The organism is Bacteroides sp. PHL 2737 (genome assembly GCF_004115325.2).
Lineage (GTDB): Bacteria > Bacteroidota > Bacteroidia > Bacteroidales > Bacteroidaceae > Bacteroides > Bacteroides hominis.
Genome location: NZ_CP040630.1, coordinates 3,748,643 through 4,671,388, shown reverse-complemented (window position 1 = coordinate 4,671,388; position 922,746 = coordinate 3,748,643). Strand labels below are relative to the sequence as shown.

The 922,746-nt window shown below is 44.0% G+C and carries 777 protein-coding genes, 17 tRNA genes, 3 rRNA genes, 1 other RNA gene, 18 pseudogenes, 1 CRISPR repeat array and 3 riboswitches (2 of these 820 only partly in view); of the genes and pseudogenes, 471 read left to right on the top strand and 345 right to left on the bottom strand.

Features of this window, described 5'->3' with window-relative positions:
- From ruvC to DBK98_RS19325, 11 genes are all read left to right on the top strand, one after another.
- A protein-coding gene (gene ruvC, locus DBK98_RS19375) for a crossover junction endodeoxyribonuclease RuvC (RefSeq protein ID WP_005780571.1) crosses the window boundary here: on the top strand, nt 1-489 show its 3' portion. The gene continues 78 nt to the left of window position 1, outside the view; the window shows 489 of its 567 coding nt (coding positions 79-567); the start codon falls outside the window, past its left edge; the stop codon is at nt 487-489.
- Between the two features lie 49 nt (nt 490-538).
- The gene (gene pulA, locus DBK98_RS19370; protein WP_032535731.1) at nt 539-2,539 is read left to right on the top strand and encodes a type I pullulanase; all 2,001 of its coding nucleotides are present in this window, start codon (nt 539-541) and stop codon (nt 2,537-2,539) included.
- A 179-nt stretch (nt 2,540-2,718) separates the two neighbouring features.
- Complete coding sequence (locus DBK98_RS19365) at nt 2,719-3,276, top strand: RNA polymerase sigma-70 factor (protein ID WP_005807607.1); 558 nt, start codon at nt 2,719-2,721, stop codon at nt 3,274-3,276.
- Between the two features lie 89 nt (nt 3,277-3,365).
- The gene (locus DBK98_RS19360; RefSeq protein WP_005807604.1) at nt 3,366-4,364 is read left to right on the top strand and encodes a FecR family protein; all 999 of its coding nucleotides are present in this window, start codon (nt 3,366-3,368) and stop codon (nt 4,362-4,364) included.
- Between the two features lie 137 nt (nt 4,365-4,501).
- Nucleotides 4,502-7,939, top strand: coding sequence for a TonB-dependent receptor (locus DBK98_RS19355; protein ID WP_005807602.1), 3,438 nt, complete (start codon nt 4,502-4,504; stop codon nt 7,937-7,939).
- Nucleotides 7,940-7,953: 14 nt separating this feature from the next.
- Nucleotides 7,954-9,819 (top strand): RagB/SusD family nutrient uptake outer membrane protein, encoded by a 1,866-nt coding sequence (locus tag DBK98_RS19350; RefSeq protein ID WP_005807600.1) that lies wholly within the window; start codon nt 7,954-7,956, stop codon nt 9,817-9,819.
- Nucleotides 9,820-9,923: 104 nt separating this feature from the next.
- The gene (locus DBK98_RS19345) at nt 9,924-11,480 is read left to right on the top strand and encodes a beta-N-acetylhexosaminidase (protein ID WP_005780558.1); all 1,557 of its coding nucleotides are present in this window, start codon (nt 9,924-9,926) and stop codon (nt 11,478-11,480) included.
- 15 nt (nt 11,481-11,495) lie between these two features.
- Nucleotides 11,496-13,010 (top strand): arylsulfatase, encoded by a 1,515-nt coding sequence (locus DBK98_RS19340; protein WP_032535732.1) that lies wholly within the window; start codon nt 11,496-11,498, stop codon nt 13,008-13,010.
- A gap of 101 nt (nt 13,011-13,111) precedes the next feature.
- Nucleotides 13,112-14,566, top strand: a complete 1,455-nt coding sequence (locus DBK98_RS19335; RefSeq protein WP_005807594.1) for an ATP-binding cassette domain-containing protein — start codon at nt 13,112-13,114, stop codon at nt 14,564-14,566.
- Nucleotides 14,567-14,756: 190 nt separating this feature from the next.
- Complete coding sequence (gpmA, locus tag DBK98_RS19330; RefSeq protein ID WP_005807593.1) at nt 14,757-15,503, top strand: 2,3-diphosphoglycerate-dependent phosphoglycerate mutase; 747 nt, start codon at nt 14,757-14,759, stop codon at nt 15,501-15,503.
- A 167-nt stretch (nt 15,504-15,670) separates the two neighbouring features.
- On the top strand, nt 15,671-16,723 hold the full coding sequence (locus DBK98_RS19325; RefSeq protein ID WP_005780549.1) for a class I fructose-bisphosphate aldolase: 1,053 nt from the start codon (nt 15,671-15,673) through the stop codon (nt 16,721-16,723).
- A 178-nt stretch (nt 16,724-16,901) separates the two neighbouring features.
- On the opposite strand, the gene DBK98_RS19320 is transcribed toward DBK98_RS19325, so the two are convergent.
- Nucleotides 16,902-19,820, bottom strand: coding sequence for a two-component regulator propeller domain-containing protein (locus tag DBK98_RS19320; RefSeq protein ID WP_005807591.1), 2,919 nt, complete (start codon nt 19,818-19,820; stop codon nt 16,902-16,904).
- 196 nt (nt 19,821-20,016) lie between these two features.
- On the opposite strand from DBK98_RS19320, the gene DBK98_RS19315 reads away from it, so the two are divergent.
- Nucleotides 20,017-21,666, top strand: coding sequence for a beta-N-acetylhexosaminidase (locus tag DBK98_RS19315; RefSeq protein ID WP_005780545.1), 1,650 nt, complete (start codon nt 20,017-20,019; stop codon nt 21,664-21,666).
- A 100-nt stretch (nt 21,667-21,766) separates the two neighbouring features.
- Here DBK98_RS19315 and DBK98_RS19310 read toward each other — a convergent pair whose 3' ends face one another.
- Nucleotides 21,767-23,233, bottom strand: a complete 1,467-nt coding sequence (locus tag DBK98_RS19310; protein ID WP_005807589.1) for an arylsulfatase — start codon at nt 23,231-23,233, stop codon at nt 21,767-21,769.
- A 405-nt stretch (nt 23,234-23,638) separates the two neighbouring features.
- Here DBK98_RS19310 and DBK98_RS19305 point away from each other — a divergent pair, with 405 nt between their 5' ends.
- The 6 genes from DBK98_RS19305 to DBK98_RS19280 all read left to right on the top strand — a co-directional run bounded on the left by DBK98_RS19305 (nt 23,639) and on the right by DBK98_RS19280 (nt 34,736).
- Complete coding sequence (locus DBK98_RS19305) at nt 23,639-25,225, top strand: sulfatase (protein ID WP_080594296.1); 1,587 nt, start codon at nt 23,639-23,641, stop codon at nt 25,223-25,225.
- 17 nt (nt 25,226-25,242) lie between these two features.
- Nucleotides 25,243-27,561 carry a glycoside hydrolase family 20 protein gene (locus tag DBK98_RS19300; RefSeq protein ID WP_005807585.1) on the top strand — a complete coding sequence of 773 codons (2,319 nt, stop codon included), beginning with the start codon at nt 25,243-25,245 and terminating at the stop codon, nt 27,559-27,561.
- Between the two features lie 110 nt (nt 27,562-27,671).
- Nucleotides 27,672-30,734, top strand: a complete 3,063-nt coding sequence (locus tag DBK98_RS19295; protein ID WP_005807583.1) for a glycoside hydrolase family 2 TIM barrel-domain containing protein — start codon at nt 27,672-27,674, stop codon at nt 30,732-30,734.
- A 155-nt stretch (nt 30,735-30,889) separates the two neighbouring features.
- Entirely contained in the window at nt 30,890-32,707 is a 1,818-nt protein-coding gene (locus DBK98_RS19290; protein ID WP_005807581.1) for an alpha-L-fucosidase, read from the top strand.
- Nucleotides 32,708-32,772: 65 nt separating this feature from the next.
- Nucleotides 32,773-33,429, top strand: coding sequence for a fructose-6-phosphate aldolase (fsa, locus tag DBK98_RS19285; protein WP_005780531.1), 657 nt, complete (start codon nt 32,773-32,775; stop codon nt 33,427-33,429).
- A gap of 137 nt (nt 33,430-33,566) precedes the next feature.
- Complete coding sequence (locus tag DBK98_RS19280) at nt 33,567-34,736, top strand: mechanosensitive ion channel family protein (protein WP_005780530.1); 1,170 nt, start codon at nt 33,567-33,569, stop codon at nt 34,734-34,736.
- Here DBK98_RS19280 and DBK98_RS19275 read toward each other — a convergent pair.
- Entirely contained in the window at nt 34,721-35,755 is a 1,035-nt protein-coding gene (locus tag DBK98_RS19275) for an endonuclease/exonuclease/phosphatase family protein (RefSeq protein ID WP_032531690.1), read from the bottom strand. The genes DBK98_RS19280 and DBK98_RS19275 overlap by 16 nt on opposite strands.
- Nucleotides 35,756-35,855: 100 nt before the next feature.
- Complete coding sequence (locus DBK98_RS19270; protein ID WP_005780526.1) at nt 35,856-37,322, bottom strand: aminoacyl-histidine dipeptidase; 1,467 nt, start codon at nt 37,320-37,322, stop codon at nt 35,856-35,858.
- Nucleotides 37,323-37,483: 161 nt separating this feature from the next.
- Here DBK98_RS19270 and DBK98_RS19265 point away from each other — a divergent pair, with 161 nt between their 5' ends.
- The 5 genes from DBK98_RS19265 to DBK98_RS19245 all read left to right on the top strand — a co-directional run bounded on the left by DBK98_RS19265 (nt 37,484) and on the right by DBK98_RS19245 (nt 41,859).
- A complete protein-coding gene (locus DBK98_RS19265) occupies nt 37,484-37,717 on the top strand; it encodes a hypothetical protein (protein ID WP_005807575.1) in 234 nt (77 codons plus the stop codon).
- A 27-nt stretch (nt 37,718-37,744) separates the two neighbouring features.
- A complete protein-coding gene (locus tag DBK98_RS19260) occupies nt 37,745-38,350 on the top strand; it encodes an OmpH family outer membrane protein (RefSeq protein WP_005780522.1) in 606 nt (201 codons plus the stop codon).
- Nucleotides 38,351-38,493: 143 nt separating this feature from the next.
- Complete coding sequence (locus tag DBK98_RS19255) at nt 38,494-39,393, top strand: LytTR family DNA-binding domain-containing protein (RefSeq protein ID WP_032535733.1); 900 nt, start codon at nt 38,494-38,496, stop codon at nt 39,391-39,393.
- 102 nt (nt 39,394-39,495) lie between these two features.
- Nucleotides 39,496-41,439 (top strand): TonB-dependent siderophore receptor, encoded by a 1,944-nt coding sequence (locus tag DBK98_RS19250; protein WP_032535734.1) that lies wholly within the window; start codon nt 39,496-39,498, stop codon nt 41,437-41,439.
- Nucleotides 41,440-41,451: 12 nt separating this feature from the next.
- Nucleotides 41,452-41,859, top strand: coding sequence for a DUF2141 domain-containing protein (locus tag DBK98_RS19245; protein WP_022011996.1), 408 nt, complete (start codon nt 41,452-41,454; stop codon nt 41,857-41,859).
- Nucleotides 41,860-41,931: 72 nt separating this feature from the next.
- On the opposite strand, the gene DBK98_RS19240 is transcribed toward DBK98_RS19245, so the two are convergent.
- The gene (locus DBK98_RS19240; protein ID WP_005807567.1) at nt 41,932-42,276 is read right to left on the bottom strand and encodes a hypothetical protein; all 345 of its coding nucleotides are present in this window, start codon (nt 42,274-42,276) and stop codon (nt 41,932-41,934) included.
- A complete protein-coding gene (locus DBK98_RS19235; RefSeq protein ID WP_032535735.1) occupies nt 42,273-42,575 on the bottom strand; it encodes a septum formation initiator family protein in 303 nt (100 codons plus the stop codon). Before DBK98_RS19235 ends, DBK98_RS19240 begins: the two co-directional genes overlap by 4 nt.
- Nucleotides 42,576-42,723: 148 nt before the next feature.
- On the opposite strand from DBK98_RS19235, the gene DBK98_RS19230 reads away from it, so the two are divergent.
- The 10 genes from DBK98_RS19230 to DBK98_RS19185 all read left to right on the top strand — a co-directional run bounded on the left by DBK98_RS19230 (nt 42,724) and on the right by DBK98_RS19185 (nt 55,476).
- Nucleotides 42,724-44,568: a DNA polymerase III subunit gamma/tau gene (locus DBK98_RS19230; protein ID WP_032531692.1), complete on the top strand. Its 1,845-nt coding sequence runs from the start codon at nt 42,724-42,726 to the stop codon at nt 44,566-44,568.
- Nucleotides 44,569-44,668: 100 nt separating this feature from the next.
- Nucleotides 44,669-45,649: a head GIN domain-containing protein gene (locus DBK98_RS19225; protein WP_032535751.1), complete on the top strand. Its 981-nt coding sequence runs from the start codon at nt 44,669-44,671 to the stop codon at nt 45,647-45,649.
- Nucleotides 45,650-46,073: 424 nt separating this feature from the next.
- Nucleotides 46,074-48,812 carry a carboxypeptidase-like regulatory domain-containing protein gene (locus DBK98_RS19220; protein WP_032535736.1) on the top strand — a complete coding sequence of 913 codons (2,739 nt, stop codon included), beginning with the start codon at nt 46,074-46,076 and terminating at the stop codon, nt 48,810-48,812.
- 26 nt (nt 48,813-48,838) lie between these two features.
- Complete coding sequence (locus DBK98_RS19215; RefSeq protein WP_005780509.1) at nt 48,839-50,053, top strand: DUF4876 domain-containing protein; 1,215 nt, start codon at nt 48,839-48,841, stop codon at nt 50,051-50,053.
- A gap of 38 nt (nt 50,054-50,091) precedes the next feature.
- Entirely contained in the window at nt 50,092-51,642 is a 1,551-nt protein-coding gene (locus DBK98_RS19210; RefSeq protein WP_032535737.1) for a DUF6850 family outer membrane beta-barrel protein, read from the top strand.
- A gap of 20 nt (nt 51,643-51,662) precedes the next feature.
- A complete protein-coding gene (locus tag DBK98_RS19205) occupies nt 51,663-52,247 on the top strand; it encodes a hypothetical protein (protein WP_005807551.1) in 585 nt (194 codons plus the stop codon).
- Nucleotides 52,231-52,806, top strand: a complete 576-nt coding sequence (locus DBK98_RS19200) for a PepSY-associated TM helix domain-containing protein (protein ID WP_032535738.1) — start codon at nt 52,231-52,233, stop codon at nt 52,804-52,806. Before DBK98_RS19205 ends, DBK98_RS19200 begins: the two co-directional genes overlap by 17 nt.
- A gap of 27 nt (nt 52,807-52,833) precedes the next feature.
- Complete coding sequence (locus DBK98_RS19195) at nt 52,834-53,721, top strand: ABC transporter ATP-binding protein (RefSeq protein ID WP_005807547.1); 888 nt, start codon at nt 52,834-52,836, stop codon at nt 53,719-53,721.
- Between the two features lie 22 nt (nt 53,722-53,743).
- Nucleotides 53,744-54,415 (top strand): hypothetical protein, encoded by a 672-nt coding sequence (locus DBK98_RS19190; RefSeq protein WP_005807545.1) that lies wholly within the window; start codon nt 53,744-53,746, stop codon nt 54,413-54,415.
- Between the two features lie 32 nt (nt 54,416-54,447).
- Nucleotides 54,448-55,476, top strand: a complete 1,029-nt coding sequence (locus DBK98_RS19185) for a DUF4857 domain-containing protein (protein ID WP_032535739.1) — start codon at nt 54,448-54,450, stop codon at nt 55,474-55,476.
- Nucleotides 55,477-55,628: 152 nt separating this feature from the next.
- Here the strand turns inward: DBK98_RS19185 and DBK98_RS19180 are convergent.
- The 10 genes from DBK98_RS19180 to rho form a co-directional block, all read right to left on the bottom strand.
- Nucleotides 55,629-55,704: transfer RNA gene (locus DBK98_RS19180), tRNA-His, on the bottom strand.
- 78 nt (nt 55,705-55,782) lie between these two features.
- Nucleotides 55,783-56,901 carry a CapA family protein gene (locus DBK98_RS19175; protein ID WP_032535741.1) on the bottom strand — a complete coding sequence of 373 codons (1,119 nt, stop codon included), beginning with the start codon at nt 56,899-56,901 and terminating at the stop codon, nt 55,783-55,785.
- Between the two features lie 12 nt (nt 56,902-56,913).
- Nucleotides 56,914-58,545 carry a TlpA disulfide reductase family protein gene (locus tag DBK98_RS19170; RefSeq protein ID WP_032535742.1) on the bottom strand — a complete coding sequence of 544 codons (1,632 nt, stop codon included), beginning with the start codon at nt 58,543-58,545 and terminating at the stop codon, nt 56,914-56,916.
- A gap of 63 nt (nt 58,546-58,608) precedes the next feature.
- The gene (gene folD / locus DBK98_RS19165; protein ID WP_032535743.1) at nt 58,609-59,490 is read right to left on the bottom strand and encodes a bifunctional methylenetetrahydrofolate dehydrogenase/methenyltetrahydrofolate cyclohydrolase FolD; all 882 of its coding nucleotides are present in this window, start codon (nt 59,488-59,490) and stop codon (nt 58,609-58,611) included.
- Between the two features lie 19 nt (nt 59,491-59,509).
- Nucleotides 59,510-60,595 (bottom strand): TlpA disulfide reductase family protein, encoded by a 1,086-nt coding sequence (locus DBK98_RS19160; RefSeq protein ID WP_032535744.1) that lies wholly within the window; start codon nt 60,593-60,595, stop codon nt 59,510-59,512.
- Nucleotides 60,596-60,999: 404 nt separating this feature from the next.
- Entirely contained in the window at nt 61,000-62,319 is a 1,320-nt protein-coding gene (gene ffh / locus DBK98_RS19155; RefSeq protein ID WP_005780411.1) for a signal recognition particle protein, read from the bottom strand.
- Nucleotides 62,320-62,480: 161 nt separating this feature from the next.
- Nucleotides 62,481-63,803: an MATE family efflux transporter gene (locus DBK98_RS19150; protein WP_005780409.1), complete on the bottom strand. Its 1,323-nt coding sequence runs from the start codon at nt 63,801-63,803 to the stop codon at nt 62,481-62,483.
- Between the two features lie 74 nt (nt 63,804-63,877).
- Nucleotides 63,878-65,830, bottom strand: coding sequence for a sensor histidine kinase KdpD (locus DBK98_RS19145; RefSeq protein ID WP_128900008.1), 1,953 nt, complete (start codon nt 65,828-65,830; stop codon nt 63,878-63,880).
- A complete protein-coding gene (locus DBK98_RS19140) occupies nt 65,827-67,590 on the bottom strand; it encodes an ATP-binding protein (protein ID WP_234072630.1) in 1,764 nt (587 codons plus the stop codon). Before DBK98_RS19140 ends, DBK98_RS19145 begins: the two co-directional genes overlap by 4 nt.
- A gap of 212 nt (nt 67,591-67,802) precedes the next feature.
- A complete protein-coding gene (gene rho / locus DBK98_RS19135; RefSeq protein WP_032531699.1) occupies nt 67,803-69,872 on the bottom strand; it encodes a transcription termination factor Rho in 2,070 nt (689 codons plus the stop codon).
- A gap of 276 nt (nt 69,873-70,148) precedes the next feature.
- Between rho and DBK98_RS19130 the strand changes: the two genes are divergently transcribed.
- Nucleotides 70,149-70,985: a 4Fe-4S binding protein gene (locus DBK98_RS19130; RefSeq protein ID WP_005807526.1), complete on the top strand. Its 837-nt coding sequence runs from the start codon at nt 70,149-70,151 to the stop codon at nt 70,983-70,985.
- Between the two features lie 343 nt (nt 70,986-71,328).
- On the opposite strand, the gene DBK98_RS19125 is transcribed toward DBK98_RS19130, so the two are convergent.
- The 3 genes from DBK98_RS19125 to DBK98_RS19115 all read right to left on the bottom strand — a co-directional run bounded on the left by DBK98_RS19125 (nt 71,329) and on the right by DBK98_RS19115 (nt 72,991).
- Nucleotides 71,329-72,201 carry a DUF4373 domain-containing protein gene (locus DBK98_RS19125; protein ID WP_032541719.1) on the bottom strand — a complete coding sequence of 291 codons (873 nt, stop codon included), beginning with the start codon at nt 72,199-72,201 and terminating at the stop codon, nt 71,329-71,331.
- A 141-nt stretch (nt 72,202-72,342) separates the two neighbouring features.
- Nucleotides 72,343-72,690, bottom strand: a complete 348-nt coding sequence (locus tag DBK98_RS19120; protein ID WP_005780395.1) for an SH3 beta-barrel fold-containing protein — start codon at nt 72,688-72,690, stop codon at nt 72,343-72,345.
- Between the two features lie 67 nt (nt 72,691-72,757).
- Entirely contained in the window at nt 72,758-72,991 is a 234-nt protein-coding gene (locus DBK98_RS19115) for a hypothetical protein (protein ID WP_005780393.1), read from the bottom strand.
- A gap of 779 nt (nt 72,992-73,770) precedes the next feature.
- Between DBK98_RS19115 and updY the strand changes: the two genes are divergently transcribed.
- The 22 genes from updY (at nt 73,771) to DBK98_RS19025 (ending at nt 92,046) form a co-directional block, all read left to right on the top strand.
- The gene (gene updY / locus DBK98_RS19110) at nt 73,771-74,310 is read left to right on the top strand and encodes a capsular polysaccharide transcription antiterminator UpdY (RefSeq protein WP_005808609.1); all 540 of its coding nucleotides are present in this window, start codon (nt 73,771-73,773) and stop codon (nt 74,308-74,310) included.
- 58 nt (nt 74,311-74,368) lie between these two features.
- Complete coding sequence (locus DBK98_RS19105) at nt 74,369-74,851, top strand: UpxZ family transcription anti-terminator antagonist (RefSeq protein ID WP_033572604.1); 483 nt, start codon at nt 74,369-74,371, stop codon at nt 74,849-74,851.
- A gap of 98 nt (nt 74,852-74,949) precedes the next feature.
- Nucleotides 74,950-76,116 carry a polysaccharide pyruvyl transferase family protein gene (locus tag DBK98_RS19100; protein ID WP_255504385.1) on the top strand — a complete coding sequence of 389 codons (1,167 nt, stop codon included), beginning with the start codon at nt 74,950-74,952 and terminating at the stop codon, nt 76,114-76,116.
- Nucleotides 76,088-76,726, top strand: coding sequence for a polysaccharide deacetylase family protein (locus DBK98_RS19095; protein WP_050503178.1), 639 nt, complete (start codon nt 76,088-76,090; stop codon nt 76,724-76,726). The genes DBK98_RS19100 and DBK98_RS19095 overlap by 29 nt, the downstream gene beginning before the upstream one ends.
- Nucleotides 76,723-77,655 (top strand): glycosyltransferase, encoded by a 933-nt coding sequence (locus DBK98_RS19090; protein ID WP_032535916.1) that lies wholly within the window; start codon nt 76,723-76,725, stop codon nt 77,653-77,655. Before DBK98_RS19095 ends, DBK98_RS19090 begins: the two co-directional genes overlap by 4 nt.
- Nucleotides 77,656-78,027 (top strand): CDP-glycerol glycerophosphotransferase family protein, encoded by a 372-nt coding sequence (locus tag DBK98_RS23410; protein ID WP_255504384.1) that lies wholly within the window; start codon nt 77,656-77,658, stop codon nt 78,025-78,027.
- A gap of 41 nt (nt 78,028-78,068) precedes the next feature.
- A complete protein-coding gene (locus DBK98_RS19085) occupies nt 78,069-78,848 on the top strand; it encodes a CDP-glycerol glycerophosphotransferase family protein (RefSeq protein WP_255504383.1) in 780 nt (259 codons plus the stop codon).
- A 4-nt stretch (nt 78,849-78,852) separates the two neighbouring features.
- Nucleotides 78,853-79,281, top strand: coding sequence for an adenylyltransferase/cytidyltransferase family protein (locus DBK98_RS19080; protein WP_005781557.1), 429 nt, complete (start codon nt 78,853-78,855; stop codon nt 79,279-79,281).
- Between the two features lie 105 nt (nt 79,282-79,386).
- Nucleotides 79,387-80,205 carry an iron-containing alcohol dehydrogenase gene (locus tag DBK98_RS19075; protein WP_255504382.1) on the top strand — a complete coding sequence of 273 codons (819 nt, stop codon included), beginning with the start codon at nt 79,387-79,389 and terminating at the stop codon, nt 80,203-80,205.
- 1,577 nt (nt 80,206-81,782) lie between these two features.
- Nucleotides 81,783-82,229 (top strand): hypothetical protein, encoded by a 447-nt coding sequence (locus DBK98_RS23405; protein ID WP_255504381.1) that lies wholly within the window; start codon nt 81,783-81,785, stop codon nt 82,227-82,229.
- A gap of 30 nt (nt 82,230-82,259) precedes the next feature.
- The gene (locus DBK98_RS23400; protein ID WP_255504380.1) at nt 82,260-82,727 is read left to right on the top strand and encodes a glycosyltransferase; all 468 of its coding nucleotides are present in this window, start codon (nt 82,260-82,262) and stop codon (nt 82,725-82,727) included.
- Between the two features lie 495 nt (nt 82,728-83,222).
- The gene (locus DBK98_RS23395) at nt 83,223-83,525 is read left to right on the top strand and encodes a glycosyltransferase (protein WP_370539144.1); all 303 of its coding nucleotides are present in this window, start codon (nt 83,223-83,225) and stop codon (nt 83,523-83,525) included.
- Complete coding sequence (locus DBK98_RS23390) at nt 83,522-83,647, top strand: hypothetical protein (protein ID WP_255504379.1); 126 nt, start codon at nt 83,522-83,524, stop codon at nt 83,645-83,647. The genes DBK98_RS23395 and DBK98_RS23390 overlap by 4 nt, the downstream gene beginning before the upstream one ends.
- A 432-nt stretch (nt 83,648-84,079) precedes the next feature.
- The gene (locus tag DBK98_RS19060) at nt 84,080-84,745 is read left to right on the top strand and encodes a hypothetical protein (RefSeq protein ID WP_255504378.1); all 666 of its coding nucleotides are present in this window, start codon (nt 84,080-84,082) and stop codon (nt 84,743-84,745) included.
- 12 nt (nt 84,746-84,757) lie between these two features.
- Nucleotides 84,758-84,985 carry a hypothetical protein gene (locus tag DBK98_RS23385; RefSeq protein WP_255504377.1) on the top strand — a complete coding sequence of 76 codons (228 nt, stop codon included), beginning with the start codon at nt 84,758-84,760 and terminating at the stop codon, nt 84,983-84,985.
- 1,421 nt (nt 84,986-86,406) lie between these two features.
- Entirely contained in the window at nt 86,407-86,634 is a 228-nt protein-coding gene (locus tag DBK98_RS23380) for a 4Fe-4S binding protein (protein WP_255504376.1), read from the top strand.
- 42 nt (nt 86,635-86,676) lie between these two features.
- Nucleotides 86,677-87,480, top strand: coding sequence for a Coenzyme F420 hydrogenase/dehydrogenase, beta subunit C-terminal domain (locus tag DBK98_RS19050; RefSeq protein WP_255504375.1), 804 nt, complete (start codon nt 86,677-86,679; stop codon nt 87,478-87,480).
- Nucleotides 87,481-87,668: 188 nt separating this feature from the next.
- Complete coding sequence (locus DBK98_RS19045) at nt 87,669-88,874, top strand: glycosyltransferase (RefSeq protein ID WP_032535924.1); 1,206 nt, start codon at nt 87,669-87,671, stop codon at nt 88,872-88,874.
- 3 nt (nt 88,875-88,877) lie between these two features.
- Complete coding sequence (locus tag DBK98_RS19040; protein WP_005781527.1) at nt 88,878-89,642, top strand: glycosyltransferase family 2 protein; 765 nt, start codon at nt 88,878-88,880, stop codon at nt 89,640-89,642.
- Nucleotides 89,639-90,601: an NAD-dependent epimerase/dehydratase family protein gene (locus DBK98_RS19035; protein ID WP_032535925.1), complete on the top strand. Its 963-nt coding sequence runs from the start codon at nt 89,639-89,641 to the stop codon at nt 90,599-90,601. Before DBK98_RS19040 ends, DBK98_RS19035 begins: the two co-directional genes overlap by 4 nt.
- 3 nt (nt 90,602-90,604) lie before the next feature.
- A complete protein-coding gene (locus DBK98_RS19030; RefSeq protein WP_137570177.1) occupies nt 90,605-91,555 on the top strand; it encodes a glycosyltransferase family 4 protein in 951 nt (316 codons plus the stop codon).
- Between the two features lie 170 nt (nt 91,556-91,725).
- On the top strand, nt 91,726-92,046 hold the full coding sequence (locus DBK98_RS19025; protein WP_032535754.1) for a DUF202 domain-containing protein: 321 nt from the start codon (nt 91,726-91,728) through the stop codon (nt 92,044-92,046).
- Between the two features lie 9 nt (nt 92,047-92,055).
- On the opposite strand, the gene DBK98_RS19020 is transcribed toward DBK98_RS19025, so the two are convergent.
- The 5 genes from DBK98_RS19020 to DBK98_RS19000 form a co-directional block, all read right to left on the bottom strand.
- Nucleotides 92,056-93,000: a YihY/virulence factor BrkB family protein gene (locus DBK98_RS19020; RefSeq protein ID WP_032531334.1), complete on the bottom strand. Its 945-nt coding sequence runs from the start codon at nt 92,998-93,000 to the stop codon at nt 92,056-92,058.
- Nucleotide 93,001: 1 nt separating this feature from the next.
- Complete coding sequence (locus tag DBK98_RS19015; protein WP_032535821.1) at nt 93,002-94,447, bottom strand: alpha-amylase; 1,446 nt, start codon at nt 94,445-94,447, stop codon at nt 93,002-93,004.
- A gap of 163 nt (nt 94,448-94,610) precedes the next feature.
- A complete protein-coding gene (locus tag DBK98_RS19010) occupies nt 94,611-95,612 on the bottom strand; it encodes a beta-ketoacyl-ACP synthase III (protein WP_005780365.1) in 1,002 nt (333 codons plus the stop codon).
- A gap of 326 nt (nt 95,613-95,938) precedes the next feature.
- Nucleotides 95,939-96,949: a GGGtGRT protein gene (locus tag DBK98_RS19005; protein WP_005780364.1), complete on the bottom strand. Its 1,011-nt coding sequence runs from the start codon at nt 96,947-96,949 to the stop codon at nt 95,939-95,941.
- Nucleotides 96,950-96,969: 20 nt separating this feature from the next.
- The gene (locus DBK98_RS19000) at nt 96,970-97,671 is read right to left on the bottom strand and encodes an iron-sulfur cluster assembly scaffold protein (RefSeq protein ID WP_005780363.1); all 702 of its coding nucleotides are present in this window, start codon (nt 97,669-97,671) and stop codon (nt 96,970-96,972) included.
- Nucleotides 97,672-97,911: 240 nt separating this feature from the next.
- Between DBK98_RS19000 and DBK98_RS18995 the strand changes: the two genes are divergently transcribed.
- The 9 genes from DBK98_RS18995 to DBK98_RS18960 all read left to right on the top strand — a co-directional run bounded on the left by DBK98_RS18995 (nt 97,912) and on the right by DBK98_RS18960 (nt 106,212).
- Nucleotides 97,912-98,316: an HsmA family protein gene (locus DBK98_RS18995; RefSeq protein WP_005780362.1), complete on the top strand. Its 405-nt coding sequence runs from the start codon at nt 97,912-97,914 to the stop codon at nt 98,314-98,316.
- 249 nt (nt 98,317-98,565) lie between these two features.
- Nucleotides 98,566-99,066: a DMP19 family protein gene (locus tag DBK98_RS18990; protein ID WP_005780361.1), complete on the top strand. Its 501-nt coding sequence runs from the start codon at nt 98,566-98,568 to the stop codon at nt 99,064-99,066.
- An 82-nt stretch (nt 99,067-99,148) separates the two neighbouring features.
- On the top strand, nt 99,149-99,952 hold the full coding sequence (locus tag DBK98_RS18985) for a hypothetical protein (protein WP_005807473.1): 804 nt from the start codon (nt 99,149-99,151) through the stop codon (nt 99,950-99,952).
- A gap of 31 nt (nt 99,953-99,983) precedes the next feature.
- Nucleotides 99,984-100,526: a Yip1 family protein gene (locus DBK98_RS18980; protein ID WP_005780359.1), complete on the top strand. Its 543-nt coding sequence runs from the start codon at nt 99,984-99,986 to the stop codon at nt 100,524-100,526.
- 14 nt (nt 100,527-100,540) lie between these two features.
- Entirely contained in the window at nt 100,541-100,993 is a 453-nt protein-coding gene (gene smpB / locus DBK98_RS18975; RefSeq protein ID WP_005780358.1) for an SsrA-binding protein, read from the top strand.
- Nucleotides 100,994-101,012: 19 nt separating this feature from the next.
- A complete protein-coding gene (gene metH, locus DBK98_RS18970; RefSeq protein ID WP_050503172.1) occupies nt 101,013-103,763 on the top strand; it encodes a methionine synthase in 2,751 nt (916 codons plus the stop codon).
- Nucleotides 103,764-103,776: 13 nt separating this feature from the next.
- Complete coding sequence (locus DBK98_RS18965; protein ID WP_032535755.1) at nt 103,777-104,382, top strand: nitroreductase family protein; 606 nt, start codon at nt 103,777-103,779, stop codon at nt 104,380-104,382.
- Nucleotides 104,383-104,536: 154 nt separating this feature from the next.
- The gene (locus tag DBK98_RS23675; RefSeq protein ID WP_005780350.1) at nt 104,537-104,662 is read left to right on the top strand and encodes a symporter small accessory protein; all 126 of its coding nucleotides are present in this window, start codon (nt 104,537-104,539) and stop codon (nt 104,660-104,662) included.
- Nucleotides 104,659-106,212 carry a sodium:solute symporter gene (locus DBK98_RS18960; protein ID WP_005807465.1) on the top strand — a complete coding sequence of 518 codons (1,554 nt, stop codon included), beginning with the start codon at nt 104,659-104,661 and terminating at the stop codon, nt 106,210-106,212. Before DBK98_RS23675 ends, DBK98_RS18960 begins: the two co-directional genes overlap by 4 nt.
- A 53-nt stretch (nt 106,213-106,265) precedes the next feature.
- Here DBK98_RS18960 and DBK98_RS18955 read toward each other — a convergent pair whose 3' ends face one another.
- Together DBK98_RS18955 and udk are read right to left on the bottom strand one after the other, a co-directional pair.
- A complete protein-coding gene (locus DBK98_RS18955; RefSeq protein ID WP_005807463.1) occupies nt 106,266-107,657 on the bottom strand; it encodes a transporter substrate-binding domain-containing protein in 1,392 nt (463 codons plus the stop codon).
- A gap of 2 nt (nt 107,658-107,659) precedes the next feature.
- Entirely contained in the window at nt 107,660-108,268 is a 609-nt protein-coding gene (gene udk / locus DBK98_RS18950) for a uridine kinase (RefSeq protein WP_005807461.1), read from the bottom strand.
- A 101-nt stretch (nt 108,269-108,369) separates the two neighbouring features.
- On the opposite strand from udk, the gene DBK98_RS18945 reads away from it, so the two are divergent.
- Entirely contained in the window at nt 108,370-108,669 is a 300-nt protein-coding gene (locus tag DBK98_RS18945) for a Dabb family protein (RefSeq protein WP_005780342.1), read from the top strand.
- 98 nt (nt 108,670-108,767) lie between these two features.
- The gene (locus DBK98_RS18940; RefSeq protein ID WP_005807459.1) at nt 108,768-110,777 is read left to right on the top strand and encodes a cytochrome c biogenesis protein CcdA; all 2,010 of its coding nucleotides are present in this window, start codon (nt 108,768-108,770) and stop codon (nt 110,775-110,777) included.
- A gap of 77 nt (nt 110,778-110,854) precedes the next feature.
- On the opposite strand, the gene DBK98_RS18935 is transcribed toward DBK98_RS18940, so the two are convergent.
- Entirely contained in the window at nt 110,855-111,562 is a 708-nt protein-coding gene (locus tag DBK98_RS18935) for a pirin family protein (protein WP_005780336.1), read from the bottom strand.
- A 121-nt stretch (nt 111,563-111,683) separates the two neighbouring features.
- Between DBK98_RS18935 and DBK98_RS18930 the strand changes: the two genes are divergently transcribed.
- The 5 genes from DBK98_RS18930 to hisB all read left to right on the top strand — a co-directional run bounded on the left by DBK98_RS18930 (nt 111,684) and on the right by hisB (nt 116,760).
- Nucleotides 111,684-112,175, top strand: a complete 492-nt coding sequence (locus DBK98_RS18930; RefSeq protein WP_005780335.1) for a PaaI family thioesterase — start codon at nt 111,684-111,686, stop codon at nt 112,173-112,175.
- A gap of 246 nt (nt 112,176-112,421) precedes the next feature.
- A complete protein-coding gene (gene hisG, locus DBK98_RS18925) occupies nt 112,422-113,273 on the top strand; it encodes an ATP phosphoribosyltransferase (RefSeq protein WP_005807457.1) in 852 nt (283 codons plus the stop codon).
- Between the two features lie 36 nt (nt 113,274-113,309).
- A complete protein-coding gene (gene hisD, locus DBK98_RS18920; protein ID WP_005780330.1) occupies nt 113,310-114,596 on the top strand; it encodes a histidinol dehydrogenase in 1,287 nt (428 codons plus the stop codon).
- The gene (hisC, locus tag DBK98_RS18915) at nt 114,593-115,630 is read left to right on the top strand and encodes a histidinol-phosphate transaminase (protein ID WP_005780328.1); all 1,038 of its coding nucleotides are present in this window, start codon (nt 114,593-114,595) and stop codon (nt 115,628-115,630) included. The genes hisD and hisC overlap by 4 nt, the downstream gene beginning before the upstream one ends.
- A 5-nt stretch (nt 115,631-115,635) precedes the next feature.
- Nucleotides 115,636-116,760 carry a bifunctional histidinol-phosphatase/imidazoleglycerol-phosphate dehydratase HisB gene (hisB, locus tag DBK98_RS18910; protein ID WP_005807455.1) on the top strand — a complete coding sequence of 375 codons (1,125 nt, stop codon included), beginning with the start codon at nt 115,636-115,638 and terminating at the stop codon, nt 116,758-116,760.
- 141 nt (nt 116,761-116,901) lie between these two features.
- Here the strand turns inward: hisB and DBK98_RS18905 are convergent, their stop codons facing one another.
- From DBK98_RS18905 to DBK98_RS18885, 5 genes are all read right to left on the bottom strand, one after another.
- Nucleotides 116,902-117,906, bottom strand: coding sequence for a metallophosphoesterase family protein (locus DBK98_RS18905; RefSeq protein ID WP_005780325.1), 1,005 nt, complete (start codon nt 117,904-117,906; stop codon nt 116,902-116,904).
- Nucleotides 117,907-117,930: 24 nt separating this feature from the next.
- Complete coding sequence (locus DBK98_RS18900; RefSeq protein ID WP_005807453.1) at nt 117,931-119,403, bottom strand: SusD/RagB family nutrient-binding outer membrane lipoprotein; 1,473 nt, start codon at nt 119,401-119,403, stop codon at nt 117,931-117,933.
- A 31-nt stretch (nt 119,404-119,434) separates the two neighbouring features.
- On the bottom strand, nt 119,435-122,593 hold the full coding sequence (locus DBK98_RS18895) for a SusC/RagA family TonB-linked outer membrane protein (protein ID WP_032535757.1): 3,159 nt from the start codon (nt 122,591-122,593) through the stop codon (nt 119,435-119,437).
- Nucleotides 122,594-122,696: 103 nt separating this feature from the next.
- The gene (locus tag DBK98_RS18890; RefSeq protein ID WP_005780318.1) at nt 122,697-123,233 is read right to left on the bottom strand and encodes a hypothetical protein; all 537 of its coding nucleotides are present in this window, start codon (nt 123,231-123,233) and stop codon (nt 122,697-122,699) included.
- A 69-nt stretch (nt 123,234-123,302) separates the two neighbouring features.
- On the bottom strand, nt 123,303-125,228 hold the full coding sequence (locus DBK98_RS18885; RefSeq protein ID WP_005780316.1) for an NAD(+) synthase: 1,926 nt from the start codon (nt 125,226-125,228) through the stop codon (nt 123,303-123,305).
- Between the two features lie 110 nt (nt 125,229-125,338).
- Here DBK98_RS18885 and DBK98_RS18880 point away from each other — a divergent pair, with 110 nt between their 5' ends.
- The 5 genes and pseudogenes from DBK98_RS18880 (at nt 125,339) to DBK98_RS18860 (ending at nt 129,918) form a co-directional block, all read left to right on the top strand.
- Nucleotides 125,339-127,450 (top strand): M3 family metallopeptidase, encoded by a 2,112-nt coding sequence (locus DBK98_RS18880; RefSeq protein ID WP_032535758.1) that lies wholly within the window; start codon nt 125,339-125,341, stop codon nt 127,448-127,450.
- 183 nt (nt 127,451-127,633) lie between these two features.
- On the top strand, nt 127,634-127,981 hold the full coding sequence (locus DBK98_RS18875; RefSeq protein WP_005780313.1) for a DUF805 domain-containing protein: 348 nt from the start codon (nt 127,634-127,636) through the stop codon (nt 127,979-127,981).
- A 169-nt stretch (nt 127,982-128,150) separates the two neighbouring features.
- A complete protein-coding gene (locus tag DBK98_RS18870; RefSeq protein ID WP_005807446.1) occupies nt 128,151-128,570 on the top strand; it encodes a Fur family transcriptional regulator in 420 nt (139 codons plus the stop codon).
- A 21-nt stretch (nt 128,571-128,591) separates the two neighbouring features.
- Nucleotides 128,592-129,149 carry an NADH peroxidase gene (locus DBK98_RS18865; RefSeq protein WP_005780311.1) on the top strand — a complete coding sequence of 186 codons (558 nt, stop codon included), beginning with the start codon at nt 128,592-128,594 and terminating at the stop codon, nt 129,147-129,149.
- 133 nt (nt 129,150-129,282) lie between these two features.
- A pseudogene (locus tag DBK98_RS18860) lies at nt 129,283-129,918 on the top strand (SagB/ThcOx family dehydrogenase).
- A 66-nt stretch (nt 129,919-129,984) separates the two neighbouring features.
- Here the strand turns inward: DBK98_RS18860 and DBK98_RS18855 are convergent.
- Nucleotides 129,985-130,452 (bottom strand): co-chaperone YbbN, encoded by a 468-nt coding sequence (locus DBK98_RS18855; protein WP_005780298.1) that lies wholly within the window; start codon nt 130,450-130,452, stop codon nt 129,985-129,987.
- Complete coding sequence (gene trxA / locus DBK98_RS18850) at nt 130,449-130,760, bottom strand: thioredoxin (protein WP_005807441.1); 312 nt, start codon at nt 130,758-130,760, stop codon at nt 130,449-130,451. The genes DBK98_RS18855 and trxA (DBK98_RS18850) overlap by 4 nt, the downstream gene beginning before the upstream one ends.
- A 174-nt stretch (nt 130,761-130,934) precedes the next feature.
- Between trxA (DBK98_RS18850) and DBK98_RS18845 the strand changes: the two genes are divergently transcribed.
- From DBK98_RS18845 to DBK98_RS18835, 3 genes are read left to right on the top strand one after another with little or no spacing between them, the layout of a single operon-like run.
- Nucleotides 130,935-131,741, top strand: coding sequence for a UDP-2,3-diacylglucosamine diphosphatase (locus DBK98_RS18845; protein ID WP_005780295.1), 807 nt, complete (start codon nt 130,935-130,937; stop codon nt 131,739-131,741).
- Nucleotides 131,738-132,862 (top strand): glycosyltransferase family protein, encoded by a 1,125-nt coding sequence (locus DBK98_RS18840; RefSeq protein ID WP_005780293.1) that lies wholly within the window; start codon nt 131,738-131,740, stop codon nt 132,860-132,862. Before DBK98_RS18845 ends, DBK98_RS18840 begins: the two co-directional genes overlap by 4 nt.
- Nucleotides 132,859-133,041 carry a type II toxin-antitoxin system HicB family antitoxin gene (locus tag DBK98_RS18835; protein WP_005780291.1) on the top strand — a complete coding sequence of 61 codons (183 nt, stop codon included), beginning with the start codon at nt 132,859-132,861 and terminating at the stop codon, nt 133,039-133,041. The genes DBK98_RS18840 and DBK98_RS18835 overlap by 4 nt, the downstream gene beginning before the upstream one ends.
- Nucleotides 133,042-133,147: 106 nt before the next feature.
- On the opposite strand, the gene DBK98_RS18830 is transcribed toward DBK98_RS18835, so the two are convergent.
- Genes DBK98_RS18830 through DBK98_RS18820 form a run of 3 tightly spaced genes read right to left on the bottom strand, consistent with a single transcriptional unit; the run spans nt 133,148 to nt 138,758 of the window.
- The gene (locus DBK98_RS18830) at nt 133,148-135,310 is read right to left on the bottom strand and encodes a S46 family peptidase (protein WP_032535759.1); all 2,163 of its coding nucleotides are present in this window, start codon (nt 135,308-135,310) and stop codon (nt 133,148-133,150) included.
- Between the two features lie 2 nt (nt 135,311-135,312).
- Complete coding sequence (locus DBK98_RS18825) at nt 135,313-137,478, bottom strand: S46 family peptidase (protein WP_022012469.1); 2,166 nt, start codon at nt 137,476-137,478, stop codon at nt 135,313-135,315.
- Nucleotides 137,479-137,519: 41 nt separating this feature from the next.
- Nucleotides 137,520-138,758, bottom strand: coding sequence for an anaerobic sulfatase-maturation protein (locus tag DBK98_RS18820; RefSeq protein ID WP_032530728.1), 1,239 nt, complete (start codon nt 138,756-138,758; stop codon nt 137,520-137,522).
- 239 nt (nt 138,759-138,997) lie between these two features.
- On the opposite strand from DBK98_RS18820, the gene DBK98_RS18815 reads away from it, so the two are divergent.
- From DBK98_RS18815 to DBK98_RS18800, 4 genes are all read left to right on the top strand, one after another.
- The gene (locus tag DBK98_RS18815) at nt 138,998-139,726 is read left to right on the top strand and encodes a DUF4369 domain-containing protein (RefSeq protein WP_005807430.1); all 729 of its coding nucleotides are present in this window, start codon (nt 138,998-139,000) and stop codon (nt 139,724-139,726) included.
- A gap of 42 nt (nt 139,727-139,768) precedes the next feature.
- Nucleotides 139,769-141,532: a tPR-repeat-containing protein gene (locus tag DBK98_RS18810; RefSeq protein ID WP_022012467.1), complete on the top strand. Its 1,764-nt coding sequence runs from the start codon at nt 139,769-139,771 to the stop codon at nt 141,530-141,532.
- 165 nt (nt 141,533-141,697) lie between these two features.
- The gene (locus DBK98_RS18805; protein WP_032535761.1) at nt 141,698-142,090 is read left to right on the top strand and encodes a DUF3244 domain-containing protein; all 393 of its coding nucleotides are present in this window, start codon (nt 141,698-141,700) and stop codon (nt 142,088-142,090) included.
- An 8-nt stretch (nt 142,091-142,098) separates the two neighbouring features.
- A complete protein-coding gene (locus DBK98_RS18800) occupies nt 142,099-142,893 on the top strand; it encodes a hypothetical protein (RefSeq protein ID WP_032535762.1) in 795 nt (264 codons plus the stop codon).
- 267 nt (nt 142,894-143,160) lie between these two features.
- On the opposite strand, the gene DBK98_RS18795 is transcribed toward DBK98_RS18800, so the two are convergent.
- Nucleotides 143,161-144,258 carry a helix-turn-helix domain-containing protein gene (locus DBK98_RS18795; protein WP_033572594.1) on the bottom strand — a complete coding sequence of 366 codons (1,098 nt, stop codon included), beginning with the start codon at nt 144,256-144,258 and terminating at the stop codon, nt 143,161-143,163.
- 229 nt (nt 144,259-144,487) lie between these two features.
- On the opposite strand from DBK98_RS18795, the gene DBK98_RS18790 reads away from it, so the two are divergent.
- From DBK98_RS18790 to DBK98_RS18710, 17 genes are all read left to right on the top strand, one after another.
- Nucleotides 144,488-144,697: an NVEALA domain-containing protein gene (locus tag DBK98_RS18790; RefSeq protein ID WP_005807419.1), complete on the top strand. Its 210-nt coding sequence runs from the start codon at nt 144,488-144,490 to the stop codon at nt 144,695-144,697.
- 9 nt (nt 144,698-144,706) lie between these two features.
- Nucleotides 144,707-145,768, top strand: coding sequence for a TolB-like 6-bladed beta-propeller domain-containing protein (locus DBK98_RS18785; protein ID WP_005807418.1), 1,062 nt, complete (start codon nt 144,707-144,709; stop codon nt 145,766-145,768).
- A gap of 231 nt (nt 145,769-145,999) precedes the next feature.
- Complete coding sequence (locus DBK98_RS18780) at nt 146,000-146,269, top strand: NVEALA domain-containing protein (protein ID WP_032529686.1); 270 nt, start codon at nt 146,000-146,002, stop codon at nt 146,267-146,269.
- Between the two features lie 89 nt (nt 146,270-146,358).
- Nucleotides 146,359-147,486 carry a hypothetical protein gene (locus DBK98_RS18775; protein WP_215907879.1) on the top strand — a complete coding sequence of 376 codons (1,128 nt, stop codon included), beginning with the start codon at nt 146,359-146,361 and terminating at the stop codon, nt 147,484-147,486.
- Nucleotides 147,483-147,863, top strand: a complete 381-nt coding sequence (locus tag DBK98_RS18770) for a DUF1573 domain-containing protein (RefSeq protein ID WP_080714500.1) — start codon at nt 147,483-147,485, stop codon at nt 147,861-147,863. The genes DBK98_RS18775 and DBK98_RS18770 overlap by 4 nt, the downstream gene beginning before the upstream one ends.
- Nucleotides 147,864-147,865: 2 nt before the next feature.
- Complete coding sequence (locus DBK98_RS18765; RefSeq protein WP_032535765.1) at nt 147,866-148,741, top strand: DUF1573 domain-containing protein; 876 nt, start codon at nt 147,866-147,868, stop codon at nt 148,739-148,741.
- 141 nt (nt 148,742-148,882) lie between these two features.
- On the top strand, nt 148,883-150,844 hold the full coding sequence (locus DBK98_RS18760; protein ID WP_032535767.1) for a hypothetical protein: 1,962 nt from the start codon (nt 148,883-148,885) through the stop codon (nt 150,842-150,844).
- Nucleotides 150,845-151,028: 184 nt separating this feature from the next.
- Entirely contained in the window at nt 151,029-152,039 is a 1,011-nt protein-coding gene (locus DBK98_RS18755; protein ID WP_032535823.1) for a BF3164 family lipoprotein, read from the top strand.
- The gene (locus DBK98_RS18750; RefSeq protein WP_032530590.1) at nt 152,036-152,590 is read left to right on the top strand and encodes a hypothetical protein; all 555 of its coding nucleotides are present in this window, start codon (nt 152,036-152,038) and stop codon (nt 152,588-152,590) included. The genes DBK98_RS18755 and DBK98_RS18750 overlap by 4 nt, the downstream gene beginning before the upstream one ends.
- A gap of 55 nt (nt 152,591-152,645) precedes the next feature.
- Complete coding sequence (locus DBK98_RS18745; protein ID WP_005807401.1) at nt 152,646-153,806, top strand: DUF4221 family protein; 1,161 nt, start codon at nt 152,646-152,648, stop codon at nt 153,804-153,806.
- A gap of 815 nt (nt 153,807-154,621) precedes the next feature.
- Nucleotides 154,622-155,650 carry a BF3164 family lipoprotein gene (locus DBK98_RS18740; RefSeq protein ID WP_032535769.1) on the top strand — a complete coding sequence of 343 codons (1,029 nt, stop codon included), beginning with the start codon at nt 154,622-154,624 and terminating at the stop codon, nt 155,648-155,650.
- A gap of 31 nt (nt 155,651-155,681) precedes the next feature.
- Entirely contained in the window at nt 155,682-156,572 is an 891-nt protein-coding gene (gene lepB / locus DBK98_RS18735) for a signal peptidase I (protein WP_032535770.1), read from the top strand.
- The gene (locus DBK98_RS18730; protein ID WP_032535771.1) at nt 156,569-158,260 is read left to right on the top strand and encodes an O-antigen ligase family protein; all 1,692 of its coding nucleotides are present in this window, start codon (nt 156,569-156,571) and stop codon (nt 158,258-158,260) included. The genes lepB and DBK98_RS18730 overlap by 4 nt, the downstream gene beginning before the upstream one ends.
- A 409-nt stretch (nt 158,261-158,669) precedes the next feature.
- Complete coding sequence (locus DBK98_RS18725) at nt 158,670-159,740, top strand: efflux RND transporter periplasmic adaptor subunit (RefSeq protein WP_005780239.1); 1,071 nt, start codon at nt 158,670-158,672, stop codon at nt 159,738-159,740.
- A gap of 26 nt (nt 159,741-159,766) precedes the next feature.
- Entirely contained in the window at nt 159,767-162,844 is a 3,078-nt protein-coding gene (locus DBK98_RS18720) for an efflux RND transporter permease subunit (RefSeq protein WP_005780238.1), read from the top strand.
- A gap of 2 nt (nt 162,845-162,846) precedes the next feature.
- Complete coding sequence (locus DBK98_RS18715) at nt 162,847-164,340, top strand: TolC family protein (protein ID WP_005780236.1); 1,494 nt, start codon at nt 162,847-162,849, stop codon at nt 164,338-164,340.
- A gap of 20 nt (nt 164,341-164,360) precedes the next feature.
- The gene (locus DBK98_RS18710) at nt 164,361-167,564 is read left to right on the top strand and encodes an efflux RND transporter permease subunit (protein ID WP_005807396.1); all 3,204 of its coding nucleotides are present in this window, start codon (nt 164,361-164,363) and stop codon (nt 167,562-167,564) included.
- A gap of 233 nt (nt 167,565-167,797) precedes the next feature.
- On the opposite strand, the gene DBK98_RS18705 is transcribed toward DBK98_RS18710, so the two are convergent.
- Nucleotides 167,798-168,556: a 1-acyl-sn-glycerol-3-phosphate acyltransferase gene (locus DBK98_RS18705; RefSeq protein WP_032535824.1), complete on the bottom strand. Its 759-nt coding sequence runs from the start codon at nt 168,554-168,556 to the stop codon at nt 167,798-167,800.
- A gap of 88 nt (nt 168,557-168,644) precedes the next feature.
- On the opposite strand from DBK98_RS18705, the gene DBK98_RS18700 reads away from it, so the two are divergent.
- Nucleotides 168,645-169,877: an exonuclease SbcCD subunit D C-terminal domain-containing protein gene (locus DBK98_RS18700; RefSeq protein WP_032530348.1), complete on the top strand. Its 1,233-nt coding sequence runs from the start codon at nt 168,645-168,647 to the stop codon at nt 169,875-169,877.
- A 164-nt stretch (nt 169,878-170,041) separates the two neighbouring features.
- Nucleotides 170,042-173,005: an AAA family ATPase gene (locus DBK98_RS18695; RefSeq protein ID WP_032535772.1), complete on the top strand. Its 2,964-nt coding sequence runs from the start codon at nt 170,042-170,044 to the stop codon at nt 173,003-173,005.
- 614 nt (nt 173,006-173,619) lie between these two features.
- Here the strand turns inward: DBK98_RS18695 and DBK98_RS18690 are convergent.
- From DBK98_RS18690 to DBK98_RS18670, 5 genes are all read right to left on the bottom strand, one after another.
- Nucleotides 173,620-175,386 carry an ABC transporter ATP-binding protein gene (locus DBK98_RS18690; protein WP_032535775.1) on the bottom strand — a complete coding sequence of 589 codons (1,767 nt, stop codon included), beginning with the start codon at nt 175,384-175,386 and terminating at the stop codon, nt 173,620-173,622.
- 2 nt (nt 175,387-175,388) lie between these two features.
- Complete coding sequence (locus tag DBK98_RS18685; RefSeq protein ID WP_032535776.1) at nt 175,389-177,113, bottom strand: ABC transporter ATP-binding protein; 1,725 nt, start codon at nt 177,111-177,113, stop codon at nt 175,389-175,391.
- Nucleotides 177,110-178,276: a metallophosphoesterase gene (locus tag DBK98_RS18680; protein ID WP_005823407.1), complete on the bottom strand. Its 1,167-nt coding sequence runs from the start codon at nt 178,274-178,276 to the stop codon at nt 177,110-177,112. Before DBK98_RS18680 ends, DBK98_RS18685 begins: the two co-directional genes overlap by 4 nt.
- 109 nt (nt 178,277-178,385) lie before the next feature.
- Nucleotides 178,386-178,970 carry a hypothetical protein gene (locus DBK98_RS18675; RefSeq protein WP_032535777.1) on the bottom strand — a complete coding sequence of 195 codons (585 nt, stop codon included), beginning with the start codon at nt 178,968-178,970 and terminating at the stop codon, nt 178,386-178,388.
- A 3-nt stretch (nt 178,971-178,973) separates the two neighbouring features.
- Nucleotides 178,974-179,489 (bottom strand): RNA polymerase sigma factor, encoded by a 516-nt coding sequence (locus tag DBK98_RS18670; RefSeq protein WP_005780219.1) that lies wholly within the window; start codon nt 179,487-179,489, stop codon nt 178,974-178,976.
- 185 nt (nt 179,490-179,674) lie between these two features.
- On the opposite strand from DBK98_RS18670, the gene DBK98_RS18665 reads away from it, so the two are divergent.
- From DBK98_RS18665 to DBK98_RS18650, 4 genes are all read left to right on the top strand, one after another.
- Complete coding sequence (locus DBK98_RS18665) at nt 179,675-180,082, top strand: DUF4440 domain-containing protein (RefSeq protein WP_005823405.1); 408 nt, start codon at nt 179,675-179,677, stop codon at nt 180,080-180,082.
- A gap of 291 nt (nt 180,083-180,373) precedes the next feature.
- Nucleotides 180,374-181,510, top strand: a complete 1,137-nt coding sequence (locus tag DBK98_RS18660) for a fibronectin type III domain-containing protein (RefSeq protein WP_032535780.1) — start codon at nt 180,374-180,376, stop codon at nt 181,508-181,510.
- 26 nt (nt 181,511-181,536) lie between these two features.
- Entirely contained in the window at nt 181,537-182,403 is an 867-nt protein-coding gene (locus tag DBK98_RS18655; RefSeq protein ID WP_005823404.1) for a porin family protein, read from the top strand.
- Nucleotides 182,404-182,451: 48 nt separating this feature from the next.
- On the top strand, nt 182,452-183,342 hold the full coding sequence (locus DBK98_RS18650; protein ID WP_022012443.1) for a porin family protein: 891 nt from the start codon (nt 182,452-182,454) through the stop codon (nt 183,340-183,342).
- A gap of 89 nt (nt 183,343-183,431) precedes the next feature.
- Here the strand turns inward: DBK98_RS18650 and DBK98_RS18645 are convergent, their stop codons facing one another.
- From DBK98_RS18645 to DBK98_RS18630, 4 genes are all read right to left on the bottom strand, one after another.
- On the bottom strand, nt 183,432-184,352 hold the full coding sequence (locus DBK98_RS18645) for a porin family protein (protein WP_005807371.1): 921 nt from the start codon (nt 184,350-184,352) through the stop codon (nt 183,432-183,434).
- 55 nt (nt 184,353-184,407) lie between these two features.
- Nucleotides 184,408-185,364, bottom strand: a complete 957-nt coding sequence (locus DBK98_RS18640; RefSeq protein ID WP_032535781.1) for a vitamin B12 dependent-methionine synthase activation domain-containing protein — start codon at nt 185,362-185,364, stop codon at nt 184,408-184,410.
- A 261-nt stretch (nt 185,365-185,625) separates the two neighbouring features.
- A complete protein-coding gene (locus tag DBK98_RS18635; protein WP_032535782.1) occupies nt 185,626-187,005 on the bottom strand; it encodes a dihydroorotase in 1,380 nt (459 codons plus the stop codon).
- Nucleotides 187,006-187,013: 8 nt separating this feature from the next.
- Entirely contained in the window at nt 187,014-187,760 is a 747-nt protein-coding gene (locus DBK98_RS18630) for a polyprenol monophosphomannose synthase (protein ID WP_005780203.1), read from the bottom strand.
- Between the two features lie 192 nt (nt 187,761-187,952).
- Here DBK98_RS18630 and mfd point away from each other — a divergent pair, with 192 nt between their 5' ends.
- The gene (gene mfd / locus DBK98_RS18625; RefSeq protein WP_032535783.1) at nt 187,953-191,330 is read left to right on the top strand and encodes a transcription-repair coupling factor; all 3,378 of its coding nucleotides are present in this window, start codon (nt 187,953-187,955) and stop codon (nt 191,328-191,330) included.
- A gap of 105 nt (nt 191,331-191,435) precedes the next feature.
- Here mfd and DBK98_RS18620 read toward each other — a convergent pair whose 3' ends face one another.
- The 14 genes from DBK98_RS18620 to DBK98_RS18555 all read right to left on the bottom strand — a co-directional run bounded on the left by DBK98_RS18620 (nt 191,436) and on the right by DBK98_RS18555 (nt 206,990).
- Nucleotides 191,436-193,289, bottom strand: a complete 1,854-nt coding sequence (locus DBK98_RS18620; protein WP_005807362.1) for a YgiQ family radical SAM protein — start codon at nt 193,287-193,289, stop codon at nt 191,436-191,438.
- Nucleotides 193,290-193,314: 25 nt separating this feature from the next.
- Nucleotides 193,315-193,791: a DUF456 domain-containing protein gene (locus tag DBK98_RS18615; RefSeq protein ID WP_032535784.1), complete on the bottom strand. Its 477-nt coding sequence runs from the start codon at nt 193,789-193,791 to the stop codon at nt 193,315-193,317.
- Between the two features lie 4 nt (nt 193,792-193,795).
- On the bottom strand, nt 193,796-194,140 hold the full coding sequence (locus tag DBK98_RS18610) for a hypothetical protein (RefSeq protein WP_032535786.1): 345 nt from the start codon (nt 194,138-194,140) through the stop codon (nt 193,796-193,798).
- On the bottom strand, nt 194,137-194,352 hold the full coding sequence (locus DBK98_RS18605) for a sulfurtransferase TusA family protein (RefSeq protein WP_005807358.1): 216 nt from the start codon (nt 194,350-194,352) through the stop codon (nt 194,137-194,139). Before DBK98_RS18605 ends, DBK98_RS18610 begins: the two co-directional genes overlap by 4 nt.
- Nucleotides 194,349-194,669 carry a hypothetical protein gene (locus DBK98_RS18600; protein ID WP_032535787.1) on the bottom strand — a complete coding sequence of 107 codons (321 nt, stop codon included), beginning with the start codon at nt 194,667-194,669 and terminating at the stop codon, nt 194,349-194,351. The genes DBK98_RS18605 and DBK98_RS18600 overlap by 4 nt, the downstream gene beginning before the upstream one ends.
- A gap of 166 nt (nt 194,670-194,835) precedes the next feature.
- On the bottom strand, nt 194,836-195,237 hold the full coding sequence (locus tag DBK98_RS18595; protein ID WP_032535789.1) for a hypothetical protein: 402 nt from the start codon (nt 195,235-195,237) through the stop codon (nt 194,836-194,838).
- 313 nt (nt 195,238-195,550) lie between these two features.
- Entirely contained in the window at nt 195,551-198,460 is a 2,910-nt protein-coding gene (locus DBK98_RS18590) for an N-acetylmuramoyl-L-alanine amidase (RefSeq protein ID WP_032535825.1), read from the bottom strand.
- A gap of 101 nt (nt 198,461-198,561) precedes the next feature.
- Complete coding sequence (locus DBK98_RS18585; RefSeq protein ID WP_005823386.1) at nt 198,562-199,284, bottom strand: tyrosine-protein phosphatase; 723 nt, start codon at nt 199,282-199,284, stop codon at nt 198,562-198,564.
- Nucleotides 199,285-199,374: 90 nt separating this feature from the next.
- Nucleotides 199,375-201,366: a glucosamine-6-phosphate deaminase gene (locus DBK98_RS18580; RefSeq protein ID WP_005780179.1), complete on the bottom strand. Its 1,992-nt coding sequence runs from the start codon at nt 201,364-201,366 to the stop codon at nt 199,375-199,377.
- A gap of 252 nt (nt 201,367-201,618) precedes the next feature.
- Nucleotides 201,619-202,785 (bottom strand): N-acetylglucosamine-6-phosphate deacetylase, encoded by a 1,167-nt coding sequence (gene nagA / locus DBK98_RS18575; RefSeq protein ID WP_005780176.1) that lies wholly within the window; start codon nt 202,783-202,785, stop codon nt 201,619-201,621.
- 137 nt (nt 202,786-202,922) lie between these two features.
- Nucleotides 202,923-203,693 (bottom strand): amidohydrolase, encoded by a 771-nt coding sequence (locus DBK98_RS18570; RefSeq protein WP_032535790.1) that lies wholly within the window; start codon nt 203,691-203,693, stop codon nt 202,923-202,925.
- A 3-nt stretch (nt 203,694-203,696) separates the two neighbouring features.
- Entirely contained in the window at nt 203,697-204,254 is a 558-nt protein-coding gene (locus DBK98_RS18565; RefSeq protein ID WP_032535791.1) for a 1-acyl-sn-glycerol-3-phosphate acyltransferase, read from the bottom strand.
- A 2-nt stretch (nt 204,255-204,256) separates the two neighbouring features.
- Nucleotides 204,257-204,526, bottom strand: coding sequence for a hypothetical protein (locus tag DBK98_RS18560; protein WP_005780168.1), 270 nt, complete (start codon nt 204,524-204,526; stop codon nt 204,257-204,259).
- Nucleotides 204,527-204,779: 253 nt separating this feature from the next.
- Nucleotides 204,780-206,990 (bottom strand): patatin-like phospholipase family protein, encoded by a 2,211-nt coding sequence (locus tag DBK98_RS18555; RefSeq protein WP_032535792.1) that lies wholly within the window; start codon nt 206,988-206,990, stop codon nt 204,780-204,782.
- 322 nt (nt 206,991-207,312) lie between these two features.
- Here DBK98_RS18555 and DBK98_RS18550 point away from each other — a divergent pair, with 322 nt between their 5' ends.
- From DBK98_RS18550 to DBK98_RS18540, 3 genes are all read left to right on the top strand, one after another.
- The gene (locus tag DBK98_RS18550; protein WP_005780164.1) at nt 207,313-208,503 is read left to right on the top strand and encodes an efflux RND transporter periplasmic adaptor subunit; all 1,191 of its coding nucleotides are present in this window, start codon (nt 207,313-207,315) and stop codon (nt 208,501-208,503) included.
- A gap of 91 nt (nt 208,504-208,594) precedes the next feature.
- Nucleotides 208,595-211,741, top strand: coding sequence for an efflux RND transporter permease subunit (locus DBK98_RS18545; RefSeq protein ID WP_005780162.1), 3,147 nt, complete (start codon nt 208,595-208,597; stop codon nt 211,739-211,741).
- 3 nt (nt 211,742-211,744) lie between these two features.
- Nucleotides 211,745-213,121 carry an efflux transporter outer membrane subunit gene (locus DBK98_RS18540; protein ID WP_005807343.1) on the top strand — a complete coding sequence of 459 codons (1,377 nt, stop codon included), beginning with the start codon at nt 211,745-211,747 and terminating at the stop codon, nt 213,119-213,121.
- A 17-nt stretch (nt 213,122-213,138) separates the two neighbouring features.
- Here DBK98_RS18540 and DBK98_RS18535 read toward each other — a convergent pair whose 3' ends face one another.
- On the bottom strand, nt 213,139-213,687 hold the full coding sequence (locus DBK98_RS18535) for an RNA polymerase sigma-70 factor (protein ID WP_005807341.1): 549 nt from the start codon (nt 213,685-213,687) through the stop codon (nt 213,139-213,141).
- A 160-nt stretch (nt 213,688-213,847) separates the two neighbouring features.
- Nucleotides 213,848-214,117, bottom strand: coding sequence for a hypothetical protein (locus tag DBK98_RS18530; protein WP_032535793.1), 270 nt, complete (start codon nt 214,115-214,117; stop codon nt 213,848-213,850).
- A gap of 349 nt (nt 214,118-214,466) precedes the next feature.
- Between DBK98_RS18530 and DBK98_RS18525 the strand changes: the two genes are divergently transcribed.
- The 10 genes from DBK98_RS18525 to DBK98_RS18480 all read left to right on the top strand — a co-directional run bounded on the left by DBK98_RS18525 (nt 214,467) and on the right by DBK98_RS18480 (nt 230,524).
- Nucleotides 214,467-215,057 (top strand): FecR family protein, encoded by a 591-nt coding sequence (locus DBK98_RS18525; RefSeq protein ID WP_005807339.1) that lies wholly within the window; start codon nt 214,467-214,469, stop codon nt 215,055-215,057.
- 37 nt (nt 215,058-215,094) lie between these two features.
- On the top strand, nt 215,095-218,472 hold the full coding sequence (locus DBK98_RS18520; protein WP_032535794.1) for a TonB-dependent receptor: 3,378 nt from the start codon (nt 215,095-215,097) through the stop codon (nt 218,470-218,472).
- Nucleotides 218,473-218,481: 9 nt separating this feature from the next.
- Complete coding sequence (locus DBK98_RS18515; protein WP_005780152.1) at nt 218,482-220,392, top strand: RagB/SusD family nutrient uptake outer membrane protein; 1,911 nt, start codon at nt 218,482-218,484, stop codon at nt 220,390-220,392.
- A 21-nt stretch (nt 220,393-220,413) separates the two neighbouring features.
- Nucleotides 220,414-221,310: a discoidin domain-containing protein gene (locus DBK98_RS18510; protein WP_005807335.1), complete on the top strand. Its 897-nt coding sequence runs from the start codon at nt 220,414-220,416 to the stop codon at nt 221,308-221,310.
- Between the two features lie 182 nt (nt 221,311-221,492).
- Nucleotides 221,493-224,312, top strand: a complete 2,820-nt coding sequence (locus DBK98_RS18505; RefSeq protein ID WP_032535795.1) for a M60 family metallopeptidase — start codon at nt 221,493-221,495, stop codon at nt 224,310-224,312.
- 203 nt (nt 224,313-224,515) lie between these two features.
- Complete coding sequence (locus DBK98_RS18500) at nt 224,516-226,159, top strand: diphosphate--fructose-6-phosphate 1-phosphotransferase (RefSeq protein WP_005780146.1); 1,644 nt, start codon at nt 224,516-224,518, stop codon at nt 226,157-226,159.
- Nucleotides 226,160-226,257: 98 nt separating this feature from the next.
- A complete protein-coding gene (locus DBK98_RS18495) occupies nt 226,258-227,961 on the top strand; it encodes a sialidase family protein (RefSeq protein ID WP_032535828.1) in 1,704 nt (567 codons plus the stop codon).
- Between the two features lie 33 nt (nt 227,962-227,994).
- Nucleotides 227,995-228,852 (top strand): glycoside hydrolase family 25 protein, encoded by an 858-nt coding sequence (locus DBK98_RS18490; RefSeq protein WP_005820923.1) that lies wholly within the window; start codon nt 227,995-227,997, stop codon nt 228,850-228,852.
- 48 nt (nt 228,853-228,900) lie between these two features.
- Nucleotides 228,901-230,226 (top strand): TIGR01777 family oxidoreductase, encoded by a 1,326-nt coding sequence (locus tag DBK98_RS18485; protein WP_032535796.1) that lies wholly within the window; start codon nt 228,901-228,903, stop codon nt 230,224-230,226.
- Between the two features lie 34 nt (nt 230,227-230,260).
- Nucleotides 230,261-230,524 (top strand): GNAT family N-acetyltransferase, encoded by a 264-nt coding sequence (locus DBK98_RS18480; protein ID WP_005780139.1) that lies wholly within the window; start codon nt 230,261-230,263, stop codon nt 230,522-230,524.
- Between the two features lie 192 nt (nt 230,525-230,716).
- Here the strand turns inward: DBK98_RS18480 and DBK98_RS18475 are convergent, their stop codons facing one another.
- Nucleotides 230,717-230,986: a zinc ribbon domain-containing protein gene (locus DBK98_RS18475; RefSeq protein ID WP_005780137.1), complete on the bottom strand. Its 270-nt coding sequence runs from the start codon at nt 230,984-230,986 to the stop codon at nt 230,717-230,719.
- A 102-nt stretch (nt 230,987-231,088) separates the two neighbouring features.
- Here DBK98_RS18475 and DBK98_RS18470 point away from each other — a divergent pair, with 102 nt between their 5' ends.
- Complete coding sequence (locus DBK98_RS18470) at nt 231,089-231,946, top strand: IS5-like element ISBf6 family transposase (RefSeq protein ID WP_032491447.1); 858 nt, start codon at nt 231,089-231,091, stop codon at nt 231,944-231,946.
- Between the two features lie 40 nt (nt 231,947-231,986).
- Here DBK98_RS18470 and DBK98_RS18465 read toward each other — a convergent pair whose 3' ends face one another.
- From DBK98_RS18465 to DBK98_RS18445, 5 genes are all read right to left on the bottom strand, one after another.
- Nucleotides 231,987-232,727, bottom strand: coding sequence for an SDR family oxidoreductase (locus tag DBK98_RS18465; protein WP_032535797.1), 741 nt, complete (start codon nt 232,725-232,727; stop codon nt 231,987-231,989).
- 14 nt (nt 232,728-232,741) lie between these two features.
- Nucleotides 232,742-233,233 carry an accessory gene regulator B family protein gene (locus DBK98_RS18460; RefSeq protein WP_005820917.1) on the bottom strand — a complete coding sequence of 164 codons (492 nt, stop codon included), beginning with the start codon at nt 233,231-233,233 and terminating at the stop codon, nt 232,742-232,744.
- Between the two features lie 391 nt (nt 233,234-233,624).
- On the bottom strand, nt 233,625-233,762 hold the full coding sequence (locus tag DBK98_RS18455; RefSeq protein ID WP_005807324.1) for a hypothetical protein: 138 nt from the start codon (nt 233,760-233,762) through the stop codon (nt 233,625-233,627).
- Between the two features lie 192 nt (nt 233,763-233,954).
- Entirely contained in the window at nt 233,955-235,085 is a 1,131-nt protein-coding gene (locus DBK98_RS18450; RefSeq protein ID WP_005820915.1) for an ATP-binding protein, read from the bottom strand.
- Between the two features lie 81 nt (nt 235,086-235,166).
- Entirely contained in the window at nt 235,167-235,463 is a 297-nt protein-coding gene (locus DBK98_RS18445; RefSeq protein WP_005807320.1) for a nitrous oxide-stimulated promoter family protein, read from the bottom strand.
- 84 nt (nt 235,464-235,547) lie between these two features.
- On the opposite strand from DBK98_RS18445, the gene DBK98_RS18440 reads away from it, so the two are divergent.
- From DBK98_RS18440 to DBK98_RS18425, 4 genes are all read left to right on the top strand, one after another.
- Nucleotides 235,548-236,480, top strand: coding sequence for a DMT family transporter (locus tag DBK98_RS18440; RefSeq protein ID WP_005807317.1), 933 nt, complete (start codon nt 235,548-235,550; stop codon nt 236,478-236,480).
- A gap of 30 nt (nt 236,481-236,510) precedes the next feature.
- The gene (locus DBK98_RS18435; protein ID WP_005780125.1) at nt 236,511-237,725 is read left to right on the top strand and encodes a hypothetical protein; all 1,215 of its coding nucleotides are present in this window, start codon (nt 236,511-236,513) and stop codon (nt 237,723-237,725) included.
- 138 nt (nt 237,726-237,863) lie between these two features.
- Nucleotides 237,864-238,424, top strand: coding sequence for a hypothetical protein (locus tag DBK98_RS18430; RefSeq protein ID WP_005780122.1), 561 nt, complete (start codon nt 237,864-237,866; stop codon nt 238,422-238,424).
- Entirely contained in the window at nt 238,408-242,073 is a 3,666-nt protein-coding gene (locus DBK98_RS18425) for an ATP-binding protein (protein ID WP_005807315.1), read from the top strand. The genes DBK98_RS18430 and DBK98_RS18425 overlap by 17 nt, the downstream gene beginning before the upstream one ends.
- Before the next feature lie 6 nt (nt 242,074-242,079).
- On the opposite strand, the gene DBK98_RS18420 is transcribed toward DBK98_RS18425, so the two are convergent.
- Together DBK98_RS18420 and rlmF are read right to left on the bottom strand one after the other, a co-directional pair.
- A complete protein-coding gene (locus tag DBK98_RS18420; protein WP_005807312.1) occupies nt 242,080-242,553 on the bottom strand; it encodes a hypothetical protein in 474 nt (157 codons plus the stop codon).
- Between the two features lie 279 nt (nt 242,554-242,832).
- The gene (gene rlmF, locus DBK98_RS18415) at nt 242,833-243,741 is read right to left on the bottom strand and encodes a 23S rRNA (adenine(1618)-N(6))-methyltransferase RlmF (RefSeq protein WP_032535798.1); all 909 of its coding nucleotides are present in this window, start codon (nt 243,739-243,741) and stop codon (nt 242,833-242,835) included.
- A gap of 91 nt (nt 243,742-243,832) precedes the next feature.
- Between rlmF and DBK98_RS18410 the strand changes: the two genes are divergently transcribed.
- The gene (locus tag DBK98_RS18410; RefSeq protein WP_032535829.1) at nt 243,833-244,105 is read left to right on the top strand and encodes a DUF1294 domain-containing protein; all 273 of its coding nucleotides are present in this window, start codon (nt 243,833-243,835) and stop codon (nt 244,103-244,105) included.
- A gap of 196 nt (nt 244,106-244,301) precedes the next feature.
- Here the strand turns inward: DBK98_RS18410 and DBK98_RS18405 are convergent, their stop codons facing one another.
- Nucleotides 244,302-245,189: a DUF3276 family protein gene (locus DBK98_RS18405; protein ID WP_232307366.1), complete on the bottom strand. Its 888-nt coding sequence runs from the start codon at nt 245,187-245,189 to the stop codon at nt 244,302-244,304.
- Nucleotides 245,190-245,427: 238 nt separating this feature from the next.
- Between DBK98_RS18405 and DBK98_RS18400 the strand changes: the two genes are divergently transcribed.
- Nucleotides 245,428-245,820: a (deoxy)nucleoside triphosphate pyrophosphohydrolase gene (locus DBK98_RS18400; RefSeq protein ID WP_005807306.1), complete on the top strand. Its 393-nt coding sequence runs from the start codon at nt 245,428-245,430 to the stop codon at nt 245,818-245,820.
- 24 nt (nt 245,821-245,844) lie between these two features.
- Here the strand turns inward: DBK98_RS18400 and DBK98_RS18395 are convergent, their stop codons facing one another.
- The 5 genes from DBK98_RS18395 to DBK98_RS18375 form a co-directional block, all read right to left on the bottom strand.
- Nucleotides 245,845-246,330, bottom strand: coding sequence for a DUF2867 domain-containing protein (locus DBK98_RS18395; protein ID WP_005807304.1), 486 nt, complete (start codon nt 246,328-246,330; stop codon nt 245,845-245,847).
- 78 nt (nt 246,331-246,408) lie between these two features.
- Nucleotides 246,409-247,140 (bottom strand): alpha/beta hydrolase, encoded by a 732-nt coding sequence (locus DBK98_RS18390; protein ID WP_005807303.1) that lies wholly within the window; start codon nt 247,138-247,140, stop codon nt 246,409-246,411.
- Nucleotides 247,141-247,169: 29 nt separating this feature from the next.
- Nucleotides 247,170-247,763, bottom strand: coding sequence for a type 1 glutamine amidotransferase family protein (locus DBK98_RS18385; RefSeq protein ID WP_005820903.1), 594 nt, complete (start codon nt 247,761-247,763; stop codon nt 247,170-247,172).
- Nucleotides 247,764-247,806: 43 nt separating this feature from the next.
- Complete coding sequence (locus DBK98_RS18380; RefSeq protein WP_005807300.1) at nt 247,807-248,646, bottom strand: formamidopyrimidine-DNA glycosylase; 840 nt, start codon at nt 248,644-248,646, stop codon at nt 247,807-247,809.
- 348 nt (nt 248,647-248,994) lie between these two features.
- Nucleotides 248,995-249,942: a GyrI-like domain-containing protein gene (locus DBK98_RS18375; protein WP_032535799.1), complete on the bottom strand. Its 948-nt coding sequence runs from the start codon at nt 249,940-249,942 to the stop codon at nt 248,995-248,997.
- 149 nt (nt 249,943-250,091) lie between these two features.
- Between DBK98_RS18375 and DBK98_RS18370 the strand changes: the two genes are divergently transcribed.
- The 5 genes from DBK98_RS18370 (at nt 250,092) to DBK98_RS18350 (ending at nt 255,880) form a co-directional block, all read left to right on the top strand.
- The gene (locus DBK98_RS18370) at nt 250,092-250,898 is read left to right on the top strand and encodes a helix-turn-helix domain-containing protein (RefSeq protein ID WP_032535800.1); all 807 of its coding nucleotides are present in this window, start codon (nt 250,092-250,094) and stop codon (nt 250,896-250,898) included.
- A gap of 105 nt (nt 250,899-251,003) precedes the next feature.
- On the top strand, nt 251,004-251,369 hold the full coding sequence (locus DBK98_RS18365) for a VOC family protein (RefSeq protein ID WP_005780096.1): 366 nt from the start codon (nt 251,004-251,006) through the stop codon (nt 251,367-251,369).
- 42 nt (nt 251,370-251,411) lie between these two features.
- Nucleotides 251,412-252,233: a helix-turn-helix domain-containing protein gene (locus DBK98_RS18360; RefSeq protein WP_022012416.1), complete on the top strand. Its 822-nt coding sequence runs from the start codon at nt 251,412-251,414 to the stop codon at nt 252,231-252,233.
- 209 nt (nt 252,234-252,442) lie between these two features.
- A complete protein-coding gene (locus tag DBK98_RS18355; RefSeq protein ID WP_005780089.1) occupies nt 252,443-252,850 on the top strand; it encodes a pyridoxamine 5'-phosphate oxidase family protein in 408 nt (135 codons plus the stop codon).
- A gap of 954 nt (nt 252,851-253,804) precedes the next feature.
- The gene (locus DBK98_RS18350; RefSeq protein ID WP_005807282.1) at nt 253,805-255,880 is read left to right on the top strand and encodes a DUF262 and DUF1524 domain-containing protein; all 2,076 of its coding nucleotides are present in this window, start codon (nt 253,805-253,807) and stop codon (nt 255,878-255,880) included.
- Between the two features lie 244 nt (nt 255,881-256,124).
- On the opposite strand, the gene DBK98_RS18345 is transcribed toward DBK98_RS18350, so the two are convergent.
- A tRNA-Asp gene (locus tag DBK98_RS18345) sits at nt 256,125-256,198 on the bottom strand.
- A 31-nt stretch (nt 256,199-256,229) separates the two neighbouring features.
- Nucleotides 256,230-256,303 (bottom strand) — tRNA-Asp (locus tag DBK98_RS18340).
- Between the two features lie 349 nt (nt 256,304-256,652).
- Here DBK98_RS18340 and hisH point away from each other — a divergent pair.
- From hisH to DBK98_RS18300, 8 genes are all read left to right on the top strand, one after another.
- Entirely contained in the window at nt 256,653-257,243 is a 591-nt protein-coding gene (hisH, locus tag DBK98_RS18335) for an imidazole glycerol phosphate synthase subunit HisH (protein WP_005780065.1), read from the top strand.
- Between the two features lie 39 nt (nt 257,244-257,282).
- Nucleotides 257,283-258,002, top strand: coding sequence for a 1-(5-phosphoribosyl)-5-[(5-phosphoribosylamino)methylideneamino]imidazole-4-carboxamide isomerase (gene hisA / locus DBK98_RS18330; RefSeq protein ID WP_022011221.1), 720 nt, complete (start codon nt 257,283-257,285; stop codon nt 258,000-258,002).
- A gap of 118 nt (nt 258,003-258,120) precedes the next feature.
- A complete protein-coding gene (gene hisF / locus DBK98_RS18325) occupies nt 258,121-258,873 on the top strand; it encodes an imidazole glycerol phosphate synthase subunit HisF (RefSeq protein WP_005807011.1) in 753 nt (250 codons plus the stop codon).
- A 184-nt stretch (nt 258,874-259,057) separates the two neighbouring features.
- Nucleotides 259,058-259,669 carry a bifunctional phosphoribosyl-AMP cyclohydrolase/phosphoribosyl-ATP diphosphatase HisIE gene (gene hisIE / locus DBK98_RS18320; RefSeq protein ID WP_005780060.1) on the top strand — a complete coding sequence of 204 codons (612 nt, stop codon included), beginning with the start codon at nt 259,058-259,060 and terminating at the stop codon, nt 259,667-259,669.
- On the top strand, nt 259,654-260,352 hold the full coding sequence (locus DBK98_RS18315; RefSeq protein WP_005780058.1) for a cell division ATP-binding protein FtsE: 699 nt from the start codon (nt 259,654-259,656) through the stop codon (nt 260,350-260,352). The genes hisIE and DBK98_RS18315 overlap by 16 nt, the downstream gene beginning before the upstream one ends.
- Before the next feature lie 31 nt (nt 260,353-260,383).
- Nucleotides 260,384-261,703, top strand: coding sequence for an aspartate kinase (locus DBK98_RS18310; RefSeq protein ID WP_005807007.1), 1,320 nt, complete (start codon nt 260,384-260,386; stop codon nt 261,701-261,703).
- A gap of 142 nt (nt 261,704-261,845) precedes the next feature.
- Nucleotides 261,846-263,009: a diaminopimelate decarboxylase gene (gene lysA, locus DBK98_RS18305; RefSeq protein WP_032535803.1), complete on the top strand. Its 1,164-nt coding sequence runs from the start codon at nt 261,846-261,848 to the stop codon at nt 263,007-263,009.
- Nucleotides 263,010-263,079: 70 nt separating this feature from the next.
- Entirely contained in the window at nt 263,080-263,559 is a 480-nt protein-coding gene (locus DBK98_RS18300; RefSeq protein WP_005807003.1) for a ferritin, read from the top strand.
- A 250-nt stretch (nt 263,560-263,809) separates the two neighbouring features.
- Here DBK98_RS18300 and DBK98_RS18295 read toward each other — a convergent pair whose 3' ends face one another.
- From DBK98_RS18295 to DBK98_RS18285, 3 genes are all read right to left on the bottom strand, one after another.
- Nucleotides 263,810-264,430 carry a hypothetical protein gene (locus DBK98_RS18295; RefSeq protein WP_005780050.1) on the bottom strand — a complete coding sequence of 207 codons (621 nt, stop codon included), beginning with the start codon at nt 264,428-264,430 and terminating at the stop codon, nt 263,810-263,812.
- Nucleotides 264,431-264,525: 95 nt separating this feature from the next.
- Entirely contained in the window at nt 264,526-264,852 is a 327-nt protein-coding gene (locus DBK98_RS18290; RefSeq protein ID WP_032535804.1) for a hypothetical protein, read from the bottom strand.
- Between the two features lie 86 nt (nt 264,853-264,938).
- Nucleotides 264,939-265,250, bottom strand: coding sequence for a DUF4248 domain-containing protein (locus DBK98_RS18285; RefSeq protein ID WP_005780047.1), 312 nt, complete (start codon nt 265,248-265,250; stop codon nt 264,939-264,941).
- Nucleotides 265,251-265,462: 212 nt separating this feature from the next.
- Here DBK98_RS18285 and DBK98_RS18280 point away from each other — a divergent pair, with 212 nt between their 5' ends.
- From DBK98_RS18280 to DBK98_RS18205, 17 genes are all read left to right on the top strand, one after another.
- Nucleotides 265,463-266,407, top strand: a complete 945-nt coding sequence (locus DBK98_RS18280) for a site-specific integrase (RefSeq protein ID WP_005807001.1) — start codon at nt 265,463-265,465, stop codon at nt 266,405-266,407.
- 360 nt (nt 266,408-266,767) lie between these two features.
- The gene (locus DBK98_RS18275; protein ID WP_005806999.1) at nt 266,768-267,160 is read left to right on the top strand and encodes a hypothetical protein; all 393 of its coding nucleotides are present in this window, start codon (nt 266,768-266,770) and stop codon (nt 267,158-267,160) included.
- A gap of 24 nt (nt 267,161-267,184) precedes the next feature.
- A complete protein-coding gene (locus DBK98_RS18270) occupies nt 267,185-268,330 on the top strand; it encodes a DUF3575 domain-containing protein (protein ID WP_032535806.1) in 1,146 nt (381 codons plus the stop codon).
- Nucleotides 268,331-268,365: 35 nt separating this feature from the next.
- Complete coding sequence (locus DBK98_RS18265) at nt 268,366-269,322, top strand: fimbrillin family protein (RefSeq protein ID WP_032535807.1); 957 nt, start codon at nt 268,366-268,368, stop codon at nt 269,320-269,322.
- A 33-nt stretch (nt 269,323-269,355) separates the two neighbouring features.
- Nucleotides 269,356-270,369, top strand: a complete 1,014-nt coding sequence (locus tag DBK98_RS18260; RefSeq protein WP_080714504.1) for a hypothetical protein — start codon at nt 269,356-269,358, stop codon at nt 270,367-270,369.
- A gap of 15 nt (nt 270,370-270,384) precedes the next feature.
- A complete protein-coding gene (locus DBK98_RS18255) occupies nt 270,385-271,353 on the top strand; it encodes a fimbrillin family protein (protein WP_032535809.1) in 969 nt (322 codons plus the stop codon).
- Between the two features lie 163 nt (nt 271,354-271,516).
- Nucleotides 271,517-272,662, top strand: a complete 1,146-nt coding sequence (locus DBK98_RS18250) for a fimbrillin family protein (RefSeq protein WP_032535810.1) — start codon at nt 271,517-271,519, stop codon at nt 272,660-272,662.
- 131 nt (nt 272,663-272,793) lie between these two features.
- Nucleotides 272,794-273,858, top strand: coding sequence for a fimbrillin family protein (locus DBK98_RS18245; RefSeq protein WP_032535811.1), 1,065 nt, complete (start codon nt 272,794-272,796; stop codon nt 273,856-273,858).
- Between the two features lie 11 nt (nt 273,859-273,869).
- The gene (locus tag DBK98_RS18240) at nt 273,870-274,775 is read left to right on the top strand and encodes a fimbrillin family protein (protein ID WP_050496832.1); all 906 of its coding nucleotides are present in this window, start codon (nt 273,870-273,872) and stop codon (nt 274,773-274,775) included.
- 68 nt (nt 274,776-274,843) lie between these two features.
- A complete protein-coding gene (locus DBK98_RS18235; RefSeq protein WP_032535812.1) occupies nt 274,844-275,659 on the top strand; it encodes a fimbrillin family protein in 816 nt (271 codons plus the stop codon).
- A gap of 13 nt (nt 275,660-275,672) precedes the next feature.
- Entirely contained in the window at nt 275,673-276,689 is a 1,017-nt protein-coding gene (locus DBK98_RS18230) for a fimbrillin family protein (RefSeq protein ID WP_234058462.1), read from the top strand.
- 116 nt (nt 276,690-276,805) lie between these two features.
- Nucleotides 276,806-277,828: a fimbrillin family protein gene (locus DBK98_RS18225; RefSeq protein ID WP_032535831.1), complete on the top strand. Its 1,023-nt coding sequence runs from the start codon at nt 276,806-276,808 to the stop codon at nt 277,826-277,828.
- Nucleotides 277,829-277,836: 8 nt separating this feature from the next.
- Nucleotides 277,837-278,940, top strand: coding sequence for a DUF4906 domain-containing protein (locus tag DBK98_RS18220; protein WP_080714506.1), 1,104 nt, complete (start codon nt 277,837-277,839; stop codon nt 278,938-278,940).
- A 33-nt stretch (nt 278,941-278,973) separates the two neighbouring features.
- Nucleotides 278,974-281,403, top strand: coding sequence for a DUF4906 domain-containing protein (locus DBK98_RS18215; protein ID WP_234072616.1), 2,430 nt, complete (start codon nt 278,974-278,976; stop codon nt 281,401-281,403).
- Between the two features lie 95 nt (nt 281,404-281,498).
- Nucleotides 281,499-283,070 carry an ATP-binding protein gene (locus DBK98_RS18210; RefSeq protein WP_032535814.1) on the top strand — a complete coding sequence of 524 codons (1,572 nt, stop codon included), beginning with the start codon at nt 281,499-281,501 and terminating at the stop codon, nt 283,068-283,070.
- Nucleotides 283,071-283,187: 117 nt separating this feature from the next.
- The gene (locus DBK98_RS23375) at nt 283,188-283,421 is read left to right on the top strand and encodes a hypothetical protein (RefSeq protein ID WP_164932436.1); all 234 of its coding nucleotides are present in this window, start codon (nt 283,188-283,190) and stop codon (nt 283,419-283,421) included.
- Complete coding sequence (locus tag DBK98_RS18205) at nt 283,418-285,616, top strand: DUF4906 domain-containing protein (protein ID WP_239650958.1); 2,199 nt, start codon at nt 283,418-283,420, stop codon at nt 285,614-285,616. Before DBK98_RS23375 ends, DBK98_RS18205 begins: the two co-directional genes overlap by 4 nt.
- A 127-nt stretch (nt 285,617-285,743) precedes the next feature.
- Here the strand turns inward: DBK98_RS18205 and DBK98_RS18200 are convergent, their stop codons facing one another.
- Both DBK98_RS18200 and kbl read right to left on the bottom strand, forming a co-directional pair.
- Nucleotides 285,744-286,148, bottom strand: coding sequence for a DUF2721 domain-containing protein (locus tag DBK98_RS18200; RefSeq protein WP_005806973.1), 405 nt, complete (start codon nt 286,146-286,148; stop codon nt 285,744-285,746).
- Between the two features lie 47 nt (nt 286,149-286,195).
- Nucleotides 286,196-287,383, bottom strand: a complete 1,188-nt coding sequence (gene kbl / locus DBK98_RS18195; protein ID WP_005806971.1) for a glycine C-acetyltransferase — start codon at nt 287,381-287,383, stop codon at nt 286,196-286,198.
- Nucleotides 287,384-287,519: 136 nt separating this feature from the next.
- On the opposite strand from kbl, the gene DBK98_RS18190 reads away from it, so the two are divergent.
- The 5 genes from DBK98_RS18190 to DBK98_RS18170 all read left to right on the top strand — a co-directional run bounded on the left by DBK98_RS18190 (nt 287,520) and on the right by DBK98_RS18170 (nt 292,930).
- Complete coding sequence (locus DBK98_RS18190) at nt 287,520-288,473, top strand: NAD-dependent epimerase/dehydratase family protein (RefSeq protein WP_005780013.1); 954 nt, start codon at nt 287,520-287,522, stop codon at nt 288,471-288,473.
- 95 nt (nt 288,474-288,568) lie between these two features.
- Entirely contained in the window at nt 288,569-289,423 is an 855-nt protein-coding gene (locus DBK98_RS18185; protein ID WP_005780011.1) for a DUF4348 domain-containing protein, read from the top strand.
- Between the two features lie 18 nt (nt 289,424-289,441).
- The gene (gene murB / locus DBK98_RS18180; RefSeq protein WP_032535833.1) at nt 289,442-290,440 is read left to right on the top strand and encodes a UDP-N-acetylmuramate dehydrogenase; all 999 of its coding nucleotides are present in this window, start codon (nt 289,442-289,444) and stop codon (nt 290,438-290,440) included.
- A gap of 1 nt (nt 290,441) precedes the next feature.
- Complete coding sequence (locus DBK98_RS18175; protein WP_005806965.1) at nt 290,442-291,200, top strand: MBL fold metallo-hydrolase; 759 nt, start codon at nt 290,442-290,444, stop codon at nt 291,198-291,200.
- A 92-nt stretch (nt 291,201-291,292) separates the two neighbouring features.
- The gene (locus DBK98_RS18170) at nt 291,293-292,930 is read left to right on the top strand and encodes a hypothetical protein (protein WP_005806963.1); all 1,638 of its coding nucleotides are present in this window, start codon (nt 291,293-291,295) and stop codon (nt 292,928-292,930) included.
- A 78-nt stretch (nt 292,931-293,008) separates the two neighbouring features.
- On the opposite strand, the gene DBK98_RS18165 is transcribed toward DBK98_RS18170, so the two are convergent.
- Nucleotides 293,009-293,383, bottom strand: coding sequence for a DUF3127 domain-containing protein (locus tag DBK98_RS18165; RefSeq protein WP_005780004.1), 375 nt, complete (start codon nt 293,381-293,383; stop codon nt 293,009-293,011).
- Between the two features lie 152 nt (nt 293,384-293,535).
- Here DBK98_RS18165 and dnaN point away from each other — a divergent pair, with 152 nt between their 5' ends.
- The 6 genes from dnaN (at nt 293,536) to DBK98_RS18135 (ending at nt 300,963) form a co-directional block, all read left to right on the top strand.
- On the top strand, nt 293,536-294,660 hold the full coding sequence (dnaN, locus tag DBK98_RS18160; RefSeq protein WP_005806961.1) for a DNA polymerase III subunit beta: 1,125 nt from the start codon (nt 293,536-293,538) through the stop codon (nt 294,658-294,660).
- A gap of 128 nt (nt 294,661-294,788) precedes the next feature.
- Nucleotides 294,789-295,562: a 3'-5' exonuclease gene (locus tag DBK98_RS18155; RefSeq protein WP_005806960.1), complete on the top strand. Its 774-nt coding sequence runs from the start codon at nt 294,789-294,791 to the stop codon at nt 295,560-295,562.
- Nucleotides 295,563-295,564: 2 nt separating this feature from the next.
- Nucleotides 295,565-296,758 (top strand): bifunctional phosphopantothenoylcysteine decarboxylase/phosphopantothenate--cysteine ligase CoaBC, encoded by a 1,194-nt coding sequence (gene coaBC / locus DBK98_RS18150; RefSeq protein WP_005806957.1) that lies wholly within the window; start codon nt 295,565-295,567, stop codon nt 296,756-296,758.
- 3 nt (nt 296,759-296,761) lie between these two features.
- Complete coding sequence (gene recN, locus DBK98_RS18145; protein ID WP_005806955.1) at nt 296,762-298,447, top strand: DNA repair protein RecN; 1,686 nt, start codon at nt 296,762-296,764, stop codon at nt 298,445-298,447.
- 61 nt (nt 298,448-298,508) lie between these two features.
- Nucleotides 298,509-299,249: a 23S rRNA (guanosine(2251)-2'-O)-methyltransferase RlmB gene (gene rlmB / locus DBK98_RS18140; RefSeq protein WP_005779999.1), complete on the top strand. Its 741-nt coding sequence runs from the start codon at nt 298,509-298,511 to the stop codon at nt 299,247-299,249.
- A gap of 16 nt (nt 299,250-299,265) precedes the next feature.
- Nucleotides 299,266-300,963, top strand: a complete 1,698-nt coding sequence (locus tag DBK98_RS18135; protein ID WP_032535820.1) for a serine protease — start codon at nt 299,266-299,268, stop codon at nt 300,961-300,963.
- On the opposite strand, the gene DBK98_RS18130 is transcribed toward DBK98_RS18135, so the two are convergent.
- A complete protein-coding gene (locus DBK98_RS18130; RefSeq protein WP_234230157.1) occupies nt 300,847-302,655 on the bottom strand; it encodes an IS1182 family transposase in 1,809 nt (602 codons plus the stop codon). The two genes, DBK98_RS18135 and DBK98_RS18130, sit on opposite strands and share 117 nt — an antisense overlap.
- Before the next feature lie 344 nt (nt 302,656-302,999).
- On the opposite strand from DBK98_RS18130, the gene DBK98_RS18125 reads away from it, so the two are divergent.
- Nucleotides 303,000-303,374 (top strand): RidA family protein, encoded by a 375-nt coding sequence (locus DBK98_RS18125; RefSeq protein ID WP_032535986.1) that lies wholly within the window; start codon nt 303,000-303,002, stop codon nt 303,372-303,374.
- On the opposite strand, the gene DBK98_RS18120 is transcribed toward DBK98_RS18125, so the two are convergent.
- A complete protein-coding gene (locus DBK98_RS18120) occupies nt 303,342-304,718 on the bottom strand; it encodes a folylpolyglutamate synthase/dihydrofolate synthase family protein (protein WP_032535987.1) in 1,377 nt (458 codons plus the stop codon). The two genes, DBK98_RS18125 and DBK98_RS18120, sit on opposite strands and share 33 nt — an antisense overlap.
- A gap of 128 nt (nt 304,719-304,846) precedes the next feature.
- On the opposite strand from DBK98_RS18120, the gene DBK98_RS18115 reads away from it, so the two are divergent.
- Both DBK98_RS18115 and DBK98_RS18110 read left to right on the top strand, forming a co-directional pair.
- Complete coding sequence (locus DBK98_RS18115; RefSeq protein WP_022011885.1) at nt 304,847-306,172, top strand: PhoH family protein; 1,326 nt, start codon at nt 304,847-304,849, stop codon at nt 306,170-306,172.
- 160 nt (nt 306,173-306,332) lie between these two features.
- Nucleotides 306,333-308,237, top strand: coding sequence for a nucleoside-diphosphate sugar epimerase/dehydratase (locus tag DBK98_RS18110; RefSeq protein WP_005806946.1), 1,905 nt, complete (start codon nt 306,333-306,335; stop codon nt 308,235-308,237).
- 98 nt (nt 308,238-308,335) lie between these two features.
- Here the strand turns inward: DBK98_RS18110 and DBK98_RS18105 are convergent, their stop codons facing one another.
- The gene (locus DBK98_RS18105; protein ID WP_005806944.1) at nt 308,336-308,863 is read right to left on the bottom strand and encodes a hypothetical protein; all 528 of its coding nucleotides are present in this window, start codon (nt 308,861-308,863) and stop codon (nt 308,336-308,338) included.
- 376 nt (nt 308,864-309,239) lie between these two features.
- Between DBK98_RS18105 and DBK98_RS18100 the strand changes: the two genes are divergently transcribed.
- From DBK98_RS18100 to DBK98_RS18015, 18 genes and pseudogenes are all read left to right on the top strand, one after another.
- Nucleotides 309,240-310,409 (top strand): PP2C family protein-serine/threonine phosphatase, encoded by a 1,170-nt coding sequence (locus DBK98_RS18100; protein WP_005806941.1) that lies wholly within the window; start codon nt 309,240-309,242, stop codon nt 310,407-310,409.
- A gap of 20 nt (nt 310,410-310,429) precedes the next feature.
- Nucleotides 310,430-310,735, top strand: coding sequence for an STAS domain-containing protein (locus DBK98_RS18095; RefSeq protein ID WP_005779990.1), 306 nt, complete (start codon nt 310,430-310,432; stop codon nt 310,733-310,735).
- Nucleotides 310,736-310,749: 14 nt separating this feature from the next.
- The gene (locus DBK98_RS18090; RefSeq protein WP_005779989.1) at nt 310,750-311,175 is read left to right on the top strand and encodes an ATP-binding protein; all 426 of its coding nucleotides are present in this window, start codon (nt 310,750-310,752) and stop codon (nt 311,173-311,175) included.
- Entirely contained in the window at nt 311,175-312,776 is a 1,602-nt protein-coding gene (locus tag DBK98_RS18085; protein WP_032535998.1) for a WD40 repeat domain-containing protein, read from the top strand. Before DBK98_RS18090 ends, DBK98_RS18085 begins: the two co-directional genes overlap by 1 nt.
- Nucleotides 312,773-315,562, top strand: coding sequence for an ATP-binding protein (locus tag DBK98_RS18080; RefSeq protein ID WP_032535989.1), 2,790 nt, complete (start codon nt 312,773-312,775; stop codon nt 315,560-315,562). The genes DBK98_RS18085 and DBK98_RS18080 overlap by 4 nt, the downstream gene beginning before the upstream one ends.
- Before the next feature lie 256 nt (nt 315,563-315,818).
- A complete protein-coding gene (locus DBK98_RS18075) occupies nt 315,819-316,655 on the top strand; it encodes a sensor histidine kinase (RefSeq protein WP_032535990.1) in 837 nt (278 codons plus the stop codon).
- Nucleotides 316,652-319,025, top strand: a pseudogene (locus DBK98_RS18070) (TonB-dependent receptor plug domain-containing protein). The gene DBK98_RS18075 and the pseudogene DBK98_RS18070 overlap by 4 nt, the downstream one beginning before the upstream one ends.
- Before the next feature lie 14 nt (nt 319,026-319,039).
- On the top strand, nt 319,040-321,469 hold the full coding sequence (locus DBK98_RS18065) for an amino acid adenylation domain-containing protein (protein WP_032535993.1): 2,430 nt from the start codon (nt 319,040-319,042) through the stop codon (nt 321,467-321,469).
- Between the two features lie 6 nt (nt 321,470-321,475).
- Entirely contained in the window at nt 321,476-322,369 is an 894-nt protein-coding gene (locus DBK98_RS18060) for a hypothetical protein (RefSeq protein ID WP_005806926.1), read from the top strand.
- A 230-nt stretch (nt 322,370-322,599) separates the two neighbouring features.
- Complete coding sequence (locus DBK98_RS18055) at nt 322,600-322,944, top strand: DUF3876 domain-containing protein (protein ID WP_005779973.1); 345 nt, start codon at nt 322,600-322,602, stop codon at nt 322,942-322,944.
- A 40-nt stretch (nt 322,945-322,984) separates the two neighbouring features.
- Nucleotides 322,985-323,386, top strand: coding sequence for a LytTR family DNA-binding domain-containing protein (locus DBK98_RS18050; protein WP_032535999.1), 402 nt, complete (start codon nt 322,985-322,987; stop codon nt 323,384-323,386).
- A 134-nt stretch (nt 323,387-323,520) separates the two neighbouring features.
- Nucleotides 323,521-324,393 (top strand): DUF2589 domain-containing protein, encoded by an 873-nt coding sequence (locus DBK98_RS18045; RefSeq protein ID WP_022011876.1) that lies wholly within the window; start codon nt 323,521-323,523, stop codon nt 324,391-324,393.
- 30 nt (nt 324,394-324,423) lie between these two features.
- Nucleotides 324,424-325,236: a hypothetical protein gene (locus DBK98_RS18040; RefSeq protein ID WP_005788697.1), complete on the top strand. Its 813-nt coding sequence runs from the start codon at nt 324,424-324,426 to the stop codon at nt 325,234-325,236.
- A gap of 24 nt (nt 325,237-325,260) precedes the next feature.
- The gene (locus tag DBK98_RS18035) at nt 325,261-325,875 is read left to right on the top strand and encodes a DUF2589 domain-containing protein (RefSeq protein ID WP_005779963.1); all 615 of its coding nucleotides are present in this window, start codon (nt 325,261-325,263) and stop codon (nt 325,873-325,875) included.
- Nucleotides 325,872-326,108, top strand: coding sequence for a hypothetical protein (locus DBK98_RS18030; RefSeq protein ID WP_005779961.1), 237 nt, complete (start codon nt 325,872-325,874; stop codon nt 326,106-326,108). Before DBK98_RS18035 ends, DBK98_RS18030 begins: the two co-directional genes overlap by 4 nt.
- Nucleotides 326,109-326,119: 11 nt before the next feature.
- Nucleotides 326,120-326,626 carry a hypothetical protein gene (locus tag DBK98_RS18025; protein WP_032535994.1) on the top strand — a complete coding sequence of 169 codons (507 nt, stop codon included), beginning with the start codon at nt 326,120-326,122 and terminating at the stop codon, nt 326,624-326,626.
- 6 nt (nt 326,627-326,632) lie between these two features.
- Nucleotides 326,633-326,971 (top strand): hypothetical protein, encoded by a 339-nt coding sequence (locus DBK98_RS18020; RefSeq protein ID WP_032535996.1) that lies wholly within the window; start codon nt 326,633-326,635, stop codon nt 326,969-326,971.
- Between the two features lie 21 nt (nt 326,972-326,992).
- Nucleotides 326,993-327,787, top strand: a complete 795-nt coding sequence (locus DBK98_RS18015) for an N-acetylmuramidase family protein (RefSeq protein WP_022011874.1) — start codon at nt 326,993-326,995, stop codon at nt 327,785-327,787.
- A 112-nt stretch (nt 327,788-327,899) separates the two neighbouring features.
- Here DBK98_RS18015 and DBK98_RS18010 read toward each other — a convergent pair whose 3' ends face one another.
- The 6 genes from DBK98_RS18010 to DBK98_RS17985 all read right to left on the bottom strand — a co-directional run bounded on the left by DBK98_RS18010 (nt 327,900) and on the right by DBK98_RS17985 (nt 332,802).
- Nucleotides 327,900-328,874 carry a dihydroorotate dehydrogenase-like protein gene (locus DBK98_RS18010; protein ID WP_005779954.1) on the bottom strand — a complete coding sequence of 325 codons (975 nt, stop codon included), beginning with the start codon at nt 328,872-328,874 and terminating at the stop codon, nt 327,900-327,902.
- 54 nt (nt 328,875-328,928) lie between these two features.
- The gene (locus DBK98_RS18005; RefSeq protein ID WP_005779953.1) at nt 328,929-329,597 is read right to left on the bottom strand and encodes a YggS family pyridoxal phosphate-dependent enzyme; all 669 of its coding nucleotides are present in this window, start codon (nt 329,595-329,597) and stop codon (nt 328,929-328,931) included.
- Between the two features lie 137 nt (nt 329,598-329,734).
- Nucleotides 329,735-330,199: a DUF4494 domain-containing protein gene (locus tag DBK98_RS18000; RefSeq protein ID WP_005788684.1), complete on the bottom strand. Its 465-nt coding sequence runs from the start codon at nt 330,197-330,199 to the stop codon at nt 329,735-329,737.
- Between the two features lie 937 nt (nt 330,200-331,136).
- Entirely contained in the window at nt 331,137-332,009 is an 873-nt protein-coding gene (locus DBK98_RS17995; RefSeq protein ID WP_128900043.1) for a DUF4373 domain-containing protein, read from the bottom strand.
- A gap of 141 nt (nt 332,010-332,150) precedes the next feature.
- Complete coding sequence (locus tag DBK98_RS17990; protein WP_005806907.1) at nt 332,151-332,498, bottom strand: SH3 beta-barrel fold-containing protein; 348 nt, start codon at nt 332,496-332,498, stop codon at nt 332,151-332,153.
- A 67-nt stretch (nt 332,499-332,565) separates the two neighbouring features.
- Nucleotides 332,566-332,802, bottom strand: a complete 237-nt coding sequence (locus DBK98_RS17985; protein ID WP_232307357.1) for a hypothetical protein — start codon at nt 332,800-332,802, stop codon at nt 332,566-332,568.
- 615 nt (nt 332,803-333,417) lie between these two features.
- On the opposite strand from DBK98_RS17985, the gene DBK98_RS17980 reads away from it, so the two are divergent.
- From DBK98_RS17980 to DBK98_RS17945, 8 genes and pseudogenes are all read left to right on the top strand, one after another.
- The gene (locus DBK98_RS17980) at nt 333,418-333,747 is read left to right on the top strand and encodes a hypothetical protein (protein WP_005806905.1); all 330 of its coding nucleotides are present in this window, start codon (nt 333,418-333,420) and stop codon (nt 333,745-333,747) included.
- Nucleotides 333,748-333,798: 51 nt separating this feature from the next.
- Entirely contained in the window at nt 333,799-334,926 is a 1,128-nt protein-coding gene (locus tag DBK98_RS17975) for a radical SAM/SPASM domain-containing protein (RefSeq protein ID WP_005806903.1), read from the top strand.
- A gap of 345 nt (nt 334,927-335,271) precedes the next feature.
- Nucleotides 335,272-337,077 carry a radical SAM protein gene (locus tag DBK98_RS17970; RefSeq protein WP_157173559.1) on the top strand — a complete coding sequence of 602 codons (1,806 nt, stop codon included), beginning with the start codon at nt 335,272-335,274 and terminating at the stop codon, nt 337,075-337,077.
- Between the two features lie 45 nt (nt 337,078-337,122).
- Complete coding sequence (locus DBK98_RS17965) at nt 337,123-338,184, top strand: M42 family metallopeptidase (RefSeq protein ID WP_005806896.1); 1,062 nt, start codon at nt 337,123-337,125, stop codon at nt 338,182-338,184.
- 173 nt (nt 338,185-338,357) lie between these two features.
- A pseudogene (locus DBK98_RS17960) lies at nt 338,358-339,157 on the top strand (5'-nucleotidase C-terminal domain-containing protein).
- Nucleotides 339,158-339,331: 174 nt separating this feature from the next.
- Entirely contained in the window at nt 339,332-339,589 is a 258-nt protein-coding gene (locus DBK98_RS17955) for an OadG family protein (RefSeq protein WP_005806892.1), read from the top strand.
- A 34-nt stretch (nt 339,590-339,623) separates the two neighbouring features.
- On the top strand, nt 339,624-341,456 hold the full coding sequence (locus DBK98_RS17950; RefSeq protein WP_005806891.1) for a biotin/lipoyl-containing protein: 1,833 nt from the start codon (nt 339,624-339,626) through the stop codon (nt 341,454-341,456).
- Nucleotides 341,456-342,691 (top strand): sodium ion-translocating decarboxylase subunit beta, encoded by a 1,236-nt coding sequence (locus DBK98_RS17945; protein ID WP_032536109.1) that lies wholly within the window; start codon nt 341,456-341,458, stop codon nt 342,689-342,691. Before DBK98_RS17950 ends, DBK98_RS17945 begins: the two co-directional genes overlap by 1 nt.
- 174 nt (nt 342,692-342,865) lie before the next feature.
- Here DBK98_RS17945 and DBK98_RS17940 read toward each other — a convergent pair whose 3' ends face one another.
- The 31 genes from DBK98_RS17940 to DBK98_RS17795 all read right to left on the bottom strand — a co-directional run bounded on the left by DBK98_RS17940 (nt 342,866) and on the right by DBK98_RS17795 (nt 372,139).
- The gene (locus tag DBK98_RS17940) at nt 342,866-343,915 is read right to left on the bottom strand and encodes a mannose-1-phosphate guanylyltransferase (RefSeq protein WP_032536101.1); all 1,050 of its coding nucleotides are present in this window, start codon (nt 343,913-343,915) and stop codon (nt 342,866-342,868) included.
- 16 nt (nt 343,916-343,931) lie between these two features.
- The gene (locus tag DBK98_RS17935; RefSeq protein WP_032530459.1) at nt 343,932-344,360 is read right to left on the bottom strand and encodes a BT0820 family HAD-type phosphatase; all 429 of its coding nucleotides are present in this window, start codon (nt 344,358-344,360) and stop codon (nt 343,932-343,934) included.
- A 27-nt stretch (nt 344,361-344,387) separates the two neighbouring features.
- On the bottom strand, nt 344,388-345,485 hold the full coding sequence (locus DBK98_RS17930) for an OmpA family protein (RefSeq protein ID WP_022012592.1): 1,098 nt from the start codon (nt 345,483-345,485) through the stop codon (nt 344,388-344,390).
- Nucleotides 345,486-345,492: 7 nt separating this feature from the next.
- Nucleotides 345,493-346,812, bottom strand: coding sequence for a GldM family protein (locus DBK98_RS17925; protein WP_032536100.1), 1,320 nt, complete (start codon nt 346,810-346,812; stop codon nt 345,493-345,495).
- A gap of 9 nt (nt 346,813-346,821) precedes the next feature.
- Nucleotides 346,822-347,334 carry a gliding motility protein GldL gene (gldL, locus tag DBK98_RS17920; protein ID WP_032530462.1) on the bottom strand — a complete coding sequence of 171 codons (513 nt, stop codon included), beginning with the start codon at nt 347,332-347,334 and terminating at the stop codon, nt 346,822-346,824.
- Nucleotides 347,335-347,457: 123 nt separating this feature from the next.
- Entirely contained in the window at nt 347,458-348,033 is a 576-nt protein-coding gene (locus DBK98_RS17915; RefSeq protein WP_032536099.1) for a histidine kinase, read from the bottom strand.
- A gap of 43 nt (nt 348,034-348,076) precedes the next feature.
- Nucleotides 348,077-349,360 carry a carboxypeptidase-like regulatory domain-containing protein gene (locus DBK98_RS17910; RefSeq protein WP_032536108.1) on the bottom strand — a complete coding sequence of 428 codons (1,284 nt, stop codon included), beginning with the start codon at nt 349,358-349,360 and terminating at the stop codon, nt 348,077-348,079.
- Between the two features lie 31 nt (nt 349,361-349,391).
- Nucleotides 349,392-350,627, bottom strand: a complete 1,236-nt coding sequence (locus DBK98_RS17905; RefSeq protein ID WP_032536107.1) for a hypothetical protein — start codon at nt 350,625-350,627, stop codon at nt 349,392-349,394.
- A gap of 5 nt (nt 350,628-350,632) precedes the next feature.
- Nucleotides 350,633-351,337, bottom strand: coding sequence for a YjbH domain-containing protein (locus tag DBK98_RS17900; RefSeq protein ID WP_032530464.1), 705 nt, complete (start codon nt 351,335-351,337; stop codon nt 350,633-350,635).
- 9 nt (nt 351,338-351,346) lie between these two features.
- Nucleotides 351,347-352,066, bottom strand: coding sequence for a WecB/TagA/CpsF family glycosyltransferase (locus DBK98_RS17895; RefSeq protein WP_022012588.1), 720 nt, complete (start codon nt 352,064-352,066; stop codon nt 351,347-351,349).
- Nucleotides 352,067-352,249: 183 nt separating this feature from the next.
- Entirely contained in the window at nt 352,250-353,467 is a 1,218-nt protein-coding gene (locus DBK98_RS17890; protein ID WP_005806865.1) for a glycosyltransferase family 4 protein, read from the bottom strand.
- Nucleotides 353,468-354,071: 604 nt separating this feature from the next.
- The gene (locus DBK98_RS23365) at nt 354,072-354,473 is read right to left on the bottom strand and encodes an acyltransferase family protein (RefSeq protein ID WP_255504373.1); all 402 of its coding nucleotides are present in this window, start codon (nt 354,471-354,473) and stop codon (nt 354,072-354,074) included.
- A gap of 64 nt (nt 354,474-354,537) precedes the next feature.
- Entirely contained in the window at nt 354,538-354,843 is a 306-nt protein-coding gene (locus DBK98_RS23670; protein WP_032536106.1) for an EamA family transporter, read from the bottom strand.
- 25 nt (nt 354,844-354,868) lie between these two features.
- Complete coding sequence (locus DBK98_RS17875; RefSeq protein WP_032536105.1) at nt 354,869-355,162, bottom strand: EamA family transporter; 294 nt, start codon at nt 355,160-355,162, stop codon at nt 354,869-354,871.
- A 41-nt stretch (nt 355,163-355,203) separates the two neighbouring features.
- Nucleotides 355,204-356,112, bottom strand: a complete 909-nt coding sequence (locus DBK98_RS17870; protein WP_005806855.1) for a glycosyltransferase family 2 protein — start codon at nt 356,110-356,112, stop codon at nt 355,204-355,206.
- A gap of 9 nt (nt 356,113-356,121) precedes the next feature.
- Nucleotides 356,122-357,384 (bottom strand): hypothetical protein, encoded by a 1,263-nt coding sequence (locus DBK98_RS17865; protein WP_005806854.1) that lies wholly within the window; start codon nt 357,382-357,384, stop codon nt 356,122-356,124.
- 2 nt (nt 357,385-357,386) lie between these two features.
- Nucleotides 357,387-358,499 (bottom strand): glycosyltransferase family 4 protein, encoded by a 1,113-nt coding sequence (locus DBK98_RS17860; RefSeq protein WP_032536097.1) that lies wholly within the window; start codon nt 358,497-358,499, stop codon nt 357,387-357,389.
- Between the two features lies 1 nt (nt 358,500).
- The gene (locus DBK98_RS17855; RefSeq protein WP_005806850.1) at nt 358,501-359,391 is read right to left on the bottom strand and encodes a glycosyltransferase; all 891 of its coding nucleotides are present in this window, start codon (nt 359,389-359,391) and stop codon (nt 358,501-358,503) included.
- 5 nt (nt 359,392-359,396) lie between these two features.
- On the bottom strand, nt 359,397-359,966 hold the full coding sequence (locus DBK98_RS17850) for a serine O-acetyltransferase (protein ID WP_222618886.1): 570 nt from the start codon (nt 359,964-359,966) through the stop codon (nt 359,397-359,399).
- Complete coding sequence (locus DBK98_RS17845) at nt 359,963-361,276, bottom strand: UDP-glucose/GDP-mannose dehydrogenase family protein (RefSeq protein WP_005806846.1); 1,314 nt, start codon at nt 361,274-361,276, stop codon at nt 359,963-359,965. Before DBK98_RS17845 ends, DBK98_RS17850 begins: the two co-directional genes overlap by 4 nt.
- 12 nt (nt 361,277-361,288) lie before the next feature.
- On the bottom strand, nt 361,289-362,149 hold the full coding sequence (locus DBK98_RS17840) for a hypothetical protein (protein WP_005806844.1): 861 nt from the start codon (nt 362,147-362,149) through the stop codon (nt 361,289-361,291).
- Nucleotides 362,140-362,961, bottom strand: coding sequence for a glycosyltransferase family 2 protein (locus DBK98_RS17835; protein WP_005806842.1), 822 nt, complete (start codon nt 362,959-362,961; stop codon nt 362,140-362,142). The genes DBK98_RS17840 and DBK98_RS17835 overlap by 10 nt, the downstream gene beginning before the upstream one ends.
- Nucleotides 362,958-364,067, bottom strand: a complete 1,110-nt coding sequence (locus DBK98_RS17830; protein WP_032536096.1) for a glycosyltransferase — start codon at nt 364,065-364,067, stop codon at nt 362,958-362,960. Before DBK98_RS17830 ends, DBK98_RS17835 begins: the two co-directional genes overlap by 4 nt.
- 9 nt (nt 364,068-364,076) lie before the next feature.
- Nucleotides 364,077-365,369: a hypothetical protein gene (locus DBK98_RS17825; protein WP_005806838.1), complete on the bottom strand. Its 1,293-nt coding sequence runs from the start codon at nt 365,367-365,369 to the stop codon at nt 364,077-364,079.
- 5 nt (nt 365,370-365,374) lie between these two features.
- Entirely contained in the window at nt 365,375-366,061 is a 687-nt protein-coding gene (locus DBK98_RS17820; protein ID WP_005806836.1) for an acyltransferase, read from the bottom strand.
- A 36-nt stretch (nt 366,062-366,097) separates the two neighbouring features.
- Nucleotides 366,098-367,087 carry a hypothetical protein gene (locus DBK98_RS17815; RefSeq protein ID WP_005806834.1) on the bottom strand — a complete coding sequence of 330 codons (990 nt, stop codon included), beginning with the start codon at nt 367,085-367,087 and terminating at the stop codon, nt 366,098-366,100.
- Complete coding sequence (locus tag DBK98_RS17810; RefSeq protein ID WP_005806832.1) at nt 367,084-368,082, bottom strand: hypothetical protein; 999 nt, start codon at nt 368,080-368,082, stop codon at nt 367,084-367,086. Before DBK98_RS17810 ends, DBK98_RS17815 begins: the two co-directional genes overlap by 4 nt.
- The gene (locus DBK98_RS17805; protein WP_005806830.1) at nt 368,079-368,912 is read right to left on the bottom strand and encodes a hypothetical protein; all 834 of its coding nucleotides are present in this window, start codon (nt 368,910-368,912) and stop codon (nt 368,079-368,081) included. The genes DBK98_RS17810 and DBK98_RS17805 overlap by 4 nt, the downstream gene beginning before the upstream one ends.
- Nucleotides 368,869-369,960 (bottom strand): acyltransferase family protein, encoded by a 1,092-nt coding sequence (locus tag DBK98_RS23665; protein WP_032536095.1) that lies wholly within the window; start codon nt 369,958-369,960, stop codon nt 368,869-368,871. Before DBK98_RS23665 ends, DBK98_RS17805 begins: the two co-directional genes overlap by 44 nt.
- A gap of 73 nt (nt 369,961-370,033) precedes the next feature.
- Nucleotides 370,034-371,563 carry an oligosaccharide flippase family protein gene (locus DBK98_RS17800; protein WP_032536094.1) on the bottom strand — a complete coding sequence of 510 codons (1,530 nt, stop codon included), beginning with the start codon at nt 371,561-371,563 and terminating at the stop codon, nt 370,034-370,036.
- Between the two features lie 57 nt (nt 371,564-371,620).
- Entirely contained in the window at nt 371,621-372,139 is a 519-nt protein-coding gene (locus tag DBK98_RS17795; RefSeq protein WP_005820710.1) for a UpxY family transcription antiterminator, read from the bottom strand.
- Between the two features lie 280 nt (nt 372,140-372,419).
- Here DBK98_RS17795 and DBK98_RS17790 point away from each other — a divergent pair, with 280 nt between their 5' ends.
- Nucleotides 372,420-372,572: a hypothetical protein gene (locus DBK98_RS17790; protein ID WP_164932435.1), complete on the top strand. Its 153-nt coding sequence runs from the start codon at nt 372,420-372,422 to the stop codon at nt 372,570-372,572.
- A gap of 224 nt (nt 372,573-372,796) precedes the next feature.
- A pseudogene (locus DBK98_RS17785) lies at nt 372,797-375,171 on the top strand (DUF3987 domain-containing protein).
- 252 nt (nt 375,172-375,423) lie between these two features.
- Here the strand turns inward: DBK98_RS17785 and DBK98_RS17780 are convergent.
- Nucleotides 375,424-375,672 (bottom strand): DUF4248 domain-containing protein, encoded by a 249-nt coding sequence (locus DBK98_RS17780; protein WP_005779872.1) that lies wholly within the window; start codon nt 375,670-375,672, stop codon nt 375,424-375,426.
- Between the two features lie 190 nt (nt 375,673-375,862).
- Here DBK98_RS17780 and DBK98_RS17775 point away from each other — a divergent pair, with 190 nt between their 5' ends.
- Nucleotides 375,863-376,309 (top strand): HU family DNA-binding protein, encoded by a 447-nt coding sequence (locus DBK98_RS17775; protein ID WP_005779870.1) that lies wholly within the window; start codon nt 375,863-375,865, stop codon nt 376,307-376,309.
- A gap of 278 nt (nt 376,310-376,587) precedes the next feature.
- Nucleotides 376,588-377,037: an N-acetylmuramoyl-L-alanine amidase gene (locus DBK98_RS17770; RefSeq protein ID WP_005806817.1), complete on the top strand. Its 450-nt coding sequence runs from the start codon at nt 376,588-376,590 to the stop codon at nt 377,035-377,037.
- 125 nt (nt 377,038-377,162) lie between these two features.
- On the opposite strand, the gene DBK98_RS17765 is transcribed toward DBK98_RS17770, so the two are convergent.
- The 4 genes from DBK98_RS17765 to DBK98_RS17750 all read right to left on the bottom strand — a co-directional run bounded on the left by DBK98_RS17765 (nt 377,163) and on the right by DBK98_RS17750 (nt 383,293).
- The gene (locus DBK98_RS17765; protein WP_032530476.1) at nt 377,163-379,568 is read right to left on the bottom strand and encodes a polysaccharide biosynthesis tyrosine autokinase; all 2,406 of its coding nucleotides are present in this window, start codon (nt 379,566-379,568) and stop codon (nt 377,163-377,165) included.
- A 13-nt stretch (nt 379,569-379,581) separates the two neighbouring features.
- Nucleotides 379,582-380,370 carry a polysaccharide biosynthesis/export family protein gene (locus tag DBK98_RS17760; protein ID WP_005779864.1) on the bottom strand — a complete coding sequence of 263 codons (789 nt, stop codon included), beginning with the start codon at nt 380,368-380,370 and terminating at the stop codon, nt 379,582-379,584.
- Between the two features lie 144 nt (nt 380,371-380,514).
- On the bottom strand, nt 380,515-381,918 hold the full coding sequence (locus DBK98_RS17755) for an undecaprenyl-phosphate glucose phosphotransferase (RefSeq protein ID WP_032536092.1): 1,404 nt from the start codon (nt 381,916-381,918) through the stop codon (nt 380,515-380,517).
- 454 nt (nt 381,919-382,372) lie between these two features.
- Entirely contained in the window at nt 382,373-383,293 is a 921-nt protein-coding gene (locus tag DBK98_RS17750) for a Tsr19 family tyrosine-type DNA invertase (RefSeq protein ID WP_032536091.1), read from the bottom strand.
- A gap of 235 nt (nt 383,294-383,528) precedes the next feature.
- Here DBK98_RS17750 and mpi point away from each other — a divergent pair, with 235 nt between their 5' ends.
- On the top strand, nt 383,529-384,122 hold the full coding sequence (mpi, locus tag DBK98_RS17745; RefSeq protein WP_005779856.1) for a serine-type multi-promoter DNA invertase Mpi: 594 nt from the start codon (nt 383,529-383,531) through the stop codon (nt 384,120-384,122).
- A 167-nt stretch (nt 384,123-384,289) separates the two neighbouring features.
- Here the strand turns inward: mpi and DBK98_RS17740 are convergent, their stop codons facing one another.
- Nucleotides 384,290-384,871 (bottom strand): HdeD family acid-resistance protein, encoded by a 582-nt coding sequence (locus tag DBK98_RS17740; protein ID WP_005820692.1) that lies wholly within the window; start codon nt 384,869-384,871, stop codon nt 384,290-384,292.
- A 92-nt stretch (nt 384,872-384,963) separates the two neighbouring features.
- Between DBK98_RS17740 and tpx the strand changes: the two genes are divergently transcribed.
- A complete protein-coding gene (gene tpx, locus DBK98_RS17735; RefSeq protein WP_005779853.1) occupies nt 384,964-385,464 on the top strand; it encodes a thiol peroxidase in 501 nt (166 codons plus the stop codon).
- An 84-nt stretch (nt 385,465-385,548) separates the two neighbouring features.
- Here tpx and DBK98_RS17730 read toward each other — a convergent pair whose 3' ends face one another.
- The 5 genes from DBK98_RS17730 to DBK98_RS17710 form a co-directional block, all read right to left on the bottom strand.
- Nucleotides 385,549-386,172 carry a DUF4840 domain-containing protein gene (locus tag DBK98_RS17730; protein ID WP_005806808.1) on the bottom strand — a complete coding sequence of 208 codons (624 nt, stop codon included), beginning with the start codon at nt 386,170-386,172 and terminating at the stop codon, nt 385,549-385,551.
- A 381-nt stretch (nt 386,173-386,553) separates the two neighbouring features.
- The gene (locus DBK98_RS17725) at nt 386,554-387,195 is read right to left on the bottom strand and encodes a DedA family protein (RefSeq protein ID WP_005806806.1); all 642 of its coding nucleotides are present in this window, start codon (nt 387,193-387,195) and stop codon (nt 386,554-386,556) included.
- Nucleotides 387,196-387,326: 131 nt separating this feature from the next.
- Nucleotides 387,327-388,763 (bottom strand): lipopolysaccharide assembly protein LapB, encoded by a 1,437-nt coding sequence (locus DBK98_RS17720; protein ID WP_032536089.1) that lies wholly within the window; start codon nt 388,761-388,763, stop codon nt 387,327-387,329.
- A gap of 179 nt (nt 388,764-388,942) precedes the next feature.
- Nucleotides 388,943-390,682: a glutamine--tRNA ligase/YqeY domain fusion protein gene (locus DBK98_RS17715; protein ID WP_032530480.1), complete on the bottom strand. Its 1,740-nt coding sequence runs from the start codon at nt 390,680-390,682 to the stop codon at nt 388,943-388,945.
- A gap of 70 nt (nt 390,683-390,752) precedes the next feature.
- Nucleotides 390,753-391,565: a PstS family phosphate ABC transporter substrate-binding protein gene (locus DBK98_RS17710; RefSeq protein ID WP_032536088.1), complete on the bottom strand. Its 813-nt coding sequence runs from the start codon at nt 391,563-391,565 to the stop codon at nt 390,753-390,755.
- Nucleotides 391,566-391,865: 300 nt separating this feature from the next.
- Between DBK98_RS17710 and pstC the strand changes: the two genes are divergently transcribed.
- The 6 genes from pstC to DBK98_RS17680 all read left to right on the top strand — a co-directional run bounded on the left by pstC (nt 391,866) and on the right by DBK98_RS17680 (nt 397,027).
- The gene (gene pstC / locus DBK98_RS17705) at nt 391,866-393,062 is read left to right on the top strand and encodes a phosphate ABC transporter permease subunit PstC (protein WP_005779841.1); all 1,197 of its coding nucleotides are present in this window, start codon (nt 391,866-391,868) and stop codon (nt 393,060-393,062) included.
- Between the two features lies 1 nt (nt 393,063).
- Complete coding sequence (gene pstA / locus DBK98_RS17700) at nt 393,064-393,939, top strand: phosphate ABC transporter permease PstA (protein WP_005779838.1); 876 nt, start codon at nt 393,064-393,066, stop codon at nt 393,937-393,939.
- Nucleotides 393,940-393,960: 21 nt separating this feature from the next.
- Nucleotides 393,961-394,722, top strand: coding sequence for a phosphate ABC transporter ATP-binding protein PstB (gene pstB, locus DBK98_RS17695; RefSeq protein ID WP_005779836.1), 762 nt, complete (start codon nt 393,961-393,963; stop codon nt 394,720-394,722).
- Nucleotides 394,723-394,802: 80 nt separating this feature from the next.
- Nucleotides 394,803-395,492, top strand: coding sequence for a phosphate signaling complex protein PhoU (phoU, locus tag DBK98_RS17690; RefSeq protein ID WP_005779833.1), 690 nt, complete (start codon nt 394,803-394,805; stop codon nt 395,490-395,492).
- A 381-nt stretch (nt 395,493-395,873) separates the two neighbouring features.
- Nucleotides 395,874-396,476, top strand: coding sequence for a riboflavin synthase (locus tag DBK98_RS17685; protein WP_005820684.1), 603 nt, complete (start codon nt 395,874-395,876; stop codon nt 396,474-396,476).
- Nucleotides 396,477-396,487: 11 nt separating this feature from the next.
- Nucleotides 396,488-397,027, top strand: coding sequence for a nitroreductase family protein (locus DBK98_RS17680; RefSeq protein ID WP_005779827.1), 540 nt, complete (start codon nt 396,488-396,490; stop codon nt 397,025-397,027).
- A 594-nt stretch (nt 397,028-397,621) separates the two neighbouring features.
- On the opposite strand, the gene DBK98_RS17675 is transcribed toward DBK98_RS17680, so the two are convergent.
- Together DBK98_RS17675 and rnpB are read right to left on the bottom strand one after the other, a co-directional pair.
- Entirely contained in the window at nt 397,622-398,941 is a 1,320-nt protein-coding gene (locus tag DBK98_RS17675; protein WP_005779824.1) for a YihY/virulence factor BrkB family protein, read from the bottom strand.
- 28 nt (nt 398,942-398,969) lie between these two features.
- An RNA gene (gene rnpB, locus DBK98_RS17670) (RNase P RNA component class A) lies at nt 398,970-399,332 on the bottom strand.
- Nucleotides 399,333-399,648: 316 nt separating this feature from the next.
- On the opposite strand from rnpB, the gene DBK98_RS17665 reads away from it, so the two are divergent.
- From DBK98_RS17665 to DBK98_RS17635, 7 genes are all read left to right on the top strand, one after another.
- Nucleotides 399,649-400,851, top strand: a complete 1,203-nt coding sequence (locus DBK98_RS17665; protein ID WP_032536087.1) for an NlpC/P60 family protein — start codon at nt 399,649-399,651, stop codon at nt 400,849-400,851.
- 13 nt (nt 400,852-400,864) lie between these two features.
- A complete protein-coding gene (locus DBK98_RS17660; RefSeq protein ID WP_005806783.1) occupies nt 400,865-402,016 on the top strand; it encodes a dipeptide epimerase in 1,152 nt (383 codons plus the stop codon).
- Nucleotides 402,017-402,047: 31 nt separating this feature from the next.
- Complete coding sequence (locus DBK98_RS17655; RefSeq protein ID WP_032536086.1) at nt 402,048-403,382, top strand: transglutaminase family protein; 1,335 nt, start codon at nt 402,048-402,050, stop codon at nt 403,380-403,382.
- A 305-nt stretch (nt 403,383-403,687) separates the two neighbouring features.
- Nucleotides 403,688-405,235 carry a trypsin-like peptidase domain-containing protein gene (locus DBK98_RS17650; RefSeq protein ID WP_032536085.1) on the top strand — a complete coding sequence of 516 codons (1,548 nt, stop codon included), beginning with the start codon at nt 403,688-403,690 and terminating at the stop codon, nt 405,233-405,235.
- Between the two features lie 234 nt (nt 405,236-405,469).
- Nucleotides 405,470-406,330: an RNA polymerase sigma factor RpoD/SigA gene (locus DBK98_RS17645; RefSeq protein WP_005779810.1), complete on the top strand. Its 861-nt coding sequence runs from the start codon at nt 405,470-405,472 to the stop codon at nt 406,328-406,330.
- Between the two features lie 100 nt (nt 406,331-406,430).
- A complete protein-coding gene (locus DBK98_RS17640; protein WP_005806773.1) occupies nt 406,431-406,832 on the top strand; it encodes a hypothetical protein in 402 nt (133 codons plus the stop codon).
- Nucleotides 406,833-406,924: 92 nt separating this feature from the next.
- On the top strand, nt 406,925-408,100 hold the full coding sequence (locus DBK98_RS17635) for a clostripain-related cysteine peptidase (protein WP_005806771.1): 1,176 nt from the start codon (nt 406,925-406,927) through the stop codon (nt 408,098-408,100).
- 184 nt (nt 408,101-408,284) lie between these two features.
- On the opposite strand, the gene DBK98_RS17630 is transcribed toward DBK98_RS17635, so the two are convergent.
- The 4 genes from DBK98_RS17630 to DBK98_RS17615 all read right to left on the bottom strand — a co-directional run bounded on the left by DBK98_RS17630 (nt 408,285) and on the right by DBK98_RS17615 (nt 411,960).
- Complete coding sequence (locus DBK98_RS17630) at nt 408,285-409,127, bottom strand: PepSY-like domain-containing protein (RefSeq protein WP_032536084.1); 843 nt, start codon at nt 409,125-409,127, stop codon at nt 408,285-408,287.
- 84 nt (nt 409,128-409,211) lie between these two features.
- Entirely contained in the window at nt 409,212-409,649 is a 438-nt protein-coding gene (locus tag DBK98_RS17625; RefSeq protein WP_005806767.1) for a PepSY-like domain-containing protein, read from the bottom strand.
- 317 nt (nt 409,650-409,966) lie between these two features.
- Complete coding sequence (locus DBK98_RS17620; protein ID WP_022012485.1) at nt 409,967-411,265, bottom strand: HAMP domain-containing sensor histidine kinase; 1,299 nt, start codon at nt 411,263-411,265, stop codon at nt 409,967-409,969.
- 17 nt (nt 411,266-411,282) lie between these two features.
- Nucleotides 411,283-411,960 carry a response regulator transcription factor gene (locus DBK98_RS17615; RefSeq protein ID WP_032536082.1) on the bottom strand — a complete coding sequence of 226 codons (678 nt, stop codon included), beginning with the start codon at nt 411,958-411,960 and terminating at the stop codon, nt 411,283-411,285.
- 156 nt (nt 411,961-412,116) lie between these two features.
- On the opposite strand from DBK98_RS17615, the gene nagA (DBK98_RS17610) reads away from it, so the two are divergent.
- On the top strand, nt 412,117-413,268 hold the full coding sequence (nagA, locus tag DBK98_RS17610; protein WP_005779792.1) for an N-acetylglucosamine-6-phosphate deacetylase: 1,152 nt from the start codon (nt 412,117-412,119) through the stop codon (nt 413,266-413,268).
- Nucleotides 413,269-414,240: 972 nt separating this feature from the next.
- Here the strand turns inward: nagA (DBK98_RS17610) and DBK98_RS17605 are convergent.
- Nucleotides 414,241-414,444 (bottom strand): hypothetical protein, encoded by a 204-nt coding sequence (locus DBK98_RS17605; protein WP_032536081.1) that lies wholly within the window; start codon nt 414,442-414,444, stop codon nt 414,241-414,243.
- Nucleotides 414,445-415,016: 572 nt separating this feature from the next.
- On the opposite strand from DBK98_RS17605, the gene DBK98_RS17600 reads away from it, so the two are divergent.
- The 15 genes from DBK98_RS17600 (at nt 415,017) to DBK98_RS17530 (ending at nt 433,354) form a co-directional block, all read left to right on the top strand.
- Nucleotides 415,017-416,545: ribosomal RNA gene (locus tag DBK98_RS17600) — 16S ribosomal RNA — on the top strand.
- 230 nt (nt 416,546-416,775) lie between these two features.
- A tRNA-Ile gene (locus DBK98_RS17595) sits at nt 416,776-416,852 on the top strand.
- A 26-nt stretch (nt 416,853-416,878) separates the two neighbouring features.
- Nucleotides 416,879-416,955 (top strand) — tRNA-Ala (locus DBK98_RS17590).
- A gap of 150 nt (nt 416,956-417,105) precedes the next feature.
- Nucleotides 417,106-419,993: ribosomal RNA gene (locus tag DBK98_RS17585) — 23S ribosomal RNA — on the top strand.
- Between the two features lie 89 nt (nt 419,994-420,082).
- Nucleotides 420,083-420,193 (top strand): 5S ribosomal RNA (rrf, locus tag DBK98_RS17580).
- Together the 16S, 23S and 5S rRNA genes with 2 tRNA genes alongside form the textbook arrangement of a ribosomal RNA operon.
- Before the next feature lie 382 nt (nt 420,194-420,575).
- The gene (locus tag DBK98_RS17575) at nt 420,576-421,166 is read left to right on the top strand and encodes a V-type ATP synthase subunit E family protein (protein ID WP_005778476.1); all 591 of its coding nucleotides are present in this window, start codon (nt 420,576-420,578) and stop codon (nt 421,164-421,166) included.
- Nucleotides 421,167-421,177: 11 nt separating this feature from the next.
- Nucleotides 421,178-422,017 (top strand): DUF2764 domain-containing protein, encoded by an 840-nt coding sequence (locus DBK98_RS17570; RefSeq protein WP_005778475.1) that lies wholly within the window; start codon nt 421,178-421,180, stop codon nt 422,015-422,017.
- Nucleotides 422,018-422,053: 36 nt separating this feature from the next.
- Nucleotides 422,054-423,811 (top strand): V-type ATP synthase subunit A, encoded by a 1,758-nt coding sequence (locus tag DBK98_RS17565; protein ID WP_032537017.1) that lies wholly within the window; start codon nt 422,054-422,056, stop codon nt 423,809-423,811.
- A gap of 29 nt (nt 423,812-423,840) precedes the next feature.
- Entirely contained in the window at nt 423,841-425,160 is a 1,320-nt protein-coding gene (locus DBK98_RS17560) for a V-type ATP synthase subunit B (protein WP_005778472.1), read from the top strand.
- A gap of 12 nt (nt 425,161-425,172) precedes the next feature.
- Nucleotides 425,173-425,778 carry a V-type ATP synthase subunit D gene (locus tag DBK98_RS17555; protein ID WP_005778470.1) on the top strand — a complete coding sequence of 202 codons (606 nt, stop codon included), beginning with the start codon at nt 425,173-425,175 and terminating at the stop codon, nt 425,776-425,778.
- On the top strand, nt 425,775-427,592 hold the full coding sequence (locus tag DBK98_RS17550) for a V-type ATP synthase subunit I (RefSeq protein ID WP_005806756.1): 1,818 nt from the start codon (nt 425,775-425,777) through the stop codon (nt 427,590-427,592). The genes DBK98_RS17555 and DBK98_RS17550 overlap by 4 nt, the downstream gene beginning before the upstream one ends.
- A gap of 53 nt (nt 427,593-427,645) precedes the next feature.
- On the top strand, nt 427,646-428,107 hold the full coding sequence (locus DBK98_RS17545) for a V-type ATP synthase subunit K (RefSeq protein ID WP_002562679.1): 462 nt from the start codon (nt 427,646-427,648) through the stop codon (nt 428,105-428,107).
- A gap of 235 nt (nt 428,108-428,342) precedes the next feature.
- On the top strand, nt 428,343-430,004 hold the full coding sequence (locus DBK98_RS17540) for a glycosyltransferase (RefSeq protein WP_005778464.1): 1,662 nt from the start codon (nt 428,343-428,345) through the stop codon (nt 430,002-430,004).
- Between the two features lie 33 nt (nt 430,005-430,037).
- The gene (locus DBK98_RS17535) at nt 430,038-432,602 is read left to right on the top strand and encodes a glycosyltransferase family 1 protein (RefSeq protein ID WP_005806753.1); all 2,565 of its coding nucleotides are present in this window, start codon (nt 430,038-430,040) and stop codon (nt 432,600-432,602) included.
- A 101-nt stretch (nt 432,603-432,703) separates the two neighbouring features.
- The gene (locus tag DBK98_RS17530) at nt 432,704-433,354 is read left to right on the top strand and encodes a hypothetical protein (protein ID WP_022011607.1); all 651 of its coding nucleotides are present in this window, start codon (nt 432,704-432,706) and stop codon (nt 433,352-433,354) included.
- A 171-nt stretch (nt 433,355-433,525) separates the two neighbouring features.
- Here DBK98_RS17530 and DBK98_RS17525 read toward each other — a convergent pair whose 3' ends face one another.
- Nucleotides 433,526-434,629, bottom strand: coding sequence for a TlpA disulfide reductase family protein (locus tag DBK98_RS17525; RefSeq protein WP_005778459.1), 1,104 nt, complete (start codon nt 434,627-434,629; stop codon nt 433,526-433,528).
- Nucleotides 434,630-434,766: 137 nt separating this feature from the next.
- Between DBK98_RS17525 and potA the strand changes: the two genes are divergently transcribed.
- The 7 genes from potA to DBK98_RS17490 all read left to right on the top strand — a co-directional run bounded on the left by potA (nt 434,767) and on the right by DBK98_RS17490 (nt 441,675).
- Entirely contained in the window at nt 434,767-436,152 is a 1,386-nt protein-coding gene (potA, locus tag DBK98_RS17520) for a polyamine ABC transporter ATP-binding protein (protein WP_175413988.1), read from the top strand.
- A 17-nt stretch (nt 436,153-436,169) separates the two neighbouring features.
- The gene (locus DBK98_RS17515; RefSeq protein WP_005778456.1) at nt 436,170-436,967 is read left to right on the top strand and encodes an ABC transporter permease; all 798 of its coding nucleotides are present in this window, start codon (nt 436,170-436,172) and stop codon (nt 436,965-436,967) included.
- Nucleotides 436,961-437,749 (top strand): ABC transporter permease, encoded by a 789-nt coding sequence (locus DBK98_RS17510; RefSeq protein ID WP_005778454.1) that lies wholly within the window; start codon nt 436,961-436,963, stop codon nt 437,747-437,749. Before DBK98_RS17515 ends, DBK98_RS17510 begins: the two co-directional genes overlap by 7 nt.
- Before the next feature lie 67 nt (nt 437,750-437,816).
- Nucleotides 437,817-439,151: an ABC transporter substrate-binding protein gene (locus DBK98_RS17505; protein WP_032537018.1), complete on the top strand. Its 1,335-nt coding sequence runs from the start codon at nt 437,817-437,819 to the stop codon at nt 439,149-439,151.
- A gap of 216 nt (nt 439,152-439,367) precedes the next feature.
- Entirely contained in the window at nt 439,368-439,736 is a 369-nt protein-coding gene (locus tag DBK98_RS17500; RefSeq protein ID WP_005778451.1) for an RNA-binding protein, read from the top strand.
- A gap of 308 nt (nt 439,737-440,044) precedes the next feature.
- Nucleotides 440,045-441,271, top strand: coding sequence for a 6-bladed beta-propeller (locus DBK98_RS17495; RefSeq protein WP_032537019.1), 1,227 nt, complete (start codon nt 440,045-440,047; stop codon nt 441,269-441,271).
- On the top strand, nt 441,271-441,675 hold the full coding sequence (locus tag DBK98_RS17490; protein ID WP_032530025.1) for a DUF4891 domain-containing protein: 405 nt from the start codon (nt 441,271-441,273) through the stop codon (nt 441,673-441,675). The genes DBK98_RS17495 and DBK98_RS17490 overlap by 1 nt, the downstream gene beginning before the upstream one ends.
- A 250-nt stretch (nt 441,676-441,925) precedes the next feature.
- Here DBK98_RS17490 and DBK98_RS17485 read toward each other — a convergent pair whose 3' ends face one another.
- Nucleotides 441,926-442,471 carry a 30S ribosomal protein S16 gene (locus DBK98_RS17485; RefSeq protein WP_005778447.1) on the bottom strand — a complete coding sequence of 182 codons (546 nt, stop codon included), beginning with the start codon at nt 442,469-442,471 and terminating at the stop codon, nt 441,926-441,928.
- Nucleotides 442,472-442,604: 133 nt separating this feature from the next.
- Here DBK98_RS17485 and DBK98_RS17480 point away from each other — a divergent pair.
- Nucleotides 442,605-442,847, top strand: a pseudogene (locus tag DBK98_RS17480) (helix-turn-helix transcriptional regulator); the annotation flags it as partial.
- 12 nt (nt 442,848-442,859) lie between these two features.
- On the opposite strand, the gene DBK98_RS17475 reads toward DBK98_RS17480, so the two are convergent.
- Entirely contained in the window at nt 442,860-444,161 is a 1,302-nt protein-coding gene (locus DBK98_RS17475; RefSeq protein ID WP_032537020.1) for a Na+/H+ antiporter NhaC family protein, read from the bottom strand.
- A 590-nt stretch (nt 444,162-444,751) separates the two neighbouring features.
- On the opposite strand from DBK98_RS17475, the gene DBK98_RS17470 reads away from it, so the two are divergent.
- The 7 genes from DBK98_RS17470 to mgtA all read left to right on the top strand — a co-directional run bounded on the left by DBK98_RS17470 (nt 444,752) and on the right by mgtA (nt 453,856).
- The gene (locus tag DBK98_RS17470) at nt 444,752-446,149 is read left to right on the top strand and encodes an RtcB family protein (RefSeq protein ID WP_032537021.1); all 1,398 of its coding nucleotides are present in this window, start codon (nt 444,752-444,754) and stop codon (nt 446,147-446,149) included.
- 4 nt (nt 446,150-446,153) lie between these two features.
- Nucleotides 446,154-446,774 (top strand): peptide chain release factor H, encoded by a 621-nt coding sequence (prfH, locus tag DBK98_RS17465; protein ID WP_005820657.1) that lies wholly within the window; start codon nt 446,154-446,156, stop codon nt 446,772-446,774.
- Nucleotides 446,775-446,799: 25 nt separating this feature from the next.
- A complete protein-coding gene (locus DBK98_RS17460; RefSeq protein WP_032537022.1) occupies nt 446,800-447,513 on the top strand; it encodes an RNA ligase family protein in 714 nt (237 codons plus the stop codon).
- Nucleotides 447,510-448,625, top strand: a complete 1,116-nt coding sequence (locus DBK98_RS17455) for an AAA family ATPase (protein WP_032537023.1) — start codon at nt 447,510-447,512, stop codon at nt 448,623-448,625. Before DBK98_RS17460 ends, DBK98_RS17455 begins: the two co-directional genes overlap by 4 nt.
- A gap of 371 nt (nt 448,626-448,996) precedes the next feature.
- Nucleotides 448,997-449,686, top strand: a complete 690-nt coding sequence (locus DBK98_RS17445) for a response regulator transcription factor (RefSeq protein WP_005806723.1) — start codon at nt 448,997-448,999, stop codon at nt 449,684-449,686.
- Entirely contained in the window at nt 449,683-451,050 is a 1,368-nt protein-coding gene (locus tag DBK98_RS17440) for a HAMP domain-containing sensor histidine kinase (protein ID WP_032537024.1), read from the top strand. The genes DBK98_RS17445 and DBK98_RS17440 overlap by 4 nt, the downstream gene beginning before the upstream one ends.
- 151 nt (nt 451,051-451,201) lie before the next feature.
- Nucleotides 451,202-453,856: a magnesium-translocating P-type ATPase gene (gene mgtA, locus DBK98_RS17435; protein ID WP_022011619.1), complete on the top strand. Its 2,655-nt coding sequence runs from the start codon at nt 451,202-451,204 to the stop codon at nt 453,854-453,856.
- 37 nt (nt 453,857-453,893) lie between these two features.
- On the opposite strand, the gene DBK98_RS17430 is transcribed toward mgtA, so the two are convergent.
- Complete coding sequence (locus tag DBK98_RS17430) at nt 453,894-456,938, bottom strand: ATP-binding protein (protein ID WP_239650942.1); 3,045 nt, start codon at nt 456,936-456,938, stop codon at nt 453,894-453,896.
- A 331-nt stretch (nt 456,939-457,269) separates the two neighbouring features.
- Nucleotides 457,270-457,800 (bottom strand): DJ-1/PfpI family protein, encoded by a 531-nt coding sequence (locus tag DBK98_RS17425; RefSeq protein WP_032537026.1) that lies wholly within the window; start codon nt 457,798-457,800, stop codon nt 457,270-457,272.
- 166 nt (nt 457,801-457,966) lie between these two features.
- Between DBK98_RS17425 and DBK98_RS17420 the strand changes: the two genes are divergently transcribed.
- Together DBK98_RS17420 and DBK98_RS17415 are read left to right on the top strand one after the other, a co-directional pair.
- Entirely contained in the window at nt 457,967-458,320 is a 354-nt protein-coding gene (locus tag DBK98_RS17420) for a helix-turn-helix domain-containing protein (protein WP_005778426.1), read from the top strand.
- Nucleotides 458,317-458,766 carry an N-acetyltransferase gene (locus DBK98_RS17415; protein WP_005806711.1) on the top strand — a complete coding sequence of 150 codons (450 nt, stop codon included), beginning with the start codon at nt 458,317-458,319 and terminating at the stop codon, nt 458,764-458,766. The genes DBK98_RS17420 and DBK98_RS17415 overlap by 4 nt, the downstream gene beginning before the upstream one ends.
- On the opposite strand, the gene DBK98_RS17410 is transcribed toward DBK98_RS17415, so the two are convergent.
- Nucleotides 458,742-459,815, bottom strand: coding sequence for a substrate-binding domain-containing protein (locus DBK98_RS17410; protein ID WP_032537027.1), 1,074 nt, complete (start codon nt 459,813-459,815; stop codon nt 458,742-458,744). The genes DBK98_RS17415 and DBK98_RS17410 overlap by 25 nt on opposite strands.
- 280 nt (nt 459,816-460,095) lie before the next feature.
- Here DBK98_RS17410 and DBK98_RS17405 point away from each other — a divergent pair, with 280 nt between their 5' ends.
- Nucleotides 460,096-461,121, top strand: coding sequence for a sugar kinase (locus tag DBK98_RS17405; protein WP_032537028.1), 1,026 nt, complete (start codon nt 460,096-460,098; stop codon nt 461,119-461,121).
- Nucleotides 461,122-461,143: 22 nt separating this feature from the next.
- On the top strand, nt 461,144-461,812 hold the full coding sequence (locus DBK98_RS17400; RefSeq protein WP_005778416.1) for a bifunctional 4-hydroxy-2-oxoglutarate aldolase/2-dehydro-3-deoxy-phosphogluconate aldolase: 669 nt from the start codon (nt 461,144-461,146) through the stop codon (nt 461,810-461,812).
- A 125-nt stretch (nt 461,813-461,937) separates the two neighbouring features.
- Here the strand turns inward: DBK98_RS17400 and DBK98_RS17395 are convergent, their stop codons facing one another.
- The 11 genes from DBK98_RS17395 to DBK98_RS17345 form a co-directional block, all read right to left on the bottom strand.
- Nucleotides 461,938-462,462, bottom strand: coding sequence for a threonine/serine exporter family protein (locus DBK98_RS17395; protein WP_080714601.1), 525 nt, complete (start codon nt 462,460-462,462; stop codon nt 461,938-461,940).
- A complete protein-coding gene (locus tag DBK98_RS17390) occupies nt 462,459-463,232 on the bottom strand; it encodes a threonine/serine exporter family protein (protein ID WP_005778412.1) in 774 nt (257 codons plus the stop codon). The genes DBK98_RS17395 and DBK98_RS17390 overlap by 4 nt, the downstream gene beginning before the upstream one ends.
- A 10-nt stretch (nt 463,233-463,242) precedes the next feature.
- Entirely contained in the window at nt 463,243-463,431 is a 189-nt protein-coding gene (locus DBK98_RS17385; protein WP_022011527.1) for a hypothetical protein, read from the bottom strand.
- Nucleotides 463,432-464,125: 694 nt separating this feature from the next.
- Nucleotides 464,126-464,452: a DUF2149 domain-containing protein gene (locus tag DBK98_RS17380; RefSeq protein WP_005778408.1), complete on the bottom strand. Its 327-nt coding sequence runs from the start codon at nt 464,450-464,452 to the stop codon at nt 464,126-464,128.
- Nucleotides 464,449-465,051 carry a MotA/TolQ/ExbB proton channel family protein gene (locus tag DBK98_RS17375; protein ID WP_005778404.1) on the bottom strand — a complete coding sequence of 201 codons (603 nt, stop codon included), beginning with the start codon at nt 465,049-465,051 and terminating at the stop codon, nt 464,449-464,451. Before DBK98_RS17375 ends, DBK98_RS17380 begins: the two co-directional genes overlap by 4 nt.
- Before the next feature lie 38 nt (nt 465,052-465,089).
- Nucleotides 465,090-465,779 carry a hypothetical protein gene (locus tag DBK98_RS17370; RefSeq protein WP_032537029.1) on the bottom strand — a complete coding sequence of 230 codons (690 nt, stop codon included), beginning with the start codon at nt 465,777-465,779 and terminating at the stop codon, nt 465,090-465,092.
- Between the two features lie 8 nt (nt 465,780-465,787).
- Complete coding sequence (locus DBK98_RS17365) at nt 465,788-470,053, bottom strand: cobaltochelatase subunit CobN (protein ID WP_032537030.1); 4,266 nt, start codon at nt 470,051-470,053, stop codon at nt 465,788-465,790.
- An 84-nt stretch (nt 470,054-470,137) separates the two neighbouring features.
- Nucleotides 470,138-472,282: a TonB-dependent receptor gene (locus DBK98_RS17360; RefSeq protein ID WP_032537031.1), complete on the bottom strand. Its 2,145-nt coding sequence runs from the start codon at nt 472,280-472,282 to the stop codon at nt 470,138-470,140.
- A gap of 29 nt (nt 472,283-472,311) precedes the next feature.
- Nucleotides 472,312-472,983 (bottom strand): HmuY family protein, encoded by a 672-nt coding sequence (locus tag DBK98_RS17355; protein WP_005806696.1) that lies wholly within the window; start codon nt 472,981-472,983, stop codon nt 472,312-472,314.
- 4 nt (nt 472,984-472,987) lie between these two features.
- A complete protein-coding gene (locus DBK98_RS17350) occupies nt 472,988-473,839 on the bottom strand; it encodes a calycin-like domain-containing protein (RefSeq protein WP_005806694.1) in 852 nt (283 codons plus the stop codon).
- Between the two features lie 40 nt (nt 473,840-473,879).
- A complete protein-coding gene (locus DBK98_RS17345; RefSeq protein ID WP_005806692.1) occupies nt 473,880-475,400 on the bottom strand; it encodes an MAC/perforin domain-containing protein in 1,521 nt (506 codons plus the stop codon).
- 576 nt (nt 475,401-475,976) lie between these two features.
- Between DBK98_RS17345 and DBK98_RS17340 the strand changes: the two genes are divergently transcribed.
- The 6 genes from DBK98_RS17340 to DBK98_RS17315 all read left to right on the top strand — a co-directional run bounded on the left by DBK98_RS17340 (nt 475,977) and on the right by DBK98_RS17315 (nt 483,336).
- Nucleotides 475,977-476,321, top strand: coding sequence for a DUF6686 family protein (locus DBK98_RS17340; RefSeq protein WP_005806689.1), 345 nt, complete (start codon nt 475,977-475,979; stop codon nt 476,319-476,321).
- A 46-nt stretch (nt 476,322-476,367) separates the two neighbouring features.
- Nucleotides 476,368-477,276: a cation diffusion facilitator family transporter gene (locus DBK98_RS17335; RefSeq protein ID WP_005778390.1), complete on the top strand. Its 909-nt coding sequence runs from the start codon at nt 476,368-476,370 to the stop codon at nt 477,274-477,276.
- Nucleotides 477,277-477,954: 678 nt separating this feature from the next.
- On the top strand, nt 477,955-479,553 hold the full coding sequence (locus DBK98_RS17330) for an aspartate:alanine exchanger family transporter (protein ID WP_005778385.1): 1,599 nt from the start codon (nt 477,955-477,957) through the stop codon (nt 479,551-479,553).
- 280 nt (nt 479,554-479,833) lie between these two features.
- Nucleotides 479,834-480,514, top strand: a complete 681-nt coding sequence (locus tag DBK98_RS17325) for an HlyD family secretion protein (RefSeq protein ID WP_032537032.1) — start codon at nt 479,834-479,836, stop codon at nt 480,512-480,514.
- Nucleotides 480,511-482,040: a DHA2 family efflux MFS transporter permease subunit gene (locus DBK98_RS17320; protein WP_005778382.1), complete on the top strand. Its 1,530-nt coding sequence runs from the start codon at nt 480,511-480,513 to the stop codon at nt 482,038-482,040. The genes DBK98_RS17325 and DBK98_RS17320 overlap by 4 nt, the downstream gene beginning before the upstream one ends.
- Before the next feature lie 108 nt (nt 482,041-482,148).
- Complete coding sequence (locus tag DBK98_RS17315) at nt 482,149-483,336, top strand: DUF418 domain-containing protein (RefSeq protein WP_022012601.1); 1,188 nt, start codon at nt 482,149-482,151, stop codon at nt 483,334-483,336.
- Between the two features lie 187 nt (nt 483,337-483,523).
- Here the strand turns inward: DBK98_RS17315 and DBK98_RS17310 are convergent, their stop codons facing one another.
- Nucleotides 483,524-485,254 (bottom strand): ABC transporter ATP-binding protein, encoded by a 1,731-nt coding sequence (locus tag DBK98_RS17310; RefSeq protein WP_005806679.1) that lies wholly within the window; start codon nt 485,252-485,254, stop codon nt 483,524-483,526.
- A 31-nt stretch (nt 485,255-485,285) separates the two neighbouring features.
- The gene (locus tag DBK98_RS17305; protein WP_005806677.1) at nt 485,286-487,088 is read right to left on the bottom strand and encodes an ABC transporter ATP-binding protein; all 1,803 of its coding nucleotides are present in this window, start codon (nt 487,086-487,088) and stop codon (nt 485,286-485,288) included.
- A 221-nt stretch (nt 487,089-487,309) separates the two neighbouring features.
- Here DBK98_RS17305 and DBK98_RS17300 point away from each other — a divergent pair, with 221 nt between their 5' ends.
- The 4 genes from DBK98_RS17300 (at nt 487,310) to DBK98_RS17285 (ending at nt 492,692) form a co-directional block, all read left to right on the top strand.
- Nucleotides 487,310-487,630, top strand: a complete 321-nt coding sequence (locus DBK98_RS17300; protein WP_164932428.1) for a hypothetical protein — start codon at nt 487,310-487,312, stop codon at nt 487,628-487,630.
- A 70-nt stretch (nt 487,631-487,700) separates the two neighbouring features.
- A complete protein-coding gene (locus DBK98_RS17295; protein ID WP_005778375.1) occupies nt 487,701-490,004 on the top strand; it encodes a TonB-dependent receptor in 2,304 nt (767 codons plus the stop codon).
- A gap of 169 nt (nt 490,005-490,173) precedes the next feature.
- Nucleotides 490,174-490,382: riboswitch (cobalamin riboswitch) on the top strand.
- A 63-nt stretch (nt 490,383-490,445) separates the two neighbouring features.
- Entirely contained in the window at nt 490,446-491,423 is a 978-nt protein-coding gene (locus tag DBK98_RS17290; RefSeq protein WP_005778371.1) for a methionine synthase, read from the top strand.
- A gap of 159 nt (nt 491,424-491,582) precedes the next feature.
- Entirely contained in the window at nt 491,583-492,692 is a 1,110-nt protein-coding gene (locus DBK98_RS17285) for a cytochrome-c peroxidase (protein ID WP_005820604.1), read from the top strand.
- Nucleotides 492,693-492,744: 52 nt separating this feature from the next.
- Here DBK98_RS17285 and trxA (DBK98_RS17280) read toward each other — a convergent pair whose 3' ends face one another.
- From trxA (DBK98_RS17280) to DBK98_RS17255, 6 genes are all read right to left on the bottom strand, one after another.
- Entirely contained in the window at nt 492,745-493,230 is a 486-nt protein-coding gene (trxA, locus tag DBK98_RS17280; protein ID WP_022012604.1) for a thioredoxin, read from the bottom strand.
- Between the two features lie 21 nt (nt 493,231-493,251).
- Entirely contained in the window at nt 493,252-494,286 is a 1,035-nt protein-coding gene (locus DBK98_RS17275) for a TQO small subunit DoxD (RefSeq protein WP_005806662.1), read from the bottom strand.
- 12 nt (nt 494,287-494,298) lie between these two features.
- Nucleotides 494,299-494,514 carry a DUF6132 family protein gene (locus tag DBK98_RS17270; protein ID WP_005778363.1) on the bottom strand — a complete coding sequence of 72 codons (216 nt, stop codon included), beginning with the start codon at nt 494,512-494,514 and terminating at the stop codon, nt 494,299-494,301.
- Between the two features lie 298 nt (nt 494,515-494,812).
- The gene (locus DBK98_RS17265; RefSeq protein WP_005778362.1) at nt 494,813-495,175 is read right to left on the bottom strand and encodes a DUF2023 family protein; all 363 of its coding nucleotides are present in this window, start codon (nt 495,173-495,175) and stop codon (nt 494,813-494,815) included.
- Between the two features lie 21 nt (nt 495,176-495,196).
- Nucleotides 495,197-495,706, bottom strand: coding sequence for a flavodoxin FldA (gene fldA, locus DBK98_RS17260; RefSeq protein WP_005820601.1), 510 nt, complete (start codon nt 495,704-495,706; stop codon nt 495,197-495,199).
- A 127-nt stretch (nt 495,707-495,833) separates the two neighbouring features.
- On the bottom strand, nt 495,834-497,009 hold the full coding sequence (locus tag DBK98_RS17255) for a phosphoribosylaminoimidazolecarboxamide formyltransferase (protein ID WP_032537055.1): 1,176 nt from the start codon (nt 497,007-497,009) through the stop codon (nt 495,834-495,836).
- A 207-nt stretch (nt 497,010-497,216) separates the two neighbouring features.
- Between DBK98_RS17255 and DBK98_RS17250 the strand changes: the two genes are divergently transcribed.
- The gene (locus DBK98_RS17250; RefSeq protein ID WP_005778355.1) at nt 497,217-497,921 is read left to right on the top strand and encodes a hemerythrin domain-containing protein; all 705 of its coding nucleotides are present in this window, start codon (nt 497,217-497,219) and stop codon (nt 497,919-497,921) included.
- Nucleotides 497,911-498,519, top strand: a complete 609-nt coding sequence (locus DBK98_RS17245; RefSeq protein ID WP_005806654.1) for a response regulator transcription factor — start codon at nt 497,911-497,913, stop codon at nt 498,517-498,519. Before DBK98_RS17250 ends, DBK98_RS17245 begins: the two co-directional genes overlap by 11 nt.
- 557 nt (nt 498,520-499,076) lie before the next feature.
- Here DBK98_RS17245 and DBK98_RS17240 read toward each other — a convergent pair.
- The 13 genes from DBK98_RS17240 to trpB all read right to left on the bottom strand — a co-directional run bounded on the left by DBK98_RS17240 (nt 499,077) and on the right by trpB (nt 513,212).
- Nucleotides 499,077-499,706, bottom strand: a complete 630-nt coding sequence (locus tag DBK98_RS17240) for a DapH/DapD/GlmU-related protein (RefSeq protein WP_005806651.1) — start codon at nt 499,704-499,706, stop codon at nt 499,077-499,079.
- 16 nt (nt 499,707-499,722) lie between these two features.
- Nucleotides 499,723-500,616: a hypothetical protein gene (locus tag DBK98_RS17235; protein ID WP_032537034.1), complete on the bottom strand. Its 894-nt coding sequence runs from the start codon at nt 500,614-500,616 to the stop codon at nt 499,723-499,725.
- Between the two features lie 16 nt (nt 500,617-500,632).
- Complete coding sequence (locus tag DBK98_RS17230; RefSeq protein WP_005778348.1) at nt 500,633-501,796, bottom strand: sugar transferase; 1,164 nt, start codon at nt 501,794-501,796, stop codon at nt 500,633-500,635.
- Complete coding sequence (locus tag DBK98_RS17225) at nt 501,797-502,162, bottom strand: PleD family two-component system response regulator (RefSeq protein ID WP_032530046.1); 366 nt, start codon at nt 502,160-502,162, stop codon at nt 501,797-501,799. It abuts the gene before it with no gap.
- A gap of 305 nt (nt 502,163-502,467) precedes the next feature.
- Nucleotides 502,468-504,894, bottom strand: coding sequence for an LruC domain-containing protein (locus tag DBK98_RS17220; protein ID WP_032537035.1), 2,427 nt, complete (start codon nt 504,892-504,894; stop codon nt 502,468-502,470).
- A gap of 166 nt (nt 504,895-505,060) precedes the next feature.
- Nucleotides 505,061-506,107 carry an asparaginase gene (locus DBK98_RS17215; RefSeq protein ID WP_005778344.1) on the bottom strand — a complete coding sequence of 349 codons (1,047 nt, stop codon included), beginning with the start codon at nt 506,105-506,107 and terminating at the stop codon, nt 505,061-505,063.
- Between the two features lie 198 nt (nt 506,108-506,305).
- A complete protein-coding gene (gene trpA, locus DBK98_RS17210) occupies nt 506,306-507,076 on the bottom strand; it encodes a tryptophan synthase subunit alpha (protein ID WP_032530048.1) in 771 nt (256 codons plus the stop codon).
- Nucleotides 507,077-507,127: 51 nt separating this feature from the next.
- Nucleotides 507,128-507,748: a phosphoribosylanthranilate isomerase gene (locus DBK98_RS17205; protein WP_005778341.1), complete on the bottom strand. Its 621-nt coding sequence runs from the start codon at nt 507,746-507,748 to the stop codon at nt 507,128-507,130.
- Nucleotides 507,749-507,865: 117 nt separating this feature from the next.
- Complete coding sequence (gene trpC, locus DBK98_RS17200) at nt 507,866-508,687, bottom strand: indole-3-glycerol phosphate synthase TrpC (RefSeq protein ID WP_005806632.1); 822 nt, start codon at nt 508,685-508,687, stop codon at nt 507,866-507,868.
- Nucleotides 508,688-508,711: 24 nt separating this feature from the next.
- Complete coding sequence (trpD, locus tag DBK98_RS17195) at nt 508,712-509,707, bottom strand: anthranilate phosphoribosyltransferase (RefSeq protein ID WP_005778337.1); 996 nt, start codon at nt 509,705-509,707, stop codon at nt 508,712-508,714.
- Nucleotides 509,708-509,712: 5 nt separating this feature from the next.
- Nucleotides 509,713-510,315, bottom strand: coding sequence for an aminodeoxychorismate/anthranilate synthase component II (locus DBK98_RS17190; RefSeq protein ID WP_005806627.1), 603 nt, complete (start codon nt 510,313-510,315; stop codon nt 509,713-509,715).
- Between the two features lie 187 nt (nt 510,316-510,502).
- Nucleotides 510,503-511,909 carry an anthranilate synthase component I family protein gene (locus DBK98_RS17185; protein ID WP_032537036.1) on the bottom strand — a complete coding sequence of 469 codons (1,407 nt, stop codon included), beginning with the start codon at nt 511,907-511,909 and terminating at the stop codon, nt 510,503-510,505.
- 130 nt (nt 511,910-512,039) lie between these two features.
- Entirely contained in the window at nt 512,040-513,212 is a 1,173-nt protein-coding gene (gene trpB / locus DBK98_RS17180) for a tryptophan synthase subunit beta (RefSeq protein ID WP_005778331.1), read from the bottom strand.
- A gap of 1,246 nt (nt 513,213-514,458) precedes the next feature.
- Here trpB and DBK98_RS17175 point away from each other — a divergent pair.
- Nucleotides 514,459-515,604 (top strand): iron-containing alcohol dehydrogenase, encoded by a 1,146-nt coding sequence (locus DBK98_RS17175; protein WP_005806615.1) that lies wholly within the window; start codon nt 514,459-514,461, stop codon nt 515,602-515,604.
- 154 nt (nt 515,605-515,758) lie between these two features.
- Here DBK98_RS17175 and DBK98_RS17170 read toward each other — a convergent pair whose 3' ends face one another.
- Both DBK98_RS17170 and DBK98_RS17165 read right to left on the bottom strand, forming a co-directional pair.
- Complete coding sequence (locus tag DBK98_RS17170) at nt 515,759-516,673, bottom strand: Ppx/GppA family phosphatase (RefSeq protein WP_005806613.1); 915 nt, start codon at nt 516,671-516,673, stop codon at nt 515,759-515,761.
- A pseudogene (locus DBK98_RS17165) lies at nt 516,670-518,735 on the bottom strand (RNA degradosome polyphosphate kinase). Before DBK98_RS17165 ends, DBK98_RS17170 begins: the two are co-directional and overlap by 4 nt.
- Before the next feature lie 170 nt (nt 518,736-518,905).
- Here DBK98_RS17165 and DBK98_RS17160 point away from each other — a divergent pair.
- The gene (locus DBK98_RS17160) at nt 518,906-519,472 is read left to right on the top strand and encodes an HdeD family acid-resistance protein (RefSeq protein ID WP_032537037.1); all 567 of its coding nucleotides are present in this window, start codon (nt 518,906-518,908) and stop codon (nt 519,470-519,472) included.
- 216 nt (nt 519,473-519,688) lie between these two features.
- Here DBK98_RS17160 and DBK98_RS17155 read toward each other — a convergent pair whose 3' ends face one another.
- The 7 genes from DBK98_RS17155 to gltB all read right to left on the bottom strand — a co-directional run bounded on the left by DBK98_RS17155 (nt 519,689) and on the right by gltB (nt 533,207).
- The gene (locus DBK98_RS17155; RefSeq protein WP_005778318.1) at nt 519,689-521,878 is read right to left on the bottom strand and encodes a glutamine synthetase III; all 2,190 of its coding nucleotides are present in this window, start codon (nt 521,876-521,878) and stop codon (nt 519,689-519,691) included.
- Between the two features lie 175 nt (nt 521,879-522,053).
- Entirely contained in the window at nt 522,054-523,286 is a 1,233-nt protein-coding gene (locus DBK98_RS17150; RefSeq protein WP_005778316.1) for an LL-diaminopimelate aminotransferase, read from the bottom strand.
- An 87-nt stretch (nt 523,287-523,373) separates the two neighbouring features.
- Entirely contained in the window at nt 523,374-524,183 is an 810-nt protein-coding gene (dapF, locus tag DBK98_RS17145) for a diaminopimelate epimerase (protein WP_032537038.1), read from the bottom strand.
- A gap of 387 nt (nt 524,184-524,570) precedes the next feature.
- Nucleotides 524,571-525,329, bottom strand: coding sequence for a glycerophosphodiester phosphodiesterase family protein (locus DBK98_RS17140; RefSeq protein ID WP_005806607.1), 759 nt, complete (start codon nt 525,327-525,329; stop codon nt 524,571-524,573).
- Nucleotides 525,330-525,510: 181 nt separating this feature from the next.
- Nucleotides 525,511-527,181, bottom strand: a complete 1,671-nt coding sequence (asnB, locus tag DBK98_RS17135; RefSeq protein WP_005806605.1) for an asparagine synthase B — start codon at nt 527,179-527,181, stop codon at nt 525,511-525,513.
- 54 nt (nt 527,182-527,235) lie between these two features.
- Nucleotides 527,236-528,597: a glutamate synthase subunit beta gene (locus DBK98_RS17130; protein ID WP_005806603.1), complete on the bottom strand. Its 1,362-nt coding sequence runs from the start codon at nt 528,595-528,597 to the stop codon at nt 527,236-527,238.
- Nucleotides 528,598-528,662: 65 nt separating this feature from the next.
- Nucleotides 528,663-533,207: a glutamate synthase large subunit gene (gltB, locus tag DBK98_RS17125; protein ID WP_032537039.1), complete on the bottom strand. Its 4,545-nt coding sequence runs from the start codon at nt 533,205-533,207 to the stop codon at nt 528,663-528,665.
- A gap of 753 nt (nt 533,208-533,960) precedes the next feature.
- On the opposite strand from gltB, the gene DBK98_RS17120 reads away from it, so the two are divergent.
- The 5 genes from DBK98_RS17120 to DBK98_RS17100 all read left to right on the top strand — a co-directional run bounded on the left by DBK98_RS17120 (nt 533,961) and on the right by DBK98_RS17100 (nt 543,159).
- The gene (locus tag DBK98_RS17120) at nt 533,961-535,844 is read left to right on the top strand and encodes an amidophosphoribosyltransferase (RefSeq protein WP_005778294.1); all 1,884 of its coding nucleotides are present in this window, start codon (nt 533,961-533,963) and stop codon (nt 535,842-535,844) included.
- A gap of 131 nt (nt 535,845-535,975) precedes the next feature.
- A complete protein-coding gene (gene carA, locus DBK98_RS17115; protein ID WP_032537041.1) occupies nt 535,976-537,052 on the top strand; it encodes a glutamine-hydrolyzing carbamoyl-phosphate synthase small subunit in 1,077 nt (358 codons plus the stop codon).
- A gap of 152 nt (nt 537,053-537,204) precedes the next feature.
- Nucleotides 537,205-540,435: a carbamoyl-phosphate synthase (glutamine-hydrolyzing) large subunit gene (gene carB / locus DBK98_RS17110; RefSeq protein ID WP_005778290.1), complete on the top strand. Its 3,231-nt coding sequence runs from the start codon at nt 537,205-537,207 to the stop codon at nt 540,433-540,435.
- Between the two features lie 104 nt (nt 540,436-540,539).
- A complete protein-coding gene (locus tag DBK98_RS17105; protein ID WP_005778289.1) occupies nt 540,540-540,836 on the top strand; it encodes a thioredoxin family protein in 297 nt (98 codons plus the stop codon).
- Between the two features lie 166 nt (nt 540,837-541,002).
- Entirely contained in the window at nt 541,003-543,159 is a 2,157-nt protein-coding gene (locus DBK98_RS17100) for a family 20 glycosylhydrolase (RefSeq protein WP_005806595.1), read from the top strand.
- Between the two features lie 91 nt (nt 543,160-543,250).
- On the opposite strand, the gene DBK98_RS17095 is transcribed toward DBK98_RS17100, so the two are convergent.
- The gene (locus tag DBK98_RS17095) at nt 543,251-544,138 is read right to left on the bottom strand and encodes an AraC family transcriptional regulator (RefSeq protein ID WP_005778285.1); all 888 of its coding nucleotides are present in this window, start codon (nt 544,136-544,138) and stop codon (nt 543,251-543,253) included.
- A gap of 308 nt (nt 544,139-544,446) precedes the next feature.
- On the opposite strand from DBK98_RS17095, the gene DBK98_RS17090 reads away from it, so the two are divergent.
- The 7 genes from DBK98_RS17090 (at nt 544,447) to DBK98_RS17060 (ending at nt 554,989) form a co-directional block, all read left to right on the top strand.
- Complete coding sequence (locus DBK98_RS17090; protein WP_032537042.1) at nt 544,447-545,607, top strand: 6-bladed beta-propeller; 1,161 nt, start codon at nt 544,447-544,449, stop codon at nt 545,605-545,607.
- Between the two features lie 317 nt (nt 545,608-545,924).
- Nucleotides 545,925-547,181 (top strand): TolC family protein, encoded by a 1,257-nt coding sequence (locus DBK98_RS17085; protein WP_032537043.1) that lies wholly within the window; start codon nt 545,925-545,927, stop codon nt 547,179-547,181.
- A 13-nt stretch (nt 547,182-547,194) separates the two neighbouring features.
- Complete coding sequence (locus tag DBK98_RS17080) at nt 547,195-548,091, top strand: HlyD family secretion protein (RefSeq protein ID WP_005778279.1); 897 nt, start codon at nt 547,195-547,197, stop codon at nt 548,089-548,091.
- Between the two features lie 13 nt (nt 548,092-548,104).
- The gene (locus DBK98_RS17075) at nt 548,105-549,565 is read left to right on the top strand and encodes an ATP-binding cassette domain-containing protein (RefSeq protein ID WP_032537044.1); all 1,461 of its coding nucleotides are present in this window, start codon (nt 548,105-548,107) and stop codon (nt 549,563-549,565) included.
- Nucleotides 549,566-549,568: 3 nt separating this feature from the next.
- On the top strand, nt 549,569-550,669 hold the full coding sequence (locus DBK98_RS17070; protein ID WP_005778275.1) for an ABC transporter permease: 1,101 nt from the start codon (nt 549,569-549,571) through the stop codon (nt 550,667-550,669).
- The gene (locus tag DBK98_RS17065) at nt 550,666-551,784 is read left to right on the top strand and encodes an ABC transporter permease (protein ID WP_032537045.1); all 1,119 of its coding nucleotides are present in this window, start codon (nt 550,666-550,668) and stop codon (nt 551,782-551,784) included. Before DBK98_RS17070 ends, DBK98_RS17065 begins: the two co-directional genes overlap by 4 nt.
- 133 nt (nt 551,785-551,917) lie before the next feature.
- Nucleotides 551,918-554,989, top strand: coding sequence for a response regulator (locus DBK98_RS17060; RefSeq protein WP_032537046.1), 3,072 nt, complete (start codon nt 551,918-551,920; stop codon nt 554,987-554,989).
- Between the two features lie 229 nt (nt 554,990-555,218).
- Here the strand turns inward: DBK98_RS17060 and DBK98_RS17055 are convergent, their stop codons facing one another.
- From DBK98_RS17055 to uvrB, 6 genes are all read right to left on the bottom strand, one after another.
- Complete coding sequence (locus tag DBK98_RS17055; protein ID WP_032537047.1) at nt 555,219-555,674, bottom strand: DUF6078 family protein; 456 nt, start codon at nt 555,672-555,674, stop codon at nt 555,219-555,221.
- Nucleotides 555,675-555,971: 297 nt separating this feature from the next.
- Nucleotides 555,972-556,400 (bottom strand): Hsp20/alpha crystallin family protein, encoded by a 429-nt coding sequence (locus tag DBK98_RS17050; RefSeq protein ID WP_005778266.1) that lies wholly within the window; start codon nt 556,398-556,400, stop codon nt 555,972-555,974.
- A 244-nt stretch (nt 556,401-556,644) separates the two neighbouring features.
- Entirely contained in the window at nt 556,645-557,109 is a 465-nt protein-coding gene (locus DBK98_RS17045) for a hypothetical protein (RefSeq protein ID WP_032537048.1), read from the bottom strand.
- Between the two features lie 44 nt (nt 557,110-557,153).
- Complete coding sequence (locus tag DBK98_RS17040) at nt 557,154-557,930, bottom strand: transglutaminase-like domain-containing protein (RefSeq protein WP_032537056.1); 777 nt, start codon at nt 557,928-557,930, stop codon at nt 557,154-557,156.
- A gap of 42 nt (nt 557,931-557,972) precedes the next feature.
- Nucleotides 557,973-558,611: a vancomycin high temperature exclusion protein gene (locus DBK98_RS17035; RefSeq protein ID WP_005778255.1), complete on the bottom strand. Its 639-nt coding sequence runs from the start codon at nt 558,609-558,611 to the stop codon at nt 557,973-557,975.
- Nucleotides 558,612-558,905: 294 nt separating this feature from the next.
- Complete coding sequence (uvrB, locus tag DBK98_RS17030; protein ID WP_005806570.1) at nt 558,906-560,939, bottom strand: excinuclease ABC subunit UvrB; 2,034 nt, start codon at nt 560,937-560,939, stop codon at nt 558,906-558,908.
- A 115-nt stretch (nt 560,940-561,054) separates the two neighbouring features.
- On the opposite strand from uvrB, the gene DBK98_RS17025 reads away from it, so the two are divergent.
- The 5 genes from DBK98_RS17025 (at nt 561,055) to DBK98_RS17005 (ending at nt 564,705) form a co-directional block, all read left to right on the top strand.
- Nucleotides 561,055-562,353 (top strand): phenylacetate--CoA ligase family protein, encoded by a 1,299-nt coding sequence (locus DBK98_RS17025; RefSeq protein WP_005778252.1) that lies wholly within the window; start codon nt 561,055-561,057, stop codon nt 562,351-562,353.
- 26 nt (nt 562,354-562,379) lie between these two features.
- Entirely contained in the window at nt 562,380-562,805 is a 426-nt protein-coding gene (locus DBK98_RS17020) for a hypothetical protein (protein WP_005778250.1), read from the top strand.
- Between the two features lie 186 nt (nt 562,806-562,991).
- On the top strand, nt 562,992-563,795 hold the full coding sequence (locus DBK98_RS17015) for an outer membrane protein assembly factor BamD (protein ID WP_005806568.1): 804 nt from the start codon (nt 562,992-562,994) through the stop codon (nt 563,793-563,795).
- A 15-nt stretch (nt 563,796-563,810) separates the two neighbouring features.
- On the top strand, nt 563,811-564,146 hold the full coding sequence (locus DBK98_RS17010) for a DNA-directed RNA polymerase subunit omega (RefSeq protein WP_005778246.1): 336 nt from the start codon (nt 563,811-563,813) through the stop codon (nt 564,144-564,146).
- A gap of 109 nt (nt 564,147-564,255) precedes the next feature.
- Entirely contained in the window at nt 564,256-564,705 is a 450-nt protein-coding gene (locus DBK98_RS17005) for a DUF4293 domain-containing protein (RefSeq protein ID WP_005778244.1), read from the top strand.
- Nucleotides 564,706-564,780: 75 nt separating this feature from the next.
- Here the strand turns inward: DBK98_RS17005 and DBK98_RS17000 are convergent, their stop codons facing one another.
- Nucleotides 564,781-565,488 (bottom strand): porin family protein, encoded by a 708-nt coding sequence (locus DBK98_RS17000; protein WP_032537049.1) that lies wholly within the window; start codon nt 565,486-565,488, stop codon nt 564,781-564,783.
- On the bottom strand, nt 565,485-567,254 hold the full coding sequence (locus DBK98_RS16995; RefSeq protein ID WP_032530071.1) for a LysM peptidoglycan-binding domain-containing protein: 1,770 nt from the start codon (nt 567,252-567,254) through the stop codon (nt 565,485-565,487). Before DBK98_RS16995 ends, DBK98_RS17000 begins: the two co-directional genes overlap by 4 nt.
- A 176-nt stretch (nt 567,255-567,430) precedes the next feature.
- On the opposite strand from DBK98_RS16995, the gene uvrA reads away from it, so the two are divergent.
- The 3 genes from uvrA to DBK98_RS16980 all read left to right on the top strand — a co-directional run bounded on the left by uvrA (nt 567,431) and on the right by DBK98_RS16980 (nt 572,619).
- Nucleotides 567,431-570,259 carry an excinuclease ABC subunit UvrA gene (gene uvrA, locus DBK98_RS16990; protein ID WP_032537050.1) on the top strand — a complete coding sequence of 943 codons (2,829 nt, stop codon included), beginning with the start codon at nt 567,431-567,433 and terminating at the stop codon, nt 570,257-570,259.
- Between the two features lie 160 nt (nt 570,260-570,419).
- Nucleotides 570,420-570,899, top strand: a complete 480-nt coding sequence (gene ybaK, locus DBK98_RS16985) for a Cys-tRNA(Pro) deacylase (protein ID WP_005778236.1) — start codon at nt 570,420-570,422, stop codon at nt 570,897-570,899.
- Between the two features lie 61 nt (nt 570,900-570,960).
- The gene (locus tag DBK98_RS16980; RefSeq protein ID WP_005778234.1) at nt 570,961-572,619 is read left to right on the top strand and encodes a peptide MFS transporter; all 1,659 of its coding nucleotides are present in this window, start codon (nt 570,961-570,963) and stop codon (nt 572,617-572,619) included.
- Nucleotides 572,620-572,727: 108 nt separating this feature from the next.
- Here DBK98_RS16980 and DBK98_RS16975 read toward each other — a convergent pair whose 3' ends face one another.
- Nucleotides 572,728-573,225, bottom strand: coding sequence for a GNAT family N-acetyltransferase (locus DBK98_RS16975; RefSeq protein WP_005806558.1), 498 nt, complete (start codon nt 573,223-573,225; stop codon nt 572,728-572,730).
- 160 nt (nt 573,226-573,385) lie between these two features.
- Here DBK98_RS16975 and DBK98_RS16970 point away from each other — a divergent pair, with 160 nt between their 5' ends.
- From DBK98_RS16970 to DBK98_RS16945, 6 genes and pseudogenes are all read left to right on the top strand, one after another.
- Nucleotides 573,386-573,721 (top strand): PadR family transcriptional regulator, encoded by a 336-nt coding sequence (locus DBK98_RS16970; protein ID WP_005820533.1) that lies wholly within the window; start codon nt 573,386-573,388, stop codon nt 573,719-573,721.
- Nucleotides 573,722-573,733: 12 nt separating this feature from the next.
- Nucleotides 573,734-574,813 carry a PspC domain-containing protein gene (locus tag DBK98_RS16965; RefSeq protein ID WP_005778228.1) on the top strand — a complete coding sequence of 360 codons (1,080 nt, stop codon included), beginning with the start codon at nt 573,734-573,736 and terminating at the stop codon, nt 574,811-574,813.
- 244 nt (nt 574,814-575,057) lie between these two features.
- Complete coding sequence (locus DBK98_RS16960; RefSeq protein ID WP_005806553.1) at nt 575,058-575,627, top strand: sugar O-acetyltransferase; 570 nt, start codon at nt 575,058-575,060, stop codon at nt 575,625-575,627.
- A gap of 176 nt (nt 575,628-575,803) precedes the next feature.
- Nucleotides 575,804-576,373 carry a flavodoxin gene (locus DBK98_RS16955; protein WP_005806551.1) on the top strand — a complete coding sequence of 190 codons (570 nt, stop codon included), beginning with the start codon at nt 575,804-575,806 and terminating at the stop codon, nt 576,371-576,373.
- 243 nt (nt 576,374-576,616) lie between these two features.
- Nucleotides 576,617-577,612, top strand: a complete 996-nt coding sequence (locus DBK98_RS16950) for an MBL fold metallo-hydrolase (protein ID WP_032537051.1) — start codon at nt 576,617-576,619, stop codon at nt 577,610-577,612.
- A gap of 142 nt (nt 577,613-577,754) precedes the next feature.
- Nucleotides 577,755-579,332, top strand: a pseudogene (locus tag DBK98_RS16945) (IS1182 family transposase); the annotation flags it as partial.
- A gap of 114 nt (nt 579,333-579,446) precedes the next feature.
- On the opposite strand, the gene DBK98_RS16940 reads toward DBK98_RS16945, so the two are convergent.
- The 4 genes from DBK98_RS16940 to DBK98_RS16925 form a co-directional block, all read right to left on the bottom strand.
- Nucleotides 579,447-581,555, bottom strand: coding sequence for a S9 family peptidase (locus tag DBK98_RS16940; RefSeq protein ID WP_032536702.1), 2,109 nt, complete (start codon nt 581,553-581,555; stop codon nt 579,447-579,449).
- A 50-nt stretch (nt 581,556-581,605) separates the two neighbouring features.
- Nucleotides 581,606-582,937, bottom strand: coding sequence for an MATE family efflux transporter (locus DBK98_RS16935; protein WP_032536700.1), 1,332 nt, complete (start codon nt 582,935-582,937; stop codon nt 581,606-581,608).
- An 89-nt stretch (nt 582,938-583,026) separates the two neighbouring features.
- A complete protein-coding gene (gene yidC, locus DBK98_RS16930) occupies nt 583,027-584,883 on the bottom strand; it encodes a membrane protein insertase YidC (protein WP_005778218.1) in 1,857 nt (618 codons plus the stop codon).
- 47 nt (nt 584,884-584,930) lie between these two features.
- The gene (locus tag DBK98_RS16925) at nt 584,931-586,532 is read right to left on the bottom strand and encodes a CTP synthase (protein ID WP_022012650.1); all 1,602 of its coding nucleotides are present in this window, start codon (nt 586,530-586,532) and stop codon (nt 584,931-584,933) included.
- 382 nt (nt 586,533-586,914) lie between these two features.
- Between DBK98_RS16925 and DBK98_RS16920 the strand changes: the two genes are divergently transcribed.
- The 10 genes from DBK98_RS16920 (at nt 586,915) to galE (ending at nt 595,890) form a co-directional block, all read left to right on the top strand.
- Entirely contained in the window at nt 586,915-588,345 is a 1,431-nt protein-coding gene (locus tag DBK98_RS16920; protein WP_005806537.1) for a DUF3078 domain-containing protein, read from the top strand.
- Between the two features lie 120 nt (nt 588,346-588,465).
- Nucleotides 588,466-588,870, top strand: a complete 405-nt coding sequence (locus tag DBK98_RS16915) for a hypothetical protein (RefSeq protein WP_032536699.1) — start codon at nt 588,466-588,468, stop codon at nt 588,868-588,870.
- A 252-nt stretch (nt 588,871-589,122) separates the two neighbouring features.
- Nucleotides 589,123-589,542 carry a SoxR reducing system RseC family protein gene (locus DBK98_RS16910; RefSeq protein WP_005778211.1) on the top strand — a complete coding sequence of 140 codons (420 nt, stop codon included), beginning with the start codon at nt 589,123-589,125 and terminating at the stop codon, nt 589,540-589,542.
- Between the two features lie 5 nt (nt 589,543-589,547).
- The gene (locus DBK98_RS16905) at nt 589,548-590,420 is read left to right on the top strand and encodes a Fe-S cluster domain-containing protein (protein WP_005778209.1); all 873 of its coding nucleotides are present in this window, start codon (nt 589,548-589,550) and stop codon (nt 590,418-590,420) included.
- A gap of 36 nt (nt 590,421-590,456) precedes the next feature.
- Complete coding sequence (gene rsxC, locus DBK98_RS16900) at nt 590,457-591,794, top strand: electron transport complex subunit RsxC (RefSeq protein WP_005806533.1); 1,338 nt, start codon at nt 590,457-590,459, stop codon at nt 591,792-591,794.
- 5 nt (nt 591,795-591,799) lie between these two features.
- Nucleotides 591,800-592,792, top strand: coding sequence for an RnfABCDGE type electron transport complex subunit D (locus tag DBK98_RS16895; RefSeq protein ID WP_005778205.1), 993 nt, complete (start codon nt 591,800-591,802; stop codon nt 592,790-592,792).
- Entirely contained in the window at nt 592,789-593,463 is a 675-nt protein-coding gene (locus DBK98_RS16890) for an RnfABCDGE type electron transport complex subunit G (RefSeq protein ID WP_005806529.1), read from the top strand. Before DBK98_RS16895 ends, DBK98_RS16890 begins: the two co-directional genes overlap by 4 nt.
- Before the next feature lie 17 nt (nt 593,464-593,480).
- Entirely contained in the window at nt 593,481-594,068 is a 588-nt protein-coding gene (gene rsxE / locus DBK98_RS16885; protein WP_005778200.1) for an RnfABCDGE type electron transport complex subunit E, read from the top strand.
- Between the two features lie 11 nt (nt 594,069-594,079).
- Nucleotides 594,080-594,652, top strand: coding sequence for an electron transport complex subunit RsxA (rsxA, locus tag DBK98_RS16880; protein WP_005778198.1), 573 nt, complete (start codon nt 594,080-594,082; stop codon nt 594,650-594,652).
- Between the two features lie 203 nt (nt 594,653-594,855).
- A complete protein-coding gene (galE, locus tag DBK98_RS16875; protein WP_005778195.1) occupies nt 594,856-595,890 on the top strand; it encodes a UDP-glucose 4-epimerase GalE in 1,035 nt (344 codons plus the stop codon).
- A gap of 306 nt (nt 595,891-596,196) precedes the next feature.
- Here galE and DBK98_RS16870 read toward each other — a convergent pair whose 3' ends face one another.
- From DBK98_RS16870 to ispE, 3 genes are all read right to left on the bottom strand, one after another.
- Complete coding sequence (locus tag DBK98_RS16870) at nt 596,197-597,456, bottom strand: DUF4934 domain-containing protein (RefSeq protein ID WP_005806527.1); 1,260 nt, start codon at nt 597,454-597,456, stop codon at nt 596,197-596,199.
- Nucleotides 597,457-597,591: 135 nt separating this feature from the next.
- On the bottom strand, nt 597,592-598,836 hold the full coding sequence (locus DBK98_RS16865; protein WP_032536698.1) for a DUF4934 domain-containing protein: 1,245 nt from the start codon (nt 598,834-598,836) through the stop codon (nt 597,592-597,594).
- A gap of 22 nt (nt 598,837-598,858) precedes the next feature.
- Complete coding sequence (ispE, locus tag DBK98_RS16860) at nt 598,859-599,683, bottom strand: 4-(cytidine 5'-diphospho)-2-C-methyl-D-erythritol kinase (RefSeq protein ID WP_022012653.1); 825 nt, start codon at nt 599,681-599,683, stop codon at nt 598,859-598,861.
- Between the two features lie 180 nt (nt 599,684-599,863).
- Here ispE and dnaB (DBK98_RS16855) point away from each other — a divergent pair, with 180 nt between their 5' ends.
- The 25 genes and pseudogenes from dnaB (DBK98_RS16855) to DBK98_RS16735 all read left to right on the top strand — a co-directional run bounded on the left by dnaB (DBK98_RS16855) (nt 599,864) and on the right by DBK98_RS16735 (nt 627,555).
- On the top strand, nt 599,864-601,411 hold the full coding sequence (dnaB, locus tag DBK98_RS16855) for a replicative DNA helicase (protein WP_032530667.1): 1,548 nt from the start codon (nt 599,864-599,866) through the stop codon (nt 601,409-601,411).
- 30 nt (nt 601,412-601,441) lie between these two features.
- Complete coding sequence (locus tag DBK98_RS16850; protein WP_005778184.1) at nt 601,442-601,771, top strand: L-rhamnose mutarotase; 330 nt, start codon at nt 601,442-601,444, stop codon at nt 601,769-601,771.
- Nucleotides 601,772-601,775: 4 nt separating this feature from the next.
- Nucleotides 601,776-604,625 (top strand): bifunctional fucokinase/fucose-1-phosphate guanylyltransferase, encoded by a 2,850-nt coding sequence (locus DBK98_RS16845; RefSeq protein WP_032536697.1) that lies wholly within the window; start codon nt 601,776-601,778, stop codon nt 604,623-604,625.
- 1,141 nt (nt 604,626-605,766) lie between these two features.
- Nucleotides 605,767-606,285, top strand: coding sequence for a capsular polysaccharide transcription antiterminator UpeY (gene upeY, locus DBK98_RS16840; protein WP_005778177.1), 519 nt, complete (start codon nt 605,767-605,769; stop codon nt 606,283-606,285).
- A 35-nt stretch (nt 606,286-606,320) separates the two neighbouring features.
- Nucleotides 606,321-606,791, top strand: coding sequence for a UpxZ family transcription anti-terminator antagonist (locus DBK98_RS16835; RefSeq protein WP_005793437.1), 471 nt, complete (start codon nt 606,321-606,323; stop codon nt 606,789-606,791).
- A gap of 23 nt (nt 606,792-606,814) precedes the next feature.
- Nucleotides 606,815-607,702, top strand: a complete 888-nt coding sequence (gene rfbA / locus DBK98_RS16830; RefSeq protein ID WP_005806519.1) for a glucose-1-phosphate thymidylyltransferase RfbA — start codon at nt 606,815-606,817, stop codon at nt 607,700-607,702.
- 13 nt (nt 607,703-607,715) lie between these two features.
- Nucleotides 607,716-608,288 carry a dTDP-4-dehydrorhamnose 3,5-epimerase gene (gene rfbC, locus DBK98_RS16825; protein WP_032536696.1) on the top strand — a complete coding sequence of 191 codons (573 nt, stop codon included), beginning with the start codon at nt 607,716-607,718 and terminating at the stop codon, nt 608,286-608,288.
- Complete coding sequence (gene rfbH / locus DBK98_RS16820; protein WP_137570176.1) at nt 608,281-609,624, top strand: lipopolysaccharide biosynthesis protein RfbH; 1,344 nt, start codon at nt 608,281-608,283, stop codon at nt 609,622-609,624. Before rfbC ends, rfbH begins: the two co-directional genes overlap by 8 nt.
- Before the next feature lie 37 nt (nt 609,625-609,661).
- Nucleotides 609,662-610,438 (top strand): glucose-1-phosphate cytidylyltransferase, encoded by a 777-nt coding sequence (gene rfbF, locus DBK98_RS16815; RefSeq protein WP_005781149.1) that lies wholly within the window; start codon nt 609,662-609,664, stop codon nt 610,436-610,438.
- 3 nt (nt 610,439-610,441) lie between these two features.
- A complete protein-coding gene (gene rfbG / locus DBK98_RS16810) occupies nt 610,442-611,521 on the top strand; it encodes a CDP-glucose 4,6-dehydratase (protein WP_128900045.1) in 1,080 nt (359 codons plus the stop codon).
- The gene (locus tag DBK98_RS16805) at nt 611,518-612,438 is read left to right on the top strand and encodes an NAD(P)-dependent oxidoreductase (RefSeq protein ID WP_032536609.1); all 921 of its coding nucleotides are present in this window, start codon (nt 611,518-611,520) and stop codon (nt 612,436-612,438) included. Before rfbG ends, DBK98_RS16805 begins: the two co-directional genes overlap by 4 nt.
- A gap of 60 nt (nt 612,439-612,498) precedes the next feature.
- Nucleotides 612,499-614,160 carry a thiamine pyrophosphate-binding protein gene (locus tag DBK98_RS16800; RefSeq protein WP_234072775.1) on the top strand — a complete coding sequence of 554 codons (1,662 nt, stop codon included), beginning with the start codon at nt 612,499-612,501 and terminating at the stop codon, nt 614,158-614,160.
- 105 nt (nt 614,161-614,265) lie between these two features.
- On the top strand, nt 614,266-615,609 hold the full coding sequence (locus DBK98_RS16795; RefSeq protein WP_005806507.1) for a lipopolysaccharide biosynthesis protein: 1,344 nt from the start codon (nt 614,266-614,268) through the stop codon (nt 615,607-615,609).
- Nucleotides 615,602-616,438 (top strand): glycosyltransferase, encoded by an 837-nt coding sequence (locus tag DBK98_RS16790; RefSeq protein WP_005806505.1) that lies wholly within the window; start codon nt 615,602-615,604, stop codon nt 616,436-616,438. Before DBK98_RS16795 ends, DBK98_RS16790 begins: the two co-directional genes overlap by 8 nt.
- A gap of 1 nt (nt 616,439) precedes the next feature.
- Nucleotides 616,440-617,423 (top strand): hypothetical protein, encoded by a 984-nt coding sequence (locus tag DBK98_RS16785; protein ID WP_032536608.1) that lies wholly within the window; start codon nt 616,440-616,442, stop codon nt 617,421-617,423.
- Between the two features lie 30 nt (nt 617,424-617,453).
- Complete coding sequence (locus DBK98_RS16780; protein ID WP_234072773.1) at nt 617,454-618,341, top strand: glycosyltransferase family 2 protein; 888 nt, start codon at nt 617,454-617,456, stop codon at nt 618,339-618,341.
- A gap of 3 nt (nt 618,342-618,344) precedes the next feature.
- Nucleotides 618,345-619,142, top strand: coding sequence for a glycosyltransferase family A protein (locus DBK98_RS16775; protein WP_005806501.1), 798 nt, complete (start codon nt 618,345-618,347; stop codon nt 619,140-619,142).
- Nucleotides 619,129-620,424: an O-antigen polymerase gene (locus DBK98_RS16770; protein WP_022010999.1), complete on the top strand. Its 1,296-nt coding sequence runs from the start codon at nt 619,129-619,131 to the stop codon at nt 620,422-620,424. The genes DBK98_RS16775 and DBK98_RS16770 overlap by 14 nt, the downstream gene beginning before the upstream one ends.
- Nucleotides 620,421-621,128, top strand: a complete 708-nt coding sequence (locus DBK98_RS16765; protein ID WP_005806496.1) for a glycosyltransferase family 2 protein — start codon at nt 620,421-620,423, stop codon at nt 621,126-621,128. Before DBK98_RS16770 ends, DBK98_RS16765 begins: the two co-directional genes overlap by 4 nt.
- Nucleotides 621,125-621,877: a glycosyltransferase family 2 protein gene (locus DBK98_RS16760; protein WP_005806493.1), complete on the top strand. Its 753-nt coding sequence runs from the start codon at nt 621,125-621,127 to the stop codon at nt 621,875-621,877. The genes DBK98_RS16765 and DBK98_RS16760 overlap by 4 nt, the downstream gene beginning before the upstream one ends.
- Before the next feature lie 8 nt (nt 621,878-621,885).
- Nucleotides 621,886-622,781, top strand: a pseudogene (locus DBK98_RS16755) (NAD-dependent epimerase/dehydratase family protein).
- Nucleotides 622,782-622,907: 126 nt separating this feature from the next.
- The gene (locus DBK98_RS16750; RefSeq protein WP_005806487.1) at nt 622,908-623,861 is read left to right on the top strand and encodes a glycosyltransferase family 4 protein; all 954 of its coding nucleotides are present in this window, start codon (nt 622,908-622,910) and stop codon (nt 623,859-623,861) included.
- 150 nt (nt 623,862-624,011) lie between these two features.
- On the top strand, nt 624,012-626,474 hold the full coding sequence (gene pheT / locus DBK98_RS16745; protein ID WP_032536618.1) for a phenylalanine--tRNA ligase subunit beta: 2,463 nt from the start codon (nt 624,012-624,014) through the stop codon (nt 626,472-626,474).
- A gap of 98 nt (nt 626,475-626,572) precedes the next feature.
- Nucleotides 626,573-627,310: a YebC/PmpR family DNA-binding transcriptional regulator gene (locus tag DBK98_RS16740; protein WP_005778114.1), complete on the top strand. Its 738-nt coding sequence runs from the start codon at nt 626,573-626,575 to the stop codon at nt 627,308-627,310.
- A complete protein-coding gene (locus DBK98_RS16735) occupies nt 627,310-627,555 on the top strand; it encodes a TIGR03905 family TSCPD domain-containing protein (protein ID WP_005778113.1) in 246 nt (81 codons plus the stop codon). Before DBK98_RS16740 ends, DBK98_RS16735 begins: the two co-directional genes overlap by 1 nt.
- 78 nt (nt 627,556-627,633) lie before the next feature.
- On the opposite strand, the gene DBK98_RS16730 is transcribed toward DBK98_RS16735, so the two are convergent.
- Together DBK98_RS16730 and DBK98_RS16725 are read right to left on the bottom strand one after the other, a co-directional pair.
- Complete coding sequence (locus DBK98_RS16730; protein WP_033572490.1) at nt 627,634-629,316, bottom strand: IS1182 family transposase; 1,683 nt, start codon at nt 629,314-629,316, stop codon at nt 627,634-627,636.
- Nucleotides 629,317-629,439: 123 nt separating this feature from the next.
- Nucleotides 629,440-629,832, bottom strand: coding sequence for a hypothetical protein (locus tag DBK98_RS16725; protein WP_005778111.1), 393 nt, complete (start codon nt 629,830-629,832; stop codon nt 629,440-629,442).
- A gap of 142 nt (nt 629,833-629,974) precedes the next feature.
- Between DBK98_RS16725 and DBK98_RS16720 the strand changes: the two genes are divergently transcribed.
- Together DBK98_RS16720 and DBK98_RS16715 are read left to right on the top strand one after the other, a co-directional pair.
- A complete protein-coding gene (locus tag DBK98_RS16720; RefSeq protein ID WP_005806476.1) occupies nt 629,975-631,228 on the top strand; it encodes an Nramp family divalent metal transporter in 1,254 nt (417 codons plus the stop codon).
- Nucleotides 631,229-631,238: 10 nt separating this feature from the next.
- Complete coding sequence (locus DBK98_RS16715; protein WP_005778108.1) at nt 631,239-632,000, top strand: exodeoxyribonuclease III; 762 nt, start codon at nt 631,239-631,241, stop codon at nt 631,998-632,000.
- A 1-nt stretch (nt 632,001) separates the two neighbouring features.
- Here DBK98_RS16715 and DBK98_RS16710 read toward each other — a convergent pair whose 3' ends face one another.
- The gene (locus tag DBK98_RS16710) at nt 632,002-632,412 is read right to left on the bottom strand and encodes a secondary thiamine-phosphate synthase enzyme YjbQ (RefSeq protein WP_032536724.1); all 411 of its coding nucleotides are present in this window, start codon (nt 632,410-632,412) and stop codon (nt 632,002-632,004) included.
- A 70-nt stretch (nt 632,413-632,482) separates the two neighbouring features.
- Here DBK98_RS16710 and DBK98_RS16705 point away from each other — a divergent pair, with 70 nt between their 5' ends.
- The 5 genes from DBK98_RS16705 to nhaA all read left to right on the top strand — a co-directional run bounded on the left by DBK98_RS16705 (nt 632,483) and on the right by nhaA (nt 637,882).
- On the top strand, nt 632,483-632,947 hold the full coding sequence (locus tag DBK98_RS16705; protein ID WP_005806471.1) for a C-GCAxxG-C-C family protein: 465 nt from the start codon (nt 632,483-632,485) through the stop codon (nt 632,945-632,947).
- A 146-nt stretch (nt 632,948-633,093) separates the two neighbouring features.
- Nucleotides 633,094-633,294, top strand: coding sequence for a winged helix-turn-helix domain-containing protein (locus tag DBK98_RS16700; protein WP_005778103.1), 201 nt, complete (start codon nt 633,094-633,096; stop codon nt 633,292-633,294).
- Between the two features lie 125 nt (nt 633,295-633,419).
- The gene (gene lepA / locus DBK98_RS16695) at nt 633,420-635,201 is read left to right on the top strand and encodes a translation elongation factor 4 (protein WP_005806468.1); all 1,782 of its coding nucleotides are present in this window, start codon (nt 633,420-633,422) and stop codon (nt 635,199-635,201) included.
- Between the two features lie 144 nt (nt 635,202-635,345).
- Nucleotides 635,346-636,524, top strand: a complete 1,179-nt coding sequence (locus tag DBK98_RS16690; RefSeq protein WP_005806466.1) for a sodium:proton antiporter — start codon at nt 635,346-635,348, stop codon at nt 636,522-636,524.
- A gap of 44 nt (nt 636,525-636,568) precedes the next feature.
- Nucleotides 636,569-637,882: a Na+/H+ antiporter NhaA gene (gene nhaA, locus DBK98_RS16685; protein WP_005820467.1), complete on the top strand. Its 1,314-nt coding sequence runs from the start codon at nt 636,569-636,571 to the stop codon at nt 637,880-637,882.
- 198 nt (nt 637,883-638,080) lie between these two features.
- Here nhaA and DBK98_RS16680 read toward each other — a convergent pair whose 3' ends face one another.
- The 3 genes from DBK98_RS16680 to map are packed head-to-tail and all read right to left on the bottom strand — an operon-like array spanning nt 638,081 to nt 640,935.
- A complete protein-coding gene (locus tag DBK98_RS16680; RefSeq protein WP_005806462.1) occupies nt 638,081-638,827 on the bottom strand; it encodes a DUF169 domain-containing protein in 747 nt (248 codons plus the stop codon).
- A gap of 26 nt (nt 638,828-638,853) precedes the next feature.
- Nucleotides 638,854-640,080: a DNA recombination protein RmuC gene (locus tag DBK98_RS16675; protein ID WP_033572484.1), complete on the bottom strand. Its 1,227-nt coding sequence runs from the start codon at nt 640,078-640,080 to the stop codon at nt 638,854-638,856.
- Nucleotides 640,081-640,935 carry a type I methionyl aminopeptidase gene (gene map, locus DBK98_RS16670; protein ID WP_005806458.1) on the bottom strand — a complete coding sequence of 285 codons (855 nt, stop codon included), beginning with the start codon at nt 640,933-640,935 and terminating at the stop codon, nt 640,081-640,083.
- A gap of 403 nt (nt 640,936-641,338) precedes the next feature.
- Here map and cas6 point away from each other — a divergent pair, with 403 nt between their 5' ends.
- From cas6 to DBK98_RS16620, 10 genes and pseudogenes are all read left to right on the top strand, one after another.
- Complete coding sequence (gene cas6, locus DBK98_RS16665; protein WP_005806456.1) at nt 641,339-642,010, top strand: CRISPR-associated endoribonuclease Cas6; 672 nt, start codon at nt 641,339-641,341, stop codon at nt 642,008-642,010.
- Nucleotides 642,011-642,021: 11 nt separating this feature from the next.
- Nucleotides 642,022-642,585: a hypothetical protein gene (locus DBK98_RS16660; RefSeq protein ID WP_005806454.1), complete on the top strand. Its 564-nt coding sequence runs from the start codon at nt 642,022-642,024 to the stop codon at nt 642,583-642,585.
- A complete protein-coding gene (locus tag DBK98_RS16655) occupies nt 642,575-644,734 on the top strand; it encodes a CRISPR-associated helicase/endonuclease Cas3 (protein ID WP_005806453.1) in 2,160 nt (719 codons plus the stop codon). Before DBK98_RS16660 ends, DBK98_RS16655 begins: the two co-directional genes overlap by 11 nt.
- Before the next feature lie 3 nt (nt 644,735-644,737).
- Complete coding sequence (locus DBK98_RS16650) at nt 644,738-646,063, top strand: hypothetical protein (protein WP_005806451.1); 1,326 nt, start codon at nt 644,738-644,740, stop codon at nt 646,061-646,063.
- 12 nt (nt 646,064-646,075) lie between these two features.
- Nucleotides 646,076-647,134: a hypothetical protein gene (locus DBK98_RS16645; RefSeq protein WP_005806450.1), complete on the top strand. Its 1,059-nt coding sequence runs from the start codon at nt 646,076-646,078 to the stop codon at nt 647,132-647,134.
- Between the two features lie 64 nt (nt 647,135-647,198).
- Nucleotides 647,199-647,711 carry a CRISPR-associated protein Cas4 gene (gene cas4, locus DBK98_RS16640; RefSeq protein WP_005806448.1) on the top strand — a complete coding sequence of 171 codons (513 nt, stop codon included), beginning with the start codon at nt 647,199-647,201 and terminating at the stop codon, nt 647,709-647,711.
- Nucleotides 647,708-648,786: pseudogene (cas1b, locus tag DBK98_RS16635) on the top strand (type I-B CRISPR-associated endonuclease Cas1b). The gene cas4 and the pseudogene cas1b overlap by 4 nt, the downstream one beginning before the upstream one ends.
- Nucleotides 648,787-648,788: 2 nt before the next feature.
- Nucleotides 648,789-649,052, top strand: coding sequence for a CRISPR-associated endonuclease Cas2 (gene cas2 / locus DBK98_RS16630; RefSeq protein ID WP_005806443.1), 264 nt, complete (start codon nt 648,789-648,791; stop codon nt 649,050-649,052).
- Nucleotides 649,053-649,265: 213 nt separating this feature from the next.
- A CRISPR array of direct repeats spans nt 649,266-650,896; the repeat unit is 29 nt; unit sequence GTGTTAATTGTACCTTATGGAATTGAAAC.
- A gap of 163 nt (nt 650,897-651,059) precedes the next feature.
- Nucleotides 651,060-651,503: a hypothetical protein gene (locus DBK98_RS16625; protein ID WP_005806437.1), complete on the top strand. Its 444-nt coding sequence runs from the start codon at nt 651,060-651,062 to the stop codon at nt 651,501-651,503.
- A 21-nt stretch (nt 651,504-651,524) separates the two neighbouring features.
- Nucleotides 651,525-651,929 carry a hypothetical protein gene (locus DBK98_RS16620; protein WP_005778083.1) on the top strand — a complete coding sequence of 135 codons (405 nt, stop codon included), beginning with the start codon at nt 651,525-651,527 and terminating at the stop codon, nt 651,927-651,929.
- Between the two features lie 68 nt (nt 651,930-651,997).
- On the opposite strand, the gene DBK98_RS16615 is transcribed toward DBK98_RS16620, so the two are convergent.
- Nucleotides 651,998-652,915 carry an RluA family pseudouridine synthase gene (locus DBK98_RS16615; RefSeq protein WP_005806435.1) on the bottom strand — a complete coding sequence of 306 codons (918 nt, stop codon included), beginning with the start codon at nt 652,913-652,915 and terminating at the stop codon, nt 651,998-652,000.
- 10 nt (nt 652,916-652,925) lie between these two features.
- Entirely contained in the window at nt 652,926-654,344 is a 1,419-nt protein-coding gene (gene rlmD, locus DBK98_RS16610; RefSeq protein ID WP_005806432.1) for a 23S rRNA (uracil(1939)-C(5))-methyltransferase RlmD, read from the bottom strand.
- A gap of 266 nt (nt 654,345-654,610) precedes the next feature.
- Between rlmD and ppdK the strand changes: the two genes are divergently transcribed.
- From ppdK to DBK98_RS16595, 3 genes are all read left to right on the top strand, one after another.
- Nucleotides 654,611-657,331: a pyruvate, phosphate dikinase gene (gene ppdK / locus DBK98_RS16605; RefSeq protein WP_005778073.1), complete on the top strand. Its 2,721-nt coding sequence runs from the start codon at nt 654,611-654,613 to the stop codon at nt 657,329-657,331.
- A gap of 200 nt (nt 657,332-657,531) precedes the next feature.
- A complete protein-coding gene (locus tag DBK98_RS16600) occupies nt 657,532-658,101 on the top strand; it encodes a porin family protein (RefSeq protein ID WP_005806429.1) in 570 nt (189 codons plus the stop codon).
- Nucleotides 658,102-658,300: 199 nt separating this feature from the next.
- Complete coding sequence (locus tag DBK98_RS16595) at nt 658,301-658,816, top strand: outer membrane beta-barrel protein (RefSeq protein WP_005778068.1); 516 nt, start codon at nt 658,301-658,303, stop codon at nt 658,814-658,816.
- An 80-nt stretch (nt 658,817-658,896) separates the two neighbouring features.
- On the opposite strand, the gene DBK98_RS16590 is transcribed toward DBK98_RS16595, so the two are convergent.
- From DBK98_RS16590 to DBK98_RS16550, 9 genes are all read right to left on the bottom strand, one after another.
- Nucleotides 658,897-659,505, bottom strand: a complete 609-nt coding sequence (locus DBK98_RS16590; protein ID WP_005778065.1) for a thiamine phosphate synthase — start codon at nt 659,503-659,505, stop codon at nt 658,897-658,899.
- 61 nt (nt 659,506-659,566) lie between these two features.
- The gene (locus DBK98_RS16585) at nt 659,567-660,268 is read right to left on the bottom strand and encodes a HesA/MoeB/ThiF family protein (RefSeq protein WP_005806426.1); all 702 of its coding nucleotides are present in this window, start codon (nt 660,266-660,268) and stop codon (nt 659,567-659,569) included.
- A 15-nt stretch (nt 660,269-660,283) separates the two neighbouring features.
- On the bottom strand, nt 660,284-661,408 hold the full coding sequence (thiH, locus tag DBK98_RS16580; RefSeq protein ID WP_005806424.1) for a 2-iminoacetate synthase ThiH: 1,125 nt from the start codon (nt 661,406-661,408) through the stop codon (nt 660,284-660,286).
- Nucleotide 661,409: 1 nt separating this feature from the next.
- Nucleotides 661,410-661,955, bottom strand: coding sequence for a hypothetical protein (locus tag DBK98_RS16575; RefSeq protein WP_005820455.1), 546 nt, complete (start codon nt 661,953-661,955; stop codon nt 661,410-661,412).
- Nucleotides 661,956-661,966: 11 nt separating this feature from the next.
- On the bottom strand, nt 661,967-663,661 hold the full coding sequence (thiC, locus tag DBK98_RS16570; RefSeq protein ID WP_005806421.1) for a phosphomethylpyrimidine synthase ThiC: 1,695 nt from the start codon (nt 663,659-663,661) through the stop codon (nt 661,967-661,969).
- A 30-nt stretch (nt 663,662-663,691) separates the two neighbouring features.
- On the bottom strand, nt 663,692-664,468 hold the full coding sequence (locus DBK98_RS16565) for a thiazole synthase (RefSeq protein WP_005806419.1): 777 nt from the start codon (nt 664,466-664,468) through the stop codon (nt 663,692-663,694).
- A 140-nt stretch (nt 664,469-664,608) separates the two neighbouring features.
- The gene (locus DBK98_RS16560) at nt 664,609-665,223 is read right to left on the bottom strand and encodes a thiamine phosphate synthase (RefSeq protein WP_022012389.1); all 615 of its coding nucleotides are present in this window, start codon (nt 665,221-665,223) and stop codon (nt 664,609-664,611) included.
- A 3-nt stretch (nt 665,224-665,226) separates the two neighbouring features.
- Nucleotides 665,227-665,424, bottom strand: a complete 198-nt coding sequence (thiS, locus tag DBK98_RS16555; RefSeq protein WP_032530986.1) for a sulfur carrier protein ThiS — start codon at nt 665,422-665,424, stop codon at nt 665,227-665,229.
- A 65-nt stretch (nt 665,425-665,489) separates the two neighbouring features.
- Nucleotides 665,490-665,582, bottom strand: a riboswitch (TPP riboswitch).
- A 182-nt stretch (nt 665,583-665,764) separates the two neighbouring features.
- Nucleotides 665,765-666,382 (bottom strand): superoxide dismutase, encoded by a 618-nt coding sequence (locus tag DBK98_RS16550; RefSeq protein WP_005778049.1) that lies wholly within the window; start codon nt 666,380-666,382, stop codon nt 665,765-665,767.
- 121 nt (nt 666,383-666,503) lie between these two features.
- On the opposite strand from DBK98_RS16550, the gene DBK98_RS16545 reads away from it, so the two are divergent.
- The 8 genes from DBK98_RS16545 (at nt 666,504) to DBK98_RS16510 (ending at nt 670,870) form a co-directional block, all read left to right on the top strand.
- Complete coding sequence (locus tag DBK98_RS16545) at nt 666,504-668,864, top strand: ATP-dependent helicase (protein ID WP_032536723.1); 2,361 nt, start codon at nt 666,504-666,506, stop codon at nt 668,862-668,864.
- A 117-nt stretch (nt 668,865-668,981) separates the two neighbouring features.
- Complete coding sequence (gene nspC / locus DBK98_RS16540) at nt 668,982-670,121, top strand: carboxynorspermidine decarboxylase (protein WP_032536722.1); 1,140 nt, start codon at nt 668,982-668,984, stop codon at nt 670,119-670,121.
- Nucleotides 670,122-670,251: 130 nt separating this feature from the next.
- A tRNA-Gly gene (locus DBK98_RS16535) sits at nt 670,252-670,324 on the top strand.
- 25 nt (nt 670,325-670,349) lie between these two features.
- Nucleotides 670,350-670,431 (top strand) — tRNA-Leu (locus DBK98_RS16530).
- 37 nt (nt 670,432-670,468) lie between these two features.
- Nucleotides 670,469-670,552: transfer RNA gene (locus DBK98_RS16525), tRNA-Leu, on the top strand.
- Nucleotides 670,553-670,574: 22 nt separating this feature from the next.
- Nucleotides 670,575-670,647, top strand: a tRNA-Gly gene (locus DBK98_RS16520).
- Between the two features lie 61 nt (nt 670,648-670,708).
- Nucleotides 670,709-670,790 (top strand) — tRNA-Leu (locus DBK98_RS16515).
- A gap of 7 nt (nt 670,791-670,797) precedes the next feature.
- Nucleotides 670,798-670,870: transfer RNA gene (locus tag DBK98_RS16510), tRNA-Gly, on the top strand.
- 111 nt (nt 670,871-670,981) lie between these two features.
- Here DBK98_RS16510 and DBK98_RS16505 read toward each other — a convergent pair.
- Together DBK98_RS16505 and DBK98_RS16500 are read right to left on the bottom strand one after the other, a co-directional pair.
- Entirely contained in the window at nt 670,982-671,935 is a 954-nt protein-coding gene (locus tag DBK98_RS16505) for a transposase (RefSeq protein ID WP_005811090.1), read from the bottom strand.
- Nucleotides 671,936-671,960: 25 nt separating this feature from the next.
- Entirely contained in the window at nt 671,961-672,302 is a 342-nt protein-coding gene (locus DBK98_RS16500; protein WP_005811092.1) for a transposase family protein, read from the bottom strand.
- A gap of 143 nt (nt 672,303-672,445) precedes the next feature.
- Here DBK98_RS16500 and DBK98_RS16495 point away from each other — a divergent pair, with 143 nt between their 5' ends.
- Together DBK98_RS16495 and DBK98_RS16490 are read left to right on the top strand one after the other, a co-directional pair.
- The gene (locus DBK98_RS16495; RefSeq protein WP_005820449.1) at nt 672,446-672,811 is read left to right on the top strand and encodes a type II toxin-antitoxin system RelE/ParE family toxin; all 366 of its coding nucleotides are present in this window, start codon (nt 672,446-672,448) and stop codon (nt 672,809-672,811) included.
- On the top strand, nt 672,808-673,119 hold the full coding sequence (locus tag DBK98_RS16490; RefSeq protein WP_005820447.1) for a helix-turn-helix domain-containing protein: 312 nt from the start codon (nt 672,808-672,810) through the stop codon (nt 673,117-673,119). The genes DBK98_RS16495 and DBK98_RS16490 overlap by 4 nt, the downstream gene beginning before the upstream one ends.
- A 210-nt stretch (nt 673,120-673,329) precedes the next feature.
- Here the strand turns inward: DBK98_RS16490 and DBK98_RS16485 are convergent, their stop codons facing one another.
- From DBK98_RS16485 to DBK98_RS16465, 5 genes are all read right to left on the bottom strand, one after another.
- A complete protein-coding gene (locus tag DBK98_RS16485; RefSeq protein ID WP_032537110.1) occupies nt 673,330-673,773 on the bottom strand; it encodes an N-acetylmuramoyl-L-alanine amidase in 444 nt (147 codons plus the stop codon).
- Between the two features lie 218 nt (nt 673,774-673,991).
- Nucleotides 673,992-674,471 carry an HU family DNA-binding protein gene (locus DBK98_RS16480; RefSeq protein ID WP_005806406.1) on the bottom strand — a complete coding sequence of 160 codons (480 nt, stop codon included), beginning with the start codon at nt 674,469-674,471 and terminating at the stop codon, nt 673,992-673,994.
- Between the two features lie 129 nt (nt 674,472-674,600).
- Nucleotides 674,601-675,965, bottom strand: coding sequence for a replicative DNA helicase (gene dnaB / locus DBK98_RS16475; protein ID WP_032537109.1), 1,365 nt, complete (start codon nt 675,963-675,965; stop codon nt 674,601-674,603).
- Nucleotides 675,966-676,103: 138 nt separating this feature from the next.
- The gene (locus tag DBK98_RS16470; RefSeq protein WP_005806401.1) at nt 676,104-676,724 is read right to left on the bottom strand and encodes a hypothetical protein; all 621 of its coding nucleotides are present in this window, start codon (nt 676,722-676,724) and stop codon (nt 676,104-676,106) included.
- A 350-nt stretch (nt 676,725-677,074) separates the two neighbouring features.
- Nucleotides 677,075-677,386: a DUF4248 domain-containing protein gene (locus tag DBK98_RS16465; protein ID WP_032537108.1), complete on the bottom strand. Its 312-nt coding sequence runs from the start codon at nt 677,384-677,386 to the stop codon at nt 677,075-677,077.
- A 335-nt stretch (nt 677,387-677,721) separates the two neighbouring features.
- Between DBK98_RS16465 and DBK98_RS16460 the strand changes: the two genes are divergently transcribed.
- From DBK98_RS16460 to DBK98_RS16450, 3 genes and pseudogenes are all read left to right on the top strand, one after another.
- Nucleotides 677,722-678,930, top strand: coding sequence for a hexokinase (locus DBK98_RS16460; protein WP_032537107.1), 1,209 nt, complete (start codon nt 677,722-677,724; stop codon nt 678,928-678,930).
- Nucleotides 678,931-679,137: 207 nt separating this feature from the next.
- Nucleotides 679,138-680,429: pseudogene (locus DBK98_RS16455) on the top strand (AAA family ATPase); the annotation flags it as partial.
- Between the two features lie 258 nt (nt 680,430-680,687).
- Nucleotides 680,688-682,265 (top strand): AAA family ATPase, encoded by a 1,578-nt coding sequence (locus tag DBK98_RS16450; protein WP_005806393.1) that lies wholly within the window; start codon nt 680,688-680,690, stop codon nt 682,263-682,265.
- 75 nt (nt 682,266-682,340) lie between these two features.
- Here the strand turns inward: DBK98_RS16450 and DBK98_RS16445 are convergent, their stop codons facing one another.
- A complete protein-coding gene (locus tag DBK98_RS16445; protein ID WP_005806391.1) occupies nt 682,341-682,715 on the bottom strand; it encodes a hypothetical protein in 375 nt (124 codons plus the stop codon).
- Nucleotides 682,716-682,921: 206 nt separating this feature from the next.
- On the opposite strand from DBK98_RS16445, the gene DBK98_RS16440 reads away from it, so the two are divergent.
- From DBK98_RS16440 to DBK98_RS16380, 13 genes are all read left to right on the top strand, one after another.
- Nucleotides 682,922-683,869 carry a Tsr25 family tyrosine-type DNA invertase gene (locus DBK98_RS16440; protein ID WP_080594274.1) on the top strand — a complete coding sequence of 316 codons (948 nt, stop codon included), beginning with the start codon at nt 682,922-682,924 and terminating at the stop codon, nt 683,867-683,869.
- Between the two features lie 390 nt (nt 683,870-684,259).
- Nucleotides 684,260-684,634 carry a hypothetical protein gene (locus DBK98_RS16435; protein WP_032537106.1) on the top strand — a complete coding sequence of 125 codons (375 nt, stop codon included), beginning with the start codon at nt 684,260-684,262 and terminating at the stop codon, nt 684,632-684,634.
- 35 nt (nt 684,635-684,669) lie between these two features.
- Nucleotides 684,670-685,227, top strand: coding sequence for a DUF3575 domain-containing protein (locus tag DBK98_RS16430; RefSeq protein ID WP_032537105.1), 558 nt, complete (start codon nt 684,670-684,672; stop codon nt 685,225-685,227).
- An 8-nt stretch (nt 685,228-685,235) separates the two neighbouring features.
- A complete protein-coding gene (locus DBK98_RS16425) occupies nt 685,236-686,636 on the top strand; it encodes a hypothetical protein (RefSeq protein WP_032537104.1) in 1,401 nt (466 codons plus the stop codon).
- Nucleotides 686,637-686,660: 24 nt separating this feature from the next.
- The gene (locus DBK98_RS16420) at nt 686,661-688,316 is read left to right on the top strand and encodes an Mfa1 family fimbria major subunit (protein WP_032537103.1); all 1,656 of its coding nucleotides are present in this window, start codon (nt 686,661-686,663) and stop codon (nt 688,314-688,316) included.
- Between the two features lie 157 nt (nt 688,317-688,473).
- Nucleotides 688,474-689,526, top strand: a complete 1,053-nt coding sequence (locus tag DBK98_RS16415; protein WP_032537102.1) for a FimB/Mfa2 family fimbrial subunit — start codon at nt 688,474-688,476, stop codon at nt 689,524-689,526.
- Entirely contained in the window at nt 689,513-691,066 is a 1,554-nt protein-coding gene (locus DBK98_RS16410) for an Mfa1 family fimbria major subunit (RefSeq protein WP_032537112.1), read from the top strand. Before DBK98_RS16415 ends, DBK98_RS16410 begins: the two co-directional genes overlap by 14 nt.
- Nucleotides 691,067-691,204: 138 nt before the next feature.
- Complete coding sequence (locus DBK98_RS16405) at nt 691,205-692,230, top strand: hypothetical protein (protein WP_005806376.1); 1,026 nt, start codon at nt 691,205-691,207, stop codon at nt 692,228-692,230.
- Nucleotides 692,231-692,355: 125 nt separating this feature from the next.
- On the top strand, nt 692,356-694,467 hold the full coding sequence (locus tag DBK98_RS16400) for a fimbrillin family protein (RefSeq protein WP_005806374.1): 2,112 nt from the start codon (nt 692,356-692,358) through the stop codon (nt 694,465-694,467).
- 10 nt (nt 694,468-694,477) lie between these two features.
- The gene (locus DBK98_RS16395) at nt 694,478-695,527 is read left to right on the top strand and encodes a BF2992 family fimbrillin-A clan protein (RefSeq protein ID WP_032531028.1); all 1,050 of its coding nucleotides are present in this window, start codon (nt 694,478-694,480) and stop codon (nt 695,525-695,527) included.
- A gap of 117 nt (nt 695,528-695,644) precedes the next feature.
- On the top strand, nt 695,645-696,547 hold the full coding sequence (locus DBK98_RS16390) for a DUF4906 domain-containing protein (protein WP_032537101.1): 903 nt from the start codon (nt 695,645-695,647) through the stop codon (nt 696,545-696,547).
- Nucleotides 696,548-696,835: 288 nt separating this feature from the next.
- Nucleotides 696,836-697,438: a hypothetical protein gene (locus DBK98_RS16385; protein WP_005777993.1), complete on the top strand. Its 603-nt coding sequence runs from the start codon at nt 696,836-696,838 to the stop codon at nt 697,436-697,438.
- A gap of 237 nt (nt 697,439-697,675) precedes the next feature.
- Nucleotides 697,676-698,350: a DUF421 domain-containing protein gene (locus DBK98_RS16380; RefSeq protein ID WP_005806367.1), complete on the top strand. Its 675-nt coding sequence runs from the start codon at nt 697,676-697,678 to the stop codon at nt 698,348-698,350.
- Nucleotides 698,351-698,356: 6 nt separating this feature from the next.
- On the opposite strand, the gene cbiD is transcribed toward DBK98_RS16380, so the two are convergent.
- The 8 genes from cbiD to DBK98_RS16340 form a co-directional block, all read right to left on the bottom strand.
- Complete coding sequence (gene cbiD, locus DBK98_RS16375) at nt 698,357-700,258, bottom strand: cobalt-precorrin-5B (C(1))-methyltransferase CbiD (RefSeq protein ID WP_032537099.1); 1,902 nt, start codon at nt 700,256-700,258, stop codon at nt 698,357-698,359.
- A 1-nt stretch (nt 700,259) separates the two neighbouring features.
- Nucleotides 700,260-702,059, bottom strand: coding sequence for a precorrin-4 C(11)-methyltransferase (gene cobM, locus DBK98_RS16370; protein WP_032537097.1), 1,800 nt, complete (start codon nt 702,057-702,059; stop codon nt 700,260-700,262).
- Nucleotides 702,056-703,294 (bottom strand): bifunctional cobalt-precorrin-7 (C(5))-methyltransferase/cobalt-precorrin-6B (C(15))-methyltransferase, encoded by a 1,239-nt coding sequence (locus tag DBK98_RS16365; RefSeq protein ID WP_032537096.1) that lies wholly within the window; start codon nt 703,292-703,294, stop codon nt 702,056-702,058. Before DBK98_RS16365 ends, cobM begins: the two co-directional genes overlap by 4 nt.
- Before the next feature lie 32 nt (nt 703,295-703,326).
- Entirely contained in the window at nt 703,327-704,736 is a 1,410-nt protein-coding gene (gene cobJ / locus DBK98_RS16360; protein ID WP_005806359.1) for a precorrin-3B C(17)-methyltransferase, read from the bottom strand.
- A 233-nt stretch (nt 704,737-704,969) separates the two neighbouring features.
- On the bottom strand, nt 704,970-706,442 hold the full coding sequence (locus DBK98_RS16355; RefSeq protein ID WP_032537093.1) for a PepSY-associated TM helix domain-containing protein: 1,473 nt from the start codon (nt 706,440-706,442) through the stop codon (nt 704,970-704,972).
- On the bottom strand, nt 706,442-708,796 hold the full coding sequence (locus DBK98_RS16350) for a TonB-dependent siderophore receptor (RefSeq protein WP_032537092.1): 2,355 nt from the start codon (nt 708,794-708,796) through the stop codon (nt 706,442-706,444). Before DBK98_RS16350 ends, DBK98_RS16355 begins: the two co-directional genes overlap by 1 nt.
- Nucleotides 708,793-709,710 carry a sirohydrochlorin cobaltochelatase gene (locus DBK98_RS16345; RefSeq protein ID WP_032537091.1) on the bottom strand — a complete coding sequence of 306 codons (918 nt, stop codon included), beginning with the start codon at nt 709,708-709,710 and terminating at the stop codon, nt 708,793-708,795. The genes DBK98_RS16350 and DBK98_RS16345 overlap by 4 nt, the downstream gene beginning before the upstream one ends.
- A gap of 3 nt (nt 709,711-709,713) precedes the next feature.
- Complete coding sequence (locus tag DBK98_RS16340; RefSeq protein ID WP_032537090.1) at nt 709,714-711,789, bottom strand: TonB-dependent siderophore receptor; 2,076 nt, start codon at nt 711,787-711,789, stop codon at nt 709,714-709,716.
- A gap of 54 nt (nt 711,790-711,843) precedes the next feature.
- Nucleotides 711,844-712,082, bottom strand: a riboswitch (cobalamin riboswitch).
- 810 nt (nt 712,083-712,892) lie between these two features.
- Here DBK98_RS16340 and DBK98_RS16335 point away from each other — a divergent pair.
- The 6 genes from DBK98_RS16335 to DBK98_RS16310 all read left to right on the top strand — a co-directional run bounded on the left by DBK98_RS16335 (nt 712,893) and on the right by DBK98_RS16310 (nt 718,829).
- Complete coding sequence (locus tag DBK98_RS16335; RefSeq protein WP_033572612.1) at nt 712,893-713,660, top strand: threonine/serine exporter ThrE family protein; 768 nt, start codon at nt 712,893-712,895, stop codon at nt 713,658-713,660.
- Nucleotides 713,657-714,142 (top strand): threonine/serine exporter family protein, encoded by a 486-nt coding sequence (locus DBK98_RS16330; RefSeq protein ID WP_005777972.1) that lies wholly within the window; start codon nt 713,657-713,659, stop codon nt 714,140-714,142. Before DBK98_RS16335 ends, DBK98_RS16330 begins: the two co-directional genes overlap by 4 nt.
- 33 nt (nt 714,143-714,175) lie before the next feature.
- Entirely contained in the window at nt 714,176-714,910 is a 735-nt protein-coding gene (locus tag DBK98_RS16325) for a DUF6064 family protein (RefSeq protein WP_005806344.1), read from the top strand.
- Between the two features lie 71 nt (nt 714,911-714,981).
- Nucleotides 714,982-716,316 (top strand): cobyrinate a,c-diamide synthase, encoded by a 1,335-nt coding sequence (locus DBK98_RS16320; RefSeq protein ID WP_032537089.1) that lies wholly within the window; start codon nt 714,982-714,984, stop codon nt 716,314-716,316.
- Nucleotides 716,316-716,888 carry a cob(I)yrinic acid a,c-diamide adenosyltransferase gene (locus DBK98_RS16315; RefSeq protein WP_032537088.1) on the top strand — a complete coding sequence of 191 codons (573 nt, stop codon included), beginning with the start codon at nt 716,316-716,318 and terminating at the stop codon, nt 716,886-716,888. The genes DBK98_RS16320 and DBK98_RS16315 overlap by 1 nt, the downstream gene beginning before the upstream one ends.
- A 36-nt stretch (nt 716,889-716,924) precedes the next feature.
- Complete coding sequence (locus DBK98_RS16310) at nt 716,925-718,829, top strand: ATP-binding protein (protein WP_080714610.1); 1,905 nt, start codon at nt 716,925-716,927, stop codon at nt 718,827-718,829.
- Here the strand turns inward: DBK98_RS16310 and DBK98_RS16305 are convergent.
- From DBK98_RS16305 to DBK98_RS23360, 8 genes are all read right to left on the bottom strand, one after another.
- Nucleotides 718,792-719,982, bottom strand: coding sequence for an ABC transporter permease (locus tag DBK98_RS16305; RefSeq protein ID WP_032537086.1), 1,191 nt, complete (start codon nt 719,980-719,982; stop codon nt 718,792-718,794). The two genes, DBK98_RS16310 and DBK98_RS16305, sit on opposite strands and share 38 nt — an antisense overlap.
- Entirely contained in the window at nt 719,966-721,138 is a 1,173-nt protein-coding gene (locus tag DBK98_RS16300; RefSeq protein ID WP_032537085.1) for an ABC transporter permease, read from the bottom strand. The genes DBK98_RS16305 and DBK98_RS16300 overlap by 17 nt, the downstream gene beginning before the upstream one ends.
- A gap of 145 nt (nt 721,139-721,283) precedes the next feature.
- The gene (locus DBK98_RS16295; protein WP_005806331.1) at nt 721,284-722,282 is read right to left on the bottom strand and encodes an HlyD family secretion protein; all 999 of its coding nucleotides are present in this window, start codon (nt 722,280-722,282) and stop codon (nt 721,284-721,286) included.
- Between the two features lie 15 nt (nt 722,283-722,297).
- Nucleotides 722,298-723,746, bottom strand: coding sequence for a TolC family protein (locus DBK98_RS16290; protein ID WP_005806329.1), 1,449 nt, complete (start codon nt 723,744-723,746; stop codon nt 722,298-722,300).
- Between the two features lie 83 nt (nt 723,747-723,829).
- Nucleotides 723,830-724,153: a type II toxin-antitoxin system RelE/ParE family toxin gene (locus tag DBK98_RS16285; RefSeq protein WP_032537084.1), complete on the bottom strand. Its 324-nt coding sequence runs from the start codon at nt 724,151-724,153 to the stop codon at nt 723,830-723,832.
- The gene (locus tag DBK98_RS16280; protein WP_005777955.1) at nt 724,150-724,497 is read right to left on the bottom strand and encodes a hypothetical protein; all 348 of its coding nucleotides are present in this window, start codon (nt 724,495-724,497) and stop codon (nt 724,150-724,152) included. The genes DBK98_RS16285 and DBK98_RS16280 overlap by 4 nt, the downstream gene beginning before the upstream one ends.
- Before the next feature lie 702 nt (nt 724,498-725,199).
- The gene (locus tag DBK98_RS16275; protein WP_239650961.1) at nt 725,200-725,772 is read right to left on the bottom strand and encodes a DNA-binding protein; all 573 of its coding nucleotides are present in this window, start codon (nt 725,770-725,772) and stop codon (nt 725,200-725,202) included.
- Complete coding sequence (locus DBK98_RS23360) at nt 725,747-725,992, bottom strand: hypothetical protein (RefSeq protein WP_239650962.1); 246 nt, start codon at nt 725,990-725,992, stop codon at nt 725,747-725,749. Before DBK98_RS23360 ends, DBK98_RS16275 begins: the two co-directional genes overlap by 26 nt.
- Nucleotides 725,993-727,125: 1,133 nt before the next feature.
- On the opposite strand from DBK98_RS23360, the gene DBK98_RS16270 reads away from it, so the two are divergent.
- Genes DBK98_RS16270 through cbiB form a run of 3 tightly spaced genes read left to right on the top strand, consistent with a single transcriptional unit; the run spans nt 727,126 to nt 730,610 of the window.
- Nucleotides 727,126-728,613: a cobyric acid synthase gene (locus DBK98_RS16270; RefSeq protein ID WP_022011384.1), complete on the top strand. Its 1,488-nt coding sequence runs from the start codon at nt 727,126-727,128 to the stop codon at nt 728,611-728,613.
- Entirely contained in the window at nt 728,606-729,619 is a 1,014-nt protein-coding gene (gene cobD, locus DBK98_RS16265) for a threonine-phosphate decarboxylase CobD (RefSeq protein WP_032537083.1), read from the top strand. Before DBK98_RS16270 ends, cobD begins: the two co-directional genes overlap by 8 nt.
- 34 nt (nt 729,620-729,653) lie before the next feature.
- Nucleotides 729,654-730,610: an adenosylcobinamide-phosphate synthase CbiB gene (gene cbiB, locus DBK98_RS16260; RefSeq protein WP_171810367.1), complete on the top strand. Its 957-nt coding sequence runs from the start codon at nt 729,654-729,656 to the stop codon at nt 730,608-730,610.
- Here cbiB and cobC read toward each other — a convergent pair.
- The 4 genes from cobC to cobU all read right to left on the bottom strand — a co-directional run bounded on the left by cobC (nt 730,543) and on the right by cobU (nt 733,687).
- Entirely contained in the window at nt 730,543-731,133 is a 591-nt protein-coding gene (gene cobC / locus DBK98_RS16255; RefSeq protein ID WP_005777935.1) for an alpha-ribazole phosphatase, read from the bottom strand. The two genes, cbiB and cobC, sit on opposite strands and share 68 nt — an antisense overlap.
- Before the next feature lie 138 nt (nt 731,134-731,271).
- A complete protein-coding gene (gene cobS, locus DBK98_RS16250; RefSeq protein ID WP_032537082.1) occupies nt 731,272-732,015 on the bottom strand; it encodes an adenosylcobinamide-GDP ribazoletransferase in 744 nt (247 codons plus the stop codon).
- An 11-nt stretch (nt 732,016-732,026) separates the two neighbouring features.
- Nucleotides 732,027-733,064, bottom strand: coding sequence for a nicotinate-nucleotide--dimethylbenzimidazole phosphoribosyltransferase (gene cobT / locus DBK98_RS16245; protein ID WP_032537081.1), 1,038 nt, complete (start codon nt 733,062-733,064; stop codon nt 732,027-732,029).
- Nucleotides 733,065-733,075: 11 nt separating this feature from the next.
- The gene (gene cobU, locus DBK98_RS16240; RefSeq protein WP_080546236.1) at nt 733,076-733,687 is read right to left on the bottom strand and encodes a bifunctional adenosylcobinamide kinase/adenosylcobinamide-phosphate guanylyltransferase; all 612 of its coding nucleotides are present in this window, start codon (nt 733,685-733,687) and stop codon (nt 733,076-733,078) included.
- A gap of 66 nt (nt 733,688-733,753) precedes the next feature.
- Here cobU and DBK98_RS16235 point away from each other — a divergent pair.
- The 6 genes from DBK98_RS16235 to DBK98_RS16210 all read left to right on the top strand — a co-directional run bounded on the left by DBK98_RS16235 (nt 733,754) and on the right by DBK98_RS16210 (nt 741,070).
- Nucleotides 733,754-733,826 (top strand) — tRNA-Gly (locus DBK98_RS16235).
- A 153-nt stretch (nt 733,827-733,979) separates the two neighbouring features.
- On the top strand, nt 733,980-737,213 hold the full coding sequence (locus DBK98_RS16230) for a S41 family peptidase (protein WP_032537080.1): 3,234 nt from the start codon (nt 733,980-733,982) through the stop codon (nt 737,211-737,213).
- A 131-nt stretch (nt 737,214-737,344) separates the two neighbouring features.
- Nucleotides 737,345-738,079, top strand: a complete 735-nt coding sequence (locus DBK98_RS16225; RefSeq protein WP_022011379.1) for a TIGR02757 family protein — start codon at nt 737,345-737,347, stop codon at nt 738,077-738,079.
- A gap of 84 nt (nt 738,080-738,163) precedes the next feature.
- Nucleotides 738,164-738,928: a CDGSH iron-sulfur domain-containing protein gene (locus DBK98_RS16220; protein WP_032537079.1), complete on the top strand. Its 765-nt coding sequence runs from the start codon at nt 738,164-738,166 to the stop codon at nt 738,926-738,928.
- A gap of 179 nt (nt 738,929-739,107) precedes the next feature.
- Nucleotides 739,108-740,601 carry a proline--tRNA ligase gene (gene proS / locus DBK98_RS16215; RefSeq protein WP_022011377.1) on the top strand — a complete coding sequence of 498 codons (1,494 nt, stop codon included), beginning with the start codon at nt 739,108-739,110 and terminating at the stop codon, nt 740,599-740,601.
- Nucleotides 740,602-740,689: 88 nt separating this feature from the next.
- Nucleotides 740,690-741,070 (top strand): YccF domain-containing protein, encoded by a 381-nt coding sequence (locus DBK98_RS16210; RefSeq protein ID WP_005806296.1) that lies wholly within the window; start codon nt 740,690-740,692, stop codon nt 741,068-741,070.
- 108 nt (nt 741,071-741,178) lie between these two features.
- Here DBK98_RS16210 and DBK98_RS16205 read toward each other — a convergent pair whose 3' ends face one another.
- Nucleotides 741,179-745,615 carry a translocation/assembly module TamB domain-containing protein gene (locus DBK98_RS16205; RefSeq protein ID WP_005806295.1) on the bottom strand — a complete coding sequence of 1,479 codons (4,437 nt, stop codon included), beginning with the start codon at nt 745,613-745,615 and terminating at the stop codon, nt 741,179-741,181.
- A 200-nt stretch (nt 745,616-745,815) separates the two neighbouring features.
- On the opposite strand from DBK98_RS16205, the gene tsaD reads away from it, so the two are divergent.
- The 19 genes from tsaD (at nt 745,816) to DBK98_RS16110 (ending at nt 763,528) form a co-directional block, all read left to right on the top strand.
- Nucleotides 745,816-746,835, top strand: a complete 1,020-nt coding sequence (tsaD, locus tag DBK98_RS16200; RefSeq protein WP_005806292.1) for a tRNA (adenosine(37)-N6)-threonylcarbamoyltransferase complex transferase subunit TsaD — start codon at nt 745,816-745,818, stop codon at nt 746,833-746,835.
- Between the two features lie 68 nt (nt 746,836-746,903).
- Nucleotides 746,904-748,136, top strand: a complete 1,233-nt coding sequence (locus DBK98_RS16195; RefSeq protein ID WP_005806291.1) for a CinA family nicotinamide mononucleotide deamidase-related protein — start codon at nt 746,904-746,906, stop codon at nt 748,134-748,136.
- A 121-nt stretch (nt 748,137-748,257) separates the two neighbouring features.
- Nucleotides 748,258-748,518, top strand: a complete 261-nt coding sequence (gene rpmB / locus DBK98_RS16190) for a 50S ribosomal protein L28 (protein WP_002560154.1) — start codon at nt 748,258-748,260, stop codon at nt 748,516-748,518.
- A gap of 22 nt (nt 748,519-748,540) precedes the next feature.
- Complete coding sequence (gene rpmG / locus DBK98_RS16185) at nt 748,541-748,729, top strand: 50S ribosomal protein L33 (protein ID WP_002560155.1); 189 nt, start codon at nt 748,541-748,543, stop codon at nt 748,727-748,729.
- Nucleotides 748,730-748,748: 19 nt separating this feature from the next.
- The gene (locus DBK98_RS16180) at nt 748,749-748,907 is read left to right on the top strand and encodes a DUF4295 domain-containing protein (protein WP_005777897.1); all 159 of its coding nucleotides are present in this window, start codon (nt 748,749-748,751) and stop codon (nt 748,905-748,907) included.
- Between the two features lie 150 nt (nt 748,908-749,057).
- The gene (gene ftsY, locus DBK98_RS16175) at nt 749,058-750,017 is read left to right on the top strand and encodes a signal recognition particle-docking protein FtsY (RefSeq protein ID WP_005806289.1); all 960 of its coding nucleotides are present in this window, start codon (nt 749,058-749,060) and stop codon (nt 750,015-750,017) included.
- A complete protein-coding gene (gene rimO, locus DBK98_RS16170; RefSeq protein WP_005806287.1) occupies nt 750,014-751,312 on the top strand; it encodes a 30S ribosomal protein S12 methylthiotransferase RimO in 1,299 nt (432 codons plus the stop codon). The genes ftsY and rimO overlap by 4 nt, the downstream gene beginning before the upstream one ends.
- 75 nt (nt 751,313-751,387) lie before the next feature.
- Nucleotides 751,388-751,678: an HU family DNA-binding protein gene (locus DBK98_RS16165; protein ID WP_005777892.1), complete on the top strand. Its 291-nt coding sequence runs from the start codon at nt 751,388-751,390 to the stop codon at nt 751,676-751,678.
- Nucleotides 751,671-753,074 carry an HU family DNA-binding protein gene (locus DBK98_RS16160; RefSeq protein ID WP_005806286.1) on the top strand — a complete coding sequence of 468 codons (1,404 nt, stop codon included), beginning with the start codon at nt 751,671-751,673 and terminating at the stop codon, nt 753,072-753,074. The genes DBK98_RS16165 and DBK98_RS16160 overlap by 8 nt, the downstream gene beginning before the upstream one ends.
- A 246-nt stretch (nt 753,075-753,320) precedes the next feature.
- Nucleotides 753,321-754,316 (top strand): MoxR family ATPase, encoded by a 996-nt coding sequence (locus DBK98_RS16155; RefSeq protein ID WP_005777888.1) that lies wholly within the window; start codon nt 753,321-753,323, stop codon nt 754,314-754,316.
- A 56-nt stretch (nt 754,317-754,372) separates the two neighbouring features.
- On the top strand, nt 754,373-755,242 hold the full coding sequence (locus tag DBK98_RS16150) for a DUF58 domain-containing protein (protein ID WP_005806284.1): 870 nt from the start codon (nt 754,373-754,375) through the stop codon (nt 755,240-755,242).
- 8 nt (nt 755,243-755,250) lie between these two features.
- Nucleotides 755,251-756,324 (top strand): hypothetical protein, encoded by a 1,074-nt coding sequence (locus DBK98_RS16145; RefSeq protein WP_005806282.1) that lies wholly within the window; start codon nt 755,251-755,253, stop codon nt 756,322-756,324.
- Nucleotides 756,325-756,375: 51 nt separating this feature from the next.
- Nucleotides 756,376-757,359, top strand: coding sequence for a VWA domain-containing protein (locus tag DBK98_RS16140; RefSeq protein ID WP_005777882.1), 984 nt, complete (start codon nt 756,376-756,378; stop codon nt 757,357-757,359).
- Between the two features lie 13 nt (nt 757,360-757,372).
- Nucleotides 757,373-758,398, top strand: a complete 1,026-nt coding sequence (locus tag DBK98_RS16135; RefSeq protein ID WP_005777880.1) for a VWA domain-containing protein — start codon at nt 757,373-757,375, stop codon at nt 758,396-758,398.
- Between the two features lie 8 nt (nt 758,399-758,406).
- Nucleotides 758,407-759,117, top strand: coding sequence for a tetratricopeptide repeat protein (locus DBK98_RS16130; RefSeq protein WP_005806280.1), 711 nt, complete (start codon nt 758,407-758,409; stop codon nt 759,115-759,117).
- Between the two features lie 35 nt (nt 759,118-759,152).
- The gene (locus tag DBK98_RS16125) at nt 759,153-760,976 is read left to right on the top strand and encodes a BatD family protein (protein ID WP_005806278.1); all 1,824 of its coding nucleotides are present in this window, start codon (nt 759,153-759,155) and stop codon (nt 760,974-760,976) included.
- 18 nt (nt 760,977-760,994) lie between these two features.
- The gene (locus DBK98_RS16120) at nt 760,995-761,831 is read left to right on the top strand and encodes a tetratricopeptide repeat protein (protein WP_005806276.1); all 837 of its coding nucleotides are present in this window, start codon (nt 760,995-760,997) and stop codon (nt 761,829-761,831) included.
- Nucleotides 761,832-762,041: 210 nt separating this feature from the next.
- Nucleotides 762,042-762,326, top strand: coding sequence for a hypothetical protein (locus tag DBK98_RS16115; RefSeq protein WP_005777873.1), 285 nt, complete (start codon nt 762,042-762,044; stop codon nt 762,324-762,326).
- Between the two features lie 80 nt (nt 762,327-762,406).
- Nucleotides 762,407-763,528, top strand: coding sequence for a universal stress protein (locus tag DBK98_RS16110; protein ID WP_005806274.1), 1,122 nt, complete (start codon nt 762,407-762,409; stop codon nt 763,526-763,528).
- A 199-nt stretch (nt 763,529-763,727) separates the two neighbouring features.
- Here DBK98_RS16110 and DBK98_RS16105 read toward each other — a convergent pair whose 3' ends face one another.
- Nucleotides 763,728-764,942 (bottom strand): tetratricopeptide repeat protein, encoded by a 1,215-nt coding sequence (locus tag DBK98_RS16105; RefSeq protein WP_005777869.1) that lies wholly within the window; start codon nt 764,940-764,942, stop codon nt 763,728-763,730.
- A 32-nt stretch (nt 764,943-764,974) separates the two neighbouring features.
- Complete coding sequence (gene gyrA / locus DBK98_RS16100; protein ID WP_033572613.1) at nt 764,975-767,512, bottom strand: DNA gyrase subunit A; 2,538 nt, start codon at nt 767,510-767,512, stop codon at nt 764,975-764,977.
- A gap of 345 nt (nt 767,513-767,857) precedes the next feature.
- Between gyrA and DBK98_RS16095 the strand changes: the two genes are divergently transcribed.
- The 6 genes from DBK98_RS16095 to DBK98_RS16070 all read left to right on the top strand — a co-directional run bounded on the left by DBK98_RS16095 (nt 767,858) and on the right by DBK98_RS16070 (nt 775,370).
- The gene (locus DBK98_RS16095; protein WP_032537077.1) at nt 767,858-770,392 is read left to right on the top strand and encodes an ATP-dependent Clp protease ATP-binding subunit; all 2,535 of its coding nucleotides are present in this window, start codon (nt 767,858-767,860) and stop codon (nt 770,390-770,392) included.
- A 124-nt stretch (nt 770,393-770,516) separates the two neighbouring features.
- The gene (gene htpG, locus DBK98_RS16090; protein WP_032537076.1) at nt 770,517-772,562 is read left to right on the top strand and encodes a molecular chaperone HtpG; all 2,046 of its coding nucleotides are present in this window, start codon (nt 770,517-770,519) and stop codon (nt 772,560-772,562) included.
- 219 nt (nt 772,563-772,781) lie between these two features.
- Complete coding sequence (locus DBK98_RS16085) at nt 772,782-775,034, top strand: patatin-like phospholipase family protein (RefSeq protein ID WP_229067051.1); 2,253 nt, start codon at nt 772,782-772,784, stop codon at nt 775,032-775,034.
- A 79-nt stretch (nt 775,035-775,113) separates the two neighbouring features.
- Nucleotides 775,114-775,187 (top strand) — tRNA-Arg (locus DBK98_RS16080).
- Nucleotides 775,188-775,205: 18 nt separating this feature from the next.
- Nucleotides 775,206-775,279: transfer RNA gene (locus DBK98_RS16075), tRNA-Arg, on the top strand.
- A 17-nt stretch (nt 775,280-775,296) separates the two neighbouring features.
- Nucleotides 775,297-775,370: transfer RNA gene (locus DBK98_RS16070), tRNA-Arg, on the top strand.
- Nucleotides 775,371-775,606: 236 nt separating this feature from the next.
- Here the strand turns inward: DBK98_RS16070 and dapA are convergent.
- A complete protein-coding gene (gene dapA, locus DBK98_RS16065; RefSeq protein WP_032537074.1) occupies nt 775,607-776,500 on the bottom strand; it encodes a 4-hydroxy-tetrahydrodipicolinate synthase in 894 nt (297 codons plus the stop codon).
- A gap of 103 nt (nt 776,501-776,603) precedes the next feature.
- Nucleotides 776,604-778,601, bottom strand: coding sequence for an NAD-dependent DNA ligase LigA (gene ligA, locus DBK98_RS16060; RefSeq protein ID WP_005777859.1), 1,998 nt, complete (start codon nt 778,599-778,601; stop codon nt 776,604-776,606).
- 76 nt (nt 778,602-778,677) lie between these two features.
- Here ligA and trmD point away from each other — a divergent pair, with 76 nt between their 5' ends.
- Nucleotides 778,678-779,355, top strand: a complete 678-nt coding sequence (gene trmD / locus DBK98_RS16055) for a tRNA (guanosine(37)-N1)-methyltransferase TrmD (RefSeq protein ID WP_005777857.1) — start codon at nt 778,678-778,680, stop codon at nt 779,353-779,355.
- Nucleotides 779,356-779,571: 216 nt separating this feature from the next.
- Here the strand turns inward: trmD and DBK98_RS16050 are convergent, their stop codons facing one another.
- The 5 genes from DBK98_RS16050 to DBK98_RS16030 form a co-directional block, all read right to left on the bottom strand.
- Nucleotides 779,572-780,483 (bottom strand): dihydroorotate dehydrogenase, encoded by a 912-nt coding sequence (locus DBK98_RS16050; RefSeq protein ID WP_005820340.1) that lies wholly within the window; start codon nt 780,481-780,483, stop codon nt 779,572-779,574.
- Nucleotides 780,471-781,247, bottom strand: a complete 777-nt coding sequence (locus DBK98_RS16045; RefSeq protein WP_005806253.1) for a dihydroorotate dehydrogenase electron transfer subunit — start codon at nt 781,245-781,247, stop codon at nt 780,471-780,473. The genes DBK98_RS16050 and DBK98_RS16045 overlap by 13 nt, the downstream gene beginning before the upstream one ends.
- A 68-nt stretch (nt 781,248-781,315) precedes the next feature.
- Nucleotides 781,316-781,771 carry a helix-turn-helix transcriptional regulator gene (locus DBK98_RS16040; RefSeq protein ID WP_032537073.1) on the bottom strand — a complete coding sequence of 152 codons (456 nt, stop codon included), beginning with the start codon at nt 781,769-781,771 and terminating at the stop codon, nt 781,316-781,318.
- A 1,212-nt stretch (nt 781,772-782,983) separates the two neighbouring features.
- Complete coding sequence (gene holA / locus DBK98_RS16035; RefSeq protein ID WP_005777846.1) at nt 782,984-784,003, bottom strand: DNA polymerase III subunit delta; 1,020 nt, start codon at nt 784,001-784,003, stop codon at nt 782,984-782,986.
- Nucleotides 784,004-784,021: 18 nt separating this feature from the next.
- Complete coding sequence (locus DBK98_RS16030) at nt 784,022-784,798, bottom strand: AMP nucleosidase (protein WP_005777845.1); 777 nt, start codon at nt 784,796-784,798, stop codon at nt 784,022-784,024.
- A gap of 64 nt (nt 784,799-784,862) precedes the next feature.
- On the opposite strand from DBK98_RS16030, the gene DBK98_RS16025 reads away from it, so the two are divergent.
- Nucleotides 784,863-785,312, top strand: coding sequence for a type I restriction enzyme HsdR N-terminal domain-containing protein (locus tag DBK98_RS16025; protein WP_005777844.1), 450 nt, complete (start codon nt 784,863-784,865; stop codon nt 785,310-785,312).
- Between the two features lie 345 nt (nt 785,313-785,657).
- On the opposite strand, the gene DBK98_RS16020 is transcribed toward DBK98_RS16025, so the two are convergent.
- The 5 genes from DBK98_RS16020 to DBK98_RS16000 form a co-directional block, all read right to left on the bottom strand.
- Nucleotides 785,658-788,780, bottom strand: a complete 3,123-nt coding sequence (locus DBK98_RS16020; protein WP_032529994.1) for an efflux RND transporter permease subunit — start codon at nt 788,778-788,780, stop codon at nt 785,658-785,660.
- A gap of 4 nt (nt 788,781-788,784) precedes the next feature.
- Nucleotides 788,785-789,924: an efflux RND transporter periplasmic adaptor subunit gene (locus DBK98_RS16015; protein WP_032537071.1), complete on the bottom strand. Its 1,140-nt coding sequence runs from the start codon at nt 789,922-789,924 to the stop codon at nt 788,785-788,787.
- A gap of 18 nt (nt 789,925-789,942) precedes the next feature.
- Entirely contained in the window at nt 789,943-791,349 is a 1,407-nt protein-coding gene (locus DBK98_RS16010) for an efflux transporter outer membrane subunit (protein ID WP_005777841.1), read from the bottom strand.
- A gap of 238 nt (nt 791,350-791,587) precedes the next feature.
- On the bottom strand, nt 791,588-792,412 hold the full coding sequence (locus DBK98_RS16005; RefSeq protein WP_005777840.1) for a zinc ribbon domain-containing protein: 825 nt from the start codon (nt 792,410-792,412) through the stop codon (nt 791,588-791,590).
- Nucleotides 792,413-792,417: 5 nt separating this feature from the next.
- On the bottom strand, nt 792,418-793,512 hold the full coding sequence (locus DBK98_RS16000) for a Nif3-like dinuclear metal center hexameric protein (RefSeq protein WP_032537070.1): 1,095 nt from the start codon (nt 793,510-793,512) through the stop codon (nt 792,418-792,420).
- Nucleotides 793,513-793,617: 105 nt separating this feature from the next.
- Between DBK98_RS16000 and DBK98_RS15995 the strand changes: the two genes are divergently transcribed.
- The gene (locus DBK98_RS15995) at nt 793,618-794,031 is read left to right on the top strand and encodes a DUF4891 domain-containing protein (RefSeq protein ID WP_005806231.1); all 414 of its coding nucleotides are present in this window, start codon (nt 793,618-793,620) and stop codon (nt 794,029-794,031) included.
- Here the strand turns inward: DBK98_RS15995 and DBK98_RS15990 are convergent.
- The 4 genes from DBK98_RS15990 to DBK98_RS15975 all read right to left on the bottom strand — a co-directional run bounded on the left by DBK98_RS15990 (nt 794,024) and on the right by DBK98_RS15975 (nt 796,189).
- Nucleotides 794,024-794,407, bottom strand: coding sequence for a VOC family protein (locus tag DBK98_RS15990; protein WP_032537069.1), 384 nt, complete (start codon nt 794,405-794,407; stop codon nt 794,024-794,026). The genes DBK98_RS15995 and DBK98_RS15990 overlap by 8 nt on opposite strands.
- Nucleotides 794,408-794,481: 74 nt before the next feature.
- Entirely contained in the window at nt 794,482-794,763 is a 282-nt protein-coding gene (locus DBK98_RS15985; RefSeq protein WP_005777836.1) for a hypothetical protein, read from the bottom strand.
- A 6-nt stretch (nt 794,764-794,769) separates the two neighbouring features.
- Nucleotides 794,770-795,564: an ABC transporter permease gene (locus DBK98_RS15980; protein WP_005777835.1), complete on the bottom strand. Its 795-nt coding sequence runs from the start codon at nt 795,562-795,564 to the stop codon at nt 794,770-794,772.
- A 4-nt stretch (nt 795,565-795,568) separates the two neighbouring features.
- Nucleotides 795,569-796,189: an ATP-binding cassette domain-containing protein gene (locus tag DBK98_RS15975; RefSeq protein WP_005777834.1), complete on the bottom strand. Its 621-nt coding sequence runs from the start codon at nt 796,187-796,189 to the stop codon at nt 795,569-795,571.
- Nucleotides 796,190-796,283: 94 nt separating this feature from the next.
- On the opposite strand from DBK98_RS15975, the gene DBK98_RS15970 reads away from it, so the two are divergent.
- From DBK98_RS15970 to DBK98_RS15960, 3 genes are all read left to right on the top strand, one after another.
- The gene (locus DBK98_RS15970) at nt 796,284-796,814 is read left to right on the top strand and encodes a ferredoxin domain-containing protein (RefSeq protein ID WP_022012401.1); all 531 of its coding nucleotides are present in this window, start codon (nt 796,284-796,286) and stop codon (nt 796,812-796,814) included.
- A 74-nt stretch (nt 796,815-796,888) separates the two neighbouring features.
- Entirely contained in the window at nt 796,889-798,004 is a 1,116-nt protein-coding gene (locus DBK98_RS15965; RefSeq protein ID WP_032537068.1) for an agmatine deiminase family protein, read from the top strand.
- 12 nt (nt 798,005-798,016) lie between these two features.
- Nucleotides 798,017-798,901, top strand: coding sequence for a carbon-nitrogen hydrolase (locus DBK98_RS15960; protein ID WP_032537067.1), 885 nt, complete (start codon nt 798,017-798,019; stop codon nt 798,899-798,901).
- Nucleotides 798,902-798,983: 82 nt separating this feature from the next.
- Here DBK98_RS15960 and DBK98_RS15955 read toward each other — a convergent pair whose 3' ends face one another.
- The 3 genes from DBK98_RS15955 to DBK98_RS15945 form a co-directional block, all read right to left on the bottom strand.
- Nucleotides 798,984-799,367: a GtrA family protein gene (locus tag DBK98_RS15955; protein WP_005777830.1), complete on the bottom strand. Its 384-nt coding sequence runs from the start codon at nt 799,365-799,367 to the stop codon at nt 798,984-798,986.
- Nucleotides 799,368-801,125: an aspartate--tRNA ligase gene (gene aspS / locus DBK98_RS15950; protein ID WP_005777829.1), complete on the bottom strand. Its 1,758-nt coding sequence runs from the start codon at nt 801,123-801,125 to the stop codon at nt 799,368-799,370.
- A gap of 83 nt (nt 801,126-801,208) precedes the next feature.
- Nucleotides 801,209-802,267, bottom strand: coding sequence for a diacylglycerol kinase family protein (locus DBK98_RS15945; protein ID WP_005806223.1), 1,059 nt, complete (start codon nt 802,265-802,267; stop codon nt 801,209-801,211).
- A gap of 219 nt (nt 802,268-802,486) precedes the next feature.
- On the opposite strand from DBK98_RS15945, the gene DBK98_RS15940 reads away from it, so the two are divergent.
- On the top strand, nt 802,487-803,671 hold the full coding sequence (locus DBK98_RS15940; RefSeq protein ID WP_005777827.1) for an aminotransferase class I/II-fold pyridoxal phosphate-dependent enzyme: 1,185 nt from the start codon (nt 802,487-802,489) through the stop codon (nt 803,669-803,671).
- Nucleotides 803,672-803,808: 137 nt separating this feature from the next.
- Here DBK98_RS15940 and DBK98_RS15935 read toward each other — a convergent pair whose 3' ends face one another.
- The 10 genes from DBK98_RS15935 to DBK98_RS15890 form a co-directional block, all read right to left on the bottom strand.
- Nucleotides 803,809-806,151: an ABC transporter permease gene (locus DBK98_RS15935; RefSeq protein WP_032537064.1), complete on the bottom strand. Its 2,343-nt coding sequence runs from the start codon at nt 806,149-806,151 to the stop codon at nt 803,809-803,811.
- An 11-nt stretch (nt 806,152-806,162) separates the two neighbouring features.
- Nucleotides 806,163-806,837 (bottom strand): ABC transporter ATP-binding protein, encoded by a 675-nt coding sequence (locus tag DBK98_RS15930; RefSeq protein ID WP_005777825.1) that lies wholly within the window; start codon nt 806,835-806,837, stop codon nt 806,163-806,165.
- Nucleotides 806,838-806,862: 25 nt separating this feature from the next.
- Nucleotides 806,863-809,196: an ABC transporter permease gene (locus DBK98_RS15925; protein WP_032537063.1), complete on the bottom strand. Its 2,334-nt coding sequence runs from the start codon at nt 809,194-809,196 to the stop codon at nt 806,863-806,865.
- Nucleotides 809,197-809,220: 24 nt separating this feature from the next.
- Nucleotides 809,221-811,449, bottom strand: a complete 2,229-nt coding sequence (locus DBK98_RS15920; RefSeq protein WP_005806217.1) for an ABC transporter permease — start codon at nt 811,447-811,449, stop codon at nt 809,221-809,223.
- Nucleotides 811,450-811,614: 165 nt separating this feature from the next.
- Nucleotides 811,615-814,005: an ABC transporter permease gene (locus DBK98_RS15915; protein WP_005806215.1), complete on the bottom strand. Its 2,391-nt coding sequence runs from the start codon at nt 814,003-814,005 to the stop codon at nt 811,615-811,617.
- Nucleotides 814,006-814,014: 9 nt separating this feature from the next.
- The gene (locus DBK98_RS15910; RefSeq protein WP_005806213.1) at nt 814,015-816,345 is read right to left on the bottom strand and encodes an ABC transporter permease; all 2,331 of its coding nucleotides are present in this window, start codon (nt 816,343-816,345) and stop codon (nt 814,015-814,017) included.
- Nucleotides 816,346-816,357: 12 nt separating this feature from the next.
- Nucleotides 816,358-818,706 (bottom strand): ABC transporter permease, encoded by a 2,349-nt coding sequence (locus DBK98_RS15905; RefSeq protein WP_005806211.1) that lies wholly within the window; start codon nt 818,704-818,706, stop codon nt 816,358-816,360.
- A gap of 148 nt (nt 818,707-818,854) precedes the next feature.
- A complete protein-coding gene (locus tag DBK98_RS15900; RefSeq protein WP_032537062.1) occupies nt 818,855-821,287 on the bottom strand; it encodes an ABC transporter permease in 2,433 nt (810 codons plus the stop codon).
- A 125-nt stretch (nt 821,288-821,412) separates the two neighbouring features.
- Nucleotides 821,413-822,663, bottom strand: coding sequence for an efflux RND transporter periplasmic adaptor subunit (locus tag DBK98_RS15895; protein WP_033572614.1), 1,251 nt, complete (start codon nt 822,661-822,663; stop codon nt 821,413-821,415).
- 41 nt (nt 822,664-822,704) lie between these two features.
- A complete protein-coding gene (locus tag DBK98_RS15890; RefSeq protein WP_005777816.1) occupies nt 822,705-824,177 on the bottom strand; it encodes a TolC family protein in 1,473 nt (490 codons plus the stop codon).
- 317 nt (nt 824,178-824,494) lie between these two features.
- On the opposite strand from DBK98_RS15890, the gene DBK98_RS15885 reads away from it, so the two are divergent.
- Nucleotides 824,495-825,859, top strand: a complete 1,365-nt coding sequence (locus DBK98_RS15885) for a sigma-54 dependent transcriptional regulator (RefSeq protein WP_005806205.1) — start codon at nt 824,495-824,497, stop codon at nt 825,857-825,859.
- Entirely contained in the window at nt 825,856-827,133 is a 1,278-nt protein-coding gene (locus DBK98_RS15880) for a PAS domain-containing sensor histidine kinase (protein ID WP_005806203.1), read from the top strand. The genes DBK98_RS15885 and DBK98_RS15880 overlap by 4 nt, the downstream gene beginning before the upstream one ends.
- 6 nt (nt 827,134-827,139) lie before the next feature.
- Here the strand turns inward: DBK98_RS15880 and DBK98_RS15875 are convergent, their stop codons facing one another.
- The 3 genes from DBK98_RS15875 to DBK98_RS15865 all read right to left on the bottom strand — a co-directional run bounded on the left by DBK98_RS15875 (nt 827,140) and on the right by DBK98_RS15865 (nt 828,682).
- Nucleotides 827,140-827,313, bottom strand: a complete 174-nt coding sequence (locus DBK98_RS15875) for a hypothetical protein (RefSeq protein ID WP_005777810.1) — start codon at nt 827,311-827,313, stop codon at nt 827,140-827,142.
- Nucleotides 827,314-827,381: 68 nt separating this feature from the next.
- Nucleotides 827,382-827,723, bottom strand: a complete 342-nt coding sequence (locus tag DBK98_RS15870; protein WP_005777808.1) for a DUF1622 domain-containing protein — start codon at nt 827,721-827,723, stop codon at nt 827,382-827,384.
- A gap of 8 nt (nt 827,724-827,731) precedes the next feature.
- Nucleotides 827,732-828,682 (bottom strand): fimbrillin family protein, encoded by a 951-nt coding sequence (locus DBK98_RS15865; RefSeq protein WP_032537061.1) that lies wholly within the window; start codon nt 828,680-828,682, stop codon nt 827,732-827,734.
- A 184-nt stretch (nt 828,683-828,866) separates the two neighbouring features.
- On the opposite strand from DBK98_RS15865, the gene DBK98_RS15860 reads away from it, so the two are divergent.
- The 4 genes from DBK98_RS15860 to DBK98_RS15845 all read left to right on the top strand — a co-directional run bounded on the left by DBK98_RS15860 (nt 828,867) and on the right by DBK98_RS15845 (nt 830,739).
- Nucleotides 828,867-829,085, top strand: a complete 219-nt coding sequence (locus DBK98_RS15860) for a hypothetical protein (protein ID WP_005777804.1) — start codon at nt 828,867-828,869, stop codon at nt 829,083-829,085.
- Between the two features lie 210 nt (nt 829,086-829,295).
- Nucleotides 829,296-829,370, top strand: a tRNA-Pro gene (locus DBK98_RS15855).
- A gap of 36 nt (nt 829,371-829,406) precedes the next feature.
- A tRNA-Pro gene (locus tag DBK98_RS15850) sits at nt 829,407-829,481 on the top strand.
- 163 nt (nt 829,482-829,644) lie between these two features.
- Nucleotides 829,645-830,739, top strand: coding sequence for a site-specific integrase (locus DBK98_RS15845; protein ID WP_239650963.1), 1,095 nt, complete (start codon nt 829,645-829,647; stop codon nt 830,737-830,739).
- A gap of 496 nt (nt 830,740-831,235) precedes the next feature.
- Here the strand turns inward: DBK98_RS15845 and DBK98_RS15840 are convergent, their stop codons facing one another.
- Nucleotides 831,236-831,409 carry a hypothetical protein gene (locus tag DBK98_RS15840; protein WP_005859435.1) on the bottom strand — a complete coding sequence of 58 codons (174 nt, stop codon included), beginning with the start codon at nt 831,407-831,409 and terminating at the stop codon, nt 831,236-831,238.
- Between DBK98_RS15840 and DBK98_RS23355 the strand changes: the two are divergent.
- Both DBK98_RS23355 and DBK98_RS15835 read left to right on the top strand, forming a co-directional pair.
- Nucleotides 831,407-831,598, top strand: a pseudogene (locus tag DBK98_RS23355) (site-specific integrase); the annotation flags it as partial. The gene DBK98_RS15840 and the pseudogene DBK98_RS23355 sit on opposite strands and share 3 nt — an antisense overlap.
- Nucleotides 831,599-831,679: 81 nt before the next feature.
- On the top strand, nt 831,680-832,297 hold the full coding sequence (locus DBK98_RS15835; protein WP_050503229.1) for an FAD:protein FMN transferase: 618 nt from the start codon (nt 831,680-831,682) through the stop codon (nt 832,295-832,297).
- Between the two features lie 98 nt (nt 832,298-832,395).
- On the opposite strand, the gene DBK98_RS23660 is transcribed toward DBK98_RS15835, so the two are convergent.
- The gene (locus DBK98_RS23660) at nt 832,396-832,491 is read right to left on the bottom strand and encodes a hypothetical protein (RefSeq protein WP_369799651.1); all 96 of its coding nucleotides are present in this window, start codon (nt 832,489-832,491) and stop codon (nt 832,396-832,398) included.
- Between the two features lie 454 nt (nt 832,492-832,945).
- On the opposite strand from DBK98_RS23660, the gene DBK98_RS15825 reads away from it, so the two are divergent.
- Nucleotides 832,946-833,251 carry a hypothetical protein gene (locus DBK98_RS15825; RefSeq protein ID WP_005859437.1) on the top strand — a complete coding sequence of 102 codons (306 nt, stop codon included), beginning with the start codon at nt 832,946-832,948 and terminating at the stop codon, nt 833,249-833,251.
- A gap of 190 nt (nt 833,252-833,441) precedes the next feature.
- A pseudogene (locus tag DBK98_RS15820) lies at nt 833,442-834,895 on the top strand (IS1182 family transposase).
- Between the two features lie 141 nt (nt 834,896-835,036).
- On the opposite strand, the gene DBK98_RS15815 reads toward DBK98_RS15820, so the two are convergent.
- A complete protein-coding gene (locus DBK98_RS15815; protein WP_151881457.1) occupies nt 835,037-835,312 on the bottom strand; it encodes a hypothetical protein in 276 nt (91 codons plus the stop codon).
- Between the two features lie 788 nt (nt 835,313-836,100).
- On the opposite strand from DBK98_RS15815, the gene DBK98_RS23655 reads away from it, so the two are divergent.
- From DBK98_RS23655 to DBK98_RS23650, 14 genes and pseudogenes are all read left to right on the top strand, one after another.
- Nucleotides 836,101-836,310, top strand: a complete 210-nt coding sequence (locus tag DBK98_RS23655) for a hypothetical protein (protein WP_005654431.1) — start codon at nt 836,101-836,103, stop codon at nt 836,308-836,310.
- Between the two features lie 160 nt (nt 836,311-836,470).
- Entirely contained in the window at nt 836,471-836,923 is a 453-nt protein-coding gene (locus tag DBK98_RS15810; protein ID WP_008777875.1) for a ferritin-like domain-containing protein, read from the top strand.
- Between the two features lie 102 nt (nt 836,924-837,025).
- Nucleotides 837,026-837,673 (top strand): MarC family protein, encoded by a 648-nt coding sequence (locus tag DBK98_RS15805; RefSeq protein ID WP_005851956.1) that lies wholly within the window; start codon nt 837,026-837,028, stop codon nt 837,671-837,673.
- Nucleotides 837,674-837,723: 50 nt separating this feature from the next.
- Nucleotides 837,724-838,206 carry a ferritin gene (locus tag DBK98_RS15800; protein ID WP_005859444.1) on the top strand — a complete coding sequence of 161 codons (483 nt, stop codon included), beginning with the start codon at nt 837,724-837,726 and terminating at the stop codon, nt 838,204-838,206.
- Between the two features lie 28 nt (nt 838,207-838,234).
- The gene (locus DBK98_RS15795; RefSeq protein WP_005825795.1) at nt 838,235-839,284 is read left to right on the top strand and encodes a class I fructose-bisphosphate aldolase; all 1,050 of its coding nucleotides are present in this window, start codon (nt 838,235-838,237) and stop codon (nt 839,282-839,284) included.
- A 13-nt stretch (nt 839,285-839,297) separates the two neighbouring features.
- Nucleotides 839,298-840,047: a 2,3-diphosphoglycerate-dependent phosphoglycerate mutase gene (gene gpmA / locus DBK98_RS15790; protein WP_005825796.1), complete on the top strand. Its 750-nt coding sequence runs from the start codon at nt 839,298-839,300 to the stop codon at nt 840,045-840,047.
- A gap of 75 nt (nt 840,048-840,122) precedes the next feature.
- Nucleotides 840,123-840,551 carry an Hsp20/alpha crystallin family protein gene (locus DBK98_RS15785; protein ID WP_005825798.1) on the top strand — a complete coding sequence of 143 codons (429 nt, stop codon included), beginning with the start codon at nt 840,123-840,125 and terminating at the stop codon, nt 840,549-840,551.
- 101 nt (nt 840,552-840,652) lie between these two features.
- Nucleotides 840,653-841,150 (top strand): RNA polymerase sigma factor, encoded by a 498-nt coding sequence (locus DBK98_RS15780; RefSeq protein ID WP_032537059.1) that lies wholly within the window; start codon nt 840,653-840,655, stop codon nt 841,148-841,150.
- A gap of 22 nt (nt 841,151-841,172) precedes the next feature.
- On the top strand, nt 841,173-842,159 hold the full coding sequence (gene pfkA, locus DBK98_RS15775) for a 6-phosphofructokinase (RefSeq protein WP_005825800.1): 987 nt from the start codon (nt 841,173-841,175) through the stop codon (nt 842,157-842,159).
- Nucleotides 842,160-842,172: 13 nt separating this feature from the next.
- Nucleotides 842,173-844,419 (top strand): cation:proton antiporter, encoded by a 2,247-nt coding sequence (locus tag DBK98_RS15770; protein WP_005825801.1) that lies wholly within the window; start codon nt 842,173-842,175, stop codon nt 844,417-844,419.
- A 27-nt stretch (nt 844,420-844,446) separates the two neighbouring features.
- Nucleotides 844,447-847,005: an alpha-glucan family phosphorylase gene (glgP, locus tag DBK98_RS15765; RefSeq protein WP_005654457.1), complete on the top strand. Its 2,559-nt coding sequence runs from the start codon at nt 844,447-844,449 to the stop codon at nt 847,003-847,005.
- Nucleotides 847,006-847,021: 16 nt separating this feature from the next.
- The gene (locus DBK98_RS15760) at nt 847,022-847,831 is read left to right on the top strand and encodes an arginase family protein (RefSeq protein WP_005825802.1); all 810 of its coding nucleotides are present in this window, start codon (nt 847,022-847,024) and stop codon (nt 847,829-847,831) included.
- A gap of 52 nt (nt 847,832-847,883) precedes the next feature.
- Nucleotides 847,884-848,420, top strand: a complete 537-nt coding sequence (locus DBK98_RS15755) for a methylglyoxal synthase (RefSeq protein WP_005654459.1) — start codon at nt 847,884-847,886, stop codon at nt 848,418-848,420.
- A 751-nt stretch (nt 848,421-849,171) separates the two neighbouring features.
- Nucleotides 849,172-849,465: pseudogene (locus DBK98_RS23650) on the top strand (tyrosine-type recombinase/integrase); the annotation flags it as partial.
- Between the two features lie 65 nt (nt 849,466-849,530).
- Here the strand turns inward: DBK98_RS23650 and DBK98_RS15745 are convergent.
- The 3 genes from DBK98_RS15745 to DBK98_RS15735 form a co-directional block, all read right to left on the bottom strand.
- Nucleotides 849,531-849,824, bottom strand: coding sequence for a helix-turn-helix domain-containing protein (locus DBK98_RS15745; protein WP_005681506.1), 294 nt, complete (start codon nt 849,822-849,824; stop codon nt 849,531-849,533).
- A 15-nt stretch (nt 849,825-849,839) separates the two neighbouring features.
- Nucleotides 849,840-850,037: a helix-turn-helix domain-containing protein gene (locus tag DBK98_RS15740; protein WP_005681504.1), complete on the bottom strand. Its 198-nt coding sequence runs from the start codon at nt 850,035-850,037 to the stop codon at nt 849,840-849,842.
- 268 nt (nt 850,038-850,305) lie between these two features.
- Nucleotides 850,306-850,716 carry a DUF3408 domain-containing protein gene (locus DBK98_RS15735; protein WP_005681501.1) on the bottom strand — a complete coding sequence of 137 codons (411 nt, stop codon included), beginning with the start codon at nt 850,714-850,716 and terminating at the stop codon, nt 850,306-850,308.
- A gap of 179 nt (nt 850,717-850,895) precedes the next feature.
- On the opposite strand from DBK98_RS15735, the gene DBK98_RS15730 reads away from it, so the two are divergent.
- Nucleotides 850,896-851,159: a hypothetical protein gene (locus DBK98_RS15730; RefSeq protein WP_005681500.1), complete on the top strand. Its 264-nt coding sequence runs from the start codon at nt 850,896-850,898 to the stop codon at nt 851,157-851,159.
- A gap of 38 nt (nt 851,160-851,197) precedes the next feature.
- On the opposite strand, the gene DBK98_RS23345 is transcribed toward DBK98_RS15730, so the two are convergent.
- Nucleotides 851,198-851,419 (bottom strand): hypothetical protein, encoded by a 222-nt coding sequence (locus tag DBK98_RS23345; protein WP_080714608.1) that lies wholly within the window; start codon nt 851,417-851,419, stop codon nt 851,198-851,200.
- A 6-nt stretch (nt 851,420-851,425) separates the two neighbouring features.
- Nucleotides 851,426-852,356, bottom strand: a pseudogene (locus DBK98_RS15720) (amidoligase family protein).
- 1,352 nt (nt 852,357-853,708) lie between these two features.
- On the opposite strand from DBK98_RS15720, the gene DBK98_RS15715 reads away from it, so the two are divergent.
- The 8 genes and pseudogenes from DBK98_RS15715 (at nt 853,709) to DBK98_RS15680 (ending at nt 868,047) form a co-directional block, all read left to right on the top strand.
- Nucleotides 853,709-854,278, top strand: a complete 570-nt coding sequence (locus tag DBK98_RS15715; RefSeq protein ID WP_005681497.1) for an RNA polymerase sigma-70 factor — start codon at nt 853,709-853,711, stop codon at nt 854,276-854,278.
- A 69-nt stretch (nt 854,279-854,347) separates the two neighbouring features.
- Nucleotides 854,348-855,316, top strand: a complete 969-nt coding sequence (locus DBK98_RS15710) for a FecR family protein (protein WP_005681496.1) — start codon at nt 854,348-854,350, stop codon at nt 855,314-855,316.
- Between the two features lie 160 nt (nt 855,317-855,476).
- Nucleotides 855,477-858,881 carry a TonB-dependent receptor gene (locus tag DBK98_RS15705; RefSeq protein ID WP_008765142.1) on the top strand — a complete coding sequence of 1,135 codons (3,405 nt, stop codon included), beginning with the start codon at nt 855,477-855,479 and terminating at the stop codon, nt 858,879-858,881.
- 11 nt (nt 858,882-858,892) lie between these two features.
- The gene (locus tag DBK98_RS15700; RefSeq protein WP_005681494.1) at nt 858,893-860,611 is read left to right on the top strand and encodes a RagB/SusD family nutrient uptake outer membrane protein; all 1,719 of its coding nucleotides are present in this window, start codon (nt 858,893-858,895) and stop codon (nt 860,609-860,611) included.
- A gap of 72 nt (nt 860,612-860,683) precedes the next feature.
- A complete protein-coding gene (locus tag DBK98_RS15695) occupies nt 860,684-862,651 on the top strand; it encodes a beta-N-acetylhexosaminidase (RefSeq protein WP_005681493.1) in 1,968 nt (655 codons plus the stop codon).
- 27 nt (nt 862,652-862,678) lie between these two features.
- Nucleotides 862,679-864,547, top strand: a complete 1,869-nt coding sequence (locus DBK98_RS15690; protein WP_005681492.1) for an FAD-dependent oxidoreductase — start codon at nt 862,679-862,681, stop codon at nt 864,545-864,547.
- A gap of 91 nt (nt 864,548-864,638) precedes the next feature.
- A complete protein-coding gene (locus DBK98_RS15685; RefSeq protein WP_080714606.1) occupies nt 864,639-865,808 on the top strand; it encodes a metallophosphoesterase in 1,170 nt (389 codons plus the stop codon).
- Nucleotides 865,809-866,692: 884 nt separating this feature from the next.
- Nucleotides 866,693-868,047 (top strand): annotated as a pseudogene (locus tag DBK98_RS15680) (reverse transcriptase domain-containing protein).
- A gap of 533 nt (nt 868,048-868,580) precedes the next feature.
- On the opposite strand, the gene DBK98_RS15675 reads toward DBK98_RS15680, so the two are convergent.
- From DBK98_RS15675 to DBK98_RS15665, 3 genes are read right to left on the bottom strand one after another with little or no spacing between them, the layout of a single operon-like run.
- Nucleotides 868,581-868,976 (bottom strand): hypothetical protein, encoded by a 396-nt coding sequence (locus tag DBK98_RS15675; RefSeq protein WP_007748783.1) that lies wholly within the window; start codon nt 868,974-868,976, stop codon nt 868,581-868,583.
- A 5-nt stretch (nt 868,977-868,981) separates the two neighbouring features.
- The gene (locus DBK98_RS15670; RefSeq protein ID WP_005681485.1) at nt 868,982-870,262 is read right to left on the bottom strand and encodes a C10 family peptidase; all 1,281 of its coding nucleotides are present in this window, start codon (nt 870,260-870,262) and stop codon (nt 868,982-868,984) included.
- A 32-nt stretch (nt 870,263-870,294) separates the two neighbouring features.
- Entirely contained in the window at nt 870,295-871,128 is an 834-nt protein-coding gene (locus DBK98_RS15665; RefSeq protein WP_032537057.1) for a hypothetical protein, read from the bottom strand.
- Nucleotides 871,129-872,603: 1,475 nt separating this feature from the next.
- Here DBK98_RS15665 and DBK98_RS15660 point away from each other — a divergent pair.
- Nucleotides 872,604-872,807 (top strand): helix-turn-helix domain-containing protein, encoded by a 204-nt coding sequence (locus DBK98_RS15660; RefSeq protein WP_032839158.1) that lies wholly within the window; start codon nt 872,604-872,606, stop codon nt 872,805-872,807.
- A gap of 11 nt (nt 872,808-872,818) precedes the next feature.
- Entirely contained in the window at nt 872,819-873,112 is a 294-nt protein-coding gene (locus DBK98_RS15655; RefSeq protein WP_005681481.1) for a helix-turn-helix domain-containing protein, read from the top strand.
- An 84-nt stretch (nt 873,113-873,196) separates the two neighbouring features.
- On the opposite strand, the gene DBK98_RS15650 is transcribed toward DBK98_RS15655, so the two are convergent.
- Together DBK98_RS15650 and DBK98_RS15645 are read right to left on the bottom strand one after the other, a co-directional pair.
- Entirely contained in the window at nt 873,197-874,408 is a 1,212-nt protein-coding gene (locus DBK98_RS15650) for a site-specific integrase (protein WP_005681480.1), read from the bottom strand.
- Between the two features lie 19 nt (nt 874,409-874,427).
- On the bottom strand, nt 874,428-875,657 hold the full coding sequence (locus DBK98_RS15645) for a site-specific integrase (RefSeq protein WP_005681479.1): 1,230 nt from the start codon (nt 875,655-875,657) through the stop codon (nt 874,428-874,430).
- A gap of 64 nt (nt 875,658-875,721) precedes the next feature.
- On the opposite strand from DBK98_RS15645, the gene DBK98_RS15640 reads away from it, so the two are divergent.
- Nucleotides 875,722-876,126: an integrase gene (locus DBK98_RS15640; protein ID WP_032537113.1), complete on the top strand. Its 405-nt coding sequence runs from the start codon at nt 875,722-875,724 to the stop codon at nt 876,124-876,126.
- 1,168 nt (nt 876,127-877,294) lie between these two features.
- On the opposite strand, the gene DBK98_RS15635 is transcribed toward DBK98_RS15640, so the two are convergent.
- Both DBK98_RS15635 and DBK98_RS15630 read right to left on the bottom strand, forming a co-directional pair.
- Complete coding sequence (locus DBK98_RS15635) at nt 877,295-877,633, bottom strand: hypothetical protein (RefSeq protein WP_005793807.1); 339 nt, start codon at nt 877,631-877,633, stop codon at nt 877,295-877,297.
- A 613-nt stretch (nt 877,634-878,246) separates the two neighbouring features.
- Nucleotides 878,247-878,681 (bottom strand): hypothetical protein, encoded by a 435-nt coding sequence (locus DBK98_RS15630; protein WP_005806195.1) that lies wholly within the window; start codon nt 878,679-878,681, stop codon nt 878,247-878,249.
- A gap of 158 nt (nt 878,682-878,839) precedes the next feature.
- On the opposite strand from DBK98_RS15630, the gene DBK98_RS15625 reads away from it, so the two are divergent.
- Complete coding sequence (locus DBK98_RS15625; protein WP_005806193.1) at nt 878,840-879,466, top strand: BACON domain-containing protein; 627 nt, start codon at nt 878,840-878,842, stop codon at nt 879,464-879,466.
- Nucleotides 879,467-879,521: 55 nt separating this feature from the next.
- Here DBK98_RS15625 and DBK98_RS15620 read toward each other — a convergent pair whose 3' ends face one another.
- The 31 genes and pseudogenes from DBK98_RS15620 to DBK98_RS15470 form a co-directional block, all read right to left on the bottom strand.
- Nucleotides 879,522-880,145, bottom strand: coding sequence for a BACON domain-containing protein (locus DBK98_RS15620; protein WP_005806191.1), 624 nt, complete (start codon nt 880,143-880,145; stop codon nt 879,522-879,524).
- A gap of 94 nt (nt 880,146-880,239) precedes the next feature.
- Entirely contained in the window at nt 880,240-881,433 is a 1,194-nt protein-coding gene (locus tag DBK98_RS15615) for a hypothetical protein (RefSeq protein WP_032537114.1), read from the bottom strand.
- Nucleotides 881,434-881,695: 262 nt separating this feature from the next.
- Nucleotides 881,696-883,798: a hypothetical protein gene (locus DBK98_RS15610; protein ID WP_005806187.1), complete on the bottom strand. Its 2,103-nt coding sequence runs from the start codon at nt 883,796-883,798 to the stop codon at nt 881,696-881,698.
- A 10-nt stretch (nt 883,799-883,808) separates the two neighbouring features.
- Nucleotides 883,809-887,867, bottom strand: coding sequence for a hypothetical protein (locus DBK98_RS15605; RefSeq protein WP_032537115.1), 4,059 nt, complete (start codon nt 887,865-887,867; stop codon nt 883,809-883,811).
- A gap of 61 nt (nt 887,868-887,928) precedes the next feature.
- Nucleotides 887,929-888,393, bottom strand: coding sequence for a hypothetical protein (locus DBK98_RS15600; protein ID WP_005806183.1), 465 nt, complete (start codon nt 888,391-888,393; stop codon nt 887,929-887,931).
- Nucleotides 888,390-888,833 carry a hypothetical protein gene (locus DBK98_RS15595; RefSeq protein ID WP_032537116.1) on the bottom strand — a complete coding sequence of 148 codons (444 nt, stop codon included), beginning with the start codon at nt 888,831-888,833 and terminating at the stop codon, nt 888,390-888,392. Before DBK98_RS15595 ends, DBK98_RS15600 begins: the two co-directional genes overlap by 4 nt.
- Nucleotides 888,834-888,845: 12 nt before the next feature.
- Nucleotides 888,846-889,241 carry a D-Ala-D-Ala carboxypeptidase family metallohydrolase gene (locus tag DBK98_RS15590; protein ID WP_005806179.1) on the bottom strand — a complete coding sequence of 132 codons (396 nt, stop codon included), beginning with the start codon at nt 889,239-889,241 and terminating at the stop codon, nt 888,846-888,848.
- Nucleotides 889,238-890,038 carry a hypothetical protein gene (locus DBK98_RS15585; RefSeq protein WP_005806178.1) on the bottom strand — a complete coding sequence of 267 codons (801 nt, stop codon included), beginning with the start codon at nt 890,036-890,038 and terminating at the stop codon, nt 889,238-889,240. The genes DBK98_RS15590 and DBK98_RS15585 overlap by 4 nt, the downstream gene beginning before the upstream one ends.
- A 2-nt stretch (nt 890,039-890,040) precedes the next feature.
- Nucleotides 890,041-890,982, bottom strand: a complete 942-nt coding sequence (locus DBK98_RS15580) for a DUF6712 family protein (RefSeq protein ID WP_005806176.1) — start codon at nt 890,980-890,982, stop codon at nt 890,041-890,043.
- Between the two features lie 481 nt (nt 890,983-891,463).
- Nucleotides 891,464-892,015, bottom strand: coding sequence for a hypothetical protein (locus DBK98_RS15575; RefSeq protein WP_032537117.1), 552 nt, complete (start codon nt 892,013-892,015; stop codon nt 891,464-891,466).
- Nucleotides 892,016-892,035: 20 nt separating this feature from the next.
- Nucleotides 892,036-893,388: a hypothetical protein gene (locus tag DBK98_RS15570; RefSeq protein ID WP_005793837.1), complete on the bottom strand. Its 1,353-nt coding sequence runs from the start codon at nt 893,386-893,388 to the stop codon at nt 892,036-892,038.
- 3 nt (nt 893,389-893,391) lie between these two features.
- The gene (locus DBK98_RS15565; RefSeq protein WP_005793839.1) at nt 893,392-893,682 is read right to left on the bottom strand and encodes a hypothetical protein; all 291 of its coding nucleotides are present in this window, start codon (nt 893,680-893,682) and stop codon (nt 893,392-893,394) included.
- The gene (locus DBK98_RS15560) at nt 893,658-894,200 is read right to left on the bottom strand and encodes a hypothetical protein (protein WP_032537118.1); all 543 of its coding nucleotides are present in this window, start codon (nt 894,198-894,200) and stop codon (nt 893,658-893,660) included. The genes DBK98_RS15565 and DBK98_RS15560 overlap by 25 nt, the downstream gene beginning before the upstream one ends.
- A gap of 1 nt (nt 894,201) precedes the next feature.
- The gene (locus DBK98_RS15555; RefSeq protein ID WP_005793843.1) at nt 894,202-894,672 is read right to left on the bottom strand and encodes a phage holin family protein; all 471 of its coding nucleotides are present in this window, start codon (nt 894,670-894,672) and stop codon (nt 894,202-894,204) included.
- A gap of 581 nt (nt 894,673-895,253) precedes the next feature.
- A complete protein-coding gene (locus DBK98_RS15550) occupies nt 895,254-896,960 on the bottom strand; it encodes a hypothetical protein (protein ID WP_009292354.1) in 1,707 nt (568 codons plus the stop codon).
- Nucleotides 896,926-897,603 carry a hypothetical protein gene (locus DBK98_RS15545; protein WP_009292353.1) on the bottom strand — a complete coding sequence of 226 codons (678 nt, stop codon included), beginning with the start codon at nt 897,601-897,603 and terminating at the stop codon, nt 896,926-896,928. Before DBK98_RS15545 ends, DBK98_RS15550 begins: the two co-directional genes overlap by 35 nt.
- Nucleotides 897,584-897,925, bottom strand: a complete 342-nt coding sequence (locus DBK98_RS15540; RefSeq protein WP_005793846.1) for a hypothetical protein — start codon at nt 897,923-897,925, stop codon at nt 897,584-897,586. The genes DBK98_RS15545 and DBK98_RS15540 overlap by 20 nt, the downstream gene beginning before the upstream one ends.
- 153 nt (nt 897,926-898,078) lie before the next feature.
- Nucleotides 898,079-899,014 carry a hypothetical protein gene (locus DBK98_RS15535; RefSeq protein WP_005793847.1) on the bottom strand — a complete coding sequence of 312 codons (936 nt, stop codon included), beginning with the start codon at nt 899,012-899,014 and terminating at the stop codon, nt 898,079-898,081.
- A 160-nt stretch (nt 899,015-899,174) separates the two neighbouring features.
- Nucleotides 899,175-899,993 (bottom strand): hypothetical protein, encoded by an 819-nt coding sequence (locus DBK98_RS15530; protein ID WP_005793848.1) that lies wholly within the window; start codon nt 899,991-899,993, stop codon nt 899,175-899,177.
- Between the two features lie 59 nt (nt 899,994-900,052).
- A complete protein-coding gene (locus DBK98_RS15525) occupies nt 900,053-902,269 on the bottom strand; it encodes a hypothetical protein (RefSeq protein ID WP_009292352.1) in 2,217 nt (738 codons plus the stop codon).
- 26 nt (nt 902,270-902,295) lie between these two features.
- Nucleotides 902,296-903,155: pseudogene (locus tag DBK98_RS23645) on the bottom strand (S49 family peptidase).
- 40 nt (nt 903,156-903,195) lie between these two features.
- Nucleotides 903,196-903,627, bottom strand: coding sequence for a hypothetical protein (locus DBK98_RS15515; protein WP_005793852.1), 432 nt, complete (start codon nt 903,625-903,627; stop codon nt 903,196-903,198).
- A gap of 130 nt (nt 903,628-903,757) precedes the next feature.
- Nucleotides 903,758-904,249 (bottom strand): hypothetical protein, encoded by a 492-nt coding sequence (locus DBK98_RS15510; RefSeq protein WP_005793854.1) that lies wholly within the window; start codon nt 904,247-904,249, stop codon nt 903,758-903,760.
- 15 nt (nt 904,250-904,264) lie between these two features.
- A complete protein-coding gene (locus DBK98_RS15505) occupies nt 904,265-904,450 on the bottom strand; it encodes a hypothetical protein (RefSeq protein WP_005806155.1) in 186 nt (61 codons plus the stop codon).
- A 3-nt stretch (nt 904,451-904,453) separates the two neighbouring features.
- A complete protein-coding gene (locus DBK98_RS15500; RefSeq protein WP_009292351.1) occupies nt 904,454-905,131 on the bottom strand; it encodes a hypothetical protein in 678 nt (225 codons plus the stop codon).
- A 28-nt stretch (nt 905,132-905,159) separates the two neighbouring features.
- The gene (locus DBK98_RS15495; protein ID WP_009292350.1) at nt 905,160-906,104 is read right to left on the bottom strand and encodes a DUF4373 domain-containing protein; all 945 of its coding nucleotides are present in this window, start codon (nt 906,102-906,104) and stop codon (nt 905,160-905,162) included.
- Nucleotides 906,105-906,152: 48 nt separating this feature from the next.
- Nucleotides 906,153-906,386 (bottom strand): SEC-C metal-binding domain-containing protein, encoded by a 234-nt coding sequence (locus DBK98_RS15490; protein ID WP_234059001.1) that lies wholly within the window; start codon nt 906,384-906,386, stop codon nt 906,153-906,155.
- 34 nt (nt 906,387-906,420) lie between these two features.
- Nucleotides 906,421-906,579: a hypothetical protein gene (locus tag DBK98_RS15485; RefSeq protein ID WP_156127631.1), complete on the bottom strand. Its 159-nt coding sequence runs from the start codon at nt 906,577-906,579 to the stop codon at nt 906,421-906,423.
- A gap of 53 nt (nt 906,580-906,632) precedes the next feature.
- Nucleotides 906,633-907,034, bottom strand: coding sequence for a hypothetical protein (locus DBK98_RS15480; RefSeq protein ID WP_005819053.1), 402 nt, complete (start codon nt 907,032-907,034; stop codon nt 906,633-906,635).
- Nucleotides 907,035-907,229: 195 nt separating this feature from the next.
- Nucleotides 907,230-907,442 carry a hypothetical protein gene (locus DBK98_RS15475; protein WP_005793868.1) on the bottom strand — a complete coding sequence of 71 codons (213 nt, stop codon included), beginning with the start codon at nt 907,440-907,442 and terminating at the stop codon, nt 907,230-907,232.
- A gap of 28 nt (nt 907,443-907,470) precedes the next feature.
- Nucleotides 907,471-907,689 carry a hypothetical protein gene (locus DBK98_RS15470; protein WP_005797370.1) on the bottom strand — a complete coding sequence of 73 codons (219 nt, stop codon included), beginning with the start codon at nt 907,687-907,689 and terminating at the stop codon, nt 907,471-907,473.
- Between the two features lie 363 nt (nt 907,690-908,052).
- Between DBK98_RS15470 and DBK98_RS15465 the strand changes: the two genes are divergently transcribed.
- Nucleotides 908,053-908,247, top strand: a complete 195-nt coding sequence (locus tag DBK98_RS15465; RefSeq protein ID WP_005806135.1) for a hypothetical protein — start codon at nt 908,053-908,055, stop codon at nt 908,245-908,247.
- Here DBK98_RS15465 and DBK98_RS15460 read toward each other — a convergent pair.
- The 3 genes from DBK98_RS15460 to DBK98_RS15450 are packed head-to-tail and all read right to left on the bottom strand — an operon-like array spanning nt 908,231 to nt 909,862.
- Nucleotides 908,231-908,380 carry a hypothetical protein gene (locus DBK98_RS15460; RefSeq protein ID WP_005793888.1) on the bottom strand — a complete coding sequence of 50 codons (150 nt, stop codon included), beginning with the start codon at nt 908,378-908,380 and terminating at the stop codon, nt 908,231-908,233. The genes DBK98_RS15465 and DBK98_RS15460 overlap by 17 nt on opposite strands.
- Nucleotides 908,381-908,406: 26 nt before the next feature.
- The gene (locus DBK98_RS15455) at nt 908,407-909,402 is read right to left on the bottom strand and encodes a phage integrase SAM-like domain-containing protein (RefSeq protein ID WP_005806133.1); all 996 of its coding nucleotides are present in this window, start codon (nt 909,400-909,402) and stop codon (nt 908,407-908,409) included.
- Nucleotides 909,403-909,415: 13 nt separating this feature from the next.
- Nucleotides 909,416-909,862 (bottom strand): DUF4494 domain-containing protein, encoded by a 447-nt coding sequence (locus DBK98_RS15450; RefSeq protein WP_032537119.1) that lies wholly within the window; start codon nt 909,860-909,862, stop codon nt 909,416-909,418.
- Between the two features lie 130 nt (nt 909,863-909,992).
- On the opposite strand from DBK98_RS15450, the gene DBK98_RS15445 reads away from it, so the two are divergent.
- On the top strand, nt 909,993-910,289 hold the full coding sequence (locus DBK98_RS15445) for a hypothetical protein (protein WP_011202819.1): 297 nt from the start codon (nt 909,993-909,995) through the stop codon (nt 910,287-910,289).
- A 49-nt stretch (nt 910,290-910,338) separates the two neighbouring features.
- Here DBK98_RS15445 and DBK98_RS15440 read toward each other — a convergent pair whose 3' ends face one another.
- The 7 genes from DBK98_RS15440 to DBK98_RS15410 are packed head-to-tail and all read right to left on the bottom strand — an operon-like array spanning nt 910,339 to nt 912,722.
- Nucleotides 910,339-910,548 carry a hypothetical protein gene (locus DBK98_RS15440; RefSeq protein ID WP_008768837.1) on the bottom strand — a complete coding sequence of 70 codons (210 nt, stop codon included), beginning with the start codon at nt 910,546-910,548 and terminating at the stop codon, nt 910,339-910,341.
- 22 nt (nt 910,549-910,570) lie between these two features.
- Entirely contained in the window at nt 910,571-910,936 is a 366-nt protein-coding gene (locus DBK98_RS15435; RefSeq protein ID WP_005806128.1) for a hypothetical protein, read from the bottom strand.
- Nucleotides 910,933-911,382, bottom strand: a complete 450-nt coding sequence (locus DBK98_RS15430; RefSeq protein ID WP_032537120.1) for a hypothetical protein — start codon at nt 911,380-911,382, stop codon at nt 910,933-910,935. The genes DBK98_RS15435 and DBK98_RS15430 overlap by 4 nt, the downstream gene beginning before the upstream one ends.
- Before the next feature lie 23 nt (nt 911,383-911,405).
- Nucleotides 911,406-911,639 (bottom strand): hypothetical protein, encoded by a 234-nt coding sequence (locus DBK98_RS15425; protein WP_005793902.1) that lies wholly within the window; start codon nt 911,637-911,639, stop codon nt 911,406-911,408.
- The gene (locus tag DBK98_RS15420; RefSeq protein WP_005793904.1) at nt 911,623-911,913 is read right to left on the bottom strand and encodes a hypothetical protein; all 291 of its coding nucleotides are present in this window, start codon (nt 911,911-911,913) and stop codon (nt 911,623-911,625) included. Before DBK98_RS15420 ends, DBK98_RS15425 begins: the two co-directional genes overlap by 17 nt.
- Nucleotides 911,910-912,110: a helix-turn-helix domain-containing protein gene (locus tag DBK98_RS15415; RefSeq protein WP_005793906.1), complete on the bottom strand. Its 201-nt coding sequence runs from the start codon at nt 912,108-912,110 to the stop codon at nt 911,910-911,912. The genes DBK98_RS15420 and DBK98_RS15415 overlap by 4 nt, the downstream gene beginning before the upstream one ends.
- A 3-nt stretch (nt 912,111-912,113) precedes the next feature.
- The gene (locus DBK98_RS15410; RefSeq protein WP_032537121.1) at nt 912,114-912,722 is read right to left on the bottom strand and encodes a hypothetical protein; all 609 of its coding nucleotides are present in this window, start codon (nt 912,720-912,722) and stop codon (nt 912,114-912,116) included.
- A 364-nt stretch (nt 912,723-913,086) separates the two neighbouring features.
- Between DBK98_RS15410 and DBK98_RS15405 the strand changes: the two genes are divergently transcribed.
- The 9 genes and pseudogenes from DBK98_RS15405 to DBK98_RS15375 form a co-directional block, all read left to right on the top strand.
- The gene (locus DBK98_RS15405) at nt 913,087-913,587 is read left to right on the top strand and encodes a hypothetical protein (RefSeq protein ID WP_005793911.1); all 501 of its coding nucleotides are present in this window, start codon (nt 913,087-913,089) and stop codon (nt 913,585-913,587) included.
- A 62-nt stretch (nt 913,588-913,649) separates the two neighbouring features.
- The gene (locus DBK98_RS15400; protein ID WP_005806119.1) at nt 913,650-914,216 is read left to right on the top strand and encodes an ORF6N domain-containing protein; all 567 of its coding nucleotides are present in this window, start codon (nt 913,650-913,652) and stop codon (nt 914,214-914,216) included.
- An 83-nt stretch (nt 914,217-914,299) separates the two neighbouring features.
- Nucleotides 914,300-914,734: a hypothetical protein gene (locus tag DBK98_RS15395; protein WP_005806117.1), complete on the top strand. Its 435-nt coding sequence runs from the start codon at nt 914,300-914,302 to the stop codon at nt 914,732-914,734.
- 6 nt (nt 914,735-914,740) lie between these two features.
- Nucleotides 914,741-915,127 carry a hypothetical protein gene (locus tag DBK98_RS15390; protein ID WP_005806115.1) on the top strand — a complete coding sequence of 129 codons (387 nt, stop codon included), beginning with the start codon at nt 914,741-914,743 and terminating at the stop codon, nt 915,125-915,127.
- Between the two features lie 64 nt (nt 915,128-915,191).
- Nucleotides 915,192-915,503 (top strand): annotated as a pseudogene (locus DBK98_RS23330) (ORF6N domain-containing protein); the annotation flags it as partial.
- 67 nt (nt 915,504-915,570) lie between these two features.
- A complete protein-coding gene (locus DBK98_RS15385; RefSeq protein ID WP_005806113.1) occupies nt 915,571-915,936 on the top strand; it encodes a hypothetical protein in 366 nt (121 codons plus the stop codon).
- 160 nt (nt 915,937-916,096) lie between these two features.
- On the top strand, nt 916,097-916,627 hold the full coding sequence (locus tag DBK98_RS15380; protein ID WP_032537122.1) for an HIRAN domain-containing protein: 531 nt from the start codon (nt 916,097-916,099) through the stop codon (nt 916,625-916,627).
- A 463-nt stretch (nt 916,628-917,090) separates the two neighbouring features.
- Nucleotides 917,091-917,321 (top strand): hypothetical protein, encoded by a 231-nt coding sequence (locus DBK98_RS23325; protein WP_032537146.1) that lies wholly within the window; start codon nt 917,091-917,093, stop codon nt 917,319-917,321.
- Between the two features lie 256 nt (nt 917,322-917,577).
- A pseudogene (locus DBK98_RS15375) lies at nt 917,578-917,847 on the top strand (DnaB-like helicase C-terminal domain-containing protein); the annotation flags it as partial.
- 99 nt (nt 917,848-917,946) lie between these two features.
- Here DBK98_RS15375 and DBK98_RS15370 read toward each other — a convergent pair.
- The gene (locus DBK98_RS15370) at nt 917,947-918,660 is read right to left on the bottom strand and encodes a tRNA1(Val) (adenine(37)-N6)-methyltransferase (RefSeq protein ID WP_005777798.1); all 714 of its coding nucleotides are present in this window, start codon (nt 918,658-918,660) and stop codon (nt 917,947-917,949) included.
- A gap of 184 nt (nt 918,661-918,844) precedes the next feature.
- On the opposite strand from DBK98_RS15370, the gene lon reads away from it, so the two are divergent.
- The 3 genes in view from lon to DBK98_RS15355 are tightly spaced (at most 4 nt apart) and all read left to right on the top strand, a layout consistent with a single transcriptional unit that may run on beyond the window.
- On the top strand, nt 918,845-921,313 hold the full coding sequence (gene lon / locus DBK98_RS15365; RefSeq protein ID WP_005806104.1) for an endopeptidase La: 2,469 nt from the start codon (nt 918,845-918,847) through the stop codon (nt 921,311-921,313).
- Nucleotides 921,310-922,440: a tRNA guanosine(34) transglycosylase Tgt gene (gene tgt, locus DBK98_RS15360; RefSeq protein ID WP_005806101.1), complete on the top strand. Its 1,131-nt coding sequence runs from the start codon at nt 921,310-921,312 to the stop codon at nt 922,438-922,440. Before lon ends, tgt begins: the two co-directional genes overlap by 4 nt.
- 4 nt (nt 922,441-922,444) lie before the next feature.
- On the top strand, nt 922,445-922,746 hold the 5' portion of the coding sequence (locus DBK98_RS15355) for an LptF/LptG family permease (protein ID WP_005777794.1). It continues 796 nt past the right edge of the window; only the first 302 of its 1,098 coding nucleotides appear in the window; the start codon lies at nt 922,445-922,447; its stop codon lies off the right edge, out of view.

Genomic DNA, 922,746 nt, shown 5'->3' with positions numbered 1-922,746 from the left:
GTCCGGGGGACTAAGCCGGAGATGATTGCTATGGGGATTATCGACCTGCGTAAATTCGGCGATCATTACCTTAAACTGCGCCATATACATGAACGGGTACTGAGCATCATTGAAAGCTACTTGCCGGATGAACTGGCGATTGAAGCCCCTTTCTTCGGGAAAAACGTGCAGTCTATGCTGAAACTCGGACGTGCACAAGGAGTGGCAATGGCTGCCGCACTGAGTCGAGATATTCCTATTACCGAATATGCTCCGCTTAAAATAAAAATGGCTATTACCGGTAACGGGCAGGCTTCAAAAGAGCAAGTGGCCGACATGCTGCAACGCATGCTGCATTTTGCCAAAGAAGACATGCCTGTCTTTATGGATGCTACCGACGGACTGGCAGCTGCCTATTGTCATTTCCTGCAGATGGGGCGTCCTGTGATGGAGAAAGGGTATAGCGGTTGGAAAGATTTTATAGCCAAAAACCCGGAAAGGGTGAAGTAGCCGCGGGCTACTCAATTAATCAGATAATAATTTAATAGAGAGAAAAACCATGAAAATGAACTATCTTGCCTTTATCGGAGTGACTGCGGCCACGGCTGTAGTCAGTTGTACTCCTGCCAAGAAAGAATATGCGTCTTACGAGCTGTATCCGGTGCGTTCGGGCAGTCTCACGGAGATGGAGTATTCACCGGAGGCTACTAAGTTTATCCTTTGGGCACCTACCGCCGATGAAGTTCGTCTGATGTTGTTTGATTCGGGTGAAGGAGGGCATGCTTACGAAACAATTCCTATGGAGCCGGGGGAAGAAGGCACTTGGACAGCAACGGTCAGTAAAGATCTGATGGGGAAATTCTATACATTCAATGTCAAGGTAAACGATAAATGGATGGGAGATACGCCGGGTATCAATGCCAAAGCGGTGGGGGTAAACGGAAAGCGTGCCGCCATTATCGACCTGAAATCCACCGATCCGCAGGGGTGGGAAAACGATCAGCGTCCGCCGTTGAAATCACCTGCGGATGCAGTCATCTACGAGATGCACCATCGTGATTTTTCTGTTGACTCCACGTCGGGCATTCGGAACAAAGGGAAGTTTCTGGCTCTGACCGAACATGGGACACTGAATCCTGCCAAGTTGCTTACCGGTATTGACCATCTGGTAGAACTGGGAGTCACCCATGTACATCTCCTGCCATCTTATGACTATGCCTCAGTGGATGAAACCAAACTGAATGAAAATAAATACAATTGGGGATATGATCCGCAAAATTACAATGTGCCCGATGGTTCGTATTCTACTGATCCTTATGATCCGGCTGTTCGCATCCGTGAATTCAAACAGATGGTGCAGGCGCTCCACAAAGCCGGTATTCGGGTAGTACTCGACGTGGTGTACAATCACACGTACAATACTGACGGAAGCAACTTTGAGCGTACGGTGCCGGGATATTTCTACCGTCAGAAACCCGATGGTTCGCTGGCAAATGGTTCGGCTTGCGGCAACGAAACGGCAAGCAACCGTCCCATGATGCGTAAGTATATGATCGAATCCGTGCTCCACTGGATTAAAGAATATCATATAGACGGTTTCCGCTTCGACCTGATGGGCATTCACGACATCGAGACAATGAATGAAATCCGCAAGGCAGTCAATGCCACTGATCCTTCTATCATTATTTATGGTGAAGGTTGGGCTGCGGAGGCACCACAGTATCCGGGGGATTCGCTGGCTATGAAGGCCAATACTTTCGAGATGCCCGGTATTGCCGCTTTCTCCGACGAACTGCGTGATGCGTTGCGTGGTCCTTTCAATGATAACCATAAAGGAGCTTTCCTCGCCGGAATTCCCGGTGGAGAAGAAAGCATTAAATTCGGAATTGTCGGAGCTATCCAGCATCCTCAAGTCAACAACGACTCTGTGAATTACAGCAAAGCTCCTTGGGCTGCCCAGCCGACTCAAATGATCAGTTACGTGTCCTGCCATGATGACATGTGCCTGGTGGACCGTCTGAAGTCAAGTATTCCCGATATTACTCCCGAACAGCTTGCACGGCTCGATAAACTGGCACAAACGGCGGTGTTTACCTCGCAAGGTATTCCGTTCATTTATGCCGGTGAAGAGGTGATGCGCGATAAGAAAGGGGTGCATAATAGTTTTGAAAGCCCCGATTCCATTAATGCCATCGATTGGAACCGCAAAACCCTCCATGAAGATGTGTTCACTTACTATAAACGTCTGATCAGTCTTCGTAAGGCACATCCCGCTTTCCGTATGGGCGATGCGGAGATGGTGCGTAAATATCTGGAATTTCTTCCGGTGGAGGGCACTAACCTGATAGCTTTTCGTTTGAAAGACCGTGCGAACGGAGACTCTTGGGACAATATAATCGTAGTGCTCAATGCTCGTTCCGTTCCTGCCAAACTGACAATACCTGAAGGCAAATACACCGTTGTCTGCAAAGATGGGGTAATTGATGAGCGAGGTTTGGGGCTGTTGTACGGTCCGGAGATAACGGTTCCGGCACAGTCGGCACTGATCATTCACCAGTAGTATCAGTGATATGGAGAAAGCCCGGAGATAATCCGGGCTTAACTTTGTAAATGCTGATAATAAAAAATTGTAAGGGCATAAAAAACAAATATAAAGTTAACCTAAGTGGATTATCTCTAAAAAAACTGTCCTGATTTGTGGGATATGTGTGCATAGAGCAATCTTAAAATATCTGTATGATGAAATTTATAAGGAAGTCTCCGGCCGATATGGATAATCTGGAAAGTCCTCAAAAGTTTGAGGCTTTTTTTCTGGATTATTACCCTCGAATAAAAGGGTTCATTAATGGCTTGTTGCAGAATGCTGAAGAGGCGGAAGATATCTCTCAGGATATTTTTGCATTATTGTGGCAGAATCGGGGAAACTTGAAATTGATAGACAATCTGGATGCATACCTGTTCCGTATTGCCCGGAATGCGGTTTTCCGGCATATCGAACGTTCCCTGCTATTTCAAAATTATCAATCCTGGCAAACATCGGATGATCATCCGGAACATTGTGAAACAGAGGCGGAACTTGATGCAAAAGAATTGGAACTGATCATAGCCATCGCTGTGGAGAGAATGCCTGCCCAAAGGAAAAAGATCTACCGGATGAGCCGCGAACAGGGACTGAGTAATGAGAAAATAGCCCGTGAATTAAACATTAGTAAGCGTACGGTTGAAAATCATCTGACCCAGGCTCTGGCCGATATACGCAAAATATTGCTCTTGGTTATTATGGCTACCATCGTATAAACTTAGTAGTTTATTCCAAAAAAATCTCTTTCGGACTGTGTGTGTTTGGCGGGTTACGTATCTTATATACATAACCCATAAAATATACTATGTCTGACGCATACAAAATTATACGCAACTTTATGGCTTTTACAGCCAGTCCGGATCTTAAAAGCAAAGTCTGGACATGGCTCCTTGATTCGTCCGGCAAGGAACGGAAAGAAAAAGCACTCCATCAGATATGGGATGATTATCATCCTGCGGCAGATGCCTGTACCCGACATTCTTTACGGAAGTTTCAAAAAAAAGCAGGCTTTCCTTTATGTAAGCCGTCAAACCTTTATCGGTGGGCACGTATAGCAGCTTTTCTACTTATTCCGTTGGTGTCCATTGCTACTGCCTATGTATATGTCAGGCTGCATACGCACGATGTCCGTTTTGTCGAATGTATTGTCCCCAAGGGTGAACAAAAAGAAGTCACACTTCCCGATGGTTCGGTCATCACCCTGAATTCCGGGTCTGTATTTTTATATCCCACACATTTTACAGGCGACACTCGTTCCGTATATCTTTCGGGCGAGGGGCATTTTAAGGTTGCACCAGACAAGAAACTTCCTTTTGTGGTAGAGACTAATCACCTGGATGTCTGTGTGCTGGGTACTCAATTTAATGTGCAGGCGTATCCTTTGGATAAGAGAACGATTACCACATTGGAGACCGGTTCTGTTGCCGTTAGGAAGAAGAATCAGACGGATTGTTTTGTTACTTTGGAACCCAACCAGCAACTGGAGTATGAAAACCGGGATGGAAAGTTTTATAAAAGGAATATAGACGCCTCCGTCTATTCGGGCTGGACTAAGGGTGAAATGAATTTTGTCTCTCAATCATTTAGGGAAATCCTGAAAACGCTGGAAAGAAGATATGCCGTATCCATCCGGTTATCATCCGATCTGACAGAATCGGACCGTATCAATTCGGATCTTTATACAATAAAGTTTAAGTATCGTGATAGTATCTCTCATGTTTTGGACATTGTGACAAAAACTGTAGGAGGTATCACCTATAAAGTGGAGAAGGACGAAACCATATCTATTTGTCCGCTAAAATAAAAGAAAGGAGAGCTGTCATATGAAAAAAAGGGAACCGGAAACAAATTACCACACCCATTTCCGATCCCCGAAATCAATCAAAAACTTTTTAACCTTTAGAGACTTTAAACAGTATTAATTGATTAACTCGCAAAATTATGAAATTAAAAATCAATTTAAGGAATATTCTATCCGTAAAAATTCATAAAATAGTCCTTTTACTTCTCGCTTTATGCATTTATAACACTGCTTACGGGCAGAATCAGCGAATAAGTGTATATGGTAACAATCAATCTTTGCAAAAAGTATTCGAACAGATAGAGCGGCAAACCAAGTTAAGTGTGACATACAATCAGACCAAGCTGGATGTAAACAAGAAAATTAAGGAAAACTTTATAGACAAAAAGCTTGCTTTTGTGATGGATGCTCTTTTGAAGAATACCGGGTTTACTTGTAGCTATGAACTTGAACATATAGTTATTACTCCTTCTGTGCAGCCAAAAGAGAAAGCTGCTGTCAAGCAAACTGTCCAGATGAAAAAAATAACGGGTAAGGTAACCGGCATTACCGGTGAGCCTCTCATAGGGGCCAATGTACTTGCCATAGGCAGTAAGCAGGCTACGATCACGAATCTCAACGGAGAGTTCACGTTAGAAGTTCCTGCGGACGGCAAACTGCAGGTTACGTATATCGGTTATCTGCCGCAAGAGGTCAGTACCAATGGGAAAAACCAGCTCGTCATTCAGTTGAAGGAGGATTCAAAGTTGATGGATGAAGTGGTGGTGGTCGGCTTTGGAACACAAAAGAAAGTCAATCTGACGGGAGCCGTTACCTCCGTCAATATACAGGAGACACTGGGTGACCGTCCGATAACGAATGTTACGGCAGCTCTGCAGGGAGTTGTTCCGGGATTAAAAATTGAAGGTACAACCGGTACACCCGGTGACAATTTGTCGTATAACATCCGTGGAACTACTTCTATCAATGGTGGCGGTCCTCTGGTATTGGTTAATAATGTTCCGATGGATATCAATATGATCGATCCGCAGGATATTGAATCGGTCTCTGTCTTGAAGGATGCAGCTTCTGCAGCCATTTACGGGGCGCGTGCAGCGTTTGGAGTGATTCTTATCACCACTAAGCAGGGAAAAAAGGACATGGCGCCTAAGTTTAATTATAATAACAATTTCTCGTTCTCCAAGGCATTGGAATTACCGCAAAAGGCGAACCCGCTGGAGTCCATATTGGCATATAAGGAAATGGGATGGCCTAATGATACGTATGTGGATGGTAAGAATATACCTCAGTGGGAAACGTATATACGTGATTATATGGATAATCCTTCCAAATATCCTCAAGGGTATGTTTTCGACGAAAACGGGAATCTGTTCCTGATGAGAGAAAACGACATGTTTGCGGATATGATGGACAATTATGGCTTTATGCAAAACCATAGTTTCTCGGTTTCGGGAGGAGGTTCCAGAACGAATTACCGCATCGGTTTGGGATATACCAACGAAGACGGAATTCTGATTACCGATAAGGACCGATATGAACGTGCCAATCTGTCGAGCTTCCTTAGTGTGGAGGTCAACAAATGGCTGACGACCCAATTGGATATACGGTATGCCAATTCTACCCAGAACAAAGTAGAGCAAGGCGGAAGGAACGGAATCTGGGGAAGTGCCATGCAACTCCCTTCTTATCAGAATATTTCGCCTTATGAAGTGGATGGGATTACTTATCCTGCTGAAACTTCCGCCACTTACATCCGTTATGGAGAACCGCGCATCGTTAAAAAAACTGACTTCAGAGCTTTGGGACGTATTATTATTTCACCTCTGAAGAACCTGAAGATAACAGGTGAATACACATATAACAGGGTGACGAATTACAACCGCATGTATGTGAACCAGTATAAATACATCGGAATGAATTTTACCGGTGTCCTGAATAATACGGAGAACACGCGGTATGCACTGACTCAGGGATTTAACAACTACAATGCGATCAACGTTTTTGCAAATTACGACTTTTCAATAGGTAATCATAATATAGGGGTGATGGGTGGATTCAACCAGGAAGAGAATCATGCTGAATCACAGTGGACGGAAAGAAAAGATGTGTTGTTGAGCAACCTGCCGTCCATATCGGGAGCTACCGGAACTACAACGGCTACAGACACATTCAATGAATATGCCCTTAGGGGACTCTTTTACCGCGTTAATTATTCGTACAAGGATCGGTACATGGTCGAAGCTAACGGACGTTATGACGGAACTTCACGTTTCCCTAAAAACAATCGTTTCGGTTTTTTCCCTTCTTTCTCGGGAGGGTGGCGCATTTCGGAAGAGCCTTTTATGGCAGGAACCCGGAGTGTTCTGTCTAATTTAAAGTTTCGTGCGTCCTGGGGATCGATAGGAAATCAGATCATTTTGCTGTCTGACGGTACACCGGACAATTATCCGTATATACCGGAAATGGCTCCGGGACTAACCAATTGGCTGGTAGACGGCAAAAGACCTACGACTCTGTCTACGCCGGCTATGGTCAGCAATGCGTTTACCTGGGAGAAAGTATATACGCTTGACTTCGGTGTCGACTTCGGATTTTTTGATAACAGGCTGAACGGAACTTTCGACTGGTACCGGCGTGATACGAAAGGTATGCTGGCACCGGGTATGGATTTGCCTTGGGTGGTGGGAGTAGCTGCCGCCAAGCAAAATGCCGCGGATCTGAAGACCTATGGCTGGGAGCTGGAACTCAACTGGAGAGACCGTATCAAAGATTTCAGTTACCGTATCGGATTTAATCTCTATGATTCACAGAGTGAGATTACTAAGTTTAACAATGAAACCAATTTGTTGGGTACTTATCGGAAAGGACAGAAGATTGGTGAGATCTGGGGATATGTAACCGACCGTTTTTATAGAGAAGACGATTTCAATGCCGACGGAACCCTTAAAGAAGGTATTCCTATCCCGAAGGGAGTTGGAAAAGTGTATCCGGGGGATGTGCTTTATAAGAATTTTGATGATGATGCCAGTACCATCTGGACTGGAAAAGGGACAGCAGACGATCCGGGTGACCAACGTATTATCGGTAATTCTACACCGCGTTTCCATTACGGAATCAATGCAGGTTTGAGCTGGAAGGGATTCGATCTTTCCATTTTTCTTCGTGGTGTGGGTAAGCGTGACTTTTGGCGTACTGATCAGATTGCATGGCCTACAGGTACATGGGGAAGTTTGTTTAAAGAAACCCTTAACTTCTGGACACCGGAGCATACAGATGCTTATTTTCCGAGAGTATATGCAAACAATGGTGTGAATACCGGTTCGAATCGCTGGAAGCAAACCAAGTATCTGGCCAATGCGGCTTATGTGAAACTGCAAAATATCACCTTGTCTTATACATTGCCTAAAGCGTGGTCTAAACAAGTTTACTTTGACGAAGTCAAGGTCTTCTTCAGTGGGGAAAACCTTCATACATGGGATCATTTACCGGAAGGTCTGGAGTCGGATATGCTTTCAAAAGGAGCATGGGAGTATCCGTTTATGAAGAAATTTTCACTTGGATTTAATGTCACATTCTAAATAACCGAAATAGTATGAAGAAATATACATTTGCCTTGTTTATACTCAGTGCGATCGCTTTTACCGGTTGCCTGAACAATGATTTTATGGAAAGGTATCCGTTGGGCAATCCGACGGAAGAGACGGCCTTTGTGACGTATGATAACTTTAAGGCATATGCCTGGGGATTGTATGAAACACTTCCGAAATTAGGGTACGGTGATACTTCAACAGACGATATCTCGTATAATCAGACGCGGGGAAGCAGCGAAAGCAACTGGATCAGGGGACTGGTCACTGTGCCTGATAAGAGGAATAATACGACTTGGGATTATTATGGTTTTATCCGTCGTGTCAATCTGATGTTGGGACGGATAGACGGTTCCCAGATGACTGAGACTGAGAAGGCGCATTGGAAAAGTGTCGGATACTTCTTTCGTTCATACCGCTATTTTTCATTACTATCTGCTTACGGCGGCGTACCTTGGATAGACCGAGTATTAAGTGATAATGATACAGAGTTGATCAACGGTCCCCGTGCTTCCAGAGACGAAATCGCGAAGCATATTCTTGAAGATTTGCAATATGCCGAGCAGCATATCAACGTCAATGGTGATGGCAGTAATACGATTAACAGAGCCGTCGTACAGGCATTTATGTCCCGTTTCTGTCTTTTTGAAGGAACATGGAGAAAATATCATGGATTGAATGATGCCGAAACTTTTCTGAAAGAATGTAAACGGGTGTCTGCCGAGGTTATGAGCAGCTATCCTGAAATTTGCAGTAACTACGATGATCTGTTTTGTTCACTCGACCTGAAAGATGTACCGGGAGTCATACTCTATCGGGAGTTCTCGAATGCGGAAAACGTAGTACATGATACCAGCATTCAGGGAACAACCGGATCGTCCTACTATAACCCGACTCGTGACTTGGTGGACAGCTATCTCTGTTCGGATGGGAAAACCCGCTGGAACAGTCCGTTGTTCCAGGGAGATAAGGATATGTACAGTGAGTTCAGTTGCCGGGATCATCGACTCTGGCTGCAAGTGACTCCTCCATACAGAATTGACCGATCGGCTTCTACCGATGCTTGGGGGAATAAGTGGGAATTTACCGATGTCGCTAAGGACAGGAGCTTTATCGATAGCCTGAATATCCGGTTGGGAATAGGGTATGGAAGCGGCAAAGAGAGACAGAAGACGTTACCTTTCCGCCAGGGGTATGACGGAGGTATTCTGGGAGCAGTTCCGCATTTCGATTTCTATTTGGAAAATCAGCCTTGGTACAAGTCGGCTTTCGGGTATAATAATTGGAAGTATTATTGTACTTATTTGTCGATGGGATCGCAGCGAAATGAAGAGACCGATATGCCCATCTTCCGGGTAGAAGAGGTGATGCTGAATTATGCTGAAGCAACGTGTGAGTTGGGTGAATTCGATCAGTCCGCGGCCGATCAGACAATTAATAAACTGCGTATCCGTGCTAACGTGGCACCTATGAAAGTGGCGGAAATCAACGCCGCTTTCGATCCTAAGCGCGATCTGGGCGATCCTGCTTATCCGGGTGACTATGCTGTCAATCCTTTGTTATGGGAGATTCGCCGCGAACGGCGTATCGAGCTATTCTCCGAAGGGTTCAGGTTCGACGATCTGCGGAGATGGAAGAAGTGCCATTACGCGTTAAAGAAGAAGTTGGGTATGTATGTCAAGACATCGGACTTTCCCGCTGGAACGAAGGTGACGATTGACGGAGGTGGCGCAGAGGGATATCTTGAATTCCATCCTGTACAAACCCATACTTGGCCCGAATATTATTACTTGAATCCTATTCCACGTAATGAAAGGGTGCTGAATCCTCAGCTTGCTCAAAATCCGGGTTGGGATGACGGAGTAGAGTAGCCCCTTCCTGATTGATAAATGGTTTTAACCGTGTGATAAGAAACTGTCCCGAGAAATTCTTATCTTTGGACAGTTTCTTGTCACACTATAAATACTATGTTTAGATGAAATACCTGATTTTAATACTGCTTTTCCTCGGTTCGCACGCCGTCCGTCTGTGCGGACAAACGATCTTACCTACACCTGATTACCTCGAAAAAGCCAATGGACAGTTGCAACTCCAAGGCAAGATACGGATGCATGCTCAAGATGCTTCCGCTTCTTTCCTGCATTTGTTTTATGAAAAACTGATACCGAAAAGTGCCGTGGAATGGTGTAGTGAAAAGGGGCACAGCCAAATCTCCTGGGAGAAAGATGCCACACTTCCCGCAGAGGGTTATCGCATTCTTGTTACTCCCGAGAAAATGACTGTTCGTGCGGCAGATAACGCCGGTTTTATTTATGCCGTTCAGAGCCTGAGACAATGGGGTACACGGGAAGGGGACAAACTTATATTTCCTTGTGCGGAAATCACTGACTTTCCGCGAGTGAAATGGCGTAGCTTTATGCTGGATTCGGGACGCCAGTACCAAAAGGTCTCTACCATCAAGAAATATATCGATATGGCTTCGATGCTGAAAATGAATTATTTTCATTGGCATCTGACCGAGGGTCTCGGTTGGCGTATCGAGATAAAACGCTATCCGCTTTTGACACGGATCGGAGCTTTCGTAGGACAGGGGCCGGAGCAACAGGGATTTTATTCCCAGGAAGAGGTAAAGGAGATTGTCAGCTATGCGGCAGACCTCGGTATCACGGTTGTTCCCGAGATCGACATGCCCGGACATGCGGAGGCCGCACTTAATTCGTATCCGCGGTTGGGATGTTTCAACATTCCGGTGAAAGTGCCCCAAAGCGGTTTTACACAGAATATTTTTTGCGCCGGCAAAGACAGTACACTCACCTTCCTGCAGAATGTACTGGACGAAGTGTGCCGGATGTTTCCATCCGCTTATATTCATCTCGGAGGCGATGAGGCTCCTAAGGGAAACTGGGATAAATGTACGGATTGTCAGGCACGGATTGCGAAAGAAAAACTGAAGGACAGCCATGACCTGCAATTATGGTTTTCGGCCCGAATGGCAAATTACCTGAAACAGAAAGGACGGAAGGCTATCTTTTGGGGCGATGTGATTTATAAGGACGGTTATCCGTTGCCGGATAATGTGGTTATACAGTGGTGGAACTGGAGAGGGCACAAGGATCTGGCTTTGAAGAACGCTGTCAGGCATAATTACCCGGTGATTTGCGGTACGAACTATTACACCTATCTGAACTTCCCGCTCACTCCTTGGAGGGGATATGCCAAAGACCGCACTTTCGATCTGGAAGATGTGTATCTGCATAATCCCTCTTACAGGCCACGGGAAGAAAACCCGCTTATCCTCGGAATGAGTTCTGCACTGTGGACAGACGATGGAGTAACCGAAGATAGGATCGACCGTCGTGTCTTTCCGCGTATTCTTGCGCTTGCCGAACAAATGTGGTATTCCGGCAAACCGTTGAGTTTCGATGAGTTTTACGGTAAAGTTCTTCTGAAGCAACCATGGTTCGAACAACAGGGGTATTCATTCGGCCCTGCCCTGAAAAAGGAGGTAGACGTAAATTATAAATGGGATTAAAAAAAGAAACTTAGCATGAAAAGAATAGAAATCTATATCGGACTATCCGTATTTGCTTTATCGGCAAAAAGTCAGGTTAAAGAATCTCAACCCAATATCATCTATATTATCATGGACGATTTAGGGTATGGGGATATTGGTTGTTATGGTTCCGGAAAAATAGAAACTCCGAACATAGACCGGCTGTGTAAAGACGGCATCAGTTTCACCCAGCACTATACCGGATCGCCTGTTTCGGCACCGGCACGCTGTGTGCTGATGACAGGTATGCATTCGGGACATGCACAGATACGGGCCAATGATGAAATGGCATACCGGGGAGCCATCATGAATTATGACTCCATGTATGTGCATCCGAATCTGGAGGGACAGTATCCTCTGAAGGCCAATACAATGACTATCGGAAGGATGATGCAGCAGGCGGGATATGCCACCGGATGTTATGGGAAATGGGGGTTGGGTGCTCCGGGATCGGAGGGTACTCCCAATAAACAGGGATTCGACAGTTTTTACGGATATAACTGCCAGCGGCAAGCGCACAGTTACTATCCGGCATTTCTGTATAAGGATGAAGACCGTGTATATCTGAACAATAAAGTGCTCGACCCTCACACTGCCCAGCTGGATCCCGGAACAGATCCCCGCGATGAAGCCAGTTATGCCAAATTTTCACAGAAGGAGTATGCTAATGATCTTATTTTTGATGAACTGATTTCGTTTGTCGGACAGAATAAGAAGAAGCCTTTCTTTTTGATGTGGACTACTCCGCTTCCGCACGTGTCATTACAGGCACCGGAGAAGTGGGTGAAACACTATGTCGAAAAGTTTGGAGACGAGGCGCCTTACACCGGGAAAGCCGGGTATATGCCTTGCCGGTATCCGCATGCGACTTATGCTGCCATGATCAGCTACTTCGACGAACAGATAGGTAGACTGATAGAGAAACTCAAGGCAGATCATTTGTATGATAATACCATTATCATGTTCACTTCCGATAACGGTCCAACCTTTAACGGCGGAAGCGATTCACCGTGGTTCGATAGCGGAGGCCCTTTCAAGTCGGAGTATGGCTGGGGAAAATGTTTTGTTCATGAAGGGGGAATACGGATACCTGCCATTGTTACCTGGCCCGGAAAGATCAAACCTTCCACTCAAAGCGATCACATTTGCGGATTTCAGGATGTAATGCCTACTTTGGCGGATATTGCGAAGGTTGATTGTCCGCCGACTGACGGAATCAGTTTCCTGCCCACTTTGCTCGGCAAGACCGGACAGCAGAAAGAACATGCATATCTGTATTGGGAATATCCCGATCCGGTGATCGGTCTGAAAGCCATTCGTATGGGTAAGTGGAAGGGAATTATCGACAATATCCGGAAGGGAAACTCTACAATGAAGTTATATGATCTGGAGAAGGATCTCAGGGAAGAGCACGATGTGGCAGGCGAATATCCGGAAATTGTCCGGAAACTGACGAAGTTGATGGAAGAGTCGCATACCGAACCGGAAAACCCTAAATTCAGGTTCTGACCGGCTACGATTGCCCAATACTACGATTTTTTTTACTCTTATTCTGTCTCTTTGTGCGGATTTTGATATACTTTTGCTCCGCCTAATAATGAAATAGGATAATGGAACAATACACATTCAGTATAGCGGGTGGCGTAGCACGCAACCCGCTTGTACGTTTGGCACAACCTGTCACAGCACAAATCGCTGCCGGCGAACACATTGCTATCGTAGGTCCCAACGGCGGAGGGAAGAGTTTGTTTGTAGATACGCTTCTGGGTAAATATCCCTTGCGTGAAGGTACGGTGAAATACGATTTTTCTCCTTCTTCTACTCAGACAGTATATGATAACGTGAAATACATTGCTTTTCGTGATACATACGGTGCAGCAGATGCTAACTATTATTATCAGCAACGCTGGAATGCCCACGATCAGGAAGATGCCCCCTCCGTGCGGGAGATGCTGGGGGAAATCAAAGATAAACGGCTGAAAGAGGAATTGTTTGAACTCTTCCGCATCGAGCCGTTGTTGGACAAGAAGATCATTCTCCTTTCCAGTGGGGAGTTGCGCAAATTTCAGCTGACTAAAACTTTGCTGACTGCCCCCCGGGTACTGATAATGGACAATCCTTTTATTGGTTTGGATGCACCGACCCGTGAACTGCTTTTCTCCCTGCTCGAACGCCTCACCCGGCTGTCGTCTGTGCAAATCATCCTTGTGCTTTCGATGCTCGATGATATTCCTTCGTTCATTACCCATGTGATTCCGGTAGAAGACTTGACTGTGCTTCCGAAAATGGAACGAGGGGCTTACCTGACTGCATTCCGTGTGACCGATGTACCCGTGACTCTGGACGCATTGCAACAACGTATAGCCGGATTGCCTTATGACGGAACCAACTATGATTCCGGGGAGGTGGTAAAATTAAATAAGGTCAGCATCCGTTATGATGACCGTACCATCCTGAAAGAACTCGACTGGACTGTCCGTCGGGGCGAGAAGTGGGCATTGAGCGGAGAAAACGGTGCCGGTAAATCTACGTTGCTTAGTTTGGTTTGTGCGGATAATCCTCAGTCGTATGCTTGTGACATCAGCCTTTTCGGACGCAAGCGGGGTACAGGTGAAAGCATTTGGGAGATAAAAAAGCATATCGGTTACGTCAGTCCCGAAATGCACCGTGCCTATCTTAAGAATCTGCCGGCCATTGAGATTGTAGCTTCCGGGTTGCATGACAGCATCGGCTTGTATAAGCGTCCACAGGAAAGCCAGATGGCCACCTGCGAGTGGTGGATGGATGTGTTTGGCATTGCCGCTCTGAAAGACAGACCTTTTCTTCAACTCTCGAGTGGTGAACAGCGCTTGGCATTGCTGGCCCGTGCTTTCGTGAAAGATCCGGAATTACTTATTCTGGACGAACCGCTGCACGGACTCGATACGTACAATCGCCGGCGGGTGAAAAAGATCATCGAGGCCTTCTGCTGCCGTGAAGATAAAACGATGATTATGGTAACCCATTATGAGTCGGAACTGCCCTCTGTCATTACCGATCGCCTTTTTCTAAAGAGAAATCGTTGATATTCAAACACAGAGCACACAGAGTTATCTCTTACTTCGAAAGAATGGTCTTTTGCATTCTCTGTGTACTCTGTGGCAAATTTACAACTCACTTTCATCATTTTTAGGTATTGACTGTTCCTTTTACTTTCGTGAACTTTGTACTCAATACAAATGTTCTATAATAAACACCTAAAGAAAGGAGAGTTGAATGAAAAAGATTGTGTTGCTCCGTCATGGAGAAAGTGCATGGAACAAGGAGAACCGTTTTACCGGCTGGACCGATGTCGATCTGACAGAAAAGGGAATTGCCGAAGCCTGCAAAGCGGGTGAACTACTGAAAGAAAATGGATTTAATTTCGATAAAGCTTATACTTCGTACCTTAAACGAGCGGTGAAAACGCTGAATTGTGTGCTCGACCGGATGGATCAGGACTGGATTCCGGTGGAGAAGAGTTGGCGTCTGAATGAGAAGCATTATGGCGATCTGCAAGGATTGAATAAAAGCGAGACGGCTGCCAAATACGGTGACGAACAGGTACTTATCTGGCGCAGGAGTTATGATATAGCTCCCAATGCCCTGTCGGAAGACGATCCGAGAAATCCACGTTTTGAGAACCGCTATCGGGAAGTGCCCGATGCAGAACTTCCCCGGACGGAATCTTTGAAAGATACCATCGACCGCATCATGCCTTATTGGAAATGTATCATTTTCCCGAATCTGAAAACCGCTGATGAAATTCTGGTGGTTGCCCACGGCAACAGTTTGCGGGGCATTATCAAGCACTTGAAGCACATCTCCGATGAAGAGATCGTGAAACTGAATCTGCCGACTGCTGTTCCTTACGTATTTGAATTCAGTGACGAACTGAATCTGGAAAAAGACTATTTCCTGGGTGACCCCGAAGAAATCCGGAAACTGATGGAAGCGGTTGCCAATCAGGGAAAGAAAAAATAAGATAAGAGGAAACCCCTCATTACGGAATAAAAATGAATATTATTCACCACAGAGTACACGGAGGACACAGAGTTTTAATCTCTTGTTTATTAAGATGTTTAAGAGAAAGATATTCTCTGTGTTCTCTGTGTACTCCGTGGTGAATAAAACTCAAAACCATTACAATTATGAATAAAATTATAGAACTATTGGGTAATCAGGCTGAATACTACCTGAACCACACTTGTAAAACCATTGATAAATCACTGATTCACGTGCCGTCACCGGATACGATCGATAAGATATGGATCGACTCGGACCGTAACATACAGACCTTACGCAGCTTGCAGACTTTGCTGGGACATGGTCGTCTGGCAAATACGGGATATGTGTCCATTCTTCCTGTCGACCAGGATATTGAGCATACAGCCGGAGCTTCGTTCGCTCCGAATCCCATCTATTTCGACCCGGAAAATATTGTAAAACTGGCCATTGAAGGCGGATGTAATGCCGTTGCTTCTACTTTCGGTATTTTGGGGGCTGTTGCCCGTAAGTATGCTCACAAAATTCCGTTTGTAGTGAAACTGAACCATAATGAACTGCTGTCTTATCCCAATTCGTATGATCAGGTGTTGTTTGGCACCGTCAAGGAGGCATGGGAGATGGGAGCGGTGGCTGTGGGAGCTACTATCTATTTCGGTTCCGAGCAAAGCCGTCGTCAGTTGGTAGAGATTGCCGAGGCTTTTGACTATGCGCATGAATTGGGCATGGCCACTATCTTGTGGTGTTATCTGCGCAACAATGATTTTAAGAAAGACGGGGTAGACTATCATGCTGCCGCTGACCTAACCGGGCAGGCAGACCGTCTTGGAGTTACCATTAAAGCGGATATTGTGAAGCAGAAGTTGCCTACTAATAACGGTGGCTTCAAAGCAATTCATTTTGGAAAGACAGACGAAAGAATGTATACCGAACTGACTACCGATCACCCGATTGATCTTTGCCGTTATCAGGTAGCCAACGGATATATGGGACGTGTCGGTTTGATTAATTCCGGTGGCGAATCACATGGAGCTTCCGACCTGAAAGACGCTGTTGTTACGGCGGTAGTGAATAAACGTGCCGGTGGTATGGGGTTGATTAGCGGACGTAAAGCTTTCCAGAAACCGATGAAAGAGGGAGTGGAATTGCTCAATGCCATCCAGGATGTATATCTGGATGCATCTGTCACCATTGCTTGATTGAGTTTGATTGTTAGAATGGAGAATGGGGTATGGCTGTGTCGTACTCCATTTTTTATTCAGTGAAGTTATATTCGGATAAGAAATATGCTGGGTCCGAAAGGGTGTAGCTATCCGAGGCATAGGGTGTAGCCATGTACTCCGGATGGTTATACCCTATGCATCGGATGGCTACACCCTATTGCTTTTTCCTTATTTTCTCTTTATACTGAGTCGGTGTCTCTCCTGTATATTGCTTGAATGAAGTACTGAAATAACGGGATGTTGTAAATCCTATTTTTTCCGCTATCTCTGTAAAGGTGAGATCGGTGGTTGAGATCAGTTGGATGGCCTTTTCCATGCGGAATTTATTGATGTAATCGTTGGCGCCCATGTTGGTCATGGCCTTTAACTTGTTGTAGAGTGAAGCACGGCTCAATCCCATTTCCGTACAGAGGAAGGTGACGTCCAGTTCGGGACTGTCCAAGTGGTCGGTGATTAGCCGGTTCAGTTTTCGTAGGAAAGTCTCGTCTGGTTGGCTGAGTTCGCTCTTTTCCTCTTTGGGTATATTTTTAATGTCGGTGTCCGTTTTACTTTTCTCTCCATTACGGAGCCGGTTTCGTATCAGCTCTACGATTTGCAGTTCTCTTTCACCCGTCTCGGTGAACGAGGGGAGGAGTTCGTTGCTGACATTGACCAGGAATCGGATTTTTTCTTCATATTCCTGTAACTCCCGCTCTTTTAGTTCCCATTTCAACCGGTTTTGCCTGCGGCGCAGAATGGTGAGAATGACGGCAGCAATGACACCCGATGCAATAAGCAATACACAGATGATGAACCATCCGCTCCGGTACCAGGGAGGTAGTATGGTGAGTGACAGGATAGGACGGAAGGGAGTCCAGTCGCCATTCTTGGTACTGCATGCGGCCAATATCCGATATTTGCCTGCCGGAAGTGAACGGATAATCAGTTCCGGATCGTACGATTCAATCGGTTCGTCGTTCAATCCTTCTATCTGATAACGGTATCTTTTTTTACGGAAAATATCTTGTTCGTGGGACATTATGCGTAAGGTTATGGTCCGGCTGTCCTGCGGGAGGGTCAGTTTCTCCGGCTGTCCTGTTATCTGCTTAATGGCCGGTTCGCCGTTTATGTATACGTCGGTCAGTTCCACTTCCGGAAAGTCGGATGGAGCTGTCGAAAAACGGTTGTCGATGCAGAGCAGTCCGTTTGCGCCTCCCATATAAACTTCTCCCTTGCCGGAGACAAGCCGGGGCTTTGCCAGATATTCATTCGGAATAACTCCGTCCGATTCGCCGAAAAGGATGAACTTCCGGGATTGCAGCATCCAGGCAAACAACATGTGGTCTGCCCCGATCCATACTTTTCCCCGATGATCGCAAATGACCGAACTCACTTCACCGAACAGGGAAGTTGGCAACGGATGATACCGGTTGGTCGACGGCGTATACTGTCCCAGTCCGGTGTTGCTGCCAATCCAGAAATCACCTTTCTCGTCCATCGAAACAGAATATAATAATGTATCGCCCGTACAGCTGAAAAGTCTTTTCAGACAGTTGTTTGTCCGGTCCAGTTCGTAGAGGGTACGGCTGTCGTTGAGGTAGGTGAAACGCTCGTTGTGGGCAATGGCATTCATGCTGCCGGCAATCTCCATACCTTCTTCTTCATTCACTACGCGTATTTTCTGCGAGCCGGTGTCGTATCGGTAAATATGTCCTGCCAGCAAGAGGACGCTGCCCGGTTCGTCCTGATAGACATTTACCGCCATTCCGCTGTAGTAGAGATATTGTTTGAGGCGGGGATGGTCGATGGTCAGTAACTGTTGCTCTCCATTCGCTTTGTTGTAAACAAACAATCCTTTTGAAAAGACAGAGAGTAAGAGCGTTTCCCGGGTGAAACCGGCGATAGAGACTACTTTGTCTCCCCAGGTAGACCGGTCGTGACGGAACTCTTCCGTGTCGGGGTCAAGACTGTTGATACCTCCGCCGTCTGTACCGATCCAGATCCGTCCGTCCGATTCGTCCTGATAAAGACTCAGTACGGCGGGATCACTCAGCCCTTTGCTACTTCCGGGAAAGACATCGGTATAGGTCTTCATGGATACTTCACGGATATTGATCAAACCCTTGCGAATGCTTCCGGCCCACATGTTGTTATAGGTATCGTTGTAGAGCGATAGGATAGAGTTGACGGGAAGTGAATAGTTATCTCCGGGAATATGTTCAAGAACGCTGATCTGATGGTTGTCCGGACGTATGATATTGATACCTCCTCCGTCTGTTCCTACCCAGATGTGCGAGTCCCGTTCGGCTATGCTAAGCACCACGTTGTTGCTGAGGCGGGAGTTTGCGGTAGTGTACGAGGCTAACAATCTGCCTTCGGGACTGAAGCAGCGCAAGCCTTCATTGTAGGGGGCCACCCAGATGCGGTTGTGCGAGTCGATCAGAAGTGCCATGATCTCTTTCCCACAGTCGAATGGAGGGAGACGGCGTTCTCCCGAACGGAGATTGATCAACCTGAGACCTTGCCATCGGCTGCAACATAGCAGCGTCTCTTCGTCCCATCGGCTGATGGCGGAGATGGCGAAGTAAGGGTCGGAACTGAAGTCCAGCAGAAGTTTTACGGAACGGTTTTCGTAATCGTAACGATAGATGCGGTTGCGGCCGCCGAAGATCACCCCCTGTTCCGTCAGGCAAGCGGAATAGGCGAGGATGGAATGTCCCTGTTCGTCTTGTGGAGTTGTAAAATCGTCGCTTTGCCTGCGATACTGCGCTATTCCGTCATCGGTCAGTACCCAGATGTTGTGTTGATTGTCTTCAATGATCTGATGGATGTAATTGTGTGGCAACGAGTGCGCATCTTCTTTCCGGTGGATATATTTCTTCAGCTTTTCTCCGTCGAACCTTCCCAATCCCGCATTGGTGCCTATCCATACGAAACCTTTGGGTTCGGTATAGACACATCGCACGGTAGAAGGGAGTCCCTCCTTCAGGGAAATCTGTTTATAGTAGTAATGGCCGGCTTTCAGCGGGAGGCAGCAGACTGCCAGAAGTATGGTCAACCAACAGAGAAGGCCGGTATATGGGTTGTTTTTCATGGATGCATATCTATCACGTTAACGGCAAAAGTAACAGTTTGCATAGACGTGACCAAAAAAATGGAAATAAAATCTTATCTTTGCCGAAATGAATAACATTAACCACAGAGTACACAGAGTCCCATAGAGCGTATCTTCTATGCTTCCTTCCTCTATGGAACTCGGTGTGACTCTGTGGTGAGCAAATCAAAACACTATGAACAAGAGATTATTATTCCGTTTAGCTCCCGGTTTGTTGGCCGTTGTGCTATTCTGTGCCTGTCGCCCCGCAGTTATCGAAAAGGGGAATCTGGACGTAATTCCTCAGCCGCAAGAGATTGTCCTTGCCCAAGACACTACACCTTTTGTTATCAACCACAGTACTACGATCATCTATCCGGCAGCTAATGAAAAAATGCATCGTACTGCCGATTTTCTGGCTACCTTTATAAAAGAGATGACCGGAACCGAAGTCCGTGTGTCCGATAAAGAGAAGGGCAGTAACGCCATTATCCTTGCTGTAGATACGACAATGACTCACCCGGAAGGTTATAAACTTGAGATCACCCCCGAGAAGGTTCTTCTCACCGGAGGCAGTGAGGCCGGAGTATTCTACGGTACCCAAACCATCCACAAAGCCCTTCCGATTCTGAAGGACGGAAAAGTGGCGGCAGCTCTTCCTGCCGGGACGGTTACCGACTTTCCCCGTTTCCGTTATCGTGGATTCATGATCGACGTAGGTCGCCATTTCTTCCCCGTCAGCTACCTCAAACAGATGATTGACCTGATGGCATTGCATAACATCAACTATTTCCATTGGCACCTGACCGAAGACCAGGGGTGGAGAATTGAAATCAAAAAGTATCCCAAACTAACGGAAATAGGTTCCAGACGAGATTCTACCATTATTGACTGGGAAACCAAGAAGTTCGATGGAAAGCCTCACAGTGGTTTCTATACACAGGATGAAGCCCGTGAGATTGTCCGTTATGCGGCCGATCGCTTCATTACGGTAGTTCCCGAAATAGACCTTCCGGGACATACTACAGCCGCCCTGGCTTCTTATCCGGAACTGGGTTGCACGGGTGGTCCCTATAAGGTGCTTTGTTCATTTGGTGTATTTTCCGATGTGCTTTGTGCCGGTAACGAACAGACACTTCAGTTTACTAAAGACGTGTTGGACGAGATTATGGATATTTTCCCTTCCGAATACATTCATATCGGTGGAGACGAGTGTCCGAAGAGCCGTTGGGAGAAATGCCCTAAATGTCAGGCTAAAATTAAGGAACTGGGTATCAAAGCGCTGCCTAAACATTCGAAAGAGAATCAGTTGCAGACCTATTTCATGTCTGAGTTGGAGAAAGAGATCAACGCCCACGGACGCCGTATGTTGGGATGGGACGAAGTATTGGAAGGCGGTCTGACCCCGAATTCTACCATCATGTCATGGAGGGGTATTCAAGGAGGCATCGAAGCTGCGCGCCAGCATCACGATGTCATCATGACTCCTATCCAACGGCTCTATTTCAGCAATCCGCGCATTAATAAGATGACCGGATTCGAATGGATGAATCGTGTATATAACTTCGAACCTGTTCCTGCCGAACTGACCGATGCCGAAAAGAAGTTTGTAATCGGTACTCAAGGTTGTATCTGGACGGAGTGGACTGCCGATTCAACCAAGATGGAGTGGCAGATTTTACCTCGAATGGCTGCTTTGTCCGAAATACAATGGACATTGCCGGAACATAAAAATTTTGACCGTTTCATGGAACGTCTGCCTGAGATGTTGAAGATTTATTCCGATCTGGGGTATGGCTACCGGAAAGATGTCTTTGCGGCAGATACGGTGGCAGTGAAGCAATAACTGCAAGTTATTAATAATATAGAGGGCACAGAGATAACTTCTTTCAATGGAAAATCTCTGTGCCCTCTGTGTATTCTGTAATGAAGTAAAATGTTTCTTCTTATTTTTCTCCCGGTAACAGTGGGAAATTAGGATTCGGCACATGTGCAGCCTGCATAATGCCTTTCAGTTCGGCCACTTTTTCCGGGAACTGGTTCAGTACATTGTGGCGTTCCGACGGATCGGAATTCAGGTTATAGAGTTCGAAATACGGATTTTTGCCGCGAACGTTCATGTGAACTAACTTCCACGGGCCTTTACGTACGGCTTGGCGTCCGTTCATCTCCTGGAACTCAAAATACAGATATTCGTGTTCTTTCTGTCCTTTGCGGTTTTCAAGTAGTGGTAACAGGCTCACACCGTCCATCTGTTGGTTCTTGGCTTTCGGGTTCAATATTTCACGGAAAGTGGGCATTACATCCCAGAACGAACACATGAAGTCGGTTTGGGTGCTGGGTTGTACACGTTCCGGCCAAGAGATGATCATCGGTACACGGATTCCTCCTTCGTAGAGGTCGCGTTTATATCCGCGCCAGATACCGTTGCTATTGAAGAAGTCCGGATCGGCTCCTCCTTCCATGTGCGGTCCGTTATCGCTGGCAAAGATGATGATGGTGTTGTCATAGATACCCATATCTTTCAGCTTCTGTACAATCTGGCCTACATATACGTCGAGGCGGTAAACCATGGCTGCAAACGTTGCGTGAGGGTAGAACTGAGAGCAGTATCCGCCTTTACGGAATGCCGGGTTACCCGGTTCGGTGCCATGGAAAGGTTTCTCGGGATACTTGCCGCGGAACTTTTTGATAATGCTGTCTTCGGGCACAATCAGTTCGGCATGAGGGATGATGGTAGGATACCACATGCAGAACGATTCTCCGCTTTTTCCCATCCGGTCAAGGAAGTCGAGTGCCTTTGAGTGGATCAGGTCTTGTGAGTAAGTACCTTTGCCATACTGCACATCCAGTGTGTTGTCTTTCAACTCTACTCGTTTGTCATTGTCCCACAAGTGATCGGGATAGTAGCTGTGTGCCAGCAATTGGCAGTTGTAACCGTAGAATTCGTCAATTCCCTGTTTTTTCGGATCGCCTGTAGAGCCGATGAATCCCAGTCCCCATTTACCGAAAGCGCCGGTTTTGTATCCTGCGTTCTGAAAATCGTGGAAGATGGTCTGTGCATCTGCCGGCAAAGGGAATTGTCCTTCCGGATCGAGTTCGACGTTACCACGGATAGCCGTATGTCCGCTATGAGTGCCTGTCAGCAGGCAAGAGCGTGAGGGGGCACTTACCGTTGTTCCCGAATAACATTGGGTGAAGCGCATTCCTTCCTGGGCCAGTTTGTCGATGTTGGGAGTTTCGAACTTCTCTTGTCCGTAGCAACTCAGGTCACCGAATCCGAGGTCATCGGCCAAAATGAAAACTACGTTCGGCTTTTTGGGGTCCTGAACTTTTTTCTTTTGTGCAAACGCTTGTTGTGTTCCGGCCATGCCGACAAGCAGCGCACTGCTGAGCAATAATTTTTGATTCATAAAAAGAGTTTGTTGATTAGGTTTGTATTTAGTTCATTCAGTATTTGTTTTTGAGTTTAATTCACCACGGAGGCCACAGAGAACACAGAGAATATCTTTCTCTCAAACATCTTAATCAACAAGAGATCAAAACTCTGTGTCCTCCGTGTACTCTGTGGTGAATCGTATTCATTTCTAAACAGTTTTGTCAGGCTTCTATGTCTGCAAATATACAAATTTCAGTTAAGACTCGTTCACGACAGGCTTCCGATTTTGTCTATCCGATGTTCAAAAACGTCTATAAATGCCCTTTTTATTCCATTATTAGACGTTTTCAGAAGAATCATAGTTGTTTTTGAACTCTATGGGGTGTTAAAACTCTTTATATTTGTACCACTAATTAATCCCTAATAGAAAAACTACTTTATGATGAACAACCTATCTTCCGGAATTCTCTGCTCGCTGACAGGTGCGGCGGCAGTAGCTTCTTTGGCTTCATGTGCCACAGGCAAACAGAAAGAAGAGCAAAAGCCCCTGAACATTGTTTATATTATGACGGACGACCATACGGCACAAATGATGAGCTGCTACGATACCCGTTATATGGAAACTCCGAACCTCGACCGTATTGCCCGTGACGGCGTGCGTTTTACAAATTCCTTCGTTGCAAACTCTCTGAGCGGTCCCAGCCGTGCTTGTATGATCACAGGCAAGCATAGTTGTGCCAACAAGTTTTATGACAATACTACCTGCGTGTTCGACAGTTCCCAGCAAACTTTCCCGAAACTGCTTCAGAAGGCCGGCTATCAAACTGCACTCGTAGGCAAGTGGCACCTTGAGAGTCTGCCCTCAGGATTCAATTATTGGGAGATCGTGCCCGGACAAGGTGACTATTATAACCCCGACTTTATCACTCAGGACAACGACACCGTTCACAGACATGGGTACATTACCAACTTGATTACTGATGACGCTATCGATTGGATGGAGAACAAACGTGACGAGAGCAAACCGTTCTGTCTGCTGATTCACCATAAGGCTATCCATCGCAACTGGATGGCGGATACCTGTAACCTGGCTTTGTACGAAGACAAAACCTTCCCGCTGCCCGACAATTTCTTTGACGATTACGAAGGCCGTCCGGCTGCCGCAGCGCAAGAGATGAGTATTGTGAAGGATATGGATATGATTTATGACCTGAAGATGCTTCGCCCCGATAAAGATTCACGTTTAAAATCGCTCTACCAGAGATTTCTGGGACGTATGGACGAAGGACAACGTGCGGCATGGGATAAATTCTACGGTCCGTTGATCGATGACTTCTACAAGCTGAATCTAAGTGGGAAGGAACTTGCCAACTGGAAGTTCCAGCGTTACATGCGTGACTATATGAAGACAGTGAAGTCGCTGGACGACAATGTGGGACGTGTGCTCGACTATCTTGAAAAGAAAGGATTACTGGATAACACCCTGGTAGTCTACACTTCTGACCAAGGCTTCTATATGGGCGAACACGGCTGGTTCGACAAACGCTTCATGTACGAAGAATCGATGCGCACACCGCTGATCATGCGTATGCCGAAGGGGTTTGACCGTCGTGGCGACATTACCGAAATGGTTCAGAACATCGACTATGCACCTACGTTCCTCGAATTGGCCGGTGCTCCCGTTCCTGCCGATATTCAGGGTGTATCTCTGTTACCGTTGCTGAAGGGTGAACAACCCAAAGACTGGCGGAAGGCACTGTACTATCATTTCTATGAGTATCCTGCCGAACATATGGTGAAACGCCACTACGGGGTACGTACCGAACGCTATAAACTGATTCATTTCTACAATGACATCAACTGGTGGGAACTTTATGATATGCAGGCTGATCCGACGGAGATGCATAATCTGTACGGGCAGAAAGAATACGAACCTGTAGTGAAAGAACTCAAAGAGCAGATGTTGCAACTTCAGGAACAGTATAATGATCCGGTACGTTTCTCGCCGGAGAGAGATAAAGAATAAGTGGAAATCCCGGATATATGAAACACATTATAATATGCATACTCCTGCTGACGCTCTGCCCCCTTGCGGCGTTGCAGGCCGATGACTTAACACAAACAGTTTCTATAGTCCCCTGCCCGGTACAAATGGTATCGGGCACCGGGCATTTCCGTTTTTCCGGAGGTACTACGCTGGCTGTGGAAAATGCCGAGCAGGCGAAAGTGGTACGGAATTTTATAAACCTCTTCACCAAAGCTGCCGGGTTTACTCCCGTACTGAAAACGGGAAAGATGAAAGGCGATGTACGTTTCGTCACCGACAAGTCATTGAAAAGCGAAGCCTATCGGTTGGATATCATTCCGGAACAGATTACGGTCAGAGCATCGGATGTGAAAGGGTTTTTCTATGCCTTGCAGACCATCCGCCAGTTGCTTCCTCCCGATATTGAAAATCATCATACAGTCAATGCACTGTGGACGGTTCCTTGTTTGAGCATTCAGGACGAGCCCCGTTTCGGTTACCGGGGGCTAATGCTTGATGTTTCCCGCTTTTTTCTTCCCAAAGAATATGTGTTGAGAATCATCGATTGCATGGCTATGCTGAAGGTGAATAAACTCCATTTCCATCTGGTGGACGATAATGGCTGGCGGCTTGAAATTAAGAAATATCCCCGGCTGACCGAGGTCGGTGCCTGGCGGGTGGATCATACCGATGTGCCATTCCATTCGCGCCGGAATCCGTTGCCCGGAGAACCGACTCCCATCGGTGGCTTTTATACCCAGGAGGATATGAGGGAGATGATAGCTTATGCTGCCGACCGTCAGGTAGAGATCATTCCCGAGATAGAGATGCCGGCACATACCAATTCGTCACTGGCTGCTTATCCGCATCTGGCTTGTCCCGTGGTAGACCGGTTTATCGGTGTATTGCCCGGTCTGGGTGGAGACCATGCAGGAATCATCTACTGTGCCGGAAACGATAGTGTATTCACTTTTCTGCAAGATGTCATTGATGAAGTGGCTGCGCTTTTTCCTTCACATTACATCCATCTGGGTGGCGACGAAGCGCAGAAGACTTATTGGAAAAAGTGTCCTCTTTGCCAGGATCGTATGAAGAAAGAACACATTGCCCATGAAGAGGACCTTCAAGGCTATTTCATGAAGCGGATAGGCGACTATGTGCGCAGTAAAGGTAAAGAGGTGATGGGATGGGACGAGTTGACAAACAGCTTCATCCCCGAGGGAGCCGTTGTCTTCGGTTGGCAAGGGATGGGCAACGCTGCCCTGAAAGCTGCTGCGCAGGGACATCGTTTTGTGATGACTCCGGCCCGTGTGATGTACCTGATCCGTTATCAAGGACCGCAATGGTTTGAACCACTCACTTATTTTGGTAACAATACGCTGAAAGACGTTTATCAATACGAACCTGTGCAGAAGAATTGGAAGCCCGAATATGCTTCGTTACTGATGGGCGTACAGGCATCGTTATGGACGGAGTTCTGTAACCGTCCCGAGGATGTGGACTATCTCGTCTTCCCCCGTCTGGCAGCACTTGCCGAAGTGGGATGGAGTCGCCCGGAGCAGAAAAACTGGGCTTCGTTTCTGAAAGCGCTGGATCGTTATAACGAACACCTTGCCGTCAAAGGGGTGGGATACGCCCGTTCTATGTACAACATACAACATACGTCTACTCCGGTTGATGGTACATTGCAAGTGAAACTGGAGTGCATGCGTCCCGATGTGGAAATCCGTTATACAACTGATGGCACTGAGCCGGGAGCAGCTTCTGCTCTCTATACTCAGTCGCTCACGTTCCGTACCGCACAGACCTTGAAGTGTGCCACTTTTGCCGATGGGCAGCAGATGGGAAAGACCCTCGTGTTGCCTTTGTCATACAATAAGGCTACTGCGAAACCGGTATTCACCCGGGGGGCTTCCGGTGTTCCGGTTTTAACCAACGGAGTGCGTGGCAGCTTGAAACAAACCGATTCCGAATGGTGCTCGTGGACAGACAATGATAGTATTTCTTTTACGATAGATTTGCAAAAAGAAGAAAATATCCATACTTTTACGCTGGGTTCTATTACAGTGTACGGAATGGCTGTGCACAAACCGGAGTCCGTTAGTGTTGCGTTGTCTTCGGATAACATTAATTTTACGGCAGTGGGAGAGAAGCGATTTACTCCCGAAGATATTTTCCGTGAAGGAACTTATGTGGATGATTTGAAATTCGATCTGGGAACGGTAAAGGCCAGATATGTGCGCGTTACAGTTCGTGGAGCCGGAAAATGTCCTCCTGATCATGTGCGTCCCGGACAGGAAGCGCGCGTCTTTTTTGACGAAGTTATGATCGAATAGGATCCGTATTTACCTTTAAAAATCAAAGGGAGATGTGTCAAAAGTCTTCTGTCGCGAGTTTTGACACATCCCCCGAGAAAGATAATTGAATATTAAATACCTGATAAACAATGAACAAACCTATCAAACTAACCTTTCTACTGCTACTGGCCTGTCTGGTTATGGTGCCCGCAAAGGCGCAGAAGACTCCCGAATGGCAGAGCCAATATGCGGTAGGCCTGAACAAGTTGGCCCCTCACACCTATGTGTGGCCTTACGCAGATGCTGCCGATGTGAAAAAAGGGGACTATGAACAGTCTCCCTATTATTTGAGCCTGAACGGCAAATGGAAGTTCCATTGGGTGAAGAATCCCGACCTCCGTCCGAAAGACTTTTATAAACCTTCGTTCTATACCGGAGGGTGGGCAGACATTAACGTACCCGGAAACTGGGAGCGTCAGGGATATGGAACTGCTATTTATGTGAACGAGACTTATGAATTCGATGATAAGATGTTCAACTTCAAGAAGAATCCTCCTCTCGTACCGTCTGAAGAAAACGAAGTTGGCTCTTACCGACGAACTTTCACTGTGCCTTCCGGATGGAAAGACCGTCGGGTGGTTCTCTGTTGTGAAGGTGTCACCTCTTTCTATTATGTATGGGTGAACGGCCATTTCCTCGGTTACAACCAAGGCTCAAAGACGGCAGCCGAGTGGGACATTACTGACAAGCTGGAAGAAGGCGAGAATACCGTCGCACTTGAAGTCTACCGCTGGAGTTCGGGCTCTTACCTGGAATGTCAGGATATGTGGCGTTTGAGTGGCATTGAACGTGATGTATATTTGTACAGTACTCCGAAGCAGTACATTGCCGACTATAAAGTAAATGCCACCCTCGAGAAGGAGCGTTACAAAGATGGTATCTTCGGACTCGATGTTACCGTTGAGGGACCTGCCAATGGAGCGGTATCTATAACTTATACCCTGAATGATGCAGCCGGACGTCCCGTACTTTCGGGCGAAATGCCTGTCAAATCACGTGGGTTGAGTAACTTCATCACTTTCGGTGAACAGCGCCTGAAAGACGTGAAGCCTTGGAGTGCCGAGCACCCCAATCTCTATACGCTCGTGTTGGAACTGAAAAATGCGGGAGGACGGGTGACGGAAGTTACTGGTTGCGAAGTGGGTTTCCGTACTTCGGAGATCAAGGACGGACGTTTCTGCATCAATGGTGTACCTGTGCTGGTGAAGGGAACCAACCGGCATGAACATTCGCAATTGGGACGTACTGTCAGCAAAGAGCTGATGGAGCAGGATATCCGATTGATGAAGCTGCACAATATCAATACCGTGCGTAATTCACATTATCCCACTCATCCGTACTGGTATCAGCTTTGCGATCGCTACGGACTTTATATGATCGACGAGGCCAACATCGAGTCGCACGGTATGGGCTACGGTCCTGCTTCGCTTGCCAAGGACAGCACTTGGCTGACAGCACACATGGATCGTACACACCGTATGTACGAGCGTTCGAAGAACCATCCTGCCATCGTCATTTGGTCGTTGGGTAACGAAGCCGGAAACGGAATTAACTTCGAACGTACCTATGACTGGTTGAAATCGGTAGAAAAGAATCGTCCCGTTCAATACGAACGTGCCGAGCAGAATTATAACACCGATATTTATTGCCGGATGTACCGCAGTGTCGATGAAATCAAAACCTATCTGGCACAGAAAGATATTTACCGTCCGTTCATTCTTTGCGAATACGTGCACGCCATGGGCAACAGCGTAGGTGGCCTGAAGGAGTATTGGGATGTGTTCGAAAATAATCCGATGGCACAAGGCGGTTGCGTGTGGGACTGGGTAGACCAGTCGTTCCGTGAGATAGACGCGAATGGGCGTTGGTATTGGTCGTATGGTGGGGACTACGGTCCCAAAGGAGTTCCGAGTTTCGGTAATTTCTGCTGCAACGGGTTGGTAAGCGCTGACCGTGTCCCGCATCCGCACTTGCTTGAAGTGAAAAAGATTTATCAGAACATCAAGTGTACCTTGCTCTATAAGAGTAATCTGACCATAAGAGTGAAAAACTGGTTCGACTTCTCCAATCTGAACGAATATATCCTGCATTGGCAGGTGGTGGGCGATAACGGACAAACGGTCACAGAAGGAACAAAAGAAGTGAATTGTGCGCCACATGCTACAGTTGATGTGACATTAGGAAAAGTTGTCTTGCCTGCCAATGTGCGTGAAGGATATCTCAACCTGAGCTGGACTCGTAAAGAAGCTTCACTGATGGTGGGTACTGATTGGGAGGTGGCTTACGACCAGTTTGTATTGCCCGGAACAAAGAACAGTACGGCTCATCTGCCTGCCAAGGCCGGACAGACTGCTTTTACGTTGGATAAGGCGACTGGTGCTTTGAACTCTTTTACACTGGACGGGCAGGAATTGCTGGCAACTCCTGTTACACTGAGTCTTTTCCGTCCCGCTACGGACAATGATAACCGCGATCGCAACGGTGCATATCTTTGGCGTAAATCCGGACTCGATCAGCTGAGCCAGAAAGTGGTGTCACTGAAGGAGAGCAAGAGTACCGCTACTGCACGAGTAGAAGTCCTGAATGCGAAGGGAACTAAAGTGGGGGATGCCGATTTCATTTACTCACTGAATGCTGCCGGGGCTTTGAAGGTGAAAGTGACTTTCCGTCCCGATACGGCTGTGGTGAAATCAATGGCACGCCTGGGGCTGGCCTTCGAGATGAACGATACGTTTGGCAATGTGGCTTATCTGGGACGCGGTGATAACGAGACTTACGCTGACCGTATGCAGTCGGGCAAGATAGGGCTGTATCGGACTACTGCCGAAAGGATGTTCCACTATTACGTGACTCCGCAGTCTACCGGAAATCGTACGGATGTCCGCTGGATGAAATTGGAGGATGAAGCTGGACAAGGAATCTTTGTCGATTCGAACCGTCCGTTCCAGTTCAGTGTCGTTCCGTTTACTGACGATGTGCTGGAGAAAGCCCGCCACATTAACGATCTGGAACGTAACGGCCGTATCACTGTTCATCTGGATGCCGAACAGGCAGGTGTAGGGACAGCAACCTGTGGTCCCGGTGTACAACCGCAATACCGTGTGCCGCTGACGGAGCAGAGTTTTGAGTTCACGCTGAGAGGAGTGAAATAGACAGAATATTTAACGTGGAATAGAAAAGGATACGGTTTACCACAGAGTTTCAGAGAGTTTTTAAGTTCTTGTTAATAGGATATTGAAGAGAGGAAAATTCTTTGTGAGAGACTCTGTGTTACTCTGTGGTAAATCAAACTTAAAACAATACATTTATGAAGAAACTTATTTTATCGACGGTTCTGCTTGCAGCTATCTGTACAGCCGGACAGGCCCAAAAAAAAGACGACTACTATGTGAAGCACGTGGAATTTCCGCAAGATGCTACCCTTGAGCAGAAAGTCGATATGGCAGCACGTCTTGTACCTACTCCGCAACAGCTGGCGTGGCAACAGATGGAACTGACTGCTTTCCTCCATTTTGGTATCAATACTTTTACCGGGCGTGAGTGGGGAGACGGAAAAGAGGATCCCGCACTCTTCAATCCCTCCGAACTTGATGCGGAACAATGGGTGCGTTCACTCAAAGAGGCGGGTTTCAAGATGGCTATCCTGACCGCCAAGCATCATGATGGATTTTGCCTGTGGCCTACCAGGACTACTAACCACTCCGTGGCCTCTTCTCCTTGGAAAGGCGGAAAGGGTGATGTGGTGCGTGAACTCCGTGATGCCTGTGATAAATACGGTATCAAGTTCGGTGTTTACCTCTCTCCCTGGGATCGGAATGCATCTTGTTATGGGGATTCTCCGAAATACAACGAATTCTTTATCGAACAGCTGACTGAACTGCTTACCAATTATGGTGAAGTACACGAAGTCTGGTTCGACGGAGCCAATGGTGAAGGTCCCAACGGAAAGAAACAGGAATATGATTGGACCGCCATCCTCTCTACCATCCGTCGTCTTCAACCCCATGCAGTGACTGCCATTATGGGTGACGATGTACGATGGGTAGGCAACGAACGCGGACTGGGGCGTGAAACGGAGTGGAGTGCCACCGTATTGACTCCGGGCACTTATGCCCGTTGTGAAGAGCAGAACAAAGCGTTAGGTGTAAAAGCGACTTCCAAAGATTTGGGCGGACGCGACATGTTGGTTAATGCCAGAGAACTCTTCTGGTATCCTTCCGAGGTGGATGTATCGATCCGTCCGGGATGGTTTTATCATCAGCAGGAGGACGGTAAGGTGAAGAGCCTCAAGCATCTGACCGATATTTATTTCAAATCTGTGGGTTACAACTCAGTGTTGCTGCTCAATATCCCTCCCGATCGGCGCGGACGCATCAGCGATGCCGACGTTAACCGTCTGAAAGAGTTTGCCGACTATCGCAAAGAAATTTTTGCCGATAATCGTGTGAAAGGCGGATTGAAACCATGGGCTGCCAAACCGGGTGATACCCATACCTATCAGCTGAAACCGAAATCGGAAATCAACGTGGTGATGCTACGTGAGGATATCTCGAAAGGACAGCGTACAGAAGCTTTTACTGTCGAGGCACTGACTGCCGGAGGATGGAAGGAGATAGCCAAAGGTACTACCGTGGGTTATAAACGTCTGATACGTATTCCGGCTATCGAGGCCACTCAACTGAGAGTGAAGATTGATGCTTGCCGTCTGACGGCTAATATCAGCGAAGTGGCTGCCTACTATGCCCGTCCGTTGGAAGAGGCGTCTGCGAAAGAAAATTGGAACGATCTGCCTCGTGCTGCATGGAAACAAGTGACTGCCTCTCCGTTGGTGATTGATCTTGGAAAAGCCGTAGAGATGGCAGGTTTCGTATATGCTCCTGCCAATGCGGAAGCGAAGCCGACAATGGCTTTCCGTTATAAATTCTATGTAAGTACCAATGGTGAAGACTGGAAAGAAGTGCCGACTACCGGGGAGTTCAGCAACATTATGCACAACCCTGTTCCGCAGACCGTTTCGTTCGGCAACAAGGTCAGTGCCCGCTACATCAAACTCGATGCCACTACACCGGACGCTACTCCGGCAAAGGTCGCTTTGAACGAAATCGGTATCCGTTTGCAGAAGTAAGTCGTTCCATTGAACAACTGCTCCGGGTTATCTGTTTGAATATAAGATATTAAACACTATTAGGTATGAAATTCTTTATTGATACGGCTAACCTGGAGCAAATCCGGGAAGCACACGATTTGGGAGTCTTGGACGGAGTAACGACTAATCCTTCTCTGATGGCTAAAGAGGGGATAAAAGGAGTCGGGAACCAACGGAAGCATTACGTGGAGATATGTAACATCGTGCAAGGTGATGTCAGTGCCGAAGTGATCGCTACTGATTACGAAGGAATGATTCGGGAAGGAAAAGAGTTGGCAGCCCTCAATCCCCACATTGTGGTGAAGGTGCCCTGCATTGCCGACGGCATCAAAGCCATCAAGCACTTTTCCGAACAGGGCATTCGCACCAACTGTACGTTGGTCTTTTCTGCCGGTCAGGCTTTGCTGGCTGCCAAAGCGGGAGCTACGTATGTTTCTCCTTTCGTAGGACGCCTGGATGACATTTGTGAAGATGGTGTCGGACTGGTTGCCGATATTGTGCGGATGTACCGTTTCTACAATTATCCTACTCAGGTGTTGGCGGCCTCCATCCGTAGCACCAAGCATATAATGGAATGTGTGGAAGCCGGTGCCGATGTGGCGACTTGCCCGTTGAGTGCCATTAAGGGGCTGCTGAATCATCCGCTGACAGATGCCGGGCTGAAGAAATTTCTGGAAGATTATAAAAAGGTAAATGGATAAGGATTTCTGGTAACAGATGAAGCTGGCTGTATTGAAAATACCGTTTTTCAATACAGCCTTTTTTATTTGGGCTAAACCTAAAGCCCATTCAGGTGTTATTTTGATAAAATGAACATGTTAAAATAAAGACGATAGTTATGATAGATTTAGGAAGTTGGATGAATAAAATCCTTATAGGTTGGGGAGTGGACCCGAAAATAGCGAATACCTTTGATGAAACGATTATTGCCATCCTGATGATTTTTATTGCGGTCGGACTGGATTATCTTTGCCAGGCCATTTTTGTGGGTGGAATAAAGCGTCTGGCACGGCGGACTCCTTATAAATGGGATACATTGATGGTCAAACATAAAGTGATTCACCACCTGATCCATATTCTACCAGGTATTCTGATGTATATGCTTTTGCCTATGGCATTTGTACACGGAAAGACTTTGTTGCTGGTTTCGCAGAAAATTTGTGTTATCTATATGATCTTTGCCTTGTTACTGGCTCTCAACAGCAGTCTGTTGATGTTGCTGGATATACTCAATGGAAAAGAAAAGTTGAAGAATCGTCCGATGAAAGGCTTTATTCAGGTTTTACAGGTTCTTGTCTTCTTTATTGGCGGCATTGTGATTGTCTCCATAATTGTCGATAAATCTCCTGCTACGCTGTTCGCCGGGTTGGGGGCTTCTGCCGCTATTCTGATGTTGGTCTTTAAAGATAGCATTCTGGGGTTTGTGGCAGGCATTCAGTTGTCTGCCAACGATATGATACGTCCCGGTGACTGGGTGACCATCCCTTCAACCAATGCAAACGGCATTGTGGAAGAGATTACATTGAATACCGTTAAGATTCAGAATTTCGATAATACTATTTCTACCGTTCCTCCCTATTCTTTGGTGAACGGCTCGTTCCAGAACTGGCGGGGAATGACGGAATCCGGAGGACGGCGGGTGATGAAGAGCATTTTTCTTGATCTGACAACTTTGAAGTTCTGCACCCCCGAAATGCTTGATACCTTTCGCAAAGAGATACCTCTGTTGGCAGATTATCAGCCGGAGGAAGGAGTGGTGCCTACAAATTCGCAAGTATTCAGGGTATACGTAGAACGTTATCTTTGCAGTTTGCCTGTGGTAAATCAGGATCTCGACCTGATTATCAGCCAGAAGGAAGCTACTGAATACGGGGTACCTATTCAGATTTATTTCTTTTCCCGTAACAAGGTTTGGAAAGAATATGAACGTATCCAATCCGATATTTTCGATCATTTTTTTGCTATGGTACCCAAGTTTGAACTGAAGGTATATCAATATTCGGATTGATTGGTTTCGAAATCGGTATATACAGGTAAGTGATCACTGTATCCTCCCTGGTATTTCATTCCGATGTAGGTGCGGAAAGGCTGCATGCCTCCGTATTTTTCATCTTTTATCAGAAGGAAAGGCAAGCGCAGTACGCTTGCCTTTTTTTCCTCGGTAAAAAGCGTACCGGAAGTATCAAGCAGTGTACCGGATACAATCAGGTGATCCAGCAATCCCCATTCACCCTGATATTTATAGGAACCGAAGTTACGGTTCTTGGCTTTTCGCGCCAGTAAGTGGTACAGTTGTTTATGGTCAGGATTCTCTTCGGGAGAAAGGGCTTTCAGGACTTGTTTTACAGATTTGTCAGTGGGATAATCATTAAAATCTCCCATAATAATCAATTTGGCAGAACGGCGGACACACATTAGGCTGTCTGCCGCATTTTTCAGTTTTTGTGCTGCAAAAAGGCGATAAGGTTCTGATTGACGTGCTCCGCCCGAGCGGGAGGGTAGATGTGCCACCAATACATCCAGTGTATCACCTGTCAGCAATAATCCGCTGACGTGCAGGATATCCCTTGTCGGACGATGATTCTCAAAATTGCCGACAGGGATGGAAGAACAGGTAAGGAGTTTGAATCGGTCGCGTTGGTAAAGCAGTGCTACGTCGATACCGCGCTGGTCAGGAGAGTGTGTCATCACATAACGATAATCTGCCTCCTTAAGCGGAGAATAAAGCGTGAGATCGCGCATAACCGTATCATTTTCCACTTCACACAATCCTATCAATACCGGAAAGTTCCATTCTCCGACTGCTGCAAGAGTGCGGGCCACATTATCTATCTTCTTTTTATATCGGCTATAGCCCCAATGCCGGAGTGAATGGGGCAGAAACTCCCTGTCATTTTTGAGTGAATCGTGCCGGGTATCGAAGAAGTTTTCGGTATTCCAAAAGACGACACGAAAAGGAGGCTGATTTTGTGCAGAAAGAAAAAGTGAAGTGGAGGAAATCAGCAATAAAAAGAAAAGACGGAGCATAGATTTTAGTTCTCGTTTTGATTCACCACAGAGCACACAGATTTTTAATTTTAGAATTATCAAGTGAATTCTTCTTTGTGTCCTCTGTGGTGAAATTGATTTAGTTCTTTGCCGGAATATGTGCCAATACATCCAACAGATGCTTCCAGAATTTATCTACTGAAGGAATATGCATCCGTTCGTCCGGAGAGTGGACTCCTGTCAATGTAGGACCGAAGGAAATCATGTCCAATGCAGGATATTTATCAAGGAATAAACCACATTCCAGTCCGGCGTGAATTGCTTTCACTTTGGCATCTACACCGAACAGACGTTTATATGACTCTTCAGCTACTTTCAGGATTTCCGAGTCCGGATTGGGTTTCCATCCGGGATATCCGTCACCCCAAGTCACTTGCGCGCCTGCCAAAGTAAATACTGCACGTACAGTGTTGGCTACATCGTCGCGTGAAGAAAGAATGGAACTGCGCTGGCTGGTTTCGATACGGATAGTATTTTCCGGTTTCATCTTGACAGATGCCAGATTGGTCGATGTTTCCACCAGACCCGGGATGTCATGGCTCATGGCATAAACTCCGTGCGGGCAGGCATACAACGAAGTGATCAGGCGATAGGCTGTACTTGGGTCGATAGCCCAGTCACGACGAGGTTCCGTTTCAAGAAGAATACTCAGATCCGGTTCTATCTTATGAAGTTCGTCTTCTATTTCTGCAATAAAGACATTCAAGGCTGTGCGCACATCGTGCTTATAATGTTCCGGTACGGAGAATACAGCTGAAGCTTCACGCGGAATGGCATTTCGCAGGTTACCTCCATTGAATTCGAAGAGGAAGAAGTCTTCCTGATAAGTATTCTGCATCAGGTACAGGAAGCGATTCAGAATCTTGTTGGCATTGCCACGTCCCAGATGGATATCTCCACCGGAATGCCCGCCTTTCAGACCTTTCACGGTGATATGGAAGCAAAGGTGGCTGATGGGTGTCATCACCGTTTCGTATTTGAATTGGGCAACCGAGTCGATACCACCTGCACAACCGATGAAAAGTTCACCTTCATCTTCCGAGTCGAGGTTTAATAGGATTTCCCCGTTCATGAACCCCTCTTTCAGGGCAAAAGCACCGGTCAGACCTGTCTCTTCATCTACAGTGAACAGACATTCGAGAGGACCGTGCTCAATGCTGTCGTCGGCCAGAATGGCCAACTCAGTAGCTACACCGATACCGTTGTCAGCCCCCAGAGTTGTTCCTTTTGCCTTCATCCATTCCCCGTCAATCTCCGTTTCGATAGGGTCGGTCAGGAAGTCATGCTCCGTATCGTTATTCTTTTCGCACACCATGTCTACGTGTGATTGCAAGATCACTGTCTTCAGGTTTTCTTTACCCGGAGTAGCCGGCTTCTTGATAAGTACATTACCGGCTTCGTCCACTTTTGTCTCTAAATTATATTTTTCTCCGAACGCTTTTAAATAAGCGATTATCTTTTCTTCCTTCTTTGAAGGACGGGGCACCTGGCAGATTTCGTTGAAGAAGTGAAATACGCCGGCCGGTTTCAGTTCTGATTTTTCCATTCTCTTTTCTTTTTATGGAATTAAAAATTCAATTTTAACCCCTTATTGCTAAATATGGTTAATTTGCTTGCGAATTTTGAACCCGTTTCTCTTTTTTTATGGTAAAAAAGGAGGCTTAGTCAGTACAAAAGTCTATATTTGCACCCACAAAATTAATAGAAATGCTCTATACAATACTGATAACTCTGTTAATAGTTGCTATTTGCCTTGGTTTATTAGGCATAAAAGTCTTCTTTACAAAAGGCGGAAAATTTCCCAACGGGCACGTCAGCGGCAATAAAGCGTTAAGGGAGAGAGGCATAAGTTGTGCACAGTCTCAAGATCGGGAAGCACAAAAGAAACGGCGCTTTTCTATTGATGAAATTGAGAAAACCTTAAACGATAGTATGAACTAATTAATTAAAAAACTATATTTTACAAGTATGAAGAGAATGAATTACCTCATTAACGGATTTGCTGCTCTTGCATTCCTCTTTCTTTTTTCACAATGCGCTGGTAAAGCCGACAATGCTGCTGCTCCTGCTGCTTCCGGAAATGCAAATGCCACTTCTGGTCTGAAAATCGCTTATGTAGAAGTAGATACATTGTTGTCTCAATATAATTTCTGCAAAGATCTGAATGCTGATATGATCAGTAAGGAAGAGAACAGCCGTATGGTATTAAATCAAAAAGCTAACGAACTGCGTAAATCACAGCAGGAATTCCAGAAGAAATATGAAAGCAATGCTTTTATTTCTCCGGAAAGAGCACAACAGGAATATGCACGCTTAGGTAAATTGGAGCAGGATTTGCAGGCATTGCAAAACAAACTGGCTACCGAAATGGCATCTGAAAATGCTAAAAACAGCCAGATTCTGCGTGACTCTATCAATGCTTTCCTGAAAGAATACAATAAGACTAAAGGTTATAACCTGATTATCAGCAATACCAGTTTTGATAATCTGTTGTATGCCGACAGCACACTGAACATCACAAAAGAAATTGTAGACGGACTTAACGCAAGATATGCTCCTGTGGGTAAGAAGTAAAATCCGGTTTATCATATTATGAAATAGGAGAGGCAATTCTGAAGAGGATTGCCTCTTTTTGTCTTTAAGATTATCTCTCGATTTATAGCTGTCCGTGCGATATTTTATATTACTTTGCAATAAGAGTGAAAAACAGAATACAAATGGGAAATCATTGGAGTGAAAAAATACGAAGATACCTGCAAAGTCCTTATCCGGTTGTGTATCAAAGATGGAAGGTGGTATTGATTTCTTCGTTGGTCGTATTCCTTATATTACTGGTTTTACAGCCTTTCGGAATATCGGGCATTGAGGGGCATAAGTTTTGGATACTTTTGGGCTTTATGGGTGTGACAGCAGTATTTCTGAGCATCCCCGTGTATCTTTTTGCCTGTCTGTTTCCGGAGTTTTACAAAGAAGAGGGGTGGACTGTATGGAAACAGATAGTCAATCTGTTGATGGTAATCTTATTTATTGCTGTCGGTAACTGGCTTTATTCAACATTTGTTTTTGGCTGGGGGCTGCGTTGGGATGTCTTTTGTGTTTTTGCATTGTTCACTTTGGTTATCGGACTTTTCCCTACAGTACTTTTCATTTTATTGAATCAAAACAGGTTGTTGGCTATCCATTTAGAGGAAGCGACGGAGATGAACCTCCATTTACAGCGGCCAGTATCTGCGACGGAATCTATAGAAACAACTGAAATAGTTTCTTTGCTTTCGTTCCAGGGCGGTACCAGGGAATCTTTGGAATTGGACTCTAAGGACTTGTTGTATATAGAGTCCGATGGAAACTATATCCGGGTGAACTATCAGAAAGGAGGCAGAACTATGCAGTGTCTGTTGCGGATGACCATGAAGCAGGCGGAGGAAGTAACCGGTGGGTCTCCGTTGGTGGTGAAGTGCCACCGTGCTTTTTTGGTCAATCTCCGTAAGGTGGTAAAGGTTAGTGGAAACTCACAGGGCTACCGTTTGCTTTTGGAAGGTTGTCCGGAAGAGATACCTGTATCACGGGCCTATTCCAAACAGGTTAAAGAGCTGATGGAAACTATAGTCGGCAAATAACCGTTGGTCACAAAAAGATGCAGTTCGTCACATAGGACGAGCTGCTTGTCACATATCCGGGCTGTCTGTCCCGGATATTTTTTTGCTTGGAACCGATCCTTTATGTTTGCCGGTGAAAATGTTAGCAAACAGACCACAATGAAAAGATTCTATGTAACAGTAATTGGAAGCTTGATGCTTCTCCCGGTTTCACTCGTAGCCCAAAACGTAACTACGGATACCATTTTTTTCACGACTTTAGGTGATAGTATATTGTTGGACGAGGTAGTCGTCAAAGCACATAAAACTCCCAGGGCTAACAGCCGCTGGAGCGATTTGCGACCGGTCGATCTGGTAACGGTAGGAGGAGCTAACGGAGATTTATATCGGGCTTTGCAAACCCTTCCGGGGGCTCAAATTCAGGGTGAAAGCGGTCGTCTGCTGGTGCGTGGCGGGAGCAGTAACGAAACACAGACCTATATAGACGGCATGCATGTGTTGAATCCTTATACTACAACCGGAGCGGATACTCCTGCACGAGGACGCTATTCCACTTTTATGTTCAGTGGTGTCAATCTGGCTTCCGGCGGACAGTCACAGGAGTATGGAGAGGCCTTGTCTGCTGTACTTCCTCTGGAAACCAAGGACCATAGTACGGTCAATAAACTGGGGATGAATGTTTCTACCGTCGGGTTGGGAGGAGGTGGTACGCGGGCTTTCGGGCACTCTTCACTTTCGCTGAATCTCGATTATCAGAATCTGTCACCTTATTATCGGGTTTATCCTTCCCGGACTGATTTCAAGCAGCCATACGGTATGTTTTCCGGTGCTGCCCAATATCGGTACACGCCGGATGAAAGGACTGTATTCAAATTATATGCAGGGTATGACCGTACTTCCTTTTCGAATTATGCAGATGCAGACCGTCATCTCTTCGGTTTGGGTGAAAACAATGTTTATCTGAACACTACCTTCCGCAAACGTGCCGCTTCCGGTTGGAATTGGTTTTTCGGGGCTGCGTATTCTTTTTATGACCGGCGAGTGGGAGGTGCAGTGACAGGCGGGGATGCATGGAGTGAGCGGCAGCAGGAACTTCATTTGAAAGTCAGGTCCTTCCGGCAATTTACTCCTTGGCTACGTCTGGATGCGGGAGTTGAAACTTTTATCCGGTCATATTGGGATTATTATCGGTTTGAGTTGCTCTATGATGAAAACCGTATGTACCCCACGATCTGTGCAGGATTTCTTTCGTCCATTTTTTATCTGTCGGAACACTTCAAAACAGAACTGTCTTTCCGTCCGGAGTATGTTTCATTGAACCGGCGGATGAACTGGTCTCCCAGAGCTGCTGTCAGTTATGCGTGGAATCGTTTGTCAATCTCGGTTGTGGCAGGACAATACACTCAATTACCGGAAAATAAATACCTGATAAAAAACACTGCTTTGCCCTCTAATATCTGTAGGCAGACTCTCTTCAGTCTCCAATACGAACAGAGCGGGCGATTTTACAAAGCGGAGTTTTATTACAAAAATTATAAAAGGCTGGAATTGTCTGTTCCCCAAGGTATGGTTCCTGATGGATACGGATATAGTAAAGGCATTGACCTATATTTTTGTGACAATGCCCTATGGAAGAATTTTGAATACCGTTTGTCCTATTCTTATAATCTTTCAAAACGGAAATACCGGGAATATACTGAACTGACCGTTCCGCAATACGCTACCCGTCATAATGTGTCATTGGTACTGAAATACAGTGTTCCCCGTCTGCGAACCATCTTCAGCGTGACCGACCGGTTGGCAAGTGGGCGTCCTTATCATAATCCGGAGCTGCCGGGGTTGATGAATGATGAAGTAAAACCCTGCCATTCTCTCGATTTGGGTATCACTGTGCTGGCGAGTAAGAAGGTTATCGTACATGCCTCTGCCACTAATCTGACGGGGCGTAAGAACGAATATGGACGGATTAACGGACAGGCCGTCCGTGCTTCCAGTGACCATTTCTTCTATCTGGGAGTTTATATCACTTTAGGTAAGAAAGTAGCTTATGATGTTTCTAATTTTTAAATATTTACCATTATGAAGACAATGATTATTTTGCTGTTTGCAGTATTAACGAGTGTGTCCGTAACGGGTCAGAATCTGACATTGATTGTCAAAGACGTGGAGCATGTGGACGGATCTGTTTACGTGGCTATCTATTCTTCCAAACAGACCTTTATGAAGAAGCCTGTTTTCGGTTTTCGAGTAGGAGTGAAGGACCGGACAATAGAGATACCCTGTAAGGGAATTCCTGCCGGTACTTATGCCATTTCCCTCTTTCAGGATGAAAATGAAAACGGGAAGTTGGATACCGGTGCATTCGGGCGTCCTTTGGAAAAGTTCGGGTTCAGCAATGATGCCGAAGGAGTCTTGGGAGCTCCTTCGTTTGAAAAATGCTGTTTTGAACTCGAACGGGACACTACGATGGTTATTCATTTAAAGTAGTGTATCATTCGGTTTCAATTGCTGATGCAAGTGGAAGGTAGAGAGGAAACTTTGAAAAAGGGGAGCTCTTTTTTATTTAGAGAGCTCTTTCTCCTCTTCCTGCGGAATGCGAAAAGCTGTATAAAGTTCCAATATAGCTGCTATGGTGAGGCAGGCAATCCATTCGTTGCCGCGTGTGGTGAACATGAATGCACCTGTCAGTATCAATGCCAGTGCACCGAATATCTGTTGAATGCGCAGTCGGCGGAGCGTTTTGCTTTTTGCCCGGAGCGGAGTGTTGACCTGGGCCAATGCCACAAAGCCTGCCCCGATGGTATATATATAAGGTGCATACACCCATCCGGTGATAAAGACGGCAGCTCCTACGAGAGCCATCACGGCGCCTACGGCGAAAAGTGCGGGTATCAGTTGTTTCATTCGTTCTCGTCAAATACGTAAATGTCTTCGTTGGGCTTTTTCATCAGATATTTTTCGCGCGCTATCTGTTCGATGGCTTCAGGATTGGTGCTCAACGAGTTGAGGCGCTCCGTGTTTTCTTCATACTCTGCGCGGTATTTATCAATCTCTCCCTGCAAGCGGCTGATTTCGCGTGCATAGCCGATGCGGCGGATCATACTGTTTTCGTCCAAAAAGCCGATGATGACTCCGAATGCCAGGACGGTGATCCAGTATTTATGTCTGCCTATAAACTCCCAGATTGTGATTAATTTGCCCATGATTTTCTCATTAATTCCAGATGCAAAGATAAAACTAATAACTTAAAACGTAGCATTTCCGCTCTAAAACTTATTCCGCTTCCTTTTTTCTCCTTGCACTTTTTTGCGTACATTTGCACAAACTCAAAAAACAGAGATCATCCGGAATATGGAAAACTATATCGTATCCGCCCGTAAGTATCGTCCTTCCACCTTTGAGTCGGTCGTGGGGCAACGGGCACTGACCACTACACTGAAAAATGCTATCGCCACCCAGAAACTGGCGCATGCTTATCTGTTCTGCGGACCGCGCGGAGTGGGTAAAACTACTTGTGCACGTATCTTTGCCAAGACCATCAACTGTATGAATCTTACGGCAGATGGCGAAGCCTGCAACGAATGTGAGTCGTGTGTCGCTTTCAACGAGCAACGCTCGTACAACATTCATGAACTGGATGCGGCGTCCAACAACTCGGTAGACGATATCCGCCAACTGGTGGAACAGGTGCGTATTCCGCCACAGATAGGTAAGTATAAAGTGTATATCATTGACGAGGTACACATGCTGTCGGCCTCGGCTTTCAACGCCTTCCTGAAGACATTGGAAGAACCTCCCCGCCATGCCATTTTCATTTTGGCTACAACGGAGAAGCATAAAATCCTTCCCACCATTTTGTCGCGTTGTCAGATTTACGATTTTAACCGTATCAGTGTGGATGATACCGTGAATCATCTGTCTTATGTGGCATCGAAAGAAGGAATCACGGCCGAACCTGAAGCCTTGAACGTGATTGCGCTCAAAGCCGATGGAGGTATGCGTGATGCACTTTCCATTTTCGACCAGGTAGTAAGTTTCACCGGAGGTAATATCACCTACAAGAGTGTGATTGAGAATCTTAATGTGCTGGATTATGAATACTATTTCCGCCTGACAGACTGCTTCCTTGAAAATAAGGTAAGTGATGCTTTACTATTGTTCAACGATGTACTGAACAAAGGATTCGACGGTAGCCATTTCATCACCGGACTTTCATCACACTTTCGTGATTTGTTGGTGAGCAAAGATGCTGCTACACTCCAGTTGCTTGAGGTAGGTGCCAGTATCCGCCAACGTTATCAGGAGCAGGCACAGAAGTGCACATTGCCGTTCCTGTACCGGGCCATGAAACTTTGCAATGATTGTGATATGAACTACCGCGCCAGCAAAAATAAACGTCTGTTGGTGGAACTGACCTTGATACAGGTTGCTCAGCTTACCGTTGAGGGGGATGACGGCAGTGGTGGGCGTGGCCCTAAACAAGCCATAAAACCCGTCTTCACGCAACCCGCCGCTGCACAGCAGCCTCAGGTAGCACCTGCCGCTTCGCAATCTCAGAGTACGAATGTCGCTGCACCTGCTGCTCCGCAGGTTGCACCCCAGCAAGCCACTGCCTCTCCGGCTGTCAACATACGTCCGGGCGGAGCGGTTTCTCCACCGGGAGCTATGCCCGATGCGGTACGGATGGCGCAGTTTAAAGAAGAAAAGAAGATTCCTGTGATGAAGAAATCCAGTCTCGGACTTTCCATCAAGCACCCTCAGAAGGAGGAAGAGCAGCAGGGATCGGGAGCGGTCCATACTGTCCAGGCGCAGACACAGCAGATTGAAGAAGATTTCATCTTCAATGAACGCGATTTGAATTATTATTGGCAGGAATACGCCGGACGTATGCCGATAGAACAGAAAGCGATTGCCATGCGTATGCAGAACATGCGTCTGTCATTGCTCAATGATACGACTTTTGAGGTGGTGGTAGACAATGAAATCATTGCGAAAGATTTCACGGCACTGATTCCCAACATACAAGCATATTTGCGTGGTTCATTAAAGAACCGCAAAGTGACAATGACCGTTCGTGTCAGCGAAGCGACGGAGAATGTACGTGCCGTCAGCCGTGTGGAAAAGTTCCAGATGATGGCACAAAAGAACAGCGCATTGTTGCAACTGAAGGAAGAGTTCGGTTTGGAACTGTATTAAGGAAAGCAACCATCCGTTTTTTTGCAAGAAATACAGGTTTCTGTGCAACGTTCCGGATACTTGTTACGTCTAATAGCTATAATCAAAAAATAGAATGAATATGAAAACAATTTGTAAGAGAGGGATCAGTGCATTTCTTTTTCTGTCTTTGTTGATGTCGGCAACGTTGGTAAGTGCCCAAGGAGCGATTGTGGCAAGTGGTAAATACATAACGAAGAACGTTAAAGTGTCGGGATTCGATCGGATTCAGCTGAAAGGAAGTCCGACCATTGAATACACACAGTCGTCGGGAGGAACCAAGGTTCAGGTTACAGGATCGGACAATCTGGTCGATTTGATAGAATGCCGGGTAGAAGGAAGTACGCTGATAGTGAATATGAAGCCACATACTAATATTTCTTATGGTAAAGCGGGACGGCTGAAAGTCCTGGTTTCCAGTCCGTCTTTAAGAAGTGCTTTCCTTCAGGGGTCGGGCGATATCTATTTAGGTAATCTGAAGGCAGAAGAACTTGAGGTATCATTGGCCGGTTCGGGAGACATCGTTGCGGGAGATGTAACATGCAATGGTGATTTTTCTGCTTTGTTGAAAGGTTCCGGAGATATTGATGTGAAAGGACAGATTCGTGCTAAAAGTGTGAGTCTGACTTTGCAGGGTTCGGGTGACTTGAATGTTGTCGGTGTTACCGGGAGCGAAATCAGTGCAATGCTTCAGGGATCAGGTGATCTGAAAGTAAGAAGTGCTTATACCACATCGACCGTAACGGCAAAATTGAGCGGATCGGGTGATATGGATGTATTGGGTATCCGTGCCAATAATGTGGCGGCACAATTGGCCGGTTCGGGTGATATGACTCTGTCCGGTTCTACCCGCGATGCCACATTGGTGCTGAGCAGGTCGGGAGAACTTAATGCGCGTAAGTTGGATGCAGAGAATGTAACAGCCCGTGTCAACGGTTCCGGAGATATTACCTGTGTAGCTACAAAGACACTTGTGACTAATATTCAAGGAAGCGGTGAAGTTTCATACAAAGGAAATCCGAGTGTGCGGTCGACAGGTAAGAATCACCTGAACAGACTTTAAACACTTTGTATCCTACCTGTCGGGTAGAATACACGAAACGCCCCTTAACAATATATGTTATTCCGATTACATATATTGTTAAGGGGCGTTTCATATATTGTTATTTCATAGGGGTATATATTGGATCAAGCTTCCTGTGATGTAAGCCGAAATAGGAACGTCCCGCATTTGATCGGATGTTATCTATATATAAACGTGCTTGGAGGAAGATAAGGACAGTAAATAAAAAAGAGTCATAGCTAATGTCAGAATGGTAATCCTATAATAGAAAGATTTCATCAAAGGTGATTTTACATTGATAAAGATTAGGTAAAACAACTAAATGTAGGTATTGTGTTTGCATATAGATACAATATTATACCTAAATTTTGGTATTGTCCCCGCTGTGGGTATATTGTACTTTTGCAAGCTAATAGAAAGTGAGATGATTCGTAAAATTGCATATATACTTTTTTTATTTATAATTTGCTGTAATGTGTCTCGTGCGTGGGGGCAGACGTTTGTATTCCGGGGTACTGTATTGGATGAACAAACTCATAAAGCATTGGATTATGCCACCATTCAGTTGTTTGTGGAGAAACAGTTTGCTTATGGCGGAATAACAGATGCAAACGGACATTTTGAACTTCTTCATATCAAGCCCGGGACCTATCGGATCGTCGTATCTTATTTAGGGTATGATTCTACCGAAAAAGAGATTAAAGTGCTTGGAAATACTTCAGAAATCTTTCATTTAAAGCCCTCAAACATGGCGTTGAACGAAGTGGTAGTGACTGCTTCCGAATCAAAGCGTGCTACCAGTGCTTCCATAGTCGACCGTACTGCCATGAAACATCTTCAACCCAGCAGTTTCAGTGATTTGATGGAACTGATACCCGGGGGAAAATCGGCTGATCCTCAGATGGGACAGGCCAATCTGATTCGTATACGTGAAACGGGTAAGACGGAAGATATCTCTTCATTGGGAGTTGGATTTTACATTGATGGTATTTTTCAGAATACGGATGCCAATCTGCAATATATGCCGAGTAGCACTTCTGCTGTAAATGCGACGAGTACGATGTCAAAGGGACTGGATATGCGTACCATTCCGACTGATAATATTGAAAAGGTGGAGATCATTCGTGGTATTCCCTCTGTAGCTTATGGTAACGTGGCAAACGGCGCTGTGATTATCCAGCGTAAAACCAGCGAAAGTCCGTTATCTGCACGCTTCAAGGCTGATAAGACCAGCAAACTGTTTTCAGTGGGCAAAGGATTCCAGTTGGACGGGAACGGACGTTATGTTTTGAATGCCGATTTGAGTTATCTGGATTCAAAAATAGATCCGCGCAACAGCGTGAAAAACTATACCCGTCTCACAGCCTCCACCCGTCTGGATGGAAAATGGTTATGGAATGAACGTAATATTCATTGGAATATCAGTACCGACTATACCGGATCGTTTGATGATGCGAAACGGGATAAAGATGCAACCGTAAAGGAGGACTCTTATAAATCAGACTTCAGTAGTTTGAAGATGGCAGGAAAATGGAACCTGAAATTCCCTAACCATTCGTGGATTCGTGAGATTAGCGCGGCAACTTCTGTCAGTTGGCAGTGGGAGAAGATGCGTGAAACGAAATCTGTGTCTCTGAATCGTCCGGCCGCTATTGCTACTCAGACAGAGACCGGAGAATCTGATGGCATCTATCTGCCTTATAATTATGTGGCGCAGATGGAAATTGACGGTAAACCTTTATATGTTACGGCTTCTGCCCGTACGCAATTGGCTTTTCCACTGGGGATGCTGCAAAATGCAATGAATATAGGGATGGAATGGAATTATCAGAAGAATTTGGGAGAAGGCCAGGTATTCGATGTGACACGGCCCATCAGTGAAAGTTTGAGTACACGTCCGCGCCGTTTTAAGGACATACCGGGGCTGCAACCTTTCGCCTTCTATGCCGAGGAGGTGTTGAATCTTCCTGTAAATAGACATAAATTGGCTTTTACGGCCGGTATCCGCTTGCAGTCCTTATTGGGGCTGGACACTAAATATAAGATGCAGGGTAAGATATATCCCGATCTCCGTCTGGACTTGCAATGGAGTTTGCCGGTATCAAACGGATGGAATGTTGCCTTTTCGGGAGGTTTGGGCTGGATCAGCCGTATGCCGACCACCGCACAGCTATATCCGGATTTTAAGTATGTAGACTTGATCCAGCTGAATTATTACCATACCAACCCGGATTATCGCCGTATCAATATGATGACGTATAAATGGGATAATACAAACTATCAGTTGGAACCGGCACGTAACATGAAATGGGAAGTGCGGGCCGACGTCAGCTATAAGGGAAACCGTCTGTCGATGACTTATTTCCGCGAACGGATGAACAATGCTTTTGATGATATCACTTATTATAAATCATTAGCGTATAAGCTATATGATCCTGCAAGTATCGACGGCTCAGCTTTGACGGCTCCTCCCCAACTTTCCCAGTTGACTTATGCAAATGAATATAATCTGGATGTGTATTCCACACAAGGCAATGTAATGAAGGTGCGTAAAGAAGGAGTGGAGTTTCAGTTCGCTTCCAAACGAATCGAATCGCTCAAGACCCGCGTCACTATGTATGGAGCCTGGATAAAGACAGTTTATAATTCGGACTCTCCCAAATATAAGGCCTCTTCTATATTGTTGGACAACAAACAGTTGAAATATGTGGGGTTGTATAATGGGGACAACGGAACAGAAAGCCAGGCATTCAATACGAACTTTATGTTTGATACCTATATACAGCGTTTGGGGCTTACTTTCTCCACGTCGGCACAATGCACTTGGTATACCAACAGACGGAACTTGTGGAATAACGGCGTGCCGGTAAGCTATATCGATCAATCCGGTGAAACGCATCCGTTTCGCGAAGAAGATAAAAACAATATTCAGTTACAGCATCTGGTGGAGAAATATTCAGCCACTTATTTTGAGCGTACTACTGTGCCTTTTTATATGGATATCAATCTGAAGGCGAGTAAACGGATCGGTAAGTATCTGAATCTGGCTTTTTATGTAAACCGGCTTTTGGGTATTTATCCTGATTATACGTTACGGGGCGTACTGCAACGGAGAACGTCCGAATCGCCTTATTTCGGTATGGAAATGAACTTGACTTTTTAGTAAATGAATAATAAAACAAAATAGAAATGAAGATGAAAAAGAATCAATTGACAATCGCAATCCTTTTTGCGACAATGCTGGGATTTACCGCATGTAGTGATGATGACAAAGTGAGCATATCCACTGTAGGTATTACCACTACTGTAGATACAACCATCGAGGGTCTGCAACTGACCGGTGGAACCTATACTTTTGAAAATGTAAATACATCTGTCAAGACAGACATTGCCTATCCGGCTCAAAGTATTGAATTGGCGGACGGGTTGTATAATGTAACTTTCATTGGTAAGGGAACTTACTCACAGAATGGAACTCCGGTGGAAGTCGATGTACAGGGAGTGCAACAGAATGTGGCCGTATCCGGAGGGTCATACAAGTTGGAACTGAAAGTTCATGTACTCAATACAGGTGACCCCGATTTTGTGATTGCCGAGATATTTATTCCCGGAACCTATAATGAAGCAGGCAAGCAATATAATGGCGACCAGTATGTACGTATCTATAATAACTCGGATAAAGTTTTGTATGCGGATGGATTGATATTTATGGAATCACAATTCCAAACTACCCAGAAATATCAGTCGGTAGATCCGGATATTATGAATGAAGCTATTGCGGTAGGCTCTGTTGTAGCGGTGCCGGGCAGCGGAACAGATTATCCGGTACAACCGGGAGAGTCCTTTATCCTTTGTGACAATGCGATCAATCATAAAGAGGCTAATCCGAATTCTATAGATTTAAGTAAAGCCAATTTTGAGTGGTATATTGAATCGAAGCAAGATGTGGATAATCCGGCTGTTCCCAATCTGGATGTTTATTATTGTTATTCCAAAACTATCTGGGTGTTGAATAAACAGGGAAATCGCGCCTATGCTATCGGCAGATTACCCAAAGGCATGACTAAAGAAAAGTATATTTCAGACTATGCATACAACTATACGTATATCATGCAAAATGGAACAGCCAGTAAACCGCAAAGCAAATATAAGTTCCCCAATGAATGGGTGATTGATGCTGTAAATGTAGGTGCTTCCAATGAATGGCAGTGGAATGTTACCTCTACCGGGTTGGATATGGGGCATACTTATATCGGTGTGAACAATACCGTTGCAGAAAACATCGGAAAGTGCGTAATGCGTAAAGCTGCCTATAAGGATGGTGATCGGGAAGTATTGCAGGATACAAATAACTCTACCGTTGATTTCACACCTGCGGCTACTCCGAGCCTGTTTAACAAATAATTGAATCCATCCTATTGATATATAAATCTTTATTATTCATGATGCGAATCCGAATTATCATTACGTTGCTGATTGCTTTATTTGTGGAGAGTCGGCAGGAAGCCTTCGGGCAGACTGCCGACACACTCTCCCTGTCCGATAAGGTAATCCGTACCGCTTCATTCGCGACCGGATTTCGTGGTGAGGTATGGCGGAATCCGGCACTTTATTATTACTATACTCCGTATACATGGACAAGGCTGGACGTAAATGGAGCTTATCATGATAAAGGAAAAGCATCTTTGAAACAGGAAGGTGATAAGGATACCCGTATCGGGGTAGATGTCAACTCTTTCGTCATTCTTTCGGAACGTGATCGTGTATTCGGTTCAGCAGGATACAGAAGTGAGAAGCAGGAGAATGTGTTATGGAATGAAAATATAGACTGGAAACTGATCGCTCCTTACGTGACCGGTGATTCCATTGGCGGTTTCCTGAAAGGAGAAACTTATTATTTCAATGGAGGTTACGCCAGTGAGTCGGGTTCCTGGACGTGGGGAATCACCGGTGGTTACAGGGCGTCTCATAATTATCGGGATAAAGATCCGCGTCCGCGTAATACAGCTTCCGATCTCTCTTTGGCTTTGGGAGCAGGATATCGTCTGGGGACATATCGTTTGGGAGTTTCCGCAGATTTCCGGCTTTATCAACAGAAAAGTGAGATTTCATTCCTTGCAGATAAAGGTTCCACTTCGGTATACCATATGTTGGGATTGGGCATGGATTATGTGCGTTTTGCCGGAAACCAGACCGGAACGAAGCATCAAGGCACCCGGTGGAGAGGAAGCATAGGCATTCTGCCGGCTGATACGGAGAAGGGGATATCGGCCACAGTCTCAATTGACCGTATGTCGATGGACAAGAAATTGAGCAATGCCAATAATCTCACTTTGCTGGAATTGAATACGACTGATTTGAAAGGGAACGTGACTTGGATGCGGGAACTTCAGCAGGCAGAACACCTTGCAGTGAAACTGGATGCAGGCTATACAGTCCGTAAAGGAACGGAGAATATTTACGGAGAGGCGGGCGGAAGCTCCTATGGAGCATTAATCAGCACATCTCCGGGAATGAAGGTCACGAATAGTAGGATTGCCGTAAGTGGTTTGTGGGAGAAGCTTTTGACCGATAAAGGTGTATGGGGAGGAGCAATTGTTCCAAACATAATCTACCATCGGTTGGAGACGGATTACAACGCCGTATCCCGGTTTGTTCACCTGTCTGCTCTGGAGGGTTCTTTGCGTGCCCGTTTGCAGTATCAGAAGAGGCAGCTGCGATTGACCGCAGAAGCAAACGGTGGATATTATGCCAATTTATCGGCTGAATATTCTTTACCGGGATTGGATGCCGCGAAGTCGTCCGCCCGGACTTTGTTGGCGAATATTGACTATTTATCTGATAGCTATAGTATGGTAGGGATTCGTCTGCAAGGGGATTATCCCATCATGAAACAGTATAACCTGTCTTTGTCTGTTCAATGGCAGACTGCATATTATAAAAAATGCGGAACGGCCCAGTATGCCGCTTGTTCACTGGGCATCTTTTTCTGAAAAATAAAAACAGTTAGCATATGAAAATTAAGTTTATGGTCGCTGCAACCTTAATGGCAGCTTTAGTAACTACTACTTCTTGTGGAAACAGTAACAAACAGAGTCAGTCCGAAAAAACGGAGCAGGCGGCTCCGGCGGCATTGAGCGTCGATAACCTGCTGGCGCATGCCGATTCACTGGCTAACCGGGAGGTGACTATAGAAGGAATCTGCACACATACCTGCAAGCACGGAGCTACAAAAATATTCCTGATGGGCAGTGATGATACCAAAACGATTCGTGTGGAAGCCGGACCTTTGGGTTCGTTTGACACCAAATGTATCAATGCCATTGTCACAGTGACCGGAACGTTAAAGGAACAGCGGGTAGATGAAGCTTACTTGCAAAACTGGGAGGCTAAACTGAAAGCCCAGACCGAAAAATCTCATGGAGAAACTGCTGCCGGATGTGATTCGGAAAAAAAAGCACGCGGTGAAACAGCCAACACTCCTGAAGCCCGTATTGCGGACTTTCGCGCAAAGATAGCAGAAAGAAAAGCTGCTACCGGAAAAGATTATCTGTCATTCTACTATATGGAAGCCAGTTCTTATGAGATCGCAGAATAAAGGTGCTGCATTCCGCAAATGGAGCCGGATTATCCACCGTGATCTGTCTTTCTTCTTTGCAGGAATGATTTTGATTTATGCTATTTCGGGTATCGTGATGAACCATAGGGATAGCATAAATCCCCATTATACAGTGACACGAACGGAATATAAAATAACAGAGGACCTGTCGGACAAGAATAAAGTCAATAAGAAGATGATTTTGGCTTTGTTGGAACCACTGGACGAAGCCGGAAATTTTACTAAATATTATTATCCGAAACCGGATCGGATTAAGGTTTTTCTGAAAGGAGGTTCAAGTCTGGTGATTAATACCCGGACAAAAGATGCTGTCTACGAGGGGGTGAAGCGCCGTCCGCTGATCTCTTCCATGGTACAACTCCATTTCAATCCGGGCAAGTGGTGGACTTGGTTTGCCGATGCCTTTGCTGTCTGTCTGATTATTATCACTGTCAGCGGTATGGTGATGATAAAAGGTCCTAAAGGATTGTGGGGTAGAGGGGGAGTCGAGTTGGTGGCCGGTATTCTGATTCCTATTCTTTTCCTGACGTGTTTCTAATAACAAACGAAAAATGATTTATAAAGCATGAGTGCAATTATAGAATGTAAGAACCTGACTCATTATTACGGTCAACGTAAAATTTATGAGAACTTGAGTTTTGAAGTACCTCAAGGGCGTATCTTGGGATTGTTGGGTAAAAATGGCACAGGGAAAACGACAACCATTAATATATTGAGCGGTTATCTTCAGCCACGTTCGGGCGAATGTCGCATCTTTGGTGAGAACATTCAGACCATGGACCCTGCTTTACGCAGGAATATCGGCTTATTGCTGGAAGGTCATGTTCAATATCAGTTTATGAATATCACACAGATAGAAAAGTTTTATGCTTCTTTTTATCCGGGACAATGGAAAAAGGAGGCTTATTATGACTTGATGAATAAACTGAAGGTAGCTCCGGGGCAACGTATCTCAAGAATGTCGAACGGACAGCGTTCGCAAGTGGCATTGGGACTGATCCTGGCACAAAATCCGGAGTTGTTGATTCTGGATGATTTCTCTTTAGGACTTGATCCGGGTTATCGCCGCCTTTTTGTGGATTATTTGCGTGACTATGCCCGTTCCGAGAACAAGACTGTTTTCCTGACTTCCCATATTATTCAGGATATGGAGCGGTTGATTGATGATTGTATTATTATGGATTATGGTTCTATCCTTATTCAACAACCTATTGAAACGTTGATGAAAGAACTGAGAAGATATACTTGTACTGTGCCCGAGGGTTATCAGCCTCAGTTGCCGGCAACTTGCTATCATCCGGCTGTCATCCGTCAGACCTTGGAGACGTATTCTTTTTTGCCTCCCATGGATGTGGAGAAACTATTGAAGGAAAGTCAAGTTCCCTTTACTGGTTTACAGCACGAAAATGTAAGTCTGGAAGATGCCTTTATCGGTCTTACCGGAAAGTATTAATATGTAAATAAATAGAAGAAATATGATACAAGCCATATTTTATAAAGAGTGGATAAAAACGCGTTGGTATTTGTTGCTGGCAACTCTTTTTATGATAGGAATCACAGGATATTCCATGCTTCGTATTGGCCGCACCATTGCCATACAGGGAATCGATCATTTATGGGTGGTAATGGTTCAGAAGGATGCTATATTTATTGATTTGTTGCAATTTGTCCCTTTACTTATCGGTATTTTGCTTGCTGCCGTACAGTTTTTTCCCGAGATGCAACGTAAGTGTTTGAAACTTACTTTGCATTTGCCTTATTCACAGAAGAAGATGGTCATGTCGATGTTAGCTTATGGTGTACTTGCACTGGTTACCTGTTTTGCTATGAGTTTTATTATTATGGGAGTTTATCTGCCACAACATTTTACAAGTGAGTTGGTGCAGCGTATCTTATTATCTGCAGCTCCATGGTTCCTTGCCGGATTTGCCGGTTATTTGCTTGTTTCATGGATTTGCCTGGAGCCCACATGGAAACGCAGGGTTTTGAATCTGATTATTGCGGCATTGATTTTCCGTGTCTACTTTCTGGCTCCGGGAGCGGAGGCTTATAACAGTTTCTTGCCCTGGCTGACACTTTATACGCTGCTTATCGCTTCTCTTTCGTGGATTTCTGTGGTACGGTTCAAGGCCGGTAAGCAAGACTAACTGAATGTTTATTACTAAAAAATCAAACAAACATGATTCGATTCAGCAAAATATTTTTTTATGTTACTGTGGCTGTCCTGCTTGTATGGCAGTTGCCTTGGTGCTATGCTTTTCTCACACTGAAGCCTGTCAAAGCTCCTTTTACTATGTATAGTTCCGTACTTGGTGATTTTGTTATTACACAACTGGATGAGAATAAGCAACTTCACCGCTATGATACAAAAGGCAATACATATACACAGCAGCAGGTGGACAGTTTATTGCCTTCTCTCTATGTACGCCAGCTTACGGCGGACGAACGTTTCCCTGATACCATTTGTGGCAAGGCGGTTAGTCCGAAAGATATTCAATTGACAAACTTTACTTTCAAGAGTGTGCCGTCAGCCATCAATGCTCCCCAGACAGGACTTTATTTCCTGATGGAGTCCATGTCCAAACGGGTGGATTTAAAAATGCCCGAAGATGCATTCCGTTTTACCGATAAAGGTATGGAATTTATTCGTATGGAGACGAATCGTATAGATGAGGCGAAGAGCAAATTGTTTACGGATGTGCTGGTTCAGAAAGGATTTGCTTTTCCCGCAAGCTATGCTTCGGGCAATCCGACTACCCGTAAAGACTATGATGAGGGATATCTGGTTTTAGATGCCAACCATAAACTGTTCCATCTGAAGTGCACCAAGGGACGTCCGTATGTGAAAGCTATTCAGTTGCCTGAAGGAGTCTTGCCGGAATATGTGTTTATTACTGAGTTCCGTAGTCGCCGGACTTTGGGGTATATGGTTGATAGCAAGCATCATTTTTATGTTATCAATAGTGATGGAAGTTTGGTGAAATCAGCTCTCCCCGGTTTCGATCCGGCAAAAGATGAGTTGACCATCTTTGGAAATATGTTTGATTGGACTGTAAAGTTATCGACAAATAAAGATGATTATTACTATGCCCTGGATGCTACAGATTATTCACTGATTAAAGAACATGCCTATAAAGATATGCGTCGTTCTGTTCCGGGATTGTCCTTTACATCTCCTGATGATAAGTTTGTCATGCCGCGTTTTTAAATGCGGCATGATAAAATATATTTCATTTTAATGACTATATATTACTTTAGAGGCAGGGTCAAAGCCCTGCCTCTAAAGTAATATAATTTTCTGGAAAGCCTGATATATAACGAAGAAGAGGAAATTCATTATTGAATTTCCTCTTCTTCGTTGGGTGGAAGACCGGACTCGAACCGGCGACATTCAGAACCACAATCTGACGCTCTAACCAACTGAACTACATCCACCATGTTAGCATCTCTCTCAAATGCGATGCAAAGGTAGCGATTCTTTTTAAATCTGCAAACATTTCGCGAACTTTTTTCTTCAAAAAATGTATTCATTAATTCCGCGGTTATGCTTGCGGAAGAGTTCACGCGTGTCATTAATAAAGATTTTCAGGCGGTTACGTTCTTCTGCCGATAAAGAGTCTGTCGGAATACTTGCGGGATATAAAACGTAATTTTTCTTTTTGGAGAGTATGGGGCGTGCCGTCCATACCAGACCATATCCGCAATTACTGACAGATATGCCCGTGCTGTCTTTCATTAATTCGAGTTTAAATAGCAGTCCGCCGTCTGTTTTACGGGCAGACATGTTCGAAATAAAATTGCCTAAAGAGTAGAGGACTACATTCTGCCGACCGGTGAGGGTATCGGTCCGCAGCTCCATGGGTTGCACTACATGGGGGTGGGAACCGATCACATGGGTAACTCCTTGACTAAGTAGCCAGTCGGCCAGGGAGGTCTGCTCCTTATTGGGCAGTGACTGATATTCGATCCCCCAGTGCATGCAGGCAATCAATACATCCGGATGCAGAGCCTTAGCAGCTTCAATGTCCTGTGTCATGACAGCCTTGTCGATGTAGTTGACTATGTTTGGGGGAGAAACTTTAATGCCGTTGGTGCCGTATGTATAGTTGAGCAGGGCAATCCGAAAGCCGTTCTGTTCCAACAATAGTGGATAGCGTGAAGCACGGGCCGTACTGTCAGTGTAAGTTCCGGCATAAGGAATTTGTAGCGAATCCAGCATCAGGATAGTTCGTTCCAGCCCTTTTTTGCCCCGGTCGAGACAATGATTATTGGCGGTTATCAATACATCGAAGCCGGCGTCTTTTATGGCGGACAGATATTCGTCGGGAGCACTGAAAGCGGGATAACCCCGGTAAGGTTTTCCTCCGAGAGTTACCTCCAGGTTGCCGATGGCAATGTCTGCTTTACTGATTTCTTCTTTTACCAGTTTAAAGTAGTCCGTGTAGTCGTATCCCTTGGTGGTCCGGGCTGCATCTATCTGTGCCTGATGCTGCATTAAGTCGCCTGCAAAGAGGAGTGTAATCTTCTGCGCAGATATCGTATCGGGCGCCGGGACAGGGACGGGCTGTTCTTGTGCATTGCTGCTGCAAGATACAGAGCAGAAAAACAGGGAAAGAAGAATCAGATGTTTCATAAGCAACAGGTATTAAAGTTCTTTCTGAAGAATGTGTTCCACCTCCTCGGCTGTAGGGTTCACGGCAAGAATGATTCCTTGGGCGTTCACCAGGAAAGTTCCTCCGGCAGCATTCGGTATCCGGTATTTTGACCAGATCTGTTGAACATCATTCAGTTCGATAAGGTTCAGCCAGGGGTAACCGTCTTTCCGTATGGCTTCTCTCATACGGATATCGCTGTTCTGCTCGCGCGCTACGCCGATGACGGTGAATCCACGGTCTTTGTATTTTTCGTAGATGGGAATCAATTGCTTGGAGGCCGTACGGCACGGACCACACCAGGAGGCCCATAGGTCGATCAGAGCCACTTTGCCCCGGATCTGTTCGGACAACTGAACCATGTTGCCGTTCAGGTCGGGAGCGGAGAAGTCGATGAAACGGTTTCCCGCTTTGGGCTGGTTATTGTCGACAAACATTTGCATTTCCCGGGTATAAGGATGTTCGGGATAGCGGGAGGCGTACACTTTTTGAAATGCTTCCAGATAGGGGGTGACGTCTTCGCCTTTCCGTGCGTTCTCCACCTTTATTTTCAAGATGAATAGTCCTAACAGCGAAGGGTGTTGCGAGGCTTGTTCCGTTTCCCAAAGAGTCTTTTTCCGGAAGAGTTGTTCCCTTTCCTTCATCAGTGCTTTTGCTTCTTCTGTGAATGCTTCGCCACTTTCTTCCAGGCGGTCCCTTTCTCTGAAGAACTTGTTCTTTTCTTCGGGATTGTCTTTCACCTGATCGAACTTTTTCCAGAGTGCTTGCATGGCTTCGCTTTCAAAACGTCCGTATTTCTCGAGCGTATCTCTTCGTGCGTTGAGTTCATCGAAACTGAACTTATCCTTCCCTTCCGCTTCAAATTGCCGGAGGGCCGTGGTCAGTGGGTTGAGGGTCTCTATGCGATAGGGTGGGTGTGCGTCTATGGGAGATATGGTGAAAGATACCGTTCCATTCTCTGCGAAGAAAGTGACCGGATACCAACAGCCGTTCAGCAGGTCGTCCCAGCAGATAAGTTCGTAAGCCTTTTCGTGGTCGGTATAGAAGTCGTACTCAAAGATGCCGTTGCGTACCGGTATCGAAATCCACGGGGTACCGTTCGTATTCTTGTTGCTTTCTATGAGTATCAGGCGGCTGGTTTGTGGGCGGTCTGCCATTTTTCCGGTCAGGTGGCAGTGTACTTTCTTTTGGGGGGCAGATGCGTCAAGGCAAATCCCCTCGATCCGGAAGTCCTCTTCATTGTTGCTTTCTGCAAAGTCTATCGTCCGGTCCTGCGGGTCGATAGGGGCAAATTGCAGGATAAACGTCACATTGCCCGAAGCCGGCATGTATACTTGCTTGTCCAGCTCGAAACCTTGCGATCGGACGACAGGGTAATTCTTTCCGCTTTGCACTCCGTGTAGAGAGAGCCCCGAAGCCAGCCGTATCCAATAGTTAGGGCGCGAGTAAGCATCCATATACAGAATGGTAGCTGTGTCATTACGGACGATCCGGCTGATTTCAAGTGCGTCGGTATTTCTTTTTTGATATGAAGGATAGTCGATAGAGAAATTTTGTGCGGTAGCCCATGGGGTACATGCGAAGAGAAGGACGCACAAGCTTGTAGTTTTAAATATCGTATTCATGATGCTAAGGTATTGAAAAAATTTCCGTTTCCCCCTCTATGAAGAGGGAAACGGAGGAATGGGTTATTGATAGATCGCCTTTTTACCTGCCAGCAGAGTATTCTTCATCAGAGAGACGATGGTCATCGGGCCTACACCTCCCGGAACAGGGGTGATGTAGGAGCATTTCGGAGCTACCTCATCGAACTTCACGTCACCTGTCAGTTTAAAGCCCGATTTCTTGCTGGCATCGGGCACACGGGTAGTACCTACGTCGATTACTACAGCACCCTCTTTCACCATTTCCGCTTTCACGAAGTTGGGTTGTCCCAGTGCGGCGATGATGATATCCGCTTCCCGGCACTCTTTCACCAGATCTTTCGAACGGCTGTGGCATACGGTTACCGTTGCGTCTCCCGGATAGGCCTTCTGCATCATCAGTGCTGCCATCGGCTTACCGACAATGTTACTGCGTCCCAGTACGACGCATTTCTTACCCGAGGTCTCTATCTGATAACGTTTCAGCAGTTCGAGGATACCGTTCGGGGTGGCCGATACATAGCAAGGCAGTCCGATAGACATACGTCCTACGTTGATCGGATGGAATCCGTCCACATCTTTGCGGTAATCGATGGTCTCAATCACCTTTTGTTCCGAGATATGTTTCGGTAACGGAAGTTGTACGATGAATCCGTCTATATCTTCGTCATCATTCAGTTCACGTACTTTGGCGAGCAGTTCGTCCTCTGTCACATCACTTTCGTAACGGATCAGTGACGACTTGAATCCGCACACTTCGCAGGCTTTCACTTTGGCAGCTACATATGTCTCGCTGCCTCCGTCGTGTCCTACGAGGATGGCTGCTAGGTGAGGGCGTTTGCCTCCATGAGCCACTATTTCTGCCACTTCGGCTGCAATCTCCTGTTTTACTTGTTCGGAGATGGCTTTTCCATCAATCAGTGTCATTTCTTATTCGTTTATTGAGTTATTTATTGTTTAGTACTTCGGCTACTTTATTTTTCATTCCTTCTTCTCTGAGGCCACGTGCGATGATGGTTCCGTCAGGTCCGAAGAGGAGGATGAAAGGGATACCTTTTACACCGTACAGATCCATGGGCGTCATACCGGTGTCGATAATTTGCGGCCAGTCGATATTGAGTTCCTTGATCGCTTTTTTGGTATTTTCCGGTTTGTCCCAGACTGCTACTCCCAGGACAGTCAGTCCTTTGTCTTTGTATGTGTTGTAGAGTTCGGCTATATGAGGCGATTCGGAACGGCAGGGGCCGCACCAGCTTGCCCAGAAATCTACCAAAGTGTATTGACCTTTGCCCACAAAATCGGATAAAGAGCTTGCGGTACCGTCTACGGTCTTACCGCTGAAGTCGATAAACTTTTGTCCTACTGCCGTCGCTTTCATGCCTTGAAACTGCTTTTCGATGCGGTGATATACGCTCAGTGACTTCAACCAGGGGCCGGAAGCCGCAAATATGGTGTCCATCTCTTCGGGCGAAGCGCACATGGCAAGCTCTCTGATGGCAAACTCTCCGAGTACATTGTCCGGGTTCTTCATAAACATGTCTTTGTATAGTCGGGTATAAGTCGGAAGCCAGTAAGTATCGGTGTATTCTTTTTTAAGCCGGAGTTGTTCCGATTTGTCTTCTGTTTGCTGTTCGATGGCCGCATGTCTTTTTCTCAACTCTGTGGTCAGCTCAGATGCCTTATCAGATATGTGGGTATACTCCTCATTCATTGGCGTTCCCTTCGGGTCATTGTGAGTCAGTACATTGACCTGGATGTTGCCCCCTTCGAGGATGAAGTTGGCATACTCTCTCCCTGCATCGATGCGGCAAAAACAGGGGATGTCCACTTTTCCGGTGAATTTAAATTGCCCGTTGGTCACTTGCGTGCTATCCACTTTCATTCCGTCGTCATAGCGGCTGATATAGAGTGTCTGTCCGTTCAGGGTAGAATCGTTTATCAAACCTTCTACCGTATAGGAGTGCCCATTGTGTTGTGCGTTGGCTATCCCGGCTATGGAAGCAAACGCCAGAGTGAAGAGAATGTGTTTCATTGATTCAATGTTTTTATGGTATCAGACAAAAGTAATATCATTTATCATCCCCTGTTTTTTGTCAAGAGTAGCTTTATGGATTATTAACAGGAGGAGGGGAGGGGGCGAAAGCAGGGAGGTGCTTTTCGGGATAGAGCCTCGGTCCGATACAAGTAGAGCCGGGGTTTTGCCGAAATGCAGTAAGCATTTGGAGGAAATGCAGCCGGCATTCGGGAGTATGGCAACCGTCTTCGGAGGCTTAAGCTGCGGGCTGTAGGTTCTCCTTTCGGTCAGGTGCATAAAAAAAGGAGGAACCACGGTTTCCTCCTTTTATTGCATTCTGATTGAATCTATTGAATGATTACATTGACAAAGATACATCATCTCAAAGCCAAAGTCAAGCTTTCGGGACGAAAAGTACAGTTTTATTTCATCTTCGGCATCATCTTGCCCATTTTGCTGCTGGTTACCATCTTCATCATTTTGCGGGTCTGGTCGAATTGCTTCAGCAAGCGGTTCACTTCCTGGATAGTCGTACCGCTACCTTTGGCGATACGTGTACGGCGCGAGCCATTCAGGATAGCCGGATTGCTGCGCTCTTCCGGAGTCATGGAGTAGATGATGGCTTCAATGCTCTTGAAAGCATTGTCGTCAATGTCGATGTCTTTGATAGCCTTGCCTACACCCGGAATCATCGATGCAAGCTCTTTCAGGTTACCCATCTTTTTGATCTGGCCAATCTGGCTGAGGAAGTCGTTGAAGTCGAACTGGTTCTTGGCAATCTTTTTCTGAAGGCGTTTGGCTTCTTCTTCATCATATTGTTCCTGCGCGCGTTCCACCAGCGAAACAATATCACCCATACCTAAGATGCGGTCGGCCATACGGGCGGGGTGGAATTGGTCGATGGCATCGAGTTTCTCGCCTGTACCTACAAATTTGATAGGCTTGTTCACAACCGAACGGATAGAGAGGGCGGCACCACCACGGGTGTCACCGTCGAGCTTCGTCAGCACTACGCCGTCGAAATCGAGACGCTCATTAAACTCCTTGGCGGTGTTTACGGCATCCTGACCGGTCATGGAGTCTACCACGAACAAAATTTCGTTCGGTTGGATGGCTTCCTTGATGGCTGCGATTTCATTCATCATCTGCTCGTCGACTGCCAGACGTCCGGCCGTATCGACAATTACCAGGTCGTAACCTTTGGCACGTGCCTCCTTGATGGCGTTTTGAGCTATGGCAACGGGATCTTTGCTGTCGATTTCCGAGTACATCGGTACATCGATTTGTTCGGCCAATACACGAAGCTGTTCGATGGCGGCAGGACGGTAAACGTCACAGGCAACGAGCAACGGGCGCTTGTTCTTCTTAGTTTTCAGCATACGTGCCAGCTTGCCTGAGAAAGTAGTCTTACCCGAACCTTGCAGACCGGACATCAGGATGACTGCCGGTTGGCCTTTGGTATCTATCTCGACAGTCTCTCCACCCATCAGTTGAGTCAGCTCGTCGTGAACGATCTTCACCATCAATTGGCTTGGTTTTACGGCTGTGAGCACGTTTTGTCCCAATGCTTTTTCCTTCACCGTATCCGTGAAGCCTTTGGCTACTTTATAGTTAACGTCGGCATCGAGCAGTGCCTTGCGCACGTCTTTCAGGGTTTCTGCTACGTTGATTTCGGTGATTTTGCCTTCACCTTTCAGAATCTTAAACGACCTTTCGAGTCTTTCGCTTAAATTGTCGAACATATCTTTGAATTATGAATTACTAATGATGCGTAAAATCCACCACGGATTACACGGATTAACACGGATTAACACGGATTTTGTATTTGAAATAGAGAGTATCTGTGCTAATCTGTGTAATCTGTGGTGAAATCAGCCGCAAATGTACAAAAATCTCTTGTACTTTATATCTTTTTGTTCTGCCATTTTGCTTTTTTGAAGTAAATATAGCTTGTGGCGAGCAACAGTGTATAGTACAGTATCTCAATTGTAAAGCACCATTCGATGGGAGCTTTTACCCACATTCCGATGAAAATGATATACGATCCGTAGATTGCGATGGTGATGGCTTCGAGCATCAGTGCCGCCTGAGTGTTGCCTGTGCCCGATATGCCGTTGAATACCACATTGGCTACCGAAGCAATCAGCATGGCCGCGCAGATAACGTATACCGATGGTACGGATTCACTGATCAGCGCTGCCTCGTTGGTGTATACCGAAAGCAATGCCTGTGGGAAAAGGGCGGTTACGATGACCAGTCCCAGCATGATCAGGAAAGAGAAACGCCCGATTTTGTTTATCAGGGGCATCACGTGTTCGATGCCTCCCGCGCCGATGGCGTTGCTCACCAGGCTGTTGGTGGTGGTTGCCAGTGCATTTACCGGAATCAACATGACGATGTAGATACTTCGTACGATGTTGGCAATGGCGAGTTCACGCTGTCCCAACCTTTCCACAGCCACGAAGAAAATGAACCAGGTGGCCATTGACAGAAAATACTGCAACATGGTGAAGCACGATATGCTGAGGATGCGCATCAGCAAAGCCGGGTCGAACGAGCGTAAACGGTTGAGACCGTATCTTTTCAGGTCGACGGTGATATACGTATAAATCAGGAAGAACAGCAGAGAAGCCGCTTCGGCTATTACCGAGGCGATGGCGGCTCCTTTGATGCCCATCTCCGGCAATCCGAAGTGTCCGAATATCAGGGCATAGTCCAGTACCACATTGGTCAGAGCCATTACTACCGCATTGATGGTAAGTACCTTGGTGCGGGTGATTCCGATATAGAGTGCCCGGAACATTACGTTGACAAACGAGAAGAAAAAGCCGAAAATGCGCCAGTCGAGAAATTCCATCGTGGCGTCATAAATGCTTTCGGAAGATACCAGCAGGCGCATGATGTTGCCACCGAATGCTTTGGTAAAGCCGAAAAGCAGAAGAGCCATGGCAAGCAGGAACAAGACTCCCTGGATCATGACAGGCCCCACGTCGGTATAACGCGCTTCACCGTTGCGGCGGGCAATGACGATCTGTGAACCGGTGCTGAATCCGAAGGCAATGGTGAAAATACAAATATAGAAAAGCCCGCCCATGGCAGAGGCACCAAGAGCTATCTCACTGACGCGTCCCAGAAAGGCGGTGTCGGTGACATTTATGACATTTTGCGCAAGCAAGCTCAGGAGAATCGGGTAACTGACACTCCAGATCTGTTTGTTGGTATACATAAATAAGGATTTTAGTTTGCAGGCCGCAAAGATACAACTTTCTGCAGAAGTTGACGAGTCACCGGGAAAAGAAGTCAATTTTTCCCCAACGGATAGGTGAAGAGGATGGTCGGTTTTTCACCTGCGTTTGCCTGTACTTTATAGCTTCCTCCGAAATACTCCAGCAACAACCGGTTAATTTCGTGGCGGATGTATACCTCCTGTGAGGTAAATCTTTCGTCGGCCAACGGGGAGTTAATGATGCGGAAACGGATCATGTTCTTTTCTGTGTCATGGGTCACTTTGAAGTCGATCTCCCGTTTTTCTTCACACTTCTGCGGATAAGTTAAAGTACTCAGCAGCGCTTGGCTGAAACGGGCCGTATCGATACGGATGTCCAGGTCGGGGGCTGTTTCGTTTCCGAGCCGGATACAGATGTTCTCTTCGTTGCGCATACGCGCCATGTAGAGAGCTTCGTTACAGAGTTCGGTTAGTCCGTATTCCTGAATATTGAACTTCATCATGCCTGCTTCAAGCCGCGATAAATCGAGTACATCATTGACCAGGCGCATCAACTCTTCCGAATTTTTCTGGATGATGGAGGAGTATTCTTTCCGGACTTCGTCGGTCATGTTGGATTCGGAAGCTATCAGTTGCGAGAAGCCCACTACGCCGTTCAGCGGGATACGGATGTGGTAACTCATGTTCGACAAAAAGCGGTTCTTCATCTCGTTGGCTTCTTCTGCCATGCGGGTTGCCTTCCGTGTCTCTTTTTCCGATAGCTCCAATGCTTTACGAACGTGCGAGATACGAAGCATGAAGACAATCAGGATTGCCAGGACAATGCCGACAATGACCAAAGCCGTCAGTTGGATATCGCTTTTCAACTGTTCTTCTTCCAAAGCTACTTTGTCGATATTGTATTTTGCCTTTATCTGCTGCATCTGTTTATCGAAAATAGTCGTTTCGATGGAGTCTTTCAGGTGGAGTGTCCCGATATACAACGGAAGAGCTTCCGCACTCCGCCCGGCTTCTACCAGAAGATCGGCTTTAGACAGCTGCTGGTGGATATAATTGCTGTTCCGGTCTTCCTGTAATAAAATGACGGTAGAGTCCATCTTCGTAAGTGCTTTGTCATACTCTTTTCGAGTTCGGTAATAGGCTGCATAGGCATCGTAATAGAGCACCCGGTACATGAAGAACGTATTGGGAGTAAGATATTTCCCGGCTTTTTCCAGGCTTTCGTGTGCCTGTTCCGATTGGCCGGTATTCAGATAATAATAGGTATAGTACACCTCACCGAACAGATAAACATCATAAAATGCCTCTTTGAGCATCGGGTTTGTGGCAGTGTGCTGTTGCAAAGTCTCTTTTAACTTTCCGAGGTATTCGGACAGCTGTTTGTTGTTCTGTTTATCCTTGGCTACCGCAATCAGTTGGCAAAGGATCGAGATCCGTACCACGGCATTGTCTGTTCGCGAAGATAGTTGATAGGCTTCTTCCAATGCTTTCATTCCCTCGTCCCATCGCTCCGTGCCGATATAGGCATTGCCCAGATATTGTTTGGCTCCGATCAGTCCGCGGACACAGTCCACTTTCTTTGCCCTTTCGAACATCTGGTTTGCCTCGTTGATGGCAAGTTCATACTGCTCTTCATAAGTGTAGAGGTCTGTCTGGAAGCGGAGAGCGTCGAAATACAGATCCCAGGTTTTCGACTTCCGGGCATAAGGCTCCATAATGTCCAGCCATTTCTTTACACTGTCCCGGTTGCTTTGGTTATAATAGTACACTGTGTGCAGATAGGCGGCTATGGTGTTGTATTTATCGTTATTCTGTAGAGTTGCTTCTTCTCTCAGCAGGTTTGAATATGTGATACATTTGGGTGTCAACTGTTCTATTTGTGCCAGTTTCTTGAGCATTTCCAGACGTGTGGAATCATGCGGAAGTGTCTGTGCCACCCGATACAGGCTGTCGGCTTCTGTTTGTCCGTCCGCGTACGCTCCTGAGGCCAGACAGCATGCTATAAGGATCAGTATGAATCGTTTCATCCTTCTGCCTCCTCTTCTTTTGTGGGTCCGATGGGGTGTGTAAACCGGAAGCGTGCACCTCCGGTGTACTCCGGGTCAATCCATATCTTTCCTCCGATTTGTTCGATGATAAGCTGGCAAATGGAGAGTCCCAGTCCTGTTCCCTGTGCCCCTTCATTCAGCTTTTCGAAACGGTTGAATATCTGATTCTGTTTTTCCGGGGGGATGCCGCATCCGGTATCCGTTACTGTGAACAGGGCCATGGTCTCTGACTCTTTCTCCAGTGTCAGGGTAATGTTGCCTTCGGTGGTGAATTTGGTGGCATTGATCAGCAGATTGATCAATACCTGTTGCAGACGTGATTCGTCGGTACGCAAAGTCAGTTTGTCCAGTGAAGTGATGAAACTGACTCCGGCCTGGGTTTGTTTCACCTTTTCTACAGTATCGATTACGTTGCGGCATATATTGACTGCGTCACATTCCTTAAAGTTGAAAGTCAACTTACCCGGGTCGAGACTCGACAGATCTATCACGTCATTGATCAGCTTTAACAGCAGCTCGGAATTCTGCTGGATGATGTCGTTGCATTGACGTCGTGTATCATTGTCGATAGACTCTTCGGTCAGGATGGACGAAAATCCGGAAAGGGCATTCAGCGGTGTCCGTATTTCGTGGCTCATATTGGATAGGAACAGGCTTTTGGTATGTATGGCGTTTTCGGCATACTTGCGTGCAATCTCCAACTCTTCTTTGGAATGGAGAAGGCGGTTGGCTTCCTGCCGGATGCGGACGATCAGCAACAAAATAAGCACTAATATGAAAATGGAAGCTATGATAACCCACAGGGTGATCTGGTTGCGTTGTATCTGGTTCCGGATTTCCATCTGGTCTATCTGGTACATGCCTCTCAGGTCATTGATTTGCCGGGCATAACTCAAAGCGTTCAGCGAGTCTTTTTGTTCGTTGGCCTTTTGGTAGATCAGGCAGGCTTCTTCTGTCCTTCCCATCTTAGTCAGTAGCTGCGCACACTCCAACTGCAATCCGATGTGTTTGTTGGGAGCGGGTGCTTTAGGGGTATTTATCAGGCGTTCATATTGTTGCAAGGCGAGTTCATACTCACCGATAGCCTGGTAGTATTGCCCCAATATGTAATTAAAGATACTGCGGAGATAGAGGAACCTCAGTTGGTCACTGATTTTCCTTGCTTCGTCCAAACTGGCTTTTCCTTTCTCCGGATTGCCTGCTTCAATGTCATAGTAAGCTTTACACGCACATAAAAAAAAGTGGAATGTAGGAGTTGGAGCGGCGGTATGCAGGTTCTCGAATCTTTTCAGATAGGTACGTGCTTCGTCCATGTGTGATGTCTGGATCAGGGTCAGAATGAATTTCGGAAGTATTTCCTGTTCGAGGATTTCGCTGCCCGGTATCTTATCCAGCAATTCCAGGGCTTCCTTATAGGATTCAATGGCAGGTTCCTGCATGTTGGCGTTGAGGTAAGCATCCCCGATGGCGCGGCTGGAAAGGGCAATGCCGATGGGGTAATTCAGTTCTTTGGCTTCCTTGTACATCTGGCGGGCATGGTCGATGGCCATGTTCATGTCTCCGCGTGTGGCATAGGCAGTCGCAATAAGCTGTTTCAACTGGAAGAGGGTTTTGTACTCTTTCTGTTTTTTCAGGATAGGAGCCAGTTCATGACCCCATTGGATGATACTGTCGTTGGGAGCTTCTTTACTATAATTGAGGCTGTTGTCAATCAGGTTTTGGAGTGCTGACACGTGCATTGTTGCTTTATTGGCAGCATGTGTAGTGACAGAGTATAGGGTTACTACTGCTATAAACGTTATATTAATAAACTTTCCCACAGTAATTGTTGTACTTCCGGTGTTTGTTTTATGCTTGTTTATGATGCATGTAGTGCAAAGCTAAATAAAAAGAGTGAGAATCAAACAGAATCTCACTCTTTTTTTTATGTTTTGTTCACAAAAGGACTTTTTTAACTGTTCATGCTCATCAGGAACTCGTCGTTGTCTTTGGTTTTTTCCAGTCGGTCTTTTACAAAGTCCATTGCTTCGATCGGGTTCATATCCGACAGGTACTTGCGCAGGATCCACATGCGGTCCAGTGTCTGTTTGTCGAGCAGCAGATCGTCGCGGCGTGTGCTCGATGCCACAATGTTGACAGCCGGGAAGATACGCTTGTTGCTCAGGTTGCGGTCGAGCTGCAACTCCATGTTACCTGTACCCTTGAACTCTTCGAAGATCACTTCGTCCATCTTAGAACCGGTGTCGATCAGGGCGGTAGCGATGATTGTGAGGGAACCTCCGTTTTCGATGTTACGGGCTGCTCCGAAGAAACGTTTCGGTTTGTGAAGTGCGTTTGCATCCACACCACCCGAAAGTACCTTACCCGATGCCGGAGATACAGTGTTGTATGCACGTGCCAGACGTGTAATCGAGTCGAGGAAGATAACTACGTCGTGTCCGCACTCTACCAGTCTTTTGGCTTTCTCAAGAACGATGCCGGCTATTTTTACGTGGCGTTCGGCGGGTTCGTCGAATGTAGAAGCAATCACTTCGGCATTGACGCTGCGGGCCATGTCGGTAACTTCTTCCGGGCGCTCGTCAATCAGCAGCATAATCATATATACTTCCGGATGATTGGCAGCAATGGCATTGGCAATTTCTTTCATCAGGATGGTCTTACCCGTCTTAGGCTGGGCTACGATCAGTGCACGCTGTCCTTTACCAATGGGCGAGAAGAGGTCTACCACACGTGCCGACATGGAGTCGGAATAGCCACCTTTGCAAAGCTTGAACTTTTCGTCCGGGAAAAGCGGAGTAAGGTGGTCGAACGGCACACGGTCACGCACGAAAGCAGCGTCACGTCCGTTGATTTTAGAAACCTTCACCAATGGGAAGTATTTCTCACCCTCTTTGGGCGGACGGATTACACCTTCTACTACATCACCGGTTTTCAGTCCGAATAGTTTGATTTGTGATTGAGATACATAGATATCGTCCGGTGAAGAGAGGTAGTTGTAATCTGATGAACGGAGGAATCCGTAGCCATCCTGCATGATTTCCAATACACCGGTTCCGGTGAGGATATCATCGAATTCGTATGGTTTTTCGCGTTCAATCACACGGCGTTCCTGAACAGGAGCGGGCTCAGTTGCATTTTGTTGCGGCATGGGACGTTGTTGTACAGGAGGACGCTGGTTGTTGTTGCGCTGATTGTTATTATTGTTGTTATTATTGTTATTGCTGTAATTGTTGTTGTCGCGTGGGCGAATGACACGGGGACGTTGAGGTTGTGCAGCCGGTTCGGGAGTGGTGGTTACCGGTTCTGTTTTTGTTGATTCGAATTTGCCGAATAATTCGGTAGGCAGTTCTACTTTTTCTGAAGGCAGATCTTCGATGGGGATAAAATCATCATCTGCATCCATATCCGAGAGGATTGAGCTTTCTTCGTCTACAACGGTTGGTTTCGGTTTGAGGATCGGTTTGCTGATAGGGCGTTTTTCCGTTTCCGGTTGAGCAGCCGGCTTTTCTTCCTGTACCGCTGGGGCTGTTACAGGTTTGTCTGCTGTAACCTCTGCAGGTTTGGTTTCTGCTTCCACTGCGTTTTTGCGGGGACGTCCCGGTTTCTTTTTCGGAGTGGCATAAGGGGTCACCTTTATCGATTCTGCCGGAGTGGCGCTCGTTTCAGTACTCATCTCTTTAGTTGCTTCCTTAGTCGGTTCTGTTGTCTTAGCTTGTGCTTTGGTTGCAGGTGCGTTGGCATCTGTCTTGGTCAGTTCGCCATTTTTGGTAGAAGAGAAAACCTTGTCGGCGTTTTCCTTCTTTACTGTCACTCGAGAGCGTTTTTTCTTGTCTTCTTTACGTTCCTCTTTAAGTTTGTCAGCTGCTACTTTTTTAGTAGCTCCGGCTATAGCTTGTTCATCAAGGATTTTGTAGACAAGTTCTTCTTTCTTAAGTGAGTCTGTTTTTTTGATACCCAGTTCCTGGGCAATAGTTTGTAGTTCCGACAAATTTTTGTCGTTCAATTGGATAATGTTATACATACAGTATATGTGAGTTATTTAATATTTTAATTTTATTTGTTGAAATACGTACGGCCGAAGCTACGACGCAATGGCCGGAAGCTTAACAAACGCAACAGTTTTTATATGATGAATTTGGGATGTTTTGTTGAATCGGAAATCCGAGTTTCGTCTCCCGTTGGAGGATTATCGGAATGTTTCAACGCCGCAAAGATAATAAATAAATTTGGTTTTTATGATCGTTTACTCTTTTTTTCTTCATAAAAGTGTACCTTTGTTGCACAAAACATAACTATTATGACAGCAAACGAAGTCCATCTGATTTATTTCTCGCCTACCCACACCTCAAAACAAGTTGGAGAGGCAATTGTTCGTGGAACTGGAATAACAAATGTGATAAACACGAATTTAACACAACAGGCAGCTCAGGATTTAGTAATTACCGAATCTGCGTTAGCCATTATTGTCGTACCTGTATATGGAGGGCGTGTGGCTCCTCTGGCCATGGATCGTCTGGCAAGTGTACGCGGGAATAATACTCCGGCAGTTATCGTGGTGGTATATGGTAATCGCGCTTATGAAAAATCGTTGATGGAACTTGATTATTGGGCTATTCAACAGGGATTTAAGGTGATTGCCGGTGCAACCTTCATCGGAGAACATTCATATAGTACAGAGAAATATCCCGTAGCTGCCGGACGTCCTGATGAACGTGATCTTACTTTGGCAGCTGATTTTGGAAAGCAGATCTCGGATAAAATAGCATCTGCTGCCGAGCCGGAGAAGCTGTATGCAGTGGATGTCCGTAAAATCCGGCGTCCGCGCCAGCCTTTCTTTCCGCTGTTCCGTTTTTTGCGAAAGGTGATTGCTTTGCGTAAGAGCGGTGTCCCACTTCCGCGTACTCCTTGGGTAGAAGACGAATCCTTGTGTACTCATTGTGGTGCATGTGCGAAGATGTGTCCCGTGAGTGCCATTATAAAAGGTGACGAGTTGAATACGGATGCCGAACGCTGCATTAAATGCTGTGCCTGTGTAAAGGGGTGTCCTCAGAAAGCAAGAGTATACGATACTCCGTTTGCCGTACTGCTGTCACAATGCTTTGTTAAGCAGAAAGATCCTTGTACATTGCTTTAAAAAGGTCGGAGCACTGACTTTTAATCTTAATTTCCTCATTTTCCGGTTGGGTGTATCAGTGCTCTTCATTAACATTGTTAACGCCCTCTTCCGGCCATTTTATTCTTAGATGCAAATAACAAGTCTTTTGCACGTAAAACACTTGTTATTTGCATCCAAAGAATAAACTTTAACTCTGTGTTAAAACAAAGCTTTTACCGACAGGAATCTTGTACATTAAAAGCGCTGTGTTTTAGTTTTTTAAGTACGCTCTTTGCTTCTTTGTTTCACTGAATCCCTTTCAGACCAAAAGTCTGGATACTTGCTTTTTTGTCAACTACAAATCGGAGACTAACACTTCCTGCTATCTTCTTTTCGCCTTGTTTAGCGCCGCTATCAGATACCTTCCTTTTGCCCCTATGTCACTCCAGCAAGTGTTGGCAATCAGCCGCCACACCGTCGTTCCCTTCCTTCCATAGTCCGACAGCCTGAGTATGGAGTTTACTTCCCCGGTGTCGGTAATGCTCAATCTCTTCAGCGTGTCCATCAGTCCCGGATAATTGTGTGTCATCGTATTGAAGGCGTATCCCGGTATCGGAAGAGAAGCGGAATCCTCCTTCCTTTCTTCCTCCTTCCCCTCGGGGGGAGCTGAGGGGGGTAATTCTTTATTTTCCTTTGCTTTACTTTCCTTTACTTTACTTTGTCCGGAATTGCATGCATTTTTTGCGTCAACGGCTACATGATGTACTACATTTTTCGGGTTAACAGGTGTTTTTTCCCCTTTGAACAGCTCCGGTTGCTGAATTTCCTGTGTTATAGAAGGAGTATCGGGTTTTCCGTTTTCCTTTTCCGTTTTTACTATCAGGTAGGGGAGTTCCGACAGTTCTCTCTTCCTTCGCTTCGTTGCCTCCAGCCATACCTTTTGTATGTTTTCTGAAGTTAGTATTCCGTTTTCCAGATAACTGTTTCTGTCCAGTATCCCTTTGATAAAGAGAATTTCGATAATTCCCTGCACCTCCTCGGCCTGCACTTCCCTTCCTGCCTTGTTGGCAAAGATCAGGCACTGCTCCTCATCCCACCGTATGAAGTATCCCTCCTTGTATATTTTGCAAAGGAGCTTCAGTACGATTGCGGGGCCTTTGATTCCGTATTTTGCCTCTATCACTTCCATTGCGTTCTCTTCCATGAAGTTTACGCCCATCGGGAAATAGTTGATCCCGTCGTATGCTATTGCCATTGTATTTTCAAATTAATCGTTTGTACTTTCAATAAAACATTCATCACAAATTACCCCGGATTCCCAAAGACGTTTTCACTTGATTCCTCAAAATAGAAATAATTCATCTGTGAAAATCCGTGTAATTCTGTGGTGCCCACCCTATGCCATCGGCCTCCATTCCATGAAGTTCTCCACCTGGAACGTTGTCCACCGCTGTTCGTCCACATTCCAGTAGACTACGGCGCCTTCTATTTTTGTGGGATCATACTTCTTGTGGAATTCCGCTTCGTAATAGATCAGTGTCGCCTTCACCAGCCTGAAGTCTCCGTTCTGCTTCTGATAAGCAATAACTGCGTGCCCGTATTGCAGGTGGTCTGTTAATGCTTCCAGACGCTCTGCCATCCATTCGGCACATTGTTCGGTATATCCTTTCTCAAAGACAATCCGTTTCTTCCATCTCAGTTTCATGGCTTCACTCTGTGATGCCGGTCTTTTTTTTCGTTTCATACGTATATTTTTTAAGTTGATAAAATGTTATCGCCACGAAGATAGGGGGCGTTTCATGTAAGACGGATTATGATAATTCATTGTGCGTATTTTTGCGGATGATGGCTTTGTGCGGTTTGTCTTTTTCCATTTCTTCCCAAATGCTGCTGATATAGACTAATATTGAACTGATGGATAATGGTTTAAATACTCCGTTTTTAATATTTCCGATTAGTCTTTTTTCATTGATGTAGCGTGCGAGTGAAGCCTGACATGTATTGATATTTTGTATATTCGCATCCTCTATGTAGGATTCTATCAACGCTTTGATAAGTTCTTCTTTATGCGAAATTATTCCACGTATCGGTATTCCTTTCTTTCTGCCTCTTGTTTCTTTAACTATTTCTGTAATAGTTGATTGCGTTTTGCTAATAGCGTTTTTTTACACTTTTGTCTACGGCTTGAAATACTACTTTTTGTTTCTTCATTGTGATTTTTATTTTATTAAAAACTAATTTGTGTTAATGTGTTGCAAAGGTAGAAAGGAATCTCTCAGCGGACAAGTAAATGTGAAATTAAAGAAAAAATGAACGTTCTTTCGTGGGCTAAATATTTGATATATAGTTTGATATGGGATGGAAATGTGAGTGTTTCAATAGACGTTCGTTTAATTGAACGCAAAGATAGAGGGTATTTTTAGAACTACAAAATGTTTAATAAAAAAAATAATATTCCTCTTTCACTTATTACATTAATGCACTAATATATAGTTGTTTATGAATTAATAAAAAACTATTTATTATCTGTCTGATTTTGTTTGTCTGATACTTTTGATTTATTTACAAAAAAGGTGTTTCAAAAGACGAACGTCTATTGAAACATTTCTGCTTCATAATACGCTTGTTTACAAAATCTAAGATCAAAAATTCCCTGCTTCTTTATGAAGATGGTCTTTTTTGCTCTGAATTCCTTTTCAAACCGTCTCTCCTGCGATAGGGGAGTACCTGATGAAATGATATACGCTGCAAGGCAAATAATAGAATTAGCAAACTTGACCGGAAGGTATTTCACTACCCCGGTGTCCCCCAATCATATCCTTTCGTGAACAACAGCATTGATAAATCCTGGTACGCCCTTCGTATCACCTATAGCCGTGAGCTTGCCTTTAAGGAATACCTGGACTCCCGTGGAGTGAAGAATTTTCTTCCCATGCGCTACGAATACGTATTCCGTGGTGAGCGTAAGATCCGCAAACTGGTTCCTGTTGTTCACAACCTGGTTTTTGTTTATGCCACCCGCAGTGAAGTTGACGAAATGAAATCCACTGTCGGCGCTTCTCTTCCTATTCGTTATATCATGGACCGTGAGACCCGTCAGCCCATTACCATTCCTGAAGTCCAGATGCGTAGTTTTATTGCTGTTGCCGGTAATTACGATGAACAGGTTGTTTATCTGGACCCTTCCGCCGTTTCCATGAAGAAGGGAGACCGTGTCCGTGTCACCGGTGGCATCTTTGAGGGTGTCGAGGGTGAGTTTGTCCGTATCAAAGGTGACCGCCGCGTGGTGGTTTCCATCCAGGGGGTTATGGCGGTTGCTACTGCTTTCATTCATCCTTCTTTAATCGAGCTAATAAAGAATTAAAAACTCAGTGAACTCTGTGCCCTCTGTGGTGCATATTCCAATACGTAAATAAATCACCATGTTGTCTTTGCAATCAGAAATCGATTCTTTGTGCGCTGTTTCGCACGAACTTCTCCATTTAGGTCTGGATGGCGAACCCATCTACTCCGACCGTTTCCGTCAGTTAAATACGGATGTGTATCATCGTTGTGAGCATCTTTTCGGTTCGCACGGACGTACTCTTGAAGAGGAAGCTTCTCTTTGTATCGCTTTGTTGACCGGCTATAATGCTACCATTTATAATCACGGTGATAAGGAAGATAAAATCCAGTCGGTTCTCAATCGTAGTTGGGATATCTTGGATACACTTCCCGTCTCGCTGTTGAAATGCCGTTTGTTGGTAGCCTGTTACGCCGAGGTCTTTGATGAAGAGTTGGCAGCGGAGGCACACGCAATAATAGACGGTTGGAAGGATCGGGAATTGACGAGGGAAGAGTTTGAGATGGTGGAGCATTTAAAGAGTTTGGAGGAAAATCCATATCCGAATACGGATATAGAATAATAATCTATTACTAAATTATATGTTTATATTTTAGGTGTAATAGTGCTATATATGATTTATTGGTTCGTTTTTAGTTACTTTTTGTAAATGTATAAATTTTGAAGAAAATAGGTATAATAACATTGCCACTAGATGCAAATTATGGTGGAATATTACAAGCATATGCATTAATGAGCTTTTTGAAAGAAAATGGGTATGATGTTACATTGTATAATAAGATTTATGTACGTGAAATTTCACCATTTGTTTGGCCATTAATTTATATGAAGAGATTCTTTATGAAATACATTTGGAGACAGAAGAATTTATCTGTCTTTGCGGAAAAAGATATTAAAAAGATAAATTCTCTTATTCAATCTCATACAAAATTATTTGTCGATAAATATATCTATCCTATTGTGAATATTGAGAATTTTAGATCAATAAAAAAGGAATCTGTGGATATATGGGTTGTAGGTAGTGATCAAATATGGCGTCCGGATTATTTTTTTCATGTGGAGGACGCATTTTTGGAGTTTGCTAAAGATTGGAATGTGAGAAGGATTGCGTATGCTGCTTCATTTGGTGTTGATAGGTGGATGTTTTCTAAAAAACAAACTCTTAATTGTCAACGTTTATTGAAGTTATTTTCGTTTGTTGGTGTTCGTGAAGATTCTGGGGTTATGTTATGCCGGAAATATTTTGATGTAAATTCTACCCATGTATTAGACCCGACGATGTTATTAGATGTTAATAAATATGTTGCATTAATGGGAGATATTGCAAAAAATGATCTATCTGAAAAGGGGTTGATGGTCTATATTTTGGATAAGACTATTGACAAACAAGATGCTGTGATAAAACTCCAAACAGTTCTTGGATATGATATATTTTATAATAATAATCCTAACACAAATGATATAAGTTTATCAGCGATAGAGCGAATAGCTTCTCCCGTTGAAGAGTGGTTGAAAGGTTTTTCTGATGCAAAATATGTAATTACAGATTCCTTTCACGCATGTGTCTTTTCTATTATGTTCAATAAGCCTTTTGTCGCTTATGCTAATAAAGGAAGAGGGCTTACTCGGTTTCATTCTTTATTGAGGATGTTCGATTTAGAAGATCGTTTAATTAGTTCGGTAACTGAATTAGATGAACAAAAAAAAATAAAAAAAAAATTAATTGGGAAAAAGTTAATCAGATTCTTGATGTTAATAGAAAAAAATCTAAGGGGGATTTGTTACAAAGCTTATCAAAATGATATCTTTTTTGTTGGAAAGAGTTAAATTTAGGATTAAGTCAATCATTCTTAAATTTTCGGTAATAGAAAAGGTAAAAACATCAGAGGCAGATATTTATTTAACTTTTGATGATGGACCTGATCCTCTAATCACGGAATTTATTTTGGATATACTGGATAAGTATGATGCAAAAGCTACATTTTTCTGTATTGGAGAAAAGGTGCATGAATATCCTTTGTTGTATAGGAAAATAAAGGAAAGAGGACATGCAATTGGTAATCATACTTATTCTCATTTAAAGGGTGTTGATGTCAGGAGTCAAGATTATGTGAAGGATGTGTCTAAGTGTAATGATATATTGCATGCGAAGTTGTTTAGGCCGCCTTTCGGATCTTTGAAAATTATGGAGCTGTTTCTCTTGAAAAAACATTATGATATAATAAAATGGTCTGTTGACATGCAAGATTATGTAAAGTTAGAGGATGTACAAACACATATTGATAAGATCACGAAACAGATAAGTGGTGGAGACATTGTGTTGTTTCATTTTTCTGAAGAACATAGTTTAAATACACTACAGCTATTACCATTGTTTTTATCACGACTTGAAAATAAAGGATTTAAATACAAGTCAATGAATGCTAGTGTTTTATGAATAAGGTTTCTGTAGTAGTTCCTGTTTATAATGTTGAAGAGTATCTAGAAGAGTGCATTGATAGTATATTGAATCAGACTTATCCTAATATAGAACTGATACTGGTTGATGATGGGAGTATTGATAAGTCTGGATATATATGTGATCAATATGCTTTGGCAGATGACAGGATACATGTTATCCATAAGAAGAATAGTGGTGTAAGTGAGTCCAGGAATACAGGGATCAGCGTAGCGAGCGGAGAATTTATTTGTTTTGTCGATTCGGATGATTGGATAGATAGCAATATGATTGAATGCTTCTTGAATTTATTATTATCTAATCAAGCTGATATTTGTATCTCTTCTCATTATTTTGAAGATGTTCAAAGACAGTTGAAGATAGATAAATATAGTAAGAAGCAAGCTATCGATTTACTTCTTGCATTTTCGTTTCCGGCTTCTATGTGTTTAGGATTATATAGGACATCTTTATTTATTGGAAAATGTTTTTCTAAAGAAGTACATCATTGGGAGGATTTTTTATTTCAATATCAAGTGGTCGCAGACTCTGAAGTAGTGCTGAGGACAAACCAATGTTTTTATCATTATAGGCAGAGGCAAGGAAGTGCTAATCACTCTGGAATTAGTCAGAAAGTTATGTCTTGTATGAAAATACCTTGGATTTTAAAGAATGCTTCTCCGTCTATTCAAGAAACAGATATAGCAAATGTTTATTCATTTATGATATTTCAATGCTTCATGGCTTATGTGAGAACTGATATTCCAGATAATACCTATAGACGCGAAATAATTTTCTATATTAAAAGTAGACTATCATATGTATTGTTTTCTACTTCTATATCCTTAAAATATAAATTATCTTTAGTTCTGTTTATTATTTATCCTTATGGTACTTATTCGCTCCTCCATAAAAAATACGGTATGTGAATGATTAATAATACTTTAATGAAATTGTCTTTTTCTTCTTTTATAGCTTCAACAGGAATTTTATTCTCTAGGATAATAAAGAGAGATTCTGTTATGTTGTTTTCTAGTTTTCCGGATTATACCGATAATGCTTATGCTCTATTTCAATATATTTCTGGATCAAAGCAATATGATCATTATTTGAAAGTATGGGTACTTTCTGATAAGACAGGTTATAAAGCATGTAAAAAGGATATTTTGTCGAAAAATTCGAATACAAAAGTTGTATTTAGATTTTCATTATTAGCTTTTTGGTATTTTTTTAGGGCTAAGTTTGTTTTTGTACTCATGGATTATATAGTTTCTGGGATATCAGTCAAAGAGATAAGTTGATAAATTTGTGGCATGGCATGCCATTAAAGCGGATAGGTTCAATGGATCCTGCCAAACATGGAGTTAATAAGACTAAAGCTCATTATTTAATTGCTACATCAGAAATTTTTAGGGAATTGATGTCTAAAAGTTTTAATAACCTGGATCTGAGTAGAGTGTTACTTGTTGGACAACCGCGCAATGATTTACTTTTTCAAAAGACAGACTTCTTTTCTAAAAGAAATATCCAAAGGACCGACTATTGTTCTGTTGGCATTTGGTTACCAACTTTCCGTACTTCGATTATTGGAGAAACAAGAACTGATGGTATTTCAACGAACGATACTATTTCTTTTTTGAATATAGCAGACTTGCAAGATCTGAATATTTTTTTATCGGAAATTAAAATTTTGTTGATTGTAAAGTTGCATCCAATGGATATATTGCAAACGGTTGATTTCCCATTGTTTACTAATATTATGATAGTGAAACAAAATGATTTTTCTTTTCAGCTTTATCCATTACTGGGGGCAACAGATTTCTTACTAACGGATTATTCTTCGGTTTGGATTGATTATGATATTTTAGATAGGCCAATGGGATTTGTAATGAATGACATAGATGAATATCAAAAGTCAAGAGGCTTGACTTTTGATAACATTAGTGAGGTGCTTCCTGGTCCTATTTTATCTGATTTAGAGTCCCTCAAGTCTTTTTTAAAAACTCCTGAAACTTATAAAAAGGAAACTCAAAACAAATTTAATTTATATAAAGATGATCAAGCTTGCTATCGGTTGATGCATGTAATAGATAAACTTAATAAAAACGATTTGATTTTTTAGATATATGATAACTGTATATGTAATAGGGGTATTTGACTTGTTTCATCGTGGACATGTTGAGCTCTTAAAAAAAGCGAAAGGTCTTGGAGATAGGCTGATTGTTGCTATTAATAGTGATGAAATGGTTGCTAATTATAAAAGAAAGCCTGTTATTAACGAGAATGATCGATTGGCAGTAGTTAAAGCTTGCTCCTATGTAGATGAAGCTTTTATTATTCCAGATTTGGATAATAAACTTTATGTAATTAAGTATAATGTAGATATTATAGTGCATGGTGATGATTGGACAGGTGAAGGGTACTTAAATCAGATATGTATGACTCCAGAGTTTTTGCAAAAGCATCAGATTGAATTAGTTTATCTTCCGTATACTAAAGGTATAAGTACATCTAAAATAATTAAATCTATTCAAGAGTTGAATAATGTTTTATAAGCATTTAGAAATACCTGTTTTTGTGGAGATTGATAATAGAGTACTTGGTAGAGTTGATAAAATGCTCACATCCAGTCATCTGTTTTTTTCTCTCATAAAACTTTAGTGACTTCTCCTGAATTATATACTCTTTACAGTCACTTTATAGATAGTAATAAATTTGATAGTTTAATTCTTGTCCAAGGAGGAAAGGTAGAAGAATACTCTTTATTGAAAAAACAATGTGATAATTTAGATACACTTTTTATTGCGTTTGGTGGAGGTAGTATTTTAGATATTGTCAAGTATGCGGCAACAGATATGAATATCCCTTACATAGCCATGCCATCAACACTTTCTAACGATGCTATTTATTCTCCAGTTGCACGCTTAACGTGTAATGGGAAGAAAAAAAGTTTTGGAGTTAAACCTCCTATCGGAATTGTAGTGGATTTATCGATTGTGAAGAAGTCTCCCAAGCAGTTGATTTTGGCAGGTGTAGGTGATCTTTTATCAAATTTGAGTGCTGTAAAGGACTGGGAGTTATCTAGACTTTCCACAGGAGAAAAGATTGATGAATTATCTTTTATGTTGGCAAAAGAAGCTGCTGTTTCTATTTTAAGATATTCTGAGAAAGATTTATATACAGATGTATTTTTAGCTGATCTTGCAAGGGGGTTAATAACTTCCGGATTATCCATGATACATTCTGGCAATACACGTGGGACGAGTGGTTCTGAGCATTTAATGAGTCACGCCATTGATGAATATTTTTCTGACAAGTCTACTATACATGGTATTCAAGTGGCGTGGGCGCATTTGTTGATAGAGAAACTGCTGAGAACTGAAAGTGAGTATAATATGATAAACAGTTATTTCTCTCGAATCGGTTTAAATAGCATGATAAAAAACAGTATATCCAATTTTCCGAGATTGATTTTATGAAAATGATACCTTTAGCTAAAATGATAAGAAATAGGTATACTGTTTTGAACTTAGTGGGAAGATAGGGGAAATTTAAATTGTTTTATGTATGCTAATAGCTGTGGATAAATGTTGATGAAATTTAATGCCTCTAAATACTCTAATTATATAACCTTATTTTATTGTATTTCTTTTTTTCTTAGTTATAAATGGTGGTTTATTTTCTTTTTGACTAAAGGTACTCCATTTACGATCTGGAGGCAAATTTTGACATTTATAGGTTTTTCCCTTTTGATGTGCTCTTTTTGGAAGGTATAAAAATCGTTCGTTGATAAAGATAGAAAAAGATTTATTGTTACTAACATTTTTATGTATACCGTATTGTATATACTTTTTTTTTTTTTCAAGGATATGGCTTAATTAGAGTTGGATTTGCTTTATGGATGTATACCGCAGGATTTCATGTGGTTTTGTTTTCATCGTATTTATTAAATTCTTCAAAATATAATCCACATTCTATATTTAAGTTTTTTTTTCGTTGCTTGGACTGTTTTTATCAATAGGGCTTATTATTGATAGCCAAACATTGCTTTTTAAATTTTTGGTATTAAGCGCTCATGAAGATATATCTTATTTGGCAGAGGAAGATTTAGCTATGAATCGTTGTAGCTTCTTAGCTGAGTCTGTTAGCACATTTGGGGTTTATTTCTCTTTCTGCGTACTCTCATCATTTTATTTACTATATCATTCCTCAAAAACGAAGAGCCAATTTTTTTATTTGTTATGTTCTTTTCTTCCTTTAATAGGATCTTGGTTTACGGATCCCGACAAATATTTGTGATTGTATTATTAATGTTTTTGCTGGTTTTGTCTATTATGTGATTTGTGCAAAAGGGAATCGGGTTATTTTATTGGTAATTTTTTCTATAATACTTATTGCATCAGGTTCAGTAATTACTTCATTATTATCTTCTAATGAATATCTTTTGGAAAGGTATCTTGGGGATGACAAATCTACTAGTAAAGTAAAGCTGATGATACTAGGATACGGCAATGGAAGAATGGCATTGATTACATGCAGGAAAATAAATTAGTCCTATTGATAGGTCATGGGGTTGGTAGTGTTCCTATAAAGGGGGTTAGAGAGGGCGAATTTATTGGGAGTAATTATGAAAATACCTTTCTAGCTAAAATGGTTGACGTAGGTTTATTTGGCATTGTGCTGGTGTTGTTTCCGGTTATAAAAATCTTCTCATTATTACGTAAGTATAAAAAGAAAAGCATTTTTGATTATTTGATATTAGTGCTGCTATTTAATTATCTTTTTTGTAGCATTTGTTTCTCCAAATGGTGCAACTCTATCAACACAATATATAATGTTTTTAGTTCTCAGTATTTATATTCATAGGGAAAAAATTTGAATTAGAAAATAAATATGCTTCTTGTTAATCGTTCATTATATTGCAATTATATACCACAAGAATTGGTCTCTTTATATGGCTCTCAATGTGTGACAAATTTTTGTAGTAATCTTATTGAAGGTAACTGTTTTAGTAAAGTGTATTCAGAAGTTCCTCTGAATGTGAGAAAAAAATATATTGGCGGAATTACCTTCAATTCAGAAAGTAAAATTTATTCAGGTTCGTGTATTTGGAAGTTTTCCAATACTAAGGCACTTAAATTATTTGGTGGAAAATTTGTTAATAGTCAGACTATTACGCAATGATAATTCTATTTGGTTTTATAATCTTGAAAGGCATAACTTACTTGCTTTTATGCTTTTGAAAGTAATCTATCGTAAGAAAATTTATGTTTTACTAGCAGACCATACTCCATCTAATAGGCTTTTTTCTATAACTAAAGTTGCGGAAATATGTTTGTCTAGATTTGTTGATGGAATTTTGGCTTTGTCGGAACGTTTAACAATACAAAACAAAAATATAGTTTATATGCCTGGAATTGTTCCAATGAATGCCATCAACTCTATAAAAGAAACTAATGGGGAAATTGTAAAAATGCATTTTTTTTTTTTTCTGGTGCATTAAAAAAGGTGACAGGTATAAAGATGGCATTAGATGTTTTTTTCCGAATTGCCAGAGTGTGAACTTTACGTATCTGGTAGAGGGGAGGATGAATCGTTGGTGATGAAATATGCTTCTAAATATGCGAATATACATTATTTGGGATATCTAAATTACACAGATTATCTTTCTTATTTGAAAAGATTTACAGTATGTCTAAGTTTTAGAGATCCTAATCTGGCTGAAAATAAAAATAATTTCCCATCAAAAATTATAGAATACTTGGCGTGTAATAAGCTAGTTGTTTCTACAATAAGCTATCCTGAGTTGAAAGATATTAATTATGTTTACTCTAATTTTGATAAGGAACAACTTAAAATGTGCATTCTTCAGTTATCTCAGATGAATGATGCTTGGTTTGAGAAATATTCAAACCATAGAGACGCTTTACTGCACTATTTTTCTCCGATGGCATGGAGTAATGCTTTTAATAGAGTTGAATCTATAAACAAAGGATTATGAAACAAATTGATGTTATATTTGTAACGCCATTGCCGGCCTTTTATAAAGTGAATCTCTTGAATAGACTGTGCGAAAAAAAAAGCGTGTTTTTGTGATTTTTCTTTATGAAATGAATAGTCGGAGAAATAAAGATTTTGTTTCTCAAGGGATTAAATTTGACTATGTTATTTTATCGAAGTTACAAGGCTCTCGTTTGATTTATCTATGGCGGTTGTTAAAGCGTGATTATTCATATCGCAGTTTAATTCTATCGGGGTGGGATTCTTTTTATCTCTGGTTTTTAGCTTTTCTCTCTCCAAAGAGTAAAAATGCAGTGGTGGTAGAATCAACTTATTATGAGTCGTCTATTAGAGGTTTGCGAGGACTGTTAAAAAGATTTTTTTTAAAACGAATATACTTGGCTTACGCTTCGGGAGAACCACATATTGAATTATTGAAACTTTTGTCTTTTCGGGAAAAATAATCAAAACAAAAGGAGTTGGAGTTTTTAATTATGTGAATCAACCTTCCTTTGTTTATAAGACACAAATTCGGAACTTTTTATATGTTGGTCGTTTGTCGGAAGAAAAAAATCTTAAACTTCTGATTGATGTGTTCAATTCTTTACCAGATTTAAAATTGAATATTATAGGTTTTGGTCCTCAAGAGGAGGTATTGAAAAAAATGGCGTCATTTAATATCTCTTTTTTAGGGGCTATCTCTAATGATAAGATATTTCATTATTACCAGAGTAATGATGTTTTTTTGTTTTGCCTTCTAAATCAGAGCCATGGGGATTGGTTATTGAGGAGGCTATGAATAATGGGTTACCAGTAATTGTAAGCAATAAAGTAGGGTGTTCTATGGACCTTGTGGCAGAAGATGTAAATGGGATTAGATTTGATTTGGATGATAGAAATTTTAAAAAAATGCCGTGCTGAAAATTTGCAATCCTATCTATTATAATGTATTAGCTAAAAATATTTCATGTTATAATTTTGAGGAAAGATCTCAAAAAAGTACGTCGCTTCATTTTTTATATGGAGTAAATATGGGGGCTCGTATTTCAAAACGGATAGAGTGGATTGATGTTGCAAAAGGTATTTGTATTGTTTTAATGGTAGTTGGGCATACTCGGTTACCATCGATTATTTCGAATTGGATTTGGTCATTCCATATGCCTTTCTTTTTCTTTTTATATCTGGAATGACTTTTAAAGTAGGAAACTATAAATCTTTTGAACTTTTTTTTTATATCGCAAGTTGCGTACTTTATTAATTCCTTTTTGTGTTTTCTATTCTAGTCATAGGAATATCTGAATCTTATGAAGTAAATACATTTAAGGATAGGTTTTTAGAAGTGCTTGTTCATGGATGGGGGGCATTGCGTTGTGGTTTGTACCTATATTATTTCTGGCTGAGCTTTTTATATTATATTTTTATCATTTACTGAGTCGTAATAAAAAGTTCTTTGTAGTGATTTTGATTGTATTTGCTTATCTTAGCTATTGGTTGTCAGAGGTGCACCTTTTATTGCCATGGGCTATTTCTTCAGTTTTCTTAGCCGTAAGTTTTCTGGGTTTAGGTAATAAATTGGCTGATTTTATTTTAAATGTATGGAGAGATAAGTCTGTCAAGAAGACTTTTAGTTTTTTACTTATATCATTTTGTATCGGTGGACTAATTGCTCAATTTTATCATTTAGATATGTGCTACAACATTATAACTTCTTTAATGCCAGTATATATAGGCGCAATATTAGGTATTTTGTTTATTATTCAATTATCAATGTTATTGACTAAATATATGGAATATACTGTATTAAAGCCTTGGTTTTATATCTTTTCATATTGGGGCAAGAATACATTTTTTGTGTTAGCATTTTCTCAATGCATACAACTATGCTTAATTCAAGGAATGAATTCTATGGATATTTCTCCGGTTCTGTCTTCGGTAATACGCCATGTTTCCATGTGGATAATATTATTTCTTATAACAGAGCTTTTTAATAGAAAATTATCTTGGATATTAGGAAGATAAAATGAAACCTTAATGCATACTTTGACAGATAATTCACAAAATAACAAGCGTATAGCTAAAAATACCTTATTGCTTTATGTACGTATGTTAGTTATGATGGCTGTTTCTTTATATACTAGCCGTATTGTTCTTGAAGTACTAGGAGTTTTGGACTATGGAGTATATAATGTCGTTGGAGGCGTTGTTGTTTTATTTACTTTTATTAATTCTGCGATGTCGGCTTCTACTAGACGTTTTTAACTTACAGTATAGGTGAAAGTAATCATTTTAAACTTCAAAAAAATATTTAGTACGAGCATAATTATTCATGTATTTATATCGTTAATAATAATATTATTATGTGAAACTATTGGACTTTGGATATTATATTATGAAATGATTATTCCCAAAGAACGAATAGAAGCAGCATTTTGGGTGTTTCAATTTTCTGTGGCGACAACTATTGTTCTAATCATGAGTGTACCTTATAATGCAGTTATAATTGCACACGAAAAGATGGGGGCTTTTGCATATATTTCAATTCTAGAAGTTGTTCTTAAATTACTTATTGTTTACTTCTTTAGTGATATCGTCTGTTGATAAATTGAAACTGTATGCTGTACTTATGTTTGGGGTACAAATCTTAAGTCGAATTATTTATGGAGTATATTGTCGCATACACTTTAAAGAAGCCGTTTTTCGTTTTCGTGGAATAAATCTTTGTTTGGGGAAATGATAAAATTTGCAGGTTGGAGTTTGTTTGGTAATTTGGCTGCTATTTCTTATACTCAAGGTTTGAACCTTCTTTTTGAATCTTTTCTTTAATCCGATTGTTAATGCTGCTCGAGCAGTTGCTTTTCAAGTTGAAAACGCTATTATGTCATTTGCAGGCAATTTTCAATTGGCATTTGCTCCTCAAATAGTTAAATACTATGCTTCTGAAAATTTGAATCTTATGTATACGCTGATTTATCGAAGCGCAAGGATTACTTTTATGTTAATGTTATTTTTGACTTTACCGATACTGATTGATACAGATTACATTCTAAATTTGTGGTTAAAGAATCCACCATCCTATTCAAGTGATTTTGTTCGTATGGTTTTGATTATTAGTGTTGTAAATTCAGTTTCGAATCCATTCGTTACGGCGGCTGAGGCTACAGGGCAGATTCGTGGATATCAAATTATTTGTGGAGGGACTTTGTTGCTTATTTTTCCAATATCTTATTACGTATTGTATTTAGGGGGGCTCCCGTTACTGTATTATATGTACAGTTCATTGTCTGTCTCGTCGTTTTTGTTGAAAGATTGTATTTATTGCGTAGTATGATTGGCCTTTCTTTAAGGTTGTATTTTAAGAATGTAATTGTTCGATGTTTACCTGTTGTGATATTTTCTCCTGCTGTACCTTTGCTTATGCTTTATATATTAGATACTTCGTTCTTGAGATTAGTAATTATTGTTTTGACATCTTGTATTTCTGTTATTGTTTTAAGTTTAAGATTTGGTTTGTTTCAGAGCGAGCGTGTTGTTATTTTAGATAAGGTAAAAGAAAAGATTGCAAAATTTAAATGGTAGCATTTGCTCAATGCTATTTGTACCGTTTATTTAATAATAATTTTCTGGTTTTATTTTATTGTAATTTGAGGAAGTAATAATCGTGATTTAGAGAGTAAGGTTTTATGATTGATATAATTCAAAAGCAGGATTGTTGTGGATGTGGAGCTTGTGTACAAATATGCCCTAAAGGTTGTATGTGTATGGTTGAAGATACTGAAGGCTTTTTGTATCCTCAAGTTGATAAAAGTGTTTGTGTGAATTGTGGGTTATGTGAAAAAGTATGCCCAGTCATTCATCAAAATAAGTCTCGTACTCCTTTGAAAGTATATGCAGCAAAAAAATATGGATGAAGAGGTTAGATTAAAAAGTTCATCAGGGGAATCTTTACATTATTGGCTGAAAGTGTAATAAAGCGTGGAGGAGTTGTTTTTGGAGCTAAGTTTGATGATGAATGGATGGTGGTACACGATTATACGGACAATATTGAAGGAGTGGCTGCATTTAGAGGATCTAAATATGTACAAAGTATTATTGGGAATGCATATAGAAAAGCCGAACAGTTTTTAAAGAGTGGAAGGATGGTATTATTCACTGGAACTCCTTGTCAAATAGCTGGTCTAAAAAAGTACTTGAGGAAAGAATATAAAAAATTATTAGCCGTTGATTTGGTATGCCATGGGGTACCCAGTCCTAAAGTATGGCAAATGTACTTGGAAGAAACGAACCGATTGAAAGTGATAGATAAAAAAAAGAGGGTGATTTCTTCAAATAAAGAAGATTCTATAACACATATATCTTTTAGAGATAAAACAAATGGGTGGAAAAGATTTAGTTTGGTGATTTTAAAGGAGTCCGTTTCACTACATGAAACTCTTGAAGAGAATATTTTTATTAAAGGGTTCTTGAAAAATTTATATTTAAGGCCAAGCTGTGCTCATTGCCCTAATAGGTCTTTAAAAAGTGATTCGGATATTACTATCGCAGATTTTTGGAATATTGAAAAAATAAATATGGAGTACGATGATGATAAAGGTGTTAGTCTGATTTTAGTAAATTCAGACTTTGGCAGATCTTATTTGGAAACATTATCTTTTAGTGCTATTGAGCAAACGTTTGATTTGGCTTTATTTAGTAATCCGTCAATTACAGATGATAGCAAATTTCCTGAAAATCGCGCATGCTTTTTTCTCAATTAAATACTACATCGTCTATTTCTCAATTAATTGCTAACCACATAAAACTTCCATTCTATAAAAGACTATCTAACTTGCCATTTCGAATATTTTTTTTTTATATGTAGAAAACTTCGGATGAAATTAAGCTTGTTTTGAGGATTCTAATATAAAATGGAAAAAGAAATAATTTTGAATATAGAGCTTTAATAATGCCGATTCTTTTTCAAATTAATGTTGTTGCTAATTCCGGTTCTACTGGACGTATTGCTGAAGGAATTGCGGAGATTGTTATAGACGATAAATGGACTTGCTATACAGCGTATGGGCGTTGGGGAAATCCAAGTAAAACATACTTGTATAAGATTGGAAATAGGTGTGCAATTTATTCTCATTATTTAATATCTAAGTTGTTTGATATGCATGGATTAGGATCTAAATGCGCAACTAAACGGTTGATATTAAAAATAAAGGAGATAAAGCCAGATTTGATACACTTGCATAATATTCATGGTTATTATTTAAATTATCCATTATTATTTGACTTTTTGTCAAGATCTGATATTCCGGTTGTTTGGACATTACACGACTGCTGGGCATATACTGGACATTGCGTACATTATGCAAACGTGCACTGTAACAAATGGAAACGAGGGTGTTATGCTTGCCCTAATCTTCAAGACTATCCCGCTTCATTATTTTATGACCACTCTAGAAAAAACTATCAGCTCAAAAAACAAAATTTTACTTCTCTCAAAAATTTAACTATTGTCACTGTTTCACGGTGGCTGGCAAATGAAGTAGAGCATTCTTTCCTTGCTAAATATCCTGTAAGAGTTATTTATAATGGAGTTGATACGGATGTATTTCGTCCTGTAGGTGTTGGAGCAAAATTAAAATATAATATAGAAAATAAATTCCTGATATTGGGAGTAGCAACAGTTTGGAATGCTCGTAAAGGTTTATCTGATTTTATTAAGCTTGCAAAATATCTTTCATCTGATGATAGAATAATACTGGTAGGCTTAGATCAGAAACAAATTTCTAAATTACCTTCTAATATAATCGGACTTAAGAAAACAGAAAATATAAGCGAGTTGGTAGAACTGTACTCATCTGCTGATTTATTTGTGAATTTTTCAATGGAAGAGACCTTTGGGTTGACTACGGCTGAAAGTATGGCTTGCGGAACACCTGCATTGGTTTATGATTCGACAGCCTGTCCTGAAATAGTAACAGAAAAAACGGGATTTGTAATTGCCCCTCATAATATTGATAGAGCTTTAAAAGCTATACAGCAGTTAAAATTGGTGGGAAAACAGTATTATGGAAATAATTGCCGTTCATATATCTTGGAAAATTTTAGAAAAGAAGATAAATATAAAGAATATGCTGCTCTTTATCAGGAGCTTTTGTAGTTAATGAAAATTTCTCTTATAACTGTTACTTTCAATAGTGACAGGACTCTTTGTGATACTATTCAATCTGTTATTTCACAGCATTTTACTAACATTGAGTATATAATAGTAGATGGTTCATCTCAGGATAATACTATTGAAATTATAAAAAAGTATGAGCCTCTATTTCAAGGTCGGCTAAAGTGGATCAGTGAAAAGGATAATGGACTTTATGATGCCATGAATAAAGGTATCCATATGGCTACCGGAGATATTGTCGGTATAATTAATTCAGATGATTTTTATCACAGGAATGATGTCATAACTAAAGTGGTAGAGGCTTTTGATAATACAGATACACAAGTCGTTTATGGGGATGTGCGTTTTGTGAACCCTAAAAATTTGGATAAAACAGTGCGTTATTATTCTTCTAAGAACTTTGCCCCACATTTGTTCCGGTATGGTTTTATGCCTGCGCATCCGACTTTCTTTACTTATCGAAAGTATTTTGAGGAGTTTGGCTATTATAAAACAGATTATAAGATAGCTGCTGATTATGAGCTCCTTATCCGCTTCTTGTATGTACGTCAATTGAAAAGTAAATATTTACCATTTGATTTTATGAAAATGCGTACGGGAGGCACCAGTACAGCATCTGTAAAAAGTAATATTTTACTGAATAAGGAGATTGTCAGGGCGTGTAGGGAGAATGGAATTTGGACTTGTTTGCCACTTTTATGTTTAAAATATGCTGTGAAGGTTTTTGAACTGTTATTGATAAAAGAATGAATATACTGATTACAGGAATCCATGGATTTATAGGTTCTAATTTTATCAGGGCCTTGAGAGATAAACATACATTATATGGACTTGATATTATCTTTCCTTGTAGAGATGGAGTGAGCCAAACATTTTCTTGGCGAGATATCGAACCCACATCTTTTCCTTTTCAAACTCTTCCCCAGTTTGATGCAATCATTCATCTTGCCGGAAAGGCTCATGATACGAAAAACCAATCAGCTGCTCAGTCTTATTTTGATATTAATACCGGCCTGACTCAAAAGATATTTGATTTCTTTTTGGAGTCTTCTGCGAAGAAATTCATATTTTTTAGTTCAGTAAAAGCTGCGGCTGATAGTGTAGTGGGAGATATGCTTACTGAGGATGTTATTCCGGTTCCTGTTGGGCCTTATGGAGAGAGTAAGATCAAGGCTGAAGAATATATAAAGGAGCATTTAGAATACTCAACAACAGAGAAACAGGTGTATATTCTTCGTCCTTGTATGATTCATGGTCCGGGGAATAAAGGAAATCTGAATCTATTGTATAATGTGGTGAAGAAAGGAATTCCCTGGCCATTGGGTGATTTCGAAAATCGTCGTTCATTTACTTCAATTGATAACCTATGCTGTGTGATTGAGGGATTATTGACAAAAGATGTACCTACGGGCATTTATCACATGGGGGATGATGAAGCTTTGTCAACAAATGAATTGATTGCCATCATGTGCGAGGCAATGGAAAAACAACCTCGTATCTGGAAGATGAATAAGCGTTTTATGGAAGCTTGTGCCGGATTGGGCACTTTACTCCACTTGCCTTTGAATACCGAAAGACTTCGTAAACTGACGGAGAATTATGTGGTAAGTAATGCTAAGATCAAAGCAGCTTTAGGCATCGATAAATTACCTGTCACTGCTAAAGAAGGATTAATGAAGACTATTCGTTCATTTGAAGAAACTAAATAACTTATGTATTATCTGCTAATCTTAGTTCTGCTATTTTTGGCAGAACTTTTTTATTTCCGTATTGCTGATAAATGTAATATTATTGACAGGCCAAACGAACGGAGTTCGCATACCCGTATTACTCTGAGAGGTGGAGGAATCATTTTCTATTTGGGTGCATTGACTTTTTTCCTGACGAATCAGTTTGAATACCCTTGGTTTATACTGGCTTTGACCTTGATCACTTTTATCAGTTTTGTAGATGATATCCGTTCTACTTCGCAGGGTTTGCGTTTAGTCTTCCATTTTACGGCAATGGCCCTGTTGTTCTATCAATGGGGATTGTTCAGCCTGCCTTGGTGGACGTTGCTTGTTGCTCTGATCGTCTGTACGGGGATTATCAATGCCTATAACTTTATGGATGGCATTAACGGCATTACCGGTGGATATTCATTGGTTATCCTGATTTCTTTGGCATATGTGAATGCAGAAGTGATCTCCTTCACAGAACAGAGTTTTATTTATACGATGATTTGTTCTGTGTTGGTGTTTGACTTCTTTAATTTCCGTAAGAGAGCGAAATGCTTCGCCGGTGATGTGGGTTCGGTCAGTATAGCTTTTGTAGTCTTGTTCCTGATCGGGAGTTTGATTTTTCAAACGAAAGATTTCAGCTGGCTTGTATTGCTTGTTGTGTACGGAGTGGATAGTGTGTTGACGATCGTACACCGCCTGTTACTACATGAAAATATTGGTTTGCCTCACCGGAAACATTTGTATCAGATTATGGCTAATGAATTGAAGATTTCTCATGTAACTGTATCATTGACTTATATGTTCGTGCAAGCCATGGTTGTGGTAGGATATCTGGTATTACGAGAGCATGGATATTATTATTTATTAGGGATTATCTTACTGTTGGGTATGTTATATCTTCTATTTATGAAGAGATTTTTCTATTTACATAAATCTAATTAATCAGTTATGAAAAATATAACAGAAAATGATTTTTAATATGCAGTAGATTGGTTGGAATTGGAGAGGCTATCAGTGGTGTTTTTGTTAATTGAGATTCTGTTTTGGGGAACTATTCTTTTCTATCTTTGTTTTTAAAGAAAAACGTATAGAACACAATTTCCTCAATATCTATGTTGACATTTACCGATAACTTTGAGAATGATAAAGAGTTGATACTCCGTGATCATTTGGCACTTGAAAGAACAAAGTTGGCCAATGAAAGAACTTTGTTTGCATATATCCGCATGGCACTTTATCTCTTGACTGTAGGAATAGGGATCTTTCAAGTTGAAAGTATCTCACGTCTGCATGGGCTGGCGTGGGTGTGTATTATGGCCGGGATCATTTTATTCTTTTTAGGCTTTATCCGCTTCGGACAGATGAGAAAGCATCTGAAACAGTATACGAAAACATGTCGTGAGGCTGAGAGTAAGTCATTGCAGGAGAAGTAATCCCTGTTCTCAATCATCCAATCCGATTGGCTTGTTTTCGTGTATTTCTATGGTTTTAGTGGCTACCGCATATTCATCGGGGAAAATCTTACCACCCATTTCGTTTGCCCATGCTTTGGTGAACTCTGCGCCTGTATATATGATGATGGAAGAATAATAAATCCACGTAACGAAAACGACCATGAATGCTGCTGCTCCGTAAACGGTTCCTACGTTTGCAATCCCTATATAAAATGAGATTCCCCATTGACCTACCAGTAGCAGTAATGTGGTCACAATCGCTCCAATAAAAACATCTCTGCTTTTTATTTTGGCATCGGGCAATATTTTGAAAATCAATGTGAAAATGATGGCCGTTACACCTATATTTATAATGATTCCTACTACCTGAACCAATGACCCGGCTATTTCGGGATAATTAACCATAAACTTTTTACTCAATTCTCCGATGATGCTGGTGATGGTAAATGTAATCAGAAGGATGAAAGCAAATACAAGTATTATGGAAAAAGAGAGTATTCTGTTTTTGATAAACTTGAGCCAGCTTTTTTTAGGAACAGCTTTTATTCCCCAAATTGTGTTCAATGAACTTTGTATCTCTGCAAAGATGGTGGTAGCACCGAAAATAGAAATGCCTAAGCTGACAATGGCAGCAGATCTGGAAGAATCTGTATTTTCTGCATTTTCTATAATGGAGCGAAGTGCTTCGGTGATTTCCGGTCCTACAATGGGTTGTAACTGGACATAAAGTTGGTTGGCCAAATCCATATGGAAAAAGACTCCGACAGTGACCAGGAGAGAAAGAAAAGGGATAATTGAAAACAATGTCGCATAAGCCAATGAAGCGCTCAGCCTCATAACGCTGTCGTCTATAAATCCCCAAACTGTATCTTTTATTATTTTGAACAGTAGGGGTAAACTAAGCTTTTTCTTTCTCTCCGAATGAATTTCCATTTTAACTTTTCTTTATCCAAACGGCAATATTACGGGCATTAACAGAGAATTTTCCGTTTCCTTTCTCATCTAAAGTGACCTCTTCGGGAATGCTTCCGGTGATTTCATGCCATACTTCACCTTTATGTTCCTCACCCGGATTCATCATTTTGCTACCGGCTTCATCATTTGACATTAAGAAGACCAGACCGGAGCCGGTGTGTTCTTTATCTCCCGTACGGATGAAACCAATGGTAGAAGGATGATCGAAATATTCGATCTGATCACCGTAGGCATATTTTCGCCTTGCATTCAGTAAAGTATCAATGATCGGGGCATGGGGAGACTTTTCGCCTTTTACACCATAATAGTCTCCATAGAACAGGCAGGGATAACCGTTTTTCATCAATAATATCAAACCATAGGCCAGTGGCTTGAACCAGTCCTCTATTTGTGATTCTAACGAACTGCCCAATTGTGAGTCGTGATTATCGACAAAGGTGACTGCTAAATCGCAATGATGTTCGACTAATGTGCCCTTCAAGATATTCTGCAAATCATAATTTTTGCCTTCTTGTGAAGCCTGAAACATATTGTAATGTAACGGAACATCAAATAAGTTGACTTTATGGCCCACAGATTCTATGTATGCATCGAGTGTTTTCAGATCTCCGTTCCAGTATTCACCTACAGCGTAAAAGTTGTTTCCTCTTTCACTCCTTACCGCATCCAGAAATTGTGCGATGAACTTATCCTTCATGTGCTTGATGGCATCCAAACGCATTCCGTCAAGGTTCAGTTCTTTGGAAACCCATTTTCCCCAGCGATTCAGTTCGGCAATTACTTCCGGATGATCCAGATCGATATCGTTACATAGCAGGAAATCATAGTTTCCATTTTCGCTATCTACACCCTCGCTCCATGCTTTGCCTTCTCCTTGTATCTGGAAGATGCCGCTCCGCTTTTTGGCATCGTCAAAGCCGGTTCCGGAGAAGTGATACCAATGCCATTTGAAATCAGAATATTTATCCTTGCGTCCATGGAAACTATATCCGGTCCAGCTTTGTATCTCGAACGGCTTTCCCAATCCTTGGGTTCTGTCATGGGGATCGACTTCCACAACCATAAATTTTTCAGTGAAATCACCTCCGGCTTTATGGTTGAGTACTACATCCAGATATACTGAAATGTGGTTTTTATGTAACTCGTCGATCGCTTCTTTCAATTCATCTTTTGTGCCATACTTCGTTCTTACGGTTCCTTTTTGTTCGAACTCGCCAAGATCATACAAGTCATAGGTTGCATAACCTTCATCTTGCTGCTCGTCGGCTTTATAAGCAGGCGGAATCCAAACTGCTGTCACACCGATTTTATGTAGATGTGATGCGTCTTCTTTTAATTGTTTCCACAACTTTCCATCGTTAGGCAGATTCCATTCAAAATACTGCATCATTACGCCATTTTCCATCATCTTAATGCATTTAATTATCAGCAAATAACAAAAAAAAGCGGCATAAGGTTCCTTTGTATTTGCCAAAAAGCACTTTTGGCTATTTTGCTTTAAAAAGCTATCTGATATTGACGGTGGCGTGATTATGACTTTCTGTGGCTAAGCTTGTGTGCTGGTGGCGTTATTTATTTCCGTCATATCCCCATTTCACGTAGACGGCTCCCCAGGCAAATCCGGCTCCGAAAGCGGTAAAGATCAAATTATCACCTTTTTTGAGCTTATCTTCGAAATCCCATATACATAATGGAAGTGTGCCGGCACTGGTGTTGCCATAGTGTTCGATATTGATCATGACTTTTTCTAATGGCATATCCAGGCGTTGGGCGACAGCATTGATAATGCGCTGATTGGCTTGGTGGGGAATAACCCAGTCGATTTGGTCTTTCGTTAGCTGATTTCTTTCGATAATCGATTCACAAGCATCTGACATATTGGCTACAGCATATTTGAATACTGTACGGCCTTCCTGATAGAGATAGTGCATGTGATTGTCTATCGTAAAATAAGAAGGAGAACATACGGAGCCGCCGGCTTTCATATGTAAAAAAGGGAGTCCTTTGCCGTCTGTTCTTAAAACAGAATCTATAATGCCTAAATGATCCGTAGTAGGTTCCAGTAAAAAAGCTGCTGCACCATCACCAAAAATAGGACAGGTGGCGCGATCGGTGTAATCTATCACCGATGACATCTTATCGGCACCAACTATGATGACCTTTTTGTATCTTCCCGAACGGATAAAGTTGGCTCCGGTCTCCAGAGCATATAAGAAACCACTGCATACTGCCTGCATATCAAAGGCGAATGCATTTTTTAATCCCACTCTTTCACACAGAATGGAAGCTGTTGAAGGAAGCCGATAATCGGGAGTGGTTGTAGCGACAATTACCAGATCGATGTCATCCGGATGGCTTTTTGTACGTTGCATCAATTGCTTCACAGCCTTACGTGCCATGTATGAAGTGCCAAGACCTTCTTCATTCAGAATACGTCTTTCCTTGATGCCAATACGCCCCATGATCCATTCATCGGTGGTATCTACAATTCTGGATATCTCATCATTAGTCAGGATGTAATCGGGTACATATCCTCCAACTCCTGTAATTACTGCATTGATTTGTTTCATTAACTTTGTCTAAATAAGTAAGTTCTTAAGTGGGGGAAGTATAAAATGACTCCGAAAACTTACGACTTTTCGGAATTGCATCTAAAATACCGGGCGCAAATATACAGAAAAGAAAGACTTATTCTATATTTTGTAATCTAAATGCATTGATTTTCGTAGTGAGATTAGGATAAGTTATAATACTGAAAATAGAATTAGGGAAATGATAGAGAAAAGGAGAGGTGGTTTTTGTTTAAAAAGGAAGAAATAATCTATTCTGATTTATACAATAAAAAACTCCTGCAATCATATGACTGCAGGAGTTTGTCAATATAGAATGGCTTAAATTACTTTGCCAAAGCCTGAGCTACGTCAACTGCACAAGCTACTGTACAACCTACCATCGGGTTGTTACCAATTCCTAAGAATCCCATCATTTCTACGTGAGCAGGAACTGAGGATGAACCGGCGAACTGAGCGTCTGAGTGCATACGACCCATTGTGTCTGTCATGCCGTATGAAGCAGGACCAGCAGCCATGTTGTCCGGATGAAGAGTACGACCTGTACCACCACCTGAAGCTACTGAGAAGTATGGCTTACCGGCCAATACACGTTCTTTCTTGTAAGTACCTGCAACCGGGTGCTGGAAACGGGTCGGGTTAGTAGAGTTACCTGTGATAGATACGTCCACGCCTTCTTTCCACATGATGGCTACACCTTCACGTACATCATCTGCACCATAGCATTTTACTTTTGCACGAGGACCGTCAGAGTAAGCAATTTCACGTACTACTTTCAGTTCGCCTGTGAAATAGTCAAACTGTGTCTGAACATAAGTAAAGCCGTTGATACGAGAGATGATCTGAGCAGCGTCTTTTCCAAGACCGTTCAAGATACAACGCAGAGGTTCTTTACGTACTTTGTCTGCTTTTGCAGCGATTTTGATAGCACCTTCGGCAGCAGCGAAAGATTCGTGACCTGCCAGGAAAGCGAAACATTTAGTTTCTTCACGCAACAACATAGCAGCCAGGTTACCATGACCGATACCAACCTTACGGTCGTCGGCTACAGAACCCGGGATACAGAATGCCTGCAGACCGATGCCGATAGCTTCGGCAGCGTCAGCTGCATTTTTGCAACCTTTCTTGATAGCGATAGCAGCACCTACTACGTAAGCCCACTTAGCATTTTCAAAACAGATCGGTTGAGTTTCTTCACACGTTTTATAAGGATCAACTCCAGCAGCTTCGCAGATAGCGTTAGCTTCTTCGATGTCTTTGATACCGTTAGCGTTCAAGGCTTCGATGATGCCTTTGATACGGCGGTCCTGACTTTCAAATTTTACTTCTCTAATCATAATTTCTTTTCCTCCTTATATTATTCGTGACGTGGATCAATGTGTTTAACAGCTCCCTGTTCTGCAGTGAAGCGTCCGTAAGTACCGGTAACTTTCTTCAATGCTTCATTCGCATCAGTACCCTTCTTGATTTCGTCCATGAATTTACCCATGTGGACGAATTCGTATCCGCAGATTTCATCGTTTTTGTCAAGAGCAATTGTCTTGATGTAACCTTCTGCCATTTCAAGGTAACGAGGACCTTTAGCCAAAGTACCGTACAATGTACCTACCTGGCTACGCAGACCTTTACCCAAGTCTTCCAGACCTGCACCGATGATCAGACCACCTTCTGAGAAAGCTGACTGAGTACGTCCGTAAACGATCTGCAGGAAGAGTTCGCGCATAGCAGTGTTGATGGCATCACAAACTAAGTCTGTGTTCAATGCTTCGAGGATAGTTTTTCCCGGGAGGATTTCAGCAGCCATAGCAGCTGAGTGAGTCATACCTGAACAGCCGATAGTTTCAACCAGAGCTTCCTGGATGATACCTTCTTTTACGTTCAGAGTCAGCTTACATGCACCCTGCTGAGGAGCACACCAACCCACACCGTGTGTCAGACCTGAAATATCAACAATTTCTTTTGATTTTACCCATTTTCCTTCTTCGGGTATGGGAGCCGGTCCATGGTTAGGACCCTTCTTTACAACACACATGTGTTCCACTTCGTGTGAATAAGTCATAATTAGCTCTTTTTTTAAGTGATATAATTAAAAATACGTAGTCACGATTCTCAAATCGCTCACAAAGGTAGTCGTTTTATTTGTTTTTGCAAATCGGGTTTTATTACTTTTTTATGAAAAGAGAAAAATAGAAATTTCAGTTTCGTTAGATTGTAATGTGGAGATGACATTTTAGATAATCTTTATTTTGTTGAACTATTACTCTGATTCTTTGTTTCTTTTGAGAAAAATTGATTGGTTATGAATTTGAATGAAGTAGATATACATTATTTAATAGCAGCCATTTGTGTGATAACTTCTGCATTGGTGTTTTACACAATAGGAGTGTGGGGAGAGCGGTTGCAGAAGAAACTGAAATTTTGGCATCTGGTCTTTTTCTTATTGGGGCTGTTGGCTGATTCTGTGGGAACAGCTTTAATGGAGAATATTGCGCGACTCACACACCTGCATGATGAAATACATACTGTGACCGGCATTATCGCTATCTTGTTGATGTTTGTTCACGCTATGTGGGCTATCTGGACGTATGTGAAGGGGAGTGAAAAGGCTAAAGAACATTTCAATCGTTTCAGTATTGTGGTGTGGTGCATTTGGTTGATACCCTACTGTATAGGCGTATATCTTGGTATGTCGTTGCATCATTGAAAATAACCTTATTAGAGAAAGTAATAAAGCTTCATCTCAGCCGCTAAGATGAAGAATTATCCCGTAAGAGAACCATTGAAGAGCTCAAGGGATATATCCCAAAGCGATTGGGGAATTTTTAATTATGGGCTTTAAAAATAGGACAGTTTCTAAAAAACTCTTCAAAAAGCCTTTCTGAACCATATATTTCCGTATTTTTGTTTCCTGATATTTATAAATGTAGAATTTACCTTATTATATATAGTGGAAATGATAGAAGTTACGGATGCCTCCTTGCAAAAAGCTGCGGGCGAGGGAATGGATGAATTTATCCAGGTGTTTACAGATAAGTATAAAGAAGTGATTGGCGGGGAGCTTACTGCCGAAACAATGCCACTATTGACAGGAGAGCAGCACTCTTTGTTGGCCTATCAGATTTTTCGGGATGAAGTCATGTTTGGTGGTTTTTGTCAATTGATTCAGAATGGGTATGGAGGTTATATCTTTGATAATCCTTTTGCAAAAGTGATGCGTTTGTGGGGAGCCGAGGATTTCTCGAAGTTGGTTTATAAAGCTAAGAAAATATACGATGCTCATCGCCAGGATCTGGAGAAAGAGCGTACGGAGGATGAATTTATGGCGATGTACGAGCAATATGAGGCCTTTGATGATCTTGAAGAAGAATATCTGGATATTGAGGAGGAGGTTACAGCACTGGTAGCAAGCTATGTAGACGATCATTTGGAGTTGTTTGCAAAAATAGTTAAGTGATGGATGCAGTATTTTTTAAGTCTCTGCATTTACTTATTGTGAATTAGAATTTATATCTTTGCAAACTCTAAAAAATAGATTTATGAAACAATTGAAATTAATGGTGTTGGCCTTAACCCTGTTGATGGGTACTATGTTTACTTCATGTATGGATTCCGGAGAAAACGGTCCTCAGCAGTGGGCTGGTGTGGTGAAAGTGAATGATAGAATGGGTTATGTTACGTTTACAGATGCCGCCGGTACGGAACTTATCCCCACTAACACAGTTCCTGTTACTTTGAGTGCAAGAATGGCCTATATTTATTGTCAGGTTGATGAAGGTCAGGACCTCTCGACAAATCCTAAACAGATTAAGGTTACGCTTTTAGCAGATGCGACTGGAATCGATGCTCCTGCAGTTACTACTACGGCTGTCGGTGGTTCGGGAGATGTGACTACTAATGCACCAATTGGTTCATTGAGTTTTGCATCAGGATATTCAACGGTAGCCCCATTCCAGTTTAGTGAAAATACAATTGTATTGCCGGTACTTTACCGTGTGAAAAATGTAACTACTCCGGAAGATGTTAAGAATGAACTCGCTAAACATTCTTTTACTCTGGTTTGCTATACAGATGATATTACTTCAGGTGCTACAGAACTGAAACTCCATTTGCGTTATGCTGTTAATGATGAAACTACTGCTATAGTAGAACGTGCGACACGTACTTCCAGCTTTAAAGCTTATGATATCACTGAATTTTTGAGAGAATATAAGCAGAAGAGTGGACAAGATAAACCAGCCAAAATTATTGTGGTGGCGCAGCAGAATGAATACAATAATAAAATAGAAGATTCTTCTACTACAGAGAAGGCGTATGAAATAGAATATAAAACCGCTAAATAATTTGAATTACAAAGCATTATTTCAAATAGCAATGTCATTGATTTCCTCTCCGGCCAAGGCCTGGGAGGAAATTCGTTTAGAGGATAGACGGGCAGTTCTTACTGTTTTTGTCTATCCTATGATTGGTTTATGCGGTTTATCCGTATTCATTGGTGCTTTGTGGACCAATGGATGGGGAGGACCGCAAAGTTTTCAATTGGCCATGACGCAGTGTTGTGCAGTGGCGGTAGCTTTGTTCGGAGGCTATTTCCTGGCAGCTTATGCCATCAATCAGATGGGGATAAAAATGTTTGGCATGTCCAATGATATCCCTTTGGCACAGCAGTTTGCAGGCTATGCATTAGTTGTCACCTTTTTGTTGCATATAGTGACCGGATTGCTTCCGGATTTCAGTATTATCGGTTGGTTGCTCCAGTTTTATATCGTTTATGTGGTATGGGAAGGAGCAAGAGTCGTGATGCTGGTGGAAGAAAAGAATCGGTTGCGTTACACCATTTTCTCGTCGATTTTGTTAATACTATGTCCGGCGGTAATACAAGTTGTGTTCAACAAGCTAACAGCTATATTAAATTAAGAAAATAAAATAAAATGAAACTGGCTCCTATAAATATAAAGAATAAACGTGCTACTTTCGACTATGAGTTGATCGATACTTATACAGCAGGTATTGTGCTGACAGGAACGGAGATTAAGTCCATCCGTTTGGGAAAAGCAAGTCTTGTAGATACGTTTTGTTATTTTGCGAAAGGTGAATTGTGGGTGAAGAACATGCACATTGCCGAATATTTTTATGGTTCGTATAATAACCATGCGGCCCGGCGTGACCGTAAATTGTTACTGAGCAAAAAGGAGCTGAATAAGTTGGAACGAGGGACGAAAGACGCCGGATTTACCATTGTCCCGGTTCGTTTGTTTATTAATGAAAGAGGTCTGGCCAAAGTAGTTGTGGCTTTGGCAAAAGGTAAAAAGCAATATGACAAGCGGGAGGCTTTGAAAGAAAAAGACGACCGCCGCGATATGGACAGAATGTTTAAACGATGATAGGTTTGTACCTTTAGCAATGAAAAGAACTATTCAACAGCTGGTACCCGAACGTATCCTTATATTGGATGGCGCTATGGGTACTATGATTCAGCAATATAATCTTAGAGAAGAGGATTTCCGCAGTGAGCGCTTTGCGCATATTCCCGATCAACTGAAAGGGAATAATGATTTACTTTGTCTCACGCGCCCTGACGTGGTTCAGGATATACACCGTAAATATCTGGAAGCCGGTGCCGATATCATTGAGACGAATACATTTAGTTCCACCACAATTTCTATGGCCGATTATCATGTACAGGAGTATGTGCGTGAAATCAATCAGACGGCCGTGAAGCTGGCACGAGAAGTAGCCGATGAATATACGGCACTCAATCCCGATAAACCTCGTTTTGTGGCCGGTTCGGTTGGTCCTACCAATAAAACATGTTCCATGTCTCCGGATGTGAATAATCCGGCCTATCGTGCTGTGACTTATGATGAAATGGCCGATGCTTATCAACAGCAAATGGAAGCGATGCTTGAAAGTGGGGTAGATGCTTTGTTGATAGAAACTATTTTTGATACGCTGAATGCAAAAGCTGCTATTCTGGCAGCGGAGCGTGCTATGCAGGCAACCGGGCTTAAAGTACCGGTTATGTTGTCGGTGACGGTTTCTGATACAGGGGGGCGTACTCTTTCCGGCCAGACACTGGAAGCTTTTCTGGCTTCGGTACAACATGCCGATATTTTTTCTGTCGGTCTGAACTGTTCATTTGGTGCAAAGCAATTGAAGCCGTTTTTGGAGCAACTGGCCGCACGTGCTCCTTACTATATCAGTGCATATCCGAATGCAGGTTTGCCTAACAGTCTGGGAAAATATGACCAGACCCCGGCGGATATGGCACATGAAGTAAAAGAATATATCCATGAAGGTTTGATTAATATTATCGGCGGATGCTGTGGTACTACCGATGCTTATATTGCCGAATATCCCGCGTTGATTGCCGGTGCCAAACCGCATGTTCCGGCTCGTAGGCCGGATTGTATGTGGCTTTCGGGATTGGAACTGCTGGAAGTAAAGCCTGAAATTAACTTTGTCAACGTTGGTGAACGTTGCAATGTAGCGGGTTCCCGTAAGTTCCTCCGTCTTATAAATGAAAAGAAATACGATGAAGCATTGTCTATAGCCCGGCAGCAGGTGGAAGACGGGGCGCTGATTATCGATGTCAATATGGATGACGGACTGTTGGATGCGAAAGAAGAGATGACAACTTTCCTGAATCTGGTGGCTTCGGAACCTGAAATAGCTCGTGTCCCTGTGATGATCGATTCTTCAAAATGGGAGGTTATCGAGGCCGGCTTGAAGTGTCTCCAGGGAAAATCAATTGTGAATTCCATTTCGTTGAAAGAAGGAGAGGAAAAATTCCTTGAACATGCTCAAACAGTTCGTCAGTATGGCGCGGCTGTAGTAGTGATGGCTTTTGACGAAAAAGGACAGGCTGATACGGCTGCCCGTAAAATAGAAGTTTGTGAACGTGCTTATCGTTTACTTGTAGATAAGATTGGGTTTAACCCGCACGATATCATTTTCGATCCGAACGTACTGGCTGTAGCAACAGGTATTGAGGAACATAATAATTATGCGGTAGACTTTATAGAAGCAACTGCCTGGATTAAAAAGAATCTTCCCGGAGCACATATCAGCGGAGGAGTAAGTAACTTATCGTTCTCATTCCGTGGAAATAATTATATTCGTGAAGCCATGCATGCCGTATTCCTTTATCATGCCATTCAGAAAGGTATGGATATGGGGATTGTAAACCCTGGCACTTCTGTGCTGTATACGGATATTCCGGCGGATGTGCTTGAGAGAATAGAGGATGTGGTATTGAACCGGCGTCCTGATGCTGCCGAACGATTGATTGAATTGGCTGATAATTTGAAGGAGGCTTCGGCAGGTAATGCTGCGGCAGGACAACCGGTGAAGCATGATGCCTGGCGGGACGGGACGGTAGAAGAACGGTTGCAATATGCTTTGGTAAAGGGGATCGGAGATTTTCTGGAAGAAGATCTTGCAGAAGCCTTGCCACAATACGATAAGGCGGTAGATGTGATTGAGGGACCGTTGATGGATGGAATGAATCATGTAGGCGAGTTGTTCGGTGAAGGTAAAATGTTCCTTCCGCAAGTGGTAAAAACAGCCCGTACGATGAAGAAAGCCGTTGCAATCTTACAACCGGTCATAGAGTCGGAAAAGGTGGAAGGGACCTCTTCTGCCGGAAAGGTTCTGTTGGCTACAGTGAAGGGAGATGTGCATGATATCGGTAAAAATATTGTTTCGGTTGTGATGGCTTGTAACGGCTATGATATCATTGACTTGGGAGTGATGGTGCCGGCTGAATCGATTGTCCAAAAAGCCATAGAGGAAAAGGTAGATATGATAGGCCTTAGTGGATTGATTACTCCTTCGTTGGAGGAGATGGTGCATGTGGCTATGGAGTTGGAGAAAGCCGGACTGGATATTCCATTATTAATAGGTGGAGCAACCACATCCAAACTACATACTGCACTGAAAATTGCTCCGGTATATCATGCACCGGTGGTTCATCTGAAAGATGCTTCACAGAATGCCGGTGTCGCTGCCCGGTTGATGAGTCCGAAATTGAAAGAAGAACTGGCGCAGGAGCTGTCTGGTGAATATCAGGTACTCCGTGATAAGAGTGGTCTGATGAAGCGGGAAACTGTTTCATTGAAAGAAGCTCAAGAAAAAAGGTTGAAACTATTTTGATAAAAAAGAATCTATGGGAACAAAGAAAGTGATTTATGCATGGGCGATTGGATTGCTTTGGATGATTTCATTCGCTGCTTGTTCATCTTCTTCCCCAAAAGAAGTCCCGTCAGCATCCAATGCTGCTTTGGATAATATTTTTGCGCGTAAGAGTGTACGTGCTTATCTGGATAAGGAAGTAGAGAAAGAGAAAATAGACTTGATGTTACGTGCCGGTATGGCTGCTCCGTCAGGAAAAGACCTTCGTCCCTGGGAGTTTGTGCTGGTCACTGATCGGGTTGCTCTCGATTCTATGGCTTCTGCATTGCCTTATGCAAAGATGTTGACTCAGGCTCGTTATGCCATTGTTGTATGTGGTGATGTAGCCCGTTCTTCTTATTGGTATCTGGATTGTTCGGCTGCTGCGCAGAATATTCTGTTAGCTGCTGAGGCTCAGGGATTGGGTGCAGTATGGACAGCTGCTTATCCTTATGAAGACCGCATCCGGGTTGTCCGCAAGTATACGGAGCTTCCGGGAAACATAGTGCCCTTATGTGTGATTCCTTTCGGGTATCCGGCTGCTCTGCAGGAACCTAAGCAGAAATACGATGAGAAGAAGGTTCATTACGAGAAATATTAAACCGTAAATTGATTTTTCTGAAAGCTGCCCTGATAAAAAGAGGCGGCTTTTTTTATTTTTGTTCCTTTTCTTTTTTATAAATTCTGCATTTTGTTTTTCCATTTCAATAAATTCCTTACATTTGCACCAATATTAATCGAAATCTAATACAAGAATGTTTGGAATAAGCGACTCTCTTATCATTTTGCCATATCTGCTTTCGGTAGTATGTGTGCTTTTTGCTGCCTGGTTTGGTCTTAAATATTGGAATAAAGACGATGAAAAAGATAAAACACGATGAATACATTTACACTTGGACTGATTGTGATAGCTTATCTGCTATCATTGGCTTATCTTGGTTTTTTAGGTTATAAAAAGACAACTTCCGCCAGTGATTATCTGGTAGGGGGACGACAGATGAATCCATTTGTCATGGCACTTTCTTATGGTGCTACTTTCATATCTGCTTCTGCCATTGTCGGTTTTGGTGGGGTGGCTGCTGCCTTCGGTATGGGTATTCAGTGGCTTTGTTTTCTGAATATGTTTATCGGGGTGGTGATTGCGTTTATCTTTTTCGGCCTCCGGACACGCAGGATGGGAGCCAGACTGAATGTCAGTACATTTCCACAATTGTTGGGCAGGCATTATCGTTCACGGGGGATACAGGTGTTTGTGGCCGCAGTTATTTTTCTTGGAATGCCTTTGTATGCGGCAGTGGTAATGAAGGGAGGAGCAGTTTTTATCGAACAGATTTTTCAGATTGATTTTAATGTCTCGCTTTTGATATTCACCCTGGTAATAGCGGCCTATGTGATAGCTGGAGGAATGAAGGGTGTGATGTATACGGATGCTTTGCAGGCGGTTATTATGTTTGGCTGTATGCTGTTCTTGCTTTTTTCATTGTATCGGGTACTGGATATGGGCTTTACGGAAGCTAATCAGGCGCTGACAGATATTGCTCCTTTGGTTCCGGAGAAATTCAAAGCGTTAGGACATCAGGGATGGACTGCCATGCCTGTTACCGGTTCACCTCAATGGTATACATTGGTCACTTCTTTGATTCTGGGAGTTGGGATCGGTTGTCTTGCTCAACCTCAACTGGTGGTTCGTTTTATGACTGTAGAGAGTAGTAAACAACTGAACCGGGGAGTCCTTATCGGATGTTTTTTCCTGATTATCACCGTAGGTGCTATTTATCATGCAGGGGCACTAAGTAATCTTTTCTTTCTTAAAACCGAAGGTGTAGTGGCTACAGAAGCAGTCAAAGATATGGATAAAATTATTCCATACTTTATAAATAAAGCAATGCCGGACTGGTTTGCCGCACTTTTCATGCTTTGCATTCTTTCTGCCAGTATGTCTACACTGAGTTCACAGTTCCATACGATGGGTGCCTCGGTCGGTTCTGATATTTATGGTACTTACAAGCCTCGTTCACGTGGCAAACTGACTAATGTAATTCGTCTGGGAGTGCTGTTCTCAATATTAGTGAGTTATATCATTTGTTATATGTTGCCCAATGATATTATTGCCCGTGGAACTTCTATTTTTATGGGTATCTGTGCAGCAGCTTTCCTTCCCGCATATTTTTGTGCCTTATATTGGAAACGCGCTACCCGGCAGGGAGTGATGGCAAGCCTTTGGATAGGAACTATAGGAAGCTTATTTGCTTTAGCCTTTCTTCATCAGAAAGAAGCGGCAGCTATGGGGGTATGCAGATGGCTTTTCGGTAAGGATGTGTTGATTGAAACCTATCCTTTTCCGATGATAGATCCTATATTGTTTGCATTACCATTGTCAGTGGTAGCTGTTATCATTATAAGTTTGCTGACAGGAAAAGGAAAAAAATAAAAATGCGTTGTCAAGAGTCTGCAATTTTTTTGATTGCAGACTTTAGAAGCATTTCAGCTTTTTATTTTTTTCTTGTACGATTCGTACCTCGAATTGATATCTCTCACAAAATTATATGTTTCTATTCCACGAAAATATCCGTTTTTACACACCGGATCGGTGAAGTACTCTTCATTGCTTTTCAGTAGGATGTAATTTTCTACATTATCGGTCCATACCGTTTTATTTTTGCCATATTTATCTGCCAGTGCAATAGCGTCAAAAATATGTCCCAATCCGGCATTATATGAAGCGAGGATAAATTTAATCCGCTCCTGTTTATCCGGAACTATACTCAGACTACGGTCTGTGGCTGCAATATATTTTACGGCAGCTTTGATACTTTCTTCCGGATTTTGTTCTTTTCCCGGTGGGACTCCCATTGCACGTGCAGTAGCAGGCATTAATTGCATCAATCCCTTTGCTCCCGCCCATGATACGGCAGTAGTATCGAAATTGGATTCTGTATAAGCTAAAGATGCCAGCAGGCGCCAGTCCCAGCCAATCTCTTTGGCGTATTTTTTGAATAAGTTATCGTAGTGAGAGATTTTGCCTTCTTTTAAGGACAAGATGGGAGAGTGGGGCACTGCTTTGCTGATTTCGAAATATCTTTTCATACTGGCTGTATACGCAGGTGAGGTCATATTTTCTTTATGCCATTTGTTTGCTGCTTCTGCCAGTTGCGGGCAATCTTTACGCACTGCCCATGCAGCCCGTTGGTCAAAACTGATAGAAAGGCCGGTATTCAGATTGGGATAATAAGTAGCATTCAGTTTGGCTACATCATTATCCGCAACTGTATAGGGGATTTTACCTTGTGCAATCTGAGTTATCAGATCTTCAGCGGTAATGCTGTCATTGGTTACTTTATGAATATGAATACCTCCGCCAAGCTCTTTATCCAGATTGACCAACCGCTCGTAATATTTGCCAGGTTTCACGTATATATCTTTGCCGATCAATTCGGTTACATCCTTCAGTGGTTTTGTTTTTCCGGTGTTTCGCTGAACAATCACCTGGTGGGTGATCACTTCTTCACCGCAATAAATCAGACTGTCTTTTAATTCTTTGGTAATTGGAATATTATATGCAATAAGATCTCCTTCACCATTCAGCAATTTCCGGATTAATTCCGGTACATCCTTGGCAACCTCTATGCGTAATTTTACGCCTAAATTTTTAGCGAATTGTTCACTGAGCTCATACTGGAAACCCATGTCTTGCCCACGGTAAATGAAATAAGATGTTGAACTGTAAAGAGTGAGAACGACGAGTTCGCCACTATCTTTGATTTGCTCCAGATCGTGTGCAGAAGTATCTTCTGTAATGATTACCTGCTTATTACGGCAGGACAGTATACAGAAGAGCAGGAAAAAGAGAGAGTAAACTACGAGGTGCCGTTTCATGACTAACCGATGTGTTTTTTGATGTACATGGTCAATATATCGATAGCTACTTGATTGCTTCCCCCTTCAGGGACAATCAGGTCGGCATAACGCTTACAAGGTTCGATGAACTGCAAATGCATGGGTTTCAGGACGCGTGTGTATCGCTCCATTACAGCTTCTGCCGTACGGCCCCGTTCCACTACATCACGTTGGATGACGCGTATCAGCCGTTCATCCGGATCGGCATCGACGAATATTTTCAGGTCCATCATATTACGCAGTTTTTTGTCGCATAGGGCCAGGATACCTTCGATAATGACAACTTCACGTGGCTTAATATGTATTGTTTCGGGCTGACGGGTACAGGTCAGATAGGAATAGGTGGGCTGCTCAATGCACTTGCCTTCTTTCAGCATGGAAACATGTTTAGACAAAAGGCTCCACTCAAAAGCGTCCGGATGATCAAAATTGATGTTCTGCCGTTCCTCCACCGGCACATGACTGCTGTCTTTATAGTATGAATCCTGTGGCAGTAATACTACTTCGCCAGCCGGCAGACTCTCAATGATTTTCCGTACGACGGTGGTCTTTCCTGAGCCTGTTCCGCCTGCTATTCCTATTATTAACATCCTTTTATAGTGTATATTTGAAACAAATAGAGTAATTTTGCAACTGTAAAAAACAACTTTGGCTGACAAATATAAAAACAAATAATTAAAATAACAACGTAATGGTAAAACACATTGTATTATTTAAGTTAAGAGACGATGTTTCTGTAGAAAAGAAACTCGTTGTGATGAATAGTTTTAAAGAGGCTATCGAAGCATTGCCTGCTAAAATCTCTGTGATCCGTAAGATTGAGGTCGGGCTGAATATGAACCCGGGGGAAACCTGGAATATTGCGTTGTATAGTGAATTTGATAATCTGGATGATGTAAAGTTCTACGCTACCCATCCCGAACATGTGGCTGCCGGTAAAATTCTGGCGGAAACGAAAGAGAGCCGGGCGTGTGTAGATTATGAATTTTAGTTATAAAAAATGATAGCTATTTAAGATTTGCCGAAAACTCAAACCCGGAAATTTGGATAGCTGTTATATTTTTAGAAACATCATAAACAATTTAAAGAATGAAGAAATTATCCTCTTTTCTGCTTTTACTGCTGGTTGTGTTTACGGCACAGGCGCAGATACAAGAGCCTGTAAAGTTTAAAACAGAGCTGAAAACCCTGTCGGGAGCTGAAGCGGAAATCGTTTTTACTGGTACGATTGATGCCGGTTGGCACGTATATTCTACCGATCTGGGTGATGGCGGCCCTATCTCTGCAACTTTTAATGTAGAGAAGATATCAGGTGCCGAAGTGGTTGGTAAATTGGCCCCGAGGGGAAAAGAAGTTTCGAGCTTTGACAAACTGTTCGAAATGAAAGTGCGTTATTTTGAAAAGACGGCCCAGTTCGTACAAAAGATAAAGTTTACCGGCAGTGATTATTCGATTGAAGGTTATCTGGAGTACGGAGCTTGTAACGATGAGAATTGCCTGCCTCCTACACAAGTCCCTTTCAAACTTTCGGGTAAGGCGGTTGCGACTTCTGCAGCTTCGGTAAAAGAGACTCCTGCAGCACCGGTTGAAGAGCCTGTCGCATCAGTTTCTGATAGTATTATAGAACCGGTAGCTACTGCTGTAACTTCTGCTGTAGGCAGCATTGATTTATGGAAGCCGGTTATTAATGATTTGAAGAAGTTCGGAGAAGCAAATTCTCAGGAAGATATGTCCTGGATCTATATCTTTATTACAGGATTCCTGGGAGGTTTGCTGGCCTTGTTTACTCCTTGTGTATGGCCTATTATACCGATGACGGTAAGCTTCTTTTTAAAAAGGAGCAAAGATAAAAAGAAAGGTATCCGTGATGCATGGACTTATGGGGCATCTATCGTTGTGATCTATGTGGCATTGGGACTTGCCATTACTTTGATATTCGGTGCCAGTGCGTTGAATGCTCTTTCTACCAATGCGGTCTTCAATATTCTGTTCTGTCTGATGTTGATCGTATTTGCCGCCTCTTTCTTTGGAGCTTTCGAACTGACACTTCCTGCAAAATGGAGTACGGCTGTAGATAGTAAAGCAGAAGCTACCAGCGGATTACTGAGTATTTTCTTGATGGCATTTACATTATCGCTTGTATCTTTCTCTTGTACAGGCCCTATTATCGGATTCCTGTTAGTACAGGTTTCTACTACCGGCAGCGTAGTTGCTCCTGCGATTGGTATGCTCGGTTTTGCCATTGCGCTGGCTCTGCCGTTCACTTTATTCGCCTTATTCCCGTCTTGGCTGAAATCAATGCCTAAGTCAGGAGGCTGGATGAATGTGATTAAAGTAACATTGGGCTTTTTGGAATTGGCTTTTGCTCTAAAATTCCTGTCTGTTGCCGATTTGGCATATGGATGGAGAATTCTGGATCGTGAAACTTTCCTTGCTTTGTGGATTGTGATTTTTGCTTTGCTTGGTTTTTATCTGTTAGGCAAGATCAAGTTTCCACACGATGACGATGATACGAAAGTGAGCGTTCCTCGTTTTTTCATGGCACTGATCTCTTTGGCTTTTGCCATTTATATGATTCCGGGCCTGTGGGGAGCACCTTTGAAGGCTGTCAGTGCGTTTGCACCACCTATGAAGACTCAGGACTTTAATCTTTATACCAATGAGGTACATGCTAAGTTCGACGATTATGACTTGGGTATGGAATATGCCCGCCAGCATAACAAACCGGTGATGCTCGATTTTACAGGATATGGTTGTGTGAACTGTCGTAAGATGGAGCTTGCCGTATGGACTGATCCGAAGGTAAGTAGCATTATCAATAATGATTATGTATTGATTACCCTTTATGTTGATAACAAGACTCCACTTACCGAACCGGTGAAGATTACAGAGAATGGAACAGAACGTACTCTGCGTACGGTAGGTGATAAATGGAGTTATCTGCAGCGTGTGAAATTTGGTGCCAATGCCCAGCCTTTTTATGTTCTGATTGATAATGAAGGTAAGCCGCTGAACAAGTCATATGCTTATGATGAAGATATATCCAAGTATATAGACTTCTTGCAGACCGGACTTGAGAACTACCGGAAAGAAAAATAAATAGTGTGTTCAATGAATGAAAAGAAAGGCTGCCTTCGCATAAAGCGGGGCAGCCTTTCTTATGTTTTATTATTGCTTTATCGCATTGGTACTTCCATTAACAATAAAGTTGCTTCCTGGATTACCTCCACTTTAAAGTTCTTCGTATCCCAGAGTCCGATACCGTCACGCTTTGATAACAGATTATCTGCAACCTTCACATCCCCTTCGATGATGAAGATATAAACTCCGTTACCTTCTTGGTGCAATTTGTATTCAAAGCTTTTTCCGGCATCAAATGTTCCCATGGAAAACCAGGCATCTTGTTTGATGGAAGCAGGTACCTTACCGTCAGGCGAGATAATCAAGACCGGTTCGTTTCTTTTCAGTAAGGGGCGGATATCGTAGTTGTTATATTCCGGTTCTGTATTCTCGATTCTCGGAAATATCCATATTTGTAGGAATTCTAACTGTTCTTTATCGCTGCCATTATATTCGCTGTGAAAGATACCTTTACCCGTACTCATTACTTGGATATCGCCGGGAGTGATGGTTTGGGTGTTTTTTACACTGTCACCATGTCTCAGATAACCTTTCAAGGGAATAGAAATCACTTCCATATTCTGGTGAGGATGTGTATCAAATCCCATTGATGGAGCTACACTGTCATCATTCAGCACCCTCAATGCGCCAAAATGCATTCTCGATGGGTTGTAATAGTTTGCAAAGCTAAATGTATGGTAGGTTTTAAGCCAGCCATGATTGAAATAACCTCTGGAGGAGGCTTTGTCTACTACTGTTTTCATATTTTTCCTTTCTTCAATAGAATATTCGTATAACAAATGAATGATAGATAAAGTTCTGGTAGCGAGAATTGTGCATTTTACAAAAAGATTTATATCTTTGAGCAATTTAAAATAGGAAAGTATGAAAAAGATTATTAATCCTTGGAAGGGAATGGAAGGATATAATTGCTTTGGTTGTGCTCCCAACAATGAAGCCGGTGTGAAAATGGAATTTTATGAAGAGGATGATGAAGTGATAAGTATCTGGCGTCCGCGTCCCGAATACCAAGGATGGATTGATACGTTGCATGGAGGCATTCAGGCGGTACTTCTCGATGAAATCTGTGCCTGGGTGGTTCTCCGGAAGTTACAGACGACAGGAGTGACATCGAAAATGGAAACTCGCTATCGTAAGTCGATCAATACTAATGATTCGCATGTAGTACTCAAGGCACATATTAAAGAGGTGAAACGCAATATTGTACTGATAGAGGCACGTCTTTATAACAAAAATGGAGAATTGTGTACGGAAGCGATCTGCACTTATTTCACTTTTCCGAAGGAAAAAGCTAAAGAAGAGATGCACTTTTTATCATGTGGAGTAGAAGATGAAGAGATACTCCCTTTGATTTGAAAGAAAAACGGAAGTTTTTCTGATAATTGTTTGGTGATTCGGAACTAATAGTTTATTTTTGTCGCATAAAGAATGAAGATATGAACATTACTATTACACATCGCCATCATCATTACTCGATCGAATAACTCGGTGGGCAGGATGATATTGTGTATATATATGATAGAATACGAGGCTTACCGATAAGGTGGGCCTTTTTTATTTTCCGGATATTGAATTTAAATTGTAAATTAAGATATTGTAATTATGTTAAGAATCGCAGTACAAGCCAAGGGGCGCCTTTTTGAAGAAACGATGGCCCTTCTTGAAGAATCAGACATCAAACTGAGCACAACTAAACGTACTTTACTCGTACAGTCGTCTAATTTTCCAATTGAGGTGCTTTTCCTCCGTGATGACGATATTCCACAATCTGTGGCTACGGGAGTTGCTGATCTTGGTATAGTGGGAGAAAATGAATTCGTAGAAAAACAAGAAGACGCAGAAATTATTAAGCGTCTTGGATTCAGCAAATGTCGTTTATCTCTGGCTATGCCCAAAGATATTGAATATCCCGGTCTAAGTTGGTTTAATGGAAAGAAAATTGCTACTTCATATCCGGGAATTCTGGATAATTTCATGAAAAGTAATGGAGTTAAAGCCGAGGTTCATGTCATTACCGGATCTGTAGAGGTTGCTCCAGGCATCGGACTGGCGGATGCCATTTTTGATATTGTCAGTTCCGGTTCTACGTTGGTCAGCAATCGTCTGAAAGAAGTGGAGGTCGTGATGAAGTCGGAAGCTCTGCTGATAGGCAATAAGAATATGAGTAAAGAGAAGAAGGAGGTATTGGACGAATTGCTTTTCCGTATGGATGCCGTGAAAACAGCCGAAGATAAAAAATATGTATTGATGAATGCACCTAAAGATAAGTTGGATGATATTATTGCCGTATTGCCGGGGATGAAGAGTCCTACCGTAATGCCATTGGCACAGGAAGGCTGGTGCTCTGTGCATACAGTACTTGATGAAAAACGATTTTGGGAGATTATAGGCAAACTGAAAGCACTGGGAGCGGAGGGAATTTTAGTATTGCCTATTGAAAAGATGATTATTTAAGCGAGTCTGTTTGTTGAACTTTTAATTAAAAAAATAATGAAACTGATTAAATACCCCGATAGATCGCAGTGGGATGAAATTCTGAAGCGGCCCGTACTCAACACAGAAAGCCTTTTTGATACTGTACGTGATATTATTAATCGTGTAAGAGTTGGTGGGGACCGGACGGTGATGGAGTATGAAGCTATGTTTGATAAAGCCGAACTCACTTCACTGGCCGTTACACTCGAAGAGATTGAAGAAGCTGAAAAAGAGGTTCCTATAGAATTGAAAGCTGCCATTTATCTGGCTAAACGCAATATTGAGGCTTTCCATGCTGCACAGCGTTTTGAGGGGAAAAAGGTAGATACTATGGAAGGGGTTACTTGTTGGCAGAAGGCAGTAGCCATTGAAAAGGTCGGCTTATATATCCCCGGAGGAACGGCCCCTTTATTCTCTACCGTGCTTATGCTTGCAATTCCTGCCAAGATTGCCGGCTGCAAAGAGATTGTACTTTGCACACCACCTGACAAAAATGGGAAAGTGCATCCGGCAATCCTTTTTGCTGCCCATCTGGCCGGAGTCAGCAAAATATTTAAGGTGGGTGGAGTACAGGCCATTGCTTCTATGGCATACGGAACAGAGAGTATTCCTAAGGTTTATAAGATATTTGGTCCGGGAAACCAGTATGTTACAGCAGCCAAACAACTTGTTAGCTTGAGGGATGTAGCCATTGATATGCCGGCCGGACCTTCAGAAGTAGAAGTGCTGGCTGACGAATCTGCTAATCCAGTGTTTGTTGCCGCTGATCTTCTGTCTCAGGCGGAACATGGAGTGGATAGTCAGGCTGTGTTGATTACGACGTCTGAAAAATTGCAAACGGAAGTCGTATATGAAGTTGAGCGACAGTTGGGCTATCTGAACCGCCGCGACATTGCCGAGAAATCTTTGGCCAACAGTAAGTTGATATTAGTGAAGGATATGGATGAGGCGCTGGAATTGACTAATGCTTATGCGCCAGAACATCTGATTATTGAGACTAAGAATTACATGGAAGTATCCGGACGGATCATTAATGCCGGTTCTGTATTCTTGGGAGCCTTCTCTCCCGAAAGTGCAGGTGATTATGCTTCGGGAACTAATCATACCCTGCCAACGAATGGTTATGCCAAAGCTTATAGTGGGGTAAGTCTCGACAGTTTCATCCGTAAAATTACCTTTCAGGAGATACTTCCTGATGGAATGGCTGCTATTGGTCCGGCTATCGAAGTAATGGCTGCAAATGAACATTTGGATGCACACAAAAATGCAGTAACCGTTAGATTAAAGGAGATAAGAAAATGAGAACATTGCAAGAATTAACCCGGTCGAATATCTGGAGGCTAAAACCTTATTCTTCGGCTCGTGACGAATATAACGGAGCGGCTGCATCCGTCTTTTTGGATGCTAACGAGAATCCCTATAACTTACCGCACAATCGTTATCCCGATCCGATGCAGCGGGATCTGAAATCGGAGTTATCCAAAATCAAAAAAGTACCTCCCGCCCATATATTTCTCGGGAATGGCAGTGATGAAGCTATCGACCTGGTATTCCGTGCTTTCTGTGAACCGGGTGAAGATAACGTAGTAGCCATTGATCCTACATACGGCATGTATCAGGTTTGTGCCGATGTCAATGATGTGGAATATCGCAAAGTGTTACTCCACGATGATTTCCAGTTTTCGGCTGAAGAGTTGTTGGCGGCGGCGGATGAACGGACAAAGATGATTTTTATTTGTTCTCCTAATAATCCCACGGGAAACGATCTGCTTCGTTCTGAGATAGTAAAGGTCATTGGCGGATTCGAAGGATTGGTTATTTTGGATGAAGCTTACAATGACTTCTCTGACCAACCGTCATTCTTATCCGAGTTGGATAAATATCCGAATCTGGTTGTTCTACAGACCTTTTCCAAGGCATTTGGGTGCGCAGCCATTCGTTTGGGAATGGCCTTTGCTTCCGAAGGGATTATCGCAATCCTGAACAAAATTAAATATCCGTATAATGTGAATCAGTTGACCCAGCAGCAAGCTATAGAGATGCTTCACAAATATTACGAGATAGAACGTTGGGTAAAAACGTTGAAAGAGGAGAGGGGATATCTGGAAGAAGCTTTTATTGAGCTGCCTTGCGTGTTACAGGTGTTTCCGTCGAATGCGAATTTTTTCCTGGCGCGTGTAACCGATGCGGTGAAGATTTATAACTACCTGGTGGGAGAGGGAATTATTGTACGTAACAGAAATTCCATTTCATTGTGTGGTAATTGTCTTCGTGTAACTGTAGGTACACGGGCTGAGAATGCCAGACTGATTGGAGCACTGAAAAAATATCAATAGGAAAAATGAAAAAAAAAGTACTGTTTATAGACCGTGATGGCACTCTTGTCATCGAACCTCCCATCGACTATCAACTCGATTCTTTGGAGAAGCTTGAGTTTTATCCTAAAGTCTTTCGTAATCTGGGATTTATCCATAGTAAACTCGACTTTGAATTTGTTATGGTGACCAACCAGGATGGACTGGGTACTTCTTCTTTTCCGGAGGAGACATTCTGGCCGGCCCACAATCTGATGCTGAAAACTTTAGAGGGAGAAGGTATTACGTTCGATGATATATTGATAGACCGTAGTATGCCGGCAGATCATGCACCTACGAGGAAGCCGCGTACCGGTATGCTGACTAAATACATTTCTAATCCGGAATATGATCTGGAAGGCAGTTTTGTCATAGGTGACCGTCCGACAGATGTCGAACTTGCCAAAAATTTAGGTTGCCGTGCTATCTATCTTCAGGAGAACACTGACTTATTGAAAGAAAAGGGATTAGAATCCTACTGTGTCCTTGCTACTACAGACTGGGACCGGATAACTGAATTTCTTTTTGCAGGAGAACGAAAAGCAGAAGTGCATCGTACGACAAAGGAAACGGATATTTGGGTAGCTCTCAACTTGGATGGTAATGGTGCCTGTGAAATTTCTACCGGATTGGGCTTTTTCGACCACATGCTTGAGCAGATCGGTAAGCACTCCGGCATGGATCTGAGCATTCGGGTGAAGGGTGATCTGGAGGTAGACGAGCATCATACCATAGAGGATACGGCCATAGCTTTGGGCGATTGTATTTATCAGGCGCTGGGCAGTAAACGTGGAATTGAACGTTATGGCTATGCTTTACCCATGGATGATTGCCTTTGCCAGGTATGCCTTGATTTCGGAGGTCGTCCTTGGTTAGTATGGGATGCCGAATTCAAACGTGAAAAAATAGGAGAGATGCCCACTGAGATGTTTCTACACTTTTTTAAGTCGTTGAGCGATGCTGCCAAGATGAATTTGAATGTCAAAGCCGAGGGACAGAATGAACATCATAAGATAGAAGGTATTTTCAAAGCTTTGGCCCGTGCACTGAAAATGGCATTGAAACGGGATATTTATCATTTTGAATTGCCATCCAGTAAAGGGGTACTGTAAAGAATTAAGGATTATCTTTGCTTTTTTAATTATAAATCCCCCTTTTGTAATAAATGCACGTTTATTATAAAAGGGGGATTTATGAATAACTCTGTAACTTTCCTTATAGAACGTTTTGTGTAAGCTGAAAAAGAAGGATCTCTATTTCTTTTTCACGAACGAGTCCGGATAGGTGCAGACATTTAGCTTTTCCGTATTTTCTTTCTCACGAAGCCAAGTGTCGAATTCCCGTTTACCTTCTTTAAGAACGATCATACGGCTGCCGGGTGTTTTGTCACCATAAGTGTTTTTACCGCCCGAAGCGCGTCCGTACCCCAAAGCGATATTGTAAAGTGTAGCGATGTAGTCGTTCACATGGTCATGACCGGCAAAAATTCCCATCACATCACCGCATTCCAGCATCTGGGTAAACATTCCGCTATTTATGTTTGGGCTGCATTCTTTCTCGTTGCGGTCGCCGTATCGTTTGGTATCAAATGACTCCCATGCTTGAGTATATTCCGGCAATGGAATATGGAGGAAAGCTAATGCGGGCAGAGGTTGTCCTCCGTTCTGCTCGGTATATTTTTGGCTTTCACGGGTATACCAGTTGATTTGTGATTGTCCGATCCAATCGTATCCTTTCACTGTTTTGAGTTTTGAGTAGGCATTCGTGTCCAGACAGTAGAGCAGTGCAGCTACTTTTTTGTTATCTGCCGAACCATAGATTGGGATAATGTGATTACCTTCTCCCTTAATACCTTCAGCGATGTTTTTTATCATACAATAAGGTTGTTGCTGGATGATACGTATAATCTCATCCCGTTTTACTGCATATTCATCATCGTGGTTACCCAAGACGGCAGTCCAGGGGAGCTGGCGAGTGGCGAGTTCGCCGGCTATGGCTTCCCATGCCTGGCTGACCTCGTCCATCGTGGTAATGTCTCCTGTGAAAACCACAAGATCCGGCTTTTCAGAGTCAAGTACTTCTTTTATCATGTCTGCTACAATCATGTTTTTTTCCTGGTCATGTCCCAGGTGCATATCGGTAAACTGTGCAATCTTGAATTCTCCGTTCTTATTGAAGTTTATTTTTTCTGGAGCCTGTTGTGCCTGTCCGCATAAGCTTGCCAGTAGCAGTGCACTGCTTAGAATTATTTTTTTCATCGTTATAACTTTTTTGAATTTGGGTTAGTCTTTTTTTTGCCACCAGGTGGTTTGATTGATTTTATCATTTCCTGTACCAAACTGCCGCATGATGGCCGCTTCTACGTTAGCTCCGTTGTTGTCGTACTCACCTTGCGGATACATCCAACGTTTAGGGATCTCTGTTCCGGCAGGCCGGCGGAAGTCCGGGTAACCGGTGCGCAATTGTTCGTAGAAAGAATCCCAGTTGCCTTGATAGAAGGTTACAAGGTACTTTTGCATAATGATGCGCTCTATCTGTTCGTCTACGTTGGCAGCTTTGCCGAAGGCGACCAAAGGTTCCTGTAAGTATCGGTTGACCGCATCGGCATTGAGATAAGAGGCGTAGGCTTTGGCATGTGTTTCATAAAAGGAGAAAGAGGCACGGATACCATTCTCATAATATGTTTGCGCATTGCCATTGATCCATCCTCGTACGACAGCTTCGGCGAGAATCTGTTGCAGTTCTGCATACCCCATTAACATGGTTGGTTCTACAATAGGGTCTGTGCGGAAACGGTCATTGATAGGTGATATGGTTCCTTCACTTACTTTAATGATAGCATCACTGTAAGGAGCTGCCGGGTCACCTCCTTCGTAAGAGCTGAAATCGTCGATGGCCTTTCCTTCAGTCTTTCCTTTATTGGTTTGTGCGCTGAAGATAAAAAGCCGTGGATCCCGACGTTCACGCATTCGTTGGATAAAAGTATCATCCATGTAATAGCCGGACCATTGTGCGTTAAACTGAGGGTATCGATTCCCTTGTTGATCCAGATAAACCAGCTGCCCGTTGTCGGTCAGGCTTTCCATTAGTGGGCTGCCTGTTGCAATGGCCTTGAATTCGGAGGCAATATTAAGATTCCCCACAGTCGTATGGTTCGAAAGAGTCATCAGTACTTTCAACCGGAAAGAGTTGATCAGCTTTCTCCATTGATTGCCATTACCATTGTAAATAATATCACCATCAATTACAGAGGCGTCATTTGCCAGTATTTCATCTGCCTCTTTCAGTTCTTGAAGGATGCCCGTGAAAACATCTTCCTGAGTATCGTATTCAGGAGTATAGATCTCTTCTTTTTCTCCTTTTAAGGCTTGGCGGTAAGGAATGTCCCCAAAGCGTAAGGTCAGTTCGTAGAAGTAATAGGCACGGAAGAATTTGGTAAGCGCCGTATATACCGGAGCGTTCACACGTTCGGCTTCTTCACCCATTTTTTGTACATTTCTCAGGTTATCGTAGTAGCCAAAGCTTCCCCGTGTCCATTTGTAGTATTGGTCGGCACTTTCTCCGTCAGTCTGAATCACTTTTTTAGTAGCATACATTCCGTCGGTTCCTCTTTTGAATGCATTCATACTGATTTGTGTCAGCAAAAGTTTGGGATGGGTTTGAGTGGCGTTGTCCGGATCTATATTCATCTTTTCCAAGTTTCCGCAGGATACGCACATCCATATGGATGCCATAAATAATAATATCTTTTTCATTTTATAAATTCTTATTGGTTTCATAACATGTTTAGAATTTTATGTTGACTCCCATACCGATATAGCGTGCAGTAGGATCGTTGGCCCCTCCGTCATTGCTGTCTCCCGTATAGTCAGGATCGACGAAAGGAACTTTCTTCCATACAGCAAGATTGTTGCCGAAGATTGTGGCAGTCAGTCCTTTCACGGGACTTTGTTTTGAAAGTAATTTAGTGAAGTTGTAGGTCAGGGCTACTCGGCGCAATTTAATGTAACTACGGTCGAATACATTGGCAAACTTCGCATTCTCTTTGGATGACACATAAGCCTGATAAGGGTAATTCTGACACCATTGCTGCCAATCGACGGCTGTTGTATTACGTCTGTATGTACGGGTATCCGAGATGACATTTCCGTCAATGTCACGTTTCAGTTCACCTCCGGTTACCACTACACCGTTGGGCACATATACCGGATGTCCGGCTGCGTATTGTGCATCTCTGTATTCAACAGACTCCGGATGTTTACCACCCCACCATAACTTTTCGCTCAGTACGGAATAGATGACTCCTTTGTACGCACCATCCAGATCGACAGACAGGGTGAAGTCTTTATAACGGAACGTATTCTGCATACCCATACGGAAGTTGGGGTCCAGATGTCCCAGATATTGTTTGTAGGCGTCTTTGGTCGGCATGCCATTTTCATCGAGAATCAGTTCTCCATCAGCACTTTTTTGCCATTGTGAACCGTAGAATGCGTCGGCACGGTCGCCTACTTTCAAGTCACCGAATTTTTTTTGTCCACCATATATTTCTGTCAGCTTCTTTATGCTTTTGCTCCAGTTCAGGGCAAATTCCCATTGGAAATCTCTATTTTGGATTGCCTGTACGTTTGCCATGATTTCCCATCCGTTAGTGGTATATTGATTACCGTTCACTTTACGGCTGGTGAAACCCGAAGCATTCGATATGTTCAGGTCGATGATCTGGTTCTCGTCAATCGTGTGATAATATGTCAGGTCGAAGGAGAGACGGTTCCGGAAAAAAGAAGTTGATAAACCTGCTTCCCAAGAGGTCGTTTTCTGGGGTTTGATGTAATAGTTCACCAGAGACGAGGGATAGGAGATAGACGGGTTTGAACCATAGTTGGTATCTTTAGTGTAGGTAGATATAATCTGGTATGGAGACAAGTCGGTAGAAACGACTGCCCATGAGCCATACATTTTAAGATAATCCATGAATGTAGGTAGTTTGACATATTCAGACACCATTGTACTGATTGCTACGGAAGGATAAAAGTAAGAATTGCTGCCTTTTGCGAGAGTGGATGACCAGTCATTACGTCCCGTCAGGGTCAGGTAAGCATATTTATAAAGGTCGAGGTTGACAGAGCCATAAATACTGCGGATGGATTTCTCGTTCCGGTTGGCATCGGTAATGGATGGTCCTTGGGTGTTTTTGATACTGTATACGAAAGGAACGATCAAACCGTCGGTAGACTGGTACTCTTGACGGTAATTTCGGTAAAATACAGAGCTACCCGCATTCAGTGTAAAAAGAATATCGGGAGTAAGGTCTTGTGTATAGGTAGCCAGTATATCAGCATCCACATTGGTCTGGTGGTCATTCCAGACTTTGTAGTCGCCTTCACGTGAGTCACCATAGTTCATGTAAGTTTTGGGAACTTTCATTTCCTGTAGAATTGTCTTCTGACGTAAGGCTGCGCGTCCCTGAATGTTCAGGTTGGGCAGGAGTTGATAATTGAGACGTAGTTGACCGTTCACTACATCACGGTTTTCCGACTGCTGAAGCTCTTCGGCGGCAAAATAAGGGTTGTTGTACCATGCGTAGTTATAGCTGGCCTGGCGATATCCCTCCTGTCCCGGAACATATTTATGTTTACGGAGTTCTTTACCGTTCACATCGTCTCCCATCCATACAACAATGGTGTACATATGGTTTTTAGGTCCGTATCCATAGCGTGGATAGCTTGGAGAAACCACCTTGTTATACGCCAGATTGGCGTCAAGTTGCAGGTTTTGAGCAAGATCGAAAGTGGAGTTGAAGTTGACCCCTCCGCTGTGCATTTGTGTAGAGGGTACCTGTCCTTTTTGATAAGCATACTGTCCGGTTACAAAGTAGCGTGCTTTCTCTCCTTTATAGGCGATAGAGATGTTGTTGTTGGTTACTAATCCTGTTTGCAGGAAGTCTTTCAGGTTATCATGAGATACCCAGTCGATAGGAACTCGTTCGTAGCGTGATTTGTCATCATATTGAGTCCCTTTCACATCTCCCCACCAAGAAATTTCTTTCCCGGTCACTTTGTCTCGGATGGGGCTATTCCATTGGGCTACTTTGGTCCCGACGTTTAGTTTGGGACCCCATGTCATATCACCATCTGAGATACCACCGTCGGCACCGTCCCAAAATTCGTATTTGCCGTTCGAACCACTACCATATTGATGCTGTGTTTCGGGTAATACGGCAAAACCGGCAGTAATCATATTGTTGGTGGAAAAGTTGATTTCCAACCCTTCTTTCTTGGCTGTTTTGCTGGTAATTAAGATAGCTCCGTTTTTTCCGCGTGAACCATATAACGCCGAAGCTGCTGTACCTTTCAACACGTTGACACTTTCGATGTTCTCACTCGATATATCGAAAAAGTCCGTTTCTACCGGAACACCGTCTAATACAATCAAAGGAGTATTACCGCGTAATTTGAAACTTGGTGCCTGAAAAATACCGGTCGGATTGGCTACCAATAAGCCGGCTACTTGCCCGGAAAGTGCAGAACCGACATTCAGGCTGGGAGTTGCATTCAACACGTCACTGTTGATTTGCTGGGTGGTGTAACCGATCTTTTTCTTTTGTTGTTTGATACCGATAGCAGTTACTACTACTTCATCTATAGCCTGTACATCGTCTGTCAGTTCAACGTTGATCATAGGATTATTGCTTTTCACTTCTTTTTCTACCGTATTGTATCCGACGAAAGAGAAAGTCAGGATATCACCTATGGAGGCCTCGAGACGGTAACGTCCGTCTATGTCGGTGACCGTACCGTTCGTTGAGTTTTTTACCATGATTGTGGCACCGATTACCGGTCCCATTTTGTCTGTTACTGTTCCTGTTACTTTGATTGTCTGTGCAAAAGCAAGTGATGTGCACAAAAACATACAACAAAGAAACAGATAAAATTTACTGTTCATAAGTTATGTACTAATTTAGTGTTTGGGCATAGCAGATGCCGGGACAAGAGATTTACCATTGTCCGAGGCTTGCTACAAGTATAAGTTTACCTATTGAAAAAGTTTAAATATCGGTTAGTTTTACGTTTTGGAAAACGGAAAGAAGGGCGGCTGCATTTTTGCGATTTTGTTGTAAAGCGTCTTCGAATGATTCGGTTTCAGAGTCGAAAGCAGAGATGGCTATTTTGAGTACATTTGTAAATTCGGCAGTTACTTGTTCCTGCCCCATTTTGTTACTTTTGAGTTCTCTGTTCAGTTGTTTTTCGATAGAACGTACGGCATTGTAGATAGTAGGTTTCCGAATGACGGTACGACGGGTAGGATCACCCGGAACTACTTCTTCCCTTACCACATAGATATTCATGAACTGGTTATAGAGATAACCGGCTTCTTGTCCGAATTTGTAATTAGTTACATTGGCCAGTGCTTCTGCCGATGGCTGTTTAATGGCAGAATAGAACTCCCATGTTGTTTTTACGACTGAGCTTACTTCCGCTTTATTCTTGTTGTCGGATTTGTCATCATCCGGCACTGAATTTGCAGCGTTCAGGGCAATACTGGATACAAATAGTACAAATGCTAAAATAAATTGTCTTTTCATAACTTTACCTCTTTTTAATATGACGTTGCAAAGGTCGCGACATCATATTAAAAAGAGGTATCGTCATTGTTACAATTCGGATACTTCTTTCAACCATGCAGCCGAACTGGCATCGCTTGGCATACGCCAGTCACCTCTCGGACTGATGGAGACACTTCCTACCTTTGGACCATCGGGCAGACACGAACGTTTGAATTGTTGATTGAAGAACCGGCGGAAAAAGGTTTGCAGCCATTTTTTTATGGTTTCAGCATCGTATATTCCGTTGAATACGGTTTGTGCCAGAAAGTATATTTTCGACGGGCGGAAGCCGAATCGCAGGAAATAGTACAGGAAAAAGTCGTGGAGTTCATAAGGACCTACCAGATCTTCCGTTTTTTGTTTGATTTCTCCATTCTCATCTGCCGGTATCAGTTCAGGACTGATAGGAGTGTCTACAATGTCCAGCAGGGTTATTTTAGATTCCCCGTCGACTTCATTTTCAGCTACCCATTGTACAAGATGTTGTACCAGTGTCTTGGGTATGCTTGCATTGACGCCATACATCGACATGTGGTCACCGTTGTATGTGGCCCATCCCAATGCAAGTTCAGAGAGATCACCCGTCCCGATTACTAATCCACAGATTTGGTTGGCTACATCCATCAGGATTTGCGTGCGTTCGCGCGCTTGTGAGTTTTCGTATGTTACATCATGTACGTTGAGGTCATGTCCGATGTCTTTGAAGTGCTGGATACATGCTTCCCTAATACTGATTTCGCGAATCGAAATCCCTAACGAGTTCATCAAAGCGATGGCGTTATGATAAGTGCGGTCGGTCGTTCCGAACCCCGGCATGGTTATACCTAAAATGTCTTTACGGGATAATCCCAGCTTGTCGAATGTTTTGACGCATACTAATAATGCCAGTGTAGAGTCGAGCCCTCCGGAAATTCCCACTACAGCTGTTTTGGCTCCTGTGTGTACTAAGCGTTGTGCCAGTCCGGCGACCTGTATGGAGAAGATTTCTTCGCAACGGTTGTTGAGTTCAGCTCCTTGTGGAACAAAAGGGTGTGGGTTGAATGTACGGGTAAGATTCAGATCTTTACTGTTGGTATATTCCGTAGAGACTCTGATTGCTTCTTTACCCGGGCAATTGGCTTTGTTGGCAGCAAAAGTTGTATTAATACGGCGTTCGGCACGGATACATTCTACATCTATTTCGCTGATAACTAATTGCTCTTCCAGGCAGAACCGTTCACTTCGTGCAAGCAGGCCACCGTTTTCGTATATGAGTCCGTTTCCTGCAAAAACCACATCCGTCGTTGATTCGCCGAAACCACTGGATGAAAAAACATAACCGGAGAGGCACCGTGCGGATTGCTGGCTGATCAGAGAACAAAGATAGCTATGCTTGCCGATCCCTTCATCGTCGGCAGAAAGATTAAAAATGATTTCAGCCCCTTGCAGCGCCAGTGAAGAACTTGGAGGAACCGTAGACCAAAGGTCTTCGCATATTTCTATTCCAAAAGTTGTTTCTGCTGTTTCAAACAACAGGTTGTTGCCCATCGGAACAATTTGTCCACACAAACGTACACTGGTTTCCGAGACCTGCAAAGCAGATGTAAACCAACGCTGTTCATAAAACTCTTTATAATTAGGTAGATAGGTTTTAGGTACTACTCCCAGTATTTTGCCTTTCTGGATAGCGACTGCGGCATTGATAATCGTGGAATTGACTACTACCGGCATACCCAATATAGAAATGATGTCCAACTGGCGGGTATTGTTCAGAATCTGCATTAACGCCATTTCTGCTTGTTCAAGCAGAAGTTGCTGGGCGAACAAATCTCCGCAGGTATATCCGGTAATACACATTTCGGGAAAAGTAAGGATCTGCACCCCTTTGCCTTCGGCAATGGCAATAAGACCCTCCAGTCTTTCTGAATTAAATTTGCAATCTGCAACCTTTACGCGGGGAACAGCCGCCGCAACTTTTACGAATCCGTAGTTCATTTTCTATCAGGGTTTATCATTTCTACCGGCAAAAGTAGGCATTTTAATCGAATCTTTGTATTTTTGTCAAATTTGAATTGATACATTATAATATTAAATCGCACAAAAACATGAAGAAGATGCTTATGGCTGCCGGAATGGCTGCCGTGATGACTGCTTGCGGCACAAGTGCACAGAAAGCAGCCACCGATGCCGGAAACCCTTTTCTGGCTGAGTATTCAACTCCTTTTAATGTTCCACCGTTCGACCGGATCAAAGTAGAGCATTACAAAGAGGCTTTCCTGAAAGGGATGGAAGAGCAGAAAAAAGAAATCGATGCTATTGTAAATCAACGTTCGGTTCCGGATTTTGATAATACTATTGCTGCATTCGATCAGAGTGGAGAGTTATTAAATAAGGTGAATACAGTATTTTATGGGTTGAACAGTTGCAATACGAACGATGAAATGCAGACCCTAAACAAAGAGCTTACCCCATTGCTTTCGGCACACCGTGATGATATTAGTCTGAACCCTGCTCTGTTTGCTCGTGTGAAAGAGGTTTATGAACGACGCGAGCAATTGGGTTTAGATAAAGAACAGAATAAATTACTGGAAGAGACTTACAAGAAATTTGTTCGTGGAGGTGCTAATCTCGATTCTGTTGACCAGGCAAAGTTGCGCCAGTTGAATAGCGAGATTTCAATGTTGCAGTTGACTTTTGGGCAGAATCTGCTGAAAGAAACCAATGCTTTCCGGTTGGTTATAGATAAGGAAGAGGACCTTGCCGGATTGCCGGAAAGTCTCGTGGCATCTGCAGCCGAAGCAGCTAAGTCAGAGGGGCTGGAAGGAGAGTGGCTTTTTACTTTACACAATCCGAGTGTGATGCCTTTTTTGCAATATGCAGATAATCGTGAGTTGCGTGAAAAGATATTTAAGGGATACATCAATCGTGGCAATAATGGTAACGAGACAGACAATAATGAAATTGTGAAGAAATTGGTTACTTTACGTCTGGAGAAAGCTAAACTGATGGGATATGCCGATTATGCTTCTTATGTTTTGGAAGACCGTATGGCGAAGAACGAGGAGAATGTGTATCGTTTACTGAATCAGATCTGGACTCCTGCAGTTGCGAAAGCTAAGGAAGAGTTAGTTGACATTCAGGCTGAAATTAAAAAAGAAGGAGCTAACTTCACCCCTGAAGGATGGGACTGGCGCTACTATTTTGAGAAAGCAAAGAAAGCAAAGTTCAGTCTGGACGAAAATGAAATACGTCCCTATCTTGAATTGAATAATGTTCGTGACGGCGCCTTCTATGTGGCTAATAAACTTTATGGTATCACTTTTTCCGAAATAAATGACATACCAAAACCGCATGAAGAAGCACAGGCTTTCGAGTGCAAAGATAAGGACGGTAGTCATCTGGGGGTGCTTTATATGGATTTCTTTCCCCGTTCAAGCAAGCGAGCAGGTGCATGGTGCGGGACTTACCGCTCTCAAACCTATCGTGACGGCAAACGTTTGGCACCGGTAGTAACAATTGTGTGCAACTTCACCAAACCCTCTTCGGGTCAGCCTGCTTTGCTCAGTGCAGATGAAGCCAGCACTTTATTCCACGAGTTTGGGCATGCATTGCACAATTTGTTTAAAGATGTACGTTTTTATGGAGTATCTGGAGTGCCGCGCGATTTTGTAGAGCTACCGTCCCAAGTTATGGAACATTGGGTATTTGAGCCGGAAGTACTGAAGGTATATGCAAAACATTATCAGACCGGTGAGGTGATTCCTTCTGCTTTGATTGAAAAACTTGATAAGAGTGACAAGTATGGACAAGGATTTGCTACGACCGAATATCTTGCTGCTTCTTTGCTTGATATGGATTATCATGTGCTCAAAGAAATTCCCGGAGATATGGATATCGTTAAATTTGAAACAACTGTACTTAAAGAACGAGGGTTGCCGAATCAGATACCTCCCCGTTATCGTACTACTTATTTTAACCATATTATGAATAGTGGATATACGGCTGGTTATTATAGCTATATTTGGGCTGAAGTGCTTGATAGTGATGCTTTTGAAGCCTATAGGGAGACTGGAGATCTTTTTAATCAGGAAGTAGCATCCAGATTCCGTCGCTATATTCTCACTCCGGGAGGAATTGACGATGCTATGAATATGTATAAGAACTTTCGCGGAAAGGAACCGGGTATAGAACCTTTGTTACGGAACAGAGGATTGTAGATTGGCTTATACAGGGCTTTTACATTGTACTATAGGGGAAGAAACAATCTTCCCCTTTTATTTTTTGCTAAAAATAAACGCAGAAAATATAAAAAATACAAATAATAGTTATTATATTTGCAGCGGTTTATTGAAATAAACACAAAATACCAACAATTATTAACTATTAAAAGAATTAGAAAAATGAAAGAGTACATTGATGTTTTGAAGAAGTGGAAAGACTTTGACGGAAGAGCCAGAAGACGTGAATACTGGATGTTTGTCTTGTTTATGGCTATTTTCGCTATTGTTGCAGGTATTATTGATGGCATTTTAGGTACAGTTTGTGTATTTGTAGGGCTTTATTATCTGGCTATGCTCCTGCCTATGATTGCTGTTAGCGTGCGTCGTATGCACGATATCGGTAAAAGTGGATGGTGGTTGTTTATCACTTTTGTGCCGGTAATCGGTAGCCTTTGGTATCTCTTCCTGACTATCCAGGATGGACAGCCGGGCAGCAACCAATATGGTGAAAATCCCAAAGGAGTTTAATACGTACATATTATTGTCATAAGAAACGGCATGCAAAAGTCATTTTGTATGCCGTTTTTCTATTTTATCAAAAAAATATCCGTATTTTGTTTGCGAAAATAAAAGAACTCTTTATCTTTGCATCAGATTTAAAATTGTAATGAATACAATTTTGTAAAAGAGGAAGAAGATGGAATCATACAACCGATTATTAGAGCATAACATCAAACCGTCCATGCAGCGTATTGCTATCATGAACTATTTGATGGAACATAGGACACATCCGTCGGCTGATGAAATATACACTGCATTATCTCCCTCTATGCCAACACTTTCGAAGACAACGGTTTATAATACTCTTAGACTGTTTTCGGAACAGGGAGCGGCACAAATGCTTACTATCGACGAACGGAATACCAATTTTGACGGAGATACTTCACAACACGCTCATTTTTTGTGTAAACGTTGTGGACGTATTTATGATTTGAAGTGCCAGGTTGAAATGAAACAAATAGAAGGACTTCAAATGAATGGACATGAAGTAAGTGAAATGCATTACTATTATAAAGGTATTTGTAAGAATTGTTTAAATGATATACGTATTGACTAATTAATTTAAAATTAAGACGAAATGAAAAAGTTTAGATGTACTGTCTGCGGTTATGTTTATGAAGGTGACGCAGCTCCTGAGAAATGTCCTTTGTGTAAAGCTCCTGCAAGCAAATTCGTAGAAGTTGTTGAAGAAGAAGGTGGTGCACTCACTTTTGTTGACGAGCACGTAATCGGTGTGGCTAAGGGTTGTGACGAAGAAATGATCAAAGACTTGAACAATCACTTCATGGGCGAATGTACTGAAGTTGGTATGTATCTGGCTATGAGCCGTCAGGCTGACCGTGAAGGCTATCCTGAAGTAGCTGAGGCTTTCAAACGTTACGCTTGGGAAGAAGCTGAGCATGCTTCTAAGTTTGCCGAACTGCTGGGAGATTGCGTATGGGATACTAAGACAAACCTTGAAAAGAGAATGAATGCTGAAGCCGGTGCTTGCGAAGATAAAAAGCGCATTGCTACACGTGCTAAAGCTTTGAATTTGGATGCTATCCATGATACAGTGCACGAAATGTGTAAAGACGAAGCTCGTCATGGTAAAGGTTTTGAAGGACTTTATAACCGTTATTTCGGTAAGAAATAAATCATATAGATGATTATAGAAAAAGGCTTGTATCTATACGGATACAGGCCTTTTTTGTTAAACTTTCTTTTGAAATGGGGCCGTTAACTGATGATTTTTTTATATTTGTATTTCACTTAAAAGAAAAAGGATTATGAAAAAACTACAGTCTTTAGTGTGTTTTCTTCTTTTGTCAATGACAATTTATGCTGCCGATCAGGTGATTCAGCTGCCCAAGCCCAACATAAATCGTAGCGGACAGTTAATGAAAGCGTTATCCGAACGCCATTCTGTCCGTGAATATGCTTCCCAAGCTCTGAGCAACACCGATTTATCCGACCTGTTGTGGGCCGCCAATGGAATTAGTCGTCCGGCAGAGGGTAAGCGCACTGCTCCGTCGGCCATGAATCGTCAAGATGTCGATATCTACGTAGTCCTTCCGCAAGGTACTTATTTGTATGATGCTAAAGGACATAAGCTTAACTTGATTTCTGAGGGCGATTATCGTTCGGCAGTTGCAGGGGGACAGGCTTTTGTCAATAGTGCTCCGCTATCATTGGTACTGGTCAGTGATTTATCAAAATTGGGAGATGTGAAAAATAATCGCACTCAAATGACAGGAGCTATGGATGTAGGGATTGTTTCTTAGAATATTTCATTATTTTGTTCCGCAGCGCGACTGGCTACGGTTCCACGCGCAACAATGGATACAACCCGGCTCAGAAGTGCCTTGAAATTGAAAGATGGTCAGATTCCGATGATGAATCATCCGGTTGGATACTTTAAGTAATTGATAAAAGGGTATGGTTTGCCAAAGACGGCACCATACCCTTTTATCATGTTTTTTATTAAAACTTTATTTCTGTTTCAGCAAAAATTCGTCTATTGCTTTTTTATAAGTGGCTTTATCTGCTGCTCCACGGAACAATTGAGGTTCGCCTTCCATGGGAATAAATACAAAAAGAGGAATGCTTGTTGCATTGAACAGGGCAGCCAATTCTTTTTCTTTATCTACATTCACTTTATATATCACGATCTTCCCGTCATACTCTTTAGCAAGCGATTTCATGATAGGGGCTGTCATGCGGCAAGGACCACACCAATCGGCATATAAGTCGATGATAGCAGGTTTATCACCTTTGTATTTCCACTCTTTTGAGTTTTGGTAATCAAACACATCGTTGATAAACATCTCTTTATTCATCACAATGACTTCACCGCTTTTTGCTTCCTTTTTGTTTTGATTTGTCTTGGCTCCATCGTTTACAGCAAACATAATGGTGCTGATCATGGCCAAAGCTACTAATGATAATACTTTCTTCATTCTTTGTCTTTTATTGTGTATTGTTCAATAACTCCTTTCAGTTCGCTACCTTGGATCATACCGGAATGTCTCCAGACTGCTTCTCCCGTTTTGAAAAGGATGAAAGTAGGCACTGCCTGGATTCTGTATTTTACCGCCAAGTCCTCATGGGTATCCACATCTATTTTTACAATGCGGGCTTTTTCTCCTATCTGTTGTTTCAAATCTTCAAGAATCGGTTTCATTGCTTTGCAAGGTCCACACCATTCTGCAAAAAAATCTACTAAAACGGGACTTTGTGACTGTATCAAATCTTCGAATTTTTCCATAATTTTTTCCTTTCTTTTGATAAATATAAGCCCTCGTTTAGACAGGGCAAATATAGCTATTTGTTTTATTATAATAACAGAGAAACCCCGATTTTGTTCATCATATAGTAACCTTGCATTCATCCTCCTGTAATCTGAAAACAGGATCTTTGCGTAACGAAAAAACAAAAAGTTATGCATTTACGCACGTATTATCCCACAGTAGTTCTTTCGGATATTCATCTGGGAACACAGCATTCCAAAACAGAAGAGGTTACTCACTTTTTGAAATCGATTAATTGTGACCGCCTGATCCTGAATGGTGATATCATCGATGGATGGCATTTACAGAAAAGCGGTTTGGGAAAATGGAAAGCTAAACATACGGACTTCTTTAAAGTGATTATGAAAATGATGGAGAATTTCGGAACACAGGTGATTTATGTTCGTGGCAATCATGATGACTTTCTGGATAATCTGGCACCTTTGAACTTTTATAATGTCCAAATTGTGAAAGACTGCATCTATGAGAGTCATGGCAAACGTTATTATGTGACCCATGGAGATATTTTCGATACAGTGACCACCCAAATGAAGTGGTTGGCGAAACTGGGAGACACTGGATATACTTTTCTGTTGTGGTTGAATAAAGTTTATAACGCCCGCAGAATGAAGCAGGGTAAGCCTTATTATTCTCTTTCTCAATCTATCAAGAATAAAGTGAAGACCGCTGTTTCTTATATTTCTGATTTTGAAAAAGAGCTTGTAGGACTGGCAAAAGTTAAAAGGTGTGATGGGGTGATATGCGGGCATATTCATCACCCTGCCAATACTTATTGTGATGGTATTCATTATCTTAATTCGGGTGACTGGGTAGAAACACTTTCGGCTTTGACAGAAGATGAAGAAGGAAACTGGACTATCCGTTATTTTGATAGTGAACTATTGAAAGAAAATAATAACAAAGAGAAAAAAACTACACCAATAACTAAAGCATCATGAAATTTTTGTTTATCGTTCAAGGAGAGGGGAGGGGACATTTTACCCAAGCCATTACTCTGGAAGATATGTTGTTGCGTAATGGACACGAAGTAGTGGAAGTACTTGTCGGGAAAAGTTCATCACGTACTTTGCCCGGTTTCTTTAACCGGAGTATTCAGGCACCCGTAAAGCGCTTCACCAGTCCGAATTTTTTGCCTACCACTGAAAATAAGCGGGCTAATCTGAAAAAGAGTTTTGTTTATAACCTGATACGTACACCGGAATACTTTCGCAGCATGTGTTATATCGATCAGCGTATTAAGGAAACAGGGGCGGAAGTCGTGATCAACTTCTACGAACTTCTGACTGGACTTACCTACGCACTCTTCCGTCCCTCTGTTCCTTATGTCTGCGTTGGGCATCAATATCTGTTCTTGCATAAAAACTTTGAGTTTCCACGGAAATCTATGATCCAACTTTCCATACTTCGCTTTTTTACACGTTTGACGAGTCTGCGTGCCAATAGGCGGTTAGCGCTTTCTTTCCATAAGATGAATCCGGACCGGGCAGAAGGTATAACCGTCGTTCCTCCTCTGCTTCGTAGGGAAGTGACTGCCATCCAACCGGAACAAGGCAATTATATTCACGGATATATGGTTAATTCCGGTTTTGCAGATAGTGTAGAAGCCTTTCATGTCTTACATCCTGAAGTACCTATGCATTTTTTCTGGGATAAACAGGATGTTGACGAGGTAATCAAGGTAGATGCTACCCTAAGTTTCCATCAGATTGATGATGTGAAATTCCTCAACCGAATGGCCGGTTGCAGAGCATATGCCAGTACGGCCGGTTTTGAATCTATTTGTGAGGCAATGTATTTGGGAAAACCTGTACTGATGGTACCTGCCCATATCGAACAGGATTGCAATGCCTATGATGCTTACCGGTCCGGTGCCGGAATTATTGGCGAATCTTTTGATTTGGAGTCGTTGCTACGTTTTGCCGGGACGTATGTTCCCAACAAAGAGTTTATTCGTTGGGCCCGTAGTAGTGAGCGGCAGATTATAGGAGAACTCGAACGACTTATCGACCAGCAGTCGGTCATTACTGTACCTACATTAACTAATTATTTTCCGATATGAAATTGAATAAAACTGATTATGTGCTTGAACGTACATCCGATGGAGGTTATTATGCCTGGCTTACTGTAAGTATGCAGTGTAATGCGTATGGTGATTCACCTGAAGAAGCGGTAATAAATCTGGAACAAACCATGGAAGATATGGTTGAAGAGATGTATTTGGTAGAAGATTTTGTCTGAAGCTATCAGGTAATCAGTGGGAGTGAAGAATTTTATTGAGAAATACTTCCATTGATATTTTAAAGAAAGAGAGTACACTTTAAGTGAAGTGCACTCTCTTTTTATATTATTCCACAATATCGAGTTCTTTGATGATATGTGAAGCGCCTGCATATTTATCAATAATAAATAGAGTATAGCGGATGTCAACCACTGCTGCACGTTGTGAAGAAGGACGGAAAGCAATATCTCCTGTCAAACCTTCATAATTACGGTCGAATCCGGTACCAATCAGTTGACCTTTTCCATTGAATACCGGACTTCCGGAGTTTCCTCCTGTGTTGTCTGTATTGACAATGAAACATACTGGCATTTCTCCGTTTTTCATAGCGTAGCGTCCGAAGTCTTTCGCCTGATATAGTTGTTTCAGTTTGGTGGGTACTACAAACTCCCAATTGCCAGGATCTTCTTTCTGCATCACACCTTTCAGAGTCGTATAGTAGTTGTATACTGTTCCGTCAGCAGGTTCGTACGGCAATATCTGACCATAAGTCAATCTGAGAGTCGAGTTTGCATCCGGATAGATAGGTGTGCCGGCGGCCTGGCGCATGTCCATCATGCCTTTCACCCATACTTTGTGGGCGGCATCATAGTTTTTATTGGCATCTTTCATTGCGAGAGCTGTTTGCAGCAATCCGTCTGTGATGGAGTATTTGAAGAGAACCATCCAGTCCTTATCGAGCTTGTTCAGGGTAGGACGAGCGATAAACTTGTCGAAGTTTTCTTTCGACCCGAAGATTGAATACTTGAAGCAAGCATCGATAAAGGCATTCTTATCTCCTTTGAAACGGCTGTTTATTACTTTGAAAATACCGATCTGTTGATCTTCCGGAATATATCCGGCATAGGTTTCGAGCATTTTTTTGCCTACGATTTGTTCTACTTCCGGGAAAGGGACAGATGCAAAATATTTATCTGCTGCAATTTTCAGTTTATCGGTTTCTTCTTTAATTTTTGAAGCATTTTTACTTTCAAGCGCTTTTTTCAATCCGTCGGTTGAAGGGATTTTCATAAAATCAAGTGCAGTTACCAATGCTTCGTTAATAGCCTGTTGATGATACATCGCATCATGGCGGTGAGCTACAATCGAACGTATTTCGTCGAAGGCCTTCTGGTAAGAATCATCTTTCTTCTCACGTCCCATTGCCAATAACTGTTCTTGTTGCTTTTCTTTGGTATCCAACACTTTCAGGCGAACAAGCCCTTCGTTCATGCCAATGGCATTTTTCCAGTAATTAGCTGAAGAGGCATATTTGCTTGCGTAATGTATGCGCACCGCAGGATCTTTCAGCATTTGTTCCATCAGTACAGCTTGTCTTGCTTCGCGTACATGATGGCGCATGAAGTTAGTGGTTTGCATCCGTTCTTTTACTTCGTCGGCAATCATGTAGCGCCAGTTACGTCCGGGAAATCCCATAACGAAGGTGAAGTCACCCTCTTTTACTCCTGCCAAACTAATTGTCAGGTGTTTTTTTACTTGTAGGGGCACGTTGTCTTTAGAATATTCTGCCGGCTGGCCACTTGGGTCTGCGTAAATGCGGAATAAAGAGAAGTCTCCTGTGTGACGCGGCCACATCCAGTTATCTGTGTCAGCTCCGAATTTGCCAATAGAGGAGGGAGGAGCACCTACCATGCGGATGTCACTGTAGACGGTCTTTACAAACAGATAGTACTTGTTACCGCCATAAAACGGTTTCAGTTCCAGGCGTGTTGCCGGTGTGATTTGGATTTTTTCCGCCTTTGCGAAACGGTCGGCAACCGTTGCCAGATATTTGGGAGACAAATAATTGACTCCGTTAGGATCATCATCTTTTTTGAGCTGTTCATTTACATAGTCCGTTACGTCGAGAATACGGTCGATAAAGGTTACTGTCAGTCCTTTGCATGGTAACTCTTCGTTTCGGCTCATTGCCCAGAATCCGTCTGTCAGATAGTCATGATCTACACTGCTGTGTTGCTGGATCGCCCCATATCCGCAATGGTGGTTGGTCAGTACCAATCCTTCCGCTGAGATAATTTCACCGGTACATCCGCCTCCAAAATGCACAACAGCATCTTTTAAAGCTATTCCGTCCGGATTGTAAACCTCTTCAATGGGGATTTGTAATCCAAGGTCCATCATGGCAGCTTCATTCTGCGCTTTCAGGTCAGTAAGCATCCACATTCCTTCGTCGGCACTGATGGTCAGTGCCATCAGTGCGAACGTAGTAGATAATAATTGCTTTTTCATCATTATTCAACAATCGTCATTTCGTTAATCAAATGTCCGCATCCTCCCAGTTTTTCAAGGATAAATAGTACATAGCGAATATCCAGATTGATACAGCGTTGCAGGTTGTTATCGAAATTGATGTCGCCACTCAGTGACTCCCAGTTACCATCAAACGCACAGCCAATCAGTTCTCCATTTTCATTCAATACCGGACTTCCGGAGTTACCACCGGTAATATCGTTAGTAGACAGGAAGCAAACAGGCATTTCACCATTCGGTAATGCGTAGCGTCCGAAGTCCTTTTTCTCAATCAGCTCTTTCAGTTTGGCCGGGACCACGAACTCACGGTCTTCCGGGTTCTCTTTTTCAAGGATTCCATCGGTTGTTGTGTAATATTTATAATATACACCATCTTTGGGGCTATATGGCTTCACATTTCCGTAAGTCAGTCGGATTGTGAAATTTGCATCGGGATAAGATGGTGTAGGCAATTTCATTTCACCCAATCCACGGATATATGTTTTATGTAATAAAGCCAGTTCTTCCGGCAGTTTGCCCATCTGTGCAGCCAGGTCGGTATATTTATCAAATTTAGCACGTGAGTATTGTGTGGCTATATCTTTTTCGATTGCCTTTACAGTTGGCTTTTTGATAAACTTATCAAAATTAGACTGATTTGCTAAAATTGAAGTATCATACATTGCATCCACGTATGCATTGTAGTCTCCTTTATATTCTTTTTCAATCACCTCGTAGATAGCCGGACGCTGTCCGGCAGGAACCATCTCTGCATAAAGTGGTAGCAAAGCTTTGGCTACTTTACGATCTACTTCGTGGTCGTAATCTTTATTATGGATGTTGTCAAACACCTCTTTTAATACCTTGATGTTAGCCTGAATATTAGAGTCGTTTTTCTGCTCTAACGCTTCTTTCAGTTTATCCATCACCAGATAAGGACTGCCAAATTCAATACCGCCGAAGAATGTTTCGGTCAGGCAGGTCTGCTGATATTTGATCGGAGAGGTTTTTGATACGGCTTCATTGATCTTAGATACAACCTGCATATAGTCAGTGTTATTTTTTTCTTTGGCGAATTGTGCAAATTTTGCTTCCTGGTCTGCTTTCGTGCCTAAAACATTATTATCGATAATGGCTTTGTTCATACCGATAGAATTTTTCCAATAATTGCTGGAACCTGCATATTTGTTGGCATATTGAATACGTACTTTGTCGCTGGCATTCATGGCTTCTTTCAGTACGTCCTGGCGGGTGCCGCGGATGCGGATACGGGGAGCATTGCTTGCTTCCATACGCTCTTTTACTTCCGATACAGTGAGGTAACGGCTGGTACTTCCCGGGAATCCCATAATCATTGCATAATCTCCCTCTTTCAGCCCTTTGATAGAAATGTTCAGGTGCTTTTTAGTTTTCAAGGGTACATTGGAAGCATTGTATTCTGTCGGTTCTCCGTTGGCATCGGCGTAGATTCTGAACATTGAGAAGTCACCGGTATGGCGTGGCCACATCCAGTTGTCGGTTTCTCCGCCGAACTTGCCGATTGATGAAGGCGGGGCGGCAACCATGCGTACATCCGGATATACTTTCTTATAAAACATGTAGAATTTGTTTCCGGCATAGAAAGGCAATGCTTGCGGAACGATTCCTTTTTTTCCTTTCAGGTCACTCTTTTCGAACAATTCCTTGGCCAGTTTATTGAGAAAAGCACTGCTGAATGATTCTGTCTCGGTGATTTCTTTTGCAGCGATTTTGGCATTTACGATATTAGTGATGTCTTCTATACGTTCGATAAATGTAAACTTTAACCCCGGTGTAGGCAGCTCTTTGTCTCTTGAGGTTGCCCAAAAGCCATCTGTCAGATAATCGTGTTCAACAGAACTATGTTGTTGGATAGAAGCGTATCCGCAGTGATGGTTAGTTAATATCAATCCTTCCGGTGAAATGATTTCTCCGGTACATCCCCCACCGAAGATACCTACAGCATCTTTCAGTGAAACTCCGTTCGGATTATACAGGTCTTGGGCTTCAAGTTTCAGTCCCTGTTTTTTCATCATATCGATAGAGTGTTGTTCCTGCATCAGTTGCAGTAACCACATACCCTCGTCCGCCTTTGCGGAACAAACGACCAACGCAGTCAGCGCCAGTAAGTAAAGTTTGAGTCTGTTCATTAGTTTATTAAAAAATTAGTATGATTTGTTGCTTTTCTATTTTAATCTATGATCAATTTGTTTCCTTTGATAGCGTCCATCACATTAGCGGGCGGACGTTGGTTTATTAGTTCATTTTTCATAAAGTCCATGTAAGGAGCCACATGTTTGAAGAACTGATGATATCCTTTGCACAGGTAGTTGAGCCCCGGTTCGCCGTTTGCTGTGCGGCTGAAGCGATTCTTAGGGCATTCGCCATTGCAGGCAAACAGAAATTCGCATTCCTTGCATTGGGTGGGCAGTGAATTCTGTTTCATTTGTCCGAAAGACGTCTGGCGTTCGCTGTACATCATTTCTACCAGAGTCTGATTGTAAATGTTTCCCAATTTGAATTCCGGAAACACAAAATGGTCACATGAATATACATCGCCATTGAACTCCATTACACCGGCATGTCCGCAAGTTTTTGCCATAGAACAGACACCCGGTTGTTCTCCTACCCAGTTGGCAAGCGTTGAGTCGAAAAGTTGGATATAATAGTTACCTACATCTTCTTTCACCCACTCGTCGAAAAGTGTACAGAGAAAGTTTCCCCATTGTTCAGGAGTAACGGAGAATTCAGCTATTTTTCCATCTTCCCGTTGTGTCAGGGATGCCAGATGGCGTCCGTCTTTATGGGGAAAAATTCGTTCCACTATTGGGGCAAACTGAATATAATGGCAATCTAACTCCTTGAAAAAATGATAAAAGTCGAGCGGATAGTCTGCATTAAAATCGTTCACTACCGCCATGGCATTCCATTCTACTCCATGCTTTTTTAAAAGATTGATACCATTCATGACTTTCACAAACGATGGCTTTCCAAGTTTGTTCTTTCGGTATTCGTCGTGAAATTCCTGAGGCCCATCTATCGAAACTCCTACCAACCAATTGTTCTCACGAAAAAAATCGCACCACTCGTCGGTTAGCATAGTACCGTTGGTCTGTATACAGTTGTCTATGCTTCTTCCGCGAGCATATTTCTTTTGCAGTTCCATCGCTTTCTTATAGAAAGAGAGTGGACGCATCAATGTCTCTCCTCCGTGCCAGGTGAAGAGTACCTGCGGCATAGTTTGCGAATTGATGTATTGTTCGATGAACTTTTCGAGTAATTCATCACTCATCACATGTTTGGGATTTTCTTGATAAAGTCTGGACTTTTCCAGATAATAACAATAATCACATGCAAGGTTGCATACAGCCCCTACGGGCTTGAGCATTACGTATAGCGGCTTGGCAAAGGGTGCGTAGGTAGTAGACATTTTCTATATTATACGATTACAATTTTACGGGTTAACGGGCTGACTAATTCAATAACTCATTGACTATTTGTCAACTCCGAAAGTGCAAATTTAGATAAAGTAAATGAAAAATCCGTCCTTATATAGATGTTTATAAGGATTATTAAAGAAAAGAGTCTTACAAGTTTTAAATATTGATAAAATGTTTCATTTGCTTACGAATCCGTTGTACCTTTGTCACCGAAAAAGTTGTGTATCCTATGAATAAAGTATTGCCTTTTTTACTTTTGCTTTTTGTTTTCACTTCTTGTAGCCGTAAGTATAAGATTGAAGGCGCCTCTTCTGTAACCAGCCTGGATGGTAAGATGCTTTTTATTAAAGTGCTTCAGAACGGTGAGTGGCTTAATATTGATTCTGCAGAAGTGATACATGGATTGTTTTCGATGAAAGGCAAAGTGGATTCGGTAGTGATGGCTACACTTTATATTGGCGACGAGAGTATCATGCCTTTGGTAATTGAAAAAGGTAATATTCAAGTTTCAATTACAAATACTGAATTGGTTGCGAAAGGCACCTCCTTGAACAATGCACTTTATGCTTTTATTGATAAAAAGAACTCATTAGATATCCAGATAGAAGAGTTGCAACGTAAAGAGGCACGCATGGTGATGGATGGTGCTGACTTGGCAGATATTCATGAACAACTGACTCACGAAGGTGATTCGTTGATGCAGGATATGAATGGTTTTATCAAAAAATTTATTTCCGATAATTACGAAACGGTTTTAGGTCCAAGTGTATTTATGATGCTTTGCAGTACTTTGCCTTATCCGGTTATGACTCCTCAAATTGAGGACATCATGAAAGATGCTCCTTATTCTTTTAAAAATAATAAATTAGTAAAAGATTTTATTACAAAAGCGAAATCAAACATGGAGCTGATTGAAGAGCATCAGCGCATGGAACAAAATGCAACTTTAAATCGTTAAACTTTAAGTTTTTTCCGTATTTTTGCGAAAAACTTAATGAAAATGAACACGCACTTACGATTTGGTTATCTTTTTGTTGTTTTATTTGGTCTTTTGGTTGTATCATGTCATTCGACACCGGATACAGTTGTATTATCATTGTCTCAAGCTGAGAGAATAATGGAATCTGATCCGGATAGTGCTATGACTATTTTAAAGCACATCCCAACTCCTGAAAGCCTTCATGGCAAAGCTCAAGCAGATTATAGCCTGCTAATGACTCAGGCTATGGACAAGAATTACATGAAATTTACTTCGGATTCCCTCATTAAATTTGCGGTTGGTTATTATGGATCTTATACTGAAGATATTGTATCCAAAGGAAAAGCTTTCTATTATTATGGAAGAGTGATGGAAAGTCTTGATAAAGTGGAAGACGCTATGAAATTTTATTTAAAGGCGAAAGATGTACTTCAAAATACTAAGCAGTTTAAGTTGCTGGGACTTGTGACTGAAAAGATTGGAGACTTAAATCGTAGGCAAAAATTGCTTGATACAGCTCTAAATGATTATAAAGAGTCCTTTGATTATTATGCTTCGATACCAGATTCTTTATATATGATTTATGCTTATAGGAATTTGGGCAGGGGATTTTTATATAAAAATCAAATTGATAGTGCTTACCATTATTATGATAAAGCATTGTATATATCAAATCTTAAGAAATCTTCCGTTGTGGGATCAATACTTTTAGAATTAGGAGTAATTCATCGTTCTGCGAAGGATTATGCCGGTGCAGAACAATATTTCTTATCTTTTATAGAAAAAGAAAAAGATCAGGGAAAATTATATTCAGGATATTTGGCTTTGGGAAATCTGTATTTATATATGAATAGATTGAAAGATGCAGAGAAATATCTAGTATTGTGTCTTAGAAGTTCTAATCTTATTATAAAAAGAGATGCATGTGAATGTTTATATGATTTGGAAAAAGAATTGAATAATTTTAAAGGAGCCATTGGTTATAAAGATATAGCTGATTCATTACAATTACTAACTCAAGATATAGATACTCGGAACACTATGGCTGATTTGCAAAGTAAATATGATAGTGAAAAATGGCAGAAAGAAAGTTTACAAGCCAGTATTGAGAAAAAGAACATTCTCTTAATCGGTTCGTTTATAGGCTTTATTGCTATATTGGTTATTGTATATATTTATTATAAATATCGAACTAATCAGAAGTTAATCAGAGATATTAGCCAAAGGATTCGTCAGAATGCTACCGAGATAGAAATGTATCAAGAGCAAATACATAGTTATAGAAACTTACAAAAAGAAACATTACGAGATTATAGAAATCAGATAGGAGAATTACAAGGAAAAGTGTCTGTTCTTGAAGATCAGAATAGAACATTATCTGTTCATTTAGTTGAGAAGAAGGGGAATATACCAGATAGTGATGATGGTGATCTTTATGCTATCTACATGCAAGGACTTCGTATACTACTAATGTTGAGAGAGAAAGAGGACATGGAAAATGCCTCTGATAAAAAACAACTTTTGGATGGTGATTGGGATAAGTTATTTCATCTATCCAATGCTTTACACAATGATTTCATTATACGTATTAAAAAGGAATTTCCTAATTTGACTAAGCATGATATCGAAATTTGTTGCTTGTTGAAATTTGGCATTACACATGAAGTTTTGGGACTCGCTTTTCTAACGACTTCTGAGTCGGTGACAAAGGCTAAAGGACGTTTGAAAAAACGATTAAATTTATCAGTATCCGATGATTTGGATAATTTCTTGCAGAAATATTAGTTCAATTTTATGCTGGTTGTCCGGGTATATGCCTCTGCTTGTTTGTGTAAATTGCTTATATATAGTGATTTATGTGATATTAACCCTTGTTGTATTTGTCCGGGTGATTTGTTTTGCTATCTTAGCCAAATGCGCTATATTTGACGAAACCAAAACAAATAAAATATGAAATTGCGTGTTATTTTATCATTGATTGTGGCATTGTTCATTGGACAATCCATGTATGCTATGTCAAATGAAGTTCTTCGTAGACCTATTATCTTGGATGGAGAAATTATTGAGGAAGGAAATCGTTCTATCAATCCACTTATTCCTATTTCTGCGGATATCGATGGTTCTACCTTATTTATTAAGTTCTCAAAGGCTATAGGTAATGTAGATATTGCAGTGAAAGAAATTACTGATGCTAAAAAAGAAGTTTATTCGTCTTCTATGGATGTAACAGCTGCCGGTCAGGTTACTTCGTTCTCTATTGCTGATTTAACTCCGGGAACTTATGTGCTTGAATTTACCAATGCAGCTGGTGGGTATGTATATGGACAGTTTATTGTAGAATAGTTGTTATAATGAAGAGAATTTTATTATCAACATGCGACAGAACGTATACGCAATTAGGTAATCAGGAAGCCTTGGTTTCCTTATTGAAAGGTGCGGGGTATGACGTGAACTATACATCGGAAGTAAGTGAACAAGAGTGGGTAAATTATCCTTTGATTATCACTTTTAAAGATGAAGAGTATGTTCGTGTTAAAGAAATGAATTTGCAAAACAATTTGTTGTCAGTCAATGAATTAATGGGTGATACTTGTTTGTTGCCCTCTCGTGACAGATGGACGAATAATGTGAATGATAATGAAAAGAAATCTATTTTGATTTGGGTTAATGAGTTTCATTCTATATTGAGGGTCTTAGCTCTGCTGAAAGGATATTCCACGTGGAGTACTACGTCTGTAGTCGATTTGAAATTACGTGATTTCACTCGGGTTGTACAAACTTTCCAAGCGCAGCTATGCCAGACCTCCGAAGTGATGGAGCATGCTTCGAAGGCTGATTTAATCATAAGTGATGGACTTTTCGCTGCTCAAGCTGTTTTAAATCATAAGCCTGTGATTATTGTTGATTCTTATGGTTGGAATGGTTTAGTTACTGATGCTACGTTTATGAGTCAATATGTTGCCGGTTTTACTGCAAAACCTGTTCAGAGTGATAGAGGGTATTTTCCATTATATGATTTATCTATTGCGATAAATAAGGCATTTGAAATGGAGCAGTCTGAGTTGAAAAGTTGCTCTAATAAACTCCTACAGGAGAATGAGTATATGTGTGAGAAGATTCTAAGAGTAGTTTCATCTCGGTGTTAACATTGATGTAACACTGGATTGGGACTTGTTTTTTTATATAGTACTATCATATGTTTTTAGTTTAATTGTTTAATACTTAAATGGTTGCTGTGTGCGGGGTGCGTGATGTATCTCGCACATTTTTTATTCTGTGTGCTTTTAGGGTTCTTATGGAGAGGAAGAAATTAATAAGATAGTCTACAAGAAGTTAACATCGTAATTTTACGAAGTTAACTTCTTGCAATTACGATGTTAACTTCGTAAAGTTACAATGTTAACTTCCTGTTTTTATGTGGTTTTGTCATCTACCAATATATAACATTCTTCGTTTTTTTTGTCTGTTATGATCGTATATTTGCTGCCTATTTCTTCCAAAATTCTTTTTAATTTGTTGATGGCACTTGTCATATTATTGGTTGGATCAGCATTTTGGGGCCAGAATTCTTTCTTTAAATCACTTTTATTTATTCTGTAATTTGGACTGTTTAAGAAAAAAGTTAATATTTTTTGTTGCTGATTAGGCATTTTGATCGGATGGTTTTTGAATAAGACAAAATCTTTTTCAAAAACAAATTGATCCTTTAATGATAACTCTTCTTTTATGGTAGAATTAGTTTGCTTTTCTGTTTCTACACTACTGCCGACTGGTATGGTTTCGATGATATGAGGTGCAGGCGCTGCTGTATCGGCTGCTGGTACTGATGTATTTTTTCGATACTTCCTATGATATCGTATAAACAGAATGATGATGTAGATGAGAATCAGTTCCACTATTAAATTGATGTAGATATTGGTTTTAGGCATTCGCTTCCACAAAGTTGAGAAATTATAGTCGATATACATGATGTAATCTACATTGACAATTTCATTTTCTAAACGATAGATAATCATTTCTGCATTGTGGGGGATACTACTTGGGGGCTGACTCCATATTTCTCTCTGTAAATGTTTGGAAACAATAATACCGGCATTGATATATCCTTTTATCCCATTTTTGTCTAAATTTTCAACTATTAAGTTCTGTATGTCAGTACTCTGTAAACTGTCCATCATAAGTAAGCCTAATTGGCGTGCGAAGAATATTTCAGTATCCATGTCCTGTATTTTATGTTGATAGGTAAACAGGGTATCTTTTGAGCAGAAAGTACGAGTTTCGTACATGCCTATCTTGTTGGGTGAGTTATTAAAACCGTTTAAAGGTAAATATTTGCTCTTCTGAATTGTATTGTTAATAACTGCTTCTTTCAGAACATTTTCGACTTGTGGCCTGAAAGTTTCTTTTTCTTTCTGAATAAGAGAGTGGATGATTGTATAGGTTGAAACACCTATAGCAATCATAATAAAAAGTATGATGACCCCGATTACTAAAAATATTCTTTTATTCATATTGTCAGATCTTGTGTTGGTGCTGCAAAGTTACTTTAAAAGTTTTAATTTACCACCTTGTTTGTCGTATTAATGATAAAATCAATTGCTATTTTATTGGAACTTAATATATTGATATTTAGACGTCATTAAATAAAATGACGTTATCAATAAAAGTGTTGACGTAGAATATTTGTGCGCTTCTATTTGCTCGCTTATCTTTGCTGATATTTATTAAATTATTGGCGAAATGAAAATAAAGATTTTAGCAGTATTAGTCGTTATTACAGTAGTTGTAGTCTCTATATTTATAAGAGAAAAGAGAGAAGATCCTTCATCATTAGTAATGATGAACATAGAGGCATTGGCGACAGGAGAAGGTACTTCCCCCGCTATGTGTGTCGGATATGGTTCAGTGGTTTGTCCCAATGACGGATCCAAAGTACTATATTATTATTAATTAAGACCTATGAGATACTATCTGACATTTCTCGTTTTTCTGTTGACGTTTACTGCATGTACTTCAGATTCTCCAAAAGATAGGATGTTATATGCTTCTTTTCCAAAAGAAGAGACACTACACTCCAAGGTGATTCAGCTTGATTCAGTTTATATGCGTTATCCGTTTCGGATTCATGTGTCCGGTGATCAGGCGGTCGTCTTGGATTTACATGGTAGTGATGTGTATTGTCATCTTTTTCATTACCCTGATTTCCACTATCTGTCTTCGTTTGGCAGGCGGGGAGATTCACCGGAAGAGATGCTTTCAGTAGAAACAGTGAAATGTATAGATGGTTCGTATTGGACTTTAGATGCCAACAAAGGCGAGTTAACTAGGTTTGAGTTTGTTTCGGATAGAGATTCGCTTCTGCGTGCAGAAGCGATCTCTTTCGATAAAGACAGCATTCTGCGTGCTCTCGATTTTGTTGCATTCAATGATACTACTTTTCTAATTCCCGACTATTCGGGAGATAGTCGTTTTTGCTGGGTGAACCGGCAGGGAAAGTTCTTGAAGAAAAGTGGAACAATTCCTTCTTCCAATGAAGAAGCCTTGAAGGAAGCTCGTCCGGCTTTGGCACAAGCTTGGCGTAGTTTTATCGACTACAATCCTCACAATGGTGTGTTGATTGCCGCTACTCAATTAGGAGAGATTCTTGAAATTTATAATCTTCAAAATGGTTCTCATAAAGTCTGTCAAGGTCCAAAAGGAGAGCCGGAATTTAAGTTGGCAGGTGGCTATGCAATTCCTGACGGGATCATGGGATTCTCGGATGTACAGGTTACAGATGATGCTATTTACGCTATTTTTCATGGACGCACATTTAAAGAGATCATGGCGCAACACCAGAAGGAAGGAAGAGCTACAGATGGTGGACAGTATATTTATGTATTTAATCTTGAGGGTGAACCTTTGTGTAAATACACCTTAGATCGTTATATCACAGGTTTCCATGTAGATGAAAAAAATAAGACTATTACAGCGACAGATGTTAATAATGACCAGCCCATTGTGGAGTTCCGCTTTAGTTAAGGTCAAGTGTAACAGGTTCGAAAAGGAGCGGGTAAAGCCGACTTGTCGATAGGGAAGCTATTTCTCCGCTCCTGACAACCTTTAGAAAAGGAGGTTTAACAGGCACAAATATAATAAAAAACTGATGGAAAACATAAATGAAGCATTTAGATTTTCTGCTGGAGGGAGCTGGCTCTTCCAAGAAAGGAGACAGAAATATACAAAACTACGTTAGTAAAAATGAATATATATATGAAAAAGAGAGTTTATGTGGCATTGAGTATTGCTATTGTTATTATGTCTGCTGGTTATAACATTTATCAGAACCAAAAAGCTGAAACAACCTTGTCTGATTTGACTTTAGCTAATGTAGAGGCTTTGGCCGATACAGGTGAAGGAGGTGGTGAAACCGTTAAATGTTATTGTAGGGCTTCAGATGGCAGATATGTTTGCTCCGCTCTTGGGAACCTGGCTTATTGTGGAGCTGATCCTTGTTCTAATCATGATGGAAATTGTCGTTAAACAAGTAGGTTAATAATGAACTAAGATTCATATGTGATAGTAAAAACATATGAATCTTAGTCTTTGAAATAAAGTTATTGGTTTATATTATGAAAAAAATAGCATTCTTGTTGCTTATTTGTTTTTTGTTTGCATGTAGTCGTCAAGCAAAGAATATTCCTCATTCTGGAGAGAGCCTGTTAAATAAGAAAATATATTTGGATTCGGTAATTGTTGATGCCAGTTATACCAGTGGTTGGGGAAATTTTTATTTAGTTGACTCTATTATTACGTTTGCTGATACATATTATTCTAAATTTTATGATTATAAGGCTAATTCTGGTGATTTTGTTGCTGAACATTTTAGAAAAGGCAATGGCCCTGGAGAATTAAATGAATTTATGTTTGCTTATCCTATTCGAAATAAAAAGGATCAGTGTTTAATTGTTGATAATTCAATAATGCTTCATTCCTTTAAACAACAGGATTATGAATTATTTCATCATGGACGAATTAATTTCGGTTGGAATGGAGTATGTAAAGATTATGACTCTCCGAGAGCTTATAATATGATGTATTTAACTGACTATGGAGTTGATTTCTACTATCTAAATGACTCTATTATAATTTTTCCTGTAAACTTAATAGATCGTTTCGTTTCGGAGAAAGAGATAGAATCAGATCGTTATGATAAATTGCACATTTTTGGGGAATTGAACGTAAATACTATGATGGTTGAACGTGTCACGGGAAAAATGCCGGAAATTTATCACGAAAAACCTATTCCGAATTTTGAATCTTTTCGTTTTGCAATGAGAGGAGATACTGTATATGTAAATCATTATGTGGATTCGTTGATTTATGTTTATTTGTATCCGGATGAACTTATTTATACTATGGGGTTTGAAGGTAGAGATGTTGATCGTAATTATACGCAAACAACAGAACTTGACGAGGGGAAGACATTTATGAAAGATTATAAGACTGTTGGTTCAAGTGCTGGATTAGATTATGTACCTGAAACTAATATGTTGATTCGAACTTATGTGAAAGAGAGAATTATAAGAAAAACAGGAGTGCAGTTGTATCAAAACTCAAATATGTTGGCTGATATAGATGTACCCAATTACTTTATGTTTCTTGGATACAATAACGGCTGGTACTATGGAGTACGTAAATTACCTTTAGAAACAGAGAATGATATACGTTTTGTTTTTTATAAATTCCGAATAGAATGAAAACTTTTTCATGTTTTATCACTTTTTTATTTGTGAATATCTGTATATGTTTTGGTCAGAAAAGTAAAGATGAGGTTATTTTTAATAAAAGAAGAGTTGACGTTGGCACTATTATGAATGACACATTACTGAAATGTTCTTTCAAATTTACCAATGTTAGTTCTCATGATATAAAAGTAAATAAAATCTATCGGTCTTGTAATTGCACTAAAGTTTTTGTTACAGATTCTTTACTGAGAACAGGAGAGTCATCTTATATATATATGATTGTAGATACATCTAGTAAAAATGGATATTTTGAGGTTGCTTCTGTGGTTCAGTTGAATACTTTACAAGAAAATTATGCATTAAAGGTGGTAGGGAATAAAAAAGATTAGAAATGAAATATTATAACATATTGTTGTTGATTTCGCTTGTATTAGGGGTATGTTCATGTAAAAATCAAAATGTAGAAAGAAATCTTTTTATAGTTAAGGATTTGGTGGGCCAAAATCTTATACTTCCCGATAGTTTAGTGTTTTTTAATATGGATGGTCAAAATATAGATGTTACAATTCCAAAAACTAAATATAGGATTGTAATGTATGTGGATTCTATTGGTTGTATTAGCTGTAAATTAAAGTTAGCTAAATGGAAACAATTTATTGTCGATGTTGATAGCCTGTCCGAAAAAAACACTTCTTTTCTTTTTATTTTTTATCCTAAAATGAAGAAAGATATTTTTTATGCACTTAAAAATGATAATTTTACTTATCCAATCTGTTTGGATTTGGAAAATACATTTTATGATACCAATAAAATTCCTGGTGATATGATGCTTCAGACATTTCTACTTGATGAAGATAATAAAATTGTAGCAATAGGTAACCCCATTCATAATTCTAAAATTAAAGATTTATTTTTGAATATAATTTCCGGCGGCCAATTTCATCCAGATGAAAAATGTCCTCAAACAGAGGTGAAGATAGATGCTTTGTCTATGGATTTGGGTATGTTTGATTGGAAGAAAGAACAAAAATGTATTTTTACTATACAGAATACCGGTAAGAATCTATTAGTGATTGATGATATCAACACTTCGTGCGGATGTACTACCGTAGAGTATTCAAAAGAACCGGTTCAATCAGGAAAATCGATAGATATAGCGGTAACTTATAAAGCTGAGCATCCGGAGCATTTTAACAAAACAATCACGGTTTATTGCAATTCGGAATCTTCGCCTTTGCAACTGAAGATAAAAGGAGACGCTAAATAAAGGTAAAAATATTGCCGGCTGACGATCGGGTTGTGGTGGACAAATAACCAAGGGGGGCGATTTTGTTCAATGGTTTATTTCTAGGAGTAGTTGGTAAACTTGCTGCAATTCATTGTAAGCCGGCTTTTTATGAAACATAGTATGATTGGGGTATCAGGAAAGAAGAAAATTATGATGAAGACCTATTTGCTTTGCGGATTATTGGGTGCTGTTGTCTGCTGTTCTTGTACGGAGAACAAGCGGCTGAAGTATGCTTTGGAGTTTGCCGGAGAGAATAGGGGAGAACTTGAGAAAGTTTTGGAACACTATAAGGATAGCGGGCTGAAACAGGATGCCGCACGATTTCTGATTGAAAATATGCCTCGTTATTTTAGTTATGAGGGGTGGCAGTTGGATACTTTAAAAGCAATTCATGCGGCTACAGTACATACGGATGGTTGGGTAAATAAGGAAGCTCGTAAAAAGTGGGAGCATTTCTCTTATCGGACTTTAAAAAGGGTATATGATGCTAAGGTAATTAGAGCTGAGTTCCTGATTCATCACATTGATCAAGCATTTGAGGTTTGGGAAAAACGACCTTGGAATAAATATTTGCCGTTTGATGATTTTTGCGAGTTGATTTTACCGTATCGGGTCGGGGATGAACCTTTAGAGGAGTGGCGTAGTTGGTATAAAGAGCGTTATGAATCTATATTGGATTCGCTCTACCAAGGGACAGATGTTGTGGAAGCTACTGATTGTTTGGGAACCTATTTGCGTCAGGAAAAAGATTTCAGGTATAGTGTCGAGCTGGAACTACCGCATCTGGGTGCAGGATTTTTGCTGGCCAATAGGGTTGGAAGTTGTGAGGCTTCTTGTGATTTTACGGTTTATGTCTTACGTGCTCTGGGTATTCCCGCCGCTACAGACATTTATCATTATGGTCCCGGGAAAGGGGCCGGACATGTCTGGAATGTATTGAGGGATACAACAGGGGGATATGTACCTTTCTGGTTTATTCAGACTAAAGTGGAACGGGGAGGAAATGATAAACGTGAAAAAGGGAAGGTGTACAGGCAATGCTTTGGAGCGCAGCAGGAAAAGATATCGGGTATCCGGCGTGATCAGTCGGTTCCGTTCCCACTGAAAGATCCGTATCTGAAAGATGTGACTGATGATTATTTTCCGGCAAACCAGGTTGAAATCGAAATTGATTCTCAGGTTAACAAGAAATACATTTGTTTAGGCGTGTTTACGTTGGAAGGGTGTATGCCAATAGATATTACATTGCAGAAAGGAAACAAAGCTACATTTACAAATGTGGAACCGGGCATTTTGTTTCAACCACTTTATTTTAATGGCCTTAAGTGGGTAGCGGCCGGATACCCTTTTCTTGTGGATGAAAAGGGAGAGGTGAAGTATCATAAGCCTGATTTTTCCAAAAAAGAAAGTATGGATCTGAATCGTAAATTCTTGTTACGGCAATATCTGAAAGATTATCTCAGTGCTGTGGTGGGAAGTAAGATAGAAGGGGCTAATCATTTGGACTTCTCGGATGCTTGCCTGCTGTATCAGATAGTAGATACTCCTAAGGTAAGCTATCAGGCAGCTTATCCGCCATCGGAAAAGAAGTATCGGTATATTCGTTACACATCACCTCCCGATAAGCCACTTCAACTGGCTGAACTACAGTTGTTCCGAAATTCAGATGATCAAGAGAAGCTTTGTGCGAAAGTTGTTGGTGGCAGTAATACTTTTATTGCGGATGACCGGTTCGATAGTTTAAAAGTGAATGATGGCGATGGGCTAACTTTTTTTCTCACCAAAGAAAAAGGAGCTTTTGTGACACTTGATTTAGGGAAAGCGGCAAAGATCGGAAAGATTGTCTATATGCCTCGTAACGATGATAACTTTATTCGGTTAGGAGATCAGTATGAGTTGTATTATCAGGATGGATTTAATGGTTGGATCTCGTTGGGTAAGCAAGTGGCTACAGAATTAACATTGCATTATGATAATATTCCCCAAAATGCAGTGCTTTGGCTCCGAAATTTATCAAGAGGAAAAGAGGAAACTGTATTTCGGAACGAGGCAGGTCGGCAGGTTTTCTTTGTGAAGTGGTAGAAAGATGAAAATATCAGACCATAAAAAGAAAACTATGTTGATTTTCTTTGTCGGGTATGATACAAATGCTCAAATGACCTGAATTTACTGCTTTTTGACCTGTAATTGTCCCTTAAAGCCCTTTTTTTTCTCAAACTTTGTGGCGTAAAGCTGACATAAAAGTTTGATTATCATGAAAAAAAGATTGAGAGTTCGTGGAATTTTATGGGGGATTTTATTGATAACTGTATCAAGTTGTATAGAATCTGATAGGATTATGCATTATGCTCAATTTGAGCATACCATAAATTTGAAATCCGATAGAATACAGGTTCCTTCGGTGTTATTGTATCCACGGAGTTTAGTTTTATGTGATAGTAATCTGATAGTATTCAATGAAAAAATGGATACTATGTTTCAATGCTTCCATTTGCCGGATTTGACTTTTCAATATAGTTTTGGAACACAGGGGCAGGGACCGAATGATTTCGTTCTCCCTTCTATTACCCCTGTGAAATATCAAAAGAATGGATTTGTCATGTTAGACGGAATTAACCTGAAACATATTAGTGTTGAGAAAGATAAAGCTACCGTACAGACTTCGACTTTAAATTATGGATTTAATTGTTTTAATGACTTGATAAGTATTTCCGATAGCAGCTACTGTTGTAATGGCGGCTTTGAGAATGAAAAAGAATTTAGGTTTCTTTATCCTGACGGAAATCATGAATCATGGGGAGAATATCCCGAAACAGAGGAACGTTTCGGATCTGTTTTGGGCAGGAATCAAGCGTATATAAAGATGACCGTCGCCAAGCCTGATAAGAGTTGTTTCGTTTCGTTCTACCAACATATACGCCGTTTCAGAATTTATGGCCAGGATGGAAAACTAAAAAGAGATGTAATTTTAGATCTTTTCCCGGGACAGGAATGTCCGGAGGTAGATGATAATATGAGGCTTATACATCCTATATGTGTGTACACGACGGATAATTACATTTATACGCTAAATCTGGATATGACAACAGAAGATGTAGAGGATAGGAAAACAACCCCTAATATTCAAGTCTTTGATTGGGAAGGGAAACCACTCATACAATATAAACTCGACTGTTTTATTAACACTTTTGCTGTTGATGAAGTTGCACATAAGATTTATGGCGTTTTTGTGGAGGACGAAGATCATATTTATGTATTCAATTTACCCCAGTTATGAAATTGACAGCTTTGCTTCTTTTAAGTTTTTTATTTTGTGCTCAGGTTGTTGCGCAAGTTTCTCAACCCCACGGAGATCTTTTGCGTGGTGAGACGTATGTGATTGAAGTGCCTAAAGGATGGAATCGCCCTTCTGCTGTGCGTTCCTGTGATGAACCTTTGAGGCGTACAAGAGAAGGGTATGAAACGACAAAGTTTATGAGGGTATATTCTAAGCGTAAAGATCGTTGTGGTTCTGTTTTGACTATTATAGAAGTACAAAACTGTAAATGTTATCAGGAAATATTTGAGAGGGACAGTGTTTCGGCATTAGCAGATGCTACTCGGGTAAAGGTTATATATAGATCGATTAATGGTAGAAAAAAGATGATTGTCTCTTCTTATAAAGCCGATCGCCATCCGGAAACTAATGAATTATCAGCGCTACAGAAAGTCGAATGGTATTTGCAAGGGAATAAATGCGTGTATTATATTAGTTTCTCATCCTGTTCTATGTTTCTGGAGTTACTTCCACAGGTCAAAGGGATTGTAGCATCGTTAAAGGAAATCTGAGCGGAATTGATAATTTAGTATAGTATAAATATAGCATTTTATTGGTATTATGATAATGATTAGGAGTTTTGTATTTGTAGTTTTATTGGGGATAGTTGTAGGTTCTTGTCAGCAGGATAAGAAAACTGTAATTCATAGAACTGATGATTATACATTAGTAGCGAAGGAAGATAAATGTTTTCCGTTGGACAGTGAAACGGTTCAATTATCAGATTATTTACAATTGATCTATATGGATGGAAAACTGGTTTTTTCGTTTATAAATAACTATGATAACTCGATTGTACTGTATGATTACGGGACTGTGAAAAATATGGGTAAGATTAAGTTTGAGCAGGAGGGCTCGAATGGAGTTGGCAGTATTACTTCATACTTGTTTTTGAATAAAGATTCGATTTATTTGTATGATAGGATGACACGTTATCTGTACCTGACGAATGATAGTAGTCATGTGAAAGATAAGAAACGAATAGACATTGTCAGACGTTTGAAAGGAGATTCCATTTTTGCACCTTCTGAATTGTTTCCGCGTACAAATTCTCCTATTTTAAAAATAGGTGATGAATTGTTGTTGTCCGGAACTCTTTTTTATGAATTTGAGGGTGAGAATGATTCAAATCGTCCTGTGATGGCTTTCTATAATTTGCAGAAGAACACTATTAGATATTCTGATAGTTATCCATCTATGTACCATTCGGGAAATTGGGGGGGTAGTTTTACATATCGTTTCCCTTATTATACCTTGTCTCCTAATAATGAACTGGTTATTAGTTTTGCTGCCGATCATAATATAAGAGTACATCATGTAGACTCACTGCAATATCATGAGTTTTATGCCGGAACTAAAGAAGATATCGTTATTGAACCAGTTGAGAAAAGTCTTGATTTCGAACATTTTTCTCCAGAAGCCGATAGAGATCACTATGTCCATAGTTTGAATTATGGATGCATTCACTATGACTCATATAGAGAGGTTTACTATCGTTTGGCAGGACATCCAGACAGTAGTATTGATCCTAAAGAGGGGGTGCTGCGCAAACCAATGTCAGTGACTATTTTAGATAAGAACTTTCAAATTGTGGGAGAAACAATGTTACCCCAAGAACTTTATTTATTAAATCAATGTTTTGTCGGTCCGGATGGATTTCACATTCAAGTGGAGTCAGAGGATGATGATATAATGCGTTTTAAAACATTTGAACTATTAAAATTATGAGGAAACTGGATATAGTATGGAAATATTGTGATTATATCTAATGTGGGCTGTGGTGGATGTATTTCGGAGTCAGAGGCTTTTTTGAAAAGGAATATAAATGATAGTATTGCAGGTTAGCAATCCTAAAAAAGTAGAGTGGGATTTTGGGGAGCCAGGGAACAGTTTTGAACAAACTATCCATATCCACAACAAAGATTATTCTAAAATGATATCGAAAATGTTACTTTGTTAACGCGCTTATAATAAGGATGTTACGTCTTTATTCTGCACCGTTATCTGAGTCTGTGTACCCGGGCTTGTGGGCCTGTGTACCCGGGCTTATGGGCCTGCATACCTGGGCTCATGGGCACAGGTATGCGGGACGGGATAAAGAAAAGACCATTTTCACTAAAGATAGCAAGAAAAACAAAATACAATAATAGACATAAATAGATAAAAAACCAACTATATGTATGTGCATATCAGATATTTATAGCTTATTTATCCCTTAAAAACGGAGGTGGAAGATGGAAGATGGAGGTGGAAGATAAATGGCTTAAAAACACGATCTTTCACCATGCTATTGTATTGATTATTAATAAATTAAACTTAAAAAGGTGGAAGATGGAAGATCGAAATGCGTTTTTTGTAGGAAAGTGTCTTTTCACCCAGGATTGCACAATACGGAAACCTTCTTAATCTTTTGTTTCAATCATTTTTAAACAGGATCTAAAACATTTGGTAATGTTTTTACGAATAAGATGTGTTTATAATTTAAAATGTATTATTTTTGCGAGTATAGAAAAAATATCATAATATGTAGCCTTGACTAATATATGTGGAAGAAGTTGTTATTGTGTGTTTGTTTAATAACTATTTTGTGTTCTTGTCAGAAACAACATAGTGCTTATGCACCTCCTACGTTTCCGGAAGTAAAGAACATACATGCTCATCGTTTGTCGGACGAACTGCTGATCAGCTATCCTTTGGATATGGCTGTTAGTGAGGACTATATCTTTATATTGGCTTTGGTTGATAATACATGGTTGCAAGTATATGATAAGAGCACAGGCCAATTGCTTGGAAGTTTTGTAAGAAGGGGACAGGGACCGGGTGAAGTGACTACTGCAAACATGTGCTATTATGATGCACGTGAAAAGAAAATTTCGGTGTATGATGAATCTTCTATGAAGTTATTGACTTATCAGTTTGATAAAGAGGATGATAATTGGGGAACATTGATAGAAGAACAGCCTTTTTATAATTTAGGAGCTACAGTACGCCGGGTGTGGGGACTTCGGGATGATAAATTTCTGGTGGATGGTCAGTTGGGAACAAAGTCGGATCAGCAAAAACGTTTTCGGATATTGGCCGATACTGAAGTGTCGGCTGATTATAACGATTTTCCTATAGATACTCCGGAAGAACGTTCCGTTTGGTTATCACCTGCAATTGCGGTATCTCCGGATTGTAAAAAAATGGTTGTGGGAACTTTATATGGAGGAGTCCTTGAATTATTTGATTTATCAAAAAGCATAGAATTAAAAGCTATCCGAAAATTTTATCCTCCGGTTGTGCAATATTTATCCGGAACTATCCAAAGCACAGGGGAGACTGTTTGGGGCTTCTCTGCGTTATGTGCCACGGATGAAAAGGTTTATAGTGTATTTATAGGTGACAAGAATCCCAATTTATTCAATAACTTATCTGTTTTTGATTGGGACGGCCGGGAATTAATCAAATATAATACTGATTGCCTCATTCTGAGAATTTGTGCTTCGATCCGGGAACCTAATAAACTTTATGGGATTGCTTTTTCTAAAACCCGGGAATTTTATTTGGTCTCTTTTACTTTCGATTCTTGACGGGAGATCGTATTAAAATATATATGTAGATATGAAGAAAGAAGTTTGGGTGAAACTGGTGAAACGAATCGGAAACTGGATTGTGAATATCTGTTTCTATTCTTGTGTGGCTTTTGTAGCCTGGATGGTATTACAGGTATTTTGCTTGACTTCTTTCAAGATCCCTTCAAACTCGATGGAACCGGCCTTACTTTCGGGAGATAAGATATTAGTGGATAAATGGACCGGAGGGGCACGACTGTTCAATATCTTTGCATCGTTACGGGGTGAGGACGTTCCTATCTATCGTCTGCCGGGCTTTGGCTCGTTTAAAAGGAACGATGTGCTTGTATTTAATTTCCCTTATCAGGATGGGAGTGATAGTATCGGATTCGATATAATGAAGTATTATGTGAAGCGGTGCATTGCTCTTCCGGGAGATACGTTGGAAATACGCAGGGGATATTATCATATCAAGGGGATAAAAGACAGTTTGGGGAATGTGAAGGCACAACATCGGATTTCCCGGGTCAGAAGAGAGGATTCGCGAGGGATTGTGATAGATGCTTTTCCGTGGGACGGACGTTTGGGATGGACCATTCAGGAGTTCGGTCCTCTTCCGGTGCCGGCAAAGGGGCAGGTAGTGAAGATTGATACGTTGTCCCGTTTACTTTATGGAAGATTGATTCATTGGGAACAGAAAAAGAGATTGCAACAAAAGGGGAATTCAGTTTGTCTGGGCGATAGTGTGATAAGAGAATATAAGTTTATGGAGAATTATTATTTCGTATCGGGGGATAATATGGAAAACTCAAAAGATTCCCGCTACTGGGGCATGCTGCCCGAATCATATATTGTGGGAAGAGCATTTACGATATGGCGTTCGGATGATCCTTTGCGTGAAAAAATTCGTTGGGATAGGGTATTTAAAAAAATAAAATGACGGAGATGAAGGTAGATTATATACATATTATACTCCGTGGGGGACTTTTGGCGATAGTGTGCACATTGCTGTCTGTGGTATGGGTAAATGATCCGATGCTTCCGGCAGGTGAACTGTCCGGACAATGGGCTTATCTGGCAAAGGCCGCTATGGGGGCTGCTACAGGACTTTTATTGTTGGCTTTTGTCTATTATAAAAAGAGGTATGATATGGGGAGGGATTTTTATCAGGTAGTTGTCTGGAGTCTTATAGCGTTGGCTGCTTCCGAGGCTGTTTATGGATTAAGACAACTTTATGGTTTTACTTCTTCCCATCATTCTCTATACTCCCTGACCGGGTCTTTTTTTAATCCGGGGCCTTATTCCGGTTATCTGGCCATGGTCTTTCCGCTTTGTCTGGATCAATGGCTAAAATTGCGAAAAAGGATAAATAAAAACTGGATCGAGTGGACCGGATATTATGGGGCATTGGCAGTATTGTTTCTTATACTTTGTGTGCTTCCGGCAGGTATGAGCCGTTCGGCATGGTTGGCTGCCATTGTTTCCGGTATTTGGGTATATGGTGTACATAAGTCCTGGCCGATACATCTGAAGAGGATATGGATGCGTAAAAGAGCAAAGATGGTGGCAATTGCTTCAGTTTTGTGTATAGTTGTACTGGTTGGAGGAGTTTGTCTGTTTTATCTGAAAAAAGATTCAGCCAGTGGACGATTGTTCATGTGGAAAATCAGTACGCAGGCTGTTATGGAAAAACCATTTACAGGCTATGGTCAAGGGAGTTTTGCACTTGCATACGGGACAGCTCAGGAAACTTACTTTGCAAAAGGAGATTATTCTCTACGTGAAGAACTGGTGGCAGGAAGTCCGGAGTATGCTTTTAATGAATATTTGCAGATTGCAGTCGAACGGGGAATTCCGGTTTTGTTCTGTTTCTTGGCTTTTGTTGGTTTTTGCCTGTGGCGAGGTGTCGGCTCGAAGCGTTTAGGCGTATGTGGTGGAATAATCTCGTTGCTGGTATTTGCTTTTTCTTCTTATCCGATGCAGTTGCCCGCCTTTGTTATCTCTTTACTGGTTTTATTGATGGCTTGTGTCGCAGATCGTTTTCTTGCCTGGCAACTGGTCTTTGCCTGTGTATTGGGGATTTCCGGATACTATTGGCAGCAGGCGGACGTATATAAAGAGTGTAAAGACTGGGCTAATTGTCGCATGTTATATCAGGCAGGAGCTTATCAAAGTGCCAAAGAAGGCTATGAGCGTTTATATCCGAAGTTGAAGAAAAGAGGGGCCTTTTTATTTGAGTACGGGCATTGTTTGCATAAATTAAAGGAGGCGGATGCTTCAATCTTATTATTAAAAGAGGCTTCTACCCGAAGTTGCGATCCGATGATACTAAATATTATTGGTAAGAATTTTCAGGAAAAGGGAGAATATGCTGAAGCCGAAAAATGGTTATTACGTTCCACTCATTTATTGCCGGGCCGGATTTATCCATATTACTTGCTGGCAAAACTGTATGCTGTTCCTGAGTATTTACAACGGGATAAATTACAGAAAATGGCGGAATTGGTCTTGACTAAAGAACCTAAAGTGCAGTCGACTGCCGTAAGAGAGATGAGAGAAGAAATTAGGAAGCTACTTGTAAATGTAAGTAACGAAAAAATCGTAAAAAGCAGAAAAGTAAATGATTAATATGTTTTAAATGCAAAAAAAAGTCTGCTTTTTCTTTTGGCATTTTAAATATTAGCAATTATATTTAGGGTCTCGATTGAGGTCATTCCGGCTTTGGTTTCAATGCCGGCTATATTTGTTCTCCGGAAATAGGATATCAGATAAGCAGGTTTCTACCGTGAAGAGGAATGAGTATAATAGTGAGAATAGAGGATGAAATGCGATAGGATTATCTGATTTTTTACGGATTAACCGGGGTGAAATGTTTTTTGTCCACCTCTGTTAGTAACGTAAAAATCGTAAATAGCAAATTATCAGTGTTTTAATGACGGTGCGCCAGTAGGATTTAGTCCGCCATTTATTTTGTGTGTTAGAAAATAACCAACTATATTTGCAACCATAAATTAATAGAGAAAAGTTTAATAACATTATGAAAAACCAATATCCCTTCTATACGCTTTGCCTGGCATTGGCAATGCTGACAGCTTGTTCCGGTGAGAAGAAAGAAAGTGCTTCTGAAAAAGGAGTGGAAACTGTGTTGCCCGACACGAAAAATGAAGTGTCCGTTATGACCTTGAAGAAGCAGGTATTCAACCATGAACTGGTGAGTAATGGAAAAGTATCTGCCAAGGGAATGGCTGATCTGAGATTTGAAAGTGGTGAGGTGATAGCTCATATTTGGGTGAAGAACGGAGACCGGGTGCAGAAGGGACAAAAGTTGGCAGAGTTGGATAAGTTCAAACTTGACAATCTGTTGTCACAGGCAGAAGATGCTTTGAAAAAATCCGAGCTCGAGTTGCGTGATGTGCTTATCAGTCAAGGTTATCCGGCAGATGATATCAGTCAGGTACCCGAAGAAACCATGAAATTGGCGAAGGTGAAGAGTGGTTATGACCAAAGTAAATCGCAATATGAAATGGCAAAATACAATGCAGAGCATGCTACATTGATAGCACCTTTTGCCGGGGTAGTTGCTAACTTGTTTTCGAAGCCTTATAATCTGGCGAATACTTCGGAAATATTCTGCACGGTGATCGATATGCAGGGAATGGAAGTAGACTTTACCGTGCTGGAAAGTGAGTTGCCTTTAATAAAGAATGGAGATAAGGTGGTGATTAAACCTTATTCTGATGCGGCGACAGTACATGAAGGAAATATATCGGAAATCAATCCATTGGTGGACGATAAAGGAATGGTGAAGGTGAAAGCCCGGGTGAACGGGGCAGGCAGACTGTTTAGCGGAATGAATGTGCGTGTCAGTGTGCACCGTTCGTTGGGAGAGCAGTTGGTGATTCCTAAAAGTGCAGTGGTGCTTCGGTCGGGCAAACAGGTTGTGTTTACTTTGAAAGATGGAAAGATGGCTCAGTGGAACTATATTCATACCGCTCTGGAAAATGCTGACAGCTATAGTGTTGCCGATGGACTGACAGAAGGAGATACTGTAATTGTAACCGGAAACATCAATCTGGCACACGAAGCTCCGGTCACTATCATTGAATAAGGATGAATCACTAACACAAAACAATTATGATTAAATTCCTGATACAACGTCCCATTGCCGTATTGATGGCTTTTACGGCTTGCTTCATAGTGGGGTTGGTGACGTATTTCACGTTGCCGGTATCGTTGCTGCCGGATATCTCTATCCCAGAGATTACCGTACAGGTAGCAGCGAAGAATACTTCGGCACGTGAATTGGAAAACACAGTAGTGAAGCCTATCCGCCAGCAATTGATTCAAGTGGCTGCTTTGAAAGACATGTCCAGCGAAACACGTGATGGTGCAGGTATTATCCGGCTTAATTTTGATTTTGGTACCAATACGGATTTGGCGTTCATAGAGGTCAATGAAAAAATTGATGCGGCTATGAATTATCTGCCAAAAGATACGGACCGTCCGAAGGTGATTAAGGCAAGTGCAACCGATATTCCGGTGTTCTATCTGAACCTGACCCTAAAGACGGACAGTGCTTATGAAGAGACAGATCAAAGGGCATTTCTGAATTTATGTGAGTTTTCCGAATCGGTCATCAAGCGCCGTATCGAACAATTGCCCGAAGTGGCAATGGTAGACGTTACCGGATTGTTGGAAAGACAGTTGCAGATTGTGCCTGATATGGACAAACTGGCTATGCTCGAATTGTCTATTGAAGATATTGAAACGGCTTTGGCACAAAACAATGTGGAGCCGGGGAGTATGACTGTGCGGGATGGATACTATGAATACAACATTAAATTTTCTACTTTACTTCGTACCTCGGAAGATGTGGAGAACATTTATATCCGGAAGGGAGACCGTATCATACAGTTGAAAGAATTCTGTCGCATAGCGGTGGTGCCGGTTAAAGAAAAAGGAGTATCCGTTTCGAACGGAAAGAGAGCGGTGACTCTTGCCATCATTAAGCAAGCTGACGAAAACATGGATAAAATGAAGGAGGCACTGTCGGAAACGATGGACTATTTCAAAAAGATCTATCCGGATATCGAGTTTAGTGTGAGTCGAAATCAAACTGAACTGCTGGATTATACGATATCCAATCTCCAGCAGAATCTTTCACTTGGTTTCTTCTTTATTTGTATTGTTGCCGTACTGTTCCTGGGCGATATCAAATCTCCTTTTATTATTGGACTGAGTATGGTGGTATCCATTGTCATCAGTTTCTTGTTTTTCTACTTGTGTAAGATGTCTCTCAACATCATCTCCCTGTCCGGATTGATCCTTGCATTGGGTATGATGATCGACAGTTCGATTATTGTAACTGAAAATATATCACAATACCGGGAAAAGGGCTATTCGTTGAGGAGAGCCTGTGTGGCAGGAACAAGCGAGGTGGTAACTCCTATGCTTAGTTCTTCTTTTACGACAATTGCCGTATTTGTGCCTTTGGTATTTATGAGCGGTATCGCAGGTGCTATTTTTTACGATCAGGCCTTTGCCGTAACGGTAGGACTGATGGTTTCATATTTTACAGGTATCATGTTGCTTCCTGTTTTGTATATGTTGGTCTATCGTACCGGAATAAAAGGAGGGCCGAAGTGGCTGAGGCTGAAGATTAACAATCCGTTGAAAGAACATACCTTGGATCGTTTCTATGATAAAGGAGTCGATTGGGTATTTAGCCATAAAACGCTGAGTGTACTGTTCTGCGTTATTTCTTTCCCGCTATGTATTTTCTTTTTCTTCTTTATTGATAAGGAGAGAATGCCGGACATCGATGAAAATGAATTGATCACCCGTATCGAATGGAACGAGAACATCCATGTGGACGAAAATCAGCGTCGTGTAGACGAGTTGTTCCGTGAGTTGCAGGGGCAATCTGTAGAGCAGACGGCCTCCATCGGACTGCAGGATTACATCTTGAATCGTGAGCAGGAGTTGTCGTCATCAGAGGCAGAACTGTATTTTAAGACAGAAACTTCGAAGGAGATTGCTCCGTTGCAGTCAGAGATTTATAAAAGGCTGAAAGAGCGCTATCCCTTGGCGGTAATTTCGTTTTCTCCACCGGAGACTGTTTTTGAAAAACTGTTTGTGACAGGGGAGGCTGATATTGTGGCCGAGTTGTATGCCCGTAATAAAGACAAGGCACCCGAACCTGGTACCTTACGCGGACTGGAACAGACGTTCAGGCAAAAAACGGGAATACCTCCGACGGGTATTGCTTTCGAAAATCAGTTGAACCTTAGCATTAACCAGGAAAAGTTATTGTTGTATCAAATCTCTTATAATGAACTGTACCGGGTGCTGAGAACTGCTTTCAAAGAGAACAGTGTAGCTATGTTGCATTCTTATCAACAATATCTGCCTATCAGCATTGCAGGAGACGAAAAAACGGTCAATCAGGTTTTGCAGGAAACATTGATTCAGACCCAGCCGGATAGTAAGACGGGAGAGGTGAACTTCATCCCCTTGCGTGAGTTGATAAAGGTAACTCCCGCCGAAGATTTAAAGAGCATCACGGCCGGAAGAAACGGAGAGTATATTCCTTATAAATTCTATGGAGTGGAGGATGCCGAACAACTAATGACTGAGGTGAAAGAAGTGACTAATGAAACAGGAGATTGGGACATCGGCTTTTCCGGTAGTTTCTTTTCCAATCAGAAGATGCTGGACGAGTTGGTCGTGATTCTGTTCATTTCATTGTTGCTGATGTATTTTATTTTGGCAGCCCAGTTCGAGAGCTTTATGCAACCCTTGCTGGTATTGATGGAAATACCGATTGACGTGGCGTTTGCATTGGTACTGCTCTGGATATGCGGACATACATTGAATCTGATGTCGGCCATCGGGTTGATTGTGACTTGCGGTATCGTGATCAATGACTCTATCCTGAAGTTGGATGCTATTAATGAATTGCGTAAAGAAGGGGTACCTTTGCTGGAAGCCATTCACGAAGCCGGGCGCAGAAGGTTACGTCCGATCATTATGACATCATTGACCACCATCTTCGCAATGGTCCCGTTGCTGTTCTCGTACGACCTTGGATCCGAGCTTCAGAAGCCGCTTTCCATTGCCATGATTGGCACCATGACGATCGGTACACTGGTGAGTTTGTTTATCATCCCTTTACTGTACTGGTTTATTTATAGAAATAAAGTAAAACGATAGATATGAAGAAAAGATATTATATAGTAATGGCAACCTTGCTGCTTGGAGTTTCTGTAGCGAAGTCTCAGGATCATATAAAACTTGATTTGCAGAAAACGATACAATTGGCCAATGATAGTTCACTGGAAGCATTCCGCACACAGAATATGTATCTTTCCGGTTACTGGGAGTACCGGACTTACAAGGCCAACCGTCTGCCGAGCCTTACTTTGAATATGACTCCCGCCGAATATAACCGGGATATTACCAAGCGATACGATTCGGAAAATGACTTGGATGTTTATCGTAGTCAACAGTCGTTTTATGCTTCCGGTAATCTGGCTATCCAGCAGAATTTCGACTTGACGGGTGGTACTTTCTATCTGCAATCTCAATTGGGATATATGCGCAGTTTTGGCGGAAGTAAGTCGACACAGTTTACCAGTGTGCCCATCCGACTGGGATATTCACAAAGTCTGGTAGGATATAATTCGTTCAAGTGGGAAAGAAAAATAGAACCCCTTAAATACGAGAAAGTAAAGAAGGAGTTTGTATATAATGTGGAGGCTGTATCCGTGCAGGCTACTACCTATTTCTTTAACCTGGCAATGGCGCAGGCTGAATATAATCTGGCCAAAGAGAATATGGTGTCGTCGGATACGTTATACAGCATTGGAGTACAGCGTCAGAAGATAGCAGCCATTTCGAAGGCGGACCTGTTGACATTGAAACTGGACGTGGTAAATGCACGCAATACATTGCAAAATAAAGCGAGTGCCCTGAAACGTGCTATGTTTTCTTTGGTTTCTTTCCTGAATTTGGATAAGAATACGGTTATTGATATCGATTTGCCCGTACGTCCGCAGGAATTGGTGATACCTGTGGATAAGGCTTTGCAGATGGCACATGAAAACAATCCTCAGTTACTGGGATTGAAGCAGAATGTACTTGAAGCCGAACGCAATGTGGATAAAACCAAAAAAGAATCACGTTTTAATGCGAGTGTGAACGCCAGTATCGGTTTCAACCAGGTAGCTGATAACTTTGGGGATGTGTATCATAAACCCATGCAGCAGGATTTGGTGTCGGTCAGTGTCAGCATTCCATTGGTGGACTGGGGGGTAAGAAAGGGTAAGTATAACATGGCCCGCAATAACCTGAATGTGGTGAAGACTTCTGCCCGTCAGGATGAAATCAGTCTGGATGAAGAAGTGATTATGACTGTAAACGATTTCAATATCCAGCAAAACCTGATAACCAGTGCCGAAGAAGCACTTGATCTTTCCATTCTGGCTTATAACGAAACCCGCCAGCGGTTTATCATCGGGAAAGCGGACATCAACAGTCTGACTCTGTCCCTGAACCGTCAGCAGGAAGCACAGCAGAACTATATTTCCGCTTTGCAGAACTATTGGCTGAACTATTATAAGATACGTAAACTGACGTTGCATGACTTTGCTACCGGAATCCCGCTGACTGAAAAGTTTGACTATGCGGGGGGACAACTGGTGAGATAGTGCTACCTAACATTGAAACGATGGATAATCCTTCTAAAATAAAAGCGCAGACGAAAGCCTCTTCTTTCACGCTGATTGTCGCCTTTATATGCGTGGCGTTGATTGGTTTGGCCTTGATTCCCCTGCTCCCCGTAAAACTGAATCCTTCAAGAACTTTACCGGGTTTTACGGTACAGTTTGGTATGCCCGGCACTTCGTCGAGGGTAGTGGAGATAGAGGCAACCAGTAAACTGGAGGCCATGTTGGCACGTATTAAAGGTATAAAGAACATCTATTCTACCTCCGATAACGGTTCGGGGAGCATCACCATTGAATTGGACAAGTATGCGGATATAGATGCGGTACGTTTTGAGGCATCAACCATTATCCGGCAGACCTGGCCTCAGCTTCCCGACGGAGTGAGCTATCCCTATATCAGGATGAAGCGTCCGGACGATAATGCCTCACGTCCTTTCATGTCGTTTACACTTAATGCTCCTTCTACTCCCATCTTGATTCAGCAATATGCCGATGAACATATCAAGACGAGGCTGGCACAGATTCAGGGTATCTATAAGATAGACTTGAGCGGAGCCACACCCATGGAGTGGGTGTTGGAGTATGATAGCGAACAACTGAGACGATTGGGTATTTCTTTGAGCGATATCCAGCAGGCTGTTGCCCGCTATTATCAAAAAGAGTTTCTGGGTACTTATAATATCGAGTCGGCTTCAGGTGGTAAAGAGTGGATCCGGCTGGCCCTGATGCCCGAGTATAAAGAGGAAGGATTCGATGCTTCCCGTATCCGGGTGAAAAGTACAGAAGGAAAATTGATCAGTCTGAACGAGCTTGTAACGGTGAGCCACATGGAGGAAGCTCCTCAGAGCTATTATCGTATCAACGGACTTAACTCCATTTATTTGTCGATTACAGCCGAGGAAACTGCCAACCAGTTGCAACTGAGTACACAGGTTAAAGAAGAGATGGAGGCGATACAGAAAGTGTTGCCAGCCGGATATGAGATCCACACAAGCTACGATGCTACGGAATTTATTCACGAAGAGCTGAATAAGATTTATTTGCGTACCGGGCTTACGGTCCTGATTCTGCTGTTTTTTGTGCTGCTTATCACGTTGAATCCACGCTATTTGTTTTTGATCGTGGTCAGTCTGAGTATCAATATAGCCGTAGCAGTGATTTTCTATTACCTTTTCGGACTGGAAATGCAACTCTACTCGCTCGCCGGTATTACGGTTTCGCTCAATCTGGTGATAGACAATACGATTGTGATGACCGACCATATCCTGCACCGGCGTAACCTGAAAGCCTTTATGTCCATTCTGGCTGCGACCCTGACTACAATGGGAGCTTTGGTCATCATTTTCTTCCTTGACGAGAAGATACGGTTGAATCTGCAAGATTTTGCAGCCGTAGTGATTATCAATCTGGCTGTATCTCTGTTCGTAGCTCTTTTCTTCGTACCGGCTCTGATCGAAAAGATCGGGTTAAGAAAGAGAAAGCGCCGTCAGACCAAATCCCGTTTCTTCCTTCTTCGTGCTTCTCTTCCGCGGAGAATAACAGTTTACTTTACCCGTTTCTATGGCTGGATGATACGTAAATTATGCCGTTGGCGTGTGGTTGTCTGCATCTTGTTGGTACTGTTGTTCGGACTTCCGGTATTTATGCTGCCGGAAAAGATGGAAGGTGAAGGGCGTGCCGTGGAGTGGTATAACAAGACCTTAGGATCATCTACTTACAAAGAAAAAGTGAAACCGGTTGTGGACAAAGCACTGGGAGGCAGTTTGCGCCTGTTTATCCAGAAGGTATACGAAGGCAGTTATTTCACCCGGAACGAAGAAGTGGTATTGTATGTTCATGCCAATCTTCCGAACGGCAGTACGTTGGAGCAGATGAATGAACTGATCAAAAAGATGGAGATTTATCTGAGTCAGTTTAAGGAAATCAAACAGTTCCAGACTTCGGTGTACAGTGCCCGTCGTGGTAATATTAATGTCTATTTTACCAAAGAGCATCAGAATAGCGGTTTCCCCTATACACTGAAAGCAAATATTATCAGCAAAGCCTTGCAATTGGGTGGAGGCAGCTGGGGGGTATACGGTTTGCAGGATCAGGGGTTCAGTAATGATGTGCGTGAGGGAGCCGGTTCTTTCCAGGTGAAGATGTATGGATACAATTACGATGAATTGTATGAATGGGCTGAGAAGTTGAAAGCCAAATTGCTGACTCACCGACGGATCAAGGAAGTTATAATAAACTCTTATTTCTCTTATTGGAAAGACGATTATCAAGAGTTCTACTTTGACCTCAACCGGGAACGTATGGCACAGGAGAACATCAATGCCAATATTCTGTTCTCTACGATCCGGCCTATTTATGGTAAGAATATGGAGATCGGATCGGTAGTGGCGGATAATGGTTCGGAAAAAATAAAGCTTTCCTCCAAACAGTCTCAGGAGTATGACATTTGGGCCATGCAATATTTTCCGTACGGAACGGATGACAAACAGTATAAACTGTCTGAACTGGCTACTATGGAAAAGGGACAAATGCCGCAACAGGTTGCCAAAGAGAATCAGCAATACAGGTTGTGCCTGCAATACGAATATATCGGTTCGGGGGAACAAGGAAATAAAATTCTGAAACGTGACCTGGAGGAGTTTAACAAAGAACTCCCGATGGGGTATACGGCTCAATCGGAGCGGGATAGCTGGGGATGGGGAAAGAAAGATAATAAGCAATATCTGCTTTTGCTGGTAGTGATTGCCATTATCTTTTTCACGACAAGTATCTTGTTTAATTCATTGAAACAGCCTTTGGCTATCATATTTATTATTCCGGTGTCATATATCGGTGTATTCCTGACGTTCTATTGGTTTAAGCTGAACTTTGACCAGGGAGGTTTTGCTTCGTTTGTTTTATTGTGTGGTATTACGGTGAACGCCAGTATCTATATTCTTAACGAGTATAACGCCATTCGTAGACGTTCTCCCCGAATGTCGGCCTTGAGGGCCTATACCAAGGCTTGGAATGCGAAGATCATTCCTATCTTCCTGACAGTTGTCTCTACGATCCTTGGCTTTATTCCTTTCATGGTAGGTACAGATAAGGAAGCGTTCTGGTTTCCATTGGCCGCAGGAACCATCGGTGGGTTAGTCATGTCAATCATCGGAATCTTCTTCTTCCTTCCGGTATTTGTGCTGAAGAAGAGAGTGGGGAAACGATGAACAAATACTCTTTCCACCACAGAGGGCACAGAGTAACACAGAGAAGAAATGAAGTTATTGATTGGGGATATTCCTAAAATAAGAAAATTAAAGGCAACTGATTCATTGCGGGTTAGTTGCCTTTTTTGTATCTTTAAGCAGGGACATTTACTGAATATCCCTGCTTATCAATAAAAAAACTTTGTGTTACTCTGTGCTCTCTGTGGTGAATCCTGTTCATCGTTCAAAACCGTTTATAAGTCTTGATCTTCATTCTTCACCATCCCTTTGAATTTATCGGGGAGTGCACTTTCTACAGCAGTATAGGCTTCTGCCATGGTAGCTTTAATGTTATCCGCTCCCTGACCTTTGGGGGGGATAGGGTCATGTATGGTCAGAATCATGCGGTGGCGGTGAATCCATTTGCCGGTTCGTGGCAGGATTTCAAAAGATCCGTCTATGGTTACAGGAACTACGGCAAGTTGGAGGTCGTCCGCCAGTTGAAAAGCTCCTTTCTTAAAATACCCCATATGGCCGGTGAAAGATCGTGCCCCTTCCGGGAAGACCACTAATGATATACCATCTTTCAAAGAGTCTTTGGCCTGGCGAATGGTTTCAAGTACCTTCTTCGGACCCGAGCGGTCTACGAAAATATGTCCGGCACTTTCGCATGCTTTTCCTACAAAAGGTATTTTACGGAGACTTTTCTTCATCATCCATTTAAAGTTACGTCCTAAAAATCCGTAAATGAGGAAGATGTCGAACGAGCCTTGATGATTGGGTACGAAGATGTAAGAGGTTCTTCCATGTAGCTTTTCGCGTCCACGCACTTTTACCGGAATCAACAGGAAAAGGCAGATCAACTGTGACCAGATTTTCCCCGGATAATATCCCCAGATGTGGGCACCTCCCAATAATGAACCAATGATGGTGACAATCGCCGTGAGGATAGTCAATACTAACAAAATGGGCAATGCAATGCAGATTTGATAAATATAGTATAGTATCTTCATAATGATTTTGGTTTTAGCTTGTGCAAAAATAAACAAAATAATATTGCTGTCCTGAATAATTGCTAACTTTGTTTCAAATTTCAATAGCATGATACGTATACTACATACAGCCGATTGGCATTTGGGACAAACCTTTTTCGGATATGACCGGACACAGGAACATGAACACTTTCTGGACTGGCTGGCCGGTGTCCTGACTAAGAACAAAATTGATGTACTGATTGTTGCCGGAGACGTTTTCGATGTTTCCAATCCGTCTGCCGCCTCGCAGCGAATGTTCTATCGTTTCATTCACCGGGTGACAACCGAGAACCCGGGATTGCAGTTGGTCATTGTAGCCGGAAACCATGATTCGGCTGCCCGGTTGGAGTCACCTCTGCCGTTGTTGCAGGAGATGAGGACAGAGATTAAGGGGATTGTCCGTAAGCAGGACGGAGAGATAGATTACAGTCATTTACTGGTAGAACTGAAGAATGAATCGGGGAGGGTAGAAGCTCTTTGCCTGGCAGTACCTTTCTTGCGGCAGGGAGATTATCCGGTGGTGGAGACTGAAGGCAATCCGTATGCGGAAGGAGTAAAGGAACTGTATGCCCGTTTGGTGGAATATGCTTTGAAGAAGCGGACGGACGGGCAGGCATTGGTGGCTGTCGGACACCTGCTGGCAACCGGTTCGGAGATTGCCGAAAAAGATCATAGTGAGCGCATCATCATCGGTGGTTTGGAGAGTGTATCGCCCGAGTCTTTTTCCGAACAAATTGTTTATACGGCTTTAGGGCATATCCATAAGGCTCAGCGCGTATCGGGAAGGGAGAATATCCGTTATGCCGGCAGTCCCTTACCTATGTCGTTTGCCGAGAAGCATTATCACCACGGAGTAGTAAAAGTGATTCTGGATGAAGGTTGGGCAGTCGAAATAGAGAAACTTGAATATACACCTTTGGTACGTTTGCTGAGTATACCCGCCAAAGAGCCAGCGGCTCCGGACGAGGTACTGGATGAGTTGTGCAGACTGGAACTTCCGGAGAATGGACCGAAGCCCTATCTGGAAGTCAAGGTGAAACTAAGTGAACCGGAGCCGATGTTGCGGCAGCAAATAGAAGAAATACTGGAAGGCAAGCCAGTCCGGCTGGCCCGTATTGTTTCTTCTTACAGACAGGCGGCAGAGGGGAGCGTGGAAGAAGAAGTACTGGCTGCCGGATTGCAGGAGATGAATCCCTTACAGATTGTGAAAGCAACCTTTGAGAACAGTTACCAGACGGAGATGCCGGAAGAACTGGTAAAACTGTTTCAGGAGGCTTGCCGGACAATCAATTTAGAATGAATCAAATAAGAACTCGAGGCTGTGTCGAAACTCTTTTCACTACAGAGTAGCACAGAGTATCACAGAGTTTTTTACTAATAATCAGTAACTTAAAAACACCTCTGTGTTACTCTGTGTCCTCTGTGGTGAGTTATGATACACCCTCTAAAGCAAACCGAATAACCATGAAGATACTAACCATACGATTAAAGAACCTGGCTTCCATAGAAGGAACCTTTGAAATTGATTTCCAAGCCGAGCCTTTACGTTCTGCCGGGATTTTTGCGATATCCGGTCCTACGGGAGCCGGAAAATCGACAATACTGGATGCACTCTGTCTGGCACTGTATGATAAGACACCTCGCTTTTCCGCTTCGGTCGAGAGTCTTTATATGTCAGATATCGGTGAAAGTCGGGTGAATCAGGCCGATGTGAAGAATATCCTTCGGAGAGGGACGGGAGAGGGATTTGCCGAGGTTGATTTTTTAGGAGCGTCCGGACACTGTTATCGTTCTCGTTGGTCGGTACGCCGGACAGGAAGCCGGGCTAACGGTTCTTTGCGGTCGCAGACGATACAAGTGACCGATCTGACTGCCAATCAGGAACTACAGGGAACAAGGAAAGAGTTGTTGGCACAATTGGTGACTTTGGTCGGTTTGACTTACGAACAGTTTACCCGTACGGTGCTGCTTGCCCAGAATGACTTCGCTACTTTCTTGAAATCCCGTGAGTCTGCCAAAGCCGAGTTGCTCGAGAAGCTGACCGGAACGGAGGTATACTCCCGTATTTCCAGTGAAATCTATCTGCGTAGCAAAACAGCCGATGCAGAACTGAATCAGCTGAAAAGCAATGCCGCCCTGATCGAACTGCTTTCCGAAGAGGAAATCACTCTTCTACGGACCGAAAAAGAGAGTCTGACCAACCTTCGTGAACAGGGAAGTAAAACCTTGGTAGAATTGAATGCGCAACTATCGGTGCTGCATACTTTGAAGTTGCAACAGGAGCAGCGTGATAAGAAAGTGCAGGACATGCGGCTGGATGAAGAAAAAAGTAAGAAGCTCCGGGAAGAACACACACGCCAATCCGACTATCTTATTCACTTCAGGGAACAGTGCGAAGCCGTGCAACCCGATCTTAGCCGGGCACGTGAACTGGATGTTCAGATCCAATCACTGGTCAGCCAATCTAAGCAGGCGGAGGAGATACTGCAAGGTGCTGAAAAGGTAGCGACTGCACAAGCCAATAAATTGCAATCTGTGCAGGGAACTCTGCATACTTCCTGCCATGCGTTGAAGAACCTGACGGGAGAGATCGATCTACCGGTTACGGAAGAGACGGGGCTGTTTCTTGAATCTGTTCGGAATAGGCTGAAAGAGCAGGAAGACCACCTTGCCATTCTTCAGAAAGAGAACGAAGAGCGTGTGAACCGTCTGAACGCTTTTGGGGTTGAAGCGGTGACTGACGAGCAAGCCCGATGGATGCAGGAACAAACCCGTTTGCAGAATGCCCGCCAGCAAATGTTGGAATGGGGAAAGGCGAGGACAGAAGCCGAACGTCTGAAAGTACAGCAGGAAGAGGTGGTGTACAAACAAGAACAGATGCGGAAAGAAATGGCCGCTCTGACCACCCGGTTGGCGGAGAAGGAGACTGAACTGAAAGTGCTGCAACGCCTTTTTGAGAATGCCCGTATCGCGATGGGAAAGGACGTTCGGACATTGCGGCAGAATTTGCGTGAGAATGAACCGTGTCCGGTATGTGGGAGCACTGATCATCCTTATAGAGACGAGGAGCAGGTAGTCCATACCCTGTATCACAACATCGAATTGGAGTATCAAACCGCATCTGGTGAGTATCAGCAACTAAATAACCGGAATATCGCCTTGAAACAGGATTTGCTCCATCAGACGGAACTGTCCGGACAGATAACCGTACAGTTGCAGGCGTTGCTCCAGGAGGTTGAGCAGAAACGTCCTTCATCGGAAGAGGAGCAAAATCCAGACTATTTTGAGAAACAACTGCATACCGTACACGGGAAGCTAAATCTGCTCGCAGAGAAAATGCGCCAATACCAGCAACTCCATAAGGAATGGCAACAGCACGAGGAGCGGATCAGGACACTTCGCTCGGCTTGTGAGGCTTTGCGTGAAGGTGTAGCCCGCTGCCATCTGTTGATGCAGCAAGTTCTGGCTGCTAAAGAGCAATTTACGTTACTGAAAACGGCGGAGATGACTGCTCGGGAACAGTTCCGGGTGGTCAGTGAGCGGTTGATAACTCTCCGTCAGGAACGGGCTCCTCTGTTGAAAGGCAAATCTGTCGAGGATGCGGAAGCCGCCATTCGGAAAAAAGAGAAACAATTAAACGACTCCCTGGAACAGGTGCGCAAGGAGGGAGAAGAAGTCCAGTCGCGTATTTCCGGCATACAGGGAGAGATCAGGCAACTGAACAGTTCCATCGACGAACTGATACTTCGGAAAGAACAGATAGCCGATCCGGAACATCTGCCGGAGACGATCGCCCGCCAGCAAGCAACCAATCAGGAGACGGAACGTCGTCTGTCCACCGTAGAAGCACGTCTTTTGCAACAGGAGCAAAACCAGAAGAAGCTGAAGCAACTGGAACAGGAACTGACCGAAAAACAGGAGACGGCCAACCGATGGGGAAAACTCAATAAACTGATTGGCAGTGCGGACGGGACAAAATTTAAGGTGATTGCGCAAAGCTATACGTTGAATCTGTTACTGATGCATGCCAACAAACATCTGTCTTATCTTTCGAAACGTTACCGTTTGCAGCAGGTGCCGGGAACACTCGCCCTGCAAGTGATCGACTGCGATATGTGTGACGAGGTGCGTACCGTCTACTCTCTTTCCGGCGGAGAATCTTTTCTTATCTCCCTGGCGCTGGCCCTCGGGCTGTCGTCTCTTTCGAGCAATAACCTGAGAGTGGAGTCACTTTTCATCGACGAAGGATTCGGTTCGCTCGATGCCGATAGTTTACGCACTGTGATGGAAGCTCTCGAGCAGTTGCAGATGCAAGGACGGAAGATCGGAGTTATCTCGCATGTGCAGGAGATGAGTGAGCGCATTGCCGTACAGGTACAACTCCATCGTGCGGCGAATGGGAAGAGTGCTATCACCTTGACAAATTGATAATCGGAAATCGTTTGGCTACGTTTTTTCAGGGCGGACGGCGGGCTGAACGGAAAAAACGCCTTATTTTAGCTTCTCTGATTACCGGATGGAAAGAAAATTTTCGTGTTTGCCGGTAGAATGTAAGTGAGGCTCCGCAATCTCTTCCGTAACGTACGTAAGAAAGGAAGAAACGTGTCTTTTTATTGTTCGGGTAAACTCTTGTAAGGACTCACAACTGGAGAAAAAACAGGTCCGATAAGCTAAAAAAACGCTAACAACAGATGTAATGAACAAAAACAATAGGAGATATTTGAAAAAGAAGTAAGCATATTCCGAAAATGCTTACTTCTTTCGGACCGAATGCTTACTTCTTTTCCGGGAAATGCTTACTGCTTTTGCCGAAAATCCCGGCTCTTCACCTCTTCAATCCCGGCTCTTCACCTCCGTAAGACCGGCTTTCCGGCTTTTCTTCCTCTGGTTTGCCGTTCTTTTAAAGAGAGTCTGTTTGTAAAACAGCTTATTTCCTTTCTTAATGTATTCCTATCTGTCGTGATTCCTTTCTTTATGATATTTCCCCTGTTCCCGGATATCGAACCCGGTTCTCCTCCATATCCTCCTTTGTGGCGGATACTTTACTTGAACTGCTCTTCGTTCAGCGAGTAGTATTTTCCTTTCAGTGCGAGTAACTCCTGATGGCTGCCTTGCTCGATAATCTCCCCGTGTTCCAGTACCAGAATCGTATCAGCATTGCGGATGGTAGACAGGCGGTGAGCAATAATCAGGCTGGTGCGTCCTTGCATCAATTGGTCCAGTCCTTTTTGAATCAGTATTTCACTGCGTGTATCGATGTTGCTTGTCGCCTCGTCCAGCAGCAGGATAGCCGGATCGGCCACTGCCGCGCGGGCGATGTTCAGTAGCTGCCGTTGTCCCTGACTCAGGTTTGCCCCGTCATTTTCGAGTAGCGTGTCGTAGCCCTGTGGCAAACGTTTGATGAATGAATGGGCCGCTGTCAGCCGTGCAGCCGCCACTACCTCTTCATCGGTCACGTTGAGGCGGCCGAAACGGATGTTCTCCCGTACCGTACCCGTGAAAAGATGTGTATCCTGCAGTACGATGGCCATCGATCGGCGAAGGCTGTCACGCCTGATACGGTCGATGGGATGATTGTCGATGGTGATCTCTCCGGACTGAATGTCAAAGAAGCGCGGCAGCAGGTTCAGTATGGTTGTCTTTCCTGCTCCGGTAGCGCCCACCAAAGCTATCTTCTTTCCGGCAGCCGCATGCAGGGATACTCCTTTCAGGATGGTTTTTTCCGGACGGTAGCCGAAATATACATTCTTCAAGGCTACATCTCCTTTTGTTTTTTCGAGTGTGATGGCATCCGGCGCATCCTTCTGCTCCGGTGCTTCGTCTATGATCTCGAAGATGCGTTCGGCTCCGGCAATGGCTGCCTGTATGCTGTTGTAGAGGCTCGCCAGTTCATTGATGGGGCGTCCGAATTGCCGGGAATATTGCAGGAAAGCTGCCAGTCCGCCCACGTCGAACCCGCGGAAGATGGCCAGTAAGGCTCCCACGATGGTGATGATCACATAGTTCAGCGTATTCAGGTTTTGCATGACCGGCATCATCAGACCCGAGTAGAATTGTGCCTTCAGCGATTTCTCCTTCAGGCTTTGGTTCAGTATCCCGAAGTCCGTTTCCACTTTTTGTTCGTGTCCGAAGACCTTCACCACTTTCTGTCCGCTGATCATTTCTTCCACATAGCCGTTCATCATCCCCAATGACTCCTGTTGTGCTTTGAAGTATTTCCGGCTTCGTTTTACGATTCCTTTGGCGCTGAGGAACATCAGGGGGACGGTAATCAGTGTTACCGCTGTCAGTATCGGACTGATGAAGAGCATCAGACAGAAAATGCCCGCAACTGTCAGTGCGCTCGACAACATGTCGGACAGGCTGTCGGTCAGTGCGTCGCTGATACGGTCTATATCATTGGTGTACCGGCTCATGACATCTCCGTGCTGATGGGTATCGAAGTATTTGACAGGCAAGCGTTCCATCTTTCCGAACAGTTCTTCGCGCATCCGGGTTACGGTGCGTTGCCCGATCTTATTCAGCAGAATATATTCGATGTAAGTAGCCGCTACCCCTGTCAGGTAAATGCCTGCCAGTATCAGCAGGATGCGTACCAATCCGTGGAAGTCTCCCGGCAGGATGTAGTTATTGATAATCGGTCGGAGCATGTACGATCCGGTGAGATTGGCTGCGATGCTCACAACGATCAGTACACCGATTACGATCAGCAACCGTCGGTCGCAGGCCACGTACGATACCAGGCGGAGGAAAGTTTTCTTTCCCGCCTTAGGCTTTCCGCTGTATTTCAGATGATCTCCGTGTGCCATGGTCAGATAACGATTTGTTGTGAGTGATAGATTTCCCGGTACATCTCCGAGCGTTCCAGCAATTCTTCCGGTGTTCCGATGGATTCTACCTCTCCGTCGTCCAGCAGAATGACCCGGTTGGCCGATTGCATGGTATATATGCGTTGCGTGATGATAAGCACCGTGGTATCGTGCAGCCATGCATTCAGGTTGTTCCGGATGCGGAGTTCTGTTTCAGAGTCTACGGCACTGGTGCTGTCATCCAGTATCAATATCTTGGGTTTACGCAGCAAAGCCCTGGCGATGCAGATGCGTTGCTTCTGTCCGCCGGAAAGGTTTACTCCGCCCCGTCCTAACTGGGTGTCATATCCGGCAGGCAGCGAGCAGATAAACTCATGGGCTTCGGCGGCACGTGCGGCCTCTTCAAGTTCTTCCTGTGTGGCATCAGGTTTTCCCCACCGCAGGTTTTCCGCAATGGTTCCCGTAAAGAGCTCGTTTTTCTGCAACACCATGCCGATGCGGGCATGAAGTTCGTGCAGGTTGTAGTCTTGTACGGGGATGCCGTCAATCCGTATTTCACCGGAACTGACATCATACAGGCGGGGGATCAGTTGTACGAGCGAACTTTTAGCCGATCCGGTAGCACCTGCCACGGCCACTGTCTCGCCCGGACGAACGTGGAAACTTATGTTCCGCAGCACATCCGTCTCGCCTCCGCCATAACGGAAGCTGACCTTCTCAAAGCGAATCTCTCCCTTTTCGATCTGCTGGGTGCTCCGCATTCCTTCGGGCGTATCGGTCAGCGAAGGCTGTGTATCCAATACCTCCAGGATACGTTTCGATGAGGCTGAGGCACGGGCATAAGTCATGATAATCATGGACAGCATCATCAACGACATCAGCACTTGTGCCAGATAGTTGACAAATGATATCAGTTCGCCCACTTTCAACTCTCCTGCCATCACCTTCTGCCCACCCATCCAAAGGATAGCGATGATCGACAGGTTCATCACCAGTTGCATCACCGGAAAGATGGCGACAATGATGTTGGAAGCGTGAATCACCGTGTCGCGCAGGCTTTCGCTCTTGTCCTTGAACTTGCGTGCTTCGAAGTCCTCCCGCACAAATGATTTCACCACCCGGATGTTGATCAGGTTTTCGCGTACCACCTCGTTCAGTTGGTCTACTTTCTGTTGCACTTTCAAGAAGAAGGGGAACCCTTTCCGCAGGATGAAGAATACACTGAAACCCAACACCGGGATGGCAGCCAGCAGGACGCCTGCCAGTTCCAGGTTGATACGTACCACGAAGAACACTGCCATGACGAGCATCAGCGGAGAGCGCAGCATCAGACGCATCGATACCTGGATAACTTGCTGAATGCGGCTGATGTCACTTGTCAGCCGGGTGATCAGTGAAGCCGTACTGAACCGGTCTATATCGAAAAAAGAGAGTTGTTGTATCTTGCCGAACAGCTTGGTGCGCAGATCGGTTCCGAAACCGATGGAGGCTTGCGAAGAGACATATACATTGGCAATACTGAATATCAGTCCGACAATGGAGATAAGTACCATCTTTCCGCCTACGGCAGTAATGACGGAGAGATCCCGCTGCATCACTCCGTTGTCTATAATATCCGCCATGTACATCGGCTGAATGGTTTCGCACATTACAGACACGAGTACCAGTAGCGGACATGCCAGCAGACTTGCTTTGTAGCCTTTCAGTATTTGCCAGTATTTTTTCATTTATCCAGTGTAATCACGGTAATCTCCGGCCATGCCCCGAAACGGAAAGGCAGTCCGACGAATCCCATCCCTACGTTTACGTATAGTCCCCGGTTGCCTTCTTTGTACATGCCTCCCCATTCCGGATAGATCCAGGAAGCAGGTGAATGATGTCCGATGGCCAGCTGCATGGCATGCGTGTGTCCCGCCAGCATCAGGTCGATGTCCGATTCGGGCAACACTTCACGTCTCCAGTGTGTAGGATTATGACTTAATAACAGCTTGAACAGGCCGTTTGTTCCTGCCTGTGCCTTGGGCAAGTCACCGTGCTGTGAGAAAGGAGGTTCTCCTTCGTTTTCTACCCCGATCAGGGCGATGCTGTCGTTTCCGCGGTGCAGTAGAGTGTGCTCGTTGTTCAGTAATACCCAGCCCATGTCGGCTTGCCGTTTCTTCAGGTCGTTCAGGTTGTTTACCTGGTCGCGTTTACTTTTCCATCGATAGTAGGGGCCGTAGTCATGGTTTCCCAGGATGGAGTATACGCCGTCCCGGGCATGTAGTTGCGAGAGTATCTCTTCAAATCCGTCCAATTCTATGGCCCGGTTGTTTATCAGGTCACCGGTGAATACGATCAAGTCCGGCTTTTGCGCGTTAACCAGGTCCACCATCTGTTGCAGGCTCTTGGCATTTCCTTGCCAGCTCCCGATGTGTATGTCCGACAACTGGACAATGCGGTATCCGTTGAAAGCTTCGGGCAGGCGGGAAGAACGGAAGGTGACCTCCTTTACTTCAAAACGGTCTTTGCCCACCATCGAACCATAAAGTATCAGGACTGCGTTGAGCACGGCCAGTACCAGTCCGGTTGCTATAAAAGGAGTCCGGGGCCAGTGCAGCCATCGGTTGAACGGGCGTCCGATGATGGAACAGATCGTAAAGAGCAGTTTCGGAGAGGCAAACAAGAAGAAGACAACGGCGAAGCGTCCTATCCATAATGTATGTTGTTCGGCGTATTCATAGTTGGCAAAGAAAGCTAACGATACTACTCCCGCCATCAGGAAAAGAGTGGGGAAGAAGTAAAGGATTCGCCAAAAAAGACTTAGAGTCATTTGTTTGATAAATGTCCGGTAAATGTAAATGTCCGGCAATACAAGGATTACGATCAGAAAGCCTAAAACTCGTTGCAGCATATTTTCTTAGCTATGGGTTGAATAAATAAAAAGAGGCGTAGGGTATGTCTCGGGGGGACTTGCGAACGCCTCTTCAAAGTTAGAGAGAATTTGTAAAGTACGGTTTAAGTTAAGCTGTATGATTTAATTCTTTTAACTCGTTTAGGTTCTTCTTTATTTCTTTTATATGTCTGAGGTTCCGGCGATACACCGACAGGCAGATTCCAAGTCCGACGGCCCACACGATCAGACTGCTGATGATTCCTGCAGCACCGTATTGCCAGACCTGTTTGTAGAAAGAGAAAAAGGTAGCCATCACAAGCAGGTAGAGTATGCCTATGATCCATTCGCGAACCATCCATCTGTGATATCGGTTGATGCGGGAGATGACTGTGACCAGAGGCATCTCATCGATCCGGGTCCGGCTCAGGTAATGGGCGGAATACAAATCCCAGCAAAGGGCCGGGATGCACAGGAAGAGGGCGATCCAATAATAAAAGTCCGTAAGTGCATCATCACATATCCAGAAGATCACTGCCAATGCCAGTATGCCGATTGCGGCAAAACGCAGCTTTCTGTTGAACCGTTCTATGCTGTTAATGTTGTTCCGGGTGCGTCCCAACAATTGTTTCATTTCTTCTTCCTTGATGAACTCCTTGCCTTTGAGGTGTTCATCCAGTGCGTTCCACGATTTCTTCAGATCATCCAGTTCCATATCTTATTCCTCCTTTTTCATCTTTTTTAGTTTGTCTTTAATCCGGCTCAGCTTGGTGGCTACATTGGTCACTGTCAGTCCGGTAATTTCCGAGATTTCCTCGTAACTTTTCTCTTCCAGATAAAGCAATATGATCGACTTATCCAGTTGTCCCAGTTGATTGATCATCCGGTACAGTTGCCGGAGCATTTCCGTCAGTTCGTCTTTTTCTTCCGTCAGCCAGTCGGCTTCGCGGGTGAGTGCCACGATTTCCGGAATGTTTTTCTCTTTGCGGATAAAGCTGATGCAAGTGTTCAGTGCGATCCGGTAAATCCAGGTCGAGACTTTGCACTCTTTCCGGAATCTGGGGTAAGCCTTCCACAGATTGAGAATCACTTCCTGATAAAGATCGCCGAGCGTGGCGTGCTGGGTGGTATAAAGATAGCACACCTTGTAAATCACCCGCTCGTACTCCCTGACTACGGAGAGGAACTCTTGTTCTACGGGTTCGTTGGCTTGCGGCGGACTGGTGGGGTTCATTGTCTTCTTTTCGGGATTACTTTTGTATGGTTAGTCGCAAAGGAAAGGAAATAATCACAAAATAAAAGCGGAAATTAGTGGGAATTTGGACTATTTCCGGATATTTATTATATTTGGAAACGATAAGAATCTGTGGGTGACGGAGTTTGTCAAGTATGAAACGTTTTAAATAAATCTGTATTTTTATGACTGGATGTACAAGTATGGCTTCAAATAGCGAGGACCTGAAGGCCTTTATTTTATCTTTGGAAGAACAAGCTCTGAAGTTATGGAATCGTGGAAACCCGGATGGGTTTATAGAACTGTCATCTGATGATGTTGTCTATATCGACCCCGCTTTCAAGAACAAACTGGAAGGTAAAAAGGCTCTGGAAGAGTATTATAACAGCATTCGGGGAAAAGTCGAGATTGACAGGTATAAAATGATAGAACCCACTGTATTGCTGTCATCCGATGTCGCTGTTCTGGCATATGATTATGAAGCTTATAGAGATGACCGGACATTCAGGATGCATTGTACGGAAGTATTTAAACTGGATTCGTCTGAACAGTGGAAAATCATACATACCCATTGGTCTTTTTGTCCTGTCTGATAATGGCGGACAGAATGGGAATGGCCGAATCTTTTCCCTACAGGAGGATGCCGGGATATTGAGTCCCATAATATCCCATCCATACCTGAATCATGCTTTCTTCACAACAGTTTGTCTCTGTATCTTTGTAATACTTCTTTTGGATATGTAGTTTTGTCACGTCTTCTTGTATGTCACTGGAAGAGAGGATAGAGGTACTTCGGATTTGTTTGGAATCAAACTGTTTTCTTTTGTTATATTTATAATAAATATTGTAACTTTGCCGGCAATTAACACTATAAATAGACAAAGATGAACAAGAGAAGATTACTGGGCTTGCTCTGCCTGATGGCATTGCTGGTCACCTCCTGTGACAATAAGGGGGATTATTGGGGAGCCATGGAAACTTCCAAGACAACATTGACGCTGGAGCGCATTTGTGATATGGCTATGCTTTCACAAGATTCCGTAAATCTGCTATCTGATATTATGGGAGTGAATACAGAAGAACTGTATCGGGCAGACGCTGTCATGATAGGAAAAGTGACAGGTGGGGAAGCAGGTCATTATTACTATCCCAGGTTTCTGATTGCTAAAGATAAAGAAATGAAGGAAGTGATTATGGAAGCCTATATCCGTCATAATACAGGAAATACCTTTTATGCTTTTCTGGATCCGGATATGCTGACTTTGGGCGAAACTTATTATTGTGCAATGAACGATTATCAGTATGGCTATAGCGGACGCCCGGGGTTGCTGGATCATGTATTGGGCGAAAATTCAAACAAAGAACGTTTTAGTGAAGTAAAAGCATTCCGCCTTTCTGGTCTGCCAAAACTGATTGTACACGATACCCAGTTCACAGGATACAGTTATTATTTATCTACGGAAGTACGTTTTAAAACCGATGCCGGAATTATAGAGCAAGGTGCTTGTTATAGTTCAGTCAAAGAATTGCCGGAAATTACCGATCAGAAGGCATTGGCACGGGGAACCCGGATGTATAATTACTCGAATTTTGAGGTGGAGGTGATGGACCTGCTACCTGCTACCCACTATTATATACGCCCCTATGTGACTACTGAGGAGGGGACAGGCTATGGGCCGGTGGCTGAGTTCACGACCGAACGGGGTACAGAACCGGTTATCAATAATTTTTCGTTGTATCAATATAATGGTACGGCGGTAGAGTTGTATGCTTCTTTCTATACAAATGATTTCCTTATTACAAATTATGGTTATAGTTATGGCGTTTATTCACAGGAAACGGGAGTGGTGACGAATGAACAGATGATAGAAGTACCTTTTACTGATGATTATAGACAGACGTTTGATGAAATCGTTACCGGATTGCGTCCCGGGACGCTTTATGCTTTCCGTGTTTATGCGAAAAATGGAGTAGGGATTAGTTACAGTAATTACCGGACCATTGAGATCCCTGCAGAATAAAATATAGATTTAAAGAACGAAAACAAATGAAAAGAATAATAATAGGAGTGATTGCCTGTATTTGTGCAATCACCGTGATGGCCCAGGTACAGACACACGATGTAAAAGGAGTAGTATTTGACAGAAAGCAGCAACCCATTGTGGGGGCATTAGTCACAGCCAAAGGGACCAATATCAGCACAATAACCGATGTCGACGGTAAGTTCTTCTTGCAGGAAGTTCCTCTTTCGGTCAAAAAGGTGATTGTTACTTCCATCGGTATGGAGACCCGGGAAGTGGACCTGAATGTACCGGTACAGCTCACCGGAAAGCGTAAGAAGCTTTCGTTTGTGGCACATGCCGGGATCAGCATGAGTAAGTACACTACATATGGTTCCGATTTTAAGGTGGGATATGAGTTTGGTTTGGGTATCGAAGTACGCATGTCAAAACGATGGGCTTTCCAGCCTACTCTGCAAATTTGTAACCGTGGAGCAGAGTTCAATGCCGAAAGAAACGGTGTGAAATATCAGGAAACTTGGAATCCGGTTTCATTGGATTTGCCGATGTTGTTCATTCTTCGTTATCCGGTAGCCCGTAAAATGAATCTGACCTTTTCTGTGGGACCTGTGTTTTCGTATGGCTTTGCAGGAAAAGTAAAAGCTACGGAAACAGGTAAACCCGATGAAGAGTATGACATTTATAGCAAAGAGTATGAATATGATTATTATGGCGGGAAACATTCTTTGTTACATCCTTTCAGCTTTGGTGTTGCCTATGGCATAGGTGTGGAATACAAGAAGTGGTTGGTAGGTGTTTCTGGAAAGAGTATGTGTTTGGGACAGGATGATGAAGGTTTTGAAGCGAAAGAACATAACCTGGCACTTACTTTGGGACTTACTTACCGTTTCTGATCAAGCGGATATGAATAATCGGATGTTGAATGTAAAAAATAAAAAGATATGAAAAGATATATAGCATTGGCATTGGTCTGCCTGGCACTGACAGACGTTATGGCCCAAAAACAAAAAGTGGTAGAGAAGATCGTGGATGAAGATTACTATCCGGTAGACGGGGCGGTAGTTACCTTGAAACGTACGAACCAACAGGCTGTCACCGATAAAAATGGAGTTTTTGTACTGGAAGAAGTACCTGTCTATTTCGACTCACTACAGGTGACAAAAGGTAAACGCAGCGGATATGTAGATCTCCCGATGCGTATACAAATGCGTACACAAGTGATGCAACGCTTCTCGTTGATCGTGAAGGCTGGAATTGGAGCAGGTAAGTTTATGCAAGGACCCGAATCGAAACTGAAAGACGGTCTTAGTATCTATGGAGGGGTAGGGGCCGATATCCGGATGTCGAAACACTGGGCTTTCCAACCCTCGCTTTTGTTGGTTTCCCGTAAAATGAAAGGGCATGATTTCTATGATTATTATACGGAAAATAACGGTGATGGCTCTTCATCCGTTTCTTATGATCAGGTGAGTGGTACTTACAATCCATTCTATCTGGAGATTCCTTTACTGTTTGCACTGAAGTATAGAATAGGAAATGATCTGAATCTGGTATTCAGTTTCGGTCCTTATATTGACTTGGGGATCAGTGGAGACGTTAAGAAAGAATTTCGCAAGCGTTCTTATGATAGTAGTGGAAATTATAATAGAGTGGAATATGTTACTGAAAGCCAGTCATTGTTCGGCAAACGGTTTACCGGAGGATTTGCCTATGGAATCGGAGTGGAATACGGGCACTTCCTGATAGGAGGAACCGGAAGAGTGGGGTGTACTTCATGGAATCACTCGGAAGGTTTTCTGGATGTCGCTTTTGAAATAGGATATCGTTTCTAAGTTCACCACAGATTACACGGATTTTCACAGATTATTGGCAATTATGATCTGTGATAATCTGTGAAATCTGTGGTGATAACGTATTGTATTTAAAATCTGTATCCTACTGTCAGAATCCCTCCGATCGGGTAATGTTTCTCGGTATCGCCTGCGTACAGTGTTCCTCCTTTAACCGGCTCCATGAATCCGTGCTGGAAAGAGGCATTGACCAGGTAATGTTTCCATATTTCAAAACCGATGCCTCCCTGAACCCCGATGTCGAAACGTTTCAACAAGGCATCTTTATTTTTCGCTTCAGCTAAGGAAGAGTAGGATTTGAAAGGGTTATGCGACTCACCTTTATGGCCGCCTTTGTTTGTCAGTTCATACTTTCCACCCATGCCTACGGCTAAATAAGGTCCGATATTGATTACAAACTTAACATGGTTTGACACATCCATCTTAAAAGCTGCCAGAATAGGGATGTCCAGATAAATAGGAGCTATTTTGGCTTTATAAGAGATAGGTTCGGTAGACGAGGACAGCGGAGAATACCCGTCGTACTCGGCAGTTGCTCCTTTGCTGGTGACCATCAGTCCCGATTGGATAGCCCAATGCCTGCTGAAATTATATTCCGCACCGACACCGGCACTGAATCCGGTGCGTTCGTCCAAGCCGTCCGGGCGGCGGAAACTGAACAGGCTGACTCCGGCTTTCACATTCCATGAAAAACCTTTCTCTACGGGCTGGAGCTGAATATAGACGTTGGGAGCTACGGCTACCTCTTTGCGTTCCATGCCTACGTGATAGACAACAAGCTGCTGTGCTGAAGCAGGTGCTTCTGCTATTATAAACTTGCCATCCACGTTGGTTACGGCACCAATATTAGTGCCTTTGACAACAATGGCGGCACCGACGGCGGGTTGGCCGTCACCAACTACAACAGTACCCGCTATCCGCTGAGTCTGTGCAAGGATCACTACGCTACAGGAGGGAAGTAACCATAATAACAGAATAAGAACCTTTTTCATAACTTTTTCTATTTTAAAGTATAGGATCAGTTACAAATATATCGAAAGAAAAGATTTACTGCAAGTTTGCTGCCAGAAATTTACGCATCTCTCCAACGCTTTTTCCTCTTCGCGCGGCATAATCCGCCAATTGGTCTTCACCGATCTTCCCCACCGAGAAATAGTGAGAAGCCGGATGTGCAAACATTAATCCGCATACTGAAGCGTGAGGATACATAGCTCCGTTCTCTGTCAGGCGGATACCGATCTGTTTCATATCAAGAATTTCGTCGAGAATAAAGTTTACAGACTGATCGGGTAAAGATGGGTAGCCTACAGCAGGGCGGATACCCTGGTATTTTTCGACAAGAAGATCGGGAATAGAGAGATTTTCGTCTTTTGCATACCCCCATACTTCTTTGCGGACATATTCGTGCATCTTTTCGGTGGCAGCTTCGGCCAGACGGTCGGAGAGTGTTTGTACCAGAAGATGTTTATAAGGGTCTTGTTCGTAAAGTCCCTCCATATCCGCATCAATGGAAGAGGCAAAAACTCCTACTGTATCAGTGATTCCCGAAGACAGAGGGCGTACAAAGTCGCTGAGGCATAAGAAAGGTTCGTTCTCTTTTTTCTTGACTTGCTGCCGGAGCAGCGGGAAAGTGATACCGTCGATAATCAGGTTGTCTCCGTCGGCATTGGCCGGGCAAAGTTTAAAAACGCTTTTCACTTCAAAGTCCCTGTCCAATTCGTCCAGCATCCGGTTGGCTTCTTTATAGAGTTGCATGGCTTCGGAAGCTTTGCCCCGTTCTTCTTCCGGAAAGGTTGTCAGCCAGGAAGCACGACAGGAGTCACATCCGTGGATATTGGCTATGGCGGCATAACGCGGCTGAAACCCCCAGGCGTGAAAAAAATAAATCCAGTTGATGTAGGGGGATAAATCATGAACACTGAACGATAGACGGTTTTCAAACGCTGAGCGATCAACGGTTTCTGAACGATGGACGGGGGATGATGACGGGTTATGCTTTTCCATATTTGACTGTTTTAATGCTGGTGATAATAAGTTTCATTGATCCGTTTGCGTTGGCAAACATGCTTGAATATTTAGTTTCAGATAAATATTCGGTTTTAAATAACAATTCTTTCATTCAGAGACTTATGTAGGTTTACCATTCGTATCGCGAAGGTCCTGCTTTTATCTTTCAATATATTTCCCATTCTTCTGCATTTATCGTTCCCGGTTTACCCCCTTCTCCTTGTTTATCATTTAGATGGTTGATCGTTCAGAAATTGTTCATCGTTTAAAATAGATTTCTTGTCCGCGATAAGCTTCATCTACCTGTCCGTCAGTATACAATAGGTGTCCGTTGGCAAATGTCTTTTCTACTTTCCAGTCAAAGGTACGTCCTTCGAGCGGACTCCATCCACATTTGCTTAAGATTTGTTCTGCACTTACCGTCCATAATGCGTCCGGCCGAACCAGTACCAGGTCTGCCTGATAACCGGGACGAATGAAACCGCGGTTATGGATATTATATATCTGGGCGGGTGCATGGCACATTTTCTCAACGACTTTTTCAATCGTGAAGATACCTTCGTTCACCAGTTCAAGCATACTGATCAGAGAGAACTGGATCATAGGCATGCCTGACATTGCCTTTAACGGGCCTCCTTCTTTTTCACTGAGCAGGTGTGGTGCATGATCGGTGGCAATCACGTCTATCAGGTTGGAGTTGACAGCCTGACGAAGTGCATCCCGGTTGGTTTTAGCTTTGATGGAAGGGTTACATTTGATACGTGTACCTAATTCCGCATAATCTGAAGAGTCGAATAACAGGTGCGAAACACAAGCTTCTGCCGTAATCCTTTTTTCTTCCAATGGAATATCATTATCAAAAAGAGAAAGCTCTTTGGCTGTGGAGATATGCAGGATATGCAGACGAGCGTCTGCAATGCGTGCCAGGCGTACAGCCAGTTCGGACGACTCGTAGCAGGCTGCTATCGAACGTATCTTTGCATGGTAACCCATCGGAAGGGTTTCGTGGTGAACATGGTAGTACTGATAAGGATATTTTTCAATATATTCTCTTACGTATTTTTCCGTATTCTTTTTAATTGTTTCATGATTCTCACAGTGGGCGGCAATCAGCAGATCGGTTCCATTGAAGATGTTCAGCAAGCTGTTCATCTTGTCTACCAGCATATTGCCTGTACTCGATCCCATAAAGAGCTTGATTCCGCATACACGGCTTTTATCCAGTTTGTCAAACTCGGTATAGTTATTGTTTGTTGCTCCGAAATAGCATGAATAGTTGACACTGCATTTCTCGGCAAGCAAATCGAACTTGGCATTGAGTGCGTCCAGTGTGGTGGTTTGCGGATTGGTATTGGGCATGTCCATAATAGAGGTTACCCCTCCTGCTGCTGCAGCCCGGCTTTCGGTAGATATGTCGGCCTTATGGGTTAGGCCCGGATCGCGAAAATGCACATGATCGTCGATGACACCCGGAAGCAGATAGCATCCGTTGGCATGGATTGTCTCTTCACAGGGAGTGGCCGGTTTCTGTCCTTTCTCCAGTATCTCGGCTATTTTTTCACCTTCGATGACTACCGAACCGCGTGTGGAGCGTCCTTCGTTTACTATGATGGCGTTTTGTATTAATGTTCTTTTCATATCTTAATTCATTTTGTTTTCTGCGGAAATTTGTGGAACCAGCTGTTCACTTTCAGTTTGATAACTCCAAATACCGCTTCTCCGAAAATACTGCTATTCATTTTTGATGTGCCCAGTTCACGGTTAATGAAGATCACCGGTACTTCGATAATCTTGAACCCGCATTTGTAAGCGGTGAATTTCATTTCTATCTGAAAAGCGTAACCCTTGAAACGGATGTGGTCAAGATCGATGGTTTCGAGTACCTGACGACGATAACACTTAAAACCGGCAGTAGTGTCGTGTATCGGTAGTCCGGTAACGATGCGAACATATTTAGATGCAAAATAAGACATGAGGACGCGTCCCATCGGCCAATTCACTACGTTCACTCCGCTTACGTAGCGGGAACCGATGGCTACATCTCCTCCTTGGTTGGCACAAGCATCGTAGAGCCGTGGCAAGTCATTGGGGTTGTGGCTGAAATCGGCGTCCATCTCAAAAATGTATTCGTATGAATGTTCCAGTGCCCACTTGAACCCGGTGATATATGCTGTTCCCAATCCCAGTTTTCCTTTGCGTTCTATCATAAAGAGACGGTCGGGGAACTCTTGCTGCAAGGTTTTTACGATGGTGGCGGTTCCATCCGGAGAGCCATCTTCTATGATAAGAATATGAAAAATCTTTTCCAGTCCGAAAACGGCACGGATAATGTTCTCTATGTTTTCCCGTTCGTTGTAGGTAGGGATGATTACGATGCTGTCCGATGTCTGCATATTGTGTCTAAATTTGAAGACAAATGTAACGCTTTTCCGCTACTAACCAAAGATAGCGCATTAAAACTAAGGATAATTTAGTACTTTTGCGGTGAATTTGCATCACGGGTTACATGGATTCACACAGATTGGAAATTGATTTTGAGCGATCTGTGTGAGTTGGTGCGTTTGTGATGGACTAAAATGCTATTTATGACGATTACTGAACTGCAACATCAATATGCCGGGCACCCGAATGTGGAAGCCTTGAACAAACTGTTGGGGGAGCCCGCAGTCAGACATATCTATTGCGGTGGCCTGTATGCTTCCGCTGCTTCCTTATTCGCTTCGGCACTGGTAGAGAAGAGTCCTTGCCCGTTTGTTTTCATATTGGGTGATCTGGAAGAAGCCGGTTATTTTTATCATGATCTTACTCAGGTATTGGGTACGGAGCAGATTTTGTTTTTTCCTTCTTCGTTTCGCCGTTCGGTGAAGTATGGACAAAAAGATGCGGCCAACGAGATATTGCGTACCGAGGTACTCAGCCGGCTTCAGAAAGGTGAGCAAGGGTTGTGCATCGTCACTTATCCGGATGCGTTGGCCGAAAAGGTAGTCTCGCGCCAGGAATTGAGTGAAAACACATTGAAGTTACATGTGGGCGAGAAGGTGGACACCGGTTTTATCACGGATGTATTACATAGTTACGGGTTTGAGTATGTCGACTATGTGTATGAACCGGGACAGTATGCTGTTCGCGGCAGTATTATTGACGTATTTTCTTTTTCGTCCGAGTATCCCTATCGTATCGATTTTTTTGGTGATGATGTGGAGAGTATCCGTACTTTTGAGGTAGAGTCACAGCTATCGAAAGAGAAAAAGGAAAGCATTGTCATTGTACCCGACCTTGCCGTAACCGGAAAAGTTACTACTTCTTTCCTTGACTTTATTCCGAAAGACACGACTCTGGCAATGCGTGATTTTCTCTGGTTGCGGGAACGCATTCAGGCTGTTCACGATGAATCGCTTACACCACAGGCTCTTGCTGCACAAGAGGCGGAAGAGAACGGAGGCATCACTCTGGAAGGCAAACTGATTGATGGTAGTGAATTTACTGTCCGTGCCTTAGATTTCCGGCGGATGGAGTTTGGCAACAAGCCAACCGGTACACCGGATGCCACGTTGACTTTCCATACTACGGCACAGCCCATCTTCCATAAGAATTTCGATTTGGTGGCAGAGTCTTTCAAAGATTATCTGAGCCGGGGATACACACTTTATATCTGTAGTGACAGTACGAAACAGACAGACCGTATCAGGGCTATTTTTGAGGACCGTGGAGACCGGATTCAGTTTACAGCTGTGGAACGGACACTGCATGAGGGGTTTGCGGATGACACTCTGAAACTTTGCCTGTTTACGGATCATCAATTATTCGACCGTTTCCATAAATATAACTTGAAGAGTGATAAAGCCCGTTCGGGAAAAGTTGCTCTTTCACTGAAAGAACTGAATCAGTTTACTCCCGGCGATTATGTGGTGCATACCGATCATGGAGTAGGACGTTTTTCCGGTCTGGTGCGTATTCCTAACGGAGATACGACGCAGGAAGTGATGAAACTGGTTTACCAGAATGAAGATGTGGTATTTGTCTCCATCCACTCGTTGCATAAAGTCTCAAAATATAAAGGGAAAGAAGGAGAAGCTCCCCGGTTGAACAAGTTGGGCACCGGTGCCTGGGAGAAGTTGAAGGAGCGTACCAAGACAAAGATTAAAGATATAGCCCGTGATCTGATTAAACTTTACTCACAACGTCGTGAGGAGAAGGGGTTTGCATACAGTCCCGACAGCTTTTTGCAACGGGAGCTGGAAGCTTCGTTCATTTATGAAGATACCCCCGATCAGAGTAAAGCTACGGCAGATGTGAAACAGGACATGGAACGGGATATGCCGATGGACCGGTTGGTGTGCGGAGATGTGGGGTTCGGCAAGACGGAAGTGGCCATACGTGCCGCGTTTAAAGCTGTAGCGGACAATAAGCAGGTAGCCGTCCTGGTGCCTACTACGGTATTGGCATACCAACACTTCCAGACTTTCCGTGACCGTCTGAAAGGGCTTCCCTGTCGGGTAGAATATCTCAGTCGTGCCCGTACGGCAGCACAGGCAAAGGCAGTTATCAAAGGATTGGAAACCGGAGATGTAAATATTCTGATCGGTACTCACCGTATTCTGGGTAAAGATGTCAAGTTCAAGGACCTTGGCCTGTTGATCATTGATGAAGAGCAGAAATTCGGTGTGTCGGTCAAGGAGAAACTGCGCCAGATGAAAGTGAATGTGGATACATTGACGATGACGGCAACTCCGATTCCGCGTACGTTGCAGTTTTCATTGATGGGAGCACGTGATTTAAGTGTGATTTCTACTCCGCCTCCCAACCGCTATCCGATACAGACGGAAGTGCATACGTTCAGTGAAGAGGTGATTGCCGATGCCATTAATTTTGAAATGAGCCGCAATGGGCAGGTTTTTCTGGTCAATAATCGTATAGCCAATCTCCCGGAACTCAAAGCGATGATTCTCCGTCGTATTCCGGATTGCCGGATTGCTATCGGGCATGGGCAGATGGAGCCGGTGGAATTGGAGCAGATTATCTTCGGTTTTGTCAATTATGATTATGATGTGTTGATTGCCACCACCATTATTGAGAGTGGAATCGACATACCGAATGCCAATACTATTATTATCAATCAGGCTCAGAACTTTGGTCTGAGTGACTTGCATCAGATGCGCGGACGTGTAGGACGTAGCAATAAAAAAGCTTTTTGTTATTTACTGGCTCCCCCGTTATCGTCGTTGACGCCTGAAGCTAAACGTCGTCTGCAAGCTATTGAGAATTTCAGTGATTTGGGGAGTGGCATTCATATTGCCATGCAGGATCTGGATATTCGTGGTGCAGGAAATATGTTGGGAGCCGAACAAAGTGGTTTTATTGCTGATCTGGGCTATGAAACTTACCAGAAAATATTATCCGAGGCTGTACATGAACTGAAAACAGATGAATTTGCAGAGCTCTATGCCGACGAATTAAAGGGGGAAGGCATCATAAGTGGTGAAGAGTTTGTAGAAGAGTGTCAGGTGGAAAGCGATCTGGAATTGTTGTTACCGGCCAATTATGTGACAGGCAGCAGCGAACGTATGTTACTGTATCGTGAATTGGACGGATTGACTCTTGATAAAGATGTAAATGCTTTCCGTTTACGGTTGGAGGATCGTTTTGGCCCTGTTCCTCCCGAAACGGAGGAATTGTTACGTATTGTACCGCTAAGGCGTCTGGCTGCACGTTTGGGAGTGGAAAAAGTATTCCTGAAAGGGGGGCGTATGACTCTGTTCTTTGTCAGCAATCCGGATAGCCCGTATTATCAGAGTGCCGCTTTTGGCAAGATGATCGATTATATGATGAAATATACCCGCCGATGCGATTTGAGGGAGCAGAACGGACGTCGGTCTATGTTGGTGAAAGACATTCCGAATGTGGAAACCGCCGTCAGTGTGCTTCAGGAGATAGTGGCATTGCCGGTGAGAGAAAAAGAATAGACAGTTCACCTCGGAGGACACAGAGTATATACAGAGGATAAATTTTATCTTCAAACAACAAAACTTCTGTGTCTCCTATGTTCTCCGGAGTGAATAAAGCATGAATTATCTTTTTCCGTACAACTTGTCTATCAGGTCTGCCCGTCCGATGCGGCGCAGTTCATTGATGATGTTCCGTCGTTCTTCCGGTTTATACCAAAAAAAGAATTGTCTTTGGGCCAATTTTTCCCGTTGGGTTTTGGCACTGAATACCGGTTCGAGTGTGTATGGGTGGAAGCCGGTGTACCAGGCTTCGGTAGCTACGGTCATAGGGGTGGGAGTGAAGTCCTGCACCTGTTCCAAATGAAAATCCTGCCGCTTGGTAATTACTGCCAGCTCTGCCATATCCTCTTCTCTACATCCGGGATGGCTGGAGATGAAATAGGGGATTAATTGTTGGCGTAAGCCAAGTTCCCGGTTGATTCTGTCAAATATCTTTTTAAACTCCCCGAATTGGCTGAAGGCAGGTTTACGCATGATACTCAGTACCCGGTCACTGGTGTGTTCCGGTGCTACTTTCAGGCGGCCACTGACGTGGCGTGCTATTAGTTCGCGGGTGTATTCCGCCGTACTTTTATTGACGGAAGGGTCTTTGCTTTGATGAAGCAGTAAATCATAGCGTACTCCACTGCCGATAAAGCTCCGTTTGATTTCCGGTAAAGAATCTACTGCATGGTAGATATCCAGCAATGGCCGATGATCTGTATTGAGGTTCGGGCATACTTTGGGATGGATACACGAAGGACGTTTGCAACGTTTGCAAAGTGCCAGGTCTTTTCCACCCATTTTATACATGTTGGCAGAAGGTCCTCCTAAATCGCTAAGATTTCCTTTGAAGTCGGGTAGTTGTACCACCTCTTTTACCTCTTTCAGAATGCTCTCTTTGCTTCGGCTCACAATAAATTTTCCCTGGTGGGCGGAGATCGTACAAAAGGCACATCCTCCAAAACATCCCCGATGGATATTGATGGAGAATTTAATCATGTCGTAAGCCGGAATACGTTTTCCCTTGTATTTGGGATGGGGTAAGCGTGTATAAGGAAGATCGAATGAATGGTCCAATTCTTCCTGTGTCATCGGTGGATAGGGTGGGTTTACCACTACTACTTTGTTGTCTACAGCTTGAACAATCCGGGCTGCTGCATATTTATTGCTTTCTTCTTCAATGTGCCTGAAATTGGCGGACTGCTTCTTTTTGTCAGCGAGGCATTCTTCGTGGGAATGGAGGGCAATATCTTGCTCATCAGGCTCATATTCATCGGTCAGATAAGCAATTTGCGGAATAGTAGTCAGTGAAGAACGACAGATGTTAAACGGTGAAGTCGTACTGTCCCGGTATTCATTGTGTGTTGTTAATCTGCGGACCAGTTCGCAAATGGGCTTTTCACCCATACCATAAATTAGCATGTCGGCACCGCTTTCACAAAGGATGCTTTTTTTAAGCTGATCTTGCCAATAGTCATAATGGCTGAGGCGGCGCATACTTGCTTCAATACCTCCTAAAATGACCGGTACATCGGGATAGAGTTTTTTCAGGATCTGACTGTACACGATTGAGGGGTATTCCGGTCGCATATCCGGACGTCCGTCCGGTGTGTAGGCGTCATCGCTGCGCAAACGTTTATTAGCTGTATATTTGTTCACCATGGAGTCCATGCAACCTGCACTGATGCCGAAAAAAAGGCGGGGACGTCCCAGTTTGCGGAAGTCGCGCAAGTCGTCACGCCAATTGGGCTGAGGTACGATGGCCACCCGTAAACCTTCGGCTTCAAGGATACGACCAATGACGGCCGCTCCGAAGGAAGGATGGTCTACATAAGCATCACCGCTAAAAAGGATGACATCCAGTTCGTCCCAGCCGCGAAGCTCTACTTCTTTCTTAGTGGTGGGTAACCAATCAGTAAGTCGATATTCTTTCATGGGAGCAAAGATACGGATAATTTTGCTATACGAGGGCACGGATAAAGCAGAAGATGAACCAACCACATACGGCTACCTTCAGCACGGTACCCAACAGGAAACCTGCAAATGCTCCGAATCCGGCTTTCAGGGCGTATTTGGTCTCTTTACCGCCCAGCAATTCGCCTGCTACTGCGCCTGCAAACGGACCGATGAATACCCCCCAGGGAGGAAACAGGAAAATACCGGCAAAGGTACCGATGATACATCCCCATTTGCCCCATGAAGTACCTCCGAGCCTTTTCACTCCAAACATTGGAATGAAATAGTCGAGTATTTGTATCAGTACCACAATGAACAGCCAAAGGAACAGTTGCGGAATAGTGAAGGAAACTTTATCGGTGAAGTGTAGAAATACCAATGCCAGATAGGCAACAGGAGGTCCCGGCAACATGGGGACAATACATCCGGCCAATCCGACAAGCAGGCAGATGCTGCCCAAAATGATTAGGAATATATCCATGCGCTCAGCCGATTCTTTTAATAATAGCAATGAATTCCTCGTTGGTCATTCCGAAGTCTTGCTCACGATAGTTCACGAAATCCTCCAGATAGTCGCTGGCTATGGCTTCAAGAACTTCCTTACCGTTAAGTCCTTCTTCATCAATCATAAAACGGATCATACCCTGATAGGCATGAATCGTTTTTAAGCGCTGTTCGGCTCCGGCTACTCCCATCATTTGACAATGATGCTCGTTGCGGGCAATAAGATAAACGGTAGCATAGAATTTTTCTGCGCTACCGAATGTATTTTTTATTTTTTTGATTGCCGTTACCGGCCATTTCTTTATTTGATTTTGTACTTCGCTCATAAGATAGTAAACTGTAAAGTCATCCGCTCTCCATCATATATTTCGCGGAATCCGATACCTTGTTCTGATAAATATTCCTTAAGATCCTGAAATGCGGCTACCTGATCCGTTACAATCTCCATTTTGTCACCGGAACTGGCATTACACATCGCTTTTATGGCCGGAATCAACGGGCTATAGTTTGTCATTCCGCAGGTATCAATGGTAATCATACTTTCTCCTCTTCTTCTGCTTCCTGCTTCGATAGCCAGGTGAGATAAAGTTTGATGAGTTGCTGCAACCCGAATGCTTTCATATTATTGTGATAAATCACGTCTATGCAGAGGTCGAGCAGGTCCTTACTGTCTTCTTCCTGACTTGCTATCAGCGAACGTATATTCAGTTTCAACTTCTCCAGAACGGCTTCATCTACAATGCCATTGCTGTCTATCAGATGCTGGAATAAAGAGTGTTTTTCGATGGTTACCAAATTCTCTTCAGATATTTCCATGCTGCGTGTACCGCTCGGATTTGCTTGTATTGTGTACATAGTGCTTTTATTTTAATAGTTATTATTAGGAGCAAAGATAGAATTTAAAATGAAGAATGGAGTATGCAGCAGGGATTTTTTTTGATGAATTCATATTTTCATAGAATTCCCTCCGTGAGCAGACATGCTCACGGAGGGAACCTTATGACTGTTTATCTGTCAATTGTCAAGGCCATGGCTGAACAATAATCTGAATGGTTTGCCGTCCTAATGGGGGCTGCCCCGGATTGAGCGGATTATACCATTTCATATTAACATGATATCTTCCTGCCAAAATTCCTCTTATGCGCAGAATAATCATAGTGCCAAGTACGTATGACTCTTCTTGTTCTATGCCTTCCGGCGGGTTATCGCATTCCCATATCATTGCTCCAAACATGGGATATGGAATTTCTGCTATTTCGCCCACATGAAGAAAGACCTGACTCGGCAGTGGGGGAGGTGTAACATGAGGAGGTGGAATATCTTGTTCGATTCCTTCCACCTTTGAAATCGGAACGTTCACGGAAGGGCTGTATGCATAAGCTACGCCTCTACAAAGTAGCATGACTACTACTAAAAAAAACATTTTTGTTTTCATAATTATAAAAATTGGTTCATCTAAAATGCCACAAATGATTATCCAACCATAAATAATCAGATTAGAAGACTCTATTATGAAATTAGAAAAAGATAAGATGGCAAAAACAGTAATGGTAATGGGGCAACCGAATGATGGCAGGAACAAGAACGATAGCAGCCATTATGTCAGATGGCAGCAAACCTTAAAATAAATTCACGTAAATAACAGACATTATGACAGTTTTGTCTGCAAAGAACTTGTTCTTTGCAGACAAAAGACTAATACCAAATACCGGGACATAACAATGTTTATTGAAAGTTTATTTTTCTCCGAAGAATTTTAGTATTGCTGCCATTACTGTGGCACGGTCCGTTTCGCTTTCGATGCTTTCGAATGGGAATCCCATTGCGAATACCCGATAATCTCCTTTATAGGCAATTCCGGCACTGCGTTGCCCGGGTTGATATGCGAATACCGGGAAAGCAGAACCTACCGGCACAATGCAGTCGGGAGCAGTTACCGCATAAGACTTTTCGTTAGGCAAGCGGGGAATCTGTATGGTACGTCCCAGGCCCGAGATCTGTCCGGAACGGGTATCACTTAATGAACTCTGATAGCCGTATTTCAGTACAGTCTCTGTGAATTCGCGGTTACCTTGCGAATTACTCATGTCGCTGCCTATATAGGATCCGCTGACAAGCAGGTTTCCTCCTGACTGGCAATAAGCTGTCAGTAAGCGCTGCATAGGTGAAGAGAATGTTTTATAATACGTTTTGCGGGCCAGATCACTTTGGATATCATCTTTCTCCAGGCCCAGAATGAAATCTACGATCGGATAGTGCTCCAGTTGGACACGTCTGTTTTCAACGGCTTCGTCACTGCATGAAACGAAGCTGTAGTTTCCGGCAGCCTGAATCGCTTTGCCATGTATAAATGGATAGTCGAAGGTATTCCCGGAAATTTTCATTCCTTCCAGTTCGCCGCCGCTATAACCCAGGCTTCCTTTTCCTTCTTTTCCGGCTTGAAAGCGATCAAAGTCTGTTTGTGCTCCGCAAAACGAAATATTATATTGGTAGGCGACACCGGGATCTTGTTCCAGATCAAAGCCTGCTTCATCCGGTGTGTCAATAACTGCCGGTCCGCTTAACCGATTGAAACCGTTAATGATAAGCACTTTTCCGTGTTCTCGCTTGGCTTTGTAGGCCGCCAGAATTTCAGACGGGAAACTTTCTCCTCCCCGGTTGACAGCCGTAACCTTAAATGAATAAACCAGACCCGGTTCTATTTTTAGAGAGTACGAAGGCTTGTCCACACGTACCCCGTTGTCGAAACCACCATATCCGATGCGGGTGTATACTATATACTCACGAGGACGGGCAGTGGGTTCCGATGGATCGTTCTCTCCCTGCCATGAAAGTTCCAGAGTATTTTTCTTTTTACCGAATCCGATGGCAAAGTTGCTTACGGGAAGTGGTTGTACCACATACTCTTTGTTGTGCTGGCTGCTGACAAATTGCAGTACGGCTTTATAAATGGCGCGTCCTACGGTAAACTTGAAATTCGGATCGTGTCCGAGTTTCATGTCGGCAAAGTTCTGGTGCGACAGTAACTCGATGATGGTGGATGGGGTGGCAGGCAGGCGGGTCTCGCTGTAATTACGGTCCCACATGCTGCGTCGGGTCCATTGTATATTAAAGTTGGCACGAATATCCTTTTGTATTTGGGTAAGCATGAGGTCGGCCAGATCCCGCGAAGCATATCGGTTATTTCCCGAGTTGAGCAGTCCGTTATTGAAGTTGGTTGTATAGATGCCGAGTGACCCTACTATATCGTCCGTTTTACTGTACCCGGCATCACTGTGCAGTGCCACATTCATTTCTAACGGTACACCCAATCCTTTCTGTACGGGATTGAATACGGAGCCCCCCGACAAATAATTGATGGTGTTGGAGCGTGCATTGATGTCGTCTGCATAATCGTTTTCTCCCTGTTTTCCTCCGTAAACGTCATAAGGCATTCCTGCCCATTGGGCGGAATAACGCGCACCCTCCAGATAGCGGGGTAATCCGCTCACTGTAGTACCCCGGACAATGTTTCCCATTCCTCCGCCGAAACGTACGGCGTCGGCACAGACAACTCCGCTTTCATTGCTTTCATTGCTCAGTACCACCATGCCGTAATCATTGCTGCCTTTGTCAAACTCAAATGTACCAAGGTATACCCATGTGCCACTGCCTATCTTCTGGTTGACTTTGAATTCCGTTACACCACCTTTGTGAAATACCAGATACTTGGCGTCACTAACGCTATTGGGGAGTGTCTGGTAAGATACATATACCGCATAGTTTCCCGCTTCGGGAATGGTAGGGATCCATTCGGCGAATGCCTTATTCTTTTTCTTTTCTGTACGGGTGAAGCGTGCGGTACCTGTCAGGAAGGGATTTTCTCCATCTTTGTAGACAGATTTTCTTTGTGCGAATCCATAACCGTTTGTTTGATTCCAACGGGCCTTGCGGCTTTTCATTTCCAGATAGATGGAACCGTTTCGGGTGTCATTGTCTACAATCACTTCATTTTTCTGAGTATCCCGTTCACGCGGAGTATAAACATTAGCTCCGGCGTTTTCAAGCATGGGAATGACATAAGGCAGGATGAAAGATTGCGTGAATAAGTCTTCTGTGGTACAGAACAGTCGCGGACGTTGCCAACTCCATTCGCCTTTATCGTTTTTGAAATATTTGCCATGGCTTTGCCAGAGGGAGATGTGACAGTTTTGCAGTCCTTTGGTTACTTCATAGGGGCGGGAAACATTTTTTACCCAAGGTGCTCCTCTGTATTCCGCATTCGAGAGTCGCGACTTATCTTTCTTTTTTCCACGAAAGAAGTTGGGAACTAACTTTTCGATGGGCTGGTCGTTGACATAAACCGTGGTTCGGAAAAAGCGTACGGGGCCCGGAAGTAACTCTGCTATCTGATGGTAGATTTCATCTACTGTTTCCGATAGAAAGGGCTGATAAGCAAAACTTTCGGAAGCATAGATGGATAGTTTTTTACCTTCAAAGTCAATATCTACGCTTTTTAACTTACTACTTCCGGTATTGGCAGATGCCGGGATGTAAGTCTCAAAGTAATTGCTAAGCCGTTCTTTTACGCTCTTTTCAATTTCTTGCGCAAATAAGATACCTGTGCCCGTAAGGAGCAACAGGAGGAGTATACATAGTTTTTTCATATATTCGGTTGAGTAATAGTCCGGGTACAAAAATAGAAGAAATAAATGAAAAACCGGTGATTCCGATAAGTCATTAGCAATTCAGACTGGTAATGAACCGTTTATTCGGTATACAATGCCCTTAGTCTGTCGATATCTGCTCCTAATTGATTTCTCAGGAAGTTCTCCAGACCTTGGTAATCGGAATCAATAGTCTGGAAGGCTGCTTCCAGATATTCCTTACGCACGGTGGTAAGAGGTGCGAATTCGGGATGGGCCTGTACGATCGCATCGTATTTGCCTTTTAGGTATTCGGCAGACAGCATATAATCTTCCATAATCACTTTTCTGTCTACACCCAATGCTCCCAATAATAATGCGGCGGCAATACCGGTACGGTCTTTTCCGGCCGAACAGTGAAATAAAAGAGGAGTGTTCCGTTCTTCCGAAACAATCCGGAAAAACTCCCGGTAAGTATCCTGGGCATTTTGGATGATATAGACGTATGCCTGTTCAAGTATTTTCGGAATGTTGTTCAGGTTGAAGTGAGCCATGTCGGTCATGTCACCGGCTTCGATGGACAGAGGAATGTATTGCGTTACCGTTGCCGGTATTCTGTCTGCTGCCACTTTCTTTTCCTGTATACTTCTGAAGTCAATATCCGTACGGATGGATAAAGAGGCAAGATAGGCCAGGTCGGATTCTGTCAGTTTATTGAGATCGCCCGAACGGATAAATGTTTTCCACTTTACGTGTTTATGGCCTGCTGCGGGGTAACCTCCCAAGTCGCGCATATTATATGCTCCCTCGACAGGGAGAAGACGGAGATATTCTTCTTGTTTCATGTATGATTTGTCTTTTTATTAAAGAAAAGAAGAGTGAAGAGTCTCAAACTCCTCACTCTTCTTTATTTTTATTTCACTAATAAGCTCTGATTATAGTGGAATGTATTCCACAAATGCTTCCATTGCTTCGTAAGAGGCCAATCCCAAGCTGTCGTAAAGAGCTGCGGTACCCCGGTTGCGGTCTTCGCTACGTTGCCAGAACAGGCGTTCGTCATTACCCAGGAACGGAGCACTTTCCATCTGGGACTGGTGCTTCAGGATGGAGTTACGTTTTGCACGCAATTCTTCCGGACTGATAGGCACAGCCATTTCGATGTTTTCGATTTCCCATTCGGCCCATGCACCACGATACATCCAGATACGGCAATCTTTCAACCATTCGGCTCCTTCTTCTTTTTCAAGGTCTACAGCAGCAAATACGGCATCTGTACACACACGGTGTGTGCCGTGCGGGTCAGCGAGGTCACCGGCTACAAAAATCTGGTGAGGTTTCACTTCACGGAGCAGATTGCGGACGATTTCTACGTCAGCCTCGCTGATCGGATTTTTCTGGATTTTACCGGTTTCATAGAAAGGCAGATCCAGGAAGTGACAACGTTCCAGTGGGATATTATTATAGGTACAAGCTGTACGTGCTTCACCACGGCGAATCAAGCCTTTGATGGTCAGGATATCGCGTGTATCCATATCACCGTCTTTCTTATCCTTCAGGAATTTACGGATTTCGGCATATTTTTCACTGATCACCTGATCTTCACTGTTTATAAAGATTTGGTTGAATCCGTTGATGAAATGCATGAAACGAACTACTTCCTCATCACCTACGGCAATGTTTCCGGAAGTCTGATATGCTACATGGACTTCATGCTTCTGTTCTACCAGACGGCGAATCGTACCTCCCATGGAGATCACGTCATCATCGGGGTGTGGAGAAAATACGACAACCCGTTTCGGATACGGTTTGGCACGTTCGGGACGATAGGTGTCGTCTGCCTTCGGTTTGCCACCCGGCCATCCGGTGATGGTGTGCTGCAGATCGTTGAATATCTTGATATTTACGTTATAAGCAGATCCGAATAGGGCAAGCAGTTCGCTCAGTCCGTTTTCGTTATAGTCTTTGTTGGTCAGTTTCAGGATTGGTTTTCCGGTCAACTGGCACAACCATACAATAGCACTGCGGATCAGTTTATCGTTCCATTCGCAAGAGGTGACCAGCCATGGACGCTGAATACGTGTCAGGTTGGAAGCTGCCGACAAGTCGATGGCTACATGTGCATTGTTGTGAGTCTGTAAATAAGATGCCGGAATGGTATCTGTTACATTACCTTCCACACACTCTTTCACCATGTGCGCCTTTTCTTCACCCCATGCCAGCAGATAGATTTTCTTTGCTGCCAAAATAGTGGCCACACCCATTGTAATGGAACTGATTGGCGTATTATCAATGGTTCCGAATATTTTGGATGCTTCATTGCGTGAACCGCTGTCCAGCAAAATCAATCGGGTGGTAGAATTCAGGCGTGAACCTGGTTCGTTGAAAGCGATATTACCTACGCGGCCGATGCCCAGTAAGGCGATATCGATACCGCCGAAACTCTCGATGCGCTGTTCGTACAGGCGGCAGTATTCAAAGATGGTATCTTTAGCGATCGTACCATCCGGAGTGAAGATATTCTGCTTGTCAATATCAACGTGATCGAGGAACATCTCTTTCAATGCGTTGAAATTGCTGTTGATAGCGTCTTGGGACAATGGATAGTATTCGTACATATTGAATACGATTACATTACGGAAACTGAGTCCCTCTTCTTTGTGCATGCGAATCAATTCGGTGTATACGCTGCGTGGTGAATTTCCACCCGGCAATGCCAGTACGCAGAAACGTCCTGCTTTTTGTTTATCGCGAATGACCTGTGCTATTTCGCAAGCGATATGATTTGCACCTTCTTCCACAGACTCATAAATATCTGTAGGAATTTTCTCTAATCGGGTTAATACCGATCTCTCGAATGCATTCTCCGGTCTATAATACCTGGGGGAGACCCTGTTGAGTGTAATCTGAGAACTAAGATTTGTCTTCATAAGTTTGTTATTAATTAAGTTTGACTGAGTCTTTGTCGTTATCGGAAACTCTGAACAAATATATATAAAAACAATCAACTATGCGATAAGGTTGACAGGGAATTTAAATTAAAATCTTTTTTTACCTATAAATGGGGAGGAGGGGAGTGATAAAACGATGAAGGTTAAACGATAAACGGTGGACAATGAACAGGCTGCGTTATAATGGTCTGTTCATTGTTCACCGTTTATGTTCAAAAAACGTCTATTCGATTAAAACAGCGTATTGGTTTCAGGCACCAGCTTACCCATGGCCCATACGGCTCTTACGTTGAGGTCCTCATCGAGTACCAGGATATCGGCATCTTTGCCTTTTTGCAAGGAACCCTTACGGTCGTATACACCCATGATACGTGCCGGGGTTTCGGAAGCCATACGGACTGCGTCTTCCAATGGAATTTCTGCTTTCTGTACGACGGTACGAATCAGGCGGTCCATTGTGGCAATACTTCCTGCCAAAGCAGAATGGTCGGCCAACTTACATACTCCGTCTTCGATAATAACACGCGGGTCGAAAGCTTCTTTGCTGTCACTGTCGGCGCAAGCAAGGGCATCTGTAATCAGGCAGGTTCTTTCTACACCTTTTATTTTATATACAAGTCTCAGGATAGTAGGAGGTACATGGATTCCATCGGCTACTACTTCTACGGTCATATCATCCAACAGATAAATACTTTCGACTGTACCTTCATACTTGTATTCTCTGCGCTTGTGGAAACCGGGCATTGCATTGTAGAAGTGGGTGGCATGGGTATATCCGGCTTCATATGCCGTACGGATGTCTTCAAATTCGGCTTGTGTATGTGCCACGGAAGGGAGAATACCTTTGGCAGCAATATATTTTCCGAACTGCATAGCTCCCGGAAGTTCCGGAGCGGCGTCCCAGCGCTTGATGCAATGATACTGTTCTACGATCGGAATATATTCATTCGGATCAGGGTTCTTGATGTTCTCGGGAATTTGTCCTCCTGCCATTTTCATGTTCAGGTAATGACCTTCAAGGTGCAGTCCCAGAATAGGGCTGTTTTTCTCTTCCATCAGTTTGGTGCAGGTTTCAGCAGCTTGCTGGATCATGGGGACTGTAGATGATGAAAGTGTAGGAAAGATACTTGTAGTGCCATGTTTCATGTGAGTATGGACCGCTGCCCGGAAGGCATCTTCCGTACATTCCATAAAGTCGCGGCCTCCACCACCATGCACGTGGATTTCTACCCCACCGGGAACTACATACATACCTTTGACGTCAATAAGTTCAGCTCCGATAACGGCCAGATCGCAGTTTGTGACTTCTAAAATCTTATTGTCTCTGATAAGCACGGAACCGTCTTTCATCCATCCTTGGGGGGTGAGTATACGTGCGTTAATTAATTGGGTTAACATTCGTGTTATGAGTTAAATTAGGGTTTGTTTTTTGGTACAATAAATTGATTGTCTGGCAAAATTAGATACTTTTTTGCATTTATATACTATAATTCAAGAGATATTTTTATTAAATGCGGAAATTATGTCCTGTAGATTTAATAAAGGAGAAAAGAGTCTGCGTCTTTCCAGCTGGGGAATTTATGGCGAAAGGCAGTGAGAGTTTCTATATCAAGTTCGATGGTTTGTATCTTTTCTTCTGAGTCGGGAGTCCCTGTCAGGATCTCGCCTTTAGGACTATACAAGGCTGAATATCCCGGATAGTGAAGTCCGTTGCCGTCTCGTCCTGTACGGTTCACACCGCATACGTAACATTGGTTTTCGATAGCGCGTGCGCAAAGTAGTGTATTCCATGCATGGATGCGTGGAGTAGGCCAATTGGCTATGTAAATAAGAAGGTCGTATTCGTTGTTTATATTCCGGCTCCAGACAGGAAAGCGAAGATCATAACAGACCTGAAGGCAGATATTCCAGCCCCGATAGGGGACGATCACCCTCCGGTTGCCTGCCGAAAAGTGTTCAGTTTCGCATCCCATGCGGAAGAGATGGCGTTTGTCATAGTAAAAATCCTGACCGTCCGGAGTAATCAGAAAGGCCCGGTTATAATAAGCACCTGCTTCTTCGCAGATGAAACTTCCGACCAATGCGAACTGAAACTCTGCGACATACCCTTTGAGGGTCCGGATGGTGAAACCGGAAATCGGTTCGGCCAATGTTCGGCTGTTCATGCTGAATCCCGTTGTGAACATCTCCGGTAAAACAACAATCTCCGTTGTTCCGCGAAGAGGAAGTAGCTTTTCGCGGAGCAAACGGAGATTTTCCTGTTTATTTTCCCAGATAATATCTGTTTGTACAATCGAGATTTTCATAAATCATTCAACGTCTCCAATGGAGAAGTTTTCGGGGTGTTTCCCTTTGAAATTTTTGAAATAAAGTTTTATTTCACGCATGTCCTTGTCAATATCTCCACTTGGCATGACTGCTTTAGTCGACGTAATGGTCTTGGTTGTATAGTCGATGCCGACCAGGACAATGGGTACCTGTGCTTTGAGCGCAATGTAATAGAAACCTTTTTTCCAGTTGGGGTTGCGTTTACGCGTTCCTTCGGGAGTAATAGCGAGGTGAAACTTTTTGCTGGTATTGAAGTGATGAACCATTTGCTCTACCAATGAGGTCTTGCGACTACGATCTACAGGAATACCTCCTACAGCTCTGAAAAGCAGCCCTAAAGGAAAAAAGAACCATTCTTTTTTCATCATGAAACTGGTCTTTCCTCCCATGGCACCGTAAAATAGTTTACCAATAAACAAATCTAAATTAGTGGTATGGGGAGCTGCGCAAACTACACATTTATCATATTTGGGTACTGTCACGTTCATCTTCCATCCCAGCAGGCGATAGTAAATAAAGCTATATATTGCTTTTTTCATTCTTAGTTCAGTTTCGCGATGGCGTCAATGATTTCGTTTACTTTTGCATTGAAGTCTACACGGAATTTTTTGTAGAATCCTTTCACATTTCCCGGTTCGGTGTGGCTGATACGGCTGATAAATTCATCCTGCATTTTCAGGATTTCCGCCATCAGTTCGTCAGCTTTTGCTTTATCTGTACCCGGTACGAACATGCTGTTGATCAAACACTCTGAAAATAATTCACCTGCGATATAGTTTACGTTCTTTTTAAGTTCTCTTCTCTTTGCCATAATTCTAAATGTTTTATGTGAGTATATAGAAAATATTTTCGGTAAAGATAACGACTTTCTTCGGTTCTGAGTAATAAATTTGAAATAATTAAATAATTCCGTGCTATGTCTGTCTTGTTGTTTGGTGGTTACAGGCGCATTTTAGCAGAGGGTGTAGCCATCCGTATGCCGGGGCTACACCCTATTGGCGGGAGGGCTACACCCTTTACCTCGTGGGGCTACACCCCCTGCCGGAAGAAAGAGGTTGGTATTGTCAGAAAGAAAATCCCAGGTTTACGTAAAATCCTACGTCTTTGGATTGGTTGGAGTACCCCAATGATGCTTCTAATGGACCGAACATGCTGTCCAAGCCATATCCGATGCTACAACCGTAAATCCGGTTGCCCTTCAGGATCTTGAAAAAATTATCGTCACTCAAGGCAAAGTTTCCGGCTAACGTTATATAATGTTTGCTCCCCATGCGTTGGCGCAGCTTTAGAGAAGCCACGGCAACGGAATTGTGCGTTAATTCTATATTGTAAATTCCGGCGAACGGGAGTTGCTGGGGCAAATAACGTCCGAACACGTCACTTCCCAACGCATTCTCGTAGGCATAAGGAATTTCCTGCCCGATCAGTACTCTGCCGTAAATAGCCGGGATCAGGGCCAGACGGTTGCTGACAGAGAACACACTTTCCCAGGAGGCACTGAGTGCGGAGAAGGGGGCATGTCCGTTATATCGGGCGAAGTTGTCCGTATACAATGAATAAGCACCGGAGAAGTTGCTGCCTTTGGATGGGAAGTATCCTTTGTCGAAGGTGTTGTAACGTAACTGCGCAAAATAACTGATGAAGTATTCGGAGTTGACATCCATTGTAAATTCCGGTTTCTTGAAAAGGAAATCTTTGTATTTGAAATACTCGATTCGTGCGCCGAATCCAAACCGGAGATTTTTATACCACACATCCGAAAATCCGAATTCACCCAGATGATATTTATAAGTTGTGTTGTAGGCACGGTCGCCATGATCATAAATGTTGATGTCATTGTACTGGAACATGTACGAGAAATTGATGTTTCTTTGTTGCATGGGTTCCAGGGTATAATCTACCCGGGCCATGTATCGTTTGCCCAGTCGTCCGGTAACAGAAACTTTGGAAGGAATGTGGGTCTTTAATTGTGCTGTGGCATTTATCAATAGCGAAGCTATCTCTTCCGAGTCGAAGCGGAGACCTACATTGATAGTTTTCTCATACTTTTTCTCTAACAGGAAGGTTAAATTATAGCCTTCAGGGGTATTGGTTAACGTGTAACTGGCGTTTGAGTAAGATTGGTTCCCGCGCAGAATGAATAGTGCTTGTTCAATCTGTCGCATGCTGATTTCACTGTTTTCTTGCAGTTTGCATTTTTTCATTAACCACTTCTTGTCGTTTTCTTCTACATCAGAGAAAGTAATTTCCTTCACTGGCAAAGTCCGGGTGCTTGAAAATAAGGTATAAGGACCATGTGACTCGGGTTTGAAAGTGTCTGCAATACCGATTTTCTTTTTAAGAGCGAGCAGGGAGTTCCATTGCTTACGAGCTGCCTCTTCTCCTCGGTGCATCAGAGAATCAATGGCCGAAGGGGTAAAACTGGCCGAAGAATATCCCTCAACGTTCACCTTTATATAGGTATCGGTCAGGCTGATATTTTTTTGATGATTGTTTTTGGTCGTCAGGTCAATGATTTGGGAGAGTATGTCCGGAGCACTGTTAAGTTTGTCGATCCCTTTCAAGTTGTTTTGCACATCTACACCGATGATAACATCGGCGCCCATCGATTTGGCTACATCTACGGGATAATTGTTAATCATGCCGCCGTCAATCAGAATCATGCTATCCTTGCGCACAGGTGTGAACACTCCGGGAATCGCCATGCTGGCTCGCATTGCTGTGGCAAGCACTCCATTGTAGAATACAATCTGTTCGCCATTTACGATGTTTTGTGATACGCACGCAAAGGGGATAGGCAGTTTGTTGAAATCAACGGAATCATGATAGCCTACTGTCAGTTCCGTAAATAGGTTGGCCAGATTCTGTCCCTTTATGATTCCACCGGAAACGGCGTCTTTGGGGCTTTTGGTAAAGGGGAATGAAAAGACATATTTTTCTGATTTTTCGCGTTCGTTGAGTGACATGGCACTACGCTTTACACGATCACTGAGTAAAAACATCCAGTCTTGTTTGCGTACCATACTGTCCAGTTGATGCGGAGTATATCCGATGGAGTATAATCCACCGATTATGGATCCCATACTGGTGCCTACTATATAATCGATTGGGATGCCGGCTTCTTCAATGACTTTCAGAGCCTGGATATGTGCTACCCCTTTCGCACCTCCTCCGCTGAGTACCACTCCGACTTTTTTACGTTGCTGTGCCATAGCGGGCAATGCCAGAAAAAAAGCCGGTAACAGAACTAATATCAGTGACAAATGTTTTTTCATTATAGTGTTATTTTTATGAATGCACTACAAATTTATATTATTATTTGGTAAGTAAGTAGTGAATGACACTAAAAGTGCAAGTTATGGAACTTATGCAGAAAAGAATTATCTTTGTGACCCTTTTGTGGAATAATTCCCCAATCAGGGACACAATTCCACACTTTGGATAAACGGCAGTTATGTTCGGAAGATCACTAAAACAGCTTCTTCAGGGCATTGGAGAGAGCTTTTTAGTTAAAAAGATATATTCGGGACATAGTTTGGTATCTGATTTGTAAAGTAGCTAAGAAAGGATAAGTTAATTTTAATAATACAAACAAGCATGAGACTATTTTTAACGAGAAAAGAGCTGAAACTAAGGAGAAAAAGAACAATAGTGGGCATCGTCTGTTTGGCTTTGGTGGTAGGCATTTACTGGGTTCTGACGCGGCCACATAAAGCAAAGCCGGAGATACCTACTGTGATTGTAGAACCGGCAGAAAGGGACAATGTAGAGATTTTCGGAGAGTATGTGGGGCGTATACGTGCACAACAGTTTGTCGAAGTTCGGGCGCGGGTGGAAGGATATCTGGAAAGTATGCTTTTTGCCGAAGGAACGTATGTGAATAAAAATCAGGTGCTGTTTGTGATCAATCAGGATCAGTATCGTGCCAAAGCAGATAAGGCACGGGCACAATTGAAAAAAGATGAAGCACAAGCATTGAAGGCAAAACGGGATTTGGAACGTATCAAGCCGTTGTATGCGCAAAATGCGGCCAGTCAGTTGGATCTGGATAATGCGGAGGCAGCTTATGAAAGTGCGGTGGCGACCGTCGCTATGAGCGAGGCAGATCTGGCACAGGCCGAGTTGGAACTGGGTTATACATTGGTTCGTTCTCCGCTGTCGGGTCATATCAGTGAGCGTAACGTGGACTTGGGAACTCTGGTGGGACCGGGTGGTAAATCGCTGTTGGCTACAGTTGTGAAAAGTGACACTGTACTGGTAGATTTCAGTATGACTGCTCTGGATTATTTGAAGAGCAAAGAACGCAATATTAATATCGGGCAACAGGACTCTTCTCGTTCCTGGCAGCCGAACATCACTATTACATTGGCGGACAATACGGTGTATCCTTACAAGGGATATGTGGATTTTGCCGAACCTCAGGTAGATCCCCAGACAGGTACTTTTTCAGTCCGGGCAGAGATGCCGAATCCGAAGCAGGTGTTGCTTCCGGGACAGTTCACAAAGGTAAAGCTGTTGCTGGATGTACGCGAAGGAGCGATTGTGGTGCCGCACAAGGCGGTAACTATCGAGAAGGGTGGAGCCTATATCTATACCATGCGCAGAGATTCAACGGTAGAGAAACGATTTATAGAGCTGGGACCTGAATTTGGCAATAAACTTGTAGTGGAGAGAGGATTGGCTGCAGGCGAAGAAGTGGTAATAGAAGGATATCACAAACTGACGCCGGGAATGAAGGTGAGGGCTACTTTACCTCAGTCACTAACCGAGAAAAAGGAGAGCGAATGACTCCTTTCCTGAGATAAATAAGAACGTATAATTTAAAAGAAACTCTTCCTCCCTCTCGTTGGGAGAGGGGTGGGGTGAGGCCTTATAGAATATGAAAGTTAGTTTTTTTATAGATAGACCTGTTTTCTCGATCGTTATCTCGATACTGATTGTCATTATCGGCATCATTGGTCTGACCATGTTGCCTGTCGACCAGTATCCTCAGATCACTCCTCCGGTAGTGAAGATCAGTGCTTCTTATCCGGGAGCCAGCGCATTGACGGTTTCACAGGCAGTGGCAACTCCTATCGAGCAGGAGATTAACGGAACACCGGGTATGCTTTATATGGAGTCGAACAGTTCCAATTCCGGAGGATTTTCGGCAACGGTTACTTTTGATGTTTCTGCCGATCCGGATTTGGCGGCCGTAGAAATCCAGAACCGTGTGAAACTGGCGGAAAGCCGTTTGCCAGCTGAAGTTATTCAGAACGGTATCTCCGTAGAGAAGCAGGCACCCAGCCAGTTGATGACCCTTACGCTGATGTCGTCTGATCCGAAGTTCGACGAAATTTATTTGAGTAACTTTGCCACGATCAATGTACTCGATGTAATCCGTCGTATTCCGGGAGTAGGACGTGTTTCGAATATCGGTAGCCGTTACTATGCCATGCAGATATGGGCGGAACCGGATAAACTGGCAAACTTCGGACTGACTGTACAGGATTTACAGAATGCGCTGAAAGATCAGAACCGTGAGTCGGCTGCAGGTGTACTTGGTCAGCAGCCGGTGAAGGGACTCGATGTAACGATTCCTATCACTACACAAGGACGCCTTTCTACTGTAGAGCAATTTGAGAACATTGTGATCCGTGCCAATACGAATGGTTCTATCATCCGTTTGCGTGACGTGGCACGGGTTTCTCTCGAAGCTTCTTCATACAGTACGGAGAGTGGGATCAATGGCAAGAATGCTGCCGTTCTGGGCATTTATATGCTTCCGGGCGCTAACGCGATGGAAGTTGCAAAAAGTGTCAAGGAAGCGATGGATGAAATCAGCAAGAACTTCCCGGAGGGGTTGAGCTATGAGGTGCCATTCGATATGACGACTTATATTTCCGAGTCCATTCATGAAGTATACAAAACCCTGTTTGAGGCGCTGGTTCTTGTGGTGCTCGTCGTTTATCTCTCTTTGCAGAGCTGGCGGGCTACGTTGATCCCGATAGTTGCCGTTCCTATTTCATTGATCGGTACGTTCGGTTTCATGTTGATCTTTGGCTTTTCGCTGAATATATTGACATTGTTGGGGCTGATTCTTGCTATCGGTATTGTAGTGGATGATGCCATTGTCGTGGTGGAAAACGTGGAGCGTATTATGGAGGAAGAGAAACTTTCACCGTACGAAGCTACGAAGAAAGCCATGAACGGATTGGCGGGTGCGTTGATTGCCACTTCTCTGGTGCTTTGTGCGGTGTTTGTTCCGGTGAGCTTCCTCAGCGGTATTACGGGGCAGCTTTACCGTCAGTTCACTATTACCATTGCTGTATCCGTACTGATTTCTACTGTAGTGGCGTTGACGCTGAGTCCGGTCATGTGTTCGTTGATTCTGAAACCGGATAACGGTAAAAAGAAGAACATTGTTTTCCGCAAAATCAACCACTGGTTGAACGTGGGCAATCATAAGTATGTAGTCGCTATCCGCCGGGTAATTGGTAATCCGCGTCGTGTATTGGCCGGTTTCGGGGTAGTACTGATCGGTATTCTGTTGATTCACCGTCTGATTCCGACAAGTTTCCTTCCGGTGGAAGACCAAGGCTATTTCAAGATAGAATTGGAGTTGCCCGAAGGGGCTACGCTGGAGCGTACCCGGGAGGTAACGGATCGTGCCATCACTTATCTGGAAAAGAATCCGTATATAGCGTATGTACAGAATGTGACCGGAAGCAGTCCCCGTGTGGGCAGCAACCAGGCACGGAGTGAGTTAACCGTAATTTTGAAGCCGTGGGAAGACCGCAAGAATACTTCGATAGACGAGATTATGACAAACGTTCGTCGCGATCTGAGTGAGTATCCGGAATGTAAGGTTTATCTCTCCACTCCTCCTGTCATTCCCGGTTTGGGAACCTCGGGTGGGTTCGAAATGCAACTCGAAGCGCGTGGTGAAGCTACTTTCGATAATTTGGTGCAGGCGGCGGATACTTTGATGTATTACGCTTCCCAACGCAAGGAACTGACAGGACTTTCCTCTTCACTTCAGTCGGATATCCCACAACTCTACTTCGATGTAGACCGCGATAAAGTGAAGATGCTTGGTGTGCCTCTGGCGGATGTTTTCTCAACCATGAAAGCCTATACGGGATCGGTCTATGTGAACGACTTCAATATGTTCAACCGTATTTATAAGGTATACATTCAGGCTGAAGCACCCTATAGGGAACATAAAGACAATATCAACCTGTTTTTTGTGAAGGCCTCTAATGGAGCGATGATCCCGCTGACTTCTCTGGGTAACGCATCGTATACCACCGGCCCGGGTAGCATTAAACGTTTTAATATGTTTACCACTGCTGTTTTTCGTGGTGAGGCGGCGCAGGGCTATAGTTCCGGTCAGGCTATGGAGATTATGGAGCAGATTGCACGTGACCATCTGCCTGATAATATTGGCTTGGAATGGAGTGGTCTCTCTTATCAAGAGAAAAAGGCAGGTGGGCAGACCGGATTGGTACTGGCATTAGTGTTCCTTTTTGTATTCCTCTTCCTGGCTGCACAGTATGAAAGCTGGACAGTGCCCATTGCCGTATTGCTTTCGCTGCCGGTAGCCGCTCTGGGGGCTTATCTGGGGGTATGGATTTGCGGACTGGAAAATGATGTCTATTTCCAGATCGGATTGGTGATGCTTGTCGGATTGGCGGCCAAGAACGCCATCCTGATTGTAGAGTTTGCGAAAGTGCAGGTGGACCGGGGAGGTGATCTGGTGCAATCAGCCATCCATGCGGCACAATTGCGTTTCCGCCCCATCTTGATGACTTCGCTCGCGTTTGTACTGGGTATGCTTCCGATGGTGTTGGCAACCGGTCCCGGTTCGGCAAGCCGTGCGGCCATCGGCACGGGAGTATTCTTCGGAATGATTTTTGCTATTGTAGTGGGCATTATCCTTGTTCCGTTCTTCTTCGTACTGGTCTATAAAACAAAAGCAAAACTGAGAAATGTGCCGAATGTGAACGTGAAGTTACCGTTCAAGTCTAAAAAGAAAATTGATTGAATTATGAAAAGAAGCTATTTATATATTACTCTCTTACTAACTGCATTTACCTTGGGTTCTTGCAAGATAGGAAAAAGTTATGTCCGTCCCGACCTTAACTTGCCCGATAGTCTGGCACAGCATCAGGATACCCTGAGCTTCGGAGATAGGGAATGGTGGCAGATTTATACTGACAGTACCCTCCGGAGTCTGATAGACCGGGCACTGGAGCATAATAAAGATATGTTGATAGCCGCTGCCCGTGTCAAGGAAATGGCAGCTCAAAAACGTATTTCGACAGCAAATCTGTTGCCGGACATTAAAGGTACGGTGACTGCTGAACGGGAAAACGAAAACCATGGTGGAGATGCTTTCAAACGTAGAGATACTTTCGAGGCGCAACTTCTTTTCTCCTGGGAGCTCGACCTCTGGGGAAATCTTCGTTGGGCACGTTCTGCCAGCATTGCCGAGTATCTTCAGTCCGTTGAGGCACAACGCGCTCTTCGGATGACTATTGTAGCTGAAGTGGCTCAGGCGTACTATGAACTGGTGGCTCTTGATACCGAACTGGACATTGTCCGTCAAACGTTGAAGGCACGTGAAGAGGGGATGCGCCTTGCCCGTATCCGCTTTGAAGGGGGATTGACCTCCGAGACTTCTTATCGCCAGTCGCAGGTAGAGTTGGCACGTACTGCTACGTTGGTACCCGATCTGGAGCGTAAAATCTCGTTGAAAGAGAATGATATAGCTTTCCTTGCCGGTGAGTATCCCAATAAGATTACACGTAGCCGCTTGTTGCAGGAGTTCAATTTTCCGCAGGAATTACCTGTCGGTTTGCCTTCAGGACTGCTTGAACGCCGTCCTGACATTCGTCAGGCTGAACAGAAATTGATTGCCGCCAATGCCCGGGTAGGGGTGGCCTATACAAATATGTTTCCACGCATTTCACTTACCGGCAGGGTAGGATCGGAGAGCACTGCACTTTCCGAGCTGTTGAAGTCGCCTTATAGTATAATGGAGGGTGCTTTGCTTACACCAATTTTTGGCTGGGGTAAAAATCGTGCTGCCCTCAAAGCTAAGAAAGCTGCTTACGAGGCTGAAGTGCACAGCTACGAAAAGTCTGTCCTGACCGCTTTCAAAGAGACTCGAAACGCGATTGTGAACTTTAATAAAATCAAGGAAGTATATGATCTTCGTGCCAAATTGGAACGTTCGGCTAAGAGTTACGTAGATCTGGCGCAATTGCAATATATCAATGGAGTGACGAATTATCTCGATGTACTCGATGCCCAGCGTGGATATTTCGATGCCCAGATCGGACTTAGCAATGCGATGCGGGATGAACTGATTGCTGTGGTACAGGTGTATAAGGCACTGGGAGGCGGGTGGCAGATAAAATAATGGAATCCCGATTTTAGTCACGCTCCCATGAACAGCATGAATAGATTAAGATTCTTTTTTAGAAATCTCAGAGCCAGGTTAATATGCCGCTCTATTGCTTTTTCGGTAATAGAAAAATGTTCTGCTATTTCTTTGTTGCTCATGTGCAGCTCCCTGCTCATACGGAATACTTCTTGTTGGCGGGGAGGAAGTTGCATGACAAGTTCATCGATGTATTTCTTTAAGTCAGCGGCATCCAGTTCTCCTTCCATATCATAAGATTCCTCGACTGCTTGTATCGCAGTTATTTTGAGGGCTGTTTCTTTATAGTATCTGCGTGAATGATTGAATATAACATTCCGGGTTATGATAAAGAGATAGCCCTCAAAACTTTTGTTTTCATTTAAAAAATGGTGAGATTCCCATACTTTCACAAATACTTCCTGCACAATCTCCTCAATGTCCATTGAAGCGGTGAAATAAAGCTTTGTGAAATTATAGACCTGTTTCCAGTAATGATTGTATAAAAAAGCAAATGCTTCCTGATCGCCATGCTTTAATTTCCTGACTGTTTCTTTCTCTTGCATCTGTTTTAGTAATTAGAGGTGCAAAAGTAATCTTTTTGTTCTAAATAGATGCAGTTTCTACAAGAATATTAAAAAATAACATATTTTGTTTAATTGATATTATGTTATGATGGCTGTATTGTCTTATTATATGGGCTTAATAGAATAATGTATCCACTTATTATATAAATAAAATAATAGCAACATATATTGATTGGATAAGTTCTAAAGGAACTATTCTTTTGTGAACTTTTTTGCATCTGTTCTCGATCTTATTCCATATCTGATTTCCAATCTCTGTATCTACCGGATTATTTTTGTTTTCATTCCATTGTTTTCTCATTTGTTTCTTTATCAAATTCGAATGATAGAGCTTTTTACGTCCTTTTTTGTCTAATCGATCTGATAATAGTTTTTTGATCAGATCTATTTCCTTGCTGTTTTTATCCATTTCTTAAATCTATTTTGTGTTATCTAAAACTAAATACACAACAGACCTGCTTACCACCACATGCGAATTATAACTTTTTAATTAAAAATCTTCTCTAATAATATCGATAGCATACATATCTTAGTTTTTATTGACGTTAATTCGTTGTTTTATAGCGCTATATGTTGTTTTTATCCGGTAATAATAATTGCTTGTTTTTTTATGTATAATAACGTTAGTTCCTTTAGAACTATGGTATATCGCTGCTTCTGTAGCTCTTGTTCTGATCGTGGGTGGACTTTGGATGTACTCTAATACGGGTAGAACTCAAATAGAGAAATATATTGAATTTACGGCACAAGAAAGCAGAATGTATCTATTGCCGGATAGTTCGAAAGTATGGATGCAGCCGGGGAGCTCCATACGTTTTGCCGAAAACTTTAAAGAATGCAGGGATGTATGGCTGAAAGGCAATTCACTTTTTGAAGTTCGCAAGAATTCGGGTAGTAAATTCAGAGTTTACATTGATAAAGCTTTTATCGAAGTGAAAGGAACTTGCTTTCTGATAAAACAGAATAACCCTAATGCGAATGAAATTACACTATTTAATGGGAGCATTGAATTTAATATAGAATCCACCCATGATAAAATAGCAATGAAACCACTCCAGGAATTAGTGTATAATCCTGTTAGTGCAAGAACTCAGCTGAGGCGGATAGAAAACATAGAATGGCAAAACGGGCGCTATAACTTTACCCAATTTAATTTGGAACACTTAACCCGTATTATGAATCAAATGTATGGCTCTCACATCACCATTAGCGACAAAGTGAATAAAAATTGTGCTTTCACCGGAAGTATCCGCTATGATGAATCTTTGGAAGACGTTATTGATAAAATCTGTTTTAGCCTGAATCTTAGGAGCAAAGAAATGAATGAAGGAATTCTTATTTACAACTAATATTTATTAACCCAATGTTAAATCTAAAAATTGAAGCATGAACAAGTTTTTATTTTCTTGCCAGAAGCGGTGTCTTAAATACATCGTCATGGCTCTGCTGCTTTATCCGTTGTCTGCACTTGCTGCGCAAGGACAGATTGTGGTTAAAGGTCAGTCTCTCACCATTCCTCAAGCCATCCGGCTTATAGAGAAAAGTAGTACATATACTTTCTTCTACAACGCTAATGATTTGAAAAACACAAATCTCAAGAGTATCGATTGTAAAGGTTCCATCAACGACGTCCTGAACGAAGTATTTAAAGGGAGCAATATCAGTTATGTCATTAAAGGTAATGAGGTTATTCTTAAAGTAGAGAAAACGGAAAGCACACAACAAAAAAAAGCCAAAATTATCGGTGTGGTAACAGATTCTAAAACCGGTGAACCTATCATTGGAGCAACTGTACAGCTACTGGGTACTACTACAGGCGTTATTACCGATGTGGATGGTAAGTTTGAACTTGCGGCAACTCCTAAAAATGAAATACAAATTTCATATATAGGATATGTTACCAAGAAAGTGAAAGTAGGCAGCCAAAAGGTTATTTCGGTCACCCTATCCGAAGATGCCCAGCAGTTGGATGAAGTGGTGGTGACAGCGTTTGGTACAGGACAAAAGAAGGAGACTATCACCGGGTCTATTCAGTCCGTACGTCCTTCAGACCTTTTGGTGCCTTCCGCCAATCTTTCTTCTTCATTTGCCGGACGCCTGTCAGGTGTGATTGCTTACCAGCGTAGTGGTGAGCCCGGTCAGAATTCTGCCGATTTCTTTATTCGTGGTGTTGCGACGATGAATGGGGCGACTTCTCCTTTGATTATTTTAGACGGAGTTGAGGTGTCCAAAGCAGACCTGAACTCGTTGGATCCTGAAGTAATAGAAAGCTTCTCTGTATTGAAGGATGCTACGGCATCGGCGATGTATGGTACTCGTGGAGCCAACGGTGTACTTATTATTAAAACAAAATCGGGTAGTGATCTTGAAAGGCCGATCATTGGCGTGCGTATAGAAGGATATGTGAATACTCCGATCAAGAAACCGGAGATCGTTGACGGACCTACATATATGCGTTTGTACAACGAAGCGGTTACCAATCAGGGAACAGGAGCCGTACTTTATTCTGATGAAAGAATTAACGGTACAATCAATAATCTGAACCCCTATATTTATCCTAATGTAGACTGGTATAAAGAAGTCTTCAAAGATGCAACATTCAATCAAAAGGCGAATTTTAATGTACGTGGGGGTACTTCTAAAATCACTTATTTTATGAATGTCAATATGAACCATGAAACCGGTATGTTGAAGGATCGTTCCAGTGATTTCTTCTCTTATAAAAACAATATAGACTATATGAAATATGCGTTTCAGAACAACGTGGATTTTCATCTGTCAAAGTCTTCTACTATCTCGCTGCATCTGAATGTGCAGTTGAATGACATGCATGGCCCTTTGACTACAAAGGACGGAAATGGAGTAGGAGATATATTCAGTGCTATTATGGGAACCAACCCTGTTGATTTCCCGGTTATGTTTCCGCAAGGATCGGATACATGGTACCATTGGGGAGGTATTCTTGCAGGTAACTATCAACCGCTCAACCCGGTAGCCCTTTCAAGTGCAGGATATAAAGATACATTCGAGAGCACGGTAGTGGCCAATGTGAATTGGGACCAGAAACTGGATTTTATTACGAAAGGTTTGAGCTTCAGGGCTTTGGTTTCATTTAAGAATTGGAGCTACAATCAGAAGTTCCGTCTGCAGGGATACAATAGTTACCAGCTTTCCGACTATAAACAAAATGAAGACGGTTCCTATGATTTTACCAATACACCTATCGGTGAACCGAGCAATCATACGATGGATGCTTTCTTTGGTACTAACGGCGACCGCAGGTTTTACATTCAGGGATATCTTAATTACGAACGTTCCTTCGGTTCACACAATGTAAGCGGTATGCTGCTTTATAACCAGGATGATTATAATACAAATGTAAACAGCAGTCTTATTGGCTCACTTCCCAAACGTAAGATGGGTGTTGCCGCACGTTTGTCATATGATTACGATCACCGTTACATGCTTGAAGTAAATGCCGGATACAATGGTTCCGAAAGTTTTGCCAAAGGACATCGTTGGGGATTGTTTCCATCCATATCGTTGGGATGGAATATCAGTGAAGAGAAATTCTGGAAGTCTATTAAACCGGTTATTTCCAATTTCAAAGTCCGTGGTTCGTATGGTTTGGTAGGTAATGACCAGATTGGTAGTGACCGTTTTGCTTATCTGGCAATTGTGAATCTGAACAGCAGCCCGTCTTATACAACCGGATATGGCGGGAGTACAACTTCATTATCGGGTCCTACCTATAATCGTTTCCAGAATAACGAACTTACATGGGAAGTGGGACATAAACTGAATGTGGGTGCCGATTTGCAGTTTTTCAATTCATTAAATATTACTGTTGACGGATTCAGGGAGATCAGGGATAACATTTTCCAACAGAAAAATTCGATACCGAATTACTTGGGGACTGCCAGTACTAAAATCTATGGTAACTTTGCTAAAGTGAAGAATACTGGATTTGATCTTGCTTTGGACTACGGAAAACAGGTGAACCGGAACCTCTCTATCCAGATGAAGGGAACATTCACCTATGCGCACAATGAAGTTTTGAAATACGATGAAGCGGCAGGACTTCGTCCGGCATTGTCGCAGGTTGGAAAGAGCTTGAACTCTATTTGGGGATATGTAGCAGACGGGCTGTATATTGATCAGGCTGATATTGCCAATAACCCTCAGTCGACTATCGGCAATATTGCCATTGCGCCGGGAGATGTGAAATATGTAGACCAGCCGGATGCTAACGGAAATTATGATGGGAAAATAACATCGGATGACAGAGTGGTATTGGGGTATCCCACAATTCCGGAGATAATATACGGATTCGGCCCTTCTGTTACGTGGAAGAATTGGGACTTCTCTTTCTTCTTCCAGGGACAAACCCATGTGTCACTAATGATGAGTGGTTTCGAACCGTTTGGAACACAGAGTAAAAGTAATGTCCTGAAGTGGATTGCTGATGACCATTGGAGCAAAGATAACCAGAATCCGAATGCAAAGTATCCAAGGTTGACACAATATAATAATAACAACAATACTGCATCATCTTCCTATTGGCTGCGCGATGCTTCATTCCTGAAATTGCGGAATGCGGAAATTGGCTATCGTTTCAAATGGGCAAGAATCTATGTGAATGGAAGTAACCTGCTGACCTTTTCTCCATTTAAGTTGTGGGATCCCGAAATGGGTGGAGGTGCCGGTATGAAATATCCGACACAGCGTACATATAATGTTGGTATTCAATTAACTTTTAAATAATAAATACTTATGAAGATAATATATAAACTCCTGTTCCTGCTTTTCCTGATGCTGGGATATAGTTCATGTGATTTCCTGAATATCGTTCCTGATGAAATAACGACCGAGGAAGATGCATTTAAAGATCGGAATGCAGCAAAGAATTTTGTTTATTCTTGTTATGGTTATCTGCCTCAGAGCAATGTAGCGTCGGCAAGTCTTGATTTGCTGACGGGAGATGAAGTGATTACAGCTTTTGAACATGAAACGTTTGCCAGTTTTCCGAAAGGAAACTATACGGCTTCGTCGCCGGTGATTTCTTATTGGAATACATTCTTTCAGGGATTGCGCCAATGTTACCTGTTTTTAGAGAATGTCGACAAGGTACCCGATCTGACTGAAAGTGTGAAGGCTGATTATATTGCACAGGTTAAATTCCTGATTGCTTATTATCATTATCAATTGGCACGTTGCTACGGACCTATTATCTTGATTAAAGAACTGCCGAATGTAAATGCTTCGCAGGCAGAATATTTGCCTCGGACTCCCTATGACGAATGTGTAGAGTGGATATGTAATCTGTTAGATGAAGCCGCAGCTTCATTGCCTGCCATACGTACCAATAAAGAAGATTACGGACTGGCAACCAGTGTGGGAGCAAAAGCGGTGAAAGCTAAGATGTTGTTGTATGCAGCTTCTCCGTTGTTCAACGGAAACTCGGCATTCTACAGTAACTTTGCGGACAAATCGGGCAATATGTTAATGCCTGTTACTTACGACCCCAACAAATGGGTAAAAGCGAGAACAGCCATAAAAGAGGCGATTGACCTTGCCGAGCAGAATGGGCATGCTTTGTATACGAAGCAAGACTATAAGATAGGTAATGAGGATGCGAACCCTTATCCGGCAGCCGGCCCCGTAAGATGTCTACGTACCAGTTTGGTCGATTGGGACTCTCGTAATCCGGAAGTACTGCTTGCAGAAACCCGCAGCGAAGGTTCATACGGTATACAGAATAAGTCATTGCCGTTTGTGACTGATGGCTGGGCATGGAATGGTATCGGCCCGACATGGACTATGTTGAATCGTTTCTATACCAAGAACGGTTTGCCTTGGGATGAAGATCCGGAGTATAAAGATAAAGACAAATTGAAGATTGTAAATGTGGATGCTGACCATGCTGATGAGGCCCATGAAGGTAGTAAAACGCTTCTGTTCAATCTGGAACGTGAACCTCGTTTTTATGCTTGGGTAGCTTTTCAGGGAGGATATTACGAAGTAATGAACGGGTCGACTAATCCCGCTTATGTGATGAGTAACGGAAAAAAAGACAATTCGGACAGCAGATTAATATGTGATTTTGTTTTGGGAGGTAACTGTAGCCGTGGTACTGCGACCGTACAACGTCCCGGAAATTATACTCCAAGTGGTTATCTGAATAAAAAAGGAGTCGACCCCAGTACGGTTGTATCTACCAATTCGACCAACCTGAATACATATCCCTGGCCTATTATCCGTCTTGCAGACCTCTATCTGGCATATGCCGAAGCGTGTGTGGAAACCAACGATCTGGAAACTGCCAAACAATACTTGAATAAAGTAAGAGAGCGTGCCGGTATCCCCACAGTAGAAAATGCATGGAGTGGCGTTGCTGCATTGGATCAGACAAAGCTCCGTCAGATTGTTCGTCAGGAAAGAATGAACGAACTCTATCTTGAGAATCAGAATTTCTGGGATATGCGTCGCTGGTTGCTGGCAGAGCAATATTTTGGAACTAAAGCCAAGGGATTGAATATCGCCGCCACCACTATTGAAGATTTTGCGGCAATTAAGACGATTGACTTTGAACGTAAGTTTGAGGCACCGACTCAATATCTGCTGCCGATACCTTCTGACGACATTAATAGAAATGAAAAATTAGTAAACAATCCGGGTTATTAATCTTTATAAAGAGAATTGAAGATGAAAAAAATACTGCTTGGCCTATGTGCGATACTGGGCCTGATAAATATGACAGGGTGCTCCAGTGACGAGAAGTACCCCATGCCGACCACTATAGACCAGAATTCACTGTCGGCTGAAGCTAAAGCCGGGGCTATAAAACTGAAATGGACAGTGCCGGCTGATTCCAATTATTATTATGTGAAAGTGACTTATACGTTGCCGGAAGACGGAAAGAAATGCCTGAGACTTGCGAGTGTGAAGAGCGATACCATGCTGGTGGATAACTTGTTGCACCGCTATGGCGACATTGACTTTACACTGCAACCATGCAACCGTGCGGGGGAAGGATCACAGAGTTGCAGTATAACAGCACGGGCCTTGCCTGCCCCGAAGCAGATTAAAACAGACCGGAGTGATGTGACTTTGTCCGCTAAACAGTTGTATACGGATGATCAGGAAAGCAGTGAAGGTCCTATCGCCAATCTGATAGATGGAAAGAACGACACTTATTTTCACATGTCATGGAGCAGTCCCACACCTTTCCCACATTACATTGTGGTTGACTTGGGTGAGGAGAATGCTTTGTCTACTTTCCTGTTCTCTTATGTTTGTCGTGATAATAACAATAAGGATAATCCCAAAGAGATGGATATTCTGGGAAGCAATACTTTTGATGGAAAGAATTACGATGAAAGCCAGACAACCCTGTTGGCGTCTTTAAGTGATTTGCCCAATACCAAGGCTGCATCTTACGAGTCGGATATTATAAAAGCGGGTGCGTCTTACCGTTATCTCTGGTTTAAGGTGAAATCGTCTACAAGCGGTTCCAATTGGATTGCGCTGGCCGAACTCGCCCTTTCTAAAGTAATTGTGAAAACCTATGATCCGGAAACCGGAGAGACTACCATTGAATAAAACAGGATTCAATAGGGACTAAATAAAGTAGCATGAGTCTGCGCAGCCGGTGGCTGTCGGCTTGATGCTAAATAGAAGAATCAAATAATTATCAAAAAGGAAATACAAATGACATTTTTTACCAGAACAAAATTTGTATTTCCTTTGTTTTATTTATCTTATGTTTAATTTATCCTAATAACATGAAGAAACATCTAATTTCAATGATTTTTGCAGCAATCATGCCCTTGTTGCTGTATGCTTGTTCTGCCGAAGAAGAGAAAATGGTAACATCGACCACCCTTGAGGTGGCGCAGTCTGCAATTGACTTTAAAAGTGACGCAGGGACCCGTGACATTGCTATTGTCACCGATGCGGATAATTGGACGGCACGGTCTGATAAGGACTGGTGTTCGGTTGCTGTCAACGGAAGTACATTGACGGTGAATGTATCCGGATATGACGGGAAAGAGACCAGAGAGGCAGTGATCAGAGTGACTGCCGATGCATTGACGGAAACTGTTAACGTACGCCAATTGGGATCGGATCCTGCTATTCTGATATCCCAACAGACATTTACTGTTGAGGCCAGCGGAAGTGATATTGCGTTCGATGTAACTACAAACGTGCCGGTGACGATTACATTGCCGGAATGGGTCAAAGAAAAACCGGCGGATACGCGTGCATCCGAAATGGTGACTACAACACATAGATATATTGTCTTGGCCAATCCTGAAGACGGTGAACGCACTGGCAATATTACTGTAAAAGAGGTAGGTGGAGAGCTTGAGGCTCTGGTATCTGTTACTCAAAAAGGACTGGGAGAATATGAATCCGGAGATATGGAAGGTATTAAAGACGATATTAAGGTTCCGGTAGAATCGGGCGAGGCAAGTTCTTTCCAGGGAGGCTCAAATATTGATAAATCATTCGATGGAGATATGAGTACTATTTACCACTCTAATTGGAATAACGCAGGAGAGCATTATTTTCCTATCACGTTGACTTATAATTTCCCTGCGGGTTCGGATATGGATTATTTTATATATTATCCCCGTACTTCGGGACCGAATGGTAACTTCAAGGAAGTAGAGATTCGTGTGAAGTCAAATGCGAATACCAGAGGGGCCGATGAATGGAATACTTTGATGACTAAGAACTTCGGAGGTACCAATGCCGCAGTCCGTATTAATTTTCCGAAGGCACAAATCGGCGTCACATCCGTTCAGTTTATTGTAAAATCAGGTTCGGGAGACGGACAGGGATTTGCGGCCTGTGCCGAAATGGAATTTTATAAAAAGAATCCGGGAGCATTTGACCCGTTAACTCTTTTCACTGATGTAACTTGTTCTGAGCTGAAGCCCGGACTTACCGATGAAGAGATAGAAAACTGTCCTTATTCATTCTACAAGAACATAGCTTACTATATGAAGCAAGGTAAGTATCCGACAGAGTTCCGTATTCAAGATTATAAAGCGTGGCCCAATCCGGATGATCAGTCGAAAACACATAAGACCAGTCCCTACAGCCTGCGCGACAATCCTACGGGAATTTCGGTAAAAGACGGGGAACAGTTGATGGTCTTGGTCGGCGATACGCACGGGCAAATTATCAGTGCAGTGATTCAGAACCTTGACGTCCCCGGTGGTGACGGCTTCGGAGGTACCTTCTATCCGTTGTCTGAAGGAGCCAACAAGATTACGGCCCGGAATAAAGGATTGATGTATATTTTGTATCACACCCCTGACTATGAAACAGCTCAGCCTGTAAAGATACACATTGCTTCCGGACAGGTGAACGGGTATTTCGATGTAGCCAAACATCAGGCTTCCGATTGGAATAAATTGTTGAGCAATGCGGTCGATAAGTATTTTGATGTGGTGGGACATTATGCACATCTCACATTTCCTACCGAGCGCTTCCGTGCTCACACTCCGGACGGAAAAGCATTGATCGATGCTTATGATCAGATCGTGAATTCGGAGATGGAACTGATGGGGCTATATAAGTATAATAAATTGTTTAAAAACCGCATGTATCTGCATGTGATGTATACCAGCTATATGTATGCCACCAGTTATCACACCGCGTACAATGACGGTACACTGGCGGAACTTTGTAATGTGGATAAACTGAAAACTTCTTCATGCTGGGGGCCTGCACATGAAATAGGGCATTGCAACCAGACACGTCCCGGATTGAAATGGCTGGGAACTACGGAAGTGACGAATAACATTATGTCGGAGTATATTCAGACTACGATTTTCGGGCAGCCTTCACGCCTGCAGACAGAAAATATGGGAGATGGTAGCCGGAACCGATATTCCAAAGCCTGGACCCAGATCATCGCGGCAGGTGCTCCTCACGGAAACTTTGGCAGTGACAGTGATGTTTTCTGCAAACTCGTTCCTTTCTGGCAACTGGAGCTTTATTTTGGCAAAGTGCTTGGGCAGACACCGCTTCAGCAGGCTGATAAAGGAGGATTCTATCCGGATGTGTACGAATATATACGTACGCACGATAACCTGAAGACTGCCGGAGAGCAACAGACTGAGTTTGTGTATATCTGTAGTTTGATAGCTAAAGCCAATTTGCTGGATTTCTTCACGAAATGGGGATTCCTGACTCCGATAGATGTCACTCTGGACGATTATGGAGTTGGAAAACTTACTGTCACTCAGTCCCGTATCGACGAGATAAGAAAGCGTGTAGAGGCTTTGGGATATCCGAAACCGGATGTTGCCTTAGAGTATATAACTGATAATTCGGTAGAACTCTATAAAACCAAACCCGGAATAATATCCGGAACAGCTACGCGAAGCGGTTCGACATTTACCATGACCAATTGGAAAAATGTGGTAGCTTATGAAGTAGTGGATGAAACGGGTAAAAAGGTTTGTATCTCCGATGGAGTATTAGCACCCTCAAATACTGCCACGTTTACCATGAAAACAGCCTGGAAGGACGGCTTTAAAGTGTATGCCGTCTCTGCTACAGGCGACAAGACAGTGGTGACGTTTTAAAGAGGAAGTTAGATATACCTTTAAGTAGCCGGGAAGGGCACAGAGTTCAGATCGTTGATTTTAGCTCTGTGCCCTTCGTTTGCTCTGTGGCATACCCGCAGAGAACAAAATCACCATTTTCTTTCATAATTCGGAAAAAAACACGAAATTTGCGACGCTTTTAAGTTCGAATTACTAACACCTTTAAATATAAGATAAAGAAAATGACTAAAAGTGCATTGCAAATTGCCAGGGCTGCTTACCAGCCCAAACTTCCGAAAGCGCTGAAAGGCTCAGTAAAAGCAGTTGAAGGCGCAGCTACACAATCTGTAGCCGACCAGGAAGCTATCCAGAAACTGTTCCCGAACACTTACGGAATGCCGTTGATTAAATTCGAAGAAGGTGAAGCTATCCAGCTTCCTGCCATGAATGTAGGTGTTATCCTTTCAGGAGGACAGGCTCCGGGCGGACATAACGTAATCTCTGGTCTGTTCGACGGTATCAAAACACTGAACAAAGACAATAAGCTGTACGGCTTTATCCTGGGTCCCGGCGGACTGGTTGACCATAACTATATGGAGCTGACTGCCGATATTATTGATGAATACCGCAACACCGGTGGTTTCGATATCATCGGCTCAGGACGTACCAAACTGGAAACTCCGGAACAATTCGAGAAGGGTCTGGAAATCATCAATAAGCTGGGTATCAAAGCACTGGTAATCATTGGTGGTGACGACTCCAATACAAATGCCTGTGTTCTGGCTGAATATTATGCTGCAAAGAATGCCGGTGTACAAGTGATCGGTTGCCCGAAAACTATTGACGGTGACTTGAAAAACGACATGATTGAAACTTCGTTCGGTTTTGATACTGCATGTAAAGTATACTCGGAAGTGATCGGTAACATCCAGCGCGACTGTAACTCAGCACGTAAATACTGGCACTTCATCAAACTGATGGGACGTTCGGCTTCTCACATCGCACTGGAATGTGCTTTACAGGTTCAGCCTAATGTATGTATCATTTCTGAAGAAGTAGAAGCAAAAGACATGTCATTGGATGATGTAGTGACTTACATTGCCAAGATCGTGGCTGACCGTGCTGCTCAGGGAAACAACTTCGGTACTGTGCTGATTCCTGAAGGTCTGGTTGAATTTATCCCGGCTATGAAACGTCTGATCGCTGAGTTGAACGATTTCCTGGCTGCTAACGCAGTTGAGTTCGCCAACATCAAACGTTCTCGTCAACGTGAATATATCATCAGCAAGCTGTCAAAAGAAAATGCTGACATCTATGCAAGCCTTCCCGAAGGTGTGGCACGTCAGCTTTCTCTGGACCGCGACCCGCACGGAAACGTACAGGTATCACTGATTGAAACAGAAAAATTGCTGTCTGAAATGGTTGGTACGAAACTGGCTCAGTGGAAAGAAGAAGGCAAATATGTAGGCAAGTTTGCTGCACAGCACCACTTCTTCGGTTATGAAGGACGTTGCGCTGCTCCGTCAAACTACGATGCCGACTATTGCTATTCACTGGGTTATACAGCTTCTATGCTGATTGCCAACGGTAAGACCGGTTACATGTCATCTGTACGCAACACAACTGCTCCTGCTGCCGAATGGATCGCAGGCGGTGTGCCTATCACGATGATGATGAACATGGAACGTCGTCACGGTGAAATGAAGCCGGTAATCCAGAAAGCATTGGTGAAACTGGATGGCAAACCGTTCCTGACATTTGCTGCCAAACGCGATCAGTGGGCGCTGACTACAGACTACGTTTATCCGGGTCCGATCCAGTACTTCGGTCCGACAGAAGTTTGCGACCAGCCGACTAAGACATTGCAGCTGGAACAGGCTAAGTAAGCTGTTCTCCGCATTACAATAACAGAAACCCATCGGGGCGGATTGATTCAATTCCCTTCGGTGGGTTTTTAGTTCATTTGAATATCCTTATTTATATGATGAAACGACTTTCTACTCTATGCCTGCTGGCGGCAGGTTTTTTCCTTTCGGGGCAGGCGCAGCAAGCCCGTCCGTTAGTGCTCGATTCGGTCTGTGCTCCCTTGAAAGTAGCTACTCCGCCTTCCGATGCTTATATCGGTCTGTCGCTTCTTGACAATGGTGAAGTAAGACATTACAACTATGGAGAACAGGCAGTGGCAGGAGCTGTTTATCTGTCGAGTACCGATCATGGTCTGACCTGGAAACGGGTAAACCGGGCTAAAGAGATGCCTTTTGCAGACCGTCAAAGCCCTGTGAGCAAAGAGTATATCCGTTTGGTAGATATGGGGGCGATGGGTGTTTATTGCATTCGTACTTCCGGTGGACTGGCAGGCGGACGTACCCTTACGAAAGTGGCCGATCGCAGTTCCATCATGATTAAACCACCCGTTTTTATCAGGAACGGCAAGCGTATTGTGGTGGCTGCCCATGGAGGCGTGACACCGAAAGGCTGTTATACTTACGTTTCCGATGATGACGGACTGACTTGGAAGTGCTCGAATACAGTCACTTCGCCCGACCATCGGGGAGGAGGCTTCCACAAAGGTATTCGTTGGAATCACGGTGCTGTGGAGCCTACTGTGGTTGAACTGAAAGACGGAACACTCTGGATGCTGATGCGTACTTCACAGGACCGCCATTACCAGGCTTTCTCGCAAGATGGTGGTCTGACATGGAGTGAATCGGAACCTTCGCCTTTTTACGGTACTATCACGATGCCCACCCTTGGCAGGTTGGCCGACGGTAGACTGTTACTTTTCTGGTGCAATACTACTCCTCTGCCTGAAAAAGAAGGGACGAATGGTGTCTGGGATGATGTTTTCACCAACCGCGACGTGACTCACGTAGCTGTGTCCGATGATGACGGCAAGACGTGGACAGGTTTTCGTGAACTTTATATGGACCCCATGCGCAATGACTCCGATTATGCTGTCAATGGCGGTGGAATCGACCGTGGTGTCCATCAGGCGCAGTTTGTAGAAGTAGCTCCGGGCAAGGTGCTGGCGTCCATCGGTCAACATCCCCTTCATCGTGCCATGATGATGTTCGACGTGAATTGGCTGTACGAGAAAAGCCGTTTTAATAATTTCAGCGATTCTCTTTCGCAATGGAGCACATTCAATTATATCGACGGCATTAAAGGTCATTGTGCCTATAACCGCATACAGGGGTGCCGGCTCGAATCCCATCCCGAGAAAGAGGGTTGTCAGGTGCTCCATTTGTCTTATCAGCCGGATGCCTCGCTGGTAGCAGATACACGTGGGGCAGTGTGGAACTTCCCGGCAATGAAGAAAGGGACGTTCACTGTCAGCCTGCGTATTCCAGAGGGAAGCCATTCGGTTTCATTGTTACTGAATGACCGCTGGATGAATCCTTCGGACACCGTGGCCCGCTATGAATCGATGTACGAACTTCCTCTGACCCGCAAGCAACTGGGAGTGAAAGATGACCGTTGGCATGAAGTTTCTTTGGAATGGGATTTGTCTCAGAAACGTCCGCAGGCACGTGTCCGGGTAGACGGACGGCTTCGGTCCCTGCGTCTTCCACTCAGAAACAAGTCGCAAAACGGAATTAGTTATGTTCACTTTATCGCTCCTCCAGCAGAGGCTAATCCGGGCATTTATCTGGAATGGGTCAGGGCGGAAGCTGATGGCACTATTTAGAAATGAATCCAACTCAAAATAAGAATACAATCAATGAAGTCTTCACGAACCACTTCTGTTTCTAATAAACCCGCTCCCCGTCGCCATACGTCGGTACGGAAGAGAAAAGCGAAAAAGAAAGCCTCCCGTATCATGCCTGTTTGGTTGCGCAATACCCTTGCGCTCGTTGTTGTCGGTCTGTTTTCTGTTGCTTTTTACTATTTCGTTATCCGTCCTTATTCCTATCGCTGGAAAGAATGCTACGGGCGGAAAGAGTATGGCGTTTGCATTCCTTGTGGTTACGAAGTGCATGGTATCGATATTTCCCATTATCAGGGAAACATCGACTGGGAGGAACTGAAACAGAACAAGGAGACTGATTTCCCGCTTCACTTTATTTTTATGAAGGCCACCGAAGGAGGCGACCATGGCGATGATACCTTCAAGCAAAACTTTGAACAGGCACGCCAGCATGGCTTTATCCGTGGGGCCTACCATTTCTTTACTCCCCGTACGGATGCCTTGAAGCAGGCTGACTTTTTTATCCGTACCGTAAAGCTCGATAGTGGCGATCTTCCCCCGGTGCTCGATGTGGAGCTGTCAGGCAAGAAATCTAAGAAGGAGTTGCAGCAGAGCATCAAGAAATGGCTCGACCGGGTGGAAGCGCATTATGGTGTGAAGCCTATCCTCTATACTTCATATAAATTCAAAACCCACTATCTGGACGATTCGCTTTTCAATGCCTATCCCTATTGGATTGCCCATTACTATGTCGACTCGGTGAAGTATCAGGGAAAATGGCATTTCTGGCAGCATACAGATATCGGAAGTGTGCCCGGTATTCACCATGATGTAGATTTGAATGTATTTAACGGTTCGCTCGAAGAGTTGCGTAAGATGACTATGAGGTGAACTTTACCCGCTTTGCCTGCGTTATATTCCTAAAAAAAGGAGATTCAGATGAATATAGCAATTAGCGGGGCCTCCGGTTTCATAGGCAAGCATCTTACAGAGTACCTTACGGAAAGGGGGCACCGGATAGTCCCTCTGGGGAGACCCATGTTTCGTGAAGGTACATCGGGACATTTAATTCAGGCCTTGTCGCATTGCGATGTAATCATCAATCTGGCAGGAGCACCCATCAGTAAACGCTGGACGCCGGAGTATAAGAAAGAGCTTTATGACAGCCGTATCAAGGTGACGCATCGCATCATCCGGGCCATGGATGCGGTAAAGACAAAGCCGCGGTTAATGATTTCCGCCTCTGCCGTAGGATATTATCCGGAAGATGGGACGTTTGACGAATATACCAATACCCGCGGCAGCGGTTTCCTGGCGGAACTTTGCTACGCCTGGGAGAAAGAGGCTCGCCGTTGTCCTTCACAGACAAGGCTGGCTATCACCCGTTTTGGCATAGTGCTCTCACCCGATGGCGGGGCAATGGAGCAGATGTTGCGTCCGCTTCGGATAGCACGGGTAGCCGGTGTGATTGCTCCGGGCACACAGCCTTTTCCCTGGATTGGAATCCAGGATCTTTGCCGTGCGATGGAGTTCATCATCAACCACGAAGTATTAAGCGGAGTGTTCAATCTGGTGGTTCCGCAACAGGTTTCACAATATGCGTTTACCCGGGCGATGGCAGCGCGCTATCATGCCTGGATGAAGGTGGTGATACCACGTTGGTTTTTTCGGATGCAATATGGTGAAGCGGCTTCCTTCTTAACGTCGGGGCAGAATGTGCGTCCCACACGCTTGCTCGAGGCAGGTTTCCGCTTTGATAAACCGACCATCGAAGCCTTTTTTGAGGGCACGGACCACAGTACGGTGGACGAACTGGATCTGCAACGTTATATGGGTACATGGTACGAGATAGCCCGTTTCGACCACCGCTTTGAGCGGGGACTGTCGGAGGTGACGGCAACTTACACATTGCTGCCCGACGGAACCGTTCGCGTAGAGAACCGGGGATGTAAGCATAAAAAGCCGTATGATGTCTGTAAAACAGCGGAAGGACGGGCAAAGGTTCCCGATTCGTCGCAACCGGGCAAACTGAAGGTATCCTTTTTTCTGTCCTTTTATTCAGACTATTATGTTTTGGAGTTGGATCAGGAGGAGTATAATTATGTACTGATCGGCAGCAGTTCGGACAAGTATCTGTGGATATTGAGCCGTACGCCCATTCTGCCGGAAGAGATAAAGAAGAAATTACTGGATGCTGCCATCCGCAGGGGGTATGATGTGGATAAGTTGATTTGGGTGGAGCAGAGGGAGAAGAATTTTAAATAATCTATATTAACCTAAACAAAAAGGAGATTGGAAAATGGAAGAATATGAAGTAACTCACCGCCCGGAGCGGAATCGTTTTGAACTGGAAAAGAATGGAATGACTGCTTTTGTGGAGTATGAAGTAGAAGATGGAACGCTGGACATTATGCATACCATCGTTCCTCCCCCTCTGGAAGGAAAGGGGATTGCGGCAGCTCTGGTAGAAGCAACCTACAAATATGCTGCCGGACAAGGTCTGAAACCGAAAGCGACATGTTCGTATGCTGTAGCCTGGCTGAAGCGGCATCCGGTGGAATAAACGGTACCTCTTCCGATACAGCAGGAGATGTGTCAAACGCCTTTTCACCAGAGGATTACACAGATTGCCACAGATTAGAATATTAATCATCGATGACTTAAAATTCACTCTGTGTTACTCTGTGCCCTCTGTGGTGAGTTTTGACACACTCTCCTTTGTTTATGCGTCACAGATGTCTGTTTGAGTTATGTTTCACTGTTTCCATCTCTTCAGCATCGGGAAGAATTGCTTCATGTTCATAATGGCCTCTTCCTTCGTCATTTTCACTTCCGAATCCTTGTTAAATTCGTCAACGAACTGTGCGCAATGGTTGATCATTTCGTCCATCGTGCAATCCACGGTGAAATGTCCGTCGGCATAACAATAGGTGCAGTATTCTTCGTTCTTGCTGCCATCTTTTTCTGTTCCCAATACTTCCGGGCTAAGCGGCATACCGCAGCTCTGGCAAAATTTCTGTTCCATTCTTTCTTTGTTTTTAATGAAGTGATTTAAACTTATTTCATTCTCTTAAAATCGTATCAAAATGTTAAAGCACAGCGTACAAATTGAATTGTTCCCTATATTATGGTGACCAAACTCATATATAGTGAAAGTCCAATGTACACTATGCTCGACAAAGATACGATAAAAAATGAAATATTGCCTCATCTTTCCAAGGCAAAACGTGGTTATGCCACTCAAAGTTGTCTCATAGAGGTGGTAAACGCCATCTTGTACAAGTTGAAGACCGGTTGTCAATGGGCGTTCCTTCCTGTGGAAGCCCTGTTTAGCGGCAAGGTACTGAGCTATGGTGCCGTGTATCATCATTACAACAAATGGAGCAAGTCGGGCGAGTGGAAATCCATGTGGGTCAGGTTGCTTGACAAACACCGCCATAAGTTGGACATGTCCAGCGTGGATTTGGACGGGAGCCACACGGCTGCACTCCGTGGCGGTGAAGAAGTCGGATACCAGGGACGGAAGAAACGGAAGACGACCAACGCACTCTACCTGACAGACAGGCAAGGACTTCCGATTGCCATGTCTTCTCCGAAATCTGGCGAACACCATGACGTACATGACATAGAAAAGGTCATCGGTGACATGTTCAACGACCTTGAGAAATCCCATATCCGGGTTGATGGTCTTTTCCTCAATGCCGATGCCGGATTCGATTGTGATGTCTTACGTGGTTTCCTGGGTGAAAAAGAGATCATCGCAAACATCTGCATCAATAAACGGAGAGAAAATGCCGATGACATCTTTGTTGATGATGAACTATATGCTGAAAGGTATTCCATCGAACGAACCAACGCTTGGATGGACAGTTTCAGGACGCTACTGAACCGGTTCGATACAACTGTTTCAAGTTGGATGTCTTGGAATTACTTGGCATTTGCAGTCTTGTTATTGAAGAAAATTTCACGAAAACAAAAAGTTTAAATCACTTCAATGAATTATTCAATAGGGATATATATTCTTGTCACATAGTCTTTCCTGTCCGTATCGGCAGCCGTTTCCATATCCAGCGCGGAATCATCCGCCAGAAAAAGACAATGACAGCATAGCGCCAGTCGATCACTGCCACTCGTTTCCGGTGGTGCAATGCCCGTACAATCTGCCGGGCTACCTTTTCCGGTTGCATCAATAGCGGATAGCGTTTTCCGTCGTTCAGCAGGTCGGTAGACACAAAGCCCGGGCGGATGTCCGTAAAACAGATGTTCAGTTTTTGCATACATGCCAACTGTTCCAGTGCGTCGATATAGGTGTTCTGAAAACGCTTTGTGGCAGAGTAGGCAGGTGCCACTCCCAATCCCTTTGTCCCCGCAACGGAACTGATCACAGCCAGTTGTCCGCTGCCGTGCTCACGGAAGTAATTGAAAGCAGTGTCCACCATACGGGTGAACCCTTCCACATTGGTACGGGTAGTTTCCAGTTCGATGTCCGGATTCAGCCCTATGTTCTGATAACCGATGCCGGAGCTCAGCAGAAACAGATCCATACCTCCGACTCGCCTGATCAGGTTACTCAATTTGGGGGCTGCATCCGGTTGGGTGACGTCCAGTGCGGCGACTTCTACGCGGTCCGGTGCGCTGCTCTGCAAAGCTTCGAGTGACGGAAGCCGGCGCCCTGCAATACCGAGGTGCCAGCCCTGTAGGAGAAGTTGTTTGGCTACTTCACGTCCAATGCCTGAAGTAGCTCCTATGATAACGGCTCGTTTCATATTTGAATTTACTTTTATGGTGTTCTGTTTCTTTGAGAAGAACGTTTTTTCCGTCCGGTGTGTTTATCCGTCCGGCGCTCTTTTGTGTACCATCGGGTCAGTTGTCCGGTAAGGATCCATCCTGCGAGTAGGAACACTGCCAGCATTGCGGGAGTCACCCAGATATGTTTTTCAATCAGGGCTTCGAACCATTCAGTGTTCCGTATCGGTATGAACCACAGGGCTGTCAGCCCGATGGACGAGAATATTCGTATGAGTATCCGTCTGTCTTTTCTTCTTTCTTTCTCCGAAAATCCGGTTTCCGGGTTGAAGCTGTCGGGTGCCGGCACCTTGACGATGAGTGTAGTCAGCAGTACGATTACGCAGCCCGATGCCAGCATTATCTTCTCCAATGGTTTGCTGCCTTTTGCCGCGAACTTCACAAAAAGAAAGATCAGGGCAGCAATAACAATGCCTGTAATCCAGCAGGCGGTTTGGTCGGCGGCGGAGGATGCTGTGTATATCATTTCCTTACGAAAAGGTGAAATATAACTGGGTTTGCAGCAACAAAGATAATTAAATCTTTCTAAAATGCGACCTTCCGTTTTAAAATGCTGTTTTTATAAGGTTGGCAGAATAAAGGAGGGGAAATTGTAGCGGCGATAAAATGTCATTTTGTATATTCTATCACTCTCAGGCAGTCTTGGTTTCATGCCCGGAGGATGTGGCGACTGAAAAAACGCTTGTAGGAGGATTAAGGTAAAGCAATATGATGGAGAATTTGGGGTATTGTTGGAAAATTGTGTGATATATGTTTTTATGATCTTAGTAAATGATCTTTTTTGTGTGTGATTACTTTCTTTTAGTAGATTTGATTCGTGCGGCACGGTGGCTCTGATAGTTCGTAAACAGCCCATCTTACTCTTCTTTTTTACCCGTGCGGCGTTGCTCGTAGAGGAACGCACCGTCTCTTTGAAGCCAATGCACCGTCCGTTTGGGACTAACGCACCCTTTCTTTGCTGTCAACAAAGGCTCTGATAGAGTGGGGGACTGCATATATCTGCTTTTTATTGCATTTTTATGAGAGAATAAAGGCTTGTCCTTGCATGTTTTTTCATTATCTGTTGCTCCATCTCTCTATTTGTCTCTTTTTGTAAATGGAGGCTGTCGGCAGATAAGGGGTTTTACTGTCTTTTTGAAAGAAATCTATTGGAAATTCTTTCTTGGAGTGTTTGGCTTTTGAAGGACTTAATAGTTCTCTTTTAGCCAGATACCTAAAAATTGATCGTATATCTGGTATATTCCCAACTCCTGAGTGATGAAATCTTTTTCGAGCAGACCTTTCAGAGCCGATTGTACGGAGCTGGAAGAGGATAGCTTGTACTTCTTGATAAAAGCTGCCGAAGTAATGGCCTTCGCTTTTCCCTCTTTTGTGATGGCGATTAGTAACTCTTTCTGTTTTTCCGGTATGCGGAACAGTATTTCGGAATAGGTGAACTTGAACGAGTCGATGATTTGGCGGATGGCCTCCTCCACCATCTTCACTTCACAGGTTCCCTGTGCGGGAGTCATGTCGTAAAGTGTGTGGAGCACTTTCTGCATGTACCAGGTGATGCCGTCAAATCGTCGGTAGATGGTTTCAACCGTTTCATCGGTGATGCTTTTTCCTGCTTGGGCGAAGTGCAGTTGCGCGAAAGCAGTGTATTTTGCCAAAGGAATACTTTCAAGATGCATCATGGAAACACTCTGATAGAATGGGCGCGAGGGGGTGAGGAACATATTTCCCATGATGTGGCGCTGGCTTCCGGCAAAGATAAAATGGGCATTGCTGCAATGCTGGACATAGGTGCGCAAGGTTGCTTCTACATTATCCTCCGCATATCCGGCTATCTGCTGAAACTCGTCGATGGCTACCAGGCAGGGCTTATCGGCATGGTTCAGGTAATGGAAAATTTCGTCCAGCGTTGTTGCCGGAGCTTGTATGTCTCCCAGTCCCAGACTCAGTGAAGGAGTGCCGTTGATGTCGAAAGATACGCTCGTATGCAATGATTTGACGCTTTTCCAGAAGAGTTGCAAAGCTTTCTTGCCGGAAGGTTTTAATTCTTCCAGAATCTCTTTGCTCAGTGCGAATACAAAGTCACGAAGTGATTTGGTGGCATATATATCTATAAAAAAGGTATAGTAGTCCTTCCGGATTTTCCTTTCGCGGAAGCAATGCTGAATCAATCCGGTTTTCCCCATTCTCCGGGTAGAGATCAGGGCGAGATTGTTTCCGTTGCTTACTTCCCGGATCAGGGTTTCGCTCTCTTTCTCCCGGTCACAGAAATAATCGGAAGATACATATCCACTGGTTATAAAGGGGTTTCTGATGATAGTCATGGTTCGTTACTTTAATAAGCAAAGATAATTATTATAAAGTAATAATGCAATTATAATAATAATATTCTTCTCTGTGCCTGCTTATCCAAACAGATGCCCGATTGCTTCCCAAGGTGCATAAATCAGCATTCGGGGACCGGAGAAACGCATTACTTGTTTCATCCGTTCTCGCATGGCAGGTTTGTAGCAGTGTACGCTGCATTGCTTGCATGCTTTCTTTTTCTCCCCAAAAGGGCAGCGGTCCAGCCGGGCATGCGCATAGCGAAGCAACTCTTCGCATTGGGGGCAAAGCGTGACATTCTTTTCTTTTTTACGGCAGTAAAGACGGATCATCAGCTCTACCACTCTCTTTTCCTGATCAATACGGTTTTTGCTCAATTTTAATCTCTGTTAGAATTGACGCAAAAGTAACCAACATCTCCAAAAAACTGTATCTTTGCACCCCGAAAATTGAATATAATAATGAATATTAATAGTAAGGCTAAAGGATTTGTTTGCGGAGCTGTGGCTGCTGCTACTTACGGCATGAATCCGTTGTTTACACTGCCGCTCTATAAAGAAGGGATGTCGGTGGACTCTGTATTGTTCTATCGTTACGGGTTTGCCGTACTTATTTTGGGGATTCTGATGAAAGTGCAGGGACAGTCGTTTGCCCTGAAAAGGAACGAGATATTGCCTCTGGTTGCAGGCGGACTGCTTTTTTCTGCCTCTTCACTGCTGTTGTTTCTGAGCTATAAGCACATGGATGCAGGCATTGCTTCCACCATCTTATTTGTCTATCCGGTGATGGTGGCGCTTATCATGTTCCTGTTTTTCCACGAGAAAGTGTCGTTGCTGACCGTCTTTTGCATTCTGCTCGCCCTTTCCGGCATCGGACTGCTTTACAAAGGGGAGGGAGGCGAAACGCTGAGTCTGGTCGGCATGTTGCTCGTTATCCTTTCCTCACTGTCTTACGCTGTCTATATAGTCGGTGTCAACCATTCCACGCTGAAGTTGATGTCTACGGCCAAGCTGACTTTTTACGCGCTGTTGTTCGGTCTTTCCATTTATATAGTCCGCCTGAATTTCTGCGCGGATCTTCAGGCTGTTCCTTCGTTTCCTGCCTGGGGCAATATTCTTGCCATGGCTTTCTTGCCTACCGTCATATCATTGGTATGTACGGCTGTTTCCATTCATAGCATCGGCTCTACGCCTACTGCCATTCTGGGAGCATTGGAGCCGGTGACGGCACTTTTCTTCGGGGTGATGATTTTTGGCGAACGGCTGACTCCCAGATTAATGCTTGGCATTCTGATGATTCTGGTAGCGGTCATGTTTATTGTAGTGGGTAAGCCATTGATGACTTTTATCAAGGAAGAGTTAGCCCGGGGAATGAAGAAAAAACTGATAAGATAAGGAATCCTGAAAAGCTTATAGCCGTTATACATGACTACATTTCACTCTATCGACGAGTTGCTGAAGATGATGAGCCGAGAACAGCTCCTGCTGAAACAGATGTTCAGCAAGCGGAAACAGCAATCCTTCCGGCGGGAATACGCACTGGAACTGACAGAATATAAACTACAACGTATACAGAGCCTGATCGATCACGGAGTGCTTCGTGAGAATGGTTCGTTTCTTGAGATGGAGGATATTTATCTGCATTTCTTCGAGCAGGTACTCGAAGTGAATGAAGAGATCAACACTTCGTTTGTCAACGAGCATATCAGTTATCTCAAAGATACTATCTCCTATTATCAGCAAGAAAACCACGAGAAACGGAAAACGACCTATCTGCGTACCATCAAGCGGATATTACGTAATATCGCCCTGACTACCTTGCGCAATGTGATCGACCTGAAGCGTAACATCGACAGCACTTTCAAGAATGAGCCGAACTATCAGATCAAGAAGAAAAAACTGGTTCGCCTGGACGAGAAACGGCGGGATATCGAGGCATTGATAAAAGTGAGCGAGGAGCTTCTTGCCAATGAAGAAGACCGCTTCTTCCGGCGGATACCGGACGAGGAACTGGGGCTTGTGGTGGCAAACGTACGGATACAGCTCAATGAATGTTTCCACAACCTGATCGAGATACAAAAGCAGATTATCAGCTATCTGAACAAAATAGAGTATCAGAACAAGATCCGGGTTAAGATCCGGCAGCTGAAATACCTGAAAGATCAGTTCGAACTGGAGGAACGAACCAATATCTGCGAGGTGTTGATGCAGAAAGACAGTGTCTGGTTCGAACCTGCACCGGCTTATCCGTTACGTCTCTCCGTAGAATATCTTCGTAATGATGATGAAGTGTTGGAGAGCATCCGTAAAGTGATAACCATGATCGGCAAGCGTGCCATCCTGACCCGGAATGTGGCCGGCAGCATTGCCGAAGACTCTCTTGAGACCCATATATCGGAAGAGGCTTATATCAATCTGGAGGAAGTGAAGAAGCGGTTTATGCAGGCTGAAGAAGATTTGTTTTCGTTTGTGGCTGCCTATCCTTTCGCACAAGAGGTTTCTTTTGATGAGCGGATAACGTTCTACTGCCAGATTGTATCCCAGTTTTACGAAGAACTCCGTATCACCGGTGATTATGGCAGAATGGGTGGGGTGGAATATGCACTGATTTATTCGGAAAGGACAGGCGAAATAGTTTAGAAACGAATACGATTCACCACCGAGGACACAGAGGACACAGAGAATATCTTTCTCTTAAACATCCTGATAAACAAAAGATTAAAACTCTGTGTCCTCTGTGTCCTCGGTGGTGAACCCGAACTCAAAGCCATTATAGTAATGATTAAACAAACTGCTGAAATATTTGAAATACTGAGTAAAGGAGGATTCATCTCTTCCGACAGTACCAATCCCAATATCCGCCAACTCTATACGGTGATCGAAGATAATCAGTCGGAGTTGTACGATTTCTTTGCCGCCATCAACTTTATCCTTGAGAGCGGGAATGAATATTATTATTTCTCCCGTCGGGAAAATAAAGTCGATCTGGAGCGTAAGTTAGAGATTGCCACCCGCTGGATTGATGTGCTTGATTTCATTAAAACCTACGATGCGGCTTTTTCATCCGGATTCCGTTTCCAGCCGGCCGATATGGTCGTAAAAGTAGGTACCGACCTGGAACTGAAAGAGAAACTCGCCGGATTGAAGAAACTTGTCGGACGGGAGAAGCACGAAGAGATGATTGATAAAATAGTGAATGACCTGAAACGTGACGGCTTCATTGAACTGGAGAACGAGATCACTTCCACCTATAAAGTAGTAGCGGCTTTCGGCTATCTGGAAGAGTTGGTCGCTTGTATTAACATATCAGAAGAAATACAGAATGAGATACCTGAATAAAATTGTTTTCATCAATAGTGCCCGTATACAATATGCCGAAATACAGATAGACGGCAATGTCCACTTTATCGGTACACAGGGGGTGGGGAAGAGTACGGCGTTACGTGCGCTGCTTTTCTTTTACAATGCCGACAAGACGAAGTTGGGCATATCAAAAGAGAAAAAGAGCTTTGACGAATATTACTTTCCGTACCTCAATTCATATATTATTTATGAAGTGACCGTAGACGATGCATCGTATTGTGTGTTGGCTTTTCGCTCCCAGGGGAGAGTTTGTTTCCGTTTTCTGGGAACGGGTTACAAAAAAGAATATTTTATTTCTCCCGAAGGAAAGGCTTACGAAGAGTGGGATCAGATACGCGATGCCCTTGGCAGCTTTGTCTATAAGAGCCGTCGCGTAGAGACGTATGAGGAGTATCGTGACATCATTTTCGGCAACAACCGGGGGCTTCCTCCGGAGTTACGGAAGTTTGCCATTACTGAGAGCCGTCAGTACCAGAATATACCGCGTACCATTCAGAATGTTTTCCTGAATTCAAAGCTCGATGCTGAGTTTATCAAGCAAACCATCATCATGTCACTGAACGAAGAAGATGTGCGTATCGATCTGGGGCAATATGCCCATCATCTGCGACGGTTCGATGAAGAGGTGACCGATATCAGCAAGTGGTTCAGGAAGAACAAGAACGGCGAGGTTACTGTTCGCCGGCAGGCTGACCGGGTAATTGAGCTTTATAGGGAAATGCATTATCTGGAGCAACAGGCGCGTACGCTGGCCGGGGAACTGAATTATACTTTCCGGATGGCACAGGAACTGCTCCCTTCACTGCAACAGAAGAAAGAGGAACTGTTGAAAGAGTTGGCAAAAGAGAAACACCAGCTTGAGGAACTTTCCGGGAAATTCCAGAGTGAGCGCGATCGTTTGCTGGGGCTTGTCAGGGTACAAAACGAGAACTTGAAAACTGCGCGTGAACGAAAGGAACGGTATGAGTCGCAGGATATTTATAATGTGTGCGACCGGGTGAATGCGGAGCCCGAAGCCATACTCCACAAACAGATGTTGGAGGAGCAGCTGACCATGTTGACTGCCCGCTTTGACGACATCAACAGCCAGTATAAGCTACTGAAGGAACAGGCTTCCAGTGCCTTTGAACGTTTCCGTAACGGTAAAAATGCTGAGTTGAATACGCTCCATTTACGTGCTATCGAACGTAAGGAGGCTGTACGAAAGGAGTACGATAAAATATTGAAAGAGGTGCGTGAGCATGAGGTAGGGAAGTTGACCCTCCTGCGAGAGCAGACAGAAAAGAAAAAAGAGGGCATCTATCAGTTGAAGATGGAACGGGAGAAGTGCCTGCACCGGACTTTCCATGAAGAAGAGTTACAGGCCTGCCGGACGGAACGCGTTGCATTGGAAAAGGAGAATCACGAATACCGGTTGAAGCTGAAAGAGGCAGAACAACAAATGGGGCTGGTACGTCGGCAATGGGAACTGGATCAGGCTGCCTGTGAGCAACAGTCGGGCGTTCGTCAGAAGGAAATAGAGCAGCAGATTGCGGTTGGTAGAGAAAAAGTGGCGGAGATAGACCGGTTACTTGATAACTGTCAGGGATCACTCTATGAATGGTTGAGCCGAAATAGTCCGGGATGGGAGAATACCATTGGTAAGGTGGTAGACGAAAAACTTGTTTTATTCAGTAAGGAACTCAATCCCCAATCTGTTCCGGATACCGGACAAGACTCTTTCTATGGCATCAAACTCGATCTTTCGGCTATCCGGAAAGAAGTGAAGAGTGTGCAGGAGTATGCCGTAGAGCAGGAAGCAATCCGTAAGGAGATACATGAATGGCAGCAGAATCTTGAGAAGTCGATAGAGGAAAAAGAGAAAGAGCTGGCTGTCATCCGGAAGAAACACCAGACTGTCCTTAATACTTATAAGGAAGAGATGGCTCAGTCCGCTTACTGTATGGAACAGAATGACAAGCGTATTCAGGTTCTGAAAGCAGATGAAATCATGTTGGAGCAGAAGGCAGGCGAGGAGAAACGTATATTGCTGGAACAGTTGGAAAAACAGTTGGCTGAGGCTACACACAGTTTGCAGGAGTCAGCGGCGGAACTGGAACAGTTCAATCACTTACTTGAAACCCGAATCCGCCAGAAAGAGAAGGAACGTAACCAGAGAATGCAGGAAGAAGACACTCTGATCCGTAACAAACAGGAGGAGATTCATCAGTCCATTGCTTCTGAAAAGAAGAAAACCGATGAACTGCTGGAGACAATGGATAAGGACCTGTTGCATGAACTTTCCGGAAAAGGGGTGGATACGGAACGTATCACTGCCCTGCGTAATGAAGTGGCCCGCACGGAACAGGAGTTGGCGTTTATCGAGCAGCACCGCCGTCTGGTTTACGATTACGAAAAGGATAAGCGGGAGTTCTTCGACCGTATGGACGAATTCAGAAATGGAAAGCAGTTGGCCGAGAAAGAACTGGACGGTGAGAAAGAGAAGTTCCGCTTGAAGGAAGAAGAACTGAATCAGAAAGTAACGGGACTGAACAAGCAATTAGTTGAGACAAATACCCGCCTGAAGCATTTGGAAGAGGATATCCGGGAGACTGAGAACTTCAAAACACTCAATATTTGTCCGCCTGTACTGCAAACGGGAGTGGAAGCAGAGAGTGTGAAGCGTTGCAAAAAAGTGATAGAGGAGCTGACACAGAATCATTATCGGCAGATTGAACAAGAAAAGGACTTCCGGGAAGCGGTCGGTCGCTTTACGGGTAACTTCTCCGAACAGAATACGTTCAACTTCCGTACACGTCTTACAAAGCGCGATGAGTTTATGACCTTTGCTGCCGATCTCAAAGAGTTCATTGATAATGATAAGATCATTGACTTTGAACGTCGTTCGAATGAAGCATATACCGACTTGATTCACCGGATCGGGAAAGAGACGGCGGATATGCTTTCAAAAGAAGGGTTGATTCGCAAAACTATCAACGACATCAACAGTGACTTTGTGGAACGCAATTTCGCCGGGGTCATCAAAAGCATTGCCTTACAGATTGTGCCCAGTGGCAATCGTATCATGCAACATTTTGTTACTATCAAAGAGTTTTGCGACCGGAATCAACCGGGTGCTCTGGGCATGTTCAGCCTGTTTGGTCAGGAGGAGCTTGTGGAACAGAATCGGCAGGCGGTAAGTTTATTGCAGTCGCTGGTGAAAGAACTGGCACTGAACAAGGAAAAGGAACTGACGCTTTCTGATACTTTCGAACTTCAGTTTCGCATTGTGGAGAACGATAATGACAGCGGATGGGTGGAGAAACTGGCAAATGTAGGTTCCGATGGAACGGATATTCTGGTGAAGGCCATGATTAACATCATGTTGCTGAATGTGTTCAAGGAAAAGGCATCGCATCAGTTCAACGACTTCAAGCTGCACTGCATGATGGACGAGATCGGAAAACTGCATCCCAATAATATTAAAGGTATTTTGGACTTTGCCAATAACCGGAATATTATCCTGGTGAATAGTTCGCCTACTTCTTACCGGGCAAGCGATTACAAATATACTTATATCCTGAATAAAGACAAGCGAAATATTACAAGCGTGACACGGCTGATAAAGCAAGAGGTGAGGGAGTAATTTCCCTCACTCACATCTGCAAAAGTCGTTGGCTCCGCAAGTACATCGCGGGAGCAACTGCTCCTTCAGTTCGTCACGATACAGTTCGTATATTTTCTTGCAGATCTCTTCTTTCAGGCGGAGCAAGCCTTCCCATAGGTCCGTTCCGTCTGCCGATATGGTAGGGAACAGTTCATCGAAAGGAAGATAATACCAGTGTTTTACCTCTTTGGAGAAGTGGTTACGGATTTCATCGGTTGTCTCGGAAAGGACGATGATAGTATCCCAACTTTTGTTGGTATATTCGTAGATGGAATGGGGAGGTCGTGTGTCAGGTTCGATACCTGTCTCTTTTATTAATTTCAGGACAAGCGGATGAACCTCTGCTGCGGGTGCTGTTCCTGCAGAATATATTTTCATACCTTTTTCAAACGAGGAAAGAAGAGCCTGTGCGATCCGGCTGCGGCAACTGTCAGCATTGCTGAGGATTAATATGTTCATAATAATGTATAGTTTTCCTATTAACAGTGTTAACTCGGAATGAATGATTCTGATTGTTTGCAAACAAAGGACTTCTTTTGCACAGTTAAAGGACAAGTCTTTTGTTTGTAGAAAACAAGTTTTAATACAGTGTTAAAACACGCTTTCCGGAATTTGTTTGTTTGAGTTGATAAACTGTTTAACCTCAATGATATCTCTGCATTGCGGATGATCTTTTATTAAGGCCGCCTCCTTGAAAGATTTGAGTAGATACTTGCTAATTTAGTAACTATATCTTTCTCAGAATCTCCATGCCAAAATCCGGCTGGTTTTACTACCTTGGTGCATCTCGATAATCTTATGTTCAGATATACCGACTGATTTGAGTTTGGCGGTCAGTTTACCCAGGTTCTTTTCTTTCGATACCAGACTGGTGAACCATCCGCAATTCTTTCGGTAGTTCCGGCTCTCTTCGATCATGGTCAGCAGAAAACGAAGTTCTCCACCTTCGCACCAGAGTTCGTTGGCATTGCCTCCGAAGTTGAGCCGGGCTTTGGTTATTTTTCTCCCCTTTAGGCTACTGAGTTTACGCAGCGTCCCGTTTTCAGCTTCTTCTCTGGAACTGTGGAAAGGAGGATTACAGATGGTTACATCGAAGTATTCATCCGGAGCAATGATCCCTTCAAATATCTTTTGGCTATCCCGTTGCAGCCGGAGTTCTATTTTATGGGCCAGTGCCGGATTGCAAGTTACAATCTTTCGTGCATTATCAATGGAGATAGGATCAATATCGGAACCGACGAAAGTCCATCCATATTCTGTTTGTCCGATAATGGGGTAGATACAGTTGGCACCTACACCGATATCAAGACACCTGCATGGGTGAGTGGCTTTTGTAGCCGCTTCTGTCTGTATCGGGTTTTCGGGTTGAATCAAATCCGCTATGTAATGGATATAGTCTGCTCTTCCCGGAATGGGCGGACACAGGTAATTCTTAGGAATATCCCAGTATCGTATGCCGTAACAGCTTATCAACAAGGCTTTGTTGAGTGCCTTCACCGCCTGCGGATTAAAGAAATCGATACTTGTCGTCCCGTATGCGTTCGGTGCAACGAACTTCTTCAACGGGGGATACTCTTCCATCAGTCTTGAAAAATCGTACTGTCCGTTATGCTTGTTCCTTTTATGTAATTCGTTTCTCTCTGTCATGCGGGCAAAGATACAGAGAATCTTTCGGCCGACAAATCGGGCTTGATTAAAAATGCGTATCTTTGCCGGCGAATTAAAAAAGAGCCAACCGTTGAAGTTACTTATCTTATATCTGGTAATCGTGAACACCGTTTCTTTTGTTATGTACGGTATCGATAAACGGAACGCATCCCGAAAACGATGGCGTACTCCCGAAGTCCACCTGCTGGGAATAGCCGTAGCGGGAGGGTCGTTAGGTGCATGGGCAGGGATGTATACGTTTCGGCATAAGACACGGCATCTTAAATTTAAGTATGGTATACCGGTAATTGGGGTATTGCAGGTGGGGATGGCGGTATATTATTTCTTGTCAGAATTCATATAGGGACGAATGTCTTTTAAGAGTGATTCTAAATACATTTGCAATGTCCTTTACTGTGTTTTTCCACTCGATTCTCTTCTATGCCTTTGGAATTGCTGACTACTTTTTCTATCATTTTTTTACAGTGTCACATTTGTAAAACCCTTTTCTCTCTACCCGTATTTAATAAGAGATGTCGTTTTAAAACCAGATAATATCATTATCTTAATTTAATTCCCAGTTTTTGTAATCTGGAACGTATCGCTCCGTCATTCCGTTCGAATATCTCTGTCAGTTCGTTAATGGTTTTGCCTTCCGCATACAACCGGAGAAGATAATCATCTGCACTCTTTTCCCATGGCAAATAGGCGTTGCCATACTCTTCTCTTTTGAAACTAAGAGTCTGTTTTTGCTTTATAGGGTTCAATCCCCAATATTCAATAGCTCGGTCTAATTCTTGTTTGAACTGGAGTATTTCATCCTTGTTGATGAAAATCGTTTCTCTGTGGAAACCCTTATTTCCTTGATGTTTACTTTGGGTAATTTTTAGATATTCTTGTCCGCTTAAGTCCTGTTTAATATCTAAAAAGAGTTCTCCTCCTTTTGTGGATGTCCTATAGGTTATAACATCACTGTCTGCCGCTCTCTCCATAAGGGTAGGTTCTGTCGGCAGGTAATTCGAATTGTGTAAAAATGTAATGTTTGTTTTTCCGCTAATTTGTCTGTCGATATTTCCTCCTGGTTTACAATAACCGATTATAACATGGTCCGCAAATGAAAGTATTATTTCATTCCGGTCATAGGCTGATTGATGATTAATTCTGTGTACCTGGCTATTACAGGCAGTTACTATCAATAGCCTCTTCTCTTTGAGTGCCAACTTAATATGATTACTCCATTCTTCTTTCATGCTTTCAGCCAGTACCAGAATGACTGGTATTTTCTTCTCCAATAGTATATTAAAGACCTCTTGTTCCATTTTTGAATGATTTCCGCAAAGGATGCAATCTCTTTCCGGTAATAATTGATTTGCCCAGCGATAAATAGATGCTGTTTTATTTTCAGGTACTTGCCGGGAACATAAGAAAGCAATTTTCTTCTTCGACATGAGTGCACTGTTACCTGATTGGTAGAGTTGGGGAGTGGTGTTCATTTTATATGCTGATAATTGTTTTTCAATGTATTAATTGTTAATTGTCTTATCGTTATGGGACTTACATTCCGGTGATTAACAAAGGTAGGGAAAATATTTAAGATTAGTCTTTATTACTTTTAATTTCCTCCTTTCCCACATTCTTTTATTACTTTTGCATCCATTATCTTCGAAACCCAATACCGCAGTCATTATGAAAAGTATAGAAGTCGTAGCAGCCGTTATCAGATCTGGAGGAAAATATCTTTGTGTACAACGGGGACGGACTAAATTTTCATATACTTCTTTCAGGTACGAATTTCCGGGTGGAAAAGTGGAGAAAGGTGAATCTTTGCAGGAAGCACTTCAAAGAGAAATTATGGAAGAAATGGATTATACTATTGAAGTGGGAGAGAAGCTTTTGACAGTCCATCACATCTATCCTGATTTCGAAATTACGATGCACGCTTTTCTATGTCATCCTATCGGAGAGCAATATGTATTGAAAGAACATATTGCTGCACAGTGGCTCTTTCCTGGAGAGATGGTAACATTGGACTGGGCGGAAGCGGATAAACCGGTAGTAAAAAAGATTTCGGAACAATAAAAAAATATGTTTAATTACGTGATATCAAGATGCTTCTCTCTCCAGAGATATAAGTTTATACCTTTTTTCTACTCTCTCCAATAATGATCGAATAATAACTTTATGGAAAGGACGAACCACGAAAAAGTAGAGTTTTCCCAAACGGTTGTGGTATTTGACTATCGTGGTGATTCGTAAAGTTTGGCTGTTGGCTTCGGAAACCTTACACCAAAGGGATACGTAGAAAGTCAAGTGTTTATCGGACATACCAAAGATTATTTCGTGTTGATTTCTTTCACACTCCATATCCGTGATTCGTCTGTTTGTATTGAGCCCGAAAGGCTTGACTATACTATTTCTTACTTTTAGAAGCCGGATAATCCAGGAGGGTAGTTGGTTAAAAGCTATATCTGCAAACTCGTCAGTGGAGATTGCATTCTTATTATGCAACTCTTTTGAAAAGGAGTCATAATAATCTGCCGGAAGATAGTTCTCAATTAGGCTGTCTGGATTAGTTTCTTGTTGCTTCATAGATCTGATTTCTTATGATTATGGGTTTTATTGTATCATGGTACGTCATGGTGTATTATATAATATCATGAAAATTAATTAGTTATTTAAGAACATATATATGTGTCGGTTAATAAGATCGTGTTGTTCTGCCGATCCGTTTTCTCCCATGTTACTGTGTGTAACTCCATCCAGTCGCACAACTTCTATTCGAAATTTCTGTTGCTCCTCGCTGGTTGGGAGTACGCCCGGATCAGCATCATAATCGCACCCTCTCAACGTGTATATCCGTGGCTTTTGTGTTCTTGGGATTATCATTCTCCGGTGGTCCATTGAGATAGCTTTCATTATCAGTTCCGGATGATTTGTTGCGGTGAGCATGGTTATATCACCTCCGTTTGAATGACCTATCACACAAAGTTTCTCCCATTGCAGGTTCGGTTTTAGCTTCTTAAACTCCCGGATTGTAAAGAGAATATTTTCTTCTCCTCTTTTCCAGTTAGGCATACGGGTTTCCATAAAATTTCCTTCCATAGCCAAAAGAGGATCATCGGACAATTCATGTTGGATACTTATCACATAATATCCTTTTTCTGCCAAAAAACGAGTCAGATATGAATAACTCTGGTTCGATTTATCGTTCTTGTTTCCGTCATATCCATGGTTGAATATAATGACTCCGGTCCTGGCGCTTTCTTTTTTTGGCCGGTAAACAGCTACCGGCACTATCCGGTTACGTCTTGAATCAAACAGGCTGGTTGTGAATTCTGTTTGTGCGTACACTTCTGCCAATGAGAGTAAAAGAAGCAGTATGGTGAATCCTTTTTTCATGTTGTCCCGTATGCTTGATGAACATGTTGCTATCTCACAAGTCCATTCTTACTGAAATCATAAAATGCTTCGATCTTTTCCTCCGTATCGGCTTTCAATGCTAATAGCAACTCACGGGTGAATTCCAGATAACCGGTACCGTTTGCCGTAACTATGTTCTTATCACCGACAGCTTGCTTTTCCAGGTAACCATCTTCGTTGGTATATCGTTCTCCGCCCCACTGTTTGAGCACGGCAAGGGTGTTTCCGGTATGCTTAACATTGTTTAGGAAGCCATGGGCGCACAGAAATGAAGCAGCGTTGCAGATACCGCCAATCACTTTCCCTTTTTCAAAAGCATTTTGCACGATGGGGAATACACGTTCTGCTTCAGGAGATTGCCATTGCATACCACCAATTAGGACCAAGGCAGCATAATCGGAAGGAAGGTTGTCGAAACTGTAGTCCGGCAGAGTACGGAAACCACCCAAAGAGCAGACCGGATCCAAAGTGGGGGCTACTGTTTTGACTACGTACTTGATTTCACTGCCCGGCATTAGTCCGGAATGAAGGGACGCTGCTACGAAAGCACTTTCCCAATCGGCATACTCGTTGAGAATGATAAATAATACTTCTTGTTTCATTGTTTTTTTTTGTTTTTATAATTGAATAGTGACTGTGAGGGGCTTATTTCATTACCTGGCATCCCCTGCAATAATAAATGCTTCCTCCCAGATAGTTCTCTTTCACAATGGTTTCACCACATTTGGGGCACGCATGTCCCGCTGTATTTTTTGACAGGGAGGCTACATATTGCCCGGGAACTCCAAACAAATCAGTTTCGGTGCTTCGTCCGCCCAGGCGGTAGATATCTTGTAGTGTCTCTTTCACTTGTTCGTACATTTTCTCCTTTTCCTCTGCGCCCAGTTTGTCGATCTTTGTTTTTGGATGGATATGCGCATGGTACAGGATGTCTTGCAATACTCCGTTGCCCAGTCCGGGAATTGTCTGTTCCGTGGCCAGAAAAGCTTTTGCCGATTTCTTCTGTGCATCCGGCGCATTTACCAATCCAAGAAAGTACTCCTTGTCAAAGGCGTCCGACATCACTTGTGGCTTTGTTCTGGCCGTTTCGTAATAGGCGGCCAATGGTGCGTCAAAATGCCCTCGGGTAAAGCACAACAGTGCTCCGTACATCCGTACAGATGCTAACAGGCAACTTTCGTCATCGAATGCCACCAGCAGTTGATGTTTGGAGGGTAACTTCGCTCCCGGTTCGAAATAACGAAGATTGACCCCGTCTGTCAAAACCAACATCGTGTCTCCAGCCGTTAGTTCGACCATTCCGCCTTGTGGGCAGGCTTTGTCAATGGTCTTGCCAACCAGGCGTTCGGCACACTCTTCCGGTTTACCATAAAACCAAGCAAATTTATGTGGTGTATATTGGGCGAATATATCCGTGATTCGTTTGCCGCATACGGTTTTGTTCAGTTGCTCGCACAGCAGGCGAGCTTCGGGAGCTTCTATCATGGGCGAAAGGATTAAAAGGTTTATAGATGCACAAAGATACGATTCTTTTAAAAAAAAGAGAATATAATAGGAAAATAAGGCAGCGTTACTTATAACGCTGTAAGTCGAAACATACTAATTCCCTTGCTTGCATCTAATATTATTAAGTAGTTAATCAAGATTAGCTGAATCTATTAGAAGTATAATTTATTGGTCTTTAATATTATACTCAAATTAATATTGATAACTAAATATGCATTGGTACTTAATATATTCATATTTAAACAAGGGAATTATCCTTAAAAAGGCTTCAATCTATAAGATTCTTAAATTCTACTTTAAGGTAGTCTTCCATACCTTTCTTTTGATCTATAATGGTTTTACCGGTATGCAGATGTCAACAATGTGTTTCTTTTGCGGATGGGTGGTGTAGTCGTTGTGGTACAATTCATACGCACGTCCATCTCCTTGCTGGTAGCCGCTTTCGGTGAACCAATGGCACATGGTGTTCCATGCCTTCTGAAACTCGTCCATTCCAAGTTCGAAATGCCCGACTGCATACTGACCGCCCGGAATCGTCATTTTACCGATTTCGCCTTCTACCTTCACCTCTTTGTCGACAATGATGCAGGCACTTTGCCTGATTTTGTCTTCATCGGTGATCGAAGGATCGTCGTGTGTGACGGTAGCGGTTTTAGTAACATTAGGCGTGTACAATCCCCTGGGTGTTGCCCATTGTCCCAATTTTGCGTAAGCCTGGCCAATCAGGTGGAACGGGCCGATGTGGCGGCAATAGATCGCCTTCATTTCCGGCATTTCTTTTACTTCTACAATTGATTCCATAAAATATAGTTGTTTTAGTTTTACACCGCAAAGGTCGAAATTTGCCACTGCACTGTGTGTTATATTCTTGCGGATCGCTTGCCCGTTCTTGCTAAATAGGTTTCCTTCGAATACATAGACCGGCTTATCCGTTCGGCTGAACTGGGTAGGGGTGATGCCGAAATACTTTTTGAAGGTCCGGCAGAACAGGGATGTACTGCCGAAACCGCAGCTGTAAGCAATCTCGGTGATGGACGGGAAGGGATCTTTCTGTAATTTCCATGCTGCCTTCTCCACCCTGAGACGCTGGATGTAGTCGGTCGGTGTTTCACCTATCAGAAAGGTAAATATCCGGTGGAAATGAAAGGGTGAAAAGTTGGCAACGGCAGCGATGTCTTTCAGTTCGATCGGTTGCTCCAGGTTCTGGTCGATGAAATCCATCACCCTATTAATCCTGGAATGATATTCTATCCTGCTTCTTTCTTGTATATTCATGCCTGTTTGTTTTGGTGGGCAAAAGTACGTTCTAAATATCAGCTGCGTTTGTCCATTCTTGCTTTTCTTTGTCTCTTTTTTCCTATCCCTTCTTTTTCCCGTCCCTTATCTTTGCCGCGATGATCTAAAAAACAATATATTTGTAGTCTATGCAATCATTCAGAATCATAAAACCTGCTGCGTCACTCGTCCCTTATGTCCGGCATTACTGGGTATTGAGCGACGATGCGCTTGCGCCGGTATCCGAACGGACGTTACCCGTGGGGTGCGTCCAGATGGTCTTTCACCGGGGACGCCAACTGCTTTCGCTGACCGAAGGCCGGTTGCAACCCTCTTCTTTCATCAGCGGGCAGGCGTTCGGCTATTCCGATGTCGAGTCTACGGGGATGCTGGAGATGATTGTAGTCGTTTTTCAGCCCTTTGCCGCAAAAGCTTTCCTTCACATGCCTGTTAGCGAGTTTCGTGGGATGAATGTAAATACCGAAGAGACGGACGATCCTCAGCTGGTTGATCTGGGCAGGCGGGTAGCCGATATGCCGGATCAGGCGGCGTGCATCCGCCTGATAGAAAAGTTTCTGTTAAGCCGTCTCTACGCTTTTTCCGAATACAACCTGAAGCGGGTTTCGACCGCTTTGGAGGCGGTAACCCTCCATCCGTACATCCGTACGGCACAACTGGCGGACGTAGCCTGCCTGAGCAATAAGCAGTTTGGGCGGGTGTTTGCGGAGTATGTAGGCGCTACTCCCAAGGAGTTTCTGCGCATTGTGCGGATGCAGCGGGCGTTGTACACCCTGCAATGCCAGCCGGGCATTTCGTTTGCGCAACTGGCCTACGAATGTGGCTTTTTCGACCAATCGCACATGATTAAGGAGTTCAAACTCTTCTCGGGATATACTCCGGCGGAATACTTAGCTGTTTGCGCTCCTTATTCCGATTATTTTTCCGTGGAGGAATGATGTCTGTTTTTTACTATCCGGGGCGGGTGCATTGCCCTACTTTTGCGGTGTGCTTGGGAGACGTGACTTCCGGCATACAGTATTCATCTTATTAATATAAAGAAAATGGAAAAGTTTATTGCGTTTTTTGAGATTCCGGCGGCAGATTTCCACCGGGCGGTAGGATTTTATGAAACAGTGTTGGACATCAAATTGGCGGTCTCGGAGTATGAAGAGGAGAAGATGGCCTGCTTCATGGAGCAGGGCGAAGCGGTGGGAGCGGTGTCGTGGGCACCCGATTTCCTGCCTTCGGAGCGGGGAACATTGATTCACTTCTATTGCGAAGAGATCGGCAAGTCGCTGGAACGTGTTCTGCAGAAAGGCGGGAAAGTCATTATCCCTGAGACGAAGATTGACGCTGAAGGCAGGGGACATTTCGCTGTTTTTGCCGATAGCGAAGGAAACCATATCGGTTTGTATTCGGATAAATAGCAGGTGTGAGTGATTCTCACTATATTTGCCCGAAATTGAAGTATGTATAGAGAATATCAACCTTGTGGACTGCTGGCTCCTTACGTCGATAAAATCTGGGAGTTCAAAGGAAGTCCTGAGTATGGGATGCGTATCAACGTCCTGCCGGACGGGTGTACCGATTTGATTTTCGCTTTGGGCGGGATAACACAACCGGTAGGCAACGAAGGGCGGATCATGCCGTCTTGCCGTTCGTTTTTCGTGGGACCGATGAAACGTTATTCGGAGTTGGTTGCGTATACCGAAACGGTTCACATGGTTGGTATTCGTTTTCATCCTTGCGGATTATTCCGATTCATGGACTTGCCCGTGCAGGAGTTGGCCGGTCAGCGGATCGGCAGTGCCGACTTGGGAATCAAGCTGTTCGATGATTCGTTTACAGAGCGACTCTACGAGCTTCCGGATTTGCGGAGCAGGATTCAGTGTATTGAGACAGTATTGGTGCGGTCGATGTACAAGCACGATGTAGTGGACAAACAGATTGTTTTTGCGGTAAACCACATTCATTTGTACCACGGTCAGCGGGAGATCCGTTTGCTGGCAGAAGATGCCTGTTTGTGTCAACGGCATCTGGAACGGAGGTTCAAGCTGTTTACCGGATTTACCCCTAAAGAATACAGTCGGATTGTGAAGTTCAGGCAGGCGATCGATCTGCTGAAAAGTACGACGGAGGCAAATAACCTGCTCTCGGTAGCGGTGAATGCCGGATATTACGATGTTTCGCACTTCCTGAAAGAGGTCAAGACGTTGTCCGGCGGGACGGCAGAATCATTCCTCTCTCCGACCTTACCGCAAGAGGGGCTGCTGACGTATATTGAGAAATAAAATATCGGTTGGGTGATAAAGGAAATCTCCTTTAGAAAAGCGTTTCGGATTTAGTTTCGGGTACAGGCATTGTATCGCGAGCGTAAAATAAACTATGTCTGTAAGAAATTTAGTCTGCTTCTTATTCTGTAAAAGTCGTTTTTTTACAACGCCGGGGTAGGTGGGCAAGCTTATATTTGCAGGGATTATCAATCTAAATATCATATACAATGAAGTCATTAAACGAAAGAGCAGCAGATTTGCTGCAAGGTTGTGAAACGGTAATACTCAGTTCAGTCAATCAAGAGGGATATCCCCGCCCTGTCCCTTTGAGCAAGATTGCTTCGGAAGGTATTTCTGAGATTTGGATGGCAACCGGAGAACATTCTGTGAAAACGAAAGATTTCCGGAGCAACCCGAAAGCGGGTCTTTGTTTCTACGAACAAGGGAATAGCGTTGCCCTGACGGGTGAAGTGGAGGTAGTGACAGATGCCGGACTCAAACAGAAGTATTGGCAAGACTGGTTTATCGCCCATTTTCCAAAGGGACCGACTGATCCGGAATACGTTTTACTGAAGTTCCGTTCTGAGCATGCCACGTTCTGGATCGACGGACAATTCGTCCATCGGAACATTTAACCCGTTACTCTGTATTCTGCTTCTTTTATGGTAAATCTTTTAGCTTCTGAGAGGTAGGTACAAAAAAAACGGTACTTCGATTCACATCGCAGCACCGTCACAACACAAACACAAAATAAAACACGACAAAACTACTATGCAATCTTACCTGTCTATGCCGGGGAGGCATACGGTGCGACTATTATGGATATTCCCATAGGCATAAAGCGCTTCAGGCCGATTTGCATAATTATAAACGCAGAAGAAATCAATTTTGTTCAGGAGTGAGCAAAAAAAATGTATTTTTTTCGAGTTATATGTATTTTCCCAAGTCTATGGCCGGCTCTCAATAGGCTATAACCGTGTATCGGGCACATTCAATAGAATCGCGTAGTTTGTTCGGTTCACATGGATATCTTTTAGTAAAGTGATGGAATATGTTTCAACCGTATTTCCCTGTGTTTCCTCTTTTTGCCTGATGACAAAAGATACATCCTTAGTTTTACTGACCAGTACTAACAATTCGATTAAGTGACGTAAATATTTGCTGCTGATCCAGATATTCTCTCGATGTATCTTATTATACTGATTGATTAGTAAATTTTTTGTTATTAAATATCGGTAATAGAATATTCTGAGTTAAGAATCAATCGATTGGATGATTTTCTTCTCAGAGTATCTATCAATATTGTCTACGAACAAGAAGATTCTCAAGTCCTTCGTGCACTTGTCCCGTGTTTTAATCAGAGTTTTAAGTTCCTTTTTAAATTTTGTAGTTTTATCATGGAAACTGACTTCCTTGTTCAATTGTGGACAATCATTAAGCTCTGTCTCTATTATGTTCAATCAAAGGTAGTGAGAAATATTATTGGTCAATGAACGGACAAAAACAGGAAACTATTGATAATTTTCCTATTTTATTCTCTTATAATCGGGAAAAAGAATACTTTTGTTATTGTAAAATAAGCATAATCTATGAAAGCATCTTCCAATAATCTTTTAAGCATCATAAAGGGACCACGACAGTTTGTGATTCCCATTTATCAGCGTACATACAGTTGGCAACTGGTTCAATGCAATCAATTGTTGAATGATATTTTGCGTATTAGCAACGATTCTGCCGTGCAGGGGCACTTTATCGGTTCTATCGTTTATTTTCAGGAGAGTATACATACAGTGTCCGATGTGCCTAAACTTCTGGTTATTGATGGACAGCAGCGCTTGACCACCGTCTCTTTGCTGATAGCGGCTATTGCCGATTTTATAAAAGAGAATGCAGTAGAGATAGATACCAGCTTCACTAAACTTCAGAACTATTATCTGATTAACCCGGAAGAAGATAATGAATTGCGGTATAAACTTCTGCTGACCCGCAGAGATAAAGATACCTATATAAATTTATTGAAGGGGATTCCTCAGTCCGAGGGGATGTCACAACGCATCATTGAAAACTATGACTTCTTTAAAAGTAAGATAAACAAGGAGAATGTGGTAGCTATTTATAGCGGGGTACAGCGACTGTTTGTTGTGGATGTGGCTCTTGAAAAGGAGAAGGACAACCCACAATTGATATTTGAAAGTATGAACAGTACGGGACTTGATTTATCACAAGCCGACTTGATTCGCAATTACGTGCTGATGGGACAAGAAGTTCACTTGCAGACCTCACTTTATGAATCTTATTGGTATCCTATGGAACAAGGATATGGTAGTGAATATGCGGCGCTGTTTAATAGCTTCATGCGCGATTACTTATCAGTGAAGACAGGCACCATTCCTCGTATCGATATGGTGTACGATGCTTTCAAGGCCTATGTGATAGGGGGTAAAGCTCCCGATACGATCAGCGAAGTAGTCAAAGACATTTATACTTATTCCGGATATTACGTCAACATGGTGCTTCACAAAGAGCCGGATAAGCAGCTTTGCGGGGCTTTCAAACGCATCAGCCAGTTGAGGGTTGACGTTAGTTACCCGTTTTTATTACCGTTGTACAACGATTATGTCAACGAAGTTATCAGTAGGGACGAGTTCTACGAAGCTCTTTGTCTGGTTGAGAATTATGTGTTCAGACGCGCCATTTGCGGCATACCGACAAATAGCCTGAATAAGACGTTCGCTACTCTCTATAAGTCATTCGATAAAGCGAATTATATGGATGGCCTGAAAGCTGCATTCCTATTGCTGGATAGTTATAAGCGCTTTCCGAACGATACGGAGTTCACTACTTTCCTACAAACCAAAGATGTTTATAATTTCCGTAACAGGAACTACCTTTTAAATCGGTTGGAAAATTTTCAGCGTAAGGAGATGGTGAATATTTCTGATTATACCATCGAGCATGTTATGCCCCAAAATCCTAATCTATCACACGAGTGGCAAGAAATGTTAGGGGAAGGTTGGGTAGAAGTCCAGGGTAAATATTTACACACACTTGGTAATCTGACTCTGACTGGTTATAATTCGGAATTGAGTGATCGTCCGTTCCAAGAAAAGAAGAGTATGGAGGGAGGTTTCGACGATTCTCCTATTCGCCTCAATTCATATCTGAGGAAAATCAGTTCGTGGAACGAAGAGCAGATACTTGTGCGTGCAGGGCAATTGGCTGAGAAAGCTAAAGAAATATGGAGATTTCCGTTATTATCGCCGGAGACACTCGAAGTTTATAGATCTGCGGAGAGAGATTCTGCAGAGTATACGTTGGAGCACTATGAATATCTGAAAGGGGACATACTTACTCTGTTTCAGGCTTTGCGCAGAAGGATCATGAATATAGATCCTTCCGTAAAGGAGGAACTCAAGAAGTTGTATATTGCCTTTAAGGCTTATACTAATTTTGTGGATGTCGTGCCTCAGAAATCCCGGTTGCGTCTTTCTCTAAATGTAGCATTTGCAGATATACTTGATCCAAAAGGTTTGTGCAAAGATGTATCCAACTTGGGACGATGGGGCAATGGCGATGTAGAAGTCGGTATTTCGAATATGAATGAATTGGATGATATCATGGAGTTGATTCAACAAGCGTTTGATAAGCAAATGGAAGCGAACTGATTGTTTTTGTGCGTGATGTAGTCTGCTATGAATAACTTTTGTTCGGCATGTATTTAAATATGTTGGGCAAAAGTTATTTTTTAATTTCCGGATAGGTGGTTTGCTTTTGTATTAGTCGTGTCGGTTTTTGAATGCAATAAGGAAGGCTTTGGTGCTTTTAATTCTGTATTTTGATAGATATACTAAAAATCCTCTGTTTTCTTTGATAAAAGAGAGGATTATATAAAATTATTATTAATATCTGCGGTGCGTACGGGACTCGAACCCGTGACCCCATGCGTGACAGGCATGTATTCTAACCAACTGAACTAACGCACCAATTTTATTTTTTTTATTAAGATTTGAGATGCGGTGCGTACGGGACTCGAACCCGTGACCCCATGCGTGACAGGCATGTATTCTAACCAACTGAACTAACGCACCAGTATTTCATTTCTTAATCGCTATCTCTCTCGATTGCGGTTGCAAAGGTAGGCATTTTTCCGAAACCTGCAATAGCTGAACGAAAAGTTTTTTGAAAAAAATGAAGCGGTTTTGGCTTAGTTCCTCATTTTTAAGTCATTTAGTTTGAAAAAAAAGTGTGAAAAAATAATAGTGTAATTGGTCTCCTGTTTTCCTTCTGTTTTCCCTTTCGGATAATACTTATTCGTTTTATATGCCGAAAATCTTTCTATCTGTTATAAATCTATCTTTTAATTCAAACTTCTTGCTCCGATTTTTCGTGGTTTTGCAATAATTCGTTATTTTTGCGGACTAAATGTAGTACATTAAAATGAAAGTAGCAGTTATCAAATATAATGCAGGTAACATCCGTTCTGTGGACTATGCATTGAAACGCCTGGGAGTGGAAGCGGTGATTACCTCTGACAAAGAGGTGTTGAAAGCCGCTGATAAAGTGATCTTTCCCGGGGTGGGGGAGGCTGAGACTACTATGCTTCATCTCAAAGAGAGTGGTATGGACCGTTTCATTAAAGAACTCCGCCAGCCGGTATTGGGCATTTGTCTGGGCATGCAGCTGATGTGTCGTTTCTCCGAAGAGGGGAACGTCGGTTGCCTTGGGATTTTCGATACCGACGTGAAACGTTTTGTGCCCCGGAAACACGAGGATAAGGTACCCCACATGGGATGGAATACCATCGGTCAGTTGAAGAGTGACTTGTTCAAAGGATTCACCCGTGATGAATTTGTTTATTTCGTACATAGTTATTATGTACCCGTCAGTGAGTTTACGGCTGCCGAGACCGATTATATCCACCCTTTCAGTGCCGCTTTGCATAAAGATAACTTCTATGCCACCCAGTTTCATCCCGAAAAAAGTGGGGTGGCGGGTGAGAGAATTATAAAGAATTTCCTGGAACTCTGATTCCCCCGGAAGTTTAAACCGTTAATTGAGAACAGACAGATGATAGAATTAATTCCGGCCATTGATATTATCGATGGGAAGTGTGTACGCCTTTCCCAGGGAGATTATGATAGCAAAAAGGTATATAATGAAAACCCGGTGGAGGTTGCCAAGGAGTTTGAGGCCAACGGCATCCGGCGTCTGCACGTTGTGGATCTGGATGGTGCTGCTTCACATCATGTGGTCAACTACCGGACACTCGACCTGATAGCCAGCCGCACTTCGCTGATTATCGATTTCGGCGGTGGGCTGAAGAGCGACGAAGACCTGATAATCGCTTTTGAGAACGGGGCGCAGATGGTTACCGGCGGCAGTATAGCCGTCAGGAACCCTGATGTGTTTTGTCGTTGGATAGACCGTTACGGTAGTGAAAAAATCATTCTGGGCGCCGATGTCAAAGATCATAAGATAGCTGTCAACGGTTGGAAGGACGAAAGTGACTGTGAACTTTTCCCTTTTCTAAAAGATTATACGAAAAAGGGCGTTGAAAAGGTGATCTGTACCGACATCAGTTGTGACGGTATGCTGGCCGGACCTTCCCTCGAACTATATAAGGAGATACTGACAGAGCATCCCACCCTTTACCTGATAGCCAGTGGTGGAGTGAGCAGTGTGGCCGACATTGAAGCGTTGCACGAAGCCGGGGTGCCTGCCGTCATTTTCGGCAAGGCTCTTTACGAGGGGCGTATCACTCTTAAAGAGCTTCAGGCATTTATTTAACCACAGGGTAATGCGGAGTTTTACAGAGTTCTGTTTTCTCTAATCGTTGCACTCTTTGGAGTTCTGCGTAATTTTGTGGTCAACCATTAATCAAACGTAAAATCGTAAATATAGAATCGTGTTAGCAAAAAGAATTATACCTTGTCTCGATATCAAAGACGGGCAGACCGTGAAAGGGACGAATTTCGTAAACCTCCGCCAGGCCGGTGATCCGGTAGAATTGGGGCGTGCCTATAGCGAGCAGGGAGCCGACGAACTGGTGTTTCTTGATATTACCGCCAGTCATGAAGGGCGTAAGACTTTTGCCGAACTGGTCCGGCGGATTGCTGCCAATATCAGTATTCCTTTTACCGTTGGGGGAGGGATCAACGAACTGAGTGACGTAGACCGCCTGCTCAATGCCGGTGCCGACAAAATTTCCATTAACTCTTCCGCCATTCGCAATCCGCAGCTGATAGACGATATTGCCAAGCATTTCGGGTCACAGGTATGTGTGCTTGCTGTAGATGCCAGACAGACCGGAAACGGATGGAAGTGTTATCTCAACGGTGGGCGTATCGAGACTGACAAAGAACTGATGACGTGGACCAAAGAAGCTCAGGAGCGCGGAGCCGGTGAAGTGCTGTTTACCAGTATGAACCACGATGGAGTGAAGACCGGATACGCCAATGAAGCCCTGGCGGAGCTGGCTTCCCAACTCTCCATACCCGTTATCGCATCGGGCGGAGCAGGCCGGATGGAGCACTTCCGCGATGCTTTTACACTTGGTAAAGCAGATGCCGCACTGGCAGCCAGTGTTTTTCACTTCGGAGAAATTAAAATTCCCGAATTAAAATCGTATCTTTGCGGCCAGGGAATTACCGTCAGGTAGAAAGCGCGAGCTGAGGTTGAAGATTAAAAAACTGTGTAGAAACGAATCAAGTTCACCACAGAGTAACACAGAGGACACAGAGAATATTTTTCTCTTAGACATCCTAATAAACAAGAGATTAAAACTCTGTGTCCTCCGTGTCCTCTGTGGTGAACCAAAATCAAAACTATAATAAATAAGAACCATGGATTTAGATTTTGATAAAATGAACGGACTCGTTCCGGCTATCATACAAGACAACGACACCCGCAAGGTGCTGATGCTTGGCTTCATGAACAAGGAGGCTTACGAGAAAACTGTTGAAACCGGGAAAGTAACCTTTTTCAGCCGTACCAAGAACCGTTTGTGGACTAAAGGCGAAGAGAGCGGTAACTTTCTGAATGTCGTGTCTATCAAAGAAGATTGTGACAAAGACACTCTGCTGATTCAGGTAAATCCGGTCGGTCCGGTATGCCATACCGGAACTGATACTTGTTGGGGAGAGAAGAACGAAGAACCTGTCATGTTCCTCAAGTTGCTGCAGGATTTCATTGACAGACGTCACGAAGAGATGCCCGAGAAGTCCTATACCACCAGCCTGTTCGAGTCCGGTATCAACAAGATTGCCCAGAAGGTAGGTGAAGAGGCGGTAGAAACCGTGATCGAAGCCACCAACGGCACAGACGACCGTCTGATCTACGAAGGTTCCGATCTGATCTATCACCTGATTGTATTGTTGACTTCCAAAGGATACCGCATCGAAGATCTGGCACGCGAATTGCAGATAAGACATAGCGACTCATGGACGAAACACTGATTCACTATACCGACGTAGAGATACATCAGCAGGAACTCTGTGTGCTGAGCGATGTCAATCTGCAACTGCACAAAGGTGAGTTCGTTTACCTGGTGGGTAAAGTAGGCTCCGGCAAGACCAGTCTGCTCAAGACCTTCTATGGTGAGCTTGATGTGGCTTCCGGCGAAGCCGAAGTGCTTGGTTACCGGATGACATCCATCAAACGCAAGCACATTCCGCAGTTGCGGCGCAAGCTGGGCATTGTCTTTCAGGATTTCCAACTCCTCACCGACCGTACAGTGAACGACAACCTTGAATTCGTGCTTCGCGCTACCGGGTGGAAGAATAAACAAGAGATCAGGGAGCGCATCGCTGAGGTGCTCAACCTTGTCGGGATGGAGAATAAGGGCTATAAACTGCCTAATGAACTTTCGGGTGGCGAGCAGCAACGCATCGTGATAGCGCGTGCCGTGCTCAACTCGCCGGAGATTATCTTAGCGGACGAGCCTACCGGGAACCTCGATGTGGAGACTGGAAAGGCCATTGTCGAACTGCTGCACAACATCTGTCAGGCGGGATCATTGGTAGTGATGACCACCCATAATCTCCAGTTGGTTACCGAATATCCCGGACAGGTATACCGGTGTGCCGAACACCGCATTGTCAATGTGACGGACGAATTTGTGAAAAGAGAAAATAATTAATATACATACTAATTTTAACACAGTAACGAAAATGAAAGTTTTAAAGTTTGGAGGAACTTCCGTAGGCTCTGCACAGCGGATGAAGGAAGTGGCCAAATTGATTACCGATGGTGAAAGAAAGATTGTTGTCCTCTCGGCTATGTCGGGCACAACAAACACATTGGTGGAGATTTCCGACTATCTGTACAAGAAGAATCCGGAAGGTGCCAACGAGATTATCAATAAGCTGGAGGCTAAATATAAACAGCATGTTGACGAGCTTTACGCTACTGAGGAGTATAAACAGAAAGGGTTGGAGATCATAAAATCTCATTTCGACTATATCCGTTCGTACACCAAAGACCTCTTCACCCTGTTCGAAGAGAAAGTGGTGCTGGCACAGGGCGAGCTGATCTCTACCGCTATGGTCAACTACTACTTGCAGGAGTGTGGCGTGAAATCCGTATTGCTTCCGGCTTTGGAGTATATGCGTACAGATAAGAATGCGGAACCCGATCCTATCTATATTAAAGATAAACTTCAAGCACAACTGGAACTCTATCCGGATGCTGAAATTTACATCACCCAAGGCTTCATCTGCCGCAATGCTTATGGCGAGATTGACAACTTGCAGCGTGGTGGAAGCGACTATACCGCTTCACTGATCGGTGCCGCTATCCGTGCTTCCGAAATCCAGATCTGGACCGATATCGACGGTATGCACAACAATGACCCGCGCATTGTCGACAAAACAGCACCGGTGCGCCAGCTGCATTTTGAAGAAGCTGCCGAGTTGGCCTACTTCGGTGCCAAGATTCTGCACCCCACCTGTATTCAGCCTGCCAAATATGCCAACATTCCGGTCCGCCTGCTGAACACCATGGACCCTCTTGCGCCGGGCACACTGATCTCCAACGATACGGAAAAAGGTAAGATCAAAGCAGTAGCTGCCAAGGACAATATTACTGCTATCAAGATCAAGTCGAGCCGTATGCTGCTTGCTCACGGTTTCCTCCGCAAGGTGTTCGAGATCTTCGAGAGCTACCAGACTTCCATCGATATGATCTGTACGTCGGAGGTAGGAGTTTCCGTATCTGTCGACAATACCAAGCACCTCAACGAAATCCTGGACGACCTGAAGAAATACGGTACCGTTACAGTCGACAAAGACATGTGTATCATCTGCGTCGTAGGCGACCTGGAGTGGGAGAACGTAGGTTTCGAAGCCAAAGCGCTCGATGCTATGCGCGACATTCCCGTGCGTATGATTTCGTTTGGCGGTAGCAACTATAATATTTCCTTCCTGATTCGTGAGTGCGACAAGAAGGTTGCTTTGCAGTCGCTCAGCGATATGCTGTTCAACGGCAAATAGAAATGAATTAGGTTCACCACAGATTGCACAGATTAACACAGAACTTTTAATCTCGAAATATCAACGAGATAAATTGTTAATCTGTGAAAATCCGTGTAATCTGTGGTGATTCCAACTTAAACCTCATTAGTCACTTTTCAACATGAAAACTGTATTCCCCATTCATAAATTCCGCGAGTTGCAGACCCCTTTTTATTATTATGATACAAAGGTGCTTCGCGACACGCTGGCGTGCGTCAACCGTGAGGTGGCACGTTACGACAACTTCAGTGTACACTATGCCGTCAAGGCCAATGCCAATTCCAAGGTACTGACCATCATCCGCGAAAGCGGACTGGGTGCCGACTGTGTCAGCGGAGGTGAAATCCGTGCTGCCATCAAAGCCGGTTTTCCTGCCGGGAAGATCGTCTTTGCCGGTGTAGGCAAAGCTGATTGGGAGATCAACCTGGGACTCGATTACGATATTTTCTGTTTCAACGTCGAGTCGGTTCCTGAATTGGAAGTCATCAACGAACTGGCCGCTGCCAAGGCTAAAGTAGCCAACGTTGCTTTCCGCATCAACCCCAATGTCGGTGCGCATACCCATGCCAATATCACTACCGGGCTGGCCGAAAACAAATTCGGCATCAGCATGCACGATATGGATAAGGTGATCGACGTGGCTTTGGGCATGGAGAACGTGAAGTTTATCGGCCTTCATTTCCACATCGGTTCGCAGATTCTCGATATGGGGGATTTCATTGCGCTTTGCAACCGTGTCAACGAGTTGCAGGATAAGCTCGAAGCCCGTCACATCCTCGTGGAACATATCAACGTAGGCGGCGGACTGGGCATTGATTACGATCACCCCAATCGTCAGGCCATTCCGGACTTTGCCGACTACTTCCGTACGTACGATGAACATCTGAAACTTCGTCCGCACCAGACTTTACATTTCGAACTGGGGCGTGCCATCACGGGACAATGCGGTTCGCTGATCTCCAAGGTGCTTTATGTCAAGCAAGGCACCAACAAGCAGTTTGCTATTCTCGATGCCGGTATGACCGACCTGATTCGTCCGGCACTCTATCAGGCCCATCACAAGATGGAGAACCTGACTTCCGAGGATACGACAGTCGAGACCTACGACGTGGTAGGTCCCATCTGTGAGTCGTCCGACGTTTTTGGCAAAGCCGTCGATCTGAATAAGGTGAAGCGTGGCGACTTGATTGCCCTTCGTTCCGCCGGTGCTTATGGCGAGATTATGGCTTCCGGCTATAACTGCCGTGAATTACCGAAGGGCTATACTTCGGAGGAATTAGTGTAATCTCCGAACAATCTATCTTTTAAAATTGTTATTTTTGTAGTGATTTTAATAACTTAAAATGAATACGATTATGATTTCAGAGAAATTACAGAATGCAATTAACGAACAGATTACAGCCGAGATGTGGTCTTCTAATCTGTATTTGTCTATGTCTTTCTATTTTGAAAGAGAAGGTTTTAGCGGTTTTGCACATTGGATGAAGAAGCAATCTCAAGAAGAGATGGGGCATGCTTATGCCATGGCCGAATATATTATTAAACGTGGCGGTACGGCCAAAGTAGATAAGGTAGATGTTGTTCCTACCGGTTGGGGTACTCCCCTCGAAGTGTTTGAACACGTCTTTGAGCACGAACGCCATGTATCGAAATTAGTGGATGCATTGGTCGACATGGCCGCAGCCGAAAAAGATAAAGCGACTCAGGATTTCCTTTGGGGATTCGTTCGCGAACAGGTAGAAGAAGAAGCTACTGCACAGGGCATTATCGATAAGATTAAGAGAGCCGGTGATTCCGGTATTTTCTTTATCGACTCTCAGCTCGGTCAGCGATAAGGTTGTTCACCACAGATTACACAGATTAACACAGATTGAGAAATAGATAAATCTGTGTAATCTGTGGTGAACTCCGTTCATTAGCATTAAAACTCTGTGTACTCCGTGTACTCTGTGGTGAGCGATTGATTTCTCTCATAGTTCCGGTTCTATTTTTCGGTGTTCCCCTTTTAAATTTAAATCTGTGTTAATCTGTGAAATCTGTGGTGAACCCTGATTCGTTTATATATAATGTACGCGCGCGTGTACCTTACATTTCATATTCATTCAGAAACGCTTTATCCGCCAGATACATCGCTGCTTGTTTGCAGAACCGTGTGTCATTCAAGTGACAATAGTATTCCTCCACGCTTTCGATGGCTGCCTGTCGTTCGGGTTCGCTCAGCTTTTTCCATTCGCGCCTTGCACGTCCGATGTTTACTTTGGCTGTTTGCGTCATCTCGTGATACTTTTCCCAGAAGAGGTGGAAACTCCGGTCCGACGAACTGTTTCCCGTTTCATACGCTTTCAGCTTCCCCGTCCATAAGTCGTAGTTGTTGACTCGTATCCGCATCATTCCGTTGGGAGAGGGTAGTCGCTCGATGATGCCTTCTTTGATCATTGCATTGAAGAAGTGCCGGGTTTGCGTGCGTTTCCAGCCCAGCAGGCTCGCCCAGTGGAGCAGGCTGTGGGGTGATTCTCCGCGGTGGCAGATGAAGTGCTGTCCGCACGAGTCGCACTCCGTATCCGAGTAGTTGACGTTCATCAATACCCGTATCAGGGCTTCGAATCGCCCCTCTGTTTGTCCGTGAGTGGCGAAATAGTTTTCTAACAGAGATTTTGGGATGACGATATAGCCTTTTTTCAGCATTTCGACAGTTGGTGTTTTCATGGCAGTTTTGTTTTTAATGGATTTCTAATCTGATTTCTCACCACAGAGTAACACAGAGTAACATAGAGAAAATATTTTTTCAAGTGTACCGGTTATCAAAAAGAAACAAAAACTTTGTGTCGCTCTGTGCTACTCTGTGGTGAACTCTCCGCAAAAGTACCCTCCCTTCGCCCTCTCTCCAAAAAACGGGTTCTGATTGGTTGGAACAAGTCATTCTCTGTTGCTTCCTGTTTGTTTTTCGGGGGGGATAGGCTGGGGAGGGTGGCTACAGAGGCTCCGTTTCTCTCCGGCAGAGCCTCTGTCGGCCTGTGACGGAGGCTCTGTTTGCCTGCGTTTGAGGCTCCGTTTCCTCCCCGTTTCGTCCTCCATAGGTGGGCCAGTGCCGGAGCCACCTTTTCTCTGCCTCTTATTGTTTGGTTCACAGATGTTTATGCGGTGTCTTGTCACCCTTCAAAAATATCAGGTGGGCCATATAATAAATACTAACAAAAAAAGATATATGAATATATCAGTCGAATTTCCGGTCACGATTGAGCAGAGTCTCCCTCAATTCCGGGTTTCGGGTGATCAATAATCCTGCTTCGTCCGGCATGCCCCAATGCCGGATGATGATACTGATTTGTCTGGGAGAAAGCATCAGGGTGTGCGGGTGGTATTCCGCTTCCGCCAGTTCCCGGGCAAGTCGGGGGTGCTTCTGTATTTCGCTGCGGAAGCGGCGGATTGCTGAACTGTTGGCCTGTAAGTCCGGAAAATAAGCGACGGCTACGGTGGATATCGGATGGAATCCTTCGAGTAGCCAGTTTGGGTGTTGATTGTTCATGTTTTTAAATCATTTAAATGTTTATAATTTCTGCCGAAAAGCAGTTAATTTACATTTTGGGGCGCAAAGATATATGAATTTTTTGAATAGTTCTTTTCCCCCGATCCCTCTGTTTATCGGGCATTTGGTCATTTGTCCTGATGTTTCATCGCGTGCGCCCGCAATGAACCGGAACGCGCGAGAGGTGTTATTTGTAATTAAATTGATAAAATATGAAAAAACAAAGTTTAACATTTTATTTAGCTTCTCTGGTCAAAAAGATGAAGTCGGGCGGGCGTTACGGCACTGCCCACGTGTACGATTGTGCCATGAAGTCGTTCTCCGCTTTTTGCGGAAATAAGGCTGTTCCGTTCGGTGTGCTCACGCCCGAATGTCTGAAACGGTACGAAAATCATTTGAGGGGAGCGGGTAAGAGGGAGAATACGGTTTCCACCTACCTCCGTATGCTCAAAGCCGCTTATCGCAGGGCAGTTCGCGAGAAGATAGTAGAGGACTATGACCCTATGCTGTTCAGCGACGTCGGCACCGGTACGCGTGCCGGTATCAAGCGTGCCATCGAACCCGATGTCATGAGCAGGATACTCAATGCCGACCTTTCCGCACTTCCCAAGTCGCTTCGTACGGCATGCGTACGCGCCAGCCTGATGTATCGTTTCCGTGGGATGTCTTTTGCCGACTATGCCTATCTGCCTGCCGAGGGCTTGCAGCCCAAGAAGCGGCTGACGTACAAGCGTAAGAAGACGGGGCGTGCGCTGACTGCCCTTGTTTCGGCGGAGACGCAGGCTCTGATCGATCTCGATGCAAACCCTCAAGAGGGATCGGACTATCTTTTCCCCATCCTGGGGACCTGCGAATGGGGGAGCGAGGCGGGATATAAAACGTATCAACGGGAACTCCGCAAGTTCAACCATCGCCTGGACAGGCTTTCCAAGGTGTTGGGGCTGGGTGTCCGCATCAGTTCGTATACCATCCGCCATACATGGGCAACAACCGCCTTCCGTCAAAAAGTACCGATAGGCTTGATTGCCAATGCTATGGGGCACTCGTCCGTTAAAGTGACGGAGACGTACCTGAAACCTTTTGAAGAGGAAGAGCTGAACCGTGTCAACGAAGGAATCATAAAGTACACTATGGGACAGATGAATGCTGCTGTGTAGTAGTATCTGGCTGATAATCAGCCATTACTTTGTAGGTAACGGCACGAATATAATTGCACAAAAGTGAACAAAACAAAGCAAATATCCAAATAAAACCGTAAATAATTTCGTTTAAATCTCCAAATAATCTTCCATACTGTCTTTTTTACCTGCCTTTTTATCTTTTTATGAAGAAAAACCGCATGTGAGTGGCTTTCACATTTAAATGTTTAAATGCGATATTGACATTTTATGCCGGTTGCTAAACGTATAAATGTTTTTATTTCTGATGTTTAGAGAGTAAGACGCCCGCTGACACTTCGGTCTGTCATGTGCCGTTACCTACAAAGTAACGGCCATCACACAACAAAACAAGAAAATATGCTTACAGCAATTACTCAGGAAGCCATCAGGCTTTTGCGTTATATCTATTATCGGGACACATCCTGCGGCTGTCCTTACCATCCTGCTGACTGTATTTTTGAAGATGCTTCCGTACTTCTGCTTCAATTAGAGGGCGGAGGCTTGGTTCGTTGTGTCTGTCGGGAGGCTCCGGATAAGCCGGAGTCGTACGAACTCTGTAAGCCTTTGGAGTCTGTCAACCTTTTATCCCTTTTGCTGATACTGAACGAGGGTGTACACCCGGTTTCTCCCGACGTGGACGAACAGCGTGTCTACGGACGCTATGGGGTAGTCGCTTCCCGTATGGGTGTGGTCAACCAGATGATGCGCAGCATCTTCGGTGAGATTCATTTGACGGAATTGTGTTTGTAATTTGATTTTTAGAGATTGTCTGCCATGAACCGGATTTTACTTCTGCTCCTATATGTCTTTCTGCTTTCCGCCCCTGCCTTGGGACAAGAGGGCGGCGTTTGCCCTGCCCGGCGGTGCGATTCGCTGCATACATTCCGTTTTGTACAGGGGCGTGATGTGCTGTATGCCGACTATCGTGGCAACGACCACGAACTGAAACGGCTTTTTGCGGCAGTCACCGCTTTCCGTTCCTCCATCGTGGATGGAAAGATGCGCATCTACGTAGACGGTTACTGTACGTCGGGGAGCAGTGTGCGCGATAATCTCCGGCTGGGTTATGTACGCAGCAGCCGTGTGAAATCCGAACTTATCACCCGCAAGGGGATGAAAGAAGCCTGGTTTGTGACACACAACCATGCCGTGCCGTGTCCCGACGAGGAGCGCGATGTGGTGGTGGTATGCCTGCGCGAACCGTTGGCGGCCGATACCCTGAGCCGTTCCCGCTATGCCGGGTATGCCTCCCGTTATCCTCTTTTGCCCGCACGGGCTCCTTCGTTGCCGGAGGGCGGAACGTGCCCGGTACCCGCTCTTCACGAACAGTCCCGCCCGCTCGCGGCGGAGCACGCATACCCTGCGCAGGTCGGGCCCTCGCGGGTCATCTTCTCCCTGAAAACCAATCTGTCCGACTGGGCGGGTCTGACGCCGGAGGGCCGTTTGGCGGCTTTCCGTCCCAACCTGGCTGCCGAACTGTGCTTTGCCCGTCGTTGGTCAGTGATGGCCTCGGCGGCATATTCCGGTTGGAAAGGGGGGAAGGAGCACCGTTTCTGGGGTGTTTCGGGCATTAGCCTCGAACCCCGCCTGTGGCTTAGGGGAGACGGGCGTTACCGCCGGTTCTATCTGGGAGTTTACGGGCAACTGGGCGACTTCGACTATCAGCCTTCACCTTCGGGAGATGCGGGCGCTACAGGTGCCAGCCGCACGGGATGCTACTGGCATACCGGACTTTCTTTCGGTGTCTATCTGCCCCTGTCACGCCATTGGGGGATAGAAGCCGGGATACGTGGAGGCTATCGCAATGCCTCGGCGAAGGCTTACGACAACGAGCCGCCCCATGCATACTATCATCACGATGCCTCGTCCGTCCGTTGGGGGCTGACGGGGATCAACGTGGGCGTGGGATATAGGTTTTAATAATAGTGGTGAACTAAAACAAGAAGATTGGGAATATGATATTCAAGCCGAAATATATGATAAAAGTGGTCGCTCTTATTGGCTTCTGCTTCTGCTCCTGCACCGAGCGCACCCTTGAGCCGCGTCCCGAGGTAGAGCCTGTCCCCATCCGGCTTTACACAGGCATCCGCACCCGTGCGTTGGTCAGCACCTTTGGCGAAACTTCTGTGGGCATTGCCTATGGAAGCCGCACGGGAGAGTACGACGGTGCTTGGGACGGGGTGGCTACGGACAACGAAATCCGCCTCACCCCCGAACGCTATTATCCCGCTGACGGTTCGGCGCTCTTTCTGAGGGGATATTATCCCCCGGCTCCCCTGGAGGCGGACGGCAGCCTGACTTACCGGCTCACGGGCGAAGAAGACCTGATGCTGACCGGGGAACAGTCCGGTTCGCTGTCGTCACCTTTCGGTCCGGCGGAAGAACAATCGCTGATGTACCGCCATCTGCTGACCCGGCTCAGTTTTGCCCTCACCATCGAGGCGGAAAACACCGAAGGGTTTCGCATCCGTGAGCTCCACCTCAATGGTCTGGCGGGCGAGGTCAGCCTTTCGCTTGCTACGGAACTGCTTACCGCTGCGGATGAAACGGTTTCGGTGCCCATCTATACCGTTGAGAAAGGAGGGGACGGATTAGGGTTTACCGATGGCAAACTTTCTCTTCCGGGCTATGTATTGGTGCAACCTTCGGCTACGTTCACCCTCGACCTGACGCTGGCCGTGGACGATGACCGTACGCACGACCGGGTCTACCGGGAACTTCCCATCCGTTTCGAAGGAGGCGGGGCAGGCGAGGGAGGCATCTCGTATACGGTGAAGGTGGAGTTACCCTCACCTTCAGCACCCGATCCTGCAGAGATAAGCGCCGTGGCCACAGTAGGAGAGTGGCAGGCGGGGAAACCGGGAAGCGGCGAACTGGATGGAGGCAAGGTAAACGGTGAATCCTTGAAATAACAACTATATTATTAACTATAAACTTAAAAAAAAATGATGAAAACGAAATTAAGTGTAGCGGTCATGGCATTCCTATTGGCGGGCTGCTCAAGCAATGACACGGACAGTCTGCCCGAGAATCCGGTGAACGCAACCCCTATCCGGGTGTCGCAGAGCGTACAGGGCCTGGCCACCAGCCGTGCTGTGGCTGCCGAAGGAGCCGAGGTGACAGCTACCGTGCTGATGCACGACGGAACATCGGGAAATTGGTCGGGTTTTACTCCGGTCACCAAGAACGATGTTGCCGACAACGGAACGCTGAATGCACGCGCAACCGTATCGAACACCACTTTCACGGTAGGCGGTTCTGCCGCCGATTTAGGGCTGAACCCTACTCTTTACTATCATGCGTCAAATACGAGTGAGAATTCTTTCCTGGCGGCAGTCTCTCCCGCAGGTGAGGTGAGTGCGACTACAGTAAAGATCCTTCAGACAGACGGACAGCAGGACGTGATGTATGCGAAGGAAGTAGCGGCCGGCAACAGCGGGGCATCGCAAACAGCCGCCCTGGTTTTTGAGCACCTCACCACTCAGCTTAATTTTGCGATGAAACTGGAACCGATTGCCGAGAGCAAAGGAGAGTGGGCAGGTAAAACGGTCAGCCTGAAAAGCATTGAGGTGCAGGAGGCTTATCGTCCTACCATGGTGAACGCCACCAATGGCGATGTGACGTGGGATAATATCAATAGCGGTACTCTTCCTGTCCCGGGCATTTCTAACAATGTGCTGTCGGCGGAAGCCGTGAAAGTGGGTACACCGGTCATGATCCGTCCTGCGGCTAAACTGACGGTTTGCGCCATTATCAATGTAGGTGGCACAGACATTCCTTTCCACAATGTGCCCGTTAAGGCTGCGGGCGGAGACGATCTGGCTACAGTGAAAGGCGAAGCCCACCTGATCACCTTGACAGTGAAAGAGCCGAAGGGTGCGAATGCTACCAAAGTGACGGCTACCGCTACTGTGACTCCATGGAAGGCCGGTGCTGCCGGCAGCGCGACATTAGAATAAATCTCCCTGTTGCCCATGTTGACGAAACACTCTTTTACACAGATAGGCCTCTTCGCCCTGCTGGGCGCATGGGTTTCCGGCTGTACGGCCGCCGGCGACTCTCTCTTGACGGAAGAGAGGGTCCCGGTGCAGCTCTGTGCCCGGGACGGAGCGCTGTCGAGGGATGCCGCTGCCGGCAATCTGCCGGAACAGGAGTTCGAAGCTACGGTGGCACTTTCTACTGTGAAGGGTGACTACGCTTCTTTATCGGAGGCATACGAAGGCGCTTGGGACGCCACGGTCAAGACTGACGGCGCTATGGAGTGGAAAGCGGCGGCGGAAGCCGGGCCTGTATTCCCCCCTTCGGGCGACTGGCTCTACCTGACCGCTTTCGCTCCGGCGGCCGTTCCGGTAAGCGGCGTGGCGTCTTTCGTGCTTACGGGACAGACCGACCTGCTTTATGCCGCCGAGCTTCGTGGCAACAAGTGGGAAGGTGAGCGCTTTGCCGGCAACCGCTTGAAGGCGGACCGTCCGCTGGAGTTCAGCCATCTGCTCACACAGCTCTGCTTCAAAGCCTGCAAGGGCCTGACGGACGGAGTGGCTGTAAGCATCCGCCGGATTACGGTGAACGGGGCGCTGCCTTGCGCGGACTTGACGTTGGCTACGGGAGTGCCGGTGTTCAGCGCTACGGAGGAACATCCCGCCGGACTCTCACTGAGCCTTGCCGGACCGGGAACCGAGGTGACCGGCACCGTTCCCGTGGAAATAGGAACGATACAGGTGCCCCCTTTACAGGCGAGCGACACCTATACACTGACTGTAGAAACTTCCGTAGGCACGTTCAGCGGTTTAACGGTGAACTACGCCGCCGGAGAGAATCTGTTGCAGGCAGGCATGTCCCATACCGTGACGCTGACCATCAGTGACCATGAATTAGGAATCACCTCCGTGACCACGCAACCGTGGACTACGGTGACGGTGGACGGTGACCTGGAGGCGGAATAATTTCACCACAGAGTAATTTCACCACAGAGTACGCAGAGTACACAGAGGGGATTTATTCAAGAGGTAATAGATAGAAAGACTAAAAAAAAAACTCTGTGTCCTCTGTGTCCTCCGTGGTGAACTCAAAAGAAAAACGAATTATATATTAAAGGAAAAACGAAACATGATGAACCATAATATGAAAGTTCATTGGCTGCTTGCTCTTCCGGCAATGCTTCTTGCCGTAGGGTGCGGTGAGAGCGCATTGCCCGAAGAAGGGACGGACGAAGAGGAAAGAGTAGAATTGCAGGTGTCACCGCAGGTGGCACTGACACGCAGCGCGATACAAGGCACAGATGCGGCTACGGACGGAGCTGCGATGGGAAGCATCGCGGTATACGCAAGCAACGCGACGACCAACAATGCGACGAATAATTACGGGCTCTATGCCTATAGTGGTGGCAGTTGGAGTAATAGCGGTACGGATAAGATTTATCTCTCGGCGGAAGAGGCGAACATTTATGCGCATTATCCGGCCTATAAACCGGGGACAGGCGGGGCGCTTGCGACAACCGGTACCGCTTTGAAGGTGAACGGAAGCGGGCAGGTGACTGCTAATTCTACCGTGAATATCTCTGTATTTCCGGGGACAGAATCTGCTGCGATTGATGCTTCAACAGATAATAGCGGTAGCAGTACAGCGCTTCTTACGGCTTCGGGAGAAGTGGACTATATGTATGCCGATCAAACAAGTACTCCGAAAGCCAGCTATAAAAAAGGCGTATCCGCTAAAGACGGAAAAGTCACTCTCTCCATGAAGCATGCCCTTGCCATGGTCAGCTTCCGGGTATACGCGGATCATACTTATAAGAATACCGGTGCGTTAACCAAGTTGGTGCTTAAGAATGTAAATTCTGCCACTATACTGAATAATGGCGGTACCAATCCTACAATGAAGATTTCGGACGGTACGATAACCCCGGGAAGCAGCCCTGCGGCAGCGACCTATACACGAGGTATTTCGAATTATACTTTGCAGAAAGCCTCGGCTGACGCTGATAATGCCAGAACCACAGCCCAGAACGCTTCGAAAAAAGTAAGTATCTTGGTGCTTCCCGAATCGACGCAGGACAAAACGAATGTAGAGGTCACCCTCAAGATTGACGGTCAGGATTATGCGGTCAGTCTCGGTAATGCTGAGACGAATGCCTGGAAAGCCGGCGAGAATTACCTCTACACCGTCAAGCTCAGCGGTAAAGAACTCTCTATCACTAACGTGACCGTAGCCCAGTGGAGTGCAAAAACCGGAGGCGATTTAAATATACAATAGGTAATAGTTATGAAATACATTCACCACAGAGCACGGAACGATCAACAATGAACGATCAACAATGAACAGCTGAGAACATTAAAACTCTGTGCCCTCTGTGTCCTCTGTGGTGAATAAAAACCAAATATTAGATGCCCCATCCATTTACCTTTTTACTCCTTTGGAGCGTAGCCCTGTTTTTCGGTGCCTGTTCCGGCGAAGACTCTTCCGCCACCGACGGAGACCGCGTCTCCTTGCGTCCCGGTATTCATGCCGGTGCTACCCTCGTCTCCAGCCGTACCCTTGTCAATGGCATCGGTACGGGTGCAGACCGGATCAATAGCATTGGCATCTACCTCGCAGCTCCGGATGGTAGTCTCTATCCCGGTAGCAGTGCCACGGGAGCCACCTTTACCAAAGGGTCCGGCAACAGTTGGAGCAGCACCCCGCCTACCTATGTCAGTCTCCGGACGGCAAGGCTCCATGCCTGGTCGCCTGCCACCGTGACGTTGACGGCCGGTAGCGGAACCACTCTGCCCACACTTCCGGTAACTCTGCCTGAGGGGCAGACCTTTGACGGAGCCAATGACTACGGTTGTTCCGTCCATGACTATCTGTATGGCTCCGCCACTTCCACTCAGGGATCGGCTGAGCCCATCACTGCCAACAGCCAAAGTGCCACTCCTGCCATTTACTTGCAACATGCGTTGGCACAACTGGTGTTTCGCATCCAGAATGCGACTGATCGGCCTGCGGATGCGGTGTATGACTATGTAAAAAGCGTTCACCTGACCGCCGAGGGAGGCGCTACACCCTTTCTTACGGGCACTTCGGGCGCGATGGCTTTATCGGATGGGACGCTATCCGGATTGTCTGCAAGTGGTAAGCTAACCTTCACCCCTTCGGCAAACCCGCAGAAGATAGGAACCACCGGAGCTGTTACCGTGGCCTATGGACTGGTGGCGCCGAAAACGGCGGCAGCATCGTCTGCACGGGTCACTTTGACTTTGCGGCTGGGCGAAGCCGGTTTGGGTAACACCGCCACCGAACGTGAACTGACCCTTACGACCGATGTCTTCAATCAGGCATGGGATCGGGGAAACCAATACATATATACGTTGACGCTGGGTAAGCGGGGACTGACCTTGCAGGACGCGGCCATTCTGCCTTGGAATGCTGAGACTCCGGTGGACCAGGATATGAAGCCGATAGGATGATAATTTTTTAAATGATGTGTATGAAAGCAATTCAATTCTATATCGTGTGTCTGCTGCCGGTGCTGGCCGGATGTGCCGACGACACGGCGTTGCCCTCCGTACCGGAGGGAACTCCGCTGACGGTGACCGCCGAAATAGGTGTGCCGGATGCGGCGCAGACGGTGGCGCCCACCCGTGTCGTTGCCGCCGACAATGGTTACGACCGCAGCACTTTCGTTACTGCCGACCGCATCCGTATCATCCGTACGCGTGGTGGAAGTTCGTCCGCTCCGGTGGATTATACGCTTTCCGCCACAGGAGAGTGGACCCCTTCGGCAGCGGGCTCGGAATTGCTTTTTGAGTCGGGAGCTACCTATCAGGCTATGTATCCCGCCGATTACTCCGGCATTTATGCCGATCAACGAAACAAAACGGGAGGTGTGGACGGTGAGAACTACCGCAACAGTAACTTGCTCCGTACCAGTGCCGGGGTGACTTCCGGTGCAACCGGGGTGCTCTCCTTCACGGGAGGCGAGAATGCCTTTGTGCACCGCAACACCAAGTTGACCTTGACATTTGAGGGTAAGAATGCGTTGACACAACCCTTCGCATATATGACCGTGCAAGGTCAAGGGCTTTATAGCGGCGGAACCGCTGACGAAGATATCTACCTGTATCGTCCGGACGAGACGAAATACACCTGGCACGGCATCCTGTCACCGCTGACAGCCGAATCACCTACGCCGGAGCAGAAGAAGGTTACCGTTACGGTGACCGACTACAACGGAGTGAGCTATACCGCCAGCCTGACTTGCGAGCGGAAGGCGGGCAGCCATTACAGTTACACCCTTACGTTGCAAAACAACATCCTGATGCCCGTAGGAGAAGAGATCAAAGGATGGGAGAACGGAGAGTCGCATACGGGAAGCCTCACGTAACAATGAATTATGAACGAATAACCTCTGTGTGACCTTGTGTCACTCTGTGGTAAATTAAATGATGAACAATGAACGGTAAGAGAACGAATTGGATAGGAGGAGTATGGATTGCGCTGGCTCTGGCGGCGTGCGCCCAAGGGGATCCGTTGCCTGTTCCGTTGGAAGTATCGGCGGAAATAGGACAAGGAGAGACCCGTGCCGGGGACACGCACGCGACTGACTATGACAAACGGACGTTCGTCACCGGCGACCGGATAAAAATATCGAAATCCGGTGGTGCTGCCGAAAGTGCACTCTATCAGCGCAAAGCGGAGGGTGGCTGGGGGCTGGCCGACGGACAAACAGCGCTGACCACTACCGGATCAGAGTCTTTTGCGGCTTCCTTTCCGGAGGAATTCAGCGGTATCCTTGCCGATCAAAGCACGCCAACCAATTTCTGGAAAAGCAACCGGTTGACGGCGGCAGGAGTATTGAACGGAAATAAATGCAGCTTTACCTTTGCGCCGGCAGCGGCGAAGGTGACTGTGGTGGTGACTTATCAGTCGTCGCAGACACCTGAGAGCGCCTCTCTGTCCGGGACGGGGATTCGTACCGATACAGGTGCCTCGGAAACCATAACCCCGTATTGCGCCTCGGGAAGCACGACGGCTTCCGTTCGCCATACCTATGTGGCGATAGTCTGTCCCGGCTCGCGGCAGTTCACCATCAGGCTGAAAACGACGACGGAGGCGCAAAAGACTTATACCGACACGTCACCGTTTACGCTACAGGCGGGATATAACTACCAATATAACTTCACCGCCACCAACGAACTGATTCTGACGGGTGTCACCGTGGCGCCTTTCAGCGATGTGGCGGAAGAAAATGTGGGAAGCGCAACCTGAGAAAAGAAGAGAGATGAAACAGAAAGAATATAGACCGATGAAGAATAGGAAAGCCCATAAGGGCACGATGGGAGCCGTACTGCTACTCGCAGCCTTATTCACCTCGTGCGGGGCGGACGATCCGTTGCCTGCGGGCGGCCCTTTGCGGCTGACCGGGGTGGAAGTGGAAACCGGAGAGGGAAGTGCCGCCACCCGTGCGGCCGTCACCACCGTCGAGGCGATCAGTGTATATGCCACTACTGAGGCTCACGTGGCTTATGGCAGCAATCCGTTTTCGGAGTATCGGCTGCAGAACAACTCCTGGAGCGCGGATGCTGCTCCGGTGATTACCGCCAATGCCCTTCTGTATGCCTGTCATCCTCCGGTGGCGGGAGTGACCCATCAGGCTGACGGCAACCACACTGTACCCGTATCGGTGATGACTACCGCCGGTGCCACCGATTTTCTGGCGACGGATCAGCCGGACTATCTCTATGGAGTATCTCCCGCTTCGGGGCTGGCACCGGTCACGGCCACTTCGGGTGCCCGGGCGGTCAGCTTCAGGATGAAGCACGCTTTGGCAAAGGTCAGCTTCCGGATTGTGAAGTCGGCTTCGGCGAATAAAGATAAGCTGGAGTTGGTGCAGATAGAGATACAGAGCGGAACCAGCCGTTTGCAGTCGGGTACGGGTACAATGAACCTGAAGACCGGTGTCCTCAATGGCCTGTCGTCCACCTCCCTGTTGACGCTTGCCGATGCGGCAAGGCCGGTCGTGCTGAAAGAGCAGCAGGCTACACCGAATGTGAGCTGCCTGACAGCCCCGATGACGGGAAAGGAAACTGTGCTTTCGTTCCGCCTGAAGGTTCGCATCAATGGTGAGTCGGCAGAAAACGCCCATGCGTTTGAGACGAAATCGGTAAGTGCCGAATGGAAAGCCGGTTACCACTACGTCTATCAGATTACGGTGGACAAGATGGGGGGCAGCTTGAGTTCGGTGAAGATAGATGACTGGAAGAGTGACGCGAACCAGAACACGAGTATTGGAATTTAAGTTTCACCACAGATTACACGGATTAACACAGATTATTTACTCTTCAATATCAACCAGGATAAATTATTAATCCGTGAGAAGTCTGTGTAATCTGTGGTGACAAAAATAGAACGATGATGAATAAGAGACTGAAATATTGGATAGGTTGTGGCCTTTGCTGCTTGGGGAGTCTTGGGCTGTCTGGGTGTTCGGGGGATGACATGCCCGGGGCGTCCGGTTCCGGCGGAGATGAAGGAGAGCCGGTGGCACTCAGTTTCCGGCTCTGCCGCTTGGTGGCAGGAGAGGCGTCGACGCGTGTGGACGGTGATCCGGCGGATATGGCGGACGGAAAGACATTCCAGGTTTACGCTTTTCCGGCCAATGCTTCCACAACAAAGACCCAACCGCTGGACGGTAAGACCTATACGGTGAAGAATGGAGTGGCCACGGGTGAACTCTATTTATATCGCGGGACGTACGATCTTTATCTGGTGTCGTATAACTCCTCGACCGAAGTACCGGAACTAAAGACGGACGGTACGATTCCGGTCGGGAACGGCAAAGACTTTATGTATACTACGCTGAAAGGGATCGTGGTACAACCCAACCAGATGGGAGAGAGCCACATGAGCGTGACGCTGCCCAATCCGTTTAAGAGAATGGGGGCACAGGTGCAGGTGTCGGTGGCTGGCAATACTAACTCTCCGGTCACTCCTACAAGTCTGGTGGTGAGGTCGTTCCTGATGAATGGGCTTTGCGAATCGCTTAATTATACGTTGGGCAATCCGGCATGGAATGCCTATGGCGGGAGCTTTGGAGGGAATTATCCTTTCAGTGGCTTTACGAATAACGGAACCGGATATGATGTGAAGAAGAAGCGTGAAAGTTCTCCGGTAGTACTTCTGCCGGTAGACGGGACGGCAACCATTGATTTTGCGATAGAACTTGAAGTGGGGTACAGTGATAACGGTGAGGCAAAGGTGTGGAAAGATACCTATCCGGCAAGCATCCAGAAAGTATTGCTTCCGGGAATGACCTATCAGTTTGACTTTACGCTGACTTTCTATGGAATACTTAATCCGGGGGACTTGACTCTGGCGGTGCGGGATTATGAATCGACGGTGACCGTTAATTCCGATGGGCTTGGTAAAAACAAATGAACAGAAAGATGAAAAGTAGGAATAAAATCTATAGTGTGTTATTGGTAAGGATACTTGCCGTCTTGGTCCTGGCGGGATGGCTGTGCGGGTGCGAGGATACTTCTGGCATTCCGGAAGGCGGATTCTCTTTCCGGTTGCAACAGCCTCCGGCGCTGAGGGTGGATACCCGCGGAACATTGAATACAATACCAATAAACAATGTGTGGGTATTGCAGTATAAAAGCGATAACACCGACGAGCCATTGAAGACTTACTATTTTTCGTCTGTGGGAGATGCTTTGGATAACGGGACGATCGAACTCAACACAGACAAGGCCGCCTTTAGCCGAATTACCAGCCGGTTCTACGTCATAGCCAATGTAGGAGATGCATTGAAAGATTTCAAAGGGAGCGAAGCCGACCTGATGGGGAAGACTGTTGGGTGCACTACCATTACTGACCAACCGTCGCTGCTCACTGCCGGTCCGCTTAACTATACTCCCGAAGCCGGGGAAGGGGAAACGGGTGCGATACCGATTATAGCTCCGTTGCAGCGTGCTTATGCTACCATTGAAATGTCGTGGACCAAAAAGGACTTTATGGGAAATAATATGACGATTAATTCAGTAGAGATAGCCAATGTCCCAAATGTGATGGCTTTATATGCCCGTGGAGGAGGAGGGCTGTCTGTCAAATATCCGGTGGATGCGGCTATGATAAACAAGAACTTGCAACTGGTCGGTTCGGGTGCATTGGATGACAGTGGATCCCGTACGTTCTATATGGGCGAGAATCTGCGGGGAATGGGGACGGCTCCTTCTTTTGCCGACAAGAATCTGGATAAGTACGGACCGGGTGATATAGAGGAGAATAGACTTGATAACTGTACGTATATCAGGTTGAATGGAAGTTACACGTATACGGGAGCGACGGATCCTATCGGGGTGAGTTATACTCTTTATTTGGGAGGCAACCTGATGACTGACTACAATATCCGCAGGGGCTATCTGTATAAGCTGACAATCAACATCAGCGGAGCCAATAGTGCGGACGTAAGGGTGACCATCACAGATGGTAACGTGATCATGTTCGATGAAGTGGAAATCATCCCGAATGAAGTGAATTTTAGATAATACGAAGGAGGTAAGATGAAATACAGCAGTTGTATGAATAGGTTAGGATGTATGCTCACGGTAACGGCCCTGTTGATGGGGTTGACGTCTTGTGAGGAGCGGTTCAGTGAGTCTGTTCCGGCAGCCGGTGAAGGAAATCCGGTAGAAGTTTCTCTTTCTTTCGGTTTTGCCGACGAGGAGGATGGATACGCGCTTTCGGTGCCCGCCGATACGCGTGCCGGAGAGGATGGAGAGGGCGGAGCGTTCAGCGCACGCCTGCTGCCTGCGGCGAAGACCCGGACCGGGGAAGTAATAAGCGCTCCGGATCAGTTATATAACCTGGAGATACGTCAGTATGACTCGAAAGGAGGTTATAAAAACGGGAAGGCCTATGGCAATGTATTGCTTGGGCAGCATCTGGAGGTCACTTTAAGCGCACTGACGGACTGCCAGTTGGTGATTGTGGCACGTGGCAACGGGGGCGCGATAGCTGCTTTGGATGGTAAATCTTTGGAGCAGGTGCAGAAGATGGACGTAAGCTCGTCTGTGATAAACGCTATTGATCCTTCGAATAGTGAAGATATGAAGAAGATGCCTTATGTGCTCCATCTGGAACACGTAAACGTGGTGACGGGCACCGACGGTAAGGCTGTCATTCAGAGTCCGGAGGGGAGCTATGATACCCGCCTGTTGTTGAAGCGTCTGGCTGCCCGGCTGACGGTGAGCTGGAACTACAACGTGAGCGGATATGAACTGAAACAACTCCTGTTGCAGAGCGTCCCGTTGAACTATGCGGTTATCCCTACCCCCGATAGTGAGGGAAATTATCCTTCTATTCTGGATCAGTTTCATACAGTAGAGATCGATATGAGTAAAGGCAGTTCTTATTCTTGCTGGATCCCGGCCAATGTACGTGGCGAATCTCCTGCTGCAAACTCCGATTTGCAGCGCACGAAAGCGAACGCGCCGAAGGGAAGCTCTTTTCTGAACTTTGTAGCCGTGAATGCAACGGATCCCAAAAAGAAACTGGACTATCGTGTGTACATCGGCGGGAAAACATCCTCGGATTTCAGCCTGAACAATAATACGGAGTACAGCTATGTGGTGAACTTTGGTCATACCGGTATCCCGACAAATGACAAACGGGTGACCTACATCGATCCTGTACCCGCTTCGGAGAATAATGAAAACTTTGTGCCGACGGCCAATTGCTTTATGGTGGCCCCTGGTACGGGTTTCTGCTTTGACCCGCTGGCCTATCAGAGTGACGGAGCAGAGACAACGAATGAAACCTTGAAGGGCTGGTGCCAAGGGGGGGGCATCGTTAGGGTGAAGCTTCTCTGGCAGACCAAAGAGGATGGAGACATCGGTGAGCCGGTGATGGGTATCGTAACTTCGGAGAATGACCATACGAACATCGTGGATTTGAAACGGACAGATGGAACCGATCCGGTGTCGTATCCGGTGAAGGATAAAGGGGAAGCTCGTGTTTATTGCCGTGTGGCTCCGGGCACAACGGGCGGCAGCGGTGTGATTGCGGCTTATGATAATAATGGTAAAATACTTTGGAGCTGGCATGTATGGGTGACGGACTATCATCCGGACGCTACGGGTAATGTGGATGTGCAGAAACCGTCGACTAAAAGAAAACTGAAGTTTACGTATGGCAGCCATCCAGAGCAGCGTCCGATGATGGACCGGGATTTGGGAGCTATGGCAGGGTATGCGAAGGCTCCTACTTTGGATGTAGAGAAGTTTAAAGCGCATGGATTTCAATATCAGTGGGGAAGAAAGGACCCGTACCCGAGCAGTTATTCGAACAGACCGATTATAACTGTAAAATTACCGCAAAAAATAACGGAACCGATAGTGGGTATCATGAGTTTATATCAGCCAGACGGGGTGACGTTTTTACCATTTAATCCGTCATACAACGGACAAGCCAGTTATCGGACGGCATATCAGAATCCTTTGACTGCCTATAAACCGACGACAAGCCAGTATTGGTTCACGAGTGAGGTCACCAATTCGATATCCGGTGCCTGGTCTGCTACCGTTAAAACTGTGCATGATCCGTGTCCGGCCGGATGGCGGGTAGCGAAGGCGGAGGAGTATTACTCTTTGTTCAGTGATAAGGATTATAGCGGGACGTTGCCGAGCTATTCGACTAATAATATGAATATGAGTAATTATAATACGCAAGGGGACGATAAAGGTTTTGTATTGCGATATGATAAGACAGATCAGTCGAAGGTCACTTATTTCCGATTGTGTGGATATTATGCTGACGGAGAGTTTGTTCAAATAGGTTATTTCGATTTTATATGGTGCTGTAATTGTGCTAAAATTGGTAATACTTATCAGGCGAGGCATTTACAGTTGGTTTCTACATCCTCTAGTCAACGGAGAGGTATCAATGGAATTAATAATGGAGGGACTTTGAGTGCGATGCTTCCTTTGCGCTGCATACAGGAAAGGGACTGACAGAAGAATCAATTTTGCTCTTTGACATACTGGAATAACGGAAAACAATTAGTATCTTTGTGTGTAGTAGCAATGATATAAAAAACAGAGGCGATATGGATATATGTAATACGATGTCCCGTAAACTTCCGATTGGGATACAGAGCTTTGAGAAGCTTCGTACCGGAGGGTATCTTTATGTAGATAAAACAGAACTGGTTTACCGGCTGGCGAAGGCGGGGATCCCCTGTTTCCTGAGCCGTCCCCGGAGGTTTGGCAAGAGCTTGTTGCTCTCTACGCTGGAAGCTTACTTTCTGGGAAAGAAAGACTTGTTCAAGGGGCTTGCCATTGAGCGGTTGGAGCAGGACTGGCTTGTGTATCCGGTGTTGCACCTGGATCTCAATGCAGAGAAATATGACAGTAACGAGCGCTTGGCCAATTTGCTCGAAAGCCAGCTTGAAGCGTGGGAGGCGGAATACGGGGTAACAGAGATTAACCGGAGTTACTCGATTCGTTTTATGACCGTCATCCGCCGTGCCTATGAACAGACAGGCAGGCGTGTAGTGGTGCTGGTAGACGAATATGACAAGCCGATGCTTCGCTCGTTTGATAATCCGGAACTGCAACGTGACTTTCGTGAGACGTTGACAGCTTTCTACACTGTGCTAAAGAGTGCCGATGCTTATTTGCAGTTGGTCTTTATCACGGGAGTGACCAAGTTTGCTCAAATGGGTATTTTCAGTAATCTGAACCAATTGCAGGACATCAGTCTGCATCCGGCATATACTACTTTGTGTGGTATGACCCGTGCGGAAATAGAAGCCGTTTTTGCTCCGGAACTTCAATCTCTTGCCCGAGGCAACGGATTGACGTATGAAGAGACAATGGATAAGCTTGGGCGGCAATATGACGGTTATCATTTTAATTATCGTAACTGGGAAGGTATGTTCAATCCTTTCAGTGTACTGAATACTTTTTCGACCGGTCTGTTTGAGAACGCTTGGTTTGCGAGTGGTACTCCTACGTTTCTGGCTGAAATGTTGCGTAAGACGGACTTTGACCTGCGTGACCTGGATGGTATTGAAGTGAGCTCGGCTTCATTGAGTGACGACTGTGCCGATATACATAATCCGGTTCCGATGATTTATCAGAGTGGTTATCTTACCGTCAAGAAGTATGATCCGCAATTCGGGCTGTATACGCTTGGCTTCCCCAACGAAGAGGTGAAGTATGGCTTCCTTAACTTTGTGGCTCCTTTTTATACTCCGGTGGCTTCTACGGATACTGCTTTTTATATAGGTAAGTTTGTCCGGGAGCTGACAAGTGGTGATGTGGAGGCTTTTCTTGAACGTCTGCGTTGCTTTTTCGCTGATTTCCCTTATGAGTTGAATACAAAGACGGAACGTCATTATCAGGTGGTATTTTATCTTGTATTCAAGCTGATGGGACAATTTACGGAGGCAGAGGTTCGTTCTGCCCGGGGGCGTGCGGATGCTGTGGTGAAAACAGCTGATTATACATATGTTTTTGAATTCAAACTGGACGGCAGTGCCGAGGCGGCTTTACAGCAGATTGAGGAAAAAGGGTATTCGTTCCCTTACGGGGCTGATGGCAGGAAACTGGTAAAGGTTGGCGTTTCGTTCGATGCGGAACAACGTAATTTAGGGGAATGGCTGATAGTTAAGTAGACAGGGCTGACAGGACAATATAGTTTTCCGTCCCGCTTTGTGTATCTGGAGATGCACAAGGCGGGACGGACTGTTTTCCGGGGTTTCGGGATTAGACAGTAATTTAAAAATAATGATATGAAACAGACTTGGAAGAATAAATGGTTAATGCTCTTGGGAGGAGTGATCCTTCTGGGAGGGTTGAGTGGATGTGAGGACCGGACGGAAGAGGCGGTGGTTCCTCCGGCGGATGGTGAAGAGGTGACGGTATCGATGGTCTTCGGCTTTGCCGAAGATTCAAGTGATGATGGAGCCTCAACGGCTCGCCTCAACGGCTCGCCGTTGAAAGCAGCAAAGCTGCTTTTGATGTGAACCTTTCGTCAGGAACGATGACTCGTGGCGGGACAAGCGTTCCGGATCAGTTATATAACCTGGAGATACGTCAGTATGACTCGAATGGAACTTATATAAACGGGAAGGACTATGGCAATGTAGCGCTTGGGAAACATCTGGAGGTCACTTTAAGCGCACTGACGGACTGCCAGTTGCTGATTGTGGCGCGTGGCAACGGGGGGGCGATAGCTGCCTTGGGTAGTAACTCTTTGGAGAAGGTGCAGGCGATGGACGTAAACTCGTCGGTGATCAATGCGATTGATCCTTCGAATAGTGAAGATATGAAGAAGATGCCTTATGTACTCCATCTGGAGCATGTGAATGTGGCGCAAGTAGATGGTAAGTATGTGATTCAGAGTCCGGAGGGGAGCTATGATACCCGTTTGCTGCTGAAGCGTCTGGCTGCCCGGCTCACCGTGGAGTGGACATATGCTGTGAGCGGATATACTTTGAAACAACTGTTGCTCCAAAGTGTCCCATTGAACTATGCGGTTATCCCTACCCCCGATAGTGAGGGAAATTATCCTTCTATCCTGGATCAGTTTACTACTTTGCAGATAAAAAATGTGGCACAAAGTGGAAGTTACTCTTGCTGGGTACCGACCAATATGCGCGGAGAGAAACCGGCAGCGAACTCTGAAACCCAACGGACAAAAGAGAATGCTCCTAAAGGAAGTTCTTTCTTTAACTTTGTCGCGGTGAGCGATCAGGATGCAAAAGTTAAACTGGACTATCGTGTTTATATCGGCGGGAGGCAGTCGACGAATTTCGACATTAAGAGTAATGCGAATTATGATTATACGGTGAACTTTGCACATAGCGGTATCCCGACAAGTGATAAACGGGTGACCTATATCAACCCTGTACCCGCTTCGGAAAATAATGAAAACTTTGTGCCTACGGCCAATTGCTTTATGGTATCCGCCGGAGGCGGCTTCTGCTTTGATCCGCTGGCATACCAACAGAATGGAGATCCGGATAAAACGAACGATGTATTGAAAGGTTGGTGTGAGGCTTCCGGAGGAATCACTACGATGAAACTACTCTGGCAGACCAAAGAGGATGGAGATATCGGTGAGCCGGTAATGGGAATCGTAACTTCGGAGGATGACCATACGAACATCGTGGATTTGAAACGGACAGATGGAACCGATCCGACGTTGTATCCGGTGAAGAATAAAGGGGAAGCCCGTGTTTATTGCCGTGTGGCTCCGGGAACTACCGGTGGTAGCGGGGTGATTGCCGCTTATGGTGCGGATGGTAAGATACTCTGGAGCTGGCATGTGTGGGTGACGGACTACCGCCCGGACGCGACAGGTGATGCGGATGTGCAAGAGCCGTTGACTAAAAGAAAACTGAAATTTACATATGGCAATCATGGAAACCAGTTACCGATGATGGATCGTAATCTGGGGGCTATGGCCGGATATGCCGGCGTGCCGCCGTCGGATGTGGAGAAGTTTAAGACACATGGATTCCATTATCAATGGGGAAGGAAAGATCCATATCCGAGCAGTTATTCGAATAAGCCGATCACGATAGTGAATCTTCCTACTCCGATGACTAAACCGATTGTGGGAATATTAAGCTTATATAAGCCGGATGGAGTCACTTTCCTGCCTTTTGATCCGGCTGTAAATGCTCAGGCGACTTATCGGACGGCTTACCAGAATCCGTTGAATATATATAAAAAGACAAATGTACATAAATGGATAGCGGACAGTGATCGGAATAATACATATCTGAATGCTTGGAATATTCAGAAGACAGTTCATGATCCGTGTCCGGCAGGATGGCGTGTAGCACTGATTGAGAACTATCTTTCACTGTTTAGCAATGTGAATCAAGCAGTCAAAGCATCAGACAATGGTGCTAATGTGATGAATTCGGATAGTGTTGGTGCACATGGAGGAATGGTTATGGCATATGATACAAATAAAAAACTAACGACTTATGTTCGGCTCACCGGTTATTATTATTTGGATAGTCAGTTTGCGTATATTGGAGAATCTGCTTTAATTTGGTGCGGAAATAAGTTAGGTACTGCTTCGGGAGGGGAAACAGTGAGTTATTTTAAAATAGGAAAAACTGCTTCGACAAAAGCAAGTATTGTTCTTACAGGACATGAACGTGAAGCGATTCCCCTACGTTGCATTCAGGAGCGGGCTGACTGACCGGTATGGATTGATAAAGTTATAAACGATCTGTTGTTTTGTTTGTGAAAGTTCCGCTTGCTTCCGGTGGGGAGGAGCGGAACTTTATTTATGTGGCTCCTATGGGCGTGGTGTGGAAAAGTAATTTTTAATGTTTTAGTTTTCCTTCCATTGTGCTCAGGTAGATGTCCAAGGCACGGGTCGATATCTGTATCTCACGGAGAGAAACGCCTAAAGAGGCGATTAACAGAAGCAGTGCGAGTCCGAAAATATAGATGGAAAGCAGGAACAACCCGATGTAGATAAGAAACATGGTAACTACGCAGAAGAATAGGCTGGCAATGCCGAACACCTGCATCATGCGGGTCAGGTTGAGGCGTTTGCGCAGATTCTCAATTTGAGCTACATTGATATCAGAGGGATCTTCCATATAACGGTCGCGAAGAGTGCGTACCAATTGGGCATACGAGAGAAAACGGTTGGTGTATGCCAAAAGAATAAGTGAAACGGCTGAAAATAGCAGCGCGGGTGTCGTGAGTGTAAGTTCTTCCATTGTTATCATACTTTTATATACAATAACAATGGAAGAGAAATAAAGGTTTACTTCAGTACACCTAATTCTTTACCTACTTTGATGAATGCAGCGATACATTTATCGAGGTGTTCTTTTTCGTGACCGGCTGAAATCTGTACACGGATACGTGCCTGGTCTTTCGGAACTACCGGATAGTAGAAACCTGTTACATAAATACCTTCTTCCTGCATGCGGGCTGCATAAACCTGTGACAGTTTGGCATCGTACAGCATCACGGCACAGATAGCACTCTGAGTCGGTTTGATGTCAAATCCGGCTGCGGTCATCTTGTCGCGGAAGTAGTTTACGTTTTCTACCAGTTTGTCATGGATTTCGTTGCTTTCTTTCAGCATCTTGAATACTTCGAGGCTGGCACCGATAATACCCGGAGCAAGTGAGTTTGAGAACAGGTACGGACGGCTGCGCTGGCGAAGCAGGTCGATGATCTCTTTGCGGCCGGTTGTGAATCCGCCCAAAGCACCACCAAAGGCTTTACCCAGAGTTCCGGTGTAGATATCTACACGTCCGTAAGTGTTGTACTGTTCGCTTACTCCATGACCGGTTGCACCAACTACACCGGCAGAGTGAGATTCGTCTACCATCACCAGGGCATCGTACTTCTCGGCCAGATCACAGATTTTGTCCATTGGAGCTACATTACCGTCCATTGAGAATACGCCGTCGGTAACGATAATGCGGAAACGCTGGGCTTGTGCTTCCTGCAGGCAACGTTCCAGATCGGCCATGTCTGCATTGGCATAACGATAGCGTTTTGCTTTGCAAAGACGTACTCCGTCGATGATAGAAGCGTGGTTCAGTGAGTCGGAGATGATGGCATCTTCGTCGGTGAACAACGGTTCGAACACACCGCCGTTGGCATCAAAGCAAGCTGCGTACAAAATAGTGTCTTCGGTTTTGAAATAGTCTGAAATTGCGGCTTCCAGCTCCTTATGTATATCTTGAGTTCCGCAGATGAAACGTACAGAAGACATACCGTATCCACGACGGTCCATCATCTTCTTTGCACCTTCGATCAGGCGGGGATGGTTAGACAATCCAAGGTAGTTGTTGGCACAGAAATTCAGTACTTCCTTGCCTTTAACAGTGATAGCAGCTTGTTGTGCACTTTCGATTAAGCGTTCCTCTTTGTAGAGGCCTGCTTCTTTAATTTCAGCAATCGTGTTGCTGAGGTGTTCTTTCATTTTACCGTACATAGTGTTTGGGGTTTTAGTTTCTTTTGCAAAGGACACAATTTTTCTTGGAATAAACAACATATATTTGGTATAAAAATGAAAAAAAAGTGCTTACTTTGCGCACCATTTAGCTTAATACACCTTATTAGTAAAGATAATGAAAAATATTTTGGTAATTGGAGCAACCGGCCAGATTGGTTCGGAGCTCACGATGGAACTACGTAAACGCTACGGAAACACACATGTAGTAGCAGGTTATATTCACGGGGCAGAGCCCAAAGGGGAATTGAAAGAATCCGGTCCGTCGGCGGTAGTCGATGTAACAGATCAGGAGATGATCGCCTCTGTAGTGAAGGAGTATAATATCGACACAATCTACAACCTGGCAGCCCTGCTGTCTGTTGTGGCCGAATCGAAGCCCAAACTGGCTTGGAAAATCGGTATCGACGGATTATGGAATGTACTCGAAGTGGCCCGCGAAAACAAATGCGCCGTGTTTACTCCGAGTTCGATCGGTTCGTTTGGCGAAAGCACACCTCACGTGCAGACACCGCAGGATACCATTCAGCGTCCGCGCACTATGTATGGTATCAGCAAGGTAACCACGGAGTTGCTGAGCGACTATTATTTTAATAAGTATGGCGTAGATACACGTGCCGTGCGTTTCCCGGGAATCATTTCGAATGTGACACCTCCGGGAGGTGGTACGACTGACTACGCAGTAGACATCTACTACTCTGCCGTAAAAGGAGAGAAGTTTATCTGTCCGATTCCGGAAGGAACACTGATGGATATGATGTATATGCCGGATGCGCTGAACGCAGCTATCTCGCTGATGGAAGCTGATCCGACGAAACTGGTACACCGTAATGCTTTCAACATCGCTTCTATGAGCTTTGCACCCGAAACAATTTATGCTGCCATCAAGAAACATGTTCCTGACTTTGAAATGGAATATAAGGTAGACCCGCTGAAACAGCGCATCGCCAACAGCTGGCCTGACAGTATGGATGATTCTTGTGCCCGCGAAGAGTGGGGCTGGAAACCGGCTTACGATTTGGAGAGTATGACAGTAGATATGCTTGAAAAACTAAGAGCTAAATTAAAATAATGTGATGATATAGGCCCATGTGCCCGCCGGAATAATGAAATGGTTTTGAAAACCGGTTGGCACATGGGAATATCGACACATTGCTAACTATTAAAATGAAAACAATAATGGCGGGAGTCACCGTCCTGGTGTTGTTTGCCGCATGTGGAAACAACAAAAAGACTGACGCTGACCCCTTTGCATCTATTACACATCTGGTAGATTCGGCTATGGTGAACAAAGCCGACTCCATTGATAAAGAGAAGGCTTCGGACGAACCTAAACCGATTGAAGCTGACGAATCGTTTGACGACTTTATCTATAACTTTGCTTCTGATGACGCTCTGCAAAGGCAGCGCGTAGTGTTTCCGTTGCCCTACTACAACGGAGAACGAGCTTCAAAAATTGATAAGAAGTACTGGAAGCACGATGACTTGTTTACTAAACAGAGTTATTATACCTTGCTCTTCGACCGGGAAGAGGACATGGACATGGTAGGGGATACTTCACTCACTTCCGTTCAGGTGGAATGGATTTTCATCAAGAAACGAATGGTGAAGAAATATTATTTTGAAAGAATTAAAGGGGCGTGGATGCTTGAAGCAATCAATCTGCGTCCGATTGAGAAAAGCGAGAACGAGGATTTCGTCGAATTCTATGGGCACTTTGCAACAGACAGTATCTTCCAGAGTCACCGAATCCGGCAGCCGCTTGCGTTTGTTACCACCGATCCGGATGACGATTTCTCAATACTCGAAACTACACTTGACTTGAACCAGTGGTTTGCCTTTAAGCCGGTATTGCCTACTGATAAGCTTTCGAATATTAATTACGGACAGCAGAATGATGACAATACTTCACGCAAGATATTGGCATTGAAAGGTATTGGCAACGGGTTCTCCAATATCCTCTATTTTCAGCGCAAAGACAGCGGATGGGAACTGTATAAGTTTGAGGATACAAGTATTTAGTGATTGCTTTTTATGATTATGGAACAAAAATACTCTCTTTTATCACATAACACTTTTGGCATCGATGTGTCCGCAGCTCGTTTTTTGGAGTACGCTTCAGTGGATGAATTGCATCGGTTGATTGATTCAGGACAAGTGACTTCTCCTTATTTGCACATTGGGGGAGGCAGTAACCTGCTGTTTACTAAAGATTACGAAGGTACTGTTTTACACTCGCGTATCGAAGGAGTAGAGGTGGTGGACGAAACGGATGATGATATTGTCGTTCGTGTAGGTGCAGGTGTAGTCTGGGACGACTTTGTGGATTATTGCGTGAAGCATAATTGGTACGGTGCGGAAAACCTCTCCCTGATTCCCGGAGAAGTGGGAGCCAGTGCGGTGCAGAATATCGGGGCTTATGGGGTTGAGGTAAAAGATCTGATTGTGCGGGTGGAAACCTTGAACATTGAGGGGAAAGAACGTGTTTATGATATTTCAGAGTGTGGATATTCCTATCGGGACAGTATCTTTAAGCGCCCTGCAAATAAGAGTGTTTTTGTCACTTATGTCAGCTTTAAGTTAAGTAAGAAGGAATATTATACGTTGGATTACGGTACTATCCGCCGGGAATTGGAGAAGTATCCTACGGTGACATTGGAGACCGTGCGCCGGGTGATTATCGCCATCCGTGAGGAGAAATTGCCGGATCCCCGGGTGATGGGTAATGCGGGAAGTTTCTTTATGAATCCGATTGTGTCCCGCATAAAATTTGAAGCGTTGCAAGAAGAATATCCACATATGCCTTTTTACGAAATAGATGCCGACCGGATAAAGATTCCTGCCGGTTGGATGATTGATCAGTGTGGCTGGAAAGGTAAAGCTTTGGGGCCGGCAGCGGTACATGATAAGCAAGCGCTGGTACTGGTGAATCGCGGAGGAGCCAGAGGCGCGGATGTTATAGCACTTTCGGATGCAGTACGCGCTTCGGTTAGAGAGAAGTTTGGAATAGATATTCATCCGGAGGTGAATTTTATCTGAAATGAAAATAAGAATACTTGGTAGCGGGACTTCTACCGGAGTGCCCGAGATTGGATGCACTTGTGCGGTTTGCACTTCAAAAGATCCGAGAGATCATCGTCTTCGTACCTCGGCGTTGGTGCAGACCGGGGATGCTACTTTATTGTTGGACTGCGGTCCGGATTTCAGGGAACAGATGTTACATGTCCCGTTTGGTAAAATTGATGCCGTATTGATTTCCCACGAACATTATGACCATGTGGGAGGTTTGGATGACTTACGTCCTTTCTGTCGTTTCGGAGAGGTACCTATTTATGCCGAAACGTATACGGCTGAGCGTTTGCGTAGCCGGATGCCTTATTGCTTTGTGGAACATACTTATCCGGGAGTTCCGAATATTCCTTTGCGTGAGATTGAACCCAATCGTCCGTTTCTTGTTAATCATACCGAAGTGTTACCCTTGAGGGTAATGCACGGCAAACTGCCCATTCTGGGATATCGGATCGGAAAGCTCGGATATATTACTGATATGCTGACCATGCCCGATGAATCGTTTGAGCAGTTACAAGGGGTAGATGTGCTGGTGATGAATGCATTGCGTGTAGCACCACACAACACCCATCAAAGCCTTTCTGAAGCGCTGGAGGCTGTGAAACGCATTGGGGCAAAGGAAACCTGGTTTATTCACATGAGTCATCATATCGGACTTCAGGCAGATGTGGAAAAACTACTTCCTCCGCTTGTGCATTTTGCATTCGACGGGCTTGAAATAGAATGTTAGTGATTAATGCTTAATAATTCTTTCTTTAAGTATATTTTGTTTTATTTGGAGAATTTATTATTTTTGCAGTGAGCCGATAAACAACGAATGCCATGAAACTCCGTACGATAGTGAAAATAGCCGTAATCTCGTCTGTTGTACTACTGTGTACAGGCTTTGCTATGTTTTCTTTTTTCAGATTATCAGCGGTTGAGGGGCGTAAAGACTTTAATCTTTATACGCTTGTTCCGCGCTCGGCCACTGTGGTTCTCGAAACGGATGATCTTGCCGGGATGATACAGAGTATCAATGAACTGAGCTGTAGCAAAGATCAGCATTTCCTTTATATTTCCAAATTATTTTCTTATTTGAAACTCCATCTTTATACATTGTTGGAAGATACGCCTCACGGGTTGAGTAAACAGATGAATAAGGTGTTGTTGAGCTTTCATGAGCCGGATAATGACCGCAACCAGGTGTTGTATTGCAGTTTGGGAAATGGTGATTATGAGTTAGTGGAGAAATTTATACGTAAATACTGTTCAAGCAGTTTCCCATCAAAACTGTTTGATTATAAAGGGGAGGAGATACGCATCTATCCGATGCCGGATGATAGCTTTTTAGCTTGCTACTTCACTTCCGATTTTTTGGCGGTGAGCTATCAGAAGAAGCTGATAGAACAAGTGATCGACGCACGTTTGTCGAAAAAGTCTTTGCTGACCGACAGCTCTTTTGTAAAAGTGCATGAAGACAAGCGTGCCCGTGTAGCGGCTACTATTTATGCCCGTATGCAACCCTTGAGTATGGGCAAGGCTACCGATGGGATTCGTTCGTGTACACAATTGGGGGGATGGACCGAATTTGATATGAAAATGAACGGGGATGCCATTTACTTTTCTGGAGTCAGTCATGATACTGATACCTGTATGACTTTTATGAACGTGCTTCGGCAACAACAACCTGTAGAAGACTTTCCGGGAGACATCCTGCCGGCTTCTACTTTCTTTTTCAATAAACGGTCGGTGACGGATATGCAGGCGATGCTTGACTTTACTGCCCGGCAGGAATATACAACATCAACCTATTCAGACTATATCAGGGACCGGGACGGAGAACTGCTTGCATTCCTCAAGGATAATGCCGGAGGCGAACTTGTGACCTGCCTGTTCCATTCGGCGGACACTCTTGCGAATCCTTGTGCGGTGATGACTATTCCCTTGAAGGATGTCCAGCAGGCTGAGCGGGTGTTGCAAGGAGTACTCCGGAGTGCTCCGAAAGAAGTGGACGGCCCTCCGAAGCCACGTACTACTTTCTGTAAAACGCCTTCAAGAGCTTATACGCTTTATGTGTTGCCACGTAATACATTGTTTACGCAATTGACCGGAATTACGGAATCTGCCTTATATGTCTATGCTTGTTTCTATGGAGAGAGACTGATTTTGGCTCCGGATGCGGAGAGTCTTGCCACATATGTCCGTTGCCTGGATAAAAAAGAAATTCTGAACGATACTCCCGGATACGAGGAAGCGGTAGTAAATCTTTCTCCGTCATATAACTTTATGATGGTGGCTGACTTGGGAGAAACTTTTTCCCAGCCGGAGAACTACGTCAGGTTGATACCTGCATTTTTCTTTCGCAATCAGGAGTTCTTTCGTCATTTTATTCTTTCTGCACAGTTTACCTGTACTGACGGAGTTGTCTATCCTAATGTGGTTTTGATTTATAAAGGTGATTCTGACGATGTTTCCTGACTACGGTAAGAGACACAAAACCCCGAAAGAAATTGGATAGCTTTCGGGGTTTTGTGTCTTATACTAAGGCATGTTTGCTTAGAAAGGCAAGTCGTCTTTTGCATCACCGGCAATGAATTCCGGTGCTGAAGATGGTGCCGGAGGAGGAACCGGAGCTCCCGGAGTCATGGGTGCGCCTGCGCCTACACGCTCTACTTTCCATGCACGGATACTGTTGAACCAACGATCCTGCCATTGACGTGCATCGATATCGAATGATACGGTCAACTCTTCACCCATCTGGATGTTGAATTGTTCTATTTTGTCTGCTCCGAAGATGTCGAAACACATTTTCTTTGGATATTGATCATGATTTTCGATTACATACTCCTGAGCCTTCCATTCGTTGCCGCTTGTCTTAGAAACTCCACCTCTGGGCTGGAGTATAGCGATAATTTTTCCTGTAAATTCCATTGCGATAATTTTAAATTGTGCGGCGAAGTTACAATTTTTTAGGGATATCCGACGAATATTCTCCTGTTTTTTCTTCTCTTTTATTGTGCTGCCTCGATCTTTTTTGTAACTTTGTGCTTTGCAAAAATATAAAATTTAAAATCACAGATTATATGAAATTTATCGTTTCAAGTACTGCACTTTCCAGCCATTTACAGGCTGTTAGCCGTGTGATAAACTCAAAAAATGCGCTGCCTATTTTAGATTGTTTTCTCTTTCAGTTGGAGGACGGAACACTGTCTGTGACTGTTTCTGATAGTGAAACTACGATGGTAACCTCGGTTGAGGTGAACGAGAGTGATTCTAACGGAAAGTTTGCCGTCGCTGCAAAAACGTTGCTCGATGCATTGAAAGAGATTCCGGAACAACCGTTGACATTCGAAATAAAGCCGGATACCTATGAAATTACGGTACAGTACCAAAATGGTAAATATAGCCTGATGGGGCAGAATGCCGATGAGTTTCCGCAATCGGCTACACTCGGTGATAATGCGGTTCGTGTGGAGATGGAAGCACAGATATTGCTGGGAGGCATTAACCGTTCGGTATTTGCTACTGCCGATGACGAACTCCGTCCGGTGATGAATGGTATCTACTTTGACATTACGACTGAAGACATTACAATGGTAGCTTCGGACGGACACAAGTTGGTACGTTGTAAAACATTGGCTGCACGCGGAAATGAACGTGCTGCATTTATTTTGCCCAAAAAACCGGCAACTTTGTTGAAGAACCTGTTGCCTAAGGAATCGGGTATGGTGGTGATCGAGTTTGACGAACGCAATGCTGTCTTCACGCTCGAAAGTTATCGTATGGTTTGTCGTCTGATTGAAGGACGCTACCCCAATTATAATTCAGTGATTCCACAAAACAATCCGCACAAAGTGACGGTAGACCGTATGCAGCTGATAGGTGCTTTGCGTCGTGTATCTATTTTCTCTTCACAGGCAAGCAGTCTTATCAAACTCCGTATGCAGGAAAACCAGATCGTGGTTTCGGCTCAAGATATTGATTTCTCTACTTCTGCAGAGGAAACACAGGTGTGCCAATATGCCGGTGCAGCAATGAGTATTGGCTTTAAATCTACTTTCCTGATCGATATTCTGAATAATATCTCGGCAGAGGAAGTGATCATTGAATTGGCTGATCCGTCAAGAGCAGGTGTCATTATTCCGGTAGAACAGGAAGAAAACGAAGATTTGTTGATGCTGCTGATGCCGATGATGCTGAACGACTAACTGCGGAACAGAAATAGAATCGGATTCATTACAGAGGACACAAAGATCACAGAGACATCATTCTTTGGAATTGAAGCTCTGTGCACTCGGTGTCCTCTGTGGTGAATTTAAACAAAACCGTATAAACAATGAAACTCAACCTAAAGAACCCTATTGTCTTTTTCGACCTGGAAACGACCGGGACTAACATCAACTCAGACCGAATTGTAGAAATCTGTTATCTTAAAGTATATCCGAACGGGAATGAAGAGTCGAAAACTCTCCGTATTAATCCCGAAATGCCTATTCCTGCCGAATCATCTGCCGTTCATGGTATTTTTGATGCTGACGTAGCTGATTGTCCTACTTTTAAAGAAGTAGCAAAAAGCATTGCGAATGACATTGAAGGTTGTGATCTGGCTGGTTTCAACTCCAACCGTTTTGACATTCCTGTGTTGGCGGAAGAGTTTCTTCGTGCCGGGGTTGATATTGATATGAGTAAGCGCAAATTTGTTGATGTACAGGTAATTTTCCATAAGATGGAACAACGTACTCTTTCGGCTGCTTATAAATTCTATTGTGGCCGTAATTTGGAAGATGCACATACAGCGGAAGCCGATACCCGCGCCGCGTACGAGGTCCTGATGGCTCAACTTGACCGCTATCCGGAAGATTTGCAAAACGATATGTCTTTCCTCGCCGATTACTCAAGCTATAACAAGAATGTGGATTTTGCCGGACGTATGGTGTATGATGACAATGGAGTGGAGGTTTTTAATTTTGGCAAATACAAAGGCCAGTCGGTGAGTGAAGTGCTGAAAAAAGATCCCGGATATTACAGTTGGATTCTCAATAGTGACTTTACGCTGAATACAAAAGCCATGTTGACGAAGATTCGCCTGCGTGAGTTAACGGGAAAATAACTATGCTGAACGGAAAGAAAATTATACTTGGCATTACCGGTAGCATTGCTGCTTATAAGGCTTGCTACATTATACGCGGCCTGATTAAACAGGGAGCGGAGGTACAGGTCGTAATTACTCCTGCCGGAAAGGAGTTTATTACTCCGATAACTTTGTCCGCTTTGACCAGTAAGCCTGTTATCAGTGAGTTTTTTGCCCAGCGGGACGGAACGTGGAACAGCCACGTAGATTTGGGGCTTTGGGCAGATGCTATGCTGATAGCGCCTGCGACGGCTTCTACCATTGGTAAAATGGCAAATGGCATAGCAGACAATATGCTGATCACGACTTATCTGTCAGCGAAGGCACCGGTGTTTATCGCTCCGGCCATGGACTTGGATATGTTTGCGCATCCCAGTACCCAGAAGAATCTGGATACGCTGCGTTCATACGGTAATCATATCATTGAACCGGCTTCGGGAGAATTAGCAAGCCATTTGGTAGGTAAGGGGCGCATGGAAGAACCGGAGAATATTATCCGGGTACTTGATGAGTTCTTTTCCTCTACGGGCGAGCTGGCTGGAAAGAAAGTGCTGATTACAGCCGGACCGACTTATGAAAAGATTGATCCGGTACGTTTCATTGGTAATTATTCTTCCGGTAAAATGGGATTTGCATTGGCAGAGGAGTGTGCCCGTCGCGGAGCGGAGGTAGTGCTGATAGCCGGACCGGTGCAACAGAAGGTATATCATTCACACATTACCCGTATTGATGTGGAGTCTGCTCAGGAAATGTATGAGGCTGCTATGGCGCAATACCCATTGGTGGATGCCGGAATATTATGTGCTGCAGTAGCAGATTTTACTCCGGATGTTGTAGTCGATAAGAAGATAAAACGGGAGGGAGATGATTTGATGTTACATCTCAAGCCCACCCACGATATTGCCGCTGCATTGGGTAAACTGAAGACATCGGGGCAGAAATTAATCGGTTTTGCTCTTGAAACGAATGATGAACAGCGTAATGCCGAAGGAAAACTGATCCGGAAGAACTTCGATTTTATTGTGCTGAATTCATTGAATGATGCAGGTGCGGGTTTCCGTTACGATACAAATAAAATCAGTATTCTCAGTTGTAGAGGCAGAACCGATTATCCGTTAAAATCCAAGACTGAAGTAGCCAGAGATATTATTGATCGAATGATAAAAGAATTGTGATTTATGTTACGTTCATTATACATCCAGAATTATGCTCTGATTGAGAAACTTGATATCCGTTTCGAAACCGGATTTTCTGTGATTACCGGTGAAACCGGTGCCGGGAAATCCATTATTCTGGGCGCAATCGGACTTTTACTCGGACAGCGTGCTGATGTGAAGGCTATTCGGCAAGGTGCTTCGAAATGTATTATTGAGGCCAGGTTCGATATATCAGCTTATCATATGGAAGCTTTTTTCGAAGAGAACGAGCTGGAGTATGAGCCCGAATGTATACTTCGCCGTGAGGTACAGTCTTCCGGCAAAAGCAGAGCATTTATTAACGATACGCCTGCATCGCTCACACAAATGAAAGAATTGGGAGAGCAATTGATCGATGTACATTCGCAGCACCAGAATCTGTTGCTTAACAAAGAAGGTTTTCAGCTCAATGTACTTGATATACTTTCCCACAACGAAGAGGCTTTGGATGTATATCATCATTTATATCAGGAATGGAAAAAGCTCAGTAAAGAACTTGACGAACTGATTGTACTGGCCGAACAGAGCAAAACGGATGAAGATTATATCCGTTTCCAGTTAGAACAATTGGAGGAGGCACATCTTTCTGCCGGAGAGCAGGAAGAATTGGAACAGGAGGCCGAAACATTGGCACATGCCGAAGATATCAAAGCCGGATTATATCGGGTAGAGCAAACTCTTGCCTCAGACGAAGGAGGACTGTTGCCTGCTTTGAAAGAGAGTTTGGGTACTCTGAATGGATTGCAGCGGGTATACCAGCCTGCCGGAGAATTGGCTGAACGGATGGAGAGCACTTATATAGAACTGAAAGATATAGCTCAGGAAATATCGGATCAGGGAGAGAGTGTCGAGTTCAATCCATCCCGGCTGGAAGAAGTGAATGACCGGTTGAACCTGATCTATTCTTTGGAACAAAAACACCGTGTTCAGACAGTAGAAGAGTTGATCGTCCTTTCAGAGCAATATGCAACGAAACTTGCTGCCATTACTTCGTATGATGATCGGATAGCTCAATTGACGGAACAGAGAGATGCGCAATATAATAAGGTAAAGAAACAAGCGTTTGTCCTGACGAAGGCCCGTACGGAGATTGCCCGTAAAGTGGAAAAGCAGATGGCAGCTCGTCTGATTCCTTTGGGAATGCCCAATGTCCGCTTCCAGGTGGAAATGGGGCTGAAAAAAGAATTGGGTCCCCAAGGAGAAGATACGGTGAACTTCTTATTCTCTGCCAATAAGAACGGAGCGCTGCAGAGTATATCTTCAGTTGCGTCCGGTGGTGAAATAGCTCGTGTTATGCTGTCTATCAAGGCAATGATAGCAGGAGCCGTAAAATTGCCCACTATTGTGTTCGATGAAATCGATACCGGAGTATCCGGTGAGATTGCAGATCGCATGGCGGACATCATGCAAGAGATGGGTGAACAAAACAGGCAGGTGATCAGTATCACCCACTTGCCTCAGATTGCTGCCCGTGGACGTGCCCATTATAAGGTATACAAGCGGGATAATGATACGGAAACGAATAGCCATATTCGTCGTCTGACTGACGAAGAACGGGTAGAAGAGTTGGCACATATGCTGAGTGGTGCCACTTTGACCGAGGCTGCACTAAGCAATGCAAGGGCATTGCTGGAACCTTCTTTGAAAGAGAGAAAAATAATAAAATAAGTATATAGTGGCGTGCAATGAACATTGGCGAGTTGCATACTCTAAAAATGCAGACAATTACATGATTGATAAAAGCGAAATGATTTTCGGCGTCCGTGCCGTGATTGAAGCCATTCAGGCTGGTAAAGAGATAGACAAGATTTTGGTGAAGAAAGACATTCAGAGTGACTTGTCCAAGGAGCTGTTTGCTGCTCTGAAAGGTACGCTGATTCCTGTTCAGCGCGTCCCGGTGGAACGTATCAACCGCATCACCCGTAAAAATCATCAGGGTGTAGTGGCATTCATATCTTCGGTGACGTATCAGAAGACCGAAGATCTGGTACCTTTCCTCTTTGAGGAAGGTAAGAGTCCGTTCTTTGTTATGCTCGACGGGATTACGGATGTGCGTAATTTTGGTGCCATAGCCCGTACTTGCGAATGTGCCGGAGTGGATGCTGTCATTATTCCTGCGAAAGGAAGTGTTACGGTCAATGCGGATGCGATGAAGACTTCAGCCGGAGCTCTGCATACTTTGCCTGTCTGTCGTGAACAGAACTTAAAGACAACTTTACAATATCTGAAAGATAGTGGATTCCGCATTGTGGCTGCTACCGAAAAGGGTGATTATGATTATACGAAGGCCGACTATACCGGTCCGATGTGCATCATTATGGGCGCCGAGGACACCGGTGTTTCGTACGATAACCTTGCGTTATGCGACGAATGGGTCAAGATTCCGATGTTGGGCAGTATTGAGTCACTCAATGTGTCGGTAGCCGCTGGTATCCTGATTTATGAAGGCGTGAAACAACGTACAAACTAAAACAACATTCAAATACATGAAAAAGAGCATATTATTCACATTTGTGCTTTGTCTCCTGTCACAATGGAGTGTAGCGCAAGCCCCCAAATGGGTAGAGAAGGCGAAACGATCGGTGTTTTCCATCGTTACGTATGATAAAGACGACAAAATTCAGAATACCGGTAACGGATTTTTTGTGACCGAAGACGGAGTGGCTCTGTCTGACTATTCTTTGTTTAAAGGAGCTCAGCGTGCTGTTATCATTAATTCCGAAGGAGAGAAAATGCCGGTTGAATGTATTCTGGGAGCCAATGATATGTATGATATCATAAAGTTCCGTGTCGGCATTACAGTAAAGAAGGTGCCGGCATTACAGGTGTCCACTGTAGCTCCGGCTGTAGGTGCCGAAGTCTATCTGTTACCTTATTCCACTCAGAAAGGTGGAAACGTGACCAGCGGCAAAGTGAAAAAGGTGGATAATATCGGTGGTGATAAATATCATTATTATACACTGGATATGGTATTGAAAGATAAGATGGTGAGTTGTCCGGTAACGACAGCGGACGGTAAAGTGTTCGGAGTGGCACAAAAAGCTTCCGGACAGGATACTACCTCTATTAGTTATGCAGCAGGTGCAGCTTTTGCCATGTCACAGAATATCAATGCTCTTGCACTGAGCGATGCCGCACTGAATGCAATCGGTATAAAGAAAGGCTTACCTGAAGATGAAGATCAGGCTTTGGTTTACCTGTTTATCGCTTCTACGCAAACTACTCCTGAGGCTTATGCCGTTGCCCTTGATGATTTTATCAAAACTTTCCCGAACAGTGCGGATGGCTATCTTCGTCGTGCAGGGAACTATGTGTTTGCAGGTAAGGATATGGACAAAGCGGCTGCCGATTTGGAGCATGCCCTGAAGGTTGCACAGAAAAAGGATGATGTTTATTATAACATAGCCAAGTTGGTATACAACTACCAATTGAGTAAACCCGAAACCACTTATAAGGATTGGACGTATGATAAGGCTCTGGCGGATGTGCGCAGCGCGATAGCTGTTCAGGATTTACCTGTATACCGTCAACTTGAAGGAGATATTCTTTTTGCCAAGCAGGATTATGCCGGTGCATTTACCAGCTATGACAAAGTGAACGGAACCGAATTGGCATCTCCGGCTTCCTTCTTCAGTGCTGCCAAGGCAAAGGAATTGAGTAAAGCTGCTCCCGAAGAGGTCGTTGCTTTGCTGGATAGTTGTATTGCCCATTGTCCGATGCCCATTACAGCAGATTTGGCTCCCTATCTGTTGGAACGTGCCCAGATGTATATGAATGTAGAAAAGTATCGTCCGGCTCTGGCCGATTATGATGCATATTTCAATGCAGTGAATGGCAGTGTTAACGATTTGTTTTATTATTATCGGGAACAGGCTGCCTTCAAAGCCAAACAATTCCAGCGTGCTTTGGATGATATCACAAAGGCAATCGAGCTGAATCCGGAAGATCTCACTTATCGGGCAGAGTTGGCAGTGGTCAACCTGCGTGTGGGACGCTATGCGGAGGCCGAGAAAGCATTGAAAGATGCATTGACTGTTGATCCGAAATATGCCGAAGCATATCGTTTGTTAGGAATTTGCCAGATTCAGTTGAAGCAAGAAAAAGAGGCTTGTGCAAGTTTTGCCAAAGCAAAAGAACTTGGCGATCCTAATGTGGATGAACTGATTAAGAAGCATTGTAAATAAAGTGCCGGAAATATAAAAGAGAAGAGGGTGTCCGAAAAGGGTACCCTCTAACTTTTTTCTTTTTTTGTGATTTATCCAACAACTTATAAAAATGCCCCTCATGAAACTCAATTTTCTCCCTTTATCAGTCTTATAATCCTTTCCATCCCTCCCTTTCTTAGCCTTTTTCTGCTTGCAGATCATTTTTCCGATGTTAAATGCAATAGCCAATATTCCAAAGTCCATGACAATCTTCTCCAAGCCTTTATGCCTGAACCTCTTGTACTCTTTATTCCATTTTATTTGCCCGAAGACCGCTTCCACCTCCACCGGTCTTTTGCTCCTATGTTCAAGCCCTTTTGATGAAGTGAGTTTCTCACGTGCCAGTTGCTTGTACCGCCTTAATTTATGATTCACCTTGATCTCCCTGTTTCCTCTCCCTTTGTGACATTTATTTTGTAGGGGACATCCCTGACAGTTCTTAGCACGGTAAACACTTATTTCACTTTCATATCCATTATCATTGACAGCCTTTATCGTGTAGGCAAATTTCATATACTGTCCCATCGGACATACAAAGTAATCTTCCGGTTCGTTATAATACAAATTATCTTGTTTGGAGATGTCACATTTCCATTTTTTTGTTTGTTCCATATGAAAATAATTATATTTCACATAAGCGCTTATACCGAAGCGTTCCATAAACTCATAATTTTCCTCACTTCCATATCCGGCATCCGCACAAACCTCTTTCATGAACCGGCAGTATCTCATCCGGCCATACAATAGAAATGAAATCAACGTCAACGTATCACCCGGATTGTGATAGAAAGCATAGTTTGTTATGAACTGGTTTTCCGTGGATATCTGTAGATTATATCCCGGTTTAAGCTGACCGTTCCTCATGTGGTCTTCTTTCATGCGCATAAAAGTCGCATCAGGATCTGTTTTGGAATAGCTGTTTCTTTCCCCCATTATTTCCAAGTGTTTCTCATATTCCTGCAGCTTAGGTAAGTACTCCTCATTAAGCTTTTTAATCTGACGAAGTTCACGTTTATTGCGGTTCTCCAGATTAATGGCATCTATTTTTTCTTTCAGAGCATGGCTGTCAATAGGAAGAGTTGATTCTCCAGGAGCGGTGTTGTCACCGAGAATACCCTCATCAATTTGAGAAAGTATACATTGAATCTTATTTTCCAGACGATCCTTATACTTTTCCACACTTTTGCGCCAGACGAAAGTATAACGGTTGGCTGCCGACTCCATCTTGGTCCCGTCGATATATTGTTTTTCCAGGCTGATATATCCCAACTCAACAAGCATGAGCACAATCTGAGTGAACAAACTGTGGATACAACTCTTCAAACGCTTGCTGCGGAAATCATTGATGGTACGGAAGTCGGGAGTGGACTTGCCCGAAAGCCACATGTAAAGGATGTTCTCCTGAAGTAGACGTGCTATCTTACGACAAGAGTACACATTGTTCAGGTAGGCGAAGAACAACACTTTCAAAAGCATGCGGGGATAATAAGCAGGACAACCACCACCCTTATAAGTAGATAACAACGGACTGATGTCAAGCTTATCAACAATCTGGTTGACAAGCCGGACCGGAGCATCCGAAGAAATATTTTCATCAAGACGGCAAGGAAATAAGGAATCCATACCTTGAGAATACTCCTTAAATTGTATATTTGCACTATCGATTAACATGCTCTAAGATAAACATTTTAGAGCAAATTAAAAAGTCCGAGCTTGGGAAAGTTCGGACTTTTACATAAAAAAAGAGGGTACCCTTTTCGGACACCCTCTTTCTTTATGTGGGAGATCCATTTCTAACATCTCCATTTTGTTAAAGTTTAGGTCTTATTCGGTTAAAGTTATTCTGATTCTTTTGTGTATTCATATATATAAATACGTTTGTTTGCCAAATACTGCATAGCTCTTATATTTTTTTCTTATCTTTGTTTTCATAAGAACTTTCCTGATAGGAGTTTTTTATCATCCTCAGGATATCAACTTTACCATAAATGTCAATCATTAATAAACCAAGTAAAATGAAAAAAGTAATTTGCAGTGATAAGGCACCGGGAGCTATCGGTCCTTACAGTCAAGCTATTGAAGCGAATGGAATGGTATTTGTTTCCGGTCAGCTTCCTATCGATGCAGCTACGGGGCTGATGCCCGACAGTGTGGAAGCACAAGCCCGCCAGTCTCTTGAAAACATAAAACATATCCTTGAGGCTGCCGGTCTGACCATGTCAGATATTGTAAAAACGACAGTTTTCCTCCAGGATATGTCTTTGTTTGCCGGAATGAATGGGGTATATGCAACTTATTTTGAAGGCGCATTTCCCGCCCGTTCGGCTGTTGCCGTGAAAGCCTTGCCTAAAGATGCTTTAGTCGAGATCGAGTGTATCGCGGCACGATAATAAGTCGGCTACAATAAAGCTACTGCCTCCTACGAAGATCAAGTCTTCCGGGAGGCTTTTTTCTTGTGCGGCCTTTACAGCCGATTGAACATCAGGATAAGTTTTACCCTGCAGTCCGGCAGAGGCTCCGATTTGCTGTAACAGAGTCTCTGACAGAGCTCTTTTGACGCTCGCTTTGGTGAAATAGTAGACTGCATTTTTAGGCAGTAAAGCCAGTACTCCACTGACGTCTTTGTCATTCACCATACCGATGACCATGTGGAGGCGTTCATATTTCATTTGCTTTAGTTGCTCTACGACATAAGAGATACCTGCTACATTGTGTCCCGTGTCACAAATGATGGTGGGAGAGTTTCTCAATTTTTGCCAGCGTCCTTGTAGTCCGGTCATTTGGTCTACTTGCCGGAAACCGTTTCTTACGTCATTGTCACTGATCTTATAACCTGACTTCCTCAGGATGGGAAGAGCAGACAGAAGTGTATTTGTGTTTTTTAGTTGATATGAACCTCCCAATACTCCTTCCAGTCCGGGATATGTCTCGTTTTCGTAGATCCAGCCGGAAACAGCTTCTGCTTCTTCTGCTTGTACAGCACTGGAGTGTTTTTCCGGACATTCTGTCCATTTTCTGTTCGTACAGGTTTTGAATTTTGTTGCTCCTTTTAGTCTTTGTTCTTCTTCTGCGAAGATGATAGGAGCTTCCACTTCCTGAGCTTTCTGCAAAAATACGGGCTTAGTCTCTTCGGTTGTTTCACCAATGACAACCGGTACACCTTTTTTTATGATACCTGCTTTTTCTGTCGCTATTTTTGCCAGTGTATTGCCCAGAAACTGCATGTGGTCGAAACTGATATTGGTGATAATACTCAAATCCGGATGAATGATGTTGGTGCAATCCAGGCGTCCTCCCAGTCCAACTTCGATTACAGCTACGTCTATATGCCGGTCGGCAAAGTATCGGAATGCCATGGCTGTAGTCAGTTCGAAGAACGAAGGATGCAATGGTTCAAAAAAAGAACGGTGGCTTTCCACAAAACGGATCACGTATTCTTGTGAAATGGTCTCGCCATTGATGCGGATACGTTCGCGGAAGTCGACTAAATGGGGCGAAGTATAGAGCCCGACTTTATATCCGGCCGACTGCAAAATTGCTGCCAATGTGTGTGAGCAAGAGCCTTTTCCATTAGTCCCGGCGATGTGGATACTTTGAAACGTGGTGTGAGGATGTCCCAAATATTCGTCTAATGCATGGGTGTTTTCCAGTCCCTCTTTGTATGCACTGCTTCCTACCTGTTGGAACATGGGAACGCTGTTGTATAGGTAGTCTAAAGTTTCCTGATAATTCATGTTTTATAATATTTAACGGGCAACTTCTTTTGTTTGCCTTTTTATTTGTTATCTTAGTTGCAACAATTCAACACAGAGGTGTCGATTGTCTTTTTGATTGCAAATATCAACATTTAAATCTAAGAATCATGGGAACAAAGAAAAATTTTGTGCTCGACACGAATGTTATTCTCCACGACTACAATTGCCTGAAGAATTTTCAGGAGAATGATATTTATCTTCCGATTGTTGTTTTGGAAGAATTGGATAAATTCAAGAAAGGTAACGAACAAATCAATTACAATGCGCGTGAGTTTGTGCGCGAACTTGATTTAATAACCGACGATAGCCTGTTCACCCATGGCGCCCCTTTGGGCGAAGGACTGGGCAAGTTGTTTATTATAACAGGTGATTCGGAAGCTCCTAAAGTACATGAATCGTTTCCTGCCCGTAAACCGGATCATCAGATATTGGCTGTAGCCGAGTTTCTGGCGCGGAAATATCCGAAAATGAAAAATATCCTGGTGACTAAGGATGTCAACTTACGGATGAAAGCCCGTTCCATAGGGATACTTTGCGAGGACTATATCACCGATAAGGTTGTGAATGTCGATGTTTTCGAAAAATCGAACGAGGTATTCGAAAACATAGAACCGGAGTTGATCGACCGTATTTACTCGTCCAGAGAAGGGCTGGATATCAATGAATTTGATTTTAAGGACATTCTTCGTCCCAACGAATGTTTCATTCTTAAGAGTGATCGCAGCAGTGTGCTTGCCCGTTACAATCCCTTTACACACATGGTCTGCCGGGTAAATAAAACGAAAAATTATGGAATCGAACCGCGTAATGCGGAACAGAGTTTCGCTTTCGAAATTCTGAATGATCCCGATATAAAACTGGTGGCTTTGACAGGTAAGGCCGGAACCGGTAAAACATTGCTTGCCCTGGCCGCAGCTTTGGGAAAACTTACTGAATATAAACAAATTCTGCTGGCACGTCCTATTGTGGCCCTTTCCAATAAAGATTTGGGATTCCTTCCGGGAGATGCAACTGAAAAGGTAGCACCCTATATGCAACCCCTGTTCGATAACCTGAATGTAATAAAACGTCAGTTTGCCTCAAACTCTACCGAAGTGAAGCGGTTGGAAGATATGCAGAAGAGCGAGCAATTGGTGATCGAGGCTTTGGCATTTATTCGCGGACGAAGCCTTAGCGAAACCTACTGCATAATTGACGAAGCACAGAATCTGACCCCACACGAAATTAAAACTATTATCACCCGTGCCGGAGAGGGAACCAAGATGGTGTTTACCGGAGATATCCAACAGATTGACCAACCTTATCTGGACAGTCAGTCTAATGGTCTGGTGTATATGATCGATCGCATGAAAGATCAGAACCTGTTTGCACATGTCAATCTGGTGAAAGGTGAACGCAGCGAATTGAGTGAATTGGCAAGTAACTTAATGTAATATCCATATTTTAAAGGGACGGAAGAAGAGAATTCCGTCCCTTTTTTACACTATTATTCCACTTTTATTGTGTTAAAAACTTTATTTTGTCAAATAAAAACGCACGGGTTAGTGAAAATAGTGTATCTTTGCACCGCCTAAAACAAAAACTGTAAAACAAATGAAACAGAATTTTTTCCATCGGTATCTTTCCGCGAAGGTACTGCCCATTTGGACTATCCTATTGATTGACATATTTATTATTGTCGCATCCTGTTTGCTTGCCTATTCGCTTCGTTACGATTTTCGCAGCATTTTTCTGGATTCGTCTACGATAGATAAGACCATTCTTTGGACAGTAGTGGCTAATTTGATTTTCTTCCGGGTATTCCGTACCTATTCAAATGTGCTTCGCTTTTCTTCGTTTGTGGACATTATGCGCATTTTTGTGTCGCTTACGGTCTCTTATGGGGTACTGATGATTCTGAGTGTTCTGCTGGACGCTTATCTGGGTGTCCGGATTGGTGCCATCAGCGTGCTGTTTATGGCGTACGTGATCAATTTTGCCATGATGGCTTGTTCGCGTATAGTAGTTAAGATGTTTTTTGAAGTGCTCAACTTCGATGGTAGTCATACCACTAACGTATTTATTTATGGTGCCAAAGAGGCCGGAGTGAACATAGCCAAGTCTCTGCGTGTAAATTTGCGTAATCATTATCGTCTTCGTGGTTTTATAGCCGACGAGCCGGAGTTGATTGGTAAAGTTATGATGGGAGCTAAGGTCTTTCCAAACGACGAACTACTAATTGAAAACATGAACGACCGTGATGTGCATACCATCATCGTTTCTCCGGTTAAGATGGAGAAACTGAAAAAGTCCGACATGATTGATACGCTGCTCTCCAATAACGTGAAGTTGCTGACCGCTCCTCCTCTGAGCGAATGGGGCGGACAATCACTCAATAAAACCCAACTGAAGGAAATACAGATTGAAGATCTCTTGCAACGCGAACCTATCGAGGTAGATATTCATAAGATTGCTTCCCATTTGGAAGGCAAACGAGTGATGATTACCGGTGCTGCCGGTTCTATTGGTAGTGAGATTATGCGTCAGGTTGCATCTTTCAACCCATATAAGTTGATCCTGATTGATCAGGCTGAGACTCCGTTACATGACATTCGTTTGGAATTACAGGATCGTTGGCGTGATATTGATGCTGAAACGATTGTTGCTGATATATCGAACGCTACCCGCATGGAAGCTATTTTCCGTGAATACAAGCCTCAATACATATTTCATGCAGCCGCGTACAAGCATGTGCCGATGATGGAAGACAACGTGTCGGAGTCTATTCAGATTAATGTGTCGGGTACACGTACGCTTGCCGATCTTGCCGTTAAATTCGGTTCGGAGAAATTTGTGATGATTTCTACGGATAAGGCTGTCAATCCGACCAATGTAATGGGATGTTCAAAGCGTATCTGTGAAATCTATGTACAGTCATTAGCGAAAAAATTACAGAAGGAAGGCACTCGTTCGGTGCAGTTCATTACCACTCGTTTCGGTAATGTATTAGGCTCTAACGGTTCGGTTATTCCCCGTTTCCGCGATCAGATTCAGCGTGGAGGTCCTGTAACTGTTACTCACCCTGAGATTATCCGTTATTTCATGACTATACCCGAAGCTTGTCGTCTGGTATTGGAGGCCGGTAGTATGGGTAATGGCGGAGAAATCTACATCTTCGATATGGGTAAACCCGTGAAGATTGTCGATCTGGCTAAGCGAATGATCAGCCTTTCGGGACGTACGGACGTGAAGATTGAATTTACCGGTTTGCGCCATGGTGAGAAGCTGTACGAAGAGTTGCTCAACGTGAAAGAGCTGACCAAACCTACTTACCACGAAAAGATTATGATTGCCACTGTGCGTGAGTATGATTATGACGAAGTGAAAGAGAGAATTCAGAAATTAATCGATGTAAGTTACACCTATGATCAGATGAAGATCGTAGCTGCCATGAAAGATATTGTTCCGGAGTTTGTGAGCAAAAACTCTTGTTTTGAGGCATTGGATAAGAAAGACTAATCATCAGAACCTGCCGGAATATCTTGATCTTAATTATATAATCAGAAGCTATAGGTTTAACTATAACTTCTGATTTTTTTATGTATTAATACCTTCTGCTATTTCGCAAATTTGTTAAACATATCTTTTACTTTGCCTGTTTCAGGCATATTCAATAAATAGAACTTTTCACAGGTACTTGCTCCGTATTGGCAGTTTACTGTACCGAAATCTTCTTCTTTACCCGACCGGTTATTTCCGTCCATGCGGAGGAATACATTCGGGAAGGCAACTGATTCAATGGTATATGAACCGTCGTTCTGTTCGTGCAGCTTGAAGTGTTCCCAGTCACTCGCTCCAAACTGACAGTTTACATGTCCTGCACCCGATCCTGCAAAGCCACGAATGCCACTTCCGTCCATGCGGAGAAATACCCCGGGATACTTTACTGATTCAATGGTAAACGTACCATTTTTCTGTTCTTGTACTTTAAATGCTCCGGTAGGAGACATATTTTTCTGGCAACTTACTTTTCCTGCACCTGCACCATTGGCTTGGGTAATTCCATTTCCATCCATCCGAAGGAATACATCTTTGAAAGCTACTGATTGAATCAGCAGCGGTTTCGAGAAATTTACTTTAATCATAATTCTTCTTGAGAAATATTTTATTCTCCTGTATTGAAGAGAACTTTCTTCCTACTCTATTTCCGGCTTTTCGGTTCCGCCCGTTTTTATTTATTCTTTGTAAGCTTACGACAGCAAAAGTGAAAAGAAAAGCCCTATCCTGAAAATATAAATTCCGAATAAGCTATAGTTCCTTTTAAAAGGAGGGATCGGTCTTTTGATTGCTTTCCTTGAGGGACAAGGACACGCGGCCCTGTATGCTTATAAGACAATAGCATTCATTCGGAAAAACATTCTTCCGGTTTAAAATATAAAATTGTAACCGGGTCGGGCACTCTCTATTTTTGCCGTCATAAAAGTCTGAATAGAAAATTGAAATTTATAAATAATCACAGATATGGCTGCAAAAATATTAAGTGTAGATGATGAACTCGATTTAGAGGTATTGCTTACCCAGTACTTCAGGCGACAGATACGAAAAGGTGAATACGAGTTTGCCTTTGCCCATAATGGGTTGGAGGCTTTACAGAAACTTCTGGAAACTCCTGATTTCGATATTATCCTGAGTGATATTAATATGCCCGAGATGGATGGATTGACCTTGCTGGCCAAGATCAATGAATTGAAAAATCCGGCGATGAAATGTATTATGGTCTCTGCTTATGGAGATATGGACAACATACGTTCTGCCATGAATAAAGGGGCATTCGACTTTGCTACCAAGCCGATAGATCTGGAAGACTTGTCGCGGACTATTGAAAAAGCAATCGAACAAGTCCGTTATATCCGGGAGTCACAGCAGGAACACAATCAATTGGAGTCTATCAAGAATGACCTGGCCATTGCAGGAGAAATCCAGCAAACCATTCTTCCCCGTTCTTTTCCGCCTTTTCCTGAATTGGCGGGAATGGTCGATATCTATGCCTCCATGACCCCGGCCAAAGATGTAGGTGGTGACTTTTACGACTTTTTCCAGATTGACGACGAGCGCATAGGTCTGGTGATTGCCGACGTATCCGGGAAAGGTGTACCCGCATCCTTGTTCATGGCCGTTAGCCGGACACTGCTTCGGGCAACCGCTCTCCGGGGAGTATCATCGGCTGAATGTCTCACTTATGCCAACAAGCTGCTGTGCAAAGAAAGTATGGACTCTATGTTTGTGACGGTTTTTTATGGGATCTATAACTGTAGGACCGGTGTAATGGATTATACCAATGCCGGACATAACCCTCCATCTATTCTTCGGAGAAACCGATCGGCAGCGTACTTGCCCGTCGCTTCCAATTTTGTGGTCGGAGTGTTCGATGACATTGAATTTGAAAGTAATACATTGGAGTTTGGAGTCGGAGATACTCTACTTCTGTATACCGATGGGGTAACGGAAGCCTTCAATGATAAAAGCGAACAATTTTCGGAAGGCAAACTGCAGGAAGTTCTGGGTGCTTTGCAAGAAGATACTTCAGCGAAAGAGGTCGTTACGCAGGTGCTTCACTCTGTCAGGGCTTTCTCCGGAGATTATCCTCAGTCCGATGATATCACTTTACTGTCTCTTCAACGAATCAGATAATACTAAAAAATAAGAAAACTATGGAAAAGTATGAAATCCATCCAGTTGGTGCCGTTTTGGATTCAAATACAAGCGCTGACGAACAAACTAAAATTGTAGCTCTTATTGAGCAAGGGCATTCTGTGGCGTTGGACCTCAGCAATTGTTCCTACGTATCCAGTGCCGGATTACGCGTTATGCTCTACGCCTTTAAACTGGCAAAGGCTAAAGGCAGGAATGTATGTCTTGTCGGTGTGTCGCAAGAGATTAAGGACGTAATGCACATGACCGGATTCGATAAGTTTTTTCGTTTCTATCAGACCCTTGACGAATTATCACAATCTTAAAAAATACCTGAGCAATGACGTTACTTCAGTTTCGCCCTGTCGTCGGGAGGTTGGATGAAATTCTCGATATGCTGATGCATAGCCGTGAAGTTACTTCACATCCCTCCCTGTCTTATGCCCTCCGTTTGGTAAGTGAGGAGATAATAGTCAATATTATCAATTATGCTTATCCGCAGGAAACGGACGGTTACCTGACTCTGTGTTTATGGGATGAAGGTGGAGAGATTGTCCTGGAATTCATAGATGGAGGTGTTCCGTTCAATCCTCTGGCTAAAGCCGATCCGGACATTTCATTACCGCCGGAACAGCGTGAGATAGGGGGATTGGGGATTTTTCTGGTACGTGAAATGATGGATGATGTGGCGTATGCCTACGTCAATAAAGAGAATCGGTTAACCATTAAAAAGAAGTATCCGCAATCGGAAGATGAACCTGTATGATGATCAAGTTAAGCCAAAATATAATCCGTTGGATCATAGCAGTCCCTTGTGTACTGTTGACCGTTTGTCTGGTTTTATACCGGGCCTATCGTCATTCGGAATTGGAGAGAGACCGTCTGACTTTGTCTTTGGAGGAGTTTCAGGACAAAGAAAGGCAGTCGGTTCTTATCCAACGTGTCAGTCAGCAAATGGAGGAGATTGCCTATCAGCAAAAAGACATTTCCGAAAAGAGAAGGCAGGAAGCTGTCGCGCAGACCCGGAAAGCTAATCAAATGCAGCAGCAGGCGGAAATAGCTCGTGAAAAGGCATTTACTGCACAATGGGAGGCTGAGAAAGCCTATCGGTTGGCGGATGAACGGAAGAATCTGGCAATGGAACGACAACTACAGGCTGAACAATCGAAGAGAGTGGCCGATACGTTGGCTTTTCTGGCCTTGGGACGTTCATTGGGTACGCTTTCTGTCACCCAATACCGGTCCGGCAACATGGAACTGGCCTCGTTGCTGGCATATACTTCCTGGCAGTTCACAAAACACTATGATGGTGATGTGTATCATCCGGCTGTCTTCAACGCTTTGTCCTTATCTTGCAGGCAAGATCAACTTTGGTTTAGACACAAGGGGGCTATCACCGGCATCAGGTTGTTGCACGAAACAATTGGAAACCCGCAGACTTGCCGGGATTCTCTGCCGGGATTGGTCACTGTCAGTAAGTACGGTGAAATGATATGTTGGAAGTCGGGAGATGGACAAACGTACACATCCGGATTTCTGTTGAGTGATTCCCGTTATGATTTTCGGGATGTGCTGATCCATTCGGATTCTCTGGTGTATGCCCTGTCCTATGACGGATGCCTCGTCTCCGTGAACTCTGCCGGTATGGCTGCTTACCTTTTGCCTGAAGGTAAATACCGGCAATTGATTCCGGCTGCTTCCGACCGGCTTTTAGCTATTTCTGCAACGGGTATTTATGCTTTTGACTGTATCAGCCATCAGATACAGCTTTGTTTTCAGCCGGAGTATCCGGTCACTTGTGTCGGGAAGTCAGGAGATAACCTCTATGTCTTTTTAAAGAATGGAACAGTAGCCTTGCTTTCATCTGCCGGTCAATTTGTCCGGTTTATAGAGGGGTGGTCGCAAGGGGGGAGGGTTACCTCTTTTTGCTCTCTTTCTGATGAAAGGTATGCCGTGGGGTGTAGGGAAGGAACCATTTTAATATGTGACAAAGATGGGAATGTCCAGCAAAAGCTGATCGGACACCAGGCCGCCGTCACCGCCATTTTCCGGAAAGGGAATAAACTGTTTTCAAGCAGTTATGACTGTACACTTCGTTTATGGGATCTTCATAAAGGGAAGACGGAATCTGCTGTAATTATGATAAGCAGTGGATGGATTCACACTTTCTGCCTTCATCCGGATGGTACATCCATTTTTATGGGAGACGAACAGGGCCGGTTATACCGGATACCCGTTTCGCCCGATCATATGGCTACTGTTGTCCGTCAGGGATTGCGACGCGACTTCACACAGGAAGAATGGGAGTACTATGTCGGTAAGCAAATACCATTTGAATCTTATTATTTAAAAACGTACCAGCCATGAAAAAGATACTCTTATTGATGTTGTGCCTTTGCCCGATATGTGCGGATTCACAAGAAGGAGTTCCATTCTTTGTGAACTATCCGTCTTCTGTGTATCAGGCGCACAATCGTAATTTCGACGTTGTGTGTGATAGCTGTGGGAATGTTTATTTTGCCAATTTCGAGGGTATTCTTCATTATGATTACAATCGTTGGGAAACAATCTATACGCCCGGATTTTCCCGTGTCACCCGTCTGTTCCGCGATTCGGGGAATAGGATATGGGCAGGAGGATACAATGTATTCGGAAGGATAGAGCGTGATGAACGCGGATGTGTCGTGTTGAGAACCATTGTGTCCGATCTGGACCCTTCTTCTTTCGGTGAATTGGATGATATGGCGGAAGTTGACGGACTTATTTACCTGAAAACGACATCGGGCCGATGTTATACGGTTCAGGAAGATACCCTCCTGTTTCCCACACAGATACTTCCGGTTCAGTTGCAGGAGAAGTGGCAGAAGCAAACGACATTGGAGGATATCGGCCGTGGATTATCGGTGAACGACAGTGAAGGGAAAGAACTACTTTCTATAACCGAGAATAACGGTCTGTGCAGCAATTCCGTATCTTCTGTTGCCACCGATGGGCGGGGGAACCTTTGGGGGGCCACTGATAATGGGGTATTTCATGTATTCACTCCTTCTTTATTCAGCCGCTTTACTTCCTATGAAGGTTTGAAAGGAGAGGTCGTGTCAGTCATCCACTACAAGGGGATGCTGTATGCCGGCACCTTACAGGGGTTATATGTATGGAGGCACAATGTCTTTGTACCTGTCAGGGGGATTACGCAAGCTTGTTGGCAACTTGTGCTTTCTCCGGAAGGAGAGTTATATGCAGCTACCAGTGATGGGATATATGCTGTCGGGGATTATGACCGTTTGAGAAAACTTACAGAGGTCGCAGCCTATTCGTTGGTATTCGCGGATGGCACCGATATTTTAATGGGAGCTATGGACGGGATTTATCGGTATTCTACCCGGACAAGGAAGGTCGGGAGAGTTTCCGGAATTGAGAAGGTGGTACATTTGGAAGTGAAAAAAGATCATTCTGTATGGGCAAAAACCATGTATGGAGAAATCTATCTGCAGAAAGGAGATGGAACTTCTTTTGTCCTTCAGCCAAGGGGAAACGAAGAAGTGATGACCGGATATACGGACAGCCACGGATACAATTGGCAAACGAATCTGAAGGGTAAAGAGTTGCAAGTGACGCATCCGCAGGACAATACCGGGAAATTAAACCAATGCCTGCATGCAATTCGAAACTATGTTGTGCGGGTAATTTATATAGAAGAAAGGAATGCAGCCTGGTTTGGGGGGGATTTTGGTTTGATCCGGATGGATCTTGGCAAAGCACAGGCGTTTACTCCGTTTGTTCCTCGTATTTATCTTCGTGAGGTTTGTCTGAACCGCGATTCCATATACCGGGGAGGAGATTTACCGATAAATCCGGAGGCAGCAAACCAACGTATCGACGATATATCCCGTTTTGGAGATGATGTCCGCGCCATTCGTTTCTCGTTTGCCACGGATGCGGCCTGTTTCACGGGCTCCAATGAATATAGATCCCGTCTGGTCGGTTACGATCCGGAATGGAGTTCGTGGGATTACCGGACAGAGAAGGAGTATGCCAATCTTCCTTCGGGTACATATACGTTTTGCGTGCAGGCACGTGATATTTACGGTACGATAAGCGAAATAAAACAATTCCGTTTTTCGCTGTCACCTCCTTTTTACTTACAGTGGTATAGTCTCGTTTTGTATGCCGTCACTTTGGGAGGGATACTGTTCCTGCTGTTTAAATGGCGGATGCGCAACTTGCTGAAAGAGAAGGAAAGGTTAGAGAATCTTGTCGGTCAACGTACCGGACAGTTGATGCGGCAAAAAAATGAAATAGAGGAAAAGTCCCTGAAGCTGGAAGAGGCATTGAAAGAGCTGAGGCAGGCACAAGATGATTTGGTGCGACAAGAGAAAATGGCCACTGTCGGTAAACTGACACAAGGGCTGATCGACCGTATCCTGAATCCGTTGAATTACATTAATAATTTTTCTCACCTGACTTCGGGGTTATTGCAGGATTTATATCAGAACCTGGAAAGTGCACAAAAGCTTTTGGATGAAGACACTTATCTGGATTCGGTAGATGTCATAGCCATGATGAAAGATAACCTGGCAAAAATAGAAGAACACGGAAGCAATACTACTCGTGTGCTGAAGGCTATGGAGGAGGTTTTGAAAGACCGTAACAAGCAACTGGAGAAGATAGAATTGACGGGTTTGTGCCGGAAAGACATGGAACTGCTGGAGAGTTATTACCGGAAGGAAATCAGTGAAATGCACATTTCGGTCCGGACTTCTCTTCCCGATACACCATTGTTCATTAACGGAAATGCCGAGCAACTGGGGAAAACCATTATGAGTCTTCTTAACAACGGCATGTATGCCATAATCAAGAAGTATGGCAAGAATATATATCCGGCTGAGATTGGTCTGTCATTGGAAAGCCGAAACGGACAGGCAGTCATCTGCTTATACGACAATGGGGTGGGCATTGAACAAAGTATTCTTGAGAAAATCTTCGATCCGTTCTTTACGACGAAGACAACCGGTGAGGCGGCAGGTATCGGATTGTATCTGAGCAAGGAAATCATACTCAATCATCGTGGAAAGATAGCAGTACGCTCAGAGAAAGATGAATATACGGAGTTTGCCATTACTTTGCCTCTATGGGAGGACGGGACAGGATGATCTGTACCTTCCGGACGGAACGTCCGTTCATCCTGCTTTTTACAAGCATATGTAAATGCTTTTACATACCGGCGTAAAGGTATTTACCTGCCGACGTAAAAGCATTTACCTGCCGACGTAAAAGCATTTACATGCCGGCGTAAAAGCATTTACCTGCCGGTGTAATAAGTCGGTAAATGCACTGTTTTGATTAACAGCGTAGTATCCCGTCAGATTATATAAGCTAATAATGATATAGTACTTAAAAAGATTGATTATGGAAAGAAGCATTTCACAAGAAAAACGAATTGAAGAGCTGGAAGCACGGCTCAGAGAACAGGAAAAGTTGGGGTCATTGGGATTGTTGAGTGCCGGTATAGCCCACGAAATACAGAACCCACTGAACTTTGTCATTAATTTCAGTAAATTGTCCGGGCAGTTGTTGTCCGATCTGGATACCATTGTTGATGAAACCGGGAACCGTATTCCGAAAGAATCGCTGGAAGATATTAAAGATATACTTTCCGGATTACGTGAGAACATGGACAAGATCAGAGAACATGGTGACCGGGCTATTAGTATTATCCGTGGCATTCTACTCTATTCCAGGGGTAAGGATGATGAGTTTATGCCTTCACAGATACAGAAGTTGACAAAAGAATATGTGTGGCTGGCTTATCATGCAATGCGTGCCAACTACAAGAATTTTAATATTGCCATTCATGAAGACTATGCCAAAGACATTCCTCCGGTCCGGCTGATTCCGCAGGATTTCAGCAGGGCAGTGTTGAATGTGATGAACAACGCCTGCTATGCGGTATGGAGAAAATGGCAGGATACTCCCGAAGGATATTCTCCTGAGATAACGGTGAGTCTGGAAAAGCTGGATAAAAGAATCGTGCTTACCATCCGTGATAATGGAGAAGGTATGAGTCTGGAAGTCAAGCAAAGATTGTTCGACTCTTTTTTTACGACTAAACCGGTCGGGCAGGGGACAGGGCTCGGAATGTCGATCGTCCGCGATATTATAGAAAACAAACATCACGGAAAGGTGCTGTTTGATTCGGTTCAACATGAATATACTTGTTTTCGTTTTATCATCCCGGTCACATGAAACGCTACCTGTTGTTATATATCTTCTCCTGTTTTTTTGCCGTGCAACTGACAGCACAATCGGCAGACAGTGTCCGAAATTCATTTGTAAGGGCAGAAGCGCTTTATAAAACTGGAGATATTGATCAAGCCTGCCGTATATTGGAGGAGAATCTGCCGTCTTTTCGGGGGACGATGCGCACCGAGGCATGCCGCCTGACTGCTTTATGTCTTCTGGCTTTGGACCGTTTTGCAGAAGCGGAACAATATGTTTCATTGTTGTTGAAGGACGAACCCTACTATTATATCTCGTTACAGGATCCGGAACGTTTTGCGGACATGGTCAGGAAGCACAGGGAGACTAAAGTAACCTTGGTCACGGCTTCGCAACAGGTGGAGACTCCGGAAGAAGCTCCTGTACCTGTCACTCTGATTACAAAGGAGATGATTCGGGCTATTCATGCCCGATGCCTACGTGACGTATTGATTGCTTATGTTCCCGGCATATCCGGTTTGTCTTCCAATGAAGAGATGAATCTGGCTATGAGGGGGAGTCTATTCGTCCGGACAGGAAAACATACTGGTTATGCAGGATGGGCAGCGCCTGAACAGTTACATCACGAATGCTGTTTCGCCGGATTATGGTATTAGCCTGGCTAAAGTCAAACAGATAGAAGTGCTTCGCGGACCGGCTTCTTCGCTTTACGGTAGCGTGGCGCTGACAGCCGTGATTAACATTGTCACTAAGGACGGGGTGGACATTCGTAATGGTGCCGTATCCGTCGGTGCCGGAGACCGGGGGCAGCTGGCTGCTGACTTGTTATTGGGCAAACACGACATGAACATGGATTTTATGGCATGGTTTTCCTTGTATCGTGCAACGGGAGAGCCGGTTTTTGTCCCTGCCGGCAAACAATATGCCCTTTATCCGAGAGACGGATTTATTTATCTGGACGGTTATTCCGAACTGCCCGCTCTGGATGGCGGCATTAAACTGCAACGGGGAAACTTACTTTTCAGTTTTAGTATGAACTATGCTAAAAAAAGGCAGCCTTATAGCATGTGGCTTTTTGCTTCACCCTACTCTTATAAGAAGTTCCGCACTTTTGATGGTGCCGGTCCGGGATATTCCAGATGGTCGGCCAGAGAGCAGGCGGTTTACAGTCGTACGTGGCAAAATGTGAGTTTCAGTACGACGGTCTACACCGACTGGAACAAAAATGTACGTTATGAAACCGCAGGAGATACATTGCAGGATTACCCTATTTACCTCAATCCCAATGACAGCACCAAACTCATTTTTCCGGATCGTGGAGTTTTTCAATACATCCGCTGGATGGACTTCAATGTTGGCTTTAACACTCGTGTGAGCTATACTTACGATTGGGGAAGATACGGAAAAGGTAATATGCTTGGCGGCGTGGAGTGGAATCGGTATGCACTTTATGATTCTGAATACCTGGAAGGTATGAATTTCAGAGAAATAGTCAGGACATGGACCGACAAGCGGCTTTACACCGGTCACGAAATGAACGCAAACGTATTTCTTCAATTCAAACATAATCTGCATAAAAACTGGATTGTAAATGCCGGAATCAGATACGACTATAAGAAACGGAGAAATAACCGGATAATGCAGGCCTTTTCTCCCCGTGTATCGCTTATTTATCTTCGGGACGGACTGAATCTGAAAGCCAGTTATTCCAGGTCGTTTGTCGATGCACCCTATTATTACAGAAACAATGATATGGATACTTACTCCGGTGGCGAGAATCTGCAGGCTGAATATCTGAGTTCGTACCAGTTGACTTGTGCCTATCATTATCGCCCCTTTCATATAGATGTTGAATGCAACCTTTTCTACAACCGGGCTTCCCATTTTCTGTTTACCCAACCGGAAACCCGTATTTACGAAAATGCCGGTCTGCTGGATATGGGAGGTATCGAGGTAACCGCGCGTTACCGGGCAAACCGATTAAATCTGGATGCAAACTTGTGCTATCAGAGAGTATTGGGTTATACCAATTTCTTTGTTACCGACGGGTCGGTTAACAATGTGCCGGATTTTTCCGTGAACCTTGTAGCCGGCTATTTCCTGGTAAAGAAGAAAATATGGAACTGGTCTGCCCATGTAAAAATGAATTGTAATAGCCGTTGCTATACACAGGTCAGCGTATTGGAAAACGGACTCAACGGAGATGCCACCAATTATACTGTCCGTCTGCCGGGCTATACTGTTTTCTCTTTCACTACCAGATGCAGGTACAAACAGATAGAAGGCAGTCTGGGAGTTGAGAATCTCTTTAATAACCGATATGAATGCGGAGGAGCAAATATCCCCATCCGGCAGAAAGGACGGTGGATTTCCGGCAGTATATTGTATAATTTCTAAATCAAAAAACAATAATGAAAACAAATATTCAAGAAACTTTTTTTCAGTCATTCTCTACTTGGGGTGACCAAACGGCCGTCATTGCGAAAGACGGTACTGTCTCTTATCAGGAACTGGAACGTTATTCCGGGAAAATAGCGCAAATTGTCCGTCAACATTTTCCGGTGACTCATGCATCCGGCTTCCGCAATGTCTGTATCGGAGTTTGTATGGGACGGAATAAAACTCTGGTTCCTGCTATTATGGCCATCTTTCGATTGGGGGCGACTTATCTGCCCATAGATCCTGCTTTGCCGGATAACCGTAAACGATACATGGCCGAAAATGCAGGTATGGTTTTGTTATTGACCGATTCACCGGATGGAGTCAGTGGAATTCCGGAAGCCTGCCAGCTCCATCTGGACTTGTCAGCACTCTCCGGCCCCTCCATTGACGGATATGCCGAGGTCTTCCCCGATGATTGCGCCTACATCATATATACTTCCGGGACGACAGGAAATCCCAAGGGGGTACAGATCAGTTATTCCAATCTGGGGACATTTACAAAGAACCTGATGAATACGGAACTTTATCATTTAGCCAACCCCTCGGACAGGTATCTCGCCTTTGCCAGTATCAGTTTTGATGCCTCCATATTAGAATTAATGATGTGTGTGCCGATTGGGGGGACTTTGGTTTTGGCGGGGGAGGAGGAACGCAGGGACATTTCTTTGCTGGACGGACTGATCAGGCGTGAGCAAGTGAATGTGGCCTTTTTCGCTCCTTCATTATTGGGCATGTTTGCCAATCTTGACTTTCCGTTCATGAAGACTTTGCTGTTTGGTGCTGAGGCTATCAGTGAAAAGTTGTTTAATAGGCTGAAACAACAGCCATACCGGTTGATGAATGTCTATGGTCCGACAGAGAATACGGTACTCAGCACCATACGGATTGTAAATGATGAGACTTCGTACGACAATATCGGTTATCCGCTGGAAGGAACCACCTGCCATATCTTGTCCGAAGATCTTCAACAGGTGGTTGGTGGAGCAACAGGAGAACTTTATTTGAGTGGTCCACAGGTTTCACCCGGATATATCGGGAATAAAGAGTTGAATGAAAAATCATTTATCTTCTATCATGGGGAACGATTGTACAGGACGGGCGATTTGGTTCGGCAACAGCCTGACGGCTCTATACGTTTTATCGGACGAAAGGACACACAAGTCAAGATGCGGGGATTCCGTATTGAACTGAGTGAGATAACGGAATGCCTGAATAAGGACCCGGAGGTTGAGAAAGCTCACGTAGTGGTGGTAGAACAGAATGGACGGCAATTATTGGGTGCTTACTTGCAACCATCAGTGCCCGGCTGTTTTCATCCGGAAGATGTAAAAGAACGTTTACGGTCGGAACTTCCTTATTACATGATACCTAATTTATGGCAGGTGGTAGATCGTTTTCAGCGTACAATGAATGATAAGATCGACACTCGTTCACTTCCGCCTTTTGCTCCGGTGGAGTTGGAGTATGTCCCTCCGGTGCATCCGGGAGAAATCATTTTATGTGATATTTTGAAGGAAATGCTGAATTTACCCCGGGTCAGTGTTGAGGCCGGTTTGATTGATGACCTCGGAATGACTTCGTTGGATATACTGAGGCTGGTTACCGAGGCAAATAAAAGAGGATGCCCGATTAGTGTATCTGCCGTTTATGCTACCGATACTCTGCGCCGGCTGTTGGTGGTTCCCAGGCAAGAACCCGTTTATTGGTATAAGCAGCAAAATCTCAAAAAGCCGGTTATCATTCTGGTTTGCGGGTCTGCTTATTTCAATCATTGGTATTTTCACTTTGCCGACCGCTTATACGAAAAATATGATATTCTTGTGATAGATGCTGTTTACGATCACTTCTGGAAAGTGGCCGCGGATGTTACGGGATTGCTGGAATATTATGCCCGGGCGGTACAACCAATGATCCGGGAACGTACTGTTTACGCGCTTACCGGTTTCTGCATGGGTGCCGAACTGGCAATCGGCCTGGCCGAGTTGTTACGCCGTTCTATGGGGATAACACCGAAGGTTTTCGCACTCGACGGACAGGCCTGGCAGAATCCCGCTTTGTGCCGGAATTATCCTTTACTGATATTCCCCGGAGATACTGACGAGATGATACGTGAACGGAACGAAATCATTGATATTTATTTCAGTACGACTCCCAACCTGATTTATCAGGGAGAGGTGATTGTGTTGTTATCCGGATTATTCCATCAACAGGCCGGATTGTCTCCCGAAGAGGCATGGACAGAGGAAAACTACCGTATATTCCGGACTGAATATGACAATTGCGAAAGATTGTGGAACAAATATTATCCGAATGCTTCTGTCCTACGATTACCGACAGATCATTGGCACTTTCTGGAAGGCGAATCACTGGAACAACTGATCACTGTTTTTTTTAAGTAAGTATCTATGCAGACAGACAATTTCACTTTGGGTAAGAAGGATCTTCTTATTTTGCTTGGGCTGACTCTTGTACTTCCTTTTCCGATCAACTGGGCATTGATCAGACTGAATCCGTTGACCCTGATGCCGGGTGCGGACGATGTGCCCACCTGGATTGGTTTCGGAGGTAGTTACATCGGAGGAATCATTGGCGGAGTCATTTCAATCTTGATTTTAAACAAGACACTTCGTCAAACCGGTGTACTCCACCATGACCTGAAACTTTTGCAGTTGGATACCATCATCTATACTCAGCAACAAGATTGGTTTACCGGTTTTAAACAAGAATTGGCTGAGAATCTGAAATCCATTGATCTATATGTGTTGAATACCATCGTTTCATCCATATCCATGAAGAATTATGCATATGCCAAAGAGGTCTTGAGCGAGATCAATAAAAACCTCGAATATCAGATGGTTGCTGCATCCTTTTCTTTCACCTCCTCCCGCCTTTCGCCGGAAGAGCAAAAATATATGCAATTGGTGCGTCGGATACAGACTGAATACAGTTCTTTTATCAAAGATATTCTTTACTATATTCCTTTGGCGGAGACGATGGCTTCCCGGAAAAAACTGAACTATGAGCAGTTGATGGACTATACGCTGTCCCAATACGATTATTTGCAGGGGCAGGAAGGAGAATCTGCTGTTTCCGGAGCCGTCATACCACGTGTTATGGAGATCGATCCTTCTGATAATATAGGTAAGGAGTTGGAACGGATTATGGAAGAAAGATTAACCGGGCGTACTTATCTATATCACATGAAGTCTGATCTTGCAGAGGTTACCCATCAATTAATTATTTATGAAGAACAGCGCATCAATGCCATCCTGTATAAACCTATGGGAGAAACACATTGACAGATATTAATATAAAATGGTATTTTTTTATTTCAGTATTAAAAGTGAATTTATATTTGTTTTTCTATTGATAAAAGGGTGTTTTAAACTTTATATGTCTCTTATAAAAGAATACTTTCGGAAAGAATAATCTGGTATTCGGAAAAAAAAGCGCACTATACAGAACGTAAAATTTCTATAAGTTAATAAAATCCTATTTTTGCACTAAATGAAATTTAATAAGTTAAGTTATGAGCAAAAATAGAGGTCTATACAGGCTGTTTTTGTATTTTGTCTTTATCATGCCTGTGTTTTTAAGCTGCCGACATAGTCCGGTAGAAATGCCGGACGGTATGTATGGAAGATGGAAATCATCCACAGACCGTCCGGACATAACATTAGGGACAGACAGCATAGGATATTTTGCTATTGTTCATCATCGCATTAATGACGGACGAGTCTGTCCGGTCCGCTATCCGCTTCATCTTAGTTCACCCACAAAAGGGTATATCCGGGCAGAGGGTTGTATTCTGTTTTATTATGACAGCCTGAAACATACTTTGTACTTTTCTCCCGGAGGAGATTATGCTAAATAATCGCATGGACGTACTTCAGTTAACTAACAATAAAATAATTATGAAAGAGAACTTGATCAAACCGTATTGTTATTGTGGTGAGTCGGAAAACTCATTGGTTGATAATGCTATTTTTGTGTACTTCAGTGATGAGTACAGAAGGGTGCTTCTGGATGAAATCTTATGGGTGGAAGCATCCGGAAGTTATTGTGTAATCTATATGGAGGATGGTGCCGAGATAACAGTGAGCTATCCTTTGGATCGTGTTTTCAACAATGATCTGCCTTGTAGCAAATTTAAAAGGATCCACCGGTCGTATGCTATCAATCTTTTTAAAGTGACCGGGTTTGCCGGTAACTACGTACACATCGGGAAAAAGATGTTGCCGGTGAGTGAATCTCACAAAAAGGACTTTCAAGCCTGTTTCCATAAGATTTATTCAAAACGGGCATTGGGAAAGTGACGAAAGGGAGTGGGAAGAAATCCGGCTCCGTCTAAAATTAAAAATTTACTACGCAAAGAACGTGCACTACCTTTGCATCGTAAGCTTACAAAAGAGAAAAAACAATTAAGTAACAAATTTAAAAAACAATTATTATGGCAGTTGACAAAACACCGTCGCAAGTTGCAACCAGTGCGTTGCAGGCGATTCCGTTTGGTTCTATTATTGGTGGCCCGTTGAAGGCATGTGTGGAAGCACAGGCTTTAGCAGCAAAAACAACTTGGGAGTTTATTCAGAACGTGGGTATTAATGTGAATCCGGAAACCGGTGAGAAAACAGCGGTTAACGTTTCGTTCTCATTCATTCAGGGCGGACGCCTGGTTCAGTTGAATATTCCGTTGCTGACTATCGTTCCTATTCCTTATATTGCAATCCGTGAAGTGGACATCAATTTTAAGGCTAATATCAGTGCTTCTTCTTCATCGGCAGCAGAAACAAACGAGTCAGTATCCAAAGATGCGGCCCTGAAGGCTTCGGCCAGTTTGGGATTGGGATGCTTCAAGATGAATGCCAATATGAATGCAAGCTATTCATCGAAAAAGGACTCTAAAGCGACTTCCGATTCTAAGTACAGTGTAGAGTATACTATGGACGTGGCTGTAAAAGCCGGACAGGACAGTATGCCTGCAGGTCTTTCTAAAATCCTGGAATTGCTGGGTAATTCATTGGATGTTTCCGATCCAACCGGTACTTTGGAAGTGAACAGCAACTTGCTGCTGATTGAAGATGGCAAAGAGAAAGTACAGCTGATTGCTACCTATAAGGATCCTAACGGTCTGTTGGCTCCTGAAAAACTGACTATTTCCGGAACCGGTGCCAACGCTGCTGACTTTAAGGTAAGTGGTGACAGTAAAATTATCGATTTGCCGGAAGGTAAATATACTGTTAAAGCAGAGGGAAGCAAGAAGGAAGTTATTATCGAAGTGAAGAAAGATACGGCAGCTCCTCAGGAAGGGACACAGGCTTAACATTAATTTAAAAACTTAAGAACTCATAATATGGCTCAGTTAAGTTCAGTAATCGGCTCTATATTGCGTGATATTGTTTCGGCACAGCACGAGGCCAACCTTTATTCATTGTCGCTTGGCGACTCTTACGGGAAAGACGGAAAGGCGAAAGATTTTCAACTGCCTAATGTCATGGTCAGCGATATGGAACTGGATTTAAAATATGGTGTGAAAAGTGCATCGGAAAGTCAGCAACAGTTTAATATCAAATATGATAAGTTCCGTCAATTCCTCAAGGAACTGTGCGAACAGGTTGCGAGGGTAGCTATCAGCAGTGCCGTCACTACAGTGATGACTTCGGATATAGAGAGAAATGAAGGAGAGAAACACTTCTTTGAACGGCTTAAAAAAGAAAACAAACTTCATCAGGAATTCTGCACTTTTCTGAGCCGTAATATGAGAAACTCTTTCCGGAATAACCTTTATGATGCCGTAGACAGCAGCAATGGTTCTGTGAACAACGATGTTGTGATCAGCAGGCTGACGGATGTCGTGCGTAAAAAGTTTCTTTATGATACGGACCTCGATGATCTTTTTGCCGGAGAAGATGGAGAAAAACTTCGTGATACCGCTGAAAAGAACATTATAAAAGCGATGGAAGCTATTGTGAAAAAGCTCTCGGTAGACGCTAACTTCAAAAGTCTTCATTCATTTCCACAGCTGGATGTGGCCATCACGGCTGATGAACTGATGAATATGCCTGAAGAAGCGATACACAGTTTTAAGATCAAGTTCAGTCCTCGCAATTATTCAGTCAGTCAAACGGACGATGATTCGTTACTGGAAGATTTTGTGATGCGATAATCAATCCTAATCAATTGGTACAATATGGATAAAAAGAAAGTTAGGAGCGTTAGTAGTCAGGTAATGGAACTTCAGCAATTAATTGCCGGTCCTTTGATCGCAACAATTGAAGCAGATTCATTATCTTCGCAAAGGTATCTGGATTATTTGATGAAAATAGCATTTGAATCTTATGATCCTGCAACAGGACGGACCGGTAAGATACGTATGCTTACGTTCAACTATCAGAGTCAGGATGCCGGTGGAGGAAGAAAACAAAGTGTGAGTATCCCGATACTTACGCTGGTACCTTTGCCACTGTTACAAGTGCAGGAGGCGGATTTCGATTTTGATATTAAAATCCTGGATGCTTTATCGGAGACAGCAGAAGAGAAATTCTCGCTGGAAGAAGGCAAAAGCGTGAGTGAGCCGCAAAGTGGGGGAGGATTTAAACTCCGGGCTTCGCTGGCTCCCAAACAGGGAGAGGGCAGCAGCACCTCAAATGTGCAGCAGAGCTTGTCGGCGAATATGAAAGTAAAGGTGAAGATGCGTCAGGCAGATGTGCCTGCCGGATTGTCCAACTTACTACATCTGACGGCAAGCAATATGCAAGTAGAAGAGACTGAAACTGAAGAAATAACGGAAGGAGGAAAGAAATGAATAATGTAGCAGAACATGCCCGTGAACAGAAAGCCGGGATGAAGTGTCCGCAATGCGGAACGTTTATTGAAACATCGATTTTTGAGTTGTTGACATCCAATGCCTTGCAATGTCCATCCTGTCACTTGCGTTTGAACATAGACCGTATGAAATCAAAACCGGCTTTTGACGCATTACGGAAAGTGCAGAATGCACAAGAGAATCTGGAGAGAAAGAGCAAATTCAACGGCTAAGTGTACGGACTATGAAATTAACTTTTTTCAAACGGGTGGGGGAGAAGATCCGCCATCCGTTCCGAAAGGAAAATACGGAAACTGTTGTAGTTTCGGAAGCCGTTCCTCAGCCGGAAGTGGATAATGCAGCTGAAATAACGATAAATGAACCTTCCGTTACGATGCCGGCAGACAAATGTGCGGAACAGGCACGTTGTTTTCTGTTGAAAGATAACAAACTGGTCGGTAAGCCTCTCAGTAGTTATCATCCCGAAATACGGATTATCCATGTCGATAGTTTTGTAAATGCCTTTTTGTTTTTCTTGCGTATGTGCGATCAGCGTTTGCTGACTTATCGCCAGACAGGAGAGCACTTGCATTGCACTGCTGTTTTTCCGGACGAAAGCGGGAATTTGTATTTTACTAACAAGGTGACTTGTCGTAACAAGGAAAATACAGTTGCGGTCTTAAAGATTGACTATATGGGTCTTAAACCCAGGATTAGTGAAATAAGATTTGAATTAAACATTAAAAAATAAAAGAGTATGAATCCTATATTAAATAAAATGGGCGCAAACGCCAATGAACAAAAAAAACTCCTGATGGAGTGTGCGGCAATGCTGGAAAAGTACGTGAACAGATTTCCGGCAGAAAAAGGATGTGCTTCATTCTCAGGTGAAGACATGAAATTATGGAAAGAAGTTTATTATCCCAAACTTGTCCAGACGGACATTCTGCCGGACGGAAAATTCTTTAGTGGTACTTCATCGGGAAATAGTGGTATTGGTACAGACGGTTATTTTACCGGTTATGAATTCTTCCTGTTTATATATCGTGCCTATAAGTCGCTTTACGAGCTGGAAAAGGCAGGACAGATGAGATGATAAATAAAAACTAATTGGAATATGAAAACGATTAAATTGGATTATGAAGGCGAAGAAGCTCTCTTGTTGTGTCAGGGGCTGAAACGCAATGGCTATTCAGTGAATGAAAGCCGGATTTTCACACAGGAAATGAAAGAATCGGTTGTTGATTTTCAACAGAAAAGCCAACTGGATGCTGATGGGATCGTGGGATACCGTACCTGGGAATCCCTGTTTTTTACAGGACGTCCCACTACTGAACGTTTGACAGAAGAAGATTTCGTTCTTGTCGCCCGATTGCTCGATGTGGAAGTGGCTGCTTTAAAAGCCGTACAGCAAGTGGAGACAGGCGGAAAAGGAGGATTCTTTTCTCCCGGTAAGCCCGCTATCCTTTTCGAAGGTCATATTTTCTGGAATCAGTTGAAAAAGCGGAATATCAATCCTGAATCGCATGTGAAAGGGAATGAAAACATTCTCTATCCCAAATGGGAGAAAGGACATTATAAAGGCGGTATGGGTGAATACGATCGTTTGGAACAAGCCCGCCAAATCAATCATGAAGCAGCGGATGCTTCTGCCAGTTGGGGGATGTTCCAGATTATGGGTTTTAACTATGCGGCCTGCGGAGAGAAGAGTGTCGACAGTTTTGTAAAAGCTATGTGTGCGAGTGAATGCAGCCAGTTAATATTGTCTGCCCGATTTATCAAACAATCCGGAATGCTTCCCGCTTTGCAAGCCAAAGACTGGGCAGAGTTTGCCAGACGTTACAATGGTCCTGCTTATAAGGAGAATCGTTATGATGAAAAATTAGCAAAAGCTTACCAGAAATTTTTGTAGGCCAATTACAGACCTGAAGCGTCTCAATGAAATTTGAATTTAAAAAGAACTATGGATTAAAAAGAGCGGTGAGCAAGCTGTGAAGCTTGTTCACCGTTCATCGTTATTATCTTTATTTCTCAGAAAAATATTTCAGGAATTGAGTACGTTCAAACATATTGATACCTTCTACATCTTTGGCGTTCAATTTACCTTTGAATTGCGAGATGTGTTTGAAGCCTTTTCTTTCCATCCATGCACCCAAAAAACGGTTCATTTCTCCTATAAACAAGTTGGTGTTCTGATAAATGGCACTGCATACCTCTATGGCAGATGCTCCGGCTAAAATGGCTTTTACGATTGCGTCCGGTTTATGAATACCTCCCGAAGCGGCATAATCTATTTTAGTAACCAATGATGAAGAAATACCTATCCAACGCAGGGTTGCCGAAAGGTCGGACGCGTTGCTGAACACGTCACCTGAAGTATGCTCCATCTTCTCTACATCAATATCCGGTTGATAGAAACGGTTGAAGAGAACAACTGCCGCTGCACCGTTGGCATATAGTTGATCGATCAGGGCTACGGGATTCGTAAAGTTACTGCCTAACTTCATAATAACCGGAATACGAATCGTTTTCTTTATATGGCTTAAGATATCGATGTGACGCTGTTCAAATGAACCATATTTATATTGGATGTCCGATTGCAAAGCAAGAATGTTGATTTCCAGCGCATCTGCACCGGCTTCTTCTATTTGCTTGGCAAAGTCTATCCATTCTGAGTCAGTATAGCAGTTTATACTTGCAATGACGGGAATGGTGCAGGCCTTTTTGCTTTCTTTAATCAGTTCCAGATATTCAGCCAGTTTGTGATTGCGGATATATTCAGCCAGATAGTCACTTCCTTCCGGATAATAAGACGGGTTTCTCAAGCGGTCAGCTTCCAGCATAATTTGCTCTTCGAACAGTGATTTCAGGACAATAGCTCCTGCACCGGCTGCTTCCAGCTTAGCGTTTTTAGCAGCGCTGTTAGTGAGTCCCGAACTACTGATGATAACAGGATTTTTTAAAGTCAATCCCGCAAAGGTTGTTTTTAAGTCGGCCATGGTAATTATTGTTAATGGTTTTTCAATGAATTTTCTGTTTCATTGTTTCAATTATTAATAAACTCTTTCCCCGAAAATTTTACTTCCTACTCTTACCAGCGTGCTGCCTTCTGCAATGGCGAGGTGATAATCGTGGGACATCCCCATTGAGAGTTCGCAAAAAGTCGGTTCGTCAGCAAAATATTGTTTTTTCACTTCGTGGAAGAAACAATTTAAAGAACGGAATTCCCGTTCGATTTGTTCTTTCGAATCTGTGTTGGTAGCCATTCCCATCAGTCCGCATATCTGTATGTTTGCCAGTGCTTTCCATTCGTCGGCATTCAACATCTCCTTGCATTCGTCAAAACTGAAACCAAATTTGGTTTCTTCCTGGGCAATATGTATTTGCAGCAAACAGCGAATGACTCTTCCTGCTTTGATAGCTTGTTTATTTACTTCCGCTAACAACTTGTACGAGTCGATTCCATGAATCATGGACACATACGGAGCCATATATTTGATTTTGTTTGTCTGCAAGTGCCCGATAAAATGCCACTCAATGTCCTTGGGCAGGCTTTCATACTTGCCTGTCATCTCCTGCACTTTGCTTTCTCCGAAAATTCTCTGTCCTGCACGATAAGCTTCTTCAATAGCTTCGTTCGGGTGGAATTTCGAAACCGCAACCAGTCGAACGCCGGATGGCAATTCGGCCAGGACCTGCTTTAAGTTATCAGTAACATTCATTTTGTATTGGTTTTGAGTTTTATTCACCACAGAGGACACAGAGAACATAGAGAATATCTTTCTCTTAAACATCTTAATAAACAAGAGATTAAAACTCTGTGTCCTCCGTGTACTCTGTGGTGAATCGTATTCATTTATTATACTTCCGGTTTATCATTAGGCTCAGAACTATACGGATATACATCCATAATTGCTGTTTCAGCAACAGAACCGATCTGATAATCAGCCATTGTACCTTTCATGCCTTCATCCAGCTTCTTTACAGCATCGCGCAGATCGGCGGCCTGCACCAAAACTTGAGTCGATGTTTTCTTTTCGGCACCGCTTTTTTCGTCCAGTGTGATAAAAATCAGTTTACACTTAAACCAGCGGTCAGCAGCCTCTTCTTCGCTGGGGAAAAGTTCACTATAGTTGGCTCGTTTGATATCCGATACGGTAAATTCTCCTGTAATGAACGGGGTCATCTCCTCAATAATGCGTGCTTCTGCTTCTGTAAAGCTGAGTGCATCCACGAGATAAGGTTCAGTAACTTTCTTGTTCATTCCGTTTTCCATCAATTTCTCGTAACGGATCTTACACTCAAACCAAGTATGCATTGACATATTCTCTTTTGATTTTTAAGTAGTTAATATATGATTTACTATATAGATCTGCTTGTTTGCTAATCTATTCTACCACAAAGATAGTTCAAAATCTCTCTTTATGCTGTGATAAAGATAAGAATTTATTGCCAGTTTATTGTAATTTATCACCTCGCAGCCCGGAATAGGGGCTTATTGAGGGATTTTTAGTTGATGAATTCGTAAGTTGGCACTTGGTATATAATTTCATACAACATATCAACATATCAAGGAGTAATGCTGGTTTAAACTTTTTTTTCATGTGACAGGAATAAGATATTATCCTTCTTGTTACTTCAATTTTTCCCAATAAGGCTTGAGTTGATCTTGAAGATAACTTGTCACTTCAGAAAAATTAAGTTGAGTTGATGCCTTAAGTCTTTTTATAAACGCATTCCATCTGATGTTCAAATTGAGGCTCTCTGCAAATGCAGAACTGAGGACAACGTGATTCTCTATATAATCCTTTCTGGTAGCTTTAGATAGGTTTGAATAACTTCTGCCATCACATCAATGCCTACTTTGTTGCGATACTTAATCGCATCACAAACAGAACGTTCCAAATCGAAAATAGGTAATACGATTTGTTCTATATTAATGGTGTATAAAGGACATATCCCTAGGTGAGAATAATATCGTAACAATTAACATTGTTAACCCCTTTTCCGGCCATTTTTATTTTTAAATGCAAATAGCAAGTCTTTTGCATTTAAAACACTTGTTATTTGCATCCAAAGAATAAACTTTAACTCTGTGTTAAAACAAAGCTTTTACTGACAGATGTTTTGTACTTTGAATAGCTTGTTTTTCAGCTTGTTAAGTTTGACCTTTACTTCTTTGTCTCACTGAAGGTCTCTGCTGGCTAAAACCGATATACTTGCTTTTTTGTCAACTACAAATCGGGGACTCATACTCCCTGCTATCTTCTTTTCGCCTTATTCAGTGCCGCTATCAGATACCTTCCTTTTGCCCCTATGTCACTCCAGCAAGTGTTGGCAATCAGCCGCCACACCGTCGTTCCCTTCCTTCCATAGTCCGACAGCCTGAGTATGGAGTTTACTTCCCCGGTGTCGGTAACGCTCAATCTCTTCAGCGTGTCCATCAGTCCCGGATAATTGTGTGTCATCGTATTGAAGGCGTATCCCGGTATCGGAAGAGAAGCGGAATCCTCCTTCCTTTCTTCCTCCTTCCCCTCGGGGGGAGCTGAGGGGGGGAATTCTTTATTTTCCTTTGCTTTACTTTGCTTTACTTTACTTTGTCCGGAATTGCATGCATTTTTTGCGTCAACGGCTACATGATGTACTACATTTTTCGGGTTAACAGGTGTTTTTTCCCCTTTGAACAGCTCCGGTTGCTGAATTTCCTGTGTTATAGAAGGAGTATCGGGTTTTCCGTTTTCCTTTTCCGGTTTTACTATCAGGTAGGGGAGTTCCGACAGTTCTCTCTTCCTTCGCTTCGTTGCCTCCAGCCATACCTTTTGTATGTTTTCTGAAGTCAGTATTCCGTTTTCCCGATAACTGTTTCTGTCCAGTATCCCTTTGATAAAGAGAATTTCGATAATTCCCTGCACCTCCTCGGCCTGCACTTCCCTTCCTGCCTTGTTGGCAAAGATCAGGCACTGCTCCTCATCCCACCGTATGAAGTATCCCTCCTTGTATATTTTGCAAAGGAGCTTCAGTACGATTGCGGGGCCTTTGATTCCGTATTTTGCCTCTATCACTTCCATTGCGTTCTCTTCCATGAAGTTTACGCCCATCGGGAAATAGTTGATCCCGTCGTATGCTATTGCCATTGTATTTTCAAATTAATCGTTTGTACTTTCAATAAAACATTCATCACAAATTACCCCGGATTCCCAAAGACGTTTTCACTTGATTCCTCAAAATAGAAATAATTCATCTGTGAAAATCCGTGTAATTCTGTGGTGCCCACCCTATGGCATCGGCCTCCATTCCATGAAGTTCTCCACCTGGAACGTTGTCCACCGCTGTTCGTCCACATTCCAGTAGACTACGGCACCTTCTATTTTTGTGGGATCATACTTCTTGTGGAATTCCGCTTCGTAATAGATCAGTGTCGCCTTCACCAGCCTGAAGTCTCCGTTCTGCTTCTGATAAGCAATAACTGCGTGCCCGTATTGCAGGTGGTCTGTTAATGCTTCCAGACGCTCTGCCATCCATTCGGCACACTGCTCGGTATATCCTTTCTCAAAGACAATCCGTTTCTTCCATCTCAGTTTCATGGCTTCACTCTGTGATGCCGGTCTTTTTTTCCGTTTCATACGTATATTTTTTAAGTTGATAAAATGTTATCGCCACGAAGATAGGGGGCGTTTCATGTAAGACGGATTATGATAATTCATTGTGCGTATTTTTGCGGATGATGGCTTTGTGCGGTTTGTCGTTTTCCACTTCTTCCCAAATGCTGCTGATATAGACTAATATTGAACTGATGGATAATGGTTTAAATATTCCGTTTTTAATGTTTCCGATTAGTCCTTTTTCGTAGATGTAGCGTGCGAGTGAAGCCTGACATGTATTGATCTTTTGTATGTTTGCATCCTCTATGTAAGATTCTATCAACACTCTGATAAGCTCTGCTTTGTGCGAAGTAATTCCTTCTATTGGTTTTCCTTCTTTTCTACCTCTTACTTCTTTAACTACTTCTGTATTAGGTTTTTTGTGTTTTGCTAATGGCGTTTTTTTACACTTTTGTCCGCAATCTGAAATAATCCTTTTTCTTTGTCCATAATTTCTTTTATTTTGTTAATAACTAAATGTTGTTAATTTGTTGCAAAGGTAGAAAGGAATCTATCGGCAGGCAAATAAAAGCGGAATTAAAGAAAAAATGAACGCTTTTGATAGAGTAAATATTTGATATATAGTATTGTATTAGATGAAAAAGCGAGTGTTTTAATAGACGTTCGTTTAATTGAACGCAAAGATAGAGGGTATTTTTAGAACTACAAAATGTTTAATAAAAAAAATGATTTTTCTCTTTTGCTTATCACATTAATGGACTAATATATAGTTGTTTATGAATTAATAAAAACCTATTTATTATCTGTCTGATTTTGTTTATTTCTTGCTTTTGATTTGTTTACAAAAAAGGTGTTTCAAAAGACGAACGTCTATTGAAACATTTTTTGTTTTCAATACCCTCGTTTAAAGGCTATTTAGAATAATGCTAAAATAACTTATATGGGAACAATTATCGGAATAGTTATAGGTTTTTTTGTCCTTTGCTTTTTGTATGGAATAATAGGCTTTTTGATGGCAAAATTTCCTGCTTTAATTTGGATAATAGGAATTATTGGTGGTATAACTGCAGGTATATTATCATCTTATTGGTGGGTAGGACTTCTTGTAGGTTTTTTTTTGATAGGAGTATTGTCGCACGCTCAATCTGTAGGTGGACATAAGTGTGCCCATTGTGGAAGCTATGATACAGATGTTACAGGGAAGGATGGAGACTTTGAAGTTTGGGTATGCAATAAATGTCACAATGTAACCTATGCGCGAAAACGCTAAGAATTATCAAATAGCTACGATATAAGAACTTAACATTAAAATATTTGAATTATGCAGAAAGTGTGTTTTTTGATGCTGACATATAGATGTAATCTTAATTGTATCTATTGTTATCAGAAGTATAAAACGTCTCAAAACATGACTTTGGAAACTGCAAAGTCAGTTGTGTCAAGAGAAGTTCAATTGGCACGTGAGTCGAACAATAAGGATGGTGTACGATTTAACTTGTTTGGAGGTGAGCCATTGTTGAAATTCGATTTGATAAAAGAATTGTGTACATGGATATGGGACACGATTACAGATGTCAAAGTGGATATTTTCATAACCACTAATGGAACTTTACTTGATGATGAAAAGAAAGATTGGTTTAAGGCACATAAAGAGAAATTGAATCTTGTTATGTCTGTTGATGGTAAAGATGATGTTCAGGAATGTAATAGAGGTTGCCATTCATCGGAATTACCAATCAATTGGGTGTTAGATACTATGCCCCATCGCTTCTTGAGTATGACTGTACCAAGAAAATCTCTTTCGAAATTTGCCGATGAACTGATATATTTTCATGAACAAGGTTACCATATTGAAGCAAAACCGGCTCAGGGTGAGGATTGGCAGAAAGGAGATGGAAAGCTATATGAAGAACAGCTAAATAGGATTGCAGATTATTATCTTTCCCATCCAGGCGTTAACCCTATCAATCTTTTTAAGAAAGCTTCCTATCTTCATTTGCTTAATAACGAGCCGAATGAAAAGTACGGAAAAACATGCGGTGCGGTAGATGAACTTGTAGCATATGATGTAGAAGGACGTTTGTTTCCTTGTCATCATTTTCTACCTAATGTTAATGGGAAAACTGATATATTGGATTATCTGAATACTATTGATTTCTCTGATTTTTCAAGATTCGTTGATGATGAATGCATGAAATGTGACATATTAAAATTATGCAGAACATGTTGCGCACGCAATTTCAATGAAAGAGGTGATGTCAGTCGTAGAGATAGAAGGACTTGTCAAATAATGCTTGCTGAAGCAAAGGTTGTAAGTTCGTACCAAATCAGGAAATATATGCAGAATAAGGACAACTTGAATTCTCAGGAACTTTTGAATCTTAAAGCAGCAATCAAGTGTTATCAAGTGTGTTGTGATTTTGAGAAGAAATTTTATGCAACAGAATAAGGAAACCGGAGAAGCCGATAGCCGTAAAGTGGAGGCGTTATTTTTAATTCATTTATAATATGTTAAACAATGAATTGCTTTTGGATGCTGTAGCATTGGTAAACTCTAATGAGGCAGAGATCGCACAGCTTCAGGCTGACGTTGAGTGCGCATCTGGTTGTAGTATCTGTGGCTACGGCGGCGACTAATGTTTCGCAGGAGTCTGTTTAACAAGTAAGGTTAAGCAGACTCCATTTTTATTTTATAATGTCAATATTGATATATAATGACTTTTAATATTTACTTTACCCATCATTGTTTACCAGCAATTTTTAGAAAGTAAAATTACTTTAGATGGACGGATTTATGAAAAATAAAAATGAAGTTGTCGGTAGAATAACAAACATTGACGCACTATTAGTTCAATTGTCTGCTAATCCTTATTTTGATATGCTTTCCTCGTATTGCATAGGTCAATTAGGTCAATATTACCTTGCGGAATATGCAGACAGATACGGGTGTAATGTAAAGATAAAATACTATAATTCTTTTGATAAAATCTCTGAATTACTTCCAAAACTAATAAATAAAACCTTATGCCGTATTTTGGGGTTTTATGTGGACAGTGATAATGTATGGGCGCTAAGAGCATTAACACCTTTGTTGAAAAAAAACTGTCCAGAACTTCACATTATTCTTGGAGGTCCCCAAGTCACAGGTGACCCGTATGGGACGATGCAATTAGTCCCTAATGTTACTTGTGGGATTATTGGAGAGGGAGAAGTACCATTCCTAAAACTGATACAATCAGAGGCATTGGGCGAAGACATTCTTACAAATATAGATGGGCTGATTTATTGTAATTCGTCCAAGAAATTAATTGTAACAAAACCACAGAAACAAAATCCTAACATAGATGAATTCGGTTATCCTAAAAGGGAAAAGTATTGTTTAGATCCAGACAAAGTAACTTTTTCTCAATTAATAACAGGACGTGGGTGTATGGGACGATGTGCTTTTTGTTATGAAGGTGGTCGTGAGCATACAAATTTACGTGTTCGCAGTATAGATTCTTGTTTAGAAGAAATAGATTATCTTGTTAAAACTTACGATATTAAATATATCAATCTTGTGGATGACACATTCATTCTAAATAGGAAACGAACAGAGGAATTTTGTAATAGAATGATAGATAAATACCAAGGTCGAATTAAATGGTATTGCGAAGCACGAGCTGATGTCTTATCTAAAAATATAGATATTCTGCCCTTATTAAAACAGGCGGGATTGGTTAAAATTCAATTGGGTGGAGAATCGGGATGTCAAGAGATATTGGATGCATATAAAAAAGGAGTAACTATCGAGCAATTGGAGTTTGTTACACAAACAATAGCGGAAGCAGGAATCCCATATATCTATGTTAACTTTATAATTGGCGGAGCGTTTGAAACAGAATACACTTTTGAGAAAACATTAAATTTTGCCAAGAAATTGATGCATATTGCTCCAGGACATGTGGAGGTTAGTTCGTCGGTGTTTACTCCAACACCAGGCTCCCCAATGTATAATCATCCTGAAGAGTATGGTTTGAAAATTATAGATAAAAGAAGCATACGAGGTGCAAGCTGTTCCTTTGTTTTTGCTGAAACTGAGCAGCTGAACCAATATAAGATTTGGCAACTAAGAAATAAATTTAATAATGAGATTGATAAAGAATATTTATCTTTAATAGAATCTATTTCATACGAACAGATTCAAGAAATTTTTTATCTATATACTAATTATTCCATCGAAACGCCGTGGTCTATGATATTGAAATCAAAAGCAAATTACAGAAATTATTTCGAGCCAATAGCCCGAGGCGGTTTTTGTGGATTTAAGGACATATGCAAAAGGGATATATCGTGTGCAATACCATATAGAACCACTCATTTAAGTTCTGATGGAGTTGCGTTCTATCGTATATCAAAATCAGGGGATAATATTAAGAATAGTAATTTGGAAAATGCTTTGATTACCTTGTCTGCTGGTAAATTGTCATTTCAAGAAATTGCCAACATTATTAGGACAAGTGCTATTATCACTGATGAATGTAAAAATGTAGAGGAAGAGTGTATGGCTGTTTATCAAAACTTTGACGATAATTTATCTGTTATTTGGAAAAAAGTTTAGAATAAACGAGAGCAAGATTAAATAGATAACTCATTATTATATCGTATGGAATTGGATTTTCTAAATAGTTTATTGTCAATAAATAGTGTTTCGGGATTTGAGAATCAAGCAGGGAAACTTTTTATAGATTATATTGTTCCGTATGTCGATTCAACGGATACCGATATTATGGGGAACTGCTATGCCAACATAGTAAATGAGTGTAACGACAAGAAAAAGCTAAAGTTTTTATTAGAAGCTCATATAGATGAAATAGGATTCCAAGTGATATATATTGATGATAATGGATACGTTTATATTCGTCGAAATGGAGGTGTTGATGTACAGTGCATTCCGGGTTCACAAGTAATTATCCAAACATCATTAGGAGAGGAAATTCATGGTATAATAGGAAAAACTCCTATACACCTAATAAGTCCTGAAGAGCGTAATAAAAATATTGATTTACATACATTGTGGATTGATACAGGATTAAGTTCTGATGAAGTAAAAAGTAAGATTTCGATAGGTGATGTTGTTGCATGGAAACCTAATATGATATACCTATCTGATAAAAGAATTTCATCTAAAGGGCTTGATAATAAAGTCGGTGTTTACATTATAAGTCAAGTAATAAAGAGATTATCTAAATACAAAGGGACGCCTTATCAAGTGTGCGGAGTTGCCTCTGTACAAGAAGAAGTCGGGCATAGAGGTGCAATAATCTGTGGATATAATATGAATCCCAATATTGCGATTAGTATTGATGTGGATTTTGCAACAGATGTTCCAAATTGCCCCAAATCGAAGTTTGGAGACATCTCTTTGGGGAAAGGTGTTGTCATTCATAAAAGTATTGACAATACTATTCTTCTGACATTTCTAATAGAGGATATTGCAAAAGAAGAGAATATTAAGTATCAAATTTCTGCAAGACCGATTTCTGTAGGCGGTACAAATGCGATTGTTTTACAACAAACTCAAAGTGGCATCAAAACAATAAGTTTAGGCATTCCTTGCCGATATATGCATACGCCCGTAGAACTTTGTGATTTGGATGATATAAATGCTGCAATAGATTTAATATACCACATTATTATCAAATCAGATGGTAGAATGATGCGATGATCATTGAGGGTGTCCGAAAATGAATCATATTAGTTGTTAGTTAGTTGGGTTTATTTATAATTTTCTTACAGCAATTTAATGAAATATAAATAGAGTTAGCGTCCAATTTTGACATATAGTGTTGCATCCAATAGATTTTCACCTTTGTAGCTGATAAATAAAAGAATATACTTATGGAAAAATTGCATATCCGGAAGATTGCTTCATTGGGGTTGATGCTATGCTTTTTTACGGGGGTAGGAGCACAGACACCTGTCAAAGTGGAAAAGGGAAAGAGCATAAATCGAATACTGTAATACCTGCTGTCAAGGGAAATGTGACAGATACCTTGTCACTTGTATCGTTTAACGATTTCCATGGAGCCTTTGCCAGCGATGAGGATGCTTTGATCCATGACCGTACCGTTAATAAGTGGGACTATACATCTGTGGGAGCTTATGTGACTGCTGCCTACGTGCAGAGTTTCTTGCAAAGTGAATGTGTGGCGGATGAATTGAAAAAATTACCTGTGATTGGAGTGAATCATTACGGGGGCTTACGTGCCAGTATTCCGGCCGGAAAGGTCACAAGGTTGCGTGCCGGTAATGTGCTTCCATTCGGTGGCAATGTGGTGGCTTATGAATTTACGGGTGAACGATTGAAGCAGTTGTTGGACGATGGACGCAGAAATAAAAATGGTTTTCTGCAAACTTCTTACTTAAAATTACATTTGAATTCTAAAGGAAATATTGAAACGATAACCGACTGCCGTACCAATAAGATAATCCGTGATGACGATAAATGTATTGTTGTGTTGGATGCTTTCATTACTTCCGGTGGTGACGGTTATGACAGCAAATTATTTTCAGGTTATGAAATAGGAGATTTTAATAATCAGAAACTTGAAACAACCACGGCTTTTATCGATTATTTGAAGAGTCTGAAAGGGTTTATTTCGTCTGCGGCTGCACCGATACCCATAGTGCAAAAGTAAAAAAATAGAGCTAAGATAAAAGCGATCAGACGGTTTAAAATGTAATTACACATTTTGAGCCATCTGATCGCTTTTGTGTTTTTTAAGTTTTTTGTCTTTCACTTATTAATAAATTATTGCTAAATTCGAACGATTTTTTGCAAATCGACATTGTTTACTAATAATTTAATTTATATGGAAAATCTGGAAACAGCGCTTCTGCTGATGGTAGTCGGAATGGCAACTGTCTTTGCTATTCTCCTTCTTGTGATCTATTTAGGAAAATTACTCATCTCTTTAGTTAATAAATATGTCCCTGAGGAACAACCTCTTGTGAAACAGGGAGCTAAAGTATCAGCTCCTATTCCCGGTAATATTGTTGCAGCCATTACAGCGGCTGTCAATGTAGTGACACAAGGAAAAGGGAAAGTGACTAAAATCGAGAAAATCTGAAAATTAATCTTATAGAATAATACCGAAAACGGAAATGAAAAGAGAAGTAAAATTTAGTCTGGTTTTTAGAGACATGTGGCAGTCTGCCGGTAAATATGTGCCTCGGGTAGACCAGTTAGTGAAGGTAGCACCTGCTATTGTTGAAATGGGATGTTTTGCCCGGGTAGAAACAAACGGCGGTGGTTTTGAACAAGTAAATCTATTGTTTGGTGAGAACCCCAATAAATCTGTGCGCGCATGGACGAAGCCCTTCCATGAAGCCGGAATACAAACCCATATGTTGGATCGTGCCCTTAACGGGCTTCGTATGAGTCCGGTTCCGGCCGATGTGCGTAAGTTGTTTTATAAAGTAAAGAAAGCACAGGGGACGGATATCACCCGTACATTCTGTGGGCTGAATGATGTACGTAACATTGCACCTTCCATCACTTATGCCAAAGAAGCGGGAATGATTTCGCAGTGTTCACTCTGCATCACCCATTCGCCGATTCACACGGTGGAGTATTACACCAATATGGCACTGGAACTGATAAAATTAGGGGCGGACGAGATTTGCATTAAAGACATGGCAGGTATCGGACGCCCTGTTTCTTTAGGCAAGATTGTGGCAAATATCAAAGCAGCACATCCCGATATTCCTATTCAATATCACAGTCACGCGGGACCGGGTTTTAATATGGCCAGCATTTTGGAAGTATGTGAGGCCGGGTGTGATTATGTGGATGTCGGAATGGAACCGTTGTCATGGGGAACGGGACATGCCGATTTGTTGAGTGTGCAGGCCATGTTGAAGGATGCGGGATTCCAGGTGCCTGAGATTAATATGGAGGCCTATATGAAGGTGCGGGCCCTGATTCAGGAATTCATGGACGACTTTCTGGGGCTGTATATCAGTCCGAAAAACCGGCTGATGAATTCATTATTGATAGCTCCGGGACTTCCGGGCGGAATGATGGGAAGCCTGATGGCGGATTTGGAAACGAATCTGGAATCCATTAATAAGTATAAGGCAAAACACAATCTTCCTTTCATGACACAAGATCAGCTTCTGATCAAGTTGTTCAACGAAGTGGCTTATGTATGGCCCCGCGTCGGATATCCTCCTTTGGTAACTCCCTTCAGTCAGTATGTGAAAAATCTCTCGATGATGAATGTTATCGCGATGGAGAAAGGAAAAGAGCGTTGGGGAATGATTGCTGATGATATTTGGGATATGATTCTGGGTAAAGCCGGACGCCTGCCGGGCAAGCTCGCTCCTGAGATAATAGAGAAAGCCGAGAGAGAAGGAAGGAAATTCTTTGAGGGAAATCCGCAGGATAACTATCCGGACGATCTTGACAAATATCGCAAACTGATGAAAGAAAAGAAGTGGGAGACAGGCGAGGACGATGAAGAACTCTTTGAATATGCGATGCATCCGGCTCAATATGAAGCTTATAAGAGCGGGAAAGCGAAAGAAGATTTCTTGGCCGATGTGGCAAAACGCAGGGCGGAGAAAGAACAGGCACCTGCTGAAGAGGCAAAACCCAAAACACTTACAGTACAGGTAGACGGGCAAGCTTACCGGGTGACAGTTGCTTACGGAGATACGGAACTGCCTGTTGCACCGGCTTCACAGCCGTCTGCTGCAGGTGAGGGAAAAGAGGTGCTTTCTCCGCTCGAAGGAAAATTCTTCCTGGTGAAGAATGCGCAAGAGACTCCGCTCAAGGTAGGCGATGCGGTAAAAGAAGGTGATGTGCTTTGCTACGTGGAAGCAATGAAAACCTATAATGCCATCCGTGCTGAATTTGGTGGAACGGTAACAGCTATTTCTGCAAATCCCGGCGATACGGTTTCTGAAGATGATGTATTAATGAAGATAGGATGATGAACGGAATATTTGAAAAATTATATGATATGACTGCTTTCAGCAATATTGTTGCCGAACCGCAGTTTTTGGTGATGTATGTCATCGCCTTCGTTCTCTTGTATCTGGGTATAAAGAAACAATACGAGCCCCTCTTATTGGTGCCGATTGCCTTTGGAGTATTGCTGGCTAACTTCCCCGGTGGAGGCATGGGAGTGATACAGGCTGACGAGAATGGCATGATCTTGGTGAACGGAGTAATGAAGAATATCTGGGAGATGCCTCTCCATGATATTGCTCATGAATTGGGATTGATGAACTTTGTATATTATATGCTTATAAAGACAGGGTTTCTTCCCCCGACCATTTTTATGGGAGTGGGAGCATTGACGGACTTCGGGCCGATGCTTCGCAATCTGCGTCTGTCGATCTTCGGGGCTGCGGCCCAATTGGGTATCTTCACCGTATTGTTGGTAGCTATCCTAATGGGATTTACACCCAGTGAAGCGGCTTCTTTGGGAATTATCGGTGGTGCGGACGGACCTACGGCTATCTTTACCACCATTAAGCTGGCTCCTCATCTGTTGGGACCGATTGCGATTGCCGCCTATTCTTATATGGCACTGGTTCCGGTTATCATACCATTGGTCGTTCGGCTTTTGTGTACCAAGAAGGAACTGAGCATTAATATGAAAGAGCAGGAAAAGAAATACCCTTCGAAAACGGAAATCAAAAATCTCCGCGTACTGAAGATTGTTTTCCCGATTGTGGTGACTACGGTTGTAGCTCTTTTTGTACCGAGTGCAGTGCCTTTGATCGGTATGCTGATGTTCGGTAACCTGGTGAAAGAGATCGGTGCCAATACTTTCCGTCTGTTTGATGCGGCTTCAAATAGTATAATGAATGCGGCAACCATTTTCCTGGGTTTGTCGGTAGGAGCCACTATGACGAGTGAAGCCTTCCTGAACTGGACGACTATCGGCATTGTGGTAGGAGGATTCCTGGCTTTTGCGTTGTCTATAGCAGGAGGTATCTTCTTTGTGAAACTGGTGAACCTGTTTACGAAGAAAAAGATTAATCCGCTGATTGGTGCTACGGGACTTAGTGCCGTTCCTATGGCCAGCCGTGTAGCCAATGACATTGCCTTGAAATATGATCCTAAAAATCATGTATTGCAATATTGCATGGCCAGCAATATCTCGGGAGTGATCGGGTCTGCCGTAGCGGCAGGGGTGCTGATCTCTTTTCTGTCTTAATTGAAGCCGGAAGGGTATCCGGTTTATCATAGGTGATAAAAAATGTTCCTCCGACCACGCCTGGCCGGAGGAACACACACAAACAAAACAAATAAAAGCTGCCACGATTCACATCGGGACGCCCCTACGCCCGGCATTAAACCGGGACTTATAAATATTGAAAGGGATCAACATTTATTCTTTTGAAAAGTCTTTGATTCGTTGCTCTTCCGATAATTGGCATATAAGCAGTATATTGTCTTTTTCAGCCACGATATAGTCATTCAGACCTTGTATGACTACCCGTTTCTCTTGTGAAGTATGTACCATGCAGTTCCGGCTTTCGTACATCCGGACATCTGTTCCTACTGTGGCATTGCCTTCTTTGTCTTTGGGCAACAGACTCTGCAGTGCTCCCCAGGTTCCCAAATCGGACCATCCGAACTTTGCGGGCAGTACATAAATCTCTTCTGCTTTTTCCATCACTGCATAATCTATTGAAATGCTTTCGGCTGTGGGAAATAGTCTTTTTACAGTCTCTTCCTCACGTTCTGTATAGAAGTCGGGATAAATCCGGTCGAAGATCTGTGCTATGCCCGGTGCATAAACCCGCATGACTGCTGTGATTGTTCTCACATTCCATACGAAAATCCCTGCATTCCAGAAATAATTACCTGCCGTCAGATATTTTTCGGCTGTCTCTTTATTGGGTTTTTCCCTGAAAGACTCTACATGGAATATTTCTTTATCCCTTGCTATGGGTTCGCCTGCGGCAATATACCCATATCCGGTTTCCGGACGCCCGGGTTTTATTCCGAGTGTAATGATGGCACTGCTTTTATCCGTAAACGAGAGTGCCTTATCTATTACTCTGCGAAACTCGGTGGTATCAATCACCACTTGGTCAGAAGGAGTGACCACAATGTTGGCATCCGGATATTTCTTTTTTATTTTCCAGCAGGCATACGCTATGCAAGGAGCCGTATTTCTGGGACAGGGCTCTGCCAGTATGTTGTTTTCCGGTATACCCGGCAATTGTTCCTGAACAATGTCTTTATACCTTTCAGATGTGACTACCCACATGTTTTCTTGCGGGCAAAGGTTGCCGAATCTTTCGGCTGTCAATTGGAGCAGTGTTTTCCCACATCCCAATATATCTATGAATTGTTTGGGACATTCCGGTGTACTCATCGGCCAGAAGCGGCTTCCTATGCCACCGGCCATAATTACTACATGATTATTCATCGTTGGTCCTTTCCTTTTATTTGTTACGTTTGCCGAACAGTTTCCCTATCCAGTTTGAATCACCGGTCGATTTCTGTCTGTCAGATAGAACGGGTTCGTATGGTTTTTGTTCATGGATCATCTGGTAGATGGTTCCCCAGTCGGGTAAACCTCCCAAGTTCCGGTCATCAATGAAAAGGTCTGCTTTCAGTTTGCGGGAGAATCCGTGATGATTTTTTTCTTCCTCCGGATAGTCTTTATTGACGGCATAGAAGGAGACCCCCCGCTGCCGGCACCATTCAATGGCTTCTTCAAGTAAATCACCTTCGCGTACAGTCCATAAAATCAGTCGGTGACGCTCTTTGGCCAATATCTTCAGGGTTTCTGTGGCGAATGGAATCTCTTCACCGATCTTCGGATAGCGGTGTTCTACGATGGTACCATCAAAATCAACAGCAATCGTCATGTAATTAGTGTGTGTGAATGGTTATTATTATTTAGTTTCGGGAATGTATACAATCATGGCATTGCATCCCGTTTTGTTTTCATATCCCATTGCTTCCGGAGTCGATTCGGTGATTCGTTCGGGCGCGATATGATGTTTTTCTATCAATATCTTTCGGATGGCTTCCGAACGGCGGCTGCGCAATTCCCGGTCTGCTTTCTTATCTGTAAGATTATCGCTGAAAGCAATGATTTGGATGCTTGAGTTATTATCCTTCATCCATTCACCTATACCATCTATCTTCTGTCCCTGTTCTTCACTGACGAATGAACTGAATTCATCGAACATGATGTCGATGGAGAGTGCATCTTTTTGCGGAACAATCATTAAGTTCTGGCCATCCATTATCTTCCGGCGTTCCTTTAATTCCTGTTTCATTTGCATTACCTCTTCACAAAGTATCCCTACTTTCTGCTTTATTTCCAGAAGATCCGTTTCCGGCATATAGAGTGATTGGGTACTGTTATTTATACTCTTCCGATATTTATCTCTGAAAGTATATGCAAGTCCGATTGTCAGGTTGCTTTGCATATAAATTTTGTTGTTCAGTTCCTTGTTGTAGTATTTGGGTAAAATCTTCAATCCCGGTTCTATAAATACACTGAACTTTCTGTTTACATTGTACGAAGCCTGAATTGAGAAGTTCCCCGAAATAGTGTTTACTCTTGTGTATTTCGGGTCATTGTCTCCAAAGTCATAATAGTTGAAACCGGCACCTAAAATAGCCGTCAGGTTGAATCTTTTGAATCCATTATTTCCTATCAGAGTCAGCATATAATCCAGGTTTGCGCTGAGTTGTGTGGCCTCTGCATTATTTTCTATCCGGTTCTTACCAATCTCCGCAGTGGCCCTGAAGCCCGAGAAAGGTGTCAGATATACTCCTCCGGAGACTTTGCCGCCTGCATACACGTTACCGATAGTCTTGGTCATCCATTCTCCATTCAGAGCACCCGATACAAACCAATTACCTTTTTCAAACTTTTCCTTGACGTTTGGCTGTTCCTGTGCCTGTAAGTTACAAGTTGTCAGTAGCAGTGCTGCCCCAACGATCCATTTATTTTGTTTCAATCCCAATATACCTGTCATGGTTGTGCTATATTAATACGACATTTATTGATGCAATCTGTTTCTTTTTGTTTCCCGGACCGGTCACGACAATTGAAGTGATATAGAGTTTATCTCCTTTTTCCAACTGTCTGATCAATTCCATTTGCCTGGCCGAGAATTTGTTTCCGGTGTTGGTTATTGAAGTTACCGCTTTACTGTTTCCTTTAATCAATACCATTTCAAAACTGTTAATCTCGTAGTTGGCTTTCGGACCATCACTGATTGAAGCCCCCAATTGTGTCATGTTGGATACCAGCCGTTTGTTAATGGGTACATTTCCTCGGTATTGCACTGTATTTCCATTGTCATCCGTACAGAGGATATAGGGTGTCGGATCGGGCAATGCCTTTACGGTATATCGATACTCGGCCAGTTGTCTTGCCACTCCGTTTTTTATCTGTGTGGCGGTTATGGTTGCTGTCTGTGCTTTTTCATTGGGAACGGCGATGCATTGATTTCCTCTTTTAAGTATCTTTCCATTAGTCATATTGAATGTCACCTCGTTGAATGGGATTCCCGCAGTCAGTATATTTAACGGGTTTTCATAGTCGGTATACAAGATACTTGTTAAGGTGGGTGTAATCTGTACTACAGGCAAATCCACCGTTCCGTCTCTATTTACTATCATCTGGTCTTCATTGATAAATACAAAGGTCCCGCTTTTTCCGTCTTCCGCTTCTTCATATAGCAATGACCGATATACTTCGTTTACACACAGCAGCACCTCTTCCTGTATTTTGTTTATAAATGTCACTCCACCGATGGCAGGGAGGTAGGAGAACGTCTCTTTTTCCCAGGAAATGCCTGTGCCCGGTCCTTCCGTATCCAGATAAGTGCCGACCAGTTTCCGGTGTGATTCATTTTTAATCAGTGACAGCGTCTCCGCTTTGAATGCTTCCAGTGAGAGCCTGAGCATTTTGCCTTTGCCTCCGGTCACCGACAGGAATACTTCCGGCACAGCATTCAGGTCGTCTTTAGCCTTCAGTTTTCCCGTTTCATATTTTTCTTTGTCCGCTTTCCGGGCAATATCTTCTTTCAGTTCTTCCAGTGTGCCCATCAGCTTCCCTGCTGTTGCGTCTATGCTCTGTGCTGATAAGGTTGCCTGGTCATTCCGGCTGTTGTTGATTCGTTCCAGTAAAGTCCGGTTATATTCTTCCAACTGCTCTATTTGTGGAAGATAATCATTATTCATCAGTCCATATCCTTCCAAGACATCCGATGATATATTGATAGCCAGCATGGCAATCAGCACCACATACAGCAGGTTTATCATTTTTTGTCTTGGCGGTAATGTATATTTAGCCATGTGTTTCTGTTATTTCCCTGTTTTTACGTTCATGGCATTCAGCATCTGACTGTATTGTTTGTTAAGCAATTCGATGTATGCTGCCATTTTTTCCATTTCTTTTTTCAACTCTTCCAAATTCATATCGTTCAACGACCTGGCATGTTCGGTCATGCCTTTAATCTGTGCTTCGTATGTTTCATTGAGTTTTCCGATGTTGCTTTCCAATCTTTTCAGTTGCTGCAGGTACTTTTCCGTCACCAGCGTGTCTGCTACTCCCGTGTTCGGATTTATGTTTGCGTTTTTGTCATTCAATAACGGAAACACTCTTTCCCATTTGTACTCTCTTGCCGGTTCATCAAATCCGGAGATGAAGAAAATGAATACTTCCGTAAATAATCCGATCATCAATAACAGATTATCATAAGGCATGTGAGCTATTTTGAATACAGCTCCCAGAATTACAAGACAGGCTCCCCAACAATAACAGAGGTTATAGAAACGTTTTCCTGTTCTGCTCGATAAGAATTTACTTAATTTCATTAGTCAATCCGTTTTTGAATTCTCCACAGAGTGTACCGATTTTTACCCGGTTGATCATTTCTTTTATCGGTATAAAAACGACCGCTGCCAATCAGTGTAATTCTGTGGAGAATCTCTGAGTTATTAGAATTTGTATATTACGCCTACGGTCATCATGCCGGCGGCAAACACATCATCCTTATTTTCCACATCATAGAACTTGGTGCTGATTTTAATTCCCGGTTCTGCAAAGACACTTAGTTTCGAGTTCAGTTTGAAGGCAGCCTGCAGAGAGAAATTACCGCTTATCGTATTCGTTTTCGATAAATTCGGAAAGTCGTTATCAAATGAATAGTAGTTGTATCCCAATCCGAAAATCGCATTCAGCCGGAACTTGCTGTCTTCATTTGTATAGTTCTTCATCAAGCTCACCATGATGTCTGCTCCGGCACCTGCCGTTACAGCGTTGTATCCGCCTTTCAGCCACACATTACCGGCCTCTGCGTTGACACGCAGACCGATAATCTTGTTTAACCACACTCCACCGGATACTTTACCTCCCAGCATGTTGCTTGCCGAACCGTTTAAAGCCGATAGTCCATTTATACCTCCCGACACAAACCACTCCGGTTTGAACGGATTGTCCTGTGCTTTCATATTTCCGAATGCCATCAGCAATCCTACCAAGAGCAATACTGTTTTTATATTATTCAGCTTCATAATTTAGTTATTTATTAAAAGAATGGTGTTTACAGGATAGATTTTAAACTTTACCTCCCGAGTGTTGGCTTGCTTCCACATTGGTGTAAGTTATCTTCATTCCCGTATAAAATTTCAGAGTAATCGTTACAGTTCTTCCGCCACTGATTTTGAACGTGTATTTCTTTTCGCAATATTTGGCCTGGTTCAGGTAATAAAGAATATGATTACCGCTGATACCGGCCACCAGTTCCTGATTCACTTTGTATATGCCTGTCGTGCCTTCTTGCGCTTCGATGGCACTGTTGATCATAGATGCCATTCCTTTTGCATCCGTAGCGTTTACACCGGCATTGGTTAATGCTGTTTCCGGAGTCACTGTATATTCCCATCCGGCTGTTGCCTCAAAGTTGATTTTATATTCAGGGATGGCTGTCATATTTCCTTCGTTACTCTTTTTCTCCTCTTTGTTTGTCTCGCCTATTTGCTCAGAACCGGTAGTCTTGCTACTTTTGATACGCATTGAATACTTGCCGGACAGTGTTGCTCCGGCAGGTAATGTAAATGTATAGCTGTTCGATGCCACGTCATAGGCAGCATCAGCCACTTTGTCCCAGCTTTCTCCGGCTCTTGTTGCCGCTTTCTGGTTGTACACTTCCACGTCCTCAAATGTGGCATTCTCCGAGGCTTTGTTCACCACTGCCAGCGTGACCGGTTTGGCAAGTGTCACGGCCTCCGTTGTTGCTACTTCGATATTGGCAATAGCCACCGGAGTTTCCACAGTTCCTGTTGTCACGGTAGTTGTGGCGGCTGCAGGCTCTTCATAAGGAGTGATACTTACGTTGGTTGTTGTTTCAATCGCTCCAGGAGGGACAATTACGGCTGCTTCCGCCTTTGTCATGTCACTGTGCCCTTTGTCTGTTACAATTATTTCTTCTGTCGCTTCGGCATCTATTTCCTTGGCGGGACTCTGCTTGCTTAGTTTTACGCTTAAGCTCACCATGCTGCGGTTCTCCGCATTGTCTGCAATGGTTGCCTGTGCATTATCTATACTCAGGTATCCTTCCTTTGTAAAAGTAACGGTATATGCTTTCTTACTGTCTACCGTCAGTTTGTATGCTCCTTCCGCATCTGTGGTAGCTGTAGCCTCGCCTGCCTTTACTTCCACACCGGGCAGAGCAGTGCTTCCTTCCGTAACTTTACCTGCGATGTAGTACTCTATCGTTTTCTCGGCAGGGTCCACTACTATTTCCGGCTTCTTCTCGTCTTCGCCGAAAGAGCATCCGGTTGTTCCCAAGGTAGTTGCCACCAGCAACACACCTATCTTAAATAAGTCACTTTTTTTCATAATCATTTTTGTCATTAAGAAAATATTAAAATTACTTTTTATTTCTCTCTTTTTCGATACTTCTGATCAGGAAGTATCGTATATATTCCGGTTGGAAGTATCCGCTGTTCCGGTTCTCTGCCGGACGTGTCTGATAGGTATATCCCATTTTCTTATCGGCATACTCACCCCATGACACCATGCTGTATTCGGCTGAAAAGAATTCGGCCGGCTTGATTCTTATAGCATGGTTCCGGTTCCATTTCTTTCCGGGCAACGGGATGGCAAAATGAAAGCCCCCGTTGACCTCTCCTTCTACGTACATGGCGTATACTCCCACAGCATATTCTCCGAAGTGGCGTGTGCAGTCACCTCTTATTCCGTAGTCGCCGTATAGATACCTTCCGGCCTGTAAATCCAATTGGACATTGAATTGCGGAACATAGAGCGAACCTTTCACAGCCGCATTGATGCGTTGCCTTGTCCCGATATACCATCCTTCGTCCGTGATGGCCGAATATCCGGTTGTTCCTATCTGTGCGCCCAGTTCCACACGTCCGTTCCCGGTGCGGTATTTCACTTCCGCCTGTGCGCCGATCCGGTGATTGGTAAAGTTACCTATCACGATGCGTCCCAGAAAGTTGTTACGGAACCTTATCTCCTGTGAGAGTGTCATCACACCCGGCCGTATCTTCCGGTATTCCCCTTTCATATTGGTTGCGATGGGGAAAACCACCTGTGCTGTTGCTTCTGCTCCTTTCCATAAAGCCATTTCCACGGCAGGAGACAGATTCACCGTATATGAATATAATTTTTCAAAAGTCGAGTTTTCTAAAGATACTTCCGGATACAGGACGATGTCCGCTTTCCATGCCGAGCGGTTGATCACTTCTGTGCTTTCCTTCAATAACCGCATGGGACGGTCGGTGCTGTAACTCAGGCTCATTCGTTCGTATACCTCTTTCAGCGTTATCTTACCGGCCTTGTAACCGGTTATCAATGTATCCGGCAGACAGATACTCAGTTGGGGAATGCCGTTTCCGTCCAGCGCCACCAGTTCCAGATTTCCGTTACTTATGCCTTCCATTCCGGCGACAATCGCTTTTCCTATTCCGCGATAAGTTCCCCGATATACATTGTCCTCAAAAGCAGCGATGGTTGTTCCCCCGGCTTCGGCTGTGCGGATATTCTCCAGACCTAACTCCCTGAGTTTACGGGCCACTTGCGCATGGATCATGACAGGGCAGGAGAGGAGCAGGCCGATTATAATTATCAATTTCTTCTTCATACGGATTAATGGATTAAAACGCATTCATATCGTATTCCGGCAGAAATACATTTAAACTCCCGGGTAAATACATTCAGTGAGAGATGTTTCCATAATTTGGCTGCTGCTCCTACGTTAAATCCGTCGGAGTCATACTCGGCCATGACGGACAGTGGTTTGCAAAAGGAGGGAGTATAGCTGAGACCGCCGAATATGCCGTCCTGTAAGATATACTTGTCTTTACTCAATGGGTGATAGTAACCTGCGGTCGCTGCCAGTCGATGTTCGCCTATCCTAAAGTTCTTTGTAACCACTCCGTATACGGACGCGAAATAATTTGTACCCTTGTCCTTGAACGGATCGTTACTTCCAATGACTACTGCCGGCCAATATTTACCCTCTTTCAGCGGACGTATCCTAACCGATAAAGACCTGTCCTGCTGATTGAATTTGGGCTTTGTAGCCATATAGTCACTTTTCAGCAAGATGCAACGGTAATTCAATTCTAAGAATGAAAAGAAAGTGATGTTCACGAAATAGTTTCCGGAATTATATTTAAACGGATTCAGTTCTTTGGGCAAGTAGTTGCCACCGATCATAAACGTTCCCGTCTGCTGCATCTCGGCGGTCGGAATGTTCATCATTCCCGTTGTCCCCATGGTGTACTGTGCCTTGATTCCCGATGCCATCACCATTACACAGACCGTTAATACTGCTTTTTTTAATCTCATTGATTTATGTTATATGGAGAATTTTTCTTTGGTGATGTTCCATAGGAACAAGGCATTTCCGATGATATACCGGCGCCACATCCGTTTAGGCTCTTTGATCAGGCGATACAGCCATTCCAACCCGTGCTCCTGCCACCAGACCGGAGCACGTTCCACCGTACCCGCAAAGAAGTCGAATACCGCTCCGATGGTTCCTATATGCCCGTTCACCTCCAGTTCATCCAGATGCGCATACGCCCATTTCTCTTGTTTGGGAGCCGTCATGCCTATCCATAATAAGTCCGGCTTCGCCTCGTTTATAGCATCTATCATCATTCGGTTTTCTTCTTGTGTAAACTCCGGTTTGTAGGGAGGAGAGTAAGCCTTGATCTGAATATTCGGATATATGGTTTTAGCTTTTTCTTTAATTAGCTTAAGTGTATTCCCGTTGCTTCCCAGAAAGTAGCAGATGCCTCCTTTCCGGTTCAACCGTCCCATTTCATATTCAAAAAGATCCCATCCGGCGGTACGTTCTATGCTCTCTTTCCGGAGCCACCTGAAAGCCAGCACCATGCTTGCCCCGTCCGGAATCAGTGCTCCGCCTTTAAGCAAGGCTTCTGCAAATTCATCATCTTTCAGCGCCGTATTATATGAATGGGCATTAATCGTGTTTATCAATAATTTACCTTCAGGCAATACCGATAAGTCGCTCCTGTGCTTCAGGAGTGAAACTGTTTTAAGCTTCAACATGTTTTGTGAAAAAGGAATGGGTGGTTATAAGTACGCTACGCTGTTACCTGTCACGAAGAACAGGCTTTCGAATGATGTGGTAAGAATTTCTTTGCAAAGGTATGCTTTTTCGGATAAAGAGAAAAATTTTATTGAAAAAAGATATCTGTGCATATTGTTTTCATGTGGTGTGCCTTTCCTCTGTTATTGTGACAATACTTTTTCATATAGACTAATCATCTGCTTGGCTTTATTATCCCACGATAGTTCCTCTTGACGGGCTTTGCAATTTTCAGACATTTGCTTTAGTACATCTCTGTGGTTGAATAGATATGTTATCTTCTCCGCAAAATCGTTGATGGATTGTTGCGGAGTAGATAAGGGAACTTTTACTCCCACTTGTTCGTTGACAGAATCTCCATGGCCACATACATCGAAACAGATGACAGGAAGGTTATTACCGATCGCTTCTAAAACGACATGTGGAGTTCCTTCAGCTATGCTGGTAAAAAAGAAAACATCTGCCTTCCGCATAAGTCCCTGAACTTCATGATGGGGGATAATCCCATGCCAGATACATTGGGGTGATATATTTAATTCCATCGCTAATTTTTGATAGGCGTTGTTGTTACCGCCTACGATATGGAGTTTTATTTGAGGATTTGCCAGTTGTGCTATAGTTTTTAGAGCTAAAGATAACTGTTTCCTAAAATCTAATTTCCCTACCCAAAGCAAATTTAAATCATCTTTTTCTTTTGTACTGTTTATTATGGTTGTTTTAGGATAACATCCTGTTTCATTTAATAAGGGAGAGTCAATATGAAAATATTTCTTTAAACTCTTCTGAGATTCGGAAGATGCGGATATTACTACAGAGGCTTTCTGCACGGCTTTGTGTACTCGTCGTGAATATCGTAGCTGCAAACCTGTTATATGATTTTTTAATCTGATGAATAAGTTCGCTTTTATGCCTGCACCTTTTAGATATGCCGTCGGAAACTTTTCTTTAGCGTCTACCGGTCCCCAAACAAGTGGCTTATCTATTTTCCAAAGGTATCCGGGTTCTCTAAAGCCAATCATATTTAATTGGTGTATAATATCTATATGTTGTTTGACTATTATTTCCTGTGCCATCTCATAAGTTTTCCATTGCCATTTCTTATAGTGTTTATAGAAACGCCAATCTCCTTGATTCCAACACATTTTTCTTACTTCTTCTGAAACCGGATTGTAGTAAAAGTGCATGTGTTTCCCTTGAGGCAGGGTAGGGAGTGCTGCCTCTATTTTGTCTCTGAATTCACCTTCAGTGATGATGTATAACTCACAATACTTGGCAAGATTTGTACACCAATTCCAAGCCATACCCGGTTCACTTCCCATGCTGGGAGAGCAAGCATAAGCGTTGATAAGTACAGATATCATCTCTATTTAATTAATGTTTATAGCTTTCTTCAAATCAAAGGGGACTGGAGAAAGAAATTGTAGAAATAGTGATGTGATCACTTTAAGAATATATGCCGCTGTGCATATCAGTGTAAATACAATAATAGTATTAAATGGAAATAGAAAATTGAATTTATCAGTAATGATGTGAAATTGAACAATGTATATTTCTAAAGTAAGATTAGAGATTATTAAGAGTAGCCATTTCCATCTTGAAGATTGAAATAAAGTGGTACACCAATGATAACTGGCTGTTTTATATGCATAGAAGATGAATAGATGCAAAGGTAATAAGCCTACTATTTGAAAGTAGTATTTATAATCTTGTTTTCCTTTTCCTATATAAAGAATGATAAAGTATAAAACGAACCAAAAGATCGTCCATAAACAGTCTTTCCATAATGATGTTATTTCTATTTTATCTTTATATAGATATGTCATCCCTCCCATTATCATAATACTAAAATGGCAAATAAAATGAAAGTTTGTATGAAAAATGGAGCCTGTTGCTTTAGGCATGAAATAAAAGTATAGTAAGGATACTGCTATAGAGAGCATAAAAAGTATTTTTTGCATACATATTTTACTCCCCCCCCATAATAGAAATATTGAGATTTCCAAAAATATAAAATAAAATATAATAAATTGCGATACATTGCAGAAACCAGTACTTATCAGCGATCACCAGGTCTTGCCAAGTGATGGGCGTATTCCAAATAATAGCGGCTATAATGCTCCATAAAAAAACGGAAGGCCATAGCCTTTGTATTTTTTTCTTATACCAATTAATAAATAAATCTTTTTTCTTTTCAAATCCCATCATTAGCAGAAAACCGGATACGAAGAAAAATAGGGCATTCCCATGTACTCCAAAAGTGGCCAAAGAGGGTGATATATCTTTGTATAAAGGAATAAAATGAGAATTGGTTATAAATATGGCAGCGAGAACTTTTAAGAAGTCCAAATTGTAATATCTTGTGGGCATGTGATTTTTGATTTGTTGAATTTCTCTGATATGTTTTATAAAGATAGCTGATAGAGAAAGTTATTTATATTGGGGCTACTATCATTAATGAACCTATGATAATGAAAATTACTCCCAGAATTTTTTTTGCTCCAACCTTCTCTTTAAATACCCAATAAGATAAAATCATAGTCCAAATGTAGGTGAGAGAAGTAAGAGGGAGTACTTTTGAGTATTCCATAAGATGGAGGACGTAAATATTAAGTATGGCAGCAATTAGATACAACCCTCCTCCAAAATAGAGATTGATTGATAGAATCGTCTCTTTTAAATTATTTTTTCCGGACGCTTTTTTCAGAAAAACAGAAGCTTGTGCACCGAGATATGTCATTATTAAAAGTATAAAATATTCCATGTCAATCTCCTCCGGCTATTAGTATTACTCCCGCTATTATGATAAATACTCCCATAATATTCGTTTTTGATAAATCTTCGGAGAGGATGAAGTGTCCGACGAGGCAACTGATGACATAATTGATACTTAATATGGGTTGCAAAACAGATAAGCTGCCGAATTTATATGCTATGATCATTATTAAAGCTCCTATTCCATATAAAGCAAAGCCACCTATTAAATACCCTATATTTCCGTCTGTTGCTAATTTCCAAAAGAGCTGTCCTATACAGACAGAGAAAGAGGATATAATCATTAGGTATATCCCTTTTTTGTTCTTATTGAATGATTCGGGTATCATTTATTCAGTAATAATTCATACAATTGCCTGTGTTTCTTTACTAATACTTCTAAGATAAGTCCACATGTCCATAGTAACATAGATAGAACAACTATAAAACCTGATACTATTAATGTTGGATATCTGGGCACTAAACCTGTAGTCAGATATTCAATAAATACAGGGATAAAAAGGGTAGCAGCTATAAGTAATAGAATAAATGCGATGATGGAGAAAAATATCAGTGGTTTGTAGTCTCTGAACAATTTGAATATGGTCATGATTACTTTGAAGCCATCACTGTATGTATTCAGTTTTGATACACTCCCTTCCGGTCTGTCTCTGTAAGTCACAGGAACTTCTTGCAGTAGGAAATTCTTGTCTAAAGCGTGAATCGTCATTTCTGTTTCAATTTCGAATCCTCTGGATAGTACGGGGAAATGCTTGACAAACGGTCTACTGAAGGCTCTATATCCCGTCATTATATCTTTAATATTGTTGTGGAACATCTTGTTGATTAGAGCGCGTACCATTACATTGCCTATATTGTGGAAAGGACGTTTGTTCTCTTCGAAGTAGGTTGATGAGAGTCTGTCGCCTATCACCATATCCACACCTTTCTCTAACACTAATTGACACATCTCCCGTGCATTTTCTGCCGGATAAGTATCATCTCCGTCAATCATTAAGTAACAGTCGGCATCAATATCCCTGAACATGCTCCTTATCACATTCCCTTTTCCTTGTCGGTATTCGTACCTCACGATCGCTCCCGCTTTGCGTGCCATTTCATCTGTACCATCTTTAGAGTTGTTGTCATACACATAGATATCGGCTTCCGGCAAAGCCGTTTTGTAGTCGTTTACTACTTGGGCAATGGTCTTGCTTTCATTATAGCAAGGAATTAAGACTGCAATTTTACTCATGATGCCTGTTTATTTAGATGTTTTGAATAATTTCTTTATATCGACCGTGTAATATACAAATAGTAATAAGCTAAAAATCGTCAATAGTCCGGCTCTCCATGTAAACCATCCATGCTGGATGGAGTGATTCCTCAAAACTATAAACCAAACAGGCACTATTAGAGCTATTAACAATAAGTAGCTGTATTGCTTGAAAACTTTCTTACTTTTTATAGCTTTTATATAAACCCCTGTTGCAATAACAATAATAACTATTCCGGCAAAAAACGGTCCTTTTAGATGTTTACTTTCAACGTTGCTCCAAATAAATTTTATAATATTGGAGAGGGTCATTTCCATACCTTTATAGTGGTTAGATGTTCTCAATTCGGCACTTTGTATGGCATCCGTCAAGATATTGTTACCTGTTAGTAAGAAGGCTATCATCCATTTGGATGCCCATAGTAGCCCGTATCCGGTAGCCCATGCTACAGAAAGCATGATAACTGTTTTCCAACTTTTTTCAGGTTTGTGAATTAACATATATGTTATCATTGGAAGTCCTAATGTGAGTTGAGGTGTAGTGAGGAAGTCTAAATAACTTGTTATGCCACCAATTATAAAAAAAGTACATATCAATCCTCTATTACTACGAGTTAATATTGGGTACTTCATGATTGCTAACATACTGATGAAAGCAATATAGAAACAAGTAGAAAATTGCATGGAGTAGGGTACTATAGGAAAGTTTATAAGTAATAATGATACAATAAAGAGAACAGCTGTGCCCAATGTTGTTTTTTTATAGAGTAACCAAGTGCAAATTAGTATCAAGGTAGTAAAAAGAATATAATTGATAATTCTGATCTGTGGATAAGTAAATAGAACTAATGCCGGTCTCAATATCACTTGATATCCTTGCCAATATCTACCATAACTACTTCGTTCTAGGCTATCCGTTTGACTTTTTGCTGTCTTTTCCGTTTCAAAAGCCAAATCCATGAAATTTTTTGTGTAGGCATAATTCATCATAGCAGCTTCTACGGGATGTTTTTCGTTTGCACTTGCGGCTATATTTAACATGTAAGTGTCGGTGAAATTATCCATTTGGAATAATTTAAAGTCGAAAAACTTTTTATATAACCCCTCTGCTTGCAATGTTTTAGTAGAGGTTATGATGTTAGCGTTGATTGCCGATTTAGGAATACAGTGTACACCGATAATAAGAATTGTAAATGCCACAAGCATAGCAAAGTAACTATACACAATGGAATGTAAAGTTTTTGATTTCATTTTTAGATAGAATGTAGTAGGATTTTGTTTAATCTTTCTTCGAATTTCGAAATGGTAAATTGTTTAAGATATATTTCTCTCCCTTTTTTACCCATATCGTTTTTGTCGGGATTCTCAATAAAAGAAAGCATGGCATTCTTTAGTTGTTCTATATTTTGTTGTTCTATTAAAATTCCATTCTCGCCATTTTGAATAATACTGGGAATACCTCCTTCGTAAGTGCTAATACAAGGTAAACCATATTCCATAGCTTCCAATAACACGAGGCCAAAAGTTTCACCATGATAAAATGTTGGGAATACAAAAACATCACTATAAGTGAAGAATTTTTCTTTTTCTATTCCATATTTAGGCCCGTGTACAAAGACATGTTTTTCCAACTTTTTTTCAGATATTTTATTTTGAAATTCTTTATAGGTAGTATCCCCCCAGTTGCCTACATAATGACATTCGAAATCTTTATTGTTTTTTTTGAGTAAGGTGCATGCTTCCAGCAAAATCCAGATTCCTTTTTCTGACATCATGTTACTCAAGTATAAAAAATGCACTTTGTATAATGATTCTTTTCTCTGTTTTATGACTTTTTTATATTTTTCTTCCGATAGTGTAGGGGGAAGCCCATTGGGTAAATAGAATAAATCTTTAGGATTCACAAACTCAGAAATGTCGTCATACAACTCTTTAGCAATAAGTATTACTTTTACATTGCTGAAGTTTATTTTATAAGCAATTTGAGCAAGTCGTTTTTTTGCGAAATTACGTACTCCTTTGTTATGCATATGCAGGATAATCTTTCTTCTGCATAGCTTCATTAGTAATATGGTAATGCTATCTCTATAAATCCCCCATCCATCTGATGTAGGAGTGTAATAGCATATATCCGGTTTGATTTTGATAATAGCTTTCAGTATCTGATATTGAATAGAGAATAGGAAAATAATCTTCTTTAAACTGATTTTACCAACTTCTGTGATATTGCTTGAAGCAGATGGATTAATATAATGGCATTCAAAAGTTTTGTTGATAAGTTTGCTGTCATGAATCCACTGACCTACCATAGCCGCTCCATGTACAGGGGGAGGCATGTGCATGATGAAAAGTATTTTTGGTTTCATTTTAATGGATGATATACATTATTCTACTCCATAATCTTATCATAATAGAATGGTAAGACATAGCTGAACGATATAATTTCTTATTTAGTGATATATGAGATGGTAATTTGAATTCTTTATCTCCATTTTCATCGAATTCATATTTAAAGCGGCTCCATTTTTTACAATTAGTGCCTTGCCCATCGAACCCGTCGTTTTTTACTTTACTGGTAATAGGGAATAAGGACACTTTATCTTGTAGAAATTCGGAGAACCCAAAACGTATGGCCCATGAATCTCCCCAGCCTTCTTTGACTGAGAGCAACATTCCGTAACAATCGGAACCTCCCCATTTATTAAACGCTTTTTTCATTTGAGAGTATTTATCCCAATTTTTTAATTCCCAGTCTATGGTTTTCCAACGATCTTGCCATGTTGCCCATCCCCACGAACTACTACGAGTACAAAAATAAGCATCATACGGATAATCTTTTGGAGGAGATACTTTATTGGAATATCCACATATGGAAAATACTTTTTGTTCTGTTTCATACCGATTTAATCCCTCGTTCATAAATGCGAGAAAATTGGGCGAGAAGACTAAATCATCCTCTAAAACAATTGCTTTGCCATATTTCCCAATGACAGTTGTCACTCCTTGAATGATGGAATTGCCCAATCCTTTATTGGTTGGGGAAAAGAATGTTTCAATATGTTTGAATCCAGTGATTGATTTTACATATTCCTGCACTTTTGCTACATTTTCTTTTTCATTAGGTTTATTTGCTCTTGCTCCATCCACGAATATGAACAGATCGGAATCTTTAGCTTCTTTATTTTCCAATAGGGAAAGTACCGTGTTTTTTAAAGCGTTAGGGCGATTAAAAGCAAATATGATTATAGGTGCATACATATTATTTAATTGTGTAAATAAAGTTCTACTTTTGTTTTACCATCATTTGATATTACTTTTGCGGGGATACCTACGGCTACACTATTATCTGGTATATCGGATACAACAACTGCATTGGCCCCAATTATAACATTGTGTCCGATTTTTACTCCACCAATGATTTTGGCTCCGGAAGTTAGTACTACATTATTTCCTATGATAGGCACACCACCTTTATTTCCTCTTACACTACCAATAGTGACTCCTTGGAAAATAGTGCAGTTGTCTCCTATTGTACATGTGCTATTTATGATGATACATGAAAAGTGTGCAAAACACAAACCTTCTCCTATTTGAGTTCCGATAGGTAATTGGATTCCTGTCAAATATTGATTGTGTTTATGTATCAAAAAAACTATTCCATATAATAGTTTAAAGAATATCCCTTTTTGGCGGGCTAAATAGCTGCCTATTCTGAACCAAAAGGTGATGCGGAAAGAAGCGTTGAAAAATAGGTATTTTACCCCCCCCCATTTAACTTTTGTTAATCTATTTAAGTCTGATTTTATCAGATATTTACATTCTTTGAAAGTCATCGTCCGATGCAACTATATTCAAATCCTAAATTCTTCATTTCTTGCGCATCATATATGTTACGTCCGTCAATGATTAGTGTTTTGTTCATTGATTTCTGCAATACCCCCCAGCTTGGCAGACGGAACTGTTTCCATTCTGTTATTAGCAGCAATGCGTCTGCGTTTAGAATCGCATCATACATATCTGCGGCATACTCTACCGCCTCACCTATACGGCGATGGCATTCATCCATTGCTATCGGATCGTATACACGTACCTTGCATCCTGCTTTGAGTAATTCGTCAATTGTGACCAAAGCCGTAGCTTCACGCATGTCATCTGTTTCCGGTTTAAAAGCCAATCCCCAGATGGCAATGGTTTTTCCCTTTAAAGCTCCTCCATAATAGGCTGAAAGCTTCCTGAATAAAATACTTTTCTGCCTTTCGTTTACTTCTTCCACAGCTTTCAACACTTTCATTTCGTAGCCATTTTTTTCGGCCGTTTTTATCAATGCTTTTACATCCTTGGGGAAACAACTACCTCCATATCCACATCCCGGATAGAGGAATTTACTTCCGATACGGCTGTCCGCTCCGATACCTTTACGCACCATGTTCACATCCGCACCCACCACCTCGCATAGGTTTGCGATGTCATTCATGAAACTGATACGTGTGGCCAGCATTGAGTTTGCTGCGTATTTTATCATTTCTGCCGAAGGAATATCAGTAAAAATAATCCGATAATTGTTCATCATAAATGGTTTGTAGAGTTTACTCATAAGCTCTTTGGCTCTTTCTGATTCTACGCCCACCACTACCCGGTCGGGACTCATAAAGTCTTTGATAGCAGCACCTTCTTTCAGGAATTCCGGATTCGAAGCCACGTCAAATTCTATTTCTACTCTTCTCTTATCCAGTTCTTCCTGAATGGCTGCCTTGACTTTCTTTGCAGTACCAACGGGTACGGTCGATTTGGTAACAAGTATCAGGTACTTCTTCATATTCCGGCCCACTGTACGGGCAACTTCAAGTACATAGGTCAGGTCAGCACTGCCATCTTCGTCCGGGGGAGTACCTACCGCACTAAAAACAACATCCACATTGTCCAGGCATGTTGCGATATCTGTGGTGAAATTCAATCTACCCTCCCGATGATTACGGAGTACCATCTCCTCCAACCCCGGCTCATAAATAGGGATTTGTCCTTGTAATAATCTTGTTATTTTTTCTTCGTTCACGTCTACACAAGTCACGTTGACTCCCATTTCCGCAAAGCAAGTGCCGGATACTAATCCGACATAGCCTGTACCTACTACTGCTATATTCATATTGATAATGGTTTAATGTCTTTTTTGATATGCTTTATAAATCTGTGTTATGATTCCTAAGATTGTTTTCCGGATTCCTACCATCTTAATGGTAAAAAGAATAGGATGTTGAACATGATTCTGCATCTTTTTTAATCGCTCATCTTTTAAGTTTAAAACAACTGGTAGTGCGACTTTTAGGAATGGTATACCGTGATGCGCTGACTTAAATGGTAGTTGGTAAATCCCTTTTAGATCTGCTATATGTTGATGCTGTTCAATATCCCATTGTGAACAATTCGAATAGAAATAATAAATATCGGTATGCGGATTAAGAAATGGGATGATATCGAAATATTTGTTTTTGCCACTCTTTTCTAGTCTGAAAACAAGAGGATTAATCTTTTCAGAACTTCGGCTCAATAACGATTTCAATTCGTATTGCGGATTAAATGCGATCACCTTCTTTGTTTGAAGTATGGAGCCATATAAGATGGCGGCGTATGCTCCGGCAGAGCTTCCTAACATCACGGTATGATATCCTTCGGTTTCTTTTCTTAGAAATTCGATTAGCTTTTCCGGAGTGTTTATGTTTGAATTGATTCCTGCCAAATACCATTGTTTGAATACATCTCGTATGAAGATATGTTTGTACGCTCTTTTTATGCGTGAACCGTACCATTCGAAGAAGTTCTTCTCAATAATTCTTTTCTTGAAAATCTCTTCTGTATTCGGATAATAGATATCATTGCTGCAAAAATAGACAGCGCAATAATCCCTATCCCTATACAGTGTATTGTATTCTATTAAATAGTTTGGCTGGTTGCGGTATACGTCTTGTACGATCTTAGAATCTGTTTGAAAAACAAAACAAGATTGATTGGCTATTTCCATAGTTGTGGGAATAAAACTCGGATATGAATAGATATAAAATGCTTCAGTGCTGTAGATAAACCGAAATTTCTTTTCTCAAAATGGAAGAAAGGGATCGGTTCGGCATATCCCAATGGGGAATATAAATTTTTGATACGTTGTACCAATGGGACTTCTTTTCGTGCCCATGCCGGCAAGTGGGGATTCAGGTCACATATACCTAAATACTCGGTTGACACATATATTTTAAACCCTGCTTTTCGCGCTCTGTATCCGTAATCTAAGTCACCTATGGCATGGCGGAAGGTCCAATCCAGATTTCCTATCTTATTGAAAATCATTGCAGGAATAAGAACACAGTTTCCATTGAATGTTTCGCATTCCTGTAGGTTACCATTAGGAGTTATTTTCCCTTTTGAGGTGTGGCCGCTATAGGTCGTTTCATTCCTTTGTGAGGAGCATATTGAAGCTACAATTATTGCTTGTTGATTGGTTTGCTTACTATGGAGCAATAGCTTATTTAATGTGTTGTCGAATAAGAATGTATCATCATTAAGCCATAAATAATAGTCATACTTTTTTCTTTTAGCTGCTTCTTCCCAAGCTGTGTACATTCCCCGGTTCCAAAACAAATTTCCTTTCGAATGGATTATGTTTACTTCAGGGAATTCTTGTGCGACAGCTTCCGGTGTACCGTCTGTACATCCGTCATTGGTTAGATAGATGTCAACGCTATATCCTTGGATAGGGAGTTGTTTGTAAAGATTGCCAAGGCATTGGAGTGTTTTCTCTTTCCGGTTAAAGACGGTGAGTAGGACCGCTATTGATTTCATTTCCCTTTTGTGTAAAGTTTGAATATTTCTGTAGCGTTGGTTTGCATATCATATTTTCGGTGTACTAATTTTACTCCGTTATCCGTTATGTTTTGCCGCTTCGCTGGATCGTTAAACAGAGACAATACTGTTTGCGCCAATAAATGGTAATCTTCTTTTATTAATATGGAACATTCTTGCTCTTGGTTAAAGTCGTGTAATCCTGGCACATCATAGAGGATAGTCGGTATACGACATGCCATTGCTTCTATTGTAGTTAAAGAGATGCCTTCAAATTTACTGGTCATTAAATAGATATCAGATGCTATTAAATATTTCCTAATATCACTCTGGTTTCCACAAAAGCGAATATGGGATGAAACATCCAGTTGCTGTGCTAACTCTTTTTCTTCTTTCAGTGTTTTGCCATCTCCTAAATGTAAATAAACCGCATCAGGATACTTTTGGGTTATTTCGGGTAATGCCTTAATGATATCTGTATGTCGTTTTATGGTACTGCATCCACCTACGGATATCAAGACCAGAGCCTTTGGGGCAATATCCAATTGTTTTCTGAATTTTTCTTTTTCTCCTTCTCTGGCTGAAAAAAAGCGATTGCTACCGTACCAGTTATATATCTTGATAGTTTTATTATGATAATAGCTTTTCTCATTATTATATACGGAATCACTGATAGTTTGGAATGTACATTTAAAGATGTTTTTAGCACTCCATCTGAGCCACCAATGTAATGGGTAGGAATACCAGTGTGACTTGAAAACATTATGAAATGTATATATAGCTTTACACCCTGCCTTTTGAGCGCAATATGACATTGTCCATTTCATGTCTGATCTATGGATATGTACTATATCATAGTTCTCTTTTTTAAGGAAAGATACGAATTCTGCATAATACTTTATTTTTTGTATAACACCCTTAGGACATGGTTTATGAAATACTTTGTAACCTATATTTTTAAAATAGGAGGCATATTCTCCAAGACTTGCAGCGGTATTCACTACTGATAGTTCGCAGTCTAAATATTGAAAAACCGGGGCTGCATCTACATACATAATTTCAGCACCCGAGAATTTTAATTCGTTTAATATATGAATAACTTTCATAAGATCTATTTAATAAATTAATGTATTGTTTCTTTGTGAAGATTTGATGATTTTATCTGATTTTCTGAAAAGAAGTCTTGGGGTTTTGTTTACCCCAAAAGGTAAACTACTTAATATCCATAAACGAAATTGTTTATTACTCATTATCCGATAATTTTTAGAAAAACACATTGCGATCAACATCCAGAGTGTAGTGTAGTTTATGTCAAAGATATTAAAATCTTCAACCCAGCTATAACTCCATCTAAAAGCAATAAATATGCCTATCAATTTTATGAAAATGTTGTTAGATCTATAAATCGCTATAAAACTTGCATAGAAAAAAATAGAAAAATAAAGTATTATGCCAATCAAACCCGATTGATGATAAATGTTCAATATAGATACCTCACATCCATATCTTTCTATACTTCTAATTCCAATTTGTTTGAATTTAATATCATCTAAACTGAAGAGGTTTGATTCATAGCCTTTAGCAGGAGTTCTGCCTAATATAATATACTTGTTTTTTATGGAAGACTGTATAACCTCGTCGTATAGTCCAGTCCGAGTATCTGCTGTTAGGTTATTTCCCTTGCTTTCGATATTGCCGATGTAATCCGATATTTTAAAGATATTGAAAGTATTGGCCGCTGCTAAATAAAAAAGAATAATAGGTAATATCATTAAAGATGGCTGTAGTATTTTTAATATTATATTCCTTTTATATTTCCAAAAGATCATAAGTGAGATTCCGAGGCAAGCTATTACTCTAATGCCATTACTACGTGCATCTATATCATAAAATATTGAAAAAGTACTAATGACTATTATTATCAATTTCCATTTTTTAGGTAATGTAGAGATGCATATTATGTATAGATAAAAAAATGATAAATATCGTCCGGGAGTATCTGTGTTTAACGATAATATCAAAAAGACAGGGAATATATATAATGAATATTTCATCCATTTATTTAGTAATCTAGATAAAATTTTCGGGTTAGAAAATGTAAAGCAAAAAATAGGTATAAGCATTTGAAATCCATTATTCAATAACATTTTCCAATCCCAATAATTTTCAGCTATGAACATTCCTCTAGTAAATGTAAAGATATTCCATAAGAAATAAAAGTAAATCAGGATAAAAGCTTTGTCTGTTTGGGGAAATAATGACTTGGCTTTTATGTAAATAATGCAAATTAATAAATTGCATATCCATACTGTAGCTAGTGGGATTGGAATTGGCAATGAGAATGCTAATCCTGTTATTGTAATTATAATGAGACTATAGGGGAGAATCTTTCTTACTAAATAAATCATAGTTCTTATATTGTGATAAAACAACGATCCCAATTTACATTCTTTCTTATGCAGTGTGCAGGTATTCCCACATTTAATGTGTTGGGAACTATGTCTTTAGTCACTAATGTATCCATTCCGATGATCGCATTGTCTCCAATATTGACTCCTTTTAGTATTTTACAACCTTTTCCTCCCCATACATGATTCCCTATTTTAATAGGCATCGATGGATTGATTATCTGATGTTCTGTATTGAATATCGGATGGGAATCAGAATTCCAAATTTCTATATTTTCGCCAAACATACAATGTTCTCCAATATCAATGGAATTCTGTTTTCCCATACATATCATATATAAACTGCCAAAAGAACTTCCTTGACCTATTCTGACAATACAGTTGTCTCCCCTTATTATAATTTTTGAAAAATTTAATGTCACATTGGAAGATATTTCTATACAATTGTTATTACCTGTAATCATTATACAGCTTCTCCATAATTGTCCTTCTATATCAATAATGTTATATTTGCCAGTTATTGATATATTACTGTTCTTTATAGAGGAGTTTTTTATTTTAATATGGTTTTCTGAAGAACCTGCTATCTTCGTTAGAAATAAAATGCTTTTGTATATCTGCATATATCTCTTAAAGAATCGAATGTAAAGACAAGTATAATAAGATATGATTTTTATTATTATATTTTTCATTTTTTAGAATCTCATATTACAATTTTATTGTCGGTATTACCAATAGCATGCTCCTTCAACTTGATCTGCATTGCGGGGCTTGTTTGCTTCTCCAGGACGTACCCAAAAATCATTTATTAATGAAGTGTAACTTCCATAAGGTATACCCCAAGCTTTTACTCCGTAATTGGGGTCCTCCCATCTTTTACCCCGTATGCCGAATAGTAGCTGTAATGCCCCTCCTAAGTGTACTGCCTTTTTCCCCATACGTTTTACATGAGCAGCTAACGGGAAACCATAGGCTCCACAGCCAATCAGGCAAATATCATAATTCCGTTTATTTATTTCATCTTTCATCCACTCTAATGCTTCAAACCAGTTCTGGAATTTACTGTGTTCACCTCCCAAGCTTTGTACTGCAGGAATTGTCTGTAATTCGAATTCGGGGAGTATTTGGCTGTTTTCAAAAATGCAAGTTCTTTTATTCTTGTATTGTTCTTCTATTAATTTCGCGAAGGGATGGATTACTAGAACTTTCTTGTTTTTTAGAGTTTGTGTCCAAGGTGAAGAGGACCAAAAAGGTTCTAAGAAACGTAAATGGATGAACTGTGCGTTTGCTAATTTGTTGTTTAAGATAGATTCTCCTTTTATCCAACAACCCAATAAATCAACATCTTGTGTGTCATTTATTATCATTTGACAGAATCGTTCTATATTCTGTTGTGTAGGAGGAAAGAAACCGCTCCATTTTTGCATTTGCTCCATTATATTAGGGTTCCACCACCATTCAGGTTCTATTCCTTGAATATATTTCAATATATTTTTTCTTTTATTGATCACTCCTATATAGTTTGTGATTGTCGCTAACTCCGTACTTCCGAAGCGGGCGATCATGCATGGCTTGTCATTCAATAAAAGTTCTGAAATCATCCTTGAGGCTTTTTCCGGATTCTTTTCATAAGTGAGGACTGGCTTTTCTGGAATCCGAAATGCTTTTCCGTATAATTTTCGAAGAGCTTTCAGGAGATAGATTGAAATTGTATTCATAATGCTTGTTTGAGTGATGCAGTATTAAATGTTCCGTCATTTTCAACCAGTATCCAATCCGATGAATCAGGATATCCATGCCAAAAAATGCGTGGACAGACTTTAATTCCTTGATTTAATAAAGCTGGTTTATAGGAGAATGAACTTTTGCTTGTTATTAATAAGTCGGCATATACCATGTGAAGAAATGAATCTTGTGCATTCATATTCATGCACCAATGAAGATTGGGATAATGCGCGAATTCGGGATAATCTTCTGGTTTTCCTTGTGAAAAAAAATAAATATGGACGGACTTGTTGACATTTAAATTCTCTGTTACTTGCTTCAGTACTTTTTCAAAATAGTCATTACTTAAGAAACGCATGATTAAGTTGGGATTCTGAGGGTTATTCATTATATCCCCCCTACGAACGTGAATGGCTATATTAAAGGACTGTTTATCATAGATCAATTGTTCATGTTCTCTTGCAGGAGCATGATAAAATTTTTGTTTTAGATCTTCCATCACTTCATATTGTGCAGCATAAAAATGGTCTTGCGGAGGCCAAAATATAACCTTCTGCCCATTGTAAGATGCTATTATCTTTTTAATAAAAGATATGGACGCTTTATCGTTCTCAAAGAAATGGGGAAGGCGTCTGAGTTTAAAACCTCTTCTTTGAAGCTCTTTCACACTGATTTCGTTGTGCCCGAAGCCTAAGAAATCATCCCATTGCGAAGTGGAAAATGGTATGTGGGCAAAATTTAAGTTTAATTGTTTGCTCCACCAATAACCGGCTATCCAATTGGCCATTTGATGTCCGATGCCTGCTCCCGGGTTGGGGCGTGCAGCAAAGTACATATCGTGAGTGGGAGCATAGCTTTGTTTGCTATGTAGCAAATAATGCCAATAAGAACGATAGATGAATGGATATATAGGGGTGCTATGGGTTAGCTTTATCAAGTCATTCCATAGGCGGTCTTTTGTTTTGAATATGAATGTTTTAAGGGTCATTTTACTTTAAGTCTCATTAAATCGAGAGAACTTCTTAGCTCTATGGGGAGTCGTACGATTTTTTTGTATAGCTTTTCTTTCAATGATAAGGGCTTTCGTTCGAAAAAACCTCTATGGGTATAGTCCATTTCAATGTTGTGCTTCTTAAATAGTTCGACGACCGGTTTATACCATTTCCCTCCGACTACTCCAGTGAAAATATATGGTATTATTTCAAACTTATCTAGTATTACTTGATTGGGGTCGACTACATAATATTTATGCTGTAATATTCTGGCTCTTTTCGATCCCCACCATTCGAAGTTCCAAGCGCTTTCGTAATCACGTATTAATTCTAGTAATTTCGTTCTTTTCCATAGAGAAGCTTGGCAAGAGATTACACTCCAATGATGCATGTCTACGGAATACAGATGTTTGTATGGGGTAGATGAAACAGCTTTTACGGCTTGATCGGTTAATTGTATGCAATCAATGTCTTTTGCTTTTTCCATTAATGAGATATACTCTTCAATAATTTCATTTTTAACTGTATCTTTCAAGAAGTAGTCTTCCTGCATATAGAGTATAATGTCGGTATCCATTGTTTCCAATGCCCACTTTAGGCATTGACTCCAGGTTGCGCGTTTCTCTTTAGGTATATGATGTCTTTCGCAACCTTTTACAGCTGTTATATCTAGCTCGGGATAGGAGTAGTCTTTGTACTCTGTATTTAAGTAGATTCTTCCGGAACAGTCGGTCCAGTACAAAGACCATAATTTGAAGAATGGATCCCAGCAATCATCGAATTTATCGCAGGTATTTATGAGAATGGAGTAGTTTATGTTTTGCATAATTGAATCTTTTATATAATATTATACTCAGGTTTATTGTACGTTGAATAAGTTTTTGCTCTATCTTACCCAAAAAATAGAGGCGTATTTTATCTATGAATATACTTGCTGTAAAAGTTATAAAGACTTCCATCGCAAGATATACTATCATATAGTAACTGTTTGCATGATTCGCTAACTTGAAAACGTAATAGTCCCAAAGCAATCGAGTGCTATCAAGTAGGTAAACTGCTATAATGCTGGAAGATATGTAATTGATGATATTGGACTTGAAGGTAAATGATTTGAATAAATAAAATATGGATATGGCAGATATTAGAATAAAAGGGCTGCAATCCATAGAATAAATGGTACATCGTTTATGAAAAATGTATCCTATAATGAAGTTTAGTAGATTAATAAGAAGTGTCATTGATATGAAACATCCAACAGTTTGTTTTCGAGAGAAAATTTTGTCATGGTGAAGTTTTATATATCGTCCTATTAGATATATAAATAAAAAATAGATAAAACATTTACCTCCACTTGTTACAATTGTATAATATGGATTATTAAATATTGTGGGGATGATGGATAGGACTATAAAAGAGGTGAGTAATAGCTTTTTGAAGTTTGTATGTGAACATTTTATTGTATAATTATTAATATAGGAAGATAATAACATTAGTATTAGATAGCAAGTGATGAACCAGTTTTTATATAATGGAATTACTAAAATTGAGGTTAAGAGTCCTTGAATTCCGCTTTCATATCCTATATGCTCTCGTAATACATAGGATAAAGTTTCATAACCGATAGTGAGTATAATTAATTGCAATAATTTATTCCATTTTAATTTAATTCCAAAATATCCTGAAATCAATATAAAGCAAGTTACTCCAATGTTTCCAATGCTTCCTATTATGCTTATTATATAAGCATTAAAGGGGATTACATCTCCTTTCCAGACAATGGATGCTGTATGCATTGTGAGGATTAATAATATGGATAAGATTCGCAAGGATTCGAAACCGGAGTCTCTTGAGTTTTTTGTAAGCGTCCCAAACATAGTTTTATTACACATTCTTGTCAGTGCTAGAAATTTTTTATTTTGAGGCCTGATTTGAAAGTATGCTGTATTATCAGTACTTTCGAGGGGTAATCTTCTTGATCATAGTTACTAGTTTCTCTTGTTCGTCTTTAGATAAAACTATAAAGTAGAAACATAATGTAAAAGTGCTGAAAGAACAAGCGGTAGAGCACACTAATGCGCTCCAGTCTGTTAATAGTATTGACGGTATGTATCCTGCCATGAATGCTATTAGGGCGCATATTACAGATGGAAATAACACAATATTCCAATATGTTTTGATTTTGAGATTACAATATTTTTTGCAGTAATAGAGCTTTGCTATGCTGGGTAATACAACCATTGAAAGAATAGCTACTATGTATAGCCAATAAGGTGGAAAACCTATACTAAAAAGAAACCATAAAATAATTAGAGGCAATAAATTTGTGAAAAACGAAATAATGTTCATTTCTTTGATATGTCCTTCTGCTGATAATGTGGTTCCTAAACTTATGGTTAATTGTTCTAAGAGTGTGCGTAGAAGTTGTAAACGAAAAAAAAGTATAGTCCATTCTGGTACATTTTTAAGCCAAATTTTAAGGATAAAAGGAGTCTCAATTACACATGGTATGGCGAAAAAAGCCAGTAACGCAAAAGATAGTTTACATCCAATGAAAGAGTATTGTAACATGCTTTGCCTATCTCTTGCACCTTCTTTTTTCACAATTATTGGGGTTAAAGCCTTTAGCATGTTGTTGGAGAATATTGATAGTTGTCCGTTTAATTGGTTGCCAATTCCCATAGCTGCATTTAATGCGACTCCAAAAAAGTGATTGATCAATATACCATTTCCGTAATTACCTATTAAACTTGCTATTGTTCCTGAAAAGTTCCACCCTGCAAAGCTTGTCATTTCTTTCATCATCGTCTTGTCCCAGTATTTCTTGGGTGCAATCGTGCATTCCGTATAATGTTTGTGGCAATATATTCGCATTATGGTCAGCGTGATCAGTGGTATGCATGCCATCAAAACGCCATAAACAATCAGTTTGTCTGAGAAAGTATAAACAACGATAAGTGCTACTGACAACTTCAGTAATGATTCGATGATTCCTACGATCGCATAGTATTTCATGTTTTCGTGGGCATTGAGCACTGCGTCATAAGGAACGGACATCACCGTAAACATGGTGCTGACTATTAGACAGCCATATACTACCTTTGCGGCAAAAATCCGGTCCGCTGGAATATTCAGAATGCCGTTGAAGAAAAAATATCCGGCGATCAGCAGCGCAATTCCCGCAGCCAATGCTATAAAAAAATGCAGTAGGATGCTGATGTTGAATATACTTTTCTGTTTTTTCTTGTTTCCTTCCCCTTCCGAATAGGACATAAACCTCTGCGTGGCTCCGGCCATCGCTGCGTTCAGGAATCCCAGCATGGCTATGGCTCCACCTACGATATTGAATATACCGAAATCGGCTGCTCCCAGTGAATTCAGAATCAGTCGGGTGGTATATAGTGAGATGAACATCGTGATGCCCATCTTGGCATAAAGGAATCCTGTGTTTTTTACGACACGGTTGGCGGTAGAACTCATAGATCGTTTTATAGCGTGGCTTATTGTATCTTATCGTTTTTTATTTATTAATATCCTTCATCTCACCGCCTCCATCTTTCCCACTCTCTCCACGAACCCCACCGGCATATCCACATGGGCGCAGCCCAGCATATCCAGCCTTACCGCCACCTTACTTTTCCCGTTGATGGTCACCAGCTCGCCTTCCAGTCCGGTAAGCGGACCTTTGATCACTCGCACCTGTTCGCCGGGGGCGAGGGGGGAGGAGCACACTTCGATGGCTTCTTCGGAGTAGTCGAGCATGAAGCGGAAGCGCTCCATCTGCTCGTCGGGGATGACGGCGGGAGTACTTTGTCCGCGCAGCACCATGTAGCGGCTGACGGACGAAAGGGTCAGCACTTCGGCCCGTTCTGCCGGGTCGACGTGTACGAAGATCATCATCGGGATGACCACGCGCTCTATCTTTTTGCGGCGGTCGCTCCATTGATGGATTTCTTCCTGCACGGGCAGGAAACTTTCGATGCCCATTGCCGTCAGGCGGTCACGGGTTTTCTTTTCGTGATAGAGACGGACGTAGGCGGCAAGCCAGGATTTCATGTCGGTTGGGGAGTATGGTTTGAGAAAGTGGGAGGGGCGCTCCCGGATACGCTACGCGGTTACCTGTCACAGTTGTCTGCTTGGGTAAACCGAATCTTACGTTTGATTTTGCTACAAAGATAGATATAAATTTACTAAATGCAATAAATTGTTCATTAAAATAGAAAAAATAATGAATTTTTAATCTTTGGGTTGTACTTTTGTGAGTTTTAATAATTAACATATGTTTTAAATTTAATAATAATGGAAAAAAAACTACAAGTTAAAGAACTCGAATGAGTTGCTTAGAGAGTTGTCCGGACAGGTGTTTGCCTTGGTGCGTGAGCTTCCCAAACCGCTCTCGAGGGAGGAGATGCGGGAGATGAAACGGTTGTGCCGCTTCCTGAGTAACACGGTGAAGGATCAGGAGCGGAAGCGGGAGGTGAGAAAATAAATTCGGGTGTTAAAAAGAGCCGGGAGGTGGACGGTGAAAGTGGTGTGTGGTTGGGTGTGGAAGCTTTCCGAAGGGACTTTTACGGCGGTTTTAACATTCGGAAGTGTAAAAAGTTTGTTGTTCTTTTGCATCATGGTTCATTGCAGAGGATGCGGAGTGGAAAGGGTTTTGCTTTGTGCGCTTGGCGGTGGATCGGGATTAAAAACATTAAAATTTAATACTCAATGAAAAAGAGAGAGTTTACAATTTCCTTTTTCCTCCATGTGTGGGAAAAGAAGGCGGAAGAGATTTCGTTGGAAGAGTTTCATAATGACCTCAGGGGAGCACGCTGGAAGGTGCTTGCCGAGTCGTATCGGCGGTGGATGCAGACGGGGATGGCCGAGGAAGCCAAGAAGCTGAAGGGTGCCCTGAATGCAGTGGTGGTAGCCGGCAGGTGCCGGGGCGGACATGCGGCGAACCAGGTGAGCCGGCTGAGCGGACTGGCACTGTTCGACTTTGATCACTGTCCGGAGAAACTGTCCGGGATGAAGGAGAAGGCCAAGGCATTGCCATACGTGGTGGAGGCCTTTGTCAGTATCTCGGGTGAGGGCTTGAAGCTGATTGTGCGTATCGATGCGGAGAATGCCGGGCAATACGCGGCGGCTTATCCTGTCGTCGCCCGTGAGTTGGAGCGCGTGTTGGGTCATCCTTGCGATATGTCGTGCCGTGATTTAGGGCGGGCGTGTTACGCTTCGTATGATCCGGATGCGTATTATAATCCCGCTGCCGGGGTGTTTCCGTGGCGGGAACAGGCGGACGGACTGCCGCAGGCGGAAGGGGGGTATCCTGCGCAGGCGGTGGATGGAGCTCGTCCGGCAGGCGTTGCTCCCGAAGCGGGGAATGGCTTTATGCAGGCTTTCCTGAATGATTTTGATGTCCGGAACCCGTTTGCGACGGGAGGGCGTCATGCGTTTATGTTGAAGTTGGGACGCTATGCCCGGTATAAAGGTTTTTCGCCGGAGGAAATGCGGCTGTTGCAAAAAACAGTGGTTGAGAAATATGCGCAGGCTGATTTCGGAAGCGGAGAGATTGAGAAAACGTTACTCTCTGGTTATCAGTATGCTTCTGTCAGAAAGGCGGACGCTGTGGCGACCGATTTGGGTCCAAAGGTCCAAGGTCCATTCTATGGGATGCCCGAGGAGGAGGAAGAAGAGGATTTGGAGGATGTCTTGTTCGGAAAAAGTGAAGGATTCCGGCGGGATGCGCCTTATTTTCCCGACGAGGTATTTGATCATCTGCCTGCCTTGCTGGCCGAAGGGGTAAAGGTGGCGGGAAGTCCTCGTGAGCGGGACATGTTGCTGGCGGCCATGATTGTCAATATCAGTGCGTGCCTGCCCGAGGTACGTCTTTTGTACGATCAAATGTATTATTCTCCGCATCTGTACTATATGGTGATAGCCCATGCCGGGGGCGGAAAGGGAGTGGTGGGGCTTGCCGGAATGCTGCCTGCCGAGATTCATAAGTTTTACGAGAAACAGAATGATGAGGTGCGTCTGGTGTACGATAAAGCGTTTTTCGAGTGGGAGCTGGAGCAGAAAAAGGCGCAGGCGGAGAAGCGTTCGCCGGATTTTTCGCTACGTCCCAAAGAGCCTGTCCGTAAATTGCTGACACTTTCGCCAATGTGTCGAAGAGTTTGATCATTAGCGCTTTGGAAGAGAGCGGCAAGTTGGGGTGCTGCATCAATGCTACGGAGCTGGACATGGTGTCGGGCGCTATCCGGAATGAGTGCGGAAAGCACGATGATGTATTCCGGGCTGCTTTTCAGCACGAAGTGGTATCGGCTGATTTTAAGGTGAACGGGCGTCAGGTGGTGGCTCGCCATCCGCGTCTGGCTTTGTGTCTGGCCGGCACTCCCAATCAGTTGGTGCGTTTTATTCCTTCATTGGAAAATGGATTGTACAGTCGTTTTCTGATCTATACGGGGCAGAGTGCCTGGGAGTGGCGTTCGGCGGCTCCGCGGGCGGGGTGCGAGGATCATCGCGCGGTGTTTGTCCGTCTGAGTGCCCGCCTGCTCGAGTTACATCAGTTCCTGCTTCAGTCTCCCACGGAGGTTACGTTTACTTCGGAGCAATGGGCGGAGCATACATTGCGGTTTGCTTCTCACTTGTCTGAGGTGGTGAACGAGCGGGATGACTCGCCGGGGGCGATCGTGCTCCGACACGGGTTGATGGCGAGCCGGATAGCCTGTGTGCTTACGGCGTTGCGGAAGGGGGAGTGTGCTTGGGCGATGCCCGAATATGCATGTTCTGACGAAGATTTCCATACCGCCATGTTGATGACGGATGTGTTGCTGGAGCATAGCCTGCTGCTGTCTACCTGTATGCGGAAAAGCGAGAGTAAGCCGAAGCCTTTAAAGCCTTATTTCAGATTGCGTCCGGTATTGCAGTCTCTTTCAGGAACTTTTACTTTTACCCAAGTGGTGGATAAGGCTGTGGAGATGGGGATTCCTAAAACCACTGCTAAACGGCTTTTCAGGAAGACAGTCGAGCTTAAACTCGTTGTAAAAGAGGGAGATGCGTATCGAAGGACGACTCGGAGCTGGGGAGCGGGCATCCCATAGAATGGACCTTGGACCTTTGGACCCAAAAAGAGGCTGGAAAGGTGCTTGCATTTGTATGAAAAAACTCTTAAGCCTTTTCTGAAAAGACTTAAGAGTTTCTACTAAAAGACTTGGATGTTTCGAGGGAAACGTCTAAGTCTTTTTCACGTTTTTCACCACAGAGGACACAGAGTTCACAGAGGAAAAATTTATTTTCCCCGGAACAGGTGTTTAAATTAAAACTCTGTGTCCTCTGCGTCCTCTGTGGTGAAATCAAGGTTCTCCCAGGTAATGCACTATCAGCCCGACTTCGCGCTTGAGGAAGCTGTGGCGGTATTTGTTGTAATTGACTTCGGACAGTGCCCGGGTCAGGGCAGTGTTTTTACGCATCCAGCGGTAGAGTTTCTGCAGGGCGAGCACCGGATCGAGGCCCGGGCAGTAAAGTTGTGCAAGTTCGGCTTTGGTGTACGAGCGGATAATGAAATCGGCTTCGGTTGTGTCTTCTTCTTTTCTTTGGTTCATGGTTTTGATTATCTGATTGTTATCTACCGTAAATATACGAAAAAATACCCGGAATGCAGCGTGTTTTTATACTCTTTTTTCGTCAAACTTCGTCATCGGCGCTCTTTCCTTGTCATTGGCGCATCGAGGTTGTCGTATCTTTGAAATGTGATTGAAAAACAGATGTTTAACTCTAAAAAAAAGTACGATTATGAGTAAAGAAGTTACGTATTCGGTAGTAGCGCGCAAGAACATGCAGAAGAAGGATGATCCCGCCAAGTATTATGCCCAGGCGCAGGCGAGTGGCGATGTGGGTCTGGACGAGATCTCGACCCGGGTGGAAAAGGCCTGTACGGTGCACTCGGCGGATGTGGTGGCGGTGCTGAAGGCGCTGGAGGATGAAATGGTAGACGGGCTGTCGAGGGGAGAGATTGTACGGCTGGGCAATATCGGCACGTTTCAGGTGGGCCTGAGAAGCAAGGGAGCTGAAAAGCCGGAGGATTTCAAAGCGGCGAATATCAGCAAGGCGAGGGTGAACTTCCGTCCGGGGCCTGTGCTGGCGGATGCGATGAAGACACTCAGCTTCAGCAAGGTGAGCACCCGGGCGGCGCAAAAGGGCGACGGCGACGGGGGGATTGTGGATGACCCGACGGCATGATTTCGCACCACAGTTTTTCACCACAGAGGACGCAGAGGACACAGAGGAGGAATTAAAACTCTGTGTTGCTCTGTGGTGAAACAGAGTGGTGAAACAGAAGTTTGGAAAATTAAAAACTCTGTGTCCTCTGTGTCCTCTGTGGTGAAAACTGTGGTGAAAACGTAAAACAACTTAATATAGCAAAGCAACGATGAAGAAGTTACAAAGAATCTTGGAATGGGTGATCGCGTTCCTGATGTTTCTCGGTGGGAGGAATGTCGAAAAGTGAAGGAGGGGGTATGAGGAAAATCGACTTAATCGTGATTCATTGCTCCGCAACGAGGGAAGACCGGTGCTTTACGGAGTTCGATCTGGATGTCTGCCATCGCAGGCGTGGCTTCAACGGGCCGGGGTATCACTTCTATATCCGCAAGGACGGGCGGATTGTGTCCACTCGTCCGGTAGAGAAAATAGGGGCGCATGCCAAAGGGCACAATGCGACGAGTATCGGTATCTGTTATGAAGGAGGGTTGGATGCGAGGGGACGTCCCAAGGATACCCGGACGGAGTGGCAGGTGCATTCGATGCGGGTGTTGGTGAAGACTCTGCTAAAACAGTATCCCGGCAGCCGTGTGTGTGGCCACCGGGATCTGAGTCCGGACTTGAACGCCAATGGGGAGATCGAGCCCGAGGAATGGATAAAGCAGTGTCCGTGTTTTAATGTGATTGATGATAAAAAATTACATTGATGTTTTAAAATGGAAATTGAACCGCTATAAGAGTTAATTTAATTAACTCTTATAGCGGTTTGGTTTTCATGGCATAAGTGTAACAAATAATTAATTCTTCATATTTTATAAAATCATAGAGATGTCTAAGTGTGTTTTTGGCCGTAACCATATCCATAGCCGTACTTTTTGCCGTACCCGTAGTAGCGTCCGTATTTTCCGTATCCATAGTAATAACCGTATTTCCGTTTTTTCATGTCGAGCCCGTTGATGACGGTACACAGGTTCGGAAGTTTGTTGCCCAGACGAAGATCCTCGAGCAGGGTATAGTCGGCTTTATGCGTATAGTCGGCACGGCATACGTAAACGGAGAGGTCGGCTACCCGTGCGATGATCTGTGTGTCGGTGACCAGCCCGATGGGGGCGGTGTCGAGTATCACGTAGTCGAAGTGCCTTTTCAGAATATCGATGGCCTGCACCAAAGCCTGGCGTGCCAGCAGCTCGGTGGGGTTGGGCGGGACTGTTCCACCGGGGAGGATACTCAGGTTGGGTGATATCTCCGAGGGCTGCACCATAGACAGCAGGTCGGTATGCTGCGGATTGGCCAGGTATTGAGTGATTCCTTTCTCTTTGTGCGAAAGGGAGAATACTTTGTTCAGTCCCGGCTTGCGGATGTCGAGTCCCACGATGACTACTTTCTTGCCGAGCAGCGAGAGGCTGATGGCAAGGTTGGTGGCTACGAATGTTTTTCCTTCGCCGCTGATGGTGGAGGTGACCAGGACCACTTTGTTCTCTTCGCCCAGCATGAATTGCAGGTTGGTGCGGATGCCCCGGAAGGTTTCCGCCATCAGGTCGTTTTCGTTTTCGCGGACGGCGATGCTTCCCTGCTTCCCTTCTCCCTCTTCCGCCAGGGGGATGTCTCCGATGATAGGGACGGAAGTCAGTTTCTCCACGTCCGCCCGTCCTTCTATGCGGAACTGGAGCAGGCCCATGACGTAGATGACGGCTACGGGGATGCCTATCCCCATCAGGAGCGCGATCATGTAGACCGTCTTTGTCTTGGGTGAGACGGGACCGTTGTCGGCCATGGCTTCGTCTACGATTTTGGCATTGTTGGCAGTGGCGGCCAGCGCGATGGAGTTTTCTTCCCGTTTCTGGAGCAGCATCAGGTAGAGTCCGGCTTTGATTTCCTGCTGGCGCGAGATGCTGACGAGCTGGCGTTCCTGGGCGGGAGCATTGCTGATGCGGCGGTTGAACTTGTTGGCCTGCCGGTCGAGGTCGGCTTTGGTGATCAGCAAACCTTTCTGAACGCTGTGGATGGTGGTCAGGATGTTTTCGCGCATGGCACGGATGCTGGTATCCAGATTCACGATCACCGGGTTGGTTTCCGAAGAATTGAGCAGCAGGCGGTTGCGTTGGAGCACCATTTCGTTATACTGGCTGATAAGGGTGGACAGGGACTGGTCGGTCAGGCCGACGTTGACGGGCAACACGGTGTTGAGCTTGTCCGGAGCGGAGATATATTCGCCTAAGTAGCGTACCAGGTTGAGCTGGGTGCCGTTCTCCACCCGTTGTTTCTCGTAGGCGGAGTTTTCGCTGACGGCCAGTTGGGCATCGCTTGCCAGGTCGGTCAGTCCGGCATCCCGTTTGAAGTTTTCCAATTCCTTTTCGGTACTGAACAACTCGTCGTTGATGATGCGGATACGTCCGGCGATGAACTCTTCCGTTTTCTCCGCCACCTCGTTCTTGTCGTTGTTGGTGTTCCGGTTGTAGACTTCGATCAGCCGGTTGATGAAGTCCTCGCCACGGCGCTTGTTGGTGTTCTTTAAAGAGACGATGACGATAGAGGTGGTTTTGGACGTCGGTTCTACACTGAGTGCTCCCGCATAGCCTTTGGCTGTCCACAGGGGATTGCTGACAACGGCGGTGAGCGTCTGCGGTTCTTTGACGGTGACGGAGTCGTGGGCAAGCGTAAACGTGAACGTGCCTGCGGGAGTAGTGAGCAGGGCCGGCAGCTTGGAGAACTTTTTACTGTAGGAGCTCTCTCCGATGGTGGCTTTCACGTCGAGCCGGTTGCCGGGCGACAGGGTGAGTTCGAAGACGGCCGGCGCTGCTAACTTGTCCGCTTCTTGCGGAGTGAGTCCCACCAGTACCGGCGAATTTTTATAAAGTTCCGTTTCGTTGAAACTGCCTTTGGCTGTATAGGTGGTGTATAGGTTCAGTTCGCTGACCACATGCTTGACCAGCGTTTTGGAACGTAGTATTTCAATCTCGTTGTCGATGTTCGATACCGAGCTGACCAGACCCAGGCCTTCGAGCGCGGTGAGGTTTCCTCCGCTGTTGCCCCCTTTCTTATCGTCCTTGATGACTACGGAAGCCGAGATGTTGTAGACCGGAGTGGTCTGCCGGAGGTATAACCATGCTCCCGCAAGGCAGAGGATGATCGAAGCCACGAACCAGGGCCACCGGATGATGTAGCGGAACAGCATGGCGTGGAAGTCTATTTTCTCTTCTTTCTCTTCGTATAGATCGTCGTATAAGTCTTCTTTCATTTTCGGGGTTTCTTTATTTGGCGATTGTAATGATTAAACTGGCAAGCGACACAAGCGTGCCTACCACAGAGAACCAGATGGTGGTGCTGGTGCTGATGTCGGCTGTTTTTGCCTTGGTCTTATTGGGTGTGACATACAGGATGTCGTTCTGTTGCAGGTAGTAGTAGGGCGATTGGACGATATCTGCCCGGTTCATGTCCAGCGTGATGATGTGCTGGTGTCCGTCGGCGTCCTCGCGGATCAGGCGGACGTTGTCGCGCAATCCGTACACGGTCATGTCGCCTGCCATGGCAAGGGCTTCGAAGAGGTTGACCTTTTCGTTGCTGATGGTGAAAGTTCCGGGAGCGTTTACTTCGCCGATGACAGAGATCTTATAATTGGCCATACGGACGGTGACGATGGGCGATTCTTTGATATAGTCGCTTAACTTCCCTTTGATCAGTGTTTCCGCCTCGCTTTTGGTCAGCCCGCCGATGTGCAGGGTGCCCAGTATCGGGAATTCGATATTGCCCCGGTTGTCTACCAGGTATTGCTGGAGTGCCGGCTGGCTGGTCAGGCTGTTCTGCGCGGCGCTGACGGGAGTCGCTACGGTGAGGTTGAACGGTTCAGCCAGTTCGGGGTCGGTGCAGGACACGACGATGGTGAGCAGATCCTTCGGCATGATGCGTGCATCATAAAGCTTGGCTTCCGCAACGGCACGTTGCACCTCTCCCGAGTCTTGCAAATAAGGCACTTTCTTGTAGGACTGGCAGGAAGCCAGCAGGATACAGGTTAACGTAAAAAAAAGTAGTCTTTTTGTCATTTATCTTAATTTTAGAGTATTACTATATGGGGTGGCTCACCACAGAGGACACAGAGTTCACAGAGGAAGAATTTAAGATCTTTCTATAAACCTGGAAAATAAAAACTCCGTGTCCTCTGTGTCCTCTGTGGTGAACTCTTTGTTTTAATAAGCTTCTTTTTCTCCTTCTAACGCATTTCTTACAGTTTTATATATTATATATAAATCGAGCATGAAGGTCCAGTGCTCGATATACCAGATGTCCCGTTGCACGCGGCCCTCCATTTGCCACAGTTCGTGGGTTTCTCCACGAAAGCCGGTGACTTGCGCCCAGCCGGTGACACCCGGCTTCACAAAATGGCGGACCATGTATTTGTTGATCAGTTGTGAGTATTGTTCCGTATGTTTCAGCATGTGAGGGCGGGGGCCCACTACCGACATGTCGCCCAACAGTACGTTGATGAACTGCGGCAGTTCGTCGATGCTGCTTTTACGCAGAAAGTTGCCGAATCGGGTTTTACGCGGATCGTGCAAGGTGGCTTGCAGGGTGTCGCTCTGTGCGTTTACTTTCATGGAACGGAACTTGTAGCACCAGAACTCGCGTCCGTCTTCTCCGCTTCGCTTCTGCTTGAAGAAGATGGGGCCCGGTGAGGTGATTTTGATGGTCAGTCCGACGATGATATAGATAACGGGGAAGAGCGTGCACAGGAACAGCAGGGAGAAAACGATATCGAACGTACGCTTCCTGAAGCGGTTTTCGGTGAAACTGAGAGGCTCCTGACGGATGCAGAGTACGGGCACGTTGCCCAGAAGCTCGAAGTACATCCGGCGTTTAAGATAACTGCGTACGTTGGGGACGCTGAAGAAGCGTATCAGGTGATTCTCACAATAATCGATGATGGGGAGTATCTCCTCGCTGCGGGCGGATGGCAGGCAGCAATAGACTTGTTCGATTCCTCCCCGTTTCAGATAATCCACAATCTTGCCGGGTTGTCCCAGGTATTTCACTTTTTCGGGAAAGCGACTGCCGGGCTGGTCGTCGAAATAACCGATGACACGAAATCCGGAAGTGACATCGTCCGTCATTTGATGATACAGTTCGATGATATTGCTGTTGCTGCCCACGAGAATGATGCTGCGGGAGTTTCCTCCATGCTTGCGGTAGCATTTCAGGAGTCTGCGAAACAACAGACGGTAGCAGACTAACAGCGTGGTGAACGTGAGATAGAATATCAGGAAGAAACGTGCGGAGAGGATACCGAAGTTTCCAAAGGTGAGGGCGCAGGAGAAGAATAGGGCGTGTCCGGCGCTGTTGCGTATGGCGCGCCATACAATTTGTTCGGGACGTACTACGCGGCGATACAGTATGACGCCCGATGACATGTTGCTAACCAGATAGCATAAGTTGAGTAATACTAAAACCTGTGGAAGTGAGTGGGTAAATGGATCTGCAAAGAATTTACTTCCTAAGAGTGCGTACAGAGATAGAAAGATACCATTCAAGAGAATTAAATCTCCGGCGAATACTATCCTTTTTATAACTTTATTAAACCGCAATACCTGTTTCATAATGTATCTATAGGAGTGTATGTAATAGTTGTCAGTGCTTGATCCACTATCATCTTGCTGTGTGCATTACAATTTGTTCCCTTACTTATTAGGTAATAGAATGCAGAATAACGAAAAGATATAAAATATGGCTTGGAGAGGTTAACTAAACATAAAAGAGGGGGTAGCTTATATAACTACGATGTAAAATTATCGCAATTTGGTAACTCCTGTTTGAGTAATTACATCAAACAGGAATTATGACTAATCTTTCTATTAAATGAATAAATTATTTCAAACTGATATTTAAACTGATTATTATCCACTTTATTAGAAAAGAAATTATCATTTTGTTTGTGATATTTCAATTTTTATCTCTACTTTTGCAGCGATAAAACAAACAAATCTGTTCTATTACCTAATAAGTAAGGGATCGCTTTGTTCTATTACCTAATAAGTAAGAGAACCATTTATATCACTCTTCTTCTTCCTTCTTTAGTCTCACGGCAGCAATTACTTTTTTATTCGCATTACTCAGTGTTTTATTATCAAAAGAAGCCAGGTAGATGTATGTCACCTTTTCCGAAGCATGCCCCATGCCGGCACTGATTACTGAAACCGGAACCCCCTTTTGCAGGGCTGTGGTGGCCCAGCTATGGCGTGCTACATAAGAAGTGAGCGGAGTCTTCAGCTTAAGTATTTCAGATATCTGGTTGAGTCGCTTGTTATACACCCTCAGCGCACTCCGGTATTGCTTATGCCCTTCTTCACCGGCTGCGCTAATGACCGGTAGCAGATAGATGGAGTCTGCACAGAGTGCCGCATACTTCCTAAGAATCGCTTTGGCACAGCTTTCTATGATGACCGTAAGTTGCTGACCCGTTTTCTGACGGAAGTAAACCAGTGTTTTCCCTCTCACGTCTGTTTTGCGGAGGTGCACCAGGTCGACAAATGGGATTCCACGCAGATAGAAGCTCAGCAAGAAGAGGTCGCGGGCAAAATCGAGCTTACTGTTCTTACCCAGATCGGCCTCCAGCAGACGGGAGATGATGGAAGGCGAAATAGCCCGTTTGGCGGTAGGTTCGTTGCCGATGAAAACATTCTCGAATAACTCCCGCGTATTGAGTGAAGCCAGGTTTTGCTCGATGGCCTGATTGCAAATGGAACGTAACATGCGCATATAGAGTGAGATCGTATTATGCCTTTTCCCACTCAAAAGCAAATACTGTTCGTACTCCTTGATGCTCTCGGGAGTGATTTCTTCAAAAGTAAGCGAATCTTTTCCTGCAAACTTCTGATAACTGTGCAGGGTGTAAATGTAAGTGTTGGCTGTACTGTAACGACCACCTAACTTAGCCTTCTTGGCTAAAGATTTAATGAACTTTTCAATTTCCATTTTCTTGTTTTTTTTAGTGTGTTCAACAACAATGATTCTAATAAAAAAGATTTTGAGCGGTAAGGCAGAAAATTTGCAGGAAATTAGTAAAAAATCAATAGCCATAAAGTATAGACGAATGAAAGTGTCATAAATACCCAAATGGTCCGATGAAAAAGGAGAGTAAAAAAGTGTCCCGAATTTGGATGAATAGCCGTTCTTTCGTGGTGTATTAATCAATTAAAAACATGAAATTATGGTAATAGCTTATTTGAGAGTAAGTACGGAAAAACAGTTTTTAGCTAATCAGAAAGAAGAGATTTTGCGATTTGCAGAGAAAAATGGATTATCGATCGACAAGTGGTACACAGAGACTATCAGTGGAAGCGTAAGCACAAAAGACAGGAAATTATCAGAGTTACTGAAAAGGATGCACCCGGGGGATACACTGATTGTAACGGAGATTTCGAGGCTGAGCCGTACATTGCTCGAGATTATGACTATCCTGAATTTCTGTATCAAGAAGCAGGTGGTGCTTTATAGCACCAAAGAAGGCTATGTGTTTCAGGACGACATCAACAGTAAGGTGCTGGGATTTGCATTCGGGCTGATGGCGGAAATCGAAAGGAACCTGATTTCGATGCGTACCAAAGAAGCACTTGCACGTAGAAAACAGGAAGGAATGACTTTAGGCAGAAGAAAGGGGGATACGCCTAAAATTAAATTGCTGAGTGCCAACAAGCGGGTACTAACCAGAGAACTTGACAAAGGAACTACTTACTCGGAACTGGCGGAAAAAATGGGAGTGTCCAGAACAACATTGTTCCGGTTCATGAAAACGATGTATTAGTGAACAGTGATTCACCACAGAGTACACGGAGTACACAGAGGTTTTAATAGGAGGAAGAGAGAGTAAGAGAACGCATTGTCATTCGTTGTGGATGGATGAAGTTCTCTCTCTGTACTCTGTGTACTCTGTGGTGAAACTGTGGTGAATATGAGTTCATTCACTGTTTATCATTTACCGTTCATCGTCGATGATCGTTTATGAAGGCTTTTCAGTTCGAAGGAGAGCATGACCCGGAAGAAACCGATGATCAGGAAGGTGAATGCCAGCATGTATATAACGTAGAGTGCGCCTACGGCCGGTTGCCAGAGGATGATCAGCGAACAAATGATGGCAAGGATGCCGAAGCCCATGTACCATCCCCACTCACGGGTTCCATAACGTTTCAGGTCCATGGAATAGCCTGTGGCAGAGAAACCGCGGAACATCATCCAGAAAGCGACAATGAACGGTATGACTTCCATGCTGAGCAATGGGTAGGCTACCAGGTAAATACCTAAGATCAGGTCGATAATACCTCCTGCGAGATACCATCCCCAGGACGAGATGCTTCGCCGGTTGCTGATGGAAAAGATGATTTCGATAATACCACTGATCAGCATGGAGATGCTGAAGATAACGCTGAGGGCAATGTAACTGCTTCCCGGTGCAAACAGCAGGCAGAGAGCTACGATGATGTACAGAATACCTAAGATAAGAGATAACCACCAGTTTTTTACTGCGTGTTCCATCTCGTCGAATAAAGTTTTCATATCAATTCTATTTTTAGATTATTGTCCCACGTGAACAAAGTAAGCGTACCGATTGTTTAGAATATAGTAAATAAAACTTAGAGATAACAATTATGGCAACAACAAATTTCAAAGGACAACCGGTAAAGCTGATTGGCGAATTTATACAGGTTGGAAAGGTGGCTCCCGATTTTGAGCTGGTGAAAAGTGATTTATCTTCTTTCTCACTAAAAGATTTGAAAGGTAAAAATATAGTTCTGAATATTTTCCCAAGTATGGATACCGGTGTCTGTGCTACTTCGGTGCGTAAATTCAATAAGATGGCAGCGGGATTAAAGGACACGGTGGTATTGGCCATTTCGAAAGACTTGCCGTTCGCTCAGGGACGTTTCTGCACGACGGAAGGCATTGAAAACGTGATTCCATTGTCCGATTTCCGTTTTTCGGACTTTGACGAAAGCTATGGAGTGAGAATGGCCGACGGACCGCTTGCCGGATTGCTGGCACGTGCGGTGGTGGTGATCGGAAAAGACGGGAAAGTGGCTTATACGGAACTTGTTCCGGAGATTACTCAGGAACCTGATTATGAAAAGGCACTGGCTGCCGTGAAGTAATCTGTGTAGGAGAAGATTTAGGAAAAAATAAAGTCCGTGTTCACTCCAAGGAGGTGGGAACACGGACTTTTTCATGTGGAATTGTTACTTCTTTTTGGTCATATCGAAGTCGAACTGTACTTTAGAAGTCGGTACAACCACATCTGCCAGTTTAATCTCGTCGGCATTGAGCTTCATCTTCAACTGATTGTTTTTGTAAGCGAAGCTGCCTTTTTCCGGAGAAGAAATGGTTACGGTTACGGTCTGACCCTTTTCACCTTCTGTAGCAGAGGGCAACTGGAGGATCAGCGGTTTCGGTTCGAATGCAAGGTAGATACTGTCTTTCTCTCTATTGAGAGCCGGCTTGTAACCTACTTTGTATTTCACGTCACCGAGAGCTTTGATAATGGCTTCTGCTTTGTCTTTGTCACCGATAATAGAGATGATAAGGTCGTCAACCGGCAATTTGTCGAAGAAAACGGTATCATTCTTTATTGTCGCATTGACATCCTGTCCCTTGGGAGTTTCACCTTCACCGGCATTCTCTCTGCCTGCAAGCGGAGTAACTTGGGTGATCAGTACTTTTCCGTTATAAGTGCCTGCCACGTCACCGGTCGATGGAGGAGGGAGCGGAGAGTTGTCATCGTTGTCACAAGAAGACAAGGTTACCACTGAAAAAGCAATCGCAAAAGCATAAAAAAGCTTGGATAGATTAAATTCTTTTTTCATTTTCTTAAACATTAAATTTGTTACATAAATCAGTCGTTCATCAACCAACTGTAAGGCCTAGGATTTGTTTTTTGATGAATTGTTGATTAACTGGTTTGGTGTACGTACAATAAGTAAATGCAGGGAATATAAAGATACTGCATGGAAGAGGAAAAAAAAGAAAGATTTTTTTGAGGGAGGGATGAAGGCGGAGTTTTACCACGGAGTACCACAGAGTCTCACGGAGTAATACGGAATAATACAGAGTAATAGAGAGTAGAGAGTGATACAGAGTAATACAAAGTTCTTAGAGTTCACTACCATTCGTTATCGATAGATTAAGTTCACTCTGTGTTGCTCTGTGTTACTCTGTGGTGAATGCTGATTCTTGCTGTGGAGGCACTATTTCTTTTTCTTCATTCCTTTGTAGATAAGGAAGCCGACGATGAAGACTCCGATGGCAATGAAGCAATAGCCCAGTTCGTGGCTGTATTCGGTAACTTTGGCAAGCAGTTGCTCTTCGCTTTCAATGCCGGGGACGGTGGACAGATAGTATCCGATGGCGGCAAGGATGGTGTTCCATAATCCTGCGCCTAAGGTGGTGTAGATAAGGAAGGTGTGCAATTTCATGCGGGCAAGTCCGGCAGGGATGGAAATCAGTTGGCGGACTGCAGGGATCAGACGGCCGATGAAAGTGGACAGCGCTCCGTGCTTGTCAAAGTATTCTTCGGCATGTTGCACTTTGGCTTCATCGATCAGGCACATGTGCCCGAAACGGCTGTTGGCGAATTTATAGACGATGGGACGTCCCAGCCAGCGGGCCAGATAGTAATTGATGATAGCGCCGATATTGGCTCCTAAAGTGGCAAAAAGCACTACCAGGTAGATGTTCAATTCTTCGTTGACTGCTGCTTTGTAAGCTGCCGGAGGAACTACCACTTCGGATGGAAAAGGAATAAAAGAACTTTCAATGGCCATTAAGAGTGTAATGGTCCAGTAATTGAGGTGGTCTAAACACCACTGAATGAAGGCTACAGATTCCATTTGTTTAATTTAGATTGAATTTAATATAGTTTTGGTTTTTGATTTACCACAGAGGACACAGAGTTTTTATTATCTTAGTTTATTAAGAAAAAAGATTTCTCTGTGTCCTCTGCGTCCTCTGTGGTGAATAATTATTTTTCGTCTTTTAAGAAATCATCCAGTTCACGGAGCATCTGTTCTCCATCCGCTCCCATTTCCAGGATCATGTTCCGAAGCGATTCGAGATTGATGGAGTTGCCACACATCTCGTTGTATTTCTTGAATCCTTCGTGGTCCTGAAGTACAAGGCATACAGAAGCCAGTTGTTCGCAGACTTTGGGATATTCGGGATCTTCCTCTAATACTTGCTCGAAGCAAAAACGGGCATTCTCGAGCATACGGTATTCGAGGCTGTAATTACCGATTTCCATCCATGTATCGGCTTCGGGGGCATAACGGAGAGCCAGTGCCCATTCTGCACGGGCCTGATCGAAGTTGCCCTCTTCCATGTAAATGCGTCCCTCAAGCAGATAGGGCTCTGCATCCTGTGGAGCCAGCTCTTTGGCCAGCCGGCAAAGGCGGTGGGCTTCTGCCGAGTCACCCAGATGGGAGGCACAGACCGCTTTGTTTGAATAGATATCGGACAGTAACGGAGAAGAGCCGTTGCCGCTTTCTTCGATTGCCTGAAGGGCCAGGCGGTAGCTCTCGGCGGCTTCTGCCCAGTTCTCCTGATGGGCATAAGCCAATCCGATGAACATGTAGGTGAATTCGGGAGAGAGCGTTTTATATTCCAGTGCTTTCTGATACTCTGCGATGGCCCCTTCGATATTTTCAAGGTGAAACAGGCTGTGTGCTTTGATGATATGGGCTTCGCCGAATTCTTCATCGGCTGCGATAGCGAAGTCGCAGGATTCTACGGCCTTATCAAAATCTTTGGTGGCGAACTGACATTTGGCCAGCCCCACCCAGTAAGCCGGGTTGTATGGGTTCTTGTCGATCAGCTTGTTGTAGAAGAAGGTGGCTTTTTCTATATGTGCCGTTCCGGCTGCTCCATAACAATCGGCGGTGGCTGCCAGAAAATCTTCGTCGTCCTTATACAGTTCTATCCCCCGCGTAAGCCACTGTATGCCTTTTTCCGGATAGCCTAAATCGGTATACAGGTAGACAACATCGACCAGGATGCCGAGTTCGTTTTTCTCTTCCTCTTCTATGCTGTCGAGTATTTGGTCGGCATCGTCCAGCTTGCCTTCGTTCAGCAATAGTTCGGCTAAAAGTAGTTTGACGTTGGCGGAGTAGGTGTCAGTGATAAGGTCGGCCACTTCCCGGGCTTTCCGGGGTTGGTTGAGATCCAGAAACAGGTAAGCTTGTTCTACCATGAGGTCGGTATGCCCCGGATGAAGTCCGAGTCCGTACGAAATGACTTCCTGGGCTTCCTTGAACCTGCGTTCGGAGGCGTATTGATCGGCAATATCGGCCAATTGGTCACCATCCATATAGGGAGACTGGTTGTTGGCCTTTAATGTTTCGTATTGCACGATCATATTATGTAATTCCCGCTCTCTTTCGGACGGGGAGTTCTTTCTACCCAATTTAATTAGTAATTATACAGTTAATAATGATTTGATTCGGAGGGAGAAGGTGTGTCGAAACTCACCACGGAGGACACAGAGTTTTAATTTAAAAACCGGTTCCGGGGAAAATAAATTTTTCCTCTGTGAACTCTGTGTCCTCTGTGGTGAGTTTCGACACACACTCTCTTGCCAAAAAGCTATTTATTGATTTTTCCCCAGGTATCTTTCAGTCCCACCGTGCGGTTGAATACCAGATGACCGGGCGTAGAATCTTTGTCTACATTGAAATAGCCGATACGTTGGAATTGCAGATAGGAAAGTACGGGCAGGTCGGCCACGTATTTTTCTATGTAGCAACGGGTCAGAGTGGTCAGTGAGTCCGGGTTGATCATTTCCTTCATGGCTTCGAGAGCATCACAACCTTTCGCCTCACGGATGGCAGCCATCTCGTCACGCGGGTTTTCTACTTTCCAAAGGCGGTCGTACAAGCGTACTTCTGCCGGCAGGCAGTGTGCGCAGCTGACCCAATGGAGCGTACCTTTCACTTTGCGGTTGGCATCCGGCATACCGCTTTTGGTATTCGGGTCATATTCGCAGTAGACTTCGGTCACCGTACCGTTTTCATCTTTCTTGCAGCCTGTACATTTCACGATGTAGGCGTTCTTCAGGCGCACTTCCTGTCCCGGAGTCATGCGGAAATATTTTTTCGGCGCGTCTTCCATGAAGTCTTCGCGCTCCATCCACAGCTCGCGGCTGAACTCGATGGTATGACTTCCGGCAGTGGGATCTTCGGGATTGTTAATGGCATCCAGTTCCTCAACTTGTCCTTCGGGATAGTTGGTAATGATCAGTTTCACCGGATTGAGCACGGCAGATACACGCGTGGCGCGGGCATTCAGGTCTTCGCGTACAGCGCTTTCGAGCAGGGCGAAATCATTGAGGGCGTCGTAAGTGGTGTAGCCGATTTTGTCGATGAACTTACGGATGGATTCGGGAGAGTAGCCGCGACGGCGGAATCCGCAGAGGGTCGGCATACGGGGATCGTCCCAATCGTTGACCAGGCCTTCTTTGACGAGGATAAGCAGGTTACGCTTACTCATCAGGGTATAATTGAGGTTCAGTTTGTTGAACTCTGTCTGGCGGGGGCGGTTGTCGTCCAGATCCTTGCCTTCTTTCAACCAGTCGATGAACAGATCGTAAAGAGGGCGGTGAGGTACGAACTCGAGCGTACAGAGTGAGTGGGTGACTCCTTCGAAATAGTCGCTCTGACCGTGTGCGAAGTCGTACATCGGATAGGCTTTCCATTGGGTTCCGGTGCGATGGTGTGCCACATGCAGAATGCGGTACATGATCGGGTCGCGGAAGTGCATATTGGGGCTGGCCATGTCGATTTTGGCACGAAGCACCATGGAGCCTTCCTTGGCTTCGTCGCTATTCATCTTTTCGAACAGGGCAAGGCTCTCTTCGATCGGACGGTTGCGGTACGGACTCTCGACACCGGGTTGGGTGGGAGTTCCTTTTTGTTGGGCAATCTGTTCTGAGGTCTGTTCGTCTACGTAGGCTTTGCCTTCTTTAATCAGAGTGACGGCAAAGTCCCATAACTGCTGGAAATAATCCGAGGCATAATATACGTTGCCCCACTGGAAGCCTAACCATTGGATGTCTTCCTGTATGGCTTCTACATATTCCATATCCTCTTTCGTCGGGTTAGTGTCGTCGAAACGAAGGTTGCACACACCACCATGTGCAGCAGCGATGCCGAAGTCGAGGCAAATAGCTTTGGCGTGCCCGATGTGCAGGTAACCGTTGGGTTCCGGCGGGAAACGTGTTTGTACTCTTCCTCCGTTCTTTCCTGCTTTCAAATCATTTTCTACTGCCTGTTCAATGAAATTAAGGCTTTTCTTTTCGCTTGCCTCTTCGTTTTTTATATCTGTCATATCTGTCATTATTATAAAAGCTCGTAGCTAATAAGTTGCTGCAAAAGTAGGATATTTTTTTTGTATAACCTTATTTCACGGGTATATATCCACTCTTTTTTATAATATCCTGTCCCTCGGGAGAAAGAATAAACTCGAGCAGGGGAGCGATTTGTGCTTTGTTCTTTACGTCATAATAATAATAGAGGGGGCGGACAATGGGATATGTCTTGTTGGTGGCGTTCTCTACGGTGGGGCCGGCATAGTGTTCTCCGTCATATGAAACGGACAGGGTTTTGATGCGTGGAGACACATAGGCGAGTCCTACGTAACCAATGGCACCTTTGGTCTGGCTGACCGACTGGATAATGGCTCCGGTGGCAGGCATGGAAAGGCTGCTGCTCATATAGTTTTTGTTTTTGAGGACGCTCTCCTTAAAGAATTCGTAGGTACCGGAAGAGGTTTCGCGGGAGTAAACCACTATTTTGCGGTCATCGCCTCCCACCTGTTTCCAGTTGGTTATCTTGCCGCGGAAGATGTCTTCAAGTTGCCGGCGGGTGAGTTGCTTCACCGGATTGGACGGGTGGACAACAACGGCAAGCGCGTCATAGGCAACGATCACTTCGTCTATGTCCCGTTTGGCAGCTTTGACTTTCATCTTTTCGCTGAACTTAATGGGGCGTGAAGCCATGGCGATGTCAGTGGTATTATCCAACAGGGCGGAGATACCCACTCCTGTACCACCTCCGGTGACGGTGACACGGGCATCGGGTTCCCGGTTCATGAAGCGTTCGGCTGTTTGCTGGGCTACGGGCAATACGGTGTCACTGCCTTTAATGCGTTGGGCATTGGCATTCAGTGCTGCGAGGGAGAGGGCGGCGAATAAGATAGTTCTAACTTTCATATGATTGAGTTTTGAATTTTGACTCACCACAGAGTACACGGAGTACACAGAGTCTCACAGGTCTTTAATCTCTTGTTACAGTATTTTAGAGAAAACGAATTTCTCTGTGTACTCCGTGTACTCTGTGGTGAACTTCATTTTATGTGCAAATAAAGCAATAGTGTATTACATTCTTGTTTCAAAACGTTCGATATTCCGCCTTGTAACATAAATGTAACACCTTTGAAACACTTCCTTCAAACGGTATTCACACATCCTTAATACTTACTCTGTTTCTTTGCATCATGAAAATCAGATGGTATGAAAAAGGTTTTTGAAAGGATTATAGAAGGAATTTTGACCTGTAGCGGATTTGTAACGAGTATTACGATCCTGCTGATTGTGCTTTTCCTTTTTACAGAGGCATTCGGGCTGTTCAGCAGTAAGGTTATCGAAGAAGGGTATGTGCTGGCACTGAACAAAGATAACAAGGTCAGTGAACTGACACCGATGCAGATTAAAGATGTTTTTGATGAAGAGATCACCAACTGGAAAGAACTGGGAGGTGAAGATCTGCCGATCCGGGTGTTCCGTCTGGAAGACATCACGCATTACTACTCGGAAGAAGAACTGGGAGAGGCATACGAAAATGCCGGGGCAAAGATTATGGAGTTGATTCAGAAGACGCCCGGGATCGTAGCTTTTATTCCTCAGAAGTTTGTAACTCAGCCGGATGCGGTGCATTTTATAAAAGATAATACCATTTCCGTGAAAGATGTGTTTGCCGGAGCGGAATGGTTTCCCACGGCAACACCGGCACCCCTGTTCGGCTTTCTGCCGCTGATTACCGGTACGCTTTGGGTGAGCCTGTTTGCCATATTGATTGCTTTGCCGTTCGGGCTGTCGGTGTCGATCTATATGTCCGAGGTCGCCAACCCGAAAGTGCGCGGTTGGCTGAAGCCGGTCATCGAGTTGTTGAGTGGTATTCCTTCGGTTGTATATGGTTTTTTCGGGTTGATCGTGATTGTGCCTCTGATTCAGAAGGTATTTGATTTGCCGGTAGGTGAGAGTGGACTCGCCGGAAGTATAGTGCTTGCCATCATGGCATTGCCCACGATTATAACGGTGACTGAAGACGCGATGCGTAATTGTCCCCGTGCGATGCGTGAAGCGAGTCTGGCACTCGGGGCTTCACAGTGGCAGACCATTTATAAAGTGGTGATCCCTTATTCTATTTCAGGCATTACTTCGGGGGTGGTGCTCGGCATCGGACGTGCCATCGGCGAGACGATGGCTGTTCTGATGGTAACCGGAAATGCGGCCGTGATTCCGACTACGATTCTCGAACCTTTGCGTACGATCCCCGCCACCATTGCGGCCGAACTTGGAGAGGCACCGGCAGGGGGACCACACTATCAGGCTCTTTTCCTTTTAGGAGTCGTACTGTTCTTCATTACATTAATCATCAACTTTAGCGTGGAGTATATTTCATCTAAAGGCGTAAAACGTAGTAAGTAATATGGAAATACTGAATAATACAAAAGCTAAAAGGCGTTCGCAGGGCATCGCTTTCGGCATATTCCGGTTGCTGAGTTTATGCATTGTGCTGATTCTGTTTGCGATTTTAGGGTTCATCATTTACAAGGGTATCGGTGTCATCAGTTGGGATTTCCTTACATCGGCACCTACCGACGGGATGACGGGAGGAGGTATCTGGCCGGCTATCGTGGGCACATTCTATCTGATGACAGGCAGTGCGCTCTTTGCATTTCCGGTGGGAGTGATGAGTGGAATTTACATGAACGAGTATGCGCCGAAAGGAAAACTGGTGAGGTTTATCCGTGTGATGACCAATAACCTGAGCGGCATTCCGTCGATTGTTTTCGGTCTCTTTGGTATGGCTTTGTTCGTTAATTATATGGACTTCGGAGATAGTATTCTGGCCGGTTCATTGACATTGGGCCTGCTTTGTGTACCTTTGGTGATCCGTACCACGGAAGAGGCGCTGAAGGCGATACCGGACAGCATGCGTGAGGGAAGCCGTGCATTGGGAGCTACCAAGTTACAGACCATCTGGCACGTGATTCTGCCTATGGGGATGCCGAATATCATAACCGGACTGATCCTTGCCTTGGGACGTGTGTCGGGAGAAACGGCCCCGATCCTGTTCACGTGTGCGGCATATTTTCTTCCGCAGTTGCCGACAAGCATTTTAGACCAGTGTATGGCGCTGCCCTATCATTTGTATGTGATATCGACCAGTGGCACGGATATGGAGGCACAGTTGCCTTTGGCTTACGGGACGGCTTTGGTATTGATTGCGATCATACTCCTGGTGAACCTGCTGGCCAATGCTTTACGGAAGTATTTTGAAAAGAAAGTAAAAATGAATTAGTGACGGAGTACAACAAAAAATATGGATACAACAGTGAAAATTGATGCGCGTGACGTGAATTTCTGGTATGGTGACTTCCATGCACTGAAGGGAATCAGTATGCAGATTGAAGAAAAATCTGTAGTCGCGTTTATAGGTCCTTCCGGATGTGGAAAATCTACTTTTCTGCGTCTTTTCAATCGTATGAACGATTTGATCCCTGCCATTCGCCTGACGGGGGAAATCCGTATAGATGGTGAAAATATCTATGACAAAGGAGTGCAGGTAGACGAACTTCGTAAAAACGTAGGCATGGTGTTCCAGCGTCCTAACCCTTTTCCGAAAAGCATTTTCGAGAATGTAGCTTACGGATTGAGGGTGAACGGAGTGAAAGATAATGCTTTTATCCGGCAGCGGGTGGAGGAGACCCTGAAGGGTGCCGCCCTTTGGGATGAAGTGAAGGACAAACTGAAGGAATCGGCTTATGCTTTATCCGGCGGACAACAGCAACGCCTTTGTATCGCCCGTGCGATGGCTGTATCTCCTTCGGTGCTGCTGATGGACGAGCCGGCTTCGGCACTCGACCCTATTTCGACGGCAAAGGTGGAAGAATTGATTCATGAACTGAAAGAACGGTATACCATTGTGATTGTGACGCACAACATGCAGCAGGCCGCCCGTGTCAGTGATAAGACGGCATTTTTCTATATGGGACAGATGGTGGAGTTTGGCGATACAAAGAAGATCTTTACGAATCCGGAGAAAGAAGCCACCCAGAATTATATTACCGGACGATTCGGGTAACCTGTGATTTTTCGGCGCAGATCGTCGAAACATGGTTTTATATTGTATATTTGCTTAATAATTAATTTAATACATAGAGTATGGTGAAGTTTATAGAATCAGAACTTGTTCTGCTGAAAAAGGAAATAGACGAGATGTGGACATTGGTTTACAATCAGCTGGATAGAGCAGGAGAGGCTGTACTGACACTGGATAAGGAACTGGCCCAGCAGGTGATTGTCCGTGAGCGCAGAGTGAATGCTTTCGAGTTGAAGATAGACAGTGACGTGGAGGATGTGATTGCCTTGTATAATCCGGTAGCCATCGATCTTCGCTTTGTGTTGGCTATGTTGAAAATCAATACGAATCTGGAACGTTTGGGCGACTTTGCCGAGGGAATCGCACGTTTTGTGCTGAAGAGTGAGGAGCCTATTCTGGATGGAGACTTACTGAAACGCCTTCGTCTGGAAGAGATGCAGAGACAGGTGCTTTCTATGCTCGAGGTGGCCAAACGTGCGCTGAATGAAGAAAGTCTCGAACTGGCAACTTCCGTATTCGCTAAAGATAATTTATTGGACGAGATTAATGCCGAAGCTACGGCGATATTGGCTGATTATATCAGAGAGCATCCCGAAAGCACGCTGTCTTGCCTGAATCTGGTAGGGGTATTCCGTAAGCTGGAGCGTTCTGGCGACCATATAACGAATATTGCCGAGGAAATTGTCTTTTTCATAGACGCTAAAGTCTTGAAGCATAGTGGCAAGGTAGAAGAGCATTATCCCGATAAATAATAAATCGCAAATTTTTAAACAAAAATTAGTGCTACTTAAAAAAATGTCATATATTTGTCTCCTGTAACGGTTCGGTTACAGGAGTTTTTTTTGAAATGATAATAAATCCAAAGAAAAATCAAAAAGATGTTATATGACATGTTTTTATATTTGGTTCATAACGAGAAAAGCACCTATATTTGCACCGTTATCCTGAAAACAATCTTTTTACCTTAAAAAAAAACTAATACCTATTGAAAACTGAAAAGCGGGGCTTTGTGAAAAGCCCCGCTTTTTTATGTTTATTCACTCACTCTCTCCCATTTTCTTTGTATCTTTGACCCCCGTTGATGCGCGTATGCATCTTTTTGAATGGTAAATCCTAATATTAAAAATAGAACTATGTTTTCCGGAATCGTAGAAGAGTACGCTACCGTTGTAGCACTGGTGAAAGACCAGGAGAATATACATTTCACACTGAAGTGTTCGTTTGTAAACGAGTTGAAGATAGATCAGAGTATCTCGCACAATGGAGTCTGTCTGACTGTGGTCAGCATGACGGAAGATACCTATACAGTGACTGCCATGAAAGAGACACTGGACCGCTCGAACCTCCGGTTGCTGAAGGTGGGGGACAAGGTGAACGTGGAACGCAGTATGATGATGAACGGACGTCTGGACGGACACATTGTGCAGGGACATGTGGATCAGACTGCCGAATGTATCGGTATAAAAGATGCGGACGGAAGTTGGTATTTCACATTTAAATATGCTTTCGACAAGGAAATGGCTAAACGTGGCTACATCACCGTAGATAAGGGATCGGTAACGGTGAACGGTGTCAGTCTGACGGTATGCAATCCGACAGACGATACTTTCCAGGTAGCGATTATTCCATATACTTACGAGCATACCAATTTCCACACTTTTGAGGTAGGCAGTATTGTGAACCTTGAATTTGACATCATTGGCAAGTATATCAGCCGGATGATTCAATATAAATAGCAGGACCAGGTATGAACGACTTTCTGCAATTGGTAAATGCCCGGCAAAGTGACAGGGCCTATGATAAATCACGTCCTGTGGAACCGGATAAGCTGGAACGTATCCTCGAGGCAGGACGTTTGGCACCTTCCGCATGCAATGCGCAACCCTGGAAGTTTGTGGTAGTAACCGATCCGTTATTGGCGGAGAAGGTTGGCAAAGCTGCTGCGGGGTTGGGAATGAATAAATTTGCTAAAGATGCTCCCGTGCACATACTGATTGTAGAAGAGTCGGCTAACATAACGTCCAGGCTGGGCGGCAAACTGAAAGGGAAGCATTTTCCGCAGATCGATATAGGCATTGCGGTTGCGCACATTGTGCTGGCTGCCGAAAGCGAAGGGTTGGGATCGTGCATACTCGGCTGGTTTGACGAGAAAGAGGTGAAGAGCCTGACCGGTATTCCCTCTTCGAAACGTGTGTTGCTGGATGTGCTGATTGGCTATCCGGTGAAGGAGAAACGGAAAAAGATCCGAAAAGAAAAGGAGAAAGTTGTTTCTTATAACAGCTATTAATGAACTGAATAATCTCTGATTCACCGACCCGAACACCCCCGTCCAGAACCGCATTTCAACCGGGACGGACCGTCGAGAACCCGCTGCAACCGGGACTACGGTTGCCGGAACCGTCACCGTGGGGAGCGGTGGAAGTCACCGTGAAACGTGCTGCCAATGGGCGTTTCACCGTAACACGGTGCTAAGAAAAGAATATATTAAAAGAGAAAGAAGAAGAAGGAGAAGAAGGGGAAGAAGAGAAAGAAGAGAAAGCAGAGCTACTCCCGATCCTCCTTTCACCTCAAGCACGGAACGCGTCGTGTGTAGCACCCCGTTTGGGAGAAGTGAACGGAATGACGGCACCATCGGAGGTAAATGGCGGCAGGGTGAACGGTCTCTGCCGGCAGGAGACATAAAGAAAACCCATATCGCTCTTTGACTTATCGGAAACGAACATTCACCACAGAGGACACAGAGGACACAGAGTTTAATTAGCTGCGCTCAATCTGTTTTCAGACAAAAGAACAAACGAACACATAAAAAATCATCTGCCCTTTTGTTCTTTTGTTCTTATGTCTAAAAAAACTCTGTGTACCCTGTGTCCTCTGTGGTGAGCTACAAGTCTTTCAGCAGCACTTTGCTTGCCTTTTTATAATATTCCTCCCTTGAGTCGAGTAATACTTTCCACTGTTCGCTGAATTCCTCGTCTTTATCTACTTTGAAGTCTTCTGAGCCGTAAGTATCCAGCCGGTCGAGCAGTAAAGCGACGTTCAGTTGATTGATGTCGATGGAAGGCTGATATGCGATGTCTTCACTTTTCTGATCGGTCACAACTTCGTGGATCAGATGAATCTCTTGCAGTTGATAGAGTATCTGGTTGGTCAGCCGGATAGGGATGCGATGCTCTTCGGATATCTCTTCGGCGGTGTAAGGCGTTTCATTGTTTTCAAAACGTTTGGCTATAAGAGACATTATCAGGATGGAGATGAAGTCCCGGTAACGGCGGCTGATATTCTGCGTGTCTCTGTCGAAACTGAAGTTACGGATATTCTGTCCGGCGTAGGTCAGTTCGGCACCGAACAGGCAGATGGTCCATGATATTTGCAACCATAACAGGAACATCGGCAGGGCGGCAAAACTACCGTAAATGGCATTGTACTTGGACACCCACAACTGGCTGCTGATGTACAGGAACTGAAATGCCTGGTAAGCGGAACCGGCAAGGATACCGGAGATCAGTGCATGCTTGAATTTTACCTTCGTATTGGGCATGAAGATGTAGAGTCCCGTAAACATCAGCCAGGTCAGCACGAACGGAATCAAGCGGATCAGGAATTTCAGGATAGGAGCAAGCAAAACAAAATCCGCCATACTCTTCAGCATAGTGCCCACAAAGATGGAAAGACCTCCCGATACCACGATCAGGATCGGCATCAGCAGGAACATTGAAAAATAATCGGTGATTTTGCGGTACATGCTGCGTCCTTTTTTCACTTGCCAGATGCGGTTGAAGGTGATTTCAATGTTACTGACCAGGTTGAGCACGGTCCACAACAACATGACCAGGCCGACTCCGATAAAAATACCGTTTTTGGTTTGTGACAGATACGAGTCTACGAATTGGAGGATAACATCCGTCGCTTCGGTGGAACCTCCGAAACCATCACGAAACTGGCTTTCCATCAAAGTGGAAACACCGAATCCGCGTGCAATGGCAAAGACGATGGCCAGGATGGGCACAATGGCGAGCAGTGTGCTGTAGGTCAGTGCTGAGGCTTTGTTTACGATGCGGTCTTTGTTGAAGCGGTTGACGCAGAGATAGATCGTTTTGATGATATTGTATATCGAGAACTTGGTGCGGGTGACTTCGCTTTCCGTAATCCGCCAGATATCATAGGTAATGAATTTCCATATATCGGAGAGACGCTGATTCATAGGTCTGTTATTTGAAATTAAAAAAAAGAAAAGCAGTCAGCCTATAAGCCGAGTTCTGTACCCTGAATAAATCAAGGTGCCTGTCATTTATCTGAGTGGGGTGTCACCACACCACTTTAGCGGTCTACCCTCCGACATGGAGCGAGCAACTCTCATAACGCCGGTTTACATGACCTTACAACTCCTAAGACGTACAGCCCGATATGTCACCATACGGCTGGTGGGCTCTTACTCCACCTTCTCACCCTTACCTCTCCCCGGAGGGAGGGGCGGTTCTTTTCTTCTACGTTACTCTACCCTCGCGGACAGCTTTCTGTTAGGAAGTAGGATGCTCTGTGTTGCCCGGACTTTCCTCCTGTACCGAAATACACGCGACAGACCGGCCAACTGCTTTGGTCAGCAAAAGTACAAGAATTATTTTGTTTGAGCAAACGGAAGGGAGGATTAGTTCGGTTCACCACAGAGGACACAGAGGGCACAGAGTTTCACGAATGACATAAATTCACCACAGATTACGCAGATTATCACAGATTAATAATTTATTTTACTGAGAGTTAAATTAAAATATCTGTGTTAATCCGTGTAATCTGTGGTGAACATCGTGTGAATCAATTTCAGTTCTTATTCTTAATATTTTTGAAAAAATATATCTAAAACGGAAATAGTTTCTATCTTTGCTAAAAATGTAACCCCCAAATCTTTCTTTCATGAAGAATATGACGCCCTTTGTATCGCTGCTTCTGGCAGTGTCCGCCTGTACAGGTATTCCTGAGAACAAGAAAAACGCACTTCCCCAAGATGTAGAACTGTTGTCCGGTGAAGTTCGCAACCGGTTCATTCCCGATAAGCGTGTCATCCTTTGGGATGTGGATTACGATGTATCCGGAAAGACGATTACCGTAAAGGGGGCGACTACCTCAGCGGAAGCTAAGTCGGCTTTGTTATCGGGACTGGAAGAGAAGGCTTATGAAGTGAGGGACAGCCTGCAACTGGTTCCGGACAGCGTGGCCCTGGAAGGAAAGATGTACGGCATTGTCAATCTCTCTGTATGCAATATGCGTGTAGAGGATGATTTCTCTTCGGAGATGACTACCCAGGCATTGATGGGAATGCCCGTTAAAGTGTTGCAACATCGCAACTGGTATCGCATCCAGACACCTGATAATTATATCGCATGGGTACACCGGGTAGGAATCCATCCGGTCACCAAAGCCGGGCTGGATGCCTGGAACAAGGCAGATAAAATTGTAGTGACGTCGCATTATGGGTTCACTTATCAGCAGCCGGATGAAAAGTCTCAATCCGTGTCGGACGTGGTAGCCGGAAACCGTCTGAAGTACGAAGGTACGCAAGGCGGATTTTATAAAGTCTCTTATCCGGACGGACGGCAGGCTTATATCTCACGATCGATATCGATGCCCGAAAAGGAGTGGCGTGCTTCTTTGAAGCAAGACGCTTCAAGCATCATCCGCACCGCTTATACAATGATGGGGATTCCTTATCTATGGGCGGGCACTTCTTCGAAGGGAGTCGATTGCAGCGGCTTTGTACGTACCGCCTTATTTATGCACGATATCATCATTCCTCGTGATGCCTCTCAACAAGCTTATGTGGGCGAGCATATCGACATTGCTCCTGACTTCGGTAATGTTCAGCCGGGAGATTTGATTTTCTTCGGGCGGAAGGCCACTGCCGGGAAGAAAGAGCGTGTGGTTCATGTGGCCATTTATCTGGGTGATAAAAAGTTCATTCACTCACAAGGCGATGTCCATGTCAGCAGTTTCGATCTGTCGGATGCCGATTTTGATGAGTATAACCTGAATCGCCTGCTGTATGCAGTCCGTGTGTTGCCATCTATAAATAAGGAGGCAGCCTTAAACACCACCGTTACGAATCCGTATTATAACTAAACTCAAAATAGATATGCAAAACCGAAGAGATTTCCTCAAGACCGCTGCTTTTGCCGCCATAGGTTCGGGGCTGTCATTGCAAGGTGTTTTTGCCGGCGAGAAGAGCCCCGCTTCATTTGCGATCAACAAACTCGGCCTGCGAGCAAAGCTGAAATTGCGCTTTTTCCCTTACGAGCTGAAACTGAAACATGTGTTTACGGTGGCTACTTATTCGCGAACCACCACTCCCGATGTGCAGATAGAGATAGAATATGACGGAGTCATCGGTTATGGCGAGGCTTCGATGCCTCCTTATTTGGGACAGACGGTAGACTCGGTGATGGCTTTTTTGAAGAAGGTCGATCTGGAACAGTTTGACGATCCGTTCCGGCTGGAAGATATACTGGCTTATGTAGACGGTATCACTCCGGGAGATACGGCTGCCAAAGCTGCCATAGACATCGCCTTGCACGACTTGGTGGGTAAACTTCTGGGAGCACCCTGGTACAGGATCTGGGGACTGGATAAGGCTAAAGCTCCTTCGACCACTTTCACGATAGGCATCGATACCCCCGAGGTGGTACGTGAAAAGACCCTTGAGGTGGCCGGGCAGTTCAATATCCTCAAAGTGAAGTTAGGGCGTGAGAATGACAAACAGATGATTGAAACGATCCGTTCGGTGAGCGATCTGCCTATTGCGGTCGATGCCAATCAGGGGTGGACGGATAAGAAATATGCATTGGACATGATTCAGTGGCTGAAAGAAAAAGGAATTGTAATGATTGAACAGCCTATGCCCAAAGCACAGTTGGACGATATTGCATGGGTGACCCAGCATAGTCCGTTACCTGTTTTTGCCGACGAATCTTTGCAACGGCTGACTGATGTGGCAGGATTGAAGGGAGCCTTTACGGGGATAAACATCAAACTGATGAAGTGTACCGGTATGCGGGAAGCCTGGAAGATGGTTATGTTGGCACGGGCGTTAGGCATGAAAGTGATGGTAGGCTGTATGACGGAAACTTCATGCGCAGTCTCTGCCGCCGCACAATTCTCTCCGGCCGTCGATTTTGCCGATCTGGACGGAAACTTGCTGATAGCGAACGACCGCTTCAGAGGGATGGAGGTTGTAAAAGGCAAGATCACGCTCAACGACCTTCCGGGAATTGGTGTGGTTAAATTATGAACGCGGATAAACCTTTGAAACTGTTTTGATAATGAAAAAACTACTTTATATAATTGCCGTATTTATCAGCCTTTCAGCCTGTACTTCGCGGCAGGCTCCCAAGCCTTACAACTGGGACGATGACTTGCACCAACGGTTGCTGGCGGACTTCTGTCTGACCGAATCTCAGGTGAAAGACTATATCCGCAAATACATTCCCGACGTGACGGACGAACAGATGCGCCAATGGGAAGAGAGCAAAGCGCTTGAATACCGGGTGATCGACGGAGAGAAACGTTATTTCCGCAATGCCGGTCCCAACCTGTTCCGGATAGACTCTGCCTGCTGTGCCGTCAAAATGGAGAAAGAAGGCACTTCATTGAGCACGAGCGAACAAGTCAATAAAGAACATCTGCCCGAAGTGATGGCTGCTGTCAGGAAAGAAAGAACGCCTGTCGTGCAGCCCAAGCGGATGCGGGTCACCTACACGCTGACGGTGGACAGCAACGCGGTTCCTGCCGGAAAAACGATCCGCTGCTGGCTGCCCTATCCCCGTACGGATCAGGCCCGTCAGCAAAACGTGAAACTGATACGTACCAGCGAGCTCCGCTATACATTGGCTCCGCCTTCATGCCGGCACAGCACCCTCTATATGGAGAAGCAGGCCATTCCCGGTGAGCCGACGGTCTTTTCGGAAACCTTTGAGTATACCTCGTGTGCCGAATGGCATCCGTTGAAGCCCGAAAATATACTGCCTTATGATACTGTCGGTGCTCTTTATAAAGAATATACTGCCGAACGGGACACACATATCCGTTTTTCACCCCGTATCAAAGAGCTGGCTGCCAATCTGACAGCCGGTGAAACCAATCCTTTGTTGAAGGCGCAACGCATTTTCCGTTGGATAAACGATCATTTGCCCTGGGCCTCGGCCCGCGAATATTCCACTATTGAGAATATTCCGGAATATGTGCTCGACAATCGTCACGGCGATTGTGGCCAGGTGAGCCTGTTGTTTATCACCCTCTGCCGTTGCAGTGGCATTCCTGCCCGTTTCCAGAGCGGCTTTATGATGCATCCCCGTGCATGGAACCTGCACGATTGGGCGGAAGTCTATTTCGAAGGCGCGGGCTGGGTGCCGGTAGATCAATCATTCGGCATTCCCGCATTTGCTGGCAATCCCGAAGAAAAGATGTTCTTTCTGGGAGGTATCGATTCCTGGCGTATGATAGTCAACAGTGACTATTCCATGCCGTTGGTTCCCGAGAAGAAATATCCGCGTAGTGAAACGGTTGATTTCCAGCGTGGGGAGGTAGAGTGGGAAGGGGGAAACCTGTACTTCCCGCAATGGAGTTATCATATGGATATAGACTACTTGAATTATTAAGTTCATTCTCCATAAAAGGCTTAAGCGTTTTCCGAAAAGACTTAAGTGTTTCTCAAAAAGACTTTAGTCTTTCGAGGGAAACGCTTAAGTCTTTTTTCTGCCTTCTAAATACTTGTGTGTCATGCAACGAATGCTAATTTGTCAGTCTCTGCCGTTAACCGCTGTTAAGCTCTGCAGATTCACTGTTAAAAGAGAACAAAAAAGAGTGACAAGGAGAATAACAGAATGATTTTTGTCGTTATTTTAACGTCGTAAATGTTAAATGAAAGTAGAATATTAACAATTAAATGAATAAAAAGAATAGTATGAAACAGACAACAAAAAACATTCTCGGGGTAGGAGCGGTTGTTCTTCTCAGCGCAGGAGTTGCCGGAGTGACAACGTATACGATGTTGAAACCGGAAAACAGAGACAGCCTGTCGTTCAGCGAACAGTTCCGTCAGAATCCCAATGCCCGCTTGGCTGCTTATGACGCCATTAATGCACAGCCTGTGGATCTGACGCAGGCAGCAGAAAATTCGCTTCATGCTGTGGTACATATAAAATCGACTCAACAAGCTAAAGAACAAACAGTCACCGTGCGAGATCCGTTTGCCGAGATCTTCGGAGATATTTTCGGTAATGGAGGCAGACAGCAGCGCCGTGTACAGACCCAGCCGCGTGTCGGTTTCGGTTCGGGAGTCATCATTTCGAAGGATGGCTATATCGTAACCAACAACCATGTGATTGACGGGGCGGACGAGATTGTTGTGAAGTTGAATGACAACCGTGAGTTTAAAGGCCGTGTGATCGGTACCGACCCGAATTCGGATCTGGCTTTGGTCAAAATCGAAGGAGATGATTTTCCGACCATTCCTGTCGGCGATTCGGATGCCCTGAAAGTGGGAGAGTGGGTCTTGGCGGTAGGTAACCCCTTCAACCTGACTTCGACTGTAACCGCAGGTATTGTCAGCGCCAAGGCACGTACTTTGGGCGTATACGGTATTGGCGGTGTGGAATCGTTTATCCAGACAGACGCCGCTATCAATCAGGGAAACAGTGGTGGAGCTTTGGTCAATGCAAAAGGTGAGTTGGTAGGTATCAATGCCGTTCTTTCTTCACCCACGGGTGCTTATGCCGGATATGGTTTTGCCATTCCGACGAGCGTGATGACCAAAGTGGTCAGTGACCTGAAACAATACGGAACCGTACAGCGTGCATTGCTGGGAATCAAGGGTACTTCTCTTGCGGGTGACGGCGACATGATGTCCGATCAGCCGATTGACAAGTCGGGAGCTACTTTGGCCGATAAACGCAAAGAATTTGGCGTTGTAGACGGCGTGTGGGTTCGTGAGATTGTGGATGGCGGTTCTGCTGCCGGTTCCGATATCAAGGTGAACGACATCATCATCGGCATCGATGGCAAGAAAGTTCAGAACTTCGCCGATTTGCAGGAAGCCATTGCACAGCATCGTCCGGGTGATAAAGTTACCGTGAAGGTGATGCGTGACAAGAAAGAAAAGAATATCGACGTAACGTTGAAGAATGAACAAGGTACAACAAAGATTGTGAAGGATGCAGGTATGGAGATTTTGGGTGCTGCCTTTAAGGAGTTGCCGGACGACTTGAAGAGACAACTCAATCTCGGATACGGCTTGCAGGTGACCGGAGTGACTTCGGGCAAGATGGCGGATGCCGGTGTACGAAAGGGCTTCATCATCCTGAAAGCCAACGATCAGCCGATGCGTAAAGTCAGCGATCTTGAAGAAGTGATGAAAGCTGCTGTGAAATCACCGAACCAGGTGCTCTTCCTCACAGGAGTATTCCCTTCAGGAAAACGCGGATATTACGCTGTAGACTTGACTCAGGAGTAAATTAGCTGAAAGCTGCTGTGTGGTGAGTATGGTCACACCAGTGAATCGTCTGCCGAAAAAAGTAATTGGTAGCTTAATAATAGCTAAGGAAATCGAAAAGAGAGTGCCGGCAATCAACCAGTCGACACTCTTTTTGTTTGTAGTAGTAGATAATTAATGGTGAAAAAGTTGTGGAAATTTATACGTTAACAAATAAATTGTCGTAACTTTGCACTCCAAATCTGTTTTATAAGAATGAGACAACTAAAGATTACCAAAAGTATCACTAACAGAGAGAGCGCTTCTCTTGACAAGTATTTGCAGGAAATCGGTCGCGAGGACCTTATTACTGTGGAAGAAGAGGTAGAACTCGCTCAACGCATTCGTAAGGGTGACCGTGTAGCATTAGAGAAACTGACACGTGCCAATCTTCGTTTCGTCGTATCCGTAGCCAAGCAGTACCAGAACCAAGGTTTGAGTTTGCCCGACTTGATTAATGAAGGCAATTTAGGACTGATCAAAGCTGCCGAGAAGTTTGATGAAACACGTGGTTTTAAGTTTATCAGTTATGCTGTATGGTGGATTCGCCAGTCTATTTTGCAGGCATTGGCAGAGCAATCCCGTATCGTTCGTCTTCCGTTGAACCAGGTTGGTTCGCTGAACAAAATCAGCAAGGCCTTCTCTAAGTTCGAACAGGAGAACGAGCGTCGTCCGTCTCCCGAAGAGCTGGCAGGTGAACTGGACATTCCGGTTGACAAGATCTCCGATACGCTGAAAGTATCCGGCCGTCATATTTCGGTGGATGCACCTTTTGTTGAAGGAGAAGACAACAGCCTGCTCGATGTGTTGGTGAACGATGATTCGCCCATGGCAGACCGTTCTCTGGTTAATGAGTCTCTTGCGAGGGAAATTGATAGAGCTCTTTCTACGTTAACCGATAGGGAAAAAGAAATCATTCAGATGTTTTTCGGTATCGGACAACAGGAAATGACATTAGAGGAAATCGGCGACAAATTTGGTCTCACACGTGAGCGTGTTCGTCAGATTAAGGAAAAAGCAATCAGAAGATTAAGACAAAGTAATCGTAGTAAATTGCTCAAATCTTACTTGGGATAAGCAAGATATATCAGTTTCCGAAAAAGTATTTAAAAAACGCTTCATCTTTTGATGGGCGTTTTTTTTTGTTATCTTTGCGAAGTTAAAATAATAACAGAATATGAAATACGTAAAAATACTGTTTGCCGTAGCGTTAGTGTTTACATTGTGCTCGGCGTTTTCGTTGAAAAAAGGAGAACATAAGCCCGTTTATGCTTTTGGAGTATCGGCGTCATTTACCGATACAGTGGTATACTACACCGAGATTCAGGTACTCGATAGCGTGGCGCTGGATAAAAACGGATTTCTGCCGCATAGAGAGATATACAGCTATCAACTGAAAAACTATCTGGAGATTGATAAAGGACAACCCAACCGTACTTGTATGATCTACTTCTCGGAGAATCAGAAGAAACTTGAAAAGGAGGCTGCAAAGGTATTGGGCAAATATAAAAAGAATAAATCGGTGGCTCTTGAGAAAATAGATACCCAAAGTTTTAAATTCACTAAACCGGAAGAATAACTTAAACGTTATATAAGAAGGGGATGCTTAGAAGCTCCTGATGGAGGAGCTTTTAAGCATCCTTTTTTTTAGGTTTTAAATTCAATACAGATATGAAATCAAAAATGATTCTTTTTTTTGTAAGTTTTGTCATGTTGTTCAGCGCTTGCCGGAATGAAGATGAACCTACTCTTCCGGCGTATGGTTCGCGTACGGTTTTAATTTATATGATGGCGCAAAACTCTTTGTCTCCATTTGCCCGGCTGGATATGGAAGAAATGATAAAAGGAATGAAGCAGGTGGATGCAACGTCTAATAATCTGTTGGTTTATATCGATGACTATTCGGCTCCCCGTCTGGTTCGTTTGGGTAAAAACAGTAAAGGGCAGGTTGTGGAAGAAGTGGTTGCCAACTATCCGGAACAGAACTCAACGGATGTGGCTGTTATGAAAAAAGTCATTTCAACTGCTTTCAATACTTATAAGGCAGAGAGTTACGGTATGGGCTTCTGGTCGCATGGAGAAGGATGGATACCCTCGCCGGCCAAAACGCGCTGGTTCGGACAAGACGGCAATGATTATATGAATATAGACGATCTGCACGAAGCCTTACAGGTGGCTCCAAAGCTTGATTTCTTGCTCTTCGATGCCTGTTTCATGGAGTCGGTGGAAGTGGCTTATGCTTTACGTGACTGCGGTGACTATATGATCAGCTCACCTACTGAAATTCCCGGTGTAGGAGCTCCTTATGAAGACGTGGTTCCCGCTATGTTTACTGCCGGAAACCCGACCATGAAGATTGTCTCTGCTTATTATACCTACTATGAAAACAGGTATAACGACGGGGTAGGGCTGACTAATGAAAACTGGACCGGTGGGGTTTCGGTGGGAGTCGCAAAAATGAGTGAACTTGAAAATCTGGCAGCTGCCACAGCAAAGATACTTCCCAAATATGTGACGGGAAAGACTGATTTCGATCTTTCAGGGGTGATGTGTTATGACCGGAGATACCTGGCGTTATATCATGACCTCGATCAGTATATTTACAAGCTGACAGCCGGTAACAGCGATTATGATGCATGGAAGGCGGCTTTTGATAAGGTAATGGTTTACTGGAAGTCGACTCCGCGCAACTATTCGGCATACGTCGGCATGTTTACCATGGACTCAAAGGCGAAAGGGCTTTCCACTTATATTCCAATGACGAATAGGGAGTCTACCAATACGTCCTACCGGGATACGGGATGGTATAAGGCTTCCGGTTGGGCAGATACCGGTTGGTATAAATAAGCAATAAAAGTGAGGCTGTGTCGAAACTCACCACAGAGGACACAGAATAACACAGAGGCGATTTTAAGTTATTGATTATTAGTTAAAAGACTCTGTGCTACTCTGTGTTACTCCGTGGTGAAAAGAGTTTTGACACACTTTTTATGCATTGTGTCAGGTCGGCCACCTGCCACGGTTTTAGTACTTATGGGATGAATTCTCCTTTTGTGGTGATTTTCACTTTTACTTCCAGCTCTCCTTTTTCCAGTTCAACCAGATAGTATTCGCCTGTGGGAGTTTCAAAAAAGTCGGCTTCATCTACGTGATATCCGGCATATTGTGGTGAAGAGGCAATTGCATTGGTTACCTCAACCGGTAGTGCATTCCGGTGTACGTCCCAGGAAGTGTATGCCCATTGGTTGGAGCTGTTGAATACAACCTCTTTGCTGATATTGTTGTGGATAATATCGACTTCTGTCATTCCATGTTCCACTTCAATCTCCGCCAGGCGCGCATTCGGATACTTCTCTTTTATAAAGTTCTCGATGGCTGCGGGGACTTCCGCCGGAAGGTAATTTCCCGAATCATTGTCCGTGTCTGCAACGCTTTTAATCAGGATTCCTTCTGCCGAATAATACAGGTCGAACTCTTGTTTGCCGGATTCTACTTCGATGACATATACGGTTTCCATATCCAGACGTTCCAGCATATCTACATCATCTATTTTCCATTTTGCATATTCACTGCTTTCAAAAGCACTTTTTACCGCTGAGGGCAGAGCCTGATATGGAATGTCGGTTTCTGTCATTTGCCATGTTCCGTCCGGAGTAAACCAAGCAGAGGTTTCATAGTTTTGATGGCGGAAGTCAGCCACATAATAGTTACCTTTTGTTTCCCACTTTTCATTGCTGACTGTCGGGTACTTTGCGGTGAATGCGTTTTTCAGTTCTGCCGGTACATAAGACAGATCATCATCATCATCGTTATCACAGCTTTGTAATCCCAGGGCACCCAGTGCCAAAAGAAGAAAATACATTTTCAGTTTCATTTCTACTATACTTTTTTTAGTTGTCAATTCATGTTATGCGCATATTGTAATAAAGCGGAATTATACCCGTATATGTGCGTAACATCAGTTATCGATATCGATTAAGTTAAATTTAGAGTCGAATTTTAGTTCCCATCCGTTGGACAGTTTCACTTCATAATCCGCTTTATCACGTTCTATTTTCAGAATCTTCGCGTCCGCATAGTTGGTGGTTACGTACTTCTGGATAGGAGCGGGTATTATGCCCTGTGGCACTACACTGAATTTACAATTTACTTCAGTCCAGTTTCCTTTCTTGTCGAATTCCACTTTGTTGCCGTCGGTGAAAATGACGTCGTAGCTTTTCTGTAAGAAATCGCTTTCAACTTTGGCCATGGCAATGTTGTTGCCGGCAAAATGTTGTTTGATGAACTGCTGTGCCTTCTGCGGCATTTGGCTTACCTGGATAGGTTTATCATCGTCCGCTCTTGCGATGGTTTGCAGAGTGAACAGGCATACGAATAAAATAAGTAACTTTTTCATATTCATCCTTTTTTAATGGTTTTTACTGTTAGCAATTAATTTATATTGCAAAGATGAAGGTCGATTCTGAAAAGAATTGGGAATTCTCTCCATTTTGATACTTTTTTCTAAATAAAAGTTCGATTACTCTTGTTCATCCGGTTGAACTTATACTGTATATTTACACAACATTTAACGCTGAGCGGGAAATCCTTCTCGCAATAGATATGAAAAGATTTTGTACAGGCAGGTGTGCCGGGGAGTCGTATTCACCACAGATTACACGTGTTTGCGCAGATGAATGTCGCCGGTTCTCAGTGGATTAAATTCGTTCTGTGTTAATCTGCGTAATCTGTGGTGAAATTGTTCTTCCGTAATTCGAAACAGTGTTCATCTTTCTCAAAATAATACCTGAGTGTGAGATGCTGTAATTTGCAGATGGAGTCGGCTATGGCAAGTCCCAGTCCGGTCGAACCTTCCTTTTTGCTTCCCTGATAGAATCGTTCAAAGATATGGGTCGCATCCAGGGGACGGTCTGTGCCGCTATTCCTGAAGGTCATGCTATGGCCGGTTATTTCAATCCGGATATGTCCACCGTCTACGTTGTGTACAAACGCATTTTTGAGCAGGTTCGTTATCAGGGCGACTGCTAATGATTCATTCATTTCCGCCCGGAATATTCCCTGTTCATCTAACGTCAGCTCAATTTCCCGATAGCCGTATACTTCTTCATAATCTTCTATATATCGCTTGAGCATGCTGTTGAACTCCACCGTTTGGGTCTCGGAGAATTGTCCGTTATCTATTTTGGATAGTAACAGCAGTGATTTATTGAGCTTGGTGATATGCTCCAGGGTCTGGTGCGTTTTTATCAGCTCTTCCAACTGTGCTTCAGACAAGGAGTCGTCTTCCATCAGCATTTCCAGGCGATTCCGGCAGATGGCTAACGGCGTTTGCATTTCGTGTGAAGCATTGCCGATGAATTGCTTTTGTTGTTCAAAGATGTGCTCGCTTCGTTCCGCATTGCGGATGGCTGCTTCGTTCAGCTTCCTGAACTCCGTAATTTGCGTTTCATTCTTCAAAGGGCGATTGGGACGGCCTATCCTGTAGGCATCCAGCCAGCGCAGCAGATTGTAAAGTGGCTTCATGCTGCGGTGAAATATCCAGATGCAGACAATCAGGATGGTGAGCAGCAGGACGATGTACAGAAAAATAATCCATCCCAGCATGGCGTCTTTCAGGTCGTCCTTCTCGATCGTCGGTGTCGATACGGTAAGCTCGTAATATTGCCCTTCGTCATCTTTGAATAAGGTGGTCAGTATGCGTGCCGGTTCAGTCTCTTCCTTCTCCACAATATAAACCATGGAGTCTTTGTAGCAGATATCTTCGCGTTCGTCGGCATACTCTTTGCTTACTTTTCTAAGATAGTACTGATTGTTCGACCCATTGTTTTTCGAGGGCAGTTCTTCTCCGGCCAGGGCACGGATAATGATGGTTTCCGAGTAATCCTCCAGAGAGTCGTCTACTTCGTCGTTCACTTCATCTATCACGGCTATATAGAAAAATACAGCCCATGCCCCGAGAACAACTGTCAGCATGAGTGCGATGCGGATGATAATACGGTATATCAACTTCATGGAGGTAGGGTCTTTTTTTATTCAACAGTCATTTTGTAGCCGAATCCATATACAGCCTTAAGTTCTGCCAAGGCACCGGCATCTTTAAGTTTCTTTCTCAGATTCTTGATTTGCGCATAGATGAAATCAAAATTGTCTACTTGGTCGATATGATCTCCCCACACCGATTCGGCAAGTGTGTTTTTGTTTACCAGTCGTCCGGGACGGTTGGCAAAGTAGAGAAGAATATTATACTCTTTGCGGTTTAATTCTATTTCCTTGTCATCTACGAATACCTGGAATGTATCGGGAACGATACGTATGTTGGCCAGGCGTATGTCCATTTCTCCGTCGCGGCGCTGGCGTCGGATCACACTTTTGATGCGGGCATTTAATTCGGCCAGGTGAAAGGGTTTGGGCAGATAGTCGTCGGCACCCAGTTCCAGTCCCAGTACTTTATCGTCCAGGGAGTCTTTGGCCGAGATGATAATTACATTTTCCCGTTTATGCATCTTCTTCAGTTGCTCCAGCAGATTCAGCCCATTGCCGTCAGGCAACATAATGTCCAGCAAGACGCAGTCGTAATCGTAGTCCTCTATCTTGCGTAATCCCGACTGGAAGTCTGCGGCAGCTTCCACTACGTAGCGTTCTTTTTCGAGCGAACGCTGGATAAGTTCCCTCAGTGAGGGTTCGTCTTCGATTATTAATATTTTCATAGGGCTTTTTATTTCTACCTGCAAAGAAAAGGCTTATTTCTGAAATAAAACTGAAAAGAAAAGCTATTTTATTTTTCTATCTCAACAGAAGTGTCTAATTTTGTTTCCAATAAACAAAAATAACACGAGTATGAATCTCTAATACTATAATTTATCATGTTGACTCAAATTATCAATGGACGCATATTTACTCCGCAAGGTTGGTTGAACGAAGGTTCTGTGTTGATGAGAGATGGAAAAATTCTGGAAGTAACTAATTGCGACCTGGCGCTGATCGGTGCCAATCTGGTGGATGCCAGAGGAATGTATATTGTTCCCGGCTTTGTTTGTATGCATGCCCATGGTGGGGGAGGACACGATTTTACGGAATGTACCGAAGAGGCTTTCCGTACGGCGATAGCTGCACACATGAAGCACGGTGCCACCAGTTTTTTCCCGACACTTTCTTCTTCTCCGTTCTCCGAAATACGCAAAGCTGTAGATATATGCGAAAAACTGATGGCCGAATCCGATAGCCCGATACTCGGCTTGCATGTGGAAGGCCCTTACCTGAACCGTAAGATGGCGGGAGAACAGTTTGCAAACCAAGTGAAAGAAGTCGATGTGGCAGAATACACCTCTTTGCTTGAAAGCACCGATTGCATCAAGCGTTGGGATGCCTCTCCCGAACTGCCCGGAGCACTTGACTTTGCACGTTATCTGAAGTCGAAGGGCATTGTAGGAGCTGTTTCGCATACGGAAGCCGAATATGATGGCATAAAGGAAGCATACGAGGCAGGATTTACACATGCTGCGCACTTCTACAATGCAATGCCGGGCTTTCATAAGCGTCGCGAATATAAATACGAGGGAACGGTTGAGAGTGTCTACCTGACCGATGGCATGACTATCGAGCTGATTGCTGACGGCATTCATTTGCCTTCCACTATTTTGAAACTGGCTTATAAGCTGAAGGGAGTGGAGCATACTTGCCTGGTGACCGACGCACTTTCATATGCGGCTGCTGAAGGCAAGGCAATTGACGATCCCCGTATTATTATAGAAGACGGTGTGTGCAAGCTTGCCGACCGTTCGGCCTTGGCAGGTAGTATTGCTACCATGGATCAGTTGGTGCGTACAATGGTGAAGGCTGATATTCCCCTGGCAGATGCCATACGTATGGCTTCTGAGACTCCTGCCCGTATTATGGGAGTTTATGACCGTAAAGGATCTCTCCAGAAGGATAAAGATGCGGATATTCTGATCCTGGATCGTGATCTGAACGTCAAGGCGGTATGGGCTATGGGGCAGTTGGTGAAGGAGTCGTAAATAGTTCACTACGGATTATACAAATTTACTGTTGCCCTCTTATGCCGGTTATTTGTAAGAAGGGCTTTCAATAGAAATTGTTAGTGTCGTTACTATTCTTATTCTATTCTTATAAATGGAAGGGGAGGAGGATAAGAATAGTAACGACTTACTTTTATCTGTGGTTCAATTACCGTTAATTTTCAACTTCGTCTCTTCTTAGATCGGTATATTTCCTTATTCTCTCTTTTTCTCTGATCACCTCTCAATTTCCTGAAAAACGCCCCTATAGCCTCCTTATACGGCCATCCTTTTACTTTTAAAACCAAGCCCCCTTTATCTTTAAAATCAACGCTTCCTTGGTTTTAAACCAACGAGCCTTTGGTTTAAAAGGTAGGCTTCTCCCGTTTCCGTCCCAAATTTTGCTTGTGAAAATATTGTATAATTAGGCTTTCCGGATCGCAAATGTGTTCTTCCGAATTGCATTGGCACTTGCTTTAATTGCACCTATACCTGCTCTGATTGCACCCATATCTGCTTTGATCGCAACTATACTTACTTCAATCGTAACTATCCTTTTCGGTCCGCCACTTATCCCTTTTCCCGGTAAACATTCCCTTGTCTCTCTATTGTCTTCATCTTCAATCTTTTTCTTCCTTTCGTTTCTTCTCTTCCTATTACCTGATTTAACAGGATGTTAAATCAAGGCTTTTGTCTCCAAATAACAAGTCTTTTCGAAGCAAAAGCCTTGTTATTTCCATCCCTGAAATAAATGTTTCCCCAACCGCATTAACAATGTTAACGCAGGATTCCGTTCAATTCCCGTCTGATTCTTGTTTGATCCTTGTCTGATTACTGTTTGACTCCTGCTCAATTTCCATTCAATCCCCGTCTGATTCCTGTTTTAATTTCCGTCCAATCCTCGTCTGATTCCCACCGACTTTTCAGTTTAATCCCTGTTTGACTCCCATCTGACTCCCATCTGATTCCCGTTCACTCTCCATTCAGTCCCTGTCCAATTCCAGTTTCATCCCCTCCAATTTTCCTCCAATTCCCTATTTTTCTCCGCAATTCCACCCCAAAACACTCGTTCTCCTCCCTTTCGTAGCAAATATCCTTTCCGTCCTCTCCGGAAAACTTCCCCTTTATATAATATAATAATGTGTCATTTTCCTTCTTTTCCTTTCCGTTCCCCATAATCCTGTTTTAAAACCTACCTCTCCTTCAGCCCTTTACATCTGAATTTATATTTTTATGAAAAAAACTTCCTTATATATTTGCCTTGTATTGGTAAATCGCGTACTTTTGCACCCGCTTTCCAAGAGAGGGAGAGCCGATTGAAATTGACATGTTGCAAGTGCGTATTGATTGCCTTAACGGATCACCAAAATAATCTCCTTTTTCTTTGGAGTTTAATATTAAAATTCGTTATCTTTGCAGTCCGATTCGCGATAAAAGGCGTTTATTCCGGTGCCTTTCCCTTTCGCTAAGAGAGTCGGAGAACAGACCGGAAAAACATTTAAAAAAAACCTCCAAAAACATTTGGCGTTTTAAAATAAACCTTTTACCTTTGCACCCGCTTTTGAAACGAAGCGCAATCGAAAAGAAGAGTTCTTTGAAAAATTGATAAACAATACAAGTAGTACAAGTAAAATTTAGAACCGTCAATACCTATTATATAGGTATATGAAAAAATGACCGTCAATAAATTTTCGACATCCTGAACAGAGCTAATATTGTCCCTTATTGGGATATATAACAATACTTTTACAATGAAGAGTTTGATCCTGGCTCAGGATGAACGCTAGCTACAGGCTTAACACATGCAAGTCGAGGGGCATCAGGAAGAAAGCTTGCTTTCTTTGCTGGCGACCGGCGCACGGGTGAGTAACACGTATCCAACCTGCCCTTTACTCGGGGATAGCCTTTCGAAAGAAAGATTAATACCCGATGGGATAATCATTCCGCATGGTTTGATTATTAAAGGATTCCGGTAAAGGATGGGGATGCGTTCCATTAGGTTGTTGGTGAGGTAACGGCCCACCAAGCCTTCGATGGATAGGGGTTCTGAGAGGAAGGTCCCCCACATTGGAACTGAGACACGGTCCAAACTCCTACGGGAGGCAGCAGTGAGGAATATTGGTCAATGGGCGCGAGCCTGAACCAGCCAAGTAGCGTGAAGGATGACTGCCCTATGGGTTGTAAACTTCTTTTATATTAGAATAAAGTGCAGTATGTATACTGTTTTGTATGTATAATATGAATAAGGATCGGCTAACTCCGTGCCAGCAGCCGCGGTAATACGGAGGATCCGAGCGTTATCCGGATTTATTGGGTTTAAAGGGAGCGTAGGTGGACTGGTAAGTCAGTTGTGAAAGTTTGCGGCTCAACCGTAAAATTGCAGTTGATACTGTCAGTCTTGAGTACAGTAGAGGTGGGCGGAATTCGTGGTGTAGCGGTGAAATGCTTAGATATCACGAAGAACTCCGATTGCGAAGGCAGCTCACTGGACTGCAACTGACACTGATGCTCGAAAGTGTGGGTATCAAACAGGATTAGATACCCTGGTAGTCCACACAGTAAACGATGAATACTCGCTGTTTGCGATATACAGTAAGCGGCCAAGCGAAAGCATTAAGTATTCCACCTGGGGAGTACGCCGGCAACGGTGAAACTCAAAGGAATTGACGGGGGCCCGCACAAGCGGAGGAACATGTGGTTTAATTCGATGATACGCGAGGAACCTTACCCGGGCTTAAATTGCAGTGGAATGATGTGGAAACATGTCAGTGAGCAATCACCACTGTGAAGGTGCTGCATGGTTGTCGTCAGCTCGTGCCGTGAGGTGTCGGCTTAAGTGCCATAACGAGCGCAACCCTTATCTTCAGTTACTAACAGGTCATGCTGAGGACTCTGGAGAGACTGCCGTCGTAAGATGTGAGGAAGGTGGGGATGACGTCAAATCAGCACGGCCCTTACGTCCGGGGCTACACACGTGTTACAATGGGGGGTACAGAAGGCAGCTACCTGGTGACAGGATGCTAATCCCAAAAGCCTCTCTCAGTTCGGATCGAAGTCTGCAACCCGACTTCGTGAAGCTGGATTCGCTAGTAATCGCGCATCAGCCACGGCGCGGTGAATACGTTCCCGGGCCTTGTACACACCGCCCGTCAAGCCATGGGAGCCGGGGGTACCTGAAGTACGTAACCGCAAGGAGCGTCCTAGGGTAAAACTGGTGACTGGGGCTAAGTCGTAACAAGGTAGCCGTACCGGAAGGTGCGGCTGGAACACCTCCTTTCTGGAGCGATGTTGGAAACGACGTTCATCGGTTCTAAAATTGTACTACTGGTACTTGTTTATTTATAGAATATAGATCGACCGTCTATAGCAATATAGATAGAGATAAACAAGAGAAAAACAGAAGCCGAGTCTAAAGACAGGACACGGTTGAATTGTCGAGCAAGAGAGAGCAGAAGCGATGCTTGCATCGATTATGCCGAACGCAGCCGACAATGCCGATAGGAACTCAGTCCTATAGCTCAGTTGGTTAGAGCGCTACACTGATAATGTAGAGGTCGGCAGTTCAACTCTGCCTGGGACTACCAAGACGAGATTGATATCTTGTATGATTGGGGGATTAGCTCAGCTGGCTAGAGCATCTGCCTTGCACGCAGAGGGTCAACGGTTCGAATCCGTTATTCTCCACCATTGATACGCTGGCAACACAAGTTGCCGAATGTTATCATACGATCTTTGACATGATGTACAAAAAAAAGTAAATTTAGTAAGAGCTAAAAGTATATATCGAACCATTTGGTTCAGATCCTTTTTAAGAAAAGGAGATGAACCTGGCGATAAAAGAAAGTAAATAAGGGCGCATGGCGGATGCCTTGGCTCTCGGAGGCGATGAAGGACGTGATAAGCTGCGATAAGCTTCGGGTAGGTGCAAATAACCTTTGATCCGAAGATTTCCGAATGGGACAACCCGGCATTCTGAAGGAATGTCATCCAACCAAGTTGGAGGCTAACGCAGGGAACTGAAACATCTTAGTACCTGCAGGAAAAGAAAATAAATAATGATTCCCCTAGTAGTGGCGAGCGAACGGGGAATAGCCCAAACCACCCGTGTTACGGCATGTGTGGGGTTGTAGGACCACGCTCTCGCAAGAAAGTTATTGAGAAGAAGCGGCTGGAAAGCCGCGCCATAGACGGTGATAGCCCGGTATTCTAAGGTAACTGAAGCGTAGTGGTATCCTGAGTAGCGCGGAGCACGAGGAATTCTGCGTGAACCAGCCGGGACCATCCGGTAAGGCTAAATACTCCCGAGAGACCGATAGCGAACCAGTACTGTGAAGGAAAGGTGAAAAGCACTTCGAATAGAAGAGTGAAATAGTCCCTGAAACCATGCGCCTACAAGCGGTCGGAGCAGCGTAAGTTGTGACGGCGTGCCTTTTGCATAATGAACCTACGAGTTACTTTTTCCGGCAAGGTTAAGCATCTTGAGATGTGGATCCGAAGCGAAAGCGAGTCTGAACAGGGCGGATAGTCGGAAGGAGTAGACGCGAAACCAAGTGATCTACCCTTGGGCAGGTTGAAGGTTAGGTAACACTAACTGGAGGACCGAACCGATAAGCGTTGAAAAGCTTCCGGATGACCTGAGGGTGGGGGTGAAAGGCTAATCAAACTTGGAGATAGCTCGTACTCCCCGAAATGCATTTAGGTGCAGCCTTGAGAATTACTAATGTGAGGTAGAGCGACTGATAAGATGCGAGGGCTTCACCGCCTATCAAGTCTTGATAAACTCCGAATGCGCATTAGTTCGATCTCAGGAGTGAGGGCATGGGTGCTAAGGTCCATGTCCTAAAGGAGAAGAATCCAGACCATCAGCTAAGGTCCCCAAATAAACACTAAGTTGAACTAACGAAGTCAGATTGCTAAGACAGCTAGGATGTTGGCTTGGAAGCAGCCATTCATTTAAAGAGTGCGTAACAGCTCACTAGTCGAGGAGTTTGGCGTGGATAATAATCGGGCATTAAGTGTTTTACCGAAGCTATGGGATACGTAAGTATCGGTAGGGGAGCATTCCACTCTGCGTTGAAGGCTAAGCGTGAGCTTTACTGGAGCGTGTGGAAAAGCAAATGTAGGTATAAGTAACGATAAAGGGGGTGAGAAACCCCCTCGCCGCAAGACTAAGGTTTCCTGATCAACGCTAATCGGATCAGGGTTAGTCGGGTCCTAAGGCTCAGCCGAACGGTGATGCCGATGGCAGAACAGGTTAATATTCCTGTACTAGCATTAAGAGTGACGTGGAGACGGAGGAGTGACAACGCCGCGGACTGACGGAATAGTCCGTTAAAGGGTGTAGATGTTGATTATCCCAGGCAAATCCGGGATAAGAGTCGAACCTGACAGTATACCAATTTCCTCGGAAAACGGTAATAGTGCGTGTAAACATACTCCCAAGAAAATCCGCTAAACTTAATCTTAATGGTACCCGTACCGCAAACGGACACACGTAGTCGGGTTGAATATACTCAGGCGCTTGAGTGAATCACGGTTAAGGAACTAGGCAAATTGACCCTGTAACTTCGGGATAAAGGGTCCCTACCCGGTGACGGGAGGGCGCAGAGAATAGGTCCAGGCAACTGTTTAACAAAAACACAGGGCTGTGCAAAATTGAAAGATCACGTATACAGCCTGACACCTGCCCGGTGCTGGAAGGTTAAGAGGAGATGTCATCGCAAGAGAAGCATTGAATTGAAGCCCCAGTAAACGGCGGCCGTAACTATAACGGTCCTAAGGTAGCGAAATTCCTTGTCGGGTAAGTTCCGACCTGCACGAATGGTGTAATGATCTGGACACTGTCTCAACCGTGAGCTCAGTGAAATTGTAGTATCGGTGAAGATGCCGATTACCCGCGATGGGACGAAAAGACCCCGTGAACCTTTACTATAGCTTAACATTGAATTTGGGTAATTGATGTGTAGGATAGGCCGGAGACTTTGAAGCAGGTACGCCAGTATTTGTGGAGTCGCTGTTGAAATACGGCCCTTTGATTATTTGAGTTCTAACTCGCATTTGCGAGGACACTGTTTGGTGGGTAGTTTGACTGGGGTGGTCGCCTCCAAAAGTGTAACGGAGGCTTCTAAAGGTGCCCTCACGCCGATTGGTAACCGGCGGCAGAGTGTAATGGCATAAGGGCGCTTGACTGGGAGACTTACAAGTCGATCAGGTAGGAAACTAGAGCATAGTGATCCGGTGTTTCCGTATGGAAGGGACATCGCTCAAAGGATAAAAGGTACTCCGGGGATAACAGGCTGATCCCTCCCAAGAGCTCATATCGACGGAGGGGTTTGGCACCTCGATGTCGGCTCGTCACATCCTGGGGCTGGAGAAGGTCCCAAGGGTTGGGCTGTTCGCCCATTAAAGTGGCACGCGAGCTGGGTTCAGAACGTCGTGAGACAGTTCGGTCTCTATCTATCGTGGGCGCATGAAATTTGCGTGGCTCTGACACTAGTACGAGAGGACCGTGTTGGACTGACCTCTGGTTTACCGGTTGTGCCGCCAGGTGCATTGCCGGGTATCTAAGTCGGGATTGGATAAGTGCTGAAAGCATCTAAGTACGAAGCCAGCCACAAGATTAGATTTCTTTTAGGGTCGTTGTAGACTACAACGTTGATAGGACGCAGGTGTACAGGTGGTAACATCACAGCCGAGCGTTACTAATTGCCCGATGACTTTCTTTTATTGTCTTTTATGGTTTATATATCCGTTTAGCTTTACTATTTAGATAATAGACAGCTAAGTTTACTTTTGTACATTATGTCTACCTTATTTAGGTGACTATAGCATCAGGGTTCCACCTCTTCCCATTCCGAACAGAGAAGTTAAGCCTGATCACGCCGATGGTACTGCGTAACAGTGGGAGAGTAGGTAGTCGCCGTTTTTTTCAGAGAGTTCATCCCCTCGGGTCAGAAGACACGAGGGGATGACTTGTTTTTGGGTATAAGCAATATCTCCTGATAATCTTTTTATCGGCTTCATCCCATATACTCCTGACTCAATCTTCATTTTTCCGGTTTTATCATAATTCAATGTTTGATGTATTATCAGACTGTTTATCTTTGCCATCATCTGAAAAGATGAAACGGGAAGATAAATGTGTCGGGATCGTCATAACCTTTACTTTTGGACGCTTCTTTTCGCGATTACGAACAGTTTTCTTCCTCTTTTCTCTTTTTTTATCAGATTGAATTTTGTACTTTTGGCGAGAATCTGATGAGAAACACTTAGATATTATAATATAAACTTCTAAATAGTCCGTGAATATGGAAAACAAAATTCAAGAGTTGACCGATAAGATTTATCGCGAAGGCGTCGAAAAAGGTAATGAAGAAGCCCGCCGTCTTATTGCGAATGCTCAGGAAGAAGCTAAAAAAATCGTTGAAGATGCCCATAAAGAAGCTGAATCAATTATTGCCACCTCTCGTAAATCTGCCGATGAACTGACAGAGAATACCAAATCAGAGTTGAAACTGTTTGCCGGTCAGGCAGTAAATGCGTTGAAATCAGAAATAGCCACTATGGTAACTGATAAAATTGTGACCGCACCGGTAAAGGAGTTTGCACAGAATAAAGATTTTCTGAGTGCTTTTATCGTAGCTCTGGCTTCCAAATGGAGCGTAGACGAGCCGATTATCATCTCAACTTCTGATGCGGAATCTTTGAGAAAGTATTTTGCGGCCAATGCTAAAGCATTGTTAGATAAAGGTGTTACCATAGAACAAGTGAATGGTATTAAGGCATTGTTTTCTGTATCTCCTGCAGACGGTTCATATAAAGTGAATTTCGGAGAAGAGGAATTTATGAATTACTTTAAAGCATTCCTGCGTCCTCAGTTGGTAGAAATGTTATTCTAAAGGGATGCGTTATGAGTAAATATTATTACTTGGTAGCCGGTTTGCCGGAACTCACACTTGAGGACAGTAAGCTGAGCTATACAGTAGCTGATTTTAAAACGGAAATTTACACGGGCTTGTCAGCTTCAGATCAAAAATTAATTGATCTGTTTTATTTGAAGTTTGATAATGCCAATGTACTGAAGCTTCTGAAAGATAAGGAAGCCGCCATTGATACCCGGGGAAATTTCTCCGCGGAGGAACTTGCTGAATATATCTCTGTTCTTAAAGAAGGAGGAGAAATCAGTACTAAAGAATTTCCTGCATATCTTGCTACTTTCATTTCCGACTATTTCAATACTCCGGCAGACAATGCTGTTTTACTGGAAGATCATCTGGCTGCACTTTATTATGATTATGCAATGAAATGCGGAAATAAGTTTGTGGCTTCCTGGTTCGAATTCAATCTTACAATTAACAATATCCTTGTGGCATTGACCGCTCGGAAGTATAAATGGGATGTTGCCCGCAATATAGTGGGTGATACGGAAATATGTGAGGCTTTGCGAACTTCCGGAGCCCGTGATTTCGGACTTTCCGGTGAAGTGGATTTTCTGGATCAGTTAGTGAAAATCAGTGAAATAACAGAACTGGTAGAACGCGAGAAGAAGTTGGATGCTTTACGGTGGAACTGGATGGAGGAAGCTATTTTCTTTAACTATTTTACCATCGAACGTATTTTTGCTTTCTTATTGGAACTGGAAATGATTGAACGTTGGATCTCTTTGGATAAGGAAAGAGGAAATCAACTGTTCCGCAGTATCATAGAGTCACTGAAGAATGAAGTGCAGATTCCCGCAGAATTCAGGTAATCCTGCCAAACTCGGATAAATAAATTAAAAAAATATATGGCAACAAAAGGAACTGTTAGTGGCGTTATTGCCAACATGGTGACCCTCGTCGTTGATGGACCGGTAGCTCAAAATGAGATTTGTTATATCTCAACCGGTGGCGATAAATTAATGGCGGAGGTGATTAAGGTCGTAGGTACACATGTATATGTTCAGGTGTTCGAAAGCACTCGTGGATTGAAAGTGGGGGCCGAAGCCGAATTTACCGGACACATGCTTGAGGTGACCTTAGGTCCCGGTATGTTATCGAAGAATTACGATGGTCTGCAAAACGACCTTGATAAGATGGATGGCGTATTCCTGAAGAGAGGACAATATACCTATCCGTTGGATAAAGAAAGTGTGTGGCATTTTGTTCCCCTTGTCAATGTAGGGGATAAAGTGGAAGCATCTGCCTGGTTAGGACAGGTGGATGAAAACTTCCAGCCATTGAAGATCATGGTACCTTTCACGCAGAAAGGTGTTTGCACGGTGAAATCGATTGTACCTGAAGGCGATTATAAGATTGAAGACGTAATTGCTGTTTTGGCAGACGAAGAGGGAAACAACGTTGAAGTGAATATGATTCAAAAGTGGCCGGTAAAAAGGGCTATGACGAATTATAAAGAAAAACCGCGTCCGTTTAAATTGCTTGAAACCGGTGTACGTGTGATTGACACTGTCAATCCGATAGTAGAGGGGGGGACAGGATTTATTCCCGGTCCGTTCGGTACAGGTAAAACCGTACTTCAGCATGCTATCTCTAAACAGGCAGAGGCCGATATTGTGATCATTGCCGCCTGCGGTGAACGTGCGAACGAGGTTGTGGAAATATTTACTGAGTTCCCAGAACTGGTGGACCCACATACGGGACGTAAACTGATGGAGCGTACCATTATTATTGCCAATACTTCGAACATGCCGGTAGCGGCCCGTGAAGCTTCTGTGTATACGGCTATGACGATTGCCGAATATTATCGTGCGATGGGATTGAAGATCCTGTTGATGGCAGACTCTACTTCCCGTTGGGCACAGGCATTGCGTGAGATGTCGAACCGTATGGAAGAGTTGCCCGGACCGGATGCATTCCCGATGGACTTGTCCTCAATCATTTCTAACTTCTACGGTCGTGCAGGTTATGTAAAACTGAATAACGGTGAGAGTGGTTCTATTACCTTTATCGGTACGGTATCTCCGGCCGGAGGTAACCTGAAGGAACCTGTGACTGAAAATACTAAAAAGGTAGCTCGTTGTTTCTATGCGCTGGAGCAGGATCGTGCCGATAAGAAGCGCTATCCGGCTGTGAATCCGATCGACTCTTATTCTAAATATATCGAATATCCTGAATTTGAGGCATACATTGCCGAACACATCAATGACGAATGGATCGGTAAAGTGAATGAGATCAAAACGCGTTTGCAGCGTGGTAAGGAAATTGCCGAGCAGATCAACATCTTGGGTGATGACGGTGTGCCGGTAGAATATCATGTCATTTTCTGGAAGTCGGAGTTGATTGATTTCGTTATATTGCAACAGGATGCATTCGATGAAATTGACGCCGTTACTCCGATGGAGCGCCAGGAAGCTATCTTGAACATGGTGATAGACATCTGTCATACGGAATTTGAGTTTGACAACTTTAATGAGGTTATGGACTACTTCAAGAAGATGATTAACATCTGCAAGCAAATGAACTATTCAAAGTTCAAATCGGAACAATATGAAGGTTTCCAGAAGCAATTGAAGGAGTTGGTTGCCGAGAGAAGTGTCAAATAGTGGATTGTAACTAAATTGTAAATAATAACATGGCTACAAAAGCATTTCAAAAAATATATACTAAGATTACTCAGATTACCAAAGCTACCTGCTCGCTGAAAGCTACAGGGGTAGGTTATGATGAGTTGGCCACTGTGAATGGTAAACTGGCTCAGGTTGTAAAGATAGCCGGTGACGAAGTGACTTTGCAGGTGTTTGAGGGTACGGAAGGTATCCCGACCAATGCCGAAGTGGTATTTCTGGGTAAATCGCCTACGCTGAAAGTAAGCGAGCAACTGGCCGGACGTTTTTTCAACGCCTTTGGTGATCCTATCGACGGAGGACCGGAGATTGAAGGACAGGAAGTCGAGATCGGAGGCCCTTCTGTGAATCCGGTACGCCGTAAACAACCTTCAGAACTGATTGCAACCGGTATTGCCGGTATCGACTTGAATAATACCCTGGTTTCCGGTCAGAAGATTCCTTTCTTCGCCGATCCGGACCAACCGTTTAACCAAGTGATGGCGAACGTAGCATTGCGTGCGGAAACAGATAAAATCATTCTGGGAGGTATGGGTATGACAAACGATGACTACCTGTATTTTAAGAATGTATTCTCCAATGCCGGTGCGCTCGACCGTATCGTCAGTTTCGTGAATACCACGGAGAACCCTCCGGTAGAACGTTTGCTGGTACCGGATATGGCTTTGACTGCGGCTGAATATTTCGCAGTACAACACAATCAGAAAGTATTGGTTCTACTGACCGATATGACTTCGTATGCCGATGCTTTGGCTATTGTGTCGAACCGTATGGATCAGATTCCTTCGAAAGACTCTATGCCGGGCTCTCTTTATTCGGACCTTGCTAAAATCTACGAAAAAGCGGTACAGTTCCCCGATGGTGGTTCCATCACAATTATTGCTGTGACTACGTTGTCCGGCGGTGATATCACGCATGCCGTACCCGATAACACCGGTTATATCACCGAAGGACAGTTGTTCCTGCGTCGTGATAGCGATATTGGTAAGGTTATTGTCGATCCGTTCCGTTCATTGTCCCGTCTGAAACAGTTGGTAACCGGTAAGAAGACCCGTAAGGACCATCCACAGGTGATGAATGCTGCGGTACGTCTGTATGCCGATGCCGCTAACGCCAAGACGAAGTTGGAGAATGGTTTTGACCTGACCAATTATGACGAACGTACTTTAGCTTTTGCCAAGGACTACTCCAATCAGTTGCTTGCCATCGACGTCAATCTGGATACGACAGAAATGCTGGATGTGGCATGGGGATTGTTCGGCAAATATTTCCGTCCGGAAGAAGTGAATATCAAGAAGGAACTGGTAGATCAGTATTGGAAAAAATAGTAAATAAACGAGATGGCTATAAAGTTTCAATATAACAAAACCTCCCTTCAGCAGCTTGAGAAGCAACTGAAAGTGCGGGTGCGTACCCTCCCGATTATTAAAAATAAGGAGAGTGCCCTTCGCATGGAAGTGAAGCGCTGTAAAAGCGAAGCTGCCGATCTGGAGGAAAGGCTGGAAAAACAAATCCAGGCTTATGAAGCCATGTTCGCACTTTGGAATGAGTTTGACACCTCATTGATAAAAGTAAATGATGTTCATCTTGGTATCAAAAAAATAGCCGGTGTAAGGGTGCCTTTACTCGAGAATGTAGATTTCGAGATTCGTCCGTACAGCCTGTTTAATGCTCCCAAATGGTATGCCGATGGTATACATTTGCTTAAGGAGTTGGCGCATACCGCTATAGAGCGTGAGTTCACGCTGGCCAAGCTGGGCTTGTTAGAACATGCGAGGAAAAAGACCACTCAGAAAGTTAATCTTTTTGAGAAGGTACAGATACCTGGTTATCAGGATGCTTTGCGTAAGATAAAACGCTTCATGGAAGATGAGGAGAATTTGTCTAAGTCGTCGCAAAAGATTTTGAAATCACAGCAAGAAAAAAGGAAGGAGGCAGAGGCATGATTACAAAAATGAAGAAACTCACATTCCTGGTTTATCATAAGGAGTACGAAGCTTTTCTGAACAGTCTTCGGGAACTCGGAGTCGTTCATATTGTGGAGAAACAGCAGGGAGCGGCTGAGAATGCCGAGTTACAGGATAACATCCGTCTTTCTGCCCGTCTTGCCGCCGCATTGAAATTGTTACAGAACCAGAAACATGGGAAAGATGCGGTCATTGCAACCCATGGAGGCAGTGCTGAACGTGGCCTACAGGTGCTTGACGAAATAGATGCTCTGCAAACCGAGCATAGTAAACTGTTGCAACAGCAGCAAATCTGCGGAAAGGAAAAAGATGCCTTGGAAGCCTGGGGAGATTTTGAACCGGGAGGCATACAGCGGTTGAAAGATGCCGGTTATGTGGTCGGATTCTATACTTGTCCCGAAGGTAACTACAAAGAAGAATGGGAAGCGGAATATAATGCAATGGTTATTTGCCGTATTTCTTCAAAGGTCTTTTTCGTCACCGTGACCAAAGACGGAGAAGAAGTCGATCTGGATGTAGAGCAAGCTAAACTGCCGTCGCAGTCATTGGCGCAACTTGAAATGCAGTATACCAATACCGGGATTGCACTTGAAGAGAATGAAAAGAAGTTGGTTGCTTTGTCTGAAACCGACATACCTTCGCTGAAGGAGGCTTTGAGACAGGTGCAGACTGAAATAGAATTCTCAAAGGTCGTTTTAAGTACGGAGCAGACTGCCGGTGATAAATTGATGTTGCTTGAAGGATGGGCTCCTGCTGCCAGTAAGGTTGAAATCGAAGCCTATCTGAATGACGCGCATGTTTATTACGAGATCACAGACCCGACACCGGAAGACAATGTTCCGATTGAACTGAACAACAAAGGCTTCTTTGCCTGGTTTGAGCCGATTTGCAAATTGTACATGTTGCCGAAATATAACGAACTGGACCTGACGCCGTTCTTTGCTCCGTTCTTTATGATCTTTTTCGGACTTTGCCTGGGAGATTCCGGATATGGCTTGTTCCTGTTTGTGGGGGCTACCGCTTACCGTTTGCTGGCAAAGAAACTGAGTCCGTCGGCCAAATCGATCATCTCTCTGATTCAGATACTGGCTACTTCCACTTTCTTCTGCGGATTGCTGACCGGAACCTTCTTCGGTGCCAATATTTACGACCTGCCCTGGCCGTTCATCCAGCGCCTGAAGAGTGCAGTCTTTATGGATAATAATGACATGTTCCAGCTCTCACTGATTTTGGGTGCGGTGCAGATTCTGTTCGGTATGGTATTGAAGGCTGTCAATCAGACCATCCAGTTTGGCTTCAAATACGCCATTGCGACGATCGGGTGGATCATTCTTCTGTTATCGTTGGCTTTTTCGGCGCTGTTGCCGAAAGTGATGCCGATGGGAAGTACCGTACATCTGATCATTATGGGCATTGCCGGTATTATGATTTTCCTGTTCAACAGTCCCGGAAAGAATATCTTTCTTAATATCGGACTGGGTTTATGGGATTCTTATAACATGGCAACGGGGCTGTTGGGTGACGTTCTTTCATACGTGCGTTTATTCGCTCTGGGATTGTCAGGAGGAATTCTTGCCGGAGTATTCAACAGTCTGGCAGTAGGCATGAGTCCGGACAATGTGATTGCCGGTCCCATTGTGATGGTGCTGATATTCGTTATCGGACATGCCATCAATATCTTTATGAATGTGCTCGGAGCCATGGTTCACCCCATGCGTCTGACTTTCGTGGAGTTTTTCAAGAATTCCGGTTACGAAGGCGGCGGCAAGGAGTACAAACCATTCAGAAAATAGAGAAATAAAAAGAAAAATAGTAGAATAATAAATTAAAAAATAAAATTAAGATTATGGAAATGAATTTGTTTATTGCTTACATTGGCATCGCGGTTATGGTTGGTTTGTCGGGCATCGGAAGTGCTTACGGAGTGACTATCGCAGGTAACGCTGCTATCGGCGCATTGAAGAAGAACGATAGTGCATTCGGTAACTTTCTTGTATTGACAGCTCTTCCGGGTACACAGGGATTGTATGGTTTCGCAGGCTACTTTATGTTCCAGACTATCTTCGGCATCCTTACTCCGCAGATAACTGCCATTCAGGCTTCTGCCGTATTGGGTGCAGGTATTGCCCTCGGACTGGTTGCCCTGTTTTCCGCTATTCGCCAGGGACAGGTTTGCGCCAATGGTATTGCAGCCATCGGACAAGGCCATAATGTATTCAGCAACACATTGATTCTTGCTGTATTCCCCGAACTTTATGCTATCGTGGCATTGGCAGCTACCTTCCTTATCGGTAGTGCGCTGGCATAAATGATAAGCTAATGATTTATAAAAACACTTAAGCGTTTTCAGCAAAACGTCTAAGTGTTTTCTGAAAAGACTTAAGCGTTTTCCAAAAACACTTAAGTCTTTTTTTATGCTCTGAAACCTCGTTGTAAACGCTTGTTTGTGCTATTTTGCTTATATTTTTTGTATAAAGTATTATTTTTCAATAAATAATGCGTACTTTTGCACCTGCGTAATAAAAAGAGTTTTAAACATTTATATGGTAAAAGATTTATTAACCCCCGATTATATCTTCGAAGCCAGTTGGGAAGTGTGCAACAAGGTAGGAGGAATTTATACTGTTTTGTCCACAAGGGCAAATACGTTGCAAACTAACTTCCGTGACAAATTATTCTTCATAGGGCCGGATGTGTGGCAAGGAAAAGAAAACCCTTTGTTTATAGAATCTGACAACCTCTGTGCGGCATGGAAAGAACATGCCCTCAATAAAGATAACCTTTCTGTCCGTGTCGGACGTTGGAATATTCCGGGTGAACCCATTGTTATCCTGGTTGATTTTCAGCCTTTCTTTGAGAAAAAGAATGAAATTTATACTGAAATGTGGAATCATTTTCAGGTAGATTCGTTGCATGCTTACGGCGATTATGACGAAGCATCCATGTTCTCGTATGCTGCTGGAAAAGTGGTAGAGAGCTTCTATCGTTATAATCTGACTGAAAATGATAAGGTTGTTTATCAGGCACATGAATGGATGACCGGCTTGGGAGCACTATATGTGCAGTTGGCCGTACCCGAAATAGGGACTATTTTCACTACCCACGCTACCTCTATCGGCCGGAGCATTGCCGGAAACGATAAACCCTTATATGATTATCTGTTTGCCTATAATGGTGACCAGATGGCCCAGGAACTGAATATGCAGTCGAAGCACTCTATTGAGAAGCAGACCGCACATCATGTCGACTGCTTTACGACAGTAAGCGAAATCACTAATAACGAGTGTAAAGAGTTGTTGGATAAGGCAGCAGACGTAGTGCTGATGAATGGCTTCGAGGACGATTTCGTACCTCAGGGAACGGCCTTCACCGGTAAACGCAAACGTGCCCGTTCGCTGATGTTGAACGTGGCCAATAAACTTCTTGGAACCAATATGGGCGATGATACGTTGATTATCGGTACCAGCGGACGCTATGAATTTAAGAACAAAGGAATCGACGTGTTTCTGGAATCTCTGAACCGCTTGAACCGGGACAAAGATTTGCAGAAGAACGTACTGGCATTTGTCAATGTGCCGGGTTGGGTAGGAGAGCCCCGCGAGGACTTGCAGACCCGCCTGAAGAGCAAAGAGAAGTTCGATACTCCGCTTGAAGTGCCTTTCATTACCCATTGGCTGCATAATATGACCCACGATCAGGTGTTGGACATGTTGAAGTATCTGGGTATGGGAAACCGTCCGGAAGATAAGGTGAAAGTGATTTTCGTCCCGTGTTATCTGGATGGAAAGGATGGAATCCTGAATAAAGAATATTATGACTTGATATTGGGAGAAGACTTGAGTGTCTATCCTTCTTATTACGAACCTTGGGGATATACTCCGCTTGAGAGTGTAGCCTTCCGCGTACCTACCATTACGACTGATCTGGCAGGCTTCGGTCTTTGGGTGAACAGCCTGAAGAATCAGCATGGGCTTGATAATGGAGTAGAGGTGCTGCATCGTTCGGACTATAATTACTCAGAAGTTGCCGACGGTATCAAGGATACGATCGCGCTGTTCTCGGGTAAAACGGAAATTGAGGTGAAAGAAATCCGCAAGCATGCGGCGGCTGTGGCCGAACAGGCTTTATGGAAGCATTTCATCAAGTATTATTACGAGGCTTATGATATTGCTTTGCGCAATGCAATGAAACGTCAACTAAACTAAGTATTTATTCATCAACAAGTAAACAATAACATTATGAAAATTAAAGTAAGTAATGTGAATACTCCGAATTGGAAGGAGGTAACTGTAAAGTCACGTGTTCCTGCGGAATTAGAGAAATTATCTGAACTTGCACGCAACATTTGGTGGGCATGGAATTATGAAGCTACTGAACTGTTCAGAGATTTGGATCCGACCCTTTGGAAAGAAGCTGGTCAAAATCCGGTACTTTTGCTTGAACGTATGAGTTACGAAAAATTGGAAGCTTTATCAAAAGATAAGGTTATCCTGAAACGTATGAATGACGTATATGCTAAATTCAGAGACTACATGGATGTGAAGCCAGACGATAAACGTCCTTCTGTAGCCTACTTTAGCATGGAGTATGGTTTGAATCACGTTCTTAAAATATATTCCGGCGGTTTAGGTGTACTGGCCGGCGACTATCTGAAAGAAGCTTCTGACAGCAATGTAGATCTTTGCGCGGTAGGTTTCCTGTATCGCTACGGTTACTTTACACAAACGTTGTCTATGGACGGGCAGCAGATTGCCAATTACGAAGCACAGAACTTCGGTCAGCTTCCTATCGACCGTGTGACGGATGCAGACGGAAAACCGTTGGTAGTGGATGTGCCTTATATGGATTACTACGTACATGCAAATGTATGGAGAGTAAACGTAGGACGTATTTCTTTGTATCTGCTCGATACAGACAACGAAATGAACAGTGAATTTGACCGTCCTATCACTCACCAACTCTACGGAGGTGACTGGGAAAACCGTCTGAAACAGGAGATCCTGTTAGGTATCGGCGGTATGCTGACACTGAAAGCACTGGGCATCAAGAAAGATATTTATCATTGTAACGAAGGACACGCTGCCCTGATCAACGTACAGCGTATCTGCGACTATGTAGCTACCGGTCTTACTTTCGACCAGGCTATCGAGTTGGTTCGTGCATCTTCTTTATATACGGTTCATACTCCGGTTCCTGCCGGTCACGATTACTTTGACGAAGGTTTGTTTGGCAAGTATATGGGTGGCTATCCCTCAAAGATGGGTATCAGCTGGGACGATCTGATGGATCTCGGACGTAACAATCCGGGTGACAAAGGAGAACGTTTCTGTATGTCGGTATTTGCCTGCAACACTTCTCAGGAAGTGAACGGTGTGAGCTGGCTGCATGGAAAGGTTTCTCAGGAGATGTTCTCTTCTATCTGGAAAGGATACTTCCCGGAGGAAAGCCATGTGGGCTATGTGACCAACGGTGTACACTTTCCTACTTGGAGTGCTACGGAATGGAAACAGCTTTATGCTAAATATTTCAACGAAAGCTTCCTGTATGATCAGTCAAATCCGAAGATTTGGGAAGCTATCTATAATGTGCCCGATGAAGAAATCTGGAAGACCCGTGTAACTATGAAGAACAAGCTGGTGGATTATATCCGCAAGCAGTTCCGTGAAACGTGGTTGAAGAACCAGGGAGATCCGTCACGCATTGTATCTCTGTTGGATAAGATCAATCCGAATGCGTTGCTGATTGGTTTCGGCCGCCGTTTTGCCACTTACAAACGTGCTCACCTGCTGTTCACCGATTTGGAACGTCTGTCGAAGATTGTTAATAACCCCGATTATCCGGTACAGTTCCTCTTCACAGGTAAAGCCCACCCGCACGATGGTGCAGGTCAGGGGCTGATCAAGAGAATCGTTGAGATCTCTCAGCGTCCGGAATTCCTGGGCAAGATTATCTTCCTCGAAAACTACGATATGCAGTTGGCCCGCCGTCTGGTGAGTGGGGTTGATATCTGGCTGAACACGCCGACCCGTCCGCTTGAAGCATCCGGTACATCGGGTGAGAAGGCTTTGATGAACGGTGTATTGAACTTCTCCGTGCTCGATGGATGGTGGCTTGAAGGTTACCGCGAAGGTGCAGGTTGGGCATTGACCGAGAAACGTACTTACCAGAATCAGGAACATCAGGATCAGCTCGATGCGGCTACCATCTACAGTATTCTTGAAACAGAAATTCTGCCGTTATATTATGCCCGCAACAAGAAGGGGTATTCAGAAGGCTGGATTAGAAGTGTGAAAAACTCAATCGCTCAGATTGCTCCTCACTATACGATGAAGCGTCAACTCGACGATTACTATAGCAAATTCTACTGCAAGGAAGCCAAGCGCTTCAAAGAATTGTCTGCCAATGATAATGCGAAGGCAAAAGAAATTGCAGCATGGAAAGAAGAAGTGGTTGCCAAGTGGGATTCCATCGAGATCGTTTCAAGAGATAGAGAAGCAGACATTGCACAAGGCGATATCGAAAGCGGCAAGGAGTATACGATTACCATTGTCGTTGATGAAAAAGGATTGAACGATGCAGTGGGACTGGAGTTGGTTACAACTTATACGACTCCGGAAGGAAAACAGCATGTTTATTCGGTAGAACCATTCAGCGTGGTTAAGAAAGAAGGCGATCTGTATACATTCCAGGCTAAACACAGCTTGTCGAATGCAGGAAGCTTCAAAGTATCATACCGTATGTTCCCGAAAAATCCGGATCTGCCTCACCGTCAGGACTTCTGTTATGTGCGTTGGTTTGTCTGATTGGTATGTAAAGTAAAGAGAGATTTACCATAACTATTTGAAAGGCTGTTTTGAAGTGTATACTGTCAAAACAGCCTTTTATTGTTTAATATCGATGTATTATGAGAAGGTTTTTTATTTTCATTGTTTTTGCACTGTGCAGTTTCTGGCAGTTGAGAGCCCAGGCCGATACGGCTTCGTTCCTGTTTGATAAGTATGAAGATGCCCAGGTGGTTCTCAGAGCCGGTGGTGAATTGAAGTCAAAAATGAACTACAATATAGTAGCCAACAAGTTCTATTTTGTAGATCCGCAGGATAAGCAGGTGAAGGAACTTGCCAATCCGGGAGATATTTTGCTGATCAAGATAGGAGAGCGTACGTTTTATCCGGAATCCAACGGAGCCGGAATAGAAATGTTGCCGACAAAACCGGTAGTGTATGTCCAGTATAAAGCATCTGCACGTAAGGAAGCCCCTGTGGGAGCCTATGGCACCCGTTCGGAAACAACGGCAGTTCAGAGTTACGGCTCTGTCATGAGCAATGGACAATCATACCAGTTGCAAGGTGAGAAGATGATTGTCGGCAACCGGCATCATATCTATTGGGTGGAGAAAGATGATAAAATGAAACAGTTCCGCAATTTTAAGCAATTTGCCAAAATCTACTCAAAGCATCGTGCGGAAATTGAGAAATACATTGGAGAGAATAAAGTGAATTTTGAGAATGTGGATCAGATTGTCAAGCTCTGTTCCTATGCCGATTCACTGAAATAGGTTTGGTTTTGAAAGCCCCTGTCCGGGACATTTGTGAAATGAAGAGGCTGTGTCGAAACTCTTTTTACCGCGGAGTAACACAGAGTAGTACAGAGCCTTTTTGTTAATAATCAATAACTTAAAATCGCCTCTGTGTTACTCTGTGTCCTCTGTGGTGAGTTCTGATACAGCCTATTTGTTCAATACTTCTTCCAGTTTGGCTTGGAGCGCTTCTCCGTGCAGGCCACGTGCAAGAATTGTTCCGTCAGCATCAACCAGCATGGTGTGGGGAATACTGTTTACGGCATACAACTGTGCACCTTCGTTCTGCCAGCCTTTCAGGTCGGACATCTGAGGCCAGGTGATGTTTAGCTTCTTGATGGCATCTTTCCATTTATCGGCATCCTGATCGAGAGACACGCCTACGATTTCGAAGTTCTTGCCTTTGTACTTAGCGTAAGCCTCTACGATGTTCGGCATTTCGCGGCGGCAAGGACCACACCAGCTTGCCCAGAAGTCAACCAATACCACTTTACCTTTTCCTACATAGTCGGATAGTTTTACCGGTTTTCCGTCGGGTGTCAGCATCTCGAAGTCGATAAATTTCTGACCGGCAGCAGTCGCTTTCTGCTTTTCGGTAACTTCTTTGATTTTCATAATCAGTTCGTCATTCTGATAGTTGGCAGGTATTTGTTTCAGCAAAGCATCATTCTCTTCGGTAGAGTTTTCATAGAAACTTTGTTTGAACAACATGATACCCACCGGGTTGGTGATGTTTTTCTGTACACCTTCTTTGATAGCCTGGCTGTATGCCTCTTCCAGCTGTGAGTATTCTTTTTGTTTTGCCAACTTCTGATCATCGGTCAGTGTGCTGTCGCCCATAGCCTGGTAGATGGCTGCCTGTTTCTGATCGATCACATTGGTCTTGTTCCGTATCTCCTGATAAGCGTCATTGTTCGGAGTACCGGTTGCCGACTTATTATCTTTAGACAGATTTACGTTGATTTTACCGTTTTCGAGGAAGAAATCTACATATGCTCCGTCACCGTTTTTAGAGTAAGTGATGTAACGGTTCACTGCGGAATCCTGTACGCCTTCGAATGTAAATGTTCCGTTAGCGATGATGGCTGTATCCAGTTTGTTGAACTGTCTGCTTACACGTTCCTGAATAAATACGGTATCGCCGTCGGAAGCGCCTTCCACAGTACCTGTTATCACATAACCGGGTTTGCTGTTATTACAAGATGCTACTCCCAGAGCAACCGCTGCAACAGCCAGATAAGTTAACTTTTTCATTGCTTTAGTATGTTTTATGAATAAATATTTATGCAAAGATAGCCGTTTTTTTTATTCGGAATAGAATTTCTCTGTTATATTAGATTAACATGTATGTACGAATCGGATAAATGTGTACCTTTGCACCCCAAATTAGTATGAATATGCAAGAAAGCAAATCCATTATTGAGGTGAACGGTGTGTCTAAATTCTTCGGAGAGAAGACTGCCCTGGATCATGTGACCCTGAATGTAAAAAAAGGTGAGTTCGTCACCATCCTGGGTCCTTCGGGTTGTGGTAAGACTACTTTGTTACGCCTTATTGCCGGCTTCCAGACTGCTTCGGAAGGCGAAATTAAAATATCGGGGAAGGAAATCACGCAGACTCCTCCGCACAAACGTCCGGTAAACACGGTGTTTCAGAAGTACGCTTTGTTTCCGCATCTGAATGTATATGATAATATTGCTTTCGGGCTGAAGCTGAAAAAGATGCCGAAGCAGACCATTGAGAAGAAGGTAAAGGCCGCTTTGAAGATGGTGGGGATGACGGACTATGAATACCGTGACGTAGATTCGCTGTCCGGCGGACAACAGCAACGTGTGGCTATCGCCCGTGCCATAGTCAACGAACCGGAAGTGCTGCTGCTCGACGAACCGTTGGCAGCTCTCGACCTGAAGATGCGCAAAGACATGCAGATGGAACTGAAGGAGATGCACAAATCATTAGGGATCACTTTTGTATATGTCACCCACGATCAGGAGGAAGCATTGACGCTGAGCGATACGATTGTCGTCATGAGCGAAGGACGAATCCAGCAGATCGGCACTCCCATTGATATTTACAATGAACCTACCAATTCGTTTGTGGCCGATTTTATCGGGGAAAGTAATATCCTGAACGGTGTGATGATACACGACAAACTGGTACGTTTCTGCAATACCAAGTTCGAATGTGTGGACGAAGGGTTCGGCGAAAACATGCCCGTAGACGTAGTGATCCGTCCGGAGGATCTTTATATATTTCCGGTTTCGGAAGCGGCACAACTGGCCGGCGTGGTGCAGTCGTCCGTCTTCAAGGGGGTACATTATGAAATGACCGTCCTTTGCAACGGCTATGAATTTCTGGTACAGGACTATCATCATTTTGAGGTCGGTGCCCTCGTTGGGCTGTTGGTGAAACCGTTTGATATTCATATAATGAAGAAAGAGCGCGTGTGCAATACCTTCGAAGGCAAGCTGATTGACGAAACCCATGTGGAGTTTCTGGGTTGTAACTTCGAGTGTGCTCCTGTTACCGGAATTGATGCCGGCAGCGAAGTGAAAGTGAAAGTCGGTTTCGACAAAGTGATTCTTCAGGATAACGAAGAAGACGGTACGCTGACCGGAGAGGTGAAGTTCATCCTTTATAAAGGCGACCACTATCATCTGACTGTGCTTTCGGATTGGGACGAGAATGTATTTGTAGATACGAACGACGTATGGGACGATGGAGACCGTGTAGGTATCACCATCCCCCCGGACGGTATCAGAGTAATTAAGAACTAATAAAATAAGAGTTAAGAGTGAAAAGATTATCGGTCTTTTTTTCATCACGTAAGAGTTGGACGCTCCCTTACATTATCTTTTCGGCGATCTTCGTCGTTATTCCGCTACTCCTTATTGTGGTCTATGCTTTCACCGATGACAGCGGACATCTGACATTGGAAAACTTTGCGAAGTTTTTTCAGCATCACGAGGCTATCAATACCTTTGTTTATTCCATCGGTATTGCCATCATTACCACTATCGTCTGTATCCTGCTGGGCTACCCGGCAGCCTGGATATTAAGCAACGCAAAGCTGAACCGCTCGAAAACGATGGTCGTATTGTTTATTCTTCCCATGTGGGTCAACATCTTGGTGCGTACGTTGGCAACAGTAGCCCTGTTCGACTTCTTCAGTGTCCCGTTGGGTGAGGGAGCTTTGATATTCGGTATGGTCTATAACTTTATACCTTTCATGATTTACCCTATCTACAACACCCTGCAAAAGATGGATCACAGTTACATCGAGGCTGCGCAGGACTTGGGTGCCAATCCCGTCCAGGTGTTTTTCAAGGCGGTGCTTCCGCTTTCCATGCCGGGAGTGATGAGTGGTATCATGATGGTTTTTATGCCCACTATCTCAACTTTTGCCATTGCAGAGTTGTTGACGATGAACAACATCAAACTGTTTGGTACCACTATCCAGGAGAATATCAATAATAGTATGTGGAATTATGGAGCGGCCCTGTCACTGATCATGTTGTTGCTGATTGCGGCGACTTCTCTGTTCAGCACCGACGACAAAGATAATACGAACGAAGGAGGTGGGCTATGGTAAAGAAGATTTTTGCCCAGACCTATTTGTGGATACTCCTTTTGCTGCTCTATTCGCCTATCGTGATTATTATGATCTACTCTTTCACCGAAGCAAAGGTGTTGGGCAACTGGACCGGATTCTCCACGAAACTGTATTCGTCACTGTTTACTACCGGCACGCACCATTCGCTGATGAATGCGTTGATCAATACCGTGACCATTGCTTTGATAGCGGCTACGGCTTCCACTTTGTTGGGCAGCATCACGGCTATCGGCATCTTCAACCTGAAGGCACGTTCGCGGAAGGCCATCAGTTTTGTGAACAGTATCCCTATTCTGAATGGTGATATTATTACCGGTATTTCCCTGTTCCTGCTGTTTGTTTCGCTCGGCATATCTCAGGGATATACGACCGTGGTATTGGCGCACATCACATTCTGTACTCCATATGTGGTGCTCAGCGTGTTGCCCCGCCTCAAGCAGATGAATCCTAATATTTACGAAGCTGCCCTCGATCTGGGAGCAACCCCGATGCAGGCACTTCGCAAAGTGATTATCCCGGAGATCCGTCCGGGAATGATTAGCGGCTTCATGCTTGCGCTGACACTTTCTATCGATGATTTTGCGGTAACGGTATTTACGATCGGTAACGAAGGACTTGAGACACTTTCCACCTATATTTATGCCGATGCCCGCAAGGGAGGGCTTACTCCGGAGCTGCGTCCCCTTTCGACGATTATCTTCGTGGTGGTGCTGGCATTGCTGATTGTCATTAACCGGCGTGCGGGTAAGGAGAAAAAGTGATGGCCTTTTTGTTTTAAATCGAAAAAGAAGAGAATTTACGAGAATCAAGAAACTGTATAAAGTGCTAATGAACAAACTATTAATAACCCTTTCCCTGGCGATGTCACTTTTGTTTTCCGGTTGTTACAACTCCGGTGAACCTCGCGAGAAGGTATTGAAAATCTATAATTGGGCCGATTATATCGGTGATGGGGTGCTCGAAGACTTTCAGGCATATTATAAGGAGCAGACGGGTGAGGATATCCGCATCGTTTATCAAACCTTTGATATTAACGAAATCATGCTCACCAAGATTGAGAAGGGACACGAAGATTTCGATGTGGTATGTCCTTCGGAATACATCATCGAGCGGATGTTAAAGAAAAACCTGCTGTTGCCCATCGACACTGTTTTTCCCCATTCGCCCGATTACATGAATGACGTATCGCCTTATATCCGTGAACAGATTGATAAACTGAGTCAGCCGGGGCGGATCGCCAGTCATTATGCGGTATGCTATATGTGGGGAACCGCCGGGATATTGTATAATAAAGCTTTTGTGCCCGAAGCCGATGCCGAAAGCTGGGATTGTCTTTGGGACCGGAAATATGCCGGTAAGATACTGATGAAAGACAGTTACCGGGATGCATACGGAACTGCCATCATTTACGCCCATGCCCGTGAACTCGCCGATGGTAAGGTGACGGTCGAAGATCTGATGAACGACTATTCTCCCCGTGCGATGGAGATTGCCGAGAAATATCTCAAAGCAATGAAGCCCAATATAGCCGGTTGGGAGGCAGACTTCGGCAAAGAGATGATGACTAAAAATAAAGCATGGCTCAACATGACCTGGAGCGGAGATGCCAAGTGGGCCATCGAGGAAGCGGATGCGGTAGGAGTGGAGCTGGATTATGCCGTACCCCGTGAAGGAAGCAACATCTGGTATGACGGGTGGGTGATTCCTAAGTATGCCGGTAACCCGAAAGCTGCCAGCTACTTCATCAACTTCATGTGCCGCCCCGACATTGCCTTGCGGAATATGGAAGCGAGCGGTTACGTAAGTGCTGTGGCTTCGCCCGAGATCATGGAAGCGAAAGTGGACACAACTCTTACATATTATTCCGATCTGAGCTATTTCTTCGGACCGGGTGCCGACAGCCTGCAGATTGACAAGATTCAGTATCCGGATTGTGAAGTGGTGGAGCGTTGTGCCATGATTCGTGATTTTGGTGATAAGACGAAAGAAGTTCTTGAAATTTGGTCACGCATAAAGGGCGACAATCTCGGAGTGGGCATTACTATTCTGATTTTTGTGGTAGTGGGACTAATGAGTGGCTGGATGATTTATAAACGGGTACAGCGCTATAAACGTGAGAAGATGCAGAGACGCCGGAGCCGCAGACGGAGGAAGCAAAGATGAGATTAAAGTAACGTTGAAATCTGAATTTTGATAAAAAAATAAAAGAAAATGATGATTTTGTTTCTCAATCTATTGTAAATGTCTATATTTACCGCGTATTAAAGATTTCTGATAGGATGTGTTTTATTTCCAAGGTACTTGTAGAGTAATTTATCTCCTTATTAAGACTTCTCTAACATAACAAATTTTATTAATTGTATTAATTATTTTTTTTCAATGAACATTTTTATTGCAGGCATCAGCTATAATCTTAGCAACGCCGATTTAGGAGAATTATTCGAAGAGTTTGGAGAAGTTATTTCAGCCAAAATTGTCATGGACAGAGAGACTGGCCGTTCTAAAGGATTCGGTTTCGTAGAAATGCCGAATGACGAAGAGGGAAATGCTGCCATCGCAGCACTGAACGAAAAAGAAATAGACGGAAAAACACTTTCTGTATCAGTTGCACGTCCGAGAGAAGAAGGACCGCGTCGTAATAACAATTACGGTGGTGGTAGTCGTGGTGGCTACGGTAACAACCGTGGTGGCGGTTACGGTGGTGGTAATCGTGGCGGCGGCTATGGCGGCGGTCGTGACAGATATTAATCAAAAGAGATTACCAGTCTGTCCAAACAGACTTGAAGGAGAGATGTCCGGGATTTATCCCGGGCATCTTTTTTTATGTGGTGTGTGGCGGGTGTATAATTTTGTGTACTTTCGCCACAGAGTGTGCGGAGGGTACAAAGAAAAATATTTCTTTCAGACGTACTTATAAACAAAGGATTAAAACTCTGTGCCTTCTGTAGCGTGCCCTATTTATATAGACAAACTCCGGAATGAATAAAAAAACTACGGAATATTCGTAAGATATTCGTTTTTATTTTTATCTTTGTATTTATAGAAAAGGAGGGTATATGAAAAATTCCGGGAAATTACTTTTCTTGAGTTCAATTCTGGGGGGAGTATTTTTAGTCTCTTCTTGTTCGGCTGTTCCGAAGATAGAAGAGAAGGACTTATCGGAGCAATGGCCGGTTGTGGCTTCCCGTCAGTGGACCGGTCAGGATTCTGTTGTGGTATGTGATCTAAATGCACTGAAAGATACGATTGACTTACCGCTCAGCTTCTTTGTAGAGGACTTTCGGATCATCAAGTTGGATAACCGCGATGAAGCGATGGTAGGGGTAAGCAATCTATGTGTCTCTGAAAACTACATTCTCGTTTACGGTTCTGTTTATACACTTCATCCCTGCCGGTTGTTTGATAAAAAGGGAAAGTTCATTACCGATATAGGTGCTATAGGGCAGGGACCGGGAGAGTATCGTTCTATATATAAAGCCCGGATTGATGAAAAACATAATTGCATTTATCTGATCCCTTTTGCTAACAGTAATGTTATCTATGTTTACGACTTGAAAGGGAAACCGCTGCCATCCATTCCGCTGCATCGGCCTGTCTCCAAAGCCATGTTCCGGATCAATACGGACAAACGAGAGATTACAGTGGGGGCACTTCCTTTTACCGGATACCCTTTGGTTGCATGGACACAGGATTTTGAAGGAAATCTGTTGGACTCTGTTCCCACACCTAAGCATCTGTTTGTTGTTTCCGATTATAGTAATGATATCGCGTATGGGGCCAATACGGAAGCAGTCGATCTCTATATCTCGACCTTCTGGGAGTTACGCCCTGATACACTTTATCATTATATACGTTCGGAGAGCAGGCTGACGCCCCGCTTTACGCTCGATATCGGAAATCGGAAACGTTCGATGACGATGTATTACGAGTTACCCCGGGTTTATATCGGAAAGTTGGCGGTAGATAAGCAGGTAGGTGACGGACTGTGGGAATCTCAGGATACTTCGTACTTTGTAGTAGATAAGAAATCGTTGCGCGGAACCTTTTTCCGTATAGTGAATGATTTTATGGGAGGTATGCCGGACCGGCTATGGACACCCTGGGCTTTTTACGACAGGCAGTATATACGGCTCGTGGAGCCTGGATCGCTGAAAGCAGAGATCGAAGCCTATCTGAGCGGTATGGCCGGGGAGAGTGCGAATGCCCTGCGGGAGTTTGGTCAGTCGATAGGAGAAGAAGATAATAGTTATGTAATATACGCTAAGCAGAAAGGAGCTCAATAATGAAAAAAGTATTTGGAATCTTGTTGTCGGTTCTGTTGGCCTGCACTTCGTGTGGAGATGGCAGCAGCAAAAGTGAACCTTCGTTTAAAGTATACGATGAATACTCTAAAGAGAAGAAGGTCGAAAAGAAGAATGATATCGGAAAGGCAACCTATATTTTCTGGATAAACAAAGCGGAAGCCAAGAAATTGCGCGGGTTGACTTTTAATATTAAATGTAAAGTCACGATCAACGAAGACGGTAGTATAACGATTCTGGGATATGAAAAAGAACAACCCTACACGGTGACCAAAAGTCTGAAGAAATACCTCAAAACCTTCCGTGTAGACGAGAAAGCTTTGAAAGAAGGAACGGTTAAAACGGGAGATCAGGTCGTTTTTCTGCGTTATGTTGTGCTGAAATAAAAGGCAGTGTTTTTACTGCGAGGATGTGCTGAAATTCACCAAAGGAGATACAGAGTAACACACATTGAATTTTAAGTCATTGATTATCACTATTGATAATCTGTGGCGAAAAGAACTTTTGAGGCAACCCTCTGTGCCTTCTGTGGTGAATCCGGTTGCCGAATGGCCTTAATAAAAAATCCTCCCCGGCAGGACCGGAGAGGATTTTATCGTTTTAATCCTATTTACTAATGATAGATACTGCCGATTATTATTCAGCAGCAGCTTCAGTTGCAGCTTCTTCTGCCGGAGCAGCTTCTTCTGCGGGAGCTTCAGCAGCAGCCTTAGCAGCTTCTTCAGCAGCTTTCTTTTCAGCCAATGCTTTTGCTTTTGCTTCGTTTACTTTCTTTTCAGCTTCCAGACGTGCTTTTTCGTCAGCCTTTTTAGCTTCATCTTCTTTAGCTTTCAGAGCAGCCAGACCAGACTGTTTGTTGTTCTTCCAAGCTTCGAATTTAGCTTCAGCTTCAGCTTCACCGAAAGCACCTTTAGCTACACCGCCAAGGAGGTGTTTCTTCATGTAAACGCCTTCACGAGAAAGGATGTTGCGAACTGTGTCTGAAGGTTGTGCACCTACCAGTACCCAGTGCAAAGCACGTTCGAAATTCAAATCTACTGTAGCAGGATTGGTGTTAGGGTTGTAAGTACCAATCTTCTCTGTAAATTTACCATCACGTGGTGCTCTGCTGTCTGCAATAACGATAGAGTAGAAAGCGTAGCTTTTACGTCCATGTCTTTGCAATCTAATTCTTGTTGCCATTTTAAATAAATGTTTTTAATGAATGATTTGAATTAATGCTATTAACTCGTAATAGCGGGCGCAAAGATAGGGGTTTTGTTTTGATTGACAAAGACTTCCTGTTCTTTTTTATAATAATAACTCCATTCTGAGCTTTTCGTTTGCCGCACTCTATCCCCATTATTTGCCCGCTTTGCGCTGCCAATGCCCCGAACTGACCCGTAACGACGAACTGCTTTGTATGCTGATTTTGCTGAATCAGAGCACTGACGAGATAGCCCTTGCTTTAGGAATTTCGCGTGCCAGTGTCAATTCCGGACGAAGCCGTATCCGCAAGAAGCTAGGATTGGGCAAAGATGAATCGCTTGAAGCCTATTTACAGAATATCCGGAAGTAAGCCGTCCGCTATTCAGGAATACCTCCTCGGATAACGGAATAGAATGGCCAGCAGCGCACAGATACCCATTGTAAACGGATAATACAGGTTTCCGATGATACTGAGCGGAGAGATCTGTGCCAGTCCGGCAGCAATCAGCATTTGTGCTCCGTAAGGGATGATCCCCTGTACGAGGCACGAGAAAGTATCGAGGATACTCGCTGTCTTTCTTCGGTCCAGATGAAACTTCTTCGCGATATCTTTAGCAATCGGTCCGGTAGTGATGATAGCGATCGTATTGTTAGCCGTGCAGAGGTTGGCAATGCTCACCAGTGCGGCAATGCTGAGTTCTGCTCCCCGTTTTCCGTTTACATGCCGGGTCAGTTTGTTAATAATGAAATCTATTCCTCCGTTGTAGCGGATGGTTTCAAGCATTCCACCCGCCAGCAGAGTGATGATGATCAGTTCACCCATTCCGGTAATGCCCGTTCCCATAGCTCCGAACCAATCGAAGAATCCGAGGCTGCCTGTAGCGATACCGATTACACCACTGGTGAAGATACCTATTATCAAGACCAACATTACGTTCATTCCGGCTATGGCCGTTCCCAATACGATAAGGTAAGGAATCACTTTCACCCATTCGATCTCCTGTACCTGTGGCGGAGCAGCTACCGAAAGTCCCTGAAAGATATAGATACCTAATACCACCAGTGCGGCAGGCACTACGATCATGGAGTTTACCCGGAACTTATCACGCATCACGCATTCCTGTGTCTTGGTCGAGGCAATGGTTGTGTCGGAGATGAACGAAAGATTATCTCCGAAGAATGATCCGCCCACTACCACCGCTACCATAAACGGCAGGTCTATGCCGGTTTTTTCCGCCAGTCCGATGGCAACGGGAGTCAGTGCCACGATGGTTCCCACGCTGGTACCGATAGATAAGGAGATGAAGCAAGAAGCCAGAAAAATGCCTGCCAATAAAAGGTTATCCGGCAGAATATGGAGTGTGAGGTTTACAGTGGCATCGATGGCTCCCATCTGCTTGGCACTCTGCGCAAAGGCTCCTGCCAGAATGAATATCCACACCATCAGCATAATATTTTTATTGGAAGCTCCTACCGAGAACTGATAGACGCGTTGTTCCAGATTCAGTCCCCGTGTGATGGCGATGGCATAGCACGACGAGATGAGGAAGGCCACCGTTATAGGAACTTTGTAGAAATCGTTCACCAGGATGGAGGTGACCAGATAGAGGCACAAGAATACGAATAAAGGGCTGAGTGCCCACCAGCCTGAAGTGCTTTTATGTATCTTTTCTTCGTTTATCATTGAATGATTCTTAAAATTTTGAGGTGCAAAGATAGTGAATGATAGGGAGAAAAACGGTAATTTTGCACCGACAATATAAAGATTAACGCTAACCGCTTCATGCATTTAAAAATTTCCGGAGAAGAACGCTGTGAGGCGGGAAGCTTTGGTGCGAGTTAGCAACAGGGGCGGTGCGAAGTGATTCGTGCCGCTTTTTCATGAATATGGGTACTGTTCCTGAAAAAAAATGTCTTTTTGTTTTGCGGGAATAAAAAGAACTATTACTTTTGCCGCCGATAAACAGAGTATTCACCCTTTAAATAATCAGAAAGGGTTTTAATTATGTCAGAGAAATAATATCTTCAAAATTGGAACTGAGTTGACCCGTCGGGAGGATGGGGCTTTGCAACTTTGTTTTTTTATACGCATCGCAATTCTGCTGCTGGCGATGCAGGTTGATTAGTTCCACAATCACGTTTAATTTATTTATTATTCACTTCAATGCTGTGAACAGGATGTGTTATATCCTTTTCTAAAGTATTGGTATCCCGCATATTGTCTGTTACCTGCCCGTGGCAGGTAGCCGGTATTGTATGCGAAAGAAAAACAGTATGGGAATACGTTTGAAAGATTTAAGCAAACTGGGATATAGAGACAACGTGGCCCGTAGTCTGGCCGTTGCCCTCGTCAACAAGTATTGTAAACACGAGACAAAAGAGCGGATATTGGCTATCCTGGGCGATGTACTCGGAAATCCCGAAATATATAAAAACAACGAAGTATGGAGTAAACTGGCCGAACAACTTTCTCCTACTTTAGTCGAAAAAAGTTTTACGTCGTATGATTTGTTCGACGAGCCTTTGGCTTATAAAACATACGGAAGCAAGCATATTGAAACATTGGCCAAACAACAGATGAATCTGGCTATGCGCCTTCCGGTCACTCTTGCCGGAGCGTTGATGCCCGATGCACATGCCGGTTACGGATTACCCATAGGCGGAGTATTGGCTACGGATAATGCAGTCATTCCGTATGCGGTGGGAGTTGATATAGGTTGCCGGATGAGTCTTACCCTGTTTGATGCCGGGGAAGACTTTCTAAGTCGTTATTCGCATCAGATGAAAGAAGCGCTGAAAGAATTCACTCATTTCGGCATGGATGGCGGGTTGCCTTTTGTTCAGGAACACGAGGTACTTGACCGGGAAGAGTTCCGAATGACTGAATTGCTGAGAGGGCTGCATGGCAAAGCGGTGCGACAGCTGGGAAGTTCCGGTGGTGGAAATCATTTTGTGGAGTTTGGCAGGATCAGCTTGCAGGCGGACAATGTCTTAGGAGTTCCGGAGGGTAGTTATGCGGCTTTGCTTTCCCATTCCGGTTCACGGGGACTGGGTGCTGCCATTGCCAAGCATTACAGTCTGCTGGCCCGTGACATCTGTCGCTTGCCCCGCGAGGCTCAGCACTTTGCCTGGTTGGGATTGGATACGGAAGAGGGGCAGGAATACTGGCTTAGTATGAATCTGGCAGGCGATTATGCCCGTGCCTGCCATGAACGGATTCATCTGAATCTGGCCAAAGCTCTGGGACTGAAACCTCTGGCCAATGTGAACAACCATCATAACTTTGCATGGAAGGAGGAACTTGCTTCCGGACAAACTGCCATTGTACACCGTAAAGGAGCAACTCCGGCTCAGAAGGGCCTTCCGGGACTGATTCCCGGAAGTATGGCCACTCTCGGTTATCTGGTATGTGGAAAAGGAGTGGGTGAAGCCCTTTGTTCCGCTTCTCATGGAGCAGGACGCGCCATGTCCCGCCAAAAAGCGAAAGACAGTTTTACCCAGTCAGCACTGAAGAAGTATCTTTCGCAGGCCGGCGTGACACTGATTGGCGGTAGTGTCGAAGAAATGCCGTTGGCTTACAAAGACATTGACCGGGTGATGCAGACTCAGGAGGCATTGGTGGAAATTCAGGGTACCTTTATGCCCTGTATCGTACGAATGAATAAAGAGTAGAATGATGGAAAAGACGTATTTACAAATCACTTCGGGACGTGGTCCCGTGGAGTGTTGCCGTGTAGTGGCATTAGTGCTTGAGAGAATATTAAAACAAGCCCAGACCCGGAAACTGAAAGTGGAAATAGTGGAAAAAGAAGCCGGTCCTGCCAACCGTACATTGTTGTCGGCAGTCATTGCACTTGAAGGTGCAGGTTGCGATACACTGGTGGAAGAGTGGGAGGGAACCGTGTTGTGGATTGCCCGTAGCCCGTACCGGATTCATCACAGACGCAAAAATTGGTTTGTCGGTGTGCAGACCTTCTTGCTGTCCGAAAGCCGTGAGGCAACCGAAAATGAAATCCGTTATGAAACTTTGCGGGCTTCCGGACCCGGCGGACAGCATGTCAATAAGACGGAATCTGCTGTAAGAGCTGTCCATATTCCCAGCGGAATCAGTGTAGTGGCATCCGACCAACGTTCACAATGGCAGAATAAGAAACTGGCCACCGAACGATTGCTGGTCAAGCTGACTGCTTGGAATGTAGAGCAGGCAATGATTCAGGCACAGGCTAACTGGAGTAACCACAACAGCCTTCAAAGGGGAAACCCGGTGAAGGTCATTCAAGAAGAACTCCGGTTTTGAGTATTAACGATTAAAAGAAAAAGCTATGTTATCAGAAAAATATGGTCGTACCTACCACTATCCGTTCTCTCCCGGGACGACGAGTGACGACCGAATCAACCATACCTATTGGGAGGATATCCGGGAGATAGACACGCTGGTCCATACCGAAAAACTGGATGGGGAGAACAATTGTTTAAGCAGATACGGGGTTTTTGCCCGTTCGCATGCTGCTCCTACCACTTCACCATGGACGAGCCAGTTGCGTCAGCGTTGGGAGTTGTTGAAGAATGACCTGGGAGATATTGAACTCTTCGGCGAGAATCTGTATGCTGTTCATTCCATCGAGTACAAGCGGCTGGAAACCCATTTTTATGTGTTCGCAGTCCGCTGTCTCGACAAATGGCTGTCGTGGGAAGAGGTGAAGTTTTATGCTGCTTTGTTCGATTTGCCTACTGTACCCGAATTGTGTACGGAGCAGGTAAACGGACTAACAGCCGAAACCCTGAAACAGCATGTCATCTGCCTGGCCGGGGAATCAAGTGTCTTCGGATCGCGCGATGCGCTGACAGGGATGGACTGTACCCGTGAAGGGGTAGTAACCCGCAATACCGGCGAGTATCTTACCGCAGACTTTGCCCGTAATGTGTTTAAGTATGTCCGTCAGGGGCATGTGCAGACAGACGAGCATTGGACACGGCATTGGAAGCGTGCCCGCCTGGTGTGGGAGTCGAAACAAGAGAAAGGAGGTAACGAATGATTTGGAGATTGACAGAACGGAAAGATTGGGATTCACTGGTACAGCAGTTCAGCTGGGTGCGGGATATGGATCTGGTTCCCCAGCACGCTTTGCATCATGCCGAGGGAAGTGTAGCCGTACATACCCGCATGGTACTCGAGGCATTGCAGCAACAGTCTTCCTATCTGAGGCTTGCGGAGCAGGACCGGGAGATCCTTTGGGCAGCCGCTTTGCTTCACGATGTAGAAAAGCGTTCGACTTCGGTCGATGAAGGCAATGGGCAGATCACCTCCAAAAATCATGCGAAGCGGGGGGAAGCTACTGTACGCACCCTCCTTTACAGGGATATTTCTACGCCTTTCGGTATTCGCGAGCATATTGCCTCTCTGGTACGCCATCATGGTTTGCCTATCTGGCTGATGGAACGGGAAGATCCCTTGAAACGTGCTTGTGAAGCTTCGCTGAGGCTGGACACTTCGTTACTGAAACAGTTGGCTGTGGCCGATATTTGCGGGCGTATCTGCACGGACAGGGAAATACTGCTGGAAGCTACCGAACTCTTTGAAATGTTTTGCCGTGAACAACAATGCTGGGGGAAAGCCCGGACATTTGCCGGTGATACGGCCCGCTTCCATTATTTTCATACGGATCAGGCTTATATCGATTATGTCCCCCACGATGATTTCAGATGTGAGGTTACTTTGCTTGCAGGCCTGCCCGGTATGGGTAAAGACTATTATATAGAGTCTCGATGTGCCGATATGCCGGTTGTCAGTCTGGATGCTATCCGACGTGAACATAAACTCAGCCCCACGGATAAAGCGGCTAACGGCTGGGTGGCACAAACGGCCAAAGAGCAGGCACGGGGCTACTTACGGAAGGGACAGGACTTTATTTGGAATGCCACCAACGTGACCCGCCAAAGACGTGCCCAGTTGGTCGATTTGTTCATCACCTATGGGGCACGGGTGAAAATAGTCTATATAGAGAAACCTTACTCCGTCTGGCGGCGGCAAAACGGCATACGCGAATATAAAGTGCCGGAGCCGGTTCTGGATGCGATGTTGGATAAACTGGAGGTTCCCCGGTTGACAGAAGCGCACGAAGTGGTTTATGCCGTGCAGGAACAATAGGGCTACACCCAACCGGGGGGAGGGTGTAGCCTTAGGTACCTTGGGGTGTAGCTATCCGGACCGGATGGCTACACCCTGTTTATTTTCTGGCGGTGTCTGTATTTTGTTTGTAATATTGTAACGGCGTTTTTCCGGTAAAGCGTTTGAAACTCTTGATGAAATGATTTAGGTCACAATACCCATTATCGACAGCAATACCCGTTAAGTCATTCTCCCCGTTAGCCGGTAGTTCACTGTAGGCATGAACCAAGCATCGGATGCGGCCGGAACGAGAAGAGGCAAATAAACACCGATACTGTTGAGGATTTATCATTATGTGTTTATCTTTGTGCCCGGTGAATTGATAACTAACGGTAAGGAGGGATTGCATCATGATAAAGATACTGGTTGTGGAAGATGAACAGCGTGTGGCGGAGCTGCTGAAGCGCGGTCTCGAAGAGTCCGGCTATCAGGTGGAACTTGCCTACGACGGAGCTTGGGGGTTGCGCCTGTTCCGTGCCGGAGAGTTTCAGATGGTCATTTCCGATGTAATCTTGCCGAAGATGAGTGGTTTCGAACTTTGTAAAGAGATACGGAACATCAATAACCGGGTTCCGGTGCTGATGCTGACAGCGTTGGGCACAACGGATGATAAGCTCGACGGTTTCGATGCCGGGGCTGACGACTATATGGTGAAACCTTTCGATTTCCGCGAACTCGATGCCCGTATCAAGGTATTGCTGAAACGACGACTTCCCGGTATACCCGAAACACAACTTACGGAACTCGTCTATGCGGACTTGCGCATCGACCGGCAGACAAAAACCGTCTATCGGCAGGAGAGGGAGATCAAACTCTCTCCCAAAGAGTACAACCTGTTGCTTTATATGGCCGAGAACCCCGAACGGTTACTTACCCGTGTTGAAATAGCCGACAAGGTGTGGAATACCCATTTCGATACGGGCACCAACTTTATCGATGTGTACATCAACTATCTCCGCAAAAAGATAGACCGGGACTATGATGTGAAACTGATCCATACCAAACCCGGTATGGGCTTTATATTCAGGCAGGAGTTATGAAGATAGGTACCCGGCTCACTCTCCGCTATACCGGTTTCACGGCAGCCGTTTTTCTGTTGCTGGTAGCTGCTATCTATCTGTTTTCGGAGCGGAACCGGAGCAATGAATTCTTCCGTGACCTGAAAAAGGAAGGCATCACCAAAGCCAACCTTTTCCTCGACAACCGGGTGGATGCCAAGACCATGCAGTCCATTTACCTCAACAACCGCGAATTTATCAATGAAGTGGAGGTAGCCATCTACGATACTACTTTCCATTTGCTTTATCATGATGCCAAGCAGATCGACCTGGTGAAAGAGACCCCTGAGATGATCGACCGAATTTTGCAGAATAAATCTATCGAGTTTTATCAGGACGGTTATCAGGTCATCGGGCTCCTTTACACGTTCCATGGTAAACCTTACGTCATCACAGCGGCTGCTTTCGATGGTTACGGATATGCCAAGCAACACTCTTTGCAGACCATGCTGATTGTTCTTTTCTTTTTAGGTATCGCTCTTTTGGCGGGAGTCGGTTACCTGCTTTCGCGGAGTGCTCTGGCTCCTGTGTCCGATATTCTCGGGGAGGTGGAAGCTATTTCTGCTTCCCGTCTCGACCTGCGTGTGCCGGTGAAGGACGAAAAAGATGAATTGGGCGAACTTGCCACCACCTTCAATCGGATGCTGGAAAGGCTGGAACAGTCTTTCGATTCTCAGAAAATGTTCGTCAGCAATGTGTCCCATGAACTGCGTACTCCCATGGCTGCCCTGATTGCCGAACTTGAACTGGCTCTGCTGAAAGAGCGTTCTTCCGAAGAATATCGCCGTGCCATCGGTAATGCGCTCGACGATTCGCGTAAGTTGGTGAAACTTTCCGAAGGGTTGCTCAATCTGGCCAAGGCCGATTATCTGCCCGAGCAGATCAAATTGGAAGAGATCCGTCTGGACGAGCTTCTGCTCGATGCCCGTGAGATGGTGATGAAAGCCAACCCCGACTATACCATCGAATTGATATTCGGCGAAGAAGCCGATGACGACTCCGTCCTCACGGTGTTGGGCAACGGCTATCTGTTGAAAACAGCTTTTGTCAACCTGATGGAGAACAATTGCAAGTTCTCCGCCAATCACACTTCTTTTGTCCAGATCAGCTTTTGGGAGCAAAAGTCTGTTATCCGCTTTTCGGACACGGGTATCGGTATGAATGCCGATGACATGCAACACCTGTTTTCTCCTTTCTATCGGGGAAGCAATAAAGACTATGCCCGTGGAAACGGCATCGGGATGATGCTGACTCAAAAGATCATACATACCCATAAGGGTGAAATCACCGTCAATAGCCAGCCGGGTGAAGGTACGGTCTATACGGTGGAAATTCCTCATATCTGAAGAAACTCTAATAAAAATCTAATAGTACTCTAATCGTTCTCTAACGCCCCTTTTGCGGGGAGCTCCCTACCTTTGTACTGTAAAGGCAAATGAATGAATGGGATTCTTCCAATAGGGAGCGGCCCCGTATCTCTAAAAAAAATGTACTATGATGATTTTTAGAAAGAAACAAACAGACAAGACTGTGCAGTTCAATACCGAGAAGGTATTTCTGGCAGCAACCCAACCGCTGAAGTTGGTGTATGGCTATTTTTGTACTACCCCCCACGGACTCTCGGAGGAGGATGCGGAAGAGCGGCTTAAAAGCTGCGGTGAGAATAAAATCGTGCAAGAGACGCACCCCAATCCGCTTCTGATGTTTTGCAAAACCTTTATCAACCCCTTTATCGGTGTACTGATGGCACTTGTGCTTGTGTCGTTGGTGCTCGACGTCTGGATGGCCCGGCCCGAAGAGCGGGAGTGGACCAGTATCCTTGTCATCGGAAGTATGGTGATGATGAGTGTCGTGTTGCGCTTCTCGCAGGAGTGGCGTTCCGGCAGGGCTTCGGATGCTTTGCAAAAGATGGTGAAAAATACCGCATCCGTCATTCGTAGCGGTGCCCCGGAGCCGTACGAGATCAACATTACAGACTTGGTGCCGGGAGACATCATCTGTCTGGCTGCCGGAGATATGATTCCGGCCGATGTCCGCGTCATCGAGTCGAAAGACCTGTTCGTCAGCCAGTCCTCGTTGACCGGAGAATCCGATGCCATAGAGAAGTGTGCCGTATTGGCGGAGGATCGTCACCGTTCCGGCAGTGTGGTCGAGCTCGATGATATTTGCTTCATGGGCTCCAATGTAGTGAGCGGTTCGGCACGTGCCATTGTTTTCGGTACAGGGCGAGATACCTATCTGGGCACCATCGCCCGGAGTATCGTTGGCGTACGTGCGCAGACGGCATTCGATAAAGGAATCAGCAATGTCAGTCTTTTGCTGATCCGTTTCATGCTGGTGATGGTGCCTCTGGTGTTTCTCATCAACGGAGTGACGAAAGGCGACTGGTTCGAAGCCTTTATTTTTGCCATTTCCGTAGCCGTGGGACTGACTCCTGAGATGCTTCCGATGATTGTCACCGCTAACCTGAGCAAAGGAGCTGTCTCTATGGCTAAGAAAAAGACCATTGTCAAGAACCTCAACGCCATCCAGAATTTCGGGGCGATGGACATTCTTTGCACCGATAAGACCGGGACACTGACCCGCGACCACATTGTACTGGAAAAGTTTATCAATGCTGACGGGAGCGAGGATCACGAGTGCCGCGTACTCCGTCATGCCTATTTCAACAGTTATTTCCAGACGGGGCTGAAGAATCTGATGGATCGTGCCATCCTTTCACATGTTCGTGAGTTACAGTTGGATTATCTCAGGGATGCTTATACCAAGGTAGACGAAATCCCATTCGACTTTACCCGCCGACGTATGTCCGTGGTGGTGGAAGACGAACAGAGGAAGCGTCAGATCATCACCAAGGGAGCGGTAGAGGAGATGCTTGCAATCTGCACTCATGCAGAGTTCGGCAAAACCGTTCACGAGTTGACCGATGAGCTGCGGCGGAAAGCCTTTGTCATCAGTGAGCAGATGAACAAAGAAGGTATGCGTGTGCTGGCGGTGGCACAGAAGAGTTGGGTAGAAAAAGAACATGATTTTTCTGTCGAAGACGAATCCGGAATGGTGCTGATCGGTTATCTCGCTTTTCTCGACCCTCCCAAACCTTCGGCAGCCAATGCCATCCGGCAGCTCCATAGCCATGGAGTCGATGTGAAAGTGCTGTCCGGTGATAACGAAGCGGTTGTACGTACCATCTGCCGTCAGGTGGGAGTCGATACGGCCTGTACGCTGAACGGTACGGAGATAGAGCGGCTGACGGATGAAGAACTGAAGTTGAAAATACGGCAGACTACCGTGTTTGCGAAGCTGGCTCCCATGCAGAAGACCCGTATCATCACCTTGCTGCAGGAATTGGGACATACGGTGGGCTTCCTGGGTGACGGCATCAATGACGCTTCCGCCCTGCGCCAGTCCGATGTGGGTATATCTGTGGATACGGCTGTGGACATCGCCAAGGAGAGTGCCGACATCATTCTGCTGGAGAAGGATCTGATGGTGCTTGAAGATGGAGTGATAGAGGGACGCAGAACGTTTGGCAACATTATGAAGTACATCAAGATGACTGCCAGTTCTAACTTTGGCAATATGTTCAGCGTGCTGGCTGCCAGTGCCTTTCTGCCTTTCCTGCCTATGCTGCCTGTCCATCTGCTTGTTCAGAATCTGCTGTACGATACGTCGCAGTCCACCATTCCGTTCGACCGGATGGACCCGGAGTACCTGATGAAGCCGCGCAAATGGGATGCATCCGACCTGAGCCGTTTTATGATTTTTATCGGTCCGGTCAGTTCTATTTTCGACATAGCCTTATTTCTGGTCATGTGGTATGTGTTCGGTTGCAACTCTCCCGAACATCAGACTCTCTTTCAGTCCGGTTGGTTTGTAGAGGGCTTGCTGTCGCAAACGTTGATTGTACATATGATCCGTACCCGCAAGATCCCGTTTATTCAGAGTACGGCATCCTGGCCGGTATTAGGACTAACGTCCGTCATCATGGTTCTGGGAATCGTCATTCCCTTCACGCAGTTTGGGGCTTCCATCGGGTTGATGCCGTTGCCGCTCAGTTATTTCCCCTGGTTGGCAGGCATCCTGCTGAGCTATTGTGTGCTGACGCAGCTTATTAAACAATGGTATGTGAAGCGGTTTACGAAGTGGCTGTAAACACGAATAAAGACCTTAAAAACGGGTCATCCTGTTGTTATAGCAGGATGATCCGTTTCTGCATAATCTCTTTGAGCTGTGCCTGTAACTGGCGCGCATTGATGGGTTTGGGCATGTATCCGTCGAAACCGCTTTCCATCACCCGCTGTTCGTCCGAAGCGTAGGCAAAGGCCGTAACTGCGATGATAGGGACTTTGGCCGAATATTTACGGATCTCTTTGGTGGCTTCATATCCGTCCATGACCGGCATGTTGATGTCCATCAGGATAATCTGCGGATCTTCTTTGCGGAATATTTCTACGGCTTCGCGGCCGTCCCAGGCATGAAGCAGGCGGTAATCCTGGCGGAGGATGGACTCAAATAACCTGAAGTTGCTTTCGTTGTCTTCGGCAATCAGGATGGTCAGTTTGTCTTTCTCTACCGCAATGGGCTGTATAACTGTTTTCCGGACAGGTTCGGCTGTCGATGCGGCTTCGTAAGGGAGGGTAAACCAGAATGTGGAACCTTTACCTTTCTCAGACTCCACACCGATGTGTCCGCCCATGTGGTTGACCAGTGTCTGGCAGATGGATAGTCCGAGCCCTGTGCCTTGTGCGAAACTGTTCAGTTTGACGAATCGGCCGAATATGCTTTCCTGCTCGTCCTTGGCAATGCCGCAACCGGTGTCGGCAACGTAGAAATAAACTTCTTTTCCGCGAAGCTCGTAGCCAAAGCGGATACTCCCTTTCTCGGTGAACTTGATGGCATTGGTCACCAGATTGATGATCAGCTGGGAAACACGGTTCTTTTCCAGATGAACCAGGCAGTGGTCTGCCGGAGGTACGAATTCCAATTTCACGGCTTCGGATTTCATCTTGAGCTGCAACGTGCTTTCCAGCTCTTTCATTACGGCATTCAGCTCGACGTTGGAGTATTGGAACTCAAGGGTGCCGGCTTCTATTTTCGACAGGTCGAGGATGTCGCTGATCAGTTGTAAGAGCAGGGTGTTGTTATTTTCGATGATGTTGACGTATTCCCGTTTTTCTTCTTCCTCATCGGTAGATGCCAAGATACCCGAAAAGCCTACGATGGCATTCAGCGGAGTACGGATTTCATGGCTCATGTTGGCAAGGAAAGCCGATTTCAGGCGGTTGGATTCTTCGGCGCGGTCTTTGGCCGTGGTAAGTTCCATCTCCATCTTTTTTCGTTTGGTAATGACCAGTGAAGAGCCTACCAGCGTGGTGGGATTTCCGTTTTCGTCGCGGGATTCTACGGCGGCCTGGGCTTCTACCCATTCCACTTTGTGGGTGTGGTTCTGTACGTTGATAACCCGGTATTCCTCCTTTACCTTGTCCGTGCGACCTTCAATCAGGTCTTTGTATGCCTGTTCCACCCGTTTGCGGTCTTCTTTGAATATCTTTGAGAAGTATTGCGTGTCCGGCACGGCCAGTTGCTCGTCGTTCACGCTGTTGCCGGGTGAACTGAGTTCGATGGGTTTGTTGATGTCACACAGGATGGTTTTGCTGAGCAGATCCCATTTCCATGGAATGATATTTGCCACATCCAATGCCATCGACAGCTTGTGGTTGGTGGCGGTCAGTTTTTGTTGTGCCAAGTGTAATTCGGTACTGTCCAGACAAAAAATATCAACCACGTTATTCTGATGGGTACCTTTGAGGACAATATCATAGAATTTATTGATTTTCCTGAAATAGTATGGGAAAGTAACAACCCGGTTTTCCTTGAGTGACATCTGGATGAAGTGCAGGAACTCGGGGAGGGATTCGGGAAACATTTCACTTGCTTTCTTGCCTACTGCATCTTCTCTGCGGAAAAAATTCTGTTCGAAATGGGGGTTTACGTTCAGGTAGATCAAATCTATGCCTATACCTTGTTCGTTTATTATCAGCTTCTCCTGCATATAGAGGATGGGCATGTTGTTGATCAGGTTTTTATAGCTGGTCATGGTCTCTATCTCTTTCAACTGTGTTTTCTTAAGCCTGTTCAGTGTGCGGATGCGGTACTGGAAAAACAGGACGAGCAGGACGATGGAGATGCATGTACCTATAAGGAAGTAGCTGTATTGTTCCCAGAAGGTGTGCGGTTTGTTGATGAAATACGTGTTGGCCGGACATAAGTCGGGAGAAAATCCTTTATGGATCAGTGTCTCATAATTGATGATGGGCATACCGTCCAGAGGATAATAGTAAGGGAGGGTGCGGGGTTGCCTGCCATTCAGTACATCGGAAAATATACCGAGAAGCCGCTTGTCGAATTCTGTCTGATTGTAAGAATATCCTCCGGTCATCCCGCTGCTTTTGTCTTTTACGTCAATGGTGCTGAGGGCAAACAGGGGAGGTGAAACAGTAGAAACAATTTTGGGTGATACGATAGACAGTGAAGTGTTGCCCGCAAACTTCCGCTTATAGAACCAGGAAGAAAACAGGATGCCGGTGGTCCGGGGATCGACAAAGTTGAGAGAGTCGATCAGTTGGTTGGTTTCCAGAATATTCTCAGGAGATAAAAAAGTATATTGGACTCCGGGATGGCTGGATTGTAATACTTCCTGTATTTCTATACTGTTCGTTTGATTGACGAATCTCTGATCGCCTACATAAATCAGCTTTTTCATATCGGGAAGGATATGAAACATTAACTCCAGGTTTTCACGTATGTATTGGTTGGAGTAAAGAAGGACGAGGTTATAGGGTTGGGCCAGTTCGGTCAGCGGGATTCGTTCGGACGGAGGGACGGGGTGTTTCTTCAAATAATATTCTCTGGGACCGATGTAGTCTTTTTCGGAGCAGAGTATGATCGGGACATCACCCCATACCTTTCTGAAGTCGTCCCGCAACATCAAGGTGGAATTACCCAGCAATAATAGTGCGCGCGGGGAATGGGAACCATACTTCTCGAACAGGTTGGTCTTGAATTCACACAGTGTACTGTCATTATCCATCATCAAGAGATTCATGTGTTCGGCATAAATGGCTAAGTGAGGATCATCCTTGACAAATTCGGTTGCTGTAAAGATCAGGCGGTTGCTCCATGCGAAGGCTTCCGTATAGGTGTTAATGACCAGAATATAGTCTTTGGTATTCATTGCCTCTTTTTGGGCGGATACAGGGATTACTGATAGGAAACATGTGAAAAGAACCAACAGTTTTCTCAGTAATGGGGTACAGAAAATGGATGTTACTCCAAAGGAAGTAGTCATAAAATTCTATTGAATGATGGCGATGTTTTGTTTATTCGACTGTAAAAGTATTAATAATAAATGAATTATGACCTGTTTTTACTTGATTATATGAAAAGGTTGAGGCAGAAGATCGAGTGAGGGTGGAAAACACAAAGTGTGCCGGGAAGCAGACGGGGCGTTATGAATAGCTTCCGGCACACTGTCGTGATAAGTGCTGTAACAGAGGTGTCCCGCGTTACTTCTTCAGAGCCTCAATCAGCTGAGGCATCATTGTCCAAAGGGTGTTTTCATTTTGTGCGGTATAGAAGTTACCGTCAATTTCCGATTTCCCGTCAGTCCCCTGTCCCGTCTGTATAGCGGGTTTGGCAAGCGGGTGGACGGCCAGCCTCTTTCCGGCGGTGATTCCGGTGAAATTGAACATCATGGCGGCGGCACAATGGCCGATCATAAGTTTGCCTTTTTCACCAAATACTTTGATTACTCCCATTAGGTCTACATTGTAGGCCTTTCCTGCATTGTCTTTGAATACCGGCACTGCGTCGCCACAAGCGAATACAAGTGCGTCAAATTCGTCTTCATGTCCTTTGAGATTGGCTATCACGTCATCGGCAAACAGGGTGATGCCGGAATTGGTCTTGATCTCCCGGGTATCTGACACCGCGAATACTTTGTACGGAATACCATTCTCGAAAAAACTTTCCAGATACTGGAACAAACCGAATCCGTTGACCGGATTGACTGCTAATACTGCAACTTTCTTTGCCATAACATAAATTATTAAGTGAAACAATAGTTATCTTTCGTAAGTTTATTACTTTTGTGCTTGCAAATGTATGTTTCTCTGTGCGGATAAACAAGAACGAACTTCAGAATAAGGAACTTACATAGAGATAACTATTGCTGGAACTCAATGGAATAGAAAAGATTAAAAAATGAAAAATTTTCATCCTACAGGGACATGTCCTATCAGGGACGTACTGTGCCGGCTGGGCGACAAGTGGTCGATGCTGGTATTGGTGACGCTGAACGCGAACGGAACGATGCGCTTCAGTGACATTCATAAAACGATTGATGACATTTCGCAACGGATGCTGACTGTCACGCTTCGAACACTGGAAACCGACGGACTGGTACAACGAAAGGTGTATGCGGAGGTGCCCCCACGAGTGGAGTATTGCCTGACGGAGACGGGACGCAGTCTGATTCCGCATGTAGAGGCGTTGGTAGGCTGGGCACTGGACCACATGACGGTGATTCTTGAACACAGGGAAGGAGAAAGGAAATGAAGGTAGAGCAAGTGTTTTCTGACAAGAAGCGTTTCCTCGATTTGCTCCTGCTGGCAGACGAACAGGAGGATATGGTGGACCGCTATCTGGAACGTGGGGAGATGTTTACCTTGTACGACGGGGGAGAGCTCAGAGCGGCTTGTGTGGTGACCAACGAGGGGGAAGGTATTTACGAGCTGAAGAATATCGCGACTTATCCGGAGAGCCAGCGCAAGGGCTACGGCAGATATCTGGTTGAATTCCTGTTCCGTCACTATTCGGATAGATGCTCGGTTATGTTTGTGGGGACGGGCGATACTCCACACTCACTTTCGTTCTATCAGTCTTGCGGATTTGTCCCTTCCCACCGCGTTGAGAATTTCTTTACCGACCATTATGATCATCCCATCTGTGAAGATGGAATTTTGCTCCGGGATATGGTTTATCTGAAGAGGGAAAAGTTATAATAGTCGATGTTTTCTTTGGTCAGAAGGTCAATTGGCATGTAGTTGGTGCATGTCACCTCCTTTTTGAATATCAGGTGGTCACATAGAGTCCTGATACTGTTGAATCCTTGCAACTCGGGTTGCTGGGCAATCAGGAAAGAGACGGTGCTCTCCTTCAGGCAAGCCACGTTCCGTTCGAGCAGGTCGTAACCGATCAGGTTGATATTGTTTTTCCGACGCATTTTCAAGTATTCACCGATGATGTATACTTTCGAATTGAACGTGATCCCGTTCTTCACTTCCGGATGTTCGCTGAAGAAGTCGTCCAACATACGGTTGTCTTCAATATTCGGGTCGGCGTGCAGGTCGAGTTCAAGGATATTGCAGTCGGGATGATGCTCCCGCATATATTGGCGGAAACCGATTTCACGGTTTTCCTGCTGGTTCGATCCGATCACCCCTTCGTGTATCTTACGGAAAATCACGATTTCCCGGTCGTTTCCGGCAAGCAGCATCAGCATACGTGCCGCAAAGTATCCGCTTTGGTGGGAGTTCTGACCGAAGAAGGCGAGGGGAGGGACATCTTTTATTTGTGAATCGATGTATATATAAGGTATACCCAACCCGTTCAGTGCATCGGTGAATTCTTTTGTGTATTGCGGTATGGTAGGAGCAAACATCACTCCGTCCGGGCGTTCTTCAATGACAGCCCGGCTGGTTGCTGCAAACGAATTGTAATCATAAGGATCGTAGTGAGTGATGTCCACTGAGATATTGAAATCGGAATATGTGCTAACCGCTTCACGGATACCTTTCTGCACGTCTGTCCAGTATTCACCTTCCAGATGCTTGGGTAACAGGCAGGCAAAAGTGTATTTCTTGTTGGAGGCCAGCGCACTGGCATACATATTGGGCTGGTAGTCCAGTTGCTTCAGGATTTCTTCCACCCGTTTCCGGCTTGCTTCCGATACTCCGCTACGGCCGTGGAGCACGCGGTCGACAGTTCCTACAGATACGTTTGCCAAACGGGCAATATCCTTGATTCTGATTCTTTCTGGCAATTTATTCATGCGTCTTCTTTATTTATGCGGGGTTTTGTGCCCGGACACAATAATAGTTTTATTTCTATGGACACAAATATATAATAATTTTTGTAATCATGAAAATCTGTGTATCTTTGTGTCCGCACACGGACTTTGCCGGTGTCTATTTTATACATTGCTATTGTTCATATATCCAGTATGTTATTGAGAAGATTGGGGGGTGAATAATAAATTGTAACTGAACAATTAAGATCGATCGTTTTAGAATAGAAACAAATTAAACTCAAAACTAACTAAATATAGAATTATGAGAAAGAAAGTCGTTACGTTAGGCGAAATCATGCTCAGGTTATCTCCTCCGGGAAATACTCGTTTTGTTCAATCGGACTCTTTCGATGTGGTGTACGGTGGGGGTGAGGCTAACGTAGCTGTGAGCTGCGCTAATTATGGCCATGATGCTTATTTTGTAACCAAGCTGCCTGAACATGAAATAGGGCAGTCGGCTGTAAATGCACTCCGCAAATATGGTGTGATGACAGATTATATTGCCAGGGGAGGCGACCGTGTCGGCATCTATTATTTGGAAACCGGTGTTGCCATGCGCCCCAGTAAGGTGATTTACGATCGTGCGCATTCCGCCATTGCCGAAGCCGATGCGGCGGATTTCGATTTTGACAGGATTATGGAGGGAGCCGATTGGTTTCATTGGTCGGGTATTACTCCCGCCATTTCGGACAAAGCAGCCGAATTGACCCGTTTGGCATGTGAGGCTGCCAAGCGTCACGGGGTGACCGTGTCGGTCGATCTGAATTTCCGTAAGAAACTGTGGACAAAGGAGAAGGCACAATCCGTGATGAAACCTTTGATGAAGTATGTAGATGTCTGCATCGGTAATGAAGAAGATGCGGAGCTTTGTCTGGGATTCAAGCCCGACGCGGATGTGGAAAGCGGACATACGGATGCCGAGGGGTATAAGGAGATTTTCCGGCATATGTCGGAAGAGTTTGAATTCAGCTATGTTATCTCGACACTGCGTGAATCTTTCTCCGCGTCACACAATGGCTGGAAGGCCATGATTTATAATGGTAAGGAATTCTACGTTTCCAAGCACTATGACATCGATCCGATTGTCGACCGGGTAGGTGGTGGGGATTCGTTCTCCGGAGGCATTATCCATGGTCTGCTTACGAAGCCTACACAGGGTGAAGCGCTTGAATTTGCCGTGGCGGCATCGGCATTGAAGCATACCGTCAGCGGAGACTTCAATCTGGTTTCTGTGGCAGAAGTCGAGGCGCTGGCCGGAGGCGATGCGAGTGGACGTGTACAAAGATAAATTCAATTGTAAATAAATAGATATGGCTAAATTTGATAAAATGGCTGTCCTGACTAAGATGGGGACAACGGGCATGATTCCTGTATTCTATCACGAAGATGTGGAAGTGGCAAAGAAAGTGCTAAAGGCCTGTTATGAAGGTGGCGTCCGTGCTTTTGAATTTACAAACCGGGGGGATTTTGCCCAGGAGGTATTTGCCGGAATCGTGAAGTTTGCAGCCCGTGAGTGTCCGGAAATGGCTATGGGTGTCGGTTCTGTGGTCGATCCGGCTACTGCGGCTTTATATATACAGTTGGGGGCTGACTTCGTGGTAGGGCCGCTATTCAATCCGGAGATTGCTAAGATATGCAATCGCCGGCTGATTGCATATACACCGGGATGCGGTTCGGTTTCGGAAGTGGGCTTTGCGCAGGAGGCCGGCTGTGATCTTTGTAAGATATTTCCGGGAGATGTATATGGTCCGAATTTTGTAAAAGGCCTGATGGCTCCGATGCCATGGTCCAAGTTGATGGTGACCGGTGGGGTGGAACCTACGAGGGAGAATCTGACGTCTTGGTTCAAGGCAGGTGCGTTCTGCGTAGGCATGGGGTCCAAATTGTTCCCGAAAGATAAAGTAACGGCCGGAGACTGGGGATATGTCACCGGGAAATGTGCCGAAGCCTTGGCTTACATTGCCGAAGCAAGGAAATAGGTGAAGTTTTCCGGTGTTTTTTTCACCACAGATTACACGGATTCCCACAGATTTTTGATTGTTCTTATCCATAAGATAAATCATTAATCTGTGGGAATCCGTGTAATCTGTGGTGAGCCTTTCTGTCAGCCCTTCTTCACCAGCTTCTTCAGTAAACGTGTAGCTGTGAATGACTGGCGGTGGAAGATAAATACCGGTATGGCAGCTCCTACAACCAGGGCAAACAACACAAAGATAGTGGTACTGCCATTGTGGAAGAAATCTACCAGATATTGCAAGGAGGCAGTTTCATCCTTGGTCTGCATAAACTTTGTCAGTGCCAGGATACTTTTATAAGCGAACATTCCCGGAATCATCGGCAGGAGAGACGGGAACGAGAATACCTCCGCCGGACAATGGATTGCCTTGGCAAAGGGGATGGCTAACAAACCGATAGAGACGGCAGCAAAGAAAGAGGCTGTGGCGATGTCCATCGTGAACAGATGCGTATGCATCAGGAAGTAGCGTAATCCGTGCCCAACGGCCGCCAGAAAAGCAGAGATCAATATGGCTTTCCGGGGTGGATTGGAGATGATGGCAAATCCGATGGCGGCAATGGCGGCGAATGCGCCGTCGAGTATAGTGGCGGTTATAAATTCTATATTCATCATAAAGTGCTGATTCCGGTGATTAAAAGGGTCATTGAAAGGCCGATTGCTATACAAATAATAAGCAGACAGGCATTAATAAATCTCGATGTTCCCGCCAGTACATGTCCGTCGATGATGTCCATGATGGAGTTGATCAGTGGTACACCCGGGATCAGGTAGAGGACGCTGGTACCCAAAGCCATATCCGGAGTGGTTCCCCAGTGCATCAGGTAGCCTGTGCTGCCGATCATCGAGGCGATGAACGAAGAGATGATGAATACTGCCAGATGATTCCAGTGACGTCCCATTAGTTCGGTACGGACGAAGAAGCCTGCCAGGGTGGCGGCGAATACGATACCCATAGAAATAAAGTCACCTTGGAACAGGCGGCAGAATGACGCATTGGCAAAAGCAACGAGGATCAGTACGAGCCATTTGCTTTCGCGCGGCTTGCTGACTATTTCGTGATAACGTCGCTGGAGTTCAGTGAGAGACAGATGCTCGTCATACGCTTCCCAGCTCAGGGTGCTGAGGGCGGAGTTGATGGCGAAATTCAGCCCCATGGGTTTGATTTTGTTTACTGTGCTGTACGAGTGTGAGTTATCGGCGTCGCGTAACGTCATGATGATGGTTTTCTGAAAGATGGTCATGTCACAGAAAAAGCCGAAAGACTCGGCAATTCGCGATGTGTTTCGTACGATGCGTGATGTCTGTACACCTACGGCCATCAGGCTGGTGGAATATTCAGACAGGAATTTAGATAGTTCTTTTAATTCTTGGTGGATGTCCATAAGGTTTTGATTAATTATGAGCTTTTCTTGTCTTGATGATGCGGTGGATTATCAGGGCAGCAATATAGGCAACGGCAAATCCGATAATGGAAAAGATGGCCGTTTCCTGTTCTTTGAATGATTTCCGGTGCATGGCCGGTGTTGTGGCTGTGTAAGCGGTGGTGGAAGTAGTGGCTTCCGTGGAATAGGTTGCTAACATTTCTTTTTACTCTTTCTTAAATCAGTGATACATACATGTTGCTTTTCCACATTTCCGGTGAAGGGAATGCGGTTGATGTGTCTGTATAGTGCTTCGATTCCGGTTTAGGTCTTAGATGGGGGATATCCTTTTTAACGGGTGAATTGCGTCTTTTCGGGGGACAAAGGTAATCAAAAAAATTGCAGGCAAAAGGAGAAGCAGGTTTCTTTTTGGAGAGTTGTTGATCTGTTTCAATTGAAAGGAAATGATATTTGCATAAAGGCGGAATTCCCGGAAAGTTTGTTTCCGGTTGTTATTCAGAGCCGTGAGACAGCATTGGGCTTTTGATTCGTGGGGGGAGAAAAAGATTTAAGAGTTTCCGAAAAAGACTTAAACGTTTTCTGAAAAGACTTAAACGTTTCGCTGAGAATGCTTAAGTGTTTCACTGAAAAGACTTAAATGTTTGAGGGCAAAAAGGTTCAGGTCTTTTGTTTGCCGGCCGACAACCGGATACTGAAATTCCCGTCTGCAGAGTGCCGGATGGGTATATCAGCAGTTCACCACAGAACAGCAGGCTACACAGAGAAGATAATTGCTTGGATTATCTGTAAACCGCATCTCTGTGTGATTTGCTGATCTGTGGTGAAACAGACTCTTGACATGCCCTTTTATACGCTGTTTGCCAACTTTCGGGGGACAGTCCTGTCGAGAGTACTTATTCTTCCGGGACGTAGATGATTTCCCCGTTATCCAATTCATAGGCAATACCTACCTTCTTTCCCTTCTTGCCGCTTTTCTGCTGGTCTTCCGAAGGAGTATAACGGTTGATCTTCTGTCCTTCTTTGGTGATGATTTCCATATTCTCTTTTCCGGGGTTTTTCACCATGGTGTAGTCTTCCTGAGAGAACACTTCGGTCATGTTGTAGCGGCTGACAAGAGCTACCATCAAGGCTACGGCAAATACCATGGCTACATCGAACAGGTTCGATACGACGCTGATCGGGTCGGCATCTTCTTCTTTTCTGAGCAGGTTTCGTTTCATCGGGCCGCACGTTTTTCGTTCAACAATTCGGAAAGAAACTCCAGATTGGTCATATCCTGAAGATACCAGCGCTGTTTCACCTGTTGAGTGAGGAACCCTACGGCTCCAGCTACCAGTCCGACAACGGTAGTGGCAAAAGCGATCTGCATGTTATAGGCCATCGAAGCGATGTCACCGCTTGCCAGTCCGGCAAGGGCGGGACCCATCGGAATAAGCGTGCCCATCAATCCGAGGATAGGGCCGAGCTTGGTCAGTGTTTTAGAAATGGCGAGGTCTTTGTCGGCTGCAATCTCGAAGTTGGCGAGCAGGCGTTGTACCTGTGCCGGACTATCGTGTGCTTCGAGTACCTGGCGGATATAGGATATGACGAGGGATGATGATTTCTCCGGCAATTTGGCTGCCAGTTCAGTTACAGTGGCAGGAGTGAGTGCGTTCAGTTCGTTGCGGAGCAGTGCCTCTGTCTTGCGTATCGAGAGATACTGTCCGTAGAAACTGCCGACCAACAGAAGTGCACGGCCGAATAATACGATAAGCAATACGATAACAGGAACGAGCAGTCCTGTAGAAATCCAATATAAAATGTCTGATATGATATTCATTGTCGATCAGTTTTAAAAAGTTGATTTACCTGTTGTTTTTATGATTGATTACTTTTTTTCTTCAGTCTCCACCATCCGAGTCCGATGGCGCTGCCGATGACGGTTATTCCTCCGACGCCGGCCAGTGCTCCCCAGTTCACTTCACTGACTCCGGCTACGGAAGTCTGTCCGTTCACGGTAGCGACAATCCCCAGGATGGCTACCAATGCATTAGTGAGGAAGAAGAGTTCCAACCGCAGTTCTTTCTCCGGAAGGAGATAGAGCAGCACCCGGCGTCCCACGGGGATGGCTATTAACACACAAGCGGCATACCCCCACGCCACGGTGGTGAATGGTGTCCCCGGGAAAGCAAAGATAAGATAGACCAGCCCGCTGAATAATACCGGGAAGATAAGCAGTCCCGGAAACCATCTCAGGAATCGGTAGGTGAGCAGCGTGCGGGGCTTTACCGGATAGGCACTGGCAACGTGTACCGCCAGCATGGCATAGGCCATCTGGAGGCTGACCTCGATAGTCAGTAAAACGGAAGTGTCCAGCATCAGGGCGGTGTTGTCCAGCCAGTCGGCAATCTGTGTTTTCGACTGCTCGATGGCATACGGCCACATCAGCCCAGCAAACAGGGCGGCAACGGCAGCGATGATGCCTACCGCCACTGCTTTCCAGAAAGTCTGTTTCAGCAGAAAGTTGAATGCTATTAACAGCATTAATACAAGTACGACTGTATCCATACTCCTGATTATTCTGATGTTTTACGACGTTTGCGGACAAAGAGTACGAGTGCCAGTATCACCACTACTACGGCTGCACCCACGGCAATGTTGCTCAGGGTTGTCTTTTGTTCTTCCGGTGTCTGGTTTATCTCTTCTTTCTTCATCACCATTCCTTTGGCATCGCCCGAAGCTTTTGCTTCACGTATCCTGGTGATGTTTTCCTTGTACTGTGCGGCAGCCGGAGCATCCGACTTGGAAGCGATGTATTCGCGCAGTTTGGCATTGTCGCATACAAAACCCGAGCACGACGGACGATACTTGTTTACCGTTTCGGTATGGAGTTTTGCCAGTTCGGCAACCTGCTCGGCGCTTGCTTTCCACAGACCTTTGCGGGCACTTTCGAGCATGACGGCAGTCATCTCTTCAAGGGCGGCGGGACTTTGTGTTTCGAAGAACTCTTTCACGTTCAGATTGTATTCGTCTTTTACGTATACATTGTAAATGTTGTCCCAAAGTTCTTTGTCGATGGCGGCAGGTTTCATCACGTTCCAGCCATATGTATTGGTTACAGTCTCGGCAAACTCGGCGGCAGAGGAAGAACCGCCTTTCATCTTCTCTTTGATGTAAGCGGGGTTGAGGATGGTGGTGCGGCTTTCTACACCGACAGCCTCTTTGACTTCTTGCATGCGCATGTGGTTACGGTTGCGATAATCGCTCAGGTAAGCGTCGGGGTCCTTGCCGGTCACGTTGCGTACGGCAAGGTTCATGCCTCCCATAAACTCGTATACGTGGTCGAGACTCAGTGCCCCCCATGTATTGCTCTGACGAGGCTGAACCACTACATCCGTACGGGTCAGTGCGGCTTCAAAAGCATATTTCCGGAAGGCCTCCCAGTTCTTTTCGCTACCGTAGTAAGCACCCATATTATTAAGGTAAGTGGCGGCTATTTCTGATTCATTTTCCCAGCGGTCACCGGATTCGACCATCTCCTGGATACCTGTGCCGTACATTCCGTTGGCACCGCCGAACACACGGAAAGCAGCCATCTCACGGGCATCCTTCGGGCTTACCCCTTTCTCGGTCAGTGCCCGTTCGGCTTCTACCACACTTGCCGCTACCTGGTTTTCATATTTGTCGTCTTTGGCAGCCGCGGCCATCTCTACCGCACGGTTGATCAGGAAAAGGCGGGATGCTGCAATATCACGGAGCTGTCCCGATGTCTGTACCACTACGTCGATACGGGGGCGCCCCAATTCGGCCGATGGAATCAGCTTCAAGTCACTGACACGCCCGAAGGCGTCACGAACCGGCTCTACACCGAGCATATACAATACCTGTGCGATGGTAGCTCCTCCCGTTTCAATGAATTCGGCAGACCAGAGTGTGTAGCTGACTTTACGGGGAATGCTGTCGTTATGACGGCTTCGGTAAGTTTCGATGGTCTGTTTGGCCAGTGCCACTCCTTTTTCCCAGGCCGACTCCGAAGGAGTGGCTTCTGCGTTGATGGCGTACATGTTGCGTCCTGTAGGCAGAGTGTTGGGGTTCGCAATCGGATCACCACCGGGTGAAGGTGCAGTGTATCCGCCATTCAGGGCATTGACCAGGCTGGCGAGCTCTTTCTCGGGGCTGTCGGCCAACTCCGTCTTATAGTTACCCACGTTTCGGATGGTGCGTTCCACCTCCGTCAAGGCAAGGGCAAAGTTGATTTCCTCTTTGCTGTATTCTTTTGGGGCAGGTTTCTTTTCCACTTTTTGAGGATTCATCTTTGCTTCCATCTTCTTCAGGGCTTCCGGACTGGCACCCATTTTCTTTGCCATTTCCATGGCCTTGGACGAATCCATGTGAGCACCCATCTCTTTCATTTTCTCCTTCATGGCTTCCGGCATCTTATGTGTTGCCTTTCCGGTCTTGTCCTCTGCCTTGTTTTTGGCAGCGGCAGCCATCATCATCGCCATCATTCCTTTCGGAGCATTGCGTGAAGCTTCTATTTCGCGTGCTTTCGCCAGTTCTTCGGGGCTGACACCGGCTGTACGGCAGATCAGTTCGTCTGTTGCCAGTGCAGGGTTGCTTATCAGTTTTTCTACCAAAGCACGGGCCGGATTCAGGTAACGCTGCGTAAAGAGGGAGCGGTGCTTCTCTACATCGGCTGTCGCTTTGCCACGTTGTTTGTCGAGTGACAGGAGGCTGTAAGCTATCGGCTCGGTTGCCATGGCAAGTACGGAAGAAGTGATACGCTCCGGTTCATAGGGTATACCCATTGTATAAAGCTGTCCGGTGATTTTTTCCGTGGCCAGTTCTTCGGCGAAGTTCTCCACACGTGCCACTTCATCCTCGCTGTATGGGCGGGTTAGTAAGCTGTCCAGTCCCAGTTCACGGTGAATGCCCAGTTTCACGGTGAGTGCTTTCACGGCAAGCGACTGCTTCTCTTTCGATCCGGTGGCATTATTGTAAATCTTGATTTTCTCCATCAGGTCACGGTAGATACCCCGTACGCTACTTTCGAGGAAAGGAGGCGTGAGGTAAGATTGCAGGGTGGCATACGAACGGCGTTTGGCTATCATGCCTTCTCCCACGTTGCCGATGGAATAAATGTAAAGGTGCGGAAGAGTTCCCACAAGGCGGTCGGGCCAGTCGTTGCTGCACAGCGCCACCTGTTTCCGTGGAGTGAATTCAAGGCTTCCGTGCGTACCGAAGTGAATCATCGCATCTGCCTTGAACCCGTGCTGCATCCAGAGGTACGAAGCGATGTAAGTGTGGGGAGGTGCGGCATTGGTGCCATGCACCACCTGGAAGGCATTGTCTCCGCTGCCGGCTGCCACCTGCGGCATCAGTACTACATTGCCGAACTGCAACCGTGCGATGCCCAGACGTCCGTCGGACGTAGTCATGTATTGGCCGGGGAACTCACCGTTGGCAGCTACCACTTCAGCGTATTTCTCGGGACGGAGCGATGCTTTCACCCAACTTTCGTATTGCTCTTTGGTCACCAGTTCGGGGTTACCGGTTTTCATAAATTCATCAAAAGCTCCCTCTGCATACATGCCGAATACGGCTCCCTGTGCCTGGATCATTTTCTCCAGGTCCTTGGCATTGGCAGGGAGGTTTTCCACCCGGTAACCTTCTTTCTTCATCCTCAACAGCAGGTTGTAGAGCGAGGGGCCTACTTCCATTCCGCTTGCTGTCAGCGCATTCTGTCCAGGACCTTTATAGTAGACGATGGCTATGTGCTTCTCGCTGTTGGGTTTTGTTTTCAGGGAGAGGTAGTTGTTCACTGTGCTTACGAACGTTTCCAACCGTTCGGGAACAGCAAATGAATGTTGCAATCCTTCGTCATCTTTGTATTGGGCAAAGAGGGCGAACGGGCGGATGGCACCGTCAATTTCCGGTGTCACTACGCTTTGCGAAAGAAACCCGCCGGACATACCCATCGGGTCGTTTTCCCAGTCTTCCACCAGACTGTTGATGGTGAGCGGGGCGAAGAGAGGAATGTTGTGCTCTTTCAGATATTCCACCATGGCGTCGCCCATGCGTCCGTGTGCCATGTTGATAACGGCATCCGGTCCGATTTCACGGACGAACTCCATGAACCGGGTGAAAGAAGAGACCGGATACACGTTGTGTCCCGCCTCTTCGAGTGCTTTAATCAGTTCCGTGGCATCCGCCATCTGTCCGGTGATCACAATCTTGCGTGCCCCCTCTTTATAGAGTCCGTTTTCGCGGAGAAACTTTTCATAATCGGACACGTTTAGGAATTCCATTTCGTCATCCGGATTTTTCACTCCGGCGTGGTAGAGAAGATCGGTCGGTTTCTCTACCGGTGCTTCCGGTGCAGGTGCTGAGATCAGCTTGCCGTCAATCTCTTTGCGGACATACGAAAGCAGATTCCGGTAGTTTACCTTTCCGGCATGGGTAAGATATTGGCGTATCTGTTTCATCTGTACCGAATCGAGGTTGCAGATATTGTTTGCGGGGTTGGTTGCCATGGAGGTGTACACCGGTACGCCTTTGTCGGCTGCCCGTTGTATCAGTTGGCGCTGCTCTTCGACGATGCGCAATCCCATACCGTTGACGAACACCATATCGTAGTTCGTCAGTTCGTCCAGGTGATCCGTAGAGACTTCTCTTAGTTTGACAAACGAGTTGTCGTTCGCCTTTGAAATATTTCCCAGATTGATGGTCTGGAAATTGACAAAGGCAATCTTCGTGGCACTGAAACAGGTCCGCCAGACAAATACTCCGACGAGTATTGCCGCGGCCACGCAACAGGCTGTGATGATTTGTTTCTTTTTCATATTGCTTCTTGTTCTTTGGTTTATTTCGTTCTTATTATATGCCGATCGTACGATCGGAGATACCGGCTGACTTAGCCTCTTCCGCTATTTTCTGAACATCTGATCGATGTCCAGCGATAACCCTACGGAAAAGTTGGTTCCCGTTGTATAGGGCGAATTGGCGTAATAATAATCGGGGCGATAGTTGAACAGGTTGTTGACAGCCATATTCACATTGATTCCCTTCCATACTCTTTGTGTGAGGATCAGGTTCCACATGGTATATCCCGGATAAGTTACTTTTTCCGTCCCTGCATTCGGATCATTGGAGGTGTATTGGTTGGTTTTCACCTGTGACAAAGCCCGTCCGTCCAGTGACAGATTGAAGTCATAATGATCCCACGTCTTGCCGTATTCCAGCCGTACCGTAGCCGAGTGGGGGCGGGTAGAACTGAGTTTCGTTTGTCCGTTACGCATGAACTCGTGGATGTACGTGTACGAGATGCGTGCACCTATGCCGCAAGGATATTTGGCGGAAGCATTGGCATCGATTCCGGCAATGTCTACCCGTGGAGTATTGATATACTTTTGTGCGATCATTCCGTCGGTATCTCTGAAAGAGGTGTACTCGATGCGGTCGCGCACCATGTTATAATATCCTGTCAGCGTAAAATTATAACGGTTTTTGGTGTATTCTCCCGAGAGCGAGAAGTTATGGCTGGTTTCCGGGTCGAGATCCGGGTTACCGTAAATCATCATGGTGTTTGCCATGTAGAAATTCATGTGCATCTCCTTCAAAGTTGGCGAACGGAATCCTTGCGCATAAGAGCCCCTCAGCGAACAGTTGCCTATCTTGTACATCAATCCCAGATGGGGTGAGAAATGGCGCACGTCCGATTCGGAGAAGTAGTCGAATCGCAATCCGGCAATTACGTTGAAATGCTCTGTCGGGTTCCAGTCAAACTGCCCGAAAGCATCGGCGGAATGCATCGTATAATCACCGCTCTCCTTGAATTGGTACGACATCAGGTAGTCCCTCAAATAGTCGCCTCCGACCGTCAGCGTATTTTTATCGTTGAAAGTATAATTGTAAAGGGCGCGTACACTATGTTGCACATTGCTGTAGTCGCGGATATCATTTTTGTACGATACCAGATAGTCGCTCTTGTCATACTGGTCGAATGTATAAGCCAACTCCAGATTGCTTTTCGTGTTGAAGTCATAATTCCCTTTCAGACCGCCACTGAATCCGCGATAGCGGTTCTTGGTCTCTGAGGAGGCATCCCGTTCGCGGAAATAATAACCGGCACGCGCCGTCAGCCGTAGCTGTTCGTTCGGGGTGAACATCAGGCGTTCCTTTACGTTCCAGGTCTTGTTGCCCCTAATGGTTGTATAGTCTCCCCGTTTTACGTGGATGGAGTCTATGTTGGTATATTGTACGTTAGTCTGGCTGTAGAACTTGCCGGCATTGAACCCTACTGTACCTCCATGTCGCTGATCGTTATGTACTCCGAAACGAGTATTGAGGTTCAGGTTCCACGGATCGTCCGAAGCCTTGGTGATGATATTGATTACCCCTCCAATGGCACTCGAGCCATACAGCGTAGAGGCCGCGCCTTTTACTATCTCCACTCGTTCTACATTGTCCAGGTTGAGGCGGTTGTAGTCTATATTATCCAGTGTTTCTCCAGCCAGGCGTTCGCCGTCTACCAGAAAGAGGACGGCATTTCCGCCGAATCCCTGCATATTGAGCTTTACCTGTTGATCCATTGAATAAGAAAACTCAATACCCGGCAGTTCCACTTGAAGCAATTGCCCGATGTTGGTTGCGTCCACTTTTTTCAGATCGCTGGCTGTAATTACCCGGGTGATGATCGGAGCGTCTTTCAGCAGTTTCGGAGTACGTGTTCCGGTGATAACTACGGTACCCAGATCCATCTGATCTTCTTTCAGGATGAAGTCGAGACGGCCTTGCCGGGCGGCCGTTGTTTTCTTTGTAGTGGTTACATATCCGACGAAGGAGACTTGAATAGTGTACTCCTTCTGGTCAGGCAGTGCCAGGGTGTAGTGTCCTTCCGTATCGGTAGTGGTACCGACGGATGGTTTTTCTTTTAGAGTAATGGTAGCGCCTACCAGTGATTCTTTGTTGGTATCGATCACTTTACCGGTTATTTTATGTTGTGCGGCAGCTGCTGTCGTCAACAAGAGGGCTGCGAAGAGGCAATATGCCGATTTTAGTAGTCTTTGCATATCTATTTTTATTTGTCTTTATCAGAGCATTATGGTTCGTATGGGTAGAGGTAGTCAAAAGTCATGTATCCCTTTGTGCCCGCAGCATTCATATAACTCACCAAGCGGATGGCAGCCATTGTGCCGTCTTTCATCTTGAGCAGATATACTTTGTTGGACGGAGTGTAAATGGGGGGCATTTCACTGGTATCGATGTTGAGCCATTTCGAAAGTTCCGGATTGTAGTCCGATGGGGCGTAGATCAGGTATCCGTCATCTTCCATCATGTGTGAAACATCGACAGCTATTTTGTTCGTGGTCCATTCGTCGGCGACAAAGGTACCTTGAGGCATGCTGCCTGCGTTTTTCAGTGCATTCAGGCTTTGGTATTCGGTTTCAAGCACTTCACCGCCATTGGTCTTTACATCGTATCGATGAATGGCAAGATCCCATGCGGCCGGATCATCCGCACCTTCTACGGTAACCTTGGCCGAGTCAATCTGCAGGCTGTGCAGGTTGATATAGTTCCACTTTGTATATTGGGTAGCGTCCACCCGTACTGTACCGCTGTGATTGGCACGGTCTATTGCAATGAAACCGAAATCCTTTGCAGTTTCCGGTTCGTCATAGATGTTACTCAATATCCCATTACAAGCTGAGAACGATATGAGTATCGTTCCCAGCAGAGTAATGGCTAAACAAAACAAAGTCGCCTTTTTCATCTTTTTATTTCTTTCCTTTAAATTGTGCAGTAATATCAATTGGCATGGCACCTGGTTTGAAGGTGAAAGTAATGTTAGCTTCACTATTGGTCACCGTACCCGAAATAGTTCCGGTAATTTTGGTGTTGTTGGTATCAGTAGCGCTAATACTTCCCTCTATTTTGAAAGTGCTATTGTCTGCACTGGTAACTTTAACATCTGTTACAGTGAAGTCTCCTAAATTCATACCTTTGCCTGTTTCAGATTTATTCAAATTGGAGAGTCCCTTAAGAGTGACCTCTACAGTATCGTCAGATGAACGTTTCATGCTGACTTTACAGTCTGTAATATCCGGATACGTAGTCGATCCGACGCTGACTGATAAATTGGCTTCTTTGCTGTAAGTGCCCGAAACATGATATGACAAAGGTAGTGTTCCCTGGATAAACTCAATGGCAAGCCCTCCCATCACACTTGGTACATTAACTTTGAGGGTTAGCTTTTTCTGATCATCTACACTTCCCGTGAGTGTAAAATCCTTTGTGCCAGCAGGTTTATCGTTCATAGAAAGTTCTACCTGGCCTGATCCCTCGAATGTTTTGGAAGTAACTTTGATATTATTCAATTTAAACTCACCCGATCCGGAATCATAATTTATATTAATAGTGCCATCCTCATTAGGCGCAATTGTTACTACTGACTTTTCTCCCATTACGTAGTCAGTAAACATTGCACAATTACCTATTGAGTAACCTTCGTATTTTCCGGCTACATCCTGAGGCTTATTCGTACCATCATCATCGTTATTACATGCGCTAAAAAGAGATAACATTCCCAAAAGGAGAAGTGTGCTCGGTGTAAATAATTTCTTTTTCATTGTTAAAAATATAAATGTTAATTAATAGTGCTTGTCCTTCTTATTGTATTGTATCGTCATCCCACATATTTAAAGTATATCGTGGAATCCATAATCTTGAATTTGTATCGTCTTCTGATATTGTTCTAAACTTATAATCTGTACACAGAAATTTGTTTAAATGTTTGTTTAAGACTGTTATATAACCATCCGGAGTGAATTTTAGACTCCAACTTTTTTCATCGTGACTGGCTGGGGCAGATTGATATGGTTGGAAATCACGATATGATAGAAGATAGCTCATGAATCCTATTGCTGACATTTCTTTTCCATATTCACCTTGGCAATAGAGAGGAAATTTATAACCTTGGTCACTTGGAGCTTTTGCTAATTCTCCGGTTTTTTCATTTTGTAGTTTATACATAGGTGTACTTTTGCCTGTAACTATCTCTCCGCTTTTACTACCTATTATACCTAAATTACTCCCTCTCTTTTCTAATTCAGCAAGTATTTTGGTTTTTATTTTAGGATCATCTACAAGTTCCCAAATACCAATCATTTTCTTTGTGTCACTAGCCACTAAAACAGATGTCTTTTTATTAATACTTTTTATCCATTCCTTGTAATTGAAAATATCTGAGTTGATTGTCCCATCTTCTTCTATGTATCTTTTTACAGCCTGAATTTCTGATCCCCCTGCTTGGAGAATAGTTAATGATGTGTTCTTTAAGTAGTTACTTTTGCTTATTGAAGAGGCTGTAGATGCACTGATTATTTTAAAAATTTTGGTTGAAAACTTAAAGAGTTCATCTTTATTATCAGAATGATCTATAGCTGATGTTACTACACTTAATTTTCCACCTAAAACGAAATCTACAAGTACATGTGTACCGTAATCATTTATGATTTCTTTTCCGCTGGCATGCTTTAATGCATATCTAAATTCATCAGTTAAGAAGTATTTTAGACGTTCTATACTTGAGGAACTTAAGTATAATCTACGGACATTTCGAATAATATCCATCTTATAAAAAGAATATTCATCTTTTGTTTCAAAATTACTGTCGTACTCTGCAGAAAATTGTATTCCTCCCCACGGAAGAAAACCTAGCTTTAGTTTACCTTTTGCGGAAATGGATTTTTTAAACTCTTTTTTGGATTTCTCAAATACTTCGGTAGCTGTGACATCTCCATGCATCATGGATTCTTCTATAGTACCTTTTGGAAATATTTTTTTTTCACCTGTTATTGGATCTATTCCCACACCTGACTCGAATCTTTTTAAATCGATAACTTTATTAGCAGCTCCGTTTGGATTATCTCCTGTTGCATATAAACAGTTATATCCATAACCTATTAAGTCATTGACTCCATCCCCCGAAGAACGAGTTATTTGAGGAGAATATGTGATAGTTTTAATTGTGATTCCATTTTCTTGTGGCAATTGATCCAATTCATTATTAGGATTATCTGTGACCAGATCTGTTTTATTGCATGATACTATAATGAAACTGATTCCCAAAAGACTTAGTTTGATCAATAGTTTGGAATAATTTTTATATGAAATTTCTTCTCTTTTCATTCCTATATTATTTTATTTATAACTGTTTGCAAAGGTAGGTGCACTAAAAAGGTGTTACAATACCTAAACAGAATGAAAAAGGTTGGCTTCAGTACCTATTAATAAGTAGATGTGTTAGCGAATAGAGAGCGAAAAGCTGGTTTGTGCTATGATCTGTAAAAATATGGTATATACAAGCAAGGAAATACAATTTTACTTGGCTATCTATTTTGTATATTGTCATCATATGTGTGGTGAAGAATTGAAATATCATGTAGTAGTTATGAGTCTTCTGAAAAGTGATCTAAGTGTTATGTTATTGTCTGAAAACAATTCAGTTATTGAAGACAATAATATTCCATGTAAGAATAGGAGTAGCATTGCGGATGGTCGTAGCGGAAGTTTTGGTGAAAACCGCAGTAAGGGTGGTGAAGTATCCCACCGCTTCTGAATATTGAGATCTCTTTATACTATAATAGTACGATAAACTTTGCTCCCTATATGTGATTACCGGTTGCCTGATAATTAGGCATTAATAGGTATTGTCTTCCCACAGTGCTCTGCGTACTTTTGTGCCATTACTAAAATTTCGAAGTTATGATGGAATTAATCAGCAAAACCCGTAATGGAATGATAACCTACTGTGCCCACTGTAAAGTGTATCATCTGGAATTTGGCAACCTCTTCTTTCGTCTGTCCGAGGCCGGTCTTGAATGTCTCCGCAATTATATTGTATCAATCAACGGATCTTATTGTGAGAAGGCAAACCGGAAAATGAATGCTAACCGGAAGATCTTTCTGAAGTTGCCAGCACAGAATGTTTATTTCTGTGTCTGCCAGGCTGAACTTGAAGAACTGAAGTCTCTGGTGTTACTACAGGCACCGGCCGGTGAAGAGGCAGACAACCTGATCTCTTTTATGTATGATATTTCATTGAACTAATTTGTCTGCCGGACTGTTTTAAAAGTAGATAAATATCTTATCGATAATGGTACATTCTCACGAACATCATCATGAGCACGTCCATGAGTTGACGTCGCTCAATAAGTCTTTTATAATTGGCATTACGCTGAATATTTTGTTTGTCCTCGTTGAGTTCGGCATCGGTTTCTATTATGATTCTTTGGGTTTACTCTCCGATGCCGGACACAATTTGGGCGATGTGGCAAGTCTTGTGTTGGCTATGCTCGCTTTCCGGTTGGCAAAAGTGCACCCTAACAGCCGTTATACGTATGGTTATAAAAAAAGTACGGTATTGGTATCTTTGCTCAATGCTGTCATCCTTCTGGTTGCTGTCGGTATTATCGTCACTGAAAGTGTGGAGAAATTATTTCATCCTGTTCCCGTTGAAGGTGCTGCCATTGCTTGGACAGCCGGGGTAGGGGTAGTCATCAACGCCATCACAGCCTGGCTCTTTATGAAGGACAAAGAAAAGGATCTTAATGTGAAGGGAGCTTATCTGCACATGGCTGCCGATACGTTGGTATCAGTGGGAGTAGTCATTTCGGGTATTGTCATCATGTACACCGGCTGGACGATTGTCGATCCGATTATCGGTCTGGTGATTGCTGTTATAATTGTTATATCAACCTGGGGCTTGCTGCATGACAGTCTTCGCCTCTCACTTGATGGAGTCCCTGTAGGCATCGATAGTGGGAGGATCGGACAGGTTATATTGGAACAATCTGGGGTAGAGGGATACCATCATCTACACATCTGGGCGTTGAGCACTACCGAGACAGCCTTGACTGCCCATATTGTGATAAACGATTTACGCCGCATGGAAGAGGTGAAGCACAAGATCAAGAACGAACTGGCACATGCCGGTGTCAGCCATGTCACTTTAGAGTTTGAGTATAAAGGGGCTTGTTGTGAAGGGGAAGATTGTATGTGTTGAGAAAATCAGTTCTTCTTGAAAAGCAATTTGTCAATCTGATATTTAAAACGTGTCAGAATCCCCTGTTTGGCTTCCTGTCCGGAGGCCTTGGAAAAAAACGCAGGGAAATCGCTTCACTCTTTTTTGTATTGGCAGATATTACATCCGTCCGGTTGCCATCCGATAGCAATTGGAATCCATTTTGGTAAATAAGGGTCTTCTTTTATATTTCTACTTTCTATTTGATCATTTGTCTATAACTTGGACAGTAGGTGAAATAGAAGGAAAAGATCTTTTCAATGTCTTTTCCTCACTTGGATAATACCTTCCACTCCGTATCATTATGGTATATTAGCCGGAGGGTTACGCCATCCCGGCCGGATGGTGTAACCCTTTTGTGTTTATCCTTACCCGTTTTTGCCCGGAAGTCCGTAAATTCACCCTGTTTATACTGCCCTGGGAAGGGGGGAATCCGTTCGCTTCTGCCGAATTTTCTTCTGTTTGCTCTCTTATTGCGGTTGTACGTGTTAGTGAATTCTTTTCTTTTGCATCTTTTTGTTAATGATCTACCCCATATGTCTATCTTTATGTTTATAAATACTTTGCAGACCTTGGAAATTACTTCTTCTTTTACTATAACCGAAAACAGTTTTTTACGTACCTTTGCACCACTAACAACTAAAATTAACCTTTTTATTTATGTTTACTGACTTATTGCACTCCTCTTATTTCTCGCTCTTCCTTATCGTAGCGTTAGGCTTCATGTTGGGAAGAATCAAGATCAAGGGGCTATCGCTCGATGTGTCGGCGGTCATCTTCATTGCCCTTCTTTTTGGGCATTTTGGTGTAATTATCCCAAAGGAACTGGGTAATTTCGGATTGGTACTTTTCATTTTTACGATCGGTATCCAGGCAGGTCCGGGATTTTTCGATTCTTTCCGTAGTAAAGGGAAGACGCTGATCATCATTACACTTCTTATCATTGCTTCGGCCTGCTTTACGGCTATCGGTTTGAAGTATGCTTTCGATATAGATACTCCCAGTGTGGTAGGTCTGGTTGCCGGAGCGCTGACCAGTACGCCGGGTCTGGCTGTTGCCATCGACAGCACCAATTCTCCATTGGCGTCTATCGCTTATGGTATTGCCTATCCGTTCGGTGTGATTGGCGTCATCCTGTTCGTGAAGCTGTTGCCTAAGATTATGCGTATTGATCTTGACAAGGAGGCCCGTCGCCTCGAGATAGAACGCCGGGGACAATTCCCGGAGTTGGGGACCTGTATCTACCGCATCACGAATCCGAGCGTATTTGGCCGCAGCCTGATGCAGATCAATGCACGTGCCATGACAGGAGCCGTTATTTCACGTCTGAAACATCAGGAACAGATATCCATCCCGACAGCCCATACAGTGCTTCGTGAAGGAGACTACATCCAGGCAGTGGGTAGCGAGGAAGCATTGACCCAACTGGCCGTACTGGTGGGTGAACGTGAAGAAGGTGAACTTCCATTGGAAAACACGCAGGAGATAGAATCGTTGCTGTTGACCAAAAAGGACATGATAAATAAACAGCTGGGCGACTTGAACCTAATGAAGAATTTCGGCTGTACCGTGACCCGTGTTCGCCGAAGCGGCATCGACCTTTCACCGTCACCCGATCTGGCACTGAAGTTTGGTGATAAACTGATGGTGGTGGGCGAGAAGGAAGGTATCAAAGGAGTAGCCCGTTTACTGGGAAACAATGCCAAGAAGCTGTCCGACACCGATTTCTTCCCTATTGCCATGGGTATTGTGCTGGGAGTCATTTTCGGTAAGCTTAATATCTCGTTCCCTGGAGGATTATCTTTCTCACCGGGATTGACTGGTGGTGTGCTGATGGTGGCTTTGCTGCTGAGCGCGGTGGGTAAAACAGGTCCTATCCTCTGGTCTATGTCAGGCCCTGCCAACCAGTTGCTCCGTCAGTTGGGATTGTTGCTTTTCCTGGCCGAGGTAGGCACATCGGCCGGTAAGAATCTGGTTGCTACTTTCCAGGAGAGCGGTTTGTTGCTGTTCGGAGTAGGTGCGGCCATCACCCTCGTACCGATGTTGATCGCTGCGTTCGTTGGGCGTCTGGTGTTTAAAATCAGTCTGCTCGATTTGCTGGGTACCATAACCGGTGGCATGACCAGTACACCGGGGCTTGCCGCTGCCGATTCCATGGTAGACAGCAATATCCCGAGTGTAGCTTATGCAACGGTATACCCGATTGCAATGGTATTCCTGATCCTGTTTATACAGGTGATAGCAACGGTAGTATACTAAGTTATTCCACCGGAGAGTTCCGGGGGCATGTCAAATTTTACCACAGAGGACACAGAGTGACACAGAGATAATTCTAAGTTGTTGATTACTATAGTAAATACTCTGTGCTACTCCGTGGTGAAAAGACTTTCGACGCACCTCCATGACTTAAAAATCACTCTGTGTTACTCTGCGCCTTCTGTGGTGAGTTTTTCAGTGGAATCCGATTCCTTTTCCTTCCCTTTCCAAACCTTTTCTTGCGGATTTTGTTTCCATCCTTGTAACTCTAATCCCAAGAATTATGGACGCTGCAAATACATCGAATACTTCTGATAAGAAAAAGTTTATCTGGCTGGTGATATTGCTTATCATCGCTTTTGTCGTTGCCATTGTATGGTGGTGGAACTATCGGAAATACGTCTCTACGATAGACGCAAATCTCGATGGCGGCCGTGTCAACGTTTCCGCCCGTGTGATGGCTCCGCTGTCTGCGGTCTTCAAACACGAAGGAGACAGCGTGAAGAGAGGTGAATTACTGGCCATGCTGGACAGTACGGCGACTGAGAATTGCCGGATCGTTTCGCCGGTAGATGGCCTGATAGCCAAACAGTGGGTGGTTCCCGGCGATTTGTTGCAGCCGGGCGAAAACATCTTCACTCTGAACGAAGGTAAAGAACTCTGGGTGGCTGTCTATTTGCAGGAGACTAAATTTAACGAGATCCGTATGGGACAATCGGCCCTTTTCACCCTCGACGCCTATCCCGGACTGACGTTTTATGGAAAGATTTTCTACATTGGTGCCAACGCTGCATCCGAGTTTTCCCTGATTCCTCCCGATAATGCTTCCGGCAATTATACGAAGGTAGCCCAAAGGATTCCATTGAGAATCTCGATCGACCGGGTGGAAGGGAAAGAGAAATTGAAAGCAAATCTCCGCCTGCTTTCGGGGATGTCTGCTAACGTGAAGATTATCAAAGAATGAAAGAAGGTTCTTCTTATAAGTGGATCGTACTGGGCAACATTATGATAGGCACCTTTATGGCGGTGCTCGACTCTACTGTTGTCAACACCGGACTGCCTGTGATAATGGGTACGCTCGGTGCGGACATCAATGTGGCCGAATGGGTACTGACGGGATACATGCTTTCGATGGCAAGTATTCTGCCTGCCGCCGGATGGCTGTCCGAACGCTTCGGTTATAAAAAGATCTATTTCTTATCCTTGCTTGTCTTTACAGCCGGCTCCTTCATGTGTGGAAGTTCGTCCACTATCGAAGAACTTATTTTCTGGAGGGTGATCGAAGGCTTTGGATGTGGCATGCTCCTTCCCGTCGGTATGGCTATTGTGAGCGATGTATTTCCGCCCGAACAACGGGGGACGGCATTGGGATTCTGGTCTATCGCTTCCGCCGCTTCGGTCTCTTTTGGTCCTACCATTGGTGGATACCTGGTTGATTACATGGACTGGAACTATATCTTTTACGTCAATATCCCGATAGGGATTCTCGCTTTGATCGTAACTGCCATTGTACAGAAGGAACATGTGAAAGGAACCAAAGTTCCCTTCGATATTCCCGGTTTCATCACTTCTGCCATTTTCCTGCCTGTCTTTATGTATGGGCTTTCCGAAGTCAATTCGTCCACCAACTCCATGGGATGGAACAGCCCCGTAGTGCTCGGAGCTATGTGGATTGCGGTGGTCACCTTTATTTTGTTTCTCTACTTTGAATTCACTGTCAGGACACCGCTTATCAATCTGCGCCTGTTTGTTGACAAGGACTTTGCGTTATCCAACCTGATCCTGTTTGTCTTTGGTATCGGTATGTTCGGCAGTACGTTCCTCATTCCTCTTTATTTGCAGGACAATCTGGGGTACTCTGCTTTGCAGGCCGGTATGTTTTTTATGCCTGTGGGCATTATCCAGGGAGTCGCTTCGCCTTTATCGGGTAAACTGATGCAGCGCATCAATCCCAAAGTCTTTATTGTGTCGGGCATTCTGTTGATGGCCGTCAGTTTCTATATGAACTATTACCTCTCTTTCCTGACCGAAAAGTGGTACATTATGCTGAGTCTCTATTTGCGCGGGTTGGGTATGGGCTTGCTTTTCACTCCGTTGCTGACTCTGTCGTTGGTGAATATCCGTAACAGCGATATGGCACAAGCCTCCAGTATCACCAATATTGTCCGGCAGATGGGAGGAAGTTTTGGGGTGGCCATCTTCAGCCATCTGCTGACGCAGCGTACGGCTTTTCATACACAGCGATACAGCGAAGCCCTGAACTATACAGGAGACGTATACCGCCAGACTATTCACTCTTTAAGCCGCTTCATAGAACATACGGGAGGCAACACACCCGATACCGCCAAGGAAGTGGCAGAAATGCTGGTACTGAAGCGTATCGATCTGGAGGGATATATCAGTGCCATCAACGACGATTTCTTCATTGCCTTTATTGTCACGTTGCTGTGCGTTGTTCCGGTACTGTTTCTCAGGACGAAAAAAAGATAATGTATGTAGTTTCGTACTTACATATAGGTATGAAGTGAATGATTTATCACTTCATTTTATTACTTTTGCCACTTATTCAATAACCGTATCTTAAAAACAACAAAAAACATGCGACAAACAATTGCTTCAAAAACTCCCCGTATCGAGGTTGTAGATGCCTTGCGCGGCTTTGCCGTAATGGCGATCCTGCTGGTTCACAACCTTGAACATTTTATCTTTCCTGTATATCCCAATGCTGCTTCCCAGCCGGAGTGGCTCAATATTCTCAACGAAGGAGTGTTCAGTGTCACGTTTTCACTGTTCGCAGGAAAAGCCTATGCCATCTTCGCTCTGCTCTTCGGATTAACGTTCTACATACAATATGCCAATCAACAGAAGAAAGGGAAAGATTTCGGTTACCGTTTTCTCTGGCGTCTGCTCCTGCTGGGTGGTTTTGCTACCTTGAATGCAGCGTTCTTTCCGGCGGGAGATGTCCTGCTGCTGTTTTGTGTGGTCGGTATCTTTCTGTTTATTGTCCGCAAATGGAGTGACCGGGCAGTATTTATCCTGGCTGTCTTCCTGCTGTTGCAGCCCGTGGAGTGGTACCACTACGTGATGAACCTTGTCAATCCGTCCCATTCCTTACCCGATTTAGGAGTAGGGCAGATGTATGCTGAAGTGGCGGACTATACCAAAGAGGGAGATTTCTGGAAGTTCATCTGGGGGAATGTGACCTTGGGGCAGAAGGCGAGCCTGTTTTGGGCGATAGGTGCAGGGCGTTTCCTGCAAACGGCCGGACTGTTTTTGCTGGGAATGCTGATCGGACGGAAACAATTATTTGTCACCTCGGAGAGCACGACCCGTTTTTGGGTAAAAGCACTGATCTGGTGTGCTGTGTTATTCGGTCCTCTCTATCAGTTGAAAGTACAATTGACGGATGCCGGCCAGCCGGACATGATACGCCAGACGGTGGGTGTGGTGATGGATATGTGGCAAAAGTTTGCTTTCACAGTAGTGCTGGTTGCTTCGTTCGTATTGTTATACCAAACGGAAAAGTTCAAGAAGCTGACTGCCGACTTGCGCTTTTACGGTAAGATGAGTCTGACGAACTACATCTCCCAGTCCATTGCCGGAGCCATTATCTATTTCCCGTTTGCGCTCTATTTGGCGCCTTATTGCGGGTATGCCGTCAGTTTGCTGATCGGTTTTCTGTTCTTCCTCTTGCAGGTTCGCTTCTGCAAATGGTGGTTGAAAGGACATAAGCAGGGACCGTTGGAAAGCCTTTGGCACAAATTGACCTGGCTTCGTTCGGAATAAACGGGTGGAGTGAATCCATCGGCCGTTCGTACACAAAGCGGCTGTGTCAAAACTCACCACAGAGGACACAGAGTAACACAGAGGAGATTTTAAGTTGTTGATTATTAATAAAAAGACTCTGTGCTACTCTGTGTTACTCTGTGGTGAAAAGAGTTTCGACACAGCCCCGCTTCTGTATATGACACCGTTATACTTGCCAGCCCATTGTTTTCTCTTGTATGGACCATAGCTTGTAATAGAGTCCTTCCCGTCCGATCAGTTCTCGGTGTGTACCTTGTTCCGTGACGCATCCGTTTTCAAGCACGATAATCTTATCCGCGTTCTTGATGGTCTTCAGGCGGTGTGCGATGACAATCACCGTCCGTCCGGCAATCAGCGTGTTGATTGCTTTCTGTACATCTACTTCATTCTCCGGATCGAGGGAGGCCGTTGCTTCATCCAGCAATACAACGGGAGCTTCTTTCAAGATGGCACGTGCGATGGAGACGCGTTGTTTTTCTCCTCCCGAAAGCGTACAACCTCCTTCGCCCACCATCGTGTCGTACCCATTGGGGAGTTTCATGATGAATTCGTGGCAGCAGGCTTTCCGGGCGGCATCTTCGATTTCTTCATCCGTAGCGTCTGCTTTTCCGAAGCGGATGTTGTTCTTTATGGTATCTTGAAACAGATAAACATTCTGGAAAACCATGGAGATCTGCTTCATGAGGGCTTCCGGTTCTATCTCCGACATGTCGGTGTTGTTGAAGGTAACTTTTCCCTGTTGCGGGTCGTAGAAGCGGGCGCATAGTTTGAGCAGCGTGCTCTTTCCGCTGCCGGAAGGGCCGACCAGCGCAGTAAGACATCCTTGTTTCAAAGTGATGGAAATGTCATGCAGCACTTCCGTTTCTCCGTAGCCGAAGGTGACGTGCTCAAAACGGATGTCACCACTTTGGGGACTCTGTTTGTTCCCTTGCATTTCCGGTTCGCGCATCAGGCTCAGGATACGTCCGCCTGCGATAGAGAAGTAGCGGAACTCCGCAAAGTTGGTCAGTGCCGAAGTCAATGGATCGAACACACGCGAACCGACGATCAGAAACATGACGAAAGTCAGCAGGGAAAGTTCGCCGCCTATCAGCAGATAGGCACCGCAGAGGATCATCAGTGTCAGTCCTGCCCGGATAAGCGTGATGGACAATAGCACAAAGGGACCCATTAACGCTTCCTGACGCATGCTGGCACGACGTAATTCTGCGAAGGCATGGCGCAGACGTTCGAATTTTCCTCCTAACAGGTTGTAAGCTTTGATGATGCGTATTCCCTGCAAGTATTCTTCAAGGCGGCTGCCGGCATTGATTTTTGCCCGGATATGCTTTTTACCGAGACGCATCTGCAACCGGTTGCTGCCCAGCAAAACCAGTACGGCCAGAGGGAGGGCAATGAACATGGCTACAGACATGCGCCAGTCAATCCAGAGCAGAGAGAAGAAGGCGAGGAGAGGCATCACAAGAGCCCCCATCAATTGAGGTAGATGGTGGGATATGCCTGTCTCGGCAAGGGTAAAGTCGCTGATCATCATGCTTGCCAGGTCGCCCGGATCATGACGGAACAGGCTGCCAAGGGGAAGTTTACGCAAATGCTCTGCGAGTTCGATCCTTCCTTGGGCACTCATTTCGTAGGCTCCGCGGAAGTTATATCTGTATGCCTGTCTTTCGGCCATAGCCATGACGAACATATAGGCGACAAGGATACCGAAGATGATCCACAACCGTTGCATGTCCGGTCCCTGCCCGCTGCCGTCAAAAGCGCGAAAAAGAATATTGACCACTTCGATAGACAGCATAAACGGAATAATGTTCACTAAATTAGCGAGTACAGTGTAGCCGACAGGTTTACGCAGGCGTTCCGTGTGGCCGATGGTGATATTTTTAATTGCATTCATTGATTTATTTATATTTTGGAAGATACATCAGTCAGGATGGGCATTCGGTTTTCAGAGTCCATTGGAAGGCGTCGGTGTAGGCATCCCACATCTTTTTATATACTCCTTCCTTCCGGCTCAGTTCGGCGTGTACGCCTTTCTGTACGATCTCTCCTTCTTTCAGGACGATGATTTGGTTGGCAGAGATGATGGACGACAGGCGGTGGGCGATGATAATCACCGTTTTATCTTTGATCAGTTCCTGCAGAGCCAGTTGCATTTTGTATTCGTTTTCGGGGTCGGCAAAGGCGGTGGCTTCATCCAGTACCAGGATGGGAGAGTTCTTCAGGATGGCACGGGCGACAGACACTCTTTGTTCTTCTCCTCCGGAAAGATATACACCGCCTTCTCCTATCAGCGTTTGGTAACCTTGGGGCAGCCGTCCGATAAATTCGTCACACTGTGCCGCACGAGCTGCCGCATGCACTTCCTCTTCCGTAGCGTCGGGTTTGCCCACGCGTATGTTTTCGTAGAGAGTGTCGAAGAAGAGAAATGAATCCTGGAATACGAACGAGACCCGGTCCATCAGTTGCCCGGTCGCAATCTCCCGGATATTGATTCCGCCTATTTTAATGGCTCCTTGTGTGACATCCCAGAAGCGGGGGATCAGGTTGGCGATGGTCGATTTACCGGAACCGGAAGGACCTACAAGTGCGGTTATTTCGCCGGCATGTGCGGTGAAACTGATGTCTTTCAATGCTTCTGTACGTGTGGTTTCCTTGGTGTTTTCGTACGAGAAACTGACATGCTCAAAGCGGATATCGTGCTTATGGGGTGATTGCGGTATGACGGGTTCCGGCACTGGTTTTTCTTCAAAGATGGCATCCAGGCGGTTGACCCCTTCATCAATCTCCCGAGTATTCGATGCGAGAAAAGTGAGCTTGTGAAACGGGGCGGCTACACCCGGCCCTAATATAATGAAGAACAGATACACTCCGGCCAGTACCACATTGCCCGGTTCGCGGCTCAGCAGCAGTAAGCCCACCGGGAGGATGAACGTCACGATGGAGTTGAGCAGTACGGTGAACCACACCATACCCGGTTGGTAGGTGTCGCATACGTGCAGTGCGTATTTTTTGAATGCATAAATAGATTGGCTGAACTGACGGAAAGACGCGACTGTCTGCCCGAATATCTTTACGACCGGCATGCCTCGTACGTATTGCACGGCAGAGGCACTCATCTGTTCCGATGTGTCAAAGTATTGGCGGAAAAAATCTTTTGACTTCCGGCCGAACATCAGTGAGAATTGAACGAGTATGCTGATGACAATGGCCAGCAGGCAGGCTGCTGCCATCCATCCGTTGAGGCTGAAAAAGAGGACGAACATCACTGCTACCGTAGCGGCCGCATTCACCAGGTCGGGGATGGTGTGCGCGATAAACAATTCGATCTTCTCTACATTCTGTTCAAGCGCTTTTTTGATCGCTCCGGTAGAACTGTTGTTCAGATAGCCGAGAGGCAGTCTTCCGATATGTTCGGACAACCTGACCCGCAGTCCATAGAGGATACGGAAAGCGGCCATGTGTGAGGACATCAGTGCGCCGTACAGAAGTAGCAATCCGCCGATGAGTCCGGCAAAAGCTATCCAGCCCCAATCGGTCAGATACTCTTTGTCGACGTTGTTTATCTCGCCCGCATTTTCCAGTAAATTATTCAGTACCTGGTAGACTGCCAGGTAAGGAATCAGCATGCAACAGGCACTGAGTGCCGATAATACACCTGCCAGTATCAGCAGGCCTTTCTTCTCGCCCGCTATCTCAAACAGGCGGGGCAGTCCTTTTTTCTTTTTCATGTCCTATATCAATTAAATTTAGAGATGATGTTAAATGTGTTTCACAAAGGTGGTGACCATTTTCTGAATCTGAAATACCTAATAATGATGAAAATGTGTGAACAATCTACCTTGAAGCGGTGTTACACTTATTATCCCCATAAATAGGGATTGTTCCGTAAGGGAATACTTCTTATCTTTGCCACAAAACTAAACGGATGAAACAATGCTGTCAGAACATAATGCGATGGTTTTTGCCTGTACTCTTTATATCGTACATGGCAGGTATCACGCTCTTCACCCACTCACATGTAGTGAACGGGGTGACCATTGTCCATTCGCACCCGTTTAAGAAAGATTCTCCCCATAGTCACACCACAGTCGAATTTCAATTGATTCATTTGCTGAACCATGTGGTGACTACCGGAGCCGGTCTCTTCTTTCTATCCCTTCAGTTTATTGCTTGTCTGCTCTATACGCTTTTGTGGCGTCCGGAGAGGGCAGGATACCATTCGTCTGTTACAGGCGTGGTATCGTTGAGAGCGCCGCCTTCAGCCGTATAAAGCATCTCTCTCACTCTTACTGCTTTATTTAGAGAAACTTATTTAGTAATTTTACTATCCAGAAACGAAAATGAAGAAATATATATTTTTCCTCGTTAGCCTGTGCTGTGCCTTGTTGCCGGCTATGGCCGACCAACCGGAACACCCGGAACTGAAAGCTTCCGATGCGAATATCATCGGACATGTACTCGATAAAAAAACGGGTGAACACCTCTCTTATATAACGATTGCTCTGAAAGGAACCACGATTGGCACCGTGACGGATGCTACCGGACACTATTTCCTTAAAAACCTTCCCGAAGGGGATTTCGTCCTCGAAGCCAGTTCGGTTGGTTATAAAACCATCAGCCGCAACGTCACGCTTAAAAAGGGGAAGACGCTTGAAGAAAACTTCGAGCTGGAAGAGGATGCCGTAGCCCTCGACGGAGTGGTGGTGTCTGCCAATCGAAGTGTGACCAAACGGAGGCTGGCACCTACGCTGGTCAATGTGGTGGATATGAAGATGTTCGAGAATACGAACTCGCCTACACTCTCGCAAGGACTGAACTTTCAGCCCGGTGTGCGTGTGGAGACGAATTGCCAGAACTGCGGGTTCCAGCAGGTGCGCATCAATGGTTTGGACGGCCCCTATACGCAGATTCTTATCGATTCGCGTCCCATCTTCAGTGCCCTTTCCGGTGTTTATGGTTTGGAGCAGATTCCTGCCAACATGATTGAGCGGGTAGAGGTGATGCGTGGTGGAGGTTCTGCGCTGTTTGGTTCGTCTGCCATTGCCGGAACCATCAATATCATCACTAAAGAGCCGTTACGCAATTCGGGGCAGTTGGCACACACCATTACTTCTATTGGCGGCAGCTCGTCTTTCGACAATAATACCTCGCTGAATGCTTCGCTGGTGACCGACGATCACCGGGCAGGACTCTATGTGTTCGGTCAGAACCGACATCGCGATGCGTATGATCACGACGGGGACGGTTATTCCGAAATGCCTAAACTCAAAAACCAGACAGTAGGTTTCCGTTCGTTCCTGAAAACAAGTACATACTCCAAACTAACGTTTGAGTATCATCACTTGCAGGAGTTCCGCCGTGGCGGCAACATGCTGAACCGTCCGCCTCACGAAGCCGATATTGCCGAGCAGATTCAGCATTCCATCAATGGTGGGGGATTGAAGTTCGACTATTTTGCTCCGAACGAAAAGCACCGCCTGACACTGTATACATCGGCACAGCATACGGACCGCGACAGCTATTACGGTAGTAAAAAGGACCTGAATGCCTATGGAAAGACGACGGACCTGACCTTTATCGGCGGTTCCCAGTATGTGTACAGTTTCGATAAATGCCTCTTTATGCCTGCCGATCTGACTGCCGGGCTGGAATATAACCGTGACAATCTGAAGGATGATATGTGGGGATACAATCGCTATACCAGGCAGACGGTGAATATCGGTAGCGCTTTCTTCCAGAACGAATGGAAAAATGAAAAGTGGAGTATCTTGCTGGGCGGACGTCTGGACAAGCATAATCTGATCAACCATGTCATCTTCAGTCCCCGTGCCAATTTGCGTTTCAATCCTACACAGGACGTCAACCTCCGTCTGAGCTATTCTTCCGGATTCCGTGCCCCCCAGGCTTTTGATGAAGACCTGCATATTGAGAATGTGGGCGGAACGGTGTCTATGATTGAGCGCGCCAAGAATCTCAAAGAAGAGAAGTCGCAGAGTTTCAGTGCTTCGGCGGATATGTATCACCGCTTCGGTGCTTTTCAGGTGAACTTCCTGGTAGAAGGTTTCTATACCAAGCTGTCGGATGTGTTTGTTCTCGAGAACATCGGAGTGCGGGACGGGATTCTGATTAAAGAACGTCGCAATGGTTCGGGAGCGAAAGTGCTGGGACTGTCGATGGAAGGAAAAATGGCTTACCTCTCTTTGTTCCAGTTGCAGGCGGGAGTCACCTTGCAGCAAAGCCGCTATGACGAACCCGAAAAATGGAGTGAAACGGCACCGGCTCAGAAGAAGATTTTCCGTACTCCGAATACCTATGGATATTTCACGGCAACCTATACCCCTGTCAAACCGCTCTCCGTTTCCTTGTCGGGAACCTATACCGGTTCGATGCTGGTGCAGCATATGGCAGGTTATATCAAGAATGACATAGCGGTCAATACGCGCGATTTCTTCGATATGGGAGTTAAGTTGGCCTATGATTTCAAACTTTATAAGACGATAGACCTCCAGTTGAGCGCCGGTGTACAAAATGTGTTCAACGCTTATCAGAACGACTTTGATCAGGGAGTGGAACGTGACTCCGGATATATCTATGGGCCGGCTGCTCCGCGAAGCTATTTTGCCGGAGTAAAGATCAGCTATTAAGCCCGTTGCAATTAGTCTGGAAACCGAGCCTCTGCTTGGTTGAAACGAAGGCTCTGTCCCGGTCGGACGGAGCCTTTGTTCTGTCCGGACAGAGCCTCTGTTTTACTTCGGCAGAGGCTCCGATTGAAAAAAGTATCTCTCTGAACACAAATATCTGATTTATTGTTTTTATATTTGTCGGCAGATTGGTTCGCCAAAGCTTTCCTGCTTCTGGCGATTAAAAGGGAACCGGGTGTGACTCCCGGACAGTCCCGCTGCTGTGAGGCTTTAATACAAACATTCCGATCGGATACTCTTTTGCCACTGGCTCGTGTAAGCCGGGAAGGCGTTCGGAATGGAAGCTAAGTCAGAAGACCTGCCACTCTCGCTGATAAGTCTTGGTTCCTCGTGGGTTAGGAGCAAAGCACAATAGTAACAATCAATATTAAAAACGTAGAGCGTATGGAAAAAGTAGTTCCTCCGTTCAAAGTAGACGTTGCCGGTACTTTTCTTCTGCCTCCTGCATTGAGAGAAGCCCGTGAGCAATATCGAAACGAACAAATCAGCCTGCTTACTTTGCGTGCTGTCGAAGATGCCGAAATACGGAATCTGGTAGACAGACTGAAGGCAGAAGGGCTGAAGGTGGTCACCGACGGCCGTTTCCGCAGTGATGCGTGGCCGCTCGACTTTATGTGCGGATTGGATGGCATCCGATTTCGGGATGACAGAAAGACTTCTGTCGAACTGACCGGCAGGATTGATGTGCATCGTCATCCGGTGCTCGATGATTTTGTTTTTCTTACCGGGGTAACCGGCGGAGATGTAATAGCTAAGCAGGTGCTTCCGGCGCCTTCGCGCCTGCTGGCCGAATTGATGAAGGACGCAAACCGGACGCAACTTGATCTGATTTATCCCGAACTCGAGACATTGCTGGTGGATATTGCACAGGTGTATCAGAAGCTGATTATGGAATTGTATAAATCGGGTTGCCGTTATCTGCAACTCGATGACGCAACGCGCACGGTGACAGATAATGCTATTCGTGTCAACAACATGGCTTTGGAAAATCTGCCTGCCGACCTTTACATTGCTTTTCACTCGCCTACCGAAATGCTTTTCTCACTACAGGGCATCAATGCTTTTTTCCTCGACTATGATTCGGAATGTTGTGGCAAAAACCGTTTGCTGTGGTTCATACGGGAAAAGCAATCGGTTTTTGGTTTCGTCCTTTCCCATTATCCCGTAGAGGAAGAGTTGGAAGAACTAAGGGCTAAGATCGACCAGATTGTACGTTATATTCCCTCGCACCGCTTCTCACTCTGCATTCCCAATGCTGAGGTACTACCTTCGGAATCTTATGAAGAGGCTGAGGAGAAGCAATGGCATACGCTGAGAATGGCTGAAATGGTTGCGGGAGAACTTTGGCCCGAAGAGGAATAGAACTTCTTTATAACTATAGTATATTTTCGTGGAACAGATTCGTAAGAGCCTGTTTAGAGGGGCCCGGGCGATGTGATTTCGACCGGGCTTTTTTATACCTTTTTCAGAAAATGATGTATCTTTGAACCCTGAAACAACTATATCCCTGTTTTTACAACTATGATGACACATAAACTACTATTAGCCGCACTGATGGGTTCTGTCTGCATCTCGTGCGGACATCCGCCTCACAAAGGCGGAAGCGAAAAAGAAGCGTTGGGTAAACTCCTCTTCCATGATACTTCGCTCTCTGAACCATCCGGACAGTCGTGCGCCACTTGCCATGCCGTCTCCCGGGGATTTGCCGATGAACAGTCGCGTGCCATATCCGAAGGCGCAGTGCAGGGACTCTTTTCTCAGCGCAATTCCATGTCGGTATGTTATGCCGCTTTTGTGCCTGAGTTACATTATGATGATGAAGATGAAAGCTATGTGGGAGGTCTGTTTTGGGACGGCCGTTCTCCTTCTTTGCAGGATCAGGCGGGTGTTCCTTTGCTGAATCCGGTGGAAATGGGGAATAAGGACAAACAAATGGTGGCCGAAAAGGTGAGACGTACTCCGTATTATGACCGTTTGATACGGATATATGGCGAAACGGGTAATGCCGATTCGCTGTTTGCTTACGTTACGGACGCACTGGCGGCTTATCAGTCATCCAAAGAAATCAATCCTTTTACATCCAAGTACGATGCCTATAAAAAAGGAAATTATCAGCTGACCGCACAGGAAGCGCGTGGAAAGGAGCTTTTTAAGGAGAAAGGGCAATGTGCCGAATGCCATGTCCTGGATCGTGACAAGCGGGCACACCGCACGTTGTTTACCGATCATACTTATGATAATCTGGGTATACCGAAGTTGCCGGATCATCCGCATTATAAGGTGCCGGCAGAATATTTCCTGCTAACTGCCGATTCGGTGGATTTGGGGTTGGGGGCTATTGTCAATGCTGAAAGTGAGAATGGCAAGTATCGTGTGCCTACGTTGCGCAATGTGGAACTCACGGCTCCATATGGACATAACGGTTATTTTAAGACACTTGAGGAGATTGTGCATTTCTATAATGTGCGGGACGTGAGTGATGAATTTCCACCTGCCGAGTATCCTGCTACCGTGAACAAGGATGAATTGGGAAATCTCGGACTGACACAGGAAGAAGAAGCTGACATCGTGGCCTTTATGAAAACGCTGACCGATGGCTACATGAAAGTTCATAGATCAGAAAAACGATAAATCCCCAAAAACGGCCTCAGTACCGGTTTGCCGGGTGAGGCCGCATCATCGTTTATGGTTTCAACAGAACTTTATCGATATACCCTTTTAGTTGCTCTTTGGATAGAGCCCCCATGCTTACTTGGGGCTCTCCCTTCATCGGTACAAACCAGAGGGTGGGAATACTCTGTATGCCGAAAGCCTTTGCCAGTTCCGGTTCTTTGTCTACATCTACTTTATAGATATAAATCTTTCCGGCATACTCTTTGGATAATTCTTCAAGGATCGGAGCAACCATTTTGCAGGGACCGCACCAGTCGGCATAAAAGTCTACGATAGCCGGTTTGTCACCCAGGTATTTCCATTCCTTCGAATGGTTTTCATAGTCGGCTACCTTCTTTAGAAACTCTGCACGAGTCAGGTGGATGGTTCCCGGTTGCGGTTTTTCCGTTTGTACCGTATCTGCGCCGGTAGTTGTCTTGTTCTCGGATGTCCCTTTGCAAGATGCAAAGGCCAGCAATCCTATAAATAGGAAGGGGATAAGAATGCTCTTTTTCATTTTTCTGCTTTTTAATGGTTATTAATGGACGATCTCTTTTTTCCAGGTGATGCCACTGATATCGGTCAGTACCAATTCGTATTTTCCTTTGGGCAAAGTTCCCATAGCCGGATCATTGACTGTAAGGGTTGCTTTGCTTCCGAGCGGAATCACCAGGCTATGCTTACCCGGAGCTACCCGGGCAATGTATTTGTTATCGATATTTCCGATTGGGAAGTCAGCCAGTTCTTCTCCTTTCTTTTCTAACACAACGTGTCCGTTGGCGTCTTTCAGGCTGATACCGATCAGGAAAGAGCCGTATACATCGGCACCTTCAACACGATAAACACTGAATGACAAAGAGTTGTTCTCTATTTGTGCGTCGGATATTTCAATCTTCGGTTTGACGGACTTATTGTGCAGTGGTCCCCAGACACCGTTGTGAAACTCTTGGTTGGTGTACAGGGTCAGTACGAAGATGACGATGGCACCTGCCACACTGATATTGGCAAAGCGTTTGGTCTTTAAAGGTAATTCTCCGGAGGTCAGCCATACCAGCCAGCCTGCTTTCTTCCGTAAGGCGAATTTTCGCTCTGTCAGATAATCGACCGAGTATCTTCCACCACCGGAAAGGAAGATAGTGAATCCGGCAGCTACTCCCAGAATACCGATTTGCCATTCGTCCAGGCAGGTTGTTCCTAACCATCCGGATCCTAAGAGGATACCGGTGGCCAGACTGAATACACCGATACTCATCAGGCGGGTGAAGAACCCTAACATATAGAGTAACCCGACTACCCCTTCGACAAGGGTGAAGATCACCATTGCCCACCACAACATATCGGGGGTGGATACCAGATATTCGATTACCGGACGGATACCTATCGAGTTCGGAAGGAAATGGTTGAACTTTTCTCCGATGTATCCGGCACTGTCCGGTATCAGTTTATTTTCGAGTACAAGGCGTCGCCAGAAGGCTGAAAAGTAAGTCCATCCCACTACGAGGCGCAGTGAAAGCGTAAACATGCCTGCAAGTAAGTAGGCTCTTGATTGTTCTTGTTCGTTTGCGGTTGCCATAAGATGTGGGGATTAGTCGGTTCTTTTCGGGGTACTGCCTGTCTTAAACAGGTTCAGAAGTAATCCGCCCATCACAGCTCCCCAAAGGGTGCTGTTGACCGGCGAGGAGGTAATGGGACAAGTGCCGCCGGTGCAGCCTACGTATTTCCAATACAGGAATCCTCCTACAGCTCCTATTGCCAGTCCGACAAATGTGAGCAGGTTCTTTTTGAAGAATGCTTTAATCATCTTGTTTTCGGGTATTTTTAATTAATTGTTTTCTTATAAAACAAATTTCCTGCGGAAAGTACTACGGGGATAACATTCTTTATGAAATAGAGGTAGGCGAAACCGGCACGGTTTATCAGGCGACTGTGGGGTTGTATGGGGGGGGCAAGTGGGCTCGCTACAATGTGACACAGAGTTCCGCAAGGCTGGCTGTTATTTTCCCTCTGCGAAACTCTGTGTCATCCTGTTGGTTCATTCCGGCGTGGCTGTATCCTTCTGCCGGATGAACCGTGTCCTTGTACTGAAAACAATCTGAAACTTAGCCGGCAATCTTTATATTTTCTTTTTTACTGCAATATCGTTTACATTGTTGGCAGATATCGTATCCGAGCATGGCGCCTAATATGAAATCTTCTTCCGGAGTGAGATGGTTCAAAGGCCGAATAATGATATGCCGTATGGCTTCCATACATTCGGCCTTACCAAAGAACAGATTTATCTTATTGGTATTTACTTCTTGTATCAGGTAACTGATATTCTGTTTTTCCAGACGTTGTATGGCAAACGCTTCGTGCTCCTTATTCATGGTGTAGAGCACCATGTTGCGTATCCCTTTCTTGAATTCGTATACATGGTTCAGGAAAATTCGTATTTCACCCGGAACCTTTCGTTCGATAGCCATAACGTTCGTTGGAATTTTAAATTAGTTGATACATTCTTTTTTTAAAGATTCAGTCCATTGGGCAATACGCTCGTCGGTCTTGTTGTCTTCGTTAACTTCATCCAAAGGAAGTCCCACGAATTTGCCATTGACTACTGCGACAGAAGAGTCGAATGTGTAGCCGGACGGGTCGGTTGCTCCGCAGAAGGTGCAATGGGTGTCTTTCAGCTCTTCGTACAGGATACCGATGCCGTCGCAGAAGGTATCGCCGTATGAATCTGAGTCGCCGCAACCGAAGAGCGCTACAAATTTGTGAGACAGGTCGGCCTTCTTCAGCACTTTAATGCCATCATACCAATCATCCTGAAGTTCGCCTGCTCCCCATGTAGAGGTGCCCAGCACTAATACATCATACTCTTTCACTAACTCGTCGTTCAGTTTTGAGGCATCGTGGATGTCACCTTTAGGAACGTTCAGTTTTTCTGCAATCCGGCGGGCTACATCTTCGGTAGTCCCCGTTGTGGAACCGTAAAATACTCCAATTTTATTCATTTTCTGATCTTGTTTTTAAATGATGTGGCAAAGATAAGAGGTTCGGAAGAAACAGAAAATCCCCATTTATAGTGGAAATAACAGGGTAGTTATCACTATAAATGGGGAGTAAAGGGGGCGATTGTTATTAATGATGGAATAGCCGGATGCCCGTAAAGGCCATCGCTATGTCGTATTTGTCACAGGTATCTATCACATGGTCGTCACGAACTGATCCACCGGGCTGGGCAATGTAGCTCACGCCGCTTTTGTGCGCACGTTCAATGTTGTCTCCAAAAGGAAAGAAGGCATCCGAGCCTAAAGCTACGCCCGATTGCGTATCGAGCCATGCACGCTTTTCTTCACGGGTCAGCACTTCCGGTTTCCGGGTGAAGAACTGTTCCCATACGCCGTCGGCCAGCACATCCATATAGTCGTCCGAGATATATACGTCGATCGTGTTGTCACGGTCGGCACGGCGTATCTTTTCTTTCCAAGGCAGATTCATCACTTTCGGATGTTGGCGCAAATACCAGATGTCGGCTTTGTTTCCGGCCAGGCGGGTACAATGGATGCGTGATTGCTGTCCTGCACCAATGCCGATGGCTTGCCCGTCTTTGGCATAGCATACGGAGTTGGACTGTGTATACTTCAAAGTGATCAGGGCGATAATCAAGTCACGTTTGGCATCAGCCGGAATGTTCCGGTTCCGGGTAGGCATTTCTTTTAGCAGGCTTTCGTCAATCTTCAGTTCATTGCGTCCCTGCTCAAATGTAATGCCGAATACGTCTTTATGTTCGATGGGGGCCGGACGGTATGCCGGATCTATCCTGATTACATTATAAGTACCTTTCCGTTTGTTTCTCAGAATCTCGAGTGCCTCCGGAGTGTAGCCGGGAGCAATGACTCCGTCCGACACTTCACGGTTGATGATGCGGGCTGTCGGTTCGTCGCAAACATCAGAAAGGGCGATGAAATCTCCGTAAGATGACATCCGGTCGGCACCCCGGGCACGGGCGTACGCAGTTGCCATCGGAGAAAGTTCCATGTCGTCTACGAAATAAATCTTCTTCAATGTTTCGCTCATTTCCACTGCTATCGCGGCACCTGCCGGACTTACGTGCTTGAATGAAGCGGCAGCCGGAAGTCCGGTTGCTTCTTTCAGTTCTTTCACTAACTGCCAACTGTTCAAGGCGTCCAGCAGATTGATATATCCGGGTCTGCCGTTCAGGACCTCGATGGGCAGTTCGCCTTCCTTAATAAAGATACGCGCGGGTTTTTGGTTGGGGTTACAACCATATTTCAGCTCCAGTTCGTTTGTCATATTGTTATGTTTTAGTTGATTGATGCAAAGGTAAAAAATAGTGGTGAACGATGAAGGATAATCCATGATTTTGTTGTTTACATGCCGTCCTGTTTCGTCATTTCTTGTGTTTTTTTAGTTTATTTATCGTGAAAATACCTATTTATAGTGATTGCGTACCATCTAAATATTGTGTTTCTTTGCACCCGTAATATAATTAAGGTGTTGATGGATAAACTACAAAAATATAAACCAACCGATAAAATGATCGACCTTATCGGTGATAATTATTCTCTTTTACAAGTTATGAGCCGCTTTGGGCTTTCATTAGGGTTTGGTGACAAGACAGTGAAAGAGGTCTGTGAGATGAACAATGTAGATTGCCATACATTTTTGGTTGTTGTGAATTTCATGGCTGAAGGGTTCTCACGTATGGACGGCAGTGCCGACGATATTTCCATACCGGCTTTGGTCGATTATCTGAGACAAGCGCATATCTATTTTCTCGATTACTGTCTGCCGGCCATCCGGAGGAAGTTGATTGAAGCCATTGACTGTTCGCAGGACGATGTTTCATTCCTTATTCTGAAGTTCTTCGACGGATATATGCGGGAGGTACGCAAACATATGGAGTATGAAGAAAAAACAGTGTTTAAGTATGTGGATACGCTGATTCATGGCAATGCGCCTAAGAATTATCAGATCAGCACTTTCTCAAAACATCACGAGCAGGTAGGAGAGCGGCTTACGGAGCTGAAAAACATTATTATTAAATATTGTCCGGCCAAGGCAAATACCAATGTGCTGAATGCAGCCTTGTTTGATATTTATGCTTGTGAGGAAGGGCTTGAATCACACTGTAAAGTAGAAGACTATTTGTTTGTTCCTGCCATTCTGAAACTGGAAAGGAGGATGCGAGAAAATGAAAAATAACGAATCAATCCGTATAGCTGTAGCCGAGACGTCGGTGATTATTCGCAGTGGCCTGACGCTGGCTTTGAAACGTTTACCCAATCTGAAAATTCAACCGGTAGAACTGCTGTCGGTAGAGGCACTCAACGATTGCCTGCGTACACAGTTCCCCGATATATTGGTGGTCAACCCTACATTTGGCGACTTTTTCGATGTGGCGCGTTTCCGTGAAGAGACTGCCGGCAAGGGAATCAGGGTAGTGGCATTGGTCAGTTCGTTTATCGATGCTTCGCTGCTTAGTAAGTATGATGCGTCCATTTCTATTTTCGATGACTTGGAGGCGTTGGCCAATAAAATCAATCTCTTGCAGAATATAGAACCCGAAGAAGAGGAGGATAGCCAGGAGGCTCTGAGTCAACGTGAGAAAGAGATCGTGATTTGTGTGGTGAAGGGAATGACCAATAAGGAAATTGCCGAAAAACTCTTTCTTTCTATCCATACGGTGATCACACATCGCAGAAATATCAGCAAGAAGCTGCAAATACACAGTGCGGCCGGTCTGACCATCTATGCTATTGTAAATAAGCTGGTTGAGCTAAGTGACGTAAAGGATTTATAGCTCTAAAAGAATGTTATAAAACATAAAACCGCTTGTCGGGTTAGAAAAAAGCCGTATCTTTGCAGTGCAGTTGGGAAATTGCTTTTTAAGGTAAAATAGAATATTAGGTATTAGATAAAGATTTAAGGTATTAAAAGTTTCAAGTGATTTTCAATTAGGTAAAGATTTTTAAAGGTAAAAGAATAATAGGTATTGAGAGTTTTTAGGTAAAAAGAAGATTGTGTTTTTAGGAATTTTGAGGTATTAAAGAAAAGCCTTTATGGCTTTTCTGATGTGGGGCGGGTAATTCTACTGAAGAATTTACTCGTTTTTTTATGCCCGGATTTTACTGTTTTCTCTTCACTGTTTCATATCCGGTTGATCTGTCCGGTAACCATATAAATAACAAAATCCCGACGAAATCACTTCGGCGGGATTGTTCCTTTTACTCAAATGTGGCTACGTAATAAAATTATGACTAATTAATTAAATTCTGATACTGCAAAGATAGCGTGTTTTCGCAGTTGCCACAATCCCCTTTTTAGGGTATATTACGTAAGATATCTCACTATATGTAGTTACTTTCGCCCATTCGGGCTTATTTTTTCCCAGATTTTGCTTTGCGGATTGAACTGCTTGATCACTTTGGCCGGACTGCCTGCACATACGGAGTAGGGGGGGACAGAACGGCTGACAACACTTCCTGCGGCTACCACCGAGTGCTTTCCCAGTGTCACGCCGGGCAAGATGACTGCATTGGCGCCTATCCACACGTCATCTTCAATCGTGACGGGCCGAGTGCTCACTCCTTGTTCATCTATACGTTTGTCTGCATCCTGATAGTTATGGTTAAGACCGGTCACCGTTACGTTCTGTGCCAGATTTACATGGTGACCGATGGTTGCAGGGCCGATAATTGTGTTTCCCAGTCCGATCCGGGTATAATCACCGATAATCAGGTCACCCACCGCATTGTTCAGACACGAAAAATCTTCTACTACCGAGTATTTTCCAAGAGAGAAAAGGTTGAACGGAGGGAGGTCGAGGCGTACGCTTCGGTATATCACGGAACCTTTTCCCCGCTTCAGGTAGAGAAAAGAGAATATGCGTATCCACCAGTTGGGACGTGTTTTCACCGGATGCATGATGAATCGGTGTACGGCTTGTTTAAGTGCAGGGTTCTGTTTGATTGTCTCTTTCAGTGCCATAGTCGGGGAGAGTTGGTTATTTCTTGGTTTTCTGTCCTACCAGATAATCCGGGATAGCCAGACATACGATGAATATCAGGACGTAAAGTAAGGCCCACCACTTTAAAGACAGAGTCCAGTTGTAGCAAAGCAACAGTATTGCGATGAAAAAAATGGCGGTTAAGCCTGTTCTCCAGGAAGGCAGAACCCATCTGAAAATCTTGTTGCAATAATCCCAGTGTGCCGTGAGCATTGCTTCCGGAAGTGCTGGGAGAGCCTTGGAGAATCTTACTTTATATTGTGGGATACGTATGTCATTGCTGTAGACTTTTACCGTTTCCAGATATTCGACGAAGATGCCCTGCCGGACTAATCTTCTTTCCAGATTACTCTTACGGCTCTTTTGGTTCTTCTTCAGCCATGCCAGATCTAACACCATATCCGTACCACATAAGGCCGATGATACTCCCAGGCGGATGGCTCCTTTCCGGAAGAAAGAATGATTGATTTCTTCGTTCAATGCCTGAAAGTATTGCTTCCGGGTAGAACGGTTTTCTGTGATAGGATGAAGTTGGATAGCTCTGGCTCCTCCATCGAATGCTTTATTTATTTCATTCAGAAACGCAGGTTCAATCCAAGTTGTTTTTCCGAGGATGATTACGGCATCAAAATCCTTTTCATCCAGCGTACCTACGGTTTCTGTCAGGTCTTCGTAAGTGAATACTTTATACAGCTCTTCCGGATAGTCGGGCGAAAAAGAGAAAGGAGTATCCGTAGGGAACAGAATGGCAAATCTATGTTTCTTTCCTGTCTTCGGGTATCGCGTGGCATTCTTTAAAGAAGCTGCCACTGCCGGTATTCCCAGATAGATGGTAAACAGGCTGAAGCACAGAAACAGAATAAAATCTGTTATTTGAATAAAAGTATCCATAGTTTCATATGTACGGTTATACGTTCTCTTTTTGTATAAACGCCGTGAAAGTTCTCAGGATAATTTTCATATCCAGTTGGAAGGAGAACGTTTTGGCATATTTTATATCCAGTTGCTTACGTTCATCAGCGGACATCTTCCCACTGCTTCCGCGTTTTTCTACCTGCCAAAGTCCCGTTAGCCCGGCCGGCCCCATGAAGCGGTCGATATATTCATCGCTTGTCAGCAGTTCGGCTTCGTAAAGCGGGAGAGGGCGGTTGCCCACGATGGACATATCTCCTTTCAGGATATTGATAAGTTGCGGCAGTTCGTCGATGCTGTACTTACGGATGATGCGTCCCACTTTGGTGATGCGGGGATCATTCTCCAGTTTAACGAACGCATTTTTCTTTTCTACGGACTTTTTATTTGTATAGCTTTGTTCGGATATGACGAAATCATCTGAAATAAGCATGATTTCTTCCTCATTCAGCTCCATATCATCGCTGATCAGCAGTTCTTCTTCCGCCGGGTTCTGTTCTTCCTCCTCGGCCTGATATTGGTTAAGCTGGTTGAAGTCTCTCAGGTGTTTGTCCGCATCGGTATACATGGAACGGAATTTCAGGAAATCGAATATTTTGTAGTTGCTTCCTACCCGTTTGGATTTATACACTACGGCACCCTTACTCTCCATCCGGATGGCTAACGCTGTGATTAACAGTATCGGAGATAAGCAGAGTATGGCTATCGACGAGAAAGTTATATCAAATAATCTTTTCCATAAAGGCAGTCTGAAAGCCTGTAAGTTCGATCCTTTTTCGTTGATATCGTTAATTTTTTGCTGTTTCCGTCGCATCATAAACTCCGACATGTTTTTAAATGCTTCGGAGGTAGAATCAAACGACATTGAATTATTGATACCGGCTTTCAGATAGACGGGCCTGTCTTCTTTATTGATTCCTTCAGTGACAAGGACGATGTATACACCCGGGAATTTTTTTCTCAGATACTGGATCTCAGGAATATCTTTTGATAGATCCCGTTCTTCGAAAAGGATCGCTATATCATACTTTTCACGAATCTTATCGATAAATTCGCTCGCTTTCTTGCTGTTTTGAATGGCATAAAACGCACCTTCAGCTATCTTAGAGAAATGTTCGATAGTAGCAGTATGTCTCCCGATATAAATGAGATGTGGCATTTAGTCTATGATTTTTCTGACACGGATTTTTAGCTCCATGGGGTTGAAAGGTTTCAGGATATAGTCTTCGGCTCCTTCTTCCAATAATCTGATTCTTTCGGTTGTACTTTCTTCACTGGAGAGCATAATGACGGGAATGTCTTTGAACAATTCATTGTGCTTCAGGTAATGCAGGAATTCATCTCCTCTCATCTCCGGCATTCGTATGTCTGATATTATCAGGTCCGGTAAATTACCTTCATATAACCATTCAATTGCTTTTATCGGATTTTGTACATACTGGCAATCGTAATCTTTGCCTAAATAGATTGACGCTACTTTACCAATCGTTTCTTTATCGTCAACAAGTAATATCTTCTTTCTCATAATGTGATTAAGTATCGTTATGATGTTTGCTTTGTTGTTTGTTTAAGTGTAAGATAGAGTATATTTACTCAGTACTGCAAATATATATAATATTTCTGTAACAATGTTCTCTAAAAGAAGTGTTTTTATCTGAAGGCTCTCTTTTAGACACGAAAAGAGGCTGGGTCGAAACTATTTTCACCACGGAGTAACACAGAGTAGCACAGAGTCTTTTTGCTAATAATCAACAATTTAAAATTGCCTCTGTGTTACTCTGTGTCCTCCTGTGGTGAGTTTTGACACAGCCTTCTGTTCAATAGTCTGTTCTAATTTTTATTGGTCTGGAACACTTTGGTATTATCAAAATCGTTCCACCACTTTGTGTTATTCACTCCACCGCTGGTTACCCATCCGGCAAACTGTTTATATGCATTTTGAATCTTTGTATATTCTAACGGCCATTTAAATTGGGTGGGAACTATGATGCCCCATGCCAGATTATCTTTGCTGATATAATATTTCTTTCCGTTTACGGAAGATGCATCATTGTTGCCTCCGAACAGTTCAGTATTTGCCAGTTTGGTTGGCTGATATCCGGCTACGTGGATCTCTTTTCGTTTGCTGCCTCTGTCAGTGATGATGAAGAGATTCAGTTTGTTTATATTGAGTGCATCACTGCTTGGTGCCGACGCCTGGTCGAATCTGAGTGTAAAGTTGATGATCTTGGAGTCCTTTTGGTTATTGTCACTACCGGAAACTGTATTGACGAACGAACCTGCCGGGCGCTCCATCAGTGCATGTGCATTGTCAAACAAGGGAACTACCGCATAGTCCTGGCCTTTCTCTATATTCTTATCAGTAAGGTCGAATGATATCGGACGATAGTTGTTTGCGTAAGTAACAGGCTGCGTGATGGCAGATGCCGGAATTTCGTCGAACATGATGGCGGCTGCAATTGCTTTCTGGGCACCGACAGCAGTTAACTCAATCGTCAGGTCGAGTTCTGTGATCTTATTCCATTTGTCTATACTTGTCTTTCTGTGTTTTATTTCCAGAACGATATCATTCATGTCGTAGTCTCCATACAGAGGCCACTGGTCTTCAAACAGGTATGTATAATTATGGTTGTCATCCACAATAATCGGGAAGTTAGGATCAGAAGGTTCCGGAGCAGGATCCGGCAGTTCCGTTTTTCCATTGCAGCCGGTTATGATGATATCGGGCTCGCTTGAAAAGATCACCTCACTTCCCGCTTGATACATGTCATTATGGGAACAATTGATTTTACCGCTGATATAAAGTTTACCACTAAACTTATTTGACCAGTTATCGATCTGTAATTTATCGGTCACTTTCAATAGAGAAGCTTCATCTCCTTCGCCTATAGCTGAAAAACCGGAGTTAATGGTTATTTTTTCTGCTTTTATCATTGAACCATTGGCCAACGTCAGTTTGGCATTGTCATAAAAGTATATATCATCAGCTTCTTCAAAATAATCCTTTTTCTTGTCATCTTCTTTTTCTTCTGCTATGACTCCATGATCCAGATAAATAATGCCTCCTGCTTTCATATGTTCTACAAAGAGCATGCAGTTATTATATAGGGAACCTCCCGCTTCACCGCTATCATATGTATCGAATTCCATTTCTCCGAAGTTCACGTTCTTACTTCCGGCTGCTGTATATTTCTTCGCTTCCAACTCACTTCCGGCAGCATTGTATACAATTGAAGAAGTATTCAATTTTATTTCTTCTTCTACATCTAATTCTCCGAAATTATGAATACTTCCTCCTTGAGAGGCATCTATATTGTGTTCAATATCTACTTTATTCCCATTATAGAGGAGATCAAAAGAATTTAATAGTAGATTACCCACTTCTATTTCACCGAAATTACAAATCGTGCTTTGCGTATTACCTTCCAATTTAGCTATCTTAATCTTGGCTCCGGATTGGATCGTTAAATTACTTGCATTCTGTAGTTTCAGGTATGTTCCCTCAATCGTTCCACCCTTTAGAACAATAATATCCAGGAAGTCTTGAGTAGTAGTTTGTGCCGGTTCCCAGTTTCCTTGTATATAGACAGTCGCTCTGTTGGAGTTGCTGAGAGAGGTATCTTTAAATTTTCCTTGGAATTTTCCGGTTACAATATAGGCTTTCCCTCCTTCCAAAACTTGGGAAGAACTTGTTACCGGGATAGCTCCATTGGTGTCATAGCTTTGTTCTGCTCTTTTAGGAATGTCAATTCCTCCGTTATTCCCTCTGGTGGCTACCAAAGCTCTCGTTTTGATGGCAGACGTACCTGTAAAAGAGCATTGAACATGGGAAGTTGATTCGCTGATTTCCACTTGTTTTATCTGGTCCCTGCCACGTGGGTCAGTCTGACGGACATAAAGATACTTTATATCCTTGGAAGACACTACTTCGGTCTGATAAGCTTCTCCTTTCTTGGCAACTCCTTTGGCTAAAGTATTGTAGGGATCCTCTGCTGTTGCTTCAAGCGGATTTTTATCTAATATTTCTACGGTATAATAATACTGTCCGTCAAACTCATCATCGACTTCCACGCTAAATTTTATGGAATTTGTAGACGACCAGTCGAATCCCGCCGGAGCACTGATATCCTCCATGGGATTGGGAGTTTGATAAGAGGGGTCATAGAGATCTTTGTTATCATCAACGCAAGCTGTAATGCACGCCGTCGATAGGATCATTGACGATGCAAAAAATAGTTTGTTAATTGTTGTTTTCATACTTGTTTGTTTTGTTCAGTATTTGCAAATATACAACACAAATATACAACTATTAATCGGCCTGCATTGCTTGAAATATAACTTATTATAACGTCATTAATATTTTTTAGGAATAATACGATCCGGTGATAACGAAGATGCCAAAGAGGCCTGGTGCATGGAGTGTTTATTCGGTCCTTTTGGTTATTTCGCCGATCAGGCAAGAATTCATTTTATACCTGATCTCTTTATTGTCGAGTCCATGCCCTAAGAGGAACATTAATTTGGTGACCGCACATTCCGGTGTGCTGTCGTATCCGCTGATGACTCCTGCCTGAAGCAGCTGGATACCGGTGCCATAGCGTTCCATTTCGACGGCACCGGAGGCACATTGAGTGATATTGACGATAATGATACCCCGGTCCGTAGCGTCTTTCAGTTCCCTGATAAACCACTCTTTCTGGGGTGCATTGCCTGAACCGAATGTTTTTAATACTACTGCCTTTAGTTCCGGCACATGGAGCAGTGCAGATACGATCCCCTCCTGAATCCCGGGGAAGAGTGTCAGAATGACTACGTTCGTATCAAACAGATAGTGAGGTTTCAGAGGCTTGGTCAGATCCGGTTTGCGGATCAGGTTAGGTTCATATTTAATATGGATGCCTACTCGTGCCAATGGGGGATAGTTGAACGAGCGGAAAGCGTTGAAGTTTTCAGCGTTGATTTTAGTCGTGCGGTTGCCACGCATCAGATGGTTTTCAAAAAAGATGCAGACCTCGGGAACGATTGCGGTGCCATCCGGATTTTTGGCTGCTGCAATTTCAATAGCTGTAATCAGGTTTTCTTTGCCGTCTGTGCGTAGTGTACCGATCGGGAGTTGAGAGCCGGTCAGGATGACAGGTTTACTCAGGTTCTCGAGCATGAAGCTGAGGGCAGAAGCTGTATACGCCATTGTATCGGTGCCGTGAAGGATGACAAACCCATCAAAAGAGTCATAGTTATAGTTTATAATCTTAACCAGTTTGGCCCAGAATGCCGGTTCCATGTCCGAAGAGTCAATAGGGGGATCAAACTGATAGGAAGAGATGCGGTAATTGAATCTTTTCAGTTCGGGTACGTGCTTTAGTAGATGGTCGAAATTAAAATTTTCCAGAGCACCGGTTTCCGGGTTTTCTATCATTCCGATAGTTCCACCAGTATAAATGAGTAATACGGAGGGGTAATCTGCTTTCATATCTGTATCTTTTTTGCTGTTTTGCCGACAAAGATACAAAAAAGAACTATAAACTATAAACGATAAACGATAAAAGAGACTGTGTCGAGATTCTTTTCACCACGAAGTTGCACAGAGTATCACAGAGCTCTTTACTAACAAACAACGACTTAAAATCGTTTCCGTGTTGCTCTGTGTCCTCTGTGGTGAGTCTTGTTCTTATTTTATTCCGTCAATTAATCGGAGAATGGCCTTTTCCGGATCCTTTTCTTCATTGAGCAGAGTAACAAAACGGCTGCCGATAATGGCTCCCGAGGCATTATCGCAGGCAGCACGGAAAGTGGCCCGGTTGCTGATGCCGAAACCTACCATGCGTGGATTGCGCAGATTCATCTTTTCAATCTTTTTAAAGTACGCACGTTTTTGTTCGTCAAAGTCCTGTTGTGCCCCTGTGGTGGCAGCCGACGAAACCATATAGATAAAACCGTCCGTATGTTCGTCAATCTCGTGTACACGCTCTTCACTCGTTTCGGGAGTGATAAGCATAATCACTTTGATGTCATATTGCTCCGCAATGTTGCGGAAGTGCTCCTGATAGTCTTTGAAGGGAAGGTCGGGAATGATGACACCGTCGATTCCACATTCGGCACACTGCCGGCAGAAGTTATCGAAGCCGAACTGCATAATCGGGTTGAGGTATCCCATTAATATCAATGGGATTTTTACATCCCGGCGGATATTATGCAGCTGTTCAAACAGAAGTTTGAGCGACATCCCGTTGCGTAGGGCTTGTGTGGCTGCATTCTGGATTACAATGCCGTCTGCCATCGGATCACTGAAAGGGATACCGATTTCGATCATGTTTACTCCATGTTTCTCGAGGGCACGGATCACTTCGGCTGTTCCCTCCAGTGTAGGAGTGCCGGCACAAAAATAGATGGATAGCAAATCCTTGGGATTGCTACTGAAAAGTTGGTTTATTCTGTTCATACACTTTTATTTTTAATTCATTACTTTTTTATATTCAGGGTTGGTGGAGCTTTATTTCCCCAGTTGCTCTAAAAAGAACTTGAGTCTTTCTACCTCTTTCAGTCCCGGTTTGGCTTCGAAACGACTGTTCAGGTCAAAACCCGCCAATTGGGGATGACGCAATTCTTTCAGGGTCGGAGCACTGTATGGATTGATTCCGCCGCTAAGTAAGAAAGGCTTTTTCCCTTTGTAGCTGTTCAGCATCGTCCAGTCGAATTGATTGCCCGAGCCGCCATGTTGTTCACATTTGGTGTCGAACAGGAAATAGTCACAAGATTTTTCGTATGCTTCGGTGTTCTCAAAATCCTTTCTCCGGGCGATGGAAAACGCTTTGATCAGCCTTAACCCGGTTGACCGGAGTGAATGACAGTATTCCGGTGATTCATTGCCATGCAGCTGGATATAATCCAGACTGAAACGGTCGGCAAGTATCTCGATTTCTTTTTTGTCTTCGTTGACAAAGACACCCACACGCTTTGCCGCATCCGGCATGTAAGCCGGAAGCTCGCATAGGCAGCGGGGAGACTTCGGGTAGAAGATAAAGCCTATCATGTCGACCTTTAGTTGTTCTACATCGCGGATATTGTCGGCTTCGCGCATTCCGCAGACTTTTATCAGTTTGTCGTTTATCATTCTTGTTCTTAATTGAATGGTTTTGATTTCGATTCACCACGGAGGACACAGAGGACACAGAGTTTTAATTTTCAAGTCCACAGAAATATCTTAAATTTTCCCTCTGTGTCCTCTGTGCTACTCTGTGGTGAATTTGTCATGGGAATGGGTTACTGGGTTCGATTCGTTTATAAATTCTTCCAGTTTCTTGCCCGGTTGCCCGGTTTTCATAAACGTTTCTCCGATCAGGAATCCTCTGAATCCGGCATTACGCAAGCGCTTCACGGTTTGCGGATCGGATATGCCGCTTTCCGACACCAATACTGTGTTCCGGGGCAGTTGTCCGGCCAATCGGAACGAGTTCTCCACATCCGTAAAGAAAGTGCCGAGATTTCGGTTATTGATCCCCACCATATCGATCTCCTTATTTATAAATGGTAACTCTTCGGCGGTATGGATTTCCAGCAAGACTTCCAATCCCAGTTCATGAGCTTTTTCAGCAAGGGCATGGCACTTCTCTGTATCCAGTGCGGCAGCAATCAGCAGTACGGCATCGGCTCCGACTATTTTGGCCTGATACAGTTGATATTCGTCGATTATGAAATCTTTGCGCAGAATCGGAATATTTACCAGCGGGCGTGCCGTACGGATATCCTTCAGGCTTCCTCCGAAGAACTTTTCGTCCGTGAGGATAGAAAGCGCCGAAGCACCCGAGGCTGCATATTCCGGCACTACCTGTTCGGGGCGTGCGTCTTCATAAATCCATCCTTTGGATGGAGAGCGGCGTTTGAATTCTGCAATAATACCGGTAGACGAGGAAGTTAGTGCCTGCTTCATGGAGTATCCGGGCCGTATTTCGTCAGATAGTTTCTCCTGAAGCTGTTCCGATGGGATGGCCTGTTTCTGCAAGTCTATTTCGAAACGCTTGTTGGCGATGATTTCGGATAATATATCTTTCATGCTTTTGGGTGGGCGATAGTTTTCCTATCTGTTTAGTTCAACAAATTTCTTTAAGGTCTCTTTTGCCTTGCCGCTGTCCAGTGATTCACGGGCGAGGGCGATGCATTCTTCTATCGGCTTATCCGGACAGATCACCTGGATGGCGAAGGCAGCATTGACAACCACTACGTTCTTTTGTGCTTCCGTAGCCGTTCCTTCCATAACAGCATCAAATATTTTTGCTGCGTCCTCCGGGGTATTTCCGCCGTCGAGGTCGGCTTCTCCGTAACGGTTGAAGCCGAGACTTTCCGGAGTATAGATTTTTTCGTTGCCGCAGGTAGCCACTTTAAATTCGTCGGTCAGGGAGATTTCATCATACCCGTCCAGACTATGTACAACGGCAAAGCGGGTGGCGCTCTCCTGATAGGTATATGTGTACAGACGGAGCAACGGGAGGTTGTAGACTCCAAGTAACTGATATTGCGGTATGACAGGGTTTACCAACGGACCGAGCATATTGAAAAAGGTACGTACGGCCAACGCTTTCCGTATCGGTGCCACTGCTTTCAGGGCAGGGTTGAACAAAGGGGCATGCAGATAGGCGATGTTGCACTTTTCCATAGAACGGCGGAGCCGGTCTGCATCGCCGGTGAATTTTACTCCATGCTGTTCCATTACGTTGCTGGCTCCGCTGACGGAAGTGGCACCGTAATTGCCATGTTTTACTACCGGAAATCCGGCTCCTGCCACAGTGAAACAGGCTGCGGTAGAGATGTTGAATGTATTTTTGCCGTCACCTCCGGTTCCTACGATATCGATAGGCGCAAATTCACTCAGATCCACTGGTACGCGCATTTCGAGCAACGCATCACGGAATCCGCAAAGTTCCTCTACCGATATGTTGCGCATCAGGAAGACGGTTATCAGTGAAGCCACTTGTGCGTCGTTGTATTTGCCTTGTGCAATGTTCTGCAATATGGTACGGGCTTCGTCCCGTCCCAGGTATTGATGTTCGAATAATTTATATAGAATCTGTTTCATGGGGTTTATTGGTTTAAGAAGTTTTTAATGATTTCTTTTCCTTGCGGAGTCAGCACCGATTCGGGATGGAACTGGATGCCATGTACGTTGTACGTGCGGTGCCGCAATGCCATGATTTGTCCTTCACGGCTTTCGGCGGTGATCTCGAGGCATTCGGGGAAGTCCTCGCGGCTTACTACCCACGAATGATAGCGGCCTACGGGTATTTCGTGTCCCAAACCTTTAAAAAGAACATCTTCCTTCAGGATGTTGACCGGAGTCTGTACGCCATGGTATACTTCTGTCAGGTTTTCGAGTGCTGCCCCGAAGGCTTCACCGATGGCCTGATGTCCCAGGCAAACTCCTAAGATGCTTTTGGTCGGTGCATATTTCCGGATAATGGGTAGCAGCAGTCCGGCTTCTTCCGGTATGCCCGGTCCCGGCGAAAGGATGATTTTATCAAAACGTTCCACTTCTTCCAGTGAAATTTCGTCGTTGCGGAACACTTCAATGTTAGTGGCTCCCAACTCTTTTACCACGTGCAGCAGGTTGTAAGTGAAAGAGTCATAGTTGTCCAGGAGCAGAATCGCTTCTTCCCGTCTGTTAAGGGGATCTATCTTGTTATTCATTGTTTTTTTTATTTGTTTTAGAGTTTGGGTTCACCACAGAGGACACAGGCTGCACAGAGTTTTTTTTAGACATAAGAACAAAAGAACAGATAATTCTTTATGGGTTCTTAGGTTCTTTTATCTGAAAACAGATGGAGCGCAGCTAATTAATCTCTGTGTCCTCTGTGTCCTCTGTGGTGAATGCCTTTTAGTTTTTTAGTTTTACGGCCAGATCTATTGCTTTCTTCAGTGCTCCCAGTTTGTTGTTGACCTCTTGCAGTTCGTATTCGTCCTGACTGCGTGCCACGATGCCTCCTCCGGCCTGGAACCACAATTCATTGTTGCGGCTTACAAAAGTACGGATCGTAATGGCCTGGTTCAGTTCCCCGTCCAGTCCGATGAAACCGATGCAGCCTCCGTAAGCTCCGCGGTTGTGCGGCTCTATCTCACTGATAAGCTGCATGGCACGTACTTTCGGTGCGCCGCTCAACGTCCCGGCCGGGAAAGTGTCGATGAAAGTCTTGAGCGGATTCGCCCCTTTGTTCAGTGCTCCGCTGACGCGGCTTACCAAATGGATGACATGGCTGTAATATTGCGGTTCTTTGTAAAACAGCACCCGCACGTCGTGGCAATTGCGGCTGAGGTCGTTGCGTGCCAGATCTACCAGCATCACATGCTCTGCGTTCTCTTTCGGGTCGGCCAGAAGTGCTTCCGTCAGTTCTTTGTCCTTTATGGTGTCTCCCGTACGCCGTGTGGTTCCGGCAATCGGATCGATATAGGCTTGTCCGTCTTCTACTTTGCAGTGTGTTTCCGGTGACGAACCGAAGATGCGGTATCCGCCGAAGTCAAAATAGAACAGGTAAGGGGAAGGGTTGATGCTGCGTAGCGCGCGGTATACCTTGAAGTCGTCACCGGCATAAGGCTGGATGAACCGTCTGGACAGTACAATCTGGAAGACGTCTCCCCGGAGGCAGTGGGCGATACCTTTGCGTACATTCGCTTTGTGCTCTTCGTCGGTGATGGTACTGGTGACGGGACCGGTCACTGAGAAGTTGTACGAGGCATAGTTGCGGTTCTCGATGGCCGATTCCAGTTGTGACAGACTGCTGTCTTCTCCTTCCGCCAGCATTTCCACCAGAGTCAGCTCGTTCTTGAAGTGATTGAAGACGATGATGTACTTATATAATATGTATAGCAGGTCCGGAGCGTCGTTTTGCTCGTCGTGGCTTTCTTTCACGGGGATGTGCTCAAAGTACTTCACTGCGTTGAAAGTGGTATAGCCATACAGTCCGCAGAATTTCTTATCGGCTCCCACTACATGGAACTGGTTGATGAAGCGGTTGAACGCATTCTCTACGTGGAACGTCTTGCTGAGTGGTTCTTCCCCGCGGCTGTTGTCGGGATACGTAGTGGTCACTATTCCACTGTTTATGCCGATGCTTGCCAATGGGCAGAGTGCGATGAACGAGAGGGAATTTTCTCCGGCATGATAATCCGAGCTTTCCATTAATGCCGATTGCGGATACATATCGCGCACTTTGAGGTAGATGCTTACCGGAGTGTGCAGGTCGCCCAAGACCTGCTTGCTATGGGTGGTATAATGAAAGGTATTCATAATTTTTTTCTTTTTAATTTGATTTTGAATTCACCACAGATTACACAGATTTTCGCAGATTGACGATCTGTTTTGTGGGTAATTAGATTAAAAAATCTGTGTTAATCCGTGTAATCTGTGGTGAAATGATTTATCCCAAATAAGTTTCTATATCTTTATCTCCCCGTCCCGATACGGTCAGCACGACTACATCTTCCGGTTTGAAGGTCATTTTATCCAAGGCTCCCAGTGCATGTGCCGATTCCAGTGCGGGAATGATTCCTTCCAGCCGGGTCAGTTCGTAAGCGGCACGGATGGCTTCATCGTCGTTGACGGCCAACACCAATGCCCGTTTTTTGTCGGCGAGGTTGGCATGCATCGGTCCGATACCGGGATAGTCCAGTCCGGCGGAGATAGAGTAAGGCTCTTCAATCTGCCCGTCTTCGTTTTGGATCACGAACGTGCGTGCACCATGGATGATTCCCATTTTACCCAATTGAATGGTAGCTGCCGTCATTCCGGTTTCTATCCCCTTGCCACCGGCTTCGGCCAAGACGATCTGAACCCGTTCGTCATCGATGTAGTGGTAGATAGTTCCGGCAGCGTTGCTTCCTCCGCCCACACAGGCAATCAGGTAGTCCGGATAGTCACGTCCCTCTTTTTCTTGAAGTTGCTTTTTTATCTCTTCGCTGATGACCGACTGCAAGCGTGCCACCATATCCGGATACGGGTGTGGTCCTACGGTGGAACCGATGATGTAATACGTATCCGAAGGATGGCAGCACCAGTCGCGGATGGCTTCGTTCGTAGCATCTTTCAGTGTCATGTTACCCGATGTTACCGGGATGACTGTGGCTCCCAGCATCTTCATCTTCTCTACATTGATATGCTGGCGTTCTACATCCGTTTTTCCCATATACACGATGCACTCCATGTCCATCAGGGCGCAAACGGTGGCCGTTGCCACTCCGTGCTGTCCGGCACCGGTCTCGGCGATGATCCGCTTTTTGCCCATGCGGCGTGCCAGCAGAATTTGTCCGATGGTGTTGTTTATCTTGTGGGCTCCTGTATGGTTCAGGTCTTCCCGTTTCAGATACATCCTGCAACCATACTTTTCCGAAAGGCGGTGAGCCGGGTAGAGGGGAGAAGGACGTCCTACATAATCCCGCAGCAATTGGTCGAATTCCTTTTTAAAATCCTCGCTTTCGATCACTTTGAGATACGTGTTTTTCAACTCTTCTACGCATTTGTGGAGTATTTCCGGCACATAAGCACCTCCGAATTCTCCGTAATAGCCATCCTGATCAACTAAGAAACTTTTCATAATCCTATTTTTTATTCGTTATTTGTATTTTCGGTCAAAAAAGAAAGAGCCCCGTCGCAGGTTGCGACAGGGCTCTTTCTGAATTTCTGTTATATCTTTAATGAGGTATATACATACGAGCGCTGCTCCCTTACGACTGTCGGAGTTGTAACGGGCGCCACCACCAATATGTATTTACTTGCATTTTCATCATTGCTAATTGTTATTTAACGGGGGCAAATATAGATACTTTGTTTGGAATAACAAATAAAATCTTTCTTTTTTTTATTTCCCTCCTTTTTATTTTTTGTTTTGGCGGGAATCTATTTATGATTTCTCAAATACTTGCTGTACATATTTTTAATTGTCGGATGCTCGCAGGGAGTGGTTCCTGATTCTGCTGAACCTGTATTGCTTTGTTTCTGTTGTTTTAATATTAACTTTTTTATTATCAGAAGATTATGAATTTGCTTAACTTTAAATTAGGGTTCAATGGCTCAAGGTTCACTCTATGGGTATCATACCTTGTGGGAAGATGTTGTGTTTGTTGTTAAAAAGTACTTTCTAAAAATCTTTTGCTCTTTAGCGCATTTTGGAGCTTGTGTAAAATATATTATATTGTATATGTGTATTATTTATGTCTGTTTTTAGAGTTGCGCATTATCTGTTTTTGTGTCCACTATTATTAGAGGTATTTGTGTGTAATTGTTTGATTTTAAATGTTTTATGCAGGAACTTCTTTGTGTTTTCCCCAAGGATGAATCCCATAGAATGAGCCTTGAGCCTTTGGACCTAACCGATGTATATTATATATACATTGAGTGTAAGAAAGAATTGGTGAATGCTCGAAATAGAAGTCCTTTTTAAACATTTTGTTATTTATATTGTTTCTTCAGATATAAATTATTTAAAAACAGAAACCAAACATTATGAAACAAAGAAAAGTTTTAATTGCGATTGCCGTTGTCATATTCATCCTGTTGCTGCTTTACTGGCTTTTTGTAGCCGAGGACATCAACGCTTGGCTGCCTGTAAACTAAAAACTTGTATTTTTCGTCCTAAACACTTAAGTCTTTTCAGCGAAACGCTTAGACGTTTTCCGAAAACGTTTAAGTCTTTTGCCGGAAACACTTAAGTCTTTCCTGAGAAACACTTAAGTGTTTTTTTCCGCATGATTCCCCTGCAAATCTTTTTGTTTTCCGGAAAGAAGCGATTATTTTTGTATCTGATTGAATATCGTATAAATGATGATATAAACTGATAACCTATGGATAATTTTATTTTTCAGAATCCCGTGAAGCTGATCATGGGACACGGGATGATTGCCCGGTTGAGTAAAGAGATACCGGCAGACAAGCGGGTGATGATTACCTTCGGTGGCGGTAGCGTGAAAAAAAACGGTGTATACGACCAAGTGAAAGAAGCCCTGAAGAATCATTTCACTGTAGAGTTCTGGGGCATTGAGCCTAATCCTTCCATTGAGACTTTACGTAAAGCCATTGCCCTTGGAAAAGAGGAGAAGGTGGACTATCTGCTGGCTGTAGGAGGCGGATCGGTCATCGATGGCACGAAGCTGATTTCTGCCGGACTGTTGTACGATGGGGATGCGTGGGATCTGGTGCTTGCCGGACGTCCGGTGACAAATACCGTTCCTCTTGCTACTGTCCTCACTCTGCCTGCCACGGGATCGGAAATGAACAGCGGAGCCGTGATTTCGCGTCATGAAACCAAAGAGAAATATCCTTTCTATTCCAATTATCCCTTGTTCTCCATTCTCGATCCGGAAGTGACGTTTACACTGCCGCCCCATCAGGTGGCCTGCGGTATTGCTGATACGTTTGTACATGTGATGGAGCAATACATGACAACTCCGGGACAGAGTAGGGTGATGGACCGCTGGGCGGAAGGTATCCTGCAAACCTTGATGGAGATAGCTCCGAAGATCCGTGAGAATCAGCACGATTATCAGCTGATGGCCGATTTTATGCTGTCGGCAACGATGGCACTGAACGGCTTTATCGCTATGGGAGTATCTCAGGACTGGGCTACGCACATGATCGGGCACGAACTGACCGCACTTCATGGACTGACACACGGACATACACTGGTCATCGTATTCCCCGCTACTCTGCGTGTGCTTCGCAAGGTGAAAGGTGATAAGATTCTGCAATATGGCGAGAGGGTACTCGGCATTACTTCCGGGACCCGTGACGAACGTATCGATGAAACGATCCGCCGTACAGAGGAGTTTTTCCGTTCATTGGGGCTGACTACCCGCCTGAGTGAGGAGGGCATCGGCATGGAGACGATTGATGAAATAGAACGCCGTTTCAATGAACGGGGGGTGAAATATGGCGAGAACGAAAATGTGACCGGAGCTGTTGCGAAGGAAATCCTGAAGAGCGCACTTTAGTCTTGTATTCACCACAGAGTACACAGAGGGCACAGAGTTCTTTTATGTTTTTTCACCACAGATTACTCGGAATGCACAGATATGCTAAGTACGGATGATCCATCTCTATAATCTTTTCTCTGTGTACTCTGTGTCCTCTGTGGTGAGTCTCCGTTCATCGTTCATCGTTTTCCGTCCGCATGTTTTTGGTATAAAGGCTGTCGATGATACCGTCTGATAGCCCGATGGTCGGGACTGTGATACCGGTTGCGTTCACCTGTTTTGCCACTTCCAGAAAGATTTCCGCTGCCGGGACAATTACATCTGCCCGGTCAGGCTTCAGTTTGAACTGTTTGATCCGTTCTTCTTTAGAGAGGGGCTTCAGGGTTTCGCAGATTTCCTGTAACGACTCGACGGGAAGGAAAGATTGTTTTTTGTCCTTTTTGTCCGCCAGGCGGAAAAGTTTATTGATATTGCCTCCCGATCCGATGATCTGGATGGAGGAATATTCGGCAGCCAGTGCCTGAAGGTCGGAGCGCATCTGTTCTTTTTCTTCGTTCTTTACCATGCCGCTGAGCATACGCACGGTACCGATATTATAGGAACGTGAGCTTTTGAGTTCTGCGTCGCAGATCAGGTTGATTTCCGTGCTACCACCACCGACGTCAACGTACAGGTAGTTCTGTCCCGAAGCAAAAAGCTGTTCGATGTGGTTATCGTATACGATATGCGCCTCTTCCTGCCCGTCGATGATTTCGACGCGGATACCGGTTTTCTTTTCTATTCTGCGTGTGATTGCTTTCCCGTTGCGGGCATCACGCATGGCCGAGGTGGCACAGGCGCGGTAATCTGACACTTCGAATATCTTCATCAGTTGCTTGTAGGCTTTCATCAGCCGGATCAGTTTCCCGGCTTTTTCTTCTGATATTTCTCCGGTGGTAAAAGCGTCTTCACCTAACCTGAGGGGGATACGTATCAGTTGAACTTTGCTCAATAATCCTTCGGGCGATCCTTCCTCGTTTACACTCTTTATCAATAACCGCACGGCATTGGAACCAATGTCGATGGCGGCATAGTTTACTTTCTTCATTCTGATTCTTTATAGTATTTGTATAATTCTTCCTGAGAGCGGAAAGGGACACCGCTTTCCTCCCATGTCTTGTTTTCGCCACTGCCGTTTACGATGCGTCCTTTGGCCGTATCGCGGAGTCCGTAGCAGACCACTTTTTCAGTTCATCCTGTATCGCTTTATTGTATACGGGTGTGAGCACTTCGATGCGGTTGTCCAGGTTGCGGGGCATCCAGTCCGCCGATCCTATATAATATTTCTCTTCTCCTCCGTTGGCAAAGATAAAGATGCGCGGATGTTCCAGGTAACGGTCAATGATACCGTTGATCCGGATGTTGTCGCTGATTCGGGGCACACCGGTCACCAGTGAACAGTTGCCCCGGACCACCAGGTCTATCTGTACGCCGGCTGTTGAAGCCTCGTAGAGTTTCTGTACCAGCGCCCGGTCGGTGATGTGGTTCACTTTGGCAAGGATGTAGGCCTCTTTTCCTTGTTGCTTGTTTTTGATTTCCTTGTTGATCAGTGCTATCAGCCGTTTGCGCATATCGTTGGGTGACACGAGCAGTTCTTTGAAGTTGGCGGGAAGATACGGCTTCTCGATAAAATCGAATACCGAGTTGACCTCGCGTACGATGGACCGGTGTGCGGTCATGATAGTGAAATCGGTGTACATCCGTGCGTTTCCTTCGTGAAAGTTTCCGGTGCTGATACAAGCCAGGTCACCGAACCGTGTTCCGATATGTATCAGTTTGGAGTGAATCTTCAGTCCTTCCACTCCGAAGATCACTTTGATTCCGGCATCCTGCATACGTTTGCTCCAATTGATGTTGGAGGCTTCGTCGAAGCGGGCAAGCAACTCGATGATGACGGTCACCTTTTTCCCGTTTTGTGCCGCACAGATCAAGGCTTTCACTACCTTCGAATCTTTGGCCAGGCGATAGAGGGTCATCTTGATGCTTCTCACCTCTTTGCTGATGGCCGCTTCACGCAGTACGCGTATCACCGTGTCGAACGATTGATAGGGGTAATGCAGCGAGCGGTCTTGCTTCCGGATCAGTTTCAGGATACTTTCCTCACCGTTCAGCTCCTGCTTGAAGACGGGAGGCCAGGCAGGGTATTTCAGGTCAGTGCGCCCGCAGTCGGGGAACTTCATCAGGTCTTTGAAGTTATGATAACGTCCGCCGGCTACACGGGTGTCGTTTTTGTCTACGTTGAGGCGGTCGGTCAGCTTTCGCAGCAGGTCTTTCGGCATCTGTTGGTCATAGACGAAACGGATCGGTTCACCCCGCTTCCGGCTTTTCACCCCTTTTGATATCTTTTGAAGTACACCCGTACGCAAGTCGCTGTCTATCTCCATTTCGGCATCTTTGGTGAATTTGAAGGTATAGGCTTCATAATCCGTATAGTTCATACCTATGAAGATCATCGGCAGGCAGTAGCGGATGACGTCATCCAGGAACATCAGATACGTTTTACCGTCCGAATCCGGCAGACGGATGAAACGTCCGAACTCGTTGGTGGGAAGTTCGATGACGGCATAATCTCTTACTTTCACTTTTCCCTCGCCGTCTTTGCGTTGCAGGCGGATGGCCAGGTAGATGTCTTCGTCGGTCTGGTCGTCCGGTTGGCGGGAGGTTTTATTGAGAAAGAGCGGGTTGGTAGAACCGTTCAACCGGTTCCGGTAGAGTGAAGTGATGAAGAGCTCTTGTTCCGGTGTGAGTTCGGTGTCTTTGATGACATGGATGTTTTCTTGTTTCAACTTTTCCATGATCGAAGCGAACGTTTCTTCAAATTGCCGGTAGTACTGATTGTGCAGCTTGCCGATCTGCTTCAGTGTGCGTGCGGCCGTATCACGTTCTTCGCGGATATTTTTGTCGCCATACTCCACAATACGGTTCAATGTAGCCACACGAACACGGAAAAACTCGTCTAAGTTGTTTGAGTAAATGCCCAGGAAAGTAAGTTGCTCCAGTAAGGGAACTTCCGGGCGGGCAGCTTCAAGCAAAATGCGTTGATTAAAGTACATCCAACTGATGTCCCGTTCTACATAAAGCTTTTTACGTCTCGCTTCGTCTGATTTCATTCGGATAAGAGTTTACTTATTTTTTTGCAAAAGTATGCTTCTGCGATGTAATAGATATTACATTCTTGCTATGAACTTATTACAAAAATCATTTGTTCTTTTTATATGTAGACAGAAACACGTATATTCGCAGAAAGTATGCGGGATACCCCGTTAAAAAAATGTAAGATATGAAATCAATGAATTATTCTCTTATCCGCACTATTTGTGCGCTTGTCATCGGCCTGGTGTTGGTGCTCTGGCCGGACGCGGCAATTAATTATATTGTCATAACCATTGGCATATTGTTCCTGATTCCGGGATTTATTGTGCTGATTGGTTATTTCGGTACCAAACCCGAACCGGGTGTGTCCCGCCGTTTCCCTATCGAGGGGGTTGGAAGTCTGCTCTTCGGACTCTGGCTGGTTACGATGCCGGGCTTCTTTGCCGATGTACTGATGTTCCTGCTGGGCTTTATCCTGATTATGGGAGGCGTACAACAGATTGCATCCCTTTCGATGGCACGTCGCTGGATGCCTGTGCCGGGCGGCTTTTATGTGATACCGGCCCTGATCCTGATAGCGGGTGTCGTAGCCCTGTTCAATCCTACCGGAGCACGCAACACGGCTTTCATGATAATCGGTATCAGCAGCTTGGTTTATGCCGTTTCCGAACTGATCAACTGGTTCAAGTTTGCCCGTCGCCGTCCTAAAACTCCGGTGAAAGGAGAGATAGAGGACGCGGAGATCATTGAATAAAAGAAGAGAGGGTTGCCTCACGGCAATCCTCCCCCTGCAAACTTAAAACAACCAACAAAAGAAATAGGTTTCTGAAAGGGGATGTGCCAAAAACTTTTCACCACAGATTACACCGATTCTCACAGATTATCAACATTGATAATCAATGGTTTAAAATTTACTCTATGTTACTCTGCGTCCTCTGTGGTGAGTTTCAACACACTCTCTTAAGACTGTTTATCTTATAAATAACAACTCTCTGTATTTAGGCAGTGTCCACATCTGGTTGTCGACAATCAGTTCCAGTTTGTCGATGTGGTAACGAATCTCTTCCAGAGCCGGCACGATGGTGTCGTGGTAAGCAATGGCTTTTTCGCGTTCACTTTCTATCTTATTTGCCACTTTGCGGGCTTCGATCATTGCGTCTACATGTTCCTTGATGAAAGCGGTACGGTCGGCAATCTCTTCAATCAGTTCCAGGTTCTTGGCAGAAAGTCGGGCTGCTTTCTCTTCCGGAAAGAGGGATTTCATTTTATATACATTATCTATCAGGTCTGTCTGGTACTGTGTAGCAACAGGGATGATATGGTTCATGGCCAGATCACCCAATACGCGGGCTTCAATCTGGATTTTCTTGGTATAAGTTTCCCATTTCACTTCGTTGCGGGCCTTCAGTTCTTTCCGGTTCATCACGCCCACAGCTTCGAACATGGCTATCGTTTCGGGGCGCAGATAGTTGTCGAAGATGACAGGAACGCTTGTTTCACAATCCAGACCGCGACGGGCGGCTTCTTTTTTCCATTCGTCGCTGTATCCGTTGCCGTCGAAATGAATGGCTTTGCATTCCTTGATATATTTCCGGATCACGTCGAGAATGGCCGAAATCTTGGGCTCTCCCTTCTCAATCTGCTTGTCTACATCTTTCTTAAACCGTTTCAACTGGTCGGCGACAGCCGCGTTCAGGGCTATCATTGCGCTGGCACAGTTGGCTTCGGACCCTACGGCACGGAATTCGAAACGGTTTCCGGTGAATGCGAAAGGTGAAGTACGGTTCCGGTCCGTATTGTCAATCAGCAATTCGGGTATCTGTGGGATGTCCAGCTTCATGCCCTGTTTGCCGCTCAGGCTGATCAGGTCATCTTTCGTACTTTCTTCAATGTGTTCCAACACTTGTGAAAGCTGCTTGCCCAAGAAAGAGGAGATGATGGCGGGAGGTGCTTCGTTGGCTCCCAGCCGGTGTGCATTGGTGGCACTGGAGATGGATGCTTTCAGAAGTCCGTTATGGTGATAAACAGCCATCAGTGTATTGACGACGAATGTTACGAAACGCAGGTTATCTTCCGGAGTCTTGCCCGGAGCCATCAGCAGGATGCCGGTGTCCGTGCCCAGCGACCAGTTGTTGTGTTTGCCCGATCCGTTGACACCTTTGAACGGTTTTTCGTGGAGCAGTACACGGAAGCCGTGGCGGCGGCTAACTTTGCGCATCAGGGACATGATCAGCAGGTTGTGGTCATTGGCCAGGTTGCACTCTTCGAAGATAGGGGCCAGCTCAAACTGATTGGGCGCTACTTCGTTGTGGCGCGTTTTTACGGGGATGCCCAGTTTCAATGCTTCCACTTCCAGATCTTTCATGAAAGCGGCTACGCGGGTGGGGATGGCACCAAAGTAATGGTCTTCGAGCTGTTGGTTCTTGGCGCTGTCATGCCCCATCAGGGTACGTCCGGTCAGCAGCAGGTCCGGACGGGCGGCGTATAAGCCTTCGTCTACCAGGAAGTACTCTTGTTCCCATCCCAGGTAGGCATATACTTTTTTTACATCCGGATTGAAGTAACGGCAAACGGCTACAGCAGCTTTGTCTACTGCCCTCAGCGCTTTCAGTAACGGTGCTTTGTAATCGAGCGATTCACCTGTATAGGCGATGAAGATAGTCGGTATGCACAGCGTATCGTCTACAATGAAAGCAGGTGAGGAGGGATCCCATGCACTGTAACCACGAGCTTCGAAAGTGTTGCGGATACCTCCGTTCGGGAAAGACGAGGCATCCGGTTCCTGCTGAACCAGCAGTTTTCCGGTGAATTCTTCCATCATCCCCCCTTTTCCATCATGTTCTACAAAAGCGTCGTGCTTTTCGGCAGTGCCTTCGGTCAGTGGAGCAAACCAATGGGTATAGTGTGTGGCCCCCATCTCGATGGCCCATTTCTTCATACCGGCTGCAACCTCGTCGGCGATACTGCGATCCAGTGGTGCGCCGTTGTCAATCACATCGGTGAGTTTGCTGAACACATGGCTTGGCAGGTACTTAAACATCTTTTCCTTGTTGAAAACGTACATCCCGAAGTATTCCGACGGGCGTTCGGTGGGAGTTGCCACTTCTACGGCTTTTTTCTTAAAGGCCGTTTCTACGACTCTGAATCTGAGTTTTGACATAATGATTGAATTATTTATAAACTGTTTGGGTTTTGATTCACCACAGATTACACGGATTTCCACAGATTTTTAAATCTTAATCATCAACGGAATAATTCTTTAATCCGCGTCAATCTGTGGTGAAACCGTATTCATCTCTGCTTTGTATTCATGTTACCCGTATCACATGAAAGCTTTACAGCCAGTTCTTGATGCGCCGCATTGCCTCGATGCAATCGTTTCGTTCGCCAAATGCCGTCAGGCGGATGTAACCTTCTCCGCTGGGGCCGAAACCGACTCCCGGAGTTCCCACTACATTGGCTTCGTACAACATCTGGTCGAAGAAACGCCACGAACTGGTTCCATTGGGAGTCTTTACCCACAAATAAGGTGCGTTTACTCCTCCGTATACTTTCAGTCCGGTGGATTCCAGTCCTTCTTTCATGATGCGGGCGTTTGTCATATAATAATTGATCGTTTCCTGTATCTGTTCTTTCCCTTCGGGGCTATAAACCGCCTCTGCGGCACGTTGGGTGATATAAGACGTTCCGTTGAACTTGGTGCATTGGCGGCGGTTCCACATCCGGTTCAGGGGGATACGTTCTCCCTCGAGTGTGGCTGCCGTCAGCTCTTTCGGCACAACGGTATATCCGCAGCGTATTCCGGTGAAACCTGCTGTTTTCGAGAAGCTGCGGAATTCGATGGCGCATTTCTTGGCTCCTTTGATTTCGTAGATGGAGTGGGGGATATCCGGTTCCCGAATGTAGGCCTCGTAAGCTGCGTCAAACAGGATCAGGGTATCATTAGCCAGTGCGTAATCCACCCATTTCTTCAGTTCGGCTTTTGTCAGCGTTGTACCGGTGGGATTATTGGGATAACAGAGGTAGACGATGTCAATGCGTTTCTCCGGAATGGCCGGGATGAAATGATTTTCGGCGGTGCAAGGCATATAAGTGACGTTGCTCCATTTGCCACTTTCGGTATCCAGCACTCCGGCACGTCCGCACATCACATTGCTGTCGATATAAACCGGATAAATGGGATCTGTGACCCCTACGCTGTTGTCATGACGGAGAATGTCTCCGATATTACCCGTATCACTTTTGGCGCCGTCGTTGATAAATACTTCCGTAGGCGAAAGATGGATACCCCGTGGAGCATAATCGTTCTTGATGATGGCTTCGATCAGGAAATCGTATCCTTGTTCGGGACCGTATCCGCGAAAGGTTTCGGTAGACGTCATCTCTTCGACTGCCTTGTGCATGGCCTCGATGCAGGCATTCGGAAGGGGACGGGTCACATCGCCGATCCCCAGCCGGATGATGTCCTGCTTCGGGTGTGTTATTTTAAAAGTATTGACTTTCTTCGCTATGTCCGAGAACAAGTAGCTTCCCGGTAATTTCAAAAAATGTTCGTTTACTAATGCCATATTGTTCTTGTTTTAAGTTTGAAATGTTATTCCTGAAAACTGAATCTTTATACCTTATCAAATGGACTGATACCTGAAATCCATTAACTATTCTCTTAGTTCTATTGTTCCGTCGAATACTTTAACTGCCGGTCCGGTCATGTATACATGGTCTGTTGCTTCGTCCCATTTTATGGTCAGTGTGCCTCCGTCCATCACGATATCTACGGTTCGTCCCGTCCGTCCGGTGAGATGGGCCGCTACGGCTGTTGCACAGGCGCCTGTCCCGCAGGCCTGTGTAATGCCCGATCCCCTTTCCCACACCCGCATACGGATCTTGTTTTCTCCTGTTATCTGTGCAAACTCCACGTTCGTACGGTCAGGGAAAAGCGGATGTTTTTCCAGCTTCGGGCCGATCTCCGGAAGGTCTATACTCCGGATATCGTCCACGAAGGTGACGAGGTGCGGATTCCCCATCGATACTTGCGTGGAGACGAATGGAAATTTGTTGTCGAAATCTATTGTTCCGGTTTCCAGTGGTACACCCATATCAACCGTTACGGCTTTTACCGTTTGGGCTTCAAGGTGCAGTTTCAGCACTTTGATACCCGAGAGGGTTTCCAAGGTGATGATGTTTTTTGAGGTCAGTCCGTATTCATAAAGATACTTGCCGATGCACCGGCTTGCGTTACCGCACATCATTGCTTCCGAACCGTCGGCATTGAATATGCGCATGCTGAAATCTGCTTTGTCCGAATGACCGATCAAAACGAGCCCGTCACTGCCGATCCCCGTATGGCAGGCACTCCATTCGATGGCTGTTTTACCGGGATTGCGGATAGGAAACCTGAGGGTATTTACATAGATGTAATCGTTTCCTGCCCCATGCATTTTGGTGAATTGAATCGTTCTTGTCATTTTGATCTGTATTAATCGATTGATGTATCCTTTTGTTTTATTACTATGCAAAGATATGACTTTTTGCTTTGTGTTTTTATTAAAAGCATATCTTATATCTATTTATTTTAAATATTCTTTCACTCTGTGTCAGTTGAGCGTAGATTTACTTTTAGATTGAAATAAGAATTGCATATAATCTAATAAACTGTAATGTAGCCGTTTTGTTTGCTCTCTTCAAGAAGCTTTTGTAATGGGAGCCATATCTTGATCCGGATCAATTGGGGTCTTTAATGAAATGTGTCAAAACTCACCACAGAGGACACAGCTTCATAATATGATTTCTCCCTTGAACCGGTAGGAAGCGGTTCAAGGGAGAATTAAAAAGCGATGTGATAAGGAAATTTATTATTTCAGGAGATTTTGCAGTTGTACCGGTTCGTTGGTAGTGATGAAGTCTACCTTACGGTCGATCAGCCATTTCATGTCATCTGCCTTGTTCACCGTCCAGGCATTTACTTTCATACCTAAGTCGTGGCATTCCTCAATCCATTCGGGATGTTTACGGAACACACTGTAATGATAGTCCGGACCGGCACATCCCAGTTCTTTCAGCTCTTTGGGAGACAAATTACCGTCCAGATAATAAACCGGGGTTCCTGCCGGAGCCAGGCGGATGAATTCTTTCGTGGCATGCAGGGAGAAGGTGATGTATTCCATCCGGTTTTCCAGTCCCATATCTTTTACCAGCGCAACGATTTTTTCGATGGCTTTTGTTTCGCGTTGGGGAGTGGTGTGTGCTTTCAGTTCAAGGATCAACCGGGTGTGGAGTGGTTGTGCTGCCTTCAGGTATTTGGCAAGGGTAGGCAGGCTCTCCCCGTTATCCAGTTTAATGGCTGTCAGTGCGGTAGAGGGGGAGTTTTCCATTCTTTTCCCTTTGAATGTGGGATCATGGTTGACCACTAACTGGTCATCGGCTGCCAGCCATACATCAAACTCCGAACCGTAACATCCGATGGAGTCGGCTTTTATCAGGGCAGCAATGCTGTTTTGTGCAGAACCCTCGGTTTTCCAGAATCCGCGATGGGCAATAACCTGGGTTTGTGCAGAGACATTATATGCCGAGAAAAGCAAGGCAGAGGCAAGCAGAAGTTTTTTTATTTTCATATATTTCAGTTTTTGGTTCGCCTTCAAAGATATAAAAAGTAACGCAAATGAGCTGTGGAAGGATGCTAATCTGCGTTAAACAAAGCTATAATTTTCTTAGGGTGTAGCCATCCATACGGTAGGGCTACACCCTGATGCCCGGATGGCTACACCCTTTACCTGCCGGGGCTACACCCTGTTTTCAGTATGCTTCTTTATGGACGCCTTTCACGGCACGTCCGCTGGGATCGTTCAGGTTCTTGAATGCGGTATCCCATGCCAGAGCTTCGGCACTGGAACATGCTACGCTGGGAACACTGGGGACACTGCGGGCGGCACTTTCGCTGGGGAAGTGCTCTTCGAAGATGCTGCGATAGTAATATTCTTCCTTGTTCATCGGGGGATGAACCGGAAAGCGTTCGGCCGCATGAGCCATTTGTTCGTCACTGACGGCTGCTGCGGTGACCTCTTTCAGCGTGTCTATCCAGCTGTATCCCACACCGTCACTAAACTGCTCTTTCTGACGCCATGCCACACTGGCGGGGAGGAGGGATTCAAAGGCTTCACGCACCACTTTCTTTTCGATCACTTTTCCCGGAGCCATTTTTACCTCGGGGGCAAGCCGCATGGCCACATCCAGAAATTCTTTGTCGAGGAAAGGCACACGTCCTTCCACTCCCCACGCTGCCAGGCTCTTATTGGCGCGAAGACAATCGTATAGATGCAGTTTAGACAGTTTGCGTACAGTCTCTTCGTGAAAGGTACGGGCATCCGGTGCTTTGTGGAAGTAGAGGTAACCGCCGAAGATTTCGTCGGCTCCTTCACCGCTTAGTACCATCTTGATGCCCATCGACTTGATGACACGTGCCAATAGATACATCGGTGTGGAAGCCCGGACGGTAGTGACATCGTATGTCTCGATGAAATAAATGACATCCCGGATTGCATCGAGCCCTTCCTGAAGGGTGTAGTTTATTTCGTGATGAACAGTACCGATGTATTCGGCCACTTCACGTGCCTTGACTAAGTCCGGTGCACCCTTCAGCCCGACAGCAAAGGAGTGGAGCTGCGGCCACCAGGCATCGCTTGCACCGTCCGTTTCAATACGTTTGGCTGCATACTTCTTGGCAATGGCAGAGATAACAGAGCTGTCCAGTCCGCCCGAAAGAAGTACTCCGTAAGGTACGTCGGACATCAGCTGGCGGTGTACTGCTTCTTCAAGAGCGTCATGAATCTGCCGGCAGGGAGAGGTGCCGTTTTCTTTCGCCACTTTTTCATAATCCATCCAGTCGCGGGTATACCAGCGTTTCATTTTTCCTTCTTTACTGTGATAGTAGTGTCCGGGAAGGAAGGGCTCGTACTCGTCGCAGAATCCTTCGAGTGCCTTGAGCTCGCTGCCAAAGTAGATGTGTCCTTCGGAATCTTTTCCTATATATAAAGGTATTACTCCGATGGGGTCACGGGCGATCAGGTATTCATCTTTCTCTTCATCATAAAGGGCGAAAGCAAAAATACCGTTGAGATCCTCAAGGAAACGGATGCCTTTGTCGCGGTAAAGTGCAAGGATCACTTCACAGTCACTTCCAGTCTGGAACTCGTAACGGCCGGCATACCGGGCACGGATGTCACGGTGATTATAAATTTCGCCATTGACGGCCAGTACCAGTTTCCGGTCGGGCGAGTAAAGGGGCTGTCCTCCGCTTTGAGGGTCGACGATAGAAAGGCGCTCGTGTGCCAGGATGGCACTTCCACCACAATAAATTCCACTCCAGTCGGGTCCCCGATGCCGGATTTTCCGTGCCATCTGTAAGGCTTTGCTTCTGAGTTCTCTGCTCTGAATTTTTATATTAAAAATTCCTGCTATTCCACACATAATCGTAATTGTTTTAAAGGGTTAATGTCTGATGATGAATAAACTACGTGCTGTTCACCGCTTGGCGTTTAAATATTTTTCTATCTCTGTCGCTGCTGTACGTCCGCTTGCCATGGCACGCACCACAAGGCTTGCGCCTGTTGCCGCGTCTCCGGCGATGAATACGTTTTCGGCAAATACTGGCTGTTCGGGTTTGAGGAATCCCATCGCTAATAAAACCATATCTGCTTCGATTATTTCCTTTTTTCCGGTCGGCTTCATAATAGAGCGTTCGTTGACGGGGTCCGGTAACCATTCCACTTCTTCCACTTCCACTCCGGTGACTTTACCGTTCTTTCCGAGGAACCGGTTGGAAGTCAGGCTCCAGCGACGGATACAGCCTTCTTCGTGGCTGGAGGTGGTTTTCAGTACAGCCGGCCATTGTGGCCACGGAGTGGCAGGATTATGGGCAACAGGGGGCTTGGGCATGATTTCGATTTGTGTCACGCAGGCCGCCCCTTGACGAACGCTCGTGCCGATACAATCGGAGCCTGTGTCTCCGCCACCGATGACCAGCACTTTTCGGCCTTTCGCATTTACTTGCCCGTCTTTGGAAAAAGTCTCTCCTTCAATGATTCGGTTTTGTCCGCTCAACAGCTCAAGAGCGAAATGGATTCCTTTCAACTCGCGTCCCGGAATGGGCAGATCCCGGGGTGTTTCCGCTCCGGTGCAGATGCAATAGGCATCGAAATCGGAAGTGCGACTCTCTGGAGTGAGTTTATGCGTGTCGATCTCGGTTCCCATTCTGAATTCAATGCCTTCCGCTTCCAGGAGCTTCATCCGGCGGTCGATAATGACTTTATTCAGTTTGAAATTGGGGATTCCGTAGCGAAGTAATCCACCCGGAGCTGCTGCTTTATCGAAAACGGTGACGGCATACCCCGAGCGGTTCAAGCGGTTGGCAACCGTCAGTCCGGCAGGGCCGGAACCGATGACGGCTACCCGTTTTCCATTTCGTTTGGGAATTGCCGGCATGATATAACCTTCTCGGAAAGCTGCTTCCACGATGGCTGCTTCATTTTCACGGATGGTGACAGGGGCGTCACACGATAGCTTCAGTACGCACGACTTCTCACAGAGTGCCGGGCAGATGCGTCCGGTAAACTCCGGGAAGTCGCACGTGGCAGACAATATCTGGTAGGCCTCACGCCATTTTCCCTTGTAGAGTGCGTCTTGCCATTCGGGTTGCTTGTTGCCCAACGGACAAGCCCAATGGCAGAAGGGGACACCGCAATCCATGCAGCGTGAAGCCTGAAGTTTGCGGTCACTTGTGTTGAGGGTCTGTTCCACCTCACTGAAATCAGTGATGCGCTCGTGTACGGGGCGGTATCCGGCCTCGTGACGGGGAATATTTAAGAATGCTTTTGGATCTCCCATTTTGATTTACGATTTTATAGTTTACGATTGAGATTGGTATCTGATATACAGGTTCGGCGGCTTATCTAATAGTCTCTCTGCATATCTGCGATTTTCTGTTGCAGTTTCCGCATCTGTTCTTCCTGCAACACCTTTTTATATTCGATCGGTACCACCTGGATGAATTCGTCCACGCAGTGATTCCAATTGTCGAGCATGGTGCGTGCCAGTTTTGAGCCTGTATAGAGATAATGTTGGCGGATCAGTTCATGAAGTTCTTTGCGATAGCCGGCTTCTTCGATCAGTGAAAGTTCCACCATCTCCATGTTGCAGAAATAGTCGAAGTTTCCTTCTTTGTTCCATACATAGGCTACGCCGCCCGACATGCCGGCTGCAAAGTTGCGTCCGGTCTGTCCCAACACGACCACCCGTCCGCCGGTCATGTATTCGCAACAATGGTCACCCACACCTTCGACAACAGCGACGGCTCCGGAGTTTCTCACCGCAAAACGTTCGCCCGCACGTCCATTGATGTATACTTCACCACTGGTGGCTCCGTATAGCAGGGTGTTTCCGACAATAGTGTTTTCTTCCGCTTCGAAATTGCTTCGTACCGGTGGAAGTACGGCGATACGTCCGCCACTCAATCCTTTTCCCAAATAGTCGTTGGCTTCGCCCTCCAGCTTGAAGTTGACTCCCGGTACAAGGAAGGCACCGAATGACTGTCCGGCGGAACCTTTGAATTTGACGTTCAGCGTATGTTCCGGCAGACCTTTTTCTCCATACCGGGTAGCGATGGCACCTGAGAGCATGGCACCGCACGCGCGGTCAGTGTTGGCAATGGTATATTCCAGAGAGACTTCCCGTTGGCGTTCGATGGCTTCGCGGGCGGCATGGATTATTTCCACATCTTTCACCGCCGAGATACCGTGGTCCTGATTGGTGGTATGCAGAATGGCAGCCCGGTTGTCAACCCGTGCCAGCAACCTGCTGAAGTCAATCAGGCTGTGCTTGGGGAGCATATCTTGGGGGGTGCGTTCGATCAGGTCCGTCCGTCCGATAATGTCGTCCAGCTTTTCGACACCTATTTCCGCAAGATACTCGCGTACCTCCTGTGCCAGGAAAGTGAAGAAGTTCACCAGGTATTCGCTGCGTCCGTGGAAGCGTCTACGTAATTCTTCATTTTGTGTGGCCACGCCTACCGGGCAAGTATTCTGATGACACTTGCGCATCATGACACATCCCAGAACAATCAGGGCAGAGGTGGCAAATCCAAACTCTTCGGCTCCCAACATTGCCATCAGGATGATGTCCCGTCCGGTTTTCAGCTGTCCGTCCACTTGGAGCATGACTTGACCTCTCAGTCCGTTCAGCACCAGGGTTTGCTGGGTTTCACTCAATCCTAATTCGGGTGGGATGCCGGCGTAACGGATGGAAGAGGCGGGTGAAGCTCCTGTTCCGCCTTCGGCACCGGAGATGACGATCAGGTCGGCTTTGGCCTTGGCTACACCTGCGGCAATGGTGCCGACTCCGCTTTCGGCTACCAGTTTGACACTGATTCTCGCCCGGGGATTTACGTTTTTCAAGTCGAAGATAAGTTGTGCCAGATCTTCGATTGAATAAATATCATGGTGAGGAGGAGGGGAAATCAGCGAGATGCCCGGTATGGAGTGACGGGTACGGGCTATCACTTCGTCCACCTTATAGCCGGGCAACTGTCCGCCTTCGCCCGGCTTGGCGCCTTGTGCAATCTTGATCTGTATTTCATCCGCGTTTACCAGATATTCGGCAGTCACGCCAAAACGTCCCGAAGCTACCTGTTTGATGGCACTTCTCAGGTTTGTTCCGTCCGGACGCGGGGTGAATCGCTTGGCATCTTCACCTCCTTCACCGGTATTGCTCCGTCCGTGAATGGCATTCATGGCGATGGCCATTGTCTCGTGTGCTTCCCGGCTGATCGAACCGTAACTCATGGCACCGGTAACAAAACGTTTCATGATGTTTTCAACGGGCTCTACCTTGTCGATAGAGATAGGCGACCGTTTGAATCCCAGGAAATCGCGCAGAAAGATGGGCATTTCTTTTTCATCTGCCATTTGTGTAAACTCTTTGAATTTCTTGTAGCTGCCCAGGCGGGTTGCCAGTTGCAGGGCACTGATTGTTTCCGGATTCCAGGCATGTTTTTCCCCGTCTTTTCGGAAAGAGTATAAGCCTTTGTTGGGCAGAATGTCATCACTGTTTTCCGCTGCGAATCCTTCATTGTGGAAAGCGATGGCATCTTTGGCTATCTCTTCAAGCCGGATGCCGCCGATGGTAGAGGGCAGGCCGCCGAAACAAGCCTTGCTCAGTTCTTCGCTTAATCCTATAGCTTCGAATATTTTTGCTCCCCGGTATGAACGGATGGTACTGATCCCCATTTTACTCATGATTTTGAAGAGCCCTTTGCAGATGGCTTTGATGTAGTTCTTTTCTGCTGTGGCATAATCGAGTTGGATATCTTTACCGGTAACGAGCTTGTCGAGAATGGCAAAGGCCATGTAGGGGTTCAATGCGCTGGCTCCAAAGCCAAGCAGCAGGGCTGCATGCATCACTTCGCGTATCTCGCCGCTTTCTACTACCAGAGCAGTCTGGACACGTTTGCCCACTGAGATCAGATAATGATGCACTGCACTGACGGCCAGTAAGGATGGAATGGCAGCATGTGTGGCATCGACCTCTCTGTCGGTCAGTACGATGTAGTTGACTCCCTCTACGACGGAGGCTTCTGCCTGCTTGCACAGGGCGGTCAGTGCCTCTTGAAGTCCGGCTTTTCCTTTATCAGCCTCAAACAGTATGGGCAGCTTTACTGTTTTGAATCCTTTATACCGGATATTGCATAAGATATCCAGTTGGGCATTGTTCAGTACAGGGTGGTTGAGGCGCACCATTTTGCAATGACTCTCGCTGGGGGTGAGAATGTTCATGCCCACAGCACCGATATATTCCGTCAGCGACATCACCAATTCCTCGCGGATGGGATCGATGGGAGGGTTTGTCACTTGTGCAAATTGTTGCCGGAAGTAATTGTACAAGAGTTGTGGTTTATCCGAGAGTACGGCCAGGGGGGTGTCGTTGCCCATCGAATTGATCGGTTCGGCCCCTCCGGTCGCCATCGGGGTGATGATCTTTTCGATGTCTTCTTTTGAATAGCCGAAGGTACGTAACATGCGGCCGTAGTTCTCTACACTGTGTGATACTTTGCGTCCACTTTTCAGTTCATTCAGTTCAATCCGGTTGTTGGCGAGCCAGGTACGGTAAGGCTTGGCCTCCGCCAACTGTTTTTTCAGTTCACCGTCGTAGTAGATCTCACCTTTTTCGGTGTCTACCAACAATATCTTGCCCGGTTGCAGGCGTCCTTTCTCTTTGATATCTCCGGGTTCGAAGTCCATTACGCCGACTTCGGAGGCCACTACCATCATGTTGTTGTGAGTAATCAGATAGCGGGCGGGGCGTAGTCCGTTACGGTCGAGCATACCTCCCGCATAGCGACCGTCGCTGAACAGCAGGGCAGCCGGTCCGTCCCATGGTTCCATCAGGATGGAGTGATATTCGTAGAATGCTTTCAGGTCTTCGCTGATCGGATTCTTTTCGTTGAATGATTCCGGTACCAGCATAGCCATGGCATGTGGCAAGCTGAGGCCGGACATTACCAGGAACTCGAGTACGTTATCTAAAGAGGCGCTGTCACTTCCACCCGGCTGGATGATGGGGCGGAGCTCCCTGATATCCCCCAAGGTAGGTGAGGAGAGTACGCTTTCCCTTGCTTCCATCCATCCCCGGTTACCGCGAATGGTATTTATTTCACCGTTGTGTGCCAGTAGACGGAAGGGTTGCGCCAGTCCCCATGTGGGAAATGTGTTGGTGCTGAAACGTGAGTGTACCAATGCAAGTCCGCTGGTGAAATAGTTGTTTGTCAGATCGGGGAAATAACTACGCAACTGTAAGGATGACAACATACCTTTATATATGATGCTTTTGGTAGACAGCGACACAATGTAAAAGTCGTCTTTTGCCGGGACAGATGATTTGCGTATCCGGTTTTCAATCCTTTTTCTTATCACATAGAGTTTGCGGTCGGCTGTCTCCGTTTCCGTAAATCCGGTGATGAATATCTGTTTGATGTCCGGTTCGGCTGTTCGTGCCGATTCACCCAATATGTCCGGGCAAGTAGGTACATTGCGCAGGTGCATCAGTGTTAATCCTTCTTTTTCAATCTCCTCGATAATAATACTCAGAATGGTTGCCCGGTCTTCTTCGTTTTTGGGGAGGAAAATCAAACCTGTTCCGTACTTCCCTTTTTCGGGGACAGGTATGCCTTGCAACAAGATAAATTCATGAGGAATCTGGAGCATGATGCCTGCGCCGTCTCCTGTTTTGTTATCCGCTCCTTCGGCACCACGGTGACGCATGTTTTCCAGTACTTTTAGTGCGGACTCCACAATGTCGTGCGATTTTCCCCCGTCAATGTTCACCAACATACCCACTCCGCAGGCATCATGTTCGTTCATTGCATGATAGAGCCCCAACTGTTCGGGCAGTCGTTGACAGGGCAACTCTTTTGTTTCGTTGTTAAAAAGTTCTTGTTCCTTCATTCTGTTTAGCTTTATTATACGATAATACCTGTTTGTTGTATCAAAATGTTCGGCAAAAATAGGAATTTAATTTCATTATGATATATATGGCGCACTTTTGTGTGACACTAATTCTCTTTTTAGTTTTTTAATATTTCAGATCGTAAGTAAATTAACTACTTTTTGTTTCAAACTGTAACTTGCTTCCATTATATCATTAAACGATTGTAATCTCTTTCTTTTTGAGACTGAAATAATAGATAAATTAACGTTTTGATATTAAAACAACTTTTTTGTACGTTTATGTCAAATATTTATAGGAAAACTAATCTTTATGTTATTTAGATTATGTATCTTTGCACGCGAAAACAAAAAAGGATAATATGTGTGGAATGGTAGGCTATATTGATATGTATCAGCCGAAAGGCGAAGCATCTGTTTTTATTGCTAACGGCAATCTTGAAATTTCCACCGTTATCCTCCAAGAATTTCTATCCCAAAGTTATACTTCCTGTAACAGTACCTGTACAGAGATCCCCGTTCATTTCGTTTCATGTTTCCTGCAGAGTTACCGGTTTTGTAAGACCGATAATCTATGTATCGGAAGTCCGGAAACATTAAAGTGCTTTAAACCGTTGATAATTAGTGTACCTTTGCCCGTGATGTATCGTTATGGGTCGGGAAGGCACGACAGACCGACCGGGATAGGAGGAAAAGAGTGTGATTATGGTGTGAGTTCAATAACCGATTGTAATATAGTTAAATCGAAAATAGATGGAACAACTGAAACATGAATGTGGCGTTGCCATGATTCGTTTGCTTAAACCGCTGGAGTATTACGAAAAGAAGTACGGGACATGGATGTATGGGCTCAATAAGCTCTACCTGCTGATGGAAAAACAGCATAACCGTGGGCAGGAAGGTGCCGGACTGGCATGTGTGAAACTGGAAGCAAATCCGGGTGAAGAGTATATGTTCCGTGAACGGGCGTTGGGTTCCGGTGCCATCACTGAAATTTTTGAAACGGTGCAGGCCAACTTCAAGGATCTGACCGGGGAGCAATTGCACAATGCCGGGTTTGCCAAGCGTACACTGCCCTTTGCGGGGGAAGTATACATGGGACATCTGCGTTATTCGACCACCGGAAAATCCGGCATATCCTATGTCCATCCATTTCTCAGAAGGAACAACTGGCGGGCGAAGAACCTTGCCCTTTGCGGTAACTTCAACATGACAAATGTGGACGAAGTGTTTGCCCGTATCACTGCCATCGGACAACATCCGCGTAAGTATGCCGATACTTATATCATGCTCGAACAGGTGGGGCACAGACTCGACCGGGAAGTGGAACGACTGTTCAATCAGGCCGAGGCCGAAGGACTGACCGGTATGGGCGTGACGCATTATATTGAGGATCATATGGATCTTGCAAACGTGTTGCGTACATCGAGCAAGGAATGGGATGGAGGATATGTGATGTGCGGACTGACCGGAAGCGGAGAGAGCTTTGCGTTGCGCGACCCGTGGGGGATCCGCCCGGCATTCTGGTATCAGGATGAAGAAATTGCGGTGCTTGCCAGTGAACGTCCGGTGATTCAGACTGCACTCAATGTTCCGATAGGAGAAATAAAGGAATTGCAACCGGGGCAGGCACTTCTTATCAGCAAAGAGGGAAAACTGCGTACGGCACAGATCAACAAAGCGCGGGAAAAGAAAGCCTGTTCGTTTGAGCGGATTTACTTCTCACGGGGTAGTGACGCGGACATCTATAAGGAGAGAAAACAACTGGGTGAAAAGCTGGTGCCGAACATCCTGAAGGCAATTGATAATGATCTCGACCATACCGTATTCTCGTTCATACCGAATACGGCGGAGGTGGCATTTTACGGTATGCTTCAAGGGCTGGACGATTACCTGAATGAAGAAAAGGTACGACAGATTGCCAATCTGGGACATAATCCGGACCACGATGAACTGGAAGTGATCCTGTCTCGCCGTATCCGTTCGGAAAAGGTAGCGATCAAGGACATCAAACTACGTACTTTCATTGCCGAAGGTAATAGCCGGAACGATCTGGCGGCACACGTGTATGACATAACATACGGCAGCCTCCGGGCAGGTATCGACAATCTGGTGATTATCGATGACAGCATCGTCCGTGGCACCACATTGAAGCAAAGCATTATCGGTATCCTCGACCGTTTGGGACCGAAAAAGATAGTTATCGTTTCTTCCTCCCCGCAAGTTCGCTATCCGGACTATTACGGCATCGATATGGCGAAAATGTCCGAGTTCATCGCTTTCAAGGCGGCAATCGAACTATTGAAGGACCGGGATATGAAAGACGTGATCGCAGCAGCTTACCGGAAATCGAAAGATCAGGTAGGATTGCCGAAGGAACAGATGGTAAACTACGTGAAGGAGATTTATGCTCCTTTCACCGACGAGGAAATCTCTGCTAAAATGGTGGAACTGCTGACGCCGAAGGGTACGAAGGCCAAGGTACAGATTGTTTACCAACCCCTTGAAGGATTGCACGAGGCATGTCCCAACCATACGGGAGACTGGTATTTCAGCGGTAATTATCCAACGCCGGGCGGAGTGAAACTGCTGAACGAAGCATTTATTAATTATATTGAACAGGTATATCAATTTTAAGAAAATCAGGATTTTACTACAGAGGATGCAGCGTACACAGTGGACCGGTTTCTTTTAGATGTACTTTAAAATAAAAGATGAAACCTCTGCGAGCTTTGTATCCTTTGTGGTGGATTAAAACGAAGATAAGAATGAAGAATGTAACTTTGATCCTTGACGACGGGAGCCGTTTCCACGGCAAGTCGTTTGGCTACGAAAAGCCTGTGGCAGGTGAAGTCGTGTTTAATACCGCCATGACCGGTTATCCGGAGAGTCTGACCGACCCTTCGTATGCAGGGCAGCTGATGACACTAACTTATCCGCTGGTAGGCAACTATGGTGTGCCTCCTTTCAGTATGGAACCCAACGGGCTGGCTACATTCATGGAGAGCGAACGCATCCATGCCGAAGCCATCATCGTGAGCGATTACTCACAGGAATACAGCCATTGGAACGCAGTGGAAAGTCTGGCGGACTGGCTGAAACGGGAGCAAGTGCCGGGCATTACGGGCATCGATACCCGTGAGCTGACCAAAGTGCTGCGTGAACACGGAGTGATGATGGGACGGATTGTGTTTGACGATGAACCGGAAAATGCTCCGGAAGCTGTTTACAGCGGGGTGAACTACGTAGACAAGGTTTCCTGTAAAGAGGTGATCCGTTACAATGAAGGCGCGGGTAAGAAAAAAGTGGTATTGGTGGATTGCGGTGTAAAGACGAACATTATCCGCTGCTTGCTTCGTCGGGATGTGGAAGTGATTCGCGTGCCTTGGGATTATGATTTCAATCATCTGGAATTCGACGGACTCTTCATCTCCAACGGACCGGGTGACCCGGATACATGTGATGCTGCGGTGCAGAACATCCGCCGTGCCATGCAGGACCCGAAACTTCCTATTTTTGGTATCTGCATGGGTAACCAGTTGCTGAGCAAAGCCGGAGGAGCCAAAATATACAAACTGAAATACGGTCATCGCAGTCATAATCAGCCGGTACGGATGGCAGGCACTGAACGTTGTTTCATCACTTCACAAAATCATGGTTACGCGGTAGATAACAACACACTCGGCACCGATTGGGAACCGTTGTTCATCAATATGAATGATGGCTCCAACGAAGGAATCCGCCATAAAATAAACCCGTGGTTCTCCGCACAGTTCCATCCGGAAGCGGCAAGCGGACCGACCGATACGGAATTCCTTTTCGACGAGTTCGTGAAACTGCTCTGAAGTATATTCTGCATAAATGATCAGAAACGAATACGATTCACCACAGAGGACACAGAGTTTTAATCTCTTGTTTATTAAGATGTTTAAGAGAAAGATATTCTCTGTGTTCTCTGTGTCCTCTGTGGTGGATTAACCTCAAAAACAAATTAATAATGAAAGAAAACAATATAAAGAAAGTACTGCTCCTTGGTTCCGGAGCCTTGAAAATCGGTGAAGCCGGTGAGTTCGACTACTCCGGTTCCCAGGCGCTCAAAGCCTTGAAAGAAGAAGGAATCGAAACCATCCTGATCAACCCCAATATTGCCACCGTACAGACATCGGAAGGTGTGGCAGATCAGATTTATTTCCTTCCCGTAACTCCTTATTTCGTCGAGAAGGTGATTCAGAAGGAACGTCCTGAGGGTATCATGCTTGCCTTTGGCGGACAGACGGCACTGAACTGCGGCGTGGCCCTTTACCGCGAAGGCATTCTCGAAAAATACGGAGTACGTGTATTGGGAACTCCCGTACAAGCCATTATCGATACCGAAGACCGTGAGCTTTTCGTGGAGAAGCTGAACGAGATTGACGTGAAAACCATCAAGAGCGAAGCTGTTGAGAACGCCGAAGATGCTCGTCGTGCAGCCCGGGAATTAGGTTATCCGGTCATTGTCCGTGCGGCTTACGCATTGGGTGGATTAGGTTCCGGCTTCTGTGACAACGAAGCAGAACTGGACGTACTTGTTGAGAAAGCGTTCGCTTTTTCTCCGCAGGTGCTGGTTGAGAAGAGCCTGCGGGGATGGAAAGAGGTGGAATACGAAGTAGTGCGCGACCGCTTTGACAACTGTATCACGGTCTGCAACATGGAGAATTTCGACCCACTGGGCATCCATACCGGAGAATCCATTGTGATTGCTCCTTCGCAAACCCTGACCAATAAAGAATATCATAAATTGCGTGAGCTTGCCATCCGCATCATCCGCCACATCGGTATCGTGGGCGAATGTAACGTGCAGTATGCTTTCGATCCCGAATCGGAAGATTACCGGGTGATCGAGGTGAATGCCCGTCTGAGCCGTTCGTCTGCTTTGGCGTCGAAGGCTACCGGTTATCCGCTTGCTTTCGTGGCTGCCAAACTCGGACTCGGGTACGGGCTGTTCGATTTGAAAAACTCCGTGACGAAGACTACCAGTGCGTTCTTTGAACCGGCGCTGGACTACGTAGTCTGCAAAATCCCCCGTTGGGATCTCGGTAAGTTCCACGGAGTGGATAAAGAACTCGGTTCTTCTATGAAGTCTGTCGGTGAGGTGATGGCCATCGGGCGTACCTTTGAAGAAGCGATTCAGAAAGGACTTCGTATGATAGGACAGGGTATGCACGGTTTTGTGGAAAACAAAGAACTCGTCATCTCCGACATCGACAAAGCGCTGCATGAACCGACCGACAAACGTATCTTCGTCATATCAAAGGCCTTCCGTGCGGGATATACCATTGACCAGGTGCACGACCTGACCAAGATCGACAAATGGTTCCTGCAAAAGCTGATGAACATCATGAATACTTCGGAGGAGCTTCATCAGTGGGGGAATAATCACAAGCAGATAGCCGACTTGCCTGCCGACCTGCTTAAGCAAGCCAAGCGACAGGGATTCTCTGACTTCCAGATAGCACGTGCCATCGGTTACGAAGGTGATATGGAGGACGGGAGCCTTTATGTCCGCAATTACCGCAAGAGCCTGGGCATCGTTCCCGTGGTGAAGCAGATCGATACGCTTGCTGCCGAGTATCCGGCACAGACCAATTACCTCTATTTGACCTACAGCGGCACAGCCAACGATGTAACCTACCTGGGCGACCACCGTTCCATCGTGGTGCTTGGTTCGGGTGCTTATCGCATCGGTTCTTCGGTAGAGTTTGACTGGTGCGGGGTGCAGGCACTCAATACCATCCGTAAGGAAGGCTGGCGTTCGGTGATGATCAATTATAATCCCGAAACCGTATCGACCGATTACGATATGTGCGATCGCCTCTACTTTGACGAATTGACTTTCGAACGTGTGATGGATATTCTTGAACTGGAGAATCCGCATGGTGTCATCGTCTCCACCGGAGGGCAGATACCGAACAACCTTGCTCTGCGCCTCGATGCCCAGAATATTCATATTCTCGGTACTTCCGCCAAGAGTATCGATAATGCCGAGGACCGTGATAAATTCTCCGCCATGCTCGACCGCATCGGCGTGGATCAGCCGGAATGGCGTGCGCTTACTTCGCTCGAAGATATCAATTCCTTCGTAGACAAGGTAGGTTTCCCTGTGCTCGTGCGTCCGTCGTATGTGCTTAGTGGGGCGGCCATGAATGTTTGCTCCAATCAGGAAGAACTGGAACGCTTCCTGCAACTGGCAGCCAATGTTTCGAAGAAGCACCCGGTTGTGGTCAGCCAGTTCATCGAACATGCCAAAGAGGTGGAGATGGATGCCGTAGCACAAAACGGGGAGATCGTTGCGTATGCCATTTCCGAACACATCGAATTTGCCGGCGTACACTCCGGTGATGCCACCATCCAGTTCCCGCCGCAGAAGTTGTATGTGGAGACGGTGCGTCGTATTAAGCGTATCAGTCGTGAGATAGCCAAGGCACTCAATATCTCCGGTCCGTTCAACATCCAGTATCTGGCTAAAGATAACGACATCAAAGTGATCGAGTGTAATCTCCGTGCCAGCCGTTCGTTCCCCTTTGTCAGCAAAGTGCTGAAGATCAACTTTATCGAACTTGCTACGAAAGTCATGCTCGGTCTGCCTGTTGAGAAGCCGAACAAGAACCTTTTTGAACTCGATTATGTCGGTATCAAGGCCAGTCAGTTCTCTTTCAATCGTCTTCAGAAAGCTGATCCTGTGCTGGGTGTCGACATGGCATCGACCGGTGAGGTAGGTTGTATCGGCAGCGATACTTCCTGTGCCGTACTAAAAGCAATGCTTTCCGTGGGCTATCGTATTCCGAAGAAGAACATCCTGCTCTCTACCGGAACGCCGAAACAGAAAGTAGATATGCTCGAAGCGGCCCGTATGTTACAGAAGAAGGGATATAATATCTTCGCAACGGGAGGTTCCAGCAAATTTCTTACCGAGAATGGCGTAGAGAACACCCGCGTCTACTGGCCCAGCGAGGAAGGACACCCCCAGGCACTCGAGATGTTGCACAAGAAAGAGATCGACATGGTAGTCAATATTCCCAAGAATCTGACTGCCGGTGAGCTGGATAACGGTTACAAAATCCGTCGTGCCGCCATCGACCTCAACATCCCGCTGATTACCAATGCCCGATTGGCGAGTGCGTTTATCAATGCGTTCTGTACGATGGATATTGACGATATAGCAATCAAGTCATGGGAAGAATATAAATAAGAAGTTCCGTCTTCTTCTCCTCTTTTGCTTAACAATCCTGAAATCCGGAACTTTTTCTGTTGACTGTTGTTGAAAGTACATATAAATCAATAAAGCGTGTAACAATGAGTATAGCAGAGCAATTGGATGCCGCATCCGGAACGAATCGTCTGGTGTTGGTAGAATTTTATGCAGACTGGTCTCCCCATTATGAATGGCTGGAACCTGTAGTACGGACTTACGAGAAACAAGTCTCCGAGGTGGTTAAAGTGAATATAGTGGGAGATAAGGCAGTCGCGGATTCATTCAATATCGAGACGGCTCCGGCTTTCATCCTTCTGCAGCGTGGACACGAATTGTGGAGGCAAGTGGGAGAACTGACCATCGATGAACTTAAACTGGTGTTGGAAGAGTTCAAATAGCAAAGTGCCAATCATGTCATTTTGTATTTTCTACCCGGTGTAGCATGCGCTATATCGGGTAGTTTGTTTATAAGGTTAGTAAATGAACTGCTTTTCTTTCTTTAAGATATTTTTTACTTCCGATAAATTATTATCTTTGCATTTATTGTACCTTAAAAATATCATAATGAAATCAGCAATAAGAGTGATCCTGTGGATAGCAGGTCTGTTTTTATTTACAAATCATATTGCTTATGCACAGAATTGGACTCTTCCGACGCCGTCCCAAGAGGCCTGTCATCCTGCCATAATACCGCAGCCTAAATTTATTGCTTCAACTCGCAAAACCATAGATTTTACAGAATTATCGATCTTGTTTTCTGGTTCTGTCGATTGTTCTACTCAACAAAAAGTGAAGAGAGAGGTGATAGATATTTCTAATTCACTAAAATTCACGTCGGTGAGAAAAAAAACATGCGAAATTAGATTTGCAACTCCTTCAAGGAAGCTCAAAACGGATGAAGCATATACATTACAAGTTAACAAACAGGGTATTATTATTGAGGCAAATGCATTTGGTGGGTATTTTAACGCTTTACAAACGCTTCGTCAAATGATTACCGAATCACCTCACGGCATGTTACGTTTACATTATTGTAACGTTGATGATCTCCCTGAATTTAGCGTTCGTTCGGTGATGATTGATGTAGGACGTAATTTTTTGGAGATCTCTTTTTTGCGTGAAGTGATCCGCAAATTGTCTATGTACAAAATAAATATGCTCCACCTTCATTTAACTGATGATCCCGGGTGGAGAATTGAGGTTAAGAGTCATCCTGAACTGACATCCTATAATTCTTACTGGAAAACACGACAGCCGGGAAAATTTTACACACAAAAAGAAATAAAAGAGTTTGTTGCCTATTGTGATTCTCTTAACGTAAGGGTACTCCCCGAGGTTGATATGCCTGGTCATAGTGCGTATTTTAAAAAGGCAACAGGATATGATATGCAAACCTCCAAAGGAATTGCTATACTAAAAGAGGCATTGGATGAGGTAATTCCATTATTCAAGGATTCTTTATTTCATATCGGATCCGATGAAGTTAGGTTTGCAATGCCTGAGTTTATGCCTGAGATGATTAAGTATATTCGAGATAAAGGCAAGCGGATTGTTATTTGGAGTCCCGGCTACCAGCAAGATAACGATTGTATTCGTATGTTTTGGGGTAAATGTGAATCAGGACATCAGATCAAAACAGATATACCTTATATTGATGGTAATGGATTTTATATGGATTATATGGATTCTCAGTCCGGCGTACAACAAGTATTCTTTCAGCAACCATGCGAAGTTGCTTCTGAAAACACAAATGCATTGGGGGGAGTGATGTGTGTATGGACAGACGGTGGACTTGGGGAATATCCCGAAAAGCAAATTTTAACTCAATATCCATTTTATCCTACTCTATTAACATATGCCGAAAGAATATGGAGAGGTGCTAAAGAATCAGCCAATCAGTTTGTTGCTAATATGCCTAAAAAAGGGAGTAGTGCATGGATCGCATTTGATGAGTTTGAAAATCGTTTAGTAGCTCACAGGGATAAATATTTTCAAGGAATTCCTTTTGCTTATGTCAAGCAATCTGAGCTTAAGTGGAGAATCATAGGTCCTTTTGATCATAAGGGAATCAATGATACCTCTTTTGAGCCTGAACGGATTATAAAAAGTGAATATATCGATAATAATAAGATTTTAAAATGGAAAGATGAGGCAGCTTACGGAGGAGTAGTACAAATTCGTTCTTTGTACGCAATGTTTAATATGCATAACAATAGATATCAGCCTAACTTATGGCCTACATTAATGTCTGATGATGTGGGAATTGGCAATGGGACATGTTATGCATTGACATATATTAAAAGCCCCAGGGAGCAAGACGTTTTTTTAATGTGCGGATTTAATGGTATGTGGGGACATTCGGGCGGGTATCGTTCCGAAAGAGCACCGCAACAAGGCAGTTGGGATTGGAGTGGAGGAGATATATGGCTCAATGAAAATAGGATTGAGCCTCCTGTTTGGGATTTTGAAAGTTTACCGTGGTCAGGATGGGGACAGGGGAGAATTGAAATACCGCTTACAGGGCAAGGATATTTTTATCGGGCACCAATTAAGATTAGTCTCAAGAAGGGGCTAAATAAGGTTTTAGTTCGTGTACCTTTCGGCCACTGGAATGGGGATGAAGGACAACGCAGGTGGCAATTTTGCTTTATGCCTGTAAAGTGGGATGGCATTCATTATTCAGAGGTGGAAGGATTGGAATATGAAACTGATATTAAATAATATTGTAATACTGTGTACTTCATTAGAATTCAATGTTTTGTGACCTTTGATGTTTTTCTATTTAAATCTAAAATATGCTATCAAAGTGAATTTATCTTTTTTGATACTCCTGTGGTGTCATGCCCGTCATTCGTTTAAAGAACTTGCAGAAGAAGGAGGGATTCGGAAAATGCAGTTCATCCGAAATCTGGTATACAAGCAGGTCACTGTGTTTCAGTAATACTTTTGCTTCGAGAATAACAGACTGATTGATCCACTCCATCACTGTCTGGTGACTGACCTGCCGGATCAGCGTGTTCAGGTAACGGGGAGTCAGGCATAGCTTGTCGGCATAGAATCCTACGGTACGTTCGTTTTTGCTGGATTCGTTCACCAGTGTGATGAATCGCCAGAATATCTCTTCCTGATGTGAAAACCTGTGAGAAGCGTCATTGGCTTCTTCCGTCCGTATATACTTTATATTATGCAGTAGAGCTGCAAGCAGATGTTGTACTACCTCCCGGCGGAAGGGTTTTTCCTGAACAGTTTCCCAAATCAGCGTGAAATAAGCATCCGACAACTTCCATTCGGTATCTGTCACCCGGGTGACAAGGTTCTGCCGTACGTGTGATTCAAAGAGCTGGTCACGTCGTAGGAGCGGCAGGAAGTCTTTGTCCACTGCGATCATCTGAAAATCGTAATCGGGTGTGAATTCTAAAAGTTCGACAATGGAGCCGGGGATGAAAGTGACAATGGTTTGTGGATAGACGGTATATTCAATCAGGTTGATAATGATCCGTGCCTTTCCGCGTAGTCCGCGGATGATTCTTCCTTCCTTCAGCCGGTAGGGTTGTCCCAAACGGAACAGGTGGCTTTCCATATTGGCGAAGCTGATGACAATGCCAAAATCCGGGGTGACGAAGCGATATTCGTTGTTGCATACCATGTTGCTGTGCTTCAGCAGGTCGAGTGCCAGTTCCAGAGGTTTGTTCTTTTCCATAAATCAGTTGTTATCACACGGCAAACTTAGATAAAATATGCGATTTATAAGCGAGCCAAGTAAAAGAATAGCATATTTTATCCAAAACACAATGAGATAGTGTGCGTGTATCCCGGTCCGGACCTTAACATACTGATGAGGCTGATGGGCATGGAGGATAATATAATAGGGGTATGGGTAGTGGGGTGAAGCTTGTCCTGAAAAAGTTAATATAGTTTAATCCGGAGCAAATATGTTTATACGGACAGTCTGTAATTACGAACTATTCGTATATTTGTTGATGACGAATAACTTAAATACAATTCTGCATGAAAACCACTTATTTACTTTTATCCTCCGCTTTGTTGCTGGGATGTGTATCCGCTTGCAACACCTCCGGCCAAAAATCCAAAGAAATGAAAACAGACGATGGGAGCATCACTACTGTCGAAACTGCCGGAAGCAAACTGACTATATGTGACTTATCACTCGTAAAAGACACCATAGAAGTGCCACTCAGCGAGTTTGTCGAAGATTGTCGCATTGTTCGTTTTGAGACCTCCGAAGAGGCATACTTCAAAGCCTGGTTTATTAATGCTACCGACAATTACATCGGTATCCGCCAAGGGGATCGGGGTGTGTTTAAGCTGTTTGACAGGAATGGTAAATTCCTATATAATGTCGGTTCCGTAGGAAGCGGTCCCGGTGAATATGACACCACCCTTTACGATGAATGCATTGATGAAAAGAATGGTCATATATTCTTCACGCCTTTTGTGGGGAAAAGAATCATGATGTATGATATAAACGGGCAATGGATTAAGGATATCCACCTTCCCATACAAGTCAATAAACCGAAAATATGGGTGAATGAAGATGGAAGCTTATCTATTATACACATGCCTTTCAATGAGGGAGAGCCTCTTGCTTTCCAAATGGATACGGACGGAAATATACTGAAGCAAATCCCTGCGACAGCCGCAACGAAGGTGATGAATTTCGACGGAGAAATTTTCTCATACAGAAATTGCAACGATTTCGATTTCTTCCATACCAGTATAGATACTCTTTTTACTTATGATTCCACTAACAATAAGTTGTTACCAAAATTCACCATGACCTTCCCGAATATGAATGAGAAACCGATACATTTATATTACAGACTACCTCATTATTTCATGGTCACCTATTGGGGGAAAAAGGGAACAGGAGGTGGAGATGTCTTGGTAGACACTAAGAAGAATGCTTCTTCTTATTTCCGCCTTGTTAATGACTTTTACGGTAATCTTCCTATTTCGGCTCCGGGTCACAGTTTTTATCGCGGGTACTTTATCCAGAGTATGGAACCGGGCCAGTTGATTGAAAAGATAGAAAAACATCTTGCTTCCGGCAAATGCTCCGGTCCGGATGAAAAGAAACTTAAGGAACTGGCAGCTACTTTGAATGAGAATGATAATAATGTTCTGTTTATCGGAAAGGTAAAAGAATGAAGAATCCATATGGAGATATGGCAATGTTGATTTAGAAAGAAGTTTTTCTAAATATGGAACCCCGGGAGAGTCATCTTCCGGGGTTTGCTTTTTCGGTCATCGCTTTTCGCGGACTCTAATAAGGTATGGATTTATAAACGGCTTCAATAAAAGGATAGCGTATCTTAAATCCTGAATAAATCCACAGTTGGCATTTGATTCATATGATTTATTCTAAAGAATCGAACTAATAGAACATTATTGCAAACAATTGGAACCTGGTTGCGTGTTCTTATTCTCTATCTTTGCAGGAAAGAAGAATTAATTAGGAATAGAATATGAAACGATTTATTTTTTCTTTGTCTTTTTCTCTGTTTGCCCTGCTGATATATGGGCAGATCACCCTTGAAGAGTGCCAACGGAAAACCCGGGAAAACTATCCGTTGGTGAGGCAGTATGGGTTGATAGAGAAGACTAAAGAATATAATCTGGCAAATGCGTCGAAAGCTAATCTGCCTCAGTTCACCCTTTCGGGCAAAGCTACCTGGCAGAGTGAGGTAACAGAGCTGCCCGTGCAGATTCCCGGGGTAGATATCAAGGGCTTGTCCAAGGATCAATATCAGGTAATGTTGGAACTGAAACAGAACATTTGGGACGGTGGTGAAATCCGTTCAAGGAAAGAGCAGGTAAAGGCGATGTCGGACGTAGACCGGGAAAAGCTGAATGTGGATATGTATGCACTTACCGAGCGGGTGAATCAGGTATATTTCGGGATTCTGTTACTGGACGAACAATTGAGTCAGAATCAGCTCTTCCTGGAAGAGCTGGAACGTACCCACAGGCAGATTTCTTCGTACATTGAAAATGGCATTGCCAGTCAGACCGATCTCGATGCCGTCAGTGTGGAGCAATTGAACACCCGGCAAAAGCGGATAGAGTTAACGATTTCACGCCAGGCCTATCTGTCAATGCTTTCGCTGCTGACAGGCGAAGAAGTGCCTGCCAATGCGTCTTTACAGAAGCCGGTCGCCGAGTCGGACATACAGGTGATGGCGAATAATCGTCCGGAATTGCTATGGTTCGATGCACAGAACGGACGCTTACAAGTACAGGAAGAAGCTTTGAAAACCGGACTGATGCCTCGTCTCGGGCTCTTCGTACAGGGGGCGTATGGCAATCCGGGACTGAATATGCTGAAAAATGAGTTCACCCCTTATTATGTGGCAGGAGTCCGTTTGTCGTGGAACTTCGGCAGCCTGTATACGTTGCGTAACGATAGGCGGGTGATAGATACCAGTCGCCGACAGTTGGACAGTAACCGGGATGTGTTTCTGTTTAACACCCGTATTCAGGCTACTCAGCAGGAGAGTGCCGTGGAGAGCGTGCGCCGTCAGATGGTGGATGATGATGAAATTATCCGTTTGCGGACTAATATCCGTAAAGCTTCGGAGGCGAAGGTGGCTAATGGCACCATGACCGTTACCGATATGCTCCGGGATATGACTTCCGAGAATCTGGCTCGACAGACCAAGGCTTTGCATGAAGTCCAGCTCCTGATGAATATTTATCAATTGAAATATACTACGAATAACTAATATAATAGCAGTTATGAAATCAAATAAACTTATAGGATGTCTATTCTTACTGTCTTTACTTTCCGCTTGCGGAGGCAGAACTACCGACTATGATGCTACGGGAACTTTCGAAGCGACTGAAGTTCTGGTATCGGCCGAGGCCTCGGGAAGGCTTCTGTGCTTTGATGTTGAAGAAGGTACGCGGTTGGCATCCGGTGAAGAAGTGGGATTGATCGATACCGTGCAACTTTACCTGAAGAAACTGCAATTGCAAGCCAGTATGAAGTCGGTTGAAAGCCAACGTCCGGATGTCAACAAGCAGATTGCCGCTACCCGCCAGCAAATCGCTACCGCCCAACGGGAGAAGAAACGTGTAGAAAACCTTTTGAAAGCCGGAGCCGCTAATCAGAAGCAACTGGATGATTGGGATGCGCAGGTCGCTTTGCTCGAGCGTCAGCTTGCGGCACAGATGTCGTCTTTACAAAACAGTACGAACAGTCTTACGGAACAAGGCTCGTCAGTAGCCATTCAGGTGGCACAGGTGGAAGACCAGTTGGCGAAGTGCCATATTGTTTCGCCTATCAGCGGTACTGTATTGGCGAAATATGCCGAAGCAGGAGAACTGGCTGCCGTGGGCAAGCCACTCTTCAAGGTGGCAGATGTCGATCATATGTATCTTCGCGCTTATATCACATCCGAACAGCTCTCGCAGGTTAAAATCGGTAACCGGGTGACAGTTTTCTCCGACTATGGAGGAAACGAACGTAAAGAGTATCCGGGAGTCGTAAGCTGGATTTCAGATCGTTCTGAATTTACTCCTAAAACGATTCTGACGAAAGAAGAGCGTGCCAACCTGGTGTATGCCGTCAAGATAACCGTGGAGAACGACGGACTGCTCAAAATAGGTATGTATGGTGGAGTGAAGTTTTAAATGATGCCTGATGATGAAACCAGCTGTATCTGTCAGTGACGTGACTAAATGTTACGGTGAAGTAGAAGCCTTGAAGAAGGTTTCCTTTTCCGTGAATTCCGGTGAGTTGTTCGGCATCATCGGACCGGATGGAGCCGGTAAGAGTACACTCTTCCGCATCCTGACTACACTGTTGCTTGCCGACAGTGGGACGGCTACGGTGAACGGGCTCGATGTTGTGAAGGATTACAAACAAATCCGGCAACGGGTGGGATACATGCCCGGACGTTTTTCGCTTTATCAGGACCTGACGGTGGAAGAGAACCTCGACTTTTTTGCTACTGTATTTCATACGACTATCCGCGAAAACTATGATTTGGTGAAAGATATCTACCAGCAGATAGAACCTTTTCGTAAACGTAGAGCGGGGGCTTTGTCGGGAGGTATGAAACAAAAGCTGGCCTTAAGTTGTGCGTTGATTCACAAACCCGGCATTCTGTTCCTGGACGAGCCGACTACCGGTGTGGATCCGGTTTCACGCAAGGAGTTCTGGGAAATGTTGAGGCATCTCAAGGAGCAGGGAATCACTATTCTCGTTTCTACTCCGATTATGGATGAAGCCCGGCAATGCGACCGTATCGCTTTTATCAACGAAGGAGAGATACAGGGGATCGATGTGCCGGAACGAATCCTGAAACAGTTCAGTCACATTCTTTGTCCACCCGGTCTGGAACGTGCGGAAGTACATGCCGAAAATGATTTTGCCATTGAGGTAGACCGGCTTACCAAATGTTTTGGGCATTTCACGGCTGTCGACCATATCTCCTTTCAGGTGAACCGGGGAGAGATCTTCGGATTTCTCGGGGCGAACGGTGCGGGAAAAACCACTGCGATGCGTATGCTTTGCGGATTGAGCAAACCTACCTCCGGCATAGCACGGGTAGCCGGCTTTGATGTTGCCGTCCATCCTGAAGAAGTGAAGAAGAATATTGGATACATGAGCCAGAAGTTCTCTTTATACGAAGATCTTAAAGTATGGGAAAACATTCGTCTTTTTGCCGGCATTTATGGGATGCAGGACCGCGAGATAGCCGAAAAGACAGAGGCGCTTCTCGATCGTCTGGGGTTCAGCGACGAGCGTGACACGCTTGTGAAGAGCCTTCCTTTAGGCTGGAAACAAAAGCTGGCCTTTTCAGTTTCGATTTTCCATGATCCGCGGATTGTGTTTCTTGACGAACCTACGGGAGGAGTCGATCCTGCTACCCGCCGGCAGTTCTGGGAATTGATTTATCAAGCGGCAGATCGGGGGATAACGGTCTTTGTAACCACCCATTACATGGACGAGGCCGAGTATTGTAACCGTGTGTCTATCATGGTAGACGGACGTATCGAGGCACTTGACACCCCTCGCGGACTAAAGGCACGTTTTCATGCCGATACCATGGACGATGTATTCCAGCAACTGGCCCGTAAGGCAGTGCGTAAAGCCGATTAACCTATGAAACAGTTTATAGCATTTGTAAAAAAGGAGTTCTTCCACATTTTCCGCGACCGACGGACTATGTTGATTCTGTTAGGGATGCCTGTTGTTCAGATCATTCTCTTTGGTTTTGCCATTACTACCGAAGTGAAAAATGTACGTGTGGGTGTACTCGACCCTTCGAATGACATGGTTACCCGCAAGATCATCGACCGTTTGGATGCCAGCGAATACTTTTCCGTGAAGTGCCTGTTGCATTCTCCACAGGAGATGGAAAGGGCGTTTCAGGAAAATGAAATCGACATGGCACTTGTATTCAGCGAACAATTTGCCAATCATCTGTATACAGGCGATGCCCGTGTGCAACTGGTTTCCGATGCAACCGATCCGAATATGGCTACCACACAAGCCGGTTACGCCACTAATGTCATAGCTTCCGTCCGACAGGAAATGCTTCCTCCCGGAATGTCCGTATCTTCTGTTGTGCCCGATGTGAAACTGCTCTATAATCCACAGATGAAGAGTGCCTACAATTTTGTGCCCGGTGTGATGGGACTTATCCTGATGCTGATCTGTGCCATGATGACTTCCATATCCATTGTCCGCGAGAAGGAGACAGGTACGATGGAGATATTGCTGGTTTCTCCGGTGAAACCTTTGTTCGTTATTCTGGCTAAGGCCGTTCCTTATTTTGTGCTGTCGTTTGTCAATCTTACGACGATTCTGCTGCTTTCAGTTTATGTACTTGATGTACCCGTGGCAGGCAGCCTGTTCTGGTTGATAATGGTATCATTGCTTTTTATCTTTGTGTCGTTGGCGTTGGGATTGCTTATTTCCACGGTGACACGGACGCAAGTGGCCGCCATGCTCGCTTCGGGGTTGATCTTGATGATGCCTACAATGTTGCTTTCCGGCATGATATTTCCGATAGAGAGCATGCCTCTGGTATTGCAATTGATTTCCGATATTCTGCCCGCCCGCTGGTATATTCAGGCCGTACGTAAATTGATGATTGAGGGAGTAGATATTTCTTTTGTACTGTCTGAGGTCAGTATTCTGGCTCTTATGGCAGTCGTGTTGATAACAATTAGCTTCAAGAAATTCAAAAACAGGTTATGATTAAATATCTTATAGAGAAAGAATTCAAGCAGTTGCTCCGCAACTCTTTCCTGCCGAGGTTGATTTTTATCTTCCCTTGCATGATTATGCTTCTTATGCCCTGGGCTGCTAATCTTGAAATAAAAAATATCCGGATGAATATTATAGATAATGATCATTCGGCTCTTTCACGCAGGCTGGTCGATAAGATAACGGCTTCAACTTACTTCCGGACCACTGCTTTACCGGACTCCTATAAAGAAGGGTTGGAAGCGATTGAAGCGGGGACAGCCGATGTGCTGCTTGAAATTCCCGGAGATTTCGAGAAGGACTGGGTGAATGGCGAGGCTGCCCACGTACTTGTGGCCGCCAATGCCGTAAATGGGACCAAGGGCGGTTTGGGCAGTTCATATCTGTCTGCCATCATCAACGATTATGGTACGGAATTGCAGGCGGAGAGTGGAAACATTCCGGTTGCTGCCAACGGGGATCTGCCCCGGATTGATATTCTTACTCAGAATCTTTTCAACCCTAATCTGGATTATAAACTGTTTATGATTCCGGCCCTGATGGTGATGCTGCTTACCATGCTTTGCGGCTTCTTGCCTGCGTTGAATATAGTAGGGGAGAAGGAGGCCGGTACGATTGAGCAGATCAATGTGACTCCTGTCGGAAAGTTCACTTTTATCCTTGCCAAACTGATTCCTTATTGGTTGATAGGCTTTGTGGTTCTGACACTTTGTTTTATTCTGGCATGGGCACTTTACGGAATTTTTCCTGCAGGCCATTTTCTGGTGATCTATTTCTTTGCCATCATCTTTGTTTTGGCTGTATCCGGTCTTGGATTGGTCATTTCCAATCATTCGGCTACCATGCAACAAGCCATGTTTGTCATGTGGTTCTGTATGCTGATTCTAATCTTAATGAGCGGACTATTTACTCCTGTCCGCAGCATGCCCGAGTGGGCACAATGGATCACTATGCTCAATCCACTGAAATATTTTATGCAGGTGATGCGTATGGTATATCTCAAGGGGAGCGGGTTTATCGATTTATTGCCGCAGCTGGGAGCTTTGCTGGCCTTTGCGCTGTTTTTCAATATTGGGGCGGTGAAGAGCTATCGGAAGAGTGGCTAATTAGGCAGTGGAGAGCTTCAAAAAGCATTCGAAAAGTGGTTAACAGACTGGAAAATTTAGGATAAACCTGTGTTTGCTTGCAACTTATGTGTATTTTTGTAGAAAGAAAACAGATATACTAAGATATTACGTAATGAGCAAACAAACATCAAGCCCTTCTCAAACCCATAGACTTCAGCAAACTATATATGAAAATCTTCCCGTAGGGATGGAATTGTATGATTGTGAAGGCCGCCTGATAGAGATAAACAGTGTAGGACTGAAAATGATGGGGGTGAAGGATAAACAAGATATGTTGGGTATCAACATTTTTGAAAACCCGAATGTTCCCGATGAAATGAAGAGCCGCTTGCGTGCGGGAGAGAATATTCGTTTTACAGTCAAGTATGATTTTGAATTAGCCAAATTTTATTATCCGACAACTTTATCAGGGATACGTTATTTTGAAATTACCGTATCGGTAGTCCGAGATGATGAGAATAAGGAGATCGATAAGTTCCTTTTTATAGCACAGGATGTGACCGAAACGGTACGTACCGAAGAGATATTACGTCAAAGCAAGCAAAAAACCGCATTGGCCATGCAGGCCGCCGATGTGGTTTTATGGGAATTTGATGTTCGCACCCATTTGTTCTATGCGGAGAATGAACCACTTAATAACTGCGATTCTACCCAGCCCCTCACTATTGAAGATTATAAAAAACATATTCATCCGGAGGATTGGAAAGAAGCGGAACCCATTTTGCTTGATATGCTTAATGGCTGTGATTGTCTGTATGAAATGGATAGCCGGATTAGACTGTCCGATACATCAGAGTGGCAATATTGTAAATTGAATTGTTCTCCGTATGAGAGGGGAGTCGATGGAAAAGTTGTCAAGTACGTAGGGTTTCGCAAAAACAACACAGAGTTACAAAGACGGAAGTTATTGCAAGAGAACATTTTGAATAGCATACCGTTGCCTATACACATAAAAGATGTGGAAGATGATTTTCGTTATGTTTTCTGTAATGAAGAAAGTATGCGGATGTTTGGCACCTATGAAGGTGAAACAGTAAGTGACATTCTGGATCGTGAACAGGCGGAGCGCATGCAAAAAACAGATTTGGAAGTTTTTACTACCGGCAAGCCTTATTTTGGGGTAGAAAGAATTATTTTGAAGGATGGTCGCAGCTATGATACCATTGTACGCAAGAATATCATTTATGATGGTAGCAAGCGTCTGTTGCTCAATATTCGTTGGGATCAGAAATTGCAGAATGACCTTGAACGCCGTGCCAAGGTTCTTTCCATATCCATGGAGGTGATGAATGCTTATACTTGGTTTTACGAGCCGTCGAAGCAAAGAGTCAGTTTTGGTGAGGGATTTGATAAGATAGGGCGGAATGCTTTGGACATCAATACTTTTGAAAAGTTTGCAGAATGTGTGCATCCTGACGACCGGAGGCAGTTCATCGGTACGATGGATGCAGTGCTGAAGCAGGATAGTGGTGAATGGGACATAGAATATCGTGCGGACTTGCGGGGAAACGGGAATTACGAATGGTGGCAAACCCGTGGAGTGCTTGAGACCTCTATTCTTAATGATACTCCTTATCAGTATGTCTCCGGCATGACGATCAGCATTGAATCTTATAAACAGACAGAATTGACTTTGCTGAAGAATAAGGAGAAACTGAAGAGGCTGATCCGACAGAATGAATTGGTACTGAATAATACTAATTCCGGATTGGCTTATATCACTAAAGATTATGTTGTGCAATGGGAAAATGTATCGGTCTGTTCGTCCAGCCTTTCCTTTGAGGCATATAAGCGGGGAGAGTGCTGTTATAAGAGTGCCCATAACCGGACTTCTCCCTGTGAAAATTGTGTGTTAGGCAAAGTATTGGCATCAAGGCAGATGGAAAAGATAAAGTTTCATTCGGAAAACAACCGGATTGTAGAGGTATTGGCTACTCCCGTATTTGGTGAAGGTGAAGAGATAGATGGCATCGTGATTCGTGTGGATGATATTACTGATAGAGAGAGAATGATCGAAGAACTGAGGCAGGCGAAGCTGCTGGCCGAACAATCGGATAAACTTAAGTCAGCTTTTCTTGCCAATATGAGTCATGAAATCCGTACACCGCTAAATGCGATTGTCGGCTTCTCTGATTTACTGATGAACTCGGAAGAGCAGGCTGATAGAGAAGAGTATATGCAGATTATCAATACCAATAACGAACTGTTGCTGAAACTTATTAATGATATCCTGGACCTGTCGAAATTGGAGTCTGGTTCGGTGGAACTAAAATATGAAGATTTTGATCTGGCCGAATATTTTAATGGCATGGCATCTTCTATGAAGCAACGGATGGTTAATCCGGAAGTCCGGTTGGTGACGATTAATCCTTATGATGTGTGTCTGGTGAAACTTGACAGAAACCGTGTGGCACAAGTGATGACTAATTATGTCACAAATGCCATTAAATATACTCCGAAAGGATCTATAGAAATGGGGTATGAAGTAATGGATACAGGAATCCGTCTGTATGTAAAAGACACAGGTATCGGCATACCGGAGGAGAAAAAGAATAAAGTTTTCCATCGGTTCGAGAAACTCGATGAGTTTGCTCAAGGCACAGGGCTCGGCCTTTCTATCTGTAAGGCAATTACCGAATCGATGGGAGGAAGTGTCGGTTTTGAATCTAAATACCATGAAGGCTCTCTGTTCTGGGCCATTATTCCTTGCAATCCGGAAGTGAAAACCGAGCGGGAGTCCGAAAGGCATATCGGGCCAAGCATAGATGAAGAGAATATGACATATGGTCGGAATCTGAATGCGGCTTTGGATAGAAAGACGATTCTGATAACAGAAGATATCTCAAGTAATTATCTGTTATTATCGGCCATGCTGTGTAAGCATTATAATTTGCTTCATGCCATGAATGGACAGCAAGCTGTAGAGATGGCGAAGAACTACAGGATTGATCTTTTGCTGATGGATATGAAAATGCCTGTAATGGACGGACTGACGGCAACAGTTGAGATTCGGAAGTTCAATAAGGAATTACCCATTGTAGCGCTTACGGCACATGCTTTCGACTCCGATAAGGCAGCTGCATTAGAAGCCGGTTGTAATGATTATCTTGCCAAGCCGGTAGATAAAGCAAGACTGATGTCTGTATTACGTAAATACTGCTATTCTCCAGATGTTGCTTTATGACGGTTTACTAAATAATCGCTGATTATCAAAATGTTATATTTACCATGGTTTTACATTACTATGTAAAACCATTTACCTCGGTATGTAACGTCTTTTACCTCCGTGCGTAAATCCTTTTACCCCGGTATGTAAATGCCTTTATCCCGGTATGTAAACGGAATATTCCTTTGGGGCCGGAAGAGTTAGGCCTTATTGTTAAAAGGTAGATCTGGTAATATGAAGTGATCCTTTAATCGGTTTCATTATGCCATTTGTACTCTTCTATATAATTATCAAAGTATTCTTCTTGATGAACGCCCAGCTTTTGGGCAAGTGAGATGACTTGTAGTTGTTCGACGGGAGAGAGTAAAGTTTCCCCTTTTCGCTTCTGGTAATATCGTCTGATTCCCCAAGTGGCAATTAGCTTGTAGCGGAATGTACTCGCTGCATTTACCGTCAGGACTCCCGTAGTGCGTACAAATCCTTTAGCATAACGTACTTTTTCGTTTGAACAGTAATGTTGACATCTTTTTCTTGTCGCTTCTTTATTTGCTTTCGGATTCAGTATAGACAGAAAAGTTATACTTGCCGGAACATGATCGTACGCAATGCGACGCAGGCAAGTATCGGCATTTGGACAATCTTGTTCTGTACATAAACTAAAATTATTGGGAACCATTGAGTAGTCGAACGTTTCTTTTTCCATTGTATATATAATAGGTTAATAATAGTTTTACAAAGGTACAACATATATTACCAAATTTCCTAATTAAAGCAATCTAATTGATGAAGTGCCGGTTGAATATTCAAAAAAAGATGGATGACAGACTTGATGTTATTGAAGGAATAATGATATAATGTTTGTTTTATTCCATCTTGACGTGGGCTAACTGTGTTGCACTTTATAAAAAAATACACCGGAACTTCATCTCCTTAGGGAGAATAATTCCGGTGTAGCCCTTAGTCCTCTTTGTGTTAGGGGACCTTTCCTTATTCAATGAGCTTATTTAACTTCAATGGTTCTGTCCGGTTTCTTTACTTCTTCTTCACTTAATTTGGGCAATTCAATATTCAAAACTCCATTTTCTACTTGTGCGGAAATGTGATCTTTGTCTACATTTTCAGGCAGAATCATTGTCTGCTGGAATTTTGAGTATGAAAACTCACGGCGCAGATAACGACCGTCTTTTTTCTCTTCTTTGTTTTCAGTTTTCTTTTCCATTGAAATTACCAGGTTGTTTTCTTCGTCAATACGCACGTTGAAATCTTCCTTGGTCATTCCCGGTGCAGCCAGCTCTACTTTGTAGGCTTTTTCAGTTTCAATTACGTTGATAGCAGGTGCAGTAGCATTTGCTTTTACCATCCATTCGTTATCAAAGAAATCATTAAAGATACTTGGTAACCAATTCTGAGATCTTCTAACAGGCATCATAATTTAGTCTCCTATCTTTTTAGTTAAACATTCAGGTTAATTTTTGAACTCCGGCTCTTTCTTTTGAACCGTTGTTCATTAAAGAAGATACAAAACCTGTGCCAGTGCCATATTCTTTCTTTGTTTGACTAAATGTCAGAGATGTAATGCCAATCTTGCTGTCTTGCTGTCAAATTGTTCTCCTATTTATACTTTGATAAGATATTTGTTAAAAATCCCTCGGTCGTTCGATACCATTACATGCCTATTTTATCAGTTTGAATCTAAGGCGTAATTTTCCGTCGGCATAGTCGTAGCTGATAATTTTAAAGATGCCTATTTCCGATGTGTTTTCTACGTGTTGCCCGATGCAGGCGCAGGCATCGTAATCTCCTATTCTAACAATACGCAACATTTCGCTTGCATTTTCCGGAAGCTTACTCAGGTCTACAATGCTTTTGGCTTTTTCGTGTGTCATGAACTCACTGGTTACAGGTAAATGACGATTGATGGCTTCGTTTACTTTTTCTTCAATGGCATGAATCTGCTCCCCGGTTGGGCAAACCGGAAGTTCGTAATCACATTTGCTCTTTTTCTTTTCGATATGTGCATTACGTGAACGTGGACATCCGAATGTTTTTACCATAGTAGCATTGAGCAAATGCTCTGCTGTATGCATAGGGGGATATTCTTGTTTGTTGTGGTCGTTGAGTTGAAGTTGTTGTTCCATAATTATCTAAATGTTATTCACCTTTCTATATTTTTGATATGTATTTATTCTTTTACTATTTCTATAGATTTAGGTACTAAATCTATGAAAGAGTTCAGTCCGCAGTTTGTATAATCTTTTCCGGCAAAGAGTCGGATTATAGTTGTCGGTAGCCAGCTTTTTCCAGATTGCGGGTCTACTGCCATCCATCCGTATTGTTTAAGGTAACATTCGGCCCAGGCATGACATCCATAGAATTTTTGTTCAGGTATAAAAATAAAGCCGGCAACAAAACGGCAAGGAATTCCTTTCTTTCTCATAAGTGCCGTGAACAAATTGGTGTATTCGCTACAAGTACCTTTCTTTCTTTGGAGGATATGATTTACATCCAATGTTTTACAATCACCTTTTGAAATAGCCATGGCTAAAGAATCGTCAAAACTTATATAATGGGATACAAACTCTAAGCCTTTTTTAATAATTATCATTGTACTGTCTTCACCTTTGAATAAAGAGTCTGTTATGAGTTCGATAGTAGGAGAAGAATAGTCGATAAGTTTGGTTGGGTTCAGATAAGGAGCAACCTCTTCGTCATAGATGTCATTGGGGATATAAAGGGCCTTTTCTGCTACTTTTCTTTTTAAGGTATCGTCATAAGCTTTGGATACTTTTACGGTGAAATGGTAGACACTGTCTGCCTTTTTAAAATCAGAAACCTTTTGTGGATAAGAATCTGTGACCGGAGAGTAATTTCTTGTCACCATTCGATAAGTCGTCTGAGCATGACACAGGAAAGAAAATGGCATCAGCGACAATAAAAAAAGAAATAGCAACTTTTGCATGTTTTTCATGATAACTGAGTTATTAGGGAAATATTAAAATTATTATTCCGGTATCTCTACCTTTTCCCCAAGATGTTTGGGAGCTTTATCGGTAATGATATCCATAAAGACTTTTACTCTTGCCAGTAATTCTCGAAGGTTGGTTTTAAAGCCGGCATATGCACTCACGTCCTGAGCATTATATCCAATAACCTGAAGATGGTTTTGCTGAGCCAGAAAAATAGCCCGTTCATTGTGAAATTCTTGTGAAATCAGAGTGAAACGCTCCAGACCAAAAATTAAATGCGCTCTTATAACAGAGTCCAATGTTCTCAGACCGGCATAGTCTAATATGATTTGCTGTTCGGGAATACCTGTGGCAATTAATGCCTGCTTCATTTCTTCGGGTTCATTATAATCATTTCTCCGATTGTCACCGCTCACCAATATATATTTGATTTTTCCTGCGTTATATAATTCTGTGGCAGCTTTAATCCGATAGTCGAAATACAGATTGTTTTTCCCGTTTTTCAATTTGGGCGAGGTGCCCAATAACAGACCTACTTTATTATAGGGAATATCGGATACTGTTGAATAAAGATATGCTTCACTGTTTTTCTGAATAGTCCGATTACATACATAGATGGTAATTACAAGAACTGTCAGCAATAAAGGTGCTCCTATAAAGATAATCTTTTTCATTTTTTATATTCAGAGTTCTTTGCAAAGATAGGGATTTGGGTTGAAAGTTGACTTGAAAGCATAAAAAAAGGAGCAACGCCTTGCTCCAACCTTTGTTAACCTTAAATCTAATACTATGAAAAACACATTGCAAAGATACAGCTTTTTCAAGTATTAGCAAGCGTTTTATTAGAAACGCCTGATTTTATAACATTTATTTTATTTCTTAATTGAATTTGTTAGGATAATTAAGAAAAATATGGTTTCTCTGATATATTCTAACTACTTGTTATTCTATCAAAACCAAGGTGTTTTTTATCCCGGCCACTTCTCTTTCATTAAGTCTTCCATCTTGAGCAATTCGTCCCTGTATTGGGCAGCTTCAATGAATTCCAGCTTCTTAGCTGCTTCTTGCATCAGTTTACGGGTGCGTTCCATACTTTTCTCCAGCTGAGCTTTACTCATATACTGTACGACCGGGTCTGCGGCAATATTGGGTGAAGAGGGTTCCACGTATGCACGGGCTGCTTTTTGCGTTTCCTCCATTTCGTTACCATTGCCGAATACAGCCAGGTTGCGTGCTTTCTTAATCTGCTGTGGAGTGATTCCATGCTCTTCATTGTATGCGAGTTGTTTTTCGCGGCGGCGGTTAGTTTCGTCAATGGTCAGTCGCATGCTGTCCGTGATCTTGTCGGCATACATAATTACCATTCCGTTTACGTTTCGGGCAGCTCGTCCGGCCGTTTGGGTTAATGAGCGGTGTGAACGGAGAAAACCTTCTTTATCTGCGTCGAGGATGGCCACCAGTGATACTTCCGGAAGGTCAAGTCCTTCACGTAATAAATTTACCCCGATCAATACGTCATATACACCTTGGCGAAGATCATCCATGATCTTGACGCGCTCTAAGGTATCCACATCGCTGTGGATATAGTTACAACGTACATTATTATTTAATAGATATTCCGTTAATTCTTCAGCCATACGTTTAGTCAGAGTAGTTACGAGTACGCGCTCTTCCCGTTCGATACGGAGTTGGATTTCTTCCATCAAATCGTCTATTTGGTTTAGACTGGGGCGTACTTCGATAATAGGATCCAATAGACCGGTAGGGCGGATCACTTGCTCAACGACGATGCCTTCTGATTGCACCAGTTCGTAATCGGCGGGGGTAGCACTTACATAGATAACCTGTTTAGCCATTGATTCGAACTCTTCGAACTTTAACGGGCGATTGTCCATTGCGGCAGGCAGTCGGAAGCCATATTCCACCAAGTTAATTTTGCGGGCCCGGTCTCCTCCGTACATAGCACGTATTTGCGGAACACTTACATGACTTTCATCTATTACAATCAAGAAATCATCCGGAAAAAAATCTAACAGACAGTAAGGGCGTGTACCTGCTGCACGACCGTCAAAGTATCGTGAATAGTTTTCGATGCCGGAACAATGACCCAGTTCCCGTATCATTTCCATATCATATGTTACTCGCTCATAAAGGCGTTTCGCTTCATATTCTTTGCCGATAGATTCGAAATAGGCAACCTGTTTGGTGAGATCATCCTCTATTTCATGGATGGCGCGTAAGGTTGCTTCTTTGGTAGTCATAAACAGGTTGGCGGGATATATTTTATAAGCCTCAAAAGGTGCGATGGTTACTCCGGAAACCGGGTCTACTTCTTCGATACCGTCAATTTCATCCCCCCAAAAGGTAACCCGCAGTAAATTGTCCGAGTAGGCCAGATAAATGTCTACCGTGTCTCCTTTTACCCGGAAATTTCCACGATTGAGTTCGATGTCGTTACGCATATACAGACTATCTACCAATCGTCGGAGAAACACATTGCGGTTGATGGTTCGCCCTCTCTCTATTTCAATAACATTATCATAGAAATCCGATGGATTTCCCATACCATAGATGCAAGATACGGAAGATACCACCACCACATCTTTTCTTCCGGAAAGGAGAGCTGAAGTTGCAGCCAATCTGAGCTTGTCAATTTCATCATTGATAGCGAGGTCCTTTTCTATATATGTATCCGAACTCGGAAGGTAGGCTTCCGGCTGGTAATAATCATAATAAGAGACGTAATATTCGACAGCGTTATTGGGGAAAAATCCTTTAAACTCACCATATAGCTGAGCTGCCAGCGTTTTGTTATGGCTCAGAATCAACGTAGGTTTATTGATATTGGCAATAACATTGGCAATGGTAAATGTCTTTCCGGAACCGGTTACACCCAGTAACGTTTGTGCCGGTATACCTTCAAGAACTCCTTCAGTCAGTTGTGCGATTGCTTCCGGCTGATCTCCGGTTGGCTTGTATGCGGATGTTAATTCAAAATTCATGTTTCTTTTTTCTTTCAGAAGACAATATTCGGCAAAATAGTTGAGATAAACAAATAGATTTTTAAAATAAATCCTTTACTTTGCACAACATAACTAACAAAATACAACGAAAGACATGATTTGGAATGAGAGCATCGAATGCATGGAACGCGATAATTTGCGTAAAATCCAGAGCATTAGACTAAAGAAAATAGTAGAATACGTTTATCACAATACGCCGTTCTATCGTAGGAAAATGCAAGAATTAGGTATCACTCCTGATGATATCAACGGAATAGAAGACATCTCCAAACTACCATTTACCACTAAATTAGATTTACGCGACAATTATCCATTCGGACTGTGTGCCGTGCCTATGAGTCAGATTGTACGTATCCATGCATCATCGGGTACTACCGGCAAACCGACTGTAGTAGGGTATACCCGTAAAGACTTATCGTCCTGGGCAGAGTGTTTGTCCCGTGCCTTTACGGCCTATGGAGCAAGCCGTTCGGATATATTTCAGGTGTCATATGGCTACGGTCTGTTTACAGGTGGGCTGGGAGCACATGCCGGTGCCGAAAATATCGGGGCTTCAGTTATTCCTATGTCGAGTGGTAATACGGAGAAACAGATTACTTTGATGCATGATTTCGGATCAACCGTCCTATGTTGTACACCGTCTTATGCCCTTTATCTGGCTGATGCGATTAATGATTCCGGTTTCCCGCGTGAAGAGTTTAAGCTGAAAGCAGGCGCCTTCGGTGCAGAACCCTGGACAGAAAGCATGCGTAAAGACATCGAGGCAAAATTAGGGATTAAGGCTTATGATATATATGGATTAAGTGAAATTGCAGGCCCCGGCGTCGGATATGAATGTGAGTGTCAAAACGGTACCCACTTGAATGAAGATCATTTCTTCCCTGAAATAATAGATCCGCATACATTACAGCCTGTAGAGCCCGGGCAAACCGGTGAATTGGTTTTCACCCATCTGACTAAAGAGGGTATGCCTCTATTGCGTTACAGGACGAAAGATCTGACCGCATTGCATTATGAAAAATGCTCTTGTGGACGTACTTTGGTACGTATGGATCGTATTCTGGGACGCAGCGATGATATGCTTATTATCCGTGGAGTCAATGTATTCCCCACACAGATTGAATCTGTTATTTTGGAAATGGTAGAGTTTGAGCCGCATTACCTGCTGACTATCGACCGTAAGAATAATACGGATACTATGGAACTGAAAGTTGAAGTTCGTCCGGACTATTATTCGGATGAAATAAATAAGATGCTGGCTTTAAAGAAAAAGCTGACAGCACGTTTGCAGAGTGTGTTAGGTTTGGGAGTAGATGTGAAGTTGGTGGAACCTCGCAGCATCGAGCGTAGTGTGGGTAAAGCGAAGCGTGTGATTGATAATAGAAAACTATAACGAATATAAATATAAAGTCATTTATTATGGTAGCAAAACAACTTTCCATTTTTTTGGAAAATAAATCAGGCCGACTGACAGAGGTGACTGAAGTATTGGCAAAGGAAGGTATTAATCTTTCGGCTCTTTGCATTGCTGAGAACGCCGATTTTGGTATTCTCCGCGGAATTGTATCCGATCCGGATAAGGCTTACAAAGCTTTAAAAGATAACCATTTCGCAGTCAATGTGACGGAGGTGGTAGGTATTAACTGCCCTAACGTGCCCGGTGCGTTGGCTAAAGTATTACAATATCTTTCCAATGAAGGGGTTTTCATTGAATATATGTATTCATTTGCCAATAATAATTCTGCAAATGTGATTATCCGTCCCAACGATATGGAAAATTGTATCCGGGTGTTAACAGAGAAGAAAGTTGACTTGCTGGCGGCAAGCGACCTGTATAAACTGTAAAACCTGTGAGTAGTGATGGGTGGTTAGTGAATGACTGTTGCATTGTTTATAAATTAGCCATCCATCATCGCTTGTTCACTATTCGTAACTAAACTCTATTCTTCCATTCTTTTTTATCTTAAAAAACATTGATTAATTGGTTTATTCAGCGCGAATCTTTAACTTTGCGCATTATTTAAATATAGAATGAAGAAGAACATCATTATAACGCTGCTTGCAGCTACTGTTTTATCCTCGTGTGGAGAGTACAATAAGTTGCTAAAAAGCACCGATTACGAATACAAGTATGAGGCCGCTAAGAACTACTTCGCTAAAGGTCAGTATAATCGATCGGCTACATTGCTGAACGAGTTGATAACTATCCTGAAAGGTACGGATAAAGCAGAAGAATCATTATACATGCTGGCTATGAGTTATTATAATCAGAAAGATTATTCTACTGCGGCCCAGTCATTTATCACTTACTTCAATACATATCCGCGCGGTCAGTTCTCAGAGTTGGCCCGCTTCCATGCCGGTAAAGCTCTGTATTTGGATACTCCCGAACCCCGTTTGGATCAATCAAGTACTTATCAGGCTATCCAGCAGTTGCAGATGTTTCTGGAATATTATCCCCAGAGCAGCAGAAAACAGGAGGCACAAAATATGATTTTTGCTTTGCAGGACAAGTTGGTTTTGAAAGAACTTCTGTCTGCCAGATTATATTATAATCTTGGTAATTATCTGGGCAATAACTTCATGTCTTGTGTGATCACTGCCCAGAATGCTTTAAAGGACTATCCTTATACTGATTATCGTGAAGAACTGTCTATATTGATTCTCCGGGCCAAGTATGAAATGGCGGTGAATAGTGTGGAAGACAAGAAGATGGATCGTTACCGTGAAACGGTAGACGAATATTATGCTTTCAAGAATGAATTTCCGGAAAGTAAATATCTGAAGGAAGCCGAAAGGATATTCAAAGATTCTCAAAAAGTAATTAAGGACTAAATTATAAATAGATTTATGGATTACAAGAAAACAAATGCTCCGACGAATACCATTACCCGTGATATGATGGACTTATGTGCCGATACTGGTAATGTTTATGAAACAGTAGCTATCATTGGTAAGCGTGCCAATCAGATCAGTGTGGAAATAAAGAACGACCTTTCCAAGAAACTTGCGGAGTTTGCTTCCTACAACGATAATTTGGAGGAGGTATTTGAAAATAGAGAGCAGATCGAAATTTCACGTTACTACGAGAAATTGCCGAAACCCGATTTGATTGCTGCGCAAGAGTATGTAGAAGGAAAGATCTATTATAGAAACCCGGCAAAGGAAAAAGAAAAATTACAGTAATTTTCTTCGTCGGTTGAAGAGTTAACAGTCAAGTAGTAAGTAGGAGTCTATTCTTCTATCTCTTATTGCTTGACTTTTTTATTCCGGATTAAACACAACTTTAAAAACTATGATTCAACGAATTCAAACGATTTATCTTTTGCTTGTTACTGCATTACTGATAACAAGTATGTGTCTGCCTGTCGGCAGCTTTATAGGTGCTGATGCTGCCATGTATACTTTCAAACCATTGGGGGTGGAACAGAACGGAATGTTTTATTCTACTTGGGGAGTATTTGGTATATTGTTGCTTAGTGCAATCATCGCATTTGCCACAATCTTTCTTTTCAAGAACCGTATGTTGCAGATTCGCATGTCGATATTCAATAGCATTTTGTTGATTGGTTATTATCTTACCTTTCTTGCTTTTATGTTTGTCCTGAAGAAAGATCTGAATGCTGCTTTTCAGATTTCATGGGCGTTGTGCCTGCCGTTGATTTCGATTATTCTCAACTATTTGGCTATTCGTGCGATAGGACGGGATGAAGTGATGGTAAAGGCTGCCGACCGTCTCCGATAAAAAAGATTCACCACAAAGGATACAGGATGTCTCTATGGACACCATATCCTTTGTGGTGAATTCATTTATATGCTTTTACTTCTTTATGTCAAATAAATAAGTGATTTTTGCTGTAATGGTACTATTGGCCGAACGTGCAAAATAGTCTTTTTTGGTACTGTTATAAAAATCGGCCAGTCCAAAATAATATCTTCCTTCTAAAAGAAAATTCCCGGCCTTAGTCCTGACTTCGATTCCGCCGCCACCTGCAATTCCATAGTCGAATTTATTTTCTATCCGTTTTCCATATTGTTCGTTGGGTGCCCGATTGGCTGTTTTCCAACTACCTTCTCTTTTTTCGTTTTCGCTTAACAAGAAACCTATTTGCGGTCCCAGGTTGATGAAGAACTGTGCTCCTCTGTCTTTGCCGAAAGCCAAATGGGCAAGAAAAGGTATTTCAAGGTAGTTCAGGGTACGGACATAAGAGTCTTCTGAAGAAAAGCCTTGCTCGGGGTCGAATTTTTCGTCCCATCCCCGTTGCGAGAAGTTAAGTTCCAATTGTGCTCCACAAATCATAGCGAAGTATTTTTCGGAAATATAACGTGCTGTTATTCCTCCGGTAATTCCTAATAATCCGTTTTGCTTAATGGTAGGTTGGAAAGAAACGGTACTGTAATTTGCACCTCCATTAATTCCGATGGCAAAATTATGTCGTTGTTCGCCTATCTGGGCATTTGCCGGTAGTACAATTCCTGCCAGCAAAGCAGTTCCCAGTAGGATTGATTTCAGTTGATTCTTTTTCATTCGAAGTCAAGTTTAATCAATTCAAAGTTCTTTGTGAAATGGACAAAGAATACTTTCTTGTTTACAAATCCTCCCCAGTTATTGACACGTTGGAATTTAAATCCGGTTTGGATAGGAGTTAAATCCATCAGAGGGAGATTTTTTTCCAGTTCGGAACCGTATTTGGACAGTCCTTTGAGGAAGAAGTATCCTGTGTCAAAACCCAGCATACCGTATTTCGGGTACCGTTCTTCCATCTCTTTGCTGTACCATTTGCGATAAGCATGAGTGAAGTTGATTGCAGCAGGTAGCAGATTATTCGTGTAGAATGACGAATAGAAATAGGTGTCCAGCTCAAAGAAACTTTCCAGATGATCCTTTGTATAAGTTTGCCATTCAGGATAACCGAATAGATGAATACGCGCTTCCGGGTTATCTCTTACAAGTAATGTCAATTGGGGAATGATTTTCAAAAGCGTCAAATCGTTACCGGAGGTGGGGATGAAGAAGTTCTCTTTGTCGTTACGCAAAGTTGCTTTCAGCGTTTCCACCGGGGCGTTTTCCTTTAATGTTTTCACCGGAATCCCTTTGCTTCCCAGTTCCTGTTTTAAGCCTTTGATAAATTCAATTTTATCTTTATCCACAACCGAAGATTCCAAAAGAATCACGTTAGCATTCGGGAATTGACGTGTGAAGTGCTCGTAGACTTCGGAGTACAGATAAGACTGTGGAGTATTGATTTGATAAATAAACGGGTTGCTGAATACTTCGCCTTCTTTTGAAGAGAAAGGGACAACCAGGCGAATATCATTTTTCTTCGCGAAAGCTGCTAACGGTTTAATATGCTGTTGCTGTGCCGGACCAAAAATGACATTCATATTCTTCATCTCACTTTTTGCCAGAATGTTGTTCAATGATGAACTTTCTTTATTGCAATCGTAAACGTATAGATCGATTGAAGTGCCGGTACGTTTCAGACTGTCAACTGCCATCAGGAAGCCTTCATAATATTCTACCATTCTTTTGTCGTCAAAGGGTAACAAGAGAGCCGCTTTGATGGTAGAAATGCTTTTGGGTGTTTCTTTGTTTTCACGGAACAATTCGCTGTTGCTTGGCGGTGTGATATTGGTGTCTGTCTGTGGAGTAGTGACTGCCGATTTCTCTGACGGATAGGGGATACAAAGGAATTGTCCCTTCTTCATACCGTTCTTCAACTCCGGATTGGCTGCAATCAGTTCCTGTTCAGAAATGCCATATTCACGGCTGACGCTGAAAATAGTCTCTCTGCGTTTCACCTTGTGCATGTCTCTGCAACGGGGCTTTACAGCCGGTTGGATAATGGGTTGTTCGGGAGTTGTGACTACTGCTTCTACTGTAGAGTCGATGGCTTCTGCAGCGGAAGGGATACGGATAACCTGTCCGATACGGAAGTTCTCTGCACTTAATCCCGGATTGGCGTCACAAATGGCTTTTGCAGAAACTTTATAGGTGGTTGTCAACCGATAAAGGGTTTCTCCCGGTTGAATGGTATGGAACATTTCACTTTTCTGGGCGGTTTTGTTCTGTGGGATTTTGATGGCTTGTCCTGCATAGATTTTGTCCTCACAACCGGGGTTCAGGCGAATAATATCTGCTTTGCTGACTCCATACATACTTGAGATGGAATATAAGCTTTGCCCCTTTTCAATAGTGTGAAGGAAGTAGGATTGGTTCTCTTGTGCCAATGTGCTTAAATAGGAAACACTTATAAAAGACAGGAGAAAGAAGATTCGTTTGATTGATTTCATCAATTTATTAATCTTAATTTGTAATTTTTACTATTCAATTCTCAATTGATTACGGCAAAGGTACGAATAATGTCATAGATTCACATAATATATTGAGTTAAGAAAATAATATTGTGTTTTTTAAAACTATATTTCGGGCGGAAACATTAATTTTGCAACTCAATAAAAGTTAGAGTATGCAGGAAACAGAATATATAAATGTGTACGGTGCGCGCGTACACAATCTGAAAGACATTGATGCGGAAATACCACGTGACAGCCTGACTGTGATTACCGGACTGAGTGGAAGCGGGAAATCATCTCTTGCTTTCGATACAATATTTGCAGAGGGCCAGCGCCGCTATATTGAAACCTTTTCGGCTTATGCCCGCAACTTTCTGGGCAATCTGGAGCGTCCGGATGTAGATAAGATTACAGGGTTGAGTCCGGTTATTTCCATAGAACAAAAGACTACGAATAAAAATCCCCGTTCCACGGTCGGCACTACTACAGAGATTTACGATTATCTCCGTCTGCTTTATGCCCGTGCCGGAATAGCCTATTCTTATCTCTCGGGAGAAAAGATGGTGAAATACACTGAGGAACAGATACTGGAACTGATCCTGAAAGATTATAAAGGAAAGAAAATTTATATGCTGGCACCTTTGGTGCGTTCACGTAAGGGACATTACAAAGAACTCTTCGAGCAGATTCGCAAAAAGGGATATTTGTATGTCCGTATAGATGGAGAAGTACGCGAAATCACCCACGGACTGAAACTGGATCGTTATAAAAACCACGACATCGAAGTCGTTGTGGATAAGCTTATCGTGGAAGATAAGGATGACAAGCGGTTGAAACAGAGTGTCTCTACTGCTATGCGGCAGGGCGACGGATTATTGATGATTCTTGATGCACAGACAGAGAGTATCCGTCACTACAGTAAACGCCTGATGTGCCCTGTCACGGGACTGTCGTATCGTGAACCGGCTCCGCACAACTTTTCGTTCAATTCTCCGCAGGGAGCTTGTCCGCGTTGTAAGGGATTGGGGGTAGTCAGTCAGATTGATGTAGATAAGGTGATTCCTGATAAAGAGTTGTCTATATATGAAGGGGCGATAGCTCCTTTAGGTAAATATAAGAATGCAATGATTTTCTGGCAGATCGGTGCTTTGCTGGAGAAATATGATGCGTCATTGAAGACTCCCGTAAAAGATTTGCCAAATGATGCAATCGACGAGATTCTGTATGGCTCGGACGAACGTATCAAGATAAAAAGCTCTTTGATAGGTACTTCTTCCGATTATTTTGTGACGTATGAAGGTGTTGTCAAGTATATCCAGATGTTGCAGGAGAAAGATGCTTCGGCCACTGCACAGAAATGGGCGGAACAATTTGCCAAAACCACAGTTTGCCCTGAATGTAAGGGAGCGAAACTGAATAAGGAAGCACTCCACTTCCGTATCCATGATAAAAATATCAATGAACTTTCAAATATGGACATCAATGAGTTGTATGACTGGTTGATGAAAGTGGACGAATTTCTGACGGATAAGCAGAAAATGATTGCCGCAGAGATTTTGAAGGAGATACGTACCCGCTTAAAATTCCTGTTGGATGTAGGATTGGATTATCTGTCTTTAAACCGCAGTTCCGTTAGTCTGTCGGGTGGGGAGAGTCAGCGTATCCGTCTGGCCACACAAATTGGTTCTCAACTGGTCAATGTGCTTTATATTCTTGACGAGCCGAGCATCGGGCTGCACCAACGTGATAACCTGCGGTTAATCAACTCCTTGAAAGAACTGCGTGATATGGGTAACTCTGTGATCGTGGTAGAGCATGATAAAGATATGATGCTGGCTGCCGACTATGTGATTGACATGGGGCCTAAAGCCGGACGACTGGGGGGAGAAGTTGTTTTTGCCGGAACTCCGCAAAAGATGTTGAAGACCAGTACGCTTACTTCACAGTATCTCAACGGACAAACTGCCATCGAAGTGCCTTCCAAGCGGCGTCCCGGTAATGGAAAATCTTTATGGTTGCGTGGCGCTAAAGGGAATAATCTGAAGAATGTAGATGTCGAATTTCCGTTAGGCAAACTGATTTGTGTTACGGGAGTATCCGGTAGTGGTAAGTCTACATTGATAAATGAAACTTTGCAACCGATACTTTCGCAGCAGTTCTATCGTTCTTTGCAGGATCCTTTGGAATACGATTCTATTGAAGGATTGGAGAACATAGATAAGGTTGTCAATGTGGACCAGTCTCCGTTGGGGCGTACTCCGCGTTCCAATCCTGCCACTTATACCGGTGTCTTTTCAGATATCCGCAGTCTTTTTGTCGGATTGCCGGAAGCTAAGATTCGTGGCTATAAACCCGGTCGTTTTTCTTTCAATGTCTCCGGAGGACGTTGTGAGGCATGTTCCGGGAATGGCTACAAGACAATCGAAATGAATTTCCTGCCCGATGTATATGTTCCATGTGAAGTTTGTCATGGCAAACGTTATAACCGCGAAACTCTGGAAGTGCGTTTCAAGGGAAAATCCATTGCCGATGTGCTCGATATGACCATTAACCGTGCGGTAGAGTTCTTTGAAAATGTTCCTCAGATTCTGAACAAAATTAAGACTATCCAGGATGTTGGATTGGGATACATTAAATTAGGGCAATCATCAACCACCCTTTCGGGAGGTGAAAGCCAGCGCGTAAAATTGGCAACGGAGCTTTCGAAACGAGATACGGGAAAGACTTTGTATATTCTTGATGAACCGACTACCGGTCTGCATTTTGAAGATATCCGTGTGCTGATGGGAGTATTAAATAAATTGGTGGATAAAGGTAATACTGTGATCGTCATTGAGCATAATCTGGATGTGATAAAGATGGCGGATTACATTATCGACATGGGCCCCGAAGGCGGTAAAGGGGGAGGGGAACTTCTCAGTTTCGGGACACCGGAAGAGGTTGCGAAGAGTACAAAAGGATATACCCCGAAGTTTCTTCGCGAAGAACTGAGAATCGATTGATAATTTATATATACGATATTAACTTGTTAAATAATAAAGATTTAATATCGTATTTGTACAAAGTTAACTTCCTGCAACTACGAAGTTAACTTTGTAGAGTTACGTTATTAACTTACTAATAGCAGCTTTTTTCTATGGCTGCTCCAATATACATATATCTATGAAAATCAATAAGACCAATGCTGCCCGTCTGTTGGATAAGGCCAAAATCTCCTATGAACTTATCCCTTACGAGGTAGACGAAAATGATTTGAGTGCTGTGCATGTAGCGGCCAGTTTGGGAGAGAATATTGATCAGGTTTTTAAAACTCTTGTGCTTCATGGCGATAAAACGGGATACTTCGTTTGCGTGATTCCCGGAGACAAAGAGGTAAATCTGAAGCTTGCCGCAAAGGTGTCCGGTAATAAGAGTTGTGATATGATTCCTATGAAAGAGCTTCTTTCCGTCACCGGATATATCCGCGGTGCCTGTTCGCCTGTCGGAATGAAAAAACATTTTCCCACCTATATCCATGAAACCTGTCTGGAGTTTCCGTATATTTATGTAAGTGCGGGGCAACGCGGATTACAGATAAAAATTGATCCTAAAGAGCTAATAAACGAGGTTCGGGCGGAAGTTTGTGTATTATATACTGTTTAATTTCAGTAAAAAGTATATATTTGCAGAAAATATCTATTTAATAATCTAATATTCTAATTTTATGTTTGAAGGACAACCTAAGGGTTTGTATGCTCTGGCACTTGCCAACACAGGCGAGCGATTCGGTTACTATACCATGCTTGCGATTTTTACTTTGTTTCTACAAGCAAAGTTTGGTTACACTGCTGCTGAAACTTCTACCATTTTTGGATGCTTTTTGGCTGCTGTTTATTTTATTCCGTTCTTTGGTGGTATTCTTGCCGATAAGTTTGGTTATGGCAAAATGGTGACAATGGGTATTGTAGTCATGTTTATCGGCTACGCACTGCTTGCCATCCCGACTTCCAACGATTCCGGCAAAGTAATGATGTTTGGTGCGCTGGCTCTGATTGCTTGCGGTACCGGACTTTTTAAAGGTAATTTGCAGGTAATGGTGGGTAATTTGTATGATGCTCCCGAATATAGCTCCAAACGTGACACGGCGTTCAGTATATTCTATATGGCTATCAATATCGGTGCGATGTACGCTCCGACAGCTGCTACAAAGGTAACCAACTATATGTTGGGCAAGGCAGGGCTTTCGTATGTTCCTCAGATTCCTTCATTGGCACATCAATATCTTGACGGTACAATCACTCCTGCTAACCAGGCTACTTTGGAATCATTGCAGGCTGCACAGAACTTTACCGGCGACATTGCCACATTCTGTACTACTTATATCGATAAGCTTTCTGAAGCATATAACTATGGATTTGGTGTGGCATGTGTATCATTGATTATTTCGATGTTGATTTACGTCGCTTTCCGCTCTACATTTAAACATGCCGACTACAACTCTAAACAAGCTAAACCGGCTAACGTAGTTGAGGAGAAGTTGACTCCGGAACAAACCAAACAGCGCATCGTGGCTTTGTTGCTTGTATTTGCCGTAGTTATTTTCTTCTGGATGGCTTTCCACCAGAACGGACTGACACTGACATTCTTTGCACGTGATTATACCGCACAAGAGGTGACCGGACTCGACCGTTTGGGCTTCAATATCGTGAACCTCACCTTCTTGTTGATTGTTATTTACGGACTTTTTTCACTGTTCCAGGGAAAGACCGGTAAATCAAAAATGATTGCCGGTATAGTAGTTGCTGCCGCACTTCTCTGTCTGGGATGGAGCTATAGCTCTATGGATCCTACTGTTAATATTCTGCCTCAGATCTTCCAGCAATTCAATCCGTTCTTCGTGATTGCCTTGACTCCGGTTTCACTGGCGGTGTTTGGATATCTTGCCAGAAAAGGGAAAGAACCTTCTGCTCCGCGTAAAATCGGTATCGGTATGATGATTGCCGTATGCGGTTTCTTGATAATGGCCATTGGGTCTATCGGGTTGCCTACTCCGGATGCTCTGGCAGCCAGTGGCATCGAGAAAGACGCACTGGTTTCTCCAAACTGGTTGATCTCTACTTATCTGGTGCTTACTTTCGCCGAGTTGTTCCTCTCTCCGATGGGTATTTCGTTTGTTTCGAAAGTAGCTCCTCCCAAATACAAAGGTATGATGATGGGTGGATGGTTTGCCGCAACTGCCATTGGTAACTACCTCGTTGCCATCATTGGTTATCTGTGGGGTGGCATGCAGTTGTGGATGGTATGGAGTGTACTTATCGTATGCTGTCTGCTGGCCGCTCTGTTCATCTTCTCTATCATGAAGAAACTTGAAAAAGTAGCATAACCTTCGGGTTGTATCTATACACCAAACGCCCCGTTACATTATTTGTTATTACGATAACAATATATGTAACGGGGCGTTTCTTATATTGGCATTTTCTTTACATGCGCATCAGAGTTCCAATCCCATGATATAGTCATTCATATAATATCCGTTTCCGATGTGAAAATCACCTTCACGTAGTTTTTTCATCCCTTTATGTTCATAAAAGTGCAATGCCTTGTTATTCCGGTTGACATTTAATTCCATCAGACAGGGAGACGGATGAATCTCTTTGATGTATTGTACTGCGTGGTCAAATAGTTTGCTTCCCAGGTGTGCTCCCTGAAAAGAGGGAAGGACATATATTTTCTGGAGATGAAACACATCATCTCCTTGAGGCTGTACTGATACATAGCCGCAAGGTTCATCTTCCTGGTAAGCGATGAAGTATACGTGTCCTTCTTCTTCCATTTGTTTGCGGATATTCAGGGGCGCGTACATCCATTCCATCATGTAGTCAAGTTGATCGGGCGAAAGTATTTCTTTGTAGGTAGCCGGAAATACCTGTTTCGCCAGTTTGTTAATCAGTATGCAATCATCTGAAGTGGCTTTTCGGATAGTAAACATGTTTGTTGTATTTTTCGGTTTATGTCGCAAATATAGTGATAATTTGCTTTTATAATAAGGTGGAGGTATCTTAATAAGTTAATTAGTATGAATTTAAGGTACTTTGCATTGCATAGTACTAAAGTTATGCATATATTTGTCGCATCAAAAGGTAAAGCTTATGAATGTAGATAATGTAAAGTCGCAAATGCGAAAAGGCATGCTGGAATATTGCATCATGCTGCTGTTGCATAAAGAGCCGGCTTACGCTTCGGATATCATCCAGAAGTTGAAAGAGGCAAAGCTGATTGTGGTGGAGGGCACATTGTATCCATTGTTGACCCGATTGAAAAACGATGATTTACTTAGTTACGAATGGGTGGAATCTACACAGGGACCGCCACGGAAGTATTATAAGCTGACAGAGAAAGGCGAGTTGTTCCTTGGCGAACTGGAACTTTCGTGGAGGGAGCTGAACGAAACTGTGAATCATATTGCTAATAGAGAATCCATTTAAAAAGAAATAAAGATGAAAAAAACATTAACCGTAAATTTAGGTGGAACCGTTTTTCATATCGACGAGGATGCCTACCGGTTGCTCGATAATTATTTGTGCAACCTAAAACTTCACTTCCGCAAACAAGAAGGAGCAGAGGAGATTGTGAACGATATAGAGAATCGCATCTCCGAACTATTTGCCGAGAAGTTGGCTGCCGGATCGCAAGTGATTACGATTGCCGACGTAGAAGAAGTGATTGCCCGGATGGGAAAACCTGAAGATTTTGGTGAGGAGAGTGAGGAAGACGAACCTCAAAAGACAGCCGGACATACAGGGGCACAATCCGGCACAACCATTCATCGCCGTTTTTACCGTAATCCGGATGATAAAATATTGGGAGGGGTGATTAGCGGGCTGGCTGCATATCTGAACTGGGATGTAACGCTGTTGCGACTGATTATGTTCGTTGTGCTGATCTGTGGATATGGAGTGTTGATTCCTATATACATCATCTGTTGGCTGATTATTCCCGAGGCCCGTACGGCAGCCGAGAAGTTGAGTATGCGCGGTGAGGATATCACCATAGAGAATATCGGTAAGACGGTGACTGATGGGTTTGAAAGGGTAGCCAACGGGGTGAACAATTATGTAAATTCAGGTAAGCCCCGCAGTTTTCTGCAGAAGGTGGGCGATGCGTTGGTATCGATAGCGGGTTTCTTTCTGAAAGCCTGTCTGGTGGTGCTCGCCATTATATGCAGTCCGGTGCTTTTTGTGCTTGCCATTGTTTTTGTTGCTCTGGTGATTGCTGCCATTGCAGTAGCCATTGGTGGTGGAGCTGCTCTCTATCATATGCTGCCAGCAGTCGATTGGTCACCGCTGATCTCCACTTCGCCGATGATGACCATTGTAGGAAGTATTGCAGGAGTAGCATTGGTGGGCATACCTTTGGCGGGGATCATTTATGCTATTCTCCGACAGATATTTGATTGGCCGGCTATGGCGTCCGGACTGAAATGGTCTTTATTGATACTGTGGGTGCTGGCAGCCGTAATCTTTGTTATTAACCTGTCTTATTTGGGATGGCCTTATCCTTTCCTTTTGGTCGGATGACCTGTCCATGAATAGATTGACATGTGTAGAAATACCTTCCGTTGTGTGTCCGGAAGGTATTTTTTTTGTAGATAATATGCGTTTTATTTCAAAATCGGGGATTCGGGTATGAATATCCGTAAATCATATACAACCGCTCCTTTTTATTCCGGTAATTTTGCAATTAAATATATCGGCTATCGGATTGGTATCGCGGCATAGGATGTAGCCAAAGATGTATGAGTAAAATTATAACGACAATAATATGACTATCGAAAGTTTTAAAGAGTATGTAAAGTCACGTAAGCCTCTCAACACAGAAGAAATCCACTGTTTTATGGATGATATGAGTAACGAGGCAAGGCGTTTTACATTCAGGCTGAATGCTTCTTACCATACGCCGGCCGAAGTGCGAAATTTATTATCCGAGCTTTTTGGAAGTCCGGTTCCGCCTACACTTCGCGTATTTCCTCCGTTCTATACTGATTTTGGGAAGAATATAGTGATAGGTGATGATGTATTCATAAATGCCTGTTGCCACTTTCAGGATCACGGTGGCATAACCATTGGCGACAGTTGCCAAATCGGACATAATGTAGTGTTTGCCACTCTTAATCACGGGCTTGCTCCTGAAGACCGCGGAACAACGTATCCTGCTCCGATTGTTTTAGGAAAAAATGTCTGGGTAGGGGCAAATGCCACAATTCTTCCGGGTGTGATGATTGGTGACAATGCCGTTATTGCGGCGGGAGCGGTGGTCACAAAAGATGTGCCGCCGAATGTCATTGTCGGAGGAGTTCCGGCGAAATTCATCAAATCAATAGTCCCTGAATAGAGCTGAAGATGAAGAGTTGCTAAATTCGGAGTATAACTGCCGTATATTTGACAGTACTCCTGTATGGTTTGAGCTTTAGCAAAGGATGGTGGCAGGCAACGATCGACGGCTTGCATTGCAGCAATCGTAAACGTATGAGAAAAGTAATAAAATAACTTATTAAAATATTGAATAATATGAGAACAAAATCTGTTTTACTAACGCTTTTAGCAATCTTATTTATGAATTTACACGCAGCGGCACAAAATCCCATAAAGCAGGGGCACAATGGTAAACGAATTTTAGTTGCCTACTTTTCGGCAACCGGTACTACGGCGGAAGCTGCAAAGAAACTGGCTCAGGTTACGGGTGGTGAACTGTATGCCATCACTCCTGTAAAACCTTATACGAATGCCGATCTTGACTGGCATAACAAACAATCGCGCAGCTCGGTGGAGATGAACGATCTGAAATCACGTCCGGTCCTTAAGAATAAAAAAGAAAACATAGCCGATTATGAAGTGATCTTTATCGGCTATCCCATCTGGTGGAATCTTGCACCTCGGGTTGTGAACACTTTCATTGAAAGTCATGATCTTAAAAATAAGATCATCATACCTTTTGCCACTTCGGGAGGAAGCAGTATTACAGGTAGTGTGACAGAATTGAAAAAAGACTATCACAATTTGAAATGGAAAGAGGGAAGATTACTTAATCGTGCCAATGAAAAATCCATTCGTGAGTGGGTCGATAAGTTAGGGTACTGACTGTCTGGAACCAAAAACAATGATAACGTATTTATTTATCGGTAGCATTGGCTTGTAGAGAGCGATGCTGGTCGTACTCGCCATACTGCATACGGATGACGCTTGCGAAGATTACCCCTCACGTTACAATCCTGTTTGACGTGAGGGTGATCTTTTTAAGTTAAAAAAATGTCTTATTCTGCGACTATACACAAATCTTTTGTTATTTTTGTTTGTTACACAACGAAAAAAGTATATAAGTGTATGGGCGAGCATATATGTTTCAGAAGAAATGAAAGACTGGCAACGGTAAACCCGCATTGGCGGGGTAATCCTGTGGTGAGAGGAAAGTTTGTCAATCGCCAGCATCGTTTTCGTCCCGGGATGGGAAGTGTCTTGAAATGGCGCCTTTCCCCCAATCCGCAGCGGAAAGAGAAGAAGAGTGTGAAGTGGAATCCCCGGATGAGTTATCTGCGTTCATTGGAAGGGGTGGTCGGTAATTCGCTGATATGGCTGGGGCATAACTCCTTCTTCCTTCAATTGGCAGGAAAACGTGTCATGTTCGATCCTGTTTTTGGAGATATCCCTTTTGTCAAACGTCAGAGTGATTTTCCGGCAAACCCCGATATTTTTACCAATATAGATTACCTGCTTATCAGTCACGACCATTTCGACCATTTGGATAAGCAAAGTGTAGCCCGGCTGGTGAAGAACAATCCCCGGATGAAACTTTTCTGTGGGTTGGGTACCGGTGAATTGATAAAGAGTTGGTTTCCGGAGCTTGAGGTAACGGAGGCCGGATGGTACCAACAGATAGAAGATGACAGGTTGAAGATTACTTTTCTTCCTGCCCAGCATTGGAGCAAGCGTTCGGTGCGTGACGGAGGACGAAGGCTGTGGGGAGCGTTTATGGTACAGGGTGACGGCATCTCCATCTATTACAGTGGCGATACCGGATATTCCAGGCATTTCCGTGAGATACCCGAGCTATTCGGGACACCCGATTATGCTTTGGTGGGTATCGGTGCTTATAAGCCGCGTTGGTTTATGCAGCCCAATCACATTTCACCATACGATGCACTGACAGCGTCCACCGATATGAAAGCAGCTCTTACCATTCCGATGCATTATGGTACGTTCGACTTGTCGGACGAACCTCTGCATGACCCTCCGCAGGTTTTTGCTGCCGAAGCAAAGAAACGTAGGATAGACGTGTATATTCCGGTACTTGGAGAGATTGTCAAGTTGAAGCGGATGTAAGCTTTCCGAAGGAGTAAACGGACACTCTGTTCTGCTAAAATAAAGAGGGTGTCCGAAAAGGGTACCCTCTTTTTTTATGTAAAAGTCCGAACTTTCCCAAGCTCGGACTTTTTAATTTGCTCTAAAATGTTTATCTTAGAGCATGTTAATCGATAGTGCAAATATACAATTTAAGGAGTATTCTCAAGGTATGGATTCCTTATTTCCTTGCCGTCTTGATGAAAATATTTCTTCGGATGCTCCGGTCCGGCTTGTCAACCAGATTGTTGATAAGCTTGACATCAGTCCGTTGTTATCTACTTATAAGGGTGGTGGTTGTCCTGCTTATTATCCCCGCATGCTTTTGAAAGTGTTGTTCTTCGCCTACCTGAACAATGTGTACTCTTGTCGTAAGATAGCACGTCTACTTCAGGAGAACATCCTTTACATGTGGCTTTCGGGCAAGTCCACTCCCGACTTCCGTACCATCAATGATTTCCGCAGCAAGCGTTTGAAGAGTTGTATCCACAGTTTGTTCACTCAGATTGTGCTCATGCTTGTTGAGTTGGGATATATCAGCCTGGAAAAACAATATATCGACGGGACCAAGATGGAGTCGGCAGCCAACCGTTATACTTTCGTCTGGCGCAAAAGTGTGGAAAAGTATAAGGATCGTCTGGAAAATAAGATTCAATGTATACTTTCTCAAATTGATGAGGGTATTCTCGGTGACAACACCGCTCCTGGAGAATCAACTCTTCCTATTGACAGCCATGCTCTGAAAGAAAAAATAGATGCCATTAATCTGGAGAACCGCAATAAACGTGAACTTCGTCAGATTAAAAAGCTTAATGAGGAGTACTTACCTAAGCTGCAGGAATATGAGAAACACTTGGAAATAATGGGGGAAAGAAACAGCTATTCCAAAACAGATCCTGATGCGACTTTTATGCGCATGAAAGAAGACCACATGAGGAACGGTCAGCTTAAACCGGGATATAATCTACAGATATCCACGGAAAACCAGTTCATAACAAACTATGCTTTCTATCACAATCCGGGTGATACGTTGACGTTGATTTCATTTCTATTGTATGGCCGGATGAGATACTGCCGGTTCATGAAAGAGGTTTGTGCGGATGCCGGATATGGAAGTGAGGAAAATTATGAGTTTATGGAACGCTTCGGTATAAGCGCTTATGTGAAATATAATTATTTTCATATGGAACAAACAAAAAAATGGAAATGTGACATCTCCAAACAAGATAATTTGTATTATAACGAACCGGAAGATTACTTTGTATGTCCGATGGGACAGTATATGAAATTTGCCTACACGATAAAGGCTGTCAATGATAATGGATATGAAAGTGAAATAAGTGTTTACCGTGCTAAGAACTGTCAGGGATGTCCCCTACAAAATAAATGTCACAAAGGGAGAGGAAACAGGGAGATCAAGGTGAATCATAAATTAAGGCGGTACAAGCAACTGGCACGTGAGAAACTCACTTCATCAAAAGGGCTTGAACATAGGAGCAAAAGACCGGTGGAGGTGGAAGCGGTCTTCGGGCAAATAAAATGGAATAAAGAGTACAAGAGGTTCAGGCATAAAGGCTTGGAGAAGATTGTCATGGACTTTGGAATATTGGCTATTGCATTTAACATCGGAAAAATGATCTGCAAGCAGAAAAAGGCTAAGAAAGGGAGGGATGGAAAGGATTATAAGACTGATAAAGGGAGAAAATTGAGTTTCATGAGGGGCATTTTTATAAGTTGTTGGATAAATCACAAAAAAAGAAAAAAGTTAGAGGGTACCCTTTTCGGACACCCTCTTTATTTTAGCAGAACAGAGCCTTTATTTGGAATCTGTAGTGTTTGGTTTCAACCATTTGTCCAGCCATTCGAAGAAAGTGCGTTGCCACAACACACCGTTTTGCGGTTTCAACACCCAGTGGTTCTCGTCTGGATAAATAAGCAGTTCAGCCGGTACGCCACGCATTACGGCAGCGTCGAACGCAGCCATGGCCTGATTGGCAAGGATACGGTAATCCTTCTCACCGTGGATGCAAAGAATCGGGGTATCCCATTTTTCGACGAACAAGTGCGGAGAGTTCGCAAAAGTGCGCTGGGCAACCGGATTCTGCTTTTCCCAGTATGCGCCTCCCATATCCCAATTGGCAAACCATTTCTCTTCTGTCTCCAGGTATTGCATCTCCATGTTGAAGATACCATCGTGGGCAATGAAGGCTTTGAAACGTTTGTCGTGATGTCCTGCCAGCCAGTAGACGGAGAATCCTCCGAAGCTGGCACCCACACAGCCCAGGTGGTCTTTGTCAACGAAAGGTTCTTTTGCCATTTCGTCGATTGCCGTGAAATAATCCTTCATGCATTGGCCACCGTAATCTCCGCTGATAGCTTCGTTCCATTCCACTCCGAAACCGGGAAGTCCGCGGCGGTTCGGTGCTACAACGATATAGCCGTTGGCAGCCATAATCTGCATGTTCCAGCGATAACTCCAGAATTGGCTTACCGGGCTCTGTGGACCGCCTTCGCAGAAGAGCAGTGTCGGATATTTCTTATTCGGATCGAACTGGGGCGGATAGATGACCCATGTCAGCATTTCTTTACCATCTGTCGTTTTCATCCAGCGTCCTTCAACTTTGCCCATCTCTATCTGATCGTAGATCTGCTTGTTCTCTTGAGTCAGTTGTGTTGTCTGCCCATCCAGGGAAACGGCATAAATTTCATCTCCCATGCTCATAGAGTGACGTTTGGCGATCAGTTTATCACCGAAGAGGGCAACGCCTTCATAGTCGTACATACCCGAAGTGACAGGACGTACAGAATCATTGGTCAGATCGAGTGAGTAGATTTGAGTTTCACCATGCCATACACCGGTGAAATAGATCGTCTTGGCATCCTGGCTCCATACGAATGCATCTACATTCGAATCGAACGCTTTGCTGGCAAAACGTTTTTCTCCGGTTTCCAGATTCATGATGAAGAGACGGTTCTGGTCTGCTTCGTAACCATCACGCTCCATACTTTGCCAGGCGATGCTCTTTCCATCCGGAGAATATTGCGGATTAGTATCATAACCCATCATACCTTCGGTGATATTTATTGTTTTCTTGGTATTGAGGTCGTATACATAGATATCCGAGTTGGTAGAAATGGCATAAGCCAGTCCCGTTTTCTTTCGACAGGTATAAGCCACTTTATCCGAGGTCGTGTTCCATGCCAGTTGTTCGATACCTCCCCATGGTTTCATCGGACTTTCGTAAGGCTCACCTTCCAGCACGTCTACGATGTTGGTTACCGACTTGCCATCGAAATCGGCGATAAAGGGGTGGGGGGCAGTTGTCACCCATTCATCCCAATGTTTGTACATCAGGTCGGTGATGATGATGCCGGTTGCTTTGTCCAGGTCAGGATATTTGTCAGCCGTGCTTTTAACAGTCTTTACTTGGGCGATGAACAGTATCTTCTTGCCGTCCGGCGAGATGGAATATCCTTCGATATCCCCGTCATAATTGGAAATCTGTTTGCGTCCGCTACCGTCGGGGTTCATTTCGTACAGTTGGCTGCTGCCGTTGTCGTTGCTCAGGAAAAGCAGTTTGCTTCCGTCCGTTGCCCAAGTCACTTCATTTTCCTGAAAAGGAGTGTGAGTGATTTGCCGGTTGTCGGTTCCGTCTGCGTTCATCACAAAAACTTCCCGGTTGCTTTTGTTTTCGGGTACACTGTAGTAAGCCACTGTATAGGCTATCTGCTTTCCATCGGGCGATACAGAGAGTCCGCCGATACGTCCCATTGCCCAGAGTGCTTCGGGAGTCATCCGCTTCCCCTCGATTTTGATATCGGATTTTCCGATCAGCGCCTGGTCCGTTTTGCCTGCATCCTTGGTTCCGCCACAGGATGCTAACATCATTGTTGCCGACATAATAAATAGGTTTACTTGTCTCATAAGTTTTTAATAATTGATTATTTGAGTTGCGAAGATAAGCAAAAATCAGGTCAAATCTGCTTTTTTTGCCAGTTTCCTTTCTTTATATAGATGTACGACAGAGTCAGGATACAGATTCCGTATAAATGCTCTGTAGTCCAGCAGAAGGCTACGTCTACTCTCAGATAGAGGATGACATACGTGATATAAGCCAGATAGACAGCCAGCACGCAGAGTTCTAATCCCAGTGCCGTACGTGTATTGCCCGTTCCGGATACCGCCTGGAAATAAACATTGGCCGGGACCAATATCAGATAGGCGGAACATAATACCCATAACGAGGGGATGGAAGCCTCTTTCAGATCCGGTATATCTGTATAGATACTTAACACCAGATCGGGGAAGAGGGCGAAGAACAGTATCAGAGGTAATACAAAAACATAGCCGATGCGTACATGCTGCCGGATAGTTCCGGGTACGCTTTTAATTTCTCCTGCGCCTATCAGGTTGCTCACCAGTGAACCGCATGTGGTGGCAAATGCCATCGCAACCATAAACGGAATACCCGATACGTTGCGGATAATGTTCGTAATGGCCAGTGCGCGTTCGCCCAGATGTTCCACAAAAAGGAAGAACATGAACCAGGTGGATAGTGAGAAGAAATTTTGGATCATAGTCCAAAAAGATACGTTTAATATTCGTTTTAATGTTTCCGGTTGGAAACTGGGAAGCTGGTTCAGTGCATACTTCTTACAGTCTATCCGCTTCCAGGTATAGACGATGAAGAAGATGACCGATACCATTTCGGCCAGTGACGACCCGATAGCAGCTCCGGCAATACCTAATGCGGGGAAGCCGAACTTACCGAATATCAGGATATAGTTGAATACTATGTTGGACAATACCATTACGATTGAATTCAATGTCAGGGTCTTGGTCTGTGTGGTACCTACAAAAAATGCCCGGAACATCACGCCGACGAAAGAGAAAAAGAAACCAAAAACTCTCCAGTTGATGTAGCTGATGGACGCGTCATAAATGTGCTGCGAACTGATAACCAGTTTCAGCAAATGAGGAGAGAAGCATAAAGAAAGGGTAAATGCCACTATTGCCAATGCCAGCAAAAAATAGACCCCCTGATAGAATATCGGTCCGATGGTGCGGTATTGTTGCTCGCCGTTTCGCCGGGCTATCAGGATTTGTGCTCCGATGCTGAATCCGAACGCCATCATGAAAATGGCCAGATAATATACGCCTGCGATGGCCGAGGCCCCCAGTTCTATTTCGCCTACCCGTCCCAGGAAGGCAGTGTCTGTCATACCTATTAATTGTTCCATGATCAGGCTGATCAGGATAGGGTAGGCTATGAGCCATATCTCTTTGTATGTGTATTTGGTAGTCATGTTTTTATATATTCTATAAAAGGGAAAAAAAGCCGGACAAACATATACTGCTTGCCCGGCTCTTCGGTCTTTAAGCTAATTTTTATTTCTTATCGCTTATTCTGCTTATTAGCCCGTTCTTTTGCCATCTGTTCCTGCTGTTTCTGCATGGCTTCCAGACGTGCGGCAAATCCGGTCTTCTTCATTTGCTTCGGATCTTTTTTCTTTGCTTCCAGATCGGCGAGCAACTTGTCTTCGTCAGTTGTCCGGCGCAGTATGATCATGGTTACCACACTGATCAAAGTCGAAATGAAGTAGTAATAGTTCAATCCCGAAGGATAGTCGTTCAAAACGAAGAGGAACATAATCGGCATCAGATACATCATCCACTTCATTGCTGCCATTTGCGGCTGGGCACCTGTATCCTGCTGCTGCATCGTGTACTTCGTGTTCAGGATATTGGTAATGGTCATCAGCAGGCAGAACAAGCTGAGGTGATTACCCAAGAACGGAATATGGAACGGGAAAGTGATGAATGCGTCGTAGGTCGATAAGTCGTCCGCCCAAAGGAAACTCTGCTGGCGGAGTTCGATAGCGCTCGGCACAAACATGAACAATGCCATCAGGATAGGGAATTGAACAAGCATCGGCAAACAGCCGCCCATCGGGCTTACACCGTATTGACTGTATAGTCCCATTACCTCTTGCTGTTTCTTCATCGCATCTTCCTGCTTGGGATATTTCTTATTGATCTCGTCAATTTTTGGTTTCAGTACACGCATCTTGGCCGATGACATATAAGTCTTCCAGGTTGCCGGAAAAACCACAACTTTCACCATAATTGTCAATAGCAACAGTACGACACCCATGCCTAATCCCCAACCTGACAACCAGTCGAACACGTTGATGGTGATCCATTTGTTGATCCATCGAATCAACGGCCAACCCAGATATACCAGGTTGTTGAGTTCCCATTTCTCTTCACGTCCCTTGTCCAATGCGGTCAGTGTTTTATAGTGGTTCGGGCCGAAGTAGAAATACATGTCGGTCGGTTGCTTACCGGTAGGATCGAAGAACGTACTCATTTCAGCCGAGTAATCTTTGATGTAGCCACTTCCCTGTTTCTCCATTTTCGATCTGACCGTAGTCTTTTCGAAATCCTGTTCTGCAATGAATACAGAAGAGAAGAACTGGTTTTTGAAAGCAATCCAGTCCAGACGCTCCGGTACTGACTTTTCATCGTCTTTACTTGCCGAAAGGTTGTCCACATCATCACCTGTATATTTGTAGGTGAGGTCTGCCAAACGGTTCTCGTAAGTATATCCTTTCTCGATCTGGCGGGCACGTTGTGACCACGAGATGTCCACATAGTTTGTAGTAGCAGCCAATTTGCCTTCCATACCTGTTGCTTTAATCACAAAGCTCATCAGATAATTATCCGGTTTCAGTGTATAAATAAAGTCGATATAGCTGGCACTGTCGGCGGCCAGACGCATCGTAACACTGCTGTCTGTTTTATTGACTGCTTCGAAATAGAAGTCTTTTGTCTGGAGGGCACCCTTCTTATTGTAGAAGTTGAAGTTCATGGAAGCATCGCTGCCGTTGAACAACACAACCGGTTTCTTATCTTGTCCCATGTAGTTTTTCAACAGGGCAGAGTAAACGCGGCCGCCTTTGTTATCCAGAGTGATTTCTACCAAATTGTTCTGGATAGTAGTAAACGCCTCTTTACCTTGGGTGGCATTGAAGAAGAGAGATGCCGAATCGGCGGCTGTTTCCTCTTTTTCGTTAGCCAGTGCAGCTTCGGTTTTGGCTTTCAGTGCTTCTTCTTGCTGCTGTACCACGGCTATAGAGTCATAATACCGCTTCTGGGCGGCTATTTGCTCCTCGCTGGGACGGCTCAGAAAACTGAATCCTACCAGTAATATACCTATTAAAACGAGGCCTGTGATGGTGTTTTTATCCATTCTCTTGTTTTAGTGATTAATGATTAATAATCTATACGATAGTGATTTTACTTATCGATTGCAGCCTTAATGAACGATACGAACAACGGATGCGGGTGTAGCACCGTACTGCTGTATTCCGGATGGAACTGCGTTCCGATGTACCATTTCAATGTAGGGATCTCTACAATCTCTACCAGGTCCGATTCCGGATTGATACCTACACATTTCATGCCGGCCTCTTCGAATTGCTTGCGATAGTCGTTGTTGAATTCGTAACGGTGGCGATGACGCTCCTGAATATGTTCTTGTTTATAAGCTTCGTATACTTTAGAGTCTTTTTTCAAGACGCATTCGTAAGCACCCAGACGCATTGTACCTCCCATATTGGTGATGGCCTTCTGCTCTTCCATGATGTCGATAACGTTATGTTTGGTCTTTTCGTCCATTTCAATAGAATTGGCATCGGCATAACCCAGTACGTTGCGGGCAAATTCGATGGCCATGCATTGCATACCCAGGCAGATACCAAAAGTCGGAATGTTATGTTCGCGGGTGTACTTGGCAGCTATGAACTTACCTTCGATACCACGTGAACCGAATCCCGGACAGATAACTACTCCGTCTACATGTCCCAGCTGTTCGTCCACATTGTCCGGAGTGAGGTGTTCGGATGATACATATTCTATTTTAACTTTACGGTCATTATAAGTGGCAGCCTGTGACAGTGATTCCAGGATAGACTTATACGCATCCTGCAGTTCAACGTATTTACCTACCATTGCAATAGTCACCGTTTCGGTAGCATTAGCACGACGGTTCAGGAAGTCTTTCCAAGGTCCCAACGGCGGACGTTCGCCCACAGGTAAGCCCATCTTCTGAAGTATGGTTTCGTCCAAGCCTTGTTCCTGCATCAACAGGGGTACTTCATATATAGTTGAAGCATCGATTGACTGAACGACCGCATTCTCGGCAACATTACAGAACAATGCCACTTTCTTACGCAGGTTGGCGTTCAGGTCATGTTCGGTACGAAGCACCAGAATATCCGGTTGCACTCCGAGTGACTGCAATTCTTTTACAGAGTGTTGGGTCGGTTTGGTTTTCAGTTCTTGAGCGGCAGACAGGAAAGGTACATAAGTTAAATGCACGCACAACGCATTCTGTCCCAACTCCCATTTCAACTGACGGATACTTTCCAGATAAGGCAAGGACTCGATGTCACCTACCGTGCCTCCGATTTCTGTAATTACAAAGTCGAACTTATACTTGTTGCCCAGCAACTTGACGTTACGCTTGATTTCATCCGTGATGTGGGGAATGACTTGAATGGTTTTTCCCAGATAGTCTCCACGGCGTTCTTTATCAATGACGCTCTTATAGATACGGCCTGTCGTGATATTGTTGGCCTTTGTAGTCTGGATGCCCAGGAAACGTTCGTAGTGTCCTAAGTCAAGGTCGGCTTCATGGCCGTCTACAGTCACGTAGCATTCTCCGTGTTCATAAGGGTTCAATGTTCCCGGGTCAATGTTGATGTACGGGTCAAACTTTTGGATAGTTACTTTATAACCTCTTGCTTGCAGCAATTTACCGATGGAAGATGAAATGATACCTTTTCCTAAAGAAGAGGCAACACCACCGGTTACGAAAATATACTTTGTTTCTCCCACAGCTATAACTGTTTTAATAATTTGTTTCTAAATCGTTTGATTTGAATCTTAAAAACCGCAAAATTACAAAAAAATGGGGAAGAACGGATGCTTTCTACAAAACAAATTTATTAAAAAATGCAATTCCGGGTTCCGAAATGTTTGGACGACAAAAAGTTGTATGCCTCTAACGGATGAATGGGGCTTTATCCGTCTGGTAGCATAAGTAGCATAAACCTGTCTACAGGATAAATCCGTGTAGCTCATGCATGCCATACAAATTCCGGTAAAACAGATCGGTTGTTTCATCGATCCGTTTGATCGGTTATTCCTATTAAAAATGAGCGAATTTTATGTAATCTAAACTATTTAATGTAAATTTGCCCTCAAATTTGTTATAAAAATGAAGACTAGTCACATCTCAACATTAGCATTTGCAATCCTGTTTTCTTCGTCAGTGATGGCGCAGAAGACGATAAAACCGGTTTCCGAGACAGTGCAAAATGAAGTGAAAGCTGATACACTTTCCGAGGTGCTTCAGCAGTACCTTCTCCTGAAACTGAATCTGGATGGTCCGAAGCCCAAGATGGATACAGTGTCCATCTTATATAATAATTATATAGGAGAGTTGGAATACCTCAATGATCCTTCAGTACCTATGCGTTATGTGAAAACAGATCCGGATTATTACCGCCTGTTTGTTCCGCTAACTTATTATTATTCGCCTATTGCGGAATATTCTACTATGCGCTGGAAATTTAAAGAGCCTTTTACTGCGCCTTCCCTTAATGAGCAGTTGTCACCGTGTGACACTTTGCAGTTTACCAAAATCAAGAGATCGGCCCGGCTGGTAGATGCTGCTTTGATGGATTTATACCTGAACCATCCCAATTTGGTTGTTACTACCGAAGATCATATAATGAGCCGCAAATTGTATCATGGCGATAAAAAGATTGAAATTCCGAAGACGGAAGTGAAAAGCCTGTTCCGTGCAGATAAGGTAGAAGAGAATGTAGGTGAAGCAGAAATGGTAATTTCGAAACCTAACTGGTGGGTGACGGGAGGTAACGGTTCGCTTCAAATTACTCAGAACTATATATCGGACAACTGGTATAAAGGTGGTGAGAGTAACAATGCTGTAATGGCTAATTTACAGTTGTTTGCCAATTACAATGACCGTGAGAAAGTGCAGTTTGAGAATCTGTTGGAGGCTAAATTAGGATTCAACTCTTCTCCATCGGATGAATATCATAAGTATCTGGTCAATACCGACCAGTTGCGCTTGTATTCCAAATTAGGTATCCAGGCTGCACATAATTGGTACTATACTATCACCGGTGAGTTTAAGACTCAGTTTGTTAAAGGTTATAAGGCTAACAGTGAAGAACTGGTTGCTGCTTTCCTTGCTCCTGCCGATGTGATTGTCAGTGTCGGTATGGATTATAAGCTGAAAAAGAAAAAATTCAACCTTTCCGTATTCATGTCTCCATTGACCTATAACCTTCGTTATATTGGTAACAAAAATGTGGACGAAACCAAGTTCGGACTGGATAAAGGTAAATGTTCAAAGAATGACTTTGGTGCACAGGTACAACCTACCATTTCATGGACCATTATTCCGTCCATTGTAGTCGATTCCCGTCTGAACTATCTGACTAACTATAAATGGGTACGCATTGAGTGGGAAAATACTTTCAATTTTGTATTGAACCGTTATCTTTCTACTAAGCTTTTTGTGCATGCACGCTTTGATGACAGTGCAAAGCCGACCACCGGTAGCAGTTATTTCCAGTTGAAAGAGTTGCTCAGTTTTGGTCTGAACTATAAATGGTAAAGGAATAGTTGACACAAAGATAAATATGGGGCCGGCTGGAGTTTTCAGTCGGCTCTGTTGTTTCCGGTAGTGCAAATTTCATCGCTGTAATTAAAATGTTATACTTAAAGAAAGTGCCTTATGATTAAACAAGATTATCTGATACGAATGATTCAGGAAATCATTTCATTAATTGTTAATATGATTTTGAATAAAAAGAAGTTTCGTAAGGATGAATGGACAGAGTACGACTGTCTTACACGACAGATTTTAGGACTTCCTCAGGGGCAGTTGCAGAGTATGAATCCGGATGAACTGATTGACCATTATGAAGGAGATCCTAACCGGATGGGAAAGATAGAACTGGCTGCCATGACCCTGCTGAAGATTTCGGATGAGATGGAGTCTAATATTTTGCAAAAGTCTAAACTGCGCCAGGATGGGCTCACTTTACTGAAGTATGTTCAGAAAGAAAGCAGCACTTTTTCCATTCAACGGACAGATTTGATTCGGATGATTGAGATAAATGAATGTTTGAAGATGTAAAATAAGGAAATGAACAGAAAGTGATAAAAGAATCGGTTTCTGTTTCTAATTTATTTTAAAATATCGGAGGATGATAACAATTTAGCAGTAAAGCAGGCAAAAAGCCTGCTTTTTCTGTTTCTACTCCTGATTAATGGAGTAAAAAAATACTTCAAAAAGAACTCTTATTGCGCTATAAAAAACATTCAAATACTTCGTAGTTCTCAAACTTATGCTTAAATTTGCCGCAATTTGTAATGTGCAGTTTGCAAAATGACTAATATAATAACTCATCAAGGTATTGTGGAAAACATAAGTGGTTCTCAGGTTTCTGTGAGGATCATCCAAACATCGGCCTGCTCAACTTGCAGTGTCAAGGGACATTGCTCTTCGGCAGATAGCAAAGAGAAGGTAATTGAGATTACCGACACTTCATCTGTATGGAAGGTAGGTGACGAGGTGACAATTATTGGTGCTACTTCCATGGGTATGCAGGCTGTATTTCTGGCCTTTGTTATTCCTCTCTTTCTTTTAATTCTCGGCCTTTTCGTTTTCAAGACAGTTCTTCATAGTGAACTATATGGAGCGCTTGCTGCTTTAGCGGTGCTTGTTCCTTATTATTATATAATATGGCTGAACAGAACTCGGTTGAAACAAAAATTTTCTTTTACTATAAAACCAATAAATAACTAAAAATTATGAATTTGATTCTGATTGCAGTGATTTCTTTGGGAGCTATTGCGCTTGTACTGGCTGCGATATTGTATGTTGCTTCCAAGAAATTTGCCGTGTACGAAGACCCACGAATTGCCCAGGTATCCGAAGTGTTGCCTCAGGCTAACTGCGGTGGATGTGGTTATCCGGGTTGCAGCGGATTTGCTGATGCTTGCGTCAAAGCCGGTTCGCTGGAAGGTAAGTTTTGTCCGGTAGGCGGACAACCTGTGATGTCGCAGGTTGCTTCGATCCTCGGGCTGGACGCCGGAACTGCAGAACCGATGGTGGCAGTGGTTAGATGTAACGGAACCTGCACGAACCGTCCGCGTACAAATATGTATGACGGTGCAAAGAGTTGTGCTATTGCCGCTTCGCTTTATGGTGGAGAAACCGGCTGTAGCTATGGGTGTCTGGGATGTGGCGATTGTGTGGCTGCTTGCCAGTTTGATGCTATTCACATGAATCCCGAAACAGGACTTCCTGAAGTGGATGAAGAAAAGTGTACAGCCTGTGGCGCTTGCGTCAAAGCTTGTCCGAAAGCGATAATCGAACTTCGTGCTAAGGGCAAAAAATCCCGCCGCGTATATGTATCTTGTGTCAATAAAGACAAGGGGGCTGTTGCGCGTAAAGCTTGTACGGTAAGTTGCATCGGTTGTGGTAAGTGTGTCAAGACTTGTCCGTTTGAAGCAATCACACTTGAGAACAATCTTGCTTACATTGACTACAACAAATGTAAGTCTTGTCGTAAGTGTGTTGAAGTTTGTCCCCAGAACACTATCATCGAGTTGAATTTCCCTCCGCGCAAACCCAAAGAGGAAGCACCTGTTGCCGAAGCTGCTAAAACAGCTGAAGCTTAAGAAAACGAGTAATAAACAGATAAAATACAGAATTGTATGTTGAAGACATTTTCAATTGGTGGTGTTCATCCACACGAAAATAAACTGTCAGCACATCAACCCATTATTACGGCGGAAGTTCCGGCAAAAGCTGTGATACTTTTGGGGCAGCATATCGGTGCACCTGCTAAGCCTATTGTGGCAAAAGGTGATGTGGTGAAGGTGGGCACTAAAATAGCCGAAGCCAATGGCTTTGTTTCGGCTGCCATTCACTCTTCTGTCAGTGGCAAAGTCGCTAAGGTTGATTCGATCGTCGATGCGAGTGGTTATGCCAAACCTGCTATTTTTATAGATGTAGACGGGGACGAATGGGAAGAATCTATCGATCGCAGCCCTGAACTGGTGAAAGAGTGCGAATTGACTTCGGAAGAGATTGTGAAGAAGATAGCCGATGCCGGTATTGTTGGTTTGGGAGGAGCTTGTTTTCCCACTCAGGTTAAACTCTGTCCGCCTCCTTCATTTAAAGCAGAATGTGTTATTATAAACGCTGTAGAGTGTGAGCCTTATTTAACCGCCGACCATCAGTTGATGTTGGAGCATGCCGAAGAGGTAATGGTAGGAGTTTCCATTCTGATGAAAGCCGTAAAGGTAAATAAGGCATTTATCGGTATTGAAAACAATAAACCCGATGCTATTGAGTTGATGACAAAAGTTGCATCCAGTTATGCCGGTATCGAGGTTGTACCTTTGAAGGTGAAATATCCGCAAGGAGGTGAGAAGCAGCTGATCGATGCTATAACCAAACGTCAGGTTGCGAGTGGTGCACTACCCATCTCTACAGGAGCGGTTGTTCAGAATGTAGGTACAGCATTTGCAGTATACCAGGCTGTGCAGAAAAATAAGCCTTTGTTTGAACGTGTGATTACGGTGACCGGTAAATCGGTTGCTAAACCTTCCAACTTCCTGGCACGTATCGGAACTCCGATGCAACAACTGATTGATGCCTGTGGCGGTTTGCCCGAAGACACCGGAAAGGTAATTGGAGGCGGCCCGATGATGGGTAAAGCATTGGTTAATACCGATGTTCCTACTGCTAAGGGAAGTTCCGGAATTTTGATTATGAACCGGAAAGAGGCTAAACGCGGAGAAATACAAAATTGCATCCGTTGTGCGAAGTGTGTAAGTGCCTGTCCGATGGGACTGGAACCGTATCTGCTTTCCGCTTTGGCCGAGAACACAGAATTTGAAAGAATGGAATCAGAAAGAATCATGGATTGTATCGAGTGCGGTTCTTGCCAATTCACTTGTCCTGCCAATCGTCCGTTACTCGACTATTGTCGTTTGGGTAAAGGGAAAGTTGGTGCCATGATTCGTGCACGTCAAGCTAAAAAATAATAAGTATGGAAAATAAATTAATCGTATCATTATCGCCTCACGTTCATGGTGGAGACAGTGTACAGAAAAATATGTACGGTGTGTTGATCGCACTGATTCCTGCCTTCATCGTTTCGCTCGTATATTTCGGACTGGGTGCGTTGATTGTCACAGCGACTTCTGTGATAGCCTGTCTGTTTTTTGAATGGGCAATCGGTAAGTTCTTGCTGAAGAAAGAAACCACTACTATTTGTGATGGGTCTGCTATCATCACAGGGGTGTTGCTGGCATTCAATCTTCCGTCGAATCTGCCTATTTGGATCATTATTTTAGGTGCTTTATTCGCTATTGGTGTCGGTAAGATGTCATTTGGCGGATTGGGAAATAATCCGTTTAACCCGGCATTGGCAGGACGTGTGTTTCTGTTGTTATCATTCCCTGTGCAAATGACTTCGTGGCCGGTGGTTGGTCAGTTGACTGCCTATACTGATGCTACTACCGCTGCTACTCCGTTAGCCTTGATGAAACAAGCCGTTCATGGTGATGCCTCAGCTTTTAGCCAACTTCCTGATGCCTGGAATTTGTTCATTGGCAATAATGGCGGATGTTTGGGCGAGGTGAGTGCAGCAGCTTTGATTTTTGGCCTCCTCTATATGTTATGGAAGAGAATCATTACATGGCATATTCCGGTATCTATTCTGGCCACTGTATTTGTATTCTCAGGCATTATGTACCTGGCCAATCCGGAAGCTTATGCTTCTCCGGTAATCCAGTTGCTTTCGGGAGGTCTGATGCTGGGTGCCATTTTTATGGCGACTGATTATGTGACTTCTCCGATGAGTAAAAAAGGTATGCTGATTTATGGTGTTTGCATCGGTTTGCTGACAGTTGTTATCCGTTTATTCGGTGCATATCCGGAAGGTATGTCATTTGCTATTCTGATTATGAATGCATTCACTCCGCTAATCAATACATATTGTAAACCAAAACGCTTTGGGGAGGTAGCGAAGAAGAAATGAAAAAGTTAGAATCATCATTGAAAAATATGTTGCTGGTACTCACGGGAGTAACAGCTATTTCGGTAGCTCTGCTGGCTTATGTGAATGAGTTGACCAAAGGGCCTATTGCAGAAGCAAATGCAAAAACACTGAATGAGGCTTTAAAAGAAGTCTTACCCGAATTCACGAATAATCCGGTTGCAGAGTGTGATACTATGTTTAGTGAGAAAGACGGTAAGAAGATTGTTGACTTTATTATTTATCCGGCTAAAAACGGAGATCAATGGGTCGGGACGGCGGTTGAAGCTAAATCGATGGGATTTGGCGGAGAACTGAAAGTACTGGTTGGTTTTGATGCCGAAGGCAAAATCTATAACTATTCATTGTTGTCACATGCCGAGACTCCCGGGCTTGGTTCAAAAGCGGCCGATTGGTTTAAGGAAGGCAATAAAGGTAGTATTAAAGGAATGAATCCGGGTGAGCAACCGTTAACGGTAAGTAAGGATGGTGGACAGGTAGATGCTATTACCGCTTCTACAATCACTTCACGCGCTTTCTTGAATGCCGTGAACGCTGCGTATGGTGCTTATAAAGGCAATGGCGATACTAACGGGACAACCGGTGCTTCTCAGAAAGCCGCTCCGGTACAGGAGTCTGAAACTGCGATTGTCGATTCAGTAGTTATTAAATAAGAAAGGAGTATAAAGATATGAATAACTTTAAAGTATTGATGAATGGGATTGTTAAAGAGAATCCGACATTTGTGCTCCTGCTTGGTATGTGTCCTACATTGGGTACGACTTCTTCGGCCATTAACGGTATGGGTATGGGACTTGCCACTATGTTTGTTTTGATTTGCTCTAATGTGGTGATCTCGTTGATAAAGAACTTGATTCCGGACATGGTACGCATTCCGTCATTCATTGTGGTAATCGCGTCTTTTGTGACTTTGCTTCAGATGGTGATGCAGGCTTATGTCCCTGGATTGTATGCTACATTAGGGCTTTTTATTCCGTTGATTGTTGTGAATTGTATTGTGTTGGGACGTGCAGAAGCATTTGCAGCTAAGAATAATGCTCTTTCGTCCATGTTCGACGGAATTGGTATGGGACTGGGCTTTACGATTGCTCTTACATTGTTGGGAGCTGTCCGCGAGTTTCTGGGTACAGGTAAGATATTCAACTTGTCAATCATCCCCGAAGAATATGGTATGCTTGTCTTTGTTCTTGCTCCGGGTGCGTTTATTGCATTAGGATATCTGATTGCGCTGATTAACAGCCTTAAGAAAGCAAATTAAAATAAACGATTATGGAATATATATTGATATTTATCTCGGCAATCTTTGTTAATAACATTGTGTTGTCGCAATTTCTGGGAATCTGTCCGTTTCTGGGTGTTTCCAAGAAAGTGGATACAGCGTTGGGTATGAGTGCAGCGGTGGCTTTTGTGCTTACCATTGCCACAATCGTAACGTTCTTGATCCAGAAGTTTGTGCTCGATGCTTTCGGATTGCAGTACTTGCAGACTATTACGTTTATTTTGGTCATTGCGGCACTGGTCCAGATGGTGGAAATTATTCTAAAAAAGGTTTCCCCTGCACTTTATCAGGCACTGGGCGTATTCCTTCCCTTAATTACGACAAACTGTTGTATTTTGGGTGTGGCTATTCTTGTTATCCAGAAAGATTATGATTTATTGACGGGAGTTGTCTATGCATTCTCTACTGCTATCGGTTTTGGCTTAGCCTTGGTGCTTTTTGCCGGACTCCGTGAGCAAATGAGCCTTGTGAAAATTCCCGAAGGTATGAAGGGAACTCCGATTGCTTTAATTACAGCCGGATTGCTGGCTATGGCATTTATGGGATTCTCCGGAGTGGTATAAATCCTGACGACAAACAACTGAAGGATGAGCGGCGGACAGGCTATCGTTAAGGTAGTTCTTCCGTCGCTTTTTCTGTTATTTTGTCTTAATGCACATTTCCATCATGAAATAATATTCGTTTTTTGTGCATTTATCTAAATTTATTTTGTTACATTTGCAAACACTTTACAAGAAAACCGAAAAAACTAACCATTATACACGTTATGAAAGAAAGAATTTTAGTAACAGGCGGAACCGGATATATCGGCTCTCATACTGTAGTAGAGCTGCAAAACAGTGGATACGAAGTAATCATCATTGATAACTTATCTAATTCAAATGCTGATGTAGTAGATAACATCGAGAAAGTATCAGGTATTCGTCCTGTTTTTGAGAAACTGGACTGTTTGGATTTTAACGGTTTGGATGCCGTGTTCAATAAATATAAAGGTATTAAGGCAATTATTCACTTTGCAGCCAGCAAGGCAGTAGGTGAATCTGTAGAAAAACCATTGCTGTACTACCGCAATAATCTGGTTTCTTTAATCAACCTGCTTGAGCTGATGCCAAAACATGGTGTAGAAGGTATTGTATTTTCTTCTTCATGTACTGTATATGGTGAACCGGATGAATTACCTGTAACAGAGAATGCTCCGATTAAGAAAGCTACTTCTCCCTATGGAAATACAAAACAGATTAACGAAGAGATTGTCAGGGATACTGTAACTTCAGGTGCTCCGATAAATGCTATTTTGTTGCGCTACTTTAATCCGATCGGTGCTCATCCAACAGCATTATTGGGAGAACTTCCTAATGGCGTACCACAAAATCTTGTTCCCTATTTAACCCAGACAGCTATCGGAATTCGTGAAAAACTGAGCGTGTTTGGTGATGATTATGATACACCCGATGGTTCATGTATCCGTGATTTTATTAATGTTGTAGATCTTGCCAAAGCACATGTGATTGCTATCGCACGTATTCTTGAAAAGAAACAAAAAGATAAAGTTGAGACTTTCAATATCGGTACAGGTCGTGGAGTTTCGGTTCTTGAACTGATCAACGGATTTGAGAAAGCTACAGGCGTAAAACTGAACTATCAGATTGTAGGGCGCCGTGCCGGTGATATAGAAAAAGTGTGGGCTAATCCTGATTATGCAAACAATGAATTAGGATGGAAGGCACAGGAAACTCTTGAAGATACACTGCGCTCTGCATGGGCTTGGCAGTTGAAACTTCGTGAAAGAGGTATCCAATAAATTAGAATATTGTTTTAATTAACATATAAGAAATGAACAAATGTTTTTATACATTTGTTTATAGGATGCAAATCGGCCTGATGCTGTTTATGTGTATGTGAATATCCATAATTGGTACTTATGCCTCCCCGGCATAGACAGGTAAGATTGCATAGTAGTTTTGTCGTGTTTTATTTTGTGTTTGTGTTGTGACAGTACTACGACGTGAGTCGTGGTACTGTTTTTTTATTATGAACTTTATTTGATTTATCTTCTTCCGCTTTGTCAGATTATTGTCTGAGAACAAAATGTGATTACACTTTTAAATCACTTTACCAATACTACTACCGGATTCGATTCTTCATTCAATTCTTTTAAGACACTTAGTTCTTTCTCTATTTTTATTTCGGGATGTTCCTCCAGCCAGCTAAGAATGTCGTCTGCCTGGACTAAAGAGGCATATTCTCCTTTTTCATTAAAGAAAGTAGGGTTGAAAGGCATAAGCTGAGTTAAGTCATCGATGAATTTATTATCAGCTAAAGCTATATGGGTTACCTTCGTCTTTTTATCATAAATTCCATTGTATAAAACAGGCTTTTCTGTGTATAGTCCTCTGATAAATTGGAAATAGAGTAATTTGTTATTCTCTATTGCATAGCTGACCAGGATACGGTCACTATTGTTTTCCGAAAGTGTTCGTTCTTCTGCCGGCCAATGATATTTGCCGGTATTGAATATCATGTGTTTTTCCAATTGATAATCTTTCAATGTATAAATGGTGTCAGTAAACAATTCCTTGAAACGGATTTCATTATTATTTTTCCAAAGTGCCGTATGATTAGGCACACAAATGCTCTGCTTTCCATTACTGTATTGTATGTGGATGATACCACCTAACAGTCCGAATCCTTTGCGTACGGAAATACTGCTAATATCGTCTACCTGCCCGGTACCTAATTCAGGTATAATATTAGGGATTGTATCTATAAAATTGCCTTTTTCAGAAAAGTATAATACCGAACTGGGACATTTCTGACCCAAACCACCTACATAATGTCCTACAATAATAGAATCACAAAATATAAATCCGTTGAGTCCGGGACGATTTATTTGAATACTGCCGGTTGAGGTTTCCGGAGTGGGAATGGTAATGATTCCCGCAAATTTACCTTTTTGGTCATATTTTACCAGTTGATTAGGTTCACGGTTAAAATATAACAACTGGTTTTGTGGATTCAGATATCCATTAGTATTATTATAAGCCTCCGGATCATCTCCTCTATGTCCTACGGAGCAAATAAACTTTCCGGTTTGCTTATCAAACAACAAACATTGTTTCCCATTATGGATCATAATCTTATCATCCAAAAGTTTAACTTCCGGAAAATCTCCGATTAAACAAGAGTCTGTTGTTTCTAAAGGGATGTATTGGATTGTTTTTCCAAGATCAGATACTTTGAGCTCTGCCAGTTTTTCTATTCCTTCGGCAATATCTATCTGATTGATTTCCGAGGTTTGCTGTGTTCTATTGCAAGAAGGCAATAATAATAGGGCGAAAATGCCACATGGTACAATTTGTCTCTTCATGTTTTTATCATTTATTTTAGGTTATAAAATACCTGTTGTTCGTTATGAAGGACAAATAAACTAAATATTTTAGTGATTAAACTATTTGTTGTAGTTAAATAACCAAAATATTTAGTTTTTTGATTCTTGAAAAATCTATTTCATAAGGATGACTACCGGATTAGATTCCTCGTTGATCTCTTTTGCAAAAGCAAACTTGCCATTTGGTTTAATTTCCGGATGCTCTTCCATCCATTCTAAAACACTACTTGCCTGAATAAGATCTACATATTCATTATCAGCATTACATCTACGGGGATTCAGAGGCATGAAGTTATCAATATCGTTCATAAAACTCTGTCCTTTGCTTACTTGAGTCGTTTGAGTGTTTTTATTGTATATGCCGGTGTATACCTCATCTCTCTGCCTGAACTGGAATATGATGATTGAAGCACTTTCCATCACATGATCGATTTTAATTCTTTCATCATTTTTCTTTTTCTGGTATCTTTCTTCTACCGGATAATGATATTTTCCTGTATTGAAAACCAGATAAGGATGTGACTTATTTCCGGATAAGGTGTAGATTGTGTCCAGATAAGCTTCTTTAAAACGTACTTTTCCATCATGTTTCCATAATGTAGAAAGCATCCGTGGAGATTCAATGACCTCATCACTGTTAAAGTATGCTATTATCATGCCATAGATCCCCATGTTGCCGTAGAACTCTCGTGCTTTTTCATTCTTTAATATGTTTATTCGTATTGTATTTATGGCTACGGGTATAACTGGCAGTAGAGATGGGATACTGTCTAATATTTCCCCCTTTTTGTCAAGGAGGAGAAAAGGGGGCTTCTTTTCCGTTCCTTTTATCGGGAAAAGGTCAGATTGGTAACTGATGATTAATGAATCTGTGAAAACAAAGCAAGCAGGATTTCTTGGGCCTAAGCTTTTGGAAACCTTAACTTCGCCTAAATAATTACCTTTCAGATCGTAGCGCATTAAACTACCGTTCCACCCGACAAAATATAGTTCTTCTGCCACATCATCGATCCAGAAAGTCGCTTCACTATATCCTCCCGGATCGTTACCTACATGTCCGATAGAACGTATGAATTTGCCGTTGGTTTTATCGAAGACTAAGCATTGCTTGTTTGTGCTAACGATAATGTTGTTTTTATAAACTTGTATATCCGGATTGTTATTGATCAGACAACTGTCTGTGGTTTCTAATGCTATATAATTGATTTCCTTTAGAAAATCGGAGGCTTTAAGTTCCGTTGGATTTTTAATTTTTCTAACAATATCTATCTGTCCGGGCGCTTTCGTTTCTCTTGATGGAGAGGTACAAGAGGCTAATAAAAGCATAGCACATCCGTATGCCAATAAGTAGTTTTTCATTGTATTATAATTTATGATGGGGCTATTTCAATTTCGTTTGAAAACAGAATGCCTGGCCGAAATCTAAATCTGCTATTTCTTCTTCAGGGTTGAATAAACCGAAGACAGATGAACCGGAACCAGACATGGCAGCATATACGGCTCCTTTGCGGTAAAGTTCTTTTTTGATATCTTCGATTACAGGGTACTGTGGGAAGACACTTTCTTCAAAATCATTCAGCATGTTGTTTTTCCATTCGTTTACCGGACGTTTGATGATTTCTTTTAATGAATGTTCGGGATGGCGGGGCCTAATGAATGAAAAAGCTTCCCGCGTCGAGACAAAGATATCGGGTTTTACAAGTACTAACTGATACCCTTTCAGTGATAAATCGACAGGGGAAAAGACATTCCCGATACCTTCTGCGAAAGTTGGTTTGTTTTTTATAAAAAAAGCGCAGTCTGCTCCTAACATGGCAGCATATTCTTCCAGTTTCTCATCTGTCAGATGCAGGTGAAATTTTTCATTTAGCAGCTTCAGCATGAAAGCAGCATCTGCAGAGCCACCTCCTAATCCGGCACCCGAAGGAATGTGTTTGTACAAGTATATATCTATCGGGGGTAATTGAAATTCCCGATCAAGTAAAAGATAAGCTTTTACTACCAGATTGTTTTCGGGTTCTCCACTGATTTCAAGACCGGATTGATGCAAAGCAAATTTCTGTTTAGAGTCATTCAATATTGTAATTTCCAGAGCATCTTCCAGAGGTACAGAATAGAACACTGTTTCCAGGTTATGGTATCCGTCCGGACGTTTTTCAGTAATGTTCAGCCCCAGGTTTATTTTGGCATTCGGAAATGTAATCATGTCTTTGGACTATTAATGATTCGTGGTTAATGATTAATGCTATCTAATGGACGCAAAGTTAAATAAATAATTCAGATTTGATAATGGAAAATTGATAATAGAGAATTATCTTTGCCTACATTTTGTGGATGTATACAACTTAATCCACTATTCATTTTCTATATTTCAATAAAAATACAGATGGCCGAACAAAGAAGAAATACCCGTAGTACCACTAAGTCCAAGGTTCAACCCGTAAATGATTATGGGCGTATCCAGCCGCAAGCGCCGGAACTGGAAGAAGCTGTGCTCGGGGCCTTGATGATTGAAAAAGATGCTTATTCGCTGGTGAGTGAGATTCTCCGTCCGGAATCGTTTTATGAACATCGGCATCAGTTGATTTATGCTGCTATTACCGACCTTGCCGTTAATCAAAAACCGGTAGATATTCTGACAGTAAAAGAGCAACTCAGTAAGCGTGGCGAGTTGGAAGAAGTCGGAGGACCATTTTATATTACTCAATTGAGCAGTAAAGTGGCATCTTCTGCTCACATTGAATATCATGCTCGTATCATAGCACAAAAATATCTGGCAAGAGAACTTATAACTTTTACAAGTAATATTCAGAGTAAGGCGTTTGATGAGACTCTTGATGTAGATGATCTTATGCAAGAAGCTGAAGGAAAACTCTTTGAGATTTCGCAGCGGAACATGAAGAAAGACTATACGCAGATCAATCCGATCATAGCGGAAGCTTACGAACAGATTCAGAAAGCCGCCGCACGTACCGATGGTCTGAGCGGATTGGAGAGTGGGTATACCAAACTGGATAAGATGACTTCCGGATGGCAGAAATCCGACTTGATAATTATTGCTGCCCGTCCGGCCATGGGTAAAACGGCTTTTGTACTTTCAATGGCTAAGAATATTGCCGTGAATTTTAGGAATCCGGTAGCCTTGTTTTCTCTTGAAATGAGTAACGTTCAGTTGGTCAATCGTCTGATCTCGAACGTTTGTGAAATTCCGAGTGAAAAAATCAAGAGCGGACAATTGGCAGCTTATGAATGGCAACAACTCGATTATAAACTAAAGGATTTGCTGGATGCACCGCTTTATGTGGACGATACACCCTCACTTTCCGTATTTGAACTTAGAACCAAGGCACGTCGGTTGGTACGTGAGCATGGAGTGAGAATTATCATCATTGACTACTTGCAGTTGATGAATGCCAGCGGTATGGCATTCGGCAGCCGCCAGGAAGAGGTCAGTACCATTTCACGTTCATTGAAGGGACTTGCCAAGGAGTTGAATATCCCGATTATTGCTCTGTCACAGTTGAATCGTGGCGTCGAGAGTCGTGAAGGACTTGAAGGAAAGCGCCCTCAGTTGAGTGACCTTCGTGAATCCGGTGCCATTGAGCAGGATGCCGATATGGTGTGCTTCATTCACCGTCCCGAATATTACAAGATATTTCAGGATGATAAAGGAAACGATCTCCGTGGAATGGCCGAAATTATTATCGCTAAACATCGTAATGGTGCAGTTGGCGATGTTCTGTTGCGATTCAAAGGTGAATATACCCGTTTCCAGAATCCGGATGACGATATGGTGATTCCATTGCCTGATGCAGGAGCTATGTTGGGGTCGCGCATGAATAATACCGGGAGTGTACCTCCGCCTCCAGCTGAATTTGCCCCTCAGGGAGGTAATCCGTTCGGAGGAAGCAATGACGGACCTTTGCCTTTTTAGAAATAAGATATTTATTTAATTTATAATACCATGAAAAGATATTGCCAAACACTCGAATTGTACGACGATTCGGAATTGATTCGTGCTTATGTCGCAGAACATCAGCATGTGTGGCCGGAAATTAAAGCAGGTATCCGTGAAGTCGGGATACTCGATATGCAGATTTATATCCACGAACATACTCTCTTTATGATTGTCGATACGGTAGATGAATTCGATTGGATAAAAGATAACGAACGTCTGGCTAAACTGCCTCGGCAGGCTGAATGGGAAGCTTATATGTCCCGTTTCCAGCGTTCGTTGCCCGGACAAGCATCACACGAGAAATGGAAAATGATGGAACGTATATTTAAACTCTGACGATATGCAAAAACTACTATCTTTGCCTCCTAATCTGGTTCAGTCCTTTCATGAATTAGAGCGGGTAAACCGTACCGATTGGTTTTGTACTTCCGATCCGGTAGGCAAAAAACTTGGTTCCGGAGGTGGAACAGCTTGGTTACTGAAAGAATGTTATAACGAATTTGCTGACGGGACCTCTTTTTCCGGGTGGCTGGGAAAAGAGAAAAGAATTCTGTTGCATGCAGGCGGACAAAGCCGTCGTCTGCCCGGTTACGCACCATCGGGCAAGATACTGACACCGGTTCCTGTGTTCCGATGGGAGAGGGGGCAACACCTTGGGCAGAACTTGCTTTCCTTACAGTTGCCTCTGTATGAAAAGATCATGTCTTTAGCTCCGGAAAATCTGCATACATTGATTGCGAGCGGTGATGTATATATTCGTTCGGAGAAGCCTTTACAAACCATTCCGGATGCAGATGTAGTTTGCTATGGACTATGGGTTGATCCTTCATTGGCCACTCATCATGGTGTATTTGCTTCCGACCGGAAACATCCTGAAAAACTTGACTTCATGCTCCAAAAACCTTCTTTGGATGAACTGGAGTCATTGTCAAAGACTCATCTTTTTCTGATGGATATTGGCATCTGGCTTTTGAGTGACCGTGCTGTGGAGGTGTTGATGAAGCGTTCCTATAAAGAGAATTCTGAGGAACTGAGATATTACGATCTTTATTCCGATTTTGGATTGGCTCTTGGCGCACACCCGTGCATTGAAGATGAAGAGGTGAATACTTTGTCGGTTGCTATTTTACCTTTGCCCGGGGGAGAGTTTTATCATTATGGTACCAGTAAAGAGCTGATTTCTTCCACTCTTTCTGTGCAGAATAAAGTGTACGATCAGCGTCGTATCATGCATCGTAAAGTAAAACCCAATCCGGCTATGTTTGTCCAAAATGCTGTAGTGCAGATACCTCTCTGTGCAGAGAATGCTGATTTATGGATTGAAAACAGCCATATAGGGGCTCAGTGGAAGATAGCTTCACGACATATCATAACCGGTGTACCGGAAAATGACTGGACATTGACTGTTCCTGCCGGAGTGTGTGTAGATGTGGTTCCGATGGGAGATAAGGGCTTTGTTGCCCGTCCATACGGTCTGGACGATGTTTTCAAAGGAGATTTGAGAGATTCTAAAACAACCCTGACGGGTATTCCTTTTGGTGAATGGATGGCCAAACGCGGTTTGTCGTATACAGATTTGAAAGGACGTACGGATGACTTGCAGGCTGCTTCTGTATTTCCTTTGGTTAATTCTGCTGAAGAATTGGGATTGGTGTTGAGGTGGATGTTGTCCGAACCCAAACTGGAGGAAGGAAAGAATATCTGGTTACGCTCCGAACGTTTCTCTGCAGACGAGATTTCGGCAGGTGCCAATCTGAAACGTTTGTATGCACAGCGTGAAGAGTTTCGGAAAGGAAACTGGAAAGCATTGGCCGTTAATCATGAAAAAAGTGTTTTTTATCAGCTCGATCTGGCCGATGCGGCCGAAGATTTTGTACGTCTTGGTTTGGATATGCCTGAGTTATTGCCTGAGGATGCTCTGCAGATGTCACGAATCCATAACCGGATGTTGCGTGCGCGTATTTTGAAATTAGACGGGAAAGACTATCGTCCGGAAGAACAGGCTGCTTTTGATCTGCTGCGCGATGGATTGTTGGGCGAGATCAGCAACCGCAAGAGTGAACCAAAACTGGATGTATATTCCGATCAGATTGTTTGGGGACGCAGTCCTGTACGTATCGATATGGCAGGAGGGTGGACCGACACTCCTCCTTATTCACTTTATTCGGGAGGAAACGTTGTGAATCTGGCCATTGAGTTGAACGGACAACCTCCCTTACAGGTTTATGTGAAGCCGTGCAAAGACTTCCATATCGTCCTGCGTTCTATCGATATGGGTGCCATGGAAATAGTATCTACGTTTGATGAATTGCAGGATTATAAGAAGATCGGTTCACCATTCTCTATACCGAAAGCCGCTCTATCGTTGGCAGGCTTTGCACCTGCGTTTTCTGCTGTATCTTATGCTTCATTGGAGGAACAGCTTAAAGATTTCGGTGCAGGTATTGAAGTGACTTTATTGGCGGCTATTCCGGCAGGTTCCGGCTTGGGTACAAGTTCTATTTTAGCTTCTACCGTACTTGGTGCCATTAATGATTTCTGTGGTTTAGCCTGGGATAAGAATGAGATTTGTCAACGCACCCTTGTTCTTGAACAATTGTTGACTACCGGTGGTGGATGGCAGGATCAGTATGGAGGTGTGTTGCAGGGTGTGAAGCTTCTTCAGACCGAGGCGGGCTTTGCTCAAAGCCCATTGGTGCGTTGGTTGCCCGATCATTTATTTACGCATCCTGAATATAAAGACTGTCACTTGCTTTATTATACCGGCATAACTCGTACGGCAAAAGGAATCTTGGCAGAAATAGTCAGTTCCATGTTCCTCAATTCATCGTTGCATCTCAATTTGCTCTCGGAAATGAAGGCACATGCATTGGATATGAATGAAGCTATACAGCGTGGAAGTTTTGTTGAGTTTGGCCGTTTAGTAGGAAAAACCTGGGAACAAAACAAAGCATTGGATAGCGGAACGAATCCTCCGGCTGTGGAGGCAATTATCGATCTGATAAAAGATTATACTTTGGGATATAAATTGCCGGGAGCCGGTGGTGGCGGGTACCTATATATGGTAGCGAAAGATCCGCAAGCTGCTGTTCGTATTCGTAAGATACTGACAGAAAACGCTCCGAATCCTCGTGCACGCTTCGTTGAAATGACGCTGTCGGATAAGGGATTCCAAGTATCACGATCATAAAATCATTATTAGTCGACGGGAGGTAAATACTTTATCTCTTGTCGACTTCCTTTTCTATTCCTCATTAAGTTTGCCTCTTCTGTTATTCTGATAGTAAAATAGAGATTCTGGTATCTTTAAGTCTGCTTTTTTCTTGTTTTAAAAACTCTGTTGTCTTGAGAAAGTGATGAAATAGCAAGTGATGGAGCATTAACTTGCCTTTAATTCGTTTCTTCATACGTGTACTCTTCATACGATGTTAACTTCGTCTTTGCAAAACATTAACTTCTTGTGAAGAAGAAGTTAGTTATAAGAAAATACGAAGTTAACTTCGTATAGTTACGAAATTCATTTTTATTGAAAATTCTCCTACTTTTTGCCTAACGGTTTCATTTATTGAACAAAAACTATAGAATTCTTTTCTGTAACATAGGTCAATATGAATCATTCCTGAATGTTATTTTGGAGGTATAGGATGCCTTTGCCGTTGCTTACTGATTGAAATTAGTACATGTTTATTGAACTTGTGACTGGTGATCTGATTTATTTGGTGGAGATATGATATTGGTGAAAATGGAATCCCGGTGTTTTTTATAACAACTAAGTCAGTGGTCCGTAAATAAGGGATTCCTGAGGTTACTCAAAATACAATGTGACAGAATGCTTTTGGGAGTATATAATTTCTAAACCTCTATAGATGGAATAATGAAGATTTTATTTTGTTAGGTAATTTATTTATTATCAGTATGTTATGTGGTAAGCGTAAAAAGAACAAAAAGAATAAATTCTTTTGTAATTAACTGATATTCAGCAGTGAATGTGTTTCAAAAGACGTTCGTCTTTTGAAACATCAATTATGGAGATAAAAGACCACATGCAAAATAAGTAAAAAGCTGTTTTTATTATCAGATTATTATCTGATAATCAGCACATAAAGAAGTATATTTACTTTTTCATCTAAAAATATTTTGTACATCAAAATTTAGTTTATACCTTTGTGCTATTAAACGAACGTCTTTTGAAACATCAATTGATCGAATCCGTTCGTTTCCACCTAAAATAAGTCATAAAAAATCTTGCAGTTTGGCTGAGAAAAAGAGTCTCACCCAACTGCGAAGCATACCCGGACTTAAGTAAATCACTCAGGAATATATCCTTCTAAATGTCTCAACAACAAGAATATTGGTTCGCTGCCCGTACCCGTAAGGATCAGGAGCTTACTACTCGTGACGCATTAGAGAAAATAGGCGTCGAGTACTTTTTGCCGACCCAATTTGTCATTCGTCAATTGAAATATCGCCGGCGTCGTGTAGAAGTTCCTGTCATTCGTAATCTTATTTTTGTACATGCTACCAAAGAGTTTGCTTGTGCTATTGCCAACGAATACGGGGTTCGTCTTTTCTATATGCGTGATTTTGACACTAAGAGTATGCTTATTGTTCCCGATAAGCAGATGAAAGATTTTATGTTTGTCATGAATCTCGACCCTGCTGCTGTTATCCTCAACGATGATTGTTTCGCAGTTGGCACCAAAGTACAAGTTATCAAGGGAGATTTTTGTGGAGTTGAAGGTGAACTGGCCAGTCTTTCTAATCGTACTTATGTCACTATCCGTATTCGTGGCGTTTTATCTGCCAGTGTCAAGGTTCCTAAAAGCTACCTTCGCATTCTCGCACCGTAATCAGTAATATTTTATCATATAAAATGAATACTCTTATGACCCAGATTCATGAGCTGCAACATGTGGCTCACGAATTATTGTATTTGGGCGCTGACGGTTCTCCTATCTATACCGACAGTTTCCGTCAATTAAACACTGAAGTACTTCAAAAATCTGATGCTTTGTTTGCTTTGAAAGGAGAAAATCCGGAAGAAGAAGCACGACTTTGCCTGGCTCTCTTGATGGGCTACAATGCAACAATCTATGATTATGGCGACAAGGAATCTAAGAAACAGGTTATTCTGGATCGTTCCTTGCTTGTGTTAGAGTCTCTCCCGTCTTCTTTGCTCAAGTGTCAGCTTTTGACATATTGTTATGGAGAAGTTTTTGAAGAAGAGTTGGCAAAGGAAGCTCATGCAATTATAGATTACTGGGATAATAAAACTTTATCGATAGATGAACAGGAGACTGTAGATATGCTGAAGATGATAGAGGAAAATCAGTATCCGAATAGTTATATTGATTAATATTTGACCTGTAATCTATTATCATGAAAGGCATTGTTTTGGCCGGTGGTTCGGGCACTCGCTTATATCCGATCACCAAAGGAGTCAGTAAGCAGTTGCTTCCGATATTTGATAAGCCGATGATTTATTATCCTATCTCTGTACTTATGTTGGCGGGGATTCGTGAAATATTGATTATTTCCACTCCTTATGACTTACCCGGCTTTCAACGTTTGCTGGGTGACGGTTCTGACTTTGGAGTACGTTTTGAGTACGCCGAGCAACCTTCTCCCGACGGCTTGGCACAGGCATTTATTATCGGTGAGAAGTTTATAGGCAATGATTCTGTATGTCTGGTTCTTGGTGATAATATCTTTTATGGGCAAAGTTTTACCCGTATGCTGCGTGAAGCAGTCCATACAGCCGAATCGGAGAACAAAGCAACTGTTTTTGGTTATTGGGTAAGCGATCCCGAACGCTATGGTGTAGCGGAGTTTGACAAGGCTGGGAATGTTCTCAGTATCGAAGAGAAACCTGAGGTCCCTAAGTCCAATTATGCCGTTGTGGGTCTTTATTTTTATCCCAATAAGGTGGTGGAAGTAGCCAAGAGTATTCAGCCTTCCCCTCGTGGAGAATTGGAAATCACGACGGTCAATCAATGGTTTCTGTCCGATCGGGAACTGAAGGTCCAGCTTTTAGGGCGGGGTTTCGCCTGGTTGGATACAGGCACTCATGATTCTTTGTCCGAAGCAAGTACATTTATCGAGGTTATTGAAAAACGTCAGGGATTGAAAGTGGCCTGTTTGGAAGGCATAGCCCTGAGGCAGGGCTGGATTTCTCCTGAAGAGATGAAAGCATTGGCAGGTCCGATGCTGAAGAATCAATATGGACAATATCTATTGAAAGTTATCGATGAATTATCCATAAAGTAGAATTTTTATTCCAATGAATATAATAAGAACATCAATTGAAGGTCTTGTTATCCTTGAGCCCCGTCTGTTTCAGGATGACCGTGGCTACTTTTTCGAATCCTTCAATCAGGGGGAGTTCGAATCAAATGTATGTCAAACGACTTTTGTTCAGGACAATGAATCCAAATCGAGCTACGGTGTCATTCGCGGTCTCCATTTTCAGAAACCTCCTTTTGCCCAAAGCAAACTGGTACGGGTAATCAAGGGTGCAGTTCTTGATGTGGCTGTCGATATTCGGAAAGGTTCTCCTACATTTGGAAAACATGTTTCGGTTGAATTGAAAGAAGACAATCACCGTCAGTTTTTTATTCCACGTGGCTTCGCACATGGTTTTAGTGTGCTGAGCGAAGAGGTCATCTTCCAATACAAATGTGATAATTTCTATCATCCGGAAGCTGAAGGGGCTATTGCCTGGAATGATCCGGATTTGAATATCGACTGGAAGATACCACAAGACCGGGTTATATTGAGTGGTAAAGACTACACACATCCTCTGTTACATAACATAGAATTACAGTTTGATATAAACAATACATTATATGAGTAAGAAAGAAACACTCAAGCAACAAATTCTCGATTTAACCCGGGAATACTACAAAGAGGTTCACGGGTCCTCCCGCTCTTTCGAACCCGGTAAGAGTTTTGTCAACTACGGCGGCCGTTATTTCGATGACCGCGAACTGGTGAACCTGGTTGACTCGTCCCTTGATTTCTGGCTGACCGCCGGTCCGTGGGCCCGGAAGTTTGAAATCCGTTTTGCCGCATGGCTGGGTGTGAAGTATTGCTCCCTGACTAACTCGGGCTCTTCGGCCAACCTTCTCGCCTTTATGGCCCTGACCTCGCCGCAGTTGGGTGAGCGCAGGATCAGGCGGGGCGATGAAGTGATCACGGTAGCCTGCGGCTTTCCCACAACGGTGACCCCCTGCATCCAGTATGGTGCGGTCCCTGTTTTTGTGGATGTCACCATCCCCGAGTACAATATCGACGTGACTCAACTGGAAGCCGCATTATCTCCCAAAACTAAAGCGGTAATGATTGCTCACTCTTTGGGTAACCCGTTTGATTTGCAGGCTGTCAAAGATTTCTGTGATAAACATAACCTCTGGTTGGTAGAGGATAATTGCGATGCCCTTGGCTCTACTTATACAATCGGTGGTGTGGAAAAGAAAACAGGTACGATCGGCCATATCGGTACGAGCAGTTTCTATCCTCCGCACCACATGACGATGGGTGAGGGCGGTGCTGTCTATACCGATGATCCTCTGCTGCACAAACTGGTGAACTCTTTCCGTGACTGGGGCCGTGACTGCTGGTGTATCGGGGGCGTTGACAACACGTGCAAATATCGTTTCAGCAAACAGTTCGGCGACCTTCCGGTAGGTTACGACCATAAATATGTCTATTCCCATTTCGGGTATAACCTGAAAGTGACCGATATGCAGGCCGCCATCGGCTGTGCCCAGCTTGAGAAGCTGGACTCCATTGTCGAAGCCCGGCGGTCGAATTTCGCCTACCTGAAAGAAGGCCTTGCGGGTACATCTGGCCTTATCCTTCCCGAAGCGCAGAAGAACTCCGACCCGAGCTGGTTCGGTTTCCTCATCTCGGTGAAGGAAGATGCTGGCTTCACCCGTAACGACCTTTCCCAACACCTGGAGAGCAGGAAGATCCAGACACGCAACCTGTTTGCGGGCAATCTTCTGAAGCATCCCGCCTTTGATGAAATGCGCTCCACGGGTGAGGGCTACCGCGTAATCGGCAATCTGGAAGGTACTGATTACGTTATGAATCATACCCTCTGGATCGGTGTCTATCCGGGCATGACCCGTGTCATGCTCGACCACATGATCGGTACGATCCGTGACTTTGTCTCTTCCCGCAAGTAATTTCCGGTTATTAACCTTCAGTAATCTGTCAAGCATAATGAAAGCCGTCATTTTAGCCGGTGGCTTCGGCACCCGCCTGAGCGAAGCCACTAACCTGATCCCCAAACCTATGGTGGAGATCGGTGGTAAACCCATCCTCTGGCATATCATGAAAACCTACAGCCATTACGGCATCAACGATTTCGTGATCTGCTGCGGTTATAAACAATATATCATCAAGGAGTATTTCGCCAATTATTTCCGTCATAACAGCGATATGACCGTGGACCTTTCCAACAATACGACCACCATTCTGGACAACCATTCCGAGAACTGGAAAGTCACGATGGTCGATACCGGGCTGAATACCCAAACGGGCGGACGTATCCGGCGTGTACAGAAATATCTCGGGAACGAACGTTTCCTGCTGACCTATGGTGACGGTGTCACCGACCTGAACATCGGTGATACCCTGAAGGCTCACGAGTCTTCGGGCTGCCTCCTTTCCCTTACGGCCTACAAACCCGGTGGTAAGTTCGGCGCCCTGCAGCTCGATCTCGATACGGACAAGGTCCTCTCTTTCCAGGAGAAGCCCGACGGTGACCGTAACTGGATCAATGCGGGCTATTTTGTGTGTGAACCCGAAGTGTTCGATTATATCCCTGAGGGTGACTCCACCATCTTTGAGCGTCAGCCCCTCGAGTCTATAGCCAAGGCGGGCCGGATGCACGCTTTCCGCCATACGGGTTTCTGGAAACCGATGGATACTCTGAGAGACAATACAGAATTGAATGAAATGTGGGATCAGGGAGTTGCTCCCTGGAAAGTGTGGTAATCAATGAAAGTCGATCTGTTTAATAATTTCTATCAAGGCAAACGCGTCCTTGTCACTGGTCATACGGGTTTTAAAGGCAGCTGGCTCTCTATCTGGCTCCATGAATTGGGGGCCGAGGTGATTGGTGTGGCCCAAGACCCTTTTACGGCTCGAGACAATTTCGTACTTTCCGGTATCGGCGAGAAAATTAAGGCTGACCTTCGTGCCGATATCCGCGATGGTGAGCGTATAAAGGCTATCTTTCAGGAATATCAACCTGAGATTGTTTTTCATCTTGCTGCCCAACCTCTGGTTCGCTTGAGTTATGACATCCCTGTTGAAACCTACGAAACCAATGTAATGGGAACAATCCATGTTCTTGAGGCAGTCCGTTCTACGGATAGCGTGAAGGTAGGTGTGATGATTACCACAGATAAATGTTACGAGAATAAAGAGCAAATCTGGGGTTACCGTGAAAACGAGGCTATGGGCGGTTACGATCCTTATTCCAGCAGTAAGGGGGCAGCTGAGATCGCGATTGCTTCGTGGCGGCGTTCTTTCTTCAACCCCTCGGAGTATGCCCGACACGGCAAAAGCATAGCCAGTGTACGTGCTGGTAATGTGATCGGCGGTGGCGACTGGGCCTTGGACCGTATCATTCCGGACTGTATCCGTGCATTGGAATCGGGACGGACGATCGATATCCGCAGCCCGAAGGCTGTCCGTCCCTGGCAACATGTGCTTGAACCGTTGAGCGGTTATATGCTGCTCGCACAAAAGATGTGGGACGCCCCTACGGACTATTGTGAGGGCTGGAACTTCGGTCCCCGTTCCGAGTCCATCTCGACAGTTTGGGATGTGGCCACCCGGGTTGTGTCCGAGTATGGGCGGGGGGAACTGCGTGACCTTTCTACTCCGGATGCATTGCATGAAGCCCGGCTTTTGATGTTGGATATCTCCAAGGCTCGGTTCCGTCTGGACTGGGAGCCTAGGATGAATATCGGGCAGACGGTCGGATTGACGGTGGACTGGTATAAGAGATACCGGGAAGAGGCGGTGTATGATGTTTGTGTTGACCAGATAAAAGATTATTTATTGAAATGAAGATATTATTGACGGGGGCGACTGGCTTTTTAGGATCGCATATTGCAGAAGCCTTGCTGGCAAACGATGTTAACCTGATGATAACCAAACGGTCAATGTCTTCGTTGAACAATTGTACCTCTTTCATCGATCATGTACAAGTCATAAACTCGGATAACCCTATCTGGATATCGCAAGCTTGCTCTTTTAGCCCTGATATTATTATTCATTCAGCCTGGACGGGGGTCCTGTCTGGCAATAGATACGATTGGCCGGTCCAACTGTCTAATATTGACTTTATGAATTCTTTGCTTTATATAGCAGAGAAAAGTAACGTTTCTAAATTTATAGCTTTGGGTAGTCAGGCCGAATATGGGGATTTTGATGGGATAGTCTCTGAAAATGCCGGCTTGTTTCCTGTCAATAGCTATGGATACGTGAAGTCCATGGTTTCCCGGATGGTTGGTTCTTTCTGTGATTTACGTGGGATTGATTGGTACTGGTTAAGAGTTTTTTCCGTATACGGAGAGCGGGAGTCAAACCAATGGCTGATCCCCGGTCTTTTGACTAATATGCTTGACAATATGGCTGGTATGGATCTGACTTTAGGGCAACAACGCTACGCTTATTTATATGTGAAGGACTTTGCCAATGCCGTAATGAAAGTATGTTCAGGGAAAGCTCCCTGCGGTGTCTATAATTTATCATCTTCTACTGTGATCGAATTAAGAGTACTTCTTGAACATTTGAGAGATAGATTAAATCCGGCTTTTGAGTTGCGTTTTGGTGCGTTGCCCTATCGTGCCGGTCAACCAATGTTGGTGCAAGGTGATGTGTCGAAATTTGTAAAGTCGTTTGGGCACTTTGAGAATACACCGTTAAATGCCGGTTTGGAGTATACTATCACTTATTATAAAAAACAACATGAAAGTATCTGACTATATAATATCGTATATCGAGTCCCGGGGAGTACATGCATATTCGGATATATAGGTGGAATGATCACCCATCTGGTCGATTCTGTTTCTCAGAATCCGAATATGCAATTTATTCAAACTTACCACGAACAGACCGCTGCTATCGCTGCAGAAGGCTTTGCGAAAGAATCCGGACTTTTTGGAGTTGCTATTTCGACCAGTGGTCCTGGAGCTACTAATATGATGACGGGTATTGCTGACGCATATTTTGACTCTATTCCGGTTCTTTATATAACGGGCCAGGTAAATACATATGAATACAAATATGATAAGCCTGTCCGTCAGCAAGGTTTTCAGGAGACGGATATTGTAAGTATGGTTAAGCCGGTCACTAAATATGCCAAATTGATAGATAAGGCTGAAGATATTAAATATGAACTGGATAAAGCCTTATATATTGCTTTGTCGGGTAGAAAAGGGCCTGTACTGCTGGATCTGCCAATGGATATCCAACGGGAGGAAATTAATCCGGAAACATTGATCGGATATTCCGGTGAGAGTATTTTAAATAATCCTTTGATAGCCTGGGAGGAAATCAGGTTATTAATGGAGTCGTCCCATCGTCCCATGTTGCTTTTAGGGGCAGGATGTTGCAATTCGGATATGTTTTTGCTGAATGATTTCATAAGACGGCACCATTTCCCGGTTATTACTTCTTTAATGGGTAGAGGGGCTATTGATGAAACATACGATAATTATATTGGGATGATAGGCAGTTATGGCAACCGTTGTGCTAACATGGGCGTTGCCAATGCCGATTTGCTGATTGCATTAGGAACCAGATTGGATACTCGACAGACCGGTGCCCAGTTGGATCAATTTTTATCAAATGGGCACATCATTCATGTTGATATTGATGACAACGAACTGGAATATCATCGTTTATTGAATCGTAAAAAAGTGAATTGTACCATTGATTGCTTTCTACAGAAAGAAAAAGAAATGCCGGTTTCTTTAGGGGACATTTCAGAGTGGAATTTTTTCCTGCATGGGCTCAAGCAACGATATGGTCAGGATGAAGAAATAGAGCGTTTTGTTGAAAACAAATCTCCATATCGCTTCATGCAGTATTTTGATTCTTTGACTCAAACCGACGATGTTATATGTGCGGATATAGGTCAGAATCAAATGTGGGCGGCTCAAACCTTACGGTTAAAATCCGGTCAAAAATTTGTAACAAGTGGCGGACTTGCCCCAATGGGCTTTTCATTACCGGTAGCCATCGGGTGTTCGTTTGCCAATCCAAATAAAAAAGTTTTTTCCATAAATGGTGATGGAGGTTTTCATATGGCTATCCAGTCTTTGATGCTTATTTCTCAATATAATCTTCCTATTAAAGTAATGGTATTAAATAATGCTTCTTTAGGTATGATCACTCAATTCCAACATTTGTATTTTGGTGATCGCATGTGTGGAACTACTTTTGGTGGAGGCTACAGAGTGCCTGATATTAAATCTCTTTCTGCAGCTTATGGTTTACCTTATTTTAGATTGACTGTTAACCGTTTAGATGATCCTGATTTGAGGGAAGAGATACGGGCGGCTCATAACTGTATTATTGAATGTGTGGTAGAAGGCTTGACTAGTGTTTCTCCGAAATTGGAATATGATAAGCCTATTTCCAAGCCTTTACCTTTATTGTCAGAAGAAGAATATAAGGAGAATATGCTATTAGAGGCTTGATGAATGTTTTTAGCTTTTGTTCCTTTATTCTTTATGAGGTGAGGCTTAATTACATTTATAGGATTCGCTTATGTCTATTAATTGATTAAAAAATGATTTCAAAGAGTGTTTTTAAAAAATATATATAATTTTTTGCAATTAGATGCTGCTGTCATTTACTCTTCATTAAGTAAGATTCTCAGTGGCTTTGGGGGCTTTCTAACGGTTTATTTAATCGCAAAAAAATTAACATTAGTAGAACAAGGATACTATTATACTTTTATCAGTGTATTGTATATACAGGTATTCTTTGAATTGGGGCTTAACTCTATTATTACTCAGTTTGTTGCTCACGAGAAAGCACATTTAGATTGGAAAGGAAAGGATGATTTAGTAGGAAAAGAGTTTCATCTCTCTCGTTTAGCTTCTGTATTACGATTATGTGTTAAATATTATTCCTATTTGGCTATAGGATTACTGATTGTTTTGTTTATAGGTGGCTGTGTCTTTTTTTCAATAAATAGTAATATTGGGGTTAGTTGGAAAATTCCTTGGTTACTGCTTTGTGTTTCAACATCTTTATCTTTCTTCTTAAATCCTTTCTTATCCTTCTTAGAAGGATTAAATTTAATGAAAGAGGTTTGTTTTATCCGTTTTATTCAGCAAACTGTAAGTTTGCTGATATTATGGGTGGGACTGATAGGAGGTATGAAGCTATATGTTGGAGGATGTTCGAGTTTAGCTGGTGGTGTGGCTATTCTTATTTTTGTTTCTTACAGATACAGAATTTTGTTTTTGAATATATATAGGAAAGTAACTATTCATTTTATTAATTACAAGAAAGAGATATTTCCATTTCAATGGAAGGTAGCTGTGGGATGGCTTAGCAGTTCTTTGGTTTTTCAGTTTTTCAATCCGATTCTGTTTGCCACAATAGGTAGTGCTGCTGCTGGGCAACTTGGAATGACATTAAGTGTGATAAACGGGGTCTCATCTGTTTCAATGAATTGGATATACACTAAAGTACCCAATTTGTCTAAATTGGTGTCATTACGAGATTTTAAAGAATTGGATAAATCATTTTCTAAGATACTAGCTGTATTGGTACTTTTGAGTTGTATGGGATTTATCATTGTAGCTTTATGTCTTATTCAGTTTAATATACTGCATATTGCGTCTAAGTTACTTCCGATGTCGTTGTTCCTAATAATGTCATTATCCTCTGTATTCACACAGATTACATCCTGTTGGGCTATTTACTTTAGATGCTTTAAGAAAGAGCCTTTCTTAAGGGTATCTTTAATTAATCTAGCTGTTGTTTTTTTAATAGTCTTTCCGTGTACTCTTTATTATAGATTAAGCGGATTGGTGTTGTCTTATTCTCTAGCTGCTTTGGTGGGTTTAATATTGGGTTGGCTATTGTATAATAATAGAGCTGAATTTCAAAAAAAATACGTATTATATGAGTAATCAAAGAGAAGCTGGAATAACAGCTTTTTTACCTGTATATAATGAAGAAAAACGCCTTAAAAATGTATTGGAGTGTTTTCAGTGGTGTGATGAAATCTTGTTATTAGATAAAGGAAGTGTTGACGATACGGTAAAAATAGCAAAACAATACCCTAATGTGACGGTTTTAACAAAAGAGCATACCGAAAAATATGATTCCAATGAAATTGAATATTTTATTAAGAATTGTACAACAGAGTGGTGTATGATTGTTACAGCAAGTGATTTGATTCATCCCAAATTGGCGCGGAACATGAAAGAACTTATAAATAACTGTAATTTCGAATATGATATTGTCTCTGTACCGTATAAACCATATTTTCTAGGTTGTTGTGAGAAGTATTCTCCTTGGTATACAGAGCACATGAATAAGATTTTTCGGGTAAGTGCATTGAATCTTAATCTCAACTCTGTACATGCTGTTTTAACTCCTACATCCTCCCGCTTGTATCAGATTCCTTTTACTGATCCTAAAGTTGCTTATTATCATTTGACTCATCAAAGTGCTGAGAGTATTATAGAAAGAAATGTAAGATATTGGAAAGGAGAGGCTTCTTCTTCGGAACCTCTATCCCTAATAAATAAAATCATAATAAGGACTGTGCTTCGTTTTGTTTTTTTGCGAGGTGGGTTGTTCAAAGGACGGCAAGCTTTAGCTTTATTTTATTCTTTCTTAAGCTATTATATGATGACTTATGTATGTAAATGGGAATATCAGAATGGAAAAGTAGAAAGTATATACACTGCTTTGCAAAAGGAGATTGTTGATCTTTGGAGTAAACCTAAATAAGATGAAAGTTTATATTAAAAATATTTCTAGAAAAAAAGGGGAGTTCCAGTTCTATATGCATCAGTTTGTAGAAGCTTGCATCAGACAAAACATACCATTTGTGAATGAATTGCATGTGTGTGTGCGGTTGAAACTGAGTGCTGTGATGATCAAACTGGGACATTGGATAAATTTTTTCTTTTATCGGTGTAATAATAAAGCGATTATTGTCTCTACTTGGGGTGGTGGATTAATGTATACGTCATTTCCGTATAGTCTATTGTATGAAATAATTCCAGTATTTTGGGATAGTTGGCCTTTTAATTGGGAAGAGCAGATTTATTCGTTAAGAAGATTAAATTGTAGAACATGTTTTGTGACTTCTAGCCAAGTTGCACAAAGGATAAAAGAAACACTACCAAACATAAATGTCCATTGGCTTCCTGAAGGTATAGATATATTGGATTATGTGCCTGGTCAGGATTTGACGGAACGAAGCATTGAGATTTATGAGCTTGGAAGGCAAAAGGCTGATTATCACAAGATTTTGTGTGATTTGAAATCAGAAGGTATCTTTTCGAGTTTTCTTTGTAATGAATACGATACAAATGGAATGACTACTAAACTAGCATTTCCTACTGCAAAAGCTTTGTTGAAGGCTTTACCCAATATAAAGATAGTGATTTCTTTTCCTCAAGTGGATACACATCCGGAAAAAGTTGGTAATATAGAAACTCTGACTCAACGATATTGGGAGGCAATGCTTAGCCGAAATCTGATAGTAGGTCGGGCTCCAAATGAATTGATCCAGTTGATAGGTTATAATCCTGTAATTGATGTGGATTGGGAAGATCCTAAAAAACAACTTTCAGATATATTACTTAATATAAGCTCTTTTCAAAAATTAGTCGATAGAAACTATCGGACGGCAAGAAAAATATCTTCTTGGGATAACAGGGTCAAAGATATTATAACAATTCTTCGGACTTCTGGCTATGAAATATAGTAAAAGGGACTTTGGAGAGAACATTATTTGATGTATGTAAAGAAAAGAAACAACCATTTTGAAATTTATAATTTGATGGAGCAATGCACTTATTTACCTTTGGTGTCTGTTATTACAGTGTGTTATAATGCTACTACTGTGATTGAGGCTACTATTCTTAGTATCATTGGGCAAACATATTCCAATATCGAATATATCATTATAGATGGTGGTAGCACAGATGGAACAATAGAGGTCATCAAGAAATATGAAAAGAAAATATCCTATTGGGTTAGCGAACCAGATAAAGGTATTTATGATGCTATGAATAAAGGTATTGTAAAGTCTACTGGAAAATGGATCCATTTTCTAAATGCAGGAGATGTTTATTTGAACACCCACATATTGGAAGATTGTATAAGATGCTTTAATGAGAAGAAAGTGAAAGCTGATGTTTTATATGGTGATGTCATATGCAAATTTGATTTTGGAAATTTACTTTTAAAACCTGGTGCTTTGAGTGATTTTGAATCATATTTTCCTATATCTCATCCAGCTACTCTTGTGAAAGGAGAATTGCTTAAGGAAAATGTATTTGATACTTCTTATCGGATATCCGCTGATTATGAACTGTTATATAGATTATATCATAAGGGGTGTACTTTTGAGTACATACCTATACCATTGGTTTTGTTTGATGCAATAACTGGAATATCTTCTACTAATCCTCTATTGCTTTATAATGAAAATACTCGGATACAGGACAACCGACATAAAATAAGAAAATGTATTAGAATTGCTATAATAAAAGTACGTGTGCTTTTGTCATTTATAATAAATGGACTCTTATTAAATGATTATGTGCGAAATAATTACCATAAAAAGAGATTGTTGAGAAATAAGCGTTTTAACGAAATAGATATTAATAATTTTATTTGATATATGAAGATATCAGTGATTATTCCTTGTTTTAATCAAGGAAAATATTTGGCTGAAACATTAGATTCTGTAGTAATGCAAACCTTTTCTGATTGGGAATGTATTATCATAAATGATGGTTCGATTGATAATTCTGAAAACGTGGCTTTATCCTATGTGGAAAAGGACCCTCGTTTTCATTATATATGTCAAAAAAATCAAGGAGTATGTATAGCCAGAAATAGAGGTATAGCAATGGCACAAGGAGAGTACATCTTATGCCTTGATGGTGATGATAAAATATCTCGTAATTTTTTGGAATGTATGTATCCTATTTTGGATGAAGAACAATCTGTGAAGGTGGTAACAAGTACTGTTGTGCAATTTGGTAAAATCCATCGTGTGATACCATCAACTGATTACTCTTTAGAAAAGTTAATGGGGCGAAATCTATTTGTGATTACGTCTATGTTCCGTAAAGTTGATTTTGAAAAAACGGAAGGTTTTAACGAAAATATGGCAAAGGGCTTAGAGGACTGGGATTTTTGGTTGTCTATGTTAGAGTTTGGTGGTGAAGTTGTTTGTGCAAAGCAGGCTATTTTTTACTATAGAATCAGAGGCTATTCTAGAAATAAAAGTATTTCTGAAGATTATTATTCATTATTACGTAAAACTATATACGAGAATCATAAACACTTATTTTCTACCGTTTTCTTTAATCCGAAGTATTCATTTGAGTATTATTTGATTGCAAAATCTTATGAATATAAGTTAGGTAAGTTATTATTTAGACCAATACGTTTTTTATATGATCTTTTTTAAAGTAAAAACTCGTAATCTGGTTTTTTCTTTTATTTTTCTAAGCCTATTAATTGTATCAGATCTATTATTATTTTCCAGATATTCAAATTGGGGAATAAAAACAGATTCTATTTGGCTTTTTATTGCAATCATAGATGTAGTATTACTTTTTATGCTTATTTCTTTTTTTCGATTTAAAAGAATAGTAAACCCATCTTCTGTATATCTTGTTTTTGTAGGACTATTTGCATATAGTGTATTACCACTATCAGAGAATATTCGCTTCTCGAATGAGTTGCTCTTGATAATATTATGTGGTGTAGCAGCTTATTTTGTAGGTGTATTTTGTTTGCCTCAAATACACATTATTACTTTCCCGGTTTTTACAAACAGGACAAAAAGAATCTTTTATTACATTCTATGTGTACTAACTTTTTCTTGTTTTATTTATGAGATCAAAAATGTTGGTTACATACCTATCTTTGTGATAGGACAAAGTTTAGATATTTATGGAGAAGTTGGTGAATCTAACTCCGTTTTACATACATTTGTTTTATTGACTCCTATATTATTCTATTGGTCTCTCATCTTAGCGAAAGAGGGAATTATACAGACACGAATTAGAAATTGTATTGTTTCTTTTTTGCTGTTTGTATTTGTTAATAATTTTGGTCGTACTTCTCTTTTGATGTTTATAATAACAGGATTGATATATTTAGAATTTTATACAAAATTAAGTGCCCCAAAGTTTATTAGTATAATTTTTTTGTTTATCAGTTTATTCATTATTATGGGTAATGTGAGGTCTGGAAGTACTTTTGATGGAATAAATAAAGTGCTTAGGAGAATAGGAAATACCCAATATGAAACATCTATTTTAGAATCTTATCTAATATCATATTCTTCTGTTAATTTCTATAAGATGAATGATGTAATACAACAAAAAGAAGTATTGAATTACTCTTCTAATGGTAGAAATTCATTAAAGCCAATAGTTAAACTATTGAATATAAGTGAACCATTGGATAATGTCGCAGAGTTTCAAACACAACAAAATTTATCTACTTATATCGCAGATCCATATCTTGATTTTGGATATGCAGGGGTTGTTGTTCTTAATTGTTTATATGGAATGATTGCTGTTATGTTATTCGAAAGGTATGAGAAAAAGAATTGTCCGGAATACATAATCTCATGGGGGGTAGTTGTCTTTTGTATATTGATGGGGTGTTTTTTTAATGCGTTCAATACGATGTTGGTATGGGTAATATATATATGTAATAAAATATTGCTAAAACGATGATAACAGTTTGTATGGCTACCTATAATGGAGAGAAATATATTGAAGAACAATTAGAATCAGTACTAATGCAATTGCATTCCAATGATGAAGTTATTATTTCTGATGATGGTTCTGGCGACAGTACAGTAGACTTGATTCGAACCTTCAATGACCCTCGAATAAGGCTTTTAGTCGGTAATAATTTCTTTTCTCCTATCCAAAACTTTGAAAATGCCTTAAAATATGCAAAAGGCGATTATATATTTTTATGTGATCAAGATGATGTTTGGCTTCCCGATAAAGTAGAAAGTATGCTGCAATATTTGCTTCAATATGATTTGGTTGTGTCGGATTGTAAGGTGGTGGATGCGGAATTGAATGTAATTTCTCAGTCTTTTTTTATGGGGCGTTTGTCAGGAAAAGGTTTTTGGAAGAATTTAATTAAGAACACTTATTTGGGGTGCTGTATGGCATTTAGAAAAGAAGTATTAGGTTATATATTACCTTTTCCTAGAAATATAGCGATGCATGATATATGGATAGGATTATCTGTTGAAATGCATAGTAACTCTTTTTTTCTGCCTCGCCAACTAATACTATATCGAAGACATGGCTCAAATGTTAGTTTTGGAGGGGAAGGAAGTAAATACTCATTAATGTATAAGATAAAGTATCGGTTGTGTATGCTTTTTTATTTATTAAAACGAAAATATTTGAATAAATGAGTTTCTCTTTAGTTACAGTAACTTACAATAGCGCACAGACACTACGTGATACTATAACTTCTGTATTATCACAAACTCATCAAGCTATAGAGTACATAATAATAGATGGTTTTTCGAAAGATAACACAGTGGCGATTATAAAAGAGTATGAACCATTGTTTAATGGACGTCTGAAGTGGGTTAGTGAAAAAGACGATGGCTTGTATGATGCGATGAATAAAGGTTTTCAAATGGCAACAGGAGATGTGATTGGGATTATTAATTCTGATGATTTAATATCTGATCCTAATGCAATAGAAAAAGTGATAAAATGCTTTGAATCAGATAATTCTATTGATGCTGTTTATGCTGATTTATATTATGTTGCTCAAAACGATATATCTAAAATAGTTCGGTATTGGAAATCAGGAAGCCAACGTCCTTTCAGTAAAGGGTGGCATCCAGCTCATCCTACATTTTATGTGAAGAGAGAAGTATATCAGAGATATGGGTTGTTCGATTTAGATTTTAAGTTCGCAGCAGATTTTGAGTTGATGCTTCGTTTGATTGATAAAGAGCATATCAAATTATATTATCTTCCTGAACCTTTAGTCAGGATGCGATTAGGGGGAACTACAAGTAAGAATCTATCTAATATTAGAAAAGGAAATCTTGAATGCATAAATGCTTTTAAAAAGAACGGGATAAAAGTGAGTATGCTATATCCTTTATATCGTTTATTACCCAAAATCAAGCAATATTTTCAATAATATAATCAATGAATCTTCTTTTTACTGGCGCTTCCGGTTTTTTGGGCACAATATCTATCCTTTACTAAAAGAAAAGTACAACTTAGAAACTATTGGCTTAACTCTTCTGGATAATTATACTATAAATTTAGTGTCGGATATTCCTAAACTGGACATCAAGTACGATGTTGTACTCCATGCTGCAGGAAAAGCTCATACGATACCTGAAAATGAACAGGAAAAACAAGCCTTTTTTGATGTAAATCTTCAAGGTACTAAGAATTTATGCACTGCTTTAGAGAATAGTGGTATTCCTAAAGCTTTTATTTTTATAAGTACCGTTGCTGTTTATGGTTGTGATTCGGGTGAGAATATCACGGAAGAGCATCCTTTAAATGGAACGACTCCTTATGCTTTGAGTAAGATTAAGGCTGAGAAATACCTGGAAGGATGGTGTGCTATGTATAATGTAAAGTTAAGTATACTCCGTCCTTCATTGATTGCCGGACCTAATCCTCCGGGAAATTTAGGAGCGATGATTCATGGGATTAAAACTAATAAGTATCTGAGTATTGCAGGAGGAAAAGCAAGAAAGAGTGTTCTGATGGTTCAGGATATTGCAAATCTTCTTCCTATGTTAATAGAAAAGGGTGGAATATATAATGTTTGTGACAGTTACCAGCCGAGTTTTCGTGAGTTGGAGATGGTGATATGTAAGCAATTGAATAAAAAAACACCAATATCTATTCCTTATTGGTTGGCTAAAAGTATGGCTGTAATGGGCGACTGTCTGGGAGCAAAAGCTCCGATTAATTCTTTGAAACTTCGCAAAATCACAAGCTCTTTGACCTTTAGTAATGAAAAGGCAGTACGAGAACTTGGATGGAAACCTATGAATGTTTTAGAGAATTTTCGAATAGAATAGAATAGGATAGAAGAAAGTGTGGTGAATATTCTTCTTTCGATAATAGGGCTTTTGATGGGATTGGCAGCTTTAGGCTTTTTAGGGCTTCAGTTTTGGTTTCATTTAATAGACAAGAATGAATAATTTATGTATTATTTGATGATTTTAGTTCTGCTATTCTTAGTAGAACTTCTTTATTTTCGTATCGCTGATAAATGTAACATTATCGATAAACCTAACGAGCGTAGTTCGCACACCCGGATCACGCTGCGGGGTGGGGGAATTATCTTTTATTTGGGGGCGTTGGTTTATTTTCTGACAAACCATTTTGAATATCCCTGGTTCATATTGGCCTTGACCTTGATTACTTTTATCAGTTTTGTGGATGATATCCGTTCTACCTCGCAAGGATTGCGTTTAGTCTTTCATTTTACGGCAATGGCTTTAATGTTCTATCAATGGGGATTGTTCAGTTTGCCTTGGTGGACGGTCTTTGTTGCCCTGATTGTTTGTACGGGAATTATTAATGCTTATAACTTTATGGACGGGATTAATGGCATAACAGGAGGTTATTCTTTAATTGTATTACTTGCTTTAGCCTTTGTCAATATGCAAATGGTTCGTTTTGTGGAAGGGGATCTTATATACACTATGCTTTGTGCGGTGTTGGTGTTTAATTTTTTCAATTTTCGCAAGAAAGCAAAATGCTTTGCCGGAGATGTCGGATCGGTCAGTATTGCTTTCGTTGTTCTTTTTTTGGTAGGCAAACTAATAATTCGGACAGAGAATTTCAGTTGGATCGTTTTGCTTGCGGTGTATGGAGTAGACAGTGTACTGACTATTATTCATCGGCTTATGTTACATGAAAATATTGGTTTGCCGCATCGCAAGCATCTATACCAGTTGATGGCAAATGAATTGAAAATTCCACATGTGGTGGTCTCATTGATTTATATGATGTCACAAGCTGTAATTATAGTTGGCTATCTGTTAATTCCCGGCAATGGTTATTGCTATTTGATGGGAGCAATCATCGTATTAAGTGTAGTGTATGTCTTGTTTATGAAGAAATATTTCCACCTGCATCAGATGACAGAATGATGCTTCGGTGGCAAGTCTGATGAAAAAAGCCTCCCGGTCATCCTTTTTTAAAGGTGACCGGGAGTTTTTTTATAAGCATTCATTCCCTGTCAACCAAAAAATCTTATTAACTTTGCGGGTCACTTTTGAAAACATAAAAAACTTAATGATATGAATATCTCTTATAATTGGCTGAAAGAGTATGTCAATTTCGATCTGACGCCCGATGAAGTGGCGGCTGCGCTGACTTCTATCGGACTGGAAACAGGTGGAGTGGAAGAAGTTCAAACGATTAAAGGCGGACTGGAAGGCCTCGTGATTGGCGAAGTGCTGACTTGCGTTGAACATCCGAATTCAGACCATTTACACATCACAACCGTAAATTTGGGTAACGGCGAACCTACTCAGATTGTGTGCGGAGCACCTAATGTCGCTGCCGGACAAAAAGTAGTTGTTGCCACTCTGGGCACGAAGCTTTATGATGGTGACGAATGTTTTACGATCAAGAAGTCGAAGATTCGTGGTGTAGAGTCTATTGGTATGATTTGTGCTGAGGACGAAATTGGTATCGGAACATCACATGACGGCATCATTGTATTGCCAGAAGACGCAGTGCCGGGAACACTTGCCAAAGATTATTATAATGTAAAGAGCGACTATGTACTTGAAGTAGATATTACTCCGAACCGTGCGGATGCTTGTTCACACTATGGAGTGGCGCGTGACTTGTATGCTTATCTGATACAGAATGGTAAACAAGCTGTATTAACCAAGCCGTCTGTCGATGCTTTTGCTGTCGAAAATCATGATCTGGATATCAAGGTAACTGTGGAAAACAGTGAAGCATGTCCTCGTTATGCAGGCGTTACTGTGAAGGGCGTTACAGTAAAAGAGAGCCCGGAATGGTTGCAGAATAAGTTGCGTATCATCGGATTGCGGCCTATTAATAATGTAGTGGATATTACTAACTACATTGTTCATGCTTTCGGGCAGCCGCTTCACTGCTTTGATGCGGACAAAATAAAAGGTGGCGAAGTGATTGTGAAAACAATGCCGGAGGGTACACCGTTTGTTACACTGGACGGAGTAGAACGTAAGTTGAATGAACGTGACCTGATGATTTGCAACAAAGAAGACGCCATGTGTATTGCAGGTGTTTTCGGAGGTCTTGATTCCGGTTCTACAGAGGCCACAACGGATGTGTTTATCGAAAGTGCTTATTTTCATCCGACATGGGTACGTAAGACTGCCCGTCGCCATGGTCTGAATACAGATGCTTCTTTCCGTTTCGAAAGAGGTATTGATCCGAATATCACTATCTACTGTCTGAAACTGGCAGCCATGATGGTGAAAGAACTCGCCGGAGGTACCATTTCTTCGGAGATTAAAGATATCTGTGCTGCTCCTGCACAGGATTTTATTGTCGAGTTGACTTACGAAAAGGTACACAGCCTGATTGGTAAAGTGATTCCGGTAGAGACGATTAAGAGCATTGTTGCCAGTCTTGAAATGAAAATCATGAACGAGACAGCCGAAGGACTGACATTGGCAGTACCTCCTTATCGGGTAGATGTACAGCGTGATTGTGATGTAATCGAAGATATCCTGCGTATCTACGGATACAATAATGTGGAAATTCCATCGACTTTGAAGTCGAGTCTGACTACTAAAGGAGATTGTGACAAGTCGAATAAGTTACAGAATCTGGTAGCCGAACAACTGGTTGGTTGCGGTTTCAACGAAATACTGAATAACTCTTTGACTCGGGCAGCCTATTACGATGGTGTGGAAACTTATGCTGCCAAGAATCTGGTGATGCTGTTGAATCCTTTGAGTGCAGACTTGAATTGTATGCGTCAGACATTGTTGTTCGGTGGCTTGGAAAGCATTGCTCACAATGCAAACCGTAAGAATGCCGACTTGAAATTCTTTGAATTCGGTAACTGTTATCACTTTGATGCAGAAAAGAAGAATCCGGAAAAGGTATTGGCTCCTTATTCAGAAGACTACCATTTGGGCTTGTGGGTAACCGGTAAGATGGTATCAAACTCTTGGGCACATGCAGATGAAAACAGTTCTGTGTATGAACTGAAAGCTTACGTAGAGAATATTCTCAAACGTTTGGGACTGGAATTGCATACACTGGTGGTGGGTAACCTGAGTGACGATATTTATTCTACAGCCTTGACTGTGAACACAAAAGGTGGCAAGAGACTGGCTACGTTCGGTGTAATTACCAGGAAACTGCTGAAAGCTTTTGATATCGATAATGAAGTTTATTATGCAGAGCTGAACTGGAAAGAGTTGATGAAAGCCATCCGTTCAGTGAAAGTAAGCTATAAAGAGATCTCTAAGTTCCCGGCCGTAAAACGTGACTTGGCTCTGTTACTGGATAAGAAAGTACAGTTTGCCGAGATCGAGAAGATAGCTTATGAAACGGAGAAAAAGCTTCTGAAAGAAGTTTCTTTATTCGATGTTTATGAAGGCAAGAATCTTGAAGCCGGTAAGAAATCGTATGCTGTCAGCTTCCTGCTTCAGGACGAGAGTCAGACTCTGAACGATAAAATGATTGATAAAATCATGTCGAAACTGGTGAAGAACCTTGAAGATAAACTGGGAGCAAAGCTCAGATAATACGGAACATAAAAATAACAATTAAATAATTAATAAAACTCACGCTCGCTTTTTCTATCGGGATAGGGGAGGCGGGGTGAGGCAAATATTTTAAACCAATGGGAAGAGCGTTCGAATATAGAAAAGCTACCAAGCTGAAAAGATGGGGCAACATGGCCCGTACATTTACGAGAATCGGTAAACAAATTGCTATCGCTGTAAAAGCCGGTGGTCCCGATCCTGAAAACAACCCGCATCTGCGTGCAGTAGTTGCCACTGCCAAACGTGAGAACATGCCGAAGGATAACGTGGAACGCGCTATCAAGAATGCAATGGGCAAGGACCAAAAGGACTACAAAGAGATGAATTATGAAGGTTACGGTCCGTTTGGTATTGCAGTATTTGTAGAAACTGCTACAGACAATACGACCCGTACTGTGGCTAACGTTCGCAGTGTCTTCAATAAGTTTGGCGGAACATTGGGTACTTCGGGTAGCCTTGATTTTATGTTCAGCTGGAAGTCAATGTTCACTATCACAAAGAAAGAAGGTGTGGACATGGATGATCTGATTCTGGAACTGATTGATTACGGAGTAGAAGAAGAATATGATGAAGATGGTGATGAAATCACACTTTACGGTGATCCGAAGTCATTTGCCCAGATTCAGAAATATCTTGAAGAGAATGGTTTCGAAGTGAAGGGTGCTGAGTTTACCCGTATTCCGAATGATGAAAAGGACCTGACTCCGGAACAACGTGCCACGATCGATAAGATGGTAGAGCGTCTGGAAGAAGATGAAGATGTACAGAATGTGTACACAAACATGAAACCTGCTGAGGACGAAGGCGAAGAATAATGAAATACGTTTATAAAACCAAGGGCACTTGCAGCACGAACATTGAACTGGATGTTGAGAATGGCATCGTGAAGGAAATTGCTTTTTGGGGTGGATGTAACGGCAACCTGCAGGGCATTTCACGTTTGGTGACGGGAATGCCTGTGTCAGAGGTGATCACGAGACTTGAAGGGGTCCGTTGCGGGACTCGTTCTACTTCATGTCCCGACCAACTATGCCGTGCTTTGCACGAGATGGGTTTCTAAAAAACAAAGTCTGTATTCGGGGTAAACAGAGCCTTTGTCAACTACGAACGTAGCTTCTGTTTGCACCATTTAAAGGCTCTATTTAAAAATAAGAGGGTGTCCGAAAAGGGTACCCTCTAACTTTTTTCTTTTTTTGTGATTTATCCAACAACTTATAAAAATGCCCCTCATGAAACTCAATTTTCTCCCTTTATCAGTCTTATAATCCTTTCCATCCCTCCCTTTCTTAGCCTTTTTCTGCTTGCAGATCATTTTTCCGATGTTAAATGCAATAGCCAATATTCCAAAGTCCATGACAATCTTCTCCAAGCCTTTATGCCTGAACCTCTTGTACTCTTTATTCCATTTTATTTGCCCGAAGACCGCTTCCACCTCCACCGGTCTTTTGCTCCTATGTTCAAGCCCTTTTGATGAAGTGAGTTTCTCACGTGCCAGTTGCTTGTACCGCCTTAATTTATGATTCACCTTGATCTCCCTGTTTCCTCTCCCTTTGTGACATTTATTTTGTAGGGGACATCCCTGACAGTTCTTAGCACGGTAAACACTTATTTCACTTTCATATCCATTATCATTGACAGCCTTTATCGTGTAGGCAAATTTCATATACTGTCCCATCGGACATACAAAGTAATCTTCCGGTTCGTTATAATACAAATTATCTTGTTTGGAGATGTCACATTTCCATTTTTTTGTTTGTTCCATATGAAAATAATTATATTTCACATAAGCGCTTATACCGAAGCGTTCCATAAACTCATAATTTTCCTCACTTCCATATCCGGCATCCGCACAAACCTCTTTCATGAACCGGCAGTATCTCATCCGGCCATACAATAGAAATGAAATCAACGTCAACGTATCACCCGGATTGTGATAGAAAGCATAGTTTGTTATGAACTGGTTTTCCGTGGATATCTGTAGATTATATCCCGGTTTAAGCTGACCGTTCCTCATGTGGTCTTCTTTCATGCGCATAAAAGTCGCATCAGGATCTGTTTTGGAATAGCTGTTTCTTTCCCCCATTATTTCCAAGTGTTTCTCATATTCCTGCAGCTTAGGTAAGTACTCCTCATTAAGCTTTTTAATCTGACGAAGTTCACGTTTATTGCGGTTCTCCAGATTAATGGCATCTATTTTTTCTTTCAGAGCATGGCTGTCAATAGGAAGAGTTGATTCTCCAGGAGCGGTGTTGTCACCGAGAATACCCTCATCAATTTGAGAAAGTATACATTGAATCTTATTTTCCAGACGATCCTTATACTTTTCCACACTTTTGCGCCAGACGAAAGTATAACGGTTGGCTGCCGACTCCATCTTGGTCCCGTCGATATATTGTTTTTCCAGGCTGATATATCCCAACTCAACAAGCATGAGCACAATCTGAGTGAACAAACTGTGGATACAACTCTTCAAACGCTTGCTGCGGAAATCATTGATGGTACGGAAGTCGGGAGTGGACTTGCCCGAAAGCCACATGTAAAGGATGTTCTCCTGAAGTAGACGTGCTATCTTACGACAAGAGTACACATTGTTCAGGTAGGCGAAGAACAACACTTTCAAAAGCATGCGGGGATAATAAGCAGGACAACCACCACCCTTATAAGTAGATAACAACGGACTGATGTCAAGCTTATCAACAATCTGGTTGACAAGCCGGACCGGAGCATCCGAAGAAATATTTTCATCAAGACGGCAAGGAAATAAGGAATCCATACCTTGAGAATACTCCTTAAATTGTATATTTGCACTATCGATTAACATGCTCTAAGATAAACATTTTAGAGCAAATTAAAAAGTCCGAGCTTGGGAAAGTTCGGACTTTTACATAAAAAAAGAGGGTACCCTTTTCGGACACCCTCTTATTTTTAAATAGAATACAGCTTCTTATTTATACATCTCGGGAGTAACTGTTACCTGCATCAGCTCTTCTTGCGTTTTACCTGACAGATAAATATATTTAATCGTCACATCTGATTCTCTGTACACTTTCATCTCTTCAGTGTTCTTTATAGTTTCCGGGAGCGTTTCTTCAAGTGATTTCTTTAATTGTTCCGACATGGTAGGATCGTCAGCCTGTCCGCTCAGGGTATAGAAATAGGTAAATGTATTGTCTTTGCCCGAATAAGTGGTACTGTCCATTCTTGTCATTTCATCTACAGTGATAGGGCACTGTTTGTTTACTTGTTCAGAAGCCAGTTCGAAAACCTTTTGTTTAGCTTGTTGGCAAGAAGCCAGCGTGAAAAGAACAGCGCAAGCTCCGAGAATGATTTTTTTCATTTGCTTAATCTTTTTAATGTGTGAATATGGAACAAAGATAGTTGTTAAAAGTGAACCGAACAAGGTTCTTGCTTGTTATTAATAGCTATCTTTGTAGATACATTCTGTAAATTAGAGGAAAAACAAGAGACATGACATCCTTATGAAAAATATTTTTAAAGATTTGAGAAGTAAAGACCACAAACGCTATCTGGGAGGTTTGGACGTCTTCAGATATATTGGTCCCGGTTTATTGGTTACTGTAGGTTTTATTGATCCGGGCAACTGGGCTTCTAATTTTGCAGCAGGTTCAGAATTTGGTTACTCACTGTTGTGGGTGGTCACGCTGTCCACCATCATGCTGATCGTATTGCAGCATAATGTTGCCCACTTGGGGATTGTGACCGGACTTTGCCTTTCGGAGGCTGCCACACAGTATACTCCTAAGTGGGTATCACGCCCTATTCTGGGTACAGCCGTACTCGCTTCCATCTCCACATCGCTGGCCGAAATACTGGGAGGGGCTATCGCTCTGGAGATGCTGCTTGATATTCCCATTATCTGGGGAGCGGTGCTGACAACTGTTTTTGTATCCATTATGCTTTTTACAAATTCATATAAGAAAATCGAACGCTCTATTATCGCTTTTGTATCGGTGATCGGGCTGTCGTTCATTTATGAACTTTTTCTGGTAGACATTGACTGGCCTATGGCAATCGAAGGTTGGGTGACACCGTCTATACCCAAAGGAAGTATGCTTATCATTATGAGTGTATTGGGAGCGGTGGTGATGCCTCATAATCTTTTCCTCCATTCGGAGGTGATTCAAAGCCACGAATATAACAAGCAAGATGATGCATCTATAAAAAAGGTATTAAAGTATGAACTGTTTGATACCCTCTTTTCCATGATTGTGGGATGGGCCATCAACAGTGCTATGATTCTGCTGGCAGCCGCTACTTTCTTTAAAAGCGGTATCCAGGTGGAAGAATTGCAACAGGCAAAGTCATTGCTTGAACCCTTGCTTGGTAGCAATGCAGCCATTGTTTTTGCTCTGGCATTACTTATGGCAGGTATCTCGTCTACAATCACCAGCGGGATGGCAGCCGGATCTATTTTTGCCGGTATTTTTGGTGAATCTTATCACATCAAGGACAGCCACTCTCAGGTAGGAGTCATTTTATCGTTGGGCATTGCGTTGCTGTTGATCTTCTTTATCGGTGATCCGTTTAAGGGGTTGATCATTTCCCAGATGGTGCTGAGTATCCAGCTTCCGTTTACCGTTTTCTTACAGGTAGGTCTGACCTCTTCGCGTAAGGTGATGGGAGATTATGTAAACAGCAGATGGAGCACGTTTGTGCTTTATGCCATTGCTGCGATAGTGACTGTATTGAATATCATGTTGTTGTTCTCATAAAATATAGACGATGAAAATTATAACTTATAACGTGAACGGACTTCGTGCCGCGGTGAATAAAGGGTTGCCCGAATGGTTGGCAGAAGAGAATCCCGATGTGCTTTGTTTGCAGGAAACCAAATTGCAACCCGACCAATATCCGGCAGAGGCATTCGAGGCGCTTGGATATAAAGCATATCTTTACTCTGCACAGAAGAAAGGGTATAGCGGAGTGGCCATATTGACCAAAATCGAGCCCGACCACATCGAATATGGGATGGGTATCGAAGAGTATGATAATGAAGGGCGTTTTATCCGTGCGGATTTTGGCGACTTGTCGGTGGTAAGTGTTTATCATCCTTCGGGTACGAGCGGAGATGAACGTCAGGCTTTTAAGATGGTTTGGCTTGAAGCGTTCCAAAAGTATGTGACCGAACTGCGAAAATCCCGTCCGAATCTGATTCTTTGCGGGGATTATAATATTTGTCATGAACCCATCGATATTCATGATCCTGTACGTAATGCCACCAACAGTGGTTTCTTGCCTGAAGAACGGGAATGGATGACTCGCTTCCTGTCCGCAGGGTTTATCGACTCCTTCCGCACGCTTTATCCCGAAAAGCAAGAGTACACCTGGTGGAGTTATCGTTTCAACTCACGCGCTAAGAACAAGGGGTGGAGAATTGATTATTGTATGGTAAGCGAACCGGTGCGCTCTTTATTGAAAGAGGCCGTTATCTTGAACAATGCCGTTCATTCCGACCATTGTCCGATGGCATTGGAAGTCGGCTGAATTATTCGAGAATGGTGATACTCAGTTTGCGTCTGTCTCCTCCGTCACGGAACTCACATAGGTAAATGCCCTGCCAGGTTCCGAGGTTGAGCCGGTGGTTTCGGATGGGAATGGTGACCGATGTTCCTATTAATGATGCCTTAATGTGTGCGCTCATATCATCCGGTCCTTCTTCGGTATGGATGAAGTAAGGTGCCCCATCGGGTACCAGTTTGTTGAAAAACGTATTAAAATCATGGCGCACGTCCGGATCTGTATTCTCGTTGATGGTGATGCCTGCCGAGGTGTGTTTGATGAACACGACCAACAGTCCGTTTTCCGGTAATTCAGGGATAAGGGAGAGGACGTCATGAGTGATCAGATGAAAGCCGCGCGGATAGTGCGGCAGTCGTATGTCGAAGGTTGTTGCCATAAAAATCATTGGTTAGTTGCCGGCAAAGATACTTTTTTAATAAATTTGCAAGAAATTAAAAAGATATAAAATGACACTGGAAGATAGAATAAACCGGGCCTCTGAGCTTTTTAAGAGCGGTTATAATTGTTCGCAGTCTGTAGTAGCTGCGTTTGCCGATATGTATGGATTTACTGAAGAACAGGCACTGCGTATGGCTGCTTCGTTCGGTGGAGGTATCGGGCGCATGCGTGAAACGTGCGGAGCGGCTTGTGGCATGTTTCTGCTTGCCGGATTGGAGAAGGGAGCTGTCGACGGAGCCGATCGTGAAGGGAAGGCTGCCAATTATGCTTTGGTGCAAGAGCTTGCAGCCGAATTCAAGAAACGAAATGGTTCGTTGAATTGTGGCGAACTGCTTGGTTTAAAGAAGAAAGCGCCGGTTTCATCCGAACCGGAGGCCCGGACAGAACAGTACTATGCCAAAAGACCTTGTTCGAAAATGGTAGAAGAAGCAGCCAGAATATGGGCTGAATATCTCGAAAAACAGAAAAAATAGCTGTTAAATTGATGTTTTCATTACAAAGAAGAGAAAAAACTTACTAATAATCTGTTATATAACATAATTATAACTATCTTTGCAGCCGAAATAAAATCTGATTTGTTCAGGTTTTAACTCATGTCTAACTAAAATTTCTAAAGCAAATGTTGAAAGAAAAAGCAGGTGAAATTGCAGGTAAAATCTGGAATGCACTGAATGGAACAGAAGGACTGACTGCCAAGCAGATTAAGAAAGCGACTAAGTTGGTAGATAAAGATTTGTTCCTTGGCCTCGGATGGCTGTTGAGAGAAGACAAGATCTCTACTCAGGAAATCGAAGGTGAAATCTTCGTTACATTGAACTAAGGAGTGGGCTACTTCCCCAATAAAAAAATGCGTTGATACATTATGATATGTTATCAGCGCATTTTTTTATGTTCTGGCATTTGTGTATATTTGCGCACCAAATTAAATTAAGATAATAGTATCAGATGGATAAAATCAGAAATTTTTGCATCATAGCTCATATCGACCATGGTAAATCAACATTAGCGGACCGCTTGTTGGAGTTCACTAATACCATTCAAGTGACAGAAGGGCAGATGCTTGATGATATGGACCTGGAGAAGGAGAGGGGGATTACAATTAAAAGTCACGCCATACAGATGGAGTATGCATACAGGGGGGAAAAGTATATTTTGAACCTGATTGATACTCCGGGTCATGTTGACTTTTCGTATGAAGTGTCCCGCTCGATAGCTGCCTGTGAAGGTGCGTTGCTTATTGTAGATGCATCACAAGGGGTCCAGGCACAGACCATCTCAAATCTTTATATGGCTATTGAGCACGATCTTGAAATCATTCCGATCATTAATAAATGCGATATGGCGAGTGCCATGCCCGAAGAGGTGGAAGACGAGATTGTAGAGTTGCTGGGATGCAAGAGGGATGAAATTATCCGTGCATCCGGTAAGACGGGTATGGGGGTTGAAGAAATACTGGCAGCAGTAATAGAGCGTATACCTCATCCGAAAGGTGATGAAGACGCACCGTTGCAAGCTTTGATCTTCGACTCTGTATTCAACTCCTTCCGTGGAATTATAGCTTATTTCAAAATCACGAACGGAGTTATCCGTGCGGGGGACAAAGTGAAGTTCTTTAATACCGGAAAGGAATACGTTGCCGATGAAATTGGAGTGTTAAAGATGGAAATGGTTCCCCGTAAAGAATTACGGACGGGGGATGTTGGATATATCATTTCCGGTATTAAGACCTCGAAAGAGGTGAAAGTGGGAGATACGATTACCCATGTAGCCCGTCCTTGTGATAAAGCGATTGCCGGATTTGAAGAGGTGAAGCCGATGGTGTTTGCCGGAGTTTATCCTATTGAGGCCGAGGAATTTGAAGATCTGCGGGCTTCGCTTGAGAAGTTGCAGTTGAACGATGCTTCGTTGACTTTCCAGCCGGAATCTTCTTTGGCGCTGGGATTCGGTTTCCGTTGCGGTTTCCTGGGGTTGCTTCACATGGAAATTGTACAGGAGCGTCTGGATCGTGAGTTCGATATGAACGTCATTACTACGGTTCCTAACGTATCTTATCATATCTACGATAAGCAAGGCAATATGACGGAAGTTCATAATCCCGGCGGTATGCCCGATCCGACAATGATTGACCACATAGAAGAGCCTTATATCAAAGCTTCCATTATTACAACTACCGATTATATCGGACCTATCATGACGCTTTGCCTTGGCAAGCGGGGAGAGCTGTTGAAGCAGGAATATATATCTGGAAACCGCGTCGAGCTGTTTTACAATATGCCTTTGGGCGAGATTGTGATCGACTTCTATGACAGATTGAAGAGTATCTCGAAAGGTTATGCTTCGTTTGATTATCATCCGGATGGTTTCCGTCCGTCTAAGTTGGTGAAACTGGATATTCTGTTGAATGGCGAATCGGTTGACGCGCTTTCTACCTTGACTCACTTCGATAATGCCTACGATATGGGACGCCGGATGTGTGAAAAATTGAAAGAACTGATTCCGAGGCAGCAGTTTGAGATTGCCATCCAAGCTGCCATCGGTGCCAAAATCATAGCACGTGAGACGATCAAGGCTGTGCGTAAAGATGTTACGGCGAAATGTTACGGAGGTGATATCAGCCGTAAACGTAAATTGCTTGAGAAGCAGAAAAAAGGAAAAAAACGTATGAAGCAGATCGGCAACGTGGAAGTGCCGCAGAAGGCGTTCCTTGCCGTGCTTAAACTGGATTAGGAAATAAGGGCTGCAACGTGATAAAAAGCAGAAATCTTTCTGAACAAATTTCGTTGCAGCCAGTTTCTAATATACCAGGTAATTGCCATCTGTCCGCAGAGCTTTCCCTGGCAATTGCCTTTAAAACAACGATAAACAATAAAAATGAGAAAAGTTCTGTCTTTTTCGGCCTTTTTGATTATTGGCCTTTTACTATCACAATTCCTGCCATCATTGGCAGGTGAAGGATATGCTGCTGTAAAAACTGTATCTAGTATTCTTCTTTATGTCTGCCTGAGTTTTATCATGATTAATGTCGGGCGTGAGTTTGAAGTAGATAAGACCCGTTGGCGAAGTTACGCTGAAGATTATTTTATTGCGATGGCTACTGCCGCTATGCCTTGGTTCCTGATTGCCCTTTATTATGTGTTTGTACTTCTTCCTCCTGAGTTTTGGAATAGTTGGGAGGCGTGGAAAGAGAATTTGCTGTTAAGCCGTTTTGCCGCTCCTACGTCGGCAGGTATCCTTTTCACAATGCTCGCTGCTATCGGACTTAAGTCAAGTTGGATTTATAAAAAGATTCAGGTGCTGGCTATCTTCGATGACCTTGATACGATTTTATTGATGATTCCTCTGCAGATAATGATGATCGGTATGCGCTGGCAACTGATTGTGGTTATCTTTATCGTCTTTTTGCTGCTTTCATTAGGTTGGAAACAGTTGGGCAAATATAACTGGCGTCAGGACTGGAAAGCGATAATGGGCTATTCGGTACTTGTTTTTGTTGCTACACAGGCTGTTTATTACTTCAGCAAGCAGTTGTATGGCGAAGAGGGCAGCATTCATATCGAAGTGCTGTTGCCGGCTTTTGTTCTGGGTATGATCATGAAACACAAAGAGATAGATACTCCGGTGGAGCACAAAATTTCGACGGGAGTCTCGTTCCTGTTTATGTTTTTAGTCGGACTCAGTATGCCGCATTTTATTGGGGTGAACTTTGCAGAGACGCATGCCGGAACCCATTCGGTGACAGGCTCACAGGAAATGATGTCATGGGGAATGATAACGTTGCATGTGTTGATTGTTTCACTGCTTTCAAACATAGGTAAGTTATTCCCCGTATTCTTTTACCGGGACCGGAAGTTCAGCGAACGACTGGCACTTTCTATCGGTATGTTTACCCGTGGTGAAGTAGGAGCCGGAATTATTTTTATTGCCCTTGGATACAATCTGGGTGGCCCTGCTTTAGTGATCTCAGTGCTTACGATCGTGTTAAACCTGATCCTGACCGGCATCTTTGTTCTATGGGTGAAGAAGTTGGCATTGCGGAGTTATACAACTTAGCAAAGGTATAAAGTTACTTAAACCTAATTCTATAAATACATATTATGACAGTTTTACGTTCGATGAAGGATTTCTCGTCGATGAATATTACGGCGAGTATTTTATTATTTGTAACAGCGATTGCTGCTGCGGTAATTGCTAACTCTCCTGTGGCACCGGTGTATCAGGAATTTTTGTCGCACGAACTTCATTTCCGTATCGGAGGCTTTAATTTACTTTCGCATGCGGGACACAATCTGACAATGATTGAGTTCATCAATGACGGATTGATGACGATTTTTTTCCTGATGGTCGGGTTGGAGATTAAGAGGGAGTTGCTGGTAGGTGAGCTTTCTTCGTTTCGTAAAGCTGCACTGCCATTCATAGCCGCATGTGGCGGAATGGTAGTGCCTGTTGTAATCTATTCCATGATTTGTGCTCCGGGCACTGAAGGAGGACAAGGGTTGGCTATCCCCATGGCGACCGATATTGCCTTTTCCTTGGGAGTACTCAGTCTGTTGGGCAAGCGTGTGCCGCTAAGTTTGAAAATCTTCCTTACAGCTTTTGCGGTAGTCGATGATATAGGAGGTATTTTGGTGATTGCTATCTTTTACAGTTCACATGTGGCTTATGAGTATTTGTTATGGGCGGCATTACTTTACGTACTGTTATATTTTATAGGTAAGAAAGGAGCCACTAATAAGATTTTCTTTTTAGTCGTTGGGGTGGTTATCTGGTATCTTTTCCTGCAATCTGGTATCCATAGTACGATTTCCGGTGTCATTCTGGCTTTTGTCATTCCCGCTAAACCTCAGTTGAATGTCGGTACTTATATTGAGCGTATCCGGCGTATTATCAGTACATTCCCCGAAATGGGAGCAAATAATATCGTATTGACCAACCAGCAGATAGCTAAGCTGAAGGAGGTTGAGTCGGCTTCCGACAGAGTCATCAGTCCGCTTCAATCACTTGAAGATAATCTTCATGGTGCGGTGAATTACCTTGTTCTTCCATTATTTGCTTTTGTCAATGCCGGTGTTATGTTCAGTGGTGAAGGCGAGGTCATTGGCGGAGTTACCTATGCGGTTGCTCTGGGGCTGTTGGCTGGCAAGTTTCTTGGGATTTATTCTTTTACCTGGTTGGCCATCAAGAGTGGACTCACTCCAATGCCTTTAGGGATGAACTGGAAGAACATATCCGGAGTGGCATTATTGGGGGGCATTGGTTTTACGGTATCACTTTTTATTGCCAATCTTTCGTTTGGCTCCACTCACCCCGTATTGTTGAACCAAGCTAAACTCGGTGTTTTGTCCGGTACGGTAATAGCAGGTATATTGGGATATCTGGTTTTGCATTGGGTCTTGCCCCGGAAAAGATAATTTTCTTATATAATAAGGCAGTCTTCTAATCTCCTGCTAAGGTTAGTTAAATAACTTATGATATTAGTTGAATAACTAATGGTTGCAGTTGTTTGTTCTGAATGATTTATTATCTTTGTGGTATCAGAACCTTTTAATAGAAATCATGCGCATATTCTGGAAAGAAGGTGCGATGTTTGTCCGCGAACTTCCGGAGTATTATGACGAACCCATTCTTTTTTTGATTACGTCCCACGTAGCTGTCTTCAGAAAGCTTTCTTCTATTTGCAACACCATTTTTTTGAATTTGTTAAATGGAATGGCAAAAGACAAAAGGTCGGATTTCATACATTTGCGTGCCGAAGGGTCGAATGATCCTAACACTGCCCGATTGGTTCCGTTCAGTTGTTCCCGGTACGGATGATAGATAATGGAGGCACAGCCTGCACCGAAAGGAGCAATCACTGCATCAGGATCTGCATTGTCAAAACAAGCCAGTGTGAACAATCCGGAGAGAACATCGGCAGATGCAAAGAAAATAACCGCTTCCGGTGTGTCTTCTGCTTCCAGTTTGTCCCAACGCTTGAAAATCAGGTTTTCCCCCTTGATAGGAAGTACGGGTAACTGTGCCAGAGCCTCCGCAGCCAATTCCGGCGTTTGTTTGTATCGTTCTCCTTCTCCTTGCCCATTGTGTGAAAGGAAACATTCAAACCCGGGGAACATCTTGTCCGTAAAGCTTGTATACCGTTTTCCACCCCGGCATCCCACAGAATCTGCCTGTATACAGAGAGTTTTTCCTCGTTGTACTTGTGTCAGTTGGGCAATGATACACCGATGTCCTTTCGGAGCTTCCACTACCGGAAGATTCTGTGTATCTGCCGAGTATTCAAATGCTATGGGGAGTCCGGCTTGTGGAAAATAAGTATCCCACAAGGTAATGAACTGATCCTTAAGTGTTGTTTCCATGACCTTATATCTCGTTGTTTTATCAATTAATCATCTTCTCCGCCATCGTCAATCGGTAAGATTTTCCGGCTTTCTTCGTGTGGGAGCTCTTCGACCTGCCGGAGCTTGCGTTCGATGGCGCGGGTGCGTTTTCCCATTACTTCTTCCAATTGGTCACCTGCACTTTGCAGATTCTTCTGCACCTTCTCAAGCAGTCCTCCGAATTTTCCGAATTCAGTTTTTACGGCTCCCAGTACAGTCCATACTTCACCAGTACGTTTCTGTATGGCAAGTGTCCGGAATCCCATTTGCAGGCTGTTCAGTATAGCTCCCAAAGTAGTTGGCCCGGTTACGACAATCTTGAAATCCTTTTGTAGTGTTTCCACTAAAGTTGTGCGGCGGATTACTTCTGCATAAATGCTTTCAAAGGGGAGGAACAGGATGGCGAAGTCCGTTGTAAACGGCGGGTCGACATACTTGTCATGAATATCCTTTGCCATCTTTTTTATGGTTGTTTCCAGTTGACGCCCGCATGATTCCATCAGTACAGCGTCACCTGCCTCAAAGGCATCATAATATTGCTCGTAAACATCTTTTGGGAATTTTGCATCGATTGGCAGATAAACGGTACTGTTTGCATCGTCTTTCCCGGGAAGTTTGATGGCGAACTCTACAAATTCGGTTCCGCTCTTCTTGGTCTTGACATTTGCTTCATACTGTTCGGGACTCATCATCTGCTCCAGAAGAGCACCTAACTGGACTTCTCCAAAAGTCCCGCGCATTTTCACGTTGCTTAGAACTTTCTTGAGACCACCCACGTCTTGTGCGAGAGACTTCATTTCTCCCAGGCCTTTTTGCACGTTTTCAAGTTGCGAACGGACTATCTCGAAGGAGTGTCCGATACGTTCGTTAAGAGTCTTTTGTAATTTCTCTTCAACCATCACGCGCATGTCATCCAGACGCTTCTCAGTAGACTGTATCAGCGTTTCCTGCTGACGTGCCATTGCGTCGAACTTCTGGCGTTGCAGTTCTCCGGTAGTCATCATGTTCTTATGCATGGCGTCCTGCAACTGTTGTAAACCCTGATTCAGGGTTTGCGTCATTTCCATGCGCAACTCACGAATGCTGCGATTCAACTCTTCCCGGTTTTCCTGCATTTGTTGACGCAATGCCCGTTGCATCTCTTCGCTTTGCGAGCGATTGTTGCGGGTGAGTGTCAATACAAGCTGGACAACCAGCAAGACTGCAATAATCAAGAGGAGAGTCAGTTCCATTTAATAAGTCAATATTTCGTTTCCGGTTTCAGTAATCAGAATCATATTTTCCCATTGTGCAGACGGCAATCCGTCGTCTGTGCAGACTGTCCAGTCATCAGCAGAGTCGACAAAGACCTCATACGTTCCCATATTGATCATCGGTTCGATGGTGAAAGTCATGCCCGGAAGAATTAACATTCCTGTTCCCCGGCGTCCGAAGTGTTCTACGTCGGGTTCTTCATGGAATTTGATACCTACTCCGTGCCCGCATAAGTCACGGACCACGCTATAACCGTTCTTCTCGGCATGTTCCTGAATAGCGGCACCCACATCTCCTAACCGTGCCCAAGGCTGTGCGGCTGCTATACCGATTTCCATACACTCTCTGGTAACTTGCACCAGTCTTTGTTTTTCCGGACTGACTTCACCGATCATGAACATACGTGATGCATCGGAGAAATAGCCTTTGTAAATAGTCGATACGTCCACGTTGACTATATCTCCGCTTTGCAGAAATTCGGTCGGACTGGGTATTCCGTGGCATACCACATCATTGATACTGGTACAGACGCTTTTAGGGAATCCTTCATAATTGAGAGGGGCGGGAATAGCACCGTGAGCTGTTGTGAAATCATAAACCAACCGGTCGATCTCTTCTGTAGGCATTCCTTCACGAATGTTTTCCGCGATGTGGTCAAGCAGCGCCGTATTGATTTTGGCACTTTCACGGATACCTTCAATCTGTTCCGGCGTACGGAGCACTTTGCGTGGGGGAAGTTTATAGCCTTGTTTTCTGTATTTCTGTATCTTATCTTCTATTTCATCCGGATAATTGGAAGGAGTAAACCGGACTCCTTTAATAAACTTTTTCATTTTACTATCTTGATTTTTTATTCGTAGCACAAATGTAGGGAATAAAAAGGGGAAATGCTGTGTATCGGGAAAGATTATTTCTGCGAATCGGAGGTGAAAAGCAGCAATTAATACTCAATAACTCATTTTGTCATTTTATTTTAGGGGAATCTTCCATAAGGATACTTTGATCTTTAGTGTGAGTTAGCAAATTCTTTATATATCAAACAACTTGCGGGCTATTCATGTTTTAAGCTTTCTTTTTGAATTGATTATTAGTGATTTTTGTATTTCGTAGTTATATTAGGAAACTTTTTAACTGTATGTTTACTTGATTCTATTTAAGAAGAATGTTGTATAACATGCTTGGAAATTATCATGTCAAAAAATAAATGCTTTTCTTCACATAAAAATGGAATGACAAATGAGAATAAGAATTGAAACAACTTCAAGTAAGAAAATCCTTCCTTTTGATTATCAAGGGAAGTTGATTGGAGTAATTCATAAATGGTTAGGAAATAACGAATTGCATGACAAGATATCTTTATACTCTTTTTCATGGCTGTTAGGTGGTGTAATGGTTAATAAAAAAGGCTATATATTTCCGAATGGAGCCGAATTGCTTATTAGCTTTTATGAAGATCAGTATCTTAAGAAGATAATTGATAGTATTCTGTTGGATCCAGAAATCTTTTATGGCTTATGTGTGAAAGATATTACTATTGTTGAGAGTTCTATTTTTACAGAAGGGCCGCAAAGATTTTTTTTAGCTTCTCCTATATTTATTAAACGGCGAATAGAAGAAGGTATAGGCTATAAATATTATTTCTATGATGATCTGGAAAGTAATCAACTTATGACAGAAACCTTGAAACATAAAATGAGGGAAGCTGGGTTACCGGAAGACGATACATTAAGAGTAGAATTTGATATAAGCTACTCAAAGAAGAAAAAGAAAATGGTGACTATTCATGGTATCAAAAGTATAGCCAATATGTGTCCGGTTATTATTCATGGCACTCAGACTAGTAAAAGGTTTGCTTGGGTAGTTGGTTTGGGGAACGGAACTGGTAGCGGATATGGAGCTTTGATTTAAAAGGTGTAAATATGAAATATTATGTAGTAAAATATGCAGGACCTTTTGGCTTTATTAAGCCTTGGACTGCGGTTCGTGATGCCAGTGGCGGAGAAACTTATTCTCAGCAGTTTCTGACTCCTTCCATCATTGAAGGAATTAGGCAGAAGTTGGAAGTGACTGCAATCATGAGACATAAACTCTCTTACGCTGGCATAGATCTCCAACAGGAAGTGGTGCAGGCTAAGGCTTGGAGTAAGAAAGGAAAAACATATGTAAAGGAACGCTCTATTTTAAGGCGGGGAGTAATGCTTTCTCCTGTTATTTATATTGCTTTTTCCACACTGGAGGATGCCTGTAAAGCAAGTTTGCAACATATTTGCCTATGTCGAAATGAAGATATTCTTTTGCCTGAATCAAATATTCAGGAACTGTCAATATCTGAATTTGATAAATTGGAAGGGTACGAACTCCGTTTCGGTGAGAGTGAGCAATCATTTCTTGTTGGCTACAATCGTTTTAAAAATAATGAAGAAATGTATGGGTGGATAGAAATAGTAGGTAACCCTACAAAAGTACATAAATATGGGGAGTAGATACGATTATATTCTCGCTAAGAGTGAGAGTAACGGTGGTACTCCGCTTAAATCCCATTTAGAGTCGGTGGCTTTTTTTGCTCAGATAGCGGCTCGCTATGCTGGAATGGATGAAAATGTAGTTAAGATTGGCGCTTTACTACACGATATAGGTAAAGCAAGCCCACTCTTTCAGGCACGTTTGAAAGGGGAAAAAACGCCCTATGAAAAGGTTTTCAGACATGAAGTAGCATCTTTGTTCTTTTTAAAACTGATAGAGCGGAGTTTATGGCCAGAAGTGATTGATATGATAATCGCACACCACAAATCCGTTTATAAAGATAGAAGCAGTAGTGGGCTTCTTGATTTAAAGGACTATTATGGAGAAGAAAACACTTTTAGTGACCATGTGGCTGGTTTTCCATCTTGGAATGTAGACGCTATAGGGATTTTGAGAGAACTGAACTTTCCGGGTCTATCTGCCGATTCACTTCTTTCGGAAGAAGATGCATTGGAAGCCTATCGATATGCAATTGAACATTGTAGAAGAAAGCCAAAAGGATGGTCCAAGTGGAAAGGATTGTTGATGGGAGTGGATCATCTGGCATCTGCGACGGAAGAATTCAAGGAACGAATTCCTACCTTATTCTCTATCCCTGATGTAGGTTTTTACAATCGTCAACATCCCTTGTATCCACTATCGCAGGTATTGTCAGAGGCTAATAAAAAGCATACATTTGTTAAAGCTCCCACCGGTGCGGGTAAAACTGATTTTTTATTGAAGCGTTGCCAAGGGCGTATATTTTATACTCTGCCTTTCCAAGCATCTATCAATGCTATGTACGAGCGTATACATCGTGACTTGAATGGAATGGTAGAGGATGTGAGATTACTGCATTCCATGTCTCGCTTGGTGATTGAAGGCGAGAAAGCTTGGGAAGAAAAAGTAATACAGGATAAGATAGGTGCATCCATAAAAGTTTTGACTCCCCATCAGTTGGCTTCTGTGTCTTTGGGTACTAAAGGATACGAAACTCTTCTGTTCGATTTGTGTGGGTGCGATATCATTTTAGATGAGATTCATACCTATTCCGATATAATGCAATCAATTATATTAACTATGATTGAGGTACTTGTACACATCGGATGCCGGATTCATGTAGGGACAGCAACTATGCCATCAGAGTTGGAACAGAAGATTCTTGATATTTTAGGTCGGGATAAGACACAACAGGTAGAATTGTTGCCATCCGTTCTTGATTCGTTCAATCGGCACATCGTCCATAAAGTGACGGATTTTGACTCTGTTCTTCCTGTGCTTAGGGAGGCGATAGAAAATGACCAGAAAATACTGATTGTATGTAATCGGGTAAGGAATGCCCAGATTCTTTTTGAAAGAATAGATGAGTTATATCCCGAAGTAGACAAGATGTTGATACATAGTCGTTTTAAACGAAAGGATAGAAATAGGCTTGAAAAGGAATTGCAAGACACCTATAATAAAATGCCTCGGGCTTGCATCGTTGTTTCGACTCAGGTAGTAGAAGTTAGTTTGGATATCAGTTTTGATATGATGATAACCGAAACTGCACCCATTGATGCTTTGATTCAGCGTTTTGGACGTATTAATCGTAAGCGAAAACCCAAGGAAGAGAGAACTTTGAAACATATATATGTGATAGCTCCTCCTGATAAAAAAGAAGATTGTTTGCCTTATTCGCAAGAAATACTACAACGCAGTTATGACGCATTACCTCAGGATAGCTTGTTGGAAGAATCTTCTTTGCAAAGGCTTATTGATCAGGTATATCCTCAAGTGAATGTAATAGATCTGAGTCTAGATGCTGCGTTTGCGGATGGAAAATGGAGATTGAAAGAATTGTTTCATTTACCAAAATCCGCTTTTATTGAGAAGTTGGATATTGATTCTGTATCTTGTATCACGCAGGAGGATGCTGACACTGGAAAATATCGTGAAGCTACGGCTGAAGAAAGAATTTTGATGGAGATTCCGATGCGATACAGTTCGTTGCGGTGGAAAAAGCTTGAAACATTTCCGTATGGTTCGCATCCGTTTGTGATTCCAGATATTGCTTATTCATCCGATAGAGGCTTGGATGTAACAAAAATGGGAGCTGAAAATTATGATACTAATTATCAAATGTTATGATCTATGTATACAACAACTATAGGAAAAATATTTTTGAAGGCTTATAATCGGAAGTATCAAAAGGAGCATACAGGCAAATCTTTTTTTATTGAAGAATTTGTGCCTTTATTTTTCGATCATCAGAAATATATGATGACTGCCGGAAACTCTCCTCTTGAAAATCCTAAATTGAGTTGGGAAGATATGATTAAAGGTAAGAAGCCGTTTGAAACTCCAGAGCAAAGGCAGGCAAGGATTGATAAAATGATTCGAAAAATAGAATCTGAAGAGGCCGATGCGAGTATTGCTGTTGGATATGGAGTTTCTGATAATACTGCGGCTACCACCGGACAGGTTACCAATATTGATTTTCCAGACAATAAAGAAAATATATATTTGTCTTGGATCGGTGCTGGACTAGGAGTAGGGGTCTCCGGAGGTTTGACCATCTCGTTTAACCACGAACAAATACTTCTGGATATTTTTGACGGATGGAAATATTATCGTGATTATTTAGAGCGTTACCCGTGGATGAAAGGAAATCAGATAAATACTTGGAATGCGCATTGGATAACGCATCGTTACGATGATTATCTTTATGATGTTGACAATCCGACATCCGGCATGAATCCTGTGGTATCTGTAGAAGGGGAAATTGTCAATTTACCTACTATTTCTTGGGTTCCGGTCGTTATGGGAATAGCCCGATATTTCCCAATAGACAATTTGGTCGGGTATCTATACAGTATTGGACAGTCTAATACAACCATTGGCTTTATGCCTTTTAGACTTCAGGACATAATAAGTATAGAACACCTATATTCTAAAGTATTTGGATTACCTGCACTTAACGATAATAGAAGAAAGATTGAAAGCCTTTTGGGAACCGCTTTCGGGTTAAGAATAGCTTGTCAGGCTGGAACGATCGGTATACCAGCTATGGAGCCTAAAGGGCTCAAGGCTTATTTTTCCACGGGAAAAGGACTAAAAAAAATTGTGTATAAAGACGATAATGAACAAAAAATAATAATCAATATTTACTTAATTTGGATATTAGCTATGTTGAATAATGAAAAATTATGGACTTTGTCTGAGGAATTCGCGAGATTGCTGTTGCAATATGAAGCGGATGCCGGTAAAATGAAAAGAGATAGAATGAATCAGGTTGGCCAATTATTTGCTTCAGTATCAGCCAAGCAATTTTTGAATAATTTGATTCCTATTATAGAAAATGAGAAAGAAGTAGAAGGGTATAGAAATATGGGAAAGGTACTTCATGAAATGCCTAAAGATAATTTTCCTTATTTCAATACATTGATCCGATTTCAATATGCATTGTTAAACAAATAATAAAATAAAACTATGAAACCGTATATTTATTTAAGAGGATTACGTCATGTCGACCTATCTGTGTTTTGTGTAGAGAATGGACAAAAGAGATATTGGGATCCGGTATTTAATGTGTGGGCACCTTATTCAAGCGGTCAACAGGTGAAACGAAGTATTCTTAATGCCATCAACGATGAATTGCAAGCAGAACCTTCTCCTGTTACTTTTGTTTTTGATGTTAATAAAAACACATTAGGAGAAGGAGAAGTGTTGTCATTATGTGATCCTCAATACTTTGATCAACTTCTTGGAGGATGGATGAAAGCTGCTAAAGGAGGTAAAGAGCGCACTCTTAAAAGAAGGAGTCCTTTTTCTATTTCTGCTATGCGTCCATTGCATCCTTTGTTAGGTGGACGTTTTATAGAGAACGCTACATTTGACAGAAGTGATCGACCAGAATTGCATAAAGTAATAGTTCGGGATTCTTCGGGAAAGCCTATGACTGAAGAGCAAATAGAAGAGCTGCTGGTAGATACAGATAGAAGCCTTTACCGTAAATGGATTCCTGAAAACAGTAGAGCAACCGGACTTTTTGTATATGATGTAGCTATTGATATGCGAACCTTGTTCACGGTGTCTACTAACCAATTGGAACCGGAGCTTTCTAAAGAAAAAATACAAGAGCTTAAGGAAAAAGGTTGGGGAATCACTCAAAATGTATTTGGAGAATGTCTGATAATGCCTGAAGTGGAAAGATTAAAAGTGATTCCTGCTATTGCAAAAGCGCTTGTCAATTGGAGAATCTCTAGTAATCAATCCCGAACATTTAGCTTAATGGAAACATTGGCCGTGGCTATTAGCGATAATGCTAATACTTTGGCTGGGGCAATTCGTGCGAAATTATTGGATAATAATCCGGATAAACCTCAGGCTAAACCAGTGATAGATGAAGCAGCCGGTGCAGAATTGTTTGTTACTTTACCCTGTTCTGGCTATGTCGTGACCGAGAATGAGTCGGCAGACGCTTTGCAAAAGGCAGAAGCAAAATTGATTGCATTATTGACTGCTTTTGATTACGAAACTCAGAAATAGGGTATGTTAGTTTTATTAGGTGAGGGAGATCATCTACCTCACCTATGAAATAAAAAAGCTATATATGAATTTGATAGGTACACATTTCAATTATTATCAGGTTTGTAAACGGAAACTTTGGTTGTTTGCCAACGGCATACGCATGGAGCATACATCCGATTTAGTTTATGATGGAAAGTTGATTCATGAAAACTCATATCCTCAACGTTCTTCCAAATATGAAGAGATAGAGATAGATGGCATTAAAGTAGACTATTATGATGCTTTACATAAGACAATTCATGAAATCAAAAAATCAGATAAGGTAGATATTGCGCACGAATGGCAGTTAAAATACTATATTTATGTGTTTGAAAGAAATGGTATTATGGATGTTACAGGAGTGTTGGAGTATCCTATTTTGAGAAAAAGGAATATAGTGTTGCTGAGTGAAATAGACCGTGAAAAGATTAGTGAAATGGAGACAGATATCATAAGAATCATGGATTCTGATATTTGTCCTTCTTTGGAGAGAAAGAGGATTTGTAGGAATTGTAGTTACTTTGATTTTTGCTATAGTGGGGAGGATGTTGAATGAAAAAAACTTATTATCTATTCAATCCTGGAGAATTGGAGCGTAAGGACAATACGTTGAAGTTTACTCCGATTTCGGAAGATGGTTCAGAAAACAGTGTGGGGGAACCTCGTTATTTACCAGTTGAAGATATAAATGAGTTCTATGTCTTCGGTTCATTACGTGCAAATAGCTCTTTATACAACTTTTTGGGACAAAAAGATATTGCAGTACATTTTTTTGATTATTATCAAAATTACACCGGATCTTTTATGCCCAAAGATTCTTTATTATCCGGGAAAATGATCTTGGCGCAAACTTCTGCTTATCAAAATAAGAAAAAAAGGATTGTAGTTGCTCAGAAGTTTATAGAAGCTGCGTCTTGGAATATGCTAAAGAACTTGCAATATTACAATCGTCGTGGTAAAGATATGGAGGATTTGATGGATGCAATTAAAAAGTATGCTTCTCAGCTATCTGCAACAACTTGTGTTCAAGAATTAATGGGGTTAGAGGGTATGATAAGGCAAACTTATTATGATGCTTTTAATTTGATTCTAAATGATTATGAGATGGGTGGTAGGAGTAAGCAACCTCCAAGAAATGAAGTAAACGCTCTTATCTCTTTTGGGAATATGATGTGCTATACTATGTGTTTGCGTGCCATTCATCAGACTCAACTAAATCCAACAATTAGCTTCTTGCATACTCCAGGCGAAAGACGTTACTCATTGGCATTGGATGTTGCGGAGGTCTTTAAACCGGTAATTATTGATAGGGTTATATTTAAAGTCTTAAATAAAAAGGAAATCCAAGAAAAGCATTTTGATTGGAAATTGAATAAATGTTTGCTCAATCAAACAGGTAAAAAAATCTTTGTAAAGGCAATTGAAGATAAGTTGGTTGAAACAATAAAGCACAGAACCCTAAACCGTAATGTCAGCTACAGGCATTTGATAAAATTAGAGTGCTATAAGTTGTGTCGTTACCGGAAGCTGACGCAAGTGGCATCGAGCATTTGATAAAATTAGAGTGCTATAAGTTGGCAAAACATTTATTGGAAATAGAGGAGTATAAACCGTTTAAAATGTATTGGTAAATATGTATGTTATTTTAGTTTATGATTTTGGTGAAAGGAGAGTTTCTAAGATGTTGAGATTATGTCGTCGGTATTTGAATTGGATCCAGAATTCTGTGTTTGAAGGTGAACTCTCGGAAGTACGTTTAAAAGAGCTATTATTATTGGCAAAAGGGTTTATGAATCCCGAAGAAGATTGTATTATCATTTTTAAAGGGGCTACTCAATGCTCTTTGGAGAAGGAAATAGTGGGTAAAGAACTTTCTAACATCGATAATTTTTTGTGAAACGGTTGTCGAAGTGGATCGTTATTGTGAATTATTCAATGATAATGCAACCGAAACGCTCTATGACGTGTTGATACATAGATGTTTAGCGCCTATGTCGCTAACCCATGTTTTTTATATTATTCTTGATCGACGCATTATTTCTAAATAAAAGTATTTTTTCTAAAAAGTATTTGTCTTATTACTAAGTGATTGCGTTGGTTGATGGACAGAGTGTTAATTGTACCTTATGGAATTGAAACAATTATGCTGCTTCTGGTTCTGCTTCAATTAGTTGTGTTAATTGTACCTTATGGAATTGAAACATTGATATGCGACCTTTTAGGTTTAACAATTGTGTGTTAATTGTACCTTATGGAATTGAAACCAAGTCCTTGCAAAGTTCGGATTCATTGATGAGGTGTGTTAATTGTACCTTATGGAATTGAAACACTTTTATGGCTGGTATTCGTGCAGGTGGTATTTCGTGTTAATTGTACCTTATGGAATTGAAACTTACGTAGTGCTTTTGGTAAGCCTCTTATTGTTAATTCGTGTTAATTGTACCTTATGGAATTGAAACCCAACAGCATGATTTACAAAACGAGAACGATAACCGTGTTAATTGTACCTTATGGAATTGAAACAAATAAAAATTCTTAACTTCCATAACTAAACAGGGTGTTAATTGTACCTTATGGAATTGAAACAGAGTAGAAAGAGCTATCTGTTTTTCCTGTGGCAAAGTGTTAATTGTACCTTATGGAATTGAAACAATATCGACGAATCAAAAAATACAAACGCTTAGAAAAGTGTTAATTGTACCTTATGGAATTGAAACCTTTAAAAAAAGTGATTCTTTTGATTCACGATATGTGTTAATTGTACCTTATGGAATTGAAACTTCTTTGTATTATGCACCTGAGGAACTTCGGTTGAGTGTTAATTGTACCTTATGGAATTGAAACACTTTCATGTTATTGATCGTTTTACTGATCGGTTTGTGTTAATTGTACCTTATGGAATTGAAACACGTAGAGGTCGTTAATTGTCTTTAGTTTTTACTCGTGTTAATTGTACCTTATGGAATTGAAACGCTTATTTATTATAAGAAAAGACGCTTTATTCATGGTGTTAATTGTACCTTATGGAATTGAAACATGCAAGCACATCGTTCGACCCGTATTTGTGGTTGTGTTAATTGTACCTTATGGAATTGAAACACGAGCTTTAACAGGGTCTTGGGACCAACGATCCATCGTGTTAATTGTACCTTATGGAATTGAAACTACGAAAACAAATTACTCATTTTTCATCAAATTTAGTGTTAATTGTACCTTATGGAATTGAAACTACGAAAATAAACTACTCATTTTTCATCAAATTTGTGTTAATTGTACCTTATGGAATTGAAACTATTAAACAGGTTTTTTGTCAACCTCTGCAATCAAGTGTTAATTGTACCTTATGGAATTGAAACAATCGCCAGCTCTTAGAAACAAACTGTCTAAAACGTGTTAATTGTACCTTATGGAATTGAAACACTTAATAAGTCTAAGTATGCGTCTGTGGTTGATGATGTGTTAATTGTACCTTATGGAATTGAAACGATAGAATCATAAAGGTTAAAAAAGATTTACTCATTGTGTTAATTGTACCTTATGGAATTGAAACCTGTCGGAGTGATGAAGTGGAACGGTAGCTCAATAGTGTTAATTGTACCTTATGGAATTGAAACAGTAACGTTCCTGAGAGATGAACTTAAACTTGATGTGTTAATTGTACCTTATGGAATTGAAACCTGAGAAAAAAGCAAAATAAAGATAAAATGACAGGGTATTAATTGTACCTTATGGAATTGGACTAAGGAAGATGTATATTTATAAGATTGGCTTAATAGAATGAATTTTTTTTTCTTGCTAGCATATTCTCTCATTATCTTTTGGGAAATGTTTTTATTAATTCTATTTCCTTTTTATTAGAAAACAATCCTTATATTTGTCCCTTGTATTATTAATTTAATGACAAATGACACTTATGAAGACATTGAATTTTATGAAGACGCTGCTTTTATTGGTAGCTATAGTAGGCTTGAGCTCTTGTGGCGACAAGTATTATTCAGATGATTATTTGCGAAACAGTAATGCAAAGTTATGCGGAAAGACTTGGGTGAATGATTCTGATAAAAATGATGCGGATGAATGGGTGCGCCATACATTGAAGTTTGATGATAGCGGACGGCTGGCAGAAACTTATGCCTATTATCATTTGAATGAAAACCAACCTTACCGGACAGAAACAAATAATCTGACTTGGTCCTGGATAGACGATTCGATGGAAGGAATTGTTTTTGACTATGGCGTAAACGGGATGACTTATTTTGATAATGTGTGGGTGCGCGAACATAATCTTTCCGGAAAGCTGAACGGAAAGGTCGTTGTATTTGTTGATTCAAAATACAACAGAAACTAATTTAGAAAAGGAGATAGAAAGATGAAAGGCTATTTAAAGATTCTGCTGGTACTGCTGCTGGCTGTCGGACTGGCATCTTGTGAAGACGATCAGGGAGAGATTGAATATGTCATTGCCGGACGGGCATGGACAGGAGATGTGGGGATGAATGCCGATAACGGTGAAGCCTTGTTTAGTACCTTTGAATTCGGGCTTGACGGTTTTGGGGTGGAAACCCAGTTTTATGCTTCTGACGGCGCTTTGTATGATCAGTATCGTTTCCGGTGGTATTGGGGCGACTCTTATAATCGTAATTTAGTGTTGGATTACGGAACTAACGGTATTTCTTTTATGGATGACGTAAGAGTATACGGAGATCGGCTGAGCGGTATCTTTTATCTTTCGGACAATGCACCGGGATTTAATTTTGAGCTTAGGATGGAATAATACTTATATTTGACAGGTGGGATATATCAAAATGGGCGTGAAATAGTTGTTTCACGCCCATTTTAGTATCATTTTCTGAGAAACAATTTCTTGAATGCCGGAGGATAAGGAGTTTCAAATTCCATCAGCTGATCTGTTACCGGATGATAGAAACAAAGTTTGAAAGCATGCAATGCCAGACGCCCGAGAGGATTGGGACCGCCGTCGATACCGTAACGCCCGTCTCCGATCAGAGGATGCCCTAAATCCTGCATATGTACACGTATCTGATTTTTACGTCCGGTTTCCAGTCGCAGTTCTACCAATGAATATCCATTGGCGCGTTTGATAGTGCGATAGTGGGTGATTGATTTGGAACCACCGTCATCGTAGCTGCTTGAACTGACATATAAGGTACGGTCTGTCAACCAGGATACGACGGTGTTGCTGTCCTTTTCCATCTCGCCGGTAACTACTGCTACATAACGACGGTCCGTCACGATGTCATGCCAGTGGTCACGCAGTGTACGTTGTGTCTTTTCATCTTTGGCAAACATCATCAATCCTGAGGTGTCACGATCCAGACGATGAACTACAAAAATACGGTTTCCACGCCCCGAACGCCCCACATATTCACTTAAGATATGCTGTGCTGTGCGTTCCTTCTGCCGGTCGGTGCCAACAGAGAGTAAGCCTTCTTTTTTCTCTACTACGATGATATAAGCGTCTTCATAGACGATTTTCAGCAGCGGATGACGGAATTCCTTTTTATTCTTATCTTTGCTGATAAGCACTTTCATGCCAGGTTGCAGAGGGAAGTTGAATTGTGTCGTAATCACATTGTCAACCAGTACGATTCGTTTGCTGAGTAGTGACTTTAATTTGGTACGGCTGGCATCAGGCATTTTCGCTGCGAGGAAGTCCATTAGTTCCATAGGCTCTTTCACCAGATAACCTGTATATTGCGCACGTGCCTTTTCGGCCGGAGTTCGTTTCATTCTTTTCATATTCGTTTCCTTATTTAAGTTCGAGCAGCACTACGTTTTCCACGTGATGGGTATGTGGGAACATATCTACCGGTTGCACTGCTTTCACACGGTATTTAACGTCGAGCAACTGAAGATCACGGGCTTGCGTTGCCGGATTACAACTAACATATACAATTCGTTTTGGTTCGGCAAACAAGATTACGTCTACCACATCCTGATGCATTCCTGCCCGGGGAGGATCGGTGATAATTACGTCCGGACGTCCATACTGATTGATGAAGTCCTGAGTCAGGATATCCTTCATGTCTCCGGCAAAGAACAACGTATTCTCTATTCCATTAATTTCCGCATTTACTTTCGCATCTTCAATGGCTTCGGGCACGTATTCGATGCCAATCACTTGCCGTGCCTGTCGCGATACAAAGTTAGCAATGGTTCCTGTTCCGGTATACAGGTCATACACCAGTTCGCCACCCGTTAATCCGGCAAAGTCGCGCGCTACCTTATAGAGGTTGTATGCCTGCCCCGAATTGGTCTGATAGAACGATTTCGGTCCCACTTTGAAACGCAGGCCCTCCATCTCTTCAAAGATATGGTCGTTGCCACGGAATACGTGTACATCGAGATCATTGATGGTGTCGTTGCATTTATTATTAATAATGTATAGGAGAGAGGTTATTTCCGGAAATTGGTCGGCCACATACTGCAATAACTGCTTGAAGAGATCCATTTCATGCTCTTCGGTAATTTTACAAATCAGAATTACCATCAGTTCGCCGGTACTTGAAGTACGCACAATCATGTTGCGGAGCATTCCTTCCTGTGAACGAAGGTTGATGAAAGAGTAATTGTGCTCGTAAGCATAATCACGGATTGTGTTTCGGATGCGATTGGAAATATCGTCTTGTAACCAACACTTTTCGATAGCCAGTACTTTGTCGAATGCTCCCGGGATATGGAATCCCACTGCATTCATCTGGTCGTACTTTACATCCTGTTTCACTTCTTCTGCTGTCAGCCAGCGTTTGTTTGAGAAGGTAAATTCCAGTTTGTTCCGATAAAATTCGGTTTTGGCAGATCCCAGGATAGGAGAGATCTCCGGTAATTCGATCTTGCCGATGCGACGGAGGTTATCTTCCACCTGTTTCTGTTTGTATTTGATTTGTTCGGCGTAAGGCAATACCTGCCATTTGCATCCGCCGCATACGCCATAGTGTTGGCAAAAAGGAACGGCACGTATCGGCGAGAGTTCGTGAAACTTCACCGCTTCGGCCTCGGCATATTTATTCTTTTTTCTTTTGACTTGCAGATCCACCACATCGCCCGGCACTACGTAAGGCACAAAAACTACCAGGTCATTTACTTTTGCGATGGCTTTTCCTTCGGCAGCCACATCCGTTATTGTCACCTTCTCCAGCAGGGGAAGTTCTTTTTTCTTTCTAGCCACAATACTCCTTGAATTATATTAAAATGATTTCTTTATGTATAAAGCGTGAATATATAAAATCACCATTCTACGCCATATTAATAAAATCTTTCGCAAAAGTAGGTATTTTTTTTCGTATTTCTCTATATGAAGTGAAATAATGCAGATTGCAATGTCGAAATTGCATTTTGATAGAAAGTTTTTCATATAAAAGTTTTCTGGTTTGCGAAATATCCTTAGATTTGCGAACAGAAAAGAATCACAACTAATAACTTTAAAATCGTATTATGGACAAAAAAAGAGTTTATACCTTTGGTAATGGACTGGCAGAAGGAAAAGCCGGTATGCGAAACTTACTTGGGGGTAAAGGTGCGAACCTTGCCGAAATGAATCTGATCGGTGTCCCCGTACCTCCGGGCTTCACAATTACAACTGACGTTTGTACCGAATATTACGAGATGGGACAGGAAAAGGTCGTATCTCTCCTGAAAGAAGAAGTAGAAAAAGCCATTGCAAATATAGAGAACCTGATGCGTTCAAAATTTGGTGACGTAGAGAATCCGTTGCTGGTTTCTGTGCGTTCGGGTGCGCGTGCATCCATGCCGGGCATGATGGATACGATCCTGAACTTGGGATTGAACGATGAAGTGGTTGAAGGCTTGACCCGTAAAACAGGAAATGCCCGTTTTGCATGGGATTCTTACCGCCGTTTCGTACAGATGTATGGTGATGTAGTATTGGGTATGAAGCCTGTTAACAAAGAAGACCAAGATCCGTTTGAAGCCATCATCGAAGAGGTGAAACATGCCAAAGGCGTGAAACTGGATAACGAGCTTGAGGTAGAAGACCTGAAAGAACTCGTGAAGAAATTTAAAGCTGCTGTAAAAGCACAGACCGGCAAGGATTTCCCGACTTGTGCATACGAACAGCTTTGGGGAGCAATTTGCGCCGTATTTAATTCATGGATGAATGAACGTGCCATCCTGTACCGTAAGATGGAAGGAATTCCTGACGAATGGGGTACTGCCGTAAGTGTTCAGGCAATGGTATTCGGTAATATGGGCGATGGTTCTGCTACAGGTGTTTGCTTCTCACGTGATGCTGCCACAGGTGAGGACCTTTTCAATGGTGAATACCTGATCAATGCACAGGGCGAGGACGTTGTTGCCGGAATCCGTACTCCGCAACAGATCACGAAGATCGGTTCTCAGCGTTGGGCCCAGTTGGCCGGTGTGAGCGAAGAAGAGCGTGCTTCGAAATACCCTTCTATGGAAGAAGCAATGCCGGAAATATATAAACAACTGGACGAATTGCAGACTAAGCTCGAAAATCACTATAAAGATATGCAGGACATGGAGTTCACCGTTCAGGAAGGCAAACTTTGGTTCCTTCAGACACGTAACGGTAAACGTACCGGTGCTGCCATGGTAAAGATCGCAATGGATCTGTTCCGTCAGGGAATGATTGATGAAAAGACTGCCCTGATGCGTGTAGAACCCAATAAGCTGGATGAATTACTCCACCCGGTATTCGATAAGTCTGCTTTGAAACAGGCTAAAGTGTTGACTCGCGGTTTGCCGGCTTCTCCGGGTGCTGCTACCGGTCAGATTGTATTCTTTGCTGACGACGCTGCCGAATGGCATGCTGCCGGAAAACGCGTCGTAATGGTTCGTATTGAAACATCACCGGAAGATTTGGCCGGTATGGCAGTTGCTGAAGGCATTTTGACCGCACGCGGAGGTATGACTTCACATGCAGCCGTGGTTGCCCGCGGTATGGGTAAATGTTGTGTTTCGGGAGCCGGTGCACTGAACATCGACTATAAAGCCCGTACAGTAGAAGTGGACGGCGTGTTGCTGAAAGAGGGTGATTTCATCTCTTTGAACGGTAGTACGGGTGAAGTTTACCAAGGTAAAGTAGAAACGAAGGCTGCTGAGTTATCGGGTGATTTTTCCGATTTGATGAAGTTGGCCGATAAATATACCCGCCTGCAAGTACGTACTAATGCCGACACTCCGCATGATGCTGAGGTTGCCCGTAACTTCGGTGCGGTAGGTATAGGCCTTTGCCGTACGGAACACATGTTCTTTGAAGGTGAAAAAATTAAGGCTATGCGTGAAATGATCCTGGCAGAAAATGCTGAAGGGCGCCGCAAAGCACTGGCTAAGATCCTTCCATATCAGCAAGCCGACTTCAAAGGTATCTTTAAGGCTATGTCCGGTTGTCCGGTGACCGTACGCCTGCTCGATCCTCCTTTGCATGAATTCGTTCCTCACGATCTGAAAGGACAGCAAGAAATGGCCGATACGATGGGGGTAAGCCTGCAATATATCCAGCAGCGTGTAGAATCACTTTGCGAACACAACCCGATGTTGGGTCACCGTGGCTGTCGTTTGGGAAATACGTATCCCGAAATCACACAGATGCAGACTCGTGCCATTTTGGGTGCCGCTCTTGAACTGAAGAAAGAAGGAATAGAAACACATCCCGAAATCATGGTGCCGCTGACAGGTATTCTTTACGAGTTCCAGCAGCAGGAAAGTGTGATCCGTGCCGAAGCAGAAAAACTTTTCGAAGAGGTGGGAGACCGCATTGACTTCAAGGTTGGAACCATGATCGAAATTCCTCGTGCAGCTCTGACTGCCGACCGTATCGCTTCGTCTGCCGAGTTCTTCTCGTTCGGAACCAACGACTTGACTCAGATGACTTTCGGTTACTCTCGTGACGATATCGCTTCTTTCCTTCCGGTTTATCTGGAGAAGAAGATCCTGAAGGTAGATCCGTTCCAGGTACTCGACCAGAATGGTGTAGGCCAGTTGGTACGTATGGCAACCGAAAAAGGGCGTGCTATCCGTCCGGATTTGAAATGCGGTATCTGCGGTGAACATGGCGGTGAGCCTTCATCTGTGAAGTTCTGCCATAAAGTAGGTTTGAATTACGTTAGTTGTTCTCCGTTCCGTGTGCCTATTGCACGTCTGGCAGCGGCACAAGCAGCTATCGAAGACTAAATAGATTTAGATAACTGGTTAGGCGAGGCTACCCGTGAAAGGGTAGCCTCGTTTTTTTATGGAAACAGAATAAGAGAAAGCAGAAGCAGGGGGAGTGGATAAAATGTAGAGTGAATATTTGTATAATTCAAATAAAAATATTTCCTTTATCTTATGAAACCTTACTTATTATATTTTTAACAAACTAAAATTACAGAATTATGAAAAGAAATCTTGTGTTTGTATTGTTTGCCCTTTTTTCGGTTGTGGGCTTTTCTCAAGTGAGCTGGAATGCCAAGGTGGGAATGAATATCAGTAATTATACCGGTGATTTTGACATGAATGCCAAAGTAGGATTCAAGATAGGCGGTGGTATGGAGTATGGATTTAATGAAATCTGGTCTTTGCAACCCTCTTTGTTCGTATCTTCCAAAGGTGTCAAGAAGGATGAACTGAGTGTGAATGCTGTTTATCTGGAACTGCCGGTTATGGCTGCGGCGCGTTTCAAAGTGGCCGATAATACCAATATTGTGTTGAGTGCCGGTCCTTATTTTGCTTGCGGTATCGGGGGTAATTCTAAAGTCGATTTAGGTAAAGGACGTTTGGAAGTTGATACCTTTGGCGACGACGGTCTGCTGAAACGTGGCGATGTAGGTTTGGGTATCGGTGTGGCCGCGGAGTTTGGCAAGATCATCGCAGGGCTTGACGGCCAGTTCGGATTTGTCGATGTAATGGACGACGTAAATGGTAAAAATCTGAATGTTTCGATCAGTGTAGGTTATAAGTTCTGAGAAACCGATAAATATTAAAATAGAGAAGCCGCTGTAAATCAACTACAAGCGGCTTTTCTTTTATATTCACTCAGCGAATAATGGCGGAAATAGTTGTTTAATTAATGAATATACTATACTTTTGCGCCCCGAAACAAAAGTGAAATAATTCTTTTGTTTGTTTTCAAAATAGGTACATTTAATTAAAACTACTAAGAAGATGAAAAAGATTGTATTGTTTTTATTTGTTGCTATTGCAACTTTATCTGTCAAAGCTCAGGACATTTACATGGGAGGTACCGTAGGTTTGTGGCGTAATGATGACGCTAATACTACTTCTTTCAAGCTCGCTCCGGAAATCGGATACAACCTGAGTGAACAATGGGCACTGGGCGTTGAACTCCAGTTTAACCATGATTATATAAGTCATAAAACGATTAATTCTTTTGCTATTGCTCCTTATGCACGCTTTTCTTATTACGAGAACAAGATTGTACGTCTGTTTATCGATGGTGGGTTTGGCTTTGCTACCACTAAGGTGAAAGATGGCGGAGATGCAATAAACGGTTTTGAGATCGGTCTGAAACCGGGTATTGCCATAAAACTGAACCAACATTTCAGTTTGGTTGCCAAATGTGGTTTCTTGGGTTATAAGGACGACTATATGAATAACAGCGGATTCGGCTTTAGCGCAAGTAGCGAAGACTTAACATTCGGATTCCATTACGAATTTTAATCAAATAGGTTTCAACGAAATAGGGTGGCTTCCCTTCATAAGGAAGTCACCCTATTTTATTTAGTCCGTTGTTCTTTGGCTCAGTCCGCCATCTTTTTCAGTTTCTTGAAGTGTTCTATCACTGCCAGATAATCTCTGTCGGAACAGGCATCGAATTTACCCCACAAGTCTCCTAAAACCACTGCACCTCCGAATCCGAAATCCTTTACTTCCAGTATATTCTCCGGCGTGATGCCTCCCAAAGCCATTACTTTGCCATCGATGATTTTGTCTTTACCTGCCTGACGCAATTCTTCAGCCGTGTAAGGCGAGTTATATCCTTCTTTTGAGATACTGTCGTAAATCGGGCTCATAAACACATAGTCGTAAAAGTGTTTTTTGTTTTTCACTTCCTCCACCGAGTGGCAGGAACAACTGATATGCCCGGAGTAGTCATGCGGCTCTTTCGGGTTGCGGGCATTCAGGTGAATTCCCATCAGGTTGAATTCTTCTTTCAGGTAGAAGTGTTCATGGGTGACAATGCGTTTATGATATTTTTCCGGAATCAGTGTGAGCAAGCGTTCCGAATACATAGCCGGCGTTTCCGGTTTCCTGAGATGCAGAATATCCAATCCCTCTTCAAAGAGAGCAGTGATAATCTTATCTTCTTCTACAAAGAAAGTAGGCGTCGTTACTACGATAAGTTTCATTTCTGTTGTTAAACTGTTAAGTTTAGCAAAGTTAGTAATTAACTTACTCAGAAACCAACCTTTATAGTGAAAATATGTTAGATTGCAATGTCCGTAAGTCAATTGTCCATAGTTTGCCTGCCAGAACCTCGCCGAATCCGCAGATAATCTTCAGGACTTCGGTTGCTTCCACACTGCCCGTCACTGCCGGTGTTACTCCGACTACCCCTTTGGGAGGGGGAGGCATACGCAACATCTCTTCTTCATCCGGATAGAGGTCACGGTATGTTTTCCGTTGTGCCCCGCTCCCGTAGTTAAAGACAGAAACCTGTCCCTCGAAACCACAGATGGCACCGTACACATAAGGTTTTCCCAACTCTACACAGACGTCATTTATCAGATATCGGGTGATAAAGTTATCGCATCCGTCCACTACGATGTCGTACTGCCTTATCAATTCACGGGCATTGTCTTTGCTGAGCCGTCCCGGACAGGCATTTACCTCTATTTCCCGGTTCAGGGCACTGAGCCGCAGTGAAGCGCAAATCGCTTTCAGGTCTCCCACCTCTTCTTCCGTATAGAGCACCTGCCTTTGCAGATTGCTGAGGCTTACTTCGTCGTTATCCACCAGTCCGATGGTACCTACTCCTGCACCCGCCAGATAGAGGGCGATGGGAGAACCCAGTCCTCCTACGCCCACAATCAATACTTTGGCAGCTTTGAGTTTTGCTTGTCCTGCTTCTCCTATTTCCGGAAGCATGATTTGCCTGTTGTATCTTTCCATGATTCGTCTTTATCGTTAGCATTGAGTCAGGGTCAGTGCCGTGTCCCAGTCTTTGTAAACGGGTATCCGCCCCAGTGAACGCAGTGCGGCATCCACTTCCACGGCTTTCCGTTCGTCGCTGACATGAAACTGCTCCAGTGCCTGCGGATAGGTAAAGTAGCCTCCCGGTTCCGTTTTACTTTCGGCGCTCATGGTAGTCACCCCGAGCGTAGCCATGTGGTTACGGAACTCTGCGCTTTCGCGGGTAGAGTAGGAGATATCCACATCGTGGTCGAAGATGCGCATGGCAAAAGTCACCTGTGCCAGTTCCCGGTCGTTCATCACAACATTAGGTTGGAAACCTCCGTTCTCCGAGGGGCGCATCCGGGGGAAGTTGACGCTATATTTCGTTTTCCAGTAGTGCTTTTGCAGATAGCGCAGATGGTAGGCCATCATTGTGACATCCGTGCGCCATTCTTCCAGACCGATCAGTACCCCCATGCCTATTTTGTGTACACCTGCTTGTCCCATACGGTCAAAACCATTGACACGCCACTCAAATTTCGATTTCATACCACGGGGATGATACACCTTATAATTGGCTTTGTTGTAAGTCTCCTGAAAGCAGATGACTCCATTCAGTCCGGCATACGTAAGCCGTTCATATTCTTCTGCTTTAAGTGGCATTACCTCAATTTGCAGATTAGAGAAATAAGGCTTTGCCAGCAGGAGGGCCCGTTCAATGTAATCTACTCCTGCTTTGGCAGGATTTTCGCCTGTTACTAACAGCAGATTTTCGAACGGAGCCAGTTTCTTGATCGCTTTGTACTCGTTTACCATTTCCTCTTCCGTAAGGATGGTCCGTTTCATCGGATTATTGTGGTTAAAGCCACAGTATACACACGAGTTTGTACAAGAATTTGTAATATAGAGTGGAACGAACATCGAAATTGTCTTTCCGAAGCGTTCCAGCGTATATTTCCGGCTGAGACGCGCCATAGTCTCCAGATAGGGGGCGGCAGCCGGCGAAATCAATGCCATAAAATCGTTTACATCGCAATGTTCCTTTGACAATGCGCGGCGCACATCGGCGTCGGTTTTGGAATAGATGATTTTAGTCGTCTCTTCCCAGGAAATCTTTTCTAATTCATCTGAAAACATTTTATTTTTTCTTTTTATTCTTCTGATTTATTTTCTTCAATGTGTTCCGCACAGTTGTTTTTACAGCGGTCGAATACAGTTCCGTATCTGTGCTTTCCAGTATGGTCCGCAGTTCGTTGAGCAGTTCGGGTTCGTGCTTGCACAGGTGGTAGGCCATTCGGACGGCTAAGGATTGCACGCCTATGCTTTCGTGGCGAGACAGCATGCAATCCAGACAGAAGTTAAGCAATTCAACCGATGGGATTTCTTCGGCGGGAGCATGGTAGAGTATGGAGAGAAGCAGGCGCTTGGAACCATCGTGTTTGCAGGTCACCAGCCTTCCGGTCAGTTCTTCCCGGAGCGGGGCGAACCAATCGGGGTATTGCCTGCAAAGTTTATCGCATACCCACAGTGCCCGCCAGGAGACTAATCGCTTCTCGTCTGTCGTCAGATGATAGAGGGCCTCAAAGTTCTCCGGCTGCCGGCGGATCTCCTCAATGATCCGGTCTATGGATAGTTCGGAGATGGGTACGTCCAATGCTTTCCGATATTCGTCTGTTCTTTCCATGACAGTTGGTCTTATTCTTGTTTTTTAGTTTTCTTCAAATCCCGGCTCAGTCGCATTGCGCAGAAGTTCGGTCCGCACATGGTGCAATATTCTCCGTCCGTGTGTCGTCCGGCATGGAAATAAGAGAATGCGCGTTCCGGGTCGAGTGACAAGTCGAACTGGTCTTTCCAGCGGAATTCATAGCGTGCTTTGCTCAACGCATTGTCCCGTACCTGGGCTCCTGGATGCCCCTTGGCCAGGTCGGCTGCATGGGCGGCAATCTTATAGGTGATCACTCCGACGCGTACATCTTCTTTATCGGGCAATGCCAGGTGCTCCTTGGGCGTCACGTAGCAGAGCATGGCTGTTCCGAGCCAGCCTATTTGTGCCGCACCGATTGCAGAGGTGATGTGGTCGTATCCCGGTGCAATATCCGTCACTAACGGGCCGAGTGTATAGAACGGGGCATTGTGGCACTTCTCGATCTGGCGTTCCATGTTCTCGCGGATTTTGTGCATCGGCACGTGTCCGGGCCCTTCGATGAAGGCTTGTACGTTCTTTTCCCAGGCGCGCACCACCAGTTCGCCCATGGTATCAAGTTCGGCAAACTGTGCCTCGTCATTGGCATCGTGGGTGGAACCCGGTCGCAAACCGTCTCCCAATGATACCGCTACGTCATATTGTGCCAGAATATCACAGATGTCGTCAAAGTGTTCGTAAAGGAAACTCTCGCGGTCGTGCACCAGGCACCATTTACTCATGATGCTCCCGCCGCGGGATACGATTCCGCAAAGCCTCTTTTCCGCCAGGTGCACATTGTGCCGGCGGATTCCCGCATGAATGGTGAAGTAGTCCACTCCCTGCTCGCACTGTTCTATCAGTGTGTCGCGATACAGTTCCCAGGATAGGTCCTCTACTTTGCCGTTTACCTTTTCCAGTGCCTGATAGATGGGTACCGTACCCACCGGAACCGGGCAGTTGCGTATGATCCATTCCCGTGTTTCGTGTATGTTTTCTCCCGTTGAAAGATCCATCAGCGTGTCACCTCCCCATTTGCAGCTCCACATCGCTTTCTCCACCTCTTCGTCGATGCTCGACGTGGTTGCGGAGTTACCGATGTTGGTATTGATCTTTACCAGAAAGTTACGGCCGATAATCATTGGTTCGGCTTCGGGATGATTGATGTTGGCAGGCAGAACCGCCCGTCCTTCGGCTATCTCTTGGCATACAAATTCAGGAGTAATGTGAGTATCGATACCCAGTTCCTCACAGTTCATGTTTTCGCGGATAGCCACATATTCCATTTCCGGAGTGATGATACCTTGTTTGGCATATGCCATTTGGGTGATATGTTTCCCGGATTTGGCCCGGTAGGGCAGTGCGATGTGCTCAAAGCGGAGAGGGTCGAGGCTTTTGTCGTCCCGCCGCATCCGTCCGTATTCCGAACTGATCTCCGGAAGTTGCTCTACATCCCCCCTTTTCAGTATCCATTCTTCCCGCAGCCGGGGGAGACCTTTTTTCAGGTCAATCTCTATGTCCGGGTCACTGAAAGGTCCGCTTGTATCATAGATATATACGTGTGGGTTGGGAGTTATGATTTTCTTCTCTCCTTCGAAAGTGGTGCTGGGCACTTGCTCTACTCTCCGCATACCTACGCGGATTTCGGGGAAAAGTTTTCCGGACAGGTACACTTTCTCGGAGCGGGGGAATTTTATTCTTTGTTCCATAAATTCGTTATTAGAGATGGGACTGTTTTTTTATTCGTTTAAAAATGCCGTCAGCGGTGAACTTGCTTCTGCCACCAATCCGGTAGTCTGCATGCCGAGTCCTGCTTCATAGGCCATTCGTCCTGCTTCGACTGCCTGCTTGAAAGCCTTTGCCATTTCTACCGGGTTGCCGGCTACGGCAATGGCAGTATTTACCAGACACGCCGATGCTCCCATCTCCATCGCTTCTGCCGCATGGCTCGGCGCACCGATTCCGGCATCCACTATTACCGGGATACCCGCCTGTTCGATAATGATGTGGATGAATTCTTTGGTCTGCAAACCTTTGTTGGTTCCGATCGGTGCTCCCAACGGCATCACTGTGGCCGCTCCCGCCTCTTCCAGTTGTTTGCAGAGTACCGGGTCGGCCTGGCAATAAGGCAGTACCACAAATCCGAGTTTCACGAGTCGTTCGGTTGCTTTCAGAGTCTCTACCGAGTCGGGCAGCAGATAGCGCGGATCCGGGTGTATCTCCAGCTTCAGCCAGTTGGTCCCGAAGGCTTCGCGTGCCATTTGTCCGGCAAACACCGCTTCTTCCGCATTGCGCACTCCCGAGGTATTGGGCAGCAGTTGGATGTGTGGATGCACGATATGTTTCAGCATGTCGTCTTCCGAATTCTCCATGTCGATACGTTTCATGGCCACTGTTACCATTTCGGTGCCCGAGGCCAGTATCGATTGTTCCATCAATTCGTTTGAGTTGAACTTTCCTGTTCCCAGGAAGAGGCGGGAGTTGAATTCACGTCCCGCAATAATTAGCTTTTCCATTTCTGATTTTGTTTTGAGCTTTATTCACCACAGAGGACACAGAGGGCACAGAGTTTTAATCTCTTGTTTATTAGTACATTTAAGAGAAATATATTCTCTGTGTCCTCCGTGTACTCTGTGGTGAACTCGTATTCATTTCCTTATATGTTTAGAATCCTTCTTGTTTCTTCTACCGGGTCCGGCGCTTGCAGGATGGCTCCTGAGAGGGCGATGCCGTTTACGCCTGTTTTCATGATGGCAGGGATATCTTCCGTTACGATGCCTCCGATGGCGACTACCGGAATCCGGATGCCGCATTCATCCATTTGCGATAAAATAGAGGTATATCCTTCGAGCCCCAGTACGGGGCTGAGGTTCTTCTTGGTTGTAGTAAACCGGAACGGGCCGATGCCCAGATAGTCGGCACCGGCGCTGAAGTGCATTTTCACGTCTTCAAAAGTATTGGCTGTACCTCCGATGATGAATGCTTCGCCCAGGATTTTTCTGGCTTCGCTGACAGGCATGTCTTTTTTGCCCAGATGCACTCCGTCCACTTCCAGTTTTTGGGCGAGTTCCACATGATCGTCAAGAATCAGGATGGCTCCGTGTGTCTTGCAAAGAGGTTTCAGCTGCCGGGCTACTGTTTCCACCTCTTCCGGAGATGCCTCTTTCATGCGCAGTTGTATCCATTTGCATCCTCCTTCGAGGGCCATACATGCCGATTCGAAATAAGAGTATTTCCCGGTCTGGTGAGTGATAAATTGCAGGCTCAGCATGATTTATCCTCCACAGGCTGCTTTAATCACAATCAGGTTGTCATTCTCGTGCAGGCTGAATTCGTCCCATTGCGGACGTGGGATCATTTGGTTGTTCACAGCGATGGCAATGCCGTTTTCGGGAAGTTGCAATTGCGTGGCAAGCCCGGTGATGGTGCTTGCGGTAGTTTCCACTTCTTTGTTGTTCACTTGTACTTTCATATTCGTATATGTATTTATAGATAAATGAAAGTAAATACAAAGAGAGTGCATGCGGAGAGAAACGATAAGAAGAAATACACAATCCCTTCGGCAGTACTAACTGCATCAGGTTCTTAGGGTATGATCTCAGCCACCGGGTGGCACCCCTTTGTCTTTACGGGAGCAAAGTAAGTGAAAAAGGAGATAAGAAAAAAGTAAATCAGGGATTATTTCACCACGGAGTAGGCAGAGAGTGGTGCAGAGGAAACAAAAGACGCAGAGGACACCAGAGTCAAATTCGTTCTTTTCCCGAATTTGAAACTCTGTGTCCTCTGCGTCCTCTGTGGTGAATACTTCTGAATTACAGTCGTTTTTCCACTACATCCCAGTCGATGATCTCCCACAGTTTATTTACGTGGTCGGCCCGTCGGTTCTGATAGTCGAGATAATAAGCGTGTTCCCACACATCGAATCCCAGTAGCGGTTTTAGTCCGGCACGCACCGGGTTGCTTCCATTGGCTTCTTTGGTGATATGCAGTTTCCCGTTTTTATCCACAGACAGCCAGGCCCATCCCGAACCGAACAATCCTACGGCAGCCGCATTAAATTCTTTCTTGAAGTTCTCAAAGCTTCCGAAGTCGCGTTTGATGGCTTCTCCCAACTTACCTTCCGGTTCGTTTTTCGCCGGTTTCGGTGCGAATTGCAGGAAGTAGAGTGTGTGGTTCAGCACCTGTCCGGCATTGTTGAAGATGGCTCCGTCGGGAGCCGAAGCTACGATGGCTTCTACTGTTTTTCCTTCAAATTCGGTGCCCGGAACGAGGCTATTGAGATTGTTTACATATGTTTGAAGATGTTTACCATAATGGTAATCAATGGTCTGCTGACTGATTACAGGTTCCAACGCATTGTTTGCGTACGGAAGTTTAGGCATTTCGTAAGTCATGGTTGTAAATATTAAAGACATTAATAATGTATTCATAAATTCAAATCTTTTATTTCATTTCTATAAATATATAACGGGATATAGGGCCTAAATGTTCGGAGTTGTCCAAACTTTCCTCTATCTTTGCCAGTGAATAGAGATTTAACAGATAAATTTTATGCCCGACTATATCGAAGAACTTAATGAAAGCCAGCGTGCAGCGGTGCTCTACGGTGATGGTCCTTCACTGGTCATTGCCGGTGCCGGTTCCGGAAAGACACGCGTACTTACTTATAAGATAGCCTATCTGCTCGAGAACGGTTACAATCCTTGGAACATCCTGGCACTGACTTTTACTAACAAAGCCGCCCGTGAGATGAAAGAGCGCATTGCCCGGCAGGTGGGCGAACAGCGTGCACGGTATCTCTGGATGGGTACATTCCATTCGGTGTTCTCCCGTATTCTTCGTGCCGAGGCATCCCACATCGGGTTTACGTCACAGTTCACCATCTACGACTCGGCGGACAGCAAGAGCCTGCTCCGTTCCATCATCAAGGAGATGGGGCTTGACGAAAAGACCTATAAACCCGGCAGTGTACAGGCTCGCATTTCCAATGCCAAGAACCATTTGGTGTCTCCTTCGGGCTATGCTGCCAACAAGGAGGCTTACGAGGCAGATGCTGCGGCCAAGATGCCTGCCATACGCGACATTTACAGCCGTTACTGGGAGCGTTGCCGGCAAGCCGGAGCAATGGATTTCGATGATTTGCTGGTCTATACCTATATTCTTTTCCGCGATTTTCCCGAAGTGCTGGCGCGCTATCGTGAGCAGTTCCGTTATGTGCTTGTCGACGAGTATCAGGACACCAACTATGCGCAGCACAGCATTGTGTTGCAGCTCACTAAGGAGAATCAGCGTGTTTGTGTGGTGGGTGACGATGCGCAGAGCATCTACTCTTTCCGGGGAGCCGACATCGACAATATTTTGTATTTCACCAAGATATATCCCGACACAAAAGTCTTCAAGCTTGAGCAGAATTACCGTTCTACCCAGACCATCGTCCGTGCAGCCAACAGCCTGATCGAAAAGAACGAGCGGCAGATCCCCAAAGAGGTTTTCTCCGAGAAAGAACGGGGGGAAGCCATCGGTGTATTCCAAGCCTACAGCGATGTGGAAGAGGGCGATATCGTGACCAATAAAATCGCCCAGCTGCGTCGCGAACACGATTATGGCTATTCTGATTTTGCGATCCTTTACCGCACCAATGCCCAGAGCCGTGTCTTCGAGGAGGCCTTGCGTAAGCGGAGCATGCCTTATAAGATTTACGGCGGCCTCTCTTTCTATCAGCGTAAGGAAATAAAAGACATCATAGCTTATTTCCGTCTGGTGGTCAATCCCAACGACGAAGAGGCGTTCAAGCGGATTATCAATTATCCGGCACGCGGCATCGGTGATACTACGGTGGGGAAGATTATCAAAGCCGCCACCGACAACAATGTCAGCCTGTGGACTGTGCTGTGCGAACCCATCACTTACGGACTTACTATTAATAAAAATACACACACCAAGTTGCAAGGCTTTCGTGAACTGATCGAACAGTTCATGACCGAGGTGGCGGAGAAGAATGCCTATGAAATAGGTACGGCAATCATCCGCCGGTCCGGCATTATCAATGACGTCTGTCAGGACAATTCGCCCGAAAACCTGAGCCGCAAAGAGAACATCGAGGAACTGGTGAACGGTATGAATGATTTCTGTGCCATGCGTCAGGAAGAGGGGAACACAAATGTTTCACTGATCGACTTTCTCTCTGAAGTATCCCTGCTCACCGATCAGGATTCCGATAAGGAGGGAGATGGTGAGAAGGTGACTTTGATGACGGTGCATTCTGCCAAAGGGCTGGAGTTCCGCAATGTATTTGTGGTAGGGTTGGAAGAGAATCTCTTCCCCAGTGGCATGGCGGGCGATTCACCGCGCGCGATGGAAGAAGAACGCCGCCTGTTCTACGTCGCCATCACCCGTGCCGAGGAACACTGTTTCCTCTCGTTTGCCAAAACCCGTTTCCGTTACGGAAAGATGGAGTTCGGCAGTCCCAGTCGGTTCCTGAGGGATATCGACACCCGCTTCCTGCAACTTCCGCAGGAGGCAGCTTTAGGTCGTAGCGTTGACGAAGGAGCCGGCCGTTTCCGCCGCGAAATGGAGGAGGGATACTCCCGCCGTCCGTCTGCCGAGCGTTTTTCTGCTCGTCCGTCTGCCGACCGTCCGCAGCGTGAACGTCCGAAGGAGCAGATCATTGCTCCGACCGTCCCCCGTAACTTGAAGAGGGTGAGTGGTACCACGGTATCCCCATCGGCAGCTCCCGGAGCCGGCATTACAGGTGTACAACCCGGGCAGACCATTGAACACGAGCGTTTCGGCATAGGCCAGGTGATTCGTGTCGAAGGTTCGGGCGACAATGCCAAAGCAACGATCCATTTCCGTAATGCGGGCGATAAACAGTTGCTGCTGCGTTTTGCGAGATTTAAAGTAATAGAATAATTATTCACCACAGAGGACACAGAGTTCACAGAGCTTTTATTTTCCGGGTTTATAGAAAGATCTTAAATTTTTCCTCTGTGTCCTCTGTGTCCTCTGTGGTGAACCTTGTAGTTGACTATGATAGATTTTACCCAATTTCCCTCTCCGTGCTATATCATGGAGGAAGAATTGCTGAGAAAGAACCTCAGTCTGATAAAGAGTGTGGCCGACCGGGCCGGAGTTGAAATCATCCTTGCTTTCAAGTCTTTTGCCATGTGGCGTTCATTCCCTATTTTCAGGGAATACATCGGACATTCCACGGCAAGCTCCGTCTACGAGGCGCGCCTGGCACTCGAAGAGTTCGGCAGTAAGGCACACACTTATTCTCCGGCTTATACCGAAGCCGACTTTCCGGAAATCATGCGTTGCAGCAGTCATATCACGTTCAATTCCATGGCGCAGTTCCACCGGTTCTACCCGATGACCGTGGCCGGAGGCAGTGACATTTCTTGCGGCATTCGCATCAATCCCGAATATTCCGAAGTGGAGACCGAACTCTATAATCCGTGCGCTCCCGGCACCCGTTTCGGCATCACTGCCGATCTGCTGCCCGAACGGTTGCCGCAGGGGATCGAGGGTTTTCATTGCCATTGCCATTGTGAATCATCTTCGTTCGAACTCGAGCGTACTTTGCAACATCTTGAAGAGAAGTTCTCCCCGTGGTTCTCTCAGATAAAGTGGCTCAACCTGGGAGGCGGACATCTGATGACCCGTAAAGATTATGATACCGGGCACCTCATAGGCTTGTTGCAGGGCTTAAAGAAACGTTATCCGCATTTGCGCATCATCCTTGAGCCCGGTTCGGCTTTCACCTGGCAAACCGGGGTACTGACTTCCGAGGTGGTAGATATTGTCGAGAGCCGTGGTATCCGTACCGCCATTCTTAACGTCAGCTTTACCTGTCACATGCCCGACTGTCTGGAAATGCCTTATCAACCGGCCGTTCGCGGGGCGGTGATGGGAGAGGAGGGACCGTTTGTCTATCGGCTCGGAGGTAATTCCTGCCTGAGCGGAGACTATATGGGTTCCTGGAGTTTCGATCATGAATTGCAGATCGGCGAACGTATCGTTTTTGAAGATATGATACATTATACGATGGTAAAAACAAATATGTTTAACGGGATTCACCATCCTGCCATTGCTTTGTGGACGGCGAGTGGAAATGCTGAAATCTTCAAGCAATTTTCCTATGAAGATTATCGCAATAGAATGAGTTGATAATCAAAACATTTGTCGTTTGGCAAAAACAAAATGCACATTTTCCTGAGAAAAAAGTATCCCGAATGCTTGCAGATATCAAGAAAATGCCTACCTTTGCAACCGCAATCGAGAAACAACGGTTGCAAATGCGGAAATAGCTCAGTTGGTAGAGCATAACCTTGCCAAGGTTAGGGTCGCGAGTTCGAGTCTCGTTTTCCGCTCTCTTTGAAATGTTGGAAACCTTTTGCCCAGGTGGCGGAATTGGTAGACGCGCACGTTTCAGGTGCGTGTGTCGAGAGGCATGCAGGTTCGAGTCCTGTTCTGGGCACAAAAGGTGAGAATAGTTCAAAGCTTTAATCGAGATTGGAGAGGTGGCGGAATTGGTAGACGCGCTACTTTGAGGGGGTAGTGACATTACTGTCGTGGGAGTTCGAGTCTCCTTCTCTTCACATTCTTTATTAAAGTTGTTTTGCGGAAATAGCTCAGTTGGTAGAGCATAACCTTGCCAAGGTTAGGGTCGCGAGTTCGAGTCTCGTTTTCCGCTCAACAAGAACGTCGGTTATCTGTTCCTCTCCATTTAAACAGCAGATTCCTGATTAGTCAATGCCCAGGTGGCGGAATTGGTAGACGCGCACGTTTCAGGTGCGTGTGTCGAGAGGCATGCAGGTTCGAGTCCTGTTCTGGGCACTACATTGCGGAAATAGCTCAGTTGGTAGAGCATAACCTTGCCAAGGTTAGGGTCGCGAGTTCGAGTCTCGTTTTCCGCTCAAAGAAAAAGGAAGTTGAATCATTTGATTCAGCTTCCTTTTTTTTGTTTACCGTTTACCGTTGCTTTAAGATAACAGTGGATCAATGTAAAAATCTGAGGGCTTTTCTTTTTATGCATATAATTTGGCGAGTCTGTACAAGAAAAATGCTTTATCTCTTACTCCTCTGAACTGTGCCCTAAACGCTTTGATTTTAGCATTAAATGATTCTGCTGCTGCATTGGTAGCCCTTCTTTCAAAGAAGTTTATTATATTCAGATAGTGCGTTTGTATAGAGCGCGCTACCCTTCCAAAGGTGAGGAACTCCGATTTGTCTACTTCATCATACCACCTTGCAAGCCTTGTCAAAGCAATATCTTTAAACTTACACTGATGATAGATTGAGCCTAACCGCATGGCCAGATAATATCCCTTCTTTATATCGGGATATTCTTTAAATAGAATCTCGGCCCGTATCCTTTGTGACTGAGTCCATAGCGATTCTTTTTTGTAAAGCAGATAAATACTCCTTGCCAGCAACTGTTTTCTTGTATCTCCATTAGCGAAAACGGGCGCATGATACATCTTTCCGCAGGCCTTTGCGTAAGCAATCTGTATGGACTCTTCGTCCAAAGCCTCCCAGCGAGCTTTCACGCGCATCTCCTGAACAGCTTCATAGGCTAATTTCTGTACATGGAAACGATCTGTAACGCGTTTGGCGGCAGGGAAGCAAGTCCGGGCAATCTGTGCCATATTGGGGGCCATATCCAATGTTATCTCACGTACCTGGTAGCGACGACGACGGGAAAGTTTAAGCAGGACAGAGGTGACTGTACAAACAGCCGTACCTTTAATGATAGCGATAATACTGCCTTTACCACCGTGAGCCTCTTTATTAATCAACACAGTATAGAGTTCTCCACGAGAGAGAGCCACTTCATCAATGCAGACGTAGGCACCAATGTTCTTTTCAAACAAAAGCCAGTTCTCTGCGTGGGCAAGCTGCTCCCAGTGGAGGTAGCCACTTAAATGGTTACGGTATTGACGTTCAAATAAATCCCCGTCAACGCCATATAAAGTACCCAATAACTTGCAGCTGATCGGATAATTATCAATATAGTTCTTTTAAAAAAAACGCAAAATCCTGCGTCATACGAGTACCCTCAGCTAACATGCGCCAGTTACGGCAGATATACTCATTGCTCTTCTTTAATATCCAGCGACGACGGCGAATGTTCAGATACACTTTCTTGCCACGAAGGGGAAAGTCCTGGACAACCACTGGATCATAAAAGCCTTTGCTCTCAGTGCCCTCACCGGCATACTGCTCAGGAACCAGATTATTCTCTTCAAGGTAAATCACAATCTCATTCACGCTTTCCTTCACATCAACAAGAGCAAAGTAATCCAAGGTGCCTTCAGGAAGAAGAAGGCGATAACCATTTAACTCCATTTTCTATAAATTTGAAGGCAAAGATAAGAATTTATAATTTCACCCCTCAGAGTTATTCATTGATCCATAACAGTCAGCGTTAAATATTCGCAAGAGTTTATATTTTGCTTGTTTAATTGTATCTAATTGGTTACATTTGTGGTATGAAAGCAACAGATAAGAAAGGTAACGATATACGTGAACTTTATTTCTCGGATGAATTTGTTGAATTCTATAGTATGTTACAGGATAAAGTAAAGGTTAAATTTGAGCATACGATGGATATTATTAGAACTGAGTATGTACTTAGCACGAAGTTTGTGAAGCACTTGGAAAATAAAAATTTATACGAGATGCGGGTGTCTGTAAATACCAATGAATACAGAACTATTCTTTTTGCTGTTGATAATGATAATATCATTCTTTCAAAAAAAATACTACTTCTGAATGGTTTCTTAAAGAAGTCCACAAAGGATTATAGTAAACAAATAAAGATTGCAGAACGAATATTAAAAGACTTTGAGCTATGAGAAAGTTAGATGAAAATAAATTAGCCGGATTGCATACGGCAGGTGAACTGCTGGACAGCAAATATGGGGAGGTCGGAACTGAGTCTCGCACAACTTTTCATGAGAAGTCAATAGCATGGTATTACGGCGAGATATTACGTGATCGCCGAAAGCAATTAAAGATAACTCAACAGGAACTGGCTGAAAAGGTTGGTACTGCAAGAAGTTATATTGCCCGTGTGGAAAAAGGAGAGACGGATATTCAAATTTCAAGTTTTTTCCGCATAGCTCGTGCTCTTGGGATAGAGTTTACTCCTACGTTTTTATGATTGAGCAAGAATGATTTGAATAATAAATTTGTTTTATGTTTGTGAAGCTGAGATTTTTTAATAGTTTAAAAATGAACGAGGGTTCACCACAGAGTACACGGAGTACGCAGAGTTTTATTGCTAATGAACGGAGCTCACCACAGATTACACAGATTTATCTATTTCTCAATCTGTGATAATCCGTGTAATCTGTGGTGAGCTGTGGTGAATTTAAAAGCTTTCCTCTTTCACCTCAAAGCACGGGCATGCCTTGATCCACTCTTCGGGTTCTATCTCTCCGTTTCTGTTCAGGTCCGGACTCAGATCCCTGTGTCCGCACAGCCTGCTTCCGGGATACTCCTTCAGCAATACTCTCACCAGTACCCGCATTGAATGTTTTTGCCATTCTGTCCGGGTGTCTTTGGGTCGTCCGTTGCAGTCCAGCCCTCCTTCGTAGCAGATGCCTATGGAGTGTGCGTTGAATCCCTTGGCATGTGCCCCGGCCCGTTCCACCGGTCGGGTAGTGATGATCTTCCCGTCCTTGCGTATGTAGAAGTGATAGCCCGCTCCTTCGAATCCCCGTCTTCGGTGACACTCCTCCAGGTCATGCTCCGTGAAGCAGCGGTCTTCTCTGGTTGCGGAGCAGTGAATAACAATCAGATTGATTTCTCTCATAGTTCCGGTTCTATTTTTCGGTGTTCCCCCCGCGGAGAAACATCAGGAATGCCAGTAGGCATTCCAGTATTTTTTGTATTTTCTTCATTGTTTTTGCTGTATTAAGTTTCGTTGTTTCACCACAGATTTCACAGATTATCACAGATAAAGATTTATTTTCTCTGTAATCGAATTTAAAATTTAAATCTGTGTAAATCTGAGTAATCTGTGGTGCGGATTTATGCCGTCGGGTCGTCCACAATGCCCCCGTCTCCGCTTCCTCCGCCTTCCGGAGCGCCTGCCGAAGCCATGGCAAACGTCACGTTGTTCGGGCTTCGGGTCATGCTCCGGCTGGCGTTCACCAGCTTCATTGCCTTATCGGGTATGAACCGCACGTTCACCCGCTTGATATTCTTCACCGTGCACTCCTTCTCGGTTTCGCCCGGCAGGCAGGTCAGCGTCATGTGGAAGGTTCCCAGTCCTTCTATTTTCACTTTGTTTCCTTGCGTCAGCACCTTTCGCAGCTGTTCCACCAGCGCCTCTATGGTGTGTTTCACATCGCCCGTTGTCAGGGCGCAATTGGTCTGGATATCTTCCGCCAGTGCGTCGATATCCATAATTTTGGCTGTTCCCGCTTTCTGGCGGATGTAATACAACACGGGAGAGTTCTCCTGATTGACATACTTCTTGCGCTGATAGCGCTCCACTGATACTTCCATACAATAAAAAGTTAAGGTTTAGGTTAATAAATTTCTTGTCTCAATCACTACGTAAAGATACGAAATCAAACAGGCAAAGTCAAGTAAAATGATGAAAATAACGATGTGTAGGTTAAGAAAACGGAGCCTCTATCTGGCATTCTTTTTTATCCATTCCATGGGCGGAACGTAGTCGCCTATTTTGGTCATGCTCTTGTTGTGTCCGAAGTATACGTTTCCCGTTTCCCCGTTGCGGTGTTTGGCGATGATGGCTACTCCCAGTCCCTCCGTCGGATATCCGCTTTGTTTGTCTGTTGCCAGATGTGCCAGTGCCGGACGATAGAGGAGGAGCACCAGGTCCGAGTCCTGTTCGATGGCTCCACTCTCACGCAGGTCGGCTAATTCCAGACGTCCGTACGCCCTGTTTTCGGAGCCACGGTTGAGTTGGCTTAGCAAGATGACCGGGATGTGCAGCTCTTTGGCCAGCAATTTTGCTTTACGGCTCGCCTGCGCCACCTCTTGTTCCCGGTTCCGGTTGGTTTGTTCGGTGCGCATGTCACACAGTTGCAGGTAGTCTATGATGATAAAGTCACACTTCCCTTTGCTTTGCAGCAACCGGGCGCTCGAGCGTACACGGTCTATGCTCATATCCGGGTTATCGTCTACGCAGATGGGGAGCCTTGCCAGTTCTCCGGCCGTTTGCCGGGCCTGTAGCCATGTTTCCTGTGATAGCTTTCCGCTTCGCCAGAGGTATGGGTCCATTTCTCCTGCCGACAGGAGCCAGCGGTCGCCCAACCGCTCGGCTTGCATCTCGAGGCTGTACACCACCGTGTGGTGTCCGGCCGCTGCCGCAGCTTTTGCCAGATGGAGTGCAAAGGCGGTTTTTCCCACTGCCGGACGGGCGGCGATGGTGATCAGATCGCTGTTTTGCCATCCTCCTGTCATCTTGTCCAGTTCGGCCAGTCCGGTGGGGATTCCGGTCACTCCGTCCTTGTTTTTCTGCATGCGTCCTTCCGCTTCGGTCAGGGTTGCCTGCATCAGCGTGTCCATATCGCGCAACTGCCTGTTGTGCCCGCATGCCCCTTCCAGCCTGTCCAGCAGGTTGTGTCCATCCACCAACGTGTCTGTCAGGTCGATGGTTTCGTCGCCGGAGAGTGTCAGCAGTTTGCTGAATCCCACGATCATTTCCCTTCGGATGTACTTTTGGTGAACGATGCGTGCGTGATATTCCAGGTGTGCCGAACTTGCCACCCGGCTGCTCAGTTGGGTGATGTAGAACGGCCCTCCGGCATCGTCCAGCTTTCCACGTTTGCGAAGCTCCTCGGTGGCGGTGAGGATGTCGATGTTCGTACCGGCGTGGAACATCGCCTGCAATGCGGCGTAAATCAGTTGATGACGGGTGACATAGAACATTTCCGGTTTCAGCAGTTCGTCAATCAGTGCCATGCCTTCTTTTTCAATCAGGCAGGCTCCGAGGATGGTTTCCTCGAGTTCGGGTGCTTGGGGTTGTAACATAATGTTTGGATGGTATATGGTTTGGGGTATAGTTCACCACAGAGGGCACAGAGGGCACAGAGTTTTAAGCTTTTATTATGGGATATTGAAGAGAGAGAAATTTCTCTGTGCCCTCTGTGTCCTCTGTGGTGAATAATCTTAAAATTCGTATTCGTTCAGAAACGCCTTATCTTCCAGATATGTGGCTGCCTGTTTACAGAAGCGTATGTCCTTTTGGTGGGTGTAATACTCCTCGATGTTTTCCAGTGCCAGTTTCTTTTCCGTTACCGTCAGTTTTTTCCATTCTTTCCGGGCACGGGCTATGTTTATCTTATCTTTTTGGGTGACCCGGTGATAAAGATCCCAGAAGCCGGCAAAGCCTTCCGTCGCATGGCTGTCCCGGGTGGTGGCGGCTTTTTTATGTCCGGTCCAGAGGTCATAGTCTGTTACCCGGAGCAGGGTGATTCCGGCGGGATTCTCTACCACCTCCATGATTCCGGATTTGAACAACGTTTCGAAGAAGCGGCGGGTGCGGTATCGGCTCCATCCCAGTGTCTTTTCCCACTGTTTGTAGGTATATACGGTTTCACCCCGCCGGCAAACGATCCGGTTGCCTTGTACACAAACCTCCGTATCGGAGTAGTTGACCCGCGTCAATACCTGTATCCATGCTTCCAGGTAGCCCTCGGTTTGCGATCCGGTTTTGAAGAAATCTTCGATCATGGATTTGGGAATCAGGATATATCCTTTTTTCAGAATTGTCTCGGTCGGTGCGTTCATGGAATTTCGTTTTAAAGGTTATTGAATGTGCCGTCCTTTCCCGAACGGCATGACAAAGCTACGCATAGAAGGGCAAGGATGCAAAAGATTGGTGCAGATTGGTGCAAAAGTGTACGGCGATCCCTATTGCCGTCCTACGCACACTCTGCCGGGGTGAAACCGAGCCTTGTTTTCACCCTTTCAGACCCTCTGTTGCCGTCATTCAGAGCCTCCAAATCACCAACACGGACACCAGCTTTTAGGTTTGTAGTCCGTTGTCCGTCAGTTGTTTACGGAGGCTGTTCCGGAAGCCGCCAACAGGCAGACCTGCACATAAATAAATAATAAGCAAAAAGATATATTAACATATATCAGCCGAATTTGCGATCGGCGAACAGTTTTTGGACCCGATCCTCCGGATGTTCGCGTAGCCATTGGTACACCGTGTCGGGCATTCCCCAATGCTGTATCACGATACAGATTTGCCGGGGTGTCAGCAGTGTATTGGAGCGTTTGTATCCTGCTTCCAGTAGTTCGGCATGCAAGTCCGGATATCGTTCTATCTGCTCACGCATCTGTCTGCCCGCCGAGCGGGGATAAACACAAGTTGTAAAATACGCCATCGCCACGTCCGACAGCAGGCAGCTTCCACTCAGCAGCCAGTCAAAATTTAAGTCTTTCATTCTTGTTGTTTTTGTTTACGTGGCAAAGTAGCATATTCTCTGCTTATCGAGAAAGACTTTTTTACTATGTAACGGAACTGAATGCTTGCATGGGTATTGTTCTGTTCTTTCACCACAGAGGACACAGAGTCTTTTTAGACAGAAGAACAAAAGAACAGATAATTCTTTATTGGTTCATCTGTTCTTTCGTCTGAAAACAAATAGAGCGCAGCCAATTAATCTCTGTGTCCTCTGTGTCCTCTGTGGTGAAATCGTTTTTATCCCGGTTTTGAGCAAAAATCCTCCTCAGTTGTTATTTACAGAAATAAAGATCATCCATACATAAAACCAACACCATGGAAAAGAATATTTTTAAACTGGACAACGAACAACTCAAAGGAATTGCCTATGCATTCCGGGAGAAAGTGGAAGAAGGATTAAGTAAAAAAAATGCAGAGATACAATGTATTCCTACCTTTATTCTGCCCAAGGCGGCCGATGTCAAAGGGAAGGCCTTAGTCCTCGATCTGGGAGGTACCAACTACCGGGTGGCGATTGTCGATTTCACGCGAGAAAAGCCGGTCATCTACCCGAACAATGGCTGGAAGAAAGACATGTCCGTCATGAAGTCGCCCGGCTATACGCGCGAAGAACTGTTCAAAGAATTGGCCGATCTGATTGTGGAGATAAAACGGGAAGAGGAAATGCCTATTGGCTATTGTTTTTCTTATCCCGCCGAATCAGTGCCCGGAGGAGATGCAAAGCTGCTTCGTTGGACCAAAGGAGTGGATATCCGGAAAATGGTCGGGCAGTTTGTGGGGAAACCTTTACTCGACTATCTGAATGAAAAGAATAAAATAAAGTTTACAGGCATCAAAGTTCTGAATGACACGATCGCCAGTTTGTTTGCCGGGCTTACCGACAAGAGTTACGACGCCTATATCGGCCTGATTGTCGGGACCGGTACGAATATGGCCACTTTTATTCCCGCTGACAAGATAAAGAAACTGGATCCGGCATACAGCGTAGAGGGTTTGATTCCTGTCAATCTGGAGTCGGGCAACTTTCATCCGCCATTCTTGACAGCGGTGGATGATACGGTGGATGCAATGTCCGACAGCATGGGCAAACAGCGTTTTGAGAAAGCGGTGTCCGGCATGTATTTAGGGGATATCTTGAAAGCGGCCTTTCCGTTGGATGAATTTGAAGAAAAGTTCGATGCCCGGAAGCTGACTGCCATCATGAACTATCCGGATATCCACAAAGATATCTATGTGCAGGTGGCCCGTTGGATCTATAGCAGATCGGCCCAACTGGTTGCCGCGTCCCTTGCCGGACTGATCGCATTGCTGAAATCATACAACAAAGATATTCATCGGATTTGTCTGATAGCCGAAGGAAGCCTCTTCTGGAGTGAGAGCCGGAAAGATAAAAGTTACAACATTCTTGTGATGGAGAAATTGCAGGAACTTCTTCGCGAGCTCCAACTGGAAGATGTGGAAGTTCATATCAATAACATGAGCAATGCCAACCTGATAGGAACCGGTATTGCAGCACTGACTTGATTGTATTTGGGGCTCACCACAGATTACACAGATTAACACAGATATTTTAATTTAACTCTCAGTAAAATAAATTATTAATCTGTGAGAATCCGTGTAATCTGTGGTGAACTCAAAACCATTCTTTTAAGACACAACACGTAAAATACAAAAGAAAATGTTATCTTTGTATTTATAAGTTTGTCTGTTATTTATCCGGAATAAAAGAATATGAGCAATAAAATCTATCCTATCGGGATACAGAATTTTGAGAAAATCCGTAAAGAGGGCTTTTTCTATATTGATAAAACAGCATTGGTTTATCAAATGGTAAAGACCGGGAGTTATTATTTTCTGAGCCGTCCCCGTCGCTTTGGAAAAAGTTTGCTTGTTTCTACCCTCGAAGCCTATTTTCAGGGAAAAAAGGAGCTCTTTGAAGGGCTGGCGATGGAAAAGCTCGAGAAAGAATGGATAAAACACCCGATATTGCATCTGGATTTGAATATAGAGAAATATGACTCACTGCAAAGTCTTGAGGATATATTGGAGAAAGCAATTGTGGCATGGGAGAAACTCTATGGAGCTGAACCTTCGGAGCGCTCTTTGTCTCTGCGCTTTGCCGGTGTCATAGAGCGTGCTTGCAAGCAGGCGGGGCATCGTGTAGTCATTCTGGTCGACGAATATGATAAGCCTATGCTGCAATCCATCGGGGATGAAGAATTGCAAAAGGAGTTTCGCAAGACGTTGCAAGCCTTTTATGGAGCCATCAAAACAATGGATGGATACATCCGGTTTGCTTTTCTGACCGGTGTCACCAAGTTTGGTAAAGTGAGTGTGTTCAGTGCTTTGAACAATCTGATTGATTTGTCGATGGACGAACGTTACGTGGCATTGTGCGGCATCACTGAAGAGGAAATACGGACTAATCTGGAGCAAGAATTGTACGAACTTGCCGACAGGCAGAGGATGGGTTATGAAGAGGTGTGCCGTGAATTGAAGGAATGCTATGACGGGTATCATTTTGTGGAAGATTCGATCGGCATTTACAATCCTTTCAGCCTGCTGAATACGTTCTATAAAATGAAATTTGGAAATTATTGGTTTGAAACGGGTACTCCTACCTATTTGGTAGAACTGTTGCAGATGCATCACTATGATCTTCATAAAATGGCGCATGTGGAAACCGATGCGGATGTATTGAACAGCATCGACTCTTCCTCTACCAATCCTATTCCTGTGATTTATCAAAGCGGTTACCTTACCATTAAGGGGTATGACCGTGAATTTGGAATTTACCGTTTGGGATTCCCGAACCGTGAAGTGGAGGAGGGGTTCATGAAATTCCTGCTTCCCTACTATGCGAATACCGATAAGGTAGAAGCTCCGTTTGAAGTTCAGAAGTTTGTCCGTGAGATTCGCGCCGGAGACTATGACTCTTTCTTCCGCCGTTTGCAAAGTTTCTTTGCGGATACCACTTACGAGAGATAGTTCGCGAGCAGGAACTCCATTACCGGAATGTGCTCTGATAGGAACCGGTATGGCAGCGCTGACTTGATTGTATTTGGGGCTCACCACAGAGTACACAGAGGATATATAAACAAGAGATTAAAACTCTGTGTCCTCTGTGTCCTCTGTGGTGAAAAGAAAATGTTATCTTTGTATCTATAGGTATAAGGATAATAAAGAAGGGACAATTGTTGCATCCCTTACATTTTTGTAACCACGTGTGAGAATCTAAAAAATAATTGTGTACATTTGCAAAAGACTAACTTCAATGCCTCATGGATACACCGATCAATGCCCCGCTTAGAAAACTCCCGATAGGGATACAGAGTTTTGAGAAACTGCGCTCCGAAAATTTCCTTTATGTAGATAAGACCGCATTGATTTACCGGCTGGCTCAAGCGGGCAATCCCTGTTTCCTGAGCCGTCCCCGCCGCTTTGGCAAGAGCCTGTTGCTTTCTTCTTTCGAGGCCTACTTTCAAGGTAAGAAGGAACTCTTCCGCGGATTGGCTATCGAGAAATTGGAAAAAGAGTGGCTGCAATATCCCGTGCTGCATCTCAGCCTCAATGCGGAGAAGTATGACAGTCGTGAGGGGCTGGTCGATATACTTGAGCGGCAGTTGCGGCAGTGGGAAGAGTTATACCGGACGGGAGGAGAAGGCATTACGCACTCCGGACGTTTCATGACCGTCATCCGGCGCGCCTGCGAACAGACGGGGCGCCGCGTGGTGGTGCTTATCGACGAATATGACAAACCCTTGCTGCGTTCGTTCGACAATCAGGAGTTGCAACACGATTTCAGGGAGACGCTGACCGCTTTCTATACTGTGCTCAAAGATGCCGACCCCTGGTTGCAGTTCGTCTTCATCACCGGAGTGACCAAATTCGCGCAAATGGGCATTTTCAGTAATCTGAACCAACTGAACGATATCAGTTTCGACCTCGACTATAACACCCTCTGCGGTATGACCCGTGCGGAGATAGAAGCTACCTTCTCTCCCGAATTGGAAGCCTTGGCAGTGAAAAGTAATGCGACCTGCCGGCAGGTGATGGACCGGCTGACTCGCCAATATGACGGATACCGGTTCACCAAAGACGAGGAATTCACCTCCATGTACAATCCCTTCAGCGTGTTGAGTGCCTTGCAGAAGCGTTCGTATGGCAATTACTGGTTTGCGAGCGGCACGCCCACCTTCCTGGTGGAGATGCTGCAGAAGACCGATTTCGACCTGAGGGAGATGGAGGGCATTGAGGTGAATGAGGCTTCGCTGAGCGACGACCGCGCGGATATAAACAATCCGATACCCATGATTTATCAGAGCGGATATCTGACGATTAAGGACTACGACGAGCGCTTCCGGATGTACACGCTGGGGTTCCCCAACGAGGAGGTGAAATATGGTTTCCTCAACTTCGTCAGTCCCTTCTACACTCCTATAGCCCAGACAGACACCTCGTTCTATATCGGCAAGTTCATCCGCGAGTTGGAGAGCGGCGATGTAGACGCTTTCCTCACGCGCCTGCGCTGCTTCTTTGCCGGTATCCCCTATGACCTGAACGACCGCACGGAGCGGCATTATCAGACGGTGTTCTACCTCGTCTTCCAGCTTATGGGGCAGTTTACGGAGACGGAGGTCCGGAGTGCCCGGGGGCGTGCCGATGCGGTGGTGAAGACACCGGACTACATCTACGTGTTTGAGTTCAAGCTGAACGACAGCGCCGAGGCTGCCTTGAGGCAGATTGATGAAAAGGGATATCTGCTGCCCTATCAGGCGGACGGGCGGAAAGTAGTGAAGGTGGGTGTAGCCTTCGAGAAGGAAGAACGGAATATTGGGAAGTGGGTGATAGGAGGATAACTCACCACAGATTACACGGATTCTCACAGAAGTGTACGGGCGATACGAAATTAAAGAGCAGAGGCTACTTCCCCTTCATCCACCCCTTTCTCTCTTAAAATATCCCAGTACCGTGCAAGGCGACAGCTTGTGGCGGTCGCGATAGCGTGACTCAAACTCGTAGCGGGTGCAGAGCCAGCGGCAGAAGCAGCGGTAAGTGATGCGGAGGTTCAGGCGTCGTTGCAGGTCTTCATAAAATAGGGCGATCCGGCTGAAAAAGCTGCCTACCTGTTTTCGGGTGATTTTTCGTTTCCGGGGGGCTTGTGGTGAGGCGGCTTGTTCCTCCCTAACTATCAGGTAGCGCAGCACACGGATGTCTTTTTCTATCGATTCTTCTTTTTCACGCAGTCGCTGTTGTTTCTCTTCCTTCTTTCTTAATGACTCTTTCAGGTCTTGAATGCTCTTTTTCATTTTACTTTGAGGTTTGTATGGGATGGCGGATGCCAATGTTTGTTAAAACGACGTTAGGATCGGCAAAGATATACAAAAAGAGTATAGCATATCGTCCCGGGGATTGTTCTGCAAAGTCTCTTTAGATGTTTTTTGTAAAGATATAGATTCTATTATCCGGCTATTTACACAATTTATATCTAAAGGAGATTTGTAAACTAAAAACAATGGATAAGATGAATGAAACATTAACAGTATTTATGATTTCGGAGATCGAAAGGCTCAAAGAAGAGGGGCGTGAACCGGCCCGGCGTATCTACCATAATATGCTGCGTACGCTTAGGGAGAGTGCAGGAAAAGAGGAGATCGGATTCGAAGAGGTGAGTCCGGTGTTTCTGGACAAGTATGAACATTGGCTGCTGGGAAAACGGTTGAGCTGGAACACGGTATCGACTTACATGCGTGCCTTGCGTGCGGGCTACAACAGGGGGATGAAAGGCCGCCCGGGATATGTGACCGGGCTTTTCGATAAGGTATACACCGGTACGCGCTCCGACGTGAAACGTGCTGTCAGTCCGGGGACAGTGGGGCGGATGATCCGGATGGCAGGACATCCGGACGGAGACGCTTCAGGGAAAGCCGTCGACTGGTTTGTGCTGATGTTTATGCTTCGGGGAATCCCGTTTGTCGATCTGGCTCACTTGCGCAGGAATAATCTCGATAAAGGAGTGCTGACCTACTGCCGCCACAAGACGGGGCAGGAGGTGACCATTACCGTACCGCATGAGGCGATGGAAATTATTAACAGGAGGATGGCTGAGAACTGCCATCCGAGCTATCTGCTGCCTATCCTGGGGCAACCCCGTACCCGAAAGCGGCATACAAAGAAAAATCCCACTCCTTATCAGGAATATCAATGTGCCCTGCGTAACCTGAACCGGCAGTTGGAACGGGTTTCGGTGGAGTTGAAACTGGGAGGCAGGCTCAGTTCATACACCGCCCGCCATACGTGGGCCACGGTCGCTTTTCATCAGGAGACTCCCGTAGGAGTTATCAGCCGTGCGTTGGGACATTCCTCGGTGAAGGTGACCGAAACTTACCTGAAGCCTTTCGGGGACAGGGAAGTAGATCGGACAAACAGGAAGATAATCCGGTATGTGCTGAATGCGGTTTGAAAAACGAAAAATAGAGTGTATTATGCTTGTAATCAGAGAAGTGTATAGACCGTTACTTTGTAGGTAACGGCAATGAATTATTGCTGCAAAATTGGATATTATTTTTCACACAAACAAATAAAAAGACAAGTTTTTTATAAAAAAGGCAATTAATTTTAAAAAAGATGCATGCTTTGCATTAGTTTTCCCTATTTTCTCCTAAAAAAACTATAAGAGGGGTTGGCCACGTTTACTGTTATTTAACGCGGATGATTATTCTATTGCCATCATCAGATGTTTTTTATTATTTAAATCTCAGTGTCCTGTCAGGAACGCTATCCGAATCTATTTTATGTTAATTACCGTTACCTACAAAGTAACGGACGATCACACAACAAAACAAAATAGCTTATGCTTACGCCGTTAACTTTGACAGCCATATCTGTCTTGCGTCATATTTCCCTTCAGGAAACAGTAAACTTCCAGGAATTAGAAGGTAGTTGTAAGCCTCTTGACGAACTTCTGGGGCAATTGGAATCCGCAGGGCTGATACGTGTCAAGGCGGATCATGCCGGTGATGTCACTCCGGAAATCTATGAGCTGACCCGTCCCCTCTTCCAAATTTCCCTGCTCCATGTAATGGAAGCCACGGACCAACATCTGAATTGCAATCAACCGGATTGTGAGAAAATGTACGCACGCTATCACCATGCCGCGCATAAGTTGGGGATCATCAACCAGATGACCCGCGTCTACCTGTCGGAGATACCTCTGACCGATTTATGAACGGATTGCCGGTTTGTTTCAGATAAACTAACAGAATGAAAAAACAACTATTCATATTGCTTTTGCTTGTTTCGGGCAACGTGCTGGCACAGAGGGCAGCAGTTAAAACCAATTTGCTGCACGATGTCGCGACCGCTCCTTCGCTTGCCGCCGAGTGGGCGTTGGCCTCCCGATGGACACTCGATGTTTCGGGAAGCGCCTGTCCGTGGAGCTTTGAGAACAACCGGAAGTGGAAATTCTGGATGGCACAGGGGGAGGCGCGCTACTGGCTTTGCCAATCGTTCTACGGGCATTTTCTGGGCGTGCATGCCGGAGGGGGAGAGTACAACCTGAGCCGGGTGCGTCTGCCTTTTGTCTCCCATTCGGCCTCTTCCCGCTACGAGGGATGGGCGGTGATGGCAGGGCTTTCATACGGCTACTCGTGGGTGCTGGGCAAACGCTGGAATCTGGAGGCTACCGTAGGCGCGGGATGGGTACATGCCGAGTACAAACGCTTTAATTGCCCTGCCTGTGGCGAATATCGGGGAGCGGATAAGAAAAACTTCCTGGCACCGACCCGTGTGGGCGTCAGCTTGATTTATATGCTAAAATGAAAAGTTTTATGAAAGAGAAGATACGACCGACCCGTTTAAGAATATGCTTTCGGAAGGCTTTGGCGTCAGCCTGTTGCCTGGCGGCCTTTGCCCTGTGTTCCGGCATGCCGTCTGCCCGTGCGGCGGGGCCGTCCGGAGGAGTGGCCCTTACTGCTGTCCGAATGCAGCGTGCGGGTGGACAGGTATATGTCTCGTTTGCCATAAAGATAGCCCCCCGCGCAGTGCGTGCCCGTCACCGCTGGGTGATTACCCCTTGTCTGGGCAATGCCTCGGATAGCGTGTTGCTCAGCCCGTTTGTGGTGACGGGGCGCATCATGGCACGCAGGGCGAGGCAGCAACGTCTCTTGAAAGGCAGTGCCGGTGAGGCGGGTCATCGGCTGACCGCCCGCAATGGAGATACCTTCTTGTATACCGATACGCTGCGCTATGCTCCGTGGATGGAGAGTGGTTTGAACCTGCGGCTCGACATCGACCGGGAAGGTTGCTGCCGGGTACAGACGGTGGGGAGCGTCGTTTCCTCCGGTGCTTTTCCGGTGGCTTTGCCCTATCGTCCCTCGGTTTGTGAGGTTGCTCCGCAGGTGAGCCGGTCGGTAGCGGAACATGCGGCTGACTATCCGTTCTTGTGTGAGGCGGGCAGCCGTCCCCTGCGTGAAAGCGGCATCGGTATTCGTTTCCGTGCGGCGTCGGCAGTGGTGGATACACTATACTCGGCCAATGCCGGAAATCTGCGCCGGATAACGGAAGCCATCGGATTGCTGCGTGCGGACAGTTGCGCATCCCTGCAAGGTATCTCGATCACCGGATATGCTTCGCCCGAAGGAGCGACGGAGCTGAACCGGAAGTTGTCGGCGAAACGTGCCGAGGCTTTGCGACATGCTCTCTCGGGCCGTATGAACCTGCCTGTATCGTTGTTTGAACTGAATGCCGGGGGAGTAGACTGGGGCAGGCTGGCCGAACTGGTAAATGAAAGCGACATGACGTATAAAGAGGAGGTGCTTGCCATTCTTCGCAGCCATCCGGAGGAAGAACGGAACGACAGGCTGAAAGCTTTGGCGGGAGGGCGTCCGTACCGTTCGGTGCTGGATGTGCTCTATCCGCAGTTGCGCGATGCCTGCTACATCCGTGTGGAGTATGCCAACCGTCCTGACAGTGTGGCGGATACGGTGAACCGTGCGATAGCTGCCATTCGGGTGCGGGATTATGAAGAAGCATTCCGGCTGCTGAAAACAGTAGAGGCGGACGAACGTTCGTGGAACGCACGGGGAGTATGCCATCTGTTGTGCGGAGACGACAAAGAGGCCGGGATATGGCTGCACAGAGCGGCGAAAGCCGGAAACCGGGAGGCGGAAGAGAACCTTAAAAAGATGAATGCGGAACAACGGGCCGCGACAACCGGTATAACGCAATAAGTGTATCACATAATATAAAAAGAAATGAAAAGACTAAAGTACATGAGTATGATGGGGTTGGCTGCTTTGCTGCTGACAACCTGGTCCGCCTGTTCCGACGATACGGACATCCCGGGCGGAGAGAATCCGGAAGAAGCGAGAGCTTATACCACAGTGACCATTGCCGTGCCGAACGGCGTGGCGGAAACAAGAGCCGGTACGACGGCAGATACTGACGATAACACTACTGAAGCCGGTTCGGAGGATGAATACAAAGTGAAGACCGCCAACCTGTATTTGTTTCCGGGAGGAGCGAGTAGTAGCTTTGGTAGCGCTAAGTTGAAAGAGATTATTTCCATCGACCAGTTTACACAAATGACAGCCAGCACTGCCGACGCTAAAACGATTGTATGGACCAGTAAGAAAACAGCCTTGACCCCGGGAGACTATCGTATTTACATTGTGGTGAACGGTACGGTCAATGGAGTAGATAACAGCAAGAAGGGTGACTTGACCGAAACCGATTTCCTTGCAAAGACAACGGCTGAAGCTACGGGCGTGATAGCCGCTGTGCCGGACGCCGGACTGGTGATGGCGAGCCGTTCTCCCAACAGTGATAATACGAATACTCTTCCTTATATTGCCCAGACGATCACCAAAGATCCGGAACAAACCATTGCGGCAACCGTAGAGCGTATGATGGGAAAGATTACGGTGAAGGCGGAAGGAACCAATGTGGCTTCTGCCGCTAATAAATACACTTCGTTTTCTACCACAGTGACTGCTATCGGCAATATTACGGATATCACCCTGAAAGGCTATTATGTAGTCAACGCACGGAAAGAGGGGTATTATTTCCGTCATGTGGATCAAGAAAGCACTGCAACGAATCCTTTGACCGAGGCAAATTATGGTAACTCAAGCACTTCATTGCCGTATGTGGTAGATCCGAAAACGTATAATAAAACTTACACCAGCACACCTGCAGCTTTAGCCAGTGACTATGCCACCTGGTATCTGCAAGGATCAGGCGCATTCAGCTTGTCGTCTTTCGGTTCTTTTTCAGGAACTTATACGGATATGCCGGGCTATTCTTCCAGTGCGGCAGAAACCAAAGTCGCCGCTTACTGCTATGAAAACACGATGCTGAAGGATAAACAGAAGAACGGATATACAACCGGTATCGTATTTAAAGCGGAAATAGCTCCGAGTAAAATGATGCAAAAAAAGACTGGTAGTGGTGGTGTGGAAGAGAACTCCACATTTACCAGCATGTCTGAAATCTTCTATCATTCCGGCATCTTTTACAAGGATATTGCAGCGCTGAAGGAAGCCGGCGTATTGCTGGCGGACGGAACTACTTCCAGCTCTGCCAGTGGTGCCCCTGCTGACCTGAAGAAGAACGACGTCCAGTGCTTCAAAAAAGGGAGTGCAGATGGCAAGTTCGTTTGTTATTATCCGTATTGGATCAAGCACATCCCTTCGGAAAATGTGGCAGAAGACGTGATGGAGTTCGGCATTGTCCGCAACAATGTCTATCAAGTAACCGTCACCGGTATTCAAGGTGTGGGCAAAGACGGTGTAACCGAAGATATCATCACCGATACCGAAACCGATGATCCGACCACCGTATTGCTGAATGTGAAGTTAAGTATCAAACCCTGGATAGTACGCGCGAATAGTGCCGTATTGGGACGTTAACCCACTCACCACAGAGTACACAGAGTACACAGAGTACACAGAGTACACAGAGAACATATTTTTCTCTTCAATACCCTATAAACAAGAGCTTAAAACTCTGTGTCCTCTGTGTCCTCTGTGGTGAACCCTCTTGTTCAATCATAAAATCTCCCCAACCATGTCCGATAACTTTCAGACCTCCTGTTTCTCCCATTCCGGCAGTCGGCTTCTGCCGTTCTTATGGTTTTGCCTGTTGGCGGGCTTATCCGCCTGCTCGTGGACCAAGGACGATCGCGGCGACTGTCCCAGTGGTTTTCGTATTCGTCTTCAGCCTGCATTGCATGCACAGATACAGCCCGGTAGCGGGATAGGCATCATCACCGACGAGATTGACACATTGTCCTTCTACGTGTTCGACGCACAGGGACAGTTTGTCTGCCTGCACACTGAAAACAGGCAATCGCTGACTGAAAACGGATCTATCATTACCCTGCCACTGGAGTATAAAGACGGAGATGTTTACGAACTGGTGTTCTGGGCGGGAGGGGACAACCGGCATTACCGGATACCGCAGCTCACACCGGGCAGTTCGACCCGTGACGAGTTGGTACTCTGGCTGGAACGTGACGGGGACGGACGTCAGGATGACGAACTGGGACACCTGTGGTATGGGCATGTCCGGCTGAGCCGGATACAGCCTTCGGAACTGACATCGGTCAGTGTGCCGATGCTGAAGGACAGCAACCGGTTCATCATCACCCTGCACGACACTTCGGGCGAGGGGCTGGATGCCGATGATTATGACTTTACCCTATTGGCGGATAACGGTCACCTGAATGCCGACAACGAGATAATAACGGGCAACCGGGTGACTTATGCCGCCTACCATACGGAGTCCGCGTCCGAAACGGAACCGGCGGCCACCCGTACGGGAGAAGTCAGCCTGGCACGTGCCCGCTTGAATACATTGCGCCTACTGGCAGGGCAGGAGGCCCGTCTGGTGGTGACGGACCGCACCTCGGGACAGAAAGTAGTGGACGTCGACCTGACGCATTATCTGCTGATGACGCGTCCCCTGTTTGAAGAGAGCAGCGGTGTGGAGCTCAGCGACCAGGATTACCTTGATTACGAAGATCAGTTCAACGTGATTTTCTACCTTACCCCGATGGGAAGGCTGGAGGCGCTGAACATTAACGGATGGATTATCAGACTGAATGATGCACAACTGTAAAGGCAGCATATTTATCTTGTTTTTTCGGTTTCTGCTCTGCCTGCTGGCATGTGGATGTTCCGACGATACCGATATGCCGGGCACTCCGGCAGGGACGGATCGGGTGACGGCGTGTGTCCGTTTCTCGGTGCGGGTGGCGGGAGCAAGTACCCGGGCGGCCGTATCGGCGGGCGAAGCGGTTGAGGAAAAGATCTCTTCTGTCGCCGTTTTTCTGGTATCTGTCGACGGGAGCGGAAACGAAGATTGGAATGATGTGCAGTACGAAGTGGTTTACGGCGCTACAAGTGGTGCGACGGACGTGTATCAGGCCCGCATACCGACTGCTCCCGGACGGAAGAAGGTCTATGTGGGTGCCAATCTGTTGCCCGGCCAGGTGCATGCCATTTGCGGGCAGGCGGGAGGCCTGGGATTGTATACCGCTGCCGGAGACGGATATGACGAAGTGATCGGACAGTTTGCCCGTCAGGCGGAGGGCATTGCCATGATCGGAAAAGCCGCCGATGCCGTAACGGTCAGTGCGGGTACCGATGTGAATATAGATCTTACGGCCTCGCCTGTCGCGCTCGAAAGGGTGGTGGCTAAAGTGCTGCTGGTGTGCGATACCTATACGGACGACGGAGGGGCGTATGTACGGATGTCCGACAATGCGGCTCGTCCGGCGGATGATCCGGGCTGGATCCGTTTGTCGGAAGTGCGGTATGCCCTCAATACGGTGAACCGGAAGGTGTATCTGAATGCGCCTTCGGATGGGAAAGATCCTAACTATGAAGTAGACCCGTATGTGGTAAAAGATGGTGGCGGCAATTATGTGTCGGCACCCGATGTGCCTGAACAGCAATTCGCTTACCGTACCTTGGGCAGTGTCTGGGCAGAAGGTAGCGCTCCGGAAGCGTATGACGCCACCCGATACAATGCTACGACCACTGTCCCCTCGACAAGCGGCGCTTATACCGGTGGACTGTATTGTCCGGAGAACACGACTGCCACTTCTACCGCCTCTCTTGAAGGCGGGCTGGATCTGGCAGGAACGCTCAGTTCAACCCAAGCGGAGATTCCCCGCCTGGTGGCTACCCATCTGCTGGTAGCGGCGAAGTTTGTCCCCAAACAGATTATTACCGGGGTCGGAACCACGCAAACCCTGACATCTCCCGCCGATGCCGCTACTTACTTGCCCGCAACGACGACACTTGCCGAGGCGGAAGCACATGCGGCAGGCACTTACTTTACCAACGGGAGTGACTGTTACAGCTATGCGGGCATGAAGGCCGCCATCGGTGCGGGTACCCTGAAACGTACTGATTTTACCGCTTACGAAGGCGGGATCGGTTATTATTACACTTATATAGACGGTGCAACTGCTGCCGACGGCACAATTGCTTTCAGTACGGATTCCGGCATTTTGCGCAACCGTTATTATCTGCTGCGTATTACCCGGTTCAGCCTGCCTTCGGCCGCTTTGCCGCAGCCGATGCGTGCCACGATGAAAGTGACGGACTGGGTGACGAGTTCGGGTAATACAATCACAGTCAGGCCGACGTAGAAAGGAAAATAAATATGATTCACCACAGAGCGACACGAAGTTTTAATCTCTTGTTTATAGGGTATTGAAGAGAAAAATATGTTCTCTGTGCCCTCTGTGTTGCTCTGTGGTGAAAGCTGAAAAAGAAAGCATACAACTATGAATAAAGAAGAAAAAAAGAGTGGATTCTGCCGGGCATGCCTGCTGCTTTGCCTGTGTCTGTTGTCTGCCTCGTGTGCATCCGGAGAAGGAGAGTACGAACAGGAGATACCCATGGAGGTAGCTCTCACCCGTACGGATGGGGTGGCAGGCAGCGAAAGCACTCCGTTACTGCTGTTCTGGAAAGAGACGGATTTCAGTGCGGGGACATTGGGCTCTCCTTATAAAACCTCCACTCCGGCAGGGGGGATCGGTGATTACGCCGATGCACCCTATAATACGGAAGCGGATTATCCGGCTGATAACTCCCGGGTGGTGGTGATGGGACTTTGCCCTTCGGCCATGACTATGGCAGATGGTCACGGCACCTATTCGTTACCGTCTTCGGGAGCAGGGCTGACCGATGTGCTGGTTACTCCGAATGGAGTTACGGGCAGCAGGAAGCAACCTTTCGGGCGGGCGTTGGAGTTCGCGCATGCCGCCGTACGCATCGTGCTCAAGGCAAGGCGTACGGACAACACGGTCGGTAAGCTGTATGTCAAGAACCTCAAGTTGACAGTACCCTCACGGTTAGTGTGCGGAGGGGTGAAATGGGATACGGGGGTGAAACACTATGTAGGGGCTCCGGCTTCCGCCGATTTGGTTATCGATCATCCCGGTCAGATATTGAGTACGGAGGATACGCAGATTGCGGTATTCTATCTGATACCCTGTGCGACGAACGACTTGCTGACCGATATTTCCTCTGTGGGTACACCGGGGCTTACGTTGACAGCGGATGTGGCCAAGGATGTAAATTTTACGACCGGAGCGCGAAAGGCAAGCTTTCCTGTTTTGGATGGCAATCTGAATTTCATGGATCAATCCGGAACCCCGGTAACTCAGTTGCAAGCCGGAGAGTCGTATGGAACCACTCTCAATTTTGATATCGACTCTTTTACGCTGGAAGGCGAAGAGAAAGAGTGGGGGGATGGAGGAAAAATGACCATTCCCGTGGTGGTTCCTGAACCGGTTCCAAGTACATAGATGAACGGTGAACAGGGAACGGTGAACAGGGAACGATGAACAGGGGAGGGGCTGTAAACTTAAATACTCCAACTCTGTGCCCTCTGTGTCCTCTGTGGTGAATCTAAATAAAAAGAGCTGAATATATGAAAACAATAATACGATTCTTTCTTTCAACCGTAGCCGTGACTGCTGCACTGGTTACCGGCTGCACTCCCGAAGAGGAACACATACCTGCGCAGGGTGGTGACAGCTTTACACTCTCCTCGAGTGAAGAGCAGGCCATCACCCGTGCGGGAGATGTGTCGGTGAATCATTTCACAGCCGGCACTAAATACCGGCTATACGGACTTATAGGGAGTTCGTGGAGCAGCAGACTCTCTACGATGGATGGGCAGGAAGGCACGGAGGCCGTGGATGCGGACGGCACACATCAGATAGAATATCTGAGTGCAGATACTGACGAAGACCGTTTTGAAGGCCGAACCCTCGACTTTTATGCACTGACATACGGTAATACGACTCTGCCGGCATGCAGTTCCGAAGCAGATGGCGTACCTGTTTGCAACGTCACTTCCTCTGCCGGAGGAGCACTGCCCGACTTGCGCCGTGCTGTGCTGACAGGACAATCGGGTATCAACTCGGGAGTGATTACCTTACCCTTCAAGCATACTTTGTCGAAGTTGAAGTTTGAGGTGGTGAAGCAAAAGCCGGAAAGCGGTTCAACGGATACGGATGTATTGCAAGATATCCAATTGAAGGGTATCTCTGTCAGTGATTATAGCGAAGGAGCGCTCTTGCTTTCGACCGGAGAATACAGCCATACGGGAGGGAAAAGTGACCGTGCGGTTCTGGGCAGCGGATTCTCTCAAGATGTGACGGAAAGTGTGCAGTCTGTAACTATAGACGGGCAATCGGGCAGTGCGGCTGCCGAATGCCTGATATTCCCGACTCTAACCACGGCTGCGGAGGGACTTAAAATAAAAGTAGCTACGACGGGAACGAACAGTGGAGATCGAACGGATACGTATGAAATTCGTGTTCCGGTTATGGGAGATGACGGGAACGTTCAGAAAGATGAAAGTGGTCAAACCGTGACGGAGCCTTTCCGCTTCCTGCCCAATTACGAGTATACACTCACCATTACGATCACTAACAGTGATGTACAGATTATTACTATTATTCCCCGCCGGTACGATTGGATCGAACATGATGATGATTCGCAATATCTGGGGCAACCCCTGACTTTTAACGGCCTAATGTGGATGGACCGGAATCTCGGAGCTACCAGTGCGGATATGACAACCGCCGAGGGATGGGAAGGAGCCAGAGGATATGTGTATCAGATGGGAAGAAGTATTCCATATTATCTGCCTAAAACAGTAAACTATAGGGGAAGTGACGGAGTGACGCGTCAAAGACCTAAAAGTATGGTTGATAGAGACGGGGGTGCAAAACCTTACCCACAGATAGTGGGACATGAAAACGATGCTCCTGTCGGGCGGCCTGCGGTGGGAACCTTAGCGCTTAATCCGGGAGATGTCGGTAAGACATTTAGTTACGTTATGATCGGTGGTGATTGGGATAATACTGCCGCTACCAGTTCTACTTATTGGAAGAACACAAAGAATGACCCTTGTCCGACGGGCTGGCGCGTGCCTACTAAGGCGGATTTTGATGGAATTATGCCTACGGCAGAGAAATATGGCGACTTGACATTTGCAAAACATAGCGGAACGTCCTGGAGGGAAGTTGCTTCGAATGACCCGGAGGCAGGTGCCCGAACAGTTTATGTATGCCAACGGGCAAGTGGTGCACCGTATGGAGTCATTTATGCAATTAAGTATCAGGGAACTTCACAAGCTTATCGCCTGATGTGGACGGTGGGGATGGTTGGAGACAATCAGTCTGTAACGGATTATGGAACACGCTATCGCGCCTATGTTACAATCTCGAGGTTTCCATGTGATAAAGATGCCGACCTGAATATAAATACCTGTAATACGGATTATGATTGGGTGCATCCCAGTGATTTTATCAATCTGCCTGTTTCCGGTTATATTTATCCCAATCAAGCGGCACTGTATAATGCCGGTGCTGAGGTAGTATATGCGACATCGACCCCTAACGGTGCTTATATGTATGCTGCTTCGTTTAAATATACGGGCAATGATAGTCGTCGCTACTTTGCGGTATATGACACGCCAAGGGCTGCCGGCGTTTCCGTCCGTTGTGTGCGGGATGTCACTTCACAATAAAATGGTAAGTATGAAAAGAATGATTGTCTTCAAAAGTTGGTTGTATGTAATCATGGTTCTGCTCTGTACGGCATGTGTCCCTGCCTCTCCCGAAGAGGAGAATACGGAGGAACTGGTACAGGTGAATCCCATTGCCGGCGGATATTACGCTTCTATGCTTCCTTCGGTCCGTACCCGTGCAACGGCACAGGATAGTGAAACATTGCAGGATAAACCGATTTATCTGCTGGAAGACGGGAGTACGATACGACTGGTGGTATATGATAATACCAAGAACTTAATGGAAGAGTATTCCAAAGCCTATCTGGTACGTAACGCCGGTACGTCAGGCAGCAGTTTGCTTTATCCCTGCGAGGTAGACGACGACGGGACGGTAATATCTTCAAGCAGCACTCCTCTTTATATGAAGGCGGGTACTTATTACTTCAGAATCCTGTCACCTGCCAAGGCCTTAAACTCAAAGGGTTTTGTCAATATCGGTAATGGAGAATATCTGCTTGCGACCGACGACCGGTATACGCAAACAGCCATGACAGCGGTGACCATTACGAAAATTGATGAAGGGGGTACATTGAACAATGTTCAGACCCTGTATCTGCCCCCCATCATCAACCAGACGGCACGGATGCAGTTTACTGTCAAAGCGGGTGAGGGCGTACACTCCTTGGAGATGCTTGCCGAAGGAATTGAAATCAGTGGCATACAGCAACCACTGGACAATACAACCAGTTTTGACTGGGTGAATGGAGAGGTGCTGCCCGTGAAAGTGGGCGACCAAAGTGCATCGGTACGTATCACACAAGCCACCCAAAATGCCGATAACAGCCTGATGGCACATACCGGCATATTGCCCACAGATGCACGTTCGCACTCTATCAGCGTGTTGCTGAATCTGAAAGTGAATGGTAACCCCACTCAGTATCAGATGTTACTGACCGGTTTGTATCTGACAGCAGGGCATTCGTATAACTATACCGCTACGGTGAAGATCAGTAACGGGGTGACTGTACTGACCTGGCAAAACCGTTCGTGGACGGAAAATGTGGAAATGGATACATAAGAGCTCACCACAGATTACACAGATTAACACAGATTTATAATTTATCTCGTTGATATCTACGATTAAAAGTTCTGTGTTAATCTGTGTAATCTGTGGTGAAATGAACAAATTAGAGTAATACTTAATAATAGTCCCATGAAAAGATTTGGATATATCGTTTTTAGTGTTTGTCTGCTTACGTTGGGTGCCTGCATATCCCATGAACCGATGGATCAGGAAGAGGACGTGGTAAAAGTGTCGGTTGGGCTCACTGCCGCTTCTTTTACCAATGATGCGGTTACCCGTGCGGAGCAGCCGATGGCACCCGATTATGAAAACCTGATTGGTAATTTGTGGATTCTGCAGTTTGACCGTGAAGGTATCCTGATCGGCAGTGAACAGATAGTGCTGGCCACGCCGGTGCTCAATACAACGCTTGAAGGAGTCGCACTGAGGACCGGGCGCAGTACCCTTTGCATAGTAGGCAATCTGACGGATGCGGAGACTCCCGCGTGGCCTGATAACCTGAATGGTTTCAAAAGTCTGGTGGTAGATATGGGCTGGATGAAAGAACGGAGTGCTGACCGGAATGTATGTCTTTTCGGCTATTATGAAGGAGAGATTACTACCGGAACTACCGCTGTGAATGTGGTATTGGGACGTCTGGTATGCAGGCTCAACATAGCTGTTTCGGCCAAGACGGCAGGAGTATTCAGCAACGTGAAAATTCAATTGAAGCGGGCGCAGACCAAAGGTTATCTATTCCCTTCGGATACGTATCTGGCACCGGAAAGCGGTGATTATACGGAAGAGGTGATCACCACTGCCGGAACATTGGGAACAACTTCTTCTTATCGTTATTATTATATGGCGGAAAATGTAACCACAGGAACAAACCGGGATGAACGCACGCAACTCCAAATAAAAGCAACGAAAGGGGGGACTGAGTATACAAAAATCATTGATCTGGGCAGGAGTGATATCAATGACTATTCTCTCCGCCGAAACAATAACTACACATTCAATATCATTTTAGAATAATCATATATCTTAATCGTGTGGAAGCTATCTGTGACAGACGCTTCCCCTTGCTTGTTTTGTTTGTTGCAGGTCCATGCTTTCCCGGTGGGGAAAGGTGGACTTGCTCGGTTTATATCGGTTATCATTCATATTAAAAAATTAATGGGGTAGTCAGAAGAAATAGCAATTCAATAAGAGAAAATAGTTGTTTGTCGTCAGTAAAGCTTCTACTTTTGAGGTGTAAGCTTATAAGGAAGAATCCGAAAATCCTGATAGTAAATAGAGTAGGAGACTATAATTATATTTTATATGGGACTGACACAGTTAAGAACAAATCCGCAAACAGTATTGAGTAGCGAACATTTTTTTGTTGATACACGTAATTTAGTTCAAACTCCTTTAGGATGTACTGTACAGATAAATGAACAGTTGAAGAATGGAGTGTTTTATTGGGACATTGCTAATCATCACTCAACAGATTTTTATTTTCCATATGTGCAGGGCAATGCCGGATATGTGGGGATACAAACTCCTATTCAGGATGGAACGGTTGTAGTGACAGGAGGAATGAATGGATGTGCTTTGGAAGTTTGCTACCTGAATGATAACTATTATTTTTATCATGATGCAAACGGGAGCAATATGCATAAACAACGCAATGTGGGAACACAGGTATGCAGAATTGAGGCTGGGAACTATTGGAATAATAATATAGCAGGGCAATCAACGTTTTATATACCTACCATTCAGTTTGTTTGTGTTTATAAGGCAGGTTTCTGGCATGTAGGAGCTTCTGGCATTTATTATACTGGTAATGACTTTGCTTCTAAAGAAATAAAAGGCGTATTTGTGCCTGAGGGAGGAAAGTATAGAGGTTACTTTAATGATACAATTCATCTGATTCAAAGGTGATGATTGCTAATAACTGATAAAAACGTGCTTGTTTTCATTGTCGCTACGAAGGATTCGACAGATTACAAAAAGAAAGGAGGGCTACTATAAGGTCCAAGAGTGTAAATGGGAGTATACTGGTAGGATTAGTCTGATTGCTATGTTTGTGGTGACAAGAGAGGGAAGAATTTGGTCTGCTCGTAAACAAAATCTCGTTTCGGATGTTGTTCTTTGTAAAATTAAATCCTATTATTGCAGATGATGTACCTTACTATTATAGTCAAAATTGTGGTAGGCATGCTGGGCGTGCTCTTCTTTCTTCGTATCTCCGGTAAAACACAGATGGCGCAACTGACTCCTCTTGATTCAGTCAATGCTTTTGTGCTGGGTGCGCTCGTCGGAGGTGTTATCTATAGTCCCGATGTATCGGCATGGCAACTCGTTTTCTCTTTGGGGGTGTGGACCTGTTTCAACATGGGTATTCGCTATCTGCTTCGTTTCAAAACGTTGCGTCGCCTTATAAAGGGAGATACGGTGATGATTGTCCGCAATGGTCAGATCAATCTGAAAGAATTTAAACGAAACGGGCTGGAAATGGAACAGTTCCGTACCCTTTTGCGTGAGAATGGCATCTTCTCGATGATGGATGTGGATGATGTGCGCTTTGAAACAAACGGGCAACTTACGGTATCGACCCGCAATTCCAAATCGGAATCGTATCTTTTCGTAAACAGTGGCTCAGTGCTGGATTCTTCATTGGAGAGTGCCGGTAAAACGGAAGAGTGGCTGAAGGATAATCTTGCCCGGCAGGGGTATCCGGACGTCAGTGAATTGTTTTGTGTGGAGTGGACGCCCGGACGTGGTTTCTATGTTGCAAAGAAAAACTCGGATAATGGTATCATAGGCAAAGAAGAGAATGATGTGTGTAATTAAAATCAGTTAACGAATCACTTTCCCTTCTTCCGTTATCAGCAGAATAGTCAGTTCTCCGTTGGGCAACAGTGGGTCGCAATGGCGATGGCATTGTTCGATCAGTAATGAACAAAATGCCTGAAGTTCCGCTTCGGGCAGGAGTTCCCAAAGTTCCCGTGCCAACGTGATGCCTTCGATGGCTGTTACAGTGGCAGTGTTGCACCCGGACTGACGGGCTATCTCTTTCAGGAATTCTTTATTCATCGTTACTTTTTTACTATGCGTGTCGAGATGTCCTTCTGCCAGCTTTACGGCTTTACCGATCATAACCCCCAACGTGAGTTGCAGGATGCCGAGTTCGGCAGCGATCCGGATGGTTTCACCAATGAAGTTACCATAATGGACGAAAGCCTGTGAGGGTAATTCAGGGTAGAGGCTGCGGATGTATTTTTCGCTCTTGGCACCCGAATTGATGACGATGCGGGGAGAACCTGTAGCCTGGGCTACCGACATTTCTTTACGAATGGAATTGACAAATGCTTCGGAAGAAAATGGCTTCACAATACCGCTGGTGCCGATAATGGAAATGCCACCTACAACACCGAGGCGGGGATTGAAGGTGCGAGTGGCAACCTCTTCGCCTCCGGGGACAGAGATGGTGACATGTATGGGGGCAGTGGGCAGGGGTTTGTGCCTGTCAAGGATATGCTGCAGATTTTCTGTAATCATTTGCCGGGGAGTGGTGTTGATGGCCGGTCCGCCTACTTCCAGTCCCAATCCGGGCAGGGTGACGGTACCGACACCTTGTCCGCCGTGGATTTGTATAACCTGTTGCCGCTCACCTCCGGTGTGCGGCTTTTCTTCAGAAATATCGATGGATACGGTAGCTACAATGGGTAGCCCGTTCGTGACATCGGGATCATCGCCTCCGTCTTTGATCACAGTGCAGGAGACTTCCATGCGCCGGTCAGTGAACGAGCCGGTAACGGAATGGACAGGGACGGCAATCTTTTCTCCGTTGGGGAGCAAAACGGAAACGTCTTCTATTCTATTTCCGGGTATGGGCGACAGGAGTTTCCGCAGAGCTGCGTTGGCGGCTGCGGTTGCGCATGTCCCGGTGGTAAGTCCGCTGCGCAGGGGCAGGAAGTCGGGCAGAAAGTGCTCGATGGCACGGCGCATTCCATTCACTCCATTCACTGTCTGGTCATACGGGGGCAGAGAAGGGCGAAGAAGGATATAAAGACGGATTCCCTGTTCGGTAATGATGTTCACTTTCTCGGAGAATCCTCCGGACACGCCGCTTTCTTTCAGAAGAACGACTTCCGGAGAGAGTTGCCGGAGGAGTTCGGGCAGGTTCTCTTTGCCGGGAGTATAATAGACCAAGCGGTCTTCGGGAAAGCCTGCCTTCCGGACTATCTCGCGGGAGCTTTCGCGGTCGAGAATGCGGAAGTAACACTCACTTTCCTTTTTCTTCCAGAAGGGTTTTAGTTTGGGGATGGACTGGACCCCGGTCAGGGCAAGTACCCGATGTATACCTTCTTCGTTGAGTAACTCTGACAGTTCTTCATACTTTTCCCTCAGTTTGAGCGGATATTCATCGTACATCTCTTCATTAAACAGCTTGAACAGGTCATCATATATGCGTTCGTACCGAATGCAAGGGATGCCGAGCGCCTGTGAAACGGCGGTGACCGTTGCGTGCAGTTGTTCTGCAAAGGGATGGGCGGCATCCACCAGCAGGCGGATACCGTTCTCTCGGCAAAAGGCTTTCATGGTGGTCTGGGTCAGCGCACCTGTGAGCCGTATTCCGTGTTGCAGGCTGATTTCCTGTTCGTCTCCTTTGGTTGAATAGTAATAAGGTTTTCCGGCTTCTTCGGCAATGCCGACGACCTTCCTTCCTTCGGTTGTTCCTCCTAATATCAGTATCATTTTACTTACGGAATAGATGTTTAAATTGGTGTGAGTACAGGCGTGATAATCCTTCACGGTTGTCGATGGCGTCGCCTACGACAATCATGGTGGTCAGTGTCAGGTTGTTCTCCTTTACGATTTGTGCCAGATCCTTCAGCTCGCCACGATAGATGCGTTCGTCTTTCCACGTCAGATGATAACAAGCGGCAACGGGGGTAGTGGGAGGATAATGTTCAAGTAATTCCTGTTGAACCTGATCGATCACACCCGCACTGAGGAAGATGCACATGGTGCTTTGCGAACGTGCCAGCAGGTTGAGTTTCTCTTTCTCGGGCATGGGCGTGCGTCCTTCGCCTCGGGTGAGGATGATGGTTTGTACTTTCTCGGGGATGGTGAACTGTGATTGCAAGGCAGCGGCCGCGGCCTGGAATGACGAGATGCCCGGAGTGATGTGATAACGCATGCCGTATCGGTCGAAGAAGTTCATCTGTTCCTGGATAGCACCATAGATGCAGGGATCGCCCGTATGCAGGCGGACTACCAGCTGTCCGCGGTCGTAAAAGTCTTTCATCAGGGCAAACTGTTCTTCAAGAGTCATGGACGCCGAACTGCGTATGGTGGCTCCGGCTTTGGCACATTCGGTCAGTTCGCGCGGGACGAGGCTACCGGCATAGAGAATCAGGTCGGCTTCTTCAAGGAAACGGCGTCCGCGTACCGAAATCAGTTCGGGATCGCCGGGACCGGCTCCCACAATTTCGATGTGCCCTTGGCGTACGGCTACGCTGTCCAGGGCAATGGCAACGGTAAAGTTCTCACATTTCTGCTTCGGCAGAATCAGCGGGCCGCCTCCGGCTGTCAGCAAGGCTGAGGCTTCGGATACGCTGGGCGTACCCATGTATTTATCGACTACCTCGCTTGGGGTAGGTACATCTACCTGGCTGAGTTGGCTGGCTGTGTACAAGTGCAGTTCATAAGCATCGGCAAGCAGTTTCAGTACTTCTTCATGCTTTTTCTCTTCAATGGAGGAGATGGTCCGAATGGCGGCAGGTATGATGTTTGCCTCCAGTAAGGTGTTCATCAGGCGGGTGATGACGGCATTCTTCGGGCCGGCGTTACGTGCCAGTCCCATACCCATGTGCAGCACTTTGGGTACATAGTAGAGTGCTTGCATGCCGGAAGTTTCATACAAATAAGGAGTGACGAGCAGCAACAGGCGGTATTTGCCGGTATCTATGTCCTTGAAGTTATAGAACACATCTACGTGTGACGGCAAGGTGTGTTCCAGTTGGGCAGTGCCTTCGTCACGAATATCGAGTAACAGAGCGGTCGGTGCACAGTCGACGAAAAGGGAGATCAGGTGGTTCATGTCGCAGTTTTCGCTGGGGATTGCCTGCCAGTCGTATTTCTTTCCGAGGGTGTCGAGTGCCCAGAGTCCGGTGCGGTCGCTACGGGTGGTGATGACAGGTTCGGCACCCAGAATGCCTGCCACATATTGGGTGAGTCCGTTGGCACCGCCGACGTGTCCGGAGAGTACGGAAATGACGTAGCGTCCCGTACTGTCTACGCATAGCACGGCGGGATCTGTCTTCTTATCTTCAATGCAGGGAGCGATGGCACGCACACAAATGCCCATCGCCCCGATAAAGATAAGTGCGTCGGAGTCGCGGAACAGTTGTGGAACTGCCTCCTGAAGGGCCGGGATATGCCGGCAGTCGGCATTTGCGATGGTAGAGAAAATTTCAGACTCAGGTAGTTCCTGCTTGAGGGTTTTTGCCATGGATATGCTGGCTTCTGATATTACGATAATAGCTGTTTTCATTGTTGTTCGGCTTTGAGTATTTCAATGGGGTTGTATTCATTGACGGCAATTCTTGTTCCGCTGAGGAGCCGGAGTCCGGCTTCTCTTATCCCTTCGATAAAGAGCGACTTGCTTTCTTCGGATACGGAGTTGAAGACAATGCATCCTCCCGGAAGGAGGTAATGGGAGATGCGTGTAATTATTTCCTTCAGATGTCCGCCATGCCCGCCGATAAAGACGGCATCGGGGCGGGAAATGGTGTCGAGGTCGGCTTCAAGGAAATCACCTATGAGGATGGTGATGCCCGGAGTGCCGAAACGCCGGCTGTTGACCTCCATCAGTCTTTGTCCTTCGGGACGGATCTCAAAGGAGGTAACGTGCAGGTGCGGGAATTGCAGTTTGGCTTCGATGGATACGGAGCCGGTACAGAAACCGACATCCCAGAAAGAGACGCGGCGATTCAGTTCCAGCGCACTGAGTGTAAGCAGACGGATGGGAGCTTTGGTGATCATCCTGGTACGCCCGTCCAGCAGTTCGAATTCTTCATCGGGGATTCCGAGTGGAGGAAGATTTATACGCGCTCCGGGGTGGGTGGGAGTATAGGTGTCGGGGTACTGATGGACAATCAGGCAGTTGGGATATTCAAAGGTCAGTTCTGCCGCCTCTTGAAGTTCCAGCCGGCGGATACGTTCCCGTTCCGGGTTGCCCAGATGTTCGCCGACGTACATCGTATAATGAGTGTAGCCATAGTCCAACATACGTCGGGCTATAGCGGCAGGGGTGTGTTCCCTGTCGGTGAGAATGCCCATTTTCGGTGTGCGTTCTATCAGTGCCCGGTCAAATTCATGCCAGGGACGCCCTGTGAGGGATACGGTGCGCATGTCGTCATAAGGCATGACTAATCGGTGAGCCAGTGTTTGCAGGGAGTTGAAGGTAGGATAAAGTTGTATCCCCGCCTCGGGCAAACGCCGGCGGATGGTATTGGCGAATCCGAAAAAGAGCGGGTCACCCGAAGCGAAGACAACAATGTGGTCGTAGGCCTCGTAACGGGCAAATACCGCGTCGAGAGGGACAGTGATATCGATCCATTCCGCCCCTTCGGGAAGGAAGGCGGAGATGATGTCATGGTGACGCAAGCCCCCTGAAAAGACCTTACCCTTGCGTATCAGTGCCTGTATCGAGGGTGGGAGATAAGGAGCAGGGCTGTCGTCCAGACCGATGACAATGAATTGGGTGGGATGATGGTGATCTGTCATGTCTTTAAGTTTCTAATGGGTTTTCTCTCCTTTTAAACGTCTCTTCCTGGTCTTAATTGTTCGGCATCCGGATAACAGAGGATGGCGTTGACCAGTGTGGCTGCCAGGTTACTGCCTCCTTTACGGCCTTCTACAATCAGTTTGGGGATGTGAACGAAGGGTTTGGTCATGTGCTTGGACTCCTGTACGTGGACAAAACCTACGGGAGCGGCAACGATGCCGGACGGGTGCGCTCTCTCTTTGCGGATCAGGTCGCACAGTTCCATGAGTGCCGTGGGAGCATTGCCAAATACGAATAGAGCGTCCGGGTGTTCTTCTACGGCCAGGCGGATACCGGCTTGTGTGCGGGTGATGCCTTTAGAGGCAGCCATTTCTGCTACCCTTTCATCATTCAGGTAACATTTTACCTCGACACCCAGACGTTGCAAGGCACCTTTGCGAATGCCGGATGCAGCCATGGTCACATCTGTGACAATCGTTTTCAATTTTCCCTCACCGATGGCATGATAAAGTGAAGCCACTGCACCGGGGTCGGTGTAGAGTAATTTTTCCATATCAAAGTCCGCCGTTGTGTGGATGGCATGGAGCAAAGCCCATTTATGGTCGAGCGGGATGTTTTTGTTTTTCAATTCTCCATCGATGGTACGGAAACTGCGTATCATAATATCCTGTCCGATGCCGGTTGCGTCTTCTTTTGTCTCACGATAATACCCGCGGGGAGTAATCATCGTTTCACCGAAAGAGTAGGTTTGCGAATTACCAATGATGATGACCGTGAACATGTCTACTTCTTCCGGATCGAATGCGGAAAGAGTCGTTACGTGTATTTCCTGTTCATCTCTGCCCGCCTGGCGGACATATCCCACCGGAGTCTCCGGCGAGCGCCCTTCCTGCAGAAACAATTCCCGGAGGCGGTATAGCTGCCAGTAGCGTCCTTCGCTTTTGGGGTTGTAGACGGCAGTTACAAAATCGGCTTGTGCGGCAGCGATGATACGGCGTTCAATGCGTTCCCACGGAGTCATCAGGTCGGAGAGGGAGATGACGCAGAAATCGTGTCCTACCGGAGCACCCAGCAGGGAGGCAGCTTTTTGGAAAGCACTGATTCCGGGCAAGGCGATGATTTCCACATCGCTCTGTCGTTCGCGTTTCATTTCATATATCAAGGGAGTCATGCCATAGATACCTGCATCGCCCGAACTGATGACGCAGACTGTTTTGCCTTGTTCGGCGTATTCGAAAGCTTGTTCGGCACGAACCCGTTCGCGCTTCATTCCGGTGTCGATACATTCGGCATCCGGACGGACAAAGTCACGGATAAAACGAAAATAATACTTGTATCCCACCACTACATCTGCTTCACTCACGGCAGCGAGCACCGCAGGGGTAATATCTTGTTCACTTCCCGGCCCGATGCCGGCTACGATTATCTTGGGTTGTTTCATAATTTATCGGTTTTGAGTATTATTCACCACAGAGGACACAGAGGGCACAGAGTTTTAATCTCTTGTTTATATGGATGTTTAAGAGAAAGATATTCTCTGCGTCCTCTGTGTCCTCTGTGGTGAACCTGATTCATTTCCTATTCCTGATTTAGAGAAACTATGTAGCAAAGATACGGATTAATCCGTTTTTAGCCTTTTATTCGGGAACATAAAGATGGGTGGACCCTTTCATTTTATCTTTTTATTTTCTTTCTGCATTTACGTTCGATGTACCTCACTCCGAGCACTACACCACTCAGCGAACAGACAGTACCGCCCAGCAATAGTACCCAAAGAACGGTTTTACGGAGTGTAGGCGAAGAGTTCAGCCCCTGTATGCGTAAGCGGTGCAGGGCAGTGTACATCCAGTATTTCCAACGGGCCGTATCGTTCACATATCGTACGGTGCCCGTTTCCGGATGGATGTAGTAACAACTCTTGTCTGCGTCGCCGACAGTGACTTTCCAGACGGGCAACAGACTGCGGTTACGGTACATCCGGGTCATATCCCTGTAGTAGGTTTCAAATTCGTTGATCAGTGTTACATGTAGCCGGGCACTGTCACCATGTATGGCTCTCACGGCATCCGTTATCTGCTTTTCGTCCAGTTTCAGCGGGCGCGACAGGGAGTCCGATGCATCGATATATAGATCTCCTTCACTTCGTTTTACTATATAGTAAGGTTGCGAGCGGAAATTACTCCATTCTATCTGGCGTACGTCGGGATATTCGGTTAATATCCGGCGGTAATCCAGCACATACTGCTCTAACCTCGGTGCTCCTTTCTTTATTTCGCGTGTGGGATTTTTATCTAATACCGGTTTGCTGATCCAGGACGGAACTTCTGCCAGTGACATCATTCCGCTGAAACAGAATGTCAGCACGAAGAGACCGAAAACGATTCCCGTCACATAATGCCAGTGATACCACTTTTTGCGATAGGGAGAGAAACTTTTTCCCTGTTTGCGTGAGCGGCGCCAGATGTCGATACCTATCCACAGTCCTGCAATCGTCATCAGGCAGCCAATGCCCGACAGCCAGATCACCGTGACGCTCCATAAAGCGGCATCTTGCCGGAGCCAGGTGAAGTAAACCCAATGTGGAATAGCCCCCAGCCATGCCCAGAAACGTTCGTTACGGGTGGTGAACTGCAATACTTCTCCACTTTGTGAGCCGATGTATAACTGGTGTCTCTCCGCATCGGCAAAGTGGAACTTATAAATGGGAAACTCCTTCTTCAGGTTACCGAACGGAATCCATTGGTCGAGCCGGTTCAGCGTATCTATCCGCTCCACCGGCGCACTGCACCATAGGGACGCTGTCCGGCGGATACGGGATCCGTCTACAGATGGTAGTACCTGAGCAGAGTCAGCGGGCAGATTATGTTCACCTTTGTCCGTGCGGATGTGGAAGACGGTCTGTCCGAGGTATCGGTCTATCCGGATTCCTTTCACTTTTTCACCTTCGGGCAGTCGGGAAGTGATTTCGCCGACAAAAGGCAGTGAAGGAGACAGGGGTTCCAGTTTCTCTAATTTTTCAGCTTGAGATGCACGTGGAAATCCGTGGTACATCATGACAAAAGCTGATAGGAACCAAACTAAAAACAGGATACTGAGCAGTGTGCCCAGTACCCTGTGAATGGTATACATCAATTTCGTGATCATCATTATAAAGTATAAGACGCAGAAAGCATGAAATTACGTGGCATGCTTGGTATCAATTGATTGCCAAGTGCCTGGTTGCAGTATTCCTTGTTGAACAGATTGTTGACGTTGACTCCCAGACGCACATTGCTCTTTAATGTATAAGAGAGACCGAGGTCGGTCAGCCAGTAAGCATCGAACGAACTTGTATTGTCTGAGTTGCGGTACACTTTGTCCTGGAAACTGGTAGAGAGATTCACTCCCAAACCTTTCAGCATACCTTTTGAAACCGTATAGGCACCGAAAGCGTAGAAGGTATTTTTAGGGATATAAGCATACTGCTTGCCTTCGCTTGCGTTTGTCTGCATATAAGGGTTGTTGGCCAGGTCACGCACTTTGGCGTCGGTGTATCCGTATCCGGCACTCATAGACAGGTTGTAAATAGGACTCCAGGTAATATCAATATCGAATCCTTTGGAATCCATTCTACCCACTTGCCCTACAACTTTTTTGTCCAGTTCTACACCATTGGCAATGTCTCCTTTGTTTGCAAGAGTCTGGCGGATATTATCTTTATTAATATAGAACAAGCTTACGTTAGCCTGCAACGTACGTGTGATCTCGTATCGTGCTCCCACTTCTACCTGGAAACCTTTCTCCGGCTTGAATACCTCTTTACCATTTATCGGAATAAACTCTTTACCATCTTTATCAATGTAAATGGTATTAGCGTCATAAAATGCGCGGATAGGTTTGAAGTAAGTACCGTATGAACCATAAATGGACACTTTGTCAATAGGCAGATACACCAATCCGGCACGGAACGTAAAGGCACCGTTGGTGATTTTGTTATATGCATCGTCATCCGGTTTGTCATAATGGCGTCCTCCGTCGCTGGTGTTCAGGTTGGCGGTCTTGTACATGAACAAGTCATAACGTCCTGCCAGCATCATTTTCAGTTTATCACTGAACTCCACCAGGTCTTGCAGGTAAAATCCGTGGGTGAATGTTTTCTGTGCGGTGACAAATCTGAAAGGCGCTTCCATCCAGCCAATGCTGTGTGGATTATATACCGAACCGTGTCCTGTGGTTCCGGGGCCGGTAGCTCCGGTACTTCCGCCACCATAAGCCATGTAAGAGTCACGCATCAGGGATACAAAAGAGTAACCGCCCAGATAGTTGTGCACAACGTCTCCAGTATAGAACTTACCGCTTGCTTCCAGTTGGTTGTTCACTGTTTTAGCGATATGTGAGAAGCGTAGCGGATAACTGTAATAGATGGAATCCAGACAGATATACTTTTTGGTGTCGTTACCTTGCTTGTCTTTGGTCATGTAATAATGATCATAGATAGGGCTGTCACTTGTCAGATAGTCCAATGACTCAGTACCGAAGTAATCAATATCGTCATACGTATAAGAGAGTTTGTCCATCAGCTTGAACGCTTCGCTGAAGGTGTGTTTATACAGGACGGATACGTTGAAACCACGGTTGTACATAAAGTCCGATTCACTGTTGTAGCGGGCTTTTTTGTTCAGTCCGGGCAGGGCATCTCCTTTGCTTAGGTATTTGCTGCCGTCTGTGGCTGAGAGTATATCATAAGACATTGTGGGAGGTAAACCGATCTCGGTCGGATAGAAATCGCGGTTGGCGCCGATACGGATGTCCAGTTCGTCGCTTTCAGTCAGATGTCCGCCAAGGGCCAGGTATCCGGAAAGACGTTTGGTAGCATTACTTCTCCATCCTTCCTGATCTTGCCAGTTGACGCTTGCACGATAGTTTAGGGGACCTACCAGTTTGCCGCCTAACGCCATTGTAGCCTGTTTGTTATAATAACTGCCATAAGCGAGACGTGCGTATACGCTTTGTTTGCTTACGGGAGCTTTACGGACAATGTTGAGAACGCCACCTACGGCGGACTGTCCGTAGAGTACCGAAGCCGGACCTTTCAGCAATTCGATACTTTCAACGGAAGACAGGTCCATAAACGGATAGGAATTGTCGATGGATGAACGTTCGTCACGCACTCCGTCCACCATAATCACGGAATTATCGAACCCGCGGATGGAGAACTGCGTAAAGGCTCCGTAGGAGGTGCGGAAGCGTACGCCTGGGAGGAAACGGGCAGCTTCCTGTATGTCCCGGATGTTTCGTTTCTCAAGCATTCCGGAAGTGATTGAATTGGTTGAAATGGGAATGAACTTGGCGGGAACATCCAGTTTCAGGGCATCGGTCTTTCGTCTGTAGTTGGTTGCCACTACTACTTCGTTGATTGAGAATATAGAATCATTGAAGTTGGTATATTTTTTGTTTTGCAGCTGTGCCTGCGAGGGGAGCAATAGTGCACTGCCTATTGCCATTAATATCACTCTTTTCATTCGTCTTTTTCTTTTGCATATTTGGCTTTTTTCTTCATAATGTCCACCATTTTGTGCTTCAGCATAAACCGGGCATGGTCGATAAACAGTTGTTGGATAGCGGGTATTTCACCCAATCCCTGCATACGTACATCTACTTTCAAGCCTTCCTTTTCAAGAGCTTCTTTCCAGTCGACGGCAATGTCGTTGTTGGCATGGTCACCTGCTACAAACATAAAGGGAACCAACGTCACTTGCTTGGTTTTGTTATCCTTCAGTTGCTGAAGCATGGTGTCGAATGTAGGGTAACCTTCGATGGTACCTACATGAAAGTTTTTCAATCCTTTGGCTTTCAGCATATAGTCGATCATGGCATAAGTAGCTGTACTTGGGGTATAAGTGCCATGTCCGACGAGGACCACACTGCCTTTTTCCGGCTTGCTGTTGCCCAGGATATCCACCACAGCCTCAGCGTCTTCTACCGAATAAAGAAGAGGGTTACCTACCCGGATCTCTTTAAAGAATGACGCTACTGAGGCAACGTCACGTCTCAACGACTCCATCTCAACACCTTCTATAATGTTAGTACTCTGCACAATGACATGTGTATAGCCATCTCCGAGAAGTTTCAACAGTGCTTCCAGTGGACTGGGTTTCTCAATGCCGCGAGCTTTGAGGCGGCGCATGACAATACGTGAAGTATAAGCCTCGCGCATTTCTAGTTGTGGGAATGCTTCTTTGGCTTTGGCATTGATGGCATCGATTGTTTTGGTACGGGTGTCATCGTATGTAGTACCGAAGTGTACCATAAGAAGGGCGGCTTTATCGCCCGGTTGCATGGTGGCCAGCATATCGGAGGCCACGAAGTTTCCCCCTTCGTGCGCGGAGCAGAAGAGGGAAACTAACAAGAGTAAAGAGAGAATAGATGTTTTCATTGGTTATTTCTTGAATCGGAGAGTTAAACTTACATATGCCATACGTCCCGGAGAAAGAAGTGCGTAGTTAACGCCATTGGGACGGGTATCACGTTTGTTGAAAATGTTGTCGAGCCCCATGCCGAAGTCCAGTCCCAGGTGTTCGAATCCTGTCAGTGAATGTTTTACGTTCAGGTTCCACACCCCATAACCCGGAGCGTCACCATAGCTGTGTCCCGGATGGAAGCGTTTGCTCTGGAAACGTCCGTTGATGTTGATGTTCAGCAGATAGTCATCCCAGGAATGGCTGTAATTCCCCGCTACGGTTCCTGTGTGGCGTACCGAGCGTTCAATGTTACCCCATACACCGTCCACACTCTTGCCACGTGCATAAGCGTAAGCATAGTTTCCGTTCAGGCTGAAGCCTGCGCCGAGGTTGGTGGCTGCGTTTACTTCAAAACCTCTGACAACACCTTTGTCGAGGTTGCCGTAGAGTTTGTAGTTAGCTAACGCTTTTGTTTCAGAGTCTGTCAGGTTGAACTCTTTTTGGGCCTGAGCACGTAACTCTTCACCGTTAGGAAGATCTGCAAGTTTATATGTAGTAGAATTAATCATATCATCTATATAATTCAAATAACCGGTAACAGAGACATTTAAGCGGTTTGTATTGTATTCCAAGTTAACAGAATAATAATTACTGTGTTCTGCTTTCAAATCTTTATTACCTTGTGTGATCGTTTTGCCTTTATTCATATAATAATAAAGTTCGTCCAGACCAGGGGCACGGTAACCGGTGGAGTAAGTACCACGAATATTGAAAGCACCTACTGAATACATCACAGCCACTTTCGGAGTAAAGCGTCCTCCTGCCAGTTCGTGATAATCGTAGCGTACACCGGCAATACCGGTCAGACAATTCCATAATTTAATTTCGTGTTGCGCATAAGCAGATGCTGTATACACAGACTTATCTACCTTTGCACTGGGACGGTCCAGGCTTTCTGAACGGTAATCTACTCCGACTACAGTCATATTGTTTCTGGCAAAATTGAAGATACCTTTTAACTCTGCGTCATAGAAATGTTGTTCTTTAGTTTTGGCATAGTCTCCGATGGCAATCTTGCTTTTGTCGTCAGCCACAGTATATTTATAATTTTGCATGTAGTTGTCATTCATCAAATCCAACTGAATAGAAGACCGCTTATTGATTTTATAGCGTCCGCCTACACCGAAGTTATATGATTCGTAATGCAAGTTATATTTAGAACCTCCGTCGATGCTTTTATCGTATACAGGGCGATCTGTTAATTTCCAGTAGTAACCTCCATTAGCATAGAAAGAGAACTTCTCAGTCGGTTGGAAAGTGAACTTTTGATTTACTAAATTTGAGTGGAAGCCATTGGATGTAGGCGATACGGTGGGAATAGTTGATACTGCTCCTGTTTTACTATCTGTTACGTATGCTAAGTCACTGTTTCTCCACCCTGCGCTTTGTTCATGTTTGTAGGAGGTATACGAACCGAACTTTTCAGTAGCGATGTCCGCATTTACCATTTGTGTCAGTTGGCGGTGATCTTCATATCGGGTGGTAGAAGTCACCTGCATCAGTTCTTTCGGTTCATTGGTGATGATGTTGATTACACCTGCAATGGCATCAGAACCATAAAGTGATGAACCTGCGCCGTCAAGCACCTCGATGCGTTTCACGCGGCTCATGTCGATGCGTGAGAGGTCGATATTGTTCGCTGTGTCCCCTATCAGTTTTCGGCCATTAATCAAGATGAGTACATATTTGTTGGAGAGGCCGTTCATCATCAGGTAAGAACCCATTGAGTTGGTAGAGAATGAAAGGGAAGGAACGAGCATGGTCATTGCCTGCTGAAAGTCTGTGATACCGGCTTTCTTTATTTCGTTGGCAGTTACTACTTCCACCGGAGCCGGTGTGTTTTTCAGTCTTTGGTGTGTACCGGTACCTGTCACAACTACAGGGTTCAGGTCCACAGTCATCTCTTTGTCTTTGCCTGTTGCGTGTTGCTGTGCAAACGCACTCACCGCTGCACATCCTCCCAAGAGAATGGTCAGTAAGCATCTTTTGTCCATTGATGTTTATGAATAATGTGTTAATAAACGGCCTTCCTGACCCCGGGACGGCACTGTTATCTATGTCTGCTCGGCAGGTTTCCTGACTATCCCTTTTTTAGAAAGCAACCTTCCCGCCTTGCCTTCCGGCATCGACAGTGGTATGTGTAGAAATGCTTTCCTTTCCTCCTTTGAACAGAATGCGGAGTATATGGGCATCACAGTAGCGGGCACTGTTCCGGATTCTCACCGGATTCCCTTTTATGCATCGAACGGAATGCTTCGACTGCATCACCTAAGCGGGGGCAAAGATATACATTTATTAGTTTATATAGAAATAAATTAAAGAATATACTTATTTATAGGTATATCGGAGAAGTGAAGCCTTTTATATTGGGAAAGGCGGATGTCTTTTAGTCAAAAGGACGCGGTTTACTGCTTATTTGTAGCAGAAAGAAGGGATTTACTCTGTTTTTAAAACAAGGGAAGAATTCTATATGTGTGAAATAGAAAAGTAGTCCGCATAAATATGGCATTAGTATACGATATCCGGACTGTTTTGTGATTAAATATACTTTGGATGATCAGAGATGATCGATTTCTTGCCTTTAGGAAGTTAATATTGTCTTTATATGAAGTTAACATCGTATTCGGAGGAAGTTAACATTGCGTTCAGAGGAAGTTAACATTGTATCCGGGTGAGGTTAACACTCTAAAAAGTGGCACTAAAAGCTCTGTTTCTTACGCTGGTTGACTCCGTCTCGATGCTCGGCCGGATTAATCGTTTGGATTGTAATATCAGTTATTTATATGCTTTATGCTACAGAATGCAGTGGATATATTTTAATTTGCTTGGAAGATATGTTCACGAATGTTCTTTTGTTTTTGGAGAATTGTAAATACGGCACTTTTTCCGGAGAGGCCTGGGACAGACTCCGAAAAATGCGCTACAAGCCACATAGAAAATACAAGATGACAGAATGTCAAAATGTCAATGATGGAAGATGCTGAATGGAAGCAGGAAAGCGGTGCGAAACAAGATTTGGATAAAATGAAAGGTTGCATCATGTCTCTCTTTCCTATCTTTTTTGTACTTTTGCGGCCGATTTTAAAAAGTGAGCATTATGACTACAAATGAATCTTTGATTTCCATATCCAAGTTCATTGCCGGATATTCGGCCCATCTGATGGGAGCAGGTGTGCACACCTCACGTGTCATCCGTAACTCGAAGCGTATCGGAGAAGCCTATGGGGTGGATGTGAAGTTGAGTGTTTTTCATAAAAACATTATCCTGACCATTATTGATAACGAAACGCGTGAGGCTTGTAACGAAGTAATTGATATTCCTGCCCATCCGATCAGTTTTGAACACAACTCTGAATTGAGTGCTTTGAGTTGGGAGGTTTATGACAAGCATCTGCCTTTACACGAGTTGGCGGACAAGTTCAATAAAATTATATCGGCACCGAAAATAGATCCGTTGTTTGTGCTTTTGCTGGTTGGATTCGCCAATGCTTCGTTCTGTAAGTTGTTTGGTGGTGATATCGTTTCTATGAGCATTGTCTTTTCGGCTACTATCACGGGACTTTTCCTGAAGCAACAGATGCAGAAGAAGAAAATAAATCATTATATCATTTTTATTGTTTCCGCTTTTGTTGCGTCATTATGTGCGTCGACGGCACTTATTTTTGACACTACCTCTGAGATAGCCCTTGCAACCAGCGTGCTTTATCTGGTACCGGGCGTGCCGCTGATCAATGGTGTGATCGATATTGTAGAAGGATATATCCTCACGGGATTTGCCCGGTTGACGGAGGCTGCCCTGCTGATTGTCAGCATTGCGATAGGTCTTTCGTTTACATTGTTAATGGTTAAAAACAGTTTGATATGATAGCTTTAGATATTCTTTCCGATGGATTTTTTGCCGCAATTGCGGGTATTGGTTTTGGGGCTATATCCGATCCGCCGTTGCGGGCTTTCAAGATGATTGCGTTACTTGCGGCTGCCGGACATGCCTGCCGTTATTGCCTGATGACTTTTCTGGGGGTGGATATTGCTACGGCTTCTTTGTTCGGAGCATTGATTATCGGTTTCGGCAGCTTGTGGCTCGGGCAGAAAGTATATTGCCCGATGACCGTACTCTATATACCGGCATTGCTTCCGATGATTCCGGGTAAGTTTGCTTATAACATGGTGTTTTCACTGATTATGAGTCTGCAAACAATGAACGAGCCGGAGCGGCTGGGTAAATACATGGAGACATTCTTTGCCAACGGACTGGTGACCTGTACCGTTATCTTTATGTTGGCGGTGGGAGCCACTTTCCCCATGTTCCTGTTTCCTCACAAAGCATTTTCCCTGACGCGGCATTAATAAATTAATCTGTTTAATAAGAATCTATATTTTATGGAGATATTCTGGAAAACTATTGCGTATTATAATTCTGCTACCTGGATCTATCAGTTGCTGATCATTGTTGCCGGCTTGCTGCTGACAGTGATGCTAATAAAGAATCCCCGTCCATGGGTGAAGATGGGCATGAAACTGTATATGGTTTTTCTGTATTTGTGGATTGCCATCGCATACTATGCCATCTGTTGTGACGAGCGCAGCTATAACGGGGCATTGGCTGTGTTTTGGATTGTTATGGCTACGATATGGGTGTGGGATGCCGTCACCGGATATACCACTTTTGAGCGTACGCATAAATACGATATGCTTTCGTACGTGCTGTTGGCTTTGCCATTCGTATATCCTTTGGTGTCTGTCGCAAGGGGACTTGCTTTTCCCGGCATTACATCGCCGGTGATGCCTTGCTCGGTAACCGTTTTCACCATCGGTCTGCTTCTGTTATTCTCGCGCAAAGTGAATATGTTTCTGGTATTGTTCCTGTGCCATTGGTCTCTTATCGGTTTGTCGAAAACTTACTTCTTTAATATTCCGGAAGATTTTTTGCTGGCCAGTGCAACGATTCCCGCATTATACCTCTTTTTCCGGGAGTATTTCCTCAACAATCTGCATGCCGATACCAAGCCTAAAGCAAAATATATTAATTGGTTACTTATTCTTGTCTGCGTATCTATCGGGATTTTACTGACCACGACCATGTTTCTGGAACTGGTGCCGACCCAGCAGCCATAGCGCATTTTTACAGACAAAGATATACCCTTAGAGAGAAATATCCGTATCTTTGCAGGATAAAAACTGACAATATGGAGTATAGGATGATTTCTCAGTTTCTGATAGCAGCCCCTTCTTCGGGCAGCGGAAAGACAACGGTCAGTCGCGGATTAATGGCACTATTGATAAAGAAAGGGTTGAAAGTACAACCTTTCAAGTGCGGGCCCGACTATATCGATACCAAATATCATACGGCAGTTTGCGGGCGTCCTTCCATTAACCTGGATACCTTTATGGCTTCGGCAGAGCATGTGGGGGAACTTTATGCCCGCTATGCCACAGGGGCCGATGCCTGTATTGTGGAGGGGATGATGGGCATGTATGACGGATATGACCGTGACCGGGGTTCTTCGGCCGAAATAGCCCGCTTGCTGAATTTACCCGTCGTATTGGTAGTCGATGCCAAGTCGGCGGCCTACTCGATGGCTCCTCTGCTTTCGGGTTTCCTTCATTTCCGTCCTGAGATAAGAATAGCGGGAGTTATCTTTAACCGTGTAGGGTCTCCCCGTCATTACGAAATGCTACAGGAAGTATGTAGCGAATTGGGTATTTCCTGTTTAGGATATTTGCCTAAGCGGGAGAATCTGGTGCAGGAATCCCGTTACTTGGGGTTGGACTTCAGCCGTTCGGGAGGGACGGATGCACTTGAGGAGTTGACCGCCTTAATGGAAACACACATCGACTATACCCGCCTGCTTGAAGAGACAATGCTTCCTGCCCCCATACCTTCTACTCCGGATACTTTCCGACAAGGAGATTTAAAAATATCCGTGGCATGCAGTGCAGAGTCTTTTTCTTTCATCTATCAGGAACATCTGGATATACTTCGCCGTTTGGGAACCGTTACCTTTTTCAATCCTGAACACAATCGTCCGTTGCCGAAAGGAACCGATCTGCTCTATCTTCCCGGAGGCTATCCGGAGAAATGTCATACCCGGCTGAGTCGGGCTTGGCGAAGAATGCAGTCTGTCCGTAACTATGTAGAGGCGGGCGGGCGCGTGCTTGCCGAATGCGGAGGGATGATTTACCTTTCTAAAGGTATTCTCTTCGACCGGCCGGAACATCCGGGGATTGCGACCGGACCGCAAACAGGGGTATTTCCTTTCTATATTTCAAGCCGTAAAGCTGATAGGCGTTTGACGTTGGGGTATCGGTCTTTCGATTATAACGGACAGCATCTTCGCGGCCACGAGTTCCACTATACGCAATTCGAACCGAAGACGGAAGAACTGCCGGAGTCTGTCACTCAGGCATACAATGCCAAGGGAATACCTGTCGGTACACCTGTGTTCCGATACAAAAACGTGATAGCCAGTTACACGCATCTATACTGGGGAGAGATTGATTTACTTAAATTATTTGAATAATGAAACGAATCTATACACGGACCGGCGACCGGGGAACAACCGGTATTCATGGTGGAGAACGGGTAGAAAAAGACGATATCCGGATTGAAGCAAACGGAACCATCGATGAATTGAATGCGGTGATCGGCATCATCCGTTCATTGCTTCCGCAAACACATGATTGGCAAAGGTTGCTGCATACCCTCCAGCAGGAGTTGATGGTGGTTATGAGTCATGTAGCGACCCCGTCGGCCATTCGCGACAAGAACCCGAACAGTCTATCACCTCATCTGGCAACCTTCTGTGAGCAGGAAATGGATGCGATGACGGCCGAGCTGAAAGAGAATGGTTATTTCCTGCTGCCCGGAGGCACACCGGTTTCTGCCCAATTGCAGTTTGCCCGCACAGTTGCCCGAAGAGCAGAACGCCGTCTTTGGACTTTGAACCGGCAAGATGCCGTCCCGGAAGAAATCCTGAGCTTTATCAACCGCTTGTCCGACCTGTTTTTTGTTATGGCACGCTATGACATGCAACAACAGGACTGGCCGGAAGAGCGCTGGCAGTCGTTCGCATATAAGACAAAGAAAAAATAAGGGGCCTATCCCAAATTCTGTCAAAACAAAGCAAACATAATGATTAGCAAAACTCCTTTGGACAATGTAGCCAAACTGAATAAGATTTGTGCCGATGCACAAATCGGATGGTGGGAAGTGAACTTTAACACAGGACAATGCCTTATTGCGGAAACCCTGCTTAAGGCGCTGGAAGTCAGCAGTGAATTGTTGAGCATAGACGAATTAATGTCCACCGTACGCCGGGACTATCGCAAACGCATTATGGACGAATTCATGTCCATTCCCCAAAAAGGAGTATTCGAACAGACCTTTCCCGTATCTTCCAGCCACGGTAACATCTTCTGGATGCACTGCGCACTGAGCATGGAAGAGGAAAATGAAGAAGGACAGCTGATTGCTACCGGATATAGCCAACGGATAGAAAACCCGGAGACAGAAGGTTATCAGTGCGTATGGAGCCAACGTAGCGATAAGTTGTTTCACGATATATTCAACAACATTCCGGTCGGTCTCGAGCTATATAATAAGGAGGGCGTGTTGCTGGACTGCAATAACCGGAACCTCGAGATATTCGGAGTAACAGACAAGAACCGGATCATCGGCCTGAGCCTGTTTGAGAGTCCCAATGTGACTCAGGATATGCTTGAAAGCCTTCAAGCCGGCTGTCCCGGCAGTTTTCATTTGCATTATAACTTCGACGAAGAACGCAGGCTCTTCCGGTCGGAACGGAGAGGGATGGCCGATCTTGATGTGCGGAGCCTGATGCTCTATGATGCGGAAGGGAATCTGTCGAACTATCTGCTGATGAATATAGATAATACCGAACGCAATAATGCACTGAGCAAAGTGCATGACTTTGAGAACTTCTTCTCTATTATTTCCGACTATTCCAAGGTGGGATATGCGAAAATCAACCTGCTGGATCACACCGGATACGCCATCCGCCAGTGGTACAGGAATCTGGGTGAAAGCCATGACACGCCGCTGACGGATATTATCGGTGTGTTTTCGTACATGCACCCCGATGACCGGAAGTTGGTACTCGATTTCTATGAAAAGGCCAAAGCGGGTACGGAACGTTTCTTTGACGGTGATCTGCGTATCCGCCGGGCAGAGGGTTCGGACGAATGGAACTGGATACATAAATCTTCCATGGTGACTGCCTACCAGTCGCCCGATCCGAGACTGGAATTAGTAGAGGTGAACTATGACATAACGGTCCAGAAAGAAACAGAGGCAGAGCTCAGGGCGGCCCGCGATAAAGCGGAAGAGTCCAACCGGTTGAAGTCCGCTTTTCTGGCAAATATCAGCCATGAAATACGTACGCCGCTTAATGCCATTGTCGGTTTTTCCGACCTTCTGATGACAGTGGACGATCCGGCGGAGCAGGAAGAGTTCCGCCAGACCATACAGAAAAACAACGTATTGCTCCTGCAACTGTTCTCCGATATCATCGACCTTTCTAAGATCGATGCAGGTTCGTTTGAGTATGTGCCGAAGCCTGTTTATCTTTATCAGTTCTGTGCCATGATGCTACAGAAGATGAAGGATAGAGTACCCGAAGGAGTAGAGTTACGGATCGATGAAGACTCACCGCTCGATGCCTGGTTCAACGCCGACAGCGGATACTTGAACCAGGTGATTACCAATTTCGTGAGCAATGCGATTAAGTTTACGCACCGGGGCACTATCACCATCGGTTACCAGATCGATGCCGCCCGGCAGCTTGAAATGTTTGTAGAAGATACCGGCATCGGTATCTCTGCTGAGAATCAGACGGCAGTTTTCGACCGCTTTATGAAAGTAGACAGTTTCGTACAGGGTACGGGCCTCGGCCTTCCTTTGTGCAAGGGCATTATCGAAAAGATGGGCGGACGTATCGGCGTCACTTCCGAATTGGGGAAGGGCTCGCGCTTCTGGTTTACGCTTCCAGTTTCTTCTTGTATACCCACACGCTAAGTCCGAAATAAACAACGGCCTGTATCCATAAGGTAATGTATTCCGGTTGTATGTCTGCCATATCGGCCCCCATCGAGTTCAGCTTGACGAAGGCGAGAGTAGCGGGTGCGGCCGGGATGATGTAGTGCATCATACGCCAATACCACGGCATCAGCTCCAACGGATAGGAGACTCCCGACAGGAAAATCAGTCCCACCGAGAAGAAAGCGATCATCAGCAGTGGGGCTTCCGAATCGGTGAAGAAACGCGAGGCGGCCAACCCGAAGAAAGAGGTTGCCATCAGGTAAGGCACCATCATGGCGGTGATGTACAGTCCGTTCCCAATGTTGGGGATACTGAAGAAGTGGGGTAACAGCCCGAGCAGGAACATGGAAAAGATCGCATAAAGCCCGCAATATACAAATGTTTTTCCCGCCACAAGGCGCGTTGCCGCTCCCCAAAGCCCGTTTTTACCGGTCGTCCTGAATGCCGGAAGTAACGGCTCTGTGGCACGGTGCTGATATTCGTCGCCCGTCAGCATACCGATGACCATCAGCAATGTCTGAAAGATAATGACCATCATGACAGCCGGAATCAGATAGGAGCCATACCCTTCGGTGTGGTTATAGAGTGCCGTGCCTGCTATGTTGACAGGTTTAGCCATCATTACGGCAAGCAGTCCCTGCGGAGGAAGGAATACGGCACCATCCATGCGGTGGGCATCATTGAGGGCAAGGTATACGCGTGAAGTGGCTTCCTGCAACGCCTCGAAATAGAGAAAGGCATCTGTGGTGGCGTATAGCGAGAACACTGCTTCCCGTCCTTGAAAGACGCGGGTTTCGAAATCATGCGGAATATACAGAATGCCTTGCACTTTGCCTTCTTTCATCCATTCGCGGGCTTCCCGGTAGTCCATTGCCTGTGCATAGACGGCTACTTGCGGCGTGGCGTCCAGCCAACGGATGTATTGGCGGCTAAGGCTGCTGTGCGAGTTGTCGACAACTGCTACGGGAGCGTCGGTCACGATGTTGGGAGCATACATATAATTATAGAGCAGCCCATAAACAAAGATACCTCCCATCAGCACCAACAGTACGGCATAACTGGTACTGATGGCACGGAATTCACGTGTGATGATGAAGGAAATCTGCGATAGTTTACCGGATATTTTCATATTTACGACTGATTATGGCTCGTCTGAGGTGGGGGAGCATCGCCAATGCCAATAGCGGGAAGATACAAAGTATCACTGCCGAAGGCCATAGGTGGATGAATCCGCCACCATAGTAGAGCATGGTTTGTGTAATCTCGGTGTAATGGCGCACGGGGAACAGATAAGAGGCGTCTCGCACCAACGGATACATGTTGAGTACCGGGAAGGTGACGCCGGACAAGGTAGCCCCCAGCGATCCGACCATGGATACGATACTGATGATGATTGCCACGGCAGGAAACAGGGAGAAGATGAACAGAGCCAGTGCCTGGGTGGCGATAATGAAAAGTACCGTCATTCCATTGAGTAGCAACCAGCTCCCTTGAAAAGGTATGTGCAGGATGCCGAACATGACAAAGTTGCCCAGTATGCCGATCAGGCTGAAAATAAGTGTATAAGGCAGCAACTTGCCGATAACGGCTATCGTGATGTCACCCCCGGCCGCCTGTAACCATTCGCCGGCCGTACGGAACTTGATTTCGCTCCCCACCGCATATACCGTGATAAGCAGTACCAGCACCTGGAAGAGTACAAAAAAGAAGGGCTGGCTCAGGTAGACCGAGTAGTCCAGCGATGGATTGTAAATCGGGTGATTGTTGGCTTGTACGGGGAGTAGGAAGGTTTCTATCTGCTGTTCGTTTACGCCCAGTGCCACGGCCTTCATCACGATAGGTGAGAGGGCTACGGGAGCAAGCGAGCTTTCGAAGGCGGCCATCAGCTCGCCTCCCACTGAGAGCAGTGCATAGTGATAATAATAATTCAGCGTAGCGTCCTGTCCCGATATCATATCTTGCTCAAAGCGTGGAGGAATGGAAAGGTAACCATATATTTCTTTCTGCTGTACCGCTTTGCGTGCTTCGGTTTCGTCGACGAAGTGACGAACCACCCGGAAGGTGGGTACGGCAGACATCCGCCGGGTAATATCCCTCGAGGTGGCCGTATTGTCCTGGTCGACAATGCCGATGGGGATGTTCTCCATCTGTCCGTTGCCGAATATGGTAGCCATGAAGAAAAGCGTGAATAGCGGAAGCACCAGGCAGACGCCGAAGTAAAGGCGCCGTGAGGTCATCCGTCGCCACTCACGTTGTACGACACGGGTGATAGGGGATTGTTGCATAATGATTGGTTTTTGAGTTTGATTCACCACAGAGGACACAGAGGGACAGAGAAAATATATATTTCTCTTTAATATTCTATAAACAGAAAATTTAAACTCTGTGCCCTCTGTGTCCTCTGTGGTGAATCGTATTCATTTCTATTCTCTATTTGATCTCCACCAATACCGACATCCCCGGACGCAACCCTTCCACTTTCCGGGTAGGGCGGGCGTGGATCTCGAAAGTCCGTAAGTCGTAGCTTCCTGTTTGTTTGGTCGACTTCCAAGTGGCAAAACTCCCCAGCGGACTGATATAGTAGATTTTAAACTCGATTCCCTTTTCGGCGAGGGCCGGCACGTCTCCAATGAATGTACCTCCCATGCGGAAGTTTGGCATCAGGTCCTCCCTTACATTGAGAACGACATGCACGTCGTCCATCACTACCAAATTCATGATCGGAGTGCCCGGTGCCACAAGTTCGCCCCGTTTTGGGAAGATCGTTGCTATCTGCCCGTCTTCCGGCGCAATCAGGCGGGCATCCACCAGCAGTGATGAAACTTCATCGACCGTGCTGTTGGCCGCGTTTACCATGGAGCGGGCCGAAGCTTTATCTTCACTCTGCGCCCCGTCCACTGCCATCTGGTATTGTTCGTAGGCCGCACGCTCGGCTGCCTGAGCCGCTTTATACATGGCTTCTACCTCGTCCTTGCGTTGAGAGGTGACCACGCTGTCCTTGTATAAGGTGAGGATGCGGTTATACGTTGTCCGTGCCAGTGCCAGGTCACTCTGGGTTTTGTTCCACAGTTGCTGCGCCGTAGCTATGATTTGCCGGCGGGTTCCGGCATCTATCTTCTTGTTTTGCTCTACAGCCACTTGCTTTAATGCGTCCACCTGGCGGTATTTCGCCTCTACGGTGGGACTGTTGATGACCACCAGCGTATCACCCTGTTTCACCCACTCGCCTTCGTCCACCAGGAAGGTGTCGATGCGTCCCGGCAGTTTGCCGCTGATACGGATTTCGGTTGCTTCGGCCTGACCTTGCAGGATCAGGGGCTGGCGGCGCATGGCAATCATTCCGATGGCAGTGAACAAGGCTACTGCCACAAGTACGGCGATGAAGGCGATGCTTAAGGTTCTGCCTTTTTTAGATTCTGACTTCTCCATCTCTTTATTATTGTTTTATTGATTATTTTGCAGGTTCGAGTATTGTTCCGGTATGCCGCACAGTGCCAGCAGATTCATCAGGGTTACGTCATACTCGTAGTAGGCTGCCAGTCTGGCCACCTTTGTTTTCGATAGCAGAGTTTCTGCGTCTACTACTTCTGTTGAAGTTGCCATTCCCTCGGCGAAGGCTTTTTTCCGCATCCGCACCAATTCTTCGCTCAACTCGATGGTAGTGTTCAGTGCCCGCACGTTATCGAGTGCCTTTTGCAGACCGGTGTACAGTTTGTCCACTCCGACGGAAAGATCGTCACGTGCTTTCTCCTGCCCCAATGCGAGAGTCTGTTGGGTCAGGCGCGATTGCCGGATCCGCTTCTCCCGTTCCAGTCCGTCGAAAAGGTTCCAGGTGAAACCTATGCCGACCATGGTGCGAGGCAGCAGATTGCTTTGTATGCCATGAGAGTAAAGCGTCTGCTTACCGAAGAGGGCGATATTGGGCAGATAGCCGCTCTGGTCTATCCGGACCTGTTGCTTGGCCATGTGTTCCTGAAGGTTCAGTTGGTTGAGCAGGTAGTTGCTGATGCCTACCACCTGCAAAAACTCCATCTTGGGAGGTAGGGTATCGTTGATAAACAGGGGAGAGGAAGGTGTGATGTCTCCGCTTGTTTCCAGATTGAGCAGGGTTTTCAGCGTACGTTGCACCACGGCCTCTTCCTTGCGGGCGGCTTCCAGCTCGCGCAGTGCCTCGTCCATGTTGACTTGGGCAAAGAGGCGTGCCGCCTTGTCTATCATGCCGGTGGCCTCCAGCTTTAACGCATTCTCGTAATGGAGCTTCAGTGCCTGGTACGATTCCCGGCGGACACTGACGACTTCCTGCGCCAGGCGCAGGCCGTAATAGCTTTCGGCAAGCAGCGTGCGCTGCGTGGCGTCTACCTGTGCCCGGTTTTCACGGGCGAGGTCTATCATTGTGTTGCCTATCTTGGTGGCATGAATACGTTTGCCTCCGGCAAAGAGCACCCATTCGGCGGTGAGGTCTACAGTGGTCAGGTTACGCGGCGCCAACGGGAAAATAAGTGTGTTCGTGCCAATCTGGTCGAGTATGGACGATATGATCTTATCATCCGGCAGGATGGTATGTACAAAGTCTTTGGCCGGATCGGTGAACTGGGAAAGGGGTTGTTTCACTTCGATCTTTTCGGAAAGGTGCACAAATGCGCCCGTCGATTGCAGGCTGGGCATCCAGAAGGCATTGAGCTTTCCCCGTTCGGCACGGGCTATGTCGATACCTTTGTCGGCTATCTTGAGGCTTTGGTTGCCCTTGTGCAGCAGTTGCAACGCTTCATCAAAGCTGAGTTGCTGCTGCGAAGTTTCCCGCGTGGGAGGGAGGCTTTGCGCCAGAACGGTGTTGCTGTATAAGAGTATTCCTGCCGCTATCATCAGCGCGACCGGTATTTTCTTTTTTTCCATACGTCTGTTACGGTTTAGGTTTATGAGTCCTTGTAACAGACGAGGGGGGAGGTTTGTTCAGAAAATGTAAGTGAATGCCGTCTTTATAATTCGACTTCTTTGTCCAACTTTGAAGGATGTTGGTGAGTATGGAACAAAGTTACGATGTATATGCTTTCTTCCTTTTCATCTACATAATATATAATTTTATAAGGATTTACGAGTAAGTATCGGCAGCTAATCTTTTTCTCTTTGGCAAGTATCAGTTCTACAGTTCCTCGGAATGGGTTATTGATTAGTTGCAATGTTTTTTGTTCAATGGTTCTTGCCAGGCGATCGGTTGCTTTGTTACCAAACTCTTGTTGGCTGTATTCTAAAATTTCAATAACCCTTCTTTGTGCTTGAATTGTCCATGCTATCTTCATCATAATAGATAGTGTTTAAAAGTAGTGTGCATTTCTTGGCTGCTGATGATTTGTCCTTGTTGTATTTCATCTATTGCTTGTTCTATTTCTTCTTTAATTTCATCTTCTGTGAGCTGGCAGGGAGCTGCTTTCTTAACAGCAGTTTTCTCTCTCAAACCGAGCACATCGTGAAGTTTCTGCTTCACTTTGTCGATGATCTCTTTGCTGTCTATATTGGCAATAGTCCGGATCAATTCTGCTTTTTCTGCTTCCAATTCAAGATAAGCCATACTATTGTAAGCTACTACCGGTTCGGATACTTTGGTTGTTTCCTCTTCTTGTTGCTTGTATTTTTTAGACTCCTTCATAATGCGTCTTGTTTTTTTAGTATGAATACAAAGATAATAAATTAATTGATAGCGAATAAGGTTCCGTTCAGAATTAATTTCATTTGCCTAATTGATATCTATAAAACGTTTTCGGAATCAAAAAGACGGCTAATGGCCTTTTCCGCTAACTATCCCTTTTCATCTTCTTGCCCATATAGGAGAGAATGTCCCGGAACTTTCCGCTTCTTCGCCCGGAAAGCCGGGCTTGGGAGGAGGAAGAGCCGGCGTTTTCACTTTGAAGAGCCGGCATTTCGACTAAAAGAAGTAAGCATTTGCTCCGAAAGACGGTTGCGTTTTTCAAAAATGAATAAGAGTTTTGCCCAATATCTCTATATGTTTTCTTCCATTACATATATTGTTCTTGTTTGGGAGTGAAAACAGTGGTCCTATTTCTCTGGTTGCTTTCGTAGAGTGATAGGTTGATGATTGATAAGAATATGATATTTTATTGGTTTTTGTTTCTGTTGTTAAACGATAATGCAAAATAGGTATCCTTTTGTTCTCGTAATTGATGTATTGGTTTCCAACGGTATTCTCTTGATGCGAAAATACGGCGATTTTTGCCCATCCTTGGTACTTTGTACGGGAAAAAGCGAATCTGAAGCGTTTGGATTATCATTTTGATAAAAGGGTACTTTGTGTCTGGCTCAATTCCCTTCGGGATACTCGGTTCTATCTTTTTTATATTACCAGCGCAGCGATCTCTGGTGACAGCTCGATGTTTCCGTCTTTGCGGACAATGATGAAGTTGGCATCCCTTAGTGCGTTCATCACACTCTTATACGTAACCAGTCCCATGCCCTTGAAGCGTCTCAGGCTTTGCCATCCGTTCTGGGTGGTGTATTGCAGAAGGTCGCGTACTGTCCTGAATCCCATCTCTCCATATAAAACATTATAGGCATGCGCGCCGACAAGGTTTGATAGGGGAGTATTTACGGGTGTGACCGTATTGCATTTATCGAACATCAGTTCCATCGTCCGACTGCGAAATGTGGCGATTCGCCCCTTATGTTCGCCCAGAGTCCGGAGGATGGAACTATAGTTAGTCGCCACTCGTGCATACGTCATTTTGTTACGTTTCGCCACCCGTGCGATGGGTTCGCCACTGGAGACGGAAAGGAATATTTCCCGTTCGTGATCGTCCGTAATCAACTGACCGAGTTCCTGAATGAGGATATGGAAAAGCGGTTGGTGTAGTTTCTGGGTTTTCAATAGAAATAGTTCGTCGTCACATTGTGAGAGGAGTACTTTCACGTTCCAGTTCCTTTTCTTTGATGATCTTTTCCAGATAATTCTCACCTAAATCTTTGGTCTGGTGAACATCAAGATATTGGGCCAGGCTTTCGTCATCAATCATTAGGACGTTCTCTATCCTCGATGAAGCGATATATCCCAAGTTTGCCCATGTGCGGAGGTCGGATTCGGCAATACCGCGTTTTTCCGACAGTTGTTTGAGGGTTATCCAGTTAGCCATGCCTGCCCCTCCTTGTTACTTCTTTGGTTGGTCTGTTCATACCTTTCTGATTATTATGAACGTCCACATCCTTATGTATACCTTATATATATAAGAAGTCGGGCGCTGAGTTCATATTTATCCAGACGAAAGGTAGTACCAATACCCCTGTATATAATAAATATGTTCACACGCCCGACCCTACGTCGTACGCATGAAACAGATTTATTGATATACAGTTTTTGCATTAAATTAATTTGGTACTTTCTTCGTCTGCAAAATTGTTTCAATATGCCGCATTTCTCTTCGGCTTTCAAGTGACAAAGATAAAGAATCTTGTGGGAATAGCAAAGAATGTGACAAGAAAGTTTAGGGAAACTACACCTCAGTGAGGAGGTTACCAGTCAATAAGGGGGCTGTTTATGCTTTTCTGATTATTATAAATGCTTATATCTTGATGTATACCTCTTTATATATAAGAAGTCGAGCGCTGAGTTCATATTTATCGGATGAAAGGTACTACCAATACCCCTGAACTTAATAAATATGTTTACACGATCGACTACCTTTTTGATTGGCCTGTCATTCTTATGAACGTCCACATCCTTATGTATACCTTATATATATAAGAAGTCGGGCGCTGAGTTCATATTTACGCGGAAAGAGGTAGTACCAATACCTAGAACTTCATAAATATGTTCACACGCCCGACCCTACGTCGCACGTATGAAACTGATTTATTGAAGTTCTTGTTTTTATGCATTAATTAAATTTGGTACTTTTCTTTCCGCAAAAAACGTTTCAATATGCCGCATTTCTCTTCGGCTTTTAAGTGACAAAGATAAAGAATCTTGTGGGAATAGCAAAGAATGTGACAAGAAAGTTGAGACTGTTATGACTTCCGCATGGAAGCACTCTGCATGGATTGGGGATGTGTCATTATTCACCACAGAGTAACACAGAGTTCCATAGAGCAAACTTAATCTGTTGATAACTAATGATACTTATCTGTATAAATTTGTTGTGAATACGAGTTTCGACACACCCCCTCTCTGTGTTATTCTGTGTTCTCTGTGGTGAGTTTTTGATACCCCCACTTGTCCCCCCCGAATATTTTCACTAAGTTTGTCGCCCATTAACGTGACAAACACGATATGAATAAGAATTTACACCCTTTAATGTTGGCCGGAACCGGTAGTGATGTGGGTAAAAGCATCATTGCCGCAGCTTTTTGCCGCATATTCCTGCAAGACGGTTATCATCCGGCGCCATTCAAGGCACAGAACATGGCATTAAATTCATATGCCACTCCCGAGGGACTTGAAATAGGAAGGGCACAAGCTGTGCAGGCCGAGGCCGCAGGCGTGCCTTGCCATACGGATATGAACCCGTTGCTACTGAAACCATCGTCCGATCATACTTCACAGGTGGTGCTCAACGGGCGCCCCATCGGTAATCGGAATGCTTACGAATATTTCCGCCGTGAGGGACGGGAGGAGTTGCGAAAAGAGGTTCATGCCGCATTCGACCGTTTGGCTGCCCGATATAATCCGGTAGTGATGGAGGGGGCGGGGAGCATCTCCGAGATCAATCTTCGTGACAGCGATCTGGTGAACCTGCCTATGGCTATGCATGCCGGAGCAGATGTGATTCTCGTGGCGGATATAGACCGTGGAGGAGTGTTTGCCAGTGTTTACGGTTCGGTGATGCTGCTTCGGCCGGAAGAGCGGAAGCATATCAAGGGGATATTGATTAATAAATTCCGTGGAGATATCCGTCTTTTCGAGTCGGGGGTAAAGATGCTGGAAGATCTCTGTGGTGTTCCGGTGGTGGGAGTCGTGCCTTATTACAAAGACATTTATATCGAAGAAGAAGATTCGGTGATGCTGCAAACCAAGAATATCCGTGCCGGACAGGGGAAGGTAAACATAGCCGTAGTGCTGCTCCGGCATTTAAGTAACTTTACCGACTTCAATGTATTGGAGCGCGATCCGCGTGTACACCTGTTCTATACCAACAATACGGACGAACTGATGAAAGCTGATATCATCCTGTTGCCCGGTTCGAAAAGCACTTTGTCCGATCTGTATGAGTTACGCCGTAACGGAGTGGCGCAGGCCATCGCCCGTGCCCACCGCGAGGGTGCCACGGTGATGGGCATTTGTGGAGGTTACCAGTTGATGGGGCAGGAGGTTTGCGATCCCGATCATGTGGAAGGTGAGATAGAACGCTTGCCGGGATTGGGATTATTGCCCGTCAGCACCCGTATGCAGGGAGAAAAGATTACGCGGCAGGTACGTTTCCACTTTCTTGAAGGCAGCGAGACCTGTGAAGGATACGAGATACACATGGGCACAACGACGCCCCTTGCCGATGCTCCTGCTTCGCCACTCAACCATCTGGCAGACGGAAGGGAGGACGGATATTTTGCCGACCGTACCTGTATGGGGACATACGTACATGGCATTCTCGACAATCCTTCGGTCATCGACTATCTGCTGGAACCTTTCGCCGATAAGCTGAAGGAGACCACTTTCGATTATAAAGCGTTTAAAGAAGAACAATACGATAAACTGGCAGCCCACGTCCGCAAGCATGTCGACCTGCCGCTTATCTATCAAATATTGACAGACAATGATTGAAGGACACGGAGACGATTCTTATAAATACCTCCACCCGATACGGAGTAATTTCAGTTCGAACGTATATAATAAGGTAAACCTTGACGGGCTGCGGACGCATTTGTGCGGACGTATCTCCGCCATTTCCGCTTATCCCGAACCGGAACCTTATACATTAGAGGCCCGTCTGGCCGACCGTTACGCTTTGCCTGCCGCTTCGGTTTGCGTGACGAATGGTGCCACAGAAGCCATTTATCTGATAGCGCAAACCTTCCGGGGGACGAATACGGCCATCCTGATGCCTACGTTCAGCGAATATGCCGATGCCTGCCGCATGCACGGGCATAGGGTCACATCCCTGTATACGCTGGAGGCAGTGCCGGAGGACGTGCGTATGGTATGGCTCTGCAACCCGAATAATCCGACAGGAGAGGTGCATGGTAAGGAGCGCCTGACCGAACTGATCAGGAAACATCCGCAGGTTTGCTTCGTGATCGATCAGTCGTATGAATACTTTACGTTGGAGGAACTCTTCACCGCACGTGAAGCTGCCGGATTTCCCAATGTGATCCTCTTGCATTCCATGACCAAGCGATATGCCATACCGGGGCTCCGTCTGGGATACGTAACTGCGCAGCCGGGGCTGATGGCTCGTCTGCGTACGAACCGCATGCCTTGGTCGGTCAATCAGCTTGCCATCGAGGCAGGTCTCTACCTGCTTTCCGAGGGCATTCCGGAAGCTCTCTCCATGAAGGACTATCTGGCAGAGTGTGCCCGTCTGAAAAGTTCGCTTGAAGCGATAGGCGGACTGGAAGTATGGCCTACCGATACGCACTTTATGCTGGTTTGTTTGCGATTCGGTAAAGCTGCCGCCTTGAAAGAGTATCTGGCCCGTGAAGAAGGAATTCTGATTCGTGATGCTTCCAACTTCGAAGGGCTGGACGAACGTTTCTTCCGCATTGCCACCCAGACACCGGAAGAGAATGATGAACTGGTGAGGGCCATTGCGAAGTGGATGGCGGAATAATGACAGATTAAGGATGTATCAGAGTATGGACGAGATGTTTTTTTGGTTTGTTTGCCTTGTATATTTCTGCCGGCTGTCCCCCTTGCCTTTGGCTTGGCTGCTGGATCGCTGGTTGGGAGACCCTGCCTGGTTGCCGCATCCTGTGGTGGGATTCGGCAAACTGATAGCCTGGGGAGAAAAGTCGATGAATGTGGGGAGTGCCCGCGTTTGGAAAGGTGGGCTGGTATCGGCAGTGCTGATTGCGGGAGTCTATCTTTTTACTTTCTTCTTTCTCAGGGTGACCGAAGAGTATTCCATCGTATTGACGGCTCTGATAAAGACCTTGCTGATATTCTGCTGCCTGGCCGGAACGACGTTGATACGTGAGGTTCGGATGGTTTTCGAGGCGGTGGACCGTTCGTTGGACGAGGGACGCCGACAGGTGGGGCGTATCGTGGGGCGGGATACTTCTGCTTTATCTGCGCAGGAAGTGCGCACGGCAGCTTTGGAAACCTTGGCGGAAAATCTGAGTGACGGAGTGATTGCACCCCTTTTCTGGTATGCTGTGCTGGGAGTACCCGGCATGATGGCGTATAAGATGGTGAACACGCTCGACTCGATGATTGGTTACCGAAACGAGCGCTATCGTCAGTTCGGCTGTATAGCGGCCCGGATAGATGATGTCGCCAATTACATTCCTGCCCGCCTGACGGCTCTGTTGATGATAATCGTCAGTGGACGGCTTTCTTTATTCAGGTTTGTGGGTAAATACGGCAGTCGCCATGCCAGTCCCAACTCCGGTTATCCGGAGGCGGCATTGGCAGGTATCCTGAATTGCCGGTTCGGCGGTCCGCATTATTACTTCGGGGAGGAGGTATGGAAACCGTTCATCGGTGATAACGAACGGGTATTGACAACAGCGGATATGAGGAAAGCGGTATCCGTCAATCAGAAGGCAGAGACGTTGATGGTCGCGTTGGTGTGGCTGACTGTTCTGCTGTCTTTGGGTTAAGTTGCAGCCGGACTATTCCACCGTAAGGTGTCAGTGCGCCGAAAGCATCTTCCATCTTTAATGTTCCTGCATAGATCTGTGCACAAATCAGTACTCCGCCATGTGCGAAGACAGCCACGCGCCCGTACTTTTGCCTGCTCACTTCATCCAGAAATTCGGAGACCCGTTGAAGTTGCATTATAAACGATTCTCCGCCTGTGGCTGCTACATGGAAATAGTCGTCATACCACTCTTGCAGTCGCGGATCATCTATTTTGTCGAACTCCTTCATTTCCCATTCACCGAAGTCCAGTTCTTTCAGACGGGCATCACGAATGGCATCCGGATAGCCACAGTGCTCTGCCAGACGGGTGCAGCGGCTCAAAGGACTTGTGAATACGGCATCAAACACATCATCCTGCAACTGTTGAGCCGTGATTGTGGCTTCTTCTTTAAAACTATCCCGTAAGGGAACATCGGTCTGGCCATAACAGACGCCTTTGGGAACATCGACAGAGGTATGTCGGATCAATATGATTTCCATGATCTTATTGGTTTAAGTATGAGTTTGATTCACCACAGAGTAACACAGAGTTTTACCGGTTTTTAAATTATTGTCTATAAGATGTTTAAGAGATAAATCATCTCAGTGGAACTCTGTGTTACTCTGTGGTGAGTCAAACTATATGAATATAAGAATAACTACCCCCAGGTAGAAGGACAGTTCGCTTAAAAGGAACAGTGCACCGCAGCAATCGCCTGTATACCCTTGTAACTTTCGTTTCATCAGCCTGTATAGTAGATACAACACTGCCAGCGGGAATATAATGGCAATCCAGTACCTGTACGGGAGCAGGAGCGTCAAAGGAAGTATTCCGCATAAAAGTCCGAAAGCAAATTCTCCTTGCGACATTCTATTATAAACCACCTTCGCCTTGCTCTCTTCTTCTTTCCGTGCGTAAGGCAGGAAGTTAATGATCTGTGATGAAGTCAACTTGCTCACAGTGTCGCCTGCAATCAGTACAGAGCAGGCGAAGGAGAGAGGAAGGCTTGTCAGGAGATTCCATAGCAGGAAGAAGTATACGATCAATCCGATGACCCCATAACTGCCGATGTGCGAATCCTTCATAATAGAGAGGATACGTTCCCGGCTGGTGCCTCCGCCGAATCCGTCAAAGAAATCCGCCAGCCCGTCTTCGTGCAATGCGCCTGTAATCAACAATCGGCTGGTAAGTGCCAGCAATACGGCAACGGTGCAGGGGAGAACCTGTGCGGCCGACCAGAGTACCCCCGCCATGATGCCGCCCGTAAGCCATCCTGAAAGGGGCCAGTAAGGCACCACGTGCTTAAAACATTCTGCCGGAACTTCCCGGATGCGCCAGAAGGGGAGACGGGTGAAAAAGATAAATGCTGCTAATATATTCATGTGGGGCTTCTTTAAAAGTATTTGGTGATGGACGCATGCGCAAAGTTGTCCATTTCGTTGATCATCCGCACCGCAGAGTCTACGATAGGATAGGAGCAGATGGCTCCGGTCCCTTCTCCAAGGCGCAAACCCAGATTCAATAACGGCTTGGCTCCCATGGCATCAAGCAGAAGCTTGTGTCCAGTCTCGTCTCCCTGATGGCCGAAGATGGCGTAGTGCATTACTTCAGGGTAAAGCCGGGATGCCGCGAGGATGCAGTTTGTCATGATGAATCCGTCCACCAGGATAATCATTTTCAGTTCGGCTGCCTGAAGCATGGCACCTACCGCCATTACCATTTCCAGGCCGCCGAAGTAACGAATCAGGTCGCGTACGCTTCCGTCTCCCTGATAATTGTCCAGTGCCCGCTGCAATACGCTGTATTTATGACGGATTCCGGCATTGTCGAGTCCGCTTCCGGCGCCGACGCATTGTTCGAGGGGAATACGGGTGAAGCAGGTCATCCACATAGAGGAGGATGAAGTGTTGCCGATTCCCATTTCACCCAAGGAGAGCACATTGCATCCTTCGGCGTGGCACCGGCGGACTATCTCTGCCCCGCGGTCTATACACAAGTCCATCTCTTCTTCCGTCATGGCCGCTTCATACAGGTAGTTGCGTGAACTTTTGCGTACTTTCATATTGATAATTCCCTTGTCGTAAGGCAGATCGTAATCCACTCCGGCATCCACGATCTTTAATTCGAATCCGTGTTGGCGGCAGAGGAAGTTGACACCTGCCCCTCCATGAAGGAAGTTGCTGATTTGCTGCCAAGTGATCTCTTTGGGAGAGAGGCTGACACCTTCGTCGACAATGCCATGATCGGCTGCAAATATAATGTTCTGCGGACATTTCAGCGTGGGAGTCAGTGTCTGCTGGATAAGCCCGATTTGCAAAGCCAGTTCTTCAAGTGTTCCCAGAGAACCTTTGGGCTTGGTCAGATTGTTTATTTTGTCAGTCAATGCTTCCCGGATTGTTTCGTCCGGTCTGGTGATTTGAAATGTTTTCATTTTATATAGGGTTAGTCTATCGTTTGTTTTTCATCTTTTACTTTTACGGGAATGCCCGATACCATTAATAAGACCTGATTGGCCCGGGTGGCAATATACTGGTTCATCCACCCCTGCATATCGGTGAACTTTCGTTGTATAAGGTTTTCTGAGGTGCCTCCCATGCCGATCTCGTTGGTGACGAAGATAAAGGTGGCTTCCTGTTCTGTCAGCCGGTCAAACTCGGCTTTTATGGCGGCGAGTGCCTTGTCTGTATCCGCTTCAAGGTCGAAGAAGTAATTGGTACACCAGAGTGTTACGCAATCGATCAGCACTACACGCCCTTGCAAAGAATGGCGGCTCAGTTCCTTTTCTTCTTCTATGTTGGTCCATTCCGGTCCCCGGTTGGCCTGATGACGTAACACCCGTTGACGGAACTCTTCGTCCCAGATGCGTGAGGTGGCCAGGTAGACCGGATTGGGGGAGAGAGATAATGCTAACCGTTCGGCATAGCTGCTTTTGCCCGAACGGGCCCCTCCGGTGATTAGTATGATCTGTTTCATGAATCTATCTGTGTATTTTCGGTTAGCAAATGTACGGTAATATTTTATATTTCCGTTCCCGGATGCAAAATATTGTGCCATTGCCATGGGTATTTCAGAAACAATATTTATCTTTGCACTGCTTTACAAAACGGAAGCAATTATATTGCGGTAGTAGCTCAGTTGGCAGAGCGGCGGCTTCCCAAGCCGCAGGTCACGAGTTCGACCCTCGCCTACCGCTCAATTCATGTTTTCAAGTCAAAAGTAAATATCGCAGGTTCCCTTGATCTTTTTGTGAGAAAAGAATGATGGAATCTGCGGTTTTTTTGTGTATTTCCTCTTTCACTCTTTGTTCTTTTCTTACCTTTGTGAATCAATTTTAATAGATAATCACATGAATAAGAAACTAATCTTATCTATCTTCGTTCTGGCGGGGGCTCCTGTACTGTTATCGGCTGCGGGAGAAGCACGATTACTGCGTTTTCCTGCTACGAACGGAAAGGAGATCGTATTTTCGTATGCGGGCGATTTGTATAAAGTGCCTGCTGCGGGAGGTGAGGCACAGCGTCTGACTTCCCATGTGGGATACGAAATGTTTCCCCGGTTTTCTCCGGACGGCAAAACGATTGCATTCACCGGACAGTATGATGGAAATACAGAAGTGTATACCATGCCTGCGACAGGGGGTGAACCGTTACGAGTTACCTATACGGCTACCAATAGCCGCGATGACCTGGGTGACCGTATGGGACCCAATAACATTGTTATGACCTGGACACCGGACGGACAGCGCATCGTATACCGTAACCGTATCAGTGATGGATTTTCCGGCAAACTGTTTACAGTGGACAAGGAAGGCGGATTGTCAGAAGCAATTCCTCTTCCGGAGGGCGGATTTTGCAGTTACTCACCGGACGGAAAACAGTTGGCGTATAACCGGGTGATGCGTGAATTCCGTACCTGGAAATATTATAAAGGCGGTATGGCGGATGATATCTGGGTGTATAATCCGAACAGCAAAACAGTGGAAAACATTACCAATAATGTAGCTCAGGACATTTTTCCGATGTGGATTGGCGATGAAATCTTTTTCCTTTCCGATCGTGACCGCATCATGAATATCTTTGTATACAATACGAAGACTAAACAGACTGCCAAGGTAACTGATTTCACTGAGTATGATGTGAAGTTCCCAAGTGCCAGTGGAAATACCATTGTCTTTGAGAATGGTGGATATATTTATAAGATGGATGCCGCTACCCGGAAGGCTGAAAAGGTAAACATTACACTGGCTTCGGATAACATCTATGCCCGTACCGATTTGAAAGACGGAGCGAATTATGTGACTGCGGCCAGTCTGTCGCCGGATGGAGCACGAATGGTAGTGACAAGCCGGGGTGAAGTATTCAATCTGCCGGTAGAAAAAGGGGTTACAAAAAATATAACTCGTTCGCCGGGAGCTCACGACCGTGACGCACAGTGGTCACCGGACGGAACACAGATTGCCTATATCTCTGATGCTACAGGCGAAACCGAACTTTATCTGCAGAATGCGGCAGGTGGCGAACCGATGCAGTTAACCCATAAGAACGATACATATATCCGTGGCTTTAAATGGAGTCCGGATTCTAAGAAGATAGTGTATATGGATCGTAAGAACCGAGTTAATCTGCTGGATGTGGCTTCCGGGAAAGTTTCATTATTATTGCAAGATCCGATGGGAGTGCCGGGTGGAGTTACTTTCTCTCCGGACAGTGAGTGGTTGACTTATACACGGATGGGTAAAAATGAAATCAATGTCGTATATGTCTACAATATTGCGGAAAAGAAAGAATATCCGGTGACCGACAAATGGTATAACTCTTCTTCTCCGGTGTTCAGTGCCGACGGAAAGTATCTGATATTCTCTTCTGCCCGTGATTTTAATCCGACTTACGGATCATTGGAATGGAACCATGTATATAATAATATGTATGGTGTGTACATCGCTTTGCTGTCTAAAGATACATCGTCTCCTTTCATGCAGAAAGATGCGGAAGTGGCTGCATCTAATGCTACACCCCAAAGCGGGGATAAGAAACCGGCAGATAAAAAGGAAGTGGCTGATGCTTCGTTGGTGAAGTTCGATCCGGATGGCATTACCGATCGCATTGTTCGATTGCCCTTGTCTCCGTCTTATTATGGTAACTTCTATTCGGATGGCAACAAGGTGTACTACTGGGGACGCGGTGGTACGAAAATGTATGACTTGGCAAGTCAGAAAGAGGAATCGATTGCCGATGGAGCTTCGATGGATGTTACTTACGATGGTAAGAAGGCACTTTTCTTTAAAGGCCGTCAGATTTATGTGACCAATCTTCCTTTGGGTAAGACAGAACTGACCACTCCGGTCAATTTAAGCAATATGAAGATTACTGTGGATTATCCGAAAGAGTGGGCACAAATCTTTGATGAAGCTTGGCGTGCCTATCGTGACGGATTCTATCAGGAGAGCATGCACGGTGTAGATTGGAAAGCAATTAAAGAAAAATATGCGGTCTTGCTGCCTTACGTTAAAACTCGTTTAGACCTGAATTACATTATCGGTGAGATGATAGGTGAATTGAACTGTGGGCATGCTTATGTCAATCCGGGAGAAACGGAACAGCCCAAACGGATCAATACCGGTTTGCTTGGTGCGGAGATTACCCGCGACAAGAGTGGCTTTTTCCGTCTGGAGAAGATATTCCCCGGAGCATCTTGGAGCAAAGAACTGCGCTCTCCGCTTACGGAACCGGGGGTTGATGTGAAAGCAGGAGAGTACATCGTAGCTATTGATGGTGTGCCGACCAATACAGTTAAAGATATGTATTCTTTACTGGTGGGTAAAGCAGAGATACCTACTGAAATTTCGTTGAATGCCAAACCTCAGCTTTCCGGAGCACGTAAGGTTGTGATCAGTCCGCTTGCCAATGAATATCCTTTGATACATTACAATTGGGTACAGGATAATATAAAGAAAGTGGACCAGGCTTCCAACGGACGTATCGGATATATTTATATTCCGGATATGGGACCGGAAGGCTTGAACGAGTTTGCCCGCTATTTCTATCCGCAACTTGATAAAGAAGGGTTGATTATTGATGATCGTGCCAATGGTGGAGGTAATGTTTCACCAATGATCCTGGAACGTCTTTCCCGTGAACCTTATCGCCTGACTATGGGTAGAGGTACCAGCCATGTGGGAACAGTGCCTGATGCTGTACAGGTGGGACCGAAGGTTTGTTTGATTAATAAATACTCCGCTTCTGATGGCGACCTGTTCCCGTGGGGCTTCCGCGCACTTGGATTGGGCAAGTTGATAGGTACGCGTACCTGGGGAGGTATTGTTGGCATTAGTGGTTCATTGCCATATATGGATGGAACAGACATACGTGTTCCGTTCTTTACCAGTTATGACCCGAAGACGGGACAATGGATTATCGAAAACCATGGTGTGGACCCGGATATCCTGATCGATAATGATCCGGTGAAAGAGTGGAATGGAGAGGATCAACAGCTGAACAGAGCCATCGAAGAGGTTATGAAACAGCTTCAAGACCGTAAACCATTGGCTCCGGTACCTGCTCCGAGAGATTTTAGTAAATAAAAAACTTACTGAGATTGCAGTAAGAGGTTTTCACCACAGATTCCACGTACTTTTACAGACTCATTATCAGAGTCATGTATAGAACCGCGTAATCTGTGGTGTTTCTTTTTGATACATACCTTCTAACGTTTATGAAACAAGAACTAAAGAATAAACTTGCATTTTTGGCAGATAAATACGAGGTAGCCGAATTTATTATGGATGACCCTGTACAGTTTCCACATCGCTATACCGGCAAGGCCGATATTGAGATCTCTGCCCTGGTAGCCTCTTGGATTGCTACCGGAAACCGGAAGGCTATTATCAAAAGCGGCGACCGGATTGACCGTGAACTGTTCTCGAATGCTCCTTACCGGTATATACTTAGTGAGGAGTGGAAGAAATATCGAGGAGTAAAAACCAGCTTCTATCGTTATTATTCCTGGAATGATTTCTATTTACTTTGTCAGGCTTTGTATGCGGCCTATCAGGAACATGAAGACCTGGAGTCGCATTTGTGCCATTCGCTTTCTTGGGGTACTCCGTTGGAAAGACTGCAATCCGTGTTCGGACATATCAATGGGATGCCTGCTTTGGCAAGTGCTTCCGAAGCGAAAAAGATGTGTATGTTCCTGCGCTGGATGATTCGTCGGGATTCTCCTGTGGATCTGGGTATCTGGCGGAGTTTTGATCCTTCGGATCTGATTATTCCTCTCGACACGCATGTGCATCGCATTTCAGTCGATCTTGGACTGACCGATGCACGTAAATGTCTGAAGACTGCGCGTTGTATTACCGATGCATTGCGGGAGATATGGCCGGATGATCCGGTGAAGGGAGACTTTGCACTTTTCGGGTTTGGTATCAACGAATCCGTAAGAAGTTAGACGGTGTTATAAGAAACTTTTTAGCTTGACTATCTGTTCTTTAAGCGATAAAGGATATGTTAAACCTCCTTATGGCGTAAAATTATGACTAAGAAAGAAGAAATTTTAGTAGAAGAGGGCAGTCGGCAAGCACCCGAGAAGTATTATATCAAAATAACTCCTGACGGCCCTTATCTTGTTTATGGTAATCCTCCCATTGACCAGGAAATTATTCTTCCCAATGAAGAAGGTTCTTCGTGGGTGTATCAACGCGGGCTGAGTTTCGACAGTTCGGCCACTCCGGTAGCTCTGTGCCGTTGCGGGCATTCCCGCCATAAACCCTTCTGTGACGGTTCTCATAAGCGTGCCACCGATTGGGACTCTAATGAAACCAATAACAAACGTCCGTTACTTGAAGAAGCCGAGGAATTGGAAGGCCCCGCCATGGTGCTTGCCGATAACGAAAAGTATTGTGCTTTTGCCCGTTTCTGCGATGCACGCGGCCGAATCTGGAATCTGGTACAACTCGCTGAAACGGAAGAAGAGCGTGAACTTGTCCGTCGCGAGGCCGGCCATTGTCCTGCCGGGCGGCTCGTCGTTTGGGACAAAGAGACGCAAAAAGTCTTCGAACCGCCTTTTGAGCCCTCTATCGGTATTATTGAGGATCCTGGAATCAGAGTGAGCGGACCTATTTGGGTAAAAGGCGGTATCCGCATAGAGAGTGCGGATGGCAAAAGCTATACAGTCAGGAACAGGGTGACTTTGTGCCGTTGCGGACAGTCGTCCAATAAACCGTTTTGCGACGGTACACATGCTTCCATGGGATTCAGCGACGGACTTCTGTTGGAAGAAAAAGGCAAGAAGTGGTGATTCTGCTTTCTGAAAAATCATAAATAAGCCGGTTGTCAATCGATAAACCGGCTTGTTTATGAACTGGTCTGCCGGGTTCCCTCTTAAAATTATAGATAAAGAATGATCACAGTTCACCCATTTTTAGTATTTTTGCATCCTGTTTTGAAGATAGAAAACTTTAAAAGAAGAAAAATATAATGGCAAAAGAACTGAAAGACCTGACCAAACGCAGCGAAAACTATTCGCAGTGGTATAATGATTTGGTAGTGAAAGCCGATTTGGCAGAGCAATCGGCTGTACGCGGATGTATGGTGATTAAGCCTTACGGATACGCTATTTGGGAGAAAATGCAACGTCAGCTGGACGATATGTTTAAGGAAACCGGACATGTGAATGCTTATTTCCCGTTGCTGATTCCAAAATCATTCTTGAGTCGTGAAGCTGAGCATGTGGAAGGCTTTGCCAAAGAGTGTGCCGTAGTTACTCACTACCGCCTGAAGAATGCCGAAGATGGTTCGGGTGTGGTGGTTGACCCTGCTGCAAAGTTGGAAGAAGAACTGATTATCCGTCCGACTTCCGAAACAATCATCTGGAATACTTATAAAAACTGGATTCAGTCTTATCGTGACCTGCCTATCTTATGCAACCAGTGGGCAAACGTTTTCCGTTGGGAGATGCGTACACGACTGTTTCTCCGTACAGCAGAATTCCTGTGGCAGGAAGGCCATACGGCACATGCAACACGTGAGGAGGCAGAAGAAGAAGCAATCCGCATGCTGAATGTATATGCTGACTTTGCAGAGAAATACATGGCGGTTCCGGTGGTGAAAGGGGTGAAGTCGGCCAATGAACGTTTTGCCGGTGCGCTCGACACCTATACCATTGAAGCGATGATGCAGGACGGCAAGGCGTTACAGAGTGGTACGTCTCACTTCCTGGGACAGAACTTCGCGAAAGCGTTTGATGTGCAGTTTGTTAATAAAGAAAATAAGCTTGAGTACGTATGGGCTACTTCATGGGGTGTTTCTACCCGTCTGATGGGTGCATTGATCATGACCCACTCGGATGACAACGGTCTGGTATTACCTCCGCATCTGGCTCCGATTCAGGTAGTGATCGTTCCTATATATAAGAATGACGAGCAGCTGAAACAGATTGATACCAAGGTAGAAGGTATTGTAGCGAAGCTGAAGGCATTGGGCATTTCGGTCAAATATGATAATGCCGATAACAAACGACCGGGCTTCAAATTTGCCGATTATGAACTGAAGGGTGTACCGGTTCGTCTGGTAATGGGCGGACGCGACCTGGAAAACAATACGATGGAGGTGATGCGTCGCGATACATTGGAGAAAGAGACCGTCACTTGCGATGGTATCGAGACATATGTTCAAAATCTGTTGGAAGAGATTCAGGCCAACATCTACAAGAAAGCGCGTACTTATCGCGATTCACGTATCACTAAGGTAGACAGCTACGATGAATTCAAGGAAAAAATCGAAGAGGGCGGTTTCATTCTGGCTCATTGGGACGGAACTACGGAAACAGAAGAGAAGATCAAGGAAGAGACAAAAGCTACTATTCGTTGTATCCCGTTCGATTCGTTTGTTGAAGGTGACAAAGAGCCCGGTAAGTGTATGGTAACCGGCAAACCTTCTGCTTGCCGTGTGATATTTGCTCGTTCTTATTAATAATTAATATAAGGTATAAGGAAAAAAGGTTGGAGGTACCGAAATGAACTTCCGACCTTTTTCTTTACTACCGTTATTCTAATAGCCTATGAATCCATTCTTGAATCTTATCTGGCTGCTGTGTGGCGGCATTTTTACTGCGATAGAGTATCTTATTGCAAGTCTCTTGATGATGGTTACCATTATTGGTATTCCATTTGGCTTTCAGACGCTGAAACTGGCCGGGCTTGCTTTATGGCCGTTCGGCAAAGAGGTGAGGACCACCCCCGATTCGGGAGGTTGCCTCAGTATCATAATGAATATAGTCTGGCTGTTTCTCGGTGGAATTTGGATCAGCCTCTCTCATCTGGGATGGGGAATTCTGCTTTGTATCACAATCATTGGTATACCATTCGGGAGACAACACTTCAAACTTGCCGGACTGGCTCTGACTCCCTTCGGAAAGGTTATTGTCGATAAGGGCTTTTAATCGTTCTATCTTCTTCACATCCCTTTTCGGTATTCATACACTTTCCGTTTTTGTATTCTTTCTTTGTAAGAGAGACATACGAAAATAAAGACTGAAGAAAAGAGAGCGTCACATCGGATGCTCTCTTTTCATTTCCGATTTAGCTTTGGTGATGTCCTTTACCGTGTCATTCGGGATGCTGTCTCGTGCGGTAGCCTGTTTCTTTCTTAGGTTTCTCAACTTCCATTTATTCCAGAAGAGAAGTTCACTCCATTTATTAAAATCTTTTTTGTACATGATACCGATTCCTTGGGTAGTCAGGTTGGTTCGTGTATAATAACGGTCGTTCGTTTCATTATACGCCTTCAGACGTATGTCTCCTGAGCGGTTGAGCAGCCATTCCGCTTCAAAGTCTCCGATGAAATTGGTATTAGCTAACGGATTATCCCGGTAGCCGAAATTACCATTAATAATCAGACGGTTGTTCAATAACTGTCCGGACAGGATACCTTCTATTTCCATGTCCGTCCAGCCTTTGTCACCGGTACTGAGATTCGTTCCGATGTTCCAGTTGTTGTTATCGAATACCTGCGATAACAGATTGTTTAACTGTCCGGACAGGGTAGAGAATAGGGCTGACGATGTCATATTGGAGTTTTGGGTGCCTCCGGTACTCTCCTGTGGATAGAACTTGCCGATACCCAGCAGATAGAGTATCTGTATGTTCATCTGCTCTTCCGTACTGATGTAATTGCGTACCAGCGTCTGTATCTCGTCCCGTTCGTTGGGGAGTTCGATACCTAATTTAATATTGGGGCGCCAGAGAATTCCGGTCAGGTTCATGATGCAATTCACCTTTACATTGGGTTGCTGGGTGATCGGGTCTGAGGCATCGGGGATCAGGTCATTCAGCGAAGCAGAGTTCACCGTATAACTGGCTTGTATATCGAGCGTCGCATCCAACGGGGGACCGTTGAAAGTGATACTGCTTCCGTCTTTTATGATAAAGTCCTTGCGGATGACTTCCTGCAAGCTGAACTTATAAATACCCTGGCTGATGCGGTAGTTTCCGAACATTTTCACATCTCCTTTATTAAAGAACTCTGTCCGTATGTTGCCGGAGCCTTTACCGCTGATGTAGTCTCCGGCAATGGGGTCCATGATAATTTTCATAGTAGCGTCCGGAGTAGCATCTATCAACAGATTCAGGCGGATATCCGTTTTTGTCTCTTCCTCCTCCATCTCCTGCTGCAGCCGCTCATATTCTGATATTACATTGATGGAATCTTGAACGAATCTGCGCGGAGTTTTGTCGATAAACTTAATGAACTGGTTGCTGGCTGCTGAAGCAGTGGCATTGGTTATGTAGACAAAATTGGTATTGCGGTTGGTCGTGACGGCTGCATTGACTTGCAGTTCCTGCGGATTGCCAACCAGCATCGCATTGCCGGTTCCATACACTTTTCCGTAGAAGTTGATATCAGAGCTTTCTTTCGTGTCCATCAGTAACATGTTGTTCACGTTGAATTCGAAGTGATAGCTCAAATCCCTGAAATGCCTGAAATTTAGTTTGCCGTTCATTGTGCCCTGGTGCCCTTCCATATCTGCGATATGTATATTGTCGAAAGTGATACCGGTGGTGGACAGACGGATAGTGTCTTTTACGGCAAATGATGTGTTTAATATTCCTATCTTCAACGACGCATCTGTCATCAGATCCCCTTCGATGTTGAGCTCCTTGAATTTTCCATAGAAATGAGCTTTGCCACTGGTACGTCCATGCAGGTCTTCGACAATGGAGCGCATGAAATATTGGAGGAACTGAATGTTTGTATGCTCCGTTTCTATATTCAAATCCAGTTTACTTTCCGGCTTTAACGGATAGACGTGCCCGATGACGTGCGTTTTCGATAGCCCTTCTTCTTCCATGTGAGCATCCAGGAAGATGGCACGTTTGTCGTTCTCCCATGCTCCGTAAATATCCATTGCTCCCAAAGAAGCATCATTGAAGGTGAAGTTTTTAAAATGTAAGCGGGTATTCATGACCGGCTCCTTCAAAATGCCACTGGCATATGCCGTTCCGGTGGCATCTCCTTTAAAGTCCACATCGTCAAAATCTACCACATCGAATACGTAACCCACATTGATGTCCTTCAGGTCTACCTTCAGTGTGTCTTCGGCATGTTCCGAGATGCGTCCGTCGATGCGGATGTGACGGTCTTTATGCGAGAAATAGAAATCGTTTACATCTACTTTGCCCGAATCTACTACTACTTGTGACGGATGAATCTGCCACAAAGTATCGTTCAGGATAATGTCTGTCTGCTTGATGTCTACGACTGTTTTCAGTGACGACTTTTCTTCGGCCTTGCGGAAGAAGCTGGCAGCAGCGGATAATCGTCCGCTATAAGTATTGATGGTATTATTGCCCCAATTGATGTTGGCACTTATGGTATCATTTTGGGCTTGCGCATCCAGTGAGATGCTTACGGCACTCTCTTTTTTCAGGTTATTGAACCGTATCTTGGCCTTGAACTGGTCAGTAGGATTTTCACAGAGCACCAGTCCGGACTCGATAAACGTGTTTTGATATTGTAGCCGGGGGAAATAGCCCTCTACTCGCAGCCGCTGTGCCTGGTCATTGAAGTAACCCTTTACAGTCGAGTGCGTATATATCTTCAATGGGATGTCGAATACGGTAGACAGCAGTTCTGTATTGAATATGTGGACATCGAAACTGAAGTTGTTATTCGTTTCAATCGGCTTCTTATCCGGCTGGATCAATGAAGGAATGTATCGCCGCATAATATTCATTACGCTTGCCGGAAGTGTGTGATACAGATAATTACCTTCAATACTTGCTTTCAGGAAACTGGAGGTCAGTTTCAGTTGGTTTTGTTTGTCTTGTCGAGTGGCTATGATGTTGATATTATCCAGAAAGTAATTCTTTTCGGGTGCGGTGAATTGTAGACTGTCTATGTTGATTTCACCTATCATTTCATCGATGGAACCGCCACGGAAGTTAGCTTTCAGCTTCAGAGAGAATTCTGCGTCCGGATAATCCTTGGTCAGGTTCAAGTCGTGCGGGCGTACTTTATCTATTACAGCATTGAAGTTGAAAGTCGGGATTTTCTCGACTACATTGATGTTACCATTTAAATGTATCGAACCGTTTTCATCATCCAGTGCCACCTTTCCGTCGAAGCCGCCACGTTCGAACTCTCCGTCGAGTGTGATATTCTCATATTTATAATTACTGTATTCGAGGGCAGCTATCAGGCCTTTTAGCGTGATGGCGGGGTACTGGTTACGGTAGTGGCTGCCTTGAACATTCAGATTAAAGGTAATTTTGCCCAGTTGCTTGTTATCCAGCAACTGTCCCAGCTCGAAGTCGGTGGTCTTTACACCTCCCGAATAAGAAAACAAGGCTTTGGCTTTATCGGAACTGAGCTTTAAGTCAGTTTGGACAGAACCAATGTTGGTACGAAACAGACCGTACATGACCAAATCTGTGAAATACCCCGATATTTCACCGTGAAAGGAAGCATTTCCTAAACGCTGCAGAATAGGAGGAACCCCATTGTAATGCGGACTCAGGTTGCGTACCAGGAATCCGATTCCATCGTTATTGGCAGATAGATTGGCAAGATGCCCGTATACATAGGCATCTTGCGGGCGTGATAGATCCTGTAAAGAGACATCTCCCTTCAGTCGGAATTTATCGCCTGCATTAATTTCCAGCGTTTTGCAGTTCAACTGGTTGAGTGTACCTTCTACATCGATGCCCAGATCCAGCTTTTCTTTAAAGTTGGATAGTGCCGGAACAAAAGCTGAAATATCATTCAGGGTCACGTAGGATGGCAGAGTACGGAAAGAGAAACGGACTTCATCGGCAAAATGATTGAGTGCTCCCAAACTGTCATATTCCATCCGAATGGTATCCATTTTCATTTCGGTACCCGGCATTTCTATAGCAAAATTCTCTATTTTCATGCCTCTGTCATTAGCTATGACTTTCAGGCTCAACTTTCTCAGCTCAAAGCCCGATTGTTCATCCACGCTTAGCCGTTTGATGGCCGCATTGATCGAATCGCCTTGAAGTGCTTTGAGAGAGATGTTGGCAATGATATTATGCAATTTGACATGCTGGGGGTTGAACTTTCCGGGAGTTTCTTTTTCCGACAGTACATCGTAAGCCAACTTACCACGGCGTATCAATATAGAGTTGATACGCAAGTCGAGGCTCTTGTCTGTTTTTACTGTGTCTTTAGAGGCAAATGTGTCAAGGACAAATTTGAAATTAGGGTCCGTATTCGGAGTAGGTTTGTTCAGGTTGATGTTAAAGCCGAACAATTGTACACTGCTGATTGCGATTTTTCCGTTGAATAGGGGGATAATATCAAACTTGGCGGAAAGACGAGTAATTTTAAGCATCTCTTTGCCCGATTGATCGTCGAGCAGCACATCGTCTATGATGATACGATTCAATAGTCCGATATCTATCTTACCGATAGTCAGTTCAGTACCTAATGTCCGGGATAGTTCTTTTGCGACAAACGTGGTCATATTTCGCTGAATAAAAGGAATATTCAGCAAAATGATAGTTCCGATATATATACCTAATATAATACCGATAACCCAGCGTACAGTCTTCTTCAGCGTTCTGATAAGCGGTTGTTTTTATTTTGCGAACAAAAATATAAAATAGTTCGTTATGAATCCTACTTTTATCATTACTTTTGCATCGTTTAAATATCAAAAAGCGTATGAGTACAATTATATTAGGAATTGAGTCTTCCTGTGACGATACGTCGGCTGCGGTAATAAAAGATGGTTTTCTGTTGTCGAATGTAGTGTCCAGTCAGGCGGTGCATGAAGCTTACGGTGGTGTAGTACCCGAATTAGCATCACGTGCGCATCAGCAAAATATAGTACCTGTGGTGCATGAAGCATTGAAACGTGCAGGGGTGACGAAAGAGGAATTGAGTGCGGTAGCTTTTACGAGAGGTCCCGGACTGATGGGATCGTTGCTGGTGGGAGTATCTTTTGCGAAAGGGTTTGCCCGCTCATTAAACATTCCCATGATCGATGTTAATCATCTGACAGGACATGTATTAGCACATTTCATTAAAGAAGAGGGTGAAGAGAATGAACAACCCACTTTCCCATTCCTTTGCTTGTTGGTGTCCGGGGGTAATTCTCAAATCGTACTGGTGAAGGCATACAATGATATGGAGATTTTGGGACAGACAATTGATGATGCTGCCGGAGAAGCTATTGACAAATGTTCAAAAGTGATGGGGCTTGGTTACCCGGGCGGTCCTATTATTGACCGTTTGGCACGTCAGGGCAATCCGAAGGCTTATACATTCAGCAAACCCCACATCCCAGGGTTGGACTATAGTTTTAGTGGATTGAAGACATCGTTTCTTTACTCGTTGCGTGATTGGATGAAAGAAGATCCCGATTTCATCGAACATCACAAGACTGATTTAGCCGCTTCTCTTGAAGCGACTGTTGTAGATATATTGATGGATAAACTCCGTAAAGCAGCCAAACAGTATAAAATTAACGAGGTAGCTGTAGCAGGTGGTGTGTCCGCCAATAACGGTTTGCGTAATGCTTTCCGTGAGCATGCGGAGAAGTATGGCTGGAAGATTTTTATTCCAAAGTTTAGCTATACCACGGACAATGCTGCAATGATCGCTATTACGGGATATTTTAAATATCAGGATAAAGACTTCTGTCCTATGGAATTGCCGGCTTATTCACGTGTGACTTTATAAAAGAAAAGAGGGTAGATCTTTCTTCTTCTTTATATCTATAATATTGAGAAAGCTAAATAAAAAAAATCATGTTTGCAGAGATAATAACCATCGGTGATGAGTTGCTGATAGGCCAGGTGACTGACACTAATTCGGCATGGATGGGACGCGAATTAAATAAAGTCGGTATCGAAGTTATTCGTGTAGTGTCTGTACGTGATCGTGCAGAAGAGATAACCGAAGCAGTGGATGCCTCGATGAAAAGGGCGGATATTGTATTGATGACAGGTGGTTTGGGTCCTACTAAGGATGATATCACCAAACAAACCCTTTGTGAATATTTTGGTACCAAACTGATTTTTAGTGAGGCTGTATTTGAAAATGTGAAGCGGGTATTAGCTGGAAAAATACCGATGAATGCGTTGAATAAGAGTCAGGCGATGGTGCCAGAGAATTGTACGGTCATTAATAATCGGGTGGGAAGTGCCTCTGTCAGTTGGTTTGAAAAGGATAGTAAAGTGCTTGTTTCCATGCCCGGTGTTCCTCAGGAGATGACTACGGTAATGAGTGAAGAAGTGATTCCTCGTTTGTGCGCAAAGTTTCATACAGATGCCATTGTACATCGTACTTTTACTGTGCAAAACTATCCGGAATCAGTGCTGGCTGAAAAACTGGAGCCTTGGGAGGTGGCGCTGCCGTCCTGTATTAAACTTGCTTACTTGCCTAAACCCGGTTTGATTCGTTTGAGATTGACAGGACGTGGACAAGATCGTCAGGAAGTAGAGACATACTTAAATGTTGAGAGCGCCAAATTGGAAGCCATTTTAGGTGAAGATATTTTGGATGAAGAAGATACACCGATTGAGATTCTGATTGGGGAACTTCTGAAAAAGAAGAAATTGACCCTTTCCACCGCAGAAAGTTGCACCGGTGGAAGTATTGCAGCCCGTGTTACTTCGGTTGCCGGAAGTTCGGAATATTTTAAAGGAAGTGTAGTGGCATACTCTAATGAAGTAAAGATGAAATTGCTGGGTGTGTCGATGGAAACGCTTGAAAAGAAAGGTGCTGTAAGCGAGGAAACCGTAATTGAGATGGTAAAAGGTGCGATGAAAGCGCTGAAAACTGATTGTGCAGTCGCCACTTCGGGTATCGCAGGTCCTGGTGGAGGTACTAAGGAGAAGCCTGTTGGTACAGTCTGGATTGCTGCTGCCTATAAAAATGAAATTTGCACTATGAAGCAGGAAACTGACCGCGGAAGAGAAATGAATGTGGAGAGAGCAGGTAATAATGCTCTTCTGTTACTTCGAAAATTGGTGAAATGAAGAAAAATTACTGCTGAATAATGAATTTATTTAAGAAATGCTTGTTTTATATCTATAAAAGTGCTTACTTTGCGCTCTGTTTGAAAGAAGTATAGATTAAAACTATAAAAATAAGATAGAAATGTCGAAGATTTGTCAAATTACCGGAAAGAAAGCCATGATTGGCAACAATGTTTCACACTCAAAGAGAAGAACTAAGAGAACCTTTGATTTGAACTTGTTTAACAAAAAGTTCTACTATGTAGAACAGGACTGCTGGATCAGCCTGAGCCTCTGCGCTGCTGGTTTGCGTATTATTAATAAGAAAGGTTTGGACGCTGCTCTGAATGATGCAGTTGCCAAAGGGTATTGTGATTGGAAAACCATTAAAGTTATTGGCTAAAACGTAAGAGGAGAAACTGATTATGGCAAAGAAAGCAAAAGGTAATAGAGTTCAGGTGATTCTGGAATGCACAGAACACAAAGATAGCGGTATGCCGGGAACATCTCGTTATATCACAACTAAGAACAGAAAGAATACTACAGAAAGACTTGAGTTGAAAAAATACAACCCGATTCTGAAGAGAGTAACAGTACACAAAGAAATTAAATAAAAAAGAAAGAGTATAACCCATGGCAAAGAAAACAGTAGCAAGTTTGCACGAAGGATCTAAAGAAGGTCGTGCTTATACTAAGGTTATCAAAATGGTTAAATCTCCGAAGACTGGAGCTTACATTTTTGATGAACAAATGGTTCCTAACGAAAAAGTACAAGACTTTTTTAAGAAATAAGCCGGTTGCATTAGATTGCAACCTGAAAAATCCTCTCACTGATATTCATTGAGGGGATTTTTTTTGCCAATTTTATTCGCTTCAATTTTTACTTTACGCCAGTTTTATTATATCTTTGTAGCATAATGTATTATACAAATAATTGTAATCATGGGATTTTTTAGTTTTTTCTCAAAGGAAAAGAAGGAAACTTTAGATAAAGGATTATCTAAAACCAAAGAAAGTGTATTCAGCAAGATTGCCCGTGCGGTAGCCGGCAAGTCGAAGGTGGATGATGAAGTGCTGGATAATCTGGAAGAGGTGCTTATCACATCGGATGTGGGAGTAGAGACTACTCTTAATATCATTAAACGTATTGAAAAACGTGCGGCAGAAGATAAATATGTAAATACACAAGAGCTAAACTCAATTCTGCGTGAAGAAATTGCAGCATTGTTGACTGAGAATAATTCGGATGATGTTGCTGATTTCGATGTTCCGGTAGAGAAAAAGCCTTATGTCATTATGGTAGTGGGTGTGAATGGAGTTGGTAAAACAACTACCATTGGTAAACTTGCTTATCAATTCAAGAAAGCTGGTAAATCTGTTTACTTGGGTGCGGCCGATACATTTCGTGCAGCAGCTGTAGAACAGCTTGTAATTTGGGGAGATAGAGTAGGTGTACCGGTGGTAAAACAAAAAATGGGTGCTGATCCCGCTTCGGTTGCATTTGATACATTAAGCTCGGCCGTTGCTAATGATGCGGATGTTGTGATTATAGATACAGCAGGACGCCTACACAATAAGGTCGGTTTGATGAATGAACTGACGAAGATTAAGAATGTAATGAAGAAGGTGGTACCTGATGCTCCGAATGAGGTGTTGCTGGTGCTTGATGGTTCAACCGGGCAGAATGCCTTTGAGCAGGCTAAACAATTCACGTTGGCTACAGAGGTGACTGCCATGGCTATAACAAAACTGGACGGAACGGCAAAGGGAGGCGTTGTTATCGGAATTTCAGATCAGTTTAAGATTCCGGTGAAATATATTGGATTGGGTGAAGGTATGGAAGACCTGCAGGTTTTCCGCAAGAAAGAATTTGTAGACTCCTTATTTGGAGAGAATGCATGAAAAGAAAAACTATAGATATCATAACATTAGGGTGCTCTAAGAATTTGGTGGATTCGGAACAGTTGATGCGTCAGTTGGAAGAAGCCGGATATGATGTTACCCATGACTCGGAAAAACCGACAGGAGAAATAGCAGTTATCAATACCTGCGGTTTCATCGGTGATGCGAAAGAAGAATCAATTAATATGATTCTGGAATTTGCCCAGGAAAAAGAAGAAGGAAATCTGGAAAAACTTTTTGTTATGGGCTGTCTTTCGGAACGCTATTTAAAAGAATTGGCGATTGAAATTCCTCAGGTTGATAAGTTTTATGGTAAATTCAACTGGAAAGAGTTGTTGCAGGACTTGGGAAAAGCCTACCATGACGAACTTCATATTGAACGTATGCTAACTACCCCTAAACATTATGCTTATCTGAAAATATCAGAGGGGTGTGACCGCAAATGTTCTTATTGCGCTATACCAATCATTACAGGACGTCATGTGTCTCGTCCCATGGAAGAGATCTTGGACGAAGTGAGATACTTGGTTTCCAATGGTGTGAAAGAGTTTCAGGTGATTGCCCAGGAGTTGACTTACTATGGAGTCGATTTATACAAGAAACAAATGCTCCCGGAATTGATTGAGCGTGTTTCTGAGATTCCGGGTGTGGAATGGATACGTTTACACTATGCATACCCGGCACATTTTCCTGAAGACTTGTTTAGAGTGATGCGTGAACGGGATAATGTATGCAAATACATGGATATAGCATTGCAACATATTAGTGATAACATGTTGCAACGTATGCGGCGTCATGTGACCAAAGAAGACACCTATCGGTTAATTGAACAGTTTCGTAAAGAAGTTCCCGGTATTCATTTACGTACAACGTTGATGGTGGGGCATCCGGGTGAAACAGAAGAGGATTTTGAGGAATTGAAAGAGTTTGTCCGTAAAGTCCGTTTCGATAGAATGGGGGCTTTTGCTTATTCAGAGGAAGAGGGCACGTATGCGGCAGCTAATTATGAAGATTCTATTCCTCAAGAAGTGAAACAGGCCCGCTTGGATGAACTGATGGATATTCAACAGGGGATTTCTGCTGAACTTAGTGCATCTAAGGTGGGGTGGCAAATGAAAGTTATCATTGATCGTATAGAGGGTGATTATTATGTTGGGCGCACTGAATTTGATTCTCCGGAAGTAGATCCTGAGGTATTAATAAAGTGCGAGGGAGATAGTCTGAGGGTTGGTAACTTTTATCAAATAGAGGTGATTGATTCCGATGAATTCGATCTTTTTGCGAAAGTTATCTAAAGATATTTCCCTAAGAATTTGTTTTTTTCATTCGGATTGACTAATATAGCAACACACTTTTAAAATTGTAGTATTTTGAATAACAAAGAATTTACTTCAGAACTTTCGCGCAGGTTAGGATATAATACAAAAGATACTTCTGACTTGATAACTACTCTGCTGTCTGACATCATTCAGGAGCTGCAGGAAGGTAATGCTATAGGAATACAGGGATTTGGTGCTTTTGAAGTAAAAAAGAAGGCTGAGCGTATTGTCATCAATCCTGTCACCAGACTACGCTTGTTGGTTCCACCCAAACTGGTGTTGGCATTCAAGCCAAGTCCAATCTTAAAGGATAAGTTTAAAGAAGCATTTCCGTATGAATGAAAGGTTGACTATACAGAATCTTGTTGATTTACTGGTTAGCAGGCATGGGGTCCCTCAAAAAGATGCCGATGTTTTTGTTCGGGAGTTTTTTCTGTTGATAGAACAGGCTCTGGAGAATGATCAGTACGTGAAAATCAAGGGGCTGGGAACATTTAAACTGATAGGGGTTAATAGCCGTGAAAGTGTAAATATCAATACAGGCGAACGAATTAAGATAGAAGGACATACAAAGATTTCTTTTACTCCTGATCCTTCTTTGCGGGATATTATTAATAGGCCTTTTTCTCATTTTGAGACGGTTGTACTGAATGAGAATACTGTATTGGAAGATACGCCGATAGAGGAATTGGAGGGAGATCCGGTGGATGTGCCTGAAGTAGAAGGAACACAGTTTATGGAGGATGTCTCAATTGAAACAGAGCCTATAGAGGCAGCAAAGCAGATAGAAACAGCAGAATCGGAGGGTATGCTGGAGCAAAACGCAGAGAATGCTGAGACTACTACAGGGGATATTGAGGAGGATACGAAAAAAACGGAAAATATAGAAATTGGAAGTCGAATGGTTGATGTGCCTGAAGAAGTTGAAAAGGAAACCTGCAAGGATACGGGCACAAAGACTATCATAGAAATAGAAGGATTATCTGTTGATGAAGTATCGGAAGACATTAAACCAGATAAGACTGACGAAGGATTCGAGGAAGAACAAGAGCAGGCGGAAAAAGAAATAGAAGAAGGCGAGGCTCCTAAACTGACTGCAGAAGAAATAATTGCTCGGGAGATTCAGAAAACAGAAGTTCCGATTGTTCCTATGGGAAAGGAGAGGCACCCCCAAAAAGAAATTAAATTCAAAAAAGAGAAGTCTCCTGTCCCTTATTTGGTAACTATCATAGCGGTTGTTATGCTGCTTTGTGGTGCGGCTCTGGTTTTTGTTTATTATCCGGATTTGTTTTCTAAAAAAGAAATGCAATCAACCGTAATTGAAGCGGTGGAGAAAAAAGAGCCTATAAAGGAAGTCCCGTTAGATACTGTTATGAAAACAGATACTATAGCCGAAGTGGTGGCAAAAATGCAGGATAAACAACAGGTAGTGAATCCTAAACCTGTGTCGGTGAAAACGGATAAAGTATCGGAGAGTAAATCGGTTGCTCAGGAAAAGGTTACTAAGAAGGTGGTGTCAATACCTGTTAAGCCGGATTCTGTAAATTACATAATTACCGGTACTAAGACTACCTATACGATGAAAGAGGGGGAGACTTTAACCAAGGTCTCTTTACGCTTCTATGGTACAAAAGATTTGTGGCCTTATATTGTTAAGCATAATCAGGGAGTGATTAAGAATCCGAATAGTGTGCCATATGGTACTGTACTTAAAATACCGGAACTTGTTAAAAAGTAACGGCTTTGTATGGCACCCGGGTGTATAAACTTGTATACATCCGGGTGCCGTGTTTATGTTATACAAATACAAAAGCGTATGAAAGTACCTTAATCTAAAGACTTCGCATTGTTTTTTAATAAAAATTAGTTGGAATGGTTAAAGATATAGTGTACTTTTGGAATCGAAATTAAAAAGCCTTACAACATAGGTTTCATTTACATTATAAGTAAGAAATTAAACAATAAAATAAAATAATTAGTATTTATGGCTGAATCAATTGACATCCGCGAATTGAACGAGCGGATTGAAAGACAGAGTGCTTTCGTTACCAATCTTACAACAGGCATGGACCAGATCATTGTGGGTCAGAAACATTTGGTAGAGTCACTGTTAATCGGGCTACTTTCTGACGGGCATGTATTGCTTGAGGGTGTACCAGGATTGGCAAAAACTTTGGCAATCAAGACATTGGCTTCGTTGATCGATGCAAAATACAGCCGCATACAGTTTACGCCTGATTTGTTGCCTGCCGATGTTGTAGGTACTATGGTTTACAGTCAGAAAGATGAAACCTTTCAAGTGAAAAAAGGTCCGATTTTTGCTAATTTTGTATTGGCCGATGAAATAAACCGTGCGCCTGCCAAAGTGCAGAGTGCCCTGCTTGAAGCCATGCAGGAACGTCAGGTGACCATTGGTAAAGAGACATTCTTGTTGCCTGAGCCATTCCTTGTGTTAGCTACACAGAACCCGATTGAGCAGGAAGGTACATATCCGCTTCCGGAAGCTCAGGTAGACCGTTTTATGCTTAAGGTGATTATTGATTATCCGAAGCAGGAAGAGGAGAAATTAATTATTCGCCAAAACATTAATGGAGAGAAATTCAATGTGAAACCTATTTTGAAGGCAGAAGAAATAATTGAAGCCCGTAAAGTAGTACGCCAGGTTTATCTGGATGAAAAGATTGAACGCTATATTGTAGACATCGTATTTGCTACACGTTATCCCGAAAAATATGATTTGAAAGAGCTGAAAGATATGATTGGATTCGGTGGTTCACCTCGTGCTTCCATTAATCTGGCTTTGGCTGCACGTACTTATGCATTTATTAAACGTCGTGGCTATGTGATTCCGGAAGATGTACGTGCTGTTGCACATGATGTCCTCCGGCATCGTATCGGATTGACATATGAAGCGGAAGCCAGCAATGTAACTTCTGATGAAATTGTAAGTAAAATATTGAATAAGATAGAAGTGCCTTAATTTTAATTGAGAATGAATAATCCTCAATTACCAACTTTCAATTCTCAATTAAATAGATGGAAACAAGTGAAATTCTAAAAAAAGTTCGTCGGATTGAAATAAAGACGCGTGGATTGTCGAACAATATTTTTGCAGGACAGTACCATTCGGCCTTCAAAGGTAGAGGTATGGCTTTTTCTGAGGTGCGTGAATATCAGTTTGGTGATGATATACGTGACATTGACTGGAATGTGACAGCGCGTTTTAACAAACCTTTTGTGAAGGTGTTTGAGGAAGAGCGTGAACTGACGGTGATGTTGATGGTGGATGTTTCCGGTAGTTTGGAATTTGGCACCGTAAAACAACTGAAGAAGGATATGGTAACAGAAATTGCAGCTACTCTCGCATTTTCTGCTATTCAGAATAACGATAAGATCGGAGTTATTTTTTTTTCAGACAGAATAGAAAAATTTATTCCTCCCAAGAAAGGGCGTAAACACATTCTGTACATTATTCGTGAATTGATTGATTTTAAGCCCGAAAGTCGTCGTACAAATATTCGCCTTGCTTTGGAATATCTGACGAATGTCATGAAAAGACGTTGTACAGCTTTCATTTTATCCGATTTTATAGATCAGGAAAGCTTTAAGAATGCAATGACCATAGCCAATAGGAAACATGATGTTGTCGCTATTCAAGTATATGACAGGAGAGTAGCTGAGTTACCGGCAGTAGGTTTGATGCGGATTAAAGATGCGGAAACCGGACATGAACAGTGGATAGACACATCTTCGGCCGGAGTGCGTAAGGCGCATCATGAATGGTGGGTAAATAAACAAACTGAGTTAGACGAGACGTTTACCAAAAGTAATGTTGATTCTGTTTCGGTACGTACTGATCAGGATTACGTGAAAGCGTTACTGAATTTATTTGCTAAACGAAATTAACAGGAAAGATGAATAAAAATATATTTCTGATAGTATTGTTATTTCTGGTTTCTGGCAGAATTGCTGCACAGTCTGTGACTGTCGATGCTAAAATAGACTCTTTGCAAATTCTAATAGGAGAACAGGCAAAAGTGCAGTTACAAGTAGCGATGGATGTGAAGCAGAAAGCTGTTTTTCCGGTATTTACAGATACGCTGGTACGTGGGGTGGAAATTGTGGAAACTGCTAAACCTGATACACAATATTTAAATGATCGCCAGAGAATGTTAATTACCCAGGAGTATACGGTAACTTCTTTTGATTCAGCTTTATATTATATTCCTCCTATGGGTGTGAAGATTGATAATAAAGAGTATAAATCGAAAGCATTGGCATTGAAAGTGTACTCAATGCCTGTGGATACTTTGCATCCTGATCAGTTTTTTGGTCAGAAGACCGTTATGAAGGCTCCTTTTGCATGGGAAGATTGGTATGGCTTGATTGGTTGCTCTTTTTTGGCATTACCACTGTTAGGATTGCTCATTTATTTGATTGTTCGCATCCGTGATAATAAGCCTATTATTCGTAAAATAAAGGTTGAGCCTAAGTTGCCTCCACATCAACTGGCAATGAAAGAGATAGAGCGTATTAAGACAGAGAAGATATGGCAAAAGGGACAGCCGAAGGAGTATTATACGGAATTGACAGATGCCCTTCGCACATATATTAAGAATCGATTTGGTTTTAATGCATTGGAAATGACTTCATCTGAAATTATAGATAAATTGCTTGAATTTAATGATAAAGAAGCTATATCAGATTTAAAATATTTATTCCAGACAGCCGATTTGGTTAAATTCGCTAAGCATGATCCGCAAATGAACGAAAATGATGCGAATTTAATTAATGCAATTGATTTTATTAATGAAACCAAACAACCGGAAGAAGAGAACCTGAAGCCACAGCCTACTGAAATCACCATTATAGAGAAAAGGTCTTTGCGTACAAAGATATTACTGATATGTGGTATTGTATTTTTGTCGGCTACTCTTATTGGAACCTTTGTATATATAGGGTTACAACTCTATAATCTGTTTGCGTAATAGGTTTTTACTTTTATCATATAAAATAAGAAATAGTAAATTGTAAATAGAATGGTTTTTGCCAATATTGAATATTTGTTTTTGCTGCTGTTGCTTATACCATATATTGTGTGGTATATAATGAAGCGGAAGAAGACGGAGCCGACTCTTCAGATTTCTGATGCACGTGTATATGCACATGCACCGAAAAGTTATAGGAACTATTTGCTGCATGTACCTTTTGGTTTGCGCATCATTGCTCTAATATTGATCATCTTGGTTTTGGCACGCCCTCAAACAACCAATAGCTGGCAAAACAGCGAAATCGAAGGTATTGATATTATGTTAGCTATCGATGTATCTACCAGTATGTTGGCAGAGGACTTGAAGCCTAATAGATTGGAGGCTGCTAAAGATGTAGCTGCGGAATTTATTAATGGCCGTCCGAATGATAATATAGGTATTACGCTTTTTGCCGGTGAAAGTTTTACTCAGTGTCCTTTAACGGTAGATCATGCTGTATTACTGAATCTATTTCAAGGTATTAAGTGCGATATTATTGAGGATGGGACAGCAGTGGGAATGGGAATTGCTAATGCAGTAACTAGGCTGAAAGATAGTAAAGCAAAATCAAAAGTGATTATTTTGCTGACAGATGGTACAAATAATAAAGGGGATATTTCTCCATTGACAGCTGCTGAAATAGCAAAAAGTTTTGGTATACGTGTTTATACTATTGGTGTGGGAACAAATGGTATGGCTCCTTATCCGGTACCGGTTGGGGGAACAGTACAGTATATTAATACGCCGGTTGAAATTGATGAAAAAACCCTTACTCAAATAGCAGGTATTACGGATGGAAACTATTTTCGTGCTACCAGCAATTCGAAACTGAAAGAGGTTTATGAAGAGATTGATAAATTGGAGAAAACGAAATTGAACGTGAAAGAGTATAGTAAGCGTCAGGAAGAATATCGTTGGTTTGCGCTGGCTGCTTTCTTATGTGTACTGCTTGAACTACTGTTACATAACTCAATATTGAAGAAGATACCATAAAATAGATAGAAAGATGTTTCGATTTGAAGAACCTGCATATTTATATTTGTTGTTGTTGCTACCATTGTTGGTAGCCTTCTATCTTTTTTCTAACTATAGAAGGAGGAAAGCTATTCGTAAATTCGGGGATCCGGTATTGATGGCACAACTGATGCCTGATGTATCTAAATATCGTCCCGATGTAAAGTTCTGGTTGGTATTTACCGCCATAGGTCTGTTTGCGGTATTGTTAGCCCGTCCACAATTCGGCTCTAAACTTGAAACTGTAAAGCGTAAAGGAGTAGAGGTTATGATTGCATTGGACATTTCTAACTCTATGCTTGCACAAGATGTTCAGCCAAGTCGTTTGGAAAAAGCTAAGAGGCTTATATCTAAATTAGTGGATGGTATGGAGAATGACAAAGTGGGTATGATTGTATTTGCGGGAGATGCTTTTACTCAGTTGCCAATAACGAGTGATTATATTTCCGCTAAGATGTTTCTGGAATCTATTAATCCTTCGTTAATATCTAAACAAGGTACAGCTATTGGTGCAGCGATCAGTCTGGCAGCTCGCAGCTTTACTCCACAAGAAGGAGTAGGACGTGCTATTGTAGTGATTACCGATGGTGAGAACCATGAAGGTGGGGCTGTTGAAGCTGCTAAAGAAGCTGCCAAAAAAGGTATTCAAGTGAACGTTTTGGGAGTTGGTTTGCCCGATGGTGCTCCTATTCCAATTGAAGGTAGTAACGATTTTCGCCGTGATCGTGAAGGCAATGTAATTGTGACCCGTTTGAATGAGGCTATGTGTCAGGAAATTGCAAAGGTCGGGAATGGGATTTATGTTCGTGTAGATAACTCAAATTCTGCGCAAAAGGCTATTAATCAAGAAATTAATAAGATGGCTAAATCAGATGTTGAGTCTAAGGTTTATACAGAATATAATGAACAATTCCAAGTAATTGCTTGGATGATATTGCTTTTATTATTGGTAGAGATGTTGATTTTAGATCGTAAAAATCCATTATTTAAAAACATTCGGTTGTTTTCTAATAAGTAATAATGTGTATGTCAAGAAGTAAATATATATTATTCGCTCTGTTGCTATCCCTCTCTCTGGGTACATTTGCACAAAAAGCTGAGCGTGATTATATCCGTAAAGGCAATCGTCTTTTTAAGGACAGTGTTTTTGTGGATGCTGAGGTTAATTACCGAAAAGCATTAGAGGTGAATCCCAAATCAATTGTTTCTATGTATAATTTGGGTAATACGTTGTCGCAACAGCAAAAGTTTAAAGATGCGATGGAGCAATATGTAGCTGCAACTCAAATAGAAAAAGATAAGGCCAAGTTGGGACAGATTTATCATAATATGGGAGTATTATTCCAGTCTGGTAAAGATTATCAGAAAGCGGTTGAAGCATATAAGATGTCTTTGAGAAATAATCCGAAAGATGATGAAACCCGTTATAACTTGGCATTGGCTCAAAAGTTGTTGAAAGATCAACAGCAAAATCAACAGAACCAAGACCAAAATCAGGATCAGAATAAAGATGATCAGCAAAAGCAACAAGATAATAAAGATCAGAATAAGCAAAATGATCAAAATAAGGATAAACAGCAACAGCAACCTCCTAAATCTGAGAAAAACGACAATGAAATGTCTAAGGAAAATGCAGAGCAGTTGCTTAATTCTGTAATGCAAGATGAAAAAGGTGTTCAAGATAAAGTGAAGAAGCAGCAGACTCTTCAGGGAAGACGTTTAGAGAAGGATTGGTAATAATAAAATAATTGATGATAAAAACTTCAGAGGAAATGAGAAAATTGATTTTCTTATTGATTACACTGGTAGCGGTGACTACACAGGCGTGGGCTGATGGGAAGGTAGTATTTACTGCATCTGCACCTGATGCTGTAGTAGTGGGTGACCAGTTTAGGTTATCGTATACAGTAAATACGATAAAAGTAAGGGATTTTCGTGTGCCTTCTATAAAAGGGTTTGATGTATTAATGGGACCTAATCGTTCGCAACGTATGCAATCGATTAATGGGGTTACCAATAATAGTATTACTTTTACTTATATTCTGATGGCTACGGCTGAAGGAGAATATTCTATTCCGGGTGCTACGATTACGGCAGATGGAAATCAGATGGTTTCTAATTCGGTAAAAATAAAGGTTCTTCCTCCCGATAAAGCTGGAGGAAGTACTGGCGGTAGTAGCGCTTCGTCATCAAGTAGCCCAACTGGGACATCCTCTTCCGTTTCCAATCAGGATTTGCTTATTACTGCTACAGCCAATAAGACTAATGTATATGAACAGGAGGCTTTCCTTTTAACTTTTAAAATTTATACTCGTGAGTCCCAACTTCGATTTGAGAATGTGAAACTACCTGATTTTAAGGGATTCCATTCTCAAGAAATAGAAATGCCGGCTAATGCAAAATGGTCACAGGAACATTATAAGGGAAGGAATTATTTTACGACTGTATATCGTCAATTTGTATTGTTTCCTCAACAATCCGGAAAGCTGACGATTGAACCTGCACGTTTTGATGCTACTATCGCAAAAGCTGTACAATCTGATGATCCATTTGATGCTTTTTTTAATGGCGGTAGCAATTATGTAAATGTGAGTAAGGTAATCGTGACACCCAAGATTACAATTAATGTAACTCCGTTGCCTGCTGGTAAACCCACTAACTTTTCAGGAGGAGTAGGGGAGTTTAGCGTCACTTCTTCTATTAATTCTAAAGAAGTGAAGACGAATGATGCTATAACGGTAAAGTTGGTAATTTCAGGAACTGGTAATTTGAAATTAATAGCCAACCCGGAAATAAAATTCCCGGAGGATTTTGATGTATATGAACCGAAGATGGACAGTAAAGTTCGTTTGACTCAAGAAGGACTTTCAGGGAGTAAGGTTATTGAATATCTTGCCATTCCGAGACATGCTGGAGTTTATAAGATTCCGGGAGTTTCTTTCAGTTATTTTGATATAAAGTCAAAGTCTTATAAAACACTGAGTACTGAAGATTATGAAGTCAAAGTGGAAAAAGGGGCAGGAAATGCAGATCAGGTTATTGCAAACTTTACTAATAAAGAGGATCTGAAAATATTAGGTGAAGACATTCGCTATATAAAATTGAATGATGTTAAGCTTCAGCCAAAAGATAGTCTTTTATTCGGTTCTTTAATTTATTGGCTATTCTACATTATTCCTGCTGTTATATTTATCATATTCTTCATAGTTTACCGTAAGCAAGCTGCAGAAAATGCAAATGTAGCTAAGATGCGTACAAAGAAAGCTAATAAAGTAGCTGCAAGGCGAATGAAGTTGGCTGGAAAATTGCTTGCAGAGAATAAGAAAGAAGCATTTTATGATGAAGTACTCAAAGCTTTGTGGGGGTATATTAGTGATAAACTTAATATTCCGGTTTCTCGTTTGTCAAAAGATAATGTGGAAGATAAACTTAGAAATCATGGAGTCAGTGACGAGTTGATAAAAGATTTCTTGGCTGCTCTGAATGAGTGTGAGTTTGCACGTTTTGCGCCGGGAGATGAAAGCCAAGCTATGGATAAGGTTTATTCATCATCGTTGGAAGTGGTTAGTAAGATGGAGAATTCAATAAAACGCTAAATTAGAGAAGATAAAGTCATGAAAAAAATATTGTTTTTTACTTTGGGCTTGTTAGTGGCAGTGACTTCTTTCGGGCAGGATTCATTAGTAACAGATTCTACTCAGAGGATGGAAGGAGATTCTGTCAATATTCGTAATACAGAGTTTTCCAGTTCTAAATTAGAGGATGCTACGAAATCTGAAGGCGACAGTGCTTATATAAGAAATGATTTTGCATCTGCAATTCAAATTTATGAATCACTATTACGTAAAGGAGATGCAGCTGATGTATATTATAATCTTGGAAATAGCTATTATAAAGTCAATGAGATAGCAAAGGCTATCTTAAATTATGAAAGAGCATTATTACTTCAACCTGGTAACGGAGATATTCGTGCTAATTTAGAGATAGCTCGTGGTAAGACTGTTGACAAGGTGGAAGCTGTGCCCGAGGTGTTCTTTGTGACGTGGACCAAAGCATTGATTAATAGTATGAGCGTAGATGCATGGGCTGTATGGGGTGTTGTGAGCTTCCTGTTGCTAATCGTATCTCTCTATTTCTTTATATTCTCAAAACAAGTGGTGTTGAAGAAAGTGGGATTTATTACAGGCATAGTCTTTCTAATAGTTGTTGTAATGGCCAATGTTTTTGCTTCTAAGCAAAAAGAAGAATTATTGCATCGGGATAGTGCAATCATAATGAATCCAAGTGTTACGGTTAGGAGTACACCCAGTGAGAATGGTACTAGTTTGTTTATTCTTCATGAAGGGCATAAAGTTGATATTAAAGATAGCTCTATGAAAGACTGGAAAGAAATTCGTCTTGAAGATGGAAAGGTAGGATGGGTACCGGTTAGTTCGATTGAAATTATTTGAGAATAGAATCTATAAATATTTTATCAAAGTCCCTCTTTAATAGTATTGGATCTATTGAAGAAGGACTTTATTGTATTATAAGAAGTTACTATTGATTTAGATTGTTTTAGCGAAAAAAGAAGCACTTTTTTTTTGTTTTATCTTTTTTTTTCCTTAAGTTTATAGCGTGATAATATAGTCACGTAGTATTAACCATTAAATTTATGAGACATGAGAACAATAACATTTAATGAACTTCGTAAAATTAAAGATTCATTGCCTAGCGGTAGCATGCATAGAATAGCCGACGAACTAAATTTAAACGTCGACACGGTGAGAAACTTTTTTGGTGGTCATAACTTTAAGGAGGGGAAAAGTGTCGGAATACATCTTGAGCCTGGTCCGGATGGTGGATTGGTTATGATTGATGATACCACTGTGCTTGATCGGGCATTAAGGATATTGGATGAATTGAATATGAGAAAAGAAGAAGCTACCGAAGCTATGCAGGCTTAAATAAAAGATAAAGTCAGAATCCCAATTGGCAAAAACAATTGGGATTTCTTATTTGTTAAATTCAATAAAACAAACGAATTATGGAAGACAAATTAGTAACTTTAGCTATTCTGACTTATACAAAAGCTCAGATATTGAAGAATGTTCTTGAAAATGAGGGTATAGAGACGTATATTCACAATGTTAACCAAATACAACCGGTTGTGTCATCTGGTGTGCGTTTGCGTATTAAAGAAAGCGACTTGCCTCGTGCTTTAAAAATCACAGAAAGTTCAGCTTGGCTTGCTGAAAGTATAGTGGGAGAGAAGGCGCCTAAAGTAGAACACCGTACTAAAAAGGTACTTATTCCAGTCGATTTCTCTAATTATTCGATGAAGGCTTGTGAATTTGGCTTTAATTTCGCGAAATCTTATGATGCGGAGGTAATACTATTACATGTTTACTTTACACCAATTTATGCTTCATCACTGCCATATGGTGATGTATTTAATTATCAGATTAGCGATGAAGAGACCGTAAAGAATGTGTTGCATAAAGTTCATGATGATTTGAATGCTTTATCAGAGAAAATAAAACAAAAGGTAGCGTCAGGCGAATTCCCTGATGTGAAATATAGCTGTGTGTTACGAGAAGGCATTCCTGAGGAAGAAATATTACGGTATAATAAAGAACATCGTCCTAGAATCATTATAATGGGTACACGTGGTAAAAATCAAAAAGATATTGATCTTATTGGTAGTGTAACCGCTGAAGTGATAGAACGTAGTCATACTACAGTATTAGCTATCCCTGAGAATACTCCATTTAATAGTTTTAATGAAGTGAAACGGATAGCTTTTATGACAAACTTTGATCAGCGTGATTTGATTGCTTTTGATTCATTTATCAATGGACTTGATCCATTTCATTTTTCTGTTTCTCTTATTCACTTATCAGATGTAAAAGATACATGGAATGAGATAAAACTGGCAGGCATTAAAGACTATTTCCAGAAGCAATACCCGGATCTTGAAATTCATTATGATGTGGTAATGAGTAATGATTTTCTGAATAGTTTAGAAAATTACATTAAAACAAATCAGATTGATATTATTACATTAACTTCTTATAAGCGGAATATATTTTCTCGTTTATTTAATCCAGGCATAGCTCGTAAGATGATATTTCATTCTGATACACCGCTCTTAGTTATTAATGGATGATCAAGCTCTCAAAATGCACGATTTAAAATAATGGAATAATCTACATTATGTTTAATAGAAAAAGGCAACTTACTATACTTAAGTAAGTTGCCTTTTTGATATTTTTCTGGAAAAATAAAGAGGTATCACTTTAGCTTGTGATACCTCTTTTTAAAGACAAGTTTTGTAATTTATATCTCTGATTAATCCATCAGTGAGATTAATTCATCAGTTTCTCTATAGCTTCAAATTCCGGTCCCATATTTAAGTTATAATAAACTCTATAAAGACCTTGCAGCCACAAATCTTTCTGATCAGGTTTTAGTTCTCTTGCTTTTTCGTAATACGGTTTAGCTTCCTCGTAGAACTTTTTGATGTTGGCTTGTGCTGTAGCATAATTCGGATCATTAATATCTGTTGGTGCTTTATCAGCATAGTCTTGTGCCTGTAGCAGATAGACTAATCCCAAGTTTGAGCATGCTTCTGCATATGTAGGGTCTACATCAAGAGTCTTCTTATAGAATTCAATTGCTTTCTCATAATCTTTCATATTATGATACAAATACGCTTTTACATACAAATATAATTTGTTGTTAGGATCTTTAGCTAACATGTCATTAGCAAATTGCATTGCTTTGTCATTCTGGTTAGAGCTACTATAATAATCAACCAGATTAGCAAAGAAATATTGATTTTCTGGGAATTTAACAATACCTTCCTGCAACTTCTCTACCCATTTGGCAGTATCGCCTTTAGCTTTATAAGCGTCTGTTAACAACTGCATTGCGAATTGGCCATTTTCTTTATCTTTCAAGGCATATTGAGCATATTTCATGACAGCATCCTTATCGCCTACTCTATCGGCAGCCAAAGTTGCATAATATGCTACTTGCGGTAAGATAGTGTCTTTTTCCAGTAGATTTTCTTTTTCTAACATAGGCAGTGTAGCTGCATCTACGTAAGCAGCAAAGAATTTTAATGCTTCTTCGTTTTGGTTTAGGTTAAAATACTGAATACCACCATTAATTAAATTGGGGCGTTCTGCCAGAATCGTTTTTGAGTTGGCACTTCTATATTTGTTTTTAATCTTACCCTTTTCATTGGGAATCTGTGCCAATTCGTCACATTTAACAAAATAATTATACATGTTCAGTACACTGTTGTATACCTTCAATGTATCATAGGGTTTTCTCAGATAAGCATTTTCCATCTCCTTTTCATTGATTCTTTTTTGGATATAACCAGCTACATCCCAAGTAGCTGCATTATCCTTTGTTTCAGGATTGGTTAGTGCTTCATTAATCAGCTGTTCAGCTTTTGCGAAGTCTGGTTTTACTTCACCGGCAATACTTTTCGCTTCTTTCACATTCTTTTCTTGAGCGAAAGCAAAACTTACAGCCATCAGTAAGACCATTGAAAATAATACTCTTTTCATGATTGTTGTTTGATTAATTATTAATATTATGTCTATTCTTCTGTTTCATTTACCAACGTGTCAGTTTCTGGATTACTTGGAATATTTCCCTCTCCCTCTTCTGCAGGAATTTCATCTTCCAAACTCTCTGACGTTACTTTACATACCGAGCCAATCTGGTCATTACGTTTCTCAAGATTTATCAGACGAACTCCTTGAGTTGCACGTCCCATAATACGAACATCAGCTACTTTCAGACGAATCGTGATACCTGACTTATTGATAATCATCAAGTCATTGTCATCTGTTACAGACTTAATTGTAACCAATTTGCCTGTTTTTTCGGTGATATTCATTGTTTTTACACCTTTACCACCGCGATTCGTTTTGCGATAGTCTTCAATATCGGAACGTTTACCATATCCTTGTTCTGAAACAACCATTACAGATTCTGTTTCAAGATCCTTGATGCAAATCATACCTATCACTTCGTCCTGTCCGTCATCATCCAATGTGATTCCTCGAACTCCAGTTGCTGTACGTCCCATAACGCGTACTGCTGCTTCATGGAAGCGTATTGCACGTCCATTACGATTAGCGATAATGATTTCATTGTTTCCGTTTGTCATACGTACTTCAATTACACGGTCGTCTTCACGAATAGTTATGGCATTTACACCATTCTGACGTGGACGCGAATATTGTTCTAATGATGTTTTCTTTATAACACCATTCTTGGTACAGAACAGTACGTAATGACTATTAATATATTTCTGATCATTCAAGCTCTTTACACGCAGGTATGCATTAACAGCATCGTCTGAATCTATGTTCAGTAAATTCTGTATTGCACGTCCTTTTGAGTTTTTGGTACCTTCGGGAATTTCGTATACTTTCAACCAATAGCACTTACCTTTTTGAGTGAAGAACATCATAGTGTTGTGCATTGTTGCCGGATAAATATGCTCAATAAAGTCTTCGTCACGGGTTTCAGTGCCTTTGGAGCCTACTCCGCCACGGTTCTGGGCACGGAACTCAGTTAATGGTGTACGTTTGATATATCCCATATGCGAAATGGTGATGATCATTTGGTCGTCTGCATAGAAGTCTTCCGGATTAAATTCTTCTGAAGAATATACGATTTCGGAACGTCGTTCGTCACCGTATTTAGCTCTTACTTCCAATAGTTCATCTTTAATCACCTTACGGCATACTTCATCATCAGCCAAGATACTTTCCAAATAAGCTATTTGCTTCATAACCTCGTCGTATTCAGCATGAAGCTGATCCTGCATCAAGCCGGTTAATTGGCGCAGACGCATTTCAACAATAGCACGTGCTTGAATTTCGCTCAGTTTGAAACGTTCCATCAGCCCGGAGATTGCGTCGTTAGGTGTTTTTGCTGCACGAATAATACGGATTACTTCATCAATATTATCCGAAGCAATAATTAACCCCTCTAATATGTGTGCACGTTCTTTAGCTTTACGTAGATCAAACTGGGTACGGCGAATGACCACATCGTGTCTATGCTCTACAAAATATACGATTAAGTCACGTAAATTCAGCATCTTAGGACGTCCGTTGACTAATGCTACGTTGTTTACACCAAACGAAGTCTGCAATGCTGTCATTTTATAAAGTTTGTTCAGCACTACACTTGCGTTAGCATCACGCTTGATATCGATAACAATACGCATACCTTCACGGTCGGACTCGTCATTAGCATTGGAGATGCCTTCTATTCTCTTTTCATTAACAAGGTCAGCAATTGCTTTGATCAATTCTGCCTTATTAACGTTGTACGGAATCTCTGTAACAACGATCTTGTCATGTGTTTGTCCAGACTCTATTTCGGCTTTTGCACGCATGACAACACGCCCACGTCCTGTAAGGTAGGCTTCACGTACACCACTTATACCATATATATATCCTCCTGTCGGAAAATCGGGTGCCTTTACGTATTCCATCAATTCCTCTACAGTAACATCTTTATTGTCAAGATAAGCTTCACAGGCATCGATGACTTCAGACAGATTATGAGGTGGCATGTTCGTGGCCATACCTACAGCGATACCCGAAGCCCCGTTGACCAGTAAGTTAGGAATACGTGTTGGCATCACTTTGGGTTCCATCAGTGTGTTGTCAAAATTAGGCTCAAAGTCTACAGTTTCTTTGTAGAGGTCCTGCATCATTTCTTCACCTAATTTATTCAAGCGTGCTTCAGTATAACGCATGGCAGCAGGACTGTCACCGTCTACAGAACCGAAGTTTCCTTGTCCGTCTACCAACGGATAACGCATTGCCCATTCTTGAGCCATACGTACCATAGCAAAATATACGGAAAAATCTCCATGCGGGTGATATTTACCAAGTACTTCACCTACGATTCTAGCTGATTTTTTATAAGGTTTATCTGACGTATTTCCCAGTTCCATCATTCCGTAAAGAATTCTACGGTGAACGGGCTTAAATCCATCTCTAACATCAGGAAGGGCACGTGAAACGATGACCGACATGGAGTAGTCAATGTACGATGACTTCATTTCCTCCTCAATGTTAATCTTTATAATTCTGTCTTGTTCAAGCATTTAAAAAGATTATTAATTATACATTTGTGGCTTATGAAAAACCACGCTAAAGTACTACTTTTCCTTGATATACGAAAGTTTTAACGAAGAAAGTTTTTAGGCTTTTTAAAAGGGTCCGAAGTTAGTTCTTATAATATGATGATGCTTGTATACCGGCTGTATCAATTTCTTTTCTTTAGTAGTTTTTGTGTGTTTTATTGCTCTATTATATTATAATGTATAGAAATGAAAGAAATAATGGCACGACATTTGTTATATAACAAATAAAGCAAATGATGCATAAGCAAACGATATGAAATGCGTATATTTGCAAGTAAATAATCTCTTAGAAGAAGGAAGAAAAGTATGAATAATCAATTCTCACAAAAAGTTTCCGATATTATCGTATATAGCAAGGAAGAGGCCAACCGCCTGAGAAGCAGCTATATAGGCCCTGAGCACTTATTGCTCGGCATGCTTCGCGATGGTGAGGGAAAAGCAATTGAGATATTGTCTAAGCTCAAAACAAACCTGACCGACATAAAGAAGCAGATTGAGGCCATACTGAAAGAACATGCAGATGACATGCTGCTGCCTGATGCTGACGTTCCATTGTCAAATGGGGCTGCAAAGATATTAAAATTATGTATTTTAGAAGCACGTGTGATGAAAAGTCAAGTTGCAGATACAGAACATGTTTTGCTGGCTATTCTTAAAGATAAGGATAATTTGGCAGCTACAGTTCTTGAAGCCAACCATGTAGACTATCAGCAGGTGTTTGAACAATTGTCGTTACAACCTGATATCAGTGCAGGTATGGGATTCACAGAGGATGATGACGATGAAGATGAGATGAATCAGTCTCGGTCCGCTCATGGAGCGGGTGAACATCAGCAACAAGCACAGACAGCTTCCAGAAAGCCGACAAATGATACTCCTGTGCTTGACAACTTCGGTACGGATATGACTAAAGCGGCCGAAGAAGGTCGATTAGATCCTGTTGTAGGACGTGAACGTGAAATAGAACGTTTAGCACAGATACTTAGTCGTCGTAAAAAGAATAATCCTATCCTGATTGGTGAGCCGGGTGTTGGTAAATCGGCTATTGTGGAAGGATTGGCGCTTCGTATTATTCAGAAAAAAGTGTCCCGCATTCTGTTTGATAAACGTGTGGTAGCGCTTGACATGACTGCTGTTGTGGCCGGAACTAAATACCGTGGGCAGTTTGAAGAGCGAATACGTTCTATTTTGAATGAATTGCAGAAGAATCCGAATGTGATTTTGTTTATAGATGAAATCCATACTATTGTCGGAGCCGGATCAGCTGCCGGATCGATGGATGCTGCCAATATGTTGAAACCAGCTTTGGCACGTGGTGAGATACAATGCATCGGAGCTACTACTCTTGATGAGTACCGGAAAAATATAGAAAAGGATGGTGCTTTAGAGCGCCGTTTTCAAAAAGTGATGGTAGAACCTACTACGGCTGAGGAGACTTTGCAGATTCTTCGTAATATTAAAGATAAATACGAAGATCACCACAATGTAAATTATACAGATGCTGCACTGGAAGCTTGTGTCAAGTTGACAGATCGTTATATAACTGATCGTAATTTCCCTGATAAGGCTATTGATGCATTGGATGAAGCCGGTTCACGTGTACATCTTACAAATGTCAGTGTTCCGAAAGAGATTGAAGATCAGGAGAAACTGATTGAGGAGGCTAAGAACAAGAAAAATGATGCAGTGAAATCGCAGAACTTTGAGTTGGCTGCCAGTTTCCGGGATAAAGAGAAAGAACTTACCACTCAATTGGATGTGATGAAAAAAGAGTGGGAAGAGCGTTTGAAAGATAATCGCGAAACGGTTGATGCAGAAGAAATTGCTAATGTTGTATCTATGATGTCGGGCATACCTGTACAGAGGATGGCGCAGGCTGAAGGTATAAAATTGGCCGGTATGAAAGAAAACTTACAGTCGAAAGTGATTGCTCAAGATGCTGCTATCGAGAAGTTGGTAAGAGCTATTTTGCGTAGCCGCGTCGGACTGAAAGATCCCAATAAACCTATCGGTACTTTCATGTTTCTGGGACCGACAGGTGTCGGTAAAACCCACTTAGCTAAAGAATTGGCTAAATATATGTTTGGCTCTTCGGATGCGTTGATTCGCATTGATATGAGTGAATATATGGAGAAATTCACAGTTTCGCGTTTAGTTGGTGCTCCTCCGGGATATGTAGGATACGAGGAAGGCGGTCAGCTGACTGAGAAAGTACGTCGTAAGCCCTATTCCATTGTTTTGCTTGATGAGATAGAAAAGGCACATCCTGATGTGTTTAATCTCCTGCTTCAGGTAATGGATGAAGGACGTTTGACTGACAGTTATGGCAGAATGGTTGATTTTAAGAATACGGTAATCATCATGACATCAAACGTTGGTACTCGTCAACTAAAGGAGTTTGGCCGTGGAGTCGGATTTGCTACACAAAGTCGCTTAGACGATAAAGAATTCTCGCGAAGTGTAATTCAGAAGGCTTTGAATAAATCATTCGCACCTGAATTCTTAAACCGAGTGGATGAAATTATCACCTTCGATCAGTTATCATTGGAAGCTATTACGAAGATTATCGATATCGAGTTGAAAGGCTTATATGATAGAATAGATTCGATTGGTTATAAGCTGGTTATTGAGGATAAGGCTAAGCAATTCATTGCTTCTAAGGGCTACGATGTACAATATGGAGCCCGTCCGTTGAAGCGCGCAATTCAGGCTTATCTGGAAGATGGTTTATCTGAACTGATCATTTCGGCTGCTTTGAAAGAAGGAGATACAATAACTGTTTCTTTGAACGAAGAAAAAGGAGAGTTGGAAATGAATCATGAAGCCAAAACGACTGAATAGCTAAGTTATTTCCTTTGAGTATACGTCAAAATGTCAGACCTTCGGGTCTGGCATTTTTTTTGTCTGTATCTCTACAAAAAATAATTCGATTTAATAACCAGATAATTAAAAAATACACGTTATTATGCAAAAAGGTAATATTGGAGTTACAACAGAGAACATTTTCCCTATCATTAAAAAGTTTTTGTACAGTGATCATGAGATTTTCCTTCGGGAATTAGTCTCCAATGCTGTTGATGCTACACAGAAGTTGAATACACTGGCTTCTATCAGTGAGTTCAAAGGTGAATTGGGTGATTTGACCGTACATGTTTCATTGGGCAAGGATACTATTACCATTTCCGATCGAGGCATCGGTTTGACAGCTGAGGAGATTGATAAATATATCAACCAAATTGCTTTCTCGGGGGCAAATGACTTTCTGGAAAAGTATAAAAATGATGCTAATGCCATTATCGGGCATTTCGGTTTAGGTTTCTATTCCGCCTTTATGGTTTCTAAAAAGGTAGAAATCATTACCAAATCTTATAAAGAAGGTGCACAAGCGGTAAAATGGACTTGTGATGGTAGCCCGGAGTTTACTCTTGAAGAGATAGAAAAGGCCGATCGTGGAACAGATATTGTATTGTATATCGATGATGATTGCAAAGAGTTCCTTGAAGAAGTTCGTATCTCTGCACTCTTGAAAAAATATTGTAGCTTCTTACCTGTACCTATTGCCTTTGGTAAGAAAAAAGAGTGGAAAGATGGCAAGCAGGTTGAAACCACTGAGGATAATGTAATCAACGATACTACTCCTTTGTGGACTAAAAAACCGAGTGAGCTTTCTGATGAAGATTATAAGAAGTTCTATCGTGAGTTGTATCCAATGTCTGATGAACCATTGTTTTGGATTCATTTGAATGTGGATTATCCGTTCCATCTGACAGGTATCCTCTATTTCCCGAAAGTAAAAAGCAATATTGACTTAAATAAGAATAAGATTCAGTTATATAGCAACCAGGTTTATGTGACCGATTCGGTAGAAGGTATTGTTCCGGATTTCCTTACTTTACTTCATGGAGTACTTGATTCACCGGATATTCCGTTGAATGTGTCCCGTTCATATTTACAAAGTGATTCAAATGTAAAGAAGATCTCGACTTATATTTCAAAAAAAGTTTCAGATCGTTTGCAGTCTATCTTTAAGAATGATCGTACACAGTTTGAAGAAAAGTGGAATGATTTAAAGATCTTTATTAATTATGGAATGCTTACCCAAGAGGATTTCTATGATAAAGCACAGAAATTTGCCCTATTCACAGATACGGATGGAAAGCATTACACTTTCGAAGAATATCAGGCTCTTATTAAAGATAATCAGACAGATAAAGATAAGAATCTGGTTTATTTATATGCCAATAATAAAGATGAACAGTTTGCTTATATTGAAGCTGCCAAAAATAAAGGATATAATGTATTGTTGATGGATGGGCAGTTGGATGTGGCAATGGTGAGCATGCTCGAACAAAAACTGGAGAAATCTCGCTTTACTCGTGTAGACAGTGATGTTATTGACAATCTGATTGTGAAAGAAGATAAGAAAAGCGAAGTGCTTGAAGCCACTAAGCAAGAAGCTCTGACTGCAGCTTTCAAGAGCCAGTTGCCAAAGATGGAAAAGGTTGAGTTTAATGTGATGACTCAGGCATTAGGCGAAAATGGTGCTCCTGTAATGATTACGCAAAGTGAATATATGCGTCGCATGAAGGAGATGGCAAATATTCAGGCTGGAATGAGTTTTTATGGCGAAATGCCGGATATGTTCAATCTGGTATTGAATTCAGATCACAAACTGGTAAAAGAGGTGCTGTCTGACGAGGAGAAAGAATGTAGCGCAGCTATTGCACCGGTACAAGCTGAATTGGATGAAGTGACAAAACGCCGTGATGCACTCAAGAAAAAACAAGAAGGTAAAAAAGACGAAGATATTCCTGTTGCTGAAAAAGATGAACTTAACGATTTGGATAAGAAATGGGATAATTTGAAACAACAAAAAGAATCGATATTTGCAGGATACGCAGGTAAGAATAAGGTTGTTCGTCAGCTGATTGACCTGGCATTATTACAGAACAACATGCTGAAAGGTGAAGCCTTGAATAATTTTGTAAAAAGAAGTATTGAGTTGATTTAGTCTATCACATTTAATTCATATAACATAAATTAAAAGAGCATTGCGCACGATAAAAGTGTCCGTAATGCTCTTTTTTTATTAATAAATGTGCTGTCAGAGTCGATAGATTAGAAACTATTGTATATATTTGAACGTTAAATCAACCATTTACACGATGTTTTGCTGAGCCTTATGAAGAAAGTTTTTTTATTGTTATTTCTCTTTTTACTGTTCTTGCCAATGCTTGTCCACGCTCAGAAAGTTGGGTTAGTATTGAGTGGTGGCGGTGCAAAGGGGCTGACACACATAGGAATAATTCGTGCTCTGGAAGAGAATAATATCCCAATTGATTATATTACAGGTACTTCTATGGGAGCTATTATAGGGTCTCTTTATGCCATGGGATATTCACCTGATGATATGGAGATATTGCTGAAGTCAGATGACTTTAAACGTTGGTATTCTGGTGAAGTGGAAGAAAAATATATGTATTATTTCAAAAAGAATCTTCCGACTCCTGAACTTTTCAATATACGCTTTTCGTTCAAAGATTCACTTAATTTAAAGCCACAGTTTTTGCCAACCAGTGTGGTTAATCCAATTCAGATGAACCTTGTCTTTATCGATCTTTACGCACGGGCAACTGCCACTTGTGAAGGCGATTTTGATAAGTTGTTTGTGCCTTTTCGATGCATAGCTTCCGATGTGTATAATAAAAAACAACTTGTCTTAAAGCGTGGTGATCTTGGAGATGCAGTACGAGCCTCTATGAGTTTCCCTTTTATGTTTAAGCCCATTGAAATAGATAGTTTATTGGCATATGACGGTGGAATTTATAATAACTTTCCTACAGATGTCATGCGAGAGGATTTTCATCCGGATATAATTATAGGTAGTGTTGTTTCTACCAACCCAGGAAAACCGAAAGAAAATGATTTGATGAGTCAGATTGAGAATATGGTAATGCAAAAGACTGATTATTCTCTTCCGGATTCGGCTGGAATATTGATGACATTTAAGTACAACGATGTTAATCTGATGGATTTTCAACGAATGGATGAACTGGTGAAAATAGGATATGATCGGACCATGGGCTTAATGGATTCTATCAAAAGTCGTGTTCATCGTAGAGTAAATATGGATAATATACGACTGAGGCGGTTGGTTTATAAAAGTAATTATCCGGAACTCCGTTTCAAAAATATATATATCGATGGTGCTAATTCTCATCAACAGGTTTACATAAAGAAAGAATTCCATACTTCAGATGATAAAGAGTTTACCTATGAGGATTTGAAACGGGGATATTTTCGTCTATTATCTGATAATATGATCTCAGAGATTATTCCTCATGCAGTTTTCAACCCCGAAGATGATACTTACGATTTGCATTTGAAGATAAAGATGGAAAATGAATTTTCTGTTCGTTTGGGTGGAAATGTGTCCACTACCAGTTCTAACCAAATTTATCTGGGACTTACATATCAGAATCTTAACTATTATTCGAAGGAGTTTACATTCGATGGACAGTTGGGAAAAATATATAATAATGCTCAGTTTATGGCAAAAGTAGACTTTGCCACTACTATTCCTACTTCTTATCGCTTTATTGCTTCGATCAGTACTTTCGATTATTTTAAGAAGGATAAGCTTTTCTCTAAAAATGATAAACCGGCTTTTAATCAAAAAGATGAGCGTTTTCTGAAACTCAAAGTTGCTCTTCCTTTTCTTTCAAGTAAACGAGTGGAGCTTGGGTTTGGAATTGCACAAATAGAAGACCGGTATTTCCAAAATAATGTAATCGACTTCGATAAAGACAAATATGATAAAAGTGAATATCGTTTGTTTGGCGGTTCAGTAAGTTTTAATGGTAGTACATTGAATTTTAGACAATTTCCTACTCAAGGAGCACGAGAGGCACTCGTTGCACAGATATTTACAGGGAAGGAACGCTTTCGCCCTGGGGTGAATTCTGAGAGTAGGAAATCTACCGAAGAGAAACATTCATGGTTACAGTTATCTTATATGAAGGAGAAATACCATAAAATGGGAGCAAATTGGACATTAGGATGGTATCTGGATGCATTATATGCGTCTAAAAACTTCTCAGAGAATTATACAGCTACAATGATGCAGGCCAGTGAATTTGCACCTACTGCACATAGTAAATTAACATATAATGAAGCTTTTCGTGCCAATCAATATCTGGCAGCCGGGATACGGCCTATTTATCGTTTAAATCAGATGTTTCACGTTCGTGGAGAGTTTTATGGCTTTTTGCCGATTTTTCCTATAGAAAGAAATCCAATTAATAAGGCTTACTATGGAAAAGCTTTCTCTCGTTTCGAATATTTGGGAGAAGTTTCAGTGGTATGTCAGTTACCGTTTGGTGCAATCTCGGCATATGTAAATCATTATAGCTCACCGAAAAGGGAGTGGAATGTCGGTTTGACGCTCGGTTGGCAATTGTTTAACTATCGTTTCATCGAATAATTTATTTGCAAAAAAGTTTGCTGAAAGCTTGCAAATTCAAGAAAAGTCCGTATCTTTGCACCCGTTAAACAAAAACAATGGTCGCGTAGCTCAACTGAATAGAGTAGCTGACTACGGATCAGCCGGTTACAGGTTTGAATCCTGTCGCGATCACTTTAAAGTTTAACTAATGGCCGCGTAGCTCAACTGAATAGAGTAGCTGACTACGGATCAGCCGGTTACAGGTTTGAATCCTGTCGCGGTCACTCTAAAAATAACAAACGGTCGCGTAGCTCAACTGAATAGAGTAGCTGACTACGGATCAGCCGGTTACAGGTTTGAATCCTGTCGCGATCACAAAAGAAGGTGTCTTAAAAGGGTACCTTCTTTTTTTGTTATGCCGCCATTAGGATCATACCGGGATCAACGTAAGTTGATGGACTGCCTTTCTCGGATCAATGTAAAAATCTCTTCAAGAAAAACATCAATACGAAGAAGGCTGTGTGACAGAGGAAAGGTCTGGATATACAAACAAAGAGTAAAGTCATTTTTTATGTAACTTTACTCTTTGTTTTCTTATAATGATTTAGTTATTAGCATTTTATATTTAACTCGTTAAGTACGTTTCGAATGGCTTCAAATGTTGTGATACGTGTTGGTACCAGTGGCAAACGAAGTTTATTCTCGATCATTCCCATTGCATTCAACATTGATTTTACTCCGGCAGGGTTTCCGTCTACGAATAACAGGTTAAATAACTCTGTAAATTTATGGTGTATGGTCAGGGCGTTGGCAAAGTCACCTTGCAATGCCAGGCGTGTCATCCTGCTGAATTCACGTGGAAAAGCATTTCCAATAACTGAAATAACCCCTACAGCTCCTAATGTGATTAAAGGGAAAGTAATGCCATCATCTCCGGAAATAACATCAAAATTGGCTGGTTTGTTTTTGATAATATCGTCCATCTGAGTGATATTGCCTGATGCTTCTTTAATTGCTATGACATTTTTGAAGTCTTTAGCAATGCGTAAAGTCGTTTCTGCGGTCATATTAACCCCTGTCCGACCGGGAACATTATACAATACAACTGGAAGCTCTGTAGCGCCTGCAATTGCCTTATAATGTTGATAGATTCCTTCCTGTGAGGGCTTGTTATAGTAAGGAACCACGGATAAGATGGCATCCACTCCGGTGAAATCATCATTTTTGAGTGTTTCTACGATAGCTCGTGTATTGTTTCCACCGACTCCTAATAGAATGGGAATTTTTCCGTTGACACGGTCGATTACCATTTTTTTGATTTTCTTTTTCTCGTCTTCGCTCAGAGTTGGAGTTTCGGCTGTCGTTCCCAGCACACACAGAAAATCTGCATTATTTTGAAGCAGATAGTCTACTAATCGCATTAATGCATCGTAATCAACGCTTTCATCCTCTTTGAAAGGAGTAATCAGCGCTACCCCCATTCCTTTCAATCTAGTCTGTATCATGAGTATTAATAATAATCTCTAAATAATTTGCTCGCAAAAGTACGAATATTTTCTTTTTTTACAGCAATAATAATATATAAAATAAGAATATAGCAGAAAAATGTTACAATATAAGCTTTAGAAATTCCTCTTCGTTCATAATTTTAATCCCCAGTTTATTGGCTTTTTCTAATTTAGCAGGTCCCATATTATCTCCGGCCAAGATAAAACTGGTTTTGGCGGAAATACTTCCCACATTTTTTCCTCCATGCTTTTCAATAAGATCTTTGTATTCGTCTCTTGAATGATGGGTAAACACACCACTAATAACGATGGATTGCCCGGCCAATTTGTCAGTATGCTCACTTAGATCTTCTTCCGGTCTGTATAACTGTAATCCTGCTATTTTCAATCGGTCAATTAATTTACGGTTTGAATCGTTTGCAAAATAGTTAAGAATACTCTGGGCAATTTTTTCGCCGATTTCATCGATGCTGACTAAAGTTTCCAAATCTGCATTTTCCAATTCTACTATGTCTTTGAATGATTTAGCTATTTTTTTAGCTACTGTCTCACCTACAAAACGAATGCCTAATGCAAAAATAACTCTTTCAAAAGGAATTTCCTTACTTTGCATAATTCCTCTGATGATGTTTTCCGCAGATTTGTCTCCCATACGATCGAGATTCTTAATGTCATCAGTCGTCAATTGATAAAGATCGGCTGTATTATGAATTAGATCTAAACGATAGAACATATCAACAGTTTCAGGGCCTAATCCGTCTATATTCATTGCTTTCCGGCTGATGAAATGTTCTATTTTTCCTTTGATCTGTGGTGGACAGGCAGTTTCGTTCGGGCAATAGTGGGCAGCTTCTCCTTCATATCTTATTAACTTGCTGCCACATTCCGGACAATGAGTGATGAATTTTACTTTTTCACCGATCATAAAACGGGCAGCAACATCTACGCCTGTGATTTTAGGAATGATTTCTCCTCCTTTCTCTACATAAACCATATCACCTATATGTAGATCGAGTCCTTCGATGATATCTGCATTGTGTAGAGATGCGCGTTTTACGACTGTTCCGGAAAGCTGTACCGGATCAAGGTTGGCTACAGGTGTAACAGCTCCGGTTCTTCCTACCTGGTAAGATACTGTATTCAGGCGAGTGAGTGCCCGTTCAGCCTGAAATTTATAGGCTATTGCCCAGCGTGGAGATTTGGCAGTGAATCCAAGATTTTTTTGTTGTTTGAGACTGTTAACTTTCAGTACGATTCCGTCTGTAGCAACATTTAAGTTTTTACGTTCTACGTTCCAATAATTAATAAAATCGAATACCTCCTGTAATGTTTGGCATTTACGCATTAGAGGAGAAATCTTGAAGCCCCATTTAGCCGCTTCTTGCAAGTTTTCATAATGTCCGTCAGTAGGCAAATTATCGCCAAGCAAGTAGTAGAGGTAGGCATCCAGTTTTCGGGAAGCCACGATTGCTGAGTTTTGTAATTTTAAAGTTCCTGAAGCGGCATTTCTGGGATTAGCGAAAAGAGGCTCTTCACGGGCCTCTTTTTCCCGGTTTAGCTCTTCGAAAACTTCCCATGGCATTAGGATTTCTCCACGGATTTCGAAAACATCCGGATAATTATTTCCATGCAGAACAAGAGGGATACTCCGAATGGTTTTTACGTTGTCTGTTACATCGTCTCCTTTTTCGCCATCGCCACGGGTTACGGCACGGATAAGTTTACCATTTTCGTAGGTCAAAGAGATCGAGGTACCGTCATACTTCATCTCGCAACAGATCTCAAAATCTTCATTCAATGCTTTTCGTACTCTGTCATAGAAATCGGTTACTTCATTCTCAGAATAGGTGTTTGACAATGAAAGCATTGGGTATTTATGAGCTACTTGAGTAAAGTTTTTATTGATATCGCTACCTACACGCATAGTAGGTGAGTTTTCATCTTTATATTCTGGATGTTCCTGTTCCAAAGTCTGGAGTTCTCTCATTAAGTCATCAAATTCTTTGTCGGAGATTTCCGGAGCATTCAGCACATAATAGTTGTAATTATGTTGATGGAGTTGGATTCGAAGCTGATCTATTTTTTCTTTTACAGTCATATATTCTTTAGATTGTTTTAGGCAAAAATACAGGTTTCTCTTCGAATATTTGTACTTTTGCGAAAAATTAAAGATTATGCGTATCGATATTATAACAGTATTGCCCGAAATGATTGAGGGTTTCTTCAATTGTTCTATTATGAAACGGGCTCAAGACAAAGGGCTTGCTGAGATTTATATTCATAATTTGCGTGATTATACAGAAGATAAGTATCGTCGGGTAGATGACTATCCTTTTGGTGGATTTGCCGGTATGGTGATGAAGATAGAACCTATTGAACGATGCATTAATGCTTTGAAAGCAGAACGCGATTATGATGAAGTGATATTTACTACTCCGGATGGCGAGCAGTTTGATCAGAGGATGGCCAACAGTTTATCATTATCTGGTAATCTTATTATCTTATGCGGGCATTTTAAAGGTATTGATTATCGTATCCGGGAGCATCTGATAACGAAAGAAATTAGTATTGGAGATTATGTTCTGACTGGTGGTGAATTGGCTGCTGCCGTGATGGCGGATGCTATAGTGCGGATTATTCCGGGAGTAATTTCTGATGAACAGTCTGCTCTTTCTGATTCTTTTCAGGATAATTTGTTGGCAGCTCCTGTTTATACCCGTCCGGCAGAGTATAATGGTTGGAAGGTACCTGAAATCTTGCTTTCAGGGCATGAAGCCAAAATTAAAGAGTGGGAACTTCAACAATCGTTGGAGCGCACCAAAAGACTTCGCCCCGATTTATTGGAAGACTAATTCTTATTGTATGTAAAAAAGAATGTCTTGTCTTTTAGCAAGACATTCTTTTTTTATGAAACTATACTATTAATAATGGAATTTGTTTTCATGGAACTTCTCTATTTAATACCAGAATTTGTCTAACTTATTCCGGGATTAACAGAGAAAGGAATATCCATGTTTGAATAACTTTTTTATGGCTAATTGTGACGAAGGGCTATTATCTGTTTGTTACTATACCTCAAGTGCACCTATAATTTCAGAAACGGACTTGCATCCATGTCTTTCCAGGTAATCATTTATACCATCCATTACTTTGATGGTGATAGCCGGATCTATGAAATTTGCAGTACCAATCTGTACAGCTGAAGCCCCTGCAAGCATGAACTCGACGGCATCTTTCCAGTTCATGATACCTCCTAATCCTATGACTGGAATATTTACCGCTTTAGCAACCTGCCATACCATCCGTAATGCTATTGGTTTTACAGCTGCTCCCGACATACCTCCGGTTACGGTTGAAAGTATGGGACGTCTGCGTTCAGCATCAATAGCCATTCCCAGTAATGTATTAATTAATGATACACTATCGGCACCATTAGCTTCAGCTGCCCGTGCCATTTCGGCTATATCGGTAACATTGGGGGAAAGCTTAACGATAAGTGTCTTTTTGTAAGCAGAACGAACTGCCTGAACAACTTCTGATACTCCTTTAGTTGTTACTCCAAAAGCCATACCTCCTTGTTTTACATTAGGACATGAGATGTTTAGTTCGATAGCAGGAATTTTGTCAAGTTCATTAATAATCTCTGCCGTTTTTACATAGTCTTCAATAGCCGATCCGGAAACATTCACAATCATATGGGTTTGAATGTCCTTAATACGGGGATATATGTGATCAGAAAAATATTTCACACCCTTATTTTGCAGTCCTACAGCGTTTAACATTCCGGAAGGAGTTTCAGCCATACGCGGATATGGGTTACCTTCACGCTTGTGAAGAGTAGTACCCTTCACAATGATACCGCCTATTCGCGTTATATCAATAAAATCTGCAAACTCTTCACCATATCCAAATGTACCCGATGCTGTCATTACGGGGTTCTTCATTTGTAGTTTACCAATATTTACACTTAAATCTGCCATAATAGTTTATTTATATTAAAAACCGGACCTTCTTTACAAACGCACAAATGCCCTTCTGTAGTATTCTCAACACAACAAAGACATGCACCTATGCCACATGCCATTGTATTTTCCAATGATACTTCACAATTGATATGATTAGCTTTGGCATATTTGGCTACTGCCATCATCATGGGCTTGGGACCGCATGTATATATCTGTTCGAAGTTTATTTTATTTAATATAGAATGTTGAGTGACATATCCTTTTTCGCCATAACTGCCATCTTCTGTTGTGGTGTAAACCTCTCCGTAAGCGGTAAACTCTTCCAGTTGGAGCAGATCTTTGTCGCTACGTGCTCCTAAAAGGAATGTTGGTTTGCTACCGCTTTTGAACAGCTGCTCGCCTAAATAAAGCATAGGAGCTGTCCCTACACCTCCACCTACTAATAGTAACTTGTCAGAAGGTGTTTTAGGCATTGTGAAACTGCTTCCAAGCGGGAGTACTACATTTATTATATCTCCTTGAGCGGCTTGTGCAAGGCGTTTTGTTCCATCACCGATGAGTTGAATCAGAAACCATACTTCGTTACGTTGTCTGTCTACATAGTTAATAGAGATAGGGCGGCGCAGGAAGGTGGTAGGTGAACCATCCACCCGAATTTCCGCAAACTGTCCCGGTAGCATATCCGGGAGGACGGACTGAGATGTCAATTTCAGCAGAACATAATTAGAATGCAATCTGAGATTCTCAGTTACTGTCAGATCTAAAATAAATTTTTTCATGTATGTGAGTAAATTCGTATTCGTGTTGCAAAGATACGGGAAATTGTGCAAACAGTGATTTATCTGTCTTATTTTTCTCCTCTGAATGTCTCGTATGTATTATCATCGAAGAAAATTCTTATTTCAGTGATTTTTCTGGAAGGCTTTTCTATATATCTAATTTCCTGTTTTACAATCTCTTTATGGGATGTTTCGGGACTTTCTAACGCTATTTCTCCGCGATTTTCCGGAGCCATCGTCTCATTGGACGGAATTATAGCATTCTCAGCAAATAAAGAAGGCTGAAAATCGGAAGTCGGTTGAATGGTTTCTTCCGACATATTGCCGTGCCCATATAATAACCATTCCAAATTTACATAATTATATTTTTGATGTACTTTCATGATAACATCTAAACTGGGATTGTTGCGGCCATTCAAAATGTGCGAGAGAGTGGATTGTTGGATACCTATGCTTTCAGCGAAAGCACCGGAAGCCATATTCTCTTTTTCCATGATCATTTTAATCCTATCTTTTATTTCCATATCCTTTGAAGGTTTTACAAATGTATGACTTATATATTAATTCACAAAAGTAAATGGCATATTTACTAATGCACAAAAGTAAAAAATAAAAATCACAAAAGCAAATTACAAATACATAATTCATATTTTACTATTGTAAACGCAAGATAGGACTTCCTCTTTAATTCTGTTTGTATTGCCTATACAGTCGTAACAATATATAAAGTATTACTTTATATAGATATTATAATATATTGATTTATTGTAATATGTATCTATGGATTTTATCTTGTGTTGCTTGTTTATTACAAATGTGTCCATATTTTCATGCATTAGTTGAATATTTGATTGATATATATTTTTTTTCTTATTGATTATTCTGTCATTAGCATGTAAAAAAGGAAATGTTAACTACTCCCCTATTACATCTACAAATGTAAATACACATATGTAATGTCGTCTATTTACATTTGTGCTATATTTATTTGCTATACAAAAATGATATTATTACTTTTGTAAATCCATATAAGGGCTATAGTCCTTATTCACAATTGTCATATTGTATCGTTATATATGCAACAAATAGCATGGGAGTTGCTTTTGTCTTTATGCCTATTGGATATAGATATAAAGAATAGCGTGTCATCATACCTTACATTTAGGCTATAATGCCAAATTTTTGCGTTATTTCCGTATGGTTGGTTATCCAAATGAAATTATTCGATTCTGAGGAAGTCAAATATTACCTAATTATTTGATATATAGAAGAATATGCTTGTTTTTTGATATATATTTTTTTTATATTCTAGAAAAATGAATCTATACATAGAGAAATAGCATTATGATATAATTTATACTACTTTAGATAGCATTATGATGAAGCATTAGCACCATATCACACCCATATAGATGATTGATAGGAATCAGTATAATCACAATTTTATTATATGGGATATGTTATCTTCTTTTTGTTGATTTTTATATTGTTCTATTGGGAGTATACTTATTCGCCCCATGCAAAATCTGTTTTCTTTTAGAAGAAACAGAATACTATATTTAAGTTTTATATGTATGGTAGAGACAGGGAAAAGAGTGTAAAATTGATGTGAAGAATAAAGTGGATAATTATAGGAAAGTATATTTCGGATTATGAGGATATATTTACTCCCCATACACATATTTTATACCGGCAAAATATATGCATATAGGGAGTAGATTTAAAGTGGATTGTTTTTAATGAAGAATCTTGAAGACCAACTCGCGGAGGATGTCTCCATCACTAATTGAACCATTGCCCACACCTTTCGATTTAGCATCTGCATATCGTATTTCTCCTACAATTTGCATTGTTTTTACTCCACTGTATTTTCGCATTGCTGCCAGATAATCGCGAGCTTGCCATGGGGTTTTTAGTCCTAACATTGTGGCTACTCCTTGCTCTGATTTATCCGGTGCATAGTACGCTAACATAAGATTTGAGTAGAAATTAAATAGTAAAGAAAGTGTCATCTGTATCGGGTTTGTTTTAGGATTTTCCTCAAAGTATTTTATTATTTTATTAGCTTTGAGTATATCTTTCTCAACCAGTGCACTACGCAATTCAAAGTTATTATAGTCTTTGCTAATTCCTATGTTTTTCTCTATCTGTTCAGGTGTGACACGTTTTTGACCACTGGGTAATGTAATAATTAGCTTTTCCAGTTCGCCTGTTAGACGGCTGAGATCAGTCCCTACAAAATCGGCCAACATCGCAGTGGCTTTGGGTTCCATATCTATGCCTTTACGTTTCATGTACGAACTGATAAATGCAGGTAGTTGCGCCTCTTTTATCTTTTTAGATTCGAATAGGACACCTGCTTTTTCAACTTCTGCAGCTAATTTTTTTCTACGATCCAAAGTGCCATGCTTATGACAAATGACTAAGATAGTTGAATTTAATGGCTTTTGCAGATAATAAGATAACTCTTCTATATTGCGTATAGCTTGTGCTTCTTTTACTATTACAACCTGATGTTCGGACATCATCGGATAACGTTTAGCGGCATTAATTACGGTTGCTACATCCACATCCGCGCCATAAACCACAGTAAGGTTAAACTCTTTTTCTGTATCCGTCAATACATTGTCGGTGATATAATCGGCTATCAAGTCGATATAATAAGATTCTTCTCCCATCAAATAATAGATGGGGCGATATTGTTTGGCCCTCAATTCTTTGAGGATATCGTCGCAAGTCAGTTCTTGTTTTGCCATATAAATGTTGGTGTGGCGTTACCAGTCGAATTTCAAGTGTTTTACAGTTTTCTTTTCGTCAATAATCATTCGTAATGAAGCAATACCTATCTCTACATGTTCCTCTACATAGTTTTTAGTAACTATATTATCGCTTTTATCGGTTTTCACTCCTTCCGGAATCATAGGCTGGTCGGATACAAGCAGCAAAGCACCGGTCGGAATATGATTGGCAAAGCCACAACTGAATAAGGTTGCTGTTTCCATGTCAACTGCCATTGCACGAGTTTTCTTCAGGTATTCCTTAAAGGCGTCATCATGTTCCCATATACGGCGGTTGGTTGTGTAGACGGTTCCTGTCCAGTAATCGCGTGCATAGTCGCGGATGGCCGATGATACGGCACGTTGTAACATAAATGCCGGTAACGATGGAACTTCGGGTGGAAAATAGTCGTTTGAGGTACCTTCTCCCCGGATAGCGGCAATTGGCAGGATCAGATCACCTATTTTGTTCTTTTTATCAATTCCTCCACATTTGCCCAGAAACAGACAAGCTTTGGGAGAAATGGCGCTTAACAGATCCATGATAATGGCTGCATTGGGACTTCCCATGCCGAAGTTGATGATTGTAATCCCTTCTGCGCTGGCAGATATCATATTGGCATCTCTGCCAAGGATAGGAACATTAAATTTTTCCGCAAATATTTCTACATACTTGTTGAAGTTAGTCAACAGGATATACTCTCCAAAGTCTTCCAGATTACGTTTGGTGTAACGGGGCAGCCAATTAGCTACGATTTCTTGCTTTGTTTTCATAAGATTCCATTAAATTTGTGCTTCCAATAACAGGAAGCCATTATTTAACTTACAAAAATAGTAAATGTTATCGTTAAACCTACCAGTATTTGACACTAAAATCGCCACTCGAAATGGAAAAAATGTTATTTTCGATGTGATTCGCCGTCGTTATGTCGCGTTGACCCCCGAGGAATGGGTCCGTCAGCACTTTGTACACTTTCTTATTGTCTATAAAGGATATCCGTCGTCTCTGATGGCCAATGAGGTGCTGTTGAACTTGAATGGAACCAAGAAACGATGTGACACAGTGCTTTATAAGCGTGATCTTACTGCCAGAATGATTGTTGAATACAAAGCTCCCCACATTGAGATCACACAAGCTGTTTTTGATCAGATTACTCGTTATAATATGGTTTTGAAGGTTGATTATCTGGTTGTCAGTAATGGTATGCAACACTATTGCTGCCGGATGAATTATGATACTCAAAGTTATTCATTTCTGGCTGATATTCCGGATTATGCTATCTTGTAAAATTAACAATGTTAACAGTGAATTCGGACCTTTATTGATTTATCTTTAGGAAGTTAATATCGTAAATGTAAAAAGCTAATTGTTTATCATTACGAAGTTAACTTTAACACACTGTTAAAGTTAACTTCGTAATGACAGATTGTTGTCTTCATAATTTGTTTATAATCAGAACTATTACCTAATAACTCAACATATTCCTATTTTTATGGAATAAGCATGAAAGCACTTAATTGTTTTTGTGATAAGTATAAGAAAAAGTCTATTGTCATCCGAGATTCAGCTCGGTGACAATAGACTGTGAAATGAAAAGGACGTTTTTTACAATAGAGATAGTGATATAGAGAACTATTTCTTTTTCTTCCGATCCAAGACGTTTTCTTGGAATTTCTGCATCAATTCATAAAAATTGGGGATATATACGGTTGCCAGCAATGTATTCAGTGCCATACCAAAGACAACAGCTGCCCCAAGAGCAATGCGGCTTTGTGCCCCGGCTCCGGTAGCGAACAGCAATGGCATTACTCCTAACACAAAGGCGAAAGAAGTCATAAGGATTGGGCGTAAACGAACGTGTCCGGCTTCATAGGCAGCGTCACGTATGGAGTTGCCTTCGGCACGGAAATCGCGTGCGAATTCTACAATCAGAATTCCATTTTTAGCTGAAAGGGCAATCAGCAAAATAATTCCAATCTGAGTGTAGATGCTCACTGGGGTACCCATGACGAAGCAGCCTATCATGGCGCCCAACAGAGCCATTGGTAGTCCCATGATAGCTGATAACGGGCTTGTCCAGCTTTCGTATTGGGCTGCCAACACCAGAAATGCTACCAATAGTGCCATAATGAATACAATGGTCGTTGTGTTTCCTGCCTGCGTTTCCTGGTAAGCTACTGAAGTCCATTCGTAACCGAATTCATTGCCCAGTTGCTCTTTTATGAGATTCTCCATCTGTTGTATTCCCTCACCTGAACTACTTCCTGAGGCTACGTTGCAGGTTATGGAAGCTGTTGAATACATATTGTAGCGGCTTATCTGGTCCATACCCAGACGTTCTTCAACTTTTGTAAAAGAAGAAAATGGTACCATATTTCCCGCGGCGTTGGGGACACTGAGCTTCAATACATCATCGATCACTTTCTGTGCCTGTTCCCCGGCTTCTATTTTTACCTGATAGATGCGTCCGAACTGAACAAAGTCGTTGACATAGGCTGCCCCCATGTAATAACTTAGCGTAGAGAATACATTGTCCAACTGGATACCCATAAATTGGACTTTATCACGGTCAATATTCAGGAAGTATTGTGGCACATTGGCCTGGTACATACTGGATATGGATGCAAGGGCCGGTTGTGTGTGATAGGTAGCCATCAAAGTTTCGATAGCTCTCTGCATTTCTGTCGGTCCCAGATTGTTACGATCTTCCAGTTGTAACTGTAAACCTCCCGAGGCTCCTAAGCCGGGAATGGCCGGAGGCACCATCGCAAATATCTGCGCTTCCTGAATGCCGTAAGCCATTTCATTGAAACGCTGTACTACAGCTGCAGCAGTGTGTCCCTTTCCTTTCCGTTCATCCCAGTTTTTCAGTACAACGAAATAGGTACCTGTATTTGATTGTTCGCCACCTCCCATAATAGAAAAGCCACTGATACCAATGTAGTCTTTTACTTCCGGATAACTGTCTAAAATTCGGTTTACTTTTTGTCCGACAGCTTGTGTGCGTTCGAGGCTGGATGCCGGTGGTAATTGGATGACAGCGATAAAGTACCCGTCATCTTCATCGGGCACGAAAGTTGAAGGCCATTTCATGAACAGAATGACAGCTATCGCTGTAATGATCCCATAAGAGATCAGTGCAAGTCCCGGACGAATGAGTAATCCTTTTACAATGCGGTCATAGAGATTCTGTGTCTTGTCATATACTTTGTTGAATCCTTTGTATATGAAAAAATTGGATGGCTTGTTATGTTCCAAAAACAAGGCACATAATGCAGGGGTCAGTGTCAACGAGTTAATGCCACTCAATACAGTAGAAGCGGCAATGGTCAAGGCAAACTGTTTGTAAAGCTGTCCGGAGATGCCACTGATCAATGTAGTTGGTATGAAAACAGCCAGCAATACCAGTACAACCCCGACAATTGGGCCGGTGATCTCTCCCATTGCTTTGGTGACAGCATCTTTAGGAGAATACTGTCCCGTTTCCAATAATCGGGAAGCGTTTTCTACCACTACTATTGCATCGTCTACCACTATCGCTACGGCAAGTATTAATCCAAACAGAGTTAAAGTATTGATTGAGAATCCAAGAGCAGCCATTACTGCCAAAGTACCAATCAGTGATACAGGGATGGTGATGCATGGGATGATAACAGCCCGCCAGTTTTGCAGGAACAGGAAAATAACAAGTACTACCAGTAAGGTGGTTTCCAGGAAAGTTACCAATACTTCATCGATAGATGCATTGATGACATCGGTTGTATCCAATGTCACATTATAGCTGACGCCTGCCGGGAAGTTTTGTGCAAGCTCCTGCATCTTAGCTTTGACTCCTTTGGAAACATCAAGCGAGTTTGAACCCGGTTGTTGATAAATAGCAATGGCAGCAGTGGGATGTCCTTTTAGTTTAGAGACAACATTGTACGAGGAACTGCCAAGGTCGATGCGTGCTATATCTTTCAGTCGGAGCATCTTCCCTCCTTCTCCGGTTCGGATAATGATGTTACCGAACTCTTCGGGAGATGTCAGCCGCCCCTGTACATTCAACGTATACTGGTAGGCGTTATTATTATTTTTTCCAATAGGTTGTCCGATATAGCCGGCACTGACTTCAATGTTTTGTGACTGGATAGCTTGATAAACTTGCGCAGGAGAGAGATTACGGATACGCATTGCTTCCGGATCGAGCCAGACACGCATACTGTAGTTTCCTGCCCCCATTACATTGACAGCTCCTACACCCGGTACTCGTGTTAATTGATCTACCAGATTTAGTTGTGCATAATTCGTAAGATATAGTCCGTCGTATACAGAGTCTTTTGCCTGCATTGTGAGAAACATCACAATGTTGGACGATTGTTTCTGTACAGTTACTCCCTGGACTACAACTGGTTCCGGCAGTGAAGATTGCGCTACACTTACCCGGTTCTGTACCTGTACGGTAGCCATGTCGATATCTGTGCCTACGGCAAAGGTTATAGTCAGTGAATAGGCACCCGAACTGGATGCGGTGGAACTCATGTAAAGCATACCGTCTACTCCGTTCACTTGCTGTTCAATGGGGATGCCGACAGTTTGAGCTACAGTTTCAGCATTTGCTCCCGGATAGAAAGCAGACACCTGTACTGTAGGTGGAGTAATCTCCGGAAACTGTGCGACAGGCAATATATTTAATGTTACCAATCCCGCCACCACGATAATCAATGCCAGTACCGTGGCAAATATAGGCCGATTGATAAAGAACTTTGAAAACATGTACTTAATGATTAGAGGTTTGTGACTCGTGATTGACTGATATTGGCTTGATTTTCATGCCGTCACGCACTTTCATTAATGCCGTTGTGACGTATTGCTCTTTAGCCGAAAGCCCGCTTTTAATTTGACGTAACGTATCGTTAACCAGCTGTCCCGGCTGGATGTGGCGATAGCGCACAACATTCGAATCATTTACAATATATAGGTATTTTCCTAACTGGTCTGTTCCAATAGAGGCTTCTGGTACGAGCAATGCTTGCTTCGCTTCGGCATATGGCAATGTAATGCTGACATATAGTCCGCTTTTCAGAACCCCTTTCGGATTATCGAGGTTGGCGCGTACGTTAAGTGTTCCTGTACCCAGGTCCACATTGGGCGATAAGTAATCCAGTGTAGCCGGATAGTTTTGTGTACCGTTTTCTCCCAAGCGTACGATAACATTTTTGGGAAGTTCTTTCTCCTTACCGGTTTGTGAAAGTAGCATGGATAGCCATTGGTTGTCTGCTACATTAAAGTAGGTGTACATTCGGTCGTCTTTATAGATCGTGGCCAAAGTGACAGGTTGTCCGGCTCCGCTGATATAGCTTCCTACATCGTAAAGCGAGCGGCTGATTGTTCCATTGAAAGGAGCACGAATGTAGCAGTATCCCAGATTGGTACGTGCAGTATTCAGGGTGGCTTCAGCATTGCTAACAGCAGCGGTGGCTTCGGCAACGTTTGATTCTGCCTGTAAAACCTGTATACGACTGACTGCATCACTTTTCAAAGCTTCTTTCATTCGGGTATAGTTATTGCGGGCATATTCCAGTTGTGCAAGCGCAGTTTTCAATTGCGCTTCAGCCTGTGTTACATTATCTTTGTAGATAGTAGGTTCGATAACGAACAGGAGTTGCCCCTGCTTTACACGAGTCCCCGGTGTGAATGAGGCGGATTGCAGGGTGCCGTTGACCCGGGCTACCAGATTTACGGTTTGTTCGGTAGTCAGATATCCCGGATAATCTTTTGTCAGGGTAATGTTTTGTACGAGTGGATATGCCACACTGATTTCCGGAGTAGGCATCTCTCCTCTTCCGGCTTCTTTTTTTCCTTTACATCCGGTCATTACCAAAGGAAAGATGAGAAAAATATACATTAGTTTTTTCATTATGATAGGTCTTTATAGTTAATCATTTAGGTTTCCGGACCATCCGCCTCCCAGGGCTTGGTACATGGCTATCAGCTGGAGCAAGGAATATCCTCTTGCTTGGACCAGTTGGTTCTCATAACTGAGTAGCGAGCGTTGTGCATCCAGTACATTCTGGAATGGGGTTAATCCTTGTTTATAGAGTTCCAGTGAGAGTGTCAAGGTTTCTTGTCCTTGATTACGCACTTCGCGTAGAGCTACTATTTGCTTGATGGAGTTCCGGTAAGCATTCATGGCATTGTCTGTCTCTTGTACGGCAGTCAATACAGTCTGATTAAACTGGTTGATAGCTTCGTCTAATTGTGCTTTAGCCAGTTTGGTGGCATTTACCAATTGAGTCCCTTTAAAAAGTGTCCAGCTTAATGCCGGTGCTATTTCATAGGTCATGCTCTTATGATGGGTCAGATCTTTCAGGTCCTTAGCAGCATAACCAAGCGAACCTTTTAGAAAAATCTGAGGCAGCCAGTCCGATTTGGATGCCCCCACTAAAGCCGCTTGAGCATTCACACTTCGTTCTGCACTACGGATGTCCGGACGACGAAGCAGTAAGTCGGCCGGAAGTCCTACTCCAATTGGTTCCATATAGTCAGGCAATATTCCTGGAGACTCTAATGTGGGACGTATCTCCTGAGGATAAGTGCCTAATAGTATAGCAAGGGTAGTAATGTATTGATTGATACCCGATTCAATTTGGGGGATAGAGGCTTTTGTGCTGAAAAACACAGATTTAGCTTGTGCTACGTCCAATTTAGAAACGAGTCCGGTATTGTATCTCACTTCTGTGATTTTCAATACGGCTTCCTGCGATGCGCAGTTCTTTTGTATTACCGCCAATTCTTGTTGCAGCTCCCGCAGGTTGATATATGCTGAGGCTACTTGGGCGCAGAGTGATACCATTGTACCGGTGTACTCTTCTTTGCTGGCAGCAAAGTTTTCTTTCTGAGCTTTTACACGGTTACGGATGCTTCCGAAGAGGTCTAATTCCCAACTCATATTCAGCGAGGCATCGTAATAATGCTGAGTGGATTGAGGCAATTCACTGGTATTGCCACTACTTTGTTGACGAGTCCATCCGGCATTCAGTCCGATCGTTGGAAAAAAGTTTCCACGTTCCATCCTCAGGTTGGCTTTTGCCATATTGATACGGTCAATAGCGGTCAGTATCGAGTAGTTTTGTTTGACCGCAACAGAAATAAGAGAATCGAGAACCGGATCCTGAAAAGCTTTCCACCATTGGTCATCCACCGGCAATACTTGCTGAAAAATTTGTGCATCTTCTTCCCATTCTTGTGGCAAAGGTTTGTCCAGATAGCGGTTCGTAGCCTGTGGAAAGGCTACGGACGAAAGAAACAGCAAGAACATGATATTTCCTATTCGTAGTTTCATAAGTTTAGGTTATTTAGAAATGAAAACATAACAACGAAAAGAAATATTTGTTTATCCTGTCTATAAGAGAATCACTATGCTTAAAGGGAATATACTTTCTTTATTGAAGAAACGGATATTAATGAATAAACCCGTAACTTTACTATGCTAACAATCGGGCTATAGTAAAATTACGGGTTTTAAATATGATGAATTCCGAACTTTTAAAATTGGACCATCAGAATATCAATGCAAGGCTTTATTCAGCTTTTCTTCTGATAGCTCTTTTGGTTGTAACGGGTGCTTCTTCTACTTTGTGCTCTATCTCCACACCTGCCAGTTCCGGGTCGATCATGATGCGTCCGCAATATTCGCAAACGATAATTTTCTTACGTGAACGGATATCCAACTGTCTCTGAGGCGGAATTTTATTAAAACAACCACCGCATGCATCACGCTGTACGTAAACAATACCCAATCCGTTACGTGAATTCTTGCGGATACGTTTGAAAGACTGGAGTAAGCGCGGCTCTATTTTTGTTTCAAGATCTTTAGCTTTATCTCTCAATTTTTCTTCCTCTTGTTTAGTTTCCTCGATGATCTCGTCCAGCTCATTCTTTTTCTGGTCAAGGTCTTTCTGGCGTTCCTCCAGTGCTTTGGTATTTTTCTCTATTTCTTCAGATTTTTCCTGCTCTTCTGCAGTGAATTCTTTGATTCTTTTTTCGCAAAGCTCTATTTCCAGGGACTGGAATTCGATTTCTTTTGTCAGGAAGTCATATTCGCGGTTGTTACGAACATTGTCTTGCTGTGATTTATATTTCTCAACCGAAGCTTTGGCTGCTTCAATTTCCACTCTCTTACCGGCGATAGCTGATTTGAGTTCGTCTACTTCCGCCTTGATCTTATCGATACGTGTACTCAGACCGGCAATTTCGTCCTCAAGGTCTTGCACTTCCAATGGAAGTTCACCTCTTAACGTTTTAATTTCGTCAATTTTAGATAATGTTGTTTGCAGCTGAAACAAAGCTTTCAACTTTTGTTCCACTGTCAACTCTTTCGGTTCATTTTTAGCTTCTCTTGCCATTTTACTTATAAATATTTAATGGGATTCGTGTTAACCTTACTAAATTGGAGTGCAAAATTAGGAAATAAATCCCGTATTATGGAATAAAAAATTTCTTTTGTGTATTGTTCGCTTTCGTAATGTCCTATTTCTGCAAGTAAAATGTCTGTTTCACGACCAAAGTAGTCATGATATTTAATTTCACCTGTGATAAAAACATCAGCTCCGCTACCTATAGCTTGTGGAATAAGGAAAGCTCCTGCCCCTCCACAGAGGGCAACTTTCTGAATCAGGCGGCCTGTTAGTTTGTTATGTTTCAAACACCCTACTTCAAATGTCTTCTTTATACGCTTCAGGAATTCAAGCTCCGATTCAGCTTCTTCCAGCTCTCCGATGATTCCTGCTCCGACCTGTGCCCAACTATTGTAAAGAGGATATAAGTCGTATGCCGGTTCTTCATAGGGATGTGTCAATAGTAACGTACGGATAACCTCTCTTTTCTTATATTCCGGCAGGATGGTTTCAATCCGTACTTCCGCTTCATGATGAAGTTCTCCTATATATCCACAAAAAGGTTTACTTCCTTCCTGTGCACGGAAAGTTCCCTCGCCTTCTGTGTTGTAGCTGCATGAGTCATAGTCGCCTATATATCCACATCCGGCAGTGAATAAAGCATTACGGACCTCTTCGGCTTGTGCGGTCGGGACGAATGTGACTAACTTTATCAGGCAGTTCTCTTTGGGTTCAAGTATGCGTACATCTTTTAATCCTATTTTCTCAGCTATTTTATAGTTCACTCCCCCCGGAGCATTGTCAAGATTGGTATGGGCCGAATAAATGACGATGTCGTTTTTGATTGCTTTTAAGATGCAACGTTCAACATAATCTTTACCGGTAATCGATTTATAACCTTTAAAAATAAGGGGATGATGGGATATAACAAGATTACAGCCGGACGCGATAGCTTCGTCAAGCACAGCTTCGGTAACGTCAAGACACAACAAAGCCCCTGTTGTTTCCGCATCTGTCAGTCCGATTTGCAGGCCGGCATTATCAAATCCGTCTTGCAATGGCAGAGGCGCGAACCGTTCAAGGGCGCTTACAATTTCTTTAATTTTCATTATCAGTAGAAAATTTGTTGCAAAGATAAGAAAAAGCCAATACTTTACCTTGCTTTTATTGATTTTTTAATATATTTACCTCCAAATTTATAAAAGCACAAACCGATGAAGGCAATTCTATTATTATTTTTTTCTCTCTTTTTTATTATTTCATGTCAACAGCATAAAGAAACTCCTATATCTGCTACTGAAGAGGAAAATGGATTGCAAGAAACAGTAGATAGCCTTTCCAAGGCAACGGCTATTTTCTGGATCGATAAATACCATATGAAAGAAATGAAAAAGGACGATGCTCTTTCTTTTCGTACGGCCAAGGCTAAAGTTATTATTCGGACTGATGGGACGATTGCCCTTCAGTCCTTTGTGGAAGTACAGCCTGCAAATGCACAACGATATATCCGTTACCGGCTGAAAGATTTCAAAGTTAAGAAGATACTGATGGACAATCGGTATATTAATCCTGGCGAGCAATATGTGCAACTTCGCTACATACCTGCACTTGCTAAGCGTGTCAAATAGTGATTTCTACAATATTTCCTTCAGGATCCAGGATTGCACTTTCGAAATAGCCGTCTCCTGTAGTCCGTGGCTCACTTGCGATCGTAAAGCCATCCTTGCGTAGACGTTCGGTGAGTTTCAATACAGCTTCTTTACTACCGGCAGAAAAGGAGAAATGGGCCAATCCGAGGCTATCTTTTAATGCCGGGGTAGTAATGTCTTGTCGTTGCATAATTTCCAGGGAAGCGAATCCTTGGTCAAAACTGACAAAATAAGATTCAAATCCCTTTTTAGGATTGATATACTTTTCATGGCTTGTTCCGTTGAAATAAGTAATATAGAAATTTTTTAGCTCTTCTAAATGGGTACTCCAGATAGCAATGTGACTGATGTACATATTCTTTGTAGTATTGTTTAATTATTAATGTTCGCAAATATAGGCAAATATTGATAGTAATGATTTGATTTACATCAATAATCATATCGTTTCTTTATCATTTTGTTTTTCATTGCATATTTTTCATCGACTACCCGATCGGTTGGATAGAATGTGAATGCTATGCGCCAGCCGGATTGTTGATAAATGAATTTTCTTCCGTTGGCACCTTGAATTATCTTCGCATGCTTTTCTTTTAAAAAAAAATCTATTCCTTGGGGGAGAAATTCTCCAGTTTGCAGAAAATCTGTGGTAATGAAGAATCCCGGAATATGTATTTCGCTTATTAATTGTAAAACGGAGTCGGTCAGTGTCATGGTTACTTATTTAAGGGATTCTTTGGTTATTTGTAACATACGGCCATATTCATCGAATGATTTACGGGAGGCCAGTGAGATGGTGATCATTAGTGATAGCATGGAAGCCGTAAAAGTAATGACCATAATCATCATTTGGTATTTGATGGCGACATTCGGGCTGCTTCCTCCCAGAATCTGTCCGATCATAGTACCTGGGAGTGCTACTAATCCCATTACTGAGATGTTGGCAATCAGTGGACTGAAGGATTTTATAATAGCTTGCCGTATAAATGGTGCCTGTGCTTCCTGGCGGGTGGCGCCATTGCCGAGCAGATAACAGTACAATTGTTGCTCCCGTTTCAATCCGCTGTAATATGTATTCAATGCAATGACATTGCTTGATAACATATTTCCCATTAAGATCCCGAAGATGGGGATAAAATATTGAGCGCTGAAGACGTTGTCCAGTTGCAATACAATGCCTATGAAATACATGCCAACCAGAACAACACTACACAGAAATCCAACGGATATAGGGATCAAAAGTACTTCACGTTTTAGCCCGGTGCGCATTAAGGCGGTTTGTCCGGCTACAAAAATCATGATGATAACCCAAAGAAAATTAATCCATGGATTGTTCCACAGGAACAGGTATTTGAGGTACATGCCTATCAGGAAGAGCTGTATAATCATGCGCCCCGTCCCTATCAGGGTGGCTTTCAGTAATCCGGTCTTGAATTTCCACAGGTAGAAAAGCGGGATTGCCAATAGTAGTAGTCCTACGAGTAGGTTGAAATAAGATATATCGATAGTTCCCATATAACTATAATGTGATTAGCTGGTTACATCCGTAGGCGAATGCCCGGTCATGTGAAACGGCAAGTATAGCTGTTCCTTTTGTTGTCTGGTTACGTAGAAAAGCTAAAACTTTATCTGTAGAACCGGAATCCAATGCAGATGTCGGTTCGTCTACAATAATCAAAGGCTTTTCCAGCATAGCTGCCGCTGCTATCATAATGCGTTGGCGTTGTCCACCGGATATTTCTCCTACCCGCTTCTGGTATAAGTCCTTGTCCAGACCTAATTCATCAAAATAAGTGAAGAGTTTTTCCTCAGAAAAAGAGATATGTCGGTTGGCTTTTAGTGCAAAAGGTAGTGCTATCATTTCTTTTACCCATTCGGAGGGAAGCGCTAACTCTTGTGGAATCCAAGCTATATGTCGGCGTATAATATCAATGGTGGCAGGTTCAAGTAAAATATCCCCTACTTTGATTCGGCCTTTCCGTAAAGGAACGAATCCCATGATTGCGTTGAGCAGAGAAGTCTTTCCACGTCCGGATTCTCCTGTTATACAAGCTGTTTCGCCTTTTTTAAGCTGCATGCAAAACTCAGAAAAAAGTATATCCTCCCCGAAAGCAATGCATGCATTGTCTATTTGTAACATTGTGTATCTTTAAATCTATCTTGCAAAGTTAGTGAAAATTCATAATATGTGCGGGATTTCTTTTATCTTTGTATCACTAATTAATGGACAAGATATGATACTGAACGAACGAGATAGTCGCCACGAGCATATATTGAATGTGGCACGGCAGATGATGACTGCTGCCCGTACCGCCCCTAAAGGGAAAGGAATTGATATCATAGAAACTGCAGTTGTCACCGATAAAGAAATACAGTTACTTTCGGACACATTGAAAGTTATGTTCGAAGAGATGGGAATGAAATTTTTCTTGCGGGATGCAGATAATATTCTCCAGGCTGAATGTATTCTGTTAATAGGTACACGGGAGCAAGCACAGGGACTGAATTGTGGGCATTGCGGTTATGCTACTTGTGCGGGGCGTGCCGAAGGTGTGCCTTGTGCATTGAATAGTATTGATGTGGGTATTGCTATTGGTTCGGCATGTGCTACAGCTGCTGATCTGCGGGTAGACACCCGTGTAATGTTTTCGGCCGGATTGGCTGCCCAACGTCTCGACTGGTTGAAGGGGTGTCGCCAAGTAATGGCTATTCCGGTTAGTGCTTCTTCCAAGAATCCATTTTTTGATCGTAAATCTAATAAATAACATAGATAGCAAGTGGCATTCAAAGATGTATCCACTTGTTATCCGTATCCTATTCTTCAAAAAACTAAAATATAATGGGAATAATAGTCGGTCTTCCTACTTCAGGAGGTTCAGAGAAAGATTTGCAACTGAGCTTTGGTTTAACTGTCGATGATCAGGTAGAGATGTTGGCTCCTTTTCTGCCTGCGGAATGGTTTTTGCAAAGTGGTGTGCAATTAACATGGCCGCATGCTGAAACAGACTGGGCATATATGCTTTCTGAGGTTCAGGAATGTTTTATCAACATAGCTCGTGAAATTGCCAAGCGTGAACTTTTGCTTATTGTTACTCCCTGTCCGGAGGTGGTAAAGAATCAGATAGCCGGAGTAGTGAATATGAACAATGTACGTTTTCTGGAGTGCGAAACGAATGACACTTGGGCACGTGATCATGGGGCCATCACTCTGATGAATACGAATGGAGCATGTTTGCTGGACTTTACTTTCAATGGTTGGGGAGAAAAGTTCGAAGCCGGTTTAGATAATCAGATAACCCGTAAGGCTGTAGAGGCTGGAGTTCTGAAAGGGCAATATAAAGATTGTCTGGACTTTGTGCTTGAAGGTGGTTCTATTGAAAGTGATGGTATGGGGACATTGCTAACTACTTCCGAATGTTTATTGTCTCCGCATCGTAATGCACCGATGAATCGGGTTGACATAGAGGAACACCTCCGCAGAGTATTTCATTTGCAACGGGTGTTGTGGTTGGATCATGGTTATCTGGCCGGAGATGATACGGATAGTCATATAGACACATTAGCCAGGTTTTGTTCTCCGGATACAATTGCATATGTGAAGTGTTCCGATCCCAAAGATGAACATTATGAGGAGCTTTATAAAATGGAAGAACAGTTGAAAACATTCCGTACGGCATCTGGTGATTCTTATCGTTTACTGGCATTACCTATGGCGGATAAAATAGAAGTATCTGGAGAAAGACTGCCTGCAACGTATGCTAATTTTCTGATTTTGAACGGTTCTGTGCTCTATCCCACTTATAATCAGCCGGAAAATGATGAACTGGCAAGAACAGTGCTTCGTGAAGCTTTCCCGGCATATGAAGTGGTGGGCATTGATTGTCGTGCACTCATTAAACAACACGGGTCATTACATTGCGTAACAATGCAATATCCGATGGGAGTCATTAAATAATAAAATTTGAGTATGAGAAAAATAAAAGTAGGAATCATTCAACAGGCCAATACGTCAGATATTAGGATGAATCTGATGAATCTGGCTAAAAGCATTGAAGCTTGTGCCGCTCATGGCGCACAACTCGTCGTTCTTCAGGAACTTCATAATTCATTGTATTTTTGCCAAACTGAAAATACTGATCTATTTGAATTGGCGGAACCGATTCCGGGACCTTCTACAGGATTCTATTCCGAACTGGCGGCAACTAACCGGATAGTGCTTGTTACTTCTTTATTTGAGAAACGTGCTCCGGGATTATATCATAATACAGCCGTTGTTTTCGATCGGGATGGAAGCATTGCCGGTAAATATCGTAAAATGCATATACCTGATGATCCGGCCTATTACGAAAAGTTTTATTTTACTCCGGGAGATATTGGTTTTGAACCGATACAGACTTCTTTGGGTAAATTGGGAATATTGATTTGCTGGGATCAATGGTATCCCGAAGCTGCCCGTCTGATGGCATTGAAAGGAGCTGAAATTTTGATTTATCCTACTGCCATCGGTTGGGAAAGTTCAGATACGGATGATGAAAAAGCCCGTCAGCTCAATGCTTGGATTATTTCTCAGCGCGCACATGCGGTGGCCAATGGACTTCCGGTGATTTCTGTAAATCGTGTAGGCCACGAAGCCGATCCGTCAGGGCAGACCAATGGTATTTTGTTTTGGGGGAATAGTTTTGTTGTTGGTCCTCAAGGTGAATATCTGGCGCAGGCAGGAAATGAACGTCCCGAAAATATAGTTGTTGAAGTAGATCTTGAACGCTCGGAAAATGTACGTCGCTGGTGGCCTTTCCTTCGTGACCGACGTATAGATGAATATGGTAACCTGACGAAACGTTTTATCGATTGAAGTCTTGCGTTTCTGTAAATATAAAAAGTCCCGCAGAGTCTATAATCTGCGGGACTTTTTATTGAATATTTTAAAATAGTTTTTATCTAAATGTAAGTTTCTTATTGACGATGAAGTTTACTGTTCCGTAGATAAACAATCCCAGGAATTGTGCCAGATACTCATTTACATCCCCACATTCTACCAAAGTAACTAAAAAGAGGAACTGGGCGCTATATGCCAATCCGAAAGCTGAACAAAAGAATAATATCTGCTTCCAGATATTATTCTTTTTATTTTCAATCGGAAAGATCCAATATTTGCTCCAGATAAAATTATGTATCTGGGCTACTATGTACGCTGTAATGTTAGCCGGAATGTAATCGTATGACAATTCATCCATCATCAGCCAAATAACAAAGGCTGTGATTAATGCATTGAGCGTACCAATTACGGCAAATCGAAAAATGCGTACTGACTCTTTCACTTACTCCTTAATATCTACAATCAGATTCAGTTCTTCCAGTTGTGACGGATCAAGTGCTGCAGGAGCATCCAACATAACATCACGGCCTGAATTATTTTTCGGGAATGCAATGCAATCGCGGATTGAGTCGAGTCCGGCAAAAAGAGATACCCAACGGTCCAATCCGTAAGCCAAACCACCGTGAGGAGGCGCACCGAATTTGAAGGCATTCATCAAGAAACCAAATTGTTCTTGTGCACGTTCCGGAGTAAATCCGAGTAGTTCGAACATTTTATTCTGTAACTGGCTGTCGTGGATACGGATTGATCCTCCTCCTACTTCTACACCATTGATTACCATATCGTAAGCGTTGGCGCGTACAGCTGCAGGATCTGTATCCAACAGATGGATATCTTCCGGTTTGGGCGAAGTAAACGGATGGTGCATAGCCATTAGACGACCTTCTTCTTCACTCCATTCGAATAGTGGAAAGTCTACTACCCATAAGCACGCGAATGTGTTTTTATCACGTAATCCCAATTGATTACCCATTTCCAGACGCAGTTCGCAGAGTTGCTTACGAGTTTTCATGGCATCATCTCCTGATAAAATCAGAATTAAATCGCCTGGTTTAGCGCCAAAAGCTTCTTTCAATTGCTGTAATACTTCTTGCGTATAGAATTTATCTACACTTGATTTTACAGTACCGTCGGCTTCAATACGGGCGTATACCATGCCTTTTGCACCAATTTGCGGTTTTTTCACAAATTCAGTCAAGGCATCCAGTTGTTTACGAGTATAGCTGGCTGCACCTTCGGCACAAATACCACCAATATATGCAGCATTATCAAATACAGAGAAACCGTGTCCTTTCAGGATATCCATTAATTCAACGAATTCCATACCGAAACGAATATCCGGTTTGTCGCTACCATACAGTTTCATTGCTTCACTCCAAGGCATGCGTGGGAATGGTTCTGTCAGTTCAATATTACGAATAACCTTAAACAGGTGTTTGGCCATTCCTTCAAATGTAACGATTACATCTTCTTGTTCTACGAAGCTCATTTCACAGTCTATTTGAGTGAACTCCGGCTGTCGGTCGGCACGCAGGTCTTCGTCACGGAAACATTTGGCAATCTGGAAATAACGATCGAAACCGGAAACCATCAACAATTGTTTCAAGGTCTGTGGAGATTGTGGCAATGCGTAGAATTGCCCCGGATTCATGCGGGAAGGTACAACAAAATCACGGGCTCCTTCCGGTGTTGAACCGATCAATACCGGAGTTTCTACTTCCAAAAAGCCCAGTTTATCAAGATAACTACGCACTTCTATTGTCATTTTATGACGTAACTCCAGATTTGAACGGACAGCGTTACGACGTAAGTCCAGATAACGGTATTTCATGCGGATATCGTCACCACCATCTGTGTTATCTTCAATGGTAAAAGGAGGAGTAATGGCCGAATTCAAGATATTCAGTTCCGAAACGATAATTTCAATATCACCGGTCGGAATATTTCCGTTCTTACTAAAGCGTTCGTTAACGGTTCCGACAATCTGAATAACGTATTCACGACCCAGCTTGTTGGCACGTTCGCAAAGCTCAGCGTCTATTTCTTCATTAAATACTAATTGAGTGATACCGTAGCGATCACGAAGGTCAACAAAAGTCATACCTCCCATTTTACGGCTGCGCTGTACCCATCCCGACAGCTTGACTTGTTTATTAACATCGGAGATTCTTAATTCTCCGCACGTGTGCGTTCTGAACATATTTAATATATTATTTTTATATTTTTGTTAAAGTAGTCTGCAAAAGTACATATTAATTCGGATTCTGTACTATTTCTAAAGGGCTATTTTTTAGTAAGCTTTTGTATCAGCTGCTTATTTTTTTTCAAAATAACTTTGTTTTTATGTGCTATGTCTTCTACGATGGCTTCATTCATCAGCTTGATACCATTCACATATTCTTGTGCTTTTTGCAGTACGTTGGAATTATCTTTTTTTTTATCGGTAGGTACAACGACTCGTAATCCTTTCTGAATCAGCTCTATCTTGATATCTTCATCAGCCTGCATCGGATCACCGTCAAAATGGACTACTCCCGGTGAACTGCGGTGGATGCACAATTTCTTGCAACGGAAGGTTTTAATTCGGCTGTTCTGGTCAATTGTTTTATTGAAGAGTTGGAAAGCCAGTGCCGGAACATCCAGTACGGTAAATGGTTCAAGAATGGTTACGTCTAACAAACCGTCTGTCAACGTAGCTTGTGGAGCTATATAAGCATTATTTCCATATTGTGAAGCATTGCCGCAAGCTATCAGGAAGGCTTTGTATCTGGAAGTACCGTCTTCTGTTTCCAGTTCATAGGTTTCTGGTTGATACTTCAGGCTTTCTTGCAGAGTTTTCTCCAGATAAGTCAAGAGTCCGCGTTTACCCGCATTGGCAAATTTCAGACTGACAAAAGCATCAAATCCTACTCCGCAGGTGCAGAAAAAGTCTGTACCATTTATTTTTCCATAATCTATAATATCAACTAATCCGTCATTCAAAATCTCAAGTGCTTTACGCGGATCCATCGAAATTTGAAGATGTCGTGCCAATCCGTTTCCGGAGCCGCAAGGAATGATGCCCAATGCCGTATTGGTATGTACCAGCGAACGGGCAATCTCATTGATTGTTCCATCGCCTCCTACAGCCACTACTATATCTGTGTGGCTATCTGCCGCATCTGCTGCTATTTCGATTGCATGTCCGGCTCTTTCGGTATACACAATTTCCCAAGTATACTTATCCTTATCTATCTTCTCATCCAGTAGACTCAGAACAAGTTCCTTACTTTGTGTACCCGAAATTGGATTAACGATGAATATTATTTTTTTCTTGTTTTCGATCATGCAAGTTGGTTCCATCATTTATATGTTGTGGTCGACAAAAGTAATATAAATATCTTAATTTTTGCCCTTTCCCAGCTTTCTAAAACTATAAAGAGTATATTTTTTCATAGAAAAAGAACAGCTAAAAACATATTTTGTTATCTTTGCCCCCTGTTTTAAACACTTGTTAAGGAAAAAGGATTTAGACTATTATAAATAAGGTAGTCAATAAGCGAATTATATAAATAACTATTCATGGGATTATTACAAGAGAAGTTAGCTAAATACGACCTCCCTCAGCAGATAAAGGCTAAAGGCGTATATCCATACTTTCGTTGTATCGAAAGTGAACAGAACACAGAGGTGATAATGAGTGGCAGAAAGGTGTTAATGTTTGGCTCGAACTCATACTTAGGCCTGACTAATCATCCGAAAGTAATTGAGGCTGCTGTTGAAGCTACCCGCAAATATGGTACGGGTTGTGCCGGATCGCGTTTTCTGAACGGTACACTTGACCTTCATCTTCAATTGGAGAAAGAACTGGCCGAATTTGTTGGCAAAGAAGATGCTATCATTTATTCCACAGGATTTCAGGTAAATTTGGGTGTAGTTTCGTGTGTGACAGGTCGTGAAGATTATGTGATCTGTGACGAACTTGACCACGCTTCTATTGTTGAAGGACGTCGCCTCTCTTTTTCTACCATCCTTAAGTTTAAGCACAACGACATGGAATCTCTTGAGAAGGAGTTGCAGAAGTGTCGTCCGGATGCAGTGAAACTGATTGTAGTAGATGGAGTATTCAGTATGGAAGGTGATATAGCCAATTTGCCTGAGATCGTTCGTTTGTCTAAGAAATATGATGCCAATATCATGGTAGACGAAGCACACGGCTTGGGAGTTCTGGGCAATAACGGACGTGGTACTTGTGATCATTTCGGGCTGACTAAAGAAGTGGATCTTATCATGGGTACATTCAGTAAGTCATTGGCTGCTATCGGTGGTTTTATAGCTGCTGATGAATCCATTATTAATTATTTGCGTCATAATTCCCGTTCGTATATCTTCAGTGCAAGTAATACGCCTGCTGCCACTGCCGCTGCTCGTGCCGCACTCCAGATTATGAAAAACGAACCAGAACGTATCGAACACTTATGGGACATTACCAATTACTCTTTAAAGTGTTTCCGTGAGCTTGGTTTCGAAATCGGGCACACCTCCACTCCTATTATTCCGCTATATGTACGTGATATGGAGAAGACATTTATGGTAACCAAAATGTTATTTGACGAGGGCGTATTTGTAAATCCGGTAGTTCCTCCCGCATGTTCTCCGAACGATACGTTGATTCGTTTCTCATTAATGGCTACACATTCCAAAGAACAGATTGACTTTGCTATCGGTAAGTTGGTGAAATGTTTCAAGGCACTTGATCTTTTATAAACAAGATAAGGAATAAATATACGAAAGGGATTATGTTGTTTGACATAATCCCTTTTTCATTTAAGGCTCCTTTGTTTCCATTTATAGTTTACGTTATCAATATCCTTATCCTTATCAGGGGTATCCCATGACATTATCTATTCTTTAATTGCATCTATTGGATTGGACTTTGCAACCCGCCAACTGTTAAAACTAACAGTGCATATTGTCATGACTAAAGTTATCAATAGAGGAAGAATAAAAACTTTCAATCCAATGGGGGCTCTATAAGCGAATTGCTCTATCCAGTGCAACATTAGTGTATATACAATGGGAGTTGCGATGATAAATGCGATTAAGATATAACACAAGAATGGACGATTAAGTAACCAAACGATTTGCCAGGTGGAAGCACCGTTCACTTTACGAATTCCTATCTCCCGAGTGCGTTGTTCGGATGCGTACCATGCTATGCCGAACAGACCAAAAGCTGTCAAGAATAAGCTTATGATTGAGTATACCAATAATAATTGAGAGAAATTAGTTACTTCTTGATTGAATGACAAATATTTCATGTACAAATCTGTACCGGTAAAAGAACGATTAGGGAAATGTGTTTCCCATAGTTGTCGTATCTTTTGTAAGGTTTCAACTCGTTGGTCCGGATCGATCTTTAAAGATATATAATAACATTGGTTCTCGGGGACTTCTTGCAAGATCATTTGCAATGGGGCTACCGGTTGATTAAAAGAGGTCAGTTTAAAGTCTTTGATTACTCCTACAATAATAGCTCCTTGCTGAGTATTATTCTTGTTGTATTTGTTCAGTGGCTGACTAATGGGGTCTTCTCCTGCGGGTACAAAATGATGTTGGAAGGATTCATTGACAATAACCGGTATAGCGGTTTGGGCTATTAGTTTTTTAGTACGTTCCGGATGAAGTAAAGTCATGTCATATAGTTCCTGAAACTTCGGGCTTTCATTGTACAAATTAACCATGACCAGTGTTTCTTCCTCTCCTTCCTGGTTCACAGGTACTGCCATGCTCCAGGGTTCAAAAATGTTCCCGCGGGTAGTAATCGCACTTTTTATTCCAGGTAGACTTTTTAAATCATTATATATTGGGAGTAATGATAGTTGCTGTCCATCTCCAAGTTCAATTATATTTTCATAACGCTTTCCTTCATTCTCTATCATATTTAATTGTGAACGTATAATTAAGAAAGTTGTCATTAAGGCAATAGATATTATGAACTGGAGTATAATCAGTATAGAGACTATGCGCCTCTTTTTTTTACCAATAAAGAACAGGCGGTAATTACTTTCTGACAGAGAATACATCTTCCTGCTCATGTAAAGTGCGGGAATGACAGATAAGATTATAATAAACAAAGCTAATAATGGCAATACCTTTCCCGAAAATATGAAACCGAATGTTAAATGCGCTGCTACAAGAGAGTTGAATGCCGGTAAAAGATCATTTATCAACAGTACAGACAGCAAGAACGCAAGCATGACAGTCAGAAAAGTATCGGCAAATAGTTGCTTGTGTATATATTGACGGGTAGCTCCCATTAATGTTTCTACATGGAGCATTCTAACCTGTTTCAGCAATCGTGAAAAACTAAGATTGACATAATTAAAACAGGCTATGGATAATATTAACAAAGCAGATAACAGCCCTATGCTGAGTAATGTAATTTCTCTATGTTCCATAGTTTGGGAAGTATCAGAGAGGTCTGTATTGAAATAAGAATCTTGCAGACCTAACAACTGATAATTTCCTTTTCCCATCAAAGTAGGCAGTCCTGTTTCTTCAAATCGTTGACGAAATGAGGCTGACTGGACTTCTTTTTTCAGGAGAATCATACAAGAGCTTCCCTGCTCGGGATCTGACAACGAGGTAAGGATATCAGCTTGTAACATGGCTTGTGGATAATGTCTGAATACCGCAGTTACTTGTACCGTATAAATGGTATCGGGCAATTCCAGTGTAATCGTACGATTTTCATAATTCTCATTTCCAAAATAAAGACGAGCTAATTTCTCGCTGATGGCTACTTGACCGGGGTGAGATAATACTTCAGGCAAATTACCATATACTGTTTCAAAAGGGAAAAAATGAAGTAGTGAACTATCTGCTTTAACTATTGTTTGTTTGTCGAATTTTTCATTTCCGACCCGAATACCTGACGTTTGAAGTTCATTCATTCGCAGATAGCTTTCAATTTCCGGGAATTGGGATACAATGTCTGGAACACTGCCTCCATAAACAAAGGTCCCTTGTTTTTGCTTTTGCATAACCGGAACATTTTGTGTTAGCCGGAAAATATCTTCTTTTCTTGGATTGGAAGATTCTATAGTGTACTCATAAGTAACGAATGATATCAGCAAGATAGTGCATGTAATGCCAATCGCTAAGCTCAATAAGGAGATGGAGGCGAATAGTTTATTTCGCCACCAACTCCTTAAAATAAGTTTCAGTATAACCGGATATTGCATTCTGTTTAAAGTTAAATACTTACTTCTGTTACTACCTGACCATCAAACAGATTAATCACTCGGTCAGCAAATCCTGCATCATGTTGGGAGTGTGTCACCATGACGATGGTAGTTCCTTCTTTATTAAGTTCATTCAGCAGTCCCATCACTTCTTTACCATTCTTGGAGTCAAGGTTACCGGTAGGTTCATCGGCAAGAATCAACTTCGGATTAGCAACGACTGCACGTGCTATGGCAACACGTTGTTGCTGACCTCCTGAGAGTTGTTGGGGGAAATGTTTGCTGCGGTGAGTGATGGCCATGCGTTCCATTGCTTTTTCCACCCGTTGTTTACGTTCAGAAGCGGGAATACCCATGTAAAGTAATGGCAGTTCAATATTCTCGTATACATTCAGCTCGTCGATCAGATTGAAACTCTGGAATACGAAACCGATAACTCCTTTGCGGAGATTGGTACGTTGCGATTCCGTATACTTGGATACTTCTTTCCCATTCAGGTAATATTCGCCTCCTGTAGGATTATCAAGCAGACCTAAAATATTGAGCAAAGTGGATTTTCCGCAACCGGATGGTCCCATAATGGCTACAAACTCGCCTTCTTTCACTTCTACACTGACATTGTTTAACGCCCAGGTTTCTACTTCTTCGGTTTTGAAAATTTTCTGTAAGTTTACTGTTTTAATCATAATGGTAATTTTTTATTGGTTTATATTATTCATTTTTAATGATATCGGCCGGGTTGAGGTGCATCACTCTGTATATTTTGTATGCCGTTGTTACAAAGATAAGCAAACCTATTACAATGAACAGGTAAATGCCCCAGGCAAATCCGCTGACACTGCTGATTGGAGAACTTTTGGTCATATCAATGATCAGTAGCCGTAACAATGGATAAGTGATCATATAGGCCAGTATGAATTGGATGATGTAGACTCTTCCAAACATGAAAGCGATCACTTTAGGTGTAGCACCGTTAATTTTACGAATGGCTACTTCTTTTTGCCGACTAACGGTATCCATGGAGATCGCAGAATACACACTTAACACCACAAGCAATATACTAATGATAGCAAGTAACAGTGAAATATCACCCATCATGTCCCTAATTCCCTGAGTCGTACTTTTTCTTACGTCCAAGGGCTCTATGTCTAATGCCAGTGATTCTGGTACATAGTTACGGCATACCTTCTCTATTTGTGCTTTCGCTTTAGAAAAGGCAATGTCATTTCGAAAACGAATGTATATGACTGATATTTCTTTGGTGGGGAAAAATACGGATATGTGGTATTGGTTATATTCGGAAAGATTTTCTCCGTAGCAGGCTTTATAGGTTCCTAAGATCCGGTAGCTCTCCTCTCCTAATTTCACGTTTCCGCTGATAGAATCTTTGTCCAGTTGTTGCCGGAAGGCTTCGCTGATATAGACCACTTTACTTGCATCGGCATCAACAGTTTCCCCTTGAAATGGAATCCGGAAGAACTGGAAATAGCTGGGATCACCTTGCCGGACATTGATGGTAAGTGTACGATGATCCGCAGACTCATAGCTGCTGGTCAAGAAAGAGTTGAATGAGCCGGTCATCAAAGCTGCGCTTGTTTCTTCCACTCCGGGTAACATCTTTATTTGTGAGAGGATAGCATCTTTGTTTTTATAGAGTGTAACGCTATTCATTTGAAGGCAGAAAGTACGGCCTGTTTCTTGGTCGGATAAAGGAAGGTATAGACGGTTATCCTCCTTATTGAATAAATGAACGGCAATGGCTGTTCCCAAGAAGAAAATACACACACATAGTTGTATGCACATCATGATATTGCGGAAAATATGTTTATGACTTTTCCCCGTAATATTGCTTGCAAGTCCGGATCTTTGAAGTCGTCTGACTGGAAAGAGAATAATGATTGCACAAATTATGAGTAAACCTAAATATACTTGGAATTGGATAGAGTATAATGTTTGTATATCTATTGGAATCATTTCTTTTGGCGGAATGTAATATACAAGAAGACCACTTACACATTCAGACAATACCAAAGAAAGAAGTAAAGAGAAGGTAAGCATCCAGAAAACTTCCGTAAACAATAGTCCGAACAAACTTCGGGCAGTTGCTCCCATACTTTTGCGCAATGCCAGTTCACGGTTTCGGTTATAGAAAGATTGTATGATAAACTTTAAAAAGTTAATCATGCCTGATAACAAAATTAAGGAAGATAAGAAAGTGATGAATGCCATAGCAATGAGGCGTTGTGGCTCTTGATATGAATCGGCTTCTTTGGAGGCAACAAGATATGTCATTTCTCCACGATGCAGAAAAGGGACTCCTTTTAAGCTTTCATTTGCTTTATCAAGTCCGTCAGGAGTGTCTAACACTCCTTCCATAATAAATCCATTTTGCTGGGCATCGTCTCTGCGATAAGAGAAATAGATATCGGCTTGTACACGGAGTACTTTCGGCAACTCTTTTACTACGTTAACGACTTTGTAATAAATGTCTTTTTTCTTTTCTTCTTCTTCTTTGAATTGTACTATTTTCAGCAGAGTACCGACCGGATTCTTTTCTCCATAAACTTTGCGGGCACAACTTTCGGATAACACAACCTCGTCTGGTTCAACAGGAAGTGTATTCCCGTATAAGAATGACGCTTGATAATGCGGGAAGAAGTTGGGGTCTGTACTTATATAAGATACAATATAGGGCTTTTCCTCCTGTTCTTGATTGATAAAGACGACTTCAGATTGACTTTCAAAGGATCGGCAGCTGAGCTGTTTGATTCCGGGTATAGGATGATCTGTTAATGTTTTGATTTGGGAAGGGGTGAGAAACCATCCCCATGCCCTGTCTTCCTTATTGTTGGGGTTCATGATCCGGAGTCCGATTCTCTGTTCAAAATTGGGCAGACGACGAGTGGCGCCATCTATTTCACTAATGTAGAAATGTACAATACAGAAACAGGTCATACCTACCGAAAGGCAAATGGCTGAGATCAAGCAGTGAGTCTTGTACTTCAAGAGACTGCGAATGGCTATTTTTAAATGATGTAGTATCATAATGGTGTATAGTGTAATTTGTTTTTATTCGTTTTTAATAACTTCTGCCGGGTTAGTTCGTGCAATATGGTATATTTGCCAGCTAACAGTACCTGCTATAATTATTATTAAGAGCAAAAGAGAATATATCCAAAGCCATGGGTTAGCGTAATCAAATAGAATGATTTTATGTTGGCTACCTGTAATCATGATAAACAAACTGCTCAAACTCCCTAAAATAGAAGATATTAAGAATAAAATCAGGTAGGTTTTCCCAAATAACCAATAAATATTCAACAGGCGTGCACCATTAATTTTACGGATAGCCACCTCTTTTTGTCTGCGTACGGTGTCAATACTGATTGCACCATAAATTCCTAACATCGTAATCAGTAGGCAAATAGAGGAGCAAACAATGAATAGCCATATAAGTGAGATAGTCCTCAGACCGATTTGTTCTTTATATAAGCTGATGAACTCAAAAGGTTCGTTTTGCGGCAAATATTGATTTATCTCCCCGGCCATCTCTGCTTCTATATCTTTGTGAGAAACATTGGAGGCTAATTGGATATAAATTTTTCCAATTTCATTGTTCATTGCAGAAATGGGCAGAATAGCGAGTAGCTTTGCGCTTGGTGAGTCACAACCTATATGTACCAAACCTTTCACTGGATATATTTTGTTTTGATAACGATAGATTTCCGGAGTAGAATCTGTCTGTAAAGTCTGATATAGCTGTTCGTTTACATAACAAAATGGTTCCCCTACCTGGTGTTTACAATCTATATTCATCAATTCAAAATATTCGTCTGAAACGTAAATAAGTTCTGTGAACCCATAATCCTGAGCATAATCTCTGTTACTATATGCCATTTTTTCGTTCCAGTGGCGTGAACGGAGAAAACTTATAAGTTCCTGCCGGTTCTCTTCGATACGGTTATATCCTCTAATATCCAATACCATGATTTCTTTCTTTTCTTTAGCACTCAAGTACGGATTGGCTATTCGGTTATACTCCTGCATCTGCATCCAAATACTGACTGTTCCAATGACGAATAAAAGGGAGAAGAAAAGTTGGAAACCCAATAAAGAGTTTCTTATGATGTGACGCTGACCGGTAGCAGTTCCCCCCTTTAAACCTTGCGCCGCAGTTTTACGCGTAATATACCATGATGAAAGAAGAGAGACTAAGGCACTGATTGACAGTATCCCAATCAAGTATTGGCATTCGTATTTCCAGAGCCGATAGGTATCAATATACAATTCTTTTTGCATCTCATACGAAAACGTACTTATAAACCAGGGTAGGAAACTTTCGGTGACAGCTAAGGTGATTATTCCACTAATCAGGATAACGACAGCTTGTTCAAGGAAAAGTAGCATGAATTGTCCTGAATAAGTAGCTCCTAATGTACTACGTAGACTGATTTCTTTGCAGCGATTGGCAAATGTTCCTATGCTGAACGAGAAATAGTTGATCATACCTACCAATAAAACCAATATCCCAAGAATTGCAATCCATAATTCGGCACCGGACTTGTGCTCCATTTTGCTTTCTAATACTATTTGAGGTACCCATTCCGGGAATTTTGGAAAAAGTTCCAACTTTTGTAGATATTGAGAGAGCCGTTCGGCATCTTCTGCATGTTTTAATAAGATTTTGTGTGCTCCAAATGAAGCGTTTTCTGCTAACGGGAGAAAAACATCATACTGATTGTGGTAGTTGTTCATTCCTGCCGGATAAGGCTCTATGACGGCAATAATCGTATAGTTTCTTCCATTTTCAGTTAGTATGTTCTTTCCCAACGGAGATTTATTACCACAGAATTCTCTTACAAAATCAGTAGTTACTACTGCCTCATTATATGATATTCCAAACTGTTGTAATGACCCGTTCACACACTTGGCAGGAAATACTTTGAAATAATCGGCATTGCATTCAGTTTTGCTTATCTTATAATAAATGGTTTCATCCAAAGTAATCTTGGCATTAGCGTTGAAATAAAAAGCAACTGCTTCAAAGTTCTCTTTTCCGATTTTTTTTTCAAAGTCTTGTATTGGAATATTTACTTGGTATGCATTTCCCTCTATCCATATTTCAGCCTGACGTTCATAAGTCGCTAAATCTTTATTGCCAGTACTGAAAATACGATTATAATAATTGCAAACACTGAAGCAAAGCAATCCGCAAGTGATTCCCAATATAGAAATGATAGTCTGCGTTTTGTGTTTTATCAATTGCCTGAATGTAGCTTTTATATAATGTAATATCATAATTCGTTTGTATTATTTGTTTTTATGTCTTTATTATTGTTATTATAGATTCAATAAATGTGCCAAACTTGTATAGTACTGTATTCATGTATATTACATCTATTGCTCATTCAAAAACAGTGTGTGATATTGCACGATTCCGGTGCGAATACGCACTCTGACGGCTTATTCACTTTTCATACATTCCGCCGGATTTATTTTAGCTGCTATTATTACTTGTTTTATAACGGAAAGGATAACAATAATACCGGTAAAAAGAAACACACATATAAACAGCCATCCGTGGAAGCCCGTGTGGTATGCGTAGGTTTCCAGCCAGCGGCGGATAAAGATATATCCTAACGGAAGAGCAATCGCATTACCGGTTAAAGTCAGCCATAAATACTCTTTAAAAAACAGGCACAAAATATCAGAGAATCGTGCACCGTTTACTTTCCGAATGGCTATTTCTTTCTTGCGTTGCTCAGTAGAGAGCGAAACCAGAAAGTATACTCCGAATGAAGAAATGAGAATGCAAAGGATAGCCAATAACAGGAAAATACGGAACATCATCTTTTCCGGCCGGTTGAACAATTCCATCAATGTAGAGAGCTGAATGATCTGTGCATCTTCAGTAATCTCTCCTTTGCTATATTCCGGATAAATCTGCCGGACATGTTCCAATGCTTGCTTTTCTTTTCCCGGACGTACCTTTATATAGAAGTACCGGAAACCGTTGTAAGCTTTCGCAGCATCGGCATTGCTTTGATACATAAAGAAGGTCTTCGACAGAGGATATTGCATCGGACAATAGTAATAGTCGCGTAAAATACCACTGATTCTATAAGACTTTGCATCGGTTCCTGTATTATTGATAATAGGACGACCTGTTAAGGAAGGGATATTAAGTTGGCGTGCCCCGGTTTCATTGACAACGATATCTTCCGTTCCTTGATTTTGTATCCATTCTCCTTCTTTCATCTTCATCCCAAAGAATGGGAGAAAATTCTTTTGTACGATGACGCAGTTATCCTCCTCAGATTCATCAGAATTCCGTCCTTCAATAGGGAAATTGGTAATGAAAGTACAATACCATTCCCCTCTGAAAACAAGGATCGGCTGTGTTAAAGCTGTCACTCCTTCGATAGCAGAGCTTTCTTTTAATGCTGCTATAAAAGGACTGCAGTCTTTATTATAAGTCGCATCATATCCTAAATCGATTTGCCATATATGGTCTGTAACGAGCCCTTTATCTGTGTGTGTCATGAAGCTATATTGACTGTAGAACATACATGAAGTGAAAAGAAATAAAGCACCAATAAATATTTGTCCGATGATTAATCCGTTTCGTAAGGACGTTGAAGTCCCATGACTGCTTCGTTTCAGCAATCCGATGATGGGAAGCAGACTTATGACAAGGAAAACAACACAACATAACGGATAGATCCAAAGAGCTGTTCCAAATATTTCCTGTCTGGTGATGCTTTGAATCGTGCCAAAATAATAACTGTTACTCTCTGCCACCAAGCTGGTATAATCTTTATAATATGGAAATAAGAACTCACAAACTCCCATTGATATCAAAAAAGCGATGAATAAAGGTATAATGAGCTCAAGCAGGTTTTTACCTACCAAGCTCAGGGTAGAAGCTCCGAGAGTTGAAAAAGTTGAATTATACCGTGCTTTTCGTTGCTGTTGTCCGATGAACAATGCGAGCAGATTCATTAACGCACTGACAAAAGCCAGTAAACCTGCTGTTGCCAAAATGCCGATATGTTGAAATCTTCCCTTGAGTTCCGGAGAACAGTAGACATGAACCTCGGGCAATGAACGTAAGTGGAAATGCCATTCGGAATAAGTATCCCTTTGAGTGTCTGCCTCTTTAATCCGGAAAGATGTTATTTTCTTATTCAGATGTGATGCATTGGCACTGGAGTGTAATAATACATAAGTGGTGCTACGCTTCACAATATTGGCTTGGGGGGTATTCAGAATGAGATACTCAAACTTAAAATCACTGTTCTGCGGATAATTCTCCATTACTCCCGCAACGGTGTAAGATATTTCTTTATTAATTTTCACTTCTTTCCCTATACAGCTGCTGTCTCCATAAAGATGTTTTGCCATTTTCCGGGTCAGAATTACAAAGTTTGCGTTATAAGGCGTTTTATGATAATTTCCTTCGATCATCCGGCATTGGAAGATATCAAAAAAAGTGGAGTCTACTGCCATTCCTATCCAACTTCTTTCTTTACCATCTGCTTCATATTTCACATCGCTGACATGGCATACCTTAGCTATTTCAGGGAATGCTATTATCTCTTTCTCTGCCAGCTGGTGTATTTGGTTCAGTTCTCCTTCCAACCCATCGGCTGTTTTAAATATTCCGGTAGTCGTCAAGGCATAAGTATGTTCACTTTGTGGATGAAAACTGTCAAAATGGTGCTCCCAGTAGTACCAGTAGCCACCTAACAAAAAGGCTATAAAACCGATGGAGAGTCCAATAATGCTGAGTATGTTCTGAACTTTATACTTCAGAAGATTCCTACATGCTATTTTTAAATAAGATCGTATCATGCTATTTTTTTATTCTGTTTTTACTACTTCCGCCGGATTTTGTCGGGCGGCTTTCCACACTCTCCAACCAATACAAAGGCTTATGACAATAGTAGTTCCTGCCAAGATAACGATGTAAATCCAAGCATTTATATAGGTTTGTTCCACATAGCTCTGTAACCATGACTTCATGACGACATAACCGAGTGGAAATGCCAGAAGAGAAGAGAGCAGTATCAATATGAGGTACTCTTTTGCAAAAATAGAGAGTATATTTTTAAGTGTTGCTCCGTTCACCTTTCGAATAGCTATCTCTTTGCGACGTTGTTCGCAAGCCAGTGTTATTAACGAAAATATTCCAAAAATTGCGATCAAAATGCAAACTATTGCTACACAGCTTAATAATTTCAAGAGTGCATGTTCAGATTTTAAATAATCGTTATAAACATCTTCCATGTTGGATAATACGATTTTTGTGTCCGGATATTCTTTTCGGCAAAGATCTTCAACAGCCTGTTTCAGTTTAGGCCACTCCCCTTCCCTGTATTTTATCAGAATATCTCCTTTGCCAAGATAGAAACCGGAAAACCCTTTGGCTATGAATGCTATTGGTTTTACAGGAACAGTGGGCGAAGTAGTGTGGAAGTCTTTGACCAAACCGATGACAGTGGTGGCTGTTCCGTTAGGCCTGATTAATTTCTTGCCAATCGGATCGTTCCAGCCCAAAGTTTTTGCAGCCGTTTCGTTGATAACAATAGTGCTTGCGTCACTCTCTCCTTCTTTCAGCATTTTCCCTTTTAAAAGCCGGATGCCATAGAATTGGGCCAATTCCTCACTTTCCATCAGTACTTCCATGTTCATATCGGGGTCCGAAGGTTGTTTGCCATCCCAGTCCTTGAAAGCCATAGACATAGACACTGTTCTCGGGAGCAAAGAGAAATGTCCTTTCAGTATTTGAGTAACAGAAGGCATCTGCTCTATTTTATCTGCTGCGGGAGGTAGATTGTCTTGCGGATACAAGCTTAAGGTAGCAATGTTTTTACGTTCTATGCCGATATCTGTAGTACTTAGGAAATAGAGTTGTTTCATTATAATGCAGATACAGAAAATGAATCCTATACTGATTGATAACTGAAACAGGATACTTGCCTTACGAATGAAATATCGATGTCTGTTTGTGTTACTCTTCTGTATGTTGGTGTGCAGGGTCTGTCGGTTGAAATAGAGAGTGACGGGCATGAAGAGGCAAAGAGAACATCCAATAATAATCATAAAATACAGAGATGATTCCCAATATATATTTCCGTCTGTCACTCCCGAAAGCTCCTTAAACTCCGACAATACTAATTCTATTAATGCCATGCCTATCAATCCGGCCGAAATCAGGATAACCAGGAACTCGATGGTCAGTAAAGCAAACAGGTTCCGATTGGACGAACCGCAAACTTTGCGTAATGCAAGCTCCTTGGCCCGCATCCATAGGCGGCTGATAAACAGTGACAGATAGTTGATCAACGAACAAAGGATCACCAAACCTCCAATCACAGCGAAGAGAATAATATAGTTGAACTGAATGGCATTATTGTCTGCCAATATCGTGTAATGGCATTTACTGACAGGCATCATTAATAACTCCTTGATAGCCCCCTCGTTTTTATTTGTCTTTATTTCTGTTTGCTGCAGTTTATTACTTAGTGCCTTGGCATCTACTCCTTGATGAAGTTTAATAAAAACATAGAATCCATTATTGTACCAGACGTCCTGCCATTGCCGTATTCCGCCTCCTAATATGGAGAATGGTAAATTGGTATGTTCGCTCCAGCTGTTGACAATGGCACAAACTGTTTTGGGGTCTCCATAGACTTTGATTTCTTTACCGATAGGGTTTTCTGTTCCAAAAAGACGGTTGGCAGCTTTGTCCGTCAAGGCTATCTTATTGGCTGATTCTAAAAAGTCAAGGTTTCCCTCAAGAACCCGTATCCGAAACATATTCATGAAACAAGAGTCAGCATTGATCCGGTATAGCTGTTGTGTGGCACCGTCATTGACAGTTATATCCGATTTATAAAATTCAAAAGCACATGCATCCTCTATTTCAGGGAGCATTCTTTTTAAAGAAGTTGAAACCGGATATGGCACCGTTTTATCAAATCCTGTAGCATCCAGTATGGATTTCTTGTATATTAGATGGATTCGGTCGGCTCCCTCGTGAAAAGTGTCGTATGTCATTTCATAGCGAATCCATAAAACGGTAAGAGCGAAACAGGTGAATCCCATAGCCAGTCCGATTATACTAATTATACTTTGGGCCTTATATTTCAATAAGTTTCTGAAAGCAATCTTAAAATAGTGTCGTATCATACTTTTCCTCTTTTATTCTGTTTTTACTACCTCTGCCGGGTTTTGCCGGGCAGCACTCCATACTCTTGAGAAAATACTGATGACAATAACTCCCGCTATGCCTGTAAAGATGGCGACGTACATCCAGGCCGGAATAGTCGTTTGCCGGATGTAACTTTCAATCCATGTTTGCATGATGATGTGGCTGATTGGAAACGCAATGATGGCGGCTATAAACAAAAGAATGAAATACTCTTTAAAGAACATCTGCAAGATGTTCTTTATGGTAGCTCCGTTCACTTTGCGGATAGCTATTTCTTTACGTCGTTGTTCGCATGACAAAGTCACTTGAGAGAAAATGCCAAAAATGGAGATAATGACACAGACCAAAGAAACAATTCCCAATAAGGTCATAAGTGCATCTTCGGAGCGCAGATATTTGTTGTATTCCTCTTCTTCGTTATACAGTCTCATGAAAGAAGACGGGAAATCTTCGTTCTGCATTTTTTGAATTGTGTCCAGACAAGCTTTCCAGCTTCCTTCTTTAAACTTGAATAGGATACTGGCACGTCCCCACAAATATTGCTGCTCTTCGGCACGGACAAAGGCGATAGGTTGCGGAGCAACCGTAGGGGGAAGATGGCTAAAGTCTTTCACAACTCCTATCACATGATAGAATGTTTTCTGTCCGTCGTATTCTGAGTAGAATTTCTTTCCGACGGCACTTTTCCACCCGAATTTTAATGCGGCGGTTTCATTGATGATAACATCATTTGTAATACTCTTATCAGATAACCATTCTCCTTCCGACAAATGCAATCCGTAGTATTTGAAGAAATCTTCGCCCGAAGGCATGATACCGACCGAATATGTTTCATCATTTGTTTTGTTCTGTCCATCCCATCCGTTGATCTCTGTATACATCATTGGCCCTGTGGGAATGATCGGGAAATAGTGTGGCGGCAAAGTTTCCGTAACCATGGGCAAACCGGCAATTTTAGTATTCCATTCATTGATATCACCTCCCTTCATCCAGATGGCAACGTTGGCTAAGTTGTGTCGTTCCATACCCAGATCTGTGTTTTTCAGATAATAAAGTTGTTTCATCATGACAGCTGTGCAGAAAATGAAGCCTAAGCTGATAATTAACTGCATGACCAATCCGGATTTGCGAAATATCCCCCGTTGGGCGGTCTCTTTTTTGTTTTGAATATTATTTTGTAAGGTCCGTTTTCTGAAGTAATACAGAGGGATTTGTGAAATGATAAATGACAGGATAATTACCGCAATGATGTATATCATTGCTTCTGAATATAGTGATGTTGTTTCTGATATTTGTGCCAGTTCTATAAATCGTGATAAACATAACTCTATAAGGACCATTCCTGTTGCAGATCCGGCAATCAATACTAACAGGTATTCGATGGAGAATAGTGCGAACAGTGAATGGTCTGTGGCACCACAAACTTTGCGAAGTCCCATTTCACGGCCACGCATGCGAAGACGACTGATAAAGAGAGTCAGGTAATTGAATAGCGAGCATAGGATGACCAGAGCCCCTGCTATGGCAAAATAACGGATATAATTAAACGAAATAACGATTTCGTCTCTATTTAAGTAATCTGAATAACGGAGTGAGGTAATCGGCGTTATGGTCAATTGGCCCAAACTGCTCTCTTTTTCTTGTTTAGAGAGGTTGATAGCAGATACTCTTTTTTGAAAGCTCTCGATGTCCGTATTGGAACGTATGCGAATAAATATTTGTTCCGTTTCACTTAACCAGTCGGGGCAATGGCGGATGGGTAGCAAGATACTGTATGCCAGATTGGAGTGTTGTGACCAATCGCTGACGACTGCACATATCCGGCAAAGACGCCCTCCCAACTCAACCTCTTTTCCTAAAGGGTCTTCTTCTCCGAACCAACTTTTAGCCAGCGATTCGGTGATGGCTATTTCTTTTCCTCTTTCTTTAAGAAAGTTGACATTTCCTTTTAGGAGACGTATATCGAACATGTTGATAAAGGCAGAGTCTACTTCGACAGTCAGCAGATTCTCACTCCTGTCATTGAACTGAAGTTTCCGTCTTATGGGAGAGATTCCGCAGATGTCTTCTATCTCGGGTAAATTCTTTTTCAGATATTCTATGGCAGGATATGGCAGTGAATTGCTTAGTACACCGGTTGCCGATTTGAGCTGTGCTCTAACCATATAGATATTGTCGGCCTTTCTATGAAAAGTATCGTATGTCATTTCATAGCGTATCCATAAGGTAGCAAGCGTGAAGCAGGTAATTCCTACAGCCAATCCGATAACACTGATGATACTCTGAGTTTTATATTTCTGCAGATTTCGGAATGCGATTTTAAAATAGTGTCGTATCATTTGGTTCTTGTTTATACAAATAGTGTTTCAAGAAGTATGCCAAAGAAGCAACTCGTTGAGACACTATTGTTTATATGCTTATGATGTATAGATACACCGTGTGAATTTGCACGATCATAGTGCGCATGCGCACAAAAATACAAATTTACTACTCTCCTTTCAACACTTTGGCCGGATTGATATTGGCAGCTTTTCGTATTTGCCATATCAGAGTGGCCAGCGAAATGAAGGAAGTCACTATGGCAGCAACAGCAAACAGCCACCAGGATATAGGAGCTTTGTTGGCAAATCCTTCCAGATATTTTGAGATGATATACCAGGACAGAGGTGCTGAGATGACAAATGCCACTCCCAGAATAATCGAGTATTTCTTTAACAGGAGCGGATAGATCTCCTTTAGGGTGGCTCCGTTCACTTTACGTAGTGCAATTTCACGATATCGCTGACGGATGTCGAACATAGATAATCCGAATAACCCCAGGCAAGATATAAGAATGGCAATGACACTGAACAAGGAGTATATCTCGGCAGTTCGCTTATCTTCTTGATACATGGTCGCTATCTCGTCTTCTAAAAAGCTGTATTCAAACTCACCTTCGCCCAGTATTTCATCGTGAAGTTTTTTCAGGAAGGCAATGGCTTCTTGCTTTTTTCCGGGAATGATTTGTGCCATCAGCCGATCTCTATAACTGCCCCGCGGATCTTCGTAAACAATGAAGAGCGGAGGAGTGGTTTTTGATAAGTGACCGATCTTGAAGTCTTTGATCACTCCGATAACCTGATATGGAGGATTCTTCTCCATTTCTTCGGATTTTGAAGAAGACCACCACAATCTTCTTTCGGGTTGAATCAGGGCCGTTTCTATATTATCTATTTCTAAGAGTGATTTGGCCGATTCATTAATGATCATTTTATAATCACTCCATTGATCAACAGAGTCATTCCACAGGCGCCCCTCTTTTAGCTGAAAGCCGAACAGTTCAATATATTTGTTGCTTAGACTGCTATAAATAACTTGCTTGAACTCGTCCCGCTGCACATTCCGCACATTATTATAATTACCGTCCAATTGATTCGGGTTCTCTCCATACTCCCAACGGATAAAGAGCGGAGAATGGTCCATTTCTTCTTTGATGTAAGCCAGATTACTTTTCTCTCTTTGTTTACGTCTCTCCCACTCTTCGTTCGACATATTTAGATCATATGAAGAACGTTCGGCATATAACTGACACTGAATGATGTCCTTGGTAGTATAGTTCAAATCGGCAGCCAACATGAAACGCACTTGCTTTGTGAAAAAGAGAGAAACAATAATAAGCACAAAGGTGATGAGGTACTGAACGAATAAAAATAGCACACGGGATACGATGGAATGTCCTCCTGCATTCACCGAACGGATAGATACGGAAGGCGAAACGTAATTGTATCTGATGAATGGATAAATAGAAGTCAATAATGGCAACAGAATCAATACTCCGACAGAAAGTATGGCACTGAATTCCGTATTGGAGATTTGCGGTATCCGGAGCACATGTTCCATCATACCACCGGTTATTTCGATGATGCACCAGGATATACATAGAGCCATGCCTGTCAGGATAAAATTTTCAGTGAAAATCTGTGCGAATACATCCTTTGTACCGGCACCGTATACCTTTTTAACTCCAAACTCTCTGGCGCGTTTGAGCATCATTACCGTATAGATATTGATGAAATTGAACAAACCGATTATCAACAAAGCAATGGTGACAACAGCAAGTACTAAGATATTATTATAATTGCCTCTTTGGAAATTACTCTTACCGTTATCATAGATACGAATGGTCTTGTCGAAATAGAAATCTTTTAATGGAAAAAATTGCAGGCGAGTCGGTGTGTCCATATAGCACCTTAACTTCATAAACTTTTCGTTCTTGACGTTCAGCTTCTTAAAGTCCGTTCCGGGCATCAGTTGTATCATGCTATAGCTTGAACGTGACCATGAATGTTGCAATTGTTCGGATACAATCAGGTCGAAATCTAAAAAGCTTTTCGTAGGTGGCTCCCCTATTACTCCCGTAATCGTGATGATGTCTCCTGTGCTGTAAGTCATTGTTTTCCCAATCGGATTCTCTCCTTTGAACAGTCTTTCAGCCAATCGCCGGGTGATGATGGCATCATTCGGAGATTTCAGAGAGGAGATACCGGATACAGACGGATATGGCAGTATTTGCAGAAACGCACTGTCTGTCACCACGGTTTTCACATTGTATATCTGTTTGCCGACTGTAATCCTGTCTTCCGAGAAATTAATCCACCGGGTACTTTTCAGAACAGACGGATCTTTCAGCGGATCGATAAAGTTGGGGTCGTTATTTCTATCTTCATTGCTGCTTATTGTCCGCGTTCCATCTTCATACTCGCAATATAGCAGATAGGTGTTTTCAAGGTCTTTGCAGAAATGGTTTACAGTAACCTCTTGATGGATATACCGTAGGATGATAAGTACACAAGCCAGACTCAAGGCGAGGCCCAGTATATTGATAAATGTATATGTTCTGAAACGTGCCAGGGCTTTCCAGGCCAGCTTTATAGTTTTCATGTTTGTAATGGTTTTGAGTTTGATTTCACCACAGAGCACCACAGAGTTTTAGTCTCTTGTTTATAGGATGTTAAAAGAAAACCATCTCTATGCTACTCTGCGGTGAGTTTGATCCATTTTTTATATTACTTCAGTATTAATTCTTCCGCCTCCCCAAAGGTATCATATCCTGTCGTAACGACATAATCTCCGAGCTCTAATCCTCCGGTGATTTCATATTGCTGAGGATTTTGGCGTCCGATGGTGATGGGCGTACGTACTGCCTTTGTTTTTGATGCATTGGTTTTGTAGATCCATTGTCCTCCGGTAGCCTGATAGAAATTACCGCGTGGGATGACAATGGCCTGTTCTGGTTGTCCCAGTTCGATCTGTACACGGAAACTCTTGCCCACACGTACATTATCGGGCATTTCACCGGTGAAAACCAGATCGACATCGAACATGCGGTCTTTCACTTCGGGTACGACTTTAGTAATTCGAAGCGGATACCTCTTGCCCTGATAGTTGACGGTAGCAGGTAGTCCGGTGGTGATGCGGTCAATATAATACTCGCTTAATGAAGTGTGAATCTTGTACTGATCGAGTACCTTGATTTCGGCAATGCTCTCACCTGAACTTACCTGCTGTCCCGGTGTCACTTTGACGAAACTGAGTTGTCCGCCGAGGGGTGCCTTCACTACCAGATTGCCCAGACGCTCTGTGGCTCGCTCATATTTCTTGCGTTCGCGTTCCATATCTGTACGTATCAGATCTTTACGGATGATGGTCACAGCCGAGTCGTGGCGCAGACTTTCACGTTGCAGTTCGGCATTTTTTACCTTATAGTTATATTCGTCTTCCGATACTTCAAGTTGTGCCTTGCTCTTGATACCCATACGAAATTCTTCTTTATCCAGCGCAAAGCTCTTTTTGAGCCGCGCCAGTTCATAATTGGTTTCCAACGTTTGTTGTTTTAGGTTCAGGCTTTTCTGTTCCATTTCGATCTCTTTTTCCTGGTAAGTGATGCGCTGCTTCTCCCAATCGTCCCGTTGGTCCTCGATGCTGCGCAACAAATCCGGATTAGAAAGGGTAAGGATCGTATCTCCCTTTTGTAGCAGGCTTCCTTCCTCAGCGATGATACGCTCTACGCTGCCGGCTTCGCGGGTGTTCACTTTGATAGTGAGAATTGGCTGGATCAGCCCTTCCACATCTACATATTCCATAAATTTACCGTCTTTGACCTCGGCTATCTGTATGTTTTCCGATTCGATGCGGAGCTTGCGCGGACCGACCGACAAAATAATGACGTAAACAAGGAAAGCGGCGAATGCAATGCCTCCGGCTATGTAGAATTTATAGCGGATGTACCAGGGTTTCTTTTCAATTTTAATATCCATATTATTTTTATTTTTTTTCGATTAACGATTTTTGTTTCGGATCAGTCTATCAACAGATCATAATTCTCGGTGAGTGGTGCCTTCCCTTCAAAGTCGAAGAGAGTGAGGCTGCGTAAGGTGTAATACAAACTCCAGTAGTTATAAAGGGCTGTTATATAATTACGGCGTGCCTGGTCTTTCTCTGTGATGGAAGCATTCAGGTCGAGAATGGTCGACTTACCGAGCAGATAGAGCTTGCGTGCCACGTCGCTACGCCGTTGGGCAGTTTCGTCGGTACGTGCGGCTATCCGTACCCGCTGCGCTTGAAGGTTGAATTGTTTCACCAGTTTGCGCACATTTAGTTCGAAGTCGGTTTTGTCCTGTTCCACCTGTGTGTATACAAGATCGCGATTGGAACGTGCCACACGCACCTTGCCTTTGCCGCGTCCCCAGTCGAGAATGGGAAGCGCAATGCCCAAACTGACGTATTGCTGGTCTAAAGGCCGTTTGTATGCACTCCCCAGTTTATCGGCTGTCTGTGTCAATCCGAAACGCAGATAAATATCCGCTTTCAGTCCGGCATTGGCTCGGGCATACGACACATTGCTTTCACTTTCCAGTTTCCGGCGCATCATGTTCTGTATCTCCGGGCTGTTCTCGTTGGCCAGCAACAACGCTTCGTGCAATTCTACACTGAAGTCCGGCACATGGTCATTGACTTTCACTTTTAGTTCTTCATCACTTTGAATGCCCAGATACGAGCGTAGCTCCTGCATGCAGTTGTCCATCTCAATACGGGCATTCATTCGGTTGGTTTCTTCGGTTAGTTTGTTCAGTTCCAGTTGCAACATTTCGTTTTCGGTAATGGTACCGATGTTATAGCGCCCCTGGGCATATTGATAGAGTGTGTCTGCGTTGGCATAATTGATGGTGGCGGTTTCGTAATTGCTTTGTGCGGTGGCAAGGTTAAAGAACTTCTGTGTAGCCCGTGCAGCTACCAATTCGAGTGTTTCTACATACGATTTTTTTGCTTCCCGGTAACGTACCGGTTCAATGCGGCGGTCCCATTTCAAACTGTTGTATCCGAAGAGCGACTGGCGGTAACCTATATTAATAGGTGAAGTCTGCCAAGCCGTTGTATGATCACTGAAGAGATCCATGCGTTGCGCTGCCGTCTCTATGAAAAGTGAACCTCCGGTCCAGGGAATATTCTGAGTCAGGCTTAGGGTGAGGTCTGTGCTGAGCATATTCTGTTCTACGAACTTTACGGTTCCGTCTCCCAGTGTCACTTTGTTGATGGCCCGGTTTAAATTGGGGTCCGAAGTCAGGCTCAAAGCAGGCAAATAGTTTGCTTTATAATATTTGTAATTCCAGTAAGCCGAACGGAAGCTATGGCGTGCCGTTTGTGCGTCCGGCGACTGAAGCTTGGCAAGCTTCACGGTCTCGTCCAAAGAGAGCTCCATCGTGTGTTCCTGTGCGGCGACCAATGAGATGCAACTGCATCCGGCAATAATAAATATCGTTTTCAGATTCATTGTGTATTTACTTTTTATATAAATCATTCAAAAGGTATGCCATGAATGTAAGTTGCTTTTTAATAGCATTTTATATGTGCGCGCTTCTTTGTCTTCATGTGCATATACGCACAAAAATAGTGCGAATTAGCACACACAACGCATGAATATAATCTGTATCTTTGCCCTCAGCCTAAAGGTAAGCAGTTGTATCCGGCTTACATTGGCATCATTGCATAGTGAGATAAGATGTACGAGATGTATAACCGGGATATGACGAGCTGTACAACTGGTATATCTCATCTTTTAAAGGAACATAAATTAGCTCGTAATATAATATGGAACAGCTTGGAAAGATATTAATTGTAGATGATAATGAAGATGTATTGTTTGCCCTCAATCTTTTGCTCGAACCTTATACCGAAAAGATTAAAGTGGCTACTACCCCCGATCGCATTGAATATTTTATGGCTACTTTCGGCCCGGACATCATCCTGCTCGATATGAATTTTAGCCGTGACGCCATCAGTGGGCAGGAAGGATTTGAGAGCCTGCAACAGATTCTGAAGATTGACCCGCAGGCAATCGTGATTTTTATGACGGCATATGCCGATACGGACAAAGCTGTACGGGCCATCAAGGCTGGTGCAACAGATTTTATTCCCAAGCCATGGGAGAAAGAGAAACTTCTGGCAACCTTGTCTTCGGGTATGAAACTCCGACAGTCACGTCACGAAGTGAATATGCTGAAGGAACAGGTGGAAGTATTGAGCGGACAGGGAGGATCAGAGAACGAGATCATCGGTGAGTCGGCAGCCATGCAAGAAGTGTTTGCTACCATTAATAAATTGAGTGAAACGGATGCGAATATCCTGATCTTGGGCGAGAATGGTACCGGAAAGGATGTGATTGCCCGTTTGCTCTATCGTTGTTCTCCCCGTTACGGAAAGCCCTTTGTGACAATTGATCTGGGCAGCATCCCCGAACAATTGTTTGAAAGTGAATTGTTTGGTTATGAGAAGGGTGCTTTCACCGATGCCCGGAAGGCGAAAGCCGGGCGGATGGAAGTGGCTACGGGCGGAACTTTGTTTCTGGATGAAATAGGTAATCTTTCACTTCCAATGCAATCGAAGTTACTGACTGCGATTGAGAAGAGGCAAATCAGTCGGTTGGGTTCCACTCAGTCGGTGCCTATCGATGTACGTCTGGTATGTGCAACCAATGCGGATATCCGGGCAATGGTGGATGAAGGAAACTTCCGTCAGGACTTACTTTACCGCATCAATACGATAGAAATCCATATTCCTCCCCTGCGTGAACGTGGTAATGACGTCATCTTACTGGCCGAATTCTTTCTGGAACGTTATGCCCGCAAGTATAAAAAGGATATGCATGGGCTGACGCGTGAGGCGAAGAATAAATTGTTGAAATATAACTGGCCCGGCAATGTGCGCGAGTTGCAACACACCATAGAGCGTGCTGTGATTCTGGGCGACGGCTCTCTGCTGAAGCCGGAGAATTTCCTTTTCCACTCTTCTGTACGGCAGAAAAAAGAAGAGGAAGTACTCAATCTGGAACTGTTGGAACGGCAAGCCGTAGAAAAAGCCATGCGTCTGAGCGAAGGCAATATCACCCGGGCAGCCGAATATCTGGGAATCACCCGTTTTGCTCTTTATCGTAAACTCGAAAAACTCGGCTTATGAAACGCTATTCTATCAGTGTAGTGCTGCACATCCTTTTGTTGGTAGTACTCTCCATCGGAGGATATCTGCTCTTCCATTACGAATTGTGGTTTAGCACTTTGATTGTGATACTTTTGCTGATTGCCACAGGAGTGCACCTCTATTCCATTCAGATGAGATTGGCAGGCATGATGCGGCGACTGACGGATAGCATCCGCTTCAATGATATGACGCAAAGTTTTCAGCCGCCGTTTAAAAGCAGGATGATGATTGAACTGGCGGATGAACTCTCGCAAACGCTGAAATTGTTCCGAGGCAGACTGCTTGAGGAAGAAGTAAAGCATCAATATTATGAGAATTTGTTAAGTAAGGTAGATACGGCTGTGATGGTGACCGATCGCTCAGGCCGGGTAGAATGGATGAATCATGCGGCTGTGGCTTTGGTCGGGCAAGAAACCCAATTGCCTCAGGAGTGGCTTACCGCTTCCTGGAACGAGACGCAAGTAGTACGTATCCGGCAGCAAGGAACTTCTGTCGAAATGGCTGTGTCCTGCACCCTGTTTGCTGCACAAAACAAGGAAAGGTTACTGGTCAGTCTGAAAAATATCCATTCGGTATTGGAACGTAACGAGATGGAGGCCTGGCAAAAATTGATACGGGTATTGACTCATGAGATTATGAACTCTATTACTCCTATTATTTCTCTGTCTGAAACATTGAGTGAACGTGGAATACCCGAACGGCTTAGCGAGAAAGAATACGGTGTCATGTTGCAGGCTATGCAGACCATTCATCGGAGAAGCAAGGGACTGCTCGGGTTTGTGGAAAATTATCGTCGGCTGACCCGTATCCCTACTCCTGTCTGTGCATTGGTGATGGTAGACGAACTCTTTTCTGATCTGAGGAAACTATTTCCGGATGCGTTTATCCATTTTGCGGCTACACATAGAGGTGCTACTCTCTACATTGATCGTGCACAGATAGAACAGGTATTGATTAATCTGATTAAAAACGCGAAAGAAGCCTGTGGACAAAGTACTGCTCCGCAGATTGAAGTGGAATTGGAACAAATACCCGGAAAAGTCTGCAGTTTGACGGTCCGTGATAACGGTGAGGGCATTCTTCCGGAAGTGATGGATAAAATATTCGTTCCGTTTTTTACGACGAAACCTTCGGGGTCCGGCATCGGACTCAGTTTGTGTAAACAGATTATGAATCTGCATGGGGGCACTATCACTGTTTCCTCAGAGATAAGTAAAGGCAGCTGTTTTACACTGATGTTTCCGGGAAGATAGGGGCTGTTAACCCCTATCCAATCCGCTCATGTCCGGATTGAGTTCTTTTACTGCATCGCGCACTTCTTTTTTGGTGGCTTCGCTGTAAGTTCCGGTTTGCTGTACGGGTACTTTGTCTTTAAGTACCTTTTCAGCCTTCTTCTGTTCTTCCGATGAAGTTTTCTCTTTTTCAGTATTCATAAATCCGATCTCCTTTATTTAGTTAATAATAATGTAAACACCCCCACAGATGGATGGTTCATTACATTTTAGTTATTTTCTGTTTCTAATTCTTTGATTTCTTTGTTCAGGAATACCGATAATATGGTTCTTACGACAACGATACCGCCTAAAATAATCAGTTCGTTCATTGTAGGCTCCAATACAGTTTTCAGGATGTCCGAAGCAATCAGAAATTCTAACCCCAATAATAAATAGGTTCCGAATACGGCTCTCAACTTCCGTATATTAGTTGGGGTATAGGTGCCGGTTATCCTCTTCAGTTCATTGAGGATAAAAGAGAGGATAGCAATCAGCGCCCCATAAGTGACAATCAGCAAGCTGATGACACTGATAATAGTAGCCAATAGACTTAAAAATTGTGTAAGCATAAAAGTTGTTATTTTTGTGATGGATAAAGCGGGTTACCTGTCTCGTCTACTTCCGTCCAATCCTTTACGCTGACGGAAGGAATAGAAACGGAACTGCCATTGATCACCGCACTGAATAAGTAAGAATCTCCGGCTTTCAGCTCTCCGCTTGGGACAGGGATCTGAACGCTATAAGTTTTCGAATTGTTGTTTCCATCTGTTTCCACTTCAAGCGTAAGTGTCATCGGATCATTGGTCTGCAGTGGAAGCATGATATATTGCGCCAGAAATCCATTAATGCCCATTTTATCGGGTTTGTCATATGATGTTGCGGGAGGAATAACTCCGGTGGAGAGTGTCATGCTCGCTCCTGGAACCGGCGGAGTGATAGTAGCTGATAGTAGCCTGCTTAATTGAATACCATCTCCGGCAGAGACTTCAACGACAACTTGTGTACAGGCATGCTGGAATACAATGGGAATATTGATCTGTGCACTGCTTACATCCTGGTCGGTACTACCCCACCAAAGATAATCGATGCCATTGAATAAAGGTTCTGACTCTTGTCCGGTAAAAGAAGGCGGTATGGTTGAGAAGTTGTCGGATACGGCGTAAAAATTATAGATGCCGTTCGCAAGATACATTTTATACCCGTCTTTTCCGGATAATACCCCCGGAGAGGAAGTGATGTACAACCCTTCGGCAAACAGAGTTTCCTGACTGGTGGTACTCTGTGCCTTTTGATAGGCGTACAAAGTGCTTTTGATTCCTTTTTTCATAGGAGACATGGCACGGGTCAGGTTTCGGCTTTCGACAGAAGCATTGAAAGTGACGAGTGTCGTCTCCTTTTGTGGAGTTTCGGGAAGGTTATCTTCTCCGTTGCCATAAATAATGGTGGTATTTTTGGCACAACTGCCCATAAACAAAGCAATACCGGCGAAAGCAATGAAATACATAGGTTTAGGAATTCTAAGTCTCATGATATTTGTTTTTATAGTGATGTTTCTGTATTATACGTTTGAAACGGGATTTAGTTCACAGCTTTCGGAAATATTGCCGGAAAGTACCGTTTAAAATCTATCTAATAGTATCAAACTTCATTAACAGAGAGAACTTTTTCTATGTTTTATTGTCATTATAGCATAACAATAAAACGTAGAACATATGGCTAAAGTAATTAATAGGGATGTACCTATCGCAGAAGAAAATACCACCCTGACCGGTCAGCCGGCATCGAACATGTATGATGACTGGAGTGAAGAGATGGTGGATCGTGCAGACAATGTGTATGATGATACCAAAAAGAAGCCTGCCCAAAGCAAAAAGATAAGAGAAAAGAAGATCAAGGAAATAGATGAAGTGATCAAAGAGGATCTTGAATAACTTGTCTCTGTCGTGTGTTTAGCATAAAAGTCCTGATTCTGACGGAATCGGGACTTTTTAGGTTAATAGCTTCTATTTTTCTTATATATCCAAATATGTGACTGATAGGATGTTAAAAAATAAATATGAAAAAATACTTCTTTCACTATTGCATATTTAAAAATAGTCCCTATCTTTGCACCGCTTTTGAAAGGAACTTCCCTGTAAGAACGGGGTGTAGCGCAGTCCGGTTAGCGCACCTGCTTTGGGAGCAGGGGGTCGTGGGTTCGAATCCCGCTACCCCGACAAAAAAAAGGAAGTTCTCTTTTTTTACAAGTGTTTCGGGGTGTAGCGCAGTCCGGTTAGCGCACCAGCTTTGGGAGCTGGGGGTCGTGGGTTCGAATCCCGCTACCCCGACAAAGAAAAATGCTGATATTTAAGTTTTAGAACTTGATTATTGGCATTTTTTTTTCTGCTAATAGTCATTAAAAAAAAAGAGTTTAATTGCATTATTTGGATGAATTTTGGGCATTTCGGATGCCGAATCATGCAAAAATCATGCAAATCTTGAGTATTTATTATGGCTTCTATTAAATTGTATTTCGACAAACGTGTGAATAGGAAAGATGGAAAGTTTCCTCTTAAAATTAATGTCACACACAAAAGGCAGCAGGCCTTAATCAATCTTGGTGTTTTATTATCTCCAGATCAGTGGGATTCCACAAAAGGAAAGGTGATCAATGGTCCTAACAAGTCATTCCTTAATGGCTATATCTCCCAGCGAGTGCATTGTGCTGAAACGGAATTATTGAATTTAAGGATTGCCGGAAAGTTGGACTTAATGACAGGAAAACAGTTCAAGGAGCATCTTCAACGAATATTATTGAGGGGAAAATTAGAGGAGAAACAGGAAGAAACTGGATGTTCTTTTGTGCAGTATTATACAAGGTTTGTGGAAGGAAAGAAAAATCCCCAAACGAAGGCAGTCTACCAATATACACTTGATCGCATATGTCGTTTTGTGGATGTACCAGATAAGTTTAGATTTGAAGATGTGACCTATGCTTGGCTAAAGAGTTTTGAGATTCATCTTTCAGAGACCTCTAAAGTTAACTCGATTAGTATTCACATGAGAAATATCCGAGCTGTATTTAATGATGCTCTTAATACTGAAACTATTTCATGTTATCCATTTAGGAGATTTAAAATAAAACAAGAGGCAACTGCAAAAAGGGCATTGACTCCAGAGGAACTTGTGACTCTAAGAGATTATCCTTGCGAAGAGCATCAGAAGCAATATGTTGATATTTTTATGTTAATTTTCTATCTTGTAGGCATAAATACTGTTGATTTATGTCGTTTGGAGAAAATTAGAAACGGCAGAATTGAATATCGAAGGGCTAAGACTAAGAAAATATACAATATAAAAGTAGAACCCGAAGCAGCCGAGATAATCGAACGATACAAAGGAAGTAAGTATTTGCTTAATATTCTTGAGCGTTACAAGAATTATAAAGATTACGCTCACAGACTTAATGAAAACCTCCAAGAGATCGGAAGTGTTGAACTAGTAGAAAAGGTGATTAATGGTAAAAGAAGACGAGTAAAAAAACGCTTTCCCTTATTTCCAGAGCTAACGGTTTACACCGCGAAACACAATGCTTTTGCTATCTAACTGAAAATTAAATAGTTCTCTTGTTATTTTTATTTAATAGGTAACTATTTAGAAACGAGCGAAATTCAGCGGCTTGTTTCATCTTGCATACATTCAAAGGACGTTTTTGTTATGCAAAAATAAGGTTTTCAAGTGAGAAAAACAAAATATCCTTAGGCTTTATCTCCTAAAAACTACCAGTAATGGGGGGCTGGAAAACAATCCTCCTTTTGAAGATATTTCTCTTCTTTTATGTACATATCCGCGTATGCTTTGCGGAACAAATGTCTTTTTCTATTATTAATATTCATCATTTCCTTTTTTACCAAACGCATCTTACTATCAGGTCTGTCCTTTTTTCTATAGTTGTGTCCCTGGCATAAGACTGTCCTGCCGGGTTACGGGTATGGAAGTGTTCCTCTTCCCCTTTGTCTGGCGGTTGCATCTCAAAGGTTCATCCCGGGCAAGGCAGCCGGTAACACAAGCAGGGCGGTCCGTCGGAGTCCACGTAATAATTTCACATTTTCTGTGTTTCTTTCTGTAAGGCTTCCTTCAGCGTCTGCTTGTCCAGTGTTTTCTGTTTCGACATGAGCAGCTGCAGGGCGCAACGGCGCACCACGTTGGTTATGGAAGGAAAGGTAAAAATAATAAAAGAATTGATTCGCTTCAATAAAAATCCAGTTTTTTTCATATCGGACATTATACCTTTGTTGTTTCGGGTATATTAAAAGGCGTGCCATAAGAAACTTTACAAAAGTATTAGGACACAAAATCAATCTTTTCTATGCAGATATATGCTGAACTGATTAACCCAAAGGTCGGAGAAGATACGGACAAAATTTTCGATAAGATTAGTTTCATATATCGCTTAGCTAATTAGAAATGTATTCTACATAGAGATACACTTGGCACAAAAAACATCGTAAGATATATAACTTGATGCAATCCTTTCCGCACAGCCATGCAAGCGTCGGAACAAACAGGCGGGATATTTGACGTAACTTGTGCACCGCTTATCAACCTGTGGGGATTTGGCTTTACAAAGTTTGACAGCATCACTCCGCAACTCGTAGACAGTATCCGCCACTTTGTAGGCTTCCGAAAAGTGCATTTACAGGGCAACCGTGTGATGAAAGACGATCCCCGCATCCTGCTCAATTTCTCGGTGCTCGGCGGCGGTACTATCTGTAACATAATCGCGTGTTTGTTCGACCGCAAAGGCATATCGAACTATATGATAGACATCGGCGGCGAAATGATAGCGAAAGGAAAGAACCCGCAAGGGTGGAATTGGTGCATTGGCATTGTCAGACCGAAGGATGACAGTACCGGAACAAACTCCGAGCTTGAACAAATTGTGCAACTGTCGGAACGGCTGGGACTCGCAACTTCCGGCAACTACCGTAATTTCTATCTGAAAGATGGAAGGAAATACGCTCATGCCATCAATCCGATAACAGGATATCCGGTTCAAAAGGATATATTGAGTGCTACAATTATTGCCCATCAGTGCATGCTTGCTGATGCCTATGCAACGGCCTTTATGACGTTGGGGAGCCGCAAAGCCCGTCAGTTGTAGAAAGAGCATCCGGAAATTGACAATTTCATTATCTATACGGACAGTTGCGGAAACTACCGGACAGAGTACTCGCCGCGAATGAAAAGGTATCTGGCAGATTAATGTTTTCTATATTCCTGCGGAGTAGAGCCGGTGAACCGTTTAAAGAATTGGGTGAAGAACGCCGTATTTTCAAATCCCAGCGAATGGGCCATCTCCTTTACGAACATATACGCAATTACTTCGGCGTGAAAGTGACAAAGGGAGTCGCTTTCCAGTTTATGGTGAACAACCTGTTGAGCAAGGAGTGCGGCTATCGTTCGATAACATTCATGGTGAAATTGGATATTACTTTTTAACAGTAGAAGGATAATAACCAGGAGCCGTAATGGAGAGATTACTTTCGTTACGACTCCTTTCGCATGCCGTCTGCATGATTTTAACGTCTCAACTCTCTTATTCACAGTCGTTAGACCATGTGTAGCCATGTGTATCGCATTCCACATCATTGTAGAAAAAATGCCCATCAGACATTTGCATTATGCAATATGAATAATTCATAAGGGTCTGTTTTACAGCAATATGATAAATATCCATTTATTTGGCACGGTGATTGTCTATTCTTTAGCGTAAGACGATAAGATGTTTAACAATTTAATAATTAGCATTATGAAAAAGGTATTGTTTGCAGTAGCACTGGTAATGGGATTAGGTAGTTCAGTAGCATTCGCTAACAACATGGCATCAGATGTTGAAATCGTTGCAATGGTGAACGAGTTTAAACCGATTGATATAAAGGAACTCCCGCAGGCAGTTCAGGACGCCATCAAGAAAGACTATGCTGAATCCACCATTAAGGAAGCAGCCGTAGAAGTGGCAGAAGATGGCGTAAAGACTTATAAAGTAACTTTGGTTGATGCCGTCGGAACCGAAAGCGTTGTGTTTTTCAACGAAAAAGGTGAAATGCTGAAATAATTCTGAATGGTTATTTAGGATAACAGTTACATTTGCACATAAAATAAACAAGGCTGTCTCAAATAAACTTTGGGATGGCCTTTTTTGTGTCTGCAAAAAATCGGGTAAGCCCTAACTTCGCTCAGCCAGAACTTGCCCATCTCCCTAATTTTTTGTATCTTAGGGCATCAAGTAAGATATCCCAAAGATAATGTTTAAAAGTTACACATCCAACGATAATCTGCTTTTACCTCCATGTTTAGGCGATTTTATTCCCCGGAACGATCCGGTCCGGGTTGTTCACCGCATCATTGAACAGATAAACCTTGAAGCACTTTACCGTAAGTATTCCCCTAAAGGCTGTTCTGCGTACCACCCACGCATGATGCTTCAGATTCTTGTCTATGCATTTGCGTAATATCTATTCCAGCCGTCGCATAGAAGAGTTCTGTCGTAATGACATACGCTTCATGTGGCTTACCGGCAATGTAACTCCTGACCATAATACCATCAACCGTTTCCGCAGCAGCCGGCTAAAGGATGTGCTGAAGACGATATTTGCAACCATTGTAAAGTTTCTCGTGGCGGAAGGTTTTGTAAGTCTGGATGTGGCCTGTACTGACGGGACGAAGATGGAGGTGAACGCCAACCGTTATACGTTCGTCTGGGGGGCAAATCTATACATACCCGCATATCCAGAATCGCGGAACAGCTTGAGGAGATATGGCAATACGCCGAGTCCCTCACCAAGCAGGAACTGCGTGATTCCGCTCCGGTTGCCTATCAGGATATCACCCCGGAGAAAGTGGAAAAGGCACTCGGGCAGATAGATGATGCCCTGAATGGAGTGGATGCTGACAAGAAGATGAAAGCGAAGGTAAGACGTGTAAGGAAGTCATGGCCTGAACAGCTCAAGAAATATGAATCGCAGGGAAAGATACTTGACGGACGTAACAGCTACTCAAAGACAGACAATGATGCTACTTTCATGCGCATGAAAGATGACCATATGAAGAACAGACAACTCAAACCCGGATACAATCCCCAGTTCAGTACCAATAAACAGTTCATTCTGAACTATACCATCCATCAGTGTTGGGCGATACCTCCACCTATCCTCTGCATATGGATGATTTCCATTCCCTCTACGGCAGATACCCTGACGTGTCTGTCTGTGATGCCGGATACGGAAGTGAAGAGAACTATCTGTATGCTTTCAGACATGGCATTGAAACCTTTATAAAGTACAATTATTTTCATAACGAAGAAACCGACGGCATGTATTGTCCTACGGGACAGAGAATGGAAAGACTCTCCGATGCAAGGCGGGTAACAAACAACGGTTTTGTGCAGACCATATCAAGATACAAGGCACGTAACTATAAGGGCTGCCCGTTAAGATGCCGGTGCTACAGAAGCCGCTCGGAAAGGATTGTACAGGTAAATCACCGTCTGAGGAAAATCAAGGAAAGAGAACGTGAAAAGCTACTCTCTGATGAAGGTCTGAAATATCGCAGTCAGCGACCACAGGATGTGGAAGCCGTATTTGGAAACCTCAAGAACAACAAGCACTTCAAGAGGTTCCATCTTCGTGGATTTAAGAAGGTTGAAATTGAGTTCGCCCTGCTAGCCATAGCATATAATCTTGCAAAAGTAGCCTCTTAGGAGGCTTATGGCAACGAAAAAGCAGTTTGAAAGGATGAAATCTTCAAAAGTAAGTTTGTAAACACCTCTTTTGAGACAGCCTCTCCTTTTTTAGTAAATTTGTATCTGTCTAATTTTTAAGCCCCTATATCCATACTCAATCTAACCAAACATCGCATGAAGTGGTACTGCTTCATCCAAATGCAACTGATAGGCACGTTCGTACATTATTTTGTGCTTGATTGTATCGTTATATCCATTGCAGCCATTATCTGTAGTCCATTTGTATCCATGACCCATTACAGACAGGCGTTGTTCAGTATGACTTATTTTTCCTCCCTGGTGTTTTTTATGGAGTATGCATTGTGCATTTTGCGGCACCGGCCAAATATCCGGATAGAGGCATAAACCGTGCACGATGGAAATATATTTTTTCATTCTACGGTTTGTGGACTCCGTGACCATTTTCCCTTATATGTTAACCTATATGTATTGGGATACGAATATTGTCCATGCCATTATCCTCCTTTACATTTTTATTATTGTCAAATAGATAAGATACTCACGGAAGAGTGGGTTATGGCCTATACTGCCTGCGGCATCATGGTCTGTTTTTCTGCTTGTACTATATAGAGCTTAATGTACAGCTTGAGGATTTCAAAAAAATTGTGACGGGCTTTGGCAGGCAGTAATTCTAAGACTTTTAATGAAGAAAAATTAAGCCACCCCTTAAAAAAGGAGATATTTCCTTTGAAAGAATTCATTTCTTTTATTACATTTGTATTAGTCTTTTAAAAATAGAAGATTTATAGTAAAGCGTTAAGGCATTATCCAAGTTCAGGAAATCCCCAATTTCGAAACAACAATTGGATAATACATTGGACGCTCCACGTACTATTTATATAGATTTTTGTTATATATAGGCGTGGGGCTTTGTGTATTATATGTTGTTGAGTATGGGGATACTTCTGAACGGTAATACCAAAGTTCCCACGCTTAACTTTATATAAACACAACTCCAGGGAACAGGGTTGGCTTATTATAAACATTATGAAAGCAACTTGTTTTAAAAGCGAGACAACTGTCTCCAACGACTTCCCCCCCTTCGTTTGTTACTGTCTTTTGTGGAATATTCTATCCTTTCATTTCCATCCTGTCTCTTTCGGGACATACCGTTCATTATCATACAAATTACATGCCAAGACACTTTTCTGCCTTCTCCTTCTATGGTACTAGATAATAGTAACTCCCCCTGTCACACAGAGGAAGAACTTTGGTTGCAGGTACTTTCTCTATCAAGAGAGTTGCAGGACTGTAAAGCTAGTCTGCACCATAATACTTTGGACTGTATTTCCGATAAGATTGAAGGAATAGAAAGAGAACTGGATATCTTATTGGATATTCTGCAAGGAAGACAAGACAAAAAGACACCATAGCACTATTTTTTGTGACAATTTGTCTATGCGGATAAGTATCCTATTATTTAAGCCTCGTTTAAGAATTCCGTTTTATGGGTTACCCACAATCGAATGGAATTTTTATATACAGGGAATAACACATAATATTAGTAATGGATTTTCAATATTCAGAGTGATAATGGATAAACGAATAGAAAACGCCATGAATGAGTTGATCAATACAGAAATATGGTCAACCGGTTTATACCTGTCATTGCAGGTCTATTTTGAAGATGAACGGCTTCCAATACTTAGCTCCTGGCTAAACTCCCAAGCACAGGACAATATGAACAAGGTTTATCAGATGATGAATCGGATATGCCATGATGGAGGATGTGTTGCAATCAATGAAATGAAACGGGATACACATGAATGGACAACGCCATTGAATGCCCTGAATGAATTGCTTGAACACGAGCAGTACATATCATGTCAGGTAAACACATTTCTCATATTATGCCGGAATGTGAACATGTCCTTCCATTCTTTCATCAGCGGGCTGTATGCAGACCGTATATATGTAAGTACGGTATTTATGGAATTATTACGTATCCTCGCCAAGGAAAACGAACGGAGACTACCTTATTTTTGACGGTATGGATTTAAGATTGATATTCTGCAAAATTTAATATTGCAGAATGCTATCTGGTATGTTTTTTGCGATATAATAATCGACAATAAAATATATGTCATCATGGATATATTTGTATATATAACATTGTGTTTCACTTCGCTATTCACCTTGATGGACCCGCTTGGAGTGATGCCGGTATTCCTGCAAATGACTGATGGAATGGATACGAAAGAACGCAGATGTATCGCCTTGAAAGCATGTACCATTGCATTTATCATATTAGTCCTTTTTACATTATCGGGCAGGTTCCTGTTTCATTTTTTCGGCATCTCAACAGACGGATTCCGGATTGTGGGAGGTATCATCATCTTTAAAATCGGATATGATATGTTGCAGGCACATTTCACCCATGTGAAACTGAATGAAACTGAACGAAAAGAATATTCCAAAGATATAACCATCACACCTCTTGCCATTCCGATGTTATGCGGTCCGGGAGCGATTTCCAGTGGAATAACATTGATGGAAGATGCTTCGGAATATACTTTCAAAATAGTATTGCTTGGCGTAATCGCTTTGGTCTGCATTCTTTCATTCTTTATTCTGTGCGCGTCCACCCAGCTTTTAAAAATCTTGGGAGAGACGGGAAACAATGTAATGATGAGACTGATGGGACTTATTCTGATGGTGATCGCCGTGGAATGTTTTATCAGCGGGATACGTCCGGTATTAATTGAAATTTTGAAACAAGCCCATGCTTGTTCTTAAAGAAGAGAGATAATTTGGATTTATTATTAACATTAAAAGTTTGATTCGTCATGACTGAAAAATTGCAAAATGCCCTGAATGAGCAAATCACAGCAGAATTATGGTCTGCCAACCTGTATTTATCGATGTCTTTTTATCTGGAAAGAGAGGGCTTTTCCGGAATGGCTCGCTGGATGCAGAAACAATCTGCAGAAGAGATCGGGCATGCATATGCCATTGCTGAGTACATGATTAAGCGTGAGGCAACCCCGAAAGTGGACAAGGTCGATGTGGTTCCACAAGGTTGGGGTAACCCTGTTGAAGTATTCGAACATGCTTTGGAGCATGAAAAACATGTTTCCAAACTGATTGATGAATTGGTACAGGTAGCATCCGAAGAGAAAGACAATGCCACTCAGAACTTCTTGTGGCAATTTGTTCGTGAGCAGGTAGAAGAAGAAGCGAATGTACTCAATATTGTTAGTCGGCTAAGGAAAGCCGGAGACAGTGCTATCCTTTTTATGGATGCAAAACTGGGTGAACGGGAGTCATAAACCAGAATAATCAATAAAAATAAATAAGATGAAAATAGTAGATTTATTGGGAGGACAGGCTGAGTACTACCTGAACCATACATGTAAGACGATAGACAAACAACTTATCCATATTCCGGGACCGGATATGATAGATAAGGTATGGATGAATTCCGACAGGAATATACGCACCTTGGAGAGCCTACAAGCCCTGTACGGGCACGGGCGTTTGGCCAATACCGGGTATGTCTCCATCCTGCCGGTGGATCAGGGGATAGAACATTCTGCAGGAGCGTCTTTCGCCCCCAATCCGCTTTATTTCGATCCCGAAAACATCATAAAGCTGGCCATTGAAGGAGGATGCAACGCCGTGGCATCCACATTCGGAGTTCTGGGAGCTGTGGCACGTAAGTACGCCCATAAGATTCCTTTCATCGTGAAGTTGAACCATAACGAGCTGTTGACTTATCCGAACAGCTACGACCAGGTAATGTTCGGTACGGTAAAAGAGGCATGGAACATGGGTGCTGTAGCTGTCGGCGCTACCATTTATTTCGGTTCGGAACAAAGCCGCCGCCAGATAGTAGAAGTGTCACAGGCTTTTGAATATGCCCACGAACTGGGAATGGCTACTATTTTATGGTGCTATTTGAGAAACAGCAGCTTCAAAAAGGATGAAACCGACTATCATGCCGCTGCCGATTTAACAGGACAAGCCAACCATATCGGGGTTACCATCAAAGCCGATATCGTGAAGCAGAAGCTCCCATCCAATAACGGCGGTTTCAAGGCTATCGGATTCGGAAAGACAAACGAGCGTATGTATTCGGAACTGACCACTGACCATCCGATAGACCTTTGTCGTTATCAGGTGGCGAATGGCTATATGGGACGTGTCGGATTGATCAACTCGGGCGGGGAATCCCATGGGGAATCCGACCTGCATGATGCCGTCGTAACGGCAGTAGTAAACAAGCGTGCAGGTGGTATGGGGCTGATCAGCGGTCGTAAGGCTTTCCAGAAACCGATGAAAGACGGAGTTCAACTTCTGAACACCATTCAGGACGTATATCTGGATTCTTCAATAACCATTGCATAAAGGAGAAGTATCCATGAAAAGAATAGTGTTATTACGTCATGGCGAAAGCCTATGGAACAAAGAAAACCGTTTTACCGGATGGACGGACGTGGATTTAAGCGAGAAAGGAGTCGAAGAAGCCTGCAAGGCAGGCGATGCATTACGGGAGGCCGGATTTTCTTTTGAGGCAGCTTACACTTCTTACTTGAAACGTGCCGTAAAAACGTTGAACTGTGTCCTGGACCGGCTGGATGAAGACTGGATTCCGGTTGAAAAGACCTGGCGGCTGAACGAGAAGCATTACGGCATGCTTCAAGGACTGAATAAGAGTGAGACGACGGTCCAATATGGTGAAGAACAAGTACACATCTGGCGAAGAAGCTATGACGTGGCTCCCGCTCCGGTAGGCAAAGATGATCCCCGTAATCCGGGCATGGATATCCGCTATGCCGGTGTGCCAGATAGGGAACTTCCCCGTACGGAATCCCTGAAAGATGCTATTGGGCGTGTCATGCCTTACTGGGAATGCATCATCTTTCCCGCATTGATGTATAAGGACAGCCTGCTGGTAGTCGCCCATGGCAACAGCCTGCGCGGAATCATCAAGCATCTCAAAGGGATTTCCGATACGGATATTTCCAACCTGAACCTGCCTACGGCGGTTCCTTATGTCTTTGAATTTGACGACAGACTGGTTCTTGTCAAGGACTACTACCTTGGAAACCCGGAAGAGATACGGAAACGGACAAAGGCTGTAGCTGAACAAGGTATGATCAGACGATAAAAGTCAGTCAATCAGACTGGATTGTATTGTCTTTTTGAATATTTTATTTATTAACAATTAAAAAAGGAGGTAAAAATGGTACCTGTAAAAACAAACTCAAACTGGTTGCCGAGTATTTTTAACGATTTCTTCGAGAATGAGTGGCTGGCAAAAACGGGAGTTACGGCTCCTGCCATCAATGTCATTGAGAATGACAAGGACTACAAGGTTGAAATGGCGGCTCCCGGAATGACAAAGGATGATTTCAAGGTGAATGTTGACGAGAACAACAACCTGACAATCTGCATGGAAAAGAAAGAAGAGAAGAAGGAGGAGAAGAAAGACAAGAAGTATCTCCGCCGCGAATTCTCATATTCCAAGTTCCAGCAGACCATCCTGCTGCCTGAAAATGTGGAGAAGGATAAGATCTCCGCAAAAGTCGAACACGGGATTCTGTCCATTGAAATCCCGAAAATGAAGGAGGAAGAAAAACAAAAAACTTTCAAGGCTATCGAGGTTAAATAATTCCAGATCTGGAATGTCGTAAGGTCGGACAGGCTTTTCTTGTTCGGAAAAGCCGTCCGACCTTTAACAGACACTTCCGGAACAGGGAACCGGCACAACCGATGAAGGAATTCAATTTTGAAAAAGAACTACTTGGCGTACAGGACGAACTGTTCCGTTTTGCGTACAAACTGACAGCTAACAGGGAGAAGGCGGAAGACCTGTTGCAGGATACCCTGCTCAAGGCAATGCTTCACAAAGAAAGTTACAACAAGAACACGAATTTCAAAGGGTGGCTGTTTATCATCATGCGCAACACGTTTATCAACGGTTACCGGGCGGAGGTCGGTCATACCCGCCTGTACATATCCTCCGATCCTGCATATTATTCGCGGATCATGGACGAGTCCTGTAGAGAGGAGGTGGACAAGAACTATGACCTGGAAAAGATACGTAATGCCATCAAAAGTGTACCGGAGTCACATTTCATACCTTTTGAGATGTACCTGTCAGGATTCAAATACCGTGAGATAGCGGAAAGAACCGGCGTGAGTTTGGGAACTATAAAGAGCCGTATTTTTCACTGCCGGAAAAAACTGAAAGCTATATTGGCAGAATGAAACAAAACAAGAACTGAGATAGATGAAAAAAGATGAATATATAGGAATTCTGACTTCCGGAGGGGACGCTTCCGGAATGAATGCGGCTATCCGTGCCGTGACCCGCGCCGCTATTTTTAACGGATTTAAAGTGAAAGGAATTTATAGAGGTTACGAGGGGCTGATTGCCGGTGAAGTGAAAGAACTCACTACGGAAGACGTAAGCAGCATTATCCAGAGGGGAGGTACCATACTGAAAACAGCCCGCTCCGAGACTTTCATCACTCCCGAAGGACGCAAGAAAGCTTATGAGATCATACAGAAAGAGAACATCAATGCATTGATAATTATCGGTGGAGACGGTTCCCTGACGGGAGCCCGGATCTTTGCGGAGGAGTATGATGTGACGTGCATAGGATTGCCCGGCACCATTGACAATGATCTGTACGGCACCGATTTTACCATAGGATATGATACGGCCCTGAACACCATCGTGGAGTGTGTGGACAAAATCCGGGATACGGCCACCTCGCACGACCGCATTTTCTTTGTCGAGGTGATGGGGCGTGATGCGGGCTTCCTGGCACAAAACAGCGCAATAGCTTCCGGTGCTGAAGCGGCCATCATTCCGGAAGACCGGACGGACGTGGACCAGTTGGAAACATTCATCGGACGTGGATTCAGAAAGACGAAAAACAGCAGCATCGTAATTGTGACCGAAAGTCCTGAAAACAAGAATGGAGGTGCCATGTATTACGCCGACCGGGTAAAGAAGGAATATCCCGGATATGATGTCAGGGTTTCTATCCTGGGCCATCTGCAACGGGGTGGCGCTCCGAGTGCCAATGACCGCATACTGGCAAGCCGGCTGGGTGAAGCCGCAATCCAGGCCTTGATGGAAGGCCAGCGAAATGTTATGATAGGCATACGGAACAACGAGATTGTTTATGTTCCTTTTGTCCAGGCAATCAAAAAGGACAAGCCTATTGACAAAAGCCTGATCCGGGTCCTTAACGAATTATCGATCTAAAATAACCGTTAATATGTCAGAAGTTGCTCCTTTAATATCGGATCTTGCCATAATTCTGATTATTGCCGGTATTGTAACCGTCATTTTCAAGTGGCTGAAGCAACCGGTCATATTGGGCTACATTGTAGCCGGTATTATGGCGGGTCCTTCCGTTTCCCTGGTCCCGACTGTTTCCGATCCTGCCAATATCAAAATATGGGCGGACATCGGTGTCATTTTTCTGCTGTTCGCGATGGGACTGGACTTTTCGTTCAAGAAATTGATAAATGTGGGCATTACGGCTATCGTTGCCACTGTCACTATTGTATGTGGCATGATGTTCATAGGCTATACAGCGGGGAATGCAATGGGGTTCTCCCACATGAGCAGTATTTTTCTGGGTGGAATGTTGTCCATGTCGTCCACGGCCATCGTATTCAAGGCCTTCAATGACATGGGACTTCTCCAACAGAAATTCACCGGCATTGTCTTGGGGATTCTTGTCATCGAAGATCTGGTGGCGGTAGTGATGATGGTTATTCTTTCCACGTTGGCGGTAGGCAAACATTTTGAAGGGAAGGAGATGCTGGAAAGTATATTGAAGCTGGCCGCTTTCCTGATTTTCTGGTCGGCATTGGGTATCTATCTGATACCTACCCTGCTGAAGAAGATACGCCGTTTCACCAGCAACGAGATTTTATTGATAACCTCTCTGGGACTTTGCCTGGGAATGGTGATGATTGCGACAAAAGCGGGATTTTCTGCCGCATTGGGAGCCTTTGTCATGGGGTCCCTGCTGGCAGAGACCGTTGAAGCGGAAAAAATCGCACATATCGTACAGCCGGTAAAAGACCTGTTCGCTTCCATATTTTTCGTGTCGGTGGGAATGATGATCGATCCTGCCATGATGTGGGAATATGCCGTCCCTATTCTTATCCTGACATTGCTGGTACTGTCCGGTCAGGTCCTGTTCGGGAGCTTTGGTGTCCTGCTTTCCGGCCAGCCGTTGAAAATTGCCATACAGTCCGGCTTTTCACTGACACAGGTCGGTGAGTTCGCATTCATCATCGCATCTTTAGGCGTCAGTCTGAATGTCACGGACAAGTATCTCTATCCGGTCATAGTGGCCGTATCTGTCATAACGACTTTTCTTACCCCCTATATGATACGGCTTTCGGAACCGGCATACCGGTTTATAGACATCCACATGCCTGGATTCCTGAAAGATTATCTCGTACACTATACGTCCGGGGCAATGACTGTAAAACACCAGGGCACTTGGCATAAACTGATCCGGTCTATGCTGGTGTCTGTCACACTCTATCTGGTCGTATGCGTTTTTTTCATCACTTTATATTTTTCCTATGTGCATCCTTTGATTAGGAAAAGTCTGCCGGGAATGGAAGGGAACTTGTTGGGCTTCATCATCATCTTTCTTGTCATATCTCCGTTTCTATGGGCCATCATCATGAAAAAGAACAATTCAGCCGAGTTCCGTAAACTCTGGACGGACAACAAGTTCAACAGAGGGCCTTTGGTATCAATCGTACTTGTCAAAATACTGATTTGCACGATTATCATGATGAGTATCATTACCCATCTTTTCAATGTTGCCTTGGGAGCCGGGCTGGTAGTTTCTTCCCTTATCATTGCCGTCATTTATTTCTCCAAGCGGATCAAGAAACGGTCGCTGACTATAGAGAGACAATTTATGGCAAACTTTCAAGGGACGGATGGGAATGGACTTTCTACAGAAAGTGATACAGGCTCCACCCTTGGCAGCAATATCCCGTTCAAGGAATTACATTTGGCGGATTTCACAGTATCCCCTGATTCCATATATGTGGGCAGAACATTAAAAGAAAGCAGCCTGCGCACCTTGTTTCAGATAAATGTGATTTCAATCACCCGTGGAGAAAAACGCCTGGATATACCACAAGGGGAAGAGCATCTCTATCCATATGACAAGGTTACGGTCGTAGGTACGGACCGGCAGTTGGAAAGCTTCCGGACATCCATGGAGCAAAAGAAGGTAGAAAGGAACGGGAACGGAACATCCTCGCAGGATGAGATGGAAATAGGGCAATTTCCTGTCGAAGGAGGTTCACCATTGATCGGAAAGACGATCCGGGAGGCAGACATATCGGATAGCATCATTATCGGAATAGAGAGAAGTACCGTGAATATTATGAATCCAGACCCTGATACAATTTTCAAGGAGAATGATACGGTATGGATTGTCGGTAAACGAAAAATAATAAAAGGATTGAATAAAGATTAGAACTTATTTAATTTAATATAAAATGTCATGGAATATTCAAGTTATAATGTAAATACCCCTCAATGGAGGGAGATTACAGTAGGTTCACATCTTCCTGCAGAACTGCGGAAGCTTGCAGAAATCGCACATAATCTCTGGTGGACATGGAATGATGACGTAAAGAAACTGTATTGTGATTTGGACCCGGGACTTTGGAAAGAGGTGGAACAGAATCCGGTATTGTTTCTGGAGCGGATAAATTATGAAAAGCTGGTAGCGCTGGCACATGATGAGAACTTTGTCTATAAAATGGATGCCGTCTATTCCGCCTTCAAAAAATACATCGATGTGGAACCGGACCACCAGCGCCCGTCAATAGCTTATTTCAGCATGGAATACGGCTTGGATGAAGTTCTTAAGATATATTCCGGTGGTTTGGGAATGTTGGCGGGGGATTACCTGAAAGAGGCGTCGGACAGCAATGTGGACCTTTGTGCCATAGGACTTTTGTACCGTTACGGTTATTTTGACCAGTCGCTTTCCATGGACGGCCAGCAGACAGTCAATTATAAAGCGCAGAATTTCGGGCAGCTCCCGATTGAAAAGGTAATGCAACCGGATGGGAAACAACTGGTAATCCACGTCCCCTATGCCGACAGTTTTGTGGTACATGCCAATGTTTGGAAAGCCAGTGTGGGGCGTATCCCCCTTTATCTGCTGGATACGGACAATGAACTCAACAGCGAGTTTGACCGCCCTATCACTCACCATCTGTATGGAGGTGACTGGGAGAATCGGCTAAAACAGGAAATTCTGCTTGGCATAGGCGGGATGATGACGCTGAAAGCTTTGGGTATAACGAAGGATGTATATCACTGTAATGAGGGGCATGCCGCATTGATCAATATCCAGCGGCTTTGTGATTACATAAATGGCGGCTTGAATTTTGGGCAGGCCATGGAGCTGGTACGTGCTTCCTCACTTTATACCGTACATACTCCCGTACCCGCTGGTCATGATTATTTTGACGAAGGGCTTTTCAATAAATATATGAAGGGATATCCTGGCAAGTTGGGTATAACCTGGGATAACCTGATGGATCTCGGGCGTCACAATCCGGGAGACAAGGAGGAACGTTTCTGCATGTCTGTCTTCGCCTGCAAGACCTGCCAGGAGGTAAACGGCGTCAGCAAGTTACATAAATCGGTATCCCAGCAAATGTTTGCGCCGATCTGGAAGGGATACTTCCCGGAAGAGAACCATGTGGGTTATGTAACCAACGGGGTACATCTGCCTACCTGGTGTGCGGCAGAATGGAAAAAGCTTTTCAAGGACAATTTTGATGAGAACTTTTTCTGTGACCAGTCCAATCAGAAAATCTGGGAGGCTGTCTATGGCATCCCAGATGAAGAGATATGGAATACCCGGTTAAAACAGAAAGCAAAATTGCTGGACTATATCAAAAGCAAATGCAGCAAGGACTGGCTCAGGAGTCAGGTTGATCCGGCATTGAGCGTTTCCATTTTTGAGAGATTCAATCCCGATGCCCTTCTAATAGGTTTCGGACGCCGTTTTGCTACATATAAGAGGGCTCATCTTCTGTTCACGGATATAGACCGACTTGCTAGGATCGTGAATAATCCGAAATATCCGGTACAGTTCATCTTTGCAGGCAAAGCCCATCCCAATGACGGTGCCGGGCAGGGACTGATCAAGCAAATCGTGGAAATATCCCGGCGCCCGGAATTTTTAGGTAAAATCATATTCTTGGAGAATTACGACATGGACCTGGCGCGCCATCTTATCTCGGGTGTGGATATCTGGATGAATACCCCTACGCGGTTGGCAGAAGCTTCGGGTACGTCGGGCGAGAAGGCATTGATGAACGGTGTGCTTAATTTCTCCGTGCTGGACGGTTGGTGGTATGAAGGATACCGCAAGGATGCCGGATGGGCACTGACCGATAAAAGTACTTATCAGAATGAACAGTACCAAAACCAGCTGGATGCCGAAGCCATCTATTATTTGTTGGAGCATGACATCCTGCCACTATATTACGAGCATGGGGGGAAGAACTATTCGGAAAACTGGGTCAAGTATATCAAGAACTCAATCGCACAAATCGCTCCCCATTTTACCATGAAAAGACAGTTGGACGACTACTATGACAGGTTCTATAACAAGCTGTCAGAGCATTTCCATATTCTGGCAGCCGACAACTTTGCGAAGGCGAAAATGATGGCTGACTGGAAAGCAAACGTCCGGAGCAGATGGGATGCCATAGAAATCAAATCCATAGAGGCTGGGAATGGGCTGAATGCCACGGTTGAAGCCGGAAAGGAATATGAGGTGACGGTTGTCGTTGATGAGAAAGGCCTGGATGACGCAATCGGAATAGAATCGGTCATTATCAGGCATGAAGGCGGTCAGGATCACATATATGAGGTAATTCCCCTTTCGTCAGTTTCCAAGAATGGGAATTTATATACCTTTAAGGCGACATCCGGCATTTTCAACGCCGGAAGCTTCAAGCAGGCCTTCCGTATGTATCCCAAGAATGCTTTGTTACCTCACCGGCAAGATTTCTGTTATGTACGATGGTTTTAATGAACAGTAAAAGGATATGCAAAAACAACGTATGAGCGGGCAAAATCAAAAAACAGATAAACGGATAGCATGGCCGATCATCATCATGAACTTCACGGGAGTGTATGACTACGAGGCGTTTGCCCGGAACAATAAGTTTATATGGCTGGACTGTCGTCATCTTTATGGTACAGAGGGCTACTGTGACAGGGATGGTACTTTGGCTTTGAAGCGGATGATTGCTGATTATCCGGCGGAGGGAGTCCATTTCATCGATTCAGGCAATTATCATTATTTGACTAAATTCTGGACAGACAAACTCGAAACTCCGTTTTCGCTGATTGTGTTCGACCACCATCCCGATATGCAGCCACCGTTGTTTGACAACATACTTTCTTGCGGAAGTTGGGTAAAGGATATATTGGACCATAACAACAACTGCAAGAAAGTAATTATCGTAGGTGCTTCAGACAAACTGATACAGGCTGTGCCGAAAGGATATGAAAGACAAGTCCGGTTTTACAGTGAAACTACGCTCATGCACGAAGAGGGTTGGCAGGACTTTTCTTCCGGACATATCAACGGGCCGGTTTACATTTCCATAGACAAGGATGTCTTGAATCCGGCTTCGGCAGCAACAAACTGGGATCAAGGTTCTCTCAGCTTATGGGAATTGGAGAAACTGCTGGCTGTTATTCTTCAGAAAGAACAGGTAGTGGGCATTGACATCTGTGGGGAATGCTCCACAACACTCAATCTTTTTGAAGAAAAACGGGAAACCATCATGGATAGCCGGGCAAACAAAGAATTGCTCAGACTTATCCGGTCATCCTCCGGCCTTCAATAGAATTAGTTTTTTCTTGTTATTATAATTTATCATATAAAAATAATTTAGCTTTATGAAAACAATTGTTCGAAGAATTGGGCTTGTTGCACACGATGCAATGAAAAAAGACATGATAGAGTGGGTTCTCTGGAACTCGGAACGTCTGATAGGACATAAATTCTATTGTACGGGTACAACCGGTACACTAATTAAAAAAGCCCTTGAAGAAAAACATCCTGAAATCAAATGGGATATCACAATCCTGAAATCTGGTCCTTTAGGAGGTGACCAGCAAATTGGTTCGCGGATCGTAGAAGGAGAAATAGACTATCTGTTCTTTTTTACAGATCCGATGACACTACAGCCGCACGATACGGATGTGAAAGCATTGACCAGACTGGCTGGAGTTGAAAATATTGTTTTCTGCTGTAACCGTTCGACTGCGGACCACATTATTACGAGTCCTTTATTCACTGACCCAACTTACGAACGTATTCATCCGGATTATACCAATTACACGCAGCGTTTTGAAAACAAGGGAATCATATCTGAAGCAGTGGAGCAAGTGAAAAAGCGGAGGAATAAAAGTGAGAATAACATTTCCAAATGAACTGTAATAAGTAGTAGCATATTTATAAGGCTATCTAAGAAACAAGTTGTTTACATCTTTCAGAACTGGTATCTACTGAATGGTAATCTGCTTCCACCAACCCTTCTGGTTGGTGGAAAGGAACCACTTATAAAATATTTCGCTTCCTTTATGCATCCCAGTCGAAAAAGGACAAGGGCATTGCGGGTGTACATCACTCCTTTCACCTTCTTGTTTAGTCCTTCCAGCAAAGTCTTGCTACCAGTTTTTTCTGGAACTACCTTGTGAAAAATTATGCGAAAATCGCCTTTCTGTGCCCGGATTCATCCGCAGGATCCCATGCCAAAGGGACATGGAACATGCCGGTAGCTTATCCCCCACGACTCCGGAGCATCAGGGGGTAGGGACGGTTTGGCGGCAGGTTGCCGTTAAACCGTACGATTTTCGTTTAACGAAAACACAACTTGCTGTCCCCTAATGGGGACAACGTTTTGAATATCACGCTATATCCATATAGTGCTATAAAGCCTTTTGTCAGGGGAAAAATGCATACGGTTTCTGCCATTTTTTCCGCATTTCCGGTTTTTTGAATGTAAATGTTTCCCCACAGAACATGCGTCTTCCCACTATACTGCTATAACTATATAGCCATATAAAAGAATCAGAAATTAAAATATCATTGATTGACAGCATAATTCACCGATTTACGGGAATGTCTTCTGTAGTCTTTAGTCCGCTATACCACTATCAGTATAGCTTTAGTTATCTCTATTTCGAGGTCATCCTCTATGCAGCTCACCATATCATGTTATATCACTATCAGCATATCCCCGTTTATCCTTATTCCGATGTCACGCCCTATACCGCACGGCATTCGTTTGGAACCCTGATGCTGTCCTCCGGCATCCCGATAGAGAGCATCGCCAAGATGATGGGCCATACGAACATCAACAGTACGCAGGTCTATGCATAGGTTACCGACCAGAAGATATCCGGTGACATGGACCGGCTGATGAAAAGAAGACAGAAAGGGAGTACGGTCCCCCTAACGGAAATATCCGAATAATGAAATGCCAGCCGAAACCGATGTTTAATGGTTCCGGCCGGCATTCTTGAGTATTGAACGTCCGATTATATCAGGGCCTCATGATAATTATCTTCCAGGAGTTTCTCAATGTCGGATACCTTATACAAAATTTTTCCACCTAGCCGGATATAAGAAATACGCCCCTGGTCCCTATAATCCTGCAGGCATCTGCGGCTGATTTTTAACAGGTCCGACAATTCCTTGTCAGAGAGAAAACGCTCACCGTTAAACAGGGGGCGGTTATCCTCCGCAAGCCTTTCCAGCTTCGTCTGAATGTTATCCAGCAGGCCAAAGAATCGGCGGACACTGCACGTCTCTTTGCTAATAATTCCTTCCATGTTGCATCCAATTAATTATTCATTCTTTCTTTTTTCTCTCACCGCCTTTTCCTTGCGTTTCATGGCGGCATAGACCATCAGCTTTTCCACGTCCTCCGGCCTGTAGTAGATTTTCCGTTGGATTTGGGTGAATGCCAGCCGTCCGGTATCCCGGAGAGTCTGCAGGGTACGTGGAGAGATGTCAAGGCGCAGGCAGACATCCTGGTTATCCATTCACTCTCCCGGTTTCTTTTCCCTGTTTTTTTCATACAAGCGGTCCACCTGTGCGGACAGGCTATCAGCCCTAGCCAGCATTTCCTCAAAGATTCCGGCTTCAATGTAATATACTTCCATTTTTCTTGTTTTTATTTAAAATAGCTTCCTTTTAGAAACTCAAATTATTGAAATACAGTTCAAAATACTTTCCAAATGCACTTCCGGATGGGAGTCGTGATTTCCGACTCCCCCTCCAGAGCTGTTTTAAGGAGGACTTCCCGTCATATTACGGCTGTAACAGTTTGTAATCTCGTCCTGTGATCTTCTTTATCATGCCGGCGTTTTCTTTGATATGTTCAACCAGTATGCGGCTTATAACACCGGAAACAGTAAAATCCTTACGTCTGACTGCCCAGACAATGTCTGAGATACATTCGTACACCTGTGCATCAATATGCAGGGGCTTGCGCCGGTTGGATGAAAAATTGTTCAGGAGGGCTTCAATGTATTTTTTTACCTCTTCATCCGTTATCGTCTTTTTACTTTCCGCCCGGGATGAAGACTCCTTGTGGGGCGGCACCTCTTCCAGATTCTCGGAAATACTGCTCAAATATGAGCCTTTAGCGGCAACTATATCCAGTATCTCCTTCTCGTTGATATTATACGGTTTTGTTTTTTTCCTTTCAATGCTGTCCATAACTATGATTTATACATTAATTCCATGTGACAATTGGGCGTTTTGTAAGGCGGATGTTCCTGATGGCGGATTATCGTCCTACTCTGCAAAGAAAAAAAGAATAAACGTGGGAAAGGATACCTTGTCAGTTATAGTCATATATAGACATGAATAGTCAATGCCAGCAAAAGACATAACAAATGGCAGTCCGGCGGGAGGCCAGGATTCTCCCCGATGTTGCTAGGATTGTGACATGTCAAGCCATGGAGATATTGACAGCTTACATTCTTGGGATAATGGTACACCAGGCTACGGATATTGTAACAGCTTATGTTATTGGAATAGTGATATGTCAAGCTATGAAGATAGCGGGAACTCATGTTGGCAAGATAGCGATATACGAGGAGACAGCAGGACGGGAACACTACGGCGATGAAAAGAAAAATCCCTGTTGGTCCATGTGAGACCGGCAGGGAGCGTAACAATAAAAGGAACGGGCTTCTCAGCCCCTGATGTAACCGTACTTTTTCAGGTCGTCCATGAACTGCTCCGGGGTGTCGGTTCTCACCGTCACCCCGTGCAGTTCCCTGTACCGTCCGGAGAAATTCACTATGTACTCCTCGTCGGTGCATCCGCTGTCAAACCAGCTGCCTTCACGCAGGATGCGTACAAACTCGGAAGGGCCGGAGGCGGCAATCCTGCCGCCATCCGCTAAAATATATATGCCTGTTCATGTCGATATTTTTTTAGTCCTTAAATTTATAATATAGTTTCTGTTCACTGTCGAGGAAGGGGATGTTCTGGAGCGCGGTGGCCACAGGCACCTGTCCCCTCGTGGCAAAGGTAACTAATTTGTGGAGAAACAGTACCCAGTTGCGCATTTTTGTGAAGCAGGTCGTTCCGGAATGCTGGCGGAACTCGATCGTCTTGTGCCGTGAGTAGGCCTCGAGGTCCACCTTATGGTAACGGTCACCGATCCTTCCTTTCAGCTCGTCCACCATCCGGGCGGAACGTATCATCCCGTCAGAGACATGACCCAGGCCACGGCAATAGTAGTTGTCCCTGCGGGATGCCGGTATGAACCTGTCGATGACCGGTTCCAGGTGCTTGTAGCTCAGGGACAGGTTACGCCAGGTTTCCATGCTGAAACCGGCGGCATCGATATGTACATGAAGCCCGCAGCTCCCGTTCACCTTCACGTCACACAGGTCAAGCACCCAGCAGCCCTTCTCCAGTTCCTGTAACCCGGCTTCACCGACCAGGATCGGACTGACCAGTTCAAAGGTGTCGTTGCCGTTCAGACTGCCGTCCGTCACGAGTTTCCAATGCGGACGGGTGGTATGGTTATAACTTTCCACCATAACCTCGATACCGGCCTCCCTGAGCTCGCGTGCGAGCCGTTCACGGGAGCAGTTGTAAGCCTCGATCTCGATACCGAACTTGCGGGTGAAAGTATAATCCAGTGCAGCTGTCGCCGGATGGATATTCAGACCGCCCTCACGTTCATTCATCCGGCGCAGGGCGTTCACGACAAAACCGTAATTACCGTTGGTCACCATCCTTGCGATTTCCGCACGGGGAATCCCTAAAAGATACAGTTGCCGGATCTTGCTCGTTTTTGTTGTCTCTTGTGCTAAAATGCTTCTAACTTGCTTGTTCATAACTTGTTAGCTTCTTTATTTACTCTACTAAGATAATGCTTTTATAGGAGAAACTATAATCATAAGAACTTTATTATCACTGCATTAGCTTACTTTGTTTTAGACTAAAAGTCCTTATTGGGGGGATCCTTATCTTATCCGCTGCAAGTCCCGGATGACAAAAGGCGGCAATATATCGGAATAGTCAGATAACGATATATCATGATATGGCTGACCGCATAAGATGTGACATCGAAATAGGAATAGACGGGGATATGTTGATAGCGGTATAACGGGTTAGCCGGATAGCGATATATCATGATATGGCGAACCACATAGGGGGTGACATCGAAATAGAGATAACTAAAGCTATGCCGATAGTGGTATAGCGGACTAAAGACTACAGAAGAGATTCTCGAAAATCAATGAATTATGCTGTCAATCAATGATATTTCAATTTCCGATTCTTTTTTATATGGCTATATGGTTATAGCAGTATAGCGGGAAGACGCACGTTCTGTGGGGAAATATTCCCCTTCAGAAGATCGGAAATGCAGAAAAACCGGCGGAAACCGTATGCGTTTTTCCCCTGACAAAAGGCTTTATAGCACTATATGGATATAGCGTAATATTCAAATCGTTGTCCCCATTAGGGGACAGCAAGTTGTGTTTTCGTTTAACGAAAACCGAATGGTTTAACAGCATATTTCGCTGCCAAACCATTATTCAGTTCATGCTCCTAAGTCGCACAGAATCATAAAACCGATATCTGTCTTTGGACTATTTATCCCTACAAATTGCGCTATTAGATTCTCATACCACACGAAAAAAAAGACATCCAGAGACTTTTACAATGTATGGGATGTATACAATCGGCCAATGTTCAGTATATCGCAGCAGACACTCAATCCATACTTTAATACCATCATTCAATGCTAACACATCACCTCTATTTTTCGATCAGTCCATTCAAGTATTATAACATAGATTATAGTAATGGACTGTAAGACCATTGCTGAAGACAAGAACAAGATTTTTTATACCTATTTCAATACTCTGGACATCATCCTTGCTAATGTTTTGAACAGATTCTCCTCCATACATAATCTCAACGGAAATAAATTCTATATTACGATACTGCTTGTACCATCTCTCGAATAGAAAATAAACTACACCTTTCATCTGGCAAAACAGAACGATTGACATCAAATGGGAAACAGTTTTCCAACCACTCATGAGAAGGAGGATAACGAAATAAACCAAACACTCTACATCTATTGGCTGGGATAAATAGCTAAAAAGAAAATTTGCGAATCAAATATCATTTTATATTTTTGTTTCTCAAAATTTTTAATGAACTAAAAAGAATTAAAATGCCTGCAAAACTCACTCGTCCAGAGAATTCTTTTAATAATATTTATATGCGATATTACAAAAAGTCTTTTCTATTTGTAAAGTCGTATATACACAATGAGATGGTAGCCGAGGATATTGCATCTGAATCACTCATCAAACTGTGGCAATGGATACAGGACAACCCGGTGGAAAATATTGAACCGATGTTGCTCAGTATTTTGCGAAATAAAGCCTTAGACTACTTACGTCATGAAAGCATGAAACAACAGGTCATCACACGGATTAGTGAGAAACAAAATGAAGAGTTAGCTCTTCGCCTCTCCTCACTGGAAGACTGTAATCCAAATGAAATATTCTCGAAAGAAGTTATGGATATTGTGCAAAGAACATTGCAATCATTACCTGAACAAACCTCCCGTATATTTACTCTCAGCCGATTTGGAAATAAAACAAATCGGGAAATTGCCTGCGAATTAAATATTTCAATCAAAGATGTGGAATATCATATATCCAAATCACTTAAGGCTCTTAGAAAAACGCTAAAAGATTACCTGCCTTTATTTTATTTCTTTTTTTACCATATGTAACACCGATTACTACGCACGTTCCTTTATCTTTTGAAAAAAATATTCTTTTTCGTTTAGGGTAAACCGAAGATGAATCGTTATATAAATGAAAACGATAAAAAGATGGATGAACTATTACAAAAATATATAGCAGGAAATGCCTCTGAAAAAGAGTCACAGAGGATAATGGAGTGGCTGCGCGAAGATGAACAGCATCTTAGAGAATATAAGCGGCAACGTAAATTGTATGACATTACGTTATGGCAGACTAAAAGTCCCGTTGATATACAACAAGAGAAGAAAGATCCGCTGAGGAGGGTTCTCGATGTTATTGTACGGATAGCGGCTGTCATTGTTTTTACTGTGGCAACCACTTATTTTTACACTCACCACGTTTTACAAGACAAGGAGGAGAATATGCAAACGGTAGTTGTTCCGGCAGGCCAGCATGCCGAATTATACCTGGCTGATGGAACGCATGTATGGCTGAATTCCGGTAGCCGGTTGACTTTTCCGGGACGGTTTTCTAAAAAGGTACGTCATGTAGAATTAGATGGTGAAGGATATTTTAAAGTCAGTTCTAATATAAAACAACCTTTTATTGTTGGAACTAACCGATGCAATATCCGGGTGCTGGGGACAGAATTCAATGTGCTGGCCTATGAGAAAGATAGTATATGGGAAACAGCCTTATTGGAAGGTGCTGTAGAAATTCTGCAAAAGAAAAGTGAAGTATCTCTCATGAAACTGAAACCAGGTGACATGGCCAGACTAAGTAAAAACCAACTTACTAAAGAAAAGATACATACAACAGACTATTTTCGTTGGAAAGAAGGGCTTATTTGTTTCAACGATATCTCCCTACGCGATATAATGGAGAAATTAAAACTCTATTATGATGTGAATTTTGTCATTAACAATCAACAGATTCTTGATGCGCACTATACCGGAAAATTCCGGACCCATGATGGGATTGAACATGTAATACGTGTGCTTGCCCTCAATAATAAATTTACCTATATTAAAGATAACGAGAGCAATACGATAACCATTAATTAACTTTTTAATATTTCTAATGCCTATGAAACAATAAAGAAACATTTAAAAAAGAAAAGGGGACAGTGCTGCAACACCATCCCACATTTTCCATCAGTTTATACCAACTGACAAAATAGTTCTAGATCAAGTTAAACCTAATAAACTAATATGTTGCGAAAATATGAAAAATTCTCTATACCAGGAATTATTTATAGAAAATAAACAGTTATTCCGTATTATGAAAATTATTGTTTACGTCTGTTTCTTATGTGTAGGAAATCTTCTAGCTATAGGAAGCTATGCGCAGACAGCTCATGTTACGATTGTTTCCAACCATATAACAATCGGACAAGTGATTAATGAAATAGAGAAACAAACGGACTATCTGTTTGTATTCAACGTAAAAGATATCAATATCAAACGTAATGTCAAAGTGAATGCGAAAGATAAAGCCGTTAATGAAGTTTTGAATGATATATTCAAGGATACAGGCATTCGCCATGCTATAGAAGGTAAAAACATCATGCTCATTAACTCTACGGATAAGGAAAAGGGTGCGCAGCAAAAAGATTTTTTAGTTACGGGGATAGTAAAAGATGAAAATGGTGAGCCTATTATCGGAGCAAATATTCAAGTCGTAGGAAAATCGGCAGGCACAATTACGGATATGAACGGACGTTTCAGTATCAGTGCCTCTGCCAATTCTACATTGCAAATAACCTATATTGGCTACCAAACGCAGACTGTCAATATCGGCGAGCAGAGGAATATTAACATTATTCTACAGGAAGACAATGCGCAATTGGATGAGGTAGTCGTAGTGGGGTATGGTACGATGAAGAAGAAAGATCTCACCGGTTCGGTAACAGCTGTTAAAGGAGACGAACTTGCTGCCCGTCGTACCACCCAACTTTCCACAGCTTTGCAAGGCGCGCTTTCCGGAGTAATGGTCAGTCGTGACAATGGAGCTCCCGGTAGTAGTGCTTCTATCCAGATACGTGGTGTAACAACTATTGGTGATTCCAGTCCGTTGGTGATTATTGACGGAATTCCGGGTGATATCAACTCCGTAAATCCTGAAGACGTAGAAAGTATGTCCGTATTGAAGGATGCTGCTTCGGCTTCGATCTACGGTTCACGTGCCGCAGCCGGTGTAATTGTCATCACGACCAAACGTGCCAAGAGCGGTGATGTGGCTTTGAGTTACAACTTTGAGTACGGGTGGGAAATACCGACTAAGTTGCCGACCTATGTAGGAGCCCAGCGTTACATGGAAATGGTAAATGAAACACGCTATAACGATAATCCAGACGGTGGATGGTACCAAACATATACGGAAGATGAAATTACCAACTGGAGCATAAATAATGCGACTAATCCGGACAAATATCCTATGACGGATTGGGGAGATATTCTGTTGAAAAGCTCCGCACCCCGGCAGACACATACTCTAAGCATTGTTGGTGGGGGTAAGATTATTCGTACAAAAGCCTCTTTCCGCTATGACAAAACGGACGGCCTCTATGTAAACAAGGAATATGACCGTTTTATGGTACGCGTGAATAATGATTTCAATATAAATAAATATATTTCCGCAAATCTGGATTTGAACTTTTCCCGTTCTAAAGCTCTCTCGCCTAATTCCAACCCCATGGGGGCAGGTGGACGAAACATTCCGCCAATTTATGCTGCTACATGGACCAATGGCTTATGGGGTGATGTGAAAGATGGAGAAAATATGCTGGCCAAAATTACAGATGGCGGCACTTTTACCAACTGGGGAACCAATATTGGCGGTAAACTCGGTATTGACATAACTCCTGTCAATGGGCTGAAAATATCAGCAGCCGTGGCGCCCAATTTCAATAATGTAAAGAAGAAAACTTTTGTCAAACAGATTCCATACACCCGTTCAGAAGATCCGAATACCACTGTTGGTTACATGGGAGGTTATCGCACTACCAATTTGACGGAAAATCGTAATGACAGCCATGATATAACAACACAGTTCTTTGCCAACTATGCCAAGACACTGGGGCGCCATGATTTCTCTGTCATGATCGGTTACGAGGATTATTATGCTTTCTGGGAAAACCTGGATGCATCCAGAGACCAGTACCAGTTGACAAGCTATCCTTACCTGGACCTCGGTTCGGAGGATTATCGGGATAATGGTGGCAATGCGGAAGAATATGCTTACCGCTCATTATTCGGACGCATGACCTATAGCTATGCAGACCGCTATCTTATCCAAGCAAATCTCCGCCGGGATGGTTCTTCACGTTTTGCATCCAATTGTCGTTGGGCCAATTTTCCTTCCGTGTCACTTGGTTGGGTAATTTCTGAAGAGAAGTTTTTCAAGAATATAAATATGGATTGGTTTTCTTACCTGAAATTGAGAGGCTCTTGGGGAAAACTGGGAAACGAACGTATCGGGGCTTATGACGATGACGGTAACTTTATTTATAATTATTACCCTTACCAGGCTGCAATTGATTACAGCACTGCACTATTTCAGAATTCACAGGGGATTGTTTCTTCCGTGACTACGGCCGCACAGCAGAAGTATGCCGTACGAGATATTTCATGGGAAACAACAGAAAGCTGGGATATCGGTTTAGATGCTAATTTTCTGGATAACCGTCTGCACTTCTCCGCTGACTATTATAGAAAAAATACGAAGGACATGTTGCTGGCACTGGAAATTCCACACTTCATCGGCTACGACAACCCGGAAGTCAATGCCGGAAACATGCACACTACCGGCTATGATATTGAAGTTGGCTGGAGGGACAAAGTCGGTGATTTCACTTACTCCATTTCCGCTAATCTGTCAGATTTTACCTCCAAAATGGGAAACCTGAATGGTACACAGTTCCTAGGCAATCAGGTAAAAATGGAAGGAAGTGAATATAACGAATGGTATGGTTACGTAAGCGATGGCTTGTTCCTGACTCAGGAAGACGTGGACAAGTCGCCCAAACTGAACAACAGCGTCAAAGTGGGTGATATTAAGTACAAGGATATTTCCGGACCGGACGGTGTCCCCGACGGAGTTATCTCACCTGAGTATGACCGTGTACTTTTGGGCGGTTCCCTGCCTCACTATATGTTTGGACTCACTTTCAATGCTGCCTATAAAGGCTGGGACTTTGGATTGACACTACAAGGTGTTGGAAGTCAGAAATCTCAAATCAGTGCTGCAATGATTGAAGGGCTTCGAGACAACTGGCTCAATTTCCCTACTATTCTTGACGGCAATTATTGGAGTCCGAAAAATACGGATGAGCAGAATGCGACAGCCAAATATCCGCGCCTGACTCGCACCAATCGGGATGCTAATTTCTGTATGTCTGATTATTGGCTTTACAACGGTCGGTACATTCGTTTAAAAAATCTCTCTGTCGGTTATACGCTCCCCAAAGCATGGACTACGAAGGCGTGTATGAATACAGTCCGTCTTTATGTAAGCGGAAGTGACCTGTTTACCATCAGTAATGCCCCCAAAGGATGGGATCCGGAAGTAAGTACAGAAGGGTATCCTATTACCACCTCTCTAATATTTGGTGTTTCTATTAATTTCTAGCCATAAAAAACATGAAAAAGTTACTCTTATATATCGGGGCAGGAATACTCTTACTCTCTGCCTGCCATGATCTCAATTTAAATCCATTGTCAAGCGGTTCTACTGAAAACTGGTATTCCACGGAAACTGAAGTGCAGATGGCCGTTGATGAGTTATATCGATATGACTTCTGGCCGGAAGACGGACAACAACAGACCGACTGGTCGGACGACTATACTTCACGCGATCTCCTGACCTCTTTTGATGACGGAACTCTAAATGGACAAAATGCTTGGGTTACCAGTTTATGGGGCAATCAGTACAAAGCTATTTCACGTGCCAATGCAGTTATTGAGAAATCGCATCGTGCTATCGAAAATGGCGCATCTGCCACTACTATTAACCGCCTGATTGCCGAAGCCAAATTCCATAGAGCTGCCGCTTATGCCAAACTGATTGTAAAGTTCGGTGACTTACCATTGGTATTAACCGATGTAAGTACAGAAGAAGGGTTGACAATGGGACGTACGGATAAATCCATCGTATTGGCACAAATCTATAAAGATTTTGATGATGCAATTAGTGTGCTTCCAACTTCCTATACTGACCAACAGCGAGCCACCCAAGGTGCTGCACTGGCACTAAAAGCCCGGGTTGCCTTGATTATGGAAGATTGGGAAACAGCGGCCGATGCAGCCAAGGCGGTTATGGACTTGAATATTTATGAATTGCATCCCGATTTTGGCAATCTTTTTTTGTCTACTACAAAAAACTCGAATGAATTTATTTTCAAAATTCCACGTGATGCTACATATGACATTTATCTGGGAACAGGAAACGGAGGAGTTAACCAGGTATACAATGATCTACCCCGTAACGTAGGAGGATGGACGCAGACCTGTCCGTCATGGGAGTTACTAGCTGCATTCACCTGTACCGACGGTCTGCTTATTAACGAATCACCACTCTTCGATCCGCATGAACCATTTGCAAATCGTGACCCACGTTTAGCAGAAACCATTGTACCATTTGGTTCCAACCACCTCGGTTATGAATACAACCCACACCCGGAGGCACTGACGTGTATGAACTATAATACGGGTGAAATCGTGACAAATTATGATACACGTGCCAATGCCCAATATGCTTCTTTCGATGGTCTGGTGTGGAAAAAAGGGATAGACGAAACATGGCTTCAGAATGGTTTCAAGGTAGACCAGGATATTATCTATTGTCGTTATGCCGAAATATTGTTGACATATGCCGAGGCGAAAATCGAATTAAATGAGATAGATAACTCCGTATTGGATGCACTGAATGAGGTTCGGGCGCGTGCTTATGGTGTGGACAAGTCCGATAAGGCAAGTTATCCGGCTTTCACTTCTAACGACCAGTCCACACTTCGCCACCAGCTACGTGTAGAACGTCGTATGGAAATGGCAAAGGAACACATGCGATATACGGATATCATCCGTTGGAAACTGGCCGAAAAGGTTATGAATCGCAAGACATATGGTATCCTTTATCCGGCCTCACTATGTATCGAACGGGTAACCAGTCAGGGAGATTGGTTTTGGGCTTTCACACCGGAAATGGACGAGGATGGTTGTGCAGATTTCTCCAAATTGGAAGAAGCGGGTAAATGTCAGGCACTTGCTGTACGTAGTTGGAACGATCGCCAATATTTGTGGCCTATCCCTACTACGGAACTTCAGATCAACGAGAACTTAAAACAAAATCCCGGCTATTAAATGCAGGAAAGTTGTTGATAGTCCGGGAAAAGGTAACTCCTTAATTATTCACCCTTTTATTTTTCTAACTTTATGATTGGAAAGAGCTATATTTTTCACCTTTTTCTATTTCTTCTCATATTACCAGACAGTATTTATTCTCAAGATAATATTTGTCTGATCCCGCAAGTTGAAAGCATGGTCCGGAAAAAAGGTACGCTATCCATCGAACGTCTGGAAAGCATCCATTTCCCGGACGAATGGAAAAATACAGGAAACCTCCTTGTCAGCGATCTGAAAGAACTGGCAAATTTGTCTGTCATGGTGAATGCCTCAAATCCTTCCATTCATGTAAAAAAGGTGAAAATGCAGGAGCCGGAAATGTACATGCTGGAAATTACAAAGCAGGGGATCATCATAGAAGCAGGTGACCAGACAGGTATGATTCATGCTTTTTCCACTCTTTTACAATTGATTCTGGGAAGTGAGGGAAAAGAGTTACCCCGGCTCATAATCCACGACAAACCCCGTTTTAGTTACAGGGGAGTCATGATAGATTGTAGCCGCCATTTCTGGACTATCGAACAACTTAAAAAGTATACCAAACAATTGGCCTTTTTTAAACTTAACACTTTACATCTGCACTTGACAGACAATCAAGGCTGGCGTCTGTATCTGGACCAATATCCGGATTTAGCGTTCAAAGGTACGTACTACCGGACATTCGAGGATCTATCGGGACATTATTATCGTAAAAGCGAGTTGCAGGAATTGATCAACTATGCCGCCATGTACGGCATAGAGATCATTCCGGAGATTGACCTTCCGGGACACTGTCTGGCCTTGCTTGCAGCCCTTCCCCAACTGTCATGTAAAGGCGGAAAATTTGAAGCCTATCCAGAGGAACTGGACGGACAAAAACGGAAGAGAGCAGATGAGAATATGCTGTGTATAGGAAATCCTGAAACCTATAGGTTTGTGGAAAAACTGGTAGCAGAACTCACTGATCTCTTCCCTTCATCATTCATACATCTGGGAGGAGATGAAGTGTCGACACATCTATGGGAACAATGTCCGAAATGCCAAAAGATTTACAAACAAGAGAATATGACTTCATGGCACGAGTTACAGGACTATTTTACGAAACGAGTTAGTGAAATTGTACGTTCCAAGGGAAAAAGGATGATAGGTTGGGATGAAATAAATGACCGTAATGCCGCTGACATCAGTGACGTGATCATGATCTGGCAACGTGATGGAAGAGAACAGCAACAGAAAGCTTTGAAAAGAGGGTTGTCAGTCATTATGTCTCCTAAGGATCCCTGTTACTTTGATTTCGGGTATTCACGGAATTCCACACGCAGATTGTATGAATGGGAACCAGTTGGCAAAGAATGTACGAATACTCAAGCACATCTCGTCAAGGGAGGACAGGCTAATTTGTGGACTGAATTCATTACAACCTCGGATGAGGTGGAAAGGATGTTATATCCCAGAACTTGTGCCTTGGCCGAAACCCTCTGGAACACGAAAGAAAAGAAAGAATGGGAAGGGTTCCGACAACGTATCAGCAAGTTCGGTGCTATTATGGAAAAACTGAATATCTGTTACTTCAAAGACGAGGATTGGGATAACACAGGTTTTGTTCCGCAAAGCGAACAAAGGCCCCGTCTTGTATGTCCTGCCCGTATCGATACCAATATGAAGGGAATCAAGTATTATATGCCTGAATATGCGTTTGACGGTGATATACAGACTTTCTTTGCAACCCCCTATTCCTTAAAAAAAGGAGATTATTTTACTCTTACTTTGGAAAAAAGACAAGCAGTACAGGAAATCAGAATTGTGTTTGATGTTTCAAAGGAACATCCGGAACATGTACAATTATCTGTCAGCGAGGACGGTACAATATTTAAGAAAGTAGCTGCAGATAACAAAAATGGAGAATTGTCAGCATCTTTCAGTACACTAGCCATGATTAAAGCCCTCAAAATGGAATTGACAACTCCACTGATGGCCCGGCTGACTATCAAGGAGATTATCCTTCGCTACTATGAATAAACAAGTATAAGAATAATGAAAATTGTTATGATAAAAAAAATTATATATATTTCTCTCATCTGGATGGTATTTCACGGAGCGAGTCTTCATGCTGCCAGTTTATTGGTAGAAGCAGAAAGTTTCACGGAAAAAGGAGGCTGGGTAGTGGACCAACAATTTATGGACTTGATGGGATCACCTTATTTACTGGCACACGGTCTAGGTAGTCCTGTTGAAAATGCGAGTACCAATGTACAACTTCCAGAAAATGGCACATATTATATTTTTGTACGCACCTACAACTGGACGTCTCCATGGCAGGAGGGTGAAGGGCCCGGATTGTTCGGTTTGTCAGTAAACGGAAAGAAAATCTCTTACCGGTTGGGTATTATAGGCAATCAGTGGATATGGCAGTATGCCGGGCAATATCAGGCAACAGAAAAGAATATTCACATTGTTTTGCATGACTTGAAAGGTTTTGACGGGCGGTGTGATGCTATTTATTTTACGACACGGAAAGATGATATTCCGCCATCGGATATGGCGGCTTTAAATAACTTTCGTCGTGCTAAACTTGGATTATTAGCCCCCCCAAAAACAGAATCATATGATTTAGTAGTTATAGGTGCAGGTATTGCAGGTATGAGTACAGCAGTATCTGCCGCCCGCCTGGGCTGTAAAGTCGCACTTATCAATGATCGCCCTGTAGTCGGTGGAAACAATAGTTCCGAGATTCGTGTTCATTTGGGAGGAGCTATCGAGATCGGAAAATATCCTGAACTGGGGGGGCTGCAAAAAGAGTTCGGTCCCGTCAAGGAGGGTAATGCACAACCGGCAGGCAATTATGAAGATCATAAAAAAATGGAATGGCTGCAAGCTGAAACTAATGTTTCCCTGTTTCTTAATTATCGGGCATTTTCGGTGAAGAAGGAAGAGGACCGGATCATCTCGATAACCGCTTGTCATATTGAATCCGGTGAAGAAATCGAATTTTATGGTCGTTTATTTGCTGACTGTACTGGTGATGGCACTATCGGTTATCTGGCCGGGGCAGACTATCGTATGGGCCGTGAAAGCCGTTCTGAATACGGTGAGACTATAGCTCCCGAAATAGCTGATAGCTTAGTAATGGGCACTTCTGTTCAATGGTATTCTGTGGAAGACACAAAAACATCCTATTTTCCGGAATTCCGGTACGGCATCGAATTCAATGAGGAGACCTGTGAACCTGTCACTTATGGTGAATGGACTTGGGAAACCGGAATGAATAAAAATCAGATTAATGATTCTGAACAAATACGTGACTATGGAATGTTAGTTATATATTCTAATTGGAGCTACTTGAAAAATCAATCGGAACGAAGAAAATATTATAAAAAACGTTCATTGGAATGGGTAGCCTACATTGCCGGAAAGCGGGAATCCCGGAGGCTATTGGGCGACTATGTACTGAAAGAGGATGATTTAACAAAGCACGTAGCCCATGAGGACGCATCTTTCACTACTACCTGGAGTATTGATCTGCACCGGCCCGACCCCGAGAATACCCGGTATTTCCCGGGACGGGAATTCAAAGCGACGACAGACCATGTAGTAATTTATCCCTATCCTGTTCCCTACCGATGTCTTTATTCCCGTAATATAGACAATCTGTTCATGGCAGGACGCAATATCAGTGTCACACATGTTGCCTTGGGAACCGTACGAGTTATGCGCACTACAGGTATGATGGGGGAAGTTGTAGGCATGGCAGCCTCACTATGCAAAAAATATCAAGCCACTCCCCGTGACATATACCATTATTATTTGGAGGAATTAAAATCACTCATGCAAAAGGGAGTGAATAAAAAGGGATTACCGAATAATCAACGATATAATGAAGGAGGCAGGCTAAACCAGATACCGAAGGTAAAGTAAGGATACATCTCTGTCTGCCAGATTTCCACATACGAAAGTTTAACAATTTATTAGATTAGGCATTATGATAAGAAAAATCATATTCTTAGAAATGTTATTATTGGGAATAGCTACATTCCTGTATTCGCAAGATGAAATTTCCAAAATAACAATAACTCATGGACCTTACTTGCAAAACGTGGGATCTAACGAAGCTACCATTGTATGGATAACGGATAAGCCCTCTATAGGATGGGTGGAACTGGCCTCAGATGGCAACGGCAGTTTTTACGCCAAAGAGCATCCGCGTTATTTTGACACGTCTAATGGCATCAAGAATACATCAACCATCCATGCCGTTAAAGTCAAGGGACTGACACCGGGAAAACAATATCGTTACCGTGTTTTTGCTCAGGAAGTGTTGAAACATACTGGGTATAAAATCATTTATGGAAGTTATGCTTCCACTGATGTCTATTATCGTAAACCGCTTACTTTTCATACCTGCAATCCGCAAGCGCCTGCCACCTCTTTTGTAATGGCCAACGATATACATGGGGACAACAAACTGCTGGAGGACTTAATGTCCCGTTGTAACCTTACGCAAACCGACTTTGTTCTTTTTAATGGTGATATGCTCTCTTTCATAAATAGTGAAGATCAGCTTTTCAAGGGGTTTATGGATACGGCTGTACGACTTTTCGCTTCTGAGATCCCGATGTACTACGCCCGTGGCAACCACGAAACACGGGGAGTATTTGCAACCGAAATCCAACGTTATTTTTCTCCCTGTCAGGAACATCTTTATTATGCCTTTCGACAAGGTCCTGTCTATTGTATTGTTCTGGATACGGGAGAAGATAAGCCTGATTCTGATATTGAATATGCCGGTATTACCCAATATGACCTCTACCGTACCGAACAGTCCGAATGGTTGGCCAGTATTTTGGAAAGTACCGAATATAAAGAAGCGCCTTTTAAAATAATTGTAGCTCACATTCCTCCCGCAGTTACTGAAGCTGGTCCCGATGAGGATTGGCATGGAAATGTAGAAGTAGAGCAGAAGTTTATGCCTTTATTACGCCAGGCTTATCCGGATTTAATGCTTTGTGGACACTTACATCGTTTTGTGCGTCATGATGCCACTGACAAAACGTCTTTCCCCGTAGTAGTTAATTCCAATACATCTTTGCTACGTATTTATGCCACGACCACACAGATGAAGATAGAGGTAATGGATCGAGACGGAAAAATGCTGGATGAATTTATCATAAAAAAATAAAAAGCTTTGCATTAGTACTTGGCAAGTAATTATTCGGGTGACAATTACTTCTTAATCAATGAAGCTGGTTTCTGCAGATTCTGCATGTATGAGAGGCTGATGAATTTAGGAATAACCAACATTTACGGGGTAATCCAGTCGATGTGCCTACCATGAGCAAGGAGAAGTTACGCAAGACCAATGCTGTGAATTGTAGCAAATTGGCCCACGAGTTACCTTTCGGTTCATTTGAAAAGGAATTATATTCTGGGGAGGAAACCACAAAAATACGCTCTTTATAAGACTAAGAAACCTGATTGCAAAAGACAGCATACATACCAAGAACCGTATCAAGTCTTTGCTCGTTTTTATGGTGTGGAAATATCGAGAATGTTTGCCCGATGTACCATTAGCTAGGGATATTCCTAAAATAGGAAAATTTAAGGCAACTAATTCATTGCGAGTTAGTTGCCTTTTGGAGTTTGCCCGACATGGGCATAATCTAATGGGTGTAAGTCCCCATCGCAGCCTTATATCGGCAAGCGTACAGCCGACGGCAATGGTGTCCGTAGTGATTCGGCATCTAAAGGAAGTCTTAGGCAAAGCACTGACCTGACGTACAGAAACTTGATACTAAGGCATATGAGTGTGGGTAAGTCTGCCAAACAAGATAAAGCCCTATAGCTATATGGAACACTCGGTGTAAATCAAGCAGGTATAAGTGTGAAAGATTATATTCTTAATCGGGGAGGTCTCACGGACGTGTGGAGCATGTGTTTAGATTGCCAAACACGGAGTAAAGCTTATTGTGAGAAGTCAGCAGAAGCCATAGTACTTAAGTTCTTTTTAAGGAAGGGCTGAATCGCAATAGCTATAAACACGTAACTAACTCTAAATAGGAAAGAATGCATAAAATAAGAGTCATAGAAAGTACACTTGGCTACCCTCAAAAGAATAGGATGGAATCCGAAAGCTATGAGGGAGTGCAGACCTATATGGACATGAAAGACGGCAGTTTGATAGCAGTGCAACCAAATAAAGATGACTTAATGAGTCAAATTCTTTCTCCCGACAATCTCAATCGTGCCTATCTACAAGTGGTACGAAACAAAGGGGTTGGAGGTGTTGATAGAATGGATTTTAAGCAACTGCTTCCCTATCTTCATGAACACAAATCAGAACTTATCGAGTCGATACGCATTGGAAGGTACAAACCGAATTCAGTGCGTAGGGTAGATATAGCCAAGGATAACGGGAAGAAACGGCTTATAGGCATCCCAACCGTTGTTGACCGCTTGATACAACAAGCCATCGTCCAAGTGCTATCGCCTATCTACGAACGCCAGTTCAGCCCAAGCAGTTTTGGGTTTCGCCCCGACGTAGTGCGCATGTAGCATTGCTCCAAGTGTGCTGTTATACAAGCGAAGGCTACAAATATGCTGTAGGCATAGACCTTGTTAGATTCTTTGATACGGTAAACCATAGTTTCTTACTGAGAATACTGTCAAGGACAATAAATGACGGGCGTGTCATTTCTCTTATACACAAGTATCTTACAAGCGGAGTAATGATAGGTAAGCATTATGAACCAAGTATAGAGGGTACACCACAAGGCGCCCCTTTGAGCCCCTTGCTCAGCAATATCCTGCTGAACGAACTAGACAAGGAATTGGAGAGACGTGGACACTGCTTTGTACGCTATGCAGATGATAGCATGATACTGTGCAAAAGTAAGAGGTCCGCCGAACGCGTATGCTCAAGCATAACGGACTTTTCCTTCTATTTCACGAAAGGCAAATGCAGGCTGTATGTTCACAAGACAACAAAAGAGAAATTCAAACGTAAGGTTAAATCTCTTACCAGACGTAGTAACAGCATGGGTTATGCCCAACGTAAAGAGATACTCTGGCAAACCTTTAGAGGTTGGATAGGGTATTTCAAATATGCAGACATGAGGAGTCTGCTGATTCCATTAGACCAATGGTATCGCAGACACTTGCGTATGTGTATATGGAAATGTTGGAAGAGAGTGAAGACTCGCTTTTCAAATTTGCAGAAATGTGGAATACCGAAAGGTAAGGCTTGGGAGTGGGCAAATACTCGGAAAGGGTATTGGCGTTGTACGCGTGCCTTTCTTCAGAATGCTATTGAGGACGAGGCTCTTCGGAAAGCGGGGTATCCAATGTTATCTCATCTTTATAAGCAAATACATATAGATTGCGAAACCGCCGTATGCGGAACCGCTTGTACGGTAGGGTGAGATTGTGCCACGAGAAGCATGTGCTAAATGCTTCGCAACTATGTAGGAGATGAGGGTAGGTCCCTCGCAATCAACTTGCAGGAATCTCCTCAGTACTGAATGCTTTGATAAGATTGCTGTCGACCAATTCTTTAAGTGGACATCAATTCCTACATCTAATGTGTTACTTTGTACACGTCTCATAAGCTATATCGTTTTAGTTAATGAGTTATGACTTCAATATAATATGAAGTTTACTAAAATGGTATAGCTTTTTTAGTGCTATCTACTGTTATCCGTCACTTCAGATTTTAAACATAGAAACTTATTTTTTTATAATCATACCGTCCAATTTATTATTAATTTTCCAGCAAGGATACCTTCGTCAGCCACTATACGTTTCATTGGAAGATCCCGTAATCCATTTATAAAATCAATAGCTGATTTTAATGGAGGTTGATTCTTTATAGTATCACTTGAAATATAAAACTTAGTTCTAGAACTAAAAAGTAAGTAAACAAAAAGGCGGAGAATAGCAGTCTCCACCTTTTTATTTATTCTTTGGCCTTTTGTATTATAGTAATTGTATTATAGTAATTCCCTGCTTGTATAACTGTTGTAAATCTCCTTTCCAAGCCTGTTAAATTTGAATCAATCCTGATAAAGATTGATTTGCGACCTGTTTTCTCCACATAAAGTCCACCACCTTCTATTACTTGAACATTAAGGGAGTGTGTTCTATATATCGTGTCTTTAGTAGAGATTTCAGTCAGCCACCAGTCGTCACCTTTCCTGGTTCGTAACTCTATAGAATCTTTACTGGATTTAAAAAATACCTCTTTAGTCTCTAGTCCTATCGTATCTGTTCCCTTGCCAACGACGTCATCGCTACATGAAATGAATACAAATAAAAGTAACACGAAAGACAGAAAATAATAAGTTTGTCTCATATTTCTTATTTTATTATGTTAATATATGGAATTATTTCTACATTATATGGATAATTACCCTTGCCGGCTGCTCTAGTAGAAGGAAAAGTAGGTCCTTCACCTCCATTAAAAATACCCGCCAAATAATAACCATTACTATTACCATTCCAGCCCCAGTTTAGATGCAGGTAATCTTCTTTCTCCGTATACGAATGATGAACTTTATCGCTTCCTTTTCTATAGACATCAACATTTCTCTCTCTATGAAAATAGCCATCAGAAACCCAAGCATGACCATTTTGGTAATATTTAATACCCAGTATTTTCTTTCTTACCGAATTGCCACATATTATAACCGGACATTTAGCTTTAATAGATGTTATAACATCCCATTGACTATAAATTTGAGGATTATTGGGTTTCCTATATCCCATTTTCTCGAAGCATTGTGGTATATTTTTTCTTTTAGCTCCGCTTGTATCTGTTCCCCAATCCATTTTAACCAAATCACCTATAGAGCGGAATAAATGGGCAACTGCTGGAGTGGTGGGGAATTGTTTCATTTCAGACCAATTATATGACACCCCATTATACCCTGAAGGTTTTTCATGATATGCCATTACTTGAGCTATTGCAGTAGCTACACAGCCTGTGAGGGCTCTTTGTCCTTCTATAAGAGGTGCCGCATTGTTATATGGACTCCTTTGTCCCCATTTAACAGAAATCAAAGGTTGTACTCTTTCCGTTTCTTCCCATTCTCCAGGTTTCTTTATATAAATAGGACGTCTTCTACCCCTTGTTTGAGATGTGTCTAAAGAGTTATCGTCATCATTTTCTTCTTTGAACTCTATCTCATACTTTTTATTATTAGAAATGTAATTTTGAACTAAATCAAAAAAGAAAGATAATTCCTGATATTGAAGCGTGTCACTTAAAGAAAGATTGCCAGACTCTGAATAAGCAATAATAGGAGTTGTATATAGGTTGGCCGATACTATTGCATAGCCATTGCCACCCTCTGCATTGGCTATATAAAATGAGGGATATGTCTGATTAGTAATTGTATCTCTATAGAAATAGATTTCATTGTTTATTGAATAATTAAGAAAAGAGCTATTTCGTGTATTGTTTCTATTATTTTTAATAAAAAGTTCCACTTCAATAATAGCATTCTCTTTAGTACGATAAGTCGGGGCTTTTTCTGTTAAAGATGGTGGCGAAGATTCTTGTTTCATCACTTCTGTGTCATCGGAACATGAAGTTAAAAACATAATTGTCAAAATCAATAAATGTGCATGTTGTTTCATAATTTATATAATTAAGGTTAATACTGAATACGTTAAAAGTCAAAAGTGCCATGTTTATAAGAGGACCGGGAAGGTTTATAATAATCCTCACCCGGGGTCTGGGGTTGTATAAAATCTTGTCTGAATATTTCTGTAGGATTATCTGTAATTAAATCTGCATCATGGGTATATATGTTAAAATAGCACTCTGGATCTGTTTTTTGGTTATATGGTCCTTCTCCCACAAAAGAAAATTTGTAAAAACCAATTTTTTCTCCGTCTTTTCTGACTGTAAGGAACCAGACATTACCACTACTTATCGTTTTAAATCTCAATCCGTTTAATGATGAATAAGTTTCCTCTATAAACTGGCCATTCAAATATGTCTGTTTTTTACAAGTAAAAGGTAACTCAAATCTACCACCTTCAGCTGGTAGAATAAAAGGATTCTGTTCCGAATGGATTTTATACACAAATGTCAACTTTCCTTTATCTATAATTAGTGGAATTTTTTCTACTTTTATGCCATTAATAGTAGAGTAAGAAATCTGTAAATCAGCATTCAAAATTTTATCTTCTTTATTAATATTTGAGGTTATATTTAATACTACCTGATCGCCCTCCACTTTTATTTCTATATCAGAAAAAAGAGTTTTATCAAATTCTACCGAAACATCCCTGGGAATAATCGGAACCTCTGAACTTAAAACATCATCTATTAATGTTTTTTTTATAATCGTAATAATACGTTTCTCTCCAAGACAGCTAAACGGTTTGGATGCGTCCTTACTTGTTAATACTTGATACTCTGTTTTTCTATTGTTTTCCTCTTTTTGACAGGATAACAATGCTAAAGAAATAAACAAAAGAATAAATACCTTTCTCATATTAATGCAAATTAGTTACTATAAATAAAAGTAATATTTAATATTGTTGAAACCTCAACATCTGATACAATCTTCAAGGTCTTTTGTAGAGTTTACAAACTTATTTCCAGCATTATAAGACAATTAAACAACAAACTTTTTGTTTTGAGGGCTTATTTTGACCGTTATCTTTTCTGTCTTATTGGCATGGTTATAAAACATACAGTATAATTCTGGGAAAAGACGTTGAATTTCTTTATAATGCAAAAACTTTTTTCATGATAAAATTAATAATATCATACTACAAAGATAAGACTAAATCGATGTTTTATAGTTATGGAAGAAAATATAAAATCTAACAAAAACATTTATACACATCTTATAATCAGATATTTATTATTGAGATGCTTAATATTATCTAACGTAAGACTAACATTTATATTTTAAGACGTTTTGATGTCGACTTAAATATCCAATATTAGTTTCTAAAATAAATAGTAATATACAGGTATACTATCTCAAACGATTGAATTTTGCTTCCGTTAAATACATATATGTCTCAGTACCAAGAAGGGGTAGTACAGTTGTCGGCAAATACGAATATCCGATCGTTTTTGAGTGCAATAAAGTTTATTGTATCGACTGGCTGTATTTTGTCGGCAATATGAAGGAACTACTTAATTATTTTGAACTGATGGACTAAACGAATGAAAGTATACTTCTGCATCACCTGCCATTATATAGTAAGTCAGGCATGTATCAAAAGGTATAGATTTTGTACTGCCATTTTTTAAGAAGTGGATAGGCCTACTGGGTGAAGGCTTCTTTGATATACGAGGAAAAATGGGTAAAGGCGTACATTATCTTATGGATAAATATACCTCAAAATATATTCCTGAATGAAAGTTGTATATTCTGGAATATATTTTGCTTTTAACAGAAAACAAGTTTCGCAAAGAAAATCTATGAATTGAGACTTCTATTCTCTCACGAGTTGTGAAGCATCCGATAGTACAATGGAAAATATCCCTGATTGCCGAAGAAACGTGATTCTCCCTCATTCATCGCCAAATAAAAACGGGAGAACCGAATGCTCTAGGTATTGCTCATATCCTTTACGTACTCAGGTAGTCCGCCTATGGGTTGGGAAATGCCCGTTTGGCAGGATTTTTTTCCCTTATATAGAACACAACGGGCTCATGAGTGACACATTCTTCGGATGGGTATAGCGGATTCAGATACCCCTTTATAAATATCTTTTCATCTCCTGACAATTGCTGACTATCCATGACTATTCCTGCCATCAGTCCGGTCCAGTTTGGCAGGTATCGTTTTTTCTCTTACATTCGCATCAACGAATATTTAAAATCGATCATATGGAAATATATTACATTGAAGCCGGTATCTTTGACAGGATGCTGGGATGTGTCGAAAGTCTATCGACACGCGTGGACAGGCTGTATGAGAAAAATGCGAATAAAGGGGTTGGTGAGTGACTGGACGGTCAGGATGTCTGCCTGCGCCTTGACATTTCTTCCCGTACCCTGCAGACCCTTCGTGATACCGGACGGTTGGCGTTCACCCAGGTTCAGCGTAAATTTTATTACAAACCGGAAGATGTGGAGAGGCTGATGACTTATGTCGGTATGAGGCGCAAGGAGAAGGCGGTGAGAGACAGAAGAAAAAGCAATAACTTTTAAAAAAGCAAGAAATGGAAGGAATTATCGGTAAGGAGAGTGAGAGTATCCTGCGTTTCTTTATTCTGCTGGAGAATATTCAGGTAAAAATGGATCAGCTAATGGAGGGTAACCGCCCGCCTTTTAACGGTGAACGGTTCCTGACTGACAGGGAGTTGTCCGGGCTGTTGAAAATCAGTCGCAGATGTCTGCAGGATTATCGTGACCAGGGTCGGCTCCCCTATGTCCAACTGGGTGGAAAGGTGCTGTATAAAACGTCGGACATTGAAAAATTATTGGAAGGTAACTATCACAGGGCGCTGATATAATATTGCCCTTTTTAGGCTTTAATGGGATGAGTGTTGGGACTGTCAAGGATTCCGACACTCATCCCATTTTTTATCTGGACATTTTTAGCTCTTAACCCAGTCCGTATCCTTCCGCTTTCTTCTTTTCATGAGCCAATCCATGTCCGAGGATATTTTCTGGTCAGTGACTTGCGCATATACCTGCGTGCTATTGATGTTTGTGTGTCCCATCATCTTGGCGATGCTTTCTATCGGAATACCGGAGGTCATCATTAGAGTTCCGAACGAATGCCTAGCCATATGATAGGATAAATTTTCCTTCATCCCCAGTGCTACACCCAGCCCGTGGACCTCGTACCAGAGGATATCCCGGACCGGTAACGGAAAGACCGGCTTCTCGTTATCCGTGGTGTTGTAAAGTTCTAGTATTTGTTCGGCTACCGGGTGTAACGGGATAAATGCTTCTGCGCCCGTCTTAGCCCGGCGGATGCGGATGTATCTTCTTCCTAGGGAACTCTTTTCAATGTGGCGTGGATGGAGTCTGCGCGTATCCACATAGGCAAGCCCTGTGAAAGAGGAGAATATGAATGTCCTGCGTGCCAGCTCCATCATCGGGTCGGGCATCGGGGTCTCCATTATCAGTTTCAACTCATTGCGCCCGATGTGCTTCAATTTCGGACTGTCCTTCTTCTCGTATGCCACGTCCTCTATCGGATTGGCTCTCAATACTTCCCGGTCCACAGCGATATAGATGAGCCTGTTAAGCCAGCACAGGCAGTGGTTCACATGTCCGTTCCCATGTCCCAGCTCTTTCTTGAGAAAGATTTTGAAGGATTCGGCGAACTCCTCGGTGATGTCTGAAAAGGCGATGTCCCTCATCCCCCTGGATTCGATGAACTGCCTCAGATTGAGCTGGGTTGTCTTTGACTGGCGATAAGTTGAGGTGGAGTTAATCTCGACTGAACGGATTCTAAGCCGTTCCCGTTCTGCCTCTCCGGTCTGCAGCAGGAATTCCGGAATGGAAACGGTATTTGATACGGTAGCTTTGAGTAATTCCGCCGTGACCACTCCCTGGTTCTTCAGCAGGTTCCCGTATGCCTCTTCCAGTCGGCTGCGGAAAGCGGTAAGGCGGTTGTTTTCTTTGTTCATCCTGATTTCTCCTTTGTTACTGTCCCAGTCACTGGGCTTGCAATAGATGCCTGTCGTGACAGCTGACTTCCTGCCGTCGATGCTGATCCGGCAGAGGATGGCTGTCGTTCCGTCCGATTTCACCTTGTTACGGTTGATGTAGAACATGAGTCTGAATGTACTGCGCATGGTAATGACGTTTTTAGGATTAAAGAATTAGTTTGAGATCACGTGTCGCCTCAATGAACCTGTCCATGTCTTCGAACAGTCTCTTCGGGGTTACACGGGCGTAGATTTGGGTGGTCTTTATGTTGGAGTGTCCCAGCATCTTGCTGATGGTCTCGATCGGCACTCCCTCCTCGAGTGTGATCAGAGAAGCGAAGGAATGCCTTGCTGTATGGTAGACAAGGTCCTGGCTGAGTCCTGCCATCAGGCGCAGGGATTTCATATTGGCCCTGAGCGTATGGTAGTCCTGCGGTGGAAAGAGGGTCATGCGGGCATCATCACGGTACTTTTCGATCAGCACGAGGGCTTCCGGCAGCAGCTTGACGCGCCCGAGGTAGTTGGTCTTCTTCCTCCGGTACTTCAGCCAGAGATTGTTTTCTTCATCCGTGAAGAGGTTCTCCCGAGTGATACTTACCACATCAGCATAGGCTGTGCCGGTGTAGCAGGCGAAGAGGAAGAGGTCCCGGGTGATGACATGCGACCTGCGTTTCTCCGGAATCTCCAGATCACGCAGTTTCTCGAAATTCTCCCGGCTGAGTGCTTTCGGTGTACTTTCCTTCTGTTTGGGTAGTTTGAAGTGGCAGAAATGGTATTTCTCCGAATGTCCCTCCTTGTAGGCGATACGGCAGATCTTTTTCAGGATGGCCAGGTAGCCGCGAAGCGTGTCCACGGCATGTCCTTTTTCCATGAGGATGAAATCCTGATAGTCGCGGATGAACTGCTCGTTGAGTTGCCCGAATGCCAGGTCCGAGACCTTGAACTTCGCCTTGATGAATTCGGAAAGCGTGCGGTAGGTGAAGAGGTAGGTCGAGAGTGTGGTGGGCGCACGGTCTACGCCAACACGGGCCTTCATTTCCCCATTGTGTCGGTCGAGAAGCTTGAGCAGGGTCATCTGTATGCCCGCATTACCCTGAAACATGTCCCTGACCGCGGCGGCATCGAAGTCCTTTTTCCTTTCCATGAGGGAATTGAAGGCCGAGTGTACGGCAAGCAGTAGCCTCTCTATTTTTTCATTGGTTTCCACCGCTTTCCGGCTTTTGCCGTTCAGCCGACTCTCACGTGCGTTCCATAGCTCAGGGGTACAGGATAGCTTGCAGCTGAACTGCGCCATCGTGCGGTTGAGGGTGATCCGTCCCATGATCGGGGCTTTGCCGTTCTTGTCCGGCTCGCTCTTTTTCAGGTAGAGCAGTACCTTAAATTTTTCCACTTTCATAACGCTCTTTTTTAGGTTGTAAAAATACTCCTTTGAAAAGCGCCCTTTGGCATGCAAAATATTGATGAACAGTGAATACAAATCCGCTTTGTTCTTATCGATAAAAATCGGTTACCTGTCGTCGTTTCAGAAACAGGCGGCTAACAGCCTGGTAACTGAAACGCTGCAATATTTTGTTTTCTTTTGCAGGCCAGCCTATTCTGCAATTCTCGTAAAGTGCTTAATTATAAACGTTTTACGTTTTATACTCGCCATTCCGTTTTTTACTGCATTTCTAAATATTACTTATTGGGCGCGTCATACATGGGCGACAATAGCACATAAAATAGGAGTGTCAAAAGATGTTATTTCATTGGCCCTTGGTCATGAATTTGGGTGTAAAACTACAAGTATTTATATCGATTATGATATGGAGAAAGTGGACAAAGCCAACCGACAGGTGCTTGATTATTTAGAGAACTTGAAATGAAATACTGTTGAAGAAAAGAATAATATTGCCTACGTTTCCCAACGTAGGCAATATATACTGAATACTAAGCATAAGAGTTTTTTTAGTCCTTGCTCTAAGAAATAGATTTTTAACTAAACTTCGCTTCATGCGATGTAGTGGAGAGGGGATATATATATTTGAAGCAAACTCCCCTCTCTTTGGTTGATACACACTGGATTTATAATAGAGGGATAAGTCTTGTTTTACAACAATCTAATAAATTATTACTTGCGTGTTCCCGGCCATCTATTCACATTCAAACAGCCCAATGGTCATGTTGGTGTTATTAATTATATTGCCTGCGTTTCGCAACGTAGGCAATACACTGTACAATTTTGTTTAGCGTAAAAAACATCTTCGCTTCTTCATTTTGTAGAAGCAGTACCAACAATTATAAAATTATACTATGCAAAAGTGAAAAATGTAATATCATACATTTACTATATACAGAAATCTCTTTTTCTGTTTTCCTATCTTTTACACTAACTAAACATAATCGAGTGTTCCGTTTCCCAACGAAATATTAACCGTTGCAAATATAATATTATATAATTAAAACATAATATATACTTGGATAAAAATACACCTTTTTAGAAAAATTTATTTAGGATTTTCCTGTTTTAAAGATATGCACTTTTTCAAGGAAGGGGGAGTACCAAGAAATAGTGATTAGCACGCGCTCTTTAAGTTAGCAAAGGGAGATCTGAGACACGGGAAGGATAAATCTTTAGGTGAGGATATGAAAACAAAATCCCGCCTCTTATCACTAAGAAGCGGGATAGAATAAAAAGATTACTATTTATGAATAGCTTTCTCGAGAATGACCGATAGTGCAAGAGGGGTAATATTAAGCCATTCCCATATAAAACAAACTACCTTCCGCGTTTCTCAACGAGGATTTTGTGGCAAATAATTTAATGAAAGATTTTTTAGAAAAAAGTGTACATATAAATTATAATTCGCTTTAAACCTACTTTTTTAATTCCTGCTTCTTATCACTAAGAAGCAGGACACTATTAACACATTTACGCTTGGAGAAGGTACTAATCACTGTTTTGCCTTCAAGAGGTATTTATTCCCCTCTTTTTCGTACTTAAAGATTAAAAAAAGAAATTGATTTCGTCACATAGTGAATGAAATGCTTTCCTTAGCAATCTTTTTCATTCACAGGTTCCCCTTTTTCATTCAACAATACAGTTATCTCTTCAGTTGATTGGTCTTCTTTGATTGCTGTTACAATTATCTTGTAAACCTTTCCGTTTTCTTTTTCAGCAACGAAAGCCTCTTTAACTATAGTTCCTTCGTAATCCTTGGACAAAGTACTCTTGACTACTTGCGGAAGCTCTTTGACAGTAATCTTTGTGAATTTGTCTTGAGATGTTTGTTGATTCTGTTCCATAGCGGGGAGCTTAACCGGTTCTTGTGCAAACGCTACTGCGCTGCCCATCCCCATAACCATTGTCAATGCTACTAATACTTTCTTCATAATTACATTTTTAGTATGGATAATTAAAACTAACTTTATCTATCAAAGAGCAAGGTGTATGCCAAAGTTTTATAATAAGTATAATATGCTGACAAATAGATTATTATATAATATGACTAAAAAAAGGATTGTAGAAAAAGTGTAGAATCGCTATACATATTGTGGCATAATTCCCCAAAATCACCTTGTGTATTTCAGTAGATGACCTTGTATATTCGATAAATAACGGGACTTTTATCTATAGGGAAACTACCATATCCATTGAAGTAAGTTATTAAATAGGGATAATGATTTTCCAAAACAAACCCCGCCTCTTATCACTAAGTGGCGGGGATACATATAAAAATTTAACTTAAACACTGAGTGGGGATCATTTATTAGTGAAGAGATATGTATCCCCTAGTGTAGATTGGAGATTTTTCTTCTCCTTTTCTATAAAATATAAGCAACTCCCGCGTTTCACAACGAAGTGTTTTTATGGCGAATAAATATATTTTTGCACAAAAGTATTTCATTAATACATTCCTGCATACTATTATTGGTTAAAAAAGTTAAACTATGGAGAACTCTACTTTAATTTACCTATAATTAGGTATTCTCCGTTGTATCTCATTTATATTTTGTCGTAATACCTCATAAATGCAAAGTGTTTTCTTCTTTCGAGATACCCTGTTTCTACCTCTTTTACCTTAGCCTCCATCTCCATGGCCGACGACATATATGCCCTATGGCCGGCTCTGCCCGGATCCGTCATTCCCTGACCCCAAAAATACCGTACGAAACTTATGAACCACTCTGTCAGATAAAGTATATAGAAACTCAAAGGGCATAGGGTCAGTATCCATGGGGTAAACAGGACGGCCGGTAAAACTGGGAGTATAAAACACTCTAAATACTGTCTTTGGTGTATTTGCTCATGCCGGATCAATGCAGGCGGACATTCTTCTTTCCTACTTTTAGTCAGGATAATGCCAAATAACATGATTGTCGAATACCCCGGAAACAGCATGCGTTTTGCAAGCCGGCTGTTATAAATAATAAGTTTCATGTCGATGTAATTTTAATGGTTGCCGCAAAGTTCGCATACTCTTTTCAGGGCGTAAAGGACATCCTAGTTCTTATGGAACTTGGAAAATACCCCGGACGGGGAGTAAAAACAAAGCGAATCAAAAACAGTAGAAATAAATCATTTAATAAATTACGATTATGGCAAAAGCAAGTTGGTGCAATGTAAGCCCCATGTCAGGAAGTAAGAACGGGACTTTAACAATCAGTGCGGCAGCACATGCCGGACGGGAGGCCCGCAGTACGACAGTGACCGTCACGGCTAAAAACGGAACGAAACCCTCGGCCAGTATAGCGGTATCGCAAGCCGGCGTAGGAGTGCAATTAACGATGGATACCTCTAAACCGGATTTACCCGGAGAAGGAGGGTCTGTCACTATTAACGGGAACTCTAACAGCCCGACATTGAAAATATCGGTTCCTCTGATTAACTTTCCGGGGGTTACCGCTTCCGCAAAATTCAATGCTCCGGGAATTACTGACAAAGTGCTTGCCGCCTCAGAGACGGTTACTATCCCAGGAGACCCCGGAGCGAACGGTTCTTATGCGTTTTCCATCAAACTGGAAATAGCCCGCAATCCGTTGCCCACACCGTTAGCTCCTAATGTTGACGTGACTAACAGTGCAGGAAAAATGGTAAGGTGCCAATTTAAATGGGCAGCGGGAGCATCTGCTCTTTCGGTGAACAAGTCCTCGCTATCGCTTGTGAATGCAGGGACAGGACAAACGGTAGACGTTACCTCCAATGACGAATGGGCAGTATCATAAGAAGCAAGGATAGGTTGCGATTTAGACGTTTCCTATCCTTTCTCTTTATATCCGATTAAGAGACGTTCCAATCATCATTGGAAGTAACATTTACGGTTTGCCCGGTTCCACCGTTAACCAATGATAAAGAGGACTTGTTCACTGAAAGAGAAGACGCACCCGCTTTCCAAGTGAAAGTACATTGTTTAGCTGAATCGGTATCATCCGTCAGCCTAAAAGTCACTACAGCGTCAACCGGAAACATCGAAGCGGGAAAAGTTAATGTCGCCACAAAGTTAAAACGCCCCGATGCTCCGGGGTCCCCCGGAATAGCCACATTATTTCCTATATTCCCACCGTTTACCGCCACTTTTACATAATTATCGTCTATAGGCATATCTACTCCCACAACTCTTGCGGTACAGGTCCACTTTAATTTTGAACTATTAGACGTTCCGTTTATGTTAACGACTCCTCCGGAAGAGGGAAGGTCAGGTTTGCTTGTATCCATGGTTGTGGATACCCCTGCACCTGCCTGAGATACCGCTATACTGGCTGAGGGTTTCGTTCCGTTTGCCGCTGTTACGGTAACTACTGTATTTCGTGCTACACGTCCTGTGTGAGCACCTGCACTGATTGTCAAAATGCCATCTCTCTTGCCTGACATGGGGCTTACATTGCACCAACTTGCTTTTGCCATACTTGTAATTTATTAAATGATTTCTACTGTTTTTAATTCGCTTTGCTTTTACTCCCCGTCCGGGGTATTTTCCAAGTTCCATAAGAACTAGGAATCAAACCACCTCCCACATGATATTTGATTCGACCCGTACCCTGACCTGCCCTCCTTCTGAGGGTATTTCCACCTCCCCGGGCAGAAGTTCGATGAAAGGCGGGGCGTTCTCCCCGTCCATGTCCGGGGTGTAATTGGATTCCCGCTCGGCAACCTCGATATCGAGCACCAGGGATGTCGGCTCCTTCATGGGTTCTTCATAACCGTACTCTTCGCAAGTTACCAGTACACGCCTTCGGGCGGTTCCGTTAAGCAGCCGGATATCATCCGAGGAGAGCAGGTCCTGAATGAATTTCAACTCTGTTTTCCTCTTGAATCCTGTATTCAGCTTCATTTTTTGCAGGAGGTCGGGCCTTGGACATCCGGTTATATAATCACCGCCCTCTTCATCGAATGTCCGGTAGTTTTCATCATCCCCCCGGTCAAGGGAGTAAATCATTTTCCCCGGCATTTCTATCACTTCATAGCATCCCAAAGAGTTTCTGAAGAGAAATGACAGTCCGTTTTCTGATACTTCCCCGGGTGTGAAAGAGATGTCAAAGGCTTCTTCGGCCGGCACCAATACCCGGATGAATGACACGATCTGGTTATACCTGTGGAAAAACTCCCGCCGGATCCGCCCTATGTTTAAAGCATAAACTTCTCCGGCTGTCCCTTCAGGCAGTTTTATTCTGTTTCCATATTCGGATTCCACCTGTATCCTTTTGTCCGGATGAATGAAGATCAGGGGGGAGACTTCGGTTTCCCTTATCGCAATATGCTTCCCGCGGGTCCGCGTGGTAAAGAGGAATTGCGATGAATAATCCCTGAGCCGGTTCAGGATAAAGTCCGTTCCCCTTCCGGACATTTCCCTTGCCGCCTGTTTGCTGATCCCCCCACATATCGCCTTGCCGGTGAGTGTCCGGGTCTCCCGCCCTTTTACCTCGAGCGTGTAACCGGCCATAAAACCGGATACGGGCAGGATCAGATCCTCCGAGTCCTCCAAGGGCCCGGAAGTAACGAAGGGCTGCAAGATTTCGGCAATGTCGAAATGGATCCTGTCACCAAAAGGTACGTAGGAGGCTGAAAACACCTCCTGTGTTCCAACCCTGAGACGGATTTCAATTTCGGCCTCCCCGGAGGTTTTTACCTCAAAGGCGATAGGGTTTGCCACAAAGGCGATCTCTCCGGTTTTTCTGATAATCTCGAAACTCATACGCACTTATGAATGATCGTGTTGTTAATGGATAGCGGCCGCGTTTGGGTATTCTCAAGCAGAAAGGATCGCCTTTCCACGCCGGGGGTTGTCATAAACCGGTAAAAGTCCTCCGGGGTCTTGTCAGCCCCGTATCTTTGGCGGTAAATCCCGTAAAGCTCCCGTGTATTTTCCAGGGAGGGCGCCGTCACTATCTTATTTTGATTTTTTGTTTCCATGCTGCAAAAATGACCGTTTGGCACGGTAGTTTAAAGGACAGGATTTATATCTTTACGGCAATGACTCCCGCCCTGTAGTTTACAACCTCCTCCTGTGTAAGCCCCGGTGGATACGGTCTGTATTTGAGCTTCCCCTTATAGGTGTACATGATCTTCCTTCTGTCGGCAACATCCTGCAAGGATGGTGGCGGGTACATGTCGAAATCACCCTCTTCCGGCTTGGTCAGCACCTCTTTTGCCACGACGTCGACCCTGATGATCCCCGGCTGCTCCCGCAACTCCTGCACCCTGAGTTCCATATCCCTGTCGAAATAGGTAAAGACCTTCCATGTCGCCTGCTGCGGAGTCATCGGCACCAATTCCTGCTCCTTGTCCAGGTCGTAGGGCTGCAAGAGTTTAAGGGAACGCAGTTTCATCTGGCAAGGGCGTCCTTTGCGCAGCGGAAGCGCGTACTTGAGGCTTTCGACCATCATTCTTTGTCCGTGCAGCATGACGGGCCGGGAAGTGTCCAGCTTCAGCAGTCCGGCCTTGTCCGGGTTCATCTGCACCGCATAGACATGATCGGCATGCCTCAGGACTGCGTCGTACTCCTTAAAGAACCGGTTAAACGCCCCGTCCTCTCCCCTGAAAACCAGTGAATACCTGTAAATATTCCCCCCGGGTTCCTGAAAGTATTCGCCTTTGGGCCCCCGGCAGAGTGAGCTGCCGAAATAATACTCCTCCACAAGGGCCCCGGTCCCTATAATCTGATTGGTTTTCCCCATGGCAAAGCAGAAAGCCAGGGGTGTCTGCTTCTTCTCCCCCTGCTCCTTGGCGGCCCCTCTGAGGGTTGTGTTGATGTTGACCGCCCCCGCCAGATATCCGGGAGTCAGCAGCCCCGTTTTAAATGCCATGGGGACACATTCGTCCTTTCCCGTTATCTCCAGGTATTCCACACCGGGGGTGCCCTTGTCCCATGGGAAAAAGTCGCTGGATATCCACTTCTTTTTCTTGTTCACGATGTCCCGCTTGTAATATCTTCCGGTGGAAGGCTGGTAGGTTATGTACAGTTCGTCGGGCACGTCCCGGTCCCCTGTAAATTCCGTAATGATCCCCCCATAAGGCTTAAGGAATTTCTCAAAGGAGTCCGCCGCCGGTTCGGCTTCCTTGAACGATGTGCCCGCCGAGAGCTTGAGCTGCTTTGCGGGCGTGTAGCTTATTTCCGGTTCCGAGGCCTTGAGCGGTGTCCAGTCGGCGGATGCCGTTGCGCCTATCGAATCCTTGAGCAGGCGTATGACGGCTTTCCGGCCGGCATTTACGTAAACCTTGGCCCCGGTACGGCAAAACAGCGCGTCCAGGAACTCGTTGACGGTACAGTCCGGCATCAAATTCCTGTAGTCGATCTCTCCGGTGACAATGGTGTCCGCCACATTGTTGAGCACGACCATCTTGCTGAGCTGGTAATCGGTGGCAAAGGGATTCTCCACCAATGTAAAGCCGTATGCCGAGAATATCATCTCCAATATGCGGGATACCTTCAGGAACGGCGATATCCCGTATCCTGCGGGAACCTTTACATCTACGGCCTGGCCCGATATGACAACCCTCTCGGTCCGTGCTTCCTTCAGCAGGGCGTATGTCTTCCCGTCCGACCCTATGGGGTTGATGAACTCCGGATACTCCGTCTCTTCCAGGGTTTCAGACGCCACCTGTATGCGGAACACGTGATAATCCGCCGGGGTTTGGTAGCACATCACTTCCTCCAGGTGACGGGCAAGGGCTGCGACGCCTTCCGGGTATTTGATGACCGGCAGTCCCGGAAGTTCCTTGAGTGAAACGTTTTTCCAGGCTTCATACATCAGGCTTTCGTCAAACCCGATATTGCATACGATGCCCGACTCCGTTGACACGGAGGTGATATTGAGTTTTCCTGTCCGCCGGTAAACCCCGTCGGTCACCACCGCCGCGGCGTCCCGCTTTGGCGCATTGCGGATATCCGGCCGGTGGATGTAATCCACCATCGAAAGATTGTGCCCGGTTGCCGGCAACGTCGATGCGATCGTCTGGCTGCCCTTGTCGGTGTATATGGGCGACGTGTTCTCTATCTCCACGCTGAAATCCCGGGGAAGGTCGAATATCCCTTTCTCTGTCTGAATGGTTAATGCCATACTGGTTGTATTATTGGTCTGTTCTTGTAAATGGTTTCTCTGAACTCTTCTGTAAATCCTGAGCCGCGTTGATGTCGCTCAGCAGGACGTAACTTTTTGCCGGCCGGGAGAGGTTCCTTGAGGCCCTTTCCAATTTCTCCGCCGCCCGGTTCAGACGGTCGATGTCCTGTCCGGGGCGCTCTCTCTCCGTGACCTTCCCTCCCTCGTAGTACCCGGGCCATGGATTGGCCGATGTCCGGTTGCGGCGTATGCTTTCGATGACCTTTACCATGTTGACCACCCGCTTGTTCTTCATTTCCGGCACCGGAATGACATACTCCCCCCTGTGGACGACGCCCGCCACCTCGTAGCGGTCTCCGTCCCCGGTGTAACCTCCCTGGTCATATCCCCCGGAAGCGTTCACCACCCTTTCGGCGCTTACGGGTGTGGAGCCGGACGCTCCGGAGAGCGTCATGCTCTTTACCTTTTGTCTTTCAGCATTGGCCACGGCCAGCTGGGCGGCCCCGGTTACTCCCATCAGTGCTGCTGCCACCGGTCCTGCGATCGGTCCCAGTTGCGAGAGCGCTTTCATGATGGCCACGGCCGTGTCGGCAATGATCTGGCTGGCTTTTACGGCGAACTGCACGTCGGCGTATTTCTTCTCGATCTCCAGCTTCTTCTGCGCCTTCTCCGTTTCCAGTCGTTCGACCTCCTGCGCGTTTCCCTGTGCCGCGGCGATCTCGGCGTCATATTTGGCCTCCATGTTCGCGATCTCGGCGTTTTGCAGGGCAGAGACAGCCCCTGAAAACAGGTTGGAATAATAATCGAAAGCCTCTTTCCAGAACTGTATCTTGAGCATCTTTTCGGCCTTTGCATATGCTTCGGCACCTATCAACCCCTGTTCCTTCTCCCGCTTGAGGGCCGCCACCTGCATGGCATAGCGTTGCTGGAATCCGAGCAGCCCGTACTTCTCCAAAATCCCGTTTCTGCGCTCTTCGGAACCCCGGGTTATGTTCAGTTTTGCGGTGCTGTACGCTTCTTCCAGCTCCCTTTCCTGCCGGGCGGCCTGGTCCTTTGTGACAAGCTCGTTTTTGAGCGCATTGCGGATCAGTTCCAGCCGGGCCCGGTATGACGCTTCCAGCACCTTGAGCTGAAGGTCCGTTTCATCCGGCAGATTGAAAAGGTTGAACTCTTTTTTGAAAGAGGAAAGCATGGTTTCGATCGCCTTTTGCTGCGCGGCCCTGTCTTTGGCGTTGGCCAGCTCCGCCTCCAGTACCTTTTGCCCGGAGAGTTTGACGGCCTGTATTTTCACATCCCCCGTCTGTAGCTCCAGGGCTTCCACATCCTTCCGGTATTCCTTCAGGATACCGAGTCTTTCCCGGGAATTGGACTCCTCCAGGCTCAACAGCAACATGTCGCGCTGCTGCTGCGTAATATGCAGGTTTGCATAATTCAATTCTATCTGTGCCCTGGTGGCCTTGTACGTATCCTCCTGTATGGCCAGTTTTTTATCCCGCTGTTCCTGTAGCAGGGCAACCTCGTTTTCATCCAGTTTCCGCTGTAACTCCAGTATTTTGGCGGAGCTTTCCGTCATTTTTGCCCGGATGTCGGCCAGCTGCCTGAGTCTGGTCCGGGCGGTCTTTTTCTCCAGCCCTTCGAGGATACCGAGCCTTTGGGTGTGAAACCTTATGTCTTCCGCCAGCACGGCCTTATTATATTGTGCCTGTGTCTGCTGCTGCCTCTCCTTGTTTTCCCGGATCTTGAGCAGTTCCTTTTCATGCCTCTCATTCAGGGCCGAGAGGACCTTGTCGGTCTGCGAGGCGAATCCATCCGGGGTTTCCCGGATAGTCCCCAGCTGCTGCAACGCTTTAAGCTCCTCGTTCAACTGTTGGAGTTTCCGGTTTTTGGCGGCCAGCAGGGCCGGCGTCGAGGCGACTTCCCGCTCAGCCTGGGCAATCTCTTCCTTTTTGGCCTGGATAAGGTCCTTGGTTTTTGCCTCGGATTGGGTATCGACCTTAATGATATCCTGCTGTGAGGCCGTGATCTCCTGCGTAAGTTTCTTTTCTTCCTGGTTCAAGGCTTGTATTTGATCGAATTCCCTTGCAAAATAGTCATGGATGACCCCCTCCGACCAGGCGTCGGAATACCCCTTTACCGCTACGGACAAGGAATTGAACCCTTTAGCGAGCCCCAGTTTGAAACTGTCCCAGAGATTCCGGTTTGCATGGATATCCTTACGTTGTTCCTCCAGTGCCCTTTTTTCTTTCTGGATCTCCTCCAGCCTTGAGTTTGCCGAGCGTATCCTGGCCATGGACAACAGGTTGTCCGTGTAGTCCTTCACTGCGGCCGTGGCTTCCCTGGTGTTGATTGTTTCCAGCCTGAGACCGCCAAGGTATTCCTCACTTAAGGCGTTGAGCCTTTTTATGGCCTCCATCCGCTGCTCCTTGCTTATTTTCTCGTTGCGTGCGATTCCCAGGAGGGTATTCAGTTCCCGGGTTTCGGTGGCTACGGTGTCGGCGGCCTGCGCCCGCACCCGGTGCAGGCTCCGCTCCGCTTTTTCCGTCGCCGTAAGTTCCCTGCGATAAGACACCAGCTTGTATGTCAGGGCGGCGACCACGGTAGCCACTATGGCCAGCGGGCTTATTTTGGTGATTGCATAAAAGGCCTGCATGGCAATCCGGGCCTTGTTGATATTCCCGGTAAGCACCGCCTTGGCGGCGGCAAACAGATAAGTGGATGCGGTGCATGCCTTTACCAGGATGTTGTTGGACGCCACCGAGGCATTATACATTTTCATGGCGGCAGCGCTTCTGAGGATGTTTCCTCTCTGCATGGCCACAACCGAGGCGTAGGCCAGGCTGACCGCCTTGCCCAGCATTAAAAGCCCGTTCCATGTTTTTTGCAGAAGAATAACCGTTTTATAAACCAGAATAAAACCGGTAACCACGGAGATAAGCGTAATGATGCTTTTTTTATGTTCCAATACCCGGAGCGCCACATCTGAAAAACCGAGCTTGAGAGACTGGAAGAGACCGCTCCATTTTTCTTGCAGGGGAAGCAGGAGCCTTCCGATTTCCATCTGCCTGTTTTGCAGCTCCGCGGCTTTTTGAGCGGCCTTGTCCGCAGCCGACACGTAATTCTCCCCCGCTTGTGCGAGTTGCCTGTCCACGATTGCAGCCACCGCTGCCATCAGATCCCCCGTTTTGGCCATCTCCTCGTTGACCTCCGCGGCCGACAGGCCTAAGTTGTCGAGTATCAGCAGTGATTTACGACCCAGTCCGGTTATGATCGAGTCAGTCAGATAATCCACGCTCTGTCCGGTCTGCTGTGCTTTTAACCGGGCAAACTGCAAGTATTTCCCCAGGTCCTCGAGCGGGATACGAAAGTCTTTGGCGCGTACCGCGGCCTGCATGAGCTCCAGGTCATTCACCGTATCTTTAGTGGCTTTCCTGAGCTCCGAAAGCATCCCCGGGCGGTCGAGTTTGTCAAAAGCGCGCCTGACACCGTCGGCGTTTGCCGCCAGTCTGATACCTTCGGACATCCAGGACCTGGCCTCCGAGATGCTGTTTGCAAAGAAGGAGCCGGCACTGGCACCTATACCTGCGAAAAAGCCGACTACCGCGGATTTCATCCTGGTAAGGCTGAAAAACGACTCTTTCACCGCCTCGGCTTTGGGTCTTAGCTGCTCCATCGCCTCCTTGGTCTTTGCCAGTTCCGCCTCCAGACGGGCGTACTCTTGGGGTTGTAACGACTTTACCGTATTGTCCAACTCCCTGCGAAGCTGTCTGGCCTGTTTTGAGAGCTGGGCATACGATTTGTCGGTGTTGTTCAGCCGGCTCTCGAGCAGGCGGAGCTTCTCCCCGTTCTCCGAGATGGTACGGCTGTTGGCCTTGAATTGCGCATTCAGTTCCTTATACTCCTTGCTCTGGAGTTTTCCCTGCATGGCAAGCTTTTCCATGGAGGATTTCAGGCGCATATTCTCGGCCTTGAGTTCTTTGGTGTTGTTGCGCACCTCCAGCATCTCCTTTTGTAACCCGTCCGCATTGACCGAAAGCGTCCAGGTGATATAATCCGGTTGTAATTTTCCCATAACGTTATTTTTAAGGACAAAAATAGGCGGGCCGTCTCCCGGACAAAAGGACAATATGTCTTTAGGAATCCGTACGTATTTCCATTCTTTGGAAAGCTTCCTGTAATCCGGCATAAATACGGTCGCGGACCTCCTTGCCATATCCGTATTTTATGGTCTGGAGCGAATTGTTCCAGAGGATTCCCCATACCTGGCGGTTATAGATGCCATAGTTTCCATGTTTCTTCATATCCAGGAAGCGGATATAGAGGGGGACGTTGGAAGTGGCGACCACCCCCCGCCCGGAAAACCCGACGCTGTAAACGGGGTTGCGTAAGGCGCTGAGCAGCAGGCCGGTAGTGCCCCGCACCAGGCGTCCATACCCCTGTTCCCGGACAAGGCTCCGCCTCTGTCCGACCTGAGTCGGATAGATGGCAGAGGTATACACCCTTTCGGTGGCGATCAGGTATTGCGCCTCGAAAATGGCCCGGATATCCCTTTCGATATTCTCCCGGACAAACTCTTGTTTTATCAGATCCTCGTTCATGGCGTTTCGAATTCAAATCCCAGGCTCCATCCGGCAAAGACCGAATAAAATCCCGCTTCGGGAATGGTGGATAAGCTCGACAGGTCCAGACGGGAGAACAGGTGGCATCCCGCAGCCTTGTCATCGATCATCTGCGCTTTCATCTTCTCCATGACGGGCTGCAACTCCTTTAACACCTGATAAGTCCCCTTACGCTGCGGATCGGTCTTGTCCATCAGGAACGCTACGCAAAGGTTTAATTCCAACAGGTTGTCCACATCCGGGGATTTTCCTTTGGCGCTTGGGATGATGAGTAGCAGCGCCGGTAGTTCGTCCGTTTTAAGCCCTTGGACCAAAGCGCCCATGTCGGGGTCGAAGGTGACAGGCACCACCTTCTTTATTTGCGGAATCCTCTCCGTTATACCCGACCAATATTCTTCATATTGCTGTAAATCTACCATAGCTGAACAGTTTTAGAGTTTTAATACCTGTTTTCTGTTTTTGCCTGTGCGGAATGACACATGCACCCAGGAGAAATCCTTCTCGTCGATCAGCTGGTCGAAAGGCAGTTCCTTGCGGATGATCTCGAAAAGCCGGCGGTTTCCCTCCTTGCTGCCTACGGTAATATCGGCGGCCTGACCCAGCCGGTGCTGGCTGGAGGTCGCCCCGTTCACGCTTCTGTTCAGCACAGCGCTCCGGTAACCGGAACTTACCCGGATGGGCTTCCCGTACTTTTCACGGAGCGGGTCGAGGACGTTTTCCACCAGCTCTGTCAGGTTGTGAACCACCTCCCCCGTAGGGGTATTGTCAATCCCGCGTGCCACGGCCGTATCGCTGTGGCTTAATTCCTTGATTGTGAAATACTTCATTGCTTCTTATTGTTATGTAACATTTCAAACCTGCATTTATAAATGTATAGCATCACATCCCAGAAAGGGGTGTCGTTTACCTGTCTGAAATCACCGAAAACACCCGATGCGGCCACGTCGTACGAGATTCCCACCCAGCCGGTATTGTCCCCTGCATTCCCCCGCCCGGATTTCTCGAACAGGATCGAGAAGTCGATGTCCTTCCCGTTGGTTGAAATGGGGACACTGTAAATCAGTTCCCAGACTGCGAAAAAGAAGATGTATGCGTGGAAGCAGACCGGGAAAGGAGGAGTGCCGATTTCCTGAGGGCCCTGTTTCTTATAAAGCAGTCTGCCTATGGAAGATATCAGTTCCCCTATACCCTCTTCATTTCCCTGCTCCCGGGCGCGCTCCATTTCCGCCATCACACCCATGCACTCGATAAACTGTCCGAAAGTAATCCCCGAGAGCATATCCCCCGGGCCTTTCCACTCCTTATAGGCGGACAGCAGGTTCCGGCCAGTTTTCAGGCGGGCGTCGTAAACCGTCATCCCGTCCTGCGAGGTGATATCGAAGAATCCGTCCAGGGCGGGGAGTTGCGCCAAAAGCTCTTCCTGTATTTCTCCCCGGCACAGAAGAAGGCTGTGCTTCATCCCCAGAAGGCAGGAAAGCAGCTTGCAGCGCATCTGGAAAGGAGAAATCTCCCCTGCATTCATCATTAATACCAACTCCAGGTAACGGTAATACTCCTTGGGGGATAACTCCTCCAGGGAGTCCGGAATCTCTTTCTTTTGATTGTTGTATGTAATTTCTTTCATAGTCAGAATGTTATGCCTTTTGATTGAAGGGTGATCGAGGGTACATACAGATCCGGTTCGTCCGGTGCGGCGTCAAGCGCCGCGACCAGGTCCTCCAGCGCGGCAAGATCCCGCATGGCATCCTGTTCCAGGCTTTTTGCCACTGTCTTGCGCGCTTCGGCTTCCGCCCTGAGCTTTTCACGGACGCTTCCTGCAAGCTGCACCTGCACCACACCGTCGGGCAGGACCTCCACGGGCAAACGTTCCACGGCCTTGCTCATGGACAGCAGGGCCAGCGGCCGGCAGACGGCGTCTCGGAACCCCTCTGCCACCTGCTGGCCCGCTACCAGCTTTTCATAACGGCCGTACGTGATTATCGGGATGATATGCCTCTGTTGCACCTCCCGGATGATGGGTGCCAGGGTCAGAAACAGCCGGTGGCTGCCGGTTACATAGTAAAAATCAAATGCCTCCTTGCTACTCAGGAGCAATTCCGATACAGCCTTCCTTTTGGGGCTTTGTATCCAAAAATCGAACTTTTCCTGCTCCAGATATGCTATCAGGGCATCTACCGACTCGTAGGCCTGACTCAGGATGTTGGCTTCATCCTTGTACTCCTGTAAGGCTGTCAGCCCCTTTTCGTGCTCCCCCAGGCGCTTCTGCCTGCCTGTGTTCCCATGCTGCGCATCCAGTGTGGGGATGATTTTCAGCCAGGTAAACAGCGCTACGGACTGCTGCACCATTCCCAACAGGCGGGTGAGCTTGCCATCCGGATCGACGCTTGCCGATTGGTAGAAGTCGAGAACCTTGTCATAAACCTCCTGCCCTATGATGGCGGTCAGGCGACGTATGCTTAAAGGTATGTACGGCTTCCATTTGGAGAAGTCCGTGCGGGCATCGATCAGGCCCAGGGCGTCGACCAGTTCCTGCGTGCCGTTTGAATCTTTATCAAATATCAGTTTCATATTGATAATGTTATATTAAACAAAAAGTGCCTGAACTTATCCGCCCGGGCACAAAAAAGGCGGTAATTTATCGAATTTACCGCCTTGTCATGGAAATACTGTATTTTATCTGCTTTTACGGAAGCTTATAACATGGATTGCTTGTTTATTAGTTATTATTTTATAATAATTCATCATTATATTTTGTTACTACCTCAAAAAAGCTTTCCTTTGTACCGAAAGATGGTCCCTTGCAAACTGAAAGGCTACGTGTTTGCGTAGCTCACCAGGTAGGTTTCAACGGGCCATCTTTCTTCTTTTTAGACTTGGAAAGAACCCGTACGCAAGAGTATGGTTTAAAGTTCTAATGGGAATAAGGATAATTCATTTTTATCGGTATAAAAAAACGGTAAATTCAACATGTCAAAGAGCAATTGCCGATTTAGGCTCGGTTTGCCTCATTATTTTGTTTTTATATGTTTTCTTTTAGACATTCCCGGATTCACCGAAAAACAACCGTAAGGACAAAGACCAGTACGGCAAGAACCAGTCCTGCCAGCATGAAGTTTATCGATACATTGCTGAGCCTGGCTCTTTCCGCATTTTTCTCGTTTTGGGCATCTATTTTATATTGCAGGTTCATCAACTCCCCTGCCATGATATAAGCGTACTTATTGGCGAATCTGTTTTCTTCAAAATACCTGCAGTTCTTTCCGATTTGGAGGTTTTCCGGTGATCTGCCCGCCGGCATCACCCCATGTGGCCTCATAACCTTAACCACATACCAAAGCGATATTGCGGTGAAAACCACAATTGCCATGCCGGCATTGATCAATCCCATATCCCGGGTTTTATCTATTTGGGCGAGTACGTACCCGACCACCGCTATCTCTACTGCATAATATATACTGAACAGCCGGTATGCTCTGTCGGTAATCAGGGACTCGATTTCCTTTAAATCGGCCATCCGTTTGCCCGCTTCTTCGTGATAAAGCCGTATAAGATCTTTGTCAAGGGTCTTCAATTGGTTATAGTCTATAAAAAAACGGTTCATGGATCCTCCTTTTTTTGTTTTTATATATTTTCTTTCATCCTGTTTGCGGGTGATACACTCTGCTCGGATTCCACCACACTCCGGTAAAGCCCCACCTGTGTTCTGCTTCCCGGATAATTGGCCCGTATGTAGTGCATCAGCGGTTTGCACAGGATCATGTCCGGTATGGCTGTCTCACTGGCATTGTACACCTTGATGGAGTACAGTTTTTCCGACCCTGAGGACAGCTTGTTATCCATGATCAGGTTTGAGAGCACCGGATCCAGTCCGAACCCGGATGTGGCCGCGGCATCGGCCTTGTTGGCGATCTTGATCTGGCTTTCGATATAATCCCTTATTTTCTTGTCGATGGGGGTTATCGTCCAGCCTTGGAAATCATTGGCGTCCGCATCCCAGAACCTGGTCGTGTGCATGTATTTGCCCACATTCTCCCTGCCGGTCACTCCTGAAGCGAACTTCTCCATGGCTTCATCCTTGAATTCCTCGAGCATTCTGGCCGAATAAGGCACCCCCTTACGCTTGCATATTTCCCTGATCCTGTCCTCTGCCGCATCCCAATAGGCCTGCGGGCTCTCTATATGCAGGCTCAGTGCCGACGCGTTGGCGTTGTAGGCGGCCAGCAGGGGGGCGATGGTTCCTGCCAGTTCCAGCCACGGGAAAGCCCCCAGAAAACGCGGCGTACTGATAAAATCCCTGCAAAAGGAGTATATGTTGAAATAGCCGACCGACACCGGATGGCGGAACGGGTCCGCCGGATTGAAAACGGGATATTTGGCCAGTCTGTCGGGGTCGGGGAAGGGCCAGTCGCCCACATATACGTTCTGTGGCAAATCGTGTCTGTCATCGGGATATTCGAAGCGGCATTTCCTGTAAGGGACATGTTCCAGCCTGATTATCCTTCCACTCTCTCCGATACGCGGTCCCCGGTTACGGATGAACTTTACCCAGAACCCTTGCATGTGCACCAGGTCCACCAGGCAGCGGAGCATATAGTCACGGTAATCCCAGCTCTCCAGATCCGCCTGTATGACGTCATCGAGTATCCATTTGCGGTAAAAGCGGTTGTTTTCGGAGTCGATGGCATCCTCAAAGAAGCGGGGGCCCTCTCCCCACTGCAATCCCTGTATTTTACCCATGATACCCTCACCGCCGTAAAAGTTATCCAGCAGGCGTTGTACGTCGCCGGGAAGGTCGTTATTGGCACCCATGGGCACGATATTCACACCCGCGACCCGTATCTTGCGGGTCTGCCAGCTCTCCGGGCGGCTGAAGCTGATGGAAGAAGGAGACCATCCCTTTCCCATGGCGAAGGAGATAAGCTGCCCCTCCCCGGTATCTATAAATCCGGTATTTCCGGTTCTTCTGATTTCCATAATCTACACATAAGTTTTAATTCCGTTAAAACTGGTCACAAGAATCTGCCAGCAATTGATGGCCCTGCCCGTATCGGTATCCACCAGAAAGAGCTTATAAGAGGCATTCTCAATCTCTTCATCCGAAGCCTTCGGGCGAAGCCGGGCGTGGTTGAGCCTTACCGTATCCCCGCCGCTGTGTCGCTGGCGGTCATATTTGCGGAAAGAGAGGGAAAATGTTTCCCCTTCTTGGGAAAGGCGTTTCATCTGCTCGATGGCCGTATAAACGTTTATCCTTTGAATATCCTTTTCCATAGCGCTTTGATTTCAGGCAAACGTTTACATAGCATACGCAGCAGGAGGTAAGCACCCACGATCAGGCCGGCCGGCAAAGCGATTCTCCGGAGCAGTGGCCCGGGTGTTGTCTTCCGATCGCTCCGGAGCTCTTTCCTGTCTTCCTCTTCCCAGTGTGTGCGTAGCAGTGAGGAGGAGTCCGCCCGTCTGCTTTGGAAGGAGTAGACCGCCGCGGTGGACCCCGATTCCTCATGAAGCGCGGTCCCGGTAAAAGAGATCTGTTTGACGGGGGGCAATCCGGTTTGTGAGGATACCGGTTTTCCGGTGTCGAACATAACCACGATCCGGTCCTGCCGGGCTTGCCGGATGTACCCTGCCGAATCGGTCCGTATTTCGCCTTCCCGCCGCTCGAAGTTACCCTTGATTTCCACCAGGCTGTCGGACATTATCCGTCTGTCCGTTTTCTCCCGGACCGACTTGGAGCTGCCACACCCCTGGAAAAGGGCGCACAGGAGCAGGGCGTATAAAACATGTTTCATATCACTCCTTTTTTGAGGTTCCGTTAAAATAGTCCGCAATCGCCTTGGCAGCTTCCGCGGGCGTGTCTTTGTATTTGGCGATTTCCACGGCAAGCAGGGCCACGTCGGTGAGCTCCTTCTTGACCTTATCCTCCGCCTTTTCCCGTATACTCTTGATCTCGATGGCGGCTACAAAGAACGCCCCCGCCAGGGTAACGAACGGGAACGTAGGAATATGGTAATCGTAATAACTGTTGAGAAACCAGCTGCAACCCATGTGCATACAGTCCACAACCACCAATGCCAGCAGCAGGTTATAATAACCGGCCACTTTCTTTACGCTTCTGCGATACCGGTCCGAGGTGATCCTTTCACCGCGCTGCCGAGCCTTGCGCACTCCGCTTATAAAATCCAGTATGGAGAAAACCAGCGGCGTAAGAAGCAGGCCGAATAAAATACAGCCCGCCACAATCAGTTCTGTCAATCCTTTCATCCTTTTGTTTTTTAAAGCAAATTTGCTCCTTTCAGGGGACAGGATAAAGGACAAAGCCGACATCATGCAGGTCGGTATCGGATATTAGCCGGACAGGAGCGAAAATACAGGTTTGAATAGATGTGAAAAAATGCAACAGGTATTCTTTAAAATAATAAATTGATACATCCTAAGAGGCAACAACAGTTATATCACACAGTAAAAAAAGAGGCTGGGGAAAGATCATTTTTAAGAGGAAAAAGCTAAATTCCATCCCAAAAACGAGATTTTTTTTCGTTTTGCCTTGATTTTTGCACGAAATTCATTTAAAACGTGTTAAAAACATCGTTTTTGGACATAAAATTTTGGTCTTTCTTTCGTTAATTTGCTTGTAATAAACCTATTAACTGTTTTTACACGCGCAAACACTTGTAAAGAATTCCTTCCGAAGACCGCGCCGCTCAGAAGCCGAAAGGCAATTGCCTGAGAGGCAAATGGTGAAATATGATTACATTAAAAGCAGGCAGGCAGAAGGGGTGGGAACGAAAAACCGCTTCCGGTATTTCCGGAAGCGGTCAGGCAAAACAAGGCAATTGCCTTTCTTATCCCCCCGTCAGGTCATCGAGTCCGGGCATGTAGGGACCGGACCTGCTGCGGCCGGACTTGCCCCTGACGGCACGCCTCCAGGCTCCCCGCATCATCAGGTACTTGAAGGCGTCGGAGAAGTTCGTGGAGAGCATGGGCAGTTTCTTGGGCTCCAGCTTCTCGGACTTCTTGACCTTGTAGATGATCTTCTGCTGTCCCTTGTAACGGATACCCGCCGGCGCCTTTTCGATACTGGAGATGGTCTCGCGACAGTTCACCGCGTCAACAAGCAAAGTGGGGAGGGCATCGTTGTCGCCTGTCATCAGCTCCTGCATGAAATCGTACTCTTCATCCTGGCGGATATTGGACTGTTTGCGGCTCATCAGGTTGACGGCCCATCCCGTGCGGTTACCGTCACCGTCTATCTCGATGGCCTGCTTGAGCTTGCGGGCATAGTCCTCTTTCTGCTTCTCGAAGTTATTGCCCGCCCGGTCGTAATACAGGTTCAGTTCCTTCTCCTCATGGTTAAGGAAGAATGCCAGGAACTGGTCGGCCAGCTGCCTGAACCATCCGGGAGGAAGCTCGTAAAAGTTCTTGTGAAGGCGGTACAGCGGTCCGTCCTGCTGTCCTACTATCAGGGACAGCTGGTTGCCGAAGTCCACGCCGCCGTCGATGGGCTCGCCGCACCTGAGGAAACGCAGGTCCAGGCAGCTTTGCGCAGGTTCTCCGTACCGTGTCCCGTCGGTATACTTGTGCCTTTCCCCGAAAGCGATATAGAAGCGCGTGTCACGGCGAAGCCCCGGACGCATCCCCACTACAGACTTAAGGAAGTCGTGGAGTTCGAGCGCCCCGTCGAGAAGGCGACGGACGTACTCAGGCGTAAGGATGTCGATGTTGGTAAAACTCGAGGCGTTGATGAAGTAGGTCTGCCCCTTGCGCATCTTCAGCAGCCCCGCCTCGTACCAGGCGATTTTCTTCTTAAGAGCCCCGCAGTCCGTCCGTGTCCTTCCCGCTTTTACCAGGCGGATGCGCAGGCTGTTCAGCTCCGCAGCCGCCTGGGCGATACGCAGGATGCGCTGGGGATCGACCAGGCAGACGTAACGGAAGTACCAGTCATACTCACCCTCCAGCACGTCGGGCATGTCGGTGGTAATGGTCACCCCCAGAAAATAGTGGCTGCATCCGTAACGTATGGCATCCCCGCGCAATACGGGCATGGCCCGGTTGACTTTATTGTCGGGGGCGTATTTGGATTCGTCGAAGAACAAATGAACGACCGATTTGCCCGCCAGAAGGGAGGGGTGGTCCAGGGATCCCAGAAAGATAATGCATCCGTTGAAGAAAGAGACCGTGTTCTTGTAATCGTCGACGATCACGCTGCAACGCCTGCGCCAGGATTCCGGTGGCCGGCAGGACGATACATAGTGCACGCCTTCATAGAGTCCCATCAGTTCCCAGCCGGTCTTGACGGCCGGCATGATATTATCCCTTAAGTTGGTATATGTATTCCCCACGAAAGCCAACGGCGCACCGGGCATGTCATACACGCAATCGGCCGACCGGCGTGCCTGTATGACGGTACTCTTGGCCAGGCCGCGCCCGCCGACGACAACCAGGTTGGTGGTGTCTATCCAGTCGGTGATGACCTTGATGATATGGGAGTAACGAACCTCCACATCATCGGTGGGGTTATTGTGCATCCTGCCCTCCGAACTCTTCCGCATCTTCCAACATCCTTTTTTTCAGGTCAAACTTCTTTATGCGTGCATCCTCCTTTACCCTCTCACGTACCACGGAAGGTACCTCGGGAATGGAGTCGATGAACGCCTCCAGCTCCTTGCGGTCCGTATCCGGAACACCCATATCGGACCGGTCACATGTATAGATCACCACGGGTTTCCTGTTTAAAAGTTCCTGGGGTATCTCCTGTTCGTCACATGCGAAGCGCAACCGGAGCCTGGCCGCCCGCTCGAGTATCCGGGAGGCTTCCTCCCCCTTGCCCGTCAGGAACATGGAATCGGCCCACTTCTCCAGTTTTTCGGCATAGAGGTTGGCAAAAGCCTGCGGGCGTATGTTTTCCTGGCTGTAGAAGAAATTGACGGAGTCGGCGTATACCTGCCGTGCCATCCAGTCGGAAAGCCCGTATACCTCAGACTTGAGCAGCCGGATGATCCCGGCTTTTGTAATCACCTTCCCGTTATACCTCATACGGGCACGCAGTCCGCGCACCATCTCCATCAGGTCGTAATACGCCCGCTGCTCCTCGGGAAGCGAGTCCAGATCACCGGTGGCGAGGATACGCCCTATCTGTCCGATATCCGCTTTTTCAAAATCCACCCTCGAGGGCTTAACCAAATTCGTCTTCATCGATTTGCTTCACTATTATTTCAAAACTCCTGCGGCCACGCACTTTCTCCAGCAGTTCCATGGCATCCAAATCCCCTGACAGTGCCTGTTCTTGCAGTTTTAGCTCCACTCCGGCCCCGGCCTTCAATGCTCCCCGGCGCATAAGGGAATACACGGTGGTCCCTTCCCTTCCGGCGTCAAAGACAAAGATCTCCGCATCCAGCCCCAGATAAGAGGCGATATCGTCCGGAGCATATCCCAGGGAGGCCATGCGCTCCACCTCCTGGCGGAGTTCAAGGTCCAGGAAAAAGGTGTCCGCCGGCAAACGCTCCATATTATTCATATAAATTCATTAAACGGTTATTACAAGAGAGGATCTCGTTATCCAGTTTTCGTGCCTGCATGCCCGCTTCACTGCGGTCGCAGGGATGAAGGTAACGGGTCCCCATTTTCAGCCAGGAGGCCCTTTTGATTTCCAGCCTCCGGCGATGAAAAATCAGTTTTTTTTTCTGGATTCCATTTCAGCCTCCAGCAGATTTTTGCGTTCCGTCCATTTGCGGGTCTTCTCCATGGCCTTGACCCTCTTTTCTTCATCCGGTGCCTTTTCGAGTTCGTTTTTCCCCTTGGATATGTTAGACTTGGCATTACCCAGCTGCTTGGACAGTTCCAGGTCCGTCAGGGAGGAGATTTCCTGTTTCTCCCTGGCCTGCCGCATGGCCTGCGCCTTTCCGAGGATTTCTCCGTTATTCTTATAATACTCCAACTCTTCCCACATTTGGCGGTTCTCCAGGAAGTTCTCCACGGCCGTTTTAGCCCAAAGGTAAGTCTCCCCGGTGGCCACGTCATCCGGTGTCTCGACCAGCATGCGGTGGCTTTCCCGATAGAGGTCATAAGCGGAGAACATGTCCGCTACGAGCACCTTGAGTTCGTCCGGACAGTCCGGTTGTCTCAGGAATGGAAACTCCTCCCGGAAGCGGATAGCCTTACGGACGGTTTCCGGTGCCTCCGAGTACTTGCTTTGTGCGTTTTCGAGTTCTTCCTTCAGACCCCGCACCTGTTCCGTATCCGGACTTTGGGAGAGCCGCTCTTTTACAAAATCGTCGCTTACCAGTTTTTCCACCGTTACCCCCAGGCGTGAGGCAAGGGCGATAAGCAGGTCGTCCGCATACATCCTGACAGGGGCAGGGCTGACAGGCTGTTCCGCCTTCGACGGAATATGGTGCGCCTTCCTGTGCATGCCGGCAAATTCCGCCTCGCTCATGCCGGAAAGCTTGCGCAGCTCCTCGATAAGGGTTTTCCTTGTCATCTCACACTCCCCGATCTGCCGGAACTTGGCCTTCAGCATACGGTTGGGACCGAACTGTTCATACAGGGCTACCCCTTGGGAGTAATCACGCGGTCCTTCTAAATAGGAAATGATTTGCTCTTTCATTGAATTGAATTTTAAATGATACGCCGTAAAGATACCCGATACCGGCTGCGGTACAAAGGACTGAAAAAAGGCAATTGCCTTGCCCCGTAAAGGGAAAACAAGGCAATTGCCTGAAAGTGGAATGGTCTTGATATCAGACCATCATACAATCCTAAGGGCATTAAACCTCGAATCTCGACTGTTCCACACACTGGATGACTCCCCCACCGGTATCGAAGGCCTTGAAAGTAATCTGGCTGCCCGGTGAAGCGGTGAACGTCTTTCCGTTTTTCAGCATGAAGGCTGTCTGTCCTGCCTTTTCGATTGTAGGAGCTACGCCGGACACCACCCCGAGCAGGGTGAACAGGTCGCCGTGTTTGGCCCCCTTAATGGTAGCGATCTTGGCCGCTCCGGCGCTTAGCTGGTACTGCCCGCGGCCTTTAAAGGGAATTTCCGTTGCCGATGCGGGAACAGTCGCCACCGGCTCTTCGTGTGGGATGGTGCCTTTATAGATACCGATATCGTCTCCTTTGCTTATCTGCGTGAAGGTGAACTCCGAGGCGTTGCCGTCTTTATTTCCGGTATAATTGACCGACATTTCCAAAGGGTTGCAAGGGGAACCCAGGATATCCGGATCCTGCCCGTTGCAGTATTGCAGGATAGCTATGCAGTGGCGTCCCAGCCAGTTGGTCTTGAACTCACGAACCTCCTGTTTGTTACCCGGATGTTTTCCCTTAACCGAAGGGGTGAAGCCCTTGGCGTCGGTTTCCCCTTCACCGTTGGAGCTCAGCTCCACAGTACCGGGAGTTAAATACAAGTCCGTGGAGTAAGCCGACGGCTTTACCACGATGTCATCCTCCAGCACCACTCCGGCACCGTCACGGGGAGGGAAATAGACCAGATCGTCGATGTCGATCAGGGTGAGCACGTCTTTGGGGTTGATACCGTTTCCGGGATTGCCCACCGGTCTGGGAACGGAAGTCTTAACGTAATTATTCATATATCTCGATTTTTAAGTGATGAAAAACCAGGGGGGGATCCCCCCCTGGTGATAAATTATCAGCCGCGGGCCACTTCATAGAATTTTCCGTCATCAGCCTTTACCAGCCTGATGAATTTCCCCGTACCAAGGGTCATCCCTGAGGTAAGCACAAAGTTGCCTCCCGCAGCAATCGTGCTGGCATTCTTATCCCCATTTCCATGAATGGTATAGGTCTTGCCGGGAACAGCGTCGGTAAAATTCGTTATTGCGGTAGGAGTTGTGTTGGCTCCCGTTACGAAGACGTCACCTCCCTTAAGCGATGGCGTTGCTTCATCATCCGGGAATTGGAGGGCTCCCGTGGCACCTGTTTCCCGTCCCAGTTCGATGAATTTGCCGTCTTCACGTTTCATCAGGCGGATCATATCGCCTTTCTTGGGTTCCCAGGCCGCGGAGATCAGGTCGAATTTACCGCTCTTGTCAATCTTTACCCCCTTGTTCACGCTTCCGCATTTCAGGGTAATGACACTTCCGACCACGGCATTCTCAATGTCGGTAATTGCCAAAAGGTTCGTATTGCTGGCCGTCACGATCGAGGTATGGGAGCCGGCCGATGGCTGGGCGTCCTTGTCAGCTTCCACAAAATAGGAAGCCGGGCGGTCGTACTCGTTGCAGAAAATCATCTGCCGGGTATAGTCCATATCTTCCTTTTTAGTGTATTTGAATCCGACGGCATAAGCCCACACGGACTCTTTCCAGTTACTCCATACCTTCAGCGTCCAGTCCTGCTGCTCGATGTTGAACCGGGTCATTTCGCCGCTCTGGTGCTCGAACAGGTGTATGTTACCCTCCATAGTCCAGAAGATGCGGTGGTGGTTGTCAGCGTTGGGAACCGGTATGAGCTTCACGGACGGATACTCCTTCACAAACATGATACCCGCCTTATAGTCCTGGTTCTGGCCATAGTGCATCTCATTGTATTTATGGTACCACACGACCATGTGTGAGGGCATATACAGGGCCAGGGAACCCGAGTCGCGCAGGACCGCAGGAATCATGGAGGTGCCCAGGTAGATCTTCTCACCGATATTTTCAGGAGAAAGGGTACCCAGTTCAAAGGGTTTTACCTGGTAAACCAGTTTGCCGTTATTGATGTCAATGTGTCCGTTCACCTTCTTGCCCAGGAATTCGTACAGCCCGTCGGCAGCCTCCATCGCACGTCCGGGCTTGTTCAGGTCCGGTTCTTTACGGACGCCGTTAATACGTCGCTGTTCGCGTTCATTGTGCAGCTTTTTGGCAGTCTCGGCCAGAATGTACTCGATGAACGACCATTTGATGACCTGCGACCCCTCCTTGTTATAAGAACCGATCCATGATTTTTCAAGTGCCTTGAGGTCTTTAAACTTATGCGCGAACATGACGCTCGACATGCGCAGCGTTTCATTGTCGAACTCGTAATTACCTTTCGTTACATTGTCGAAATCACTGGCGGTATTGTCAGCCTGGGAGAACTCACCCAACCAGATGTTTGTCAGCACGGCCAGATCCTGGTATCCCGATTCCAGCGGGAAGATACTCTCGATGGAAGGAAGCAGGGTCAGGAAAGACTGTAAACGCTCCTGCCAGGGGATGCGGTAGAAGGCTCCCAGGTCCTCTTTCAGGCGGGAGTAATCGATCGAACTGGCAGTGGGCACCTGAACGGTCAACCCCTTGCGGTAAAGCATCTCTGCGCGCAGGCGCTGGTTATAAGGGCGGTCCATTGCGAACATCTCCCCCGAGAGGCCGCCCAGTTGTTTTTCGTCATCCCAATTCATAACAATATCTTTAGCGTCCGGTTCCAGACGTGCATGCTGGGAGCCTTTCCCCCCGTCCTGCTCCGCAAGGCCGGAAAGGGCCTGGATCTTGGTCTGCAAACCGGTGATTTCTGTTTGTTTGGCGGATACCTCCTGTGAAAGTTCCCCTTTCTCTTTGGTAAGCACGGCGATTTCCTCCTGGGCTGTAACCAGCTTGGCAGTCATATCAGCCAGTAATCCTTGTATTACTGCGTTGGAGGTATTGGGGTCAGGACCACTGCCTTTCGTGCCCGACTCCCCGTCCTTGCGGGAAGAATCCTCCGGGAATCCATCCTTCAGGGCCTCACAAAAACCATTGATAAAGGTGTCATTGAAATTCAATGCCTTAAGTTTCTGCTTTTGCTCTTCCAGTAACGCGTCTTTCTTGTCGGCGTCCTTACTCCAGGCCTCGATACCCAGAATGGCCTTTACGGCCGGAATGAATGATGCGAAATAATTTTTCATAAACAAATTTACTTTTATAGTGAGTATTAAATCATCTTGTTAGCCCGCTTTACGGTTTTCTGGGCGGATACCCACAGGATGGCATCCTCCAGGCTTCCGTAGGCATCCACATACCCCTTGGCCAGTGCCGTATCGGCAAAGAAAGTCTGCCCTCTGAACAGGGGATCCTGCGCGTCATACTTCACTCCCAGATTTCGGGCGATGGTCTGTGCAAAAAGATGGTGGTAAAACGACAGGTTCTCTTTAATTAAGGTGTCATCCTGCTTTTCTTCCTTGTCGCGATAGGCGCGGTTCTTCAGGTCCGCACTGTCGGGGTAAATGTCCTCGATCTCAATCCCCATTTGCGCGTAATACTCCTTGAAGCTCTGGAAAGTGTAGACCACCCCGCAGGAGCCGATTTCATCCATGGGCGAGGAGACGATCTGCGTGCGCATGCGGAAACGAACCAGAAATGCGCCGAAGCGCATACGCCCGTGATATAGGCCACTATGGGTTTGGGGGACTGCCGTATAAGCTTTTCCAGGACATCCACACGCGTAATCATACCTCCGGGCCCGTTCACAAACAGAACGACACCCGATATGCGGTCGTTGGCCATCGCGGCGGAAATATATCTCTCCAGCCGGTAGGTCTCCCAGCTATACAGCACGCCTTCACAGGTAAGCACCACTACCGCTCCTTGAGGGAGGGAGGCGTCATCCAGTTCCCATCGGTCGGCTACATAGGGGACGGCGGCATAGGCCTCTATATGCTTGACCCCCAGATATTGTTCCACCGACGCTAGGTTGCCGTTTTTCAGACCGGGCAACAGAATGGAAAGGAGCTGGTGGTATCTCCTTTCCTCAATGGCCCACTTATCGAAAAAAAATTGCTGAATCTTATCCACGGTTTCTTTTTTAATGCAAAAGAAACCTTTTGCAAATCCTTTAGAAAGGACTGTGATAGGCCTCGATATAAACCTGCTTACCGGATAACTTGCACTGGTATTTGCCCGAAACAATGGAAAAAGTAAGTTTAAGTGGTGTTTGCGGGCTGCCTGAAACAATACGCTCTCCCGCTTCATTCGTATAAATGGCCACCAGGTCCTGAAGGCTCAAGGCAGATAACAACTCCTGGCTGTCCGGTCCTGTCAAGGCAACCTCGAACGTATGCCCTACATTATAATATATAGTTCCTGAATCCGCCTGCTCGGATTCGACTCCGGGAGTGAATGATCCCGGAATAACAGGAATGCGATAAGAACCATCCCGCACGGCAATAAAAGCGCGCGGCAGGATGACTGCAAAATCACTGATACACTCCACCGGAACCAACTCCAGATCACAAACGGGGGTATAGGGTCTTTTTATTGTTTTCATATTGTATAACTTATTGATTTTCAAATACTCCGTATTTTTCCATCAAAAATACGTCAAAATTCCGTCATTTTTCCGTCAATTTTACCTCCTAAAAAGGACAATTAACTACGCTTGGTAGGTGAAATATATGCTACTTTTTCTTGTAGGGCCGCTTAAGGCTGGAACGTCTTACCCGGTCACGCCAACGTTGGTAGTCTTTCAGAAGAGCATCCTCGCTTAAGCTGTCAATGCAGTACTTCTTCATAAAGCAGTGGACTGACTGAAGCTGGTCGATACCGAACCGGTGCTTGTTCTCGTCAATAAAGTCATGGAGCTCGGCGCGCATCATCAGCTTTAGCTTCTTATTGATGATACCCTGGCTGCGCTGGCCCAGATAGTTGAAACGCTCCGGGGATTTACCACCGGGGACGTCACCCTGCCTGCGGTCCGGCAAGACGATCTCAAGATTGCCATTATCCCGGGGACAGTTAACCGGGCGTTTTTCCAGCAGGTTATAAACCAGATGGTATACATCCAGATGGTCCGCAAAGCGGACGGGCATGCTGCCTTCCGGATCGGAAGAATATTTGGCGTAGCAATATTGAGCCAGGTGCGGCTCTACTGTTATTTTCGTGGTTATCATAAGTTGATGTTTTTTTTACTTGTTTCTTAATTTAATATAACCCATTTCTTCCAGGGTCTGTAGTTCCTTCATATCCTCCGGCCTCACATCGGCGGGAGTTTCACCGTTAATGGTCATACCCTCGGGAAGCCTGAATCTGTCACGGATCCGTCGGCGATGGTGGGCGGTGGATTTCTTCTGCCAATAGATGACGACTTGCATGGTTTACAAGGAGGCTTTGGCCTTTACACGGGCCTGATAGACATTGTAATCACACAGGTATCTGCCGACAGATTCCGCCGCCGCTTCCACTCCGGGCGGATTGTTGCCGAAGAGTAAGTTGATGGCATCCGGATCACCGCCCCAGGCCTTCCATAAAGCTATCGGGTCATATCCTGATGGCAGGCAGGGGAAAAACTCCAAAAAAGCATTAAAGTCGGCCTTGGCCCGTTCACGTTTCACGGCTATACCCTGTACGCCCAACACAATACCGGCGGCAAAATCCTCCGTTCTGGAAAAGCCTTTTTCCACAGCCCGGGCCATCCGCTCTGTCTCTTTGCGAATGATCACTTCACGGCGTTCCTTGCAGAAATCCGATAGGGTGACCATGACCGCCTGATTGTTTAGGCTCTTTCCCCAGACAAGCTGCCCGCAACTTCCGTCCTTAAGGCGGGTAAAGAAAATGCAGAGCTCGGCCAGGTTCAGGAACCAGTATCCTGAAAGCATCGCCAGCGCGGTTTCCGCCATCTGCTCGCGGCTCAATTCAACGCCGGCGTACTTCAGAACGGATTCCAGATGGCTTGTGATAATCCGAACGGATGTCGAATTACCGAAGACCACACCCACATCAGCCAATGTAGGGATTTCTCCGTTTGCGGCGACATCGTAAAGTGGGACGCCCATGTTTAGTTGGGCAATTGTCCCGCCCCATTCATCCACCAATTGAGAGGCCGTCGATCCAGTTTTTAACGAGATCTGGAGAGGCGTCAGCTCCTTCTTTCGGACACAGGATTTCTGCAACTGAGACGGGCTCAGAACCGCATGCAGGGTGGTTTTTACTAGTTCTACTTCCATCTTTTTTTAATTTTTCAAGTTCAATATTCAACCAGTTTGCGAAGTGTGACATGGCATCCTTGGGTGACTTGACTATTTCCCCTTCATTCTGGAGTTTACGGAAGAACCTGTCCAGAAAGCCATAAAACAGCTCCGGGGTAAAATCCGGATAATCCAGACGGATGTTCATGCAGAATTGCTCCATCCAGGGGATATTCGCTTTCAGCTCCCCGTAACACTCGGTTAAAGACTTGTCTGAAAAAAGTCTGATTCCGGAAATGTCTCCTTCACGCGCGTGAGGAGGGGGAGATATTCTTTCCTTTACTTTACTTTGTGTACTTTTGCATGCAGAAACTCGGTTGGGCTGGGTTTCTGCATGCAGAAACTCGGTTGAGGAGGGTTTCTGTATACAGAAATTCGATTGAATGGGGTTATTGCATACAGAAACCAGATATTCGGGAATATACTCAAATCCTTCACGTCTGGAAACGGCGCTTTTGAAGCGGTTTTGAATACCGTTTGAGGTAAGGATCCTGTATTGGTCGAACAATGACTTGTCGAAGAATCCCACTTGCACGGCTTTCTTTACTACTTCCTCTACTGCGCCCTCGGTGGTACCAATGGTGTCAGCCACCACAAAAGGCAAATCTTCATCCCACTCGATGTAATACCCTTTATCTCGATAGATATTACACAGCAGGCAAATTAGTATGGAGGTCGAAGCCGGACCGCAAGCCTTGGAGATTCTACGGACTTTAATGTCCGAAAAGAAATCCACATCAAGGGAAAAGTATTCAATACCTTGTTTCGTTGGTCTTGCCATAATAAAACGGGTCTGGGTAATAGTTGCGTTATTATTTATTCCAATGCGTTATTTTATTCCGTCAAATCTACGTTTTCGATCTTCCGATGTCTCAGAATCGCACGGTTGCCGGGAATAATACTTGGTATCAGCACCACAGCATTTTTTCGCTTTCTTTCCAGAGCCACAAGGGCACACTTTATTTCTACCTGTCTTTTGGGCTATTAATCCTGTAAAGCCGTCTTTCGGGATTAACACAGAAACCATTCTCTTTTCTTTCATATCTTTTTGGTTTTGAGCCATACGGCAGACTTTTAACCGCCATATGGCAGTGTTATCACTCTTCTTCGAATTCATCTTTATCGTCCTTTTCTTCGCCGACATCTTGAAGACGGGAATCTATTTCACTTGACAATTCTTTGAGTAGATTTCGTTGTTCTCTGTTTGCAAGTTCGCTAAGGGACTCGTCTATAAAATCTAAAATTACGTATTTCATAAAATTCTACGCTTACCTATACAGCATTAGGTTCAAATTTTATTTGTTATATTTTAATCACCAATAATCTGACGAATGCTGTATTTCTGCTTTCCTTTGAAATCTGAGAAATCAACTAAGGACTGTTTATGATAAAGAGCAAGGGCTACTTTCCGAAATCTTTCATAATTATTCCGATCGATAGGTTGGAGACCCCATTTCTTCATATCTTCAATTAATTCCTTACGAGTATGGGCAAAGTGTCCGTGGCAGCTGTCTCTACCAAAATCATGGTCAATAGTATGGACATGGTATTGATCACTTTTAGACAGAAAGATTCTCAACCTTTCCAGTCGAGTAAAACTCAATCTCTCAATCCCCTGCCTGGATGTTTCTTTTTCTTCCAGCCAGGCAACAATCTCAAGGTCGTAAAAACCTTGAGAATAATTTCTTTTGTAGAAATAATGTATTTTCATGTTTAAACTATTAAGAATTTAACTTTTCATATATAAATCCGAAACACCATTTCATCATTCTGCGTTGCAGCCAATTCATGGGCTGAAAAACGGGGATAATTGATTTGGTGTATTCATGTACTAATTGAGCGACAGCCTTTGGTTGCTCAAAGAAAAAGGATGTCTGTTTTTCGTTCATATTTGTTTGGTTATGCGTTAAACATAGTTTATTTCATTATCAGGGATTTTTATAACTTCCCTATCCATCATAAATGGGGTAATATTTTGTTTATGATTGGGGTGCTCAACTTCTTCAATTACGTTATTTCCGATTACACAATGCTTGTTGTAGCATACGATATAAACCGTTTCTTCATCCGAAAAACGGAATAAATCGCCTGTGATAAGAGTATTGAATGTTGTTGTCATAATTAGCTTCTTTTTTAATTGTTTTAAATCACACAAAAACATGAATTACTTTACCAAAAGTATCTTTCATAATTTTACAGGGACACGTACCTTGACGGTAATGTAAGCATGTTGTATTACATTCTTCGGTGCATACATGACCAATGACCGTAAACGGGACATCATTATCTATCAGTCCTCCTAATTCATCATTATCATTCATAACGAATATTTCACCACGAATTTCAATTGCTAAATATTTCTTCATACCTTCAAGTTTAGAGGATGATTTCACAATCGGATTCAATAAGAAAAAAGCTCTCTCTCGTGTCTTTATAAACTCTACGTTTCGCACCAAGAGCTTTCAATTTCTTATGCGAGATTATCACTCTGACATCTTCAACTGAATCTATACCGTCAATGCAGGTATGAATCTTAATATTCTTTTGGGTTACCATCCAGGCCATATTTATCCTTTATTTCTATCTTTTTCTAATCTAAACTTCGGTCAATAAAGAGCGCGCCAAGAGATAAAATCAAAGTGTCGAATTTTAAAATTATCATATAGAAAGACGCGCTCCTTACTTTTTATTTCTATTTTTGCCATTGTCGAATTTTAAAAATTATCACCATGAAAAAATTTATTGAAGTTTCAACAGAAAATGGCAAATTTCTTGTGAATGTTAACACTATCAGTTGTCTGTACACTATAAAAGACGGCCGTACGCGCATTACACTCACAGCGCCGTCGTCCAAGGGGGACATCTTTATTAACGCTCAAGAATCTTACGAAGAAGTTAAGGCTTTGATTAAGGCTGCTCTTTAACCCACTTGTAGATCTCGTTGGCGGCATCGATAGCCTCTCCGCGAGATAATTCGTTTGCTGCCAGCGTTATGCACCATTTGCGCAATTTCATATCTTTGCGCTTTCTCAAATACCGGATAATTTTTTTTATCATAATCGTAATTTTAAAATTTAACAAGTTTATTTTCTGAAAAACATATCTCCGCTTATGGATCTGGCGGTATCATCACCCGTTAACCGTATGTACCGGAAGAAGTTATGCTCACTCCGGTGTCCGGTGAGTTTCATGATCTCCAATGTTTTCATGCGGCCGGTCAGATACATATTCGTGGCAGCCGATCTCCTGGCGGTATGACTGCTGATTAACTCCCATTTCTCTTTAGTTACCGTATGCAGTTTCCCGCCTTGGGTAAATGAATAGGAAACTTTGTCAGTCAAGCCTATTTCACGCATGATCACCTTAAGATATTTGTTGAAGTGCTGGATACATAGTCCTGTCGGAATATCCCCGTCGTACTTCTCAAATATCTCTTTGACATAATCATGTGCAGGAACCTTTACATCCACATTCGTTTTCCTGGTACGCTTGACTATGAAACATCCTTGCAGGTTGTCTTGGGTCAATGTCGAGTAATCCGAATACCTTAGGGCGGTCAGACAACCGATGACAAACAAGTCCCGGATTCGCTCCTTGGCTTTGCGCTTGTCCTGTTTGGCGAACTTGTAATAGTAGATACGGGTGATCTCGTTCATACTTAAAAAAATCGCATTCGTTGGCTCTTCTTTCATGTCAATTTCATCATAAGTGGTATCCACGGCGTAGTTATATTGCGATGCCCGCCGGATAAGCGACTGGAGCTTCTGGATATATCCTACAATCGTATTATGTCGTAGCCCGCAATTCTCAAGATAGATTATGAAGTCATCCAGAAACTCGGCTGTAACCGAATTGGTGAAAATATCACAGTCGTATTCTCTCGAGAAATTGTCTACGTGCTTTATGATGGCATCATAGACTGCGGCATAGTGTGCAGACTTTCGTCTGGAGCGCTTTTCAAGCATTTCCTGGGCAAACGAGGTAAAATAGATGCCTTCCAGTGGTTTGCTCTGGCGAAAATGGTTGATATAGTCCTTTCTGGGTTTAACCTCGCAAGCAGGACTGACAAGGGCAAGCATGACTCGAGGCGTTTTATGCTGTTGAACCGTATGGGTACACATCCACAATAGCCGTTTCCGTAACCGCTCCTATCTGATAATCGGCCATCGTGTCTTTCATTCCCTCGTCCAGCTTCCTCACGGCGTCACGCAGGTCGGCGGCCTGTACCAGCACAAAGGAGATAGCTTTCTTCTCGGCGCCGCTCTTTTCGTCCAGGGTGATAAAAAAGAGCCTGCATTTAAACCAGCGGTCCGCCGCTTCTTCATCACTGACAAAAAGTTCGCTGTAATTGGCGCGTTTAATGTCCGATACCGTAAACTCTCCTGTTATAAACGGGGTTACCTCTTCAATAATGTGTGCTTCCGCTTCCGTAAAACTCAAAGCGTCTACCAGATAGGACTCGGTAACTTTCTGAATCATTCCGTTTTCCATCGTCTTTTCGTAGCGGATCTTGCATTCAAACCAGGTATGCATTGCCATATCATTCGATTTTTAATTGCTGTTTATTTCTTTGGTATGCTGAAGCTTTCAGTGACTTGCATCTCCTGCACTCGGAACTGAAAGTAAAATATACCTTCTCTCCTCTCTTCAGGGTTCTGGGATAAAACCGGTGAACGCCATACCACTCACCGCAAACGGAGCACTGTTTTATCACACGACCGTCGGACAAGGTGCGATAATTGCCTCTTTCCCGCCGTCGGACCAACTCGCAGCCGGCGCACTCTTCATCCGTAAGCTTATACCTCCTGCAATGGGACAGGGATTTCTTTCCGCATTTGGCGAATGCCTTGCAATCGATACGGGGGATGGTCTGGATGATATTCATAAGCTGATCATTTTAAGCCTCCCGCTTCGGGGGAACCGAATCCCGGGGACTTCTCCCCGGGGAGTGGTTTGCAAAATATAAAACTTAACCGGGGCACACTCCCGACGGCATCCTTTAGTACCGGCATTGGTTATTGTTTAACATGTTTCCTGCATTTAAGCAGGACTCCTTTTATGATGATCGCCCGGTCCGTTGAGATCGTTCCCTCTTTGGACCGATGCAGTAGCGTACCTTTTTTGATTCCTATATCGTTTTCGCTCAGATGTTCAAAAATGGCGCTGAGCGAACCGAAATAGTAGTTCTTCTTTTTGAAGATCAAATGCACATGTATTACTTTCATGTTCTCAAAAGTTCCATATATGTCATATTTGGTCGTTTTCCTCAGATTCCATCCGCTCTATCTCTTCCAGGCAACGGAGCCATCCGGGAAACCCGCCGAGGTTCTTGTCATCGATGTAGATATTGGCGTATATCTTGCCGGATCCTTTCCCGTACCGCTTTATATTTTCCGGGCAGTGGTCGTTCACCCTGTCAAAGGGAATGTTGTGCTCCAGTAGCCAGTTGATTGCATCAAGCAGGTTCTTTCCGCTACGGCAGGTCCAGATAATGATATAGTGGCCTCTTTCGTGCAATTTGCGCAGCACTTCACCGGCATACGGTTGTTCCCCCAGGATATCGGGAAAGCTGCTTCGCGCAATCGTTCCGTCAAAGTCAACGGCCAGGATCATGACGTTCGCCTCCTTTGCTTTTGGGACATGGCCGTGTCTTTTCTGCCAATATGACCGCCTCTTAGGCGCAGTATTTCTCTTATAGATTCCTCTTCGAGGATACTGTTCAGAGCACGGAATTTGCCGGATATTTTCCCGCTTTTCAGGCAGCCCGGATCATCCGCTATCTTCTTTTTAAGACTGAGAGGCGCTTCTTTCAGTTTCTCAATGGTATATGCTATCCGGTCTTTGCCGTCGAGTTCGGGGCTCGGATGGCGGAATCTGATATTCAGCAAGAGGCTTTCTACCACATCTGTTTTCCTGACGAGCCTTGCGCATTCGTCCAGACCCTTTTTTCCGGGTATGACCATCTCCCAGATTCTCTCGATATGCGGAGCCAGCATAAATTTGGCTTCCAAGGGTGTTATCTGTAGCACATAGGCCACTTGTATATGATTCACTAACATGGGTACTCCTTTCCCGTTTATGGTTAATAATCTTTTGAATCGTAAAATCCCTGATTGCGCAGGTACTCCTTCACCACATCGGAGGAGGAAGCCCGCCCGCCGATCCGGTCGTGGATATATTGGTACTTCTCCATGGACATGCCCGAGAGGACGGCATCGTTACGCTCTACGTTTCCGGCATAGATACAGCCGGCAATGGTCGTTATCGTAATGATTGCGATAATGATATGTTTGGAAAGCTTATTCATGTTTGTCATCTTGTTCTTCATTTAATGGGTTAAGCTCTTTTTTGAGAAGGAGCGTCAGGCTCTGTGCTTCCTCGTATCTCTCTTCTTCGATAAGGCTGTTTATCTTTTCCTCCAGAGTCAGGAGGTATATTTTTAAAAGACGGGAGTCTGTTTCGCCTATCTTGCCGCGAAGTCCGGTAAGATCCTGCCTGATCCGGGATTCCAAAGCCCGGAACAGGAATAGGATGGCCCAAAACAGGCCGATGCACAGACACATGGACAGGGCGAGGAAAGTTTCATTCATAATTGTGCCCTCCAGAATCTTATGATTTCCTTACCTTCGTAAAATTTTCGTGCTGACTCACGGCGAAATCCGCATTTTATGCGTCCGCTACTGGTATATTCCCTTAAAGTGTTGCGGTGTATTCCGAGTATTTCGCAAGTTTGGGTTACGGTATAGCGACCGGTGCTGCTTACTGTTGGTTCTTCGGATGTGATCATGACTTATTCCTCCTTGTCTTTAACAATTATATCACAATTTTTTCGGGCTGCAAAGCTTCCGCGTGCAGGAAGCCAAAGGCGGGTGTTGTCACGAAGGTCAATGTTGGGACAGTTCATATTTACGACAGTAGCATAGCCTGACGCCTTTACAGAGGCATGATAGCCTGAAACTCCAACAACGGAATCTCCCTCGGCAAGGATAGTGGAGCTTCCTGCCGCAATGACCATCGAACGTTCACAGGTTATTGCAGAGACCTCTCCAAGAAGGAAAGCGCATGCGCGTCCTTTGATGAAGGCTCGTTCACTTTTCCAGATTACAGCCGTGGCAGTTCCGGAAATATCAACCGCAGTGCCGTCCCATATTAACATATACCCGGATGAGCCTCCGGAGTTACATTTTATGCCGGCAGATAGAAATACGTCTTTAAAATCTTCTGCTATGCCGGGGGAAAGGATACCTTCCTTTGCCAGATATCCGATATCCTTTTTGATAATAGACATAAGAGTTTCGCAGTTTTGAGCCAGCTGTATATTCATATAAAGCCTAGATTCGGACGTCTGGTCAATATTCTTCAGCAGCCTGCTTTTCAGTTCATGAAACTTTGATTCCATATTCTTATCTCCTTAAAAAGCAAAGCTCGAACCTTTCATAGGCCTAATGTGGAAGTTTGCCTATTACTCGGAACGAGCTTTTATCAATGTCTTTGTTAACCCTTAAATCTCGCGGAAACTTCCACGCAACCGCGCCGCTTTCAAATTCTTATACGAATTATTGGATAAAAGAAAAAGGCTGGCTATATTTGCGAATGGATAAATGCGAAAATATAGGTGACGAGCGCTCTCGACCAGCCCTTTTTTGTATCCGTTTTCGTTTGAGTGATTTGAATACGGGGACAAATATAGTGGAATATAAACCACTATCAAAAATATTGGTGGTATATTTTCAACTATTATAATTTATTAACCTAATCATCTTATGGATATAATCGACAGAATTAAGCAATATCTTAATCATAAAGGAATTAGTGATTATAGATTTGAGAAAACATTATCCCTATCAAAAGGGTACATAAATAAAGCTAAAAATCCAACCGCGGATATATTAATGAAGATGTGTGGTATATATACCGACATATCTACTGAATGGCTGCTTAGAGGTGAAGGTGAGATGTTGAGGGAGAAAAGAGAAGACCTTGGCCTTCATCGGGCTGAGTCAGCATCTACAGATGAAAACTCTTTAATCTATAAGATGTATAAAGAGAAAGACGATGAAAATAAAACCCTAATCAAGCAGAATGCCGTTTTAGAGGAACGCATCCGCCAACTCGAAGCTGACAATGAATCATTAAGAAGTCAGTCAGGAGCTGATAGGATAACCGATACTTTTTCCGATCTACCATTAGTAGACTACGAAGAAGATTATCCGCCCGTAGAACGTCCTTCAAGTTCCAAACATCCGTTAGCAGGAAAAGCGTGACATTTCTTTGGGTGATTATTGAGAGGTTAAGCAAAGGAAACGATTAAGTTATTAAATGAAATATGGACCAATTGCAATTAATACAAAGCAAAATATACGAGATACGTGGACAGAAGGTTATGCTGGATTTTGATTTGGCGGAAATGTACGGTACTGAAACTAAATATTTAAAACGTTCAGTAAAAAATAATATTAAACGTTTTCCATCAGATTTTATGTTTGAGCTAACGAAGGAAGAATTCGACAGTTTGAGGTGCAGTTTTAGCACCTCAAAAAGAGGCGGGACCCGATATATGCCTTATGCTTTCACTGAACATGGAGTTGCTCAACTTTCTTCAGTTCTTAACAGCGATTTGGCAATTGAGATTAATATTCAAATTATAAGGGCATTTATAGCAGTTCGTCATTTAATCTCCAATCCTCCGATTGATAGAGTCGATAAACTGAAAGACGAAATCAAAGCATTAAAAGACTACATCGAAGAAGCATTTGCTGACTACAACGATATAAATGATGATACGCGCATGCAATTGGAATTAATTAATCAAACTTTGGCGGAATTGCAGGCGAAAAAGAAAGCGGAGGAAAAACCTCGTAACCCAATAGGGTTTATCAAACCTAAACACTAAATAATGGATATGCGCTGATACCCAATGAATGGTAAAAGTGCATAATTCTTAACTTTGAAAAGAGTTCTAGAAGAATATAAACCATGTATGATATTGTAGCGCAGAGGCTTAGACTGTTTTTAGCTAAGAAAGATATCACTTGTAAAAAATTGTCGGCTATGATTTTTATGTCAGAGGCGACGCTTAAAGGCAAATTGAATGGTACAAGAACGCTAGATCTTAATACAATAATATCCATTGCAATACGGCTTGAGGATCTTTCTGTTGAATGGCTTCTTCGCGGTGAGGGTGATATGTTGAAATCTAGTTCTGGTGTTTCTATTGTATCTTCATCAGTACCTATATTTACAGGGGAGACCTCGTTTATATACAGTATGTATAAAGAAGAAAGAGAAGAGGTTAAAACTTTATTAAAGCAAAATGGTATATTGGAAGAGCGTATTCGTCAGCTCGAGGATGACAATAGATTATTAAGAGATCAAGTTGTAACAGAATTAAATCTAAATACTAAACTGTAGATTATTATGAGTTTAAATGATCGTTTACGAATTGTTGTAAATGAATTTTTTCATGGGAATAAAGCGGCTTTTGCTCGAGCCGCAAAAATATCGGACCAAAGAGCTTATAGTTTTTTATCTGTTCGGAGTAATACAGAACCTCCGGCTAGAGTTTTGGAGAATTTAGCTAAGTATCTACCGAATTTAAACGCGACTTGGCTTTTAACCGGAGAGGGAGAAATGATTCAAGATAAATCCACTCCTGAGATGCCGATAACTCTTGTTTCGGTAAATGAATATAAAAGTCGATTGCAGCAAATGGAGGTAAGATTGGAAGCTCTAAGGGCTCAGGTGGTATTAAAAGATAAACTACTAGCCGGACTACTCCGAAAAGTAGAGAACAAGACTAAATAGCTTGAATGATATTTTATTTTGGATCTATCTAGCCCGTATTTTTATTTGCATTATGCTATAGTGTAATATAAGACGTTTTCATGACGACTTTATGTTAAATACTTTGAGTCAATTTATAACCTCAAACAAAAGGGATGGAACAAGGTATATGCCTTTTGCTTTTATTGAGTTGGGCGTAGCTATGCTTTCCTCTATTTTAAACAGTGAAGTTGTAATTGAGATTAACAAAAGATTATATCGAAGAAGTGTTTACTGACTACAATGATATAAATGATGATACGTGCATGCAATTGGAATTAATTAATCAAACTTTGGCAGAATTGCAAGCGAAAAGAAGGCGGAAGAAAAACCTTGTAATCCAATAGGGTTTTATTAAATCTAAATAATGAATAATAAGAGTGTATAATCCTTAACTTTGAAACAAATCTAATAGAATATAAAAGATGCATGATATTGTAACGCAAAGGCTTAATCAATTTTTAGTTGAAAAGAATATTACTTATAAAGAATTATCTGGTATGATTCTTATGTCGGAAACGTCACTTTGTAGAAAGTTGACTGGTTCAAGGAGTCTTGATTTGCATACATTAATATCTATAGTAGCATGCTTGCCAGATGTTTCTTCCGAGTGGCTTCTTAGAGGCAAAGGTAGGGTGTGTAATTCTTCTTCGAGCATTAGTTCCGATGTCTTAGTAGAAGAACTTAAAATGGAAAATAACCTATTAAAACGAAAAATTCAAGTTCTTCAAGAATTGTTGGAGTTTAAGATGGAAAAAATCAGGACTGAGAATGGTAACATAAAAAAATGATCTAAAAAATGTGCTTAATTGTTTAGTTGTGCTACAGTCAAATTAAATCTAAGTACTAAACTATTATGAGTTTAAATGATCGCTTGCGAGTTGTCGCAAATGGATTAAAAGATAATTTATTGACTAAGTTTATGTTAAAGGATAGATAATAAACCTAAATATGACGGCTAAATTTATTATTATGGTATTGGTGTTAGCTTATATCATGGTTATAATCGCTATATCAATTTATTTAATAAAGATAATATGTACTCGTTACAACCAAAACTCAGATCAGATACTCCCTCCTCCCAATATGCACTCTATTCAGGAGAGTGCATCCATGCATTTGGTAAGAATAGGACAGTTGCCTCACCCAGGACCTGGATATTGTTATTACGAATTAGGAGGAATGAGATATCAAGCGCTAACAGGATTTGACATTGGCGTACACGAAGGATATGCAAAAGCAGAGCTTAATAATCGGTATGATAAATATGCGGTTGGAGTCTACAGAGAAGGAGATCACAAATTAATGGGATACGTTCGAAGAGAACAAAATAGAGAGCTTTATGAATTTATGTTAAATAATAATTGTATAGCTAAAGCTAAATTTCGAATATGGATACACCAAGGAGAAATCTATGGAGTAGCTTACATAAAAGAAGAATGGAAATCTTCATTAGGCTTTAAGTCTGACATTAAAATTTAGAAATAAGTCCTTTTGCGTGCAAATTTCATGCAAAAGAATGATCTCTTATTTCTATATAATTGATATATAATATATTATCAGCGTTTTATTTTGCTTTGGGAGCAGGGGGTCGTGGGTTCGAATCCCGCTACCCCGACAATAAAAAAACACTGGTAATTAAGTTTGCAACTTAACTATCAGTGTTTTTTATTTATCAGATGGGTATTAAAAGGATTTAAGTTCTTCTTCAAATTTGGTGATAAGTTTTCTTTTACTCATGGAATCTAATTCCGTTTTCGGAAGTGTAAGCCCTCGCTTATAGTTGACAAAAAAGCAAGTATCCCGGCTTTCCCCCGAAGAGTCCATCCGTGAGGTGAAGAAGCGAATTTTAGGATAAACCATCTGAAAATCAATATCTTTAAAAAGTAAGATTTCTGTTCTCAAAAGCTTGTTTTAACACAGAGTTAAAGCTTATTCTTTGGATGTGAATAACAAGTTCTTTAAATGCAAAAGACTTGTTGTTTGCGCACAAGAACCTGACAACCTGCAAAAGGCGTTAACAATGTTAATTGAAGAAAGGTATAAGGATGAAGATACCGGCTCGGACGCCGCAAATTTACTTCCGAAACTCGAGTTATCTTATTCAGGCGGTGTCTGGTCTTTCTTATTAAAGCAAGCAAAAAGGACAATTATCAACTTGAAAATAAAGAAATAAAGAATTTAGCACCAAATTTGAAAAAGAACCAGGATTTATGATTCTTCAAGAATGAAAATACTGCAAAAAACGCAAATTTTAAAATGTTATCCATATAATTCTACTTATGCCAACCTGTGAAACAGAAAGATGAGAAGCTCCCATTGAAAATTAGCATATCGTACATGCAGCAATTTACACTGATAAACTTAAATGCTTTCTTTCTCTTCTAAAATGGGATACAAGAAGGGAATAATTTGTAGAATAGCCAACCATCTTATATATACCTTTAATTGTTATCTCTCAAATGAATCGGGCTATTGAAAGTAGAAAAAGATTTGAAGTTAAGCGTTCTCAATTGACCGATTTGCGGGATAGTGATACTTTATGCGATGATTCTGATATGGTGATATTCATTCATCGCCTGGGATATTATGAGATATTTCAAGATTATAAAGGAAACGATCTTTGCGGTATGCCTGAGATAATTATTGCCAAACTCCGTAATAGTGCTCTTGTTGATGGTTTCTTGCGGTTCAATGGTGAATTGGTTATGTAATTGTTGATGCACATCGTATAATACCAAGAATACCATCTGCGACAGAACGCTTGCACGGCTTTATAGATGGAACTTGTGTTAGTTTTTTCACATTTTCAGATAAAAATCCCGGGTGAGTTCTATATACTTTTCACTATATTGATGACGGGAGGTTTCAGTCAGTAATTCTTCTGTTTCGCATGTCTGTTTGGTGAATCTAAATGAAATTAGAGTTCGTTTGGGCGTTCCGCCGGGCTTGGTTATGATAAAGAGTTGACGTGAAGGATATAGCCCATATTTATGAGCAAGTGTTTTAATTTGCTCACCGACATCCATTGGTATCACTATAGTGAATGCTCCCTCTTGCGAAAGTAGTCCGGATACACCTGCTAATAATTCTTCATATGTCAGGCTGTCGTTGTGACGGGCTTTATTACGTTGTTCGTCAGAACACTTTAATGAAGCGTTAAAGTAAGGAGGATTGGAAACTATTGTATCAAATTTGGATATACCATTTTTACTGCTATAATGTTTAAAATCTTGTTGGATTACCTCTATTCTATTTTTCCAGGGCGAGCGGTTTATGTTTTCTGTTGCTTGGGCAGCAGCGGCTTCATCAATCTCAAGGGCTGTAATGGAAGCTGTACTGCGCTGGGCTAACATAAGTGCCACCAGTCCTGTGCCGGTACCAATGTCGAGAATGCGGACCGAGGATTTTACGGGAGTCCATGCCCCGAGCAGGACGCCGTCTGTACCTACCTTCATGGCACATTTATCGTGCCAAACGGTAAACTGTTTAAACTGAAAATAAGGTTGGCTCATTTAGCTAATAAATAATTAAGTTCGCCAAAAATAGGTAAATATTGTGATATGACATTCCGTCCGTATTATTATTTGGCATTGTTTTTGTGTTTTTATCGAACAGATGTTTTATTCTTAATGAAGAATCGATTAACTTTGCGAACGTTTTATGCTCGCTGATATGACATAAACTAATTTATACGAAATGAAGAAAGAAAGATATTTAAGAGAGATGGATGACCAGAATGATAACGCATTTTCATTGATTGCCGATTTTGACGGAAATGAAGATCAAGTGTTTGATATTAAGGTTGGTGAAACTCTTCCGGTTCTCCCCCTCCGTAATATGGTATTGTTTCCCGGAGTATTTATGCCTGTTTCTGTAGGTAGAAAATCATCTTTGAGATTAGTGAGGGAAGCTGATAAGAAAAAATCCTATATTGCAGTAGTTTGCCAGAAAATGGCAGAAACAGACGAACCGGCATTCGAAGATTTGCATCCAATCGGAACGATAGGTAAGATTGTACGTGTGCTTGAAATGCCTGACCAGACGACAACAGTCATTATCCAAGGGATGAAACGCCTGGAGTTGAAGAACATTACAGAAACACATCCATACCTGAAAGGAGAAGTGAACATTATTGACGAAGAGATACCTTCGAAAGACGATAAGGAGTTTCAGGCATTGGTAGAAACCTGCAAAGACCTAACAATACGATATATTAAGTCATCGGACTCTTTACATCAGGAATCGGCGTTTGCCATCAAGAACCTGACGAATCACATGTTCCTGGTAGATTTTATCTGCACGAACCTTCCATTAAAGAAGGACGAGAAAATAGAATTGTTACGCATCGATTCTTTGCGCGAACGTACCTATCGGTTACTTGAAATTTTGAACCGCGAGGTACAACTGGCCGAAATTAAAGCATCTATCCAGATGCGTGCTCGTGAAGATATTGACCAGCAACAGCGTGAATATTTCCTGCAACAGCAGATAAAAACCATTCAGGATGAATTGGGTGGCGGAGGCCAGGAACAAGAAATAGAGGAAATGCGTCAGAAAGCGGAACACATGAAGTGGAGTCCCGAGGTGCATGAGACTTTTCTGAAAGAATTGGCTAAACTGGAACGTACTCATCCTCAATCACCTGATTACAGTGTGCAGTTAAATTATCTGCAGACGATGCTTAATCTTCCGTGGGGAGTATATACCACTGACAATCTGAATCTGAAGAATGCGGAAAAGACTCTTAATAAAGATCATTACGGTCTGGAAAAGGTGAAAGAGCGTATTCTGGAACATTTGGCGGTACTGAAGTTGAAAGGTGACATGAAGTCTCCTATTATCTGTTTATATGGTCCTCCGGGAGTCGGTAAGACGTCATTGGGTAAATCCATTGCCGCTGCATTGAAACGGAAATATATCCGTATGTCATTGGGAGGTGTGCACGATGAAGCGGAAATCCGCGGACATCGTAAAACTTATATCGGTGCAATGCCGGGACGTATCATCAAAAACCTGATAAAAGCCGGATCTTCTAATCCGGTGTTTATTTTGGACGAGATTGATAAAGTAAGTGCCGATCGCCAGGGAGATCCTTCTTCTGCTTTGCTTGAAGTGCTTGATCCGGAGCAGAATACGGCTTTCCATGATAATTTTCTGGATGTGGATTATGACTTGTCTAAAGTGATGTTTATCGCTACGGCAAACAATTTAAATACTATCCCGGGACCATTGCTCGACCGTATGGAGTTAATCGAAGTAAGTGGTTATATCACCGAGGAAAAAGTGGAGATCGCACGGAAACATTTAGTGCCGAAAGAATTGGAAGCAAACGGTATGAAGAAAACCGATATCAAGATTCCAAAAGACACCTTGGAGGCTATTATCGAATCATATACACGTGAAAGCGGTGTGCGCGAACTGGAAAAGAAGATCGGTAAGATCCTTCGTAAGTCCGCCCGTCAATATGCTACGGATGGTTTCTTTTCCAAAACCGAAATTAAACCGGCTGATTTGTACGACTTCCTGGGGGCTCCGGAATATACACGTGATAAATATCAGGGCAACGATTATGCCGGTGTGGTAACAGGTTTGGCATGGACAGCTGTAGGAGGTGAGATCTTGTTTGTCGAAACCAGCTTGAGCCGTGGCAAAGGCGGTCGTCTTACTTTAACCGGAAATTTGGGTGAAGTAATGAAAGAGTCTGCAATGTTGGCACTTGAATATATCAAAGCACACGCTTCACTTCTGAACCTGAATGAAGAAATCTTTGATAACTGGAATATTCATGTCCATGTTCCCGAAGGAGCTATTCCCAAAGACGGTCCTTCGGCAGGTATCACAATGGCTACTTCATTGGCTTCTGCTTTGACACAGCGTAAAGTAAAGGCTAACCTGGCTATGACCGGCGAGATTACCTTACGTGGTAAGGTGCTTCCGGTGGGTGGTATTAAAGAGAAGATTCTGGCTGCTAAACGTGCCGGTATCAAAGAGATCATCATGAGTGCCGAAAATAAAAAGAATATTGACGAAATACAGGATATATATCTGAAAGGACTGACTTTCCATTATGTGAATGATGTAAAAGAAGTTTTTGCTATTGCGTTGACCCAGGAGAAGGTTGCCGATGCCATTGATTTATCCGTAAAGAAAGCCAGCCAGGAATGACATTCGAACTACAATATACAGACGCAAAAAGTAATGCCCGTGCCGGTCTGATCACGACAGCCCACGGGCAAATACAAACCCCTATATTTATGCCGGTAGGTACAATCGGCAGTGTGAAAGGAGTACATCAGACTGAATTGAAAGAGGATATTCAAGCTCAGATTATTCTGGGAAATACGTATCACCTTTATTTGCGTCCGGGACTGGAGGTGCTCGAGAAGGCCGGTGGGTTGCATAAGTTCAATGGATTTGATCGTCCGATGCTGACCGATAGCGGTGGTTTTCAGGTGTTTTCTTTATCCGGAATTCGTAAATTGCGTGAAGAAGGAGCTGAATTCCGTTCACATATCGATGGAAGTAAGCATATCTTCACTCCCGAAAAAGTAATGGACATCGAACGTATTATCGGTGCCGACATTATGATGGCATTTGATGAGTGTCCGCCGGGAGATTCGGATTATGAATATGCCAAAAAGTCATTGGGATTGACGCATCGCTGGCTTGACCGTTGTATTCAACGGTTCAACGAGACGGAACCTAAATATGGCTACAATCAGTCTTTGTTTCCAATTGTGCAAGGATGCGTATATCCTGATTTACGTAAACAATCCGCAGAGTATATAGCTTCTAAAGGTGCAGATGGCAATGCCATAGGCGGACTCGCTGTAGGCGAGCCTGTAGACAAGATGTACGAGATGATAGAGTTAGTGAATGAAATACTTCCGAAGGACAAACCTCGTTATCTGATGGGTGTGGGCACGCCGGTTAATATTCTTGAGGGCATTGAACGTGGAGTTGACATGTTCGACTGTGTAATGCCTACCCGTAACGGGCGAAATGGAATGCTGTTTACGAAAGATGGTATCATGAATATGCGTAATAAAAAATGGGAAGCAGACTTCTCTCCTATTGAGGCTGATGGTGCTTCGTATGTGGACACGTTGTACAGTAAAGCATATCTGCGCCATTTGTTTCATGCTCAGGAACTACTGGCCATGCAGATAGCATCTATCCATAATCTGGCGTTTTATTTGTGGTTGGTGGGAGAAGCACGCAAGCACATTATTGCAGGGGACTTTTCAACCTGGAAACCTATGATGGTGAAAAGAGTGTCAACAAGACTATAAACTTATGAGAAGCAATCGGTTTATTAAACGCCTGGACTTGTATATCATCAAGAAATTCTTGGGGACATACGTGTTTGCTATTGCATTGATTATTTCTATTGCAGTAGTATTCGACTTTAACGAGAAAATGGATAAGTTTATGGAGCGAAGTGCACCGTGGTCGGCTATCATCTTCGATTACTATATGAACTTCATTCCTTATTTCGCAAATCTGTTCAGTCCGTTGTTCGTATTTATTGCTGTCATATTCTTTACTTCAAAGTTGGCCGAGAACTCTGAGATTATCGCGATGTTCTCTACCGGTAT

Coding starts and splice junctions, on each gene's coding strand:
- pulA (WP_032535731.1), top strand. CDS start 539: ATGAAAATGAACTATCTTGCCTTTATCGGAGTGACTGCGGCCACGGCT.
- DBK98_RS19365 (WP_005807607.1), top strand. CDS start 2,719: ATGAAATTTATAAGGAAGTCTCCGGCCGATATGGATAATCTGGAAAGT.
- DBK98_RS19360 (WP_005807604.1), top strand. CDS start 3,366: ATGTCTGACGCATACAAAATTATACGCAACTTTATGGCTTTTACAGCC.
- DBK98_RS19355 (WP_005807602.1), top strand. CDS start 4,502: ATGAAATTAAAAATCAATTTAAGGAATATTCTATCCGTAAAAATTCAT.
- DBK98_RS19350 (WP_005807600.1), top strand. CDS start 7,954: ATGAAGAAATATACATTTGCCTTGTTTATACTCAGTGCGATCGCTTTT.
- DBK98_RS19345 (WP_005780558.1), top strand. CDS start 9,924: ATGAAATACCTGATTTTAATACTGCTTTTCCTCGGTTCGCACGCCGTC.
- DBK98_RS19340 (WP_032535732.1), top strand. CDS start 11,496: ATGAAAAGAATAGAAATCTATATCGGACTATCCGTATTTGCTTTATCG.
- DBK98_RS19335 (WP_005807594.1), top strand. CDS start 13,112: ATGGAACAATACACATTCAGTATAGCGGGTGGCGTAGCACGCAACCCG.
- gpmA (WP_005807593.1), top strand. CDS start 14,757: ATGAAAAAGATTGTGTTGCTCCGTCATGGAGAAAGTGCATGGAACAAG.
- DBK98_RS19325 (WP_005780549.1), top strand. CDS start 15,671: ATGAATAAAATTATAGAACTATTGGGTAATCAGGCTGAATACTACCTG.
- DBK98_RS19320 (WP_005807591.1), bottom strand. CDS start 19,820: ATGAAAAACAACCCATATACCGGCCTTCTCTGTTGGTTGACCATACTT.
- DBK98_RS19315 (WP_005780545.1), top strand. CDS start 20,017: ATGAACAAGAGATTATTATTCCGTTTAGCTCCCGGTTTGTTGGCCGTT.
- DBK98_RS19310 (WP_005807589.1), bottom strand. CDS start 23,233: ATGAATCAAAAATTATTGCTCAGCAGTGCGCTGCTTGTCGGCATGGCC.
- DBK98_RS19305 (WP_080594296.1), top strand. CDS start 23,639: ATGATGAACAACCTATCTTCCGGAATTCTCTGCTCGCTGACAGGTGCG.
- DBK98_RS19300 (WP_005807585.1), top strand. CDS start 25,243: ATGAAACACATTATAATATGCATACTCCTGCTGACGCTCTGCCCCCTT.
- DBK98_RS19295 (WP_005807583.1), top strand. CDS start 27,672: ATGAACAAACCTATCAAACTAACCTTTCTACTGCTACTGGCCTGTCTG.
- DBK98_RS19290 (WP_005807581.1), top strand. CDS start 30,890: ATGAAGAAACTTATTTTATCGACGGTTCTGCTTGCAGCTATCTGTACA.
- fsa (WP_005780531.1), top strand. CDS start 32,773: ATGAAATTCTTTATTGATACGGCTAACCTGGAGCAAATCCGGGAAGCA.
- DBK98_RS19280 (WP_005780530.1), top strand. CDS start 33,567: ATGATAGATTTAGGAAGTTGGATGAATAAAATCCTTATAGGTTGGGGA.
- DBK98_RS19275 (WP_032531690.1), bottom strand. CDS start 35,755: ATGCTCCGTCTTTTCTTTTTATTGCTGATTTCCTCCACTTCACTTTTT.
- DBK98_RS19270 (WP_005780526.1), bottom strand. CDS start 37,322: ATGGAAAAATCAGAACTGAAACCGGCCGGCGTATTTCACTTCTTCAAC.
- DBK98_RS19265 (WP_005807575.1), top strand. CDS start 37,484: ATGCTCTATACAATACTGATAACTCTGTTAATAGTTGCTATTTGCCTT.
- DBK98_RS19260 (WP_005780522.1), top strand. CDS start 37,745: ATGAAGAGAATGAATTACCTCATTAACGGATTTGCTGCTCTTGCATTC.
- DBK98_RS19255 (WP_032535733.1), top strand. CDS start 38,494: ATGGGAAATCATTGGAGTGAAAAAATACGAAGATACCTGCAAAGTCCT.
- DBK98_RS19250 (WP_032535734.1), top strand. CDS start 39,496: ATGTTTGCCGGTGAAAATGTTAGCAAACAGACCACAATGAAAAGATTC.
- DBK98_RS19245 (WP_022011996.1), top strand. CDS start 41,452: ATGAAGACAATGATTATTTTGCTGTTTGCAGTATTAACGAGTGTGTCC.
- DBK98_RS19240 (WP_005807567.1), bottom strand. CDS start 42,276: ATGAAACAACTGATACCCGCACTTTTCGCCGTAGGCGCCGTGATGGCT.
- DBK98_RS19235 (WP_032535735.1), bottom strand. CDS start 42,575: ATGGGCAAATTAATCACAATCTGGGAGTTTATAGGCAGACATAAATAC.
- DBK98_RS19230 (WP_032531692.1), top strand. CDS start 42,724: ATGGAAAACTATATCGTATCCGCCCGTAAGTATCGTCCTTCCACCTTT.
- DBK98_RS19225 (WP_032535751.1), top strand. CDS start 44,669: ATGAAAACAATTTGTAAGAGAGGGATCAGTGCATTTCTTTTTCTGTCT.
- DBK98_RS19220 (WP_032535736.1), top strand. CDS start 46,074: ATGATTCGTAAAATTGCATATATACTTTTTTTATTTATAATTTGCTGT.
- DBK98_RS19215 (WP_005780509.1), top strand. CDS start 48,839: ATGAAGATGAAAAAGAATCAATTGACAATCGCAATCCTTTTTGCGACA.
- DBK98_RS19210 (WP_032535737.1), top strand. CDS start 50,092: ATGATGCGAATCCGAATTATCATTACGTTGCTGATTGCTTTATTTGTG.
- DBK98_RS19205 (WP_005807551.1), top strand. CDS start 51,663: ATGAAAATTAAGTTTATGGTCGCTGCAACCTTAATGGCAGCTTTAGTA.
- DBK98_RS19200 (WP_032535738.1), top strand. CDS start 52,231: ATGAGATCGCAGAATAAAGGTGCTGCATTCCGCAAATGGAGCCGGATT.
- DBK98_RS19195 (WP_005807547.1), top strand. CDS start 52,834: ATGAGTGCAATTATAGAATGTAAGAACCTGACTCATTATTACGGTCAA.
- DBK98_RS19190 (WP_005807545.1), top strand. CDS start 53,744: ATGATACAAGCCATATTTTATAAAGAGTGGATAAAAACGCGTTGGTAT.
- DBK98_RS19185 (WP_032535739.1), top strand. CDS start 54,448: ATGATTCGATTCAGCAAAATATTTTTTTATGTTACTGTGGCTGTCCTG.
- DBK98_RS19175 (WP_032535741.1), bottom strand. CDS start 56,901: ATGAAACATCTGATTCTTCTTTCCCTGTTTTTCTGCTCTGTATCTTGC.
- DBK98_RS19170 (WP_032535742.1), bottom strand. CDS start 58,545: ATGAATACGATATTTAAAACTACAAGCTTGTGCGTCCTTCTCTTCGCA.
- folD (WP_032535743.1), bottom strand. CDS start 59,490: ATGACACTGATTGATGGAAAAGCCATCTCCGAACAAGTAAAACAGGAG.
- DBK98_RS19160 (WP_032535744.1), bottom strand. CDS start 60,595: ATGAAACACATTCTCTTCACTCTGGCGTTTGCTTCCATAGCCGGGATA.
- ffh (WP_005780411.1), bottom strand. CDS start 62,319: ATGTTCGACAATTTAAGCGAAAGACTCGAAAGGTCGTTTAAGATTCTG.
- DBK98_RS19150 (WP_005780409.1), bottom strand. CDS start 63,803: ATGTATACCAACAAACAGATCTGGAGTGTCAGTTACCCGATTCTCCTG.
- DBK98_RS19145 (WP_128900008.1), bottom strand. CDS start 65,830: ATGAAACGATTCATACTGATCCTTATAGCATGCTGTCTGGCCTCAGGA.
- DBK98_RS19140 (WP_234072630.1), bottom strand. CDS start 67,590: ATGCACGTGTCAGCACTCCAAAACCTGATTGACAACAGCCTCAATTAT.
- rho (WP_032531699.1), bottom strand. CDS start 69,872: ATGTATAACATTATCCAATTGAACGACAAAAATTTGTCGGAACTACAA.
- DBK98_RS19130 (WP_005807526.1), top strand. CDS start 70,149: ATGACAGCAAACGAAGTCCATCTGATTTATTTCTCGCCTACCCACACC.
- DBK98_RS19125 (WP_032541719.1), bottom strand. CDS start 72,201: ATGGCAATAGCATACGACGGGATCAACTATTTCCCGATGGGCGTAAAC.
- DBK98_RS19120 (WP_005780395.1), bottom strand. CDS start 72,690: ATGAAACGAAAAAAAAGACCGGCATCACAGAGTGAAGCCATGAAACTG.
- DBK98_RS19105 (WP_033572604.1), top strand. CDS start 74,369: ATGTTGTCTTTGCAATCAGAAATCGATTCTTTGTGCGCTGTTTCGCAC.
- DBK98_RS19095 (WP_050503178.1), top strand. CDS start 76,088: ATGATATCTTTTTTGTTGGAAAGAGTTAAATTTAGGATTAAGTCAATC.
- DBK98_RS19090 (WP_032535916.1), top strand. CDS start 76,723: ATGAATAAGGTTTCTGTAGTAGTTCCTGTTTATAATGTTGAAGAGTAT.
- DBK98_RS23410 (WP_255504384.1), top strand. CDS start 77,656: ATGATTAATAATACTTTAATGAAATTGTCTTTTTCTTCTTTTATAGCT.
- DBK98_RS19085 (WP_255504383.1), top strand. CDS start 78,069: ATGGATCCTGCCAAACATGGAGTTAATAAGACTAAAGCTCATTATTTA.
- DBK98_RS19080 (WP_005781557.1), top strand. CDS start 78,853: ATGATAACTGTATATGTAATAGGGGTATTTGACTTGTTTCATCGTGGA.
- DBK98_RS23400 (WP_255504380.1), top strand. CDS start 82,260: ATGTTTTTTTCCGAATTGCCAGAGTGTGAACTTTACGTATCTGGTAGA.
- DBK98_RS23390 (WP_255504379.1), top strand. CDS start 83,522: ATGAATAATGGGTTACCAGTAATTGTAAGCAATAAAGTAGGGTGTTCT.
- DBK98_RS19060 (WP_255504378.1), top strand. CDS start 84,080: ATGGGGGGCATTGCGTTGTGGTTTGTACCTATATTATTTCTGGCTGAG.
- DBK98_RS23385 (WP_255504377.1), top strand. CDS start 84,758: ATGCATACTTTGACAGATAATTCACAAAATAACAAGCGTATAGCTAAA.
- DBK98_RS23380 (WP_255504376.1), top strand. CDS start 86,407: ATGATTGATATAATTCAAAAGCAGGATTGTTGTGGATGTGGAGCTTGT.
- DBK98_RS19045 (WP_032535924.1), top strand. CDS start 87,669: ATGCCGATTCTTTTTCAAATTAATGTTGTTGCTAATTCCGGTTCTACT.
- DBK98_RS19040 (WP_005781527.1), top strand. CDS start 88,878: ATGAAAATTTCTCTTATAACTGTTACTTTCAATAGTGACAGGACTCTT.
- DBK98_RS19035 (WP_032535925.1), top strand. CDS start 89,639: ATGAATATACTGATTACAGGAATCCATGGATTTATAGGTTCTAATTTT.
- DBK98_RS19030 (WP_137570177.1), top strand. CDS start 90,605: ATGTATTATCTGCTAATCTTAGTTCTGCTATTTTTGGCAGAACTTTTT.
- DBK98_RS19025 (WP_032535754.1), top strand. CDS start 91,726: ATGTTGACATTTACCGATAACTTTGAGAATGATAAAGAGTTGATACTC.
- DBK98_RS19020 (WP_032531334.1), bottom strand. CDS start 93,000: ATGGAAATTCATTCGGAGAGAAAGAAAAAGCTTAGTTTACCCCTACTG.
- DBK98_RS19015 (WP_032535821.1), bottom strand. CDS start 94,447: ATGGAAAATGGCGTAATGATGCAGTATTTTGAATGGAATCTGCCTAAC.
- DBK98_RS19010 (WP_005780365.1), bottom strand. CDS start 95,612: ATGAAACAAATCAATGCAGTAATTACAGGAGTTGGAGGATATGTACCC.
- DBK98_RS19005 (WP_005780364.1), bottom strand. CDS start 96,949: ATGATTAGAGAAGTAAAATTTGAAAGTCAGGACCGCCGTATCAAAGGC.
- DBK98_RS19000 (WP_005780363.1), bottom strand. CDS start 97,671: ATGACTTATTCACACGAAGTGGAACACATGTGTGTTGTAAAGAAGGGT.
- DBK98_RS18995 (WP_005780362.1), top strand. CDS start 97,912: ATGAATTTGAATGAAGTAGATATACATTATTTAATAGCAGCCATTTGT.
- DBK98_RS18990 (WP_005780361.1), top strand. CDS start 98,566: ATGATAGAAGTTACGGATGCCTCCTTGCAAAAAGCTGCGGGCGAGGGA.
- DBK98_RS18985 (WP_005807473.1), top strand. CDS start 99,149: ATGAAACAATTGAAATTAATGGTGTTGGCCTTAACCCTGTTGATGGGT.
- DBK98_RS18980 (WP_005780359.1), top strand. CDS start 99,984: ATGTCATTGATTTCCTCTCCGGCCAAGGCCTGGGAGGAAATTCGTTTA.
- smpB (WP_005780358.1), top strand. CDS start 100,541: ATGAAACTGGCTCCTATAAATATAAAGAATAAACGTGCTACTTTCGAC.
- metH (WP_050503172.1), top strand. CDS start 101,013: ATGAAAAGAACTATTCAACAGCTGGTACCCGAACGTATCCTTATATTG.
- DBK98_RS18965 (WP_032535755.1), top strand. CDS start 103,777: ATGGGAACAAAGAAAGTGATTTATGCATGGGCGATTGGATTGCTTTGG.
- DBK98_RS23675 (WP_005780350.1), top strand. CDS start 104,537: ATGTTTGGAATAAGCGACTCTCTTATCATTTTGCCATATCTGCTTTCG.
- DBK98_RS18960 (WP_005807465.1), top strand. CDS start 104,659: ATGAATACATTTACACTTGGACTGATTGTGATAGCTTATCTGCTATCA.
- DBK98_RS18955 (WP_005807463.1), bottom strand. CDS start 107,657: ATGAAACGGCACCTCGTAGTTTACTCTCTCTTTTTCCTGCTCTTCTGT.
- udk (WP_005807461.1), bottom strand. CDS start 108,268: ATGTTAATAATAGGAATAGCAGGCGGAACAGGCTCAGGAAAGACCACC.
- DBK98_RS18945 (WP_005780342.1), top strand. CDS start 108,370: ATGGTAAAACACATTGTATTATTTAAGTTAAGAGACGATGTTTCTGTA.
- DBK98_RS18940 (WP_005807459.1), top strand. CDS start 108,768: ATGAAGAAATTATCCTCTTTTCTGCTTTTACTGCTGGTTGTGTTTACG.
- DBK98_RS18935 (WP_005780336.1), bottom strand. CDS start 111,562: ATGAAAACAGTAGTAGACAAAGCCTCCTCCAGAGGTTATTTCAATCAT.
- DBK98_RS18930 (WP_005780335.1), top strand. CDS start 111,684: ATGAAAAAGATTATTAATCCTTGGAAGGGAATGGAAGGATATAATTGC.
- hisG (WP_005807457.1), top strand. CDS start 112,422: ATGTTAAGAATCGCAGTACAAGCCAAGGGGCGCCTTTTTGAAGAAACG.
- hisD (WP_005780330.1), top strand. CDS start 113,310: ATGAAACTGATTAAATACCCCGATAGATCGCAGTGGGATGAAATTCTG.
- hisC (WP_005780328.1), top strand. CDS start 114,593: ATGAGAACATTGCAAGAATTAACCCGGTCGAATATCTGGAGGCTAAAA.
- hisB (WP_005807455.1), top strand. CDS start 115,636: ATGAAAAAAAAAGTACTGTTTATAGACCGTGATGGCACTCTTGTCATC.
- DBK98_RS18905 (WP_005780325.1), bottom strand. CDS start 117,906: ATGAAAAAAATAATTCTAAGCAGTGCACTGCTACTGGCAAGCTTATGC.
- DBK98_RS18900 (WP_005807453.1), bottom strand. CDS start 119,403: ATGAAAAAGATATTATTATTTATGGCATCCATATGGATGTGCGTATCC.
- DBK98_RS18895 (WP_032535757.1), bottom strand. CDS start 122,593: ATGAACAGTAAATTTTATCTGTTTCTTTGTTGTATGTTTTTGTGCACA.
- DBK98_RS18890 (WP_005780318.1), bottom strand. CDS start 123,233: ATGAAAAGACAATTTATTTTAGCATTTGTACTATTTGTATCCAGTATT.
- DBK98_RS18885 (WP_005780316.1), bottom strand. CDS start 125,228: ATGAACTACGGATTCGTAAAAGTTGCGGCGGCTGTTCCCCGCGTAAAG.
- DBK98_RS18880 (WP_032535758.1), top strand. CDS start 125,339: ATGAAGAAGATGCTTATGGCTGCCGGAATGGCTGCCGTGATGACTGCT.
- DBK98_RS18875 (WP_005780313.1), top strand. CDS start 127,634: ATGAAAGAGTACATTGATGTTTTGAAGAAGTGGAAAGACTTTGACGGA.
- DBK98_RS18870 (WP_005807446.1), top strand. CDS start 128,151: ATGGAATCATACAACCGATTATTAGAGCATAACATCAAACCGTCCATG.
- DBK98_RS18865 (WP_005780311.1), top strand. CDS start 128,592: ATGAAAAAGTTTAGATGTACTGTCTGCGGTTATGTTTATGAAGGTGAC.
- DBK98_RS18855 (WP_005780298.1), bottom strand. CDS start 130,452: ATGAAGAAAGTATTATCATTAGTAGCTTTGGCCATGATCAGCACCATT.
- trxA (WP_005807441.1), bottom strand. CDS start 130,760: ATGGAAAAATTCGAAGATTTGATACAGTCACAAAGTCCCGTTTTAGTA.
- DBK98_RS18845 (WP_005780295.1), top strand. CDS start 130,935: ATGCATTTACGCACGTATTATCCCACAGTAGTTCTTTCGGATATTCAT.
- DBK98_RS18840 (WP_005780293.1), top strand. CDS start 131,738: ATGAAATTTTTGTTTATCGTTCAAGGAGAGGGGAGGGGACATTTTACC.
- DBK98_RS18835 (WP_005780291.1), top strand. CDS start 132,859: ATGAAATTGAATAAAACTGATTATGTGCTTGAACGTACATCCGATGGA.
- DBK98_RS18830 (WP_032535759.1), bottom strand. CDS start 135,310: ATGAAAAAGCAATTATTATCTACTACGTTCGCACTGATGGCACTGACC.
- DBK98_RS18825 (WP_022012469.1), bottom strand. CDS start 137,478: ATGAACAGACTCAAACTTTACTTACTGGCGCTGACTGCGTTGGTCGTT.
- DBK98_RS18820 (WP_032530728.1), bottom strand. CDS start 138,758: ATGTCTACTACCTACGCACCCTTTGCCAAGCCGCTATACGTAATGCTC.
- DBK98_RS18815 (WP_005807430.1), top strand. CDS start 138,998: ATGAATAAAGTATTGCCTTTTTTACTTTTGCTTTTTGTTTTCACTTCT.
- DBK98_RS18810 (WP_022012467.1), top strand. CDS start 139,769: ATGAACACGCACTTACGATTTGGTTATCTTTTTGTTGTTTTATTTGGT.
- DBK98_RS18805 (WP_032535761.1), top strand. CDS start 141,698: ATGAAATTGCGTGTTATTTTATCATTGATTGTGGCATTGTTCATTGGA.
- DBK98_RS18800 (WP_032535762.1), top strand. CDS start 142,099: ATGAAGAGAATTTTATTATCAACATGCGACAGAACGTATACGCAATTA.
- DBK98_RS18795 (WP_033572594.1), bottom strand. CDS start 144,258: ATGAATAAAAGAATATTTTTAGTAATCGGGGTCATCATACTTTTTATT.
- DBK98_RS18790 (WP_005807419.1), top strand. CDS start 144,488: ATGAAAATAAAGATTTTAGCAGTATTAGTCGTTATTACAGTAGTTGTA.
- DBK98_RS18785 (WP_005807418.1), top strand. CDS start 144,707: ATGAGATACTATCTGACATTTCTCGTTTTTCTGTTGACGTTTACTGCA.
- DBK98_RS18780 (WP_032529686.1), top strand. CDS start 146,000: ATGAAAAAGAGAGTTTATGTGGCATTGAGTATTGCTATTGTTATTATG.
- DBK98_RS18775 (WP_215907879.1), top strand. CDS start 146,359: ATGAAAAAAATAGCATTCTTGTTGCTTATTTGTTTTTTGTTTGCATGT.
- DBK98_RS18770 (WP_080714500.1), top strand. CDS start 147,483: ATGAAAACTTTTTCATGTTTTATCACTTTTTTATTTGTGAATATCTGT.
- DBK98_RS18765 (WP_032535765.1), top strand. CDS start 147,866: ATGAAATATTATAACATATTGTTGTTGATTTCGCTTGTATTAGGGGTA.
- DBK98_RS18760 (WP_032535767.1), top strand. CDS start 148,883: ATGATTGGGGTATCAGGAAAGAAGAAAATTATGATGAAGACCTATTTG.
- DBK98_RS18750 (WP_032530590.1), top strand. CDS start 152,036: ATGAAATTGACAGCTTTGCTTCTTTTAAGTTTTTTATTTTGTGCTCAG.
- DBK98_RS18745 (WP_005807401.1), top strand. CDS start 152,646: ATGATTAGGAGTTTTGTATTTGTAGTTTTATTGGGGATAGTTGTAGGT.
- DBK98_RS18740 (WP_032535769.1), top strand. CDS start 154,622: ATGTGGAAGAAGTTGTTATTGTGTGTTTGTTTAATAACTATTTTGTGT.
- lepB (WP_032535770.1), top strand. CDS start 155,682: ATGAAGAAAGAAGTTTGGGTGAAACTGGTGAAACGAATCGGAAACTGG.
- DBK98_RS18730 (WP_032535771.1), top strand. CDS start 156,569: ATGACGGAGATGAAGGTAGATTATATACATATTATACTCCGTGGGGGA.
- DBK98_RS18725 (WP_005780239.1), top strand. CDS start 158,670: ATGAAAAACCAATATCCCTTCTATACGCTTTGCCTGGCATTGGCAATG.
- DBK98_RS18720 (WP_005780238.1), top strand. CDS start 159,767: ATGATTAAATTCCTGATACAACGTCCCATTGCCGTATTGATGGCTTTT.
- DBK98_RS18715 (WP_005780236.1), top strand. CDS start 162,847: ATGAAGAAAAGATATTATATAGTAATGGCAACCTTGCTGCTTGGAGTT.
- DBK98_RS18710 (WP_005807396.1), top strand. CDS start 164,361: ATGGATAATCCTTCTAAAATAAAAGCGCAGACGAAAGCCTCTTCTTTC.
- DBK98_RS18705 (WP_032535824.1), bottom strand. CDS start 168,556: ATGAAGATACTATACTATATTTATCAAATCTGCATTGCATTGCCCATT.
- DBK98_RS18700 (WP_032530348.1), top strand. CDS start 168,645: ATGATACGTATACTACATACAGCCGATTGGCATTTGGGACAAACCTTT.
- DBK98_RS18695 (WP_032535772.1), top strand. CDS start 170,042: ATGAAGATACTAACCATACGATTAAAGAACCTGGCTTCCATAGAAGGA.
- DBK98_RS18690 (WP_032535775.1), bottom strand. CDS start 175,386: ATGGCACACGGAGATCATCTGAAATACAGCGGAAAGCCTAAGGCGGGA.
- DBK98_RS18685 (WP_032535776.1), bottom strand. CDS start 177,113: ATGAAAAAATACTGGCAAATACTGAAAGGCTACAAAGCAAGTCTGCTG.
- DBK98_RS18680 (WP_005823407.1), bottom strand. CDS start 178,276: ATGCTGCAACGAGTTTTAGGCTTTCTGATCGTAATCCTTGTATTGCCG.
- DBK98_RS18675 (WP_032535777.1), bottom strand. CDS start 178,970: ATGGAACTGGATGATCTGAAGAAATCGTGGAACGCACTGGATGAACAC.
- DBK98_RS18670 (WP_005780219.1), bottom strand. CDS start 179,489: ATGAACCCCACCAGTCCGCCGCAAGCCAACGAACCCGTAGAACAAGAG.
- DBK98_RS18665 (WP_005823405.1), top strand. CDS start 179,675: ATGACTGGATGTACAAGTATGGCTTCAAATAGCGAGGACCTGAAGGCC.
- DBK98_RS18660 (WP_032535780.1), top strand. CDS start 180,374: ATGAACAAGAGAAGATTACTGGGCTTGCTCTGCCTGATGGCATTGCTG.
- DBK98_RS18655 (WP_005823404.1), top strand. CDS start 181,537: ATGAAAAGAATAATAATAGGAGTGATTGCCTGTATTTGTGCAATCACC.
- DBK98_RS18650 (WP_022012443.1), top strand. CDS start 182,452: ATGAAAAGATATATAGCATTGGCATTGGTCTGCCTGGCACTGACAGAC.
- DBK98_RS18645 (WP_005807371.1), bottom strand. CDS start 184,352: ATGAAAAAGGTTCTTATTCTGTTATTATGGTTACTTCCCTCCTGTAGC.
- DBK98_RS18640 (WP_032535781.1), bottom strand. CDS start 185,364: ATGGAAAAGCATAACCCGTCATCATCCCCCGTCCATCGTTCAGAAACC.
- DBK98_RS18635 (WP_032535782.1), bottom strand. CDS start 187,005: ATGAAAAGAACATTAATACAAAACGCCATCATAGTAAACGAAGGACGC.
- DBK98_RS18630 (WP_005780203.1), bottom strand. CDS start 187,760: ATGCAGACATCGGACAGCATCGTAATCATCCCTACCTACAACGAACGG.
- mfd (WP_032535783.1), top strand. CDS start 187,953: ATGACGATTACTGAACTGCAACATCAATATGCCGGGCACCCGAATGTG.
- DBK98_RS18620 (WP_005807362.1), bottom strand. CDS start 193,289: ATGAAAGAATATCGACTTACTGATTGGTTACCCACCACTAAGAAAGAA.
- DBK98_RS18615 (WP_032535784.1), bottom strand. CDS start 193,791: ATGGATATATTCCTAATCATTTTGGGCAGCATCTGCCTGCTTGTCGGA.
- DBK98_RS18610 (WP_032535786.1), bottom strand. CDS start 194,140: ATGAGCGAAGTACAAAATCAAATAAAGAAATGGCCGGTAACGGCAATC.
- DBK98_RS18605 (WP_005807358.1), bottom strand. CDS start 194,352: ATGATTACCATTGATACCTGCGGAATGACAAACTATAGCCCGTTGATT.
- DBK98_RS18600 (WP_032535787.1), bottom strand. CDS start 194,669: ATGTACACAATACAAGCAAATCCGAGCGGTACACGCAGCATGGAAATA.
- DBK98_RS18595 (WP_032535789.1), bottom strand. CDS start 195,237: ATGTTTTTTTTAGTAGTAGTCATGCTACTTTGTAGAGGCGTAGCTTAT.
- DBK98_RS18590 (WP_032535825.1), bottom strand. CDS start 198,460: ATGAAAAAACTATGTATACTCCTCCTGTTGCTCCTTACGGGCACAGGT.
- DBK98_RS18585 (WP_005823386.1), bottom strand. CDS start 199,284: ATGAAACAAGAAGAATATCTCCGTCTTCTCCCTGTCGAGGGAGCATAT.
- DBK98_RS18580 (WP_005780179.1), bottom strand. CDS start 201,366: ATGAAGACAAATCTTAGTTCTCAGATTACACTCAACAGGGTCTCCCCC.
- nagA (WP_005780176.1), bottom strand. CDS start 202,785: ATGTTAACCCAATTAATTAACGCACGTATACTCACCCCCCAAGGATGG.
- DBK98_RS18570 (WP_032535790.1), bottom strand. CDS start 203,693: ATGAAAATCTCGATTGTACAAACAGATATTATCTGGGAAAATAAACAG.
- DBK98_RS18565 (WP_032535791.1), bottom strand. CDS start 204,254: ATGAAAAAAGCAATATATAGCTTTATTTACTATCGCCTGCTGGGATGG.
- DBK98_RS18560 (WP_005780168.1), bottom strand. CDS start 204,526: ATGGCAAAGAGAAGAGAACTTAAAAAGAACGTAAACTATATCGCAGGT.
- DBK98_RS18555 (WP_032535792.1), bottom strand. CDS start 206,990: ATGAAAAAACATTTGTCACTGATATTAGTTCTGTTACCGGCTTTTTTT.
- DBK98_RS18550 (WP_005780164.1), top strand. CDS start 207,313: ATGAGACTATTTTTAACGAGAAAAGAGCTGAAACTAAGGAGAAAAAGA.
- DBK98_RS18545 (WP_005780162.1), top strand. CDS start 208,595: ATGAAAGTTAGTTTTTTTATAGATAGACCTGTTTTCTCGATCGTTATC.
- DBK98_RS18540 (WP_005807343.1), top strand. CDS start 211,745: ATGAAAAGAAGCTATTTATATATTACTCTCTTACTAACTGCATTTACC.
- DBK98_RS18535 (WP_005807341.1), bottom strand. CDS start 213,687: ATGCAAGAGAAAGAAACAGTCAGGAAATTAAAGCATGGCGATCAGGAA.
- DBK98_RS18530 (WP_032535793.1), bottom strand. CDS start 214,117: ATGGATAAAAACAGCAAGGAAATAGATCTGATCAAAAAACTATTATCA.
- DBK98_RS18525 (WP_005807339.1), top strand. CDS start 214,467: ATGTATCTATTGCCGGATAGTTCGAAAGTATGGATGCAGCCGGGGAGC.
- DBK98_RS18520 (WP_032535794.1), top strand. CDS start 215,095: ATGAACAAGTTTTTATTTTCTTGCCAGAAGCGGTGTCTTAAATACATC.
- DBK98_RS18515 (WP_005780152.1), top strand. CDS start 218,482: ATGAAGATAATATATAAACTCCTGTTCCTGCTTTTCCTGATGCTGGGA.
- DBK98_RS18510 (WP_005807335.1), top strand. CDS start 220,414: ATGAAAAAAATACTGCTTGGCCTATGTGCGATACTGGGCCTGATAAAT.
- DBK98_RS18505 (WP_032535795.1), top strand. CDS start 221,493: ATGAAGAAACATCTAATTTCAATGATTTTTGCAGCAATCATGCCCTTG.
- DBK98_RS18500 (WP_005780146.1), top strand. CDS start 224,516: ATGACTAAAAGTGCATTGCAAATTGCCAGGGCTGCTTACCAGCCCAAA.
- DBK98_RS18495 (WP_032535828.1), top strand. CDS start 226,258: ATGAAACGACTTTCTACTCTATGCCTGCTGGCGGCAGGTTTTTTCCTT.
- DBK98_RS18490 (WP_005820923.1), top strand. CDS start 227,995: ATGAAGTCTTCACGAACCACTTCTGTTTCTAATAAACCCGCTCCCCGT.
- DBK98_RS18485 (WP_032535796.1), top strand. CDS start 228,901: ATGAATATAGCAATTAGCGGGGCCTCCGGTTTCATAGGCAAGCATCTT.
- DBK98_RS18480 (WP_005780139.1), top strand. CDS start 230,261: ATGGAAGAATATGAAGTAACTCACCGCCCGGAGCGGAATCGTTTTGAA.
- DBK98_RS18475 (WP_005780137.1), bottom strand. CDS start 230,986: ATGGAACAGAAATTTTGCCAGAGCTGCGGTATGCCGCTTAGCCCGGAA.
- DBK98_RS18470 (WP_032491447.1), top strand. CDS start 231,089: ATGGTGACCAAACTCATATATAGTGAAAGTCCAATGTACACTATGCTC.
- DBK98_RS18465 (WP_032535797.1), bottom strand. CDS start 232,727: ATGAAACGAGCCGTTATCATAGGAGCTACTTCAGGCATTGGACGTGAA.
- DBK98_RS18460 (WP_005820917.1), bottom strand. CDS start 233,233: ATGATATACACAGCATCCTCCGCCGCCGACCAAACCGCCTGCTGGATT.
- DBK98_RS18455 (WP_005807324.1), bottom strand. CDS start 233,762: ATGCAGTCCCCCACTCTATCAGAGCCTTTGTTGACAGCAAAGAAAGGG.
- DBK98_RS18450 (WP_005820915.1), bottom strand. CDS start 235,085: ATGACTATCATCAGAAACCCCTTTATAACCAGTGGATATGTATCTTCC.
- DBK98_RS18440 (WP_005807317.1), top strand. CDS start 235,548: ATGAATATTAATAGTAAGGCTAAAGGATTTGTTTGCGGAGCTGTGGCT.
- DBK98_RS18435 (WP_005780125.1), top strand. CDS start 236,511: ATGACTACATTTCACTCTATCGACGAGTTGCTGAAGATGATGAGCCGA.
- DBK98_RS18430 (WP_005780122.1), top strand. CDS start 237,864: ATGATTAAACAAACTGCTGAAATATTTGAAATACTGAGTAAAGGAGGA.
- DBK98_RS18425 (WP_005807315.1), top strand. CDS start 238,408: ATGAGATACCTGAATAAAATTGTTTTCATCAATAGTGCCCGTATACAA.
- DBK98_RS18420 (WP_005807312.1), bottom strand. CDS start 242,553: ATGAACATATTAATCCTCAGCAATGCTGACAGTTGCCGCAGCCGGATC.
- rlmF (WP_032535798.1), bottom strand. CDS start 243,741: ATGACAGAGAGAAACGAATTACATAAAAGGAACAAGCATAACGGACAG.
- DBK98_RS18405 (WP_232307366.1), bottom strand. CDS start 245,189: ATGTCGAAGAAGAAAATTGCTTTCTTATGTTCCCGGCAAGTACCTGAA.
- DBK98_RS18400 (WP_005807306.1), top strand. CDS start 245,428: ATGAAAAGTATAGAAGTCGTAGCAGCCGTTATCAGATCTGGAGGAAAA.
- DBK98_RS18395 (WP_005807304.1), bottom strand. CDS start 246,330: ATGAAGCAACAAGAAACTAATCCAGACAGCCTAATTGAGAACTATCTT.
- DBK98_RS18390 (WP_005807303.1), bottom strand. CDS start 247,140: ATGAAAAAAGGATTCACCATACTGCTTCTTTTACTCTCATTGGCAGAA.
- DBK98_RS18385 (WP_005820903.1), bottom strand. CDS start 247,763: ATGAAACAAGAAGTATTATTTATCATTCTCAACGAGTATGCCGATTGG.
- DBK98_RS18380 (WP_005807300.1), bottom strand. CDS start 248,646: ATGATAGAAGCTCCCGAAGCTCGCCTGCTGTGCGAGCAACTGAACAAA.
- DBK98_RS18375 (WP_032535799.1), bottom strand. CDS start 249,942: ATGAATATACAAGAAAGAAGCAGGATAGAATATCATTCCAGGATTAAT.
- DBK98_RS18370 (WP_032535800.1), top strand. CDS start 250,092: ATGCAATCATTCAGAATCATAAAACCTGCTGCGTCACTCGTCCCTTAT.
- DBK98_RS18365 (WP_005780096.1), top strand. CDS start 251,004: ATGGAAAAGTTTATTGCGTTTTTTGAGATTCCGGCGGCAGATTTCCAC.
- DBK98_RS18360 (WP_022012416.1), top strand. CDS start 251,412: ATGTATAGAGAATATCAACCTTGTGGACTGCTGGCTCCTTACGTCGAT.
- DBK98_RS18355 (WP_005780089.1), top strand. CDS start 252,443: ATGAAGTCATTAAACGAAAGAGCAGCAGATTTGCTGCAAGGTTGTGAA.
- DBK98_RS18350 (WP_005807282.1), top strand. CDS start 253,805: ATGAAAGCATCTTCCAATAATCTTTTAAGCATCATAAAGGGACCACGA.
- hisH (WP_005780065.1), top strand. CDS start 256,653: ATGAAAGTAGCAGTTATCAAATATAATGCAGGTAACATCCGTTCTGTG.
- hisA (WP_022011221.1), top strand. CDS start 257,283: ATGATAGAATTAATTCCGGCCATTGATATTATCGATGGGAAGTGTGTA.
- hisIE (WP_005780060.1), top strand. CDS start 259,058: ATGGATTTAGATTTTGATAAAATGAACGGACTCGTTCCGGCTATCATA.
- DBK98_RS18315 (WP_005780058.1), top strand. CDS start 259,654: ATGGACGAAACACTGATTCACTATACCGACGTAGAGATACATCAGCAG.
- DBK98_RS18310 (WP_005807007.1), top strand. CDS start 260,384: ATGAAAGTTTTAAAGTTTGGAGGAACTTCCGTAGGCTCTGCACAGCGG.
- lysA (WP_032535803.1), top strand. CDS start 261,846: ATGAAAACTGTATTCCCCATTCATAAATTCCGCGAGTTGCAGACCCCT.
- DBK98_RS18300 (WP_005807003.1), top strand. CDS start 263,080: ATGATTTCAGAGAAATTACAGAATGCAATTAACGAACAGATTACAGCC.
- DBK98_RS18295 (WP_005780050.1), bottom strand. CDS start 264,430: ATGAAAACACCAACTGTCGAAATGCTGAAAAAAGGCTATATCGTCATC.
- DBK98_RS18285 (WP_005780047.1), bottom strand. CDS start 265,250: ATGAACAATCAACACCCAAACTGGCTACTCGAAGGATTCCATCCGATA.
- DBK98_RS18280 (WP_005807001.1), top strand. CDS start 265,463: ATGAAAAAACAAAGTTTAACATTTTATTTAGCTTCTCTGGTCAAAAAG.
- DBK98_RS18275 (WP_005806999.1), top strand. CDS start 266,768: ATGCTTACAGCAATTACTCAGGAAGCCATCAGGCTTTTGCGTTATATC.
- DBK98_RS18270 (WP_032535806.1), top strand. CDS start 267,185: ATGAACCGGATTTTACTTCTGCTCCTATATGTCTTTCTGCTTTCCGCC.
- DBK98_RS18265 (WP_032535807.1), top strand. CDS start 268,366: ATGATATTCAAGCCGAAATATATGATAAAAGTGGTCGCTCTTATTGGC.
- DBK98_RS18260 (WP_080714504.1), top strand. CDS start 269,356: ATGATGAAAACGAAATTAAGTGTAGCGGTCATGGCATTCCTATTGGCG.
- DBK98_RS18255 (WP_032535809.1), top strand. CDS start 270,385: ATGTTGACGAAACACTCTTTTACACAGATAGGCCTCTTCGCCCTGCTG.
- DBK98_RS18250 (WP_032535810.1), top strand. CDS start 271,517: ATGATGAACCATAATATGAAAGTTCATTGGCTGCTTGCTCTTCCGGCA.
- DBK98_RS18245 (WP_032535811.1), top strand. CDS start 272,794: ATGCCCCATCCATTTACCTTTTTACTCCTTTGGAGCGTAGCCCTGTTT.
- DBK98_RS18240 (WP_050496832.1), top strand. CDS start 273,870: ATGATGTGTATGAAAGCAATTCAATTCTATATCGTGTGTCTGCTGCCG.
- DBK98_RS18235 (WP_032535812.1), top strand. CDS start 274,844: ATGAACGGTAAGAGAACGAATTGGATAGGAGGAGTATGGATTGCGCTG.
- DBK98_RS18230 (WP_234058462.1), top strand. CDS start 275,673: ATGAAACAGAAAGAATATAGACCGATGAAGAATAGGAAAGCCCATAAG.
- DBK98_RS18225 (WP_032535831.1), top strand. CDS start 276,806: ATGAATAAGAGACTGAAATATTGGATAGGTTGTGGCCTTTGCTGCTTG.
- DBK98_RS18220 (WP_080714506.1), top strand. CDS start 277,837: ATGAAAAGTAGGAATAAAATCTATAGTGTGTTATTGGTAAGGATACTT.
- DBK98_RS18215 (WP_234072616.1), top strand. CDS start 278,974: ATGAATAGGTTAGGATGTATGCTCACGGTAACGGCCCTGTTGATGGGG.
- DBK98_RS18210 (WP_032535814.1), top strand. CDS start 281,499: ATGGATATATGTAATACGATGTCCCGTAAACTTCCGATTGGGATACAG.
- DBK98_RS23375 (WP_164932436.1), top strand. CDS start 283,188: ATGAAACAGACTTGGAAGAATAAATGGTTAATGCTCTTGGGAGGAGTG.
- DBK98_RS18200 (WP_005806973.1), bottom strand. CDS start 286,148: ATGGAAGAACTTACACTCACGACACCCGCGCTGCTATTTTCAGCCGTT.
- kbl (WP_005806971.1), bottom strand. CDS start 287,383: ATGTACGGTAAAATGAAAGAACACCTCAGCAACACGATTGCTGAAATT.
- DBK98_RS18190 (WP_005780013.1), top strand. CDS start 287,520: ATGAAAAATATTTTGGTAATTGGAGCAACCGGCCAGATTGGTTCGGAG.
- DBK98_RS18185 (WP_005780011.1), top strand. CDS start 288,569: ATGAAAACAATAATGGCGGGAGTCACCGTCCTGGTGTTGTTTGCCGCA.
- murB (WP_032535833.1), top strand. CDS start 289,442: ATGGAACAAAAATACTCTCTTTTATCACATAACACTTTTGGCATCGAT.
- DBK98_RS18175 (WP_005806965.1), top strand. CDS start 290,442: ATGAAAATAAGAATACTTGGTAGCGGGACTTCTACCGGAGTGCCCGAG.
- DBK98_RS18170 (WP_005806963.1), top strand. CDS start 291,293: ATGAAACTCCGTACGATAGTGAAAATAGCCGTAATCTCGTCTGTTGTA.
- DBK98_RS18165 (WP_005780004.1), bottom strand. CDS start 293,383: ATGGAATTTACAGGAAAAATTATCGCTATACTCCAGCCCAGAGGTGGA.
- dnaN (WP_005806961.1), top strand. CDS start 293,536: ATGAAATTTATCGTTTCAAGTACTGCACTTTCCAGCCATTTACAGGCT.
- DBK98_RS18155 (WP_005806960.1), top strand. CDS start 294,789: ATGAAACTCAACCTAAAGAACCCTATTGTCTTTTTCGACCTGGAAACG.
- coaBC (WP_005806957.1), top strand. CDS start 295,565: ATGCTGAACGGAAAGAAAATTATACTTGGCATTACCGGTAGCATTGCT.
- recN (WP_005806955.1), top strand. CDS start 296,762: ATGTTACGTTCATTATACATCCAGAATTATGCTCTGATTGAGAAACTT.
- rlmB (WP_005779999.1), top strand. CDS start 298,509: ATGATTGATAAAAGCGAAATGATTTTCGGCGTCCGTGCCGTGATTGAA.
- DBK98_RS18135 (WP_032535820.1), top strand. CDS start 299,266: ATGAAAAAGAGCATATTATTCACATTTGTGCTTTGTCTCCTGTCACAA.
- DBK98_RS18130 (WP_234230157.1), bottom strand. CDS start 302,655: ATGTTAATCGATAGTGCAAATATACAATTTAAGGAGTATTCTCAAGGT.
- DBK98_RS18125 (WP_032535986.1), top strand. CDS start 303,000: ATGAAAAAAGTAATTTGCAGTGATAAGGCACCGGGAGCTATCGGTCCT.
- DBK98_RS18120 (WP_032535987.1), bottom strand. CDS start 304,718: ATGAATTATCAGGAAACTTTAGACTACCTATACAACAGCGTTCCCATG.
- DBK98_RS18115 (WP_022011885.1), top strand. CDS start 304,847: ATGGGAACAAAGAAAAATTTTGTGCTCGACACGAATGTTATTCTCCAC.
- DBK98_RS18110 (WP_005806946.1), top strand. CDS start 306,333: ATGAAACAGAATTTTTTCCATCGGTATCTTTCCGCGAAGGTACTGCCC.
- DBK98_RS18105 (WP_005806944.1), bottom strand. CDS start 308,863: ATGATTAAAGTAAATTTCTCGAAACCGCTGCTGATTCAATCAGTAGCT.
- DBK98_RS18100 (WP_005806941.1), top strand. CDS start 309,240: ATGGCTGCAAAAATATTAAGTGTAGATGATGAACTCGATTTAGAGGTA.
- DBK98_RS18095 (WP_005779990.1), top strand. CDS start 310,430: ATGGAAAAGTATGAAATCCATCCAGTTGGTGCCGTTTTGGATTCAAAT.
- DBK98_RS18090 (WP_005779989.1), top strand. CDS start 310,750: ATGACGTTACTTCAGTTTCGCCCTGTCGTCGGGAGGTTGGATGAAATT.
- DBK98_RS18085 (WP_032535998.1), top strand. CDS start 311,175: ATGATCAAGTTAAGCCAAAATATAATCCGTTGGATCATAGCAGTCCCT.
- DBK98_RS18080 (WP_032535989.1), top strand. CDS start 312,773: ATGAAAAAGATACTCTTATTGATGTTGTGCCTTTGCCCGATATGTGCG.
- DBK98_RS18075 (WP_032535990.1), top strand. CDS start 315,819: ATGGAAAGAAGCATTTCACAAGAAAAACGAATTGAAGAGCTGGAAGCA.
- DBK98_RS18065 (WP_032535993.1), top strand. CDS start 319,040: ATGAAAACAAATATTCAAGAAACTTTTTTTCAGTCATTCTCTACTTGG.
- DBK98_RS18060 (WP_005806926.1), top strand. CDS start 321,476: ATGCAGACAGACAATTTCACTTTGGGTAAGAAGGATCTTCTTATTTTG.
- DBK98_RS18055 (WP_005779973.1), top strand. CDS start 322,600: ATGAGCAAAAATAGAGGTCTATACAGGCTGTTTTTGTATTTTGTCTTT.
- DBK98_RS18050 (WP_032535999.1), top strand. CDS start 322,985: ATGAAAGAGAACTTGATCAAACCGTATTGTTATTGTGGTGAGTCGGAA.
- DBK98_RS18045 (WP_022011876.1), top strand. CDS start 323,521: ATGGCAGTTGACAAAACACCGTCGCAAGTTGCAACCAGTGCGTTGCAG.
- DBK98_RS18040 (WP_005788697.1), top strand. CDS start 324,424: ATGGCTCAGTTAAGTTCAGTAATCGGCTCTATATTGCGTGATATTGTT.
- DBK98_RS18035 (WP_005779963.1), top strand. CDS start 325,261: ATGGATAAAAAGAAAGTTAGGAGCGTTAGTAGTCAGGTAATGGAACTT.
- DBK98_RS18030 (WP_005779961.1), top strand. CDS start 325,872: ATGAATAATGTAGCAGAACATGCCCGTGAACAGAAAGCCGGGATGAAG.
- DBK98_RS18025 (WP_032535994.1), top strand. CDS start 326,120: ATGAAATTAACTTTTTTCAAACGGGTGGGGGAGAAGATCCGCCATCCG.
- DBK98_RS18020 (WP_032535996.1), top strand. CDS start 326,633: ATGAATCCTATATTAAATAAAATGGGCGCAAACGCCAATGAACAAAAA.
- DBK98_RS18015 (WP_022011874.1), top strand. CDS start 326,993: ATGAAAACGATTAAATTGGATTATGAAGGCGAAGAAGCTCTCTTGTTG.
- DBK98_RS18010 (WP_005779954.1), bottom strand. CDS start 328,874: ATGGCCGACTTAAAAACAACCTTTGCGGGATTGACTTTAAAAAATCCT.
- DBK98_RS18005 (WP_005779953.1), bottom strand. CDS start 329,597: ATGAATGTTACTGATAACTTAAAGCAGGTCCTGGCCGAATTGCCATCC.
- DBK98_RS18000 (WP_005788684.1), bottom strand. CDS start 330,199: ATGTCAATGCATACTTGGTTTGAGTGTAAGATCCGTTACGAGAAATTG.
- DBK98_RS17995 (WP_128900043.1), bottom strand. CDS start 332,009: ATGGCAATAGCATACGACGGGATCAACTATTTCCCGATGGGCGTAAAC.
- DBK98_RS17990 (WP_005806907.1), bottom strand. CDS start 332,498: ATGAAACGGAAAAAAAGACCGGCATCACAGAGTGAAGCCATGAAACTG.
- DBK98_RS17980 (WP_005806905.1), top strand. CDS start 333,418: ATGGGAACAATTATCGGAATAGTTATAGGTTTTTTTGTCCTTTGCTTT.
- DBK98_RS17975 (WP_005806903.1), top strand. CDS start 333,799: ATGCAGAAAGTGTGTTTTTTGATGCTGACATATAGATGTAATCTTAAT.
- DBK98_RS17970 (WP_157173559.1), top strand. CDS start 335,272: ATGAAAAATAAAAATGAAGTTGTCGGTAGAATAACAAACATTGACGCA.
- DBK98_RS17965 (WP_005806896.1), top strand. CDS start 337,123: ATGGAATTGGATTTTCTAAATAGTTTATTGTCAATAAATAGTGTTTCG.
- DBK98_RS17955 (WP_005806892.1), top strand. CDS start 339,332: ATGGAAAATCTGGAAACAGCGCTTCTGCTGATGGTAGTCGGAATGGCA.
- DBK98_RS17950 (WP_005806891.1), top strand. CDS start 339,624: ATGAAAAGAGAAGTAAAATTTAGTCTGGTTTTTAGAGACATGTGGCAG.
- DBK98_RS17945 (WP_032536109.1), top strand. CDS start 341,456: ATGAACGGAATATTTGAAAAATTATATGATATGACTGCTTTCAGCAAT.
- DBK98_RS17940 (WP_032536101.1), bottom strand. CDS start 343,915: ATGAATAATCATGTAGTAATTATGGCCGGTGGCATAGGAAGCCGCTTC.
- DBK98_RS17935 (WP_032530459.1), bottom strand. CDS start 344,360: ATGACGATTGCTGTTGATTTTGATGGTACCATCGTAGAACACCGCTAT.
- DBK98_RS17930 (WP_022012592.1), bottom strand. CDS start 345,485: ATGACAGGTATATTGGGATTGAAACAAAATAAATGGATCGTTGGGGCA.
- DBK98_RS17925 (WP_032536100.1), bottom strand. CDS start 346,812: ATGGCTAAATATACATTACCGCCAAGACAAAAAATGATAAACCTGCTG.
- gldL (WP_032530462.1), bottom strand. CDS start 347,334: ATGAAATTAAGTAAATTCTTATCGAGCAGAACAGGAAAACGTTTCTAT.
- DBK98_RS17915 (WP_032536099.1), bottom strand. CDS start 348,033: ATGAAGCTGAATAATATAAAAACAGTATTGCTCTTGGTAGGATTGCTG.
- DBK98_RS17910 (WP_032536108.1), bottom strand. CDS start 349,360: ATGAAAAAAAGTGACTTATTTAAGATAGGTGTGTTGCTGGTGGCAACT.
- DBK98_RS17905 (WP_032536107.1), bottom strand. CDS start 350,627: ATGAAGAAGAAATTGATAATTATAATCGGCCTGCTCCTCTCCTGCCCT.
- DBK98_RS17900 (WP_032530464.1), bottom strand. CDS start 351,337: ATGAGATTAAAAAAAGCAGTATTAACGGTCTGTGTAATGGTGATGGCA.
- DBK98_RS17895 (WP_022012588.1), bottom strand. CDS start 352,066: ATGTTGAAGCTTAAAACAGTTTCACTCCTGAAGCACAGGAGCGACTTA.
- DBK98_RS17890 (WP_005806865.1), bottom strand. CDS start 353,467: ATGATATCTGTACTTATCAACGCTTATGCTTGCTCTCCCAGCATGGGA.
- DBK98_RS23365 (WP_255504373.1), bottom strand. CDS start 354,473: ATGCCCACAAGATATTACAATTTGGACTTCTTAAAAGTTCTCGCTGCC.
- DBK98_RS23670 (WP_032536106.1), bottom strand. CDS start 354,843: ATGACATATCTCGGTGCACAAGCTTCTGTTTTTCTGAAAAAAGCGTCC.
- DBK98_RS17875 (WP_032536105.1), bottom strand. CDS start 355,162: ATGATTATATCCTCTTTCTCTGTCTGTATAGGACAGCTCTTTTGGAAA.
- DBK98_RS17870 (WP_005806855.1), bottom strand. CDS start 356,112: ATGAGTAAAATTGCAGTCTTAATTCCTTGCTATAATGAAAGCAAGACC.
- DBK98_RS17865 (WP_005806854.1), bottom strand. CDS start 357,384: ATGAAATCAAAAACTTTACATTCCATTGTGTATAGTTACTTTGCTATG.
- DBK98_RS17860 (WP_032536097.1), bottom strand. CDS start 358,499: ATGAAACCAAAAATACTTTTCATCATGCACATGCCTCCCCCTGTACAT.
- DBK98_RS17855 (WP_005806850.1), bottom strand. CDS start 359,391: ATGTATGCACCTATAATCATATTTGCTTTTAATCGCCCTAACGCTTTA.
- DBK98_RS17850 (WP_222618886.1), bottom strand. CDS start 359,966: ATGACTTTCAAAGAATGTAAATATCTGATAAAATCAGACTTAAATAGA.
- DBK98_RS17845 (WP_005806846.1), bottom strand. CDS start 361,276: ATGAATATAGCAGTAGTAGGTACAGGCTATGTCGGATTAGTATCCGGC.
- DBK98_RS17840 (WP_005806844.1), bottom strand. CDS start 362,149: ATGGAAATAGCCAATCAATCTTGTTTTGTTTTTCAAACAGATTCTAAG.
- DBK98_RS17835 (WP_005806842.1), bottom strand. CDS start 362,961: ATGAAATCAATAGCGGTCCTACTCACCGTCTTTAACCGGAAAGAGAAA.
- DBK98_RS17830 (WP_032536096.1), bottom strand. CDS start 364,067: ATGAAAGTTATTCATATATTAAACGAATTAAAATTCTCGGGTGCTGAA.
- DBK98_RS17825 (WP_005806838.1), bottom strand. CDS start 365,369: ATGATTTATTTAGTAAGAAAGATTCTCCCCTATAGTCTCATTATAATT.
- DBK98_RS17820 (WP_005806836.1), bottom strand. CDS start 366,061: ATGAAAAATATAATAATAAAAATCATATCTTATTATACTTGTCTTTAC.
- DBK98_RS17815 (WP_005806834.1), bottom strand. CDS start 367,087: ATGAATACAATTTCAATCTATCTCCTGAAAGCTCTTCGAAAATTATAC.
- DBK98_RS17810 (WP_005806832.1), bottom strand. CDS start 368,082: ATGACCCTTAAAACATTCATATTCAAAACAAAAGACCGCCTATGGAAT.
- DBK98_RS17805 (WP_005806830.1), bottom strand. CDS start 368,912: ATGCAAAACATAAACTACTCCATTCTCATAAATACCTGCGATAAATTC.
- DBK98_RS23665 (WP_032536095.1), bottom strand. CDS start 369,960: ATGTTTGGGACGCTTACAAAAAACTCAAGAGACTCCGGTTTCGAATCC.
- DBK98_RS17800 (WP_032536094.1), bottom strand. CDS start 371,563: ATGAGTTCTACCGCCAACCGTGTCGTAAAAAACACAGGATTCCTTTAT.
- DBK98_RS17795 (WP_005820710.1), bottom strand. CDS start 372,139: ATGAAATCCTGGCTTGCCGCCTACGTCCGTCTCTATCACGAAAAGAAA.
- DBK98_RS17780 (WP_005779872.1), bottom strand. CDS start 375,672: ATGAACCAAAGAAAAGAAGAAGACACAACCGAAGCCGATTTCATTATC.
- DBK98_RS17775 (WP_005779870.1), top strand. CDS start 375,863: ATGAGTAAAGAAGTTACGTATTCGGTAGTAGCGCGCAAGAACATGCAG.
- DBK98_RS17770 (WP_005806817.1), top strand. CDS start 376,588: ATGAGGAAAATCGACTTAATCGTGATTCATTGCTCCGCAACGAGGGAA.
- DBK98_RS17765 (WP_032530476.1), bottom strand. CDS start 379,568: ATGAAAGAAGACTTATACGACGATCTATACGAAGAGAAAGAAGAGAAA.
- DBK98_RS17760 (WP_005779864.1), bottom strand. CDS start 380,370: ATGACAAAAAGACTACTTTTTTTTACGTTAACCTGTATCCTGCTGGCT.
- DBK98_RS17755 (WP_032536092.1), bottom strand. CDS start 381,918: ATGAAACAGGTATTGCGGTTTAATAAAGTTATAAAAAGGATAGTATTC.
- DBK98_RS17750 (WP_032536091.1), bottom strand. CDS start 383,293: ATGGAAATTGAAAAGTTCATTAAATCTTTAGCCAAGAAGGCTAAGTTA.
- mpi (WP_005779856.1), top strand. CDS start 383,529: ATGGTAATAGCTTATTTGAGAGTAAGTACGGAAAAACAGTTTTTAGCT.
- DBK98_RS17740 (WP_005820692.1), bottom strand. CDS start 384,871: ATGAAAACTTTATTCGACGAGATGGAACACGCAGTAAAAAACTGGTGG.
- tpx (WP_005779853.1), top strand. CDS start 384,964: ATGGCAACAACAAATTTCAAAGGACAACCGGTAAAGCTGATTGGCGAA.
- DBK98_RS17730 (WP_005806808.1), bottom strand. CDS start 386,172: ATGAAAAAAGAATTTAATCTATCCAAGCTTTTTTATGCTTTTGCGATT.
- DBK98_RS17725 (WP_005806806.1), bottom strand. CDS start 387,195: ATGGAATCTGTAGCCTTCATTCAGTGGTGTTTAGACCACCTCAATTAC.
- DBK98_RS17715 (WP_032530480.1), bottom strand. CDS start 390,682: ATGACAGATATAAAAAACGAAGAGGCAAGCGAAAAGAAAAGCCTTAAT.
- DBK98_RS17710 (WP_032536088.1), bottom strand. CDS start 391,565: ATGAAAGTTAGAACTATCTTATTCGCCGCCCTCTCCCTCGCAGCACTG.
- pstC (WP_005779841.1), top strand. CDS start 391,866: ATGAAAAAGGTTTTTGAAAGGATTATAGAAGGAATTTTGACCTGTAGC.
- pstA (WP_005779838.1), top strand. CDS start 393,064: ATGGAAATACTGAATAATACAAAAGCTAAAAGGCGTTCGCAGGGCATC.
- pstB (WP_005779836.1), top strand. CDS start 393,961: ATGGATACAACAGTGAAAATTGATGCGCGTGACGTGAATTTCTGGTAT.
- phoU (WP_005779833.1), top strand. CDS start 394,803: ATGGTGAAGTTTATAGAATCAGAACTTGTTCTGCTGAAAAAGGAAATA.
- DBK98_RS17685 (WP_005820684.1), top strand. CDS start 395,874: ATGTTTTCCGGAATCGTAGAAGAGTACGCTACCGTTGTAGCACTGGTG.
- DBK98_RS17680 (WP_005779827.1), top strand. CDS start 396,488: ATGAACGACTTTCTGCAATTGGTAAATGCCCGGCAAAGTGACAGGGCC.
- DBK98_RS17675 (WP_005779824.1), bottom strand. CDS start 398,941: ATGAATCAGCGTCTCTCCGATATATGGAAATTCATTACCTATGATATC.
- DBK98_RS17665 (WP_032536087.1), top strand. CDS start 399,649: ATGAAGAATATGACGCCCTTTGTATCGCTGCTTCTGGCAGTGTCCGCC.
- DBK98_RS17660 (WP_005806783.1), top strand. CDS start 400,865: ATGCAAAACCGAAGAGATTTCCTCAAGACCGCTGCTTTTGCCGCCATA.
- DBK98_RS17655 (WP_032536086.1), top strand. CDS start 402,048: ATGAAAAAACTACTTTATATAATTGCCGTATTTATCAGCCTTTCAGCC.
- DBK98_RS17650 (WP_032536085.1), top strand. CDS start 403,688: ATGAAACAGACAACAAAAAACATTCTCGGGGTAGGAGCGGTTGTTCTT.
- DBK98_RS17645 (WP_005779810.1), top strand. CDS start 405,470: ATGAGACAACTAAAGATTACCAAAAGTATCACTAACAGAGAGAGCGCT.
- DBK98_RS17640 (WP_005806773.1), top strand. CDS start 406,431: ATGAAATACGTAAAAATACTGTTTGCCGTAGCGTTAGTGTTTACATTG.
- DBK98_RS17635 (WP_005806771.1), top strand. CDS start 406,925: ATGAAATCAAAAATGATTCTTTTTTTTGTAAGTTTTGTCATGTTGTTC.
- DBK98_RS17630 (WP_032536084.1), bottom strand. CDS start 409,127: ATGAAACTGAAAATGTATTTTCTTCTTTTGGCACTGGGTGCCCTGGGA.
- DBK98_RS17625 (WP_005806767.1), bottom strand. CDS start 409,649: ATGAAAAAGTTACTTATTTTATTCGTATGCCTGTTCACTCTGCAAACC.
- DBK98_RS17620 (WP_022012485.1), bottom strand. CDS start 411,265: ATGAAGTTGATATACCGTATTATCATCCGCATCGCACTCATGCTGACA.
- DBK98_RS17615 (WP_032536082.1), bottom strand. CDS start 411,960: ATGAAAATATTAATAATCGAAGACGAACCCTCACTGAGGGAACTTATC.
- nagA (WP_005779792.1), top strand. CDS start 412,117: ATGTTGACTCAAATTATCAATGGACGCATATTTACTCCGCAAGGTTGG.
- DBK98_RS17605 (WP_032536081.1), bottom strand. CDS start 414,444: ATGGGGAACGGAAAGGAAAAGAAGGAAAATGACACATTATTATATTAT.
- DBK98_RS17575 (WP_005778476.1), top strand. CDS start 420,576: ATGGAAAACAAAATTCAAGAGTTGACCGATAAGATTTATCGCGAAGGC.
- DBK98_RS17570 (WP_005778475.1), top strand. CDS start 421,178: ATGAGTAAATATTATTACTTGGTAGCCGGTTTGCCGGAACTCACACTT.
- DBK98_RS17565 (WP_032537017.1), top strand. CDS start 422,054: ATGGCAACAAAAGGAACTGTTAGTGGCGTTATTGCCAACATGGTGACC.
- DBK98_RS17560 (WP_005778472.1), top strand. CDS start 423,841: ATGGCTACAAAAGCATTTCAAAAAATATATACTAAGATTACTCAGATT.
- DBK98_RS17555 (WP_005778470.1), top strand. CDS start 425,173: ATGGCTATAAAGTTTCAATATAACAAAACCTCCCTTCAGCAGCTTGAG.
- DBK98_RS17550 (WP_005806756.1), top strand. CDS start 425,775: ATGATTACAAAAATGAAGAAACTCACATTCCTGGTTTATCATAAGGAG.
- DBK98_RS17545 (WP_002562679.1), top strand. CDS start 427,646: ATGGAAATGAATTTGTTTATTGCTTACATTGGCATCGCGGTTATGGTT.
- DBK98_RS17540 (WP_005778464.1), top strand. CDS start 428,343: ATGGTAAAAGATTTATTAACCCCCGATTATATCTTCGAAGCCAGTTGG.
- DBK98_RS17535 (WP_005806753.1), top strand. CDS start 430,038: ATGAAAATTAAAGTAAGTAATGTGAATACTCCGAATTGGAAGGAGGTA.
- DBK98_RS17530 (WP_022011607.1), top strand. CDS start 432,704: ATGAGAAGGTTTTTTATTTTCATTGTTTTTGCACTGTGCAGTTTCTGG.
- DBK98_RS17525 (WP_005778459.1), bottom strand. CDS start 434,629: ATGAAAAAGTTAACTTATCTGGCTGTTGCAGCGGTTGCTCTGGGAGTA.
- potA (WP_175413988.1), top strand. CDS start 434,767: ATGAATATGCAAGAAAGCAAATCCATTATTGAGGTGAACGGTGTGTCT.
- DBK98_RS17510 (WP_005778454.1), top strand. CDS start 436,961: ATGGTAAAGAAGATTTTTGCCCAGACCTATTTGTGGATACTCCTTTTG.
- DBK98_RS17505 (WP_032537018.1), top strand. CDS start 437,817: ATGAACAAACTATTAATAACCCTTTCCCTGGCGATGTCACTTTTGTTT.
- DBK98_RS17500 (WP_005778451.1), top strand. CDS start 439,368: ATGAACATTTTTATTGCAGGCATCAGCTATAATCTTAGCAACGCCGAT.
- DBK98_RS17495 (WP_032537019.1), top strand. CDS start 440,045: ATGAAAAATTCCGGGAAATTACTTTTCTTGAGTTCAATTCTGGGGGGA.
- DBK98_RS17490 (WP_032530025.1), top strand. CDS start 441,271: ATGAAAAAAGTATTTGGAATCTTGTTGTCGGTTCTGTTGGCCTGCACT.
- DBK98_RS17485 (WP_005778447.1), bottom strand. CDS start 442,471: ATGGCAACAAGAATTAGATTGCAAAGACATGGACGTAAAAGCTACGCT.
- DBK98_RS17475 (WP_032537020.1), bottom strand. CDS start 444,161: ATGATAAACGAAGAAAAGATACATAAAAGCACTTCAGGCTGGTGGGCA.
- DBK98_RS17470 (WP_032537021.1), top strand. CDS start 444,752: ATGGGAATACGTTTGAAAGATTTAAGCAAACTGGGATATAGAGACAAC.
- prfH (WP_005820657.1), top strand. CDS start 446,154: ATGGAAAAGACGTATTTACAAATCACTTCGGGACGTGGTCCCGTGGAG.
- DBK98_RS17460 (WP_032537022.1), top strand. CDS start 446,800: ATGTTATCAGAAAAATATGGTCGTACCTACCACTATCCGTTCTCTCCC.
- DBK98_RS17455 (WP_032537023.1), top strand. CDS start 447,510: ATGATTTGGAGATTGACAGAACGGAAAGATTGGGATTCACTGGTACAG.
- DBK98_RS17445 (WP_005806723.1), top strand. CDS start 448,997: ATGATAAAGATACTGGTTGTGGAAGATGAACAGCGTGTGGCGGAGCTG.
- DBK98_RS17440 (WP_032537024.1), top strand. CDS start 449,683: ATGAAGATAGGTACCCGGCTCACTCTCCGCTATACCGGTTTCACGGCA.
- mgtA (WP_022011619.1), top strand. CDS start 451,202: ATGATTTTTAGAAAGAAACAAACAGACAAGACTGTGCAGTTCAATACC.
- DBK98_RS17430 (WP_239650942.1), bottom strand. CDS start 456,938: ATGAATACCAAAGACTATATTCTGGTCATTAACACCTATACGGAAGCC.
- DBK98_RS17425 (WP_032537026.1), bottom strand. CDS start 457,800: ATGGCAAAGAAAGTTGCAGTATTAGCAGTCAATCCGGTCAACGGATTC.
- DBK98_RS17420 (WP_005778426.1), top strand. CDS start 457,967: ATGAAAAATTTTCATCCTACAGGGACATGTCCTATCAGGGACGTACTG.
- DBK98_RS17415 (WP_005806711.1), top strand. CDS start 458,317: ATGAAGGTAGAGCAAGTGTTTTCTGACAAGAAGCGTTTCCTCGATTTG.
- DBK98_RS17410 (WP_032537027.1), bottom strand. CDS start 459,815: ATGAATAAATTGCCAGAAAGAATCAGAATCAAGGATATTGCCCGTTTG.
- DBK98_RS17405 (WP_032537028.1), top strand. CDS start 460,096: ATGAGAAAGAAAGTCGTTACGTTAGGCGAAATCATGCTCAGGTTATCT.
- DBK98_RS17400 (WP_005778416.1), top strand. CDS start 461,144: ATGGCTAAATTTGATAAAATGGCTGTCCTGACTAAGATGGGGACAACG.
- DBK98_RS17395 (WP_080714601.1), bottom strand. CDS start 462,462: ATGATGAATATAGAATTTATAACCGCCACTATACTCGACGGCGCATTC.
- DBK98_RS17390 (WP_005778412.1), bottom strand. CDS start 463,232: ATGGACATCCACCAAGAATTAAAAGAACTATCTAAATTCCTGTCTGAA.
- DBK98_RS17385 (WP_022011527.1), bottom strand. CDS start 463,431: ATGTTAGCAACCTATTCCACGGAAGCCACTACTTCCACCACCGCTTAC.
- DBK98_RS17380 (WP_005778408.1), bottom strand. CDS start 464,452: ATGAAACGAAACCTGCTCAGAAAAGAAGAAGATGCCGACCCGATCAGC.
- DBK98_RS17375 (WP_005778404.1), bottom strand. CDS start 465,051: ATGAATATCATATCAGACATTTTATATTGGATTTCTACAGGACTGCTC.
- DBK98_RS17370 (WP_032537029.1), bottom strand. CDS start 465,779: ATGGATACAGTCGTACTTGTATTAATGCTGTTAATAGCATTCAACTTT.
- DBK98_RS17365 (WP_032537030.1), bottom strand. CDS start 470,053: ATGAAAAAGAAACAAATCATCACAGCCTGTTGCGTGGCCGCGGCAATA.
- DBK98_RS17360 (WP_032537031.1), bottom strand. CDS start 472,282: ATGCAAAGACTACTAAAATCGGCATATTGCCTCTTCGCAGCCCTCTTG.
- DBK98_RS17355 (WP_005806696.1), bottom strand. CDS start 472,983: ATGAAAAAGGCGACTTTGTTTTGTTTAGCCATTACTCTGCTGGGAACG.
- DBK98_RS17350 (WP_005806694.1), bottom strand. CDS start 473,839: ATGAAAAAGAAATTATTTACACCGAGCACACTTCTCCTTTTGGGAATG.
- DBK98_RS17345 (WP_005806692.1), bottom strand. CDS start 475,400: ATGAAAAGAGAAGAAATTTCATATAAAAATTATTCCAAACTATTGATC.
- DBK98_RS17340 (WP_005806689.1), top strand. CDS start 475,977: ATGATGGAATTAATCAGCAAAACCCGTAATGGAATGATAACCTACTGT.
- DBK98_RS17335 (WP_005778390.1), top strand. CDS start 476,368: ATGGTACATTCTCACGAACATCATCATGAGCACGTCCATGAGTTGACG.
- DBK98_RS17330 (WP_005778385.1), top strand. CDS start 477,955: ATGTTTACTGACTTATTGCACTCCTCTTATTTCTCGCTCTTCCTTATC.
- DBK98_RS17325 (WP_032537032.1), top strand. CDS start 479,834: ATGGACGCTGCAAATACATCGAATACTTCTGATAAGAAAAAGTTTATC.
- DBK98_RS17320 (WP_005778382.1), top strand. CDS start 480,511: ATGAAAGAAGGTTCTTCTTATAAGTGGATCGTACTGGGCAACATTATG.
- DBK98_RS17315 (WP_022012601.1), top strand. CDS start 482,149: ATGCGACAAACAATTGCTTCAAAAACTCCCCGTATCGAGGTTGTAGAT.
- DBK98_RS17310 (WP_005806679.1), bottom strand. CDS start 485,254: ATGAATGCAATTAAAAATATCACCATCGGCCACACGGAACGCCTGCGT.
- DBK98_RS17305 (WP_005806677.1), bottom strand. CDS start 487,088: ATGAAAAAGAAAAAAGGACTGCCCCGCCTGTTTGAGATAGCGGGCGAG.
- DBK98_RS17300 (WP_164932428.1), top strand. CDS start 487,310: ATGCGATGGTTTTTGCCTGTACTCTTTATATCGTACATGGCAGGTATC.
- DBK98_RS17295 (WP_005778375.1), top strand. CDS start 487,701: ATGAAGAAATATATATTTTTCCTCGTTAGCCTGTGCTGTGCCTTGTTG.
- DBK98_RS17290 (WP_005778371.1), top strand. CDS start 490,446: ATGGAAAAAGTAGTTCCTCCGTTCAAAGTAGACGTTGCCGGTACTTTT.
- DBK98_RS17285 (WP_005820604.1), top strand. CDS start 491,583: ATGATGACACATAAACTACTATTAGCCGCACTGATGGGTTCTGTCTGC.
- trxA (WP_022012604.1), bottom strand. CDS start 493,230: ATGAAAAAGAGCATTCTTATCCCCTTCCTATTTATAGGATTGCTGGCC.
- DBK98_RS17275 (WP_005806662.1), bottom strand. CDS start 494,286: ATGGCAACCGCAAACGAACAAGAACAATCAAGAGCCTACTTACTTGCA.
- DBK98_RS17270 (WP_005778363.1), bottom strand. CDS start 494,514: ATGATTAAAGCATTCTTCAAAAAGAACCTGCTCACATTTGTCGGACTG.
- DBK98_RS17265 (WP_005778362.1), bottom strand. CDS start 495,175: ATGGCTATCGAACGAAAGGTTCCGGGTGAAATACGAATTTTCCTGAAC.
- fldA (WP_005820601.1), bottom strand. CDS start 495,706: ATGAATAAAATTGGAGTATTTTACGGTTCCACAACGGGGACTACCGAA.
- DBK98_RS17255 (WP_032537055.1), bottom strand. CDS start 497,009: ATGACAAACGAACTGGAGCTGAAATATGGTTGTAACCCCAACCAAAAA.
- DBK98_RS17250 (WP_005778355.1), top strand. CDS start 497,217: ATGGATAAACTACAAAAATATAAACCAACCGATAAAATGATCGACCTT.
- DBK98_RS17245 (WP_005806654.1), top strand. CDS start 497,911: ATGAAAAATAACGAATCAATCCGTATAGCTGTAGCCGAGACGTCGGTG.
- DBK98_RS17240 (WP_005806651.1), bottom strand. CDS start 499,706: ATGGCACTGAAAGAGACAATCAAACAGAACCCTGCACTTAAACAAGCC.
- DBK98_RS17235 (WP_032537034.1), bottom strand. CDS start 500,616: ATGGATACTTTTATTCAAATAACAGATTTTATTCTGTTTCTGTGCTTC.
- DBK98_RS17230 (WP_005778348.1), bottom strand. CDS start 501,796: ATGCCACATCTCATTTATATCGGGAGACATACTGCTACTATCGAACAT.
- DBK98_RS17225 (WP_032530046.1), bottom strand. CDS start 502,162: ATGAGAAAGAAGATATTACTTGTTGACGATAAAGAAACGATTGGTAAA.
- DBK98_RS17220 (WP_032537035.1), bottom strand. CDS start 504,894: ATGAAAACAACAATTAACAAACTATTTTTTGCATCGTCAATGATCCTA.
- DBK98_RS17215 (WP_005778344.1), bottom strand. CDS start 506,107: ATGAAAGCAGATTACCCCTCCGTATTACTCATTTATACTGGTGGAACT.
- trpA (WP_032530048.1), bottom strand. CDS start 507,076: ATGAACAGAATAAACCAACTTTTCAGTAGCAATCCCAAGGATTTGCTA.
- DBK98_RS17205 (WP_005778341.1), bottom strand. CDS start 507,748: ATGATAAACGACAAACTGATAAAAGTCTGCGGAATGCGCGAAGCCGAC.
- trpC (WP_005806632.1), bottom strand. CDS start 508,687: ATGAAAGATATATTATCCGAAATCATCGCCAACAAGCGTTTCGAAATA.
- trpD (WP_005778337.1), bottom strand. CDS start 509,707: ATGAAACAGATTCTATATAAATTATTCGAACATCAATACCTGGGACGG.
- DBK98_RS17190 (WP_005806627.1), bottom strand. CDS start 510,315: ATGAATAACAAGATAGATCCCCTTAACAGACGGGAAGAAGCGATTCTG.
- DBK98_RS17185 (WP_032537036.1), bottom strand. CDS start 511,909: ATGAATACCTTTCATTATACCACCCATAGCAAGCAGGTCTTGGGCGAC.
- trpB (WP_005778331.1), bottom strand. CDS start 513,212: ATGAAAAGTTTCTTAGTTGATCAGGATGGCTATTACGGAGAATTCGGA.
- DBK98_RS17175 (WP_005806615.1), top strand. CDS start 514,459: ATGGATAATTTTATTTTTCAGAATCCCGTGAAGCTGATCATGGGACAC.
- DBK98_RS17170 (WP_005806613.1), bottom strand. CDS start 516,673: ATGAAGAAAGTAAACTATGCCGCCATCGACATTGGTTCCAATGCCGTG.
- DBK98_RS17160 (WP_032537037.1), top strand. CDS start 518,906: ATGAAATCAATGAATTATTCTCTTATCCGCACTATTTGTGCGCTTGTC.
- DBK98_RS17155 (WP_005778318.1), bottom strand. CDS start 521,878: ATGTCAAAACTCAGATTCAGAGTCGTAGAAACGGCCTTTAAGAAAAAA.
- DBK98_RS17150 (WP_005778316.1), bottom strand. CDS start 523,286: ATGGCATTAGTAAACGAACATTTTTTGAAATTACCGGGAAGCTACTTG.
- dapF (WP_032537038.1), bottom strand. CDS start 524,183: ATGACAAGAACGATTCAATTCACCAAAATGCATGGGGCAGGAAACGAT.
- DBK98_RS17140 (WP_005806607.1), bottom strand. CDS start 525,329: ATGAAAATAAAAAAACTTCTGCTTGCCTCTGCCTTGCTTTTCTCGGCA.
- asnB (WP_005806605.1), bottom strand. CDS start 527,181: ATGTGTGGAATAGCAGGAATTTTTAATATAAAAATTCAGAGCAGAGAA.
- DBK98_RS17130 (WP_005806603.1), bottom strand. CDS start 528,597: ATGGGAGATCCAAAAGCATTCTTAAATATTCCCCGTCACGAGGCCGGA.
- gltB (WP_032537039.1), bottom strand. CDS start 533,207: ATGAAGGAACAAGAACTTTTTAACAACGAAACAAAAGAGTTGCCCTGT.
- DBK98_RS17120 (WP_005778294.1), top strand. CDS start 533,961: ATGGAACAACTGAAACATGAATGTGGCGTTGCCATGATTCGTTTGCTT.
- carA (WP_032537041.1), top strand. CDS start 535,976: ATGAAGAATGTAACTTTGATCCTTGACGACGGGAGCCGTTTCCACGGC.
- carB (WP_005778290.1), top strand. CDS start 537,205: ATGAAAGAAAACAATATAAAGAAAGTACTGCTCCTTGGTTCCGGAGCC.
- DBK98_RS17105 (WP_005778289.1), top strand. CDS start 540,540: ATGAGTATAGCAGAGCAATTGGATGCCGCATCCGGAACGAATCGTCTG.
- DBK98_RS17100 (WP_005806595.1), top strand. CDS start 541,003: ATGAAATCAGCAATAAGAGTGATCCTGTGGATAGCAGGTCTGTTTTTA.
- DBK98_RS17095 (WP_005778285.1), bottom strand. CDS start 544,138: ATGGAAAAGAACAAACCTCTGGAACTGGCACTCGACCTGCTGAAGCAC.
- DBK98_RS17090 (WP_032537042.1), top strand. CDS start 544,447: ATGAAAACCACTTATTTACTTTTATCCTCCGCTTTGTTGCTGGGATGT.
- DBK98_RS17085 (WP_032537043.1), top strand. CDS start 545,925: ATGAAACGATTTATTTTTTCTTTGTCTTTTTCTCTGTTTGCCCTGCTG.
- DBK98_RS17080 (WP_005778279.1), top strand. CDS start 547,195: ATGAAATCAAATAAACTTATAGGATGTCTATTCTTACTGTCTTTACTT.
- DBK98_RS17075 (WP_032537044.1), top strand. CDS start 548,105: ATGAAACCAGCTGTATCTGTCAGTGACGTGACTAAATGTTACGGTGAA.
- DBK98_RS17070 (WP_005778275.1), top strand. CDS start 549,569: ATGAAACAGTTTATAGCATTTGTAAAAAAGGAGTTCTTCCACATTTTC.
- DBK98_RS17065 (WP_032537045.1), top strand. CDS start 550,666: ATGATTAAATATCTTATAGAGAAAGAATTCAAGCAGTTGCTCCGCAAC.
- DBK98_RS17060 (WP_032537046.1), top strand. CDS start 551,918: ATGAGCAAACAAACATCAAGCCCTTCTCAAACCCATAGACTTCAGCAA.
- DBK98_RS17055 (WP_032537047.1), bottom strand. CDS start 555,674: ATGGAAAAAGAAACGTTCGACTACTCAATGGTTCCCAATAATTTTAGT.
- DBK98_RS17050 (WP_005778266.1), bottom strand. CDS start 556,400: ATGATGCCTGTTAGAAGATCTCAGAATTGGTTACCAAGTATCTTTAAT.
- DBK98_RS17045 (WP_032537048.1), bottom strand. CDS start 557,109: ATGGAACAACAACTTCAACTCAACGACCACAACAAACAAGAATATCCC.
- DBK98_RS17040 (WP_032537056.1), bottom strand. CDS start 557,930: ATGCAAAAGTTGCTATTTCTTTTTTTATTGTCGCTGATGCCATTTTCT.
- DBK98_RS17035 (WP_005778255.1), bottom strand. CDS start 558,611: ATGAAAAAGATTATCTTTATAGGAGCACCTTTATTGCTGACAGTTCTT.
- uvrB (WP_005806570.1), bottom strand. CDS start 560,939: ATGAATTTTGAATTAACATCCGCATACAAGCCAACCGGAGATCAGCCG.
- DBK98_RS17025 (WP_005778252.1), top strand. CDS start 561,055: ATGATTTGGAATGAGAGCATCGAATGCATGGAACGCGATAATTTGCGT.
- DBK98_RS17020 (WP_005778250.1), top strand. CDS start 562,380: ATGGTAGCAAAACAACTTTCCATTTTTTTGGAAAATAAATCAGGCCGA.
- DBK98_RS17015 (WP_005806568.1), top strand. CDS start 562,992: ATGAAGAAGAACATCATTATAACGCTGCTTGCAGCTACTGTTTTATCC.
- DBK98_RS17010 (WP_005778246.1), top strand. CDS start 563,811: ATGGATTACAAGAAAACAAATGCTCCGACGAATACCATTACCCGTGAT.
- DBK98_RS17005 (WP_005778244.1), top strand. CDS start 564,256: ATGATTCAACGAATTCAAACGATTTATCTTTTGCTTGTTACTGCATTA.
- DBK98_RS17000 (WP_032537049.1), bottom strand. CDS start 565,488: ATGAAAAAGAATCAACTGAAATCAATCCTACTGGGAACTGCTTTGCTG.
- DBK98_RS16995 (WP_032530071.1), bottom strand. CDS start 567,254: ATGAAATCAATCAAACGAATCTTCTTTCTCCTGTCTTTTATAAGTGTT.
- uvrA (WP_032537050.1), top strand. CDS start 567,431: ATGCAGGAAACAGAATATATAAATGTGTACGGTGCGCGCGTACACAAT.
- ybaK (WP_005778236.1), top strand. CDS start 570,420: ATGAAAATCAATAAGACCAATGCTGCCCGTCTGTTGGATAAGGCCAAA.
- DBK98_RS16980 (WP_005778234.1), top strand. CDS start 570,961: ATGTTTGAAGGACAACCTAAGGGTTTGTATGCTCTGGCACTTGCCAAC.
- DBK98_RS16975 (WP_005806558.1), bottom strand. CDS start 573,225: ATGTTTACTATCCGAAAAGCCACTTCAGATGATTGCATACTGATTAAC.
- DBK98_RS16970 (WP_005820533.1), top strand. CDS start 573,386: ATGAATGTAGATAATGTAAAGTCGCAAATGCGAAAAGGCATGCTGGAA.
- DBK98_RS16965 (WP_005778228.1), top strand. CDS start 573,734: ATGAAAAAAACATTAACCGTAAATTTAGGTGGAACCGTTTTTCATATC.
- DBK98_RS16960 (WP_005806553.1), top strand. CDS start 575,058: ATGACTATCGAAAGTTTTAAAGAGTATGTAAAGTCACGTAAGCCTCTC.
- DBK98_RS16955 (WP_005806551.1), top strand. CDS start 575,804: ATGAGAACAAAATCTGTTTTACTAACGCTTTTAGCAATCTTATTTATG.
- DBK98_RS16950 (WP_032537051.1), top strand. CDS start 576,617: ATGGGCGAGCATATATGTTTCAGAAGAAATGAAAGACTGGCAACGGTA.
- DBK98_RS16940 (WP_032536702.1), bottom strand. CDS start 581,555: ATGAGACAAGTAAACCTATTTATTATGTCGGCAACAATGATGTTAGCA.
- DBK98_RS16935 (WP_032536700.1), bottom strand. CDS start 582,937: ATGACTACCAAATACACATACAAAGAGATATGGCTCATAGCCTACCCT.
- yidC (WP_005778218.1), bottom strand. CDS start 584,883: ATGGATAAAAACACCATCACAGGCCTCGTTTTAATAGGTATATTACTG.
- DBK98_RS16920 (WP_005806537.1), top strand. CDS start 586,915: ATGAAGACTAGTCACATCTCAACATTAGCATTTGCAATCCTGTTTTCT.
- DBK98_RS16915 (WP_032536699.1), top strand. CDS start 588,466: ATGATTAAACAAGATTATCTGATACGAATGATTCAGGAAATCATTTCA.
- DBK98_RS16910 (WP_005778211.1), top strand. CDS start 589,123: ATGACTAATATAATAACTCATCAAGGTATTGTGGAAAACATAAGTGGT.
- DBK98_RS16905 (WP_005778209.1), top strand. CDS start 589,548: ATGAATTTGATTCTGATTGCAGTGATTTCTTTGGGAGCTATTGCGCTT.
- rsxC (WP_005806533.1), top strand. CDS start 590,457: ATGTTGAAGACATTTTCAATTGGTGGTGTTCATCCACACGAAAATAAA.
- DBK98_RS16895 (WP_005778205.1), top strand. CDS start 591,800: ATGGAAAATAAATTAATCGTATCATTATCGCCTCACGTTCATGGTGGA.
- DBK98_RS16890 (WP_005806529.1), top strand. CDS start 592,789: ATGAAAAAGTTAGAATCATCATTGAAAAATATGTTGCTGGTACTCACG.
- rsxE (WP_005778200.1), top strand. CDS start 593,481: ATGAATAACTTTAAAGTATTGATGAATGGGATTGTTAAAGAGAATCCG.
- rsxA (WP_005778198.1), top strand. CDS start 594,080: ATGGAATATATATTGATATTTATCTCGGCAATCTTTGTTAATAACATT.
- galE (WP_005778195.1), top strand. CDS start 594,856: ATGAAAGAAAGAATTTTAGTAACAGGCGGAACCGGATATATCGGCTCT.
- DBK98_RS16870 (WP_005806527.1), bottom strand. CDS start 597,456: ATGAAGAGACAAATTGTACCATGTGGCATTTTCGCCCTATTATTATTG.
- DBK98_RS16865 (WP_032536698.1), bottom strand. CDS start 598,836: ATGAAAAACTACTTATTGGCATACGGATGTGCTATGCTTTTATTAGCC.
- ispE (WP_022012653.1), bottom strand. CDS start 599,683: ATGATTACATTTCCGAATGCCAAAATAAACCTGGGGCTGAACATTACT.
- dnaB (WP_032530667.1), top strand. CDS start 599,864: ATGGCCGAACAAAGAAGAAATACCCGTAGTACCACTAAGTCCAAGGTT.
- DBK98_RS16850 (WP_005778184.1), top strand. CDS start 601,442: ATGAAAAGATATTGCCAAACACTCGAATTGTACGACGATTCGGAATTG.
- DBK98_RS16845 (WP_032536697.1), top strand. CDS start 601,776: ATGCAAAAACTACTATCTTTGCCTCCTAATCTGGTTCAGTCCTTTCAT.
- upeY (WP_005778177.1), top strand. CDS start 605,767: ATGTCTCAACAACAAGAATATTGGTTCGCTGCCCGTACCCGTAAGGAT.
- DBK98_RS16835 (WP_005793437.1), top strand. CDS start 606,321: ATGACCCAGATTCATGAGCTGCAACATGTGGCTCACGAATTATTGTAT.
- rfbA (WP_005806519.1), top strand. CDS start 606,815: ATGAAAGGCATTGTTTTGGCCGGTGGTTCGGGCACTCGCTTATATCCG.
- rfbC (WP_032536696.1), top strand. CDS start 607,716: ATGAATATAATAAGAACATCAATTGAAGGTCTTGTTATCCTTGAGCCC.
- rfbH (WP_137570176.1), top strand. CDS start 608,281: ATGAGTAAGAAAGAAACACTCAAGCAACAAATTCTCGATTTAACCCGG.
- rfbF (WP_005781149.1), top strand. CDS start 609,662: ATGAAAGCCGTCATTTTAGCCGGTGGCTTCGGCACCCGCCTGAGCGAA.
- rfbG (WP_128900045.1), top strand. CDS start 610,442: ATGAAAGTCGATCTGTTTAATAATTTCTATCAAGGCAAACGCGTCCTT.
- DBK98_RS16805 (WP_032536609.1), top strand. CDS start 611,518: ATGAAGATATTATTGACGGGGGCGACTGGCTTTTTAGGATCGCATATT.
- DBK98_RS16800 (WP_234072775.1), top strand. CDS start 612,499: ATGATCACCCATCTGGTCGATTCTGTTTCTCAGAATCCGAATATGCAA.
- DBK98_RS16790 (WP_005806505.1), top strand. CDS start 615,602: ATGAGTAATCAAAGAGAAGCTGGAATAACAGCTTTTTTACCTGTATAT.
- DBK98_RS16785 (WP_032536608.1), top strand. CDS start 616,440: ATGAAAGTTTATATTAAAAATATTTCTAGAAAAAAAGGGGAGTTCCAG.
- DBK98_RS16780 (WP_234072773.1), top strand. CDS start 617,454: ATGTATGTAAAGAAAAGAAACAACCATTTTGAAATTTATAATTTGATG.
- DBK98_RS16775 (WP_005806501.1), top strand. CDS start 618,345: ATGAAGATATCAGTGATTATTCCTTGTTTTAATCAAGGAAAATATTTG.
- DBK98_RS16770 (WP_022010999.1), top strand. CDS start 619,129: ATGATCTTTTTTAAAGTAAAAACTCGTAATCTGGTTTTTTCTTTTATT.
- DBK98_RS16765 (WP_005806496.1), top strand. CDS start 620,421: ATGATAACAGTTTGTATGGCTACCTATAATGGAGAGAAATATATTGAA.
- DBK98_RS16760 (WP_005806493.1), top strand. CDS start 621,125: ATGAGTTTCTCTTTAGTTACAGTAACTTACAATAGCGCACAGACACTA.
- DBK98_RS16750 (WP_005806487.1), top strand. CDS start 622,908: ATGTATTATTTGATGATTTTAGTTCTGCTATTCTTAGTAGAACTTCTT.
- pheT (WP_032536618.1), top strand. CDS start 624,012: ATGAATATCTCTTATAATTGGCTGAAAGAGTATGTCAATTTCGATCTG.
- DBK98_RS16740 (WP_005778114.1), top strand. CDS start 626,573: ATGGGAAGAGCGTTCGAATATAGAAAAGCTACCAAGCTGAAAAGATGG.
- DBK98_RS16735 (WP_005778113.1), top strand. CDS start 627,310: ATGAAATACGTTTATAAAACCAAGGGCACTTGCAGCACGAACATTGAA.
- DBK98_RS16730 (WP_033572490.1), bottom strand. CDS start 629,316: ATGTTAATCGATAGTGCAAATATACAATTTAAGGAGTATTCTCAAGGT.
- DBK98_RS16725 (WP_005778111.1), bottom strand. CDS start 629,832: ATGAAAAAAATCATTCTCGGAGCTTGCGCTGTTCTTTTCACGCTGGCT.
- DBK98_RS16720 (WP_005806476.1), top strand. CDS start 629,975: ATGAAAAATATTTTTAAAGATTTGAGAAGTAAAGACCACAAACGCTAT.
- DBK98_RS16715 (WP_005778108.1), top strand. CDS start 631,239: ATGAAAATTATAACTTATAACGTGAACGGACTTCGTGCCGCGGTGAAT.
- DBK98_RS16710 (WP_032536724.1), bottom strand. CDS start 632,412: ATGGCAACAACCTTCGACATACGACTGCCGCACTATCCGCGCGGCTTT.
- DBK98_RS16705 (WP_005806471.1), top strand. CDS start 632,483: ATGACACTGGAAGATAGAATAAACCGGGCCTCTGAGCTTTTTAAGAGC.
- DBK98_RS16700 (WP_005778103.1), top strand. CDS start 633,094: ATGTTGAAAGAAAAAGCAGGTGAAATTGCAGGTAAAATCTGGAATGCA.
- lepA (WP_005806468.1), top strand. CDS start 633,420: ATGGATAAAATCAGAAATTTTTGCATCATAGCTCATATCGACCATGGT.
- DBK98_RS16690 (WP_005806466.1), top strand. CDS start 635,346: ATGAGAAAAGTTCTGTCTTTTTCGGCCTTTTTGATTATTGGCCTTTTA.
- nhaA (WP_005820467.1), top strand. CDS start 636,569: ATGACAGTTTTACGTTCGATGAAGGATTTCTCGTCGATGAATATTACG.
- DBK98_RS16680 (WP_005806462.1), bottom strand. CDS start 638,827: ATGGAAACAACACTTAAGGATCAGTTCATTACCTTGTGGGATACTTAT.
- DBK98_RS16675 (WP_033572484.1), bottom strand. CDS start 640,080: ATGGAACTGACTCTCCTCTTGATTATTGCAGTCTTGCTGGTTGTCCAG.
- map (WP_005806458.1), bottom strand. CDS start 640,935: ATGAAAAAGTTTATTAAAGGAGTCCGGTTTACTCCTTCCAATTATCCG.
- cas6 (WP_005806456.1), top strand. CDS start 641,339: ATGAGAATAAGAATTGAAACAACTTCAAGTAAGAAAATCCTTCCTTTT.
- DBK98_RS16660 (WP_005806454.1), top strand. CDS start 642,022: ATGAAATATTATGTAGTAAAATATGCAGGACCTTTTGGCTTTATTAAG.
- DBK98_RS16655 (WP_005806453.1), top strand. CDS start 642,575: ATGGGGAGTAGATACGATTATATTCTCGCTAAGAGTGAGAGTAACGGT.
- DBK98_RS16650 (WP_005806451.1), top strand. CDS start 644,738: ATGTATACAACAACTATAGGAAAAATATTTTTGAAGGCTTATAATCGG.
- DBK98_RS16645 (WP_005806450.1), top strand. CDS start 646,076: ATGAAACCGTATATTTATTTAAGAGGATTACGTCATGTCGACCTATCT.
- cas4 (WP_005806448.1), top strand. CDS start 647,199: ATGAATTTGATAGGTACACATTTCAATTATTATCAGGTTTGTAAACGG.
- cas2 (WP_005806443.1), top strand. CDS start 648,789: ATGTATGTTATTTTAGTTTATGATTTTGGTGAAAGGAGAGTTTCTAAG.
- DBK98_RS16625 (WP_005806437.1), top strand. CDS start 651,060: ATGACACTTATGAAGACATTGAATTTTATGAAGACGCTGCTTTTATTG.
- DBK98_RS16620 (WP_005778083.1), top strand. CDS start 651,525: ATGAAAGGCTATTTAAAGATTCTGCTGGTACTGCTGCTGGCTGTCGGA.
- DBK98_RS16615 (WP_005806435.1), bottom strand. CDS start 652,915: ATGAAAAGAATGAAACGAACTCCGGCCGAAAAGGCACGTGCGCAATAT.
- ppdK (WP_005778073.1), top strand. CDS start 654,611: ATGGACAAAAAAAGAGTTTATACCTTTGGTAATGGACTGGCAGAAGGA.
- DBK98_RS16600 (WP_005806429.1), top strand. CDS start 657,532: ATGAAAAGAAATCTTGTGTTTGTATTGTTTGCCCTTTTTTCGGTTGTG.
- DBK98_RS16595 (WP_005778068.1), top strand. CDS start 658,301: ATGAAAAAGATTGTATTGTTTTTATTTGTTGCTATTGCAACTTTATCT.
- DBK98_RS16590 (WP_005778065.1), bottom strand. CDS start 659,505: ATGAAACTTATCGTAGTAACGACGCCTACTTTCTTTGTAGAAGAAGAT.
- DBK98_RS16585 (WP_005806426.1), bottom strand. CDS start 660,268: ATGGAAAGATACAACAGGCAAATCATGCTTCCGGAAATAGGAGAAGCA.
- thiH (WP_005806424.1), bottom strand. CDS start 661,408: ATGTTTTCAGATGAATTAGAAAAGATTTCCTGGGAAGAGACGACTAAA.
- DBK98_RS16575 (WP_005820455.1), bottom strand. CDS start 661,955: ATGGAAAGAACAGACGAATATCGGAAAGCATTGGACGTACCCATCTCC.
- thiC (WP_005806421.1), bottom strand. CDS start 663,661: ATGGAACAAAGAATAAAATTCCCCCGCTCCGAGAAAGTGTACCTGTCC.
- DBK98_RS16565 (WP_005806419.1), bottom strand. CDS start 664,468: ATGGAAAAGCTAATTATTGCGGGACGTGAATTCAACTCCCGCCTCTTC.
- DBK98_RS16560 (WP_022012389.1), bottom strand. CDS start 665,223: ATGCTGAGCCTGCAATTTATCACTCACCAGACCGGGAAATACTCTTAT.
- thiS (WP_032530986.1), bottom strand. CDS start 665,424: ATGAAAGTACAAGTGAACAACAAAGAAGTGGAAACTACCGCAAGCACC.
- DBK98_RS16550 (WP_005778049.1), bottom strand. CDS start 666,382: ATGAATACATTATTAATGTCTTTAATATTTACAACCATGACTTACGAA.
- DBK98_RS16545 (WP_032536723.1), top strand. CDS start 666,504: ATGCCCGACTATATCGAAGAACTTAATGAAAGCCAGCGTGCAGCGGTG.
- nspC (WP_032536722.1), top strand. CDS start 668,982: ATGATAGATTTTACCCAATTTCCCTCTCCGTGCTATATCATGGAGGAA.
- DBK98_RS16500 (WP_005811092.1), bottom strand. CDS start 672,302: ATGGAGTTAAATGGTTATCGCCTTCTTCTTCCTGAAGGCACCTTGGAT.
- DBK98_RS16495 (WP_005820449.1), top strand. CDS start 672,446: ATGAAAGCAACAGATAAGAAAGGTAACGATATACGTGAACTTTATTTC.
- DBK98_RS16490 (WP_005820447.1), top strand. CDS start 672,808: ATGAGAAAGTTAGATGAAAATAAATTAGCCGGATTGCATACGGCAGGT.
- DBK98_RS16485 (WP_032537110.1), bottom strand. CDS start 673,773: ATGAGAGAAATCAATCTGATTGTTATTCACTGCTCCGCAACCAGAGAA.
- DBK98_RS16480 (WP_005806406.1), bottom strand. CDS start 674,471: ATGGAAGTATCAGTGGAGCGCTATCAGCGCAAGAAGTATGTCAATCAG.
- dnaB (WP_032537109.1), bottom strand. CDS start 675,965: ATGTTACAACCCCAAGCACCCGAACTCGAGGAAACCATCCTCGGAGCC.
- DBK98_RS16470 (WP_005806401.1), bottom strand. CDS start 676,724: ATGAACGCACCGACCGAGACAATTCTGAAAAAAGGATATATCCTGATT.
- DBK98_RS16465 (WP_032537108.1), bottom strand. CDS start 677,386: ATGAAAGACTTAAATTTTGACTGGCTGCTGAGTGGAAGCTGCCTGCTG.
- DBK98_RS16460 (WP_032537107.1), top strand. CDS start 677,722: ATGGAAAAGAATATTTTTAAACTGGACAACGAACAACTCAAAGGAATT.
- DBK98_RS16450 (WP_005806393.1), top strand. CDS start 680,688: ATGGATACACCGATCAATGCCCCGCTTAGAAAACTCCCGATAGGGATA.
- DBK98_RS16445 (WP_005806391.1), bottom strand. CDS start 682,715: ATGAAAAAGAGCATTCAAGACCTGAAAGAGTCATTAAGAAAGAAGGAA.
- DBK98_RS16440 (WP_080594274.1), top strand. CDS start 682,922: ATGGATAAGATGAATGAAACATTAACAGTATTTATGATTTCGGAGATC.
- DBK98_RS16435 (WP_032537106.1), top strand. CDS start 684,260: ATGCTTACGCCGTTAACTTTGACAGCCATATCTGTCTTGCGTCATATT.
- DBK98_RS16430 (WP_032537105.1), top strand. CDS start 684,670: ATGAAAAAACAACTATTCATATTGCTTTTGCTTGTTTCGGGCAACGTG.
- DBK98_RS16425 (WP_032537104.1), top strand. CDS start 685,236: ATGAAAGAGAAGATACGACCGACCCGTTTAAGAATATGCTTTCGGAAG.
- DBK98_RS16420 (WP_032537103.1), top strand. CDS start 686,661: ATGAAAAGACTAAAGTACATGAGTATGATGGGGTTGGCTGCTTTGCTG.
- DBK98_RS16415 (WP_032537102.1), top strand. CDS start 688,474: ATGTCCGATAACTTTCAGACCTCCTGTTTCTCCCATTCCGGCAGTCGG.
- DBK98_RS16410 (WP_032537112.1), top strand. CDS start 689,513: ATGCACAACTGTAAAGGCAGCATATTTATCTTGTTTTTTCGGTTTCTG.
- DBK98_RS16405 (WP_005806376.1), top strand. CDS start 691,205: ATGAATAAAGAAGAAAAAAAGAGTGGATTCTGCCGGGCATGCCTGCTG.
- DBK98_RS16400 (WP_005806374.1), top strand. CDS start 692,356: ATGAAAACAATAATACGATTCTTTCTTTCAACCGTAGCCGTGACTGCT.
- DBK98_RS16395 (WP_032531028.1), top strand. CDS start 694,478: ATGAAAAGAATGATTGTCTTCAAAAGTTGGTTGTATGTAATCATGGTT.
- DBK98_RS16385 (WP_005777993.1), top strand. CDS start 696,836: ATGGGACTGACACAGTTAAGAACAAATCCGCAAACAGTATTGAGTAGC.
- DBK98_RS16380 (WP_005806367.1), top strand. CDS start 697,676: ATGATGTACCTTACTATTATAGTCAAAATTGTGGTAGGCATGCTGGGC.
- cbiD (WP_032537099.1), bottom strand. CDS start 700,258: ATGATACTGATATTAGGAGGAACAACCGAAGGAAGGAAGGTCGTCGGC.
- cobM (WP_032537097.1), bottom strand. CDS start 702,059: ATGAAAACAGCTATTATCGTAATATCAGAAGCCAGCATATCCATGGCA.
- DBK98_RS16365 (WP_032537096.1), bottom strand. CDS start 703,294: ATGACAGATCACCATCATCCCACCCAATTCATTGTCATCGGTCTGGAC.
- cobJ (WP_005806359.1), bottom strand. CDS start 704,736: ATGAAACAACCCAAGATAATCGTAGCCGGCATCGGGCCGGGAAGTGAA.
- DBK98_RS16355 (WP_032537093.1), bottom strand. CDS start 706,442: ATGATGATCACGAAATTGATGTATACCATTCACAGGGTACTGGGCACA.
- DBK98_RS16350 (WP_032537092.1), bottom strand. CDS start 708,796: ATGAAAAGAGTGATATTAATGGCAATAGGCAGTGCACTATTGCTCCCC.
- DBK98_RS16345 (WP_032537091.1), bottom strand. CDS start 709,710: ATGAAAACATCTATTCTCTCTTTACTCTTGTTAGTTTCCCTCTTCTGC.
- DBK98_RS16340 (WP_032537090.1), bottom strand. CDS start 711,789: ATGGACAAAAGATGCTTACTGACCATTCTCTTGGGAGGATGTGCAGCG.
- DBK98_RS16335 (WP_033572612.1), top strand. CDS start 712,893: ATGACTACAAATGAATCTTTGATTTCCATATCCAAGTTCATTGCCGGA.
- DBK98_RS16330 (WP_005777972.1), top strand. CDS start 713,657: ATGATAGCTTTAGATATTCTTTCCGATGGATTTTTTGCCGCAATTGCG.
- DBK98_RS16325 (WP_005806344.1), top strand. CDS start 714,176: ATGGAGATATTCTGGAAAACTATTGCGTATTATAATTCTGCTACCTGG.
- DBK98_RS16320 (WP_032537089.1), top strand. CDS start 714,982: ATGGAGTATAGGATGATTTCTCAGTTTCTGATAGCAGCCCCTTCTTCG.
- DBK98_RS16315 (WP_032537088.1), top strand. CDS start 716,316: ATGAAACGAATCTATACACGGACCGGCGACCGGGGAACAACCGGTATT.
- DBK98_RS16305 (WP_032537086.1), bottom strand. CDS start 719,982: ATGAAAATATCCGGTAAACTATCGCAGATTTCCTTCATCATCACACGT.
- DBK98_RS16300 (WP_032537085.1), bottom strand. CDS start 721,138: ATGCAACAATCCCCTATCACCCGTGTCGTACAACGTGAGTGGCGACGG.
- DBK98_RS16295 (WP_005806331.1), bottom strand. CDS start 722,282: ATGGAGAAGTCAGAATCTAAAAAAGGCAGAACCTTAAGCATCGCCTTC.
- DBK98_RS16290 (WP_005806329.1), bottom strand. CDS start 723,746: ATGGAAAAAAAGAAAATACCGGTCGCGCTGATGATAGCGGCAGGAATA.
- DBK98_RS16285 (WP_032537084.1), bottom strand. CDS start 724,153: ATGATGAAGATAGCATGGACAATTCAAGCACAAAGAAGGGTTATTGAA.
- DBK98_RS16280 (WP_005777955.1), bottom strand. CDS start 724,497: ATGAAGGAGTCTAAAAAATACAAGCAACAAGAAGAGGAAACAACCAAA.
- DBK98_RS23360 (WP_239650962.1), bottom strand. CDS start 725,992: ATGGCTAACTGGATAACCCTCAAACAACTGTCGGAAAAACGCGGTATT.
- DBK98_RS16270 (WP_022011384.1), top strand. CDS start 727,126: ATGAATAAGAATTTACACCCTTTAATGTTGGCCGGAACCGGTAGTGAT.
- cobD (WP_032537083.1), top strand. CDS start 728,606: ATGATTGAAGGACACGGAGACGATTCTTATAAATACCTCCACCCGATA.
- cbiB (WP_171810367.1), top strand. CDS start 729,654: ATGTTTTTTTGGTTTGTTTGCCTTGTATATTTCTGCCGGCTGTCCCCC.
- cobC (WP_005777935.1), bottom strand. CDS start 731,133: ATGGAAATCATATTGATCCGACATACCTCTGTCGATGTTCCCAAAGGC.
- cobS (WP_032537082.1), bottom strand. CDS start 732,015: ATGAATATATTAGCAGCATTTATCTTTTTCACCCGTCTCCCCTTCTGG.
- cobT (WP_032537081.1), bottom strand. CDS start 733,064: ATGAAAACATTTCAAATCACCAGACCGGACGAAACAATCCGGGAAGCA.
- cobU (WP_080546236.1), bottom strand. CDS start 733,687: ATGGCACAATATTTTGCATCCGGGAACGGAAATATAAAATATTACCGT.
- DBK98_RS16230 (WP_032537080.1), top strand. CDS start 733,980: ATGAATAAGAAACTAATCTTATCTATCTTCGTTCTGGCGGGGGCTCCT.
- DBK98_RS16225 (WP_022011379.1), top strand. CDS start 737,345: ATGAAACAAGAACTAAAGAATAAACTTGCATTTTTGGCAGATAAATAC.
- DBK98_RS16220 (WP_032537079.1), top strand. CDS start 738,164: ATGACTAAGAAAGAAGAAATTTTAGTAGAAGAGGGCAGTCGGCAAGCA.
- proS (WP_022011377.1), top strand. CDS start 739,108: ATGGCAAAAGAACTGAAAGACCTGACCAAACGCAGCGAAAACTATTCG.
- DBK98_RS16210 (WP_005806296.1), top strand. CDS start 740,690: ATGAATCCATTCTTGAATCTTATCTGGCTGCTGTGTGGCGGCATTTTT.
- DBK98_RS16205 (WP_005806295.1), bottom strand. CDS start 745,615: ATGACCACGTTTGTCGCAAAAGAACTATCCCGGACATTAGGTACTGAA.
- tsaD (WP_005806292.1), top strand. CDS start 745,816: ATGAGTACAATTATATTAGGAATTGAGTCTTCCTGTGACGATACGTCG.
- DBK98_RS16195 (WP_005806291.1), top strand. CDS start 746,904: ATGTTTGCAGAGATAATAACCATCGGTGATGAGTTGCTGATAGGCCAG.
- rpmB (WP_002560154.1), top strand. CDS start 748,258: ATGTCGAAGATTTGTCAAATTACCGGAAAGAAAGCCATGATTGGCAAC.
- rpmG (WP_002560155.1), top strand. CDS start 748,541: ATGGCAAAGAAAGCAAAAGGTAATAGAGTTCAGGTGATTCTGGAATGC.
- DBK98_RS16180 (WP_005777897.1), top strand. CDS start 748,749: ATGGCAAAGAAAACAGTAGCAAGTTTGCACGAAGGATCTAAAGAAGGT.
- ftsY (WP_005806289.1), top strand. CDS start 749,058: ATGGGATTTTTTAGTTTTTTCTCAAAGGAAAAGAAGGAAACTTTAGAT.
- rimO (WP_005806287.1), top strand. CDS start 750,014: ATGAAAAGAAAAACTATAGATATCATAACATTAGGGTGCTCTAAGAAT.
- DBK98_RS16160 (WP_005806286.1), top strand. CDS start 751,671: ATGAATGAAAGGTTGACTATACAGAATCTTGTTGATTTACTGGTTAGC.
- DBK98_RS16155 (WP_005777888.1), top strand. CDS start 753,321: ATGGCTGAATCAATTGACATCCGCGAATTGAACGAGCGGATTGAAAGA.
- DBK98_RS16150 (WP_005806284.1), top strand. CDS start 754,373: ATGGAAACAAGTGAAATTCTAAAAAAAGTTCGTCGGATTGAAATAAAG.
- DBK98_RS16145 (WP_005806282.1), top strand. CDS start 755,251: ATGAATAAAAATATATTTCTGATAGTATTGTTATTTCTGGTTTCTGGC.
- DBK98_RS16140 (WP_005777882.1), top strand. CDS start 756,376: ATGGTTTTTGCCAATATTGAATATTTGTTTTTGCTGCTGTTGCTTATA.
- DBK98_RS16135 (WP_005777880.1), top strand. CDS start 757,373: ATGTTTCGATTTGAAGAACCTGCATATTTATATTTGTTGTTGTTGCTA.
- DBK98_RS16130 (WP_005806280.1), top strand. CDS start 758,407: ATGTCAAGAAGTAAATATATATTATTCGCTCTGTTGCTATCCCTCTCT.
- DBK98_RS16125 (WP_005806278.1), top strand. CDS start 759,153: ATGAGAAAATTGATTTTCTTATTGATTACACTGGTAGCGGTGACTACA.
- DBK98_RS16120 (WP_005806276.1), top strand. CDS start 760,995: ATGAAAAAAATATTGTTTTTTACTTTGGGCTTGTTAGTGGCAGTGACT.
- DBK98_RS16115 (WP_005777873.1), top strand. CDS start 762,042: ATGAGAACAATAACATTTAATGAACTTCGTAAAATTAAAGATTCATTG.
- DBK98_RS16110 (WP_005806274.1), top strand. CDS start 762,407: ATGGAAGACAAATTAGTAACTTTAGCTATTCTGACTTATACAAAAGCT.
- DBK98_RS16105 (WP_005777869.1), bottom strand. CDS start 764,942: ATGAAAAGAGTATTATTTTCAATGGTCTTACTGATGGCTGTAAGTTTT.
- gyrA (WP_033572613.1), bottom strand. CDS start 767,512: ATGCTTGAACAAGACAGAATTATAAAGATTAACATTGAGGAGGAAATG.
- DBK98_RS16095 (WP_032537077.1), top strand. CDS start 767,858: ATGAATAATCAATTCTCACAAAAAGTTTCCGATATTATCGTATATAGC.
- htpG (WP_032537076.1), top strand. CDS start 770,517: ATGCAAAAAGGTAATATTGGAGTTACAACAGAGAACATTTTCCCTATC.
- DBK98_RS16085 (WP_229067051.1), top strand. CDS start 772,782: ATGCTTGTCCACGCTCAGAAAGTTGGGTTAGTATTGAGTGGTGGCGGT.
- dapA (WP_032537074.1), bottom strand. CDS start 776,500: ATGATACAGACTAGATTGAAAGGAATGGGGGTAGCGCTGATTACTCCT.
- ligA (WP_005777859.1), bottom strand. CDS start 778,601: ATGACTGTAAAAGAAAAAATAGATCAGCTTCGAATCCAACTCCATCAA.
- trmD (WP_005777857.1), top strand. CDS start 778,678: ATGCGTATCGATATTATAACAGTATTGCCCGAAATGATTGAGGGTTTC.
- DBK98_RS16050 (WP_005820340.1), bottom strand. CDS start 780,483: ATGGCAGATTTAAGTGTAAATATTGGTAAACTACAAATGAAGAACCCC.
- DBK98_RS16045 (WP_005806253.1), bottom strand. CDS start 781,247: ATGAAAAAATTTATTTTAGATCTGACAGTAACTGAGAATCTCAGATTG.
- DBK98_RS16040 (WP_032537073.1), bottom strand. CDS start 781,771: ATGGAAATAAAAGATAGGATTAAAATGATCATGGAAAAAGAGAATATG.
- holA (WP_005777846.1), bottom strand. CDS start 784,003: ATGGCAAAACAAGAACTGACTTGCGACGATATCCTCAAAGAATTGAGG.
- DBK98_RS16030 (WP_005777845.1), bottom strand. CDS start 784,798: ATGAAAACAAAGCAAGAAATCGTAGCTAATTGGCTGCCCCGTTACACC.
- DBK98_RS16025 (WP_005777844.1), top strand. CDS start 784,863: ATGTTATCGTTAAACCTACCAGTATTTGACACTAAAATCGCCACTCGA.
- DBK98_RS16020 (WP_032529994.1), bottom strand. CDS start 788,780: ATGTTTTCAAAGTTCTTTATCAATCGGCCTATATTTGCCACGGTACTG.
- DBK98_RS16015 (WP_032537071.1), bottom strand. CDS start 789,924: ATGAAAAAACTAATGTATATTTTTCTCATCTTTCCTTTGGTAATGACC.
- DBK98_RS16010 (WP_005777841.1), bottom strand. CDS start 791,349: ATGAAACTACGAATAGGAAATATCATGTTCTTGCTGTTTCTTTCGTCC.
- DBK98_RS16005 (WP_005777840.1), bottom strand. CDS start 792,412: ATGGCAAGAGAAGCTAAAAATGAACCGAAAGAGTTGACAGTGGAACAA.
- DBK98_RS16000 (WP_032537070.1), bottom strand. CDS start 793,512: ATGAAAATTAAAGAAATTGTAAGCGCCCTTGAACGGTTCGCGCCTCTG.
- DBK98_RS15995 (WP_005806231.1), top strand. CDS start 793,618: ATGAAGGCAATTCTATTATTATTTTTTTCTCTCTTTTTTATTATTTCA.
- DBK98_RS15990 (WP_032537069.1), bottom strand. CDS start 794,407: ATGTACATCAGTCACATTGCTATCTGGAGTACCCATTTAGAAGAGCTA.
- DBK98_RS15985 (WP_005777836.1), bottom strand. CDS start 794,763: ATGACACTGACCGACTCCGTTTTACAATTAATAAGCGAAATACATATT.
- DBK98_RS15980 (WP_005777835.1), bottom strand. CDS start 795,564: ATGGGAACTATCGATATATCTTATTTCAACCTACTCGTAGGACTACTA.
- DBK98_RS15975 (WP_005777834.1), bottom strand. CDS start 796,189: ATGTTACAAATAGACAATGCATGCATTGCTTTCGGGGAGGATATACTT.
- DBK98_RS15970 (WP_022012401.1), top strand. CDS start 796,284: ATGATACTGAACGAACGAGATAGTCGCCACGAGCATATATTGAATGTG.
- DBK98_RS15965 (WP_032537068.1), top strand. CDS start 796,889: ATGGGAATAATAGTCGGTCTTCCTACTTCAGGAGGTTCAGAGAAAGAT.
- DBK98_RS15960 (WP_032537067.1), top strand. CDS start 798,017: ATGAGAAAAATAAAAGTAGGAATCATTCAACAGGCCAATACGTCAGAT.
- aspS (WP_005777829.1), bottom strand. CDS start 801,125: ATGTTCAGAACGCACACGTGCGGAGAATTAAGAATCTCCGATGTTAAT.
- DBK98_RS15945 (WP_005806223.1), bottom strand. CDS start 802,267: ATGGAACCAACTTGCATGATCGAAAACAAGAAAAAAATAATATTCATC.
- DBK98_RS15940 (WP_005777827.1), top strand. CDS start 802,487: ATGGGATTATTACAAGAGAAGTTAGCTAAATACGACCTCCCTCAGCAG.
- DBK98_RS15935 (WP_032537064.1), bottom strand. CDS start 806,151: ATGCAATATCCGGTTATACTGAAACTTATTTTAAGGAGTTGGTGGCGA.
- DBK98_RS15930 (WP_005777825.1), bottom strand. CDS start 806,837: ATGATTAAAACAGTAAACTTACAGAAAATTTTCAAAACCGAAGAAGTA.
- DBK98_RS15925 (WP_032537063.1), bottom strand. CDS start 809,196: ATGATACTACATCATTTAAAAATAGCCATTCGCAGTCTCTTGAAGTAC.
- DBK98_RS15920 (WP_005806217.1), bottom strand. CDS start 811,449: ATGATATTACATTATATAAAAGCTACATTCAGGCAATTGATAAAACAC.
- DBK98_RS15915 (WP_005806215.1), bottom strand. CDS start 814,005: ATGATACGATCTTATTTAAAAATAGCATGTAGGAATCTTCTGAAGTAT.
- DBK98_RS15910 (WP_005806213.1), bottom strand. CDS start 816,345: ATGATACGACACTATTTTAAGATTGCTTTCAGAAACTTATTGAAATAT.
- DBK98_RS15905 (WP_005806211.1), bottom strand. CDS start 818,706: ATGATACGACACTATTTTAAAATCGCATTCCGAAATCTGCAGAAATAT.
- DBK98_RS15900 (WP_032537062.1), bottom strand. CDS start 821,287: ATGAAAACTATAAAGCTGGCCTGGAAAGCCCTGGCACGTTTCAGAACA.
- DBK98_RS15895 (WP_033572614.1), bottom strand. CDS start 822,663: ATGGATATTAAAATTGAAAAGAAACCCTGGTACATCCGCTATAAATTC.
- DBK98_RS15890 (WP_005777816.1), bottom strand. CDS start 824,177: ATGAATCTGAAAACGATATTTATTATTGCCGGATGCAGTTGCATCTCA.
- DBK98_RS15885 (WP_005806205.1), top strand. CDS start 824,495: ATGGAACAGCTTGGAAAGATATTAATTGTAGATGATAATGAAGATGTA.
- DBK98_RS15880 (WP_005806203.1), top strand. CDS start 825,856: ATGAAACGCTATTCTATCAGTGTAGTGCTGCACATCCTTTTGTTGGTA.
- DBK98_RS15875 (WP_005777810.1), bottom strand. CDS start 827,313: ATGAATACTGAAAAAGAGAAAACTTCATCGGAAGAACAGAAGAAGGCT.
- DBK98_RS15870 (WP_005777808.1), bottom strand. CDS start 827,723: ATGCTTACACAATTTTTAAGTCTATTGGCTACTATTATCAGTGTCATC.
- DBK98_RS15865 (WP_032537061.1), bottom strand. CDS start 828,682: ATGAGACTTAGAATTCCTAAACCTATGTATTTCATTGCTTTCGCCGGT.
- DBK98_RS15860 (WP_005777804.1), top strand. CDS start 828,867: ATGGCTAAAGTAATTAATAGGGATGTACCTATCGCAGAAGAAAATACC.
- DBK98_RS15845 (WP_239650963.1), top strand. CDS start 829,645: ATGGCTTCTATTAAATTGTATTTCGACAAACGTGTGAATAGGAAAGAT.
- DBK98_RS15840 (WP_005859435.1), bottom strand. CDS start 831,409: ATGAAAAAAACTGGATTTTTATTGAAGCGAATCAATTCTTTTATTATT.
- DBK98_RS15835 (WP_050503229.1), top strand. CDS start 831,680: ATGCAAGCGTCGGAACAAACAGGCGGGATATTTGACGTAACTTGTGCA.
- DBK98_RS23660 (WP_369799651.1), bottom strand. CDS start 832,491: ATGGCCCATTCGCTGGGATTTGAAAATACGGCGTTCTTCACCCAATTC.
- DBK98_RS15825 (WP_005859437.1), top strand. CDS start 832,946: ATGAAAAAGGTATTGTTTGCAGTAGCACTGGTAATGGGATTAGGTAGT.
- DBK98_RS15815 (WP_151881457.1), bottom strand. CDS start 835,312: ATGAAAAAATATATTTCCATCGTGCACGGTTTATGCCTCTATCCGGAT.
- DBK98_RS23655 (WP_005654431.1), top strand. CDS start 836,101: ATGGTACTAGATAATAGTAACTCCCCCTGTCACACAGAGGAAGAACTT.
- DBK98_RS15810 (WP_008777875.1), top strand. CDS start 836,471: ATGGATAAACGAATAGAAAACGCCATGAATGAGTTGATCAATACAGAA.
- DBK98_RS15805 (WP_005851956.1), top strand. CDS start 837,026: ATGGATATATTTGTATATATAACATTGTGTTTCACTTCGCTATTCACC.
- DBK98_RS15800 (WP_005859444.1), top strand. CDS start 837,724: ATGACTGAAAAATTGCAAAATGCCCTGAATGAGCAAATCACAGCAGAA.
- DBK98_RS15795 (WP_005825795.1), top strand. CDS start 838,235: ATGAAAATAGTAGATTTATTGGGAGGACAGGCTGAGTACTACCTGAAC.
- gpmA (WP_005825796.1), top strand. CDS start 839,298: ATGAAAAGAATAGTGTTATTACGTCATGGCGAAAGCCTATGGAACAAA.
- DBK98_RS15785 (WP_005825798.1), top strand. CDS start 840,123: ATGGTACCTGTAAAAACAAACTCAAACTGGTTGCCGAGTATTTTTAAC.
- DBK98_RS15780 (WP_032537059.1), top strand. CDS start 840,653: ATGAAGGAATTCAATTTTGAAAAAGAACTACTTGGCGTACAGGACGAA.
- pfkA (WP_005825800.1), top strand. CDS start 841,173: ATGAAAAAAGATGAATATATAGGAATTCTGACTTCCGGAGGGGACGCT.
- DBK98_RS15770 (WP_005825801.1), top strand. CDS start 842,173: ATGTCAGAAGTTGCTCCTTTAATATCGGATCTTGCCATAATTCTGATT.
- glgP (WP_005654457.1), top strand. CDS start 844,447: ATGGAATATTCAAGTTATAATGTAAATACCCCTCAATGGAGGGAGATT.
- DBK98_RS15760 (WP_005825802.1), top strand. CDS start 847,022: ATGCAAAAACAACGTATGAGCGGGCAAAATCAAAAAACAGATAAACGG.
- DBK98_RS15755 (WP_005654459.1), top strand. CDS start 847,884: ATGAAAACAATTGTTCGAAGAATTGGGCTTGTTGCACACGATGCAATG.
- DBK98_RS15745 (WP_005681506.1), bottom strand. CDS start 849,824: ATGGAAGGAATTATTAGCAAAGAGACGTGCAGTGTCCGCCGATTCTTT.
- DBK98_RS15740 (WP_005681504.1), bottom strand. CDS start 850,037: ATGGATAACCAGGATGTCTGCCTGCGCCTTGACATCTCTCCACGTACC.
- DBK98_RS15735 (WP_005681501.1), bottom strand. CDS start 850,716: ATGGACAGCATTGAAAGGAAAAAAACAAAACCGTATAATATCAACGAG.
- DBK98_RS15730 (WP_005681500.1), top strand. CDS start 850,896: ATGGCAGTCCGGCGGGAGGCCAGGATTCTCCCCGATGTTGCTAGGATT.
- DBK98_RS15715 (WP_005681497.1), top strand. CDS start 853,709: ATGCCTGCAAAACTCACTCGTCCAGAGAATTCTTTTAATAATATTTAT.
- DBK98_RS15710 (WP_005681496.1), top strand. CDS start 854,348: ATGAATCGTTATATAAATGAAAACGATAAAAAGATGGATGAACTATTA.
- DBK98_RS15705 (WP_008765142.1), top strand. CDS start 855,477: ATGAAAAATTCTCTATACCAGGAATTATTTATAGAAAATAAACAGTTA.
- DBK98_RS15700 (WP_005681494.1), top strand. CDS start 858,893: ATGAAAAAGTTACTCTTATATATCGGGGCAGGAATACTCTTACTCTCT.
- DBK98_RS15695 (WP_005681493.1), top strand. CDS start 860,684: ATGATTGGAAAGAGCTATATTTTTCACCTTTTTCTATTTCTTCTCATA.
- DBK98_RS15690 (WP_005681492.1), top strand. CDS start 862,679: ATGATAAAAAAAATTATATATATTTCTCTCATCTGGATGGTATTTCAC.
- DBK98_RS15685 (WP_080714606.1), top strand. CDS start 864,639: ATGTTATTATTGGGAATAGCTACATTCCTGTATTCGCAAGATGAAATT.
- DBK98_RS15675 (WP_007748783.1), bottom strand. CDS start 868,976: ATGAGACAAACTTATTATTTTCTGTCTTTCGTGTTACTTTTATTTGTA.
- DBK98_RS15670 (WP_005681485.1), bottom strand. CDS start 870,262: ATGAAACAACATGCACATTTATTGATTTTGACAATTATGTTTTTAACT.
- DBK98_RS15665 (WP_032537057.1), bottom strand. CDS start 871,128: ATGAGAAAGGTATTTATTCTTTTGTTTATTTCTTTAGCATTGTTATCC.
- DBK98_RS15655 (WP_005681481.1), top strand. CDS start 872,819: ATGGAAGGAATTATCGGTAAGGAGAGTGAGAGTATCCTGCGTTTCTTT.
- DBK98_RS15650 (WP_005681480.1), bottom strand. CDS start 874,408: ATGCGCAGTACATTCAGACTCATGTTCTACATCAACCGTAACAAGGTG.
- DBK98_RS15645 (WP_005681479.1), bottom strand. CDS start 875,657: ATGAAAGTGGAAAAATTTAAGGTACTGCTCTACCTGAAAAAGAGCGAG.
- DBK98_RS15640 (WP_032537113.1), top strand. CDS start 875,722: ATGAACAGTGAATACAAATCCGCTTTGTTCTTATCGATAAAAATCGGT.
- DBK98_RS15635 (WP_005793807.1), bottom strand. CDS start 877,633: ATGAAGAAAGTATTAGTAGCATTGACAATGGTTATGGGGATGGGCAGC.
- DBK98_RS15630 (WP_005806195.1), bottom strand. CDS start 878,681: ATGAAACTTATTATTTATAACAGCCGGCTTGCAAAACGCATGCTGTTT.
- DBK98_RS15625 (WP_005806193.1), top strand. CDS start 878,840: ATGGCAAAAGCAAGTTGGTGCAATGTAAGCCCCATGTCAGGAAGTAAG.
- DBK98_RS15620 (WP_005806191.1), bottom strand. CDS start 880,145: ATGGCAAAAGCAAGTTGGTGCAATGTAAGCCCCATGTCAGGCAAGAGA.
- DBK98_RS15615 (WP_032537114.1), bottom strand. CDS start 881,433: ATGAGTTTCGAGATTATCAGAAAAACCGGAGAGATCGCCTTTGTGGCA.
- DBK98_RS15610 (WP_005806187.1), bottom strand. CDS start 883,798: ATGGCATTAACCATTCAGACAGAGAAAGGGATATTCGACCTTCCCCGG.
- DBK98_RS15605 (WP_032537115.1), bottom strand. CDS start 887,867: ATGGGAAAATTACAACCGGATTATATCACCTGGACGCTTTCGGTCAAT.
- DBK98_RS15600 (WP_005806183.1), bottom strand. CDS start 888,393: ATGAACGAGGATCTGATAAAACAAGAGTTTGTCCGGGAGAATATCGAA.
- DBK98_RS15595 (WP_032537116.1), bottom strand. CDS start 888,833: ATGGTAGATTTACAGCAATATGAAGAATATTGGTCGGGTATAACGGAG.
- DBK98_RS15590 (WP_005806179.1), bottom strand. CDS start 889,241: ATGAAGTATTTCACAATCAAGGAATTAAGCCACAGCGATACGGCCGTG.
- DBK98_RS15585 (WP_005806178.1), bottom strand. CDS start 890,038: ATGAAAGAAATTACATACAACAATCAAAAGAAAGAGATTCCGGACTCC.
- DBK98_RS15580 (WP_005806176.1), bottom strand. CDS start 890,982: ATGAAACTGATATTTGATAAAGATTCAAACGGCACGCAGGAACTGGTC.
- DBK98_RS15575 (WP_032537117.1), bottom strand. CDS start 892,015: ATGAACCGTTTTTTTATAGACTATAACCAATTGAAGACCCTTGACAAA.
- DBK98_RS15570 (WP_005793837.1), bottom strand. CDS start 893,388: ATGGAAATCAGAAGAACCGGAAATACCGGATTTATAGATACCGGGGAG.
- DBK98_RS15565 (WP_005793839.1), bottom strand. CDS start 893,682: ATGGAAAAGGATATTCAAAGGATAAACGTTTATACGGCCATCGAGCAG.
- DBK98_RS15560 (WP_032537118.1), bottom strand. CDS start 894,200: ATGAAACATGTTTTATACGCCCTGCTCCTGTGCGCCCTTTTCCAGGGG.
- DBK98_RS15555 (WP_005793843.1), bottom strand. CDS start 894,672: ATGAAAGGATTGACAGAACTGATTGTGGCGGGCTGTATTTTATTCGGC.
- DBK98_RS15550 (WP_009292354.1), bottom strand. CDS start 896,960: ATGCGGAAGAGTTCGGAGGGCAGGATGCACAATAACCCCACCGATGAT.
- DBK98_RS15545 (WP_009292353.1), bottom strand. CDS start 897,603: ATGAAGACGAATTTGGTTAAGCCCTCGAGGGTGGATTTTGAAAAAGCG.
- DBK98_RS15540 (WP_005793846.1), bottom strand. CDS start 897,925: ATGAATAATATGGAGCGTTTGCCGGCGGACACCTTTTTCCTGGACCTT.
- DBK98_RS15535 (WP_005793847.1), bottom strand. CDS start 899,014: ATGAAAGAGCAAATCATTTCCTATTTAGAAGGACCGCGTGATTACTCC.
- DBK98_RS15530 (WP_005793848.1), bottom strand. CDS start 899,993: ATGAATAATTACGTTAAGACTTCCGTTCCCAGACCGGTGGGCAATCCC.
- DBK98_RS15525 (WP_009292352.1), bottom strand. CDS start 902,269: ATGAAAAATTATTTCGCATCATTCATTCCGGCCGTAAAGGCCATTCTG.
- DBK98_RS15515 (WP_005793852.1), bottom strand. CDS start 903,627: ATGAAAACAATAAAAAGACCCTATACCCCCGTTTGTGATCTGGAGTTG.
- DBK98_RS15510 (WP_005793854.1), bottom strand. CDS start 904,249: ATGATAACCACGAAAATAACAGTAGAGCCGCACCTGGCTCAATATTGC.
- DBK98_RS15505 (WP_005806155.1), bottom strand. CDS start 904,450: ATGCAAGTCGTCATCTATTGGCAGAAGAAATCCACCGCCCACCATCGC.
- DBK98_RS15500 (WP_009292351.1), bottom strand. CDS start 905,131: ATGGGCGTCCCACTTTACGATGTCGCCGCAAACGGAGAAATCCCTACA.
- DBK98_RS15495 (WP_009292350.1), bottom strand. CDS start 906,104: ATGGCAAGACCAACGAAACAAGGTATTGAATACTTTTCCCTTGATGTG.
- DBK98_RS15490 (WP_234059001.1), bottom strand. CDS start 906,386: ATGGCTCAAAACCAAAAAGATATGAAAGAAAAGAGAATGGTTTCTGTG.
- DBK98_RS15485 (WP_156127631.1), bottom strand. CDS start 906,579: ATGAAATACGTAATTTTAGATTTTATAGACGAGTCCCTTAGCGAACTT.
- DBK98_RS15480 (WP_005819053.1), bottom strand. CDS start 907,034: ATGAAAATACATTATTTCTACAAAAGAAATTATTCTCAAGGTTTTTAC.
- DBK98_RS15475 (WP_005793868.1), bottom strand. CDS start 907,442: ATGACAACAACATTCAATACTCTTATCACAGGCGATTTATTCCGTTTT.
- DBK98_RS15470 (WP_005797370.1), bottom strand. CDS start 907,689: ATGAAGAAATATTTAGCAATTGAAATTCGTGGTGAAATATTCGTTATG.
- DBK98_RS15465 (WP_005806135.1), top strand. CDS start 908,053: ATGAAAAAATTTATTGAAGTTTCAACAGAAAATGGCAAATTTCTTGTG.
- DBK98_RS15460 (WP_005793888.1), bottom strand. CDS start 908,380: ATGATAAAAAAAATTATCCGGTATTTGAGAAAGCGCAAAGATATGAAA.
- DBK98_RS15455 (WP_005806133.1), bottom strand. CDS start 909,402: ATGCTTGCCCTTGTCAGTCCTGCTTGCGAGGTTAAACCCAGAAAGGAC.
- DBK98_RS15450 (WP_032537119.1), bottom strand. CDS start 909,862: ATGGCAATGCATACCTGGTTTGAATGCAAGATCCGCTACGAAAAGACG.
- DBK98_RS15440 (WP_008768837.1), bottom strand. CDS start 910,548: ATGAAAGTAATACATGTGCATTTGATCTTCAAAAAGAAGAACTACTAT.
- DBK98_RS15435 (WP_005806128.1), bottom strand. CDS start 910,936: ATGATCCTGGCCGTTGACTTTGACGGAACGATTGCGCGAAGCAGCTTT.
- DBK98_RS15430 (WP_032537120.1), bottom strand. CDS start 911,382: ATGTTAGTGAATCATATACAAGTGGCCTATGTGCTACAGATAACACCC.
- DBK98_RS15425 (WP_005793902.1), bottom strand. CDS start 911,639: ATGACAAACATGAATAAGCTTTCCAAACATATCATTATCGCAATCATT.
- DBK98_RS15420 (WP_005793904.1), bottom strand. CDS start 911,913: ATGAATGAAACTTTCCTCGCCCTGTCCATGTGTCTGTGCATCGGCCTG.
- DBK98_RS15415 (WP_005793906.1), bottom strand. CDS start 912,110: ATGATCACATCCGAAGAACCAACAGTAAGCAGCACCGGTCGCTATACC.
- DBK98_RS15410 (WP_032537121.1), bottom strand. CDS start 912,722: ATGGAATCAAAGTTTCATGAACTGAAAAGCAGGCTGCTGAAGAATATT.
- DBK98_RS15405 (WP_005793911.1), top strand. CDS start 913,087: ATGGATATAATCGACAGAATTAAGCAATATCTTAATCATAAAGGAATT.
- DBK98_RS15400 (WP_005806119.1), top strand. CDS start 913,650: ATGGACCAATTGCAATTAATACAAAGCAAAATATACGAGATACGTGGA.
- DBK98_RS15395 (WP_005806117.1), top strand. CDS start 914,300: ATGTATGATATTGTAGCGCAGAGGCTTAGACTGTTTTTAGCTAAGAAA.
- DBK98_RS15390 (WP_005806115.1), top strand. CDS start 914,741: ATGAGTTTAAATGATCGTTTACGAATTGTTGTAAATGAATTTTTTCAT.
- DBK98_RS15385 (WP_005806113.1), top strand. CDS start 915,571: ATGCATGATATTGTAACGCAAAGGCTTAATCAATTTTTAGTTGAAAAG.
- DBK98_RS15380 (WP_032537122.1), top strand. CDS start 916,097: ATGACGGCTAAATTTATTATTATGGTATTGGTGTTAGCTTATATCATG.
- DBK98_RS15370 (WP_005777798.1), bottom strand. CDS start 918,660: ATGAGCCAACCTTATTTTCAGTTTAAACAGTTTACCGTTTGGCACGAT.
- lon (WP_005806104.1), top strand. CDS start 918,845: ATGAAGAAAGAAAGATATTTAAGAGAGATGGATGACCAGAATGATAAC.
- tgt (WP_005806101.1), top strand. CDS start 921,310: ATGACATTCGAACTACAATATACAGACGCAAAAAGTAATGCCCGTGCC.